861 protein-coding genes, 17 tRNA genes, 3 rRNA genes, 4 other RNA genes, 7 pseudogenes, 2 riboswitches and 3 other annotated features (2 of these 897 cut by a window edge) are annotated in these 907,727 nt (G+C 59.5%); of the genes and pseudogenes, 398 read left to right on the top strand and 494 right to left on the bottom strand.

Annotated elements, in window-relative coordinates; genetic code table 11:
* From ACP3TA_RS14285 to cspE (ACP3TA_RS14260), 6 genes are all read right to left on the bottom strand, one after another.
* Positions 1–204, bottom strand: the beginning of a protein-coding gene (locus ACP3TA_RS14285; protein WP_033642568.1) for a YcbJ family phosphotransferase. It extends 693 nt beyond the left edge of the window; the window shows 204 of its 897 coding nt (coding positions 1–204); its start codon is at positions 202–204; its stop codon lies off the left edge, out of view.
* A 152-nt stretch (positions 205–356) separates the two neighbouring features.
* Positions 357–1,106, bottom strand: a complete 750-nt coding sequence (gene kdsB, locus ACP3TA_RS14280; RefSeq protein ID WP_033642567.1) for a 3-deoxy-manno-octulosonate cytidylyltransferase — start codon at positions 1,104–1,106, stop codon at positions 357–359.
* On the bottom strand, positions 1,103–1,285 hold the full coding sequence (locus ACP3TA_RS14275) for a Trm112 family protein (RefSeq protein WP_004928237.1): 183 nt from the start codon (positions 1,283–1,285) through the stop codon (positions 1,103–1,105). The genes kdsB and ACP3TA_RS14275 overlap by 4 nt, the downstream gene beginning before the upstream one ends.
* 297 nt (positions 1,286–1,582) lie before the next feature.
* Entirely contained in the window at positions 1,583–2,809 is a 1,227-nt protein-coding gene (locus ACP3TA_RS14270) for a winged helix-turn-helix domain-containing protein (protein WP_089196850.1), read from the bottom strand.
* A 113-nt stretch (positions 2,810–2,922) separates the two neighbouring features.
* Positions 2,923–3,144: a cold-shock protein gene (locus tag ACP3TA_RS14265; protein WP_004928241.1), complete on the bottom strand. Its 222-nt coding sequence runs from the start codon at positions 3,142–3,144 to the stop codon at positions 2,923–2,925.
* A gap of 223 nt (positions 3,145–3,367) precedes the next feature.
* Complete coding sequence (gene cspE / locus ACP3TA_RS14260; protein WP_004928244.1) at positions 3,368–3,577, bottom strand: transcription antiterminator/RNA stability regulator CspE; 210 nt, start codon at positions 3,575–3,577, stop codon at positions 3,368–3,370.
* A 525-nt stretch (positions 3,578–4,102) separates the two neighbouring features.
* Between cspE (ACP3TA_RS14260) and hglS the strand changes: the two genes are divergently transcribed.
* Complete coding sequence (hglS, locus tag ACP3TA_RS14255) at positions 4,103–5,509, top strand: 2-oxoadipate dioxygenase/decarboxylase HglS (protein ID WP_206196414.1); 1,407 nt, start codon at positions 4,103–4,105, stop codon at positions 5,507–5,509.
* 2 nt (positions 5,510–5,511) lie between these two features.
* Here hglS and lpxK read toward each other — a convergent pair whose 3' ends face one another.
* The 9 genes from lpxK to ansB form a co-directional block, all read right to left on the bottom strand.
* Positions 5,512–6,492, bottom strand: coding sequence for a tetraacyldisaccharide 4'-kinase (lpxK, locus tag ACP3TA_RS14250; protein ID WP_042784110.1), 981 nt, complete (start codon positions 6,490–6,492; stop codon positions 5,512–5,514).
* A complete protein-coding gene (msbA, locus tag ACP3TA_RS14245; protein ID WP_033642563.1) occupies positions 6,492–8,240 on the bottom strand; it encodes a lipid A ABC transporter ATP-binding protein/permease MsbA in 1,749 nt (582 codons plus the stop codon). The genes lpxK and msbA overlap by 1 nt, the downstream gene beginning before the upstream one ends.
* A 35-nt stretch (positions 8,241–8,275) precedes the next feature.
* On the bottom strand, positions 8,276–10,552 hold the full coding sequence (locus ACP3TA_RS14240) for a ComEC family protein (protein ID WP_423153212.1): 2,277 nt from the start codon (positions 10,550–10,552) through the stop codon (positions 8,276–8,278).
* Between the two features lie 269 nt (positions 10,553–10,821).
* Complete coding sequence (gene ihfB / locus ACP3TA_RS14235) at positions 10,822–11,106, bottom strand: integration host factor subunit beta (protein WP_004928264.1); 285 nt, start codon at positions 11,104–11,106, stop codon at positions 10,822–10,824.
* Between the two features lie 62 nt (positions 11,107–11,168).
* On the bottom strand, positions 11,169–12,842 hold the full coding sequence (gene rpsA / locus ACP3TA_RS14230; RefSeq protein WP_004928267.1) for a 30S ribosomal protein S1: 1,674 nt from the start codon (positions 12,840–12,842) through the stop codon (positions 11,169–11,171).
* A gap of 184 nt (positions 12,843–13,026) precedes the next feature.
* Complete coding sequence (gene cmk, locus ACP3TA_RS14225; protein ID WP_004928270.1) at positions 13,027–13,716, bottom strand: (d)CMP kinase; 690 nt, start codon at positions 13,714–13,716, stop codon at positions 13,027–13,029.
* Positions 13,717–13,974: 258 nt separating this feature from the next.
* A complete protein-coding gene (gene aroA / locus ACP3TA_RS14220; RefSeq protein ID WP_033642562.1) occupies positions 13,975–15,261 on the bottom strand; it encodes a 3-phosphoshikimate 1-carboxyvinyltransferase in 1,287 nt (428 codons plus the stop codon).
* A 113-nt stretch (positions 15,262–15,374) separates the two neighbouring features.
* On the bottom strand, positions 15,375–16,460 hold the full coding sequence (gene serC, locus ACP3TA_RS14215) for a 3-phosphoserine/phosphohydroxythreonine transaminase (RefSeq protein WP_033642561.1): 1,086 nt from the start codon (positions 16,458–16,460) through the stop codon (positions 15,375–15,377).
* Between the two features lie 302 nt (positions 16,461–16,762).
* The gene (gene ansB / locus ACP3TA_RS14210) at positions 16,763–17,809 is read right to left on the bottom strand and encodes an L-asparaginase 2 (RefSeq protein ID WP_033642560.1); all 1,047 of its coding nucleotides are present in this window, start codon (positions 17,807–17,809) and stop codon (positions 16,763–16,765) included.
* A 148-nt stretch (positions 17,810–17,957) separates the two neighbouring features.
* Between ansB and ycaO the strand changes: the two genes are divergently transcribed.
* The 4 genes from ycaO (at position 17,958) to pflA (ending at position 24,400) form a co-directional block, all read left to right on the top strand.
* On the top strand, positions 17,958–19,721 hold the full coding sequence (gene ycaO / locus ACP3TA_RS14205) for a 30S ribosomal protein S12 methylthiotransferase accessory factor YcaO (protein WP_033642559.1): 1,764 nt from the start codon (positions 17,958–17,960) through the stop codon (positions 19,719–19,721).
* A gap of 460 nt (positions 19,722–20,181) precedes the next feature.
* Positions 20,182–21,042 (top strand): formate transporter FocA, encoded by an 861-nt coding sequence (focA, locus tag ACP3TA_RS14200; RefSeq protein WP_019454548.1) that lies wholly within the window; start codon positions 20,182–20,184, stop codon positions 21,040–21,042.
* Between the two features lie 54 nt (positions 21,043–21,096).
* Positions 21,097–23,379: a formate C-acetyltransferase gene (gene pflB, locus ACP3TA_RS14195; RefSeq protein WP_004928286.1), complete on the top strand. Its 2,283-nt coding sequence runs from the start codon at positions 21,097–21,099 to the stop codon at positions 23,377–23,379.
* Positions 23,380–23,659: 280 nt separating this feature from the next.
* The gene (gene pflA / locus ACP3TA_RS14190) at positions 23,660–24,400 is read left to right on the top strand and encodes a pyruvate formate lyase 1-activating protein (protein ID WP_426784330.1); all 741 of its coding nucleotides are present in this window, start codon (positions 23,660–23,662) and stop codon (positions 24,398–24,400) included.
* Positions 24,401–24,448: 48 nt separating this feature from the next.
* Here pflA and ACP3TA_RS14185 read toward each other — a convergent pair whose 3' ends face one another.
* Entirely contained in the window at positions 24,449–25,600 is a 1,152-nt protein-coding gene (locus ACP3TA_RS14185; RefSeq protein WP_033637849.1) for an MFS transporter, read from the bottom strand.
* A gap of 163 nt (positions 25,601–25,763) precedes the next feature.
* Between ACP3TA_RS14185 and ACP3TA_RS14180 the strand changes: the two genes are divergently transcribed.
* Positions 25,764–26,129: a DUF1801 domain-containing protein gene (locus ACP3TA_RS14180; protein WP_060421731.1), complete on the top strand. Its 366-nt coding sequence runs from the start codon at positions 25,764–25,766 to the stop codon at positions 26,127–26,129.
* Between the two features lie 51 nt (positions 26,130–26,180).
* Here ACP3TA_RS14180 and serS read toward each other — a convergent pair whose 3' ends face one another.
* The 5 genes from serS to lrp form a co-directional block, all read right to left on the bottom strand.
* Positions 26,181–27,473, bottom strand: coding sequence for a serine--tRNA ligase (gene serS, locus ACP3TA_RS14175; protein ID WP_123061552.1), 1,293 nt, complete (start codon positions 27,471–27,473; stop codon positions 26,181–26,183).
* 109 nt (positions 27,474–27,582) lie between these two features.
* A complete protein-coding gene (locus ACP3TA_RS14170; RefSeq protein WP_050594446.1) occupies positions 27,583–28,869 on the bottom strand; it encodes a replication-associated recombination protein A in 1,287 nt (428 codons plus the stop codon).
* Between the two features lie 67 nt (positions 28,870–28,936).
* Positions 28,937–29,548: an outer membrane lipoprotein chaperone LolA gene (lolA, locus tag ACP3TA_RS14165; RefSeq protein ID WP_033642555.1), complete on the bottom strand. Its 612-nt coding sequence runs from the start codon at positions 29,546–29,548 to the stop codon at positions 28,937–28,939.
* Positions 29,549–29,746: 198 nt separating this feature from the next.
* Positions 29,747–33,403 (bottom strand): DNA translocase FtsK 4TM domain-containing protein, encoded by a 3,657-nt coding sequence (locus ACP3TA_RS14160; RefSeq protein ID WP_206196416.1) that lies wholly within the window; start codon positions 33,401–33,403, stop codon positions 29,747–29,749.
* Between the two features lie 120 nt (positions 33,404–33,523).
* Complete coding sequence (lrp, locus tag ACP3TA_RS14155) at positions 33,524–34,018, bottom strand: leucine-responsive transcriptional regulator Lrp (RefSeq protein WP_004928318.1); 495 nt, start codon at positions 34,016–34,018, stop codon at positions 33,524–33,526.
* A 55-nt stretch (positions 34,019–34,073) separates the two neighbouring features.
* Here lrp and ACP3TA_RS14150 point away from each other — a divergent pair, with 55 nt between their 5' ends.
* From ACP3TA_RS14150 to infA, 6 genes are all read left to right on the top strand, one after another.
* Positions 34,074–34,514 (top strand): hypothetical protein, encoded by a 441-nt coding sequence (locus tag ACP3TA_RS14150; protein ID WP_129993320.1) that lies wholly within the window; start codon positions 34,074–34,076, stop codon positions 34,512–34,514.
* Positions 34,515–34,672: 158 nt separating this feature from the next.
* Complete coding sequence (gene trxB / locus ACP3TA_RS14145; RefSeq protein WP_019454557.1) at positions 34,673–35,644, top strand: thioredoxin-disulfide reductase; 972 nt, start codon at positions 34,673–34,675, stop codon at positions 35,642–35,644.
* Between the two features lie 240 nt (positions 35,645–35,884).
* Positions 35,885–37,651, top strand: coding sequence for a heme ABC transporter permease/ATP-binding protein CydD (cydD, locus tag ACP3TA_RS14140; protein WP_060659712.1), 1,767 nt, complete (start codon positions 35,885–35,887; stop codon positions 37,649–37,651).
* 2 nt (positions 37,652–37,653) lie between these two features.
* Positions 37,654–39,393 carry a heme ABC transporter ATP-binding protein/permease CydC gene (cydC, locus tag ACP3TA_RS14135; protein WP_197815431.1) on the top strand — a complete coding sequence of 580 codons (1,740 nt, stop codon included), beginning with the start codon at positions 37,654–37,656 and terminating at the stop codon, positions 39,391–39,393.
* A 29-nt stretch (positions 39,394–39,422) separates the two neighbouring features.
* Positions 39,423–40,148: a leucyl/phenylalanyl-tRNA--protein transferase gene (gene aat, locus ACP3TA_RS14130; RefSeq protein WP_033642550.1), complete on the top strand. Its 726-nt coding sequence runs from the start codon at positions 39,423–39,425 to the stop codon at positions 40,146–40,148.
* A 105-nt stretch (positions 40,149–40,253) separates the two neighbouring features.
* Entirely contained in the window at positions 40,254–40,472 is a 219-nt protein-coding gene (infA, locus tag ACP3TA_RS14125; protein ID WP_002211347.1) for a translation initiation factor IF-1, read from the top strand.
* 205 nt (positions 40,473–40,677) lie between these two features.
* Here infA and clpA read toward each other — a convergent pair whose 3' ends face one another.
* Positions 40,678–42,957 (bottom strand): ATP-dependent Clp protease ATP-binding subunit ClpA, encoded by a 2,280-nt coding sequence (gene clpA / locus ACP3TA_RS14120; protein WP_025302261.1) that lies wholly within the window; start codon positions 42,955–42,957, stop codon positions 40,678–40,680.
* A gap of 27 nt (positions 42,958–42,984) precedes the next feature.
* Positions 42,985–43,305: an ATP-dependent Clp protease adapter ClpS gene (clpS, locus tag ACP3TA_RS14115; RefSeq protein WP_004928347.1), complete on the bottom strand. Its 321-nt coding sequence runs from the start codon at positions 43,303–43,305 to the stop codon at positions 42,985–42,987.
* Positions 43,306–43,660: 355 nt separating this feature from the next.
* Here clpS and cspD point away from each other — a divergent pair, with 355 nt between their 5' ends.
* Complete coding sequence (gene cspD, locus ACP3TA_RS14110) at positions 43,661–43,882, top strand: cold shock-like protein CspD (protein ID WP_004928349.1); 222 nt, start codon at positions 43,661–43,663, stop codon at positions 43,880–43,882.
* A gap of 87 nt (positions 43,883–43,969) precedes the next feature.
* Here cspD and macB read toward each other — a convergent pair whose 3' ends face one another.
* Together macB and macA are read right to left on the bottom strand one after the other, a co-directional pair.
* Positions 43,970–45,916 carry a macrolide ABC transporter ATP-binding protein/permease MacB gene (gene macB, locus ACP3TA_RS14105; RefSeq protein WP_089194504.1) on the bottom strand — a complete coding sequence of 649 codons (1,947 nt, stop codon included), beginning with the start codon at positions 45,914–45,916 and terminating at the stop codon, positions 43,970–43,972.
* Complete coding sequence (gene macA / locus ACP3TA_RS14100; protein ID WP_033642548.1) at positions 45,916–47,031, bottom strand: macrolide transporter subunit MacA; 1,116 nt, start codon at positions 47,029–47,031, stop codon at positions 45,916–45,918. The genes macB and macA overlap by 1 nt, the downstream gene beginning before the upstream one ends.
* 194 nt (positions 47,032–47,225) lie before the next feature.
* On the opposite strand from macA, the gene ACP3TA_RS14095 reads away from it, so the two are divergent.
* Complete coding sequence (locus ACP3TA_RS14095) at positions 47,226–48,179, top strand: VirK/YbjX family protein (protein WP_033642547.1); 954 nt, start codon at positions 47,226–47,228, stop codon at positions 48,177–48,179.
* 14 nt (positions 48,180–48,193) lie between these two features.
* Here the strand turns inward: ACP3TA_RS14095 and ACP3TA_RS14090 are convergent, their stop codons facing one another.
* A complete protein-coding gene (locus ACP3TA_RS14090; protein WP_426784327.1) occupies positions 48,194–49,852 on the bottom strand; it encodes an ATP-dependent endonuclease in 1,659 nt (552 codons plus the stop codon).
* A gap of 187 nt (positions 49,853–50,039) precedes the next feature.
* On the opposite strand from ACP3TA_RS14090, the gene ACP3TA_RS14085 reads away from it, so the two are divergent.
* The 5 genes from ACP3TA_RS14085 to ltaE all read left to right on the top strand — a co-directional run bounded on the left by ACP3TA_RS14085 (position 50,040) and on the right by ltaE (position 56,838).
* Entirely contained in the window at positions 50,040–50,936 is an 897-nt protein-coding gene (locus tag ACP3TA_RS14085; protein ID WP_033642544.1) for a lysine exporter LysO family protein, read from the top strand.
* A 181-nt stretch (positions 50,937–51,117) separates the two neighbouring features.
* Positions 51,118–52,767, top strand: a complete 1,650-nt coding sequence (gene hcp, locus ACP3TA_RS14080) for a hydroxylamine reductase (protein WP_016928340.1) — start codon at positions 51,118–51,120, stop codon at positions 52,765–52,767.
* Between the two features lie 56 nt (positions 52,768–52,823).
* Positions 52,824–53,825, top strand: a complete 1,002-nt coding sequence (hcr, locus tag ACP3TA_RS14075) for an NADH oxidoreductase (RefSeq protein ID WP_142075279.1) — start codon at positions 52,824–52,826, stop codon at positions 53,823–53,825.
* 199 nt (positions 53,826–54,024) lie between these two features.
* Positions 54,025–55,746: a ubiquinone-dependent pyruvate dehydrogenase gene (gene poxB, locus ACP3TA_RS14070; protein ID WP_101453224.1), complete on the top strand. Its 1,722-nt coding sequence runs from the start codon at positions 54,025–54,027 to the stop codon at positions 55,744–55,746.
* A gap of 75 nt (positions 55,747–55,821) precedes the next feature.
* Complete coding sequence (gene ltaE, locus ACP3TA_RS14065; RefSeq protein ID WP_101453223.1) at positions 55,822–56,838, top strand: low-specificity L-threonine aldolase; 1,017 nt, start codon at positions 55,822–55,824, stop codon at positions 56,836–56,838.
* Between the two features lie 29 nt (positions 56,839–56,867).
* On the opposite strand, the gene ACP3TA_RS14060 is transcribed toward ltaE, so the two are convergent.
* Complete coding sequence (locus ACP3TA_RS14060; RefSeq protein WP_033642539.1) at positions 56,868–57,215, bottom strand: DUF1294 domain-containing protein; 348 nt, start codon at positions 57,213–57,215, stop codon at positions 56,868–56,870.
* 150 nt (positions 57,216–57,365) lie between these two features.
* Between ACP3TA_RS14060 and ACP3TA_RS14055 the strand changes: the two genes are divergently transcribed.
* Complete coding sequence (locus ACP3TA_RS14055) at positions 57,366–58,805, top strand: DUF2867 domain-containing protein (protein ID WP_046686760.1); 1,440 nt, start codon at positions 57,366–57,368, stop codon at positions 58,803–58,805.
* A gap of 158 nt (positions 58,806–58,963) precedes the next feature.
* Positions 58,964–59,974: an NAD-dependent epimerase/dehydratase family protein gene (locus ACP3TA_RS14050; protein ID WP_004928393.1), complete on the top strand. Its 1,011-nt coding sequence runs from the start codon at positions 58,964–58,966 to the stop codon at positions 59,972–59,974.
* Here ACP3TA_RS14050 and ACP3TA_RS14045 read toward each other — a convergent pair whose 3' ends face one another.
* Positions 59,975–60,811 (bottom strand): N-acetylmuramoyl-L-alanine amidase, encoded by an 837-nt coding sequence (locus ACP3TA_RS14045; RefSeq protein ID WP_101453221.1) that lies wholly within the window; start codon positions 60,809–60,811, stop codon positions 59,975–59,977.
* A gap of 187 nt (positions 60,812–60,998) precedes the next feature.
* On the opposite strand from ACP3TA_RS14045, the gene ACP3TA_RS14040 reads away from it, so the two are divergent.
* On the top strand, positions 60,999–62,564 hold the full coding sequence (locus ACP3TA_RS14040; RefSeq protein WP_197789771.1) for a DUF3300 domain-containing protein: 1,566 nt from the start codon (positions 60,999–61,001) through the stop codon (positions 62,562–62,564).
* Positions 62,565–62,617: 53 nt separating this feature from the next.
* Here the strand turns inward: ACP3TA_RS14040 and ACP3TA_RS14035 are convergent, their stop codons facing one another.
* Complete coding sequence (locus ACP3TA_RS14035) at positions 62,618–62,941, bottom strand: heavy metal-binding domain-containing protein (protein ID WP_004928400.1); 324 nt, start codon at positions 62,939–62,941, stop codon at positions 62,618–62,620.
* A gap of 159 nt (positions 62,942–63,100) precedes the next feature.
* Here ACP3TA_RS14035 and ACP3TA_RS14030 point away from each other — a divergent pair, with 159 nt between their 5' ends.
* The 8 genes from ACP3TA_RS14030 to ACP3TA_RS13995 all read left to right on the top strand — a co-directional run bounded on the left by ACP3TA_RS14030 (position 63,101) and on the right by ACP3TA_RS13995 (position 68,355).
* On the top strand, positions 63,101–63,643 hold the full coding sequence (locus ACP3TA_RS14030) for a lipoprotein (RefSeq protein WP_033642535.1): 543 nt from the start codon (positions 63,101–63,103) through the stop codon (positions 63,641–63,643).
* A gap of 264 nt (positions 63,644–63,907) precedes the next feature.
* On the top strand, positions 63,908–64,636 hold the full coding sequence (gene artP, locus ACP3TA_RS14025; protein ID WP_089195472.1) for an arginine ABC transporter ATP-binding protein ArtP: 729 nt from the start codon (positions 63,908–63,910) through the stop codon (positions 64,634–64,636).
* Positions 64,637–64,668: 32 nt separating this feature from the next.
* A complete protein-coding gene (artJ, locus tag ACP3TA_RS14020) occupies positions 64,669–65,400 on the top strand; it encodes an arginine ABC transporter substrate-binding protein (RefSeq protein WP_033642533.1) in 732 nt (243 codons plus the stop codon).
* A gap of 9 nt (positions 65,401–65,409) precedes the next feature.
* Positions 65,410–66,126 carry an arginine ABC transporter permease ArtQ gene (gene artQ, locus ACP3TA_RS14015; RefSeq protein WP_025159684.1) on the top strand — a complete coding sequence of 239 codons (717 nt, stop codon included), beginning with the start codon at positions 65,410–65,412 and terminating at the stop codon, positions 66,124–66,126.
* Positions 66,126–66,794 (top strand): arginine ABC transporter permease ArtM, encoded by a 669-nt coding sequence (gene artM, locus ACP3TA_RS14010; protein ID WP_033650651.1) that lies wholly within the window; start codon positions 66,126–66,128, stop codon positions 66,792–66,794. Before artQ ends, artM begins: the two co-directional genes overlap by 1 nt.
* A gap of 199 nt (positions 66,795–66,993) precedes the next feature.
* Positions 66,994–67,728 (top strand): arginine ABC transporter substrate-binding protein, encoded by a 735-nt coding sequence (gene artJ, locus ACP3TA_RS14005; protein ID WP_015377297.1) that lies wholly within the window; start codon positions 66,994–66,996, stop codon positions 67,726–67,728.
* 101 nt (positions 67,729–67,829) lie between these two features.
* A complete protein-coding gene (locus ACP3TA_RS14000; RefSeq protein WP_004928423.1) occupies positions 67,830–68,081 on the top strand; it encodes a type II toxin-antitoxin system Phd/YefM family antitoxin in 252 nt (83 codons plus the stop codon).
* A complete protein-coding gene (locus ACP3TA_RS13995; RefSeq protein ID WP_033633469.1) occupies positions 68,071–68,355 on the top strand; it encodes a type II toxin-antitoxin system RelE family toxin in 285 nt (94 codons plus the stop codon). Before ACP3TA_RS14000 ends, ACP3TA_RS13995 begins: the two co-directional genes overlap by 11 nt.
* Here ACP3TA_RS13995 and rlmC read toward each other — a convergent pair.
* The 9 genes from rlmC to ACP3TA_RS13950 form a co-directional block, all read right to left on the bottom strand.
* Positions 68,352–69,479, bottom strand: coding sequence for a 23S rRNA (uracil(747)-C(5))-methyltransferase RlmC (gene rlmC, locus ACP3TA_RS13990; protein WP_033650649.1), 1,128 nt, complete (start codon positions 69,477–69,479; stop codon positions 68,352–68,354). The two genes, ACP3TA_RS13995 and rlmC, sit on opposite strands and share 4 nt — an antisense overlap.
* Before the next feature lie 68 nt (positions 69,480–69,547).
* Positions 69,548–70,027, bottom strand: a complete 480-nt coding sequence (locus ACP3TA_RS13985) for a YbjO family protein (RefSeq protein WP_047024958.1) — start codon at positions 70,025–70,027, stop codon at positions 69,548–69,550.
* A 161-nt stretch (positions 70,028–70,188) separates the two neighbouring features.
* Complete coding sequence (potI, locus tag ACP3TA_RS13980; protein WP_042784088.1) at positions 70,189–71,034, bottom strand: putrescine ABC transporter permease PotI; 846 nt, start codon at positions 71,032–71,034, stop codon at positions 70,189–70,191.
* The gene (potH, locus tag ACP3TA_RS13975) at positions 71,031–71,993 is read right to left on the bottom strand and encodes a putrescine ABC transporter permease PotH (RefSeq protein ID WP_042784087.1); all 963 of its coding nucleotides are present in this window, start codon (positions 71,991–71,993) and stop codon (positions 71,031–71,033) included. Before potH ends, potI begins: the two co-directional genes overlap by 4 nt.
* A 24-nt stretch (positions 71,994–72,017) precedes the next feature.
* Positions 72,018–73,151: a putrescine ABC transporter ATP-binding subunit PotG gene (gene potG, locus ACP3TA_RS13970; RefSeq protein ID WP_069100891.1), complete on the bottom strand. Its 1,134-nt coding sequence runs from the start codon at positions 73,149–73,151 to the stop codon at positions 72,018–72,020.
* Between the two features lie 120 nt (positions 73,152–73,271).
* On the bottom strand, positions 73,272–74,381 hold the full coding sequence (potF, locus tag ACP3TA_RS13965) for a spermidine/putrescine ABC transporter substrate-binding protein PotF (RefSeq protein WP_033650647.1): 1,110 nt from the start codon (positions 74,379–74,381) through the stop codon (positions 73,272–73,274).
* A gap of 406 nt (positions 74,382–74,787) precedes the next feature.
* Positions 74,788–75,267 carry a YbjN domain-containing protein gene (locus tag ACP3TA_RS13960; protein WP_047572081.1) on the bottom strand — a complete coding sequence of 160 codons (480 nt, stop codon included), beginning with the start codon at positions 75,265–75,267 and terminating at the stop codon, positions 74,788–74,790.
* Between the two features lie 136 nt (positions 75,268–75,403).
* Positions 75,404–76,306 carry a 30S ribosomal protein S6--L-glutamate ligase gene (rimK, locus tag ACP3TA_RS13955; protein WP_426784323.1) on the bottom strand — a complete coding sequence of 301 codons (903 nt, stop codon included), beginning with the start codon at positions 76,304–76,306 and terminating at the stop codon, positions 75,404–75,406.
* Positions 76,307–76,363: 57 nt separating this feature from the next.
* Positions 76,364–76,678 (bottom strand): YbjC family protein, encoded by a 315-nt coding sequence (locus ACP3TA_RS13950; RefSeq protein ID WP_033642522.1) that lies wholly within the window; start codon positions 76,676–76,678, stop codon positions 76,364–76,366.
* A gap of 230 nt (positions 76,679–76,908) precedes the next feature.
* Here ACP3TA_RS13950 and ACP3TA_RS13945 point away from each other — a divergent pair, with 230 nt between their 5' ends.
* Entirely contained in the window at positions 76,909–77,172 is a 264-nt protein-coding gene (locus tag ACP3TA_RS13945; protein WP_004938676.1) for a GrxA family glutaredoxin, read from the top strand.
* Between the two features lie 39 nt (positions 77,173–77,211).
* Here ACP3TA_RS13945 and ACP3TA_RS13940 read toward each other — a convergent pair whose 3' ends face one another.
* The gene (locus ACP3TA_RS13940) at positions 77,212–77,601 is read right to left on the bottom strand and encodes an inner membrane protein YbjM (RefSeq protein WP_033642521.1); all 390 of its coding nucleotides are present in this window, start codon (positions 77,599–77,601) and stop codon (positions 77,212–77,214) included.
* Positions 77,602–77,895: 294 nt separating this feature from the next.
* Between ACP3TA_RS13940 and ACP3TA_RS13935 the strand changes: the two genes are divergently transcribed.
* Positions 77,896–79,584, top strand: coding sequence for an aspartate:alanine antiporter (locus ACP3TA_RS13935; protein ID WP_004938680.1), 1,689 nt, complete (start codon positions 77,896–77,898; stop codon positions 79,582–79,584).
* A gap of 759 nt (positions 79,585–80,343) precedes the next feature.
* On the top strand, positions 80,344–81,003 hold the full coding sequence (locus tag ACP3TA_RS13930; RefSeq protein ID WP_426784321.1) for a hypothetical protein: 660 nt from the start codon (positions 80,344–80,346) through the stop codon (positions 81,001–81,003).
* A gap of 713 nt (positions 81,004–81,716) precedes the next feature.
* Here ACP3TA_RS13930 and ACP3TA_RS13925 read toward each other — a convergent pair.
* The 4 genes and pseudogenes from ACP3TA_RS13925 to ACP3TA_RS13910 all read right to left on the bottom strand — a co-directional run bounded on the left by ACP3TA_RS13925 (position 81,717) and on the right by ACP3TA_RS13910 (position 83,477).
* Positions 81,717–82,532 carry a hypothetical protein gene (locus ACP3TA_RS13925; RefSeq protein ID WP_426784319.1) on the bottom strand — a complete coding sequence of 272 codons (816 nt, stop codon included), beginning with the start codon at positions 82,530–82,532 and terminating at the stop codon, positions 81,717–81,719.
* A 103-nt stretch (positions 82,533–82,635) separates the two neighbouring features.
* Positions 82,636–82,944, bottom strand: a pseudogene (locus tag ACP3TA_RS13920) (hypothetical protein); the annotation flags it as partial.
* A gap of 54 nt (positions 82,945–82,998) precedes the next feature.
* On the bottom strand, positions 82,999–83,223 hold the full coding sequence (locus ACP3TA_RS13915) for a phage regulatory CII family protein (RefSeq protein ID WP_426784317.1): 225 nt from the start codon (positions 83,221–83,223) through the stop codon (positions 82,999–83,001).
* 32 nt (positions 83,224–83,255) lie between these two features.
* On the bottom strand, positions 83,256–83,477 hold the full coding sequence (locus tag ACP3TA_RS13910; protein ID WP_100396482.1) for a regulator: 222 nt from the start codon (positions 83,475–83,477) through the stop codon (positions 83,256–83,258).
* 143 nt (positions 83,478–83,620) lie between these two features.
* On the opposite strand from ACP3TA_RS13910, the gene ACP3TA_RS13905 reads away from it, so the two are divergent.
* From ACP3TA_RS13905 to ACP3TA_RS13895, 3 genes and pseudogenes are all read left to right on the top strand, one after another.
* Positions 83,621–84,184, top strand: coding sequence for a phage repressor protein CI (locus tag ACP3TA_RS13905; protein ID WP_426784643.1), 564 nt, complete (start codon positions 83,621–83,623; stop codon positions 84,182–84,184).
* A gap of 20 nt (positions 84,185–84,204) precedes the next feature.
* Entirely contained in the window at positions 84,205–85,761 is a 1,557-nt protein-coding gene (locus ACP3TA_RS13900) for a tetratricopeptide repeat protein (RefSeq protein WP_426784315.1), read from the top strand.
* A gap of 90 nt (positions 85,762–85,851) precedes the next feature.
* Positions 85,852–86,857, top strand: a pseudogene (locus ACP3TA_RS13895) (phage integrase).
* 408 nt (positions 86,858–87,265) lie between these two features.
* On the opposite strand, the gene ACP3TA_RS13890 reads toward ACP3TA_RS13895, so the two are convergent.
* From ACP3TA_RS13890 to eco, 5 genes are all read right to left on the bottom strand, one after another.
* Positions 87,266–88,009, bottom strand: a complete 744-nt coding sequence (locus ACP3TA_RS13890; protein WP_116403732.1) for an ankyrin repeat domain-containing protein — start codon at positions 88,007–88,009, stop codon at positions 87,266–87,268.
* An 88-nt stretch (positions 88,010–88,097) separates the two neighbouring features.
* The gene (locus tag ACP3TA_RS13885) at positions 88,098–88,871 is read right to left on the bottom strand and encodes an ankyrin repeat domain-containing protein (protein ID WP_426784314.1); all 774 of its coding nucleotides are present in this window, start codon (positions 88,869–88,871) and stop codon (positions 88,098–88,100) included.
* Between the two features lie 88 nt (positions 88,872–88,959).
* Positions 88,960–89,733 (bottom strand): ankyrin repeat domain-containing protein, encoded by a 774-nt coding sequence (locus ACP3TA_RS13880; protein ID WP_046686750.1) that lies wholly within the window; start codon positions 89,731–89,733, stop codon positions 88,960–88,962.
* The gene (locus ACP3TA_RS13875; RefSeq protein ID WP_047572087.1) at positions 89,730–91,211 is read right to left on the bottom strand and encodes a phospholipase A(1); all 1,482 of its coding nucleotides are present in this window, start codon (positions 91,209–91,211) and stop codon (positions 89,730–89,732) included. The genes ACP3TA_RS13880 and ACP3TA_RS13875 overlap by 4 nt, the downstream gene beginning before the upstream one ends.
* A gap of 415 nt (positions 91,212–91,626) precedes the next feature.
* Positions 91,627–92,139, bottom strand: a complete 513-nt coding sequence (eco, locus tag ACP3TA_RS13870) for a serine protease inhibitor ecotin (RefSeq protein WP_033642514.1) — start codon at positions 92,137–92,139, stop codon at positions 91,627–91,629.
* A 291-nt stretch (positions 92,140–92,430) separates the two neighbouring features.
* On the opposite strand from eco, the gene ACP3TA_RS13865 reads away from it, so the two are divergent.
* The gene (locus tag ACP3TA_RS13865; protein ID WP_033642513.1) at positions 92,431–93,165 is read left to right on the top strand and encodes a phosphatase PAP2 family protein; all 735 of its coding nucleotides are present in this window, start codon (positions 92,431–92,433) and stop codon (positions 93,163–93,165) included.
* A gap of 5 nt (positions 93,166–93,170) precedes the next feature.
* Positions 93,171–93,776 carry an undecaprenyl-diphosphate phosphatase gene (gene ybjG / locus ACP3TA_RS13860; protein ID WP_033642512.1) on the top strand — a complete coding sequence of 202 codons (606 nt, stop codon included), beginning with the start codon at positions 93,171–93,173 and terminating at the stop codon, positions 93,774–93,776.
* A 39-nt stretch (positions 93,777–93,815) separates the two neighbouring features.
* Here ybjG and ACP3TA_RS13855 read toward each other — a convergent pair whose 3' ends face one another.
* Positions 93,816–94,649 carry a hypothetical protein gene (locus ACP3TA_RS13855; RefSeq protein WP_033642511.1) on the bottom strand — a complete coding sequence of 278 codons (834 nt, stop codon included), beginning with the start codon at positions 94,647–94,649 and terminating at the stop codon, positions 93,816–93,818.
* Between the two features lie 217 nt (positions 94,650–94,866).
* On the opposite strand from ACP3TA_RS13855, the gene deoC reads away from it, so the two are divergent.
* From deoC to ACP3TA_RS13835, 4 genes are all read left to right on the top strand, one after another.
* Entirely contained in the window at positions 94,867–95,547 is a 681-nt protein-coding gene (gene deoC, locus ACP3TA_RS13850) for a deoxyribose-phosphate aldolase (protein ID WP_033642510.1), read from the top strand.
* A 153-nt stretch (positions 95,548–95,700) separates the two neighbouring features.
* Entirely contained in the window at positions 95,701–96,465 is a 765-nt protein-coding gene (deoR, locus tag ACP3TA_RS13845) for a DNA-binding transcriptional repressor DeoR (protein ID WP_042784074.1), read from the top strand.
* A gap of 981 nt (positions 96,466–97,446) precedes the next feature.
* Positions 97,447–98,745 (top strand): HAAAP family serine/threonine permease, encoded by a 1,299-nt coding sequence (locus ACP3TA_RS13840; protein WP_033650641.1) that lies wholly within the window; start codon positions 97,447–97,449, stop codon positions 98,743–98,745.
* A gap of 93 nt (positions 98,746–98,838) precedes the next feature.
* A complete protein-coding gene (locus ACP3TA_RS13835; protein ID WP_033642507.1) occupies positions 98,839–100,206 on the top strand; it encodes an L-serine ammonia-lyase in 1,368 nt (455 codons plus the stop codon).
* A gap of 54 nt (positions 100,207–100,260) precedes the next feature.
* Here the strand turns inward: ACP3TA_RS13835 and ACP3TA_RS13830 are convergent, their stop codons facing one another.
* The 9 genes from ACP3TA_RS13830 to ACP3TA_RS13790 form a co-directional block, all read right to left on the bottom strand.
* Positions 100,261–100,926, bottom strand: coding sequence for a response regulator transcription factor (locus tag ACP3TA_RS13830; protein WP_069100894.1), 666 nt, complete (start codon positions 100,924–100,926; stop codon positions 100,261–100,263).
* Positions 100,923–102,311 (bottom strand): FKBP-type peptidyl-prolyl cis-trans isomerase N-terminal domain-containing protein, encoded by a 1,389-nt coding sequence (locus tag ACP3TA_RS13825; protein WP_047024964.1) that lies wholly within the window; start codon positions 102,309–102,311, stop codon positions 100,923–100,925. Before ACP3TA_RS13825 ends, ACP3TA_RS13830 begins: the two co-directional genes overlap by 4 nt.
* Entirely contained in the window at positions 102,308–102,730 is a 423-nt protein-coding gene (locus tag ACP3TA_RS13820) for a hypothetical protein (protein WP_046686746.1), read from the bottom strand. Before ACP3TA_RS13820 ends, ACP3TA_RS13825 begins: the two co-directional genes overlap by 4 nt.
* Before the next feature lie 24 nt (positions 102,731–102,754).
* Entirely contained in the window at positions 102,755–103,309 is a 555-nt protein-coding gene (locus tag ACP3TA_RS13815) for a fimbrial protein (RefSeq protein ID WP_069100896.1), read from the bottom strand.
* A gap of 50 nt (positions 103,310–103,359) precedes the next feature.
* Entirely contained in the window at positions 103,360–103,998 is a 639-nt protein-coding gene (locus ACP3TA_RS13810) for a fimbrial protein (protein WP_047572095.1), read from the bottom strand.
* Between the two features lie 74 nt (positions 103,999–104,072).
* Entirely contained in the window at positions 104,073–104,837 is a 765-nt protein-coding gene (locus ACP3TA_RS13805; RefSeq protein WP_089191437.1) for a fimbria/pilus periplasmic chaperone, read from the bottom strand.
* Between the two features lie 79 nt (positions 104,838–104,916).
* A complete protein-coding gene (locus ACP3TA_RS13800; protein ID WP_074446877.1) occupies positions 104,917–107,451 on the bottom strand; it encodes an outer membrane usher protein in 2,535 nt (844 codons plus the stop codon).
* Positions 107,452–107,498: 47 nt separating this feature from the next.
* Positions 107,499–108,035: a fimbrial protein gene (locus tag ACP3TA_RS13795; protein WP_033642500.1), complete on the bottom strand. Its 537-nt coding sequence runs from the start codon at positions 108,033–108,035 to the stop codon at positions 107,499–107,501.
* 78 nt (positions 108,036–108,113) lie between these two features.
* Positions 108,114–108,635 (bottom strand): fimbrial protein, encoded by a 522-nt coding sequence (locus ACP3TA_RS13790; RefSeq protein ID WP_025302212.1) that lies wholly within the window; start codon positions 108,633–108,635, stop codon positions 108,114–108,116.
* Positions 108,636–109,297: 662 nt separating this feature from the next.
* Here ACP3TA_RS13790 and ACP3TA_RS13785 point away from each other — a divergent pair.
* The 3 genes from ACP3TA_RS13785 (at position 109,298) to ACP3TA_RS13775 (ending at position 111,192) form a co-directional block, all read left to right on the top strand.
* Positions 109,298–109,630 carry a hypothetical protein gene (locus tag ACP3TA_RS13785; RefSeq protein ID WP_046686743.1) on the top strand — a complete coding sequence of 111 codons (333 nt, stop codon included), beginning with the start codon at positions 109,298–109,300 and terminating at the stop codon, positions 109,628–109,630.
* 232 nt (positions 109,631–109,862) lie between these two features.
* Positions 109,863–110,681 carry a fimbrial protein gene (locus ACP3TA_RS13780; protein ID WP_033633691.1) on the top strand — a complete coding sequence of 273 codons (819 nt, stop codon included), beginning with the start codon at positions 109,863–109,865 and terminating at the stop codon, positions 110,679–110,681.
* Positions 110,682–110,700: 19 nt separating this feature from the next.
* Positions 110,701–111,192: a fimbrial protein gene (locus ACP3TA_RS13775; protein ID WP_226772988.1), complete on the top strand. Its 492-nt coding sequence runs from the start codon at positions 110,701–110,703 to the stop codon at positions 111,190–111,192.
* A 102-nt stretch (positions 111,193–111,294) separates the two neighbouring features.
* Here the strand turns inward: ACP3TA_RS13775 and ACP3TA_RS13770 are convergent, their stop codons facing one another.
* Positions 111,295–112,500: a serine hydrolase gene (locus ACP3TA_RS13770; RefSeq protein ID WP_164120229.1), complete on the bottom strand. Its 1,206-nt coding sequence runs from the start codon at positions 112,498–112,500 to the stop codon at positions 111,295–111,297.
* Between the two features lie 467 nt (positions 112,501–112,967).
* Here ACP3TA_RS13770 and ACP3TA_RS13765 point away from each other — a divergent pair, with 467 nt between their 5' ends.
* The gene (locus ACP3TA_RS13765; protein WP_033642499.1) at positions 112,968–114,335 is read left to right on the top strand and encodes a pyridoxal-phosphate dependent enzyme; all 1,368 of its coding nucleotides are present in this window, start codon (positions 112,968–112,970) and stop codon (positions 114,333–114,335) included.
* Between the two features lie 12 nt (positions 114,336–114,347).
* Positions 114,348–115,493 carry a trans-sulfuration enzyme family protein gene (locus tag ACP3TA_RS13760; protein ID WP_033642498.1) on the top strand — a complete coding sequence of 382 codons (1,146 nt, stop codon included), beginning with the start codon at positions 114,348–114,350 and terminating at the stop codon, positions 115,491–115,493.
* Positions 115,494–115,552: 59 nt separating this feature from the next.
* On the opposite strand, the gene ACP3TA_RS13755 is transcribed toward ACP3TA_RS13760, so the two are convergent.
* A complete protein-coding gene (locus tag ACP3TA_RS13755) occupies positions 115,553–116,575 on the bottom strand; it encodes an isopenicillin N synthase family dioxygenase (protein ID WP_033644235.1) in 1,023 nt (340 codons plus the stop codon).
* Complete coding sequence (locus ACP3TA_RS13750; protein ID WP_071845076.1) at positions 116,520–116,756, bottom strand: hypothetical protein; 237 nt, start codon at positions 116,754–116,756, stop codon at positions 116,520–116,522. Before ACP3TA_RS13750 ends, ACP3TA_RS13755 begins: the two co-directional genes overlap by 56 nt.
* Before the next feature lie 107 nt (positions 116,757–116,863).
* On the opposite strand from ACP3TA_RS13750, the gene ACP3TA_RS13745 reads away from it, so the two are divergent.
* Both ACP3TA_RS13745 and ACP3TA_RS13740 read left to right on the top strand, forming a co-directional pair.
* The gene (locus ACP3TA_RS13745; protein WP_033642497.1) at positions 116,864–117,520 is read left to right on the top strand and encodes an HAD family hydrolase; all 657 of its coding nucleotides are present in this window, start codon (positions 116,864–116,866) and stop codon (positions 117,518–117,520) included.
* 91 nt (positions 117,521–117,611) lie between these two features.
* A complete protein-coding gene (locus ACP3TA_RS13740) occupies positions 117,612–118,232 on the top strand; it encodes a glutathione S-transferase family protein (RefSeq protein WP_197815446.1) in 621 nt (206 codons plus the stop codon).
* Positions 118,233–118,245: 13 nt separating this feature from the next.
* Here the strand turns inward: ACP3TA_RS13740 and ACP3TA_RS13735 are convergent, their stop codons facing one another.
* Positions 118,246–119,346 carry a PQQ-dependent sugar dehydrogenase gene (locus ACP3TA_RS13735; protein WP_206196204.1) on the bottom strand — a complete coding sequence of 367 codons (1,101 nt, stop codon included), beginning with the start codon at positions 119,344–119,346 and terminating at the stop codon, positions 118,246–118,248.
* A gap of 131 nt (positions 119,347–119,477) precedes the next feature.
* Between ACP3TA_RS13735 and ACP3TA_RS13730 the strand changes: the two genes are divergently transcribed.
* Positions 119,478–119,897: a GNAT family N-acetyltransferase gene (locus tag ACP3TA_RS13730; RefSeq protein WP_206196203.1), complete on the top strand. Its 420-nt coding sequence runs from the start codon at positions 119,478–119,480 to the stop codon at positions 119,895–119,897.
* 11 nt (positions 119,898–119,908) lie between these two features.
* The gene (locus ACP3TA_RS13725; protein ID WP_033642493.1) at positions 119,909–120,892 is read left to right on the top strand and encodes a magnesium and cobalt transport protein CorA; all 984 of its coding nucleotides are present in this window, start codon (positions 119,909–119,911) and stop codon (positions 120,890–120,892) included.
* A gap of 76 nt (positions 120,893–120,968) precedes the next feature.
* On the opposite strand, the gene ACP3TA_RS13720 is transcribed toward ACP3TA_RS13725, so the two are convergent.
* The 4 genes from ACP3TA_RS13720 to speB all read right to left on the bottom strand — a co-directional run bounded on the left by ACP3TA_RS13720 (position 120,969) and on the right by speB (position 125,617).
* Entirely contained in the window at positions 120,969–121,781 is an 813-nt protein-coding gene (locus ACP3TA_RS13720) for a nitrilase-related carbon-nitrogen hydrolase (RefSeq protein ID WP_033642492.1), read from the bottom strand.
* Positions 121,778–123,205: a purine-cytosine permease family protein gene (locus ACP3TA_RS13715; protein WP_206196201.1), complete on the bottom strand. Its 1,428-nt coding sequence runs from the start codon at positions 123,203–123,205 to the stop codon at positions 121,778–121,780. Before ACP3TA_RS13715 ends, ACP3TA_RS13720 begins: the two co-directional genes overlap by 4 nt.
* A 16-nt stretch (positions 123,206–123,221) precedes the next feature.
* Positions 123,222–124,607 (bottom strand): sodium:solute symporter, encoded by a 1,386-nt coding sequence (locus ACP3TA_RS13710; protein ID WP_033642490.1) that lies wholly within the window; start codon positions 124,605–124,607, stop codon positions 123,222–123,224.
* Between the two features lie 77 nt (positions 124,608–124,684).
* Positions 124,685–125,617, bottom strand: coding sequence for an agmatinase (gene speB / locus ACP3TA_RS13705; RefSeq protein ID WP_033642489.1), 933 nt, complete (start codon positions 125,615–125,617; stop codon positions 124,685–124,687).
* 250 nt (positions 125,618–125,867) lie between these two features.
* On the opposite strand from speB, the gene ACP3TA_RS13700 reads away from it, so the two are divergent.
* The gene (locus ACP3TA_RS13700) at positions 125,868–126,782 is read left to right on the top strand and encodes a LysR family transcriptional regulator (protein ID WP_129993302.1); all 915 of its coding nucleotides are present in this window, start codon (positions 125,868–125,870) and stop codon (positions 126,780–126,782) included.
* 6 nt (positions 126,783–126,788) lie between these two features.
* On the opposite strand, the gene ACP3TA_RS13695 is transcribed toward ACP3TA_RS13700, so the two are convergent.
* Positions 126,789–127,613: an SDR family oxidoreductase gene (locus ACP3TA_RS13695; protein WP_033642487.1), complete on the bottom strand. Its 825-nt coding sequence runs from the start codon at positions 127,611–127,613 to the stop codon at positions 126,789–126,791.
* A 229-nt stretch (positions 127,614–127,842) separates the two neighbouring features.
* Here ACP3TA_RS13695 and hisL point away from each other — a divergent pair, with 229 nt between their 5' ends.
* The 9 genes from hisL (at position 127,843) to hisIE (ending at position 135,129) form a co-directional block, all read left to right on the top strand.
* Positions 127,843–127,890 carry a his operon leader peptide gene (gene hisL, locus ACP3TA_RS13690; RefSeq protein ID WP_100396937.1) on the top strand — a complete coding sequence of 16 codons (48 nt, stop codon included), beginning with the start codon at positions 127,843–127,845 and terminating at the stop codon, positions 127,888–127,890.
* Positions 127,866–127,992, top strand: a sequence feature (His leader region). (Overlaps the previous gene by 25 nt.)
* Before the next feature lie 71 nt (positions 127,993–128,063).
* Positions 128,064–128,963 (top strand): ATP phosphoribosyltransferase, encoded by a 900-nt coding sequence (hisG, locus tag ACP3TA_RS13685; RefSeq protein ID WP_015377256.1) that lies wholly within the window; start codon positions 128,064–128,066, stop codon positions 128,961–128,963.
* A 4-nt stretch (positions 128,964–128,967) separates the two neighbouring features.
* Positions 128,968–130,275 (top strand): histidinol dehydrogenase, encoded by a 1,308-nt coding sequence (gene hisD / locus ACP3TA_RS13680; RefSeq protein ID WP_060659733.1) that lies wholly within the window; start codon positions 128,968–128,970, stop codon positions 130,273–130,275.
* Entirely contained in the window at positions 130,272–131,360 is a 1,089-nt protein-coding gene (hisC, locus tag ACP3TA_RS13675; RefSeq protein ID WP_103101105.1) for a histidinol-phosphate transaminase, read from the top strand. The genes hisD and hisC overlap by 4 nt, the downstream gene beginning before the upstream one ends.
* Positions 131,357–132,424, top strand: coding sequence for a bifunctional histidinol-phosphatase/imidazoleglycerol-phosphate dehydratase HisB (gene hisB / locus ACP3TA_RS13670; RefSeq protein WP_015377254.1), 1,068 nt, complete (start codon positions 131,357–131,359; stop codon positions 132,422–132,424). The genes hisC and hisB overlap by 4 nt, the downstream gene beginning before the upstream one ends.
* A complete protein-coding gene (gene hisH, locus ACP3TA_RS13665) occupies positions 132,424–133,014 on the top strand; it encodes an imidazole glycerol phosphate synthase subunit HisH (RefSeq protein ID WP_021504315.1) in 591 nt (196 codons plus the stop codon). Before hisB ends, hisH begins: the two co-directional genes overlap by 1 nt.
* Before the next feature lie 5 nt (positions 133,015–133,019).
* Positions 133,020–133,757 (top strand): 1-(5-phosphoribosyl)-5-[(5-phosphoribosylamino)methylideneamino]imidazole-4-carboxamide isomerase, encoded by a 738-nt coding sequence (gene hisA / locus ACP3TA_RS13660; RefSeq protein ID WP_033650627.1) that lies wholly within the window; start codon positions 133,020–133,022, stop codon positions 133,755–133,757.
* Entirely contained in the window at positions 133,739–134,515 is a 777-nt protein-coding gene (gene hisF / locus ACP3TA_RS13655) for an imidazole glycerol phosphate synthase subunit HisF (protein ID WP_033642483.1), read from the top strand. Before hisA ends, hisF begins: the two co-directional genes overlap by 19 nt.
* Positions 134,509–135,129, top strand: coding sequence for a bifunctional phosphoribosyl-AMP cyclohydrolase/phosphoribosyl-ATP diphosphatase HisIE (hisIE, locus tag ACP3TA_RS13650; protein ID WP_089194486.1), 621 nt, complete (start codon positions 134,509–134,511; stop codon positions 135,127–135,129). The genes hisF and hisIE overlap by 7 nt, the downstream gene beginning before the upstream one ends.
* A 74-nt stretch (positions 135,130–135,203) precedes the next feature.
* Here hisIE and gndA read toward each other — a convergent pair whose 3' ends face one another.
* Positions 135,204–136,610 (bottom strand): NADP-dependent phosphogluconate dehydrogenase, encoded by a 1,407-nt coding sequence (gene gndA, locus ACP3TA_RS13645; protein ID WP_004938815.1) that lies wholly within the window; start codon positions 136,608–136,610, stop codon positions 135,204–135,206.
* A gap of 1,027 nt (positions 136,611–137,637) precedes the next feature.
* On the opposite strand from gndA, the gene ACP3TA_RS13640 reads away from it, so the two are divergent.
* From ACP3TA_RS13640 to ACP3TA_RS13610, 7 genes are all read left to right on the top strand, one after another.
* Positions 137,638–138,465 (top strand): ABC transporter permease, encoded by an 828-nt coding sequence (locus tag ACP3TA_RS13640; RefSeq protein WP_033642482.1) that lies wholly within the window; start codon positions 137,638–137,640, stop codon positions 138,463–138,465.
* Positions 138,455–139,792, top strand: coding sequence for an ABC transporter ATP-binding protein (locus ACP3TA_RS13635; RefSeq protein WP_047572109.1), 1,338 nt, complete (start codon positions 138,455–138,457; stop codon positions 139,790–139,792). Before ACP3TA_RS13640 ends, ACP3TA_RS13635 begins: the two co-directional genes overlap by 11 nt.
* Positions 139,785–142,550, top strand: coding sequence for a glycosyltransferase family 4 protein (locus ACP3TA_RS13630; protein ID WP_197665208.1), 2,766 nt, complete (start codon positions 139,785–139,787; stop codon positions 142,548–142,550). Before ACP3TA_RS13635 ends, ACP3TA_RS13630 begins: the two co-directional genes overlap by 8 nt.
* A complete protein-coding gene (locus ACP3TA_RS13625) occupies positions 142,540–143,592 on the top strand; it encodes a glycosyltransferase family 4 protein (protein WP_033642480.1) in 1,053 nt (350 codons plus the stop codon). The genes ACP3TA_RS13630 and ACP3TA_RS13625 overlap by 11 nt, the downstream gene beginning before the upstream one ends.
* 69 nt (positions 143,593–143,661) lie before the next feature.
* Positions 143,662–144,774, top strand: a complete 1,113-nt coding sequence (wecB, locus tag ACP3TA_RS13620; RefSeq protein ID WP_206196200.1) for a non-hydrolyzing UDP-N-acetylglucosamine 2-epimerase — start codon at positions 143,662–143,664, stop codon at positions 144,772–144,774.
* A complete protein-coding gene (locus tag ACP3TA_RS13615) occupies positions 144,771–145,856 on the top strand; it encodes a glycosyltransferase (RefSeq protein WP_206196199.1) in 1,086 nt (361 codons plus the stop codon). The genes wecB and ACP3TA_RS13615 overlap by 4 nt, the downstream gene beginning before the upstream one ends.
* Positions 145,837–146,661: a glycosyltransferase gene (locus ACP3TA_RS13610; RefSeq protein ID WP_094143002.1), complete on the top strand. Its 825-nt coding sequence runs from the start codon at positions 145,837–145,839 to the stop codon at positions 146,659–146,661. The genes ACP3TA_RS13615 and ACP3TA_RS13610 overlap by 20 nt, the downstream gene beginning before the upstream one ends.
* Before the next feature lie 88 nt (positions 146,662–146,749).
* Here the strand turns inward: ACP3TA_RS13610 and rfbD are convergent, their stop codons facing one another.
* The 25 genes and pseudogenes from rfbD to galU all read right to left on the bottom strand — a co-directional run bounded on the left by rfbD (position 146,750) and on the right by galU (position 180,667).
* On the bottom strand, positions 146,750–147,628 hold the full coding sequence (gene rfbD / locus ACP3TA_RS13605) for a dTDP-4-dehydrorhamnose reductase (RefSeq protein WP_033642477.1): 879 nt from the start codon (positions 147,626–147,628) through the stop codon (positions 146,750–146,752).
* On the bottom strand, positions 147,628–148,161 hold the full coding sequence (gene rfbC / locus ACP3TA_RS13600) for a dTDP-4-dehydrorhamnose 3,5-epimerase (RefSeq protein ID WP_033642476.1): 534 nt from the start codon (positions 148,159–148,161) through the stop codon (positions 147,628–147,630). The genes rfbD and rfbC overlap by 1 nt, the downstream gene beginning before the upstream one ends.
* A 662-nt stretch (positions 148,162–148,823) precedes the next feature.
* Positions 148,824–149,837 (bottom strand): UDP-glucose 4-epimerase GalE, encoded by a 1,014-nt coding sequence (gene galE / locus ACP3TA_RS13595; RefSeq protein WP_033642475.1) that lies wholly within the window; start codon positions 149,835–149,837, stop codon positions 148,824–148,826.
* A gap of 190 nt (positions 149,838–150,027) precedes the next feature.
* Entirely contained in the window at positions 150,028–151,401 is a 1,374-nt protein-coding gene (gene cpsG / locus ACP3TA_RS13590; protein WP_103681966.1) for a phosphomannomutase CpsG, read from the bottom strand.
* Between the two features lies 1 nt (position 151,402).
* Complete coding sequence (locus ACP3TA_RS13585; RefSeq protein ID WP_033642473.1) at positions 151,403–152,827, bottom strand: mannose-1-phosphate guanylyltransferase/mannose-6-phosphate isomerase; 1,425 nt, start codon at positions 152,825–152,827, stop codon at positions 151,403–151,405.
* Positions 152,828–153,101: 274 nt separating this feature from the next.
* Positions 153,102–154,478, bottom strand: a complete 1,377-nt coding sequence (locus tag ACP3TA_RS13580) for a TolC family outer membrane protein (RefSeq protein ID WP_033642472.1) — start codon at positions 154,476–154,478, stop codon at positions 153,102–153,104.
* A gap of 2 nt (positions 154,479–154,480) precedes the next feature.
* Positions 154,481–155,812: an HlyD family type I secretion periplasmic adaptor subunit gene (locus ACP3TA_RS13575; protein ID WP_103681965.1), complete on the bottom strand. Its 1,332-nt coding sequence runs from the start codon at positions 155,810–155,812 to the stop codon at positions 154,481–154,483.
* Between the two features lie 54 nt (positions 155,813–155,866).
* Positions 155,867–157,633: a type I secretion system permease/ATPase gene (locus tag ACP3TA_RS13570; protein WP_033642470.1), complete on the bottom strand. Its 1,767-nt coding sequence runs from the start codon at positions 157,631–157,633 to the stop codon at positions 155,867–155,869.
* Positions 157,634–158,013: 380 nt separating this feature from the next.
* Complete coding sequence (locus tag ACP3TA_RS13565) at positions 158,014–160,629, bottom strand: beta strand repeat-containing protein (protein ID WP_206196197.1); 2,616 nt, start codon at positions 160,627–160,629, stop codon at positions 158,014–158,016.
* 308 nt (positions 160,630–160,937) lie between these two features.
* The gene (locus tag ACP3TA_RS13560) at positions 160,938–162,815 is read right to left on the bottom strand and encodes a right-handed parallel beta-helix repeat-containing protein (RefSeq protein WP_146049821.1); all 1,878 of its coding nucleotides are present in this window, start codon (positions 162,813–162,815) and stop codon (positions 160,938–160,940) included.
* A 17-nt stretch (positions 162,816–162,832) separates the two neighbouring features.
* Complete coding sequence (locus ACP3TA_RS13555; RefSeq protein WP_103681963.1) at positions 162,833–164,233, bottom strand: undecaprenyl-phosphate glucose phosphotransferase; 1,401 nt, start codon at positions 164,231–164,233, stop codon at positions 162,833–162,835.
* A 214-nt stretch (positions 164,234–164,447) separates the two neighbouring features.
* Complete coding sequence (wbaP, locus tag ACP3TA_RS13550; protein WP_033642468.1) at positions 164,448–165,881, bottom strand: undecaprenyl-phosphate galactose phosphotransferase WbaP; 1,434 nt, start codon at positions 165,879–165,881, stop codon at positions 164,448–164,450.
* Positions 165,882–165,988: 107 nt separating this feature from the next.
* Positions 165,989–167,097: pseudogene (locus tag ACP3TA_RS13545) on the bottom strand (glycosyltransferase family 4 protein).
* A gap of 11 nt (positions 167,098–167,108) precedes the next feature.
* The gene (locus ACP3TA_RS13540; protein ID WP_071991638.1) at positions 167,109–167,987 is read right to left on the bottom strand and encodes a GDP-mannose 4,6-dehydratase; all 879 of its coding nucleotides are present in this window, start codon (positions 167,985–167,987) and stop codon (positions 167,109–167,111) included.
* Positions 167,988–167,998: 11 nt separating this feature from the next.
* Positions 167,999–169,030, bottom strand: a complete 1,032-nt coding sequence (gmd, locus tag ACP3TA_RS13535; RefSeq protein ID WP_033642465.1) for a GDP-mannose 4,6-dehydratase — start codon at positions 169,028–169,030, stop codon at positions 167,999–168,001.
* 1 nt (position 169,031) lies between these two features.
* Positions 169,032–170,048, bottom strand: coding sequence for an acyltransferase family protein (locus tag ACP3TA_RS13530; protein WP_206196195.1), 1,017 nt, complete (start codon positions 170,046–170,048; stop codon positions 169,032–169,034).
* 4 nt (positions 170,049–170,052) lie between these two features.
* The gene (locus ACP3TA_RS13525; RefSeq protein WP_195880757.1) at positions 170,053–171,246 is read right to left on the bottom strand and encodes a glycosyltransferase family 4 protein; all 1,194 of its coding nucleotides are present in this window, start codon (positions 171,244–171,246) and stop codon (positions 170,053–170,055) included.
* Positions 171,236–172,405 (bottom strand): O-antigen ligase family protein, encoded by a 1,170-nt coding sequence (locus tag ACP3TA_RS13520; RefSeq protein ID WP_033642461.1) that lies wholly within the window; start codon positions 172,403–172,405, stop codon positions 171,236–171,238. The genes ACP3TA_RS13525 and ACP3TA_RS13520 overlap by 11 nt, the downstream gene beginning before the upstream one ends.
* Positions 172,392–173,606, bottom strand: coding sequence for a lipopolysaccharide biosynthesis protein (locus ACP3TA_RS13515; RefSeq protein ID WP_071991637.1), 1,215 nt, complete (start codon positions 173,604–173,606; stop codon positions 172,392–172,394). Before ACP3TA_RS13515 ends, ACP3TA_RS13520 begins: the two co-directional genes overlap by 14 nt.
* Before the next feature lie 28 nt (positions 173,607–173,634).
* On the bottom strand, positions 173,635–174,753 hold the full coding sequence (locus ACP3TA_RS13510) for a glycosyltransferase family 4 protein (protein WP_050594411.1): 1,119 nt from the start codon (positions 174,751–174,753) through the stop codon (positions 173,635–173,637).
* On the bottom strand, positions 174,753–176,945 hold the full coding sequence (gene wzc, locus ACP3TA_RS13505) for a tyrosine-protein kinase Wzc (RefSeq protein ID WP_206196192.1): 2,193 nt from the start codon (positions 176,943–176,945) through the stop codon (positions 174,753–174,755). Before wzc ends, ACP3TA_RS13510 begins: the two co-directional genes overlap by 1 nt.
* A 15-nt stretch (positions 176,946–176,960) precedes the next feature.
* Positions 176,961–177,395: a protein-tyrosine-phosphatase gene (locus ACP3TA_RS13500; RefSeq protein WP_033642459.1), complete on the bottom strand. Its 435-nt coding sequence runs from the start codon at positions 177,393–177,395 to the stop codon at positions 176,961–176,963.
* A gap of 3 nt (positions 177,396–177,398) precedes the next feature.
* Entirely contained in the window at positions 177,399–178,535 is a 1,137-nt protein-coding gene (locus ACP3TA_RS13495) for a polysaccharide export protein (RefSeq protein WP_033644231.1), read from the bottom strand.
* A 297-nt stretch (positions 178,536–178,832) separates the two neighbouring features.
* Entirely contained in the window at positions 178,833–179,726 is an 894-nt protein-coding gene (locus ACP3TA_RS13490; protein ID WP_206196190.1) for a sugar phosphate nucleotidyltransferase, read from the bottom strand.
* A 41-nt stretch (positions 179,727–179,767) separates the two neighbouring features.
* Positions 179,768–180,667: a UTP--glucose-1-phosphate uridylyltransferase GalU gene (gene galU / locus ACP3TA_RS13485; RefSeq protein ID WP_206196188.1), complete on the bottom strand. Its 900-nt coding sequence runs from the start codon at positions 180,665–180,667 to the stop codon at positions 179,768–179,770.
* 644 nt (positions 180,668–181,311) lie between these two features.
* Between galU and ACP3TA_RS13480 the strand changes: the two genes are divergently transcribed.
* The gene (locus ACP3TA_RS13480) at positions 181,312–182,895 is read left to right on the top strand and encodes a TerC family protein (protein WP_033642457.1); all 1,584 of its coding nucleotides are present in this window, start codon (positions 181,312–181,314) and stop codon (positions 182,893–182,895) included.
* A gap of 31 nt (positions 182,896–182,926) precedes the next feature.
* On the opposite strand, the gene dcuC is transcribed toward ACP3TA_RS13480, so the two are convergent.
* The 4 genes from dcuC to udk all read right to left on the bottom strand — a co-directional run bounded on the left by dcuC (position 182,927) and on the right by udk (position 187,677).
* Positions 182,927–184,279, bottom strand: coding sequence for an anaerobic C4-dicarboxylate transporter DcuC (gene dcuC, locus ACP3TA_RS13475; RefSeq protein WP_101453339.1), 1,353 nt, complete (start codon positions 184,277–184,279; stop codon positions 182,927–182,929).
* Between the two features lie 172 nt (positions 184,280–184,451).
* Positions 184,452–186,284, bottom strand: a complete 1,833-nt coding sequence (gene asmA / locus ACP3TA_RS13470; RefSeq protein WP_426784307.1) for an outer membrane assembly protein AsmA — start codon at positions 186,282–186,284, stop codon at positions 184,452–184,454.
* 44 nt (positions 186,285–186,328) lie between these two features.
* On the bottom strand, positions 186,329–186,910 hold the full coding sequence (gene dcd, locus ACP3TA_RS13465) for a dCTP deaminase (RefSeq protein WP_019454407.1): 582 nt from the start codon (positions 186,908–186,910) through the stop codon (positions 186,329–186,331).
* Between the two features lie 125 nt (positions 186,911–187,035).
* Complete coding sequence (udk, locus tag ACP3TA_RS13460; protein WP_033642454.1) at positions 187,036–187,677, bottom strand: uridine kinase; 642 nt, start codon at positions 187,675–187,677, stop codon at positions 187,036–187,038.
* Positions 187,678–187,909: 232 nt separating this feature from the next.
* Here udk and ACP3TA_RS13455 point away from each other — a divergent pair, with 232 nt between their 5' ends.
* The gene (locus ACP3TA_RS13455) at positions 187,910–188,539 is read left to right on the top strand and encodes a phosphatase PAP2 family protein (protein WP_033642453.1); all 630 of its coding nucleotides are present in this window, start codon (positions 187,910–187,912) and stop codon (positions 188,537–188,539) included.
* A 44-nt stretch (positions 188,540–188,583) separates the two neighbouring features.
* Here the strand turns inward: ACP3TA_RS13455 and apbC are convergent, their stop codons facing one another.
* Complete coding sequence (gene apbC, locus ACP3TA_RS13450; RefSeq protein ID WP_047572129.1) at positions 188,584–189,696, bottom strand: iron-sulfur cluster carrier protein ApbC; 1,113 nt, start codon at positions 189,694–189,696, stop codon at positions 188,584–188,586.
* A gap of 159 nt (positions 189,697–189,855) precedes the next feature.
* Here apbC and metG point away from each other — a divergent pair, with 159 nt between their 5' ends.
* The 8 genes from metG to sanA all read left to right on the top strand — a co-directional run bounded on the left by metG (position 189,856) and on the right by sanA (position 199,613).
* Positions 189,856–191,883, top strand: coding sequence for a methionine--tRNA ligase (gene metG, locus ACP3TA_RS13445; protein WP_046686707.1), 2,028 nt, complete (start codon positions 189,856–189,858; stop codon positions 191,881–191,883).
* A gap of 224 nt (positions 191,884–192,107) precedes the next feature.
* On the top strand, positions 192,108–193,175 hold the full coding sequence (locus tag ACP3TA_RS13440) for a sugar ABC transporter substrate-binding protein (RefSeq protein WP_047572131.1): 1,068 nt from the start codon (positions 192,108–192,110) through the stop codon (positions 193,173–193,175).
* A gap of 131 nt (positions 193,176–193,306) precedes the next feature.
* The gene (locus ACP3TA_RS13435) at positions 193,307–194,521 is read left to right on the top strand and encodes an MFS transporter (protein WP_426784306.1); all 1,215 of its coding nucleotides are present in this window, start codon (positions 193,307–193,309) and stop codon (positions 194,519–194,521) included.
* Positions 194,522–194,659: 138 nt separating this feature from the next.
* Positions 194,660–195,067: a CidA/LrgA family protein gene (locus ACP3TA_RS13430; RefSeq protein WP_033642448.1), complete on the top strand. Its 408-nt coding sequence runs from the start codon at positions 194,660–194,662 to the stop codon at positions 195,065–195,067.
* On the top strand, positions 195,064–195,759 hold the full coding sequence (locus ACP3TA_RS13425; RefSeq protein WP_142002158.1) for a CidB/LrgB family autolysis modulator: 696 nt from the start codon (positions 195,064–195,066) through the stop codon (positions 195,757–195,759). Before ACP3TA_RS13430 ends, ACP3TA_RS13425 begins: the two co-directional genes overlap by 4 nt.
* 137 nt (positions 195,760–195,896) lie before the next feature.
* Positions 195,897–196,781 carry a cytidine deaminase gene (gene cdd / locus ACP3TA_RS13420; protein ID WP_033642446.1) on the top strand — a complete coding sequence of 295 codons (885 nt, stop codon included), beginning with the start codon at positions 195,897–195,899 and terminating at the stop codon, positions 196,779–196,781.
* 221 nt (positions 196,782–197,002) lie between these two features.
* Positions 197,003–198,700, top strand: a complete 1,698-nt coding sequence (locus ACP3TA_RS13415; protein ID WP_004938945.1) for an NAD-dependent malic enzyme — start codon at positions 197,003–197,005, stop codon at positions 198,698–198,700.
* 169 nt (positions 198,701–198,869) lie between these two features.
* Positions 198,870–199,613, top strand: coding sequence for an outer membrane permeability protein SanA (sanA, locus tag ACP3TA_RS13410; RefSeq protein WP_004938948.1), 744 nt, complete (start codon positions 198,870–198,872; stop codon positions 199,611–199,613).
* A 918-nt stretch (positions 199,614–200,531) separates the two neighbouring features.
* On the opposite strand, the gene mglC is transcribed toward sanA, so the two are convergent.
* The 7 genes from mglC to ACP3TA_RS13375 all read right to left on the bottom strand — a co-directional run bounded on the left by mglC (position 200,532) and on the right by ACP3TA_RS13375 (position 208,904).
* On the bottom strand, positions 200,532–201,542 hold the full coding sequence (gene mglC, locus ACP3TA_RS13405) for a galactose/methyl galactoside ABC transporter permease MglC (RefSeq protein WP_004938953.1): 1,011 nt from the start codon (positions 201,540–201,542) through the stop codon (positions 200,532–200,534).
* A gap of 11 nt (positions 201,543–201,553) precedes the next feature.
* On the bottom strand, positions 201,554–203,062 hold the full coding sequence (mglA, locus tag ACP3TA_RS13400; protein ID WP_004938959.1) for a galactose/methyl galactoside ABC transporter ATP-binding protein MglA: 1,509 nt from the start codon (positions 203,060–203,062) through the stop codon (positions 201,554–201,556).
* A 99-nt stretch (positions 203,063–203,161) separates the two neighbouring features.
* Positions 203,162–204,154 carry a galactose/glucose ABC transporter substrate-binding protein MglB gene (gene mglB / locus ACP3TA_RS13395; protein WP_033650594.1) on the bottom strand — a complete coding sequence of 331 codons (993 nt, stop codon included), beginning with the start codon at positions 204,152–204,154 and terminating at the stop codon, positions 203,162–203,164.
* Positions 204,155–204,419: 265 nt separating this feature from the next.
* Positions 204,420–205,457 (bottom strand): HTH-type transcriptional regulator GalS, encoded by a 1,038-nt coding sequence (galS, locus tag ACP3TA_RS13390; protein ID WP_042784038.1) that lies wholly within the window; start codon positions 205,455–205,457, stop codon positions 204,420–204,422.
* Positions 205,458–205,584: 127 nt separating this feature from the next.
* Entirely contained in the window at positions 205,585–206,757 is a 1,173-nt protein-coding gene (gene yeiB / locus ACP3TA_RS13385) for a DUF418 domain-containing protein YeiB (RefSeq protein ID WP_426784305.1), read from the bottom strand.
* 79 nt (positions 206,758–206,836) lie between these two features.
* Positions 206,837–207,502: a GTP cyclohydrolase I FolE gene (gene folE, locus ACP3TA_RS13380; RefSeq protein ID WP_004938969.1), complete on the bottom strand. Its 666-nt coding sequence runs from the start codon at positions 207,500–207,502 to the stop codon at positions 206,837–206,839.
* Between the two features lie 244 nt (positions 207,503–207,746).
* The gene (locus tag ACP3TA_RS13375) at positions 207,747–208,904 is read right to left on the bottom strand and encodes a YbfB/YjiJ family MFS transporter (protein WP_033650593.1); all 1,158 of its coding nucleotides are present in this window, start codon (positions 208,902–208,904) and stop codon (positions 207,747–207,749) included.
* A gap of 105 nt (positions 208,905–209,009) precedes the next feature.
* On the opposite strand from ACP3TA_RS13375, the gene ptrR reads away from it, so the two are divergent.
* The 3 genes from ptrR to fghA are packed head-to-tail and all read left to right on the top strand — an operon-like array spanning position 209,010 to position 211,942.
* Positions 209,010–209,930 (top strand): putrescine utilization regulator PtrR, encoded by a 921-nt coding sequence (gene ptrR / locus ACP3TA_RS13370; protein ID WP_016928453.1) that lies wholly within the window; start codon positions 209,010–209,012, stop codon positions 209,928–209,930.
* 30 nt (positions 209,931–209,960) lie between these two features.
* Positions 209,961–211,085: an S-(hydroxymethyl)glutathione dehydrogenase/class III alcohol dehydrogenase gene (locus ACP3TA_RS13365; protein ID WP_160880177.1), complete on the top strand. Its 1,125-nt coding sequence runs from the start codon at positions 209,961–209,963 to the stop codon at positions 211,083–211,085.
* Positions 211,086–211,099: 14 nt separating this feature from the next.
* Positions 211,100–211,942 carry an S-formylglutathione hydrolase gene (fghA, locus tag ACP3TA_RS13360; RefSeq protein WP_015377214.1) on the top strand — a complete coding sequence of 281 codons (843 nt, stop codon included), beginning with the start codon at positions 211,100–211,102 and terminating at the stop codon, positions 211,940–211,942.
* 141 nt (positions 211,943–212,083) lie between these two features.
* Here fghA and gsiD read toward each other — a convergent pair whose 3' ends face one another.
* The 6 genes from gsiD to ACP3TA_RS13330 form a co-directional block, all read right to left on the bottom strand.
* Entirely contained in the window at positions 212,084–212,992 is a 909-nt protein-coding gene (gsiD, locus tag ACP3TA_RS13355) for a glutathione ABC transporter permease GsiD (RefSeq protein WP_171403307.1), read from the bottom strand.
* Between the two features lie 9 nt (positions 212,993–213,001).
* Positions 213,002–213,922, bottom strand: a complete 921-nt coding sequence (gene gsiC, locus ACP3TA_RS13350) for a glutathione ABC transporter permease GsiC (protein ID WP_426784304.1) — start codon at positions 213,920–213,922, stop codon at positions 213,002–213,004.
* A gap of 52 nt (positions 213,923–213,974) precedes the next feature.
* On the bottom strand, positions 213,975–215,510 hold the full coding sequence (gsiB, locus tag ACP3TA_RS13345; RefSeq protein WP_060659741.1) for a glutathione ABC transporter substrate-binding protein GsiB: 1,536 nt from the start codon (positions 215,508–215,510) through the stop codon (positions 213,975–213,977).
* A gap of 23 nt (positions 215,511–215,533) precedes the next feature.
* A complete protein-coding gene (locus ACP3TA_RS13340) occupies positions 215,534–217,408 on the bottom strand; it encodes a dipeptide ABC transporter ATP-binding protein (RefSeq protein ID WP_103101876.1) in 1,875 nt (624 codons plus the stop codon).
* A gap of 19 nt (positions 217,409–217,427) precedes the next feature.
* Positions 217,428–218,384, bottom strand: coding sequence for an isoaspartyl peptidase/L-asparaginase family protein (locus ACP3TA_RS13335; RefSeq protein ID WP_197751449.1), 957 nt, complete (start codon positions 218,382–218,384; stop codon positions 217,428–217,430).
* Between the two features lie 362 nt (positions 218,385–218,746).
* The gene (locus ACP3TA_RS13330; protein ID WP_033642433.1) at positions 218,747–219,283 is read right to left on the bottom strand and encodes a DUF924 family protein; all 537 of its coding nucleotides are present in this window, start codon (positions 219,281–219,283) and stop codon (positions 218,747–218,749) included.
* 157 nt (positions 219,284–219,440) lie between these two features.
* On the opposite strand from ACP3TA_RS13330, the gene moeA reads away from it, so the two are divergent.
* Both moeA and moeB read left to right on the top strand, forming a co-directional pair.
* A complete protein-coding gene (gene moeA / locus ACP3TA_RS13325) occupies positions 219,441–220,679 on the top strand; it encodes a molybdopterin molybdotransferase MoeA (RefSeq protein WP_122004020.1) in 1,239 nt (412 codons plus the stop codon).
* Between the two features lie 2 nt (positions 220,680–220,681).
* Positions 220,682–221,437 carry a molybdopterin-synthase adenylyltransferase MoeB gene (gene moeB / locus ACP3TA_RS13320; RefSeq protein ID WP_426784303.1) on the top strand — a complete coding sequence of 252 codons (756 nt, stop codon included), beginning with the start codon at positions 220,682–220,684 and terminating at the stop codon, positions 221,435–221,437.
* A 51-nt stretch (positions 221,438–221,488) separates the two neighbouring features.
* Here the strand turns inward: moeB and ACP3TA_RS13315 are convergent, their stop codons facing one another.
* Together ACP3TA_RS13315 and ACP3TA_RS13310 are read right to left on the bottom strand one after the other, a co-directional pair.
* Entirely contained in the window at positions 221,489–223,081 is a 1,593-nt protein-coding gene (locus tag ACP3TA_RS13315; RefSeq protein ID WP_033642430.1) for an ABC-F family ATPase, read from the bottom strand.
* A 136-nt stretch (positions 223,082–223,217) separates the two neighbouring features.
* Positions 223,218–223,445 (bottom strand): tautomerase family protein, encoded by a 228-nt coding sequence (locus ACP3TA_RS13310; RefSeq protein ID WP_033650586.1) that lies wholly within the window; start codon positions 223,443–223,445, stop codon positions 223,218–223,220.
* Between the two features lie 63 nt (positions 223,446–223,508).
* On the opposite strand from ACP3TA_RS13310, the gene ACP3TA_RS13305 reads away from it, so the two are divergent.
* Together ACP3TA_RS13305 and ACP3TA_RS13300 are read left to right on the top strand one after the other, a co-directional pair.
* Positions 223,509–223,976: a winged helix-turn-helix transcriptional regulator gene (locus ACP3TA_RS13305; protein ID WP_206196184.1), complete on the top strand. Its 468-nt coding sequence runs from the start codon at positions 223,509–223,511 to the stop codon at positions 223,974–223,976.
* Positions 223,977–224,034: 58 nt separating this feature from the next.
* A complete protein-coding gene (locus ACP3TA_RS13300; RefSeq protein WP_033637706.1) occupies positions 224,035–224,466 on the top strand; it encodes a hypothetical protein in 432 nt (143 codons plus the stop codon).
* On the opposite strand, the gene cynR is transcribed toward ACP3TA_RS13300, so the two are convergent.
* On the bottom strand, positions 224,390–225,340 hold the full coding sequence (gene cynR / locus ACP3TA_RS13295; RefSeq protein ID WP_426784302.1) for a transcriptional regulator CynR: 951 nt from the start codon (positions 225,338–225,340) through the stop codon (positions 224,390–224,392). The two genes, ACP3TA_RS13300 and cynR, sit on opposite strands and share 77 nt — an antisense overlap.
* Positions 225,341–225,451: 111 nt before the next feature.
* On the opposite strand from cynR, the gene ACP3TA_RS13290 reads away from it, so the two are divergent.
* The 4 genes from ACP3TA_RS13290 to ACP3TA_RS13275 all read left to right on the top strand — a co-directional run bounded on the left by ACP3TA_RS13290 (position 225,452) and on the right by ACP3TA_RS13275 (position 227,656).
* A complete protein-coding gene (locus ACP3TA_RS13290; RefSeq protein WP_033642426.1) occupies positions 225,452–226,105 on the top strand; it encodes a carbonic anhydrase in 654 nt (217 codons plus the stop codon).
* Positions 226,106–226,125: 20 nt separating this feature from the next.
* A complete protein-coding gene (gene cynS, locus ACP3TA_RS13285) occupies positions 226,126–226,596 on the top strand; it encodes a cyanase (RefSeq protein ID WP_042784021.1) in 471 nt (156 codons plus the stop codon).
* Between the two features lie 233 nt (positions 226,597–226,829).
* Positions 226,830–227,087, top strand: coding sequence for a YjhX family toxin (locus ACP3TA_RS13280; RefSeq protein WP_004939031.1), 258 nt, complete (start codon positions 226,830–226,832; stop codon positions 227,085–227,087).
* Between the two features lie 62 nt (positions 227,088–227,149).
* Positions 227,150–227,656 carry a GNAT family N-acetyltransferase gene (locus ACP3TA_RS13275; protein WP_426784301.1) on the top strand — a complete coding sequence of 169 codons (507 nt, stop codon included), beginning with the start codon at positions 227,150–227,152 and terminating at the stop codon, positions 227,654–227,656.
* A 32-nt stretch (positions 227,657–227,688) separates the two neighbouring features.
* Here ACP3TA_RS13275 and ACP3TA_RS13270 read toward each other — a convergent pair whose 3' ends face one another.
* Positions 227,689–228,186, bottom strand: a complete 498-nt coding sequence (locus tag ACP3TA_RS13270; RefSeq protein ID WP_426784300.1) for an AAA family ATPase — start codon at positions 228,184–228,186, stop codon at positions 227,689–227,691.
* Between the two features lie 168 nt (positions 228,187–228,354).
* The gene (locus ACP3TA_RS13265) at positions 228,355–229,251 is read right to left on the bottom strand and encodes a LysR family transcriptional regulator (protein ID WP_060659749.1); all 897 of its coding nucleotides are present in this window, start codon (positions 229,249–229,251) and stop codon (positions 228,355–228,357) included.
* A gap of 132 nt (positions 229,252–229,383) precedes the next feature.
* Between ACP3TA_RS13265 and ACP3TA_RS13260 the strand changes: the two genes are divergently transcribed.
* Positions 229,384–230,115 carry an isochorismatase family protein gene (locus ACP3TA_RS13260; RefSeq protein WP_206196179.1) on the top strand — a complete coding sequence of 244 codons (732 nt, stop codon included), beginning with the start codon at positions 229,384–229,386 and terminating at the stop codon, positions 230,113–230,115.
* Between the two features lie 35 nt (positions 230,116–230,150).
* On the opposite strand, the gene ACP3TA_RS13255 is transcribed toward ACP3TA_RS13260, so the two are convergent.
* A complete protein-coding gene (locus ACP3TA_RS13255; RefSeq protein WP_033642418.1) occupies positions 230,151–230,498 on the bottom strand; it encodes an antibiotic biosynthesis monooxygenase family protein in 348 nt (115 codons plus the stop codon).
* A gap of 175 nt (positions 230,499–230,673) precedes the next feature.
* On the opposite strand from ACP3TA_RS13255, the gene ACP3TA_RS13250 reads away from it, so the two are divergent.
* The 5 genes from ACP3TA_RS13250 to ACP3TA_RS13230 all read left to right on the top strand — a co-directional run bounded on the left by ACP3TA_RS13250 (position 230,674) and on the right by ACP3TA_RS13230 (position 236,403).
* On the top strand, positions 230,674–231,357 hold the full coding sequence (locus tag ACP3TA_RS13250; RefSeq protein WP_033642417.1) for an ArsR/SmtB family transcription factor: 684 nt from the start codon (positions 230,674–230,676) through the stop codon (positions 231,355–231,357).
* Between the two features lie 74 nt (positions 231,358–231,431).
* Entirely contained in the window at positions 231,432–232,139 is a 708-nt protein-coding gene (locus tag ACP3TA_RS13245) for a glutathione S-transferase N-terminal domain-containing protein (protein WP_033642416.1), read from the top strand.
* A 131-nt stretch (positions 232,140–232,270) separates the two neighbouring features.
* Entirely contained in the window at positions 232,271–233,698 is a 1,428-nt protein-coding gene (gene phoA / locus ACP3TA_RS13240) for an alkaline phosphatase (protein WP_197822061.1), read from the top strand.
* Between the two features lie 460 nt (positions 233,699–234,158).
* The gene (locus ACP3TA_RS13235) at positions 234,159–235,739 is read left to right on the top strand and encodes a malate:quinone oxidoreductase (protein WP_033642414.1); all 1,581 of its coding nucleotides are present in this window, start codon (positions 234,159–234,161) and stop codon (positions 235,737–235,739) included.
* A 205-nt stretch (positions 235,740–235,944) separates the two neighbouring features.
* The gene (locus ACP3TA_RS13230) at positions 235,945–236,403 is read left to right on the top strand and encodes a helix-turn-helix domain-containing protein (protein WP_033642413.1); all 459 of its coding nucleotides are present in this window, start codon (positions 235,945–235,947) and stop codon (positions 236,401–236,403) included.
* A gap of 74 nt (positions 236,404–236,477) precedes the next feature.
* On the opposite strand, the gene ACP3TA_RS13225 is transcribed toward ACP3TA_RS13230, so the two are convergent.
* From ACP3TA_RS13225 to ACP3TA_RS13210, 4 genes are all read right to left on the bottom strand, one after another.
* On the bottom strand, positions 236,478–237,518 hold the full coding sequence (locus tag ACP3TA_RS13225; protein ID WP_033642412.1) for a fimbrial protein: 1,041 nt from the start codon (positions 237,516–237,518) through the stop codon (positions 236,478–236,480).
* An 11-nt stretch (positions 237,519–237,529) separates the two neighbouring features.
* Positions 237,530–240,145 (bottom strand): fimbria/pilus outer membrane usher protein, encoded by a 2,616-nt coding sequence (locus ACP3TA_RS13220; protein ID WP_033642411.1) that lies wholly within the window; start codon positions 240,143–240,145, stop codon positions 237,530–237,532.
* Positions 240,146–240,172: 27 nt separating this feature from the next.
* Positions 240,173–240,856: a fimbrial biogenesis chaperone gene (locus ACP3TA_RS13215; RefSeq protein ID WP_033642410.1), complete on the bottom strand. Its 684-nt coding sequence runs from the start codon at positions 240,854–240,856 to the stop codon at positions 240,173–240,175.
* Positions 240,857–240,922: 66 nt separating this feature from the next.
* Entirely contained in the window at positions 240,923–241,450 is a 528-nt protein-coding gene (locus ACP3TA_RS13210) for a fimbrial protein (RefSeq protein WP_004939088.1), read from the bottom strand.
* Positions 241,451–241,964: 514 nt separating this feature from the next.
* Between ACP3TA_RS13210 and ACP3TA_RS13205 the strand changes: the two genes are divergently transcribed.
* From ACP3TA_RS13205 to ACP3TA_RS13195, 3 genes are all read left to right on the top strand, one after another.
* Entirely contained in the window at positions 241,965–242,681 is a 717-nt protein-coding gene (locus tag ACP3TA_RS13205) for an EAL domain-containing protein (protein WP_016928483.1), read from the top strand.
* Between the two features lie 21 nt (positions 242,682–242,702).
* Positions 242,703–243,293: a LuxR family transcriptional regulator gene (locus ACP3TA_RS13200; protein WP_004939094.1), complete on the top strand. Its 591-nt coding sequence runs from the start codon at positions 242,703–242,705 to the stop codon at positions 243,291–243,293.
* A 184-nt stretch (positions 243,294–243,477) separates the two neighbouring features.
* Complete coding sequence (locus tag ACP3TA_RS13195) at positions 243,478–245,103, top strand: FMN-binding glutamate synthase family protein (protein WP_046686690.1); 1,626 nt, start codon at positions 243,478–243,480, stop codon at positions 245,101–245,103.
* Between the two features lie 109 nt (positions 245,104–245,212).
* Here ACP3TA_RS13195 and betA read toward each other — a convergent pair whose 3' ends face one another.
* The 3 genes from betA to betI form a co-directional block, all read right to left on the bottom strand.
* Positions 245,213–246,880 (bottom strand): choline dehydrogenase, encoded by a 1,668-nt coding sequence (gene betA / locus ACP3TA_RS13190; RefSeq protein WP_060659754.1) that lies wholly within the window; start codon positions 246,878–246,880, stop codon positions 245,213–245,215.
* A gap of 224 nt (positions 246,881–247,104) precedes the next feature.
* Positions 247,105–248,577 carry a betaine-aldehyde dehydrogenase gene (gene betB / locus ACP3TA_RS13185; protein ID WP_047572157.1) on the bottom strand — a complete coding sequence of 491 codons (1,473 nt, stop codon included), beginning with the start codon at positions 248,575–248,577 and terminating at the stop codon, positions 247,105–247,107.
* Positions 248,578–248,591: 14 nt separating this feature from the next.
* Positions 248,592–249,194, bottom strand: a complete 603-nt coding sequence (gene betI, locus ACP3TA_RS13180; RefSeq protein WP_033642409.1) for a transcriptional regulator BetI — start codon at positions 249,192–249,194, stop codon at positions 248,592–248,594.
* 400 nt (positions 249,195–249,594) lie between these two features.
* Between betI and ACP3TA_RS13175 the strand changes: the two genes are divergently transcribed.
* On the top strand, positions 249,595–251,634 hold the full coding sequence (locus tag ACP3TA_RS13175; RefSeq protein ID WP_004939112.1) for a choline transporter: 2,040 nt from the start codon (positions 249,595–249,597) through the stop codon (positions 251,632–251,634).
* A gap of 44 nt (positions 251,635–251,678) precedes the next feature.
* On the opposite strand, the gene ACP3TA_RS13170 is transcribed toward ACP3TA_RS13175, so the two are convergent.
* The 4 genes from ACP3TA_RS13170 to ACP3TA_RS13155 all read right to left on the bottom strand — a co-directional run bounded on the left by ACP3TA_RS13170 (position 251,679) and on the right by ACP3TA_RS13155 (position 253,962).
* Positions 251,679–252,149 (bottom strand): YkgB family protein, encoded by a 471-nt coding sequence (locus tag ACP3TA_RS13170; RefSeq protein WP_426784298.1) that lies wholly within the window; start codon positions 252,147–252,149, stop codon positions 251,679–251,681.
* Between the two features lie 64 nt (positions 252,150–252,213).
* Positions 252,214–252,504, bottom strand: coding sequence for a pentapeptide MXKDX repeat protein (locus tag ACP3TA_RS13165; protein WP_170853304.1), 291 nt, complete (start codon positions 252,502–252,504; stop codon positions 252,214–252,216).
* Positions 252,505–252,563: 59 nt separating this feature from the next.
* A complete protein-coding gene (locus ACP3TA_RS13160; protein WP_046686687.1) occupies positions 252,564–253,340 on the bottom strand; it encodes a molybdopterin-dependent oxidoreductase in 777 nt (258 codons plus the stop codon).
* 10 nt (positions 253,341–253,350) lie between these two features.
* Entirely contained in the window at positions 253,351–253,962 is a 612-nt protein-coding gene (locus ACP3TA_RS13155) for a cytochrome b/b6 domain-containing protein (protein WP_033650571.1), read from the bottom strand.
* 151 nt (positions 253,963–254,113) lie between these two features.
* Here ACP3TA_RS13155 and ACP3TA_RS13150 point away from each other — a divergent pair, with 151 nt between their 5' ends.
* Positions 254,114–254,827: a response regulator transcription factor gene (locus tag ACP3TA_RS13150; protein ID WP_016928494.1), complete on the top strand. Its 714-nt coding sequence runs from the start codon at positions 254,114–254,116 to the stop codon at positions 254,825–254,827.
* 3 nt (positions 254,828–254,830) lie between these two features.
* Positions 254,831–256,297 carry a sensor histidine kinase gene (locus tag ACP3TA_RS13145; RefSeq protein ID WP_042784003.1) on the top strand — a complete coding sequence of 489 codons (1,467 nt, stop codon included), beginning with the start codon at positions 254,831–254,833 and terminating at the stop codon, positions 256,295–256,297.
* Between the two features lie 13 nt (positions 256,298–256,310).
* Here the strand turns inward: ACP3TA_RS13145 and ACP3TA_RS13140 are convergent, their stop codons facing one another.
* Both ACP3TA_RS13140 and ACP3TA_RS13135 read right to left on the bottom strand, forming a co-directional pair.
* A complete protein-coding gene (locus tag ACP3TA_RS13140; RefSeq protein WP_206196177.1) occupies positions 256,311–257,729 on the bottom strand; it encodes a heavy metal sensor histidine kinase in 1,419 nt (472 codons plus the stop codon).
* Positions 257,726–258,397, bottom strand: coding sequence for a heavy metal response regulator transcription factor (locus ACP3TA_RS13135; protein ID WP_021504273.1), 672 nt, complete (start codon positions 258,395–258,397; stop codon positions 257,726–257,728). The genes ACP3TA_RS13140 and ACP3TA_RS13135 overlap by 4 nt, the downstream gene beginning before the upstream one ends.
* Before the next feature lie 140 nt (positions 258,398–258,537).
* Here ACP3TA_RS13135 and ACP3TA_RS13130 point away from each other — a divergent pair, with 140 nt between their 5' ends.
* From ACP3TA_RS13130 to ACP3TA_RS13115, 4 genes are all read left to right on the top strand, one after another.
* Positions 258,538–259,164 carry a hypothetical protein gene (locus ACP3TA_RS13130; protein WP_033642404.1) on the top strand — a complete coding sequence of 209 codons (627 nt, stop codon included), beginning with the start codon at positions 258,538–258,540 and terminating at the stop codon, positions 259,162–259,164.
* A gap of 13 nt (positions 259,165–259,177) precedes the next feature.
* Entirely contained in the window at positions 259,178–259,783 is a 606-nt protein-coding gene (locus ACP3TA_RS13125; protein ID WP_033642403.1) for a cytochrome b/b6 domain-containing protein, read from the top strand.
* Positions 259,776–260,543, top strand: coding sequence for a molybdopterin-dependent oxidoreductase (locus tag ACP3TA_RS13120; RefSeq protein ID WP_033650565.1), 768 nt, complete (start codon positions 259,776–259,778; stop codon positions 260,541–260,543). The genes ACP3TA_RS13125 and ACP3TA_RS13120 overlap by 8 nt, the downstream gene beginning before the upstream one ends.
* A 122-nt stretch (positions 260,544–260,665) precedes the next feature.
* On the top strand, positions 260,666–261,193 hold the full coding sequence (locus tag ACP3TA_RS13115) for a hypothetical protein (RefSeq protein ID WP_101453356.1): 528 nt from the start codon (positions 260,666–260,668) through the stop codon (positions 261,191–261,193).
* Between the two features lie 149 nt (positions 261,194–261,342).
* Here ACP3TA_RS13115 and ygbI read toward each other — a convergent pair whose 3' ends face one another.
* Positions 261,343–262,113 (bottom strand): DNA-binding transcriptional repressor YgbI, encoded by a 771-nt coding sequence (gene ygbI / locus ACP3TA_RS13110; RefSeq protein ID WP_101453357.1) that lies wholly within the window; start codon positions 262,111–262,113, stop codon positions 261,343–261,345.
* Between the two features lie 283 nt (positions 262,114–262,396).
* Here ygbI and ltnD point away from each other — a divergent pair, with 283 nt between their 5' ends.
* The 6 genes from ltnD to ACP3TA_RS13080 all read left to right on the top strand — a co-directional run bounded on the left by ltnD (position 262,397) and on the right by ACP3TA_RS13080 (position 268,050).
* Positions 262,397–263,311: an L-threonate dehydrogenase gene (ltnD, locus tag ACP3TA_RS13105; RefSeq protein ID WP_033642399.1), complete on the top strand. Its 915-nt coding sequence runs from the start codon at positions 262,397–262,399 to the stop codon at positions 263,309–263,311.
* Entirely contained in the window at positions 263,311–264,570 is a 1,260-nt protein-coding gene (otnK, locus tag ACP3TA_RS13100) for a 3-oxo-tetronate kinase (RefSeq protein WP_277396877.1), read from the top strand. The genes ltnD and otnK overlap by 1 nt, the downstream gene beginning before the upstream one ends.
* The gene (locus ACP3TA_RS13095; RefSeq protein WP_089194452.1) at positions 264,567–265,199 is read left to right on the top strand and encodes an aldolase; all 633 of its coding nucleotides are present in this window, start codon (positions 264,567–264,569) and stop codon (positions 265,197–265,199) included. The genes otnK and ACP3TA_RS13095 overlap by 4 nt, the downstream gene beginning before the upstream one ends.
* Before the next feature lie 3 nt (positions 265,200–265,202).
* Positions 265,203–265,979, top strand: coding sequence for a 2-oxo-tetronate isomerase (gene otnI / locus ACP3TA_RS13090; protein ID WP_069101075.1), 777 nt, complete (start codon positions 265,203–265,205; stop codon positions 265,977–265,979).
* Positions 265,980–266,085: 106 nt separating this feature from the next.
* Complete coding sequence (locus tag ACP3TA_RS13085) at positions 266,086–267,456, top strand: GntP family transporter (protein WP_033642396.1); 1,371 nt, start codon at positions 266,086–266,088, stop codon at positions 267,454–267,456.
* 63 nt (positions 267,457–267,519) lie between these two features.
* Positions 267,520–268,050 carry a GNAT family N-acetyltransferase gene (locus ACP3TA_RS13080; protein ID WP_033650561.1) on the top strand — a complete coding sequence of 177 codons (531 nt, stop codon included), beginning with the start codon at positions 267,520–267,522 and terminating at the stop codon, positions 268,048–268,050.
* A 4-nt stretch (positions 268,051–268,054) separates the two neighbouring features.
* Here ACP3TA_RS13080 and ACP3TA_RS13075 read toward each other — a convergent pair whose 3' ends face one another.
* Positions 268,055–268,927, bottom strand: a complete 873-nt coding sequence (locus tag ACP3TA_RS13075) for a LysR family transcriptional regulator (protein WP_047025033.1) — start codon at positions 268,925–268,927, stop codon at positions 268,055–268,057.
* Positions 268,928–269,018: 91 nt separating this feature from the next.
* On the opposite strand from ACP3TA_RS13075, the gene ACP3TA_RS13070 reads away from it, so the two are divergent.
* Entirely contained in the window at positions 269,019–270,002 is a 984-nt protein-coding gene (locus ACP3TA_RS13070) for a nitrilase family protein (protein ID WP_069101077.1), read from the top strand.
* Positions 270,003–270,088: 86 nt separating this feature from the next.
* Here the strand turns inward: ACP3TA_RS13070 and ompX are convergent, their stop codons facing one another.
* Positions 270,089–270,607 (bottom strand): outer membrane protein OmpX, encoded by a 519-nt coding sequence (ompX, locus tag ACP3TA_RS13065; RefSeq protein ID WP_019454480.1) that lies wholly within the window; start codon positions 270,605–270,607, stop codon positions 270,089–270,091.
* 400 nt (positions 270,608–271,007) lie between these two features.
* Between ompX and rhtA the strand changes: the two genes are divergently transcribed.
* Positions 271,008–271,895 (top strand): threonine/homoserine exporter RhtA, encoded by an 888-nt coding sequence (rhtA, locus tag ACP3TA_RS13060; RefSeq protein WP_033650558.1) that lies wholly within the window; start codon positions 271,008–271,010, stop codon positions 271,893–271,895.
* A gap of 132 nt (positions 271,896–272,027) precedes the next feature.
* Positions 272,028–272,495 carry an N-acetylneuraminate anomerase gene (gene nanQ, locus ACP3TA_RS13055; RefSeq protein WP_033642391.1) on the top strand — a complete coding sequence of 156 codons (468 nt, stop codon included), beginning with the start codon at positions 272,028–272,030 and terminating at the stop codon, positions 272,493–272,495.
* On the opposite strand, the gene ACP3TA_RS13050 is transcribed toward nanQ, so the two are convergent.
* Positions 272,477–273,028, bottom strand: a complete 552-nt coding sequence (locus tag ACP3TA_RS13050) for a shikimate kinase (RefSeq protein ID WP_046686676.1) — start codon at positions 273,026–273,028, stop codon at positions 272,477–272,479. The genes nanQ and ACP3TA_RS13050 overlap by 19 nt on opposite strands.
* 357 nt (positions 273,029–273,385) lie before the next feature.
* On the opposite strand from ACP3TA_RS13050, the gene dps reads away from it, so the two are divergent.
* The 6 genes from dps to ybiO all read left to right on the top strand — a co-directional run bounded on the left by dps (position 273,386) and on the right by ybiO (position 279,234).
* Positions 273,386–273,889, top strand: a complete 504-nt coding sequence (dps, locus tag ACP3TA_RS13045) for a DNA starvation/stationary phase protection protein Dps (RefSeq protein ID WP_016928514.1) — start codon at positions 273,386–273,388, stop codon at positions 273,887–273,889.
* Between the two features lie 142 nt (positions 273,890–274,031).
* Entirely contained in the window at positions 274,032–274,298 is a 267-nt protein-coding gene (locus tag ACP3TA_RS13040) for a DksA/TraR family C4-type zinc finger protein (RefSeq protein WP_033642389.1), read from the top strand.
* A gap of 339 nt (positions 274,299–274,637) precedes the next feature.
* Positions 274,638–275,381: a glutamine ABC transporter substrate-binding protein GlnH gene (glnH, locus tag ACP3TA_RS13035; protein ID WP_426784296.1), complete on the top strand. Its 744-nt coding sequence runs from the start codon at positions 274,638–274,640 to the stop codon at positions 275,379–275,381.
* 103 nt (positions 275,382–275,484) lie between these two features.
* Positions 275,485–276,144, top strand: coding sequence for a glutamine ABC transporter permease GlnP (gene glnP, locus ACP3TA_RS13030; RefSeq protein ID WP_004939229.1), 660 nt, complete (start codon positions 275,485–275,487; stop codon positions 276,142–276,144).
* On the top strand, positions 276,141–276,863 hold the full coding sequence (glnQ, locus tag ACP3TA_RS13025) for a glutamine ABC transporter ATP-binding protein GlnQ (RefSeq protein WP_004939230.1): 723 nt from the start codon (positions 276,141–276,143) through the stop codon (positions 276,861–276,863). Before glnP ends, glnQ begins: the two co-directional genes overlap by 4 nt.
* Positions 276,864–277,017: 154 nt before the next feature.
* Positions 277,018–279,234, top strand: coding sequence for a mechanosensitive channel protein (gene ybiO / locus ACP3TA_RS13020; RefSeq protein WP_198774554.1), 2,217 nt, complete (start codon positions 277,018–277,020; stop codon positions 279,232–279,234).
* Between the two features lie 2 nt (positions 279,235–279,236).
* On the opposite strand, the gene ACP3TA_RS13015 is transcribed toward ybiO, so the two are convergent.
* The 5 genes from ACP3TA_RS13015 to rlmF form a co-directional block, all read right to left on the bottom strand.
* Entirely contained in the window at positions 279,237–280,247 is a 1,011-nt protein-coding gene (locus ACP3TA_RS13015; RefSeq protein ID WP_033642386.1) for an alpha/beta hydrolase family protein, read from the bottom strand.
* Positions 280,235–280,873, bottom strand: a complete 639-nt coding sequence (locus tag ACP3TA_RS13010) for a GNAT family N-acetyltransferase (protein WP_197771662.1) — start codon at positions 280,871–280,873, stop codon at positions 280,235–280,237. The genes ACP3TA_RS13015 and ACP3TA_RS13010 overlap by 13 nt, the downstream gene beginning before the upstream one ends.
* 11 nt (positions 280,874–280,884) lie before the next feature.
* A complete protein-coding gene (locus ACP3TA_RS13005) occupies positions 280,885–281,454 on the bottom strand; it encodes a TetR/AcrR family transcriptional regulator (RefSeq protein ID WP_206196175.1) in 570 nt (189 codons plus the stop codon).
* Positions 281,455–281,636: 182 nt separating this feature from the next.
* Entirely contained in the window at positions 281,637–282,941 is a 1,305-nt protein-coding gene (locus ACP3TA_RS13000; protein WP_046686672.1) for a methyl-accepting chemotaxis protein, read from the bottom strand.
* A 295-nt stretch (positions 282,942–283,236) separates the two neighbouring features.
* Positions 283,237–284,202 (bottom strand): 23S rRNA (adenine(1618)-N(6))-methyltransferase RlmF, encoded by a 966-nt coding sequence (gene rlmF / locus ACP3TA_RS12995; RefSeq protein WP_170853332.1) that lies wholly within the window; start codon positions 284,200–284,202, stop codon positions 283,237–283,239.
* A 118-nt stretch (positions 284,203–284,320) separates the two neighbouring features.
* Between rlmF and ACP3TA_RS12990 the strand changes: the two genes are divergently transcribed.
* A complete protein-coding gene (locus ACP3TA_RS12990; protein ID WP_046686671.1) occupies positions 284,321–284,950 on the top strand; it encodes a flavin reductase family protein in 630 nt (209 codons plus the stop codon).
* Between the two features lie 167 nt (positions 284,951–285,117).
* Positions 285,118–285,378 carry a multiple stress resistance protein BhsA gene (bhsA, locus tag ACP3TA_RS12985; protein ID WP_015377148.1) on the top strand — a complete coding sequence of 87 codons (261 nt, stop codon included), beginning with the start codon at positions 285,118–285,120 and terminating at the stop codon, positions 285,376–285,378.
* A 67-nt stretch (positions 285,379–285,445) separates the two neighbouring features.
* Here bhsA (ACP3TA_RS12985) and ACP3TA_RS12980 read toward each other — a convergent pair whose 3' ends face one another.
* The gene (locus tag ACP3TA_RS12980) at positions 285,446–285,862 is read right to left on the bottom strand and encodes a putative T6SS immunity periplasmic lipoprotein (protein WP_101453364.1); all 417 of its coding nucleotides are present in this window, start codon (positions 285,860–285,862) and stop codon (positions 285,446–285,448) included.
* Positions 285,863–286,137: 275 nt separating this feature from the next.
* On the opposite strand from ACP3TA_RS12980, the gene ACP3TA_RS12975 reads away from it, so the two are divergent.
* Positions 286,138–286,773, top strand: a complete 636-nt coding sequence (locus tag ACP3TA_RS12975; RefSeq protein WP_101453365.1) for a carbonic anhydrase — start codon at positions 286,138–286,140, stop codon at positions 286,771–286,773.
* Between the two features lie 62 nt (positions 286,774–286,835).
* Here the strand turns inward: ACP3TA_RS12975 and ACP3TA_RS12970 are convergent, their stop codons facing one another.
* From ACP3TA_RS12970 to ACP3TA_RS12955, 4 genes are read right to left on the bottom strand one after another with little or no spacing between them, the layout of a single operon-like run.
* A complete protein-coding gene (locus tag ACP3TA_RS12970; RefSeq protein WP_206196174.1) occupies positions 286,836–288,692 on the bottom strand; it encodes a M3 family metallopeptidase in 1,857 nt (618 codons plus the stop codon).
* 46 nt (positions 288,693–288,738) lie between these two features.
* Positions 288,739–289,698, bottom strand: a complete 960-nt coding sequence (gene ybiB, locus ACP3TA_RS12965) for a DNA-binding protein YbiB (RefSeq protein WP_047572182.1) — start codon at positions 289,696–289,698, stop codon at positions 288,739–288,741.
* Positions 289,699–289,736: 38 nt separating this feature from the next.
* Entirely contained in the window at positions 289,737–290,366 is a 630-nt protein-coding gene (locus ACP3TA_RS12960; RefSeq protein ID WP_123061490.1) for an FMN-binding negative transcriptional regulator, read from the bottom strand.
* Positions 290,367–290,423: 57 nt separating this feature from the next.
* On the bottom strand, positions 290,424–291,848 hold the full coding sequence (locus tag ACP3TA_RS12955) for an MFS transporter (RefSeq protein WP_206359434.1): 1,425 nt from the start codon (positions 291,846–291,848) through the stop codon (positions 290,424–290,426).
* A gap of 99 nt (positions 291,849–291,947) precedes the next feature.
* Here ACP3TA_RS12955 and ACP3TA_RS12950 point away from each other — a divergent pair, with 99 nt between their 5' ends.
* On the top strand, positions 291,948–292,787 hold the full coding sequence (locus tag ACP3TA_RS12950; RefSeq protein WP_033650544.1) for a helix-turn-helix transcriptional regulator: 840 nt from the start codon (positions 291,948–291,950) through the stop codon (positions 292,785–292,787).
* On the opposite strand, the gene ACP3TA_RS12945 is transcribed toward ACP3TA_RS12950, so the two are convergent.
* The 4 genes from ACP3TA_RS12945 to prpB form a co-directional block, all read right to left on the bottom strand.
* The gene (locus tag ACP3TA_RS12945) at positions 292,784–293,413 is read right to left on the bottom strand and encodes a LysE family translocator (RefSeq protein ID WP_426784295.1); all 630 of its coding nucleotides are present in this window, start codon (positions 293,411–293,413) and stop codon (positions 292,784–292,786) included. The two genes, ACP3TA_RS12950 and ACP3TA_RS12945, sit on opposite strands and share 4 nt — an antisense overlap.
* 79 nt (positions 293,414–293,492) lie before the next feature.
* Positions 293,493–294,944 (bottom strand): bifunctional 2-methylcitrate dehydratase/aconitate hydratase, encoded by a 1,452-nt coding sequence (locus ACP3TA_RS12940; RefSeq protein WP_096242821.1) that lies wholly within the window; start codon positions 294,942–294,944, stop codon positions 293,493–293,495.
* Between the two features lie 50 nt (positions 294,945–294,994).
* On the bottom strand, positions 294,995–296,158 hold the full coding sequence (gene prpC, locus ACP3TA_RS12935) for a bifunctional 2-methylcitrate synthase/citrate synthase (RefSeq protein WP_096242064.1): 1,164 nt from the start codon (positions 296,156–296,158) through the stop codon (positions 294,995–294,997).
* A 33-nt stretch (positions 296,159–296,191) separates the two neighbouring features.
* Positions 296,192–297,082: a methylisocitrate lyase gene (prpB, locus tag ACP3TA_RS12930; RefSeq protein ID WP_043137053.1), complete on the bottom strand. Its 891-nt coding sequence runs from the start codon at positions 297,080–297,082 to the stop codon at positions 296,192–296,194.
* A gap of 244 nt (positions 297,083–297,326) precedes the next feature.
* Between prpB and prpR the strand changes: the two genes are divergently transcribed.
* Positions 297,327–298,928, top strand: coding sequence for a propionate catabolism operon regulatory protein PrpR (gene prpR / locus ACP3TA_RS12925; RefSeq protein ID WP_096242063.1), 1,602 nt, complete (start codon positions 297,327–297,329; stop codon positions 298,926–298,928).
* A gap of 3 nt (positions 298,929–298,931) precedes the next feature.
* Here prpR and ACP3TA_RS12920 read toward each other — a convergent pair whose 3' ends face one another.
* Complete coding sequence (locus ACP3TA_RS12920; RefSeq protein WP_089194443.1) at positions 298,932–299,840, bottom strand: DMT family transporter; 909 nt, start codon at positions 299,838–299,840, stop codon at positions 298,932–298,934.
* Between the two features lie 136 nt (positions 299,841–299,976).
* Here ACP3TA_RS12920 and ACP3TA_RS12915 point away from each other — a divergent pair, with 136 nt between their 5' ends.
* Positions 299,977–300,411, top strand: coding sequence for an Lrp/AsnC family transcriptional regulator (locus ACP3TA_RS12915; RefSeq protein WP_042783967.1), 435 nt, complete (start codon positions 299,977–299,979; stop codon positions 300,409–300,411).
* Here the strand turns inward: ACP3TA_RS12915 and dinG are convergent, their stop codons facing one another.
* The 4 genes from dinG to ACP3TA_RS12895 form a co-directional block, all read right to left on the bottom strand.
* On the bottom strand, positions 300,412–302,610 hold the full coding sequence (dinG, locus tag ACP3TA_RS12910; protein ID WP_033642371.1) for an ATP-dependent DNA helicase DinG: 2,199 nt from the start codon (positions 302,608–302,610) through the stop codon (positions 300,412–300,414). It abuts the gene before it with no gap.
* 66 nt (positions 302,611–302,676) lie between these two features.
* Positions 302,677–303,069 carry a tautomerase family protein gene (locus tag ACP3TA_RS12905; protein WP_426784294.1) on the bottom strand — a complete coding sequence of 131 codons (393 nt, stop codon included), beginning with the start codon at positions 303,067–303,069 and terminating at the stop codon, positions 302,677–302,679.
* Positions 303,059–303,391 (bottom strand): carboxymuconolactone decarboxylase family protein, encoded by a 333-nt coding sequence (locus ACP3TA_RS12900; RefSeq protein WP_089194442.1) that lies wholly within the window; start codon positions 303,389–303,391, stop codon positions 303,059–303,061. Before ACP3TA_RS12900 ends, ACP3TA_RS12905 begins: the two co-directional genes overlap by 11 nt.
* Before the next feature lie 123 nt (positions 303,392–303,514).
* On the bottom strand, positions 303,515–304,171 hold the full coding sequence (locus ACP3TA_RS12895; protein ID WP_042783963.1) for a glutathione S-transferase family protein: 657 nt from the start codon (positions 304,169–304,171) through the stop codon (positions 303,515–303,517).
* A gap of 240 nt (positions 304,172–304,411) precedes the next feature.
* On the opposite strand from ACP3TA_RS12895, the gene ompC reads away from it, so the two are divergent.
* From ompC to ACP3TA_RS12880, 3 genes are all read left to right on the top strand, one after another.
* Entirely contained in the window at positions 304,412–305,509 is a 1,098-nt protein-coding gene (gene ompC, locus ACP3TA_RS12890) for a porin OmpC (RefSeq protein WP_033650535.1), read from the top strand.
* Positions 305,510–305,688: 179 nt separating this feature from the next.
* Positions 305,689–306,537, top strand: a complete 849-nt coding sequence (locus ACP3TA_RS12885) for a GNAT family N-acetyltransferase (protein WP_033642369.1) — start codon at positions 305,689–305,691, stop codon at positions 306,535–306,537.
* Positions 306,538–306,552: 15 nt separating this feature from the next.
* Positions 306,553–307,383, top strand: coding sequence for a 5'-nucleotidase, lipoprotein e(P4) family (locus ACP3TA_RS12880; protein ID WP_050594410.1), 831 nt, complete (start codon positions 306,553–306,555; stop codon positions 307,381–307,383).
* Positions 307,384–307,386: 3 nt separating this feature from the next.
* On the opposite strand, the gene ACP3TA_RS12875 is transcribed toward ACP3TA_RS12880, so the two are convergent.
* From ACP3TA_RS12875 to ACP3TA_RS12865, 3 genes are all read right to left on the bottom strand, one after another.
* Entirely contained in the window at positions 307,387–307,905 is a 519-nt protein-coding gene (locus ACP3TA_RS12875; protein WP_033642367.1) for a GNAT family N-acetyltransferase, read from the bottom strand.
* A gap of 2 nt (positions 307,906–307,907) precedes the next feature.
* Positions 307,908–308,477 (bottom strand): helix-turn-helix domain-containing protein, encoded by a 570-nt coding sequence (locus tag ACP3TA_RS12870; RefSeq protein WP_033642366.1) that lies wholly within the window; start codon positions 308,475–308,477, stop codon positions 307,908–307,910.
* Between the two features lie 134 nt (positions 308,478–308,611).
* The gene (locus ACP3TA_RS12865) at positions 308,612–310,066 is read right to left on the bottom strand and encodes an MFS transporter (protein WP_033650531.1); all 1,455 of its coding nucleotides are present in this window, start codon (positions 310,064–310,066) and stop codon (positions 308,612–308,614) included.
* A 103-nt stretch (positions 310,067–310,169) separates the two neighbouring features.
* On the opposite strand from ACP3TA_RS12865, the gene ACP3TA_RS12860 reads away from it, so the two are divergent.
* The 4 genes from ACP3TA_RS12860 to ACP3TA_RS12845 all read left to right on the top strand — a co-directional run bounded on the left by ACP3TA_RS12860 (position 310,170) and on the right by ACP3TA_RS12845 (position 312,807).
* Positions 310,170–310,823, top strand: coding sequence for a helix-turn-helix transcriptional regulator (locus tag ACP3TA_RS12860; protein ID WP_033642364.1), 654 nt, complete (start codon positions 310,170–310,172; stop codon positions 310,821–310,823).
* Positions 310,824–311,000: 177 nt separating this feature from the next.
* Positions 311,001–311,495: a DUF2878 domain-containing protein gene (locus tag ACP3TA_RS12855; RefSeq protein WP_033642363.1), complete on the top strand. Its 495-nt coding sequence runs from the start codon at positions 311,001–311,003 to the stop codon at positions 311,493–311,495.
* A gap of 108 nt (positions 311,496–311,603) precedes the next feature.
* A complete protein-coding gene (gene yedA / locus ACP3TA_RS12850; RefSeq protein WP_033650530.1) occupies positions 311,604–312,527 on the top strand; it encodes a drug/metabolite exporter YedA in 924 nt (307 codons plus the stop codon).
* Positions 312,528–312,630: 103 nt separating this feature from the next.
* The gene (locus ACP3TA_RS12845) at positions 312,631–312,807 is read left to right on the top strand and encodes a hypothetical protein (protein WP_162997235.1); all 177 of its coding nucleotides are present in this window, start codon (positions 312,631–312,633) and stop codon (positions 312,805–312,807) included.
* Here ACP3TA_RS12845 and ACP3TA_RS12840 read toward each other — a convergent pair.
* Positions 312,795–313,706, bottom strand: a complete 912-nt coding sequence (locus tag ACP3TA_RS12840; protein ID WP_033642361.1) for a LysR family transcriptional regulator — start codon at positions 313,704–313,706, stop codon at positions 312,795–312,797. The genes ACP3TA_RS12845 and ACP3TA_RS12840 overlap by 13 nt on opposite strands.
* Before the next feature lie 98 nt (positions 313,707–313,804).
* On the opposite strand from ACP3TA_RS12840, the gene ACP3TA_RS12835 reads away from it, so the two are divergent.
* The 3 genes from ACP3TA_RS12835 to ACP3TA_RS12825 all read left to right on the top strand — a co-directional run bounded on the left by ACP3TA_RS12835 (position 313,805) and on the right by ACP3TA_RS12825 (position 315,375).
* The gene (locus tag ACP3TA_RS12835; RefSeq protein ID WP_046686656.1) at positions 313,805–314,134 is read left to right on the top strand and encodes a DUF6516 family protein; all 330 of its coding nucleotides are present in this window, start codon (positions 313,805–313,807) and stop codon (positions 314,132–314,134) included.
* Between the two features lie 37 nt (positions 314,135–314,171).
* The gene (locus tag ACP3TA_RS12830) at positions 314,172–314,549 is read left to right on the top strand and encodes a MarR family transcriptional regulator (protein WP_033638702.1); all 378 of its coding nucleotides are present in this window, start codon (positions 314,172–314,174) and stop codon (positions 314,547–314,549) included.
* 106 nt (positions 314,550–314,655) lie between these two features.
* The gene (locus tag ACP3TA_RS12825) at positions 314,656–315,375 is read left to right on the top strand and encodes an SDR family oxidoreductase (RefSeq protein WP_197788436.1); all 720 of its coding nucleotides are present in this window, start codon (positions 314,656–314,658) and stop codon (positions 315,373–315,375) included.
* A 6-nt stretch (positions 315,376–315,381) separates the two neighbouring features.
* Here ACP3TA_RS12825 and ACP3TA_RS12820 read toward each other — a convergent pair whose 3' ends face one another.
* From ACP3TA_RS12820 to ACP3TA_RS12780, 9 genes are all read right to left on the bottom strand, one after another.
* Positions 315,382–316,143, bottom strand: coding sequence for a phosphate/phosphite/phosphonate ABC transporter substrate-binding protein (locus ACP3TA_RS12820; RefSeq protein WP_206196208.1), 762 nt, complete (start codon positions 316,141–316,143; stop codon positions 315,382–315,384).
* Between the two features lie 28 nt (positions 316,144–316,171).
* On the bottom strand, positions 316,172–316,945 hold the full coding sequence (locus tag ACP3TA_RS12815; RefSeq protein ID WP_046896907.1) for an ABC transporter permease: 774 nt from the start codon (positions 316,943–316,945) through the stop codon (positions 316,172–316,174).
* Positions 316,942–317,877 (bottom strand): ABC transporter ATP-binding protein, encoded by a 936-nt coding sequence (locus ACP3TA_RS12810; protein WP_103101899.1) that lies wholly within the window; start codon positions 317,875–317,877, stop codon positions 316,942–316,944. The genes ACP3TA_RS12815 and ACP3TA_RS12810 overlap by 4 nt, the downstream gene beginning before the upstream one ends.
* Positions 317,874–319,034, bottom strand: a complete 1,161-nt coding sequence (locus tag ACP3TA_RS12805; RefSeq protein ID WP_103101900.1) for an ABC transporter permease — start codon at positions 319,032–319,034, stop codon at positions 317,874–317,876. The genes ACP3TA_RS12810 and ACP3TA_RS12805 overlap by 4 nt, the downstream gene beginning before the upstream one ends.
* Before the next feature lie 61 nt (positions 319,035–319,095).
* Complete coding sequence (gene osmF, locus ACP3TA_RS12800; protein WP_060659776.1) at positions 319,096–320,025, bottom strand: glycine betaine ABC transporter substrate-binding protein OsmF; 930 nt, start codon at positions 320,023–320,025, stop codon at positions 319,096–319,098.
* A gap of 13 nt (positions 320,026–320,038) precedes the next feature.
* Complete coding sequence (locus ACP3TA_RS12795; protein ID WP_206196172.1) at positions 320,039–321,097, bottom strand: fatty acid desaturase; 1,059 nt, start codon at positions 321,095–321,097, stop codon at positions 320,039–320,041.
* 89 nt (positions 321,098–321,186) lie between these two features.
* On the bottom strand, positions 321,187–321,663 hold the full coding sequence (locus ACP3TA_RS12790) for an OsmC family protein (RefSeq protein ID WP_101453374.1): 477 nt from the start codon (positions 321,661–321,663) through the stop codon (positions 321,187–321,189).
* A gap of 140 nt (positions 321,664–321,803) precedes the next feature.
* Positions 321,804–322,178 carry a cell envelope integrity protein TolA gene (locus ACP3TA_RS12785; RefSeq protein ID WP_101453375.1) on the bottom strand — a complete coding sequence of 125 codons (375 nt, stop codon included), beginning with the start codon at positions 322,176–322,178 and terminating at the stop codon, positions 321,804–321,806.
* A gap of 44 nt (positions 322,179–322,222) precedes the next feature.
* The gene (locus ACP3TA_RS12780) at positions 322,223–323,134 is read right to left on the bottom strand and encodes a LysR substrate-binding domain-containing protein (protein ID WP_060659778.1); all 912 of its coding nucleotides are present in this window, start codon (positions 323,132–323,134) and stop codon (positions 322,223–322,225) included.
* A gap of 140 nt (positions 323,135–323,274) precedes the next feature.
* Between ACP3TA_RS12780 and ACP3TA_RS12775 the strand changes: the two genes are divergently transcribed.
* The 3 genes from ACP3TA_RS12775 to ACP3TA_RS12765 are packed head-to-tail and all read left to right on the top strand — an operon-like array spanning position 323,275 to position 326,406.
* Positions 323,275–323,919, top strand: a complete 645-nt coding sequence (locus ACP3TA_RS12775) for a hydrolase (RefSeq protein WP_046686653.1) — start codon at positions 323,275–323,277, stop codon at positions 323,917–323,919.
* 48 nt (positions 323,920–323,967) lie between these two features.
* Positions 323,968–324,513 carry an antibiotic biosynthesis monooxygenase gene (locus ACP3TA_RS12770; protein WP_033652685.1) on the top strand — a complete coding sequence of 182 codons (546 nt, stop codon included), beginning with the start codon at positions 323,968–323,970 and terminating at the stop codon, positions 324,511–324,513.
* Between the two features lie 21 nt (positions 324,514–324,534).
* Positions 324,535–326,406 carry an amidohydrolase gene (locus ACP3TA_RS12765; protein WP_033652684.1) on the top strand — a complete coding sequence of 624 codons (1,872 nt, stop codon included), beginning with the start codon at positions 324,535–324,537 and terminating at the stop codon, positions 326,404–326,406.
* Positions 326,407–326,507: 101 nt separating this feature from the next.
* Here ACP3TA_RS12765 and ACP3TA_RS12760 read toward each other — a convergent pair whose 3' ends face one another.
* The 3 genes from ACP3TA_RS12760 to ACP3TA_RS12750 all read right to left on the bottom strand — a co-directional run bounded on the left by ACP3TA_RS12760 (position 326,508) and on the right by ACP3TA_RS12750 (position 328,682).
* Positions 326,508–327,638, bottom strand: a complete 1,131-nt coding sequence (locus tag ACP3TA_RS12760; protein WP_206196171.1) for a Gfo/Idh/MocA family protein — start codon at positions 327,636–327,638, stop codon at positions 326,508–326,510.
* 228 nt (positions 327,639–327,866) lie between these two features.
* Complete coding sequence (locus ACP3TA_RS12755) at positions 327,867–328,490, bottom strand: glutathione S-transferase family protein (protein ID WP_046686652.1); 624 nt, start codon at positions 328,488–328,490, stop codon at positions 327,867–327,869.
* 9 nt (positions 328,491–328,499) lie between these two features.
* Complete coding sequence (locus tag ACP3TA_RS12750) at positions 328,500–328,682, bottom strand: DUF1127 domain-containing protein (protein ID WP_071845081.1); 183 nt, start codon at positions 328,680–328,682, stop codon at positions 328,500–328,502.
* Positions 328,683–328,862: 180 nt separating this feature from the next.
* Here ACP3TA_RS12750 and ACP3TA_RS12745 point away from each other — a divergent pair, with 180 nt between their 5' ends.
* The 3 genes from ACP3TA_RS12745 to ACP3TA_RS12735 all read left to right on the top strand — a co-directional run bounded on the left by ACP3TA_RS12745 (position 328,863) and on the right by ACP3TA_RS12735 (position 332,068).
* Entirely contained in the window at positions 328,863–330,299 is a 1,437-nt protein-coding gene (locus ACP3TA_RS12745) for a PLP-dependent aminotransferase family protein (protein ID WP_206196170.1), read from the top strand.
* An 81-nt stretch (positions 330,300–330,380) separates the two neighbouring features.
* The gene (locus ACP3TA_RS12740) at positions 330,381–331,406 is read left to right on the top strand and encodes an AraC family transcriptional regulator (protein WP_426784638.1); all 1,026 of its coding nucleotides are present in this window, start codon (positions 330,381–330,383) and stop codon (positions 331,404–331,406) included.
* A complete protein-coding gene (locus ACP3TA_RS12735; RefSeq protein WP_206196169.1) occupies positions 331,403–332,068 on the top strand; it encodes an epimerase in 666 nt (221 codons plus the stop codon). Before ACP3TA_RS12740 ends, ACP3TA_RS12735 begins: the two co-directional genes overlap by 4 nt.
* 10 nt (positions 332,069–332,078) lie before the next feature.
* Here ACP3TA_RS12735 and ACP3TA_RS12730 read toward each other — a convergent pair whose 3' ends face one another.
* Positions 332,079–332,501: an NUDIX hydrolase gene (locus ACP3TA_RS12730; RefSeq protein ID WP_033642342.1), complete on the bottom strand. Its 423-nt coding sequence runs from the start codon at positions 332,499–332,501 to the stop codon at positions 332,079–332,081.
* 107 nt (positions 332,502–332,608) lie between these two features.
* Between ACP3TA_RS12730 and sseA the strand changes: the two genes are divergently transcribed.
* The gene (gene sseA / locus ACP3TA_RS12725) at positions 332,609–333,454 is read left to right on the top strand and encodes a 3-mercaptopyruvate sulfurtransferase (RefSeq protein WP_033642341.1); all 846 of its coding nucleotides are present in this window, start codon (positions 332,609–332,611) and stop codon (positions 333,452–333,454) included.
* Here the strand turns inward: sseA and ACP3TA_RS12720 are convergent.
* Positions 333,451–334,320, bottom strand: a complete 870-nt coding sequence (locus ACP3TA_RS12720; protein ID WP_206196168.1) for a LysR substrate-binding domain-containing protein — start codon at positions 334,318–334,320, stop codon at positions 333,451–333,453. The genes sseA and ACP3TA_RS12720 overlap by 4 nt on opposite strands.
* Positions 334,321–334,600: 280 nt before the next feature.
* Here ACP3TA_RS12720 and ACP3TA_RS12715 point away from each other — a divergent pair, with 280 nt between their 5' ends.
* From ACP3TA_RS12715 to ACP3TA_RS12700, 4 genes are all read left to right on the top strand, one after another.
* Positions 334,601–335,836 (top strand): FAD-dependent oxidoreductase, encoded by a 1,236-nt coding sequence (locus ACP3TA_RS12715; protein ID WP_033652678.1) that lies wholly within the window; start codon positions 334,601–334,603, stop codon positions 335,834–335,836.
* 68 nt (positions 335,837–335,904) lie between these two features.
* Positions 335,905–336,165 (top strand): type II toxin-antitoxin system Phd/YefM family antitoxin, encoded by a 261-nt coding sequence (locus tag ACP3TA_RS12710; RefSeq protein WP_016928576.1) that lies wholly within the window; start codon positions 335,905–335,907, stop codon positions 336,163–336,165.
* Positions 336,125–336,472 carry a type II toxin-antitoxin system RelE/ParE family toxin gene (locus tag ACP3TA_RS12705; protein ID WP_052133736.1) on the top strand — a complete coding sequence of 116 codons (348 nt, stop codon included), beginning with the start codon at positions 336,125–336,127 and terminating at the stop codon, positions 336,470–336,472. Before ACP3TA_RS12710 ends, ACP3TA_RS12705 begins: the two co-directional genes overlap by 41 nt.
* Positions 336,473–336,496: 24 nt before the next feature.
* On the top strand, positions 336,497–337,009 hold the full coding sequence (locus tag ACP3TA_RS12700) for a GNAT family N-acetyltransferase (RefSeq protein ID WP_033642337.1): 513 nt from the start codon (positions 336,497–336,499) through the stop codon (positions 337,007–337,009).
* A 22-nt stretch (positions 337,010–337,031) separates the two neighbouring features.
* Here ACP3TA_RS12700 and ACP3TA_RS12695 read toward each other — a convergent pair whose 3' ends face one another.
* Positions 337,032–337,544, bottom strand: coding sequence for a DUF2165 family protein (locus tag ACP3TA_RS12695; protein WP_206196167.1), 513 nt, complete (start codon positions 337,542–337,544; stop codon positions 337,032–337,034).
* 134 nt (positions 337,545–337,678) lie between these two features.
* Here ACP3TA_RS12695 and ACP3TA_RS12690 point away from each other — a divergent pair, with 134 nt between their 5' ends.
* Together ACP3TA_RS12690 and ACP3TA_RS12685 are read left to right on the top strand one after the other, a co-directional pair.
* Entirely contained in the window at positions 337,679–337,942 is a 264-nt protein-coding gene (locus ACP3TA_RS12690; RefSeq protein ID WP_004939442.1) for a type II toxin-antitoxin system ParD family antitoxin, read from the top strand.
* Entirely contained in the window at positions 337,927–338,226 is a 300-nt protein-coding gene (locus ACP3TA_RS12685; protein WP_089196766.1) for a type II toxin-antitoxin system RelE/ParE family toxin, read from the top strand. Before ACP3TA_RS12690 ends, ACP3TA_RS12685 begins: the two co-directional genes overlap by 16 nt.
* Before the next feature lie 7 nt (positions 338,227–338,233).
* Here ACP3TA_RS12685 and urtE read toward each other — a convergent pair whose 3' ends face one another.
* The 15 genes from urtE to trpS all read right to left on the bottom strand — a co-directional run bounded on the left by urtE (position 338,234) and on the right by trpS (position 358,997).
* Entirely contained in the window at positions 338,234–338,932 is a 699-nt protein-coding gene (gene urtE / locus ACP3TA_RS12680) for an urea ABC transporter ATP-binding subunit UrtE (protein WP_033642334.1), read from the bottom strand.
* A gap of 12 nt (positions 338,933–338,944) precedes the next feature.
* Positions 338,945–339,751: an urea ABC transporter ATP-binding protein UrtD gene (gene urtD / locus ACP3TA_RS12675; RefSeq protein WP_015377102.1), complete on the bottom strand. Its 807-nt coding sequence runs from the start codon at positions 339,749–339,751 to the stop codon at positions 338,945–338,947.
* Entirely contained in the window at positions 339,748–340,824 is a 1,077-nt protein-coding gene (gene urtC / locus ACP3TA_RS12670) for an urea ABC transporter permease subunit UrtC (RefSeq protein WP_033642333.1), read from the bottom strand. The genes urtD and urtC overlap by 4 nt, the downstream gene beginning before the upstream one ends.
* Entirely contained in the window at positions 340,824–342,404 is a 1,581-nt protein-coding gene (gene urtB, locus ACP3TA_RS12665) for an urea ABC transporter permease subunit UrtB (protein WP_426784637.1), read from the bottom strand. The genes urtC and urtB overlap by 1 nt, the downstream gene beginning before the upstream one ends.
* A gap of 56 nt (positions 342,405–342,460) precedes the next feature.
* Positions 342,461–343,729 (bottom strand): urea ABC transporter substrate-binding protein, encoded by a 1,269-nt coding sequence (gene urtA / locus ACP3TA_RS12660; RefSeq protein ID WP_025302020.1) that lies wholly within the window; start codon positions 343,727–343,729, stop codon positions 342,461–342,463.
* Between the two features lie 35 nt (positions 343,730–343,764).
* On the bottom strand, positions 343,765–344,475 hold the full coding sequence (locus ACP3TA_RS12655; protein WP_033644224.1) for a GntR family transcriptional regulator: 711 nt from the start codon (positions 344,473–344,475) through the stop codon (positions 343,765–343,767).
* 14 nt (positions 344,476–344,489) lie between these two features.
* Positions 344,490–348,110, bottom strand: a complete 3,621-nt coding sequence (gene uca, locus ACP3TA_RS12650; RefSeq protein ID WP_426784636.1) for an urea carboxylase — start codon at positions 348,108–348,110, stop codon at positions 344,490–344,492.
* Between the two features lie 2 nt (positions 348,111–348,112).
* Positions 348,113–349,942, bottom strand: a complete 1,830-nt coding sequence (gene atzF / locus ACP3TA_RS12645; protein WP_033642329.1) for an allophanate hydrolase — start codon at positions 349,940–349,942, stop codon at positions 348,113–348,115.
* Positions 349,943–350,194: 252 nt separating this feature from the next.
* Positions 350,195–353,338 carry a right-handed parallel beta-helix repeat-containing protein gene (locus ACP3TA_RS12640; RefSeq protein WP_163964709.1) on the bottom strand — a complete coding sequence of 1,048 codons (3,144 nt, stop codon included), beginning with the start codon at positions 353,336–353,338 and terminating at the stop codon, positions 350,195–350,197.
* 192 nt (positions 353,339–353,530) lie between these two features.
* Positions 353,531–353,995, bottom strand: coding sequence for a DUF1456 family protein (locus ACP3TA_RS12635; RefSeq protein ID WP_004939471.1), 465 nt, complete (start codon positions 353,993–353,995; stop codon positions 353,531–353,533).
* 231 nt (positions 353,996–354,226) lie between these two features.
* Positions 354,227–355,126: a phosphonate ABC transporter, permease protein PhnE gene (phnE, locus tag ACP3TA_RS12630; protein ID WP_033642327.1), complete on the bottom strand. Its 900-nt coding sequence runs from the start codon at positions 355,124–355,126 to the stop codon at positions 354,227–354,229.
* Positions 355,123–355,986 (bottom strand): phosphonate ABC transporter, permease protein PhnE, encoded by an 864-nt coding sequence (gene phnE, locus ACP3TA_RS12625; RefSeq protein ID WP_016928590.1) that lies wholly within the window; start codon positions 355,984–355,986, stop codon positions 355,123–355,125. Before phnE (ACP3TA_RS12625) ends, phnE (ACP3TA_RS12630) begins: the two co-directional genes overlap by 4 nt.
* Positions 355,987–356,064: 78 nt before the next feature.
* Positions 356,065–356,997: a phosphonate ABC transporter substrate-binding protein gene (gene phnD / locus ACP3TA_RS12620; protein WP_426784635.1), complete on the bottom strand. Its 933-nt coding sequence runs from the start codon at positions 356,995–356,997 to the stop codon at positions 356,065–356,067.
* A 41-nt stretch (positions 356,998–357,038) separates the two neighbouring features.
* Entirely contained in the window at positions 357,039–357,872 is an 834-nt protein-coding gene (gene phnC, locus ACP3TA_RS12615; protein WP_019454697.1) for a phosphonate ABC transporter ATP-binding protein, read from the bottom strand.
* Positions 357,873–357,989: 117 nt separating this feature from the next.
* The gene (gene trpS / locus ACP3TA_RS12610) at positions 357,990–358,997 is read right to left on the bottom strand and encodes a tryptophan--tRNA ligase (protein WP_060659787.1); all 1,008 of its coding nucleotides are present in this window, start codon (positions 358,995–358,997) and stop codon (positions 357,990–357,992) included.
* 290 nt (positions 358,998–359,287) lie between these two features.
* Between trpS and ACP3TA_RS12605 the strand changes: the two genes are divergently transcribed.
* Positions 359,288–360,163: an NAD(P)-dependent oxidoreductase gene (locus tag ACP3TA_RS12605; protein WP_060659788.1), complete on the top strand. Its 876-nt coding sequence runs from the start codon at positions 359,288–359,290 to the stop codon at positions 360,161–360,163.
* A gap of 32 nt (positions 360,164–360,195) precedes the next feature.
* On the opposite strand, the gene ACP3TA_RS12600 is transcribed toward ACP3TA_RS12605, so the two are convergent.
* The 3 genes from ACP3TA_RS12600 to ACP3TA_RS12590 form a co-directional block, all read right to left on the bottom strand.
* Complete coding sequence (locus ACP3TA_RS12600) at positions 360,196–360,723, bottom strand: cysteine hydrolase family protein (RefSeq protein WP_033642321.1); 528 nt, start codon at positions 360,721–360,723, stop codon at positions 360,196–360,198.
* A 34-nt stretch (positions 360,724–360,757) separates the two neighbouring features.
* Positions 360,758–361,861, bottom strand: coding sequence for a suppressor of fused domain protein (locus ACP3TA_RS12595; protein WP_033652667.1), 1,104 nt, complete (start codon positions 361,859–361,861; stop codon positions 360,758–360,760).
* Positions 361,862–362,024: 163 nt separating this feature from the next.
* Complete coding sequence (locus tag ACP3TA_RS12590) at positions 362,025–362,897, bottom strand: oxygenase MpaB family protein (protein ID WP_046686638.1); 873 nt, start codon at positions 362,895–362,897, stop codon at positions 362,025–362,027.
* Positions 362,898–363,139: 242 nt separating this feature from the next.
* Between ACP3TA_RS12590 and ACP3TA_RS12585 the strand changes: the two genes are divergently transcribed.
* From ACP3TA_RS12585 to ACP3TA_RS12570, 4 genes are all read left to right on the top strand, one after another.
* Positions 363,140–363,583: an acetyltransferase gene (locus ACP3TA_RS12585; RefSeq protein ID WP_033642318.1), complete on the top strand. Its 444-nt coding sequence runs from the start codon at positions 363,140–363,142 to the stop codon at positions 363,581–363,583.
* A 266-nt stretch (positions 363,584–363,849) separates the two neighbouring features.
* Positions 363,850–364,875: a methionine ABC transporter ATP-binding protein gene (locus tag ACP3TA_RS12580; protein WP_033642317.1), complete on the top strand. Its 1,026-nt coding sequence runs from the start codon at positions 363,850–363,852 to the stop codon at positions 364,873–364,875.
* Positions 364,868–365,536: a methionine ABC transporter permease gene (locus ACP3TA_RS12575; RefSeq protein ID WP_004939505.1), complete on the top strand. Its 669-nt coding sequence runs from the start codon at positions 364,868–364,870 to the stop codon at positions 365,534–365,536. The genes ACP3TA_RS12580 and ACP3TA_RS12575 overlap by 8 nt, the downstream gene beginning before the upstream one ends.
* Before the next feature lie 19 nt (positions 365,537–365,555).
* Positions 365,556–366,374: a MetQ/NlpA family ABC transporter substrate-binding protein gene (locus tag ACP3TA_RS12570; protein WP_033652662.1), complete on the top strand. Its 819-nt coding sequence runs from the start codon at positions 365,556–365,558 to the stop codon at positions 366,372–366,374.
* Between the two features lie 738 nt (positions 366,375–367,112).
* Here the strand turns inward: ACP3TA_RS12570 and ACP3TA_RS12565 are convergent.
* Positions 367,113–367,757, bottom strand: a complete 645-nt coding sequence (locus ACP3TA_RS12565) for a TetR/AcrR family transcriptional regulator (protein WP_089196761.1) — start codon at positions 367,755–367,757, stop codon at positions 367,113–367,115.
* A gap of 176 nt (positions 367,758–367,933) precedes the next feature.
* On the opposite strand from ACP3TA_RS12565, the gene bhsA (ACP3TA_RS12560) reads away from it, so the two are divergent.
* From bhsA (ACP3TA_RS12560) to dapF, 3 genes are all read left to right on the top strand, one after another.
* Positions 367,934–368,191, top strand: coding sequence for a multiple stress resistance protein BhsA (gene bhsA / locus ACP3TA_RS12560; protein WP_089196760.1), 258 nt, complete (start codon positions 367,934–367,936; stop codon positions 368,189–368,191).
* Positions 368,192–368,383: 192 nt separating this feature from the next.
* Entirely contained in the window at positions 368,384–368,641 is a 258-nt protein-coding gene (gene bhsA, locus ACP3TA_RS12555; RefSeq protein ID WP_033642311.1) for a multiple stress resistance protein BhsA, read from the top strand.
* A gap of 113 nt (positions 368,642–368,754) precedes the next feature.
* Positions 368,755–369,630, top strand: a complete 876-nt coding sequence (gene dapF / locus ACP3TA_RS12550; protein WP_426784634.1) for a diaminopimelate epimerase — start codon at positions 368,755–368,757, stop codon at positions 369,628–369,630.
* Here dapF and ACP3TA_RS12545 read toward each other — a convergent pair.
* Both ACP3TA_RS12545 and ACP3TA_RS12540 read right to left on the bottom strand, forming a co-directional pair.
* The gene (locus ACP3TA_RS12545; RefSeq protein ID WP_046686636.1) at positions 369,605–370,903 is read right to left on the bottom strand and encodes an SLC13 family permease; all 1,299 of its coding nucleotides are present in this window, start codon (positions 370,901–370,903) and stop codon (positions 369,605–369,607) included. The two genes, dapF and ACP3TA_RS12545, sit on opposite strands and share 26 nt — an antisense overlap.
* Positions 370,904–370,988: 85 nt before the next feature.
* On the bottom strand, positions 370,989–371,894 hold the full coding sequence (locus ACP3TA_RS12540; protein WP_198772206.1) for a bifunctional helix-turn-helix transcriptional regulator/GNAT family N-acetyltransferase: 906 nt from the start codon (positions 371,892–371,894) through the stop codon (positions 370,989–370,991).
* A gap of 481 nt (positions 371,895–372,375) precedes the next feature.
* Between ACP3TA_RS12540 and ACP3TA_RS12535 the strand changes: the two genes are divergently transcribed.
* The 5 genes from ACP3TA_RS12535 to ACP3TA_RS12515 all read left to right on the top strand — a co-directional run bounded on the left by ACP3TA_RS12535 (position 372,376) and on the right by ACP3TA_RS12515 (position 376,647).
* Positions 372,376–373,047, top strand: coding sequence for a CsgG/HfaB family protein (locus ACP3TA_RS12535; RefSeq protein ID WP_033642307.1), 672 nt, complete (start codon positions 372,376–372,378; stop codon positions 373,045–373,047).
* Between the two features lie 18 nt (positions 373,048–373,065).
* Positions 373,066–373,422, top strand: coding sequence for a DUF4810 domain-containing protein (locus tag ACP3TA_RS12530; RefSeq protein WP_047572235.1), 357 nt, complete (start codon positions 373,066–373,068; stop codon positions 373,420–373,422).
* Positions 373,419–374,075 carry a DUF799 domain-containing protein gene (locus tag ACP3TA_RS12525; protein ID WP_033642306.1) on the top strand — a complete coding sequence of 219 codons (657 nt, stop codon included), beginning with the start codon at positions 373,419–373,421 and terminating at the stop codon, positions 374,073–374,075. Before ACP3TA_RS12530 ends, ACP3TA_RS12525 begins: the two co-directional genes overlap by 4 nt.
* Before the next feature lie 112 nt (positions 374,076–374,187).
* Positions 374,188–375,678: an alpha-amylase gene (amyA, locus tag ACP3TA_RS12520; protein ID WP_033642305.1), complete on the top strand. Its 1,491-nt coding sequence runs from the start codon at positions 374,188–374,190 to the stop codon at positions 375,676–375,678.
* Between the two features lie 120 nt (positions 375,679–375,798).
* Positions 375,799–376,647: a PA4780 family RIO1-like protein kinase gene (locus ACP3TA_RS12515; protein ID WP_033642304.1), complete on the top strand. Its 849-nt coding sequence runs from the start codon at positions 375,799–375,801 to the stop codon at positions 376,645–376,647.
* An 8-nt stretch (positions 376,648–376,655) separates the two neighbouring features.
* On the opposite strand, the gene ACP3TA_RS12510 is transcribed toward ACP3TA_RS12515, so the two are convergent.
* Positions 376,656–376,874 carry a DUF7661 family protein gene (locus ACP3TA_RS12510; protein ID WP_033642303.1) on the bottom strand — a complete coding sequence of 73 codons (219 nt, stop codon included), beginning with the start codon at positions 376,872–376,874 and terminating at the stop codon, positions 376,656–376,658.
* A gap of 69 nt (positions 376,875–376,943) precedes the next feature.
* Here ACP3TA_RS12510 and ACP3TA_RS12505 point away from each other — a divergent pair, with 69 nt between their 5' ends.
* Entirely contained in the window at positions 376,944–377,771 is an 828-nt protein-coding gene (locus ACP3TA_RS12505) for an AraC family transcriptional regulator (protein ID WP_033642302.1), read from the top strand.
* Here the strand turns inward: ACP3TA_RS12505 and ACP3TA_RS12500 are convergent.
* From ACP3TA_RS12500 to lsrG, 3 genes are all read right to left on the bottom strand, one after another.
* The gene (locus tag ACP3TA_RS12500) at positions 377,747–378,340 is read right to left on the bottom strand and encodes a LysE family translocator (RefSeq protein ID WP_033652405.1); all 594 of its coding nucleotides are present in this window, start codon (positions 378,338–378,340) and stop codon (positions 377,747–377,749) included. The two genes, ACP3TA_RS12505 and ACP3TA_RS12500, sit on opposite strands and share 25 nt — an antisense overlap.
* A gap of 82 nt (positions 378,341–378,422) precedes the next feature.
* Entirely contained in the window at positions 378,423–379,328 is a 906-nt protein-coding gene (locus tag ACP3TA_RS12495) for an EamA family transporter (RefSeq protein WP_108680316.1), read from the bottom strand.
* An 87-nt stretch (positions 379,329–379,415) separates the two neighbouring features.
* A complete protein-coding gene (gene lsrG, locus ACP3TA_RS12490; protein WP_033642299.1) occupies positions 379,416–379,709 on the bottom strand; it encodes a (4S)-4-hydroxy-5-phosphonooxypentane-2,3-dione isomerase in 294 nt (97 codons plus the stop codon).
* A gap of 193 nt (positions 379,710–379,902) precedes the next feature.
* On the opposite strand from lsrG, the gene lsrK reads away from it, so the two are divergent.
* The 7 genes from lsrK to ACP3TA_RS12455 all read left to right on the top strand — a co-directional run bounded on the left by lsrK (position 379,903) and on the right by ACP3TA_RS12455 (position 385,934).
* Positions 379,903–381,468 (top strand): autoinducer-2 kinase, encoded by a 1,566-nt coding sequence (lsrK, locus tag ACP3TA_RS12485; protein ID WP_033642298.1) that lies wholly within the window; start codon positions 379,903–379,905, stop codon positions 381,466–381,468.
* Positions 381,469–381,687: 219 nt separating this feature from the next.
* Positions 381,688–382,872, top strand: a complete 1,185-nt coding sequence (locus ACP3TA_RS12480; RefSeq protein WP_033652404.1) for an MFS transporter — start codon at positions 381,688–381,690, stop codon at positions 382,870–382,872.
* A gap of 59 nt (positions 382,873–382,931) precedes the next feature.
* Positions 382,932–383,825: a LysR family transcriptional regulator gene (locus ACP3TA_RS12475; RefSeq protein ID WP_033652403.1), complete on the top strand. Its 894-nt coding sequence runs from the start codon at positions 382,932–382,934 to the stop codon at positions 383,823–383,825.
* Positions 383,826–383,881: 56 nt separating this feature from the next.
* Positions 383,882–384,343, top strand: a complete 462-nt coding sequence (locus ACP3TA_RS12470) for a GNAT family N-acetyltransferase (RefSeq protein WP_033652401.1) — start codon at positions 383,882–383,884, stop codon at positions 384,341–384,343.
* A gap of 54 nt (positions 384,344–384,397) precedes the next feature.
* The gene (yajD, locus tag ACP3TA_RS12465) at positions 384,398–384,739 is read left to right on the top strand and encodes an HNH nuclease YajD (protein WP_004939576.1); all 342 of its coding nucleotides are present in this window, start codon (positions 384,398–384,400) and stop codon (positions 384,737–384,739) included.
* Positions 384,740–384,999: 260 nt separating this feature from the next.
* A complete protein-coding gene (locus ACP3TA_RS12460; RefSeq protein WP_016928620.1) occupies positions 385,000–385,635 on the top strand; it encodes an AAA family ATPase in 636 nt (211 codons plus the stop codon).
* Complete coding sequence (locus tag ACP3TA_RS12455) at positions 385,632–385,934, top strand: hypothetical protein (RefSeq protein WP_033642294.1); 303 nt, start codon at positions 385,632–385,634, stop codon at positions 385,932–385,934. Before ACP3TA_RS12460 ends, ACP3TA_RS12455 begins: the two co-directional genes overlap by 4 nt.
* A 41-nt stretch (positions 385,935–385,975) precedes the next feature.
* Here the strand turns inward: ACP3TA_RS12455 and ACP3TA_RS12450 are convergent, their stop codons facing one another.
* Entirely contained in the window at positions 385,976–386,737 is a 762-nt protein-coding gene (locus tag ACP3TA_RS12450; protein WP_033652399.1) for a CDP-diacylglycerol diphosphatase, read from the bottom strand.
* A 238-nt stretch (positions 386,738–386,975) separates the two neighbouring features.
* Here ACP3TA_RS12450 and ACP3TA_RS12445 point away from each other — a divergent pair, with 238 nt between their 5' ends.
* Entirely contained in the window at positions 386,976–387,776 is an 801-nt protein-coding gene (locus ACP3TA_RS12445) for an alpha/beta fold hydrolase (RefSeq protein ID WP_080273373.1), read from the top strand.
* Positions 387,777–387,817: 41 nt separating this feature from the next.
* Here ACP3TA_RS12445 and ACP3TA_RS12440 read toward each other — a convergent pair whose 3' ends face one another.
* From ACP3TA_RS12440 to ACP3TA_RS12430, 3 genes are read right to left on the bottom strand one after another with little or no spacing between them, the layout of a single operon-like run.
* Positions 387,818–388,420, bottom strand: coding sequence for a helix-turn-helix transcriptional regulator (locus tag ACP3TA_RS12440; RefSeq protein ID WP_049866660.1), 603 nt, complete (start codon positions 388,418–388,420; stop codon positions 387,818–387,820).
* Entirely contained in the window at positions 388,417–389,703 is a 1,287-nt protein-coding gene (locus ACP3TA_RS12435) for an O-antigen ligase family protein (RefSeq protein WP_426784633.1), read from the bottom strand. The genes ACP3TA_RS12440 and ACP3TA_RS12435 overlap by 4 nt, the downstream gene beginning before the upstream one ends.
* A gap of 36 nt (positions 389,704–389,739) precedes the next feature.
* Complete coding sequence (locus ACP3TA_RS12430) at positions 389,740–389,892, bottom strand: hypothetical protein (RefSeq protein ID WP_154219866.1); 153 nt, start codon at positions 389,890–389,892, stop codon at positions 389,740–389,742.
* Positions 389,893–390,255: 363 nt separating this feature from the next.
* Between ACP3TA_RS12430 and ACP3TA_RS12425 the strand changes: the two genes are divergently transcribed.
* Positions 390,256–391,059: a winged helix-turn-helix domain-containing protein gene (locus ACP3TA_RS12425; protein ID WP_426784632.1), complete on the top strand. Its 804-nt coding sequence runs from the start codon at positions 390,256–390,258 to the stop codon at positions 391,057–391,059.
* Positions 391,056–391,571, top strand: a complete 516-nt coding sequence (locus ACP3TA_RS12420; protein ID WP_089194415.1) for a hypothetical protein — start codon at positions 391,056–391,058, stop codon at positions 391,569–391,571. Before ACP3TA_RS12425 ends, ACP3TA_RS12420 begins: the two co-directional genes overlap by 4 nt.
* 55 nt (positions 391,572–391,626) lie before the next feature.
* Here the strand turns inward: ACP3TA_RS12420 and ACP3TA_RS12415 are convergent, their stop codons facing one another.
* From ACP3TA_RS12415 to ACP3TA_RS12405, 3 genes are all read right to left on the bottom strand, one after another.
* The gene (locus ACP3TA_RS12415) at positions 391,627–392,550 is read right to left on the bottom strand and encodes a PEP phosphonomutase (RefSeq protein WP_042783918.1); all 924 of its coding nucleotides are present in this window, start codon (positions 392,548–392,550) and stop codon (positions 391,627–391,629) included.
* A 75-nt stretch (positions 392,551–392,625) separates the two neighbouring features.
* Positions 392,626–394,923 carry a beta-glucosidase BglX gene (gene bglX / locus ACP3TA_RS12410; RefSeq protein ID WP_426784631.1) on the bottom strand — a complete coding sequence of 766 codons (2,298 nt, stop codon included), beginning with the start codon at positions 394,921–394,923 and terminating at the stop codon, positions 392,626–392,628.
* Between the two features lie 112 nt (positions 394,924–395,035).
* A complete protein-coding gene (locus ACP3TA_RS12405; protein ID WP_426784630.1) occupies positions 395,036–395,956 on the bottom strand; it encodes a LysR substrate-binding domain-containing protein in 921 nt (306 codons plus the stop codon).
* 118 nt (positions 395,957–396,074) lie between these two features.
* On the opposite strand from ACP3TA_RS12405, the gene ACP3TA_RS12400 reads away from it, so the two are divergent.
* Positions 396,075–397,229, top strand: a complete 1,155-nt coding sequence (locus ACP3TA_RS12400) for a methionine aminotransferase (RefSeq protein WP_426784629.1) — start codon at positions 396,075–396,077, stop codon at positions 397,227–397,229.
* A gap of 34 nt (positions 397,230–397,263) precedes the next feature.
* A complete protein-coding gene (locus tag ACP3TA_RS12395; RefSeq protein ID WP_426784628.1) occupies positions 397,264–398,043 on the top strand; it encodes an ABC transporter substrate-binding protein in 780 nt (259 codons plus the stop codon).
* Positions 398,044–398,077: 34 nt separating this feature from the next.
* Here the strand turns inward: ACP3TA_RS12395 and ddlA are convergent, their stop codons facing one another.
* A complete protein-coding gene (gene ddlA / locus ACP3TA_RS12390; RefSeq protein WP_426784627.1) occupies positions 398,078–399,181 on the bottom strand; it encodes a D-alanine--D-alanine ligase in 1,104 nt (367 codons plus the stop codon).
* Positions 399,182–399,349: 168 nt separating this feature from the next.
* Here ddlA and ACP3TA_RS12385 point away from each other — a divergent pair, with 168 nt between their 5' ends.
* The 5 genes from ACP3TA_RS12385 (at position 399,350) to ACP3TA_RS12365 (ending at position 404,349) form a co-directional block, all read left to right on the top strand.
* Complete coding sequence (locus ACP3TA_RS12385) at positions 399,350–399,553, top strand: ParD-like family protein (protein WP_006324220.1); 204 nt, start codon at positions 399,350–399,352, stop codon at positions 399,551–399,553.
* The gene (gene map / locus ACP3TA_RS12380) at positions 399,550–400,344 is read left to right on the top strand and encodes a type I methionyl aminopeptidase (RefSeq protein ID WP_033642282.1); all 795 of its coding nucleotides are present in this window, start codon (positions 399,550–399,552) and stop codon (positions 400,342–400,344) included. Before ACP3TA_RS12385 ends, map begins: the two co-directional genes overlap by 4 nt.
* A gap of 126 nt (positions 400,345–400,470) precedes the next feature.
* The gene (gene dld, locus ACP3TA_RS12375) at positions 400,471–402,177 is read left to right on the top strand and encodes a D-lactate dehydrogenase (protein WP_426784626.1); all 1,707 of its coding nucleotides are present in this window, start codon (positions 400,471–400,473) and stop codon (positions 402,175–402,177) included.
* Between the two features lie 217 nt (positions 402,178–402,394).
* Complete coding sequence (locus ACP3TA_RS12370; RefSeq protein ID WP_023447580.1) at positions 402,395–402,820, top strand: PAS domain-containing protein; 426 nt, start codon at positions 402,395–402,397, stop codon at positions 402,818–402,820.
* Positions 402,821–402,825: 5 nt separating this feature from the next.
* The gene (locus ACP3TA_RS12365) at positions 402,826–404,349 is read left to right on the top strand and encodes a flavodoxin domain-containing protein (protein ID WP_142075163.1); all 1,524 of its coding nucleotides are present in this window, start codon (positions 402,826–402,828) and stop codon (positions 404,347–404,349) included.
* A gap of 13 nt (positions 404,350–404,362) precedes the next feature.
* On the opposite strand, the gene ACP3TA_RS12360 is transcribed toward ACP3TA_RS12365, so the two are convergent.
* From ACP3TA_RS12360 to ACP3TA_RS12350, 3 genes are read right to left on the bottom strand one after another with little or no spacing between them, the layout of a single operon-like run.
* Positions 404,363–405,370, bottom strand: coding sequence for a FecCD family ABC transporter permease (locus ACP3TA_RS12360; protein WP_033652390.1), 1,008 nt, complete (start codon positions 405,368–405,370; stop codon positions 404,363–404,365).
* Positions 405,367–406,323, bottom strand: coding sequence for an ABC transporter substrate-binding protein (locus ACP3TA_RS12355; protein ID WP_047572261.1), 957 nt, complete (start codon positions 406,321–406,323; stop codon positions 405,367–405,369). Before ACP3TA_RS12355 ends, ACP3TA_RS12360 begins: the two co-directional genes overlap by 4 nt.
* Before the next feature lie 16 nt (positions 406,324–406,339).
* A complete protein-coding gene (locus tag ACP3TA_RS12350; RefSeq protein ID WP_228287460.1) occupies positions 406,340–407,119 on the bottom strand; it encodes an ABC transporter ATP-binding protein in 780 nt (259 codons plus the stop codon).
* A gap of 549 nt (positions 407,120–407,668) precedes the next feature.
* Here ACP3TA_RS12350 and ACP3TA_RS12345 point away from each other — a divergent pair.
* Positions 407,669–408,520 (top strand): DMT family transporter, encoded by an 852-nt coding sequence (locus ACP3TA_RS12345; protein ID WP_163964683.1) that lies wholly within the window; start codon positions 407,669–407,671, stop codon positions 408,518–408,520.
* A gap of 62 nt (positions 408,521–408,582) precedes the next feature.
* Here ACP3TA_RS12345 and ACP3TA_RS12340 read toward each other — a convergent pair whose 3' ends face one another.
* Positions 408,583–409,173, bottom strand: coding sequence for a Yip1 family protein (locus ACP3TA_RS12340; protein ID WP_019453944.1), 591 nt, complete (start codon positions 409,171–409,173; stop codon positions 408,583–408,585).
* Between the two features lie 204 nt (positions 409,174–409,377).
* On the opposite strand from ACP3TA_RS12340, the gene ACP3TA_RS12335 reads away from it, so the two are divergent.
* The 5 genes from ACP3TA_RS12335 to ACP3TA_RS12315 all read left to right on the top strand — a co-directional run bounded on the left by ACP3TA_RS12335 (position 409,378) and on the right by ACP3TA_RS12315 (position 412,983).
* Positions 409,378–409,845, top strand: a complete 468-nt coding sequence (locus ACP3TA_RS12335; RefSeq protein ID WP_033642275.1) for an acyltransferase — start codon at positions 409,378–409,380, stop codon at positions 409,843–409,845.
* Positions 409,845–410,387: a GNAT family N-acetyltransferase gene (locus tag ACP3TA_RS12330; RefSeq protein ID WP_033652386.1), complete on the top strand. Its 543-nt coding sequence runs from the start codon at positions 409,845–409,847 to the stop codon at positions 410,385–410,387. Before ACP3TA_RS12335 ends, ACP3TA_RS12330 begins: the two co-directional genes overlap by 1 nt.
* A 104-nt stretch (positions 410,388–410,491) precedes the next feature.
* Positions 410,492–411,343 (top strand): DUF1460 domain-containing protein, encoded by an 852-nt coding sequence (locus ACP3TA_RS12325; RefSeq protein WP_033642273.1) that lies wholly within the window; start codon positions 410,492–410,494, stop codon positions 411,341–411,343.
* Positions 411,344–411,473: 130 nt separating this feature from the next.
* Complete coding sequence (locus ACP3TA_RS12320) at positions 411,474–412,286, top strand: MetQ/NlpA family lipoprotein (RefSeq protein WP_426784625.1); 813 nt, start codon at positions 411,474–411,476, stop codon at positions 412,284–412,286.
* Positions 412,287–412,440: 154 nt separating this feature from the next.
* Entirely contained in the window at positions 412,441–412,983 is a 543-nt protein-coding gene (locus tag ACP3TA_RS12315) for a GNAT family N-acetyltransferase (protein ID WP_197822126.1), read from the top strand.
* Between the two features lie 229 nt (positions 412,984–413,212).
* On the opposite strand, the gene ACP3TA_RS12310 is transcribed toward ACP3TA_RS12315, so the two are convergent.
* The 3 genes from ACP3TA_RS12310 to ACP3TA_RS12300 form a co-directional block, all read right to left on the bottom strand.
* Positions 413,213–414,133: a DUF808 domain-containing protein gene (locus ACP3TA_RS12310; protein ID WP_047025655.1), complete on the bottom strand. Its 921-nt coding sequence runs from the start codon at positions 414,131–414,133 to the stop codon at positions 413,213–413,215.
* A gap of 120 nt (positions 414,134–414,253) precedes the next feature.
* A complete protein-coding gene (locus ACP3TA_RS12305) occupies positions 414,254–415,219 on the bottom strand; it encodes an alpha/beta fold hydrolase (protein WP_426784624.1) in 966 nt (321 codons plus the stop codon).
* 83 nt (positions 415,220–415,302) lie between these two features.
* On the bottom strand, positions 415,303–415,707 hold the full coding sequence (locus ACP3TA_RS12300) for a VOC family protein (RefSeq protein WP_069100123.1): 405 nt from the start codon (positions 415,705–415,707) through the stop codon (positions 415,303–415,305).
* Positions 415,708–415,783: 76 nt separating this feature from the next.
* On the opposite strand from ACP3TA_RS12300, the gene ACP3TA_RS12295 reads away from it, so the two are divergent.
* Entirely contained in the window at positions 415,784–416,239 is a 456-nt protein-coding gene (locus tag ACP3TA_RS12295) for a GNAT family N-acetyltransferase (protein ID WP_101453398.1), read from the top strand.
* 34 nt (positions 416,240–416,273) lie between these two features.
* On the opposite strand, the gene pbpG is transcribed toward ACP3TA_RS12295, so the two are convergent.
* The 3 genes from pbpG to ACP3TA_RS12280 form a co-directional block, all read right to left on the bottom strand.
* Positions 416,274–417,203: a D-alanyl-D-alanine endopeptidase gene (gene pbpG, locus ACP3TA_RS12290; RefSeq protein WP_033652380.1), complete on the bottom strand. Its 930-nt coding sequence runs from the start codon at positions 417,201–417,203 to the stop codon at positions 416,274–416,276.
* Between the two features lie 151 nt (positions 417,204–417,354).
* Positions 417,355–418,458: an adenosylhomocysteinase gene (locus tag ACP3TA_RS12285; RefSeq protein ID WP_033642267.1), complete on the bottom strand. Its 1,104-nt coding sequence runs from the start codon at positions 418,456–418,458 to the stop codon at positions 417,355–417,357.
* Between the two features lie 45 nt (positions 418,459–418,503).
* The gene (locus ACP3TA_RS12280) at positions 418,504–419,448 is read right to left on the bottom strand and encodes a GlxA family transcriptional regulator (RefSeq protein ID WP_033642266.1); all 945 of its coding nucleotides are present in this window, start codon (positions 419,446–419,448) and stop codon (positions 418,504–418,506) included.
* A gap of 91 nt (positions 419,449–419,539) precedes the next feature.
* Between ACP3TA_RS12280 and ACP3TA_RS12275 the strand changes: the two genes are divergently transcribed.
* Both ACP3TA_RS12275 and ACP3TA_RS12270 read left to right on the top strand, forming a co-directional pair.
* Positions 419,540–420,217 carry a DJ-1/PfpI family protein gene (locus tag ACP3TA_RS12275; protein WP_033642265.1) on the top strand — a complete coding sequence of 226 codons (678 nt, stop codon included), beginning with the start codon at positions 419,540–419,542 and terminating at the stop codon, positions 420,215–420,217.
* A 50-nt stretch (positions 420,218–420,267) separates the two neighbouring features.
* Positions 420,268–420,831 carry a DedA family protein gene (locus tag ACP3TA_RS12270; protein ID WP_015377041.1) on the top strand — a complete coding sequence of 188 codons (564 nt, stop codon included), beginning with the start codon at positions 420,268–420,270 and terminating at the stop codon, positions 420,829–420,831.
* Positions 420,832–420,847: 16 nt separating this feature from the next.
* Here ACP3TA_RS12270 and ACP3TA_RS12265 read toward each other — a convergent pair whose 3' ends face one another.
* The gene (locus tag ACP3TA_RS12265) at positions 420,848–421,741 is read right to left on the bottom strand and encodes a LysR family transcriptional regulator (protein ID WP_033642264.1); all 894 of its coding nucleotides are present in this window, start codon (positions 421,739–421,741) and stop codon (positions 420,848–420,850) included.
* Between the two features lie 112 nt (positions 421,742–421,853).
* On the opposite strand from ACP3TA_RS12265, the gene ACP3TA_RS12260 reads away from it, so the two are divergent.
* Together ACP3TA_RS12260 and ansP are read left to right on the top strand one after the other, a co-directional pair.
* On the top strand, positions 421,854–422,291 hold the full coding sequence (locus ACP3TA_RS12260; RefSeq protein ID WP_033642263.1) for a PACE efflux transporter: 438 nt from the start codon (positions 421,854–421,856) through the stop codon (positions 422,289–422,291).
* Positions 422,292–422,723: 432 nt separating this feature from the next.
* A complete protein-coding gene (gene ansP, locus ACP3TA_RS12255) occupies positions 422,724–424,190 on the top strand; it encodes an L-asparagine permease (protein WP_033642262.1) in 1,467 nt (488 codons plus the stop codon).
* Positions 424,191–424,227: 37 nt separating this feature from the next.
* Here ansP and ACP3TA_RS12250 read toward each other — a convergent pair whose 3' ends face one another.
* A complete protein-coding gene (locus ACP3TA_RS12250) occupies positions 424,228–425,007 on the bottom strand; it encodes a HalD/BesD family halogenase (protein WP_033642261.1) in 780 nt (259 codons plus the stop codon).
* Between the two features lie 116 nt (positions 425,008–425,123).
* Here ACP3TA_RS12250 and ACP3TA_RS12245 point away from each other — a divergent pair, with 116 nt between their 5' ends.
* Complete coding sequence (locus ACP3TA_RS12245; RefSeq protein WP_426784622.1) at positions 425,124–426,023, top strand: LysR substrate-binding domain-containing protein; 900 nt, start codon at positions 425,124–425,126, stop codon at positions 426,021–426,023.
* 200 nt (positions 426,024–426,223) lie between these two features.
* Positions 426,224–428,044, top strand: coding sequence for a hypothetical protein (locus ACP3TA_RS12240; RefSeq protein WP_047572275.1), 1,821 nt, complete (start codon positions 426,224–426,226; stop codon positions 428,042–428,044).
* Positions 428,045–428,075: 31 nt separating this feature from the next.
* On the opposite strand, the gene ACP3TA_RS12235 is transcribed toward ACP3TA_RS12240, so the two are convergent.
* A complete protein-coding gene (locus tag ACP3TA_RS12235; protein ID WP_157993241.1) occupies positions 428,076–428,219 on the bottom strand; it encodes a hypothetical protein in 144 nt (47 codons plus the stop codon).
* A 66-nt stretch (positions 428,220–428,285) separates the two neighbouring features.
* Positions 428,286–429,137 (bottom strand): ATP-grasp fold amidoligase family protein, encoded by an 852-nt coding sequence (locus tag ACP3TA_RS12230; RefSeq protein ID WP_033642258.1) that lies wholly within the window; start codon positions 429,135–429,137, stop codon positions 428,286–428,288.
* Positions 429,138–429,292: 155 nt separating this feature from the next.
* Here ACP3TA_RS12230 and ACP3TA_RS12225 point away from each other — a divergent pair, with 155 nt between their 5' ends.
* The 9 genes from ACP3TA_RS12225 (at position 429,293) to ACP3TA_RS12185 (ending at position 439,864) form a co-directional block, all read left to right on the top strand.
* On the top strand, positions 429,293–430,582 hold the full coding sequence (locus ACP3TA_RS12225) for an oligosaccharide flippase family protein (RefSeq protein ID WP_046686607.1): 1,290 nt from the start codon (positions 429,293–429,295) through the stop codon (positions 430,580–430,582).
* An 89-nt stretch (positions 430,583–430,671) separates the two neighbouring features.
* Positions 430,672–431,436 carry an arylamine N-acetyltransferase family protein gene (locus ACP3TA_RS12220; protein ID WP_426784619.1) on the top strand — a complete coding sequence of 255 codons (765 nt, stop codon included), beginning with the start codon at positions 430,672–430,674 and terminating at the stop codon, positions 431,434–431,436.
* Positions 431,437–431,559: 123 nt separating this feature from the next.
* Positions 431,560–432,189, top strand: coding sequence for a response regulator transcription factor (locus ACP3TA_RS12215; RefSeq protein ID WP_033642255.1), 630 nt, complete (start codon positions 431,560–431,562; stop codon positions 432,187–432,189).
* The gene (locus ACP3TA_RS12210; RefSeq protein ID WP_285141729.1) at positions 432,189–433,730 is read left to right on the top strand and encodes an MASE1 domain-containing sensor histidine kinase; all 1,542 of its coding nucleotides are present in this window, start codon (positions 432,189–432,191) and stop codon (positions 433,728–433,730) included. The genes ACP3TA_RS12215 and ACP3TA_RS12210 overlap by 1 nt, the downstream gene beginning before the upstream one ends.
* A gap of 60 nt (positions 433,731–433,790) precedes the next feature.
* Entirely contained in the window at positions 433,791–435,119 is a 1,329-nt protein-coding gene (uhpC, locus tag ACP3TA_RS12205) for an MFS transporter family glucose-6-phosphate receptor UhpC (RefSeq protein WP_258007692.1), read from the top strand.
* A complete protein-coding gene (locus ACP3TA_RS12200; RefSeq protein ID WP_033652370.1) occupies positions 435,116–436,147 on the top strand; it encodes an ABC transporter substrate-binding protein in 1,032 nt (343 codons plus the stop codon). The genes uhpC and ACP3TA_RS12200 overlap by 4 nt, the downstream gene beginning before the upstream one ends.
* A gap of 67 nt (positions 436,148–436,214) precedes the next feature.
* A complete protein-coding gene (locus tag ACP3TA_RS12195; RefSeq protein ID WP_089194404.1) occupies positions 436,215–438,293 on the top strand; it encodes an ABC transporter permease in 2,079 nt (692 codons plus the stop codon).
* Between the two features lie 11 nt (positions 438,294–438,304).
* Positions 438,305–439,351, top strand: coding sequence for a ferric ABC transporter ATP-binding protein (gene fbpC, locus ACP3TA_RS12190; protein ID WP_033642250.1), 1,047 nt, complete (start codon positions 438,305–438,307; stop codon positions 439,349–439,351).
* A gap of 246 nt (positions 439,352–439,597) precedes the next feature.
* Positions 439,598–439,864, top strand: a complete 267-nt coding sequence (locus ACP3TA_RS12185) for a hypothetical protein (RefSeq protein WP_033642249.1) — start codon at positions 439,598–439,600, stop codon at positions 439,862–439,864.
* A 41-nt stretch (positions 439,865–439,905) separates the two neighbouring features.
* Here ACP3TA_RS12185 and dusC read toward each other — a convergent pair whose 3' ends face one another.
* The 3 genes from dusC to rhlE form a co-directional block, all read right to left on the bottom strand.
* The gene (gene dusC, locus ACP3TA_RS12180; RefSeq protein ID WP_426784618.1) at positions 439,906–440,838 is read right to left on the bottom strand and encodes a tRNA dihydrouridine(16) synthase DusC; all 933 of its coding nucleotides are present in this window, start codon (positions 440,836–440,838) and stop codon (positions 439,906–439,908) included.
* Positions 440,839–440,922: 84 nt separating this feature from the next.
* Entirely contained in the window at positions 440,923–441,882 is a 960-nt protein-coding gene (locus ACP3TA_RS12175; protein WP_047572287.1) for a D-2-hydroxyacid dehydrogenase family protein, read from the bottom strand.
* A gap of 113 nt (positions 441,883–441,995) precedes the next feature.
* Positions 441,996–443,375, bottom strand: coding sequence for an ATP-dependent RNA helicase RhlE (gene rhlE / locus ACP3TA_RS12170; protein WP_042783890.1), 1,380 nt, complete (start codon positions 443,373–443,375; stop codon positions 441,996–441,998).
* A 297-nt stretch (positions 443,376–443,672) separates the two neighbouring features.
* Here rhlE and cecR point away from each other — a divergent pair, with 297 nt between their 5' ends.
* Genes cecR through ACP3TA_RS12145 form a run of 5 tightly spaced genes read left to right on the top strand, consistent with a single transcriptional unit; the run spans position 443,673 to position 449,391 of the window.
* Positions 443,673–444,371 (top strand): transcriptional regulator CecR, encoded by a 699-nt coding sequence (gene cecR, locus ACP3TA_RS12165; RefSeq protein WP_033642245.1) that lies wholly within the window; start codon positions 443,673–443,675, stop codon positions 444,369–444,371.
* A gap of 18 nt (positions 444,372–444,389) precedes the next feature.
* Positions 444,390–445,376 (top strand): secretion protein HlyD, encoded by a 987-nt coding sequence (hlyD, locus tag ACP3TA_RS12160; RefSeq protein ID WP_033642244.1) that lies wholly within the window; start codon positions 444,390–444,392, stop codon positions 445,374–445,376.
* An 8-nt stretch (positions 445,377–445,384) separates the two neighbouring features.
* On the top strand, positions 445,385–447,121 hold the full coding sequence (locus tag ACP3TA_RS12155; protein WP_164119973.1) for an ATP-binding cassette domain-containing protein: 1,737 nt from the start codon (positions 445,385–445,387) through the stop codon (positions 447,119–447,121).
* Positions 447,118–448,272 (top strand): ABC transporter permease, encoded by a 1,155-nt coding sequence (locus ACP3TA_RS12150; protein WP_015377020.1) that lies wholly within the window; start codon positions 447,118–447,120, stop codon positions 448,270–448,272. The genes ACP3TA_RS12155 and ACP3TA_RS12150 overlap by 4 nt, the downstream gene beginning before the upstream one ends.
* A 12-nt stretch (positions 448,273–448,284) precedes the next feature.
* Positions 448,285–449,391: an ABC transporter permease gene (locus ACP3TA_RS12145; protein WP_164119972.1), complete on the top strand. Its 1,107-nt coding sequence runs from the start codon at positions 448,285–448,287 to the stop codon at positions 449,389–449,391.
* Between the two features lie 69 nt (positions 449,392–449,460).
* Here the strand turns inward: ACP3TA_RS12145 and ACP3TA_RS12140 are convergent, their stop codons facing one another.
* The 6 genes from ACP3TA_RS12140 to moaA form a co-directional block, all read right to left on the bottom strand.
* Entirely contained in the window at positions 449,461–450,171 is a 711-nt protein-coding gene (locus tag ACP3TA_RS12140; RefSeq protein ID WP_004939761.1) for a Bax inhibitor-1/YccA family protein, read from the bottom strand.
* Positions 450,172–450,301: 130 nt separating this feature from the next.
* The gene (gene moaE, locus ACP3TA_RS12135) at positions 450,302–450,769 is read right to left on the bottom strand and encodes a molybdopterin synthase catalytic subunit MoaE (protein ID WP_033642239.1); all 468 of its coding nucleotides are present in this window, start codon (positions 450,767–450,769) and stop codon (positions 450,302–450,304) included.
* A 2-nt stretch (positions 450,770–450,771) separates the two neighbouring features.
* Positions 450,772–451,017: a molybdopterin synthase sulfur carrier subunit gene (gene moaD / locus ACP3TA_RS12130; RefSeq protein WP_004939768.1), complete on the bottom strand. Its 246-nt coding sequence runs from the start codon at positions 451,015–451,017 to the stop codon at positions 450,772–450,774.
* A complete protein-coding gene (gene moaC, locus ACP3TA_RS12125) occupies positions 451,014–451,493 on the bottom strand; it encodes a cyclic pyranopterin monophosphate synthase MoaC (protein ID WP_164107172.1) in 480 nt (159 codons plus the stop codon). Before moaC ends, moaD begins: the two co-directional genes overlap by 4 nt.
* A 3-nt stretch (positions 451,494–451,496) precedes the next feature.
* On the bottom strand, positions 451,497–452,012 hold the full coding sequence (moaB, locus tag ACP3TA_RS12120; protein ID WP_033642238.1) for a molybdenum cofactor biosynthesis protein B: 516 nt from the start codon (positions 452,010–452,012) through the stop codon (positions 451,497–451,499).
* Between the two features lie 24 nt (positions 452,013–452,036).
* Positions 452,037–453,023, bottom strand: coding sequence for a GTP 3',8-cyclase MoaA (moaA, locus tag ACP3TA_RS12115; RefSeq protein ID WP_016928681.1), 987 nt, complete (start codon positions 453,021–453,023; stop codon positions 452,037–452,039).
* Positions 453,010–453,154, bottom strand: a riboswitch (molybdenum cofactor riboswitch). It overlaps the preceding gene by 14 nt.
* Positions 453,155–453,490: 336 nt before the next feature.
* On the opposite strand from moaA, the gene yvcK reads away from it, so the two are divergent.
* Positions 453,491–454,408 (top strand): uridine diphosphate-N-acetylglucosamine-binding protein YvcK, encoded by a 918-nt coding sequence (yvcK, locus tag ACP3TA_RS12110; RefSeq protein ID WP_033642237.1) that lies wholly within the window; start codon positions 453,491–453,493, stop codon positions 454,406–454,408.
* Positions 454,409–454,414: 6 nt separating this feature from the next.
* Here the strand turns inward: yvcK and ACP3TA_RS12105 are convergent, their stop codons facing one another.
* The 3 genes from ACP3TA_RS12105 to ACP3TA_RS12095 form a co-directional block, all read right to left on the bottom strand.
* Positions 454,415–454,681, bottom strand: a complete 267-nt coding sequence (locus ACP3TA_RS12105) for a VF530 family DNA-binding protein (RefSeq protein ID WP_004939783.1) — start codon at positions 454,679–454,681, stop codon at positions 454,415–454,417.
* Positions 454,682–454,781: 100 nt separating this feature from the next.
* Positions 454,782–456,794: an excinuclease ABC subunit UvrB gene (gene uvrB, locus ACP3TA_RS12100; RefSeq protein ID WP_033642236.1), complete on the bottom strand. Its 2,013-nt coding sequence runs from the start codon at positions 456,792–456,794 to the stop codon at positions 454,782–454,784.
* 531 nt (positions 456,795–457,325) lie between these two features.
* A complete protein-coding gene (locus ACP3TA_RS12095; RefSeq protein WP_255326645.1) occupies positions 457,326–457,454 on the bottom strand; it encodes a hypothetical protein in 129 nt (42 codons plus the stop codon).
* A gap of 453 nt (positions 457,455–457,907) precedes the next feature.
* Here ACP3TA_RS12095 and ACP3TA_RS12090 point away from each other — a divergent pair, with 453 nt between their 5' ends.
* The gene (locus tag ACP3TA_RS12090) at positions 457,908–458,618 is read left to right on the top strand and encodes an ATP-binding cassette domain-containing protein (RefSeq protein ID WP_033642235.1); all 711 of its coding nucleotides are present in this window, start codon (positions 457,908–457,910) and stop codon (positions 458,616–458,618) included.
* A gap of 129 nt (positions 458,619–458,747) precedes the next feature.
* Complete coding sequence (locus tag ACP3TA_RS12085) at positions 458,748–460,382, top strand: hypothetical protein (protein WP_047025675.1); 1,635 nt, start codon at positions 458,748–458,750, stop codon at positions 460,380–460,382.
* Between the two features lie 53 nt (positions 460,383–460,435).
* Here the strand turns inward: ACP3TA_RS12085 and bioD are convergent, their stop codons facing one another.
* The 4 genes from bioD to bioB are packed head-to-tail and all read right to left on the bottom strand — an operon-like array spanning position 460,436 to position 464,048.
* Positions 460,436–461,116 (bottom strand): dethiobiotin synthase, encoded by a 681-nt coding sequence (bioD, locus tag ACP3TA_RS12080; RefSeq protein ID WP_033642233.1) that lies wholly within the window; start codon positions 461,114–461,116, stop codon positions 460,436–460,438.
* On the bottom strand, positions 461,109–461,876 hold the full coding sequence (gene bioC, locus ACP3TA_RS12075) for a malonyl-ACP O-methyltransferase BioC (protein WP_198808970.1): 768 nt from the start codon (positions 461,874–461,876) through the stop codon (positions 461,109–461,111). The genes bioD and bioC overlap by 8 nt, the downstream gene beginning before the upstream one ends.
* On the bottom strand, positions 461,860–463,011 hold the full coding sequence (bioF, locus tag ACP3TA_RS12070; protein ID WP_426784617.1) for an 8-amino-7-oxononanoate synthase: 1,152 nt from the start codon (positions 463,009–463,011) through the stop codon (positions 461,860–461,862). Before bioF ends, bioC begins: the two co-directional genes overlap by 17 nt.
* Complete coding sequence (gene bioB / locus ACP3TA_RS12065) at positions 463,011–464,048, bottom strand: biotin synthase BioB (protein WP_033652413.1); 1,038 nt, start codon at positions 464,046–464,048, stop codon at positions 463,011–463,013. The genes bioF and bioB overlap by 1 nt, the downstream gene beginning before the upstream one ends.
* Positions 464,049–464,136: 88 nt before the next feature.
* Between bioB and bioA the strand changes: the two genes are divergently transcribed.
* Positions 464,137–465,411 carry an adenosylmethionine--8-amino-7-oxononanoate transaminase gene (gene bioA, locus ACP3TA_RS12060; RefSeq protein WP_342171264.1) on the top strand — a complete coding sequence of 425 codons (1,275 nt, stop codon included), beginning with the start codon at positions 464,137–464,139 and terminating at the stop codon, positions 465,409–465,411.
* A 4-nt stretch (positions 465,412–465,415) separates the two neighbouring features.
* Here bioA and ACP3TA_RS12055 read toward each other — a convergent pair whose 3' ends face one another.
* Both ACP3TA_RS12055 and ACP3TA_RS12050 read right to left on the bottom strand, forming a co-directional pair.
* Complete coding sequence (locus tag ACP3TA_RS12055) at positions 465,416–465,817, bottom strand: YkvA family protein (protein WP_047025679.1); 402 nt, start codon at positions 465,815–465,817, stop codon at positions 465,416–465,418.
* Between the two features lie 2 nt (positions 465,818–465,819).
* Positions 465,820–466,095: a metal/formaldehyde-sensitive transcriptional repressor gene (locus ACP3TA_RS12050; protein ID WP_025301915.1), complete on the bottom strand. Its 276-nt coding sequence runs from the start codon at positions 466,093–466,095 to the stop codon at positions 465,820–465,822.
* A 78-nt stretch (positions 466,096–466,173) separates the two neighbouring features.
* Between ACP3TA_RS12050 and dmeF the strand changes: the two genes are divergently transcribed.
* Both dmeF and ACP3TA_RS12040 read left to right on the top strand, forming a co-directional pair.
* On the top strand, positions 466,174–467,142 hold the full coding sequence (gene dmeF / locus ACP3TA_RS12045; RefSeq protein WP_426784615.1) for a CDF family Co(II)/Ni(II) efflux transporter DmeF: 969 nt from the start codon (positions 466,174–466,176) through the stop codon (positions 467,140–467,142).
* Between the two features lie 32 nt (positions 467,143–467,174).
* On the top strand, positions 467,175–467,657 hold the full coding sequence (locus tag ACP3TA_RS12040) for a kinase inhibitor (RefSeq protein WP_033642228.1): 483 nt from the start codon (positions 467,175–467,177) through the stop codon (positions 467,655–467,657).
* A 64-nt stretch (positions 467,658–467,721) separates the two neighbouring features.
* On the opposite strand, the gene pgl is transcribed toward ACP3TA_RS12040, so the two are convergent.
* A complete protein-coding gene (gene pgl, locus ACP3TA_RS12035) occupies positions 467,722–468,717 on the bottom strand; it encodes a 6-phosphogluconolactonase (protein ID WP_033652352.1) in 996 nt (331 codons plus the stop codon).
* Positions 468,718–468,895: 178 nt separating this feature from the next.
* Between pgl and ACP3TA_RS12030 the strand changes: the two genes are divergently transcribed.
* On the top strand, positions 468,896–469,714 hold the full coding sequence (locus ACP3TA_RS12030) for a pyridoxal phosphatase (protein WP_033652412.1): 819 nt from the start codon (positions 468,896–468,898) through the stop codon (positions 469,712–469,714).
* A gap of 31 nt (positions 469,715–469,745) precedes the next feature.
* Here the strand turns inward: ACP3TA_RS12030 and modC are convergent, their stop codons facing one another.
* The 9 genes from modC to ACP3TA_RS11985 all read right to left on the bottom strand — a co-directional run bounded on the left by modC (position 469,746) and on the right by ACP3TA_RS11985 (position 478,456).
* On the bottom strand, positions 469,746–470,813 hold the full coding sequence (gene modC, locus ACP3TA_RS12025; protein ID WP_046686592.1) for a molybdenum ABC transporter ATP-binding protein ModC: 1,068 nt from the start codon (positions 470,811–470,813) through the stop codon (positions 469,746–469,748).
* Positions 470,814–471,503, bottom strand: coding sequence for a molybdate ABC transporter permease subunit (modB, locus tag ACP3TA_RS12020; RefSeq protein WP_426784614.1), 690 nt, complete (start codon positions 471,501–471,503; stop codon positions 470,814–470,816).
* Positions 471,500–472,273, bottom strand: coding sequence for a molybdate ABC transporter substrate-binding protein (gene modA, locus ACP3TA_RS12015; protein ID WP_206196448.1), 774 nt, complete (start codon positions 472,271–472,273; stop codon positions 471,500–471,502). Before modA ends, modB begins: the two co-directional genes overlap by 4 nt.
* A gap of 158 nt (positions 472,274–472,431) precedes the next feature.
* Positions 472,432–472,581: an AcrZ family multidrug efflux pump-associated protein gene (locus ACP3TA_RS12010; RefSeq protein ID WP_004939813.1), complete on the bottom strand. Its 150-nt coding sequence runs from the start codon at positions 472,579–472,581 to the stop codon at positions 472,432–472,434.
* A gap of 146 nt (positions 472,582–472,727) precedes the next feature.
* Positions 472,728–473,516: an ABC transporter ATP-binding protein gene (locus ACP3TA_RS12005; protein ID WP_033642222.1), complete on the bottom strand. Its 789-nt coding sequence runs from the start codon at positions 473,514–473,516 to the stop codon at positions 472,728–472,730.
* A complete protein-coding gene (locus tag ACP3TA_RS12000) occupies positions 473,513–474,538 on the bottom strand; it encodes a FecCD family ABC transporter permease (RefSeq protein WP_033642221.1) in 1,026 nt (341 codons plus the stop codon). The genes ACP3TA_RS12005 and ACP3TA_RS12000 overlap by 4 nt, the downstream gene beginning before the upstream one ends.
* A gap of 1 nt (position 474,539) precedes the next feature.
* The gene (locus ACP3TA_RS11995; protein WP_033642220.1) at positions 474,540–475,295 is read right to left on the bottom strand and encodes a class I SAM-dependent methyltransferase; all 756 of its coding nucleotides are present in this window, start codon (positions 475,293–475,295) and stop codon (positions 474,540–474,542) included.
* Between the two features lies 1 nt (position 475,296).
* A complete protein-coding gene (locus ACP3TA_RS11990; protein ID WP_206196449.1) occupies positions 475,297–476,292 on the bottom strand; it encodes an ABC transporter substrate-binding protein in 996 nt (331 codons plus the stop codon).
* A gap of 4 nt (positions 476,293–476,296) precedes the next feature.
* Positions 476,297–478,456 (bottom strand): TonB-dependent siderophore receptor, encoded by a 2,160-nt coding sequence (locus tag ACP3TA_RS11985; RefSeq protein WP_426784613.1) that lies wholly within the window; start codon positions 478,454–478,456, stop codon positions 476,297–476,299.
* A gap of 187 nt (positions 478,457–478,643) precedes the next feature.
* On the opposite strand from ACP3TA_RS11985, the gene modE reads away from it, so the two are divergent.
* From modE to gpmA, 9 genes are all read left to right on the top strand, one after another.
* Positions 478,644–479,435 carry a molybdenum-dependent transcriptional regulator gene (gene modE, locus ACP3TA_RS11980; protein WP_089196734.1) on the top strand — a complete coding sequence of 264 codons (792 nt, stop codon included), beginning with the start codon at positions 478,644–478,646 and terminating at the stop codon, positions 479,433–479,435.
* 90 nt (positions 479,436–479,525) lie between these two features.
* Positions 479,526–481,013: a molybdate ABC transporter ATP-binding protein ModF gene (gene modF, locus ACP3TA_RS11975; protein ID WP_147837713.1), complete on the top strand. Its 1,488-nt coding sequence runs from the start codon at positions 479,526–479,528 to the stop codon at positions 481,011–481,013.
* 95 nt (positions 481,014–481,108) lie between these two features.
* The gene (locus ACP3TA_RS11970; protein ID WP_197799931.1) at positions 481,109–481,681 is read left to right on the top strand and encodes a cysteine hydrolase family protein; all 573 of its coding nucleotides are present in this window, start codon (positions 481,109–481,111) and stop codon (positions 481,679–481,681) included.
* Between the two features lie 167 nt (positions 481,682–481,848).
* Positions 481,849–482,667: a CPBP family intramembrane glutamic endopeptidase gene (locus ACP3TA_RS11965; RefSeq protein ID WP_197799933.1), complete on the top strand. Its 819-nt coding sequence runs from the start codon at positions 481,849–481,851 to the stop codon at positions 482,665–482,667.
* Positions 482,668–482,951: 284 nt separating this feature from the next.
* Positions 482,952–484,004 carry a galactose-1-phosphate uridylyltransferase gene (galT, locus tag ACP3TA_RS11960; protein ID WP_426784612.1) on the top strand — a complete coding sequence of 351 codons (1,053 nt, stop codon included), beginning with the start codon at positions 482,952–482,954 and terminating at the stop codon, positions 484,002–484,004.
* Positions 484,001–485,152: a galactokinase gene (galK, locus tag ACP3TA_RS11955; RefSeq protein ID WP_147839624.1), complete on the top strand. Its 1,152-nt coding sequence runs from the start codon at positions 484,001–484,003 to the stop codon at positions 485,150–485,152. Before galT ends, galK begins: the two co-directional genes overlap by 4 nt.
* A complete protein-coding gene (gene galM / locus ACP3TA_RS11950) occupies positions 485,146–486,189 on the top strand; it encodes a galactose-1-epimerase (protein ID WP_426784611.1) in 1,044 nt (347 codons plus the stop codon). The genes galK and galM overlap by 7 nt, the downstream gene beginning before the upstream one ends.
* A gap of 197 nt (positions 486,190–486,386) precedes the next feature.
* The gene (locus ACP3TA_RS11945) at positions 486,387–486,734 is read left to right on the top strand and encodes a PsiF family protein (RefSeq protein ID WP_033642211.1); all 348 of its coding nucleotides are present in this window, start codon (positions 486,387–486,389) and stop codon (positions 486,732–486,734) included.
* A 216-nt stretch (positions 486,735–486,950) separates the two neighbouring features.
* The gene (gene gpmA / locus ACP3TA_RS11940; RefSeq protein ID WP_016928714.1) at positions 486,951–487,703 is read left to right on the top strand and encodes a 2,3-diphosphoglycerate-dependent phosphoglycerate mutase; all 753 of its coding nucleotides are present in this window, start codon (positions 486,951–486,953) and stop codon (positions 487,701–487,703) included.
* Between the two features lie 46 nt (positions 487,704–487,749).
* Here gpmA and ACP3TA_RS11935 read toward each other — a convergent pair whose 3' ends face one another.
* The 3 genes from ACP3TA_RS11935 to aroG all read right to left on the bottom strand — a co-directional run bounded on the left by ACP3TA_RS11935 (position 487,750) and on the right by aroG (position 491,304).
* Complete coding sequence (locus ACP3TA_RS11935; protein ID WP_046686585.1) at positions 487,750–488,787, bottom strand: M48 family metallopeptidase; 1,038 nt, start codon at positions 488,785–488,787, stop codon at positions 487,750–487,752.
* Between the two features lie 7 nt (positions 488,788–488,794).
* Positions 488,795–489,985, bottom strand: coding sequence for a YjgN family protein (locus tag ACP3TA_RS11930; RefSeq protein WP_426784610.1), 1,191 nt, complete (start codon positions 489,983–489,985; stop codon positions 488,795–488,797).
* Between the two features lie 266 nt (positions 489,986–490,251).
* Positions 490,252–491,304 carry a 3-deoxy-7-phosphoheptulonate synthase AroG gene (gene aroG, locus ACP3TA_RS11925; protein WP_016928717.1) on the bottom strand — a complete coding sequence of 351 codons (1,053 nt, stop codon included), beginning with the start codon at positions 491,302–491,304 and terminating at the stop codon, positions 490,252–490,254.
* A gap of 212 nt (positions 491,305–491,516) precedes the next feature.
* Here aroG and ACP3TA_RS11920 point away from each other — a divergent pair, with 212 nt between their 5' ends.
* Genes ACP3TA_RS11920 through zitB form a run of 3 tightly spaced genes read left to right on the top strand, consistent with a single transcriptional unit; the run spans position 491,517 to position 496,281 of the window.
* The gene (locus tag ACP3TA_RS11920; protein ID WP_033642206.1) at positions 491,517–492,122 is read left to right on the top strand and encodes a response regulator; all 606 of its coding nucleotides are present in this window, start codon (positions 491,517–491,519) and stop codon (positions 492,120–492,122) included.
* Positions 492,119–495,319 carry an ATP-binding protein gene (locus tag ACP3TA_RS11915; protein ID WP_197754483.1) on the top strand — a complete coding sequence of 1,067 codons (3,201 nt, stop codon included), beginning with the start codon at positions 492,119–492,121 and terminating at the stop codon, positions 495,317–495,319. Before ACP3TA_RS11920 ends, ACP3TA_RS11915 begins: the two co-directional genes overlap by 4 nt.
* The gene (gene zitB, locus ACP3TA_RS11910; protein ID WP_069100742.1) at positions 495,319–496,281 is read left to right on the top strand and encodes a CDF family zinc transporter ZitB; all 963 of its coding nucleotides are present in this window, start codon (positions 495,319–495,321) and stop codon (positions 496,279–496,281) included. The genes ACP3TA_RS11915 and zitB overlap by 1 nt, the downstream gene beginning before the upstream one ends.
* Positions 496,282–496,316: 35 nt before the next feature.
* Here zitB and pnuC read toward each other — a convergent pair whose 3' ends face one another.
* The 22 genes from pnuC to cydA all read right to left on the bottom strand — a co-directional run bounded on the left by pnuC (position 496,317) and on the right by cydA (position 508,675).
* The gene (gene pnuC, locus ACP3TA_RS11905) at positions 496,317–497,042 is read right to left on the bottom strand and encodes a nicotinamide riboside transporter PnuC (RefSeq protein WP_021504601.1); all 726 of its coding nucleotides are present in this window, start codon (positions 497,040–497,042) and stop codon (positions 496,317–496,319) included.
* Positions 497,043–497,062: 20 nt separating this feature from the next.
* Positions 497,063–498,124, bottom strand: coding sequence for a quinolinate synthase NadA (gene nadA, locus ACP3TA_RS11900; RefSeq protein WP_015376982.1), 1,062 nt, complete (start codon positions 498,122–498,124; stop codon positions 497,063–497,065).
* 313 nt (positions 498,125–498,437) lie between these two features.
* Positions 498,438–498,562: non-coding RNA, RtT sRNA (locus tag ACP3TA_RS11895), on the bottom strand.
* A 74-nt stretch (positions 498,563–498,636) separates the two neighbouring features.
* Positions 498,637–498,712, bottom strand: a tRNA-Lys gene (locus ACP3TA_RS11890).
* Between the two features lie 6 nt (positions 498,713–498,718).
* Positions 498,719–498,794, bottom strand: a tRNA-Val gene (locus ACP3TA_RS11885).
* A 45-nt stretch (positions 498,795–498,839) separates the two neighbouring features.
* Positions 498,840–498,949, bottom strand: a non-coding RNA gene (locus ACP3TA_RS11880) — RtT sRNA.
* A 13-nt stretch (positions 498,950–498,962) separates the two neighbouring features.
* Positions 498,963–499,038, bottom strand: a tRNA-Lys gene (locus tag ACP3TA_RS11875).
* 152 nt (positions 499,039–499,190) lie between these two features.
* Positions 499,191–499,315, bottom strand: a non-coding RNA gene (locus ACP3TA_RS11870) — RtT sRNA.
* A 15-nt stretch (positions 499,316–499,330) separates the two neighbouring features.
* A tRNA-Lys gene (locus tag ACP3TA_RS11865) sits at positions 499,331–499,406 on the bottom strand.
* A 7-nt stretch (positions 499,407–499,413) separates the two neighbouring features.
* Positions 499,414–499,489 (bottom strand) — tRNA-Val (locus ACP3TA_RS11860).
* Positions 499,490–499,518: 29 nt separating this feature from the next.
* Positions 499,519–499,594 (bottom strand) — tRNA-Lys (locus ACP3TA_RS11855).
* Between the two features lie 178 nt (positions 499,595–499,772).
* Positions 499,773–500,567, bottom strand: a complete 795-nt coding sequence (cpoB, locus tag ACP3TA_RS11850) for a cell division protein CpoB (RefSeq protein ID WP_004939852.1) — start codon at positions 500,565–500,567, stop codon at positions 499,773–499,775.
* Positions 500,568–500,576: 9 nt separating this feature from the next.
* On the bottom strand, positions 500,577–501,092 hold the full coding sequence (gene pal / locus ACP3TA_RS11845) for a peptidoglycan-associated lipoprotein Pal (protein ID WP_004939853.1): 516 nt from the start codon (positions 501,090–501,092) through the stop codon (positions 500,577–500,579).
* A gap of 44 nt (positions 501,093–501,136) precedes the next feature.
* Positions 501,137–502,429 carry a Tol-Pal system beta propeller repeat protein TolB gene (gene tolB / locus ACP3TA_RS11840; protein ID WP_004939856.1) on the bottom strand — a complete coding sequence of 431 codons (1,293 nt, stop codon included), beginning with the start codon at positions 502,427–502,429 and terminating at the stop codon, positions 501,137–501,139.
* A gap of 132 nt (positions 502,430–502,561) precedes the next feature.
* Positions 502,562–503,788, bottom strand: a complete 1,227-nt coding sequence (tolA, locus tag ACP3TA_RS11835) for a cell envelope integrity protein TolA (RefSeq protein WP_426784609.1) — start codon at positions 503,786–503,788, stop codon at positions 502,562–502,564.
* 81 nt (positions 503,789–503,869) lie between these two features.
* Positions 503,870–504,298: a colicin uptake protein TolR gene (gene tolR / locus ACP3TA_RS11830; RefSeq protein WP_004939859.1), complete on the bottom strand. Its 429-nt coding sequence runs from the start codon at positions 504,296–504,298 to the stop codon at positions 503,870–503,872.
* A gap of 12 nt (positions 504,299–504,310) precedes the next feature.
* A complete protein-coding gene (gene tolQ, locus ACP3TA_RS11825; RefSeq protein ID WP_004939862.1) occupies positions 504,311–504,994 on the bottom strand; it encodes a Tol-Pal system protein TolQ in 684 nt (227 codons plus the stop codon).
* Positions 504,991–505,395 carry a tol-pal system-associated acyl-CoA thioesterase gene (ybgC, locus tag ACP3TA_RS11820; protein ID WP_004939863.1) on the bottom strand — a complete coding sequence of 135 codons (405 nt, stop codon included), beginning with the start codon at positions 505,393–505,395 and terminating at the stop codon, positions 504,991–504,993. The genes tolQ and ybgC overlap by 4 nt, the downstream gene beginning before the upstream one ends.
* Positions 505,396–505,525: 130 nt before the next feature.
* On the bottom strand, positions 505,526–505,822 hold the full coding sequence (gene ybgE / locus ACP3TA_RS11815) for a cyd operon protein YbgE (RefSeq protein WP_004939866.1): 297 nt from the start codon (positions 505,820–505,822) through the stop codon (positions 505,526–505,528).
* The gene (cydX, locus tag ACP3TA_RS11810) at positions 505,822–505,935 is read right to left on the bottom strand and encodes a cytochrome bd-I oxidase subunit CydX (protein WP_004939868.1); all 114 of its coding nucleotides are present in this window, start codon (positions 505,933–505,935) and stop codon (positions 505,822–505,824) included. Before cydX ends, ybgE begins: the two co-directional genes overlap by 1 nt.
* Before the next feature lie 17 nt (positions 505,936–505,952).
* The gene (cydB, locus tag ACP3TA_RS11805) at positions 505,953–507,092 is read right to left on the bottom strand and encodes a cytochrome d ubiquinol oxidase subunit II (protein ID WP_015376980.1); all 1,140 of its coding nucleotides are present in this window, start codon (positions 507,090–507,092) and stop codon (positions 505,953–505,955) included.
* Positions 507,093–507,106: 14 nt separating this feature from the next.
* The gene (gene cydA / locus ACP3TA_RS11800) at positions 507,107–508,675 is read right to left on the bottom strand and encodes a cytochrome ubiquinol oxidase subunit I (RefSeq protein WP_004939873.1); all 1,569 of its coding nucleotides are present in this window, start codon (positions 508,673–508,675) and stop codon (positions 507,107–507,109) included.
* A 684-nt stretch (positions 508,676–509,359) separates the two neighbouring features.
* On the opposite strand from cydA, the gene ACP3TA_RS11795 reads away from it, so the two are divergent.
* Complete coding sequence (locus tag ACP3TA_RS11795) at positions 509,360–511,258, top strand: bifunctional metallophosphatase/5'-nucleotidase (protein WP_033642198.1); 1,899 nt, start codon at positions 509,360–509,362, stop codon at positions 511,256–511,258.
* Positions 511,259–511,330: 72 nt separating this feature from the next.
* On the opposite strand, the gene sucD is transcribed toward ACP3TA_RS11795, so the two are convergent.
* The 8 genes from sucD to sdhC all read right to left on the bottom strand — a co-directional run bounded on the left by sucD (position 511,331) and on the right by sdhC (position 521,084).
* The gene (gene sucD / locus ACP3TA_RS11790) at positions 511,331–512,203 is read right to left on the bottom strand and encodes a succinate--CoA ligase subunit alpha (RefSeq protein ID WP_004939878.1); all 873 of its coding nucleotides are present in this window, start codon (positions 512,201–512,203) and stop codon (positions 511,331–511,333) included.
* On the bottom strand, positions 512,203–513,369 hold the full coding sequence (gene sucC, locus ACP3TA_RS11785) for an ADP-forming succinate--CoA ligase subunit beta (protein WP_015376978.1): 1,167 nt from the start codon (positions 513,367–513,369) through the stop codon (positions 512,203–512,205). The genes sucD and sucC overlap by 1 nt, the downstream gene beginning before the upstream one ends.
* A gap of 122 nt (positions 513,370–513,491) precedes the next feature.
* Complete coding sequence (gene odhB / locus ACP3TA_RS11780; RefSeq protein WP_033642197.1) at positions 513,492–514,706, bottom strand: 2-oxoglutarate dehydrogenase complex dihydrolipoyllysine-residue succinyltransferase; 1,215 nt, start codon at positions 514,704–514,706, stop codon at positions 513,492–513,494.
* A gap of 64 nt (positions 514,707–514,770) precedes the next feature.
* On the bottom strand, positions 514,771–517,578 hold the full coding sequence (gene sucA, locus ACP3TA_RS11775) for a 2-oxoglutarate dehydrogenase E1 component (protein WP_033644215.1): 2,808 nt from the start codon (positions 517,576–517,578) through the stop codon (positions 514,771–514,773).
* Between the two features lie 275 nt (positions 517,579–517,853).
* The gene (locus tag ACP3TA_RS11770) at positions 517,854–518,570 is read right to left on the bottom strand and encodes a succinate dehydrogenase iron-sulfur subunit (RefSeq protein ID WP_015376975.1); all 717 of its coding nucleotides are present in this window, start codon (positions 518,568–518,570) and stop codon (positions 517,854–517,856) included.
* A gap of 16 nt (positions 518,571–518,586) precedes the next feature.
* Positions 518,587–520,353, bottom strand: a complete 1,767-nt coding sequence (sdhA, locus tag ACP3TA_RS11765) for a succinate dehydrogenase flavoprotein subunit (RefSeq protein ID WP_015376974.1) — start codon at positions 520,351–520,353, stop codon at positions 518,587–518,589.
* A complete protein-coding gene (sdhD, locus tag ACP3TA_RS11760; RefSeq protein WP_004939891.1) occupies positions 520,354–520,701 on the bottom strand; it encodes a succinate dehydrogenase membrane anchor subunit in 348 nt (115 codons plus the stop codon).
* Positions 520,695–521,084 (bottom strand): succinate dehydrogenase cytochrome b556 subunit, encoded by a 390-nt coding sequence (gene sdhC, locus ACP3TA_RS11755; RefSeq protein WP_004939893.1) that lies wholly within the window; start codon positions 521,082–521,084, stop codon positions 520,695–520,697. Before sdhC ends, sdhD begins: the two co-directional genes overlap by 7 nt.
* 729 nt (positions 521,085–521,813) lie before the next feature.
* On the opposite strand from sdhC, the gene ACP3TA_RS11750 reads away from it, so the two are divergent.
* The gene (locus ACP3TA_RS11750) at positions 521,814–523,106 is read left to right on the top strand and encodes a citrate synthase (protein ID WP_033642196.1); all 1,293 of its coding nucleotides are present in this window, start codon (positions 521,814–521,816) and stop codon (positions 523,104–523,106) included.
* 57 nt (positions 523,107–523,163) lie between these two features.
* Here the strand turns inward: ACP3TA_RS11750 and nei are convergent, their stop codons facing one another.
* The 12 genes from nei to ACP3TA_RS11690 form a co-directional block, all read right to left on the bottom strand.
* A complete protein-coding gene (gene nei / locus ACP3TA_RS11745) occupies positions 523,164–523,955 on the bottom strand; it encodes an endonuclease VIII (protein ID WP_046686580.1) in 792 nt (263 codons plus the stop codon).
* 54 nt (positions 523,956–524,009) lie between these two features.
* Positions 524,010–524,654: a pyroglutamyl-peptidase I gene (gene pcp, locus ACP3TA_RS11740; RefSeq protein WP_016928732.1), complete on the bottom strand. Its 645-nt coding sequence runs from the start codon at positions 524,652–524,654 to the stop codon at positions 524,010–524,012.
* An 8-nt stretch (positions 524,655–524,662) separates the two neighbouring features.
* Positions 524,663–525,682 (bottom strand): DUF979 domain-containing protein, encoded by a 1,020-nt coding sequence (locus ACP3TA_RS11735; RefSeq protein ID WP_033642193.1) that lies wholly within the window; start codon positions 525,680–525,682, stop codon positions 524,663–524,665.
* Positions 525,679–526,410 (bottom strand): DUF969 domain-containing protein, encoded by a 732-nt coding sequence (locus ACP3TA_RS11730; RefSeq protein WP_016928734.1) that lies wholly within the window; start codon positions 526,408–526,410, stop codon positions 525,679–525,681. Before ACP3TA_RS11730 ends, ACP3TA_RS11735 begins: the two co-directional genes overlap by 4 nt.
* Before the next feature lie 62 nt (positions 526,411–526,472).
* Positions 526,473–527,213, bottom strand: a complete 741-nt coding sequence (pxpA, locus tag ACP3TA_RS11725; protein WP_180548226.1) for a 5-oxoprolinase subunit PxpA — start codon at positions 527,211–527,213, stop codon at positions 526,473–526,475.
* Positions 527,203–528,135 (bottom strand): 5-oxoprolinase subunit PxpC, encoded by a 933-nt coding sequence (gene pxpC, locus ACP3TA_RS11720; RefSeq protein ID WP_426784608.1) that lies wholly within the window; start codon positions 528,133–528,135, stop codon positions 527,203–527,205. The genes pxpA and pxpC overlap by 11 nt, the downstream gene beginning before the upstream one ends.
* Positions 528,129–528,785 carry a 5-oxoprolinase subunit PxpB gene (pxpB, locus tag ACP3TA_RS11715; protein ID WP_421115688.1) on the bottom strand — a complete coding sequence of 219 codons (657 nt, stop codon included), beginning with the start codon at positions 528,783–528,785 and terminating at the stop codon, positions 528,129–528,131. The genes pxpC and pxpB overlap by 7 nt, the downstream gene beginning before the upstream one ends.
* Positions 528,786–528,944: 159 nt before the next feature.
* Entirely contained in the window at positions 528,945–529,688 is a 744-nt protein-coding gene (locus ACP3TA_RS11710) for a type 2 GTP cyclohydrolase I (RefSeq protein ID WP_016928738.1), read from the bottom strand.
* A gap of 18 nt (positions 529,689–529,706) precedes the next feature.
* Positions 529,707–530,687 carry an MBL fold metallo-hydrolase gene (locus ACP3TA_RS11705; protein ID WP_163964651.1) on the bottom strand — a complete coding sequence of 327 codons (981 nt, stop codon included), beginning with the start codon at positions 530,685–530,687 and terminating at the stop codon, positions 529,707–529,709.
* 22 nt (positions 530,688–530,709) lie between these two features.
* Positions 530,710–532,140 (bottom strand): deoxyribodipyrimidine photo-lyase, encoded by a 1,431-nt coding sequence (gene phrB / locus ACP3TA_RS11700; protein WP_096242010.1) that lies wholly within the window; start codon positions 532,138–532,140, stop codon positions 530,710–530,712.
* Between the two features lie 16 nt (positions 532,141–532,156).
* Complete coding sequence (locus ACP3TA_RS11695) at positions 532,157–533,113, bottom strand: YbgA family protein (RefSeq protein WP_033651168.1); 957 nt, start codon at positions 533,111–533,113, stop codon at positions 532,157–532,159.
* 142 nt (positions 533,114–533,255) lie between these two features.
* Entirely contained in the window at positions 533,256–533,465 is a 210-nt protein-coding gene (locus tag ACP3TA_RS11690; protein WP_004939916.1) for a YbfA family protein, read from the bottom strand.
* Between the two features lie 441 nt (positions 533,466–533,906).
* Between ACP3TA_RS11690 and ACP3TA_RS11685 the strand changes: the two genes are divergently transcribed.
* From ACP3TA_RS11685 to kdpE, 6 genes are all read left to right on the top strand, one after another.
* A complete protein-coding gene (locus ACP3TA_RS11685; protein WP_016928742.1) occupies positions 533,907–533,996 on the top strand; it encodes a K(+)-transporting ATPase subunit F in 90 nt (29 codons plus the stop codon).
* Positions 533,996–535,684, top strand: coding sequence for a potassium-transporting ATPase subunit KdpA (kdpA, locus tag ACP3TA_RS11680; protein ID WP_072628177.1), 1,689 nt, complete (start codon positions 533,996–533,998; stop codon positions 535,682–535,684). Before ACP3TA_RS11685 ends, kdpA begins: the two co-directional genes overlap by 1 nt.
* 26 nt (positions 535,685–535,710) lie before the next feature.
* Entirely contained in the window at positions 535,711–537,780 is a 2,070-nt protein-coding gene (gene kdpB / locus ACP3TA_RS11675; RefSeq protein WP_033642184.1) for a potassium-transporting ATPase subunit KdpB, read from the top strand.
* Between the two features lie 18 nt (positions 537,781–537,798).
* Positions 537,799–538,368, top strand: a complete 570-nt coding sequence (gene kdpC, locus ACP3TA_RS11670; protein WP_033642183.1) for a potassium-transporting ATPase subunit KdpC — start codon at positions 537,799–537,801, stop codon at positions 538,366–538,368.
* A 73-nt stretch (positions 538,369–538,441) separates the two neighbouring features.
* Positions 538,442–541,138 (top strand): two-component system sensor histidine kinase KdpD, encoded by a 2,697-nt coding sequence (kdpD, locus tag ACP3TA_RS11665; RefSeq protein ID WP_042783854.1) that lies wholly within the window; start codon positions 538,442–538,444, stop codon positions 541,136–541,138.
* A gap of 16 nt (positions 541,139–541,154) precedes the next feature.
* Positions 541,155–541,844: a two-component system response regulator KdpE gene (gene kdpE / locus ACP3TA_RS11660; RefSeq protein ID WP_033637458.1), complete on the top strand. Its 690-nt coding sequence runs from the start codon at positions 541,155–541,157 to the stop codon at positions 541,842–541,844.
* Positions 541,845–541,871: 27 nt separating this feature from the next.
* Here the strand turns inward: kdpE and ACP3TA_RS11655 are convergent, their stop codons facing one another.
* From ACP3TA_RS11655 to seqA, 4 genes are all read right to left on the bottom strand, one after another.
* Positions 541,872–542,171, bottom strand: coding sequence for a DUF3861 domain-containing protein (locus tag ACP3TA_RS11655; RefSeq protein WP_033642181.1), 300 nt, complete (start codon positions 542,169–542,171; stop codon positions 541,872–541,874).
* Positions 542,171–542,809 (bottom strand): PadR family transcriptional regulator, encoded by a 639-nt coding sequence (locus ACP3TA_RS11650; RefSeq protein ID WP_033642180.1) that lies wholly within the window; start codon positions 542,807–542,809, stop codon positions 542,171–542,173. The genes ACP3TA_RS11655 and ACP3TA_RS11650 overlap by 1 nt, the downstream gene beginning before the upstream one ends.
* 191 nt (positions 542,810–543,000) lie before the next feature.
* Positions 543,001–544,644, bottom strand: coding sequence for a phosphoglucomutase (alpha-D-glucose-1,6-bisphosphate-dependent) (gene pgm, locus ACP3TA_RS11645; RefSeq protein ID WP_101453521.1), 1,644 nt, complete (start codon positions 544,642–544,644; stop codon positions 543,001–543,003).
* A 77-nt stretch (positions 544,645–544,721) separates the two neighbouring features.
* Positions 544,722–545,264 (bottom strand): replication initiation negative regulator SeqA, encoded by a 543-nt coding sequence (seqA, locus tag ACP3TA_RS11640; RefSeq protein ID WP_033651164.1) that lies wholly within the window; start codon positions 545,262–545,264, stop codon positions 544,722–544,724.
* Positions 545,265–545,488: 224 nt separating this feature from the next.
* Here seqA and ybfF point away from each other — a divergent pair, with 224 nt between their 5' ends.
* From ybfF to fur, 4 genes are all read left to right on the top strand, one after another.
* The gene (gene ybfF / locus ACP3TA_RS11635) at positions 545,489–546,262 is read left to right on the top strand and encodes an esterase (RefSeq protein WP_129993242.1); all 774 of its coding nucleotides are present in this window, start codon (positions 545,489–545,491) and stop codon (positions 546,260–546,262) included.
* 256 nt (positions 546,263–546,518) lie between these two features.
* Positions 546,519–546,806: a LexA regulated protein gene (ybfE, locus tag ACP3TA_RS11630; RefSeq protein ID WP_004939936.1), complete on the top strand. Its 288-nt coding sequence runs from the start codon at positions 546,519–546,521 to the stop codon at positions 546,804–546,806.
* A 263-nt stretch (positions 546,807–547,069) separates the two neighbouring features.
* On the top strand, positions 547,070–547,609 hold the full coding sequence (fldA, locus tag ACP3TA_RS11625; protein WP_004939938.1) for a flavodoxin FldA: 540 nt from the start codon (positions 547,070–547,072) through the stop codon (positions 547,607–547,609).
* 329 nt (positions 547,610–547,938) lie between these two features.
* The gene (gene fur / locus ACP3TA_RS11620) at positions 547,939–548,385 is read left to right on the top strand and encodes a ferric iron uptake transcriptional regulator (RefSeq protein WP_019454058.1); all 447 of its coding nucleotides are present in this window, start codon (positions 547,939–547,941) and stop codon (positions 548,383–548,385) included.
* Positions 548,386–548,634: 249 nt separating this feature from the next.
* On the opposite strand, the gene ACP3TA_RS11615 is transcribed toward fur, so the two are convergent.
* The 5 genes from ACP3TA_RS11615 to nagE form a co-directional block, all read right to left on the bottom strand.
* The gene (locus tag ACP3TA_RS11615; protein ID WP_206196014.1) at positions 548,635–551,292 is read right to left on the bottom strand and encodes a beta-N-acetylhexosaminidase; all 2,658 of its coding nucleotides are present in this window, start codon (positions 551,290–551,292) and stop codon (positions 548,635–548,637) included.
* A 13-nt stretch (positions 551,293–551,305) separates the two neighbouring features.
* Positions 551,306–551,632 (bottom strand): ChiQ/YbfN family lipoprotein, encoded by a 327-nt coding sequence (gene chiQ / locus ACP3TA_RS11610; protein WP_046686572.1) that lies wholly within the window; start codon positions 551,630–551,632, stop codon positions 551,306–551,308.
* A gap of 45 nt (positions 551,633–551,677) precedes the next feature.
* Complete coding sequence (gene chiP / locus ACP3TA_RS11605) at positions 551,678–553,081, bottom strand: chitoporin ChiP (RefSeq protein WP_033642176.1); 1,404 nt, start codon at positions 553,079–553,081, stop codon at positions 551,678–551,680.
* A 576-nt stretch (positions 553,082–553,657) separates the two neighbouring features.
* Positions 553,658–555,322, bottom strand: coding sequence for a glutamine--tRNA ligase (gene glnS / locus ACP3TA_RS11600; protein ID WP_197800612.1), 1,665 nt, complete (start codon positions 555,320–555,322; stop codon positions 553,658–553,660).
* Positions 555,323–555,563: 241 nt separating this feature from the next.
* Positions 555,564–557,600 (bottom strand): N-acetylglucosamine-specific PTS transporter subunit IIBC, encoded by a 2,037-nt coding sequence (gene nagE, locus ACP3TA_RS11595; RefSeq protein WP_042783851.1) that lies wholly within the window; start codon positions 557,598–557,600, stop codon positions 555,564–555,566.
* 334 nt (positions 557,601–557,934) lie between these two features.
* On the opposite strand from nagE, the gene nagB reads away from it, so the two are divergent.
* The 12 genes from nagB (at position 557,935) to ACP3TA_RS11535 (ending at position 566,359) form a co-directional block, all read left to right on the top strand.
* The gene (gene nagB, locus ACP3TA_RS11590; protein WP_004939952.1) at positions 557,935–558,735 is read left to right on the top strand and encodes a glucosamine-6-phosphate deaminase; all 801 of its coding nucleotides are present in this window, start codon (positions 557,935–557,937) and stop codon (positions 558,733–558,735) included.
* Between the two features lie 18 nt (positions 558,736–558,753).
* Positions 558,754–559,893 (top strand): N-acetylglucosamine-6-phosphate deacetylase, encoded by a 1,140-nt coding sequence (gene nagA / locus ACP3TA_RS11585; protein ID WP_197800613.1) that lies wholly within the window; start codon positions 558,754–558,756, stop codon positions 559,891–559,893.
* A 27-nt stretch (positions 559,894–559,920) separates the two neighbouring features.
* Complete coding sequence (gene nagC / locus ACP3TA_RS11580; protein WP_019454064.1) at positions 559,921–561,141, top strand: DNA-binding transcriptional regulator NagC; 1,221 nt, start codon at positions 559,921–559,923, stop codon at positions 561,139–561,141.
* A 67-nt stretch (positions 561,142–561,208) separates the two neighbouring features.
* Positions 561,209–561,961: an HAD-IIA family hydrolase gene (locus ACP3TA_RS11575; protein ID WP_004939957.1), complete on the top strand. Its 753-nt coding sequence runs from the start codon at positions 561,209–561,211 to the stop codon at positions 561,959–561,961.
* Between the two features lie 190 nt (positions 561,962–562,151).
* Positions 562,152–563,594, top strand: coding sequence for a carbohydrate-binding protein (locus tag ACP3TA_RS11570; protein WP_206196015.1), 1,443 nt, complete (start codon positions 562,152–562,154; stop codon positions 563,592–563,594).
* 283 nt (positions 563,595–563,877) lie between these two features.
* Positions 563,878–565,542, top strand: a complete 1,665-nt coding sequence (asnB, locus tag ACP3TA_RS11565) for an asparagine synthase B (RefSeq protein ID WP_033642171.1) — start codon at positions 563,878–563,880, stop codon at positions 565,540–565,542.
* A gap of 218 nt (positions 565,543–565,760) precedes the next feature.
* Positions 565,761–565,837 (top strand) — tRNA-Met (locus ACP3TA_RS11560).
* Between the two features lie 16 nt (positions 565,838–565,853).
* Positions 565,854–565,938, top strand: a tRNA-Leu gene (locus tag ACP3TA_RS11555).
* A gap of 30 nt (positions 565,939–565,968) precedes the next feature.
* Positions 565,969–566,043: transfer RNA gene (locus ACP3TA_RS11550), tRNA-Gln, on the top strand.
* 44 nt (positions 566,044–566,087) lie between these two features.
* A tRNA-Gln gene (locus tag ACP3TA_RS11545) sits at positions 566,088–566,162 on the top strand.
* 41 nt (positions 566,163–566,203) lie between these two features.
* A tRNA-Met gene (locus ACP3TA_RS11540) sits at positions 566,204–566,280 on the top strand.
* 4 nt (positions 566,281–566,284) lie between these two features.
* Positions 566,285–566,359 (top strand) — tRNA-Gln (locus ACP3TA_RS11535).
* Positions 566,360–566,447: 88 nt separating this feature from the next.
* On the opposite strand, the gene ubiF is transcribed toward ACP3TA_RS11535, so the two are convergent.
* Complete coding sequence (ubiF, locus tag ACP3TA_RS11530; protein WP_033642170.1) at positions 566,448–567,629, bottom strand: 3-demethoxyubiquinol 3-hydroxylase; 1,182 nt, start codon at positions 567,627–567,629, stop codon at positions 566,448–566,450.
* Between the two features lie 197 nt (positions 567,630–567,826).
* Here ubiF and miaB point away from each other — a divergent pair, with 197 nt between their 5' ends.
* The 12 genes from miaB (at position 567,827) to ACP3TA_RS11470 (ending at position 579,505) form a co-directional block, all read left to right on the top strand.
* Complete coding sequence (gene miaB / locus ACP3TA_RS11525; protein WP_033642169.1) at positions 567,827–569,251, top strand: tRNA (N6-isopentenyl adenosine(37)-C2)-methylthiotransferase MiaB; 1,425 nt, start codon at positions 567,827–567,829, stop codon at positions 569,249–569,251.
* 119 nt (positions 569,252–569,370) lie between these two features.
* Positions 569,371–569,706: a zinc ribbon domain-containing protein YjdM gene (locus tag ACP3TA_RS11520; RefSeq protein ID WP_004939967.1), complete on the top strand. Its 336-nt coding sequence runs from the start codon at positions 569,371–569,373 to the stop codon at positions 569,704–569,706.
* 258 nt (positions 569,707–569,964) lie between these two features.
* Positions 569,965–570,996 (top strand): PhoH family protein, encoded by a 1,032-nt coding sequence (locus tag ACP3TA_RS11515; protein ID WP_175403938.1) that lies wholly within the window; start codon positions 569,965–569,967, stop codon positions 570,994–570,996.
* Complete coding sequence (ybeY, locus tag ACP3TA_RS11510; protein WP_004939970.1) at positions 570,993–571,466, top strand: rRNA maturation RNase YbeY; 474 nt, start codon at positions 570,993–570,995, stop codon at positions 571,464–571,466. Before ACP3TA_RS11515 ends, ybeY begins: the two co-directional genes overlap by 4 nt.
* 84 nt (positions 571,467–571,550) lie before the next feature.
* Positions 571,551–572,429, top strand: coding sequence for a CNNM family magnesium/cobalt transport protein CorC (corC, locus tag ACP3TA_RS11505; RefSeq protein WP_025301851.1), 879 nt, complete (start codon positions 571,551–571,553; stop codon positions 572,427–572,429).
* Between the two features lie 7 nt (positions 572,430–572,436).
* Complete coding sequence (lnt, locus tag ACP3TA_RS11500; protein ID WP_426784607.1) at positions 572,437–573,966, top strand: apolipoprotein N-acyltransferase; 1,530 nt, start codon at positions 572,437–572,439, stop codon at positions 573,964–573,966.
* Positions 573,967–574,358: 392 nt separating this feature from the next.
* A complete protein-coding gene (locus ACP3TA_RS11495; protein WP_253330681.1) occupies positions 574,359–575,255 on the top strand; it encodes an amino acid ABC transporter substrate-binding protein in 897 nt (298 codons plus the stop codon).
* A gap of 212 nt (positions 575,256–575,467) precedes the next feature.
* Complete coding sequence (locus ACP3TA_RS11490) at positions 575,468–576,208, top strand: amino acid ABC transporter permease (protein WP_004939979.1); 741 nt, start codon at positions 575,468–575,470, stop codon at positions 576,206–576,208.
* On the top strand, positions 576,208–576,882 hold the full coding sequence (gltK, locus tag ACP3TA_RS11485; protein WP_015376945.1) for a glutamate/aspartate ABC transporter permease GltK: 675 nt from the start codon (positions 576,208–576,210) through the stop codon (positions 576,880–576,882). The genes ACP3TA_RS11490 and gltK overlap by 1 nt, the downstream gene beginning before the upstream one ends.
* Positions 576,882–577,607 carry an amino acid ABC transporter ATP-binding protein gene (locus ACP3TA_RS11480; RefSeq protein WP_004939983.1) on the top strand — a complete coding sequence of 242 codons (726 nt, stop codon included), beginning with the start codon at positions 576,882–576,884 and terminating at the stop codon, positions 577,605–577,607. The genes gltK and ACP3TA_RS11480 overlap by 1 nt, the downstream gene beginning before the upstream one ends.
* Positions 577,608–577,720: 113 nt before the next feature.
* Complete coding sequence (gene rihA / locus ACP3TA_RS11475) at positions 577,721–578,653, top strand: pyrimidine-specific ribonucleoside hydrolase RihA (RefSeq protein ID WP_072628193.1); 933 nt, start codon at positions 577,721–577,723, stop codon at positions 578,651–578,653.
* 147 nt (positions 578,654–578,800) lie between these two features.
* Positions 578,801–579,505, top strand: a complete 705-nt coding sequence (locus ACP3TA_RS11470) for an FMN-dependent NADH-azoreductase (protein WP_426784606.1) — start codon at positions 578,801–578,803, stop codon at positions 579,503–579,505.
* Positions 579,506–579,545: 40 nt separating this feature from the next.
* Here the strand turns inward: ACP3TA_RS11470 and ACP3TA_RS11465 are convergent, their stop codons facing one another.
* Positions 579,546–580,028: a zinc ribbon-containing protein gene (locus ACP3TA_RS11465; RefSeq protein WP_025301844.1), complete on the bottom strand. Its 483-nt coding sequence runs from the start codon at positions 580,026–580,028 to the stop codon at positions 579,546–579,548.
* A gap of 285 nt (positions 580,029–580,313) precedes the next feature.
* Between ACP3TA_RS11465 and leuS the strand changes: the two genes are divergently transcribed.
* From leuS to lipA, 13 genes are all read left to right on the top strand, one after another.
* Positions 580,314–582,896, top strand: coding sequence for a leucine--tRNA ligase (leuS, locus tag ACP3TA_RS11460; RefSeq protein ID WP_033651151.1), 2,583 nt, complete (start codon positions 580,314–580,316; stop codon positions 582,894–582,896).
* Between the two features lie 14 nt (positions 582,897–582,910).
* Entirely contained in the window at positions 582,911–583,471 is a 561-nt protein-coding gene (gene lptE / locus ACP3TA_RS11455) for an LPS assembly lipoprotein LptE (protein WP_033633932.1), read from the top strand.
* Positions 583,468–584,502 carry a DNA polymerase III subunit delta gene (holA, locus tag ACP3TA_RS11450; RefSeq protein ID WP_426784605.1) on the top strand — a complete coding sequence of 345 codons (1,035 nt, stop codon included), beginning with the start codon at positions 583,468–583,470 and terminating at the stop codon, positions 584,500–584,502. The genes lptE and holA overlap by 4 nt, the downstream gene beginning before the upstream one ends.
* The gene (nadD, locus tag ACP3TA_RS11445) at positions 584,492–585,154 is read left to right on the top strand and encodes a nicotinate-nucleotide adenylyltransferase (RefSeq protein WP_015376938.1); all 663 of its coding nucleotides are present in this window, start codon (positions 584,492–584,494) and stop codon (positions 585,152–585,154) included. Before holA ends, nadD begins: the two co-directional genes overlap by 11 nt.
* A 194-nt stretch (positions 585,155–585,348) precedes the next feature.
* Entirely contained in the window at positions 585,349–585,666 is a 318-nt protein-coding gene (gene rsfS, locus ACP3TA_RS11440) for a ribosome silencing factor (protein WP_004940001.1), read from the top strand.
* A gap of 3 nt (positions 585,667–585,669) precedes the next feature.
* A complete protein-coding gene (gene rlmH, locus ACP3TA_RS11435) occupies positions 585,670–586,140 on the top strand; it encodes a 23S rRNA (pseudouridine(1915)-N(3))-methyltransferase RlmH (protein ID WP_004940002.1) in 471 nt (156 codons plus the stop codon).
* Between the two features lie 38 nt (positions 586,141–586,178).
* Positions 586,179–588,074: a peptidoglycan DD-transpeptidase MrdA gene (gene mrdA / locus ACP3TA_RS11430; RefSeq protein WP_033642160.1), complete on the top strand. Its 1,896-nt coding sequence runs from the start codon at positions 586,179–586,181 to the stop codon at positions 588,072–588,074.
* Between the two features lie 8 nt (positions 588,075–588,082).
* The gene (gene mrdB / locus ACP3TA_RS11425; protein WP_004940006.1) at positions 588,083–589,195 is read left to right on the top strand and encodes a peptidoglycan glycosyltransferase MrdB; all 1,113 of its coding nucleotides are present in this window, start codon (positions 588,083–588,085) and stop codon (positions 589,193–589,195) included.
* 10 nt (positions 589,196–589,205) lie between these two features.
* Positions 589,206–590,291 carry an endolytic peptidoglycan transglycosylase RlpA gene (gene rlpA, locus ACP3TA_RS11420; protein WP_426784604.1) on the top strand — a complete coding sequence of 362 codons (1,086 nt, stop codon included), beginning with the start codon at positions 589,206–589,208 and terminating at the stop codon, positions 590,289–590,291.
* Between the two features lie 180 nt (positions 590,292–590,471).
* Complete coding sequence (gene dacA, locus ACP3TA_RS11415) at positions 590,472–591,683, top strand: D-alanyl-D-alanine carboxypeptidase DacA (protein ID WP_004940010.1); 1,212 nt, start codon at positions 590,472–590,474, stop codon at positions 591,681–591,683.
* Between the two features lie 104 nt (positions 591,684–591,787).
* Entirely contained in the window at positions 591,788–592,054 is a 267-nt protein-coding gene (gene ybeD / locus ACP3TA_RS11410; RefSeq protein ID WP_004940012.1) for a DUF493 family protein YbeD, read from the top strand.
* A 134-nt stretch (positions 592,055–592,188) separates the two neighbouring features.
* Positions 592,189–592,857, top strand: a complete 669-nt coding sequence (gene lipB, locus ACP3TA_RS11405) for a lipoyl(octanoyl) transferase LipB (protein ID WP_015376934.1) — start codon at positions 592,189–592,191, stop codon at positions 592,855–592,857.
* Entirely contained in the window at positions 592,850–593,815 is a 966-nt protein-coding gene (gene lipA / locus ACP3TA_RS11400) for a lipoyl synthase (RefSeq protein ID WP_004940018.1), read from the top strand. The genes lipB and lipA overlap by 8 nt, the downstream gene beginning before the upstream one ends.
* 93 nt (positions 593,816–593,908) lie before the next feature.
* Here lipA and tatA read toward each other — a convergent pair whose 3' ends face one another.
* Complete coding sequence (gene tatA / locus ACP3TA_RS11395; RefSeq protein WP_004940019.1) at positions 593,909–594,124, bottom strand: Sec-independent protein translocase subunit TatA; 216 nt, start codon at positions 594,122–594,124, stop codon at positions 593,909–593,911.
* A 218-nt stretch (positions 594,125–594,342) separates the two neighbouring features.
* On the opposite strand from tatA, the gene ACP3TA_RS11390 reads away from it, so the two are divergent.
* Positions 594,343–595,410 carry a diguanylate cyclase gene (locus ACP3TA_RS11390; protein ID WP_426784603.1) on the top strand — a complete coding sequence of 356 codons (1,068 nt, stop codon included), beginning with the start codon at positions 594,343–594,345 and terminating at the stop codon, positions 595,408–595,410.
* Between the two features lies 1 nt (position 595,411).
* Here the strand turns inward: ACP3TA_RS11390 and ACP3TA_RS11385 are convergent, their stop codons facing one another.
* A complete protein-coding gene (locus ACP3TA_RS11385) occupies positions 595,412–595,840 on the bottom strand; it encodes a GNAT family N-acetyltransferase (RefSeq protein ID WP_033651145.1) in 429 nt (142 codons plus the stop codon).
* 83 nt (positions 595,841–595,923) lie between these two features.
* A riboswitch (Fluoride riboswitch) is annotated at positions 595,924–595,986 on the top strand.
* A 78-nt stretch (positions 595,987–596,064) separates the two neighbouring features.
* Here ACP3TA_RS11385 and crcB point away from each other — a divergent pair.
* From crcB to ACP3TA_RS11370, 3 genes are all read left to right on the top strand, one after another.
* Complete coding sequence (crcB, locus tag ACP3TA_RS11380) at positions 596,065–596,448, top strand: fluoride efflux transporter CrcB (protein ID WP_004940022.1); 384 nt, start codon at positions 596,065–596,067, stop codon at positions 596,446–596,448.
* A 289-nt stretch (positions 596,449–596,737) separates the two neighbouring features.
* Entirely contained in the window at positions 596,738–597,334 is a 597-nt protein-coding gene (locus tag ACP3TA_RS11375) for a TetR/AcrR family transcriptional regulator (RefSeq protein ID WP_033642155.1), read from the top strand.
* A gap of 6 nt (positions 597,335–597,340) precedes the next feature.
* Complete coding sequence (locus ACP3TA_RS11370; RefSeq protein ID WP_033642154.1) at positions 597,341–598,531, top strand: multidrug effflux MFS transporter; 1,191 nt, start codon at positions 597,341–597,343, stop codon at positions 598,529–598,531.
* 57 nt (positions 598,532–598,588) lie between these two features.
* Here ACP3TA_RS11370 and cspE (ACP3TA_RS11365) read toward each other — a convergent pair whose 3' ends face one another.
* A complete protein-coding gene (cspE, locus tag ACP3TA_RS11365; RefSeq protein ID WP_004940030.1) occupies positions 598,589–598,798 on the bottom strand; it encodes a transcription antiterminator/RNA stability regulator CspE in 210 nt (69 codons plus the stop codon).
* Between the two features lie 345 nt (positions 598,799–599,143).
* Between cspE (ACP3TA_RS11365) and ACP3TA_RS11360 the strand changes: the two genes are divergently transcribed.
* The 6 genes from ACP3TA_RS11360 (at position 599,144) to ACP3TA_RS11335 (ending at position 605,060) form a co-directional block, all read left to right on the top strand.
* Positions 599,144–600,307, top strand: a complete 1,164-nt coding sequence (locus ACP3TA_RS11360) for a M20 peptidase aminoacylase family protein (protein ID WP_033651144.1) — start codon at positions 599,144–599,146, stop codon at positions 600,305–600,307.
* 188 nt (positions 600,308–600,495) lie between these two features.
* On the top strand, positions 600,496–601,821 hold the full coding sequence (locus ACP3TA_RS11355; protein ID WP_198772112.1) for an LLM class flavin-dependent oxidoreductase: 1,326 nt from the start codon (positions 600,496–600,498) through the stop codon (positions 601,819–601,821).
* Between the two features lie 26 nt (positions 601,822–601,847).
* Complete coding sequence (locus ACP3TA_RS11350) at positions 601,848–602,768, top strand: ABC transporter substrate-binding protein (RefSeq protein WP_426784602.1); 921 nt, start codon at positions 601,848–601,850, stop codon at positions 602,766–602,768.
* A gap of 9 nt (positions 602,769–602,777) precedes the next feature.
* The gene (locus ACP3TA_RS11345; RefSeq protein WP_016928789.1) at positions 602,778–603,305 is read left to right on the top strand and encodes a GNAT family N-acetyltransferase; all 528 of its coding nucleotides are present in this window, start codon (positions 602,778–602,780) and stop codon (positions 603,303–603,305) included.
* A gap of 30 nt (positions 603,306–603,335) precedes the next feature.
* Complete coding sequence (locus tag ACP3TA_RS11340; protein WP_004940038.1) at positions 603,336–604,223, top strand: amino acid ABC transporter permease; 888 nt, start codon at positions 603,336–603,338, stop codon at positions 604,221–604,223.
* Positions 604,224–604,232: 9 nt separating this feature from the next.
* Positions 604,233–605,060, top strand: coding sequence for an amino acid ABC transporter ATP-binding protein (locus ACP3TA_RS11335; RefSeq protein WP_015376924.1), 828 nt, complete (start codon positions 604,233–604,235; stop codon positions 605,058–605,060).
* Positions 605,061–605,096: 36 nt separating this feature from the next.
* Here ACP3TA_RS11335 and ACP3TA_RS11330 read toward each other — a convergent pair whose 3' ends face one another.
* Positions 605,097–605,606: a VOC family protein gene (locus tag ACP3TA_RS11330; protein WP_015376923.1), complete on the bottom strand. Its 510-nt coding sequence runs from the start codon at positions 605,604–605,606 to the stop codon at positions 605,097–605,099.
* A 167-nt stretch (positions 605,607–605,773) separates the two neighbouring features.
* On the opposite strand from ACP3TA_RS11330, the gene ACP3TA_RS11325 reads away from it, so the two are divergent.
* Complete coding sequence (locus tag ACP3TA_RS11325) at positions 605,774–606,253, top strand: cold-shock protein (RefSeq protein ID WP_004940042.1); 480 nt, start codon at positions 605,774–605,776, stop codon at positions 606,251–606,253.
* A gap of 81 nt (positions 606,254–606,334) precedes the next feature.
* Entirely contained in the window at positions 606,335–606,496 is a 162-nt protein-coding gene (locus tag ACP3TA_RS11320; RefSeq protein ID WP_015376921.1) for a YnfU family zinc-binding protein, read from the top strand.
* A gap of 6 nt (positions 606,497–606,502) precedes the next feature.
* Here the strand turns inward: ACP3TA_RS11320 and ACP3TA_RS11315 are convergent, their stop codons facing one another.
* The 7 genes and pseudogenes from ACP3TA_RS11315 to ACP3TA_RS11285 form a co-directional block, all read right to left on the bottom strand.
* Positions 606,503–607,951 carry a GGDEF domain-containing protein gene (locus tag ACP3TA_RS11315; protein WP_033644213.1) on the bottom strand — a complete coding sequence of 483 codons (1,449 nt, stop codon included), beginning with the start codon at positions 607,949–607,951 and terminating at the stop codon, positions 606,503–606,505.
* A 603-nt stretch (positions 607,952–608,554) separates the two neighbouring features.
* On the bottom strand, positions 608,555–609,106 hold the full coding sequence (locus ACP3TA_RS11310; protein ID WP_033642149.1) for a flavodoxin family protein: 552 nt from the start codon (positions 609,104–609,106) through the stop codon (positions 608,555–608,557).
* 325 nt (positions 609,107–609,431) lie between these two features.
* Complete coding sequence (locus tag ACP3TA_RS11305; RefSeq protein ID WP_426784601.1) at positions 609,432–610,964, bottom strand: glycosyltransferase family 39 protein; 1,533 nt, start codon at positions 610,962–610,964, stop codon at positions 609,432–609,434.
* Between the two features lie 125 nt (positions 610,965–611,089).
* Positions 611,090–611,233: a hypothetical protein gene (locus ACP3TA_RS11300; protein ID WP_162837200.1), complete on the bottom strand. Its 144-nt coding sequence runs from the start codon at positions 611,231–611,233 to the stop codon at positions 611,090–611,092.
* A 192-nt stretch (positions 611,234–611,425) separates the two neighbouring features.
* Positions 611,426–612,280 (bottom strand): annotated as a pseudogene (gene puuE, locus ACP3TA_RS11295) (allantoinase PuuE); the annotation flags it as partial.
* A pseudogene (locus ACP3TA_RS11290) lies at positions 612,249–613,116 on the bottom strand (aspartate/glutamate racemase family protein); the annotation flags it as partial. The pseudogenes puuE and ACP3TA_RS11290, both read right to left, overlap by 32 nt.
* Positions 613,116–613,832 (bottom strand): GntR family transcriptional regulator, encoded by a 717-nt coding sequence (locus ACP3TA_RS11285; RefSeq protein WP_033651130.1) that lies wholly within the window; start codon positions 613,830–613,832, stop codon positions 613,116–613,118. The gene ACP3TA_RS11285 and the pseudogene ACP3TA_RS11290, both read right to left, overlap by 1 nt.
* Positions 613,833–613,965: 133 nt before the next feature.
* Here ACP3TA_RS11285 and ACP3TA_RS11280 point away from each other — a divergent pair, with 133 nt between their 5' ends.
* Positions 613,966–615,462 carry an NCS1 family nucleobase:cation symporter-1 gene (locus tag ACP3TA_RS11280; RefSeq protein WP_033642144.1) on the top strand — a complete coding sequence of 499 codons (1,497 nt, stop codon included), beginning with the start codon at positions 613,966–613,968 and terminating at the stop codon, positions 615,460–615,462.
* 177 nt (positions 615,463–615,639) lie between these two features.
* Here ACP3TA_RS11280 and ACP3TA_RS11275 read toward each other — a convergent pair whose 3' ends face one another.
* Both ACP3TA_RS11275 and rfaQ read right to left on the bottom strand, forming a co-directional pair.
* Positions 615,640–616,887: an O-antigen ligase family protein gene (locus ACP3TA_RS11275; protein WP_060659843.1), complete on the bottom strand. Its 1,248-nt coding sequence runs from the start codon at positions 616,885–616,887 to the stop codon at positions 615,640–615,642.
* Between the two features lie 51 nt (positions 616,888–616,938).
* On the bottom strand, positions 616,939–618,099 hold the full coding sequence (gene rfaQ, locus ACP3TA_RS11270) for a putative lipopolysaccharide heptosyltransferase III (RefSeq protein ID WP_206196017.1): 1,161 nt from the start codon (positions 618,097–618,099) through the stop codon (positions 616,939–616,941).
* 636 nt (positions 618,100–618,735) lie between these two features.
* Between rfaQ and ACP3TA_RS11265 the strand changes: the two are divergent.
* Positions 618,736–618,876 (top strand): annotated as a pseudogene (locus ACP3TA_RS11265) (integrase); the annotation flags it as partial.
* Between the two features lie 24 nt (positions 618,877–618,900).
* Here ACP3TA_RS11265 and ACP3TA_RS11260 read toward each other — a convergent pair.
* The 3 genes from ACP3TA_RS11260 to ACP3TA_RS11250 all read right to left on the bottom strand — a co-directional run bounded on the left by ACP3TA_RS11260 (position 618,901) and on the right by ACP3TA_RS11250 (position 619,588).
* A tRNA-Arg gene (locus ACP3TA_RS11260) sits at positions 618,901–618,977 on the bottom strand.
* 96 nt (positions 618,978–619,073) lie between these two features.
* The gene (locus ACP3TA_RS11255) at positions 619,074–619,382 is read right to left on the bottom strand and encodes a hypothetical protein (RefSeq protein WP_046688391.1); all 309 of its coding nucleotides are present in this window, start codon (positions 619,380–619,382) and stop codon (positions 619,074–619,076) included.
* Entirely contained in the window at positions 619,379–619,588 is a 210-nt protein-coding gene (locus ACP3TA_RS11250) for a hypothetical protein (RefSeq protein ID WP_042783825.1), read from the bottom strand. Before ACP3TA_RS11250 ends, ACP3TA_RS11255 begins: the two co-directional genes overlap by 4 nt.
* Positions 619,589–619,793: 205 nt before the next feature.
* Here ACP3TA_RS11250 and folD point away from each other — a divergent pair, with 205 nt between their 5' ends.
* On the top strand, positions 619,794–620,660 hold the full coding sequence (gene folD / locus ACP3TA_RS11245; RefSeq protein WP_004940177.1) for a bifunctional methylenetetrahydrofolate dehydrogenase/methenyltetrahydrofolate cyclohydrolase FolD: 867 nt from the start codon (positions 619,794–619,796) through the stop codon (positions 620,658–620,660).
* A gap of 10 nt (positions 620,661–620,670) precedes the next feature.
* Positions 620,671–620,883 (top strand): ribosome-associated protein YbcJ, encoded by a 213-nt coding sequence (ybcJ, locus tag ACP3TA_RS11240; protein WP_033642141.1) that lies wholly within the window; start codon positions 620,671–620,673, stop codon positions 620,881–620,883.
* 58 nt (positions 620,884–620,941) lie between these two features.
* Here ybcJ and cysS read toward each other — a convergent pair whose 3' ends face one another.
* Positions 620,942–622,327 (bottom strand): cysteine--tRNA ligase, encoded by a 1,386-nt coding sequence (gene cysS, locus ACP3TA_RS11235; protein WP_116286600.1) that lies wholly within the window; start codon positions 622,325–622,327, stop codon positions 620,942–620,944.
* A 309-nt stretch (positions 622,328–622,636) separates the two neighbouring features.
* Here cysS and ppiB point away from each other — a divergent pair, with 309 nt between their 5' ends.
* The 4 genes from ppiB to purK all read left to right on the top strand — a co-directional run bounded on the left by ppiB (position 622,637) and on the right by purK (position 625,602).
* The gene (gene ppiB, locus ACP3TA_RS11230) at positions 622,637–623,131 is read left to right on the top strand and encodes a peptidylprolyl isomerase B (RefSeq protein ID WP_016928800.1); all 495 of its coding nucleotides are present in this window, start codon (positions 622,637–622,639) and stop codon (positions 623,129–623,131) included.
* Between the two features lie 10 nt (positions 623,132–623,141).
* Positions 623,142–623,864 (top strand): UDP-2,3-diacylglucosamine diphosphatase, encoded by a 723-nt coding sequence (locus tag ACP3TA_RS11225; RefSeq protein WP_149543000.1) that lies wholly within the window; start codon positions 623,142–623,144, stop codon positions 623,862–623,864.
* A gap of 149 nt (positions 623,865–624,013) precedes the next feature.
* Positions 624,014–624,538, top strand: a complete 525-nt coding sequence (purE, locus tag ACP3TA_RS11220) for a 5-(carboxyamino)imidazole ribonucleotide mutase (protein ID WP_004940188.1) — start codon at positions 624,014–624,016, stop codon at positions 624,536–624,538.
* Positions 624,535–625,602: a 5-(carboxyamino)imidazole ribonucleotide synthase gene (gene purK, locus ACP3TA_RS11215; protein ID WP_069100256.1), complete on the top strand. Its 1,068-nt coding sequence runs from the start codon at positions 624,535–624,537 to the stop codon at positions 625,600–625,602. The genes purE and purK overlap by 4 nt, the downstream gene beginning before the upstream one ends.
* Before the next feature lie 64 nt (positions 625,603–625,666).
* Here purK and ACP3TA_RS11210 read toward each other — a convergent pair whose 3' ends face one another.
* The 3 genes from ACP3TA_RS11210 to ybbA form a co-directional block, all read right to left on the bottom strand.
* The gene (locus ACP3TA_RS11210) at positions 625,667–627,073 is read right to left on the bottom strand and encodes a sugar porter family MFS transporter (RefSeq protein WP_033642138.1); all 1,407 of its coding nucleotides are present in this window, start codon (positions 627,071–627,073) and stop codon (positions 625,667–625,669) included.
* A gap of 357 nt (positions 627,074–627,430) precedes the next feature.
* Positions 627,431–629,863, bottom strand: coding sequence for a putative ABC transporter permease subunit YbbP (ybbP, locus tag ACP3TA_RS11205; protein WP_033642137.1), 2,433 nt, complete (start codon positions 629,861–629,863; stop codon positions 627,431–627,433).
* Positions 629,860–630,546 carry a putative ABC transporter ATP-binding protein YbbA gene (gene ybbA / locus ACP3TA_RS11200; protein ID WP_004940192.1) on the bottom strand — a complete coding sequence of 229 codons (687 nt, stop codon included), beginning with the start codon at positions 630,544–630,546 and terminating at the stop codon, positions 629,860–629,862. Before ybbA ends, ybbP begins: the two co-directional genes overlap by 4 nt.
* Between ybbA and tesA the strand changes: the two genes are divergently transcribed.
* The 3 genes from tesA to ACP3TA_RS11185 all read left to right on the top strand — a co-directional run bounded on the left by tesA (position 630,517) and on the right by ACP3TA_RS11185 (position 632,890).
* Complete coding sequence (gene tesA, locus ACP3TA_RS11195; protein ID WP_162472522.1) at positions 630,517–631,155, top strand: multifunctional acyl-CoA thioesterase I/protease I/lysophospholipase L1; 639 nt, start codon at positions 630,517–630,519, stop codon at positions 631,153–631,155. The genes ybbA and tesA overlap by 30 nt on opposite strands.
* A 26-nt stretch (positions 631,156–631,181) precedes the next feature.
* A complete protein-coding gene (locus ACP3TA_RS11190) occupies positions 631,182–631,958 on the top strand; it encodes an SDR family oxidoreductase (RefSeq protein ID WP_016928808.1) in 777 nt (258 codons plus the stop codon).
* 77 nt (positions 631,959–632,035) lie between these two features.
* A complete protein-coding gene (locus ACP3TA_RS11185; protein ID WP_033642135.1) occupies positions 632,036–632,890 on the top strand; it encodes a co-chaperone YbbN in 855 nt (284 codons plus the stop codon).
* Between the two features lie 112 nt (positions 632,891–633,002).
* Here the strand turns inward: ACP3TA_RS11185 and cfa are convergent, their stop codons facing one another.
* Positions 633,003–634,154 (bottom strand): cyclopropane fatty acyl phospholipid synthase, encoded by a 1,152-nt coding sequence (gene cfa / locus ACP3TA_RS11180; protein WP_033642134.1) that lies wholly within the window; start codon positions 634,152–634,154, stop codon positions 633,003–633,005.
* Between the two features lie 319 nt (positions 634,155–634,473).
* Between cfa and ACP3TA_RS11175 the strand changes: the two genes are divergently transcribed.
* Complete coding sequence (locus tag ACP3TA_RS11175; protein ID WP_004940203.1) at positions 634,474–635,379, top strand: SPFH domain-containing protein; 906 nt, start codon at positions 634,474–634,476, stop codon at positions 635,377–635,379.
* A 2-nt stretch (positions 635,380–635,381) separates the two neighbouring features.
* The gene (locus ACP3TA_RS11170) at positions 635,382–635,843 is read left to right on the top strand and encodes an NfeD family protein (RefSeq protein WP_060659845.1); all 462 of its coding nucleotides are present in this window, start codon (positions 635,382–635,384) and stop codon (positions 635,841–635,843) included.
* Here ACP3TA_RS11170 and cueR read toward each other — a convergent pair.
* Positions 635,840–636,241, bottom strand: a complete 402-nt coding sequence (cueR, locus tag ACP3TA_RS11165) for a Cu(I)-responsive transcriptional regulator (RefSeq protein ID WP_025301807.1) — start codon at positions 636,239–636,241, stop codon at positions 635,840–635,842. The genes ACP3TA_RS11170 and cueR overlap by 4 nt on opposite strands.
* Positions 636,242–636,348: 107 nt before the next feature.
* On the opposite strand from cueR, the gene copA reads away from it, so the two are divergent.
* The 3 genes from copA (at position 636,349) to ybaK (ending at position 640,708) form a co-directional block, all read left to right on the top strand.
* On the top strand, positions 636,349–639,060 hold the full coding sequence (gene copA, locus ACP3TA_RS11160; protein WP_060659846.1) for a copper-exporting P-type ATPase CopA: 2,712 nt from the start codon (positions 636,349–636,351) through the stop codon (positions 639,058–639,060).
* A 133-nt stretch (positions 639,061–639,193) separates the two neighbouring features.
* Positions 639,194–640,000: a TraB/GumN family protein gene (locus ACP3TA_RS11155; protein WP_033642130.1), complete on the top strand. Its 807-nt coding sequence runs from the start codon at positions 639,194–639,196 to the stop codon at positions 639,998–640,000.
* Between the two features lie 228 nt (positions 640,001–640,228).
* A complete protein-coding gene (gene ybaK / locus ACP3TA_RS11150) occupies positions 640,229–640,708 on the top strand; it encodes a Cys-tRNA(Pro)/Cys-tRNA(Cys) deacylase YbaK (RefSeq protein WP_004940240.1) in 480 nt (159 codons plus the stop codon).
* Between the two features lie 10 nt (positions 640,709–640,718).
* Here ybaK and dacB read toward each other — a convergent pair whose 3' ends face one another.
* Positions 640,719–642,185, bottom strand: coding sequence for a D-alanyl-D-alanine carboxypeptidase/D-alanyl-D-alanine endopeptidase (dacB, locus tag ACP3TA_RS11145; protein ID WP_060659847.1), 1,467 nt, complete (start codon positions 642,183–642,185; stop codon positions 640,719–640,721).
* A gap of 354 nt (positions 642,186–642,539) precedes the next feature.
* Between dacB and ACP3TA_RS11140 the strand changes: the two genes are divergently transcribed.
* The 6 genes from ACP3TA_RS11140 (at position 642,540) to ACP3TA_RS11115 (ending at position 651,914) form a co-directional block, all read left to right on the top strand.
* Complete coding sequence (locus ACP3TA_RS11140) at positions 642,540–642,824, top strand: 2Fe-2S iron-sulfur cluster-binding protein (RefSeq protein WP_071845084.1); 285 nt, start codon at positions 642,540–642,542, stop codon at positions 642,822–642,824.
* A 13-nt stretch (positions 642,825–642,837) separates the two neighbouring features.
* Positions 642,838–643,773, top strand: coding sequence for a diiron oxygenase (locus ACP3TA_RS11135; RefSeq protein WP_033642127.1), 936 nt, complete (start codon positions 642,838–642,840; stop codon positions 643,771–643,773).
* A 68-nt stretch (positions 643,774–643,841) separates the two neighbouring features.
* The gene (locus tag ACP3TA_RS11130) at positions 643,842–649,550 is read left to right on the top strand and encodes an amino acid adenylation domain-containing protein (RefSeq protein WP_426784600.1); all 5,709 of its coding nucleotides are present in this window, start codon (positions 643,842–643,844) and stop codon (positions 649,548–649,550) included.
* On the top strand, positions 649,537–650,349 hold the full coding sequence (locus ACP3TA_RS11125; protein WP_047572412.1) for a cyclase family protein: 813 nt from the start codon (positions 649,537–649,539) through the stop codon (positions 650,347–650,349). The genes ACP3TA_RS11130 and ACP3TA_RS11125 overlap by 14 nt, the downstream gene beginning before the upstream one ends.
* Positions 650,346–651,083, top strand: a complete 738-nt coding sequence (locus tag ACP3TA_RS11120; protein ID WP_046688382.1) for a tryptophan 2,3-dioxygenase family protein — start codon at positions 650,346–650,348, stop codon at positions 651,081–651,083. Before ACP3TA_RS11125 ends, ACP3TA_RS11120 begins: the two co-directional genes overlap by 4 nt.
* A gap of 63 nt (positions 651,084–651,146) precedes the next feature.
* Positions 651,147–651,914, top strand: a complete 768-nt coding sequence (locus tag ACP3TA_RS11115; RefSeq protein ID WP_162997215.1) for a thioesterase II family protein — start codon at positions 651,147–651,149, stop codon at positions 651,912–651,914.
* Positions 651,915–651,917: 3 nt separating this feature from the next.
* On the opposite strand, the gene ACP3TA_RS11110 is transcribed toward ACP3TA_RS11115, so the two are convergent.
* The gene (locus ACP3TA_RS11110) at positions 651,918–653,081 is read right to left on the bottom strand and encodes a multidrug effflux MFS transporter (protein ID WP_197815550.1); all 1,164 of its coding nucleotides are present in this window, start codon (positions 653,079–653,081) and stop codon (positions 651,918–651,920) included.
* Between the two features lie 99 nt (positions 653,082–653,180).
* On the opposite strand from ACP3TA_RS11110, the gene ACP3TA_RS11105 reads away from it, so the two are divergent.
* Complete coding sequence (locus ACP3TA_RS11105; protein WP_047572418.1) at positions 653,181–653,948, top strand: AraC family transcriptional regulator; 768 nt, start codon at positions 653,181–653,183, stop codon at positions 653,946–653,948.
* 108 nt (positions 653,949–654,056) lie between these two features.
* On the opposite strand, the gene ushA is transcribed toward ACP3TA_RS11105, so the two are convergent.
* Positions 654,057–655,709 (bottom strand): bifunctional UDP-sugar hydrolase/5'-nucleotidase UshA, encoded by a 1,653-nt coding sequence (gene ushA, locus ACP3TA_RS11100; RefSeq protein ID WP_426784599.1) that lies wholly within the window; start codon positions 655,707–655,709, stop codon positions 654,057–654,059.
* A 178-nt stretch (positions 655,710–655,887) separates the two neighbouring features.
* Here ushA and ACP3TA_RS11095 point away from each other — a divergent pair, with 178 nt between their 5' ends.
* Both ACP3TA_RS11095 and ybaL read left to right on the top strand, forming a co-directional pair.
* Positions 655,888–657,108 (top strand): MFS transporter, encoded by a 1,221-nt coding sequence (locus ACP3TA_RS11095; protein WP_096241968.1) that lies wholly within the window; start codon positions 655,888–655,890, stop codon positions 657,106–657,108.
* 245 nt (positions 657,109–657,353) lie between these two features.
* Positions 657,354–659,045, top strand: a complete 1,692-nt coding sequence (gene ybaL / locus ACP3TA_RS11090; RefSeq protein ID WP_004940247.1) for a YbaL family putative K(+) efflux transporter — start codon at positions 657,354–657,356, stop codon at positions 659,043–659,045.
* A gap of 54 nt (positions 659,046–659,099) precedes the next feature.
* On the opposite strand, the gene ACP3TA_RS11085 is transcribed toward ybaL, so the two are convergent.
* The 12 genes from ACP3TA_RS11085 to ACP3TA_RS11030 form a co-directional block, all read right to left on the bottom strand.
* A complete protein-coding gene (locus tag ACP3TA_RS11085; RefSeq protein WP_033642118.1) occupies positions 659,100–660,404 on the bottom strand; it encodes an inosine/guanosine kinase in 1,305 nt (434 codons plus the stop codon).
* 90 nt (positions 660,405–660,494) lie between these two features.
* Positions 660,495–661,457: a ferrochelatase gene (gene hemH / locus ACP3TA_RS11080; RefSeq protein ID WP_047025744.1), complete on the bottom strand. Its 963-nt coding sequence runs from the start codon at positions 661,455–661,457 to the stop codon at positions 660,495–660,497.
* Positions 661,458–661,576: 119 nt separating this feature from the next.
* On the bottom strand, positions 661,577–662,740 hold the full coding sequence (locus tag ACP3TA_RS11075; protein ID WP_197815551.1) for a glycerate kinase: 1,164 nt from the start codon (positions 662,738–662,740) through the stop codon (positions 661,577–661,579).
* 9 nt (positions 662,741–662,749) lie between these two features.
* On the bottom strand, positions 662,750–664,015 hold the full coding sequence (locus ACP3TA_RS11070; RefSeq protein WP_042783808.1) for a GntP family permease: 1,266 nt from the start codon (positions 664,013–664,015) through the stop codon (positions 662,750–662,752).
* A 119-nt stretch (positions 664,016–664,134) separates the two neighbouring features.
* A complete protein-coding gene (locus tag ACP3TA_RS11065) occupies positions 664,135–665,268 on the bottom strand; it encodes a sugar diacid recognition domain-containing protein (RefSeq protein WP_033642115.1) in 1,134 nt (377 codons plus the stop codon).
* Between the two features lie 166 nt (positions 665,269–665,434).
* Positions 665,435–666,079, bottom strand: a complete 645-nt coding sequence (gene adk / locus ACP3TA_RS11060; RefSeq protein WP_004940261.1) for an adenylate kinase — start codon at positions 666,077–666,079, stop codon at positions 665,435–665,437.
* Between the two features lie 202 nt (positions 666,080–666,281).
* Positions 666,282–668,147, bottom strand: a complete 1,866-nt coding sequence (gene htpG / locus ACP3TA_RS11055; protein WP_033651110.1) for a molecular chaperone HtpG — start codon at positions 668,145–668,147, stop codon at positions 666,282–666,284.
* 143 nt (positions 668,148–668,290) lie between these two features.
* Complete coding sequence (gene recR / locus ACP3TA_RS11050) at positions 668,291–668,896, bottom strand: recombination mediator RecR (protein WP_004940263.1); 606 nt, start codon at positions 668,894–668,896, stop codon at positions 668,291–668,293.
* Positions 668,896–669,225: a YbaB/EbfC family nucleoid-associated protein gene (locus tag ACP3TA_RS11045; protein WP_004940264.1), complete on the bottom strand. Its 330-nt coding sequence runs from the start codon at positions 669,223–669,225 to the stop codon at positions 668,896–668,898. The genes recR and ACP3TA_RS11045 overlap by 1 nt, the downstream gene beginning before the upstream one ends.
* 41 nt (positions 669,226–669,266) lie before the next feature.
* Positions 669,267–671,225 carry a DNA polymerase III subunit gamma/tau gene (gene dnaX / locus ACP3TA_RS11040; RefSeq protein WP_042783807.1) on the bottom strand — a complete coding sequence of 653 codons (1,959 nt, stop codon included), beginning with the start codon at positions 671,223–671,225 and terminating at the stop codon, positions 669,267–669,269.
* Positions 669,870–669,934: a sequence feature (DnaX frameshifting element), on the bottom strand. Its footprint overlaps the gene before it by 65 nt.
* A gap of 92 nt (positions 671,226–671,317) precedes the next feature.
* The gene (gene apt, locus ACP3TA_RS11035; protein WP_019454166.1) at positions 671,318–671,869 is read right to left on the bottom strand and encodes an adenine phosphoribosyltransferase; all 552 of its coding nucleotides are present in this window, start codon (positions 671,867–671,869) and stop codon (positions 671,318–671,320) included.
* Positions 671,870–672,137: 268 nt separating this feature from the next.
* Positions 672,138–672,518: a DUF454 family protein gene (locus ACP3TA_RS11030; RefSeq protein ID WP_016928835.1), complete on the bottom strand. Its 381-nt coding sequence runs from the start codon at positions 672,516–672,518 to the stop codon at positions 672,138–672,140.
* A 134-nt stretch (positions 672,519–672,652) separates the two neighbouring features.
* Between ACP3TA_RS11030 and priC the strand changes: the two genes are divergently transcribed.
* Both priC and rsmS read left to right on the top strand, forming a co-directional pair.
* The gene (gene priC / locus ACP3TA_RS11025) at positions 672,653–673,189 is read left to right on the top strand and encodes a primosomal replication protein PriC (RefSeq protein ID WP_033642112.1); all 537 of its coding nucleotides are present in this window, start codon (positions 672,653–672,655) and stop codon (positions 673,187–673,189) included.
* 108 nt (positions 673,190–673,297) lie between these two features.
* Positions 673,298–673,477, top strand: coding sequence for a pleiotropic regulatory protein RsmS (gene rsmS, locus ACP3TA_RS11020; RefSeq protein WP_016928837.1), 180 nt, complete (start codon positions 673,298–673,300; stop codon positions 673,475–673,477).
* 31 nt (positions 673,478–673,508) lie between these two features.
* Here the strand turns inward: rsmS and mscK are convergent, their stop codons facing one another.
* The 3 genes from mscK to acrR all read right to left on the bottom strand — a co-directional run bounded on the left by mscK (position 673,509) and on the right by acrR (position 678,026).
* The gene (mscK, locus tag ACP3TA_RS11015) at positions 673,509–676,901 is read right to left on the bottom strand and encodes a mechanosensitive channel MscK (RefSeq protein ID WP_046688376.1); all 3,393 of its coding nucleotides are present in this window, start codon (positions 676,899–676,901) and stop codon (positions 673,509–673,511) included.
* Positions 676,902–677,001: 100 nt separating this feature from the next.
* Positions 677,002–677,355 (bottom strand): DsrE/DsrF/TusD sulfur relay family protein, encoded by a 354-nt coding sequence (locus ACP3TA_RS11010; protein WP_033642110.1) that lies wholly within the window; start codon positions 677,353–677,355, stop codon positions 677,002–677,004.
* Between the two features lie 11 nt (positions 677,356–677,366).
* The gene (acrR, locus tag ACP3TA_RS11005; RefSeq protein ID WP_033642109.1) at positions 677,367–678,026 is read right to left on the bottom strand and encodes a multidrug efflux transporter transcriptional repressor AcrR; all 660 of its coding nucleotides are present in this window, start codon (positions 678,024–678,026) and stop codon (positions 677,367–677,369) included.
* A gap of 142 nt (positions 678,027–678,168) precedes the next feature.
* Here acrR and sdeX point away from each other — a divergent pair, with 142 nt between their 5' ends.
* The 4 genes from sdeX (at position 678,169) to ykgO (ending at position 683,114) form a co-directional block, all read left to right on the top strand.
* Positions 678,169–679,356 (top strand): multidrug efflux RND transporter periplasmic adaptor subunit SdeX, encoded by a 1,188-nt coding sequence (gene sdeX, locus ACP3TA_RS11000; RefSeq protein ID WP_033642108.1) that lies wholly within the window; start codon positions 678,169–678,171, stop codon positions 679,354–679,356.
* Positions 679,357–679,373: 17 nt separating this feature from the next.
* Positions 679,374–682,520 carry a multidrug efflux RND transporter permease subunit SdeY gene (sdeY, locus tag ACP3TA_RS10995; protein ID WP_060659858.1) on the top strand — a complete coding sequence of 1,049 codons (3,147 nt, stop codon included), beginning with the start codon at positions 679,374–679,376 and terminating at the stop codon, positions 682,518–682,520.
* 186 nt (positions 682,521–682,706) lie between these two features.
* Positions 682,707–682,961 carry a type B 50S ribosomal protein L31 gene (locus ACP3TA_RS10990; RefSeq protein WP_004940303.1) on the top strand — a complete coding sequence of 85 codons (255 nt, stop codon included), beginning with the start codon at positions 682,707–682,709 and terminating at the stop codon, positions 682,959–682,961.
* A gap of 12 nt (positions 682,962–682,973) precedes the next feature.
* Positions 682,974–683,114, top strand: a complete 141-nt coding sequence (gene ykgO, locus ACP3TA_RS10985) for a type B 50S ribosomal protein L36 (RefSeq protein ID WP_004940304.1) — start codon at positions 682,974–682,976, stop codon at positions 683,112–683,114.
* 105 nt (positions 683,115–683,219) lie between these two features.
* Here ykgO and ACP3TA_RS10980 read toward each other — a convergent pair whose 3' ends face one another.
* Genes ACP3TA_RS10980 through ACP3TA_RS10970 form a run of 3 tightly spaced genes read right to left on the bottom strand, consistent with a single transcriptional unit; the run spans position 683,220 to position 685,691 of the window.
* Complete coding sequence (locus tag ACP3TA_RS10980; RefSeq protein ID WP_033642106.1) at positions 683,220–684,098, bottom strand: metal ABC transporter substrate-binding protein; 879 nt, start codon at positions 684,096–684,098, stop codon at positions 683,220–683,222.
* A 25-nt stretch (positions 684,099–684,123) separates the two neighbouring features.
* Positions 684,124–684,981, bottom strand: coding sequence for a metal ABC transporter permease (locus ACP3TA_RS10975; protein WP_047572431.1), 858 nt, complete (start codon positions 684,979–684,981; stop codon positions 684,124–684,126).
* Entirely contained in the window at positions 684,978–685,691 is a 714-nt protein-coding gene (locus ACP3TA_RS10970) for a metal ABC transporter ATP-binding protein (RefSeq protein WP_193159773.1), read from the bottom strand. The genes ACP3TA_RS10975 and ACP3TA_RS10970 overlap by 4 nt, the downstream gene beginning before the upstream one ends.
* A gap of 406 nt (positions 685,692–686,097) precedes the next feature.
* On the opposite strand from ACP3TA_RS10970, the gene ACP3TA_RS10965 reads away from it, so the two are divergent.
* From ACP3TA_RS10965 to ACP3TA_RS10955, 3 genes are all read left to right on the top strand, one after another.
* Positions 686,098–686,451 carry a hypothetical protein gene (locus ACP3TA_RS10965; protein ID WP_047025751.1) on the top strand — a complete coding sequence of 118 codons (354 nt, stop codon included), beginning with the start codon at positions 686,098–686,100 and terminating at the stop codon, positions 686,449–686,451.
* A gap of 159 nt (positions 686,452–686,610) precedes the next feature.
* Entirely contained in the window at positions 686,611–686,979 is a 369-nt protein-coding gene (gene tomB, locus ACP3TA_RS10960; RefSeq protein WP_004940312.1) for an Hha toxicity modulator TomB, read from the top strand.
* Between the two features lie 50 nt (positions 686,980–687,029).
* Positions 687,030–687,233: an HHA domain-containing protein gene (locus ACP3TA_RS10955; RefSeq protein ID WP_004940313.1), complete on the top strand. Its 204-nt coding sequence runs from the start codon at positions 687,030–687,032 to the stop codon at positions 687,231–687,233.
* Between the two features lie 281 nt (positions 687,234–687,514).
* Here ACP3TA_RS10955 and ACP3TA_RS10950 read toward each other — a convergent pair whose 3' ends face one another.
* Both ACP3TA_RS10950 and gbpA read right to left on the bottom strand, forming a co-directional pair.
* Positions 687,515–688,033, bottom strand: coding sequence for a cytochrome b (locus ACP3TA_RS10950; RefSeq protein WP_206196019.1), 519 nt, complete (start codon positions 688,031–688,033; stop codon positions 687,515–687,517).
* A gap of 52 nt (positions 688,034–688,085) precedes the next feature.
* Positions 688,086–689,513: an N-acetylglucosamine-binding protein GbpA gene (gbpA, locus tag ACP3TA_RS10945; RefSeq protein ID WP_046688371.1), complete on the bottom strand. Its 1,428-nt coding sequence runs from the start codon at positions 689,511–689,513 to the stop codon at positions 688,086–688,088.
* Positions 689,514–689,770: 257 nt separating this feature from the next.
* On the opposite strand from gbpA, the gene gspS reads away from it, so the two are divergent.
* Positions 689,771–690,133: a type II secretion system pilot lipoprotein GspS gene (gspS, locus tag ACP3TA_RS10940; protein ID WP_052752709.1), complete on the top strand. Its 363-nt coding sequence runs from the start codon at positions 689,771–689,773 to the stop codon at positions 690,131–690,133.
* On the opposite strand, the gene ACP3TA_RS10935 is transcribed toward gspS, so the two are convergent.
* The 16 genes from ACP3TA_RS10935 to ffs form a co-directional block, all read right to left on the bottom strand.
* Positions 690,130–690,945: a prepilin peptidase gene (locus ACP3TA_RS10935; RefSeq protein ID WP_206196020.1), complete on the bottom strand. Its 816-nt coding sequence runs from the start codon at positions 690,943–690,945 to the stop codon at positions 690,130–690,132. The two genes, gspS and ACP3TA_RS10935, sit on opposite strands and share 4 nt — an antisense overlap.
* Complete coding sequence (gene gspM, locus ACP3TA_RS10930; protein ID WP_046688369.1) at positions 690,930–691,424, bottom strand: type II secretion system protein GspM; 495 nt, start codon at positions 691,422–691,424, stop codon at positions 690,930–690,932. The genes ACP3TA_RS10935 and gspM overlap by 16 nt, the downstream gene beginning before the upstream one ends.
* Positions 691,421–692,554 carry a type II secretion system protein GspL gene (gene gspL, locus ACP3TA_RS10925; protein ID WP_206196021.1) on the bottom strand — a complete coding sequence of 378 codons (1,134 nt, stop codon included), beginning with the start codon at positions 692,552–692,554 and terminating at the stop codon, positions 691,421–691,423. Before gspL ends, gspM begins: the two co-directional genes overlap by 4 nt.
* 3 nt (positions 692,555–692,557) lie before the next feature.
* Positions 692,558–693,460, bottom strand: a complete 903-nt coding sequence (gspK, locus tag ACP3TA_RS10920) for a type II secretion system minor pseudopilin GspK (RefSeq protein WP_206196022.1) — start codon at positions 693,458–693,460, stop codon at positions 692,558–692,560.
* Positions 693,457–694,071 (bottom strand): type II secretion system minor pseudopilin GspJ, encoded by a 615-nt coding sequence (gspJ, locus tag ACP3TA_RS10915; RefSeq protein ID WP_042783795.1) that lies wholly within the window; start codon positions 694,069–694,071, stop codon positions 693,457–693,459. The genes gspK and gspJ overlap by 4 nt, the downstream gene beginning before the upstream one ends.
* A complete protein-coding gene (gene gspI / locus ACP3TA_RS10910) occupies positions 694,068–694,415 on the bottom strand; it encodes a type II secretion system minor pseudopilin GspI (RefSeq protein ID WP_241016110.1) in 348 nt (115 codons plus the stop codon). The genes gspJ and gspI overlap by 4 nt, the downstream gene beginning before the upstream one ends.
* A complete protein-coding gene (locus ACP3TA_RS10905; protein ID WP_197792093.1) occupies positions 694,327–694,902 on the bottom strand; it encodes a prepilin-type N-terminal cleavage/methylation domain-containing protein in 576 nt (191 codons plus the stop codon). The genes gspI and ACP3TA_RS10905 overlap by 89 nt, the downstream gene beginning before the upstream one ends.
* Positions 694,899–695,327 carry a type II secretion system major pseudopilin GspG gene (gene gspG / locus ACP3TA_RS10900; protein ID WP_033644207.1) on the bottom strand — a complete coding sequence of 143 codons (429 nt, stop codon included), beginning with the start codon at positions 695,325–695,327 and terminating at the stop codon, positions 694,899–694,901. Before gspG ends, ACP3TA_RS10905 begins: the two co-directional genes overlap by 4 nt.
* Positions 695,328–695,368: 41 nt before the next feature.
* Positions 695,369–696,580, bottom strand: coding sequence for a type II secretion system inner membrane protein GspF (gene gspF / locus ACP3TA_RS10895; protein WP_080280858.1), 1,212 nt, complete (start codon positions 696,578–696,580; stop codon positions 695,369–695,371).
* Complete coding sequence (gene gspE / locus ACP3TA_RS10890; RefSeq protein WP_046688364.1) at positions 696,570–698,066, bottom strand: type II secretion system ATPase GspE; 1,497 nt, start codon at positions 698,064–698,066, stop codon at positions 696,570–696,572. Before gspE ends, gspF begins: the two co-directional genes overlap by 11 nt.
* Positions 698,063–699,952, bottom strand: coding sequence for a type II secretion system secretin GspD (gene gspD / locus ACP3TA_RS10885; RefSeq protein WP_069100197.1), 1,890 nt, complete (start codon positions 699,950–699,952; stop codon positions 698,063–698,065). The genes gspE and gspD overlap by 4 nt, the downstream gene beginning before the upstream one ends.
* Positions 699,953–700,078: 126 nt before the next feature.
* Entirely contained in the window at positions 700,079–700,582 is a 504-nt protein-coding gene (locus ACP3TA_RS10880; RefSeq protein ID WP_047025757.1) for a type II secretion system protein N, read from the bottom strand.
* 30 nt (positions 700,583–700,612) lie between these two features.
* Complete coding sequence (locus tag ACP3TA_RS10875; protein WP_226772955.1) at positions 700,613–701,056, bottom strand: winged helix-turn-helix domain-containing protein; 444 nt, start codon at positions 701,054–701,056, stop codon at positions 700,613–700,615.
* A 434-nt stretch (positions 701,057–701,490) separates the two neighbouring features.
* Entirely contained in the window at positions 701,491–701,985 is a 495-nt protein-coding gene (locus ACP3TA_RS10870; protein WP_033642090.1) for a FidL-like protein, read from the bottom strand.
* Complete coding sequence (locus ACP3TA_RS10865) at positions 701,970–702,767, bottom strand: winged helix-turn-helix domain-containing protein (protein WP_206196024.1); 798 nt, start codon at positions 702,765–702,767, stop codon at positions 701,970–701,972. The genes ACP3TA_RS10870 and ACP3TA_RS10865 overlap by 16 nt, the downstream gene beginning before the upstream one ends.
* Positions 702,768–703,132: 365 nt before the next feature.
* Positions 703,133–703,229, bottom strand: an RNA gene (ffs, locus tag ACP3TA_RS10860) — signal recognition particle sRNA small type.
* Between the two features lie 156 nt (positions 703,230–703,385).
* Here ffs and ACP3TA_RS10855 point away from each other — a divergent pair.
* Positions 703,386–703,700 carry an MGMT family protein gene (locus tag ACP3TA_RS10855; protein ID WP_033642088.1) on the top strand — a complete coding sequence of 105 codons (315 nt, stop codon included), beginning with the start codon at positions 703,386–703,388 and terminating at the stop codon, positions 703,698–703,700.
* A 64-nt stretch (positions 703,701–703,764) separates the two neighbouring features.
* Here the strand turns inward: ACP3TA_RS10855 and ACP3TA_RS10850 are convergent, their stop codons facing one another.
* A complete protein-coding gene (locus ACP3TA_RS10850) occupies positions 703,765–704,256 on the bottom strand; it encodes a YbaY family lipoprotein (protein ID WP_033642087.1) in 492 nt (163 codons plus the stop codon).
* Positions 704,257–704,487: 231 nt separating this feature from the next.
* Between ACP3TA_RS10850 and tesB the strand changes: the two genes are divergently transcribed.
* Positions 704,488–705,351 (top strand): acyl-CoA thioesterase II, encoded by an 864-nt coding sequence (tesB, locus tag ACP3TA_RS10845; protein ID WP_033642086.1) that lies wholly within the window; start codon positions 704,488–704,490, stop codon positions 705,349–705,351.
* A gap of 89 nt (positions 705,352–705,440) precedes the next feature.
* Here the strand turns inward: tesB and amtB are convergent, their stop codons facing one another.
* From amtB to ACP3TA_RS10820, 5 genes are all read right to left on the bottom strand, one after another.
* Positions 705,441–706,727, bottom strand: a complete 1,287-nt coding sequence (gene amtB, locus ACP3TA_RS10840; RefSeq protein ID WP_033651092.1) for an ammonium transporter AmtB — start codon at positions 706,725–706,727, stop codon at positions 705,441–705,443.
* Between the two features lie 35 nt (positions 706,728–706,762).
* Positions 706,763–707,101, bottom strand: coding sequence for a P-II family nitrogen regulator (gene glnK / locus ACP3TA_RS10835; protein ID WP_004940327.1), 339 nt, complete (start codon positions 707,099–707,101; stop codon positions 706,763–706,765).
* Between the two features lie 278 nt (positions 707,102–707,379).
* Positions 707,380–709,158: a multidrug efflux ABC transporter permease/ATP-binding subunit SmdB gene (gene smdB / locus ACP3TA_RS10830; protein WP_033651091.1), complete on the bottom strand. Its 1,779-nt coding sequence runs from the start codon at positions 709,156–709,158 to the stop codon at positions 707,380–707,382.
* Positions 709,151–710,926: a multidrug efflux ABC transporter permease/ATP-binding subunit SmdA gene (smdA, locus tag ACP3TA_RS10825; RefSeq protein ID WP_046688360.1), complete on the bottom strand. Its 1,776-nt coding sequence runs from the start codon at positions 710,924–710,926 to the stop codon at positions 709,151–709,153. The genes smdB and smdA overlap by 8 nt, the downstream gene beginning before the upstream one ends.
* Positions 710,927–711,018: 92 nt before the next feature.
* Positions 711,019–711,480, bottom strand: a complete 462-nt coding sequence (locus tag ACP3TA_RS10820; RefSeq protein ID WP_004940330.1) for an Lrp/AsnC family transcriptional regulator — start codon at positions 711,478–711,480, stop codon at positions 711,019–711,021.
* Between the two features lie 122 nt (positions 711,481–711,602).
* Here ACP3TA_RS10820 and ACP3TA_RS10815 point away from each other — a divergent pair, with 122 nt between their 5' ends.
* Positions 711,603–712,643 (top strand): PLP-dependent cysteine synthase family protein, encoded by a 1,041-nt coding sequence (locus ACP3TA_RS10815; RefSeq protein ID WP_046688359.1) that lies wholly within the window; start codon positions 711,603–711,605, stop codon positions 712,641–712,643.
* A gap of 60 nt (positions 712,644–712,703) precedes the next feature.
* Here ACP3TA_RS10815 and cof read toward each other — a convergent pair whose 3' ends face one another.
* Positions 712,704–713,528: an HMP-PP phosphatase gene (gene cof, locus ACP3TA_RS10810; RefSeq protein WP_046688358.1), complete on the bottom strand. Its 825-nt coding sequence runs from the start codon at positions 713,526–713,528 to the stop codon at positions 712,704–712,706.
* 104 nt (positions 713,529–713,632) lie between these two features.
* On the opposite strand from cof, the gene ACP3TA_RS10805 reads away from it, so the two are divergent.
* Both ACP3TA_RS10805 and queC read left to right on the top strand, forming a co-directional pair.
* Positions 713,633–715,369, top strand: coding sequence for an SgrR family transcriptional regulator (locus ACP3TA_RS10805; protein ID WP_046688357.1), 1,737 nt, complete (start codon positions 713,633–713,635; stop codon positions 715,367–715,369).
* Positions 715,370–715,463: 94 nt separating this feature from the next.
* The gene (gene queC / locus ACP3TA_RS10800; protein ID WP_033644204.1) at positions 715,464–716,162 is read left to right on the top strand and encodes a 7-cyano-7-deazaguanine synthase QueC; all 699 of its coding nucleotides are present in this window, start codon (positions 715,464–715,466) and stop codon (positions 716,160–716,162) included.
* A gap of 44 nt (positions 716,163–716,206) precedes the next feature.
* Here queC and ACP3TA_RS10795 read toward each other — a convergent pair whose 3' ends face one another.
* The 9 genes from ACP3TA_RS10795 to bolA all read right to left on the bottom strand — a co-directional run bounded on the left by ACP3TA_RS10795 (position 716,207) and on the right by bolA (position 726,845).
* Positions 716,207–716,608, bottom strand: coding sequence for an acyl-CoA thioesterase (locus ACP3TA_RS10795; protein ID WP_033642075.1), 402 nt, complete (start codon positions 716,606–716,608; stop codon positions 716,207–716,209).
* Positions 716,609–716,762: 154 nt separating this feature from the next.
* Positions 716,763–717,143, bottom strand: coding sequence for a ComEA family DNA-binding protein (locus ACP3TA_RS10790; protein WP_033642074.1), 381 nt, complete (start codon positions 717,141–717,143; stop codon positions 716,763–716,765).
* A 138-nt stretch (positions 717,144–717,281) separates the two neighbouring features.
* Positions 717,282–719,165 carry a peptidylprolyl isomerase gene (gene ppiD, locus ACP3TA_RS10785; RefSeq protein ID WP_046688356.1) on the bottom strand — a complete coding sequence of 628 codons (1,884 nt, stop codon included), beginning with the start codon at positions 719,163–719,165 and terminating at the stop codon, positions 717,282–717,284.
* Positions 719,166–719,343: 178 nt separating this feature from the next.
* Positions 719,344–719,616: a nucleoid-associated protein HU-beta gene (gene hupB / locus ACP3TA_RS10780; protein ID WP_004940351.1), complete on the bottom strand. Its 273-nt coding sequence runs from the start codon at positions 719,614–719,616 to the stop codon at positions 719,344–719,346.
* Positions 719,617–719,832: 216 nt separating this feature from the next.
* Positions 719,833–722,187, bottom strand: coding sequence for an endopeptidase La (gene lon / locus ACP3TA_RS10775; protein WP_206196025.1), 2,355 nt, complete (start codon positions 722,185–722,187; stop codon positions 719,833–719,835).
* A 194-nt stretch (positions 722,188–722,381) separates the two neighbouring features.
* The gene (gene clpX, locus ACP3TA_RS10770) at positions 722,382–723,653 is read right to left on the bottom strand and encodes an ATP-dependent protease ATP-binding subunit ClpX (RefSeq protein WP_004940354.1); all 1,272 of its coding nucleotides are present in this window, start codon (positions 723,651–723,653) and stop codon (positions 722,382–722,384) included.
* 143 nt (positions 723,654–723,796) lie between these two features.
* Positions 723,797–724,420 (bottom strand): ATP-dependent Clp endopeptidase proteolytic subunit ClpP, encoded by a 624-nt coding sequence (gene clpP, locus ACP3TA_RS10765; protein WP_016928858.1) that lies wholly within the window; start codon positions 724,418–724,420, stop codon positions 723,797–723,799.
* A gap of 438 nt (positions 724,421–724,858) precedes the next feature.
* Positions 724,859–726,163, bottom strand: a complete 1,305-nt coding sequence (gene tig, locus ACP3TA_RS10760) for a trigger factor (RefSeq protein ID WP_031300019.1) — start codon at positions 726,161–726,163, stop codon at positions 724,859–724,861.
* Between the two features lie 367 nt (positions 726,164–726,530).
* The gene (gene bolA, locus ACP3TA_RS10755; protein WP_004940361.1) at positions 726,531–726,845 is read right to left on the bottom strand and encodes a transcriptional regulator BolA; all 315 of its coding nucleotides are present in this window, start codon (positions 726,843–726,845) and stop codon (positions 726,531–726,533) included.
* Positions 726,846–727,159: 314 nt separating this feature from the next.
* On the opposite strand from bolA, the gene ACP3TA_RS10750 reads away from it, so the two are divergent.
* The 8 genes from ACP3TA_RS10750 to ACP3TA_RS10715 all read left to right on the top strand — a co-directional run bounded on the left by ACP3TA_RS10750 (position 727,160) and on the right by ACP3TA_RS10715 (position 736,076).
* Positions 727,160–727,738 carry a lipoprotein gene (locus ACP3TA_RS10750; RefSeq protein ID WP_033642071.1) on the top strand — a complete coding sequence of 193 codons (579 nt, stop codon included), beginning with the start codon at positions 727,160–727,162 and terminating at the stop codon, positions 727,736–727,738.
* Positions 727,739–727,789: 51 nt separating this feature from the next.
* Positions 727,790–729,268 carry a muropeptide MFS transporter AmpG gene (gene ampG, locus ACP3TA_RS10745; protein ID WP_033642070.1) on the top strand — a complete coding sequence of 493 codons (1,479 nt, stop codon included), beginning with the start codon at positions 727,790–727,792 and terminating at the stop codon, positions 729,266–729,268.
* Positions 729,269–729,708: 440 nt separating this feature from the next.
* Complete coding sequence (gene cyoA, locus ACP3TA_RS10740; RefSeq protein WP_206196026.1) at positions 729,709–730,659, top strand: cytochrome o ubiquinol oxidase subunit II; 951 nt, start codon at positions 729,709–729,711, stop codon at positions 730,657–730,659.
* A gap of 3 nt (positions 730,660–730,662) precedes the next feature.
* A complete protein-coding gene (gene cyoB, locus ACP3TA_RS10735; RefSeq protein ID WP_060659870.1) occupies positions 730,663–732,654 on the top strand; it encodes a cytochrome o ubiquinol oxidase subunit I in 1,992 nt (663 codons plus the stop codon).
* The gene (locus ACP3TA_RS10730) at positions 732,644–733,261 is read left to right on the top strand and encodes a cytochrome o ubiquinol oxidase subunit III (RefSeq protein ID WP_060659871.1); all 618 of its coding nucleotides are present in this window, start codon (positions 732,644–732,646) and stop codon (positions 733,259–733,261) included. The genes cyoB and ACP3TA_RS10730 overlap by 11 nt, the downstream gene beginning before the upstream one ends.
* A complete protein-coding gene (locus tag ACP3TA_RS10725; RefSeq protein WP_031300021.1) occupies positions 733,258–733,605 on the top strand; it encodes a cytochrome o ubiquinol oxidase subunit IV in 348 nt (115 codons plus the stop codon). Before ACP3TA_RS10730 ends, ACP3TA_RS10725 begins: the two co-directional genes overlap by 4 nt.
* A gap of 17 nt (positions 733,606–733,622) precedes the next feature.
* Positions 733,623–734,513, top strand: coding sequence for a heme o synthase (gene cyoE / locus ACP3TA_RS10720; RefSeq protein WP_025301761.1), 891 nt, complete (start codon positions 733,623–733,625; stop codon positions 734,511–734,513).
* Positions 734,514–734,711: 198 nt separating this feature from the next.
* Entirely contained in the window at positions 734,712–736,076 is a 1,365-nt protein-coding gene (locus ACP3TA_RS10715; protein ID WP_025301760.1) for an MFS transporter, read from the top strand.
* Positions 736,077–736,110: 34 nt separating this feature from the next.
* Here the strand turns inward: ACP3TA_RS10715 and ACP3TA_RS10710 are convergent, their stop codons facing one another.
* Positions 736,111–736,602, bottom strand: coding sequence for a YajQ family cyclic di-GMP-binding protein (locus tag ACP3TA_RS10710; RefSeq protein WP_004940373.1), 492 nt, complete (start codon positions 736,600–736,602; stop codon positions 736,111–736,113).
* 182 nt (positions 736,603–736,784) lie between these two features.
* Between ACP3TA_RS10710 and panE the strand changes: the two genes are divergently transcribed.
* Both panE and yajL read left to right on the top strand, forming a co-directional pair.
* Positions 736,785–737,696 (top strand): 2-dehydropantoate 2-reductase, encoded by a 912-nt coding sequence (gene panE / locus ACP3TA_RS10705; RefSeq protein ID WP_033642065.1) that lies wholly within the window; start codon positions 736,785–736,787, stop codon positions 737,694–737,696.
* Positions 737,659–738,249, top strand: a complete 591-nt coding sequence (gene yajL, locus ACP3TA_RS10700) for a protein deglycase YajL (RefSeq protein ID WP_033642064.1) — start codon at positions 737,659–737,661, stop codon at positions 738,247–738,249. The genes panE and yajL overlap by 38 nt, the downstream gene beginning before the upstream one ends.
* Before the next feature lie 66 nt (positions 738,250–738,315).
* Here the strand turns inward: yajL and thiI are convergent, their stop codons facing one another.
* The gene (gene thiI, locus ACP3TA_RS10695; protein WP_033642063.1) at positions 738,316–739,764 is read right to left on the bottom strand and encodes a tRNA uracil 4-sulfurtransferase ThiI; all 1,449 of its coding nucleotides are present in this window, start codon (positions 739,762–739,764) and stop codon (positions 738,316–738,318) included.
* 160 nt (positions 739,765–739,924) lie between these two features.
* Between thiI and xseB the strand changes: the two genes are divergently transcribed.
* The 4 genes from xseB to ACP3TA_RS10675 all read left to right on the top strand — a co-directional run bounded on the left by xseB (position 739,925) and on the right by ACP3TA_RS10675 (position 744,097).
* Positions 739,925–740,188, top strand: coding sequence for an exodeoxyribonuclease VII small subunit (gene xseB / locus ACP3TA_RS10690; protein ID WP_033642062.1), 264 nt, complete (start codon positions 739,925–739,927; stop codon positions 740,186–740,188).
* Positions 740,189–740,193: 5 nt separating this feature from the next.
* Positions 740,194–741,114 carry a (2E,6E)-farnesyl diphosphate synthase gene (gene ispA / locus ACP3TA_RS10685; protein WP_033642061.1) on the top strand — a complete coding sequence of 307 codons (921 nt, stop codon included), beginning with the start codon at positions 740,194–740,196 and terminating at the stop codon, positions 741,112–741,114.
* A 34-nt stretch (positions 741,115–741,148) separates the two neighbouring features.
* Positions 741,149–743,014, top strand: a complete 1,866-nt coding sequence (gene dxs / locus ACP3TA_RS10680; protein ID WP_033642060.1) for a 1-deoxy-D-xylulose-5-phosphate synthase — start codon at positions 741,149–741,151, stop codon at positions 743,012–743,014.
* Positions 743,015–743,122: 108 nt separating this feature from the next.
* On the top strand, positions 743,123–744,097 hold the full coding sequence (locus ACP3TA_RS10675; RefSeq protein ID WP_426784598.1) for an aldo/keto reductase: 975 nt from the start codon (positions 743,123–743,125) through the stop codon (positions 744,095–744,097).
* A gap of 32 nt (positions 744,098–744,129) precedes the next feature.
* On the opposite strand, the gene pgpA is transcribed toward ACP3TA_RS10675, so the two are convergent.
* The 6 genes from pgpA to nrdR all read right to left on the bottom strand — a co-directional run bounded on the left by pgpA (position 744,130) and on the right by nrdR (position 748,246).
* Positions 744,130–744,624, bottom strand: a complete 495-nt coding sequence (gene pgpA / locus ACP3TA_RS10670; protein WP_033634010.1) for a phosphatidylglycerophosphatase A — start codon at positions 744,622–744,624, stop codon at positions 744,130–744,132.
* Positions 744,617–745,609 carry a thiamine-phosphate kinase gene (gene thiL / locus ACP3TA_RS10665; protein WP_033642058.1) on the bottom strand — a complete coding sequence of 331 codons (993 nt, stop codon included), beginning with the start codon at positions 745,607–745,609 and terminating at the stop codon, positions 744,617–744,619. The genes pgpA and thiL overlap by 8 nt, the downstream gene beginning before the upstream one ends.
* Positions 745,610–745,661: 52 nt before the next feature.
* Positions 745,662–746,078 (bottom strand): transcription antitermination factor NusB, encoded by a 417-nt coding sequence (nusB, locus tag ACP3TA_RS10660; protein ID WP_004940384.1) that lies wholly within the window; start codon positions 746,076–746,078, stop codon positions 745,662–745,664.
* A gap of 20 nt (positions 746,079–746,098) precedes the next feature.
* Positions 746,099–746,569, bottom strand: a complete 471-nt coding sequence (gene ribH, locus ACP3TA_RS10655; RefSeq protein ID WP_004940385.1) for a 6,7-dimethyl-8-ribityllumazine synthase — start codon at positions 746,567–746,569, stop codon at positions 746,099–746,101.
* A gap of 107 nt (positions 746,570–746,676) precedes the next feature.
* Positions 746,677–747,786, bottom strand: coding sequence for a bifunctional diaminohydroxyphosphoribosylaminopyrimidine deaminase/5-amino-6-(5-phosphoribosylamino)uracil reductase RibD (ribD, locus tag ACP3TA_RS10650; RefSeq protein ID WP_033642057.1), 1,110 nt, complete (start codon positions 747,784–747,786; stop codon positions 746,677–746,679).
* Positions 747,787–747,796: 10 nt separating this feature from the next.
* The gene (gene nrdR, locus ACP3TA_RS10645; protein ID WP_004940387.1) at positions 747,797–748,246 is read right to left on the bottom strand and encodes a transcriptional regulator NrdR; all 450 of its coding nucleotides are present in this window, start codon (positions 748,244–748,246) and stop codon (positions 747,797–747,799) included.
* A gap of 176 nt (positions 748,247–748,422) precedes the next feature.
* On the opposite strand from nrdR, the gene ACP3TA_RS10640 reads away from it, so the two are divergent.
* Positions 748,423–748,983 carry a DUF3251 domain-containing protein gene (locus ACP3TA_RS10640; protein ID WP_046688354.1) on the top strand — a complete coding sequence of 187 codons (561 nt, stop codon included), beginning with the start codon at positions 748,423–748,425 and terminating at the stop codon, positions 748,981–748,983.
* A gap of 65 nt (positions 748,984–749,048) precedes the next feature.
* On the opposite strand, the gene secF is transcribed toward ACP3TA_RS10640, so the two are convergent.
* From secF to queA, 5 genes are all read right to left on the bottom strand, one after another.
* Positions 749,049–750,017 carry a protein translocase subunit SecF gene (gene secF / locus ACP3TA_RS10635; protein ID WP_019454209.1) on the bottom strand — a complete coding sequence of 323 codons (969 nt, stop codon included), beginning with the start codon at positions 750,015–750,017 and terminating at the stop codon, positions 749,049–749,051.
* A 10-nt stretch (positions 750,018–750,027) separates the two neighbouring features.
* Positions 750,028–751,875, bottom strand: a complete 1,848-nt coding sequence (gene secD, locus ACP3TA_RS10630; protein ID WP_071845087.1) for a protein translocase subunit SecD — start codon at positions 751,873–751,875, stop codon at positions 750,028–750,030.
* Positions 751,876–751,899: 24 nt separating this feature from the next.
* Positions 751,900–752,232 carry a preprotein translocase subunit YajC gene (gene yajC / locus ACP3TA_RS10625; protein ID WP_004940391.1) on the bottom strand — a complete coding sequence of 111 codons (333 nt, stop codon included), beginning with the start codon at positions 752,230–752,232 and terminating at the stop codon, positions 751,900–751,902.
* A 33-nt stretch (positions 752,233–752,265) separates the two neighbouring features.
* On the bottom strand, positions 752,266–753,390 hold the full coding sequence (gene tgt / locus ACP3TA_RS10620; RefSeq protein ID WP_016928877.1) for a tRNA guanosine(34) transglycosylase Tgt: 1,125 nt from the start codon (positions 753,388–753,390) through the stop codon (positions 752,266–752,268).
* A 72-nt stretch (positions 753,391–753,462) separates the two neighbouring features.
* Positions 753,463–754,533 carry a tRNA preQ1(34) S-adenosylmethionine ribosyltransferase-isomerase QueA gene (gene queA / locus ACP3TA_RS10615; RefSeq protein ID WP_060659875.1) on the bottom strand — a complete coding sequence of 357 codons (1,071 nt, stop codon included), beginning with the start codon at positions 754,531–754,533 and terminating at the stop codon, positions 753,463–753,465.
* Between the two features lie 120 nt (positions 754,534–754,653).
* Here queA and ACP3TA_RS10610 point away from each other — a divergent pair, with 120 nt between their 5' ends.
* The 3 genes from ACP3TA_RS10610 (at position 754,654) to ggt (ending at position 758,065) form a co-directional block, all read left to right on the top strand.
* Positions 754,654–755,235: an ACP phosphodiesterase gene (locus tag ACP3TA_RS10610; protein WP_046688353.1), complete on the top strand. Its 582-nt coding sequence runs from the start codon at positions 754,654–754,656 to the stop codon at positions 755,233–755,235.
* Positions 755,236–755,464: 229 nt separating this feature from the next.
* A complete protein-coding gene (locus tag ACP3TA_RS10605; RefSeq protein WP_004940403.1) occupies positions 755,465–756,067 on the top strand; it encodes a peroxiredoxin C in 603 nt (200 codons plus the stop codon).
* Between the two features lie 234 nt (positions 756,068–756,301).
* Positions 756,302–758,065, top strand: a complete 1,764-nt coding sequence (gene ggt, locus ACP3TA_RS10600; RefSeq protein ID WP_033637292.1) for a gamma-glutamyltransferase — start codon at positions 756,302–756,304, stop codon at positions 758,063–758,065.
* 53 nt (positions 758,066–758,118) lie between these two features.
* Here ggt and malZ read toward each other — a convergent pair whose 3' ends face one another.
* Complete coding sequence (malZ, locus tag ACP3TA_RS10595) at positions 758,119–759,942, bottom strand: maltodextrin glucosidase (RefSeq protein ID WP_046688351.1); 1,824 nt, start codon at positions 759,940–759,942, stop codon at positions 758,119–758,121.
* Positions 759,943–760,188: 246 nt separating this feature from the next.
* Between malZ and ACP3TA_RS10590 the strand changes: the two genes are divergently transcribed.
* The 4 genes and pseudogenes from ACP3TA_RS10590 to ACP3TA_RS10575 all read left to right on the top strand — a co-directional run bounded on the left by ACP3TA_RS10590 (position 760,189) and on the right by ACP3TA_RS10575 (position 762,499).
* Positions 760,189–761,445, top strand: a complete 1,257-nt coding sequence (locus tag ACP3TA_RS10590) for a mechanosensitive ion channel family protein (protein ID WP_046688350.1) — start codon at positions 760,189–760,191, stop codon at positions 761,443–761,445.
* A gap of 132 nt (positions 761,446–761,577) precedes the next feature.
* Positions 761,578–761,847, top strand: coding sequence for a hypothetical protein (locus tag ACP3TA_RS10585; RefSeq protein ID WP_046688349.1), 270 nt, complete (start codon positions 761,578–761,580; stop codon positions 761,845–761,847).
* A gap of 85 nt (positions 761,848–761,932) precedes the next feature.
* Positions 761,933–762,212, top strand: a pseudogene (locus tag ACP3TA_RS10580) (type II toxin-antitoxin system RelE/ParE family toxin).
* Positions 762,212–762,499 carry a HigA family addiction module antitoxin gene (locus ACP3TA_RS10575; protein WP_025160069.1) on the top strand — a complete coding sequence of 96 codons (288 nt, stop codon included), beginning with the start codon at positions 762,212–762,214 and terminating at the stop codon, positions 762,497–762,499. Before ACP3TA_RS10580 ends, ACP3TA_RS10575 begins: the two are co-directional and overlap by 1 nt.
* Before the next feature lie 45 nt (positions 762,500–762,544).
* Here ACP3TA_RS10575 and proY read toward each other — a convergent pair whose 3' ends face one another.
* The 5 genes from proY to phoB all read right to left on the bottom strand — a co-directional run bounded on the left by proY (position 762,545) and on the right by phoB (position 768,834).
* Positions 762,545–763,951 carry a proline-specific permease ProY gene (gene proY / locus ACP3TA_RS10570; protein WP_033644203.1) on the bottom strand — a complete coding sequence of 469 codons (1,407 nt, stop codon included), beginning with the start codon at positions 763,949–763,951 and terminating at the stop codon, positions 762,545–762,547.
* Between the two features lie 73 nt (positions 763,952–764,024).
* Positions 764,025–765,341 carry a branched-chain amino acid transport system II carrier protein gene (brnQ, locus tag ACP3TA_RS10565; protein WP_021504688.1) on the bottom strand — a complete coding sequence of 439 codons (1,317 nt, stop codon included), beginning with the start codon at positions 765,339–765,341 and terminating at the stop codon, positions 764,025–764,027.
* 485 nt (positions 765,342–765,826) lie between these two features.
* A complete protein-coding gene (locus ACP3TA_RS10560) occupies positions 765,827–766,789 on the bottom strand; it encodes a PstS family phosphate ABC transporter substrate-binding protein (protein WP_047572464.1) in 963 nt (320 codons plus the stop codon).
* Positions 766,790–766,803: 14 nt separating this feature from the next.
* Positions 766,804–768,120 (bottom strand): phosphate regulon sensor histidine kinase PhoR, encoded by a 1,317-nt coding sequence (gene phoR, locus ACP3TA_RS10555; protein WP_004940434.1) that lies wholly within the window; start codon positions 768,118–768,120, stop codon positions 766,804–766,806.
* A 24-nt stretch (positions 768,121–768,144) separates the two neighbouring features.
* Positions 768,145–768,834: a phosphate response regulator transcription factor PhoB gene (gene phoB, locus ACP3TA_RS10550; RefSeq protein ID WP_004940438.1), complete on the bottom strand. Its 690-nt coding sequence runs from the start codon at positions 768,832–768,834 to the stop codon at positions 768,145–768,147.
* Between the two features lie 215 nt (positions 768,835–769,049).
* Between phoB and sbcD the strand changes: the two genes are divergently transcribed.
* The 3 genes from sbcD (at position 769,050) to licT (ending at position 774,610) form a co-directional block, all read left to right on the top strand.
* On the top strand, positions 769,050–770,282 hold the full coding sequence (gene sbcD, locus ACP3TA_RS10545) for an exonuclease subunit SbcD (RefSeq protein WP_033651069.1): 1,233 nt from the start codon (positions 769,050–769,052) through the stop codon (positions 770,280–770,282).
* The gene (gene sbcC / locus ACP3TA_RS10540) at positions 770,279–773,530 is read left to right on the top strand and encodes an exonuclease subunit SbcC (RefSeq protein WP_206196028.1); all 3,252 of its coding nucleotides are present in this window, start codon (positions 770,279–770,281) and stop codon (positions 773,528–773,530) included. Before sbcD ends, sbcC begins: the two co-directional genes overlap by 4 nt.
* Before the next feature lie 231 nt (positions 773,531–773,761).
* Entirely contained in the window at positions 773,762–774,610 is an 849-nt protein-coding gene (gene licT / locus ACP3TA_RS10535) for a BglG family transcription antiterminator LicT (RefSeq protein WP_033642044.1), read from the top strand.
* Here licT and ACP3TA_RS10530 read toward each other — a convergent pair.
* The 3 genes from ACP3TA_RS10530 to mak form a co-directional block, all read right to left on the bottom strand.
* On the bottom strand, positions 774,607–774,993 hold the full coding sequence (locus ACP3TA_RS10530; RefSeq protein ID WP_033651066.1) for a type II toxin-antitoxin system VapC family toxin: 387 nt from the start codon (positions 774,991–774,993) through the stop codon (positions 774,607–774,609). The two genes, licT and ACP3TA_RS10530, sit on opposite strands and share 4 nt — an antisense overlap.
* Complete coding sequence (locus ACP3TA_RS10525; protein WP_004940455.1) at positions 774,990–775,223, bottom strand: type II toxin-antitoxin system Phd/YefM family antitoxin; 234 nt, start codon at positions 775,221–775,223, stop codon at positions 774,990–774,992. The genes ACP3TA_RS10530 and ACP3TA_RS10525 overlap by 4 nt, the downstream gene beginning before the upstream one ends.
* A 102-nt stretch (positions 775,224–775,325) precedes the next feature.
* Positions 775,326–776,240, bottom strand: coding sequence for a fructokinase (gene mak / locus ACP3TA_RS10520; protein ID WP_089194345.1), 915 nt, complete (start codon positions 776,238–776,240; stop codon positions 775,326–775,328).
* 216 nt (positions 776,241–776,456) lie between these two features.
* Between mak and rdgC the strand changes: the two genes are divergently transcribed.
* Positions 776,457–777,368: a recombination-associated protein RdgC gene (gene rdgC, locus ACP3TA_RS10515; protein WP_004940461.1), complete on the top strand. Its 912-nt coding sequence runs from the start codon at positions 776,457–776,459 to the stop codon at positions 777,366–777,368.
* Positions 777,369–777,433: 65 nt separating this feature from the next.
* Here rdgC and ppnP read toward each other — a convergent pair whose 3' ends face one another.
* From ppnP to ACP3TA_RS10465, 10 genes are all read right to left on the bottom strand, one after another.
* Positions 777,434–777,724 (bottom strand): pyrimidine/purine nucleoside phosphorylase, encoded by a 291-nt coding sequence (gene ppnP / locus ACP3TA_RS10510; protein ID WP_004940463.1) that lies wholly within the window; start codon positions 777,722–777,724, stop codon positions 777,434–777,436.
* A 151-nt stretch (positions 777,725–777,875) separates the two neighbouring features.
* A complete protein-coding gene (locus tag ACP3TA_RS10505) occupies positions 777,876–778,667 on the bottom strand; it encodes an energy transducer TonB (RefSeq protein ID WP_164119893.1) in 792 nt (263 codons plus the stop codon).
* 2 nt (positions 778,668–778,669) lie between these two features.
* Complete coding sequence (locus ACP3TA_RS10500) at positions 778,670–780,001, bottom strand: HlyD family type I secretion periplasmic adaptor subunit (protein ID WP_164119892.1); 1,332 nt, start codon at positions 779,999–780,001, stop codon at positions 778,670–778,672.
* On the bottom strand, positions 779,998–781,776 hold the full coding sequence (locus tag ACP3TA_RS10495; RefSeq protein ID WP_206196029.1) for a type I secretion system permease/ATPase: 1,779 nt from the start codon (positions 781,774–781,776) through the stop codon (positions 779,998–780,000). The genes ACP3TA_RS10500 and ACP3TA_RS10495 overlap by 4 nt, the downstream gene beginning before the upstream one ends.
* 72 nt (positions 781,777–781,848) lie before the next feature.
* Positions 781,849–782,415 carry a heme acquisition protein HasA gene (locus tag ACP3TA_RS10490; RefSeq protein WP_033642038.1) on the bottom strand — a complete coding sequence of 189 codons (567 nt, stop codon included), beginning with the start codon at positions 782,413–782,415 and terminating at the stop codon, positions 781,849–781,851.
* Positions 782,416–782,493: 78 nt separating this feature from the next.
* Complete coding sequence (locus ACP3TA_RS10485; RefSeq protein ID WP_426784597.1) at positions 782,494–785,193, bottom strand: TonB-dependent hemoglobin/transferrin/lactoferrin family receptor; 2,700 nt, start codon at positions 785,191–785,193, stop codon at positions 782,494–782,496.
* Positions 785,194–785,350: 157 nt separating this feature from the next.
* On the bottom strand, positions 785,351–786,304 hold the full coding sequence (locus ACP3TA_RS10480; RefSeq protein WP_101453489.1) for a FecR family protein: 954 nt from the start codon (positions 786,302–786,304) through the stop codon (positions 785,351–785,353).
* A gap of 76 nt (positions 786,305–786,380) precedes the next feature.
* Positions 786,381–786,881: an RNA polymerase sigma factor gene (locus tag ACP3TA_RS10475; RefSeq protein WP_047572476.1), complete on the bottom strand. Its 501-nt coding sequence runs from the start codon at positions 786,879–786,881 to the stop codon at positions 786,381–786,383.
* Positions 786,882–787,024: 143 nt separating this feature from the next.
* Entirely contained in the window at positions 787,025–787,225 is a 201-nt protein-coding gene (locus ACP3TA_RS10470) for a YaiA family protein (protein WP_004940491.1), read from the bottom strand.
* A gap of 47 nt (positions 787,226–787,272) precedes the next feature.
* Positions 787,273–787,677 (bottom strand): nuclear transport factor 2 family protein, encoded by a 405-nt coding sequence (locus ACP3TA_RS10465; protein WP_197775607.1) that lies wholly within the window; start codon positions 787,675–787,677, stop codon positions 787,273–787,275.
* Positions 787,678–787,773: 96 nt separating this feature from the next.
* Here ACP3TA_RS10465 and ACP3TA_RS10460 point away from each other — a divergent pair, with 96 nt between their 5' ends.
* Entirely contained in the window at positions 787,774–788,517 is a 744-nt protein-coding gene (locus tag ACP3TA_RS10460; RefSeq protein ID WP_197775606.1) for a helix-turn-helix domain-containing protein, read from the top strand.
* Positions 788,518–788,553: 36 nt separating this feature from the next.
* Here ACP3TA_RS10460 and aroL read toward each other — a convergent pair whose 3' ends face one another.
* The 4 genes from aroL to ACP3TA_RS10440 all read right to left on the bottom strand — a co-directional run bounded on the left by aroL (position 788,554) and on the right by ACP3TA_RS10440 (position 792,991).
* Complete coding sequence (gene aroL, locus ACP3TA_RS10455) at positions 788,554–789,078, bottom strand: shikimate kinase AroL (RefSeq protein ID WP_033637260.1); 525 nt, start codon at positions 789,076–789,078, stop codon at positions 788,554–788,556.
* A 109-nt stretch (positions 789,079–789,187) separates the two neighbouring features.
* Positions 789,188–789,706, bottom strand: coding sequence for a GNAT family N-acetyltransferase (locus ACP3TA_RS10450; protein WP_206196030.1), 519 nt, complete (start codon positions 789,704–789,706; stop codon positions 789,188–789,190).
* Positions 789,707–789,759: 53 nt separating this feature from the next.
* Positions 789,760–791,883: a TonB-dependent siderophore receptor gene (locus tag ACP3TA_RS10445; protein WP_426784596.1), complete on the bottom strand. Its 2,124-nt coding sequence runs from the start codon at positions 791,881–791,883 to the stop codon at positions 789,760–789,762.
* A complete protein-coding gene (locus ACP3TA_RS10440; RefSeq protein WP_046688335.1) occupies positions 791,876–792,991 on the bottom strand; it encodes an ABC transporter substrate-binding protein in 1,116 nt (371 codons plus the stop codon). Before ACP3TA_RS10440 ends, ACP3TA_RS10445 begins: the two co-directional genes overlap by 8 nt.
* A 216-nt stretch (positions 792,992–793,207) precedes the next feature.
* Between ACP3TA_RS10440 and ACP3TA_RS10435 the strand changes: the two genes are divergently transcribed.
* A complete protein-coding gene (locus ACP3TA_RS10435) occupies positions 793,208–793,669 on the top strand; it encodes a GNAT family N-acetyltransferase (protein ID WP_033642028.1) in 462 nt (153 codons plus the stop codon).
* Here the strand turns inward: ACP3TA_RS10435 and ACP3TA_RS10430 are convergent, their stop codons facing one another.
* Positions 793,670–794,227, bottom strand: coding sequence for a class I SAM-dependent methyltransferase (locus ACP3TA_RS10430; protein ID WP_033642027.1), 558 nt, complete (start codon positions 794,225–794,227; stop codon positions 793,670–793,672).
* 240 nt (positions 794,228–794,467) lie between these two features.
* Entirely contained in the window at positions 794,468–794,752 is a 285-nt protein-coding gene (locus tag ACP3TA_RS10425) for a YdgH/BhsA/McbA-like domain containing protein (protein ID WP_033634035.1), read from the bottom strand.
* A gap of 310 nt (positions 794,753–795,062) precedes the next feature.
* On the opposite strand from ACP3TA_RS10425, the gene ACP3TA_RS10420 reads away from it, so the two are divergent.
* Complete coding sequence (locus ACP3TA_RS10420) at positions 795,063–796,238, top strand: low temperature requirement protein A (RefSeq protein WP_089196632.1); 1,176 nt, start codon at positions 795,063–795,065, stop codon at positions 796,236–796,238.
* Between the two features lie 200 nt (positions 796,239–796,438).
* Here the strand turns inward: ACP3TA_RS10420 and ACP3TA_RS10415 are convergent, their stop codons facing one another.
* A complete protein-coding gene (locus tag ACP3TA_RS10415; RefSeq protein WP_089191240.1) occupies positions 796,439–797,800 on the bottom strand; it encodes an esterase-like activity of phytase family protein in 1,362 nt (453 codons plus the stop codon).
* Positions 797,801–798,225: 425 nt separating this feature from the next.
* On the opposite strand from ACP3TA_RS10415, the gene aqpZ reads away from it, so the two are divergent.
* Positions 798,226–798,921, top strand: a complete 696-nt coding sequence (gene aqpZ / locus ACP3TA_RS10410) for an aquaporin Z (RefSeq protein WP_033642023.1) — start codon at positions 798,226–798,228, stop codon at positions 798,919–798,921.
* A gap of 57 nt (positions 798,922–798,978) precedes the next feature.
* On the opposite strand, the gene ACP3TA_RS10405 is transcribed toward aqpZ, so the two are convergent.
* Positions 798,979–799,749, bottom strand: coding sequence for a class I SAM-dependent methyltransferase (locus ACP3TA_RS10405; RefSeq protein WP_089196630.1), 771 nt, complete (start codon positions 799,747–799,749; stop codon positions 798,979–798,981).
* 117 nt (positions 799,750–799,866) lie between these two features.
* Here ACP3TA_RS10405 and ACP3TA_RS10400 point away from each other — a divergent pair, with 117 nt between their 5' ends.
* From ACP3TA_RS10400 to ACP3TA_RS10390, 3 genes are all read left to right on the top strand, one after another.
* On the top strand, positions 799,867–800,670 hold the full coding sequence (locus tag ACP3TA_RS10400; protein WP_069099943.1) for a helix-turn-helix transcriptional regulator: 804 nt from the start codon (positions 799,867–799,869) through the stop codon (positions 800,668–800,670).
* A gap of 107 nt (positions 800,671–800,777) precedes the next feature.
* On the top strand, positions 800,778–801,509 hold the full coding sequence (locus tag ACP3TA_RS10395; RefSeq protein WP_426784595.1) for a DUF2076 domain-containing protein: 732 nt from the start codon (positions 800,778–800,780) through the stop codon (positions 801,507–801,509).
* Positions 801,510–801,604: 95 nt separating this feature from the next.
* Positions 801,605–802,153 carry a GNAT family N-acetyltransferase gene (locus ACP3TA_RS10390; RefSeq protein WP_046688330.1) on the top strand — a complete coding sequence of 183 codons (549 nt, stop codon included), beginning with the start codon at positions 801,605–801,607 and terminating at the stop codon, positions 802,151–802,153.
* On the opposite strand, the gene ACP3TA_RS10385 is transcribed toward ACP3TA_RS10390, so the two are convergent.
* The 5 genes from ACP3TA_RS10385 to ACP3TA_RS10365 all read right to left on the bottom strand — a co-directional run bounded on the left by ACP3TA_RS10385 (position 802,144) and on the right by ACP3TA_RS10365 (position 805,115).
* Positions 802,144–802,395 carry a hypothetical protein gene (locus tag ACP3TA_RS10385; protein ID WP_033642017.1) on the bottom strand — a complete coding sequence of 84 codons (252 nt, stop codon included), beginning with the start codon at positions 802,393–802,395 and terminating at the stop codon, positions 802,144–802,146. The genes ACP3TA_RS10390 and ACP3TA_RS10385 overlap by 10 nt on opposite strands.
* A gap of 86 nt (positions 802,396–802,481) precedes the next feature.
* Positions 802,482–802,934 (bottom strand): thiol-disulfide oxidoreductase DCC family protein, encoded by a 453-nt coding sequence (locus ACP3TA_RS10380; protein WP_033642016.1) that lies wholly within the window; start codon positions 802,932–802,934, stop codon positions 802,482–802,484.
* Positions 802,935–803,009: 75 nt separating this feature from the next.
* A complete protein-coding gene (locus ACP3TA_RS10375) occupies positions 803,010–803,339 on the bottom strand; it encodes a hypothetical protein (protein WP_206196031.1) in 330 nt (109 codons plus the stop codon).
* A 151-nt stretch (positions 803,340–803,490) separates the two neighbouring features.
* A complete protein-coding gene (gene ycaC, locus ACP3TA_RS10370; protein ID WP_004928476.1) occupies positions 803,491–804,117 on the bottom strand; it encodes an isochorismate family cysteine hydrolase YcaC in 627 nt (208 codons plus the stop codon).
* Between the two features lie 116 nt (positions 804,118–804,233).
* The gene (locus ACP3TA_RS10365; protein WP_089194337.1) at positions 804,234–805,115 is read right to left on the bottom strand and encodes a pirin family protein; all 882 of its coding nucleotides are present in this window, start codon (positions 805,113–805,115) and stop codon (positions 804,234–804,236) included.
* A 125-nt stretch (positions 805,116–805,240) separates the two neighbouring features.
* Between ACP3TA_RS10365 and ACP3TA_RS10360 the strand changes: the two genes are divergently transcribed.
* Positions 805,241–806,149, top strand: a complete 909-nt coding sequence (locus ACP3TA_RS10360; protein ID WP_164119887.1) for a LysR family transcriptional regulator — start codon at positions 805,241–805,243, stop codon at positions 806,147–806,149.
* Here the strand turns inward: ACP3TA_RS10360 and ACP3TA_RS10355 are convergent, their stop codons facing one another.
* Positions 806,150–806,533 carry a VOC family protein gene (locus ACP3TA_RS10355; RefSeq protein ID WP_033642012.1) on the bottom strand — a complete coding sequence of 128 codons (384 nt, stop codon included), beginning with the start codon at positions 806,531–806,533 and terminating at the stop codon, positions 806,150–806,152.
* A 2-nt stretch (positions 806,534–806,535) separates the two neighbouring features.
* A complete protein-coding gene (locus tag ACP3TA_RS10350) occupies positions 806,536–807,318 on the bottom strand; it encodes a DeoR/GlpR family DNA-binding transcription regulator (protein ID WP_033642011.1) in 783 nt (260 codons plus the stop codon).
* A gap of 138 nt (positions 807,319–807,456) precedes the next feature.
* Here ACP3TA_RS10350 and ACP3TA_RS10345 point away from each other — a divergent pair, with 138 nt between their 5' ends.
* Together ACP3TA_RS10345 and ACP3TA_RS10340 are read left to right on the top strand one after the other, a co-directional pair.
* A complete protein-coding gene (locus tag ACP3TA_RS10345) occupies positions 807,457–808,146 on the top strand; it encodes a hypothetical protein (RefSeq protein ID WP_033651048.1) in 690 nt (229 codons plus the stop codon).
* 106 nt (positions 808,147–808,252) lie between these two features.
* A complete protein-coding gene (locus ACP3TA_RS10340) occupies positions 808,253–808,870 on the top strand; it encodes a hypothetical protein (RefSeq protein ID WP_033642009.1) in 618 nt (205 codons plus the stop codon).
* A 35-nt stretch (positions 808,871–808,905) separates the two neighbouring features.
* On the opposite strand, the gene ACP3TA_RS10335 is transcribed toward ACP3TA_RS10340, so the two are convergent.
* The 3 genes from ACP3TA_RS10335 to pagP all read right to left on the bottom strand — a co-directional run bounded on the left by ACP3TA_RS10335 (position 808,906) and on the right by pagP (position 810,426).
* Entirely contained in the window at positions 808,906–809,169 is a 264-nt protein-coding gene (locus ACP3TA_RS10335; protein ID WP_019454261.1) for a putative hemolysin, read from the bottom strand.
* Positions 809,170–809,220: 51 nt separating this feature from the next.
* Positions 809,221–809,709: a DUF2501 domain-containing protein gene (locus ACP3TA_RS10330; protein ID WP_033651046.1), complete on the bottom strand. Its 489-nt coding sequence runs from the start codon at positions 809,707–809,709 to the stop codon at positions 809,221–809,223.
* Positions 809,710–809,835: 126 nt separating this feature from the next.
* A complete protein-coding gene (gene pagP / locus ACP3TA_RS10325; protein WP_033642007.1) occupies positions 809,836–810,426 on the bottom strand; it encodes a lipid IV(A) palmitoyltransferase PagP in 591 nt (196 codons plus the stop codon).
* A 1,047-nt stretch (positions 810,427–811,473) separates the two neighbouring features.
* On the opposite strand from pagP, the gene ACP3TA_RS10320 reads away from it, so the two are divergent.
* Positions 811,474–813,153 (top strand): alpha-keto acid decarboxylase family protein, encoded by a 1,680-nt coding sequence (locus ACP3TA_RS10320; RefSeq protein ID WP_206196032.1) that lies wholly within the window; start codon positions 811,474–811,476, stop codon positions 813,151–813,153.
* Positions 813,154–813,205: 52 nt separating this feature from the next.
* Here the strand turns inward: ACP3TA_RS10320 and ACP3TA_RS10315 are convergent, their stop codons facing one another.
* Positions 813,206–814,309: a DUF1615 domain-containing protein gene (locus tag ACP3TA_RS10315; protein WP_046897586.1), complete on the bottom strand. Its 1,104-nt coding sequence runs from the start codon at positions 814,307–814,309 to the stop codon at positions 813,206–813,208.
* Positions 814,310–814,487: 178 nt separating this feature from the next.
* On the opposite strand from ACP3TA_RS10315, the gene tehB reads away from it, so the two are divergent.
* Positions 814,488–815,351 carry an SAM-dependent methyltransferase TehB gene (gene tehB, locus ACP3TA_RS10310; RefSeq protein WP_206196033.1) on the top strand — a complete coding sequence of 288 codons (864 nt, stop codon included), beginning with the start codon at positions 814,488–814,490 and terminating at the stop codon, positions 815,349–815,351.
* Here tehB and ACP3TA_RS10305 read toward each other — a convergent pair.
* Together ACP3TA_RS10305 and ada are read right to left on the bottom strand one after the other, a co-directional pair.
* The gene (locus ACP3TA_RS10305) at positions 815,346–816,059 is read right to left on the bottom strand and encodes a 2OG-Fe(II) oxygenase (protein ID WP_103101592.1); all 714 of its coding nucleotides are present in this window, start codon (positions 816,057–816,059) and stop codon (positions 815,346–815,348) included. The genes tehB and ACP3TA_RS10305 overlap by 6 nt on opposite strands.
* Positions 816,056–817,111: a bifunctional DNA-binding transcriptional regulator/O6-methylguanine-DNA methyltransferase Ada gene (gene ada, locus ACP3TA_RS10300; RefSeq protein ID WP_042783753.1), complete on the bottom strand. Its 1,056-nt coding sequence runs from the start codon at positions 817,109–817,111 to the stop codon at positions 816,056–816,058. Before ada ends, ACP3TA_RS10305 begins: the two co-directional genes overlap by 4 nt.
* A gap of 237 nt (positions 817,112–817,348) precedes the next feature.
* Between ada and leuE the strand changes: the two genes are divergently transcribed.
* Positions 817,349–817,987: a leucine efflux protein LeuE gene (gene leuE, locus ACP3TA_RS10295; protein WP_004940625.1), complete on the top strand. Its 639-nt coding sequence runs from the start codon at positions 817,349–817,351 to the stop codon at positions 817,985–817,987.
* Between the two features lie 159 nt (positions 817,988–818,146).
* Complete coding sequence (locus ACP3TA_RS10290) at positions 818,147–819,646, top strand: aldehyde dehydrogenase family protein (RefSeq protein WP_042783752.1); 1,500 nt, start codon at positions 818,147–818,149, stop codon at positions 819,644–819,646.
* Between the two features lie 33 nt (positions 819,647–819,679).
* On the opposite strand, the gene feaR is transcribed toward ACP3TA_RS10290, so the two are convergent.
* Positions 819,680–820,579, bottom strand: a complete 900-nt coding sequence (gene feaR / locus ACP3TA_RS10285; RefSeq protein WP_206196034.1) for a transcriptional regulator FeaR — start codon at positions 820,577–820,579, stop codon at positions 819,680–819,682.
* Between the two features lie 223 nt (positions 820,580–820,802).
* Between feaR and ACP3TA_RS10280 the strand changes: the two genes are divergently transcribed.
* On the top strand, positions 820,803–821,525 hold the full coding sequence (locus ACP3TA_RS10280) for an acid phosphatase (protein ID WP_033641998.1): 723 nt from the start codon (positions 820,803–820,805) through the stop codon (positions 821,523–821,525).
* A 35-nt stretch (positions 821,526–821,560) separates the two neighbouring features.
* Here ACP3TA_RS10280 and ACP3TA_RS10275 read toward each other — a convergent pair whose 3' ends face one another.
* Complete coding sequence (locus ACP3TA_RS10275) at positions 821,561–822,202, bottom strand: DsbA family protein (protein WP_033651040.1); 642 nt, start codon at positions 822,200–822,202, stop codon at positions 821,561–821,563.
* Between the two features lie 233 nt (positions 822,203–822,435).
* Positions 822,436–822,840, bottom strand: a complete 405-nt coding sequence (locus ACP3TA_RS10270; protein WP_206196035.1) for an Exc2 family lipoprotein — start codon at positions 822,838–822,840, stop codon at positions 822,436–822,438.
* Between the two features lie 193 nt (positions 822,841–823,033).
* Between ACP3TA_RS10270 and ACP3TA_RS10265 the strand changes: the two genes are divergently transcribed.
* Complete coding sequence (locus ACP3TA_RS10265; RefSeq protein ID WP_019454278.1) at positions 823,034–823,282, top strand: hypothetical protein; 249 nt, start codon at positions 823,034–823,036, stop codon at positions 823,280–823,282.
* On the opposite strand, the gene ACP3TA_RS10260 is transcribed toward ACP3TA_RS10265, so the two are convergent.
* Positions 823,279–824,046: an NAD(P)H-dependent oxidoreductase gene (locus ACP3TA_RS10260; protein ID WP_142001962.1), complete on the bottom strand. Its 768-nt coding sequence runs from the start codon at positions 824,044–824,046 to the stop codon at positions 823,279–823,281. The genes ACP3TA_RS10265 and ACP3TA_RS10260 overlap by 4 nt on opposite strands.
* A gap of 84 nt (positions 824,047–824,130) precedes the next feature.
* Here ACP3TA_RS10260 and ACP3TA_RS10255 point away from each other — a divergent pair, with 84 nt between their 5' ends.
* The 6 genes from ACP3TA_RS10255 (at position 824,131) to ACP3TA_RS10230 (ending at position 830,268) form a co-directional block, all read left to right on the top strand.
* Positions 824,131–824,511: a winged helix-turn-helix transcriptional regulator gene (locus ACP3TA_RS10255; protein WP_426784594.1), complete on the top strand. Its 381-nt coding sequence runs from the start codon at positions 824,131–824,133 to the stop codon at positions 824,509–824,511.
* A 128-nt stretch (positions 824,512–824,639) separates the two neighbouring features.
* Complete coding sequence (locus ACP3TA_RS10250; protein ID WP_103101596.1) at positions 824,640–826,241, top strand: ABC transporter substrate-binding protein; 1,602 nt, start codon at positions 824,640–824,642, stop codon at positions 826,239–826,241.
* Positions 826,242–826,510: 269 nt separating this feature from the next.
* Positions 826,511–827,035, top strand: a complete 525-nt coding sequence (gene cybB, locus ACP3TA_RS10245; RefSeq protein WP_206196047.1) for a cytochrome b561 — start codon at positions 826,511–826,513, stop codon at positions 827,033–827,035.
* A gap of 53 nt (positions 827,036–827,088) precedes the next feature.
* Complete coding sequence (locus ACP3TA_RS10240; RefSeq protein ID WP_206196037.1) at positions 827,089–828,375, top strand: hypothetical protein; 1,287 nt, start codon at positions 827,089–827,091, stop codon at positions 828,373–828,375.
* Positions 828,372–829,547, top strand: a complete 1,176-nt coding sequence (locus ACP3TA_RS10235) for a hypothetical protein (RefSeq protein ID WP_426784593.1) — start codon at positions 828,372–828,374, stop codon at positions 829,545–829,547. The genes ACP3TA_RS10240 and ACP3TA_RS10235 overlap by 4 nt, the downstream gene beginning before the upstream one ends.
* A 16-nt stretch (positions 829,548–829,563) precedes the next feature.
* Positions 829,564–830,268, top strand: a complete 705-nt coding sequence (locus tag ACP3TA_RS10230; RefSeq protein ID WP_122016487.1) for a hypothetical protein — start codon at positions 829,564–829,566, stop codon at positions 830,266–830,268.
* Positions 830,269–830,271: 3 nt separating this feature from the next.
* Here the strand turns inward: ACP3TA_RS10230 and ACP3TA_RS10225 are convergent, their stop codons facing one another.
* On the bottom strand, positions 830,272–831,387 hold the full coding sequence (locus ACP3TA_RS10225) for a hypothetical protein (protein ID WP_338402488.1): 1,116 nt from the start codon (positions 831,385–831,387) through the stop codon (positions 830,272–830,274).
* 485 nt (positions 831,388–831,872) lie between these two features.
* Here ACP3TA_RS10225 and ACP3TA_RS10220 point away from each other — a divergent pair, with 485 nt between their 5' ends.
* The gene (locus ACP3TA_RS10220) at positions 831,873–832,406 is read left to right on the top strand and encodes a hypothetical protein (RefSeq protein WP_033641986.1); all 534 of its coding nucleotides are present in this window, start codon (positions 831,873–831,875) and stop codon (positions 832,404–832,406) included.
* Between the two features lie 50 nt (positions 832,407–832,456).
* Here the strand turns inward: ACP3TA_RS10220 and ACP3TA_RS10215 are convergent, their stop codons facing one another.
* The 8 genes from ACP3TA_RS10215 to gpt all read right to left on the bottom strand — a co-directional run bounded on the left by ACP3TA_RS10215 (position 832,457) and on the right by gpt (position 839,205).
* Positions 832,457–832,675 carry a TM2 domain-containing protein gene (locus ACP3TA_RS10215; RefSeq protein ID WP_033641985.1) on the bottom strand — a complete coding sequence of 73 codons (219 nt, stop codon included), beginning with the start codon at positions 832,673–832,675 and terminating at the stop codon, positions 832,457–832,459.
* A 429-nt stretch (positions 832,676–833,104) separates the two neighbouring features.
* Positions 833,105–833,872, bottom strand: a complete 768-nt coding sequence (locus ACP3TA_RS10210; protein ID WP_232106002.1) for an alpha/beta hydrolase — start codon at positions 833,870–833,872, stop codon at positions 833,105–833,107.
* 273 nt (positions 833,873–834,145) lie between these two features.
* Positions 834,146–834,221: transfer RNA gene (locus ACP3TA_RS10205), tRNA-Thr, on the bottom strand.
* Between the two features lie 191 nt (positions 834,222–834,412).
* The gene (proA, locus tag ACP3TA_RS10200) at positions 834,413–835,666 is read right to left on the bottom strand and encodes a glutamate-5-semialdehyde dehydrogenase (protein ID WP_015376739.1); all 1,254 of its coding nucleotides are present in this window, start codon (positions 835,664–835,666) and stop codon (positions 834,413–834,415) included.
* 9 nt (positions 835,667–835,675) lie between these two features.
* Positions 835,676–836,779 carry a glutamate 5-kinase gene (gene proB / locus ACP3TA_RS10195; RefSeq protein WP_047572529.1) on the bottom strand — a complete coding sequence of 368 codons (1,104 nt, stop codon included), beginning with the start codon at positions 836,777–836,779 and terminating at the stop codon, positions 835,676–835,678.
* Between the two features lie 116 nt (positions 836,780–836,895).
* On the bottom strand, positions 836,896–837,297 hold the full coding sequence (gene crl, locus ACP3TA_RS10190) for a sigma factor-binding protein Crl (RefSeq protein ID WP_047572530.1): 402 nt from the start codon (positions 837,295–837,297) through the stop codon (positions 836,896–836,898).
* Between the two features lie 60 nt (positions 837,298–837,357).
* Entirely contained in the window at positions 837,358–838,605 is a 1,248-nt protein-coding gene (frsA, locus tag ACP3TA_RS10185) for an esterase FrsA (protein WP_033651026.1), read from the bottom strand.
* 141 nt (positions 838,606–838,746) lie between these two features.
* Complete coding sequence (gene gpt / locus ACP3TA_RS10180; protein WP_025301674.1) at positions 838,747–839,205, bottom strand: xanthine phosphoribosyltransferase; 459 nt, start codon at positions 839,203–839,205, stop codon at positions 838,747–838,749.
* 337 nt (positions 839,206–839,542) lie between these two features.
* Between gpt and pepD the strand changes: the two genes are divergently transcribed.
* Positions 839,543–841,003 carry a beta-Ala-His dipeptidase gene (gene pepD / locus ACP3TA_RS10175; protein WP_096241918.1) on the top strand — a complete coding sequence of 487 codons (1,461 nt, stop codon included), beginning with the start codon at positions 839,543–839,545 and terminating at the stop codon, positions 841,001–841,003.
* 42 nt (positions 841,004–841,045) lie between these two features.
* Here pepD and dinB read toward each other — a convergent pair whose 3' ends face one another.
* On the bottom strand, positions 841,046–842,107 hold the full coding sequence (dinB, locus tag ACP3TA_RS10170) for a DNA polymerase IV (RefSeq protein WP_033641978.1): 1,062 nt from the start codon (positions 842,105–842,107) through the stop codon (positions 841,046–841,048).
* Between the two features lie 183 nt (positions 842,108–842,290).
* Between dinB and ACP3TA_RS10165 the strand changes: the two genes are divergently transcribed.
* Positions 842,291–843,187, top strand: coding sequence for a glycerophosphodiester phosphodiesterase family protein (locus ACP3TA_RS10165; RefSeq protein ID WP_206196040.1), 897 nt, complete (start codon positions 842,291–842,293; stop codon positions 843,185–843,187).
* A gap of 65 nt (positions 843,188–843,252) precedes the next feature.
* Here ACP3TA_RS10165 and ACP3TA_RS10160 read toward each other — a convergent pair whose 3' ends face one another.
* Together ACP3TA_RS10160 and ACP3TA_RS10155 are read right to left on the bottom strand one after the other, a co-directional pair.
* Entirely contained in the window at positions 843,253–843,672 is a 420-nt protein-coding gene (locus tag ACP3TA_RS10160; RefSeq protein WP_206196041.1) for a putative T6SS immunity periplasmic lipoprotein, read from the bottom strand.
* A gap of 4 nt (positions 843,673–843,676) precedes the next feature.
* Positions 843,677–844,210 (bottom strand): type IV secretion protein Rhs, encoded by a 534-nt coding sequence (locus ACP3TA_RS10155; RefSeq protein ID WP_206196042.1) that lies wholly within the window; start codon positions 844,208–844,210, stop codon positions 843,677–843,679.
* A gap of 216 nt (positions 844,211–844,426) precedes the next feature.
* On the opposite strand from ACP3TA_RS10155, the gene ACP3TA_RS10150 reads away from it, so the two are divergent.
* Entirely contained in the window at positions 844,427–844,648 is a 222-nt protein-coding gene (locus tag ACP3TA_RS10150) for a hypothetical protein (RefSeq protein ID WP_206196043.1), read from the top strand.
* Positions 844,649–844,680: 32 nt separating this feature from the next.
* On the opposite strand, the gene nqrM is transcribed toward ACP3TA_RS10150, so the two are convergent.
* From nqrM to ACP3TA_RS10110, 8 genes are read right to left on the bottom strand one after another with little or no spacing between them, the layout of a single operon-like run.
* The gene (nqrM, locus tag ACP3TA_RS10145; RefSeq protein WP_016928987.1) at positions 844,681–844,908 is read right to left on the bottom strand and encodes a (Na+)-NQR maturation NqrM; all 228 of its coding nucleotides are present in this window, start codon (positions 844,906–844,908) and stop codon (positions 844,681–844,683) included.
* 7 nt (positions 844,909–844,915) lie between these two features.
* Positions 844,916–845,947 carry an FAD:protein FMN transferase gene (locus ACP3TA_RS10140; protein ID WP_122016491.1) on the bottom strand — a complete coding sequence of 344 codons (1,032 nt, stop codon included), beginning with the start codon at positions 845,945–845,947 and terminating at the stop codon, positions 844,916–844,918.
* The gene (gene nqrF, locus ACP3TA_RS10135) at positions 845,948–847,171 is read right to left on the bottom strand and encodes an NADH:ubiquinone reductase (Na(+)-transporting) subunit F (protein ID WP_033634097.1); all 1,224 of its coding nucleotides are present in this window, start codon (positions 847,169–847,171) and stop codon (positions 845,948–845,950) included.
* 15 nt (positions 847,172–847,186) lie between these two features.
* Positions 847,187–847,783: an NADH:ubiquinone reductase (Na(+)-transporting) subunit E gene (gene nqrE, locus ACP3TA_RS10130; protein WP_004930235.1), complete on the bottom strand. Its 597-nt coding sequence runs from the start codon at positions 847,781–847,783 to the stop codon at positions 847,187–847,189.
* A gap of 6 nt (positions 847,784–847,789) precedes the next feature.
* Positions 847,790–848,419, bottom strand: a complete 630-nt coding sequence (locus ACP3TA_RS10125) for an NADH:ubiquinone reductase (Na(+)-transporting) subunit D (protein ID WP_004930232.1) — start codon at positions 848,417–848,419, stop codon at positions 847,790–847,792.
* Positions 848,412–849,206, bottom strand: a complete 795-nt coding sequence (locus ACP3TA_RS10120; protein WP_033651018.1) for a Na(+)-translocating NADH-quinone reductase subunit C — start codon at positions 849,204–849,206, stop codon at positions 848,412–848,414. The genes ACP3TA_RS10125 and ACP3TA_RS10120 overlap by 8 nt, the downstream gene beginning before the upstream one ends.
* The gene (locus ACP3TA_RS10115) at positions 849,196–850,437 is read right to left on the bottom strand and encodes an NADH:ubiquinone reductase (Na(+)-transporting) subunit B (RefSeq protein ID WP_426784592.1); all 1,242 of its coding nucleotides are present in this window, start codon (positions 850,435–850,437) and stop codon (positions 849,196–849,198) included. The genes ACP3TA_RS10120 and ACP3TA_RS10115 overlap by 11 nt, the downstream gene beginning before the upstream one ends.
* Positions 850,438–850,440: 3 nt before the next feature.
* Positions 850,441–851,790 carry a Na(+)-translocating NADH-quinone reductase subunit A gene (locus tag ACP3TA_RS10110; protein ID WP_042783737.1) on the bottom strand — a complete coding sequence of 450 codons (1,350 nt, stop codon included), beginning with the start codon at positions 851,788–851,790 and terminating at the stop codon, positions 850,441–850,443.
* A 552-nt stretch (positions 851,791–852,342) separates the two neighbouring features.
* Here ACP3TA_RS10110 and dpaA point away from each other — a divergent pair.
* Positions 852,343–853,110: a peptidoglycan meso-diaminopimelic acid protein amidase gene (gene dpaA, locus ACP3TA_RS10105; RefSeq protein WP_033641973.1), complete on the top strand. Its 768-nt coding sequence runs from the start codon at positions 852,343–852,345 to the stop codon at positions 853,108–853,110.
* Here dpaA and ACP3TA_RS10100 read toward each other — a convergent pair.
* Together ACP3TA_RS10100 and lpcA are read right to left on the bottom strand one after the other, a co-directional pair.
* Positions 853,045–853,848 (bottom strand): class II glutamine amidotransferase, encoded by an 804-nt coding sequence (locus ACP3TA_RS10100; RefSeq protein WP_019454310.1) that lies wholly within the window; start codon positions 853,846–853,848, stop codon positions 853,045–853,047. The genes dpaA and ACP3TA_RS10100 overlap by 66 nt on opposite strands.
* A gap of 103 nt (positions 853,849–853,951) precedes the next feature.
* Entirely contained in the window at positions 853,952–854,533 is a 582-nt protein-coding gene (lpcA, locus tag ACP3TA_RS10095; protein WP_004930220.1) for a D-sedoheptulose 7-phosphate isomerase, read from the bottom strand.
* A gap of 246 nt (positions 854,534–854,779) precedes the next feature.
* Between lpcA and fadE the strand changes: the two genes are divergently transcribed.
* On the top strand, positions 854,780–857,236 hold the full coding sequence (fadE, locus tag ACP3TA_RS10090) for an acyl-CoA dehydrogenase FadE (protein WP_004930218.1): 2,457 nt from the start codon (positions 854,780–854,782) through the stop codon (positions 857,234–857,236).
* A 289-nt stretch (positions 857,237–857,525) separates the two neighbouring features.
* Positions 857,526–857,678 carry a Hok/Gef family protein gene (locus ACP3TA_RS10085; protein WP_004930217.1) on the top strand — a complete coding sequence of 51 codons (153 nt, stop codon included), beginning with the start codon at positions 857,526–857,528 and terminating at the stop codon, positions 857,676–857,678.
* Between the two features lie 73 nt (positions 857,679–857,751).
* Here the strand turns inward: ACP3TA_RS10085 and ACP3TA_RS10080 are convergent, their stop codons facing one another.
* From ACP3TA_RS10080 to mtnK, 10 genes are all read right to left on the bottom strand, one after another.
* Entirely contained in the window at positions 857,752–858,795 is a 1,044-nt protein-coding gene (locus tag ACP3TA_RS10080; RefSeq protein WP_046688284.1) for a HoxN/HupN/NixA family nickel/cobalt transporter, read from the bottom strand.
* 40 nt (positions 858,796–858,835) lie between these two features.
* Complete coding sequence (gene yut, locus ACP3TA_RS10075; protein ID WP_060659918.1) at positions 858,836–859,813, bottom strand: urea transporter; 978 nt, start codon at positions 859,811–859,813, stop codon at positions 858,836–858,838.
* 19 nt (positions 859,814–859,832) lie between these two features.
* On the bottom strand, positions 859,833–860,780 hold the full coding sequence (locus ACP3TA_RS10070) for an urease accessory protein UreD (protein ID WP_033651014.1): 948 nt from the start codon (positions 860,778–860,780) through the stop codon (positions 859,833–859,835).
* Complete coding sequence (gene ureG, locus ACP3TA_RS10065; protein ID WP_033641969.1) at positions 860,777–861,412, bottom strand: urease accessory protein UreG; 636 nt, start codon at positions 861,410–861,412, stop codon at positions 860,777–860,779. The genes ACP3TA_RS10070 and ureG overlap by 4 nt, the downstream gene beginning before the upstream one ends.
* A gap of 19 nt (positions 861,413–861,431) precedes the next feature.
* A complete protein-coding gene (locus ACP3TA_RS10060) occupies positions 861,432–862,118 on the bottom strand; it encodes an urease accessory protein UreF (RefSeq protein WP_042783734.1) in 687 nt (228 codons plus the stop codon).
* Entirely contained in the window at positions 862,115–862,711 is a 597-nt protein-coding gene (ureE, locus tag ACP3TA_RS10055) for an urease accessory protein UreE (RefSeq protein WP_033651011.1), read from the bottom strand. Before ureE ends, ACP3TA_RS10060 begins: the two co-directional genes overlap by 4 nt.
* Before the next feature lie 12 nt (positions 862,712–862,723).
* Positions 862,724–864,439: an urease subunit alpha gene (locus ACP3TA_RS10050; RefSeq protein WP_042783732.1), complete on the bottom strand. Its 1,716-nt coding sequence runs from the start codon at positions 864,437–864,439 to the stop codon at positions 862,724–862,726.
* A gap of 3 nt (positions 864,440–864,442) precedes the next feature.
* A complete protein-coding gene (locus ACP3TA_RS10045; protein WP_154582437.1) occupies positions 864,443–864,889 on the bottom strand; it encodes an urease subunit beta in 447 nt (148 codons plus the stop codon).
* A gap of 54 nt (positions 864,890–864,943) precedes the next feature.
* Positions 864,944–865,246: an urease subunit gamma gene (locus ACP3TA_RS10040; protein WP_025160087.1), complete on the bottom strand. Its 303-nt coding sequence runs from the start codon at positions 865,244–865,246 to the stop codon at positions 864,944–864,946.
* A 511-nt stretch (positions 865,247–865,757) separates the two neighbouring features.
* Positions 865,758–866,957, bottom strand: a complete 1,200-nt coding sequence (mtnK, locus tag ACP3TA_RS10035) for an S-methyl-5-thioribose kinase (protein WP_046897644.1) — start codon at positions 866,955–866,957, stop codon at positions 865,758–865,760.
* Positions 866,958–867,103: 146 nt separating this feature from the next.
* On the opposite strand from mtnK, the gene mtnA reads away from it, so the two are divergent.
* A complete protein-coding gene (gene mtnA, locus ACP3TA_RS10030; RefSeq protein WP_069099966.1) occupies positions 867,104–868,132 on the top strand; it encodes an S-methyl-5-thioribose-1-phosphate isomerase in 1,029 nt (342 codons plus the stop codon).
* 17 nt (positions 868,133–868,149) lie between these two features.
* On the opposite strand, the gene ACP3TA_RS10025 is transcribed toward mtnA, so the two are convergent.
* Genes ACP3TA_RS10025 through ACP3TA_RS10015 form a run of 3 tightly spaced genes read right to left on the bottom strand, consistent with a single transcriptional unit; the run spans position 868,150 to position 869,989 of the window.
* A complete protein-coding gene (locus tag ACP3TA_RS10025) occupies positions 868,150–868,692 on the bottom strand; it encodes a 1,2-dihydroxy-3-keto-5-methylthiopentene dioxygenase (RefSeq protein ID WP_033641961.1) in 543 nt (180 codons plus the stop codon).
* Positions 868,689–869,378 carry an acireductone synthase gene (gene mtnC, locus ACP3TA_RS10020; protein ID WP_046688277.1) on the bottom strand — a complete coding sequence of 230 codons (690 nt, stop codon included), beginning with the start codon at positions 869,376–869,378 and terminating at the stop codon, positions 868,689–868,691. Before mtnC ends, ACP3TA_RS10025 begins: the two co-directional genes overlap by 4 nt.
* Positions 869,375–869,989, bottom strand: coding sequence for a methylthioribulose 1-phosphate dehydratase (locus ACP3TA_RS10015; RefSeq protein ID WP_089194307.1), 615 nt, complete (start codon positions 869,987–869,989; stop codon positions 869,375–869,377). The genes mtnC and ACP3TA_RS10015 overlap by 4 nt, the downstream gene beginning before the upstream one ends.
* A 164-nt stretch (positions 869,990–870,153) precedes the next feature.
* Between ACP3TA_RS10015 and ACP3TA_RS10010 the strand changes: the two genes are divergently transcribed.
* Positions 870,154–871,314 (top strand): pyridoxal phosphate-dependent aminotransferase, encoded by a 1,161-nt coding sequence (locus ACP3TA_RS10010; RefSeq protein WP_426784591.1) that lies wholly within the window; start codon positions 870,154–870,156, stop codon positions 871,312–871,314.
* Positions 871,302–872,075 (top strand): amidohydrolase, encoded by a 774-nt coding sequence (locus ACP3TA_RS10005; protein WP_033641957.1) that lies wholly within the window; start codon positions 871,302–871,304, stop codon positions 872,073–872,075. The genes ACP3TA_RS10010 and ACP3TA_RS10005 overlap by 13 nt, the downstream gene beginning before the upstream one ends.
* Here the strand turns inward: ACP3TA_RS10005 and hpxK are convergent, their stop codons facing one another.
* The 7 genes from hpxK to ACP3TA_RS09970 all read right to left on the bottom strand — a co-directional run bounded on the left by hpxK (position 872,076) and on the right by ACP3TA_RS09970 (position 878,513).
* Positions 872,076–873,320 carry an allantoate amidohydrolase gene (gene hpxK / locus ACP3TA_RS10000; protein ID WP_426784590.1) on the bottom strand — a complete coding sequence of 415 codons (1,245 nt, stop codon included), beginning with the start codon at positions 873,318–873,320 and terminating at the stop codon, positions 872,076–872,078. It lies immediately after the preceding gene.
* A complete protein-coding gene (locus tag ACP3TA_RS09995) occupies positions 873,317–874,561 on the bottom strand; it encodes a pyridoxal-phosphate-dependent aminotransferase family protein (protein ID WP_241440377.1) in 1,245 nt (414 codons plus the stop codon). Before ACP3TA_RS09995 ends, hpxK begins: the two co-directional genes overlap by 4 nt.
* A gap of 46 nt (positions 874,562–874,607) precedes the next feature.
* Positions 874,608–875,351: an amino acid ABC transporter ATP-binding protein gene (locus ACP3TA_RS09990; protein WP_033641954.1), complete on the bottom strand. Its 744-nt coding sequence runs from the start codon at positions 875,349–875,351 to the stop codon at positions 874,608–874,610.
* The gene (locus ACP3TA_RS09985; RefSeq protein WP_060659924.1) at positions 875,332–875,988 is read right to left on the bottom strand and encodes an amino acid ABC transporter permease; all 657 of its coding nucleotides are present in this window, start codon (positions 875,986–875,988) and stop codon (positions 875,332–875,334) included. The genes ACP3TA_RS09990 and ACP3TA_RS09985 overlap by 20 nt, the downstream gene beginning before the upstream one ends.
* Entirely contained in the window at positions 875,988–876,653 is a 666-nt protein-coding gene (locus ACP3TA_RS09980) for an amino acid ABC transporter permease (protein ID WP_033634112.1), read from the bottom strand. The genes ACP3TA_RS09985 and ACP3TA_RS09980 overlap by 1 nt, the downstream gene beginning before the upstream one ends.
* Positions 876,654–876,665: 12 nt before the next feature.
* Positions 876,666–877,457, bottom strand: a complete 792-nt coding sequence (locus ACP3TA_RS09975) for a transporter substrate-binding domain-containing protein (protein ID WP_033641952.1) — start codon at positions 877,455–877,457, stop codon at positions 876,666–876,668.
* Between the two features lie 216 nt (positions 877,458–877,673).
* On the bottom strand, positions 877,674–878,513 hold the full coding sequence (locus ACP3TA_RS09970) for a MurR/RpiR family transcriptional regulator (protein ID WP_033651179.1): 840 nt from the start codon (positions 878,511–878,513) through the stop codon (positions 877,674–877,676).
* Between the two features lie 142 nt (positions 878,514–878,655).
* On the opposite strand from ACP3TA_RS09970, the gene ACP3TA_RS09965 reads away from it, so the two are divergent.
* The 4 genes from ACP3TA_RS09965 to hpxZ are packed head-to-tail and all read left to right on the top strand — an operon-like array spanning position 878,656 to position 882,242.
* Positions 878,656–880,242 (top strand): gamma-glutamyltransferase family protein, encoded by a 1,587-nt coding sequence (locus ACP3TA_RS09965; RefSeq protein ID WP_426784589.1) that lies wholly within the window; start codon positions 878,656–878,658, stop codon positions 880,240–880,242.
* Positions 880,243–880,266: 24 nt separating this feature from the next.
* On the top strand, positions 880,267–880,458 hold the full coding sequence (gene hpxX / locus ACP3TA_RS09960; RefSeq protein ID WP_033651000.1) for an oxalurate catabolism protein HpxX: 192 nt from the start codon (positions 880,267–880,269) through the stop codon (positions 880,456–880,458).
* Complete coding sequence (locus ACP3TA_RS09955; RefSeq protein ID WP_033650999.1) at positions 880,455–881,849, top strand: AtzE family amidohydrolase; 1,395 nt, start codon at positions 880,455–880,457, stop codon at positions 881,847–881,849. Before hpxX ends, ACP3TA_RS09955 begins: the two co-directional genes overlap by 4 nt.
* 3 nt (positions 881,850–881,852) lie before the next feature.
* Positions 881,853–882,242 (top strand): oxalurate catabolism protein HpxZ, encoded by a 390-nt coding sequence (gene hpxZ, locus ACP3TA_RS09950; RefSeq protein WP_033641948.1) that lies wholly within the window; start codon positions 881,853–881,855, stop codon positions 882,240–882,242.
* A 48-nt stretch (positions 882,243–882,290) separates the two neighbouring features.
* Here hpxZ and ACP3TA_RS09945 read toward each other — a convergent pair whose 3' ends face one another.
* Positions 882,291–883,169, bottom strand: coding sequence for a siderophore-interacting protein (locus ACP3TA_RS09945; protein ID WP_060659927.1), 879 nt, complete (start codon positions 883,167–883,169; stop codon positions 882,291–882,293).
* Between the two features lie 229 nt (positions 883,170–883,398).
* Here ACP3TA_RS09945 and ACP3TA_RS09940 point away from each other — a divergent pair, with 229 nt between their 5' ends.
* On the top strand, positions 883,399–885,639 hold the full coding sequence (locus tag ACP3TA_RS09940) for a TonB-dependent siderophore receptor (RefSeq protein ID WP_042785643.1): 2,241 nt from the start codon (positions 883,399–883,401) through the stop codon (positions 885,637–885,639).
* Positions 885,640–885,744: 105 nt separating this feature from the next.
* Here the strand turns inward: ACP3TA_RS09940 and ACP3TA_RS09935 are convergent.
* Positions 885,745–885,821, bottom strand: a tRNA-Asp gene (locus ACP3TA_RS09935).
* Positions 885,822–885,965: 144 nt separating this feature from the next.
* Positions 885,966–886,709, bottom strand: a complete 744-nt coding sequence (gene dnaQ / locus ACP3TA_RS09930; RefSeq protein WP_426784588.1) for a DNA polymerase III subunit epsilon — start codon at positions 886,707–886,709, stop codon at positions 885,966–885,968.
* 72 nt (positions 886,710–886,781) lie between these two features.
* Between dnaQ and rnhA the strand changes: the two genes are divergently transcribed.
* Positions 886,782–887,249, top strand: a complete 468-nt coding sequence (rnhA, locus tag ACP3TA_RS09925; protein WP_033641944.1) for a ribonuclease HI — start codon at positions 886,782–886,784, stop codon at positions 887,247–887,249.
* Here the strand turns inward: rnhA and ACP3TA_RS09920 are convergent.
* Positions 887,246–887,965 carry a class I SAM-dependent methyltransferase gene (locus tag ACP3TA_RS09920; protein ID WP_033641943.1) on the bottom strand — a complete coding sequence of 240 codons (720 nt, stop codon included), beginning with the start codon at positions 887,963–887,965 and terminating at the stop codon, positions 887,246–887,248. The genes rnhA and ACP3TA_RS09920 overlap by 4 nt on opposite strands.
* A 44-nt stretch (positions 887,966–888,009) precedes the next feature.
* Here ACP3TA_RS09920 and gloB point away from each other — a divergent pair, with 44 nt between their 5' ends.
* Together gloB and mltD are read left to right on the top strand one after the other, a co-directional pair.
* Positions 888,010–888,765, top strand: a complete 756-nt coding sequence (gloB, locus tag ACP3TA_RS09915) for a hydroxyacylglutathione hydrolase (protein ID WP_046688269.1) — start codon at positions 888,010–888,012, stop codon at positions 888,763–888,765.
* A gap of 71 nt (positions 888,766–888,836) precedes the next feature.
* A complete protein-coding gene (gene mltD / locus ACP3TA_RS09910) occupies positions 888,837–890,219 on the top strand; it encodes a murein transglycosylase D (RefSeq protein WP_033650995.1) in 1,383 nt (460 codons plus the stop codon).
* 52 nt (positions 890,220–890,271) lie between these two features.
* On the opposite strand, the gene ACP3TA_RS09905 is transcribed toward mltD, so the two are convergent.
* On the bottom strand, positions 890,272–891,066 hold the full coding sequence (locus ACP3TA_RS09905; RefSeq protein ID WP_025160092.1) for an endonuclease/exonuclease/phosphatase family protein: 795 nt from the start codon (positions 891,064–891,066) through the stop codon (positions 890,272–890,274).
* Between the two features lie 241 nt (positions 891,067–891,307).
* Complete coding sequence (locus ACP3TA_RS09900; protein ID WP_046688268.1) at positions 891,308–892,483, bottom strand: MFS transporter; 1,176 nt, start codon at positions 892,481–892,483, stop codon at positions 891,308–891,310.
* Between the two features lie 105 nt (positions 892,484–892,588).
* On the opposite strand from ACP3TA_RS09900, the gene yafC reads away from it, so the two are divergent.
* Entirely contained in the window at positions 892,589–893,476 is an 888-nt protein-coding gene (gene yafC / locus ACP3TA_RS09895) for a DNA-binding transcriptional regulator YafC (RefSeq protein WP_004930183.1), read from the top strand.
* 47 nt (positions 893,477–893,523) lie between these two features.
* Here the strand turns inward: yafC and dkgB are convergent, their stop codons facing one another.
* The 9 genes from dkgB to rluD all read right to left on the bottom strand — a co-directional run bounded on the left by dkgB (position 893,524) and on the right by rluD (position 904,779).
* Positions 893,524–894,327, bottom strand: a complete 804-nt coding sequence (gene dkgB, locus ACP3TA_RS09890) for a 2,5-didehydrogluconate reductase DkgB (protein WP_033650993.1) — start codon at positions 894,325–894,327, stop codon at positions 893,524–893,526.
* Between the two features lie 213 nt (positions 894,328–894,540).
* Positions 894,541–894,617, bottom strand: a tRNA-Asp gene (locus ACP3TA_RS09885).
* Positions 894,618–894,711: 94 nt separating this feature from the next.
* Positions 894,712–894,827, bottom strand: a 5S ribosomal RNA gene (rrf, locus tag ACP3TA_RS09880).
* Positions 894,828–895,002: 175 nt separating this feature from the next.
* Positions 895,003–897,910: ribosomal RNA gene (locus tag ACP3TA_RS09875) — 23S ribosomal RNA — on the bottom strand.
* A gap of 239 nt (positions 897,911–898,149) precedes the next feature.
* Positions 898,150–898,225, bottom strand: a tRNA-Glu gene (locus tag ACP3TA_RS09870).
* 88 nt (positions 898,226–898,313) lie between these two features.
* A 16S ribosomal RNA gene (locus tag ACP3TA_RS09865) occupies positions 898,314–899,855 on the bottom strand.
* The 16S, 23S and 5S rRNA genes sit together here with 2 tRNA genes alongside, the layout of an rRNA operon.
* Positions 899,856–900,366: 511 nt before the next feature.
* Positions 900,367–902,940, bottom strand: a complete 2,574-nt coding sequence (gene clpB / locus ACP3TA_RS09860; protein WP_025301647.1) for an ATP-dependent chaperone ClpB — start codon at positions 902,938–902,940, stop codon at positions 900,367–900,369.
* A gap of 130 nt (positions 902,941–903,070) precedes the next feature.
* On the bottom strand, positions 903,071–903,802 hold the full coding sequence (gene yfiH / locus ACP3TA_RS09855) for a purine nucleoside phosphorylase YfiH (RefSeq protein WP_197845329.1): 732 nt from the start codon (positions 903,800–903,802) through the stop codon (positions 903,071–903,073).
* Positions 903,802–904,779: a 23S rRNA pseudouridine(1911/1915/1917) synthase RluD gene (rluD, locus tag ACP3TA_RS09850; protein ID WP_004932452.1), complete on the bottom strand. Its 978-nt coding sequence runs from the start codon at positions 904,777–904,779 to the stop codon at positions 903,802–903,804. Before rluD ends, yfiH begins: the two co-directional genes overlap by 1 nt.
* 131 nt (positions 904,780–904,910) lie before the next feature.
* Between rluD and bamD the strand changes: the two genes are divergently transcribed.
* The 4 genes from bamD to pheA all read left to right on the top strand — a co-directional run.
* Complete coding sequence (gene bamD, locus ACP3TA_RS09845) at positions 904,911–905,642, top strand: outer membrane protein assembly factor BamD (protein ID WP_004932456.1); 732 nt, start codon at positions 904,911–904,913, stop codon at positions 905,640–905,642.
* 312 nt (positions 905,643–905,954) lie between these two features.
* Complete coding sequence (gene raiA, locus ACP3TA_RS09840) at positions 905,955–906,296, top strand: ribosome-associated translation inhibitor RaiA (protein WP_004932457.1); 342 nt, start codon at positions 905,955–905,957, stop codon at positions 906,294–906,296.
* Positions 906,297–906,418: 122 nt separating this feature from the next.
* Positions 906,419–906,545 (top strand) — a sequence feature (Phe leader region).
* The gene (locus tag ACP3TA_RS09835) at positions 906,420–906,467 is read left to right on the top strand and encodes a hypothetical protein (protein ID WP_101428074.1); all 48 of its coding nucleotides are present in this window, start codon (positions 906,420–906,422) and stop codon (positions 906,465–906,467) included. (Overlaps the previous feature by 48 nt.)
* Before the next feature lie 42 nt (positions 906,546–906,587).
* Positions 906,588–907,727 carry the 5' portion of a bifunctional chorismate mutase/prephenate dehydratase gene (gene pheA, locus ACP3TA_RS09830; protein WP_033641936.1) on the top strand. 18 nt of this gene lie beyond the right edge of the window, so only the first 1,140 of its 1,158 coding nucleotides appear in the window; the start codon lies at positions 906,588–906,590; the stop codon falls past the right edge of the window.

Below are 907,727 nucleotides of genomic sequence, written 5' to 3'. Positions count from 1 at the left end.
CCCGTCGCGCGCCAGCATCGACAGCTTGTACGCCTCCTGCTGGGCGATGCCCTGGCAGATAAAACTTTTCGCCATCAGCGGGATAGCGTTGCCCTGGCGATCGTACAGTGAATACATGTGCGCATAAGGCTGTTCGCTCACCCGCTCCAGCCGGCTGACGGACTCACCCAGCACGATGCTCAGTTCGGCGCGTAACTGCTCCATAAGGCATTCACCTCAGGCTAATAAGGGGGGTATGCGTAACATCATCGAACGGTGAGCGGAAAAATTCTTCAACGCAGATCAACAAAACGGGGATCAATAATGGGAGGTATTGCATCGTCGGCGCGTTGCGCGCCGCGCCGACGAAATCAGGCTCAGGGTTGAATGCTGTCGCGCACGCGCTGGAGATCTTCCGGCGTATCGACCCCCACGCTCGGGACCGCTTTCGCGACCGCCACGTGGATTTTTTCACCGTACCACAGCACGCGCAGCTGTTCCAACAGCTCGATCTGCTCCAACTGGCTCGGCGCCCAGCTGACGTAGCGGCGCACGAAACCGGCGCGGTACGCATAGATGCCGATGTGGCGCAGCAGGCTGTCGCCGATGCTCTCCTTCGACGCGGCGAAACGCTCGCGATCCCAGGGAATGGTGGCGCGCGAGAAGTAAAGCGCGTAGCCCTGCGCGTCCATCACGACCTTCACCGCATTGGGGTTGAATGCCTCTTCGGCGCTGTCGATCGGCACCGCCAACGTCGCCATGCCGGCCTGACTTCCCGCCAGGTTTTCCGCCACCTGCCGCACGATAACGGGTGGGATCAGCGGCTCATCGCCCTGCACGTTAACGATGATCTGGTCGTCGGCAAAGCCGTAGTGCGCGATCACTTCCGCCAAACGCTCGGTGCCGGAATGGTGATCCGGGCTGGTCATGCACACTTCGCCGCCGGCGGCTTCCACCGCTTTGGCGACTTCAGGGTGATCGGTCGCCACGATGACCCGGCTGGCGCCGGACTCACGGGCGCGTTCCATCACGTGCACCACCATCGGCTTGCCGTGAATATCGGCCAGCGGTTTGCCCGGCAAACGGGTTGAGGCGTAGCGGGCGGGAATAATAGCGATAAAACTCATGCGTGCTTCTCGTCCAGCGACAGCGCACGCGCTTCATTTTCCAACAGCACCGGAATGCCGTCGCGCAGCGGGTAAGCCAACCCGTCCGCTTTGCACACCAGCTCCTGGTTTTCTTTATTGAAATAGAGTTTGCCGTTGCATACCGGGCAGGCAACGATTTCGAGTAAACGGTGGTCCATGCATCCTCCGCAAGGGGATAGGTCATCTGGGAAGGCTGTGAGGATAGCATAACGCCCGGCCTCAGGTTAATCATCGGCGGCACCAAGCCGCCGATATTTCCTCATGGCGCCCGCGCAACGGCTTGAACTGCGGCGCCACACGGCGTAGAATTTTGTGATTAAAATCACAAAAAAGACCGTAATACGTGATCAAACGTCTGCATAAAATCATCGCTCTGTTCGCTAACTTCAGCCACTGAGCCCCCTTTGTAACGAGCGGCGCTTAACTTCGTTTTACCCCACCGACGGCGTCGCTCGTTATCCCACTTCCCAGCCGGCTCCCCATTCAGCGGCCAACGCCGCCGGAATGTCGCCCAGCGCAACGCGTTGCGCGCCGTGCCAATGAGCCGTGCGCGCGATGGCTTGCCGGATATCCTGCGTTCGCTGTTTGCCGAAGCGCACCTGCGGCTCCGCATGGAAACTGATGATCTCGAAGATGCCCTGGCGTCGGTGCGCCTTGGCATCAATCCGCCCCACCAGGTCGCCCCGATGCAGCACTGGCAACGTGAAGTAACCGTAGCGGCGTTTTTCTTTCGGCGTGTAACACTCCAGCCGATAGTCAAAGTTGAACAGCTCCAGCGCCCGACGACGATCCCACACCACCGGATCAAAAGGCGACAACAGGCTGGTGACCGTCGATTTGAGTTTGCCCTGCTCCGCCAGCGGCAGCAGTTCCGCCAGTGATTCATGCACATAAAACGGCCCTTCCAGCCCCTCGACCCGCACCGGCATAATCTCGCCCTGCTCCTGCAGCGCTGCCAGCAAGGCTTTTGGCGCCACGCGCTTCAGCCGATAGTAGTCCGCCAACCACTCGGCGCGGAAAATGCCCAGATAGCGGCAGGTGCGGCACAGCATCTGCCGGCGCGCCTGTTCCACGGGCAGCGCATGCCGCGCATCGTCCCAGGCCGGCAGCAGCCTTTCGGTCAGATCGTAAACCCGGTGGAAGTTGCGACGTTCGGCCACCATCAGCTTGCCGGCGGTAAACAGGATCTCCAGATGCCGTTTCTCCGGTTTCCAGTCCCACCACCCGCTGTTGCCCTTCTTCTCGGCGCTGAAATCCGCGGAGCGCACCGGCCCCTGTTGTTCGATGTGCCGCAGCAAGCTGTCCATCGCCGCCTGGTGCTGCTGCACCCAGTCGGCGGAGTATTTCCAGCCCATATCATGCGGCGCCAGCATGCGGTGGCGCAGCAGACCAAAATCTTCGATCGGCAGGAAACAGGCCTCGTGCGCCCAATACTCGAACAGCTTGCGGCCGGCGAGCGCCTGCTCAAGCCACTCCGGCTGATAGGCTCCCAAACGGCTGAACAGCACCAGATACGGGCTGCGAGCAACGACGCTAATGGTATCGATTTGTAACAGCCCCATGCGCTGGATCGCACTCACGACATCATCGGGCCGAGCCTGGCGTTTAAGCGGAGAAAGTAGCCCCTGGGCGGCAAGGTGCAGCGCGCGAGCGGCGGTAAGGGAAATGGTCGGGGTGGTCATCCTGATATCCGTGGCGAGTAGGCAATGGCCTGATAATAGTGGATATCGCGGGATTTATCTTCGCCAGTGCTTGCGGGTGGCGACACCGGCACTGGCGAGGAAGGAGGATGCGATCAGAACGCGATAACGTCTGCCGCGGACAGCCCATGCGAGCTGCGATAGATCGAGAACTCAACGTTCTGACCTTCGTTCAACGACTTATTTTTGGTGTTGGCGATAGCGTTGCGATTGACATAGATTTCGTCGCTGCCATCTACCGGTGAAATAAAACCATAGCCTTCGGCCTGATTAAACCATTTCACACGGCCCATTTTTAACACAGTATTTTTAAACATAACTTATATCCTTTTACTTGAGCATCCTTGACAACGTCATTTTTTATATTGTCTGGACGCTACCAGCCCATCCTAAAGTTTTTCGTAACAAACCTCTCGTGAGCAAAAAATTAAAAAACCCGCACTAAGGCGGGCTTGTTGAACTTAATATCTTCCGCATGACTCAGCGCTGAAGCGTCACCATGGTTGTATTAAGATCTCTTTATACGCGTTCCCTGTCTTCTTACAGAGCAACTACGTTGGCGGCAGCCGGCCCGCGCGGGCTGTCCTGGATGGTGTACTCGACGCGCTGGCCTTCAGCCAGGGTCTTGAAACCGTCGGTCATGATTGCGGAGAAGTGTACGAATACATCTTTGCCGCCATCGTGCTGCTCAATGAAACCAAAACCTTTGCTTTCGTTGAACCACTTAACTTGACCCGTCTTCTTAGACATTACTTTTACCTTTAAATATATTTACAAAATCTGCCATAAGAGGCAATTGCGGCCATTTCAGAAACATTACTTATGGGAGGTACTTAGAAGGTTCGTCTTTGAAGCGGAATCGGATGATAACGTTTTTGGAGGAACTGCTTAACTCTAAACTCGAACATAAATAGGTCTGGATTACAGGCCGACTTGCATTTACTCATAAAAATGGTGAATGCACAAGGGGTTTATTGCATTAAATTCATAAATACGCCGAATTTATTTTTATCCCTCTGAATATGCATGACTTAATTTAACGCTCGCCGCGGCCGAACCATCGCATTCCCCTCCTCACCGGGGCATCATTTGTCCGTCCGTGCGCTGCAAATGAGAGCTAACGCATAAAACTCTAATATGCTTGCCACGTCTATAACAAATCCCAAATCAGATGGCTAAACTTGAGGGGAAAACAAGGCAGACGGCTTTTTCGCCAGCACTTTTGCCGCTAAAAACACTATTTTTCAGATTATGCTGAATCAAGGAGCTATGCGCATGACCGCCCAGCAGTTCGTTTCACCTAATGAAATCCGCGCCAGATTCTCTCACGCGATGTCGGACATGTACCAAAAGGAGGTACCGCTGTACGGCGATCTGCTGGAACTGGTGGCGGAAACCAACCGACAGGTTCTGCGCGAAGATGCCGCACTGGCTCATCAACTGCAAATCACCGGCGAGATCGAACGCCTTGCGATGGAGCGCCACGGCGCGATCCGGGTCGGCACGGCGGACGAACTGGCCACCCTGCGCCGTCTGTTCTGGGTGATGGGCATGGCGCCGGTCGGTTACTATGATCTGTCGGTGGCGGGCGTTCCCGTGCACTCGACCGCCTTTCGCGCCGTACACGAAGACGCCCTGCAAATCAGTCCGTTCCGCGTGTTTACCTCCCTGCTGCGCCTGGAGCTGATAGAAGATCCCGCGCTGCGTGAGCTGGCTGAGCGCTTGCTGGCGCGCCGCCGCATCTTTACCGATCGCGCGTTGGAACTGATCGCGCTGCAGGAAGCGCAAGGCGGGCTGAATGAGGTGCAGGCGCAAGAATTTGTCGAACAAGCGCTGGAAACCTTCCGCTGGCACAACCAGGCGACGGTCAGCGCCGAAGAATACCGGCAGTTGCACGATCAGCATCGCCTGATCGCCGACGTGGTGGCGTTTAAAGGGCCGCATATCAATCATCTGACACCGCGCACGCTGGATATCGATCGCGTTCAGCAGGCGATGCCCGCCCGCGGCATTACGCCCAAGGCGGTCATCGAGGGCCCGCCGCGTCGCCGTCGCGCGATCCTGCTGCGCCAGACCAGCTTCAAGGCGTTGGAAGAACGCGTCGATTTCGTCGAGCATGACGGCCGCGTCGTCGCCGGTCATCATACCGCGCGCTTCGGCGAGATTGAACAGCGCGGTGTGGCGCTGACGACTAAAGGAAGAGAACTCTACGACCGCCTGCTGAAGGCCACCAACGATGCGCTGCAGGCGCCGCCGAGCGAGAAAAATGCCGAACGCTATTATCAGCTGCTGGAAGAAAACTTCCGGGCGTTTCCGGATGATTACGCCACGCTGCGCGAGCAACAGCTGGCCTGGTTCCGCTATTTCCCGACCGAATGCGGCCTGGCGGCCAAAGAATCACTGGATAAGCACAGCACCCTGGAGCAACTGATCGAGAAAGAACACGTTCGCTTCCAGCCACTGGTATATGAAGATTTTCTGCCGGTCAGCGCGGCGGGGATTTTCCAATCGAATCTGGGGGACAGCCGCCATACACAGTACAATGCGGCGTCAAGCCGGGCAGCGTTTGAACAAGCGTTGGGCAGTGATGTGATCGACGAGCTGGCGCTGTATCAGCAAACCCAGCAGCGCTCGCTGGAAGCCTGCGCGCAAGCCTTGGGGCTTGTCACGCTGGCATCCTGAGATTACTTGGACAGCAGGGACTCGATATCCTGCAGCAGTTGCTCAGCCTGAGCGGACGGTAGCACCGCATCAACCGGTAGATACCACCAATTGGGCTGGGCAAAGGCGCGACACTTCACCGCGTCCTTCTCCGTCATCAACAGCGTTTGATCTGCATTAACCAACGCCGCCAGCTGCGCCTGCTGATATTCCTGATGATCGGCAAACGCCACTTCCTGCACGACTTCGACGTTCAACTTTTCCAACGTCGCGAAGAAACGCGGCGGATGGCCGATACCCGCCATCGCCACCACGCGCGGCAGCTCGGCCGCCGGGCGACGTTCACCGCTCAGCAGGTTCACCGCATCACGCGCCTGCAGACGCATGGCAATTTCCCCGGCCTGCGCCACGCCGCCATTGGCGACGCGCGCATCGACGCTGCCAAGCCGCGCAGCGCGCTCGCGCATCGGCCCGGCCGGCAACCACCAGCCGTTACCGAACCGACGCACACCGTCGATGACCACCAGCTCGAAGTCACGCTGTAAAGCGTAGTGCTGCAAGCCGTCGTCGGTGATGATCACATCCAGCGGCTGTTGTTGCAGCAGAGCCTGCACCGCCTCGGCGCGCTTGGGCGCGATCGCCACGGGCGCCCCGGTACGCTGATAAATCAGCACCGGCTCATCGCCCGCCTCGCGGGTCGACGTATTCTGACCCAGCACCAGAGGATAGACCGCTGACTTGCCGCCGTAGCCGCGCGACACCACCCCAACTCGGTAGCCCCGTTGCTGCAGGTGCTCCACCAGCCAGATCACCATCGGCGTTTTGCCGTTGCCGCCGGCGGTGAGATTACCCACCACCACGACCGGCACCGGCGAACGCCAACTTTTACGCAGGCCGCAGCGGTAACTAAGGCGGATCAGCCAACTGAACAGGCCATACAGCCACGAGAGCGGCAATAGCGCCAGATAAAGCAGCGAACCGCCGGACCAGATGCGCTCAATCATTATTGACCAAACTGCATACGGTGCAGCTGCGCATAGGCGCCCTGCCGCTCAAGCAACTCGGCGTGCTCACCGCGTTCGACGATGCGGCCGTCTTCCACTACCAGGATCTCGTCCGCCTTTTCAATGGTCGACAGACGGTGCGCGATCACCAGTGAAGTTCGGTCTTTCTGCAGTTCGTCCAGCGCGGCCTGAATGGCCCGCTCGGACTCGGTATCCAGCGCAGAGGTCGCCTCATCCAGGATCAGGATCGGGCAGTCGCGCAGCAGCGCGCGCGCGATGGCGATGCGCTGGCGTTGGCCGCCGGACAGCATGACGCCGTTTTCACCGATCACCGTATCCAGGCCATTTTCCATCTTGTTGATGAAGTCCATCGCGTACGCCATTTCGGCCGCTTTTTCGATCTGCTCGCGGCTGTATTCGCTCTCACGCGCATAGGCGATATTGTTGGCGATGGTGTCGTTGAACAGGTGCACGTTTTGCGAAACCAGGGCCACCTGATTACGCAGTGAGGCCAGGGTGTATTCGCGCAGATCGTGGCCATCCATCAGAATTTCGCCTTCCTGGATATCATAGAAACGCGTCAACAGGTTGGCGATGGTCGATTTCCCCGAACCGGAACGGCCCACCAGCGCTACGGTCTTGCCTTCGGCGATGTTCAGGTTGATATCACGCAGCGCCGGCGTTTCCTTGGACGGGTAGTAGAAGGTGACATTGCGGAATTCGATATCGCCTTTCGCGCGCTTCACTTCGCGGGTGCCGGTATCTTTTTCCTGTTCCATATCCAAAATGGAGAACAGCGTCTGGCACGCCGCCATCCCGCGTTGGAACTGGGCATTGACGTTGGTCAGCGACTTCAGCGGACGCATCAGTGCAATCATCGACGAGAACACCACGGTAATGGTACCGGCGGTCAGGGTTTCCATCACGCTTGGGAAGCTGGCGGCAAACAGCACGAACGCCAGCGCCAGCGAAGCGATCAGCTGAATGATCGGATCGGAAATCGAAGACGCGGAAACCAGCTTCATGCCTTGCTGACGCATGCGGTTGCTGACCGAATTAAAGCGCTCGGTTTCCACCTGCTGGCCGCCGAAGATCAGCACTTCTTTATGGCCTTTCAGCATCTGTTCGGCGCTGGTGGTCACCTGCCCCATCGTGTTCTGCATGTTCTTGCTGATGTTGCGGAAACGCTTGGACACCAGGCGAATGGCAATGGAGACGATCGGCGCCAGCACGATCAGGATCACCGACAACTGCCAGCTGTAATAGAACATCATGATGAACAGGCCAATGATCGAAGCCCCTTCGCGCACCACGGTCACCAGCGCGCTGGAAGAGGAGGAAGCCACCTGTTCGGAATCATAGGTAATGCGCGACAACAGGGTCCCGGTGGACTGTTGATCGAAGAAGGCCACCGGCATTCTCATCATGTGGCCAAACAGGCGGCGGCGCATCTGCATCACCACCATGCCGGAAACCCAGGAAATGCAGTAGCTTGAAACAAAGCTGGTTACGCCGCGCATCAACATCAGCGCGATGACGGCCAACGGCATCCACACCAGCACGCTGCTGTCGGTTTTTCCAAACCCATCGTCCAATAGCGGTTTAAGCAGAGACAGCATCAGCGTGTCCCCCGCTGCGTTCATAATCAACGCAATGGCGGCTACAATCAGCCCGGTCTTAAAAGGAGTGATCATCGGCCAGAGTCGACGGAATGTCTGCCAGGTCGAGAGATCTTTATCATTCATCATGCAAATACCAGCATCGGAAGAAATAGCGGCCTATTTTACTCATTATCACCCTCTACGCCAAACCGCTGATGGTACCAACGGGGCATTAATTGTTCGCGAAAGCCCTTAATTTGCCAATCGTTGTCGAAAAAAAGTACCGATAACTGGCCGGAGCGCGTCGTATCGCGCCATATAATGCCATTTGCCCGGTATCTGGCGACCACTTTACGCGCCGGCAAACGCCATTTGTTGTAACGAGATGCTGACGCCAATGCCGCCTGAGGATTGATCGCGCGCAGAAACGGCGGCGTTGAAGAGGTTCGGCTGCCATGATGCCCCACCTGCAACACCGTCGCCGCCAAGCGATCGCGCCGCAATCGGAGCAGCTGCGCCTCCGCCTTTTTTTCCGCGTCGCCGGTCAGCAGCAGGCTGTGTTTCCCGTCGTCGATACGGATCACGCAAGAGTCGTCATTGCCCGGCTTTTTACGCGTTTTCGGCGGCCACAGCACTTCGAATTGCAACCCTTGCCAGCGCCAGCGCTCACCGGCGACGCAGGGCAAGTGCCCCTCCCCGCGCATCGGGCTGCGTACCGTAGCCCCTGGAAACGCCCGTCGCACCGTCGGCAGGCCACCGGTATGATCGAGATGATCATGGCTGATAATGATCTGTTCCAATTCAATCCCCCGCCAGTTCAACATTGGCAAAATATGCCGTTCGGCGGCGCTGCCGCCCGGCCAACGATCGCCGGTATCGTACAGTATTCCCTTGCCGTTTCGCTCAATGACCACCGCCAAGCCGTGCCCGACATCGAGCATATCGACTCGCCAGCGGTATCCCGGCTCTTTTTCCCGCCACAGCACACAGCATATCGCTACCGTCGCCAGCCCCGGTGCATAACGCCGCCACCAATGAAAGCGCCAACAGACGACGATGAGCCACCCCGCCGCGCTGGCCAGCAGCGAGGCAGCCCCCAGATCCACCCAACCGCGTTGCAGGTAATGCAGCGGCACAAACACCCAGTGCAGCGTGAAGTCCGCCAGCCACCATAGCCCGTAGCTTAACGAGGGAAAGAAGCCAAATATCACCGCCAGCAAAATCAGCGGCACCGTCACCAATGAGACAATAGGTACCGCCCACAGATTGGCGGGTAGCGAGGTCAACGTCAGGCCCAGAAACAGCGCGGCCTGCATCGGCACCAGCAGCAGCGTCATGCCGAGCTGAATATGCAGCCAGCGCACCGGCGCCCAATACCAGGCCGACCGGAATCGCTCACCGAGCGGCGCCCATTCAAACCAAAAAATCAGGCAACCTACCGCCAGCACCGATAGCCAGAAACTGTCTGACAATACCGCCAGCGGATCGCACAGCAAAATCAGCCCGATACACCATAGCCACACCTGCCAGGAAGAACAATGAACGCCACGCAGGCGCAGCAACATCCACAATGTCATGGCCAACACGGTACGCACCGCCGGCGGCTGGGCGCCCACCAACCAGACATAGATCAGCGTCGCCACCCAGCCCGCGACCAGGGGAAAACGATAGCCAATCAGATGGGAGAGCAGAAAAAACTGCAGCGCCCGCAGCGCAGCCCAGAACAAAATGGCGACCATCGCCACATGAAGCCCTGAAATGGCCATTAAATGCGCAATGCCGGTTTTCAGCATCAGCGTGCGTAAAGGCTGTTCCAGCGCGGTTCGCTCCCCAAATGCCAGCGCCAACAATACCGCCTTGTAACGCAGCTCACCGATGTTGGTTTCCGCATGGCTGATTATGCGCTGACGCAGGCTACAACCGCCATCCAGCAAACGGGCCTGCCTGACCAGGCCCGTCAACGGCTGGCGCTGTGCGATCGCCCAACGTTGGCTGTCGAAGCCCCCTTCATTGAGCTTGCCGTGCACCGGCCGCAAGCGCAGTTTCAATTGCCAACGCTGCCCGGCGCACAGCCGCTGCTGTTCCGGGGCCCATAGCGTGGTAAACATCAATGCAGGCGCCAGCCAATGGCCATCGATCCGCTCGATACGCATTAGCGTCTGCTTGCTGGCGGCCGGATTCAACGCGATGCTGCTTACCTGCATCACCGCCGTCACTTCCGGCCCGCGGCTCAAACGCTCCATTTGCCCGATCAGGCTTCCGGCATTGAAAACCGCCCACGCGAACCCCAACCCCAGGCAGGCCAAATAACGGCAGAATGGCCTGCGCGTGCGCAGCAGTAAACAGACAACAAGCAAAAGCGGCCACAGCAGCCATTGCTCAGGCAACTGCGGTAAAACCAACAGCGGCAGGATGCCGCAGATAACGGCGAATATCGCCAGATCCAGCGAAATTTTGATCGCTTTTCTCCCATCGGCTCCGCCATGAGCAAAGACGCGTCACGGCAAGCAAGCAGGATCATTCAGGCGACACGTCGCCGCCAGCGGGCTTTAACGAAGATGCGCTGAACATGGCAGGATAAGAGAGATCTATGCAGGAGCCACATCGTCAATGCGGCGCAGTACGCAACTCGCGAGCGTGTCGCGGAGAATTGCAGGCAAAAAAAACGGCGCCTTACAGGCACCGTTTTATATTCTTTTCAAGCAACAACGCTATGAGCAGTCAGCGACTAGCCATAGATATTGGCGCGGTCACGCAACTCTTTGCCTGGTTTGAAGTGAGGAACGTACTTGCCGTCCAGCTCAACTTTGTCACCGGTTTTCGGGTTGCGACCTACACGCGGGGCACGGTAGTGAAGAGAAAAACTGCCGAATCCGCGGATCTCAATGCGTTCGCCCTCGGCCAGCGTAGCGGCCATGTGCTCAAGCATCTCTTTCACTGCATCCTCAACGGCCTTCGCCGGAATATGAGATTGCTGGCCAGCAAGTCTTTCAATAAGTTCAGACTTGGTCATAGTACCTCCAAGCTTTGCAGCTAAACTACCGTATCGGGGCGGTCAGAGACCGCCCCCCGTCATTACTCGCCTTTAGCCGCTTTGAAAGCTTCAGCCATTGCGTTAGAGAAGTTGCCTTCTTCCTGTTTGTTGTTAACAGTTGCGATGGCGTCTTTCTCGTCAGCTTCGTCCTTAGCACGTACGGACAGGCTTACAACGCGGTTCTTACGGTCAACGCCGGTGAATTTAGCTTCAACTTCGTCACCTACGTTCAGAACCAGAGTTGCATCTTCAATGCGGTCGCGAGAGGCTTCAGATGCACGCAGGTAACCTTCTACGCCGCCTGCCAATTCAACTGTAGCACCTTTGGCGTCAACTGCAGTGACTTTACCAGTAACAATAGCACCTTTCTTGTTCATAGACAGGTAGTTATTGAACGGGTCTTCAGCCAGTTGCTTCACGCCCAGGGAGATACGCTCGCGCTCTGCGTCAACTTGCAGAACAACCGCAGCGATTTCGTCGCCTTTCTTGTATTCACGTACTGCTTCTTCGCCTGCAACGTTCCAGGAGATGTCAGACAGGTGAACCAGGCCGTCGATGCCGCCGTCCAGGCCGATGAAGATACCGAAGTCAGTGATAGACTTGATTTTACCTTCAACGCGGTCGCCCTTGTTGTGGGTCTCTGCGAACTGCTGCCATGGGTTGGATTTGCACTGCTTCAGGCCCAGGGAGATACGACGACGTTCTTCATCGATGTCCAGAACCATCACTTCCACTACGTCGCCCACGTTAACAACTTTGGACGGATGGATGTTTTTGTTGGTCCAATCCATTTCAGAAACGTGTACCAGACCTTCAACGCCTTCTTCGATTTCCACGAAGCAGCCGTAATCAGTCAGGTTGGTTACACGGCCAGTCAGCTTGGTGCCTTCTGGGTAACGTTTCGCGATAGCAACCCATGGATCTTCGCCCAGCTGTTTCAGGCCCAGGGATACACGAGTACGCTCGCGGTCGAACTTCAGCACTTTAACAGTGATTTCATCGCCAACGTTGACGATTTCGCTTGGATGCTTAACGCGTTTCCAAGCCATGTCAGTGATGTGCAGCAGGCCGTCTACGCCGCCCAGATCAACGAATGCACCGTAGTCAGTGAGGTTCTTAACGATACCTTTAACTTCCATGCCTTCCTGCAGGTTTTCCAGCAGTTGATCGCGCTCAGCGCTGTTCTCGGATTCGATAACCGCACGGCGAGAAACGACAACGTTGTTGCGCTTCTGATCCAGCTTGATGACTTTGAACTCAAGCTCTTTGCCTTCCAGGTGCAGAGTGTCACGTACCGGACGCACGTCAACCAGGGAACCTGGCAGGAACGCGCGGATGCCGTTCAGCTCGACGGTGAAGCCACCCTTCACTTTGCCGTTGATAACACCGGTTACAGTCTCAGCTTCTTCGTAGGCTTTTTCCAGCGTGATCCAAGCTTCGTGACGCTTAGCTTTCTCACGGGACAGCAGGGTTTCACCGAAGCCGTCTTCAACAGCATCCAGAGCAACGTCAACTTCGTCACCAACCTGGATTTCCAGCTCGCCCTGGGCGTTTTTGAATTGCTCAGCCGGGATGGCAGACTCAGATTTCAGACCGGCGTCAACCAGTACGATATCTTTGTCGATAGCAACAACGACGCCACGAACGATGGAACCCGGGCGGGTTTCGATTTCTTTTAAGGATTCTTCAAAGAGTTGAGCGAAAGATTCAGTCATGTTGTTAATCTTCAGGGTTCTTTAGTTTAACGTCCATTTAGCGTCCCGCCGAATGGGGTTGTTTCACATACCCCGCCATTGGCTCCATGCCGACAGGGTTTAAGGTTACAGGGGTAAAATTTTACCCGATATATTGCGATACCGCTATGACAAATATGACAAAAAGCCAATAGCGCCGCCGCGCTTATTGCTGCGGCAACGCCAACACTTTCTGTGCATACGTCAACGCCTGCCGGATCACTTCTTCAATCGACATGCTGGTAGAATCCAGCACGAGGGCGTCAGAAGCGGGCACCAGAGGCGCGATAGGCCGATTACGGTCACGGTCGTCCCGTTCCTTTATCTCGGCTAAAAGACGTTCAAAGTTAACATTAAAGCCCTTTTCCTGCAACTGCAGCATGCGGCGGTGCGCGCGCTCCTCCGAGCTGGCGTCGAGGAAAATCTTGACCGGCGCGTCCGGGAACACCACCGTGCCCATGTCGCGGCCATCGGCAATCAGGCCGGGGGCCTCGCGAAACGCGCGCTGGCGGCGCAGCAGCGCCTCGCGCACGCGCGGAAACGCCGCCGCTTGCGACGCGGTGTTGCCGACGGTTTCGGTGCGGATCTCATTGCTGACGTCCTCACCTTCCAAAATCACTTGCAGCTTGCCGTCCTGGGCAACGAAGCGAACATCGAGATGTGCGGCCAGCGGAACCAGCGCTTCCTCAGAAGTGATATCCACCTGATGATGCAACGCCGCCAGCGCCAGCACGCGATAGATCGCGCCGGAATCCAGCAAACGCCAACCAAGGGACTCGGCCAACGCTTTACACAGCGTGCCTTTGCCTGCGCCACTTGGTCCATCAACGGTTATCACCGGGGCTGTAGCCGTCATTTCTCTCTCCTTCAGGTAGAAAACCTCACAGAGACACGGCGCGCTTCGACTCGAAGCCCGGGCGCTCTGTCACCTGCCCAATCAGGGGCAAATACGGTGGCGTATTATACGCTGCCCTACGGCGATCTGTTACCCTGGAACTGTCCGGTTGTTGAAAATAAGCGCACAACCGCGAAAAAGTATAGAAGAAACGCCGGTCGCCGGGGGTTAAAAACGATAAAGGCCCGCAAAGGGGCCTTAAAAGAAATGATCTGACGGTTACGCCGGCTGGCTGATGCGAGCCAGCTGTTCGAAATAGTCCGGGAAGGTTTTCGCGGTGCACTTCGGATCGAGGATCGTGACCGGGGTATCCGACAGCGCCACCAGCGAGAAGCACATCGCCATGCGGTGATCGTTGTAGGTGCCGATCTCGGCGAACTGCAGCTTGGCCGGCGGCACGACGTGAATGTAGTCTTCGCCCTCGTCCACTTCCGCCCCCACTTTACGCAGCTCGGTGGCCATCGCCGCCAGACGGTCAGTTTCCTTTACCCGCCAGTTGTAGATATTGCGGATGGTGGTCGGCCCCTCGGCGAACAGCGCCGCGGTGGCGATGGTCATCGCCGCATCCGGAATGTGGTTCATGTCCATATCGATGCCGCGCAGTTCACCGCGGCTGCACTCGATAAAATCGTCGCCCCAGGTGATGCGCGCCCCCATCTTCTCCAGCACATCGGCAAACTTGGTGTCGCCCTGCACGCTTTTGCGGCCGATGCCGGTCACGCGCACGGTGCCACCTTTGATCGCCGCCGCCGCCAGGAAGTAGGACGCGGAAGAAGCGTCGCCTTCAACCAGATAGTCGCCCGGCGCGATATACGTCTGGCGCCCCTGAATATGGAACACCCGGTAATTGTCGTGGCTCGCCGATACGCCGAAGGTGCGCATCAGGTGCAGCGTGATGTCGATGTACGGCTTGGAAACCAGCTCGCCTTTGATGTGGATTTGCGTATCCTGCGGCGCCAGCGGCGCGGTCATCAGCAACGCGGTCAGGAACTGGCTGGAGACGCTGCCGTCAACGGTGACGTCGCCGCCCTGGAAGCCGCCACGCAGGCGAATCGGCGGGTAATCGGTCTGCTCGAGGTAATCAATCTGCGCCCCGCCCTGGCGCAACGCGTCCACCAGATGGCCGATCGGACGTTCTTTCATACGGGGTTCCCCGGTCAGCACCACATCACCTTCACCAAGGCACAGCGCCGCCGCCAGTGGTCGCATCGCGGTGCCGGCATTGCCGAGGAACAGTTCCAGCGGCTGGTCGGCCACCAGCGGCCCGGCCACGCCGGTCACTTCACACACGGTGCGGTCGGCGGAAAGCTGGTAGTTCACGCCCAACGCCTGCAGCGCATTCAGCATATGACGCACATCGTCGCTGTCCAGCAGGTTGGTCAGCCGGGTCGTTCCCTCCGCCAGCGCCGCCAGCAGCAGAGCGCGGTTAGAAACGCTCTTCGAGCCGGGTAAGTTGACGGTGCCATTGACCAGGGCGACCGGTTGTAAAGTCAGGGAATCCACCATGTGAACAAAACTCTCCAATTCTGATAAACGAAACGGCTCCGGAATAATGCCGGAGCCGCTTTAATGCAAAAGGACAACAGCTTGGTCAGCCCGCGCCCGGCGAGCTGACGGGATCAACCGTGACGACGCTCGAAATCGGTCATAAAGTCGGTCAGCGCCTGTACGCCGGCCAGCGGCATCGCATTGTAAATAGAAGCGCGCATACCGCCAACTACCCGGTGGCCTTTCAGCGCCTGCAGGCCGATGGCCTCGGCTTCGCTGAGGAACACCTTATCCAGCGCCGCATCGGCCAGCTGGAACGGCACGTTCATCCACGAGCGGTTGGCGATCGCCACCTGGCTGCGGTAGAAGTCGGATTTATCGATGGTCGCGTACAGCAGCTCGGCCTTGGCCTGATTGCGTTTTTGCATCTCCATCAGGCCGCCCTGCTCTTTCAGCCATTTGAATACCAGCCCGGACAGGTACCAGGCGAAGGTCGGCGGGGTGTTGAACATCGAATCGTTCTCGGCCAGCACAGTGTAATCGAGGATAGACGGCACTTCTTTGCGCGCCTTGCCCAGCAGATCGTCGCGCACGATCACCAGCGTCAGGCCGGCCGGGCCGATATTTTTCTGTGCGCCGGCGTAAATCACGCCGAAGCGGCTGACGTCGAGCGGGCGGGACAGGATGGTCGAGGAGTAATCGCCGATCACCACTTTGTCGCCGAAGTCCGGCGTTTCATCGATGGCTACGCCGTCGATGGTTTCATTTGGGCAATAATGCACGTAAGCCGCGTCGTTGCTCAGCTGCCACTCTTTCATCGGCTTGATGCCGCTCAGGCCGTCGATGCGGGTTTTCACGTCGATGACGTTCGGGGTGCAATACTTTTCCGCTTCCTTGATGGCGCTGTGCGCCCAATAGCCGCCGTCGATGTAGTCGGCGGTGGCCTTGTCGCCCAGCAGGTTCAGCGGCAGCGCGGCGAATTGCGCGCGGGCGCCGCCGTGGCAAAACAGCACTTTATAGTTGGAGGGGACTTTCAGCAGATCGCGCAGATCCTGTTCCGCCTGCTCGGCAACGGCGATGAATTCTTTGCTGCGGTGACTGATCTCCATCACTGACGTTCCCAGGCCGTGCCAGTTGCACAGTTCCTGTTCCGCACGACGCAACACTTCCACCGGCAGCATCGCCGGGCCAGAGCTAAAATTATAAACCTGAGTCATTTCCCCTCACCACATTCACTGTTCGCCGCAGAAAAGCGACCTGTCGAAAAGACGCCCGAAGTTAACGCTCGCGTTAACCAACCCTTCGGTTTTATCACTCACGCCCCATGGCTGCAACGCTTATTCGCCCGCCGGCGGCAAACAGGCGCACCGGGTGATGACAGGCTCTGCGGCCGGCGCGTTTTTTTGGACGATAAAACCCTGCGATATGGGGAAATTCAGCGGGTTAACGCGGTGTTTTATGCTGTATTCAGCCGAGATGGCTGCGGGAGCCCGGACGGCCCCCGCAGGAGAGAAAACGATCAGTACTGATTGAACATTTGCTGGATCTGCTTCGCGTCTTTGGTTTGCGTCAACGCCAGCTGCAGCAGAATGCGGGCCTTTTGCGGATTCAGCGTGCCGGCGGCCACGAAGCCGTACTTGGCGTCGTCCACTTCCGCATCCTCCGTGGTGGCGCCGGTCGGCACGCGCGAAGAACGCACTACCGCCACGCCGCTGTGCGCCGCCGTCGCCAGAGTGTCGAACACGGTTTTATACAGGTTGCCGTTGCCGACCCCGGCGCTGACGATGCCCTGGTACCCTTCGGCGATCAACGCCTTGACCGGCGCATCGGAGGCGTTGGCGTAGTTGTAAATGATGCCGACCTTCGGCAGTTCGTTCAGCTTGCTGACGTCGAACGGCGTCTCCCGGGTGTGCTTGCGCTGCGGCGAACGCTGATAATCGATCTTGCCGTTGTGGATGTACCCCAGCGGGCCGAAGTTCGGCGACTGGAAGGTCTGCACGGCGGTGGTGCTGGTTTTGGTGACATCTCGTGCGTCCAGCACGCTGTCGTTCATCGCCACCAGCACCCCGCGGTTGGCCGATTGCGGATCCGCCGCCGTCACCACCGCGTTATACAGATTGAACGGGCCGTCGGCGCTCATCGCCGTCGCCGGCCGCATCGCCCCGACCAGCACTACCGGCTTGTCGCACTTCACCGTCAGATCGAGGAAATAGGCCGTCTCTTCCAGAGTATCGGTGCCGTGGGTGATGACGAAGCCGTCGGTTTTGCCGCAGTCGGCGTCAATTTTCTTCGCCAACGTCAGCCAGACCTGATCGTTCATGTCCTGCGAGCCGATGTTAACCACCTGCTCCCCCTGCACGTTGGCGATGTTCTTCAGCGCCGGCACCGCATCGACCAGCGCCTCGACGCCCAGTTTGCCCGCGGTATAGTTGGATTTCGTCGCCGAATCGCCGCCGCCGGCGATGGTGCCGCCGGTCGCCAGCAGGGTGATGTTGGGCAGCGCCAGCGCCGAGGCGCTGACGCCGGTCAACAAAAGGGTTAACACGCTGAGTTTCACTGATTTCATTAGATTTCTCCGTGACAGATAACTCGCTGAATTATGGCCTTTATCCTTAAAAAAACTGTGACTTTGCCGCCGCTTTAGGAATACGTGGAGCTCCAGCGTAAAACCCCGTATCATTGCGCGTTTTTAGTACGCGCAAAAAGTGAAGACAATGACGCAAACTTTTATCCCCGGTAAAGACGCCGCCCTGGAAGATTCCATCGCCCGTTTCCAGCAGAAACTGAGCGATCTCGGTTTCAACATCGAAGAAGCCTCCTGGCTGAACCCGGTGCCGCACGTATGGTCGGTGCACATTCGCGATCGCGATTGTCCGCTGTGCTTCACCAACGGCAAAGGCGCCAGCAAAAAAGCCGCGTTGGCCTCTGCGCTGGGTGAATATTTCGAGCGCCTGTCCACCAACTACTTCTTCGCCGATTTCTATCTGGGCAAGCAGATCGCCGAAGGCGACTTCGTACACTACCCGAATGAGAAATGGTTCCCGATCCCAGCGGACGATGCGCTGCCGGCCGGCATCCTCGACGAGCGTCTGCACGCCTTCTACGATCCGCAACAAGAGCTGAGCGCCAGCGATCTTGTCGATCTGCAGTCCGGCAATGCCGATCGCGGCATCTGCGCGCTGCCGTTCACCCGTCAGTCCGATCAGCAAACGGTATACATTCCGATGAACATCATCGGCAACCTGTATGTTTCCAACGGCATGTCCGCCGGCAACACCGCCAACGAAGCGCGCGTGCAGGGCCTGTCGGAAGTGTTCGAGCGCTATGTGAAAAACCGCATTATCGCCGAATCCATCAGCCTGCCGGCGATCCCGGACGAGGTGCTGAACCGCTACCCGGGCGTGGTGGAAGCCATCGCCAAGCTGGAGGAGGAAGGTTTCCCAATCCTCTCCTACGACGCCTCGCTGGGCGGCAACTACCCGGTGATCTGCGTGGTGCTGTTCAACCCGACCAACGGCACCTGCTTCGCCTCGTTCGGCGCGCACCCGGACTTCGGCGTGGCGCTGGAGCGCACGGTGACCGAACTGCTTCAGGGCCGCAGCCTGAAAGATCTCGACGTGTTCACCGCGCCGACCTTCGATGACGAAGAAGTGGCGGAACACACCAACCTGGAAACGCACTTCATCGACTCCAGCGGCCTGATCTCCTGGGATCTGTTCAAGCAGGACGCGGACTATCCGTTCGTTGACTGGAACTTCAGCGGCAGCACGCAGGAAGAGTTCGCCACCCTGATGAGCATCTTCGACAAAGAAGACGCGGAAGTGTACATCGCCGACTACGAACACCTGGGCGTCTACGCTTGCCGCATCATCGTGCCGGGCATGTCCGATATCTACCCGGCGGAAGACCTGCTGCTGGCCAACAACAGCATGGGCGCGCACCTGCGCGATACGCTGCTGGCGTTGCCGGGCAGCGAGTGGGAGCCGGAAGAATACCTGGCGCTGATCGAGCAGTTGGACGACGAAGGGCTGGACGATTTCACCCGCGTACGCGAACTGCTGGGCATTGCCAGCGGCAAAGACAACGCCTGGTATACCCTGCGCGTGGGCGAGCTGAAGTCGATGCTGGCGCTGGCGGGCGGCGATCTGGATCAGGCGCTGATTTGGACCGAATGGACGCAGGACTTCAACGCCTCGGTGCTGAGCCCGGCGCGCAGCAACTACTACCGTTGCCTGCAAACGCTGTTGCTGCTGGCGCAGGAGCCTGAGCGCGAAGCGGCGCAATACTATACCGCGTTCGTGAAAATGTACGGCCAGGAAGCGGTGGACGCGGCCTCGGCCGCCATCAGCGGTGAAGAGCGCTTCAACGGGCTGTTCGCCGTCGATGCCGATCTGAAGGCGTTGCCGGCCCATCAGGCGCTGCTGGCGGCCTACGAGAAGCTGCAGGCGGCCAAGCGCCGTCACTGGGCCAAGGCCTAATCGCCATTGGGGGTGCCGCCACTTTTGGGGTACCCTCCCCGGTCAAACGCCGCACTCCGCTGCGGCGTTTTCATTTTGCGGTTTATTTCAACGCATTCTGTTTTATTTTCCCGCAGGAAAATAGGCGGTTAAACGAGCATAAGAATAAATAAACCGGCGATTGTTGCCGGACGGTGAAATAATAATTAACCGATAATTAAACTTTCAGCGACGAACGGCGACAAAACGCCTAAAAATTTAACTTTGACACCCTCGGCACACCGGGTGAATTCAAAAAAAATTGCAAACATTAAAAAATTGTTTTTTGTTTAAATTCAATTAATTAGACATAAAAACCACACTAAAAACATGCCATTTTGGCGCTCTACTTCCCCGCCTTATGATCCAAATCAAATTTTCCCCTATACTGCTTTGCTAGTATCTCATTGCGTTGTTTTAACCCTTAAGAGCGAGAGTTAGTTTGAAAACTGACAGCCCATTCGATCTGATTTTACCTGCGGCAACGGCGAAAATCGCTGAAGATGCCGGCGTGTATAAAGCCACCAAACATCCGCTGAAAACGTTTTATTTGGCGATCACCGCCGGTGTCTTCATTTCCATCGCCTTCGTTTTCTACATTACGGCGACCACCGGCACCGCCGGCGTGCCTTTCGGGCTGGCGAAACTGGTCGGCGGCATCTGTTTCTCTCTCGGGTTAATGCTGGTGGTGGTGTCGGGCGCCGACCTGTTCACCTCTACCGTGCTTATCGTCATCGCCAAGGCCAGCGGCCGCATCAGCTGGGGCCAACTGGGCGCCAACTGGCTGAACGTTTATCTCGGCAACCTGGTCGGCGCGCTGTTCTTCGTGGCGCTGATCTGGTTCTCCGGCGAGTATATGGTCGCCAACGGCCAGTGGGGCCTGAATGTTCTGCAAACCGCAGACCACAAGCTGCATCACACCTTTATCGAAGCCGTCTGCCTCGGCATTCTGGCTAACCTGATGGTCTGCCTGGCGGTCTGGATGAGCTACTCTGGCCGTACCCTGACCGACAAGATGCTCGCCATGGTGCTGCCGGTCGGTATGTTTGTCGCCAGCGGCTTCGAACACAGCATCGCCAACATGTTTATGATCCCTATGGGCATCGTGGTCAAACACTTCGCCACGCCGGAATTCTGGCAAGCCGTAGGGGCGGTACCTGAGCAATTCGCTCATCTGACAGTAAGCAATTTCATCATCGACAACCTGATTCCGGTCACCATTGGTAACATCATCGGCGGCGGTCTGCTGGTTGGGTTGACTTACTGGGTAATTTATCTGCGCGGGGGCCGCGAACAGCACTAAGCTGTGAGTTACCGCGCGCAGAGTTAGAAATCCACAATCAAAGGTAGGTGTACAATGACCGAACTTAACGAGAAATTAGCCAACGCTTGGGAAGGTTTCAGCAAGGGTGACTGGCAGAATGAAGTCAACGTTCGTGACTTCATCCAGAAAAACTACACGCCTTATGAAGGTGACGAATCCTTCCTGGCTGGCGCAACTCAAGCCACCACCACCTTGTGGGACAAGGTTATGGAAGGGATCAAACTGGAAAACCGCACTCATGCGCCGGTTGATTTCGACACCAACGTTGCTTCAACCATCGTTTCTCACGACGCGGGTTACATCGCCAAAGAGCTGGAAACCATCGTGGGTCTGCAGACCGACGCCCCTCTGAAACGCGCGCTGATCCCGTTCGGCGGCATCAAAATGGTCGAAGGTTCGTGCAAAGTGTACGGCCGCGAACTGGATCCGCAGCTGAAAAAAGTGTTCACCGAATACCGTAAAACCCACAACCAGGGCGTATTCGACGTTTACACCAAAGACATCCTGAACTGCCGTAAATCCGGCGTGCTGACCGGTCTGCCAGACGCTTACGGCCGTGGCCGCATCATCGGCGACTACCGCCGCGTGGCGCTGTACGGCATCGACTTCCTGATGGCCGACAAGCTGAACCAGTTCAAATCGCTGCAGGAAAAACTGGAAAACGGCGAAGACCTGGAAATGACCATCCAGCTGCGCGAAGAGATCGCTGAACAGCATCGCGCTCTGGCTCAGATCAAAGAGATGGCCGCCAAATACGGTTACGACATCTCCGGCCCGGCCACCAGCGCCCAAGAAGCGGTGCAGTGGACCTACTTCGGCTACCTGGCCGCGGTGAAATCCCAGAACGGCGCCGCCATGTCCTTCGGCCGCGTGTCCACCTTCCTCGACGTGTTCATCGAACGCGACATCAAGGCGGGCAAACTGACCGAAGAGCAAGCGCAGGAACTGATCGACCACCTGGTGATGAAACTGCGTATGGTGCGCTTCCTGCGTACCCCTGAGTACGATGAACTGTTCTCCGGCGACCCAATCTGGGCGACTGAATCCCTGGCCGGTATGGGCGTCGACGGCCGTACCCTGGTCACCAAAAACAGCTTCCGCTTCCTGAACACCCTGTACACCATGGGGCCGTCGCCGGAGCCGAACATGACCATCCTGTGGTCTGAGAAGCTGCCGCTGAACTTCAAGAAATTCGCGGCGAAAGTGTCCATCGACACCTCTTCCGTACAGTACGAAAACGACGACCTGATGCGTCCTGACTTCAACAACGATGACTACGCCATCGCCTGTTGCGTCAGCCCGATGATCGTCGGTAAGCAAATGCAGTTCTTCGGCGCCCGCGCCAACCTGGCGAAAACCATGCTTTACGCCATCAACGGCGGCGTTGACGAGAAACTGAAAATGCAGGTCGGCCCGAAAGAAGCGCCGATGATGGACGAAGTGCTGGACTATGACAAAGTCATGGCCCGCATGGACCACTTTATGGATTGGCTGGCCAAGCAGTACGTGACCGCGCTGAACATCATTCACTACATGCACGACAAGTACAGCTACGAAGCTGCGCTGATGGCGCTGCATGACCGTGACGTTTATCGCACCATGGCTTGCGGCATCGCCGGTCTGTCCGTTGCGGCCGACTCCCTGTCCGCCATCAAGTACGCGAAAGTCACCACCATTCGCGACGAAGACGGCCTGGCTATCGACTTCAAAGTGGAAGGCGAGTACCCGCAGTTCGGTAACAACGACGCCCGCGTCGATGACATCGCCTGTGACCTGGTGGAACGTTTCATGAAGAAAATTCAGAAACTGCGCACCTACCGCAACGCGGTACCGACTCAGTCCGTACTGACCATCACCTCCAACGTGGTGTACGGTAAGAAAACCGGTAACACCCCGGATGGCCGCCGCGCAGGCGCACCGTTCGGCCCAGGTGCCAACCCGATGCACGGCCGTGACCAGAAAGGTGCAGTCGCCTCCCTGACCTCGGTAGCCAAACTGCCGTTTGCCTACGCGAAAGACGGGATCTCCTACACCTTCTCCATCGTGCCTAACGCGCTGGGTAAAGACGACGACGTGCGTAAAGCCAACCTGGCAGGCCTGATGGATGGTTACTTCCACCATGAAGCCTCCATCGAGGGCGGCCAGCATCTGAACGTCAACGTAATGAACCGCGAAATGCTGCTGGACGCGATGGAAAATCCTGAAAAATACCCTCAGCTGACCATCCGCGTCTCCGGTTACGCCGTGCGCTTCAACTCGCTGACCAAAGAGCAACAGCAGGACGTCATTACTCGTACCTTCACTCAAACGATGTAATAACGCCGACCGGGCGGGAAACCGCCCGGTGCCAACGTCAGGGCCGGTTCTGCCGGCCCTTTTCTCCCACCGCTCTCCCCTGACTCTGTACGAGTCTGTTTTGCCGGATATCTATACTGAATGGATAGCCGGCAAAACAGTTATCCGGCAACTGACCGGCCGACAGGCATCATTACCCCCGGTGGCGGATCCCCCGCCGCTGCATCGCAGATACCTGGCCGGCGGCCACGCGCCTATTTTTAGACTGCGTTTGACAGTCCATATTGGAGAAAACCCCGCAATGTCAGTAACTGGTCGCATCCACTCCTTCGAATCCTGCGGCACCGTCGATGGGCCCGGGATCCGCTTTATCGTCTTCTTCCAGGGCTGCCTGATGCGCTGCCTCTATTGCCATAACCGTGACACCTGGGACACCCACGGCGGCAAAGAAGTGACCGTCGAAGAGCTGATGAAAGACGCGGTGGCCTACCGCCACTTCATGAGCGCTTCCGGCGGTGGCGTGACCGCGTCCGGCGGCGAGGCGATCCTGCAGGCTGAATTCGTGCGCGACTGGTTCCGTGCCTGCCACGCCGAAGGCATCAATACCTGCCTGGACACCAATGGCTTCGTGCGCCGCTACGATCCGGTGATCGACGAGCTGCTGGACACCACCGATCTGGTGATGCTGGACCTGAAACAGATGAATGACGAGATCCACCAGAACCTGGTCGGCGTCTCCAACCACCGCACGCTGGAATTCGCCCGCTACCTGGCGAAACGCAATCAGCGCACCTGGATCCGCTATGTGGTGGTGCCGGGTTGGTCAGACGACGATAAGTCGGCGCACCTGCTGGGCGAGTTCACCAAAGACATGACCAACATCGAGAAAATCGAGCTGCTGCCCTACCACGAGCTGGGCAAGCACAAATGGGTGGCGATGGGGGAAGAGTACAAGCTGGACGGCGTTCATCCGCCGAAGGCCGAGACCATGGATCGCGTCAAAGGCATCCTGGAAAGCTACGGCCACAAAGTCATTTACTGATTGGCGCAGCGCCAAAGAAAAACCGGCTCATGGCCGGTTTTTTTATGCTCAGGCGGCGGCGAACGGCGTGTGATGGTGATCCGGCTTCTGCTTCTTCAGCAGCATCAGCAGGTAAACCAGCGCCACGGCGGCGATCATCACGAACAGCACGCGATCGGAGTAGTTTTGCATCAGCAGCGCCGTCATCGACGGGCCCAGCAGGCTGCCGATGGTGTAGCTCATTAGCAGTGCCTGGTTCATCGCCACCAACTCGTGCGGCAGCGCCTTCTCGCAGGCCCAGGACATCGCCACCGGGTACAGGGTAAAGCCGGCGCAGCCGAGGATGAACAGCGAAGGCGCCATGGCGTAGTTGCCGAGCATCGCCACGCTGGCGAGGATCACCACGAACACCTGAATGCGCAGCACCAGCAGGCGCCCGTAACGATCGGCCAGGCGACCGACCGGCCATTGGCCGACGATGCCGGAGCTGACCAACAGTGCCATCCAGTAACCGACGTTGGCATCGCTCATGCCCTGATGAGAGAGGTACAGCGGCATCAGGCCGTACAGCGAACCGAGCACGATGCCGGAGATGATGCAGCCATTGATGCCGAGACGCGCGCTGCGGCGTCTCAGCATTGTCCACACCGCCGCCTGCTGCGGCTCGTCTTCATGGCGGTTGACCCGCGCAAACAGCATCGGCAGCATGGCGCTGATCACAATGGCGGTCACCCACGGCACCACGTGCAGCAATTCGGTCGAGGTCATGCTCAACAGCAATTGGCCGGTCACCGTACCGAGGTAATAGACAATCATATAGGCCGCCAGCAGCTGACCGCGGTTGCTCAGGTTACCGCTGCGCAACAGCGCGCTCTCCACGATCACCCAAATCCAGGCGCAGCCGACGCCGGCGAAGAAGCGCCAGCCCAGCCAGCTCCAAAAATCGATCGACAGCACCATGCCGGCGGTTGCGGCGGCGAACACCAGACAAGAAAGATGATAGCTGCGGGTAAAGCCGACGCGCTGGATCAGTTTGCCCGCCACCAGCGTGCCCAACAGGTTGCCGCTGAAATAAGAGGAGCTGACCATTCCCACCTGCCAGGTCGACAGCTGAGCATGGGTTAACCAAAGAGGCACGAGCGTATTCAAAACGGCAATGGATACCGTGAGCAGCAAGAGGCCGCAGAGCAATAAGAGCACTGGGCGAGAGTATGCGGACATAGTGAGATTGTGACCGAACGCGCAATGAGAGTGCGCGCATCATGCCACTGGCGATAAAAAAGTCAATCGCCTCTTATCATTCCACCGCACGATTTGTTTCCGGCTAACTGGCTGAAAAAGCGCTATGCTCAGCGCAGAGCGAATTTGACGACAAAGAGGCAAGATGAGTCAGGCAAATGATGCGGCGGTAGAGGCCCTGCTGGCGGACATCGGCAGTACGCAAGGTGACCTGCTGGCCATTGTGCAGCAGGTGCGGCGGATCGCTGCGGCGAGCGGCAACGGCGTCACCGAATCGGTCAAATACGGCGGCATCATGTTCTCGCATAGCCAATTTTTCTGCGGCGTTTTCGCCTATCGCCACCACGTCACGGTGGAGTTCGGCCACGGCTACCGATTGGAAGATCGTTATCTCCAGCTCGAAGGCAACGGCCAGTATCGGCGGCACATCAAGCTCCACTCGCCCGACGAGGTGAAAAGCAAGCATCTGGCGGACTACATTCAACAGGCTTATACGCTGGCGACGGGCTGAACTCTCGGCATAAAAAAAGCGCCCGCAGGCGCTTTTTTCGTGGTTTGTCGTTTAGCCGATGTATTCCAGGCCGCCCATATATGGACGCAGCACTTCAGGTACCTGAATGCGGCCGTCGGCCTGCTGGTAGTTTTCCAGCACCGCCACCAGCGTACGGCCAACCGCCAGGCCGGAGCCGTTCAGCGTGTGGACCAGACGCGGCTTCTTGTCGGCTTTGCTACGGCAGCGCGCCTGCATGCGGCGTGCCTGGAAGTCCCACATGTTGGAGCAGGACGAGATCTCGCGGTAGGTATCCTGCGCCGGCAGCCACACTTCCAGATCGTAGGTTTTGCATGCGCCGAAGCCCATGTCGCCGGTGCACAGCAGCACCTTGCGGTAAGGCAGGTTCAGCAGCTGCAGCACTTTTTCCGCGTGGCCGGTCAGCTCTTCCAGGGCATCCATCGAATCTTCCGGACGAACGATCTGCACCATTTCAACCTTGTCGAACTGGTGCATGCGGATCAAACCGCGGGTGTCACGGCCGTAAGAACCGGCTTCCGCACGGAAGCATGGCGTGTGCGCGGTCATCTTCAGCGGCAGAGTTTCCTCTTCCACGATCTCGTCGCGCACCAGGTTGGTCAGCGGCACTTCCGCCGTTGGGATCAGCGCGTAGTTGCTGCTGTCGGCTTCTTCTTCCAGCGGGCGGGTATGGAACAGGTCTTCGCCGAACTTCGGCAGTTGGCCGGTGCCGTACAGCGTGGCGTGGTTGACCAGGTAAGGCACGTAGGCCTCCAGGTAGCCGTGCTGTTCGGTGTGCAGATCCAGCATGAACTGGGACAGCGCGCGGTGCATGCGGGCGATTTGCCCTTTCATCACCACGAAGCGCGAACCGGTCAGCTTAACCGCGGCGGCAAAATCCAGCCCGCCGGCCATTTCGCCCAGATCGACATGATCGCGCACCGCGAAGTCGTATTGGCGCGGTTCACCCCAGCGGGTGACTTCCAGGTTTTCGCTGTCGTCTTTACCGTCCGGCACGGCGTCGTCCGGCAGGTTAGGCAGCGTCAGGGCATAATCGCGGATCTCGCTCTGCAGCGCATCCAGTTCCGCCTTGGCGGCATCCAGCTTGTCACCCAGCTCGTTCACTTCGCGACGCAGCGGCTCGATGTCTTCCCCACGCGCTTTGGCCGCGCCGATGGATTTCGATCGGGAGTTGCGTTCCGCTTGCAGCGTTTCAGTTTCTACCTGCAGAACTTTGCGGCGTTCTTCCTGCGAACGCAGCAGATCCAGATCGAGTTTAAAGCCTCGGCGAGCCAGTTTGACGGCGACTGCGTCTAGCTCATTACGCAGCAGATTGGGATCGAGCATGCTAATCCTGTGCTTGTTGTTATTGAAAGAAGTGTTGTTGTTCTATGCGGCTGATTTATAGCCGCATAAAAGAAGAGTGATACCCGCTAACCTTACCGCAACGGCCACGCTAGCGGTAGCGTTTTGTCGGGCTATTTTGATCCTGCTCAGCCAGCCATGCCAACTTTTCGCCGATTTTCCCTTCCAGCCCGCGCGAGGTCGGTTGGTAGTAGCGCGTGTTGGCCATTTCGGGCGGGAAGTAGTTCTCGCCGGCGGCGTAGGCGTTGGGTTCGTCGTGAGCGTAACGGTATTCCGCCCCCAGCCCCATTTCCTTCATCAGCTTGGTCGGCGCGTTGCGCAAATGCTCCGGCACGTCATAATCGGCCTGCTCTTTGGCGTCGCGCATGGCGGCCTTGAACGCGGTGTAAACCGCGTTGCTTTTCGGCGCGCAGGCCAGGTAAACAATCGCCTGCGCAATGGCGCGCTCGCCCTCCGCCGGCCCCACGCGGGTGAAACAATCCCAGGCGGCGATCGCCACCTGCATGCCGCGCGGATCGGCGTTGCCCACGTCTTCAGAGGCAATCGCCAACAGACGGCGCGCCACATAGAGCGGATCGCCGCCGGCGGTAATGATGCGCGCATACCAGTACAGCGCGGCGTCCGGCGCCGAACCACGCACCGATTTATGCAGCGCGGAAATCAGGTCGTAATAACGGTCGCCCTTGTTGTCGAAGCGCGCGCTGCGCTCGCCCGACACCTCCTTCAGCAGCTCCGGCGTCAGCACCCGTACGCCTTTGGGGTCGAGTTCCGCCATGTCCGCCATCATTTCCAGGCTGTTCAGCGCCCGGCGCGCATCGCCCCCCACCAGCTCCGACAGCAGGCGGCGCGTTTCCGCCGGCAGCTCGACGTTCTGGCCGCCAAAACCGCGCGCCTTGTCGTTCATCGCCTGATCCAGCACCTGGCCGATGTCTTCGGCGGTCAGCGCCTTCAACAAATAGACGCGGGCGCGCGACAGCAGCGCCGAGTTCAGTTCGAACGAAGGGTTTTCGGTAGTGGCGCCGATAAAGGTGATAGTGCCGTCTTCAATGTGCGGCAGGAAGGCGTCCTGCTGACTTTTGTTGAAGCGGTGCACTTCATCGACGAACAGAATAGTGCGACGGCCGGCGTCGCGGTTTTGCCGCGCCCGCTCGATCGCCTCGCGGATCTCCTTGATCCCGGAGGTCACGGCGGAGATCCGTTCGACGTCCGCCTGACCGTAACGGCCGATCAGCTCTGCCAGCGTCGTCTTCCCTGTGCCCGGCGGCCCCCATAGAATCATCGAGTGCAGTTGCCCGGCCTCGATGGCGCGCGGCAGCGGCTTGCCGGCGGCCAGCAGGTGCTGCTGGCCGATATACTGCGCCAGCGTGGTCGGCCGCATACGCGCGGCCAACGGCTGGAACTCGTTCTGGGAAAAATCGAGCGACAGATTATTACTCACTTGCACCTCACTGGCGCTGGTCGTCCAGCGTCACCCCCTTCGGCGGGGTAAATTTGAATTTGGCCGGATCGGCGGTGACGTTCTGCTGGCTTTTCAGCGTATAAGCGCTGCGCTGGCCGTCCTGCTCCACCGCGGCGAAGCTGCGGATGGTGCCGCTGTTGGTCACGCTGATGGCGAACTGCTTCAGGTTGCCGCTGGCGGATTTCGGCGTCAGCTCGAAATCATCGCCCTTTTGCTTCACGTTGTACTGCTTCCAGTCGCTGGCATTGTTGCGGGTGATCAGCATAAACGGCGTATTGCCGGTGGCGTTCTTCAGCCAGGTCGCCGTCACCTGCTCAACGAACGGGTTATAGAACCACAGGGTTTGGCCATCGGAGACCAGCACGCTCTCATCGGGTGACGTCATGTGCCAGTTGAACAGGTTCGGCCGCTTCACCCATAGCTCGCCTTCACCCTGTTGCACCGCGGCGCCGTCGGCGCTGGTCACGGTTTGCGAGAAGCTGGCGTGGAAACTGTTCACCTTCGCCAGGCGACTTTGCAGATCCTGTGCGGCGTCGGCCAGCACGGAGGTAGAAGCGAATCCCGAAAGCAGACAGCAGGCAACTAACAGTTTTTTCATTATTCCAGATACCTTATGAAATGCGTTAACCGCAAGGCGGCGCCGTGCGGGTCAAATCAACCCTTTACCCCGTTACTTTACCCGAAGCCGGTGAACGGCCGGTAGGCCAATGTTCCGAGAAGAAACGGGTTTACGCTTCTTTGCACAAGGGCCGCTTAAGCGGCCCTTTCTTATTGAGTTGCAATGGCTAAACGACCATCAATCGTGCCGCGGCGGCGCCAGCACCTCGCGGTTGCCGTTGTGCCCCTGCTCGCTGACGATGCCCTGCGCTTCCATCTGTTCGATGATGCGCGCGGCGCGGTTATAGCCGATGCGGAACTGGCGCTGTACGCCGGAGATGGAGGCGCGGCGTTTATCCACCACGAAATCCACCGCCTGATCAAACAGCGGATCCAGCTCTTCGTCACCGTCCATACCGCCGCCGGCACCGCCCTCGCCGTCTTCACCGCCGCTGAGAATGCCCTCTTTATATTGGGGCCGCTCGCGCGCTTTCCAATCCTTGACCACCGCGTGCACTTCCTGATCGCGCACGAATGCACCATGTACGCGCACCGGGATCGAGGAGTTCGGCGCCAGATAAAGCATATCACCCATGCCCAGCAAGGACTCGGCGCCCCCCTGATCGAGGATGGTGCGGGAGTCGATCTTGCTCGACACGGTAAAGGCGATACGCGTCGGGATGTTGGCCTTGATAAGACCCGTGATCACATCCACCGACGGACGCTGGGTCGCCAGCACCAGGTGGATTCCCGCCGCACGCGCTTTTTGCGCCAGACGGGCGATCAGCTCTTCGACCTTCTTGCCGACCGTCATGATCAGATCGGCGAATTCGTCGACCATCACCACGATGTACGGCTCTTTCTCCAGCACCGGCGGCGTGATGTCCATGCTGTCGGTCGGTTTCCAGAACGGATCCGGGATCGGACGCCCCATCGCTTCGGCCTGATCGACGCGTTCGTTGTAGCCGGCTAGGTTACGCACGCCCAGAGCTGACATCAGCTTATAGCGGCGTTCCATTTCGCCCACGCACCAGCGCAGCGCATTGGCGGCGTCTTTCATGTCGGTGACCACGTCGGTCAACAGGTGCGGAATGCCTTCGTAAACCGACAGTTCCAGCATTTTCGGGTCAATCATGATAAAGCGCACTTCTTTCGGCGTGGCCTTATACAGGATGCTCAGGATCATGGCGTTGACCCCGACCGATTTACCGGAGCCGGTGGTACCGGCGACCAGCAAGTGCGGCATTTTGCCCAGATCGGCCACCACCGGCTCGCCGGAGATGTCTTTACCCAATACGATGGACAGCGGCGACGGGTTGTCGCGGAAGGCCGGGCAATCCAGCACCTCGCGCAGGTATACCGTTTGCCGCTTGGCGTTCGGCAGCTCCAGACCGACATAAGGCTTACCGGGGATCACTTCCACCACGCGCACCGCCGAAGTCGACAGCGAGCGCGCCAGATCGCGCGACAGGTTGGAAATGCGCGCCGCTTTAACGCCCGGCGCCAGATCCAGCTCGAAGCGGGTGATGACCGGCCCCGGCAGGATGTCCACCACGTCGGCTTTCACGCGATAATCGGCCAGGCTGGCCTCCACCAGGCGTGCTTTCTGCTCCAGCGCGAAGGAATCGACCGGCTCCACTTCTTTCGGCGCTTCGGTCAGCAGATCCAGCGTCGGCAGAGGCGTGGTCGGTTTCTGCAGCGGCTGATCGTTGCGCATCAGGAACGGGTGAATCAAGCTGTCCATCGCCGGATGCTGCTCGGCCTGAGGTTGCTGAGGCTGCTGCACCTGCGGCTGTTGCTGCGGCTGCTGATGCTGATATTGCTGCTGCGACGGCTGCTGATACGGTTGTTGCTGCGGCTGCTGGTATTGTTGAGGCTGAGGGTGCGATTGCTGAGGTTGAGCAGCCGGCGCCGCAGGCTCAAACTGGCCGAACGGCACGTCGTCCTCTTGTTCGCTTTCCAGTTCAATGCGCTCTTCAAGCTGCGGCGACAGCGTGAACATCGGCTCGCTTGGACCATCGTCCACCAGATCCGCCATCGGCGAGAAGCTGAAAGCATTGCGGGTATCGACCGGACTGGCGGCCGGCGCCTGCGGAGCAGGCTCTTGCTGGCCATAACGCGCCTGCTGCTGCTCGGCGAATGCCTGACGCAGCGCGGCCTCTTGCCGCGCCGCTTCGTCGTCCTGCTGGTCTTCGCCGTAACGCTGGCTCTGTTGCTCGGCGAACGCTTTGCTCAGCTCAGCCTCCTGCTGAGCCTGTTCATCATCCTGCTCCGACGCGTAGCTTTCGCCGTAGCGCTGGCTTTGCTGCTCGGCGAACGCCTGGCGCAGCGCGGCTTCTTGCAGCGCCTCTTCTTCCTGCGGGTTCGCCGCCGTCAGCTGTTGAGGCTCCGCCTCTGTCTGGCGCTGTTCCTGTTCGGCCGCACGCTGCGAAGGCAGCTTGATGCCGTAGGAAGCCAGCTCACGACGGGTCGGGATGCGCACCGGGTTCGGCCGCGGCAGCTCAGGGCCGATGCCCTGCTTAACCTGCGGATTGCCGTCGCTGGTCGCCGTGAAGGCCGGCATAAAGGTCGCCGCCGCAACGCCCGCAGCAGCGGCTGCCGCCGTATCCGGCTGCGGTTTGGCGCCGGTGGCGCTGAAACCGCTCGAACTGCCGATGTCAACGCTGTCACGCTGTGCGGCGGTAAAATCAAAGGGAGAACGCGCCGGCGGCTGCGGCGCGGCCGGCTCTTGCCAGTTGCCAAGGCGCGGCTCATCGTCATCCTGATAAGGATCGACAGGACGCGTCGCCTTAGGCGCAGGCGTTTCTTCCGGGATCTCGAAGGAATACAGCGGCGGCGTAGCGTCTTGCGCCGGCGCACTTACCGGGTGCTGATTGACCGAGGCCGGCGCGGCCGGCGCCACCGTTACCGACGGCGCCTGAGCGGCGATCGGTGCAGCGACGGGCTCGTGGATCTCTGCCTTCACCGTCGGTGCAGGCGAAGCCACCGGCGCGCTGGGTGCGGCTTCTGCTTCAAACTCGTCATCGTCGGCTCTCAGGCCGCTGAGCAACGGATCGGCGGCGTCTTCCGCCGCCGCTTTGGCGCTTTCGGTAACCGAAGGCGCGGAGAACAGCACGTCGTCATCGGCGGCCGCGGCTCCGACGGCGGTCGCGGCAACCGCTGCGGCGGCACCCTTCCCTGCCTGCTCAGGCTCGTCGTCAACGTAACGCTCGTCATCTTCGAAATAGCGCTCTTCGCGACGTGAGCGATTGGTCATCACCGTCGCAACGCCCAACACCGCCCCGCCGATCTTCTCGGCGATCACCAGCCAGGACCAGCCGGTAAACAGCGTCAACCCCGCCGCCCATACGCACAGCAGCGCCAGCGTAGCGCCGATGCCGTTGAACCACGGCAACATGGCGTTGCTCAGCAGGCTGCCGATCACGCCGCCGGAGGCGAAGTAATAGAGATCGTCAACGTTCAGCGCCGCCAACCCACAGGAGGTGAGCACTAACGCCAGGGTGCCGATCAGGCGCAGGGAAAGCGCGAAATAGTCGATGTAGTCTCTGTTGCTGCGTTGGCGATAAGCCGCCCAGCACAGGACCAGCATGATCGGCGGTATCGCGTAGGCGAGCACCCCGAAGGTGAAGAACAGCGTATCGGCCAACCAGGCCCCGACACCGCCGCCCAGATTGTGAATCGGCTCATGCCACGCGGTCTGCGACCAGCTTGGGTCAGACGGGTTGAAACTGACCAGCGCAGCCATGAGGTAAACGGCAAAAATCGCTACCACGATAAGCACAGCTTCCAGCAAACGCCGGCCACTGCTGAGTCTTTTCAGGGTAACTTCTTTATCTTCTGTATATTCCTGGCTCAAGAAAGGCTCTCCAGGTTCCTGTTAGCTGACATAGCAACAGCGCCGAGAAACTGCCCCGGCGCCGAAACTGTATGAATAAACAGGAGTGTAACCAATTTAATCAGGTTTTGCACCTGCACCTTACCGTGTTTTGATAACCAGACGGTTACTCTGTTTCACTTCTTCCATCACTACGTAGGTACGGGTGTCGTTAACCCCCGGCAAACGCAGCAAGGTTTCGCCCAGCAATTTGCGGTAAGCCGACATGTCCGGTACGCGGGTTTTCAACAGGTAGTCGAAATCGCCGGAAACCAGATGACACTCCTGAATCTCTTCAAGCTTCTGCACTGCCGAGTTGAATTGCTCAAACACATCCGGCGCGCCGCGGTTCAACGTGATCTCCACGAAAACCAGCAGGGACGCATCCAGATAATGCGGGTTCAGCAATGCGGTATAGCCATGAATGAAACCCTGGCGCTCGAGACGGCGCACGCGTTCCAAACATGGTGTAGGGGATAACCCCACGCGCTTCGAAAGCTCGACGTTCGAAATACGCCCATCCTTCTGCAGCTCATTCAGGATGTTGCGGTCGATACGGTCAAGATCTTTACCCGGGCGTTTCTTGTTGTCTGCCATTATTATTGTCTCTCTTATTTTCTTCCGTGCACTTGCCACACCCTAGCCAACGTCAATGTGTAAGGGTTCGTTCCAAGCGAAGACCCGATGCCTGTCATGTGCTTCTTCACTACCATCATTCCACGCCGCGCAGCCTGTCTGTCCAACTCCGCGCAGCGCCGGCAACGATGTTTCGGTCGAGAAAAAATCAGCAAACGCTTGCGCGCCCTGCTCCGCACTCCCGCTGCGTATCGTCGCCTTGCGGCGCAAATACGTACGATTTGCTGGTGTTACGGGGATAATTTCTTCTTCCTATGATGTTTTCGCAAATGCGCAGCGGATTGTCAAAGTAAAAGAAGCAAAATCAGAACAACGTACCGTCATGAAAAGTCTGCATCCCATTTTTGATTATGAATCGCTGGCTGATAAACCCCGGTCGGGAGCGGCGGAAGCCGCAGAGTGCGCCGTTTTTGCACGGTTGGCGATTCGCTGGCCGAATGCGGCTTTGATAAGTTAAATTTCTGCGTTCGACGACCGATTTACCGACAACGGATGCATTAATAGGCGACAACTATCATACAAATCGTTAACAACGTCGCCCGGCGCTTTTTTTACTGCGCCATTTTCCCTACAATCGGCTTCATTGTCCGCCATTGTGGAATAAAGAGGTTATTCATGGGCACGGCTAAACATAGCAAATTACTGATTCTGGGTTCCGGCCCGGCCGGTTACACCGCCGCCGTCTACGCGGCGCGCGCCAACCTGAACCCGGTGCTGATCACCGGTCTGGAACAAGGCGGCCAGCTGACCACCACCACCGAAGTGGAAAACTGGCCCGGCGACGCCGAAGGCCTGACCGGCCCGGCGTTGATGGAGCGCATGCGCGAGCACGCGGAGAAGTTCCAGACTGAAATCGTCTTCGACCACATCAACAGCGTCGATCTGCAGCAGCGTCCGTTCCGCCTGTTCGGCGACAGCGGTGAATACAGCTGCGACGCGCTGATCATCGCGACCGGCGCCTCCGCCCGCTATCTTGGCCTGCCTTCCGAAGACGCGTTCAAGGGCAAAGGCGTTTCCGCCTGCGCAACCTGCGACGGTTTCTTCTACCGCAACCAGAAAGTCGCGGTGGTCGGCGGCGGCAATACCGCCGTTGAAGAAGCGCTGTACCTGTCAAACATCGCCGCCGAGGTTCACCTGATCCACCGTCGCGACAGCTTCCGTTCGGAGAAAATCCTGATCGACCGGCTGATGGAAAAAGTGAAGAGCGGCAACATCGTGCTGCACACCGACCATACGCTGGACGAAGTGCTGGGCGATGAAATGGGCGTGACCGGCGTGCGTATCCGCAGCACCAAAGCGGAGAACGAAACCCGTGAGCTGGAACTGGCCGGCGTGTTCATCGCCATCGGCCACAGCCCGAACACCGGCATCTTCGGCGGTCAGCTGGAGCTGGAAAACGGCTACATCAAGGTGCAGTCCGGCATTCACGGCAATGCGACCCAAACCACTATCCCCGGCGTCTTCGCCGCGGGCGACGTGATGGATCACATCTACCGTCAGGCGATCACCTCCGCCGGCACCGGCTGCATGGCGGCGCTGGACGCAGAGCGTTATCTGGACGGCATCGCCGGCGCAGAAGTCTGCTAAGACGTTTTCATCATCGGCAAAAAGCGGCTCTCGAGCCGCTTTTTTTGTTTCTGGGTTCAGCAATCTCTCCCTCCCATCTGTTATAGCCATATTTGCCCGCTTTATTCTTTTCAGTCTGCCGGGTCACGAGGTAACATGAGGCCTCGCTTGTTTGTCGCCGATTGCGCCAAACACTATTATTTAACAGTACGTTAACCCAGCCCGTAACAAACGGGCGCCGGCGACGCAGACGCATATCTGATGAAAAAAACCAGACAGCAACAGTTAACCCGTTGGCTTAAAACCCAGAGTTCGTTAGCGCAGCGTTGGCTGCGCCTTTCCATGCTGTTGGGGTTGTTCAGCGGCCTACTGATCGTGGCGCAGGCGTGGCTGCTGGCCAGCCTGCTGCACGCCCTGATCATCGAACACATCCCGCGTGAGCAACTGATCCCTTCGTTTATCTGGCTGGCCGTCGCGTTCGCGCTGCGGGCGCTGCTGAGCTGGCTGCGGGAACGGGTCGGTTTTCTGTGTGGGCAGGTGATCCGCCAGCGTATGCGCCGGCAGGTGCTGGATAAGCTGCAGCAACTCGGCCCCGCCTGGATCCAGGGCAAACCGGCGGGCAGCTGGGCCAGCATCATCGTCGAGCAGATCGAGGATATGCAGGACTATTACTCGCGCTATCTGCCGCAGATGTATCTGGCGGTGTTTATCCCGCTGCTGATCTTGATCGCCGTCTTCCCGATCAACTGGGCCGCCGGTTTGATTCTGTTGGCGACCGCGCCGCTGATCCCGCTGTTTATGGCGCTGGTGGGCATGGGGGCCGCCGACGCCAACCGCCGCAACTTTGTGGCGCTGGCGCGATTGAGCGGTAACTTCCTCGACCGCCTGCGCGGCCTGGACACCCTGCGGCTATTCGACCGCGCGCAGGCCGAAACCGCGCAGATCGCCAAATCCTCCGAAGACTTCCGCAGCCGCACCATGGAAGTGCTGCGCATGGCCTTCCTCTCCTCCGGTGTGCTGGAGTTCTTCGCGTCGATCTCCATCGCCGTAGTGGCGGTGTATTTCGGCTTTTCTTACCTCGGCGAACTCAACTTCGGCAGCTATGGCCTCGGCGTAACGCTGTTTTCCGGTTTTCTGGTGCTGATTCTGGCGCCGGAGTTCTTCCAACCGCTGCGCGATCTCGGCACCTTCTATCATGCCAAGGCGCAGGCGGTCGGCGCGGCGGAAGCGCTGGAAACCTTCCTCAGCGCCGAAGGCGAGCAGATGGGCAACGGCACGCGGAAGTTGCCCGCCGATCAACCGCTGACGCTACAGGCGAACGAATTGGAAATTCTGTCGCCGAACGGCGTGTTGCTGGCCGGGCCGCTGAGTTTCACCCTGCAACCGCAGCAGCGCGTGGCGCTAGTCGGGCTGAGCGGCGCCGGCAAAAGTTCGCTGCTCAATCTGCTGCTCGGCTTCCTGCCCTACCGTGGATCGTTGACCGTCAACGGCATCGAACTGCGTGACCTGTCCGCAGAGAACTGGAGGCAGCAGCTGAGCTGGGTCGGGCAAAACCCGCACCTGCCGGCGCAAACCTTGCGCGCCAATATCCTGCTGGGCTGCCCGCAGGCCGACGAAACGCAGCTGCAGCAGGCGGTGGAACACGCCTACGTCAGCGAGCTGTTGCCGTATCTGCCGCAGGGGCTCGACACCGAAGTGGGCGATAACGCCGCCCGCCTGTCGGTCGGCCAGGCGCAGCGCGTGGCGGTCGCCCGGGCGCTGATCGGCCCGCGCCGCTTGCTGCTGCTCGATGAACCGGCCGCCAGCCTCGATGCCCATAGCGAACAACGGGTGATGCAGGCGTTGAATGCCGCTTCGCATCAACAAACCACCCTGCTGGTGACGCATCAGCTGGAAGATACCGAAGACTACGATCAGATTTGGGTGATGGATAACGGGCGTATCGTGCAACAGGGCGATTACGCCACCCTCAGCGCCCAACCGGGCCTGTTCGCCACTCTGATCGCCCACCGCCGCGGGGAGCTTTAATCATGCGCGTGTTGCTGCCGTTTTTGGCGTTGTATCGCCGCCATAGCCTGCTGATTAGCCTGGGCATCATTTTGGCGATCGTCACCCTGCTGGCCAGCATCGGCCTGCTGGCGCTCTCCGGCTGGTTCCTGGCCGCCTCTTCGCTGGCCGGATTGGCGGGTCTGCTGACCTTCAACTACATGCTGCCCGCCGCCGGCGTGCGCGGCGCGGCGATCTTCCGCACCGCCGGGCGCTACGCCGAGCGTGTGGTCAGCCACGACGCCACCTTCCGCGTGCTGTCGCACCTGCGGGTGTTCACCTTCAGCAAGATCCTGCCGCTGACGCCGGGCGGCATCGCCCGTTTCCGCCAGGCCGACCTGCTCAACCGCCTGGTAGCGGACGTGGACACGCTGGATCACCTTTATCTGCGGGTGATCTCGCCGCTGATCAGCGCGGCGGTGGTGATCCTGGTCGTCACTTACGGCCTGAGCTGGCTGGATCCTGCACTCGCCCTGACGCTGGGCGGCATTCTGCTGCTGTTGCTGCTGCTGGTGCCGCCGGTGTTCTATCGCGCCGGCAAACCGATCGGCGGCCAACTCACCGCGCTGCGCGGCCAATACCGCACCGACCTGACCGCCTGGCTGCAGGGGCAGGCGGAACTGGTGGTGTTCGGCGCCGTCAACGACTTCCGCCAGACGCTGAACGCCACCGAACAGCGGTGGCAACGCCGCCAGTGGCAGCAGGCCTCGCTGAGCGGCAAGGCGCAGGCGCTGATGATCCTCGCCAGCGGGCTGACGGTGACGCTGCTGCTGTGGCTGACCGCCGCGGGCATCGGCGGCGATACCCAACCCGGCGCGTTGATCGCGCTGTTTGTCTTCGCCGCGCTGGCGTCGTTCGAAGCGCTGATGCCGGTGGCCGGCGCCTTCCAGCATCTCGGTCAGGTGATCGCCTCCGCCACGCGGGTCAAACAGATCATCGATCGCCAACCGGAAGTCACCTTCCCTGCCGCCGGCCCGGCCGCTGCCGATCGGGCGCAGCTCAGCCTGCAGCAGTTGAGTTTCACCTACCCCGATCAGCCGCAGCCGGTGCTGCGCGACGTCACGCTCGAGGTGGCGGCCGGCGAGCACATCGCCTTGCTCGGCCGCACCGGCTGCGGCAAGTCCACCCTGCTGCAGCTGCTGACCCGCGCCTGGCGCACCGACGGCGGAAAAATTCTGCTCAACGGCGAACCGCTGGAGGATTATGATGAAACCACGCTGCGCCGAATGACCACGGTCGTCAGCCAGCGAGTGCATATCTTCAGCGATACGCTGCGGGAAAACCTGCGGCTGGCCGCACCGGATGCCGACGACGCTCGCCTGAGTGACGTACTGCAGCAGGTGGGGCTCGGCAAATTGCTGGCCGGCGACGGCGGGCTGAACGCCTGGCTCGGCGAAGGCGGCCGGCAGCTGTCCGGCGGCGAACAGCGTCGGCTGGGCATCGCCCGCGCGCTGCTGCATCCGGCCCCGCTGCTGCTGCTTGACGAACCGACCGAAGGGCTGGACGCCGAAACCGAGCAGCAGATCCTGGCGCTGCTGCGCCGGCATTGTCAGGGCAAGACGCTGATCCTGGTGACGCACCGCCTGTACGGCCTGGAACATCTCGACCGCATTTGCGTGATGGACGACGGCCGGATTGTCGAACAGGGCAATCACGCGGACCTGATGCGCCAGCAGGGCCGCTATGCCCGCTTTCGCAACCGTATCAGCAACCTGGCGCCTTAATCGGCCCGTAGAGGACGCAGAGACCCTGTATGCGCATCGTTAAGCTTTCCCCCCAGTCGCTGGCGTTTCCCTCGCCTGAGGGCGCCCTGCGCGATCCCAATGGCCTGCTGGCGATCGGCGGCGATCTCACGGCGCCGCGGCTGCTGGCGGCCTATGAGCGCGGCATCTTCCCCTGGTATTCGCCGGGAGAGGCCATCCTGTGGTGGTCGCCCGACCCGCGTGCGGTGCTGTTCCCGGCCGAGTTTCATCTTAACCGCAGCCTGAAACGCTTTCTGCGCCACGATCCGTTTCGCATCACGCTCAATCACGACTTCGCCGCGGTGATCGCCGCCTGCGCCCACCGGCCGGATGAAGGCACCTGGATCGGCCCGGAGGTGCAGCGCGCCTATCAGCATCTGCATCGCCTCGGCTACGCGCACTCGGTGGAGGTCTGGCAGGATGATCAACTGGTTGGCGGCATGTACGGCGTGGCGCAGGGCGCGTTGTTCTGCGGCGAATCGATGTTCAGCCGCGTCACCAACGCCTCAAAATGCGCATTGATGGCCTTTTGCCGCCATTTTGCCGCTTATGGCGGGGAATTGATTGACTGCCAGGTGCTGAACGCTCACACTGCCCGCCTTGGCGCGCGTGAAATTCCGCGCCGTCAATTCTTGCAGCAGCTCAGCACCCTTCAACGGCGGCCTTTGGCACCGGCGTGCTGGGCGCCGCAAGTCATATCCCCACAGCCGGTTGAACCGCCCTATCCAGTAAACTAATTGATGGAAACGGTGCAATGTTCACCGACACATCTTTACATAATGGGGGTTTTTCGGCATTATCTTGCCGGTTAAAAACTAAGGTAGTTAGACCTAGAGGATTCGATGGCCAAAGAAGACAATATTGAAATGCAGGGCACCGTTCTTGATACGCTGCCCAACACCATGTTCCGCGTTGAATTGGAAAACGGGCACGTGGTAACCGCACACATCTCCGGTAAAATGCGTAAAAACTATATCCGCATCCTGACGGGCGACAAAGTCACTGTAGAGCTGACCCCGTACGACCTGAGCAAAGGCCGCATTGTCTTCCGTAGCCGTTAATCGGCTCACCGCGCGCCACACGCTGGCGGCATCGAGGATGTAATCCCTCGGGAGCCCTTTCCGTTTACCCCCGCAGCGACGTTAAACAACGGGTTGCAGGTGCGCAGGTAAACTGAGAGGGCTCACTCGTTTCTGTTGTACGGTGAATCTCACCCATAAAAAAAGCGATGCCGAAGCATCGCTTTTTCTTTGCCTGAAGGCAGCCTTAGTGCACCGCGCCTTCGTCCGCCTTGCGCTTGGCGGCGCTGAGGAAGTGGTAAGTCAGCTGTTTCTTGTCCTTGTCCAGCTCGACCTTCACGGAACCGCCGTCCACCAGCGAACCGAACAGCAATTCGTTGGCCAACGGTTTCTTCAGGTTTTCCTGCATGACGCGCGCCATCGGACGAGCGCCCATCGCACGGTCGTAGCCCTTCACCGACAGCCAGTCGCGCGCTTCGTCGCTCACTTCCAGCGAGACGCCCTTCGCATCCAGCTGCGCCTGCAGTTCGACGATAAACTTGTCGACCACCTGCTGGATCACCTCGGTAGACAGATGGTTGAACCAGATGATGTTGTCCAGACGGTTGCGGAATTCCGGCGTAAACACCTTCTTGATCTCTTCCATCGCGTCGGTGCTGTTGTCCTGCTGCACCAGGCCGATCGACTTGCGTTCGGTTTCCCGCACACCGGCGTTGGTGGTCATCACCAGGATCACATTGCGGAAGTCCGCCTTGCGGCCGTTGTTGTCGGTCAGCGTACCGTTGTCCATCACCTGCAGCAGCAGGTTGAACACGTCCGGGTGCGCCTTCTCGATCTCATCGAGCAGCACCACCGCATGCGGATGCTTGATCACCGCATCGGTCAGCAGCCCGCCCTGATCGTAACCGACGTAGCCCGGAGGCGCGCCGATCAGACGGCTGACGGTATGCCGCTCCATGTACTCGGACATGTCGAAACGCAGCAGCTCGATATCCATCGCCTTGGCCAGCTGTACGGTGACCTCGGTTTTCCCGACCCCGGTCGGCCCGGCGAACAGGAAGGAGCCGACCGGCTTGCGCTCGTGGCCCAGACCGGCGCGGCTCATCTTGATCGCTTCCGTCAACGCTTCGATCGCCTGATCCTGGCCGAATACCAGCATCTTCAAGCGATCGCCCAGGTTTCTCAGCACGTCGCGATCGCTGGCCGACACCGTTTTCTCCGGGATGCGAGCGATACGCGCCACCACGGATTCGATATCGGCCACGTTGACGGTTTTCTTGCGCTTGCTGGCCGGCATCAACCGGCTGCGGGCGCCCGCCTCGTCGATCACGTCAATCGCCTTGTCCGGCAGATGGCGATCGTTGATGTATTTCACCGACAGCTCCACCGCGGCGCGGATCGCCTTGGCGGTATAACGCACGTCGTGGTGCGCTTCATACTTGGTCTTCAGGCCGTTGATGATCTGAACGGTCTCTTCCGCCGTCGGTTCGGTGATATCGATCTTCTGGAAACGGCGCGCCAGAGCGCGATCCTTTTCGAAGATGTTGCTGAACTCCTGGTAGGTGGTCGAGCCGATCACCCGGATCTTGCCGCTCGACAGCAGCGGTTTGATCAGGTTGGCGGCATCCACTTGCCCGCCGGAAGCCGCACCGGCGCCGATGATGGTGTGAATTTCATCGATGAACAGGATGCTGTTCTGATCCTGTTCCAGCTGCTTGAGCAGCGCCTTGAAGCGTTTCTCGAAGTCGCCGCGGTATTTGGTGCCGGCCAGCAGCGAACCGATATCCAGCGAATACAGCGTGCAGTCCGCCATCACTTCCGGCACGTCGCCCTGCACGATACGCCAGGCCAGGCCTTCGGCAATGGCAGTCTTGCCCACGCCGGATTCGCCGACCAGCAGCGGGTTGTTTTTACGACGACGGCACAGTACCTGAATCGCGCGCTCCAGCTCACGATCGCGGCCGATCAGCGGATCGATGCCGCCCACACGGGCCAACTGATTGAGGTTGGTGGTGAAGTTTTCCATACGGTCTTCCCCTCCGGACTGCTCTTCGTTCACCGGGTTTTCCGCATTCGGCGCTTGGCCCGGCTCGTCTTTACGCGTGCCATGTGAAATGAAGTTCACCACGTCGAGACGGCTGACGTCGTGCTTGCGCAGCAGATAGGCCGCCTGCGATTCCTGCTCGCTGAAAATAGCCACCAACACGTTGGCGCCGGACACTTCGCTGCGGCCGGAGGATTGCACATGGAAGACCGCGCGCTGCAGCACGCGCTGGAAGCTGAGCGTCGGCTGAGTGTCGCGCTCTTCTTCGCCAGCGGGCAGCGTCGGTGTGGTTTGTTCGATGAAGGCTTCCAGCTCCTGGCGCAACGCGGCCAGATCCACCGTACATGCCTCGAGCGCTTCTCGCGCGGCAGGGTTGCTCAGCAACGCCAGCAACAGGTGCTCCACGGTCATAAACTCGTGTCTGTGCTCACGCGCCCTGGCGAAAGCCATGTTGAGACTGAGTTCCAGTTCTTGATTGAGCATAAGCACCTCCCCAATAGATTGCCTTATTCAGGCTTTTTCCAGCGTACAAAGCAACGGATGCTCGTTCTCCCTTGCGTACCGGTTCACATGGACGACTTTGGTTTCCGCCACCTCGGCGGTAAAAACACCACAGATCGCCTTGCCTTGATAGTGGACCGTGAGCATCAGTTGCGTTGCGCGTTCAATATCATAAGAAAAGAACTTTTGCAGAACGTCAATCACAAATTCCATCGGTGTGTAATCGTCGTTGTTAAGTATAACTTTATACATAGACGGCGGTTTTACCGCATCGATTTGTTTTTCTTCGGCCAAGTGTTCAAAGTTTAGCCAATCGTTGTTATTGCCCATCGCTGCTCATCTTCTCTGCTCTGCCCTCTGATATGGGGACAGGTTTCGGTTATTCAAAGTGGGGATAGTTACTATTTTATCATCTTCGGCATCGTCCCGCCGCACTGTAACGTGCGCAAAAAAACGGGCCAATTGTGACTGAATCGTGGCAATAGCGTTACCTGCTTCAAACTTTGGTGAACTGCTCCCCGCCGACAAAAGCCGATCCCTTGACGCCCCGATCATTTGCTCTAGAGTGTAAATTCGTGGCTGGTGGTCTTTTAACCACCCCTTGTCCACCCTGCTACTCGCCCACGGCGAGTGCGAAATCAGTTATTCATCTCACTTAAAATAGCGTTGCGAGGGATGTAAAAGCATGGAGACGGGTACTGTTAAATGGTTTAACAACGCCAAAGGTTTTGGCTTCATCTGCCCAGCCGGCGGCGGCGAAGATATTTTCGCGCATTATTCCACAATCAAGATGGATGGTTACAGAACGTTGAAGGCGGGCCAGCAGGTCAGCTTCGACGTGCATCAAGGGCCCAAAGGCAACCATGCCAGTCTTATTGTGCCAGTGGAAAGCGAGGCGCTGTCCTAAACGCTTCCGGCAGCGTCGCGCTGCACTGACTCTGACTGCGATAAAAATGCCAGCCGCCGTGTGACTGGCATTTTTTATGCCTGTGACTTACTCGCGCGCCAGCGCATCGATCGGATTCAGCCGCGCGGCATTGCGCGCCGGCAGATAGCCGAACACCACGCCGATGCCGGTGGAACAGAGGAACGCGCTCAGCAACGCCGCCGGCGGGAAACTGATCTGCCAACCCGGCAACACCAGCTGCACCGCCAAACCGATAGCGAACGACAACGTAATCCCCAGCGCGCCCCCCACCAGGCAGACCAAGACCGCCTCGATCAGAAACTGCTGCAACACATCGCCGGAACGCGCGCCCACCGCCATGCGGATGCCGATCTCACGCGTGCGCTCGGTCACCGACACCAGCATGATGTTCATCACGCCGATGCCACCCACCACCAGCGAAATCACCGCCACCAGCGTCAGGAACAGCTGCAGCGTGCGAGTGGTTTTCTCCGCAGTTTGCACCAGGCTGTCCATGTTATAGGTGAAGAAATCCTTCTTGCCGTGGCGCAACGTCAGCAGACGCGACAGCTGTTGTTCCGCTTCCTTGCTGTCGTAGCCGTCGCGGATGCGCACGGTGATCGAATCGAAATAGCTGTTGCCCATCAGCCGGTTGGCCATGGTGCTGTATGGCACCCACACGTTCAGCGTCTTGCTGCTGCCGAACATCGACTGCTTCTCTTTAGCCACGCCGACCACCGTCGCCGGCATGTTGCCCACCAGGATCACCTCGCCCACCACGTTTTTTTGGTGCGGGAACAGCCGCCGTTGGGTATTGGCGTCGATCACCACCGTCTGCGCCTGTGACTGCACCTGCATCGGGTCGATGCCGACGCCCTGGGTAAAGCTCATGCCGTACACGCGGAAGAACTGCTCGCTGACGCCGTTGACGTTGGCCGCCGCGTCGACGTTGCCCAGCCGCAGCCGCATGCTGCTGCTGATGCTCGGCGACAGCGCGCTGATGTACGGCTGTTCGCGCAGCGCGTCGAGATCGCCGTATTTCAACGATTGCCGGTAGGTCGGATCATCGTCGCCGAAGTCCTTGCCGGGGTAGATATCGACGGTGTTGGTGCCGATCGATTTAATATCCGCCAGCACCATCTGCTTGGCGGCGTCGCCGATCACCAGGATCGATACCACCGAGGCGATGCCGATAATGATGCCGAGCATGGTCAGCGCGGTGCGCATCTTGTTGGCCGCCATCGCGCGCCAGGCCATGACCAGCGCTTCGCGAAAGCGGCCGCCCATCTGCCGCCAGGAAGGCGCCGCGGCGGCCAGCGTCAGCGGCTTGGCCTGGGCATCCTCCGACGGCGCCGGACGGGAGTCGGCGATGATTTCGCCGTCGCGGATCTCGATGATCCGTTCAGCCTGACGCGCCACCGCCGGATCGTGAGTCACCAGGATCACCGTGTGGCCCTGGACGCACAACTGTTTGAGGATCGCCATCACCTCTTCGCCGGAATGGCTGTCGAGCGCGCCGGTCGGCTCATCCGCCAGGATCACCTGCCCGCCGTTCATCAGCGCGCGGGCGATACTGACGCGCTGCTGCTGGCCGCCGGAAAGCTGGCTCGGCCGATAGTTGACGCGCTCCCCCAGCCCCAGACGGCGTAACAGCGCCTCCGCCCGTTCGCGCCGCGCCGCTTTGCCCAGCCCGGCGTACACCGCTGGCACCTCGACGTTATGCGCCGCGCTCAGGTGAGGCAGCAGATGATAACGCTGAAAGATAAAGCCGAAATGCTCGCGCCGCAGCTGCGCCAGCGCATCGTCGCTCAGCGTCGCCACGTCCTGGCCGGCCACCCGATAGACGCCGGCGCTCGGCTTGTCCAGGCAGCCGAGAATGTTCATCAGCGTCGATTTGCCGGAGCCGGAAGCCCCCATGATCGCCACCATTTCACCGGCGTCGATGCTCAGACTGATCCCCTTCAGCACCTCCACCGTCTGCTCGCCGGAACGGTAGCTGCGGCGAATGCCGTTCAGCTGCAACAGCGCCGCCATCAGCCGGCCTCCACGCCGCCGCGGCTGACGATCACCTCATCGCCCGCCTCGAGCCCGCTGAGGATCTGCACATCGATATTGTTGCGCAGGCCGATGGCCACCTCACGCTTCTCTTCCTTGCCCTGTTTCAGCACCGAAACGTGGTAGCGATTGTCGGCGATCTGATCGCCCAGCGCCGCCAGCGGGATCACCAGCGCCTGCTGGACGCCGGCCAGTTGAATGTGCACCTGCGCCGTCATTTGCAAGCGCAGCAGCCTTTCCGGGTTGGGCACTTCGAAACGCGCGTAATAGAAGATGGCGTTGTTGACCTTTTCCGGCGTCGGCTGAATGTCTTTCAGCACGCCGTCGAAGCGCCGGGTCGGATCGCCCAGCACCGTGAACCAGGCCTTCTGACCCGGCTTGAGGTTAATGACGTCGGCCTCCGAGACCTGCGCCTTCACCAGCATGGTGCCGAGATCCGCCAGCGTCAGAATGTTCGGCGCCTGTTGCGCCGCGATCACCGTCTGGCCCTGCAGCGTGGTGATCTGCACCACGTCGCCATCCATCGGCGCTTCGATGCGGGTATAGGCCAAATTGATCTTGGCGGTATCCAGGCTGGCCTGGTTGCGGGCGATCTGCGCATTGATGGTGCCTACCTGCGCCTTCTTCACCGCCAGCTGCGTCGCCGCCTGATCCAGATCCTGACGCGATACCGCCTGCAGTTTGGCCAGCGCCTGGTTGCGCTGCAGCGTGACCGCCGCCAACTGCTGCTCGGCCTGTGCCTGCAGCAGCTGCGCATGCAGCTCGCGCAGCGTCGCCTCGCCTTCGCGAATGCTGTTTTGCGCCTGTTGCGGATCGATAACCCCCAGCAACTGGCCTTTCTTCACCTTGTCGCCGATTTCGACATACAGCTTTTCCAACTGCCCGCTGACCTGCGCGCCGACGTCAACCTTGCGCACTGCGTCCAGCTGGCCGGTCGCCAACACGTTCTGCTGCAGATCGCGCTTGGTGACCTTTACCGTTTTGAAATCGGTCGGCGCCGGATGGCGGAAGTGCCAAACGGCCGCCGCGGCAATCGCCGCAATCACCGCCAGTGCGAGTATCCAGCGGCGTTTATGTCCTTTAAACCCTGTCAAAATTGACCTGCCTGTGCTTGTGAATATCGACCGCCCATTGCGGCGGCGGAGCTAAATTAGCACGCACCGTAGGGAATAACTAAACCTTAGCTCAACACAATGTGGAGACACGCTTGGTTACAGTTCGGCATTGAACTCCCGTTTAGTGAAGCCTTGATGAAATAGCGCCATTCAACACAGCCAAGGATTTCATCATGTCACAGCTCAGCTACCCACTCGCCTCCGCCCGGCCGCTTAACGGCTGGCAACTGATGACGGCGCTGATCAATGGCGAAAAGGCACCGAGCAACGCCTGGAAAAAAACCTCGTTTCGCCTGAAGTTTCTCGGCCGTTCGCTGCTCAACTGGCGCACCACCAGCGGCCTGCTCAGCACCCTGGCCAGCAATCCGCTGCTGGAGGAGATCCTGAGCGCGCAGCCGAACCTGCCGTGCAAACTGCATCGTCCCTACCTGGCGGCCAACATGAGCAAGATCGAATGCCTGTTCGCCCTGCGCGATCATTACGATCTCATCGTACAGCGCATGCCGCTGAAGATGCGCCTCGGCCACCTCGGCCCGCACGCCTTCGTGCTGGCCAGCGCGATGGGCAAGAACGAAGCGCCGATCACGCTGGAGCTGGCGGCGATCGACAAACTGAATAAGGAAGGGGAAGCCACGCTGCTGCTGCGCAACGCCAACGGCGTGATGCTGGCGGAGATCACCTTTGCGCTGATGCATTATCAGCAGCAGCCGACGTTGTTCATCGGCGGCCTGCAGGGCGCGAACCATGACGTGCCGCACGCCGAGATCCAGCACACCACCAAAGAGTGTCACGGCCTGTTCCCTAAACGGCTGGTGCTGGAAGGCATCTGCACGCTGGCGCGGCACCTCGGCATCCGCCAGATTGTGGCGGTCGGCAACGCCACCCATATCTATCAAAACTGGCGCTACCAGAGTAAGAAGAAGGACAAGCTGCACGCCGATTACGATCAGTTCTGGCTGTCGATGGGCGCCAAACCGCTCGACAGCGGCTATTTCCTGCTGCCCGAACGCATCGCCCGCAAGCCGATCGAAGAGATCGCCAGCAAGAAGCGCGCCGAGTATCGCCGCCGCTATCAGCTGCTGGACGAGCTGGAACAGGGATTGGCGGCGCACTTCTGCGCCCGATAACACCCGGCGGGCCGTCAGTCCGCCCGGCCGCGCGCCAGCCAGATCACCCGTGAGAACATTTTCTTCAGCAGCGGCGGCACCGAGTCCGTGCCCCATTCGCCGGCCTGCATCGCGACCTCGATCGCCAGATCCGGCTTCGAAGAGTGGTGGACCGCTTTCAGGATCACCTTGCGCACCGGCATCTGCGCGTTGAGCGGCACCGACGCCATCCGGTGATAAACCGGGCCGAACCCTTCGCGGAACATGAAGTGTTCCATATCCGGCGCCGGCAGCGCGGTCAGCCGATCGCGTTCGTTGTCTTCATGATTGTCCAGCAGGCTGCGCACGGTGTTGGCGTACTTTTTGCCCGCCTCATCGCCGTCCACCAGCGCATGCCACTCGATGCCCATGCGGCGGGCGAAGCGCAGCAGCGGCTTCAGGCCGCACTGGGCGAATTCGATGACCCTTACCCCTTCCGCCTCGAAATGATAGCCGCACTGGCGCGCCAGTTCGTTCAGCAGCCACACTTCGGTCTCGCCCTCCACCAGCAGCCAGCAGCGGGCGAACAGCGACGACGGCCGGTTGAAACGGATGTGAAACGCGATGCGCCGCCCGTCTTCGGCGCTCAGCCCGCGCGGCCCGAGACGGTAGGTCGCGACGCGGCCCGACTCGCGCACCAGCCGGCAGACGTGCTCCACCGGCACCAGCGACACCAGTTCGCTGGAGTTGGTGGTGGTGATGCGCTGCAGCGGCAGCTGATTGAGCAGCCCCCAGGCCACCGAGAGCATGATCGGATGCAGGCGAGTTTCCGGGTCTTCCACCAGCAGCAGCGGCCGGGCGTGCGGATCCAGCTTGACGTCGCCCTTGGCCTGCAGCAGGGTGGAAAACATGCCCAGCAGGATCAGACGCATGCTGCGGCTGTTCGGCTCGGCGACCATGCGGTTGATGCCGTCCAGCGCGCGCCAGGCGTCCTGCTCCGGTTCACCGCCGCGGCGGCGCGGCCGCGCCACCTGCGAGCTCTGCTCGGCAAAGTAGTGCTCGAGCAACTGCTGCATCGCCGCCAGCCCCTGACGCAGCTCGCCGTTGGTCAGCTTCTGCGGATTGCGCACCAGCTCGCGCGTCAGCTGATCCAGCTGCTGCGCCAACGCCTGCGTATCGGGTTTGCGTTCATCGCCGAGGCTGCTGGGGCGCAGGCGGCGAATAAAGCGCGCGTCGCGCAGGCGCAAAACCGGGTGGATGCGGATGATGGCGTGGGCCAGTTGTTCGATATGGTGCAGTTGAAAGGCGTTGCCGTCACCGTCGAGAAAACCGCGCCAGGTGCACACCGTGCCGTCATCGGCCAGCTCGCCCTCGCAGCGGTAATGAATGCGGCTCAGGCCGTCTTCCCCCTTGACCCACAGCGGCGTCAGATGGCGGTAGCGCGGCAGGTGCGCGTGGCCGATGTCTTTCTCGCAGAAGGTGAATACCACCTGCAGGTGGCGCTCTTTGGCCGCCTCCTCACCGGGGGGAAAATGGAAGTCGTGCGCTTCAAATCGATACAGTTTCTGCTCCGGCGCCAGCAGCAGCGTCAGCGCATCCAGCAGGCTGGATTTACCCCAGGCGTTTTCGCCGAGTAACAGCGTGTTATCGTCCAGCATCAGGGACAGCCGATTAATACCGCGAAAACCTACAATTTCGATACGCTCCAAGAACATCCGCCGCCTCCCGTGCGCGCCGTCGCCTCTTCAATGAGGCGACTTTCACAGAGCATGGTCAAAAAACCCCTTGCAGGTCAAGCGGCCAGCGTCAAATCTGCCGCTTTACTCCGGCCGGGCTTTTGGTTAGCGTGTGCTCCTCGCCGCCGTTCGTCGCGCATCAAAACTCAAGGACACTCGTTGCACCATGTACTCAGGACTGTTGATTATTCTGTTACCGCTGATTGTCGGTTACCTCATTCCCTTACGCCATCGCCCGCTGCTGGTGCTGATCAACCGCCTGCTGAGCTGGATGGTGTATGTGATCCTGTTTTTCATGGGCATCAGCCTGGCGTTTATGGAGAACCTCAGCAGCAATCTGATGCTGATCTTCCAGTACAGCGCGGCGTTCTTCTTCTGCATTCTCTGCGCCAATCTGCTGTTGCTGGCGCTGCTGGAGCGGCGCATGCCGTGGCGCAGCAGCCATAAACAGGAAAAGCTGCCTTCGCGCGTGCATATGGCGCTGGAGTCGCTCAAGCTGTGCGGCGTGGTGCTCGGCGGCTTCCTGCTCGGCCTGACGCAGTGGCAATGGCTGCAGTTCGCCCATAAAGGCAGCGAATATGCGCTGATCTTCCTGCTGTTGCTGGTCGGCATTCAGCTGCGCAACAGCGGCATGACGCTGCGCCAGATCGTGCTCAACCGCCGCGGCACGCTGGTGGCGCTGGCGGTGGTCGTCGCGTCTCTGGCCGGCGGCGCGCTGGCGGCGCAGCTGCTGGGGCTGCCGGTCAAGGCCGGGCTGGCGATGGCCTCTGGCTTCGGCTGGTACTCGCTGTCCGGTATTCTGATCACCGACGCCTACGGCCCGGTGATGGGCAGCGCCGCGTTCTTCAACGATCTGGCGCGCGAGCTGGTGGCGATCATGCTGATCCCGACGCTGGTGCGCCGCAGTCGCTCCACCGCCCTCGGCCTGTGCGGCGCCACCTCGATGGACTTCACCCTGCCGGTGCTGCAGCGCAGCGGCGGACTGGACATGGTGCCGCCCGCCATCGTGCACGGCTTCCTGCTGAGCCTGCTGGCGCCGGTGCTGATCGCCCTGTTCTCCTGATCCTTTCCCCTTGGGGGCCACCCGGCCCCCAAAGCGTAATCATTCCCATCCGCACGGCAAAATTGCGCTAAATCAAACTTGCCCGCAGTAGTCGCACAAAAGCCTTTTGCAACCCCGATCGCCGATCTATGCTTTTAAACAAGCATTATAAATGCAACTTTAAAAATAAAAGGAAGCGACTATGTTCTGTGTGCAATGTGAACAAACCATTCGAACCCCGGCAGGCAACGGCTGCGCGTATGCTCAGGGCATGTGCGGCAAAACGGCGGAAACCTCCGATCTGCAGGATCTGCTGGTGGCGGCGCTGCAGGGCCTCTCCGCCTGGGCGCTGCAGGCGCGTTCGCTGGGCATCGTCGACCACGAAATCGACAGCTTCGCCCCGCGCGCCTTCTTCTCCACCCTGACCAACGTTAACTTCGACTCCCAGCGCATCATCGGTTACGCGCGGGAAACCCTGCTGCTGCGCGACTCGCTGGCCGCCCGTTGCCGGTTGCTGGATGCCGGCGTGCGCGTCGATCACCCGATGGCGGCGCTGCAGCTGGCCGGCGACGATATGCCCGCGCTGCTGCAACAGGCGGCGCAGTTTGCCCTCGACAGCGACAAGGCCGAGGTCGGCGACGACGTACACGGTTTGCGCCTGCTGTGTCTGTATGGCCTGAAAGGTGCAGCGGCCTATATGGAACACGCGCACGTGCTCGGCCAGTTCGACGAACAGCTCTATGCCGACTACCACGCTTTCATGGCCTGGCTCGGCACCCGGCCGCGCGACGTCGATACCCTGCTGAACAACGCCATGGGCATCGGCAAGATGAACTTCAACGTGATGGCGATCCTCGATCGCGGTGAGACCCAGGCCTACGGCGATCCGCAGCCCAGCGCGGTCAACGTGCGCCCGGTGGCCGGGAAAGCCATTCTGATTTCCGGCCACGATCTCAAAGATCTGCGCATGCTGCTCGAGCAAACCGAAGGGCAAAACGTCAACGTCTACACCCACGGTGAAATGCTGCCGGCGCACGGCTATCCGGAACTGAAAAAATTCAAACATCTGGTGGGCAACTACGGCAGCGGTTGGCAGAACCAGCAGACGGAATTCGCCAAATTCCCCGGCCCGATCGTGATGACCTCCAACTGCATCATCGATCCTAACGTCGGCAACTACGGCGATCGCATCTGGACCCGCAGTATCGTCGGCTGGCCGGGCGTCAACCATCTGGAAGGCGACGACTTCGGTGCCGTGATCCGCCAGGCTCAGGGCATGAACGGTTTCCCTTATACCGAGATCGAGCACCTGATCACCGTTGGCTTCGGCCGCCAGACGCTGCTGAACGCCGCCGACACGGTCATCGACCTGGTGTCGCAGAAAAAACTGCGCCACGTCTTCCTGGTGGGCGGCTGCGACGGCAGCCGTGACGAACGCAGCTATTTCACCGACTTCGCCCGCAGCGTGCCGCAAGACTGCCTGATCATGACGCTGGCCTGCGGCAAATACCGTTTCAACAAACTGGATTTCGGCACGCTGGAAGGGCTGCCGCGCCTGCTGGACGTCGGCCAGTGCAACGACGCTTACTCCGCCATCATGCTGGCGGTCAAGCTGGCCGATACGCTCGGCTGCAGCGTCAACGAGCTGCCGCTCAGCCTGGTGCTGTCGTGGTTTGAACAGAAGGCGATCGTCATTCTGCTGACGCTGCTGTCGCTGGGGGTGAAAAACATCGTCACCGGCCCGACCGCGCCGGGCTTCCTGACCGACAACCTGATGGCGATCCTCAACGAGAAATTCGGCCTGCGTCCGATCACCACCGTCGAGCAGGATATCGCCGCGCTGCTCGCCTGATGCCGTTACGTTATGGGGCCGCCTGCGCCGGCCCCTTTGCTTTTTGAGGTGCCCCGATGACTCAACCCACTCCGCTTTGCCCGAACCGCATGCAGGTGCATTCCATCCGGCGTGAAACCGCCGACGTCTGGACGCTGAACCTGATCTGCGACGTTTTCTATCCCTATCAGGCGGGCCAGTTTGCGCTGGTCAGCATCCGCAACAGCGAGGAGACGCTGCGCGCCTATACGCTCTCCTCCTCGCCTGGCCAGAGCCGCTTTCTCAGCATCAGCGTGCGCTGCCTGCCGGACGGCGCCGGATCGCGCTGGCTGACGCAAGAGGTCAAGCCCGGCAACACGCTGTGGCTGTCCGACGCACAGGGCAAGTTCAGCTGCGAGCGTCACCCGGCCGATCGTTATCTGATGCTGGCCGCCGGCTGCGGCGTGACGCCGATCGTCTCGATGTGCCGCTGGCTGACCGCCAACCGTCCAACCTGCGATATCGCCGCGATCGTTAACGTGCGCACCCCCGCCGACACGATTTTCGCCGATCAGTGGCGCGCGCTGTGCGCCGCCCATCCGCAGCTGCGCCTGACGCTGATGGCCGAGCAGGATCTGCAACCCGGCTACCTCAGCGGCCGTATCGATGAACAGACGCTGCGGCAGGCGGCGCCGGATATCGCCGAACGCACGGTGATGACCTGCGGTCCTGCGCCCTACATGGATCAGGTGGAGCAGCTTTGTCGCCGGCTCGGCGTGCCGGCCGAGCGTTTCCATAAAGAGCAGTTCCACACGCCGACGGCGCAGGCCGATGCCACCGAAGGGCTGACGCTGCGCGCCGCCCGCCCGCTGCGCGAATTCCGCGTGCCGGTCGGCAGCACGCTGCTGGCGGCGATGGAGGCCCATGCCCTGCCGGTCAACGCCGCCTGTCGCGCCGGGGTGTGCGGCTCATGCAAAACCCGCATCCTCGAGGGCGACTACACCACCACCAGCACCATGACGCTGAGCGCGGAAGAAATAGCGCAAGGCTACGTGCTGGCCTGCAGTTGCCAACTGCAGGGTGACGTCACGCTGGCGTGATCCCCTGGCCCCATCACCGCGATGGGGCATTTATCGGCAAGTTCCCCGCGCCCAGCCCGGTTACACTTTTCCCCGTTCTACGCTCTTTACCCTTCCTGACCGCATCTCGTCCACAGCCGGTAAGCTATGCTTGCAGTTGTTCTGCTGCCACTCACCGGATCGAGTACACATCGTTTTTCAAACCATGTTTGGGGGAACCATGAAGCAAACCGTAGCCACACTGATCGCCAAAACGCTGGATCAAGCCGGCGTAAAACGCATTTGGGGCGTGACCGGCGATTCGCTCAACGGCCTTAGCGACAGCCTGCACCGCATGGGCACCATCGAATGGCTGGGCACCCGCCATGAAGAGGTGGCCGCCTTCGCCGCCGGCGCCGAAGCCCAGCTTACCGGCCAGTTGGCGGTGTGCGCCGGTTCCTGCGGCCCCGGCAACCTGCATCTGATCAACGGCCTGTTCGACTGCCACCGCAACCATGTGCCAGTGCTGGCGATCGCCGCGCACATCCCTTCCAGCGAAATCGGCAGCGGCTACTTCCAGGAAACCCATCCGCAGGAGCTGTTCCGCGAATGCAGCCACTATTGCGAGCTGGTTTCCAACCCGGAACAGCTGCCGCGCGTGCTGGAGATCGCCATGCGCAAGGCGATCCTCAATCGCGGCGTGTCGGTGGTCGTCTTGCCGGGCGACGTGGCGCTGCGCATGGCGCCGGAAGACGCGGCCGTGACCTGGCATACCCCGGCGCTGCCGCTGGTGCAGCCGCCGATGAGCGAGCTGAACAAGCTGGCGGAAACGCTGAACAAGGCGAAGAACATCACCCTGATGTGCGGCAGCGGCTGCGCCGGCGCGCACGATGAAGTGGTCAAGCTGGCCGAACTGCTGCAGGCGCCGGTGGTCCACGCGCTGCGCGGTAAAGAACATATCGAATGGGACAACCCGTACAGCGTCGGCATGACCGGGCTGATCGGTTTCTCCTCCGGCTACCACGCGATGATGAACGCCGACACGCTGGTGCTGCTCGGCACCCAGTTCCCCTATCGCGCGTTCTACCCCACTAACGCCAACATCATTCAGATCGACATCAATCCCGGCAGCATCGGCGCGCACTGCCCGGTCAATATGGCGCTGGTGGGCGATATCCACACCACCCTCACCGCCCTGCTGCCGCAGCTGGAGCCGAAGCGCGATCGGGCGTTCCTCGACAAGGCGCTGGAGCATTATCGCAACGCGCGCAAGGATCTCGACGGGCTGGCGACCGCCAACGACGACCAGCCGATCCACCCGCAATATCTGGCGCAGCAGCTCAGCCACTACGCCAGCGACGACGCCATCTTCACCTGCGACGTCGGCACGCCGACGGTGTGGGCCGCCCGATACGTGAAAATGAACGGCAAGCGTCGCCTGCTCGGCTCGTTCAACCACGGTTCGATGGCCAACGCCATGCCGCAGGCGATCGGCGCTCAGGCCACCGCGCCGGAGAAACAGGTGATCGCCATGTGCGGCGACGGCGGCTTCACCATGCTGATGGGGGATTTCCTGTCGCTGGCGCAGCTCAAGCTGCCGGTGAAAATCGTGGTGTTCAACAACAGCGTGCTGGGGTTCGTGGCGATGGAGATGAAGGCCGGCGGCTATCTGACCGACGGCACCGATCTGCATAATCCGGACTTCGCGGCGATCGCCAACGCCGCCGGCATCAAGGGCATCCGCGTGGAAAAAGCGTCGGATCTGGACGGCGCGCTGCAGGAGATGTTGGCGCACCCCGGCCCGGCGCTGCTGGACGTGGTCACCGCCAAACAAGAGCTGGCGATGCCGCCGCAGATCAAGTTCGAACAGGCGAAAGGCTTCAGCCTGTACATGCTGCGCGCCATCATCAACGGCCGCGGCGACGAAGTGGTCGAGCTGGCGAAAACCAACTGGCTGCGCTAAGCAAGCTGCCCCGGTGAAATAAAGGGTATATGATGCCATGTACCCTTTTCCTCTCCCTTATATTCCAGGAACCCTATGCTTATCGATCTACGCAGCGACACCGTCACCCGCCCCAGCGCCGCCATGCGCCAGGCGATGGCTCAGGCAGAAGTCGGCGACGACGTCTACGGCGATGATCCGACGGTCAACGCGCTGGAGGCGGAGGCGGTGCGTCTGTCGGGCAAAGAAGCGGCGCTGTTTCTGCCCAGCGGCACCCAGGCCAACCTGGTGGCGCTGCTGAGCCACTGCCAGCGCGGCGATGAATATCTGGTCGGCCAGCAGGCGCACAACTACAAATACGAAGCCGGCGGCGCAGCGGTGCTGGGCAGCATCCAGCCGCAGCCGATCGAGGCCGACGCCGACGGCACGCTGCCGCTGGACAAGCTCGCCGCCGCCATCAAACCCGACGATATCCACTTCGCCCGCACCCGGCTGTTGAGCCTGGAAAACACCATCAGCGGCAGAGTCTTGCCGCAGGCCTACCTGCAGCAGGCGTGGCAGTTTACCCGCGAGCGGCAGTTGGCGCTGCATATCGACGGCGCGCGCATCTTCAACGCCGCCGTGGCGCTGAACCTGCCGCTAAAAGAGATCGTGCAGTACTGCGACACCTTCACCATTTGCCTGTCGAAAGGGTTGGGCGCGCCGGTCGGCTCGCTGCTGTGCGGCAGCGAGGCTTTCATCCAACGCGCGCTGCGCTGGCGCAAGATGACCGGCGGCGGGCTGCGCCAGGCCGGCATTTTGGCGGCGGCCGGCCTCTACGCGCTGGAGCATAACGTCGCGCGGCTGCGCGAAGACCATGACAACGCGGTCTGGCTGGAGCAACAGCTGCGGCAGATCGGCGTGGAGATCGCCGAACCCGGCGCGCAGACCAACGTGCTGTACCTGCGCCAAACGCCGGTGCTGGCGGCCAAACTCGGCCCGTGGATGCGCGAACGCGGCGTGCTGATCAGCAGCGGCCCGCTGACGCGCATTCTGACCCACCTCGACGTCAGCCGTCAGGATCTGCAGCGGGTGGTCGAACTGTGGCGGGAGTTTCTTCAGCAGCACGCCTGATCGCTCGGGGCGCAGACCGCGCCCCGCACTCAGAAGATCCAGCGGCCGTAAACCCAGTACCACAGCCCCAGCACCGCCGCCAGATTGAGCGCCACGCTGAGGATGAACCAGGTTTTAAACGGCTGCTTCTGGGTCTTGTGGCGAAACAGCTGCTGCGCCAGCAGCGCGCCCAACCAACCGCCCAGCGCACCGAACAGCAACAGCGTCGTCTCCGGCACCCGTCGCCATCCCTTGCGCGCCGCCAGCTTATCGCCGCCGTAGATCAGAAACGTCAGCAGGTTGGCCGACAGCAGCCACATCCACACCGGATGCGGCGAGAACAGGCTGGCGATCAGCGCCAGGCCCAGCAGGGCGTAACAAATCACATTGAGTTTCATGGCATTCGGTTTTTCGTGCGATAAGGGGCGCGTAGTGTGAACTCGCGCCGCGGCGGATGCAACCGGCTTATACCCATACAAAAAGTGCATTTAAACCCTGAATTTGGCATCCTGTCGTTCTGCCAATCCTCTACCGCACAAGGCGGCCCGATGACACCCCAACGCGTACTGGTTCTTGGAGCCAGCGGCTATATAGGCCAGAACCTGATCCCGCACCTGATCGAACAGGGGCACCAGATTACCGCCGCCGCGCGGCGCATCGAGTGGCTGCAGGAGCAGAACTGGCCGCAGGTCAACTGCCTGTATGTCGATCTGTACCGCCCGGAAACCCTGAGCGCGGCGCTGTGGGAGATAGATACGCTTTACTATCTGGTGCACGCGATGGGCGACGGCGACGACTTTATCGAGAAGGAACGCCAGGCGGCGGAAAATCTGCGCGATGCGCTGCGCAATGCCGGCGTCAAGCAGGTGATCTTTCTCGGCGCGCTGCAGCCGAACGACGACAGTTCGCCGCACCTGGCGGCGCGCCGCCTGACCGGCGAGATCCTGCGCCAGAGCGGCGTGCCGGTGACCGAGCTGCGCGCCGGCATCATCGTCGGCCCCGGCTCGGCGGCGTTCGAAGTGATGCGCGACATGGTCTATAACCTGCCGGTGCTGACGCCGCCGCGCTGGGTGCGCTCGAAGTCCTCGCCGGTGGCGCTGGAGAACCTGCTGGTTTACCTTGCCGATCTGCTGGCGCACCCGGCGGAGGAACACCGCATCTTCGACGTCGCCGGGCCTGAATACCTCAGCTATCAGGATATGTTCAAACGCTTTATCGCCATCAGCGGCAAGCGGCGCTGGCTGATCCCGATCCCCTTGCCGACGCGGCTGATTTCGGTGTGGTTCATCAGCCTGATCACCTCGGTGCCGACGCCGATCGCGCGCGCGCTGATCCAGGGCCTGAAGCACGATCTGCCCGCCGACGGCAAACCGTTGCAGGCCCTGATCCCGCAACGTCTGCACACCTTCGATCAGGCGGTCACCGCCACGCTGCAGCGCGAACTGGAGGTGGTCGATTCCGCCGACTGGGGCTACGATCCGGCGGCGCGGGCCCGCTGGCGCCCCGGCTACGGCTATTACCCGAAACAGGCGGGATGTTCGCTCGACACCGCCGCTTCCAGCCAGGCGCTGTGGCAAACGGTGCAGCAGTTGGGGGGCGAGGAAGGCTATTTCTACGCCAATATCCTGTGGCGGATCCGCGCCCGCATGGACGACATGATCGGCAACGGCGTGGTCTATGGCCGCCCGGCGCGCGCGTCCCTGGCGCTGGGCGACGAGATCGACGGGTGGAAAGTCATCACGCTGAAGCCGCTGCGGCAGCTGGCGCTGCTGTTCGGCATGAAGGCGCCGGGGCTGGGGCGGCTGAGCTTCACCATTACCGATCGCGGCGATCGCCGCACGCTGGACGTGCGCGCCTGGTGGCATCCGGCCGGCTTCAGCGGGCTGCTGTATTGGTTCGCCATGATGCCCGCGCACCTGTTCATTTTTCGCGGCATGGCGAAGCGCATCGCGACGCTGGCCGAGAACCTGGACCGCCAACAGCGCTGAATGCCGTTCATTTGTCGATCAACCGCACAGTTTGCCGCTGTGCTTCGGGGCTTTCCGATTGCATAGCGCACGAAATCACGGAAGAATGGCATCTTATTTGCTGGGAGCGCCGCAAGCGCCCGCCGGTATTCCGATTTTGGGTGAGAATAGAGTCCGTTATGAAGGTATTGGTCACCGGTGCAACCAGTGGGTTAGGCCGTAACGCCGTTGAATATCTGCGCCGCCAGGGCATCAAAGTGCGCGCCACCGGTCGTAACCAGGCGATGGGTGGCCTGCTGGAAAAAATGGGCGCGGAGTTCATTCACGCCGATCTCACCAACCTGATCTCTTCGCAGGCCAAAGCGATGCTGGCGGACGTCGATGTGCTGTGGCACTGCTCCAGCTTTACCTCACCCTGGGGCACCGAAGAAGCCTTCGAACTGGCCAACGTCCGCGCCACCCGCCGCCTCGGCGAATGGGCGGCGGCCTATGGCGTGGCGCAGTTCATTCACATCTCTTCCCCGGCGATCTATTTCGACTACCACCATCACCGCAACGTAACCGAAGACTTTCGCCCGCAGCGTTACGCCAACGAGTTCGCGCGCAGCAAGGCCGCCGGCGAGCAGGTGATCCAGCAATTGGCGCTGTCCAATCCGCAGACCCATTTCACCATTTTGCGCCCGCAGGGCCTGTTCGGGCCGCACGACAAGGTGATGCTGCCGCGGTTGCTGCAGATGATCAAACGCTACGGCAACCTGCTGCTGCCGCGCGGCGGCGCGGCGATGGTGGACATGACCTATCTGGAGAATGCGGTGCACGCCATGTGGCTGGCGACGCTAAAAGAAGACACGCCGTCCGGCCGCGCCTACAACATCACCAACCAGCAGCCGCGCCCACTTCGCACCGTGGTGCAGCAGCTGATCGACGATTTGGGCATGAAGTGCCGCATCCGCTCCGTCCCCTATCCGATGCTCGACATGATGGCACGCGGCATGGAGCGCCTGGGCAGCAAAAGCGAAAAGGAGCCGGTGCTGACCCATTACGGCGTCGCCAAACTCAACTTCGATCTCACGCTCGATACCACCCGCGCGCAGCAAGAGCTGGGCTATCAGCCGATCGTCTCGCTGGAAGAAGGCATCGCGCGCACCGCCCGCTGGCTGAAAGATCACGGCAAACTGCACGGCCTGTAATCAACGCCACGCGCCGTACTTCAACAGCAGCGCATCGATAATCGCCTCACTCTCTGCATCCGGCTCGCCGCGAACATCGTCGGGCCGGAAATGCATCTGAAACGCCGCCAGCACATTGCGCTGCTGCCGCGCATCCCACGACGGGTCGATCGCGTAGCCGTAACGCGCCAGCTTTTCGAGCAGCGGCGCCAGCGGCACCGGCGCCTGTCTGTCTCGCCCCGCCAGCAGCCGCTGCACGTCTGCCTCGTCCGGCCAGGCGCCGATGCCGGCCTGCGCCAGTTGCCGCCAGGGGAACAGCGGGCCGGGATCCTGTTTGCGCTGCGGCGCGATGTCGCTGTGCCCCACCACGTCCTGCGGCTGAATGCCATAGCGTTGGATAATGTCGCGGCTCAGCGGAATCAACACGGCGATCTGTTCCGCCGTGTAGGGCTGCCAGCGGGTGAACAGCATGCTGCGGGTGAAACCCTTGTTGACGATTTCAATGCCGATCGAGGTGTCGTTGAGATTGCTGCGCCCGCGCCAGCCGCTGGTGCCGGCATGCCAGGCGCGCATCGCCTCCGGCACCAACCGGTACACCGTCGGTTTGCCGTGTTCGCGCTGCGGGTGCGCCGGCAACAGGTAGTGTGCGCTGACGTGTTCATCGGTCAGCGTTTTCAGTGATGAATGAAAGTCTTCCGCCGTATAGTGCATCACCAGAAACCGAATGCGCTGATCGGCGCCCTGCGCCTGATGCAAGGTTTCGAGCTGGTAAGCGCCACGATCGACGAGCGTGTCCTGCTGCGGATTTTGGCATCCCGCCAACAGCACGGCGGCGATGATCCCTGGCCAAATTTTCACTTATCCTCCTGATTGACGTCCGTGAAAGATGTAACGCGACGCGATTGATCTGTATCCAATCATCACGCTCATCGAGAAATAATGACAGATAGCGCCGATGTGCAAGCGAGTGTTGCTCCCGGCTGGCGGCCTTTCCCGCCCATGATAGTCTCAAAGTATCATCTGCGCTGAAAGAGCGGAGTCGAACATGTTCACACCACGCTATCTGTCCTGGTTGCTCTGTGCCGCCATGCTGCCGCTCAGCGGCTGCGATCGGCAAAAAGTCGCCGATGCGATGGGCGGGAGCGCCCCGCCCTCGGCCGCGCCCGTCACGAGTGCCAGCGCGCCGGCCTATACGCCGCTGAGCGCCGATCAACTGTACCAGTTGGTCAGCCCGGTGGCGCTGTTCCCCGACAAGCTGCTGGCGCAGGTGTTGGCCGGCGCGGGCTATCCTGACCAAATCAGCGCCGCGGATGCCTGGCTGGCGCAAAACCGCGGCTTGCAACCGGCGGCGCTCAGCTCAGCGGCCGACGCTCAGCCCTGGGATCCCAGCGTGCGCGGCCTGGTGCAATTCCCCGACGTGCTCGATCAAATGGCGAAAAACATCCCCTGGACCACCGCCCTGGGCAGCGCCTACCTAAACGATCCCACCGACGTGATGAACGCCATTCAGGTGATGCGTCAACGGGCGGCCAGCCAAGGCACGCTGAAAAACACCCCGCAGCAGCGCATCGTCGTGGCGCCGACGACGCATTATGTCGAACAGCAGCCCTATCGCCAGCGCGTGGTAGCGGCGCCGGGCGAAACCATCGTCATCGAACCCAGCCAGCCGGATACGGTTTACGTCCCGCATTATGATCCCTGGGTGGCCTACGGCGCGCCGATCCCAGCCTATCCGAGCTATCGGTATCAACCTTCGGGCTACAGCGGCGGCGACATGTTGGCGGCCGGCGTGATCAGCTTCGGTGTCGGCATTGCGGTCGCCTCATTGTTCAATCAGCACAACAGCGGCTGGCACAACTGGGATATGCGCTGGGACGATCGACGCCAACCGGTGGTCTACCGCGATGCGCCCTACGTATCGCATTCCACCACCGTGGTGAATCGCGTCACCAACATCAACCAATATAACAACGTGAACACTGTGAATCGCAGCAGCACCAGCACGGTGAACAACTACAATACCGCCGCCGCGCCGGCGCCCCGCGTCACTCAACCGACGCCCATCGGCGCGCCGCAACAGCCGCACGTCGCGCCTGCGGCCCACGCGCCGATGACGTTGCCGAACTTTGCGCATACCCAGCCGGTGGCGCCTCACGTACAGCAGCCGGTAGCCATACACCAGCCGGTAGCGGCCGTCCCGCACGTGCGACAGCCGGTCATCGCGCCTCATGCACAGCAGCCGATGAGCACGCCGACGTTCACGCATGCCGTTCCGACGGCACCTCACCCGCAGCAGCCGACAGCCGTACATTCAGCGCCGCTACAGACGCATCCAATGCCGGCCGCTGCGCCGGTGCATCCAGCCGTCGCGCGCCCGCAGGTTCTGCAGGCCCCACACGTCGCTCAGCCGGTGATCCGCGAACCGGCAGCGCCGCAGCATCCGGCGGCGATAAGCCCGATGCCGGCGCCGCAACAGCGCATCATGCCGCATGCGGCCCCGGCGCCGCAGCGCCATCAGACGTCCGTTCAGCCGATGCCGCATCGCCAGGAGCCGGTGCCCACGAAGCCGCAGGAACACCGCCCAATCGTCGAGCAGCACAAGGTGGGATAAATCAAGAGGATGTCGCCCCGGCGGAATGGCCGGGGCGAAAAGAAAGCATGGCGTTAGCGGCTCACTTTCACCGCGGTGCCGCTGACGGTCACCATCAGCATGCTGCCGTCTTTACCAACGGTTTCATAATCGATATCAATGCCGACCACCGCGTTGGCGCCCAGCTCTTTCGCCTGGTCTTCCAGCTCTTCGAATGCGATCAGGCGCGCCTTGCGCAGCTCTTTCTCATAAGCGCCCGAGCGGCCGCCGACGATATCGCGCACGCCGGCGAAGAAATCACGAAAAATGTTGGCGCCGAGGATCGCTTCGCCGGTGACGACGCCGCAGTATTCGGTGATGGTAAACCCTTCCAGGGTCGGGGTAGTTGAAAGCTGCATCAGAACTCCTTGTTTGATTAATTCAACGTATCTATGACCAGAAGATTGGCATTATGTTCGCTTAATCAATGGCACGCAGTACGAATGCAAGGCCAAAAAACGCATTTATACTGTAAGCTATCGGTCTTCATGGTAGAGACTTTCACATAAGGTAATAAGATGAAAACAAAAACGATTGCGGCTGTTTTACCCTTAGCGCTGTTGCTGAGTGCCTGTACCACGGTGGAACCGGCATACAAGGATATCGGCACCCGCAGCGGCAGCTGTGTGGAAGGCGGCCCGGATACGGTCGCGCAAAAGTTCTATGACCTGCGCATCCAGCAAGGTTCCAGCCTGCCGGACAGCAACCGCCTGGCGCAGCTGCAGCCTTATCTGAGCAAAGTGCTGTATCAGGATCTGGTCAGCGCCGCTCAAAATCCGGGCAAGCATCAGATAACCGGCGATCTGTTCTCCGGCAACGCGCAAGGGCCAAGCAGCGCGTCCGTCGCCAGCGCCTCGACCATTCCCAACACCGATGCGAAGAACATCCCGCTGCGCGTTGACTTGAGCTACCAGAAAGACGCCAACAGTACCGTGAACTGGCAAGACGAAGTGCTGATGGTGCGCGAAGGCACCTGCTGGGTGGTTGATGATATTCGCTACCTGAATGTTCCAGCACACGCCACCAACGGCAGCGTGCGTCAGGTGCTGGAAAACCGATAACCCGCACTCCCCGGCCGACGCGGACCCGCCGCGTCGGTCGTTCCCGTCTCCCCTTGCGCCGCTCAGATTTCGTCCGATAGAAAAAATTTCGCTACCGATCTCACAGCCTGCGCCACAAATCCCCTCCCTCGGCCTGAGTCGCGGTATCTTGTGCTAATCTTTTACTGTCCCGCCGCACACTCATAAATTTTAACGCACAAAGATTGCATAAGTATTCTGTGGAAGTTAACATTTGCGGCATCAATGTCTATTCAATTCTGGCGCATGAGTATTCAACTTAACGGTATCAATTGCTATTACGGCGCTCACCAGGCGCTGTTTGACATCACGCTGGAATGTCCAGCCGGGGAAACCCTGGTGCTGCTTGGCCCAAGCGGCGCCGGGAAAAGTTCATTGCTGCGGGTGCTTAACCTGCTGGAAATGCCGCGTTCGGGTCAGCTAAAGATCGCCGGCAACCAATTCGATTTCAAGCAGGCGCCGGGCGAAAAAGCCATTCGCGAACTGCGGCAAAATGTCGGCATGGTCTTCCAGCAATACAACCTGTGGCCTCACCTCACCGTGGTCCAGAACCTGATAGAAGCGCCTTGCCGCGTGCTGGGTTTGACCAAGGCTCAGGCGATGGAGCGCGCCGACAAGCTGCTCAAGCGTCTGCGCCTGACCGACTTCGCCGATCGCTTTCCGCTGCACCTTTCCGGCGGCCAGCAGCAGCGCGTAGCGATCGCTCGCGCCCTGATGATGGAGCCGCAGGTGCTGCTGTTCGATGAACCGACCGCGGCGCTGGATCCGGAAATCACCGCCCAGATCGTCAGCATCATTCGCGAACTGGCCGGCACCGGCATCACTCAGGTGATCGTCACCCACGAAGTGGAAGTGGCGCGCAAGACCGCCAGCCGCGTGGTGTACATGGAAAACGGCCATGTGATGGAGCAAGGCGACAGCAGCCACTTCACGCAGCCGCGGACCACCGAGTTTGCCAACTACTTATCACACTAACAATTAACTTGCTGTAATTTGGGGAGTTTGCGATGAAAAAACTAATAATCGCCGCCGTTCTGGCCGGCATCAGCGTTTCCGCCTCCGCAGCCGAAACCATCCGTTTCGCTACCGAAGCCTCCTATCCTCCATTTGAATTTATTGACGCCGGCAACAAAATTCAGGGTTTTGATGTCGATCTGGCCAACGCGCTGTGCAAAGAGATGCAGGCCGAGTGCACCTTCACCAATCAGGCGTTCGACAGCCTGATCCCAAGCCTGAAGTTCAAGCGTTTCGATGCGGTCATGGCCGGTATGGACATTACGCCGGAGCGTGAAAAGCAGGTGTTGTTCACCAAGCCGTACTACGATAACTCGGCGCTGTTCATCGCGCAGAAAGGCAAAATCGCCGACGTGGCGGCGCTGAAAGGCAAGAAAGTCGGCGTGCAAAACGGCACCACTCACCAAAAATACCTGACCGACAAGCACCCGGAAATCACCACCGTGCCTTACGACAGCTACCAAAACGCCATTTTGGATCTGAAGAACGGCCGCGTTGATGCGGTGTTCGGCGATACTGCGGTGGTCAACGAGTGGCTGAAGCAGAATGACGCGCTGGCGACAGTGGGCGCCAAAGTAACGGATAAAGACTACTTCGGCACCGGCCTCGGCATCGCGGTACGCCAGAAAAATACCGATCTGCAGGGCAAGTTCAACGCCGCCCTGGACAAGATCAAGCAGGATGGGACCTATGAAACCATCTACAAAAAATGGTTCCAGCAGTAATACGCCCCGATGAATGAATTACAACCTTTAGCAAGCGCCGCCGGCATGACCGTCGGCCTTGCCGTTTGCGCCCTGATCCTCGGGCTGATTCTGGCGATGCTGTTCGCCGTATGGGAATCGTCCCGCTGGAAAGCCGTCAGCTGGCTCGGCACCGCCTGGGTGACCGTGCTGCGCGGCCTGCCGGAAATCCTGGTGGTGCTGTTTATCTATTTCGGCTCGTCGCAGCTGCTGCTGATGCTCTCCGACGGCTTTACCCTTAACCTCGGTCTGTTCCAGTTGCCGATTCAGCTGGCGATCGATAATTTCGAAGTCAGCCCGTTCCTGTGCGGGGTGATCGCCCTGGCCTTGCTCTATTCCGCCTACGCCTCGCAGACGCTGCGCGGCGCGCTCAAAGCGGTGCCGCAGGGGCAGTGGGAATCCGGCCAGGCGCTGGGTCTCGGCAAAGCGGCGATCTTCTTTCGCCTGATCATGCCGCAGATGTGGCGCCATGCCCTGCCCGGCCTCGGCAATCAGTGGCTGGTGCTGCTGAAAGACACCGCGCTGGTGTCGCTGATCAGCGTGAACGACCTGATGTTGCAAACCAAAAGCATCGCCACCCGCACCCAGGAACCCTTTACCTGGTACGTGATCGCGGCGGCCATCTACCTGCTGGTGACGCTGTTCAGCCAATACGTCATCAAGCGCATTGAACTGCGCGCCACGCGCTTTGAGCGGGGGCCGGTCTGATGATTGAATATTTACCGGAAATCCTCAAAGGGCTGCATACCAGCCTGACCCTGACCGTCGCCGCGCTGCTGGTCGCGCTGCTGCTGTCGCTGCTGCTGACGGTGATCCTGACGCTGAAAACGCCGGTTCTGACGCCGCTGGTCAAGGCCTATGTGACGCTGTTCACCGGCACACCGCTGCTGGTGCAGATCTTCCTGATCTACTACGGCCCCGGTCAGTTTCCGGCGATCCGCGACTACCCGTGGCTGTGGAACCTGCTGTCGCAGCCCTGGCTGTGCGCGATGATTGCGCTGGCGCTGAACAGCGCGGCCTATACCACGCAGCTGTTCTACGGCGCGGTGCGCGCCATCCCCGCCGGACAATGGCAGTCGTGCGAAGCGCTGGGCATGTCGCGCCGGCAGACGCTGCGCATTCTGCTGCCGTTCGCCTTCAAGCGCGCGCTGTCATCTTACTCCAACGAAGTGGTGCTGGTGTTCAAAAGCACGTCGCTGGCCTACACCATCACGCTGATGGAAGTGATGGGCTATAGCCAGCTGATGTACGGCCGCACCTACGACGTGATGGTGTTCGGCGCCGCAGGTCTGGTGTACCTGTGCGTCAACGGCCTGCTGACGCTGCTGATGCGGCTGGTGGAGCGCCGCGCGTTGGCGTTTGAGCGCCGCAACTGAAGCCATCCCCCTCTCCAGCCCCGCCATTGCGCGGGGCTTTTTTTATCCCCATTGCAATATTTAATCATTTATATTGCATTTTAATTCACTCAATGGCAGGGTTATCAGCAGGTGTCCTCGCAAAAACCTCTGGCGATTACCAGTAAAAACAAACGATAGCGAAATAATCACTTTCAGGATCCAGACAGGAGCTCTACGCATGAAAAAACTGCTGCTTGCCGCGACGATGTTGGCCGGAATGACCTTCAACGCCACCGCGGCCGAGACTATCCGCTTCGCCGCCTCCGCCACCTATCCGCCATTCGAATCGCTGGACGCCAACAACCAGATCGTCGGTTTCGATATCGACTTGGCCAACGCGCTGTGTAAGCAGATGCAGGCGCAGTGCACTTTCACCAACCAGGCGTTCGACAGCCTGATCGCCGCGCTGAAATTCAAAAAATACGATGCGGTGATTTCCGGTATGGACATCACGCCGGAGCGCAGCAAACAGGTCGCCTTCACCCAACCTTACTATGCCAACTCGGCGATTGTGATCGCGCAAAAAGGCAAGTTCAGCTCGCTGGCGGATCTGAAAGGCAAAAAGCTCGGCATGGAAAATGGCACCACCCACCAGAAATACATGCAGGACAAACACCCGGAGATTAACACCGTCTCTTACGACAGCTACCAGAACGCTATTCTGGAGCTGAAAAACGGCCGTATCGACGGCGTCTTCGGCGATACCGCCGTAGTGAACGAGTGGCTGAAAACCAACCCGCAGCTGGCGCCGGTCGGCGAACATATCACCGATGCGCAATACTTCGGCACCGGCCTCGGCATCGCGGTGCGTCCGGACAATCAGGCGCTACTGGCCAAGCTGAACGCCGCGCTGGACGCCATCAAGGCCGACGGCACCTACAAGGCCATCAACGACAAATGGTTCCCGCAGTAAGTCCGCATGTGGAGTCGCCATCCTTCGGCGGCTCCATCCGATTGCCACCCCATTCGGTTAGTGCTAAATTTGATACTGAATTTAGCATCAAGGATAACATTATGACGGTTCAACCCATTCTTGCCGACTCGGCTGTCAGCATCAGCGATTTTAAGAAATCGCCCAACGCCGCCCTTAAAGAGGCACAAGGGCAACCGGTCGCCGTCCTGACCAACGGTAAGATTTCGGGATATTACGTCTCTCCGGAAACCTGGGAGGCGATCGCGGAATACCTGGAAGATATCGAACTCGCTGAAATCGTTCGTTCACGGATGAACGGCAAACGCATTAAGGTCAATTTGGATGACTTATAAGCTTGAATTCGAAGAACATGCGCTGAAGGAATTTAAAAAACTGTCCCCGGTGATCCGGGAACAGTTCAAAAAAAAGCTGGCATCGGTGCTGGTTAATCCCCACGTCCCCGCCAACAAACTCGCCGGTTTGCCCGATTGCTACAAAATCAAACTCAGAGCCTCAGGCTTTCGTTTGGTATATCGCGTCATGGAAACGGAGATCGTGGTTCTGGTCCTGTCTGTGGGCAAACGCGAACGTTCAGCGGCTTACACGGCTGCCAAAAAGCGCCTTTAACGCCGCACCAACAGCGTCAACACTTCGTAGTGCGCGGTATGCGGGAACATGTCGAACAACTGCACCCGTTCGATGCGGTAGCCCGGCAACATCTCGATATCTTTCGCCATGCTCTCGGCGTTGCAGCTGGAATACAGAATGTAATCCGGCGCCATCCGGCTCAAATAATCGCACAGCGCCTGGCCGATGCCGCGGCGCGGCGGGTTGACCAACACCAGCTGCGGCACCTGCCCTTCGGCGGTGGCGAAGCGGGTGGAATCGAGCGCCTGAAAATCGACCTGCAGTAACCCCAATCGCTGCGCCGACTGACGCGCGCAGGCGATCGCTTCCGCGCTGATTTCGATGCCGGTCAGGCGAGTTTGCGGCTGCGCGCAGTGCAGACCGAAACCGCCGACGCCGCAAAACAGATCCCACATGCTGTCGATACCCAGCGCGCGCACCCAGTCGCGGGCGGTGGCATACAGATCGGCGGCCACCTGCGGGTTGGTTTGGAAGAAGCTTTGCGGGCGGATGAACAGCGGCACCTGATTGAACTGTTCCTCCAGCGCCTGCTGTTCGGTCAGCGCGATCTCGCGCTCCCCTTCCATGATCGCCATATGCACCGGCTGAATATTGGCGGAGATCACCTTGAGCTGCGGCAGCTGCTGCTGCAGCCACGGCAGCGCGGCGCGCAGCTGCGCCAGCTTGGTTTCCGAGCGCAGCACGAAGCGCAGCATCACGCCGCCGTCGAGCGTGCTTTCGGTCAGCAGCAGGTATTTCAGCTCGCCGCGTTTGCGCGCCACGTTATACGGCGTCAGGCCGGCGCGGGCGATGAAGCTTTTCAGCACAGCAAACATCGGCGCAAAGCCGGCGGGATACAGCGGGCAGTCGCTCAGATCGACCGGCGTGCCGTCGCGGTGCAGCATGCCGAGCAGCGGGCGCTCCACGCTGCCGCTGACCACCATCTTGGCTTTATTGCGAAATGCGCTCAGTTCCCCCGCCGCCGGCTGCAGCCACTGCGCGACATCGCGCCCGGCCAGCAGCGATTGCAGGTGATGCTGTTTGTCGGCCAGCTGCTGCGGATAGGGCTTTTCCAGCCACTGACAGGAACGGCAGGTGCCCGCCGTATACAAAGCGCAATGCATGAAGATACCGTGAAGTCCAGGATGACGAATTAAGGGCGCAGAGTTTACCACTCCGCGCGCCTAAAATCTCACTTGCGCGCGGTGAAGAAGCGGCGGCTGGCGGTGGGGACGAACAGCAGCGCCAGGATCACCGCGTCGGGGATCTTTTGCAGGATCAGAACGTGCAGGATTTGGCCGCTGGTTTCCCCTTCCACGGTGAATACCTCGGGGAAGACGCTGCCGATGGTGGCCAGCAGCAGGTAAAGCACCACGATGCACTGACAGGCCACGTAGCCCCAGCGCCCCCAGTTGCGGCCGCGCATCACCGCAAAACCGCAGCTGATTTGCAGGCACAGCAGCATCAGCCCGGCCAGAAAGATAAAGGTGGAATCCCACGCCTGCGCGCTGGTGCTGACAAACTCCTTCGCGCCGTCGACGCCCAGCTCGCCCAGCAGCAGCACCACGCTGATACACTTGATCGCCACCATGGCGGTGCCCGCCACCATCACCGGCACCGGCGCATCCGAAGTCGATCTTATTCCCTGCCCGCTTTTCAGCATGTCTGACATATCCGTGTTCCGCTACGACGCGCCACTGCCCCTACGCCTTTCGCATTGCCGCGTTGTTGGCGGCAGTGTGAAATTCATTGGAGCCATTCAAATGGCGCATGTAAAGTCAGGTAGTTAGTTGCAATACTTATTGATTGCAAAAATAGCAGGTTTGTTACGATTCAGCTACGGGCCGCCCGCTGCAATTCACGCGATCGTTGTTTTTCCGAGCGCGCCATAAACCACCAGGCGATCAGGCCGAGAATGCCCACCACCAGCAGGATCAGGCTGGCCAGCGCGTTAATTTCCGGATTCACCCCCATGCGCACGCTGGAGAACACCAGCATCGGCAACGTGGTGGCGCCCGGGCCGGAGACGAAACTGGCGATCACCAGATCGTCCAGCGACAGGGTAAACGCCAGCATCCAGCCGGAGATCAGCGCCGGCGCAATCATCGGCAAGGTGATGACGAAAAACACCTTCAGCGGCGGCGCCCCCAGGTCCATCGCCGCCTCTTCAATTGAGCGATCCACCTCGCGCAGGCGCGAACTGATCACCACCGCCACATAAGCGGTACAGAAGGTGACATGCGCCAGCCAAATGGTGAACATGCCGCGTTCCGACGGCCAACCGAAGGCGTGCCCCATCGCCACGAACAGCAGCAGCAACGACAGGCCGGTGATCACGTCCGGCATCACCAGCGGCGCGGTCAGCATAAACGCGAAACCGGTCGAACCGCGAAAACGGCCGAAACGCACCATCACCACCGCGGCGATGGCGCCCAGCACCACCGCGGCAGTGGCGGCGGCGGCGGCGATGGTCAGGCTGAGCCCCACCGCGCTAATCATCGCCGAATCGTGGAACAGTTCGCTATACCAGCGCGTGGACCAGCCGGCCCACACCGTCACCAGCTTGGAGCTGTTGAAGGAGTAAATCACCAGCATCAGCATCGGCGCATACAGGAAGGTAAAGCCGACAGTCAGGATGGCGATGCGCCACGGTGAACGCACTACCGGCAAGTTGTTCATGCCTGGCCTCCCATTTCCTTGTTCTGGTGCTTGTGGAACCACAATATTGGCACGATCAGCAACAGCAGCATGATGGTGGCGACCGCCGAGGCCACCGGCCAGTCGCGGTTATTGAAGAACTCCTGCCACAGCACGCGGCCGATCATGATGCTGTCCGGCCCGCCGAGCAGCTCCGGGATCACGAACTCCCCCACCGCCGGAATGAACACCAGCATCGAGCCGGCGATGATGCCGCCGCGCGTCAGCGGCACGATCACGCTGAAAAAGGTTTTCAGCGGCCGGGCGCCCAGATCCAGCGACGCCTCCACCAGCGAGTAATCCAGCCGGATCAGCGCCGTGTAGATCGGCAACACCATAAACGGCAAGTAGGAATAGACGATGCCGATATACACCGCCAGGTTGGTGTGCAGGATCACCAGCGGCTGGTCGATCACCCCTAACCACATCAGAAAGTTGTTCAGCGTGCCGTTGTTTTTCAGAATGCCCATCCAGGCATAGACGCGGATCAGGAACGAGGTCCAGGAAGGCAGGATCACCAGCAACAGCAGGATGTTGCGGGTCGACGCCTTGCTGTGGGCCACCGCCCAGGCCAGCGGATAGCCGATGATCAGGCAACACAACGTCGAAACCGCCGCCACGCGCAGCGACTGCAGATAGGCATCGATATACAGCGGATCGTCGGTGAGCTGCAGGTAGTTGGCGAAGTTGAGCGCGATGTTCAGTTTGCCGTCCACCCAGCTCATCAGCTCGGTGTAGGGCGGCACCGCCATCGCCAACTCCGCCAGGCTGATCTTGAACACGATCAGGAAAGGCAGCATAAACAGCAGCGTCAGCCATAAATACGGCAGCGCGATCACCAGCTTGCGGCCATGGGCCATCAGCAAGCGATGGAACAGCGCCCTGAGGGCGCCGGGCGCTTTGGCCGGCGGTTCCGGCGCGCGTTCAGAAAGCAGGGTCATACGGGTTACTCCTCACCGGATCCACTACACCGTCAACACGACGCAGCTGTCGGTTTCCCAACATAGACGCACTTCATCGCCCCAGGTGGGCATCCCCTTGCGGAAACGATGGCCGTTTTGCAGCTGGGCGCTGATGATCTGCCCGCTGTGCAGCTTCACGTGGTAGATAGACAGATCGCCCAGATAGGAAATGTGCGCCACTTCCCCCACCGCGAAGTTGCAGCCGTCTTCCGGCACTTGTTCGCACAGCAGGATCTTTTCCGGCCGCAGCGCGACCTGGATCGGCACGCCGTCCACCACCGAGGCGTCCGGATCCACTTTGATCGCATGACGCAGCCCCGGGCTTTGCAGGATCAGCGCATCGTCGTGACGCTCTTGCAGCACGCAGTCGAAGACGTTGACCGAACCGATAAATTCGGCGCTGAAGCGGCTGTTCGGATGCTCGTAGATCTCTTCCGGCTCGCCGATCTGCACGAACTTGCCGCGGTTCATGATGGCGATGCGCCCCGCCATGGTCATCGCTTCTTCCTGATCGTGCGTCACCATCACGCAGGTCACGCCGACGCGCTCGAGAATGTCGGTCACTTCCAGCTGCATGCGGTCGCGCAACTTCTTGTCCAGCGCGCCCATGGGCTCATCCAGCAGCAGCAGCTTCGGCCGCTTGGCCAGGCTGCGCGCCAGCGCCACCCGCTGCCGTTGGCCGCCGGAAAGCTGGTGCGGTTTGCGCCTGGCGTACTCCTGCATGTGCACCAGCGCCAGCATTTCCGCCACCCGTTCGGCGATCTCCGCCCGCGGCATTTTGTCCTGCTTAAGGCCAAACGCGATATTCTGCTCCACGGTCATGTGCGGGAACAGCGCGTACGACTGAAACATCATATTGATCGGCCGCTGGTACGGCGGCACATGCGACATATCCTGCCCGTCGAGCACGATCTGCCCTTCCGTCGGCTGTTCAAAACCGGCCAGCATGCGCAGCAAGGTGGACTTGCCGCAGCCGGACGGGCCAAGCAGCGCAAAGATCTCACCCTTATAGATGGTGAGGCTGACGTCTTCGACCGCATTCTGCCCGTCGAAGGTTTTGGTGAGGTTACGGATTTCCAGCAGAGGGGTGAAAACCTTCTGCGACTTGGCTTGAGGACGAGGGATGGCGTCGTTCAATCGGGGTGCTCTCCGGCGTAAAGCGGCACAAAACCACGGCGAGCGCCGTGGCCCAAAACGGCAATGCAGGCGGGGAACACCCGCCTGCCGGTTTACCGACGATGGGGGGCTCCCCCATCATCACTTCCCGCTTTTAACTTTAGTCCATGCGCGGGTAATGACACGGTCCAGCTTCGGCGACTGCACGTTGAGCGTGAACAGCTTGGCGCGCAAATCGGCCGGCGGATAGACGTTCGGGTTATCGCGCACTTCGGCGTTCACCAGCGGCGTGGAATCTTTCACCGCATTGGCGTAGTAAATGTGATTACTGATGTCCGCCATCACGTCCGGCTTGAGCAGGAAGTTCAGGAACTGGTAGGCGGCGTCCTTGCTTTTGGCGTCCGCCGGCATGGCGAACATGTCAAAGTAGGTCAGCGCCCCCTCTTTCGGGATCGCATAGGCCACATTCACGCCGTTCTTCGCCTCTTTGGCGCGGTTGGCCGCCTGCATCACGTCGCCGGACCAGCCGATCGCCACGCAGATGTCACCGTTCGCCAGATCGTTGATGTACTGAGAAGAGTGGAAATAGCGGATGTTCGGCCGCAGCTTCAGCAGCAGATCGTTGGCCGCGCCGGTGTAGTCCGCCGCGTTGGTGCTGTTGGGATCTTTGCCCAGATAATGCAGCACGGTGGCGTAGACCTCGCTCGGCGCATCGAGGAAGGAGACGCCGCAGCTCTTGAGCTTCTCCAGGTTTTCCGGCTTGAAGATCAGATCCCAGCTGTTGACCGGCGCGTCTTTGCCCAGTACCGCCTTCACCTTGTCGACGTTATAGCCGATGCCGGTGGTCACCATCATGTAAGGGATGCCGTATTTGTTGTCTTTGTCGTTATGCGCCACCAGCTTCAGCATCTCGGGATCGAGATTTTTGTAGTTGGGGATCTTGCTCTTGTCGAGCGGCTCGAAAATGCCGGCCTGCGACTGACGCTCGAGGAAGTTGGATGAAGGGACCACCAAATCGTAACCGGTGCTGCCCGCCATCAGTTTGCCTTCCAACACTTCGTTGGAGTCAAAGACGTCGTACACCACTTTGATACCGGTTTCTTTCTGGAATTTGGCCAGGGTATCCGGCGCGATATAGTCGGACCAGTTATACACGTGCAGCGTTTTCTCTTCGGCTGACGCCGTGACGGACGCGGCCATCAACAGACCGGCAACCACACCCGATAACCACTTTTTACGTTGGGTGACCATCCGTAACTTCCTCCAAAACAGGGTAAATCATAGAATTGAACTTGTATCTGCAGCGATACAAAACCTTTCCTGATTGAGCGCAATCGTTGCAACCGCGAAATGAATGGCTATGCATATGATTGCATGCGCCTTTTTGCACTGCCCTGCTCGCGTGGTTACAAGGGAAATCGCAAGCCCTTTGCAGAATCAGCAGCATAGCCGCTGCCATCGCAACCCGCCAGCCCCCAGGGTAAAAAACGCCATTTATCGATTTTTTATGCAATTTTTCTCTATGTGATACGGCATTAACGGCGTAAAAGCCGAGAAAGATCGGGCGGCAGAGGCCAAAGTGCAGAATATTTAATTGCGGAGGGGAGTCACGGCAGCATGCCGCCGGAGCGACGGCATGCTTAAGGTACAGCGAGGATCAGTGCAGCATCGGCTGACGCAAGGCGCCAGCGGGGATCTCTTCTTCGTCCCCCATAAACAGCAGATCGTTCGCCCGCGCCTCGAGGATGACCATCGAGACCTGCTCTTCGCCCTGCTGCATGAAGTGGGTGAACTGCTCGTAGGTGATGCCGACCGCCACGCTCAGCGACTGGCAGACGATCAGCTTCGGCAGGTTGTCGTCCTGAATGTCGACAAAGGCCTTGATGGTCAGCGAGCTGGCGTTGATCTGGCTCAGATCCGCCACCAGCGGGATCAGCGCGGTCGGCTTCACCTCGGCCAGCGCGGAGAACAGAATGACGTTGTCCACCAGATCTATCTTGGCGTCGAACACGCCGTCGAAGTTCTGCATGTGCGGCAGGTGCAGCGCCTGGCAGGAATCGCACTCAAAGAAAGAAATGCCCGACTGATCCAGCCAGCGCCGCAACAGCGCCAAATCGGGGACAATGAGTGAATCCATAATAACCAGCCTCACAATATTCAAAACGCGAAAAGGCGCATAGCTTACGGAATATTCACCCGATACGCCACGATCAATGCGGCTTAATTCACTAATTAAGATATTGCTCGGCGGGAAAAGCGCAACGCGCGTACCGTCAGCCGCCCGATTTCAGGCGGAACCCCGGCCGGCCGCGCTGCTCGATGTATTCGATCATCATGCCGGCAATGTCCAGCCCGGTAGTGGTTTCCACCCCTTCCAGCCCCGGTGAGGCGTTGACCTCCATCACCAGCGGGCCGCGCTCGGCGCGCAGGATATCCACCCCGGCGACGTCCAGCCCCAGCGTGTTCGCCGCTTTGAGCGCAATCGCCCGCTCCCTGGCGGTGATGGTCACTTTGCGGGCGCTGCCGCCACGGTGCAGATTGGAACGAAACTCGCCGGGCTTCGCCTGCCGCTCGATGGCGGCCACCACCCGGCCGCCCACCACCAGGCAGCGCACGTCGCGGCCCTGCGCTTCGCGCACGTACTCCTGCACCAGAATATGGGCGTTCAGGCCGCGAAAGGCGTCGATCACGCTTTCCGCCGCCTGGCGAGTTTCCGCCAGCACCACCCCGATGCCCTGCGTGCCTTCCACCAGCTTGACCACCAGCGGCGCGCCGCCGACCAGTTCGATCAGATCGCCGGTATCGTCCGGTGAATGGGCGAAACCGGTGATCGGCAGATCGATACCCTGCCGGGCCAGCAGTTGCAGCGAACGTAGCTTGTCGCGGGCGCGGGTAATGGCCACGGATTCGTTGAGCGGGTAGCTGCCGAGCAGCTCGAATTGGCGCAGCACCGCGGTGCCGTAAAAGGTGATGGCGGAACCGATGCGCGGGATCACCGCGTCATAACGCTCCAACTGACGGCCGCGATAGTGAATGGTCGGCGCCGCCGGGTTGATGTTCATATAACAGGAAAGCGGATCGATGATATCGATGCTGTGCCCGCGATCTTCCGCCGCTTCACGCAGCCGCTTGCACGAATAGAGCGATCCGTCGCGAGAAAGAATGGCAATTTTCACTCGTCACCCCAAAAAAGGCCAACGCCTGCCCCGCAGGCGGGTTAGCGGCCGCGGCGCTCAGGCGCGCGGATCGCTGTCCTGATGATTTTTCGATGCGTCCGCATCTTGCGGCTTACGGCGATCGTTTTCCGGCGGCAGGCCGCCGCGCATCAGCGGCCCGAACCCCTGCACCACGCGCCATACCAGAAACGCCGCCGCCGGCACCATCAGCGCCACGCCGAGGAAAATCATGCCGACCGCCGCCTGCTGCGACGCCAGCCAGCCCGGCAGCTGCAGGTGCCCGTGAATGCTGAGGTAGGCCAATACCAGCATCACGATGCCCAGCCCTTCCAACACCAGCACCGGGCGCGGTAAGTCACCGAATGAACGCATATTTTTCTTCTCCAGAAGGTCTGCCCCCAGTGTAGTGAATTCCCGTCGGCGGCGACAGCCCCGGCAGACTAATTGGTTACATGAATCAGATTAACAGGTAATTCCTGCTTTTTTTTCACCGCCTCAACGGGCATAGTAGGCGCCATCTGACGCAGGTAATGACTTTTTCGGTGACGGGATGTCGTTGCGGTAGCGAACAATTTTTTGAAAATCCAATTAAGGAGCGTTGCATGTTTGCAGTAATCTTCGGGCGTCCTGGCTGTCCTTATTGTGTCCGCGCTAAAGAACTGGCGGAAAAACTGACTGAAGAACGCGACGATTTCAACTTCCGTTACGTTGACATCCACGCGGAAGGCATCACCAAGGCCGATCTGGAAAAAACCGTCGGTAAACCGGTTGAAACCGTGCCGCAGATCTTCCTGGATGAGAAGCACATCGGCGGTTGCACCGATTTCGAAGCTTACGCTAAAGAACACCTGAACCTGTTCCAGTAAGTTTTTGAACGACAAAAAAGGCGCTTAACGCGCCTTTTTTTATTGCCGCTGCCGCCGATGCAGCTGCTGGAGCGTGTGCAACAGACCGAGGGCGAACAGCATCAGCATCGCGCCGAACACGCACCAGAACACCGCGCTGGTGGCGTAAGCCAGCTCCTGCCAGAACGAATAGGACGGCGTCAGCCAGAAGTGACGGATCAGCAGGCAGAGCGGCAAGGCATAAAGCGCCCCCAGCAGCGGACACAGCAGCCGCTTGCGGCTCGACAGATAGCTGGCGATCGCGCCGGGGATCACAAACAGCAGCAGGCCGGTTTCCCCGTGGTGCTCATGATCCGTGCTGCCGAACAGGCCGGTTTGCTGGCCGAGAAACACCAGGTTGAACAACAGAAAACAGCTGAGAATGCCCAGCCAATATCGATAACTCGTCATGCGAATTCTCCCCCGCCCAATTACCGCATCAATAGAAATCAGCCCAGCCACCCGTGAGGTGACGCTGAACCGAATTTTTTCCTTGGCCAAAAGAGAGTTAAATGCGCACGGTGGCGCAGGAAATCAGCTTTCTGTGCTGGCTGTCATCGGTCATAGCGTCTAGAATGAACGCCGCCGAACGATGGTTCGCTTCGCTTTCTGCTGGTGGTGATTTATGACGTCGTTTTAAGGCTGAATTTATCTCTTATAGTTATCTATATCAAGCACTTACTGGTAAACAATAAGTTATCCTCCGTGAACATAAACGTCGCTAGTTTGTTAAACGGTAACTACATTCTGTTACTGTTCGTGGTACTCGCGCTGGGGCTGTGCCTCGGTAAACTCCGTCTGGGCTCCGTCCAACTCGGTAATTCCATTGGCGTTTTAGTGGTTTCCCTGTTGCTCGGCCAGCAACACTTCGCCATTAACACCGAGGCGCTGAATCTCGGCTTCATGCTGTTTATTTTCTGCGTCGGGGTGGAAGCCGGGCCTAACTTTTTCTCGATTTTCTTCCGCGACGGTAAAAATTACCTGATGCTGGCGCTGGTAATGGTCGGTTCGGCGATGGTGATCGCCATCGGTCTCGGCAAGCTGTTCCACTGGGACATCGGCCTGACCGCCGGCATGCTGGCCGGCTCGATGACCTCCACGCCGGTGCTGGTGGGGGCCGGCGATACGCTGCGCAACACCATCGTCAACGGCCCGGCGCTGCTGGCGGCGCAGGATCATCTGAGCCTCGGCTATGCCCTCACCTACCTGATCGGTCTGGTCAGCCTGATTTTTGGCGCGCGCTACCTGCCGAAGCTGCAGCACCAGGATCTGTCCACCTCCGCCCAGCAAATCGCTCGTGAACGCGGCCTGGACACCGACAGCCAGCGCAAGGTCTACCTGCCGGTGATCCGCGCCTACCGCGTCGGCCCCGAGCTGGTGGCCTGGGCCGACGGCAAGAACCTGCGCGAGCTGGGCATCTACCGCCAGACCGGCTGCTACATCGAACGCATCCGCCGCAACGGCATTCTGGCCAACCCGGACGGTGACGCGGTGCTGCAGGTGGGCGATGAGATCTCGCTGGTCGGCTACCCGGACGCCCACGCGCGGCTGGATCCGAGCTTCCGCAACGGTAAGGAAGTGTTCGATCGCGATCTGCTCGACATGCGCATCGTGACCGAAGAGATCGTGGTGAAGAACAGCAACGCAGTGAACAAACGCCTGAGCCAGCTGAAGCTGACCGACCACGGCTGCTTCCTCAACCGCGTGATCCGCAGCCAGATCGAAATGCCGATCGACGACAGCATCGTGCTCAACAAAGGCGACGTGCTGCAGGTGAGCGGCGACGCGCGCCGGGTGAAGAGCGTGGCGGAGAAAATTGGCTTTATCTCGATTCACAGCCAGGTGACCGATCTGCTGGCGTTCTGCGCCTTCTTCATCATCGGCCTTTTGATCGGCCAGATCACCATACAGTTCAGCAACTTCTCGTTCGGCATCGGCAACGCCGCCGGCCTGCTGATGTCCGGCATTATGCTCGGCTTCCTGCGCGCCAACCACCCGACCTTCGGCTACATTCCGCAGGGGGCGCTGAACATGGTGAAAGAGTTCGGCCTGATGGTGTTTATGGCGGGCGTAGGCCTGAGCGCCGGCGCCGGCATCGGCCACAGCCTGGGCGCGGTCGGCGGCCAGATGCTGATCGCCGGGCTGATCGTCAGCCTGGTGCCGGTGATTATCTGCTTCCTGTTCGGTGCCTACGTGCTGCGCATGAACCGCGCCCTGCTGTTCGGCGCGATTATGGGCGCCCGCACCTGCGCACCGGCGATGGAGATCATCAGCGATACCGCGCGCAGCAACATCCCGGCGCTGGGTTACGCCGGCACCTACGCCATCGCTAACGTGCTGTTAACGCTGGCGGGTTCACTCATCGTGGTGCTATGGCCGGGCATACTCGGCTGATCGATTAGCGGGAGAGATGGATCGGCGATAAAAATATTTTGATTTTTTTGTCGCCGGCCAGAACTTTCGTTGGGGGCCGCAGTCTGAATTAGTGCCACTGCTTTTCTTTGATGTCCCCATTTTGTGGAGCCCGATAATCCCGCCTTTTAGGTTCAAGATTATCGGGTTTTTTGTTGCCTTTAAAAAATATCATTACTAAACAAGTAGCTACAAGTTGGGCTGTTATCCTATGGCGATAAAGTGGCGACACAACTTCAACAACCTGCTTTATGATCAATCTGTTGCCTCCCCCCTTACCTCTCTAGTAACATGTACTCGTCCTTAACAAAAATGCAAAAGGAGGATTTCTTGACCCAATTTTTGCACACTGCTTTAGATTTTTAGTTCGGCCTAAAATTATACGGTAGTTGGCTTTTAGCTGTAAAAAGCGGTAATGGACAGATGCATGAGTGAGGAAAATTGAACCGGGCGCTAGATCAGTGACGATACTTTAGTCCTACTGACGAATGAAGGCTGCCGACTTTGTGTTCCCGCTAACCCCAAGTAGAGAGAGTCATCTACCACTGATATTCTATGACTCGCACCGAACTTTTGCATCACCCCAAATTATTTGTATGAGACATTCCGAACTTGTAGTAATTTCGGACGGGGTTCACCCCCCCCCCCAGCTCCACCAAATAAAACAAGGGGTTACGTGAAAACGAAGCCCCTTTTTCTTATCAATGGCGGCAAAGTGGCGACGGCCAAATGCAGGTGCGCATGGACGATATTAAAACAGCCAGTACACGGTTAATCTTATCCTCTGCTGGCCTCATTCTCTTTTTAGGGGGCTGGGCATCTTTCGCGGACTCTATCCCGATTGGCAATCTGGGGCTAAAACTAACCTCACTGCATGTTGCTCCTATTATATTGATCGCTTTTTGGCTCTTTAGCTGGCAGCGTTTTTTTGTGTTATCTCGGGACTCTAACAAGCCAATAATTGACGATTTAATGTTCAAAAATGTTAATACCTCTAAGCTCGTCTATTCGATATTTCAACCCGCATTGTTTGGTTTACCTGATGCCAAAGGGATAGCAAAATGGGGGTGGGCCCATGCAGAAATCCCAAATAAAGCCCCACATGACCATATATTTTATAAGAGAACATTTTTTAAGCGTTTATTCATGTTCCAGTACTTCGGCAATGACGTAAATGACCAAGCATTATTCGTCCACTTTGGCCCAGCGGCTCCCAATGTTAATAACGGAGCTGTAACACCAATAAAACTTGGATATTGGAAATGTATACTCTTTGAAATCAAGGTATTAACTCCTAGATTTTTTGATAATCCAATTATTGGATTCCATTATTTCCCCCACATTTTCGCCTGGATCGCTTTCACCTATCTGTGCATTTGGAGCGTTGGTCTGGTGATATAAATTTCAGTTACTCCATAACTACCGCATACCCTACTAACCCTTGCCACACCTGGCCTGCCGCGTTCTGGCGGCTTTTCCGCGCGATCCACTCCAAACGATCCGTGATCCACGTAATTTATATTTATTACATATTTTTCAATGCGTTGTGATTTACACCCATAACACTGCGTGATCCGAAAACTGAAAAACACTGAAATTCTTTTCAATCTTTTCAGTTTGGGTTTGCTCGCAAAGCCCCAGGCGTGGCGCGGCCCGGCGGGATGTTTTGTAGAAAATCAGAACTGAAAAAATTTCCCGATCCAAATTGCGCAGGCGGGTGCGGTGTAGTGCCGTTTTCGTGGGCAAGATGTTTATTTCGTGGGGTTTCTGCCGCGCTGGCGGCTCGGTGCTACGGTGATCGAATTTGTTCGCGTGGGATTGTCGCTGGGGTGGCTGACGTCTTAGAAAGGCGCACAGGCGCGCCAAATGGCAGGCATGAAAAAGCCCACGCGGGCCGGGCCGGTATTCCCTGATGCTGCTATGTACTCCTGTTTACTTTCTACACTGTTGCACGCTCAATTGATAATTGGTTGTGTAGATCAATTCCCCGTTATCGATCGGTTCAAACAATTAATATTGCCTGCTAGTCAACTGTATCACGTACTGTCATAAGCCATGGAAACAGCTCAACATAACGCGACTAGAATAGTTTATATATATTCTTATCGGTTAATTCATTGTTTTGCCAACTTTCCTTTAGGGAGCAACTCAGTACGGAGAAGATTCACAAGCTGCTTAAATTCACCTGAACTACGAAAAGATCGGTACATGTAAATTAAGTTAACATCCAATTCATCTAAACAAGATGAAAGTTCTTGGTCGCCTCCTGCCCCAAAAAAAACATTGAATTTCATACCGGGTATGAAGAACGACATGTGCATATTTTTTTCAATATCACCTGTAGGAAGAGACATTATAGGCAATGGTTCAGAGTCGTTATCTACACACACTGTAATATAGATATCTTTAGGAAACACATCCCTTTTAAGCAAATAATTCTGCAAAGAATCCCTAAACTCACTCGGGAGAGAATTATTCAAATCTGCAATATCGTCAACTCCCCAATCTGTCGCAGTTACCCTCCAAACGATACTGGCTGCAAAGTACATGAATTTTTCGGAATTCAATCTATCTATATCTTTTGGGTTAAAAAAAGAAGAACCATTTACATGAATACTTGGTGTCGAGTTATCCAGCATCATCTTCAACTCGAACGTCTGTTCATTCTTCATGCATTTTCCTACCACATATTTTTCACCATATTTATTAAAGTTATCCTCACAAACCTTACAGAGTAATTTTTTTGTAACTTGCATATTTGTATAAAGCACAGACTTTTGACTTTTACTGGCCCATACTGGTGCTGTATCATGAGGGTTAAAGTTACGAGTTATAATCTTATATATACTTTTTGGCATTAGGTGACTATTCTGCAACGTGGACAACGTCCCACATAACCCACATTTTTCTTCAACCATATTTTTCTTCATTAATATTTACCCCTCATAATATTCTCCATCCGTTATAGTCAATATTTAACAAAAACTGCTATTTCTGAAAGTAGCTCGATTTAAGGTTTAGTTTAGTTCAAACCTATCCTATCACCGGAGCGTACTTGGTTTTCAACTGGCCTGATTTCGCGCCAGCTACGCTAATCGCTGCGGCGTTCTGCGGCCCACCGGTGTTGCTGTGCGTATGGGTGGCAGTCTGCTGAGCCAGCTCCTGCACCACCTCCAGCGTTTCCAGCATCAAGGCCATCACGTTGATTTGCTGGCTCCCCACCCATACCACCGGGGCGATCACTTCCTGGCGCGCTGCCGCTATGCTGCTGCGGATTTTGCCGATCTTCTCCATCAGGCTACCGGCCACCGCCGTGGTGGCATCGCCGCCCACGCTGGCCACTGGCAAGCTGTTGGGCTTTGCCTCGTTGGTTGGCACCGCCGGCAAGCAATTAAGTTACGCCAACAGGCCATCAAGGATTGCCGCGTCGTCAGTGATCGCAGTGAGCGTCACCAGTTGGGAAAGCGTCAGTTCGTGCGGCTGCTCAGGGTTCAGCTTATTGCGTAGCACCTGCGGCGAGACATTCAGCGCCGGGGCCAGCTCTGCCAAGTTGTAGGCCTGAGCGAATCGGCGGCAAGCGCTGCTTAAGTGTGAGTGTTTGGACGTTTGGTAATCAAACATAGCGGTTTCCCTCCCCCTATCGCAAAATCGAACTATGCCGTAGCAATGTCGCAATTTGAGAGAGCATCAACGGTCAACTGCGCAATGTTGATCATGACTTTTTCGCGTTTTTTATCTTTACGTAGGCGATGGCGAGGCAAACGCCCATCGGCCAACATGTCATTGATAGTATCCTCAGCCAAACCAGTAAGTTCGCTGTAGCGCTCTATAGTGACATGAGGCGTGATCAGAGTGATTGAAATGTTAGGTCGCATAGTGCAACATTCCTTTTCATTGGCTTGTGGCGAGCCGTAGTTATTAGTGATTACATGTGAAGTTTCCCAAAGCGAACTTCATGGCGAACATTAAGATCGCAACGGGAATCTTTCAATCTTTTTTGTTCGACTTGAAGAACTTTATGGATTTCAAAACCGGAGGGCGTGAGGTCATTAATCGCCTGATCGAGGCATATGGCTTCACTACGAGACAAGCACTTTGTGACCATTTGGGTGTTTCAAAAAGCACTCTTGCTACTCGTTACATGCGTGATATTTTTCCTGCGGAATGGGTGATTCAATGTGCCTTAGAGACAGGGGTATCTTTGTCTTGGTTAACGACAAAATCTGGCCCAATGTATGAACCATCAAAGATAGATGTCATTTCAGTACCTCGTCTGAAACTTATCGATGGCAAAGCGTATGAATCTGACATGTATTTTTTTGATACAGCCTTTCTCCCTAAAGAAATTAAAAAACCGGTAGCTATAATTGATGGTGAAAGTATTTACATAGCTGAAAAAAAATTCAGCGAGGTGACTGATGGCAAATGGTTAATAAATATAGAGGGAAAAGAAAGCATAAAAGACATAATAAGAATCCCTGGAGGGAAAATACGCATACATGATGGCAAATTCCATTTTGACTGCAATATTTCAGATATAACCCCAATGGCTGTAATTAAAAAATCTTATATGTCAATATAACCCTAAAAAAGGAATGATTGATGGAGTTTTTAAAATTAATACTGGACTACATGCGCTGGCCCGCAACACTAATAATAATATCCTTTATATTCAGAAAACCACTAATAAACCTAGTAAATAAACTAGAAAAACTGAAATATAACAATGGAGGCTCAACACTTGAAGCAATAATCTTCCCCACTGAGGTAAACTCGCAAACAACAGTAATAGCGCCCACAACTAACCCCACTGAAAAAAAAGCAATTGACAGTACTGATGATGACAAAGAGGAAAAAAGCCATTGGATTTTTGAAACATCCAAGGAGTTAGAAAAAGGCAATGTAGAACAAGCAAGGGAATTATTTTCAAAAGCAAGAGAAGGTATAGCATCAGAAAAAGAATTATTTTTAGATAAAGCATTCTTTCTTTATATGGCATATGACAGGACAAATAGGACTGAGATACTAGATGAGTTAGAGCGACATATTACCAATGCTAAAACTGAAGAGCAAACAACGGGAGCAACATCTTGGTATATTAGTTGCCTTGAAATCAAAAAACAATATAAACCTGCGCTAATTTTATTGTCAAAACAACTGGAAACACTAAAGGAATCAGAGCAAATAACTATTACAATAGTTAATCTTGCTGGAATACACTTATCGAATTCAGAGTATGATAAAGCAAAAGAAATAATAACAAAACGCTTGCAGGATAATTTAAACGATATTGAATATTATCGCCTGTATAATAAACTAGCCGAAGCAGAGGAAAAACTGGGCAATGAAAAGCTCTCTACCCTTTGCCAAGATAAAGCATTGGAATATAAACCAGATGATGAGGACTCTTTTCTTAACACTGCATACAAAGCCAGCAAAAATAATTTGCTAGCTATTGAACTGAGCAACTACGATACATTAACAACTATAAACCCTAAAAACAGCTTAGCTCTGAATAATATGGGGGTATCAGCTGGAACAATAAAATTAAATTCGGTTTCTGCGCGATATTTTGAAAAATCGAGCATTTTAGGCAACACTTTAGCAATGGCTAACAAGGGCAATAAACTCTATGAATCTGGCTTACTTGATGCTGCAGAGGAAATTGCCAACAAAGCGTTAGAAAAAGACAATCCTCATGAGAACATTTACAAACTACTTAAAGACATAAGAACAAAAAGAAGTAGCGAAAATGAGAAATGGCAAGAAAGCATTGATAAAGCATTTCGCATTCAAAAGAAATTAAGGTTATACACACATGCTTTCTACATTAATGACAACCAAATAAACTTGGTCGGCAGTTGGTTGTTAAATAAAACCATAGAGGTCACACTAGATAAAAAGGATGGGAAATCATTTAGCATTGAGTTTGACAATGGTTCTAAAAAGATAAACATAGTTGGTACAATAGATAATTTATCCCTCACTGGAGTTTATATTGAGAAAGACATAAGCAATGAGGTGACAACCTTATTAACAAGTAACAAAAACAAAAACTTCCTTATTTATGGGTATTATGATAAGGATGAAGAAAAGTTGCTTCTATTCCCTCAGAATTTTGATGATGAACTTGATTTTTCTTTAACAAGAAAGTCCTAAGTAACGGTATATGTGTGACTTAGATAGATAATACATTGATAACTGTTTTTATATACAGTTAAATGTAGCTCACTTTGATGGAGGGCTACAATGACAGTTCGGAAACAATCATCCGGTAAGTGGTTATGTGAGTGCTACCCTGCTGGCCGTGAAGGCCGCAGGGTACGTAAGCAGTTCGCAACCAAAGGTGAAGCCTTAGCGTTTGAACGCTTCACTATGGAGCAGGTAGACAATAAGCCGTGGTTAGGCGAAGCAATTGATCGCCGTAAACTGAGTGAAGTCGCTAAGCTATGGTACAACCTACACGGACAATCCCTTACCGCTGGTGAACGTACCTACAAAAAACTATGCCTTGTGATCGAAGCCCTACGCGATCCCCCTGCTACAACCTTCACCGCAAAAGACTTCGCGCATTATCGTGATAAGCGTCTGTCCGGTGAAATCTACTTTTCTGAGATCAATCTTGAACAAAGCTACCTAAGCGACATGTTCAGCGAGCTGGCGCGGCTAGGTGAGTGGAACCAGCCCAATCCGTTGGAGAACATGCGCAAGTTTACCGTTACAGAAAAAGGAAATGGCGTGGCTGACGCACTCACAAATCACAGAGCTGTTTGCAGCCTGCAGTAAAGGCGATTCGGATTTGCCTCTTGTGGTCGAGGTGTGTCTCAGCACCGGCGCTCGTTGGCGAGAAGCGGAAAATCTCACCCGGTCACAGATAACACCGCATAAAATCACGTTCATCCGAACCAAAGGCAAAAAGAACCGCAGCGTTCCGATCAGTAAAGCACTGTACAAGAAGTTGATAACTCGGGGTGATGATCGTCTATTCAGCGAATGCTATTTTCGCTTTATGGCCGCGCTCGAAAACACCAGCATTCAATTGCCCAAAGGCCAGCTAACCCATGTGCTACGCCATACCTTTGCGGCGCACTTTATGATGTCTGGCGGCAACATTCTGGTATTGCAACGCATCCTCGGCCATCATGATATTAAGATGACAATGCGCTATGCTCACCTTGCGCCGGAGCACCTCGAAACCGCCCTGCAATTCAATCCGCTGGCGACTATGCCAGGTGGCGACAAAGTGGCGGCATAGGTTGGCAATCCCCATATTTCCTCCCCCTTCATCGGTATAAAAACTCTTTATAAAACAAATAACCTATTGATTTTATTATTGTAGTGAGGAAATCGGTTTTTTTGTTGCCTGAAGCAGCCCGCAACACCCGCTGTCGCGGCCTCGTCGTCAGGCATAAAGCATCCTATCTCTGAGCGTCGCTTACACCAGCATCCCTATCAATGTGCAGGTTTCAACATAGAAACGCTGCTTGTGGGTTCGCCACTGTTCAAAGAGATGGCGTCACAAACGGGACTTAACAACAGCACTCTCGTCGCCGTCGGCTGGGTGCTCTTTGGTGGCTCATTCCATCATCTTCCTGTATATCATAACGTCATGTTACTGCACTGGAAGAAGACCAGCATTGTCCCCCATGATAGTCGAGACTATCTAATTCACCTGTTTTATTTTTTCTTTAATTTTAATTAGTTTCTTTATATACGCATTGCTCTTATCCCCTTTAGCTATTTCCGCAGAAATCAGCGAGAGGAAGCTGTCATTAAAATCATCTTTGGCTAATGGATTAGCTCCATGAGCCAACAGAACCTCAATGTGTTCTGGGCAACTGTTATACAGGGCATTAATTAATGGCATTCGGTTCATAGCGCCTTTGATATCAACATCAACTTGGTATGCAATTAACATCTTTAATGTTTCTGTGTTCGCCGCATCAAAACTTTCAAATATAATGGGTTGATTATGAACCTTATCTCTGGCATTTGGAGAGAGCCCGCCCTCTAACATAGCTTGTATCCATACGCCTTTATTCGCCTTCATAACAAATTCAGCTGGGCTACTCCCTCCCTCAGCTCTTGGCTGCAGTGGGTCTGCTCCCGCCTTAACCAGATCCGTAATGATCTTGAGCCGCTCTGGCGTGTTCTTGTCAAAGATAGCGTTGTTTATCGCCCAGAATAGCAACGTCATCTCCGCCTTGCCCGGACGATTTAACGTTTCTTTGCTTACCGTCGGTAACATCGCATTCAGCTTCTGTCTCTCGCCTTCGTAGATAGTTTTGGCGATGGCCAGCTGCGTCCCTTCAAAATAATCTTGTGGCTGTAGATCCCTACCTTGTTCGCATCCCTGCATCATGAGCATCGACAGCAACATGATAATGATAAGAGCCCTGTGCCTCATGCCATCTCCATTTTAAGCGTAACCACGGTTCAACTTTGCTTTTTCACCGTATCAGCATCCCTCTATGCCCTTGAATACTGAGAACGGCTTATTTACTGACAGGGAGAGGTGGCCATTTCCCACCACGCTTAATTAGCTCGTCTTTGATGCGCTCAAGAGACGCTTTCGCCTCACTACCGTCCGGGCTTCTATTAATCAGCCGTTGTAGTTGATTACCCATCGTCCAACCCGAGTTGCCTCTTATATCACTATCGGCGCCTTTTTCTAATAGAAGAATGACGTGGTCATAGGAGTGATAATCTAAAGCATCGATGAGCAGCGTATCACCCAATGAATTTCTTATATTTATATCAGCGCCATGCTCCAACATGACCTCTAATGTCTCTGTATTTTTTGCAAAGATGCTATTGAATATAATGGGTTGATTATGAACCTTATCCTTAGCATTTGGAGAGAGCCCGCCCTCTAACATAGCTTGTATCCATACGCCTTTATTCGCCTTCATAACAAATTCAGCTGGGCTACTCCCCCCCTCAGTTCTTGGCTGCAGTGGATCTGCCCCCACCTTGACCAAATCCGTAATGATCTTGAGCCGCTCTGGCGTGTTCTTGTCAAAGATAGCGTTATTTATCGCCCAGAATAACAACGTCATCTCCGCCTTGGCCGGTCGATTTAACGTTTCTTTGCTCACCGTCGATAAAACCTTATCCAGCTTTTGTCTGTCACCCTCGTAGATGATATTGGCGATGTCCAGCTGCGTCCCTTCAAAATAATCTTGTGGCTGTAGATCCCTACCTTGTTCGCATCCCTGCATCATGAGCATCGACAGCAACATGATAATGATAAGAGCGCTGTGCCTCATGCCATCTCCATTTTAAGCGTAACCACGGTTCAACTTTGCTTTTTCACCGTATCAGCATCCCTCTATGCCCTTGGATACTGAGAACGGCTTATTTACTGACAGGGAGAGGTGGCCATTTCCCACCACGCTTAATTAGCTCGTCTTTGATGCGCTCAAGAGACGCTTTCGCCTCACTACCGTCCGGGCTTCTATTAATCAGCCGTTGTAGTTGATTACCCATCGTCCAACCCGAGTTGCCTCTTATATCACTATCGGCGCCTTTTTCTAATAGAAGAATGACGTGGTCATAGGAGTGATAATCTAAAGCATCGATGAGCAGCGTATCACCCAGTGAATTTCTTATATTTATATCAGCGCCATAATCCAACATGACCTCTAATGTCTCTGTGTTCTTCGCAAGAATACTTTTAAATATAATTGGCTTATTGTTGACTTTATCTTTTGCATTAGGAGATAGCCCCCCATCTAACATGGATTTTATCCAGATTCCCTTATCTGCTTTCATAACAAATTCAGCGGGACTACTTCTCCCTTCCGGCCTTGGCTGCAGTGGGTCTGCTCCTGCCTTAACCAGATCTGTAATTATCTTAAGCCGCTCTGGCGTGTTCTTGTCAAAGATAGCGTTATTTATCGCCCAGAATAGCAACGTCATCTCCGCCTTGCCCGGTCGATTTAACGTTTCTTTGCTTACCGTCGGTAAAACCTTATCCAGCTTTTGCCTGTCACCCTCGTAGATGATGTTGGCGATGTCCAGCTGCGTCCCTTCAAAATAATCCTGCGGTTGTAAATCCATACCTTGTTTGCACCCCTGAATGATGAGCATAGACACTAGCATCGTGATAATGAGTATGATTTTTTTCATATTCGTCCCTTGATTGTGGCAATGTCATCGTCTTTCTCATTTTCAATGCATTGTATCGCCTGGTCTATACCGTGCTTATCCAGCAGTGAACCTGTTCCACCGGGAAGCGTGTGCTTTACTCCCACGGCGTCAGGCGCCAACATGGACAACCGCTCTTTCGCCATCACCGCCGGGGGATAAAATTTAAGGTCTTTGGCATCTTCCCACAAATCAACCTCCTGCAGCTTGGTCAACAGCTCCCCTTTTACGCGATACGCCTGAATATTATCGGCGCTGCCTATTATAGAGCCACCGTATTTTTCGACGGTTCCCGCATTCAGGCCTGCTGCATTAAACGTCCAAGCCGGTTTGCCGCTGGCTATGGAGGTCGCAGAGGCCATACCGCCTCCTAATGAATGACCCGCAACGTCAATATTTGATACTTTCGAAATTTTATCGCCAATTATAACGGCTTGTTTATAGTATTCAGAATTAAACCCCAACCCCTGAGCGCCGTTATTTGACCAGTCACTCAGGTTTTTAATCCCTGACAAATCGCCGTTCAATAACGCTTTCTGGGCAGCCTTGCTTATTCCCTCCGGGAACTCGGGCGCACGCGATCCGCGGAACACCACCGTCGGGTTCATCGCTTTGCCAAAGACCTTCTCATCAGGCTGATAAACCCGAGCCAGAAAGCCCGGCGTATCCTCATCGTCATAGAGCATATCTTTGCTTAAACCGAGTTGACCCAGCGCCCCATCATTGTTACTGATATCCTTCCAGCCTTCAGGGATGTCTATCGTGTCCTTGAGCGGGTTAGTGGTCTTATAGACATTCTCAGCCAACTTCGCCTTTTCGACCGCGATGTTGTTCTCCGCCAGGCGCTGTGCCGCCAGGCGCGCATCCGGGTAAATGCTGCGGTTGCCTCTCCCTATCAGGTACTGGCGTTCTTGCCAGCGTTCTGCCTTGGTCAGTGGACGGATGGCCTGCACCGTGGCGGCAACGGTTGCCACTGCGGTCGCGATGGCTTGTTGCAGAGGGGGATTCCGGGTCGTACTCTGCCTCGCCGGCAGCACCGTCGGTTTTGCCCGGTGGCCATAGCGGCTGACCATTTCTTCATAGCGGGCGATCACGCGCCCGGTAGGATAAAAGGCGGGAAGAGAGCTGCCTGGGTAGCGCTGTAATCGGCCTTCCGCGTCGACGTAAAAGGCATATTTCGTCGGCGTCCAGGTGCCGATTCCCTGATCAATCGCCAGCAAGCCGCCCCGGTTGATCTCATCGAGTACGCTGCGCTTCATAGCCACGTCCTCACGATAACCGGTGACGCCAATCCCGGATTGAGTATTGCGGGTAATAGGATACCGGCTGCTTATCGATATGCCGGCTGCGCCGCCGAACAAATAGTGCCGTTCCAGCTCATGCCGCGCTGCTGTCGGGTTAAGTATCCTGGAAAAGCTTTCCGGCGCCGTGTGTTCAGAGGAGAAATGAATCAGTTTCATACGGTGCCTGCCCACTCGCAGGGTTCCGTGGTCGGCACAGGCGCACCATCATCAAGCAACTCGCCAGGTGTGCGGCTTTTACGGGGCTCGTCGAGCGTTAGCGAACGATAACGCATTGGATATCCTTATCTTCTGTGTCATTCCATTAATAGGGAATGCGCAAAATTATCACACTTCAGTAAAGATTTCTTTGCTCTATTTCTATACGCGCGCATCCTCTCCCATCCATGCAGCTGCGTGCTTCCTGTGCCCTTGTGAAGAGGTATTGACTTGCGTATTTCGTTGCCATGTCGCGCCTAAAAGCCACGTCCGAAAGCAATCAGTCGAGTGTCAAAGATGCGGGAATGATAAGGAGACAGGAAGGAGAAAGGCTCCGCCAACCGGGAATGGCCAGCAGAGCGGCGTCAGGCGGCGGTTATTTCTGCTCAGCCTGGCTTACGGTGTCTTCGGCTTTCCAGATGCGGTATTTCACTTCCGCGTCTTTCGGCGCATACACCACGATCGGCAGGCGGCTGTTGTAGCGCTGCATCGCGGCGTCGCCCAGGTTGGCGGCGATGAATTTCTTGGTCTTGGTATTGTCCGGGCAGGCCATCATGGTCGAGGCCGGTTCAGACAGCTTCTCCAGCACCAGGTAGTCGTAACCCCAGCCGGACAGGGTTTTGGTCTCCAGCGTGCCGCCAATCATATGGCGGTTGCAGTCCACTTCCAGCGTCTTGCCGATCAGCAGTTCTACCTTGTAGTTCTCTTCGTGCTCTTGCTTCGGCAGGTAGATCACCTGGCGATTCATGCCCTTCTCGGCTTTCGGGTAAGGCGCGACTTTTTCCAGCGGCTGTTTGCTCATGTCTGCGTCATCGCCAGAGGTCGCCGCCATAGCGCCAGCGGAAACGGCCATCAGCAGGCCGGAAAATACAACGGATGCCTTGTTCATGTTTTATCCCTACACTTTGTCAAATAATCCGACTATAAACTAATACACTACCGCCAAGCCCGCCACAGGTTTAATCTTCTTTACAATAGGCAATCAATAGTGACAATCGCCTGATATAAACCGTTAAGCGGAGCAATTAGCCAGCACACCCTCGGGTTAAGACGAGAAAAACAAGCGATTACCTTCGCACAAGCGGGTGTATCAGATAGGGTTTTCTTGCCGGCGGACTAAGGTTTTCTTAAGACAGAATTATTACAGTGACGTCATTCAATCCTGTCACCGAGCCTGCGCGTGAATCCAGAATCGTCATTAAATCAATCCTCAACGACACCGCAAATTAAGACAACCGCCCTTTACTCCCTGTCGACATCCTTTTACCGTTGGCAGGTTTTTGGCCTGCTGATCAGCGGTCTGGCGTTTCTGTGGCTCTCCCGCAACGAACAGCTGGATTGGGCGATCAGCAACTATTGGTACGATGCCGCCAGCGGGCATTTCCCGTGGCAAAACAATTATTGGCTGGATCTGATCAATCACCGCCTGTTGAAACAGATAGTGATCGTAGGCGCGGTGCTGACGCTGTTTTGGGGCATCTATCGCCGCAGCGCGCGCCTGATCGTGACCATGCTGCTGATTGGCATCGGCCCGCTGGTGGTGGGCATTCTCAAAGCCACCAGCGCGCACTCCTGCCCGTGGGATCTGATTGAGTACGGCGGCAAAGCGATGTCCTTCCCGCTGTTCGGCGCGGTACCGGCGCTGCCGGGCCCCGGCCGCTGTTTCCCCGGCGGGCACGCCTCGAGCGGTTTCGCGGTGATGGCGTTGTTTTTCCTGTTTTATCCGCAGCGTCCGCGCCTCGCCTGGTGGTGTTGGTGCGGCGGCATCGCGCTTGGCATGGTGATGGGCTTTGGTCAGATCATGCGCGGCGCACATTTTCTTACCCATAACCTGTGGGCGGGTTGGTGGGTTTGGTTAAGCCAGTTGGCTATTTATTGGACGGTTAGCGGCTATTGGCGCCGCAAGACGAGGTAACGGTTATGGAACAGTTGAACCATTTTCTTTTCGCCTGGATCAATGCGACTCCGGCGTCTCCCGAATGGATGATCGATTTCGCCACCTTTTTGGCGCGCGATCTGATCATCATCGTGCCGCTGCTAATCGTCGGTCTTTGGCTGTGGGGGCCGCAAAGCCAGCTGGTTTCGCAACGCCAGGTGGTAGCAAAAACCACTATCGCGCTGCTGTTCGCCATGCTTGCCGCTTCCGCTATCGGCGCGCTGCTGCCGCATGAGCGCCCGTTCGTCGCCGGCGTTGGTTATACCTTCCTGCCACACGCGCCGGACAGCTCGTTCCCGAGCGATCACGGCACCGCCATCTTTACCTTCGCGCTGGCGTTCCTGTTCTGGCACCGCGTTTGGTCCGGCGTGCTGCTGATGATCGTCGCCGTCGGCATCGCCTGGTCACGCGTTTACCTCGGCGTGCACTGGCCGCTGGATATGGTCGGCGGTTTCCTGCTCGGCCTGGTGGGCTGCCTGTTCGCCCAACTGGTGTGGAATCTGTTCGGCGATGTCATCGCCGACAGGCTGTCGCGCCTGTATCGTTTCCTGTTCGCCTTCGCCATTCGCCGCGGTTGGGTGAAAGAGTAACCGCACAACATGACAGGGGCGTTACCGCCCCTGCTTATTTCACACCACGCCGGTGGTCACGCAGAACGCCCGCGTTTTTCCCGCTCCCAGCATCACTCCCTCACCCTCTGGCGCATTCGGGCGGCAGTTTGCCGGCTGGATAAAGGAAAGCAACTGCCGGTTGCCCTGAACGGCGATGCGCCGGAGACCATAGTTGAATTGCCCGGTGGCGAAACGCGTTACATAGCGCCGGCCTTGCGGCGCCAGCATAAAGAATTCGGCTCGGTCCACGTAGCGAGACAGATCCTCGGAACACAGCAGTTCCTGCCCGAGCGCCTCCCCCAACAGCGCCGGCGTCGGCAAGTTTTGGCGGAATACCGCGTCGGGAATGCAATCGTAGTTGAGGCGGCACACATAGCGCAGCGGCTGCGGCCGATCGGCCAGATTGGTGACTTTCATCTCAATGGCGAACTGCGCGCTCTGCGCCGCCAAACGCAGCGCCGGGCCGATGCGCCATCCCTCGCCCAACCGCTCGCCTTCGCCCTGCAACGTCAGCTCGTCGCCCGCCAGCTGCAGCCACACGCGTTGCATCTGGAGCGATGCGCCGTCGTGACTCGGCCAGGCGGGGCAGAACGCGGCGACATCATCGCGCTTTCTTCCGGCGCCCCGCCCGCTGCGGCGGCCCGATTTCAATGAGTAACCGTCAAATTCAGCATCCCAAATCGCCAGGCCCTGATACGGCAAGACCGTCAGTGCCCCGCGCCGATTCGCCAGCGTCAGCATTGGCCCGCGCTCTGCGCAGCGATGGGCGCTCACCGCGAAATCCGCATTGCGGAACAGCGCCTGCCGATGCGCCCCGAACGCGGCAGGAACCAGATCAATGTTGATTTTCATCGTTTTCCCTCGACATTTCGCCCGCGCAGGCCGCGAGCGGCCGCTGAAAATGTTATTTAAATAACAAACAAACCTCCCCTAAGTTATACATATAACAGTGAGATAACTATGATCTCGTCGACATTTTTCAAATCCCGCTAGGTTTACCCGCATTGTAATGTTATTATTTTCACATCCTCTATCAACGCTCTTTTCTCAACTTCATTAAGGAACCGCGATGACCTCCGAAAACATCGATTACGCCCGCTATGTCGACCACACCCTGCTGGCCATGGACGCCACCGAAATGCAGATCGCCAAACTGTGCGAAGAAGCCCAGCAGCACAACTTCTATGCGGTGTGCGTCAACTCCGGCTACGTGCCGTTGGCAGCCCAGCTGCTGCAGGAAAGCACCGTGAAAGTCTGCTCGGTGATCGGTTTCCCGCTGGGTGCCGGCCTGACCGTCGCCAAAGCCTTTGAAGCCAAAGCGGCGATCGCCGCCGGCGCGCAAGAGATCGATATGGTGATCAACGTCGGCTGGCTGAAAAGCGGCCTGCTGGACGAAGTGAAAGCCGACATCGCCGCCGTGCGCGAGGTTTGCGCGGCGATCCCGTTGAAGGTAATATTGGAAACCTGCTTGCTCAGCGATGCGCAGATCGTCCAGGTTTGTGAAATGTGTCGCGAACTCGATGTCGCCTTCGTTAAAACCTCCACCGGCTTCAGCACCGGCGGCGCTCGGGAAGAGCACGTCAAACTGATGCGCGAGACGGTGGGCAGCGAAATGGGCGTGAAAGCTTCCGGCGCCGTGCGCGATCGCGCCACCGCCGAGAAGATGATCAAAGCCGGCGCCACGCGTATCGGCACCAGCTCCGGCGTTGCCATCGTATCCGGCGCGCAGGCGGCGGCTGGCAGCTACTGATCGTCGGCGCGCCTTGACGGGCGCAGCCAATACACTCCGATGCGGGACAATACGGGCGGCCGATGCGGCCCGATATTGCCCCGCATCGTTGTGTTTAGCGCCGGAAACGGCGGCACGCTTTTTTACCTCTACTACCTGTGGGAAGACGGATCTATGGAAACGCGGCGCGAAGAACGTATCAACCGGTTAGTTCAGGCGTTAAAACGCGCTGACAAGATCCACCTGAAAGAAGCCGCCGCGCTGCTGGGGGTCTCGGAGATGACCATTCGCCGCGATCTGAGCGCCGAGCCGGCGGCGGTGGTGCTGCTCGGCGGCTATGTGGTGACCGATCCGCGCAGCAACGGCGTAACCAACTACTTCGTTTCCGATCAAAAAGCCAAACAGGTCACGGAGAAACGGCGCATCGGCCTGCTGGCGGCGCCGTTGATCAATGAAAACGACACGGTGTTTTTCGACTGCGGGACCACTACCCCGACGATCATCGACGCCATTGCCGACGAGCTGACCTTCACCGCCGTGTGCCATTCGCTGAACACCTTCCTGGCGCTGCAAGACAAACCGAATTGCAAGGTGATCCTGTGCGGCGGCGAGTTCAAACCGAACAACTACATCTTTTCCAGCGTCGGCGGCCGCAATGAGCTCGATCACATCTGCCCGAACATCGCCTTTATCTCCGCCGCCGGTCTCAGCCTGCGGCACGGCGCCACCTGCTTCAACTTCGACGAACTGGAGATGAAGCATCGCGCGATGGCAATGGCGCAGCAAAAGATCCTGGTGGCGGATCACAGCAAGTTCGGCAAAATCAAGCCGGCCTGTATCGGCCCGCTGACGCAGTTCGATCGGGTGATCACCGATCGCCAGCCGGACGCCGACTTCATGGCGTTCTTCAACGATAACGCCATCGCTACCCGCTATTGATCCCCCTTCAGCGCCGTCGGAAACGACGGCGCGCCGCTGAAATCTCTCTTTTCCCACAGCCCGCGATGAACAAATAATGCGCAATCGATACGCATTTTTCGCTTATCCTCACGCAACATCAGGTTAATAAAATGCAACAGGTCACCCGAGTGATTATTTTCTCTCTGGTCAAACCTGCTTTCAGCTGGATGAATTAACGACTATTTATGGCTTTTATATGATAAATCGCGCCAAAGACCGGGATGTTTAAATAAACGGCCGGTTAGGCTATTGCAGCAAATCTCGCCAATACCTGTTAGCTATCTGTTATTTATATGATGAATGGTTACGCATTTTTATCCGCTAACCACGTAATTAATTTCCCTTCGTTACTAGCGGTGATTTTCAATTAAAATCCTTTAAAAACAAATCAATACAGCTCATTTGACTTAAAAATACAATGTGATCTACGTCACTAAAACTGCTTAATCCGGGTTTTTAGCTAGATCCAAAACCACGCATAAAATATATTGCTCGGCTTGCTGCTGAGCACAGCGCTTTATCCGGCTGATTATTGTACAAGCCGCATAATCGCAGAAATTTTTATGAGAGCGTTCTCAGCACAAAATCTTACACAAATGTGCAACAAATGCGCGAAAAATCGATGAAAAAGCAGATAACTGCACACATTACGCATTTGAGAGCAGGATCACGGTTGTTTCTACTGTAAATCGTTATCTTGCCGCCAACAAAAATCGACAGGCAAAGACCTGTCGGCAGCGGTAACGACTTTTATCACCCCGTGGCGGTGAAAAGTCTTTGGTGAATTACCCGGCGCTGTGCCTGAGGTAATGAACACAATAAACAACCAGGGGGACGCCAACACATCCCCGCAAGCAACACCTGATTCTTACCGCAAGCGTTGCCTGAATAGGACGTTTGACGGTTTAACCTTAAGTTTTGCCTTTTAATTTTAAATTCGTGTTCACTTCGGAGATATTTATGGACACTACACAGACCGGCACAATTGCCTCTGCGGCTTCGGGTTCCAGCACTACCTGGCGTAAAACGGATACCATGTGGATGTTGGGCCTGTACGGCACCGCCATCGGCGCAGGCGTCCTGTTCTTGCCAATCAACGCCGGCATCGGCGGTTTGATTCCTTTGATCATCATGGCCATCATCGCTTTCCCGATGACCTTCTTTGCCCACCGCGGCCTGTGCCGTTTCGTTCTGTCCGGCAAAAATCCCGGTGAAGACATCACCGCCGTGGTAGAAGAGCACTTCGGCATCACCGCCGGTAAACTGATTACTCTGCTGTACTTCTTCGCCATCTACCCGATTCTGTTGGTTTACAGCGTGGCGATCACCAACACCGTCGACAGCTTCATTACCCACCAGTTGGGCATGACGTCGCCGCCGCGCGCCATCCTGTCGTTGATCCTGATCGTCGGCCTGATGACCATCGTGCGCTTCGGTGAGCAGGCCATCGTGAAAACCATGAGCATCCTGGTCTTCCCGTTCGTGGCGGTGCTGATGCTGCTGGCGGTATACCTGATCCCTAACTGGACCGGCGCCATCTTCGAAAACGTGTCGCTGTCCGGCAGCGGTACCGGCATGGGTCACGGCCTGATCATGACCCTGTGGCTGGCAATCCCGGTGATGGTGTTCTCCTTCAACCACTCGCCGATCATCTCCGCCTTCGCCGTCGCCAAACGCGAAGAGTACGGCGCAGACGCCGAGAAGAAATGCTCCCGCATTCTGGCTTATGCACACATCATGATGGTGCTGACCGTGATGTTCTTCGTGTTCAGCTGCGTGCTGAGCCTGACGCCGGAAAACCTGGCGGAAGCCAAGGCGCAGAACATCTCGATTCTGTCTTACCTGGCCAACCACTTTAACAACCCGATGATCGAGTACATCGCGCCGGTTATCGCCTTCGTCGCCATCACCAAATCGTTCCTGGGCCACTACCTGGGCGCCCGTGAAGGCTTCAACGGCCTGGTCGCCAAGTCGATGAAGAGCCGCGGCAAAACCGTCAGCACCGCCAAGTTGAACCGCATGACCGCTATCTTCATGCTGGTGACCACCTGGATCGTCGCCACCCTGAACCCAAGCATCCTGGGCATGATCGAAACCCTGGGTGGCCCAATCATCGCCATGCTGCTGTTCCTGATGCCGATGTACGCCATCCGTAAAGTGCCTGCCATGCGCAAGTACAGCGGCCACATCAGCAACGTGTTCGTGGTTGTGATGGGTCTGATCGCCATCTCTGCCATCGTGTTCAGCCTGCTCGGCTAATCACGCCCGGCCGGCGCCGCTTGCGCGCCGGCCCTCCCGCACTCCCCCATTTCCCGTATTCACCGCCTGAAACCTGAAGAAGGAGGCGAGACCATGGTCAGCGTTTTCGATATTTTCAAAATCGGCATCGGCCCATCCAGCTCCCACACCGTTGGCCCGATGAAGGCCGGCAAACAGTTCGTCGACGAGCTGATCGCGCACCAGCAGTTGCAGGACACCACCCGCGTGGTGGTCGACGTCTACGGTTCGCTGTCATTGACCGGTAAAGGTCACCACACCGACATCGCCATCATCATGGGCCTGGCCGGCAACCTGCCGCACGATGTGGACATCGACAGCATTCCGGGCTTTATTCGCGACGTTGAGCAACGCGGCCGCCTGCCGCTGGCCAACGGCCACCACGAGGTGGATTTCCCGCTGCACGGCGGCATGAACTTCCACAGCGACAACCTGCCGCTGCATGAAAACGGCATGCGCATCCGCGCCTTCGCCGGTGAACGCCTGCTGCACAGCAAAACCTATTACTCGATCGGCGGCGGTTTTATCGTCGACGAAGAGCACTTCGGCCAGTCCGCCGAGGGCGCCACGCCGGTGCCCTATCCATTCAAATCAGCGCACGATCTGCAGCAGCATTGCAAGGAGACCGGGCTGTCCTTGTCCGGCCTGGTGATGCAAAACGAGCTAGCGCTGCGCAGCAAGGCGGATATCGACGCGCATTTCGCCGATGTCTGGCAGGTGATGAGCGCCGGTATCGAGCGCGGCATCAACACCGAAGGGCTGCTGCCCGGCCCGATGAAAGTGCCGCGCCGCGCCGCCGCGCTGCGCCGCATTCTGGTGACCGGAGACAAGAACAATATCGATCCGATGAACGTGGTCGATTGGATCAACATGTTCGCGTTGGCGGTCAACGAAGAGAACGCGGCCGGCGGCCGCGTGGTCACCGCGCCGACCAACGGCGCGTGTGGCATCATCCCTGCGGTGCTGGCCTACTACGACAAGTTCATCCGCCCGGTGAACGCCAACTCCTACACCCGCTATTTCCTGGCGTCCGGCGTGATTGGCGCGCTGTACAAGATGAACGCCTCGATCTCCGGCGCCGAAGTCGGTTGTCAGGGGGAAGTGGGCGTGGCCTGTTCAATGGCGGCGGCCGGGTTGACCGAGCTGCTCGGCGGCAGCCCGGCGCAGGTGTGCATCGCGGCGGAGATCGCCATGGAGCACCATTTGGGGCTGACCTGCGATCCGCTCGCCGGCCAGGTTCAGGTGCCGTGCATCGAACGCAACGCCATTTCCGCCGTTAAGGCGGTCAACGCCGCACGCATGGCGATGCGCCGGACCAGCGAACCGCGGGTTTGTCTGGATAAGGTGATCGAAACCATGTACGAGACCGGCAAAGACATGAACGCCAAATACCGCGAAACCTCACAGGGCGGGCTGGCGATCAAGGTCGTGGCCTGCAACTGATCGCCACGGCGAGGCACTTAAGGCGCCGGCCGGTGTGACTTGGCCGGCGCCGTTTCAATAGCGATCCTTTCCTGCCGCAATGCCGGGCTGAATGCCCGCACGAAGCCCCACAGCCCCGGGACGAGCGCTGTGCCGCAGCCAGCCGTAAAGTTCGGCATTACGCCGGAATCCCATTTTGCGCATGACGCTCATCTTGTGATTGCTGACCGTCTTCACGCTAATATCCAGCATCCGGGCGATTTGCGTGACTCCCATCTCCCGCGTCATGCAGCGCATGATCTCTTGTTCGCGCAACGTCAAGCCCCGGTGTTGGCATGCGCAGTTCCTGCCACAGCTCAGTCTGCCCGGCCATTTGCTGCGCCGCTCCAGCTCGGCGCTCACCTGATACAGCGCCGAAACCAACGGCATATCGTGGTAGATGACGCCGGCCTCCAGCGAGCAGCGGTTACCGACGGTGCGTTTATGCCGTCCCTCCGGCGTTCGCAACGAGAAATACAGCGTTTTACGCCCCACGGGCTGCGCCTCAGAGAGGTGACAAAAACAGCTTTGCACGCCGGGAGGAAAATAGCAGAACACCAGATCGGCTTCATGAGCCTGCCGCGCATCCACTAACAGCGTGCGCTTGCCGTAAGTGCTGAAGTGCAGCGCCAGAGCCTCTTGCCAACCGGCGCTGAAGTATCGATTCTCATCAAATAACGCGATTTTTATCATCGTGTTCATCCCTGCCCTCCCGCCGTGTCGGCTTCCCGTTTAACCGCCTGGACGCCCTTTGCCGGCGCCTGGCTGTTGTCGATGCGCAATTCATAAACCATGGTGGCGTTGGGCGGCACCTTCGGCGGGTAGCCGGTTTCACCGTAGGCCAGCGCCGGCGGCACGACCATCGTCAACGAGCCGTGGTTGTGCAGATGACTTATCGCCTCCCGGAACAGCGGCGGGTATTCGGACAGCGGTTGCGACAGCACCTTGCCGCTCAGATCCATATCCTGGATCACCGTGCCGTCGGTCAGCTTCTCTTTCACCACAACATCGACCACCGCCGTTGGCGCCAGCGCCCCCTCCCCGGCATAATCCACCCGATACCAGAAGCCCATCGCCGACTGCTTTACGCCCTTTTGTTGACTGAACTGCGTCAGGTAATCGTCATCGCGCCGCCGCTGCTGGTTAACGCGTTTCTCACGCGCGGCCACGGCGGCGGCATCCGCCTGCGCCGTCAACGTATTCAGTTCCTGCGGCGACAGCTGCAAACGTCCCGACACGCTGTCGATAACGCCCGCCAACAGGCTGTCGCGATCCACCGGCACGCCCCAGCTTTGACGCTCCGTCATCAACCCCTGAATATCCCGCCCCAGCGCACTGCCCGCCGCATAGGACAAACGCTTGCGTTCATCCTTCAACTGCTCCGGCGTCATCTCCCATTGCAGCCGCTTACGCAACGCCAGCAGGTCTTCGCGCGCCTGCTGAGTCGCCTTCTGCTCACCGGCCCGCTTCTGCTCGCTTTCTTCCAACGCGGCGCGCAGAGCGTGCAACGCCTCCTGGTGCTCGCGTTGGCGTTGTGCAAGCGTTTGTGCCGATGCCTGCGCGGCAGACTCAAGTTCGGTGACGCGCCGTTCGGCCTGCGCCGCCGTCGCTCTGCTTTTGGCGGTTTCCTGCGTCGCCTGACGCAACAGCGCCTCGGCGCGCTGCGCGTCGGGCGAACCACGCCAGGCGGCGCCCAGCCCGGCGATCCACTGTTGAAGCGTTGACGAGTCCGGCAACGCCGCGACGGGTGGCGCCGCTTTCTCCGCCCGCAGCGCGGCGAGCTCCTGGCGCAGCGCCGTCAGCGCCATTCGCTGGCGCGCCAGCTGTTGATCGCGCGCCAATAATTCCTGGCTCAGCGTAAACGTTTTGGCCGGTGAGGCGGATTGGCTGTTGTCCGACAGGCGCTTCGCCGGCTCACGCTTTTTTTTCCCTGACTCACGGTCGTCCGGCGCCGTTTTTTCGGTCGCCGGACCGATATTCTGCCGTTGATACTGCTCGGCAAACTGCAGCAGCGCCGGCACGCCGTCGTCCGCTTGCGCGACGCCGGTGAACAGCAAAGCGACACAGCCCAGCAGACGCAGCCTCATTTAACCTGCTCCCCGCGATCCGCCAGCCCGGTCAACACCGCCTGATTCACCCCGGCACACAGATAGTTGACCTTGTAGCGATACAGCGCATCCACCGTCTCCTGCGTGTCACCGTTTACCCGGGCGCGCAGGTTGGCGTACTGGGAAGCGCCGCTCATCAGGCTGTCGAACGCCTGTTTGTAGCGCTGATACTGTTTCTCGTTGATCGTGCGCAACGCGCCCAGTTGCTCCTGACACTGCCGCAGTTGCTCGGCCTCACGTTGCTTGCGCAACACCTCTTCTGACGGAGGTTGCGCAGCCTGATTTTGGGTGTTCACGGCAGGCTTGCCCGGCTTTTGGCTTTGGCAAGCGGCGGCGCTCAACGCCAACAGGCACAGCATCCCCATGCGCAGGGCGTGATTGACGTGCTTTCTCATCATTGCGTTTCTTGTCCTTGTAGGCGCTTATTCGTATTCCAACGTGAAGGTGGCCACCGCGCTGAAGGTGCCGCGGCCGATGGACTTCGTCTGGATGGCTTCCGGCTCTCCCTGCACATAGGCTTGCAGCGTGAGTGTGGTGTTGCCGGCGTTCAGACGGAATTTATCGCTGGCGCGATTGAGCGGCAGCGCCTTGCCGCTGCTGTCCTCCAGCCCGATGCCGATCCCCGACGCCAGGCTGCCGACATCCAACGCCAACAGCCCGGGCAGTTTGGCGTTCTCAGTACCGGTAAACGTAATGGCCACCGTATTGCCCAGGCTGAGATCGCACTCGGTCAGGTGCAACGCGAAGGTTTGGCTGTGGGTGCGAGTATTCAGGTACAGGTATTTGTCGACGATGGTGCCGAAATCCAGTTGGATGTCCTCATCCCCCGGTTGTATGACACACGGCTCGGCCACCAGCGTACCGTGAAAGCGCATGTTTTCCGCCGCAGCCGCCGGCTGCGCCATCATGCCGGCCAGCATCACCATGCCGGCTCCCAGCAGCGCGCTTCGGCGCCGGTTCGTCTCTGTCGCGCGCATGACGCCACTCCCTTTGGTTATGCTTGCGCCTGCCAGGCGCAAGCGGCGTATTAGTCGTAATAAAGACGGAAATCGATCGCCGCGCGGTAAGCGCCGGCGCTCAGCGTCGCCGGAGTGCGCACCGGCGTCACCGTATACGTCAGGGTGTTTTGTCCCGGCGTCAGCAATACCGGTTTGTTGCGCGCGCCGAGGCGGACCGGCAGACCGCGGGCATCCGCCAACTGCAACCCCAAACCGGTGACGCCGGCGACCCTGACCAGACCCGGCGCGTCGTCATCCGTCGGCGCGGAAAACGCGACGGACACCGCAGGCTGGCTGCCGCTCCAGGCCAGAACCCCGGTCCAGGCGTCGCGGTTGCTCGCCGGCGCCCGCAGGCAGTCTTTCAGCGTCAGCTCGAAGGCGACCGGCGTGCCGCGATCGCCCGGGCGCTGGAAGTGCGCCGTTCCCGTCTCGCCCAGCCATACCTCCTGGCGGGCGGTGGTCATTTCCAGGCTGCAGGCGCTTTCCGTTAACGCGCCGTAGACGTGGAGCGTGCCGTTCGCCCCCTCAACGTCCCAGTTATCCACCGCGCGGGCCGGCGGCATCAGCATCAACATCGTGCCCGCCGTCAGCGGCACCATCAGCGCGGCCAACACCGTCAGGCCAATAGTGTGTCGCTGATGACGTTCATAGGCCTTTCCCAACAGCATGGGGTTCTTTCGTTGCATGATTCGTTCACTCCGCTGTGTTCATGACTTGGTCTTCCCTGCTTGCGCGCGGCGCGTCATTTGGCGACCGGCACGACCTGGCAGGCATTGCCGGCGCAGCGGAAGTTCAACTGCGGCCGACCACCGTAATCGTTGATGTACGCCAGCGACGGGCCGCTGCCGAGGCTCGCGGCTGAGACGTTCAGCGAGGCGCTGGCCTTCGGCGCCACCATCAACGGTTCAAAGCCGGCGGCCCCTTTCCCGCCCTTGCCGGCGCTCGCCTCAACGATCGTCACGTAATACGGGGTCGGGTTGTTCACCACGTACTTGTCGCCCTGCCGGGTCAGCGTCAGCTGCTCCTGCCACGGTGCGGCGTTCTTTTTCGGGGCGAGCGCCGCCGGGCGATAAAACATTTTGATGCGCGTCTGCAACGCTATCTGCAGCGTGTTCGGCTTATTGCTGCGCGGCGGGATCTCGCGCAGGTTGAAGTAATACAGCGTCTCCCTGTCCTGCGGCAGCTGACGCGCCGCCGGCAGCGACTGGATCTTCACCTGGCTCGGTTTGCCCGGCTCCACCCGCTGCACCGGCGGCAGCACGGTGAAAGGGCTTTGGATCTTGTTGCCGCGATCGTCTTCAATCCACCCCTGGGCCAGATAGGGCAATTGCTTATTCTGATTGCTGATGTTGAGGCTGACCGTTTTCTGGTCGCCGTCGAAAATCACGCGCGTGCGATCCAGCGCGATAGCCGCATGGGCGGGCAGGCCGATCGCGCCGATCGTCAACGCGGCGGCGAGCGAGCTCAAAAGGGAAACGGTCTTTCTGGTCATAGTCAGATTCATCATGTCTTCACGGTTCCAGTCAGCCGAAGGCGGGCGATTCCGCCCCGGCGGTTTAGCGGCGAAGCACGCTCCGCCGGGGGTATCAGTTGGCGTTCTCCGCCGGCTTGTTACCGGTGAGAGGACGGCAAGGCAGCAGCAACGTGTTCATCAGCATTTCGGCCGGCAACGGCGCCGGCAGCTGGATTTCACACTGCGCCGCGCCGTTCCAGTGCACGCTCATGCGCTCGCCGGGGTTGAGGCCGGACAGGTAAACGCTGCCGCCGTCATTGATGATGCCGGTCTCCTGTTTGCGGGCATTCAGCACCGTGGCGCCAAACGGCGGCTCACTGCCGTCCGCCAGCTTGACGATCGCCATCGCCTTCTCGCCGGCAATCACCTCGAACTTGCGGTAGCCGATGGCGCCTTCGGTCAACGTGGCCTGCACCACGGAACGCGTCGCCTCGACGTTGTCGCCCAAGCTGTTGAGATCGATGCTGGCCTTGTTGCGGTAGTAGCTGTTCACATCCGCCACCACCGCCTTGCCGTAACGGTTGGTCAGCACCGTACTGCCGTAGCCACGCACCGGCACGCCGGCGACGCCTTCGGTATCGAGCAGCAAGCGCGTGCCGCCCGGCGTATTGACGCGATGCAGCACCGCCCCTTCCGCCGCCATCGTCAGGCCGCCCTGCGCGCCAATGCCGACGGCGCTATAGCGGCCGGCCTGGTAGCTGGCGTTGGCGTTGATCTGCGCCATATCGCCCTGATGGCTGTAATACCCGCTGGCGGTCGCCCCACTGCGCGCGGCGCCCGCGCTGATCTGATAGTTGTTGTGTTCATCGACCCGGTTGTAGTAACCGACCCGATGGGCGTTCTCTTCGCGATCGAGCGTCATGTTGTAACTGAGCGTCCCGGCGCTGCCCCAGGGCAGCGACAGCGACAGGTACATCCCGTCGTCGTTGCGCTCGTTGTAACGGTTGCGATAGGCCGACAGCGATACGCTGACGTTCTTGAAATCGCCGATATCGAAGTAGCGCGATACCATCAGGTTGTAACGATCGTTCGGCGCCCGATCCCAATAGGTTTGGTGGCTGTAGTTGAGATAGGTGCTGAGCCCCAGATCGCGGAACTGTTTGTTGAAGGTAATGGTGTACATCTCCTTGCTCTTGCCGCTGCGTCCCCCTTCGTAACGCGCATCGAGGTAGTCCCCCATGCTCATGAAGTCCTCCTGGGAGAAGCGGTAACCGGCGAAGGTGACCTGGCTGTCGTATTCATCGAAGTTCTTCGAATAGCTCAACCGATACGAACCGCCGGTAAGCGTGCCCTCCTGCGGCAAACGCGCGCGCGACTGCGTGGCGTCGAACGACAGCGCCCCCAGCGCCATCAGATCGCGCCCGATCCCCAGCGACAGCGCGTTGTAATCGCCGCCGGCGATGCCACCGCCGTACAGCGACCAGCCGTTGCTGATGCCCCAGGAGAACTCGCCGGTGCCGAACATCGGCCCGCGCAGGTGATGCCCCCACTCCGACGGTTTGCCCGTCGCCAGCTTGTAACGCACCGTGCCCGGGCGCGTCAGGTAAGGAATGTTGGCGGTGTTCATCTTGAACTCCTGCACACTGCCGTCCTGCTCTTCGACGCGCACGTCCAGCTCGCCGGAAACGGCGTCGTTGATGTCCTGAATGCGGAACGGCCCCGCCGCCACTTGCGTTTCATACAGCACGCGCCCTTGCTGGCTGACCACAACCTTGGCGTTGGTTTTCGCCACGCCGGTCACTTCCGGCGCATAGCCGCGCAGGTTGGGCGGCAACATGCTGTCGTCGGATCGCAGACTGACGCCGGTAAAGCGCAGGCTGTCGAAAATGTCGGAGTTCAGGTAATCCTCCCCCATCGTCAGCCGCGAACGCAGCGCCGGGATCGCCCGATAGGCGTAATAGCGGCTCCAGTCGAACTGTTTGTCAGTCGGCTGAGAAGATCCGGTCTGGTGGTTGAGGTTGGCCTGCCAATCGGCGCGCAGGCGCCAGGCGCCCAGGTTGGCGCCGCCGGTGCCGTTGCCGCTCAGGCTGTAGCTGCTGCCGCCTTTCTGGTGCTTTTGCGTTTGGGCGTTGACGTTATAGTCAAACAGCAGCCCGGGAATACCGTCATCCCAGCGAGAAGGCGGATCCCAGTTTTCCGAGCTGTACTCCAGATAGGCCTGTGGGATGTTGAGATACAGCGCGGAACTGGCGAGATCGCCGCGCGCTTCCATCCCCGCCAGACTGGAGGCGTCAAGGCAGCGGCCGCCGTGTGTCCAGTTAAGCGTGCTTAACAGCTTTTCTTTCAGCCCCAGTTGGTTGACCAATGCCGGTGAAAGACAGGCTTCACTGCCTTTAGGATCGTTCTCAGGCGCCAAAAACGTCACCGGCTGTTCCGGCAGGTCGTTCTTATTGACGTGCACCACCATGGTATAAACGCCCGGCATGATGTAGCCGCTGCGCGTAAATTGGCTCAGATCGATATTTTTACGATCGTTGATGTCTAATACGTCAGTATTGAATTGAATAACGTCGGCGGCATAGACCAACGCGATCGGATTTCCCAGAGAAAGGGCAACACAGAGCCCCAAAGCTTGAAGACGAAATAACTTCCCTGCCGGTGAAAGCATAATAAAAGTCCTTTCAATAACGAATTAACCGTCAGTACGAGAAAAAATCAAAAATAATCCAGCTTAAAACGCACTGTGGAAAAATACGCTCCCGCCTTCAACGGCTGATGATTCGGCATCAACGTCATGGAATAATTCAGCACTCTATTTCCCGGTATTATTCCTTCCATCGGTAAGGGTTTCCCTGGAATAACCGGCGTGCCGTTGCTGTCTTTTATCTTCAATGCGACGCCGCGCGCCTCGCCCTGTACGCCAAACAGAGCGCCTTCCGCATAACCATCAAACGTGACCTGAAAGAATTTCCAATCAGGTTTGTTTTCCGGCCGTTCCAAAATGCAGTTGACCAATTCAATACTGAAAGGTTTGGTCATCCCCTGGCCGTCACGAATGATCTGCCCGAGAGGAAGAGTGTCCATATCGATCGTCTGATCGCGGCTGCCGGCGGCAATGGCGCAGGCGGTGTCGATAATGGCGCCGTGCATACTGACCTTGCCCCACCCCTGCGCGGCGGAAGTTGCATAGCCGGGCGCAAACGCCAACGACGCCAAAAGAACGGCACCCGCTCGATTCCTTGGTAAAAACATCGCGACATTCCTTTGACAGGGAGATTCACCAGGCATGCGGCGAACCCCATGCCTGGTTGATTAAGCCTTCGGACTCACTTACTGATAAGCCAGGGTGAAATCGGCTACGGCGGTGAAGTCGCCCGGAACGATGGCGGCGGAAGCGCCTTCGCCCTGCAGGTAGGCGGCGAAATGCAGGGTGTTGTTGCCGGTGTTCAGAGTCTGCGCGGTAGTCGCTTCACCCAGTTTGATCGGCTGGCCGTTGTAAGAGATGGCTACGCCGGCGCCGCTGGCGGTGCCCGCGATGCCCAGCAGATCCTTATCGGTAGACGATGCTACGCCGCTGAAGGTGGTTTTAACGGTTTTCAGGGTGGTGATGTCGCACTGCTCCAGCTTGATTTCAAACGGACGCGGGTTGGATTTGCCGCCGTTTTTCAACGCCACGTTGGACACCTGGCCCAGATCAACGGTCTGATCGATCGACTCAGGCGCAATAGAGCATGGCGCATCAATAATAGAGCCCGTGAAGGTGACCTTACCGTGTCCCTGATCGGCTGCCTGTGCAAAAGAACTTGCGCCAAATGCAATCACTGCAGCCATCATGATTTTGTTAAGTTTCATAGAACCTATATTCCTTATAAGAAAAAATGCATATTCCAATCAAGAAAAAGAGCAACAGGAAACCTGCTCGCGCTTATATGTGCGCAGCCCTGATTCTTTAGCATCTTGCTAGTTGGTTAACTGCCAAAACCCAAAGGCACCGACAATAAAAAGTCGATAACGGTAAGTCTGCAGCGGCCCACCCATTAATGAATTCGTCCTATAAAAATAAACGAAATCACAACGAGCATGGGCCAATACTTTCTAATCCGCCCTTCTTGTCCGGCGATGAATATTCTGGCAAATGCCTCTCAGCAAAAAAAGGCTTTTTTTGATCAAGGCGAACATTCGCAATTTATTTCCTAATTAAAGTTAATTTACTGTTATTTTTAGGCTCATAGATCGTAAAAAATACTTTTATAGAGCAATATCCTGTTTTTGCGAGATTCACAAGTAATCAGATCGCAAAGTGGCACTTTGTGAATATAATAAACCAAAATTTTAGGTTTCTGCGTGACGCCCCCTGCCTGAACATAGGTAAAAACGGGGCGGGCAACGCCTTTTTTTTCAATCCTGATAAATAGATAGGAATTTTCTTTGTTCGCGTTTTACCTCGTTGTTGGTAGACGGCGAATGTTTGTTTTTTCTTAGGAATACGGCAATCGGAATACAGAGGAAGTGCTATGGAAGCGTTATCTCCGAAACAAAAGGAAATACGGCAATTGCAGCACGATCTGCTGCAAACATTATTCGCGCAATCGCCCCGTCAATGTCCCGTCGCCGGGCCGCCGCCACAGCAGCAGTGGCTCTCGACACGGCAACTGGCCAATGCCGTCAACGTCGGTGTTTACCGGGCTCGACGGCTGTTATTGGATCTTGTCGCCCGACAAGAAGTGATTGTGACGGACGGCTCCATCAACAACTCGTTGAGGTGGTATCCCACCGCGTTGTTAGGCGGTGGCGATAACAACGGCATACCCAACAAAGATGCATCTCACTCTCCTTTAACGGAATAAATATGGCCAGCCGGCCTGATTGGCAATATTTCATTGCGGAGTAACGCCGCACACCATTTATATATATCGGGATATTATCGTGAGAAAAACAGCCCTGCTATTTTTACGTTGCTGCCTGGCACTCTCTTTCTTCCTGCTGTTTGGCAACGCCAACGCATTTACTTGCCGCACGTCCGATGGCGGACTTATTCCCCCGGGGGGATCGGCCACGCCGGTTGACGTCCGGGTTCGCATCGGGCCGCAGCTTTCTTATGGCAAAAACGAAATCGTCAACGTCAGCCAGGTCACCTGTAAAAACGACGTCGCGAGCTGGTACGACTATCTCAAAACCGATAGCCCGGCGCTGTCGATGAACGGCGCGATTTTTGGCTCGATCGGCAGCGGCACGACCATCAACGGCAGCGACTATAACTCCCCGGTGCCTGCCGGCATCAGCGTACTCAGCCTCACCGGCTTGCAGACCCAGTCTGTCGCCATCCGGGTCTATATCGTGTTGAACCGTTTCCCAACGCCGGACATCAAGGTGAATAAGGGTGACGTCATCGGCCAAATCAACTTTATTCAGACCAACGATCAACCGGGCTGCCCACAGTGCGGCGTTTATCGCTGGCGCCTGATCGCCGACAACGACGCCTACTTCGTCACCACCAGTTGCACCATCAACAACGGCCAGCAAATTAATGTCGATTTTGGTCAGATCCGCCAGGACTTCCTGACCCAGAGCGCCAACGACGCCCAGATCAAACAGGACAAAGCGCTCAGCTACCAGTGCGACGATCAGAGTGCGACGCAGGATATTCTGATCCGGATGGTCAGCGACGCCAGCGGCTTCTCCAGCGATTTTATCAAGACCACCAACCCCAACGTCGGCGTGGCCATGGTGCACAACGGCGCGGTGGTAAAGCCCAACAATGCCTTCAGAACGCGCATCGTCAACGGTCTGGGCAACGACACCGTCACCTTTGTGCCGGTGAAGAACAATGTCCCTTACACCAGCATCGCCACCGGTCCGCTGTCGGGCTCGGCCACGCTGATCTTCAGCGCACCTTGAGACGGGAGCCAGAATGAACATGACGATAAAAACGGGCTGCGCCCTGCTGTTGGCGCTGGAGTTGATTAGCTCGGCCGCTCAGGCCGCCGATCAGGGCACCAAAGTCAACATCACCGCCACCGTGGTGGCGCCTCCGCCTTGCGTGATCAACGACGGGCGCACCATCGATATCGACTTCGGCAAGGTCGGCATCAAACGCATCGACGGCAGCCGCTATATGCAACGCATCGATTACAGCATCAAATGCGAGTTTCTGGATAACAGCCGCCAGTTGAAAATGAAGATCATGGGCAGCGCGGCGGCCTTTGACAACAGCGTGTTGACCAGCAGCGTCACTGGATTGGGCATCAAGCTGTTGGCCAACGGTAAGGCCTTCGCCATCAATACGCCGCTGAACATCGACTACGCCAATCCGCCGACGCTTGATGCAGTGCCGGTGAAAAACAGCGCCGTCACCCTGGCGGAAGGCGACTTCTCCAGCGGCGCCACCATGCTGGTGGACTATTTTTAAAGCGCCGCTTCGGCCGGATACTGAAAATAAAAAAAGCCGCAACGTCTCCGTTGCGGCTTGGTCGAGGATGGTGCGCCCGGGGCGCTCCTTACATCAGGCTATTCAGCCGAAGATCCCGCCGAACCACTGGCTCAGCTTCATCATCACCATATCCCAGATGCGGCTGAAGAAGTTGCCCTCTTTCACCTCTTGCATCACCACCAGCGGGTGCTGTTCGATGGTTTTGCCGTCCAGCTGGAAATCGATGGTGCCGACCACCTGGTTTTTCGCCAGCGGCGCTTCCAGCGTCGGTTGGGTCAGCTTGTAGCTGGCCTTCAGGTTTTTCATCTGCCCTTTCGGAATGGTGACCGAGGCGTCTTTCGCCACGCCAAGCGGCACTTCGCTGACGTCGCCGAACCACACTTTCTGGGTGACGAACGGTTTATCGGCCTTGATCGGCGTCGCGGTTTCATAGAAGCGGAAGCCCCAGGTCAGCAGCTTTTCGCTTTCGCTAAAGCGCACGCGATCGCTCGGCGCGCCTAAAACCACCGAGATCAGACGCATCGGTCCGTCGGTAACGGACGCCACCAGGTTGTGGCCGGCGCCGCTGGTGTAACCGGTCTTGATACCGTCGACGTTCAGGTTGCTGCTCCACAGCAGACGGTTGCGGTTAATCTGGCGGATCTTGTTGAAGGTGAACTCTTTCTCTTTATGCAGCGCGTATTCGTCCGGCACGTCGCGGATCAGCGCCTGACTCAACAGCGCCATGTCACGCGCGGTGCTGTACTGCCCTTCCGCATCCAGGCCGTGCACCGTCAGGAAGTGGGTATTCTGCAGGCCCAGGGATTTGGCATAGTTGTTCATCAGGCCAACGAACGAATCCTGGCTGCCCGCCACGTAGTCTGCCAGCGCGATGCTGGCATCGTTACCCGACTGGATCACGATGCCCTTATTCAGTTCCAGCACCGGCACCTGATCGCCCGGCTTGATGAACATCAGCGAAGAGCCGCGCAGCGCCGGATTACCGGGCGCCCAGGCGTCTTTGCCGACGGTGACCATGTCTTCCGGCTTGATCTTGCCGGCCTTGATCGCCTGGCCGATCACGTAGCTGGACATGATCTTGGTCAGGCTGGCGGGATCGAGACGGGTGTCGGCATTGCCTTCGGTCAGCACCTTGCCGCTGTTGTAGTCCATCAGAATGAAGGCCTTGGCGTCTACCTGCGGCGGCGCCGGCGGCTCGGCCGCGTGTACGGCCGAGGCGGCCAGCAACAGGATGCCTACGCTGAAGGTCAGTTTTTTCAGGGAAGTGGATAAGTTTTTTTTCATCATGACGTCGCCAGAGTGTCCATTCAAAACCATTGAAATAGCGTTAACTTTCAAACATGTTCACGTTTTAAGCCAACCAGCGAGAGTGGCCCGGTGCGCGCGTGCCGGCCGCAACCCCCTGCGGCGCCCGTAGCGGGTAACACAACACACCGAAAATGCCCTTGCTGTGAGTTTATGTGATTTATCTTATTTTTGCAGGGTTTAGCGTGAATTTTCAGCATTTTTACATAACTGTACGCAGGCACGCATTTATCGTTCAAAAAAGCATCGAGACGCGCACTTTCGCCCCCATCCACGGCTAAACGGCCAAGCATCTGCACCGCTAAACATCTGCGCTTCCACACGTCTAAAAAAGATTAATATATTCCATAATGGCATATAGAACCGTTATTTGTTCTTTTTAAAGCGCTTATCCTCAGCGCTATCATCCGCACAACGACTTTTATACCGAATAATCCTGGAGATGAGTCATGGCGATCCCCCATTCCGTCATCGAGATGATTGGCAATACCCCGATGTTGGAACTGACCCAGTTTGATACCGGCCCGTGCCGGCTGTTCGTCAAGCTGGAGAACCAAAACCCCGGCGGTTCGATCAAAGACCGCGTGGCGCTGTCGATGATCGAGCAGGCCGAGCGCGACGGCAAACTGCAGCCGGGCGGTACCATCATCGAAGCCACCGCCGGCAATACCGGCCTGGGGTTGGCGCTGGTGGCGGCGCTGAAAGGCTATAAGCTGCTGCTGGTGGTGCCGGACAAGATGAGCCGCGAAAAGATCTTCCACCTGCGCGCGTTGGGGGTAGAGGTGTTGCTGACCCGTTCGGACGTCGGCAAGGGGCACCCGGCTTATTATCAGGATTACGCTAAACGCCTGGCCGGGGAGATCCCCGGCGCCTTTTATATCGATCAGTTCAATAACCCGGCCAACCCGGCGGCCCATACCACCACCACCGCGCCCGAACTGTGGCGGCAGATGGATCATGACGTGGACGCCATCGTGGTCGGCGTCGGTTCCGGCGGCACGCTGGGCGGGTTGAGCCGCTATTTCTCCGAGGTTTCGCCGCAGACGGAATTCGTGCTGGCCGACCCTGCCGGCTCTATCCTGGCGGACTATCTCGACCACGGCCAAATCGGCGAAGCGGGCAGTTGGCTGGTGGAAGGCATCGGCGAAGACTTCGTCCCGCCGCTCAGCGACTTTGACCAGGTGCGCCACGCTTACCGCATCGGCGATGAAGAAGCCTTCACCACCGCGCGCGATCTGCTGCGCAAGGAAGGCGTGCTGGCGGGCTCCTCCACCGGCACCCTGCTGGCCGCCGCTCTGCGTTACTGCCGCGCGCAAACCGAACCCAAGCGGGTCGTGACCTTCGTTTGCGACAGCGGCAACAAATACCTGTCTAAAATGTATAACGACCACTGGATGCTGGAGCAGGGCCTGCTGAGCAAACCGCAGCACGGCGATCTCCGCGATCTGATCGCTTATCGCCACGACGAAGGCGCCGCCGTTTCCGCCGCGCCGGACGACACGCTGGCGATCGTGCACGCCCGCATGCGGCTGTACGACATCTCGCAGCTACCGGTGCTGGAAGGCGATCGGGTGGTCGGATTGATCGATGAGTGGGATCTGCTGAACGCCGTCCAGGCCGACGCCGCCCACTTCAGCCTGCCGGCCGGCAGCGCGATGACCAAGCAGGTCCAGACGCTGCAAAAGGAAGCCGGCTACGAGGAATTACAGGCCACCTTCAACCATGGCCACGTCGCGGTGGTGCTCGACGGCGAGCGCTTCCTCGGCCTGATTACCCGCACAGACGTGCTTAACGCCTGGCGCCAAAAATTACGTTAATAAGGATCCATTATGGCCAAGTTTGATACGTTGACCGTTCACGCCGGTTACACCCCGGACGCGACCGGCGCAGTGATGCCGGCGATTTACGCCACCTCCACCTACGCCCAACCGGCACCGGGCGAACATACCGGCTACGAATACTCCCGCAGCGCCAACCCGACGCGCACCGCGCTGGAAAGCGCCATCGCCGAACTGGAAGGCGGCAGCCGCGGCTACGCCTTCGCCTCCGGTCTGGCGGCCTGCTCCACGGTGCTGGAGCTGCTCGATAAAGACAGCCATCTGATCGCGGTAGACGACCTGTACGGCGGCACCTATCGCCTGCTGGAAAAAGTGCGCAGCCGCACCGCCGGCCTGCGCGTGACTTACGTGTCGCCGGCGGATCTCGCCGGGCTGGAACAGGCGATCGAGCCGGATACCAAAATGATCTGGGTCGAAACGCCGACCAACCCGCTGCTCAAGCTGGCGGATCTGAGCGCCATCGCCGCGATCGCCAAAAAGCATCAGCTCATCAGCGTGGCGGACAACACCTTCGCCTCGCCGTATCTGCAACGTCCGCTGGATCTGGGCTTTGACGTGGTGGTGCACTCCGCCACCAAATACCTTAACGGCCACTCCGATGTGGTGGCGGGCGTCGCGGCGGTGGGGAATAACCCGGCGCTGGCGGAACAGCTCGGTTTCCTGCAAAACGCGGTCGGCGGCATTCTCGATCCGTTCAGCAGCTTCCTGACGCTGCGCGGCATTCGCACTCTGGCGCTGCGCATGCAGCGCCACAGCGATAGCGCGCTGCGCATCGCCCAGTGGCTGGAGAGCCAGCCGCAGGTGGAAAACGTCTATTACCCCGGCCTGCCGAGCCATCCGCAGCATGAGCTGGCGGCGCGCCAGATGACGCGCTTCGGCGGCATGATCTCGGTACGGCTGAAAGGCGACGACGCCTATGCGCGCCGGGTCATCCAGCGTTCGCGCCTGTTCACCCTGGCGGAAAGCCTGGGCGGCGTGGAAAGCCTGATCAGCCAGCCGTTCAGCATGACGCACGCCTCCATTCCGCTGGAACAGCGCCTGGAAACCGGCATCACGCCGCAGCTGGTGCGCCTGTCGGTAGGGATTGAGGATGTGGAAGATCTGATCGCCGATCTGCAGCAGGCGCTGGCGGAATAATCGCCGCATCAGCGCACCATCAGCCCGGCCGACGCGCCGGGCTTTTTTACGCCCGGCGTTCAGACGCCGATGACGTCCTGATAAAAACGGTGCGCCACATCGGGGTGAGAGCGGATGCGCCCTTTCAGGTAATTGTCGCCCACGTCGCGAAACAGCGGGTTGAGCGGATCGCTGGCCGGGCCGCGCGCCTGCGCCGCCAGCTGCGGCGGCAGTTGATACAGCGGCACCACCGCGTCCAGCCGCGCGCCGAGGAAGAAAGCGATCGACAACCTGTCGCGCCCCGCCGGCGGCGTTTCCACCCGGTGCACCGTGGCGCGCAGATAGCCGTTGGTCGCGAGTTCCAGCAGCTCGCCGATGTTCACCACGAAGGTGTCTTCACGCGGCTGCGCGTCTATCCATTGCCCTTCGCTCACCTCTACCTGCAGCCCTTTTTGCGCGTCCTGCAGCAAAAAGCTGAGAAACCCGGAGTCCTTGTGCGCGCCGACGCCCTGTGCGCTGCCGGTGGCGTCCCGCCCCGGGTAGCGGATCAGTTTGATGTGCTCGTTGGGCTTCTCGCCGTACAAACGATCGAACGCCTGCTCCGGCAGCGACAGCGCCAAAGCGAAAGCGCGCAGCAGCCGCAGCGACATGGCGGTCATGGCCTGTTGCCACTGCAGCAGCAGCGGTTTCAGCGTCGGCAGCGCCGCCGGCCACTGGTTTGGCCCCTGCAGGCGCGCCCAGCGCGGCGTGTCATCAGACAGCGTCAGCGCCGGGCGTTCGGCGCCGATATCGAACTGCTCGCGCCAGTCAGGCTGCCCGCGCGTGAGTTCCGCCGCCGCCCGGTTGTAACCGCGAAAGTGCGGCGAATGCACCATCTGCACCGCCAGCTTGTCGGCTTCCGGCAGGGCGAAGAATTGCCGCGCGGCGTGCTGCAGCCGCGCATTCAGCGCGCCGTCCACGCCGTGGCCGCGCAGATAGAAAAAACCGACGTCGCGGGCCGCCGCGCGCAGATCGTCGAGAAAGGCGCGCCGTTGGCGCGCATCACCGTCAAGCTGCGAAAGATCCAGCAGCGGCAGCGTCTTCTGCGTCGTCAGATGCGTCATCATGCGGTTCCTCTTCTTCCCCGATCACGATCGGGCTGCCATACAGGCGAATAATCAACATTGTCACTCCCCAGCGGGTAGCTGCATTTGCTTCATAGTTATCACCGCGCTCGCCGGAGCGGCCAATATTGTTGCGTTCTAAGTTATGCAAACGTTCAACAAACTGTCGCAAAACCGTCATCAATGTTTCTTATGCTCTGCGCAATTTCGCCGACGCCGCTGGCTGGCGATGTGCGCTATCCGCTATCCTGTAAACGACCTCATACCCTGCCTGCCGGAGAAATACTGATGGATTTAGCCTTATTCGACCTGGATGAAACCCTGATTGACGATGACAGTGCCAGCCTGTGGATCCGCTGGCTGGTCGGCCAGGGGTTCGCGCCGGCGGAGCTGGAACTGCAGGAGCAGCAGCTGATGCAGCTCTATTATCAGGGCAAGCTGTCGATGGAGGACTACATGCAGGCCACGCTGGCGCCGCTGGCCGGCCTGAGCGTGCAAACCGTGGCCGGCTGGGTGCAACGTTACATCCGCCGCGACATCCTGCCGCGCGTCTATCCCGCCGCCCGCGAACGCCTGCAGTGGCACCGCGAACGCGGCGACTGCATCCTGGTGATCTCCGCCACCGGCGAGCATCTGGTGGCGCCGATCGCCGAACAGCTCGGCGCCGACGATGCGCTGGCGATCGGCGTGGAAATCAGCGATGGCCGCTTCACCGGCAACACCTACGGCACCATGACCTATCAACAGGGCAAGGTGATCCGCCTGCAGCACTGGCTGGCGCAGCACCCGCACCTGAAGTTCGAGCACAGCCACGGCTACAGCGACTCTCTCAATGACAAGGCGATGCTGCAATTCGTCGACAGCGCCACGGTGATCAACCCCGACAGCGAACTGAGCGCGCTGGCGGCGGAGCGCGGCTGGGAAGTGTGCCGCTGGGAACGCTGAGCGGCAGACAAAAAGTGCCCTGCGGTGTGACAAAAAGCGCGTTGTGGCGTAGGTATAGAGGGGCCTTATTATCCGCTAACGGAGTTATCCCATGCTGACCATTTGGGGTCGTGAGAATTCGAACAACGTCAGGAAGGTGCTGTGGTGCGCCGCCGAATTGGGGCTCAACTACACCCACATCAACGCCGGCGGGGCGTTCGGCAAAGTCAACGAAGAGAGTTACCGCGCGTTGAACCCGAACGGCCTGGTGCCGCTGCTGCAGGACGATGACTTCGTGCTGTGGGAGTCCAACACCATCGTGCGCTACCTGGCGGCGAAATTCGGCGACACGACGTTCTATCCGCAAGATCTGCAGGCGCGCGCCGCCGCCGAGAAATGGATGGACTGGACCACCTCGACGATTGTCCCGGCCTTCACCATCGTCTTTTGGGGCCTGATACGCACCGCGCCGGAGCTGCGCGACATGGCGAAAATCGAAACGGCGATCGCCACGCTGGAAAAACACTTCGACGTCATCGAACAGACGCTGGCGCACCAGCCTTACCTCTCCGGCGGCGCGTTCGGTTTCGGCGATATCCCGCTCGGCAGCTTCGCCTACGCCTGGTTCGAAATGCCGATCGCCCGCCGCCCGCGGCCGAACATGGAGCGCTGGTATCAGCAACTGCGCGCACGCCCGGCCTACCAGCGCGGCGTGATGAGCGCACTCACCTGACGCGTGCGGGGCGTTACGACGCCCCGACCTTCAGCAGCTTGCCGTCCCGTTCGTCCGTCAGCAGATACAGGTAACCATCCGGCCCGCTGCGCACCTCGCGGATGCGTTCGCCGCGATCGCCCAGAAGCCGCTCTTCCGCCACCACCTTGTCCCCCTTCAGCGTCAGGCGAATCAGTGCCTTTTGCGCCAGTGCGCCGATGAACAGCGAGTGCCGCCAGGCGGGGAAGCGCTGCCCATCATAGAACGCCATGCCGCTGAGGCCGGGCGAAACCCGCCAATAGTGGAGCGGTTGTTCGGTGCCGGGCACCCGCTCCCCTTTCGCCTCGGGGATCGGCTGGCCGGAATAGTTGATGCCGTAGGTGGCCAGCGGCCAGCCGTAGTTTTTACCCGGCAGCGGGATGTTGAGCTCATCGCCGCCGCGCGGGCCGTGCTCATGCTCCCAGATTGCGCCACTCCACGGGTTCAACGCCAGCCCTTGCGGATTGCGATGGCCGTAAGACCAAACCTCCGGGCGTTTACCTGCCTGGCCGACCCAGGGGTTGTCCGGCGGCACGGCGCCCTCGGCGGTCAGCCGCACCAGTTTGCCCTGCAGTTTGTCGGTCTCTTGCGCCGTCGGCCGCTGATTGTTTTCGCCCAGCGTGATAAACAGGTAGCCTTGCCGATCAAACGCCAATTTGCCGCCGAAGTGATTGCCGACCGACAGCTTGGGCTGCTGACGGAAGATCATCTTAAAGTTTTCCAGCCGCGCGCCATCGTCGCTCAGGCGGCCATAGCCGACCGCCGTGCCGGCTTTGCCGCCCTCGCCCGGTTCGGCGAAGCTGAGATACACCCGTCGGCTGGAGGCGAAGTCGGGGGCCGGCAACACCTCCAGCAGGCCGCCCTGCCCCTCGGCGTAAACCTGCGGCACGCCGGCGATCGGCGGCGACAGGCCTTTGCCCTGCTGCCACAGCCGCAGCCGGCCGGGCCGCTCGGTGATAAGCAGGCCTTGTTCCGCCGGCAAAAAGGCCAACGACCACGGGTGTTCCAGGCCGTCTTGCAGTTGGCTGACCGTCGGCGCGGCGTGCAGTAGGCCGCTGCACAGCAGCAAACCGGCCAGCAAAGTCAATCGGGGCATGGCATCCTCCTGGAGGTGAAATGACCCGTTTAGTGTAGCCCACTCAGCGGCCGCGGTCGTTTGCATTACATTTCAACAGGTTGCCTTTTGGCCGCAGTGTGCTTAAGTTAACGCATCACCCAGGAGGAATCATGGACATTACCGTTACCGACGCGATTGACGAACACACCCTCGATGCGATCAGGCAAGGCCTGCGCGCTTACAACCTGCCGCATATCGACGCCCGTCACCGCAAGCCGCTCAGCGTCTATGCGCGCGACGAGGCCGGCACGGTGATCGGCGGACTGACCGCCGAAACCTGGGGCAACTGGCTGAGCGTCGAGTGGCTGTGGGTGGCGGACTCCCAACGCGGCAGCGGCCTCGGCGGCCGGTTGATGCGCGCCGCCGAACGCGAGGCGCAGGCGCGCGGCTGCCGCTACGCCCGCCTCGACACCTTCAGCTTTCAGGCGCGGCCGTTCTACGAAAAGCTCGGTTATCAGCTGCAAATGACGCTGAAAGAGTATCCGGTGGAACATGAGTGTTATTTACTTACCAAAACGCTGACTGATTAATGGATGGACGGATGGACAGCAAAAGCATGGTGGTGAACTGTGTAGCGTACAAAGCCGGCCAACGGCTGGGCGAAGTGACCATCGACGATATCAGTGAGGTGGTCAAACAGCCCGACACCTTCATCTGGCTGGGATTAAGGCAGCCGGAGCCGGCGTTTATGCGCAAGGTGCAGGAGGAGTTCGGGCTGCACGATTTGGCGATCGAAGACGCGCTGTGCGCGCACCAGCGGCCGAAGCTGGAGACCTACGGCGACTCGCTGTTCATCGTGGTGAAAACCGCGCAGTGGGGCGAGCACGACGAAATCGAATATGGCGAAACCCACTTCTTCGTCGGCAAAAACTTTCTGGTGACGGTGCGCCACGGCGCTTCGCCCAGTTACGCGCCGATCCGCGCCAAGGCGGAAGAGAACCACAAGCAGATGTGCCGCGGGCCGGGCTTCGCCCTCTATTCGGTGTTGGACTTCGTGGTGGATAACTACCGCAGCGTGGTGGCGCGCTTCGAGAGCACCATCGAGAACATTGAAGCCAACATGTTTCAGTCAGAGTTCGATCAGGCGGCGATCGAGAACGTCTATACCCTGCGCCGCCATCTGCTGGCGCTGCGCAACGCCGCGCTGCCGATGGATGAAATCTGCAACCAGCTGATCCGCCTGCACGAAGAGGTGATCCCGAAAGAGCTGCGCGCCTACGTGCGCGACGTGCAAGATCACGCCCATCAGGTGGTCAGCAATATCGACGACATGCGCGAAATGCTGACCAACGCCATGCACGTCAACCTGGCGCTGGTGACGGTCAAACAAAACGAAGTGGTGAAACGGCTGGCGGGTTGGGGGGCGATTTTGGCCATCCCGACGGTGGTCTTCAGCCTGTACGGGATGAACTTCGCCGACATGCCGGAACTGAAGTTCCCGTGGGCCTATCACGCCACGCTGGGAGTGACCGCCGTCGGCTGCATTTTCCTGTATCAGAAACTGAAGAAATCGGGCTGGCTGTAAGCGCCCAAACGGCGGATTTTCCCCACCGGCGAAGACGATCTGCGGAGCAGCCGGGTCCACCGACCGCCCCGCCGCTTCAATACAGCATCGGCCGCCGATCGCGATGCACGTGATTGTGGCGGCCAATGTGCTTGTCATCGGCTACGCCGATATCCATCGATGCCAGCACCATGCCTTCGCCTGTCAGGCTCTGCGTCAACGGATAGCCGTCGGCGTCGACGATCACCGAACCGCCGATCCACGCAACGCCGCGCTCCGTTTCGCAGCGATCGCACACCGCGATGAACAGCCGATTGACGGCGGCGTTGGCCTGCGCCTTCACCATCTCCGCCGGCCGTTCGCCCTGCGGGCGCGGCGCCAGCGGCCAGTTGACCGGCGCGCACAGCAGCTGAGCACCGGCCAACGCAGGCAAGCGCACCCACTCCGGAAACTCGAGGTCGTAACAGATCATCACCGCCAACCGGCCAAAACGCGTCTCGACGACCGGCGGCGGCCGATCGCCGGCGGTAAAGATCAAACTCTCTTCATGCCACAGGTGCGCTTTGCGATAAATAGCCCTCACCCCCTGCGCATCGATCAACGCCGCGCTGTTGGCCACCTCACCCTCGGGCAGGCGCTCGCAAAAACCGGCGACGATCGCCACATCCAGCTCACTCGCCAGGGCACACCACAGGCTGAGGCTAGGGCCGTCTTCGGCCTCGGCCAACGCCAGCGCCTCCGCCTTGTCGCGCAGCACGTAGCCGCTGTTCACCAACTCCGGCAACACGATGACGTTGGCGCCGCGCTGCGCTGCCCGGCGGATCGCCTGGGCGGACAGCGCCCGATTATGTTCCGCTTCCCCGACCCGCAGCGCCAACTGGCAGCATGCGACGCTGATTTTTTCCTTCACTCCCGTTCTCCTTCCAATAATCCCTCGCAGCGCAACGCCACCCGCCGTTCGGCTTCAAGATCGAGCTTTCGGCACATGACGACATAAACGCTCCCGGCCACCAGCAAGCCGATCAGAAAAGCGATATCCGCGCCGCCCAGTAAAACAGCAAAGGGGCCGGTGTAAAAGCCCAACGTCATGAACGGCACCATCGCCAGCATGCCGATCGCGTAGGCCGTCAGACCGGAGCCGCCCCAACGGCCGTAGATCCCCGCCGGGTTGAAGATTTCACCTATCGCGTAATGTCCGCTGCGCACCACGTAAAAGTCCATCAGATTCACCGCCGTCCAGGGCACCAGGAAATACAGCATCAGCAGCACGAAGGTATTGAAGCTGGCGAGATAGCTCGCCGGGATAGCCAACGCCACCGCGAACACCGTCAGAGCGACGACGCCGATGCCGGCCATGCGTAATTTCAACGTTGGCGTCACTTTACGGAACGCGTCAATCGCGCTGAGGCTGGTCAGCATTGCGCCATAACAGTTGACCGCCATGATACCGACCAGCGAAGGCACAGCGAAAAGCACAGCCAGCGTGCCGAACCCCGGATAGATGCCATTCCCCACCGCCTGTACGCTGCCGATCGCATCGGGAGCCGGTAATGCTGAGGCCAGAAACGCGCCCAGCGACATCAGCCAAAGCGCCGATCCGGCCGCCCCCAGATAAGTCCAAAAGATCACGTTGGCCGACGGCGTTTCATGCGGCAAATAGCGCGAGTAGTCGGAGACATACACCGCGTAGCTGATCTGGTAGCCGGCGGCCGCCGACAGCTGAATCAAAAAAGCCGCCCACGAAAAATGCCCGGCGCCGACGACGGCGTCCATCCGCAGCGACAGCACGGCACCGACCGTCAGCACGCCGAACACCGCCATCATCACATAGGTCAGCCAGCGCTGCACCGCATGCAGCATATCGTGGCCGACGATCGCCAACAGCACGGCCACCGCGATCAGCAACGCATACCAAGGCGGACGATGACCCGGCAATACCGTGTTGATCGCATCGGTCGCGAGAATAACGTTGAACACGTTGAAACCGATGTAAACAAACACCACGGCGGCAAAGGGAACGATGGCGCCACGCAGGCCGAATTGGGCCCGCGACTGGATCATCTGTGGCAGCCCCATGCGCGGCCCCTGATTGGCATGACACGCCATGAAGAACGTGCCGAACCCCACGCCGACGACAATGGCCAGCATTGAATAAAGCGCGCCCAACCCCAACGCCGGGCCGGTGAAACCGACCACCATCGTCGTCAAAACGAAATTACCGGTGAACCAAAACGGCGCCTGATGCCAAACCTTGCCATGCCGCTCGTGACGGGGCACATAGTCTATCGAGCGCACTTCAATTTTTGGGCGTGGCGCCACATTGCGATTGTTCATGTCCCACCTCGTCGTTTCAACGCTCGGTTTGGGTCTGCAGCTGCGGCGCCGGGCGGCTCAGCAGGCTGCCCAGCACGAAGGCGACGCCGCCGCCCACCAGACCGCCGTAGATCGGGCTGTTGGCGTCGATGCCGTGCCAGATCATCAGCCCCACCACGCACAGGCTGCCGGTCAGCATGCTGGCGATAGCGCCGGCGCTGGTGGCGCGCGGCCAGAAGATAGCCCCCACCAACGGGATCAGCATGCCGCCCACCAACAGGTTGTAAGCCAGCGTTAGCGCCGCCAGCACGTCGCGCACCACAAACGCCAGCCCCAGCATGACCGCGCCCATGAAAAGCGTGGTGAAGCGCCCGGCGGCCAGCCCGCCAGAAGGTTTGCGCCGGATGGCCGGCAACACGTCCTCCAGTGCGATGGTCGAAGAGGCCAGCAGGCAGGCGCTGGCGGTGGACATCAGCGCCGCCAGGGCCGCCGCGGCCACCAGCCCGCTGACGCCGACCGGCAACACCGCCTGCGCGATGGCGGCGAAGGCGCCGTCGGTATTACTGAGCGACGGCAGCACGATCTTGCCGGCCATGCCGATCAGCGCGCCGGTCACGCCATACAGCACGCAATAGACGCCCGCCCCCAGCCCGGCGAAGCGCGCCACATTGGCGCTACGGGCGGTGAACACCCGCTGCCAGATGTCCTGACCGATCAAAATGCCGAAGAAGTAGATCAGGAAGAACACCAGAATGGTATCCAGCCCGATCGACGACAGCTGGTAGTAACCGGCGGGCAGCAGGCTGGTGAACGCCTCCCAGCCGCCGGCCTTGACGATGCTCATCGGCATCAGCACCAGCATCATGCCGACGGTCATGATGATGAACTGAATGATGTCGGTCAGCGTCAGCGACCACATGCCCCCCAGCGTCGAATACAGCACCACCAGCCCGCCGCCGAGCAGGATAGACGCACTGAACGACAGGCCGAACATCACCTGCATCACGCTGCCAATGGCGATGATCGAGGTCACCGCCACCATCAGGTCATACGCCAGCATGATCGCGCCGCTGGTGACCCGCGCCGCCGGGTGATACCGCCGCGACAGCACCTGGCTGACGGTATACAGCTTCAGTTTGAGCAGCGGTTTGGCCAGCACCAGACTCAGCACCACAATGCCCAGCCCGAGCGCGCCGCACAGCCAGACGCCGGAGATGCCGTAGGTGTAGCCGAGCTTGACGCTGCCGATGGTCGACGCACCGCCGAGCACCACCGCCGACAGCGTGCCCAGATACAGCCCCGGCCCCAGGTTGCGCCCGGCCACCAGATACGCCTCTTTGGAGTTGGCGCGGCGAATGCCCATCCACCCCACCGCGCCTATCACCAGAAAGTAAATCACCACAACCAGCAGATCGAGATTCATGGGTACCTCCACTCCGTTGTTATTGTTATCAGGGGGCCCGACGCAACCGCTCCGCCGGCAGGGTCAGTACGACGGCCTCAGCGGGCCGGCAGCACGCACAGCATTTCAAACAGCAGATTGGCCGCCAGCAGCGCCGTATTGCCGGAACGATCGTAAGGCGGCGACACCTCCACCACGTCGCCGCCAATCAGGTTCAGCCCACGGCAGCCGCGCACGATCTCCAGCCCTTGCCAAACCGACAGTCCGCCGACCTCCGGCGTGCCGGTGCCCGGCGCGAAGGCCGGATCCAGCCCGTCGATATCGAAACTGAGATAAACCGGCGCATCGCCCATCTGCTCGCGGATCTCCGCCATCAGCGGCGTCAGCGACCGATGCCAGCAAGCTTCGGCCGGCACCACGCGAAAGCCCTGGCGCCGTGACCAATCGAAGTCATCCGCCGCATAGCCGCTGCCGCGCAGACCAATCTGCACCACTTTTTCCGGCGCCAGCAGCCCCTCCTCAAACGCGCGGCGGAAGGTGGTGCCGTGCGCCAGCTGTTCGCCAAACATCTCCTCGTTGGTGTCGGAATGCGCATCGACGTGGATCAGCCCGACCGGGCCATGTCGGCGGGCGATGGCGCGCAGCACCGGCAGCGTCAGGGTGTGGTCGCCACCAAGCGTCAACGGCGTGCAGCCGTGCGCCAGGATCTCGCGGTAAGCCGCCTCGATGCGCCGTACGCTGTCCGCCAGGCTGTAGGGGTTAATGGCGACGTCCCCCAGATCGGCCACCTGCAGCCGTTCGAATGGGGCGGAGCCGGTGCCCATGTTGTAGGGGCGGATCATCACCGACTCCTGGCGGATCTGGCGCGGGCCATAGCGGGTGCCGCTGCGATTGGAGGTGCCGATATCCAGAGGAATGCCGACAAAGGCGGCGTCCAGACCACGCGCCTGATCGGCGGCGGGCAGGCGCATCATGGTGGGGAGACCGGCAAAGCGCGGCATGTCGTTGCCGCTTTGGGGTTGGTTCAGCATGGCGTTTCCTTGTCTTGGGCTTGCGATAAATTGAAACATTTAAGCAACATTCGCAGACTACCCCGTTGACCGCACCGGCTACCATTCCCGCTTTTGCATGTAAACATCGAAAAACACGATGTAACTAACCCATTGAAGCGTTGATTTTTATTTCAATCTCATGCCATAAGAAAGGCCATATCTTCAGCGCCGCGCCTATTTCTTCGATGTTAAAAATGGGTTAAGCGGCCGACGTTCTGCGGAGGGGGCGATGCTCACTAACCTAAGCGATATCGATCTGAAGCTGTTGCGGGTGTTCGTCGCGGTGGCGGAAGCCCAGGGCGTCAGCGCCGCACAGGAAACGCTGCTGATGAACCAATCTACCATCAGCACCCATCTGGCCTCGCTGGAAACGCGACTGGGTTTTCGCCTGTGCCAGCGCGGGCGCTCCGGCTTCCGGCTGACGCCAAAAGGGGAACGCATGCTGATCGCCTGCCGCTCCTTGTTCAACGCCGCCCGCGACTTCACCCGGGTCAGCCAGTCGCTGAACGGCCTGCTGACCGGCGATCTGCAAATCGGTCTGGTGGATAACCTGGTTTCACTGCCGGGCAACCCGTTCAGTCAGGCCATCAAGCACTTTCAGCGGCGCCACCAGGACGTGCAATTGCAGTGCCGCATCTGTTCACCGAACGAGATTGAACAAGGGCTGCTGCACCGGCAGCTCGATCTGGGCATCGGCTACTTTGGCCAGCAGTTGGAGGCGTTGCGTTATCAACCGTGGCTGGAGGAGACGCAGGCGATCTATTGCAGTGAGGATCACCCGCTGTTCGCGGTGGAAGAACCCGAGCGCAAGCAGATTGAAAACGCGCGCTGGGTCAAGCGCGGCTACCTGCTGGCGCACCAGCTGTGCCCGATCGCCCCGCCGCATCTGGCCGCGGTGGCCCACCACATGGAGAGCGTCGCCCATCTGGTGCTGAGCGGCACCTGTCTCGGTTATCTGCCCACCCACTATGCGGCGCGCTGGGTGGAGCAAGGGCTGCTGCGGCAGTTGGGCGGCGCAGCGCTCTCTTACCGCGCCACGCTCAGCCTGGTCAGCCGCCCCGTCCAACCCGACGAGGCGTTGAACGCGCTGTTGGAGGATTTGGCGCGCGCCGGCGAAAAAAAGCCCCGCATGTGCGGGGCCTGACGGACGTTAACTGACCGGCATGCGCGCCGGATCGGGATACTGGTATTCAAAACCCAGCTCGTTGCAGATGCGGTTGCCGTCCACCAGCCGCTCATCCTGTTCCGCTTCGTCGGCAAACTGCGGCGGCTCCAGGTGCAACTGCTCGGCCAGGGCCGGATAGAAATCGCGCTTGGCCGGATGACGCGGCGCGCACAGGTTGTACACGTGGCCGCCCTTGGGCAGCTTGAGCAGCAGTTGGATGGCGGCGATGACGTCGTCCTGATGCACCAGATTCACCCCCTGCGAGCCCCCCTTCACATCGAGCTTTCCCGCCAGGAAGCGGCCTGGGTGGCGATCGGCGCCCACCAGCCCCGCCAGGCGCAGAATGTCCACCGAGGTATTCGGCAGCTCGTGCAGCCAGCGCTCCAGCTCGGCCAATACCCGGCCGGACGGCGAGACCGGCCGCAGCGGCGACTCTTCGCGCAGCGTGCCGGCGGTTTCGCCATACACCGAGGTGGAACTGGTGAAGATCACCCGCGGCACGCCGAAAGCCATTGCGCTGTCCACCAGCATGCGCACCGCATTGAAATAATTCTCGCTGCCTTCGACGGTGCGGCGCGCGGGCAGCGTGACCACCAGCGCATCCACGCGCAGCAACGACGCCAGATCGTCCGGATCGCAGATCAATTCCGGCGTCAGCTCCAACTGATAACATTCGATGCCGCTCATCCGCGCGGCCTCGACGCCGTCCGGCGTGGTTTTGCTGCCGACCACGTCGTACCCGCGGCCCATCAGCGACAACGCCAGCGGCATGCCCAACCAACCCAGACCAATAATGGCTACCTTTTTCATCCTCTTCCTCTCCTGAAGATCGCAGCGCCCTGCCCTTAAGGCTACGCCACTGCGCGCGGCGATACAATCTGACCGGCTTAAGGTTAGGTAAAGCCGTGTGTGGCTAATAACTCAACCTGTTTCAATAAATTAAATTTATGACGATAAAAAAGAGTTGCACGGCGGACAGCGGATAGTTTAGCTTAATTGCCATACGGTTTTTTACCGACTTTTGCTGAGAGAAAACACCATGACACGCGTTCAGTTCAACCACCATCATCACCATCACCCTGACTAGTCTTTCAGGCGATGTGTGCTGGAAGACGGTTTGTTAATCTTCCAGTGGCGCGCAGAACGCAAGAGAGAGCCCTCGGAAGATTTCTTCCGAGGGTTTTTTTTTGGCTCCGGACAGACAGAAAAGAATAGTTTTTACAATAAATTCATAAAATTACAGATTAAACAGAGGTTACCATGCTGGACAAGACACGTTTACGGATCGCAATGCAGAAGTCGGGCCGCCTGAGCGATGAATCCCAGGAATTGCTGGCGCGCTGCGGCATCAAGATTAACCTGCAGCAGCAGCGTCTGATCGCCTTCGCCGAAAACATGCCGATCGATATCCTGCGCGTGCGCGACGACGACATTCCGGGTCTGGTGATGGACGGCGTGGTCGATCTCGGCATCATCGGCGAGAACGTGCTGGAAGAAGAGCTGCTCAGCCGCCGCGCACAGGGTGAAGACCCGCGCTACTTCACCCTGCGCCGCCTCGATTTCGGCGGCTGCCGCCTGTCGCTGGCCACCCCGCTCGACGCCGAATACGCCGGCCCGCAAAGCCTGCAGGACGCCCGCATCGCCACTTCTTACCCGCACCTGCTGAAGCAATACCTCGACAAACAGGGCGTGCGCTTCAAATCTTGCCTGCTGAACGGCTCGGTGGAAGTGGCGCCGCGCGCCGGCCTGGCCGACGCCATCTGCGATCTGGTCTCTACCGGCGCCACGCTGGAGGCCAACGGCCTGCGCGAAGTGGAGGTGATCTACCGCTCCAAAGCTTGCCTGATCCAGCGCGACGGCGAAATGCCTGAAGCCAAACAGCAGCTGATTGACCGCCTGATGACCCGCATTCAGGGCGTGATCCAGGCGCGCGAATCCAAATATATCATGCTGCACGCGCCGAGCGAGAAACTGGACGAGATCGTCGCGCTGCTGCCGGGCGCCGAACGCCCGACCATTCTGCCGCTGGCCGGCGCGCAGAACCGCGTGGCGATGCACATGGTCAGCAGCGAAACCCTGTTCTGGGAAACCATGGAAAAACTGAAAGCGCTCGGCGCCAGCTCGATTCTGGTGCTGCCGATTGAAAAGATGATGGAGTAACGCCATGTCGACCTTCAACACGCCGATCGATTGGGCGACGTGCAGCGCCGAACGCCAGGCCGAGCTGCTGATGCGTCCGGCGATCGCCGCTTCTGACAGCATCACCCGCACGGTCAACGAGATCCTCGACAACGTGAAGGCCAACGGCGATCGGGCGTTGCGCGACTACAGCGCCCGTTTCGACAAGGCGGAAGTCTCGGCGCTGCGCGTCAGCGCCGAGCAGATCGCCGCCGCCGCCGCGCGGTTGGGCGACGACATCAAACAGGCGATGGCGGTGGCCGTCGCCAACGTGGAAACCTTCCACAACGCGCAGCGACTGCCGCCGGTGGACGTCGAAACGCAACCGGGCGTGCGCTGCCAGCAGGTGACCCGCCCAATCGACTCGGTGGGCCTGTATATTCCCGGCGGATCGGCGCCGCTGTTCTCCACCGTGCTGATGCTGGCGACGCCGGCGCGCATCGCCGGCTGCCGCCGGGTAGTGCTGTGCTCGCCGCCGCCGATCGCCGATGAGATCCTGTATGCGGCGCAGCTGTGCGGCGTGCAGGAAGTGTTTCAGGTCGGGGGCGCGCAGGCGATCGCCGCCCTGGCGTTCGGCACCGAAAGCGTGCCGCGCGTGGCGAAGATCTTCGGGCCGGGCAACGCCTTCGTGACCGAAGCCAAGCGGCAGGTCAGCCAGCGCCTTGACGGCGCGGCCATCGACATGCCGGCCGGTCCTTCAGAAGTGCTGGTGATCGCCGACGCCGGCGCCACCCCGGCGTTTGTCGCTTCCGATCTGCTGTCGCAGGCCGAGCACGGCCCGGATTCGCAGGTGATCCTGCTGACGCCGGACGCGGCGATGGCGCAGGCGGTGGCCGACGCGGTGGAAAGCCAGCTGGCCGAGCTGCCGCGTGCCGAGACCGCCCGCCAGGCGCTGGCGAGCAGCCGCCTGATCGTGGCGCGCGATCTGCCGGAGTGCGTGGCCATCAGCAACCGTTACGGCCCGGAGCACCTGATCATTCAGACCCGCAATGCGCGCGATCTGGTGGAAAGCATCACCAGCGCCGGTTCGGTGTTCCTCGGCGACTGGTCGCCGGAGTCCGCCGGCGATTACGCCTCCGGCACCAACCATGTGCTGCCGACCTACGGCTACACCGCCACCTGCTCAAGCCTTGGGCTGGCCGATTTCCAAAAACGCATGACGGTGCAGGAGCTGACGCCGCAGGGCTTCAGCAACCTGGCCGCCACCATCGAGACGCTGGCTGCCGCCGAGCAGCTGATCGCCCACAAGAACGCCGTGACCCTGCGCGTCGCCGCCCTGAAGGAACAAGCATGAGCATCGAAAAACTGGCGCGCGCCAACGTTCGCGAGCTGACCCCTTATCAATCAGCGCGCCGCCTCGGCGGCAAGGGCGACGTATGGCTGAACGCCAACGAATACCCGATCGCCCCGGAATTCCAGCTGACCGCGCAAACCTTCAACCGCTATCCGGAGTGCCAGCCGGCGCAGGTGATCGAACGCTACGCCGCCTATGCCGGGGTCAAGAAAGAGCAGGTGCTGGTCAGCCGCGGCGCCGATGAAGGCATTGAGCTGCTGATCCGCGCCTTCTGCGAGCCGGGCAAAGACGCCATTCTGTTCTGCCCGCCGACCTACGGCATGTACGCCGTCAGCGCCGAAACCTTTGGCGTGGAGCGCCGCACCGTAGCCGCCAAAGAGGACTGGCAGCTGGATCTGCCGGCCATCGCGGACAGCCTGGACAACGTGAAACTGATCTACGTCTGCAGCCCGAACAACCCGACCGGTAACCTGATTGACCCGGACTCTCTGCGCAGCCTGTTGGAGCTGGCCAAAGGCAAAGCGATCGTCGCGGTGGACGAAGCCTATATCGAGTTTTGCCCGCAGGCCTCGGTGGCCGGGTGGCTGAGCGACTATCCGCACCTGGCTATTCTGCGCACGCTGTCGAAGGCCTTTGCGCTGGCCGGCCTGCGCTGCGGCTTTACGCTCGCCAACGAAGATCTGATCGCCCTGCTGCTGAAGGTGATCGCGCCTTACCCGCTCTCGACGCCGGTGGCGGATATCGCCGCGCAGGCGCTGAGCGAAGAAGGCATCCGCACCATGCGTCAGCGCGTCACCGACATCGCCGCCACCCGCAGCTGGCTGCAGCAACAGCTGGAGAAATGCGCCTGCGTCGAGCAGGTTTTCGCCAGCGACAGCAATTACCTGCTGGCCCGCTTCACCGCCTCAAGTAATGTGTTTAAAAGCTTGTGGGATCAGGGCATTATCTTACGAGACCAAAACAAACAGCCCGGGTTGTCCGGCTGCCTGCGCATCACCATAGGCACCCGCGACGAATGTCAACGCGTGGTGGACGCCTTGTCCACCCTGCCCGGTGCCAACCAGACTCGCCAGGAGCCAATGTGAGCCAAAAAATCCTCTTTATCGATCGTGACGGCACGCTGATCGCCGAGCCACCGGAAGATTTCCAGGTTGACCGCCTGGACAAGCTGGCGCTCGAGCCAGACGTGATCCCTTCCTTGCTGGCGCTGCAACAGGCGGGGTATCAGCTGGTGATGATCACCAATCAGGATGGGCTCGGCACCGCCAGTTTCCCGCAGGAAACCTTCGATCCGCCGCACAACCTGATGATGCAGATCCTCAGCTCGCAGGGCATTCAGTTCGCCGATGTGTTGATCTGCCCGCACCTGCCGGCGGACAACTGCGACTGCCGCAAGCCGAAGACCGCGCTGGTGAAGGGTTACCTCGAACCCGGCGTGCTCGATACCGCCCACAGCTACGTGATCGGCGATCGGCCGACCGACGTGCAGCTGGCAGAAAACATGGGCATTCAGGGGCTGCGCTACCAGCGCGGCGTGCTGGGTTGGAAAGAGATCGTGCGCCAGCTGACCCTGCGCGACCGTCATGCGCGGGTTAACCGCGTGACCAAAGAGACGCAGATCGATGTCAACGTCTGGCTGGATCGCGAAGGCGGCAGCAAAATCAAAACCGGCGTCGGCTTCTTCGACCACATGCTGGATCAGATCGCCACCCACGGCGGCTTCCGCATGGAGATCGACGTCAAAGGCGACCTGTATATCGACGATCACCACACCGTAGAGGACACCGGCCTGGCGCTGGGCGAAGCGTTGAACAAGGCGCTGGGCGACAAGCGCGGCATTGCCCGCTTCGGCTTCGTGCTGCCGATGGACGAGTGTCTGGCGCGCTGCGCGCTGGATATCTCCGGCCGCCCGCACCTGGAGTACAAGGCCGAGTTCAACTATCAGCGCGTCGGCGATCTCAGCACCGAAATGGTCGAGCACTTCTTCCGCTCGCTCTCCTACACCATGGGTTGCACGCTGCACCTGAAGACCAAAGGCAAAAACGACCACCACCGGGTCGAAAGCCTGTTCAAAGTGTTTGGCCGCACGCTGCGCCAGGCGATCCGCGTCGAGGGCAATACCCTGCCGAGCTCGAAAGGAGTGCTGTGATGAACGTGGTGATTTTGGATACCGGCTGCGCCAACCTGGCCTCCGTCACCTATGCGGTGCGGCGCCTGGGCTATCAGCCGGAAGTGAGCCGCGATCCGGAGATCGTGCTGCGCGCCGACAAGCTGTTCCTGCCGGGCGTCGGCACCGCGCAGGCGGCGATGGATCAGCTGCGCGAACGCGATCTGATCGAACTGATCAGGGCCTGCACTCAGCCGGTGCTGGGCATCTGCCTCGGTATGCAGCTGCTGGCGGCCAGCAGCGAAGAGAACGGCGGCATAACGACGCTCGGCCTCATCGATACGCCGGTAAAGCAGATGACCGACTTCGGCCTGCCGCTGCCGCACATGGGTTGGAACCAGGTATCCGCGCAGGCGGGCCACCATCTGTTCCGCGGCATCGATGACGGCGCCTACTTCTATTTCGTTCACAGCTATGCGATGCCGATATGCCCCAGCACCATCGCTCAGGCGAACTACGGCGAGCCCTTCACCGCCGCCGTGCAAAAAGACAACTTCTTCGGCGTGCAGTTTCATCCAGAACGTTCTGGAGCGGCCGGCGCGCAACTGTTGAAAAACTTTCTGGAGATGTAGGCAGCATGATTATTCCGGCTTTGGATTTGATCGACGGCAACGTGGTGCGTTTGCATCAGGGCGATTACGGCCAACAGCGCGACTACGGCAACGATCCGCTGCTGCGCCTGCAGGACTATCAACAACAGGGCGCCCAGGTGCTGCACCTGGTCGATCTGACCGGCGCCAAAGATCCGGCCGCGCGCCAGATCCCGCTGCTGCGCAAGCTGTTGGCGGGGGTTAACGTGCCGGTGCAGGTCGGCGGCGGCATCCGCAACGAGCAAGACGTCAGCGCCCTGCTGGAGGCCGGCGCCACGCGCGTGGTGATCGGCTCCACCGCGGTGAAACAACCGCAGTTAGTGCAAAGCTGGTTCGAACGCTACGGCGCCGACGCGCTGGTGCTGGCGCTGGATGTGCGCATCGACGCGCAGGGCGTGAAGCGCGTGGCCATCAGCGGCTGGCAGGAAGATTCCGACGCCACGCTGGAACAGGTGGTAGAGCAGTTCCTGCCCTACGGGCTGAAACACGTGCTGTGCACCGACATTTCGCGCGACGGCACGCTGGCCGGTTCCAACGTGGCGCTGTATCAGGAGATCAGCCGCCGCTATCCGCAAGTGGCCTTCCAGGCCTCGGGCGGCATCGGCAATCTGGACGACATCGCCCAGTTGCGCGGCAGCGGCGTTGCCGGCGTGATCGTCGGGCGCGCCCTGCTGGAAGGTAAATTTAGCGTTGAGGAGGCGATTGCATGCTGGCAAAACGGATAATCCCGTGTCTGGATGTTAAAGACGGGCAAGTGGTGAAAGGCGTGCAGTTCCGCAACCACGAAATCATCGGCGACATCGTGCCGCTGGCGCAGCGCTATGCGCAAGAAGGCGCGGACGAGCTGGTGTTTTACGATATCACCGCCTCGAGCGACGGCCGGGTGGTGGACAAAAGCTGGGTGTCGCGCGTGGCGGAGGTGATTGATATTCCGTTCTGCGTCGCCGGCGGCATTAAAAGCGCCGAGGACGCCAGCCAGATCCTGTCTTTCGGCGCCGACAAAATCTCCATCAACTCACCGGCGCTGGCCGATCCCGACCTGATTAGCCGTCTGGCGGATCGCTTTGGCGTGCAGTGCATCGTGGTGGGCATCGATACCTGGTTCGACAGTGAAACCGGCAAATACCACGTCAATCAATATACCGGCGACGAGAGCCGCACCCGCGTCACCCAGTGGGAAACCCTCGACTGGGTGCAGGAAGTGCAGCGCCGCGGCGCCGGTGAGATCGTGCTGAACATGATGAACCAGGACGGCGTGCGCAACGGTTACGATCTGCAGCAGCTGCGTCGGGTGCGCGAGGTCTGCAAAGTGCCGCTGATCGCCTCCGGCGGCGCGGGCACGATGGAGCACTTCCTGGAAGCGTTCCGCGATGCGGACGTCGACGGCGCGCTGGCGGCATCGGTGTTCCACAAACAAATCATCAATATCGGCGAACTGAAAAGGTTCCTGGTCGAACAAGGCGTGGAGATTCGCGTGTGCTGACAGAACAACAGAGAAACCAGCTGGACTGGGAGAAAACCGACGGCCTGATGCCGGCCATCGTGCAACACGCCATTTCCGGCGAAGTGCTGATGCTGGGTTACATGACGCCGGAAGCGCTGGCGACCACCGAGCAGAGCGGCAATGTCACCTTCTTTTCGCGCACCAAGCAGCGCCTGTGGACCAAAGGCGAAAGTTCCGGCCACTTCCTCAAGGTGGTCAGCATCACGCCGGACTGCGATAACGACACGCTGCTGGTATTGGCCAACCCGATCGGCCCGACCTGCCACCTGGGCAACAGCAGCTGCTTCCATCCGGCCGCCAGCGACTGGACGTTCCTCTATCAGCTGGAACAGCTGTTGGCGGAGCGCAAGCATGCCAGCCCGGACAGCTCATACACCGCCAGCCTGTACGCCAGCGGCACCAAACGCATCGCGCAGAAGGTCGGGGAAGAAGGCGTGGAAACCGCGCTGGCCGCCACGGTCAACGATCGCGAAGAGCTGACCAACGAGGCCTCGGATCTGATCTATCACCTGCTGGTGTTGCTGCAGGACCAGGATTTGGATCTGAGCGCGGTGATCGGCCGGCTGCGCGAGCGGCATCAGAAAAAAGCGTGACATTAAATCACGCGCAATAAAAAAGCCGCCGGGCGTTAACCTCGGCGGCTTTTTTTATCGCTCAACGAGTGGGCTTATTCCATCCATTCGGTATGGAACACGCCTTCCTTGTCGATGCGTTTGTAGGTGTGCGCACCGAAATAGTCGCGCTGCGCCTGGATCAGGTTAGCCGGCAGCACCGCTGAACGGTAGCTGTCGTAGTAAGCGATCGCGGCGGAGAAGGTTGGCGTAGGGATACCGTTCTGCACGGCATAGGCCACCACGTCGCGCAGCGCCTGCTGGTACTCGTCGGCAATTTGCTTGAAGTATGGCGCCAGCAGCAGGTTGGCGATATCGGCATCCGCTGCGTAAGCGTCGGTGATCTTCTGCAGGAACTGGGCACGGATGATGCAACCGGCGCGGAAGATCTTGGCGATTTCGCCGTAGTGCAGATCCCAGTTGTTTTCTTTGGACGCGGCTTTCAGCTGAGAGAAGCCCTGCGCGTAGGATACGATCTTGCCCAAATACAGCGCGCGGCGCACTTTCTCGATGAACTCGGCTTTGTCGCCGGTGAACGGCGCCACTTTCGGCCCGGTCAGCACTTTAGACGCGGCAACGCGCTGATCTTTCAGCGAGGACAGGTAGCGTGCGAACACCGATTCGGTGATCAGCGACAGCGGTTCGCCCAGATCCAGCGAGCTCTGGCTGGTCCACTTGCCGGTGCCTTTGTTGGCGGCTTCGTCCAGGATCACATCGACCAGGTATTTACCCTCTTCGTCTTTCTTGGTGAAGATGTCTTTGGTGATGTCGATCAGGTAGCTGTTCAGCTCACCCTTGTTCCACTCGGCGAAGGTTTCGGCCAGCTGCTCGTTGCTCAGGTTCAGCGCCTGCTTCAGCAGAGAATAGGCTTCGGCAATCAGCTGCATGTCGCCGTATTCGATGCCGTTGTGCACCATCTTCACATAGTGGCCAGCACCGTCAGCGCCGATATAAGTCACGCAAGGCTCGCCTTCCGCAACCGCAGCGATTTTCTCCAGGATCGGCGCTACCAGCTCGTAAGCTTCTTTCTGGCCGCCAGGCATGATGGAAGGCCCTTTCAGCGCGCCCTCTTCACCGCCGGAAACGCCGGTGCCGATGAAATTGAAGCCCTGGTCGGACAGTTCGCGGTTACGACGGATGGTGTCCTGATAGTAGGTGTTGCCGCCATCGATCAGGATATCGCCCTTGTCCAGGTGCGGAGTCAGCGAGGCAATGGTTTTATCCGTCGCTTCGCCCGCTTTCACCATCAGCAGGATGCGGCGTGGTTTTTCCAGCGATTCAACAAACTCTTCAACGGTGTAATACGGCGCCAGGTTTTTGCCCGGGTTCTCAGCGATCACTTCGTCAGTCTTGTCGCCAGAACGGTTGAAAATGGAAACGGTGTAACCACGGCTCTCGATGTTCAGCGCGAGGTTGCGGCCCATTACCGCCATGCCGACAACGCCGATTTGTTGCTTGGACATTTAGGAACTCCTGTCTGAGATAATTACTACATTGTAATCATATAGTTATACAACATAGTAGGGATGCATTGCTTTATTGTACATGATTATTCCTAAGCATGTACCTATCGCAGCCATAACAATCTTTACAAAATCACGCACAGTTGGCAGTTCTGTATACGCCCTGAGCTCATTGCTACATTACCGGTAACATTGCAGAAAAGAAAAGGTTCGGATGTGCGGTCTGCCGCATCATGTCAACGGTTAAAAATCAACCAGAATATGTGGACCAAGATGAGGATACCGCATCGCCGAACCTGCTCCATACCCTCGGAAGAAACCATCCAATGACGCGCCACGCTTGCATTTTGGCCTGTAATCCTACAATTCCTAGCAATTGCACATATCTCATTTGAATATGTCACCACTGGTTACTAGGAACAGACTGAAACCCTGAAAATCCAGAGGCATTACAAGTGATTTGGTGGTAGGATAATAAAGGTTTTCTAGCCTATTTTTGCTGAAAATAGTTTCAGCATATAAATGAAAACTGACAACCCCACCCTCTATTGGTTCTCGCTTACCAAGGGCGGTAGCGTGCTTTTTTAGGCTGAAAACGCTTATGCAGAGCAATGTCCAGCCTAAAAATCAGGCAATCTGTATGCAGGGAATTCAGTGTTCACTTCTGTTTCATCGAGAAATGCGGTGTTTTTTTGCCGAAGTGAACGCATCGAAAAACAGAAGAAAATCTTATATATCACTAATATGTTCCCCGGCATTACAGTAAGATAGAAACACGCTGGACAATAGCCCGCGGTAATACCATGCAGGTTGCGCGGGAATGAAACAGATTCTGTTTACGATGTGAAAATCTCCGAGAGAAAATGTTGGCGTATTTTCCATGGAGTGCTTACGGAAACGTGTGTTTAGCCCTATAGCTATTTTCACACCCTCCGTCATATCAATAACGCATCCGTTCTACATGATTATATTGCGAAGAAAGTTAAACCATGACGTCAAAAAAGTTAATCAATAGCCTAGGTGTTAAATGAATATTTTCTCTATTCTTGTTAAGACTTTTTATCGGTGTCTTCATACACTTGCCACCAATAAGAATCTTGTTATTTCACTTTCTAAACGGGAAATCGGCAGTAAATACAAAGGGTCATTTATCGGGCTTCTTTGGTCGTTTATTAACCCAGTATTGATGATGGTGATTTATACCTTCGTTTTCAGCGTTGTATTCAAAATTCGCTGGAGTGCTGGAGTCGATTCCAAAGGAGAATTTGCGTTAGCATTATTCATCGGTTTGATTTTCTTCGGGCTTTTTTCTGAATGCATTAACCGCGCTCCCTATTTGATCGTCAGTAACGTCAACTACGTCAAAAAGGTTGTCTTCCCGGTTGAAACACTCCCCATTGTTTCACTCTGCACAGCTTTATTCCAAATGGTGATTAACTTCGTCGTTTGGTTGCTGTTCTATGTCGCTATCGTAGGGATCCCTACGTGGCACATTCTATGGCTACCCGTCATCATCGCACCGTTCCTTATGATGGTTCTGGGCGTATCCTGGTTCCTTTCTTCGCTTGGCGTTTACTTGAAAGATATCGCTCAGGTTATTGGCGTGCTTACCATGATTCTGATGTATCTTTCGCCGATCTTCTATCCGATCTCCATGTTGCCTGACGCATATCACATCTTCATGCAACTCAGTCCATTGACTTATGTCATTGAGCAAGCGAGGGATTGCATGATGCTGGGCAAAAATATCGCCTGGGGGAGCTGGGGCATTTACACCCTTATCTCTTTCGTCATCATGCTGTTAGGTTATGGTTGGTTTATGTTCACGCGTAAAGGGTTTGCTGATGTCATCTGAATTCGCAATTTCAGTCAAAAATATTTCGAAACGCTTTGAAATGTATGCAAATCCTAAGCATCGTTTGTACCAAATGCTTTCTTTAGGCCGCCGTACATTCTTCAAAGAGTTCTGGGCGCTAAACGGCGTTTCTTTTGACGTTAAGCGCGGTGAAACGCTTGGCATTTTGGGCCGTAATGGCGAAGGCAAAAGTACCCTGCTGCAAATTATTGCCGGCACCTTGACAGCCACCTCGGGCAGCGTTGAGGTCAATGGCAAACTGGCTGCGCTGCTGGAACTCGGCGCTGGCTTCAATCCTGAGTTTACCGGCCGTGAAAACGTTTATCTGAGCGGCATCATTCTTGGTATGACGCACAGTGAAATGGAACAGAAATTCCCTGAGATCGAAGCCTTTGCCGACATAGGCGAACATATCGATCAGCCGGTCAAAACCTACTCCAGCGGGATGTATGTGCGTTTGGCCTTCGCCGTTCAGGCTTGCATTAAGCCCGAAGTGCTCATCGTAGACGAAGCGCTGTCGGTCGGTGATGAGAAATTCCAACGCAAATGCTTCGATTATATCGAATCGCTGCGCGCGCAAGGGTGTTCAATCATCCTGGTGACGCATTCCACGTCGACCGTGGAGAAGTTTTGCCAGCGAGCCATTTTGTTGCGAAAAGGCCGGGTAGAAGCCATTGGCAGTGCCAAAGAAATCATCGACCAATACCATGCCCTGCTGTACTCAGATGAAAAAACTTACCTGCGCTATCTGAACAACATTGCTAAAAACACCAATCAGTCCATCAACGCGCCCCTGAAAGAAAGCCAGGACGGCGTCGCCGCCGCCCATGAGGCCTCCATCGCGGAACAAGCCGAGATACAAGCTGAAAGCGAACTGACCAGCGGTGCCCTTATTGAAAGTTGGATCATCAAAGATGCCCACGATCAGCCTTGCGATCTATTCCGCGTAGGTGAAAAAGCCATCATCAGCTTCGATATCAGCGTATTTGGGCCGATAGAAGAGCTGCAAGCCGGCTTGGTCATTAAGACCGTTGAAGGTATTACGGTATTTGGCACCAGCACCTTATACCATAAGAAGAATATGCATAACGCCAAAGGCGGAGATGTTCTTAGGGCAACGTTTGAACTTGACCTGGCACTGTGCGAAGGCAGCTATTTTATTTCACTCGCTATCGCCAACGCCATCAGCCACGCCGATATGTCCTATCTTGATAAGAAAACCGACGTGATCGTCCTTAAGGTTATAGAGCCTCGCACGACAATGTCAGGTATTGCCGCATTGCCTGTTTCTTTATCACTCGAAAAGTGGTCAGGAGAGCATGAATAAATCAATACTTATCATAACTCAGTATTACTCAATCGGTGGGTTGGAAACCTATATCAACACTCAGGTAAAGGATCTGGTCGCCCACGGTTACCAGGTTCATCTTATGTACGCCGTTGTCGCAGACCCGTCATTACTCCCTGACGGGTTGAGCTCGTGCCATGAAAATATTCATTTAAGCAACGGCTCTATCGAACAACTCGTTCAAGGCGTAGACCTGATACGACAGGTTATCAAAGAAAAAGGCATCGATGTCATTCATGTGCATCCTTTTGACTGCATTTTCCCTGCCGTTATCGCCGCAGACTGCGAAAAAATACCGTCGCTATTAACATTGCACGGCCCTCTGTCGCTGCAGCATTTTACTCGGAATATTTATAATCAGGCGTTGGCCATTTATTTTCTCAAAACGCTACATACCATATTTTGCGTTTCGCAGGAAACGGCGGATCAATTGGCGGAGATCATAGACCACCCCTCGGTGATGATCGTTCCTAACCTGATAGACACCGCCCAAACGCATCCCGCTATCACGGATGAGACTGTTGAGAAAAGATGGCTTATCGCCAGCAGGCTGGATGAGGATAAATCCGCAGGGATTATGAAGTTCATTGACTTCGCCAGCCGCTGCCAAATGATTCATGGTATTGATATTTACGGTACCGGTAGTGATGAAGACACTATAAAAACCTACGTTAGCGATAATAACTTCAACGAATGGGTTGGTTTCAAAGGCGTTGTCAGTGACATCCCTTCCGTCATGCCGCAATACGCGGGGTTTGCCGGCATGGGCCGCGGAGTACTGGAAGCCGGCATTAGCCAGCTTCCGGTGTGTCTGGTTGGCTACGACGGCATTAAAGGCATTCTGGACGATGAAACCTTTAAACATGCCGCTTACTGTAATTTCTCAGGCAGAAATCTGGCCAATGCCGAAGAAGATGTGCTTCAAGAGCAATTTGCCACCGCTCGTCCCCTGCCCCCAGACTTGCTTATTGAATACCAGAGCGATGGCCGTTGGAGCCAAATCCTCGAGAATATGGTTCTCCCGGACAAAGAGCGATACGACAACGGTGATTCGCTGCAACTCTACCAGCAGCTGTGTAAGGCACCATCATCACAGGAAAACGAAAGTTTTTTGATCGCGAATGCCTTTACTGTCGCTATATTTAAAACGCTAGCAAACCAACTGATCGCCAACAGTATCAAGATCAACGCTCATGATGATAGCGTGAAAGAGACCGTCAAAATGGAAGATAAAGCGAGCCAGGCTCCCCTGGACACCCCTGTTAATGCTAATGCAGCAAGTTCAGGGAATGATGTCATCGCCAAGTTAGCTGCGTTGGAAGAACAGAATCTCTCTTTGCAGAATGACGTTAAATCGTTAGTACAACTCCTGACATCGGTAGCGGCAAAACAAGAAGACTATTTCAGAACTTTGCCTCACGCGGTTGCACCGAGTGCAGGGCAAAAACTTCGATATTTGGTTCAGGTTGCCGTTCAATCACTGACCAGAGCGGACAAACGCTATGAACTGGCCAAAACTCTTTATTGGAGACTGCCTGAGTCTGTCAGGCTAAAACTACAGACCCAGCGGCACCGTTACGTTCAAAAACACTTCGAGCACGCTTGCAATAGCGCGATGACGGATACCTCTGCCCCTGAAGACATTCCAGACTGGGTCGCAGCGGTAAACCAATCAGAGAAAGTCGTCTTCATTCCATGCAGCTTCGAATTCGATGAGCTGGTGAACCAACGGCCAATCAACGCGGCAAAATATTTCTCGGAAAAAGGCTATCAGGTTATCTTTATCGCCTGGCAATGGACGCCACAGGAAACGTTGTCGAAAGGTTGTTCGCAAGTCTGGAACAATGTCTATCAGGTTCCGCTGTATGATTTTGTGAAATACACCCGTCAGTGTCATCTGCATGACAAAACCGCGTTCTTTGTCATCACGATGCCGGCGAAAGTCTTCCTCACTCCGCTCTATGAGTTTAGAGCGCAAGGCTGCAACATCATCTATGACATTATGGATGAATGGGAATGCTTCCATAAGGTCGGACAAGCTCCTTGGTACCAGAAAGAGATTGAAGAAACCCTCATTCTACAAAGCGATTACGTCTGTGGCGTTGCTCCATCACTGCGTGACAAATTTGCTTATCTTCGCAGTGATATTGAAGTAGTCGGTAATGGCTATTCCGAGAAGGTCTTGGGCGATACACGTAATATAGCGAAAGACAACGGCAACAAAGTGGGCTATTTCGGCCATCTAACGGACTCGTGGTTCGACTGGGATATCGTATTTAAATTAGCTGAACAATTCCCACAATATCACTTCGAGATCATTGGTTACGGTGAGCCTGAGTGGGTGGTCAATAAAGCGAAAAATATTGCTAACATCACACTGGTGGGCAAAGTAATGCCAAAAGACCTTCATCAATATGTCAAAGAATGGTCGATCGGCCTAATTCCATTCAAAAGTGGCGAGCTGGCTCAAGCGGTAGATCCGATCAAAATTTATGAGTACCTCTATTTTGGCTTACCAACTCTAGTGACCGGCATTGAGCATATTAAACGCTATCCGATGACCTATTTCTCTGACGGCAGCGACGTTGTCGATCTGTTTGAGAAAACAATCAATAGCGAGCGCCACTCTGACGAGTTGGAAACCTTCTTGCAAGAAACCACTTGGGCAGCCCGATTCGAAGAAATGGAGTTGAACACCCTGAAAAGAAAAGGAATTAGGGAGTTATATGCTTCGTAAAATAGCATTTATCTATCCTTGGGCGACGCATGGCGGTGTTGAGAAAGTCATGCTCACCCGTGCCCGTTTATTAAACGATATAGGCACCTATCAGATTGACCTTCTTTTTACTCATGATTCCGGTGCGGCGAAGGCGATCACCGCCGCACTCTCGGACTGTAAAAATGTCGATGTCAAAATCATCAACTTCGATTATTTATTAACGCAAAATTACAGCCTCATTTTTTGCATTGATTTCCCTGCGGCTCTGACATTTTGCCATACGCACAAATTGAAATACTTTGCGGAATGCCATACAGCCTATAAAGAAAACAGGGCTTACTTGAATAAAATTCCGGACAGTTGTTCGGCAATATTGTGCCCATCCGCGTTCTTTATGAAGCAGCTAGAGCCTGAATTGCACAAAAGTGCCTGTCCATTGTTATTGCTGCGTAATTTCGTTCCTTGGGATCATGTCTCTCAAGAACCGCATGCGATTCCCTCTCTGCCAACATGGTCGAGAAGACCTATTCTCTTCCTGGGACGGATGGACAAGCTAAAGAACCTGACTGAATTACTGGACGCATTCGTTATTTTAAAAGAACGACACGCGGAAAAATACATGCTAGTTCTGTGCGGCCCGCAGTCTTCTGAAATCAACACCAACGCCGAGCTGGAGAGCAGAAATCTAGTGGGCGACACCGTATGCTTGCCGCCAGTGCCATTCTTGAATGTGGACAAGCTGCTGTTGGCGATCTCTCAAGCCAACGGGATTTTTGTGTCGCCATCAACCGGAGAATCATTTGGCTTATCGGCTTCAGAAGCGATTTGTGCAGACGTCCCCGTTGTTTTGTCCAATATCGAAGCACATAACTATTTAGTTGCCACACGTGAAAATGAGTTTACTTACTCGTTGCATGATGCTCGCCAATTGTCAGAAAAAATAGCCTCTATATCTGACAATTATGCGCAATCTAAAGCATCACTTGCCGCTCTGAAAGAAAAATTTTCCGCCCATGCCTTTATGAACGATTGGGACGAATTGCTACGCAGAACCGAATAGCTATTCGATTACCACCTCCCCATACCGATTTTTATCGTCAGTATGGGGATATTAATTATTGAGACAACCATGTTAAAGAAAATTATGTGCGTTGTGGGTACTCGTCCGGAAGCGATAAAAATGGCGCCGGTGATCAAGGCACTTCATGCCTCCGGTGAATTCGACGTTTGCGTATTGGCGACGGCCCAACACCGAGACCTGTTGGATCAGGCTTTCCAACTTTTCGAAATTGAAGCCGATTATGATCTTAATGTCATGACACCTGGGCAAACATTGCCAGAGTTGACCGCGCGCCTGATGACCAGCATCGACCGAACTCTCGAAGAGGCAGCACCGGATTTGGTTATCGCACAAGGCGATACGACGACCGTCTTCGTGACGTCACTGGCCTGTTTCTACAAGAAAGTGCCTTTCGCTCATCTCGAGGCGGGGCTGCGTACACACGACCTCTATTCACCTTTTCCTGAAGAAGCAAACCGTATTCTTGCCGGACATTTAGCACGCTTGCATTTTGCTCCGACTGAAGTATCTAAAAGCAACCTCTTGCGCGAAGGCATTCCTGCAGAGCATATTCACGTTACGGGAAACACCGTGATTGATGCCTTGCTGACGACCGCACAAAAGACGTTTGATATCGGCGTCGATATTCCCCAAGACGCCCGGATGCTTCTTATCACTTCTCATCGCAGAGAGAACTTCGGCCAACCTATTGTCAATATCTGCAACGCAGCTCTTGAACTTATTGAAAAGTATAGTGATATCTATATTCTTTTCCCCGTTCATCCCAACCCAAACGTGCGCGAAGTCACGGATCGTCTGTTAAAAGACCACGAAAGAATTAAGCTGGTCAGCCCATTTGACTATGGCCCTTTCGTTGCCGCCATGAAGAATGCCTACCTGATTCTTTCCGACTCTGGCGGCGTGCAAGAAGAAGCTCCGGCCTTGGGCAAACCCGTTTTGGTCTTACGTCGTGATACCGAGCGCCCAGAAGCCGTCTCGGAAGGCGTGGTGAAATTAATCGGAACGGAACAAACGGACATCGTAAGAGAAGCGTCTTTGCTGCTTGATAGCCCTCAGGCCTATCAAGAAATGGCAAAAGGAAGCTCTCCTTACGGTGATGGTGAGTCCAGCCAGCGTATCGTCCGTATCGTCCGCAATTTCTTTACTGAACAATGCCAATGAAAATCGTCTATCTTTCAGCTGTTCCCTGGTTGAGCATAAGTCAGCGCCCTCATTTTTTCGCCAAATATGCGCTGACCCATGCCACCCAGGAACTTTTGTGGATTGAGCCTTATCCTAGTCGTTTTCCCACCCTCGCCGATCTGACCCCCGGCCGCCATGCCCCTGAACCTGCAGGATTGGATTTGATAGAGGGTCTGCAACTGGCTCGGTTGGGTTTTGTAGCCCCCGTGGAGCCGATACCTGCGTTGTTTAAGCTGCTCAACCAAGGGAAAATAAAGAAAATTATTGACGATATAAAGAATTTTATATCTGAAGATACCACTCTGGTTATCGGCAAACCCTGTCTGCTGGCCAACATGCTTATCAAGCAATTTAAATGGCGGCAAGTGTGGTATGACGCCATGGATGATTTCCCTTCGTTTTATTCTGGCCTATCAAAGAAAAACACGGCTAATCTTGAAAAAGAAATCGCCAGACAAGTTGACCGCATATTCTGTTCAAGTCATGCCTTAATTGAGAAATTTTCGTCTATCGCCCCCAGCAAAACTGAGTTGGTGTTGAATGCGTGTTCAGATGACATGCAGAAAATTCATATCCCGAAAGCATCGCATGAAAAAATCACATTTGGCTATATCGGCACAATCGCAAGCTGGTTTGACTGGAGGTGGGTGTTCGAGTTGGCCACTAAAAATCCGGAAGCAATCATAAACCTCGTAGGGCCAAGAAAAACCGGAATTCCGGAAAGCTTACCTCAAAATATCATCCTGGAACCCCCTATCCCACACCCCCAGGTAATGAAAAAAATATCCACATTTGATTATGTGATTATTCCATTTTTGCAGAACGACATTACTAAATATGTCGATCCTGTTAAGTTCTACGAATACAGGTTGGCAGGAAAAGCCATCCTATCGACTCCATTTGGCGAGATGCTATGGCATCACAAAGAAGAAGCCTACAATTCTGACACAACGCTAGGCATTACTATACCTGACAACACGCTAGTTTTTCCTTCACCTAAAAAACCAAACGACATCCCAAGATGGAGTGGACGATTCTCTCATGTCTTTACCGGCTATTGAAGATGAAAAATTTCTTACAATCTCATTAGTAATTTTCAAACCGAATCTTGTAGATTTAAGAAAAACCCTTGCCGCACTTGTTGAGACAAACGTTTTTAAAGCACGCGACTGTTATTTATTGGTTGTTGATAACTCGCCAACTACTGATCCTGCAGTCACTTCGCTAATTAAAGAGTTCCTTGACGTTATTCCCGGAAATTACATATCACGACCAGACAATCCTGGCTTTGGAGTGTCACATAATTTAAGCTTAGCTATTAAGTCAAAATACACCCTTATTTTAAACCCCGATTTAGAGATGGATAAAAATGCATTAGAGAATGCATTCTCCTTCATGGATGCTCACCCTGAATGTGGCTTAATTACGCCGTATGCAACCTGGGGGAGCGGGGAAACACAATATTTGTGTAAGCGATACCCTTCTGTATTTGTATATTTATTGCGTTTCTTTGCCTCGGTTAAAGGAAAGCGTTTTTTCAAAAGTTATCTTCGACGCTATGAAATGGCTGATACGCTAACGCCTCACGATGTTTATTTCGATCCGCCTATCGTGAGTGGCTGCTTTATGTTTTTCCGCTACAACGTACTGAAAGAATTATCCGGATTCAATCCTAAATTCTTTCTTTATTTCGAAGATTTCGATCTCAGCATCCGTACGGCAAAAATTACCAGAATAGCCTATGTCCCTGATGTCAAAGTCGTGCATTACGGTGGCCATGCGGCGCGAAAAGGCTGGGCGCATATTAAGCTATTTTCACGTTCAATGATTACTTTCTTTAATATTCACGGCTGGAAAATTTGGTAACTCCATAGCGAATAAGCTATGCGCCAATTACTGTCGGGTGAGCATGAAAATAACAAAATACATCATGCTCACCCACACGGTGCCGACATTACTCTTGTAAGTAACCCATTTTTCTCAATCGAGAAATCACGTATTCCAGGGCTGACTGCCAATTGGAAGCAGGAATACCTATCTCATTGATTTTATTGCAACTCAAGGTTGAATATTTAGGACGTTTAGCCAAAGTCACATATTGTTCTGATGTTATTTTACTGACCTTTGGCATGCGAGAAATCGCCCCCATCTCCGCAGCAACTTTAAATATGTGCTCCGCAAACTCACTCCAGCAGACCTCTTCATCCCCGCAGAAGTGATAAATCCCTCCCTGAACCTCACAAAGCAACATTTTTATCATCGCGTCTGCGATGTCCCCCGCATATGTCGGGCAACCGCGTTGATCGGCTACGATATCAAGAGATTCACGTTGCCGAGCAAGCCTCAGCATGGTTTTAACGAAATTTTCGCCATATTCACTGAAAACCCAAGAAGTGCGAAGAATTATCGCATCTTGCATTTCTGATACGATGGCCAATTCGCCATCACGCTTGGTTTTCCCGTAAATGCACAGTGGGCGGGTACCAGCCAACTCATTGTAGGGAAGCTTGCCCAGGCCATCAAAAACATAATCTGTAGAAATATGAAGCAGTCGGCAATCCATTGCCTTTGCAACCAAGGCCAAATTGGCTGGGCCCACAACGTTGGCTAACAACGCAGCCTCGCAATCTTGTTCCGCTTTATCAACGGCGGTATAGGCTGCAGCATTTATGATCGCCGTCGGTTTAAACTCCTGGACGACGGCCTTAACCTGCTCCAATTTGGAAATGTCCATCGTATTGCGGTCGGCCGCTAAAATAACCCAATCGGCGGGTACCCGATCGATAAAACAGCGCCCGACCTGCCCTTTAGCCCCGGTTAAAAGAACTCTCATTAAATCAGTTCTCTGAGAAATTTGCCGTTCTTGTCCTTTTCCGACAAAACAGGGTGCCGAACAGGCCAGGCCACGCCGACATCGGGATCATTCCACATCAGGCACCTTTCATGTTCTGGCGAATAGTAATCCGTGCACTTATATTCAAAATCCGCGATCTCAGAGAGCACGACAAAACCGTGGGCCAAACCTGGCGGGATCCAAAGCTGAGTTTTGTTCTCTTCCGATAGCACAATGCCTTCCCACTTGCCAAATGTGGGTGAGTCTGGGCGAATATCTACAGCAACATCATAAACTTCGCCTCGCACCACACGAACCAACTTGCCTTGCGGCTTGATATCTTGATAGTGCAGTCCGCGCAAAACCCCCCGAGAAGAGCGTGAATAATTGTCTTGGACGAAGTCCAAATCAATATCCAGCATGTCTTGAAAGCGACGCTTCTCGAACGTTTCCATAAAAAAACCGCGAGTATCACTAAATACCGTTGGTTGAATGACTTTGACTCCATCGATTTTAGTATCGATAACCTGCATTCTGCGTACCTCATAAGACGCGAGAATTTGTGCTCAAAAATTCTCGCAAAATACAGTCACTTACAACATCTTAGCTTTATTGGCGCGATGGCGAAAAACGTAAACAAAGCCTAATCCTCCTTATCGCCACCTGTTAACAACATGAGAACAGAGGCAAACAAGGGAGCCAGGAAGCATCATTTTGAGGTAAACGATTGATAAAATCCGTGACCAACCACAGCGTCTTCCTCTCAACGGCTTGATACTCACTACCATTAGCGCAAAACTTCAGTGTACCTTACTGATGCAAAGTAAGAGAAATGGTGGAGTTTATCGCTTCACAAGCCTGATAGGCTAACATACTCGCTGCTCTTGTCTCTCTCAACAGATCTTCAACAAGGCATTTCCAGGAGGGAACATCTCATATTCACACACCAGATACCGTGACCATCAATACCCTGCGGTTTTATGCCATAACGACATATCGTCCCAACAAAGTATCTTCAATGGCACCAGTATAATCTGATAGCACGGATTTTTCATAAGGAAGTACTGATTATTATCAGATAAAGCCCATAAAAACGAGGGTGATCAGCCCTCGTCGATAGGTAGTCTCACACTCTTGGCTTTCGATTGTCTTGCAGCTGGCCTAACGCCTCTCTGAGCGCCGGTAACAGATATGCTTAACGGTAGCCCTGCGGGTTTTTCTTCTGCCAATTCCAGGTGTCACGCATCATGTCATCGAGACCCCGGTTAACTTTCCACCCCAACTCTTGGTAAGCCAGATCGGCATTCGCCCAAAACGCGGGTAGATCGCCTTCGCGACGTGGCAAAATTTGATAGGGGATCGTTACGCCTGACGCTTTCTCAAACGCCTGAACCATCGCCAGTACAGAATGCCCTACGCCAGCCCCCAGGTTGTAGGCCTTAAACCCATTGATCTTCGGCAGATGATCCATCGCTTTCAGATGGCCTTCGGCCAGATCCATGACATGAATGTAGTCACGCTCACCCGTACCGTCTTTCGTCGGATAATCCCCACCGAAAATCCCCAGTTTATCTAACTTACCGATCGCTACCTGCGAGATGTAAGGCAGCAGGTTATTGGGAATACCGTTCGGATCTTCGCCGATCAAGCCCGATTCATGGGCTCCAACCGGGTTAAAGTAGCGTAAAGCAATAATCGAAAATTGCGGCTCAGCCTTAGCAAAATCCTGCAGAATCTGCTCCACCATCAGCTTAGACGTGCCATAAGGGCTGGTCGTGCCACCGATTGGCGTAGTCTCGACGTAGGGCACCGGCGAGTTGGCACCATAAACGGTGGCGGACGAACTGAAGATAAACGCATGAACGCGGGCACGGCGCATAGCGTCCAGCAACACCAGTGTTCCGGTGACGTTATTCTGGTAGTATTCCAGCGGCTTACGCGTAGATTCCCCTACCGCCTTAAGACCAGCGAAGTGAATGACGGCCGTAATCGGGTGCGCTTCAAAGATCCGATGCAGGCATTCCTCATCCTGGACATCGCCTTGATAGAACACCGCCGCTTTCCCCGTCAGCTTTTCCACACGGTGCAACGATTCCGCAGACGAGTTCGACAGATTGTCCAACACCACCACATCTTCGCCTCGTTCCAACAGAGATAAAACGGTGTGAGAACCAATGTAACCCGTGCCGCCGGTGACTAAAATTGTCATTCCAACCCCTTATACTCCGGATGTACCGAAAAATATCTCTTCGTTCTGTAAGAAAGCCTCTTACCAAGCCGCCTAAACAGGCTTGCATCGCCTCCCCTAAAGACATCATACCGCTCTCTGAATACGGCATGAAGCGAGAGCGGTAAAACCGCTCTCGTCACTGACTTATCACAACCCTTCAAAACAAACATTACGCTCCTGCGGCCAGCAGCGCCAAAATTTCGTCAGTTTTCTCTTGCATCAGCGCAACATCGGCACGCGATTCGACATTAAGACGCACCACCGGTTCCGTATTAGAAGAACGCAGATTGAAACGCCAGCCTGCGAACGCCATGCTGATGCCATCGGTGTAGTCCACCTCATCGGCATGCGGTAAATAGTGTTGTTTAACGCTTTCAATGGACACGGCAGGCTGAGCCAGCTTGATATTGATCTCACCGGAAGACGGGTAGGCGGCAATGCGATCCTGTACCAGTTGTCCCAGCGTTTGTCCCTTCACACTGACCAGCTCAGCGACCAGCAGCCATGGGATCATGCCACTGTCACAATAAGCAAAATCACGGAAATAGTGGTGAGCGCTCATCTCTCCACCATAAATGGCGTCTTCCGCACGCATGCGTTCTTTAATGAAAGCATGGCCGGTTTTCGACATCACAGGTACGCCCCCGGCATCGGTGACCACATCGACGGTGTTCCAACTCAGGCGTGGATCGTGGATGATCTTCGCGCCCGGCTGTTTCTGCAAGAAGGCCTCCGCCAGCAAGCCGACGATATAATAGCCCTCAATGAAATCGCCTTTTTCATCGAACAGGAAGCAGCGATCGAAATCGCCGTCGAACGCAATGCCCATATCAGCGCCATGCTCACGCACCGCATCGGCGGTATCCGCACGACACTCAGGCAGCAATGGGTTGGGAATACCGTTAGGGAAAGAGCCGTCCGGCTGGTGATGCACCTTGATAAACTCCAGCGGCACACCCCGCGCCTTCAATTGCGCCTCAATAGCATCGATCACATGCCCTGCCGCACCGTTGCCCGAGTTGATCACTAGCTTCAATGGCTTGAAGTTGTTCACGTCGACGTAGGACAGAATGTGCTCTACATAAGCCCCTAATACGTCCTGGCGAACATAGCTACCGCGCGTTGCAGCCGGCGCCTGAAACTGATTTTTCTCCGCCAGTTCTTGGATCGCTCGTAATCCGGTATCGCCGCTAATTGGGCGGGATCCTTCACGCACCAACTTCATGCCGTTGTAATCAATAGGGTTATGGCTGGCGGTCACTTCCACGCCACCATCCGTTTTCAAATAAGTCGTGGCAAAATAGATTTCTTCGGTGCCGGTTAAGCCGATGTCGATAACATCGGTACCCGCATCCTGCAAGCCTTTCGCCAACGCCAGCTTCAGGCTTTCACTGGTTAACCGCACATCGCTTCCCAACACGATATTTCTGGGCTTCAAAAACTCGCCGTAGGCGCGTCCAATACGATACGCGATGTCCTCATTCAGCTCTTCACCCAGTTTTCCCCGAATGTCATAAGCTTTAAAACACGTTAATTTTTCCATGTTATTTTCTTCCATAACGGTCATGCAGTCGTTCAATATCGTCATCCCCCAAATACTGACCAGACCTGACCTCAATCATCTCCAAATCAATCTTTCCAGGGTTTTCAAGCGTATGGATACAGCCAGAGGGAATGAAAGTCGATTGATTTTCAGAGAGATAGAACTCTTTATCATCCACTCTAACCTTAGCTGTTCCGCTAACAACAACCCAATACTCGGAACGATGATGATGTCTTTGCACAGACAAACCTTCGGATGGACGTACTACAATTTTTTTTACTTGGTAGTAATTACCGTTATCGATCTCGCTAATTTTTCCCCAAGGTCGGTATGACGATGAATGCTTGCGGAAATGATGGAGATTGCGCTTTTTAAGCTCATCAACGACTTTCTTAACATCCTGCACTTTGTCTTTGTGAGCGATCAGTAGAGCATCACTGGTGTTGACCACAACAAGGTTTTCCAACCCGATGGTCGCCACCAGCGCGGACTCAGAGGAAATGTAGTTATCATTAGAATCGATCGAGATAATTTCACCCACGTTGACATTACCCATATGATCTTTCTTTGATACTTCCCACAACGAGGACCAGGAGCCGACGTCGCTCCATCCCGCATCGATAGGAATCACCACCGCATCTTGCGTCTTTTCCATCACCGCATAGTCGATGGAGTCACTCGGACAATGTTTGAAGATGTCTTGCTCAACCCGAATAAAATTCATGTCGCGCTGACTGTTGATCACAGACTGCTGCGTTGTGCTGAAAATTTCAGGACTAAACTGCCGCAGTTCCTGCAGGAACTTGGCGGTCTTGAACATGAACATGCCGCTGTTCCAGCTGTAATCACCACAGGCAAGGTATTCGATCGCTTTCTCCAAACGAGGCTTTTCAACAAACGAATCAACTTTGAAACACGCATTGGAAAGGTGTTCACCACGCTTAATGTAGCCGTAGCCTGTTTCAGGGTGCTCAGGAATAATGCCAAACGTGACCAGCTGGTTATTGTCTGCAAACGAGATAGCAGTCTGGATAGCCGCGTGAAAATTATCCACTTTGGTGATCAGATGGTCTGCTGCCAACACCAGAAGCATACTGTCTTCGTCTTCCTCAGCAGCAAGATGAGCGGCTAGCGCCACTGCCGGCGCGGTATTACGCCCTACGGGCTCTAAAATAATATTGGTCGCTAATTGTCCAATTTCACGTAATTGTTCGGCAACTAAAAAACGATGTTCCTCGTTACAGATGACCAGAGGGGCGGCAACCTCAATGCCCGCCAGACCTGACAAACGCTGTAACGTCTGTTGCAGCAGGCTTATACCACTGTCATCAATAGACAAAAACTGTTTAGGAAACGATTCTCGCGACATCGGCCATAGACGACTCCCAGTACCGCCGGCCATAACCACAGGAATTAGTTTGGACATTATCTACCCTTTACTCAGTCATCATTCTTATAAGGACGACGCCACGTATCAGCAGCATCATACTAAATATCGTGCAATTACCATCCAATTGTTACACTTTGCGAAAAGCATGTATCCCTCTAACCTACCGTTCCTTAACAGAAAGTTATGTATAGAAATTAGTCAGGCAAGCATAAATATCGAAGGAACCACCAGCCGATAACATAACGTATTAACGCAAAAAAGAGCAGCATAGTGCTGCTCTTTCAGATTAATGCTCATAGTGAATATGTTGTTATCGACTGCGGGCAAAATACTGCGCCACACGCAACACATCCTTCTCGTCCAGCGTACCGGAGTCGCTCAGCAGGGTAATCCAGGACTTGATATAGGTGTATTTGGCGGAGGCCAAGTCACGCTGGGCGCTGTAGAGCTGCTGTTCGGCGTTGAGCACATCGACGTTGACGCGCTGCCCCGCCAGCACGCTTTGCCGGGTCGCCGTCACCTGGGTCGTCGCCGATTGAACCGCCAGTTCATAGGCCGCCACTTTAGCGCTGCTGCTAATACACAAATTGTACTGTTTGCGCAGATCGTTGAGCGTGGTGCCCGTTTGCGCATCCATTTCATACATCGCTTGCCCGTAACGCGCCGCTGCCTGGCGGGTCGATGCCGAAACACCGCCACCGGAATAAATAGGCATGCTGACCTGCACGCCAATGCTGTCAGTACGGTATTTCTGGTTAACCGTGTTGTCGCTGCTGGAGTCGTTTTCCGAATGCGAAGCATACAGCTGAACCTGTGGCATAAAGCCAGCCCGGTTCCTTTCGACATCATACTTAGCAGCATCCACGCCATGACGCGAGGCGGCCAATACAGGGTTGTTCTCCAACGCGATCTTTTGCCACTCTTCGAACTTGGACGGGATTAACGGCGCCACTTTGAATTTACCCGGCCGCAAGACCTGCAATTCATCCAGTTGGTTCAGCGGCATGCCGATAATTACTTCCAATTCACGCTGCGCGGCATCCAGTGCATCGCGCGCTTCTATCACCTGTGCTTCAGCCAGGCTATAGCGCGCCTGAGTTTCGGATACGTCGGTAATGGTACCTTCACCGGCGCTCATCAGGCGATCGTTCAAAGTCAGCTGTTCCTTGTAAGCCGCCTTTTGCGCTTCGGCCAACGCGATTTGATCCTTGGAATAAGCCACTTCGACATAGGCGTTAATCACCCTCACCGCCAAATCCAGCAACTTACCGCGATAGCGCTCGTCCGACATCATGGTCTGCGCCACGCCGGCTTTGTACCTGGCGTAAGCTTCATAATCGAACAGCGGCTGCGTCAGCGTGATCGAACTGGAATAGCTGCGATATTGCTGCCGCCGGGTAACCTCCGAAACATTGCCGAAAAAGTCGCTTTGCGGGTACTTCTGAGTTTGCCAGTTGCGCGGCGAATTCTGGTAGTTCAGCGATACCTTCGGCAGCAGCCCTGCCCTGCCGATATTTTCGTTTTCATCTCCCGCTTCTTTCTCTTTTATAGCCGCCCGAAAGGTCGGGTCCTTTTCTAATGCCAGCGAATATGCGTCTAAAATCCCTATCGAATAAACCGGCGCAGACATCGCAAACAAAAGGGTGCCGATAACCAGACCGGCAGCCTGTCGTTTTGAATGAATCAAAATTATTCCTCGGTTAATGAAGTATGAGCGCGATCCAAAATAGGTTTAAACAGATAGCTCAACAGCGAGCGCGACCCCGTTTTCACGAACACCTCCACCGGCATCCCCGGCTTGATGTCCTCGCCACTGAGCATTTTCATGCCCTCCGGCGAGACCGTGACCTGCATCTGGTAGTAAGGTTCGCCATTGGCTTTGTCGACCAGGCGGTCGGCGGAAACCAAGGTGACGGTTCCCGGAATTTTCGGGGTTTTGTTTTGGTTGAAGGCGGTAAACATCAGATCCACCGGCAACCCGTTGTACACCTTATCGATCAGGTCGACTTTGAGGCGAGAATCCACCACCAAAGTCGCCTGGCTGGGCACAACGTCCATCAGGTGGTCACCCGCTCCCACGACGCCCCCCTGAGTGAAGATATTCAATCCAACCACGGTGCCGTCCACCGGTGAGGTGATGGCGGTGTTGCCCAGATCGAAATCGGCCATTTGCAGCTTGTTGCGGAATTCGCTGGCGTCCATTTGAGTTTGCGCCAGCTGCGTTCTGACTTCGCGCTGGTAGTCGGCGAAACGCTGATCGATGCGTTGCTGTGATTCCAGCAACTGCTTTTGCAATTGGCCAATCCGCCCCACCGTTTCATCAATGCTGCTATTTACCTCGGCAAACTGGCGCTGCACTTCCAGGTAACGGTTACGCGGTAGGTAACCGTCCGCCGCCAACTGCTTCATGCTGTTCATCTGTTCGCGCAAACTGGAAAGCTGGATCTGTTTATTGGCACGCGAATCCTGCAGTCCTTTTAATTGGAAACGGATTCCGTCCATTGACTGCTTATAGCCGTCGATTTCACTTTGCAGCGCTTGGCGGCGGGAGGCGAACAGCTGCGTTTGCAATGCAATGATTTCTGCCACGCGAGGTTTATCTTTCACCGCGTCCAAAATGGGTGAGAAAGTCACTATGCTCAACCCATCGCGTTCTGCCAGCAAGCGCCCTTCTGTCGCCAGCGTGGTGTAGTACTGATCCCGCAGCGAATCAACCTGAGCTTGGGCCTGCACCTGGCTGAGCTGCACCAGCACCTCGCCGGCTTTCACTTTGTCGCCATCTCTGACTGCAATATTCTTAATGATGCCGCTGGCCGGGGCCTGCACCGTTTTGCGGTTGCCGGAAACGGTTACCGATCCCGGCGACGCCACCCCTTTATCCAACGGCGCAAAGGCCGCCCAGGCTAAAAACCCGAACAGACCTATCCCGACCACCAGCCACCCCATACGGGTAAACCGCCGTTCATCTTGTGGGATCTCTTCAGTATACGAGTCTTGCGGCTCGCCAATATGCGTAGACATACCAACTCCTTTGACTGTCGGCGACGCAAAAGCGCCGCCGGGCAAGTTCACGGCTTAATTAATTTGAGTTTTAGGGATTTCGCCTTCATCCGGCTCGGAGTTCACCGCACGCACCGCCTGCGGAGGCACCTGCGCTTTTTGCGCATTCGCCAACGCCTGCAGCACCTGCTGCGTTGGGCCGAATGCATTGACGTTCCCGTTAACCAACAGCAACAGCTTGCTGGTCATCGACAGCAGATTGGTGCGGTGAGTGATCAGGACCACCGTCTTATTACGCTGTTTAAGGAACATGATGGCCTGGTTCAACGCTTTCTCGCCGGCATCATCCAGGTTGGAGTTAGGCTCATCCAACACCACCAACGCGGGATCGCCATACAATGCCCGCGCCAAGCCGATACGTTGCTTCTGCCCGCCGGACAACCCTGCACCACCGTTGCCGATCACCGAATCGTAACCGTTAGGGAAACGCAGGATCAGTTCATGCACACCAGCCAGCTTGGCAGCCTCAATCACTTTCTCTGAATCGATGTCGTTAAAGCGAGCGATGTTCTCGGCGATAGTGCCGGCGAACAACTCGATGTCCTGCGGCAGATAGCCGATATAGGGCCCCAGTTCGTCTTTGTTCCACTGGTAGATGTCGGCATTATCCAACCGCACTATCCCTTCGCTCACAGGCCAAATACCGACCAGTAAGCGCGCCAATGTTGATTTGCCCGACGCACTCGGACCGATAATCCCCAGCACATCGCCGGGTTGAATGGCAAAACTTACGTTATGCAGCACCGCATCCCCTTTCGATCCCGGAGGCGTGGCGGTCACGCCTTCTACGGAGAGCACACCTTCCGGACGCGGCAGCGACATGCCGGTACCACGCTGCGGATGCGTTTCCAGCAGCTTGACCAAGCGGCCATAAGAAAGTTTGGCCGCGCTATAGCTTTTCCAAACGTTAATGACCTGCTCGATCGGCGCCAACGTTCGCCCCATCAATATAGAACCGGCGATCATCATGCCGGGCGTGATGTGCCCATCAATCGCCAACCATCCCCCCAGGCCCAACACTAAGGACTGCAGCGACATACGCACGAACTTGGTGATTGACGTGACCCGCGATGCGCGTTCGCTGGCGATGCGTTGGCTGTTCAAGAACCGCTGGTGCAGACCGAACCACCGGCGTTTCAGGTTAGGCAACATCCCCAAAGCCTCGATCACTTCGGCATTTCGCAGATTGGTGCTGGCCAAATTACCTGACATGATCGACAGCTTGCTGGCTTCTCCCAGCGGCTTTTTCGAAACCACTTCATTGATTACCGCCAATGCGATCAGCAACAGCGCACCGACCAGGGCGAAAAGGCCCAACCAAGGGTTAAAGAGGAATATCACCAACAGATAGATCGGAAACCACGGCGCATCAAAGAAGGCGAACAGCGCGCTACCGGTGAGGAATTGGCGCAGATTGGTCAAATCGCTCAGCATCTGACCGGCGTCAGACGAACCGTTTTTCAGATTCGCTTCGTAGGCCGCGGTATAGACTCGCGTGTTGAGACGCATATCCAGCTGGCTGCCGATGCGGATCACCACCATGCTACGCACGTATTCCAACAGCGACATCATGCCGAACATGCCCAGCATGATCAGCGTCAGCATTAACAGCGTGATTTCATTGCGCGAAGGCAGCACCCGGTCGTAAACCTGGAGCATATAAATGGAAGGAACCAGCATTAACAGGTTAATAAACGCAGTAAATATACCAACGGTCCAGAAGACTTTGCTGCGTGTACGTATAACATCCGCAATTTCGTTGCGCGGGATAAATTGATTCACGTTCTGCCCTTACATCATGTGCACTGTCAGTCCAATCCGCATTGACCCCCTCCCTAAAGAAATTCCTAAAAAAAGAATTATCCCGAGAAGGCTCACCTCAAAGAAATGCCCGAGACTGCAGATACTTTCGTTAACTATAGGTAGAGAAAGTGAAAACCGGCAAGGTGGGCCATAAAAAAAAAGCCGATCAACGCGCCTGACAAAAGTCAAATAAAACAATGCGATATGAGAAAATAAAAGCAAGAAGGGAAGATAACGAAATGGAATAACTTAGAGAGAATGACGCCGCTCACAAAATTAAACATGCGGGGGATTACGCCCCCGCATTATTTAACCCCAAATAGTTCCATGTGGAATTATTTGTTCTTGCAGCTTTACCCTTAGGCGTAGTGCAGAGTATCCACCAATTGCTGGTGGTTCTGGCCAGTCAGGTATACGACGGTATCGTTAAGATCCAGCGCGTGGTTATCATTGTTGTCGATAATCACATAGGAGCTGGCGGTATTGCCGCCACCGCTGAATACAACGGATGCCACACCCACTTTCGACGTCAGAGAGTTGTTGCCATCCAGACCGAGAATACCGCCCAGAAGGCCGATAACGCCATTGGTCAAACCGCCCACCAGGGTCCCCAACAGCGCATCCAGCGTATCTGCTGAGCGCGTGCCGTAGTCCGCGACCGCCGTGCCGCTGGCGTCATTGGAGATAGTCAGGCCGCCATGGTTAACATCGACAATCTTGTCTTTGAGGCTGCTAAAGTCTTTGATGGTCACACCGGCCTGCGTATTACTCGCTTTGATGTCGTAGATGTTCGCACCCGCACCGCCGGTCAGCGTGGTGTTGCCAATCACGCCCAAAGTGTCGGCAGCGCTTGAGCCTTCTACGGTCAGTTGATAACCGTTCAGACCCAACGCCGTCAGCACAGGCGCAAGCAGGTTGGTAGTGACGACGCTCAGCGGCAGAATGTTCAGCAGTTGAATGATAATGCCGTCACCGGTGCCGCCATGGCTGGAGTCGAGATTCAGACCAGCGGTGTTAGTGGATGCATTGATATCACGCACGTTGCTAAAACCGCTGCCCAGCGTCAGATCCAGCGCGTGATCACCGGTCACGTTGATGGTCTGAACCTGCGCATTGGTGCCGGCCAACGACAAGATATTGTCAAAACTACCGGTCCCGCCCGAAGCCACGTTCACCGTACTCAATGCAGTACCACCAATCAGGCTGCTGCTGCTGTTCAGGCTGATGGCGCCGGCATTCACGTTGGCAGAACTCACCGCATCAAAGTTGATGTTGAAGTGGTCGGTGGCGTTTTGGACGAAGGTAAAGTTCAGCGTACTGGCGGAGGTCGCGTCACCTTTCACTTCCAGCTGTGCGGCGTTACCGCCGGCAGCGTTGATGACGTTGACGTTAGCCAGGCCGGAGATCACGAAGCCTTGCGTCCCCAGGTTGGTCGCCGCTGCGTTCTGGGTGACTGTGCCGCCCGTAGTGCCTTCTACCGTAGACGTGCCGTTGGTCAGGCCAAAGTCGAAGGTGTTGGTTGGCGTAGTGACGCTGGTGGTGGTCGGTGAACCAATCAGCGGTGTCGTAATCAGCGTACCGACAGACTTACCGATATAGCCGGTCAGATCAATCTGCTCAAAGTTCGAGAAGTTGTTGGCGTTGCTGCTCACTGTGCTGGTGCGAACGCCCAGGGCGTTCTGGTTAGTCACTACGGTTTTGGTGATGAAGTTGGCGGAGATGGAGTCGGTACCTGCGCCGCCATCAGCCTTAACCGTGTTCGCGACAGTGTTCGCCCCACCGGAAACACCGTTGCCCGCCCAGTGCAGGCTGTCGTTACCGGCGCCGAGGTTAAACTTCGCCGTGCCGGTCGCGATGTTTGCCGTCGAAGTAACGACCACGTTGTCTGCGCCGGAGCTGGCATTCAGGATCACGTTGCCGTTGTTGACGGTGACAGCAACCCCTGGGTTGACACCGTTGTCAGACAGGTTAACCGTTGCCGCGCTGGTGCCGTTGATGGTCAGGTTGGCCAAGTGATCGGCGAACTTCAGGTTGACCAGGCTGGCGGCATTGGCGTTCAATTGGACATTCGTCAGTACAGCTGTTTCGGCGTTGCTAATTTGGTGTGAAGCCCCGGTATTTACTGTTCCCGTAGCGTTACCGCCCGCAGCCGTTGCGGTCAGCGAAGCTGCCGTTTTGTACAGCAGACTGGTACCGATATCAAATTCGAACCCATGCTGTTGAGTTACAGTTGTGGCATCAGTGGCAGTCGAGTTCCGCAGGTCGTTGATGATGGCCTGAGCAATAACAGCTTTATCAGACCCAAGTGCTGAATATACCGCTAATTGCTGTGGGGTAGCAGCAATGCCATGAACTAAAGTATAAACATGTTGAATATATGCATCACCTGAAAGCGAACCAACTTTTTGTTGGTATTCAGAAGTTAGCAACTGTTTTTTGATGACATCAACGTAGCTAGTCCCTCGCAACAAATCTGTACTCCAGTATTTCAAGCCGCTAGAGTCAACTTCTCTTCCCGGTATTCCTAGGTACAATGCTGCAATTTGTTCCTGTAGATTCAGTGGAGGTAAACTAGCTGTCGATGAATAGAGAATTGAGTTCACTTTGTTAGTAAATGCGAGCTGTGAACTCAGCAATGACGCATCATATCCCTGATAATGCAGCACTGTATCAACGATAGACGCAAGGACAACTGGCAAGCTCCCGATAGCTAACAGATCGGTAACAGTTGTTGAGTTTGGCGTAGAGCCATAGACCAATGTATAAACCTTCGTCACAATATCCGTACTGCTTTTCCCTTGATAAAGAGCAGTACCTTCAACGCTTGTCAGTAACAAATTAACAAAACTGCTAGTTGTGTACTGACCCGTTTCGAGACTCTCGCCAAAATTTTTGAACGAGTACTCGCTTGGATTGCGTCCTAAAACCGCGTAAAAAATCGCAGCAGCGGTCTGCTGATTCGCTAGAGAAGCCATAAATTACCCCTTTAGAAAACTAACCTCAAAATCATCCGAACGAGCGAATGATGAGGGAAAATGTCCGAATCATAAGGTTTGCAGAGAAAGGATTTACATCTCTACAGACTAAATAAAGGAGGTAACCAAAAGTTTGTCAAGTAACGCAGAAACATATTGTTGGGCGGAGATTTTTTATTATTTATCAATATAATACAGCAAACACAGCTAATAAAAACAGATGAGAAGACCGATTATTTATTTTTTCTCAGTGCGGATTTATGAATCCCATCATAAAATAGTAGCCTTGACAATAATCAATATAGTGACTACTTACCTCGTAAATCGGCATCTGAGTAGTTAGTTTTTAACACAGATAAACTATCAGCAACCTCAACTTGAGTAGCACTTTTGTCGACAAATAAATCATACAAATAGTTGCCAGAATCGGAAGACAAATCTATTTTCACACCGTTTCCTGAAAATACAGCAACGGCATTATATTTTCCCTTTTGATTTTTACCGCTGTTTTTTACATCTGCTTTCAGAGTAATATTTTTAAAGTCTTTCAAAAAGATACCATCAAGTAATGAGTCTCTAACTACCGCACTGATTTTAGAGCTTGTAGCATTTAGCACCTGGAGAGCAACTCCTTTCGTCATCGAAGACTTGATAGAAATTGAACTGCTGCTCAGGGTATCAATGTAGCCTCCACCACGGCCGGAATTGTTTACGGTCAAATCTGCCACAACATCATGGCTTTTCTCGATAAAAACGGCATTATTGAAACCAGAGATAGCAACATTATTTGCCAATAACTTAATTTTCCCGGAACAATCACGTAGATGAATGGCTCCCCCCTCAATCTGTGAGACAGAAAAATCACAATCAGCATCAGCGACATGGAGCAGCTCTATTGAAAAATCCCTTGCACTCGACTGGTTCTTCACAATATTATTGTTAGAAATAAAACCACGAACATATCTTGCACCAATAGCAACTTTTTTTATATTTTCAAATGTATTACCGGAAGCTGTGACATTTGATATCCAGTTATTTGAGAAAGCCAGTGAGCTTTTTACCGTGCCAATCCCAAGACCACCATAGCAGTTGAGAAAGTAGTTATCATTAAACACGCCATCACTAGACTCTTGTGCGTTATCCGCATCTTCAGCATTATTGGCAATCGCAGCCCCTTTTTTACCGAGGCCAATATTCTCAAACCTGCAACCTATAACGCTAATACCACGCCCTTTTATAACAACACCATCACCGCCAGATTGCACTTTTGCGGTATCTGAAAAAAAACATCCATCAATGAACTTGATCTCATAGCACGTTTTTCTGACCACGACACTATCTTGCCCAGAGTTGGTAAATGAACAGTTCTTAAATACTATATCATGACAGTTTTTTTGCATGGCAAGATTATCAAATTTAGCATTTTTAAAACTTACATTATCAAAAAGACAATCACTCCAATCATGTAGTGTATTCTCTGCATAGAGGAATCCAACCTTTCCAGTAGTATCGTGATAATCAGTATCGATAGTTAGATCCTTAAACACTACACCTCGTACTCCTGAGCTCGAATGCAGGGTATCGTTGGGTGTATTGTCAGCTGTCACAGGAGAAGTGATAAATGGAAACCGAGGAGCATCAGATGATGTAGAGAGGCATTTTATCGTCGCATTATTTCCGATCCATCCAGCTCCTCCGGAATGACTGACCGGATTGCCGTAGTAATAAACTTTATCTTTAACCAATTGAACGGGCTGCGTAGATAAATGTTGAGCGATCTCCATCAGCGCACTGTCGTCAGTACCGATACCTCCGCCAAGACTTTCGATGGAAAAGAAACCACTTTTGGCCATCAGAGAAAAAGCTTTTCCTTCAGAATCAAACAGTAATGCTTTCTTATTTATTATCCCTATATCAGACCACCCCTTACCTGCCATATCCTTATTATCCTCTGAAGACTCACGATTCAATCGAACGGTAGAGGAGCCGGAGTAGTCAGAGGCGGAAACTCTCGCTATCACACTCCCAAGCTTGTCAGGCATGATACTTTTTTTAATTGACTCAAGTGTTATTAGTTGCGGATTTTCAGCAGAAAGACTTTTGGCTAAGGAAAGAGAAAAACGGGCTTCAACGCTAACCCACAAAGCCAACAGGCTAACTTCCTTTAAAAAAAAACGTCTATTCATACACGTCTCCTGGTCATTCAATAAGCATTTTTATTAAGAAAGCCACGTGAAATAGTCATAATCAGTATTTTTATATCTAACATCAACGTCCAGTTATTAATGTAGAACAAATCATACTCTATCCTCTTTGTCATCTTTTCTAACGTATCTGTTTCACCGCGCCAACCACAAATCTGCGCCCATCCAGTAATTCCAGGTTTAACTTTGTGTCTCAACATGTAACCATGAATCAACTTCCGAAACTCCTCGTTATGCGCAATGGCATGGGGTCTGGGGCCAACGAGCGACATCGAGCCGTAGAAGACATTAAAAAGTTGTGGTAATTCATCAAGGGAAGTTTTACGCAAAACACGGCCAATGACGGTCACTCGCCGATCGTCAGGAGTAGCCTGTCTGAAATTTGTATCATCGGATGAGCAATACATCGTCCTAAACTTCAAAACATTAATTTCTTTACCTTCGAGGCCATAGCGTTTTTGCTTAAAGAGGATAGGCCCAGGTGAGGTCGCCATAACGGATAAAGCAATAAGCACCATTAATGGCGAAAAGAAGATTATTAGTAACATTGAAGCAAATACGTCAAAACAACGCTTAGTTAGCATATTGACACCATTAAATGATGTATCATAAACAGAAATTATTGAAACCCCCTCTATTTCAGTATTGACAGCTCTGAGAAGACCATAAGAAATCGCATTAGGTATATAGTTTACGCTACATGTTGTATTTGATAGTTTTGATAATATCCTTTTGAGCTCTTCGTCATTGTAATAGTCTGTAGCAATATATACGTGATTCACCAGACCTTTCTGAACATCAGCAAACAATTTATCTTCATTCCCTAAACGATTAATCAGATTATCACCAATGTGTTCAGTCCCTGAGTTATTGTAAAATCCATGAAGAGAGAACCCGAGCCATGGGTAGCTATTAAAGTGCTGAGACAAACGATATGCACTTTCAGACTCACCAAAAATACCGACTTTCTTTATGCGCATGCCTTTTTTTCTTAAGAACCAAAAAAGCAATCTAATGAATATAGCCGAAGTCAGAAAAAGCAATAACGAAGTAAAAAACCAAAAAAGAGAAAAAGAGACTAGCTTCGGTTTAATATCATAGAAAAAATAGAAACATGTACCACATAAGATTAGCGCCAGTGAAAAATTAACACCAACGCGATAAATGTTTACCAGCAGATGCTCTCCTCTCCATGTGGTGTATGCATTATTTACGTCAGAAATGAATTGAAATGCAATGATAACAAACAAAACAATTAACAGGCTTACATCTTCACTACCAAAAGTGGTTGCAAGCTGCCAGCCCAGAAACACAGAGAATAAATCAAGAAGCCGTTGAAAAACAGAAATAACGGATGTATTAGTCTTTGTTTTTGACTTGGAGTTTGAAAAACTGTCCATAACATACCTTCAATAAGCCACCTTTAAAAGTATAGGAATCATTTTTAGCATTGTCTAACACAAGCTTTTTTTTATGTGACTTTGTCGGTGTTATCAGACAAAAAAAACCACTCAGAGCAACATTCCAGTATAAGCACACAAATTACATGCACTGATAAAGAAATATTCTCAGAGTGGCTTTTAAAAAATAAAAAAAATAATCAATACCATCAAGCTAGTAGGCGCCATCCCTTTTAAGCACGACAGATATCGTCTTAAAAAGAATTACAATATCATTCCACAAAGCCCAATTTTTCACGTACCAAGCATCGAAGTAAACACGAGTATCATAGTCAATATCATTCCTGCCACTAACTTGCCAAAGACCAGTCATTCCTGGCTTTGCCATATAGTAATAGTCAACATCGCCAGCATAGCGTTCAAGTTCTTCTTCGACCACAGGACGGGGTCCTACCAAACTCATTTCCCCAACAAACACATTCCAAAGTTGGGGTAATTCATCCAAACTGGTCTTTCTGAGAAAATGACCTATACGTGTAATTCTTGGATCATTCTTCAGTTTGAAATCCTTTTTCCACTCCGCTTGAGCTTCGGGATCGTTAGCCAATAAATTCTCCAGTACCTCCTGTGAATTTACCACCATCGAGCGAAACTTCAAACACTTAAACTTTTCCCCATTATGACCAACCCGTTCGTGGCCATATATTGAACGCCCCCCATCCCGAGAAACTTTATATGCAATGAGCAACAGAAGAGGTGACAAAAGTAACATAATTAACAAGGAACCAATGATATCGAAGGTTCTTTTGATAATCCGAGACGTACGTTTGGCTAAATTATTATTTACTCTGAGAATCATAACCTCATGGCTAAAAATAAATGACATGTCCGTGCCATACAAAGGAACACCTCGTAAAGTAGGGATCACGGAAATTGAACGACAATTGTTTATAGCTAAGTTTTTTAACCACCAATCACGAAGGAGGTTTTGCTCAAACTCTAGGGCCACAATAAATTGAGTATTGTCAGCATCAGTAATACACCAGAGTTCCGCTTCACTCTTTATTACGGGTATGCCAAAATACTCGTTATCACAGGACTCATCCACACAGACAAAGCCGACAACATCAAAACCCAGATTGGCCTCACTCTGTAAGGCTGCATAAGCCTCGAATGCATTTTTACCCGAGCCTATAATGATTGTCTGTTTTCTCCATAAACCAATAGCATTAAGCCATTTTTTAACAACCACACGGCCAATGGGTACAAGTATCAGAATGGACACCCACGTGATGAGCCAGAGATATCGAGAAAAATTCCATTTTGAAAATGCAACGAGCGCCAAATCCAGAACCGCAAAAATGATTAGCGTTCTGAATATCTCTTTTAACTCGAACCAAAATGGTTTCCTGTAAGTATAATGCCTCAATCTTGTCCAGAACCATAATACACACAATATAGAAAAGATGAAATGAGCGAAGACCCTTATTCCCATTTCCCCTTCAGGAACGAACTCATAAAAATTCCCAAAGGTGTTTGCTATAAAATAATAGGCAATTAATATAGAAACATTGAAAAATAAAAAATCTGACAGCGCTAGTGAAATCTTAGAAATGAAAGCGGAAGCAAAACCATTAGATAATTTCATAGAAAAGCCTACACCAAGCCTGATGAATATTCATATAGACATCCCTTAAATTCATTTAAATGAATGCGCTAAAATAGCGCACTCCGCAGATTGTTTTTTTAAATTTATTAACTCCATTTTTGACTGATTTTGCACTCAACAAACTCTTTGAACTGTTTATCAAAAACTGCAGTGGAAAAACGCTCTGCGTTATCACGACACGCGCTTGGAGATATATTCATCGACTCAAATCTATTCACCGCGTCAATGATATCCTCCACGCTTTGTTTCTTAAAGAATACCCCTGTCGCATTATCACCATCAGCAATGATTGTTTCCGTTGCGCCGCCCTTTCCATATGCAATAACGGGAGTGCCGCATGCCTGAGCCTCCAATGGGGCAATACCAAAATCTTCTTCAGCAGCAAAAACAAACGCTTTTGCTCTACCCAGGTGATCCTTTAGAACCTCAAAGTTCTGATAGCCCATGATAGTGATATTTTTTCCAGCAATCGATTTGATCAATTTATGCTGTGGACCATCTCCAATCACAATAAGCTTTTTTCAGGCATCTCATTAAATGCCTTGACAATCAGATCAATTTTTTTATATGGCACCTGCCTAGAAGATGTCATATAGAAATCATCTTTGTTAAAAACTGTTGAGAAATCATCGACAAAAACAGGCGGATAAATAACATCTGAATCACGACGATAGCATTTGTTAATTCTGTGTTTTATAAAGTTTGATATCGCAATGAAATGATCTACACCATAACTGCTTCTAATGTCCCAAAGGCGGATTTTGTGCAAAAAATAACGTGCGAAAAACGATTTAACCCCAGATTCTAGATTAGACTCTTTCAAATACTGGTGCTGGAGGTCCCAAGCATATCTAATAGGGCTGTAACACATGCAGATATGTAACTGATCTGGGCCGGTTATAACCCCTTTTGCCACAGCATGCGAGCTTGAAATAATGACATCATATTTTGAAAGATCGAATTGCTCAACAGCAAAAGGCATTAACGGTAAATACCCTCTGTACTTTTTCTTCGCAAAAGGAAGTTTTTGCACAAAACTCGTAACAACTTTTTTATTTTGTATGAAGTCCCTTTTTTCTAAAAAATCCACCATAGAAAACACATCAGCATCAGGATACACTTTGAGCATTCTTTCGAGGACTCTTTCCGCACCGGCATAAGTGACTAACCAATCATGGACAATAGCAATTTTCATAGTTTTCACATTTACGAGTTAAACATTTTATCTAACGTATGATGTAATATACCTGAAGGGGCAAAATTAATCATATTTCTAAGTTTTGCATTATCCCCACGCAAAATTTTTATTTCATTGCTACGAACAAACGCAGGGTTAATTCGTACCTCCATACGGTGCCCACTGATAGACTCCATATCCTCAATTATTTTTTTCAAAGAGGTCGAATTACCAGAACATAAATTAACAACCGTAGAGGTATGCTCGCTTTCAAAAAGCTTTAAGTAACAAGTTGCAATTTCTGAAACGTCAGAAAAATCCCGTTCAACATCAATATTCCCAAGCTCAATTACATCACAATTCCGTTTGAAATGTGACACAATCTTCGGGACAAGAAAGTTTATTCCCTGACCAACCCCTGTGTAATTAAAAGGCCTGGTGACAATAACAGGGATTTGAGAATACCATCCCTTTAGCATGCTTTCCATCGCAAGTTTACTAGAGGCATAGTGGTTAACGGGAATAGGCTCAATGCTCTCATCAATAGTGGAAACGGTAGGGTTACCATAGATATTAGCTGAACTTGAAACTATCACTTTCTTTATATCTATACCAGAAAGCTTTATCGCTTCGATAAGATTGAGAGTCCCAACCGTATTATTTAAATAAAAAACGCTGGAGTCACCCTCACCTACAAATGCACTTCCAGCTAAATGAATTATTCCATCAGGTCTGTATTTTAATAAAGTTTCACACAGGCTATCTTTGTTTAGGATATTAAATAAAACTTCTTTATCTAATACAGGGGTGCTGCGCACCCCTACCAATACTTGATAACCCGCCGCTTCAAAAGCCGAGACCACATACTTTCCAGTGAATCCATTACCCCCAGTGACGAGTATTTTCATTTAGCGTACCTTTAGAAAGAATAGCCTTTAGTGTTTCTCTGCAGGTCTGCCTCTACCATCATTTTGGCGAGCTCTTCAAGTGTTGTCTTCGGCTTCCATCCTAAATCATTTTGAGCCTTAACTGGATTACCGATCAAAAGTTCAACTTCAGCAGGACGATAGAATTTAGGATTGATTGTTACTATCGTCTTATCGGTATTCTTATCTACGCCAAACTCATCTTCGCCTTGACCGAACCATTCGATATCCATACCTGCTGCTTTAGCGCACAGTGAAACAAAATCACGAACAGTTTCGGTACGATTAGTGGCAAGCACGTACGTATCAGGCTTGTCAGCCTGCAGCATGAGGTACATACCTTCGACGTAATCTTTAGCGAACCCCCAATCCCTTTTAGCGTCTAGGTTACCTAGTTCAATTTTATCCAATAGTCCCAACTTAATCTTCGCGATGCCATCTGAAATTTTTCTCGTAACAAACTCTTGGCCACGAAGTGGAGATTCATGATTGAACAAAATACCACTTGTCGCGAAGATATCGTAGGACTCTCGGTAGTTAACTGTCATCCAGTGTGCGTACAACTTAGCTACACCGTATGGGCTACGAGGGTAGAACGGTGTAGATTCAACCTGTGGAATTTCTTGCACCTTGCCAAACATTTCTGACGTAGATGCCTGGTAGAAACGAATTTTTGGGTTAACAATCCTAATGGCCTCAAGTAAGTTCAGAGGACCAATCCCTGTAATTTCAGCGGTAGTTACTGGCTGTTGGAAAGAAACACCAACAAAACTCTGGGCAGCCAGATTGTACACCTCGGTAGCGCCCGTTTCCTGTAGTAGACGAATGCTGGCACTAAGATCGGTCAAGTCATACTCAACTAAATGGAGATTCTTATTACTTTCAATGCCAAGCTCTTTTATTCTCCAGAAATTTACTGAGCTCGTTCTTCTATATGTACCGTAAACAGTATATCCCTTGCTCAGAAGTAACTCAGCCAAATATGCGCCATCTTGACCTGTAATACCTGTAACAATAGCTTTCATTTTATTTCCTTAATGATATAAAAAATTGAATTACTTCCTTTGAATTCCACCAGGAAGGATCCAATACTCTGCGTTCCAAAACCTGATATGCAACCCAACCAACAAACAAACAAAAGACGATAGAAAGCCCCACAGAGAGGTAGAAGTTAAGACCTAAAACCATCAAGACTTTAATAATAAAGGGCATAGAGATCGCATGCGATAGATAAATGGAATAAGATGATCCACCAATCTTTTCTAAAATGCTTCCTTCATTGAAGTTCACATGAAGAGATAAAAATATAATAAAAAAGCAAGGAATGCCAAAATTTACAAACCGTAAATTGGTATCGGCTACGCTCATAACACAAATCAGCAATATTAATATGATACAGAATGCATACCAAGGCATCTTAAAACTATGGTGATAACCCTTTGAATAATAAAGATAGAGTATTGCGCCTAGAAGAAACTCAAAAACCACATCATTCTTATAAAAATCATTCAACTCCATAGAGTAAGAAGATAGATATACAAACAAGATTAACACTGAAACGAAAATAAATCTTAGCTTGCTCAGTAAAACAATCGAGAAAAAGAATACAATATAAAAATACATTTCGTAGTTCAAAGTCCAACCCAATGAGACGAGAGGAGGAATATTATCTTTCATTGGAATAAAAAGGAGAGAATATACAAAATGAGTTACTTCAAATGTCGAGCGGTCAAACTTATCTGGAAATAAAATCAACAACGTAGCAAAAACAAATGTATAAAACCAATAGTTAGGAACTATCCTCAATAAACGACTTTTCATAAAAGAAATCGCGCCAGGATAGCCAACTTTGTTCTTTGCCGAGTAAAATATAATAAATCCACTAATGATAAAGAATAAATCAACACCTGACTGTCCTGCGTTGAATACCGGACCGTTCAAGTTTTTAGCGACAAAATTTTCTGTGGAGTGAAAAAAAAGAACCAGTAATACTGCTACACCACGCATAATTTGTATCGCAGTAAGTTTATTTGATTTCATCATAAATTCACTTTACAGGCGCATCCATTAAAACTGAGTAAAGCTTATTCCTCCTAACCTCCAGCTCAGTTTCCTCATAGTTTTGGCTTTTCTGCAAGTTCTGTTCTGAAAGCAGAACGCAATAATCTGGATTATCAATAAGATTTATTATTCTTTTCGCCAACTCATCAACATTATCCAACTCGAACAATTCAGAAGCATTGACAATCTCCGGTACGCCACCAATAGGTGTTGAAAGACAAGGTAGACCTCTCGCCATGGCTTCAATAACACTTCTAGGCAGCCCCTCTTGGCGAGTCGGAAGTGCAAATATATCAAAACTGTCAAGGTACTTGAACACATCAGATTTAGTAGAGACTGCGCCTGGAAACACGACACGATCGACAATGTCTAATTTCAAAGCGAGTTCTTTAAGAACTGCCAACTCCTTCCCATCTCCGACAATGGTACATTTGAGCTGAGCTCCCGCAGTCAAACACTTCCTCACCGCTCGCAAAAGGACATCTCCACCTTTATGGGGAGTATCTAGCCGTGCGATAAGACCAACGTGCCATATGTCACCACGAGGGAACACACGAATTTCTTGGTCCACAATATCGGATGACTTCAATGAAATGGAAGAGTAATTAGTGCTGAAAGCCGCATTTTTAGCTGGGTATTTATTCTGTAGATAACTCGATGTCACATATGAAATAACATAGGCATTTTTTACAAGCATTTTGAATGTGATATAAGAAAACTGCTGTAGAAAAAACCTTAACTTATGTTTGTAAGAGCCCTTAGCAAAATCATCCCAAGGATCAGAAACAACCTCAATACCATAGGCAGTATCGTTTTTCATGAACCAATCTTGGATCACAGAGGAAAGAATCGTCGGACCACGGACAATCACTTTATCAACTATATTGATCGAATTAAGTAACTCTTTTCTTAAAACACTAAAAACTTTTATCAGTTGCCCAATTCCCTCAAAACCGGTAATAGGAATGGGCTTCACATTTTCAAGTGTAATTTTCACCCAACCATCCGGCACTTTATTAACTTTAGTGACTCGGCATATAGGCCTAACTACGGAAAAAACCGCCAAGTATCGAATCCAAAAACTATCACCGTATGTTTGTTTACTTACCCAATAATCGCCATTCGCATCTGACAGCATTCTGTTATTACAAATCACGCCCAATACCTGGTTACTTTTCATCCTGTTTATACCTAGTTAAGGAAATTGCCATAAATAAAAGCAAAGTCATTGAGTATGGATCATGGAATAGATCGTCATACATCAAGATAAATGAGAATAGTAAGAAGAATGATAAGCCATATTCAGCGAGTATCTTTTTCATTCTATACAGGATAAGAAGAGTAAAGACCAAACCATTCTCTGCCAGAGAACCTAAAATAAATGAATTAGCATGTGTTTTAACTTCTTCTACACCATTGCCTGAGTCGCCCCAGATAAATACATCAGTCAGCACTGGAAACTGTTTAAATCCTTGGCCCAATATTGGAGACTGATAAAACATCTTCAAAGCACTTTCCCACAGTTCCAAGCGCAATGTGAATGATGTATTATCCGTCAGTGAATAATTTGAATCCAAACGAAGCCAGCCAGCTAAACCTGAATAGTCAATATAGCTAGATATTGCTATCACAGCTAAAACTGAAAAAGTAGCTAAAAGTGTTATCTTTATACCGCGCACATATAACATAACAAATGCAATACTTGCTATAGCAAAGTTGCCGCGACTATTCGTTAAAACTAAGGCAAGAGTTATAACTGCAGCCACTAATATTTGAATTCTAGTATTATCCCTCTTCCCATAGAAATACAAAAGCGGGAAGAAAGAAAGGAAAAATGAGTTAATATTAGGATGTAAAAACACACCTGGGGCACGAAAGCCATCACCATACTTAAAGTTAAATTCCTGCCATGACTCAAGATAGATTGTTGAACCAAAGAACTGCAACACAGAAACAAAAAGAAGGAAGAAATACAGTATTTTAACTTCGATAGGTATCTTTCCAGCATCGTAGTTATGCTGATATTTAATGAAAAAGGCTATACCCCAAATTAAATATTCAAAATACCGAACCATTCCAACTATAGTGGGAAGCTGCACACCATGTCTAATTGAAGAGTTGATCGAAATCAAACAACAAATAAGCACATAACTAATAATAAAAATGAAGGATTTGGTACGAATAGAGTGTGGGATGTTAACCACTACATAAAAGAACGTCATCGCGCTAAATAGATCTATAAAGTAAATATCACCATTGCCGATATTGATCTTTATGCAACCTAGCACAAACGCAGTAATTACATATATTCCCCACCAAGATATTTTAATGTTCAACATATTTTTTCTTTAGCTTCGACATGTAGACAGATGAGAAAAGGACAAGAAGAAGAGTTTCAGAAAATAACGTTATACCTACGGCCCCAGCCACTCCGTACATTGGTATAAAGACAAGTCCCAATACCGCATTAAGAACTGCAGTTATAATAGACATATAGGCTCTTAACTTCTGGTAACCCATTGCCGTTATCCCATCGGCGAAAACGTAGTGGATACTCATAATTATTGGGGCTGGCAATAACAAATAGACCATGTTTTTAGCATTTGCATATTCATCCCCGAAGAAAGACAGTATAATCGGCAGAAAAATAATTATCCCAATACCAATCAGCGAAGACATTGCTACACAGAGCGCGATAAGTCTTTTAATTTTTTCTCTAAGGGCGGCCTTATTTTCCAAGGAACCCAGATGATATAGCGTAGGAGCTTGAATAGATAAAACCGCAGAAACAGGTACAAACACCAAGCTGATCAACTTATATGCAATATTGTAATTCGCAACGTCTCTCAGGTTGTTAGCAGCCCCTAAAATGACCTTATCCGAGTCGGTATAAACTGTTTTAGCCGTTGTTGCCAATGAAAAGTAAACCGCTTCTCTCATCATATGTATAGCTTTCTGGAATTGAAGCTTCAAGTTTGATTTGACGCTTCTTAATTCCTCCCAGCACATCACTGGCAAAATGAAAACTAATGACGAAATAAAATTAACATAAATAAAATCATCAGAACCCCCCCACCAAAATATAACAAAGACAATTAGCAATTTAAAAACAATAAATGCGACCGGGAATAAAGAGAATGCCAGTTTATTTCCCTTCGCCAAATACATTTGTGATAGTAATTCTATTTGCCTGAATACGAACAACTCCGCGATTAGTACCAATGCAACTGTAGAATAGTTGGTTTTATACAACAAGGCAGCAACAGGAGTTAATACCAAGGTGCCAATCGCGAGTAACAAGGCACCTAAATAGTAGTAACTTCTAAACAAACTAAAGTCTTTATCTGAAGCGTGAACTTTTATTATGCAGGGGCCAATACCAAGAATAATAAGCGGACTTAAGATGTTACACAATGCGGACACAGAGGCCCACAAGCCAAACTTATCGGCACCGAGCATTTTAGCTGCAATTGTAAAATACAGAAACTGAAAACCTAATTTTACAAATTGGCATACTATATTTACTATACTTCCTTTCATCAGACTACCCGTTGCTACCCTGTTAGGATTATGCGAAAGTTTCCTGAGCGGTTTTTTCCCAGCTATAAGATGCTGCTTTCTTACCGCATGTTTTCTTCAAAGCGGCTAATTTTTCAGCATCGTAATATAGTTGACGAATCGCCATTGCGATTCCCTCGCTTGACTCCTCGACTATTACACCTAACTCCGAGGTTACTACCTCTGGTATCGCACCCACGTTAGTTGCTAAAGAAGGCACTCCACATGCCGCAGCTTCAAGAAAAACGAGACCGAAACCTTCTACCTTTCTAACATCGGTCCGCGCAGCTAAAACAAACAAGTCAGACCCACGATACTTAGACTTAACTTCATCATCATTTAAATTATCGAAAATGTTGATATGGACACGATGTTTCTCTGCCAGTTCATTAAGCTGCTTTTTGTAGCTATCGTCTCCTCTTCCGATAATGTTGTAGGTTATTTTCTCTGCCAATTCGGATTGAGAAATAGCCTTAATGATTAGGTCATGCCCTTTCCTCGAGTCCAATCTGCCGACAGTAACTAAAACAAAATCCCTCGCTGCATCAACCTCATCAATCGATGCTACATGGCCGACCTCAATTTCTTTCCGCCACGACTCATCAATACCCAGCAATACAGTTTTGCATGGTAACACTTCACTTTCAGGGAAGTTCTCAACCATGATCTTTCTTGTATATTCACTGATAGGATACAGAGCCGTGACATCTTTAAATGGCGACAGTATTTTTACAAATGGAGATATGCGGCCATTTTTAAAATTAAGGATCTCACTCCCATAAACCGTGCTCGTGAATTTTATTTTTTCTTTCCAGGGAAAAAATTTATTTCTAAAACATACCGCCAGCCAAAATGGCCAATCGGCCACATGAACTCTGTCATAGTCACTAGGCTGGATTGCTGCTACTTCTCTTATAATCTTAGGAAACTCCTTCCATGTAAATTTCCCACCAGAATATCGATTTATCGTTAGCGTTCCGAGATCTTTTGACTCTTCCTTTTGATAACTTGGCGCGATAAGCTCAACCGAAATATCTCCCGGTTTATGTTGAACAAGCATTTGAGTATAACGAGAAATCCCTCCATTGAAGGGACTGTACTCATTGGTCAAAACTAACACTTTTTTCATTAGTGCTTATCCTTACCTTTGTTGTCACTTTTATATTCATATTGGTAATAACCATAATTTGAATAGTAAGAGCCCAACTTTCTGACCATCGCGTTAAGAATGACGCCTTTGATTTCAACTCCATTTTGCTCAAAACGACGAATACTCACTTCAACTTCTTTGACGGTGTTGACATCAAAACGGGCAACCATTAATGAAGTCCCAACATGGTGCCCAATAATTGCTGCATCAGTTACAGCCAGAATAGGTGGAGTATCGACCAGAACAAAATCATAATTTTCGCTTGCCCAAGCCAATAACTTTTCGAAACGCTCGCTCATCAACAATTCAGATGGATTCGGCGGGACTTTGCCTCGAGGCAAAACATCTAAATTAGCAACAGTAGAATGAACGACAGTTTGAGCAGGGCTGACTTGTCCGGCAAGTATCGTTGAAAGACCATTGTTCGCATTAACGCCAAAGATATCGTGAATATATCCTTTACGCATATCGCTATCGATCACCAGAACTTTCTGACCCGACTGGGCAATAGTTGCAGCTAAGTTTACGCTAACGAAAGTCTTACCAATAGACGGACTCGCACCAGAAATCATTAGAATATTGTTTTTTGCATCGAGCATTGCAAAGTGCAAACTTGTTCTCAAACTCCTGATAGCTTCAACAGCCAAGTCTGCAGGATTCCCTGTCGCCAAAAGCTCATTTGAGCGCGTGTTGAGTTTTTTCCCACGCAACTTCAGCTCTTTATCCCTCGCGCTTTGCCATTCGGACAGTGGAATGCTTGCGTAAACGTTCACTCCATTGCTTTCCAGCTCTTCTGCGCTGTCAATGCCTTTATGAAGCAACATTTTGACCAACACCAACGTTATCGAAGAAACAGCTCCCAAAATGATAGCGAACAGGATAACGAAGATTTTCTTTGGTTTTACCGGTTTCAGCTGCGTATCCGCATAGTCAACAATCCTTACGTTGCCTACCGTACTCGCTTTATTGATACTTAGTTCTTGCTGTTTGTTTAACAGCTGCATGTAAACTTCTTGCCCAGCCTGGACATCGCGCGTTAGGCTCAGAATTTCCTGCTGCGTTTTTGGCATATTGCTAACGCGTTTATTCAGCCTAGCCTTTTCTTTTTCTAATGTTGCTCTCTTCTCATTCAGTGCTCTGTATGCCGGGTGTTCTTTCGTATACAACTTAGAAATTTCGGCTTCTTTAAAGGTTAATTCATTTAACTGCGACTCCACCGCCACCATCGTATCCAATACAGACTTGGCTTCTAGAGATAAATCTACAGAGTCGTTCTGCTGACGAAATTGGTTCAGTTTGTTTTCTGCTAAATCGAGGTTTTGTCGAACCTGCGGTAGCTGTGCCTTAAGAAATTCCAGGCTTTTACCCGCTTCTTCGGATTTCCTCTCGACATTCTGTTGCAGATAATTATTGATAATACTGTTTAAAATTTTTCTGATTTGAACGGAATCATCACCCGTTAGACTCAAGGCCAGTATTCCTGTATCTTTCCCTTTATCCGCAACAGTTAATCTATCCACTAAATCATTGATGGCATCCAGGCGAGGTCGTTTTTTAAGCGTGAAGCCAGTGCCATCGCTTCCTCGGAAATCGCTGACCAGTATGCTCACGCCATGCCCTGTAGCCAATTTTCCCACAACGCCTTCGAGTATCTTATCGCCCGAGAATGATAGTTCATAAGCATCGTGGCTCTTGAACGTAAGATCTAACTTCTCGTCCAGCAAATAATCTGGAACGTGTAAACTGCTTAACGCGACTTGAGGCCTTTCGGAACTACTTTTAGTTAAACGTGAAAAACCTTTCCCAAATACAGGGAAATAGTTTGGTTCAACTTCGGTATCTAAATTCATTTCATCCAGAGTTTTACCGATTACCATCCTTGACTTTATTAATTCAATTTCTGTCGCAGAGACTGGTTGGCTATCAGGAAGGACTTTGGAGATATCATTCAATATTGAGCTACCCATATTTTGCTCAACTTGAACCAGGGCATCAGCCTGATATATCGGAGTGGCGAATACAACATAGATCAACCCGACGACAGCAAATATAGTTGTTATACCTGTAATCAACCAGCGATGGTCAATTAGTGTCCCGATCAAGCGACCTAAATCTATATCTTCGTTCTTCGCTACGTTTGGGGATACCGCCCCCTTATTTTTTTCTAACATCATAGGCCTTATAAATTATTTATTCAGCGCCTGAGCCCACTTTTCAGCAGACTCATCGATAAGTTTATAAATGTGCTCAAATGCTTCTTTGCTTTGTCGATAGGGGTCGGCAATTTCTTTTTTGCCTATCCAATGGCCAAAAAGCATTGTTTTTCCGCGGACCTCGGGTTGTATATGGCTTACTGCATCAATATGTTTCTTTTCCATCACCAAAATAAGATCATATTGTCTGCATAACGTAGCAGTTAGTTGCTGAGCAACATGTCCCTCTAAGGAGAGATTATTTTCTGAAGCAACCTCGATGGCAGTATCATCTGCGGAATGCCCCTTCAGAGCACCAAGCCCTGCAGAAGCTATTTTTTTTTGTGGTAACTTTTGCTTAAGAAGCCGCTCCCCAATAGGGGAGCGGCATATGTTGCCAACACATACAACTAAAATAGAATCAAACATATATTAGTTCCATTGTTTGATAAACCGCACCGTTTCGGTCATATCGTGTACGCCAGTGATTGTCGGCACCAATTGCATTACCACACGATTCCAGCGAACGACAGGCGCCGTTGTCACATAGACAATATCGTAGGGTTGCAGCTGGAACTCTGTCCCCATAACAAGCGCAGAAGCATCAGAGGCGTTCAACTGATAAATATTGGCAATCTTCTTCCCTTCACTTCCTCGCAAAGGTCGAATTACGAATACGCCTGTTGCATCTGACATTGCCTGATCCATCCCCTCTGCATTACCCAATGCTTCAGTTAAGGTCATCCCGCTACGGTCCATGCGCAGTGTCGACTGCTTTTTCACTTCCCCCATCACAAATACTTTCAGATCGTCATTGCGCGGGATATACAAGATATCGCCCGGGTATAGTAAATGGTTCTGCGTGAGATCACCTTTCTGCATCAATGCCTGCAGGGATATACGGTGTTCTTTGCCATTGTGTGTCAATACCACATTTCGCCAGTCCGCATTAGCACTCAGCCCCCCCGCAGCATTCACTGCGTCCATAATCGTCAATGGAACGTTAGTGATAGGTTGTTGGCCTGATTTCTCCACTTCACCAGTTACATAAACTTTCTGCGAACGGAATGCGGCGATGCTGACGTCAACTTGTGGGCTCTCGATATACTGAGCGAGACGGCCAGCAATATCACTGCGCACCTGACTGACTGTTTTTCCTGCAACTTTCACTTTGCCAATGTATGGATAGAAAATTGTTCCGTCCGAGTTAACCCAGTTGCCGGTATCACTGGCACTGCGGTATTGCCCCGCAGGCGTCGTCAGCTCTGGGTGATCCCAAACGGTCACCATCAGCACATCGCCAACGCCAATGCGGTATTCGTAATTTTGCAACTCGCGTTCTAACGCGGAATTAGGCTGCGCAACCACGGGTTTCGACCGTAGCTTCTCGATAAGACCAGGGGTCATCGGGTAAATATTAACCAATTTATCAAGATCAAAATCGCTATCTTGCTGTTTTACGACGTCTTTGCCACTGGTTGAAAGATGAGAGCCCGGCACGATAGTACAGCCGCTGACCACACTGATAGATACCAGAAGCGGTATCAGTTTCCATTGTTTTTTTGCCATCGAGTTATCATCACTTTCAAAGTAAAAAATGCATGTAATGCCAAGTCCCAGGCCAACCATGGCGCCTACCGCGGCACTCAGCGAAATGAGTTATCAATGCTCCCATGAGTACATCCTAAAACGCACTTTCATTGAGCAAGTGTTGAATTCAGATTTGTTAGACTGAAAGCCTAGGAGCATTATTGCATAGTTCTTAAATAAAAAGAGCAGCATAAGCACCGTCGTTTTTGCCTAAACATAGCAGAGGCCGGTCGGATATCGCTCCAGACCAGCCATCATGAGAGTAATTGATAAACGCTACAGAGAGAGTTGTTCAGCCCACTCACGGAAGGCCTTACCCTGCGTTGGATGACGCAAGCCATATGTCACGAATGCCCGCAAGTAACCCATCTTTTCACCGCAGTTAAACGACTCGCCAACCAACTCTGTGGCTTCTACCGTCTGATGTTTCAACAATTCGGCAATCGCGTCCGTCAACTGAATGCGTCCCCAGGCACCCGGCTCGGTTTTTTCCAAAATGGGCCAGATAGTGGCTGAAAGCACGTAGCGCCCAACGGCTGAATAGTTGGACTTCAGTTGAACATCGCTGTCCGGTTTTTCGATAATCGCGGTAATGGGTGAAGATTCGCCTGGCTGCAACACATTGTTCTGGCACGCCACAACGGAGTAATTGCGCAAAACGCGCTCATCCACAGGCTGTATCAGCACCTGGCTCAATCCCGTCTCTTCAAAGCGGGAAATGAGATGCGCCAGGTTATCTTTTTTCAGATTGGCTTTAGCATCGTCAAGCAACACATCCGGCAACAGCACCACGAAAGGAGAGTCTCCGATCAATGGCTTGGCGCAAAGTACCGCATGACCCAGCCCTTTAGGTTGCCCTTGCCGAATATGCATCAACGTTACGCCTTTCGGCGTTATCGATTGGACTTCATCCAACAACTGGCGCTTAACGCGAGCCTCAAGCATCGCTTCCAATTCAAAGGACGTATCGAAATGGTTTTCTATTGCATTTTTAGATGAATGCGTAACCAGAATGATCTCTTTGATGCCTGCCGCTACGCACTCATTAACAATATATTGAATCAAAGGCTTATCGACGATCGGCAACATCTCTTTAGGAATCGCTTTGGTCGCCGGTAGCATATGCATGCCAAGGCCAGCGACAGGAATGACAGCTTTCAACTTCGTCATGCTCGTCCTCTTCAATCTTGTGAACGTACTCAGCCACAATGTTAGTTGTTATTCAAGGCCTGCTTCAACCATCGCGAGAAATCTTCACCTTCTGTGGCATGGCGCAGACCGTATTGCACAAAGGCCTTCATATAACCCAGTTTATCGCCGCAGTCGTGTGATTTACCGCTCATATGGAAGGCTTCCACTACTTGCTCATCCATCAGCATGGCGATAGCGTCGGTCAACTGGATCTCATCGCCCGCGCCTGGAGGCGTCTTCTCGAGCAGCGGCCAAATAGCAGCGGAAAGCACGTAGCGCCCCACAACCGCCAGGTTAGATGGCGCTTCCTCGCGTGCGGGTTTTTCCACCACTGCCGACATCGGCGCACTTTCGCCTGCAACCAGTGCTACTCCCGCACAATCCACTACGCCATATTTTGACACATCCTGCTCTGGTACCGGTTCAACCATGATTTGGCTGCACCCTGTAGCCTCAAAGCGTTGGATCATTTTAGCCAGGTTTTCTGTACGAAGATCCGCGGTTGCATCATCCAACAACACATCTGGCAACAAGACGACAAAAGGGGAATCCCCTACCATGGGTTTCGCGCACAATACCGCATGCCCAAGCCCTTTCGCTTGCCCCTGACGCACCTGCATCACGGTCACATCCGGCGGGCAAATATTTTGCACTTCAGCCAGCAGCTGGCGTTTTACACGCGCTTCCAGCACGGCTTCCAACTCGAAAGAAGTGTCAAAATGGTTTTCAATCGCATTTTTCGAAGAGTGGGTAACCAGCACGATATCCTTAATGCCGGCAGCGACACACTCACCGACAATATATTGGATAAGTGGCTTATCGACCACCGGCAACATTTCTTTAGGGATCGCCTTGGTTGCCGGCAACATACGAGTTCCTAAACCCGCCACTGGGATCACAGCTTTCAGTCTTTTCTGCATTTCCACTTCCACAAGCAATTAGCTGATTTATATAGTATAAATCACACATTTTAGGCAAAGCATGGCAACGCAAACTATTCGAGCAGACACGCTACCGCCCTTGGCTTATAGCTGCCAAAACGCTGTTATGAAAAATTCCTGCACGCAATCCAATGAACGCTAAGCACGCTTCTGTGCATGACAAAGAGCTCGCATCACACGTTGGTATTTCGCAGCTTGAAGAACAACGAGAATCTATGCCCTTATAACCAAAAAACGCGAGTTATCTTCGCTTATATGGCTAAGATTCTTATACTATTGACTTGCTGATACAAGCCTTAGATACCCGTGGCTAGGTGTTTTCAGAATAAGACTACTAACGCGCTGGAGCTATGCAAATAATAACATAAGAAGCCTATTTCAATACGTTGATATTATTGAATTTTAAAGCATGTGTCTTTTATGAACAACCCAGTTAGCGTTCTCATACACAGTTTCTCCGTGATGCCAAGTACACCTGAATGTGCTTTGAATTATTAGGTGTTTTTTCTACCTAAATAACCTGTTTCCAACCATCTCCCCGGATTAGAGTTGAATTTTGCCGCCTCAGCGCCCATCATTCCCGTGCGGCATAAGCCGTAGAACTTACAGGTGAAATTGGGCGTATGGAATGGATCGCTGATCCAACAATTTGGGCCGGCCTGGCCACATTGGTCGTGCTGGAAATCGTTCTGGGTATAGACAACCTTGTCTTCATCGCCATTCTGGCGGATAAACTACCAAAACAACAAAGAGATAAGGCTCGTGTCGTCGGTCTGTTGCTGGCGCTGGTGATGCGTCTGGCGTTGCTCGCCTCCATCTCGTGGCTGGCGACGCTGACCAAACCGATGTTCATCGTCGCAGAACACCCCTTCAGCGGCCGCGATCTGATCATGCTGGTCGGCGGCATATTCCTGCTGTTCAAAGCCACCATGGAGCTGAACGAGCGGCTGGAGGGCAAGGATGAAGAGCAGCATGGCACACGCAAAGGCGCGCGTTTCTGGCCGGTGGTGGCGCAGATCGTGGTGCTGGATGCCGTCTTCTCGCTCGACTCGGTGATCACCGCGGTCGGCATGGTCGACCACCTGGCGGTGATGATGATCGCGGTCTGTATCGCCATCGGCCTGATGCTACTGGCCAGCAAACCGCTGACGCGCTTCGTCAACGCTCACCCGACTATCGTCATTCTGTGCCTGAGCTTCCTGCTGATGATCGGTTTCAGCCTGGTGGCGGAGGGCTTCGGCTACCACATTCCGAAAGGCTATCTCTACGCGGCGATCGGCTTCTCGGTGATGATCGAAGCATTGAACCAACTGGCGCAGTTCAACCGCCGTCGTTTCCTGTCGAAGGTGCGGCCGCTGCGCGAGCGTACCGCCGAGGCGGTGCTGCGCATGCTGAGCGGCAAACATGAAGAAGCCGAGGTCGACAGTCATTCCGCCAATCTGCTGGCCGACAGCGACAGCGAAAACGGCGAGATCTTCAATCAGCAAGAGCGGCGCATGATCGAACGCGTGCTGGGCATGGCGCAGCGCACGGTCAGCAGCATCATGACCTCGCGTCACGACGTCGAATACCTTGAGCTGAACGATCCGCAGGAGAAGCTGACGCAATTGCTGGAGCGCAATCAACACACGCGCATCGTGGTGGTAGAAAGCAGCGCCAGCGATGAGCCGTTGGGCGTTATCCACACTATCGACGTCCTCAAACAGCAGCTGGCGCAGGCGCCGCTGGATCTGCGCGCGCTGATACGCCAACCGTTGATCTTCCCGGAGCAGCTCACACTGTTGAGCGCCCTTGAGCAATTCCGCCAGGCACAGACGCACTTTGCGTTTGTGGTCGATGAGTTCGGTTCCGTCGAAGGCATCGTCACCCTGACGGACGTGATGGAAACCATCGCCGGCAACCTGCCGGAGGCCGGCGAAGAGGTGGATGCACGCCACGACATTCAGCAAAACGAGGATGGCAGTTGGACCGCCAACGGCTATATGCCGCTGGAAGATCTGGTGTTGTACCTGCCGATGCCGCTGGAAGAAAAGCGTGAATACCACACGCTGGCGGGGCTGCTGATGGAACACAGCCAGCGCGTGCCGCAAGAAGGCGAACAAATCACGATCGGTGACTACCTGTTTGAGCCGTTGGAGGTCAACAGCCACCGTATCCTGAAAGTGAAGATCACCCCGCCTCCCCCACCGGAGGACTACGAGGTTTAACATTGAGGCCGGGCATTGCCCGGCCTTGGTTTTACTGGGGAACCAGCAACTCCGTCGCCACGATCACCACCACCAGCCCGACAATCACCGGCACCGAAGTGCGCTTCACCACGTCGAACGGTGAGATTTTCGCCATGCCGGAGACCGCCACCACCACGCCGGAGACCGGCGACAGCGTGCGGCCGAGATTAGACGCCTGCAGCATCGGGATCACCAGATAAGCCGGGTTAACGCCCATTTGAGCCGCCAGTTTCGGGATCAGTTCGACAAACGCATAGAACGGCGCATTGCCGGAGCCGGTGGTCATGGCCGCCAGCATGGTGATCACCACCAGCACCAACATCATGATCAAACCGCCGGTGCCGAACGACTGCGCCAGCCCGATCAACCCGCTGATAAAGCCGACAGTGCTCAACCCTTGCGCGAAGACCCCGGCGGCCACCAACAGCATGACCACGCTGGCGAATGCGTCCGCCATGCCGCGATAAGCCACTTCCAGGCCGCTGAATACCTGTTTCGCGCTGAAACTGCGCACGAACTCAATCAATGCCGCCAACAGTATGCACCCCACCAGCACGGTAATGATGTGCAGCTCAGGTCCCCATTTGCCGTCGAAAATCAGCACGCCGAGGATCGGTGTAAACGGCAATATCGCGTAAAATCCCGGCGCATGGGTTTTGATTTCGCTGACGTCCATGATGTGATGCTGTTCATTGTTCTTTCTGTCGAGATAACGCTGCCAGAAAAAATGCGCCACAGCCATGCAGACAATGGCGGCAATCGAGATAGGCAGCGTGGTTTTGAACGCGAAGTCCACCAGCGGCATCTCCGCCGCTTTGGCCGCCAGCACCACGTCGCCGGAGGTCGGTGCCAGAATAATCGCCGCCGGCGAAGCGCAAATGGCAGCCGCCGCGCCGCGGCTGATGCCCACGTTCACCATCAACGGGAACAGCGTCGCCATCAGCAGCACGCCGAGGCCAGTGGCGGAAGAGACCGCCAGCGACATCAGGCAAGCGACAAAATACGCCGCCACCATCAGCAGATAAGGCGAATTGATCATCTGCAACGGGCGTGAGGCCAGCTTGACCACCACGTCGTTGGCGCCGATATGCGTCATGTAGGCGGCAAAGCCGCACAGCATCATGATCATCATGCCGAGATCGCCGCCGCGGCTCATCAGCAAAATCTTGACGTATTCGATCATGTCGGTCGCGCGCCAGCCGGTTGAGGCGGCGCCTGACGGCAACAGCGTTTTCCCCATCAGGGCGCTGATGCCGAGCAGCAGCAACCCTCCCACCAACAAGACGCCGGTAGCGGAATATCCCTTGATAATGTAACGGCCCACGCCCGCCGCGACCGCGGCGCCAATAAGGAGCTCTATCATGTTTCCTCAACTCGTCATTTTTCGCGCTCAAGCGCACAGTAATAGCAAAACTGGCCCTTACTCTGCACAAACTGAGCAGAGGTCTTCATGACCTTCATCAAGGTAACGGAGAGAAATTATCGCGGGAACCTCGATATTGACGCGGGCCACACTGTGGCCCGCATCGGAGGGATTACAGCTTGTCGAGCAGCTTTTTCAGATCCTGACCTTCGCGCGAATCCTTGTTCTTTTCAGCCCATTTGTTCAGCGCATCTTTAGCCCGATCCTGCAGCGTTTTACGCAACACCTGATCGACCTGCAGTTGATAGTTGAGCTGTTGCCACGGCCCATAGACCCGCAGCGGGATCGGCGTTTTTTGCAGTTGCTCGATCAGCTCGCCGCGCCCTTGCCATCCGCCGGTGACGCGCACGTTAAGCGCCATATCGCACTGTTTGCCCGGCATATCGATGCTGCCGGCGCCGGTCAGCGCCAGCAAAGGAGAATCCGCCGTCAGACCGCTGAGCTTGATCGTGCCCTGATTCAGACTGGCCTGCGCCGAGACGTTTTTGACCTCGGTATAACGCTGATAGCTGTCTTGCCCGCGCACGCTGTTATCGTTGCGCGCCACAGCCTGCTGGATCAGCTGCTGAATGTTCAGGCCATGCAGCTGCGCATCCTGCATCGCCAGCTGCGCCGTACCGCGCCAGCGGCGCTCAAATGACTGTGAAGAGAGGCGATCGCCGGTCAAATCCCCTTTCATGCTGAATTTGCCGGTCAACATCTGCGGCATGTCGAAGGCTTTGAGCACCGTGCCCAGTTCAACCTGGTTCAGCGCCGGCTGCACGCTGATCACCGGTTTATTGCCGCGCGCGTCCAGCGAGCCCGGCAAGGAGAAATCACCGCCGGCCAATTGTCCGGCGAGTTTATGCAGCGTCAGCAGTCCGCGTTGGTTGTCCGCCACGACGGCCAACTGAGTGACGTTCATACCGCGATAGGTCAACTGCGCGGCCTGCAGATTCAACTGCGCATTGAAATCGCGCAGCGCCTCTAAATTCTGCTGCCGATCGTCAACCTGGCTGGCGATCACCGGCGCGGAAGTCACAGCGGGTTGTTCGGCGGTATTGGTGCTGGATTGCCAGCCGGAGAGCGCATCGAGATCGAGGTTAGCCGAATTGAGGTTCACCACATAGCCGGGCACCGCCCCCAGCGTGGCGCTGATATCGCCGGTCAATTGGCTGTTATTGGCACTGACGCTCAGCTGGCTGACGGCAATCTGCGCCGGCGTCTGCTGATAGACCACCTGCGCATTGCCCTCTCCCTGAATACCGCCGTTCGGAATATCCGCACCCGCCAGTTGATAATTGAACTGGGTGACTTTGGCGCCAATCTGGCGAGGGAACTGCTGCAAGTCGACATCGGCCGCCATGCTGAAAGTCAGGTCGCGCTGATCGCGATTGACCCGGCTGGAAAGTTCCAGCTGCGCCTGTCGCGTCTGCGTTTGTTGCAGGGTGAGATTGATATTCCGGACATTAATTTGCTCATTGTCGGCGCGCTGCCAAATCAGCAGACTGTCCACGACCCGCAGATTATCGATATCGAACTTCCAGGCTGCATCTGCCGCGTCTGTGCCAGTGCCGGCCGGCGCGATCGGGGCATCCATCTGCGAATGCTCTTCGCTATCGGGCGTGAGGAGAATGACGGCGTTTTTCAGCATCACCTGTTTCACAAACAGCTGATGCGACAGCAGAGGCAACAGTTTGACATCGAGGCGCATATTTTCCGCGCTCACTACCGGCGCTTTCGCGCCCGGCGCGGTCAGCGTCATGCGCCCGGCCAAAATGCTGAGCTGCGGCCAGATATGCCAGCGCAGGTCGCCTTCGAGCGTCAGCTGATAGCCGCTCTTCTGCTCGACCTTTTTGACCATGTAACCGCGAAAATCATTCGGATTGACCAGCAGTACCAGCGCGGACATCCCCGCCACCACAACCACCAGTAAAATCGCCAATGTCGTCAGTAATCTTCTCATGCCACCCTCTTGTCAGCGCCACACCGACGGTGCATCCCGCGCCGTTAGTCCTTGTCGATTCGACTGGCTACTGCGCCCTGCTGATCGCGATATTTTGCGTCCTGCCGGCTGTTGTATGGCCGGGCCGCCGGGCCGGACAACGGTTCAAAGCTCAAGGCCCCGATCAGCATGCCCGGCCGCAGCGCCAGCGGCAGCTTGCCGGAGTTGTAAAATTCCAGCACGATGCGTCCGTGCCAGCCCGGATCGATACGGTGCGCAGTGACGTGCACCATCAACCCGAGGCGCGCCAGAGAAGAACGGCCGTCGAGCCACCCCACCAGATCGTCCGGCAGCGTCACGGATTCGAACGTCACCGCCAGGGCCAGCTCGCCGGGATGAAGGAAAAACGCCTCGCCTTCCGGCAGGACAATCTCGTCGCTCATCACGCGATCCAACGCAGCGCTGACTTCGTCTTTCGGCCCGCTGAGATCGATAAAAGGCGCGGTATGGCCGCTGAATACGCGGAACTGGTTGCCCAAACGGACATCTACTGTGGCCCCGTTGATGCGTTCGAGCGGCGGACGTGGGGAAATCACCAGTTTCTCGCTATCCAGCCAGGCTTCTATATCGCGGTCGCACAGTCTCATGTCTCTCTTCTCCATCAAAACGCGTAACTAAACAAAAATTGCCACACAACGGGCGAAAGGTCTACGCCGGGGTGCAAATAGTTGGCCGCCGGCCGGAAATACACATTTCCGGCCATTAAGCGGCATTATTCAAAGAATTGGCTGATTTTGGCTTTCAGAATATCGATCGCGATGCGGTTTTTGCCGCCGCGCGGGACGATGATATCGGCGTATTGTTTGGAAGGTTCGATAAACTGCAGGAACATCGGGCGCACGGTCTTCTGGTATTGCGCCATCACCGAATCCATCGAGCGGCCGCGCTCGTTGACATCGCGCTTCATGCGGCGCATCAGGCAGATATCCAGCGGCGTGTCGACGAAGATCGAGAAATTCATCTCCTGGCGCAAGCGGATATCCGTCAGCAGCAAGATCCCTTCCAGAATAATGACTTTTTTAGGTTTCAGGTGGACGGTTTCTTTCTTGCGCGTGTGCTCGGTGTAGCTGTACAGCGGCAGTTCGATCGCTTTGCCGGCCTTCAGCATCTGCAAATGCTGGAACAGCAGGTTGTGATCCATGGCGCTCGGGTGGTCATAGTTGGTTTTGACCCGTTCTTCCATGGTCAGGTGACTCTGGTCTTTATAGTAACTGTCTTCTGGAATAACGCCGATGTGCTCATCGCCGACCTGCTCGCGGAGTTCGCGGTACAACGTGCTGGCAATAAGGCTTTTTCCGGAGGCAGATGCGCCAGCTATACCAATAATGACGCACTGATGCGGATTGTCAGTCATAAAATTAAAGACCTGATTTCGTAATGTGAAGGGAGGGAACTAAAACGCGACAATTATAGGGAGTCGTCGGGGTTTGCGCCACTGTATATTGCGCGACGGCGGGCGAATTCAGGCTATCGCGCCGTACCGGCGATATGACATTTTAAGAATCTCACGGCTAGGGCAATGCCCCGCAACAGGTTACACTCCTGCGCTGACTTAGGGACCCCGTAGTCTTTCATCGGAGAGTGATGTGCTGGATTGGTATTTTTTGACTTTTTTCGGCGACAGCATGCTGCTGCTGCCCTGCGCGCTGATTCTGTTTTTGTTGCTGATCGTGTTTCCCGCCACTCGCGCGGCAGGCTGGCAATGGGCGCTGATCTTCGGTTTCACCGGCGGGCTGGTCTGCCTGTCCAAGTTGGCCTTTATGGGCTGGGGCATTGGTAGCGCAAGTTATGACTTCACTGGATTCAGCGGCCATTCGGCCCTCGCCGCGAGCATCTGGCCGCCGCTGCTTTGGGCTTTAACCGGTCGATTTTCCCATCCAGTGCGCAGCATCGCGTTGTTGACCGGGTGGATATTGCCTTTCACCATCGGCGTGTCGCGCCTGGAAATCCGCGTGCATTCGGTATCCGAGGTCATCAGCGGACTGATTTTAGGCTACCTGGCCAGCGCACTGTTTTTATGGCTGCAACGAGGGAAAGCGCGACCACAGCTTGCCTGGTCGCATTTGGCCATTGCGCTGGCCTTGCCGTTGGCGCTGATGGGGCAGCGGCAGCCGGCCCCCACCCAGGGATTGCTGGAACATATCGCCAAAACGCTGGCGCAGATCGAACGCCCTTATATCCGTGCCGACCTGCACAAGCCTACCCGTACCCCATAAAAAAACCCGGCGTTAAGCCGGGTTCTTTCACTGCCGCAAACAGATTACAGCGCGCGGAACGCAATCTCCGTCGGGATCGCTTCACCCTGCCAATACATCTGCGCGGCCACGCGGCCGGCGAGCTGGCGATACCTCTCGGCGAATTCGCTCTCCGGGCGGCTGATCACCGTCGGCGTACCGCGATCCAGATCTTCACGCAGCGAGATATGCAGCGGCATCTGCCCCAGCAGACGGCTGTTATATTTCTGCACCAGCTTCTCGGCGCCGCCGGTACCGAAGATCGGCTCATGGTGGCCGCAGTTGCTGCAGATATGCACGCTCATGTTCTCGACAATGCCCAATACCGGCACATGCACTTTCTCGAACATTACGATGCCTTTGGCGGCATCCAGCAAGGCGATATCCTGCGGTGTGGTGACCACCAGCGCGCCGGTCACCGGAATGTTCTGCGACAGCGTCAGTTGGATGTCACCGGTGCCCGGCGGCATGTCCAGCACCAGGTAATCCAGATCCGGCCACAGCGTATCCTGCAGCAACTGCATCAGCGCCTTGCTGGCCATGGGGCCGCGCCACACCATGGCGTTGTCGTCGGTCACCAGATAACCGATGGAGTTGGTCGCCAGCCCGTGCGCCATGATCGGCGCCATGTGCTGCCCGTCCGGCGAGGTCGGCCGCTCATGTTCGGTGCCCAGCATATTGGGGATCGACGGGCCGTAAATGTCGGCGTCCAGAATGCCGACCTTGGCCCCTTCGGCGGCCAGCGCCAGCGCCAGGTTGACGGCGGTGCTGGATTTCCCCACTCCGCCTTTGCCGGAGCTGACGGCGATGATGTTGCGCACGCCTTTGATCCCGGCTTGGCCGTTGGCACGCTTCAGCGTCGTGATATCGTGTTTCAGCTTCCAATCGATGGCGCCGGCGCCGGTCACGCGCAGCAGTTCGGGGCCGACGCTCGCCTGCAGCGCTTCAAAACCGCTCTGCCAGGCAAAGGGCATCGTCAGTTCGATATGCAGTACATCGTCCAGCAACGCGCAGTGATGGATAGCCTTCAATGCGGTCAGGTTGTTTTTCAACGTCGGGTGTTCAAAGGCGGCCAGTACACCGGTCACCAGGGCGCGCAGAACTTCGGGGTTGGTCTGCTCAGGGGATTTTGCGTTCATCCCGGCTCCTTGATTTTGAATGGGTAGCTTCCGGCTAAGCATACCAGAACTGCGCGGCGGCTGGCGCGTATAACCTGTAAGAAACCGCCCTAGCAGCGAAGGGCGCGATCGGTTAACATCGAAGGCCCTTTTATTCATTACAGAAAGCAAGTTCTCACTATGGCTCAAGTCGCGAAAAAATTATTGGTGACGTGCGCGCTACCGTACGCAAATGGTTCCATCCATCTCGGCCACATGCTCGAGCACATCCAGGCGGATATCTGGGTGCGTTACCAACGAATGCGCGGCCACGAAGTGCATTTCATCTGCGCGGACGACGCGCACGGCACGCCGATCATGCTGAAAGCGCAGCAACTGGGCGTTAAACCGGAAGAAATGATCGCGGAGATGAGCCAGGAGCACCAACAGGATTTCGCCGGCTTTGGCATCAGCTATGACAACTATCATTCGACCCATAGCGATGAAAACCGTGAGCTGTCCACCCTGATTTACAGCCGCTTGAAAGAAAACGGGTTTATCAAGAACCGCACCATTTCTCAGCTGTACGATCCGGAGAAAGGCATGTTCCTGCCGGATCGTTTCGTGAAGGGCACCTGCCCGAAATGCAAATCGCCGGATCAGTACGGCGACAACTGCGAAGTGTGCGGCGCCACCTACAGCCCGACGGAACTGATCGATCCGAAGTCCGTAGTTTCCGGCGCGACGCCGGTGATGCGCGACTCCGAGCACTTCTTCTTCGACCTGCCGGCCTTCAGCGAAATGCTGCAGGCGTGGACGCGCTCCGGCGCGCTGCAGGAGCAGGTGGCTAACAAGATGCAGGAGTGGTTCGAATCCGGCCTGCAGCAGTGGGACATCTCCCGCGATGCGCCTTACTTCGGCTTCGAAATCCCGGATGCGCCTGGCAAATACTTCTACGTCTGGCTGGACGCGCCGATCGGCTACATGGGCTCCTTCAAGAACCTGTGCGACAAGCGCGGCGATCTGGACTTCGACGAGTTCTGGCGCAAAGACTCCACCACCGAGCTGTACCACTTTATCGGCAAGGACATCGTCTACTTCCACAGCCTGTTCTGGCCGGCGATGCTGGAAGGCAGCCAGTTCCGCAAACCGAGCAACCTGTTCGTGCACGGTTACGTGACGGTGAACGGCGCCAAGATGTCCAAGTCGCGCGGCACCTTCATCAAGGCCGGCACCTACCTGCAGCACCTCGACGCCGACTGCCTGCGCTATTACTACGCCGCCAAGCTCTCTTCACGCATTGACGACATCGATCTCAATCTGGAAGACTTCGTGCAGCGCGTCAACGCCGACATCGTCAACAAGGTGGTGAACCTGGCTTCGCGCAACGCCGGCTTTATCAACAAGCGCTTCGGCGGCAAGCTGGCCGACACCCTGGCCGATCCGGCGCTGTACCAGACCTTCGTCGACGCGGCACAGAGCATCGCCGAAGCCTACGCCGCCCGCGAGTTCAGCCGCGCAATCCGCGAAATCATGGCGCTGGCCGATCTGGCCAACCGCTATGTGGATGAGCAGGCGCCGTGGGTGGTGGCGAAGGAAGAAGGCCGCGACGCCGATCTGCAGGCCATCTGCTCGATGGGCATCAACCTGTTCCGCGTGCTGATGACTTACCTTAAGCCGGTGCTGCCTTCGCTGACCGAACGCGCCGAAGCGTTCCTCAACGCCGAGCTGAGCTGGGACGCGATCCCGCAGCCGCTGCTGGGCCATCAGGTGAACGCGTTCAAAGCGCTGTTCAACCGCATCGATCTGGACAAGGTCAACGAGATGGTCAGCGCCTCGAAAGAAGACATGGCCGCCGCCAAGCCGGTGACCGGCCCGCTGGCTGACGATCCGATCCAGGAAACCATCACCTTCGACGACTTCGCCAAGGTCGACATGCGTATCGCCCTGATCAAGAGCGCCGACTTTGTCGAGGGCTCCGACAAGCTGCTGAAGCTGCAGCTGGATCTGGGCGGCGAATCGCGCCAAATCTTCTCCGGCATTCGCTCCGCTTACCCGGACCCGAAAGCGCTGGAAGGCCGTCTGACCATCATGGTCGCCAACCTGGCGCCGCGTAAAATGCGCTTCGGCGTGTCAGAAGGCATGGTGATGGCGGCAGGCCCTGGCGGGAAAGAGATCTTCCTGCTGAGCCCGGACAGCGGCGCGCAGCCTGGCATGCAGGTCAAGTAATCGCACAGATGCGCGGCGTAGGGAGGGTCGAGCTTGCTCGGCCCTTTTTTATTGCCCCAACCCCCACGTTATAAGCATGAAGAAAAAGTCATAACCGCCCTGATTCCCCTGCCCGCCGCATCCGGCTATGATGCTCCGAAACCCAAAATAGACGTCCAGACAGAAAGACTGCTATAACAGACCTTCACCGGGATCGTTTCCCTGCTTTTTTGGAGCCTATAATAATGAAAAACCTCAAGACTTCGCTGCTCGCCCTCAGTCTGTTGTCCGCCCTGCCGCTGCAGGCGGCGGAAAACGCCACCGTACCCGCCGCCATCGCTCAGCATCAGGGGCCGGTGCGCATCGCGGTGATCCGCAACCTCGGATCCGACGACAACACCACGCAATTTTTGGCGGGCGCCATTCAGGAAGGGCGCAAGCTGGGCTTTAAGGTGGATACCTTCCTCAGCAATGGCGACGACGCGCGCTTCCAGGACTTCGTCAATCAGGCTATCAGCCAGAAATATGACGGCATCATTCTCTCGCAGGGGCGAGCCCCCTATTCCACCGACCTGGTCAAGCGCATCGCGGCGGCCGGCATCGCCGTCGCGGCTTTCGATACCGACGTCAGCGGCAGCGTTCCCGGCGTCACCGTCTCGCAGCAGGACGACGCTTCACTGGCCAATGCCTCCTTCGGCCAACTGGTGAAGGATTTCAACGGCCAGGCCAATATTGTCAAGCTGTGGGTGGCCGGCTTCCCGCCGATGGAGCGCCGTCAGGCCGCTTATCAGCAGTTGCTGAAACAGCATCCGGGCATTCATGAGCTGGAATCGATCGGCGCGGTCTCATCCGACGTGCAGGGCGATACCGCCAACAAGGTGGGCGCGGTGCTGGCGAAATACCCGAAAGGCAAGATCGACGCCATCTGGGGCACCTGGGACGCCTTTACCCAAGGGGCTTACAAGGCGTTGAAAGAGAACGGCCGCACCGAAATCAAGCTGTACAGCATCGATATCTCCAATCAGGATTTACAGCTGATGCGCGAGGCCGGCAGCCCGTGGCAGGTCAGCGTGGCGGTGGATCCGAAGCTGATCGGCGCGGTCAACCTGCGCCTGGTGGCCAACAAGATCGCCGGGGAAAGCACGCCGGACAACTATCAGTTCAAAGCGGCGGTCATTCCGCAGGCGCTGCTGCTGGCGCAGCCGGGGCCGGTCAACGTCGCCGGCCTGGCGAAGATCATCCCCGGCTGGGGCAGCAGCAGCGATTTCGTTCAGCCGTGGTTCGCCACGCTGCAGGCCGAACACGGTAAATAATGCTGTTTTTCACGAGGCTGCCGACGCAGCCTCTGTTTTTCAGATAAATATCGGCAGCCCCCTTCCGTCCCCGCCAAAATGCGCTATGTTATCTGCATCGCCCAATAACTGTATGCATAAACAGGTTTCAAATGAAGGGATTCCCCTCGCTGATCAACGTACTGCTGGCCAGTTCGCTGGTGTTGACCATCGGCCGCGGCGTCACGCTGCCGTTCATCACCATCTACCTCACCGAGCACTTCCAGCTGTTGCCGAAAAGCGTGGGCGTGATCCTGGGCGTCAGCCTCACCCTCGGCATCATCGCCAGCCTGTACGGCGGCTATCTGGTGGACAAATTCAGCAAAAACCGCCTGATCCTGCTGTCGATTTTATTGTTCGCGCTGAGTTTCTTCGCCATTCCCTGGATCCCGCGTCCCGGCGCCGTGATCGTGGTGCTGGCGATCCTGCATACCTGTTATTCGGTGCTGAGCATCACCATTAAGGCCTGCTTCGCCGACTGGCTGCCGGTCGAGCAGCGCATCAAGGCTTTCTCAATCAACTACACGCTGGTCAACGTCGGCTGGGCGATCGGCTCTGCGCTCGGCGTTCTGGTGGCCGGGCTGAGTCCGCTGCTGCCGTTCTACCTGTCAGGCGGCCTGGCGCTGGCGACGGTGGCGGCGCTGAGCCTGCGCTTGCGCGGTGGTGAACAGCGCCCGGCGCCAACCGCCGCCGCACCGGCCGCGCTGGCCAATTTCCGCCAAACGCTGGCCATCTTGCGCAGCGATCGGCGGCTGATCTACTTCACCCTCGGCAGCACGCTGGGCGCGGTGGTGTTCGGCCAGTTCACGGGTTATTTGTCGCAGTACCTGATCACCGTCTCCAGCGCCGAGTTCGCCTACAAAATCATCGGGTTGGTGATGATCGTCAACGCCGGTATCGTCATCGCCCTGCAATACCTGCTCAGCCGCGGCATGCGCCAGGAAAATATGCTGCGCTGGCTGGCGCTGGGCACGCTGTTTTTCATCGTCGGGCTGCTCGGTTTTATGATGGCCGGCCAGGCGGTCTGGCTATGGCTGGCGGCGATGGCGGTGTTTACCCTCGGCGAGATCATCGTCATTCCGGTGGAATACATGTTTATCGACTTTATCGCGCCGCCGCACCTGAAAGGCAGCTACTATGGCGTACAGAACCTCAGCGCGCTGGGCGGCGCGATCAACCCGATACTGAGCGGGATGTTGCTCAGCTACGCCGCGCCGCCGTTGATGTTCGTGATGCTGATCGTCGCCGCGCTGCTCAGCCTGCTGTTTTTCTGCCTCGGCCATCGTTTGGCGGAACGTTCTGCGGCAACGGCCGAAGACGCGCGCTGACCCTGCCTGCAACTCTCAAAGCAGGATGTCAACCCGCCGATCGCGCATGGCAGGCATAGCGAGAATTCATAGTGCGATCTGTGGCGTGGCTCACAGTTTAATTGTATGATGAATTCATCGGTTAAACGGGAAAAGACAATGGCCAACGTGCTCACACTGTGCTGGAAATACCTCAGGGCCCTGCTCCTCATCTACCTGTGTCTGTTCGTCGGCAACGCAGTGGCGGCGCTGCTGCCGTTCGCCATTCCCGGCAGCATCATCGGCATGCTCTTGCTGTTCGCGCTGCTCTCCACCCAGATCCTGCCGGCCAAATGGGTTAAACCCGGCTGTCATTTGCTGATCCGCTACATGGTGCTGCTGTTCGTACCGATCGGCGTCGGCGTGATGAAATATTACGACCAGATCGTCGCGCATCTGGGCCCGCTGGTCATTTCTTGCCTGATCAGCACGCTGATGGTGCTGGTGGTGGTCGGCTATACCTCACACTATTTTCACCGCGAGCGCCGCATTGCCGGCAAGCCCGACGACACGGAGGGCAACTCATGATCCACGAAATCTGGTGGTCGCTGCCGCTGACGCTGGCGGTCTATTTCGCCGCGCGCTGGCTGGCGCGCAAGTTGAACATGCCGCTGCTCAATCCGCTGCTGGTTTCCATGGCGGTGATCATCCCGCTGCTGCTGCTCAGCGGCATTTCCTATGAGCGCTACTTCCAGGGCAGCAGGATCCTCAACGATCTGCTGCAGCCGGCGGTCGTCGCGCTGGCCTTCCCGCTGTATGAGCAGTTGCACCAAATCCGCGCACGCTGGAAGTCAATTATCACGGTGTGCTTCATCGGCAGCCTGACCGCCATGATCAGCGGCGGCGCCATCGCCCTGTGGTTGGGCGCCACGCCGGAAATCGCCGCCTCTATCTTGCCGAAATCGGTCACTACGCCGATCGCGATGGCCGTCGCGGACTCGCTCGGCGGCATTCCGGCGATCAGCGCGGTTTGCGTTATTTTCGTCGGCATCCTCGGCGCCGTGTTCGGCCACACGCTGTTCAACCTGTTGAAAATCACGACCCCCTCGGCGCGTGGCCTGGCGATGGGCACGGCTTCCCACGCGCTGGGCACCGCGCGCTGCGCGGAGATAGACTATCAGGAGGGCGCCTTCGGCTCGCTGGCGCTGGTGATCTGCGGCATCATCACCTCGCTGCTGGCGCCATTTGTGTTTCCGGTGCTGTTGCATCTGTTCGGTTGATCAGGGTGAAACTTGCGATACATCTCGCATTTACGCCTTTTATTGCATCGATTTCATCATTTAAGAGATATTGATCACACTTTAATGTCTCTGGCCTGCCTAGAATGTGATCCCGTTAACCTGTAGAGAGACCTTCCATGCATCCGCGTTTTCACACCGCTTTCAGCGCACTGCCCGCGACACTGCAATCCGCCCTGCAGCCCTATCTGGACGCGTCCGACTTTCCGGCGATGTTCACGGCCGAGCAAGCGGCGGCGATCCGCTCAGGTTGCGGGTTGGACGATGACGCGCTGGCATTCGCGCTGCTGCCGCTGGCGGCGGCCTGCTCGTTAACCCCGATATCGCATTTCCACGTCGGCGCCATCGCGCGCGGGCAAAGCGGCAATCTCTATTTCGGCGCCAATATGGAATTCAGCGGCGCGCCGCTGCAGCAATCCGTACATGCGGAACAAAGCGCAGTGACTCACGCCTGGCTGCGCGGCGAAAAAGCGCTGGCCTCGATCACCGTCAACTATACGCCGTGCGGCCACTGCCGCCAGTTTATGAATGAGCTGAACAGCGGCGGCGCGCTGCAAATCCGTTTGCCTGGCCGCGCGCCGGCCACGCTGGCGGACTATCTGCCGGACGCCTTCGGCCCGAAAGATCTGGATGTCGCTTCACTGCTGATGGACGAGGTCAATCACGGGCATCAACTGCCGCTGAACGATGCGCTGACGCAAGCGGCGCTGGCGGCGGCCAACCGGAGCCACGCGCCGTACAGCAACGCCCACAGCGGCGTGGCGCTGGAAACGGCAGACGGCAATATCTACGCCGGCCGCTATGCGGAAAACGCCGCTTTTAACCCGAGCCTGCCGCCGCTGCAGGCCGCGCTGATCCTGCTGAACCTCTCCGGCGGCGACTGCCGGGCTATCCGTCGCGCCGTCCTGGCCGAACCGCAGGACGCGAGCATCAGCCAGTGGGATGCCACCCGCGTCACTCTGGCGGCGCTGGGTTGCCAAAACGTCAGCCGCGCCGCCTTCTAAGCGCACGACGGCGGAGCCATTCGGTTCCGCCGCTAACAGCACCGCCCGCCAAATACAATGCCCCGACGCCGCCAGAGACACTTTCTTTAGTTAAAAAATCATTTGATTGTCGATAATTACGCCAACCTGGTTCATCATCGGGCAACAAATGCTGTACATCTTCTCTTTATCTTTTAGGATCGTCGGCAATACAGTTATCTGATACGTGAAGAGTAAAACTGATGGAACTAGAATACGAAAGCAAACGCCCGCTCTACATCCCTTACGCCGGCCCGATTCTGCTGGAATTTCCGCTGCTGAACAAAGGCAGCGCTTTCACCGAGGAAGAACGTAGCCACTTCAACCTGCACGGCCTGCTGCCGGAAGCGGTGGAGACCATCGAAGAACAGGTGGAACGCGCCTACCGTCAGTATCAGGATTTCAAGAACGATAACGATAAGCACATCTACCTGCGCAACATCCAGGACACCAACGAAACCCTGTTCTATCGCCTGCTGGACTCGCACCTGAGCGAGATGATGCCAATCATCTACACCCCGACCGTCGGCGAGGCCTGTGAGCACTTCTCCGATATCTACCGCCGCGCGCGCGGGCTGTTCATCTCCTACCCGAACCGCGATCGCATCGATGACATGCTGCAAAACGCCACCAAGCAGAACGTCAAGGTGATCGTGGTGACCGACGGCGAACGCATTCTCGGCCTGGGCGACCAGGGCATCGGCGGCATGGGCATTCCAATCGGCAAGCTGTCGCTGTATACCGCCTGCGGCGGCATCAGTCCGGCCTATACCCTGCCGGTAGTGTTGGACGTCGGCACCAACAACCCGCAGCGCCTCAACGATCCGCTGTACATGGGCTGGCGCCATCCGCGCATCTCCGGCGAGGAATACCACGCCTTCGTCGAAGAGTTTATTCAGGCGGTCAAACGCCGCTGGCCGAACGTGCTGCTGCAGTTCGAAGACTTCGCGCAGAACAACGCCACCCCGCTGCTGAACCGCTACCGCGACGAGATCTGCTGCTTTAACGACGACATCCAGGGCACCGCCGCGGTCACCCTCGGCAGCCTGATCGCCGCCAGCCGCGCCGCCGGCAGCCAGCTGCGCGATCAGACCGTCACCTTCCTCGGCGCCGGTTCCGCCGGCTGCGGCATCGCCGAGCAGATCATCGCGCAGATGAAGTCCGAGGGGTTGAGCGAAGACGAAGCGCGCGCCCGCGTATTCATGGTTGACCGTTTCGGCCTGCTGACCGACAAACTGCCGAACCTGCTCGACTTCCAGAGCAAGCTGGTGCAGAAGAGCGACAACCTGGCCGGTTGGGAAACCGCCAGCGACGCCATCTCGCTGCTGGACGTGGTGCGCAACGCCAAGCCGACCATTCTGATCGGCGTTTCCGGCCAGCCAGGGCTGTTTACCGAAGAGCTGATCCGCGAGATGCACAAGCACTGCGAACGCCCTATCGTGATGCCGCTGTCCAACCCAACCTCGCGCGTGGAAGCCCGTCCGGAAGACATCATTAACTGGACCGACGGCGCCGCCCTGGTCGCGACCGGCAGCCCGTTCGCGCCGGTAAGCTACAAAGAGCAGCTGTACCCGATTGCTCAGTGCAACAACTCCTACATCTTCCCGGGCATCGGTTTGGGCGTGCTGGCCTCCGGCGCCACCCGCGTCACCGACGCCATGCTGATGGCCGCCAGCCGCGCGCTGGCGGATTGTTCGCCGCTGGCGACCGACGGCCACGGCGCGCTGCTGCCGAATATCGACGATATTCAGGGCGTATCCAAGTGCATCGCCATGGAAGTGGGCAAAGCGGCGCAGCTGCAGGGTGTGGCGATCGTCACCTCCGAAGACGCACTGTCGAAAGCCATCGAGCACAACTTCTGGCGGCCGCAGTACCGCAGCTATAAGCGCACCTCGTTCTGATTGACGCGCTGAAATGACCCGGCCCGGCTCCGCCGGGCTTTTTTGTGCGGCAAAACCGCCGAAAAATGCGGCGACGCGCGTGCTTCAGGCGGTTCGCGTCTTGCGTCGGTCGGTCAGGTAAAGTAGCCTTGATCCATCTTTTTCAGCCCGGCGCGCGTAAGGCAACAACATGTGGAAACGCCTGATAATCAGCCTGTTCATCATCATTGCGGTGTTGATGGGCTCGGCTATTGCGCTCGATCGCTGGATCAGCTGGAAAACCGCGCCTTACGTCTACGACGAACTGCAGGAATTGCCGCATCGCCAGGTCGGCGTAGTGCTCGGCACCGCCAAGTATTATCGCACCGGCGTGATCAACCAGTACTACCGTTACCGCATTCAGGGAGCGATCAACGCCTATAACAGCGGCAAGGTGAAATACCTGCTGCTGAGCGGCGACAATGCCCAGCAAAGCTATAACGAACCGATGACCATGCGCCGCGATCTGATCGCCGCCGGCGTGGCGCCGAGCGATATCGTGCTGGATTACGCCGGCTTCCGCACCCTAGATTCCATCGTGCGCACCCGCAAGGTGTTCGACACCAACGATTTCATCATCATCACCCAGCGCTTCCACTGCGAGCGCGCGCTGTTTATCGCCCTGCACATGGGCATTCAGGCGCAGTGTTACGCGGTGCCGTCGCCGAAGGACATGATGACGGTGCGCGCCCGCGAGATCTTCGCCCGTCTGGGCGCGCTGACCGATCTGTACATCCTCAAGCGCGAGCCGCGCTTCCTCGGCCCGCTGATCCCGATCTCCGCCATGCACACCGTGCCGGAAGACGCCCAGGGTTATCCCGCCGTCTCGCCGGAACAGTTGGTGGAACTGGAGCACAAGCTAAAAGAAGAGAAGCAGAAAGCCAAACAGCCCTGACGCAGCAAACGCCCAAAAAAGCCGGAAAAATAGGCCTAATGCCGATCACTTAAGCCTGACTGGTATTTTTTATCCAGTCTCTTTACGTGACGTGCAGGATGAATTGCCGTAAATCCCCCGAATTTCTCTGTTACTACAATGAACGGCAATTGGAGGGGCCGAAGGCGCGGCCCCTCCACCCACGCCTTCGCTTAACACCGTCTGTCCGCTGTGCGGAAATTACTCGGCCCACCCTGGGCCTCGCCCCTTCGGGGCCGCTGCAAGCAGCGTTCAAATCTGCTCCCGGCAGATTTGTCCTCGCCGCGTCTGCATTGTCGGGTGGGTCGGCTGCGACAAACGTCCCTGTTAGTCTCGCCTCAACCGGCCTTCCCTGGCCGGTTGCCCCTGACAACGCCGTCTTGCTCGGCAGCCGGTGATGCGCGCCTAAGGTCAACACCCGAGCTGGCAGCTACCGGGCAACCCGTACTTTATGAGGTTATCGCAGAGAAGAGGAATCGGAGATGAGCACGGTATTGGACGCCCTTGAAGACGCCGAACGCAGGCATAGCGCATTAGGCGAAACCGCCATGGACGGCGGTTTCAGGTGAGACAGGCAGGGACGCCTGTCGCAACCGGCCTCAATGCGCTATGGCGGAGAGAGGACAAATCTGCCTGGAGCAGATTTGAACGCTGCTTGCAGCGGCCCCGAAGGGGCGAAGCCCAGGGATGGGCTGAGTAACGTTGGCAAAGCCAACCGTCTGATAGGGCAAAGGCGCGGGTTGCCAGGGGCCGCGCCTTCGGCCCCTGGCTCGGTCGAGGTGCTGGAGCCTCATGGTGCACCTCTCATTTATCGACCGAAAACGACTCGAGTACTTCAAAAAAACGCTAACTGACCAGCATTAGGCAATAGGCCGGCCTTGTTACGTTGGGGCGATAAAACTACTTCTTCTTGGCGTATTTCAACGAATCCAACGCCACGGCGAAGATGATGATGCTGCCCTTGATGATGTACTGCCAGTACGGGTTGATGCCGATATAGGTCAGGCCGTAGTTGATGACGGTAAAGATGATCACCCCGGTCACCACGCCCCACACCGTACCCACCCCGCCGGCGAAGGAGACGCCCCCCACCACGCAGGCGGCGATGGCGTCCAGCTCATACATAAAGCCAAGGTTGTTGGTGGCGCTGCCGATGCGCCCCGCTTCCAGCAAGCCGCCGAAGGCGTAGAACACGCCGGACAGCGCATAGATCATGATCAGGTTCAACGGCACGTTGACGCCGGACACCTTGGCCGCTTCCGGGTTGCCGCCGATGGCGAAGATGTTCTTGCCGAAGCGGGTCTTGGTCCACAGGATCCAGACGAATATGATGGCGATCAGCGCATAAAAGGTAATGTACGACAGCTTAAAGTCGCCGAAGCGCAAGAAGCCCTGGGCAAAGGTGGAAAACTTCGGATCGAAGCCCGCGACCGGCGACGCGCCGACCGAATCGTAATACAGCGAGTTGATGCCGTAGACGATGATCATGGTGCCCAAGGTGGTGATGAACGGCGTTACGTTGAGATAGGCGATAATCAGGCCGTTAACCAGGCCGATCACCGCGCCGACCGCACACACCAGCAGTATGACCAGAGGAATCGACCAGGTTTCCATGTGCGGGAATACCTTGTTGACGTTATCCATCGATTGCAGCAGCGTGGCCGCCACCACCGCCGCCAGCCCCACCTGCCGCCCGGCGGACAGGTCGGTGCCCTGAGTCACGATCAGCCCCGCCACGCCCAGCGCGATGATGATGCGCACCGAAGACTGCGTCAGGATGTTGCTCAGGTTCATCAGGCTGAGGAAGGTAGGATCCTGAATGATGATGATGGCCAACAGCACCAGCAACACCACGTAAATGCCGCCTTCCTTGAAATAGGTAAATAAGGTTTTTTTATTTAGCGCGTTCATAATTCCGATCCTTAAAGGTGCAGGGAGGCGAGACGTAAGATTTCATTTTGCGAGGTCTGTTTGGTGTTAACGATGCCCGCAACCTGACCATTGCTCATCACCAAAATACGGTCGGTGATCCCCAAAAGCTCCGGCATTTCGGACGAGACGATAATGATCCCCTTGCCCTTCTTCGCCAGTTCGGTCATCAGCTGATAAATCTCGAACTTGGCGCCCACGTCGATGCCGCGCGTCGGTTCATCCAGCATCAGGATCTCCGGCTGCGTCAGCAGCCAGCGGCCGATGATCACCTTCTGCTGATTGCCGCCGGACAGCGAGCCGATATGGGTGTGATGCCCCGGTGTTTTCACCCGCATGGCGTCGATCACCCACTGGGTGTCGCTCTTCATCCGTGCGTTATCCAGCAAGCCGAGCTTGTTTTTATAATTGCGGATATTGGAGATCAGCGAGTTGAAGCCCACATCGAGGTAGGCGTAAATCCCGGTGGATCGGCGTTCTTCGGTCACCAGCGCAAAACCGTGGTTAATCGCTTCGTTGGCGCTGTGGTTATCGATCGCTTTGCCGTGCAGCTTGATGGTGCCCGCCACCTTTTCGCGAATGCCGAACAGCGTCTCGACGATATCGGTGCGTTTGGCGCCCACCAGCCCGGCGATGCCGAGGATCTCGCCTTGGTGCAGATCGAATGACACGTCGCGGATCGAGGGCTGGCGCAACGACGTCAGATTTTTCACCTCGAGGATCACCTCACCCGGCGTGTTTTGCCTGTCGGGGAAGCGCTGGCTCAGCGAGCGGCCGACCATCATGGCGATGATCTTGTCCATATCCAGCCCTTCCAGCGGCTGGGTGGCGATCCACTGGCCGTCGCGCAGCACCGTTATCTCGTCGCACAGCTGGAAGATCTCTTCCATCTTGTGCGAGATATAGACGATGCCGCAGCCGCGTTCTTTCAGCTTGCGGATAATGGTGAACAGGTGATTGACCTCTTTTTCCGTCAGCGAGGAGGTCGGTTCATCCATGATGACGATTTTGGCGTCGTAGGAGAACGCCTTGGCGATCTCGATCATCTGCATCTGCGACACCGACAGGTTGCCCACCTTTTCGCGCGGGTTGATGTCGATATCCAGCTCGTCGAAGATCGCCTGAGTGTCTTTGAACATCTTGTCCTGATCGACGAACAGGCCTTTGGTCGGGTAGCGTCCCAGCCACATGTTGTCCATCACGGTGCGCTGCAGCACCAGGTTCAGCTCCTGATGCACCATGGAAACGCCGTGCTCCAGCGCTTCCTTCGAGCTCTTGAAGTCGATTTCCCGGCCCTGAAATACAATGCTGCCGCTGTCTTTTTTGTAAATGCCGAACAGGCATTTCAACAACGTCGATTTCCCCGCGCCGTTCTCCCCCATCAGGGCGTGAATGGAGTGCGGACGGACGCGTAAATTGACATTGTCCAAGGCTTTGACGCCGGGAAATGACTTACAAATATCCGTCATTTCCAGCAAAAATTCGCGTGAGCTATCGGCCATAAATACACCTGGCTTAACGATCTTGCAGTCGTAAACATCCCCGCCGGCGGTATCCCTGGTGTTGGCGCCGCAGGCGGGGTCTTAGCGGGATCTCAATTCTTATTTAATGAACTGAGACAGGTTGTCTTTATCTACGCCGACGTAAGGGATACGCACGACTTTATTTTCGATTTTATATTGGGTGCCTTCGGTGGCCGGTTTGCCCGCCGCCAGGTTTTTCGCCAGCTCGAAGGTGGCCTTCGCCTGATTGTCAGCGTCGTTCAGCACCGTGCCCGCCATCGCACCGGATTTCACCAGCGCCAGCGCTTCAGGCAGCGCATCCACGCCGAACACCGGAATACTGGTCTTGTTGTGCGCTTTCAGCGCTTCCACCGCGCCCATCGCCATGGCGTCGTTGTTGGCGATCACCACTTCGATCTTGTTGGCGTTCGGGCCGGAGAGCCAGGCGTCCATCTTGTCTTTCGCCTGCGCGGTATCCCACATCGCGGTATCCAACTGCAGCTGTTGGGTCTTGATGCCTTTCTCGTTCAGCGTTTTCACCACGTAGGTGGTGCGCGCTTCGGCATCCGGGTGGCCCGGCTCGCCCTTCAGCAGCACGAATTGGATCTGGCCGTCTTTGTTCAGATCCCAGGCCGGATTGGCTTTCCAGTGTTTGGCGATCAGTTCGCCCTGGATCACGCCGGACTCTTTGGAATCGGTGCCGACGTAATACGCCTTGTCATAGCTGTCCAGCGCTTTGCGGGAAGGTTCTTTGTTGTAGAACACCACCGGGATATCGTTTGCGCGCGCCTTATCGATAACCACCGGCGCCGCGGCCGGGTCGACCAGGTTGATCGCCAGCGCTTTCACGCCCTTGGCCAGCAGCACGTCGATCTGATCGTTCTGTTTGGACTGATCGTTCTGCGAGTCATTCATCAACAGGGTAACGTCCGGTGAAGCCTTGGCGTCTTTCTCGATCGCTTTGCGCACCACCGACATGAAGTTGTCGTCGTATTTGTAAATCGTGACGCCAATACGGGTATCAGCATGGGCTGCGGCGCCAAACATCATGGCAGCGGCCATGGCGGCCAGGGTGAAAACCTTCTTATTCATTGTCAATCTCCGGTTCTGTGTAGGGTATTACTCGTCTTTGAGCCAATGGTCACCGGCAGTGCGCGCACCCCAGGCCAGGCGATTTCCACTCAACACCTGTCGTCCGTGGATCTTGTTATTTCCGAGAAATGCTGTGTCAGCGCGAGATAAACGGTTACAGCGGCAAGGGCCTTTGCGCCTGAAAACGCCTAGAGCATAGACGGCGTGATGTTAATATTCTGTGAATTTTCTCACAGATTGAAAACGGTTACACAAGATTAAATCGTCAGAGAGTGACCGTCGCCTCACTTTGCCAGGGGGCGACAGAATGGCGCCGCACCAGCGTCGGCATGAACAGATGGCTCGCCTGCGGCTCCGCCAGGCCTGCTGCGCCCTGTAATGCCAGCTCGGTCGCCAACGTGGCCATCGAAACGATCGGGTAACGCACCGTGGTGAGTTTGGGGCTGGTGTAGCGCGCGATGGGAATGTCGTCGAAGCCGATCAGCGAAAAATGCTGCGGCACCGTGATACCGTTTTCTTTCAGCACCGCCATGGCGCCGGCGGCCATGGCGTCGTTGTAGGCAAACACCGCGCTCAGCTGTAAGTTGCGCCCCAGCAGCTCGACCATCGCCGCCTCGCCGCCCTGCAGATCCGGCGAACCGTACGCGCGCCAGCTGTCGGGCGTCGCCAGCCCGGCGGCGGCCATCGCCTGCGCATAGCCTTGCTGACGCAGCGGCCCGTCTTCGATCGGGTGATTGGAGCCCAGATAACCGATGCGCCGATGGCCCTGCGAGAGCAGAAGACGCATCGCCATGTCAGCGCCACTGACGTTGTCCAGCCCAACGCAGCGCGGCTCATAGCCGGGGATAATCCGATTGATCAGCACCATGCCCGGCACCTGCTCCAGAAAACCGATCAGTTCGGCGTCGCTCAGGGCTTTGGCGTGAACAATCAGGGCGTTACAGCGCTGACGGATCAGCACTTCGATCGCATGGCGCTCTTTGTCCGCCTGATGATAACTGTTGCCGATCAGCAGATACTTGTGGTGTTTCTGCGCCACCGTGTCTACCGCTTTCACCAGCGCGCCGAAGAACGGATCGGACACGTCCATCACCACCACGCCCAGCGTATCGCTGCTTTGGGTCGCCAGCGCCTGTGCATTGGCGTTGGGGCGGTAGCCCAGTTCCGCCACCGCCTGCAGCACCTGTTCGCGCGTCTCTTTGCTGGTCAGCGCGCTGTGATTGAGCACACGAGACACGGTCGCCACGGAGACGCCGGCGCGTTTCGCCACGTCGCGAATAGTGATCGGATGAACTGGAGGCATGCGGGATCCTGAAATCGGGGTAGTGGCCGGTGGCGCTATCCTACCCCGATTGACCCGCAGCGCTGCGTGAATTACGTCACAGGAAAGAAAACGTTTACATACATTTTTTTAACCTGCCGATGGGCGCTCACTTCAGCGCTTTGGATTCCGTTTCACCGGCGGCCATCTGCGTCAATTTGCGCCACAGCCATTCCATCGGCCCCTGTTCGAAGTAATGCAGCCACAGCGCGGAAAAGACCAGGTTGACCAACCAGACCAGAGGCACAAACGCCAACAGCTGAAGCCGGTCGAACTGCTCATAGAGACCAAAGCGATAAAACAGCGTAGTGCAGATCAGCGTTTGCAACAGGTAGTTGCTCAGCGCCATGCGCCCCACCTGGCTCAGCCAGTGGGCGATGCGCAGGCGCGACAGCGCGGGCCAGAAACCGTAACACAGCGCCAGATAGCCCAGCGCCTGCAGCGGCGCGCCCAGCTCGCGCGGCACCTGCAGCAGGAAACCGCTCCAGCGATACTCCCAATGCACCTGCCATTGCAGCGCCACCGCCGGCAGTTGGATCAGCACGGACAGCGGCAACAGCCACGCCGCCTGCCGCAGGTAATAGCCGGAGGAATAGCTGCCGCGCAGCCAGCCGCTGCGCATTAGCCCGGCGCCGAACAGCATCAGCCCCGCCAGCTCCCAGCCATACTGCGCGCCGATGGCCAGCAGGCTGGACGAGAGCAGATCGGCGCGACTGCGCCAGGCTTCGAAACCGCCCTGCAGCTTCCAGAACTTCTCGTACTGCAATTCCGCCACGCCCGGCTGCCAGAAGCTGCCCGGTTCACCGTGCGAGACAAAACCGAGCAGCAGCAGCACCGCCACGCCGATCAGGTAGAGCACCACGCCGGTTTTCAGCAGCTGGAATGTGTCTTTGGCTTCGCGGATCATGCGCCAGCACACTAAGCCGATTAGCCCGTAAGCCAGCAGAATGTCGCCGTCCCACAGGAAGATGCCGTGCGCGAGGCCGAACAGCACCAGCCATGACAGCCGCGCGCGGATCCAGCTTTTGCCGCGCCGCAGCAGCATTTGCAGCCCGGCGCCGAACAGCAGCGCGAACATCGCCAGGAACTTGGCCTGGGCGAAAAGATCCAGCAGCGCCCAGGTCCAGGCGTCGCGCGATGACGGCATCCCCAGATAGGCCGGATTGAGGTAGGCGGCCTTCGGCAAGCCGAAGGCGCTGATGTTCAGCAATAAGATGCCGAGGATGGCGATGCCGCGCACGCAGTCCAGCGTAGCGATGCGCGGCAGAGGATGACTGTTCATTTTTTATCGCTGTCTTCCGCTCATGAAAAAGGCGCCCGCAGGCGCCTGTTGTCGTTTTGCGAGTCGCCCCGCAACGCCATCACCCCTGGTGATGGCGCACCGCGCGCAGGAACTCCTGGCGGGTATTTTGGCTGGACTTGAACAGCCCCCCCAACGAGGTGGTGGTGGTGGCGCTGGTCGCGTCGCGAATGCCGCGCGCTTTGACACAATAATGGACTGCATCGATCGATACCGCCACGTTATTGGTGCCGAGCAGGGTCTGCAGCGCAACCAGGATCTGCTGGGTCAGGCGCTCTTGCACCTGCGGACGCTGGGAGAAGAACTGCACAATGCGGTTGATCTTCGACAGACCGATCACCGAGTCTTTCGGGATATAGGCCACGGTGGCCTTGCCGTCGATGGTGACGAAGTGGTGTTCACAGGTGCTGGTCAGCGTGATATCGCGCACCGTCACCATCTCATCCACCTTCATTTTGTTCTCAATGACGGTGATTTTCGGGAAGTTGGCGTAGTCCAGACCGGAGAAGATCTCGTCGACATACATTTTGGCGATGCGATGCGGCGTTTCCGCCAGGCTGTCGTCAGACAGATCGAGATTCAGCAGCTGCATGATTTCGGTCATGTGCTCTTTGATGCGACGCTTGCGCGTTTCGCGATCCAGCACTTCCCCGCGCAGCGGTGTCTCCAGACCACGCTCTTCCAGTGCCGCATGCACCAGCGCGGCTTCTTTACTTAATGATGTCATGTATTTGTTCTCCTGCGGACGGAACCCGCCGGCGGCCTGATAGGGCGTGCGGCCGGCGAATTGCTTGCTCTCGTGACGGCAGAGTTTTCGTGGTGGATAACGTGAACCCGGTCAAGATTTTGCCCCCACTGTAGATGAGAGCGCGGCGATTATCCAGTGATAGTGCTTCATCCAGAGGTGAAATCTTCGCATTTAGCACAATCAGGCCGGCTGCGGGTCTCCACGCTTTTTGTATGGATTTTAATCACCGAGTCGCCGTTTTTTGCGCCAACCGCCGCGCCGGGGTATTCACCGCCAGCCCTCCGGCCACCAACAGCGCTATCACCGCCACATACAGCGCCGGTTCCAACCGATGGGTCAAGGCGGTCGACAGCGCCGACAGCATCGGCCCAACCAGCTGGCCGATCGCATAACCGGTGGTCAGCAATCCGGCCATGTAACGCGCATGGCGCGGCGCCAGTTCACGGCCGTGCTGAAGGGCGAGCTGCACCACACAGAGGAAACCGCCGCCGGTCAGCAACGCCCCGAGCGCCAGGCCGGCCACGCCCGGCACCACTTCGGCGCTCAGTACACCGAGCGCCTGTACCCACAGCGTGATCGCCAACCGGGTTTGGGTAGTCAGCCGATGGCGGGTCACAATGCCGATAACGATCCCCAGCACCGCCGCGCCGCCGAACACCGGCCAGACGAACTGTGCGAACAGGCTGTCGGGAAAACGCGCCGCCGCCATCTGCGACAAGAAGGTCGCCGGCAGGATATAGCCGAAGCCGGCCAGGCTGTAGCTCCACACCAGACGCTTGAGCGCCGGCGTCAGCAGCAGCGGCTCCGGGGCCACGTCCGGGCGATGCAGCTCGCCGCTGCGCGGCAGAAAGGCGCTAATCCCCCCGACCAGCACCAGCGCCAGCCCGCCATACACCAGCCAGGCCTGCGCCGCCGTCAGCCCCAGCGCGTTGATGCCCACCGCCAGCATGCCGCTGAGGAAGATGCCGGCGCCCGGCCCGGCGAACACCGCCGCGCTCAGCGCCGGCCGGCCGTAGTGCGCCAACCGCTCGTTGGTCCAGGCCGCCACCAGCACCATCGCCCAGCCGCTGGCCCAGCCGATGACGAAGCGCAGCGCGCCGTGGGTCCATTCATCCTGCGCCAACGCCGACAGCAGCGTCAGCGCCATCGCACCCCATACGCCCAGCCACAGGCGCCGCTCGACGTGGCGCGTGGCGCGCATCGCGTCGTAGGCGCCGCACAGGTATCCCAAATAGTTGATCGCCGCCACCAGCCCAGCGCCGGTCAGGCTGAACTGGTGGTCAGCGATCATCAGCGGCACCTGAGGGGTGAAAGCGAAGCGGCCAATGCCCATCGCCACGATCAGCGCGGCAAACCCGCTCAAGGCAATACGTAAAGCCATACCGGTATCCAAAAGGTTAAAAGAAAGTTGCCAGTATCATGCCGCAGTATTAAACTCACAAAAACTGAATAATAGTTATCAAGTTCATCACGAAACGAGAATATTATGGATCTGACTCAGCTTCGCATGTTCTGCTGCGTAGCGGAAACCGGCTCGGTCGCCCGCGCCGCCGAGCAGCTGCACCGCGTGCCGTCGAATCTGACCACCCGGCTGCGCCAGCTCGAGCAGGAGCTGGGCGCCGATCTGTTTATCCGCGAAAAACAGCGCCTGCGCCTGTCGCCGATGGGCCATAACTTTCTGTGCTACGCCAATCGCATCCTGGCGCTGAGCGACGAGGCGATGAGCATCACCCATGCCGGCGAACCGGCGGGCAACTTTGCTCTCGGCTCGATGGAGAGCACCGCCGCCACCCGCCTGCCCTCGCTGCTGGCAGCTTACCACCAGCGTTTCTCGCAGGTGTCTCTGTCGCTGACTACCGGCACCTCCGGCGAAATCGCCGATCGGGTGCGCGCCGGCACGCTGGCGGCAGCGCTGGTCGACGGCCCGGTGCCCTATGACGAGCTAAACGGCTGCATCGCCTATCCTGAACATATGGTGGTGATCTCCTGTCTCGATCACGCGCCGATCCACAGCGCCAAAGACGCCAACGGCGAAACGCTGTTCGCCTTTCGCGCCAGCTGTTCCTACCGCCTGCGGCTGGAGGCCTGGTTCAAGCGCGAAGGCGCGCGGCCGGGGCAGATCATGGAGATCCAGTCCTATCACGCCATGCTGGCCTGCGTCGCCAGCGGCGCCGGGCTGGCGATGATCCCGCATTCGGTGCTCAGCCTGCTGCCGGGCCATGAGCGGGTTCGGGTTCACACCCTGCCGCCGGACGTGGCCGACACCGCCACCTGGCTGCTGTGGCGCCGCGACGCGTTCGGGCCGAACGTGCGCGCGCTGAAAGAATTGATTATTGAACAGACGGAAACCGCCGCTGTTGATGAAAGCACCCCCAACGATTTATCAGACGTTGTCGATATCGCCTGATTTAAAAAGAAAACCACTGAGGAGACTATGATGGAGATGATCAAAACCCGCGCCGCCGTTGCCTGGGGCCCGAACCAGCCGCTGAAGATCGAAGAAGTCGAGCTGATGCCACCGCAAAAAGGCGAAGTGCTGGTGCGGATCGTCGCCACCGGCGTTTGTCACACCGACGCCTACACCCTGTCCGGCAAAGATCCGGAAGGCGTGTTCCCGGCGATCCTCGGCCACGAGGGCGGCGGCGTGGTGGAAGCGGTCGGTGAAGGCGTCACCAGCGTGGCGGTCGGCGATCACGTGATCCCGCTCTACACCCCGGAGTGCGGCGAGTGCAAATTCTGTAAATCCGGCAAGACCAACCTGTGCCAGGCGATCCGCTCCACTCAGGGCAAAGGCCTGATGCCGGACGGCACCACCCGCTTCTTCAAGGACGGCAAGCCGATCTTCCACTACATGGGCACCTCCACCTTCTCCGAATACACCGTGGTGCCGGAAATTTCACTGGCGAAAATCAACAAGGAAGCGCCGCTGGAGGAAGTGTGCCTGCTGGGCTGCGGCGTCACTACCGGCATGGGCGCGGTGATGAACACCGCCAAAGTGCAACCGGGCGACACCGTGGCGATCTTCGGCCTGGGCGGCATCGGCCTGTCGGCGATCATCGGCGCGCAGATGGCCGGCGCGGGCCGCATCATCGGCATCGACATCAACACCAGCAAGTTCGATCTGGCCCGCAAGCTGGGCGCCACCGATCTGATCAACCCGAAAGACTATGACAAGCCGATTCAGGAAGTGATCGTCGAGCTGACCGACGGCGGCGTCGATTTCTCCTTCGAGTGCATCGGCAACGTCAACGTGATGCGTTCCGCGCTGGAGTGCTGCCACAAGGGCTGGGGCGAATCGGTGATCATCGGCGTCGCAGGCGCCGGCGAAGAGATCTCGACCCGGCCGTTCCAGCTGGTCACCGGCCGCGTCTGGCGCGGTTCGGCATTCGGCGGCGTCAAGGGCCGTTCGCAGCTGCCGGGCATCGTCGAGCGCTATCTGGACGGCGAATTCGCGCTGAACGACTTTATCACCCACACCATGGGGCTGGAGCAGATCAACGAAGCGTTCGATTTGATGCACGAAGGCAAATCGATCCGTTCCGTCATCCACTTCGACAAATAAGCCAGGAGGCAGAGATGACGTTGTCATTGGAACTTCTCGAAGAGCACCGCATGTTCGGCGGCTGGCAACAGCGTTACCGCCACGCGGCGCAGAGCCTGAATTGCAACATGACATTCAGCATCTACCTGCCGCCGCCGCGCGATGACAACCCGCCGCCGGTGTTGTACTGGCTGTCGGGGCTGACCTGCAACGACGAGAACTTCACGTTGAAAGCCGGCGCGCAGCGCATCGCCGCCGAGCTGGGCCTGGTGCTGGTGATGCCGGACACCAGCCCGCGCGGCGACGAGGTGCCGAACGACGAAGGCTACGACCTGGGCCAGGGCGCCGGGTTCTACCTGAACGCCACCCAGGCGCCTTGGGATCGTCACTTCCGCATGTACGACTACATCAGCGCCGAACTGCCGGCGCTGATCGAACAGCACTTCAGCGTCAGCGATCGTCAGTCGATCTTCGGCCACTCGATGGGCGGCCACGGCGCGTTGATGATGGCGTTTCGCAACCCGCAGCGCTTCCGCTCGGTATCGGCCTTCGCGCCGATCGTCAACCCGTGCCAGGTGCCGTGGGGCCGCAAAGCGTTCACCGCCTATCTGGGCAGCGACGAGAGCCAGTGGCTGCAGTACGACAGCTGCCATCTGCTGGCCAGCGGCGCGGAGAAAATGCCGGTTCTTATCGACCAGGGCGACGACGACCAGTTCCTGGCCGATCAGCTGCAACCGGCGCGGCTGGCCGAACTGGCGCGCCAGCGCGACTGGCCGCTGACGCTGCGCATTCAGCCGGGGTACGATCACAGCTACTTCACCATCGCCACCTTCGTGGAAGATCACCTGCGTTTCCACGCCGAGCACCTGTTCCGCTGATAAAAAATCCGGGCGGTTAAACCGCCCGGATTTCTTCAAAAGCCATCAATCATCTTCGTGCTAACAATACAGCTTATTGAACGGATAATGGCACTGAGACGTCATTTGAGCCCGTTCAAATATGCGCCATACGTTAAAGCCTCACCCCTTCAGTTTCGGATCGAGCGCGTCGCGCAATCCGTCGCCCAACAGGTTGAACGCCAGCACGGTGATGAATATCGCCAGGCTGGGGAAGATCGCCACGTGCGGCGCGATCACCATATCGGCGCGCGCTTCGTTGAGCATCGCCCCCCACTCCGGCGTCGGCGGCTGGGCGCCCAGCCCCAAAAACGACAGGCTGGCGGCGGTGATAATTGAGGTGCCGATGCGCAGGGTGAAATAGACCACGATCGAAGACAGGGTGCCCGGCAGGATGTGCCGCAGGATGATGGTCCAGTCCGAGGCGCCGATGCTGCGCGCCGACTCGATATAGGTCAGGTGCTTCAGCACCAGCGTATTGCCGCGCACCAGGCGGGCGAAGGCCGGAATGCTGAAGATCGCCACCGCGACGATCACGTTGGCCATGCCGCTGCCCATGATCGCCACCACGCCGATCGCCAGCAAAATGCCGGGAAACGCGAACAGCACGTCGCAGACGCGCATGGTGAGGCGATCCCACCAGCCCTCATAGTAGCCGGCCAGCAGCCCCAGCAGGGTGCCGATCGCCCCACCCGCCAGCACCGAGAACACCCCGGCCGCCAGCGAAATGCGCGTGCCCATCAGGATGCGGCTAAAGATATCGCGCCCGAGGGAATCTACGCCCAGCCAGTGCACCAGCGAAGGCCCCTCATTCAGCCGGTCGTAATCGAAGTAATTTTCCGCATCGAACGGCGCCAGATAAGGCGCCAGCAGCGCCGCCGCAATCAGCAGCAGCACCAACAGGCCGGCGACCAGCGCCGCCCGCTGGCGGCGAAAACGCCGCCAAAATTCGCCCCACGGCGTGCGTACCGCGTTGGGGTCGATAAGCGGCATCGCCTTCAATGCGGCGCTGCGCCGCCAATGCTTAATCATGCCGCGTCCTCATTGGTAACGAATCGCCGGGTTGATCGCCGCGTACAGCATATCCACCAGCAGGTTGATCAGGATGAACTCCAGCGAGAACAGCAGCACCTCGGCCTGGATCACCGGGTAATCGCGCATTTCCACCGAGTCCACCAGCAACCGCCCCAGCCCCGGCCAGTTGAACACCTTCTCCACCACGATCGAACCGCCGAGCAGGAAGCCGAACTGCAGCCCCATCATGGTCACTACCGGGATCATCGCGTTGCGCAGGCCGTGTTTCATCACCACCACGCTTTCCCGTACGCCCTTGGCGCGCGCGGTGCGCATGTAGTCCTCCTGCAACACCTCGACGAACGAAGCGCGGGTGAAACGCGCCATCACCGCCGCCACCGCCGCCCCCAAGGTGATAGAAGGCAGAATGTAGTGCCGCCAGCTGTCGGCGCCCACCGTCGGCAGCCACCCCAGCTCGACCGAGAACACCTGCATCAGCAGCATGCCGAGCGCAAAGGCCGGGAACGAGATCCCCGATACCGCCAGCGTCATGCCGAGACGATCCGGCCAACGGTTACGCCACACCGCCGACACCACGCCGATCGCCAGACCGAACACCACCGCCCACAGCATGCTGGCCACGGTCAGCCAGAAGGTCGGCATAAAGCGCGAGGCGATCTCTTCGCTCACCGGGCGCTTGGACACCATCGAGATGCCGAAGTCGCCCCGCAGCGCGTTGACGAAAAAGTGCGCGAACTGCTGCGGCAGCGGCTTATCCAGCCCCAAATCCTTGCGCACCAGCTGCACCACCGCCTCGTCGGCTTCCGGCCCCGCCGCCAGCCGCGCCGGATCGCCCGGCAGCAGGTGGACGAACAGGAACACCAGCACCGCCACGATCAGCAGCGTCGGGATCAGGCCCAGCAGTCGTTTCAGAAAATAATTGAGCATCTCATTCCTTCCCCCGCCCGCCGCCGTCGGGCCGCAGGCGGGGATGGGCGCCTTATTTCAGATCGGCGTTATCAAAGTTGAACGAGGTATCCGGCATCACGTAGAAACCGCTCAGCTGTTTGCTGTTGGCCGACAACAAACGTTCGGTCGCCAGGAAGATCCAGGGCGCGTCGGCCCAGATGCGATCCTGCGCGTCCTGATACAATTTCTGCTTCTCGGCGCGATCGGTGGTCGCCAGCGCGTCGGTCAGATCCTTGTCCACCTGCGGGTTGCTGTAGAACGCGGTGTTGAACTGCTTCGGCGGCGCCGCCTGGGTGGAGAACAGCGGCGACAGCGCCCAGTCCGCTTCCCCGGTCGAGGCCGACCAGCCGGTGTAGAACAGCCGCACGCCGGTGTCTTTCACCCCGACGCTCTCCACCTGCGCCGCGCGCTGCCCGGCGTCCATCGCCGTCACCGTCACTTTCACCCCCACCTGCGCCAGCTGCTGCTGGGTGAACTGCAGCACTTTCTGCGCGGTGCTGTGGTTGTGGGACGACCACAGCGTTGTGGTGAAGCCGTTCGGGTAGCCGGCCTCTTTCAACAGCTCGCGCGCCTTGGCCGGATCATACGGCCACGGCTTGTAGCGGGCGGCGAAATCGATGGCCGGGGGCACCGGCCCTTCCGCCGGCACCGCATAACCGGCGAACGCCACCTTGATCAGCGCGTCCTTGTTAATCGCGTAGTTGAGCGCCTGGCGCACCTTCGGGTTGTCGAACGGCTTTTGAGTGACGTTCATGCTGATGTAACGCTGCAGGATCGACGGCGCAGCCACCACGTCCAGCTTGGCGTTGCCCTCCAGCACCTTGGCCTGCTCGTAAGGGATCGGGAAGGCGAAGGTCGCCTCGCCGGTCTGCAGCATCGCCGCGCGGGTGTTGTTATCCACCACCGGGCGCCAGGTGATGCTGTCGAGCTTCGGCAGCCCCGGCTGCCAGTAGCCGTCGAACTTCTTCACCTTGACGAAATCGGTCTGGTTCCAGGTCACGAACTGATATGGCCCGGTGCCGACCGGATGGAAACCGATCTCCTTGCCGTATTGCTTCAGCGCCGCCGGGGAGATGATCGCCGCCGCCGGGTGCGCCAGATTGTTGACGAACGCCGAGAACGGCGCCTTCAGCACGATCTTCACCGTATTGGCGTCCACCGCCTCGGTTTTGTCGATCATCTTGAACAGGTTATAGCGCTTGAGGTGGCTGTCCGGGTTGCTGGCGCGATCGAGGTTGATCTTCACCGCTTCGGCGTTGAACGCGGTGCCGTCGTGGAATTTGATGCCCTGGCGCAGTTTGACGGTATAGCTCAAGCCGTCTTTGCTGACCTCATAGCTGTCCGCCAGCACGTTTACCAGCTTCATGTCCTTGTCGAAGCCGAACAGCCCCTGATAGAAAGACTTGGCCACCGCCTGCGACAGCGTGTCGTTGGCGTCGTAAGGATCGAGGGTGGTGAAGTTGGAGGCCACGGCGATCACCGCGTCCTTCGCCGCCCAGACCGGGCCGGTTCCCGCCGCCAGCAGTACGGCGGCCAACAGCGCATTGCGTTTGAATGTGTGCTTCATGTCGCTTGTCTCTCCTGAGGTCTTTAAAAAGCACCGGCGATCGGGTGGCGGGCGACAAAGTGCCCGGCGCCAACCTGCACCAGCGGTGCGGTAACGGGTTCATCGCCCAGCGCGCGCACCGGGCTGGGGATCTCATCGGCCGGCAGCGGCTGCCGTTTGTGGGCGTGAGCGGGATCGGCCACCGGCACCGCCGCCATCAGCTTGCGGGTATAGGGGTGCTGCGGGTTGTCGAACACCGCCTGCCGCGGGCCGATCTCGACAATTTGCCCGAGGTACATCACCGCTACCCGGTGGCTGATGCGCTCCACCACCGCCATGTCGTGTGAAATAAACAGAAAAGCGATGCCGAACTCGCGCTGCAGATCGAGCAGCAGATTGACGATCTGCGCCTGAATCGATACGTCCAGCGCCGAGACCGCCTCGTCGGCGATCACCACTTTCGGGTTCAGCGCCAGCGCGCGCGCGATGCAGATGCGCTGGCGTTGGCCGCCGGAAAATTCGTGCGGATAGCGGCGCGCGTGTTCCGGCTGCAGACCGACGCGTTCCAGTAGCCAGGCCACCCGCCTTTCCGCCTCACGGCCGCGCATCACGTTGTGCACCAACAGCGGCTCCATGATGGAGAAACCGACCGTCAGGCGCGGATCGAGCGAGGCGTAAGGATCTTGAAAGATGAACTGAATATCGCGCCGCAGGTGCTGCAGCGCCGGCCCCTTCAACCGATCGATTCGCCGCCCGGCGAAGGTGATGGTGCCGCTCTGGCTGTCCACCAGCTTCAGCAAAGAGCGCCCGGTGGTGGACTTGCCGCAGCCGGACTCGCCCACCAGCCCCAGCGTCTCGCCGGGGTAAAGATCGAAGCTGACGTTTTCCACCGCGTGTACCCGGCGAGTGACCCGATTGAACAGCCCGCCGCGCAGATCAAAACGCGTGACCAGATGCTCTACCCGCAGGATCGGCGCAGCGTCTGGCGGCACGGTATCCTGCGGCGCGGCATCGCCCTCGCCATCCGGCAGCGGAAACTTCGCCGGCAGCGGCCGATCGGCCATCGCCCCCAGCTTCGGCACTGCCGCCAGCAGCGCCCGGGTATAGGCCTGTTGCGGCGCGGCGAACAGCTCGCGCACCCGATTTTGTTCCACCTGCTCACCGCGGCGCATCACCAACACCCGATCGGCGATCTCCGCCACCACGCCCATGTCGTGAGTGATGAAGATCACCCCCATCTGCATCTCCTGTTGCAGCACGCGGATCAGCTGCAGGATCTGCGCCTGAATGGTGACGTCGAGGGCGGTGGTGGGCTCATCGGCAATCAACAGCGCCGGCTTGCAGGAGAGCGCCATGGCGATCATCACCCGCTGGCGCATGCCGCCGGAAAGCTGATGCGGGTAGCGCCCCAACACCTCTTTAGCCTCCGGAATACGCACCAGATCGAGCATGCGCAGCGCCTCCTGGCGCGCGCTGCGGTGGTCCATGCCCTGATGCAAACGCAGCGATTCGGCGATCTGCTCGCCGACCGGAAATACCGGATTGAGCGAGGTCATCGGCTCCTGGAAGATCATCGCCATGTCGGCGCCGCGCACCGTGCGCAGCGTGTGCTGCGAGGCGCGCGCCAAATCGAGCAGCGCGCCGTCGCGCCGGCGCAGCGTCATAGCGCCGCTGACGATACGCCCGCCGCCCTGCTCCACCAGCCGCATCAGCCCCAGCGAAGTGACCGATTTGCCGGAGCCGGACTCGCCGACGATCGCCAGCGTCTCGCCGCGATCGAGATCGAACGACAGGTTGCGCACCGCGTCTACGGCGCCGTCCGCTTGAGGAAAGCTGATGCTCAGATCGCGCACCGTCAGCACCCGCTGCGGCGGCAATGACAGCCCGTCGCCGGCGGGCCGGAATGAAACGTCGGTCATACACCCTCCCGGTGAACGCTTAGCGATAAATCCCGACGGACGGCGCATCGCCGACATAGCCAAAACCGCGGTACATCCCCTCGCTGTTGAACGGCAGCGCGATATTGCCGTGGCGATCAACGGCGATCATGCCGCCGCTGCCGCCCAGCGCCGGCAGCTTCTCCATCACCACCCGATCGCTGGCCTCTTGCAGGCTGAGCCCGCCGTATTCGATCAGGGCGGAGACGTCATAGGCCGCCACGCCGCGCATGAAGATTTCGCCGGTGCCGGTGCTGGAGACCGCCACGGTGGCATTGTTGGCATAGCAACCGGCGCCGATGATCGGCGTGTCGCCCACCCGCCCGGCCTGCTTGTTGGTCATGCCGCCGGTGGAAGTGGCGGCGGCGAGGTTGCCCAGCGCATCCAGCGCCACCGCGCCGACGGTGCCGAATTTGCGATCGGGATCGAGCGGCTCGCCGGCCTGCGCCGCGCCGTCGTGATCGAGCAATACCCGCCCCTGCTCCGCCTGGGCGCGGTGCAGCTGATCAAAACGTTCCTGAGTAAAGAAGAAGTCGGGGGCGACCATTTCCAGGCCGTGGGCGGCGGCAAACTTCTCGGCGCCTTCGGCGGCAAACAGCACGTGTTCGCTGTTTTCCAGCACCGCGCGCGCCGCCAGCACCGGGTTGCGGACGCGGCTGACGCCGGCGACGGCGCCGGCATCACAGGTGCGGCCGTCCATCACGCAGGCATCCAGCTCGTGGGTGCCCTGATCGGTAAACACCGAGCCTTTACCGGCGTTGAACAGCGGGCACTCTTCGAGCAGCCGCACCGCTTCGGTCACCGCGTCCAGCGCGCTGCCGCCCTGTGCCAATATCGCCTGACCGGCGGCCACGATCTCGGACAGCGCCTGAATATACTGCCGTTCCTTTTCCGCACTCAGCGCCGCCCGGGTAATTGCGCCCGCGCCGCCATGAATGGCAATCACTGGTTTGCTCATTTGCCTGACACCCTGTGTTAATCCCGCCGTAGCACAGCGAATAAGCTGAGCGCGGTATCATTATTAATTATTCAGTCTTTTTTCGATGCTATTTAGCCCGACTGTGGAAGTACAGCATAACGTCCACGCCCCACTTTTAGCGTAGTCCGCTTAGACCGTTTCGCACCTTGAAATAGCTTATTGGAATAAAAACAGCAGGTTATAAAAAGCAGCAAACCGCTGAGAGTGCGGCTGGGATTATTGGTAATTTCGCGAGAGGAAATAGCGGCATGGGGTCATGAAATAAACGTTCACGCTGAATAATCATTATTTCGACGCCCGGCCTGCCGTTTTTTTCCCGGCCGGGCGAAGATACTCCGCGATTAAAAACCGGAACCGGGTTGCTGTAAAAAGGCCTCTTCTTCCGGCGTGCTGATGCGCCCCAATATCGCATTGCGATGCGGGTAACGGCCGAAACGATCGATGATCGCCTTATGACGCAGTTCGAATTCCAGCTGATCGCCGTTATTGAGCTCGGTATACAACACCAGCGCCTGTTGGTGAATCAGCGGCGATTCCGAATGCATGAACGGCAGATAAAGGAAGCCGCGCTGCTCGCGGCTCAGCCGTTCGCACTCGCCGCTGCGGATCGCCTCCTGCGCCATAATCAACGCCATGCCGTCGCAGGCGAACGACTGCGGCGTGCCGCGGAACAGGTTGCGGCTGAACTGATCGAGCACGATCACCTCCGCCAACCGCCCTTCGATGGTGTCGCGCCAGTGCGCCAGCTCCCCCGCCGCCGCCGCCCGCCAGATTTCGCCGAAACGGCTGTGCAGCAGACGATCGAAATCATCGTCCTTTTTGAACCACATCACCGGTTCGATCTCGTCGAACCAGAACTCGATAACCTGTTTATGCATCATGACTCTCCTCTGTTTTACGCAGTTTATACCCGATCGCCCCAGCGCCGCAGTGCGAAAGATGGCGGGCATAACCCGTTCTCCCCCCCGGCGTTCTCTGCCATAATACCCGCACTTTGTCGCTATCATTGCGCACCCTGATTACGGAGTTCCCCTTATGGATCATTGCCATACTTCCGATCTCATCTCCCTGGAGCAAGCGCTGGAAAAAATGCTCGGGCAGATCGCCCCGCTGCAACAGACCGAATCCGTCGCGCTGACCGCCGCCGCCGGCCGCATCACCGCCGCGCCGGTGGTCTCGCCCCTCGACGTGCCGCCGTTCGCCAACTCGGCGATGGATGGCTATGCGGTGCGCCTCGCCGATCTGGCGGCCAATGCGCCGCTGCCGGTCGCCGGGAAAGCCTTCGCCGGCGCGCCGTTCGACGGCCAATGGCCGGCCAACAGCTGCGTGCGCATCATGACCGGCGCGCCGATCCCGGCCGGGGCGGACGCCGTGGTCATGCAGGAACAGGCCGAAGTGAGCGACCAGGGCGTGCGTTTTACCGCCCCGGTAGAAGCCGGCCAGAATATCCGTTTGGCGGGTGAAGACATTCGCCAAGGCGCCAGCGTGTTGCCGGCCGGCGTGAAGCTGGGCGCCGCGCAGCTGCCACTGCTGGCCTCGCTCGGGGTCGCCGAAGTGCAGGTGATGCGTAAGCTGAAAGTGGCGGTGTTCTCCACCGGCGACGAACTGCAGCCGGTCGGCCAGCCGCTGCAGGCGGGCCAAATCTATGACACCAACCGCTTCGCGGTGCGCCTGATGCTGGAGCAGCTGGGCTGCGACGTGCTCGATCTCGGCATTATCCGCGACGATCGCGATGCGCTGCGCGCCGCCTTCGAACAAGCGGACAGCCAGGCCGACGTGGTGATCAGCAGCGGCGGCGTCTCGGTCGGCGAAGCCGACTACACCAAACAGATGCTCGACGAGCTGGGCCAGGTCAGCTTCTGGAAGCTGGCGATCAAACCCGGCAAACCGTTCGCCTTCGGCAAACTGGGCCACGCCTGGTTCTGCGGCCTGCCGGGCAACCCGGTTTCCGCCGCCCTGACCTTCTACCAACTGGTGCAACCGCTGCTGGCGAAGCTGGCCGGCCACAGCGACTGGCGCCTGCCGCCGCGCCTGCGCGCGCGGGCGCTGACGCCGCTGAAGAAATCGCCGGGCCGCCTCGATTTTCAGCGCGGCGTGTTCAGCAGCAACGCCACGGGCGAACTAGAGGTGAGCACCACCGGCCACCAGGGCTCGCACGTCTTCAGCTCCTACAGCCAGGGCAACTGTTTCATCGTGCTGGAGCGCGAACGCGGTTCGGTGGCGGCGGGTGAAACGGTGGAGATCGAGCCGTTCAACGCCCTGCTGAGGAGCTGAACATGTTGCCGGAATTGACCGACGCCGAAGCGCTGCGCTACAACCGCCAGATCGTGCTGCGCGGCTTTGACTTCGACGGCCAGGAGAAGCTGAAGGCCGCCCGCGTGCTGATCGCCGGGCTGGGCGGGCTGGGCTGCGCCGCCGCGCCTTATCTGGCGGCGGCCGGGGTCGGCCATCTGGTGCTGGTGGATTTCGACACCGTCTCGCTCTCCAATCTGCAGCGCCAGATCCTGCACCGCGACGATCGCATCGGCCAGAGCAAAGTCGCCTCCGCCAGGCAGGAACTGAGCGCCATCAATCCGCATATCCGCATCGACGCCATCGACGGTCGTCTGGAAGACGATGCGGTTGCGGCAGAGATCGCCGCCTGCGATCTGATGCTGGACTGCACCGATAATGTGGCGGCGCGCGACGCGCTGAACCGCCAGTGCCACGCGCAGCGCAAACCGCTGGTTTCCGGCGCGGCGATCCGCATGGAGGGCCAGCTCAGCGTGTTCACCTATCAGCCGGGCGAGCCCTGCTACCGCTGCCTGAGCCGGCTGTTCGGCGACAGCGCCCTCACCTGCGTCGAAGCGGGCGTGATGGCGCCGCTGGTCGGCACTATCGGCACCCTGCAGGCGATGGAAGCCATCAAGCTGCTGGCCGAGTATGGTCAACCGCTGCGCGGCAAGCTGTTGATGTTCGATGCGATGAGCATGCAGTTCCGCGAGATGAAACTGCCGAAGGATCCGCACTGCGAGGTGTGCGGCGGAGAATGACGGATAAAAAAAGGGCGGGGTAATTCCCGCCCTGATGCGTTGCCGCGAGGGTTACACGATGCCCTGGCTGCGCAGATAGTCTTCGTAGTTGCCGGTAAAGTCGATCACCTTGTTCGGGGTGATTTCCAGAATACGCGTCGCCAGCGAGCTGACGAACTCACGGTCGTGGGAGACGAAGATCAGCGTGCCTTCGTACATCTCCAGCGCCATGTTCAGCGATTCGATGGATTCCATATCCAGGTGGTTGGTCGGTTCGTCCATCACCAGAATATTTGGGCGCTGCATCATCAGCTTGCCGAACAGCATGCGACCCTTCTCACCACCGGACAGCACCTTCACTTTCTTCTTGATGTCGTCCTGGCTGAACAGCAGACGGCCCAGCACGCTGCGCACCGCCTGCTCGTCGTCTTTTTCCTGCTTCCACTGGCTCATCCAGTCGAACACGGTCAGGGTGTCGTCGAACTCGTATTCGTGATCCTGCGCGTAGTAACCGATACGGGCGTTTTCCGACCACTTGACGGTGCCGCTGTCCGGCTGTGCGTCGCCCACCAGCGTTTTCAGCAGGGTGGTTTTACCGATGCCGTTGGCGCCCAGCACCGCGACCTTCTCGCCCACTTCCACCATCAGGTTCAGCTTGCTGAACAACGGGCCTTCATCGAAGCCCTTGGTGAGCGCTTCCACTTCCAGCGCATTACGGAACAGCTTCTTGTCCTGCTCGAAGCGGATGAACGGGTTCTGGCGGCTGGAGGCTTTCACCTCTTCCAGCTGGATCTTGTCGATCTGGCGAGCGCGCGAGGTGGCCTGCTTGGATTTGGAGGCGTTGGCGCTGAAGCGGCTGACGAACGATTGCAGCTCATTGATCTGCGCCTTCTTCTTGGCGTTGTCCGCCAGCAGACGCTCGCGCGCCTGGGTGGCGGCGGTCATGTATTCGTCGTAGTTGCCCGGGTAAACGCGCAGTTCGCCGTAGTCCAGATCCGCCATGTGGGTACAGACCATGTTCAGGAAGTGACGGTCGTGCGAGATGATGATCATGGTGCTGTTGCGCTCGTTGAGCACGTTTTCCAGCCAGCGAATGGTGTCGATGTCCAGGTTGTTGGTCGGTTCGTCGAGCAGCAGGATTTCCGGATCGGAGAACAACGCCTGCGCCAGCAACACGCGCAGCTTCCAGCCCGGCGCGATTTCGCTCATCGGGCCATAGTGCTGCTCAACCGGAATACCCACGCCGAGCAACAGTTCGCCGGCGCGCGCTTCGGCGCTGTAGCCATCCATTTCGCCGTAGGCCACTTCCAGATCGGCCACTTTATAGCCGTCTTCTTCGCTCATCTCCGCCAATGCGTAGATGCGGTCGCGCTCTTCCTTCACCGCCCACAGTTCGGTGTGGCCCATGATCACGGTATCCAGCACGCTGTACTGCTCAAAGGCGAACTGATCCTGACGCAGTTTACCCAGGCGCTCGTTCGGATCGAGGAACACGTTGCCGCCGCTCGGTGCCAGATCGCCGCCGAGGATTTTCATAAAGGTGGACTTGCCGCAGCCGTTGGCGCCGATCAGGCCGTAACGGTTGCCGCCGCCGAATTTGACAGAGATGTTTTCAAACAACGGCTTACTGCCGAACTGCATGGTGATGTTGTTAGTGCTTAACACAGCGCTCGCTCTTTATACATAGGGAATGTGATTTGGCGCGCATTATGCCACAACGGGGTGCAGAGATCGCGGGAAGTTTCGGTGACATTTTGAGCGCCTGCGGCATCCGATCCTTTTCGCAGGCGGCATAGCTGAATTAACGCGGCGGGAACTTCGCGGCAATCATCGCCGCCGTCGGCTGTACGCCGCCCAGGCTCCATTGTTCGGGCGCATGTTCATCGATTCGGACCCAAACCGACTGCCTGAACGCCGGATCGCCTCGCCCTTCTATCTCCACCAACAGTTCGGTAATGCGGGACAGCAACTCGCTTTTTTGCCGTTCATCCAGCATGCCTTTCACCGTTTGCACATTAACAAATGGCATTATACTCTCCTTGAATATAGATAAGTCTAAAAACAAGACTTAGATTAGCGAAGGAAAATGCCCATGTCAAAATCTCCCGATCTCCCTACCGTTTCTCTTGCCCTGTGCGGGCTGGCGCAGGCCGCGGATCTGCTTGGCGATCGCTGGACGTTACTGATCCTGCGCGAGTCATTCTACGGCGTCCGCCGTTTTGAAGAGCTGCGCGAGAATATCGGTGCTTCACGCCAGGCGTTGAGCAACCGTCTGAATGCCATGGTAGAACAAGAACTGTTGGCCAAACGCGCTTACCGGGAGCCGGGCGAGCGCGAACGACATGAATATATCTTGACGGACAAGGGGCGCAGCCTGGGGCCTATCCTGGTTGCGCTGATGGCATGGGGCCACCGGCATATTCTGCATGACAGCCCCCACGTTCAACTGGTGGATAAACGCAGCGGGCTGCCGGTGCAGCTGGCATTTATCGATGCGCAGGCGCACGTAGTGCCTGAAGACGCGCTGCAAATGTCGGCCGTTGAGCTCCCCCCGGCCTGACTTACCCATTCTGGTCTACGCTTGATACCAGACTGATTTAGGACAAGGATGCTGAACCATGCCACACCTCTATAACACCGCGCTGCTGATCGGCGCCGCGCTGAGCGCCATCGCCGCGCTGCTGCATATCTGGGTGATCGCCGCCGGGCCGCGCGGCTACCGGCTATGCGGCGCCGGCGATCGCTTCATTAAGGCGGCGGAAGCGGGTAAAAAGTTCCCGGCCGTCGTCACCGCCGGTATCGCGCTGGTGCTGTTTATTTGGTCGCTGTATGCGCTTTCCGGCGCGGGCCTGATCGCGCCGCTGCCGCTGCTGCGGCCCGCGCTGTTTATCATTACCTTCATCTACCTGCTGCGCGGCGTCGCCGGCCCCTTCGCCCTGCGCGATACCGGCCGCAGCCAGCGCTTTATCGTCGTCAGCTCGCTGATTTGCCTCGGCTTCGGGCTGGTGCATCTGCTGGGGATGACGCAGCGCTGGGGGGCGTTGGCGTAACGCCCTGTTCCTGCAAGACGGCGATAAACGCCTGCGCGGCGGCGCTGCGGTAAGCGCCTTTGCGCTGCAGCCACACCGCCTGCCGCACCGGCATGGCGTTGGCCAATGCCACTTTTTTCAACTGCCAGTTCTCGCGCGCAATCGCGGCCGGCAACAGCGTAGCGAGCTGCCCGCGCCGCACGATCTCGACGATGGCGCCCAGCGCATTGGCCTCCACCGCCACCTGCGGCCGAAACCCCAACTGCGTGCAGTAGCGATCGATAAACTGCCGCGTGGCGAAGTCGCCGCTCAGCAAGGCCAGCGGCAGATGCTGCCATTCCGCCAGCGTCAGCGGCCGACGCCGCGCCGCCAGGGGATGTTCAGCGCCGACCATCAGCTCCAGCGTTTCGCTGAACAACGGCATCGCTTCCACCTCCGCCGACTGCGCCATCTCAAAGGCAATCCCCAGATCCAGCCGATCCTGCGCCAGCAGCGCCTCGATCCGCTCTTGCGCCATCTCCTCAATGCTCAGCGTAATCCCCGGGTAGCGGCGATAGAACGCATCAATCGTCGGCCCCACCAGATAGGCGGTGAACGTCGGGGTCATCGCCAGCCGCAAATGGCCGCGCGCCAGCGTCGCCACGTCATGGATCGCCCGCGCGCCGGCGTCCAGATCCTGCAGCGCCAGGCGCGCATAGCGCATCCAGGCCTCACCGGCGTCGGTGAGCTGCACCCTTCTGCCGCTGCGATCGAACAGCGGCGCTCCCAGCGCATCCTCCAACTGTTTGATCTGTTGGGAGAGCGTCGGTTGCGAGACGTGCAGCGCTTCGGCGGCGCGGGTGAAATTGCCCTGTTCGGCAACGGCCAGAAAATATCGGATATGTCGCAGCAGCATAGCGCCCCAGCTATTAGTAAAACCTATAGCCGGCATTATAAATGGGTCTTAGCCCCTATAACCAGAAGCGTTCATCATGCCGTCATCGCTTACCTCCCAGGGAGAAAAACAATGAAAGAGGTGATTGAAGGCTTCCTGAAGTTTCAGCGCGAAGCCTTTGTTGAACGCACGGCGCTGTTTCAGCGGCTGGCGACCCGCCAAAACCCGCGCACGCTGTTTATCTCATGTTCCGACAGCCGCCTGGTGCCGGAGCTGGTCACCCAGCGCGAGCCGGGCGATCTGTTCGTTATCCGCAACGCCGGTAACATCGTGCCGTCTTTCGGCCCCGAACCCGGTGGGGTGACCGCCTCGGTCGAGTACGCCGTCGCCGCGCTGGGCGTGGAAGATATCGTGATCTGCGGCCATTCCGACTGCGGCGCGATGACCGCCATCGCCACCTGCCAGTGTCTGGATCACCTGCCGACGGTCGCCGGCTGGCTGCGTTACGCCGATTCCGCCAAGGCGGTCAATCAGGCTTATCCGCACGCCTGCGACGAAGCCCGGGTCGCGTCGATGGTGCGCGAGAACGTCATCGCCCAGCTCAACAACATCAAAACGCATCCTTCCGTCGCGCTGGCGCTGGATCAGGGCCGCCTGGCGCTGCACGGCTGGGTCTATGACATCGCCAGCGGCGCTATCGAGGCGCTGGACGGCGAAACCCGCCGCTTCGTACCACTCGCCACCCATCCCGAGGTGACCGCCACCCCGGCGATCGCCCGTTTTTAAGCCGACAATAAGGAGCTAACATGACACACTCTCTGCATAACGCCGCCCCGCGCGAAGCGCTCACCGACACCATCATGGCCGCCAAAATTCGCCATAACCTGACGTTCGAAGCGCTGGCCGAGGGCACCGGTCTCAGCCTGGCGTTCGTCACCGCCGCGCTGCTCGGGCAGCATGCGCTGCCGGAACCGGCGGCGCGCACGGTAGCGACCAAGCTGGGGCTGGACGAAGAGGCGGTGCTGCTGCTGCAAACCATCCCGCTGCGCGGCAGCATTCCCGGCGGCGTGCCGACCGATCCGACCATTTATCGCTTCTATGAAATGCTGCAGGTTTACGGTTCCACGCTGAAAGCGCTGGTGCACGAGCAGTTCGGCGACGGCATCATCAGCGCCATCAACTTCAAGCTGGATATCAAAAAGGTCGCCGATCCGGAAGGCGGCGAACGCGCGGTGATCACCCTGGACGGCAAATACCTGCCGACCAAGCCTTTCTAATTGGCCTTTCGCCGGCGGCCTGCGTCGCCGGCAAATTGACAGCCAACCGGCCATTGGCTACATTATCTGCGCTGAAACGCCACCCTGGCGTTTTTCACTGCCCGAGGCCTGTATGTTGGAGATTGTAACCACCCGATAGTCGCTTCCTTGCCGTATGGCGAGGGACTCTGACGTATCCGACGCGCGTTTGCGCGGGGATGCGCGTATCTGGGGTTATTACAGGATCTCCCAACATGAACATTTCCAAAGCGGAACAACGCGTGCTGCACGTGTTGGCCAAAGGCGGCTATATCGCCTTCACCCGCAACGACGCCGGTCGCGTCACCCACGTCGAATGCTACACCCGCGAAGGGCTCGGCCTGGCCGACTGCTCGCTGGCCGTCTTCACCAAGCTCAAAACCAAACGCCTGATCCTCTCTCGCCAGGGGCGCCCTTATCGCGTCACCTTCGCCGGGCTCAAGGCCGTGCGGGCGCAGCTGGATAACCGTTAATCATCGATACCGGCCGGGCAGGCAGCCCGGTCGGCACAGCCTTATTTAATCAGGATATAACCATGAACATCACGTTACGCCACGAAACGCCGGCCGACGTCGGCGCCATCGCCACCCTGACCGCCGCCGCGTTCCTGCATGCCGAACACAGCAGCCACACCGAGCAGTTTATCGTTAATGCGCTGCGCGCGGCGGGAGCCCTCACCCTGTCGCTGCTCGCCGAGCAAAATGGCACACCGATCGGGCACGCGTCCGTCTCGCCGGTCGTACTCAGCAATGGCGCCGCCGGGTGGTACGGGCTGGCGCCGGTGTCGGTGCTGCCGGCCTGTCAGAGCCAGGGGATCGGCAGCCGGCTGATCCGCCAGTTGCTGGCCGAGCTGCAGGAACGCGGCGCCGCAGGCTGCGTGGTGCTGGGCGATCCGAACTATTACGGCCGCTTCGGCTTCCAGGCGCAGTGCGCGCTGACCCTGCCGGGCGTGCCGCAAGACTACTTCCGCGCCGTCGCCTTCCAGGGCGCGCTGCCGTGCGCGGAGGTCACCTTCCACAACGCGTTTAACGCCGAAGCCTAACCCTGTTGCCGGCGCCGTCATGGCGCCGGTTTTCAGTCCCGTTCGCCATAACGCAAGACGGTCATCCCTTCCTCTTCCGCCGGGGGAACAAAATACTGCGCCAGATGCTCAAACTCCGCCTCACTCAGTGTAAACGGGTGCTCACCGCGCGCGTTTCTCAGCGTTATCCGGCTCAGGCACTGCGCATGGCTGACGTCGAGAAAATGCAGGCAGTGCGCGACGCCGGCCTCCTCCGCCAACGCTTTGGCCCAGCGCCGCCTGTCCGGCGTATTCATCGGGAAATCGAGCGCCACGGACCAGCCGCCGCGCAGCAGCTGAACGAGGTGCCCGCCCAGCGCCCGCCGTAACCGTTCGGAACAGCGCGCGTAGTCTTGCAGGTTGGCCATCTCCTGTTCATACAGCGTCGCCAGCCACGCATCTTCACTCAGCAACAGCGTTTGCGGCTGCTGGGCCAAACGCTGCGCCAACGTCGATTTGCCTGCGCCGGCCTTGCCGCACATCAGGTGTAAAACTGCAGGGTAGGTTTTCATGACGTTCTCCGGTCGTTGCCGGAAGGGGATAAAAAAACCCGCCTACCGGCGAGTTTTTATTGGCGACACACGCGCTATCCCACCCTCTGGAGAAGGGTGATAATAATTTTCGCGAATGGGCGGTGGGATTTTTTCATAGCTAATGAATATGACAACCGTGCAGCGTTGTCAATTCGCCGTCATCAATCCCTGTTCTCGCACAAACTCGGTGAATAAACTCACTTTCTGCTGCACATGCCGGCGCGTCGGGTAAACCGCGAAGACCTGATGCACGTCGGCAATCTGTTCAGGGAACAGCCGCACCAGTCTGCCGGCAGCGATCTCGGGATCCGCCACAAACGACGGCAGCGAACCGATGCCCAGTCCCGCCACCAGCATATCCCGCAGCATCAGGCTGTTGTTGGCGATCAGCCGGGGAGTGAACGTCACTCTCAGGCTCTCCTCGCCGGCGGTGAACTGCCACTGCCCCGGTTTTTCCGCCAGGGAATAGGCCAGACAGCTGTGTCGCTGCAATTCCTTGGGCGTTTGCGGCACGCCGTGCTGCGCCAAATAGCCGGGCGCGGCGCAAATTCGCTGGTGCACGTCACCTAACGCCCGGGCGCTGAGGGAAGAATCCGGCAGTCGGCGGCGAATGCGCAAGGAAATATCGAACCCGGCCGCCACCACATCCAATACCCTGTCGTCCAGCGTCAGTTCCACCTGCAGCTGCGGGTAACGTTGCATAAACGGCGGCAGCAGCGGCGACAGCACCGTCAGACCGAACGAGAGCGGCGCATTGACCCGCAGCGTGCCGGAGACCTGCTGCGCGCTGGCGGCAACCGTCTGCTCCAGCGCGTCGAACTCGCCAAGCAACCGGCAGGCTTCCTGGTAATAGAGCTGCCCGGCTTCGGTCAGGCTCATGCTGCGGGTGGTGCGCACCAGCAACAGCGTTCCCAACCGACTTTCCAACTGCTTAATCTGCTTGCTCAACGCCGCCGGCGTGATCGCCAGATCCTCCGCCGCCTTATAGAAACTGTTGCGCTCAACCACGCGGCGAAAGGCGCGCATCGTCAGTAGCACGTCCATATTATGTCCTACAGGTTAATTATTAATTCAATAAAACACAGATTATTAACCTCAACAACCTCAGTAGACTTTATTCAACCACTTCCCTGAGTGGGAAGTGAATTTAATCTACTGATAATCATGGAGTTAATAATGAAAAAGACCCTGTTCGCCTTGATGCTCGGCCTGAGCGCCGCCACCGCCCCCGTCGCCGCGCTGGCGCAATCCCCCGCCGCCGATAGCCGCCAGACGGGTTATGTGCAACCGCTGACCGCCGAGAACAGTCTGCTGCTGCTGGTCGATCTGCAGGACATGTTCGGCATGACCATTTCCTCTATCGACCAAACCAACCTGGTGAATAACGCCACCGGTATCGCCAAGGCCGCCAAGGTGTTCAACGTGCCGACCATTCTGGCCTCGGCCAACGCCAAAAGCTTCGCCGGGCCGGTATTCCAGCAGGTGACGCAGGCACGTCCGGATCTGCAGGTGTACGATCGCACCGCCATCAACGTCTGGCAGGATCGGCGCGTAGTGGATCTGATTAAACAATCCGGCCGCAAGAAAATCATCATCGGCGGATTGTGGACCGCCAGCTGCGTGATGCTGCCGGCGCTGTCCGCCCTGGGCGAGGGATATGAGGTTTATATTCTGTCGGACGTCACCGGCGACATTACGCCAGACAGCCAAAACAACGCCATGCAGCGCCTGATACAGGCGGGCGCCACGCCCATCAACTGGGTGGCGTTGATGCTGGAATGGCAGCAGGACTGGAGCCGCAAAGCCACGGCGGGAGGCGTATTGCAGATCGCCCGCGACCACGGCGCTGCCTGGGGGATGGGCGCCAGCTACGCCGGGGCGATGAAGGTGGGCAGCGAAGCGAAATAACGGACGAAGAAAGCCCGCCGGCGGCGGGCTTTTTCTCAGGTGCGGTGATAGCCACGGCTATCCTGCGGCGCCTGATCGCGTCTCTCCAACCCGTAGTCCCGCACCACCTCCGCCACCCGCAGCCGATACTGCGCCAACACCTCGCCACGGCCGCGCGCCTGCGCCGCGCGATGCTGCTCGAGATTGCGCCACTGCTGCACCGCCGCCTCGTCACGCCAGAAAGAGAGCGACAACAAGCGCGCAGGATCGGCCAGGCTTTGAAAGCGCTCGATGGAAATGAATCCGTCGATCTGCGCCAGCAGCGGCTTCAGCGCCGCCGCCAACTCCAGGTAGGTATCGCGCTGCCCATCGGCGGCCTGCAGTTCAAAAATCACGGCGATCATTATCTTCTCCTCTCAACGGTAAAATTACGGTACGCGCGCAGGGTAAGAATGGCGCCACTGCACCGGTTTCAACGCCCGCTCATCAATATCCAGCGAATACGGCCGCACAGCACCAAAGTGCGATGACCACAGGCTAGCAATGGACGCACAGCCATACTTCGTCTAACCTCGAAGTATGTATAACATCGAGATAGAAGATCGTTTAGCGGCGCTGAGCGCCGCCATCGCCGACCGCACCCGGGCGCGCATGCTGTGCCTGTTGATGGACGGGCGCGCCTACACCGCCACCGAGCTCAGCGCGGCGGTCGAGGTCGCTCCGTCTACCGCCAGCGCACATCTGGCGAAGCTGCTGGAGCAGCAGTTGATTGCCTGTGTCAAACAGGGGCGCTACCGCTATTTTCGGCTGGCCGGGCAACCGGTAGCCGAAGCGCTGGAAGGCCTGATGGCGCTGGCGGGCGTGCCGCGCCCGTCGCTGAAAAGCCGCACGCCCACCTCGCTGCAATATGCTCGCACCTGCTACGACCATATGGCGGGCGAGGTGGCGGTGAAGCTGCACGATCGGCTGCATGCGCTGAACTGGCTGACCGGCGAGGCAGACTACCGGTTAAGCGACATCGGTCAGGCCGCGCTGGCGCGGCTGGGCGTCGATTGCTCCCCCGCGCCGACCCGCCGCCGCTTCGCCTGCGGCTGCCTGGATTGGAGCGAACGCCGATCTCACCTCGGCGGCGCGCTGGGCGCCGCGCTGTTAGCCGCCTTTATCCAACGCGGCTGGATCCTTCGCCGGCTCGACAGCCGCGAGCTGCAGCTGACCCCCGCCGGTAAAAAAGCGCTGGCCGCACATTTTGACCTCACGGTGTAACCCGGCGACAGGGTAGTTTTACTGCAATACTCTAGGGGTACGCTTAAGCGACCCCGCCAACCCGAGGAGTTTCCATGCTCGATTCCACCCAATTCCCGATCGTCAAACGCTGGCCGGCTCAGCATCCAGAACGGCTGCAGCTCTACTCTCTGCCGACGCCGAACGGCGTCAAAGTCTCCATCATGCTGGAGGAGATCGGCCTGCCTTATGAAGCGCACCTGATCGACATCGGCAACAACGAAACCTGGACGCCGGAATTCCTGGCGCTGAACCCGAACGGCAAGATCCCGGCGATCATCGATCCCGACGGCCCCGGCGGCCGGCCGCTGCCGCTGTTCGAATCCGGCGCCATTCTGCTCTACCTGGCGGAAAAGAGCGGCCGTTTCCTGCCGCAGGACCCGGCGCAGCGTTACGAAACCATTCAATGGGTGTTCTTCCAGATGGCCGCCGTCGGCCCGATGTTCGGCCAGCTCGGTTTCTTCCATAAATTCGCCGGGCGCGAATATGAAGACAAGCGGCCGCTGGAGCGCTACAAAAACGAATCGAAACGCCTGCTCGGCGTGCTGGAAACGCGACTTGAAGGCCGCGACTGGATCATGGGCGCGGAGTACACCATCGCCGATATCTCGCTGCTGGGTTGGGTGCGCAACCTGATCGGCTTCTATGAGGCGCGCGAACTGGTGGAGTTCGACAGTTTCCCTCGCGTCGCGCAGTGGCTGGAGCGCGGTCTGGCGCGCCCGGCGGTGCAGCGCGGGCTCGCTATCCCGGCGCGCGCGGCCTGATCGTCAAACGGGATGGCCGCCGGGCCGTCCCGCCTTCCGCTGTCATAAAATTGTCATCCCTCTGCTCTACTCTCCTTTCGTAACAATTTGATGTTATTTACATTGTTGTATTACGACAAGGAGCTTACCCCATGCAACCTGCTGTATCCCTGATCGCCGGCACCGTACTGTCCGCCCTGCTCTGTTCCTCCGCCATCGCGGCGGAAACCTCGGCCAATGCCGATGGCCTGACCGATCGCGCCGCGCGCGGCAACCTCGTCGAACCGGGCGGCGCCCGCCGTCTGACCGGCGATCAGACCGCCGCGCTGAAGGCATCGCTGTCGGACAAAACGGCGAAAAACGTGATCCTGCTGATCGGCGACGGCATGGGGGATTCCGAGATCACCGCCGCGCGCAACTACGCCGAAGGCGCAGGCGGTTACTTCAAGGGCATCGACGCCCTGCCGCTGACCGGACAATACACCCATTACTCGCTGGACAGGAAAACCCACAAGCCGGACTACGTGACCGACTCCGCCGCCTCCGCCACCGCCTGGGCCACCGGGGTGAAAACCTATAACGGCGCGCTCGGCGTGGACGTGAACGGCAAGGATCAACCGACGCTGCTGGAGATCGCCAAGGCGGCCGGCAAGGCCACCGGCAACGTCTCCACCGCCGAGTTGCAAGACGCCACGCCGGCGGCGCTGGTCTCGCACGTCATCTCACGCAAGTGCTATGGCCCGGAGGAAACCAGCGAGAAATGCGCCGCTAACGCGCTGGAAAATGGCGGCCGTGGCTCCATCACCGAACAACTGCTGAAAACCCGCGCCGACGTCACGCTGGGCGGCGGCGCGAAATCGTTCAACCAGCTGGCAAAAAGCGGCGAATGGCAAGGAAAATCGCTGAAGGACCAGGCGGCGGCGCAGGGTTATCAGTGGGTAAGCAACGCCGACGAACTGCAGGCCGTTACCCTCGCCAACCAGCAAAAACCGCTGCTGGGGCTGTTCGCCGACGGCAATATGCCGGTGCGTTGGCTGGGGCCGAAAGCCAGCTACCATGGCAACCTCGACAAACCGGCAGTGACCTGCGAAAACAACCCGGCGCGCACCGCCGCCACGCCAACGCTGGCGGCGATGACCGAAAAAGCGATCGCGCTGTTGAAAGACAACCCGAACGGCTTCTTCCTGCAGGTAGAGGGCGCGTCGATCGATAAACAGGATCACGCCGCCAACCCGTGCGGGCAGATTGGCGAAACCGTCGATCTGGACGAAGCGGTACAAAAAGCGCTGGCCTTCGCCCGCGCCGACGGCAACACGCTGGTGATCGTCACCGCCGACCACGCGCACGCCAGCCAGATCGTCTCCGCCGACGCCAAAGCGCCGGGCCTGACCCAAAAGCTGACCACCAAGGACGGCGCGCCGATGACCCTCAGCTACGGCAACTCTGAAGAGGAATCTCAGGGACACACCGGCACCCAGCTGCGCGTCGCGGCCTACGGCCCGCACGCCGCCAACGTAGTGGGCCTGACCGATCAGACCGATCTGTTCTTCACCATGCGCGATGCGATGGGTATCAAGTAACCGACCCCTGAACGATGGCCGCCCGCCACGGCGGCCATTTATTATTGGTTACCGCTAGGTATTTGCAATTTAACCGCAATTATTGTGTGATAACGAAATAACGTCTAATTACGCGGCAATTAACCCATGAAAATAACGCGGTTATACGGCCTTTCTTCCCTCTCTGTTTATTCCTGCGACAGCAACCGGCCGTTTTTTGCTTATATTCATTTTTTTTAGTTACAAAAGTAGTTTTTAACATTCTCGCAAACAATAATACCCCGCCAGTAACGTGAACCGATCAATTTGCATCCGGACGGCCTGCAATAGTTCACTTTTCGTTAAATACCCTATTAACAAAAAGGCATTATTGCTGCCTATCGGCTTTCGCCGGGCGGTCGGCTTCATTATTTCCAGGGTAACTCCCGCTAAATTCTTTCACCTGCAATGAGTAGAATTTACACACAAGAGATTTAATTCAATGAGAAAATTACTCGTCCTGATTTTCAGTCTCAGCCTGTTTGGCGTTACGCAACAGGCGGCGGCTGAAGAGAAGAATAAAACCGTCGACGTGGTTCTGATCGGCGGCGGCATCATGAGCGCCACCTTGGGTACCTATCTGCATGAGCTGGAGCCGACCTGGACCATCGACATGTACGAGCGCATGAACGGCGTAGCGGAAGAGAGTTCCAACGGCTGGAACAACGCCGGTACCGGGCACTCCGCCTTCAGCGAAATGAACTACACGCCGGAAAAAGCCGATGGCACCATCGACATCAGCAAGGCGGTGAAGGTCAACGAGTCTTTCGAAATCTCTCGCCAGTTCTGGTCTTATCAGGTGAAAAACAATGTCCTGAAAGATCCGAAATCTTTCATTAACAGCGTGCCGCACATGAGCTTCGTGTGGGGCGACGACAACGTCAACTTCCTGCGTAAACGCTATGCGGCGCTGCAGCACAGCACCCTGTTCCGCGGCATGGAATACTCCGAAGATCCTGCGCAGATCAAGCAGTGGGCGCCACTGGTGATGAACGGCCGCGATCCGGCGCAGAAAATCGCCGCGACCCGCATGCCGCTGGGTACCGACGTCAACTTCGGCGTGATCACCCACCAGCTGGTTGACGCGCTGAGCGCCAGCGACAAGTTCAAGCTGAACCTGAGCCACGAAGTGCGCGACATCAAGCGCAACGCCGACCAGACCTGGAGCGTGACCGTTGCCGATCTGAACCGCGACGGCAAAGAAACCACCGTTAACGCCAAGTTCGTGTTCATCGGCGCAGGCGGCGCGTCCCTGACCCTGCTGCAGAAGTCCGGCATCCCAGAAGCCGACGGCTACGGCGGCTTCCCGGTCGGCGGCCAGTTCCTGGTCACCACCAACCCGGAGATCGCCAACCAGCACCTGGCCAAAGTGTATGGCCTGGCCAGCGTAGGTTCACCGCCGATGTCCGTGCCTCACCTGGATACCCGCATGCTGGACGGCAAGCGCGTGCTGTTGTTCGGGCCGTTCGCCACCTTCTCCAGCAAGTTCCTGAAGAACGGTTCGCTGTTCGATCTGATGCACTCGCTGAGCACCTCGAACCTGATGCCGATGACCCACGTCGGTCTGGATAACTTCGATCTGGTGAAATACCTGGTCGGCCAGCTGATGATGAACGACGACGACCGCTTCGCCGCGCTGAAAGAGTACTTCCCGGACGCCAAGCAGGAAGACTGGAAGCTGTGGACCGCGGGCCAACGCGTACAGATCATCAAGAAAGATGCGGATAAAGGCGGCGTGCTGCAGTTCGGCACCGAAGTCGTCAGTTCTGAAGACGGCAGTATCGCCGCTCTGCTGGGTGCTTCGCCGGGCGCTTCTACCGCTGCGCCGATCATGCTGCATCTGATGGAAACCGTGTTCAAAGACAAAGTGGCGACGCCGGAATGGCAGAGCAAGCTGAAAGAGATCATCCCGTCTTACGGCCACAAGCTGAACGGCGATATCGAGATGACCAACAAGATCCGCGGTTACACCAGCAGCGTGCTGGGTCTGAACTACATTGAAGTGAAACCGGAAACTAACTGATTCCCCGTGGTTTCCTGCTGACAAGGCCGCTTTATGCGGCCTTTTTTCTATACCCCTGCCGCTCAAAGAGCATTTTTGGCCACCTATTTACCCCCGGTTTACCCTTGCGTAACGGCGTAGTCGCGCCTATTATCAAAGTATATTCTTGGATAATTAAGCTAAGTCACTGTGACCTGAATGTCGTTTTTGCGGGAGAACTAAAACCATGGATCGCGTCAATATCATTCACGATTTACTAGACTGGATTGAAACTCATCTGGACCAACCGCTGCTGCTGGATAACGTCGCCGCCAAGTCAGGCTACTCCAAATGGCACCTGCAGCGCATGTTCCGCAGCACCACCGGCCACGCGCTCGGCAGCTATATCCGCGAGCGGCGCCTGTCGCAGGCGGCGCAGGCGCTGCGCTCCACCCCACGCCCGATCCTGGATATCGCCCTGCAATACCACTTCGATTCTCAGCCGTCGTTCTCGCGCGCCTTCAAGAAACAGTTCGGCAAGACCCCGGCGGTCTATCGCCGCACCACCCGCTGGGACGTCGCAGAGTGGCCGGCGCAGCCGGCGCAGACGCAGACAGAGCAACACCGCGACGCTCCCGCCTTACCGCACTGGTTTGCCGGCAAACTGCCGGAAGGCGTATGCACCAGCTGGATGGGGCTGCGTTAATCCTCATGGTAAAGGCACAAAAAAGGGTTCAGTTCGCGAGAACTGAACCCTTTCTTTATTGACGAGACACCGAATTATTTGAAGGTGACGTCAATATTCGCCGATGCGCTGAACGGCCCCACTTTCGGGTTGGTGCTCAACCATTTCAGGCTGGCCATAAAGTTCTTTTCAACGATGGTGCCGTTGACCAGGCCCAGATCGACCGGACTGTTCATCATGATCGGCGTATTCGGCGTCGCCGCCTGCGAGATCAAAATCCCGAAACCGCTGTCGCTGGTCGGCAGGATCACGCTGTTATCCTGCAGTGGATAGGTGGTGCTGAAGCTGGCCTGCAGCGTCTCCCCCTGGCAGTCCTGTCCGGTCGTCGGATCGGACATATTGGCGGCCACCGAGAACGGTACCTGTTTCTCGATTTTACCCACCACCGCATTCTGACGCGGGATAGTACCGAAATTCACCGTCGAACCGTTGTTGGCCACCACAGTAATTTTTGGGTTGCAGGAAATAAACTGAATGTTGCCCAGCCCGGAAATGTAGGCGTTAAAGTTACTGTTCGGCGTGCCGTTCAAGCCGCCGACGCCATCAACCTGAAATACCGAGTACGAGTTGTTGTCGTTGATCTTGCCGCCGGCCGGCGGCGCCTTGCCGGTTGCTTTAATGTAGATGGCGTAAGACACGGTTACCGTCAGCGATCTGGCCGGAGACAAACAACGGCTGCCCGAACGGCGACATTCCGTGCCGGGACCGACGTCCTGACGTGCGCCTTTAGTCGGTTTGACATCAATCCCCTGATAAGTGACACCCACTTCGATCGAATTATGGATCTGACTCATCCGGGACTGCGGATCCCAGTACAGGTAGGCGTTCTCCCCTTTCGGGTTGTTCCAGTCATCCGTACATTGGAAGGTCGAGGTAAAGGTCTGCGAACGCCACAGCAACGCGCCCGGCGCGGTATTGGCAGTCGACACCTTGATGGCTTTATCCAGCACGATATCCTGGCGAATGCTGCCGTTCTGCTTACAAGACAGCGCATAGCTGCTCTGAGAAAACGCGCCCAGCGTGACCAGCAGCCCAGCCGCCAACCCGAGATTCTTGTGCTTTAACAAAGAAGACATATCCTTTCCTTTTACGGTTTTCCGCAGGTCAGCGAAAGTTCCTGATAACCCATCAGCTGTTCGGTCGCCGCTTTCAATTCCGGCACCACCAGTGAGCAGCTTTCGCCCGCGTCGTTGCCCCATTTCACCAGCAGGCGATCCCCTGCGGAAGCCCCTGAAATATAAATATCGCCGTTGGTACCGACAGTACCGTTGTTCTTGCCGTCCGCACTGAAGACGTTGGCGCCAATCGGCGGTACGCTGCCGTCGGCCATCTTGCTGTGCACCAACAGGCTTTGGCCCGTGTGCGTTTCAAACTTCACGCGGGTGATTGCGCCGTAAGTCGGCACCACGTCTCGCGCCGCCATCGGGATATCCAGGCCGTTGCCGATATCTTCGGTGCGCAGCGCCACGCGGTTATGACGGTATGGCGACGCCGAGGTCATTACCGCGTAACCGAAGCGGTCGATGGCGACGCCCGGTTGGTTTTCGATGCGAACGCCTTTGGCGTCTTTGGCTTCCACCAGCACAAAGGTGTTCTGCAGCGGCTGGGTCAACGTCACGCCGCCGGAGTGTGCGACGATGCCGCCCGCCACGCCCAACGAAGATTGTTGATAATCTTTGCTGTAGCTGTAACCGGCATTGATGTTCCCCATGCTGCCCTGGTAACCGACGTTGGCCGAGCTGGTTTGGCCCGAATAACGATCATGGCCGCTTTGCACCGCATAGTTCAAGCGGTTGTCATCCAGCGCGGTACCGCTCAGGCCGGCGCTGTAGGTATTGCCGCTCTGCTTGCTGTGGCCGGCGTTGAAGCTGGCGGTCATATCCGACGAATCCTTGCTGAAGAAGCTGAACGGAATCGATACGGTCAGGTTGACGCTGCGATCTTTATAGCCGTAGTTGCTGCGGCTGTCCTGATAGAAGACGCCATAGCTGATATTTTTATAGCTGCTGTTAAAACCGGTCTGAACGGTGCGGTCTTCGCCGGATCCGCCCCAGTAAGACTGGTTGCTGAGGTTGGCGTACAGCGTCGAATTACCGGCGATGCGCTGGTTGACAGACAGCTCAACGCGCTGGCGTTTGTTGTTGAACCGGCTGGTATAATAACTGCGACGGCGCGACTCCGCCCAGTCCGGCACGCCCAGGTTGCGATCGTTTTGATCGTAGTAATCGTTACGGTAATAGCCGTTCTCATAGCGTTCGCGCTCGGCAACCGCATCGGAGAAATCATAATAGCCGGAGGTCGAGTAACGGTAACCGGCAATGCGGAATTCCGTCCCCCAATCGTTGAGCGACTTGGAATACAGGAAACGGAAACTTTCCCCTTGCTTGTCATCGCCGTTCACCAGGTTGGTGTCGGAATAGGACATATCAAAGGAAACGGCCCCCCAGTTCCCCAGGTTTTTACCCAGGCCCACAACCGCTGAACGGTAGTTTTCCGCCACCAGCACGCCGCCGTAAGGCGTGATGTCATACGACATGCCGTGCGACAAGGTACCTTGTACAAACTTGGGCTGATAGCGGCTGGTGCCGTCGTGGTATTTACCGGCGGTCAGCTGATAGTTCCAAATCCCTTCGCGCAGCATGTTCGGCACCGAGGAGAATGGCACGACGAATGAGGTTCTCGAACCGTTGGCTTCGATGACCGTCACATCCAGGTTACCGCTCAAGGTGCTTGGGAAAATGTCCGTCAGCGCAAACGGCCCTGGCGGCACGTTGGTACTGTAAATGGTATAGCCGTTCTGACGCACTTCAACGCGCGCGTTGGTCGTCGCCACACCGCGCACCACCGGCGCATAGCCGCGCTGGCTTTCCGGCAGCATGTCGTCGGCGCTGGACATCTGCACACCGCGGAACTGAATGCTGTCGAAAACATTGTTATTGGTGTTGGTCTGGCCGATCACCAGACGGCTGCGCAGAGAAACGATGTCCGTTTCCGCCCAGCTGGAAATGTTCTTCCAATGCGTACCGGCGCCCGACTGTTGGTTCAACGTCGAGTTGTTGCGCAGGCGCCAATCGCCGATATTGAGGCCGTTGTTGAGACTCAAAAAGTAATAGTCTGAGGTCTTGTCGTTCTGGTTGTTGCCGTAGCGGTTATGAGTGCCGCTAAAGTTATAGTTAACAAAGCCGGCATTGATGCCACGATCGTAAACTTTCGGTGAAATGGCGCCTTGCGGACGCGGGATCAGAAACACCTGCGGCACTTCCAGATCCATACGCTGTACGGCGGCGTCATAGTTCAGCTTGGCACCGGAGATCTGCTGCGGCAATGCGTAGCATTGCTCGGCACCTGCGGTGGTCAGATCGCCAGGCAGCTTTACGCCGTAATCCTGATAGTCCGCCGCCGTCAGGCACGGGGCGACAGGAGAGTCCTTGGATTCTTTCTTGAACTCGATTTCACGGTGATCGATACGCTGCCCGTTGAGATAGATATCAAACGGATATTTACCCGGCAGAATATCATCCCCGCTGGCCAACGACGCCACCTGGGCGATATTGTCATCGCCATGGATGAAGGAAGTGTTGAACTGCTCCTCCGCCATGGCCATATGTGAGAATGAAAAAGGCACAGCAGAAAAATAAATTACACCATTAATCAGCTTCACCAAACGTTTTGGCGCGAGGGTTGTTATTCTTTTGTGTGCCATTTCTTTCATTCCTTGAAGTGCTTCAAATCAATTCAGTGCGACGTTTTTAATCTCGGTGTGACCGCCATAGTCGTTGATATAGGTAAACGACATATTGCTGGCTGATTGCGCCCCCTGAGGCAGGGAAATACGCAGACTGTCGTGTGGCTTGACCATGTCGGCGTTCACTTTCCAGCTTTTACCGCCGCTCTTGAGGTTCAATACGCCCAGCGTGACGAACAGCGGGCCATCGTTGGTCACGACCAAATTGCCGCCCTGGCGCGTCCATTTCAGCGCTTCTGCCTGCTGCTGCAGGTTGGTTTTCAACGAATCCGGGCGGTAGAACAGCTTGATACGGGTACGGATCGCCACCTGCAGCACGTTATCTTGCTTAGGCGTTGGCGGAATTTCCTGTACGTTAACCCAGAGCAGAGATTCTCTGTCCTGCGGCAAACCGCTGCCGGAATAAATAAAACGCAAAATGGCGTCTTTCTTGGCAGCCAGCTTCAAAATGGGTGGTGTCACCACGATCGGCAAATTCTTAGGCATCTGGCTTGCGTCGCCAGTATCCAGCCAGGTTTGCACCATGTAGGTATCGTCGCTGTCATTGCTGATTGAGAGCGATGCGGATTTACTTGCACTGTTATAGATGACACGCGTCGCATCAACCTGAATGCCGGCAAAGGCATTAACAGAGAATGCGAATAAAATACCAGTCAGAATTTTTTTCATCGGAATGTCTCAACTCTCAAAATTTAGCCATCCTTGGCCAATAACTCTATCTATCCTGCCAGCGAATTATTTGTATTCGATGGTGAAGGTAGCGTTAGAGTTTGCCTGACCGGCAGTTACCAGATCCTGGAAGGATTTGTAACGAGCGCGCAGGTTGAAAGTCGCAGCGCCTGGGTTATCGCCATCAGCAGCAACAGTTACGGTAGCTGGGGTAGCCACTTCCTGAGAGATTGGCAGAGTAGAACCGTTGTTATCCAGAATTTCAACGCCAACGCCAGTTGCGCCGCCAGTTACAGCCAACAGCTCTGGGTGGCCAGCTGGAGTGTTACCGTCGAAACGCAGGGTGTAGTTACCCGCTTCACATTTCTCCAGGCTAATATCGAAAGCTTTAGCACCGCTGGTAGAACCGGCAGTTGGGAAAGCGGTGGTAGGATATTTACCCAGGTAAACTTCTTTATTCTGGTCTTTATCAACAACTTTACAGGTGGACTGTACAATTTCACCGGTGAATTTAACGTTGCCGTTTGCTGCCATTGCGTTGGAAGCAGTTGCAGACAATACCAGGGCAGCCAAAGGCAATAATACTTTTTTCATTTCCAGCTCCATAGAACAATAAAATAATCGATTCAGTGGCGGGCTTATATATATATTGCCGCCACTGAGCATACACTCAGCGATAGCACTCCCTTGCTGAAAAGGAGCGTTGCCTCGATGAACTCATTGCCGGACGAAATATAGACTAAGCATATTCTTAATGTTAAATCGTTTAAAACATTCATAAGCCCCCTCTTGATAGGAATAAACTATCGGCGGATACCTATCGATCGATGTTGACGATTCATATGAATAGGAATAATCTGTGTTTGGGAAAGCTGCAGAGTTCAACATTTTGCGTTAAGGCCTGAAAATCAGAATATTATCCCGAATATTTACATTTAGTAACAGATTGCGACGTTTGGACTTTGGCACGAATTCCGCGTTAAATGGTCTGTCGACACGTTTCGGCCATCCTGACGCTTTAAATAAGAAATTTACCAAAAAATACGGAGTAACTTTCTTTTTAATCATTTAAAATCAACAAGTTAAATATCAATCCAAGGATTGGGAAATGAGCGGTTCTTTCAGAGAGAAAAATAACGGCATTAATTATGTTTTCCAGCCAATGTTCGCGAAATCGGGACAATTGCTGGCCGTTGAATGCCTGTCTCGCTTTACGTTTAATAGCGAATATGCCCATTTTTCTCCTGAACAGTTCTTTCGCCATGCCGACAGCGCTACCCGGATTGAGATTTTGATGGATCAGATAAATCTGATCGATAAATACAAACACTGGTTTCATGAAAACCAAGTGATAGCCACTTTGAATGTTGACGATTATTCCCTGCAATCGCTGGCGAATACTCACTTTGCCGAAAGAATTAATGCCCTGCGCTGTATTCATTTTGAGATCAGCGAGAATTCAACCCGGCTGGTGAAAGATCGCGTGCACGGCGATCCGTCATTGAATAGTTATTCATTTTGGCTCGATGATTTTGGTTCTGGCTATGCGGGTTTTTCCGCGTTGTACAACAGCCAGTTCCGCTTCGTTAAGCTCGATCGTTTTCTGCTTTGGGACTTTATGAAAAAGTCCGGCGGCGAGGGCTTGATGCGCGCGTTACTGCGCTTCTTTTACCTTAATCATTACAAGGTAATTATCGAAGGAGTTGAAACTCCCGAACACAAGAAATGGCTGGATGAAATGCCATATTACGCACTGCAGGGAAAGCTGTGGAAGGAATCCAGCATCAAGGATTTGAACTCGCTTCTTACAGCTGAATACTTTTAACTCGGTATTGGTGTTTGCCCTATGTCTAAAAACAACGTTCTTGTGATTAGTGAGTGTAAGTACAGCTATGTTGGCCTGTCGGTGCTGTTGAAGAAACACTACGGCGCGTACGATATCCGCCTGTTTTCCGATTTCATGCACGGCGGTGCCAAAGCGGAAAAGATCACCAAGCACGATATCGCGCTGATTTTCACCTCGCAAAACCTGGAGCAGAGCGTCAACGTGATCGAAAGCCTGGTGTCCCTGCACCAGCAGTACAACAGCAAAACGCGCCTGTTGGTGTTCTATGACGACGAGCGCGTGGTGAAACTGCTGTCGATCCTGGGGATTTCCGTCGAGTTGGTCTCCACCCGCATTCCGCTTTATTCGCTGCAGGAAAAAATCCAGCGGCTGCTGGAAAGCAAAGAGCCGGGCGGTATCCGGGTGCAGAAAACCCGCGAGCTCAGCCCGGCGGAAAGCGACGTGATCTTCAATCTGCTGCGCGGCGACAGCCTGCTGCATATCGCGGAAAAACGCGGCACGCACCCGAAAACCATCTTCTCGCAGAAATACAGCGCGATGAAAAAGCTGCGGCTGCGCAGCATGAGCACCATCTTCGTCGCCGGCAAATAACACGCCCTGGTTTGTTGCGCGGTACGCCGCGCGGCAACCCGCCCCCTCGCCGAGTTAAATTAATGTAACAACCGGCGACAAAGCAGCAACAGACACACAACATCCTCTCCTGTTGGCTACGATTTGCACACGGATTATCCGTGAGTCATGTCGTGTGGATTAAAAATAAACATCAGGAGATGTTATGAAGTCGTCCTTATTCAGCCGCTATACCTGCTTTGTGCTGAGCATCTTGCTCACCCTGGTTTTCTTGATCATGATGCACAACCATCCGTGGTTCTGGCTGCCGGCCCTGGCCTGCGGTTGCCTGATGGTGCTGGGTATCTACGATCTCACGCAGCAGCGCCACGCCATTTGCCGCAACTACCCGATCATCGGCCGCCTGCGCTTCTTCTTCGAGTTCATCCGCCCGGAACTGCGCCAGTATTTCCTCGAGCAGGATAATGAAGAAATCCCGTTCTCCCGCACCCAGCGCACGCTGGTGTATCGCCGGGCGAAAAACGAGATGGGCGACAAGCCGTTCGGCACCCTGCTGGACGTGTACCAAACCGGTTATGAATGCATCGGCCACTCGATGCGGCCGGTGGAAGCCGCCGATCCCACCAGTTTTCGCATCACCATCGGCGGCACCGACTGCCGCCAGCCCTACTCCGCGTCAATCTTCAACATTTCGGCGATGAGCTTCGGCGCGCTCTCCGCCAACGCCATTCGCGCACTCAACCTCGGCGCGGCCAAAGGCAATTTCTACCACGACACCGGTGAGGGCAGCATCAGCCGCTATCACCGCGAAAACAACGGCGATCTGGTGTGGGAGCTGGGCAGCGGCTATTTCGGCTGCCGCACCGCCGACGGCCATTTCGATCCGCGCCGCTTTGCCGAACAGGCGCAAAGCCCGCAGGTGAAAATGATTGAAATCAAGCTCAGCCAGGGCGCCAAACCGGGCCACGGCGGCATTCTGCCGGCGAAAAAAGTGGATGCGGAAATCGCCGCCACCCGCGGCGTGCCGGAAGGCGTGGATTGCATCTCGCCGGCCTCGCACAGCGCCTTTACCACCCCGCTGGAAATGATGCAGTTCATCCAGCAGCTGCGCGAGCTGTCAGGCGGCAAACCGGTCGGTTTCAAGCTGTGCATCGGCCACCCGTGGGAGTTCGTCGCCATCGTCAAGGCGATGCTGCACACCCGCATTCTGCCGGACTTCATCGTGGTGGACGGCAAGGAAGGCGGCACCGGCGCCGCCCCGCTCGAACTCTCCAACTATATGGGCATGCCGCTGCGCGAAGGGCTGCTGTTCGTGCATAACACGCTGGTGGGCTGCGGCCTGCGCGACCAAATCAAGATTGGCGCCAGCGGCAAGATCATCAGCGCCTTTGACATCGCCAGCGTGCTGGTGCTCGGCGCCGACTGGGTGAATTCGGCGCGCGGCTTTATGTTCGCCGTCGGCTGCATCCAGTCGCAAAGCTGCCACACCAACCACTGCCCGACCGGCGTCGCGACGCAAGATCCGCTGCGTCAGAAGGCGTTGGTGGTGCCGAACAAGGCGGAGCGCGTCTATCACTTCCATCAAAATACGGTGAAAGCGCTGGCGGACATGCTGGCGGCGGCCGGCGTCAGCCGCCCGGAGCAGTTGACCTCACACCATATGCTGCGCCGCATCACGCCGACCGAGATCAAGGTGTACGCCGATATCTATTACTACCTGGAGCCGGGCGCGCTGCTGCAGCCGGAGATCAAAAGCGAGTTCTACGCTCGCATGTGGCGCATGGCGACGCCCAACAGTTTCGATCAGGCAATCTCGCTGCCGGCGGCATGATGGGATAAGGAATAAAAAGAGAGTTGCCCCCTCGCCTTGGGGAAGAGCATATGGAGAGGGGTTGCTTGCTACGGCGGCCCTCCCCCTCAACGGCGAGAGGGCGTGTCGGTTACTGCTTGCGCACCGGCGCATCGCCGGCGACGTAGTAGTCGGCGGTACTGCGCGGCAACGGCGCGCGCTGGCGAATGCGGTCGGCGATCTTTTCGGCGATCATGATGGTGGTGGCGTTCAGGTTGCCGGTAATGATCAGCGGCATAATCGACGCATCCACCACCCGCAATCCTTCCATGCCGTGCACCCGGCCCTGGCCGTCGACCACCGCCATCTCGTCTTCGCCCATCTTGCACGAGCAGGACGGGTGGAAGGCGGTTTCGGCGTGCTCGCGCACGAAGGCGTCCAGCTGCTCGTCGGTCTGCACCTCCGGCCCTGGGCTGATCTCGCGGCCGCGGTATTCGTCCAGGGCAGGCTGCGCCATGATTTCGCGCGTGATGCGGATAGCATCGCGGAACTCCTGCCAATCCTGTTCGGTCGCCATGTAGTTGAACAGAATGCTCGGGTGCTGGCGCGGATCCTTCGACTTCACCTGCACCCGGCCGCGGCTCGGCGAACGCATCGAACCGACGTGGGCCTGGAAGCCATGCTCTTTCACCGCGTTGCTGCCGTTATAGTTAATCGCCACCGGCAGGAAGTGATACTGAATGTTCGGCCAGGCAAACTCTGCACGGCTGCGGATGAAACCGCCGGCCTCGAACTGGTTGCTGGCGCCGACGCCGGTGCCGTTGAACAGCCATTCCGCGCCGATTTTCGGCTGATTGAACCATTGCAACGCCGGGTACAGCGACACCGGTTTCTTACAGGCGTACTGCAGATACATCTCCAGGTGGTCCTGCAGGTTCTCTCCGACGCCCGGCAGATCGTGCACCACGTTGATGTCCAGACTTTTCAGCAGCGCCGCCGGGCCGACGCCCGAACGCTGCAGAATTTGCGGCGAGGCGATGGCGCCGGCGCACAGCAGCACTTCGCGGCGCGCTTTGGCATGGGTCAGCTGATTGCTGTCGCCCTGCAGATAGTTAACGCCCACTGCGCGCTTGCCATCGAACACGATGTGGTCGGTCAGCGCATGGGTGACGATCTTCAGGTTCGGCCGTGAACGGGCCTGATCCAGATAACCGCGGGCGGTGCTGGCGCGGCGCCCTTTCGGCGTCACGGTGCGGTCCATCGGGCCGAACCCTTCCTGCTGATAGCCGTTCAGATCGTCGGTGCGCGGATAGCCCGCCTGCACGCCGGCTTCCACCATGGCGTGGAACAGTTCGTTGTTACCGGCCTTCGGCGTGGTGACGCTCACCGGGCCATCGCCGCCGTGGTAATCGTTCGGGCCGATATCGCGCGTTTCCGCCTTGCGGAAATACGGCAGGCAGTCCAGATAGGTCCAGTCTTCCAGACCCGGCGCCTTGGCCCAGTTGTCGAAGTCCATCGCGTTGCCGCGAATGTAACACATGCCGTTGATCAGGGATGAACCGCCCAGCCCTTTGCCGCGGCCGCATTCCATTCGGCGGTTGTTCATGTGCGGCTCAGGATCGGTTTCATACGCCCAGTTATAGCGGCGGCCCTGCAGCGGAAACGCCAGCGCGGCCGGCATCTGGGTACGGAAATCCATCCGGTAATCCGGGCCGCCGGCTTCCAGCAGCAGGACGCTGACGTCGGCGTCCTCGGTCAATCGGGTGGCTAACACGTTGCCGGCTGAACCGGCACCGATAATGATGTAGTCAAATTCCATTCATTATCTCCTAAATATTCGTATGCCTGAATGATGCGAATGGCTTGAATTCCGCATGCTGAATATAACAAGGCAGTTTTGGATGCGAAAAAGATATATCCCCTATGGATTTCGAGTTACAGCTAGGCGGCAAGGGCGCAGAGCCCCAGGAGCTTACTCAAGTAAGTGACTGGGGTCTGCGCTCGCAGCCAACAACGCTGTAGCTTGAAAGACGACGGGGATAGTTAAAATACCGAGGCGTATTCGCCCAGCTCAACCTGCACCGATTTGATCTGGGTGTAGTGTTCCAGCGTCGTCAGGCCGTTCTCGCGGCCGACGCCGGACTGCTTGTAGCCGCCGACCGGCATTTCCGCCGCCGACTCGCCCCAGGTGTTGATCCAGCAAATGCCGGCTTCCAGCTGGTGGATCACGCGGTGCGCGCGGGCCAGATCGTGGGTCACCACGCCCGCGGCCAGACCGAAGGTGGTGTCGTTGGCGCGGCGCACCACTTCCTCTTCGTTCTGGTAGCTGAGGATGCTCATCACCGGCCCGAAGATCTCCTCGCGCACGATTTCCATATCGTCGCGGCAGTCGCTGAACACCGTCGGCGCCACATAAGCGCCCTTGCCGAATTCGCCGTGGGTGACGCGTTCGCCGCCGCACAGCAGGCGCGCGCCGCTGTTTTTGCCGCTCTCGATAAAGCGCAGCACCGATTCCATGTGCGCGAAGCTGACCAGCGGCCCGAAGTTGGTCTGCGGATCGGTCGGATCGCCGAGGCGAATGCGCTTCACGCGTTCGAGGATTTTCGCCTCAAACTGCGCCTGCAGCGCCGCCGGCACGAAGACGCGGGTGCCGTTGGTGCACACCTGGCCGGAACTGTAGAAGTTGGCCATCATGGCGATATCGGCGGCGCGATCCAGATCGGCGTCGTCGAAGATAATCAACGGCGATTTGCCGCCCAACTCCATGGTGACTTCCTTCAGCGTCGAACCCGACGCGTTGGCCATCACCTTCTTGCCGGTTTTCACCCCGCCGGTGAAAGAGACTTTGGCGATGCCCGGATGGTCGGTCAGGTACTGCCCCACTTCCGCCCCGCTGCCGGTCACCACGTTGAACACGCCGTCCGGCAGGCCGGCTTCGGTGTAGATTTCCGCCAGCTTCAACGCCGTCAGCGACGTGACTTCACTCGGCTTGAAGATCATCGCGTTGCCCGCCGCCAGCGCCGGCGCGGACTTCCACAGCGCGATTTGAATCGGGTAGTTCCAGGCGCCGATGCCGGCCACCACGCCCAGCGGTTCGCGGCGAGTGTAGACGAACGAGGTATCGCGCAGCGGGATCTGCTCGCCTTCAATGGCCGGGATCAGGCCGGCGTAGTACTCCAGCACGTCGGCGCCGGTGACGATGTCCACCGCGGTGGTTTCCGACATCGCTTTACCGGTATCCAGCGTTTCCAGCGCCGCCAGCTCATCGTTGCGCTCGCGCAGAATATCCACCGCGCGACGCAGGATGCGCGAACGCGCCATCGCCGTCATCGCCGCCCACACCTTCTGCCCGCTGGCCGCGCTGGCCACCGCACGATCGACGTCTTCAGCGCCGGCGGACTGGACTTCAGCCAGCACTTCGCCGTTCGCCGGGTTAATGGCGTTGAAGGTTTTTCCAGCGGTGCTGTCTACATAGGCGCCATGAATATAGAGCTTCTGCAAGCCAAAACGGGACATAGGATCTCCTTGAGTTATCCTCCGGGCGGCGTTTGCCCCCGGAGTTGGAACGTGATGTATTCGGTCGTGAGCGCCAGCGCCTGCGCCTGATTGAACGCGGAGCCGCGCAGCGCGCTGCGCAGCCACAGCCCATCGATCAGCGCCGCCAGCCCCTTGGCCGCCAACCGCGCCTGCGGCTGCGGCATAACGCGGCGAAACTCGGCGCACAGGTTGGAATAGAGCCGACGGCCGTTCACCTGTTGCAAGCGGTTGAGCTGCGGCTGGTACAGACTGCTGGCCCAAAAGGCCAGCCAGGTCTTCATCGCCGCGCTGTTAATCTGGCTGTCGTCGAAGTTGCCGGCGACGATCGCCTGCAGCCGCGCCGCCGGGCTGTTGTCGGTCAGCGCCTGCAGCCGCAGCTTCACCGCCTCGCCCAGATGGCTGATCAGATAGCGCATAGTGGCTTCCAGCAGGCCGTTCTTATCCTTGAAATAATGGCTGATGATGCCGTTGGAAACGCCGGCCCGCCGCGCGATCTGCGCGATGGTGGCGTCATGCATTCCCACTTCGTTTACCGCGGCGAGCGTGGCATCAATCAACTGCTGCCTTCTGATTGGCTGCATTCCTACCTTTGGCATATTTCGACTCTCACAAAACCGACTTCGGCCTTATCTCAGCGGGCAAATTTCACTGCCGTTTCGCCCGTGATTCAGGTCATCATGAGGACTATTAAACTTTTTTTTGATTGAACGTTCAATAAAAATTGCATATATTTTATTGCCGCCTGGTTAAAAAAATGTATTTTCTGGTTGTGGAACTGGCTGATTTTTGTGAGGTAATTAACGAATCTGACCAAAATCAGTGGCTGTAAGCGGTTCCCGCCGCGAAGCGCTCCGGTGCTTCATAAGCAGGCGAAAGCGGCATCGTTCAGGCCATTCCCGTGGGGATGGCCGCCGCCTTCATTCGCCCGTTTTCCGGATGCGCCAACGCGCCCCAGAATGCGGAGCGGCACGATTTTACTCAGTTCAGAGGATGACGATGACAACACGCGAAACCTCCTCCAAACCGCAGCAGGACCGCCTCAACCCTGTGGTTTTCTTCACCTCGGCGGGGCTGATCCTGGCCTTCTCGCTGATGACCATCTTTTTCACCGACTTCTCCGGGCAGTGGATCACCCGCACGCTGAATTGGGTGTCGACCACCTTCGGTTGGTACTACCTGCTGGCGGCGACGCTGTACATCGTGTTCGTGGTGTTTATCGCCGCCTCGCGCTTCGGTTCCATCAAGCTCGGGCCGGAACAGTCCAAACCGGAGTTCAGCCTGATGAGTTGGGCGGCGATGCTGTTCGCCGCCGGCATCGGCATCGACCTGATGTTCTTCTCGGTCGCCGAGCCGGTGACCCAGTACATGATGCCGCCGGAAGGCGACGCGCAAACGCTGGAGGCCGCGCGCCAGGCGATGGTCTGGACGCTGTTCCACTACGGCCTGACCGGCTGGTCGATGTATGCGCTGATGGGCATCGCCCTCGGCTACTTCAGCTATCGCTACAACCTGCCGCTGACCATCCGTTCGGCGCTGTACCCGATCTTCGGTAAGCGCATCAACGGCCCGATCGGCCACAGCGTGGACATCGCCGCGGTGCTCGGCACCATCTTCGGCATCGCCACCACGCTGGGCATCGGCGTGGTGCAGCTCAACTACGGCCTCAAGGTGCTGTTCGAGATCCCGGAAAACCTGACGGTGCAGGGATCGCTGATCCTGCTGTCGGTGATCATGGCCACCATCTCGGTCACCTCGGGCGTCAACAAGGGCATCCGCATCCTGTCCGAGCTGAACGTACTGCTGGCGCTGGGCCTGATCCTGTTCGTGCTGTTCTTTGGCGACACCGAGTTCCTGCTCAACGCGCTGGTGCTCAACGTCGGCGATTACGTCAACCGCTTTATGGGCATGACGCTCAACAGCTTCGCCTTCGATCGGCCGGTGGAGTGGATGAACAACTGGACGCTGTTCTTCTGGGCCTGGTGGGTGGCGTGGTCGCCGTTCGTCGGCCTGTTCCTGGCGCGCATCTCGCGCGGGCGCACCATTCGCCAGTTCGTGGTCGGCACGCTGATCATTCCGTTCGTGTTCACCCTGCTGTGGCTGTCTATCTTCGGCAACAGCGCGCTGTACCAGATCATCCACGGCAACGCCGAGTTCGCGCAGGAAGTGATGCAGTTCCCGGAGCGCGGCTTCTACAGCCTACTGGCGCAATACCCCGGCTTCACCTTCAGCGCCTCGGTGGCCACCATCACCGGCTTGTTGTTCTACGTCACCTCGGCGGACTCCGGCTCGCTGGTGCTGGGTAACTTCACCTCGCGCCTGGCCGACATCAATAATGATGCGCCGAACTGGCTACGGATTTTCTGGTCGGTGGCCATCGGCCTGCTGACCATCGGCATGCTGATGACCGACGGCGTGCCGGCGCTGCAGAAAACCACGGTGATCATGGGCCTGCCGTTCAGCTTCGTGATCTTCTTCGTGATGGCCGGGCTGTACAAATCGCTGCGGGTGGAGGACTACCGCAAGGCCAGCGCGCTCAGCACCCTGGCGCCGGTGCCGGTCTCCAGCCACGACGTGCTCAACTGGAAACAGCGTCTGTCGCGGGTGATGAACTACCCGGGCACGCAGTACACGCAGAAAATGTTGGATAAGGTTTGCCGTCCGGCGATGCAGGACGTGGCGCGCGAGCTGGAGTTGCGCGGCGCGAAAGTGGAGTTCAGCGAAGTGCCGCCGACCGAAGACGAACGCCTGAACCACCTGGAGCTGCTGGTGCACCTGGGCGAGGAACAGAACTTTATCTATCAGATCTGGCCGATGCGCTACTCGGTGCCGGGCTTCACCTACCGTGCCCGCTCCGGCAAGTCGCACTACTACCGGCTGGAAACCTTCCTGATGGAAGGCACCCAGGGCAACGACCTGATGGACTACAGCAAGGAACAGGTGATTGGCGATATTCTCGACCAGTACGAGAAGCACCTGAACTTCCTGCACATTCATCGCGAAGCGCCGGGGGGCACCCTGACCTTCCCGGATATGTGACGGCCGAGAAATATCCAGAGGGCGTAGCCAGGCTACGCCCTTTTTTATGCCTGCTCGGCCGGCAAATCGGCCTTCAGCAGCACCAGGGAGCCGGCCAGCAACACCAGATCCTTGATTAAAAAGCTGGTGGCCCCGGCCATGGCGGGAAAACCGCCGGCGGAGGGCTCCCAGGCGCCCGGCGTGGAAAAGATCAGCGTCAGCGTGGTCAGGTAGGTCACCGTCGATCCGATCGCCCCCAGCAAACCCAGACGCCGCGACCAGAATCCCGCCAGCAGCAGTAAACCGAAGCTCCATTCGGCGACGCCCAATGCATAACTGGCGCCGCGAATGCCGAACGCCTGATGCATCCAGCTCAGCAGCGGGCTGTTGCCGATCAGTGGCACCAGTCCCTGCGCTTCGTAATCAAACCACTTGGCGTAGCCGAAGGCGGCGAAGATCACCACCAGCGCCGCGCGCATAAAGATAACGTCCCAATTCGAGCGCTGAAAGCGCCGCAGCCATGTCGCCAGCATCATCCTCTCTCCTTATGTTGCCCGCGGCCACCGCGGTTTACCGCTTGCGACCGCGGGGTACGGCGGCTTACTGCCCCATCGCATCCTTTTTCATCTCGTCTTTCTTCATGCCGTCTTTGGCCATACTGTCTTTCGCCATGCCATCCTTTTTCATGGCGTCTTTGCCCATTTTGTCTTTCTTCATGCAGTCCTTGCCCATGCACTCTTTCTTCATCCCATCTTTCGCCATGCCGTCGTGCGACATCTGGCTCATGCCGTCCTTTTTCATCGCGTCTTTACTCATGCCGTCCGCGGCGTTGGCGCCGGCCACGCCCAGCATCAGCGCGCTGCACATCATCATTGCGAATAACTTTTTCATGGTATTTCCTTCCGTCATGTCAAAGGCACCGGAGTGCCGGAGAATGGCCGGCGGCCGCCTCAGCTGCCGCCAAACCAGTTGTAACCCTGGTCTTCCCAGTAACCGCCCGGGAAGCGGTTGGTGACCTCGATCACCTGAATGTGCTTCGGATTCTTGTAGCCCAGCTTGGTCGGCATGCGCAGCTTCATCGGATAGCCGTACTTGCGCGGCAAGGTCTGGCCGTCGTAGGTCAGCGCGATAATCGTCTGCGGATGCAGCGCGGTGGCCATGTCGATACTGGTGTAGTAGTCGTCGGCGCATTTGAAGCTGACGTAGCGGGCGCTCAGATCCGCGCCGATTACCTTAAGAAAGTTGGCGAACGGCACGCCGCCCCACTTGCCGATGGCGCTCCAACCCTCGACGCAAATATGACGCGTCACCTGGCTAACCTGCGCCATCCGATGCAGCTGCGGCAGGCTCCAGGCGCGCTTGTCCTGCACCAACCCCGCCACTTCCAGCCGATAGTCGTCGCCGTTGATGTCGGGCGCGTCCTCCTCGGCGTAAAAGGCGTTGAACGGGAATGGCCGGGTGATCATCGACTCCGGGTAGACCGGCGCCAGGCGATCGCCGTTGAACAGCCAGCCCTGCACCCGATCGTTGAGGCGCGAAATACGGCTCAGCGCCTGCTCGACGTTGGCGTTGCCGCTGAGATCGCAGCCGGTAAGCATAGCGATACCGCCCAGCGTCAGGCCGTTGCGCAGAAAGCGGCGGCGGGACGACGCGGTCAACAAGCGCTGCGCTTCTTTGACGATCGCCTGCCCTTCAACGATCGTCATGATCTGTTTATCCTTTTTCATCGTGAACTCCTTAACGTCCGCGCAGCATGGCCAGCAGCGTGCGGGGCACCAGCGCCACCATCACCAAATGGATCGCGACGAAGGCCACCAGCGCCGACATGGCGAAAAAGTGGATATAGCGCGCCGCCTCATAGCCGCCGAGCAGCGTGCGCAGCAGCGGAAACTGCACCGATTTCCACAGCACCAGTCCGGACAGCGCGCTCAGCACGCCGAGGAGCATCACCGACAGATAGGCCACGCGCTGCACCATGTTGTAGTGGCGCAGGTCGGCGTGCTGCAGCCTGCCGCGCAGCGCCGCGCCGACATCGGCGAGAAACTGCTTCGGGCTGAGCGGCCAATATTTGCGTTTGAAGCGCCCGCTGGCGAGGTTCAGCAGCAGGTAACACAGTCCGTTGACGCCAAACAACCACATGCCGGCGAAGTGCCACTGCAGCGCGCCGCCCAGCCAGCCGCCGAGCGTCAGCTCGTTGAAAAAGCTGAAGTTGAACAGCGGCGAAGCGTTGTAGATGCGCCAACCGCTGGTCACCATGATCAGCATCGCCAGCGCATTCAGCCAATGCGTTAACCGCAGCCACAGCGGATGTACGGTCTGTCGTTGTTCCGGGGTGAGAGTGAGGCTCATAACGATTCCTGCCAGCTAACGATGCGATGAACCGAGTATTCCCCGGATTTGTTCCCCAAGACCTCACGCAAAGTTAAATAAAATGTGATAACTCCGCCGGTGGCGGTTGTGTAGACTTCAGAGAGAATCGGGCTAATCAGCGGTAATGAGAATGGACAAGCCAAAACGAATTTTGATCGTCGAGGACGACGGCGACATCGCCGAGCTGCTGCAGCTGCATCTGCGTGACGAGGGTTACGCCATCAGCCACGCCGCCGACGGCAATCAGGGCATGGCGATGCTGGAACAGGGCGGCTGGGACGCCTTGATCCTCGATCTGATGCTGCCGGGCGTAGACGGATTGGAGATTTGCCGCCGGGCGCGCACCATGACGCGCTACACGCCGATCATCATCACCAGCGCGCGCTCCAGCGAGGTGCACCGCGTGCTGGGGCTGGAGCTGGGCGCCGACGACTATCTGGCCAAACCCTTTTCCATGCTGGAGCTGGTGGCGCGGGTCAAGGCGCTGTTTCGCCGCCAGGAAGCGATGAGCCGCAACCTGCGCATGGACGCCGGCGCGCTCAGCTTCAACGATCTGACCATCGATCCCATCGCCCGCGAAGTGCGCCTGCACCAACAGCCGATCGAGCTGACGCCGCGCGAATTCGACCTGCTGTACTTTTTCGCCCGCCACCCGGGCCAGGTGTTCTCGCGCCTCAGCCTGTTGAATCAGGTCTGGGGCTATCAGCACGAGGGGTATGAGCACACCGTCAACACCCATATCAACCGGCTGCGCATCAAGATCGAGCGCAACCCGGCAGAACCTGAGCGCATCCTCACGGTGTGGGGCATGGGCTATAAATTCGCGGCCGCGCCGCAAGAGTGAGCCATGAAAAACCTTACGTTAGCGCAACGCCTCACGATTATCTTCGCGCTGCTGATCGTCATCGGCTGCGCCTTTTCCGGCTGGATGCAGGTGCGCAGCAATACCCAGTACAGCCAGGCGGTGATCCAGCGCCTGTCCGGCAACCTGGCGCAGCATATCGCCGACAGCAATCCGCTGCTGGGGGTGAACGGGCCGGATCCACAGGCGGTGCATACCCTGTTCGATCAGCTGATGGCAGTGAACCCCAGCGTTGAGGTTTATCTGCTCGACAACCAGGGCGCAATCATTGGCAACGCCGCGCCGGCCGGGCATCTGAAGCGGCAGCGGGTCGCGCTGGCGCCGCTGCAGGCGCTGCTCGATGGCGCGCAGATGCCGGTGTATGGCGACGATCCGCGCAGCGCGGACGGACGCAAGGTGTTCAGCGTTGCGCCGCTGAAGGTCGACGGCCGGGTCGAGGGCTATCTGTATGTGGTCTTGCTCGGTGAAGAGTACACGGCGTTGGCCAGCAACGCCCAGTTCAACTCGGCGGCCAGAATGGCGCTGTGGACCTCCGGGGTGATGGTGCTGTTCAGCCTGCTGGCCGGCGGTTTCGCGTTCTACTGGGTCACTCGCCCCATCCGGCGCCTGACCCGTCAGGTCAATGCGCTGGACAGCGGCGGCATTGAGGCCGTGCAGGCCTACGCGGCGCTACCGGCGGTGCCGGCCGGGCGCGACGAGGTCAGCCAGCTGCAACAGGCCTTCCACCGCATGGCGCAGCGCCTCGCCGAACAGTGGCAAACGCTGGCGCAGCAGGATCGGCTGCGGCGCGAATTCATCGCCAACGTCTCGCACGATCTGCGCACCCCGCTCACCTCGCTGCACGGCTATCTGGAAACGCTGTCGGTCAAGGCCGCCACCCTGAGCGACGCCGATCGGCGGCGCTATCTGGAGATCGCGCTGGCGCAAAGCCGCAAGGTGGGCAAGCTGGCGCAGGAGCTGTTCGAGCTGGCTCGATTAGAGTATGGCGTGGTGAAGCCGCAGAAAGAGCCCTTCTCCCTCAGCGAGCTGTTGCAGGACGTGTTCCAGAAGTTCGAGCTGGCGGCGGAGGCGCGCAACCAGCGGCTGCACGCCGACATCGCCCCCGGCGTGCCGCCGGTGTTCGCCGATCTCAGCATGATTGAGCGGGTGCTGACCAACCTGTTGGACAACGCCATTCGCCATACGCCGCCCGGCGGCGACATCGGCGTGCGGCTGTGGCGGCAGGAAGACCAGGTGATGGTGCAGGTCAGCGACAGCGGCCCCGGCATTCCGCAGACGCTGCGCGCCGATCTGTTCGTGCGGCCGTCTGTCCTGAGCGGCGCCCGACGCCCCGCCGGCGGGCTGGGGTTAATGATCGTGCGGCGCATTCTGCAGCTGCACGACAGCGACATTCAGCTGATCGAACAACCACAAAGCGGCGCCTGCTTCCGCTTTGCCATTCCGCCGCGTTAATCCGGCATATCGGTTATTGCGCTAACGGGAACCGTAGGCTGAAAATGAGGCTGGCGACAGGCGCGCGCTCGATACATTCGGCGCGCACCTCACCGCCGTGCAGCGTCATGATGGCGCGCACGATGGACAGCCCGAGGCCGCTGGCGTGGCTGCCGGCGCTGCGCGCGGGATCGGCGCGGTAGAAACGATCGAACAGCTTTTCCAGATGCGCCGGCGCGATCGGCGGCCCTTGATTGATGACCTGCACCCACCAGGCATCGGCGCGCCGTTCAGCCCGCAACACGATCAGGCTGTTTTCATCGGCATAGCGCACCGCGTTGGCCACCAGGTTGCTCAGCGCCCGCTGGAACAACATCGCGTCCGCCTTCAGCTCTCCTTCTCCTTCGCAGCTCAGCGCGATGCCGCGTTCTTCCGCCAGCCCTTCGAAATAATCCGCCACCCGCCGCAGCTCTGCCGCCACCTCCAGACGACTGTAGTTCAGCGCGGACTGCGCCTCACCGGCGCGCGCCAGAAACAGGATGTTTTCCACCATGCGCGAAATACGCTCCAGCTCGTCCATATTGTTCGACAATAGGGTTTCGTACTCCTCCACGCTGCGGGGTTGATACAGCGCCACCTGACACTGGCCCATCAACGCGCCCACCGGCGTGCGGATCTCATGGGCCAGATCGGCGGAAAACTGCGTCAGCCGCTGATAACCTTCATTCAACCGATCGAGCATCGCATTGAACGACCGGGTCAGCTGCTGCAACTCCTTCGGCGCCCCCTGTTCGCTGAGGCGAGTGGACAATGTATTGGGCGCGATCTGCGACGCCTGCGCCGCCATGCGCCATAGCGGCTTCAATCCCCGGCGCATGACCCCATAGCCCAGCAGCGCAATCAGCAGGAAAGCCACAATGACCGCCGCGACAATGCGCCACAGGTAACGCGCCAGCATCTTCTGCTCGTTGACCATGACGTGCGCGGCGGAGATCTGCAGCAAACTGCCGTCTTCCAGACGCACCATCGCCGATGCCGCGCGCAGCGGCACCCCCTGGGCCGTTTCCCCGCCGCGCACGGCGGCCAGCGTCTGCGCCTGTTCGGGCGGCGTCGGCGCGATCGGCGGCAGGGCCACCCTGGCCGGATTCACATTGATGAGCGGTTTTTGCCCCGGAATTTGGAAAATCAACACATCCTGTTCATTGCCCAGCATATTTTCGAACAGGCCGTTATTGGCAGTCAGGCGCGCCAAAGGAAAGCGCTGCCCCAGTAAATGGCGGAAATACTCTACGCGCCCGGTCACCTGCAGATCGCTGCGGAGCGTCATTTCCTGGCGCATCGCGCCGAACAGATACCAGCCTGCCCCGCTCACCACGCAGGCGGCCACCAGCGCGAACAGCGTGGCGGTGCGCAGCGTCAGCGACACCGGCCGACGTGAAGCGCGGGCGTTCACGAGCGCGGCTCGCAAACATAGCCGATGCCGCGCACGCTGTGGATCAGCTTGACGTCGAACGGCCGGTCGATTTTGGCGCGCAGGCGTTTGATCGCCACGTCAACCACATTGGTGTCGCTGTCGAAATTCATGTCCCACACCTGAGAGGCGATCTGCGTGCGCGACAGCACTTCGCCTTCGCGCCGCACCAGTAGATGCAACAGCATGAATTCTTTATTGGTCAACGGGATCACCTGATCCTGGCGCACCGCCCGGCGGCGCAACACGTCCAACTGCAGATCGGCGATAGCGTAATGATCGGCTTCGCGCGCCGGCCCGCGGCGCAGCAAGGTGCGTAAACGCAGCACCAGCTCGGTAAAGGAAAACGGCTTGATAAGATAGTCGTCCGCGCCCAGCTCCAGGCCGTGGATGCGATCCTGCACGCCATCACGGGCGGTGAGAAACAGGATCGGCACGTCGCTTTTCTTGCGCAATACCTCGATGATCTGCCAACCGTCCAGCCCCGGCAGCATCACATCGAGCACGATCGCATCGTAGTCCTGCTCCAACGCGCGAAACAGCCCGTCGGTGCCGGTGCGCGCCAAATCGACGCCGTAGCCCGCTTCCCCCAGCCCTTTCTTCAGGTAATCCCCTGTGCCGATATCGTCTTCAACTACCAGTATTCGCATGCTCACCACCTCGTTACGTCTGCAAAAATACTAGCAGCTTCGGCGGACAAACTTGATGACATTAATGTCATCAAACGGCCATGGCGCTGACCCAGTAGGTCAACCATGCTTAACCGGCAAACTCATTTCAGGAGAACGTTATGATTACCCGTCATCGTATAGCCGGTTTACTGTTGTCCACGTTACTGCTTTCCAGCGGATTGGCCGCCGCCGCCCAACCGCCGGGCAAGGTGATTGCGCCGCTGCGCGGCACCATCACGCAGGTTGCCGACGGCAATCTGCAGTTGACCGACCGCAAGGGCGAGACACTCAGCGTCAAGCTGAACGATCAGACCAAAGTGCTCAGCGTTTCCAAAGCCACGCTGGACGACATCAAACCGGACAGCTTTATCGGCACCGCCGCCGTGCCGCAGCCGGACGGCACGCTCAAAGCGCTGGAAGTGCACGTGTTCGCCGCCAGCCTGCGCGGCACCGGCGAAGGGCATTCGGCCTGGGAATCCGCCGACGGCAAAGTGGATACCATGACTAACGGCACCGTCGGTAAACTGGTGAAATCCAACGGCCGCACCCTGACCGTCACCTACGGCAACCAGCAGAAAACCGTCGTCGTACCGGAAGACGTGCCGATCGTGACGCTGGATCCGGGCGATCTGAGCCTGCTGAAACCGGGCGTGCACATTGTGCTGTTCTCCGCCGTCAACGATAAGGGCGAACGCATCGCCACCCGCATTTCCGCCGGCAAAGACGGCACCGTGCCGCCGATGTAACCGGAGGAAAGCCATGAAAACCAACGCGTCGCGGCCGGTGCATCGCTGGCCGGTTCGAATCACTCATTGGATCAACCTGTTCGCCATGGTGTGCATGTTCATGAGCGGTTGGGAAATCTACAACGCCTCGCCGCTGTTCGATTTCCGCTTTCCGCCGCAGATGACGCTGGGCGGTTGGCTGGGCGGCGCGATTGGTTGGCATTTGGCGGTGATGTGGCTATTGGCGCTCAACGCCGTCTGCTATCTGCTGTGGAGCCTGTTCAGCGGCCATTTTCGCCGCGATCTGTTGCCGCTTCGCGCCGACGCGCTGCGGCAGGATATCTGGCTGGCGATGACGCTGCGCCTGCACCACCGGCATGGCCGCTACAACGCCATTCAGAAACTGATGTACCTCGGCGTACTGGCGCTCGGCCTATTACTGGTGCTGTCCGGCCTGGCGATTTGGAAACCGGTTCAGCTGCAGGGATTGGTCGCGCTGTTTGGCGGCTTCGACTTCGCGCGCTACGTGCATTTCTTCGCCATGGCCGGCATCGGCCTGTTTGTGGTGATCCACGTATTTATGGTGGCTGTCGTGCCTAAAACCCTGTGGGCGATGATAACGGGTGGCAAACATGAATGAGAAAAAACAGCGGGCAACCGCGCCGACGCTGGAACCGGACCAAAAAAAGCAGCTGGTCAATCTGCAACGCCGGCTGATGTTGCGCTCCGGGCTGACGCTGGGCGGCATCGCCATGCTGACCGGGTGTAATCTGCAAGACGGCGATCGGGTGGATAAGGTGCTGTGGGCCATGTCGCGCTGGAACGACCGGGTGCAGGCCTGGCTGTTCAGCGGCCAGCGGTTGGCGCAAACTTACCGGCCGGACCAGATCACTCACCCTTTCCCCTTTAACGCATTTTACCCGGAATACAACGTCCCCGAGATCGATCTCGCCGGCTACCGGCTTGAGGTCGCGGGGAAAGTGGAGAAAAAAGCGCCCTGGACGCTGGAACAGCTGCAGCGGCTGCCGCAGCAAAGTCAGATCACGCGTCTGATCTGCATTGAGGGCTGGAGCGCCATTGGTCAATGGGGCGGCGTGCCGCTGCGCACCTTTCTGCAGCACGTCGGCGCGGATCTGAATGCCGGTTACGTCGGCTTCAAATGCGCCGATCGCTACTACGCCAGCCTCGACATGGCCACCGCGCTGCACCCGCAGACCATCCTGGCGTTGGATTTCGGCGGCAAGGCGCTGCCGGCGGACTATGGCTACCCGCTGCGGCTGCGCGTGCCGACCAAGCTGGGGTTCAAAAACGCCAAACATATCGCCGCGATCTTCGTTAGCGACGTCAATCCGGGCGGCTATTGGGAGGATCAGGGCTACAACTGGTTCAGCGGCATTTAGTTTTGCGCGGCGCTGCGCACAACCTTCATCGGCGGCTGGAGGAACGTCTCCGCCGCGGTTAATAATCTGTTCGTCACAAAGGGGATAACTATAGGAAAAATAATAGTAAAAAGGATTTTATCATGGATATTGATGTGAGGGAGTCACACACTGGAATAGCAGACACATACAGATATCAGATTGCCGTCAGAAAAGGTGATGGTAAATCGGCCATCTATCATTTGGATTTCAAGAGAATTGGGCAAAACATGCACCATTGGTTTGCCCCAGTGTATGTGGACACTGCTATCCTCAATAATGCTTTCTCTCTGGAATTTTATGATGTTAAGGCGTTGAGCGACGTAAACAGGCATCGGCGCTCAGCTTTCGATACCTATACTGCAATGCATTATACCCTTCTCCAACGCGAACGCTTATTCGTTGTTGGCATCGGGGAAACTCTTCTCAAGTTTGCCTATCAGTATCATGCCAGGATCATCTTAAGTGCACCGTTAAGGCCAGCATTAGCTAAAATTTATGATTTTTTGTTGAAAAAATACGCGCACAAAGGGCATTATTTATACAAAATAGAGTTTATAAAGGACGGCCTCTATGTCATCGAAATCCCACGTAGCCCCCATAGCATCCCATACTTGCCAACAGCACGTTAAGGAACAGCGCCTGAAAGAGATGCAAGCCTTCCACGAAGAGTGGTGGGAACAAAGGCGCCGCGAATGGCGTGAATGCGGCGGCGTTGAAGCCAGTGAACCGCCCGCACATAGCATCGATACCGAACTTTCATCCTGATTCCGGTTCGTTCTTATTCTTCTTCTCCCGCCGTCAGCAATGCAATCCCCGCTTGCTCAATGGCCTCCCGCGCGGCGGCGGGCAACCCCTCATCGGTAATGATGGCGTCAAAGGCGGCGATCGGCAGCGCCAGATAGGTGGCGACTTTGCCGTATTTGGACGTATCGCTGAGCAGAATGCGGCGGCGGCTGGCCTCGACGATGGCCTTCTTCACCATCACCTTATCTTCGTTCGGCGTCGACAGGCCGCGCATGCTCCACGAAGAGGCGGAGATGAACGCCAGATCGATAAACAAACCGCGCAGCGCCTGCGCCGCCGCCTCGCCGACGCAGGAGCGGTTTTCCCGGCACACGGTGCCGCCGGTGTGGATGATTCGGCACTGGCTATGCTCTATCAGGAACCCGGCGATGACAAAGTCGTTGGTCACCACCGTCAAATCGTCACGTTCTCCGATCTGTTTCGCCAGCGCCAGCGTGGTGGTGCCGGCATCCAGATAGATACAGCTATTGGCGGGAATTTGCCGCGCCGCCAGCCGACCGATGGCGATTTTCTGCCGGCCGAACATCCCCTCTTTGGTCTGGTGAGAAGGTTCGCTCGCCACCCGTTCCGGCGCCTGCACACCGCCCGAGACCGACTGCACCGCCCCCTGCTCTTCCAGCTTTTGCACGTCACGGCGGATCGTCATATGCGACACCCCCAGCCGTTCGGTCAGCTCGGCGATACTGACGACGCCGCGTTCGGATACCAGCGCAAGAATTTGTTGATGGCGTTCTACAGGTATCACGGTTCCCTCTCGTTGCTGCGGTGATAATAATTGTGATTTTACGTCAATTTTCGTTCGCCGATAGCCCTTATTTCTCGCAGCGTGACGGCCAGCGCAGTTAGGCCAGCCAAACATAAACTTATTTAAAAACATAATAGTAATGTTGATTTAGGCCAGAAATCGCACGAAAAATCCGTTTCACGCATTGTTAATTATTGTGATAACGATCGCGGATAATCGACCGACAAGCGCTTACATTTAACACAACAAAACAAATTATCACTAAAATTAACAGGAGTGCAGTATGACACACCCAGGGAATTATGCCGTTTGCGTCATCGGGCTGGGGGCGATGGGCATGGGCGCCGCGCGTTCATGCCTCCGCGCCGGATTGACCACCTACGGCGCCGATCTCAATCCGCAGGCGCTGGCGGCGCTGCAACAGGCCGGCGCGAAACAAACGGCCCCCAGCGCGCGCGACTTCGCCGCCGAGCTGGACGCCGTGTTGCTGCTGGTGGTAAACGCCGCGCAGGTGAAGCAAATCCTGTTCGGCGAGCAAGGCCTGGCGCCGCAGCTCAAGCCGGGCACGGCGGTGATGGTGTCTTCGACCATTTCCGCCGATGACGCCAAACAGATCGAGCAACGGCTGCTGGACTACGGCCTGGCGATGCTGGACGCGCCGGTTTCCGGCGGGGCGGCCAAGGCGGAAGAAGGCCAAATGACGGTGATGGCCGCTGGCGCCGACGCCACCTTCGCGCGCCTGCAACCCGTGCTGGACGCCATCGCCGGCAAGGTTTACCGCATCGGCGAAACCATCGGCCTGGGCGCGACGGTAAAAATCATCCACCAGCTGTTGGCCGGCGTGCACATCGCCGCCGGAGCGGAAGCCATGGCGCTGGCCGCCCGCGCCAACATCCCGCTGGACGTCATGTATGACGTCGTCACCCACGCCGCCGGCAACTCCTGGATGTTCGAAAATCGCATGCGCCACGTGGTCGACGGCGACTATACGCCCAAATCGGCGGTGGATATCTTCGTCAAGGATCTGGGGCTGGTGGCGGATACCGCCAAGGCGCTGCATTTCCCGCTGCCGCTGGCCTCCACCGCCTTCACCATGTTTACCGCCGCCAGCAACGCCGGCTACGGTAAAGAAGATGACAGCGCGGTGATCAAAATCTTTGCCGGCATCGATCTGCCGCAGAAAAAGGAGACGCTCTGATGCAACTCGGCGTAATCGCGGATGATTTTACCGGCGCGACCGACATCGCCAGCTTTCTGGTGCAAAACGGCCTGCCGACGGTGCAGTTGAACGGCGTGCCGCAGGACGAAACGCCGGTCGACGCTCAGGCGGTCGTCATCAGCCTGAAATCGCGCTCCTGCCCGGCAGAGCAGGCGATCGAACAGGCATTGCAAGCGCTGGCCTGGCTGCAAAAACAGGGCTGCCGCCAGTTCTACTTCAAATACTGCTCCACCTTCGACAGCACCGCACAGGGCAATATCGGCCCGGTGACCGACGCCCTGCTCGCCGCGCTGGGGGAAAATTTCACGGTTGTTTCCCCGGCGCTGCCGGTAAACGGCCGCACGGTCTATCAGGGCTACCTGTTCGTCGGGGAACAGATGCTGTCTGAGTCCGGCATGCGTCATCACCCGGTCACGCCGATGACCGACAGCAACCTGCTTCGCCTGATGGAATCCCAGGCCGCCGGACGCTGTGGGCTGGTGACGGCGGCGGAAATGGATCGCGGCGCCGAGGCAGTCAGCGAGAAGCTGCAGCAACTGGCGCAGGAAGGCGTGCGCTACGCGGTGCTGGACACGCTCAACGAACGGCATCTGCTTACCCAGGGCGAAGCGTTGAAAACGATGAAGCTGGTGACCGGCGGTTCGGGCCTGGCGATCGGCCTGGCGCGGCAATGGGCGCAGAACGGCGAACGTTCGGCAGAGGCGGCCGGCGCGCCGCAGGGGGAAAAGGCGGCGGTGCTGTCTGGCTCCTGCTCCGTCATGACTAACCGGCAGGTGGCGCACTATCGCGAACGCGCGGCGGCGCAGGCCATCGATATCGACCGTTGCTTCGATCCCCAGACGCGCGCCGCCTACGCCGTCGAGTTGGCGCACTGGGCGCAGCGCCATGCCGGAGAAACGCTTGCCCCGCTGATCTACGCCACTGCATCGCCGGAGTCGCTGCAGCAAACGCAACAACGGCATGGCGCCGCCGCCAGCGAGGCGGTGGAAGCCTTGTTCGCCGAGCTGGTGGTGCAACTGCGCCAGTTGGGATTCAGCCGCTTTATCGTCGCCGGCGGCGAAACCTCCGGCGTGGTGACGCAGGCGCTGGGCATTCGCGGCTTCCATATCGGCCCCAGCATTTCCCCCGGCGTTCCCTGGGTGCGCGCCAGCGATCGGGCCATTTCCCTGGCGCTGAAATCGGGTAATTTTGGCGATGAAGCCTTCTTCGCGCGCGCGCAAACGGAGTTCCCGGTATGAGCATGACGATTGAACAGCAGGCGCGTGAAGAGATGGTGCGCCTGGGTGCCTCGTTTTTCCAACGCGGCTACGCCACCGGCTCCGCCGGCAACCTCTCGCTGATGCTGCCGGACGGCGCGCTGCTGGCGACGCCGACCGGCTCCTGTCTCGGCGAGTTGCAGGCCGATCGCCTGTCTAAAGTGAGCCTGAACGGCGACTGGCTCTCCGGCGACAAACCGTCGAAAGAGATCAGCTTTCATCGGGCGCTCTATCTGAACAACCCGGAATGCAAAGCGGTCGTGCACTTGCATTGCACCTACCTCACGGCGCTCTCTTGCCTGCAGGGGCTGGACGCCGACAACGCCATCAAACCGTTCACCCCCTATGTGGTGATGCGCGTCGGCAAGGTGCCGGTGGTGCCTTACTACCGGCCCGGCGACGAAAGGCTGGCGCAGGATCTGGCCCGCCTGGCGCCGACCCACCGCGCCTTTTTGCTGGCCAACCACGGGCCGGTGGTGACGGGTAAAGACCTGCGAGCGGCGGCGGACAATACCGAAGAGATGGAAGATGCGGCGCGGCTGATCTTCACCCTCGGCGATCGTCCGATCCGCTATTTGACCGCTGATGAAATTGCCGAATTACGGAGCTGAACCATGCCTAAATTTGCCGCCAATTTGTCGATGATGTTTACCGAGGTGCCGTTCCTCGATCGCTTTGCCGCCGCTGCCGCACAGGGCTTCAGCGCGGTGGAATTCCTGTTCCCTTACGAGCATCCCGCCGATCTGTTGGCCGAGAAACTGCGCGAACACGGCCTGCAACAGGTGCTGTTCAACACCGCGCCCGGCGATGCCGCCGCCGGCGAATGGGGGCTGGCGGCGCTGCCGGGCCGCGAACGGGATGCGCGCGCCGATATCGATCGCGCGCTGGCCTACGCCATCGCCCTTTCCTGCCCCTGCGTGCACCTGATGGCCGGCGTGGTGCCCGCGAGCGCGGATCGGCGGCGTTATCTCGACACCTTTATCGCCAATGCGCGCTATGCCGCAGACGCTTTTGCGCCGCACGGCGTCAAGGTGCTGATCGAGGCGCTCAGCCCGCCGGTCAAGCCCGACTACCTGTTCGCCAGTCAGCATCAGGCGGCGGAAGCGGTGGCGGCGATCGAAAGACCGAACGTGTTCATCCAGTTCGATTTTTTCCACGCGCAGTTGGTGGACGGCAATATCAGCGGGCTGCTGGAGACGCTGGCCGGGCGCTACGCGCATATCCAGATAGCCTCGGTGCCGGATCGTCATGAGCCCGACGAGGGCGAACTGAATTACCCGTGGCTGTTCGACAAACTGGATGCGCTCGGCTATCAGGGCTGGATCGGTTGCGAATACCGCCCGCGCGGCGACACCGCCGCCGGGCTCGGCTGGCTGAAGCCTTACCGCTAAAGCCGCACGCCGACACCAGGAAATCGATTTTATAACAATGAAACGCACCCGTATCGCCACGCGGCGATCGCGGTGCCCAACGCTTACCCAACGAAAGGCTTTTTTCATGTCTACCTCTCTGCTGTTGCTGATTGCCGTACTCGGCGTGGTGCTGCTGTTATTGATGGTGATTAAGGCGAAGGTGCAGCCCTTTGTCGCGCTGTTGGTGGTCAGTTTGCTGGTGGCGCTGGCCAGCGGCATTCCGACCGGCGAAGTGATGAAAGTGATGACCGCCGGAATGGGCGGCGTGCTCGGCTCGGTGACCATCATCATCGGTCTGGGGGCGATGCTCGGCCGCATGATCGAACAATCGGGCGGCGCCGAGTCGCTGGCGCAGCGTTTCAGCCAGGGTCTGGGGCCGAAACATACCGTCGCGGCGCTGACCCTCGCCGCGTTTATTCTCGGCATTCCGGTCTTCTTCGACGTCGGTTTTATCATTCTGGCGCCGATTATCTATGGCTTCGCCAAGGTCGCCAAAGTGTCGCCGCTCAAGTTCGGCCTGCCGATGGCCGGCGTGATGTTGACGGTACACGTCGCGCTGCCGCCGCACCCCGGCCCGGTCGCCGCCGCCGGCTTGCTCAACGCCGACATCGGCTGGCTAACCATTATCGGCCTCGCGATCTGTATTCCGGTCGGCGTTATCGGCTATTTCGCCGCCAACTACCTCAACCGCAAAACCTATCCGTTATCGATAGAGGTGCTGGAACAGCTGCAGCTGGCGGCGCCGGAGCCGCGTCCGGAAGATCACGCGCCGCTCAGCGATCGCATCAACCCGCCCGGCGCCGGCCTGGTGGCGGCGCTGATCGTCATCCCGATCGCCATCATCATGCTCGGCACCGTCTCCGCCACCCTGCTGCCGGCCGGCTCGGCGCTGCGCGACGCGCTGTCGCTGCTGGGCTCGCCGGCGGTGGCGCTGATGATCGCCCTGCTGTTGGCCTTCTATTTCCTGGCGCTGCGCCGCGGCTGGAGCCTGCAACACGCCGGCGACGTGATGGGGGCCGCGCTGCCGACCGCCGCGGTGGTGATCCTGGTAACCGGCGCGGGCGGCGTGTTCGGCAAGGTGCTGGTGGAGTCCGGCGTCGGCAAGGCGCTGGCGGAAGTGCTGACGGCCATCGGCCTGCCGCTGGTGCCCGCCGCGTTTATCATTTCGCTGGCGCTGCGCGCCTCGCAGGGTTCCGCCACCGTGGCGATCCTGACCACCGGCGGCCTGTTGTCGGAAGCGGTCAGCGGCTTGAATCAGCTGCAGCTGGTGCTGGTAACCCTGGCGACCTGTTTCGGCGGGCTCGGGCTTTCGCACGTCAACGACTCCGGTTTTTGGATCGTCACGCGCTATCTGGGGCTGTCGGTGGCCGATGGCCTGAAGACCTGGACGGTGTTGACCACCCTGCTCGGCCTGAGCGGCTTCCTGTTCACCTGGCTGTTGTGGCTGGCGGCGTGATTTCTCTGGCATACTGAACGCCGTTGTTTTTCATCGCCTTTCATCCTGTGCAGGAGCAGCAACATGACCGTAATCAACACCGCGCCCACGCTTATCACCGAACGCCTGCGGCTGGACGCGCACACGCTGGACGACTTCGACTCGCTGGCCGCGCTGTGGGCCGACCCGCTGGTGGTGCGCTATATCGGCGGCACCCCACGCGACCGGGAAGACTCCTGGGGGCGCCTGATGCGCTACGTTGGCCACTGGGCGCTGTTGGGATACGGGTATTGGGCGGTGCGTGACAAGCAGAGCGGCGAGTACCTCGGCAGCATCGGCTTCTCTAACTTCCTGCGCGACATCACCCCGGCGCTCGATGCGCCGGAGATGGGCTGGACGCTGGTGAGTTCGGCGCACGGCAAAGGCTATGCCACCGAGGCGCTGCGGGCGGCGCTGGCCTGGGGGAAAACGCACCTACCGGGGGAAAAAACCGTCTGCATCATCTCACCTGAAAACCAGGCTTCGCTGGCGTTGGCGAAAAAGGTCGGCTTCAGCGAAAGCCACCGCAGCGAGTACCATCAAAACCCGATCGTGGTGATGCACTGCCCGCTTTGAATGCCTAAGCGCGTTGCACCGCCAACGCCGTCTGAATGAAGTTGTCCCGCAGCGCGTCGGTGCGCTGCGGATCCCAGGCGATACCGACCTGCCACTCCGTCTCCTCGCCGCTCAGAGGTAAAATGTCGATGCCGGCCGGCGCGATATGCGTGATGCTGTGCGGCAGCAGCGCGACGCCGACGCCGGCGGCAACCAACGCCAACAGCGTCTGGATGTCGCCGGCCTGCTGCACCACGTTCGGCGTCAACCGGTGAGCGGCGATAAACCGCAGCGACTGATCGCTCAGCCCGCGCCCGCGTTTAGGGGTCAATTGCAACAGCGGCAGCTGATTGAAACGCGCCATCAGATCGTCGGCGCGCAGCGCCAGTGCGCCCGGCGCGGCCAGCACCAACCTATCGCTCAGCAATGCCACACCGCACAGCGGCGTATTGACCGGCAAGCGCACGAACCCCGCCTGCAACTCTCCCTGCAGCAACAGCTGATACTGCCGCTCCGACGGCAGATCTTCGAGGCCAATCGCCACCTCGGGAAACCGTTGGCGAAAGGCGGCCACCAGCTGCGGCGCCAGATGAAAACTGGACAGGCCAAACCCCAGCGCCAGCCGCCCCGCTTCCCCGAGCGCCACCCGCCGCGCGCGCCGCTGAAACTGCTGATACTGCTCCACCAGCGCCTGCGCCTCCGGGTAAAGCCGCCGCCCGCCGGCAGTGAGCACCGCCCCTTGTCGGCCGCGCTCGAACAGCCGAACGTCAAGCTGGGCTTCCAGCGCCTGAATTTGCTTGCTCAGCGCCGGTTGGCTGATGCACAGCAGGCTCGCCGCCTGCCGATAGTTGCCCTGCTCCGCCAGCGCCACCAGGGCGCGCAGTTGTTTTATATCCATTCCATTAGGTTATCAAATAAGGAATTTAATTGATTATACAGTAATCAATTCGCCTGCTGTAATCAATGCATACCCCAACCGGAGAGATCCCATGACCACCTCATTACGCGCCGCCACGGTGCAATTCCAGCATCGCGCCAATGACAAGAATTACAACCTGTCGACCATGGAACGCTTTATCGCGGAAGCGGCCGAACAACAGATACAGCTGTTGGCCTTCCCGGAAATGTGCGTCACCGGCTATTGGCACGTGCGCCATCTGTCCGACGCCGAAGTGCGGGCGCTGGCGGAACCGATCGTGAGCAGCCCTTCGCTGGCGCGCATTCGCCCGCTGGCTGAGCGTTACAACATGGCGATTGGCGTCGGGCTGATCGAGCTGGGCGATGACGGCCGGTGTTACAACTCCTATGCCGTTTGTCTGCCGGACGGCGAACTGCATGTGCACCGCAAACTGCACGCCTTCGAGCACCCGGCTATCGCCAGCGGCGACCGCTATACGGTGTTCGATACCCCCTGGGGCGTACGCGTGGGCGTATTGATCTGCTGGGACAATAATCTGGTGGAGAATGTGCGCGCAACGGCGCTGCTGGGCGCGGACGTGCTGATCGCCCCGCACCAGACCGGCGGCACCCATTCGCGCAGCCCGCACGGCATGAAGCCGATCCCGCAGGCGCTGTGGCAGCGGCGCGTGGAAGATCCGCAGGCGATAGAAGCCGCCTTTCGCGGCGAACACGGCCGCGGCTGGCTGATGCGCTGGCTGCCGTCGCGCGCTCACGACAACGGGCTGTTCTTGCTGTTCAGCAACGGCGTGGGCCGAGATGACGATGAAATACGCACCGGCAACGCGATGATCCTCGATCCTTACGGCCGGATCGTGGCGGAGACCTGGGCGGCGGAAGACCGGATGGTCAGCGCCGAGCTCGATCTGACGCTAATCCCGCTCAGCACCGGTCGCCGCTGGATCTACGGGCGGCGCCCCGAGCTGTACGGGTTGTTGACCGAGCCGCAAGGCTACGAGCGCGATGCCCGCAGCGCGCGCTTTTCGACGCAGCCGACGGGGCGCGGCGGTGAATGACAGATAAAAAAAATCCGCCCGGAGGCGGATTTTTTATGGGTGCGGCAAACAAGGCCGCAGGTTCATGCCCGCAGGCACGAACACACTTAGAAGCGGTAGCCTACGCCAACGTTCCAGGTGCCAACGTCAACGCTGCGAATGCGGTTCTGCTCGTAACCGACATCCAGGGCAACGTTCTCGATTGGGTTGAACTGCAGACCGGCGCCGTAGGTGAAGCCGTAGTCAGCGGTGTCGTGACGAGAAGTGCCGTTCTGAGCGTTGGTAGTGAATTTACCGTAACCCAGGCCAACCAGACCGTAGATGCTCGCCCAGTCATTGATGCGGTATGCTGGACCGGCAGAGATAGAGTTGTACTGAGCTTTGTTATAGAAACCGTCCTGAGAACCGTCCTTTTCCAGGTGGGTAAAGGAACCGATTACGCCCAGTGGGTTGTTGTCGAACTCGTAACGGTATTTCAGGTTGAAACCGTCGGCTTTGTTAGCAACGCCTTGGAAATCACCCTGCGCATAGCCAGCGGATACGGTGCTCTGACCAGCGAATGCGGTACCTGCGCTAACTGCTAATACGCAAGCTGCTACTGCGGAAAGACATGCAATTTTTTTCATAACCACCTCAAACGCGTTTTATTATTAAGTACATCCATTTGTTCATGCTTTGAAAATATAACAAAAATTAGCGTGAAACTCTGCCTTGAAATGAGTGTCTAATGCTTTATATCGTGTAACAGAAGATTTCAAGAACAGTGTATCTTCTTCTTTTCGCTCTATTTTCGGCCGTATTCTACGACTTTCTGTGACAAAAATCACCTATTTAATATCCAGATAATTCTTAAGAAAAAGCGCACTTTTTGACCAAATCCGCCACATCTCATCCGAGGATCGGCGGATTTCACCGCGATGCGCGCTTTTCTCAGACAGATTTTCGCCATTTCATTTACACTGCTCGCATCCCCGTTTCGACCGTTTTCTCAAGGCTGAGGAACGGCGCATAAAAGGCCCGTTAAGGATGTCGTTATCTACTGCCGGCAGAGCGCCCTCCGCGCTGCTGCCCATTTGTCTGTTAATCATCGCCATGGTGTCGATCCAGAGCGGCGCTTCGTTGGCCAAAAGCCTGTTCCCGATCGTGGGCGCGGAAGGCATCACGACGCTGCGTCTTTTCATCGGCACCCTGATTCTGTTCATCATCTTCCGCCCGTGGCGCATGCGCATCGCCGCCGGCAGCCGCTTGCCGCTGTTGATTTACGGCCTGTCGCTCGGCGCGATGAACTACCTGTTCTACCTGTCGTTGCGCACCGTGCCGCTCGGCATCGCCGTGGCGCTGGAGTTTACCGGCCCGCTGGCGGTGGCCATGTTCTCGTCGCGGCGGCCGATTGACTTCCTTTGGGTGGCGTTGGCGATCGCCGGGCTGTGGTTCCTGCTGCCGCTTGGTCACGGCGTAGGCGGAATCGACCCGTTCGGTGCCGCCTGCGCGCTCGGCGCCGGCGCCTGCTGGGCGGTCTATATCATCTTCGGCCAGAAGGCCGGCGGCGATCACGGCCCCGGCACGGTGGCGCTCGGCTCGCTGATCGCCGCGTTGGTGTTCTGCCCGATCGGCGCCTGGCAAACCGGCAGCGTGCTGTTCAACGTTGAGATTCTGCCGATAGCGCTGGCGGTGGCGATCCTCTCCACCGCGCTGCCTTATTCGCTGGAGATCATCGCGCTGCCCAAAATTCCGGCGCGCACCTTCGGCACCTTGATGAGCCTGGAACCGGCGATGGCGGCGTTATCCGGCATGCTGTTCCTCGGCGAACACCTGAGCGGCGTGCAATGGCTGGCGCTGGCGGCGATCATCGCCGCCTCCATGGGCTCCGCCCTCACCATTCGCCCCAAACCTCGCCTCGAAAGCCTTTCCTGATGACCCGACTCGCCTGCAGACCGCAACGTCGGAATGCAGGCGGGTTAACTGTTTTCCTCGTGACAAGTCGGCATACTTCCCCTTAGCCTGTATCGCAGGCTCTTTGGACTTTCGCTCACATGGAGAATAACAGTGATTCACAACAGCCTGTTCAACCCACGCTTCGGCCGCGGACTCGCGCCGGCGCTGGTTTCAACCCTGACCGAATTGCGCCGATGCGACCTGCCAGAACTGGCGCTGGGGCATCACCCGATCGACGGCGACAACATCTTTATGGACGTGATGACGCTGACCACCGCGCCGGCGGCGGAAAAGCGCGCCGAAATGCATCAGGAATACATTGCGCTGCATCTGCTGATCAGCGGTGAAGAGCGCATCGAATACGGTCTGGCGGGCAACGGACATCGCGAACAACCCCACGCGGAAAATAGCGATCTGCTGCTGCTGGACATCAAACGCCACCCGCAAACGCTGCACATGACGCACGGCATGTTCGCCCTCTTTTTCCAGATGGAGCCGCACAAGACCGGCTGCGTGTGGCAGCGTCCACAGCAAATCAAGAAAGCGGTGGTGAGGATCCATCACCGTCTGCTGCTGTGAACCTGCGGCAGCGCCCGTAGAAAATCGGCGGCCTGGCGGGGAGAACGCAGGCGCACGAAACGGCGTCCGGCGTCGGGACGAGCCATCTCCGCCAGGTATTTTCGCCGGTTCTTCGAGTAAGTGCGGATCGTCCAGAGCACGATCGACTCGCGGCTGAAGAAAGAACGGCGGAAGCTTTCCCGATTGCCGGTGCCCGGCCACAGCTCGCTTTTGCCGGCCGCGCGTCGGCACGCGCGGCGCACGGCCTGCCACAGCGTGCGGCCGAAACCGTAGTCCAGCCACAGAATATAATCGACCTCGCGCCACTTGCTCGGCTGCGTGCGGCTGTAATTGCCGTCCAGCACCCAGCCATCCCCCGCTTCGGCCAGCGTCTGTTCAAGCCGCGCTAGGAACGCGTCATCAGGCGTTCCCTGCCATTCGGGCCGCCAATACAGCCTGTCCATCTCGATATAGGGCACGCCAAGCCGTTCCGCCAGTTGACGCGCCAGGGTGCTTTTACCGCTGCCGCTGGTGCCGACGACGTTAATTTTCATTATTCGCCTATAAAGAGAGAGGATAATTGCCCTACTGTAGCGGCATCAATTACCGCTATCAATATGAATGGATGAGAAATTAACACCACGATAACAAAGCGGATATTTAGCCGAAGCCCGCAGGCGAAAAAATAAAATAACCAGGGTAAATTTTCACAGCCATAAACAATAAATCAGCGAATGATAAATAATTATATTTTTCATGGTGTTGCATTAATTAAAAATTCAACCAGATCCATTATTCGTAGGCTAACCCTATTTGTGCAATAGCCATTTTCGTCCGGCAAAAATAAACAGCCCTGCTATAATTGATCCCGTAACGAAATAGGACAACGACTAATCAAGAGGATATCTGATATGAGTACCGCTAAACTGGTGAAAACGAAATCTTCTGATCTGCTGTATACCCGTAACGATCTGGACGAAAAAATCAAACTGGCCGCCATCAAGGCGCTGAACCATCAGGTCGTGCAATTCATCGATCTTTCGTTGATCACCAAACAGGCGCACTGGAACATGCGTGGCGCGAACTTTATCGCGGTTCATGAAATGCTGGACGGCTTCCGCACCGCCATCATCGAGCACCAGGACACCTTCGCCGAGCGCGTGGTGCAGCTGGGCGGCGTGGCGCTGGGCACCGTACAGGTGGTGAACGATCGCACGCCGCTGAAAAGCTATCCGACCAATATCCACAGCGTGCAAGAACACCTGAAAGCGCTGGCCGATCGCTACGGCGCGGTGGCGAATGACATCCGTAAGGCCATTACCGAAGTGGAAGACGAAGACACCGCCGACATGTTCACCGCCGCCTCGCGCGATCTGGATAAGTTCCTGTGGTTCATCGAATCCAACATCGAATAACGCCGCAGCGCGTTGCAGACCGCCCGTCGTGCCGGGCAGAACAGGCTGGGCTTCGCCCGGCCTGTTTTCTTTTGCGCGGCCGTTGAATTGTGCAAAAAACGGCCCATATTAAACGGTAGGTTTCCCTTGTCAGGAGGTCATGATGGCCAGCGGCTGGGCGGCGGACGGCGCCGTACAAGATCAGATTGATTCTACCGTCGACGATGCGGTGCAGCGTGCGCGTGATGCGCTCGGGCATGGCGAGAGCGAGCGCTATTGCCAGGAATGTGGAGAACCGATCCCCGAGGCGCGCCGCAAGGCGCTGAAGGGGGTGCGTTTTTGTGTCACCTGCCAGGCCGAACAAGACAAAAAACACGCGGCCAGCAGCCTGTACAACCGGCGCGGCAGCAAAGACAGCCAGTTGCGCTAGCATTATCTGCTCCCCTTTTTCCCCCTCTCGCAGTCACGCTTGCACCGTCAATGGATCATGAAAGTTAGAGTTAGTTATCAATATTGAAGCAAAAACGTTAAAGAACGGTTGTTTCACAGCCAAAATTTGGTTAATGATAGCCCCGTGCACCAAGATAATTCTTACGCACCATTTCGGTGCCTCATTGTGGTGCATAACCATAACTATTCGCCGTCACGGCACAACATCACGCAGTAACTCTTTGTTTTTATATTAGTTGAAAACATGGCACGATTTTTTCATGGCACCAACTGCAATATAAAAAATGGGTAATCCGCAACCTGTACAGGAATTCCTCTCATGAAGTCGATTTTTAAAGTCTCCCTGGCCGCACTCTCCCTGGCCTTTGCCGTAAGTTCCCACGCAGCAGACAAACTGGTGGTCGCCACCGACACCGCTTTCGTTCCTTTTGAGTTCAAGCAAGGCGACAAATACGTCGGCTTCGACATCGACCTGTGGGCCGCCGTCGCCAAAGAGCTGAAGCTGGACTACACCCTGAAACCGATGGACTTCGGCGGCATCATTCTGGCGCTGCAGACCAAAAACGTCGATCTGGCGCTGGCCGGCATCACCATCACCGATGAGCGCAAGAAAGCCATCGACTTCTCAGACGGTTACTACAAAAGCGGCCTGCTGGTCATGGTCAATGCCGACAACAACAGCGTGAAAGGCATCGACGATCTGAACGGTAAAGTGGTGGCGGTCAAAAGCGGCACCGGCTCGGTGGATTACGCCAAGCAGCACATCAAAACCAAGGATCTGCGTCAGTTCCCGAACATTGACAACGCCTATATGGAACTGGGCACCAAGCGCGCCGACGCGGTGCTGCACGACACGCCAAACATCTTATACTTCATCAAGACGGCCGGCGCCGGCAAGTTCAAAACCGTCGGCGATTCGCTGGAAGCGCAGCAGTATGGCATCGCCTTCCCTAAAGGCAGCGACGAGCTGCGCGAGAAGGTGAACGGCGCGCTGAAAACCCTGCGCGAGAACGGCACCTATAACGAAATCTACAAGAAGTGGTTCGGCACCGAACCTAAGTAAGCGGTGAACTTGGCACGCTATTAACTTAAGCACAGGGGGTCGCTTAACCCCCTGCGCTTCGTTGTATCTGATACCCACGTTTGGGATCACCGGGAGAAATATCATGCAGTTCGACTGGAGCGCCATCTGGCCCGCCATTCCTATCTTGTTAGAGGGCGCCAAAATGACCCTGTGGATTTCGGTCCTCGGTCTGATTGGCGGCCTGATCATCGGCCTCGTCGCCGGCTTTGCCCGCACCTACGGCGGATGGATCGCCAACCACATCGCGTTGGTGTTTATCGAAGTGATCCGCGGCACGCCGATCGTGGTGCAGGTGATGTTCATCTACTTCGCCCTGCCGATGGCGTTCACCGATTTGCGCATCGATCCGTTCACCGCGGCGGTGGTGACCATCATGATCAACTCCGGCGCCTACATCGCGGAAATCACCCGCGGCGCGGTGCTGTCTATCCATAACGGTTTCCGCGAAGCCGGGCTGGCGCTCGGCCTGTCGCGCCGCGAAACCATCCGCTACGTCATTATGCCGCTGGCGCTGCGCCGCATGCTGCCGCCGCTGGGCAACCAGTGGATCATCAGCATCAAAGACACCTCGCTGTTCATCGTGATCGGCGTGGCGGAGCTGACCCGTCAGGGTCAGGAAATTATTGCCGGTAACTTCCGCGCGCTGGAAATCTGGAGCGCCGTGGCGGTTATCTACCTGATTATTACTCTGGTGCTGAGCTTCGTGCTGCGTCGTCTGGAAAGAAGGATGAAAATCCTGTGATTGAATTTAAAAACGTCTCCAAGCATTTTGGCCAAACCCAGGTGCTGCACAACATCGATTTGAAGATCGACAAAGGCGAAGTGGTGGTGATCATCGGGCCGTCCGGCTCCGGCAAATCCACCCTGCTGCGCTGCATCAACAAGCTGGAAGAGGTGACCAGCGGCGATCTGATCGTCGATGGCCTGAAAGCCAACGATCCGAAAGTAGACGATCGGTTGATCCGCCAGGAAGCCGGCATGGTATTCCAGCAGTTCTACCTGTTCCCGCACCTGACGGCGCTGGAAAACGTCGCCTTCGGCCCGATCCGCGTGCGCGGCGCGAAGAAGTCCGATGCGGAAAAGCTGGCGCGCGAGCTGCTGGCCAAGGTCGGTCTGGCGGAGCGCGCCCACCACTACCCGTCCGAACTGTCGGGCGGCCAGCAGCAGCGCGTGGCGATCGCGCGCGCGCTGGCGGTGAAGCCGAAAATGATGCTGTTCGACGAGCCGACCTCCGCGCTCGATCCGGAGCTGCGCCACGAAGTGCTTAAGGTGATGCAAGACCTGGCCGAGGAAGGCATGACGATGGTTATCGTCACCCACGAAGTCGGCTTTGCCGAAAAAGTGGCGTCGCGCCTGATCTTTATCGACAAGGGCCGGATTGCCGAAGACGGCAACCCGCACGATCTGATCAACCATCCGCCGAGCCCGCGTCTGCAGGAATTCCTGCAGCACGTTTCCTGATCCTGGCGGTTTAACGGCGGGCGCGCCACGCGCCCGCCGCTTTCATTCCGCACGCTCTCCCACGCCCCATCGCGTTTCCTTTCCTACTATATTGATTGTTTTTCATCGTATTGCTCTGACATCCGCCGATCACAGAACGCCAAAGAGAGGAACCATGCCGCCAAACGCAGACTCCCGACGAGGTTCTCATCTGCGAGAACACCTGCTTTTCCTGCTGCTGTTGACCCTGAGCGTCTTCGCACCACCGGCGCTGGCGCAAAACGCGCCGCCTGCGCCCGCCGACAAGAGCGAGCAGCAGAAAGCCGCCTACGCCGCGCTGGCCGATCTACTGCAAGACGACCAAGCGCGCGCGGAACTCATCGACCACCTGAAACAGACCGCCGGCGACGCTGCGGCCGCCGCGCCGGCAACGCCGGAGGAATCGACGCCCGTTACGCTGAGCGACAGCCTGAACTCGCTGGCGCAGGAAGGCATCGGCACCTTTAACCAGAAGCTCGGCGCGCTGCAAAAGCTGATCGATTCCGGCCCGAAGCGCGTTTTCAATCCCGCCGGCTTTTTCCGCGCGCTGGGCTACTTTCTGCTGACGGTGGCGGTCACCTTTGCGCTGTTCCACCTGATCCGCCGGCTGATCGCGCCGCTGTACAAGCGCATGGGCAGTTGGGGGCACAACGCCAGGCTGCAGCGCGGCCCGTGGTATAAGCGCCCCGCAGCCATTCTCGGCGCTTTCGCCATCGATCTGCTGGTGCTGCTGCTGGCGCTGGCGGCAGGCAACCTGTTCGCCCGCCACGTCCACGCCGACAGCGCCACCATCCTGCGGCTGCAGACCCTGTTTCTCAGCGCCTTCGCGGTCATTGAATTTTTCAAGGCGGTGCTGCGGCTGATTTTCGCCCCCAGCTTCGACTATCTGCGCCCGTTCCCCTTCAGCGATCGGAGCGCGTGCTATTGGAACACCCGCCTCGCCTGGCTCAGCGGCCTGATCGGCTATGGCCTGATGGTGGTGGTGCCGGTGGTGGCGGTGCAGATCAGCTATTCGGCCGCCGCCGCCGTCAATCTGGTGGTGATGCTGGCGCTGACGCTGTACGCCATTTGGCTGATCCTGCACAACCGCAAACCGATACAGCAACAGATCAACCTGCTGGCCGAACGGTCGATGGCATTTTTCAGCGTGATCCTGCGCGGGCTGGGGCATGTCTGGCACCTGCTGGCGATCGCCTATTTTCTGGTGCTGTTCGTGCTGTCCCAGTTCGACATCGGCAACAGCCTGCGCTTTATGATGAGCGCCACGGTAAAAAGCCTGCTGGTGGTCGGCGTCGGCGCCCTGCTGTCCGGCATGCTGACCCGCTGGATTTTCCGCCGCATTTCGCTGCCGAGCGACGTCAATTTACGCTATCCGATGCTCGAGCGGCGCATCAACTCTTACATCCCCAACGGGTTGAAGATACTGCGGGTGATGGTGGTGCTGGCAGTGACGCTGTTTCTGCTCGATGCCTGGCATCTGATCAACCTGTATCAATGGGCGGGCAGCGAAAATGGCCAGCGGACGCTCGGCGGGCTGGTGCATATTCTGCTGATCCTGCTGATCGCCGTGTTTAGCTGGACGCTGATGGCCAGCATCATCGAGCACCGCCTGGCGCTGGAGCTGAGCAACGGCGTGCGGCCGAGCGCGCGCGAACGCACGCTGCTGACGCTGTTTCGCAACGTGTTGGCTATCGTTATCAGCACCATCACCGTGATGATCGTGCTGTCGCAGGTCGGACTGAACATCGCGCCGCTGCTGGCGGGCGCCGGCGCGCTGGGGCTGGCCATCAGCTTCGGTGCCCAGACGCTGGTGAAAGACGTGATCACCGGCGTGTTCATCCAGTTCGAAAACGGCATGAACACCGGCGAATACGTCACCGTCAGCGGCATCACCGGCACCGTGGAGCGCATGACCATCCGCTCGATCGGCCTGCGCGACGACTACGGCGTCTATCACATCGTGCCGTACTCTTCGATCACCACGCTGGCCAACTATGCGCGTGAGTTCGGGGTGTATCGCGCCAATTATACCGTCAGCCGCGACGAGGACATCGATCGGGTCAATGAGGTGCTGCATCAGGCCATCGCGGCGTTGAAGCAGGATGAACAGGTGAAGCATTTCCTGATTGGCGAGCCGGTCTTCAACGGCGTGGTAGCGCTGGGCGATCGTTCGTTCACCACCCGCGTGACGGTGCGCACGCAGGCGCTGAAACAGTGGGTGGTGCAATACGCCCTCGACCGGCTGGTGAAAATCCATTTCGATCGGGCCGGCATCGGCATGCCGCAGCAGGCGATGCAGATTTCCCGCGCGCCGCAGCCGCATGACGAGCAGGCGCCGCCCGCGGCGATCTGAGGTTAGCGCCCGCGCCCGCAGGGCTGAGCGGCCAAGAAGGCCGCCACGTCCTGCCGGTAGGCGTCGTATTGCACCGAGCGCGGGGCAAACAGGCCCACCACGTTGATCAGCCACGGATGGCGCGCGAACAGCGGCTTGACCATCACATGATCGGCCTCGTCGATGCGCGTCACCGTCAGCAGCGAGGCCGGGATCGTTTGCCGATACACGCGCTCGGTTTCGTCCGCGTCCACGTTGACGTCGCGCCCGCCCAGGATCAGGTGCACCGGCGTGGCGAAATGCCGCAATCCCGCCGTCGCGTCGCTGGCCATGTTGGCGCGAATAAAGCGCCAGCGGTCGGCGCTCAATGCAGCGGCGGCGCCAGACTCACGGCGGTACTGTTCGTAGCCGTCCGGCTGTTCGAGCAGCGTTTGGATGTGGCGCCAGTGCGCCTCGCGCGCGGCGATCGACGCTTCATCGTCCCCTGCCGCCGCCATCGCCGCCCGAGTGTTGTAGCGCCCCTGCCGCAGCCAGTTGATCGCCGGCGCCACCGCCAGCGTAAACGCGATGTCGGGGCGCAAACGCGCCACCTCCGGCATTACCCACCCCGCCTGACTGGAGCCCCACAGCCCCACGCAGCGCGCATCGAAGCGCCCGTCCCGCCGGGCCCAGTCGATGATATCGACGGTTTCCCGCGCGCGATCCGCCATGGTCTGATGCAGCCAGTTGCCGCCGGAGCCGCCCACGCCCGGCTTATCGAAGGATAAAACCGCATAGCCCTGCTGCGCCATCGTCTCCCAAATGCCGTAATAGCCTTCGTCGCGGCTGGCGTTGGCCGGTCCATCGCCGTGCACGAACACCACGACGCCGGGCTTCACCGGCGCATGCTCCGGCAGCACCAGCGTGCCGGTCAGCCGATTGCCACCGGCGGTCACCACGACCGGTTCGGTGACAAAGCGAAAGTCGTTGACGTAAATCACCCAGCCGAGCACCGGCAAGAGCAGCGCCACGAGACACAGCCCTATTCTGCGCACGTCGCCTCCCCGCTGCGTTTCTCCATCAACACCCAATCGGCCTGGCCGAACAGCAAGCCCAGCGAGGCGTAATGTTCTTCGCGCCGCACCTGAAAACCGCAGCGCTGATACAGACGCTGCGCATCGACGTTGCGCCGGCTGACGTGCAGGCTCAGGCGCCGGCCTGCGCCTTGTTCGGCGGCGTAGTCGTTCATCCACTGCAGCAGTCGCCTGCCCACCCCTTTGCCGCGCTGACTCTCGGCCACCGCCAGGTAGGAAAGATACAGCTCATCGGCCGCCGGGGTGTGCTGCAACACCGCAATTTGCAGATACATACGCCAAACGTTTAGCCAGCCATAGCGGCGACACAGCCGCCAAATCGGCAAGGCGCGCGGACGTGGCCCAGCGCGGTTCTCGCCATCGATGGCATTCAGGGCAAAGGCCGCCACCACCTGTTCATCCTGTTTCACCACGAAGCTGCGCTCCCGGCTGCCGCTTTGCCGCCAACGCCACAGCCGATAGAACAGACGCCACTGAAGGCGGGCGCTCAGACGGCGCGCGCGCTGGAATTTGTCGCAGAACGCGGCGTAGATCAACGCCGCCGTTTGCAGGCGGTCAGCGTCGCGATAAGGCTCAATGTGCAACATATCAACCTCGACTAGGGTTGGCGGTAGAGCAGCTGTTCCAACAGCCGCACCGGCGTGATCGCCTCCGGCGAAGGCGACGCGAAGATCGCCTGCCGCCAAGCCTGGCTTTCGATCACGTCCAGCACCAGCTGCGCGAGCGACAAGGGCGCTATCGCCGGCGCGATCTCGCCGATTTGCTGAGCCTCGGCGATCGTCGTCGCCAGCGCCTCAATCAACTGCCGCTGGTTGGCGCTGAACGGCTCAGCCAATGCCGGGTTACGCGCCACTTCAGCCACAATCTCCGCCGACAGTTGCACATTGTCCGGTTCGGCGACAAAAGCGTGATAGGCGGTGAAAAAGGCCGACAGCGCCTGTTTCGGCCGCTTTTTCTCGGCCCGCAATGCGGCGGCGAACTCGGCGAATACGCCGTTTTCCAGCAGCGCGATCTCGCCGATCAGCACCTCCTTGCCGGAAAAATGGTTATAGAGGTTGCCCACGCTGACGCCCGCCGCCTGGGCGATATCCCGCATGCTGGTCTGGTGAAATCCCTTATGGGTAAAGCTGTGCAGCGCAGCGTCGACAATCTTTTCTCGGTTTCCCATCGGCAGCTCCCGAAACGGTGAAGGGGCGCTGGGCGCCGTAAATTGATACAAAAAAATGAACGAACGTTCGTTCACATTTAAGGATAGCATAGGCCGGTAAAATTGAACCGCGGCTCAACGGCGCAGAGATCGGTGGGAAGAGACAAACGCCGCCCCGCTTTCAGGGGCGGCGCCCGGCAAACTCAGTGCAGCGCGTCGCCCTGCTTCACCGACGTAAACGCCTGCATCAGTTTCACGACGTCATGCATGCCGATGTTGACCTGATTGATCACTTCTCCGGCGTCATGGGTCAATGCCACACCGCCGCCGGCCTGTTCCACGCAGGTCGCCATGCCGGCGATCGCCGCCGCCACGCCTTGCTGGATAGACTTGGTCATGCGTTCGATCTCGGTCGCCGCCTTGCGCGACTGTTCCGCCAGCGTGCGCACCTCGTTGGCCACCACCGCAAAACCGCGCCCGTGCTCACCGGCGTGGGCGGCTTCGATGGAGGCGTTAATCGCCAGCAGATTGGTTTGCGAGGCAATTTTACGAATGGCTTCGACGATGGTGCCGATCTGCTGAGAGCACTTGCCAAGCTCGGTGACCACGTCCGACGTTTCGCGCGCCGCCGCTTCGACCTGCTGCATGCCCTTCACCGCCTGCTGCACGATGACCGCGCCCTGCGCCGCCTGCCGGTCGGTATCGAGCGACAGATGATGCGCGTTGCGCACCATCTCTTCTTCATGCTGCTGCTGTTGCATCAGCCGGGTGATGTCCTGGGCGATCTTCACCACTTTCACCACCTGGCCGTCGTTGTCGAGGATCGGGTTATAGCTGGCCTCCAGCCAGACCCGTTCGCCGCGCCGGTTGACGCGCTCAAAACGCCCGGTGATGAACTCGCCGCGCGCCAGGCGCTGCCAATGCCGCCGATAGTCGTCGGAAGCGGCGAACGCCGGTGGGCACAGCACCGCATGCGACTGCCCGCACGCTTCTTCCAGCCGATAGCCCATCAGCGCCAGCATATTGTCGTTGGCGCTGACAATGTCGCCCTGCGGCGTGAAAGAAATCATCGCCATCGAGCGATTCAGCGCCGCCAGCAGGCTGCGGTGTTCCTGCGCCTGGGTCACTCGCTCGGTCACTTCGCTGGCGATCTTGACGATTTCCACCACCTTACCCTGTTTATTCAGCACCGGCGCATAGGTGCCCTGCAGCCACACCGCCTCGCCGTTTTTCGCGATGCGCTTTATCGTGTCCGTGATGGGTTGCCCTTTATTCAGCGTCTCCCAATGTTCGCGATATAACGGGCTGGCGACATAGTTCGGATCGCAGAAAATACGGTGATGCCGGCCTATCACATCATCGCGTTGAAATCCGAGCGTGCTGAGAAAGAGATCGTTGGCGCGCAATACCGTGCCGTCGGGCGAGAATACAATCATGGGAACGGCGTGTTCTATCGCGCTCAGTTCGGCGCCTTTGTGGGTAGTTAACTGACTGAATCGTAAAAGCATAGGGTGTAGTCCTTGTGGCAGATGATCGCGCTTTTCTTATTTTGTCTGGCCACATGCCGCGCCCACACGCAGACGTGCCATCGCGGAAGGAGCGGGCAGCGCCGATCCTTCTGGTTATTGCTCTTAACCGGATTAAATTTATTTATTCAGTAAAGTAATTATTCGAATTTAAATAAACCAACAACCTAAGATTTTTATTATGAATAACTGTATTGAGAATAACGTAAGTGATGAAAATTGAAAGGTAAAATGCGGGTTTTTGTCGGCGCCGGCAGGATAACCGGCGCCGGGAAGATTAACGCCAGCGTTCGGCTGCCCAGGCGGCCTGTTGCTCGGCGTCATGGAAGGTCCAGGCGACGAAGCGGCTGATCTTCTGCCCTTGCGCCATCTCGATGGTGCGCACCTCGGCCGCCCCCGCCACTTTCAGCGCATGGTAGATGGCCGGCAACGTGGTGTTTTTCGAGATAAGCGAGGTGAACCACAGGCAGTTATTGGCCTTGCTGACGCTCTCTTCCACCATCTTGCGCACAAAGGCTTCTTCGCCGCCTTCGCACCACAGCTCGTTGTTCTTGCCGCCGAAGTTTTGCACCGGCTTGTCGGCCACTTCCCCTTTGCCCAATTTATGCAGCTTGCGGCGGGTGCTGGCACGCGCTTCCTGCTCGGACGCGTGGAACGGCGGGTTGCACAGGGTGGCGTCGAATTTCTCGGCCGCGCCGATGATGCCGCTAAAAATCAGCTCAGGCTGTTTTTGCAACCGCAGACGCACGCTGTTGCGCAGCGTCGGGTTCATCTCGACGATCATTTTGGCGGCGTTCAGCGACACCGGATCGATTTCGGAGCCGGTGAAACGCCAGCCGTATTCGCGCAGGCCGACGATCGGGTAAATGCAATTGGCGCCGACGCCAACGTCGAGGATCGCCACGCCCTTGCCGCGCGGGACCTCGCCGCCGTTGCTGGTCGCCAGCAGATCCGCCAGGTGGTGCAGATAGTCGGCGCGGCCGGGGATCGGCGGGCACAGGTAATCAGCCGGAATATCCCAGTGTTCGATGCCGTAAAAGTGTTGCAGCAACGCACGGTTGAGCATTTTCACCGCCGCCGGATCGGCGAAGTCCACCGAGACATCGCCCCAGGCGTTCGGTTTTACGAACGGCGCCAGCGCCGGGCAGCTGGCGATCAGCGCCGGGAAGTCGTAGCGCGAACGATGACGGTTGCGCGGATGCAGGCCGCTTTTCTGCTGCGGGAAGGTTTTCTTTTTTTCCACCGTGACGGGCTCTCTTGAAGGTATTTCCGGCGCGTAAGATAACACATCCGGCCCGGAATGGCGCAGCGGCGGGAAACCCGGCACAATGAAAGCTTCATCGATTGCCACAGGGGCCCCCATGAGCCGTGAATCTCGTTATTATTATGAACCCGCCGCCGGCCACGGCCTGCCGCACGATCCGCTGAACGCCATCGTCGGCCCGCGCCCCATCGGCTGGATCTCTTCCCGCAGCGCCGCCGGCTTGCGTAATCTGGCGCCCTACAGCTTTTTCAACTGCTTCAACTATCGCCCGCCGATCATCGGTTTCGCCAGCACCGGCTGGAAAGACAGCGTGGCGAATATCGTGGAAACCGGTGAGTTCGTTTGGAACCTGGCGACGCGCCCGCTGGCGGAAGCGATGAACAACAGTTCCATCACCCTGCCGCGCGGTGAGGACGAATTCGCCTTCGCCGGCGTTACGCCGCTGCCCGGGCGCCGGGTCAAAGCCGAGCGCGTGGCCGAAAGCCCGGTGAACTTCGAATGCCGGTTGACCCAATGCATCCAACTGCAAACCGCCGCCGGGGAACAGGTGGAGACCTGGCTGGTCTTGGGCGAGGTGGTGGCGGTGCATCTCGATCCGGCGCTGCTGGATGAACACGGCGTCTACCAGACCGCCGCCGCCGAACCGATCCTGCGCGCCGGCGGCCCGACCGCCTACTACGGCATTTCCGAACAGCACCGTTTCGATCTGACGCGCCCGACACGCTGATCGTTTCCCCCGTTTAGGCAGAAGATAAACGGGGGAATTAATAATCAAAAAAATTGAATAAAACCATCAACACTCTCCGATTTCATCCCGCCTGTCACTGCGCAATAATCCTCCCATCGAAAGGCAAACCCCTTTCTCCCTAATTGACTTTGACAGGAATGACGAACATGAAAACCATCAAAACTTTTGCTGCCGCTATCGCCCTGGCTACCGTTTCTTTCACCACTTTCGCCGCTGAACACGTCAGCGCGCAGGATGCCGCCCAATTCGAAAAAGCCGGCGTGATCGTCGCCAGCGGCGCGACCGACTTGAGCAGCCTGAAATCCCAGTTGGCCGCCAAAGCCGATGCGGCGGGCGCCAAGGCTTTTACCATCACCTCCACCAGCGGCAATAACCTGATGCACGCCACCGCGGTTATCTACAAATAATCGCCGCCCAGACGTCAAAAAGCCCGCCGGCTATCCCCCCGGCGGGCTTTTTTTATGTTCAAGTGCATTAGCGCTGAATGGGTAAGACAGTGAGTTTTTTGCCGTCCGCTTTGTCAGCAACCAATGTAAATTCAGTCCAATATTTGCGCGGTGCCTCATTTGACGCATTGCCGACCGTCGCAATCTCAACCGAATAGCTATGCCCAATCTTGAACCCGTCGAAAGCCTCCGTCAGGCATTCGCCAGGCATGACCGCTATCGGCTGCTGGCCCGGCGCAACCGACGTGGACCATTCCGCCTTCCCTCCGGCCCCCGGTTGATAAATTCCGATGCCCACCAGCTCGCGTTTTCCGTCAATATCGTCCGGCACGCTAACGCATACGCGATTGTTTTTAACGCTGACGTTTGCCGGATAGAACCAGGGACGCTCCTGCACACAGCCGCTCAGTAATACCAGCGCCAATAAAAAAGTCAGTTTTTTCATTTCATTGCCTTAGGGTTACGCGGCTCTTGTAGGAACAACCGTAACACGGTTTCATCGTTAGCGCCGAACAGGCAAGACAGCGAGTTTCTTACCGTCCGCTTCGTCAGCACCCCACGCGTAAACGGACCGGACAATGCTGCCGGAAACGGGTAGAAACCGCGTATTTAATGGGGTTTGCAGGGGGATGAGCACACATTTTTTTACCGCTCCATTGCTGGACTAACGGGAGAGGATGATTATCATGTTATGCAGACTACAGATGCAGAGAGCGTTGTATGCAACATATCATTGAAGGTTTCCTCAGTTTCCAAAAAGAGATTTTCCCGCAGCGTAAGGAACTCTTTCGCAGCCTGGCCTCCAGCCAAAATCCTAAAGCGCTTTTCATCTCCTGTTCTGACAGCCGTCTGGTGCCCGAGCTGGTGACGCAGCAAGAGCCTGGGCAACTGTTCGTTATCCGTAACGCCGGTAATATCGTCCCTTCCTTTGGCCCGGAGCCGGGTGGGGTTTCTGCCACCATCGAGTACGCGGTGGTGGCGCTGGGCGTGACTGATATCGTGATTTGTGGCCACTCGAACTGTGGCGCCATGAAGGCTATCGCGTCCTGTCAGTGCCTCGACCCCATGCCTGCCGTTGCCCACTGGCTGCACTACGCGGATGCGGCCAAAGCGGTGGTCGAGAAGAAAACCTGGGATAACGAAACAGACAAAGTTAACGCTATGGTTGAAGAGAACGTCATAGCTCAGCTAAATAATATCAAAACCCACCCTTCTGTGGCGGTGGGTCTGCGCAACAGTGGGCTGCGCCTGCACGGCTGGGTGTACGACATCGAAAGCGGGGAGATTCGTACGCTGGATAGAAACACCAAGAGTTTCATTTCTCTGGCCGATAATCCCGACGTCTATTTCGAATAAAATAGCGCCGGTTTTAGCCATTAAATAAAATCCACGCCGCGGCGTGGATTTTATTGTCAGCCTTAAACCTGGCGCGCCTCTATCGCCGCGGCGAAGTCGTGGCACATCCGTTCATCACCGTCGGCGTTGTCCGCCAATACCGTCTCGCCATCCACCACCCGGATGTGCGCCTCCAAATCGAAATCTGCCGGCGGCTGCGGGCGCCTGGCCGCGGCCGCCATCGTCTGCTGCGCCTCGTGCCACGCCTGCGCCACCGTCTGGTTGCAGGCCTGCGCCAGATAGTCCGGATTAAACCCTTCGCCGGTCAGGCTGCGCAACGTGTCGTCATGGCTGACGCTGTTGCCCGGCAACCAGTAGTGTTGCGCCAGATCCGGGCCGATGGCCGGGTTGTCCGTCAGGTAGCCGTCGCGCTGCAGGAAGAAGTGACGGGTTTGCTCTACCGCCATCATCGCCAGCAGATAGCCCTGGTAGGAACAGGCTGACTCCAGCGACAGCAGGTGCGGGATCGCCAGCGTCGGGCGCGGGCTGCCGCTGATGCCAAGGATCTTTTGCTCGACCTCGCGCGCCAGCGCGGTGATGGCTTCCGGCGTTCGCTGCGCGTCATCCCACTGGTACAGCGCCCACTCGAAGTACGGCACCAGCAGGATGTGGCGTTCGTTGAACGCACGCATCGGCTGGCGCGCCGCGATGCCGGCTTCGATCAGCGCATCGGGCACCGCTTCGCCGGCGGCGTTTTTCGCATAGCGTTTCAGCCAGTCGGCGTCGTCCAGCAGGCTGTCGCAGAACATCGACTGGGTTTCGGCATAGGCCATCGAGGTCGGCGGGAACTCCTGCGAGAAGCACGGTGCATTCTGGCGGATGTTGGCGAAGTGCGCCGCGTGGCCGCCCTCGTGGAACAGGGTGTTGAGCCCATAAGCGCCGCTGCCCACCTGCCCCGGCTGCGCCAGGCTGGTGAAGTTGATGCGCGCCGGCACCCATTCCCCCTGGCGCACAAACGGCGGCACCGGGCCGTGCATGAAGCCGTTCTCAAACTTGCCTTTGCGCACCAGCAGATCGAGATTCATCTCGGCGCCGCCAAAACCGATGTGCAGACGTTTGAAGCTGTCGACCCAGCGTTCCAGCGAACGAGAAAACGGGAAGTAAGGATCCAGTTGACGGGTGACGTCGCCGGCGCTGGCGAAGCGTACGTTCCACGGCTCCAGCGCCTGGTCGCCCTTGTCGGCCGCCAGCTGTTGCAGGCTGCGCGCGTTGGCCTCGCGGGTTTCCCGCTCGAAGCGATCCAGAATGGCGAACAGCTGCTCCGGCGTCATGCGCTCGGTTTTGTTCACCTTATAGTCGAAATAGTTGCGATAGCCCATCTGGCGCGCAAAGCGGTTGCGCAGGCCAATCAGCTCCGGCAGGCCGTTATGCAGCAGCCATTGCTCCAGGTCGCGCAGCGCCTGCTGCGAGCTGCGGCGGTAGTCTTCGTTCGGGTTGGTTGCCTGGTTGGTCAACAGTTCGCCGAGCGAGGCCGCCACCCGCCGGCCCTCGGCGTTCAGGTGCGTGACCTGATAGCCCTTGCGGCGCGAGTAAAGATCGGACTCGGCGTGAATGATCTGATCCAACAGCGCCTGCGCCTGCGGATCTTCGATGGCGTTGCAGTCGAAGAAACGCAGCCAACCTTGCAGGCCGTGGATCAGCGCATCGCGCTGCGCCTCCTGCGGCAGCGCTTCCAATCCGGCCAGCAGGCTGCGGATCTCGGCCAGCCGGCGCGGTTCGGCGATAAAGCGCTTATAGGCGCTTTCCGCGGCGGAAAAGCGCGCCGACACGTCTTCACCGCCGGTGCCCATGTAGTTTTGCCAGAACAGCTCTTCTTTGGCGCGGTGAACGTCGAGGTAATCCTGGTTCAATTGATTGAAGTAATCGAGAGCCTGTTGCATAACCGTCCTTCTCAGCCGATGAGGAAATATCCCAGTATAGCCGCGCTTAGGCCTGACGCAGACGCTGCAGCCCCTGCTCCAGCGTCTCGCTCTCGCCGGCGGCCACCAGGCAACAGGCGACCTGCCGCTGGATGGCCTGCGGGATCGCCACCTCGCCCGCCAGACAGCGTTCAGTCCAGCGCGCGGTGGTTTCAGCGTCTTTCGCCGCCGGCAATGCCGGTGTTTCATCCGGCAAGGTGCGCTCCAGCAGCACCTGCTGTTCGCCGCCGACGATGTGGTGAATTTGCGGGCAGCGCAGCGGGTTGGCGTAGGCCTCGCCTTCCGTGCCGTGCATCAGCAACCCGCGGGCGCCGATCTGGCGGAAAAACGACGCCACCCGGCCAACATACTCCGGATGTGAGACGCTGGCGAGGCGCAACGCATCCTGTTCGCCAAACGGCGTCGCCAGCTTGGCCAGCGTATGGGCGCTGTTGCGCACCCCCATGCGCCAACGCAATCCGAGCTGCCGCGCCAACGGCGCCGACAGCGTGGAAACCGGCATGAATACCGCCTCGCCGTTATCGAGACGCCGCTGGGCGTGAGCGGCCTGTTCCGACCACGGCAGCCCCAGAGCGCGGAAAATCTCGGCGCTGGTCACGCGGGTGCTGTCGTCCAGGACGCCGTGCACCACCACCGGCAGGCCCACTTTCGCCAGCAGCAGCGCCAGCAGCGGCGTCAGGTTGGCCTGCTTGCGCGCGCCGTTGTAGCTCGGCAGCACTACCGGCAGCGGGCGCCCTTGCGGCGCCTGCAGCGACAATACCTGCTGCTGCATCGCCTGGTAGAACCCCAGCATCTCCTCTTCGGCTTCGCCCTTGATGCGCAGCGCGATCAGAATGCCGCCCAGCTCCAGCTCGGGGACCTCTCCAGCCAGCATCGCCTGATACAGCTCAAAGGCGGTCTGCCGATCCAGATCGCGCGCATGATTTTTGCCGCGGCCTATTTCTTTGATAATTTTGGTGTAATCCATCCGAAGGTTCCCTCAGCTCACTCTTCGGTTAGCATACCCTATCCGCGCCGCCGCTCAACCTCCTCAGCCAGCCGCCGCTGCGCGTCATCGCCCTCGCGCAGCCCGGCGATCACCCCGCCGGCATCGTCGGCGCTGCGGTTTTGGCTCATCTTCCATTTGCCTTCGCGCCGGGTGACGGCGATCTCGATACCGACGATGCCTTTAAGCTGCGCGGCGATGTAGTTGGCCGGCGCATCATCGAGCCGCCAGGGCGCCGGGCGGCGCCCTTCCTGCTGCGCGGTCAGATCGATCAGTTGGCGGCGCAGCCAGGCCGGATCGTCCATCACCGTCGGTACGCCATACAGCTGCACCATGCTGTAATTCCAGGTCGGCACCACCTTGCCGGTCTGGCGCTTGCTCGGGTACCAGCCGGGCGACACATAACCTTCCACGCCCTGAAAAATTACCAGGCATTCCGCCGCGTGCTGCAGCCGCCGCCAGTGCGCGTTGGCGCGCGACAGGTGCGCCCGCAGCCGCAGCTGCCCCTGCTCGACATCAGCCACAAACGGCAGCGGGTCGGCCGTCAATCCGTGCTCGCCGTGGCTGACCAACAGCCCCAGCGGGTGGGCGCGGATCAACGCCAGTTGGGCATCCAGATCGTCTTCGCGAAATGCGGCGGGTTGAAACATCAGTGCGGCTCCTTATCGCTCTCTCATGATGACAACAGTAAAGCACCCGCCGGCGGCCTACTTAAGATCCGCTTTCTGGCTATTTCGAGTGATCCGCTTTAACAACAGCAGGGCCACGCCCATCGCCAACAGATTAAATACCATGGCGCCGGCAAAGGCTTGGGCATAGCGCTCCGCCGCGCCGCCGCTCGCCAACAGCGGCACAAAACCGACGCCGCTGACCACGATGCCCAACGCGCCTCCCACCTGCTGCACGGTGGCGACCAGACCCGCCGCCATCCCCGCCTGCCGCTCCTGCGCCAAACCCAGCACCAGATTCAGCAGCGGCGTCATGCTCAGCGCCTGACCGAACCCCAGCACCACCAACCCCGGCAGCAACCGCAGCGGATGCGCCAGCGCCTCACCCCACAGCGCCTGCGCCATCAATAGCGCCAACCCGGCGGCGTAAATCGCCACGCCCACGCTCAGCACGCCGTTGCCCCACCGCTGCGCCAGCCGGGGCGCCAGCATCGACGCCAACATAAAGGCCGCGCTGGCCGGGGCGAACAGGCTGCCCGCCTGAAAAGGCGTCAGCCCCGCCCCCGCCTGCAGCAGCAGCGCGAAACACAAGAAAAACGAGGAAGCGGTGGCATAAATCGCCAGCACCACCGCCATACCCGGCGCGAAACCCGCCTGGCGGAACAGCGCCGGATCGAGCACCGCATCGTCACCGCGCTGCGCCAGACGCCGCTCCCAACGCAGGAAGCCCCACAGCGTCAGCATCGCCAACGCCAACATCGGCGCTATCCACCACGGCCAGCCGTGCGCCGGCCCCTCCAGCAGCGGCAGCAGCAACAGCGACAGGCCGGTCGCCGCCAGCCACAGGCCAACGCCGTCCAGCCGCTGCGCCTGCGCCACCCGCGATTCGGGGATGCGCCGCGCCGCCCACAGCGCCAGTGCGCCGATCGGCAAATTGATCAAAAAGATCATGCGCCAGCCGCTGCCGAACAGGTTGGCTTCGATGATAAATCCGCCGAGGATCTGGCCGAAGATCGCCGCCAACCCCAGCGTCATGCCCAGCCAGGCGAAAGCGCGCCGCCGCTGTTGCGGCGCGTACAGCACCCGCATCAAGGCGTAAATTTGCGGGAACAACAGCGCCGCCGTCGCCCCCTGCAGAATACGCGCGGCGATCAACAGGCTGAGCGATCCCGCCAACCCGCACAGCAGAGAACTCAGCGTGAATCCCAGCATGCCGAGGCTGAACAGACGCCGACGTCCGAATCGATCGCCCAGACGCCCACCGGCGATCAGCAGCACCCCAAACGCCAGTTCATAACCGGCGACGATCAAACCGACACCGGCGAAATCGGCGGCGAACTGCCGCTGGATCACCGGCGCCGCCACGTTGACCACGAACAGATCGAACACCGTGACGAAACCGCCCAACAGCAGCACCGGCAGGCCGAGCAGCCCTCGCCGCTCACGAGATAATGAATGTTCCATACCACCTCCAGAGATTATGATGGCCGCAGTATGGAACACGGTTTAAACTGTTACTATATAGCCATTTATACTATTACTGACAGCAACAGGACGGCCGCCATGCCCCCACGCACCCTCGAACGCACCCGCCACGAACTGGGGGATTTTCTGCGGCAAAAACGAGAACAACTGTCGCCGGAGGCGGTCGGTTTGCCGAGCGGCAGCCGCCGCCGCACGCCGGGATTGCGGCGCGAGGAGGTCGCAGCGCTGGCCGGCGTCGGCCTCACCTGGTACACCTGGCTGGAGCAAGGCAGGGAAATCAATGCGTCGGTGACGTTTTTGGAAAATCTGGCGCGGGTGCTGCAGCTCGACGCCGCCGGCCGCTACCACCTGTTCTTATTGGCGCATCAGCGCCCGCCGGTGCCGGTTGGGCATCAGTGGTGCCAGGTTTCGCCGTTGGTGCGGCGTCTGCTGGACGATTTGGCGCTGCGGCCGGCCTACGTCATGAACCTGAGTTGGGACATCATCGCCTGGAATCCGGCGGCACAGCGGCTGTTCGCCATCGGCGATCGCCCGGCGCAAGAGCGCAACATGTTGTGGATGCTGTTTGCCGATCCGCAGCTCAATGAGCGCCTGCTGGAGTGGCAGGCGCAGGCGCCGCAAATCCTGGCCAGCTTCCGCCGCGACTACGCCCGCGCGCCGGAGGATGAGGTAATGCGCCAACGGGTGCAGGCGCTGGAGCGGGTGTCGCCGCCGTTCCGCCGGCTCTGGCGGCAGCATGACATTCACGGACGCTGTCAGGGGCGGCGCAGCTTCGTCGTCCCGGAGATCGGCCCGGTCACCTTTGACCATGCCTCTTTCATCGTCGACGAAGAGAACCATCTGCGGCTGGTGATGTACAGCGCGCTGCCGGACGAACCGGCCAGCGCGGCGTTTGAAGCGCTGCTGCGCGAGGATTAACGACGGCTGTCGAAAATGAGTTTGCAGGCCAGCCCGGCGAACACGCCGCTCAGCAGGTAGTTCGGCCAGCAGGCGCTGAAGCGGCGACTGGCGAAACGGCTTTTCATGCCGCTGACCGCCAGGATCACCCCGCCGTTAATCAGCAAGCCGACCAGATTCAGCACCGTCGCCAGCGCCAGCATCTGCACCACCACCGAGCCGGCGCGCGGATCGATAAACTGCGGGAACAGCGCCAACACGAACAGCGCCATCTTCGGGTTGAGGATGTTGGTCAGCAGCCCCTGTCGGAAAATGCGCGCCGTCGGCACCGCCTGCAACCCGGCGGAAGCCTGCAGACTGCTGCCGGATCGCAGCGTTTTCCAGGCCAGATAAAGCAGATAAGCCGCGCCCAACATTCTCACCGCGTCGTAAGCCAGCGGCACCGCGACGAACAGTTGCGACAACCCCAGCGCCGCCGCCAGCGCGTGGCAGTAAGTGCCGAGTTGAATGCCCGCCAGCGAAGCGAAACCGGCCCGCCGCCCCTGGCTGACGCTGCGCGAAGCGATCAGCAGCATATCCGGGCCGGGGGTCAGCGCCAGCGCCACGCAGGCACCGGAAAACAACAACAGCGTTGCAGCATCAATCATGAATCACCTGATAAGAAGACGGACGGGGATGGAGCATCCATCATAGCGACGCCGACGTGGCTTGTCAGCGCCGCTCACATCAGATCACCCACAAATCGAGATACTCGTTGACCGGCATCTGCGCCAGCCGCTGCCGGTCCAGCGACACCTCAAGAATGCGCTGCTGCTGCAGGGCCGGGAACTGGCGCGCCAGGTTGGTTTTGAACTTCTCGATCAGCAGCGGGATGCCCTCTTCGCGCCGCCGCGCATGGCCGATGGGGTACTCCACGGCCACCTCATCCAGACGGCTGCCGTCGGCGAACTCCACCGTCAGCGCATTGGCTATCGAGCGTTTTTCCGGATCGTGATAATCGCGCGTGAAGGCGGGATCTTCATGGCAATGTATCTTGCTACGCAATGCGTCGATGCGCGGATCTTCGGCCACCCGGTCTTCGTAATCCGCCGCCGTCAGCCGGCCGAACAGCAGCGGGATCGCCACCATATACTGAATGCAGTGATCGCGATCCGCCGGATTATCCAGCGGCCCCTGCTTGTCGATAATGCGCAGGCAGGCCTCGTGGGTGCGGATGCTCACTGCGGCGATGTCGGCGGCGGTTTTGCCGGCGGCCTGCATCTGGCGGTGCAGCGTCATGGCCGCCTCCACGGCGGTCTGGGCATGGAACTCCGCCGGGAACGAAATTTTAAACAGCACGTTCTCCATCACATACGCGCCGTACGGCCGCTGGAAGCGGAAAGGTTTGCCGTTGAACGAGACGTCGTAGAATCCCCAGGTCGGCGCCGTGAGCGCCGAGGGATAGCCCATCTCACCGGTGGCGGCCATCAGCGCCAGCCGCACCGCGCGGGCGGTCGCATCCCCCGCCGCCCAGGATTTGCGGGTGCCGGCGTTCGGCGCGTGGCGGTAGGTGCGCAGCGACTGCCCGTCCACCCACGCCAGCGACACCGCGTTCAGGATCGCCTCGCGGCTCAGGCCGAGCAGCTGCGCCACCACCGCGGTGGACGCCACCTTCACCAGCAGCACGTGATCCAACCCTACCCGGTTAAAGGCGTTTTCCAGCGCCAGGCAGCCTTGGATCTCATGCGCCTTGATCATGGCGATCAGCACCTGCCGCATGGTCAGTGGCGCTTTGCCCGCCGCCACCGCCTGGCGCGAGAGCCAGTCGGCCACCGCCAGGATCCCGCCCAGGTTGTCCGACGGGTGGCCCCACTCCGCCGCCAGCCAGGTGTCGTTGAAGTCGAGCCAGCGGATCATGGCGCCGATATTGAACGCCGCCTGCACCGGATCCAGCTGGAAACGGGTGCCGGGCACCCGGCTGCCGTTCAGCACCTCGGCACCCGGCACCACCGGGCCCATCAGTTTCTTGCAGGCGGGGTAGCTCAGCGCCTCCAGCCCGCAGCCGAGGGTATCGAGCAGGCAATAATGGGCGGTGCGGTACGCCGCCGGGGTATCGACGGCCTCTTTCATTACATAATCGACGATATCGACCATTTCGCGATCGAACGGCGGACGGCCGGTGTTGGCAGACTCAAGCATCATGATTCCCAAAGGCTCCAGAGTGAAAACGACACGATAACGATCGGCGCTCAGCGCTGATCCAGCGGCACGAACGCCCGCGCTTCCGGCCCGGTATAGTTGGCGGACGGGCGAATGATTTTGTTGTCCTGCCGTTGCTCGATGATGTGCGCCGACCAGCCGCTGACGCGCGCCATGACGAACAGCGGCGTGAACATTTCGGTGGGCACCCCCAGCTGGTGGTAAGACACCGCCGAGAACCAGTCGAGGTTGGGGAACATGTTTTTGGTGTCGCGCATCACGCTTTCCAACCGGTCGGCGATGTCATACAGCTTCATCGCGCCCGCGTCCTGCGACAGGCGTAGCGCGATCTCTTTGATCACCTGATGGCGCGGATCGGAGACGGTGTACACCGGGTGCCCGAAGCCGATCACCACCTCTTTGTTATCGATGCGGCGGCGAATGTCGGCTTCCGCTTCGTCCGGCGTTTCATAGCGTTGCTGGATCTCCAGCGATACCTCGTTGGCGCCGCCGTGCTTCGGCCCGCGCAGCGCGCCAATGGCGCCGACGATCGCCGAATAGACATCGGATCCGGTGCCGGCGATCACCCGGCCGGCGAAGGTCGAGGCGTTGAACTCATGCTCGGCGTACAGGATCAATGACGCGTGCATCGCCTGCTCCCAGCTGGCGGAAGGCGCCTCGCCGTGCAGCAGGTGCAGAAAGTGGCCGCCGATGGAATCGTCGTCGGTCTCCGGCTGAATGCGCTCGCCGTTGTGGCTGTAGTGATACCAGTAGAGCAGCATCGATCCCAACGACGCCAGCAGGCGGTCGGCGATGTCGCGCGCGCCGGCCGCGCCGTGCTGCTCTTTTTCCGGCAGCGTGCAGCCGAGGGCCGAAACGCCGGTGCGCATCACGTCCATCGGGTGAGATGCCGCCGGCAGCGCCTCCAGCACCGTGCGCACGCTGGCGGGCAGGCCGCGCAGCGCCTTGAGCCGCTGCTTGTAGGCATGTAGTTCGTCGCGGTTGGGCAACTTGCCGTGGATCAGCAGATGGGCGACTTCTTCAAACTCGCAGTGGCGCGCGAGGTCGAGAATGTCGTAACCGCGGTAGTGCAGATCGTTGCCGCTGCGCCCTACGGAACACAGCGCGGTATTCCCGGCGGGCACGCCGGATAACGCCACGGATTTTTTCGGCTTAACGCCAGTCGGGCTTTGCGGGGGGATCGCTTGGCTCATACTGTCCTCATTTGGCTTCTGCGTGAATGGCGCTTATTCGTCGCGTTGGCGAGCGAACAGAGCGTCGAGTTTCTCTTCGAACAAATAGTAGTTGATGCTTTCATACAGCTCGTTGCGGGTCTGCATGGTGTCGATGACGTTTTTCTGCGTGCCCTCTTCGCGCAGGGCGCGGTACACCCGCTCCGCCGCCCGATTCATCGCCCGGAAGGCCGACAGCGGATACAGCGCCATATCCACCCGGGCGCTGCGCAGCTCCTCGGTAGTGAACAGCGGCGTCGCGCCGAATTCGGTGATGTTGGCGAGGATCGGCACCTGCGTCGCTTCGGCGAAGCGGCGGTACATGCCCAGCTCGGTGATCGCTTCCGGGAACAGCATGTCGGCCCCGGCCGCCACGTAAGCCTGAGCGCGCTCGATGGCCGCCTCCAGCCCCTCCACCGCCAGCGCATCGGTGCGCGCCATGATCACGAAGTCCGGATCGCTGCGCGCATCTACCGCCGCCTTGATGCGATCCACCATCTCTTCGGTGGAGACGATGGCCTTATTGGGCCGATGGCCGCAGCGCTTGGCGCCGACTTGATCTTCGATATGCAGCGCCGCCGCCCCGGCCTTGCTCACCGAGCGCACCGTGCGGGCGACGTTGAACGCCGATGCGCCGAAACCGCTGTCGACATCCACCAGCAGCGGCAGCGGGCAGACATCGGTGATGCGGCGAATATCGGTCAACACATCGTCCAGCGTCGAAATACCCAGGTCCGGCAGCCCCAGCGAACCGGCCGCCACGCCGCCGCCGGAAAGATAGATGGCCTGGAACCCCGCCCGCTGGGCCAGCAGGGCATGGTTGGCGTTGATCGCGCCGGCGATTTGCAGGGGTTTTTCTTTACTCAGGGCCTGACGAAAGGCGAGCCCGGGTGAGCGCAGCGTCATGACGTTCTCTCCGATTAGCTAGATGGAACAGACAGAGCAAGAGGCGGGCCAGGTTGCACTTTGGCGAGGAAAAAATTAAAAGCGATAAAAATAAGTGAGTTATAAAATTCGCATCGCCATTGGGCAGACCAAGCGATAAAAAACGTTTCAGTTAACGTTTCAATCTCGGTTTCAGTCGGCATATTTGAAACATGACTGAAACAAGGCTACACCTAATGCAGCCACTTTCATTCGGTAACCCACCATGAGCGATCACATCACGCCGCCCCGCACGCCGGACAAACCGGTGATCTGGACCGTCTCCATCACCCGCCTGTTCGATCTGTTCCGGGATATCAGCCTCGAGTTCGACCACCTGGCGACCATCACCCCGATCCGTCTCGGCTTCGAGGAGGCGGTGCAGCATATCCGCTCTCGCCTGGCTAGCGAGCCTTGCGACGCCATCATCGCCGCCGGCTCCAACGGCGCCTACCTGAAAAGCCGCCTGTCGGTGCCGGTCATTTTGGTCAAGCCTGGCGGCTTCGACCTGCTGCAGGCGCTGAGCAAGGCGCGCAGAACCGCCGATCGGATCGGTGTCATCACCTATAAAACGCCCCTGCCCGCGCTGATGGAGTTCCAGCAAACCTTCGATCTGCCGCTGGAGCAGCGCAGTTACGTCACCGAAGAGGACGCGCGCGGCCAGATCGCCGAGCTGAAAGCCGCCGGTATTCAGGCCGTGGTCGGCGCCGGCCTCATCAGCGATCTGGCGGAAGAAGCCGGGCTCACCGCCATTTTTCTCTATTCCGCCGCCACCCTGCGCGCCGCCTTCAGCGATGCGCTGGACGTGACGCGCCTGATGCTGGGCGGCGCCAAACGCGGCGGCGACTACGCCGCGCGCGATACCCTGCAGCCGCGCTATGGGCTGGGCGATTTGCAGGGCAATTCCCCGCAGATGGAACAGACCCGGCGCACCATCATGCTGTACGCCCGCTCGCCGGCGGCGGTGTTGATCGAAGGCGAAACCGGCACCGGCAAAGAGCTGGCGGCGCAGGCGATCCACCGCGAATACTTTTCCCGGCGCGGCGCGCCGTCCAGGGGCGCGACACCGCCGTTCGTCGCCATCAACTGCGGCGCCATCGCCGAATCGCTGCTGGAGGCGGAGCTGTTCGGCTATGAAGAAGGCGCCTTCACCGGTTCACGGCGCGGCGGCCGACGCGGGCTGCTGGAAACCGCCAACGGCGGCACCCTGTTTCTGGATGAGATCGGCGAAATGCCGCTGCACCTGCAAACCCGGCTGCTGCGGGCGCTGGAAGAAAAAACCATCACCCGGGTCGGTGGGCAACAGCCGGTAAAGGTCGACTTTCGCGTCATCAGCGCCACCCACACCCGCCTGGAGCAGGCGATTCAACAGGGCGATTTTCGCGCCGATCTGTTTTACCGCCTGAGCGCCCTGCGGCTGCAACTGCCGCCACTGCGGGCGCGCGGCGACGATATCGCAATGCTGGCGGAACACTTTCTGAAACAGTCGCTGGCGGCGCTCGACGTGCCGCTGACGGAGCCGCTGCGCGCCACCCTGGCCGGGTGTTACGCCGCGCTGGGTCATTACGCCTGGCCCGGCAACCTGCGCGAGCTGCGCAACATGATGGAGCGGGTGGCGCTGATGCTGAGCACCGGCGTCGCACCGAGCGGCGAGACCCTGCAGTGGCTGCTGCCGGAGCTGGCGGCGGTCTCGCCGCCCGAGACGCAGGCGGCGCCCGTCTCCGCCCGCGAAGCCCTGGCGCGGTGTGGAGGCGACCACGCCGCCGCCGCCCGGTTGCTCGGGATCAGCCGCACCACTTTATGGCGTCGGCTGAAAAAACCGAACTGAGCATCAGCCGGCGCGCCGGCCGTCCGAGGCCGGCAGCAGTCGCGCTCGCCGCTCGCCCAACAGGTTCATGCCCGCCGCCGCCAGCAGGATGATCGCCGTCCCCAGCAGTTGCCATGCCGACAGCCGGTGGCCAAACGCCAGGCGATCCACCAGCATGGCGGCGATCGGGTAGATGAACGACAGCGAGCCGATCAGGTGGGTCGGCAGCTTCTGCAACGCGCCGTACATCAGCACGTACATCAGGCCGGTATGCAACACGCCGAGCGTCGCCAGCATCCCCCACTGGCCAACGCTGGCCGACGCATGAAAATCCACCAGCGGCAGCAGCATCACCGCCCCCACCGTTACCTGGATCAGCGCAATAAGATGGGGCGGCGTGCCCTTCAGCCGCTTGGCCGCCAGCGCCATCAGGGCGTAGAAAAACGCCGCGCCGAGCGCCAGCGCGATGCCCGCCAGATAATGGCTCTGCTCCCCCGCCTGCCGCGGCTGAGCCAGCACCACCAGCATCATGCCGCCGAACGCCAGCCCCAACCACAGCAACTTGCGGGCGGTCAGCCGTTCCCCCAGAAACAGCGCCCCCAGCCCCACCAGCATAAACGGCTGGGTGTTGTACACCGCGGTGGCGATGGAGATAGAGGCATAGGAATAGGCGGCGAACAGCAGCAGCCAGTTGATCACCAGCGCGACGCCGCCGGCGATCGCCAGCAGCAGCGTGGCGCGCGTCAGCGCATCGCGGCGCAGCTGGCCCAGCGCGCCGCACACTGCCAGCAGCACCAGCGCCCCCACCGCGCAGCGCCAAAACACCACGTTGATAACCGGCTGGCCGGACATCAGCACAAACCAGCCGATGGAGCCGGAAATCAGCATCGCCGCCGCCATCTCCAGCGAGCCGCGTTTTATCTCTGCATTCATTCTGCGTTCCTCAAAGCTTGCCCAGAGACATAGCTTGCGGCTTCGCAGGGCGGCTTTCCATAGCATAAAAAAGGCAGATGTGCTTAACTGCCTTTTTCTCGCAGCTACAATCAAGGAAACACCTAACGGAGGCGTTATGGATGATATCGATCGCCAAATCCTGACCATTCTGGCGGAAGATGCGCGCGCATCGTTGAAGACGCTGAGCGCGCAGGTGGGCCTGTCGTCGCCGAGCACGTCGGAAAGATTGCGGCGGCTGGAGGAAAGCGGCGTGATCCAGGGCTATACCCTGAACGTCAATCTGCAGGCGGTGGGTTACGCCTTTCAGTCGCTGGTGCGCATCAAGCCGCTGCCGGGCATGCTGAAGAAGGTCGAACAGCTGATTCAGGCGATCCCGGAAGTGGTCGAATGCGATAAGGTGACCGGCGAAGACTGCTTTATCGTGCGGCTGGTGGCGCACTCGATGGAACAGCTCGACCACACCCTCGATCGGCTGGCCGAGCATGCGCAGAGCAACACCTCGATCGTGAAAACCACGCCGGTCAAGCGCCGCCTGCCGCCGCTGCTCTGATCAACGCCGCCGTTTGCGGGCGAACGGGTTGCCGCGCTTCTTCTCTTTTTTAGCCGCGTCGGCGGCGGATTTCAGCGCCGCCAGATGCGCCTTGTCGGCCTCCGGCACCGCGCGCTGCTCAATCGGGAACACCGGCAACGACGCCAACAGCCGCGAACCGTAATTTTTGGTCAGCAACCGGCGATCGTAGATCACGATCTCGCCGTAACATTGGTTGCTGCGGATCAGGCGGCCGACCTGCTGGATCAGGTTGAACGAGGCGCTCGGCAGGCTCTGCACTTCGAACGGATAACGCTTCAGCGATTTCAGCCACTCGCCTTCGGTGATGATCACCGGGCTGTCGATCGGCGGGAACGCGATTTTGTGAATATGCACCTGGGTCAGCAGTTCGCCTTTCAGATCCAGCCCTTCGGCGAACGATTGCAGCCCCACCAGCACGCTGGCGACGCCCTTCTCCACCCGCTTGCGGTGCTCTTCCACCAGCCGGTAGCGCGGCTGGTCGCCCTGCACCAGCAGCATCAGCCGCAGATCGGTCACGTAGCTGAGGAAAGTCTGCATCGCCCGGTGGCTGCTGAACAGGATCAGCATGCCTTTGTGCTTGCCGCTCGCCTGCTCGGCGCGGAAAAACCGCGCCATTTCCTCAAGGTGCTCCGCCTCATTGGCGAGCGCCGGTTCGTAGCGCATCTGCGGAATGACAATCTTGCCCTGTTCGACGTGATTGAACGGCGATGAGAGCGTTTCGAAGCGATCGCCGGCCTTCTCGCTCAACCCGCTCATCTCTTGCAAACGCGCGAAGCTGTTCAGTGAACGCAGCGTGGCCGAGGTGACCACCACGTGCGGCACCTTGCGCCACAGCAGCTTTTCCAGCTGATCGCTGACGCGAATGCCGACGCAGTGCAAATACAGATGGGTGACGTTATCGCGCAGTTCGCGCGTGACCCATTTGGAGATCGGCGCGTTGGACGACTTGTCGAGCGCCGCCAGCCGCCACAGCTTGCTCATCGCCTCCAGATAGCCCAGCGTGCGGCTCATCTGAATGATCGAGCGGTGCAGACGCATGATGTCGTGCTTGCCGGTCTGTTCGGTAAGATCGTTAAGCACGAACTCCGCCAGCCCGCGCAGCGCATCGGTCAGTTTGAACAGCCGCGCGCAGCTCTCCACCATCTCCGCGGGCAGCTCGCCCATTTCAAAACGGTGCTCGGCCGCCACGCTGTCGCCGGGCAGATAGGCGCTGACCTGATGCTCGAAGATCTGCACCAGCTCACGCAGCTCCTCGCAATGGTTTTTCAGCCGTTCGCTGTTGGCCAGCCCCGGCGGATTCTTCGGCCGGTACTGCGTCATGCACTGCTCGACCTGACGGACGATCATGTCCAGCTGCAGGTTGGTCGACAGCGCGGTGATTTCCCCGTCGATCTCCAGCGCATCGCGCGCCACCTCCGGCAAATGGTGGCCTTCGTCCAGCACCAGCAGCAATTCTTTCGGGTTCGGCAGCACCGATTCCGTCTCCAGCGCCGCCATCACCAGCGCGTGGTTGGCCACCACCACGTCGGCGCTCTCGATCTCTTTGCGGGCGATATAAAACGGGCATTCACGGATGTAATGGCAGTTGCGCCCCAGGCAGTTGGCCTTGTCGGTGCTCAGCTTGGCCCACAGCGGATCGTCGATGCTCTGCTGATAGTGATCGCGCAGCCCGTCCCACTCGAAACGGGCCAACGCCTTGGTCAGTTTCTGGCACAGCGCCTGCTCTTCACCGCTGGACGGCGCCAGCTCGTCGTCGAGAAACAGCGTCAGATCGCCCTGTTGGCTAACGTCGGTGCTCATCGCCGCCAGATTGCGCGGGCAGACGTAACGCCCGCGGCCAAAGGCGCCGGTAAATTTCAGATCGGGGATAATCTTCTTCAGCAGCGGCAAATCTTTGCTGTAGATCTGGTCCTGCAGCGCCACGTTGGCGGTGCTCACCACCAGCGGCTTGCTCTCCGCCCGCCCGACGGCGATGCCCGGGATCAGGTAAGACAGCGTTTTGCCGACGCCGGTCGGCGCCTCGATCGCCAGATGGCGCGGGTAGTCGCCGGCCAGCGTCTTCGCCACTTCGGCGATCATCTGGCGCTGGGGCGCGCGGGAAATAAAATCCGGTATTTGCTGCTGCAGGGCTTTGTACCACTGGCCAATCTGATCTTTAACTGCGGAGGAGAGCGCCATTCAACTCTTATCTAAACGAAATGATGGCGCTATTGTCCCACAGACCGCCGGCGACGTCAGCCCGAGTTACGCCTGCGGATCGATCATTGAGGCGCGCCCGCCGCCGAACGACCACTCGTCCAACTGGGTGGTGGCGATCACCACCATCACATCCTCGGGGTTCAGCCGCAGCTTTTCCGCCAGCAGCGCCGCCAGCCGTCGGTAGAAACGCCGCTTGGTGTCGCTGTCGCGCGGCCGCCCGGCGGTGATGTAAAACAGCACGAAATCCGCGCTGCGCGGCCCGCCGAGATAGTCGCGATCGTAGATAAGCTCGCCGGGGCGGTATTGATCGATCGCCTGAAACCTGTCCGTCGGCGGCACCTCGAAGGCCTCCACCAGCGCCTGATGCAGGCTGTCGGACAAGGTTTGCAGGTAGTCGGCGGATTTGCCCTGGTGCAGGGCGATGCGGCTAAACAGCATGGGGCGCCTCCGGTTCCAGCTCGCGCAAGCGCGCCACGGCCGACGCCGCCGCGGGCCAGCCGGCGTAAAACGCCAGGTGGGTGATGAGCTCCGCCAATTGCGGGCGATCGACGCCGTTGCGCTGCGCCAGCTGCAGATGAAACGGCAGTTGCTCCAGGCGGTTGAGCGCCACCAGCGCGGCGACGGTGATCAAGCTGCGCTCGCGCGGGCTCAGCTCTGGCCGCTGCCAGACATCGTCAAACAAGACGCTGTCGCTGAGCTGCGCCAGCTTGGGGGCGATATCGCCGAACGCCTGTTGTCCGGCCCGGGATTCTGATTGCATCATACTCTCCTGTCAGTTGCGGATAGCCTTACGCTACCCGCCAGCGAGGCGAGTGAAAATCGGGATTTTCGGCAGTCTCGGTTCAGAAAAACGGGAGGGTTCCCCGCCGACGGCGGGGAGATATTACGATTCCAGCGGCGCAACGCCGTCGAAATGGGCGCTCAGCAGCGCATTCAGCTCCGGCCGCTGCTCCACCCGTTCGGCGATGGCGTAAAGCCGCGGGCAGTGTTGCCGGAACCACGCGCGCCCCGGCCGCCAGTTGCACATCACCGCCACGTACAGATCCAGCGCGCTGAAGCTCTTGCCGAGAAACCACGGTCCGGCGGCGCCGGCGGCGGCGTTCAACTGCCGCAATAAACGCTCGCGATAGCTCATCACTGCGTTTTTCAGCTGTTCCGCCCCTTCCGTTTTCGGCTGCCAGCGCTGCGGATGATCGGCATAGGTGAAAGTGGGATAAATCTCCGCGTTGATGAACAACAGCCAGCGCAAAAAGCGCGGCAACAGCGGCGAGCCGCCGGGCGGCGCCAATTCGGCATGCGGTGCGCGATCGTGCAGCAGCAGGATAATCGCCGCGCTCTCCGTCATCACTTCGTCATCAGGCAGCACCAGAGTGGGGACCTGACCGAGCGGGTTCAACGCCAACAGGCGATCCCGCTCCGGGCCCTCCTGGGTGTAATCCACTTCCTCGTAGCCCCAGGGGAACGCGGTCAGCACCAACGCGGCGGCCACGATGGTCGAGCCACACCCCTGCGTACCGAACAATGTATAAGTATCGTGCATGATTCCTCCGGAAACCGATCAGGCTATCGGTAACTGTAGACCAGCCGCCGACCGTCGGTTGCAGAAAAAATTCACCCTTTGCGCGACTTTTTTAATCGTTCGACATGAAAATGAATTTTTTGTCATAAATAGATCACATTACTACGGTAAAAATTCTCCGCCGCCAACAACCGGACGGCACAGTAAAGCAGCAATGCAACTGATGATAGCGTCTTTTAATCGAATAAAGCAGGGTAACCCATGAAACGTAATCTTCTGGCCGTTATTATTCCGGCACTTTTACTTGCGCAAGCGGCACAGGCAGCAGAAATCTACAATAAAGACGGCAACAAACTCGATTTTTACGGTCGTGTGAAAGCCCTGCATTATTTCTCCGATGATGCCGGCAACGATGGCGATAAAACCTACGTCCGTATCGGCTTTAAAGGCGCCACCCAGATTAATGACATGCTGACCGGTTACGGCCAGTGGGAATATCAGATCGCCGCTAACCATTCTGAATCCGACGGCACCAAAGACACTAAAACGCGTCTGGGCTTCGCCGGTCTGAAATATAAAGACCTTGGTTCTTTCGACTACGGTCGCAACTACGGCATTATTTACGACGTCGGCGCCTGGACGGATATGCTGCCTGAATTCGGCGACGACGCGTACGTCAAAACCGACAACTTCATGAACGGCCGCACCAACGGCGTCGCCACCTACCGCAATAACAACTTCTTCGGTCTGGTCGACGGCCTGAAATTCGCCGTCCAGTATCAGGGCAAGAACGAAAACGACGGCCGCTCCGCCAGCAAGGCTAACGGCGACGGCTGGGGTCTTTCCTCCAGCTATGAAATCATCGACGGCCTGAGCGTGGGCGCCGCCTATGCCTCTTCCAACCGCACCGCCAGTCAGAAAGCGGGCACCTTCGGTAAAGGCGACAAGGCCGATATCTGGGCCGCCGGTCTGAAGTATGACAACAACGATGTCTACCTGGCCGCGACCTACTCGGAAAGCCGCAACATCGCGCCAATTTCCGGCACCGCCACCATCAATAACCGCTCCACTTCCGTCAGCGGCTTCGCCAATAAAGCCGAAGGCCTGGAACTGGTTGCGCAATATCAGTTCGACTTCGGTCTGCGTCCATCGCTGGGCTACGTTCAGCAGAAGGGCAAAGATATTGAAGGCATCGGCGATGCCGACCTGGTGAAATATATCGACGTCGGCGCGTACTACTATTTCAACAAGAACATGTCGACCTATGTGGATTATAAAATCAACCAGCTCGACAGCAATAATAAGCTGGGTCTGAAAGACGACAACGTGATTGCCGTCGCCCTGACCTATCAGTTCTGATGTGATGAATGAATAACCACCACTGCAAACTTTAGCGTCACTTGATACCCAGAGTTTTATTTCGCCGGGCGGCTGCGTCCGGCTTTTTTGTTTTTATTTTCCCCGCCGGCGAATGCCCCCGCTTGCCTTGCCAAACAAACGGGTCTACATGTATAGCTTTCCCCCGAGCGGAATCAGCCATGCATAACGACGGTCGGTTTAACTATCACAACGCCGTGCGCTACAGCAGCGACGAACTGGCGAACATCCTCAACCACTGTTTTGAAAACTACATCGTGCGTTTCGTCCTCGACGGGCCGACCTTCGCCGCCCGCTTCGGCGCCGAAGATCTCAGCCTGAACGACAGCCTGATCGTCACCCATCGCAATGAACCGGTGGCGGTGGCGCTGATCGCCCGCCGCGGCCGGCACAGCCGGATCGCGGCCTTTTCCGTACGCCCCGAGATGCGCGGCCAGGGGCTGGGTAAGGCGCTGATGCAGCGGGTAGTAGCGGATGCCCGTCAGCGCGGCGATCATCGGCTGTCGCTGGAAGTGATCGAAGGCAACGAAGCCGCGCTGGCGCTGTACCACCGCGCCGGGCTGCGCATCGTGCGCACCCTGACCGGCCATCAGGCGCCGGCGGCCGTGCCGCCAGGCAATGCGGTGCTGCAGGCGGTCGATCCGCTTACCGTCAGCCATCGCCTGACGGCGGAAGGCGCCACCGACCTGCCCTGGCTGATCGCCCCCGAATCGCTGTTCAAACTGCCGGGCAAACCGCGCGCTTATACCCTCGAACGCCAAGCCTACGCCGTGGTGATGCCCGGCGCCGAGCACTGCTGGCTGCGCCTGATCTACGTGCCGCCGCAGCATCGCGGCCAGGGGCATGCCCGCGCCTTGCTGGCCGCTCTGCAAGCGCAGTTCGCCCCTTTGCCGCTGACCGCCAACGTTTTTGTGCCCGAGGTGGCCGCCCCCTTCTTTACGCATCTTGGCTGGCGGCAGGATCCCCTGCGTCAGTTCGAGATGGATATGCTGCTGGACAGTCCACAATAAAAAAGAGAGATAACAATGGCAGGAAAACAGGTACGCACACTCACCCTCGGCGCGGCGATGGGCGTCGCGCTGCTGGCCTTGACCGGTTGCGCGCAGCCGCCGCACACCGACGCCCAGGCCCAGCAGCGGTTGGCGGATCAATCGGTGCTGGCGGTCAACTGGTTCCAACAGTCCGGCGAATACCAGGCGCTGGCACATCAGGCGTTCAACAGCGCGCAACGCGCCTTCGATCAGGCCAGGGCCGCGCCAGGCCGTAAAAAGGCGGTGGTGGTCGATCTGGATGAAACCATGCTGGATAACAGCGCCTACTCCGGCTGGCAGGCGCAGCAGGGCCGACCGTACGACGGCGCGACTTGGGCCAAATGGACGCAGGCCGAACAGGCCGCCGCGGTGCCGGGCGCAGTGGCGTTCGCCCGCTATGTTAACGCCCATCAGGGGACCATGTTCTACGTGTCGAACCGTAAACAGAGCGACTACGCCGCCACGGTGGCCAACATGCAGAAGCTCGGTTTCACCGGCCTGTCGGAAAAAACCGTGCTGCTCAGCACCGACACCGCCAATAAACAGGCGCGCTTCGACGCCATCAAACAAGCCGGCTATGACATCGTGGTGTACGCGGGCGACAACCTGAACGACTTCGGCGCCGCGACTTACCACCAGGACAATGCGCAGCGCCGGGCGTTCGTCAGCGAGAACCAGGCCAAGTTCGGCACCGAATTCATCGTGCTGCCCAACCCGATGTACGGCGACTGGGAAAGCGGCCTGGCTCGCGACTACAACAAGCTGACGCCGCAGCAAAAGCTGCAGGTGCGCCAGCAGGCGATCAAAGCCTGGCGCGGGCGCTAACCCTCACAGCAGTTTGTACATATAGCAGGTGGCCTCCAACGCCCCGCCGTCGCTGGCGCGGGCGTATTGCGGGATGTCGCCCGCCGCCTCGAACCCCAATTGACGGTACAGCCCCTGCGCCGCGCTGCCGCTCAGGGTATCCAGCACCAACAGGCTGCGGCGATGACGCGCCGCCAGCGCCTGCACTTCCTGCATCAACAGCCGGGCGACGCCCTGCCGCCGCGCCTGCGGGTGCACCATCAGCTTGACCACTTCCGCCCGGTGACGGCCGTTGTCCGGCATCGCCAGTAACAGCTGCACGGTGCCGACCGGCCGGCCGTTCGCGAGCGCCACCAGCATCGCACGCTCTCCCCGCGCGATGGCCGGCAGCAACCCCTGCCAAAACGCCTGCGCCTGCGTCAGCGTAAAGGGCATGACAAAACCGATGCTGGCGCCGTGCGCCACGCTGGCGTGCAGCATTTCGGCCAATTCGGCAATGGCGCTTTGCGCCGCGCCGGCGTCCCACTGTTGCAATTCAATCATGGCTATGGCCTGCAAATAACGAGGGTGTAATGGGCCGGCTCATCGCCGGGGACATGGAAACGGGAGGCGCCGAACAGGCGGTAGCGCAGGCAGTCGCCGGATGATAACCGGAAAACGCGCCCTTCCAGCGTCAACTCCAGCTGCCCGGACAGCAGCCAGAGATGGTGCTCCAGCGCCGGAATCGACGGCAGGTCGTAATCGATCTGCGCGCCGGCATCAAGCCGGGCTTCGATAAATTCAGCCTTATACAACGCAGCGGGGGGAGAAACGGAGCGACGGTGAAAACCGCTGGCGCGATCGACCCACACCGGTTGCTGCTGCGGCCGCAACAGCTCCGGCGGCTCGTCTTCGATCTCGCTCAGCAGGCGCGACATGGTCAACCCATAGGCGGCGCACAGCCGGTTCAGCAACGACGCCGTCGGGCTGGTCTCGGCGCGCTCCACCCGCGAGAGCGTCGCCCGGCTAAGGCCAGTGCGCTGCGCCAGCTCCTCCAGCGACCACGCCCGTTGCTGGCGCAAATCCGCAAGCCGCTGCGCCAACCTCAGGTCGGCATTGTCCAGACCGTTATCCATCGTTCACACTCCGTTTGAAAATCCCATATAAGAGAAATAATCTCAAATTAGAGATATAGCAAGCGAATTTTAACAATGTCGCGCAGGAATAACGCCAGGATCACCGCAAACATCGCCGAATGAGGAGAAGCGTTCTAGCACTCGCGCGAGGACGGGTTGGGTACAAAATTGCCCGTCTCGGCGGCCGGCGGCGCGATCGCGGCGCAGCGCCAGGCGCTGAATACCGCCAGCAGCGGCGCCAGCGCGAACGCCAGGAACAGCCAACGCGCCGCCGATGCCGCGCCCGCCGCGCCGCCCGGATCGTTCAGCCCCGCCAGGTTGGCGATCATCCCCGCCAGCGCCGCGCCGAATGCGGTGGCGAACAGCTGCACCGTGGTGATCGAGGCGCCGGCGATGTCTTTGTCCGCTTCAGGCGCCACCTGCAAAATGCGCGTCAGCAGATGCGGCCAGCCGAAGCCGATGCCGAATCCCACCAGCGACAACGCGATGACGATCGGGGTCAGCGCCTGCCAGTGACCGTCGGAGGGCGTCGGCATCAGGATCGCCAGCGCCAGCAGGCCCACCAGCACGAACAGCGGCCCGCTGACGATCGCCCGGCGAATGCCCGCCCCGCGCCAGCCGGAGCTGAGGATTTCGGACAACGTCCAGCCGGCGGCCATGGTCGCGGCGATATAGCCGGAGATCAGCGGCGACTGGCCGTGCAGCAACTGCAGGAAATAGGGCACGAAGATTTCGCTGGTCATGCCGATCACCAGCAACGACACCGTAATATAGAGCGCCGCCAACGATGAGCCGCGCCGCAGCGCACCGTGCGGCAACAGGCGCGCGAGCGAGCGCGCCTCGCGCTTCATCAGCCAGGCCATCAGCGCCAGCGAAAGCGCGATGCCCGCCAGGTTGATCCAGACGCTGTGCGCCAGGCTGCCGGCGGACACCACCAGCACCGCCACGGTCAGCAACAGCAGCTGCGCGGTCGGCAGCGGCGCGGCCGCCTGCTGCGCCTGGCCCTTGGGCAGGATCAGGAAGGTAAACGCGGCGTACAGCGCCATGATCGGCAGCAGAATGCCGAAGGCCCAACGCCAGGCGTGCAACTCGGCGAAAATGCCGCCTACCGCCGGGCCGACCAGCGTGGCGATGCCCCACATCGCCGAGATAAGCGCCATGGCGCGCGGCCACAATCGCTGCTCGAACACCAGATTGATCATCGCGTAGGAGAGCGCAAAGATCAGCCCGCCGCCGAATCCCTGCACCGTGCGGCCGATCAGCATCACCGGCATGCTCGGCGCCAGCGCGCACAGCCCCGCTCCGGCGATGAAAAACAGCGAAGCGACCAGATAGGCGTTGCGCGCGCCGTAGCCGCTGAGCAAGCGGGCCGACAGCGCGGAGCCGAGGATCGACGCCACCACGAACAGCGTGGTGTTCCAGGCATAGAGATCCAGACCGCCGATATCCTGCACCACCGAGGGCAGAATGGTGGTGGCGACCAGAATATTGATGGCATGCAGCGCCACGCCAAGCGAGAGCGCGATCGCACTGGCCGCATTTTTGCCGGAGAAAAGGTCGCTCCAGCGGCTATCGTCATGGGTTATCACGGTTGTTGTCCTGTTTTCAGAGGAATGGCATTGAGTTGGTCATGAGATTGCGTTAAATTTAACAAGAGTTATCTTGGAATAAGTTAGGGCGAGGCGGAGAAATATGTCAAGAATAAACTTGGAAAATGGCGGCAGCACCGCACAATCGGTCAGTGACCGTTTGCTGACGCTATTGAAGACCCGCGGCCCGCAGCAAGCCTCAGACGCAGGAAAAGTGCTCGGCACCACCGGTGAAGCGGCCCGCCAGCAGTTCGTCAAGCTGGCGAAAGAGGGGCTGGTCGAAGCGATCGCGGAAACGCGCGGCGTGGGCCGCCCGGTGCAGCTGTGGCATTTGACTGCCGCCGGTAACGCACGCTTTCCGGACACCCATGCGGATCTGACGGTGCAGCTGCTGCGCACCGTGCGTGACAAGCTGGGTGAACAGGCGATCGACCTGCTGATCGAGACCCGTGAGCAGGAAAACCGCATCAACTACAAGCAGGCGATGATCGGCGCCACCGATCTGCGCGAACGCGTGGCGCGTCTCACCGAGATCCGCTGCCGCGAAGGGTATATGGCCGAATGGCGTCAGGAGGAAGACGGCGCCTATCTGCTGGTGGAAAACCACTGCCCGATCTGCGCCGCCGCCACCGTCTGCCAAGGCTTCTGCCGCGCTGAGCTGAGCATCTTCACCGAAGTGCTGCAGGCGCAGGTTGAGCGCGCCGAACACATTCTGGCCGGCTCTCGCCGCTGCGCTTACCGGATTTCTCTCTTGTAACACCGGTTTTTGCCCGCGTTTTCAACCGGTACAGATTATTCTGCTTGTGCACCCCGCACCTTCCCTTCTAAGGTTGAATTATCGAATATTCAGGCAAACAACGGGCCCCGCGCCCGTTCTGACACCTCCGTCGGCGCGCTGCGCACGGCGGCAGAGTAACCCCACGGGAGTTGAACGATGAAGAAGCCGCATGCCGGATTCTGGCTGGCGACGCTGGGGCTGGGCGTCTGCTGGCTGCTGGCGCTGCTGACTCGCGATCGGCTCAACGGCATACTGCTGGCCGGTGCGGCGCTGGCGCTGATCTTTACCCCCGCCGCCCGCCGCAAGGGCGCCGCCCTGGCCGCCTTGGGCGGCATCGGCATGGATGGTCTGTGGAGCTACAGCGGCGTGCTGCATTACAGCGGGCAACACGGCCTGCCGCTCTGGACCATCGCGCTATGGATCGGCTTCGGCTGCTGGTGGTATTGGCTGTTGGACGTGGTCAGAGCGGCGCCCTGGCCGCTGGCGGTATTGGGCGCCGCCCTCGGCCCCTTCGCCTACGCCGTGTCCTGGAAACTGGACGCCCTGCTGCCCGGCATGCCGCCGGAGTTCATGCTGCTGCTGCTGGCCATCGGCTGGTCGATTTATCTGCCGGCCGTCAGTTGGCTGCAGTGGAAACAGCAAGGCCATTGAACGGCTTTCGGCCGCCGGAAAAATAATGCCGCAGGCCATTGCTTATCGGTTGCCCGATCGGGTTTACTGAGCGTTCTAATAATAATCATTCCCGCAAAATACAATCCTATGCTTAGCCAACAAAGCCGTAGCGTCCTGCCGTTGATCGGGGCGTTGTTCACGTTATATATCGTTTGGGGTTCCACCTATTTCGTCATTCGTCTGGGCGTCGAACAGTGGCCGCCGCTGATGATGGCCGGGATTCGCTTTCTGCTAGCCGGCATCGTACTGTTCAGTTTCCTGGCCTGGCGCGGCCACGCGCTGCCGACGCCGAAGCAATGGCTGGCCGCCGGCGCCATCGGCATTCTGCTGCTGGCGGTGGGCAACGGCCTGGTGACGGTGGCGGAACACCAACACGTGCCGTCCGGCATCGCGGCGGTGATGGTAGCGACGGTGCCGCTGTTCACCCTCTGCTTCAGCCTGCTGTGGGGCATGCGCAACACCAAGCTGGAATGGGCCGGCATCGCGCTCGGGTTGGTGGGCATCGTGCTGCTTAATACCGGCAACAACCTGGTGGGCAATCCGACCGGCGCGCTGCTGATTTTGCTGGCGTCGGCCAGCTGGGCCTTCGGATCGGTGTTGGGATCGCGCATCTCGCTGCCGGCCGGGCCGATGGCCGGCGCGGCGGAGATGCTGGTCGCCGGCGTGGTGTTATTGGCAGCCAGCCAGCTGAGCGGCGAGCGCCTCGTTCAGATGCCGAGCACCGGCGGCTTTCTGGCGCTGGGCTATCTGATCGTCTTCGGTTCGATGCTGGCGATCAGCGCCTATATGTTCTTATTGAAGAACGTGCGCCCGGCGGTCGCCACCAGCTACGCCTACGTCAACCCGGTGGTGGCGGTGCTGCTCGGCATCGGTTTTGCCGGCGAATCGCTGGCGCCGCGCGAGTGGCTGGCTCTGGTGATCATCGTGGCGGCGGTGGTGCTGGTGACGCTGGGAAAATACCTGTTCGCCCGCCCGGCCAACGTACAGGCCATCGACTGCGAACGGCGGTGATCACAAAGGGCGGTCTGCGGGCCGCCGTTAAAAACGATTCTTGTTTCACCCGGCGAAGGGGCTATAATTCCCGCTGTTCCAAGCAACCTGCGAAATTATTCCTATGCTGAAAAAAGCGTTCGTCATCGTCATCGCCCTGTGCGCCTTCGGTTCTCTGGGCGGCGTATTCCTCGCCGGGCTGAACATCTACACCCGTTCCACCACCCCGCACGAAGAAAGCGCGCCTTCCGGGGATACCGCCGCCACGCCGGCGCAAACCGAAACCCTTCAGGCCAAGTGATCGTCCATCCAACGCTGGCAGCGCTGCTGTAAAAAGCGCTGCAGCTGCCTGACGCGTTCCGACACCTGCGAACGATGCGGGCAGACCAGATTGATCGGCACCGCGTCGCTGCGCCATTCCGGCAACAGTTGCACCAGCCGCCCGGCGTGAATGTCGGCCGCCACGTCGATCGCCGACTTGCGCACCACGCCGTGCCCCGCCAGCGCCCAGCGCCGCGCCACCTCGCCGTCATCGGTAAAATAGCTGCCGTTCAGTGGCACTTCGACCCCCTCCTCACCGCGCCACAGCCGCCATTCTACCTGCCGTTTGCCGCTGGGCTGATACACCAGAATGCTGTGCCGAACCAGATCGGCCGGCGTTTGCGGCGCGCCGTGACGCCGCAGGTAATCCGGGCTGGCGCAGATCAACCGCCGATGCTGCGGCAAGATCGGCAGCGCCACCAGCGAAGAGTCGGCCAGCGGCCCGAAGCGCAATGCCACGTCCACCGGTTCGCGGAACAGGTCGGCCTGCCGATCGTTGATCAGAAGCTGCAGCTGAATATGCGGATGCTGCAGGCGGAACTCATCCAGCCAGCAGAGCAGCAAATTGCGGCCAAAATCCGACGGCGCGGAAATCTGCAGCACCCCGGACAGCCCCTGATGCTTCTCGCGGATCGCCTGCTCTCCTTCGGCTAACGCGCCCAGCGCCAGGCGCGCGCTGTCGAGATAGCGAGCCCCCTCCTCCGTTAACCTCAGGCTGCGGGTGGAGCGCACCAGCAGCCGCGCGCCCAACTGCTGCTCCAGCCTTTTCACCGCAATGCTGGCCGCCGCCGGCGTCATGTCCAGCGCGCGCGCCGCGGCGGAAAAACTGCCGCCGTCCACCGTGCGGACAAACACCTCGAGATCGACAAATGAGGTCATGTATTTCCCTTCTTAGAGAGCCGGATTCACGGCGTATCGGATTGACGATAAAACGCCCAATTGTTATGATTAGATCATAATAAATGGAGCCTTGATCAATGGATGAACACAACGGACTGGACTACATCCTTAGCCTGCATGGCACGCGGGTCAATCGTGAGGATGGCTATTGGTGGAAAATCGAGGCTTGGACGGTGACCCAAACGGCCTTTATCCCTCACGGCATCCGTTACAATTTGACCTTGCATGATAACCACAATACCCGGGTTTTTGGCATAGACAACGCGCATACCATTAAAACACCCCGCAAAGGTAAATTTTCGGGCCGCGTCGTTTACGATCACCAACATGACTCCCCGACGGACAAAGGCTCACCCTACGAGTTTCATTCCGCCTATCAGTTGGTGGAAGATTTTTTACCCGGATAGACGAAGTCATACGCAAGAGAGAAAACCGAGGTTGATGATGAAAGCACTGATTGGCGTGATGCCTGAAGAACTGATTCGCAAGCGCACACTGGCGATCGCAAAAGGGGAATATCAGCCACAGGAACGTGAGCCCAAAGTGTGGTTTACGTCAATGATTGCGCTGGCCCAGGTGCTCAGCAACGAGAATATTGCCCTGCTGCGTCTGATCGACACTGCCCGCCCCGAGACCATCAGCCAGTTGGCCGAACTGTCGGGGCGCCAGGTCAGCAATCTGTCCACCACGCTGAAAACGCTGAGCGGGCACGGCCTGGTGGCACTGGAAAAACAGGGGCGTTCAGTGAAACCCCGAGCGCTGTTTACCGATTTCGAAATCATCGTGGATCAGAAGCTAAACGCCCGCTTTAGCGCCGCATGATCTTTAAAAAATATTAATAAGAGTTTGTCAGCAAGGCCGATTGTTAGGTGATTTTCAATCAGGAAAGATAGATCCCGTTGAAACTTACCTAAAAAGAGGCCTTAACATGACGATTCCTGACTCCCCCCTGAAACGACAAAAACTGGTGATCCTGGGCGGCACCAGCGGCATTGGCGCCGCGGTGGCCTACGCGGCGGCGGCGCGCGGCGCTGAAGTGGTGCTGGCTTCGCGCCGCCTTCCTCACGCCGGGGAGAAAAACGACGCGCTGCATCTGATGCAGGCCGATCTGACCGATGAAGCGTCGCTGCATGCGCTGTTTGCCGCCGTCGGCGCTTTCGACCATCTGGTGATCACCGCCGGGCCGCTGGTGCAGGCGAAACCGCTGGCGGAGACTGCTTTTGAGCAGGCGCAGGCCGACTTCAACGTCAAATTCTGGGGCAGCTTGCGCGCGGTGCAGGCCGCGCTGCCGACGCTGGCGCCGCAGGGCTCCATCACCCTGACCTCCGGCCAGCTGTCGCGCAAATACCTCGGCGGTCAGTTGATCAAAACCGGCATCAATGCCGCGCTGGAAGCGGTCGGTAAACAGCTGGCGAAGGAACTGGCGCCGCGGCGGGTGAACGTGGTCAGCCCCGGCATCACCGCCACCGAAGCCTACGACGGCATGGGCGCCGCGCAGCGTCAGGCGCTGTTCGAGCGCGTGAGCGTCAGTCTGCCGGTCGGCCGGATCGGCCAGGCGGCCGACGTCGCAGCGGGTTACCTGCTGGCGATGGAGAACGATTTCGTCACCGGCAGCGTGATCGACATCGACGGCGGCGGCCTGCTGTAACGGCGGCTAGAGCGCCGTTACGCCCTGTGCGGCTGCCTGCTGCTCCAGCACGGTGATAATCTGGTAAGCCGAGCGCGGCACCAGGCTGAAATCGCCGATCAGCAGGCGGTCGCTGACCGCCTCATCCAGCATCGCTCGGGCGCCGGCGCGCAGGATGTCCACCTGTTCCGGCGGCGTGCCGGCTGCGGTGATCAGCGGCAAACCCGGCACCGCCGCCGTGCGGCCAATGATTTTCAGCCCCTCCAGCGCCTGCGGCTGCGCGCGGCGCAGCAGTTCCATGCTGATGGAATCGATGGCGGCGATATCCGCCTGCCCGCTGCGGATCAGTTTCAGCGACTGATAATGCGCCCCGGAGGCGATAGCCGCATCGAAGAATTTCCCGTCCTGCGCCAGCGGCGCGATTAGCGCGCGCAAGCCGTTGTAGCCGGACTGGGAATCGGTGCTGTTATACGCCACCGTCCGGCCGCGAAAATCCGCCAGCCGTTCGCCGGAGTCGCCCGCGCGCACCACCAGCCAGCTGCGGTAATTAGGCCCGTCGCACCCTTCCACCCGATAATGATAGGTTCCGATCAGCTGCACCTGCGGCAGGCTGCTGACCAACGGATAACCACAGGTTTGGCTGAGCAAGAGATCCTCGCGCCGCCAATGCTGCGCCAAATCGTCCGGCCAGCTGAGCCGTTCCGGCGCCGCCGGCAGCCCCAGCCGCAGCAGCTTGCCGCGCAAGACCTGCCAGAAAGCGTCGGCCTGCTCCCGGCCAACGCCGTACATCGGTAGAGACACCTGCATCATTTCCCCCTTACCCCGCCGGAGTGGCCGCCAGCGTCTGCTGACGCCAGGCGGTGAGATAACGCACCCAACGTTCGAACAGCATATCGGTGATAATAGCCAACAACGCCACAACCGCCGCGCCCTGGATCACATAGGCGGTGTTAAACCCGGTTAGGCCGATGATGATCGGCGAACCGAGCGTTTTGGTACCGACGGTGGAAGCGATGGCCGCCGTGCCGATGTTGATGATCACCGACGTGCGGATCCCGGCGACAATCACCGGCGCCGCCAGCGGCAGTTCAACCCGCCACAGTATTTGCCAGGCGCTCATCCCCACGCCGCGGGCGATCTCGCGCGTGGCGGGCGGCACCGATTCGATGCCCGCCAGCGTGCCCTGCAGGATCGGCAGCAAGCCGTACAGCACCAGCGCGATGATCGCCGGCTGCTCGCTGAAGCCCATCACCGGCACCGCCACCGCCAACACCGCCACCGGCGGGAAGGTCTGCCCCACCGCCACCACCGTTTCCAGCAGCGAACGAAACTCCCGGCCGCCGCGTCGGGTCACGGCGACGCCCGCCGCCACGCCGAGAGCCACCGCAATCAGGCTGGAGATCGCCACCAGCGACAGGTGCGCCCCCACCAGCGCGATAAAGCTGTCCTGCTGATAAATGGGCCGGTCCAGATCGGGGAACCAGGCGGCAAACAGACCGCGCAGATGATCCATGCCGAACACCAGCGCCAACAGCAGCGCCAGCGTCCAGGGCAGCGGATCGCGCAGCAGGCGCCAGAGACGCCCGCTCATGACAGCGCCTGCCCGGCGATCAGATCGTGGAAGTGCAGAACCCCCAACGCTTCGCCCCGTTCATCCACCACCGGCAGGCAGTCGCTGCCGCGCGCCACGAACACCGACAGCGCCTCGCGCAGGCTCATGGCAGCGGCGATCGGTTCGCCCTCGGCGGCGCCGGGCCGCACCCGCTCCGCCACCGTCCCCAGCGACAGCAGCTTGATGCCGCGATCGCTGCGCCCGAAGAAATCCCGCACGAAGTCGTTGGCCGGCGCGGTCAGCAGCGCCAGCGGCGTGCCCTGTTGCACCACCCGCCCCTGATCGAGCAGCACCAGGCGATCCGCCAGGCTCAACGCCTCGTCGATGTCGTGCGTCACCAGCACAATGGTGCGGCCCGAGATCTGATGAATGCGCGCGATCTCCGCCTGCAGCGCCGCGCGGGTGACCGGATCCAACGCGCCGAACGGTTCGTCCATCAACAACACCTCGGGATCGGCGGCGAGCGCGCGCGCCACTCCGACCCGCTGCTGCTGCCCGCCGGAAAGCTGGTGCGGGTAGCGACGGCGAAACAGATCCGGCTCCAGATGCAACAACTCCAGCAACTCGGTCACCCGATCGCGGATGCGCGCACGCGGCCATTTCAGCAGCTGCGGCACGGTGGCGATGTTCTCCTCCACCGTCCAGTGCGGGAACAGGCCGATCGACTGGATCGCATAGCCCATGCGCCGCCGCAGATCCTGCGGTTTGAACGACTGGATCTCTTCGCCGGCAAAGAGAATCTTGCCCCGATCGTGTTCGATCAGACGATTGATCATTTTTAACGTCGTGGACTTGCCGGAACCCGAGGTGCCGATCAACACGGTGAATTCGCCCTCGGCGATGTGCAGCGTGAGATCGTCGACCGCCGGCTTGCCCTGAAAAATTTTGCTGACTTGCTCAAAGTGAATCATCGGCGCGATACGTCCAGGATTGAAACCCAAAATTTAAACAGCGAATCGACGATGACCGCCATCATGACCACCGGGATCACCCCCAGCAGAACCAGATCCAGCGCGCTGCTGAGCAGCCCCTGGAACACGATGGCGCCAAAGCCGCCGGCGCCGATCAGCGCCGCCACCACCGCCATGCCGACGGTTTGCACCGCCAGGATGCGTACGCCGGTCAAGAACAGCGGCAGCGCCAACGGCAGCTGCACGCGCAGGAAGATCTGCCCGCGCGTCAGCCCCATGCCGGTGGCGGATTCGATCACCCCGGCCGGCACGCTTTGCAGCCCCGCCACCACGCTGCGCACCAGCGGCAACAGCGCGTACAGCACCAGCGCCACGATCGCCGGCGCCATGCCGATGCCGCTGACGCCGTGCTCCGCCAGCCAGGGCACCGCCGTCGCCAGCCCCGCCAGCGGCGCGATCAGCAGGCCGAACAGCGCGATGGACGGCACGGTCTGGATAATGTTCAGCACGGAGAAAATCGGCCGCTGCCAGCGTTCGGAGCGAAAACACAGCACCCCGAGCGGCACGCCGATCGCCAGCGCCGGGACCATCGTCGCCAGCAGAATGGTCAGGTGCTGCAGCAGCGCGGCGTCAAACACCTCCTGGCGATTGTGGTACTCCTTCAGCAGCGACAGTTGATCGAGCTGATGCCCGAACAGCAGCAGCGCCGGCGGCACCAGGACCAGCGCGTTGCCCAGCATGCGCCACAGGTGCGACGCGGTGAGACGCGCCATGGCGTCGGCCGCGATCAGCAGGCTCAGCGCCATCGTCAGCCAACATCCGCTGCCCCAGGAGGTGCGCGCCAGGCGCGATCCCTCCTGCGCCAGGCGCCCGGCGGCCTGCCCGCTGATCCAGAAGGCCAGCGTCAGCACCCCGCAGGCGGCCAGCGCCGCCAGCAGCGCCCGCCCCCGCGTCGGCGGCAACAGGCTGAGGATCGCCAATGCCGCCAGCGGCAACAATAGCCACAGCGCCGGGCCGTGCAGCAGGGAGAATAAGGACAGGCTTTTACCCGACAGCAGACGATTGGGGGCATAACTGAGGAACGGCAGGCCGAAGGCGGCCAGCAGCAACAGCACGAACAGCGTTAACAACACGCGATGTTTTACGGCAATAGTCAAAGAAACTCTCCGGCGCCATCGGTTTTCCCCCTCTCCCGTAGCAAGAGGGGGCACCTCGGCGTTATCCCTTAACAAATCCTTTCTCTTTCAGGTAAGCGGCCGCCACCTGTTTGGCGTCCTGGCCTTCCACTGCGATCTGCGCGTTGAGCTTTTGCAGCGTCGGCCCGTCCAGCGAGGCGAACACCGGTTTCAGCAGTTCAGGCAGATTGGCGTGCGCTTTCAGCGCCGCTTCGCGCACGATCGGCGCCGGCGCGTAGATGGGTTGTACGCCTTTCGGGTCCGCCAGCGTTTGCAACCCCAGCGCCGCCACCGGGCCATCGGTGCCGTAGGCCATCGCCGCGTTGACGCCGGAGGTCTGCTCCGCCGCCGCCTTGATGGTCACCGCCGTGTCGCCGCCGGCCAATGACAGCAGCTGATCCTGATTCAGCTTGAAACCGTAGGCGTTCTGGAACGCCGGCAGCGCATCCGGCCGCTCGATAAACTCCGCCGAGGCCGCCAGCTTGAACTTGCCCCCGCCGTTGATCCACTTGCCGAGATCCGCCAGCGTTTTGAGATGGTTGGCGTCCGCCACGTCCTGCCGAATGGCGATAGTCCAGGTATTGTTGGCTGGCGCCGCGTCCAACCAGACGATTTTGTTTTTGTCGTAGTCGAGCTGCTTCACCTTCTCGAAGCCAGCCTGGGCGTTCTTCCATGCCGGATCTTTCTCATCGGAGAAGAAAAACGCGCCGTTGCCGGTGTACTCCGGGTAAATGTCGATCTCACCGGAGGTAATGGCGCCGCGCAGTACCTTGGTAGTGCCGAGCTGCAGTTTGTTGGTGGTTTTGATGCCGTTGGCTTCCAGCACCTGCACGATGAGGTTGCCGAGCAGCGAACCTTCGGTATCGATCTTGGAGCCGACGCGTACCGAGTCGGCCGCCTGCGCCAGGCCGCCGGTGGCCAGCAGAGCCAGCGCGATGGCAAAGGAACGTCCGCGTGATAAGGTGATTGCCATACTTTTCCTCTGGTTATATGTTTTCCGGCTCATGGGCCAGTTCGGTTGGAAAATCCTGAGAAACGCGCTTCCAGCGCGCTATAAAGTTTTTCTTCGGCCGGGCACCGCGTTCCTCCCGCCGTTCGCCGGCGCTCAGCGGATGCACGCAGACGTCGATCGGCGTCAGCGCGTAATCGCGCAGCCACTCGCCGTAGCCTTGCGCGACAAATCCCTGGCTGCGGCGCTGATACGCTTCGCGTTCCGCCAGATATACTTCGCGCAAACCATACCAGGGCAGGCCGGGCAGATCGTGATGCACTAAATGGTAGTTCAGATTGAGAAACAACAGCCGCCACGGCCAGCCCGCCTCATTAATAATAGAACGTGCCTGCGGTGCGTCCACGGCGCGATGCTCAAAAAACGATCTCACCTTGGTCAGCGCCAGCGCCGGGTAGCTGATGGCCAACAGATAAAACGCCGTACCGATACCCTGCATCTGCAGCCAGTGCAGCAGCACCGCCAACAGCGACAGGTGCACCAACCACCTCGCCCAGGCGCGCCACTCCCCTCCGGCGAGCGCTTTCACCGCCCCGGCCAGGGTCGCGGCGATATCCAGCGCCGGGCCGAGGAGCACCCGGCCGATCAGCGTATTGCGCACGGCGGCCAGCAGCGGCAACAGGCGGGGATAACGCCGCCACTGCGCGGCGCTGAAGTAGTAGCTTTCGGGATCTTCGTGCGGATCGGTCAGGTGTTCATTGCGATGGTGGCGCAGATGCGAATCGCGATACAGCCCGTAGGGATACCACACCGCCAGCGGCAACAGGCCGAACAGCTGATTGACGCGCGGCCAGCGCGTCGGATGGCCGTGGATCAGCTCGTGTTGCAACGACAGGTACCAGGTGGTCAGGAGGATCAACAGCGGCGCGCCAAGCCACGGGCCCAGCGTTTGCCATCCCAGCGCCACGCCGAACCAGCCGCCGTACACCGCCACCATGATCCCCCAGGTGGGCAGCTCCAGCCGCCAGTGCCGGCGCCGATAAAGCTGCCTGATTCGTTCGCGCTGTTCGGGGTGCAAATAGTGGGCGTGGGGCATGCTGCGGCTCGCGGTTGGGGATTTTCCCCCAGTATCCGTGAGCCGCAGTGACGTTCAAAATAACGAAAATGGCAAAGCTAAGTGAAAATTCAGCGGGTTGCGTACGCGGCCTGCGGTTCGCACGCCACCGGGAAATTCACCGAATTGGCGATAAAGCACAGGTGATGCGCCTTCTCATGCAGCTGTTGCGCCAGTTGCAGATCGTCGCCGTCGCGCACCGTGACCTGCGGCCGCAGCGTCACCGAGGTGAAAAAGCCGCCGCGCGCGGCGTCTTCGCGCATCACGCCCACGGCATCGTCCTGATAGGCCAGCACCGAAATCCCCGAGGTGGCGCACAGATGCAGGTACCATAATTTGTGGCAAGCGCTGAGCGATGCTACCAGCAAATCCTCCGGATTCCAGCGCGTCGCGTCACCGCGGAAGGCCGGATCGGCTGAGCCGGCGATATCTGCCTTGCCCACGGCGCCGATCAGGTGATCGCGTCCATAAGCGCGATAATCTTCCGTGCCTGCGCCCAGATTTCCCTGCCAGGTCACCGAGACCTGATAATGACGCTCGCCTTTCATGTCTTTTGCTCCCGTTGGCCGGCCAATGAAAAATTATCTGGGTGCATGCCCGGAGAACACTATTGGCGGAAAAGCGTGAATACGCAAACGGCGAAACGAGAAAAAACGGGCCGCGCAGGCAGCCCGTCGGTCACATCCCTTCAGGGAACGAAATCGAGCACCACGGCGTTGAACAACGCGTATTCAGTGGCGCTGGCCATCGGCGGAAACTGCGCGCGCTGCACCGCCGCGTTGGCCGCCGCGCACAGCGGCGCATCGCCTCTTACGATCTTGCTGCTCGCCAGCTTGCCGTTCGGCCGCAAACGGATGCTGATGGTGCAACGTTGGCCGCGCGCGCGTTCCGGCAAACGCAGCTCGCGGCTCACCGCGTTATGCACCCGCGCCGGATAACTGAGCGGCGTCGCCGTCTGCGTCTCGGCCTGCGGCCCCGGCAACGGGGTGCCAGTCTGATGACCGGCCCCTGCGCCGCAGCCGCTCAACAACAACAGCGCCAACAGGCCTAATGTCTTTTTCATTCCCGATGTCCTTATTGGGGGGATTTATCCTTATCGCGCGGCCCTCACTGCGCCGCTGGGTAAGCCTCACCGTCATCCGCGTAACGCTGCAGCCGCTCGCGCCACCACTTGGCCGCCAGGCCGCTGGCGCTTTCCCGCCAGCCGAAGTAGGCGATGTCGTTGCAACGTTCCGATTCGACGCGTTTCGCCACCAGTTCGCCGCTGTTCAGGTAAGGTTCCGCCAAGGCGCGCGGCAGATAGCCGCAGCCCAGCCCGGCCAACTGCGCCTGCAGCTTGGCGTCGAAGCCGAAGACCGTCAGCGTGTCTTGCTCTTCCAGCAGGTTCAGGCTCTGCGGCGCGTTGACGCGCGAGGTATCGCGCACCACCACCGCCCGGTGCTGACGGATCTCATCCTTCGGCAACGGTTCCGGCAGCGCGGCCAGCGGATGCTGCGGCGCGACGGCGAACACGTAATCCAGCTGCCCCAGGCGGCTGAACGCATAGCCCACCCGCGACGGCGGCTCGCAGATGGCGCCGATGATAATGTCGGCGCAGCCGTAAACCAGCGACTCCCAGGAGCCGGCCAGCACCTCGTGGCTGAAACGCAGCCGGGTATGGTGATGCTGCCGATAGAATTCGTCGATCAGCGGCAACAGGCGGGCAAACGGGAAGGAGGCGTCGATCCCGAGCGTGATTTCGCTTTCCCAGCCGTTCTCCACGTAGCGCGCCTGCTGCTCCAGATCCTGCGCCGCCCGCAGCAGCACCCGCCCTTTTTCCAGCATCAGCTTGCCGGTATCGGTGAACTTCGCCCGATGGCCGGAGCGGTCCAGCAGGGTGATGTCGAGATCGTTCTCCAGCTTTTGCACCATATAGCTCAGTGCCGAAGGGGTTTTAAACAGTGCGGCGGCCGCGGCGGCGAAAGATCCGTGCCGGTCCAGCGCGTCCAAAATCAGCAGCGCTTCCAGGTTTAATCTCATGTTTTCTCCCGTGTATAAAAAAACTCAACAAGTCGGCAAAAATTCTGCGGTATCTTTGAAATCGCCCTCTGCCTACCATGGGTTTTATCGGCGTTACACTCATCAGATGTTCAACCGAAATATCACTGGGAAGGTAAATTATGTCCAAGTTTCAACTGCTTGATAAAGACAACTCCGCACTGATTTTTATCGATCATCAACCGCAAATGGCCTTCGGCGTGGCTAATATTGATCGTCAGCAACTGAAAAACAACGTTGTTGGTTTGGCGAAGGCAGGCAAGATTTTCAACGTTCCTACCCTTTTCACCTCGGTCGAAACCGAAAGCTTCAGCGGCTATATCTGGCCGGAGCTGCTGGCGGTACACCCTGAAATCACCCCGATTGAACGCACCTCGATGAACTCCTGGGAAGACGCGGCCTTCGTCAAAGCCGTGGAAGCCACCGGCCGCAAAAAGCTGGTGATCTCCGCGCTGTGGACCGAAGTGTGCCTGACCTTCCCGGCGCTGATGGCGCTGGAAGCCGGCTATGAAGTGTATGTGGTGACCGACACCTCCGGCGGCACCTCCGTCGATGCGCACGAGCGCTCGATCGAACGCATGGTGCAGGCCGGCGCCGTACCGGTGACCTGGCAGCAGGTGCTGCTGGAGTACCAACGCGACTGGGCGCGCAAAGACACCTACGACGCGGTGATGGCGCTGGTGCGCGAACACAGCGGCGCGTACGGCATGGGCGTCGACTACGCTTACACCATGGTGCACCACGCACCGGCCCGCACGGTGAAATAATTCCCCCTGCCCCGGCCCCGCGCCGGGGTATTTTCAGGAGTCGGTTTTATGGCCCATCCGCAGCATGTCACGCTGGTGATCACCCACCGTTTGGCGCCGGGGAACGAGCAGGCCTATGAGGCCTGGCTGAACCGCATCATGCCGGACGCCGCGGGCTTCACCGGCCATCTGGGCGTCAACGTCATCCGCCCATCCGACAGCGAACAGGCCTATACGGTGCTGGTCCGCTTCGACAATGTCGATAATCTCTACCGCTGGCTCAACTCGCCGCTGCGCAAGCAATACATCGAAGAAGTCACTCCGCTGTTGCTGGAGAATGACCATATCGAGATCCGCCCCGGCGCGGAGTTCTGGTTTACCCCGCCCAACCCCGGCGTGCGCCAACCGCCCCAGTGGAAGCAGTTCATCATCACCCTGCTGGTGATCTTCCCTTCCACCAATCTGGTGCCCTGGTTTTGGGGGCTGGCGCTGCCGCAGTTGAACGGCACGCTGCTCGGCCATTTTCTCAATGACGCCACCGTGGTCGCTCTGGTGGTGTACCTGTGGATGCCCATCGTGACTCGCGTTTTTCATCAATGGCTGATCCGCCGCTAGGCGGTTCGCCGGGAGAATGTTATGAACCACCACGCTTCATTGATCCTCACCAACGGCAAATTTCACACCGTTGACCGCCAAAACCTCACCGCGCAGGCGGTCGCTATTCGCGACGGCAAGTTTCTGGCGGTCGGCAGCGAAGCCGAAGTCATGCAACACGCCGGGCCGGAAACCCAGGTGATCGATCTGCACGGCCACACCGCCATTCCGGGCCTGAACGACTCGCACCTGCACCTGATCCGCGGCGGCCTGAACTACAACCTGGAGCTGCGCTGGGAAGGCGTGCCTTCGCTGGCCGACGCGCTGCGCATGTTGAAAGAGCAGGCGCTGCGCACGCCGAGCCCGCAATGGGTGCGGGTGGTCGGCGGCTGGACCGAGTTCCAGTTTGCCGAACGCCGCATGCCGACGCTGGACGAAATCAACCAGGCGGCGCCGGACACGCCGGTATTTATTCTGCATTTATACGATCGCGCGCTGCTCAACCGCGCGGCGCTGAAGGTAGTCGGCTACACCAAAGACACGCCGAACCCGCCGGGCGGCGAGATCCAGCGCGACGCCAACGGCAACCCGACCGGCATGCTGATCGCCAAACCCAACGCCATGATCCTGTACGCCACGCTGGCGAAAGGGCCGAAGCTGCCGCTGGAACAGCAGGTCAACTCCACCCGCCAGTTTATGCGTGAGCTGAACCGCCTCGGCCTCACCAGCGCCATCGACGCCGGCGGCGGTTTCCAGAACTACCCGGAGGATTATCAGGTGATCGCCGAGCTGCACGAGAAAAAGCAGCTGACCATCCGCATCGCCTATAACCTGTTCACCCAGCGGCCGAAGCAGGAACTGGAAGACTTCGAGCTGTGGACCGACATGCTCAAACCGGGCCAGGGCACCGACTTCTATCGCCACAACGGCGCCGGCGAGATGCTGGTGTTTTCCGCCGCCGACTTCGAAGACTTCCTGCAGCCGCGCCCGGATCTGCCGCCGGGCACCGAAGACGAGCTGGAGCGGGTGGTGCGCCATCTGGTCGAGCACCGCTGGCCGTTCCGCCTGCACGCCACCTATGACGAATCCATCAGCCGCATGCTGGACGTGTTCGAGAAGGTGAACCGCGATATTCCGTTCAACGGCCTGCACTGGCTGTTCGACCACGCCGAAACCATTACCGAACGCAATATCGAGCGCGTCAAGGCGCTGGGCGGCGGCATTGCGGTCCAGCACCGCATGGCGTTCCAGGGGGAATATTTCGCCGACCGCTACGGCATCGAAGCCACCAAACATACGCCGCCGGTAGCGAAAATGTTGGCGGCCGAGCTGCCGGTCGGGCTGGGCACCGACGCCACCCGCGTCGCCAGCTACAACCCGTGGACGGCGCTGTACTGGCTGGTCTCCGGCCGCACCGTCGGCGGCATGGCGATGTACGACGACAGCGCCCGGCTGGATCGCGAAACGGCGCTGATGCTGTGGACCCAGGGCAGCGCCTGGTTCTCCACCGAACAGGGCAAGAAAGGCCAGATCAAGGTCGGCCAACTGGCGGATTTGGCGGTGCTGTCGCAGGACTACTTCAGCGTGCCGGAAGAGCAGATCAAAGGCATCGAGTCGGTAATGACGGTGGTGGACGGCAAGGTGGTCTACGCCGCCGGCAGCTTCTCGCCGCTGGCGCCGCCGCCGCTGCCGGTGCTGCCGGAGTGGTCGCCGGTCACCCAGGTGCCGGGCCATTACCGCTCCGCGCCGCCGTCGGCGGCGGCCCGCGTCGGGGTAGTGAGCCAGGCGCACCAATGCTGCGGCCCGTGCGGCGTGCACGCGCACCAGCATGACATCGCGCGCCGCTCCAGCATCCCGGTGTCGGACGAGAATGCCTTCTGGGGCGCGTTCGGCTGTTCGTGTTTCTCGTTCTAAGTTATCAAGCCAATAACTTATTATAAAATTAATTTAATAAGCTATTAAGCTGGCAAAATGATAAATTAATGGCGCTGTCCGCGGAGAGCGCCATTTCCTTTTCAATCGCGGTTGATCTCCAGCCAGCGCCGCTGCTCGGCGGAGGCGGCTATCGCGTCCAGCACGCACGACACCTTCCAGCCCTCTTCAAAGTCCGGCCACATGCGATCGCCCGCGGCGATGCCGTTGACCAGATCGCGGATCTCTACCGTCTTCTGATCGTTAAAACCAATGCCGTGCCCGGCGCTGATGCAAAACGCCACATAGTCCGGGTGCTTCGGCCCCACCAGCAACGTCTTGAACCCCTGCCGCTCCGCCGGTTCATCGTGTCGATACAGCTTCAGTTCGGCCATCCGTTCCTGGGTATAACTCAGCGTGCCTTTGGTGCCGGTAACCACATAGGTCAGCCCCATCTTGCGCCCGCAGGCGATGCGCGACGTTTCGATAGTGCCCATCGCCCCGCCGGCGAAACGCAGCAGCGCGCCGGCCTGATCTTCGTTTTCCACCGGATGCATACGCGACGGGTCTTGCGGATCCGGCCGCTGTTTGATCACGGTCTGCATATCGCCAGAGACCGCCACGATATCGCCCACCAGGTAGTGCGCCATATTGACGATGTGCGCCGCCAGATCCCCCAACGCGCCCAGCCCGGCGCTGGCGCGGCGGCAGTGCCAGTCGATCGGCGTGCGCGGGTCGGCCAGGTAATCCTCATTGTGGGTGCCGTAAAAATGCACCACCTCGCCGATTTCGCCGTTGGCGATGATCTCGCGCGCCAGCTGGCTGGTGGGGTTTTTCATGTAGTTGAAACCGACCAGCGTTTTCACCCCCTTGGCGCGGGCGGCCTGCACCATCTCCGCCGCGTCGGCGGCATCCAGCGCCAGCGGTTTTTCCGAATACACGTGCTTGCCGTGGCGGATCGCCGCCAGCGCCATCTCTTTGTGCAAGAAGTTGGGGGCGCAGATGTCCACCACGTCGATCGCCGGATCGGCCACCAGCTGCCGCCAGTCGCCGGTCGAACGCGCAAAGCCGAACTCGGCCGCGCGCTGCGCCGCCAGCTCGGGCGTCACCTCCGCCAGCATCTCCAGAACCAGATCCCCTTTAAGGGGAAATACCGTGGGGGCCTGCGCATAAGCGATAGCGTGACAACGCCCGATATAGCCGGTGCCGATTAACCCAACGCGTACCTGTTTCATCATCCTCTCCCGTGACCGAAATCTTGCCTGAAACCCGGCGCCCTGAGTGAAACGCGCCAGCTGATAACGGTTTTATATGGAATATAAATTTCAATAACAAGCGCACGGAAAAAGAAAGTTCGGATTCGTGATGTCGTTCATGAAACGTTGACAGGATGATGCAAAAAGGAAAATCCGAACGCGGCGTTGCCGTATCCGGATAAGTTAAAATGAATCATTTATTTCATATTACGGTAAACCGTTGGCACCGTGCTGAACGTAGCCAGGGCGTTGCAGCAGGCGCTGCTGATAGGCCGCCAGCGCCGCATACTCCGGCCGCTCGAACGACGTCATCAGCCAGCGGTTGAGCGACAGCCCCAGCACTACGTCCGCCAGCGTGAAGGCAGCGCCGGCGGCGTAAGGGCCGTGCTGCGCCAAATGCGCATCCAGCAAGCCCATCAGCCGATTCCACTCGCGCTCGGCGGCGGCCAGGCTGGCGGCATCCTGGTAATCCGCATGCCCGCGTACGCGTGACATGAACACATAGCGCCAGGCGCCATTCAGATCGGTGGCCTGCCAGTCCATCCACATCTCCACCGCCGCGCGCGCGCCGGGTTCCTGCGGCAGCAGATCGCGGCGCCCTTCCCGCCCCGCCAGATAGCGGCAAATGGTGTTCGACTCCCACAGCACCCGTGCGCCGTCGATCAGCACCGGCACCAGGCCGTTGGGATTGAGCGCCAAAAACTCGGGTTCCTGCGTGGAGCGAAAGCCGCTGCCCCAGTCTTCCCGTTCCAGCGTCAGCCCCAGCTCATGGCTGGTCCACAGCACCTTGCGCACGTTGATCGATGAGGCTTTGCCCAATAATTTCAGCATCCGCTTTCCTTATTCTCTCCAGAACGGTTTATACCCTTCCCGCCAGGCATCCGCCCGCGTCAGGCCGATATCCGCCAGTTGCCTGTCGTTCAGCAGCAGTAACTCTCTGCGCGTTCTGCGACGCAACAAATACCAACGCCAGCGTGACCAGCCTCCTCGTCGCCACGTCGTCATGCCATCAAACAGAGCCATCTTATTATTCCCCCTGATGTTTTCGCCTTGTTGTGATGATGCGCGCCGGGCAAAAAACAATACAGATGCACGTTAGCGTTATTTTTTTCATACAGCTGCATACCAAAATGCGCTGAATGGTTTACTTTTGAGGCATCTGTACCGGTTTTTCGGTTACTTTTCCTGATGAGGGATATCTGTATGACACGCTACGCCACGCTGGCCGCCATTCTCAGCCAACGCATTCAGCATGGGCTGTATCCGGTCGGCCACCGCTTGCCTTCGGTGCGCGCGCTGAGCCTGGAACACGGCGTCAGCATCAGCACGGTGCAACAAGCCTACCGCCTGCTGGAAGAACGGCGCCTGGTGGAAGCGCGACCGAAATCGGGCTACTTCGTGCATGCGCAGCGCACGCAGGCCGAGCTGCCCGCCATGACGGCGCCGACGCAGCGCCCGGTGGACATTTCGCAATGGGAACAGGTGCTGGAACTGGTGCGCACCCGGCCGCGCGAGGGCCTGATCCAACTGGGGCGCGGCATGCCGGACATCGCCGAGCCGACGATGAAACCGCTGATCGTCGCCCTGCGCAACGCCGCCCGTCACGGCGACTTGCGCAGCCTGTATTACGACAGCATCCAGGGCGTGACCGCGCTGCGCGAACAGGTCGCTCGCCTGCTGCTGGATTCCGGCTGCCAAATCGGCGCCGATCAGTTGCTGATCACCACCGGCTGTCAGGAAGCGATCTCGGCCGGGCTGCGCGCCGTTTGCCAACCCGGCGACATCGTGGCGGTCGATTCCCCCTGCTTCCACGGCACCATGCAAACGCTAAAGGGATTGGGCATCAAAGCGCTGGAAATCCCCACCGATCCGCTGACCGGCGTCAGCCTGGCGGCGCTGGAGATGGCGCTGGAACAGTGGCCGGTCAAGGCCGTCCTGCTGACGCCCAACTGCAACAACCCGCTGGGCTACATCATGCCCGACGCCCATAAACAGCGGCTGCTGACGCTGGCGCAGCGCCACGACGCGGCGATCATCGAGGATGACGTTTACGGCGACATCGCCTATCACTACCCGCGGCCGCGCACCATCAAATCGTTCGACGAAGATGGCCGCGTGCTGCTGTGCAGCTCGTTTTCCAAAACGCTGGCGCCGGGGCTGCGCGTGGGCTGGATCGCGCCCGGCCGTTATCTGGAGCGGGTGCTGCACATGAAGTTCATCGGCTCCGGCGCCACCGCCACCCAGCCGCAGCTGGCGATCGCCGACTTCATCCGCGGCGGGCACTATCTGAAGCACCTGCGGCGCATGCGCGCCCGCTACCAGCAAAACCGCGACCGCATGACCGATCTGATCCTGAAATACTTCCCGGCCGGCACCCGCGTCAGCCGGCCGCGCGGCGGTTTTATGCTGTGGATCGAACTGGACGAGGCGTTCGACACCCTGCGGCTGAACCGCCATCTTGAACAGCAAGGCGTGCAAATCGCCGTCGGCAGCATTTTTTCCGCCGCCGGCAAGTACCGCAACTGTCTGCGCATCAACTATGCGCCGACGCTGACGACGGAGATCGAACAGGCGGTACAACGGGTCGGCGCCACCATCCAGGCGCTGATGCCGAGCGACAGTTTGGCGCAATCGGATTAAATCTTGACGCGATCGGATTATCGGCACACGGACAGGTTGTTTTAGAGTAATGCCTTCTCTTACCACTGGCAGGCAACAACCATGAGCAGCGATCAAATTCCGGTTTCCAACGCGTTGGCGGTGCGCCTCGCGGCGCAAGGCATCGATCTCGAACGGGTCGGTCAGTTGGCCGGCTTGCCCGCCGGGCTGCTCAGCGAGCGGCGCGTAAAAGTGCGGTTGACCACCCACCAGTTCTTCGCCGTCTGGCGCGCCCTCGCCCAACTGAGCGACGATCCCGCCTTTGGTCTGCGGCTGGGCGGCGACGTCGCGCCGGAACATTACGATATCGCGTCGGTCGCCGCACTGCACTCCGCCACGATGGGCGAGGCCCTGCGTAAAGTCGCGCGCTACAAACGGTTGGTGTGCCCGGAAGAACTGATGCTGGAGGAAGATGGCGACAGCGTTCGGCTGCATACGCGTTGGACGATGATTGAGGACCATACGCCGGAATTGCTGATAGACACCATGTTCGCCTCTATCACCACCCTGTGCCGCCGTGGCACCGGTTTACCGCTGCAGCCCAAGGCGCTTGAAGTGACCCGCCGTCGCGATCCCCACTCACCGCTGCTGCGCCACTTCGGCTGCCCGGTGCGATTCGACGCGCCGCTGGACGTGCTGGTATTTGACCGTGCGCTGATGCAGCAGCCGCTCATCACCCACGACCAGGACATGCTGGCGCTGCTGCTGCCGGAGCTGGAAGCCGAGTTGGCCGAAGCGCGCGCCGAGCAAGACTTGCCCACACAGGTGATGACGATCCTCGGCCGCAGCATGCGCGGCCAGCGCCCCAGCGTCAACAGCGTGGCCGCGGAGCTCTATCTCAGCCCACGCACGCTGCAGCGCCGTCTGCAACGGCACGGCTACAGCTACCAGCAGTTGTTGGACAAAACCCGCCACCGCACCGCCTGCCGCTTGTTGGCGGAGACCGATCTTGAGCCAGGGGAAATCGCCTTTGTGCTGGGATTCGAAGAGCTGAATTCGTTCAGCCGCGCCTTTATTCAGTGGGAAGCGCTGACGCCCAGCCGCTGGCGCATGCAGCGCACCGCCGGCCAGTGGGAGAACAGAGCATGAAAGTGATTATCTTCGGCGCCAGCGGCATGGTGGGCCAGGGCGCGTTGCGGGAATGCCTGCGCGATCCGCGCGTCAGCGAGGTGCTCAGCATCGGCCGTCGTCCGGTGGCGCAGAGCCACGCCAAGCTGCGCCAGCTCTCCCTGCCCGATCTGCGTGATCTGTCGGCGCTGGAGCCGCAGCTCGCCGGCTATGACGCCTGTTTCTTCTGCCTGGGGATTTCGTCCGCCGGCCTGAGCGAAGCCGAATATCGCGCGGTGACTTACGATCTGACGCTGGCCGCCGCCCCCCCGCTGGCGAGGCTGAATCCGACGATGGTCTTCCTCTACGTTTCCGGCGTCGGCACCGACAGCAGCGAACGCGGCCGCAGCATGTGGGCCAGGGTCAAGGGCGCCACCGAAAACGCGCTGCTGGCGCTGCCGTTCCACGCGGTGATGTTCCGCCCCGGCGCCATTGTGCCGCTGCACGGCATTCGCTCCAAAGTCCGCGCATACGATCTGATTTATCGGCTGTTCAAGCCGCTGTGGCTCGGCGCATTGCGACTGTTTCCCGCGCAGGTGAGCAGCACCGAACGAATCGGGCTGGCGATGCTGGCGGTGGCGCGCCGGGAAACGGCCTTGCGCATCCTGGAGCCGCCGCAGATCAATCAACTGGCGACGCGCTGAAATACCGTCATCAACCGCGCCGCCGCCAATACTCCGCCACCCGGCGGCGCAGATGCTCGATGCCCTGCGGATGCTCAATAAACTGCGCCACCGGCATCATCCGCCAGCGCTGGCCTTCGTCGCCGAAGCGAATGGCGGCGATCTGCGCCGGGGCGATCTCGCCGGCCATAAACCAGGTCGGCGGGGAGCCGGGCAAAATGCCGGCGTAGCGCCGCCGCCAGACAACCTGGTGTTCGGCGATCGCCACGCCGAACTCTTCCCGCGTTTCCCGCTGCACGCACTGCAGCGGCGTTTCGCCGTTTTCCCGCCCGCCGCCGGGCAGATCCCACTGACCGGGCCACGGAATGCCCGGCTTGTCGTCCCGTTGGTAAACCAGCAAGAGACCGTCGCACAGCAGCGCGATCTTGGCCCCGCCAAACGCCTCGTCCGTCATGATTTCTCCGCTCCCGGCCCCATCGCCTTTGACTGAACATCATACTTCATCCCCGCGCGGCCTGGTGTATAGTGAAAATCCGTTTTCACAACAGGCGAACAATGACGATGAACTCTCCGTTTCTGGTGACTCCCCAATGGCTTGCGCAACATATCAACGATGAAAATCTGGTGGTGATCGACGTTCGGATGTCGCCGGTCGGGCTGACGCCGAAAAAAGACATGCTTGCCGAGTTCGAACGCGGCCATATCCCCGGCGCGGTCTATTTTGATATCGACGAGGTGGCGGACAAAAACACCGCGCTGCCGCACATGTTGCCGACGGCGGCGGAATTCGCCGCGGCGGCGGGCCAATTGGGCATCAGCGAGCGCGATACCCTGGTGATTTACGACGAGGGCAACCAGTTCTCCGCACCGCGCGGCTGGTGGACTTTCCGCAATTTCGGCGCCGAGCGCGTTTATGTGCTGGATGAAGGGCTGAACGGCTGGACCGCGCTGGGGCAAGCGCTGGAAACCGGCCCGGCGCAGCCTGCCCCGCAGACGTTCAACGCCCGATTCAACGCCGACGCGGTGGTGGATATGCGGCAAGTGGAGCAAGCGTTAGGCACGCCGGTGCAAATTCTCGACGCGCGCGCCGCGCCGCGCTTTTATGCCGAAGCGCCAGAGCCGCGCCCCGGCCTGCACCGCGGCCATATTCCCGGCAGCATCAACATTCCGTACGGCGAGCTGCTGGAAAACGGCCGCTTCAAATCGTTGGAAGCGCTGCGCCAAACCTTCAGCGACAAAGGGGTGGACATCAACGGCCCAATCATCACCAGCTGCGGCTCCGGCGTGACGGCGGCGGTGCTGGCGTTTGGCCTGCTGTCGCTCGGCGCGCCGCAGGTCAAGTTGTATGACGGTGCCTGGAGCGAATGGGGCCAGCTGAGCGGCAAGCAGCCTATCGCCCAAGATTAAGTTTCGATCCGCTCGACCACGATCTGCGCCAGCCGCTGCACGGCGGCCGAAGGCTGATCCTCGGCGCGGTGCAGCACCACGCCGAGTTGGCCGAGAGCGGGCAGCAGATCGGGGGCCAGCGGTGACAGGCCGGGCGGCAAGCCCGCCGCCGTGCGCACCGTAACGCCCAACCCGGCGCTCACCGCCGCCCACACGCCGTTCAGGCTGCGGCTGCTAAAGGCGATGCGCCAGGGTATGCCGGCGCGATCCAGCACCTGCGTCGCCGCGCTGCGCATCAGACAGGGCGCATCGAACATCACCAACGGCAACGGCTCATCCCCTTCTCGCCAGGGCGCCAGCGCGAAGCCGGGCGACGCGATCCAGTGCAACTGCCGCTGCCCCAGCGCCTGATGAAACGGCGTGCTCAGACCGCCATCCCACGCCAGCGACAGATCCAGCTGGCCTTTCAGCACCCAGTCGATCAGCTCGGCATTACGCGCGATGCGTGCCTCGATCCTCACCTTTGGATTGGCGCGCGCGAAGCTGCCCAACACCTGCGGCAGAAACGTCTCGCCGAAATCCTCCTGCAGCCCCAGCCGCACCGTGCCCTGCAGATCCAGCCCGCGCACCGCGGCGGCGGCTTCGTCATTAAGCTCCAGCAGGCGGCGCGCGTAACCGAGCAGGGTCTCCCCCGTCTCGGTCATCACCATGCCGCGCCCGGCCTTGCGCAGGATCGGCGCGCCAACCTGCTGTTCCAGCTTTTTCAGGTGGGCGCTGACCGCCGACGTCGAACGCCCCAGCCGTTCAGCCGCCTTGGCGAAGCTGCCCAGCTCGACGCCGGTGACGAAGCTGCGCAAATCCTCGAGATCGAACGTTATTCGCCCCATGCTGACCATCCTGATTTTCTGAATCATCAATCAAAATAATACCGATTTTACTGATAAAGATGGCGTGTCACGCGCTCCGGGTCAATGTCTTTCCGGAGAATCCTTATACTCGCGATGCAATACCGTTTTACCCTGCCCGCCGGTTCCGCCCCTCTGTCCGCTCCCTTTGACCACACTGCGCCGCGGGTTGACAGCTCAATGTGATATTGATAATCATTATCAATATTGCATATTCATTTGCGGCTCGCGGGATGCGGGCCGCTCTCCGGGGTCAACCGCCATGTCGTCATCACCAATCACACCTTACGCCACCACCTGCTGCATCGTGGGAGGCGGCCCCGCCGGGCTGATGCTCGGCTATCTGCTGGCGCGGGCGGGGATCGACGTGACGGTGCTGGAGAAGCACGCCGATTTCCTGCGCGATTTTCGCGGTGACACCATTCACCCGTCGACGCTGGAAGTCATGCATCAACTGGGCCTGCTCGACGAGCTGCTGACGCTGCCGCATCAGCGCGCGGAATCTCTGCACGCCGAAGTCGCCGGACGCGACATCAAGCTGGCGGATTTCACCCGCCTGCCGACGCGCTGCAAATTTATCGCCTTTATGCCGCAGTGGGAGTTCCTCAACTTTTTGGCCCAGCAGGCCGCCGCCTTCCCCAACTTCAGGCTGCTGACCTCAACGCAGGTTCACCAGCTGCTGTACGACCGCGGCCAGGTGTGCGGTGTGCTGGCCGACACGCCAGAAGGCCCGATCCGCGTGCGCAGCCAGTTGGTGGTCGGTACCGACGGCCGCAACTCGGTGGTGCGCGAACAGGCGGCGCTCAGCAGCCGATCCTTCGGCGCGCCGCGCGACGTATTGTGGATGAAGCTCAGCAAGCAGCCGGGCGATCCGGCCTGGTCGATGGGCCACACCGGGCCGAAACAGAACTTCATCATGATCGATCGCGGCGACTACTGGCAGTGCGGTTACTCTATCGACAAAGGCAGCTTCGATGCGATCCGCCGCAGCGGGCTGGAGAAATTTTTGCTGCACCTCGCCGAGGTGGCGCCGTTCCAGGACGATCGCCTGCAGGAGATCGTCGAGTGGGATCAGGTCAAACTGCTGAGCATTCGCATCGATCGTCTGGATCGCTGGGCCAAACCGGGAGTGCTGTGCATCGGCGACGCCGCGCACGCCATGTCGCCGATCGGCGGCGTGGGCGTCAACCTGGCGATTCAGGACGCGGTGGCCGCCGCCAACGCCCTGATCCCGCCGCTGCGCCAGCATCGGCTGCAGCTGAAGCATCTGCTGAGCGTGCAGCGCCGGCGCGAATTCCCCACTCGCGCCATCCAGTTTTTGCAGATCAAAATGAGCCAGCGCAAGCCGGGCGAACGCCGCGCGGCGGGCGGCTCGCGCTTGATCGCCCGCGTCGGCAACAGCCGCTGGCTGCCGCGCCTGTTCGGCCGCATCATCGGCCTGGGTTTTCGCCGTGAAACACCGCGGCATCTGTCCAACGAAACCTGCCCGCCGGAATAGCATTGGTGATTTTTTCATCGCGCCGTATAATGGTTAAATCGAACGATTTAATTAACTGGAGCGATTAAATGTACGCACTCACCGCGAACGAGGCCAAAACCCAATTCGGCGATTTGCTGCTCAAGGCGCAGCGTGAACCGGTGCAAATCAATCGCAACGGCAAACCGGTCGCCGTCGTCATGTCTGTAGAAGATTACCAGGCGCTGGAAGATCTCAAATTAAGCGCACTGCAGCAAAAAATCGCGCAGGCTACCGCCGAGGAAGACGCCGGTAAGGCGGTAGACGGCGATGCCTTCTTCAACCGTCTGCTCACCGATGAAACAGACTGAGATACCCGCGTTTCGCCTCACCCCGCAGGCCCAACAAGATCTGCTGGCTATTCGTCATTTCACCATCGAGCACTGGGGCCAAGCGCAATCTCGCCGCTATCTTGAGCAGTTGAGAGAGGTCATGCATCATTTGGCAGATATGCCGGAAGCGGGTAAAGCTCACTTCCACGATCTGGGCGAAGAGATACGCCGTTTTCCTTACGCCAGCCATAGGATCTACTACCGCAACCGCCCTGCCGGCATCACCGTTCTCGCCATTCTGCATCAGGCGATGGTGCCTCACCGCCATCTGGAACAACGGCTGTAATTTTTCTTACTCAAAGGGGCACTGATGTTCACCGTTCGTCAGGCATTGCTGGAAGATTTAACGCAAGTGCGCGATATCGGCATCCGCACCTACCGCGCCCACTTCGGTGAGCTGTGGCGCTACCCGCACGAGCTGGAGGCCTTTCTGGCGGAGGATTTTTCCGTCTCCGCGCTGGAACGGACGCTGCGCGATCCCGACGTGTGCTGGCTGTTGGCCCATGAGGATGACGCCCTCGTCGGCTATGCGCGGGTGAACTTCGACAGCCTGCTGGCACCAACCGAGCACATCGGCGCAGAGCTGCAGAAAATCTATTTTCTGCCGGGCCATGCCGGCAACGGCTATGGCCAGCGCCTGTACGAACAGGTGCAGCAGCGGGCTATCGACCGTCGGCAAAAAACGCTGTGGCTGGAAGTGCTGCAACGCAACACCCGCGCCCAACGTTTTTATCAGCGTCAAGGATTGAGCATTTGTGGCGAGACCTGCTACACCAGCGCCCAGGGCTCGATAGGCATTTGGTATATGAGCAAGGCGCTGTAACCGCGCCCCACTCCGCCGTCGTTTAGCGCGGCTCCCGCTGCAGCATCAAGAACAGCAAGGCAAACGCATTGGGCGCCAGGTAGATCAGCGCCCCCAGCTGCACCGCCAGCGGATCCTTCTTGGCCTGCCAGGCCATAAACCAGTCGCCGGCGACCACCATAAAGCCGACGCCCCACACCGTTATCGCGCAAAGCGCCCCCAGCATCGCCCAGGCTTTGCCCTTGGCGAAAGCGGCGTAAGGGCCTTTCAATCGCCCGATCATCAGCGCCACGCCCGCCGTCGCGAATAGGCCGGCCAGCGTTTCCAGCGCGGTGATGACCGCCAACCCCAACATGCAGGCCCAGTCGGCGCTGATCGCGCGCCACATCAGCCCCGGCGTTTGATAAGTATCCTGCATGGCGAGCAGCGGCCCCACCGCATTGCGCGCGGTGCCGGCGAAATCCGCCGTATTGTTCAACAGGCTAAACAGCCCCCACAGGGCCGGAAACAGGGACAGGACGATGCAACCGAGGCGTGACACAGTGGTTTCGTTCATGGTTATCCTTAATGAATAAACGGGTGGCTCCCGTCCTCATGACGGGACCGCTCTTGAGAGCCTGATAGTTTGACGTGCACAATGTAAGAACTAATCTTACAATGACGCAGCATAGCCGAAAGTGAGGAGGAACAATGGGCAGAACACTAACGGTAGATCTGGGTGACGAACTGCGTAGCTTCGTCGAAGACCTGGTGGCCAGCGGCGATTACCGAACGCCCAGCGAAGTCATCCGCGAATCCGTGCGCACTTTGCGCGAACGTACCGCCGCCTCAAAACTGGAAGAGCTTAGGCGCTTGATCGCCGAAGGAGAGAACAGCGGCGAAGCCGTCGAATGGGATCGTGATGTGTTCATGGAAAGAATACGGAGCAAAGCAAAAGGATGCGCAGGAGAGTAACCGTTCGTCCAAAAGCGTTGGACGATATGGAAGAGATCTATTTTTACGGGTTGGCGCACTTTGGCTTGCAGGTGGCCGAAGATTATCTGCGCCGCCTGCATCAGGCTTTCGATAACCTTAGCCACCACCAACTCGGCAAAAACATCGATGCAATCGGCCCCGGCCTATGGGTATCGCCCGTCGCCAACCACCTAATTTATTTTCGACAGCACAGGCGGGAGGTGAATATCATCAGAGTGCTGCATCATTCCCGCGATCCGCTCAGCCAATCCTTTTTCAGCTGACCCAACGTTAAATCGCCACCAGCCCGCGTACGCCGTCCTGTTCCATAGCGCTGCCGGCGCCGCGCTGCACGATGCTGCCGCGCGACATCACCAGATAGCTGTCCGCCAGGTCGGCGGCGAAGTCATAGAACTGCTCCACCAGCAGGATCGCCATATCGCCCCGCGCCGCCAGCTGTTTGATCACCGCGCCGATCTCCTTGATCACCGAAGGTTGGATCCCTTCCGTCGGTTCGTCGAGGATCAACAGCTGCGGCCGGCAGGCCAGCGCCCGGCCGATCGCCAGCTGCTGTTGCTGCCCGCCGGAAAGATCGCCGCCGCGCCGATCCTTCATTTGCCGCAGCACCGGAAACAGTTCATAGATCGGATCCGGCACCGCGCGCGCGTCGGCGCCGGAAAAACGCGCCAGCCCCATCAGCAGATTTTCCTCCACCGTCAGGCGCGGAAAAATCTCCCGCCCCTGCGGCACATAGGCGATGCCCGCCTGCACCCGCTGATGCGGCTTTTTACCGGTGATGGTTTCGCCCCGCCAACGGACGCTGCCGCTGCGCGCCGGGATCAGCCCCATCAGGCATTTCAGCAGCGTGGTCTTGCCCACGCCATTGCGCCCCAGCAGGCAGGTCACCTCGCCGATGCGCGCCTCGAACGACAGGCCGCGCAGAATGTGGCTGCCGCCGTAATACTGATTCAATTCCTCTACCTGCAGCATGATTACGCCTCCTCAGCGCCCCAGATATACCTCAATCACCCGTTCATCGGCCTGCACCTGCGCCAGCGATCCTTCCGCCAGCACCTGTCCCTGATGCAGCACCGTCACGCGATCGGCAATGGTTTCCACAAACCCCATGTCGTGCTCCACCACCATCAGCGAATGCTTGCCCGCCAGCTCGCGGAACAGTTCGGCGGTGTAGTCGGTTTCAGCGTCGGTCATGCCGGCCGCCGGCTCGTCGAGCAACAGCAGGTGCGGTTCCTGCACCAGCAGCATGCCGATCTCGAGAAACTGTTTCTGCCCGTGGGACAGCAGCCCGGCGGGCCGGTGGCGCTCGTGCCCCAGCCGCAGGGTCTTCAGCATCTCGTCGATGCGGTCTCGCTGTTCGCTGCTTAAACGGGCGCGCAGGCAGGCCCATACCGACTTGCGGGTTTTCTGGGCGATCTCCAGATTTTCGAACACCGTCAGCGCCTCGAACACCGTCGGTTTTTGAAACTTGCGGCCGATGCCGGCATGGGCGATCTGCATCGGCGCCAGCCGGGTCAGATCGACGGTCTGGTCGTAAAACACCCTGCCGCTGTCCGGCCGGGTTTTGCCGGTGATCACATCCATCAGCGTGGTCTTGCCGGCGCCGTTGGGGCCGATCACGCAGCGCAGTTCGCCGACGCCAATGCGCAGCGACAGATCGGTCAGCGCGCGAAAACCGTCGAAGCTGACGTTGACGTTGTCGAGCTGCAACACCGGATCGGTTTGCTGCCGGTATTTGTCCGCCGGCAGCGGATGGGTAAACAGTTCGTCGGTCACTTGCATCGCCTTCATGAGGATTTCCTCCGACGCAGCAGGCCAATCACCCCTTTGGGCAGAAACAACGTGACGACGATAAACATCAGGCCGAGGAAAAACTGCCAGTATTCGGGAATGGCCATGGTGAACCAGCTCTTGGCGCCGTTGACGATGCCGGCGCCGAGCAGCGGCCCCACCAGGGTGCCTCGCCCGCCAAGGGCTACCCAAATGGCGGCCTCGATCGAGTTGGTCGGCGACATTTCGCCGGGGTTGATGATGCCGACCTGCGGCACATAGAGCGCGCCGGCCAGCCCGCACAGCACCGCCGACAGCGTCCAGACGAACAGCTTGAAGCCCTTCGGATCGTAGCCGCAGAAGGTCAGGCGGTTTTCCGCATCGCGCACCGCGGTCAGCACCCGGCCGAACTTGCTGCGCGCCAGCGCAAAGCCGATGGCCAGGCTGGCGGCCAGCAGCAGCACCGTCGCCAGGAACAGCGCCACCCGCGTGCCGGCGGCGGTGATGGGAAAGCCGAGCAGCGTGGTGAAACCGGTAAAGCCGTTATTGCCGCCGAAACCGGTCTCGTTGCGAAAGAACAGCAGCATGCCGGCATAGGTCAGCGCCTGGGTCATGATCGAGAAGTACACCCCTTTGATTTTCGAGCGAAAGGCGAAGTAGCCGAACAGGAAAGCCAACAGGCCCGGCACCAGCACGATCAGGCACAGCGCCCAGGCGAAATGCTGGGTGCCGCTCCAGAACCACGGCAGCTCGTTCCAGGAGAGGAACGCCATAAACGCCGGCAGCCCGTCTCCCGCCGCCTGCCGCATCAGGTACATGCCCATGGCGTAGCCGCCGAGCGCGAAGAACAGCCCGTGGCCGAGCGACAGCAGCCCGGCATAGCCCCACACCAGATCGAGCGCCACCGCCACCACCGCGTAGCACAGGATCTTGCCCGCCAGCGTCAGGGTATAGGTGGACACCGCCAGCGGATGACCCGCCGGCAACAACGTCATGAACGGCATGACCAGCAGCGCCAGCAACGCCAGCCCGCCGATGCTCAACGCCAGCCGGGGCGCTTTCTGCACGCCGGTTACGGTCAATGGTTGGCTCATCAGTCAATCACCCTGCCCTTAAGGGCGAATAGCCCCTGCGGACGCTTTTGAATAAACAGAACGATCAGCACCAGGATCAGGATCTTGCCCAACACGGCGCCGATCTGCGGCTCGAGGATCTTGTTGACGATGCCGAGGCCGAAGGCCGCCGCCACCGTCCCCGCCAGCTGGCCGACGCCGCCGAGCACCACCACCAGGAACGAATCGATGATGTAACCTTGCCCCAGCTCCGGCCCGACGTTGCCCAACTGCGACAGCGCCACCCCGCCAAGCCCGGCGATGCCGGATCCCAACCCGAAGGCCAGCATGTCCACCCGCCCGGTGGGCACGCCGCAGCAGGCCGCCATCGCGCGGTTTTGCGTCACCGCGCGCACGTTCATGCCGAGCCGGGTTTTGTTCAGCAGCAGCCAGGTCAACGCCAGCACCAGCAGCACGAACGCGATCACCGCGATGCGGTTCCACGGCAACACCAGGTTCGGCAACAGCTGCACGCCGCCCGACAGCCACGCCGGGTTGGCGACCTCGACGTTCTGCGCGCCGAACAGCACCCGCACCAGTTGGATCAGCACCAGGCTGATGCCCCAGGTGGCCAGCAGGGTTTCCAGCGGTCGGCCGTACAGGTGGCGGATCACCGTGCGCTCCAGCAGCATACCGATCCCGGCGGTGATGGCGAACGCCACCGGCAGCGCCGCCAGCGGGTAGAGCGCCAGCCACTGCGGCGCAAATTGCTGAAACAGCCCCTGCACCAGATAGGCGGAATAGGCGCCGAGCATCAGCATTTCGCCGTGCGCCATATTGATGACGCCGAGCAGGCCGTAGGTGATCGCCAGGCCGAGCGCCGCCAGCAGCAGGATCGAACCGAGCGACAGGCCGCTGAACGCCTGGCCGAGCAGATCGCCGATCATCAGGCGGTGCTGCACGCGCTGCAGGCTGCGCTGCGCCTCGGCGCGCACCGCGGCGTCCGGCTCATTGGCCGCATCGGTCAAGGCTTGCAGCCGCGCGCGGGTTTCCGGCTCGCCCGATTCCCCCAGCAGCCGCACCGCATTGAAGCGCACCTGCGGGCTGGCGTCGGCCAATTGCAGGTTCGCCAGCGCAATGCTCAGCGCGTCGCGTACCTGCGGGTCTTTCTCCTGCGCCAGCCGCCGGGTCAACAGCGGCAACTGCTCGCCCTGCGCCTCGCGCTGCAGCGCGGTCGCCGCCTGCAGCCGCACCGCCGCGTCCGCGCTGACCAACCGCTGCGTCGACAACGCGTTGGCGATCAGAATGCGCAGCCGGTTGTTCAGCCACACTTTCTTCGGCTCGCCAACCGGGGCCGCCTCACCTTCAAGCGGCAGATAGCGGTCGCCCTGGCGGATAAAGGCGCGTTTCGCCCCGTCGATCACCACGGTTTCCTGCTGCAGCCCCTGCAGCAACGGCAGGCGCGCGGCGTCCGGCTCGGCCGCCCACGCCTGCAGCAGTTTAGCCTGCTGCGCGCGAGTGGCCGCCGCGAACTCATCGGCCGGCCCGGCCTGCGCCAGCAGGGGCCAGGCGCACAACAGCCACAGCCCGGCGCGCAGAGAGGATAAAAACGGAGATTGCATCAGCTGCCTCTTCTGTTGGGCCGGCGCGCGTCGAGCCGCGCCGGCGCTGAGTGACGTTACTTGCCGCCTTTCACCGGGTAATCCGGTTTTTTGTCGTTGCCGGCGATATAGGGACTCCACGGCTGCGCGCGCACCGGCGCTTCGGTCTGCCACACCACGTTGAACTGGCCGTTGCCCTCGATCTCGCCGATCATCACCGGCTTGTGCAGGTGGTGATTGGTCTTGTCCATAGTCAGCGTGAAGCCCGACGGCGCGGCGAAGGTTTGCCCGGCCATCGCCGCGCGCACCTTATCGACGTCGGTGGTGCCGGCCTTTTCCACTGCCTGCGCCCACATGTGGAGGCCGACGTAGGTGGCCTCCATCGGATCGTTGGTGACCGCAGTGGCGTAATTCGGCAGATTGTGCGCCTTGGCGTAGGCTTTCCACTGGCTGACAAACTGTTTGTTGGTCGGGTTATCCAGCGATTCGAAGTAGTTCCAGGCCGCCAGGTTGCCCACCAGCGGCTTGGTGTCGATGCCGCGCAGCTCTTCCTCGCCGACCGAGAAGGCGATCACCGGCACGTCGGTGGCCTTGACGCCCTGGTTGGCGAGTTCTTTGTAGAACGGCACGTTGGAATCGCCGTTGATGGTGGAGATCACCGCGGTGTTGCCGCCGGCGGCGAACTTCTTGATGTTGGCGACGATGGTCTGGTAATCGCTGTAGCCGAACGGCGTATAGACCTCTTCGATATCCTTGTCCTGCACGCCTTTGCTGTGCAGGAAGGCGCGCAGGATCTTGTTGGTGGTGCGCGGATAGACGTAATCGGTGCCCAACAGGAAGAAGCGCTTGGCGCCGCCGCCGTCCTCGCTCAGCAGGTATTCCACCGCCGGGATCGCCTGCTGGTTCGGCGCCGCGCCGGTGTAGAACACGTTCGGCGACATCTCTTCGCCTTCGTATTGCACCGGATAGAACAGCAGGCCGTTCAGCTCCTCAAACACCGGCAGCACCGACTTGCGCGACACCGAAGTCCAGCAGCCGAACACCGCCGCCACCTTGTCCTGGCTCAGCAGCTGGCGCGCCTTTTCGGCGAACAGCGGCCAGTTGGAGGCCGGATCCACCACCACCGGCTCCAGCTTTTTGCCGAGCACCCCACCTTTGGCGTTGATCTCGTCGATGGTCATCAGCGCCACATCCTTCAGCGGCGTCTCGGAAATCGCCATGGTGCCGGAGAGCGAACTCAGAATGCCGACCTTGATGGTGTCGGCGGCCTGCGCGCTCCAGGCCAGGCCCAGGCCGACAGCGGCGGCGGACAGCGCAAAAGCTTTGATAAAACGACGACGTTGCATAGTTCAAACTCCTGATGTGTATGAAATCAAAATCGTTACGCCGAGCGCGCAGGCTGCTGAGCCCGCGCCTGGTGCAACATGTGCAGCGTTATTTTTCGCACTTCTGCCTTGCTGACGGCGATGTGCTCGCCGAGCAGCGTTTGCGCCGCCCCGCTTTGCCGCTGCAGGATCGCCTGCAAAATGGCGGCGTGCTCGCGGTAGGTGGCGTCCACCCGCGCCTGCTGGGTGAAATCCAGCCGGCGAATGATGCGGATCTTTTCGGTCAGTTCGCGGTGAATGCGCGCCATTTCGCCGTTGCCCGCCGCGGCCACCAACGCCTGATGAAACTGCTCATCGTGCTGCGACACCGCCTTGCCGTCCGCCAGGCGCGGCGCTTCGGTCCAAAAACGGCTCAGCGCCGCCAGCGCGTCCGGCGTTTCCCCGGCCGGGCGTTCGCACAGCCGTTTCACCGCCTCTTGCTCCAGCACGATGCGCAGGTCGTACAGCTCTTCGAAGTAGGCGAAGTCGAACGGCCGCACCTGCCAACCGCTGCGAAACAACACCTCGACATAGCCTTCGCGCTCCAGCCGAAACAGCGCCTGACGCACCGGCGTGCGGCTGGCCGCCATGCGCTGCGCCACGTCGCTTTCGCTGAAGCGATCGCCCGGCAGCAGGCGAAACTCGAAGATGTCGGCCTTGAGCTGCAGATAAATGCGCTCCGCCAACCCTTCCGGGCGCGCCTTGTGCTCTCCGTTGGTGATTTGCATCATCGCTCCTCCGTTCAGACCGCCTTTTCCAGCCACAGCAGGGCGTCGCCCGGCCCGACCGGCCGCCCCTGCCGGCAGCTGATGCGTTTAACGATCCCGGCGCGCGGCGCAGTGACCGCCAGCTCCATTTTCATCGCCTCGACCACGATCAGCGGCTGCCCGGCCGCCACCACCTGCCCCGGTTCCACCAGGATCTTCCACACGCTGCCGTTCAGATCGGCGCTGACCAGATCGCCGTCGATGGCGTCTTCTTCCTCCGGCGGCAACAGCTGCGCCTCGGCCTCGTCGTCATCGCTGCGCCAGCGCGCCACTTCGGCGCTGAACGCCTGCTGCTGGCGATGCTGGAAGTCGGCGATCGCCTCGGCGTTGTCGGCCAGGAAACGGGTGTAGGCGGCGAAGTCGAACTCGCTCTCTTCGATGCGCACCTGCATGCGCCCTTCACGGAACGCTTCGCGCTGCTCGTCCAGCTCTCGCTCGCTGACCGGGTAGAAGCGCACCTGATCGAAGAAGCGCAGCAGCCAGGGCTCACCGGCGGTGAACTGCGGGTTTTTGAGAAACTTGTTCCAGATCGGCAGCGTGCGCCCCACCAGCTGGTAACCGCCCGGCGAGTCCATGCCGTAGATGCACATGTACATGCCGCCGATGCCGACCGTCCCTTCGGCGGTGTGGGTGCGCGCCGGATTGTATTTGGAGCTCAGCAGGCGATGGCGCGGATCGAGCGGCACCGCGCAGGGCGCGCCGAGGTAAACGTCGCCCAGCCCGAGGATCAGGTAGCTGGCGTCGAACAGAATGTCGCGCACCTGCTCGCGTCGGCTCAGGCCATTGATGCGCTGAATGAAATCGACGTTGTTCGGCAGCCAGGGCGCCGAGGCGCGCACCGTCTGTTGATAGCGATCCACCGCCCCCAGCGTGGCCGAATCCTCAAACGCCATCGGCAGCCACACGGTGCGCGTCGGCACCTTCAGGCGGCTGACGTCCCCCAGCGCCCGTTCGCGCGCCAGCAGGCGCTGCAGCAGGTCGGCCTGGCTAATCTGCCGGCTGTCGTAGCGGATCTGCAGCGAACGCACGCCCGGCGCCAGCTCCGCCACGCCCGGTATCGCCCCCTCACGCAGCGACTGCATCAGCAGATGAATGCGCAGCCGCAGCGCCAGATCGAGCACGTTGTCGCCGTACTCCATCAGGATGTAGCCGTCCCCCGCCTGTCGATACGCCACCGCCGGGCGCCCTTCCGCCGCCGGCAGCGCCGCCAGCACCGCGGCGGAAACGGTCTCCGCCGGGGCCAGATCCGGCGGCGGCAGGGTGATGGCCTTCACCGCCGCCAGCGCTTCGATGCTGCCGAGCTGCGCCTGCTCCAGCGACTGCGCCTGCCGGAAGCCGATCGGATGGAAACGGATGCGGTCGCCCGGCTTCACCTGCCCCACTTTCCACAGTTCAGCCTTGGCGATGGTCACCGGGCAAACGAAGCCGCCGAGGCTGGGCCCGTCGCGGGTCAGGATCACCGGGAAGTCGCCGGTGAAGTTGATGGCGCCGATGGCGTACTCGCAGTCGTGCACGTTGGAAGGATGCAAACCGGCCTCGCCGCCGTCCTCCCGCGCCCACTCGGGCTTCGGCCCCGACAGGCGCACCCCGAGGCGGTTGGAGTTGTAATGCACCTGCCAGTCGGTGGCGAAAAAGGCCTCTATCGATTCAGCGGTGAAAAAGTCCGGCGCGCCGTGCGGCCCGTACAGCACGCCGATGTGCCACTGGTCGCCGTAGTGCGGGATCAGGCTGTCGTCCATCGCCTGCGGCACGGCGATCGGCGCCGGCGTGGTGCTGGCCGCCAGCGCCGGTTGGGCGATCGCCAGCATGTCCGCCACGCGCAAGGTGCGCCCGGCGTGGCCGCCGAACTGGCCCAGCGCGAAGGTGGAGCGGCTGCCGAGATACACCGGCACGTCAAAGCCGTTGCGTACCGCCAGATAGGTGCGGCAGCCGTGCGTGGCGCGCCCCAGCGTCAGCACCTGCCCGGCCCGCACCGCGATCGGCCGCCAGTAAGCGACCGCTTCGCCGTCCAAATCGGCCGGGCAGCTGGCACCCGTCAGCGCGATGGTGGCGTCGCAGTGAAAGCGCAACGTCGGCCCCTGCAGGGTAAACTCGAGCCCGGCGGCCGCCGGGTGGTTGCCGACGATGCGGTTGGCCAGCCGGAACGCGAAGTCGTCCATCGGGCCGGACGGCGGCACGCCGATGTCCCAATAGCCGAGGCGGCCGGGATAATCCTGCACGCTGCTGTAGGTGCCGGGTTGCAGCACTTCGAGGCAGTGCGGCTGGAAACGCACATCGTCCAGCAGACGCGTCCAAACGTCGCCGCGCTGAAATTGCGGCGTGGCGATCACCTGCCGCAGATAATCGAGGTTGGTGGCGATGCCGTGCAAACGGGTCGCCGCCAGCGCCACGCGCAGTTTTTCCAGCGCCTGCGCCCGATCCGCGCCGTGCACGATCAGCTTGGCGATCATCGGGTCGTAAAACGCCGAGACTTCGCTGCCGGTCGCCACCCAACCGTCGAGGCGCACGTCGGTGGGGAAATGCACCTCGGTCAGCACGCCGGGGCTGGGCTGGAAGTTTTTCAGCGGATCTTCGGCGTAGAGGCGCACTTCGATCGCCACACCCTGCGGCGTGCGTTGCAGCGCCGCCCAATCCAGCGCGTCGCCCGCCGCCACCTGCAGCATGCCTTCGATCAGATCCAGGCCGGTGACCATTTCGGTGATCGGGTGCTCGACCTGTAAGCGGGTGTTCACTTCCAGGAAGTAAAACTCGTCGCGCGCGGCGTCATAAATGAATTCTACGGTGCCGGCGCTGCGGTAATTCACCGACTCGCCCAGCGCCACCGCCGCCCGATGCAGCGCCTGGCGTGTCGCCGCCGGCAGGTGCGGCGCCGGGGTTTCCTCCACCACCTTTTGGTTGCGGCGCTGCAGCGAGCAGTCGCGTTCGCCGAGCGCCGCCACCCGCCCCTGGCCGTCGCCGAAAATCTGCACCTCGACGTGGCGCGCCCGATCGACGAAGCGTTCGATAAAGGCGCCGGCGTCGCGGAAGAACTGCTCTCCCAGCCGTTTGACGCTGTCGTACGCGTCGCGCAGCGCCGCCTCGTCGTCACAGCGCGTCAGGCCGATACCGCCACCGCCGGCGGTGCTTTTCAGCATCACCGGGTAGCCGATGCGCGCGGCGGCGGTAACCGCCTGCTCAACGCTCTCCAGCAAGCCGGTGCCCGGCGTCATCGGCACCCCGGCCAACGCCGCCAGCTCGCGCGCCCGGTGCTTGAGGCCGAACTCGCGCATCTGCGCCGCCGTCGGGCCGATAAAGGCGATGCCCGCCGCTTCGCAGGCGTCGGCAAACTCGGCGCTCTCGGACAAAAAGCCGTAGCCGGGGTAGATCGCCTGCGCGCCGGTGGCCGCTGCCGCCGCGAGGATCTTGTCGATGCGCAGGTAGCTGTCGGCGGCCTTGTCGCCGCCGAGCGCCACCGCCCTGTCGGCCTCGGCGACGTGCGGCGCATTGCGGTCGGCGTCGGAATAGACCGCCACGCTGGTTACGCCCAGGCGTTTCAGGGTGCGAATGGCGCGGCAGGCGATTTCGCCGCGGTTAGCGATCAGTACGGTAGTAAACATGTTCATGCCCCCTTAACGCTGGCGAGATAGTCGCGCCAGCCGCCAAACTCAGTGATATCCGTCGCGTCTTCCAGCGCCCAGGCTTCGCAGATAAACCCCTTCACCCGCCGGCCGTCCGCCAGCAGCAGCGTGCCGATGCCCAATGGCGCCGGGATTTCCGCCACAAACTCGCCGAAACGGGCCAGCGGAATGTCCCACAGCTCAACGCGGATCGCCGCCCCCTGCGCCGCGCGCGCCAGCCCCGGCTTCGGCGGCTCGGTATCGGCCAGCGCATACAGGCGATAGCAGGGGGCGGTAGCGGTTTGCTCCACCTGCACCGCGTCGCGCTGCGTCAGCTGGACGTTGAGCGGCATGCCACTGAGGTGAGCGCCCACTACCGCCAGACGCACGTGTCCCAAAGACGGGGCCGGCGTGGGCTGCGGCGGCAATGCCCGACCGATAGCGCCGAGCGGCAAGGCGCTTTGCCGTTGCCAGCGCACGCCAAACGCCGCCAGCGCCCGGTCATGCCAGGCGGGCGCAATCAGGGTGATGCCCGCCGGCAGACCGTCTTCGCGCAGCGGCCCCGGCAGCGCCAGCGCGCTCAGATCGGCCAGGTTGGTGAAATTGGTGTAAGTGCCGAATTGCGAATTGAACAGCACCGGCTCCTGCGCCATCTCCGCCAGGGTGCGGATAGTGGGCGCGGTCGGCACCACCAGCGCGTCGAACGGCGCCAGCCGCTGGGCGATTTGCCGCGCCAGCTCGGCGCGCAGGTATTCCGCCTTGTAGGCGTCGCAGGCGCTGTAGCCGAGGCCGTTGCCGACGATGCCGCGCACCACCGGATCGATGGCCTGCGGGCTCGCTTCCAGCACCTGCTCAATGGCCACCGTGCGCTCCGCCACCCAGGGGCCGTAATACAGCTGTTCCGCCAGAGTGCGAAACGGCGCGAAATCGAGGGGTTCCAGCGTGGCGCCGCCCGCCTGCAGCTGCGCCAGCGCTCGGTGAAACGCCCGCTCGGCCTGAACATCGCCGAAAAACTCCAGCTGGGCGGGAACGGCGAAACGCGGCGCGGCGGGGATATCCGCCGGCGCGGTATGCGGATCGGGGCGGGAATACGGGTCTGCCGCGTCAAAGCCGCTCGCCAGTTCCGCCACCAGCGCGGCATCGGCCACCGTCAGCGCGAAGACCGACACCGTATCGTTCAACCGGCAGGCCGGCACCACGCCGCGGTTGGACAACCGCCCCTTGGTCGGCTTCAGCCCGACGATGTTGTTGAACCCGGCGGGCACGCGCCCCGAACCGGCGGTGTCGGTGCCGAGCGCGAACGGCACCAGGCCGCGCGCCACCACCGAGGCGGAGCCGGAGCTGGAACCGCCGCTGACGTAGCGGCTGTCGAAGCTGTTGACCACTGCGCCATACGGTGAGCGAGTGCCTACCAACCCGGTAGCGAACTGGTCGAGGTTGGTTTTACCAAGGGCAATCGCCCCGGCGGCGCGCAGGTGGGCGACCACGGTGGCGTCCGCCGCGGCCTGATAGGTGAACGCCGGGCAGGCGGCGCTGGTCGGCCAGCCGCCAACGTCGATATTGTCTTTGATGGCGAAGGGCACGCCGAACAGCGGCAGGCGGCTGAGATCGCCGGCGACCGCCTCGAGCCTCTGTGCCAGCTGCCGGTACTGCTGCTCGCGCTGCGCCGGCGTGGCGAGATACAGCCAGGCGTTATCGTCTGGGTTCAGCCCGGCGACCAGCGTTTCGATCGTCGCACTGACGCAGGCAAGGCGTTCGCCCGCCGGGCGGGTTTGGTAATGGTGTTGCCATTCACTGAGGGTAAAACCGCACGCTACAACAGGTTCGCTCATCGACTGAATTCCATCTGGTACACAAGATGGGATTCAACAGAGCAACCGGCGTGCCAATTTTTAATCTCATGATTTCAATAAATTATAATTAAAACTTATGACAGCAGCGGCAAACGGGCTGCACCAGCGGCGCGCAGCGGGAGAACAAAAAGAGTGCAATGGCGGGATGACGCAGAGGAAAAACCGGGGCGACGCACACGCCGCCCCACAGGCCGATGGGGATAGGTCAGCCGTCAGCCGCAAGCTCAGTACCTACCATGTGGTGAGCGCTACCCTTCTCCAGGTATTGGCCGCCGTGCAAACATAAAAGAACGTGGAGTCTGCCGACCATTGGCCTATTTTACCGGGCGCAACGGCCGAAGCGGGGACAGCAACTCTGACACCTACAGGATCTCCGTTCACGTTCGCTGAATCATAAATATTCAACACTTTTATGTGGCCGGAGGAGAATTGGTTATTCGGCCCACCAATAGGATAAGCGCCGTTACCGGCCGGATAGATGCCATTATCCGCAACCGTTAACTGCTTGGTGTACAACCCGCTCCATTTAAATGAGGGTTGTCCTAAGGCGGTCGCGATATCCTTCTGCGGCGAAAAATCCGCCGGGGAGATGGATACGCCGCTGCTGGTCGTATTGTTATTAGCGCCAAGCGTAAACTTAGGTGAAAAACTAATTAAAGAAGCCCCGTCCTGAGCCAACCTGACGCCCGGTTCAAACCCCTGAAGGTTATTGCCTGGAGAAATGCCGCCAAAGTAATGGTAGCTGGTACTCCCTCCTTTGGCGGCATAGAACAGGTTATCGGAGCCGTCCTTGATACCATGGAAAATGGCCGGATAAGCGCCATGGCTGGCCCTGTCCGCCAAGGACCACGGAAGTTGCCTAGGAGCCATATCGGCGATTGCCGCGTTGGCGAATCTTGTCGTATTGCTCAGCATGTTATCAAACACAAATGCCGCCGCGATGCCGTTTACCGGTTCTGCAGCCACATTGTAAGTGGTATTACCCACGTTATAGAAACCGCCCCGACATTCAAAGGTGCTTCCATCACTCTGAAGAATAGTTTCACCTTCGCAAGTAAACTGCCCCAGGATGTTATCGGTGTTGGTTCGGGTGAGTTTGATCGCCGTAGCGCCGACGCCGCCGAACAGGTGGATATAGCAGAAACCGTTGTACCACGTTACGCTGTTGGCGTTTCCTCTCAACTCCAGCCCCACGCCGGCATCCGTATTTGTGCCACCATCGCCCGGATTGCCGGAGACCTTGATCTGACATTGAATTTCATGGAACCCCACGCCGTGGAAGGAGCTATCCCCGCCATTGCTTTCCATCAAGATGTTCGACAAGCCACGGTGGAACCGGCAAGAGTGAAAACTGACGAACTCGGTAAACGCACCGGCATAGCCGTTCAACAGATGTAAGTTCACAAAAAACTTCATAATCAGCAATCTTTCATGCCGCATGAAACAGGAACCATTGATCCGATAGCCGGTGCCCGTATATAACGCGCCCTTGGCCGGCGTAATCGTCACATCGCTGATATATCTGTTGGTATGGATCCCGGAACCGCCTTTCGACTCAAAACACGCATGATCATTAGACGTCGGCTTAAAGAAGAATTTCGTACTAATCCAATTTTCACCCTCTATCGCAATGCCTTTATCTCCGGTGTAGTTTTCTCCCCCTAAATTTAAGGTATCTGTAATGTAATAGTTGCCGGCAGGAACATAGAGCTTCTTGCAGCCTTGGCTAATCGCATAAGCGATAGCCTGTTTAAACGCCTGCGTATCATCCGTACCAACGCCAGCTGTATCATTCCAATCGCCCTTCGCGCCGAACATCTGAGGGGTAATGTGGGGCACGCCTTCATTCGGGAAGGAATACTGAATGAGTTGATTGCCCGTTACCCCTGCAAGCGTAGAGAGAATCGGTTTAAAAGCGCAATCCCAGACGTTCTTGCCAATGAGAGTCGTTTCGTCAAATGCCCCGCCTAACTCCAGCGCCCGAGCGGGAGAAGCAAGTTTAATCACATTCCCTTCAATAATGGCGTTTTTCCCATTCAAGAAACGGATATAACCAAACCCAGAGTCCGTGACCCGATTGCCGGAAAACACCGTACGGTCGCCGTACAGCTTGATCCATACCTGGCTGCTGGTCCATCCGGAGTTGGTTATCTTGTTGCCGGTCATCACGCAGCTATTGGTGAACAGGGCAACCTTGCAATTATTGATAATATTGCCTGAGAGGGTCGCCTCCGTTGCGGCAATGCCATTGAAGGCCGAGGAATTGGAGGTGCCGCAGAAATTTAAAAAATTATCTGCGATAACGGACTCAGCGACAGAAATATCGTTATTGCCGTGATAGTCGATGCCATTCTCAACGGTATCTTCAACGTGATTCCCGATAATTCGTGAATTATTCGTAGGGATTTTGGTGGGGTTATTCACTAAGGAATAGTCGATCTGAATGCCGAACCTTTCGATCGTTTTGATGTAGTTATTAGAGATATTAATGTCACTGATTCCACCCAGCGAGATGCCATAGCTGGTATTAACAATATGGTTATTGGCAACGGTCAGGTTAGTGAATGAATGAGGCGTGCCGGTCACTTCATTATTCAATGTCACCCCGCCCCCTCTTTGCGTATGCCCGGCCCCAGCGGGTTTAGCGGGTTTATGTCCATCATGAATATGATTGTTCACAATCAAGATGTCATAAGCATCTCGGTTCACGCCCGTTTTCAGCAAGATCCCGTCACCTTGGTGATTCGTCAGTTCGTTATTCTGGATTGTAATATGGCGTCCGCCACGAACGGCGATAGGTTCTTCACCCAGATCTTTAAGTAAATTGTTCTCAAGGGTAACTGACGTACAGTCAGAAAGGCCCAAAGCATCGGTATGCATGCTGATGACGCAATTTCTCACGGTGAAGTTTTCACAACGGGTGAAAGCCATGCCGGTACACGCGCGAGTGGCATACCACCAAATAGGATCTGCATCTTTCTGAGTCACCTTTCTCGTGATCCTCAGATCTTCCACGATGAAATTCGACTGTTCCACGGTATTAAAAATGTTGATTTGAGGCGTATCGTCATCCAGGTGAATTTCACCACCGCCATAAATATGGCAGTTGCTGGGGATCTGTAGAGACTGCCAAGCCGAACCCAACGTCAACCGATAGACATTCGCCATTCTGACCTGGCGTTTTTTCATCGAGTTAGCGGCGTCAATCGCCACTTTAGCGAACATGGCGCTAACAGCGTCTCGATCGTCAGCCAGGCCATCGCCTACGGCGCCGAACTGCTCAGGGGTATACTCAGCGAATTCGCCGCCGTCATTGACCTGAGCGGCGACATTTTTTGCGTTGAGCTGCGGATCTTCTTTTGACATTTGAGCCATTGAATTACTCCTCTGGATTTTACGTTTCAATCGACATTGAATTGAACGAACCCTAAAAAAGTAACCGGATGGGCGGCACGCCCTCCATCGATGGCGGGTGGCTGAGGGCCAGTACAACAAAGGTAGGAGGGAGGAGACAATAAAAAAGGCGCAACCTTGCGATTGCGCCTGATGTTCGGTGAACGCTGCGCGTTACTCGCCGCGAACGCGCTGCGCCAACCCTTTGAGGAAGTAGCGCAGCATCTGATCGCCGCACGGGCGGTAGTTCTTGGTGCCCTCTTTGCGGAACAGCGCGCTCAGCTCCGGCTTGGAGATGCGGAAGTCCACCGCGGTGAAAATCTGGTGCATGTCGGTGTCTTTCAGCTCGAACGCCACGCGCAGCTTTTTCAGCACCAGGTTATTGGTGATCGGCAGCTCAACCGCCGGCGCCGGGAACTTGTCGTCTTTGCCGCGCTTGAAGAACACCAGGCCGTTGAGGAAGTGCGCCATCACTTCGTCCGGGCACTTCTCGTAGCCCGGCTCGCCTTCTTTGATCACGTAAGCGTCCATCGCCGACACCGCCACCTCGAAATCGTCCAGTTTGATAATCTCGACCATTTTGGCGTTGTTAATGCTCAGCATATAGCGCACGCTGCGCAGCACGTCGTTGTTCATCATGGGATTGCATTGCCTTTACTTGTCTAACGGGGACGTGCGCATTGTAAAAAAATGCCCCATACCCAAAATAATTGGAGTTGCATCGCGGCGGCAAATTTGTAAGCCCCCGGAGCATAGTTAACTATGTGACCGGGGCGCGCAAATGCAGCCAACAAAGAGGCAGCTCCAAGTATGACGGGTATGGCCGCACACCTTGAATGTGCGGCAGTATAGGGATCGGCAAGGGGTTTCTCAATCGATTTGGCTTTTTTGCTGATACAGCGGGATATCTTCGCCGATGATGTACTTGTTGCGCAGCATCGACGAGACCTTGTCCATGATCATCACCACCACCACCAGGATCAGGGTGATGAACATCACTACGTCCCAGTTCCACAGCCGCATATTCTCCGCATACACCAGGCCGATGCCGCCGGCACCGACGAAGCCCAGCACCGCCGCTGAGCGGGTGTTGGACTCGATCTGGTACAGGCTGAGCGCCAGGAAGGTGGGGAACGACTGGGTGAAAATGCCGTAACGGTGCTTCTGCAACCCGTTGGCGCCCACCGCCGTCAGGCCGCGGCTGGGGGACTTGTCCACCGCCTCATGGCCTTCGGCGTACAGTTTACCCAGCAGCCCGACGTCCTGCATCACGATAGCCAACACCCCGGCGAGCGGCCCCATGCCGACGGCGCGCACGAAGATCAGCCCCCAGATCGCCATGTCGATGCCGCGCAGCACGTCCAGCAAGCGGCGCACCAGCACCGAAATTGGCCGCAGCAGCGGCGTCGACATCACGTTGCGCGCGGCGAAGAACGACAGCGGCAGCGCGATCAGCGACGCGGTGATGGTGCCGGCGAACACGATGGCGATGGTGATGCCGATCTGCTGGAAGTAGTACATGAACGGCCAGTTGGCGAAGTCATGCCAGACGAACATGCGCAGGAAATAGCGCCCCAGCTGCTGGCAGCCGTTGATAAACTGCGGCCAGCTAATGCCGAAGACCAGGAAGAAGAACACGTAGTACAGCACGATCGCCAAGGCGATCAGGCCGACGGTGCGCAGGTAGCGCCCCTGCTGCGCGAAGATCGCCGGATGCTGCTGTTTCAACTGGCGCAGCGTTTCCGCCGATGCCGGAGTGCCCGCTGTCATTTTGCCCCCTCCACCACGCGCTTGCGCAGCTCGCCCGACACGTAGTCGAGCACGGAAACCACCACGATGATCAGCAGCAGCGTCATGCTGACCTGATCGTAACGGTCGAGTTTAATGTTGGTCATCAGCTCCTGGCCGATGCCGCCCGCCCCCACCAGCCCCAAAATGGTCGACTGGCGGAAGTTGATCTCCAGCCGCATGAAGCTGTAGGAGAGAAACACCGGCTTCACCTGCGGCCACAGGCCGAAGCGCATGCGCTGCAGCGGCGTGGCGCCGCAGGCCGCCAGCCCGCGCACCGGTTTGTTGGAGGCGGTTTCGATCGATTCGTAGAACAGCTTGGTCAGGCTGCCGATGGTGTGCAGCGCCAGCGCCAGGAAGCCGGGAATGGCGCCGATGCCGAACGCCATCACGAACATCACCGCCCACGCCAGCTCCGGCATGGTGCGCAAGAACGCCACCAGCGTGCGGATCGCCAGCCGTACCGAGGCCGGCGTATAGGTATTGCCGGCCGCCAGAAACGCCAGCACGGTCGCCACCAGCACCGAGAAAATGGTCGCCGCCAGCGCCAGTTGCAGAGTCTCCCAGATCAGCGGCAGCTGGATGTTCAGGCGATAGCCCCAGTAGGCCAGCGAACCCTCGGTGCGCCCGTCGGCGAACAGCAGGTTCCAGTGCAACGTCGGGACGGTTTCAGCCAGGTAGTCGAAGAAATGCGGAATGGACACCCAGACGGTGTGCAGGTTGAACTCGGCGAGATTGCCGGCGCCCAGGTACAGCACCACCAGCCCGAGCGACCACAGCAGCGCTTCGCGCTTTTGCTTGCTGCGGATCCGTTGGTAATAGTGTGCGAAATCGGTATTCAAAAGAGGTCTTCCATCTTGATGGAACAAGGGGTTCAGCATGCTGAACCCCTTCATTCGGACAGCCGAGGCAGCCGGGAATTAACGGTCGCCTTTGGTCAGCTCGCGCTTCATATCGATGATGTTCTGATATTCCGCCAGGGTGGTGTCGCCGATGTGCTGCTTGCCGCCCATCGCTTTGATAAAGCACGAGTGATCGTCTTTATCCAGCTTCTTGATGGCGGTAACCACTTTGGCCTTGAAGTCGGCCGGCAGCGAGTTGCTTACCAGGATCGGGCCGTTCGGGATCAGCGGCGACTGCCAGATGATGCGGATCTGCTTCATCAGGTCCGGGTGATCCATGCGGATCATGCGGGTGAACGCGCCGCTGGTGTAGCCGGTGTTGTAGTCGCCGATCATCGACGCCCAGGTCACCGCGCCTTCGAATTGGCCGTTCAGCACGCCGAGGATGTCCTGCTCGTGGCCGCCGGAGAAGGTGACGCTGGAGAAGGTGTTGTTGTATTTTTTGTCGACCGTGCCGCCGAACAGCTTTTTAAACGCCTGGTTCGGGATCAGGAAGCCGGAGGTGGAATCCGGATCGGCGAAGCCGATGGCCTTGCCCTTCAGATCTTCCAGTTTCTGGTACGGGCTGCCGGCCTTCACCACCACCACCGAGTGGTAGCCGCGCGACTGGTCGACGTCGTCGACCGCGATGCCGACGATGTCCACCGCTTTCGGATCCTTGATGTAGACCGAAGCGAACGACGACGGCGACATGCTCAGCACCAGGTCAATCTTGCCGCCCAGCAGGCCCTGGATCACACCGGAATAGTCGGACGAGTTGCGCAGCTTGGTATCGACGTTCAGCTCCTTGTCCAGGAACTGCTTCACGCACTGGTTATCGCCGATCTGCTGGGTGGCGTTCTGGCCACCGAGAATGCCCAGGTTCAGCTCTTTCGGCGCATCCGCTGCGGCAGCATTAAATACCATCATCGCGCCGGCCATCAGGGTGGTCAGACTCAATACTTTTTTCATTAGGTGTGCCTTGTGTGTAAAGGGTAAAGGTCAAAAGTGCTTCAATGGATCTGATTGGCTTCTTCGCCATACAGCTGGTGCAGGATCCGTTCGTTCAGTTGCGAAGGATGCCCGTCAAACACGATCTTCCCGTGGGCGATGCCGATCACCCGCGAGCAATACTCTTTCACCAGTTCGACCGAGTGCAGGTTCACCATCACCGCGATGCCGTCTTCGCTGATTTTCTGCAGCGCGTCCATGATGCGGCGGGTGTTTTTCGGATCGAGCGACGCCACCGGCTCATCAGCCAGCAGGATTTGCGGGTTCTGCATCAGCGCGCGGCAGATGGCGACGCGCTGCATCTGGCCGCCGGAGAGGTGCTCGGCGCGCTGCAGCGCGTGCGGCAGCATGTTGAGCCACTGCAACAGCTCGATGGCGCGAGCGCGGTCGGCGTCATCGAACAGTTTGAAGAAGGATTTCAGGGTGGAGGTGTGGCTCAGGCGCCCCAGCAGCACGTTGGTCATCACGTCCAGCCGCGGCACCAGGCAGAAGTCCTGGAAGATCATGCCGCAGCGCGCGCGCCATTGGCGCATCTGGCGGCCGGCAAGCTGGGCGATATCCTGCGCCACGCCATCGTCTTCGAAGTGCAGCATCTCGCCGCAGCTGGAAGGAATGGTGCCGTTGAGGGTATGCAGCAGCGTGGACTTGCCTGCGCCGGAGCGGCCGATCACCGCCACGAATTCGCCGGCGTGCAGATCGAAATTGATGTCATCCAGCACGCGCTGCTGCGCTTTGTAGGCCTTGCCGAGCCCCTTGACCGATAACACTTTGCGGGATGCGGCGGCGTGCTGCCCTGGAAAGTCGTGCTGCGCCAATTTTAACAGTGCCTGAGCCATATGATTTCTCTGGTTTCAGTGGCTAATCATTATGGGCACCTATTAACGGATAAGTTTATGACAGTGGGATGATGGTTTTATGGCCGGGGCGTGACGCGTGCCGCCCCGGCGTGCGCATCATTCCAGGCTAAAGAAGTCCAGCCCCAGCGCCGCCTTGACCTGCTGCAGCGTCTGCTGGCTGACCTGATGCGCGCGGCGGGTGCCGTGCTGCAGGATGCGCGTCAGCTCGCCTTTATCGGCGATGAACTCGGCGCGGCGGGTGCGGATCGGCTCAAGCAGGCTCTGCAGGCAATCCTCCAGCAGCCGTTTGATTTTCACGTCCCCCAACCCGCCGCGCCGATAGTGCGCCTTCAGATCCGCCACCAGCGCGGCGTCTTCGCAGAAGGCGTCCAGGTAGGTGAACACCATGTTGCCCTCCACCCGGCCGGGATCGCTGACGTTGAGATGGCCGGGGTCGGTGAACATACTCATCACCGCCTTATGCACCTCGTCGGCGCCGGCGCCAAGCTGGATGGCGTTGCCGCGCGATTTCGACATCTTGCCCTGCCCGTCCAGCCCCGGCAGACGCCCGACGTTGCTCAACAGCGGCTGGCACTCCGTTAATATCGGTTGGCCGACGATGTGGTTGAAACGCCGCACGATCTCATTGGTTTGCTCCAGCATCGGCAGCTGATCCTCGCCGACCGGCACGTGGGTGGCGCCGAAGGCGGTGATGTCCGCCGCCTGGCTGACCGGATAGATCAAAAAACCGGCCGGCAGGCTGCGGGCGAAATCCTTCTCGGCGATTTCGCTTTTCACCGTCGGGTTGCGTTCCAGCCGCGCCACGCTGACCAGATTAAGGTAGTACATCGTCAACTCGGCCAACGCCGGCAGCGCCGACTGCAGGCAGATCGTAGTCTTGTGCGGATCGATGCCGACCGCCAGATAGTCGGCCACGACGTTGAGCACGTTGGCGCTGATTTTTTGCGGGTTGTTGCCGTTGTCGGTCAGGCCCTGCAGATCCGCCACCATCACCGTTTGGTTATGCTGGTGCTGCAGTTCGACGCGTTGGCGCAGCGAGCCGACGAAGTGACCTAAATGCAGTGGGCCGGTGGCGCGATCGCCGGTAAGAATGGTGTAGCTCATGACAGTGCTCCTGAAGGTCTGTAGACCGCCGGATCAACGCCACAAAAAATAATGCCGCCAAACCGGCGGCATTAAAAAGAGATGTGAATACTCGTGCCGCCTCAGAAGAGGCGCCACCATGACTGATTGTGGGTGGAGTGCATCGATATATTCATGCCATCAAGGTATACCCGCAGCGGCAGCGCGTCAATAGCCCGCCGCCGGCGCGTAAGACGGCGTTACACTCCGGCATTTGCGTTCCTGGCCCGGCGCGCTAGGGTAAAACCTTCAACCTGAAAAAGGAGCGCATGATGAAGATCGGATTTGCCGGACTGGGTAGGATGGGCAGCGCCATGGCGGCCAACCTGTTGCAGGCGGGCTTCACCTTAACGGTATGGAACCGCTCGCCGCAGGCGGCGCAGCCGCTGGTCAGCGCCGGCGCGCGGCAGGCCGAACGGCCGGAGCAGTTGGCCGATGCCGACGTGCTGATCACCATGCTGGCCGACGATGCCGCCACGCAACAGGTGGTGGTGGACAGCGGGTTGCTGCAGCGGATGAAACCGGGCGCGCTGCATATCAATATGGCGACTATCTCGGTCGAACTCGCCAAACGCCTGACGACGCTGCATGCGGAACACGGCATCGGTTATCTCGCCGCGCCGGTGCTGGGCCGGGTCGACGTGGCCGCCGCCGGCAAGCTGAATATTCTGGCGGCCGGCGATAGCGAGCGGCTGAAGCAAGCGCAGCCGCTGTTCGATGCCCTCGGCCAAAAAACCTGGCACTTCGGCGCCGATCCGGCGCAGGCCAACGTGGTCAAAATCGCCACCAACTTTACGCTGGCCAGCGCCATTGAAGCGATGGCGGAAGGCAGCGCGCTGGTGCGCAACTACGGCGTTTCCGGCGCCGACTACCTGCAGATGCTGAGCGGCACCGTCTTCGCCGCCCCGGCCTATCAGGGCTATGGCGCGCTGATCGCCGCCGAGAAGTATTCACCCGCCGGATTCCGGCTGGCGCTGGGGCTGAAGGACGTCGGGCTGGCGCTAGCCGCCGGCGCCGACAGCCATACGCCGATGCCGTTCGCCGGGGTGCTGAAAGACAATTTCCTCGACGCGATGGCGCAGGGGGATGCAGATCTGGACTGGGCGGCGCTGGCCAAGGTAGCGGCGCGACGAGCGGGCCTGAAATAACGAACGGGGGCGTTGGCCCCCGTTTTCCGTACTCAGAACACGATGTCCGCCGCGGGCACGGCGCGGATCGGCACGCCGAAGCTGTCGATATTCGACAACGTCTCGTTATGGTGGGTACGGATCAGCAAACCGTCGGCATAGGATTTGTCGTGGCAGGTATGCGCATCCGCCGCCAACGTCACCGGATAACCGTGCGCCGCCGCGCTGCGCACCGTGGTATCGATGCAAAACGGCGTGGAGTAGCCGCAAACCACCAACTGCGATACGCCGTTGGCGATCAGTAACGCGCCGAGCGAAGTGCGCAGGAACGAGTCCGGCGTGGTTTTATCCACCCGATGGTCGCCCGGCGCCACCTTCAGCGCCGCGAGCACTTGCCAGGCGGCGCTGCCGTGCGGCAGTTCGTCGTCCGGCGTATGGTGCTGAATCACGATCACCGGCACACCCGCCTGGCGGGCGCGCTCGCTCAGTTGGTTGATGCGCGCAACGGTGCCCGCGGCATCCGCCGGCGGCGGCGTAAACAACCCTTCCTGCACATCGATAATCAACAGCGCGCTGGTCATGGCGGCTCCCGAAGAGAAGACAAGACAAGTCGCGTCAGCACACCGGCTGGCGCGGGCGGAAAATATGGTCGACGCCCTGCTCGCGCAGCCTGTGCACCAGATCGTGCCCGCCGTTCGGCGTGGCGTGCGCCAGCTGGCGCTCGGCGGTAAACACCGGGCTGGCCCAGAACAGGTTCACCGGGTCGCCATACTGCTGAGGCAACGTCAGGTGCGCGTGATGCGGGTAGAAGGACGACGATAAAATATAGCCTTCATAGCCCAACGGCGCCACGTCGGACTCCAGCGTATGCCCTTCGCCGATCCAGGTCAGCCGCGCCCAAGGGGCGTGAGCGAAACCGGCCAGCGCGCTGGCCATCTGCACCGCGTTGTCTTCGGTCATGTATTGGCTGTCGATGGCGATCGCCATCTCCATGCGGCGATAGCGCGAAGCCTCATCGTTGAACAGGATCTCCACCCACGGCATCGGCCGAATGCTGACGCCCATGGTGAGGAAGTAATAGATGCCGTCGCGCTCGTGCTGAGTGATGGCCATCGGCGGCCACTTGCCCTGATCGATGGCATAGTATTTTACCGAAGGGCCGAAATGCTGCTCATAGCGCGCCTGAAAATCGCGCTGCATCTTCGGCCACGGATTGCCCTCTTCACGCTGCCAGCTGCGCCAAAACTGGCGGGTGCTTTCCGCCTGCGCATATTGCGTGTTGGTCGAGGCCGAACCGAGCGGATAGGCCAACGGGCTCTCCTTGATGCAGCTGGCCGAATAGCACACCGAATGGTCGATATACAGGCTCCAGCCGGGGATCACCGCCAGCAGTTGGCCGTAATACCACAGGGCCGCGCCGTCGTCGCTTTCGCTCCACACCACCATCAGCCCTTCCGGGTTCAGCGGCGCTTCCCCTTCCAGGTTGCGGCAAAATTCCGCCGCCAGCATCGGCGGTTGCCCCTGCTCCAGCGCGGCGCGATCTTCCTGCAGCGGCGCGGCGGCCAGATTGCGCAGCCAGCAGGCGCGCACCTGATAGCGATCGCTGTAGGCTTCGGCGGGATAGATGTAAAAATAGGCTGCCCTGCTCCCTTGCTGAACCACCGCGACCAGCGTCTGGTTCTCATTGCTGACTTCAGCAAGTACGTATGACTCGTTCATATCACCTCAATAGGGTCAGGGCGCGGCAGAATCGGCTGCGCGCAAAAAATGGAATGTGGCTTTGCCCTCAAGTGTAAAACGCATTACTGGCCGGATCACCCGTAAAAGTCTCAAAAACGGCCGTAAACGAAGATAAACAAAGGTTAATTATAGCGGCTGCGGCTCATGACGCCTGAGTGATGCGCCGCACCGCGCGCTGATAGGAACCGTTGCGCATCGACGCGCCCAGCACTTTGCCGAGGCCTGCAGCCCCCGTTCGCACCAGCCGCCGCCGCAACGCGCCCGGATGAAAGCCGAACTGCCGCTGCGCCCAATCAGGCAACAGATCGATGCCCGCCTGCATCACCACCCCGCCGAGCGGGCGCGCCAACGCGCTCGGCGCCGGCGCCTTCAGCAGAATGCGCGCCACCTCTTGGGTGCGTTCGTCACAGACCAGCTGCGGCCGCATCGCCTGCAGATAGTCGTCTACCTCCGCGCAGGACTGAGGGATAGCGGTCGCCCCCAGCGCGGCGGCCACGCGCGCCGCTTCGCGATAGTATTGATCCTGCAAATCGCGGGAAAGATGCGGGTTGCGGTAGCGCAGGTGGCTGGCCAGAAAACGGCTGCTCTCCGCCACGTGCACCCAGGTCAGCAGCGCCGGATCGCTGGCGGCATAGGGCGTGCCGTCGCTGCCGACGCCGGTCACCCGCAGGTGGATGGCTTTGACTTTGGCGATCAGCCGCTCCGCCTCGGCGGTCGGGCCGAAGGTGGTGACCGACACGAACTGGCTGGTGCGGCGCAGGCGGCCAATCATATCGTCGCGGAAGTTGGAGTGATCCCATACGCCGGCCAGCGCCAACGGGTGCAGCATTTGCAACAGCAAGGCGCTGACGCCGCCGCACAGCATCGGGGTGAAATCGCGGTGTACCTGCCAGATGACCGACTGCGGGCCGAACAGCCCCGGATCGCCGGGCGGATTCTCGAAATCGACGCCGCCGAGCGCCAACCCGGTCAGGCTGAGCACCTGTTTTTCTATCGCTGCGCGTACCGCTTCCATCCTGCCGCCCTCTTGCTCATTCAGCGGCCAGTGTATCACGCGGCGAGCGCCTCATTGCGCCCTGCGGCGGTTGAAAGCTTTAACTTACTGAATTACAGTTGTTATACCGCTTGCAACCAGGCGGGCCTATTCGATCCACTGCAGAGGCGCTTTGCAGGGCGTTAACCCACGTTAATTCGGCACTAACCCCACAAAACCTCTATCTAGTTTCTTTTCCTTCAACTTAGATAGCAGAGAGTTCGATGATTACCATCAGAGCACGCGCGGCGGAAGACAACGCGCAATTGGCAGATATCTGGCTGCGTTCGGTGCGCGCCACTCACCACTTTTTAACCGAAGACAACATCGCACAGCTGTTCCCGCTGGTGCTGAACGACTACCTGCCGGCGGTCAACGTTTGGGTGGCCGAAGAGCAGCCGGGGCATCCCTGCGGCTTTATCGGTCTGAACGGCAACAAGGTGGAGATGCTGTTTATCGATGCCGATCAGCGCGGCAAAGGCGTGGGCAAAGCGCTGCTCACCCACGCGGAAACGCTGCACGATGAGCTGCAGCTGGACGTGAACGAGCAAAATCCGCAGGCCAGCGGCTTCTACCGCCACTACGGTTTTGTCATCACCGGCCGCTCACCGCTCGACGGCCAGGGCAACCCGTTCCCGCTGCTGCACATGAAGCTGGAAAAACGCTAGTCCGCCCCCGCCGGCCGCCCTGCGGCCGGTTTTCTCCCCCTTCTCTCACCCGCCGCCTAATATATCAAATCAGAATAAGTAATAGATTTTACATTCTTCCTGTCACTATCAACCCTCGGTAGGATTGCCCGGTATTCACCCGCAACAGAGGTTCCGTCCGTCACTTCCCGCCGGGTTGTGCCCCGCCGAAAAGCCGAACGATCCTTGTCCGGCGCGACGCGCCCCGGACGGAATGCTGTGATGTATCAATAAGGATCCGCTTCGCTATGATCGTTCTTTCGAACGTTTGCAAAACTTTTGACAGCGCACAGGGCCGCGTCGTGGCGGTTGACGACGTCAGCCTGGCGATAGAAGCCGGGCAAATTTACGGCATCATCGGCTACAGCGGCGCCGGCAAAAGCACGCTGATCCGCCTGCTCAATGGCCTGGAAAAGCCCACCAGCGGCCGCATTGACGTGGGCGGATTCGATATCGCCCGCGCCAAAGGCAGCCACCTGCGCCAGGCGCGGCTGAAAATCAGCATGGTGTTCCAACACTTCAACCTGCTGTGGTCGCGCACCGTCAGCCAAAACATCGCTTTTTCCATGCAGATAGCCGGCGTCCCCAAGGCGCAGATTGCGCCGCGCGTGGCGGAACTGATCGCGCTGGTTGGCCTGCAGGGGCGCGAAAACGCCTACCCGTCGCAGCTCAGCGGCGGCCAGAAACAGCGCGTCGGTATCGCCCGCGCGCTGGCCAATAACCCGAGCGTGCTGCTGTGCGACGAGGCCACCTCGGCGCTCGATCCGCAAACCACCGACGCCATTCTCGACCTGCTGCTGGCCATCAATCGCCAGCTGAAATTGACCATCGTGCTGATCACCCACGAAATGCACGTGGTGCGCAAAATCTGCCACCGCGTGGCGGTAATGGAAAACGGCCGCATCGTCGAAGAGGGGCCGGTGCTCGAGGTGTTCACCCGGCCACAGCAGCCGATCACTCGGCAGTTCGTCAAACAGGTGTCGCAGTATGCGGACACGGCTGAGAGCTTCAACCCGCAGCTCACCGCCCACCTGCCGGGGGCGATCTTCAAGCTGACCTTCGTCGGCGAACAAACTCATCAGGCGGTGATCGCCGAGGTGATTCGGCGCTACCCACTCACCGTCAACATTCTGCACGGCAAGATCAGCCACACCCTCAACGGTTCGTTCGGCGAACTGTACATCCACGCCGAAGGCAACGAACAACACGTCGCCGACATGCTCAGCCTGCTGAACGAAAGAGACATCGCCGTCGAGGTTATCCAACATGATTGAATCCCTGTTCCCCCACCTGCGTCTGGACCAACTGTGGGACGCCACCTGGGAAACGCTGTACATGACCGGCATCGCCGGTTTGGCCACGCTGGTGCTGGGCATCGTGCTCGGCGTGCTGCTGTTTTTAACCTCGAAGGGCCAGCTGTTGCAGAACCGGGCGGTCTACTCGCTGATCTCTGTGCTGGTCAACGTCTTCCGCTCTATTCCGTTCATCATTCTGATCGTGCTGCTGATCCCGTTCACCAAGTCGCTGATCGGCACCATTCTCGGTGCGGACGCCGCCCTGCCGGCGCTGATCGTCGGCGCCGCGCCGTTCTACGCCCGGCTGGTGGAGATCGCGCTGCGCGAGGTCGACAAAGGGGTAATCGAAGCGGCGCGCTCGATGGGCGCCAAAAACCGCACCCTGATTTTCCGCGTCTTGCTGCCGGAGAGCTCGCCGGCGCTGGTTTCCGGCATCACCGTTACCCTGATCGCGCTGGTGAGCTACACCGCGATGGCCGGGGTGATCGGCGCCGGCGGCCTGGGCAACCTGGCCTATCTGGAAGGCTTCCAACGCAACCACAGTGACGTGACGCTGGTGGCGACGCTGACGATCCTGCTGATCGTTTTCGTCATTCAGTTCATTGGCGACACCCTGACAAGAACGCTCGATAAACGTTAATTAACCAAGGAAAACGATGATGAAAAAGCACCTACTGATGTTGGCTTTCGCCTCTGTCGCCACCCTCGCCTCTTACGGCGCCGCCGCGGCGACCAAGCTGGTGGTTGGCGCCTCCAACGTGCCGCACGCCGAGATCCTCGAACAGGCCAAACCGATACTGGCGAAGGAAGGCATCGATCTGCAGATCAAGCGCTTCCAGGACTACATCCTGCCGAACACCGCGCTGGCCAGCCACGACATCGACGCCAACTACTTCCAGCACGTGCCTTACCTGAACTCGGTGCTGAAAGACCACGCCGACGACAAGAGCTACGACTTCGTCAGCGCCGGCGCGATCCATATTGAGCCTATCGGCATCTACTCGAAGAAGTACAAGAGCCTGAAAGATCTGCCGGAAAACGGCAAAATCATCATGCGCGACGCGGTGGCGGAAGAAGGCCGCATTCTGTCAATCTTTGAACGGGAAGGCGTGATCAAGCTGAAGCCAGGGGTGAGCAAGGTGGATGCACGCATCGCCGACGTGGTGGAAAACCCGAAACACCTGAAGTTCCAGGCTAACGTTGAAGGCGCGCTGCTGCCGCAGATGTACAACAACAACGAAGGTGACGCCGTGGTGATCAACGCCAACTACGCCATCGACGCCGGGCTGAATCCGACCAAGGATCCGATCGCGGTCGAAAGCGGCGAAAACAACCCGTACGCCAACATCATCACCGTGCACAAAGCCGACGTGAACAAGCCGGAGATCGTGGCGCTGGTGAAAGTGCTGCACTCCAAGCCGATTCAAGACTTTATCCGCGAGAAATACCAGGGCGCGGTGATCCCGGTCAACCAGTGACGCTGTATACGGCCCGGTAAAAACCGTAATGCTGGTCAGTTAGCGTTTTTATGCAGGCGTTCGTGAAATTTTCGGTCGATAAAAGTGAGATGCCCCATGTGGCTCCCACACCTCGACCGAGCCAGGGGCCGAAGGCGCGGCCCCTGGCAACCCGCGCCTTTGCCCTGTCAGACGGTTGGCTTTGCCAACTCCCCTCCCTCCGCCATAGCGCATTGAGGCCGGTTGCGACAGGCGTCCCTGCCTGTCTCACCTGAAACCGCCGTCCATGGCGGTTTCGCCTAATGCGCTACGTCTGCGTTCGGCGTCTTCAAGGGCGCCCAACACCGTGCTCATCTCCAACTTCTCTACCACAACCTCATAAGCGACAGATTTCCCGGTAGCTGCCAGCTCAGGTGTTGACCTTGGGCGCGCATCACCGGCTGCCGAGCAAGACGGCGTTGTCAGGGGCAACCGGCCAGGGAAGGCCGGTTGAGGCGAGACTAACAGGGACGTTTGTCGCAGCCGACCCGCCAGACAATGCAGGCGCGGCGAGGGTATCCGCATAGCGGACAGACGGTGTTAAGCAAAGGCGCGGGTGGAGGGGCCGCGCCATCGGCCCCTCCAATTGCCGTTCATGTTGGCCATAGAGAAATGCAGGACATTTACGGCAATTCCCCTGCACAGAACGCCCAGAAGCTGGATAAAAAAATGCCACTCAGGATTAACTGATCAGCATTGCGGTAAAAACCGGGCCTGTTTCTACACCTTATTGCCAATCTGGCTGAGCCGCGGCCACACCAGCATCAGCGCCTCCAGCAACCGCAACAGATCGTCCCGGCTTGCCCCTTCTCGCGCCTGCACCGACATGCCTTCAATGGTGCAAATCACGTATTTCGCCAGCAGCGCGGTATCGGTTTTCGCCAGCAGCTCGCCCTGCTGCACCTTGCGATCGAAGCAGGCCTTCAGCGCCGCTTCCTGGGCATGATGTTTTTTGCGCAGCATCTGGGCGACGTCGTCGGAAGCGGACGACAGCGCCGCGGAGGCGCACACCATAAAACAGCCTGACGGCGTATCGGGGTCGGTGAACACTTCGACGGAAGAGCGCACGTAAGCCTCGACGATCTCGGCCACCGGCACATCCTGTTCCAACAGTTGGTTGGTACAGGTGGTGTATTTTTGCAGATAGCGTTCCACCGCCGCGCGGAACATCCCCTCTTTGTTGCCGAATTCCGCATACAGCGTCGGCGCCTTGGCGCCGGTCACTTCCACCAGATCGGCCAGCGAGGTGGCTTCATAACCGTGCCGCCAGAACAGATCGAGCGCGCTTTCCAACGCCCGGTCGCGATCAAATTGTTTCGGTCTGCCACGGCTTTTTTTGCCGCAGACCGCTTCATTGATGCTCATCGTTCCTCTCCTATCCCGCTCCACGGCAGGGTTAGCACAAATAACTTAACGATCATTATAAAAAAATATTGCGCGCTGGTCGAGAACCGATTAGCATTTAGTTATCGATCGTTAATATAAATTAGCGAAGCGGATTAAAACCCTCTATTGACCGTTATCGGAAAGGAATTAACATTATGAAAAACTTAAAATTAACCTTAGCCGCCCTCACTCTGGCCAGCGTTTCCTTCGGCAGCTTCGCCGCCGATTTGGTCACTAGCCAACCGGCCGACCAGCAAAAAGTGGGCGTCATCACCGTCAGCGGCGCGTCCGATTTGACCTCGCTGGAAAACAGCCTGGCCGCCAAAGCCGATCAGGCCGGCGCCAAATCCTTCCGCATCACCAGCGCCGGCGGCAACAACCAGCTGCATGGCACTGCAGAAATCTATCAATAACAAAGCATTAAACCTGTGGACTGCATATCCTTATTGCTCACAACGCCAGGGCGTAAAAAAATTAATTAACGAGCATTAAAAAAATACTTGCAATCCGTCAAACCGGCATCTAACATTAAATTATCGATCGTTAATTAATTTAACGACCTTACAAAACAAACATCGTAAAGAACACTGATAGGAAATAAGACCATGAAAAACCTGAAAATGACCATCGCAGCCATCGCACTGGCTTCCGCCTCCTTCGGCAGCTTCGCCGCCGAACTGGTTAACACGCAACCCGCCGACCTGCAAAAAGCCGGCGTCGTTACCGTCAGCGGCGCGTCCGACCTGAGCAGCCTGGAAAACAAACTGGCGGCCAAAGCCGACGCGGCGGGCGCCAAATCCTTCCAGATCATCGCCACTACCGGTGACAACAAACTGCACGGCACCGCGATCATCTACAATTAATGGCCGGATCGGCAATCGTGCAAAAGGGCGGCTCAGGCCGCCTTTTGTTTGCTTTAACGCCAACGTTCTGTTGTAAGCTGTAGCGACCTCTTCCCGCTGAGCCGAGCAACGCCATGACTCCCCTGCTGTTTCACAAATATCACGGTCTGGGCAACGACTACCTGGTATGCCACCGTTTGGTCGCCGATCGCCTGAGCCTGGAACAGATCCGCCTGCTGTGCCACCCGCATTACGGCATCGGTTCCGACGGCCTGCTGATCGACAGCGGCGACGCCGTCAATACCACCCTGCGCATCATCAACCCGGACGGCTCCGAAGCGGAGAAAAGCGGCAACGGCTTGCGTATCTACGCGCGGTATCTGTTCGACAGCAAGCGCGTGGCGCATCAGCCGTTTCTGGTGCACACCGCCGGCGGCGACGTGCGTTGCCAGGTGGCGGAAGACGCGCATCAGATAACCGTGGAGATGGGGCGCGCCAATTTCAGCCCGGCGGCGCTGCCGGCCTTGATCGATCTGCCGGAGGCGCTGAACTATCCGCTGCCCCTGAAGGAGGAGACGTTAAGCGTTTCGCTGGTGTCGATGGGCAACCCGCACTGCGTGGTGCCGGTGGAAAAACTGGATCTGGCGCAGGTGCATCGGCTCGGACCGCAGATTGAGCGCCATCCGCTGTTCCCGAAACGCACCAATGTACAACTGGTGGAAGTGGTCGATCGCCAGACGCTGCGCATCGGCATCTGGGAGCGCGGCGCCGGCTTTACCCTCGCCTCCGGCAGCAGCAGCTGCGCCGCCGCCAGCGTGATGCGCAAGTTGGGACGAGTCGGCGAGCGGGTTAGTGTGCGGATGCCGGGCGGCGAACTGCAGATCGCCTTCAGCGGCGATTTTCAGGTCAGCATGCGCGGACCGGTGCATAAAATCGCCACCCTGACGCTGGACGAAGACTGTTTTGCCGGCGGCGCGGGGCTGTTTACGGGATCCACCCCAGCAGCCTGAACCACAGATAGTCCAACGGCACCAGCAGTGCGAAGCTGAGCGCGGCCAACAGCAGGCACAGCTTTAGCCCTTCGCGCGCCGGCACTTTGCCCATCCCCATCGCCACCACGATCGGCGAGGCCTGATACGGCAACAGCGGCGTGGCGTAACCGATCACCTGGGTCATCAGCACCGTCAGCAGCGGCAAGCCGCTGCCTGCGGACAACGCCTGCGCCAGCGGGGTAAACAGCGCCGGCACGCCGTTGGCGGTCACCACGAAATTCAACAGCGCGGTGATCCCCACCAGCGAACCGAATGCGGCAAACGGTTTGCCGTGCAGATCCGGCATCATCGCCAGCAGCGCGCCGCCCAACCGATCGCCGAGCCCCGAGTGGCTGACCAATGCAGTCAGCCCCAGGATCCCCGCCACGTAAATACAGGTGCGCACGTTGACCCCGGCGGCGAACTGCTCGCCGTTGAGAAAACCGATGCGCGGCAACAGGCAGAAGCAGGCCGCCGCCAACCCTATCCAGGCGGGGGCGATGCCGTGCCAGCTGTCGGTCATCCACAGCAGCACCGTAATGCCCAACAGCGCGATCAGCCGCCACTCGGCGGCACTGAGCGGCGTTTGCCCCGCCTCGGTCGCCACCGGCTGCGGCCGGGCACGGAACAGGCCGCAGATGCACAGCGTCAGCAGCGCGCCTTTGGCCACCCCGAGCACCGGAGCGTGCAACAGCAGATAAGAGAGATAAGCGAAGTGGCTGCCGTAGGCGCTTTCTGCCGCGCCGCTCATCACCAGGTTAGGCACGTTGGCCGGCAGGATGCTGGCGGAAAGCTGGAAGGTGCCGAACCCCACCGCCAGCGCCAAACCGATGCGGCCGCGCGAGCCTTCAGTCAGACCGGCGCGCTCGGCCAACGCCATGACGATCGGCATCAGCAGCGTAATCCGCCCCATGTTGGAGGGCATGACAAACGCTAACGCGTAGCTTATCGCCACCACGCCGCCCACCAGGCGCGGCCAGGAACCGGCCAGATGCGGCAAGAGTCGGTTGGCCAGGCGATCCGCCAAGCCGGTGCTGCGGATGGCGGTGCCCAACACGAAACCGCTGAGCACCAGCCAGAATGCGGAAGACGCGAAACCGGAAAAGGTCACCGCGGCGGGCGCCAGCTGCAATACCATCACCGCCGCAAAGAACAGCAACGCGACCAAATACTCCGGCAAACGGGCGCTGGCCCATAGCGCGATGACCACCAGCGTGACCAGCGCAGACAGCGCCATGGGATCCCCCAACATAGTTCTTCTCCCTGATAAAACGTTGTGATTGTTATCAAACGGTTAACAGGGTGACACAAGGCGCGGGCGTTAACCTTGAAACCGCTCACATATCGTCGTTCTGCAGATTTTTCAGCATGCACACATTGCAGCCGTGGTGGCCGGTATTGCCGCGCCGTTCCGTCAGCAGCGTGAAACCCAACGCGTAATACAACCCGATCGCCTCTTTCAATTGTTCGGTGGTTTCCAGATAGCAATAGCGATACCCTGCCGCCCGGGCCGCCTTCAGCGCCTGCACCACCATATAGCGCGCCATGCCCAACCCGCGCGCGCCGGGTTTGAAGAACAGTTTCTGCAGCTCGCAATAGCCGGGCTCTTCGCCGGCCAGCGGCGCCATGCCGACGCCCCCCACCACCTGCCCGTCCCGCTCCAGCACCCAGTAGCGGCCGCCGTTGTCGCGATACAGGCCGGTCAGCCGATCGAGATCGGGATCGTGCAGGCTGACGCCTTCCATCTTGTCCATGCCGTACTCGCGAAACACCTCGCGAATGATCGCCGCCATCGCCGCATCGTCGCGCTCGGCGATCGGCCGCACCCGCAGATTGGCGTCGCGCTGTTTGCGTGCGCTCCGCAGCGCCGCGGTCATCTTTTTCATCGCCGCAGTGGTGCTCGCCAGCTCATCGTCATCCAACTGCGCCAGCGCCGCCTGCATAAAGCCGTCGGCGTCGTTCTCGATGCCGGCCAGCGCCTTGCCGCCCTGTTTACTCAGCCGATGCAGGTTGTGCCGCCTGTCATCCGGATGATCCACCGTTTCTATCACGCCGGCGGCCACCAGGCTGCGCAGCGCCCGGCTGGCGCTGGCCTTGTCGATGCACAGCCGGGCCGCCAGCTCGGTGACGCCCAGCGGCTGCTCGCTGACTTCGATCATCAGATGGATCTGCAGCGGCGAAAAGCGCGAGCCGTTGCTCTGCTTGTTCAACATGCCGAATTCTCTGACCAAATTGCGCGCCAATGCTCTGAAATCCCTGATGTTCACAATTGATATCCCCAATTAGCTACCGATAAAAAATGAGATTTAGTTGATAGTGTTACCTAATTCTCACTACCTTAACGGATCATCAAACCGCCATGAACCCCGGTATAACAGAGGAGCTGATGCAAAACGTTACATTACCCAATACAGTAAACTGATTAATTCAAAAAAATCAGAATAAAAATTCATTAATTTAATGTTGATAAAACAATAAACCAGTTAAAAAACATACAATCGTGAAAAAATCTGCGGATAAGAGAAAAAATCGATATCAACCCATTGCATTACAATAGGTTACAACAATGTTAATAGCGGCATTAATGCCGATATCTTGTTGTAATTTGTTACATATTCATGGCAGGATCGCGGCGCTTCCATAACGGCGACAACGCTCGTTATGGAAACATCGGGCGCGGGTTGCTCCCGCGCCGTTTTATGCTCATGGAGAGATCGCATGCCAATGAAAAAATCACTCGCCGTCTGTTCCGTCGCCCTTTCCGTCACTTTGCTAGCGGGCTGCGCGACCGAATCCTCCCGCTCTTTGGAAGTGCCGAAAGTGGCTTCCTACAACACCACTTATCAGGGCCCACGCAGCCCTATCGCCGTCGGTAAATTCGACAACCGCTCCAGCTACATGAATGGCATCTTCTCCGATGGCGTCGATCGGCTGGGCAATCAGTCCAAGACTATCCTGATCACGCATTTGCAGCAGACTGGCCGTTTCAACGTGCTGGATCGCGCCAACATGGAAGAGTTGAAAACTGAAGCCGGCATTAAAGGGAAAGCACAAACGCTGAAAGGCGCCAACTATGTGATTACCGGCGATGTCACTGAATTCGGCCGCAAAGAAGTCGGCGATCATCAGCTGTGGGGCATTTTGGGCCGTGGTAAATCACAGGTCGCTTACGCCAAAGTTAATCTGAACGTCGTGAACGTACAGACCTCAGAAGTCGTCTATTCCTCTCAGGGCGCCGGTGAATACGAACTGTCCAATCGCGAAATCATCGGTTTCGGGGGCACCGCCAGCTACGACTCCACCCTTAACGGCAAGGTGCTGGATCTGGCCGTGCGTGAAGCCGTCAATAACCTGGTTACCGGTCTCGAAAACGGCGCATGGCGCCCTGCTAACTAACGGACTAGAAGCAGAAAGATGATAACTAAAAAAATGGGCGGGGCGCTGTTTGCAGCGACCCTGTTGGCCGGCTGCGCCGCGCCGAAAACGCTTTACAATTGGGATGGCTACCAAACTTCTCTTTATCAATACTACCAGCAGGATGGGCAAAGCCCTGAGCAGCAGATCGCTACGCTGAAAGAGATCGTCGAGAAATCCCGCGCCAAGGATAAAGCCGTACCGCCGGGGCTGCATGCGCAACTGGGGCTGCTGTACAGCAAAACCGGCAACGACGGACAAGCCATGAGTGAATTCAACACGGAAAAAGCGCTGTTCCCGGAATCGGCACCGTTTATGAATTTCCTGATGGCCAAGGATAAGGGGAGCTTTAAATGAAGCGTGTACTCACTTTCCTCAGCGTTACCGCCATCCTGTTGCTGAGCGGCTGTGCCAAGCAAACGCCTTATGACTATGCGGCATTCCATGAGAGCAAGCCGAAGTCGATCCTGGTCTTGCCGCCGGTTAATCAGTCGCCGGATGTCAAAGCCAGCCACAGCGTGCTCGCCAGTGCAACCTTACCGCTGGCCGAGGCCGGTTACTATGTGCTGCCGGTCGCTGTAGTGGAGGAAACCTTCCTGCAAAACGGTCTAACCAACGCCAACGACATCCGCGCCGTCAGTCCGAAAAAACTGCACCAGATTTTCGGCGCCGACACCGTGCTGTACCTGGATGTCACGCAATACGGTACCAGCTACATGGTGATCAGCAGCGAAACTCGCGTTACCGTAGCCGCTCGCCTGGTTGACCTGCGCAACGGCAAACAGCTGTGGGCCGGCACCGCCACCGCATCCAGCAACGAAGGCAACAACAATTCCGGTGGCCTGCTGGGCATGGTGATCAGCGCCGCGATTTCACAAATCGCGGATACCATCAGCGACAAAGGGTTCGACATTGGTGCCATCGCCAACACTCGCCTCCTGTCGGCAACAGGTCAGAACGGCGCCATTCTTTATGGCCCGCGCTCACCTCATTACGCCAGCCAGCGTTAAGCAGTCTCTCGGGCGGCCTTCTCGGGCCGCCTATGCCAAACTTGTCCCTTTTGCCAAAAGTAGCCCATGCTTTAACTGCTCCTTTCCTTCTGGCTAACCGGGACGCTGGCTCATGACGAAAAAAACCACCCTGCTGCAATTCTTCCACTGGTACTACCCCGACGGCGGCAAACTGTGGCAGGAGGCCGCCGAACGCGCCCCGCACCTCGCCGAACTGGGCATTACCGATCTGTGGCTGCCGCCCGCCTACAAAGGCGCTTCCGGCGGTTACTCCGTCGGTTACGACACCTACGATCTGTTCGATCTGGGCGAGTTTGACCAGAAAGGCAGCGTGGCCACCAAATACGGCGACAAGGCGGCGCTCGAACACGCCGCCACTGCGCTGCGCGAACACGGCGTGGGGGTGCTCTACGACGTGGTGTTCAACCACAAGCTCGGCGCGGACGAGAAAGAACGGGTGCACGTGTTCAAGGTGGACGCCAACAACCGCAACGACATTGACGACCAGGGCTTCGACGCGCTGGCCTATACCCGCTTTACCTTCCCCGGCCGCCAGGGCGCGCATTCCGAGTTTATCTGGGATTACAAATGCTTCAGCGGCGTCGATTACGTTGAGCAGCCGGACGATAAAGGGGTGTTTAAAATCGCCAACGACTACGGCGACGACGGCTGGAACGATCAGGTCGACGACGAGAAAGGCAACTACGACTACCTGATGGGCGCCGACGTGGAGTTCCGCAATACCGCCGTGACGGAGGAGCTCAAATACTGGGCGCGCTGGCTGCTGGACACGCTGCCGTGCGACGGCTTCCGCCTCGACGCCGCCAAACACATTCCCGCCTGGTTCTTCAAAGAGTGGGCGGATCACGTGCGCGACAGCGCGCAGCGCGATCTGTTTATCGTCGCCGAATACTGGTCGCACGATCTCAGCGCGCTGCAACAATACATCGAGTTGGTGGACGGCAAAGTGATGCTGTTCGACGTGGCGCTGCACCTGAAGTTTCATCAGGCGTCAAAACAGGGCGACGGCTTCGACATGGCGCAGATCTTCACCGATACCCTGACCGCCGCCGATCCGGCCCACGCGGTGACGCTGGTCGCCAACCACGATACCCAGCCGCTGCAATCGCTGGAGGCGCCGGTGGAACCCTGGTTCAAACCGCTGGCCTACGCGCTGATCCTGCTGCGCGAACAGGGCGTGCCCTGCGTGTTTTACCCCGACCTTTATGGCGCCAGTTACCGCGATAAAGGGCGTGACGGCGGCGAGTACCAGATTGACATGCCGGCGATCCCAGAGCTGGAGAAGCTGATTGCCGCCCGCCAGCGCTTCGCCAACGGCCCGCAAACCGACTACTTCGACGACAGCCACTGCGTGGCCTTCAGCCGCGCCGGCACCGCCGACGCCCCCGGCTGCGTGGTGGTGTTGACCAACGGCGGCGAAAGCGGCAAGACGGTCGCGCTCGGCGCCGATCTGGCGCGCACCGCCTGGCGCGATTTCCTCGGTAACCGCCAGGAGGAAATCACCACCGACGACCAGGGCAGCGCCCATTTCCCGGTCAACGCCGGCAGCGTCAGCGTCTGGGTGCCGACAGGCAGCCTGTGAACGCCCGCCGCCGCGCAATGATGCCGCGGCGGCAAAACTAATGTTTGCCTTTCGGGTCTAACTTACGCTATCAACTGCGCAAGCCATTCACACCGGAGCCTAAATAGGGTACAAGGCTGCATGAAAATTCCAAAACGACTCCAGCCGCTGGTGGATGACGGATTAATCGACGAAGTCATCCGCCGTTTGAAAAGCGGCAAAGAAGCCGACGTGTTTATCGTGCGCTGCGGCGATGAGATCCGCTGCGCCAAAGTGTACAAAGAAGCCGAGAAGCGCAACTTCAAGCAGGCCGTGCACTACCAGGAAGGGCGCAAGGTGCGCAACAGCCGCGACGCGCGCGCCATGAGCAAAGGCTCCAAATTCGGCCGTCAGCAACAGGAAGAAGCCTGGCAGAACACCGAAGTGGACGCGCTGTATCTGCTGGCCAGGGCCGGGGTGCGGGTGCCGCAGCCGGACATCTGCCTGGACGGCGTGCTGCTGATGGAGCTGATCACCGACGAGGAAGGCCTGGTGGCGCCGCGTCTGAGCGATGTCATCCTGACGCCGGAACAGGCGCGCGCCGATCATGCTCTGATGATGAACTACGCGGTGCGCATGCTGTGCGCCGGCTTGGTGCACGGCGATCTGTCGGAATTCAACGTGCTGATGGATAAAGACGGGCCGGTGATCATCGATCTGCCGCAGGTGGTGGACGCCGCCGCCAACAACCACGCCAAAAGCATGTTCGAGCGCGATATCGACAATCTGGCGGAATATTACGGCCAATTTGCGCCGGAGCTGCGCGACAGCCAATATGCCAAAGAGATCTGGGCGCTGTATCAGGAAGGCACGCTGACGCCGGACAGCGTCCTCAGCGGCCGATTCAGCGAAATTCAGAAGCGCGCCGACGTCGGCTCGGTGCTGGAAGAGATCCAGGCCGCCAGCGAGGAACATCAGCGCCGCCTCATGGCGCGCAACGCGGAAGAGTAACGCCCGCGCTACTCGACGCGAAACACGTCCGGCCGCTGCGGGGTCGCGGCTTCGTGATAGATATCCCCCAGATAGCCGGCGATCTCCTCTTCGCGCAGATCCGCCGGCAACACGATATCGTAGCTGGGGGCATATTTGCGCTCCGGCAGCGTCACGCGGAACAGCCGCCATTCGTCCCCGATACGCTTCACGCCTACCAGGCGGCCGAACACGTTAAAAATCATCATCCGCCATTCCCCTTTTCGTCGCTTTCAGGCTATAACACTGTGATGCCGCCGCAGTGAAAAGGAAAGCGCATGAGTGAAAAAACGCCCCAGTTCTGGCGCGACCCGCAGTTGCCTTTTGTCGAAGCGCGCGCCATCAATGATGGCCGCAAAGTGTGCTACAGCCTGCACAGCCACGAATTCTTTTCCATCGGCGCCATCACCGGCGGCGTCAGCACCTATGTCAACGGCGAGCGGCGCATGCAGGTCGGCGCCGGCGATGTGGTGATCATCAATCCGCAGCAGGCGCATGCCTGCAACCCGATCGCCGACCGCCGTTGGTCATACATCATGTTCTATCTCGATCTCGCCTGGCTCGGCGCGCTGCAACAGGAAATGATGGGCGGCGACGGCGACCGCTTTGTCCCCTTCAGCCGGCCGCTCAGCCGCGATCCGGCGCTGTTCAACGGGCTGAACCAACTGTACGCGCTGCTGACGAACGCGCAGTGCGGCGCGCTGGAAAAACAGATCGCCCTGGTGGAGTATTTCAGCGCCCTGCAGCTCGCGCTGGGCAGCGGCCGCCAGCCGGAGACGCCGCCGCACCCCCGACTGGAAGCGGCGGCGGCGTTTATCGACGCGCACTGCACTCAGTCGCTGACGCTGGAAGACATTTGCCACGCCGCCGCGCTCTCGCCCTCCTACCTGATCCGCGCCTTCCGCCAGCGCTACGGCATGACGCCGCACGCCTATCTGGTCAATCGCCGCGTGCAGCACGGCCATCGGCTGTTGAAAAGCGGCCTGCCGATCGCCGCGGCCGCCAGCGAAAGCGGCTTTGCCGATCAGGCGCACTTCCAGCGCACCTTCAAACAGTTGCTGGCCGCGACGCCCGGCCAGTATCAAAAACCCTCCGCCAACAGATAGCAGGCGCTGGCCGCCAGCAACGCCGCCATCACGCGATTGAAACGCTGTACGTTGCGCGCCTGCCTGAGCAGGCCGCGCAACATCGCGCCAACGTAAGCCCAGCAGGCCACCGAAGCATAGCAAATCACGAAGTAGAGCCCGGCGAACTGCCACAGCAACCGGATGTCGCCGTCGCCGACAAACGCCCCGAGGCTGGCCACCGACGCCAGCCACGCCTTGGGGTTCAGCCATTGCATCAGCGCGCCGTACCAACAGGAAGGCGCCTGCGCCGCGCCGTTGCCCAGCCTGCCGTCGTCAAACGCCAGCCGGTAGGCCATAAACAGCAGGAAGGCCACGCCGGCCCACTGGATCAAGCGGGTCAACGCCGGCCACAGGATCAGCAGTTGGTGCATGCCCAAACCCAGCAGCACCAGCAACAGGGTAAACCCCAGCGTGGCGCCGAACACGTGACGCTGGGTCGCGCCAAAGCCGAACTGCGCCCCGGCGCTCAATGCGACGATGTTGACCGGGCCGGGCGTGATGGAGGCCGCCAGCGCAAATGCGGCCATGGAAAGGTAGATATTATTCATGAGGGCACCTGAGGAAAAATTCACAGGCGCCAGAATGCCGGGCCGCGCCGACAACGTATTGAACAGAATTGCCCTGTTAGGTTTAGCGCACCGCGACGGCCCGTCGGCGCGGCAACCCGAAGGTATTGACCGCCATGCCAGCCAGCACCAGCAACGCGCCGCCGAACTGTGCCGGCGACAGCGCTTCGTCCAGCAGCAGCCAGGCGGCGAACAGCCCGATCAGCGGCACCAGCAGCGTCAGCGGCGCGACGCGCCAGGTTTCGTAGCGCCCCAGCAGGCTGCCCCACACCGAATAACCGAACAGCGTGGCGGCGAACGCCAGATAGGCAACCGCCAGCCAGGTGCCGACCTGCACATGGCTCAGGCTGGCCAGCACCGCCTGCGGGCCGTCGAACAGCCAGCTGCAAATCAGGAACGGCAGTACCGGGATCGGCGCGCTCCACACCACCAGCGACAAAATGTTGCGCTGCGGGAAACCGGCCAGGATCTTCTTGTTGGTCAGGTTGCCCAGCGCCCAGGAGAACGCCGCCGCCAGGGTCAGCAACAGGCCCGCCAGGGGGACCGCGCCGCTGCCCGGTTTATGCAGGCTGGCCTGCGCCAGCGCCAGCATGCCGCCGCTGGCGATGGCGATGCCGACGAAATGATTGACGCGCAGCTTTTCGCCCATCAGCACGACACCCAACAGCAGGGTGAAGAACACCTGCGCCTGCAACACCAGCGAGGCCAGCCCCGCCGGCATGCCCACCTTGATGGCGACAAACAGAAAGGCAAACTGCGCGAAGCTCATGGTCATGCCGTAGAGCAACAGCCATTTCCACGGGATGGTCGGGCGCGGGATAAAGAAGATCGCCGGCAACGCCACCAGTAAAAAACGCATCCCGGCCAACAGGAACGGCGGCATCCCCTGCAGGCCGAACTTGATTACCACGAAATTCACGCCCCAGATCACCACCACCAACAGCGCCAACAGCCGATCGCGCAATGTCATCCTCGCCCCGCTTATCCCATTGAAAATTCGCTTTGCCTTGCAGGTTACAACCAAACCGGGCGCATGGACACCGGCAAACGCCGGCGTTTATTCCGGCATCAGGCCGATGAAGGTGGTTTTCTTGCGCGGGCCGGTCATCAGCGCTTCCAGCTTCTCCACGCACTGCAGATAGTGCGGGGTCTGCTTATGCGCCGCCACCGCCTGCTCGTCGCGATAGGCTTCGTAGATATAAAACCGCGTCGGAATATGCTCATCCTGCAACACGTCGAAACGCAGGTTGCCCGGCTCTTCGATCGCCCCCAGATGATTGGCGCGGAAAACGTCGATAAATTCGTCGATCTTATCCTGTTTAACGTTGATCTCTACCAATGTGACGTGCATGACAGCTCCTTGTTTAAACGGCGCGCCGCAGCATGGCGCTTTCCAACCATAGGTTTATTCCCGTCGATTGCCCTGCCGCAACGGCAATTTTGCCGCCTGGCTCACAAATCGCACCGGCGATGCCCACCCCGCCCCCGGCGAGGGAAGACGGCGGCATCTATAGTTACTATTCCTCCCCCTGAGAGCATAGGCTATGGATAACTACTTGATGGCGCTGGACGCAGGAACAGGCAGCATCCGCGCGGTGATCTTCGATCTGGCGGGCAATCAGATCGCGCACGGCCAGGCCGAGTGGCAACACCTCGCGGTGCCGGGCGTACCCGGCTCGATGGAATTCGATCTCAACCGCAACTGGCAGTTGGCCTGCCAGTGCATCCGCCAGGCGTTGCAGCGCGCGGGGCTGAGCGCGCAGGCGATCCGTGCGGTAGCCTGCTGCTCGATGCGTGAAGGCATCGTTCTGTACGATCGCAACGGCGTGCCGATCTGGGCCTGCGCCAATGTCGATGCGCGCGCTAGCCATGAAGTCAGCGAACTGAAAGAGTTGCACAACCACGGCTTCGAACGTGAGGTCTACCAGTACTCCGGCCAGACGCTGGCGCTGAGCGCCATGCCGCGCCTGCTGTGGCTGGCGCACCACCGGCCGGACATCTATCGCCAGGCGGCGACGCTGACCATGATCAGCGACTGGCTGGCCTACATGCTGAGCGGCGAGCTGGCGGTCGATCCTTCCAACGCCGGCACTACCGGCATGCTGGATCTGACCAGCCGCGACTGGCGGCCGGCGCTGCTCGATATGGCCGGGCTGCGCGCCGATATTCTGTCGCCGGTGAAAGAGACCGGCGTCGTGCTGGGGCGCGTCACCGAACAGGCGGCGCAGGAGAGCGGGCTGCTGCGCGGCACCCCGGTGGTGATGGGCGGCGGCGACGTGCAGCTCGGCAGCCTGGGGCTCGGCATCGTGCGCGCCGGGCAGACGGCGGTGCTCGGCGGCACCTTCTGGCAGCAAATCGTCAACCTGCCGGAACCGGCCATCGATCCGGAAATGAACATCCGCATTAACCCTCATGTCATTCCCGGCATGGCGCAGGCGGAATCCATCAGCTTCTTTACCGGCCTGACCATGCGCTGGTTCCGCGACGCTTTCTGCGCCGAAGAGAAACTGCTGGCGGAGCGACTGGGGATCGACGCTTACAGCCTGCTGGAAGAGATGGCGGCCAGGGTGCCGCCGGGCGCCTACGGCGTGATGCCGATCTTTTCCGACGCCATGCATTTCAAAACCTGGTATCACGCGGCGCCGTCATTCATCAACATGTCTATCGATCCTGAACGCTGCAACAAACAGACGTTGTTCCGCGCGCTGGAGGAGAATGCCGCCATCGTCTCAGCCTGTAATCTGGAGCAGATCGCCGCCTTCTCCGGCGTGCAGGCCCGCTCGCTGGTGTTCGCCGGCGGCGGTGCGAAGGGCAAACTGTGGAGCCAGATCCTCAGCGACGTCACCGGCCTGACGGTGCGGGTGCCGGTGGTGAAAGAAGCCACCGCGCTGGGCTGCGCGATCGCCGCCGGGGTCGGCGCCGGGCTTTACGCGTCGCTGGCCGAAACCGGCGAGCAGCTGGTGCGCTGGGAGCGCGAGCATCAGCCGGATCTCACCAACCATGCGCGGTATCAGGAACAGAAAGAAAACTGGCGGCGGATTTACGCCGATCAGCTGACGCTGGTGGATAGCGGCCTGACCACCTCATTGTGGAAAGCGCCGGGGCTCTAGCGCCGCGCGCGGCCCGGTCATAACCTTATACCGTTTTATTCCTTTCCCCTCGGCGCGGCGCAAGCCGCGTTTTAACTCGCTGCCGTCATTGTTCCCCCTCAGAAACAGTGTAACCACCGCAGATGGATTTATCTGCGCCTTCAGCCTGCCGTAGATTGTGACTTTGATCACGCCGCGCCCCGAGCGCGGCCTGCGCATTCACCTGAGAAGAGCGGCATTATGCTGAATAATAAAGATAACCCTGCATCATCCCCGTGGCCGGCGATCTTCTCGCTGACGGTCGCCTGTTTTGTCATGGTCACCACCGAGTTTTTGCCGATCGGCCTGCTGACCAACATCGCCCCTTCGCTCGGCGTCAGCACCGGCACCGCCGGGCTGATGGTGACCATGCCCGGCATCGTGGCGGCGGTGGCCGCGCCGGTATTGAGTCTGGCTTCCGGCCGGCTGGACAGACGCCTGCTGATGCTGGGGCTGTCGTTGCTGCTGATGGTGTCCAACCTGGTGGCGGCGCTGGCCGTCAACTTCCCGATGATGCTGCTGGGCCGCGTGCTGCTGGGCATCTGCGTCGGCGGCTTCTGGTCGTTCGCCGCCAACTACGGCCGCCATCTGGTGCCGGAAGCCAGCCAGGGCCGCGCCACTGCGCTGATCCTCAGCGGCATCTCGGTCGGCGCGGTATGCGGCGTGCCGGCCGGGGCGCTGATCGGCGATCTGTTCGGCTGGCGCGCCGCCTTCTTCGGCGGTGCGGCGCTGGCAGTCGGCGTACTGTTGGCGCAGCTGCGTTTGCTCACGTCGGTACCGCCTTCCCGACCGGTCACGCCGCGCGATCTGGTGCTGCCGCTGCGCCTGCCGATGGCGCGCATCGGCCTGATCGCCATCGTGCTGTTGTTCATCGGCCACTTCGCCGCCTATACCTATCTGCGGCCCCTGCTGCAGCAGGTGTTCGTGCTCAGCCCATCGGCGATCTCGCTGCAGCTGTTGGCCTATGGCGCCATCGGCCTGCTGGGCACCTTTCTCGGCGAGCGTCTGGCGGAACACAGCCTGCGCGCCACCTTCATACTGATCGCCGCCATGCTGGCGGGCATTTTGATCGTTTCGCCGCTGCTCAGCGGCCTCGCCGGCGCCACTTTGATGGTGCTGGTATGGGGGCTGGCCTTTGGCGCCGTGCCGGTCTGCGCCACCAACTGGATGTTCGCCGCCGTGCCGCAGGCGCCGGAAGCCGGTCAGGCGCTGTTGGTGTGCGTCATCCAGATCGCGCTGGCCTCCGGCGCACTGCTGGGCGGCGAGGTGGTGGACTGGCAGGGCGTCAGCAGCGCCATGCTGTTTGGCGGCGCGCTGATCCTCTCCGCCACGCTGGTATTTGGCCTCAGCTTGCGCTCCGGCGCGATTGGCGCTAAACAGTGTTAATCATTATCTATCTGCAGAAACATGCCCCGGCCACCGCCGGGGCATGGCGTTGAGAACCTATGGACCATCATTTGCTCGCTATCCGGGTCTTTAACCGCGTCGTGGAAACCGGCGGCTTTACCCGCGCCGCCGATTCGCTGGGCATGCCGAAAGCGACGGTCACCAAGCTGATCCAAAATCTGGAGGATCACCTGCAGACCAAACTGTTCCAGCGCACCACCCGCAGCGTGTCGGTCACCCGCGAAGGCGAATGCTATTACCAGAATACGGTGAAATGGCTGGCGGATTTGGAGCAGATGGAGGGCTGTCTGACCGAGTCGCAGAATTCTCCGCAGGGCGTGCTGCGCATCGATACCGGCAGCGGCACCGCCCGCCAACTGCTGTTGCCGGCGCTGCCCGGCTTTTTGGAACGCTACCCGCAAATCCAGATCGATCTCAGCATCGGCGATCGCGTTATCGATTTGATCAGCGACAGCGCTGACTGCGTGATCCGCAGCGGTCCGTTGGCCGATTCCAGCCTGATCGCCCGGCGTCTGTTCGATCTGGACTGGGTCAGCTGCGCCACCCCGGCCTATCTGGCGCGCCACGGCACCCCGCGCCATCCGTGCGATCTGGAACAGGGTTTTCCGATGGTGCACTACCGCCATCCGGTCAACGACCGCATCCATCCGCAACGCTATGTCGAGCGCGGCAAAGAGATCGCCATCCAACAGCGCTACCCGGTCAGCATCAATGAAGGCAACGCGCTGCTGGCGGCGAGCCTGGCCGGCTTGGGCATCATCCAGATCTATCGGTTTATGGCGCAGCCGCACCTCGAGCGCGGCGAACTGGTCAGCCTGCTGCACGACTGGCAGCCGCCGCCGGAGCAGATGTACGTGGTCTACCCGTCCAATCGCCACCTCAGCGGCAAGCTGCGGGCGTTCATCGACTGGGCGGTGGAGACGTTTCATTAACCGGCCGCTTAGGCAGGAGCGGCTTTTTTCCCGACTTTAAAAAAAATAGGCACATCATGCATATCGAACCGCTGCTCGCCCATCGCCGGCGCATTGAGGAACTGGCCGCGTTGCTGCACCAGGAATGGGGCGCCTTTGCGCAGTGGAGCAGCCGCGATACCATCAGCCGGCGGCTGGCTGAACGCTGCGCACCCGAGAGCCAAGGCGTCGTGTTGCTGGCGCTGTCGCCACAGCAACAGATCGTCGGCACCGCCAGTTTGACGCTATATGAATTGACAGATAAACCGGAGCGCCAATACTGGCTGAGCGAAGTCTTTACCCACCCGCAGCACCGCGGCCAAGGCATTGCCCGCAACCTGATCGCGCGCTGCATCGAGCACGGCCGAATCCAGGGCATCAGCGAACTGTATCTGTATACGCCCGACCAGCAGACGCTGTATCAGAAACTCGGCTGGCGCCCTCTGGAGCAACGCCAGGTCGCCGGTGAAACCGTCACGGTGATGAGCCGCACGTTGTAGCCGCACGCACTGTGGTATTATTGGCCGCATATTGATTTCCGACGGACGACCACCATGGCCTATATCCCCAAAAACTATGCGAAGCTGGAAACCGGCTACCGCGAAAAAGCGCTGAAACTGTTCCCCTGGGTATGCGGGCGCTGCTCGCGCGAATTCGTTTATTCCAACCTGCGCGAGCTGACGGTGCACCACATCGATCACGATCACAGCAACAACCCGGAAGACGGCAGCAACTGGGAAATGTTGTGTCTGTATTGCCACGACCACGAACACTCGAAATACACCGAGGCCGATCAATACGGTTCGACGGTGGTGGCCGGTGAAGATGCGCAAAAAGATATCGGCGTCGCCACCCACAACCCGTTCGCCAACCTGAAGGCGATGATGAAGAAGTAACGCCATCGACAGCTTAATGAGCCACTAACTTATTAAGCTGTTAAACTAACAAAAGGCGCTTCCGTTCCGCCACTTCCCAGAGAATTCCTACTTACCCATCCGGTCCATTCACCGCAAAATAAGCTGCGCAGTTAACAACATACTGGCTTGGCAAGCCGCCGCAGTTGGTGCATATTGTTCTTGTTAACCTGTTTGATTATCAACCTAATAAGCACATTAACTTAATAAGTTACCTGCTTAATAACTTGAGAGATGGCAGCATGATTGTTCTGATTGGCTCGCAAAAAGGCGGCGTCGGCAAATCGACGAAAGCAGTGAATATCGCCGGGTATCTGATTCTTAAGCAAGGCAAGACGGCGATCATCGTCGATGCCGACGACCAGAAATCGATCATGACCTGGTACAACGACCGTCAGAACGTCGAGGGGCTGCCGCACATTCCGGTGGTGGCCGCGTCGGGTAAAATCAAGGAAACGCTGCTGGAGCTCGATCGCCATTACGACTACGTGATCGTCGATACCGCCGGCCGCGACAGCGCCGAACTGCGCTCCGGCCTGCTGGCCGCCGATCTGTTCCTCTCGCCGCTGCGCCCTTCGCAGATGGATCTCGACACCATCGGCTATCTGTCGGAGATGTTCTCCACCGCGCAGGAATACAACGAGAAGGTCAAAGGCTACATCGTATTGAACATGTGCCCGACCAATATCTTCATTAATGAAGCCAACGAAGCGGCGCAGGTGCTGAGTGAATACCCGGAGTTCACCCTGGTGAGCAATCGCCTGTGCGACCGCAAGATTTACCGCGACGCCTGGGGTGAAGCCATCACCGTGCACGAAGCGAACAATGAAAAGGCGCAGACCGAAATTGAATGCCTGGTGAAAGAGGTGATCCTGTGAAGAAACGCACCCCCACCCACCGCATGTCGGAAGACGAATTCATCAACAGCGCCACCTCGCATACGTTGCCGGTTGCGGCTCCCGCGCCGGAAGCCAAGCCGGCCGGCCGCAAGCGTACTTATAAGGCGATTTCCGTCAGCCTGACGGACAACCACATTGAGGCTATCGATGAAGTGATCGTGCAGGCGGCGCGCAACGGCATCGTGCGTATCACCCGCTCCGACATCATCAAACTGGCGATCGACGGATTGGCGGAGAAAAGCGAAGCGCAACTGCTAGCGCTGCTGAAAAAGCTCTGACCGCACGGCAGCCGCCGGCTGATCGAGCCGGCGGGCCGTTATCATCTAGAGTTCCCCGCGACCTCGCACCGGTAGTCCTGAATTTCACCGGCCGACCCCAGGTTGAGATCGGTCAACTTCAAACGGTTTGCCAACAGCAGCATCTCGCCCTGCGGGCTGACCGCCAGCGCCAGGCCGTAATTGCCGATGCTGTCGCCCTGCTCGACCACGTAGTTTTGCAACAAGCGGAAAGGATCTTCCTGGGTTAAATCGGTGCCCGCCAATTTTCTGGCCAGATATTGATGGCCGACCAATTTCACCGCCAGCGGCCGCCACTGTTGATCTAATTGCTCAGCCTGTTCCCCCAGCGCGTTATAGACATCCTGGCGCAAGCAGGCAACGTGAATATGCAACTGATTTTGAGAGCGGCCATATTTCGAATTGACCGCCAGAGAAACCCATGCGTCTTTTAACGGTTTACCCAGCTCGCTGGATATATGTTCGCGGTTATTCCAGGCCTGGGCGAAATAAGGCGGCGTTCGATCCGCTTGCAATATCGGGCTCTCGATGCCGCTGACCTTTTCGGTCGGCATCACCAGATCGTGGTAAGGGCCCTTGCTGTCCTTAAACAGCACATATCCCTCGGTTAAATCCACCTTTAAGCAGGGCGCAGGATCGTGGTTCTGCTGCTGATTGGGCACGCACTGTTGGCTGACTATCTGCCACAGCGCATTCGGATTGCCGCGCCCGAAGAACCACCACAGCACCGCCGCCAGCAGCAAAATGACAAGCAAAATAATTAATAGTCTGAAAAGTCTTTTCATCGCGACTCCCTGTTTATCTATTCCATACCGAAAGGAGCGCCAGCATAAACCAAGGCTCCGGCATCGACCAGAATATTATCCTTAATGTCACCTTTTATTGACGTCTTGTTAGCAATGGATAATTAAAAATAAGCCTCCACCTGAGTAATTTAAGGTAAATTAATACCGTGGGTTGAATATGAGTGTGATATAAGCAGCCGGGACTCTTTTTATATAAGGAACCGATAAGATGCCAACGATGGGCAAATCCCTGCATTATCTCGACGTAGGTTCAGGCTTTCCATTGCTGCTGGGCCACAGCTATCTGTTCGATCTGAATATGTGGGCGCCGCAGTTCGAAGCGCTGGCTAAACGCTACCGCCTGATCGTACCGGATCTCTGGGGCCACGGCGATTCACCGGCGCTGCCACCCGGGCGAAACAGCCTGTCGGATATCGCCGCCGATCATTTGGCGCTGATGGATCATTTGGATATTGAAGAGTTCGGCATCGTCGGCCTGTCCGTCGGCGGCATGTGGGGCGCCGAACTGGCGGCGCTGGCGCCGGAGCGGGTGAAAGTGCTGGCGCTGCTGGACAGCTACCTGGGCGACGAAACTCCAGAGGCGCGGCAGCGCTATATGGGCATGCTGGCCGCCGTGGAACAGGCCGGCGCCATCACGTCGCCGCTGCTGGAATATATCGCCGCGCAGTTCTATTCCGACGAAGTGCCCGCTGCGCTGTCGCAGCCGTTGCTGGCCCATCTGCAAAGCCTGCCCGCCGAGCGCCTGCGCGAAAGCATCGTGCCGCTGGGCCGGATGATCTTCGGCCGTCCCGACAAGCTGGCGCTGCTGGAACACATCACCGCCGCCAGCATCGTCATCACCGGCGCGCAGGATAAGCCGCGCCCGCCGGCGGAAGGCCAGCGCATGGCGGATCTTCTCGGCTGCCGACATGTGCTGATCCCCAACGCCGGGCATATCAGCAACAAGGAAAATCCGGCGGCGGTCAATGAAACGCTGCTGGCGTTTCTGGCCGAAAGCACCACGCCGCTGTTTTGGTAAGTCGCTCCGGGCCGCCAGGCCCGGACCTGCCATGCCATCGCTCAGACGACGTGGCTATCGCCATTTCCCTGACCGAATCCCCCCAGACGCAACCAGCGGTAAAGCTCCGCATCGCGCTGGAAATGCATCTTTCTCATCACCGCCCGTTTATGCGTGCTCACCGTCTTGATGCTGACCCGAAGCCGACGGGCAATGGCGGTCGGCGTCATTTCCCAACTCAGGTAACGCATCACTTGTTTTTCCTGCGGCGTCAATGGCAACGGCTGGCACCAGGCGCAACAAGAAAAACCGCAGGCGCCGCCGGTTCGGCCTTTTATCACCCGCGCTACCGTGTGCAACAGCTTTGCGACGCCTTCATTGCGGTACACCCTGCCCGCTTCCCTCAGGCACCCCGAAATGGCGCGAATGCGGGCTTCTCTGAGATCGTAAACGGCGAGATAAAGGGCGTGAGGAGCATGGGGAGGATGGCAAAAACGCGCCATGTCGCCTTTGGCGATCGCCTGGAACACAAGGTCGGCATTCATCGGCTCGCTGCAGCGCGCCTCGATGCCACGTTCACTAAAATAGTCGCTCAACGCCCGATACGCCCCGGCGACAAAAAAGCGGTCGATATCCAGGAAGGCGATATTGATGACCGTGTTCACGCCGTTTCCCTCCGCGCGAAAACAAACCGGCAAAACCGGCCGGCATTGAGCCTGCTGCGCCCATCCAACGTAACGAGCAGCAGCGTCAAAACCGCCCATTGGATGAGCGACAGCCCGAACGGGTAGGAAAACTGCGCGCACAGCAGCAAGGGAATGCCGCTCGTCGCCAACGCGGCCTCTTCCCCGGCGGCCGGGCTGTGCAAGCGGGCGGCGATGCGCTCCCGTCGCCATGTTTGGTGCACCAGTGCCGCCACGCCCGCCAGCAGGCACAGCATGCCCGCCAACGCAACGACGCCGCCTTCTATCCACCACAGCAGGAGCTCATTATAGGGTTGCCGCGCTGCGCCTGCCCGCGCCACCGCGGGCAGCGCATGGGCCTGTAAATGCTCAAAGCCATGCTCGAATCGGCCATAGCCCCATCCCAACCAGGGCCGCTCTACCACCAGCGCCAGCGAGTCAAGCAGCGTATCGCAGCACGGCGCGGCATTCGACAAACGAACGCCGGCGTTCAATTCATCCGCCAATATCGCCAGGCAGAATCCCAATGCCGTCATCAGCAGCGCGAGCACGCAATGCAGCGGGTATCTGCGCACAAGCATCATGGTCAACAGCGCGGCACCCAATAGCACGCTGAGACAAACGGTCTGCGATGCCCCCCAGCCCAGCGCGGCGGATAAACCGCTCAAGAGCGGCAGCAAGAGTAAAATACGCCATCGCTCGTTATCTCGGCGCAACAGGCGGAACCGAGGCAACACCGTCAGACCCCATCCCGCCAATAATCCGCTCGCCAATAAACTGCTCGCGGCATCCGGCCAACGCCCCCCGCTGCCGGCATAGCCCGCCGCCGCCTCGGCCGGGAAGGAAAAAAGCCAAATGCCTCCCACGGCAGCGGCTAATACCAGCGTATAGATAAACGCAATACGCACGTGTTGCATGACCCGATATTGCAATAGGATAAAGTAAATAATCCAACTGCCAAACAGGCAGGCCATTCGCCCGACGGTAAGCACGCCCCACTCGGCACGAGAATAAAAAAGGGGCAGCAGCAATATCACCGCGCCCAGCGCAAAGAAAAAACACGCGGGGGTCATCCCCCACGCTTTTCGCAAAAAAAGGAGCGCGCCGCCGACGCCCAATAAAGCAAACAGCACAACCCCAATCACAAGAGAATATGGAAACGTCAGCGAGAAATAGTTCATATCATAGTGATAAATATAGCCACCCAACAAAAGCAATACGCTGACATAGACCATCACCATGAACTTTAAACATGGAATAGACATAATAATTTCATCCCAAAATATCTATCTGAAAAACCATCAGAAAAGGCTTAGCCATTTTTCAATTGCAATAAAAGAAATGCCTGTCAGCAACACCAGCCCGGTAACTATCGCCATCACAATCCCGACAGATTGAATAGCTTCAAAAAGCTTTCGCCTGTAGCGTAAAAGCGTCCAGTTTCTTTTAAACATACCTTTTCCTCTTGGCCATTCAGGCTTCAAGCAAAGAAAGCCCGCAATTTAAACGTGGATTACCGGCAAAATCCTGTCGCATTCCCCAGCGAGTTCCATAGTATCGCCGCAGCCAAAATCAAGATATATGTATTAAATTTAACCATAAAAACAGTTTTTAATTCCTATAAATAATAAAAATAAGGAATTAAAAACCAAAACAAAGAAAACCTAATATTATAAAACTGGCGACACCCGTACGTTTGAACTTTCGCCAAAAATTTCACAACATGAAAAAACCGCCATCATCTTGACGGGTGAAAAATAATAGATAACTCTGTCCTCGCTAAATTTCGCCGTCGCTATAAGGGCAAGCAGTACATTATGGAATACGTCATTAATCAGATGATTATTTTCTCACCTGCCGAACGCGCATTGTTCATCATCAATGAACGGGAATCTTTTATGCCGTTATCTAACCCTGCCACCCGCTTGTTGTTAGAGTTGGTTACCCATCATAAAGAGATGCTCACCCGCAGGCATTTGATGCAGCGGGTCTGGGAAGATAATGGCTTTGTGGGTTCAAACAATAATCTGAATGGTTGCATCAGTGAGATAAGAAAAGCGTTTGAGTCGCTGGTGCTGGATCCGCAAATCATTATTACCATCCCCAAACTGGGGTTCATTCTTGAAGCGGAAATTACCTCATGCGAAAACATGCGCTCACCGGACAACCAAAAAGCGGTTATTCCCAACCTGTTGACCCGGGCCGGCGTGCTGTTAAAACGGCGTGGGAATATCTGCCAGGCAAATAAAGCGCCCCTTGCCGCAGCATTGATGATGATTGCGTGCTTTAGCCTCGTCTGCGCTTTATTGTGGTTCAACCGGCCGGTTCACGCGTTCAAAAACGCCAGGGTCGATTTTTTTTATCGCCATGAGCAGTGCAACGTGTTTACGTTGGAAACCGCCGCGCTGAACGACCGGCGTGAAACGCAAGCGCAAATTGCCGCTGCCTTGAAAGCTGAAGCGACCGACTGCGGCACAACGCCCGCCGATCTGTTCTACACCAAAATCGCCAACCCCAACCTTCCTTTTCAGATCACCTTCATCGCCATCTGCAATCTGGCGCAACCCGGTCAATATGGCCGGTGCCGCACGATCAAAAACACCGACGGTATGACGCCATGAATAAAAAAACACGCTTTATCGTCGGCTTGTTATTGCTGATGGCGCCCCTGGCAAGCCAGGTCGTCCAGCTGTCGCACCATCCTAAAACCTTACTGCGTTGCGAAGCGGAGATCACCGCGCGCAACCGCTATGGCCCAGCCATGGAGCCCGCCGCGGTTTTAAAAGCAAAGATGTATTTTTTCCTCTACCACAACGGCACTGGCTTTATCAGGCTCAATGGCTTTATCGAGCGACAAGAAAAGACCTATGTGCTGAACCGCGAACTTCACTATGTGTATGACACCCCCGGCGATGAGGCGGCTGAAGAGGATGGCGGCGGCGATGGGTACACGCTACGATTCGCCGCCGACCGTAAACATGCCGGAGATACGGTTCCCGCCCCCCTTTGGGCGACCTTTTTGCAGTCGGAAGATCCCCGAATCTCCTACCATGTCGCCATCGAACACGTACTCGGCAACCTGTATGTGGTCAGTACGCTTCAAAGCCCGACCTTTGTCTGCCGGCGTTATTAGGCTATGCGTTGCGAGTGTTGCCTATCGGAAGAAAAGCCCGCAAGCGGCAGCCATTTCAGCGGTTAATTGAACGCGCCATGCGGCTGTAGGTGTGGCGCACGCCGCGAATCGCCACGCTGTAGGCGAAGATGTTTTCCGGCAGCGCCAGCCCCAAATAGCCGGTATCGCCGATATGGTGCAGATCCGCGCCGGCCATTTTGCTCATCAGCGCAATCTGCCGCACGGTCTGCACGTCGGCCCCCTCTTGCGAGGTGCCGATCGCTGTCATCGCCAGCGCCCCCTGCCGCTGGGCAAAGGCGATCAGCGCCGCCACTTTCTCCTGCGACATGCCGGGAATGGTGCCCGGCGCCGGCAATAGCACGATATCCGCACCGTTCTCCACGAACAGCGCGATGTCCTGCTCGCCGATCAGTTGGCTGCCGCTTTCGCGCACGATACCGGCGCCGTGCATTTTGCCGGTCACCAGCACCATCTCGTCGCCCACTTCATCGCGTATCGCTTTCAGCGCGGCGGCGATCGCCTGATTGCTGACGCCGTTGTTCGGATTGCCGGTCAGCACCAGCATGCGCGCGCCGAGCTGATACAGCTTGCGCGCATTCTCGGCGGTGGCGGCGCGGCCCGCCGTCATCTGCCAAAAGTCGTTATGTTCGCTGGCGAAAGCCGGATCGACGGCCTCCAGGTTCACCCCGATCACCCGCCCGGTCAGGCGCTGCAGCGTGCGCAGCGCCTCCTGCGGCGGCACGTCGGCGGGCAGGCCCGCGATATGCGGACGATCGACGTCGAACAGGTTCAACAGCAGCAGGTCGGCGCCCTGGCTGGCCGCCAGTTCGGCGTTGGTGACGTTATTGAGCAGCGGCTGAGTGACCGCGATGGTTTCGCTGACCAAGATGCGCCCTTCGCTGGCGCGGATGGCGTAGAGCAGATCGGCTTTGCCGATATCGGCCAGATCGCTGGCGCTGCAGTCCAGATAGCGTTTCATGAGGCAAGCTCCGGTGACGTTAGCGGAAAGGGATGGATGCCCCCTCTCCCACCGCAGTGAAAGAGGGGGAAAAGGTTACTTCAGCGTAAAGCTTTGCGTCTGCACGTTGTCGGAATCCAGGCCGACGAACACGTTAAATTTGCCCGGCTCCGCCCCCCACTTCAGGCTGGCGTTGTAGAACTTCAGATCGTCTTCGCTAATCGGCAGCTCAACCTGCTGCGACTGACCGGCCTTCAGCGTCACTTTCTTGAAGTTGCGCAGCTCTTTCACCGGGCGGCTGACCGACGCGGTGACGTCCTGCAGATACAGCTGCACCACCGTGGCGCCGTCGTACTTGCCGGTATTCTTCAGCGTGACGCTGGCGGTTAACTTGCCGTTGCGCGCCATCGTCGGGCTGGATAACTTCAGATCCGACAGGCTGAAGGTGGTGTAGCTCAAGCCGTAACCAAACGGATACAGCGGGCCGTTCGGCGAATCGAAGTAGCGCGAGGTGTACTTGCCCGGGTTCTCCTTGCCGAACGGCCGGCCAGTGTTCAGGTGGTTGTAGTACATCGGGATCTGGCCGACCGAGCGCGGGAAGGTCATCGGCAGCTTGCCCGACGGGTTGTAGTCGCCGAACAGCACGTCCGCCACCGCGTTGCCGCCCTCGGTGCCGCTGTACCAGGTTTCCAGCATCGCGTCCGCCTGCTCGCTCTCCCAGCTCAATGCCAGCGGGCGGCCGTTCATCAGCACCAGCACCAGCGGCTTGCCGGTGGCTTTCAGCGCGGCGATCAGATCGCGTTGGCTCTGCGGGATCGTGATGTCGGCGCGGCTGGAGGCCTCGTGCGCCATGCCCTGCGATTCCCCCACCACCGCCACCACCACGTCGGCCTTGTTCGCCGCCTGTACCGCTTCGTCGATCATCTGCTGCGGCGAACGGGTATCGAACGCCACCGCCGGCTCATACTCGTTAAGATAATCGATGATGCCTTTATCCTGCGTAACGTTGGCGCCCTTGGCGTACAGAATGCGCGCCTTGTCGCCCACCGCCCGCTCCAGCCCCTCGCGCAGGGTGACCGACTGCTTGACCACCCCGGCGGCTGACCAACTGCCCATCACGTCGCGCTGGCTGTCGGCCATCGGCCCGACCAGCGCGATGGTCGCCTGCTTGCTCAGCGGCAGCGTCTGCTTATCGTTCTTCAGCAGCACCATCGTCTTGCGCGCCACCACCCGCGCTTCGGCGCGGTGCAGACGGCTTTCGGCGTTGGTGTCCTGCGGATCCGAACCCGCCGGGCCCAGATGCACATACGGATCGGTGAACAACCCCATGTCGTACTTGGTGTTCAGCACGTCGCGGCAGGCGCGGTCGATATCGCTTTCAGGCACCAGCCCGTCTTTCACCAGACCCGGCAGGTATTTGTCGTAGAACTCGTCGCTCATGCTCATGTCGACGCCGGAGGTGATCGCCAGGCGCACCGCGTCGCGCGCGTCGGCGGCCACGCCGTGTTTAATCAGCTCTTTGATCGCGCCGTGGTCGCTGATGGTGATGCCTTTAAAGCCCCACTGTTCGCGCAGCAGATCTTTCAGCAGCCACGGGTTGGCGGTGGCCGGCACGCCGTTCACCGAGTTGAGCGACACCATCACTCCGCCGCTGCCGGCGTCCACCGCCGCTTTGTAAGGCGGCAGATAGTCCTGATGCATGCGCAGCGGGCTCATGTCGACGGTGTTGTAGTCGCGGCCGCCTTCGACGGCGCCGTACAATGCAAAGTGCTTAACGCTGGCCATCACCGAACCAGGTTTGGCCGGATCGCCGTTCTGGAAACCGTCGACCATCACCTTGGCGATTTTCGAGACCAGCCAGGTGTCTTCGCCGAAGCCTTCGGAGACCCGGCCCCAGCGCGGATCGCGGGTGATATCGACCATCGGCGCGAAGGTCATGTTCAGACCGTCATCGCTGGCCTCCTGCGCCGCCACGCGGGCGCTGAGCGCAATGGCCTCCAGATCGAAGCTGGCCGCCAGCCCCAGGCTGATCGGGAACACGGTGCGCTGGCCATGCACCACGTCATAGGCAAAGAACAACGGGATTTTGAGGCGGCTCAGCTGCATCGCCTGATCCTGCATCACCCGGATATCCGGCCGGGTAACGGTGTTGAAGATGGCACCGATCTGCCCTTTGCGAATCCCCTCGCGGATCGCTTCTTTCGGGTTATCCGGCCCGACGCTGATCAGCCGCAGCTGGCCAATCTTCTCTTCCAGCGTCATTTGCTTCATCAAGTTGGACACGAAGGCGTCGCGCTGCTGGGCGTGAATGCCCTGCGTTATCGGCGTTTCCTGCGCAAAAGCCGGGCTGAGGGCCAGACCGGACAACATACTCACCACACAAAGCCATTTCATCTTGTTTTATCTCAGGCGTGTTTCCGCCGCCAACGCCGCGGAGTTTAATCGGAGTGAAGAAACAGTTTGCCACACTCTGTTTCATCGCCAAGGGAATTCGCATCGGTAATGTTTACAAAGCGTTACAGGTTATCGGCAGGTAATTCTGCAGCCGGGTGCGGCTGTCGGCAGCCTCCGCCGCCAGAAAATCGACCAGCGCGGTTAACGTCGGCGGCGCTACCGTGCGTTCAGGATAGACCAAATAATAGGCCGCGCCGCTGCTGACGCAGAGCGGGAACGGCGTCACGATGCGCTGCGCCTGAATATCCTCCTCCAGCAGGCACAAATCGCCGATGGCGATGCCGAACCCCTGCAGCGCGGCGCTCATCGCCAGATCGAGGGTATCGAAATGCTGGGCCTTGCCGGACGGCAATGCATCGGCGCCCGCCGCTTTCAGCCAGCGCAGCCAGTCGCGCCGATCGCGCGTCGGGTGCAGCAGGGTTTTGTCCGTCAAATCCGCCAGCCGAGGCGTCGGCGGCAGAAACGTCGGCGTGCAGACCGGCGTGAGGATTTCATCGAACAACAAGTGCGCGGTCAGCTTTTTACCCGGCGGCCGACCGAATACCACCGCGGCGTCAAACTGCTCGGTGCTGAAATCCAGGCCGTGCGACACCGAAGCGGTCAGCTCGATATGCATATCCGGCCGTTCATTTTGCAGGCGAATGATGCGCGGCAGTACCCAGCGCATGGCGCAGGTCGGGCATTTGATGCGCAGCGCCCCCGGCGGTGCGGTGGCCCGCGTCAGGGCTTCATCCAACTGCCCCAGCGCCTGCTGCACCGGCGCCAGCAGCTGCGCGCCCTGCGGCGTCAGCGCCAAACCGCGCGCCTGACGGCTGAACAGCGGATAGCCCAGACGCTGTTCCAGCCCGAGAATTTGCCGGCTGACCGCCCCCTGCGTCAGGTGCAGCTGCCGGGCGGCATGGGTAAAGTTGAGGCGTTGCGCCACCACCACAAAGGTTTTCAACACGTCGAGCGACGGCAGGGATATCGGCATAGCGGGCCTCGATTAGGTATGATCGTAGTGCATGGCAAGTATGACAAACTTTCCCTTGTCCGCCTACGCCGACTGATGCTTAATCGCTCAACACTTCCCTGTTTGCCTGGAGCCCATCATGCAGAGCGCCTGCTCATCCCGCTCGAAGCTGCCGGACGTCGGCACCACCATTTTCACCGTTATTGGCCAACTCAGCGCCGAACACCAGGCCCTCAATCTGTCGCAGGGCGCCCCCAACTTCGCCGGTGATCCACAGCTGATCGAGGCAACGGCGCAAGCCATGCGCGCAGGTCATAACCAATACGCGCCGATGAGCGGCGTGGCGGCGTTACGTGCTGCTCTGGCAGAAAAAGCTGAACGATTGTATGGCGCGCGCTATGACGCCGACGAAGAAATCACGGTGAGCGCCAGCGCCAGCGAAGGGCTGTACTCGGCGATCAGCGCGCTGGTGCATCCCGGCGACGAGGTGATCTATTTCGAACCGGCGTTCGACAGCTATGCACCGATCGTGCGCCTGCAGGGCGCCACGCCGGTGGCGATCAAACTGTCGCTGCAGGACTTTCGCGTCGACTGGGACGAAGTGGCCGCCGCCATCAACGGCAAAACGCGCATGATCATCGTCAACACACCGCACAACCCGACCGGCGCGGTGTTCGACGCGCAGGATATCGACCGCCTGACCGCCCTGACCCGCGACACCGATATCGTGATCTTGTCCGACGAGGTCTACGAGCATGTGGTGTTCGACGGCGATATTCACCACAGCATGGCGCGCTATCCGCAGCTGGCGGAACGCAGCGTGATCGTGTCGTCGTTCGGCAAAACCTACCACGTCACCGGCTGGCGCGTTGGCTATTGCCTGGCGCCGGCGGCGTTGATGGACGAGATCCGCAAGGTGCACCAGTTCATGGTGTTCTCCGCCGATACGCCGATGCAGCACGCCTTCGCCGCCGCGCTCGCCAATCCCCAAAGCTACCTGGGGCTGGCGGCGTTTTACCAACAAAAGCGCGATCTGCTGGCCAGCGCCCTGCAGGATTCGCGCTTTGAGCTGCTGCCCAGCCGCGGCAGCTTCTTCATGCTGGCCCGTTTTAGCGGCTTCAGTCACGAAAGCGACAATGATTTTGCCGTGCGCTTGATCCGCGAAGCGAAGGTAGCGACGATCCCGCTGTCGGCGTTCTACAGCGACGGCACCGATACCGGCCTAATCCGGCTGAGTTTTTCCAAAGATAACGAGACCCTGCTGGAAGGCGCGCGCCGCCTGAGCCAGGCGTAATTTTTTGTCCGACCATGGGAAAGGGGCACTGCCTATGAAAGCTTTGAAAACGCTGTTCGCCGCCGGATGCCTGCTGGCCGCCGGCGCTTCGTCGGCGGCGGAAAACAGCCTGCGTTTCGGCCTGGAAGCACTGTATCCGCCGTTCGAATCCAAATCCGCCAGCGGCAAACTGGAAGGGTTCGACATCGAACTGGGCGACGCGGTATGCGCCGCCGCACAGTTGCAATGCAGCTGGGTGGAAACCTCGTTCGACAGCCTGATCCCGGCGCTGCAGGCGCGCAAGTTCGACGCCATCAACTCGGCGATGAACGTGACCGAACAGCGGCGCCAGGCGATCGCCTTTACCGACGCCATCTATCAGGTGCCGAACCGCCTGATCGCCAAGGCCGACAGCGGCCTGCTGCCGGACGCCAAATCGCTGGCGGGCAAACACGTGGGCGTGCTGCAAGGGTCGATTCAGGAGATTTACGCCAAAACCCATTGGGCGCCGGCGGGCGTGGACGTGGTGTCTTATCAGGATCAGAATCAGGTTTATCTCGATCTGGCTGCCGGTCGGCTCGACGCCACGCTGGTGATGGCACCGTCGGGGCAAAGCGGCTTCCTGTCGCAGCCGGACGGCAAAGGCTTCGCCTTCGTCGGCGAGGCGGTGCGCGACGACAAAATCCTCGGTGAAGGTATCGCCTTCGGCCTGCGTAAAGGGGATGAGGCGCTGAAGAAAAAACTGGATGCCGCCATCGCCAAAGTGAAACAGCAAGGCACGGTGGCGGCGCTGTCGAAGAAGTATTTCGGCGACATCGACGTGACGGTGAAATGATAGACGGGGGCGGCACCGCCGCCCCCTCCCGCGTTTAGCGATCGAACACCGAGCTGTTCAGCGCGCGATCCTGCTGGTGGCGTTCCAGCGCCAATTCGATCAGGCGCGTGATCAGCGCCTGATAGCTGACGCCGCTGGCGGCCCACAGCTTGGGATACATGCTGATGTTGGTGAAGCCCGGCAGCGTGTTGATTTCGTTGATCACCACCTGGTTGTCCGGCGTCAGGAACACATCCACCCGCGCCAGCCCGAAGCACTCCAGCGTGCGGAACGCCTTCAGCGCCACCTCGCGGATGTGGTCGCTCACTTCCGGCGCGATTGCCGCCGGCACCACCACCTGAGCGCCCTGCTCATTGATGTATTTGGTGTCGTAAGAATAGAAGGCGTCGCTCAGCACGATCTCGCCGCACACGCTGGCCTGCGGATCGTCATTGCCCAGTACCGCGCACTCGATCTCGCGGCCGACGATCGCCGACTCCACCAGCACTTTGTGATCGAAGCTGAAGGCCAGCGATACCGCCGCGTCAAACTCGGCGCGGTTTTCCACCTTGCTGACCCCGACCGAGGAGCCCTGGTTGGCCGGTTTAATGAACAACGGCAGGCCGAGGCGCTCGCTCAGTTGCTCAAACGTAAACCCGGCGCGGTTGGCGCGGGTCAGGGTGACGAACGGCGCCACCGCCAGCCCGGCGTCGCGCAGCAGGCGCTTGGTCACGTCTTTATCCATGCTGACCGCCGAACCGAGCACGCCGGCGCCGACGAACGGCATATTGGCCATGCGCAGCAGCCCCTGCAGCGAGCCGTCTTCCCCCAACGTACCGTGCACGATCGGGAAGATGACGTCGAGCTGGCCCAGCGCGCCGGCGTTGCCTGCTTCAATCAGCTGCTGTTTTTCCTGGCCCGGGATCAGCGCCACGTTCTTGTTCGAGCGGTTCAGCGCGATCAGCGCCGGGTTCTCGGCGTTGAGCAGGTAGTTGGAGGCGTCGTTGATATGCCACTGCCCCTGTTTGTCGATCCCCAGCAGCGTGACGTCAAACTTCTCTTTGTCGATTGCATCCACAATGTTTTTGGCCGACTGCAGCGACACCTCATGCTCCGCCGATTTACCGCCAAAAATCACCCCAACACGTAGTTTAGTCACGCCTTAAATCCTTCTGAAAAATCATGGCAAAAAAGTCGTTCATCACAATAAACGCATTGCCTGGCGGCGGCAATCGTTGTTACCAGAATCTTCTTACGCCACAGAATGCCACATCGCGACCATCCAAAACGTATACACTTCGTATATCGTTCATTTATGGAGACGCCGATGGGCATCGTAAAAATTTCGGACGCGCTGCATGACGATCTGCGCCTCGCCAGCCTGACCATGACGCGTTCGATCAACGCGCAGGCCGAGTACTGGATCAAGATCGGCATGCTGGCGGAGTTCCATCCGGAACTGACCTACCCGCAACTGGTAAAAAAAATGATGAAAGATAATGCGCTGACGCTGAAGGAGATTGTCGGGTGAAACAGATTGTGATTAAAACGCCGGAAGAGATTGCCAAAATGCGCCATTCCGGCGCTCTGCTGGCTAAAGTGTTTGCTATGCTCGATGAGGTCATCGTCGAAGGCATCTCCACCATGGAGATTAACGACCGCGCCGAGGCGTTTATCGTCGAAGAACTGAAGTCGCGCCCGGCCAGCAAGGGGCAGTATGATTTCCCCTATGTGCTCAACACCTCCGTAGACGACGTGGTGTGCCACGGGGTGCCGTCGGCCAGCAAAATCCTGCGTTCCGGCATGATTGTCAACGTGGACATCACGCTGGAAAACGGCGGCTACATCGCCGACTCCAGCAAGATGTACTGCATCGGCCAGGTGACGCCGCTGGCTAAACGGCTGGTGAACAACGTCTATGAATCGATGTGGCAGGGCATTCGCGCGGTGAAACCGGGCGCGACCCTGGGGGATATCGGCCACGCCATCCAGCGCCACGCCGAGCAGGCCGGCTACAGCATCGTGCGGGAGTATTGCGGCCACGGCATCGGCCGCGACATGCACGAAGAGCCGGCGGTGCTGCACTACGGCCAACCCGGCAGCGGCATGGCGCTGCAGGAAGGCATGGTGTTCACCATCGAGCCGATGATCAATCAGGGTGACCGCCGCATCAAGCAGAAGAAAGACGGCTGGACGGTGGTGACGCGCGACAAAAAACTGTCGGCGCAGTGGGAACACACCGTAGCGGTCACCGCCGACGGCGTGGAAATCCTGACGCTGCGCGACGAAGAGCGTCGGGCCGGTTACGCCGAACGCTACTAAATCCGCAAGCAATTAGCTTAATAAGCTAATTGCTTGATAAGTTATTTAATTGATAGCCTCTTAGCTAACTGCGCGGCACTCCGGCGCCGCGGTTAAAGCGACGGGGATGACAGGGAGACAGGCAGCATGCAGTCAGGCAATCAGGCGTTTCTCAACCAGCTTAAGGACATCGTCGGCGGCCCGCAGTTGTTGACCGGCGATCGCAACACCGAACGGTATCGCAAAGGGTTCCGCTCCGGCGAAGGCCAGGCGCTGGCGGTGGTGTTTCCCACTAGCCTGCTGCAGCTGTGGCGCATTCTGCAGGCCTGCGTGGCCGCCGATAAAATCGTCATCATGCAGGCCGCCAACACCGGCCTGACCGAGGGCTCAACCCCCAGCGGCAACGACTATGATCGCGACATCGTCATCGTCAGCACCCTGCGCCTCGACCATATTCAGGTGCTGGATAACGGCAAGCAGGTGGTCGGCTTCCCCGGCAGCACCCTGCACCACCTCGAGAAATTGCTCAAACCCTACGGCCGCGAACCGCATTCGGTGATCGGCTCTTCCTGCATCGGCGCCTCGGTGATCGGCGGCGTGTGCAACAACTCCGGCGGCTCGCTGGTGAAACGCGGCCCGGCCTATACCGAAATGGCGCTGTACGCCCAGCTCGGGGAAGACGGCCAGCTGCGCCTGGTCAACCATCTGGGCATCCGGCTTGGCGACACGCCGGAAGAGATCCTCACCCGGCTGGAAAAAGGCGACTATCGCCCGAGCGACGTCGAATACGGCGAGCTGCGCGCCTCGGATAACGAGTACGCCAGCCAGGTGCGCGACGTCGACGCCAACACCCCTTCCCGCTTCAACGCCGACAAACGCCGCCTGTACGAAGCCTCCGGCTGCGCCGGCAAACTGGCGGTGTTCGCGGTGCGGCTCGACACCTTCGAGAAAGAGAGCAAAGAGCAGGTGTTCTATATCGGCACCAACGACACCGCGGTGCTGACCGAACTGCGCCGCCACATGCTGAGCAAATTCGAAAACCTGCCGGTGGCCGGTGAATACATGCACCGCGATATCTTCGACATCGCCGAGGTGTACGGCAAAGACACCTTCATGATGATCGACAAGCTCGGCACCGATCAGATGCCGCGCTTCTTCACCCTGAAGGGCCGAATGGACGCCAGCCTCAACAAGCTGCCGCTGCTGCCGCACAACCTGACCGATCGGCTGATGCAGGGCCTGAGCCATCTGGCGCCGAGCCACCTGCCGAAACGCATGAAGGAATACCGCGAACGTTTCGAACACCATCTGCTGCTGAAGATGGCCGGCCCCGGCGTGGAAGAGGCCCAGCGCTACCTGACCGACTATTTCGCCCAGGCCGAAGGTGCCTTCTTCGCCTGCACGCCTGACGAGGGCAAAAAGGCTTTCCTGCACCGCTTCGCCGCCGCCGGCGCCGCCGTGCGCTACCACGCGGTGCACGCCGACAAGGTGGAGGATATTCTGGCGCTGGACATCGCCCTGCGCCGCAACGACACCGACTGGTTCGAAACGCTGCCGCCGGAAATCGACAGTCAGTTGGTGCATAAGCTGTATTACGGCCACTTTATGTGCCACGTCTTCCACCAGGACTACGTGGTGAAAAAAGGCGTGGACAGCCATGCACTGAAAGAAAAGATGCTCGAGATCCTCAACCGGCGCGGCGCCGAGTACCCGGCGGAGCATAACGTCGGCCACCTGTACCACGCCAAACCGGATCTGCAAGCGTTCTACCGCACCGCCGATCCGACCAACAGCTTCAACCCCGGCATCGGCAAAACCAGCAAACGCAAAGGCTGGGCCGAAGCCCCCCGCTAAACGCCGCACGATTGGCCCGCCGCCCACCCGGCGCGGGCCTCACCGCCCCTGCCCGCCTCGTCGAGATCTTTGCGCCCATAAAGATGCATTCTTATTGCAACTTATAAAATTCCCGATTACCATTCATCGCAAATGAGAATTAATTACAAAGCTGTCGTGACGGATACATGACATCCGCCGTGGCATTCACCGCGAACTTAATGAGAAGGAACCTACCATGAGTCAGACCCTCGATTCCGCCCAGCTGTTGGCCGCGCTCGATAAAGTGATGGTGATCTCCACCACCGATCTGCAGGGCACTATCACCTACGTCAACGACCTGTTCTGCCAACTGACCGGCTTTTCCCGGGAAGAGCTGGTGGGCCAGCCCCACAGCATCGTGCGTCACCCTTCCGTACCGAAAGCCGTTTACAAAGCAATGTGGGACACCATCAAGGCGGGCGGCATCTGGACCGGCATCATCCCGAACGTCGGCAAGGGCGGCGTCTTGTACGTGGTCGACACCACGGTGCAGCCGCTGTATGACGCCCAGGGCAATATCGAGGCCTATATCAGCATCCGCCGCGTGATCAACGATCTGATGACCGACTTCGAATCGGTGGAATTCGCCAAAGAACAGTTCGACAACCACTACGACAAATAACCGCCATGGCCGACTTTATCGAACGCATCCTGATTGGTTACGGTTCGGAGTCGGGCAACGCCCGGGCGCTGGCGATGCGCCTGGGTGAACAAAGCAGCCTGCAACCCTACCGCCCCGTCGTGAAAGAACTCAACGCCATCCAGCCCGCCGATGTGGGCGAGCGTGATGCCCTGCTGATCGTCTCGAGCTCATTTGGCGACGGCGAACCGCCCGCCAACGCCGAACGTTTCCCCGACGCGCTGGCGCAATGGCCGGATCGCCACCGGTTGCGCTACGCCATCTTCGGTCTCGGCGACACCGCTTACCCGCATTTCTGCGGGTTTACCCAGGCGCTGGATGCGCGCCTGACGCAATACGGCTCCCGTGCCATCATCAATCGCGTTGACGCCGACGTTAACGTCGAACGGTTCTTCACCACCTGGCTAACGACGCTGGATAAGGTGCTGGCCGGCGATGCCCAGGCGGGCCGCGATTTGCATCTGCGCGTGACCGCCTACGGTGAAGACCATGCGTTCAACGCCGCCCTCCTCGAACGGCGGCCGCTTAGCGCACGCACGCCGCAAGCCTGGCATCTGCGGCTGAATATCGCCGGCAGCGGCATCGTTTACCGGGCAGGGGATACCGTCTATCTGTTGCCGGAGAACGACGAAGGATTATTGATCCGGCTGGCAGAGTGGCTCGGCAGGCCGGAGGCCATCGACGCACTGCGGCGCCGGGAGCTGCGCCAGATCAGCAAAACGACGCTGCGCGAACTGGCGCAGTTGGCCGACAGCGAAGAGCTCAAAAGCCTGCTCAAGATCCGTCAGCGCAAATCCCTGGAGAGTTATCTATACGGCGCCGATCTGCTGGACGTGCTGCACGATTTTTGCCCGCCGCACGCGATCACGCTGGAGAACCTGTTGGCGCTGCTGCCCATTTGCCTGCCGCGCGCCTACTCCATCGCTTCGGCAACGCGGGAAGAGAGCCTCGATCTGTGCGTGCGCGACGTGCGTTATGAACGCGGCGGCCGCACGCGGCGCGGCACGGCGACCGGCTGGCTGCTCAAGCACCCCGGCCCTTTCCGCCTCTTCTGCCGCGCCAACCCCGGCTTTTACCTGCCGCGCGACACCGCCTTGCCGGTGCTGCTTATCGGTACCGGTACCGGCATCGCACCGTTGATTGGCTTACTGCGCGAAATGGCCGCCCAGGGCGAACGGCGTGAAACCGTCCTGATCTTCGGTGAGAAAAGGCGCGATGAAGACTTCCTGTATGGCGAGGAGTTGGTCACGCTGAACGCGACGGGCGTACTCACACGGCTCATCACGGCATTCTCGCGCGACGCCGCCGACAAGTATTACGTGCAACACGCCATCGACGATCACGCCGATGCCGTCAGCGGCCTGCTGCAACGGGGCGCGCATGTCTACCTGTGCGGCAATCGCCAGTATCTGGAACATGCCGTGGCGACGGCGCTGGAGCAAGCCTGCGGGGCGGAAAACCTGTGGCAGACGCTGATTGAGCAGCAGCGCCTGCACCTGGAACTCTATTGAGACAGGGCGGCGTTCACCGCTCCGCGCGCAACAGCAAGGAGACGATGAACGCGCCCCCCAGCCCCGCCGTAATGATGCCGATGGGCAGCTCCTGATTGGGGATCAGGCTGCGGCTGAGCATGTCGCCGCCGGTCAGCAGCATCGCCCCCAGCAGGCCGCACATCGGCACGGACAAGCGGTGGCGCACACCTACCAGGCGCCGGGCCAGATAAGGCACCATCAGCCCGACAAAACCGATCACGCCCGTCAGCGAAACGAGAAACGCCGTAGACAATGCGCAGCACAGAAAGGTCTCGGTGCGCAGGCGCGCCACGTTGACTCCCATCGAATGGGCGGTTTGCTCGCCCGCCAGCAGCGCGTCCAGCGCCCGCCAACGCAGCGCCGTAAATCCGGCCAGCAGCGCGAAACTCACCAGCGGAATGAACAGATTATCCCAACGCGCCAACCCCAAGCCGCCCAGCGACCAGAACAACACTGAACCGGCCGCCCGCTGATCGCCGGAAAAGACCAGATAGCTGGTGAGCGCGCTGAACAAAAATGAGACCGCCAGGCCGCAGACGATAAGCTGCTCGGCGCGCCTGACCCGGCTGACGCGAAACAGGATCATCACCGCCAACGCGGACAGAATGCCGCCGACGAAAGCGGACAGCGGCAACGTCAGCGCCCCCAGCGCATCGCCGAAGCGCGTGATGACCAGCACCGCGCCGGCGGCGGCGCCGGAGGAGAGCCCAAACAAAAAAGGATCGGCCAGCTCATTGCGGGTGGTGGTCTGCAGCAGCGCGCCGGTCATCGCCAGCCCGGCGCCGGTCAACGCCGCCAACAAGGCCCGAGGCACGCGCAGTTGCACGACGATAGTGTCCAGCATGCCGGAAAGCGGCGCCGAACCTATCCCTAACGCCGCCAACGCCTGCCGCCATGACAGCGCGACGCTGCCCAATTGCAGGCTCCAGACCATTAATCCGCACAACGTCAACAGCGCCAGCGGCGCGAGCACCATAAACCGCCGTGTCGGCGAGTTCATTCAGCCTCCGGCGCGTACAGCGCCCGCGCCAACTTTTCCACCGCGCCGATGTTGGCCGGCCCCGGCGTCAGCTCCGCATACTGCAGTTTCAGATAACGATGGTGCCGTACCGCAGGTGTCAACTTCATCAACGGATGAGACTCGAGGAAACGCCGCAGCGCCTCGGCGCCTGACCCGGTCTGGTAATCCAGCAGAATGATGAAGTCGGGTTCCGCCGCCGCCACCGCCTCCCAAGATGCCGTCGTCCAGCTCGCCGCCAAACCGTCCATCACGTTGCGGCCGCCCGCCGCTTCGACAATCGCCGTCGGCATGGCGTATTTACCGCTGGTAAAAGGCTTCTCTTCTCCCGAGTCATACACGAACACCTTGAGCGGCGCCTGCCCCGCCGGTCTGGCGGGCAGCGCGGCTAACCGGCGGCGCCAGCCCTCAACCAGCTCGGCGGCCTCTCGCTGCTTGCCGAAAATCTTGCCGAGCTTCAGCTCATCGTCATACAGCAGGTTCATATCGGCCTTCTGCGGCCGACCGCCGGCCTGTACGCAGCTCTCGCTCAGCACCAGCGTTTTGATGCCGAACGGCGCGAGCGTCTCCGGCGTGACGTCGCCGCCGATCTTCATGCCGTAATTCCAGCCGGCGAAGAAAAAGTCCGGCTGCGCCGCCAGCAACGTTTCCAGAGCGGGATACTTCGGCGCCAGTTCGGGAATGGCGCCCATCGCCGCCTTGAAATCAGGCGTCAATTTGTACCAGCCGGTGATGCCGGTCAGCCCGACGATCCGATCCTGCAGATGAAGCGCAAAGGCCATCTCGGCCATATTGATGTCGTTGATGACGGCGCGCTGCGGCGCCTGATTGAAGGTGATCGGCTTCCCGCAGCTTTCTACGGTGACGGGAAATTTTTCAGCCGCTGCCGCTCCGCCGGCCAACAGCAGGAGCAAGGGGAATACGCGTATGTTCATGTTTCTCTCTGGTTTATCAAGCGCAATGGGGAACTTCAAAAATACGCAGCGTTTTCCCGCTGACGGGATGCGCCACGCTGAAACTGTGCATGCCGAACACCGGCAGAATTACCGGGGTTTGCAACACCGCCGCGGGCGAGCCGCAGGCCACCTGGCGGCTTTCGTTGAGCACCAGGATCCGATCGGCGAACGCCTCCGCCACGGGCAGGTCATGCAGCACCGCAATCACGGCGATGGCTTTATGTTTTACTAACGACAGCAGCGCCGAACGCCCGGGAGGATCGAGGTGATTGGTCGGCTCATCCAACAACAACAGGTCGGGAGTCTGCGCCAACGCCCGGGCCAACGCAGCGCGCTGACGCTGGCCGCCCGAGAGCCGCCCCAACGGATGGTGCCTGAGCGGCGCCAGGCCGGTTTCCCCGATGATCTCGTCAACGATGCGTTTTCCCGCCGCGGGCCGTTCGCCATGCGGCAAACGCCCTAACGCCACATAGTCCTCCAGCGACAGCCGCAAATCCGGCAGATCGTTTTGCGCCAGAAAGGCGATGCTTCTGGCGCGTTCCGCCGCCGACAAGCCGGACAAAGCGCGCCCTCGCCAGTAAATCTCGCCGCTGTCCGGCCGCGTTTCGCCGATCAGCGTGCGCAACAGGCTGGATTTGCCGCTGCCGTTAGGGCCGATCACCGCCAGCTTCTCACCGGCGCGCAGCGTGAAATGGATGTTGTAGAGTATCGAGGCCCCGCCGTGGCCGGTCAGGCTAACCCCATCAACATGGAGGATGTCGTGAGCTGAATTCATTATGTGTTAATTGTTATATTATAACATATCAATATTTTTATCACGATTGCGCGCCCTCTGCAAAAACGAATCGTAAAGTCTCTCGCCGCACGCATGACGGGAAACGGCGGCGGGGAGCCTACCCCCTTGCGCCTCGCGCTGGCGCTAAAACTGCGTTTTTGCAGCAACATAGCACACCTTTAATTTAATGATAATGATTTTCATTATCATTTATGATTCTGTGATTTTCGGTTGCACGCCACGCTGAACTTGGCTATGTTTGAAGCGATTGGTTTCATTCACGGTTTTCTGGAACTCACATGACCTACCTGGCGCACAGCACAGATCCGACAAACGCGACCGTTCCGGCCGTCGTTTTGCTGTGTGCTTCCTCCGCTCCACCCGCCGTTTTCTCTGTCGTTTCCGCGGTTGCCGCTTACCCGCCACGCCTTGTGGTCGTGCGCTAAGCCACACCGACTTTTTACCTCCGGCTTATGTTGATTTGTTGCGTTCAGGCGTAGACCGCCGCGCGCGCCGGAGCCTGTAATTTTCACGACAGGTGAAATTGATATGCGATTACCTTCTCTCTGGGCCAATGCCGGCCTGGCTACGCTGTTCGTCCTGCTTTGGAGCAGCGGCGCGATCTTCTCCCGTTGGGGGTTGGAGCACGCCTCCGCCTTCGCTTTTCTGTTCTTCCGCTGCGCCATCGCGCTGGCGGTGCTGTTGGCCATCGGCCTGTGGCAGCGCCAGTGCCTGCCCGCCGCCGGCACCCGTCGGCGCGTCGCGTTGATCGGCGTGCTGATGATCGGCAGCTATCAGATCTGCTATCTGCTGGCCCTCGAACGGGGCATTACCCCCGGCGTGCTGGCCACGCTGCTTGGCGTACAGCCGATCCTGACCCAGTTCATTACCGAACGGCGCTGCGCCGGGCTGCGCGCGCTCGGGTTGGCGCTGGCGTTGGCGGGGCTGACGCTGGTGGTGTACCAAAGCCTGATGGTGGCCCATTTCTCGCTGAGCGGCATGATGTTCGCCTTTATCGCCTTGGGCTGCATGACCGCCGGCACCCTGCTGCAAAAGGGCATGACGCAGCCGCCGCTGGCGGTGTTGCCGCTGCAGTATGCCGTCGGGCTGTTGATGTGTGCGTTGGCGCTGCCGTTTGAGCCGCTGCGGGTCGAATGGAAGCCTGAGTTCGTGCTGCCGCTGCTGTGGATGGCGGTGGTGATCTCGGTGCTGGCGACGTTCTTGCTGTATCGGCTGATCCAGCGCGGCAACCTGGTGCAGGTGACCAGCCTGTTCTACCTGATCCCGGCGGTCACCGCTCTGCTGGATTATCTGCTGCTCGGCCACGCGCTGGCCGCGCTGAGCCTGCTGGGCATGGCGGGCATCGTGCTCGGCGTGATGCTGGTTTTCCGCCGCGCATAGCCTAAAAACAAAAGCCCCCGCGCCGTTCCACCGGCGCGGGGGCGATAACAACAACCGTTAACTCAGAACAACCAGGAACCGTACCCCCACAGCAGCACCGTCACCCCAAGCAGCAGCTCGAGCAACAGAATGCCGATGGCGAAGGTCGAGCTGGAGAAGATGAACCCTTCCTTACTGTCGATATTCAGGAAGTGCGGGATCCCCAGATTCAGCAGATAGCCCGAATAGCACAGGCCGATAATGCCGACAAACAGACACAGCCAGACGACCGGATAAAGCGCCACTACCCCGCTGAGGAACATCGGGGTCGCCACGTAGCCGGCGAACACCATGCAGCGGTGCAGGCTTGGGCGCGATTCATAACGCCGCGCCATCCAGTGAATGACTTTCCCCATGGCCGCTACGCCTGCCAGCATCAGCAGGTAGAACGCCACGGCGGTATAAAACGCGGTAAACATGTCGAGCCTGATGGCATGTCCCTCGCCGGAGAGCCAGCCCAACTGGGTGGTGCCGATAAAGGCGCAGACCACCGGGATTGCTGCCAAGAGCAACACGTGATGGGTGTATAGGTGCGAGACGCTTTCATTCTCGCTTTTGATCTGTTCGAACTCGGCGCTGGGATGCGCCAGAAGTCCCCAAACATGACTGACCATGAGACACCTCCTATCTCGCCGTAGGCCGCGATCGGCGAACGAATTTCACACCTCTGACGGACAGCTACCCGTGCGAGGATTGCGGCCACGGGGCTCTCTCCCCTGTACTAATTATAGTCTTTTGGCGAAAAAACGTGCGGAAAGCGAAAGGCGCGGCGCTTTGTCTTATACTCCCCCCATTAAACCCAGGCTGTGAGGAAGGTTATGTCATCCGCTATCATCACCCGCCAGGCGGGGATCGTCGACGTCGACGCCGGGCGCAACGTCACCGTGGTAGAACCCTGCAATCTTTACGGCTGCCGGCTCGGCGACGATGTCTTCGTCGGCCCGTTCGTCGAGATCCAGCGCCACGTCAGCATCGGCGCGCGCAGTAAAATTCAGTCGCACAGCTTTATCTGCGAATACGTTACCCTCGGCGAAGCGTGCTTTGTCGGCCACGGCGTCACCTTCGCCAACGATCTGTTCAAAGACGGTGCGCCCAACGCCGATCCGGCCAGCTGGGGGCGCACCTGCATCGGCGATCGGGTGTCCATCGGTTCCGGCGCCACGATCCTGGCGGTGACGATCTGTAGCGACGCGGTGATCGGCGCCGGGGCGGTCGTGACCCGCGACATCACCCGCAAGGGGATCTACGCCGGCAACCCGGCGCGTCTGCTGCGGGAGCTGCCGTAATGAACCCGGCCATCCGCATCGCGGCCATTGAGACGTTGCCCGACGATTATCTGGCCCGCGGCGATTTCAGCTTCACCATCGCCTGTTACGCCCTGCCGCAGTTCGACAGCCCGGTGGACAGCTGGCCAACCCGCCCGGTGGCGCCGTTTCGCAAACGCTATCCCCTGGCGCCGTTCGCCAACGAAGACAGCGTGACCTTCCTGGCTTATCGCCAGAACGACGCCGTTGGCCACATCACGCTGAGCAAAAACTGGAACGGCTACACCCTGATCGACGAGATCGCCGTCAGCGCTGACGCGCGCCGCCAAGGCATCGCCGGGGCGCTGCTGGACTGCGCCAAACAGTGGGCGCGGCAGCAGGAAACCTCAGGTATGATGCTCGAAACGCAGAACAACAACCTGGCGGCCTGCCGCTGCTACCAGCACTATGGGTTTATCCTCGGCGGCATCGATCGCTTGCTGTACCGCGCCGAACCGGAGATCGCCGATCACGAAATCGCGCTGTTCTGGTATTTGCCGTTCAATAGCGAAATCGGTTACTGATTTATCGATTGCCATTGAGGTTATGTTTACTTTTTAACCCCTACCATCGGATGAGAACTGTTATCACTTACTCTGATAAACCAGCGACACCCATGGAGGGCCGTATGAACAAGAACAAGGCTGTTTTACTGATGTTAGCTATCGCCATGAGCGGATGCGCCGATCGCCCCACCGCCGTCACCCCCGCAACGCCGCCGACCGACGCCGCCGTTTCGCCGCCGAACCTGCAACCGCAGATGGATGACAGCACCCGCAGCAAGCTGCGTGAGATCCTCGCACTGCGCGCCGGTTGGCCCGCCGCGCAGCCGCATGGCCGCACCGTCGATTTGATTTCGCGCGAATTCCTCGGCACGCCCTATCTCGCCAACCGCCTGATCGGTTCGCAGAGCACGCCCGAGCAGTTGGTGATCGACTTCCGCGGGCTGGATTGCTTCACCTACATCGATTATGTCGAAGCGCTCAGCACCGCCCGCAGCGAAGCCGAGTTCGTTCAGCGCCTGGTGGACATCCGCTATGTCGACGGCAAAATCGCCTTCCCGCAGCGCAAACACTTCTTCACCGACTGGGCGCAGCGGCCGAAAAAAGTGGCCGAAGACATCACCGCCCAGCTCAGCCCGCACGCCGTCAGCCTCGTGAAAAACCTCAATCAGAAAGCCGACGGCGGCAGCTACCTGCCCGGCTTGCCCGTCGTGCAGCGCAGCGTGACCTACATTCCCAGCGACCGCGTCGACGACAAGGTGCTGGCCCAGCTGCGCACCGGCGACTACATCGGCATTTACACCAACCTCGCCGGGCTGGACGTGACCCATACCGGCATCTTCGTCATGACCGACAACGGCCCGGTGCTGCGCAACGCCTCATCGCGCAAGGCCAACATGCAGGTCGTCGATTCACCCTTTATGGATTACGTGATGGCCACGCCGGGCATCGTGGTGCTGCGTTCGCTCAGCCGATAATCCCCCATCGCATAACGGCTATAAGCTATAGCCGTTTATGCTGAACGAGCGTTTGACTTCATCGGCGGTTCAGGCTTAGCTGTAAGAACAAAAACCAACTGATTTTATTGTTCTTTTCAGGGAGAGTTCGATGACCTTACGCTGGCGTATCACCCCTCTGGCGGCGGCCTTCGCCGCCGTCTTGGCGCTTCAGGGCTGCGATCAAAAAACCGACCAAAACCATATCAAAGTCGGCGTCATCAACGGCGCGGAACAAGACGTGGCAGAAGTCGCCAGGCAGGTGGCGAAAGAGAAATACGGGCTGGACGTCGAACTGGTCGGTTTCAGCGGCTCGCTGCTGCCGAACGACGCCACCGACAAAGGCGAACTGGACGCCAATGTGTTCCAGCACCGCCCGTTCCTCGAACAGCAAAACAAAGATCACGGCTATAAACTGGTGGCGGTCGGCAATACCTTCGTCTTCCCGATGGCCGGCTACTCCAAAAAGATAAAATCGCTGAAAGAGTTGCCGGACGGGGCGGTGATCGCCATTCCGCTCGATCCGACCAACCTGGGACGCGCCCTGCTGCTGCTGGAAAAAACCGGGCTGATTAGCCTGAAGCCTGGCAAAGGGTTGCTGCCTACCGCGCTGGACATCAGCGCCAACCCGCATCATTACCAGATCATGGAGCTGGAAGGCGCGCAGTTGCCGCATGTGCTGGACGATCCGAAGGTCACCGTCGCCGTCATCAGCACCACCTACATCAACCAAACCGGCCTGTCGCCGACCAAAGACGGCATCTTCATCGAAGATAAAGACTCGCCGTACACCAACATCATCGTCACGCGCGAAGACAACAAGGACGCGCCGAACGTGCAGAAATTCATCAAGGCCTATGAGTCGGATGACGTGGCCAAAGCCGCCGAAAAAATCTTCAACGGCGGCGCGGTGAAAGGCTGGTAATGCCAGGCAAACCGCCTCAGGGGCTCTCCCCAAAGAGCCCCTTCCCGCTCATCATCGCCTTTTCTTATCTCACCATAAGAAAACCCGATTTATCCCGGCGGCGAGCAGCGCGCATAATGGCGTTTATCCGCTGATTTTCAAGGTAAACAGACACGTGACAACGCTCTCCGCCCCCGCACTCAGCCTTCTTGACGCCACACCGGACGATATGGCCGCCGTGCTGCGTATTTACACCCAGCACGTGCTGTACGGCGCGGCCTCATTTGAAGAGCAGCCGCCGACGCTGGCGGAAATGCAGCTGCGCCTGAGCAAGGTGCGGGAGGCCGGCCTGCCCTGGCTGGTGGCGAAAAGCGCAGGCGTCATTGTGGGTTACTGTTATGCCACGCCTTATCGCCCCCGGCCAGCTTACCGCTTTACCGTGGAAGACTCGGTGTACATCGCCGAAGGGCAACAGGGTAAAGGCATCGGCAGCGCGCTTCTGAGCGCCTTGATCGTCCGCTGCGAACAAGGCCCCTGGCGCCAGATGCTGGCGATCGTCGGCGATTCCGCCGCCAACCGCGGCTCATTGGCCTTGCATCAGTCACTCGGCTTCACCAGTGCAGGGACGTTAAAAGCGGTGGGGTTCAAGCTGGGGGAATGGCGCGACACGCAGATTATGCAGCGCGCGCTGGGCGCGGGCGACAAGCGCCGCCCGTGAAGGCATGACGACGCACGATAGAGAGATAGCGTCTATAGTGAAGAATGATTTCATTAAGTTAGCGCCAATCGCGCCCCACCTTTAACCGGTAAGGAAGAAGCCAATGAAAATTATTCTGTGGATTGTCGCCATCATCTTCATCGTGGGTTTGTTGACGATTACCGGCGTTCTCAAACTGATCTTTTAATTCGTCTGATACGTCCCGCCCCTCCCGGGGCGAGAATTTTCATCAAGCCTTGAAACGCGCGCGCACGGCGCCCAGCGCCGACACCACCGCCAGCACGACACCGCCGGCCACCAGCCCGAACGCCACGTTCAACAGCGCCGGGATCACCCCCTGCAAAAGATGGCCAAACGTCGGCACCACAGTGGTGTACGAGGCCCAGTCTTCGAACAGATGATGCACCGGCGGCAAACCGTGGGTCAGAATACCGCCACCGACCATAAACATGGCGACAGTGCCGACGATCGACAGCGTTTTCATCAAATAAGGCGCGGCGCGCACGATGCCGCCGCCGAGGGAGCGCGCCACCGCGCTGCGTTTGCGGCTCAGATACAGCCCCAGATCGTCCAGGCGGACGATGCCGGCGACAATGCCGTACACACCGAGCGTCATCACGACGGCGATGCCGCACAAGACGATCACCTGCTGGCTGAAGGTGGCGCCGGCGACCGTGCCCAAGGTGATGGCGATAATCTCGGCGGACAGCACAAAATCGGTGCGTATCGCCCCCTTGACCTTGCGTTTTTCATAGGCCGCGGCGTCCTCATTGGCGCCGGGCCCGTCCGCTGTCTCCTCCTGCGCCGCCTTGCCGGGGCTCAGGCTATGGAACACCTTTTCGAACCCTTCGTAACACAGGTAGGCGCCGCCCACCATCAGCAGCGGCGTAATCGCCCAGGGCGCGAAGGCGCTGATCAGCAGCGCCAACGGCACCAGGATCGCCTTGTTGATCAGCGAGCCTTTGGCGACGCTCCACACCACCGGCAGCTCGCGGTCGGCTTTAACGCCGGTGACCTGCTGCGCGTTGAGCGCCAGATCGTCCCCCAGCACCCCGGCGGTTTTTTTCGCCGCCATCTTGCTCATTAAAGAGACATCGTCCAGCAATGAGGCGATGTCGTCGATGAGAGTGAGTAAGCTACTTCCTGCCAAAATGATTCATCCTTTTACATTCACATTTATTATTTGTTTAGCATAGCGGTTAAGCGCCATGCAGGGATATAGGATGAGAGAGGAAAACGCCAGGCCAGCAATGGCCGCCCCGCGCCGACGTTAAGCCCCCTCCCCCGCCGGCCCCTCATCGGATCCGGTAGCGGCCGCACGCGAGATATGTTGAAGGACAAGGCGATGGGCATCAAATACGCACGATAAATGCGTGCTGCCTTCAAGCAAACCAAAGGCGGTTTGGGCGTTGCCATGCTGTTCGACGAAGCGCTGCATCGCTTGCGCATTGAACAACTCATCCTGCGCTGCCGCCAGCAGCAAGGTCGGTAATCGCAGCGCCGCCAGTTGCCTGGCCGGGGCGCGAGGCGTCAACGCGTTAGCCATATTGACGCTGTATTGGCAGACAAAATCGGGGGCGGCGGCCAGCACAGCCGGGGGAAAATTCAGGCTGACCGCCCGAACGTGCCCAAACCAGCGCCCGCCGCTGAGCGCATTGGCGACAAACGGCCATTGTCGCACCTGCGCAAAACGGGCCGTCGCCGCCAGATCGCGGGCCATCCCGGAAAATGGCCCCAGCTCGGGCGCCAGCATGATCAGGCTGTCCGCCTGCTGTTCGCCAGGGTAACGGGTCAGGTAGTTGAGCAACATGCCGGCGCCGCTCGAATGGCCCAGCAGGTGCCTGCGCGCCAACGGAAACCGGCGGCGCATTTCCGCCAGGATGACATCGACATCGCGCCAAATACGCTCAGGCCGCTCAACCGTTCCCCGCTCTCCCGTGGAATCGCCATGTCCGCGGATATCCACCAGACACACCGCGAGCGTTGGCTCGGCGGCCAGCTGGCGCGCAAGAATGTCATACCCGGCGGCGCTGTTAACCCCGCCGCCGTGATAAACCACGATCGCGTCTTCACTCTCGGCTGCGTGCCGATACAGACGATAGCTCAACCCCTCGACGCAACCGGACGACATGTCCACATGCCCGCCCGGCCACTCGCCGTAAGACTTCGCTTGCTCAACATAGCGGTCAAAATCAATCAAAGCGCACCTTTCCATGATGTTGTCGGTATTGCCCACGGCAGAGAGCCCTGCCGCCATGGCGATAAGCATATGAAACAACAGTAGGCGCTACCATCCCTTTTGCACGCCGCGCGCTGAGCTCAGGGCAGATCGCCCGCCGGCACATTGAGCTGCCAGGAAAGGCCGAAACGATCGTTGAGCCAGCCGAAACGGGCGCTGAAGCCGTAGTCATCGAGCGGCATCAGCACCTTGCCGCCCTCCGCCAGCCGGTGGAACGCCCGCTCCAACGTTTCTTCGTTAGGCAGGTTGATGAACAGCGACACCGCCGGGGTAAAGCTGAAGTCATGGCTGATCGGGCTATCGGTAAACACCAGGTTCTGCCGATCAAAATCGATGGACGCATGCTTGATCAACCGCCGGCCGTCCGGCGTCGGATCGTAATGCTGCACCTGCATGAGCCGAAAACGCTCGAACACCTGGCTGTAGAGATCGATCGCCCGCTGCGCCTCTCCCTGGAACATGACAAAGGTCGAAACCTGACTCATAACATCCCCTCCGGCAAACGTTGTGGTATTAATGGAGGATAGCGGATTACCGTTGAAGCGGCGGAAAGGAGCAACCATGAGCATCATTCATCGCCTGGCGCAGCCGGACGATCTCAACGGCCTGTTAGCCTTATATCGCGAGCTGCGCCCGCAGGACGCGCCGCTGCGCGCCGACGATGCGCGCCGTACCCTGCAACGCCTGTTGGACGATCCGGCGATCCGTCTGGTGGTGGCGGCGAAAGAAGATCACCCGATCGCCACCTGCATGCTGGCGCTGATCCCGGGGCTGGCGCATCAGGCACAACCGTTCGGCGTCATCGAACACGTGGTGACGGCGGAGCCCTACCGCGGCCACGGCGTGGCGCTCGCCATGATTGAGTACGCGCTGCAGCTGGCCTGGCGCAAAGGCTGTTACAAGGTGATGCTGATGTCGGGGCAGCAACGCACCGGCGCGCACCAGCTCTACCTGAAAGCGGGCTTCGACGGCGATCGCGAGCGGGGATTTGTCATCAGACGGCCCGAGGGCCGATAGCGGCCCGCCGCAAACGGGCGGACCGCCAGGCGGGTTATTCGCTGTCGTTCTTCGCCAGACGGGCGTCTTTTTGGCGGCGATAGTCACGGGCGGCGGCCGGGATCGGCGTCACCTTGCCGGTTTCAATCCAGCTGCGCAGCCGGTTGGCGTCGGCGAAGTGGGTGTATTTGCCGAAGGCGTCCAGCACCACCAGCGACACCGAGCGGTTGCCGATCACGGTGCGCATCGCCAGGCAGTGCCCCGCCTGGTTGGTGAAGCCGGTCTTGGTCAGTTGAATGTTCCATTTCGGGTTGTACACCAGGTGGTTGGTGTTGCGGAACGGCAGCGTGTAGTTGGGATCCTTGAAGCTGGCCATGCGTTCGGTGGTGGTGCTGAGCTGGCCGATCAACGGATATTGCTTGGTGGCGATCAGCAGTTTGGTCAAATCGCGCGCCGTCGACACGTTATGAATAGAGAGCCCGGTCGGTTCCACATAATGGGTATTGGTCATGCCGAGCGCCCTGGCCTTGGCGTTCATCGCTTTGATGAAGGCGTTGTAGCCGCCCGGATAGTGGTGCGCCAGGCTGGCGGCCGCGCGGTTTTCCGACGACATCAGCGCCAGCAGCAGCATATCCTTGCGGCTGATTTCGCTGTTCAGCCGCACCCGCGAATACACCCCTTTCATCTCCGGCGTCTGGTGGATGTCCACCGACAGCATCTCGTCGAGCGGCAGGTGCGCGTCCAGCGTGACCATGGCGGTCATCAGCTTGGTGATCGAGGCGATCGGCACCACCTCATCCGGGTTGCGCGCGTACATCACCTTATGGGTTTGCATATCGACGACCATCGCGCTGCCGGAAGCCAGCTCCGGCTGGGCGGCGTGCAGGGCGGCGGCGTTATCGCTGGCCAGCGCGCGCGGCGCAAAGCCCGCGCCCGTCTGTAAAGCGAGCAGAGTCAGAACCAAAACACGTATTTTCACAGGCATTACTCTGAAATGGGGGCTTGAACTCAGCGAATTATATGTGAGGGTTCAGCGCTTGGCACTGGGATTGTATGGCGGATTTGTGACAAATTCTGTCGGCCGAAAATCGGTACAGCCCGCGGGCGCTCTGGGATGAACGCCCGCGGGGAAAAAGTTACAGTGCCGGCTGCCACGCCGACTGCGGCAACAGGTACAGCCCCGGCGTTTGCCGCGCTCCCGCGCCGACGATATGGCCGATGCCGGCCGCCATCACCGCCAGCGTGACGTCGAAGGCGTTAAGGCTGTCGCCGTAGCCGGCGGTCAGGTTGAACATCGAGCCGTTGGCCAGCAAATAGACCGTCTTTTCATTCAGTTGGTAAGCATTCACATAAGGCATCGGCTCGTGGTGCGGCAGGCTCTTGAGGAAGCCGACATCGATCTCTTCGGCCACGTGGCCGACGTTGAGGATAAATACGCCGTCCTGCGCCTGTTGCAGATGCTGCGCCGAGAGCACGTTTTTCGCGCCGGTCGCGGTGGCGATAACGTCCGCCTGCGCGACCGCGCTCGCCAGATCCACCACCTGCCAGCCGTCATAACGCGCCTGCAGCGCGCGCGCCGGATCGATTTCCGCCACCATCACCTGGCCGCCGTAGGCTCTGGCCGCGGCCGCCGTGCCCTGCCCGACCAGGCCGTAACCGATCACCAGCACGCGCTTCTCGTGCAGCGTCAAATGGGTGGTCTGGAAGAAGGTATGCCAGGCGGTCAGCCCAACCATGTGCCGGTTATGCAACCCTTCTTTCACCGGCAGATCGTCCCAATTGAAGATCGGGTAGCGCGGCGCCACGCCGTTCAACCGGCTGATGCCTGAACCGGTGGCCTCCAGCCCGGCGACGATCTGCGGGCCGTTCGGCGATTGGTGCAGACGGGTGGTCAGATCCGCTCCCATTTCGCACAGGTGAGTCGGCCGCCAGGCCAGCGCGCGATCGAAAGATTCCGACCATTCGCCGGCGTTCATATCGCGCCAGGCGTAAGCCTGCGCGCCCCGCCGTTCCAGCCAGGCCACCACGTCGTTCTGTACCGTGGTGGGATTGCAGGTGGTCAGAAAGATCGCCGCGCCCTTGTCCAGCAGGCCGGCCACCAGCGGCGCCATTTTCAGATCCAGGTGCATATTGCACGCCAACCGCACCCCGTGCAGGTCCGGCAACGCCGCCACCGCCGCCCGGGTGCGCGGCATATGACGCATCGCCCAGCTCAATTCGCTCTCAAAATCCTGATACATCCGTTGCTCCTCTGATGCGCCCCGCCGCCAGGCGTGGCAAAAAAGTTATCCCGCGCGGCCAAGCCGGCGGATCGCCTGCGGAGACAGGCCAAATACGCGGATAAACGCCCGCCTCATACGCTCCGGATCGCTGAACCCCACCGAGCGGGCGATCGCCTCCAGCGGTTCGGCGCTCTCTTCAATACGCCCTCTGGCCGCCTCTACCCGCAGCTGCTCGATCACCTTGGCCGGCGTCTGCCCGGTTTCGGCGCGGAACAGCCGGCCGAATTGCCGCTCGCTCAGGCAGGCGGCGTCGGCCAGATCCGCCACCGACAGCGGCAGATGCAAATGCTCGCGCGCGTACGACAGCGCGGTGCGCATGCGATCCGACGACGGATTCAGCGCCAGCAGCAGCGAGTACTGCGACTGCCCGCCGGGGCGGCGGTGATAGACCACCAGCTGCCGCGCCACGGCCGCCGCCAGGGTGGCGCCCAGATCGTCTTCGATCAGCGCCAACGCCAGATCGATGCCGGCGCTGATGCCGGCCGAGGTCCAGATATCCCCGTCGCGAATGAAGATGCGGTTGCTGTCGACGCGAATGCGCGGGTAGTTCTGCTGCAGCCGCGCCGCGTGATACCAGTGAGTGGTGGCGCGCTTGCCGTCCAGCAGCCCGCAGGCCGCCAGAATAAACGCGCCGGTACATACGCTGGCGATGCGCCGCGCTCGTCGGCTTTGGTTGGCCAGGAACGCCGCCAGCGCCGGTGATTGCGCCGCCATCACGTTGCCGCTGCCGCCGGCCACCACCAACGTATCGAAACGCTCGTCGCCGCACGGCTGCGTGGCGATTTCCACCCCGGCCGAGCTGGCGACCATGCCGCCCTGCGGCGAGATCGCCACACAGCGGTAGGCCGGCGGGTCGGTGAACTGGCTGACGTTATCGAACGCCGCCAGCGGCCCGGCAAAGTCCAGCAGGTTAAAACCGGGAAAAACCACAAAACCGATCGTTTTCATGATGGCGCTTTTTGAGGGTTATCTGTCATATCAGCCAAAAACAGGGCGGCTATTATGACCCAGGTCCAACGATAAAAATGAGGCGAATATCATGTCTGAATCACTCGTGATTGTATTTCCCATCTATCAAGGCGTCACCCAGCTCGACTTCACGGGCCCCTTGCAGTTCCTGCGCCGCATGCCGGGCGCGGAAATCGTCGTCGCCTCGGTAGACGGCGCGGATGTCGAGTCGGAAGGCTTGCACTTCACCCAGCTGCGCCCGCTGCCGGAGATCGCGCGCTGCGACGTGCTGTGCGTACCGGGCGGCAGCGGCTGCACCCAGGCGCTGCAAGATGAGGCCTTTATGCAGCAGATCCGTCGGCTGGGCGCCGATGCCCGCTACCTGACCTCGGTGTGCACCGGTTCGCTGATCCTGGCCGCCGCCGGTCTGCTGCAAGGCAAACGCGCCGCCTGTCACTGGTCGATGCGCGACAGCCTGAAGCTGTTCGGCGCCGTGCCGAGCTCAGCGCGCGTGGAGCGCGACGGCAATGTGATCAGCGGTGGCGGCGTCACCGCCGGCATCGATTTCGCGCTGGCGCTGATCGCCGAACTGCACGGCGAAGAGACCGCCCAAATGATCCAGCTCTATCTGGAATACGCCCCGGCGCCGCCGTTCGAGGGCGGCACGCCGGAACTGGCCCCGCCGCACATTTACGCCAGGGTACAGGCGCAGATGGCGGAGAGCCTGCAGCGGCGCAGAGCGTTGGTGGCCCAGATCGCCCAAGGTTAGCAATCGGGCGTATACTTGCCCTTATGCGTCAGCCACATAAGGAGTAAGGAATGACCGATTTAGCCCACTATATTACGGACTACGGTTACTGGGCGTTGTTTATCGGCTGCCTGGCGGAAGGGGAAACCATCACGCTGCTGGGCGGCATCGCCGCTCATGAAGGGCTGTTGCATTGGCCGTGGGTGATCGCAGTGGTGGCGCTGGGCGGCATGATGGGAGACCAGCTGCTGTACTTCGCCGGCCGCCGGTTTGAAGGCCGCGTCATCTCGCGGCTCAAGGGACAGGAAAAGCGCATCGCGCGCGCCAGAAGGCTGATCGCCCGCCACCCGATGCTGTTCGTTATCGGGGTGCGTTTCATGTACGGTTTCCGCATCATCGGCCCGGTGTTGATCGGCGCCAGCCGCCTGCCGCCGTCGCGCTTCGTGCCGTTGAACATCCTCGGCGCCATTTTATGGGCGACGATCTTCGTCATGCTCGGTTATTTTGGCGGCCAGGCGATCGAACGCTTCGTTACCGGCTTCGACAAAAAGCTCTCCAGCCTGCTGTTTGTCGCGCTGGCGATCGCCGCCATCCTGCTGGTGCGTTTCTGGTGGCGTAAACGCCACCCGGAGTAAGCAAACGCAGCGGGCGTCAGCTTTCCTGCGGCGCCTCGCGCATCAACGCGACCAGTTCGCGCGCCGCTTTGTCCAACGGGCGATTCTTAAGCCAGATCAAATGCATCGGCAAGCGCAGCTCGTTCTTGGTGTTTTTGAACTTCAGCCGCACCAACCGCCCCTGCGCCAGCAGCGGCTCGGCCAACGACAGCGGAAAATTGCCCCACCCCAGACCCGCTTCCACCATGTTCAGCGCCATCGGCAGGCTGTCGGTGCGCCAGTAAGCCTCCGCCACCTGGGGACGCAGATCGCCGATCGGCAGATCGCGGCTGGCCACCATGATCTGCCGCACGTTGACCAGATCCTCGAGAAACAGCTCGCCCGCCGCGCCGTCCAGCGCCGGGTGCTGCGGCGACAGCATCGCCACCAGCGATTCCGCGCCCACGAAGTGGAACTGTTCCGCGCTGTTGACGTTCAGCCCGCCGAACGCCAGACAAACGCCGATGCGCCCCTCGTGCAGCATGTGCAACACGTCGTCCTGCGGCGCGCTGAGCACTTCGATGTTCAGCAGCGGATAACGTTGCGACAGCGTTTTCACCGCTGCCAGCAGGCCGGCGCCGTTGATATCCGACGCCACGCCGATCGAAAGCCGGCTCTCCAGCCCCTGGGACAGTTCGATGGCATGTACCTGCAGCTGCTTGAGCTGCCCGGCGATCAGGCGGGCGTGCGGCGCCAGGGCCAACGCCAGCGCGGTCGGCGTCGGTTCACGGTGAGAACGGTCGAACAAGGCGAAACCGAGTTCCGCCTCCATGTTGGCGATGGCCATGCTGACGGCGGAGGGCACGCGCCGCAGCGCGCGGGCGGCGGCGGAAAACGAGCCGCGATCGAGCACCGCCAAAAACAGTTCGATGTTGTCGCTGGAAAAATTCATTGTTCAACCTGTCAGATTAACTGACAACTCCTGACTTTTTCTATCAATGTGATTGACGTTATCTTAGCCGCCGTCGCCACAGAGGCAACTAAAAACAGATCGGGAGAAAACGATGCAAGGCGTCAAACGCAAACTGGTGTATGTCACCGCTTATGAAATCATCGGCATGGCGATCTCGGCGTTGGGGCTGGCGCTGCTGTCGGGCCATGCGCCAAGCAGCACCGGGCCGCTGGCAGTGGTGATCACCACCATCGCGGTAAGCTGGAACTTTATTTACAACTATGTATTCGAGTGGTGGGAAAGCCGCCAGGTGTCGCGCGCCCGCACGCTCAAACGCCGCATTTTGCACGCCGTCGGCTTTCAGTTGACGCTGGTAGTGTATCTGATCCCGCTGATCGCCTGGTGGATGGGCATCACGCTGTGGCAGGCGCTGCTGCTGGATATGGCGTTGATCGTCATCATTCCCTGTTATACCTTCGTGTTCAATTGGGCATTCGACAAGCTGTTCGGCCTGCCCGCATCGGCTCTGCCGGCCAGCGAATCGGCCTAAGACTCGTTACGCGCCCACCGACCCGCTGCTGATGCCATTTTCTGCGCGGGTCGCCATTTCCTTTCCCCTTATTTCTCACCGCGAAATATAAGAACAACACCCTGTAATTTGCACGGTAATTATTATTTTGTGATTTTAATCACTTTTTATTCCTCGATATTTCCGTCTTGATAAAACATCACATCTTTTTGAATAATATATCCTTTTATATTTGGATTAAAAAATAAACACACTTGTTCACGTTTTATGCACAGTATTTTTTGCCACCATTACGGAGAAAAGGTAGCATGCTTCGCCGTTATTTTAATGATGGCTGTATACACAATAAACAGCGGAATGATGCCACGACCTCATTCTCATGACGATTGGTCATAGCAATCGTTTGCTCTCGGTAAGAGCAGGGTTAACATAGACAGGTAAACAGGACGGATAATGCACTCACAAAAACAGTCTGCGGATGAAAAACACGCCGCCAGAAGACGCTGGCTAGACTCTCATGAATCCGGTTATCACAAAAGCATGGGCAACCGGCAAATCCAAATGATCGCCATCGGCGGCTCCATCGGCACCGGCTTGTTCCTCGGTACCGGCGGCCGTCTCGAACTGGCCGGGCCGGCGCTGGCGCTGGTCTATCTGGTGTGCGGGATCTTCTCTTTCTTCATCCTGCGCGCGCTGGGCGAACTGGTGCTGCATCGCCCTTCCAGCGGCAGCTTCGTTTCTTACGCTCGCGAGTTCCTCGGTGAAAAAGCCTCTTACGTTGCCGGTTGGATGTATTTCCTCAACTGGGCGATGACCGGCATCGTCGACATCACCGCCGTGGCGCTGTACATGCACTATTGGGGCACCTTCGCCGACGTGCCGCAGTGGCTGTTCGCCCTCGGCGCGCTCGGCATCGTCGCCACCATGAACATGATCGGCGTGAAGTGGTTCGCCGAGATGGAGTTCTGGTTCGCGCTGATCAAGGTCGCCGCCATCGCGCTGTTCCTGATTGTCGGCGTCGTCTTCCTCGGTACCGGCACGCCAGTGGCCGGCCACACCACCGGCATGCACCTGATCACCGAAAACGGCGGCATGTTCCCGCACGGCCTGCTGCCTGCGCTGGTGTTGGTGCAAGGGGTGATCTTCGCCTTCGCCGGCATCGAGCTTATCGGCACCGCCGCCGGCGAGTGTAAAGATCCGGCCAAAATGATGCCCAAAGCGATCAATAGCGTGATCTGGCGTATCGGTCTGTTCTACGTCGGCTCCGTGGTGCTGCTGGTGCTGCTGCTGCCGTGGAACGCCTATCAGGCCGGCCAAAGCCCGTTCGTCACCTTCTTCAGCAAGCTGGGCGTGCCTTACATCGGCACCATCATGAACATCGTGGTGTTGACCGCCGCGCTGTCCAGCCTCAACTCCGGCCTCTACTCCACCGGCCGCATCCTGCGTTCGCTGGCGATGGGCGGCTCCGCGCCGAAGCTGATGGCCAAAATGAGCAGCCAGCAGGTGCCTTACGCCGGCATCCTGGTCACCTGCGGCATCTACGTGATCGGCGTGGTGCTCAACTACCTGGTGCCGTCGCAGGTGTTCGAGATCGTGCTGAACATCGCCTCGCTGGGCATCATCGCCTCCTGGGCGTTTATCATCGTTTGCCAGATGCGCCTGCGCAAAGCCGTGCGCGAAGGCCGAGCTCAGCCGGTGTCGTTCAGAATGCCGGGCGCGCCGTTCACTTCGTGGCTGACGCTGGCGTTCCTGCTGATCGTGGTGGTAATGATGGCCTTCGACTACCCGAACGGCACCTGGACCATCGCCACCATTCCGGTGTTGGCGGTGCTGCTGACGCTGGGCTGGTTCGGCCTGCGCAAACGCGCGCAGGAAGTGAAGCTGGAACAGCAGGCTCACGAAGAGCAAAACCCGCACTGATTCGACAAACCGCCCTCCGGGGCGGTTTTTTTATCCGCTATAATCGGCCGTAGAACGTCATTCTGGCGCTTTCCGACAGCATCACGTCCGGCTGCGCATTGTAGGCCAGCACCACCAGCATGCGCGTGATGTCGCCTTCGGTCGGCGTCACCCGGTGCATGGCGTTGCGCCCGCGAAACAGCACCAAATCCCCCTCCTCCATCGCCAGCCGTTTGGCCGCCCGCTCCCCGTCCAGCACCTGCGTGACCCCGGCATAGTTCATCTCGCCGCGATCGGCATCGCGCAGGTTCTCCACGTACTCGAAACGCCCGCCCGCCGCCGGTTTCTGGATCAGCAGCGTGATGGCGAACGACGAATTGTCGAAGTGCCAGCCCAGCTCCTGGCCGGTGTGGGCGTAATGCAGGTTGATCGACGACAGCCTATCGGCGTAGGGATACAGCTGCGCCTCATCCAGCACCGCACAGAGGAACGCGCGAAACGCCGGAGCGTCGTACAGCGCACGCAGCGGCGACTGCGGCGGAATATCTTCGTCGGTAATGCAGCCTTTGGACGACACCACCAGCCGGTTGCGCGCGTGATCGGCCGGCAGCGCGTCGTCCTGCGGCCGCAGATACACGTTGTGTTTGCTGGTGGCGTAAAACGCCGCGTGGTGCTGTTCGGCGCCTTCCAGCCGCACCGTCGCCAGCGCGGCGGCGCGCAGAAATCCCGGCAGTACTAACGCACCGCTGCGTTCCAGCGTTTGCCGACAACGGGCGCGGAACTCGGCGTCGTCGATGGGATGGGCGGGCAGATCGATAATATCGGCAAGTTGCGGCATGACATTCCCCTCGTGTGCGATAGCCGGATGCCTCTCACTGTAGCGAATGGCGCATTGCCGCCATAACAAAAATACGTTATGGATAAGCTAACCAATTCTTAGCGATAGCCCTGCCCATGCACTCACCGTCCCGCGCGCGCTTGCCCAAGCTGAGCGCCATTCTGGCGTTCGAAACCGCCGCCCGCACCGGCAGCCTGGCCCGCGCGGCGGATACGCTGGCGCTGACCGCCGCCGCCGTCAGCCAGCAGATCCGCCAGCTGGAGCAACATCTGGGGATCACGCTGTTCATCCGCGCCAAAAGCGGCGTCACGCTGACCGAACAGGGCGCGGACTACCTGGCCTACGTGCAGGAGGCGTTCGAAACGCTGCGCGTGGCGCAGCAGCACGTCGAGCGCCAGCGCGGCAAACAGGCGCTGACGGTATTCGCCCTGCCGGCGTTGGCCTCCAAGTGGCTGAACCCGGCGCTGGGCGACTGGCTGGCGCAGTGCCCCGACGGCGATCTGCGGCTGCACGCGACCCATGCGGCGGTCGATTTCGCCCATTCGGCGGCGGACTTCGCCCTGTGCTTCGGCGATCAGGACTATCCGCTGCTGGAAAAGGTGCGGCTGTTTCAGGATCGGGTGCAGCCGGTGTGCAGCCCGGCGCTGCGCGATCGCGGCGACTGGACGCAGCTACCGCTGATCCACGTCGACTGGGGCAAGGAGAGCCAGTTTCTGCCGGGCTGGCACGAGTGGTTCACCGCCGCCGATCGAATGCCGCCGGCGCGGCGCGGGCTGACCTATAACCTGACTTCGCTGGCTATCGACGCCGCCGTGCAAGGGCGCGGGGTGCTGCTCGGCCAGCGGCGGCTGATCGCCCGTGAACTGGCGGAAGGCCGGCTGGTCACCCTGGCCGAACCGGCGCTGCCGCTCAGCAAACCCTACTACGTGGTTTACCCGCCGCACACGCTGGAAAAACCCGGCGCCGCAGCGTTTTTGGGCTGGCTGCAAGCACTCGCCCTCGCCGCCAGCACCTAAAATCCGCAACGTGATGTTTGCTGGCGTCAGACACAACCCTGGACGCTTAATGCCCTCGCCTTAGCCTGTTAATTTATTCCTGCCGACCGGGATCATGAACGGGCTCCCTCTTCGGTCACAATGCCACTTACTTAAGCCTCCGCCTCTGCAACTGCCACATATTGCATCGGCCTCTTATCGTACCAAATGAGGGTTATTCCATGATTTCATTAAATGATTATGCCAATCTGCGCAACTATGCCGGCAGCGAAACCGCAGTGATGCTCGAAAACCGCTACCACCATGGCGTATTTACCCGAGACGACGCGGATTCCACCAGTCAGGATAACGGTGTTACCCTGCTCGTCGACGCGCAAAACCGCCGCTGGAAGCGCATCATCAATGACGGCGATTACAGCATCGATTGGTGGCACCTGCCGGGCGATGAGCTGGATTACTCTCTGACCATCACCCGCGCTTGCAACTTCTTGCAGGTCAAAGGCGAAGAGTGGTGGCAACTGCCGATCCCGACGACCCCTGCGGGGATTACTCTGGTCGGCCCCGGCGGCGTACGCCCTTGTAAAACCACCGCCAACCTGAAGCTATGGAAAAACGCCGTCGATTTTAAGGGCACCATTCTTGATTTCAGCAGCGCGGCCAATATCGAGTGCGTACGCGTGCAATACTCTTTGGGTGCGCCGGCGATTTACAACCTGCGCATCGTCGGAGCGCCCGGCGCGGCGGCCAATCTGCGCGGCCTGTGCGTCTACAGCGATGCCTCGAACATGCACGGCCTGCCGGCCTGCCAACTGCTGGTGCAAAACGTCTGGCTGACTAACCTGCACAAGGGCATCGTCTTCGGCAACAACGCCTATATTCAGAGCTGGCACAGCATCATGGTGCGCGGTTGTGTGTGGCCAATTTGGTCGGAAACCACCGCCAACGCCGGCGAAAAAATCGTCTTCTACAAATGCCTGTTCGGCGACAGCCGAAACTACTATCAGGGCGTGCATACTTTGGCCTTCCGAGATTGCTCTTTCGATTACAGCGGCTTTAACAATGAAACCGAACAGTTGGCCAATACCGATTACGGCTTGTTTGATCTCAAAGGCGGCACGCTTGACTTTAAAAACTGCCACTTCGAATGGGGCAACGCCAACTGCCGCAACTATCGACCGGTATTTACCAGCGACAACGGCGGCACGGTAAAAATCAAAGACAGCCAATGGCACAGCGTGATGACTAACAACACCGATACCGGCAGCAAGGTGCCTTATCAATACGTTGAATATTTCTACTTCGATAAATCCAGCGATCTGAGCGGAAAATGTTATATCGATGGGTTCGATCTGGTGAACGCCGACATTAAAAAAGGCTGGTCCAACAACCACATCGAAATGAAAAAGATCGTCGCGCCTGGCTATGTCAACATGTGGCGTCTGCTCTATCTGGGCGATGGCGTCAACCATCTGCCGGAACCCACCTGGAAAGAGAGCAGTGCGCTGGCGCTGAATAATGTCTACGCCTTCGGCGGCGCACGCGTTTCGCAAACGGAAACCGCCGATTTGGCAGTAACGCTGCAAAACGGCGTGCTCACCGCCACCACCAAAACGGCGACAACGGCCGACAAGCGCATCGAGATCTACTTCCCGATCGCGAAAAATGATCTGGTGCTGTGGCGCGCCACGTTGGCAAACCTAAAAGGCCAGAACAGCCTTGATGTCACAATCGGCACCTACCAAGGAAAGTATGTGCTGAACGGCGATGCCGGCGTCACCACCTTGCTGGAAAAAGTCTGTCAGTGGGGCCGCACCGGCACAGTCACCCCGACCACTTCAGCAACGATGACCTCGGATCGCATTACCGCGCTCGACGTTGCCGAGTATTTGCCGCTGCCTGAGGGCTACGTTAATTACGCCCGCATCGCCATCGTGCTGAAAAACTTTGTCGGCAGCGCCGCTCAGCCAACCTCGGTGGACATTACCAAACTGCTGTGTCAAAAGATCGACATCGTCTCCCGCAACCCGCATAAATCCTGGTAACTGCACAGGCCCCATCAGGGGCCTGTTTTTGTTAATGCGCGGAATAACCGCCGTCGATGCAGTAGAAGGCGCCGGTGGCTTTCCCGCTATTTCTTTCCTGTCCTGTTTTCAACGCATCCAACTTGGGATGCGCTTCATGACTGAAGATCGCCTGCGCCACGAAACGACACTGCATTCGAAGAGGAACGCCGCGGCGTTTTTGGGCTGGCTGCGGGAACTGGCTCAACGCTCGGCATAGCGTTCAGGTTTTGGCCATCAGCTCGCCCAGCAGCAGGTTGGTGGCGCGCGGTTGGTACACTTCATTGCCTGCACCGGGGGTGAGCGTCAGCTCGCCGATATAGAGCCTGTCTTGCGTCAGGTAGAAATCGACCCGGCAGTAGTCCAGATCGGCGGCAACCGCTTGGGCGACCTCAATCATCTCATCCCAAAAGTCAGGCTTCGCGTGCAACGTGTTGATCTGGGGAATATCTTTCTGGGTAAAAAAGCAGTGATGCGCATGGCGGTCCAAAAACTCCAGCGACGTCGGCTCCGGGCCGCCCCGCAGCAACTCCACGAACAGATAAGGCTGGCTGCCGTTAAAAACATGCACTTTATAGTCGATCAATTCACCGTCGCGTTCGATGTCCAACAGGTTTTCAACCACAATTTGCAGTGGGATCTTCGCATAGTGCTTCTCACGAAAGCGCTTCCAATACGTTATTTTTGACCATTTCTTGAGAGTGCTTGCAACCTCATCATAACTCACTCGCGCTTTATCTCTGACAATCTTAACTTGCTGCGAGGCATTATTTGTTTTGATAACAAAAGATTGAGGCAACGACAAATAGTCTTGCTCAGTGAAGTTCTCCGTTATCATGATGACCGGCGTTAGGTATTTTTCCGAAACGCGACTGGATATATAATCCCTCACCGCCACCTTGTCCGCCAACAGGCTGAACTCTTCGCGCGGGTAGCGCATTCTGTGGTAAATCCTTTCGGAAAAACTTTTAGGATTCAAAAAGTTGACAAAGCTTCCGTGAGCAAAATAATGCGACAGCTGATAATAAATAAAGTCAGGCGAAACCTTATAGAGGTATTTTACGAATTTTCTCATTCCGTTGATTCATCCATTAATCCAACATAACAAAAGACCCAGCTAAAGTTTAAATGCAATTGACTTCAATTGTAAAATATAAAAAAAGCCTTGGTGATTATTAAAGGATAAAAAACGGAATAATCCTATATCATAAGGTATTCAGGGAAGCGTCAGTGAAACTAAAGATCATAGACTTCAGCATAATAAGAAACGCTTCCTGGATGATAGCGGAAAAGACGGTATCAATCCTCGGCGTTATATTCATCACCGCCTACATGGCCAAATATATTGGGCCGGAAAGCTTCGGAAAGATTACCTTTGCCACGGCGATTTTCGCCATTACCCAAACGTTGGCGCTGCTGGGGTCGGACACCATCCTCTTCAAACGCATTAGCCGTAATCCGCGCTCCGGCGCAGCGCTGATGTTCTCCACCAACCGGCTGAGGCAAGCCTGTTTCCTGGCCTTTTCTGCGATCATCTTGCTTTATACCGGGCTGCGGGAAGACTTCACGACCTTTTACTTTTGCGCCGCCACATTCCTGGCCTCGTTTTTTTCACTCAAAGACGTCTTCGCCATTTACCATGACGCCCGGCTGGAATCGCGTTTCAATACCCTGGCCAACGTGGCCGGCTTAGCCAGCGCATTATTGGCTCGCTGGCTGATCGTGTTTTTTGATCTGCACCTGTACTTTCTGGCCATCCCTATCGTGATGGTGTACCTCATCCCCTATCTGATCCGTCATCACCTTTATCATCGCCGCCATCCGGGCTTTTCGGCCCCCGGCCGTATTCGGCGCAAATATGTGCGCTATCTACTCGCCAGCGGCCTGCCGTTGGCGGTATCCAATGTTTCCATCGCCATCTATACCCGGCTGGCGCAGCTGTTTTTGATGTGGTTCGTTTCCGCCGCGGTGCTGGGCATTTACTCGGTCGCCATTACCCTGGCGACCGCCTGGATGTTCGTTACCGATGCCGTCATCACCTCGTTCTTCGCGAAAATATTCGCCTATCGGCGCGAAGACGCGATGCGCGCCGCGGCCAAACTGAATGGGTTGGTGCTGGCCATCGCCTTAGCCATCGTCGCCGGGATCGTTTGGCTGGGCAAACCGGTCATCGCACTGTTGTACGGCGAGCAATACCTGGCGGCCTATGCCGCCATGGGGGTGTTGGCCGTCGCCACCCTGCTCTCCGCCCTGGGGACCGTGGCCTATAAATACATCGTGCTGTTTTCCGGTTATGGCTTCCTTTCCCGCAAAATGTTGTTGGTGTTTATCATTAACATTCCCCTGTCATACGGCCTGATTCGGCAATACGGCATGATGGGCGCCGCTTACAGCACCTTGCTGACCGAACTGCTGTCATTGACCGTCCTCAACTATCTCTTTCAACGGGGTACCGTACTGAAAATGCATCTGCGCTCACTGAACCCGGCGCTTTACCTAAGACGCCCGTCGGGAAAGTAATCCGGCTGCCGAGGCGCAGCACGTAATGCGCTCACAAACGCCGCAAAGCCCGCTATTTTAAGCCTACTTTTTCTCATGCGAGACACCCTGTGGACACCCAACGCTACCTGCAGCATATCGGCTTTACCGGCGTCGCCCGCCCCGATCTCCCCACGTTGCAACAGCTGCATCATCGCCACATGCTGAGCGTGCCGTTCGAGAACCTGAGCATTATTTATCATCAGGGTATTCAGCTGGCGCCCGAAGCGCTGTTCAGCAAAGTGGTCGAGCGTAACCGCGGCGGTTTCTGTTATGAGCTGAATACGCTGTTCGCCCTGCTGCTGCGGGAGATCGGTTTCAGGGTGAGCTTTATCTCCGGCGAGATCCGCGCGCGCGACGGCCATTTCGGCCCACCCTACGACCATCTGGCGCTGCGGGTGGATCTGGCGGGCCAGGCCTGGCTGGTGGACGTCGGTTTCGGCGATTCCTTCCTGACGCCGCTCAAAATCGTCGTTGCCGAGCCGCAACCGCAGGCCAGCGGCACCTTCCACCTGGAGCGGGAAGGCGAATATTACCTGCTGGAACGCCGCAACGGCGACCAGCGCTCGCATGCCAAAACCCTGTATCGCTTTACCGTTCAGCCGCGCGAATTGCATGAGTTCGACGAGATGTGCCACTTCCACAGCACTTCGCCGCAGTCGCATTTCACCCAACGCCTGGTGTGCTCACGGCCGACGGAACACGGCCGGGTGACCCTCAGCGACATGAAGCTGATCGTGACCGAAGATCATCAACGCCACGAAACGACGCTGCATTCGGAAGAGGAACGGCGAGCCGCGCTGTGGCGGCATTTCGCCATCGATTTGGATCGTTGACGGCGCGGGCGGCGTCCTTTTATTACGATTCTGTTACATCGATTGCATAACCGCGCTTGGCTGATTGCCAGCATCGCGGCGGCAGGCATCATAGGATCATGATTCGGCAACAGAGTGCGAAAAATGATCCGTGTGATACTGGTCGATGACCATGTGGTGGTGCGCTCCGGCTTTGCGCAATTGCTCAGCCTCGAAGCAGACATCGACGTGGCGGGGCAATACAGCAGCGCGGCGGCGGCCTGGCCGGCGCTGCTGCGCGACGACGTCAGCGTCGCGGTGATGGACATCGCTATGCCGGATGAAAACGGCCTGAGCCTGTTGAAACGCCTGCGGGCGCAGAAGCCGCAGTTTCGCGCGATCATACTCAGCATTTATGACTCCCCCACCTTCGTGCAGAGCGCGCTGGATGCCGGCGCCAGCGGTTATCTGACCAAACGCTGCGGGCCGGAAGAGCTGGTGCAGGCGGTGCGCTCCGTCGATATGGGCGGCCATTACCTGTGCGCCGACGCGCTGCGGGCGCTGCGCGGCGGCGAGCAGCCGGCCACGGCGCTGGAAGTGCTGACCCCGCGCGAGCGCGAAATCTTCGAGCTGCTGGTCAAAGGCGACAGCGTAAAGGAGATCGCTTTCAAGCTCGATCTCAGCCATAAAACGGTACACGTACATCGCGCCAACGTCCTGGGCAAGCTGCAGTGCAACAGCACCATCGAGCTGGTGCATTTCGCCCTCGATCATCAACTGCTGGCGGGGCATTGATGTCACTCCGCTCACGGCGCTGGGTTATCTCGCTGTTTATCCTGTTGGCCTGGGGCAGCGGCTGGCTGATGCTGTGGACGCTCGGTTTCTATCTGACCCACAACGGCAATCAGGCGGCGCTGTTTCTGCCCCACGGCGTCTATCTCGCGCTGCTGATCTTGCTGGGGCGGCGCTATTGGCCCGCCCTGATAGCGCCGCCGGTGCTGCTGCTGTTCTGGCTGCACGGCGAACGCCTGCTGAGCGGCTACGGCCTGCTGGCCGCCCCGTTCATCACCCTGATCCCGGCCGCGCTCGCGCAACGGGTCTGGCGCCGTTTTCCGCTCTACTGGCAACGGCTGACGCTGCTGCTGGCCGCAGTGACCGCCGCCTCGCTGCTCAATACCGCCCTGCTGTCGCCTTTCGCGCAGAGCCCGGCGATGCTGCTCGGCCTGGCGTCGTTTACCGGCGGTGTTTTGTTGACCCCGTTCGTCTACCTGATCTTTGAATTTCTGCGCCAGCAGCACCGCTACCATCTGCTGGGGCTGGACACCGCCAACCCGCCGCTGCGCGCGTCCTTAATCATCTGGTGCAGCCTGTTTTTCGTTATCGGCATCGGTACGCAGATGGTGCTGTCGCCGGAAATCGAGCGCCTGCTGCTGATCGTGGTGTTTTTGCCGAACGTGGTGATGGCGTGGAAGTTCGGTTGGCAGGGCGGCGTGCTGTCCGGCCTGCTCGGCAGCATGATGATCACCCTCGCGCGGCAGGTCGGCGTGGGGTTCGGCAATCTGGTCGAGCTGGAAATCTTTCTGGCGACCCAGGCGCTGCTCGGCATCGGTCTGGGCATCGCCATCAGCCGTCAGCAGCACCTGGCGCAAAACCTGCACCACTATCGCCGACGTCTGGAAGAAGAGTTGGCGGCGCGGCGGGCGTTGACCGAAAAACTGATCCACACCGAAGAAGACACGCGAAAGAACCTGGCGCGCGAGCTGCACGATGAAATCGGCCAGAACATCACCGCCATTCAAATTCAGTCGCAGCTGGTCAAGCGGGCGCGCGATCCGGCGCAAACCCAGGCCGCCGCGAACCAGATAGGCGATCTCGCCCGGCGCATTCATCACTCCACGCGCCAGCTACTGCGCCAACTTCGCCCGCCCGCGCTGGACGAGCTGGCGTTCAAAGACGCGCTTCACCACCTGCTGAGCGAATTCGCCTTTAGCGAGCGGGGCATCCGTTGCCGTTTCGACTACCGCCTGACCGACACGCCCGCCGGCGAGACGGTGCGCTTCACCCTCTACCGGCTGCTGCAAGAGCTGCTCAACAACGTGTGCAAACACGCCGAGGCCAGCGAAGTCGCCATCGTTTTGTATCAGCAAGGCGCCATGTTGCACCTCGAGGTACGGGACAACGGCGTCGGCATCCATGCGGGCAACGCGCCGGGCTTCGGCATTCAGGGAATGCGCGAACGGGTCAGCGCGCTCGGCGGCGAACTGACGCTGGAAACGCAGCGCGGCACCCGGGTAATTGTTAACCTGCCCACAAATTTGCAACAAACCGCCGACTAACTAGGAAAAAGTCTTAGCCACTCCGGACTTTATCTCATCCCCTTTCCTTTTCACCTTCTTATAGTCAGCACCAGGGAGGCGGCTATGCAAGCACGCTCAGCATCTGAAATCGATCATCGTTACCGCGCGCTGCGCCCGCGGCTGCTGCTGTACATGGTCATCGGGTACGCCGCCTTCTACCTGACGCGCAAAAGCGTGAATTACGTGCTGCCGGCGCTGCAAACGGATTTGGGGCTGGATAAAGGAGACATCGGCCTGCTCGGCTCGCTGTTTTATCTGAGCTACGGCCTGTCGAAATTCGTCGCCGGGTTGTGGCACGACGGCCATGGGCAGCGCGGGTTTATGGGGATCGGCCTGTTCGCCACCGGTTTGCTGAACGTGGCGTTCGCCTTCGGTGAATCGCTGACGCTGCTGCTGGCGGTCTGGGCGCTGAACGGCTTCTTTCAGGGCTGGGGCTGGCCGCCCTGCGCGCGGCTGCTGACCCACTGGTATTCGCGCAACGAGCGCGGCTTCTGGTGGGGCTGCTGGAATATGTCGATCAACCTCGGTGGCGCAATTGTGCCGCTGATCAGCGCCTTCGCCGCCCAGCGCTGGGGCTGGCAGGCGGCGATGTTGATCCCGGGTGCCGTCAGCATGGTGCTGGGCATCTGGCTCACGCGGCAGCTGACAGGCACGCCGCAGGAAGAAGGCCTGCCGTCGGTCGGCCAGTGGCGCCACGATCCGCTGGAGCTGCGCCAGGAACAGCAAAGCCCGCCGATGGGGCTGTGGCGGATGCTGCGCACCACGATGCTGAAGAACCCGATGATCTGGTTGCTCGGCGTCTCTTACGTGCTGGTCTACCTGATCCGCATTGCGTTGAACGACTGGGGCAACCTGTGGCTGACGGAAAGCCACGGCGTCAACCTGCTCAGCGCCAATGCGACGGTGATGCTGTTCGAGATAGGCGGCCTGCTCGGCGCGCTGTTTGCCGGCTGGGGCTCGGATGTGCTGTTCGGCGGGCAGCGCGCGCCGATGATTTTGCTGTTCACGCTCGGACTGATGGTTTCCGTCGCCGCGCTGTGGCTGGCGCCGGTGCACCACTACGCGCTGCTGGCGGGCTGTTTCTTTGCGGTGGGCTTTTTTGTCTTCGGCCCACAGATGCTGATTGGCCTCGCCGCCGTGGAATGCGGGCACAAAGGCGCCGCGGGCTCCATCACCGGCTTTCTCGGCCTGTTCGCCTATCTGGGGGCGGCGCTGGCGGGCTGGCCGCTGTCGCGGGTCATCGAAGGCTACGGCTGGTCAGGCATGTTCAGTTTGCTGTCGATCGCCGCTGTTCTTATGGGTTTATTGCTGATGCCGCTGCTGATGGCGAGCGTTACCACCTCTACCGAGAGAAGGATAAAACAATGAAAAAAACGTGGGTCACTACCCTGATAGCGTCCGGCATCGCGCTGGCGACCCTGAGCAGCGCCGCGCACGCCAAGGGCCGCCTGGTGGTCTACTGCAGCGCCACCAATGAAATGTGCGAAGCGGAAACCAAAGCCTTCGGCGAGAAATATGACGTGAAAACCGCGTTCATCCGCAACGGTTCCGGCAGCACGCTGGCAAAAGTGGACGCCGAGAAGAAGAACCCGCAGGCGGACGTCTGGTACGGCGGCACGCTCGATCCGCAATCCCAGGCCGGTGAAATGGGGCTGCTGCAGCCGTACAAATCGCCGAATCTCGACCAGGTCATGACGCAATTCCGCGATCCGGCCAAGCTGAAAGGCAACTACTCCTCGGCGGTCTACGTCGGCATTCTCGGCTTTGGCGTCAATACCCAGCGCCTGAAAGAGAAAAATCTGCCGGTGCCCAAGTGCTGGAAAGACCTGACCAAGCCGGAATACAAAGGCGAGATTCAAATCGCCGATCCGCAAAGCTCCGGCACCGCCTACACCGCGCTGGCGACCTTTGCCCAGCTGTGGGGAGACGATCAGGCGTTCGCTTACCTCAAACAGCTGAACGCCAACGTCTCGCAGTACACCAAATCCGGCATAGCCCCGGCGCGCAACGCCGCCCGCGGCGAAACGGCGATCGGCATCGGTTTCCTGCATGACTACTCGCTCGAAAAGGAACAGGGCGCGCCGCTTGAGCTGATCTCGCCGTGTGAAGGCACCGGCTACGAAATCGGCGGCGTCAGCATCCTCAAAGGCGCGCGCAACCTCGACAACGCCAAATTGTTCGTGGATTGGGTGTTGTCGAAAGAGGCGCAGGAGCTGGCGTGGAAGCAAGGCAAGTCCTATCAGATCCTGACCAACACCACCGCCGATACCTCGCCGAACTCGCTGAAGCTCGACGACCTGAAGCTGATCAACTACGACATGGACAAGTACGGTTCGACCGACGTCCGCAAGGCGCTGATCAATAAATGGGTCAGCGAAGTCAAGATGGGTAAATAAGCCCACATTCTGCGCCTGTTGCCGGGTAAGCCTCACGGCTTGCCCGGCCTGAACATCCGGGAAACTTATGTCACATACACATGCACTCCATCTCGTGAAAAAACGAGATGCGATATCCCTTTGGGTTTTGCTTGGCTGGCTGGCGTTCGCCCTGCTGCCGAGCTGGAGCCTGGATTACGGCCTGCTGGAGTCCACCGGCGAAGAGATCCTCGCGGCCTACGGCTGGTCACACCGCAATATCAGCTGGCTTTGGTGCCTGCTGCCAAGCCTGCTGCTGCTGCGCCCTTACGCTGCGGCGGGCCGTGAGCAGCGGCGCCGCCACGCGTTCGATGCCGGCTGGGCGCTGCTGTGCATGGCCTTTATCGTTGTCAGCGCCACGGTGGCGGGACGCGGTTTAGGCTACGCCACCCTGGTGCAGTTGACCGCGCTGGGCGCCATCATGACGCTGGCGCTGACCCGCCTCGACTGGCTGGGCGGCGACCGTTTCGTTATCGGCGCGCTGGTCACCATCGTGACGCTGATCGGCGTCTTCATCGTCTGGCCGAGCATCGCGATTTTCATTCCGATGTTCACCGACCAGACGGGCGCGTTCGCGCCGCTGGCCTTTATGAACGTGCTGTCGCAGGCGCATATCATTCAGGTGATCCTCAACTCCATCGCCCTGTCGATCGCGGTGGGCGCCGGCTGCACCTTTTTCGGCCTGGTGCTGGCGATTTACACTACCCGCATCGCCAAGCGCAGCGCCATTATCGGCCGCATCTTCTCCATCTTGCCCATCGTCACGCCGCCGTTCGTCGTCGGCCTGGGCGTCACGCTGATGATGGGGCGCTCTGGCTACGTGACCGAGTGGATGGTGGCCTGGTTCGGTTTGACCAACACCAACTGGCTGTACGGCTTTACCGGCATCTGGCTGGCGCAGGTGCTGGCGTTCACCCCGATGGCGTTTATGATCCTCGACGGCGCGATCAAGACCATTCATCCTTCGCTGGAAGAAGCCTCCTACACCCTGCGCGCCAGCCGCTGGCAAACCTTTAACGGCGTGTTCGTGCCGCTGCTGAAACCGGCGCTGGCCAACGCGTTTTTGATCGTGGTGGTGCAATCGCTGGCTGATTTCAGCAACCCGCTGGTGCTCGGCGGCAACTTCGACGTGCTGGCGACGCAAATCTATTTTTACATCACCGGTTCGCAGCTTGATTATCAGGCCGCCAGCACCCTCGGCGCCTTCCTGCTGCTGTTCTCACTGCTGGTGTTCTGCATCCAGTATATGTGGATCGGCAAACGTTCCTACGTCACCGTGTCCGGCAAATCGTATCGCGGCGACGTGCAGCCGCTGCCGGTCACGCTGGTGTGGGGCGTGATCGCGCTGCTGGCGGTGTGGGTAGCCTTTAACGCCCTGCTTTACGGCAGCATTTTCTACGGCAGCTTCACCGTCAACTGGGGAGTGGATTACACGCTGACGCTGGATAACTTCATCAAACTGTTCGGCCAGGGCATGAGCGACGGCGCGTGGCCTTCGCTGCTCGACACGCTGCTGTACGCCGGGATCGCCGCGCCGATCACCGCCGCGTTCGGCCTGCTGATCGCCTGGATCGTGGTGCGCCAGCAGTTCAAGGGCAAAAAGACCATCGAGTTCACCACCATGCTGTGCTTTGCGGTGCCGGGTACCGTGGCCGGCGTCTCTTACATTCTCGCCTTTAACGGCGCGCCGGTGTACCTCACCGGGACGGCCGCCATCGTGATTATTTCGATGGTGATGCGCAACGTGCCGGTGGGCATTCGCGCCGGGATCGCCGGGCTGGGCCAGATAGACAAATCGCTGGACGAAGCCTCGCTCAGCCTGCGCGCCGGCTCGCTGCGCACCATCACGCACATCCTGCTGCCGCTGCTGCGCCCGGCTATCCTGTCGGCGCTGATCTACAGCTTCGTGCGCGCCATCACCACCGTCAGCGCCATCGTCTTCCTGGTCACCCCCGATACCCGCGTGGCCACCGCCTACATCCTCAACCGCGTGGAAGACGGCGAATACGGCGTGGCGATCGCCTACGGTTCAATTCTGATCGTGGTGATGCTGGCGATTATTTTCCTCTTTGACTGGCTGATCGGCGAGGCACGCATCTCCCGTTCAAAAGCCAAAAACCAGGCGTAATGGAGCCCATGATGAGCCAGAAAAATTTCGTTGAACTGCGTAACGTCTCCAAACGGTTCGGCAGCAACACGGTAATCGATAACATCACGCTCACCATCCCACGGGGGCAAATGGTGACGCTGCTCGGCCCTTCCGGCTGCGGCAAGACCACCATTTTGCGCCTGGTCGCCGGGCTGGAAAAACCGAGCGACGGGCAGATATTCATTGATGGTGAAGACGTCACCCATCGTTCCATCCAGCAGCGTGACATCTGCATGGTATTCCAGTCTTATGCCCTGTTCCCGCACATGTCGCTGGGGGAGAACGTCGGCTATGGCCTGAAGATGCTCGGCATTCCGCGCGCCGAAGTGAAAGCGCGCGTGCAGGAAGCGCTGGCGATGGTGGACTTGGCGGGGTTCGACGATCGCTATGTCGATCAGATCTCCGGCGGCCAACAGCAGCGCGTGGCGCTGGCGCGCGCGCTGATCCTCAAGCCGAAAGTGCTGCTGTTCGACGAGCCGTTGAGCAACCTCGACGCCAACCTGCGCCGCAGCATGCGCGAAAAGATCCGCGAGCTGCAAAAGCAGTTTGATATCACGTCGCTGTACGTCACCCACGATCAGAGCGAGGCTTTTGCAGTCTCCGACACCGTACTGGTGATGAACAAGGGGCATATCATGCAGATGGGCTCGCCGCAGGATCTCTATCGGCAGCCCGCCTCGCGCTTTATGGCGAGCTTTATGGGGGACGCCAACCTGTTCCCGGCCAGCTTCAGCGCCGATCATGTCGATATCAGCGGCTATCGCCTGCCGCGCCCGGCGCATTTTGCCGCCCAGGGCGCCGGCACGGTGGGCGTGCGGCCGGAAGCGATCACGCTGAGCGAGCATGGCGATGAAAGCCAGCGCTGCGAGATCCAGCATGTCGCCTACATGGGGCCGCAGTATGAGGTGACGGTGGCGTGGCACGGGCAACAGATTTTGCTGCAGGTTAACGCCACCCGCCTGCAACCGAACGTCGGCGAGCAGTATTATCTGGAAATTCACCCCTACGGCATGTTTATGCTGGCGGACGCGGCATAATCGGCCTCACGCTTAAGGGGTAGAATAACGGCCATCCCGAACGGGATGGCCGAAAATAATCGCCAAAAACACCGTATTTATCTATTTTTACAATTCCACCCAAGTCCTTGTTCAGCCGAAAAATAAATATAGCCACACCCACTCAAAAATAACCACCCAGACCACTCAGGGTGATATTTTTATTTAAATAGGGTAAGCTTGATCCCGCAGTCGAAATTATTTAACGGCCAACTCAAGGAGAAATTCATGAGCAACAATGCAAATGCACAGGCGCAGCTGGATAATTTACGCAATGTCGCTTCCCAGCTGAAGGAAATGCGCCACTACGCGCAGTCGAATATCGAGACGCTCTCCGCACACTGGCTGGCCTTCGATCAGGGGGAATGCAAAAATAAGGCATTCGCCGAAGCCATTAACGACCTATTGAATAAACAGGGCGCCTGTCTGGAAGGACTGGAAAAAACCATTCAGGATATCGAGATAGAATTAAACCGTCTTGATAAAGCCGCCTGATAATGCCGATTTAAATAAACCCGCCACGCGCGGGTTTATTTTCAGCTGCGGCAGATGACGCGCGCAATATCCCCGGACGTCGTCAACGCGCGTATTTCGCTGAACAGTTCAGTTGCTTCATCATATTCTTTACGCAAATAACTCAGCCACTGTTTAATGCGCGCCACGTGATACAGGCCGGTGTCGCCCTGCTTTTCCAGATGGACGTATTTTTGCAGCAGCTCAACCACCTGCGGCCAGGGCATGCGCGGTTCGTTATATTTCACCACCCGGCTCAGGTTCGGCACGTTGAGCGCGCCGCGCCCCAGCATGATGGCGTCGCAGCCGGTCGTCTGCAGGCAATCCTGCGCGCTCTGGTAATCCCAGATCTCGCCGTTGGCGACAACCGGGATGCTCAGCCGCTGACGGATCTCGCCGATCGCCGCCCAGTTGATGCGATCCGCCTTATAGCCGTCCTCTTTGGTGCGGCCGTGCACCGTCAGTTCGCTGGCGCCCGCCTGCTGCACCGCATCGGCGATTTCAAAGCTGCGATTGGAAGAGTCCCAGCCCAGGCGCACCTTCACCGTGACCGGCAGATGGGCCGGCACCGCCGCGCGCATCGCTTTGGCGCCCTGGTAGATCAATTCCGGATCTTTGAGCAGCGTCGCCCCGCCACCGCTGCCGTTCACCAGCTTGGACGGGCAGCCGCAGTTGAGATCGACGCCGTAAGAGCCCAATTCCACCGCGCGCGCGGCGTTCTCCGCCAGCCACTGCGGGTACTGCCCCAGCAGCTGTACCCGCACCAGCGTGCCCGACGGCGTGCGGCTGGCGTGACGCAGCTCCGGGCACAGCCGATAGAACGACTTGGCCGGCAGCAGCTGATCGACCACGCGCAAAAATTCGGTGATGCACAGATCGTAGTCGTTCACTTCGGTGAGTAACTCACGCACCAAAGAGTCGAGAACGCCCTCCATCGGAGCCAATAATACGCGCATGACCAATCCCAGCTAAAAAAAGACCCGCAATAATACGGGTGAATGCCCGCGCCAGACAAGCCTCTGCGGGCATTAAAAACGCCATCAGCCCAGCCGACGGATCGGTTGACCGGCGAGAAACGCCGCAATGTCCTCGACCGCCTCGGTGAAGTAGGCGCGGTAGTTATCGTCCGCCACGTAACCCACATGCGGCGTCGCCAGCACGTTGGGCAGTTGACGAAACACATCGTCGGCCGGCAGCGGCTCCGTCTCGAACACGTCCAGCCCGGCGCCGGCAATCTTCCGCTGTTGCAGCACGTCCACCAGCGCCGCCCGATCGACGATCCCCGCGCGCGAGGTGTTGATCAGGTAAGCGGTGGGTTTCATCGCCGTCAATTCGTCCCGCCCTACCAGCCCGCGGCTGCGATCGCTCAGCACCAGGTGAATGGAGACAAAATCGCTCTGCTCGAACAGCGCCCGTTTGGACGGTGCCAGCAGGGCGCCCTCCTGCGCTGCCCGTTCCGCCGTCAGGTTCTGGCTCCAGGCCAGCACCCGCATGCCGAACGCCTGTGCCACCTTGGCCATTTGGCCGCCGATCTTGCCCAGCCCCAGCAGCCCCAGCGTCTTCCCCTGCAGCGTGACGCCCAAGCCCAGCTGCCACGGGCCGTTGTTCCGCAGCCCGGCGCTTTCCGGCACGATATGCTTGGCCAGCCCGAGCAGCAGCGCCCAGGTCAACTCCATCGGCGCCGCCGACCCGCTGCGGGTGCCGCACACCACTACGCCGCGCTCAGCGGCGGCGGCCAAATCGATAGCGGCATTGCGCATGCCGGAGGTGATCAGCAGCTTCAGCTGCGGCAGCCTCGCCAGCAGCGAGGCGGTTATCGGCGTGCGCTCGCGCATGATGACCAGAATGTCGCATTCCTGCAGATGCACCGCCAGCTCCGCCTCATCGGCAAAGTGCGCGCTGATGGCGGACACCTCCACCCGATCGGCCAGCGCTGACCAATCCGCCATGTTGAGCGCCACCTGCTGGTAATCATCAAGAATTGCGCACTTCAATTTCATCTCCGTCTCCTGGAATGTAGGGATAGCCACCGTCCAGCCTAGTACGAAAATGCCGTTCCGCCAGGCAAAAAAAAAGCCGCCCATACAGGCGGCTTGCTTTTGCGCAATCGGGCTTATTCGGCCGGTTTGCGGTTGCGCGGGCGACGCGAGGCCGGCGCGCCGGAACGGCGCTGGCCGTCACCCTGCGGGCGAGCGTTGCCGTTACCGTTGCCACGGTTTTCACGCTGGCCGCCGTTGGCGTTACCGCTGCGCTGACCGCCGCCGTTACCGGAACGCTGGCCACCGCCGTTGCCGCGCGGCGCGCCGCGTCCACCACCCTGGCGGCCGTTGATGATCGGCTCGGCCTTGATGGTCGGATCCGGCTCGTAGCCCGGCAGCGCAATGCGCGGAATTTCACGCTTCAGCAGACGCTCGATGTCGCGCAGCAGCTTGTGTTCATCCACGCACACCAGCGAGATGGCTTCGCCGGTACGCTCCGCGCGGCCGGTGCGGCCGATGCGGTGCACGTAGTCTTCCGGCACGTTAGGCAGCTCGTAGTTCACCACGTGCGGCAACTGGTCGATATCCAGACCGCGCGCCGCAATGTCGGTCGCCACCAGCACGCGGATGCGGCCGTCTTTAAAATCGGCCAGCGCACGGGTACGGGCGCCCTGGCTCTTGTTGCCGTGGATCGCCGCGGCGGTGATGCCGTCTTTGTTCAGCTGTTCCGCCAGGTGGTTGGCGCCGTGCTTGGTGCGGGTAAAGACCAGCACCTGTTTCCAGTCGCCTTCGCCGATCATCTGCGACAGCAGTTCCCGCTTACGCTTCTTGTCGACGAAGTGCACGCTCTGCTCGATCTGCTCGGACGCGGTATTGCGGCGAGCCACTTCCACCGAGGCCGGGTTATGCAGCAGTTTGTTGGCCAGCGCCTTGATGTCGTCGGAGAAGGTGGCGGAGAACAGCAGGTTCTGGCGCTTGGCCGGCAGCTTGGCCAGCACGCGGCGGATGTCGTGGATAAAGCCCATGTCCAACATGCGGTCCGCTTCGTCCAGCACCAGAATTTCGATTTTGGACAGGTCAACCGCGTTCTGATGTTCCAGATCCAGCAGACGACCCGGCGTCGCCACCAGGATATCGACGCCGCCGCGCAGCTTCATCATCTGCGGGTTGATGCTCACGCCGCCAAACACCACCAGCGAACGCAGGCGCAGGTGTTTGCTGTAGGCATCGACGTTTTCGCCGATCTGCGCCGCCAGCTCACGGGTTGGCGTCAGGATCAGCGCGCGCACCGGGCGACGGCCTTTGACCGGATGGTCATGCTTGCTCAGCAGCTGCAACAGCGGCAGGGTAAAACCGGCGGTTTTACCGGTGCCGGTCTGGGCGCTGGCCATCAGGTCACGACCTTCCAGCACGACAGGGATAGCCTGACGCTGAATTGGCGTCGGTTCGCGATAGCCCTGTTCTTCAACAGCGCGCACAATTTCAGCACTTAAGCCGAGGGTTTCAAATGACATAAAGAGAAAAACTCCAGATCCCCCCTAACCTAACAGTGTTCGGTGCAGTTTCCTGGGAGGATGATCAGACGGGGCATTAAGCATGACCACGAGGGATTGGCACAAACTGCAGTGCACCAGGCGGCGATTGTAACAGAAGTCGCGCAATAAAAAGCACTTTTACGTGCAGAGAGCACAATCTGCCGTAAATTCAGCATTATCTGAAGTCGGTCACATAACTCATTGTGGTTAGCGGTTGCGTTTTAAACAATCTGGCATAAAGTTAATCATATGATTGATTAACTTTGAGCGTGACCTATGCCAGCTTCCGTCCCTCATCAGGCTGCCGGCCGGGCGCGCGGCGAGCAAACGCGTCGGCAACTGCTCGCCGCGGCGACCGACCTGTTCGGTGAATATGGCCTGCAGGGCGCCACCACCCGCGATATCGCCCAGCGCGCCGGCCAGAATATCGCCGCCATCACCTACTACTTCAGCTCCAAAGAGGGGCTGTATCTGGCCGTGGCGCAGTCGCTCGCCGATTTCATCCAGCAGGCGTTCGCCCCGCTGGCCGAAGAGGTCGATCGCTTTGGGCAGCAGCCTGCCGCACAGCGATCGCCCGACGCGGCGCTGCGTTTGCTGCAGCGTGGCCTGCTGGCCTTCAGCGAGCTGATGACCCAGCCGCACACGTTGAATCTGAGCAAAATCATGTCGCGCGAACAGCTTGCCCCAACCGACGCCTACCCGCTGATCCACCGCCAGGTGATCGCGCCGATGCACGAACGGCTGTGCCGCCTGCTGTCGGCCGCCACCGGCATCGACGAACGCGCCGCCCGCCTCGTGTTGCATACCCATGCGCTGATCGGCGAGGTGCTGTCGTTCCGCGTAGCGCGGGAGACCATCCGCCGTCAGGCCGGCTGGCAAGAGATTGGTGAGGGCGAAGCGGCGCAAATCGCGGCGGTGCTGAGCGAGCATATCGAGATTTTAGTTATTGGGCTGCGCCAACGTCACGGCGCGTAAATTCAGGCAGGGAGTGTTATGAACAAAAAACGCAGTGCCTTGATCGTGTTGTTGATTCTGCTGATCGCGGCCGTCGCTTACGGGGTATGGCATTACCAACAGCAGCAGGAGAGGCCGCTGACGCTGTACGGCAACGTCGATATCCGCACGGTCAACCTCGGCTTTCGCGTCGACGGCCGCCTGGCGTCGCTGACGGTGGATGAAGGCGATACCGTTCAGCCGGGCCAGCTGCTCGGCAAACTGGACGATGCTCCCTACCGCAACGCGCTGCAACAGGCCGAAGCCAACGTCGGCAGCGCGCGCGCCAAACTGTCGCTGCTGCAGGCCGGCTATCGCAGCGAAGAGATAGCCCAGGTGCAGTCAGAAATGGCGCAGCGCCAGTCCGCTTTCGCCTACGCCGACAGTTTCCTGAAGCGCCAGCAAGGGCTGTGGGCGAAAAACGCCACCTCCGCCGACGCGCTGGAGGATGCGCGCACCGCCCGCAACCAGGCGCTGGCCAATCTGCAAGCGGCGAAAGACAAACTGTCGCAATACCGCAGCGGCAACCGCCCGCAAGAGATTGAACAGGCCAAGGCCGAGGTGGCGCAAAGCGAAGCGGCGTTGGCGCAGGCGCAATTGAACCTGCAAGACGCCACGCTGCTCTCCCCTTCCGCCGGCACGGTGCTGACCCGTGCGGTAGAGCCGGGCACCATGCTCGGCGCCGGCGGCACGGTGTTCACCCTGTCGTTGACCCGGCCGGTGTGGGTGCGCGCCTACGTCAACGAAACCAGCCTGAACCAGGCTGTGCCCGGCACCGAGCTGGAGATCTACACCGACGGCCGCCCCGGCAAGCCTTACCACGGCAAGATCGGTTTCGTCTCGCCGACCGCGGAATTCACGCCGAAAAGCGTTGAAACGCCGGATCTGCGCACCGATCTGGTGTACCGCCTGCGGGTGATCGTCACCGACGCCGACGATGCGCTGCGTCAGGGCATGCCGGTCACCCTGCGCTTCGCCAAACCCTGAGGCCGGCCATGGAACAGGCGCACACCATCGAGTTGGAAGGGCTGGAAAAGCGCTTCCCGTCGCTTGAGAAACCGGCGGTCGCCAGCCTGACCACCACCCTGCGCAGCGGCGCGGTCATCGGACTGGTCGGCCCGGACGGCGCCGGCAAAACCACCCTGCTGCGCATGCTGGCCGGGCTGCTGAAGCCAAGCAGCGGCAAACTGCGGGTCGCCGGGCTGGATCCGATCGGCCAGGATCGCCAACTGCATGCGATCCTCGGCTACATGCCGCAGAAGTTCGGGCTGTATGAGGATCTGACGGTGATGGAGAACCTGACGCTGTACGCCGATCTGCGCGGCGTCACCGGCGATCTTCGCCGCCAGACCTTCGAACGGCTGCTGAAATTCACCGATCTGACCCGCTTCACCGAGCGCCTGGCGGGCAAGCTGTCCGGCGGCATGAAGCAGAAACTGGGACTGGCCTGCACGCTGGTGGGCGAACCTCAGGTGCTGTTGCTGGATGAACCGGGCGTCGGCGTCGATCCGATCTCGCGCCGCGAGCTGTGGCGCATGGTGCACGAGCTGGCCAACGACGGCATGTTGATCCTGTGGAGCACCTCTTATCTCGATGAGGCCGAGCAGTGTCGCGAAGTGCTGCTGCTCAACGAGGGCGAGCTGCTGTTCAGCGGCGCGCCGCAGGATCTGACCCAGCGCATGGCCGGACGCACGGTATTGATCGCCGCGCCGCCCGGCAGCCATCGATCGTTGCTGCAGCGGGCGATCTGCCTGCCGGCGGTCACCGACGGCGTGATCCAGGGCAAGTACCTGCGCCTGATCCTGAAAGAAGGCGAAGATCATCGGCAGCTGCTGCAGACGCTGGATCTGCCGGACGCCGAACTGGACGAAGCGGATCCGCGCTTCGAGGATGCGTTTATCGATCTGCTCGGCGGCGGCCCCAACCATCGCTCGGCGCTGGCGGAGATCATGCCGACCGTTGACGGCAAAGGCGGTGAAACGGTGATCGAAGCGGTGCAGTTGACCAAGAAATTCGGCGATTTCGCCGCCACCGATCACGTCGATTTTCAGGTACGGCGCGGCGAAATCTTCGGCCTTCTCGGCCCGAACGGCGCCGGCAAGTCCACCACCTTCAAAATGATGTGCGGCCTGCTGGTGCCGTCCGGCGGCAAGGCGCTGGTGCTGGGGATGGATCTGAAGACCAGTTCCGGCAAGGCGCGCCAACGCCTCGGCTACATGGCGCAAAAATTCTCGCTGTACGGCAACCTGACGGTGGCGCAGAATCTGAAGTTCTTCTCCGGCGTCTACGGCCTGAGCGGCAAGGCGCAGCGCGACAAAATCAACGAGATGTCCCGCGCCTTCAACTTCGCGCCGATCCTCGATCAGACGCCGGATGCCCTGCCGCTCGGCTTCAAGCAACGCCTGGCGCTGGCCTGCGCGCTGATGCACGAACCGGATATTCTGTTCCTCGACGAACCGACCTCCGGTGTCGATCCGCTGACGCGGCGCGAGTTCTGGCTGCACATCAACGGCATGGTCGACAAGGGCGTCACGGTGATGGTGACCACCCACTTTATGGACGAGGCGGAATACTGCGACCGCATCGGCCTGGTGTATCGCGGCAAGATCATCGCCGCCGGCACGCCGGACGATCTCAAACAACAGGTAGCGCGCGACGACAACCCCAACCCCTCGATGGAACAGGCGTTTATCGAACTGGTGCAGGGCTACGACGAGGAGGAAACGCGGTGAGCGATAACCGACCCCCATTCGACGACGGCGGCTTCTCCTGGCGCCGGCTGCGCGCGCTGTGCCTGAAGGAGACGCGGCAGATACTGCGCGATCCCAGCAGCGGCCTGATCGCCTTCGTTATCCCGCTGATGCTGCTGTTTATCTTCGGCTACGGCATCAACCTGGACTCCAGCAAGCTGCATCTGGGCATTCTGATGGAACAACAGAGCGAAGACGCGCGCGATTTGGCCCACGCCTTCGCCGGTTCGCCCTATATCGAACCGACCATCAGCGACAACCGCCAGCAGCTGATCCAGCAGATGCAGGCCGGCACGATCCGCGGCCTGGTGGTGATCCCGGTGGATTTCGACCAGCGCATGGCGCGCCCGCACGACAGCGCCCCTATCCAGGTGATCACCGACGGCAGCGAGCCGAACACCGCCAACTTCGTGCAGGGCTATGCCCAGGGCGTATGGCAAGTATGGCAGCAGCAACGCGCCGCCGATCGGGGGAGCAGCGACCAGCCGCTGATTGACGTGCAGATGCGCTACTGGTTCAACCCGGCGGCCATCAGCCGGCACTACATCATTCCCGGCGCCATCACCATCATCATGACGGTGATCGGCGCCATTCTCACCTCGCTGGTGATCGCCCGCGAATGGGAACGCGGCACCATGGAGGCCCTGCTGTCCACCCAGGTGACGCGCAGCGAGCTGCTGCTCTCCAAGCTGATCCCATATTACTTCCTCGGCATGATCGCCATGGCGCTGTGCATGGCGGTGGCGGTGTGGGTGCTCGGCGTGCCCTATCGCGGTTCGCTGCCGATCCTGCTGCTGATCAGCAGCCTGTTCCTCGCCAGCACCCTCGGCATGGGCCTGCTGATCTCCACCCTCACCCGCAACCAGTTCAACGCGGCGATGGTGGCGCTGAACGCCGCCTTTCTGCCGTCGATCATGCTGTCCGGCTTCATTTTCCAGATCGACAGCATGCCGGCCATCGTGCGCGCGGTGACCTACATCATTCCGGCGCGTTACTTCGTCAGCACGCTGCAAACGCTGTTCCTGGCGGGCAACGTCGGCACCGTGCTGGCGATCAATCTGCTGTTCCTGATCGCTTCCGCCGTGGTGTTCATCGGCCTGACGGCCTGGAAAACCCAGCGCCGGCTGGATTAAGGAGAAAGAGCGATGTTTCACCGTCTGTTGACGCTTATCATCAAGGAAATGCAGGCGCTGCTGCGCGATCCGCAAACCCGCGCCATCCTGATCATGCCGGTGATCCTGCAGGTGCTGCTGTTCCCGTTCGCCGCGACGCTGGAAGTCACCAACGCCACCATCGCGGTCTACAGCGAGGACAGCGGCCAGGCCTCGGTGGAGCTGACCCAACGCTTCGCCAAGGCCAAAGCCTTCTCCCATGTGCTGCTGCTGCGCAATCCGCAGGAGATAAAGACCACCATCGACAACCAGCGGGCGCTGCTGCTGATCCGCTTCCCGGCGCAGTTCTCGCGCGATATCGCCGCCGGCCACACCGCGCCGCTGCAGCTGCTGCTCGACGGGCGCAACTCCAACAGCGCGCAGATCGCCGCCAACTACGTGCAGCAGATCGTGCAGGAATATCAGAACGAGCTGCTCGGCAACCGCGCGAAACCCAACAACAGCGAACTGGTGGTGCGCAACTGGTATAACCCGAATCTGGACTACAAATGGTTTGTGGTACCGTCGCTGATCGCCATGATCACCACCATCGGCGTGCTGATCGTCACCTCGCTGTCGGTGGCGCGCGAACGCGAACAGGGCACGCTGGAACAGCTGCTGGTCTCGCCGCTCACCACCTGGCAAATCTTTATCGGCAAGGCGGTGCCGGCGCTGATCGTCGCCAGCTTCCAGGCCAGCATCGTGCTGTTGATCGGCATCTTCCTGTACCAGATCCCGTTCGCCGGATCGCTGCTGCTGTTCTACGCCACCATGTTGATCTACGGGCTGTCGCTGGTCGGTTTCGGCCTGCTGATCTCGTCGCTGTGCGCCACTCAGCAGCAGGCGTTCATCGGCGTGTTCGTGTTCATGATGCCGGCGATCCTGCTCTCGGGTTACGTCTCGCCGGTGGAGAATATGCCGGTGTGGCTGCAGGATCTGACCTGGGTGAACCCGATACGCCACTTCACCGACATCACCAAGCAGATCTACCTGAAGGACGCCAGTTTCAGCATCATCTGGCACAGCCTGTGGCCGCTGCTGGTGATCACCGCCACCACCGGCAGCGCCGCCTATGCGCTGTTCCGCCGCAAAATCGCATAAAAAAAGCTCTGCATGTCACATGCAGAGCTTTTTGATCGCAGATACCCTAAGGCATGAGAGACGACGGATTTAGCGGCGGTTGCCGAAAATGCGCAGCAACATCAGGAACAGGTTGATGAAGTCGAGATACAGCGTCAGCGCGCCGACGATGGCGTACTTGCGGAAGCCGTCTTTATCATCGGCGTTCAGCTGCTCGCCCATCGCCTTGAGTTTCTGCGTGTCGTACGCGGTCAGGCCGACGAACACCACCACCCCGATGTAGGTAATCGCCCACATCAGCGCGGTGCTTTTCAGCCAGATGTTCACCAGCGAAGCCAGCACGATGCCGATCAGCGCCATGAACAACATGCTGCCGAAGCCGCTCAGATCGCGCTTGGTGGTGTAGCCGTACAGGCTCATCGCGCCGAACATGCCGGCGGTGACTACGAAAGTGCTGGCGATCGAGCTGTAGGTGTACGCGATGAAGATGCTCGACAGCGTCAGCCCGGTCAGCGCCGAGTACAGCATGAACAGCGAGGTGGCCACCGCGCCGCTCAGGCGGTTGACCATGCCGGAAATCACGAACACCAGCGCCAACTGGGCGATGATCAGACCGAAGAAGGTGATCTGACTGGAGAAGATGAAGTTGAGGATCGCGGGCGTATTGGCCGCATACCAGGAAACGAACGCCGTCAGCAGCAGACCGCAGGTCATCCAGCCGTAAACCTGCGCCATGTAGGCCTGAATGCCGCTGTTGGCACGTTCGACGATTGAACCATTAGAGCGTGGATATCGGTCCATGACGGTTACCTTTTGCGTTGTAAACAAGATTCCGAAGCCCCGTAAACGGGGCTTCGCCTGCTATAAGCGTACCACAGAATAGGCCGCGCGAAAGCGGCAAAGGTCTTGATTTGTTTCCGCTGTTGAGGCGTTATTTAGCCGCGTCGTGCCAGCGCTGCGCGGCCTGACGATCGCTGTCGCGAGCGTCCACCCAACGATCGCCCTGGCCGGTCGCTTCGCGCTTCCAGAACGGTGCGCGGGTCTTCAGGTAGTCCATGATGAACTCGCTGGCGGCGAACGCCATGCCGCGGTGCGCGCCGGTCACGCCGACGAACACGATCTCGTCGCCGGGATACAGCGCGCCGACGCGGTGGATCACCGTCACGCGCTGCAACGGCCAACGGCTGCGCGCCTCGGCCACGATCTCCGCCAGCGCCTTCTCGGTCATGCCGGGGTAGTGTTCCAGCGTCAGCGCGCTGACGTCGTCCCCGAGGTTATGGTTGCGCACCTTGCCGGTGAAGGTCACCACCGCGCCGTCGGCGTCGCACTGCGCCAGCCACTGATACTCGTCGCCGACGTTGAACGGCGCTTCGCCCACGCGAATGCGGGTGTTTTCCATGCTTACCCCCCGGTAACCGGCGGGAAGAAGGCCACTTCATCGCCGGCGCGCAGCGGGTGATCCGCCGCCACCAGCGACTGATTGACCGCCGCCAGCAGTTTGCCGGACTCCAGCGCCAGCGCCCAGCGATCGCCGCGCGCGCACAGCGCCTGACGCAGCGCCTCGACGGTCGGGTAATCCGCCGGCATCGACAGCGCGCCGGTGCCCACCAGTTCGCGCACCTGCGCGAAGAAAAGAATATCGATCATGCGTTCACCTTAAAATCACCGGATTTGCCGCCGCTTTTCGCCAGCAGGCGCACCGGGCCGATCACCATGTCTTTCTGTACCGCTTTGCACATGTCATAGATGGTCAATGCCGCCACCGAGGCGGCGGTCAGCGCTTCCATCTCGACGCCGGTTTTGCCGGTCAGCCGGCAGCAGGTTTCAATGCGCACCCGGCTGTGCTCCGTTTGCGCCTCCAGCTGCACTTCGACCTTGCTCAGCATCAGCGGGTGGCACAGCGGGATCAGCTCCCAGGTGCGTTTGGCCGCCTGAATGCCGGCGATACGCGCCGTGGCGAACACGTCGCCCTTGTGGTGGCTGCCATCGACGATCATCGCCAGCGTGGCGGGCAGCATCTCGACGAAGGCTTCGGCGCGCGCCTCGCGCGCCGTTTCGGCCTTGGCGGAAACGTCAACCATATGGGCTTCGCCGGCGGCGTTAATGTGGGTTAGCTGTGTCATGACTCAGGGCTTCTTCAAATGGGGCTGGAAGTTGCACGGGCGATGGCGCGCGTCCAACTGCTCTTCGATAATCCGCTCCCAGGCGGTGCGGCAGGCGCGGGTGGAGCCCGGCATGGCGAAAATCACCGTGCGGTTGGCCAGACCGGCCAGCGCGCGCGACTGGATCGTCGCGGTGCCGATCTCTTCGTACGACACCATGCGGAACAGTTCGCCGAACCCTTCCACCTCTCTGTCAAACAGCGGCAACAGCGCTTCCGGCGTGTTGTCGCGCGCGGTAAAACCGGTGCCGCCGGTGATCAGCACCGCCTGCACGTTGTCATCGGCGATCCACGCGGAAACCCGTGCGCGGATCTGGTAAATGTCATCTTTGACGATGGCGCGATCCACCACCTGATGGCCGGCTTCCTGCGCCGCTTCCTGCAGATATTGGCCGGAGGTGTCTTCCGCCGCGCCGCGGCTGTCGGACACGGTCAGGATGGCGATATGCGCCGGAATAAACTCGCTGCTCGCATGGCTCATGGTTCAATAAGCTCCTATTGGCTGTCAGCCGCCGATAAACGACAGGTTCTGGGTGATCCCGCTGTTGCCCTGATGCAGGAAATGGGTCTGCTTCTTGCTCAGCAGCCCGCTCTGAATGCGCGCCTTCAGCGCGTCGAGCTGGCCGTCATCCGCCAGCAGATCGCGCAGGGGCACCCCCTGCTCGCCGAACAGGCACAGATGCAGATTGCCGATGGAAGAAACGCGCAGCCGGTTGCAGCTGGCGCAGAAGTCTTTTTCATACGGCATGATAAGACCCACCTCACCCTGGTAGTCCGGGTGGCTGAACACCTGCGCCGGGCCGTCGCTGCGGCCACGCGCCTGGCGCTGCCAACCCTGCTGCTCCAGCTGCAGGCGAATCACTTCGCCGGAAACGTGGTGTTTGCGAAACAGTTCGCCCCCCTCGCCGGTTTCCATCAGTTCGATAAAGCGCAGCTGGATCGGCCGATCCTTGATCCAGGCGAGAAACGCGCCGAGTTGCTGGTGATTGACGTCGCGCATCAGCACGGCGTTGACCTTGACCTTGCTGAAACCGGCGCTGAAGGCGGCGTCTATGCCGTCCATCACCTGGCGGAACTTGTCCTGACCGGTAATGGCGTGAAACTGGCGGGGATCCAGACTGTCGATGCTGACGTTGATCGCCGTCAGACCGGCGTCACGCCAGGCGGCGACGTCGCGCGCCAGACGGTAGCCGTTGGTGGTGACCGCCAACGTGCGGATGGCCGGATTTTCCCGCACGGCGGCGATGATCTCGGTAAAGTCGCGGCGCAGCGAAGGCTCGCCGCCGGTCAGGCGCACCTTTTCGGTGCCCAGTTCGGCGAACGCGCGGCTGACGCGGCGGATTTCATCCAGCGACAGGAAGCTTTTCGGGCTGCCGCTCGGCTTGTAGCCGTCGGGCAGACAGTAGGTGCAACGAAAGTTGCACACGTCGGTGATCGACAAGCGCAGGTAATAGAACTTGCGCTCATAAGCATCAATGAGTTGCGGTACCATAACACCTTTCCAAAGTCGGGAGATGCGAGCGTTTCCCCTCTGCACCCTGGTGGCTGACTTCGCCACGGCCCAAGCGCCATATCGTTCCGGATGAACAACGTAGGCGCAGGGGCTAGGAGTTTGATTTCTCTTCCCGCTACCTTGAGTAGCCGGAATGAAACCGTGGTTTTCAGCAGAATTCTAGCGCTAATCGGCAACGATAGCCAACGCGTTAATTCGCTATATAACTGTCTATACAGCGTTTTTAGACGCCGCGTAATCGGGTAAACCATGATAAACATCGCTTACGCGGGCGAATTGACCAGAATCACGCAAATGGCACTCTTTATCCCCTAAATAATGGGCGTCGCCTCCCGACGGCAAGCCCGCTCCCCCCAGAGGCAACGTCAAGGATAACGGGTATATCGCGTTTTTACGCCGGATCCGCTACCTTATGCGGGCAGTTCAGCCCCTTTGTAAGGAAATTTATGCGTAATCGTACCCTGGCCGATCTCGACCGCGTGGTGGCGTTGGGCGGCGGACACGGCCTGGGCCGTGTGATGTCGGCCCTGTCGTCCTTAGGCTCCCGCCTGACCGGCATCGTTACCACCACCGACAACGGCGGTTCCACCGGCCGCATCCGCCGTTCGGAAGGCGGCATTGCCTGGGGCGATACCCGCAACTGTCTCAACCAGCTGATCACCGAGCCGAGCGTCGCCTCGGCGATGTTCGAATACCGCTTCAGCGGCAACGGCGAACTGGCCGGCCATAACCTCGGCAACCTGATGTTGAAAGCGCTGGATCACCTGAGCGTGCGCCCGCTGGAAGCGATCAACCTGGTGCGCAGCCTGTTGAAGGTGGACGCGGCGTTGATCCCGATGTCGGAACAGCCGGTGGATTTGATGGCGCACGATCACGAAGGCAACCATGTTTACGGTGAAGTGAATGTTGACCAACTGACTCATATGCCGCAGGAGCTGATGCTGTCTCCCCCGGTCAACGCCACGCGCGAAGCGCTGGACGCCATCGCGCAGGCCGACGTGATCCTGATTGGGCCGGGCAGTTTTCTCACCAGCCTGATGCCGCTGCTGCTGCTCGACGATCTCACCCAGGCGCTGCGCCGCAGCAGCGCCAGCATGATCTATATCGGCAACCTCGGCCGCGAGCTGAGCGTGGCCGCCGCGGCGCTGTCGTTAAAGGACAAGCTGACGCTGATGGAAGAGAAGATCGGCCGCCGGATGATCGATGCGCTGATCGTCGGCCCGGCGGTGGACGCCAGTGAAGTGCAGGATCGGGTGGTGATTCAGCAACCGCTGGAAGCGAGCGACATCCCTTATCGCCACGATCGCCAGCTGCTGCGCCAGGCGCTGGATCAAGCGCTGGTAGAGCTGGCCGACCGCCGCTAACCGAATTTAACCGTCTCGCCCGCGCAGCCAGGGATTATCGCTGGCTGGGGCGGGATGGCTGACCATATCGATATACAGATCTTCCACCTCTTTACGCGCCCAGGGCGTGCGACGCAAAAATTTCAGACTGGACTTGATGCTCGGATCGCTGCGGAAGCAGTTGATGCGAATGCGCGCGCCCAGCTCGGACCAACCGTAGTGATCCACCAGTTTATTCAGCAGTTGCTCCAGCGTCACGCCGTGCAGCGGGTCTTTAGACTGGTGTTGGCTCATGTTCGGTACTCTTCGTGGTCAAATCGGGCCGCACACCATAACAGCTTTGACGCGGCCGACAAGGAATTTTGACGCCCACAGCGCGGGCGCCGTCCAACGGTCAGGAAATCGCGATGAACTGCTCGCGCAGCTGGTGGATCTCGTCGCGCAACGCAGCCGCCTGCTCGAACTCCAGATTTTGCGCATGGGTATACATCTGCGCTTCCAGATCGCGGATTTTCTGATCCAGCGCTTTCGGCGTGAGGTTCTGCAGCTGAGCGCCGCTGTCCGCCGCCTTGCCCCTGCCTTTACCCTTGGCGCGGTTGACCGGCTGGCCAATCTGCAGAATGTCGCCGATCTTCTTGTTCAGCCCCTGCGGCACGATGCCGTTGGCTTCGTTGTAAGCCTGCTGCTTGGCGCGCCGCCGCTCGGTTTCACCGATCGCTTTGGCCATCGAATCGGTGATGCGATCGCCATACAGGATCGCCTTGCCGTTCAGGTTACGCGCCGCGCGGCCGATGGTCTGGATCAGCGAACGTTCGGAACGCAGGAAGCCTTCCTTGTCGGCGTCCAGAATCGCCACCAGCGACACCTCAGGCATGTCGAGCCCCTCACGCAGCAGGTTGATGCCCACCAGCACGTCAAACTCGCCCAGACGCAGGTCACGAATGATTTCGACGCGTTCCACGGTGTCGATATCCGAGTGCAGGTAGCGCACGCGCTCGCCATGCTCTTCCAGGTATTCGGTCAGGTCTTCCGCCATGCGTTTGGTCAGGGTGGTCACCAGCACGCGCTCGTTGATCGCCGCGCGCTTGCGGATCTCGGAGAGCAGATCGTCCACCTGAGTAGCGACTGGCCGCACTTCCACGATCGGATCCAGCAGCCCGGTCGGGCGCACCACCTGGTCGATCAGATCGCCGCCGGATTTCTCCAGCTCATATTTGCCCGGCGTGGCGGAGACATAGATGGTCTGCGGCGCCAGCGCCTCGAACTCCTCGAAGCGCAGCGGGCGGTTGTCCAGCGCCGACGGCAGGCGGAAACCGTACTCCACCAGCGTTTCCTTGCGCGCGCGGTCGCCCTTGAACATCGCGCCGATTTGCGGAATGGTGACGTGGGATTCGTCGACCACCAGCAGGCCGTCCGCCGGCAGGTAATCGAACAGCGTCGGCGGCGGCTCGCCCTCGGCGCGCCCGGAAAGGTAGCGCGAGTAGTTTTCGATGCCCGAGCAGTAACCCAGCTCGTTCATCATCTCCAGATCGAACTGGGTGCGCTGCGTCAGGCGCTGCTCTTCCAGCAGCTTGTTGTTGGCCAACAGCACCTTGCGGCGGTCCGCCAGATCGACCTTGATCTCTTCCATCGCCTGAATGATCCGCTCGCGCGGCGTCACGTAGTGCGACTTCGGGTAGATGGTAAAACGCGGCACCACCTGCTCAATCTGCCCGGTCAGCGGATCGAACAGCGACAGCCGCTCCACTTCGTCGTCGAACAGCTCAACGCGCAGCGCCAGCTCGTCCGACTCCGCCGGGAAGATGTCGATCACCTCGCCGCGCACGCGGAAGGTGGCGCGCTGGAAAGCCTGATCGTTGCGGGAATACTGCAGCTCCGCCAGCCGGCGCAAAATGGAGCGCTGATCGATGATCATGCCCTTGGTCAGATGCAGCATCATCTTCAGGTAAAGATCCGGATCGCCCAGGCCGTAGATCGCCGACACCGACGCCACCACCACCACGTCGCGCCGCTCCAGCAGCGCCTTGGTGGCGGAAAGGCGCATCTGCTCGATGTGCTCATTCACCGAAGCGTCTTTTTCAATGAAGGTGTCGGAGCTGGGCACGTAGGCTTCCGGCTGGTAGTAGTCGTAGTAGGAGACGAAGTACTCCACCGCATTCTCCGGGAAAAACTCTTTCATCTCGCCGTACAGCTGCGCCGCCAACGTCTTGTTCGGCGCCAGCACCATGGTCGGCCGATTCAGATCGGCTATCACGTTGGCGATGGTGAACGTTTTGCCCGAGCCGGTTACCCCCAGCAGCGTCTGGTGCGCCAGGCCGTCTTCCAACCCCTCTTCCAGTTTGCGGATGGCTTCCGGCTGATCGCCGGCCGGTTTGAAATCAGAATGCAGTTTGAAAAGTTTACTCATTGCTCGGCTACCCTGTGGAGATGCGCGCGCTCAGGCGGCCAGCCGGCTCTACGCCGGACGTGGCCCCTAATTATGGAAAGTGTCGGCGATTTGCGCCAGTGCCCATGATACTGGATATAAAACCAGCTTCAAGCGGATTCGTCGCTGCGCCCGGCAGCGCGGCAACGCCGTTGCACCGTGAGGTTACAGCGGGGTGACATTTTTATTGTCAATAACAGATTTATCCCCAGAACTTGCCGAAAATTAACTTATTGATAGCACCGCGGCGAAAAATCACACATAGAAACCCGATCAATGCCCTGGCGTCTTGATTTTAGTTAATTTATTGATAATTAATAGTTTTAATAAAAAGACGAGATTGCGGACAAAGCGAACAGAACCCGCGTCGGCTCTCGCTTTACAGCGTTTTTCTAAATCTAATGCACAAGGTTATCCACAGGAATAGTGGATAACTCTCACCGCCCCGCCCGTGGCGGGAGTTACAGAAAGAAAGCTTTTCGCCCTTTACACTCGCCAAAATGGCTTTTTTAGTTATTTTTTCATAAAAATATCGCTTTGTTTATGCCGATTAATACTAAAAATCCCCATTGCCAAAATCGCATTGCCCCCTTTCACGCCGATCGCGCTTGACGGCGGCGCAACGCCTTGCACCACGCCCACGCCGGAGAGCACCACAAGAGTGCAAAAAACGTCCGGGTTAACTTCCCGGCGTATTTTCAGGCCGCCGCGGCAGAGCGCGTCGAGCCTGACAGGCGGTTAACAAAGCGATAACACTCCCCCTTTTCGGCCAGTGGCAAAACTGGCCTGGGAGTTGCTTTATCTTCCCGCGTGCGAACGAGGCGCGACAGCATAATGCGCTGCCGAATGCGGCGTGCAACCGCCGCCTGGCTATGCCTCGTAAAAGCGCGAGAACGACACCAAGTCGTCATAAACGTCGTTTTTCACGACATATTGACTGTCTTTCCGTCCACCGCAGACATTGCTCAGGTGAATCGGAGGGACGGCATTTTGTTCCGGACATTGCCACACTCGGGAAATCAACCGCCAATGCGGCCTTTGCAGCACCCCACCAACGAGTGGAACGGGCGCCTATGTCTATGAGGAGAATGCCACATGCTGAGTCTGAGATCGGTCAATCAATTTTACGGGCAAAATCATACCCTGTGGGACATCAACCTGGAGCTGCCGCGCGGCCAGTGCACCGTGCTGCTCGGGCGCAACGGCGTGGGCAAGACCACGCTGGTCAACTGCATCATGGGGCATTTGCCGGTGGTGAGCGGCAGCATGACCTGGCAGCCGGCGGATCAGCCGCCGCAAAACCTGCTGCTGCAACCGATGGAGCGCCGCGCCGCACTCGGCATCAGCCACGTCCCGCAAGGGCGGCAACTCTTCTCGCAGCTGAGCGTGGAAGAGAATCTGCAAGTGGCGCAGATGGCCGTGCGCGGCGCCCCTTACCGCATTCCGCCGCTGATCTACAGCCTGTTTCCCAATTTGCGCCAGATGCGCACCCGCCGCGCCGGCGATCTGTGCGAAGGCGCTCAACGCCAGTTGGCGATTGGTCGTGCGCTGGCGCAGGAGCCGGCACTGCTGATCCTCGACGAACCGACGACGGGCGTACCGCCCTCGATCGCCGCCGACATCGGCAACGTGATCCGCAGGCTCAACTATGAGTTGGGCATGACCATTTTGCTGGTAGAGCATCAGCTGCCGTTCGTGCGCCGGGTGGCGGATCGTTTTTGTCTGCTCGATAGCGGGCGCACCGTGGCGCACGGCGCGCTGGCGCAGCTGGATGAGGCGCTGATCGGCGCCGGGCTGGCGGAGTGAGTGCTCGGGTTAGCGATTAGGTTGCTGTTGTATCAGTCACGGCCGGTCTGCGCCCAATAGGCATGGGCCGGCCATCTTTTCATACTCGATAGGGGTCACACCGACACCATAATATCGAGGGATGTAAGCATGACAGACAACAACGCGGCATTTATTCAATACGCGGATTTGCGCAACAAAAACTGGAGCCTGCAGGAACGTCTTAATATTGAAGGCATTTACGTCAGTTCGCGCGACGAACTGGTCGGCGCACAAGACTTTATCATCAAAACGTTAAAACGCCCTGCGATTGTCAGATTCGCCGCGCCTTTTGCCCTTTGGACGGCGCCTAAAACCGATATCAATGTCGGATTCGTCTATATCGACGGCAACGGCGTCAACGTCACTACCGAGATCCCCAACGGCACGGAAAGCGACCATAACTATTTCCTGCGCTGCTATACCAGCAACGGCGCGCTGGATAGCAACGTTCCTATTCGCCCGGCGCCTATCATGAAAGATTTCACCGTAAAGGGCATCGGCGCCAGGATTAACAACAGCAAAGATGAAACGACGATCGAATACACCTATATCGACGGCGTCCGTTTCGATTCGCCTGAAGGCCCGCTGGGCAACTTTTCCGTCAATAACGTCTATATTTCCGGCTTCTACTACGGCCTGTACTACGGTACCAATGCCTATATCGCCCACCACTACGCCTGTGAAGTCATTCGCTGTTTTGAGTGCCTGCATATGCCTTCAACGAACAGCGGCGCCCAAAACTTCGGTGAAGGCATCAACTTCTTCGGTGGCACCCTCGGCAATTCCCAGGGGCTGGCCGTTCGCAACGCTAACCCCAACGGCGCCTTCCGCCTGTTCGGCACTTCGATCGACTATGCCGGCTCGATTGCCGACGTTGAGGCCGGTAGCATTGAATTGCATGGCTGCCATATGGAATTCAACAACGGTAATAGTCCGCTCACGGAAATTCCCTTCCGTTGCAGCGCCAATCAAAATGCATCGCTGTTGATTCACGGCGGCGAAATCATCGTCGCCGGCGGCCGACTGGCGCAAGCGTCGCTGTTTTACGCCGAGGCCGGCAGTAGCGGGATTATCGTCGACAGCGTGAAGTTCTATGGCGTACGAACCGCCAGCGGCCGCTATTTCAGCGGTACCGGCGACTTTGTCATCGTCAATAGCCGACTGGATGGCGGTGGGGGTGGCGCCGGGATCCAGACGCTGGTCGGCGCCGTGAATAACAAGTTAAAAGACGGTGAGTTCGCCTTTTCCGCTAAGCCGTTTGGCTGGGAAGTGACAGGCGGCACGATCAGCGAGCCCTTTACCTCAGACGCAGTGACTATCAGTATCGAAGCCGGCGCGGGCGTCAACGGCAGCAATGCCCTGAAAGTGACCAAGTTGGGCAACGCCAATACCAACGCCGGAGTGAGAGTGATCGTGCCCGCCGCGCAATATGAGCAGCTGGGCGCCTGTTTTACCCTGAAAACGGTCAACGGCGGTACCGGCAATCTGTTCGCGACGCTGCAATATGCCTGTATCCAGGACCATGCGGACAACGGCGTCTCGCTCATCGCCAAAGCCGCGCCGGCAGCCTGGGACGCCGCCTTGAAAGCCGATGCTTACGCCGAGTACACCGAATATCGTTTCAACGCCAATCGACGAAAAGTCCCGGTCTGGGCGACCCATGTCATCCTGACGTTCAACCTGTTTGCCCTGGCGAAAAATGGCGTGCTTTATCTCGATAACGCCTGTATTACCGCTATGTAAAAGCCAACGCCGGGTCATAAGACCCGGCGTTGTGATTCATCAGCCAGAACCTCTCACTGCGCCAGCAAGCTGATATCCAGATACTGCCCCAGCGGCGCCCGTTCGGCCTGCGGCAGGTGCGGGATTTCGCCCAGCAGCGGCGCGGGCAGCATACGGCGCAGCGTAGCCAGGTATTCCTGATGCCGCCGCCCCGGCGGCGCCACGTCGTTGGCGATCCAACCGGCCAGCGTCAGCCCGGCCTGTTGCACCGCCTGGGCCGTCAGCACCGCGTGGTTGATGCAGCCCAGCTTGATGCCCACCACCAGGATCACCGGCAGTTGCTCTTGCCGCACCCAGTCGGCGAAGGTGTACTCCGCCGACAACGGGGTAAACCACCCGCCGGCCCCCTCGACCAGCACCCAATCGGCGCGCTGCTCCAGCCGGCGCAGGCCGTCGGACAGCCGCGCCGCGTCGATCGGCCGGCCTTCATCGGCGCTGACGATATGCGGCGAGGTCGGTTCGGCAAATACGTAAGGGTTCACTTCGTCGTAATCCAGCGCCACGCCGCTGTTGGCCTGCAGCGCCAGCGCGTCGCCGTTGCGCAGCCCCTCGGCGGTCATCTCGCTGCCGGAGGCCACCGGCTTATAGCCGGCGCTGCGGTAGCCCGCCCGGTTGGCGGCCTGCAGCAAGGCGCTGCTGGCGACGGTTTTCCCCACTTCGGTGTCGGTGCCGGTCACGAACCAACGTTTACTCACGATAAATCACTCCATAAGCCAGATGATAGCTGAGCGGGAACTGCCCCTGCCGGCACGGGTAAGCCGCCTGCAGCGCGGCGAGGCGGCCGCGCGACATCAGGCCGCCCTCGCGCCCCTGATGCAAATGCGTCGCCCCGATGCCCTTGAGCGAACGCATCAGCGTCATCACGTCCGGGTAGTTCAGGATACGCAACTCCGTCACCAGTTCGTGTCGATAGGCGGCGCAGGCGGTGCGGATCTGCGTCAACGGCAAAAAGGCGTTCACGTGACGTTCGCCGTCCACCTGTTGCCAGGCGTCCCCCAATTCCTGCAGCGAGCCCGCCGCCAGCGTGGAAAACAGGATCACGCCGCCGGGGCGGGTCACGCGATACAGCTCCGCCAGCGCGGCGGGCAGATCGCTGCACCACTGCACCACCAGGCTGCTGAAACAGATATCCATCGCCGCATCGGGCAACGGCACCTGTTCGATATCGCCCAGCAAATAATGATGCGCAGCCTGCCGTTGGCGGGCGACCTCCAGCATGCCCGGCGCCAGATCGAGCGCGGTTACCTGCATGCCGCGCTCGCGCCACAGGCTGCTGAAATAGCCGGTGCCGCAGCCGGCGTCCAGCAGCCGTTCGCCCGGATGGGGACTTCCCATCCCCAGTAAGCGCTCGCCAACGTCACGCTGCAGCGCAGCGGCGGCATCGTAGCTGCCGGCGGCACGGCTGAAGGCCGAGGCGACCGCCTGTTTGTTCACCGTGTCATTGACTGACGTCATGCAATACCTCCAGCAGACGATCGATATCCTGCGGCTGATGCGCCGCCGTCAGGGTAATGCGCAGCCGCGCGCCGCCCGGGGGCACCGTCGGCGGACGGATGGCGCTCACCCACAGGCCGCACTCGCGCAGGCGGGTCGCCAGATCGAGCGCGCGCTGATTATCCCCCACCAGCAGCGGCTGGATGGCGGTGTCGGAATCCGTCAGGGTCAGCGCCAGCGGCGCCGCGCCCTGGCGGAAACGCCGAATGTTGTCCTGCAGCCGGGCGCGCAGGTCATCGCCCTCTCGAATGCAGACCAGCGCCGCCTGCAGCGCGCAGGCCTGCGCCGGCGGCATCGCGGTGCTGTAGATCAGATGGCGGGCGAACTGCAGCAGATACTCGGCGGTCGCCTCATCGCACAGCACCGCCGCGCCGCTGATGCCGAACGCCTTGCCGAAGGTCGCCACCAGCAGTTCAGGGCGCACACCCTGCTGCCAGCAACTGCCGCGGCCTTGCTCACCGCGCACGCCGATGCCGTGGGCGTCATCCACCATCAGCCAGGCGCCCGCCGCACGGGTTAAGCGATGCAGCTCCGCCAACGGCGCGCCGTCGCCATCCATGCTGAACACCCCTTCGGTGACCGCCAGCCGCTGCCCGTCGCAGGGTTTGGCCAGCAGATCCGCCAAGGCCTGCGGTTGATTGTGCTGGAACCGGCGCAGCTCGGCCGGCGACTGCGCCGCCGCCTCCAGCAGCGAGGCATGGCTGAGACGATCGGCCAAAATGCGATCGCCCTTTTGCATCAACGCCGCCAGCACCGCCTGGTTGGCGGCGTAGCCGGAGATGAACAGCAGCGCGCGCGGATAGCCGAGCCACGCCGCCAGTTGCTCTTCCAGCACCTGATGCGCTGCGCTAAAACCGGTCACGTGGCCCGAACCGCCGCTGCCGACGCCGTAACGCTGCGCGCCCTGCTGCCAGGCGGCGATCACCCGCGCATCCTGGCTCAAGCCCAGGTAGTCGTTGCCCGAGAAGTTCAGATAGAGACGATCGCCGAGCCGGATCTGGCGGCCGTTGCCGCCCTCGGTGGTCTGTCGCCGGCGGTAGGCGGCGTTCAGGCGCCGCTCAGCCAGCGCCTGCTCGATGCGTTGCTGCCAGCTCATCACGGCGCCGCGTTGTAAAACTCGGCGGTATCGGCGTTCAGCAGTTGCTTGGCCAGCACCTGCTGTTGCTGGTTGTCGCCGTGTTCGGTTGCGGTCTGCTGCGGGTTGAGCCCCAGCTTGCGGAACAGCTGCAGGTCTTTGTCTTCTTCCGGATTCGGCGTGGTCAGCAGCTTGCAACCGTAGAAGATCGAGTTGGCGCCGGCCATGAAGCACATCGCCTGCGTCTGTTCGTTCATCTGTTCGCGGCCTGCGGAGAGACGGACATAAGAAGATGGCATCATGATGCGCGCCACCGCGATGGTGCGGATGAAATCAAACGGATCGACGTCATCGTTATCCGCCAGCGGCGTGCCTTTCACCTTCACCAACATGTTGATCGGCACGCTCTCCGGTGGTTTTGGCAGGTTGGCCAGCTGCACCAGCAGCCCGGCGCGATCGCGCACCGTTTCACCCAGCCCGACGATGCCGCCGGAGCACACTTTGATGCCGGCGTCGCGCACCTTGTCGAGCGTATCCAGGCGCTCCTGGTAGCTGCGGGTGGTGATGATGTTGCCGTAGAACTCTGGCGAGGTGTCGAGGTTATGGTTGTAGTAATCCAGCCCGGCCTCCGCCAGCCGTTCGGCCTGGGTGCCATCCAATGTGCCCAGCGTCATGCAGGTTTCCATGCCCATCGCTTTCACGCCCTGCACCATTTGCTGCAGATAAGGCATATCGCGCTCGTGCGGGTTCTTCCACGCCGCGCCCATGCAAAAACGGGTCGAACCGTTCGCCTTGGCCTTGCGTGCCGATTCCAGCACCTGCTCGACCTGCATCAGCCGCTCCGACTCCAGGCCGGTCTTGTAGCGTGAGCTCTGCGGGCAGTATTTGCAGTCTTCCGGGCAAGCGCCGGTCTTGATCGACAGCAGCGTGCTGACCTGCACCTGACGCGGGTCGAAGTGCTGGCGGTGTACGGTTTGCGCTTCGAACAGCAGTTCCAGCAGCGGTTTATCAAACAGGGCCTGGGCTTGCCCTACTGTCCAGTGAATGCGGTCGGCCATCATGGCGTCTCCAAAACGAAAAAGTGTCGCCAGTTTAAATATTGTGGATATACTGTCAACCAATCTTAATCCAATTTGGTTTACAACAATGTCTGTCACCGCTTCCGACCTGGCGTTTGACCAACGCCATATCTGGCACCCCTACACCTCCATGAGCCGCCCGTTACCCTGTTACCCGATCGAATCGGCCAGCGGCGTCGAACTGCAGCTGGCGGACGGCCGGAGTCTGGTGGACGGCATGTCCTCCTGGTGGGCGGCGATCCACGGTTACAACCATCCGCGCCTGAATCAGGCCGCCAGCCAGCAGTTGGAGAAGATGTCGCACGTGATGTTCGGCGGCATTACCCATCCGGCCGCCATCTCGTTGTGCCGTCGGCTGGTGGAAATGACGCCGGAAGCGCTGCAGTGCGTGTTCCTGGCGGACTCTGGTTCGGTGGCGGTAGAAGTGTCGCTTAAAATGGCGCTGCAGTACTGGCAGGCGCGCGGCGAGCGCCGGCAGCGCATCCTGACGCTGCGCCACGGCTATCACGGCGATACCTTCGGCGCGATGTCGGTCTGCGATCCGGACAACTCGATGCACAGCCTCTATCAGGGGTATCTGGCGCCACACCTGTTCGCCACCGCGCCGCAGTGCCGCTTCGACGAGGACTGGCGCGAAGAGGATATCGCGCCGTTCGCCGCGCTGCTGGAGCAGCACGCCGGTGAAGTGGCGGCGGTGATCCTGGAACCGGTGGTGCAAGGCGCCGGCGGCATGCGCATCTACCATCCGACCTACCTCAAGCGGGTGCGTGAGCTGTGCGATCGCCATCAGGTGCTGCTGATCGCCGACGAGATCGCCACCGGTTTCGGCCGCACCGGCAAGCTGTTCGCCTGCGAGCACGCGCAGGTGGTGCCGGACATTCTCTGTCTGGGCAAGGCGCTGACCGGTGGCTATATGACCCTTTCCGCCACCTTGACTACCCGCCATGTGGCGGAGACCATCAGCAACGGCGCGGCCGGCTGCTTTATGCACGGGCCGACCTTTATGGGCAATCCGCTGGCCTGCGCGGTGGCGGACGCCAGTCTGGCGCTGCTGGCGGAAAATCGCTGGCAGGCGCAGGTGAGCGCCATCGAAACCCAGTTGAAGCGGGAACTGTTGCCGTTGGCGGCGCTGCCGAAGGTGGCCGACGTGCGGGTGCTGGGCGCGATTGGGGTGGTGGAGATGCGCGAACCGGTGGATGTCGCCGAGCTGCAGCGCGGGTTCGTCGAGCGCGGGGTATGGATCCGGCCGTTCGGCAAGCTGATTTACCTGATGCCGCCTTACATCATCGAAGCGGACCAGCTCAGCCGCCTGACCGCCGCCGTCGCCGCCGCCGCGCGTTAATGCCTTACCAATGCTGGTCCAGATAGCGGGCCAGCAATCCCAAACACAGCAGCCACAGTACAATGATCATCGCCGCCGCCATGCGGCCGGTGGGATTATCGACGCGCTTTTGCGCCTTCTCGCGCAGCTCGGCCATCAGCGGTTTGGGGATCAGCCGCACCGCCAACATGATGCCCAACGGCACGATGATCACATCGTCCAGATAGCCCAGCACCGGAATAAAATCCGGGATCAGATCGATCGGTGAGATCGCATAGCCGGCCACCAGCAGCGCGATCAGCTTGGCGTACCACGGGGTGCGCTTATCACGGGCGGCCAGCCACAGCGCGTAGATATCGCGCTTGATGCCTTTGGCCCAACGGCGCAGCCAGCCGAACCACGGCGTGCGTTTTTTCAGTGAAATCATGATTACTTCATATAAGAACGTAAAACGGTCATCAATTGCTCGATGTCCTGCTCGCGCTGCTGCGGCGTAGCGTCCGCGGCAGCCAGATGTTCGCGCACATGCCCTTCCAGCACCTGCGCCATCAGGCCGTTGACCGCGCCGCGCACCGCCGCGATCTGCTGCAGAACAGCCGAACATTCGCCGCCGCTCTCCAGCGCGCGCTCCAGCGCTTCGGCCTGCCCTTTAATGCGGCGCACCCGCGCCAACAGCTTCTTTTGATCTCTGTGGGTATGGCTCATCATTTCCGCCTGATTGTTATTTACTATACTGGGGTATAGTATATTTCAGCGCACTATCTTTTGCTGAGGAACTTCACCATGACGTCTCACGCGCCCGTTTTGCACCGCGAGCACAGCCACGTTTTTGACGATGGTAACCCATTGGCCGAAAGAAACACCAGATGGGCGGTGATACTCACCGCCAATATGATGGCTATCGAGATCGCCGGCGGCTGGCTGTTTAACTCGATGGCATTGCTGGCCGACGGCTGGCACATGAGTTCGCACGCGCTGGCCCTGGGCCTGTCGGTGCTGGCTTACGGCGCCGCACGCCGGCTGGCCAAGGATCGCCGCTTTAGCCTCGGCACCTGGAAGATCGAAGTGCTGGCCGGTTACACCAGCGCGGTGTTGTTGGTGCTGGTGGCGGCGCTGATGCTGTTTCAGTCTGGGCAGCGGCTGCTGAATCCCAGCCCGATTCATTACAACGAAGCCATCGCCATCGACGCGATCGGGCTGGCCGTCAACCTGCTCTGCGCCTGGCTGTTGCGCGGTGGCGGCCACCATCATCATCACGGGGATGACCACGACGACACTCATCATGACCTCAACCTGCGTTCCGCCTATGTTCACGTGCTCGCCGACGCCGCCACCTCGGTGCTGGCGCTCGTCGCGCTGTTCGGCGGCAAGCTTTGGGGCGCCGCCTGGCTCGATCCGCTGATGGGCATCGTCGGCGCGGTGATGGTGGCCGCCTGGGCCTATAGCCTGATGCGCGATAGCGGAAAGATTTTGCTGGATGCCGAAATGGACGCCCCGGTGGCGCAAGAGATCCGCCAGGCCCTGGCCGCTTCCGGCCACGCGCTCACGCTGACCGATTTGCATGTAGGCCGCATCGGCAAAGGAAAATATCATTGTGTCCTCGCCCTGAGCAGCGCCGATCGCGCCCTCACCGCCGATCGGGTGCGCCAACTGTTGGCCGCGCATCCCGAACTGGTGCATGTCACCGTCGAGATCAACCGTCCGCCGCTGGCGCAAGGGGTTGTATTGTTCCACCGAAAAGATCTAGCTTAAGGGTCCGCGTTTATCGACAACTGGGAGTCATTATGACTTTTCGTTTGTACAGCAACGATCTGCAGGACGGCGGCACAATGCCGCAGACGCAGGTCTTCAACGGCATGGGCTACCGCGGCGATAACCTGTCGCCGCACCTGGCCTGGGACGGCGTGCCCGCCGGCACCAAAAGCTTCGTCGTCACCCTGTACGATCCCGATGCCCCGACCGGCTCCGGCTGGTGGCACTGGGTGGTGGCCAATATTCCGGCCGACGTGCGCGAGCTGCCGCAGGGCGCAGGCTCCGGCAAAGCGCCGTTGCCGAGCGCCGCGCTGCAAACCCGTACCGACTTCGGCTCGGCCGGTTACGGCGGCGCCGCGCCGCCGAATGGCGAACGCCACCGCTATCAGTTCACCGTGCATGCGCTGGACGTGGAAAGCATTGAGGTGGATGAAGGCTCCAGCGGCGCGTTGGTGGGCTTTAACGTGCATTTCCACAGCCTCGGCAGCGCCACGCTGACGGTGATGTTCAACTGATTGATCTCCGCCCATAAAAAAGCGCGGCTCAACCGAACCGCGCTTTTCTGCTCTGCCCGCCGAATTACTTCGCCAGCACGCTTACCCACATCGGGCCTTTGCCCACCGGATAACGCGCCAACATAGTCAGCTGACCGCTGGCCTGATCAATTTCATGCACCGCGATGTGATCGGACTTCTGGCCGGACGAAATCACGAAGCGGCCGCTGTGATCGATATTGAAACCGCGCGGTTGCGCTTCGGTCGGATAATAGCCGACCACGCTCAACGTGCCGCCGTCTTCGGAGACGCTGAAGAGGGTCAGAATGCTGGCGGTGCGATCGCTGGTGTACAGGAAGCGGCCGTTCGGCGTGATATGAATGTCCGCCGCCCAGCGGGTGCCGTCGAAATCGTCCGGCATGATATCCAGCGTTTGCGTCACGGTGTATTTGCCGCCGTTTTCCGAAATGGCCAGCACGTCCACCGTGCCGTTCAGCTCGTTGACGCAGTAAGCGAACTTGTCGTTGTGGTGGAACGCCATATGGCGCGGACCGGCGCCGGCGGCGATATCCACCGCGTCCTGCGCGTGCGGCGTCAGCTGGCCCGCCAGGCTCAGGTTGAACAGACGGATGCGGTCTTCTTTCAGACACGGCACCAGCACCAGCTGGTTGGTCGGATCGATGTTGGCGGAGTGCGGCGCGCTCAGGCCGTCGATCTGTTGGATCGGCGCCGTGACCACGCCGTCGTGGCCGATCGGGCTGATGCTGGCGCAGTTGCCGCTGTAGGAAGCGGAGAACAGGTAACGCCCCTGCAAATCGGTGGAGATATGGGTCGGGCTGCCCGGCAGCGGCGCCATGCCGGCCTGCTGCAGCGTGCCGTCCGCCTCGATGCGGTAGCTGACGATGCCGAACGCCGGACGTACGCCGACGTACAGGTGAGTCTTGTCCGGATGAAGGGTCATCGGCTGCACCTGGCCCGGCACGTCAACGGTTTGCAGCAGCGTCAGCGCGCCGGCGTCGTCCAACTGCCAGACGTGGATCTGCTGGCTCTCCGGGCTGGCGACATAAACGATTTGCTTCATGTGTTCTCCTTGCAAAGGGTAAAAGAGGAACCGGTTTCAGGCCGTTCGATTGTCCCTAGCTTACCGCACATCCACCGCATGGCAACCCTGCTTAGCACCGGAAGCTCACGCGGTTTTCTCCATTGGCTATCCGGTGTACCATCGGATTAATTTTATGGCTAACGATAACGAGAACCCTATGAGCTACCGCGTCATCGCCCTCGATCTTGACGGCACCCTGCTGGACAATCAAAAACGCATCTTACCGCAGTCGCTGGAAGCGCTGGCGCAGGCGCGCGCCGCCGGCGTCCAGGTGGTGGTGGTCACCGGCCGCCATCACGTCGCCATCCATCCGTTCTACCAGGCGCTGCAGATTGACACCCCGGCCATCTGCTGCAACGGCACTTACCTGTATGATTTTCAGCAGAAAAAGGTGCTGGCCGCCGATCCCTTGGCGAAGGAGCAGGCCAAACAGGTGCTGCAGATGCTCAAACAGACCGACATTCACGGGCTGATGTACGTTGACGACGCCATGCTGTATCAGGAACCGAGCGGCCACGTGACTCGCTCGCTGGCCTGGGCCGAAACCCTGCCTGCGGCGCAGCGCCCGACGCTGCTGCAGGTCGGCAGCCTGGCGCAGGCGGCCGACGACGCGCAGGCGATCTGGAAATTCGCCACCTCGCACGCCGATATTCCGGCGCTGCGCGAGTTTGCCGACACGGTGGAGAAAGAGCTGGGGTTGGCGTGCGAATGGTCCTGGCACGATCAGGTGGATATCGCCAAAGGCGGCAACAGCAAAGGCAAACGCCTGCGCCAATGGGTGGAGTCGCAGGGGCTGAGCATGGATCAGGTGGTGGCGTTCGGCGACAACTACAACGATATCAGCATGCTGGAAGCGGTCGGTTTGGGCGTGGCGATGGGCAACGCCGATGACGCGATCAAGGAACGCGCCGATCTGGTGATCGCCGATAACCTGCAGCCGGGCATCGCCGAGGTGATCCGCACCCGCGTGCTGTAGTCTTTTCGCCCTCCCGCCGGGAGGGCTCGCCTTAACGGCTCTCGCGGCTGATCGACACGCTTTTCACCTGCGCGTACAGCCACTGCCCGGGGCGGATCGCCAGTTCGTCTCGCGCCCAGGGCGTGATGCGCGCCCACAGCACGTGTTCCCCGACCGCCAGCTTCACCTCCACCTGCCCGTCCACGTCCAGACACTCGCTGACCTTGGCCGGCAAGACGTTGCGAATGCTGCTGTTGACCGGCGGCTGCAGCACCAGCGAGACGTCGGCGGCATTGATGCGAATGCGCAGCTGAGTGCCCAATTCGGCATCGATGCCGCTGACCCACAGCCTTTGATCGCCGAGCGCCAGCGCGGTCATGGCATAGCGTTGATGATGCTCAATCACGCTGACGCGCAGCACGCTGCTCTGATCTTCACGTTGCAGCCACGGCCGCAGCGCGCTGCTGGCCCAGACGGCTTCCAGCCCGCCGAACGCGCGCACCTCGCCGCGATCCAGCACCAACACCTGCTCGGCCAGGCGCAGGATCTCGTCCAGGCTGTGGCTGACGTAGAGGATAGGGATGTTGACGTCCTGCGCCAGCCGCTCCAGATACGGCAGCAGCTCGCGTTTGCGCGGCAGATCGAGCGAGGCCAGCGGTTCGTCCATCAGCAGCAGTTCCGGCGCGGTCAGCAGCGCGCGGCCGATCGCCACCCGCTGTTTTTCACCGCCGGAGAGCGTCAGCGGCAGCCGATTGAGCAGCGGCCCGATGCCCAACAGCTCGACGATGGTGTTGAACTGCGCGCGCATGCCGGCCGCCATGCCGTACTGCAGGTTGCCGCGCACCCGATAGTGCGGGAACAGGCGCGCATCCTGAAACACATAGCCGATACGGCGCTTTTCCGGCGGCAGGCAGAGGCCCGCGGCGGTATCCACCAGCGTGCGGCCATTGAGCGCGATGCGCCCCTGCTGCAAACGGGTCAGGCCGCCGATGGCGTTGATCAATGAAGTTTTACCCGCGCCGGACAGGCCGAAAATCGCGGTGATGCCCTGCGCCGGCAAATCGGCGCGGACGTTGAGATTGAGGTCGCCCAGCTGCTGCGAGAAATCCAGCTCCAGCATTTACACCCCCATCCGTTTGCGGCCCCAGCGGGCCAGCCATTCGGACACCATCAGCGAAGCCAGCGACAGCACGATGGCGATCACGCACAGACGCGCGGCGGCGGCCTCCACCCCCGGTGTTTCAATCAGCGTATACATCGCCAGCGGAATGGTGCGGGTTTCACCGGGAATGTTGGAGACGAAGGTGATGGTGGCGCCAAACTCCCCCAGCGAACGGGCGAAGGCCAGCACCACGCCGACAATGACGCCGGGCAGTGACAGCGGCAGCGTGATAGTGAAAAACACCCGCCACGGGTTGGCGCCCAGCGTGCGCGCCGCCTGTTCCAGCCGGGTATCCACCGCCTCCAGCGCCAGCCGGATAGCGCGCACCATCAGCGGAAACGCCACCACCGCCGACGCCAGCGCGGCGCCGCGCCAGCTAAAGCTGAAGCTGAAGCCGAACCAGTCGTACAGCCACTCGCCGATGACGCCGCGCCGCCCCATGGCGATCAGCAGCAAATAACCCACCACCACCGGCGGCAGCACCAGCGGCAGGTGAATGACGCCATCCAGCAGCGCCTTGCCGGGAAAACGGCAACGCACCAGCACCCAGGCCATCAGAATGCCGAACGGCAGGCTGCAGACTACCGCCAAACCGGAAACTTTCAGGCTCAGCTCAACCGCCTGCCACTCGTACTCGCTCAGAATCATTTACGCGGGGTGAATCCATAATGTTCGAAAATAGCGGCCGCTTCCGGGCCCTTCAGATAGGTATAGAAAGCGCTGACCGTCGGATTTTGACGATCTTTCACAATCGCCATCGGATATTCAACCGGTTTGTGGCTGTCTTCCGGGAACACGCCCACCACTTTCACCTTGTCGCTGGCGACCGCGTCGGAACCGTAAACGATGCCGAGCGGCGCTTCACCGCGCTCCACCAGCGCCATCGCGCTGCGCACGTTGTTGGCGCGCGCCAGTTTAGGCTCCAGCGCGCGCCAGGCGCCCAGATGCTCCAGCGCCTCTTTGGCGTAGATGCCGGCCGGCACGTGATCCGGATCGCCCACCGCCAGGCGGCCGCCGTTCAGCAGTTTGGCCCAATCGGTCTGCTTGTCGATGGCGATCTTGTCTTGTTTATCGTTCTTGGCGGCGATCAGCACCAGTTCGTTGCCCAGCAGCGTATAGCGGGTGTCTTTCACCATCTGCTGCTTGTCGATGGCGTAATCCATCCACTGTTGATCGGCGGAGATAAACAGATCGGCCGGGGCGCCCTGCTCAATTTGGCGCGCCAGCGTCGAGGACGACGCGAAGGAGGAAACCACCTGCACGTCCTTGCCTTTTTGATACTGGGTGGCGATGTCCTGCAGCGCGTTGGTCAGCGACGCGGCGGCGAACACGGTGATCTTTTCCGCCGCCGAGGCCTGAGCCACCAGGCCCGATGCCAACACGATCCCGCCAACCCATTTGGTCCATTGCTGTTTCATTGTTTTTCTCCGCAAGTTAACGTGCATTATCACTCTTCGTTATATAAAAAATAATATAACGTTGCGCGAAAGCTTGTCATGCGGTTTATCGGCAAAGCGTGAGATAACTTGAGGAATGCCCGCCGGGCGATGCCGACGGGTATCGGGATGGGGAACGGTCAGTGCTGGGTGCGGTTTTCTTTCGAACGGCCCACTTTGGAGAAGACGTTGAACACTTCGCCAAAACCGTAGATCAAGCCGAGAATGAGCGCCATGACCACCGGCACCATCACCACGGCGAATAACAGACTTTTCAATAATTCCAACATGATAGCCTCGCTTAACTGCCCATTGAGCGGCAAATGCCTTTCACCGCATATCGGGTTATTCTAACCCAAAAAAATCGGTAAAACCGGAGTTATTTTAGCCAGCGGGGCGAAATTGTGATCGGCTAAACGTGCCCTTTCCACCGGGCTCATGCCGGTGCGGGGTAATAGATCAGCGGCGGCGCATAGCCGGCGGGCGCCGCCAGCCGGGCCTCCACCCCGTACACCGCGCGAATGTTCTCCGGCGTCAGCGCCTGCCGCGGCGCACCTGCCGCACAGACCCTGCCCCGCTGCAGCAGCGCCACCCGATCGCAATAGCAGGCGGCCAGATTCAGATCGTGCAGCGTTACCACCACGCTGAGCTTCAGCCGCCGCAGCAAGGCCATAAACTGCTGCTGATGGGCGATATCCAGATGGTTGGCGGGCTCATCCAGCAGCAGCCACGGCGTTTGCTGCGCCAACGCGCGCGCCAGGTGCACCCGCTGCCGTTCGCCGCCGGACAGCCGCTGCCAATCGCGATCGGCCAGGTGGCTGATGCCCACTTGCTCCATCGCCTGCCCGGCGAGACGGCGATCTTCGGGGCCGAAACCGCGCCAGCGGCCGATATGGGCCAGGCGCCCCAGCAGCACCGCCTCCTTCACCGGCAGCGCGAAGGCGCCGGGGGCGGATTGCTCGAGAAAGGCGATGCGCCTGGCGCGCTCCCGCCCGGAAAACGCAGTAATTTCGCGCCCTTCCAGCCAAACGTGGCCCCCGGCGGCAGGCTGCAACCCGGCCAGCAGCTTGAGCAACGTGGATTTACCGCTGCCGTTGACGCCGAGCACGCCGGTGACCTCACCGGGCAAGGCGCAGAAATCCAGATTTTCCAGCACCGTGCGTTCGCCCGCTCGCCAGCTCACCGCTTCGGCGCGCAGGCCGGATCGCGCTTTTTCAATCGTCATGCATTGACCTTCCGATACAACAACAGCAGGAATACCGGCACCCCCAACAGCGCCGTCAGCACGCCGACCGGCAGCTCGCGCGGGGCAAACAGCGTTCTGGCCAGCGTGTCCGCCGCCACGGCGAACAGCGCGCCGCACAGCGCGCTGGCCGGCAACAGCAGCCGATGCCGCGAGCCGACCAGCCGCCGGGCGACATGCGGCACCGTCAGCCCGATAAATCCCACCGCGCCGCTGAACGCGACGATCGCCGCCGTCAGCGCGGTAGTCACCACATACAGCAGCAGCTTCAGCGGAGCCACCGCCACCCCCAACGAAGCGGCGGTCACGCCGCCGAACGCCAGCGCGTCCAGCTCACCCGCCCGCAGCCAACAAAGCAGCAGCGCCGCCGCCAGCGCCAGCCCGCACAGCCCGACCTGCGGCCAGCGCGCGTCGCTGAACGATCCCAGCAGCCAGAACATCACGCCGCGCGTGACGTTGGCGTCCGCCTGCCAGAGGGTGATCAGCGAAGTTAACGCAGAAAGCAGCTGCGTCACCGCCACCCCGGCCAGAATAAACAGCGTGGACTCCCCCTGCAGCGAACGCCCGGCCAGCAGCATCACCAACGCAAATGCTCCCAGCGCGCCGATAAACGCGCCGCCGGACACCGACAGCAGGCCGCCCCCCAGCCCCAATACCAATACCGTTACCGCCCCCACGCCGGCGCCGGAGGAGATGCCCAGCACCCAGGGATCGGCCAGCGGGTTGCGGGTCAGCGACTGCAGCACGGTGCCCGCCAACGCCAGCCCGGCGCCGGCCAGCGCCGCCAACAGCGCGCGCGGCATCCGCAGCGACCAGATGATGCGCTGATACACCTCGGCGTCGGTCGCCGCACTGCCGCTGACGCCGAACACGATGCGCCAGGCGTCGTGCCACGCGATCGGCGCAGGCCCCGACAGGGTGGCGCCCAGCAGGGCCAGCGGCAGCGCCGCCGCCAGCAACAGCAGCCAACCGGCCTTACGGCCGGGCAGTAACCCCCGGATCATGCTATTTCCAGCCTGCGATCACATAGTCGTCCAACAGCTGCCACACCGTCCCCGCCTCGCTGAAACCGGCTTGTCTAAGCGCCGCGAGCTGGAAATCCACCGGCGTCGGCGGCGGCACCGGGCGGCCGGCGAACAGCGCTTCACGCTCGGCCTGATAAGCGGCCAGCGCCGGCGATTGCAGCGCGCCCGCAAACCAGCGATCCCAATCCTCGACGCCGTTGTCCCAGGCGCGCTGTTGGGTCTGCTCGTCGTGCCGCTCCGCCAACGCTTTCAGCCGCGGCTGACGCTGGTCATAGCGCTGATGATCGGCGTTCAGGAACACGCCGCCGTCGGCCAGCAGCCCGGCAACGTTGCGGTACAGCGCCAGCTGCTGCTCGGGCATCAGCCAGTGCAGCGCCGTGCTGGACACCGCCGCCTGCGGCGCGGGGCCGGACAGCGCGGCAAAACAGGCCGGATCCGCCAGATCGGCCTGCAGAATGCGGATCCGATCGCCGTACTCCGCCAGCGCACCGCGCGCCACCGCCAGCAACAGCGGATCGAGATCGATGGCGGTCACCCTGGCCTGCGGAAAGCGCTGCAAAATGCGCAGGCTCAGCGATCCCGGGCCGCAGGCCAGATCCACCACGTGAAAATCCTGGCCGGCGGCCAGCGCCAGCACCTCCAGCTGGGCGTTAAAACGCGCTTCCCGTTCGGCGATGTAGGCCGCCTGCTGGCGATCCCAGGAGTCCAGCAGCGAAGAGAATGAAACGGCAGTCATATCAAGGTTCCTTGTTGGAAAAAGTCGGCGCCTGCGGCGGCAAGGCCGCCAGGCCCCGAATCAAACGGCCCAGCGCCGCCACGGTGCGGGCGGAAGGGTCCATGTCGTAACCGGGGAGGATCACGTAGCGCCGCTGACGCACGGCGCGCAGCGTCGCGGTCAGCGGGTGATGTTCCAGAAAGGCGATTTTGTCGGCCGCGCTGTCGCCGAGGCCGCCGCGCGGCAGATCGCCAAGCACGATCGCATCCGGATCGCGGGCGGCGATAACCTCCCAGGACACCGTCGGCCACAGCTCGGGCCGATCGCCGAACAGGTTCTCGCTACCGACGCTGCGGCTCAGCAAACCTGGCGCGCCGCAGCAGCCCGCCACGTAGGGCGTTTGCGCGCCGGCATACCACCACAGCAGACGTAAATGCGGCAGCGGCGCGCGCTGCGCCTCAAACGCCCTCAGCTGCCCGCGCAGCCGCGCGACCAGCGCTTCACCGGCGCTGCTGACGTTGAAAATGCGCGCCAGCTCCCGCAGCTCGGTGAAAATGTCTTCGAACGTCAGCGCGGCGGCGATCGCGCTTTGCTGGCCGCTGCAGGCGCCGGGAGAGAGATAAGTGCCGATGCCCCATTCTGCCAGCCGCGCCCGATCGGGCGTTTCCGGGCTGTGCAGCCAGTAATAGCTAGCCGAATAGACAAAATCCGGCCGCATCAGCAGCAACGCTTCCGCCGTGGGCGGCGCCGGGCTGGTGGGCGCCTGCAATGTCTCGGCCGACGCCGTTGGCACGGGATCGCGCGTGCGGTCATACCCGACCACGCCGATCGCGCGGCCAGCCAGCCCCAGCGCCATCAGGTTTTCCAGCGCCGGGTTGGCGTAAACCAGCACCCGCTGCGGCGGCTGCGGGTAATCGCGCGTTACCCCGCAATTTTGCAGGCTGACGGCATCGGCACGCAGCGTCGCGCTGCCGCCCAATTCCAGGGCGCACAACAGCAGGGCAAGCCAGCCTTTCACGCCGTCAGAACCTGACCGACACGAAGGTTTCATAGCTGCGCGGCAGCGCGATCAGCGCCTGGTCCGGGTAAGTACGCTGATAGGCGTACAGCTGGTTGGTGGCGTTGCGAATGCGAAAACCAACATCGACGATCGGCGTCAGCTGATAGTCTGCCGCCAGATCGAGCGTGGTGTACGCGCGCATCTTGCGCCGGTTGGCGTCGTCGTTGTAGCTGCTGCCGACGTAGCGCAGCGAAGAAGCCAGCCCCAGGCGCTCCGTCGCCTGATAATGCACGCTGAGGTTGGCGGTCCAGTCCGGGATATAGGCCGGGCGATTGCCGTTGTAGCTGCGCAGCGGGCTACCGCCGCGATAGTCGTCGTAGCGGGCATGCGTGTAAGCGGCGTTGCCGGCCAGCTCCCAGCGTTCGTCGGGACGCAGCACCACGCCAAGCTCAATGCCGCGCGACGTCTGCCTGCCTACCGCGTTCAACGCATCCGGCCGCTGCGCGTCGGGCACAAACAGGTTGTCCTTGCGCAGTTCGTACAGCGCCAGCGTCGCCTCGCCCTTGTTCCCCCAGAACTGCCCTTTGGCGCCGGCCTCCCACTGGCGCGCTCGCGTCAGCGGCAGATCGGTCTGCGTTGGGCTGAGGAAGAACAGATCGTTGCCCGGCTCCTGGCCGGTGGTGTAGTTGGCGTAGAGCGTGAGGTTGTCGGTCAATGCATAGCTGGGGCCCAGGCTCCAGGTGCTGAAAACGTAGGTGTGCGCGCGGCTCTCTTCCTGCGGCCCCTGGAAGCGCCAGTCCATGTTCATATGGTTGTAGCGCAGCTGGCCCAGCAACGCTAAACGCTCGGTCAGGCTGAAGCGATCCTCGAGAAAGGCGGCGTACTGGTTCTGGGTAACGTGGCGCACCGGCGCGCGTTGGCGGTCGGTACCCTGGGCGAACGGCTCTCTGGGCGGCGCGCCAAGCGGTACGTCTTCCGAGCCGGGGAAACCGTTGGAATAATACTGAAAATGCCGCTTGCTCAGATCGAGGCCGACCAGCAACCGGTTATCAAAACCGGCGATGGCGCGGTCGAATACCAGCGAACTGCGGTTGCCGATCAGATCGTCGTCGTGCGCCAGGGCGCCGAAGGAGTCGCGGTTGACGTCGCCGGGCCGGGCCGCCGCCGCGACGCGGAAGCGCTCGACGTTGCGCCATTCGCGAAAGCCGCTGTAGTAATAGAATTGGTTATGCCATTCCACTTCGGGCGTCATAAACCAGTCCAGGCTGGCCTGAAATGCGGTGGCGTTGCTCTGGATGCGGCTGTCGGTCAGGTTGTTGTAATTGATGTCGCGCAGCTCGCCGGCAATGCGCCCGTCCAGCAGCGGCGTGCCGTAGTAAGGGTTGTTGGTGCGGTTGAGCATGCGGTCCAGGCTAAGCGTCAACAGCGCATCGTCCGTCAGCTTAAACAGCAGCGAGCCGGAAACCCGCTTCTGCCGATCGCGTTCATACTGCACGTTGCTGCCGCTGTCGTTGCCGCTGACGTCCAACCGGTACGCCACCGCATCGTCCACCAGCGCGCCGCCGGCCCCCAGATGCAGACGCTGGCTGCGGTAGCTGCCGAAGCCATAATCGAGCTCGAGCGGCTGGCGGCTGAAGGTCGGCCGCCGCGAGATCAGGTTGACGCTGCCGCCCGCGGCGCTCAGGCCGTTCAAGGCCGATCCCGGCCCGCGCAGTACCTCGATGCTGTCGTAATGCGCCGGATCGCCCAGCTGCAGCGTGCTGCCGGGCATCTCCACGCCGTTATACAACCAGGCGATAGGCCGGAAACCGCGCGCGGAAAAGTTATTGGACAACGTTGGCGAAGCGACGCCGGACAGACCGGTGGCATGCTCGACGGCGGCGGCCAGCGAGCGGTCGCCCCGCTGTTGGATCGCTCTTGCGCTGATGATATCGACGCTGCGCGGCGTTTCCCGAGCGGTCAGCCCGAGCTGCGAAGCGCTGCGGCTCACGGCGCTCAACGCATCGTAGCGCCCGGCGGAGGCCGCCGCTTCCACGGTGAGCTGTTCTTCACATCCCGTGGCATTGCGGGCTTTATCGCAGTCGGCGGCGAAAGCCAGCGGCGCCAGTGCGCCGCCGACCCAAGCGGCGGCGAGGCATAAATATTTCCTGGGCGCGCGAAGGCGCTGGCGTGTCGTACTCATGTGGAGCATCCCTGTGGTGAAATAAAAATCGGCCGCAGCCGGAATAAAGCTTTATCGTTTTTTGTTATGTTATATTATTACAATATTGCAATGCCAGTCTTTATTGCCCCACTCTCCCACGCGCGGCGTTTGGCGCTTTGCCGCCAAATCGGCGACAATACGATTTTTGCCGCCGACAGGATGCGCTATGCAGGCCGAAATTCTTCTGACTCTCAAACTCCAGCAAAAGCTGTTCGCCGATCCGCGCCGCATCGCGCTGCTGAAACAGGTGCAGCACACCGGCTCCATCAGCCAGGGCGCCAAACTGGCGGGCATCAGCTACAAAAGCGCCTGGGACGCCATCAATGAGATGAACCAACTGGCGGAACAAACGGTGGTGGAACGCGCCACCGGCGGCAAAGGCGGCGGGGGCGCGCATTTGACGCACTACGGCCAACGGCTGATCCAGCTGTACGATCTGCTGGGCCAGGTGCAGCAAAAAGCCTTCGACGTGCTGCAGCAGGACGATCTGCCGCTCGATAGCCTGCTGGCGGCCATCTCGCGCTTCTCGCTGCAAACCAGCGCACGCAATCAGTTTTTCGGCACCGTGATCGAACGCGACCACCAGCAGGTACAGCAGCATCTGGCGATCCTGCTGAACGACGGCAGCACTCGCCTGACGGCGGCCATTACCCAGCAAAGCGCCGATCGGCTGCAGCTGACGCCCGGCAAAGAGGTGCTGGCGCTGATCAAGGCGCCCTGGGTGCGTCTGAGCGTCGATGCGGCCGATAACGCCGACGCGGATAATGCGCTGGCGGGCGTGGTGGCCGGCATTCAGCCGGGCGCCGAACACAGCGAGGTGCTGGTGACGCTGGCGGGCGGCGAAACCCTGTGCGCCACCCTGACGACGGCGGAGCTGCAGCGCCTGCAGCTGAGCGTCGGCGCCGCCGTACACGCCCTGTTCAACGCCGATCGGGTGATTGTCGCCACGTTGTGTTAAGCGCAACGTGATGTTGCGTTTTTGTTGATTGACATCACCCGGCAATGCGCCTATTTCTAAGGCAAATAATTGCAAAAAAAGGAACAGGTGATGTCGTCGTTGCACATTTCGCAAGGTTCATTCCGCTTGAGCGATACCCGCACCCTGACGCTGGAAGCGCTGGCGATCCAGGCCGGTGAAAGCTGGGCCTTCGTCGGCGCCAACGGCAGCGGCAAATCCGCCCTGGCGCGCGCGCTGGCCGACGAACTGGTTCTGCTTCGCGGCGAACGCCGCAGCGACTTTCAGCACGCGGTGCGCATCTCCTTCGAACAGTTGCAAAAGATGGTCAGCGACGAGTGGCAACGCAACAATACCGATCTGCTCAGCGCGGACGAAGACGACACCGGCCGTACCGCGGCGGAGATCATTCAGGAAGAGGTGAAAGACGCCGCGCGCTGTGAGCGACTGGCCGCGCAGTTCGGCATTACCGCCCTGCTGACGCGCCGCTTCAAATACCTGTCTACCGGCGAAACGCGCAAAACCCTGCTGTGCCGCGCGCTGATGCCGCAGCCCGACCTGCTGATCCTCGATGAACCTTTCGACGGGCTGGACGTGCACTCGCGCGCGCAGCTCGCCGCGCTGCTGAGCGAGCTTTCCGCCCAGGGGCAGACCGTGGTGCTGGTGCTCAACCGTTTCGACGAAATACCGGATTTTGTCCGGCAGGTGGGCGTGCTGGCGGACTGCACCCTGACCAACCGCGGGCCGCGCAGCCAGGTGATGGCGGACGCGCTGGTGGCGCAGCTGGCGCACAGCGAAAACCTCAGCGGGCTGGCGCTGCCGGAAACGGAGGATCCGACGCAAAAAGAGGTCCTGCCGGCGGATCGTCCGCTGATCGTCCTGCGTGACGGCGTGGTCAGCTATAACGATCGGCCGATCCTCAATCATCTCGACTGGCAGGTTAACCCTGGTGAACACTGGCAGATCGTCGGCCCAAACGGCGCCGGCAAATCCACCCTGCTCAGTTTGATCACCGGCGATCACCCGCAGGGCTACAGCAACGATCTGACGCTGTTCGGCCGCCGCCGCGGCAGCGGGGAAACCATCTGGGAAATCAAACGCCATATCGGCTACGTCAGCAGCAGCCTGCATCTGGATTATCGCGTCAACACCAGCGTGCGCAACGTGGTGCTGTCGGGGTTCTTCGATTCGATCGGCATTTATCAGGCGGTCTCGGATCGCCAGCGGCAGCTGACCGAGCAATGGCTGGCGCTGCTCGGGCTCGACGGCGCGCGCGGTGACGCCCCGTTCCACAGCCTTTCCTGGGGCCAACAGCGATTGGCGCTGATCGCCCGCGCGCTGGTGAAGCACCCGGCGCTGCTGATCCTCGACGAGCCGCTGCAAGGGTTGGATCCGCTCAATCGCCAGCTGGTGCGCCGCTTCATCGACGTGCTGATCGGCCAGGGCGCCACGCAGTTGCTGTTCGTTTCGCACCATGCCGAAGATGCGCCGCAGTGCATCACCCACCGCCTCAGCTTCGTGCCCGACGGCGAGGGCGGCTACGGCTATCAACACCAGCGGCTGGAGGCAGCCTCCGTCTGAAACGCGGCGTAAACATATCCGGCAACACTTCACCGCAGCACATCACATTTGGCCTTTTATCATAGAAAGAAAGAAGGCCATTTTCTGGAGACGCCATGTCCGCTGCGTTGATTATCATCGACCTGATCGAGGATCTTATCGGGCCCAAAGGCCGCGCCAACCACTGCCGTGAACAGGTGGCGGCGACCCACCTGCTCGCCAACGTCAATGCCGCCGCGGCCTACGCCCGGGTGCGAAAAATCCCGGTGATCTGGGTGCGGGTGGGATTCGCCGACGATTATCATGACATCCCGCCCCACTCGCCGCTGTTCAACCATTTGAAACAGATAGGCGCGCTGCGGCTAAATGGCCCGGGCTGCCGCTGGCTGCCCGAACTGCATCAGGAAGAGAGCGATCTGCTATTTGAAAAAACGGCGGTCAGCGCCTTCTCCGGTAACAATTTGTTAGCCTGGCTGCGGCAGCATCGGTGCCATCATCTACTGCTGGCGGGCGTCAGCACGCCGCTCGCCATCGAGAGCACCGCGCGTCAGGCGCACGACGCCGGCTTTCAGGTGACCGTGCTGCACGACCTGTGCGCGGCTCCCACGCAGGAAATCCACCAACAAAGCCTCGATACCTTGCAAAATCTGGCCGAAATCACCCGTTCGCAGGCCTGGATGAAAGGCTGACCCGCGTTGTCGCCGGTCGTGTGGGCCGGCATCATGCACAAATCCGTCACTGCCCCGACCTTTAGCGTCATTTGGGTGTGCTACTATCCGCTTTAGCGCTCAATTTCGCCATCATCGCACGCCGCAAAGGCGCTGAGCGCCGTGTACATATTTTAAAGGGACATATTATGTGGGGCGTACTGGCTGCTTCGTTATTTTTCTTGCCGTTTAATCGGCTGATAGCCTGGGTGATCCTGGCTGCCTCGGCAGGCATGGGGCTTTATCATGGGGTACTTACGCCGCTCAGCCTGGGTTATCTGCTGGCGATCGTAGCGTTGGCCGGGCTGCGTCACCATTTTCGCGCGCAGCGTAATCTGACGATCGTGTTCGAAGGGTTGGTGGTCGCCGGCTGCGTAGCGCTGTTCTTGCATCTGGTGCCGGGCATCCACAACCAGCTGATGATCGACGGCGAGAAAGCCGGCCCGCTCAGCGCGCCGTTCACCATGTATTACAACTTCGACAAGGCGATGGTGCCGTTCCTGCTGTTCGCCTGCTTGCCCACATTGTTTTCCGCCGAACGCGGCGGCAACGGCGGCAAGGCGGGCTGGATTGCGCTGCTGCTGGCCGTGCCGGCGCTGTTGCTGCTGGCGGTGTCGCTGGGCGGCTTAAAAATCGAGCTGCATGCGCCCGCCTGGATCCTGCCCTTCGTTATGGCGAACCTGTTCTTCGTCTGCATGGCCGAAGAAGCGCTGTTTCGCGGCTACCTGCAGCAGCGCCTCAGCCAGTGGCTGGGGGCCTGGCCGGCGCTGATCGTCGCCTCCCTGGTGTTCGGCGCCGCGCATCTGGCGGGCGGTACGCTGATGGTGATCTTCGCGACCCTCGCCGGGGTGATCTACGGCCTGGCGTGGATGTGGAGCGGCCGTCTGTGGGTGCCGATTCTGTTCCATTTCGGACTGAACCTGACCCATCTGCTGTTCTTCACCTACCCGCTGTATCAGCATCCCTAACGTCTGACGCCGGCAGAGAGCGCTTCTCTGCCGGTGGCTGGATGAAAACGCTATCACAAGCGCCTCACCGCCCCGCCATCAACCGCTTTGCATGCTGCTTTACGCCGCCTGTCCGGCGCTTTTCATCGAAGTGTAAACGATTCCATTTTTCGCGTTGGATCACCTTTTTATCGCTGTAGCCATGCTATCTTTTTGCGCATTGACCACTCCCTGTTCAGCAATGGGCGTATCAAGACGGTAATTGGAAGCGATTACACCCTCGTCGACGCCAAGAAAGGAACCGTATGACGGAATTTAACCCTATCGACCATCCGCACCGCCGCTTTAACCCGCTGAGCGGCCAGTGGGTGCTGGTCTCACCGCACCGCGCCAAGCGCCCCTGGCAGGGCCAACAGGAGAGCGTCCCCACGGCAACGCTGCCGACGCACGATCCCGACTGTTTCCTGTGCCCGGGCAATGCGCGCGTCACCGGCGATCGCAATCCGGAATATCGCGGCACCTATGTCTTTACCAACGATTTCGCCGCGCTGATGAGCGATACGCCGCCGGCGCCCGACAGCCACGATCCGCTGATGCGCAGCCAGAGCGCGCGCGGCGTCAGCCGGGTTATCTGTTTCTCTCCCGATCACAGCAAGACCCTGCCCGAACTGACGCTGCCGGCGCTGGAGCAGGTGGTCACCGCCTGGCAGGCGCAAACCGAGGAGCTGGGCAAGCACTACCCCTGGGTGCAACTGTTCGAAAACAAAGGCGCGGCGATGGGCTGCTCCAACCCGCACCCGCACGGGCAGGTCTGGGCCAACAGTTTTCTGCCGAACGAGGCCGAACGCGAAGATCGCCTGCAACACGACTATTTCCGGGAACATGCCTCCCCGCTGCTGCTGGACTATGCGCAGCGCGAGCTGGCCGCAGGCGAACGCATCGTGGTGAACACCGAACACTGGCTGGCGGTGGTGCCCTACTGGGCCGCCTGGCCGTTTGAAACGCTGCTGCTGCCGAAAACGGCGGTGCAGCGCATCACCGATCTCAGCGCGGCGCAAAGCCGCGATCTGGCGCTGGCGCTGAAGAAGCTGACCAGCCGCTACGACAACCTGTTCCAGTGCTCGTTCCCCTATTCGATGGGATGGCACGGCGCGCCGTTCAATGGCGCCGACAACCGGCACTGGCAGCTGCACGCCCATTTCTATCCGCCGCTGCTGCGTTCAGCCAGCGTGCGCAAATTTATGGTCGGTTACGAGATGCTGGCGGAAACCCAGCGCGACCTGACCGCCGAACAGGCCGCAGCGCGTCTGCGCGCCGTCAGCGATATTCATTACCGTGAAGCCGGAGCCCAAGCATGAGCCTGAAACCGCTTACCCATTCCCTGTTTACCGAACACTTCGGCTACGCGCCGGCGTTGACCATCCAGGCGCCGGGGCGGGTGAACCTGATCGGCGAGCATACCGATTACAACGACGGCTTCGTGCTGCCCTGCGCCATCGATTATCAAACCGTCATAGCCTGCGCCAAGCGCGACGACCGCCAGATCCGCGTACTCGCCGCCGATTATCAGAATCAGCAGGATCAATTCTCGCTCGACGATCCGATCGTCAGCCACCCCGATCAGCGCTGGTCCGACTATGTGCGCGGCGTGGTGAAGCACCTTCAGCGCCGCAGCGCCGACTTCGGCGGCGCGGATCTGGTGATCGCCGGGAATGTACCGCAAGGGGCGGGGCTCAGCTCCTCCGCCGCACTGGAAGTGGCGGTGGGCCAGGCGCTGCAGGCGCTCTATCAGCTGCCGCTGGACGGCGTAGCGCTGGCGCTGAACGGCCAGGAGGCGGAGAACCAATTCGTCGGCTGCAACTGCGGTATCATGGACCAGCTGATCTCCGCGCTCGGCCGGCGCGACAGCGCTCTGCTGATCGACTGCCGCTCGCTGGAAACCCGTGCGGTACCGATGCCGGACAACGTCGCGGTGGTGATCGTCAACTCCAATGTGCAACGCGGGCTGGTGGACAGCGAATACAACACCCGCCGCAAACAGTGCGAGGAAGCGGCGCGGTTCTTCGGCGTCAAGGCGCTGCGCGACGTCAGCCCCGAACAGTTTGAGGCGCGTCAACACCAGCTCGATCCGTTAGTAGCCAAACGCGCGCGCCATGTGATCAGCGAGAACGCCCGCACGCTGGCAGCGGCCGAGGCGCTGGCGGCCGGCGATCTGCAGCGCATGGGCCGGCTGATGGCGGAGTCGCACGCCTCGATGCGCGACGACTTTGAAATCACCGTGCCGCCGATCGATAAGCTGGTCGAGATCGTCAAAGCGACGATCGGCCCACGCGGCGGCGTGCGCATGACCGGCGGCGGCTTTGGCGGCTGCATCGTCGCGCTGATACCGCAAGATCTCGTGGAGACGGTGCGTGCCGCCGTGGCGCACGAGTATCCGCGGCAAACCGGCGGATTGCGGGAAACCTTCTATGTCTGCCAGGCTTCGCAAGGCGCCGGCCTATGCTGACGGCAACGGCGGCACTCGCCCCCGATGGGCAACCTTATCAGCTGACGCAGCTGCAAAACGCCGGCGGCATGACGGTCACGCTGATGGACTGGGGCGCCACCTGGCTGTCCGCCGTCTTGCCGCTCAAATCCGGTGAAAGCCGCGAGCTGCTTCTCGGCTGCCGCAGCCCGGCGGACTACCAACGTCAGGGCGCCTATCTGGGCGCCACCGTCGGCCGTTACGCCAACCGCATCGCCAACGCCAGTCTGCCCATCGACGGGAAACCCCATGCGCTGGCCGCCAATCAGGGCGCCCACCAGCTGCACGGCGGCCCCGACGGCTTCCATGCCCGCCGCTGGCGCCGGGTACAGCACGATGCGCAGCAGGTCTGCTATGCGCTGCATTCAGCGGATGGCGATCAGGGCTTCCCCGGCAATCTCAACGTGCAGGTTTGCTACCGCCTGACCCCCGATAATCGTCTGGAAATCAGCTATCTGGCGCAGGTCGATCGCCCCTGCCCGGTCAACCTGACCAACCACGCCTATTTCAATCTGGACGGCCCCGGCACCGACGCCCGCGCCCAACGGCTGCAGCTGTTCGCCGATCGCTATCTGCCCGTCGACGCCGAGGGCATTCCCTGCGCCGAGCTGACGCCGGTGGACGGCAGCGGCATGGATTTTCGTCAACCGAAAACGCTGCTGCAGGATTTCCTGCGCGATCGCGACCAACAGCGGGTCAACGGCTACGATCACGCCTTTCTGTTGCACCGCATCTGCGGCGCGCTGGAAAGCCCGGCGGCCCATTTATGGTCCGCCGACGGGCAGGTGCAAATGAGCGTGTTCACCGACGCGCCTGCGCTGCAACTCTACAGCGGCAATTTTCTGGCCGGCACGCCGGCGCGCGACGGCGGCAGCTATGCCAACCATGCCGGCGTGGCGCTGGAAAGCGAGTTTTTGCCGGACAGCCCGCACCATCCCGAGTGGCCGCAGCCGGATTGCTGGCTGCAGCCGGGGAGCCGCTACCGCAGCGCCACGCATTATCAGTTTTATCCTATCTAACCCGCCATGCCCCTCGCCGTGCGGCCGGGGGCGATTTGTTATAAATGCTTACCTTTTAGCCCTATCCCCCCGCCGGCGCCCACCTTCCCTTATTCCAAAGCGCGCACTACACTCAGGCTACCGTGATAAGCACAACGCCTTGTGCAACGTCACAATTTTCGGCCGATGGCGGCCAATCAATAGCTGAAGGAACACCTATGCGTCTGATTACTGCACTTCCATTGCTGGCGGGCTTAATGCTGAGCACCAATCTGATGGCGGCCGACGCGACGACGGCGACGAAAACGCCTTCGCCGGCGCAGGCGGCCCAACAGAAACGCATGACCGATTGCAACCAGCAGGCATCCACCAAGTCGCTGAAAGGCGCGGACCGCTCCACCTTTATGAGCACCTGTCTGAAATCCGAAGGCGCCGCTGCAACGGGCAAAACCCTGACGCCGCAGCAGCAGAAGATGAAAAGCTGCAACGCCGACGCCAAAACCAAGGATCTGAAGGGCGACGCGCGTAAAACCTTCATGAGCAACTGCCTGAAAAAATCGGCCTGATTTTCCCTCTGCCACGGCGCGTCCGAAGCGATTCCGACGCGCCGTTTCTCCCCCTTCCGCCCCAGCCTGAACGATTCAGCTTTTTCCTTTCTCCAGCCCTTACTTTGCGGCAAGAAATTGGCTATGGTTAGACACTATCGATTGCCGAGCCCCGGCCCGCGGCAATATAATGATTTTCGTTATCATTGAAATGTCAGATTATTAAGGAGTTAAGCTATGGCTGTAACTAAGCTGGTTCTGGTGCGTCACGGCGAAAGCCAGTGGAACCAAGAAAACCGCTTCACCGGTTGGTATGATGTTGATCTGTCCGACAAGGGCCGCACCGAAGCGAAAGCAGCAGGCAAGCTGTTGAAAGAAGAAGGTTTCACTTTCGACTTCGCTTACACCTCCGTACTGAAGCGCGCGATCCACACCCTGTGGAACATCCTCGACGAGCTGGATCAGGCCTGGTTGCCAACCGAAAAATCCTGGAAGCTGAACGAACGTCACTACGGCGCGCTGCAGGGTCTGAACAAAGCCGAAACCGCTGAAAAATACGGCGACGAGCAAGTGAAACAATGGCGTCGCGGCTTCGCGGTGACCCCGCCGGAGCTGACCAAAGAAGACGAACGTTACCCTGGCCACGATCCGCGCTACGCCTCGCTGAGCGAGCAAGAGCTGCCGCTGACCGAAAGCCTGGCGCTGACCATCGATCGCGTTATCCCTTACTGGGACGAAGAGATCCTGCCACGCATCAAGAGCGGCGAACGCGTGATCGTTGCGGCGCACGGCAACTCGCTGCGCGCGCTGGTGAAATACCTGGATAACCTGAGCGAAGACGAAATCCTCGAGCTGAACATCCCAACCGGCGTGCCGTTGGTGTATGAGTTCGACGAGAACTTCAAGCCAACCAAACGTTACTACCTGGGTAACGCCGATGAGATCGCTGCAAAAGCGGCGGCCGTGGCGAACCAGGGTAAAGCGAAGTAATTTCGCCGGTTCACAAAAAAGCCCCCGGTTTTCACCGGGGGCTTTTTTATTTCTGCTGCGCCATCGCCTCATTTACCGCATCCAGCCGTTCCTGCATCGCCGGATGAGTGCTGAGCCAGGCAGGCAGCGCCCAGTCATCGGTCTTTTCTCGTTCAGGCGCCTGCGCCAACGCGCGGTAGATCGCCGCCATTTCCGCCAGCGAACGCCCCTGGCGCTGCATTTCCGCTATCGCAAACGCATCCGCCTCACGCTCCATCCCGCGAGAAAACTGCATCTCATTTACGAAGGATGCGGACTGCAGCAACGTGTCGCCGATGCCGCTGACGTCACCCGTCATCCACATCAGCGTCAATGCCACCAGTGACGAGCGCACCAACATGCGCATCGGATGGCGATAAGCGTGATGCCCCATTTCGTGCAGCATCACCGCCGCCAAGCCATCGTCGTTTTTCGACAAGGTGACCAGGCTATCGCTGAGCACCAGCGTGCCGTCCGGCAACATAAAGGCGTTCGGCGCGCCGGGCGCCGCCATCAACTTCAGCGAGAGCGGCGTGCGCTCTTGGCGCATGTCGGCCGGCATCACCTGCCGGAACAGCTGCTGCAGCGCCCGTTGCCGTTCGGCCGGCAGTGCCGAGGGCGCGAAGCCACTCTGCTCCAAGAACGTCTGCGTATGTTCGCCCAGCTTCTGTTCCACCGAGGTGGGGATGCGCATGGCGATCTCGCTGCTCGCCCACGGCAGCACCACGTAAACGTAAGTCACTACCGCCAGCAGCGTCATCAGCAGCGCCAGGGCGACGCCGCGTTTATGGCGTTCCAGGCGATGCACCCAACCCGGCGAACGGCGCTGATAGAACCAGCGGCGAAAGGCCGCGTCGTCATCGGGCACAAAACGCCCGCCGCCCTTGAAGGTAAGCGTCAGCGGAATATTGCCCAGCGCGGCAGAAACGGTGATGTCCGTCAGCGGGATGTAACGCTGTTCATCCTGCCGCTGCAACGTCACGCCTTCGCCGCTTTCGTTCACCAGCAGACGAGCCGCCTCACGTGCGGCCCGCCCCGGCAACTGATAAGCGCCTTCAAGGATCATCGGCGCCTCAGAAGCTGCCGCCCAGATCCAGCGCCTGCACCGCTTCTTCGGCCACCGCGCTGTTGGCGGTTTCCTGATGCGCCGTAATGTCCAGCAGCGCCAGATCGCCTTCAACCGCCGTGCACGCCGCCAGATAACGGGCATGACGCACTTCCGCCACCGGCGCCGCCAAACCGAGCGAGAACAGGGTAATCAGGGTATTGGTGATCAACAATCCCATGTACGGCAGCGTTTTCATTGAGGAATGCAGCTTGATGTCGCCGTTCAGCCTTGCCTGGTTAAACAGGTAGTTGCGTTGGGCGACAACCTGGTAGCTGCTGGCCACCAGGGCGCCGATCAGCAGCACCACCATCATCAGCAGAAGGCTGCTGATATTGTCCAGCACCAGCACATCGATGGCTTCGTTGGTCAACATGCCCATCAACACCATCTGATAGAGGGTAAAGAAGAACGAACCGATGCACACCAGCGCGACCAACATGAACGGCAGGAATATGAGCAGGCCGATCAAGGCAAATTTGATAAAGGCCGATTTCTTCAGTCCGGCAATAAACGGCGTGTTCCCGAAAAACAGGTTATTAACGTACAAATCATGCTGCAGTGCGCTAATAATGCCGTTTACCGCCGCAAATGCCGGCACGGCCAAAATCAGCGTCAGCACCAGCATAAATGCGATGGCGTTGATGCTGCCAAGACCGCTGCCAATGCCGAGCAAGACGATCAGACCGACATACAGTCCGATAATCAGCAATAACGGGCAGAATAGCAAAGCCCAATAGGCGCGCCCGGTGCGGCAGACATAATTAAAGCGCACGCCGCGATAGCTCGACATAATCGCATTGTAGCGCCAGCTGCGGATAACGATCCACGGCAACAGGGCAAGCAATACCAGCAGCGCCAACAGCCCCAGCAATGGCGTCACCGCCAGCAGGAAATAAAATACGATGATGCCGCCGATCACCAACAGCCGTCCTTTCAGAATTTGCAGCGGCTGCGCATGATAATCGAAACGATCGCCGTCCAATTCCGTGTTGCCGTAAAAATAGCGACGACGACGCACCGTCGCCCAGGCGGAATAGATGCCCAGGGTCAGAGCGGTCAATAACGCGTTGACTAACCAAATAGCGAAGTACTCACCACCTTTCCCATGGAATTTAATCCGGTGCAGCCCCAGCGGCTGCGAGGTATTGTTTGTCATAATTCTTTCATCCTGAAAGGAATAAGGTCATACCACTCCCCACTTATTAGGCCTGCGGGGTTTATGGAATAAAAAAGCGTCTTATATAAGCACAATGCCGAGAGCGGTGACAATTATTCTTTTATTAAATAGGAATAATGCGAAGAGGGTCGCTTAAGGACTTAATTGGCCTATTAACTGTAAGCCTTAAAGTCGTGGAATATAGAGAAGTGCAATGGCAAGGATAAAACAAGGGCCCGTTATCGGGCCCTTGTCATTGTTTGCGGTTATCCGCGGCGCGCTTTCACCGCCGCCGCCAGATCGCGCAGCACGGTTTCGGTGTCCTGCCAGCCGATGCAGCCGTCGGTGACGCTCTTGCCGTAAACCAGCGGTTCGCCGCTTTCGAGGTTCTGGTTGCCTTCCACCAGGTGACTTTCGATCATCACGCCGATGATCGCTTTTTCACCGCCGCTAATCTGCCCGCACACGTCAGCGCTCACGTCCATCTGCTTTTTGAACTGTTTGCTGCTGTTGGCGTGGCTGAAGTCGATCATCACCTGCGCAGGCAGCCCGGCTTTGCTCAGGCCGGCTTTGACGTCCTTCACGTGCGCCGCGCTGTAGTTTGGCTCTTTGCCGCCGCGCAGAATAATGTGGCAGTCGCCGTTGCCGCTGGTGTTAACGATCGCCGAGTGGCCCCACTTGGTCACCGACAGGAAGCAGTGCGGCGCGCCGGCGGCGTTGATGGCGTCGATCGCCACCTTGATGGTGCCGTCGGTGCCATTCTTGAAACCGACCGGGCAAGAGAGACCAGAGGCCAGTTCACGGTGCACCTGCGATTCCGTGGTGCGCGCGCCGATGGCGCCCCAGCTCATCAGATCCGCCAGGTACTGCGGCGTGATCATGTCGAGGAATTCGCCGGCGGCCGGCAGACCGCTGTCGTTGATCTCCACCAGCAGTTTGCGCGCCAGGCGCAGGCCGTCGTTGATGTTGAAGCTGTTGTCCATTTGCGGATCGTTGATCAGGCCTTTCCAGCCCACGGTGGTGCGCGGTTTTTCGAAGTACACGCGCATCACCACTTCCAGCTCGCCGCTCAGTTCTTCACGCAGCGCCAGCAGGCGCCCCGCGTACTCTTTGGCGGCTTGGGTATCATGGATGGAGCAAGGGCCAATTACCACCAACAGGCGATCGTCGCTGCCGCGGAGGATATTGTGAATTGCGCTGCGGGCCTGGGACACCGTCTTTGCCGCGCGTTCAGTGGCCGGGAATTTCTCCAGCAAAGCCACCGGCGGCAGGAGTTCCTTAATATCATTAATGCGTAAATCGTCGTTTTGGTAATTCATAGCTTTTCCATTCGGTATCGTGGAGTATTTCGCAGTGCGTAACGGTGTAGATCCCAACAATCTAGCCTGTGAGAATGGCGCTGTAAATCACCTTTGCCCCCCGCCGCTGGAACTGCCAAATTAACAGCAGATTGTGCTGTTTCATCTGGCGAGCGCAGAGCCTCCTTTTTCGCTATGCTAGCGATCAGAATATAAAGTGACCCGAGTTGAACATGCCCTCTCTGCTATTAGTTGATGACCACCCGGTGGTTCATGTCGCACTGGAAGCGGCGCTAATGAAATCATCCCGCCCCTACCGCCTGCAGGCGGCGCAGGATGACGTACAGGCGCTGGCCCTGCTGGCCGAGGCCGCTTTCGGCCTGGTGATCCTGGATATCGGCCTGCCGCAGGTCGACGGGCTGCAGCTGTTGAAAAAAATCCGCCGCCGCTATCCGCAACAAAAGATCCTGATCTATACCGCGCAGGAAGCCGATGTCTATGCGCGCATGGCGCATGCCGCCGGCGCCGACGGTTTCGTCAATAAAGGCAGCTCGCTGGCGGAGTTGGTGCAGGCGATCGAACAGGTGCTGGACGGTGAAATCAGCTTCCCCGCCGCCGCGCTGGCCGAAGAGGCGCCGACGGCGGACGGCGGGCTGCTCACCCCTAAGGAGCTCGAGGTGCTGGGCTTGCTGAGCCAGGGGCTGTCCAACCTGCAGATCGCCGACCGGCTGCACATCAGCAACAAGACTGTCAGCACGCACAAAAAAAACATCCAGCGCAAAACCGGCGCCGGCAACCTGCTGGAACTGGTGGCGGTGTTTAAAGAGCTGGCGCCATGATGCGCCGCGCCCTGCTGCTGCTGATCCTGTGGTGCGGCCTGGCGCAGGCGGCGGAGCCGGTGCGCTATCAGCTGGTCAGCAACCTGAATACCCCCGAGAATATGCTGATCGTCGGCGAGAAAAATCCCTGGCGCGATCGCACGCTGCGCGTCGGTATCATCAGTGAGAACACCAGCCCGTACAACATCATCGTGGACGACGATCTGTATGGGCTGAACGCCGACTACCTCGGCTATATCCAGCAGGTGACCGGCATCCGCTTCGCCATTTACGGCTTCGCCGATCTGACCCAGCTGGAACAGGCGCTGCACGACGGCAAGGTCGACCTGCTGTACGGCATCCCGCAGAGCGAAGCGCTGCACGGGCTGGAGATCTCCCAGCCTTACTACATCAGCAACCTGCGCGTATTGCGCGATCGCAGCAACGATAGGCCGGTGATGCTCAATTCCGCCAACGCCCGCGTCGCGATCGGCGCGCTGACCGACATGCAGTCCGGCGGCGCCCTGCAGGCGGTGGCGTCGCAGATCCAGCGCTACGACAACAACCTGCAGGCGGTCTATTCGCTGCTCAACGGCAGCAGCGACTACTTTATCGCCGACGAGGCCAGCGCCAGCTTTATCATCGACCAGCTGCAGCTCGGCCAGCTCTATCAAATTGAAAGCAACGAGAACCTGGGCAACCTGTCCTTCGTGTTCGCCGCCGCCGATCCGCGCCTGATAGACACGCTGGACACCGCCATCGCCGACGCGCCGATGGAACTGATGAATGCCCTGCAGAGCCGCTGGAGCAAAAAGATCCCCAGCTACCTCGATACCGGCAATGCCGATCTGACGACGATGGAGAAGAATTGGGTGGCGAGCCACCGCGTGGTTTACTACGCCGCCATCGAGAACAACTTCCCGTTCGCCTACCGCGGTTCCGACGGCCAGCCGCGCGGCTACGCCATCGATATTCTCAACATCATCGCGCAAAACACCGGGCTGCGTTTCGCGCCGCTGTGGGCGCGCAACGCCGAGCAGGCCGATCAGCTGGTGCAATCCGGCCAGGCCAGCTTCCGCGCCGCCCTGCCGCTGGCGCGCGGCGTCAAGGCGCGCTATGGCGCCAGCATGCCGATCCACCGTTCGCTGTGGGGCGTTTACGTCGGCCAGTATGCCAACGGCGTCTCGACCTGGAGCGATCTGGCCGGCAAGCGCATCGGCGTGCTGCAGGGCGATTTGGCTCAGGGGCTGGTGCCGGAGCAGGAACAGACCGTCAGCTTCGCCGACAGCAAGTCGATGTACGACGCGCTGGCCAACGGCCAGTTGGATGCGCTGGTGGATAACGTCATTTCCGCCAACTTTTTGGCGCTGTCGCGCTATTCCGGCGCCATCAAACTGGCCTTCGCCGCCAACAACATCCCCTATCCGGTAGCCTTCGGCGTACGCCGCGATCAGCCGCTGCTGCTGGCGATCCTCGATAAGAACCTGATGCAGATCCCGGCGGATACCCTGCAATCGCTGCGCGACGAGTGGATCGTCGACCGCAGCAACCTTATCGACGCGGTGAACGACAACCGCATGCCGCCGCAGACCACCTGGCTGCTGGCGCTGTTGGCCGCCGCCACCGTGTTGCTGTTGGCGCTGACGCTGCGCCGTTTCATGCTGCAGCGCCGTGAAAAACGCGAACGCGAGGAGCTCGAGCAGGCGCGCCGCCGCGCCGAAGCGGAAAACCGCATGAAGAGCAAATTCCTCGCCACCGTCAGCCATGAACTGCGCACGCCGATGCACGCCATCCTTGGCCTGCTGGAACTGGAGCTCAAACGCCAACCGGCGCCGGAAGGCCTGCCGGTGATTTACAGTTCGGCCTCATCGCTGCTCAACCTACTCAACGACCTGCAGGATCACGCCCGACTGGAAACCGGGTCGTTGACGTTGGCGCCAAAACCGGTGGCGCTGCGCCCCTGGGTCGCGCGCATCGACGCCCTTTACCGGCCGCTTATCGGCGAACGGCCGTTGACGTTGAAAGTGGCGGCGGATCCGGCGCTGCCGGAGGCGGTGGTCATTGATGGTGAGCGTTTACTTCAGGTGGCTAACAACCTGATAAACAATGCGATAAAGTTCACGACGCGCGGAACCATTCAGGTCGAAGTTGGCTGGCGCGCGCAGGATGAACGACGGGGAGAGTTGCAGTTAACGGTGAACGACAGCGGCTGCGGCATCGCCGCCGATGAAGTAGGCAAGCTGTTTCAACCGTTTTACCGCGCGCGCGGCGCGCAACGCATCTCGGTGCAAGGTACCGGTTTGGGCCTCTCTATCTGCAAAGAAATCGTCGAACAGATGGGCGGCCGCATAGAGCTGCACTCGCAGCCGGGCGTCGGCACCCGCGTCGAGGTAGTGATACCGGTCGAGCTGAGCGGCGACGCGCCGACTGGCGCCCAGGAGGAGCACACCTTTGCTCTGCCGTCTTCCGCCTTGCGTACCGCGCTGATCGACGATCATCCCACCAATTTGTTGCTGCTGGAACGCCAACTGCGCCACTTCGGGCAGCAACCCGCCCGCTTCGAACAAGGCTATGCGCTGCTGAAGGCCCAGCGACGGCAGCCGTTTGACCTGCTGTTTATCGACTATAACATGCCGCGCCCGGACGGCCTGACGCTGGCCAGGCTGATCCGGCGCGACGAACAGCGGCTGCAGCGCCCGCCTTGCCGCATCGTGCTCTGTTCGGCGGACGTGCAGGAGTTTACCCGCATCCCGCCGGGGCTGGTGGCGATCGATCACTTCCTGACCAAGCCGATTTCGCTGACGGCGATCGGCCAGGTATTGGCTCAGCAACCGCAGGCTCAGGAAGAAAAGTCAGTCCTTACTGACCTACGGCAAACGCTGGCCGAAATGGCGGGCGGCGATCGCGCCATGCTGCAGCGGCTGGCGCAGACGCTCGGCGATACGCTGCGGCAAGACCGGCAGCGGCTCGCGGATGCCGTCGCCGCGAGCGACTGGCCACGCCTGGAACAGGCGGCGCACCGCATCAAGGGCAGCCTGCTGATGCTGCAGTTGCCGGAAGCCGCGCGGCTGTGCCAGCAACTGGTGGAAACCGCACGTCGGGGCGAACTTGCCGCCGCCGCTTATACTAAATTAAAGGCGTCAGTGGCGCAGATAGAACCGGAGCTGGACGCTCTGCTCGCCGCCGCCCCCACTTTCGCTATGCATAAGGATGAATAATGTCGGACACTCCACACGTACACCTGCCGAAAGACAGTAATAGTAAACGCCTACTGACCGCTTTTTTAGTCACCGCCGTCTTTATGGTGGCCGAAGTGGCCGGCGGCCTGTTGTCCGGCTCGCTGGCGCTGTTGGCCGACGCCGGGCACATGCTGACCGATGCCGCCGCGCTGTTGGTGGCGCTGATGGCGGTGCACTTTTCCCAGCGCAAGCCCAACGCGCGCCACACCTTCGGCTATCTGCGCCTGACCACCCTGGCGGCCTTCCTCAACGCCGCGGCGCTACTGGTGATCGTGGTATTCATCCTGTGGGAGGCGATACGGCGTTTCTTCGAACCACAGCCGGTGATGGGTACTCCGATGCTGATCATCGCCATAGCGGGGCTGCTGGCGAACCTGTTCGCCTTCTGGCTGCTGCATCGCGGCAGCGAAGAGAAAAATATCAACGTGAGGGCGGCCGCGCTGCATGTGCTGGGCGACCTGCTCGGCTCGGTGGGCGCCATCGTCGCCGCCATCGTCATTCTCGCCACCGGCTGGACGCCGATTGACCCGATCCTGTCGGTGCTGGTCTCCTGTCTGGTGCTGCGCAGCGCCTGGCGGCTGCTGAAGGAGAGCTTCCACGAGCTGCTGGAAGGCACGCCGCAGGAGGTCGATATCGCCAAGCTGCAAAAAGACCTGTGCCTGAACATCCCGGAAGTGCGCAATATCCACCACGTACACGTCTGGCAGATCGGCGAACAGAAGCTGATGACGCTGCATGCGCAGGTGATCCCGCCACATGACCACGATGGGCTGTTGCAACGCATCCAGGCTTATCTGTTGCAACACTACAAGATCGGCCACGTGACCATTCAGATGGAGTACCGGCACTGCGAGACGCCGGACTGCGGTATCAATCGGGCGCCGGAGCCGAGTGAACACTCACATGCCGAAGCGCATTCGCACCTGGGGCATCGCCACTAAGCCAAGAGGGCGCCATCACGGCGCCCTCTGCGTTGTTACGGAGCGGAAGATAACGGATTGGAATGGTTGCGCCCGGCGCTCTTGATCCACAGCCAGGAGCCGTTCAGCGCGATCAACGTCAGAATGACGTACTCCAGCGCCATCGCGTAAACGCCCTGGTAAGCGAAGATCGCCACGCTGATGACATCGATCACCACCCACAGCAGCCAGTTTTCCACGTACTTGCGCGTCATCAGGATCATCGCCACGATGGACAGCACCATCATCGCCGAATCCCAGAACGGGAAGGCGTCCGGCTGCAGCGTCGGCATCTGTACGTTCAGCCCCAGCCCTTGCATCACCGCCACCGCAATCTGCGTCAGCCAGGCGAACACGCGGTCGATGTTGAAGGTCATCAGGCCGATGCCGATGACGCAGACCGCCGCCCAAGCCAGCGCTTTCGGCAGCGGCAGCCAGCGGATCTGCAGTTCAGCCTGATTATCCTGGGTCTGGCGGCTCCAGGCATACCAACCGTAAATATTGGCGCCGAAGAAGAACAGCTGCAGCAGCAGGCTGGCGTACAGCTGGATCTGGAAGAAAATCACCGCGAACAGCGTGACGTTGATCAGGCCGAACAGGTAGTTGATGATTTTTTCCTTGCTGGCGTACCAGATGCACAGCAACCCGAACAGTGTGCCGATGGCTTCGATCCACGACAGATCGTAACCGCCCGCGCCAAGCGGAATATGCACCAGAATATTGCTGGTACTGAAGAAGCTCATGAGGTCATCCTTTTAAACGGTTAAGCGTTGCCTTTAACCTGCATCTTAAGCTGAGCGGCGAAATCCAGCATGCGGTTCAGCGGTACCAGCGCCTTTTCACGCAACGCAGCGTCCACGTGGATCTCATGCTGTGCGCCCCCCTGCTCCAGCCCTTCGGCAATCGCCTTCAGGCCATTCATCGCCATCCACGGGCAATGCGCGCAGCTGCGGCAGGTCGCGCCTTCTCCGGCGGTCGGCGCTTCGAACAGCTCCTTGTCCGGACAGGCCTGCTGCATCTTGTAAAAGATACCGCGATCGGTGGCAACGATCAGCTGTTGATGCGGCAATGTTTTCGCCGCCTGAATCAACTGGCTGGTAGACCCCACCGCATCCGCCAGCTCGACCACCGCCTGAGGCGATTCGGGATGCACCAGGATAGCCGCCTGCGGATAGAGCGCCTTCATGCGCCGCAGTGCCTGGGTCTTGAACTCGTCATGGACAATGCAGGCGCCTTGCCAGCACAGCACGTCGGCGCCGGTCTGCTTCTGCACGTAGCTGCCGAGATGGCGATCCGGCGCCCAGATAATTTTCTCGCCCAGGCTATCCAGATGCTCGATCAGTTCGACGGCGATGCTGGAGGTCACCACCCAGTCGGCGCGCGCTTTGACCGCCGCCGAGGTGTTCGCATAGACCACCACGGTGCGATCGGGATGGCTGTCGCAAAACGCATGGAACTCCTCTTCCGGGCAACCCAGGTCAAGCGAACATTCGGCAAACAGGGTCGGCATCAGCACCTGTTTTTCCGGGCTGAGGATCTTGGCGGTCTCCCCCATGAAGCGCACGCCGGCCACCAACAACGTGGAAGCCGGATGGGCGCTGCCGAAGCGCGCCATTTCCAGCGAATCCGCCACGCAGCCACCGGTTTCTTCCGCCAGCGCCTGGATTTCCGGATCGGTATAGTAGTGGGCGACCATCACCGCATTGCGCTGCTTGAGCAAGGTTTTGATCTTTTCGCGATAAAAGGCTTTTTCCGCTACGTCCAGCGGTACCGGTTTGGGCGGGAAAGGATACACCGCCGCGTTGACATCAAACATTTCACTCATCGCTGCAATCTCATGCTAGGCTGGGCGCCTGCCATTTGAATATCGCCTGCCGCAACGCCCTTCGTTTTATATACTAAACAAAATACCTAAAATTGCGCGAAAAGTCCGCTGATATTTTCAATTTTGCGCACCTATTGTTTAATAGATTAAAAACACAGGCATTGCCCGCGCAGTTCATAGCGGATAACCGCTTGGCGAGAACGTATAGCCGTTCAAAAAAGCGCGGGATGACGATCGGTGTGTTGTTGAAACGAGAAAGCAGCGGATTCAGATTGCGGTGATGCGGATGCGATAAAAGGCGCTTTTTCTGAATGGGTGGGTCGTGCAGGATTGATTCGGCCTGTGGCCTCACCCTGCGGGCAACGCTGCGCGTTGTCGTATCGCTGCGCGATGCTCGAACCTGAACGCAGGATCTCACCCGCACGACTCGGTGACCATGTTGGCGAGAAGATGAGGTCAGGTTTGGATGTTACAGAAACGAAAAAAGCGCCAAAAGGCGCTTTTTTCTGAATTGGTGGGTCGTGCAGGATTCGAACCTGCGACCAATTGATTAAAAGTCAACTGCTCTACCAACTGAGCTAACGACCCGCAGTGTGGTGGGTGATGACGGGCTCGAACCGCCGACCCCCTCCGTGTAAAGGAGATGCTCTACCAACTGAGCTAATCACCCACTGCTGTGGTACTGCTATTTTTCACATCTTGTCCACTCAAAGAATGGTGGGTCGTGTAGGATAACTCGCCCTTCGGGCCACCACCGGAGTGATGTTGTCTCGCTTCGCGAGACTCGAACCTTTACGGTTCTCATCCTGACGATTTAACACCTTGCTCTATTAAAGAGTGGTGGGTCGTGCAGGATTCGAACCTGCGACCAATTGATTAAAAGTCAACTGCTCTACCAACTGAGCTAACGACCCACTGATGTGGTTTACTGCTGATGGCGAATAGGTTATTGGAACCGACTCGCGGAAAACAAGGATGGGGATGTTCAGGACAACTCGACGGGTACTCGACTCGGACCTTTACTTTGCCACATCAAACCGATTCTGAAGCTGCCATTCTTAAAGAATGGTGGGTCGTGCAGGATAACTCGGCCTTTGGCCTCGCCCTTGCGGGCCATCACCGGAGTGATGTTGTCTCGCTTCGCGAGACTCGAACCTTTACGGTTCTCATCCTTTACGATTCTCTATCGCAGCCATTCTTAAAGAATGGTGGGTCGTGCAGGATTCGAACCTGCGACCAATTGATTAAAAGTCAACTGCTCTACCAACTGAGCTAACGACCCATAACAGTGGTGGGTGATGACGGGCTCGAACCGCCGACCCCCTCCGTGTAAAGGAGATGCTCTACCAACTGAGCTAATCACCCACTGTTGTGGTTACTGCTACTTCAGAAATTGGTGGGTCGTGCAGGATTCGAACCTGCGACCAATTGATTAAAAGTCAACTGCTCTACCAACTGAGCTAACGACCCAATTTCCCTGCCGCTTTAACATCTTGCAAGATGTCTTGGCAACGGCGGCATATATTACTAATTTATCTTGGCAGCGCAACCTAAATTTTTTACCGATGCGTTCAACTGCTTGTTCTTCACGCGAATGAGCCCAGAAATCGGTCAAATCGACTAACTTCTGGGCTCATTTTTCTAGCCGTTAACCGCCTACGCGACTTTTCGCCTGCTTGGCCGCCGCACTGGTTGGGTATTGTTTAATCACCTGCTGGAACACGGCCTTGGCTTTATCAGCCTGCCCTTTTTCCTGCATGATGATACCCACCTTGTACATGGCGTCCGGCGCCTTCGGTGATTTAGCGTAATTCTTCACCACCACCGCAAAATAGTAGGCCGCATCGTCTTTTTTACCCTTGTTGTAGAACAACTGGCCCAGCCAATAGTTGGCATTGGGCTGGTAAGTGGACTTCGGGTACTGTTTTACGAAGGACTGAAAGGCGGAAATCGCCTGGTCATACTGTTTTTTTTCCAGCGCCAGAGAAACAGCGGCGTTGTAGTCACTGTTCTCATCACCGCCGCTCGGCGTTGCAGAAGCGGCTGCAGGCGCGCTGCTGCCCGCATCGGAAGATGCGCCTGCGGCTGCCCCGCCGGCAGCGCCTGCTGCCGCAGAGGCGCTCTGAGCGCCGCCCTGGCTGAGGCTATCCATCTGTTGATAGATTTGCTTCTGGCGTTCAACGACCTGATTCAACTGATACTGGCTTTCCTGGATTTGTCCACGGAGAGAATCAATGTCGCGTTGATTGTCAGAGAGTTGCTGCTGGAGTTGGTTTAAAAGCTGGCCTTGAGCATTGCTGATGCGCTCAAGCGAGGTGACACGGTCTTCGACCGAGCCGGAGCCGACATTACTGATTGGCGCTTGGGCAGTAGCGGCCCAAGGGGCCGCTACGCCAACCAGTAACGACAGACTCAACAGGTGACGTCTGAAGTTACTGTTCATGCGATTCTCTTAGTAAACCAGAACGGCACGACGGTTTTTAGCATAAGCCGCTTCGTCGTGGCCCAGTACTGCTGGTTTTTCTTTACCGTAAGAAACGATAGAGATCTGGTCAGCGGAAACGCCTTTACCCTGCAGGTACATTTTAACGGCGTTAGCACGACGCTCACCCAGAGCGATGTTGTATTCCGGCGTGCCGCGTTCGTCAGCGTGGCCTTCAACGGTCACTTTGTAAGACGGGTTGTTACGCAGGAATGCAGCGTGCGCGTCCAGCATCTGAGCGAATTCGGAGCTTACGTCATACTTGTCCAGGCCGAAGTAAACGATGTTGTTCTTCTGCAGTTCTTGCATCTGCAGACGAGCTTGTTCTTCGGAAGACAGGTTGCTGCTGCCGTTTTCCATACCAGTGCCGGCGCCAGCGCCCATACCAGATTGGTCGTTGTTCGCGCTTTTGTTAGAACTACAAGCTGCTACAGCCAGAACTGGCAGTGCCAGCAGAAGCCCTTTCAGCACTTTGTTCAGTTGCATTTCTTTGATCCTTTTATAGTTTGCCATACATATTTACACATGCATCACAGATACGGCGACCAGGCAGGGAATTTGACCTGTCCATCAGTTGCCGGAAGACGCGCTTTGAAACGCCCATCAGTTGACACCAACTGCAGCACGGAGCCCATACCTTGCGTGGAGCTATAGATCACCATGGTGCCGTTTGGCGCAATACTAGGCGTTTCATCCAGGAAGGTGCCGGTCAAAACCTGAACGGCGCCCGATCCAAGATCTTGTTTGGCGATGTGTTGTGCACCACTGTTGGTGCTGACCATCACCAGGAATTTACCATCGGAGCTGACTTCAGAATCCTGGTTCTGAGAGCCTTCCCACGTCAGACGCTGTGCGGCACCGCCGCTGGCGCTGATTTTATAAATCTGCGGACGCCCGCCCTGGTCGGAGGTAAACGCCAGAGACTGGCCATCCGGGAACCAGGTCGGTTCTGTGTTGTTGTTGCGGCCATCGGTCAGCTGCGTGATCTGGCCGGAGCCGAGGTTCATCACGTACAGGTTCAGGCTGCCGCTCTTGGACAGCGCGAAGGCCAGCTTGCTGCCGTCCGGCGAGAACGCCGGCGCACCGTTGTGGCGCGGGAAGGAAGCGATCTGGCGGATGGCGCCGTTAGCCAGGGTTTGCACCACCAGCGCGGAACGGCCGCTCTCGAAGGTCACGTAAGCCAGTTTGCTGCCATCCGGCGACCAGGCCGGCGACATCAGCGGCTCAGGTGAACGGTGCACCGTGAACTGGTTGTAACCGTCGTAATCCGCTACGCGCAGCTCGTACGGGAATTTCCCGCCGTTGGTCTGCACCACGTAGGCGATACGGGTGCGGAACGCGCCCTTGATGCCGGTCAGCTTCTCGAACACTTCGTCGCTGGCGGTATGGGCAGAATAACGCAACCACTGTTTGGTCACTTTATACTGGTTCTGCGCCAATACGGTGCCCGGCGAACCCGAGGTGTCCACCAACTGGTAGGAGATCAGGTAGCTGCCGTCGGCGCCAGGTTGAACCTGACCGACCACTACGGCGTCGATGCCCAATGCAGTCCAGGCCGCCGGCGTCACTTCAGACGCGGAGGTAGGTTGCTGCGGCATGCGCGCCACGTCGATCGGGTTGAATTTGCCGCTGTTGCGCAGATCCGCGCCGACAATCTTGCCGATATCTTCCGGCGGCGTGCCTGGGCCCGCCCATTTAAACGGCACCACGCCAATCGGACGAGCGGAGTCGACCCCTTGGGTGATTTCAATGCGAACTTCCGCGTGCAACACGGACGCCCACAGAATTAAAAAACCTAGCGCTACTCGAAATGCCTGCTTCATCTCATCTCCCTTATCCAGGCGGGATGCCTGCGATAAATTAGCAGAATTTTAACAAACCAACTTACGTAAAACTACATAATCCCTGTTGGTTACCTTAGTACATCCCTGTGATAACACTCACTCAATCAACCGTTATTGCGGTTTGAATTCAAGGATAGAATTCTTAAAGTGCTGATAAACGGCATCGCTCGGCGGCTTCGGTATATGCGCCAACTTGGCGGCAGACACCGCAGCTTGACACAGAGCAGGATCGCCCCCCGCTGCTTGTACGCTTATCAGCAGGCCGTCCGGCGCCAGCTTGATACGCAGGTCGCAGGTTTTGCCGGCGAACGAACTGGCGTCATAAAACTTGCTCTGAATCGCCCCTTGAATCTGCCCCATATAACCGCTGATATCCGCCCCGCTGGCGCCAGCCGTCTTGGCATTGCCCTGCCCGGCCGGTTTACCGTCGCCCTTCGATTTGGCACCGCCGCCTTTCGGCGCGTTCTTGCCATCCGCCAGGCCGCCAAACAGATCGCTAACTTCCTCCGATTGTTTCGCAGCCTCGGCGGCGGCCTTCTTCTTGGCGTCCGCAGCGGCTTTTTTGGCGGCAGCGGCTTTCTCGGCCGCCGCTTTCTTCTCTGCCTCGGCGGCAGCCTTCTTCTCGGCTTCCGCTGCGGCTTTTTTCTCGGCTTCAGCGGCCGCTTTCTTCTCCGCGGCCTCTGCGGCTTTCTTTTCTGCCGCAGCGGCGGCGGCTTTCTTCGCCTCTTCCGCCTGTTTCTTGGCGGCGGCGGCAGCGGCCGCTTCTTTCTTGGCTTCCGCTTCGGCTTTTTTCTGGGCTTCCGCCTGCGCCTTGGCGACCTTGTCCGCTTCGGCCTTCGCCTTGGCGGCGGCGGCTTCGGCGACCTTCTGTTGCTCTTTGGCCTTGGCTGCGGCGGCTTCCGCCGCTTTTTGCTGCTCGGCGGCCTGTTTCTGCTGCTCCGCCGCCTTCTGCTGTTGCTCAGCCTGCGCCTTGGCGTTCTGCGCGGCTTTCTCCTGCGCCGCCAAACGCTCTTTCTCCAGCTCTTTCAGGCGCTGCTGTTGCTCCGCCTGCTTCTGCTGAAGCTCTTCGGCCTGTTGCTCCGCTTTTTTCTGGCGCTGCTTCTCGGCACGCTGCGCATCGTTGCTCTGCTGCTGCTGGCGGTTGTACTGCTCCACCACCGCGCCGGGATCGACCATCATCGCGCCCACCACGGTGCCATCACCGCCACCGCCGGCGCCCATGTCGACCTTTTCCTGCAGCGATCCCCAAATCAGCAGGGCAATCAATATGAAGTGCAGAACGACCGAAACAATAACGGCGCGGTTCAGCTTATCGTTTTGCTCAGTTGCCTTTACCAAAATAGATTCCCAAAAACTGGTGTTGCTTATACGGGGTTCCTGGGCCGCAGCGCAGGAACCGGGTTGCCGTTCGCCTTACGGTCAGATCGGCTGGGTCATCAGCCCCACGGAAGCCACGCCCGCCTGATGGAGAATATTCAATGCCTTGATAATCTCATCGTAAGGGACTTCCTTCGCACCGCCGATCAAAAAGACCGTTTTCGGGTTAGCCGCCAAACGCGACTTGGCTTCGGCCGCGACTTGTTCAGGCGGCAGCAGCTCCATACGGTTGTGATCCACCACCAGGGTGTATTGACCTACGCCGGAAACCTCGAGGATCACCGGCGGATTGTCATCGCTGGACACCGTTTTGGAATCGGTGGCGTCCGGCAGGTCAACCTCCACGCTCTGCGTGATGATTGGCGCGGTTGCCATAAAGATCAGCAGCAGCACCAGCAACACGTCGAGCAGCGGAACGATGTTAATTTCGGACTTCAGCTCGCGCCGACTACGTCCACGTACTCTCGCCATGCTACCTCCTACTTATTTGCTGTCGCTGGAGAAGGCCTGACGATGCAGAATAGCGGTGAACTCTTCCATAAAGTTGTCGTAATTCTGCTCAAGCTTGTTGACGCGCTGGTTGAGACGGTTATAGGCCATTACCGCCGGGATGGCGGCGAACAGACCGATCGCGGTGGCGATCAGCGCTTCGGCGATACCCGGCGCCACCATCTGCAGCGTGGCTTGCTTCACCGCGCCCAGCGCGATAAAGGCGTGCATGATCCCCCACACGGTGCCGAACAGGCCGATGTACGGACTGATCGAACCGACGGTGCCGAGGAACGGAATATGGGTTTCCAGCGTTTCCAGCTCGCGGTTCATCGAAATGCGCATCGCACGCGACGCCCCTTCGATCACCGACTCCGGCGCATGGTTGTTGGCGCGGTGCAAGCGGGCGAACTCTTTGAAGCCGGAATGGAAGATCTGCTCGGAACCGGTCAGGCTATCGCGACGCGCCTGACTTTCCTGGTACAGACGGGAAAGCTCGATACCGGACCAGAATTTGTCTTCAAAGGCTTCGGCGTCACGCGTCGCCGCATTGAGGATGCGGGTGCGCTGAATGATGATCGCCCAAGAGGCTACCGAGAAGCATATCAAAATCAACATGATAAGCTTAACCAGCAGGCTCGCCTTCAAGAATAAATCTAGGATGTTCATGTCAGTCACTGCTTAAACTCCGCGACAATAGACTTAGGAAGCGCTCTTGGCTTCATTTGGTGTGGATCAATACAGGCAATCAGGACATCTGCCTGGCTCAGTAGGGCCCCGTCAGAATTGACAATGCGTTGAGCAAACGTGAGAGAAGCCCCGCGCAGAGAGGTGATTTCACTCTGGACCTCCAGTTGCTCGTCGAGACGAGCCGGAGCCAGATAATCCACCGTCATGCGCCGGACGACAAAAGCGACTTGTTCACTGAGCAGCTGCTGTTGATGAAAGTTGTGCTGACGCAGCATCTCTGTGCGCGCTCTTTCAAAAAAGGCGACGTAGCGGGCGTGATAGACCACACCACTGGCATCGGTATCCTCGTAGTAAACGCGAACCGGCCATCGAAACAACGTATTACTCACTCTACTTCCCAGCAATGCAATTTAACGCTGCTACTATACGCAAGACAGATCGGGTTGGGAATGGGTTACAAGATGGGAATGAAAATAATTATGGGCCGTGAGGGCCCATAACGTGGGGACATCGGGGAGATTATAAAGAAACGTAAAGTAATCCTGCGCACAAGATCACAATTGCAGGAAGCGGCGCGAAAAAAGCGCGCCAGACGCTGCGCTGCGGGCGGAATCCGAAGCCGTGGATCACTCCGGCGCATACGGCCCAAATCAGCAACAGCCCTTCCCAAATCTCCAGCGAGCTGGTTTTGGCGGCGAAACGCGTCGGATCCCAGAACACGCACCCCGCCAAAATCAACGCCAGCACCAGGGAAAGGGCCCGAACCGGGCCCTTGTCGGTGACAGCGTACAGCTTGTCAATCACGGACGAGCTCATTACTTACCGTCTTGCTGAGCTTTGGTCGCTTCGCTCTGCTCAAGCGCCAGCGCCGTGATGATGCCGAAGGCGCAGGCAAGAAGCGTTCCGAGAATCCAGGCAAAATACCACATGGTTTAGCTCCTTATCCTTAGTACAGCGAATGCTTGTTGTTTTCGATGTAGTTCTTGTCGAGACGACCGAACATTTTGTAGTACGACCAGCTAGTGTACGCCAAAACGATAGGCACGAAGATCGCCGCCACGACGGTCATCACTTTCAGCGTCAACAGGCTCGACGTCGCGTCCCACATGGTCAGGCTGACGTTAGGCACGGTGCTGGACGGCATCACGAACGGGAACATGGTGACCCCGGCAGTGAGGATGACGCAGGCGATGGTCAGCGACGAGGTGACGAACGCCAGCGCGCCTTTCTCCAGACGCGAGAACAGGATGGTGAACAACGGCAGCACTACGCCCAGTGCAGGCAAGGCCCACAGCAGCGGATACTTGTTGAAGTTGATCAGCCATGCGCCGGCCTGATGCGCCACTTCTTTACGCAGCGGGTTGGATTCCGCCATGGTGTCCAGCGCCGAAGTGATCACGTAGCCGTCGATGCCTTTAACCAGCCACACACCCGCCAGCAGGAAGCATACCGCCATGATCAGCGTCGCGATCTGCGCTGCGGCGCGTGACCGCAGGTGGATCTCGCCGGTGGTGCGCATCTGCAGGTAGGTCGCGCCCTGAGTGACCAGCATGGTCAGACTGACCACGCCTGCCAACAGACCGAACGGATTCAGCAGTTGGAAGAAGTTGCCGGTGTAGAACAGACGCAGGTACTCGTCCACATGGAACGGCACGCCCTGCAGCAGGTTGCCGAACGCCACGCCGAACACCAACGCAGGCACGAAGGAACCGATGAAGATGCCCCAGTCCCACATGTTGCGCCAGCGGCTGCTCTCCAGCTTGGAACGGTAGTCAAAACCGACCGGGCGGAAGAACAACGCCGCCAGCACCAGGATCATGGCGACGTAGAAGCCCGAGAAGGCCGCTGCGTAGACCATCGGCCAGGCGGCGAACAGCGCGCCGCCGGCGGTGATCAGCCACACCTGGTTACCGTCCCAGTGAGGGGCGATGGAGTTGATCATCACCCGGCGCTCGGTATCGGTTTTACCGATGATGCGCACCAGGATGCCGACGCCCATGTCGAAACCGTCGGTGACGGCGAAGCCGATCAGCAGTACGCCAACCAGCACCCACCAGATAAATCGCAGTACTTCATAGTCAAACATACGTGGACTCCTGTTTAGCGCGCTTCCTGCACGGCGGCAGTCGGTTGTTCAAAGTGGTAGCGGCCGGTTTTCAGGCTGCTTGGACCCAGACGCGCAAACTTGAACATCAGGTACATTTCAGCCACCAGGAACAGGGTGTACAAGCCGCAAATCAGCCCCATCGAGAACAGAATGTCGCCCGCGGTCAGCGAAGAGTTGGCGACTGCGGTCGGCAGCACCTCACCAATCGCCCACGGTTGACGGCCGTATTCCGCCACGAACCAGCCGGCTTCCACCGCGATCCACGGCAGCGGCAAGCCATACAGCGCCGCACGCAACAGCCATTTTTTCTGGCCGATGCGGCCGCGCACCACGCTCAGGAATGACAGACCGATAATCAGCAGCATCAGCACGCCACAGGCCACCATGATGCGGAAGGCGAAGTACAGCGGCGCCACGCGTGGAATGGAGTCCTTGGTCGCCTGCTGGATCTGCGCTTCCGTCGCGTCGCTGACGTTCGGGGTATAACGCTTCAGCAGCATGCCGTAGCCCAGGTCTTGCTTGGTTTTGTTGAATTCCGCACGCACCGCAGGATCGGTATTGCCGCCGCGCAGCTCTTCCAGCAGCTGGTAGGCTTTCATGCCGTTGCGGATGCGCACTTCATGTTGCGCCAGCAGATCTTTCAGGCCGGTGACCTGAGTGTCGGTGGAACGCGTAGCGATCAGGCCAAGCGCATACGGGATCTGAATAGAGAAGGAGTTTTCCATCTTGTCCTGATCGGGGATGCCGAACAGGGTGAAGGACGCCGGCGCCGGCTGGGTATCCCACTCCGCTTCGATGGCGGCCAGTTTGGTTTTCTGTACGTCGCCCATTTCGTAACCGGATTCGTCACCCAGCACGATCACCGACAGCACCGCAGCCATGCCGAAGCTGGCGGCGATGGCGAAGGAGCGTTTGGCGAAAGCGATGTCGCGGCCCTTCAGCAGGTAGTAAGCGCTGATGCCCAGCACGAACATGGCGCCGGTGGTGTAGCCTGCAGCCACGGTGTGAACGAATTTCACCTGCGCAACCGGGTTAAGAACCAACTCGGAGAAGCTGACCATCTCCATGCGCATGGTTTCGAAGTTGAAATCCGACGCGATCGGGTTCTGCATCCAGCCGTTGGCGACCAGGATCCACAGCGCGGACAGGTTGGAGCCGAGGGCCACGAACCAGGTTACCGCCATGTGCTGCACCTTGCTCAGACGATCCCAGCCGAAGAAGAACAGGCCGACCAGCGTCGATTCAAGGAAGAACGCCATCAGACCTTCGATAGCCAGAGGGGCCCCGAAGATATCGCCGACGTAATGAGAGAAATATGACCAGTTAGTCCCGAACTGGAACTCCATGGTCAAACCGGTGGCCACACCCAGAGCAAAGTTAATCGCAAATAACTTTCCCCAGAATTTGGTCATGTCTTTATAGATTTGTTTGCCAGACAGGACATATACCGTTTCCATAATTGCCAGCAAGAACGCCATACCGAGCGTTAATGGGACAAATAAGAAATGGTACATCGCCGTTAAAGCAAACTGTAAGCGCGACAGTTCGACAATATCAAACATCTTGACTCCTTGCTCCTCGCAGGAAGACTCCGACACGCGGTTATCGGCACGCTTCTTTCAAAGCCGCCAGTAACGCCCCGCAGTGAATGCCCTTAAACACAACAAATTTGATCCAGCTTCTCCGCTTTCAACCGCACACTCGGCCAATAGCCCACACGGGCCGTCGACAAGCACGCCACTGAAAACCGACAACGGGTAACAAATGCAACAAGATCAACCATCCATAATCACAACATGGATGATACTCGCCCAATCCCACACAATAAATAGGTTTTTACGTGACGTGGGTTGGACTTTTGGTTACAGGTCAAATCTTAGCCGAAAGAGGTACTTCGGCCTAATTTGATCTGAGACAATTTAAGCCTATCCGCATATTATTTCCATATTCATCAGCACATTTCGCATAATTTTCTTAGGGTCATGTTGCGCAATGGTTTAATTGTTTTTTAATGATATTTTTGTGTTAAATAAATGTAATTCAAAAGAGCCGCCATTGTATTATTACGAACTTATTATGCGACATAATTAACCTTTTATTTCCAATAAGCCGTGACAGTGATAGCAGTCACAAAACAACAAATCTCTCTCCAATATTAGTCTATTTCTCGCAATGGGATCGTAAAGGTTGCGATTTTGTAGCAAAATGACCACTTATGTTAAAATTGCATTGAGTGACAATAACTTATGAAAAAAATCATCTTTGCCTCTGTCTTGGGACTCTCGGGAAACGCCATGGCCGCCGAAACGGTAAATATCACCCTGTTGGGCACCTCCGATCTGCACGGCACTTTCGTGCCCTGGGACTACGCCAGCGACACGGAAAACCTGGCGGGCAGCCTGAGCCAGATAGCCACCCAGGTCAAAAAGGTGCGCGCCGAACAGCCCAACCTGATTCTGGTGGACGCCGGCGACACCATCCAGGGCAACTTCGTCGAAACCTTCAAACAGGAGGCCGTCAGCCCGATGATGCTGGGCCTCAACGCGCTTGACTACGACGTTTGGGTGATGGGCAACCACGAATTCGACTTCGGTCTGCCGGCGCTGGCCACGCCGCTCAAACAGTTTAAAGGCGCGGCGCTGGCGGGCAACATCGTCTGGGACAGCGGCAAACCTTATCTGCCGGCCTATACCATCCTCGAACGCCAGGGCGTGAAGATCGGCATCATCGGCATGGACACGCCGATGACTGCGGAATTCGCCAAGGGCACCGATCGCATCAAAGGGCTGAACTTCACCGATCCGGTACAGGCGGTGAAACAGGTCATCAGGCAGATCGACGGCCAGGTCGACGCGATCGTGCTGGTCGCGCATATGGGCATCGACAACGAGAACCAGCGCCCCGGCACCGGCGTGGCGGACATCGCCAACGCCAACCCGGAGCTGGCGGCGATCGTCGCCGGCCACATGCATGTGAAAATCGACAAAGCGGTGGTGAACGGCGTCATCATCACGGAGCCGGATAAGTACGGTCGCGCGCTGTCACGCATTGACCTGCAATTTGAACGCCGCGATGGCAAATTCACGCTGATCGACAAAAACAGCTACACCTATTCCATCAAGGGGCTGGCGCCGGACAGCGCCATGCAGGCTCTCTACCAGCCGTATCATGACATTTTGCGCGCCAACGCCAACCGAGTCGTGGCGAAGCTGAGCGGCAGCGATCTGGTGCCTGCCGACGAGTTCCGCGGCATTCCTCAGGTACACGTTCAGGATACCGGCATCAGTGAGTTATTTCAGCAGGCCGCCCGTCACTATGCACCGCTGGCGCAGGTGATCGCCCTGCAGATCGACAACGATCGCGCCAAACTGGATGTCGGCGACATCAAGGCCAAGGATATCGCCTTTAACTACCAATACGCCGGCGGCGAGATCACCGTTTATCAGCTCAACGGCAAAGCGCTTAAACGCTACATGGAGTGGTCTGCCGATTATTTCAATCAGCTGCAGCCGGGCGACGTCACCTACAGCTTTAACCCGGCGCGGCGCTCGTCCAAATATTCCACCAACGATTTCTTCGACGGCGTCACTTACACTATCGATCTGCGTCAACCGGCCGGTTCACGCATCGTCAGTCTGCGCCTGGCAGACGGCACGCCGGTCACCGATGACATGCCGATCCGCCTGGGCATGAACAGTTACCGTATGGGCCATCTGACGCAGAAGGGCGGCGCGCTGGAGGGGCAATCCTTCCCGGTGCTGTTCGACAGCAAAGCGCAATACGGTGAAGAAGAAGGCACCATTCGCAACCTGACTCTGCGCTACCTGACGGAAGTGAAACACGGCCAGTATCAGAGCGTGCCGCCGCAGCGCTGGAAACTGGTTGGCATGGAAGGATACGAACCGCAGCGGGCGATCGTCAAACGGCTGCTCAATGAAGGCGTTATCCAGGTGCCGACCACCGACGACGGGCGCTACACCAACGTCGCCTCGATCAACGTCAAAGACGCGCTGTTCAACAATGCCGACGATTACCGCACCGCCCTCACCTCGCTGGAGCAACAGTGGCAAACCGCCGCGGATCCGGTGCGGCAGCGCCGCCTGCAGGATCGGATCGCGCTGATCAAGGCGCTCAACGATTTCTGATCTTCACCCATAAAAAAGGCCACCCAATGGGTGGCCAAACATGTCGAGATAGTGTTATTTCGTACTCAATGCTTAGCGCTTCAGCACCGCTTTTACCGCGTCGCCGATGTCCGCCAGGCTGCGAACGGTTTTCACGCCCGCCGCTTCCAGCGCAGCAAACTTCTCGTCCGCCGTGCCCTTGCCGCCTGCGATGATGGCGCCCGCGTGGCCCATACGCTTGCCTTTCGGCGCGGTTACGCCGGCGATGTAGCCGACAACCGGTTTGGTGACGTGTTCTTTGATGTAAGCTGCCGCTTCTTCTTCAGCGCTGCCGCCGATCTCACCGATCATCACGATCGCTTCGGTCTGCGGATCCTGCTGGAACATCTTCAGGATATCGATGAAGTTGGAGCCCGGGATCGGGTCGCCGCCGATGCCCACGCAGGTGGACTGGCCCAGACCGGCATCGGTGGTTTGTTTCACCGCTTCATAGGTCAGGGTACCGGAGCGTGAAACGATGCCCACTTTGCCCGGCAGGTGGATGTGGCCAGGCATGATGCCGATTTTGCACTCGCCCGGGGTGATCACGCCAGGGCAGTTCGGCCCGATCATGCGCACGCCGGCTTCGTCCAGCTTCACTTTCACGGTCAGCATGTCCAGAGTCGGGATGCCTTCGGTGATGGTGATGATCAGTTTGATGCCGGCATCGATCGCTTCCAGAATGGAGTCTTTGCAGAACGGCGCTGGAACGTAGATGACAGAGGCCGTCGCGCCGGTCGCTTCAACCGCTTCACGCACGGTGTTGAACACCGGCAGACCCAGGTGCTGAGTGCCGCCTTTGCCTGGGGTGACGCCGCCAACCATTTTGGTGCCGTAAGCGATAGCTTGTTCGGAGTGGAAAGTCCCCTGGCTACCGGTAAAGCCCTGGCAAATTACTTTGGTGTTTTTATCGATTAAGATGGACATTATTTACCCTCCACTGCTGCAACAACTTGCTGAGCCGCATCAGTCAGGCTGGTCGCAGCAATGATATTCAGACCGCTGTCCGCCAGTTTCTTGGCGCCCAGTTCGGCGTTGTTCCCTTCCAAGCGCACCACGACCGGGACGTTAACGCCCACTTCAGCCACTGCGCCGATGATGCCGTCAGCGATCAGATCGCAACGTACGATACCACCGAAGATGTTAACCAGAACCGCTTTCACCTTGTCGTCGGACAGGATGATTTTGAACGCTTCGGTCACGCGCTCTTTGGTCGCGCCGCCGCCAACGTCCAGGAAGTTGGCCGGTTCGCCGCCGTGCAGTTTAACGATGTCCATGGTGCCCATCGCCAGACCGGCGCCGTTCACCATGCAGCCGATGTTGCCGTCGAGGGCAACGTAGTTCAGCTCCCACTGAGCCGCACGGGATTCACGCTCGTCTTCCTGCGAAGGGTCACGCATTTCACGCAGTTCAGGCTGACGGAACAGGGCGTTGCCGTCGGCGCCCAGTTTGCCGTCCAGGCACACCAGATCGCCCTGCTTGGTGATCACCAGCGGGTTGATCTCAACCATCGCCAGGTCGCGCTCCAGGAACAGCGTCGCCAGACCCATGAAGATCTTGGCGAACTGGCTGACTTGCTTGCCGGTCAGGCCCAGTTTGAAGGCCAGCTCACGGCCCTGATAAGGCTGTGGACCCGCCAGCGGATCGATGGTCATTTTGTGGATCAGTTCCGGGGTTTCTTCCGCCACTTTCTCGATTTCCACGCCGCCTTCGGTAGACGCCATGAATACGATGCGACGGGTCGCGCGGTCTACAACGGCGCCCAGGTACAGCTCTTTATCGATGTCGGTCGCCGCTTCTACCAGGATCTGGTTAACCGGCTGGCCCAGCGCGTCAGTCTGGTAAGTCACCAGACGTTTGCCCAACCAGGCTTCCGCGAAGGCACGGATATCTTCTTTGCTGTTGACGACTTTAACGCCGCCCGCTTTACCGCGGCCGCCAGCATGAACCTGACATTTCACCACCCACGGGCCGGAGCCGATTTTGGATGCGGCTTCTTCTGCTTCACGCGGAGTGGTACAGGCGTAACCGGTTGGTGCCGGCATGCCATACCGAGCAAACAGCTGTTTTGCCTGATATTCGTGTAAATTCATGATGTTCTATCCATTCAGTTCTGAAGGTTTTTAGCCGGACCATTATTACGCGGTAAACCGCATGGTTTTCCGGCCACATAGCACAGAGTGCGGGCGCGGCATGCCGCGCCCGGCAAGGGTTACTAGACGTCCAGCAGCAGACGAGCTGGATCTTCCAGCATCTCTTTGACCGTCACCAGATAACCGACGGATTCTTTACCGTCGATCAGGCGGTGGTCATAAGACAGCGCCAGATACATCATCGGCTGGATCACCACCTGACCATTGACCGCCATTGGGCGATCTTTGATGGCGTGCATGCCCAGGATGGCGCTCTGCGGCGGGTTGATGATCGGGGTGGACATCAGGGAGCCGAATACGCCGCCGTTGGTAATGGTGAAGTTACCGCCGGTCAGCTCTTCCACGGTCAGTTTGCCGTCGCGGCCCTTAACGGCCAGCTCTTTGATTTTCTTCTCGATGTCAGCCATGCTCATAGCGTCCACATCGCGCAGTACCGGCGTCACCAGGCCGCGCGGAGTAGAAACCGCGATGCTGATGTCGAAGTAGTTGTGGTAAACCACGTCGGAACCGTCGATCGACGCGTTCACTTCCGGGAAACGCTTCAGCGCTTCAACCACCGCCTTGATGTAGAAGGACATGAAGCCCAGACGCACGCCGTGGCGTTTCTCGAAGGCTTCGCCGTACTGCTTGCGCAGATCCATGATCGGCTGCATGTTGATTTCGTTGAAGGTGGTCAACATCGCGGTGCTGTTTTTCGCTTCCAGCAGACGCTCGGCGACGCGTTTGCGCAGGCGGGTCATCGGCACGCGTTTTTCGCTGCGGCCGGCCAGAGCAGGCTGCGGCGCGGCTTCAGCGGCGGCTGGTTTGGCAGCGGCGCCGCCTTTAGCCAGGTGCGCTTCCACGTCTTCACGCGTAATGCGGCCACCCACGCCGGTGCCTTTGATGGCGCCGGCATCGAGATCGTGTTCAGCAATCAGGCGGCGAATCGCCGGGCTGAGCGCGTCATTGCTTTCTTCTTCCAGGCTCGCGGTCGCGCGCTGTGCAGGCGTGGCTTCTTTCTCCTGGCTCTTCTCAGCGGTCGGCTTGCCGGAGCTGTCGCCCGGACGGATGCGGCCGAGCAGCTGGCGAGACAGTACGGTCGCGCCCTCTTCTTCCACGATAGCATCGAGAATACCCGCTTCACTGGCCGGCACTTCCAACACCACTTTGTCGGTTTCGATTTCAACCAGGACTTCGTCACGCTGAACGCTGTCGCCCGGTTTCTTGTGCCAGGTGGCTACGGTCGCATCGGCAACCGATTCAGGAAGGTCAGGAACCAGAATATCTACGCTACTCATTTAGCTTTCCCTTAAGTTTTTTATCATCTGCTTGCCGGCCCCTCGGCCGGCAAGCGAGCGAACATTAGTCAATATTCAGCGCATCATTCACCAGAGCCTGCTGCTGCTTCTGGTGTACGGACATATAACCCACCGCCGGAGAGGCGGAGGCCGGACGTCCTGCGTAACGTAAAGAAGCCCCGAACGGCACCACTTCACGGAAGTTGTGTTGGCTGCAGTACCAGGCGCCCTGGTTCAGCGGCTCTTCCTGACACCAGACGAAGTCATGCACGTGCGAGTATTGCTCCAGCACGGCCTGCACGGCCTGATGCGGGAACGGATACAGCTGCTCGATGCGCACGATGGCCACGTCTTTCTGCTCGTTCTTGCGACGCTGTTCCAGCAGGTCGTAGTAAACCTTACCGGAGCACAACACGACGCGCTTGACCGCTTTCGGATCCAAATCGTCGATCTCGCCGATCGCCGGCAGGAAGGTGCCGTTGGCCAGCTCGTCCAGCGAAGAGACCGCCAGCGGATGACGCAGCAGCGACTTCGGCGACATCACCACCAGCGGACGACGCATACCGCGCAGCGCCTGACGACGCAGCATGTGGTAAACCTGCGCCGGCGTGGACGGGACGCACACCTGCATGTTCTGCTCAGCGCACAGCTGCAGATAACGTTCCAGACGCGCGGAGGAGTGCTCTGGGCCCTGGCCTTCATAGCCGTGCGGCAGCAGCATCACCAGGCCGCACATACGGCCCCATTTTTGCTCGCCGGAGCTGATGAACTGATCGATAACAACCTGCGCGCCGTTGGCGAAGTCGCCGAACTGCGCTTCCCAGATGGTCAGCGTGCGCGGTTCCGCCGTGGCGTAGCCGTATTCGAACGCCAGCACCGCCTCTTCAGACAGCACGGAGTCCCAGACCTTGAATTCGCCCTGGCCGCTGTGGATATTCGCCAGCGGAACATAGACCGAACCGTTTTTCTGGTTGTGCACCACCGCGTGACGGTGGAAGAAGGTGCCGCGGCCGGCGTCTTCGCCGGAGATGCGGATTGGAATGCCTTCATCCGCCATGGTGGCGTAGGCCAGCGTTTCGGCGGCGCCCCAGTCGAACGGCTTGTTGCCCGCCGCCATCTCGGCGCGGTCAGCGTAGATTTTCGCCACGCGCGACTGCATTTCGATCGCTTCCGGCACGGTGCTGATGCGGCGGCCCAGTTCCTGCAGACGCTTCATCTCAACCTTGCTCGGGTACTCTTCATCCCACTCGTGGTTCAGGTACGGCGACCAGGTGAAGGAGTGCAGATTCATCGGACGCCATTCTTCAACCACACAATCGCCGCGGTCGAGCGCATCACGATACAGGTTGACCATTTCCGTGGCATCTTCCAGGCTGGCCACTTTCTGTTCGGTCAGAATGTCAGCGTAGATTTTGCGCGGCGTAGGATGTTTCTTGATCTTCTGATACATCACCGGCTGGGTGGCGCTCGGCTCATCGGCCTCGTTGTGCCCATGGCGACGGTAGCAGACCAGATCGATCATCACGTCACGCTTAAAGGTGTTACGGAAATCCAACGCCAGGCGAGTGACGAAGGCCACGGCTTCCGGATCGTCCGCGTTAACGTGGAAGATCGGCGCCTGAACCATTTTGGCGATGTCGGTGCAATATTCGGTAGAGCGCGCATCCAGCGGGTTGGAGGTGGTGAAGCCAACCTGGTTGTTGATGACGATGCGCACGGTGCCGCCCACTTCGTAGCCGCGAGCCTGAGACATGTTCAGGGTTTCCTGAACCACGCCCTGGCCGGTAATGGCGGCGTCGCCGTGGATAGTGATCGGCAGCACCATGTTGCTGCGCGCTTCGTCCAGACGATCGCGACGGGCGCGAACCGACCCCATGACCACCGGGCTGACGATCTCCAGGTGCGACGGGTTGAACGCCAGCGCCAGGTGAACCATGCCGCCTTCGGTTTCCACGTCGGAGGAGAAGCCCTGGTGATATTTCACGTCACCGGTGCCGAGGTGTTCTTTATGCTTGCCGGCGAATTCGTCGAACAGGTCGGCCGGTTTTTTGCCCAGCACGTTGATCAGCACGTTCAGACGGCCGCGGTGGGCCATGCCCAACACCACTTCACGCGTGCCGTTCTTGCCGGCGTGGCGCACCATCTCTTTCAGCATCGGCACCAGCGCGTCGCCGCCTTCCAGCGAGAAGCGTTTGGCGCCCGGGAATTTGGCGCCCAGGTAGCGTTCCAGGCCTTCCGCAGCGGTCAGCTCGTTCAGGAAACGGCGTTTTTCGTCGGCGGTAAAGCTGGCGCGCCCCACCACCGACTCGATGCGCTGCTGGATCCAGCGTTTCTCTTCGGTGTTGGTGATGTGCATGTATTCAGCGCCGATCGAACCGCAGTAGGTCTGCTTCAGCGCGGCGTACAGATCGCCCAGCTTCATGGTTTCTTTGCCGATGGCGAAAGAGCCCACGTTGAAGGTTTCCTGGAAATCGGCTTCGGTCAGGTTGTGGTAAGCGGGCTCAAGGTCAGGAACTTGCTCACGCTGCCACAGGCCGAGCGGATCGAGGTTGGCATGCTGATGTCCGCGGAAGCGGAAGGCGTTGATCAGCTGCAGTACCTTGACCTGTTTGGCATCGGTTGCCGGATCGGTGATGGTGGTGTTGTAGCGCGCGGAGTCTTTCGCCAAGCGGCGGAAGTAGTCGCGCGTTTGAGAGTGGAGCTGATCGGGTTTGACACCCGCGGTTGGTAGCTGTTGAAAAATGGAACGCCAGCTATCTTCAACGGAACCCGGATCGGTTAAGAAATCTTCATAGAGCTGCTCTATGTAAGACTGGTTCGCGCCCGCCAGATAGGAGGAATCCAGCCAGGCCTTCATTGCGCCGTTCTGCATCATGATCCCTTAAGCTTTGAAGCTTTAGTTTTCGCCGTGGTTAACATAATTACCGTGATGAATACGGTTTGCCGTAAAACGGTTCACTCGACGTACTTGCGGCCATGACGGCCCGATACGTTCTGTTATGGACCTTGCGGTCCCTTACAAGGAACCTCTAAAAACCGGCGGAAGAACCAGGCTGCATAGCGCCGCAGCCGCGGGTCAGTTTTTAGAGGTTCCCTCCCCTATGGGATGTGCGCCGGAAAAGAGCCCGGCGCAGCATCTCATTCCGTTTATGCGCCGCGTTGCAGCAGCATGGACTTGATATGCCCGATCGCACGCGTCGGGTTCAAGCCTTTAGGACATACACTGACACAATTCATAATGCTATGGCAGCGGAAAACACTAAAAGCATCGTCCAGATCATCTAAACGTTCTTGCGTTTCCGTGTCACGGCTGTCGATCAGGAAGCGATACGCCGCCAACAGACCGGCAGGCCCGATGAACTTGTCCGGGTTCCACCAGAACGATGGGCAAGAAGTCGAGCAGCAGGCGCACAGGATGCACTCGTACAGACCGTCCAGCTTGGCGCGCTGTTCCGGCGACTGCAGGTGCTCACGCGCCGGCGGATTCTTGCCGTCGTTCAGCAGGTATGGCTTGATCTTTTCATACTGGGTGTAGAACTGTCCCATATCCACCACCAGATCGCGCACCACCGGCAGCCCCGGCAGCGGACGGATCACGATCTTGCCGTTGCCTTTGCGCAGCGACGAAACCGGAGTGATGCACGCCAGGCCGTTTTTACCGTTCATATTCAGGCCGTCGGAACCGCACACGCCTTCGCGGCATGAGCGACGGAACGACAGGGTCGGATCTTTTTCTTTCAGCTGGATCAACGCATCCAGCAGCATCATGTCACGGCCTTCTTCCGCTTCCAGGGTGTAGTCCTGCATGTGCGGCGCGTCGTCGACATCCGGATTGTAGCGATAAATGGAAAATTCGAGTTTCATCTGTCGATCTCCGCAATTAGTAAGAACGCACTTTCGGCGGGAATGCCGGGCGCAGCTTCGGTTGCATGTTCACTTCACGACGCGTCATGCTTTCCGATTGCGGCAGATACAGCGAATGGCACAGCCAGTTGGCGTCATCGCGTTCCGGGTAGTCGAAGCGGCTGTGTGCGCCACGGCTCTCGGTACGGAAGTTGGCCGACACGGCGGTGGAATACGCGGTCTCCATCAGGTTATCCAACTCCAGGCACTCGATGCGCTGGGTGTTGAACTCGCTGGAGGTATCGTCCAGGCGTGCGTTCTTCAGACGTTCACGGATCACTTTCAGTTCTTCCAGGCCCTTGGCCATCGCATCGCCTTCGCGGAATACCGAGAAGTTGTGCTGCATGCAAGACTGCAGCGCTTTGCGAATTTCGACCGGGTCTTCGCCGGAACGGGTATTGTTCCAACGGTTCAGACGATCAAGCGAAGCTTCCACGTCGGAGTCGCTGGCGTCACGGCTCACGCCCTGCTCTTCCAGCGATTCCTGCAGGTGCATGCCGGCGGAACGGCCGAACACCACCAGGTCCAGCAGCGAGTTGCCGCCCAAGCGGTTGGCACCGTGCACCGATACGCAGGCGATTTCGCCCACGGCGAACAGCCCCGGGATCACCACGTCTTCGCCTTTCTCGTTCACGGTCAGCGCCTGGCCGGTCACTTTGGTCGGAATGCCGCCCATCATATAGTGACAGGTTGGGATAACCGGGATCGGCTCTTTCACCGGATCGACGTGCGCGAAGGTGCGGGACAGTTCCAGGATGCCCGGCAGACGGGATTCCAGCACCTCTTTGCCCAGGTGATCCAGCTTCAGCTTGGCGTGCGGGCCCCAAGGACCGTCGCAGCCGCGGCCTTCGCGGATTTCGATCATGATCGAACGGGCAACCACGTCGCGCCCCGCCAGATCTTTGGCGTTCGGCGCATAACGCTCCATGAAGCGCTCGCCGTGTTTGTTCAACAGGTAACCGCCTTCGCCGCGGCAGCCTTCGGTCACCAGCACGCCCGCGCCGGCGATGCCGGTCGGGTGGAACTGCCACATTTCCATGTCCTGCACCGGCACGCCGGCGCGCAGCGCCATGCCGACACCGTCGCCGGTGTTGATGTGGGCGTTGGTGGTGGACTGGTAAATACGGCCTGCGCCGCCGGTCGCCAGCACGGTGGCCTTGGCTTTGAAGTAAACCACTTCACCGGTTTCGATGCAGATAGCCGTGGTGCCGACCACCGCGCCGTCCTGGTTTTTCACCAGATCGAGCGCATACCACTCAGAGAAAATGGTGGTGTGGTTTTTCAGGTTCTGTTGGTACAAGGTGTGCAGCAGCGCATGGCCGGTACGGTCGGCTGCGGCGGCGGTACGCGCCGCCTGCTCGCCGCCGAAGTTCAGCGACTGGCCGCCGAACGGGCGCTGATAGATGCGTCCGTCGTCCAGGCGAGAGAACGGCAGGCCCATGTGCTCCAGTTCCAGAATCGCTTCCGGGCCGGTTTTACACATATATTCGATGGCGTCCTGGTCACCGATATAGTCGGAACCTTTCACCGTGTCGTACATATGCCATTCCCAGTTGTCCTCGTGGCTGTTGCCGAGCGCGACGGTGATGCCGCCCTGGGCGGACACGGTATGGGAACGGGTCGGGAAAACTTTGGACAGCAGGGCACAGGTCGAGCCCGCTTGGGAAATTTGCAGCGCGGCACGCATGCCCGCACCGCCGGCGCCGATTACGACGGCATCAAACTCTCTGACTGGCAGTTTCATTTAAGCACCCCACACTACGATTGTTCCGTACAGTAAATAGACCAGCAACGCGACCACGACAGCCAGCTGCAACACCAGGCGAACCGCCAGCGGCTTGACGTAGTCCGTCAGCACCTGCCACAGCCCGATCCAGGCGTGAACCAGAATCGACAGCAAGGTCAGCAGAGTGAACACTTTCGTAATGGAAGTGGCGAAGAAACCGCGCCAGATGTCATAAGTGAGTTCCGGAGCCGTGACGAAAAAGCCCAGGATATACAGGACGTACAGGGTGATGATGATAGCGGAAGCACGCAGCAGCAGCCAATCGTGCACGCCGTTGCGCCCTAATGCAGAAACGTTGTTTACCATACGAGGACTCCAGCCAGAACTGACAGCACGACGGTCAGACCGATCGCCACCTGGGCGGAACGGGTGCCGGCGGCCAAACTCTCTTCGATGTAGCCAAAATCCATTAACAAGTGACGGATGCCACCGCAAATGTGATAGGCCAGCGCCGTGAGGATGCCCCAGAATATGAATTTGACGATGAAGCTATTCATGATGGCGGCCGCCTGCAGGAACCCCTCTTGGGAAGAGAGTGACAGGCCCAGCAGCCAGAGGAGGATACCCACGGCAACGAAGGTAATTACGCCAGAGACTCGGTGTAAGATAGACGCTATCGCAGTTACGGGGAACCGGATCGTTTGCAGATCCAAGTTGACAGGTCGTTGTTTTTTCACGTATTTGCCCACACAGCTCTTATTATTTTCCTTCCTCCGGGCCTGGGCGGGGATCAGACAGCGTTAAGAGCCTAAAACCCTTACACGTCACGCGCTCAAACATCAACATCCTCTGTGCTCAAACGGCGCGCATTTATAACGCTGGGTGCTCCTACTTCAGGGTAATCCGGAGACCTGGCGGCAGTATAGGAGGATCACATTCTGATTACAATTCTCATACAACCGCTTTGATAACATTTCCCCCGAACAGTGATTCAGATCACGGATTTCACAATTAGTGCAAAATTAATTATCTGATTTGACAAGAGATCAACATTTCCATTACATATAGGGGCACAAACGGTCCTATGATGCGCTACGGGTCAGCAGATACACTTCCCCCCGGGTTCGAGTTATGCAACAGTGTATTTGGCGAACCTATCCCAATAGCCGTTGTTTCCCGCTCGATTTTGCCGGCGTCAAAAAGCAAATAAAGCAAATAAAAACAGTTTATTGGGATAGGTTCACATCTCTTCGAACAGCTCATAGGTAAGATTAACAGACTATAACGAATTACTCTGAATCGTTAACAACTGGTCACCCGTCTCGTTCGCCTGGTCAGCACTCTGTACCCTACCCGCGCACAGTTGCGCAGTCGCTCACAGAGTTAGCGTCCGCACCATTTTTTGCGGGCAACCTGCAGAGATTTAAGGTATTTCAGTTGTTAGTGGTTTTTAAAATAAGGCGCTAAGGAGACAGTAAATGACTGATAAGAAAGCGACGCTAACCATTAACGACAGCGAAGCTCCGATCGAACTGGGCGTATTGACACCGACACTGGGCCCTGATGTCCTCGATGTCCGCGCTCTGGGTTCCAAAGGTTATTTCACATTTGATCCCGGCTTTACCTCCACCGCTTCTTGCGAATCCAAGATTACCTTCATCGACGGCGACAAAGGCGTGCTGCTGCACCGCGGCTTCCCTATCGAACAGCTGGCGAAAGAATCTTCCTACCTGGAAGTGTGCTACATCCTGCTGTACGGCGAGACCCCGACGCCGGAAGAGTTCGAGACCTTCAAAACAACCGTTACCCGCCACACCATGATCCACGACCAGATCACCCATCTGTTCCGTGGCTTCCGTCGCGACTCGCACCCGATGGCGGTGCTGTGCGGCGTGACCGGCGCGCTGGCGGCGTTCTACCACGATGCGCTGGACGTCAACAACGAGCGTCACCGTGAAATCACCGCGTTCCGTCTGCTGTCCAAAATGCCGACCGTGGCCGCGATGTGCTACAAATACTCCCTGGGCCAGCCGTTCGTTTATCCGCGCAACGATCTGTCCTATGCCGGCAACTTCCTGCACATGATGTTCGCCACCCCGTGCGAAGAGTACGTGGTGAACCCGGTATTGGAACGCGCCATGGATCGCATCCTGATCCTGCACGCCGACCATGAGCAGAACGCCTCTACCTCGACCGTGCGCACCGCCGGCTCTTCCGGTGCCAACCCGTTCGCCTGCATCGCGGCCGGCATCGCCTCCCTGTGGGGGCCGGCGCACGGCGGCGCCAACGAAGCGGCGCTGAAAATGCTGGAAGAGATCAAGACCGTCGATCACATTCCGGAATTCATCAAGCGCGCCAAGGACAAGAACGACTCCTTCCGCCTGATGGGCTTCGGCCACCGCGTGTACAAGAACTACGATCCGCGCGCCACCGTGATGCGCGAGACCTGTCACGAAGTGCTGAAAGAGCTGAACAAGAAGGACGACAACCTGCTGCAGGTGGCGATGGAGCTGGAGCACATCGCGCTGAACGACCCGTACTTCATCGAGAAGAAACTGTACCCGAACGTCGACTTCTACTCCGGCATCATCCTGAAGGCGATGGGCATTCCTTCTTCCATGTTCACCGTGATCTTCGCCATCGCGCGCACCATCGGCTGGATCGCGCACTGGAACGAAATGCACGACGAAGGCATCAAAATTGCCCGTCCGCGTCAGCTGTACACCGGCTATGCCGAGCGTGATTTCAAATCCCAGCTGAAAACCAAGTAAGCCGCTTCCCCGGCTGAAACCGCACAGCGCCGCCCCTTCGGGCGGCGTTTTTTTTGCTTATTTCTGGCAGCCCGGGCACCAATAAAACGGCCGCGACGACAGGTCGGTGCGCACAATCATCGCGCCGCAGCGCTCACAGGGCTCGCCGCTGCGATGAAACACCTTGAAGCGAAACAGCGCGCCGTGATGGCGGTTCTCATCCGCCTGCCCACGCGTCTGATAGGAAAGACGCGGCACCGCCAGCAGCGCCTCCGCCAGACGCCAAAGCGCTTCCGGCGCCAGATCCTGCGGTTTGTGCTGCGGCGCCAGTTCGGCCTGCCACAGAATTTCGGCGCGCAGATAATTGCCCAATCCGGCGAGAAACGCCTGGTCGAGCAGCATGCCGCCCAGCTGCCTGCGGCGAAAACGCGGCGTCAGCAAACGCTCCTGCACCTCATCCACCGTCAACGTCATGTCCAGCACGTCGGGGCCGATGCGTTGCAGGAACGGGTGCTGTTCTATCTCCTCGCGCGGCCCGACGGTGATGTCAGACGCGCTGTAGAGCAATATTGCGCTGCGAGCGGTTTCCAGCCGCACCCGCAGATCGCGCTTGGTCTCCGGCGTCTCTCCTGCCGCCGCCACTTTCCACACGCCATACAGCTGGTTATGGCTGTACATCGTCAGCCCATTGGAGAAATGGGTCAGCAGCGCCTTGCCGCGCGGCTCGATGGCGACGATGCGCTCGCCGATCAGACGCTGGCGATAGTGTTTCAACTGAGGAAAAGCGAAATCGACGGCGGTCAACGGCTGATCGATCACCGCCGCCGCCAGTTTGTCCGCCGCCCGGCGAATCTCCGGTCCTTCCGGCATAGACCACTCCTTGCGTAGGCCCGGCGCAGCCCGGTGCGCCGGGAGTGTTCTTGATTAATGCGTTGCGCCACCCACCACTTTCAGATCGTGTTCCACCTGCAAAGCAATGGAAACGGCCAGCTCCAGCGCAAACAGCACCGTCGAAGCCGCCATGCTCGGCGCACCGGGGTGGGCCGCCGCCTGTTCCGGCAGGTACGGAATATGGATAAAACCGCCCTTCACCTCACGCTGGCCGCTCAAACGGTGCAGCAGCCCATACATCACATGGTTGCACACGTAGGTGCCGGCAGTCTGCGAAACGGCGGCCGGAATGCCGGCCTCGCGCATCGAACTGACCATCGCTTTGATCGGCAAAGTGCTGAAATAGGCCGCCGGACCGCCGGCGACGATCGGCTCATCCACCGGCTGCTGCCCCTGATTGTCAGGAATACGCGCATCGTCGACGTTGATCGCCACCCGTTCAATCGTGATGTCGGTGCGGCCGCCGGCCTGGCCGATAGCCAGCACCATCACCGGCTGCACCTCGTCGATCGCCGCATTGAGCGCCTCCAGCGCGGCGCCGAACACGCACGGCAACTGGCGCGCCACGATACGCGTGCCCACCAGTTCCATATCGTTGAGCTGCTTCACCACTTCCCAGGAGGGATTGAGGCGCTCGCCGCCAAACGGCTCGAAGCCGGTAATCAATACTTTTTGCATCCTTACTCCTACAGGAACATCAGGAAATACAGCAGGAACACGTTAACCAACAGCAGCAGCACGCCGGTCGGCACCTGCGCCTTGATCACCGCATTCTTGTCCGGCAACTCCAGCAGCGCCGCCGGCACAATGTTGAAGTTCGCCGCCATCGGCGTCATCAGGGTGCCGCAATAGCCGGAGAACATGCCGATCGCCGCCATCACCGCCGGGTTGCCGCCGTGCTGCAACACCAGGATCGGAATGCCGATGCCGGCGGTAACGATCGGGAAAGCGGCGAAGGCGTTGCCCATCACCATGGTCAGCACCGCCATACCGATAGCGTAGACCGCCACGGCGATAAAACGGTTATCGACCGCCAGATATTCCTGGGTCAAATGCGAGATCGCGGTGCCGACGCCGGCGACGGTAAACAGCAGCCCCAGCGTGGCGAGGATCTGCGGCAGAATGAACGCCCAGCCGATCGAATCCAGCAGGCGCCGCGCTTCCTGTATCGGCTGCAGCGCCTTCTCATGGGTCATTGTCACCGCGATCGCCAACCCGATCAGGCAGCCGACGGTCATCGAGAACAGGGTAATTAGCGTCGCGTGGTTACCGCTGCCGAATACCGCGTTTTGCAACGCCGGCACGTTGTTGAACAGCAGCACGCCGACCACCGTCACCACCGGGATCGCCAGCGCGGGAATGAACAGCTTGTTGCCCAGGCGTTTGGCGCTCGCCTCGCGCTCCTGCGGCGTCCGCTGGTGATAGCTGCCGAGGCGCACACCGCCGAAGCCGGCAATCAGGGCCATCACCACCACCACCGCGCCAACGATGATATGCAGCATGCGTTTTTCGTTGCTGCCCTCGCCCAGTACATCGCCCAGCAGGCGATAAGTCCAGTCGCCGACCAGGAATACCAGGCCGTACAGCCCCCAAAACAGCCCGGTGGTGATGCGGCGCGGGTTGGCGCGATCGCGCAAGGACATCACCGCCACAATCAGCAGCACCGCGCCGGCCAGCCAGTAAAGGTATTGTTGCTGGAAGTTCATCGCGCTTCCCCCTTCGCCTGCAGCGCCGCCTGATTCAGCTGCGCCAGCTCGGCGCTCAGCTGTTTATCCATCCGATACAGCCGGAACGCGTGGATCAGGAAAGCGAAAATGGCGGTCGGAATGCCCCACAGCGCGATATGCAGCGGCTCGGTCTGAATGCCGCCGGACTCCAGCATAAAGTTATGCATGAAGATGATCGCACCGAAGGCCACGAAGATATCCTCGCCGAAGAACAGCCCGACGTTGTCGGTAGCGGCCGACATGGCGCGCAGGCGGTGGCGGGTACGCTCCGGCAGCTCGCCGTAGCGGTTTTCCGTCGCCCCTTCCGCCATCGGCGCCAGCAGCGGCCGCACCATTTGCGGATGCCCGCCCAGGCTGGTCAGCCCCATCGCTGCAGTAATCTCGCGCACGAACAGGTATACGATCAGCAAACGGCCGGCGGTGGCGCTTTTGATCTTGGCGATCCACGCCTGCGCACGCTCTTTCAGCCCGTGGCGCTCCAGCAGGCCGATCACCGCCAGCGGCAGCAGCAGGATCAGCGGCAGGTTACGGGTGTTGAGAAAGCCCTCGCCGAGCTTTTCCAGAATGACGTCCAGCGGCATCAGCGCCGCCAGACCGGTGATGATGCCGGCGGCGATCACCACCAGCACCGGGTTGAAACGCAATACAAACCCGACCACGATGGCGGCGATGCCGATCAGTGGCCAGAGATTCACGGCCTGTTCCATAGTCTTCCCTCGATATTTTCTAATAGTTTTTTGCTTGTGATGTTGTGTCTTGCTTTATTGCTTTACTGCTCCGCGCTGACGCGGATGCCCTGCTGAACAAAACTGTCCCGCAGCTTGCGCGCATACGCCAGCGCATGCTCGCCGTCCCCATGCAGGCAGACGGTTTCCGCCTGAACGGCGGTCCAGACGCCATCGACGCTGCGCACCCGGTGATGGCGCACCATCTCCAGCGTTTGCGCCAGCGCCTGTTCGTCATCGTCGATCAGCGCCCCCGGCAAACCGCGCGGCACCAGCGTGCCGTCGGCCTGATAACCGCGATCGGCGAATACCTCCTGCCGGGTGGTCAGACCGAGTTGTTCCCCGGCGCGGATCAGCTCGCTGCCGGCCAGCCCCACCAGCCGCAGCGCCGGATCGACCGCCTGCACCGCCCGGGCGATCGCTTCCGCCAGCGCCGGCTCAACCGCCGCCTGGTTGTACAGCATGCCGTGCGGCTTAACGTGCACCATCACCCCGCCCTCGGCACGGGCGATGGCCGCCAGCGCCCCGAGCTGATACACCACCTGCGCGTACACCGTTTCCGGCGACAGCTGCATGCGGGTGCGGCCGAAGTTCTCCCGATCGGGAAAACTCGGGTGAGCGCCGATCGCCACGCCGTACTGCAATGCCCAGCGCACCGACTGACGCATGGTCTGCGCATCGCCGGCGTGGAAGCCGCAGGCGATGTTGGCCGAACTCACCAATTGCAACAGCGCCTGGTCGTTGGCGCAGCCTTCGCCGAGATCGGCGTTCAAATCAACGATCATGTAACCCCCAGGCAATCTGTCGAAGGAAGAGATCCTGCTCAGCCTTGGCGCGCTGCGCCTCCGTCAGTGAGCAGAGAACGAAGTGGATCGGTTCGCCGAGACGGATCTGCGCCAAGTGGTAGAGATCGGCCTCGATCACGCAGGCGATACGCGGGTAACCGCCGGTGGTTTGCGCATCGGCCATCAGCACGATCGGCTGGCCGTTGTGCGTCACCTGCACCACGCCGGGCAGCAGGCCGTGCGACAGCATCTCGCGGTCGGTGGTGCGCTCCAGCGGCGTGCCGCCGTGCAGGCGGTAGCCCATGCGGTTGCTCTGCGGGCTGAGCTGCCAGGCGGTGCGCCAGAACGTGTCCTGCGCCTCTTCGCTGAATTCGGCGTACTCCGGCCCCGGCAGCGCGCGGATGCGGTTGGTGAACAGCAGCTGCTTCACGCCACAGCGGGTTTGCGGCAGCGCGGTGGATTTGCCCAGCGGCAACCGATCGCCGTCCTTCAGATTACGCCCCTCGCACCCGCCAAAAGCGGCTTTCATGTCGGTGCTGCGCGAGCCCAGCATTTCCGGCACGGCGATACCGCCGGCGATCGCGAGATAACTGCGCATGCCGCGCTTCGGCGTGCCCAGCACCAGACGCTGCCCCTTTTTCACCGGGTAGCGCCAGCCGGTCCACAGCGGCTTACCGTCCAGCTGCGCGTCGCAGCCGGCGCCGGTCAGGGCGATCCAGCCGGGACGGGTAAACTCGGCGCTGAACTGGCCGAGCGTGATCTCCAGCCCGGCGGCCTCCGGCGCGTTGCCCACCAGCAGGTTGGCGATCTTCAGCGCCGGTTGATCCAACGCGCCGCCGGTACTGATGCCCAGACGGCGAAATCCTTCACGGCCCAAATCCTGCACCGTGGTATAGATGCCGGCGCGCAGAATAATCAGCATACGCCCTCCTTCTGCGGCACAAAGCGTACGCTATCGCCCGGGCGCAGCAGCGTCGGCGGCATTTCATGGGGATTGAACAACGCCAGCGGCGTGCGGCCGATCAGTTGCCAGCCGCCGGGCGTCGCTAGCGGATAGATGCCGGTCTGGCCGCCGCCGATACCGACAGAGCCGGCCGCCACAGCCAGACGCGGTTCGGCGCGGCGCGGCGTCGCCAGTTTTTCCGGCATGCCGCCCAAATAGGAGAAGCCCGGCTGAAAGCCGAGAAAATAGACCACGTAAGCCGCCGCCGCGTGGCATTCCACCACCTGCCGCGGCGTCATGCCGGTATGGCGCGCCACCTCATCCAGATCGGGGCCTTGCTCCCCGCCGTAGACCACCGGAATATCCACCTGACGCGACTCCGGCGTCAGGCGCTCTTTGCTTTCCCACCCCTGCTGCAGTAACGCGAGCATCGCTTCGGCGTCGGCCTGCGGCGTATGCAACAGCAGCGTCAGGTTGTTCATTCCCGGCACCACTTCCCGCACGTCAGGATGATGATTCAGCTTTTCCGCCAGCGCCCAGATGCGCTGCTGGCTCGGCAACGTCACCGGCGGTGACAGTTCAAGCACTACCGCTCTTTCACCTAAAAGGTAATAACGCGCTTGTTGCACCCTTATTCTCCTTATTATTATCGCGCTGAAAAACACACCAGTTATGCGTGACGCAGCCCCGGCTGTCAATAGAACGCAACCATAAGGAAAATAAGGAAATAGCGCGGTAAAAGGATTCAGCCGGCGCGCAGGCCGGGCTGGATCCGACGTAGAAAAAAATCAGGCGGGATTCGGGATATCGATAAAGGTCACATCAAAACCGTGGTGCTGAGCCAGCCATTCCCCCAGCGCTTTCACGCCGCCGCGCTCGGTCGCGTGGTGGCCGGCGGCAAAGAAATGCACGCCCATTTCGCGCGCGCTGTGAATGGTCTGCTCAGACACTTCACCGCTGATGAAAGCATCGACGCCGAAGCGCGCCGCGCTGTCGATAAAGCCCTGGCCGCCGCCGGTGCACCAGGCCACTCGGCGAATATGCTCAGGCGCGTTATCGCCGCAGTGCAGCACCGCGCGCCCCAGTCGGCTTTCGATGCGCTGTTGCAGCGCTTCGCCGGTCAGCGGCTGTTCGAATTCCCCGTGCGGCACCAGCGGCTCGACGTCGCCAATCACCCGAATGCCCAGCGCCTGCGCCAGCTGCGCGTTGTTGCCCAGCACCGGATGCGCGTCCAGCGGCAAGTGGTAGCCGTACAGATTGATGTCGTGGGTCAACAGCGTTTTCAGGCGGTTGCGCTTCATGCCGCGCACCGCCGGCGCCTCGTTTTTCCAGAAATAGCCGTGGTGCACGATGATCGCGTCGGCCTGATGCGCCACCGCGGCGTCCAACAGCGCCTGACAGGCGGTGACGCCGGTCACGATGCGCTGCACGTGCGGGCGCCCTTCCACCTGCAATCCATTGGGGGCATAGTCCTGAAACGCCGCGGCGTTCAGTTCCGTGTTGATCAGTTGTTCCAGATCGAGGTTACGCATTCTCTTCTCTCTTCATAGTCAAAATGTCTGCCGGTCGCCCTGCGCCATCAGGATGAATTTCACCCCCAGATCGTTGCCCTGCGCCAGCTGCTGCGCAATGGCGGCGCGCGCGTCTTCGCCCTGCTTCAGGCTCGGTTTGATGTGGCTGATCACCACCGGCAGACCGTTCAGCGAGCCTTCGCCGCCGCTGTACTGCGTCAGGTTCTTCAGCTCCTTCAGCAGCCAGGCCGGCGTCAGATGGCCGTACAGATGTTTGTCCTCCACCCCGTTAGGGTAAGAGGTTTCGATAATCATGCCCTTGAGCTTTTTCTGCTCGACAAGCGGCCCCAGCACGCGCCACACGGTATCGAGATCGCGCGACTGCTCCACCTTGTCCGGCCCGGTATCGCCGAAGTAGGCGAAGAACTCGTTGCCGTTGGAAATCAGCAGCATTGACGACGGGTAGCGATCGTGGCTGAGCGGGTACATCACGCCGGTCAACCCGGTCAGGCCGAGGGTAAACCGCTGCTGCGGCCGCACCGTTTGCAGCCGGTAGGTGCCCAACCGCGAGCCGTTACCGGCGTCGGTAAAGTTCGGCCAGGCCTTCCAGTTGAAGTAGTGATTACGCAGGGTCAGCACGGTGTCCGCCTGGGCGTAAACGGTTTTTTTATTGTCCTCGGGCGAGCCGACGATCAGCCCCGCCACGTGATCCAGATGGCCGTGGCTGATAAAGTAACTGCCGATCAACTGCCGGAACACATAGCCCTGCGGCGTGTAAGGCGCGGCCAGCTCGGGCGTCACCTGCGGGAAGCTGCCCTTCTCCAGCCCTTTGGCGATGCCCGGCAGCAGTGAACCGGCGTCCAGCGCCACATACTGCGGCTGATTGTCGCTGCGGATCAGGTAGGAAGTCAGGTTGCCGTCGCTGACGCCGCCGTCGACGCCCAGCGCCACCACGTCAAAGCCGGCGATCGCCAGCGCGGAATAGCCGCTCAGACACAGGGCCAGCACCTTTTTCATCATTACGTCGCTCCTTGCAGTTGCCTCAAGACTCTCCCCGTTTTGCCGCCTCGAACGCCGCCAGCGTCTCTACACGCGCTTGCTTGTGATCGACGATCGGCAGCGGATAGTTCAGCGGGCATCGCTGCTTTTCCGCCCAGCGATGGGGATGATGGATGTCATTGTCGGGCACATCCGCCAGTTCCGGCAACCATTTACGGATAAAAGTGCCTTGTGGATCAAAACGTTCACCCTGGGTGGTCGGGTTGAAGATGCGGAAATACGGCGCGGCGTCGGTGCCGGTGGAGGCCGCCCACTGCCAGCCGCCGTTGTTGGCCGCCAGATCCCCGTCCAGCAATTGCGACATGAAATAGCGCTCCCCGGCGCGCCAGTCGATCAGCAGATCTTTCACCAGAAAACTGGCGCTGATCATGCGCAGCCGGTTGTGCATCCAGCCGGTGGCATTCAGTTGGCGCATGGCGGCATCAACGATCGGATAGCCGGTTTCGCCCCGCTGCCAGGCCTGCAGCTTCGCCGCGTCATCGCACCAGCTCACCTTGTCCGTCCAGGCGATAAACGGCCGATGGCGACACAGCTCGGGATAGGCCACCAGCAGATGGCGGTAGAACTCGCGCCAAATCAGCTCGTTCAGCCAGGCGAAAGCGCCGCTCTCGCGATCTTCCAGCAGCTGCGGGCATTCGGCGCGCAGGCGGTTGAAGCACTGGCGCGGCGACAGCGCACCGATCGCCAGATAGGGCGACAGGCTGCTGGTGCCGGCGAGGGCGGGCAGATCGCGCTGCCGGAGGTAATCCTGCACCTGCTCACGGCAAAAGACGCGCAGCCGCTGCAGCGCGGCCTCCTCACCGGCGGGATAATCACCCCCGATGTCCGCCGCGGGATAATCGAACGCCGCCGGCGCTTCAGGCGCAGGCAACGCGCCATCGGCACGGATCTTCGGCGCCGGCAGGCAGCTCACGTCGGACTCAGTCAGGCGCTGAATGAAGGCGTTGCGAAACGGCGTATAAACCTTGTACATCTCGCCGCCGCCGGTGAGCACGCTGCCCGGCGGCAACAGCAGACTGTCATCAAAACCGTGGCACGTTACCCGTCCATTCAACTGCTGCTCCAGCCGCGCATCGCGTCGCCGTTCATTCAGTTCGTACTGGCGGTTGTAAAATAGCGCGTCCACCTGCTCTCGCCGGCAATACTCCGCCAGCCAGTCGATCGACGCGGCAAAGTCCGTGCCGGCATGGCAATGCAGCGCAATGCCCTTTTGCGCCAGCGCCTGCTGTACCGCCCGCAGGCTGGCGTGGATCAGCGCCGCCTGCCGCGGCGCCATCTCATGTTCCCGCCACTGCTGCGGGGTGGCGATAAACACCGCCAGCACCCGGGCTTTGGGATCGCTGCAGGCAGCGTGCAGCGCTTTGTTGTCGGTGATACGCAGATCGTTACGCAACCAGACCAGATGCGTGGTCATAAAATTCCCTTGTCAATCAATGGCCGTAACGCAAACGCAGCGCCTCCGGATAAGGTTCGAAATAGCGTTGTTCCGCCAAATAACTGTCGGGGTATTCCGCCATGTAATGCTTAAGCAAGGCGATCGGCGCCAGCAGCGGCTGCATGCCCTGCCGGTAGCGGTCGATCAGGTGCGCCAGCTCCTGGCGCTGCGCCGCGCTGAGCTGGCGGCGGAAGTAACCCTGCACGTGCATCAGCACGTTGGTATGGTTGCGGCGCGTCGCCTTGTGCGCCAACAGCGCCATCAGGCGGCTGCGGTACTCCACGGCGAAGTCTTCCAGCGAGTCCCAGCGATGAATGTCGGCGACGAAACGCCCCAGTTCGCGGTACGCCGGCTGCGAATGCGCCAGCAGCGACAGCTTGTAGCGGCTGTGAAACGCGATCAGCCCGCCGCGGGTCAGCCCCTGACGCCATAGCATGTTCAACTCATACAGCGCGTACACTCGCTCGATAAAGTTTTCCCGCAGCGCCGCATCCTGCAAACGCCCATCCTCTTCCACCGGCAGCCACGGCATCTGGCGCAGCAGCTCGGCGGTAAACAGCCCGACGCCGTTTTTACGCGAGTCCTTGCCGTTCTCGCTGTAGACCCGCACCCGCTCCAGGCCGCAGCTCGGCGACTTGGCGCAGACGATGTAACCGCACAAGTGCTGCAACGCGGCCACGCGCTGCGCGGAGAAACTGCGCATCTCCTCGGTCAGATCCACGCCGGCGTCGTTGCTGTAGCGCATCGCCGGCCACGGCTGCGCCTGTTTCACCAGACGCAGCGCCGGGCGCGGCGTGGGCAGGCCGATCGCCATTTCCGGGCAAACGGGCTCAAAGCGCACATAGGGCGCCAACTGTTCCACCGCGAAGGCCAGCCGCTTGTGGCCACCGTCGAAACGCACCGCGTCGCCCAGTAAACAGGCGCTGATGCCGATAGGGATCTTGTCACTCATACCGTTCTCTCGTGGTGTTGGTCGATGAGGAAAGTGTAGAAGAATGGCTTGCCAAATACGACCTTGCGCTGGACGGCAGCGGGCTTGGGGCATAAAAAAACCCCCGCCGCAGGGCGAGGGTTGTTCGTGAGTCGGCAGTGACTCAGTAGAAGTCGCAGGACGCCAGTTCCGCCTGCTGCAGCCAGACCGGTTTATCGCTGGTTTTTGACCAGACGCGGTGCAGGTAGCTGTAAAAACGCCCGCGATCGCTGCGGAACAGCATCACCGGCAGGGCCAAAATGCCCGCGATCACTACTGCGCTGCGGCGCAGGAGAATCCGATGCAGTGAATAAGCGTGATAGGTCGTAGACATGCGAACCTCCTTAAAAACGCCTGCCGTTGATTTGTCAGGGAAAACGGCGTGGGCGTATCAAATGAACAATCGGTAATTTGGTAACTGGACAAAATTTTAGCGCACTTGATGAAAGTTTACTACTCATCCGACCACTAAATCGCACAAAAAATCGCTAATCACCGCGGCGATTCGTAATTTTGTTACAACCAAGTTAATTTTTAACTTAACATGGGTTACGTTGTGGTTATTATCCGGTTCCTGCTGCCACGCCGCTGCCCTTGCTTATTCACTCATCAGGCGCAATCTCGCCGCCAACCTGCTGGTTGAAATGCTCAATTTTTGCTGAAATTTCAGCCATTTTTATACTTTTTTTACACCCACCTGCGCGATTTTTTCATCTTCTTTCTACCCCGCTCCCTACACTGCCTCTATCAAAAACAACACCTCTGGAGGTGTCCCGTGAGTTTCAGCGTTATTGGTGGTGCGCTGTTGGTTCTGCTGCTGTTGGCCTATCTGGTCTACGCCCTGTTTAACGCGGAGGATTTCTGATGGCGGCTTCAGCCTTTTTACTGATCGCCAGTTTTCTGCTGGTGCTTCTGCTGCTGGCCCGGCCGCTGGGCGGTTTTATGGCGCGCCTGATCGAAGGTGAGCCGCTGCCTGCGCTGCGCGCAGTGGAAGCCGGCGTCTGGCGCGCCTGCGGCATCCGCCCCACCGAGATGAATTGGTGGCAGTACGCGCTGGCGATCCTGGCGTTTAACCTGCTCGGCCTGGCGCTGCTGTTCGCCCTGCTGATGGCGCAGGGCTCGCTGCCGCTCAACCCGCAAGGCTTCCCTGGCCTCTCCTGGGATCTGGCGCTCAACACCGCCGTCAGCTTCGTCACCAACACCAACTGGCAAGCCTACAGCGGTGAAAGCGCCCTCAGCTATTTCAGCCAGATGGCCGGGCTGGCGGTGCAGAACTTCGTTTCCGCCTCCACCGGCATCGCCGTGGCCTTTGCGCTGATCCGCGCCTTTACCCGCCGCGCCGGCAAGACCGTCGGCAACGCCTGGGCCGATCTGTTCCGCATCACGCTGTATGTGCTGCTGCCGATCGCGCTGCTGATCGCCCTGTTCTTCGTCAGCCAGGGCACGCTGCAAAACTTCCTGCCTTACCTGCACGTCACCACGCTCGAAGGCGCGCAGCAGACGCTGCCTATGGGGCCGGTCGCCTCGCAGGAAGCGATCAAGATGCTCGGCACCAACGGCGGGGGGTTCTTCGGCGCCAACTCGGCGCACCCGTTCGAAAACCCGACCGTGCTGACCAACTTCGTGCAGATGCTGGCCATCTTCCTGATCCCTTGCGCGCTGTGCTTCTCTTTCGGACAACTGGCCGGTGAAAACCGTCAGGGCCACGCGCTGATCTGGGCGATGGCGCTGATCTTCGTGGTGGCGGTGGTGGTGGTGATGTACGCCGAGCTGGCGGGCAACCCGCACCTGAGCGCGCTGGGCGCCGACAGCAACATCAATATGGAAGGCAAAGAGTCGCGCTTCGGCATTCTCGCCACCAGCCTGTTCTCGGTGGTGACCACCGCCGCGTCCTGCGGGGCGGTCAACGCCATGCACGACTCCTTCACCGCGCTGGGCGGCATGGTGCCGATGTGGCTGATGCAGATCGGTGAAGTGGTGTTCGGCGGCGTCGGCTCCGGCCTGTACGGCATGCTGCTGTTCGTACTGCTGACGGTGTTTATCGCCGGCTTGATGATCGGCCGCACCCCGGAATACCTGGGCAAGAAGATCGACGTTTACGACATGAAGATGACCGCGCTGGCGATCCTGGTCACGCCGGCGCTGGTGTTGCTGGGCAGCGCGCTGGCCATCGGCACCGACGCGGGCCGCGCCGGCATCCTCAATCCGGGCGCCCACGGCTTCAGCGAAGTGCTGTATGCCCTGTCCTCCGCCGCCAACAACAACGGCAGCGCCTTCGCCGGGTTGAGCGTCAATACGCCGTTCTACAACCTGCTGCTGGCCTTCGCCATGTTCGTCGGCCGCTTCGGGGTGATCCTGCCGGTGCTGGCGATCGCCGGTTCGCTGAGCGCCAAGCCACGCCAGCCGGCGGGCAACGGCACCCTGCCGACCTATGGGCCGCTGTTTATCGGCCTGCTGATCGGCACCGTGCTGCTGGTGGGCGCGCTGACCTTCGTGCCGGCGCTGGCGCTGGGCCCGGTGGCCGAGCATTTGCAGCTTTGGTTGGCAAACTAACAGACGTCACAGAGAGAGAATAAGAGATGACTCGCAAACAACGCGCGCTGTTTGAACCGGCTCTGGTGCGCACCGCGCTGATCGATGCGGTGAAAAAACTGGACCCTCGCGTTCAATGGCGCAACCCGGTGATGTTCGTGGTGTATATCGGCAGCCTGCTGACCACCGCCATCTGGCTGGCGATCCTCGCCGGCCAAACCGACGGCGCCGCCGCCTTTACCGGCAGCGTCTCCCTGTGGTTGTGGTTCACCGTGCTGTTCGCCAACTTCGCCGAGGCGCTGGCCGAAGGCCGCAGCAAGGCCCAGGCGGAAAGCCTGAAAGGCACCAAGAAAACCAGCTGGGCGAAAAAACTGGCCGGCCCGCGCCGCGACGGCGCCACGGAGAAAGTGGCCGCCGAGAGCCTGCGCAAAGGCGATATCGTGCTGGTGGAAGCCGGCGACACCATTCCGTGCGACGGCGAAGTGCTGGAGGGCGGCGCCTCGGTGGATGAAAGCGCCATCACCGGGGAATCCGCCCCGGTGATCCGCGAATCCGGCGGGGACTTCTCCTCGGTCACCGGCGGCACCCGCGTGCTGTCCGACTGGCTGGTGGTGCAGTGCAGCGTCAACCCGGGGGAAACCTTCCTCGATCGCATGATCGCCATGGTGGAAGGCGCCAAACGCCGCAAAACGCCGAACGAAATCGCGCTGACCATCCTGCTGGTGGCGCTGACCATCGTGTTCGTGTTGGCCACCGCCACCCTGTTCCCGTTCTCGCAATACAGCGTCGAGGCGGCCGGCAGCGGCAGCGTGGTCACCATCACCGTGCTGGTCGCCTTGCTGGTTTGCCTGATCCCCACCACCATCGGCGGTCTGCTGTCCGCCATCGGCGTGGCCGGGATGAGCCGCATGCTCGGCGCCAACGTGATCGCCACCAGCGGCCGCGCGGTGGAAGCCGCCGGCGACGTGGACGTGCTGCTGCTGGATAAAACCGGCACCATTACGCTGGGCAACCGTCAGGCTTCGGAGTTCCTGCCGGCGCCGGGCGTGAAAGAGCAAGAGCTGGCGGACGCCGCGCAGCTGGCTTCGCTGGCGGACGAAACGCCGGAAGGCCGCAGCATCGTGGTGCTGGCCAAACAGCGCTTTAACCTGCGCGAGCGCGATCTGCAGGCGCTGAACGCCACCTTCGTGCCCTTCTCCGCCCAGACTCGCATGAGCGGCGTCAACGTGCAGGAGCGCATGATCCGCAAAGGCGCGGTGGACGCCATTCGCCGTCACGTCGAAACCAATCAGGGGCACTTCCCGCGGGCGGTGGACGATCTGGTGGAAAGCGTGGCGCGCACCGGCGGCACGCCGCTGGTGGTGGCGGAAGGCGCCCGGGTGCTGGGCGTGGTGGCGTTGAAGGATATCGTCAAGGGCGGCATCAAAGAGCGCTTCAATGAGCTGCGCAAGATGGGCATCAAAACGGTGATGATCACCGGCGATAACCCGCTGACCGCGGCGGCGATCGCCGCCGAAGCCGGGGTGGACGACTTCCTGTCGGAAGCCACGCCGGAAGCCAAACTGGCGCTGATCCGCCAGTATCAGGCTGAAGGCCGTCTGGTGGCGATGACCGGCGACGGCACCAACGACGCCCCGGCGCTGGCGCAGGCCGATGTGGCGGTGGCGATGAACTCCGGCACCCAGGCCGCCAAAGAGGCGGGCAACATGGTCGATCTGGATTCCAACCCGACCAAGCTGATCGAAGTGGTGCATATCGGCAAACAGATGCTGATGACGCGCGGCTCGCTGACCACCTTCAGCATCGCCAACGACGTGGCCAAATACTTCGCCATCATTCCGGCGGCGTTCGCGGCCACCTATCCGCAGCTGAACGCGCTGAACGTGATGCACCTGCACTCCCCCGCCTCCGCCATCATGTCGGCGGTGATCTTCAACGCCCTGGTGATCGTGTTTCTGATCCCGCTGGCGCTGAAAGGGGTGAGCTACAAACCGATGAGCGCCGCGGCTCTGCTGCGCCGCAACCTGTGGCTGTACGGGGTCGGCGGTCTGCTGGTGCCGTTCGTCGGCATCAAACTGATCGACCTGATCCTGGTCGCGCTGCACGTCGCCGGTTAACCATTGAGGGAAAAGAACATGACATATTTACGACCTGCGCTGGTGATGTTGATCCTGCTGACGCTGCTCACCGGCATCGCCTATCCGCTGCTGACCACCGGGCTGGCGCAGCTGCTGTTTTCGGGCGCGGCCAACGGTTCGCTGCTGTACCAGGGCGACAAGGCGGTCGGCTCCGCGCTGATTGGCCAGAACTTCACGCGCGCCGACTATTTCTGGGGCCGCCCGTCGGCGACCGGCGATTCAGCCTATAATCCACAGGCCTCCGCCGGCAGCAACCTGGCGGCCACCAACCCGGCGCTGGATAAGGTTATCGCCGAACGCGCGGCGCAGCTGCGCCAGGCCAATCCGGCCATGAGCGGCCCGATCCCGGTGGATCTGCTGACCGCCTCCGGCAGCGGGCTGGATCCGCAGATCTCGACCGCTGCGGCGCGGTATCAGCTGGCGCGGGTCGCGGCGGCACGTCATCTGCCGCCGGAACAGGTCGCCAAACTGATCGAAGACAACACCGATCGGGCCACGCCCAACTTCATGGGCGAATCGGTGGTCAACGTGTTGAAGCTGAACCTGGCGCTGGATGCGTTGAAGTAACGCACCGTATTCAGCATAGTGATAGGGTTCGGCGTGCCGAACCCCTTTTTGCTTGGTAACACAAGGAATTGTCATGGTCGAAGAAGAACAGCAGCGTCCCGATCCCGATAGCCTGCTGGCGCTGGCCAATGAAAAACCGCGCGGCCGGTTGAAGGTATTCTTCGGCGCCTGCGCCGGCGTAGGCAAAACCTACGCCATGCTGCAGGAGGCCCAGCGTTTGCGCGCCCAGGGGCTGGACGTGCTGGTCGGCGTGGTGGAAACCCACGGCCGCAGCGAGACCGCCGCCCTGCTCGACGGCCTGGCGCTGTTGCCGCAAAAGCGCATCCAGCATCGCGGGCGACTGGTGCATGAATTCGACCTCGACGCCGCGTTGGCGCGCCATCCGGCGCTGATCCTGATGGACGAACTGGCGCACAGCAACGCCCACGGTTCGCGCCACCCCAAACGCTGGCAGGATGTGGAAGAGCTGCTGGACGCCGGCATCGACGTGCTGACTACCGTCAACGTACAACATTTGGAAAGTCTGAACGACGTGGTGGGCGGCGTGACCGGCGTGCGGGTGCGCGAAACGGTGCCCGACCACGTGTTTGACGAGGCCAGCGAAGTGGTGCTGGTCGATCTGCCGCCGGACGATCTGCGCCGACGGCTGCACGAAGGCAAAGTGTATATTCCCGGTCAGGCCGAGCGCGCCATCGAGCATTTTTTCCGTAAAGGCAACCTGATCGCCCTGCGCGAGTTGGCGCTGCGCCGCACCGCCGATCGGGTCGATGACCAGATGCGCGAGTTTCGCGACACCCAGGGGCGCGAGAAAGTGTGGCACACCCGCGACAGCATTCTGCTGTGCGTCGGCCACAACAGCGGCAACGAAAAGCTGGTGCGCATCGCCGCCCGGCTGGCGGCGCGGCTCGGCTGCCACTGGCATGCGGTCTACGTGGAAACCCCCAAGCTGCACCGGCTGCCGGAAAACCAGCGCCGCGCCATTCTGCGCGCGCTGCGGCTGGCGCAGGAGCTGGGCGCCGAAACCGCCACCCTGGCCGATCCGTCCGAAGAGCGCGCAGTGCTGCGCTACGCCCGCGAGCATAACCTCGGCAAAATCATCATCGGCCGCCGCAGCGAGCAGCGCTGGAAGCTGCGCGGCAGTTTCGCCGATCGCCTCGGCCGGCTGGGTCCGGATCTCGATCTGGTGATCGTCGCGCTGGACAGCGACGCCGCACAGCCGCCGCCGGGCAAGGAGCACGACGGCCGCAGCTTCAATGAGAAATGGCGCATGCAGCTGCGCGGCTGCGCGGTAGCGGTGGCGCTGTGCGCGCTGATCACCCTGCTCTCGCAGTGGCTGCTGCCGGGCTTCGATCAGGCCAACCTGGTGATGGTCTACCTGCTCGGCGTGGCGATCGTCGCGCTGTTCTTCGGCCGCTGGCCATCGGTGCTGGCGGCGGTGATCAACGTCGCCAGTTTCGATCTGTTCTTCGTTCAGCCCGAATGGTCGTTCGCCGTCAGCGATATGCAGTATCTGCTGACCTTCGGCGTGATGCTCGCCGTCGGCATCATCATCGGCAACCTGACCGCCGGGGTGCGTTATCAGGCCCGGGTGGCGCGCTATCGCGAGCAGCGGGCGCGCCATCTGTACGAAATGTCACGTGGGCTGAGCCGCGCGCTGACCGTGGCCGACATCGCCAACACCAGCCGTCATTTCCTCTCCAGCAGCTTCCAGGCGAAAACCGTGCTGCTGCTGCCGCAGGAAGACGGCCGGCTGCAGCAAATGATCGGCGAGGAAGGCGGGCTGCTGTCGGTAGACGAAGCCATCGCGCGCTGGAGTTTCGATAAAGGCTTGCCGGCCGGCGCCGGCACCGACACCCTGCCCGGCGTGCCTTACCAACTGCTGCCGCTCAATACCCCCAAACAGACCTTCGGCCTGTTGGCGATCGAACCCAACAACCTGCGCCAGCTGATGGTGCCGGAACAACAGCGGCTGCTGCAAACCTTCGCAGTGCTGATCGCCAGCGCGCTGGAACGTCTGCACCTGGCGCGCAGCGCCGAAGAAGCCAAGCTGGACGCCGAACGCGAACAGCTGCGCAACTCGCTGCTGGCGGCGCTGTCGCACGATCTTCGCACCCCGCTGACCGTGTTGTTCGGCCAGGCGGAAATTCTCACGCTGGACCTGGCGGCCGAAGGTTCCAATCACGCCACCCAGGCCAGCCAGATCCGCCAGCAGGTGCTGAGCACCACCCGGCTGGTGAACAACCTGCTGGATATGGCGCGCATCCAGTCCGGCGGTTTCAGCCTGCGTAAAGAGTGGCAGTCGCTGGAAGAGATCGTCGGCGCTTCGCTGCACATGCTGGAGCCGCTGCTCAGCCAGCATCCAATCGAGGTCGATCTGCCGCCGGAACAGATCCTGGTCAACTGCGACGGCAGCCTGCTGGAACGGGTGTTCACCAACCTGTTGGAAAACGCCAATAAATACGCCGGCGCCGAGGCCACCATCGGCATTCGCGCCCGCACGCTGCCCGAGTGGCTGGAAGTCGAGGTCTGGGATAACGGCCCCGGCATCCCCGCCGATCAGCTGCAGCTGATTTTCGACAAGTTTTCACGCGGCAATAAAGAGTCGGCGATCCCTGGCGTCGGCTTGGGGTTAGCGATTTGTCGTGCCATTATTGAAGTGCATGACGGCCGCATCTGGGCGGAAAACGGCGCCAACGGCGGCGCCAGCTTCCGCTTCGTGCTGCCGCTGGAAAAACCGCCCGAGATCGACGGCGACGCCTTCGATCTGTAATCAACGCAGGGGAAACGTGAGCATAACGCCAACCAACATTCTGATTGTTGAAGATGAAAAAGAGATCCGCCGCTTCGTGCGCACCGCGCTGGAGAGCGAAGGCCTGCGGGTGTTTGAAAGTGAAACGCTGCAGCGCGGGTTGATTGAAGCCGGCACGCGCAAACCGGATCTGATCATCCTGGATTTGGGCTTGCCGGACGGCGACGGGCTGAGCTACATCCGCGATCTGCGGCAGTGGAGCGCCATTCCGGTGATCGTGCTGTCGGCGCGCAACGCCGAAGAGGACAAGATCGCCGCGCTGGACGCCGGCGCCGACGACTATCTCAGCAAACCGTTCGGCATCGGTGAGCTGCTGGCGCGGGTGCGGGTCGCGCTGCGTCGCCACTCAGCTAGCCAACAGGAAAGCCCGCTGGTGAGCTTTTCGGCGATTACCGTCGATCTGGTGAATCGCCGGGTGCTGCGCAACGACGAAGATCTGCATCTGACGCCGATCGAGTTTCGTCTGTTGGCGGAGCTGCTGGCCAACGCCGGCAAGGTGATCACCCAACGCCAGCTGTTGAGCCACGTCTGGGGGCCGAACTACGTGGAGCACAGCCACTATCTGCGCATCTACATGGGCCATTTGCGGCAGAAGCTCGAAGCCGATCCGGCCCGGCCCAAACACCTGCTGACCGAAACCGGCGTCGGCTATCGCTTCATGCCTTAACCCCGGAGGGCGCGGTTTGCCGCGCCTTTACGCCGCCGGGCCCTTCTTCAATCCGACCATAAACTCCTTAAACGCCTCGCGCAGCGGAGCGAACACCGGGTGTTTGCGGTTTTCGATCATCACTTCGGAGAACAGCTTCAACCCCACGGCAAAAGCCGCGCTCTGCTCGGGGCCGAAGTTCAGATCGTCACGCGCCCGAATGCGCTCGACGATCTCGAGAATATCGTCGTGGTTGCTCACCTCAAAACTCAGCGGCGCTTTCTCGACGGGATTGCCCTGGCGATCGCTCAGGGCTTCAACGGTAATGTTAAAACGGTGGCCGGGCATCAGTTCTTCTCCTGTTGCGAAGGTTGAATCTGCATTTCGCTTTCGATCGCCGCCACGGCGGTCAGCAACGCGGCGTTGATGCGCTCCACCTGCTGCGGCGTAAGATCGGCGCGCATCACGTTGCCGCGCAGCAGGCTGCGCAGACGGTTCATGGCGTCGTAGATGCCTTCCGCCAGGTTGCCGTGCCGATGACGCTCGCGGCCGGCGCCCGCCAGACGCGCCAGAATGACCTCAACCACCTGTTGATGCTTTTGCAGCTCGCCCTCGCCCGCCGCGGTGATGCGGTAGCTTTTGCGGCCGTTGCCGGTGGTGAGCGGTTCGAGGAAATCCTGCTCTTCCAGCAGCGTCAGCGTGGGGTAAATCACCCCCGGGCTCGGCACGTACAGGCCGGATGACGCTTCCTCGATCGCCTTGATCAATTCGTACCCGTGGCTGGGCTTGCGCGCCACCAGCGCCAGCAGCACCAGGCGCAGATCGCCGTGTTCGAACAGACGATGACGCCCGCCCCGGCCGCCGCGCCCACCCCGGCCGTGCTCTTCGCCTTCGCCGCCGAAGTGATGGCGCCCGCCGCGATGACGACGACCCTCTTCGCATTCATGGTGATGATGATGCCGGTGTAAGCCTAATCGATGAAACATAAGGTGAGACCTCGCTTTAGTAGGGAACATCAATACGAGGTTGTTTAGATATATCTAAACAGCATCGATAGCGCTAATCTAGATCGATATATCTAAATGCGCAAGCGCGTGCCGTGAAAAAGATATATCTAAATAGCGCCCATAAAAAAAGCGCTGTAAAAACAGCGCTTTTTATCAATCAAGAAAAGTGATTACTTGGCGGAAGCCAGCACTTCGCTGACGATCTCGACCGCTTCGTGCTCAATCTTCTCGCGGTGCTCCGCCCCGAGGAAGCTCTCGCAGTAGATCTTGTAAGCCTCTTCGGTGCCGGAAGGACGAGCCGCGAACCAACCGTTGTCGGTCATCACTTTCAGGCCGCCGATCGACGCGCCGTTGCCCGGCGCTGCGGTCAGACGTGCGGTGATCGGGTCCCCGCCCAGCGTACTGGCCTTGACCATCTCCGGCGACAGCTTGGACAGCGCCGCTTTCTGCGCATGGGTTGCCGGCGCCTGGATGCGGTTGTAGCTTGGCGCACCGAAGCGTTTGGCCAGATCGTCATAGTGATGCTGCGGGTTTTCACCGGTTACCGCGGTGATTTCAGCCGCCAGCAGACACATGATGATACCGTCTTTGTCCGTCGACCACGGTTTGCCGTTGAAGCGCAGGAACGAGGCCCCGGCGCTCTCTTCGCCGCCAAAGCCCAGGCTGCCGTCGAACAGACCGTCCACGAACCACTTGAAGCCGACCGGCACTTCCACCAGCTTGCGGCCCAGATCGGCCACCACGCGATCGATCATCGCGCTGGACACCAGCGTTTTACCCACCGCAACATCGGCACCCCACTGCGGGCGATGCTGGAACAGGTAGTTGATGGCTACCGCCAGATAGTGGTTCGGGTTCATCAGACCCTTCGGCGTGACGATGCCGTGGCGGTCGTAATCCGGATCGTTGGCGAACGCCAAATCGAATTTGTCGCGCAGCGCCAGCAGGCCGGCCATCGCCGACTCCGACGAGCAGTCCATGCGGATGATGCCGTCGTGATCCAGGTGCATAAAGCGGAACGTCTGATCGATGGAATCGTTCACCAGCGTCAGATCCAGCTTGTAGTGTTCCGCCACCCGCTGCCAATAGGCGATGCCGGAACCGCCGAGCGGATCCACGCCCAGCTTCAGGCCGGCGCGTTGGATGGCCGGCATGTCGACCACCTCCACCAGCCCTTCGACGTAAGGCTGCACCAGATCTTTGGCGTGCAGGTGGCCGCTGTTCCAGGCCTTGTCCAGCGACTGACGCTGCACGCCTTTCAGCTGCTGCGCCAGCAGTTCGTTGGCGCGCTTTTCGATCACCGACGTCAGGTTGGTGTCAGCCGGGCCGCCGTTCGGCGGATTGTATTTGATGCCGCCGTCTTCCGGCGGGTTGTGGGACGGCGTAATGACGATGCCGTCGGCCTGCGCGCCGCCGCGGCGGTTGTGGCACAGAATGGCGTGCGATACCGCCGGCGTTGGCGTGAAGCCGTTGTTTTCCTGCACGATCACATCGACGCCGTTGGCGGTCAGCACTTCCAGCACGGAAATGAAGGCCGGCTCGGACAGTGCATGGGTGTCTTTGCCCACGTAGCACGGGCCGGTAGTGCCTTGCTGATGACGAACTTCGGCGATCGCCTGAGCGATGGCGAGAATGTGCGCTTCGTTGAAGCTGTGGCGCTGCGCGCTGCCGCGGTGGCCGGAGGTGCCAAACTTCACCGCATGTGCGGCATTGCCGGCTTCCGGTTGCAGCACATAGTACTGCGACGTCAGCTGGGCTACGTTGATCAGATCGCTTTGACGGGCGGGCTGCCCGGCACGTGGATTATTCGCCATCGACATATCTCCCTCATCCCTGTCGGTGACCGGGCAAATACGTCGCGCACGGCCATCATGACGGGCTGTTCGCTAAATTAGACGGTACCGCAAACTTTCTCGATCAGTTCCGCCGGGAACTGCATCGCCTGCATGATGTGTTCGATCATGCTGCGTTTGCGGCCGGTATTGGTATTGGTGATCACCCAGTAAGGGGTGCCCGGCACATGCTTCGGCTTGGTATGCGTGCCGTTGGCCAGCAGGGTCTGCTGATCGCCGGCGAAATAGGTGCGGGTACGGCCGGTCAACGCCTCGGTGGCGGCGGCAAAACCGGCGGCATCGAGGGTGTACAGCGTGGACAGCACCAGCATGAAACGGTTGACCGCTTTGTTCTGCTCGGCGTATTCATCCGACAGCAGCAGTTCACGCACGGCGCGTACGCGATCGCGCGGGCGCTGAACCGGCGCCGCTTTTTCCGCTTCGACGGACGGCGACGCACTGGCGGCAGGCAACGCGCGCACCGGCTGACCGGCGGTGAATTTCAACATGCGGCGTAAAATATCGGACGCGCTTTCACCGATGTGTTGCGTGTGGCTGGCAATATAACGGTAAAGCTCTTCGTCGACTTCAATAGTTTTCATCTTTATCCAATACTGTTTTTTCTACTTAGAACCTGAAGCCAGATCCTGCATTCAAGCCATGGGATTATAAGGTTAAAAGCGCTGGGGCGAACACAACAATGTGCCTCCGGACGGCAAATGCAGACTAATACCTATAGCCGGCACTGCCAAGCCCGCGCCGCGAAAATTCCGCATGATTCATCGTGCGATTCAATCATGATACCCTAATCTGAATCTCTCTCAGTATGAACTTCGCCATGAAATTACATTATCAACTGCTGGCCGCCGAGTCAGACGCGCTGCCGGTGCTGCTGATCCACGGGCTGTTCGGCAATTTGGACAACCTGGGCGTGCTGGCGCGCGATCTGCATCAGCGTCACAGCGTAATTAAGGTCGATCTGCGCAACCACGGCCTCTCCCCGCGCGCCGACGAGATGAACTACCCCGCGATGGCGCAGGATCTGCTGGAGCTGCTCGACGAACTGCGGCTTGAGAAAGCGATCGTCATCGGCCATTCGATGGGCGGCAAAGCGGCGATGGCGCTGACCGCCATCGCGCCCGAGCGCGTCGCCAAGCTGATCGTCATCGACGTCGCGCCGGTGAATTACCAGACCCGACGTCACGACGAGATTTTCGCCGCCCTGAAGGCCGTCAGCGCCGCCGGCATCACCCAGCGCCAGGCCGCCGCCCAGCTGATGCGTGATTACCTGCAGGAAGAAGGCGTGATCCAGTTCCTGCTGAAGTCCTTCCATAACGGCGAATGGCGCTTCAACCTGCCGGTGCTGATTGAACGCTATGATGACATCACCGGCTGGCAGGACGTGCCGGCCTGGCCGCACCCGACCCTGTTCATTCGCGGCGGCCTGTCGCCGTACGTGCAGGACAGCTATCGTGCGGACATCGCCCGCCAGTTCCCGCGGGCCCGCGCGCACGTCGTTGCCGGCACCGGCCATTGGGTGCACGCCGAAAAACCGGAGGCGGTGCTGCGCGCCATCCACCGTTTCCTCGGCGAAGCCTGAAAAATACGCTCACCTGGCGAAAAAACGCGCTAAAGATAACGGCTTAGCGCGTTTAGCCCGCAGTTAGGCATTGTCGCCGCTCCATCTGCTGGGGTAATATGGCGCGCTATAATTTTGCCGCCGCGCCAGCGCGTTCGCGAACGCCGGGTCGGGGGTGAATTTGGGTTAGGGTTTATTGGCCCGAAGTGTGTTAACCGATGCCTCCGGAAGCGTGCGAGCGCTTTTTGATGCAAACTCCCTTGCAGTACCGCTACCTATGGCAAAAGAACAAACGGATCGCACGACGCTGGATCTGTTCGCAGATGAACGCCGTCCGGGGCGCCCGAAAACCAACCCGCTTTCCCGCGATGAACAGCTTAGAATCAATAAGCGCAATCAGTTACGGCGCGATAAAGTGCGTGGATTGCGGCGCGTAGAGCTGAAAATCAACGCGGATGCGGTGGACGCCCTGAACAAACTGGCGGAACAGCGCAACATCAGCCGCAGCGAACTCATCGAGCAGATGCTGTTGGCGCAACTGGCGGAAGAACAGCCGGAACATTGATCTCTTCGGCCGCACGCGCGGCGCGGCGTTAAGGACAACGCCGGATCGACACGCTTTTCTTCATCTCCGGCATCGCATAAATGCGATAAAACCCCGGCGCCACTTTCTGGCATGATACGCATTTACCGGTAAGAGACTGCGCCTGTCGGCGCCCGCCCCCCGCGGCGAACGGCTCTTGCCATGGCATCATTTTAATCGGCGTCAGCGGCGGCAGTGCTGGCATCGAGTAATGCAATTACTTGAATTTAAAGGTTATACGCGATATGGCTACTGTAGGCATTTTCTTTGGCAGCGACACTGGCAATACCGAAAACATTGCCAAAATGATCCAGAAAATTCTCCAGAAACAGTTTGGCGACGACGTCTCTGAAGTGCATGACATCGCTAAAAGCAGCAAAGAAGACCTGGAAGGGTTCGATATCCTGCTGCTGGGTATCCCGACCTGGTACTACGGTGAAGCGCAGTGTGACTGGGACGATTTCTTCCCGACGCTGGAAGAAGTCGATTTCAACGGCAAACTGGTGGCGCTGTTCGGCTGCGGCGACCAGGAAGACTACGCGGAATATTTCTGTGACGCGATGGGCACCATCCGCGACATCATCGAACCGCGCGGCGCGGCCATCGTGGGCCACTGGCCGACCAAAGGCTACCACTTCGAAGCCTCCAAAGGCCTGGCGGACGACAACCACTTCATCGGTCTGGCGATCGACGAAGACCGTCAGCCGGAGCTGACCAACGAGCGTGTCGACGCCTGGGTCAAACAGATCGTCGAAGAGCTGAGCCTGGCCGATATCGTCGGCTAAACGCCGGGACTGGCGAAAGGTTGAACAAAGGCCCTGTAAAGTGCATAGTGTGCCGACAGGGCCGTCATCGGCAACAGGGATTGCTGCGATAGAAGCTACAGATTTGTAACTTCCCACCCCGTCACGGTAGACTGAGATATCGGTTTATCCCATCCATCAAGGCGTTGCATGCAAAACATGCAATAGTGCAATTATATCTTTGTTAACAACCGGCGGTTTCCATTTAGTACAACCGGTTCTATAATGAGACGCATTAACTCTTTGTGCCGACCGATGCCACAGGCGAGTACGCCTCAACTTGATTAGCATAGTAACAGGACTGAATTCGCATGACCGACAACAACATCGCATTGAAGAAGGCCGGCTTAAAAGTCACGCTTCCGCGACTCAAAATCCTGGAAGTACTGCAAAATCCGGAATGCCATCACGTCAGTGCGGAAGATTTGTACAAAAAACTGATTGATATGGGCGAAGAGATCGGGCTGGCGACGGTTTATCGCGTACTGAACCAGTTTGACGATGCGGGCATTGTGACACGTCACAATTTCGAAGGCGGCAAGTCCGTGTTCGAGCTGACCCAACAGCATCACCACGATCACCTGATTTGCCTGGATTGCGGCAAAGTGATCGAATTCAGCGACGAATCCATCGAAGTGCGCCAGCGTGACATCGCCAAGCAGCACGGCATCAAGCTCACCAACCACAGTCTGTACCTGTACGGCCACTGTGAAACCGGTGACTGTCGCGAAGACGAAACGCTGCACGACAAGAAATAAGCCCTGACCGGCTATGAAAAACCGCCTCACCTTGAGGCGGTTTTTTTATGCCCGCCATGCAGCAGACAAAAAAATCCCCGGACCAGCCGGGGAAAATCATGTCATGAAATACCACAATTGCAGCGGCACTGCGACTCCACGTACTACTCTCACTACAACGTCCGCCCTGCGCCGACACGCGCGGGCGAACGCATTCCCCCTTCGTTATGATGCGGCCCGCCGTCAAAACTGCGGGCCGCACCGCCCTTCTTAGACCTTTTCGGCGCGGCTGTAGCGTTTGCCGTCCGGGCTGACCGAGCGCACCTGTACTTCGCCGGAGACCGCAGGTTTAGCCTTGGCATCATAGCGCTGCCACTGCTTACCGCCGTCGGTGGAGTACTCGATGCCCAACCCCGGCAGCGCGATATTCGCCTCCAGCTTGCCGCCCGCCACGCGAGCGCCCGGCACCGGCAGACGATAAGCCACGCCGCCTTTGTCCAGCTTGGCCAGTTCACGCTGGCCCAGAATATTGGCGAAGCGCAGCCAATCTTTCTCCAGCGTCTTGGTATCGACAAAGTGGGTTTCCCCGCCTTTGTATTCGCGGCCGGCGCGATAGTCCTGCTCCCAACCGGCGCGATGCCAGGCGCGCTCCGCCACCGACAGCGCGCGTGGGAAGATCATGTATTCCATCTGCGGGTCGGTGCGCTGGGTTTCGCTCCACAGCTGAGCGGACAGCCCGTAGGCGCCCGGCCACGGCTTGTCGCTCTTGGCGTTGAAGTGGTTGCCGTCTCGGTCAACCGAGGTTTCCGCGTTCTGCGGCATGTTGTCCGGCGCGAAGCTGAACACCTTGCGCTCGTCGCTGAAGCGGGTGCCCCAGTAGTAACCGCGCTCGTCCGGGTTCACCTCGTAAGGGAAGTCCATATAGACGTAGTCCGGGTTGGAGACCACCACTTCATACCCTTTGTTGGCCCAGTCGTTGACGCTGTCGAAACCGCCCCAGTACAGGGTGTCCCAGAAGTTGACCCCCACGCGCGAGGTGGCGAACGCCTTCGAACTCTCGGCGTCCTTCAGGCCGTCTTGCCAGGCCTGCATTCTGTCGATGCCGTGCGCCTTCACCAGCTTGCTGACCTCTTGGCCGAAGTAGCTCGGCAGGTGCTCCATGTCGGCCACTTTGCCCTCTTTGATCATCACCTGGCACACCTGAGACTTGGCCCACGGCTTGTCTTCATTGCTCTGGTCAATGATGCCTTTACCCGGTTCCGGTTTCGCCTTGTCGGTGTAGCCGGCGCCCAGGCGGATGTTTTTCGCTTCGTCGCCGCCAAAGTGCCAGGTCTTAATCGGCTGGCCGGCTTCTTTATGCATCTGGGCAATCTCGCCAATCACCTTGTCGACAAAGCGCTGGGAGGAATCCAGGCACGGGTTCAGGTAACTCTGACGGTTAAAGAACTGCACGGAGGTGGTATTGGAGGTATCGGTCGGATCCACCAGGCGGAACTCGTTGGCCTCCTGCTCTTTGCCGGCGGCATGCAGTTTCTTGTAGCGCGCTTCCATCGAGACCACCGCCGCGCGGGCGTGCGCCGGCATGTCGATCTCCGGGATCACCTCAATCTGGCGCGCCTGGGCGTATTTGATGATGTCGATGTAGTCCTGACGAGTGAAGAAACCGCCGTAGACATCCGGCCCCTGGCCGTACTGCGGCAGCAGGCAGGTGGTTTCGCTCAGATCGTGGCAGCGCTGGCCGCCGACTTCCGTCAACTCAGGCAAGCCGGGAATTTCGATTCGCCAACCTTCGTCATCGCTCAGGTGGAAGTGGAATTTGTTGAGCTTGTAAGCCGCCATCTGATCCAGCAGGCGCAGCACCGCATCCTTCTTATGGAAGTTGCGCGCCACGTCGAGGAAAATGCCGCGATACTGGAAGCGCGGCGCATCGCTGGCGTCGAGCGTGGCGATCTTGCCGCTGCCGTCGGTCGGCACTAACGACAGGATAGACTGCAACCCGTAGAACACCCCGGCCTGATCGAAGCCGATCACCCGCGCCTCTTTCTTGCCGATCTTCAGCTCATAAGCGCCCGGCACCGCCATCGCGCCTTTAAACTTGCCCGGCTGGATGTCGGTCTTGATCGGGTAACCGTTGGCCTGAACCGGCACGCCCAGCAGCGCGAAGCGCTGGTTGACGACATCCGCCGCCGGCTTGACCAACGTGCTCAGATCCGGCGATACCCCTTTGCGCAGATCGGCGTCCTGCGCGTGCACTTTCACCTGCATCGGCGTCGGCACGATCTGGCCGCGCAGCGCGCCGGCGGGCAGCGTCTGCAGATCGGCGTTGCTGACAAAACGCGAAGCCGGCGTCATCAGAATATTTTTGTCGTCCTTGGTGCGCTTCCACTGATCGCCGGTAAACGGCGCCACAAACTGATCCAGATTTTCGGTGTCGGTATTCGCCAGCATTTTCGGCTTGGCGTCGCCGGACGTGGCATACCAGCGGGGCAGGAAGTCGTTTCTGAACAGCTGCCAGTATTCGGCGACCACCGGGATTTCCACCGCCTTACCGGCCGGGAAGCCGCTGAATTTGGCGGTCGGCTCCAGCTTGTACAGATCGCCGGTGAGGTGAGCAATCTTGAACTGGTCGTTGTCTACCCGCAGGGTCTGGCGCGGGCTGTGGAAATAGATGACCCAGTCTTTACCGTCGATCGCCTGGCCGTCGTTGCTGAGGGTGAACAACACCCGGTTGCATGAGGCCCAGTCGGCGCCCAGCGCCGCGCAATCCACGCCGTTTTCGCCGGCGCGGTTATCCAGCATTTTTACGTTCAGCTTCAGCTGGCTCAGCTGATCCACCAGCTGTTGATCGGCCATGGCGCTCCCCATGCCGCCCAGGAATCCCATCGTTGCCGTCAAGGCGGCCAGTGCGCTCAGTTTGAATGCGTTCATCTTCTCGTCCTTCTTAATTATTGTTATCGCGAATTTCTTGCCACAGCTTGCCGCACTTGGCGTCGTAAGCCTGACCGTTGCCGCTGTGAACCGCCATAATGCAGTTCTGATAATCCATCACCCGTACCGTTTCCTGCGCAGCGAACTGCTGGTGCTGTTTCTCTTGTTTCAGCACGTTCAGCACCGCCTTGCACGGCTGCAGACGCTCCGGCGAGCCTTCCGCGGTATTGATGCAGGCGCTGTAAGCCTGTTTCAACCTGGCGTCTTCCGGCGGCGCGGCGGGTTGCGCACAGGCGCTCAGGGCCGCAGCGGCCGCCAACATCAGCATGATTTTTTTCATCGTTGAATTCCCTTAACTGCCCCGGCGGCAAGGCCGGGGAACGCATCAGAAGATGGTGAATGGCGCGATGACCATGAACTTGACGTCTTTCTCGTCCTGGAAGATGTTGCCGTAACCGCCGCCCCAGCTCGGAATGTTGGTGTGGTTGTCATACTGGGTGTAATGCAGCTTGAGCAGCGTGCCCTTGGCGCGCCCTTCCTGGATGGTGTACATCGCGTCCAGACTCCAGGCGCTCTCTTTCAGGCGCTGGCTCTGATCGTAGATCGGGTTGGTGCTCGGCTTGGCGTCCCAGGCGTAAACGTAAGAGCCGCCGACCGCCATGCCCGGCAGGTTCCAGTTGCTGAGGTCATACATCACGCCGGCATACACCGCTTTCTCGCCGTTGGCGTTAAAGTCGGAGCGGTTATCCCACCACACGTCCAGGCGACCGTTTGACGAGGCGTAGGTCGGGGTCATACGTTGCAGGAAGAAGCCCTGATTGCCTTCCGCCTTGACCATGGTGCCTTCCAGACGCCAGTTGAACTGGCCGGTGGTGTAACCGAAGGTCAACGCCTGCAGCCAGGCCAGGCCGTCATAAATGCTGTTCGGATCGTTCTTGTTGCTGATGCGGTCTTCCGCGCCATAGAACTGGTAACTGGTGGTCAGCGGGTTGCCCAGCAGATCGAATTTGTAAGACGCCTTGGTGAAGTACTGATTCACGTACCCCTGGGCCTGGCCGTAAGCGGCTTCCAGCACCAGATCGTTTTTGAAATCGTACTTGGCGCCCAGCGAGTGCAGGTAGGAGACACGGGTTTTCTTATCGTTCTGGCGGAAGTCGTCCATCTCGATATGCCACGGCGCTTTGTATTTGTCGGCCCACATGTAGGAGAAGCTCAACGCGCCGGCATCGCCGTAGTCGAACTTGGCGCCGGCTTCAGCCCCCTGATAAGTGCCCGGCATAAAGCTCCAGTGCGGCGCCAGCAGGGTTTGGCCGCTCGGCTGAATATAGCCAGCGCGCGCCCAGACCGGGCCGTATTTGAATTTGGCGGCGGCTTTGTACAGGCTGATACCCCCTTTATCACCGGAGTAGTCTTCGTCGTAGGTACGGTTCTTCGAGGAGAACGCGATTTCGTTCGGGTGACCGCTGGCGCTGGATTCAGCCAGTTCGATGGCGGTAAAAGTGCCGACATCCAGACCGAACATGTCCCAGGCGTAGCCCGACGCGAAATCCAGGCTCAGGTTGGCGGTAGAGTGGGACAGGTTGGTGGTGTATTGATTGTAATCCTTGCTGTCCGGATTGAGATCTTTACGGTCACGCTCACGTTGCCAGTAATAAATGCCGCCGGTCAGCGTGGAATCCTCGATAAACCCTGCGGCTTTCGCCTCAGGCGCCATGGCAAACCCTGTTCCCAACAGCGCGCCCGCGACTGCGAGCGCCAGCGTTTTACGCTGAGCACCGTGCGTACCCATATTGAAATTCCTCTTTGACTTAACTTAAAAGTTGCAGCCGCCTGTGTTCACCACTGCCCTGCACGACTGCCAATAAAAAACCCGAACGGGTAAAAATATTGCCGACGAGATGTTATTCCCACAGCACTAATTGCTACAGACAGACTATTTTTCGCGACGCGAATTATCAAATGAAAAATGCGGAAGATTTGTCAAAGTATGACAAGGAGCACATATCGGTGATAATTTGTTACGCTGGCATTCATGGAAGGTGTCGAATAAAAAATTCAATTAAATCAGAATAAATACGGATACCAGGTCAACCAGAGACGATTAATGGTTTCAGCCTGACTAAATCCGTCAGTCAGGAGATAAAATTTGAGAGCGCTCTCTAAATGAAATTAATTCGCATCACGAATATATAAGTAAAGATTAAGACTACTAAGCCCAATATAAGAAAACTTATTGATTAACGCACCGCAGTTAATTAAACGCAGCCCGGAAAAACGTGGCGGGAATAGATGATTTACTCAATAGCAGGCATAAAAAAGCGCGGCCTGAGCCGCGCTGATACATTAATTTTCGAGGCGATTAAGATTAGCCTTCGATTTTCGCCCAGGTGTCACGCAGACCGACGGTGCGGTTAAACACCAGGTGCTCAGCCGAAGAGTAATGGCTGTCGGCGCAGAAGTAGCCTTCACGCTCGAACTGATAGGCTTTCTCCGGCTGTGCGGCCGCCAGACTCGGCTCAACGAAACCGTGCTTGATCACCAGCGATTCCGGGTTAATGGTGGAGAGGAAGTCCTCCGCCGCGCCCGGGTTAGGCACGCTGAACAGGCGATCGTACAGGCGAATTTCCGCCGGCAGCGCGTGCGCCGCAGACACCCAGTGGATCACGCCCTTCACCTTGCGGCCGTCGGCAGGATCTTTGCTCAGCGTTTCCGCATCGTAGCTGCAGAAGATGGTGGTGATCTCGCCGGCTTCATCTTTCTCGACGCGCTCGGCCTTGATCACGTACGCGTTGCGCAGACGCACTTCCTTACCCAACACCAGACGCTTGTACTGCTTGTTGGCTTCTTCGCGGAAGTCGGCGCGATCGATATAGATCTCACGGCTGAACGGCACATCGCGGTTGCCCATTTCCGGCTTGTTCGGGTGGTTAGGCATGCTGACCATTTCCACCGCATCGCCCATGTTCTCGATGACGATTTTCACCGGATCCAGCACCGCCATGGCGCGCGGCGCGTTCTCATTCAGATCGTCGCGGATGCAGGATTCCAGCGCCACCATTTCGACGTTGTTGTCTTGCTTGGTTACGCCGATGCGCAGGCAGAACTCGCGGATCGAGGCGGCAGTATAACCACGGCGGCGCAGACCGGAGACGGTCGGCATGCGCGGATCATCCCAACCTTCGACGATCTTCTCGGCCACCAGCTGATGCAGCTTGCGCTTCGACATGATGGCGTATTCGAGGTTGAGACGCGAAAACTCGTACTGGCGCGGGTGGCAAGGAATGGTGATGTTATCCAGCACCCAATCATACAAACGGCGGTTATCCTGGAATTCCAGGGTGCACAGCGAATGGGTGATCCCTTCCAGCGCATCGGAAATGCAGTGGGTGAAATCGTACATCGGGTAGATGCACCATTTATTGCCGGTCTGGTGGTGTTCGGCGAACTTGATGCGGTACAGCACCGGATCGCGCATCACGATAAACGGCGAAGCCATATCGATCTTGGCGCGCAGGCAGGCAGCGCCTTCGGCGAATTCGCCGTTGCGCATCTTCTCGAACAGCGCCAGGTTCTCTTCCACGCTGCGACCGCGGTACGGGCTGTCTTTGCCCGGCGCAGTCAGGGTGCCGCGATATTCACGGATCTGCTCCGGCGACAGCTCATCGACGTAGGCCAGGCCCTTGGTGATCAGCTCAACCGCATACTGGTGCAGCTGATCGAAATAGTCTGAGGAGTAACGAACGTTGCCGCTCCACTCAAAGCCCAGCCACTCAACGTCGTGCTTGATTGACTCCACGAACTCGATGTCTTCTTTCACCGGGTTGGTGTCGTCGAAACGCAGGTTGCACTGGCCCTGATAGTCCTTGGCGATGCCGAAGTTCAGGCAGATGGACTTGGCGTGGCCGATATGCAGATAGCCGTTAGGCTCCGGCGGGAAGCGGGTATGTACCGACGTGTGTTTCCCCGACGCCAGATCTTCATCGACGATCTGACGGATAAAATTGGTTGGGCGGGCTTCAGCCTCACTCATTTCACTGTTCCTCAATGCAAAGCGCTACACATAACCGCCTATGATCCAACAAGCCACGTCTGGAAACAACCGTTTGTTTCACGAAAAATGCGGCGCGTTGCACCCTCGGCGCGCAACGCACCGCCGTGGGGCGAAACGGAATAAAAAAAAACGGGAAGAGATCGCTCTCTTCCCGCCAAGTCGGGGCAAACTCCGCCATGATGCGTGTTCGGCCCCAGGCACTACTCAGGTAAAAACAGCCTTATTTCTGGATCTCATACAGCTTGGTCTGACCGGCGACTACAGAGCCGCTGGCCAGCGCCGCCAGGCCGGCGTACTCGTCAGAGTTGCTGACTACCACCGGGCTTATCATCGAACGCGCATTGGCATTCAGGTAATCCAGATCCAGTTCCAGAATCGGTTGACCGGCTTTCACTTCCGCGCCCTCTTCCACCAGGCGTTTGAAGCCCTGGCCTTCCAGCGCGACGGTGTCGATCCCCATGTGCACCACGATCTCGGCGCCCTTGTCGGTTTCCAGGCAGAATGCGTGGTTGGTATTGAAGATTTTCACCACGGTGCCGTCAGCCGGCGCCACCACGATCTTGTCGGTCGGGCGAATCGCCAGGCCGTCGCCTACCGCCTTGCTGGCGAAAGCTTCGTCCGGCACCTGTTCGAGCGCCACCACTTCGCCGGTCACCGGCGCCACCAGCGTTTCAAACGCGGCTTTCGGCGCGTTCGGCACCGCCTGCGGTTTGGCTTCCGCGGCAGGCGCCGCCGCCGGGGCCGCCGCTGCCGCTACCGGGCCGGCCGCAATCACGTTGCGCATTGCGCTGGCGATAAGTTCGGCACGGGTGCCGACGATCACTTGCACGCTCTGCTTGTTCAGGCGGATAACGCCCGACGCGCCGAGGCGTTTCGCCAATGCGTCGTTCACCAGCGCGGAGTCTTTCACATTCAAACGCAGCCGGGTGATGCAGGCGTCGATGCCGGTCAGGTTGTCGGAACCGCCGATCGCGCCGACGTAACGACGAGCCAGGGTGGTGGTTTCGTTCTCGTCTTTACCGGCGTTGCTGTCGACGTTGACGTCGTAGCCGTCGGTTTCGTCACCGGCAACCGCCAGCTCGCGGCCCGGGGTCATCAGGTTGAATTTTTTGATGGTGAAGCGGAACACCACGTAGTAGATGACGAAGAACACCAGGCCTTGCGGGATCAGCATGTACCAGTGGGTCGCCAGCGGGTTGCGAGACGACAGCACCATATCCACCAGGCCGGCGCTGAAGCCGAAACCGGCGATCCAATGCATGCTGGCGGCGATGAACACCGAGATACCGGTCAGCACGGCGTGGATCACGTACAGCACCGGCGCCACGAACATGAAGGAGAATTCCAGCGGTTCGGTAATACCGGTAAAGAAGGCGGCGAAAGCGGCCGCCAGCATGATGCCCGCCACTTTAGCTTTGTTCTCAGGACGCGCGCAGTGGTAAATGGCCAGCGCCGCCCCCGGCAGACCGAACATCATGATCGGGAAGAAGCCCGCCTGATAACGGCCGGTGATGCCGACAACCGCTTTACCGGCTTCGATCGACTGCTGGCCGCCAAGGAAGTTAGGAATATCGTTGATGCCGGCCACGTCGAACCAGAACACCGAGTTCAGCGCGTGGTGCAGGCCGACCGGGATCAGCAGGCGGTTGAAGAAGGCGTAGATGCCCGCGCCGACCGAGCCCATTTTCTGAATGTGTTCACCGAAGTTCACCAGACCGTTGAAGATCACCGGCCAAATGTACATCAGGATGAAAGCCACCAGGATCATCAGGAAGGAAATGAGGATCGGCACCAAACGGCGGCCGCTGAAGAACGACAGCGCCTTGGGCAGCTCGACGCCGCTGAAGCGGTTGTACACTTCGGCGGAGATGATGCCCACCAGAATACCGACGAACTGGTTCTGGATCTTGCCGAACGCGGCGGGCACCTGATCGAGCGGGATCTTCTGAATCATCGACACGGCGGCCGGCGAACAGAGAGTGGTCAGCACCAGGAAGCCGACGAAGCCGGTCAACGCGGCGGCGCCGTCCTTGTCTTTGGACATGCCGTAGGCCACGCCGATAGCGAACAGCACCGACATGTTGTCGATGATAGCGGAGCCGGATTTAATGAAGAAAGCGGCGAGCGCGTTGTCGCCGCCCCAACCAACAGGGTCAATCCAGTACCCGACGCCCATCAAGATGGCGGCGGCGGGCAGCGTGGCGACCGGCACCATCAGCGCCCGTCCCACCTTTTGCAAATAACTAAGAATGTTCACCTTTTCCCCCTATGTTGTCCGCGGACGGACCCTATTAGTAGTTTATTTGAAGCTCTCACTACCTTTTTAGAAACAGCGCTTGGCACGTATCACTCATGCCGAGTGTAAAAAATTTATTTTGTATCGCAAATTAAAACCTCCCTTTTTGTGATAAATATCACCAAAAAGTAGTCTTTACCTCCCAGATTGCTGGCCATCACACAAAACTTATTTTATCATTCAAAAAATCAACCGGACGGACGATTCACGCGAGAATCATAAAGCTGGGTTACGCTTACGACTCCCGCAGGCCCGTACAGTATAGCTTTAGTTTACTTATCCCAAGAGGTGTTAGATGAGACTTATCCCACTGAAAGATACCGCACAAGTCGGCAAATGGGCCGCGCGTCATATCGTTCAACGCATCAACGCATTCAAGCCAACCGCAGAGCGCCCGTTTGTTCTCGGCCTGCCCACCGGCGGCACGCCGCTGGAAGCCTACAAACATCTGATTGCGATGCACAAAGCAGGTGAAGTAAGCTTTAAGCATGTTGTGACTTTCAACATGGACGAGTACGTTGGCCTGCCGCAGGAACACCCGGAAAGCTATCACACCTTCATGTACCGCAACTTCTTTGATCACGTTGATATCCCTCGCGAAAATATCAACCTGCTGAACGGCAACGCCGCGGATGTCGACGCCGAGTGCCGCCAGTACGAAGAGAAGATCAAGTCTTACGGCAAAATTAACCTGTTCATGGGCGGCGTGGGCATCGACGGCCATATCGCGTTCAACGAGCCGGCTTCGTCCCTGGCTTCGCGCACCCGCATCAAAACGCTGACCGAAGACACCCGCATCGCCAACTCGCGCTTCTTCGGCGGTGACGTCAGCCTGGTGCCGAAATATGCGCTGACCGTCGGCGTGGGCACGCTGCTGGACGCGGAAGAAGTAATGATCCTGGTCACCGGCCACGCCAAGGCGCAGGCGCTGGAAGCCGCAGTGGAAGGCAATATCAACCACATGTGGACCATCAGCTGTCTGCAGTTGCACGCCAAAGCGGTAGTGGTGTGCGACGAACCGGCCACCATGGAGCTGAAAGTCAAAACCGTCAAATATTTCCGCGAGTTAGAAGCGGAAAGCGTGAAAAGTCTTTAATCTTTGCAGGGGGCTACGATGTTCGCTTTAACCCACGGCCGAATCTATACCGGCCACGACGTACTTGATGACCATGCAGTCATTATCGCTGATGGGCTGATCGAGAAAGTCTGCCCGGCGGCTGAATTGCCCGCCGGCATCGAAACGCGCGACCTGGGTGGCGCCATCCTGGCCCCCGGGCTTATCGACGTGCAGCTGAACGGCTGCGGCGGCGTACAGTTCAACGATTCGCTGGAAGCGATCTCGGAAGAAACGCTGGAGATCATGCAGCGCGCCAACGAGAAATCCGGCTGCACCAGCTATCTGCCGACGCTGATCACCAGCAGCGACGAATTCATGAAGCACAGCGTCGACGTGATGCGCGCTTATCTGAAAAAGCACCAAAACCAGGCGTTGGGCCTGCACCTGGAAGGGCCATACCTCAGCCCGGTGAAAAAAGGCACCCACAATCCGGCGTTCATTCGCAAGCCGACCCAGGAAATGATCGATTACCTGTGCGCCAACGCCGACGTGATCACCAAGGTGACGCTGGCGCCGGAAATGGTTGAGCCGCACTTTATCAAGCAACTGACCAAGGCCGGCATCGTGGTCTCCGCCGGCCACTCGAACGCCACCTACGATCAGGCGCGCACCGGCTTCGCCGCCGGCATCAGCTTCGCCACCCACCTGTACAACGCCATGCCTTATATCACCGGCCGCGAACCGGGGCTGATGGGGGCAATCTTCGATACGCCGGAGGTCTATACCGGCATCATCGCCGACGGCCATCACGTGGCCTGGGCGAGTATCCGTAACGCCAAACGCCTGAAAGGTGATAAATTGGTCTTGGTCACCGATGCCACCGCGCCGGCGGGTGCAGATATTGACCAATTTATTTTCGCCGGTAAAACAATATACTATCGGGATGGGCTGTGCGTGGATGAGAACGGCACCCTGAGCGGTTCCGCGCTGACCATGATCGAAGCGGTGCGAAACAGCGTCGAGCATATCGGCATCGCGCTGGACGAAGCGCTGCGCATGGCGACGCTGTATCCGGCGCGCGCCATCGGCGTCGATCACCGTCTGGGCACCCTCGAAGCCGGCAAGGTGGCTAACCTGACCGCCTTCACCCGTGATTTCAAGATCACCAAAACGCTCGTTAACGGTAACGAGGTTTAATTCAATGAACAGCGAGTAAAATTATTGATGAGCACTGGCGGACAAGCACAAATAGGGAACGTTGACTTAGTCAAACAACTTAACGGCGCGGCAGTTTACCGCCTGATCGACCAGCAGGGCCCGATCTCGCGCATTCAGATTGCCGAACTCAGCCAGCTCGCCCCCGCCAGCGTCACCAAAATTACTCGCCAGCTGCTGGAGCGCGGGCTGATCAAAGAAGTCGATCAGCAGGCCTCCACCGGCGGCCGCCGCGCGATCTCCATCGTGTCGGAAACCCGTCATTTCCATACCGTCGCGGTGCGTCTCGGCCGCCACGACGCCACCATCACCCTGTATGACATGAGCGGCAAGTCGCTCAGCGAAGAACACTATCCGCTGCCGGAACGCACTCAAGAAACGCTGGAGAATGCGCTGTTCGCCGCCATCGCCCAATTCATCGACGCTAACCAGCGCCGCCTGCGCGAGCTGATCGCCATCGCGGTGATCCTGCCCGGCCTGGTGGATCCGGCGCTGGGCGTGGTGCGCTACATGCCGCACATCAGCGTCAGCAATTGGGCGCTGGTGGACAACCTGCAGCAGCGCTTTAACGTCACCAGCTTCGTCGGCCACGACATCCGCAGCCTGGCGCTGGCGGAGCACTACTTCGGCGCCACCCGCGACTGCGAAGACTCGATTCTGGTACGCCTGCACCGCGGCACCGGCGCCGGCATCATCGTCAACGGGCAGATTTTTCTCGGCAACAACGGCAACGTCGGCGAGATCGGCCATATCCAGATCGATCCGCTGGGGGAACGCTGCCACTGCGGCAACTTCGGCTGCCTGGAAACCGTGGCCGCCAACGCCGCGATCGAACAGCGCGTGCGCCAGCTGCTGAGCCAGGGCTATCCGAGCAAACTGACGCTGGAAGACTGCGGCATCAACGCCATCTGCAAGGCCGCCAACCGCGGCGATCTGCTGGCCAGCGAAGTGATCGAACACGTAGGCCGCTATCTGGGCAAAGCGGTGGCCATCGCCATCAACCTGTTCAATCCGCAGAAGGTGGTGATCGCCGGTGAGATCACCGAAGCGGACAAGGTGCTGCTGCCGGCGATCCAGAGCTGCATCAATACCCAGGTGCTGAAGGACTTCCGCAAAAATCTGCCGGTGGTGACCTCCGAACTCAATCATCGCTCGGCGATCGGCGCTTTCGCCCTGGCCAAACGCGCGATGCTCAACGGCGTGCTCTTGCAGCGATTGCTGGAAAGCTGATCCGCCGCTTCTGGCAGGCGTGTTATCGTCACCCTTCGCCTGCCGTAATCATGAGAAACAGCGACAAATGAAAATCAAAAACGTTATATGCGATATCGACGGCGTGCTGCTGCATGACAATACGCCGGTGCCAGGCGCCGATCTGTTCCTGGCGCGCATCCAGGAACAGGGCATGCCGCTGGTGGTGCTGACTAACTACCCGTCACAGACCGCGCAGGATCTGGCGAACCGCTTCGCCGCCGCCGGGCTGGAAGTGCCGGAGAGCGCGTTCTACACCTCGGCGATGGCCACCGCCGATTTCCTGCGCCGTCAGGAAGGCAAAAAAGCCTATGTGGTCGGCGAAGGCGCCCTGATCCATGAGCTGTACAAAGCCGGTTTCACCATCACCGACATCAACCCCGACTTCGTGATCGTCGGTGAAACCCGCTCTTACAACTGGGACATGATGCATAAAGCCGCCTACTTCGTCAGTAACGGCGCGCGCTTTATCGCCACCAACCCGGATAGTCACGGCCACGGCTTCTCGCCGGCCTGCGGCGCGCTGTGCGCCCCCATCGAGAAGATCACCGGCCGCAAGCCGTTTTACGTCGGCAAGCCCAGCCCGTGGATCATTCGCGCCGCACTGAACAAAATGCAGGCGCACTCGGAAGAGACGGTGATCGTCGGCGATAACCTGCGCACCGACATTCTGGCGGGCTTCCAGGCCGGCCTGGAAACCGTGCTGGTGCTGTCCGGCGTCTCCACGCTGAGCGACATCGAAACCATGCCGTTCCGCCCGAGCTACGTCTACCCTTCCGTCGCCGATATCACCATCTTCTGATGCGGCCATGGCGGCCGCCCGGCCGCCATTATTTCCTTCTCCCTCAGCGTCGGTTTGAATTTAATTCGTTCATGGCCGTAAAAGGTTTCAGCCTGCCTGCGTTAAAAATCCTCATTATAACGTTACGCCCCGCCAATAGCTGATATTGCCGGCGAGCGAAAAACCCTTACCCCTAATTAATGAGGCTACCATGAGCACAAATAACACGATTAATGCCGTCGCCGCCGATGACGCGGCCATTATGCCGTCTATCGCCAATAAAAAGATCCTGATGGGTTTCTGGCACAACTGGGCCGCCGGCGCCAGTGACGGCTATCAGCAAGGCCAGTTCACCAATATGAACCTGACCGACATTCCCGCCGAGTACAACGTGGTGGCCGTCGCCTTTATGAAAGGCCAGGGCATCCCGACCTTCAAGCCTTACAACCTGTCCGATGCCGAGTTCCGCCGCCAGGTGGGCGTGCTGAACAGCCAGGGCCGCGCGGTGCTGATCTCCCTCGGCGGCGCAGACGCGCATATCGAGCTGAAAACCGGCGACGAAGACAAGCTGAAAGACGAGATTATTCGCCTGGTGGAAGTCTATGGCTTCGACGGCCTGGATATCGATCTGGAACAGGCGGCGATCGGCGCCGCCAATAATAAAACCGTCTTGCCTGCGGCGCTGAAAAAAGTAAAAGACCATTACGCCGCCCAGGGGAAAAACTTTATTATCAGCATGGCGCCGGAATTCCCGTATTTACGCACCAACGGCACCTACCTGGATTATATTAACGCCCTCGAAGGCTATTACGACTTTATCGCGCCGCAATATTATAACCAGGGCGGCGACGGTATTTGGGTGGATGAACTCAATGCCTGGATCACGCAGAATAACGACGCCATGAAAGAGGACTTCCTCTACTACCTGACGGAAAGCCTGGTTACCGGCACCCGCGGCTATGCGAAGATCCCGGCGGCGAAATTCGTCATCGGCCTGCCGAGCAACAACGACGCCGCCGCCACCGGCTACGTGATCGATAAACAGGCGGTGTATAACGCTTTCTCGCGTCTCGACGCCAAAAACCTGTCGATCAAGGGCCTGATGACCTGGTCAATCAACTGGGACAACGGCAAGAGCAAAGCCGGCGTCGCCTACAATTGGGAGTTCAAGACCCGCTATGCGCCGCTGATTCAGGGCGGCGTAACCCCGCCGCCGGGAAAACCTAATGCGCCGACGGCGCTGACGGTCGCCGAGCTGGGCGCCACCTCGCTGAAACTGAGCTGGACCGCCGCCACCGGTACCTCACCGATCGCCAGCTACACCGTCTACCGCAACGGCAACCCGATCGGCCAAACCGCCGGTCTGTCGCTGGCCGACAGCGGTCTGACGCCGGCAACCCAGTACAGCTACTTCGTTACCGCGACCGACACCCTGGGCAATACCTCCCTGCCGAGCAGCGCGCTGACGGTCAAAACCGCCAATGACGGTACGCCGCCCGATCCGGGCGCGCCCGAGTGGCAGAACAACCACAGCTACAAAGCCGGCGACGTCGTGAGTTATAAAGGCAAGAAATACACCTGTATTCAGGCGCACACCTCCAATGCCGGCTGGACGCCGGATGCCGCGTTCACCCTCTGGCAGCTCATCGCCTAATCTCTAATCGATTGCCGGTCAAACTGGCCGGCAATCCCGCCATCACGCTAAAAATTGCATAATCGACAATTTTTTACGCCGATAACTGAAAATCCGTTAAAAACCTCAGCCACGCAAACAACTATTTCTCAGCGCAGGGCTAAAACGCTTGCATCCTCTGCAGCTTTTGGCGCATTTTCATAACCACAGCGCAGCAAAACCGCGTTATCGCTGATAAATCGGCAATGCTGCCCATAACAGTAAAAACAACATCACAGTCATAAAAGCCCGTTAGGAGAGTTGTATGTGTTCTATTTTCGGTGTGCTCGATCTGAAGTCCGATCCCGTTGAACTGCGTAAGAAAGCGCTGGAGCTGTCACGTCTGATGCGCCACCGCGGCCCGGATTGGTCCGGCGTTTACGCCAGCGACAAAGCCATTCTGGCTCACGAACGCCTGTCGATCGTCGACGTCAACAACGGCGCTCAACCGCTGTACAACGCTGCGCACACCCACGTTCTGGCGGTCAACGGCGAAATTTACAACCACCAGGCGCTGCGCCAACAGCTGAGCGACCGCTATGCCTTCCAGACCGGCTCCGACTGTGAAGTGATCCTGGCGCTGTATCAGGAGAAAGGCCCGGAGTTCCTCGACGATCTGCAAGGCATGTTCGCCTTTGCCCTGTATGACACCGAAAAAGACGCCTACCTGATCGGCCGCGATCACCTGGGCATCATCCCGCTGTATATGGGCCATGACGAACACGGCAACCTGTACGTTGCCTCGGAAATGAAAGCGCTGGTGCCGGTGTGCCGCACCATCAAGGAATTCCCGGCCGGCAGCTACCTGTGGAGCCAGGACGGCCAGATCCGCGAATACTATCGCCGCGACTGGTTCGATTACGACAGCGTCAAGGACAACGTGACCGACGCCGCCGCCCTGCGCACCGCGCTGGAAGAGTCGGTGAAAAGCCACCTGATGTCCGACGTGCCTTACGGCGTGCTGCTCTCGGGCGGGCTGGATTCCTCGGTCATTTCGGCGATCACCAAGAAGTACGCCGCGCGCCGCGTGGAAGATCAGGAACGCAGCGAAGCCTGGTGGCCGCAGCTGCACTCCTTCGCCGTCGGGCTGGAAGGCTCGCCGGATCTGCGCGCCGCGCAGGAGGTGGCCAACCATCTGGGCACCGTGCACCATGAGATCCACTTCACCGTGCAGGAAGGGCTGGACGCCATCCGCGACGTGATTTACCACATCGAAACCTATGACGTCACCACCATCCGCGCGTCGACGCCGATGTACCTGATGTCGCGCAAAATCAAGGCGATGGGCATCAAGATGGTGCTTTCCGGCGAAGGCGCGGACGAAGTGTTCGGCGGCTACCTGTACTTCCATAAGGCGCCGGACGCCCGCGAATTCCACGAAGAGACCGTACGCAAACTGCTGGCGCTGCACATGTTCGACTGCGCGCGCGCCAACAAGGCGATGTCCGCCTGGGGCGTCGAAGCCCGCGTGCCGTTCCTGGACAAGAAATTCCTCGACGTGGCAATGCGCATCAACCCGAAAGATAAAATGTGCGGCAACGGCAAAATGGAAAAACACATCGTTCGCGAATGTTTCGAGTCCTATTTGCCCGCCAGCGTGGCCTGGCGCCAGAAAGAGCAGTTCTCCGACGGCGTCGGCTACAGCTGGATCGACACGCTAAAAGAGGTGGCTGCGCAGCAAATTAGCGATCAACAGCTCGAAACCGCGCGTTTCCGCTTCCCGTACAACACGCCGACGTCGAAAGAAGGCTACCTGTACCGCGAAATCTTCGAGGAGCTGTTCCCGCTGCCGAGCGCCGCCGAATGCGTGCCGGGCGGCCCATCCGTCGCCTGCTCGTCCGCCAAGGCCATCGAGTGGGATGAATCGTTCAAGAAGATGGACGATCCTTCCGGCCGCGCCGTCGGCGTGCACCAGGCCGCCTATAAATAATCGTGCGGCATTTTCCCCGAGGCGGGCCTTTTGGCCCGCCTTTTTGTTGCCTTTTCCGCCCGCCAACTGCCTGAATTGCCGATTTTATCGCCATAATGTTCACAACCCAGACAAACGGCGCTTCCGGGCGCTTTTTCGGGAAAAAACTTGTTGACGCAAATCGGTCATATACGCATAATGCGCCCCGCAACGCCGATGAAGGCAAAGCAAAAAAAGAGGGCTACGTAGCTCAGCTGGTTAGAGCACATCACTCATAATGATGGGGTCACAGGTTCGAATCCCGTCGTAGCCACCATCTCTTTTTTGTATTTGCGGGAGTGGCGAAATTGGTAGACGCACCAGATTTAGGTTCTGGCGCCGCAAGGTGTGCGAGTTCAAGTCTCGCCTCCCGCACCATTTCTCTTCATCGTCGGCGCAGTATGTTGATGGGGTATCGCCAAGCGGTAAGGCACCGGTTTTTGATACCGGCATTCCCTGGTTCGAATCCAGGTACCCCAGCCATATTCTTTCGGGAACGGGGTTTCAACATAAGATTTGTTTGCAGGTGGGGTATCGCCAAGCGGTAAGGCACCGGTTTTTGATACCGGCATTCCCTGGTTCGAATCCAGGTACCCCAGCCATAACAAACTGCTTGCAAATCAAAGAAGTAAAAAGTAACATCGGCTACGTAGCTCAGCTGGTTAGAGCACATCACTCATAATGATGGGGTCACAGGTTCAAATCCCGTCGTAGCCACCATAATTGGGGTGTCGCCAAGCGGTAAGGCTCTGGTTTCTGATACCAGCATACCCAGGTTCGAATCCTGGCACCCCAGCCATATTTAGAAAAGCCCGCTTCGGCGGGCTTTTTGCTGTCTGCCGTTCAGCCAACCTTAAATAGGCCCAGCCACCGCTGAGCCCTGTCGGTTACAATCCCAAAGCGTACTTCAACGCATGCTCTTTCAGCTTACCCGCCCGCTGCGCGGCCATCAGCGCCAGATTGCGCGCCACGGTCAGCGGCGCCAGGTTATTGCTGAAGGCGGTATAGAACAGATCCATGCCGCTCTGCATCAACAGATTGTCGGTACGGCGGCGGCGTTGATAGCGCAGCAGCACCGCCTCGCCGCTCCAGTCTTCTCCCTGCTCCCGCGCCTCGCTCAGCACGTTCAGCAAGGCATCCACATCGCGATACCCCAGATTGACGCCCTGCCCGGCCAGCGGGTTGATGGTATGCGCCGCATCGCCCAGCAGCGCCAGGCCCGGCAGCACGTAGCGCTGCGCATGACGGCGCGTCAACGGGAACGATCCGGCGGCATGCACCTTGACCGGGCCCAGTCGCGCCGGAAAAGCGGCGGCGATCTCGCGCTCCAGCTGCGCCGGCGGCATCGCCTGCAGTTGGCGAATGCGCTGCGGGCTGTCATACCACACCAGCGACGCCCAGCTGTCGTACAGCGGCAGGAAAGCGCGCGGCCCTGACGGGAAGAAGCGCTGCCAGGTCACATCCTGCTGCGGCGCGCCGGTATCGACGGTGATCAACATGCACGCCTGACGATACTGCCAGCCATTGGTGCCGATCGCCGCCAGCTTGCGCACCTGCGAGTTGGCGCCGTCGGCGCCGACAACCAGCCGCGCCTGCAGCGTTTCACCGCTGTCCAGCGTCAGTTGCCAGGCCTTGTCCGCCCGCTGCAGCGATTGCAGCCTGGCGGGGCACAGCAGCGTCAAATTGGCGCACTGTGCGAACTGCTGCCACAGCGCCAGCTGCAAAATGCGGTTTTCCACCATAAAGCCCAACTCCGGCAGCCCCAGCGATAGCGCATCGAACGCCACGCGCGACGACGCCCATTCCCAGGTCTCCAGCCGGCGATACGGCACCGTGCGCATCGCCGTCACGGCGGGCCAGGCGCCGAGCTGTTTCAGCAGCCCCACCGAGGTGCAGCCGATAGCGGAAATGCGCAGGTCCGGCGGGCTTTGCGCCTCGAACGCCTGCGGCGCCTGATGTTCCAGCAACGCCACCGACCAGCCCGCCTGCGCCAGGCCCAGAGCCGCCGCCGCGCCGACCATGCCGCCGCCCACCACCACCGCGTCGTACCGATTTTGAGATGTCTTCATATTGGCTATGTTTTCTATGTGAATGCTCGCCATCCCACCCGACATGGCGTTTTGCGCAGTGTACCGGATTTTCGCTTCGGCTTCAGGTTGCATGCCATTTTCCCCCGCGCTGGTCACAACAGCGGCAAATGATTACAATACGCGCCCTGCATGTCGCGTAACGCAACTTTCGCTCCGCACTGAGTAATGGCAAGTCAATGACGAAAAAACTACATATCAAAACCTGGGGCTGCCAGATGAATGAGTACGATTCATCGAAAATGGCCGACCTGTTGAACAGCACGCACGGCTTCGAGTGGACCGACAACGCCGAGGAAGCGGACGTGCTGTTGCTGAATACCTGCTCGATCCGTGAAAAAGCGCAGGAAAAAGTTTTCGCCATGCTGGGGCGCTGGCGCTTGCTGAAAGAGAAGAACCCGTCTGTCATCATCGGCGTCGGCGGTTGCGTGGCCTCGCAAGAAGGCGAACTGATCCGCAGCCGCGCGCCTTGCGTCGACGTGGTATTCGGCCCGCAGACCCTGCACCGCCTGCCGGAAATGATCAACCACGTTCAGGGCACCCGCAGCCCGGTGGTCGATATCAGTTTCCCTGAGATCGAAAAGTTCGACCGCCTGCCGGAGCCGCGCGCCGAAGGCCCGACCGCGTTCGTGTCGATCATGGAAGGCTGCAACAAATACTGCACTTTCTGCGTGGTGCCATACACCCGCGGCGAGGAAGTGAGCCGCCCGAGCGACGACGTGCTGTTCGAAATCGCCCAACTGGCGGCGCAGGGCGTGCGCGAAGTCAACCTGCTCGGCCAAAACGTCAACGCGTACCGCGGCGCCACGCATGACGGCGATATCTGCTCGTTCGCCGAACTGCTGCGCCTGGTGGCCGCCATCGACGGCATCGATCGCATTCGCTTCACCACCAGCCACCCTATCGAGTTCACCGACGACATCATCGCGGTGTACGAAGACACGCCGGAGCTGGTCAGCTTCCTGCACCTGCCGGTGCAGAGCGGTTCGGATCGCATCCTGACCATGATGAAACGCGCCCATACCGCGCTGGAGTATAAGGCGATTATCCGCAAGCTGCGCAAGGCGCGCCCGAACATCCAGCTCAGCTCCGACTTCATCGTCGGTTTCCCGGGCGAGAGCCAGGCCGACTTCGAACAGACCATGAACCTGATCGCCGACGTCAACTTCGACGTTAGCTTCAGCTTCATCTATTCGTCGCGCCCCGGTACGCCGGCGGCGGACATGGTTGACGACGTCAGCGAAGAAGAGAAAAAACAGCGGCTGTATATTCTGCAGGATCGCATCAACCAGCAGGCGCTGCAGTTCAGCCGCCGCATGCTCGGCACCGTCCAGCGCATTCTGGTGGAAGGCACCTCGCGCAGAAGCGTGATGGAGCTGGCCGGGCGCACGGAGTGCAACCGTGTGGTAAACTTCGAAGGCACGCCCGACATGATCGGCCAGTTTGTCGACGTGGAAATTACCGAGGTGCTGACCAACACCCTGCGTGGCGCAGTGGTGCGCACCGAACAGCAGATGGATCTGCGCGTACATGAATCCCCGCAGTCGGTGATCGCCCGTACCCGCAAAGAAAACGCGCTGGGCGTCGGCATTTACCAGCCCTGACGCCGCGGCGGCTCGCATTATCGCCGCCCGTTCGCGCTACTCCTTACCGTTTCTCCGCCGGGCGTCCGCGCCCGGTGATGTTCTTTTTTTATTTTTTATTGTTGAAGAGGCGACATAACATGCAACTCCCACACTGCCCGAAGTGCAACTCCGAATACACCTACCAGGACAATGCCCTGTTCATCTGCCCTGAGTGCGCCCACGAGTGGAGCGACAGCGCCCCGGCGGAAGATCAGGACGCGCTGATCGTCAAAGACGCCAACGGCAACCTGCTGGCAGACGGCGACGCGGTCACCGTGATCAAGGACCTGAAGGTTAAAGGCAGCTCCTCGATGCTGAAGATCGGCACTAAGGTGAAAAACATTCGTCTGGTGGAAGGCGACCACAACATCGACTGCAAAATCGACGGCTTCGGCCCGATGAAACTGAAATCCGAGTTCGTGAAAAAGAACTGATTCTCGGCGGCCTTGTTCTGTGATGACGCGGCGGGCTTTGCGCCCCGCCGCGTTTTTTCCTTATCTTCCCTTGAATTCCGCCGACGGCGCACAGATAGATCAGCGGTAAACTTGCGCCGTTGCGGCGCACCATGAATAATTCAAGAAAGAGAGTATTCAGGCTCGCCCTGAACGCGCGCGTCCCGGACGCGCTATGTGACATCAACCAGGCCCGATGTGACCTAGAGGAATAGTTTGAACGTCGCAACACAAGAAATTATGTTGGAGCCCGCAGACAACCAGCGTTTGCTCAGCCTGTGCGGCCCGTTTGATGACAACATCAAGCAACTCGAGCGCCGATTGGGCATCGAAATCAATCGTCGCGAAAACCGCTTCAAGCTGGTCGGCAAAAACCTGTGCGTGGTCGCCGCCGCCGATATCCTGCGCCATCTGTACGTGGATACCGCGCCGATTCGCGGCGTGATCCCGGATATCGATCCGGAGCAAATCCATCTGGCGATCAAAGAGAGCCGGGTGCTGGAACAGGTGGCGGACAGCGTGCCGGATTACGGCAAGGCGGTCACCATCAAAACCAAGCGCGGCATGGTGAAACCGCGCACGCCTAACCAGGCGCAGTACATCGCCAACATTCTCGATCACGACATCACCTTCGGCATCGGCCCGGCCGGTACCGGCAAAACTTACCTGGCGGTCGCCGCCGCGGTGGATGCGCTGGAACGCCAGGAAATTCGCCGCATTCTGCTGACCCGTCCTGCGGTCGAAGCCGGCGAAAAACTGGGCTTCCTGCCGGGCGATCTGAGCCAGAAGGTCGATCCTTATCTGCGCCCGCTGTACGACGCCCTGTTCGAAATGCTGGGCTTCGAGCGCGTGGAGAAGCTCATTGAGCGCAACGTGATCGAAGTCGCGCCGCTGGCCTATATGCGCGGCCGTACGCTGAACGATGCCTTTATCATTCTGGATGAGAGCCAGAACACCACCATCGAGCAGATGAAGATGTTCCTGACGCGCATCGGCTTCAACTCTAAGGCGGTCATCACCGGCGACGTCACCCAGATCGACCTGCCGCGCAACCAGAAATCCGGCCTGCGCCACGCGGTGGAAGTGCTGTCGGACGTGGAAGAACTGAGCTTCAACTTCTTCCACAGCGAAGACGTGGTGCGCCACCCGGTGGTGGCCCGCGTGGTCATCGCTTATGAGGCCTGGGAAGCGGCCGAACAGAAACGCAAAGACGCAATTGCCGAACAACGTAAGCGCGAGGCGCTCGCCGCCTCCGAGCAGGAGACACCATGAGTCAGGTGATTTTGGATCTGCAGATTGCCTGTGAAAGCAGCGACGGCCTGCCGGATGAAGCCACGTTCCAGCGCTGGCTGGAAGGCGTGCTGCCGCAATTTCAGGAAGAGGCCGAGGTGACCGTACGTCTGGTGGACGAAGCGGAAAGCCACGAGCTGAACCTGACCTATCGCGGCAAAGACAAGCCGACCAACGTGCTCTCTTTCCCGTTCGAGGCTCCGCCGGGCATCGAACTGCCGCTGCTCGGCGATCTGATCATCTGCCGCCAGGTGGTTGAACAGGAAGCGATTGAGCAAGGCAAGGCGCTGGAGGCCCACTGGGCGCATATGGTTGTCCACGGCAGCCTTCATCTGCTAGGGTATGACCACATCGAAGACGATGAAGCCGAAGAAATGGAGTCTTTGGAAACCGAAATCATGCACGGACTGGGCTATCCTGATCCGTACCTGGCGGAAAAAGACCCCGTCTGACGTCAGCCGTTTACCTTACAGCCCCTAACGGGGCTGTCGCTGACGCCCCTTAACTCTGACATGAGTGACAGTAACGAAAACGCCATGAGCGACGACCATTCACAAAGCAATGACAGCCCCAGTCCCAAGAAGGGGTTCTTTACTCTTATCCTTAACCAGCTGTTCCACGGCGAACCCAAAAACCGTGGCGATCTGGTCGAGCTGATCCGTGATTCCGAACAAAACGACCTGATCGATCCCGATACCCGCGACATGCTGGAAGGCGTGATGGATATCGCCGAACAGCGCGTGCGCGACATCATGATCCCTCGCTCCCAGATGGTGACGCTCAAGCGCAACCAGACGCTGGAAGAGTGCCTGGACGTGATTATCGACTCCGCCCACTCGCGCTTCCCGGTGATCAGCGAAGACAAAGATCACATCGAAGGCATCCTGATGGCCAAGGATCTGCTGCCGTTCATGCGCGCAGACTCCGAGCCGTTCAGCATCGACAAGGTGCTGCGCACCGCAGTGGTGGTGCCGGAAAGCAAGCGCGTCGACCGGATGCTGAAAGAGTTCCGCTCCCAGCGCTATCATATGGCGATTGTCATTGACGAATTCGGCGGCGTGTCCGGCCTGGTCACCATCGAAGATATCCTGGAACTGATCGTCGGCGAGATCGAAGACGAATACGACGACGAAGACGATCTGGATATCCGCCAGCTCAGCCGCCACATGTACACCGTGCGCGCGCTGGCCCCGATCGAAGACTTCAACGACGCCTTCGGCACCCATTTCAGCGACGACGAGGTCGATACCATCGGCGGTCTGGTGATGCAGGCCTTCGGCCACCTGCCGGCGCGCGGGGAAACCATTGAAATCGAAGGTTACCTATTTAAAGTTGCCATGGCCGACAGTCGACGTATTATCCAGGTTCATGTGAAAATTCCGGACGATTCTCCACCACCGAAACTGGAAGATTAAATCCAACATGGCTAAAGCCTCATTACTTGAACGCCAGCGGGTTCGCGCCCTGCTGGCGCTGTTGTCAGGTGCCGGCGGGACGCTGGCGTTCTCGCCCTACGACTTCTGGCCCGCGGCCATCGTCTCCCTGTTCGGCCTGCTGGCCGTCACCCTCAATCGCACCACCAAACAGTCCGCCCTGCTTGGCTTTGTCTGGGGCTTCGGGCTGTTCGGCAGCGGCATCAACTGGGTGTATGTCAGCATCGCTGATTTCGGCGGCATGCCCTTCGCCGTCAACGTTTTCCTGGTGGTGCTGCTCGCCGCTTACCTGTCGCTGTATACCGGGCTGTTCGCCGGGCTGCTGACGCGCCTGTGGCCGGCTACCCGCTGGTGGCGGCTGGCCATCGCCGCGCCGGCGCTGTGGCAGGTGACCGAATTCCTGCGCGGCTGGGTGCTGACCGGCTTCCCGTGGCTGCAGTTCGGCTACAGCCAGATCAACGGCCCGCTGAAAGGCATCGCGCCGCTGCTGGGCGTCGACGCCATCACCTTTGTGCTGATGGCCATCGCCGGCCTGCTGGTGTACGCCGTCAATCAGCGCCGCCTCTCGGCAGCCGTGATCGCCGCCGCGCTGCTGCTGTTGCCGTGGCCGCTGCGCCAGCTGCAGTGGTTTACTCCGCAGACGGATAAAGCGGTGAATGTCGCCATGGTGCAAGGCAACATCGCTCAATCGATGAAATGGGATCCGAAAGCGCTGGTCAGCACGCTGCAAACCTATCTGGACGAAACCCGTCCCTACATGGGTAAGGCACCGATCGTCATCTGGCCGGAATCCGCCATCCCGGATTATGAAGCCAATCAGAACGGTTTCCTGACGATGATGGACGACCTTATGCGGGCGAAGAACAGCAGCCTCATCACCGGCATCGTCGACGTGCGCGCCACGCCGCAGGGCCAGCAAATCTACAACAGCGCCATCGTGCTCGGTGAACCGACGCCGTACAGGTACCCGGCCAACGATCGCTACAACAAGCACCACCTGGTGCCGTTCGGCGAGTTCGTACCGCTGGAGACGCTGCTGCGGCCGCTGGCGCCGTTCTTCGACCTGCCGATGTCCTCCTTCAGCCGCGGCGACTACGTGCAGCCGCAGCTCAGCGTACGCGGCTACAACCTGACGGCGGCCATCTGCTACGAAATCGTGCTGGGCCAGCAGGTGCGTGATAACTTCCGCCCGGACACCAACTTCCTGCTGACCATCTCCAACGATGCCTGGTTCGGCCACTCCATCGGCCCGTGGCAGCATTTCCAGATGGCGCGCATGCGGGCGCTGGAGCTCGGCCGACCGCTGCTGCGCAGCACCAACAACGGCGTTACCGCCGCGGTGGATGCGAACGGCGAGGTGATCGCCGAGATCCCGCAGTTTACCCGTCAGGTGCTCGAAGTGAAGGTCACGCCGACCACCGGCGTCACGCCTTACGCACGCTTCGGCGCCACGCCGCTGTGGGTGATAACCCTGCTGCTGGGCGGCTGGGCGCTGATGTTGGGCCTGCGCCGCAAATAGTCCTTCTCGCCGGGGCGCGCCCGCCGCGCCCCGCGTTCTCGTCACTGTCCCCTCCTTGGTCAGAAAACGCCGTTAAATCAACGCGGCTGGCACACTCCTTGCTTTAACTATGGTGACATCGCGCGCCGATTTACTTTTGCTGACGTTTTGTCGCACCTGTGCACATTTTGGGTGCATTGAGCGCACCACGCGGGGGCGTCAGGGTTTCGTTGCATTGATTTGGTGCGCGCGGCGTCTCAAAAAATGAAACATTTTAGTTTCAAGGTATTCACAATCGGTTATTTTTTAACGGCTATCCGTTCTAAGACTATCTTTATAACTTGAGCAATAAATAGTCGATTTAACCTGACGCTCTTTAGTCAGAGCCACCACAACAGCAAAGGAGTTGGACCATGCAAATGCGTAAATTGGCGTTATCGTTACTGCTGCTCGGTATGGCAGGTAGCGTGGCGCATGCGGAAGACCTGACCGGTACGCTGAAGAAAATCAAAGACAACGGCGTGATCGTTGTCGGCCACCGCGAATCGTCAGTGCCCTTTTCCTACTACGACAACCAACAAAAAGTTGTGGGCTACTCTCAGGACTACTCCAACCAAATCGTTGAAGCCGTTAAGAAAAAACTTAATGCACCGAATCTGCAGGTGAAAATGCTGCCGATTACCTCGCAGAACCGCATCCCGCTGCTGCAAAACGGCACCTATGACTTCGAGTGCGGCTCCACCACCAATAACCTCGAGCGCCAAAAGCAGGCCGCCTTCTCCGACACCATTTTCGTGGTCGGCACCCGTCTGCTGGTGAAAAAAGGCTCCGACATCAAAGACTTTAAAGACCTGGCCGGTAAGCCGGTGGTGGTCACCTCCGGCACCACCTCCGAAGTGCTGCTGAACAAGCTGAACGACAGCGACAAAATGAACATGCGCATCATCAGCGCCAAAGACCACGGTGACTCCTTCCGCACCCTGGAAAGCGGCCGCGCGGTGGCCTTCATGATGGACGATGCCCTGCTGGCGGGCGAGCGCGCCAAGGCCAAGAAGCCGGATCAGTGGGAAATCATCGGCACGCCGCAGTCGAAAGAAGCCTACGGCTGCATGCTGCGCAAAGACGATCCTGAGTTCAAAAAGCTGGTCGATGACACCATCGCCCAGGCGCAAACCTCCGGTGAAGCGGCCAAGTGGTTTGACAAATGGTTCAAGCAGCCTATTCCACCGAAAAACCTCAACATGAACTTCGAACTCTCGGACGACATGAAGCAGCTGTTCAAAGAGCCTAACGACAAAGCGTTGAACTAAATAGAACAAGAGCCGGGGCGGCCGCAGGCCAAACCGGCCCAGTTGATGACTGGGACAGACAGGTATGAGGGGGGCCGTTCCCCTCCCTCATTTTCCCCAACGCGCATCACCGATCTCCGCACACAACAAGCCAGCCAGACTGGCCGCACGGCGATCGGCGCTCATCAAGTCATCAATCTTCGGCGCCCTGCGCCCGTTTACCGGAGTTTGTTATGTCAATAGATTGGAACTGGGGTATCTTCCTGCAGCAGGCCCCGTTTGGGAACACCACTTACCTCGGCTGGATTTGGTCCGGCTTTCAGGTCACGGTGGCCCTCTCCGTCTGTGCATGGATTATCGCTTTCTTCGTCGGTTCGCTGTTCGGTATCTTGCGTACCGTGCCCAACCGCTTTCTTTCCACTCTCGGCACCTGTTACGTCGAACTGTTCCGTAACGTGCCGCTGATCGTGCAATTCTTTACCTGGTATCTGGTGATCCCCGAGCTGCTGCCGGCCAATATCGGCACCTGGTTCAAGACCGAGCTGGATCCCAACGTGCAGTTCTTCGTCTCTTCCATGCTCTGTCTGGGGCTGTTTACCGCCGCCCGCGTTTGCGAGCAAGTGCGCGCCGCCATTCAATCCCTGCCGCGCGGCCAGAAAGCCGCCGGGTTGGCGATGGGCCTGACGCTGCCGCAAACCTACCGCTACGTGCTGTTGCCGAACGCCTACCGGGTTATCGTGCCGCCGATGACCTCGGAGATGCTCAACCTGGTCAAAAACTCCGCCATCGCCTCCACCATCGGACTGGTGGACATGGCCGCACAGGCCGGCAAGCTGTTGGATTACTCCGCACACGCCTATGAATCCTTTACCGCCATTACGCTGGCTTATATCGGCATCAACGCCGTGATCATGCTGTTTATGCGTCTGGTCGAAAAGAAAGTGCAGTTGCCTGGCAACCTGGGGAGTAAATAATGTACGAATTTGACTGGGCGTCGATCGTCCCAAGCTTCCCTTATCTGCTGCAGGGCATGGCGATCACGCTGAAGATCACCGTGACCGCCATCGTGGTCGGCATTCTGTGGGGCACCGTGCTGGCGGTGATGCGTCTGTCGCCGTTCAAGCCCATCAGCTGGTTCGCCACCCTGTATGTTAACCTGTTCCGCTCGGTGCCGCTGGTGATGGTGCTGCTGTGGTTCTATCTGGTGGTTCCAAGCTTATTACAACAGGTTCTAGGCCTGTCGCCGAAAACCGATATTCGCCTGATCTCGGCTATGGTAGCCTTTTCCCTGTTTGAAGCGGCCTATTACTCGGAAATCATCCGCGCCGGTATCATCAGCATCTCGCGCGGCCAATCCTCCGCCGCGTTGGCGCTGGGCATGACGCATTGGCAATCCATGCGGCTGGTGATCCTGCCGCAGGCGTTCCGCGCCATGGTGCCACTGCTGCTGACCCAGGGCATCGTCCTGTTCCAGGATACCTCGCTGGTTTACGTACTGAGCCTGGCCGACTTCTTCCGCACCGCATCGACCATCGGCGAACGCGACGGCACCCAGGTTGAAATGATCCTGTTCGCCGGCTTTGTCTATTTTGTTATCAGCCTCGCCGCCTCGGCGCTGGTAAGCTATTTGAAGAAAAGGACTGTTTGATGATATCCCTGAAAAATGTTTCCAAGTGGTACGGTCACTTTCAAGTGTTGACCGATTGCACCACCGAAGTGAAAAAAGGCGAAGTGGTCGTCGTCTGCGGTCCTTCAGGCTCCGGCAAGTCCACCCTGATCAAAACCGTCAACGGCCTGGAGCCGATCCAGCAGGGAAGCATCCTGGTGAACGGCACGCCCGTTAACGACAAGAAAACCAACCTGGCGCAGCTGCGCGCCAAGGTCGGCATGGTGTTCCAACACTTCGAGCTGTTCCCGCACCTGTCCATTATCGACAACCTGACGCTGGCGCAGGTAAAAGTGCTCAAGCGCGACAAGACCGCCTCACGCGAGAAGGGCCTGAAGCTGCTGGAACGCGTCGGCCTGTCCGCCCATGCCAACAAGTTCCCCGGTCAGCTCTCCGGCGGCCAGCAACAGCGCGTCGCCATCGCCCGCGCGCTGTGCATGGATCCGATCGCCATGCTGTTCGACGAACCGACCTCGGCGCTCGATCCGGAAATGATCAACGAAGTGCTGGACGTGATGGTCGAGCTGGCGAACGAAGGCATGACCATGATGGTGGTGACCCACGAAATGGGCTTCGCCCGCAAGGTGGCGAACCGCGTGATCTTTATGGACGAAGGCAAAATCGTCGAAGACCGCAACAAAGACGATTTCTTCAACAACCCCGAGTCCGATCGCGCCAAGGACTTCCTCGCCAAGATCCTGCACTAAGTTCTCGCTATGCGCCCCGCCAGGGGCGCATCTTTTCTCCCGGCACGAAAAGCGCTTGTATCTCCTCGTTTTTGATCCGATGCTCGCCGGATAACAAACAGAGGAGAAAGAACATGCCCCGCCCTATTATCATCGATTGCGATCCCGGCCTCGACGACGCCATCGCGCTGGCTATGGCGCTGCGCTCGCCGGAGCTGGACATCAAAGCCATCACCACCTCCGCCGGCAACCAGACGCCGGAAAAAACCCTGCACAACGCGCTGGGTCTGTTGACCCTGATGCAGCGCGAGGACATCCCTGTCGCCGCCGGCGCCGCTCGCCCGCTGATGCGCGAGCTGGTGATCGCCGACTATGTCCACGGCAAAACCGGCATGGGCAACACCCACCTGCCGACGCCGGCCCTCAAACCCGATCCCCGCGGCGCCGTCGAGCTGATCGCCGACCTGCTGCGCGCCAGCCCGCAGCCAATCACCCTGGTGGTGACCGGCCCGATGACCAACATCGCCCTGCTGTTGGCCCAGCACGCCGAGCTGAAAAGCCGTATCGAGCGCATCGTGTTTATGGGCGGCGGCATGAATGCCGGCAATACCACGCCGGTGGCGGAATTCAATATCTTCGTCGATCCCGAAGCCGCCGAGATGGTGTTGAAATCCGGCGTGCCGCTGACCATGGCTGGGCTGAACGTCACCCATCAGGCGCTGGTGCTGCCGCAGGATATCGAGCGCATTCGTCAGATAGCCAATCCGGTCGCGCAGGCGGTGGCGGAGATGCTCGATTTTTACCTGCCGCTGTATCTCAGCCACCCGCGCGGCCTGCCTGGCGCGGCGATGCACGATCCCTGCACCATCGCCTGGCTGCTGGCGCCGCAGCTGTTTACCGGCGTTGAACGCTGGGTCGGTGTGGAAACCAAAGGGGAGTACACCGTCGGCATGACGGTGGTGGACTATTTCCAGCAAACCGGCAACGCGGCCAACGTGGAAGTGCTGACCGGCATCGATCGCGCAGGCTTTATCGATCTGCTGGCCGAGCGCGTCGCGCGTTATTAATCCTCTCGGGGCGCGCTCGCGCCCTCATTCAATTTTTTTGATTTAACTCAGCGAATTTTTGCGCTATCACTGTTGATGGCTTGCCTCTACCATGCGTTTACACCGATTGACATCGTTACCGATTACACTTCGCCTGGAGATAAGCCAATGAGCCGCGTACTGGTCCTGAAATCAAGTATTCTGGGTGAATATTCCCAGTCTGGAAAATTAGTCGATTTTTTTGTTGAACAATGGCGTGAAGCTCACCCAGAAGACACCTTCACCGTGCGCGACTTGGCCAACCCAACGCTGCCGGAGCTGGATGGCGAAGTGATGGCTGGCTTTACCGCCGGCGACAAACCGCTGACGCCGCATCAGCAGAGCACCCTGGCGCTGTCCGATGAGCTGATTGCCGAGCTGAAGTCGCACGACACGCTGATCATCAGCGCCCCGATGTACAACTTCAACATTCCAACGCAGCTGAAAATCTACTTCGATCTGATCGCCCGCGCCGGTCAGACGTTCCGCTACACCTCCGCCGGCGCCGAAGGGCTGGTGACGGGCAAAAAAGCGATCGTCATCTCCAGCCGCGGCGGCATCCACGCCGACACGCCGACGGATCTGATCACGCCGTACGTGAAGCTGTTCCTGGGCTTTATCGGCATCACCGACGTTGAATTCGTACTGGCGGAAGGCTTCGCCTACGGCCCGGAAGCGGCAGAGAAAGCCGCTCAGGACAGCCGCATCGCGGTCGCGCAGAAAATCCCGGCCGGCGTCGCCGTACCAGCCAGCGCACCGGCGCAGGCGCAAGCCGCCCCGGCAGCCGTCAGCGGCGGTTTCCTGAGCAACTTGCTGAAGAAACTGTTCCGTTAAACGCCGGCCTTAGCGTTCTCCGCCCTGGCGGGGAACGTCATCAAGGTTCAAACGGCCGGCGCTGGAACTGGTCGTGACCGCATTTCGGGCAAAGCGGCAGCACCTCCGGCGTGTAGAACGCCAGGTGGTAATGGCACTGCTCGCACACCAGATTGCCCAGCCCCACCACTTCACCGCTGTGGTAAACGCCGTGGTGGCTGACATCCTTGAACACCTCGCGCCACTCCAGCTGGGTTTTGTCGGTGATATCCGCCAGTTCCTGCCACAGGCTCTCTTTGATCACCCGCATAAACACGCTGTCGGTAAACTCGTCCCGGCTTTCCTGATAGCTGCGGGCGAACTCTTCCAGATCGCGCCGCACCGCCTGCGTCACCTGCCGCACCTCGTCGCGGGTCAGATCTTCGGCCTCGTTCAACCGCCGCTCCGCGCTGGCCACCAGTTCGTCGATATCGCGTTCGCCGTTTTTCAGACGTTCGGTCAGCGATGCCACCAATTCGCGGTAATACTGAGCAACCTTGTTCATAGACTCTCCTCGATAAACGCTGCGCCGGACTTGGCCATGGGGATACCCTTAAGCTACTTGTTCTTACTTTAGCCGTAAATGACTGATGTCACTTGGCAAGACGCGGGATCCGCAGGTTGTGAGCCGCGTCATGGCGGCGTTTTTTTTAAATGCGCCGAGTCAGGCGCTTGGAGTTGTTGCCGGGAGGTCTTATCAGCTATGCTATGCGGATCTACGAATACTAAATGTTCATTGTGTTGCCTCTGACCGGGGCAACGGTTTACACCTACAGGACCACCGGCCGCCATGCAAGAGCAATACCGTCCAGAAGACATAGAATCGAACGTACAGCTTCACTGGCAAGAGAAGCAGACTTTCAAAGTTACCGAAGACGACAGCAAGGAAAAGTACTACTGCCTATCCATGCTGCCTTACCCGTCCGGCCGACTGCACATGGGCCACGTTCGTAACTACACTATCGGCGACGTGATCTCGCGCTATCAGCGCATGCTGGGCAAAAACGTACTGCAGCCGATCGGCTGGGATGCGTTCGGCCTGCCGGCGGAAGGCGCGGCGGTGAAAAACAACACCGCGCCGGCCCCGTGGACCTACGACAACATCGAATACATGAAGAACCAGCTGAAACTGCTGGGCTTCGGCTACGACTGGGATCGCGAAATCGCCACCTGCCAGCCGGAATACTACCGCTGGGAACAGTGGTTCTTCACCAAGCTGTATGAAAAAGGCCTGGTCTACAAGAAGACCTCGGCGGTGAACTGGTGCCCGCACGATCTGACCGTGCTGGCCAACGAACAGGTTATCGACGGCTGCTGCTGGCGCTGCGACACCAAGGTCGAGCGTAAAGAGATCCCGCAGTGGTTCATCAAAATCACCGCCTACGCCGATCAGCTGCTGAACGATCTGGACACGCTGGAAAGCTGGCCGGAGCAGGTGAAAACCATGCAGCGCAACTGGATTGGCCGCTCCGAAGGCGTGGAAATCACCTTCGACGTGGCTGGCAGCGAAGAGAAGCTGACGGTTTACACCACCCGTCCCGACACCTTCATGGGCGCCACCTACGTGGCGGTCGCCGCGGGCCACCCGCTGGCGCAACAGGGCGCGCGCAACAACCCGGCGCTGACCGACTTCATCGACGAATGCCGCAACACCAAAGTGGCCGAAGCCGAAATGGCGACGATGGAGAAGAAAGGCATGCCGACCGGCCTGTTCGTTGTCCACCCGCTGAGCGGCGAGAAGCTGCCGGTGTGGGTCGCCAACTTCGTGCTGATGGAATACGGCACCGGCGCCGTGATGGCGGTGCCGGCGCACGACCAGCGCGACTGGGAATTCGCCACCAAATATGATTTGCCGATCAAACCGGTGATCCTGAACCTCGACGGCAGCCAGCCTGACGTGAGCGCCGAAGCGATGACCGACAAAGGCGTGCTGTTCAACTCCGGCGAGTTTGACGGTCTGGACAACGAAGCGGGCTTTAACGCCATCGCCGACAAACTGGTCGCCAAAGGCGTCGGCCAGCGCAAGGTCAACTACCGTCTGCGCGACTGGGGCGTTTCCCGTCAGCGTTACTGGGGCGCGCCAATCCCGATGGTGACCCTTGAAGACGGCACCGTGATGCCGACGCCGGAAGACCAACTGCCGGTGATCCTGCCGGAAGACGTGGTCATGGACGGCATCACCAGCCCAATCAAGGCCGACCCTGAGTGGGCGAAGACCACCGTCAACGGCCAGCCGGCGCTGCGCGAAACCGACACCTTCGACACCTTTATGGAGTCTTCCTGGTACTACGCGCGCTATACCTGCCCGCAGTACGACCAGGGCATGCTGGATCCGGCCGCCGCCAACTACTGGCTGCCGGTCGATCAATATATCGGCGGTATCGAGCACGCCATCATGCACCTGATGTACTTCCGCTTCTTCCACAAGCTGATGCGCGATGCGGGCCTGGTGGATTCCGATGAGCCGGCCAAGCGCCTGCTGTGTCAGGGCATGGTGCTGGCCGACGCCTTCTACTACACCGGCAACAGCGGCGAGCGCGTCTGGGTATCCCCGGTTGACGCCACCGTCGAGCGCGATGACAAAGGCCGCATCATCAAGGCCACCGATCCGCAAGGCCGTGAACTGGTCTATGCTGGCATGAGCAAAATGTCGAAGTCGAAGAACAACGGCATCGACCCGCAGGAGATGGTGGAAAAATACGGCGCGGACACCGTGCGTCTGTTCATGATGTTCGCTTCACCGGCAGAAATGACGCTGGAGTGGCAGGAATCCGGCGTGGAAGGGGCTAACCGCTTCCTGAAGCGCGTATGGAAACTGGCCTACGATCACGTGGAAAAAGGCGCGGTGCAGCCGCTGGACGTGGCGTCGCTGAACGAAGAGCAGAAAGCGCTGCGCCGCGATCTGCACAAAACCATCGCCAAAGTGACCGACGATATCGGCCGCCGCCAGACCTTCAACACCGCGATCGCCGCCGTGATGGAGCTGATGAACAAACTGGCCCGCGCGCCGCAGGAGAGCGAGCAGGATCGCGCGCTGCTGCAGGAAGCGCTGCTGGCCGTCGTTCGCATGCTGTATCCGTTCACCCCGCACGTGTGCTTCGCCCTGTGGCAGGCGCTGGGCGGCGAAGGCGACGTGGACACCGCGCCATGGCCGGTTGCCGACGAGCAGGCGATGGTCGAGGACTCCAAGCTGGTGGTGGTGCAGGTGAACGGCAAGGTTCGCGCTAAAATCACCGTATCTGCCGATGCGACCGAAGAGCAAGTGCGTGCGCGCGCTGCCGAAGAGCATCTGGTGGCTAAATATCTGGACGGCGTCACGATTCGCAAAGTGATCTATGTTCCGGGCAAACTGCTTAACCTGGTTGTGGGTTAACACAAGGAGGAGTTGTGCGACAACGTATTCTGACGCTGTTGCTGGGGTTGGCGGTGCTGGTCACCGCCGGCTGCGGTTTTCACCTGCGTGGCACCACGCAGGTGCCTAATGAAATGAAAACGCTGATCCTGGACAGTTCGGATCCTTACGGGCCATTGACGCGCGCGGTGCGTGAGCAACTGCGTTTGAACGCCGTGACCATCGTCAGCGATCCGAAGCGTAAAGACGTGCCTTCTCTGCGCATCGTCGGCGCGACGGAAAGCCAGGATACCGCCTCGATCTTCCAGGACGGTAAAACCGCCGAGTATCAGCTGGTGCTGACCGTGCAGGCCCAGGTGCTGATCCCGGGGCACGACCTGTATCCGCTGTCGGTGAAAGTGTTCCGTTCGTTCTTCGACAACCCGCTGACCGCGCTGGCCAAAGACTCCGAGCAGGAGATCATTCGCCAGGAAATGCGTGAGCAGGCGGCGCAACAGCTGGTGCGCAAACTGCTGACCGTGCACGCGGCGGAAGAAGAAAACCGGCAGAAAGCCGCTGCCGTCGGCGAACGAGCGGCAAGCCAAACCGCACAATGATCCGCATTTATCCGGAACAACTTGCCGCGCAGCTCCGAGAGGGGCTGCGCGCTTGTTATTTATTGAGCGGCAATGAACCGCTGCTGCTGCAGGAAAGCCAGGATCTGCTCCGGCAGACCGCGCAACAGCAGCAGTTCAGCGAGCACTACAGCATTTCCCTCGACGCCCACACCGACTGGGACGCCATCTTCGGCATCTGCCAGGCGATGAGCCTGTTCGCCAGCCGCCAGACGCTGCTGCTGATTTTCCCGGAAAACGGCCCGACGGCGCCGATCGGTGAACAGCTGACCAAGCTCGCCACCCTGCTGCACGAGGATATTCTGCTGATCCTGCGCGGCCCGCGCCTCACCAAAGCGCAGGAAAACAGCGCCTGGTTCAAGGCGCTCAGCCCGCACGGCGCCCTCGTCAGTTGCCAGACGCCGGAGCAGGCACAGCTGCCGCGCTGGGTCGCCACGCGCGCCAAGGCGATGAAGCTGGAGTTGGACGACGCGGCCAATCAGCTGTTGTGCTACTGCTACGAAGGCAACCTGCTGGCGCTGTCGCAGGCGCTGGAGCGGCTGTCGCTGCTGCACCCGGACGGCAAGCTCACCCTGCCGCGCGTCGAGCAGGCGGTGAACGACGCCGCCCACTTCACGCCGTTCCACTGGCTGGACGCCTTGCTGGCCGGCAAGAGCAAGCGCGCCTGGCATATTTTACAGCAGCTGCAGCAAGAGGATGTCGAGCCGGTGATCCTGTTGCGCACCCTGCAGCGCGAACTGCTGCTGTTGCTGACGCTGCAGCGCCGCATGGCGTCCGCGCCGCTGCGCACGCTGTTCGATCAGCACAAGGTCTGGCAGAACCGCCGCCCGCTGGTCACTCAGGCGCTGCAACGCCTGTCCGGCGCCCAGCTGCAGCAAGCGATACAGCTGCTGACGCAAATCGAGCTGACCCTCAAGCAGGACTATGGCCAGTCAGTCTGGCCGGAACTGGAAACCCTGTCGATGCTGCTGTGCGGCAAACCCCTGGCCACGAGTTTTACCGATGCCCACTAATCCGGAACACCCCACCGTATTGCACGCACTGTTTGGCGGCACCTTTGATCCGATCCACTACGGCCATCTGCGGCCGGTGGAGGCGCTGGCCGCAGAAGTGGGCCTGAATCGCGTTACGCTGCTGCCTAACCACGTGCCGCCGCACCGCCCGCAGCCCGAGGCCAACGCACAGCAGCGCTTGAAGATGGTCGAGCTGGCGATCGCCGGCAATCCGCTGTTCGCGGTCGACGATCGCGAACTGCATCGCACCACCCCCTCCTACACCATCGAGACGTTGGAAACGATTCGTAAAGAGCGTGGCGCCGCCCAGCCGCTGGCGTTTATTATTGGCCAGGACTCGCTGCTGACGCTGCATAAATGGCATCGCTGGCAGGCGCTGTTGGACGTCTGCCATCTGCTGGTGTTGGCGCGCCCGGGCTATAACGATCGCATGGACACGCCGGAACTGCAGCAGTGGCTGGAACGTCATCGCACCGCCGACCCGGCGCTGCTCAGCCGCCGCCCGCACGGCCATATCTATCTGGCCGATACGCCGGAGCTGGAAATTTCCGCCACCGAGATCCGCCAGCGCCGCCATCAGGGCCTCAACTGCGACGATCTGCTGCCGCGCCCGGTGCAGCGCTATATCGAGTTGCAGGGTTTATATCGCTAGCGAAAGGTGCGTGATATACTGCGCCGCTATTTTTCAGGTATCCGCTGAAAACCCCGGAAACCTTAGCTGGCCGGGCAGTCACCAGTTAGCTGGCTTTCAGCGGCAGCCTGCCGAAACCTTTATCCGGTTACGCCGCGGCGCGCGCATTTTGCCCGCCGCAGCCGACTGAACAGAACATACCCGAGGGGGAACCTTTGCAAGGTAAAGCGCTCCAAGATTTCGTCATTGATAAAATCGATGACCTCAAAGGCCAAGACATTGTCGCTCTGGACGTACAGGGCAAATCCAGCATCACCGATTGCATGATCATCTGCACCGGTACGTCGACTCGCCACGTGATGTCGATCGCCAGCCACGTGGTGCAGGAATCCCGCGCCGCAGGCATGGAGCTGTTTGGCATGAAAGGTCAGGAAGCCTCCGACTGGATCGTGGTCGATCTGGGCGAAGTGATCGTGCACGTGATGCAGGAAGAAAGCCGTCGCCTGTACGAGCTGGAAAAACTCTGGAGCTAAGCGGTGAAACTGCAATTGGTGGCGGTCGGCACCAAAATGCCAGACTGGGTGCAAACCGGCTTTATGGATTACCTGCACCGCTTTCCCAAAGATATGCCGTTTGAGCTGACCGAGATCCCGGCCGGCAAACGCGGCAAAAACGCCGACATCAAACGCATTCTGGACAAGGAAGGCGAACAAATGCTGGCGGCGGTGGGCAAAGGCAACCGCATCGTTACGCTGGATATCCCAGGCACGCCGTGGGAAACGCCGCAGCTGGCGCAGCAGCTTGAGCGCTGGAAGCAGGATGGCCGCAACGTCAGCTTGCTGATCGGCGGCCCGGAAGGGCTGGCGCCCGCCTGCAAAGCCGCTGCCGAGCAGAGTTGGTCGCTTTCTCCGTTGACACTGCCGCATCCTTTGGTGCGCGTCCTGGTGGCCGAAAGCCTCTACCGCGCCTGGAGTATTACTACAAATCATCCTTACCACCGGGAATAGCCGGTGGTGACCGTGACAGAGTGAAATAAAGCAGCGGGATGAAAATAGAACGTAACCCTTTTCGCGACTATACGGCTGAATCCGCCCTGTTTGTACGCCGCGCCCTGGTGGCGTTCTTGGTCATCCTGGTGCTGTCCGGCATCCTGATCGCCAACCTGTATAATCTGCAAGTGGTCCGCGTCGAGGATTACCGCACCCGCTCCAACGAAAACCGCATCAAGCTGGTGCCCATCGCGCCCAGCCGCGGCATTATCTACGATCGCAACGGCACTCCGCTGGCGCTCAACCGCACCATTTATCAGCTGGAACTGATGCCGGAAAAGGTCGACGATCTCAAAGCCACGCTGCAGGCGCTGCGCCCGGTGGTCGACTTGACCGATGACGACATCACCAATTTCGAAAAAGAGCGCAAGCGCTCGCGCCGTTTCGTCTCCATTCCGGTGAAAACCGCGCTGACCGAGGTGCAAGTCGCCCGTTTTGCGGTCAATCAGTTCCGCTTCCCGGGTGTGGAAGTGAAAGGCTACCAGCGCCGCTACTACCCCTACGGCTCCGCCCTCACCCACGTCACCGGCTACGTGTCGAAGATCAACGACCGCGACGTCGAGCGGCTGGACAAAGACGGCAAACTGGCCAACTACGCCGCCACCCACGATATCGGCAAGCTGGGCATCGAACGCTATTACGAAGACACGCTGCACGGCAAAACCGGCTATGAAGAGGTCGAGGTCAACAACCGCGGCCGGGTGATCCGCCAATTGCACGAACAGCCGCCTTCCGCCGGTCAGGACGTCTACCTGACGCTCGATCTTAACCTGCAGCGCTATATCGAACAGCTGTTGGTCGGCAGCCGCGCCGCGGTGGTGGTGAGCGATCCGCGCACCGGCGCCATCCTGGCGATGGTCTCCAACCCGAGCTACGATCCGAACCTGTTCGTCGACGGCATTTCCAGCAAGGACTATCAGGGGTTGCTGAACGATCCGAATCGCCCGCTGATCAACCGCGCCACCCAGGGGGTCTACCCGCCCGCCTCGACGGTGAAGCCTTATATCGCGGTGTCGGCGCTGAGCGCCGGGGTGATCACCAAAAACACCGTGGTGTTCGATCCCGGCTGGTGGCAATTGCCCGGCTCGGAAAAACGCTTTCGCGACTGGAAGAAATGGGGCCACGGCCGCCTGAATGTCACCAAGGCGCTGGAAGAGTCCGCAGATACCTATTTCTACCAGGTCGCTTATGACATGGGGATCGATCGGCTGTCGACCTGGCTGACCAAATTCGGTTACGGCCAGTACACCGGCATCGATCTGTCCGAAGAGCGCTCCGGCCTGATGCCGACGCGCGAATGGAAGCAGAAACGCTATAAAAAACCGTGGTATCAGGGCGACACCATTCCGGTAGGCATCGGCCAGGGTTACTGGACCGCGACGCCGATCCAGATGGCCAAGGCGCTGAACACCCTGATCAACGACGGCACCGTCAAAACGCCGCACCTGCTGCAGAGCACCCGCATCAACGGCGCGCTGGTGCCGTTCAAACAGGAAGAAAACACGCAGATCGGCGATATTCACTCCGGCTTCTGGGAAATTGCCAAAGACGGCATGTACGGTGTGGCCAACCGTCCGAACGGGACGGCGCGCAAATACTTTGCGGACGCACCTTATAAAGCCGCGGCGAAATCGGGTACCGCACAGGTATTCGGCTATGAAACCTACAACGCCCACAAACTGGCGGAGCACCTGCGCGATCACAAACTGATGACCGCCTTCGCACCGTTCAACAACCCGACGGTGTCGGTCGCCATCATTCTGGAAAACGGCGGCTCCGGTCCGGCGGTGGGGACCATCACCCGCCAGATCCTCGACCACATTCTGCTGGGCGACAACAATACGCAATTGCCAAGCGAGGCCCCGCTGCCGCCTGGCGTAGAAGGTGACTAAGGTAGAACATGACTGAAAGCCAACAAAAAGGCTCGATCTGGACCAAAATCCACATCGACCCGACGTTCCTGCTGCTGATCCTGGCCCTGTTGGTCTACAGCGCCTTCGTGATGTGGAGCGCCAGCGGCCAGGACATCGGCATGATGGAGCGCAAGATCGGGCAGATCGTCATGGGGCTGATCGTGATGGCCGTCATGGCGCAGATCCCGCCGCGCGTGTACGAAAGCTGGGCGCCCTATCTGTATATTTTCTGCGTGATTTTGCTGATCCTGGTGGACGCCTTCGGCCAGATCAGTAAAGGCGCGCAGCGCTGGTTGGATCTCGGCGTAGTGCGCTTCCAGCCGTCGGAAATCGCCAAGATCGCCGTGCCGCTGATGGTGGCGCGCTTTATGAACCGCGACGTCTGCCCGCCTTCGCTGAAAAACACCGCCATCGCGCTGGTGCTGATCTTCCTGCCGACGCTGCTGGTGGCCGCGCAGCCGGATCTGGGCACCTCGATCCTGATCGCCGCTTCCGGCCTGTTCGTACTGTTCCTGTCCGGCATGAGCTGGAAGCTGATCGCCGTCGCCGCCGTCGCGCTGGCGGCCTTCATCCCGGTGCTGTGGTTCTTCCTGATGCACGGCTATCAGCGCGACCGCGTCATGATGCTGCTCGATCCGGAGAGCGACCCGCTCGGCGCCGGTTATCACATCATTCAATCCAAGATCGCCATCGGCTCCGGCGGCCTGTCCGGCAAGGGCTGGCTGCACGGCACCCAGTCACAGCTGGAGTTTCTGCCGGAGCGCCATACCGACTTTATCTTCGCCGTCCTGGCCGAAGAGCTGGGGCTGATCGGGGTGCTGGTGCTGCTGGCGCTTTACCTGCTGGTGATCATCCGCGGGCTGATGATCGCCGCCAAGGCGCAAACCACCTTTGGCCGCGTCATGGTCGGCGGCTTGATGCTGATTTTGTTCGTTTATGTCTTTGTTAACATCGGTATGGTCAGTGGCATTTTGCCGGTAGTTGGCGTACCTTTGCCTCTGGTCAGTTACGGGGGTTCGGCACTGATAGTGTTGATGGCCGGTTTCGGCATCATCATGTCGATCCACACGCATCGGAAAATGCTGTCTAAAAGTTTATAAGAGGTGAGTAATGCGTAAGGAATGGCTTTGGATCGGCGTCGCGGCGGTGTTGCTCTCCGCCTGTACCGCCCCGACCACGGAACAGCAAGCCCCTCCGCAGCCGTACAAAGGCCCGGTGGTGGAAATCGGCGGCGTCGAGCCTCAATATGAACCCTATAACCCTAATAACATGCAGGATTATAAGGTTAATGGCGATACTTACCGCATCGTAAAAGATCCGCAGAACTTCTCGCAGACCGGCCTGGCGGCCTGGTATGGCGAAGAGGCCAACGGCAACACCACGGCGCTGGGCGAGCAGTTTGACCCCAACGGCCTGACGGCGGCGCATCCGACCCTGCCAATCCCAAGCTATGTGCGCGTCACTAACCTGGCCAACGGCCGTCAGCTGGTGGTGCGCGTCAACGATCGCGGGCCATACACCAAGGGCCGCATCATCGATCTGTCGAAAGCCGCCGCCGACCGCCTCAACCTGTCCAACAACACCAAGGTCAAGGTAGATTTCATCAACGTGGCGCCGGACGGCACGCTGAGCGGCCCCGGCACCATCGGCACCATCGTGGCGAAACAGAGCTACGCCCTGCCGGCGCGCCCGGATCTCGGCTCCAGCGGCATGGGCACCCCTATTCAACAGGAGGCGCCGATCGCCAGCGGCGCGGCGGTGCGCCCGATCGATAACAGCACTCTGCGCACCGACGACAACAGCGCCCCAGCTGCCGGCGGCAATGCCGCCAACGGCCGCAGCGGTTTCCTCGGCGCGCCGAGCGCGGTGCCGGCCGGGGTGCTGGAAGGTTCCGAACCTGAAGCCGCCACGGTAGCCGCACCGGTCGCGGCCGGCGCGGCGGCTGTCGGCACGGCTGCTGCCGCTTCTTCCGGCGGCTACGTGGTGCAGGTCGGCGCGCTGAGCAGCGCCGAACGCGCCCAGAGCTGGCAACAGAGCCTGAGCCAACAGTTTGGCGTCCCGGGCAAAGTGGCGGCTAACGGCAACGTTTACCGCGTCCAGCTTGGCCCGTTCAGCAGCCGTCAACAGGCGGCCCAGCTGCAGCAACGCCTGGCGAGCGAAGCGCAACAACAGTCTTTCGTTACTGCTGCACCCTGAGCGTTAAGCCCGGCGGGCATTCACGGCCGATAAGCGGTTATTTAGCTGAAACATTTTCTTGCAGCTAAAAGGGCACTAACCGCAATTAGTCAGATGAATGGGTAATGCCTGCCGGGATCGCATCTGCTATAGTGTGGCTCGTTTTTTAACTTTACTTTCACGGATGTTGTAGTCCCGATCATGAAACAAGTAACTTCTTTTCGCTTAATCAAAAGCATCGCCCTCGGCACCGTTATCGCAATGAGCGCAGCCTCCGTTGCGCACGCCGATGACGTTAACATCAAAACCATGATCCCAGGTGTCCCGCAGATCGATGCGGAAGCGTACATCCTGATTGATTACAACTCCGGCAAGGTGCTGGCCGAGATGAACGCCGATGCGCGTCGCGATCCGGCCAGCCTGACCAAAATGATGACCAGCTACGTCATCGGCCAGGCGCTGAAAGCGGGCAAAATCGGCCAGGACGATCTGGTGACCGTCGGCCAGGACGCCTGGGCGACCGGCAACCCGGTGTTCAAAGGCTCCTCGCTGATGTTCCTGAAGCCGGGCGATCGCGTGCCGGTCTCCAAACTGACCCGCGGCATCAACCTGCAGTCCGGTAACGACGCCTGCGTGGCGATGGCCGACTACGTCGCCGGCAGCCAGGACGCGTTCGTCAACCTGATGAACACCTACGTCAGCAAGCTGGGCCTGCAGAACACCCACTTCCAGACGGTACACGGCCTGGATGCCCAGGGCCAGTACAGCTCGGCGCGCGACATGGCGCTGATCGGCCAGGCGCTGATCCGCGACGTGCCGGAAGAGTACGCGATTTACAAAGAAAAAGAGTTCACCTTCAACAACATCCGCCAGATGAACCGCAACGGTCTGCTGTGGGATAACAGCCTGAACGTCGACGGCATCAAAACCGGCCACACCGATGCGGCGGGTTACAACCTGGTGGCTTCGGCGACCGAAGGCCAGATGCGTCTGATCTCCGCCGTAATGGGCGGCCGCACCTACAAAGGCCGCGAAGCCGAGAGCAAGAAACTGCTGACCTGGGGCTTCCGCTTCTTTGAAACCGTGGCGCCGCTGAAAGTCGGTAAAGAGTTCGCCTCCGAGCCGGTCTGGTTCGGCGATGCCGACCGCGTTGAGCTGGGCGTGGACAAAGACGTCTACCTGACCATCCCGCGCGGCCGCATGAAAGATCTGAAGGCCAGCTACGTGCTGAACACCCCGGAAATTCACGCGCCGCTGGCGAAAAACCAGGTGGTGGGCAGCATCAACTTCCAGCTGGACGGCAAAACCATCGACCAGCGTCCGCTGGTGGTGATGAACGAAGTGAAAGAAGGCGGTTTCTTCAGCCGCATCGTGGACTACATCAAACTGATGTTCCACCACTGGTTCGGTTAACGGTTGAAACGGGCGAAATCGTCCCCATATAGTGAATAACACTAACTCCCGCCCCGGCGGGAGTTATACTTTATAGATTAGCTAGCACTCTGGAGCGCACGCACATGCAAAAAACTAAACTGAACGAACTGCTCGAATTCCCTTGCTCGTTTACCTACAAGGTAATGGGCCTGGCGCAGCCTGAGCTGGTTGACCAGGTGGTTGAAGTGGTGCAGCGCCATGCGCCGGGCGATTACAACCCGCAGGTCAAGCCAAGCAGCAAAGGCAACTACCACTCCGTCTCCATCACCATCAATGCCACTCACATCGAGCAGGTCGAAACCCTGTACGAAGAGTTGGGCAACATTGAAATTGTTCGCATGGTGCTGTAATTCCAGCATAAACCCCTGCTTATCAACCCGGGATGGCGCAGCGTCTTCCCGGGTTGCGCATTTTTGGTCAGCGAAAGGCTGGTCGCAGGCCGGAGCGCCCGGTATAATGGCTTTACCACTTCTGTAACCTGACGATGACTCTTTTGCAACCAGACAAGATCATTTTGCGTCAGCTGGGGTTGCAGCCCTACGCGCCTGTATCCCAAGCCATGCATAACTTCACCGACAGTCGTACCGAGACCACGCCGGACGAGCTGTGGCTGGTGCAGCATCACCCGGTGTTCACCCAGGGTCAGGCCGGCAAAGCCGAACATGTGCTGATGCCCGGCGACATCCCGGTTGTCCAGAGCGATCGCGGCGGCCAGGTGACCTACCACGGGCCGGGTCAGCAGGTGATGTACGTGATGGTCGATCTGAAACGCAACAAGGTCGGCGTACGTCAATTGGTCACGGCGATAGAAGATACGGTTATCAACACTCTCGCCCACTTCCGCCTCGCATCGCGCGCCCGTCCGGATGCGCCCGGCGTGTACGTGGGGGAGCAGAAAATCTGTTCGTTGGGTTTGCGGATCCGCAAAGGCAGCTCATTCCACGGCCTGGCCCTGAATGTGGCGATGGATCTCAGCCCCTTCCAACGCATCAACCCTTGCGGTTACGCCGGTATGCAGATGACGCAGGTCAGCGCGCTGGCGCCCGGCGTTGGCATTGAAGACATACACCCAATCCTGGTACAGGAATTTGTTCATTTACTCGGCTACCAGACGGTCGAGCTTCGTAACTGGAACCTGCACGATTATGAGTAAACCAATTCAGATGGAACGCGGCGTCAAATACCGCGATGCTGACAAAATGGCGCTGATCCCGGTCAAAACGGTGGTCACCGAACGGCAGGAGCTGTTGCGTAAACCCGAGTGGATGAAGATCAAACTGCCTGCCGACTCAACGCGCATTCAGGGCATCAAAGCCGCGATGCGCAAGAACGGCCTGCACTCCGTCTGTGAGGAAGCCTCGTGCCCTAACCTGTCCGAGTGTTTCAACCACGGTACCGCCACCTTTATGATCCTCGGCGCCATCTGCACCCGCCGCTGCCCGTTCTGCGACGTGGCCCACGGCCGCCCGATCGCGCCGGACGCCAACGAGCCGGAAAAGCTGGCGCAAACCATCGCCGACATGGCGCTGCGTTACGTGGTGATCACCTCGGTTGACCGCGACGATCTGCGCGACGGCGGCGCTCAGCACTTTGCCGACTGCATCTCCGCCATCCGCGCCAAAAGCCCGAACATCAAAATTGAAACGCTGGTGCCGGACTTCCGCGGCCGTATGGACCGCGCGCTGGAGATCCTCACCGCCACGCCGCCGGACGTATTCAACCACAACCTGGAAAACGTGCCGCGCGTCTACCGCCAGGTGCGTCCGGGCGCCAACTACGAATGGTCGCTGAAGCTGCTGGAGCGCTTTAAAGAAGCGCACCCGGATATCCCGACCAAATCCGGCCTGATGGTCGGCCTGGGCGAAACCAACGCGGAAATCATTGAAGTGATGCGCGATCTGCGTCGCCACGGCGTGACCATGCTGACGCTGGGTCAGTACCTGCAGCCGAGCCGTCACCACCTGCCGGTGCAGCGCTACGTCAGCCCTGCCGAGTTTGACGAGATGAAAGAAGAAGCGATGGCGATGGGCTTCACCCACGCCGCCTGCGGCCCGTTCGTGCGTTCGTCTTACCACGCCGATCTGCAGGCCAAAGGGATGGAAGTGAAATAACGCGTAATAGTTTGTTACGCTATAGACGGCGGAAACGCCAAAAAACGGATGTCCGCAAGGCATCCGTTTTTTATTGCGCGCAGTCAGACGGGGTTAAACGTCTTTCTTTTCGACGCTCTGCTGAGCGGACTGGCTTTCGGCGGCGTTGTTGCCGGCGGCCGGCGGCGTGCTGTCATCGCCCACGGCTTTTTTAAAGCCTTTCAGCGCCGCGCCAAGATCGGCGCCGAGCGTACGCAGTTTGCTGGTGCCGAACAGTAAAATCACCAACACCGCAATCACCAGAAGTTTGGTAATGCTGATACCTTCCATACTCACCTTCTTATCATAGAGCGCTGCGTGAACAGCGAGAAAAACTGACCTTGCCTGCGAATATTTAGCGACTTTCCTTCGGCTCGCACAACCGCAACATGTAACAGAGTGAGATCGGTCGCAGTAATGCCACAGGGCCTCTGGACGTGAATCCCAGACTATTCTTAGTTTATCACCCGCATGATACGCTGCCATGATACTCATCAGGGAGATGCCGGATGTATATTGCCCCACCCATTTTCGATGCCCGAAAATCCGGCCTCAGCTTCGCCAAACGCACCTACCTGCCCCGCGCCGTCGGTCTGGGGCTCGGCTTTATCTGCGTCTGCGCCGCGCTCTACCCCCTGGCTCCGCCCGCGGCGGTCTGGCTATTGCTGGCCTTTCACGGCTTTCTCTGGCCGCATCTCGCCTACCGCCTGGCCCGCCGCGCCAAAGATCCGTTCAAAGCCGAAATTCGCAACCTGTTGATCGACTCCGCTTTCGGCGGCTTCTGGGCGGCGATGATGGCGTTCAACGCGCTGCCCGCCATCGTCATCCTGTCGATGATGAGCATGAATAACATCGCTTCAGCCGGCAAAACGCTGTTTGTAAAAGGATTGGCCATGCAACTGGCCACGGCGGCGTTCACCGCCGCGCTGCTCGGCTTCCCGTTTCACCCGTACAGCACGCCGTTGCAGGTCTATCTGTGCCTGCCGATGATCTACCTTTACCCGACGCTGCTCGGGCTGGTGACTTACCGCACCGCCAAGCGGCTGGCGGAAAAGAAACAGGAGCTGCAGCGCATCAGCACCCGCGATGGGCTGACCGGCTTATACAACCGTCGCCACTGGGAGCATCTGCTGCATCGTCAGTTCGACAGTTGCCGTCGCTACCAGGATAAGGCCACGCTGATCCTGATGGATATCGACCGCTTCAAAACCATCAACGACATCTTCGGCCATGCTTTGGGGGATGAGGCTCTGGCGGCGCTGGCGGAAGAGCTGCTGATCGGCTTGCGTAACGTGGATATCGTCGGGCGCTACGGCGGCGACGAGTTTGGCGCGGTGCTGCCGAACACCAACGCCGAGCAGGCGGAAATCGTCCTGCGACGCATCCAGCAGCGGCTGGATGCGGTCAGCTTCAAAGAGGCGCCGCAACTGCGGCTGCAGATCAGCGCCGGCATCGCCAACTACCACCCCGCGTTGGGCGGCTATCTGGACTGGCTGAAAGCGGCCGACAGCGCGCTCTATCGGGCGAAGCAAAACGGCCGCAACCGGCTGGAAACGGCAGTGCCGCCAGGGGAGTAACTTACTGACTTAATAACTTGGCAAAATACTTCGGCGCTTCAACAAAGCCTTCGCGCAGGTAAAACGCATGGGCCCGCTCGCGGCGACTGTGGCAATGAACCTCCAACCGATCGCAGCCGCGACGGTGCGCCAACGCCTCTCCCTCCGCCAACAACCGCCGCCCCACGCCCGCGCCGCGCGCCCGATCGTCGACGCAAAAATAGCTGATGCGGCCAATGTCGCCGGCCAACGCCAGCTGCGGCAGGAAATGCAGCGACAACACGCCCAGCACTTGCGCCCCGTCCGCCGCCACCAGCAGCGCCTCGTCCGGGTGCGCCAACAGTTGCTGCATGCGCTGCGTCAGAAACGCCTCGGTGCCGGGATAGCCCAACGCCGTCATCAATTCGGCGATAGCGTGCCGGTCGCCCAGACGCGCCGCTCTGATTTCCATCGGTTTTACCTCGCAGGGGGTCGATACTACAAAATAGACGGCGTTAGGTGTAACATCCATCGGGTACGGTGAAAAAGGCCGTGCGGCACGCTGGAGATGACATTCCTCCCTAACCGCCTTCACAGGCTGATGATGTCTACGTAACCTCTCGGAGAGAGGCGCGTAGCGTTACGCCTGTCCCTTTCCGAGCCCGTGAATTTCTCTGTTTGAAAGGGAGTTGCCCCATGTTGAGTTCTTTACTGGCCGTCTTTATCGGCGGCGGCGTCGGCAGCGTTTTGCGCTGGGCGGTAAGCATGAAAATGAATCCGCTGAACGCCCACATTCCGCTAGGGACGCTGATGGTCAATCTGATCGGCGGTTTTATCATCGGTCTGGCGATGGCGATTTTCACCCGCATGACACACCTGGATCCCACCTGGAAACTGCTGATCACCACCGGCTTCTGCGGCGGCCTGACCACCTTCTCCACCTTTTCGCTGGAGGTGGTGTATCTGATGCAGGACGGCCGCTTCGGCTGGGCATTGGCCAACATGTTGCTTAATCTGGCCGGCTCGCTGGCGATGACGCTGCTGGCCTTCATGCTGGTGATGTGGGTCAACGGGCGCTAAGCCCTTAATGTTTCCTTAATCTTGCATGCGCATAATCTCATCCAGAACTCCTGACTGGATGAGAAATCGCTATGTTTAGCCTGCCGAAAACCACCGCCGAAGCGATCGCCGTTGCGCTGTGCGTGCTGATCGTCGCCGCCTTTATCAACGCCTACCTGTTCGCCTAAACACCTTTTCCCCGCAACGCGCGTTCATCTTGCGTCCTCCCCATCCGTTACACTACAATTGAGAATGAACGTTCACACCCAAAATTGTGAACCCGGCTCACGCGCAGCAAAGGATCGGGCAGATGCTCTCCCCCAACGACAGTAAACAGGCCAAAGTGCAGGCGCGCCGCGATCAGATCGTCGAAGCGGCGAAAACCAGCTTCCGCCGCCACGGCTTCCATGCCGCCAGCATGGCGGAGATTGCCCAGGGCTCGCAGCTCAGCGTCGGGCAAATCTATCGCTATTTCGCCAATAAAGACGCGATTATCGAAGAGATCGTCAATCGCATCATCACCAGCAAGATGCAGCGCCTGGAAAACCTTGGCGATCACATCAACCTGATCGCCGGCACGCTGGCGGCGCGCACGCTGTTTCAGCAACCGGGCGAGAGCGAAACCGATCACATGCTGATGCTGGAAGTGACCGCCGAGGCCACGCGCAACCCGGTGGTGGCCAAACTGCTCAGCGATGCGGAGGCGCGGCTGTTTCGCCACGTGTGCCACAACCTGCAGCGGCTGTATCCCGATTTCAGCGCGGAAGAGATCGCCGCGCGGGTGGAGTTTATCGCCGTCATGAGCGAAGGCACCGGTTACCGTATTCTTACCACGCAAAAAGCCGATGCGTCCCTGCTGCGCGATCTGTATCAGCAGGCCATTTCTCACCTGTTCAGGAAATCTTAATCTCCCATGACCAAACACTTAGCCAGACAACGTCTGGTGTACGCCGTCGTGCTTGGCCTGTTGGCCGCGCTGGGGCCGCTGTGCACCGATCTCTATCTGCCCGCCCTGCCGGAAATGGCGGGCGAGCTGAATACCTCCACCGCCGCCGCGCAGCTCAGCCTGACCGCCGGGCTGCTCGGCCTGGGCGTCGGCCAGCTGATTTTTGGCCCTTACAGCGACAAACTGGGCCGTATGCGCCCGCTGCTGCTGTCGCTGATCCTGCTGCTCGGCGCTTCGCTGTGGTGCGCGCTGGCGCCCACCATTGACCAACTGCTGATCGCCCGCCTGCTCCAGGGCATCGCCGGCGCCGGCGGGGCGGTGATTTCCCGCGCCATTGCTCGCGATCTGTACGCCGGCCACGAGCTGACCCGTTTCTTCGCCCTGCTGATGCTGGTTAACGGCCTGGCGCCGATCGTCGCGCCGGTGCTGGGCGGCGTCATGCTGCAGGTGATGAACTGGCGCGGCATCTTCGGCGTGCTGGCGGCCATCGCCGTGCTGCTGTTCAGCCTGTCGGCGCTGAAGCTGCGCGAATCCCTGCCGGTCGAGCGCCGCAGCCAGGGCGGCATTCTGGCGATGCTGATGTCGCTCGGCGGGTTGCTGACCCAGCGCTATTTCATGGGCCTGTGCCTGACGCAGGGCTTCGTAATGGCCGGCATGTTCGCCTATATCGGCGCTTCGCCTTTCGTCTTGCAGCAGATCTACGGCCTCAGCCCGCAGATGTTCAGCCTGTGCTTCGCCATTAACGGCGTCGGGCTGATCATTGCGGCGCAGCTGGCCAGCCGTCTCAGTTCACGTTGGGGGGAACGCCGGGTGTTGAGGGGCGGGTTAACGCTGGCGGCCGTCGCATCGCTGTTGCTGTTGTTGGCCGCCGCGCTGCATGCGCCGTTGGTCGTGTTGCTGGTGCCGCTGTTCTTCTCGGTGGCGGTGATCGGCATCGTCGGCCCGACCGCCTCGTCGCTGGCGATGCAAAGCCAGGGGGACAAAGCCGGCAGCGCGTCGGCCTTGATCGGCGTGTGCATGTTCGCGCTCGGCGCCTGCGCCGTGCCGCTCACCGGGCTGGGCGGCACCTCGGGCCTGTCGATGGCGCTGACCATCGTCGGCTGCTACGCCATCGCCATCCTGCTGTTCAGCCTGTTGGCCCGCCGCAGCGACGCATAACGCGCCCAATAAAAAACCCGCTCAATGAGCGGGTTTTAAGAAATTCAGCTACGCAGCTTAGATAGCAGTAACGTTAGCGGCAGATGGGCCTTTGGCACCGTTCGTGATTTCAAATTCTACACGCTGGCCTTCAGCAAGCGTTTTGAAACCGTTGCTAACGATGGCAGAGAAGTGAACGAAAACGTCCTTGCTACCATCTTCCGGAGTAATGAAACCGAAGCCCTTGGATTCATTAAACCACTTAACGCTACCTTTAATCTTAGACATCAAACTTACCTTTAACGTGAATGAAAGACACAAAACCTGTGTCGATTACAGTACAGCAAGCAGGCAGGATTTTGTCCACCACCGCGATCACAGAAATCCGATAAAGAGTGAAAAAATCCGTGTTGTCCGGTGTAAATGAATGACACCGGTTGCAGTAAGTTACCGTTCCAGGTCAATCCTCTCCCTGCGCCGGCGAACAACGCGCGAACGCCTAAACCTGCCCCTTCCCCCCATCGTTGACGCGCCGTGCAGACACAATCGCTATGAAATATAACCAGATGGTCTTTTTGCTTCGGCGGCCCCTGCACTAGGGTTAGGGTTTATTTCCCACTGTGAGCCAAGCCTATGACCAGCCAGTTGGCAGACAAGATCATCGCCTATCGGCGTGAACTGCACCAAAACCCGGAGCTTTCCAATCATGAATTCGCCACCACCGCCCGCCTGACCCGCTGGCTGCAAGAGGCGGGCATTCGCCTTCTGCCGTTGGCGCTGAAAACCGGCGTCGTGGCGGAGATCGGCAGCGGCCAGGGGCCGATCATCGCGCTGCGCGGCGACATCGACGCCCTGCCGATCGACGAAATCGCCGACGTGCCCTTCAGTTCGCAAAACAGCGGCGTGATGCACGCCTGCGGGCACGACTTTCACACCTCGGTGATGCTCGGCGCCGCACACCTGCTCAAAGCGCGTGAAGCCGAACTGGCGGGTACGGTGCGCATCTTCTTCCAGCCGGCGGAAGAGACCTTCAACGGCGCCCGACACCTGATCGACGCCGGCGCGCTGGATAACGTCGCGGCGATATTTGGCCTGCACAATGCGCCGGAGCTGCCCACCGGCACCTTCGCCACCCGCGCCGGGCCGTTCTACGCCAACGTCGATCGCTTCCAGATCCGCATTACCGGCAAAGGCGCCCACGCCGCCAAACCGGAACAGGGTGTCGATACCATCGTCACCGCCAGCCAGATCGTCGGCGCGCTGCAAACGCTGCCCAGCCGCAGCTTCAGCTCGCTGGAGTCGCTGGTGGTGAGCGTGACGCGCATCGAAGGCGGCAATACCTGGAACGTGCTGCCGCAAACCGTCGAGCTGGAAGGCACGGTGCGCACCCACAGCGATGCGGTGCGCCGCCAGGTGCCGGATAAAATTCGCCAGGTGATCGACGGCGTTGCCGCCGCGCTCGGCGCGCAGGCCGAACTCCACTGGCAGCCGGGGCCGCCGGCGGTGATCAACGACGCCCATTGGGCGGCGTTCAGCAAAACCGTCGCCGCCGAGGCCGGCTACCGGGTCGAAGAGGCGGAGCTGCAGATGGGCGGCGAGGATTTCGCGCTGTATCTGCATCACGTGCCGGGCGCGTTCGTCAGCATCGGCTCCGCCAGCGAATTCGGCCTGCACCATCCGCGTTTCAATCCCGATGAGCGCGCCCTCTTTCCTGCCGCCCACTATTTTTCGCTGCTGGCGGAGCGCACGCTGCAGCAATTAACCCCCGCAGCGAAAAAAGCCCTCAGCAACGCCTGAATAACGTGAAATAGTATTTCCCCGACGCCGCTGATGCCGCGCCGGGGATTATTATTTTCGCTCGCCGTGATATTTGCAGTTTTCAACATTTGAATATGCTGTTTTGTTGTTTTACATCCCGCCAGCGCTCATCAATAGTGGACGCATCAGACACCGCGCGCCTTTCGGCGCATGACAGGATAATCACGATGAGCGACAACGCGAATAATCAACGGCAATTACGGCTGGGCGCCATTCTGCACGGCGCATCGGGAAATATGTCCGCCTGGCGCCACCCGGACGCCACCGCCGACGCCAGCATCAACCTCGAATTTAATATCGCCTCGGCGAAAAAAGCCGAACAGGGGAAATTCGATTTCGTCTTCGTCGCCGATGGCTTATATATCAACGAAAAGTCCATTCCGCATTTTCTTAACCGTTTCGAGCCGTTGACCTTATTGGCCGCGCTGTCCGCCGCCACCGACAAAATTGGCCTGGTGGGCACGCTCTCCACATCCTACAGCGATCCGTTCACCGTCGCCCGCCAGTTCGCCAGCCTCGATCACCTGAGCAACGGCCGCGCGGGCTGGAACGTGGTGACGTCGCCGCTGGAAGGTTCGGCCAAAAACTTCTCGCGCGCCGAACACCCGGAGCACAGCCTGCGTTACCGCATCGCCGGCGAGTTTCTCGACGTCGCCAAAGGACTGTGGGACTCCTGGGAGGACGATGCCTTCGTGCGCAATAAGGCCAGCGGCGAATTTTTCCGCGCCGGGAAACTGCACACCCTCAATCATCAGGGGGAGTTCTTCTCGGTGCAGGGGCCGTTGAACATCGGCCGCACGCCGCAGGGCCGCCCGATCCTGTTCCAGGCCGGCGCCTCCGAAGACGGCAAACGGCTGGCGGCCAAGCACGCCGATGCGATCTTCACCCATCACGACACGCTGGAGCAGGCGCAGGATTTCTACCAGGACGTGAAGCGGCAGCTGGTGGAACAGGGGCGCGAACCGGACGACCTGCGCATCTTCCAGGGCGTGAGCGTGATCGTCGGCGACGACGATGCGGACGTCGAGCGCCAGTACCAGGAAACCGCCCGTCTGGTCAGCATCGAGAACGCCCTCAACTACCTGGGCCGCTACTTCGAACATTACGACTTTTCCCGCCATCCGCTGGACGCGCCCTTCCCGGACATCGGCGATCTGGGGCAAAACAGCTTCCGCAGCACCACCGACGCCATCAAGCGCAACGCCCGCGAGCGTAACCTCACGCTGCGCCAGGTGGCGCTGGAAGCCGCCTCGCCGCGCCCGGTGTTCAGCGGCACGCCGGAAGCGGTGGCGGACGGCCTGCAACGCTGGTTCGACGGCGAAGCCACCGACGGCTTCATCATCAGCGGCGGTACGCCCAACGCCTTCGGGCACTTCGTCGATCGGGTGGTGCCCGTCCTGCAACGGCGCGGCCTGTTCCGCCAGGCGTACCACGGCGATACGCTGCGCGAGCACCTGGGCCTGAAGCGTCCGTTGAACAGATTCACCCAATAATAAGATCGTTTTCAGGGATACCCGCTATGCAGAAAACCGTTACCGCCGCTCTCGTGGCGGCCTTGCTGAGCTTGACCGGCGCCGCGCAGGCGGGCACCGGCATCGATTTGCAGGCCAATGAAACCCCTATCCATGCGCCGAAAAACCCGCAGGCGATCGCCAAGCTGCCGGCCGATTTCCGCTTCGTGAAGCCGGGCCGGTTCACCGTCGCGATCGCCGCGCTCAACACGCCGCCGCTGGCGCTGTTCGCCGCCGACAACCGGCGGCTTATCGGCAGCGAAGTGGATATCGCGCAGTTGGTGGCCGACAGCCTGGGGCTGGAACTGAACGTGGTGCAAACCTCGTGGGAAGACTGGCCGCTGGGGGTGGTTTCGGGCAAGTATGACGCGGCCATCACCAACGTCACCGTCACCAAAGAGCGCAAAACCCGCTTCGACTTCGCTACCTATCGCATCGACTCGCTCGGCTTTTATGTCAAAACCGGCGGCAAGATAGCGACGATCAAACAGCCTGCCGATATCGCCGGATTAAAGATCATCGTCGGCTCCGGCACCAACCAGGAAGCCATCTTGCTGGCATGGGACAAGCAGAATCGGCAGCAGAGGCTCAAACCCTTCCAGCCGATCTACGTGACCGACGATGCGGCCGCCACGCTGGCGATCCAGTCCGGCCGGGCCGACGCCTATTTCGGGCCCAACGTGCTGGGCGCCTATAAAGCGGCGCTGAATGGCCGTACCCGGCTGGCGGGCACGGTGGAAGGCGGTTGGCCCAAGGCGGCGCACATCGCCGTCACCACCCGTAAAGGCAACGGGCTGGTGCAGGCGGTGAATGAAGCGCTGAACGGCGCGATCCGCAGCGGACAGTACGATCAGGTGCTCAACCGCTGGGGCGAGAGCGTCGAACGCCTTGCACAGTCGGAAATCAACCCGCCCGGTCTGGGCGATTAGGAGCGCGCGATGACGCAAGACACTTTCATTCAGACGCTGCCGACCGACCCGCTGATCGCCCCGGTGATCGAGGGGCTGTTCGGCGAATATCGTCAGCGCTACGGCGACTATTTTGGTGACCAGGAACCGGAACCGCTGGACCTGTACGCGCCGCCGCAGGGCGCCTTCATCGTGCTGCTGCGCGCCGGTGCGCCGATCGCCATGGGCGCCTTCAAGCGCTATGACGGGCAAACCGCCGAGCTGAAGCGTATCTGGACGCGGGGCGATCTGCGCCGCCAGGGCCTGGCGCAACGGGTGTTGCAGCAATTGGAAACGCTGGCGCTGGCGCAGGGTTATCGCCGGCTCTATCTGACCACCGGCTTTCGCCAGCCCGAAGCGGTGGGCCTGTACCTGAGCAACGGTTATCAGCCGCAGTTCGATCCCACCGTCGACAGCGAGGTTTACAGCCGCCCGCCCTACGATGGCCGCCTGCCGTTCCGCAAAAGCCTGATTGCAGAGGACGCCTGTTGTTGCGCGTCGGAAAGGAAAATCGCCTAAGGCCCCTTTATCTGTATCAGGAGACATGACATGTCCAAACAAGAAGTCTTGAAAGTGGTGCCCGCCCGCTATCCGCTGCGGCTGATCGGCGCGCTGTTTTCGCTGTTTATTCTGGCCGCCATCGTGCAATCGGTGGCGGGCAACGCGCGCTGGGAATGGGGCGTGTTCGCCGAGTGGTTCTTCGCCCCGGCGGTGCTGGCGGGGCTGGGACAGACCCTACTGCTGACGCTGCTCGGCACGCTGTTCAGCATCCTGTTCGGCACCCTGCTGGCGCTGGCGCGGCTGTCGCGCTCTTACCTGCTGGCGTCGCTGGCCTGGGGGTATATCTGGCTGTTTCGCTCGCTGCCGCTGATCCTGGTGCTGATCATCCTGTATAACTTTTCCTATCTGTACGATGCCATCTCGCTGGGCATTCCCTTTACCTCGGTGGTGTTCGCCAGCTACCCGACCATCGATATCCTCGGCCAGTTCGCCGTGGCGGTGCTGGGTCTGACGCTGGTGCAGTCCGCCTATACCGCCGAGATCATCCGCGGCGGCATCCTGGGTGTGGATTACGGCCAGCACGAAGCGGCGGCGGCGCTGGGCCTGCCGGGCTATCGCCGCACCTTCCGCATCATTCTGCCGCAGGCGCTGCGATCCATTATTCCGACCGGATTCAACGAGATCATCAGTCTGGCGAAAGGCACCTCAATCGTTTATGTGCTGGCGCTGCCGGAGCTGTTTTACACCATCCAGGTGATCTATAACCGCACCCAGCAGGTGATACCGCTGCTGATGGTGGCCACCGTCTGGTATCTGTTCATCACCACCGCCCTGTCGGTGATCCAATACTACATCGAACGCTATTTCGCCCGGGGTGCGGTGCGCGAACTGCCGCCGACGCCCTGGCAGAAACTGGCCGGCTGGCTAAAACGTTAGGAGACCCGCATGTCTGAAGCCATTGATTATTACGCCTTGCCCGAACAGCCGGCACGCAACCTCACCCCGGTGCCGGCGCGCGGCCTGATCGAAATCAGCAACGTCAGCAAATTCTTTGGCAAACACAAGGCGTTGGACGACGTCAGCCTGACGCTGCAGCCGGGCACCGTGACCGTGATCCTCGGGCCTTCCGGCTCCGGAAAATCGACGCTGCTGCGGGCGATCAACCATCTGGAGCGCGTCGACGAGGGCTTTATCCGCATTGACGGCGACTACGTCGGCTATCGCCGCAAGGGCAACCGGCTGTACGAGCTGAAGGAAAAGGCCATCCTCCGGCAGCGCATCAACGTCGGCTACGTGTTCCAAAACTTCAACCTGTTCCCGCATCTGACAGTGCTGGAAAACATCATCGAAGCGCCGGTGGTGCACAAGATCCACTCCCGCGAACGGGCGAAAGCGGTGGCCTATGAGCTGCTGGATACGGTCGGGCTGCGCCACAAGGCGGACGCCTACCCGCGCCACCTCTCCGGCGGCCAACAGCAGCGCATCGCCATCGCGCGCGCGCTGGCGCTGAACCCAAAGGTGATCCTGTTCGATGAGCCGACCTCCGCGCTCGATCCCGAGCTGGTCGGCGAAGTGCTGGACGTGATTAAAGGGTTGGCGGATCTGGGCGTCACGCTGGTAGTGGTGACGCATGAAATTGGCTTTGCGCGCGAAGCGGCGGATCGGGTGGTGTTTATGGTCGACGGGCAGATCGTCGAGCAGGGCGATGCCAGACAGGTGCTGGCTCAGCCGCAGCACCCGCGCACCGTCAACTTCCTCAACAAAGTGCTGTGAGCGTCGGGGCGCCGATGCGCCCCGCGCAGGAGCAAGTTAGAGGCCGGCGAAACGCCGCTTTTCGGCGGCGAAATCCAGCGGGCGGATCCCCTGCTGGTTTTTGTCCTCTTCGGTCAGCAACGCCGGGGGAATAAACCAGGTCACCTCAAACAGCAGCCCGTCCGGGTCGTGACCATAAATGCTTTTGTGCACGCCGTGATCCTCTTCCAACCCGAGAATGCCGCGTTCGGCCAGCTGATGGCGAATGCGCTCCAGCTCTTCCAGGCTGTCCACTTCCCAGGCCAGATGATACAGCCCGGCCGGCGGCTCATGCTCCGCCGGCGGCTCGCCGTTGGCGCGAAACACCCCGGCGCGCTGCTGGCCCAGGTTCTTGCTGAACAACGCCAAATCGTGATCGTTGTCCGAGTCGGCGGCCTGGGTAAATACCGCCCGATCGGGGCTGTCGGACGGCTTCAGCTTGAAGCCCAATACCTGATGATAAAAGTCGGCGCTCTGCCGCACGTCGCTGACGTACAGCACGGCGTGATTGAGACGTTTGATGCCCATCGCTATTCCTTTTTGCGCATTGAATAAAGTCAGCATGAACATAGCATGTCGCTGGGAAGCCGCTAAATGCCGTTATCGCATGACTAAATGCCGCCCGCGCAATCTGTCGCTGCAAGGCATTCCGCGCTATCATAAGCGCTGTATTGAACCTTTTTGTGAGAATAGCGATGAACGGCAAGATAACGACTTTTTTTGAAGACAAAGGCTTCGGCTTTATTACCGACGAGAACGGAGAAAATCGTTATTTTCACGTGATTAAAGTGCAAAACCCGGAGCTGATTAAGAAAAACGCGGCGGTGACCTTCGAACCGACCAACAACACCAAAGGCCCGTCGGCTTATGCGGTCAAAGTGTTGGCGCCCAGCAAATACATCATCATCGCCAACGAAAGAATCAAGATCACCAGCATCAAGTCTTTCAATACCTTCACCAAGGAAGTGCCGGTCAAAGCCGACGTGGATAAAGAGAACACCGTGCTGTCAGTCGGCCTGCTGATGAACCGCATTCGCCCGCAGTCCGAAGACCAGGCGCAGGCCATGCAAACGCTGCGCATGCTGACCATCACCACCTTCCAGAACACCACCCATACCTTCTCCGAGCACGAGATCGACATGGATGAGACCATCAAGGCGCTGAAAAGCCTGTAAGCCTCTGCGTACAGAAAATAACCAACGAAATGTGTCGTCGCCTGTGTTAGCGTGAGTTTTCACCTGACACAGGCTATTGATATGTCCGATTCCAGCAGCGTCAAAGGTTTTATCAACCGCTCCACCCAAATCGTCTGCCCTAAATGCGGCTATGTTACCCGGCAAAAATGCGCGGCAATGCTGCAAGACGTGATATTGATTTGCCCTAATTGCGAAACCCGCTTCGAACCCAGGCAAGGCTGAAAACGGTTAGCGGAACAGGATATGCTCGACGCTGTTGCCGTTCACCACGTTGAACGACTCCACCCGATTACGCCCCTGCGATTTGGCGCGATACAGCGCGATATCCGCCATGTTCATCAACTGCTCCAGCGATTTCACCTCGTTCATCGCCAAACTGGCGACGCCGACGCTGATGGTGATTTTCAACGTCTGCTTGCCTTCCGCCTGCAGCTCCGTCTGCTCCACCAGCCGGCGCAGATGCTCCCCCAGCGCCACGCCCTGCGCCGCCAACGCGCGCGGCAGCATGATGGCGAACTCTTCCCCGCCCAAGCGGCCGAATAGCTGATCGTGCCGCAGCTCGCGCCGCACGATGTGCGCGAACGACGCCAGCACCTGATCGCCGGCGCTGTGGCCGTGCGTATCGTTGATCTGCTTGAAATGATCGATATCGATCAGCAGTAACGACACCGCTTCTTTGGAACGGTGCTTGTGCTCCAACAGCTCGCCCGCTTTGCGCGTCATCGCGCTGCGCGCCAGCACGCCGGTCAGGAAATCGTGGTTGGCGCTGTGCTCCAGACGCCGCATAAGCTTACGGTTGGCCGCGATGGAACTGGCGAGGATCAGCGGCCCCATCACCAGCATGGCGATACCCAATCGGGCGGACATCAGCGTGTCGAGGAAGGCATTATGGTTGTTCGGCGTTTCATACAGCACCAGGTTGGCGGAGATGCTGCTGATCTCGGACATACCGGTCAACAGCGTCAGCAACGTCACCGGGAACAGCTGGTAGCGCACCGCGCACCACAGCAGCGCCGGGATCGGGAAGGCGATCGCGCCCGGCCCGCCGATATAGACGCTGAACGCCAGCGACAGCAGCAGCGCCAGCAGCGGCAGGCAGCCTTTCAAGCGCCAACGCACCTGCATGCGTAACAGCTGTTTCAACCGCGGCGCCGCCATCAGCACCGGCAACAGCAGCAGGGTCGTCGAAAACTGTTCGCTGAACCAGGCCAGCCAGGCGACCACCACCGTGTTGTTGTACAGGCTATCGTTGCGCAGCACGGACAGCGTCGACGCCACCGCCGCACCGGCCAGGCTGGCGCTGAACATATAGAGTATCGCCTGGGGTTTACCCATGCGCCGTTGAGATTGCGGCAGCATCAGCATGATGCCGTAACCGACGACGATCAGCGACATGTTGCAGGCGTTAAGCCACAGCGCCAAAGACCAGCCCTCGCCGGTGCTGAGATCGGCGGCAACCATGCCCAGGTAGGTCGTGAGCCAGCCGAGTGGCGTGGCGTAAGCGGGTTTGCGCAGCAGCAGGCCGAGCAAAATCGCATTCACCGGCCAAAATAAAGAAAGCGAGCCAATCGGCCGGCTAAGAATGCCCACCAGGGAAAGTAAAAAGGCCAGCATGAAAAGATTGATGAGCTGAACCGTAAGCGGCAGGCCATGCCTGGCATTTATTCTGGCGTTCATCGCCTCGCCCATATTTTGCTAATAACCAGAATAATAATGTGCATACTCTCTCGCCCGGCCAGTGAGGGATAATCAACCCGGATTTCAACCAAAAAAGCCAGACAAATCAATAATAAAAAACATTAACAATTAATTAACAGACTTTTCTTAACCTAATGTGGCGGCGGCGGACTCCCCCGCATACCGTCGGAAAATAATGCTCAGCTCTGCTGACAGCATAGCGCAAAGCGTAATAGGCCGCCGACCGACGTTAATTACATTAATAAGATTGTGGTTATTGCTCGTTGAATGATATTTGAATAACTACGCGATTATTTTCCTGCAACTGGGCCGCCCGTGCAATAACAACCCAAAAAAAGCCCGCCTAAAGCGGGCTTGCTTGAACAACAGCAAATCGACAGTTACGACACAGCCATTCATTGCATGCCTGTGCTGCCATGCAGTGTAGCGGCGAAAGCTTAAGCAGACCTTAGCAACAAAAAACCCGGCCTAGGAACCGGGAATATTTGTACGAAATGCAGCGTTAGCCCAAGCAGGCTAATAACATTTCGCAGCTTACACGCCAAATGTGCAGAGAAAATGAACGCTGCACGCGGCAAGACCTTACGCCAGTTTGGCGGCAAAACCCGCTACGCGCTGGCCATAGAGCTTGGCGGTCGCCAGATCGCCCGACAGCATCTCGTCCACGCCGGCATCCGACGGCGTCTGTACCAGCAGCCCCACCGAACCGCCCAGGTTATTGACATCGGTACGCTGCGCCGATTTGGTGTTGGCCGGCAGCAGCCCCAGGCTGACCCACAGGCCGCCATGTTGCGAAGCCAGCGTTTGCAGCGCAATCAGCGTGACCTGTTTGTCGCCGTTCAGGCTGGCGCTGTTGGTAAAGCCGCCGAACACTTTGTCCTGCCACTTGCGGCCGAACCAGGCTTTGGAGCTGGCGTCGGCGAATTTCTTGAACTGCCAGGACGGGCCGCCCATATAGGTCGGTGAGCCAAAGATGATGGCGTCCGCCTCATCCAGCTTCTGCCACGCTTCATCGCTGATATCGCCTTCCTGATCGATAGCGATCAGTTCGGCCCCTGCGCCTTCCGCCACCACTTTCGCCAAACGCTCGGTATGGCCGTAGCCGGAATGAAACACCACTACTGTCTTCGCCATAGAAATTCTCCACTCATTGCACAGAGGCGCCGACGACGCCCATCTCGCGTTCAATCTAATCAAGCGCGCAACGGCTGAATACTGAATAAAACTGACGGTGTTATTCAAAAAAATCGCGCTACGCGCCGCCGGGTATGTGCAGATAAAAAAATCCCGCACAAGGCGGGATAAACTTAACAGGGATGGGGTAATACACTACAGGGAATGGATAACACACAACATCATCGGGTAGAGCTACAGTACCAATCCCAATGTATAGAACTGTCATCCCCGCGTAAGTTTGCTCGGCCAGATGTAACGCCGAATGGGAAATATGACATTCCGCTCAAGGCACCACGAATAGCCTCGACTCGAAACCGCCGCTTTTGAAGGTGCCGGTATTGACCCACCCCGGCGGCGAACGGCCGAAGTCCTGATTGAAATCCCCGCCGCTGACCAGCCAGACCCGGCGATAGCCTTTCGCTAACGCACTGAGGTTATCGACGTAGGTCTGCGCCGCCCGATCGTGGAAAAAGGTGCCGAAACCATAGGCATTGGGCTTGCCCGAAATGCCGTTGGGCCTGGCGGGGGTATACAGCAAGGCGCGATAGCCCTTCTTGTTGTAATACACATAGCTCAGGTAGTTGAACATGTTGCTGACCACCACCGCATCGTTGGGCTGATAGTTACTGTTGATGTAGTGCACCATCACCTTGAATTCATCTTTCTCGACCGGATAGTCGTTGCGCACGCCGCAGCCGAACAGCAGGCTGAAGAACAGCAGCAAAGAGATCCCGCGCACCCGGCTTTTCGTACCGGCGATCAGCACGCCCAATACCAGCGGAATGCCGAGCGCGGCGGAATAAAGGTAGCGATCGACAAACAGCGGCGAACGCCAGGAAATGGCGAATACCAACGTCACCGGGATCAGCATGCCGCCGAGCAGCAGCAGCGCATATTTTCTCGGCATCTGGCGCCGCCACAGCAGCAGTGAACATAAGGCGACAAACATCGCCGGCAGCAGCCAGAGAATGATCGTGGGATAGTTGCTGCCATCATGCCCGGTGAGAAAACGCCAATACATCGCCGGCAGATCGCCCCAGGCAACCTGAGGGATCCAACCGACGTCGCCGCCGACCCGCAGTTCGGCAATATGCGCCAGCAGATTGAGCAGCACCAGCAGCCAGGGAATATAGGCCACTCCAATCGCCGCATTGGCCCCCCACCACGCCGGCAGCCTGATGTAACACTCGCCTTCGCGGCGGCACGACAGCGCCAACACCACCAGCCAGTGCGCGATCAGCGTGAAAATCGTGAAGTAGTGAGTATAAAAGCTCATCGTCATCAACAGCGCATACAGCGCCAGATAGCGGCGGTTATCCGGCGTTTTCAGCCACTTCGCCAGCGCCATGGCGGCGGCGATCGCCAGCAGCCCCATCAGCGCGTACATGCGCGCCTCCTGGCTGTAACGCACCGCCATCGGCATGATCGCCATCAGCCATCCCGCGGTCAGCGCCGCCCGCTCGTTGGCCAACCAACGGGTAAAACGCATCGCCAGCGCCACCGTCATCACGCCGAACACCAGGCTCAGCGCGCGGGCCGCCATAATGCCGTCGCCAAACAGCACCATCCAGCCATGCAGCAGCAGGTAATAAAGCGGCGGGTGAACATCGAAGGAAGCATGGTACAGCAAAGCGCCCACATCATAGCGGCTGGTCAGCACGCTGGAGGCCTCGTCGCACCAAAAATACCGATCCGTTAAGGAAATAAACCGCACGATCGCCGAAAACGCCACGATCGCCAACGCGTAATGTTTGTAACCGATGCCTTTTAAGCCGTTATTGCTCAAAGAAACATTCGATACCTGTTGCAGTGACATAACCGCATTCCGCCCAAGAGAACCACACAGTGTGGAGACGCAGCGTCATCATTGCCGACGGCGGGTAAATGGCGGGTAAATCAGTGCGAAAAAATCGGCGCAATCACCGCGGCGGCGCACGGCCCTCAGCGGATTTCAACGGTGATGTCCGGGTAGGCCTTCTCCCCGTCGCTGAGGTAATGCCCCAACGCCCGGTAAGCCATGACGTACAGCACGGCGGCGCCGCACAGGCACAGCAAGGTCACGAGAAAGAATCTGGATTTGCGCACGATAGGCTCCATGGGGAAATTTTCACCTATTGTAACGCGGCAAAATAAACGAAGGTTCAATTGGCGGCGGGTCGTTTGCCCTACGGCCGCTCTGTCGATCCATCAAAGCATTGGAGCGAGCTGAGCGGCAGCGTTATTGGCCATACGAAAACATGCTGCGCAGCGGGCCGACACAGCGCAGCCTGGCATGCGTCATGTTCCCGGGTACGGATGGGTCTCGCGCCAATGGTCCGCTATCTGCTGCCGCGTACAGACCCACACCCGTTCGTGTTGCTGGATATAATCGAGAAAACGCTGCAGCGCGCGAAAACGCCCCGGCCTGCCCAGCAGACGACAGTGCATCCCCACCGACATCATCTTCGGCGCCTCCTCGCCCTCAGCGTACAGCACGTCGAAGCTGTCTTTCAGATAGGTGTAAAATTGCTCGGCGGTATTAAACCCCTGAGCGGTGGCAAAACGCATGTCGTTGGCGTCCAGCGTGTAAGGAACGATCAGGTGCGGCCGACGGCTGCCGTCGCCGCACGCCACTTCGCTCCAGAACGGCAAATCATCGCCGTAATAATCGCTGTCATAATCAAAACTGCCCTGCTCCACGACCAGTTGCCGAGTGTTGGGGCTGTCGCGCCCGGTATACCAACCGGTAGGCGCTTTGCCGAACAGGTCGGCCAGCACTTGCACCGCTTTTTGCATATGCTCGCGCTCCTCAGCGATATCCATATGTTGATAATGGATCCAGCGCCAACCATGGCTGACCACATCGTATTTCGCCGCTTTGATCGCCGCGACAATCTCCGGCTGGCGCGCCAGCGCCATCGCCACGCCGAAGACCGTCAACGGCAGGCCACGCCGGCTGAACTCGCGGTGGATCCGCCAAAAGCCCGCCCGGCTACCGTATTCGTACAGCGAATCCATCGACATATGGCGCGCCGGATAGCTGGCGGCGCCGATAATATCGGAGAGAAACTGTTCCGATCCCGCATCGCCATGCAGCACATGATTCTCCGCGCCCTCCTCGTAATTGAGCACAAACTGCACGGCAATCCGCGCGTTGCCCGGCCAGCGCGCATGCGGCGGATCTCCGGCGTAGCCTCGCAGGTCACGGGGGTAATTCTCATCGACAATGACCATTCTTCATCCCTTTAAAATAGATTTAACGACTGAAATTGACCGCTTAACGCTTTGGTTTCGGGATAGGCCAAGTCCCCTTGTTTGCTGGTCGATAACCCCAACGCCACCAGCGACTCCACCATTTTTACCGCCGCGCTGACGCCATCAATCACCGGCGCCCGCAGCTCGCGGGTCAGTTCCTGCGCCAGCGTCGCCATTCCGCCGCAGCCGAGCACAATCGCCCCGCAGCCATCCTCTTTCAGAGCACGGATGCAGCGCTCGCGCACTTTCTCCTGCGCCAGCCCGCTGCCGTCCTCCAGCGCCAGCACCGGCAAGTCAATGGCGTGCAGCGCCGCGCAATGCTGATGAAAACCGTACTGATGCAGCAGGTGGCGGGCGATAATCAGCGTGCGCGGTAACGTGGTGACGATCGAAAAACGGGTCGCCACCATCGACGCCATATGCATCGCCGCTTCCGCAATGCCGATCACCGGCCCCTGCGCCAGCTCGCGCGCGGCCAGCAATCCCGGATCGCCGAAACAGGCGATCACATGACCGTCAACGCCCTGCCGTCGCCCCGCCCTCACCTGTTCCAGCACGCCGATCGCCGCGATGGCTTCGTCAAAGTGCCCTTCAATGGACGGCACCCCGTCGCGCGGACACACCGCCAGGATCTCGGTGCCCGGCGCGGCGGCGGTGCGCGCGGCAGCGGCGATGGTGTCGGTCATCGCCTGACTGGTGTTGGGGTTGATAACCTGTATGCAAACAGAAGACATCACGGCTCCTTGTAACCGGCGAACAGCCGGGAAAAATCGGGCAGGCTGACGCCATCGCGCTCAAAGCGCAGGCTGGCGACAATATGATCAAAATGGCGCATCAGGGCGTCGCTCAGAGGCTGCAGCGCTTTATCCCGCAACAAACCGACCAACTGCTGATGATCGTCGCAACGGCACCCCTGCCGCCACGGCGCGCCCCAGGTGGCGATGACCAGGGAAGAACGCTGGCAAAGACGCGTCACCATGTCGGTGATAACCGAATTGCCCGAGATCGCCTGCAGCTGAATATGAAAATCGGCGGAATAGCGAATCGCCGCCGGGCCGTCGTAAGCCTCATGCACCTGCTGTTCCAGCTGAATAATGCGCTCCAGTGCCGCCAGATGGGGCGCCCGACAGCGGGCGATAATATCGGGAAGGTTGGCGACCTCCAGCAGCGCGCGCGTGCGGAAGATAGCCTGCGCCTCTTCCACCGTCGGGCTGGCGACATATGCACCACGTTTGGGCTTCAGGCTAACCATTTGCACAGCGGCGAGTCGTTGCAGCACCTTACGGATGCCGGTGCGGCTCACGGCAAACACGTCGGACAACGCCTCCTCCGGCAATTTGCTGCCCGGTGGCAGCTGATGCTCGACAATCGCCGTCATCAACGCCTGATAAATGGTTTCATCTTTGTCCTGCAGCGCTGGCGCGGCCTGGAGACAATGTTCAGTATTCATTCACCCACTCCGGTTTCACCTATCGATAGCAAAATCGTATACATAACGCTCGGTTTCTGTATGCAAAATCAGCCATTGTGGCCTGGATCCTGCAATAGCCTCAGCAATCCACATAACAAGAGGAGCAGGTTTCATGCCACATTCAACACACATGCATCAGGTTTCGGCCAAAGACGCGACCGCCGGCTACAGCCCGCGACTATGTAATGAAGATCTCGCGCCGACGCGCGACCAAAACTGGAGCTGGTACAACATTTTTTCATTCTGGATGTCGGACGTGCACAGCATGGGGGGCTATGTGGTCGCGGCGAGCTTTTTCACGCTCGGGTTGGCCAGTTGGCAGGTGCTGCTCTGCCTGCTGATCGGCATTTGCATCGTACAGCTGTGCGCCAACCTGGTGGCGAAGCCAAGCCAAATGGCCGGCGTGCCCTATGCAGTCATCTGCCGCCAGGCGTTTGGCGTCTTTGGCGCCAATATCCCGGCGGTGATCCGCGGGCTTATCGCTTTCGCCTGGTATGGGATCCAGACCTACCTTGCGGCCAACGCCCTGATGCTGGTGCTGCTCAAGTTCTGGCCGTCGCTGTCCACGCTCACCGGAAGCGGCTTCCTCGGCCTGTCGCTCCTGGGCTGGCTATGCTTCGCCACCATGTGGCTGCTGCAGGCGATGGTCTTTTGGCACGGCATGAACGCCATTAAGCGCTTCATCGATATCGCCGGGCCGGCAGTCTATGTGGTGATGCTGGCGCTGGCGGGCTGGATTGTATACAAGACCGGTTTTGACGGGATTTCCTTTACCCTGGCCAGCAAATCGCTGACCGCCGGGGAGCAGACCTGGCAAATGATCACCGCCACCGCGCTGGTGGTCTCCTATTTCTCCGGGCCGCTGCTCAACTTCGGCGATTTCTCCCGCTACGGCAAAAACATGGGCGAGATCCGCCGCGGCAACCGCTGGGGCCTGCCGTTCAACTTCCTGCTGTTCTCCATCGTCACCGTAGTGATTGTTTCCGGCACACAATCGCTGTTTGGCCACATGATCACCGACCCGATTGAAACCGTCAGCCGCATTGGAAACGATCTGGCGGTCGCCATTGGCCTGCTGACGATGATCACCGCCACCATTGGCATCAATATCGTGGCCAACTTCGTCTCGCCGGCCTTTGACTTTTCGAACTGTTCGCCGCAGAAAATCAGCTTCCGCACCGGCGGGATGATTGCCGCCGTTGGGTCGATTCTGCTGACGCCGTGGAATTTGTTTAATTCGCCGGAGCTTATCCACTACACCCTCGACGTGCTGGGCGCCTTTATTGGCCCATTGTTCGGCATCCTGATCGCCGATTTTTATCTGATCAAACGCGGCCAGGTATCCGTGGACGATCTGTTTGATGACACCCCGAAAGGCAAATACTGGTACCGCAACGGTTTTAACCCGAAAGCCATTGCCGCGCTGCTGCCGTCGGTGGCCATTGGCCTGATCATCAGCTTTATTCCGGCCCTGCACCAAGTGGCCAACTTCAGCTGGTTTATCGGCGTCTTCCTCGGCGCGACCGCCTACCGCTGGCTGGCCCGCGATGAGCGCACCGCCGTGGCCGGTCCGGCGTTCCGGGCGAAGGTGATGGCGCAAAAAGAGTAATTCCGCCCACAGCAAACTGCGTCGGAAGGGAAAAAAGCCATCCGCAACCGTGCCGCCTCGGCGTTAACGCCGGGGCGGCCGTTGTGAGCGAACCAGTCGGCCGCTGGCTTTTCACCGATGCGCGGAGGAGCGCTGAGCGCCGCGTTCAAGCGCGTATTTTCGAAGCACTTCAACCCCCTATCGCATCTGGGGTTGAGGCAAGTCTGCATGAAGAGACGGCGGAGTGGTGAGGGAAAGCCCGGCCAGCAAGGCGGCGATAATGACAAACAGGTGCCCTTCGGACGAGTCCAGCAGGAATGAATTGAACAGATGGCAGGCCATGTAGCTGCTGAGCACCGCAACGAACAGATTTCGGCGCGCCGGCGGCAAGCGCCAAGCGACGCGGTAGCAACTCCACATCCAGGTGAGGAATACCATCAATCCCAGCAAACCGCTCTGCACCGTTTCCAACAGGTATTCATTGTGCGGATTATGCACGCCATAGCCGGTGGATGGATTGCCGTACCAAAAGCTGCCGGCACCGTTGCCCAGCAGCGGGGATTGCTTTATCAGTCGCAGGGCTTCGCGGGCGAAGGCGGTGCGTTGCCCCATGGAGTTGTCGCAGGCCGCATAAGCCGTTTGGGCCGGGGCGAAAACGCACCCCTGAATTTGCTGGACGCCCAGCGTCAGGCGCTCCATGGCGCGATTGGGGGTCATGACCAGCATCACGACAGCCAGTATGCCGCAGGCGAGCACGGCCACTTGCTGCTTGCGCCGGAGGGTAAGCAATAACCAGATACCCATGCCAACGGCCAATGCCACATACCCGGTACGCCCCTGCACCATCAGCAGAACATTAACCGTCGCCAACAACACCAGTCCCGCATACCCCCAGCGCCGTTTTCCGCTACAGGCAAAAGCACGCGACAACCAGACCAGCGCCGCCAGCGCCATAAACACGTTTTGGGTGATTTGCAGCTTAAACACCGTAGGGTTGTCGGGGTTCAGCCCGCCCAATGTGACATGGCCAAGCCCGCTCATGAAGCTGATGGCCAATATCGCGGCATTGGCCCACAAAAAGCCGCGGACAAATTGCGTCATCAGCCGCGAGTCGGCCAGAAAGAACAGCGCCAGCGGCAGGACATACAGCAATTTTTGGTATTTGCCGACCATTTTGGGGCCGTAGGCGTGAGCATGCGTCAGCAATGACAACGCCAGCAGCGCAAACATCAGCGCTGGCAACCAGACCAGGGGATGACAAGCCAGTGCAGCCCACTGCCGGATATCGCGCAGCCAGAGCAGACAGACGACAACCAGCCCCAGTGAGATATTCATCAGGGGATTGGAGGTCGGGAGGGAGGCTCCCAGCAAAAAGGCGGTAAACGCAAACAACCGTTGCTGAAGGGGCGTCTGTATCGACGAGGAAACTGCTGAGTTGAATAGCATCGTGGCGTACTCATTGATAAGAGAAAAAACACGGTGGAAGGCCGCGCAGGGTTAACGCTGCGCAGACCCGACGAGGGATGCCAGTTGCCTGTTAACCGCCTGTATCACATCGCCGGCCGGGATGGCCGCGAGGTAACGCTCGCGGGTATTGGTGTCAACGGCGTCCGGGGCGGGCAGCGGACGATAGTCTCCGGCCCACAGCAACGTGTGGGGCGCCTGCCACGGGGACCATCGCGCGAGGTCGCTGGGCCCGAACAGCACCACCGAGGGCGTATTCAGCGCAGCGGCCATGTGCATCGGCACCGAATCGACCCCGATAAACAGCCGCGCCCGGTCAATCAGCACCGCGAGCTCCGGCAGCTCCAGACGCCCGGCCAGATTAATCACCCGCCGCGGTAACAGGCAGCGGGCCATAATGGCGCTTATCATCGCGGATTCATCTTGCGTGCGTCCGCCGGTGAGCACCACCGTTCTGCCCTGGGCGGTCAGGTGGTTAATCACGGCGCTGAATCCGTCCACCGTCCAGGTCTTGAAAGCCCAGCGTGCGGTCGGCTGTATCAGCACAAAATCGGTCAGGTGATGGCGTCGACTGAGCCGGTCAACGTCATCCACATCAGATTGCCGCCAGGCTTGCGTCACCTGCGTGATTGTCGTGGGCAAGGCCAGTGGCGCCAGAATGCTGAGATTATTCAGCACGGTGTGCTGCGCCGGGCCGGCAACGTCGACCAGTAGCGAATGGCAGGCCCGCCAGAGTCGATTGTCGCGTTTGGGGTAGCGAAACCCCAGACTGAAGGTCGGTTTGAGAAAACGGCAGTACAACGCTGCCCGCCACTGATCGGAGAGGTTGATCACCAGATCGTAATGGCCGGTCCGCAGGCTGTTCCATAACGCATATTCGCCGCGGTATTGCGCTTTCAGCCCTTGGCGCTTGAGCTCTCGAGCCACGGTAAAGGCCAGATAAACATCCTGATTGCCGGCCAGCATCGCCTCGGTGCCGTCATAGACCAGCACATCGATCAACGCATTGGGGTAGTTGACGCGCAATGTGCTGAGCACCGGCGTCATCAGCAGGACGTCGCCAAAGTGGCGCAGCTTGATGACGAGAATGCGTTGCACGCTATCCCGGTGCAAAAGCGCATTGGGCACCCGGCGATCGGGGAGTGTGGCCAGCGGGGATGCGGGGCGTTTGCCGGTGGTGCGATGGGCATTCATGGTTCGTCGCCTCAGAAAAATACAAAAGGCCGCTGCAGGGCCGAAAGAGTCCGTGAGGATAAAAATAGCGCTGCGCCACGGTTCGAAAACCCGAGAAGGCTGCAGGGAGAAAACGCCGTTCTCTCTGCCGTGCTCCCTGAACCGTCAATCTCGTTATCGCGGGAAAGCGGGCGATTAGCAGACGTTCTCGTCATGGCTGAGTACGGGGGTTTTATCCTGATAAATTGTCGAGCGCTACGTGGTATTCACCGGATGAATAAAGAGTTACCGCCGAATAATATCCTGCCCGATCTTAACGGCGACCGTGTAGCAAAGATAATTGGTTGTGCAGATCAATAAGATCTTACCGATCGTTGAAAACGATCAATCCTTTACAAATTGCAGGGTTACCGAGAAAATTCCTAACCTATTGAGGTTATTAATGTCTTTTATTGCTGCACCGTGCGGCGCGTGCTGAACTCACTCCCCGACCGGAGAGCCCGGTGCGGGAAGTGAACCATCGTTAGCGAATAAACGTGGGAGGGAGAAATAGGAGTTTTCACCGGTGGAACAGCGGCGCCGCGACCGGATACCTAATCACTCGCCAAGCGCAGAAATTGCACGACCGTCGAAAAGCTGAGCTTTGGAGAATAGACCGGCTGGGTGAGCATCGAAATGGTACAGCGATACGCTCACCTTGCACCGAACCATCTCACTGAGCATGCGAGGCAAATTGATGCGATTTTCGGAGGTTTAGTCCCAAATCTGTCCCATGATGAAATTGGAAAGACGGGGTGAAAGGCGTAACTCATTGATACTTAATGGCACGCCCTATAGGATTCGAACCTATGACCTACGGCTTAGAAGGCCGTTGCTCTATCCAACTGAGCTAAGGGCGCATTGAGATGCGGCAACCTGTGGTTGCGGGTTGCGATTATACGGTCAGAGGTTAGCGAGTCAATGCCTTTTCATGACGTTACGGCGGCGACGGTGCTTTATGGCGTTTTTTCCGCCAGCGCCCGTGCGGCGGCCCGCGCTATGCTGCGTTGCGCCAGGCCGACAGCGGTATCGCCTGGCGTGCGTTCGGCCCCTTGCCGCCCATCGCCCCGCCGCAGGCAAAGGCGCGCGGACTGAACGACCGCCGTAATGTCGCCCCAATCGGCATGCTCAACCACCTGCATGTTGCAGGTCGCCTCCCCTCTTTTCCCCAGAGCGGAGTCAGGGCGTGCGCTGTTTAAAGAAGCCTGGCTCCACGGCGCCCAAGCCAGCAATAGCGCGCACCCTATCCATGCGCTGCCGTTCATGCGCACAGCTTCCGCCACAGGGCGCTCAGGCGCGCCCGCCACGACGGCGTCGCCTGGTGCTGACAAAGCTGATGCAGCGCGGTGAGTTGCTCACTGTCCGCCGGATGCAGCGAAGAATCGAACACCGTCTCACCAACGTGCTTAGGCTGCGCCGGTTGCTGATCAGGCTGATGATGCAACGGATAAAGCCGGGTTATCGCTCTCATGATCCTGCCCTCTTTCGCCCCGTGTATGGCCCCAGCGTATGCAAATGCCGGTAAAAATGGCGTAGAGGTTCCTGAAGCCGGCATAAAAAAAGCGTAAATCGGCCTCGCCGACGGCGGCGAGGGTGATTCTGCGCCTGACAGCGCGCTCAGCTTCTGACAGAATAGCGGCATCCCCGCTTTTCTTAATTGATGGATTTCCACACTGATGTCAGCAAAGATTATTGATGGTAAAACGATTGCGCAGCAGGTTAGAAACGAAGTGGCTGAGCAAGTGAAACAACGTCTGGCGGCCGGTAAGCGCGCGCCAGGGCTGGCGGTTGTGCTGGTCGGCGAGAATCCGGCTTCGCAAATTTACGTCGCCAGCAAGCGCCGCGCCTGCGATGAAGTCGGCTTCCTCTCCCGCTCCTACGACCTGCCCGCTGCCACCAGTGAAGCCGAGCTGCTGGCGTTGATCGACCAGCTGAACGCCGATGAGGAAATCGACGGCATTCTGGTGCAGCTGCCGTTGCCGGCCGGCATCGATAACGTCAAAGTGCTGGAACGCATCCATCCGGACAAAGACGTCGACGGCTTCCACCCGTACAACGTCGGCCGCCTGTGCCAGCGCGCGCCCAAGCTGCGCCCATGCACGCCGCGCGGCATCGTCACCCTGCTGGAGCGTTATAACATCGATACCTACGGCCTGAACGCCGTGGTGGTCGGCGCGTCCAACATCGTCGGCCGCCCGATGAGCATGGAGCTGCTGCTGGCCGGCTGCACCACCACCGTCACCCACCGCTTCACCAAGAATCTGCGTCATCACGTCGAGAACGCCGATCTGCTGGTGGTGGCGGTCGGCAAACCGGGCTTCATTCCGGGCGACTGGATCAAACCGGGCGCCATCGTAGTGGACGTCGGCATCAACCGCCTGGAAAGCGGTAAAGTGGTGGGCGACGTCGATTTCGACGCCGCCAGCGAGCGCGCCGCCTACATCACCCCGGTGCCAGGTGGCGTTGGCCCGATGACCGTGGCTACACTGATCCAAAATACCTTGCAGGCCTGCGAGGAATATCACGACGTTCAACCTAAATAAGTAAGGCAGTATGGAAATTTTCAATCTGGACAATCATCCCCATGTCGAACTGTGCGATCTGCTGAAGTTCCAGGGCTGGTGTGAAAGCGGCGGCGCCGCCAAAGAAGTCATCGCCGAAGGGCAGGTGAAAGTCGACGGTAAGGTCGAAACCCGCAAGCGCTGCAAGATCGTCGCCGATCAGGTGGTGGAGTTCGGCGGCGGCAAGGTCATGGTTAAACCCTAACCCGCAGCCATAGAAAAAGGCGCTGAATTCAGCGCCTTTTTTGTTTCCTTCTGCCGGATTACTTACGGCGCCAGGTGGTGCCCTGCGGGCCGTCTTCCAGCACGATGTTCATCTCGTTCAAGCGATCACGCGCGGCATCCGCCAGCGCCCAGTCCTTGGCGGTGCGCGCTTCGTTACGCTGTTTGATCAGCGCTTCGATCTCCGCCACTTCACCGTCGTCAACCTGTGCGCCCCCTTGCAGGAACTGCTCCGGCTCCTGCTGCAGCAGGCCAAGCACGTTCGCCAGCTTGCGCAGTTCCGCCGCCATGCCGCTGGCCGCCGCCATGTCTTCCCCCTTCAGGCGGTTAACCTCGCGCGCCAGATCGAACAGCGCCGAGTAGGCTTCCGGGGTGTTGAAGTCGTCGTCCATCGCTTCGCGGAAGCGGGCTTCGAACGCCTCGCCGCCGGCCGGCGCGGCATTGGCGTCGGTGCCGCGCAGCGCGGTATAGAGGCGCTCCAGCGCGGTGCGCGCCTGCTTGAGATTCTCTTCACTGTAGTTCAGCTGGCTGCGATAGTGGCCGGACATCAGGAAGTAACGCACCGTCTCCGCATCGTAATGGCCGAGCACGTCGCGAATGGTGAAGAAGTTATCCAGCGATTTGGACATCTTCTCTTTGTCGATCATCACCATGCCGGAGTGCATCCAATAATTGACGTACGGGCCGTCGTGGGCGCAGCTCGACTGCGCGATCTCGTTCTCGTGGTGCGGGAACATCAGATCGGAACCGCCGCCGTGGATGTCGAAGTGGGTACCCAGCTGTTTGCAGTTCATGGCGGAGCATTCGATGTGCCAGCCCGGACGGCCCGGCCCCCACGGCGACTGCCAGCTCGGCTCGCCCGGCTTGGACATTTTCCACAGCACAAAGTCCATCGGGTTGCGCTTAACGTCGTCGATCTCTACGCGCGCGCCGGCCTGCAGCTGCTCCAGATCCTGGCGCGACAGCAGCCCGTACTGCGGATCGCTGTCGATGGAGAACATCACGTCGCCGTTGCTGGCCACATAGGCGTGATCGCGATCGATCAGGCGCTGGGTGATCTCAATGATCTCGGCGATGTGTTGGGTCGCGCGCGGTTCGCTGTCCGGGCGATCGATCAGCAACGCGTCGAAGTCAGCATGCATTTCCGCCAGCATGCGTTCGGTCAACTGGTCGCAGGTCTCATGATTTTCCGCCGCGCGGCGGATGATTTTGTCGTCCACGTCGGTGACGTTGCGCACGTAGTTCAGCGAATAGCCGAGATAGCGCAGGTAACGCGCCACCACGTCGAAAGCGACAAAGGTACGACCGTGGCCGATGTGACACAGGTCATAGATGGTTACCCCGCACACGTACATGCCCACTTTCCCGGCATGAATGGGTTTGAATTCCTCTTTTTGACGACTCAGGGTATTAAAAATCTTTAGCATCGGGAGATTCCGTGGTGTGCGTGATAACAAAAAAGATAACCGGGCTTCAGGTTTAACGCCCGGTAGCGTATTGAAACCTGAAGCCTGATCTATTGCAAGGTTAAGGCCATGCTTTGCTGACTTCACGCGAAGAAAAAGCGCAAAATTCGCCGGCCGGCGCAAATGTTATAATATAACACAAATACAATTACCACAGACAGTGCGCGGTTGAGCCGCTGCTGACTCGCTGGGGCGGATATGTTATAAGGGCGGTCTGAATGTTCACTCGCTTTACGTGACGTCTCACTTCACCTTGTTAGGATTAAAACTATGGTTACTTTCCACACCAATCACGGCGATATCGTTATCAAGACCTTTGCTGACAAAGCGCCGGTTACCGTTGAAAACTTCCTGAACTACTGCCGCGCCGGTTTCTACGACAACACCATCTTCCACCGTGTGATCAACGGCTTCATGATCCAGGGCGGCGGTTTCGAGCCGGGCATGAACCAGAAAGCGACCAACGCGGCCATCAAGAACGAAGCCAACAACGGTTTGAAAAACACCATCGGCACCCTGGCAATGGCGCGCACCAACGATCCGCACTCCGCCACCGCACAGTTCTTCATCAACGTGGCTGACAACGACTTCCTGAACTTCCGCGGCGAAAACGTGCAGGGCTGGGGCTACTGCGTGTTTGCTGAAGTGGTTGAAGGCATGGACGTGGTCAACAAGATCAAAGGCGTGAAAACCGGCCGCAGCGGCATGCACCAGGACGTACCGGTAGAAGACGTGGTGATCAACAGCGTGACCGTCAGCGAGTAATCGCGGCTGCATGAGTACGCTGTTCATCGCAGATCTGCACTTGTGCGCACAGGAACCGGCAATCACTGCCGGTTTTCTGCGTTTTTTACGGCGCGAAGCGGTGCACGCCGACGCGCTGTACATCCTCGGCGACCTGTTTGAAGCCTGGATCGGCGACGACGATCCCGAGCCGCTGCACGCGGAGATCGCCGCGGCGCTGAAAGCGCTGCAACAGGCCGGCGTGCCCTGCTATTTCATCCACGGCAACCGCGATTTTCTGCTCGGCAAGCGCTTCGCCCGCGCCAGCGGCATGCAGCTGCTGCCGGAAGAAAAAGTGCTGGAGCTGTACGGCCGCAGGATCCTGATCCTGCACGGCGACACCCTGTGCACCGACGATCAAGCCTATCAGCAATTCCGCCGTAAAGTGCACAACCCGCTGACTCAAAAACTGTTCCTGGCGCTGCCGCTGCGCTGGCGACTGAAGATCGCCGCCAAGATGCGCGCCCGCAGCCAGCAATCCAACCAGTACAAGTCGGACGCCATCATGGACGTCAACCCGCAGGCGGTCGAGCAAACGATGCTGCGCCACGATGTGCACTGGATGATCCACGGCCATACCCATCGCCCGGCGGTGCATCGGCTGGCGTTGAGCAACGGCGAAGCCCATCGCGCGGTGCTGGGCGCCTGGCACGTCGAAGGATCGATGATCAAAGTCAGCGCCGACGCCGTCGAGCTGATCCAATTCCCGTTCTGAGTTCCGCACTGGCGCGCGGGTGAAAATTCGCGCTTTCGCCGGTGAAAACCGGCGACGCAACCGTTTTCCTCGCCGTGCGCTCATGGTATGCTCTACGCCCTCATTCGGCCCTCAGCCGACGCCAGACAAATCACAGGAGCCTTACACCCATGGGAGCCAACGCCGCTTCAGCCGCCAATGCCGGGGCTAAAATCGCAATTGTAATGGGATCGAAAAGTGACTGGGCCACCATGCAGTTCGCCGCCGAAGTCCTGACCCAGCTCGATGTCCCCTTCCATGTCGAAGTCGTTTCCGCTCACCGCACGCCGGACAAGCTGTTCAGCTTCGCCGAGCAGGCTGCCGCCAACGGCTTTGACGTGATCATCGCCGGCGCCGGCGGTGCCGCGCATCTGCCGGGCATGCTGGCGGCGAAAACGCTGGTGCCGGTGCTGGGTGTGCCGGTGCAAAGCGCCGCGCTGAGCGGCGTGGACAGCCTCTACTCCATCGTGCAGATGCCGCGCGGCATTCCGGTGGGGACGCTGGCGATCGGCAAAGCCGGCGCCGCCAACGCCGGGCTGCTGGCGATGCAGATCCTGGCGCTGCACGATGCCGCCCTGGCGCAGCGTTTGGCGGACTGGCGTCAGGCGCAGACTGAAGACGTTTTGAACCACCCCGATCCGCGGGAGGACGCATGAAGCCGGTTTGCGTATTGGGCAACGGTCAGCTGGGGCGCATGCTGCGCCAGGCCGGCGAACCGCTGGGCATCGCCGTCTACCCTGTCGGCATCGATGCCGAACCCGAGGCGGTGCCGTATCAGAACAGCGTCATTACCGCCGAGATTGAACGCTGGCCGGAAACCGCGCTGACGCGCGAACTGGCGACTCACAGCGCCTTCGTCAACCGTGACATCTTCCCGCGTTTGGCGGATCGCCTGACGCAAAAGCAGCTGCTCGATCAGCTCGGCCTGGCGACCGCGCCGTGGCAGCTGCTGGCGAGCGCCGCCGAATGGCCGCAGGTGTTCGCTGCGCTGGGCGAGCTGGCGATCGTCAAACGCCGGGTCGGCGGCTATGACGGCCGCGGCCAGTGGCGCTTGCGTCCGGGGCAGGAAGCCGAACTGCCGGCCGATGCCTATGGCGAGTGCATCGTCGAGCAAGGCATCAATTTCTCCGGCGAAGTGTCGCTGGTGGGCGCGCGCGGCCACGACGGCCGTTCGGTCTTCTACCCGCTGACCCACAACCTGCATGAAGACGGCATCCTGCGCGCCAGCGTGGCGCTGCCGCAGCCCAATCCGGCGCTGCAGCAACAGGCCGAGCAGATGCTGGCGGCGATCCTGAACGAGCTGAACTACGTCGGCGTGATGGCGATGGAATGCTTTATCGTCGGCGATCGACTGTTGATCAACGAACTGGCGCCGCGCGTGCACAACAGCGGCCACTGGACGCAAAACGGCGCATCCATCAGCCAGTTCGAGCTGCACCTGCGCGCCATCCTCGGCCTGCCGCTGCCGCAGCCAGTGGTGAGCACGCCGTCGGTGATGGTCAACCTGATCGGCACCGCCGTCAACGAACAGTGGCTGTCGCTGCCGCTGGTGCATCTGCACTGGTATGAGAAAGAGGTGCGCCCGGGCCGCAAGGTCGGCCACCTCAATCTGAACGACCCGAGCGCCGCCGATCTGCATCAGGCGCTGCAGGCGCTGGCGCCGCTGCTGCCGGGCGAATACCAAAGCGGGCTGGCCTGGGCACAGCAGAAGCTGGCTTAACGGTTTACACCGCCGAAAAGAAGAAGGTTCAGCCCAGGCTGAGCCTTTTTTATTGCCGCAAAGATCAACGCGAGCCGATATTACGCAACGGTTTGCCGGCCATCAGATTGCGCTCAATGTGTTCCAGTGAAATATTTTTGGTTTCCGGGATCAGCGCCAGCGTGATGAAAACAAACAGCACGTTAAGCCCCGCGTAAACCCAAAAGGTGTGAGCGCTGCCCAACGAATTCAGCATGGTCAGGAACGTCGCCCCCACGATCATATTGGCTATCCAGTTAGTGGCGGTGGAACAGGTGATGCCGAAATCGCGGCCTTTCAATGGCTGGATCTCTGAGCACAGCACCCAAATCAGCGGGCCGGCGCTCATGGCAAAGCCGACGATAAACATCAGCAGCATGACGATGGCGAAATATTGCTCCGCCGCCGAGTTCATGCCGATGTTCATCATGGTGCCCAGCGCCCCCATGCCGACGGCCATCACGATAAACCCAAGGATCAAAGTGGGCTTGCGGCCCCAGCGGTCAACCAGCCCAATAGCGATAAAGGTGGCCAGCACGTTGACCAGACCGACGATCACCGTGCCCCACATCTGCTGTTCCGTACTGGCGAAGCCCGCCAGACCGAAAATCTTCGGCGCGTAATACATGGTGACGTTCATCCCGGTAAACTGCTGCATCACCTGAAGAAGAATGCCAAGGAAAACCGCGCGGCGGAAATTTTTATTGCCTTTGAACAACGCCCAACCGCTTTGCTTCAGTTTGAGGCTTTCACGAATTTCATTCAGCTCATACTGCGCCTGGGCACTGCTGTCGCGCAGCTTCTCCAACACCTGACGCGCTTGCTCATGGCGATTACGCGAGGCCAACCACCGCGGGCTGTCAGGCAAAAAGAACACGCCGACCAACAACAGCCCGGCCGGGATGGTGATGACGCCCAACATCCAGCGCCAGGCGCCGGTATAGCTGAATGCCGTATCAGACAGGTAAGCGGCCAGAATGCCGATGGTGATCATCAATTGATACATCGAGATCATGCTGCCGCGGATTTTCTCCGGCGCGATTTCAGAAAGATAAATCGGCGCGGTATAAGAAGCGATCCCCACCGCCAATCCCAGCAGAATACGTGAAACGATCAACACCTCCACGTTGGGAGCGAACGCAGAACACAGCGATCCCGCCACGAAGAGGATTGCGCCGATCATCAAACTGTATTTGCGCCCCAGCCGGAAGTTCATCCAGCCGCTGCCGATGGCGCCGACGGCGGCGCCAAACATCATTGAGCTGACCACCCACTCCTGCTGAGAGCTGGTGATCTGAAAAGTATCGGTAATAAACGGCAGGGCGCCGGCGATCACGCCGATATCAAGACCGAACAGCAGGCCGGCCAAGGCGGCTAAAAAACAGACGAAAAAAGTCATGCCGACATGAGTCGGGCTTTTCTCCGCCGGTGTCACTTTGACGGTATCGCTCATACAGCCTCCAGGAGAAAACGGTCATCAGTGTGCGACATGATAGGAGGCAATGCGTCGGAGATAAGTGAGTGCGATCACATTAGTGAAAACGGTTACATTCCATTAAATCTTTTTAGGCCGTTTTTTATGGCGGATGAATTCACTTAATACATGCGTAACCCTCTAAATCAATGCGTAAAACAGGCGAAGTCAGCCAACTATCCGCTACACCGATGACCAATGGCAAAGGTATCGATATGACATAAATGTAATCGATTTCACAATGAATGGGCATGAAGAGGAATTGCGCCAGTGACGCGCGAAAGAAAATCGGCAGGCCCGGCCACGCTTGGCGGCAACGGGCCTGCGATCGCCAGATCAGCCATCATAACTGCGGAACAGCGCCCGGCCGCGCAGCAAGCGCACGCCCAGCCAGCCGCCGCACAGCGACAGCAGCAGCGCGCTGGCCAGCGGCAGCGCCCACCACAGCACCGGCGTCGGCGTCCACGGGAAGTCGAACACCCGGCTTTGTAGCAGCCACAGCGCCGCCTCGGCCCCCACCGCAGCCGCGATGCCCGCCACCAGCCCCAGCAGGGCAAACTCGCACCACAGCGTGCGGCGCAGCAGCCGTTTACCGGCGCCCAGCGTGCGATAGACCACCAGCTCCTGCCGCCGCTGACGCATGCCGACCTGCACCTGCGCCAGCAGCAGCAGGCCGCCGCACAGCACCACCAGCACCACCATCACCTCCAGCGCGCGGCTGACCTGTTGCAGCACGCCGCCGACCTGTTTCAGGATCGCGCCGATGTCCAGCAGGCTGAGCGTTGGGAACTGGCGGTTGAGCTGGGTCAACATCCGGCCATCGCCGTCGTAGCGGAAGCTGGTGAGCCAGGTCTGCGGCTGGCCGTCCAGCGCGCCCGGCGGGAAGATAAAGTAAAAGTTCGGCTTCAGGCTTTCCCAATCCACCTGGCGCAGGCTGGTGACTTTGGCGCTGAACGCCTGGGTATCGCCGCTGAAGGTCAGCGTGTCGCCCAGCTTGATCTTCAGCCGCCCGGCGATGCCTTCATCCATCGAGACTTCGCCGCTTTTCGGCGGCCAATTGCCCGCCACCAACGGATTGTGATCCGGCAGCTCGGCCAGCCAGGTCAGGTTCAGCTCACGGTTCACCGCCTCGCCGCCCGGATCGTCCTCATGCACCCGTTCGGTCGCCACCTGCTGGTTTATCTCGGTCAGGCGCACCCGGACGATCGGGTAATAGGTTTCCGGTTTGATCTGGTGCTGCTGCAGGAAGGTTTTCACCTGCGGCACCTGCGCCTCGGTCATGTTGAGCAGGAAATAGTTCGGGCTGTCCGGCGGCAGCTGTTGCTGCCAGCGTTCGAGCAGATCGCCGCGCAGCACCAACAGCAGCGCCAACAGCATGAACGACAGCGAGAACGCCGCCAACTGGCTGATGGTCACCCACGGCTGATGCAGCAGGCGGTTGACCGCCAGCCGCAGCGCCAGACTCTTGAGCGTGATGCGGCGCAACAGCAGCAGGCTGCCCCACCCTATACCGCCCAGCAGCAGCGCCAGCACCGCCATGCCCGCCAGGATCGCCCACAGCAACGTGCTGGCTCCCATCAGCAACACCAACAACGCGACCACGATCGCGGCCGTCACCGGCAGGAAGTAGCGCAGCGGCCAGACGTTGGCCGCCACATCGCGACGCAGCACCCGCAGCGGCTGGGTGGCCAGCAACTGGCGATACGGCCGCAACCCGACCAGCAGCGAAATCAGCACCAGCGCACCGAGCGCCCACAGCCACGGCCAGACGCCGGCGGCGGGCAACGCGGCCGGCAACACCGGCTTCAGCAGGCGAATCAACAGCGCCTCGAACGCCAGCCCGATCGCCCCGCCGCACACCGCCGCCAGCGCCATCACCGCCAGCCACTGGCCGACGATCAATTTGCGCAGCGCGCCGCGCCCGGCGCCAAGGGTTTTCAGCACCGCGATCAGATCGTAGCGGCTGCGGCAATAGTGGCTCATCGCCACCGCCACGGCGGCGATCGACAACAGCAGCGTCAGCAGGGCCGACAACAGCAGGAACTGTTGGGAGCGCTGCAGCGACTTGCCCAGCGCGCTGCCGGATTCCTGCAGCCCGAACCAGCGCTGATCCGGCGTCAACTGCGGCGTCAGCCGTTCTTCGTAACGCTGAATATCCGGCTCGGCGCCGGCGAACATGTAACGATAGGTCAGGCGGCTGCCCGGCTGCACTGCGCCGGTCTTATCGACGTCCGCCAGGTTGATCATGATGCGCGGCGCGGTCTGGAATGGATTGAAACCGGCGTCCGGCTCCTGAATGATTTCACCGGCGATGCGCAGCGTGGTGTCGCCCACCTCCAGCGAATCCCCCACTTTCACGTTCAGCAGCGCCAGCAAACGCGGCGCCACCAGCACGCTGCCCGGTTCGGGCTGGATGTTGGCCGGGCGCGTTTCCAGCTTGCCGTACAGCGGATAGGCCAAATCGGTGGCTTTCACGTCCGCCAGCTGCGGCCGATCGCCGGCATAGGTCATGGTGGTGAACGACAGCTGACGGCTCACCTTCAGCCCTTGTTGCTGCGCGTCCAGCAGCCAGCCTTCCGGCACCGGATGCGCGCTGCGCAGCACCCGATCGCCGGCGATAAAATCGCGGCTCTGCTGGCTGAGCCCTTTGTCCATGCGATCGCTGATGCTGCCCAGCGCCAGCACGCAGGCGACGGAGAGCGTCAGCGCCAGCCACACGATCAGCAGCGACGGCGAGCGCCATTCGCGCCAGAACCAGCGCCAGATCATGCTTCCTCCCACAGCTTGCCTTCGCGCAGCCGCAGCCGCCGCTGGCAGCGCGCCGCCAGGGTTTCGTCATGGGTCACCAGGATCAGGGTGGTGTCAAAATCGCGGTTGAGGGAAAACAGCAGGTCGGCGATGCGATCGCCGGTCTGACGATCGAGGTTGCCGGTCGGTTCATCGGCGAACAGCACCCGCGGTCGGCCGCTGAAGGCGCGCGCCAGCGCCACGCGCTGCTGCTCGCCGCCGGACAGCTGCGCCGGCAGGTGATCGAGCCGTTTCCCCAGCCCCAACTGCTCGAGCAGCTGCACCGCCTGCTCGCGGCTCTGTCTGTCGCTCTCGCCGCGCAACAGCGCCGGCAGTTGCACGTTCTCCAGCGCGTTCAGCGTCGGCACCAGCATGAACGACTGAAACACGAAGCCGACATTCCTGGCGCGCAGCGCGGCGCGCCCCTCTTCGTCCAGCGCGGTCAGCGACTCGCCGAGCAAGCGCACCTCGCCTTCGCTGCCGTCATCCAGCCCGGCCAAAATGCCCAGCAAGGTCGATTTCCCCGATCCGGATTCGCCGATCAGGGCGATCGTCTGCGCGGGTTTGACAAGCAGCTCGACTCCGGTAAGGATGGTGAGCTGATGCTCACCCTGACCAACGTGTTTACTAAGATGATGAACTTCAAGAACGTTTTCCGCTGGCATCTTCCCTTCCTTTTGCTGTTGGGATTATTCAGTTTACGCGCTGCCGCCGCCGATACCTTGTTGATTTTAGGCGACAGTTTAAGCGCCGGTTACCGCCTGCCGATCGAGCGGGCGTGGCCGACGCTGTTGGCCGAACAGTGGCAGAAAAAACCGGGTGCGCCGCAGCTGGTCAACGCCAGCATCAGCGGCGACACCGCCGCGCAGGGGCTGGCGCGTCTGCCCGCGCTGCTGAAACAGCATCAGCCGCGCTGGGTGCTGATCGAGCTGGGCGCCAACGACGGCCTGCGCGGCTTCCCGGCGCAGGACGTACAGCGCGATCTCGGCCAAATCATCACGTTGGTGCAGCAGGCCGGCGCGCAGCCGCTGCTGATGCAGATCCGCATCCCGCCGAACTACGGCCGCCGCTATACTGAAGCGTTCGGCGCCGTCTACCCGGCACTGGCCAAGCAGTTCAACATTCCGCTGCTGCCGTTCTATATGGAACAGGTGGTGGTGAAGCCGGAATGGATGCAGGATGACGGATTGCACCCCAATGGGGACGCCCAGCCGTTTATCGCCACCTGGATGGCGGAGCGCCTGGAGCCTCTAGTAAAGCATGAGTCTCACTAAATTAGGGTCGTACACTAGGTAAAGTTATGCAAAAAGCGGTATTGATAACCGGCTGTTCCAGCGGGATTGGCTTGATTGCGGCGCAGGATCTGCGCAACCGCGGCTACCGGGTGCTGGCCGCCTGCCGCAAGCCGCAGGACGTGGAAAACATGCGCCAGCTCGGGCTGGAAGGCATCGAGCTGGATCTGGACGACAGCGCCAGCGTCGAGCGCGCCGCCGCCGAGGTGATCGCGCTGACCGACGGCCGACTGTACGGTCTGTTCAATAACGGCGGTTTCGGCGTTTACGGCCCGCTCAGCCGCATTTCGCGCAGCCAGCTGGAACGGCAGTTTGCCACCAACCTGTTCGGCACCCACCAACTGACCCAGCTGCTGTTGCCGGCGATGTTGCCGCACGGCGAAGGGCGGATCATTCAGACCAGTTCGGTGATGGGCCTGGTCTCCAGTGCCGGACGCGGCGCCTACGCCGCCAGCAAGTTCGCGCTGGAAGCCTGGTCGGACGCGCTGCGCATGGAGCTGCACGGCAGCGGCATTCAGGTCAGCCTGATCGAACCGGGGCCGATCGCCACCCACTTTAGCCAGAACGTCAACCAGGCGCAGAGCGACAAACCGGTGCACAATCCCGGCATCGCCAAGCGCCTGACGCTGCCGCCGGAGGCCATTCTGCCCAAACTGCGCCACGCGCTGGAAAGCCCGCGCGCCAAACTGCGCTATCCGGTCACCCTGCTGGCGCACGCGATGAGCGTGCTGCGCCGCATTTTGCCGGGCCGCTGTCTGGATTGGCTGCTGCGCAGCAACGCTTAATTCGCCCGACGGGGTTGAAGAATGGCGGCGCGCCCCCATCTACACCCCATGGCTCCGCACGATCAGAGAGAAAAAAGATGCTAGCTCAAGCTGTTGTTGATATTAACGAAACTAACCTGCACCAGACGCTGGAACAATCGATGTCCACACCGGTGCTGTTCTACTTCTGGTCCGAGCGCAGCCAACACTGCCTGCAGCTCACGCCGGTGCTGGACAAGCTGGCGGCGGAATACGCCGGTCAGTTCATTCTGGCCAAGGTGGACTGCGACGCCGAACAGATGATCGCCTCGCAATTCGGGCTGCGTTCTATTCCGACGGTCTACCTGTTCAAAGACGGTCAGCCGGTCGACGGCTTCCAGGGCCCGCAGCCGGAAGAAGCGATCCGCGATTTGCTGCAGCGTTTCCTGCCGAAGGAAGAAGATCTGAAACTGGCACAGGCGCAGGAGCTGCTGGCCGCCGGCAACGCCGCCGAAGCGCTGCCGCTGCTGAAAGACGCCTGGCAGAGCAGCCAACAGCGCAGCGACATCGGCCTGACGCTGGCCGAAACTCAGATCGCGCTCAGCCGCAGCGAAGACGCTGAAGCGGTGCTGGCGACCATCCCGCTGCAGGATCGCGATACCCGCTATCAAGGTCTGGTGGCGCAGATTGAATTGTTGAAGCAGGCGGCGGACACGCCGGAAATCCAACAGCTGCAACAGCAGGTGCAGCAGCAGCCGGACAACGTCGAACTGGCGGTGCAGCTGGCGCTGCAACTGCATCAGGTCGGGCGTAACGAAGAAGCGCTGGAACTGCTGATGGGGCATCTGAAGAAAGATCTGGCCGCCGCCAACGGCAGCGCGCGCAAAACCCTGATGGACATTCTGGCCGCGCTCGGCACCGGAGACGCGCTGGCCGCTAAATATCGCCGCCAGCTGTACTCCCTGCTGTACTGATATCCGTCATACTTGAAGCTGCATCCAGGCGGCAAATGTGAGAAGCCCTGGGCGCTTAGATAACTAAGCGACCAGGGCTCGAACGTGCAGCCAGCTTGAAATATGACGGGGATTAGCGATAGACCCGCACCCCGCCCTCCACGCCCGCCGGGCTGAACAACACCTGCCACAGCTGAATGTTGCGCGAACGGAACGCGCCGGCGCAGGCGTTCAGGTAATAGGTGAACATGCGTTCGAAGCGCTCGGAATAACCGCCCATCAGATCCGGCCACGCCCGTTTGAAATTCTCCAGCCAGGCCATCAGCGTGCGATCGTAATCAGCGCCAAAGTTGTGCCAATCCTCCATCACGAAACGCCCTTCGCTGGCCTCGGCGATATGCCGCACCGAAGGCAGGCAGCCGTTGGGGAAGATGTATTTGTCTATCCAGGCGTCAACGTTGAGATCGGTCTGATTGGAACCGATGGTGTGCAGCAGGAACAGACCGTCGGGCTTCAGGTTGCGCGCCGCGACGCTAAAATAGGTCTCATAGTTTTTCGGCCCGACGTGCTCGAACATGCCGACCGACACGATGCGATCGAACTGGCGATCCAGATCGCGGTAATCCTGCAGCAAGATCTCGACGTCCAGCCCAGCGCAGCGTTCCTGCGCCAGCTTCTGCTGCTCGGCGGAAATGGTCACACCGTGCACCGAGACGCCGTAGTTTTGCGCCGCAAACTGCGCCAATCCGCCCCAGCCGCAGCCGATATCCAGCAGCGTCATGCCCGGTTTCAACTGCAGTTTTTCGCAGATCATCCTGAGCTTGGCCTGCTGCGCCTGCTCCAGCGTCTGCGCCTCTTTCCAGTAGCCGCAGGAGTATTGCATATAAGGATCGAGCATCGCCCGAAACAGGTCGTTGCCGATGTCGTAGTGCTCTTTGCCCACCTGCCAGGCGCGCTTGCGCGATTGGCGATTGAACAGCCGGGCATAGGCGATGCGCGCGATGTCGCTCAGGCTTTTCGGCAGCCGTTCATCGACGCCGGCCTGCAGAATGCGGGTGAACAGCATGTCCAGCCGTTCGCACTCCCACCAGCCGTCCATATAGCTTTCGCCGAAGCCGAGCGAGCCTTCCTGCAAAATGCGTTTGAACAGCGCCGGGTTATGCACCCGGATATCCCAGGCACGCGGGCCGTTGATGGCGACGCCGGCTTCCGCCAACATCTCCTCCACTATGCGATACCAGCGATCGTTCTTCTGGGCGAGTTCATCAACACTGAGCGAATCCATAACAATCCTTGGCCGAAATGTCATTTCAAAAAGCATAGTCGCAAATGAAAATGACAAATTTTTGACGGTAAACACGGGGGTGTTTTTACTCTAGCCAAGGCGAGCAACATCATGAAATGAATAAAAATTATTGAAATCATGCCATTTAGGCATACTTATTTTTCAGCTGTGCCACACTTGTCGTGACAACACTCTGTTCCAGACGCGGGATCCACCGCTCGCGGGTTGCGTCAGCGCCCTGGATTAAGTCGCGGTATCAGTAGGCATTTTTCCGGCGCTGTCGTAATATCTGTTTACATATGTCTGACAGGAGGTTTGCATGCTTACTTTTATTCCCATCGTGATCGTCGTCGCGCTGATTGTGGTGTTCGCCGGCGTCAAAATTGTGCCGCAGGGGTTCCAATGGACGGTAGAACGCTTCGGCCGCTATACCAAGACGCTGATGCCGGGCCTGAACCTGGTGGTGCCGTTCATGGACCGCATCGGCCGCAAAATCAACATGATGGAGCAGGTGCTGGACATCCCTTCCCAAGAGGTGATTTCCCGCGATAACGCCAACGTCGCCATCGACGCGGTGTGCTTTATCCAGGTGGTCGATCCGGCGCGCGCCGCCTACGAGGTCAGCAACCTCGAACAGGCGATCGTCAACCTGACCATGACCAACTTCCGCACCGTGCTCGGCTCGATGGAGCTGGACGAAATGCTGTCGCAGCGCGACAGCATCAACAGCCGCCTGTTGCACATCGTCGATGAAGCGACCAACCCTTGGGGGGTGAAAATCACCCGTATCGAGATCCGCGACGTGCGGCCGCCGGCGGAACTGATCGCCTCGATGAACGCCCAGATGAAGGCCGAGCGCACCAAGCGCGCCGACATCCTGGAGGCGGAGGGGGTGCGTCAGGCGGCCATTCTGCGCGCCGAAGGGGAGAAGCAATCGCAGATCCTGAAGGCCGAGGGCGAACGTCAGTCGGCGTTCCTGCAGGCGGAAGCGCGTGAGCGTGCCGCCGAGGCCGAGGCGCGCGCCACCCAGCTGGTGTCCGACGCCATCGCCAGCGGCAACATTCAGGCGGTGAACTACTTCGTGGCGCAGAAATACACCGATGCGCTGCAGAAGATCGGTTCCTCCAACAACAGCAAGGTGGTGATGATGCCGCTGGACGCCAGCAGCCTGCTCGGCTCGATCGGCGGCATTACCGAACTGCTGAAAGAAAGCAAAGGCAAATAATCATGCTCGAACTGATCGCGGCGAATCCGCTGTGGTTCTGGCTCTCTCTCGGGGGCGTGTTGCTGGCGGCGGAAATGCTCGGCGCCGGCGGCTACCTGCTGTGGAGCGGCGTGGCGGCGCTGTTGGTCGGCGCCTTGATCTGGCTGCTGCCACCGCTTTCCTGGGAATGGCAAGGCGTGATCTTCGCCATCCTGACCGTCGTCGTCGCCTATCTGTGGTGGTACTGGCTGCGTCGCCGCCCGGCGGCCGCATCCGGCGGTTCGCCGGTGCTCAACCAGCGCAACCGTCAGCTGATCGGCACCCGCGCCACGCTGACGGAGCCGATGCACAACGGCATGGGGCGCATTAATATCGGTGACAGCAGCTGGCGCGCGCAGGCGGCGGAAGATCTGCCCGCCGGCACCGAAGTGGAAGTGGTGGCGGTGGAAGGGGTCACGCTGGTGATCCGCGCCATCAGCCGTTAATTAGAACGACAACACCCCGCCAGGTTATTGATGATGGGGCACTCCGCCCCCTCGTCGCCCGGGCATTGTTCCGCCAACGTCAACAGGCGCTGGCGCATATTCCCCAGCTCGCTGATGTGCTTTTCGATCTCCGCCACCTTCTGCAGCGTGCGCGCCTTCACGTCGGCGCTGTGGCGGGCCGGATCGTTGAACAACGCTACCAGTTCGCGGCACTCGTCCAGGTTGAAGCCCACCTGCCGCGCCTGACGCAGCAGCGTCAGCTCTTCGACATGCTTGGCGGAATAGTGGCGGTAACCGTTGTCGCTGCGGATCGGGGCGGTAATCAACGCTTTCTCTTCGTAAAAACGAATCGTCTTGCTGGTTAAACCGGTTTTTTTCGCGACGTCGCTAATATTCATTTTCCCTCCTTGACCTTACCCTTGCTGGAAGGTTTAAGCTCCATTCTTAGTGAAAACAGGTCAGGCGGTCAACCTTTAAACACCGCCTCTACGCAAGGAGTTCAATCATGTCACACACCACTATGCTGGCATTGCAGGGGTTGTCCTGCATGAACTGCGCGCAGCGGGTGAAAAAAGCCCTGGAAAGCCGCAGCGATGTCGAACAGGCGGAGGTTAACGTCCATTACGCCAAAGTGACCGGCGAAGCGCCGGACAGCGCATTGATCGACAGCGTGATCGCCGCCGGCTATCAGGCCGAAGTCGCGCCGCGCGCCGACACCGAATTACAGCTGAGCGGCCTGAGCTGCATGCACTGCGTCGGCAGCACCCGCAAGGCGCTGGAAGCGGTGCCGGGGGTGTTCGCCGCCGACGTCGAGATCGACAACGCGAAAGTGTACGGCGATGCCGATCCGCAGGCGCTGATCGCCGCGGTGGAACATGCCGGTTATCACGCCAGCGTGGCGGGCGCCGTCGTCCCAAAAACTGAGCCGTTGACTGACGCAACACCTTCGTTGCCGGACGTTCAGCCAGCGGCGCAGCCTTCTCTTCCGGCAACCGACAGCGCGGACGACAGCGTACAGCTGCTGCTCAGCGGCATGACCTGCGCCAGCTGCGTCAATAAGGTGCAGCAGGCGCTGCAAAGCGTTCCCGGCGTGGAGCATGCGCGCGTCAACCTGGCGGAGCGCAGCGCGCTGGTGACCGGCGCCGCCGATGCGCAGGCGCTGGTGGCGGCGGTGGAAAAAGCCGGCTACGGCGCCGAGATGATTCAGGACGAAACCGAACGCCGCGAACGTCAGCAACAGACCGCACGCGCCAACATGAAGCGCTTTAGCTGGCAGGCGGCGCTGGGGCTGGCGTTGGGTATCCCACTGATGGCCTGGGGGCTGTTCGGCGGCAGCATGACGCTGACGCCGGAAACCCAGCGCCCCTGGCTGCTGGTCGGCGTCATTACCCTGGCGGTGATGGTGTTCGCCGGCGGGCACTTCTACCGCAACGCCTGGCGCGCATTGATGAACGGCAGCGCCACCATGGATACCCTGGTGGCGCTCGGCACCGGCGCCGCCTGGCTCTATTCGATCGCCGTCAACATTTGGCCCGATTTCTTCCCGATGGAGGCGCGTCACCTCTATTACGAGGCCAGCGCGATGATCATCGGTTTGATCAACCTCGGCCATGCGCTGGAACAGCGCGCCCGCCAGCGTTCTTCGCAGGCGCTGGAGCGGCTGCTCGATCTGACGCCGCCCACCGCGCGGCTGGTGACTGAAGACGGCGAGCGCGATATTCCGCTGGCGGAGGTGCAGCTCGGCATGACGCTGCGGCTGACCACCGGCGATCGCGTGCCGGTCGACGGTGAAATCGTGCAGGGCGAAGTCTGGCTCGATGAAGCGATGCTGACCGGCGAAGCGGTGCCGCAGCAAAAAGGCCCCGGCGACACGGTGCATGCCGGGACGGTAGTCGACGACGGCAGCGTGCTGTTCCGCGCCGCCGCCATCGGCAGCCAAACCACGCTGGCGCGCATCATCAAACTGGTGCGTCAAGCGCAGAGCAGTAAGCCGGCGATTGGCCAACTGGCCGACCGCGTCTCGGCGGTGTTCGTGCCGGCGGTGGTGGCGATCGCCCTGTTCAGCGCGGCGGTGTGGTACTTCTTTGGTCCGCAGCCGCAGCTGGTCTATACGCTGGTGATCGCCACCACGGTGCTGATCATCGCCTGCCCATGTGCGTTAGGATTGGCGACGCCGATGTCGATCATCTCCGGCGTGGGCCGCGCGGCGGAATTCGGCGTGCTGGTGCGCGACGCCGACGCCCTGCAGCAGGCCAGCCAGTTGGACACCCTGGTGTTCGATAAAACCGGCACCCTGACGGAAGGGAAACCGCAGGTGGTGGAGATCCTGACCTTCAATCAGGTCAGCGAACAGCAGGCGCTCGGCTGGGCCGCCGCGCTGGAACAAGGCTCCAACCACCCGCTGGCGCGCGCCATCATGGAACGCGCCGCCGGGCAAACGCTGCCGCAGGTGGCGCAGTTCCGCACCCTGCGCGGCGCCGGCGTCAGCGGGGAGATCGATGGCGTGCAGGTGCTGCTGGGCAACGCCGCGCTGCTGAAACAACATCAGGTCGCGGCCGACGAACTGGAGGCGCCGATGCGTGCCCAGGCCGAACGCGGCGTGACGCCGGTGCTGCTGGCCGTTGACGGTAAACCGGCTGCGCTGTTCGCCATTCGCGATCCGCTGCGCGAGGACAGCGTCGCGGCGCTGCAGCGCCTGCACCAGCAGGGATATCAGCTGGTGATGCTGACCGGCGACAACCCGGTGACCGCCAACGCCATCGCCAAAGAGGCCGGTATCGATCGGGTGATTGCCGGCGTGCTGCCGGACGGCAAAGCGGCGGCGATCAAACAGCTGCAGGCGCAGGGCCAACGCGTGGCAATGGTCGGCGACGGCATCAACGACGCCCCGGCGCTGGCGCAGGCCGACGTGGGCATCGCGATGGGCGGCGGCAGCGACATCGCCATCGAGACCGCCGCCATCACCCTGATGCGTCACAGCCTGCACGGGGTGGCGGATGCGGTGGAACTGTCGAAGGCCACGCTGCGCAACATGAAGCAGAACCTGTTCGGCGCCTTTATCTACAATACGCTGGGCATTCCGATCGCCGCCGGCGTGCTCTATCCGCTGACCGGCACGCTGCTCAGCCCGGTGGTGGCGGGCGCGGCGATGGCGCTGTCGTCCATTACCGTGGTCAGCAACGCCAACCGGCTGCTGCGTTTTAAACCCAGGAAGTAAGCTCCGGGGCGTCGTCAAGGCGCCCCGCTGTTTTCCGGGCTTCCCTGCGCGGCGGATAGCGTTTAGCATGAATGACGATTTTCCCTCGCCTTGCACGCGAAAACGCGCACCCGTTATTCAGGAGCCACGCCGTATGGGTCAACTGTTACGCCGCCTCGCCGCCTTTCTCGGCCTGATCTCGCCCAAAAGTTACGCTTATCCGGCGCTGGACATCACTCTGCCGGGCGAGCGTCGGCTCCATCTGGTGGGCAGCATCCATATGGGCACCGTCGATATGTCGCCGCTGCCGCCCCGGCTGGCCGCCCGGCTGCAACAGGCCGACGCGCTGATCGTCGAAGCCGATATCACCGATTCCGCCTCGCCTTTCGACCACGCCGAGCTGCAGCCGGCGCTGGAACAGCGCCTGTCCGCCGAAGAATATCAACAGCTGCTGGCGCTGTGCCACGAACTGGGCGCCGATCCGCACGCCTTCGCCACCCTGCCCGGCTGGCAGGTGGCGCTGATGATGCAGGCGCGGCAGGCTCAGCGTCTGGGGCTGCGCGCAGAGTACGGCGTAGATTATCAGCTGCTGCAGGCCGCCAGAGCGCAGGACAAACCGGTGATCGAACTCGAGGGGGCGCAGCAGCAGTTGGCGCTGCTGGAACAGCTGCCGGAAGGCGGCATCGCGCTGCTGCGCGATACGCTGGAGCATTGGCATACCAACGCGCGGCTGCTGCAAACCATGGTGAGCTGGTGGCTGGACGCCAAACCGCGCGGCACGCTGGACACGCTGCCGGCCACCTTCAGCGCCGGGCTTTACGACGTGCTGATGCATCAACGCAATCGCGACTGGCGGCGTCAGCTGGAGGCGCTGCCGGCCGGAGACTATGTGGTGGCGGTTGGCGCATTGCACCTGTATGGCGAGGATAACCTGCCGGCGATGCTGCAGCCGCAGGGGTAAAAAAGTGGCCAATATCGCTATTGGCCAGTCAAAGAGGAATTTCTTGTATTCTAGTTATACGCATAGCAACCGTGTTAACGGTTACAGTAAACAGGGTAGCAACCCGGTGAATATCTTGGCAACCCGCTTTATGTAACAGCCGCTCAGGTTGCCGGGCTGGTTGGATTTTTGTATTTTTAAGGCTGGTTATCACCCTTTCCCCACCGGGGACATTTTGGACAACACATCATGACGCCCGCAGTCGTTCTGCTTGAGAAACAAAAGGTCGCCTTCACCCTCCATCCTTATCACCACGACAGCGACGAAACCAACTTCGGCGATGAGGCGGTGAGAAAGCTGGGGCTGGATGCCGATCGGGTTTACAAAACCTTGCTGGTGGCGCTGAACGGCGACGCCAAACACCTGGCGGTGGCGGTCACGCCGGTCGCAACCCAGTTGGATCTGAAAAAGGTTGCCCGCGCCCTCGGCGCCAAAAAGGCCGAGATGGCCGATCCGCAGCTGGCGCAGCGCGTCACCGGGTATCTGGTGGGCGGCATCAGCCCGCTGGGGCAGAAAAAACGGCTGCCGACGGTGATCGACAGCCCGGCGCAAGCGTTCGCCACCATTTACGTTTCCGGCGGCAAACGCGGGCTGGATATTGAGCTGGCCGCCGCCGATCTGTGCCGCCTGCTGGCCGGCAGCTTCGCCGACATCGCCAAACGCGACTGACGCCGCGTACTCAGCGGCACACCACCGTGGCGTCACAGGCCGCCAGCGTTTCCACCAGGCGGTCCTCCAGCGCCTTCACCTGCGCGCCGGGCACCAGATAGTTATTGCTGATGATGGCGAACGCCAGCGGCCGCCCGGTCGCCGAATCGACATAGCCGCTGAGCGACGATACGCCGGTCATGGAACCGCTCTTGGCGTGAGCGCGCCCCGCCGCCGCGCTTTTCACCATGCGGTTACGCAGCGTGCCGCCCACCAGCAACCCCGGCTCGCCCGCAACGGGCAAGGCGCGATACCAGTCGGCGAACCACGGCTGTTTTCTGGCCGCCAGCAGCAGCGTCGTCAGCTGTTGCGGCGTGATCTGGTTCATGCGCGACAGCCCTGAACCGTCCACCTGGCGATACGCGTCGGCCGCGATGCCCTGGCTTTGCACAAATCCGTTTATCGCCTGAAGGCCGGCGGCCCAATCCCCTTTGTCCTGCGTCTTGCGGCCCATCGCCTTGGTCAATATCTCGCCGTAGCCGTTATTGGACACTTTCAGGAAGGTGACGACCAGGCGGGAGAGCGGCGGCGAGGTTTTTTGCGCCAGCAGCTGTGCGCCGGCCGGTGTCACGCCCTCTTCAGCGTTGCCGCGCAGGGTAATGCCGTGCGCGCGCAGAGCATGTTGCAATAAAGCGCCGACGACGAGGGCCGGTTGATCGACGGTAATCAATCGCGAGCTGGCCTCCGCCTGTGCGGCGATGGTGCCGCTGACCACGATCCGGTTGCTGCCCGGCCGGCGCTCGTACGTCAGCGCGGTGTCACTGCCGGTGGTGGTGCGATTGACCAGCGTCACCGCGTCATTGGCGGGATAGAAGCTCGCCCGTCCCGGCGCGCCGGCGCGAGCACCCGGCCGCACATCCACCTGCACCACGTTGATATCGCCGCCGGGGGTAAAGGCGTAGTTCAGCGCCGAGATCGGCGCAGCGAAGGCGAAGGGTTCATCGTCCCAGCTCCAGCCGGCGCCGAATGGCGTTTGATCGAAGGCGCCGGCGTCCAGCAACAACCGCCCCTGTATATGACGGATGCCGCGCTGCGCCAGCGCCGCGGCGAAGGTGTCGAGATCGTCCGGATGCAGCGTCGGATCGCCGCTGCCCTGCAGATAGAGATCTCCCCGCAACGTGTCGCCGCGCTGCTCGCCGGCGGTCAGCAGCCGGGTTTCAAACCGGTAATCCGCCCCCAGCACGCCGAACGCCGCCAAAGAAGTGAAGATCTTCATATTGGAAGCCGGCGCCAAACGCTGCTCCGCGTGCGCCTGATACAGCACCTTGCCGCTGTCGGCATCGCGCACCATCACGCCGTTCGACGCCCCGGCCAACGCCTTGTCCTGGCCGAGGGCCGCCAGCGCCTGGCTGAGGGTTTGTCCATGACGTTCGCCGGATGACGAACACCCCGCCAGCGCCACGATGGCGGGCAGCAGCCAGCCTGCGGTTTTCAACATGTCATCTTCCTGTTTGCGTTATCAAAACCAAATTGTCGCTCAGGCTATCATTGGAAGGCGGCGACGTCCTGTTTTCCATTCACTGAACAACGATTTTTGCCTATTGATATTATAAAACAAGCAATAGTAAGAATTGCTAAACAATCCAGGCAATAAAGTTTGAATATGAACTATATTATGTGAAACAACCTTTAATATAATGTTAATGTTTTTAATGTGTCGTGTTGACAATAAACAAAGCCAAAGCTATCGTTACTCCCCATTAAAACTCACAACCTATTATTAATAACAATTTACTTATATGAATTTTAAAATGTGATCTCACTCACTGACTTCCATAGGGAATAACACGCCATGTCTGCAAATACAGGGCCCGATGGCCATCAAGTTATTTTTGATGGCGCGGGCATCGGTGACTTTTGTCCTGAAACGTCGCTGCTTGAAAACTTTGAAAGATTAAATATCGACATTCCCAACCTATGCCGAAAGGGGAGGTGCGGCTGTTGCAAATTACTTCTAATCAGCGGAAATATACGCCATGAAAAACAGAGTGCCTTATGCGAAGAGGAGTTAGAAGAGAATATTATTCTGGCCTGCTGCGCCTATTCACAATCGGATATTGAAATAGAACTCTATTAATAAGGATTAACCGATGAGCCTCATTGAAACCACGTTGAAAAAATGGGATCGCGCCGCGATTGTCCGCTCCCGCCCGCGTCGCCTTCTCAACGAACAGGACAGCCAATCAACCCTTTTCTTCCCCCTCGAACGTCTGCCGCTGTGCCTCCATCCGCGCGTTGCCGCGCTCGGTGAACAAGCATTGCGCTATATTCAGGTACAAACCCTCTACCATTACCTGAATGGCATCGCCAACATCGAGTTGGATATCATCAATGATTCCAGTTACAAGCTCTACAAAAACGCAGTCGGCGTAGACTTTCCGCTTGAAATGCGCTTAGACGCGCTGACCGTGGTCGTGGATGAATCCTATCACGCCCTGGTGGCGCTGGATCTGATCAATCAGGTAGAGCAGATGACGTCCATTGCGCCGCTGCCGATGCCAAAAGATACCGAGGCCTCCTATGCCCTGGCGCAATCGTTGGCAATGGGCGACGAACGGCTGCGCGAGCTGCTGCGACTGGTTTGCGTGTCCCTGTCGGAGCAGGCGCTGACGACCGATCTGATCGATGTGATCAACAACGAAGATATCTTCCCGACTTTCTATCTGGTGATGAAAGATCACGTTGCGGATGAAGGCCGCCATGCCCGCTTCTCACAGCAGGTGCTGAGCCATATCTGGCGCCACAGCGACGCGGTCACCAAGCAAGCGTTGCAACAACCGATTTTGGCTTTCCTGGAAGGCTACGCAACCGACGCTATCGCCAAAGATTTCAGCGCCTGCATGTTGCGCCAACTCGGACTGACAGAAGCGGAAATTATCGACATCATCGCAGACACTTATCCAGCAACGCATGTTAAACCGTGGGAAACCAATAATATCGTCACGGAGCAAATGTTGGTGGCGCTGAATAAATCGGGCATTCTGGCTGATTTGCCTATCGCCGATGCGCTGCATGCAAAAATCTAATTAACCGGTATAAAAATCCAGCACCTTTGATATTCCGCAAGGGAAACCATTATTCTCAGGAAGCAAAAATGGAATTACTTCATATTGGCTATTTCGGCGACAGCGCCTGCGGTAAATTATTAACCGACGAAATCCAGGAATACGGCCATCAGGTTAGCTTTATCAGTCTCGAACACCGTCCAACCGAAAAGCTCGACCTTATTATCACCACTGAAAATAACGCTGAAACAATACGACGACTGCAACAGCAGGGAAAAAATCTGCTGACGCTCGCAACCAATAAAAAAAATATTAACGACATTGACACCCTGCAAAACCAAGAACACTTCTCTCTGTACTTTAGCTCCGCCGGCCAGGCCGCTTATCTGTGCGATGCGCTGTCGGATATGGCCGCTGACGCCCAACTTCCCCTGCTGCAGGAAAGGCTTGTCGACATTGTGGTCGAGCTGTCGCGTGGCGGTATACCGCCGGTACAAGAACTTCCCTACCGCTTGGCGCGTAAATACTATGCCGAATCACCGACGCGCATGCGCGAATTGACCGCATTGCTGATGGAACGTCTTGGCGATCAGATGCAGGGACGTTGCGGCAGCGATCTCTGCCATCTCACCTGGCAACCCGGCGCCGACTTCCATACGGTGCCGGTAGCGGACATCACGTCCCCCGCACAGCTGCAACATTTCTTCTTTAATGAAACCGGCGCGCTCAAACAGGGACGCTATGCCCAGCCACGAGTGATGGTCGACGTAGCGGCTTGCGGTGACGGCACTCAGCTTACCCTGTATGGCGACGACATGCGTTTCAACGCGTTCACCGACTATCTTGACGCGCTATTGGCAGATCCGGCCGATCCCATCGCCGCGCCCATTGTTACTCAACCTCACACGTTACATCGCCTGAGCCAATTCAACGCAACCGACGATGCCGAGCTCCTGGCGCACGACGTCATCGCTTTGTTCCGCCACGCCGCCGCCGCTCATCCGCAACAGGCCGCGCTGCATGCCGATGGCCAGACATACAGCTATGGAGAAATCGATCGCGCCTCGGATCAGTTTGCCTGTTGGCTGCTTGAACACAGCGGCGCCGCCAGTTCGGTCGTCGCCGTCTCGATGGACAAGTCAGCGACGCTGCTGATCGTGCTGTTGGGGATACTGAAAAGCAATAAAACCTATGTACTGCTCGACCCGCAGGCGCCAGCGGCGCGCAATCAAAGCATTCTTGACGACGTACAGCCCGCGCTGATTTTGGCCGACTCGCCGTTGCACTCCGGCGACGCGCCATGCATTGCGCCATCAAGCATTGATTACCGTTCGCTGAACATCCATGCGGAGCAACTCCCTCAATCGCGAGACGCTCTGGCCTACGTCTGCTATACCTCCGGGACGACAGGCAAGCCCAAAGGCGTCATGATCGGGCGTGAAGGCCTGAGCAACGTGGCGCAAAACCACCGCGATTTCATTGGACTGGCGCAAGGCAGCCGCGTGCTGGCCATCGCCTCGCTGGGTTTCGACGCCTTCGGCTGGGACGTCTATGGCGCGTTAGTCAGCGGCGCGACGCTTTATCTTGCGCCCTCGGAGCTGCATACCGATGTCGGCGCGCTGCACGACTATCTGACTCAACACGATATCGGCCATATCACTATTACGCCGGCAATTCTGGAATTGTTGCCCCGCGAAATGTGGCCGGGACTGCGGACGATGATCGTCATGGGAGATGCCCCGCCTGCGGACGTCGTTGCCTGGTGGGCCGAACGCACCCGATTGTGCAACGGTTACGGGCCGACCGAGGCTTCCATTGCCACTTCGCTGTGCGAGTATCGTCCCGGCGTTCCCTGGAACTGCATTGGCAAACCGCTGAAAAACTACCGTTGCCACATCCTTGATCCCCACCATAATCCACTGCCGGTCGGTTTTGAGGGCGAACTGTGCATCGCCGGCAGCGGCCTGGCGCACGGTTACCTGCATCAAGAGGCGCTGAGCGCAGAGAAGTTCATTACCTGTCGGCTACCGTATATGGCGGCCGAAGAGCGTCTTTATCGAACCGGCGACATCGCCAAATGGGACGAACAGGGCAACATTATTTTCGTCGGCCGCCGCGATCACCAGGTGAAGATACGCGGAGTGCGCATCGAGATGGGAGAAGTGGAAAGCGCCGTCCGCAGTCATCCACTGGTTGAAAGCGCCTGCGTGGTCGCTCGCAGCCAGCCCTCGGGCAAAATTCTCGCCGCCTTCGTGCAACCCGCTTCGCCTGAGCTGACGATCGACGCGCTGCGCCACGCGTTGGTCACACTGCTCCACCCCGCCGCGATCCCCAGCGTCTTTATTTTCTTGCCGGCGCTGCCGCTGACCATCAATGGCAAGATCGCCCGCCAACAGTTGGAAAACTGGCCACTGGATGAGCGGAATGAGCGCCTTACACCGCCGGAAACCGAAACGGAGGCCATTCTCGAGCGCATCGTGGCCAACGCGATCGGCTGTCCGCAAGCCGACGTCACCCAGGAGTTCATCAACCTGGGCGCGCACTCGCTGACCATGAGCAAAATCGTCGCGCTCGTCGCACGCGATCTTTGCTGCCACCTGAGCATCGCCGATCTGTTCCGCCACAATACGGTGCGCAAATTGGCCGAATATATCGAGAATAAGGCCGTTGCCGCGGAGCGCGCCATCGCGATCTGCGACGAACGCCGCGCGCCGCTCAGCCCGCAGCAGAACCTGCTCTGGTACCTGAGCGCATTGAATCCTGACGACTGCAGTTACAACCTGCCGCTGGCGGTAGACATCCAGGGCCCGCTTGATCTGGGGCGCTTTGAGCAGGCGATCAATTTTATTTATGAAAAACATGAAAGCCTGCGCACTCGTTTCACCGAAACCGACGGTGTCGCCTATCAGTTGGCAGAACCACATACCCCGATTCGCCTTGCCGATCACTGGGTGGAAGGCCAAACGCAGTCGGCAGAAAAGTGGGTGCGCCAACTGTGTGCTACGCCTTTCGACATCACCGCTCGGCCGCCACTGGCGCTTCGGCTGGTACAGTATCAGCAGCAGCACCATGTTTTGATTTGGGTAAAACACAACATTATTACCGACGCTTGGAGCGAACAACTGATCCTTAACGATCTGTGGCAGCGCTATAACGAGCTCGACAATCACAACGGCTTCGACGCACCGCAGCCGCAGATCCAAACCATCGATATCGTTAACAGCGGCATCGCGTCACCTGCACCGGCGGATGCCGCTTACTGGCAACAGCAGCTGCAAGGCTGCCGCGAACTGGACTTCCCGCTGGATAAGCCGCGCCCGCTAATGCCGACGCACGCCGGAGAACGCATCCATTATCAGCTGCAGCCCGACGTCGCCGATCTGCTGGCGTCACGGGGCAAAGCGCTGGGCGCCACGCCTTTCGCCTTGCTCTGCACGGCATTAAGTTTGCTGCTCAGCCGTTATACTCAGCAGCAGGATATCGTCATCGGCACCGCCATCGCAGCGCGGGACAACCTGGATCAGGCGCAAGTCAGCGGCTTCCATGTCAATACCGTTCCGCTGCGTATCCAACTGGGCGAACAGGACACCCTCGCCGGGCTGATCGGTAACATGATGGAAACCTGCATCGGCGCCTATCAGCATCAGCAGCTCTCGTTCGACCGGATCTTGCACCAGATCGAATACGAGCGGATGTCGAACAAAAATCCGTTATTCCAAATCATGGCGATCCTGCAGAACGCCGGCGACGTATGCCAACAAAACCTGCGCGATTGCACGCTGCATCGCTTGCCGCTTTCATCGGGCTTCTCGATGTTCGATATGACCTGGAACTTCAGTGTGGAACAAGGCGCCGTCGCCATCGAACTCGATTACGCCAGCGAACTGTTTTATCCCGCCAGCATGCAGATGCTGTTGGACAACTATCAGCAAACGCTGCAACAACTGCTCACCCTGCCGGCCAATACGGCGCAGCATGCCCTTAACCCGCTATGCGAACGGGAACAAGATTGGCTGCAACAGTTGGCCGTCAACGCGGACGCAGGCTCACGTGACTCGCTGCTGGTGCAAATTGGCCGGTTGGCACATACCCAGCCTGACAGCCTCGCCGTCAGCTGCGAACGGCATCAGTACAGCTACCGTCAGCTGTGGGCGCAGTCTGAACGCGTCGCGCATGCCTTGCTGCGCATCGACAGCCGGCCTTTCTCGGTCGGCGTCATGATGGAGAAAAGTTGCCACGTCGCCGTGCTCCTGCTCGGCGTGCTGAGAGCCGGCAAACACTACGTGCCGATTGACGTACACTACCCGGCCGACCGCGTGAGCTACATGATCGAGAACGCGCAAGCCCGGTTGCTGGTGACCGATGGTGAGCCAGAGCAAGGTTGGGCCAGTCCCGCCGTCGGTTTCGACTCGCTGGTTTCTCATCCTGCAGCGGCCGACGCGTTGCCGATCCCAGCCGACGATACGCTGGCCTATATCATGTACACCTCAGGCTCAACCGGTAACCCCAAAGGGGTGATGATCACGCATGGCAACCTGAACAATTTCACCAACGACTTCGTCGGGCGGCTGGCGCTGAGCGCGCGCGATAAGGTGCTCAGCCTGACCAGCATCAGTTTCGATATTTTTGGGTTGGAACTGTTCTGCTCGCTGGCCGGCGGCGCGCACGTCACACTGTGTCCACGAGAAACCGCCATGGATCCGGTCAAGCTGTATCACTTTATCGAGCAGCAACAGCCCAGCGTGATTCAAGCGACACCTACCGTCTGGAGTACCATCGTCCACCACCTGCCGGCGGCGAGCCAACGCCCCCTGACCGTGCTATGCGGTGGCGAGAAAATGCCGGCGGCCCTGTTGACGCAATTGCGACGCATCGCGACACGGGTGCTGCAGGTGTATGGCCCGACGGAAACCACCATCTGGTCGACCTGCGCCGATCTGACTCACGAAGGCGCAAGCGACTGTATCGGCACGCCGATCCAGGCGACTGAGGTTCTGGTCATGGATCAGGCCGGCAACCCGCTGCCAAGCGGCGCATTGGGTGAGCTGTGGCTGGGCGGCGCAGGGGTATCGCCGGGGTATTGGCGCAACCCGACGCTGAGCGATAAGGTCTTTCTACGGCGTCAGGCGTTCGGCGCCGAGCGCTATATGTACCGCACCGGCGACATTGTGCGTTTTAATCGACAGGGGCAGCTGGAGTATCTCGGCCGGAACGATCACCAGGTCAAAATTCGCGGTCACCGCATCGAGTTGAGCGAAATCGATCTCAGTTTATCGTCTCTCGACAATATCGAGCGATCGCTCAGTTTAATTGTCGGTGAAGACCAGCAAGCCCGCATCGTCAGCTACCTGCAGTTAACGCCGGGAGCAGAGCTGAATGAAAAAGCGGTGCGCGCGGCGCTGAAAGCCCGTTTGCCGAATATCATGATCCCGTCCGGTTTTGTGGTGCTGTCGGCCTTCCCGCTCACCAACAACAACAAAATCGACATTCGTCGGTTACCGGCACCGGAAATCCGCTATTCGGCTTCGGAAGCGGACTACACGCCTGCGGCCAACGAGGCGGAAAGCGCCATGCAGCATATCTGGCAACAAGTCTTGTCACAGACGCAGATCAGCGTCTGCGACAGCTTCTTCAGCCTGGGTGGAAATTCACTGCAGATCCCGCAGCTGCTGCACGCCATTCGTCAACAGATGGGCGTCTCGCTGACTATCCGCGAATTCATCATGCACAGTCAGATCCGCGAACTCACCGCGCTGGCCTTGAGCAAAACTGCCGAGGCCGCCGATGAAACGCATTGAGGTGTACCACCAAGGGCGTTGTCATCACCTTGACCACCGAGAGCCGCTGCGGCTCTCGGCCAGGCTGGACTTCGCCGATAACCCAACCAACCTTTATGGCGTGGCTCCCGCCGACTCGGCGCCGCTGAGTTACGGCGATACCGTCGCCAGCGTGCGTCATGGCGGGGTCTGCAACGCCGAGCGCATCAGCCTGGTGCCGCATTGCCACGGCACACACACCGAATGCATCGGCCATATTCTTCCTGAAACGCACAACGTGGCGGATTTGCCGCTTGAACCGTTCATCGCCGCCACCCTGATTCGCGTCAGGCCGCAGCGAGCGGACGCAACTGCAGAGAGCTATAACGCCAGCGCTGCCTGTGAAGATTGGCTGATTACCCGGGCGGCACTCGATGACGCGTTGGCGCCGTTGTCGGGCGACTACCTGCAGGCTTTGGTGATAGCAACCGAGGCGCCGAGCGATTTCCGCGCCGCGGCCTGCGCCCCCTACTTCAGCCATCAAGCCCTGGCGCGCATCGTCGAACTCGGTGTCCAGCATCTGTTGGTGGATATTCCATCAATCGACCGGCTATACGACGGCGGACGCATGGACAACCATCGCCGTTTTTGGGGGCTTGAGGCCCCCGACAGGCCGCAAACAGGGCGCAAATACGCCTCCGTGACCGAGCTGATTCAGGTTCCCGCGCAGGCCGCGACGGGACACTATTTTCTGACCATTCAACTGCCGGATCTGAGCGGGGATGCCCTTCCCAGCCGGCCCATCTTATTTTCGTTTTCTACAGGGAAAGTGACATCATGAATTACGCCAGCTATCTGCAGCTAAACCAGCTGCTGTCGCTGCAACAGCCAGCCTCGCCGTCTGCGGAACACCGCAATGAAAATTTGTTTATCATCACTCATCAAACCTACGAGCTCTGGTTCAAGCAGCTGATCGATGAGCTTCATCTGGCGATCGCGCAGATCGAAGAAGGAGATATACCGGCGGCGATCGAAACGATGACGCGTGTCAATGCCATTACTCAAACCGTGGTGAATCAGATCGCCGTGATTTGCACGCTGAAGTTTCACGAATTCCAGCGTTTTCGCAGCTATCTCGGCACCGCCAGCGGTTTTCAATCCTACCAGTTCGCCGGTATAGAAGCGCTACTCGGCAAGGAAAATCCGAAGAAACTACAGCAGTATCAAGGTGATGAAGAGGTACAACGCCGACTGGCGGCTATCATCCAACCGGTTTCCCTATGGCAGGCAATACGCGGCCATCTGATGCGTCTCAATGACCAGCCCAATCAGGCGGCACAAGGCTTCGACGACATCATCAGGCAATCGCTGACACGTTCGAGCTGCGAGTCGCTGCTGCTCAATCAATTGCTGGATTTGGATTCACTGCTGCAGGAGTGGCGTTACCGCCATGTGAAACTGGTGGAACGTACTATCGGGCAGCGGAAAGGTACCGGCGGTTCATCGGGTTCGGATTATCTGAAATCTACGCTGTTCACGCCGATCTTCGATGAATTGTGGAACGCCATCAACTGAATGCGTTCCTTAACGCCAAGGAGGCTCAGGCTTCCTTGGCCCCCTGAAAATACGGATTTCGCCATGCATTGCACCCACTTCCCCAACGCCCCACGCAGCTTGAAACCGCTGACGCCAGGGCGCCAGGGCAGCCTGCGGCTGATCGCTTTTCCCCACGCCGGCGCCGGCGCCACTGCCTTTCAGGGGTGGAGCCCCTCGTTGCATCAGGACATCGAACTCTATGCCGTGCAATACCCCGGTCGAGAGGAGCGGGCGAACGAAGCGCCGCTCTGCCACCCCCAATCACTCATCAATCAACTGATCCCAGCACTGCAGCCACTGCAGGATAAACCGCTGATCTTTTTCGGCCACAGTCTTGGCGGACGGGTTGCGCTGGCGTTAGCGACGGCGCTGCCTCAGCCGCCGCTGCAGTTGATCATTTCCGCCAGTTCATCGCCCTTCCTGGCGCGCCACAGTTCGTTGCTGAGAATGCCGCGTGCCGCTTTGTTGAACGCGCTATGTGCCGGTGAGGGTCTGGATGCGTCGCTCATCGGCGACAGCGCGCTGCTCGATTACTATCTGCCGCTGATCCGTGCCGATCTGATGCTGTCCAGCCAATTGCTTTTCCCTGCGCAACCGGGTTACCGCGCCCCGCTGGCGATGTTTTATGGTGAAAACGACGAGTTGATCGATCGGCAGGATTTGCTCGATTGGCGCCGGATCGCGCAAGGCGATTTTCAGCAGCGCACTTTTGCCGGCGGACATATGTATATCACCACTCAGCGCGACGCCGTGATAGCCGGCATTCACCAGTTGCTGGCAGGCCACCTGAGTGAACCGGCCAGCCGGTAGCACTTAGGCGTTTTCACTCTCAGGCAACGCCAAACGACGCTCGTTATACACCACCCGCCACGCCAACAGCAGCACGCACAGGCTGCAGAGCGACAGCACGGCGCCCAGGTGCTGCGACAGCCCCGCCAACACCAAGCCACCGCCGAGCATCAGGTAATACATCAGGCCAAGGATGGCGCCGGCGGTGCCCATGCAGTCTTTATAATGGCGCAGCGCGCGCGCCAGAATATTGGGAATGGCGATGCCGTACGCCATCACCACCAGCATCATCGGCAGAACGAACCACAAGGTCCCTTCCAGCAGCAATACCAGCAGGCCGCCGGCCAGCGACAGCGTGCAGGCCAGCATCAACAGCGCGGGGAACAGCCAGTGCTTGCCGATCAAAAACTTGTTGATCGCCGCGCCGATACCGACCCCGGCTGCCAACACCAAACCGGTATAACCGAACCACTGCGCCGGCAGTTCTAACGCCGAGAAGTGGAATGGCGCCAGTTGGTAATAGCTGAACATGCAAATATTGAACAGCGCCACCAGCAGCGCACTGAGCCAAATATCCCCGTCCTTGATCATCCGCCCCAGCGTGCCGAAAAATGAATTCTTCACCACCTGTTGCGGACGCGTCTCCGGCAGTTGCCAACCGGCATAGCCCAGCAACAGCGCCGCCAACAGCGCCAAACCGCCGAATACCCCCTGATAGCCCCAATAGTGAGTCAGCACTGCGCCACTCAACACGCCAACCGCCGGACTGATCGCCATGGCGATCCCCATCACCGAGAACACCCGCGCCAACTCATAACCGTCGAAGCGATCGCGAATCGCCGTTTGCGTCCCGACCGAACCGACCGCCGCGCCAAAGGCGGCCAGCACCCGCGCGGCCAGCAGTACGCTGAAGCTGCCGCTGAACAGCGCAACGAGAGAAGCCAGCAGATAGAGCGTCAGCCCGGCCAAAATGGTGGGACGGCGTCCGATGACGTCGCACATCCGTCCCCATACCACCACGCCCAGCGCAAAGGCGAAAAAGTAACAAGAGAGCGTTTGCGCCGCCATTTCCGCACTGACCCGGAAACCGTGCGCAATATGCGTCAATGCAGGGCTGTAGATGGTCTCCACCACCTGGGGAAACATCATCATCGACGTCGCCAACGTCAGCGTCAGTTTACGTTGCATAACAGATCCTGTAGCCAAGAATAGGCTGCACAAGGTAGCATCTGGTCCCAGCGCCGATTACAATATAAAAGACAATAAATTTACAAAATCGGACAGACTATGGCGTGGCTGCAGGCGCAGGACAGTTTTAATCCGGATACGCTCGACAACGGGGTGCTCGGGATCGCCGCCGAACTGGCGCAGCACGACTCGGGCACGCATTGGCATGACAGGGGGCAGTTGCTGTTCTGTCAGCAAGGCAGCATGCGCATCACGCTCAACCAAAGCATCTGCATGCTGCCGCCGGGCAGAGTCGCCTGGATCCCGCCGCAGGTGGCTCACCGCGTTCAGGTCAACGGCGTCGTCGGTTACCGTTCGCTTTATCTCGACGCCGATCGCTATGCCTGTCTGCCTGCGCAGCTTGCCGTACTGACAGCCTCGCCGCTGCTGCGCGAGGTGTTGGAACGCATCGCGTTCGCCGCCTTCGACACCGACTGGCAGTATGGGCCTTACGCCAATATTCTGGCGGTCTGCCTGGACGAGATCGCCGCCGCGCCGCGCGAACTGACGCTGCTGCCGCTGCCCAGCGACCGCCGCCTGCGCCATCTGGCCAATCTGGACATGCTTCCGCCGCTGCACGAGCTATCGCGCTATAGCGGCGCTTCCGAGAAAACCATCAGCCGGATTTTCCGCCGTGAAACCGGGCTCGGTTATCAACAATGGCGTCAGCAATGGCGCCTGATCAAAGCGATAGAGATGCTGGCCGCAGGGATGAGCCAATCCGACGTCGCCGGTCGGCTGGCGTTTTCCAGCGACAGCGCCTTCGCCACTTTTTTCAAGAATATGGCGGGCTGCCCGCCGAGGGCGTATATGGAGAGAAGGAAGTAAGACGCCGTTTAAAACGGCAACGCTGACAAAAGGCGTTGATGCAGAGGAGAAAAGCGAGGGGGGGAACGGCGCCCCCGCGACAAGCGAGAGCGCCGTTCCGCGGCGCCTCTAGCGATAGACGATTTCGCCCTTCGGCTCGTAGGCCGCCGCATCCAGCGGCGAGTGTTTCTCGATGTACTGCTTCAGCACTTCGGCATCGATAAAGCCGGTGTTGACGTAGCTCGGCAGCCCGTCCAGCTTCGGATAGCCGTCGCCGCCCAGCGCGTTGAAGTTCAGCGTCGCCATGCGGTAAGTTTTATCCGCCTGCAGCGGCTGGCCGTTGATCTTCACCTCGCTGACGCCCTTGCCGTCCGCCACCAGACTGACATTGGCGAACTGGGCATAGGCGCCGGAATCCGGCTTCATGTTGGCCACCACCGCCAGATACTGTTCAACCTCGCGCCCTTTCATATCGACATGCACCAGCGTGTTGCCGAACGGCTGCACCTTGAGCACGTTCTTGTAGGTGATATCGCCGCTTTCAATCGAATCGCGCACCCCGCCACCGCTCATCACGGCGAAGTCGGCGTCGGCGCGCTCCCTCTGCGCCGCCAGCATCACCCGCGCCAGGTTGGTCTGCACGAAGCGCACCTTGCTGCGATCGCCTTCAAGCTTGCCGTTGACGCTGCCGATCTTCACGCCCAGCTGCGCCTTGCCCTTATCCTGGAACGGCGTCAGCAGCTTCATCATGGTCGGATCTTCCGCAATCTGCTGGGTGTAGTACACGCGCTCGCTGGTGCCGTCGGCTTTCTCCACCTTCTTCTTCAGGTTCACCGGGATCAGCTGATAATGCACCAGCTTCAGCTCGCCGTTGCGGAATTCGAAATCGGCGCGCCCGACGTATTTGCCCCACTCGTGCGCCTGCACGATCCAGGTGCCGTTCTGACGATCCGGCGAGCATGGCGTGCCCGGTACGTAATCCGCCTGTTTGCGGTTGTCACCGGCCATGCACACCGGATCCTGCGAGTGGCCGCCGACGATCATGTCGAGATATCCCGCCGGCAGGCTGCGCGCCATCTCCACGTCGCCCGGCGCGTTAGAGCCATGCTCGCCGTTGTCGTAGTGCCCCATATGGGTGGCGGCGATGATCACGTCCGGCTTCTCGTCCTTGCGCAGTTGCTCCACCACCTGCTTCGCTTCCTGCGCCGGCACGCGGAACTCCATGTCGGTGAAGTACTCCGGATTGCCTATCTTGGCGGTGTCGTCGGTCGTCAGGCCGATCACGGCAATCTTGATACCCTGCTTGTCGAACAAGGCGTAAGGCTTGAACAGGCGCTGGCCTGTGCTTTTCTGGTAGATGTTGGCGGACAAGAACGGGAAGGTCGCCCACTTCTCCTGCTGGCGCAGCACGCTCAGTGGGTTGTCGAATTCGTGGTTGCCGATCGCCATCGCGTCGTAACCCACCAGGTTCATGCCGCGGAAGTCCGGCTCGGCGTCCTGCAGATCCGATTCCGGCACGCCGGTGTTGATATCGCCGCCGGACAGCAACAGCACACTGCCGCCCTGCGCCGCCACTTCGCGGCGAATGCCGTCCACCAGGGTTTTCTGCGCGCCCAGACCGTATTCACCGTGATCGTTCTGCCAGAAGTGACCGTGATGATCGTTGGTATGCAGAATGGTGATGGCGTAGGTCTTATCCTTTTCCCAGGCACTGGCGGCCCCCGACAGCAGCGTCAGGGATACGGCCAACGCGCATGCGGTGGTTTTCAGCGAAAAACGCATGGCGGATCTCCGTGTATTAAATGGCTTTTATGATGAGGGCGAAATTGTAGCGCGAATTAATGACAGCTGATTTCAATTTTTTGCGATGTGAGTCTGATTATTTCAGATATGGTAAAAATTGAACGCCCTGCCTAAGATGTCATCTCTGTGCTCAACAACTTATCAGGCTAATAATAATATGACCGACAGTAGCCAAAGCGCGATGCCGCCCGCCAAGGGCAGTACGGTAAAGAGGACCGCTTTCTCCATCCTTGGCGCCATCAGCGTGTCTCACCTGCTCAACGATATGATCCAGTCGCTGATCCTGGCGATTTATCCGATCCTGCAAGCCGATTTCCACCTCAGCTTCGTGCAGATCGGTATGATCACCCTGACCTATCAGCTCACGGCTTCCCTGCTGCAACCGCTGATCGGCTATTACACCGATAAACACCCGCAGCCTTACTCACTGCCTATCGGCATGGGCTTTACCCTGTCCGGCCTGCTGCTGCTGTCGGTGGCGAACACCTTCCCGCTGGTGCTGCTGGCAGCGGCGCTGGTGGGCACCGGCTCATCGGTATTCCACCCGGAATCCTCGCGCGTGGCGCGCATGGCCTCCGGCGGACGACACGGCCTGGCGCAGTCGCTGTTCCAGGTCGGCGGCAACTTCGGCAGCTCGCTCGGCCCGCTGCTGGCCGCGCTGATCATCGCGCCTTACGGCAAAGGCAACGTCGCCTGGTTCACGCTGGCGGCGCTGCTGGCGATCGTGGTATTGCTGCAGGTCAGCAAGTGGTACCAACATCAGCATCGGGCGGCGAAAGGGCAGCCGAAAAGCCCCGCAATGCTGAAACTGCTGCCAAAACGTACCGTCGCCTACTCGCTGGGCATTCTGCTGGTGCTGATTTTCTCTAAATACTTCTATCTGGCCAGCATCAGCAGCTATTACACCTTTTATCTGATACATAAGTTCGGCGTTTCGGTGCAGAATGCGCAAATTCACCTGTTCGCCTTCCTGTTCGCGGTGGCCGCTGGAACCATCATCGGCGGGCCCCTTGGCGACAAGATAGGGAGAAAATACGTTATTTGGGGCTCAATCCTTGGTGCAGCGCCATTTACGCTTATTTTACCCCATGCATCCCTGTACTGGACCGGCATTTTGACGGTGATCATCGGGGTTATTCTCGCCTCAGCGTTCTCCGCCATCCTGGTCTACGCACAGGAGCTGATCCCCGGTAAAGTCGGCATGGTTTCCGGTTTATTCTTCGGTTTTGCTTTCGGTATGGGCGGGTTAGGCGCGGCAGTTCTTGGTTATGTCGCGGATTTGACCAGTATCGAGCTGGTCTACCAAATCTGTGCTTTCCTGCCGCTGATCGGCATTATTACCGCGCTACTGCCCAATATGGAGCATAAACCGCAATAACCCCGCGAACTGCCCGGATGAAAGTATTTATTCATCCGGGTTATCCTACGGATAAATCAATGTTATTTGGTTTATCTGGCACAAAACCCCCTCATTGACGCGCCTTAAGCGAAATCCTCTGCTTTTTTACAAAAAAGACCAAATTAGCCAAGCAAGCCGCGAACAAATGCAATAAACTAAATGTATCTTTTCGTAACTTTGTTGCGTTTCTCCCGTGCCGCGATGCATAGCCAGAAGGAGTATGGATGCATAATTCAACACCGCTCATCACCACCATCGTCGGAGGGTTAGTACTCGCCTTCCTCCTCGGTATGCTGGCGAACCGCCTGCGCATCTCACCCCTGGTGGGATATCTGGCCGCAGGGGTGCTCGCCGGCCCGTTCACCCCCGGTTTCGTCGCCGATACCTCACTGGCGCCGGAACTGGCGGAAATCGGCGTTATCCTGTTGATGTTCGGTGTTGGCCTGCACTTCTCTTTGAAAGACCTCCTCGCAGTAAAATCTATCGCCATACCCGGCGCCGTGGCGCAGATAGCCGTCGCTACCCTGCTCGGCATGGGGCTGTCCAAGCTGCTCGGCTGGGATCTGATCTCCGGCCTGGTGTTCGGCCTCTGTCTCTCCACCGCAAGCACCGTGGTGCTGTTGCGCGCGCTGGAGGAGAGGCAATTGATCGACAGCCAGCGCGGGCAAATCGCCATCGGCTGGCTGATCGTCGAAGATTTGGCGATGGTGCTGACGCTGGTATTACTGCCCGCCTTCGGCAACATGCTGGGCAACGACAACGCCAGCAGCAGCCAGCTGCTGATGGAGCTGGCGCTGACCATCGGTAAGGTCATCGCCTTCATTGCGTTGATGATCGTGGTCGGCCGCCGCCTGGTGCCGTGGATCCTGTCGAAAACCGCCAGCACCGGCTCGCGCGAGCTGTTCACCCTGGCGGTATTGGCGCTGGCGCTTGGCATCGCCTACGGCGCGGTGAAGCTGTTCGACGTCTCCTTCGCGCTGGGCGCCTTCTTCGCCGGCATGGTGCTGAACGAGTCCGAGCTGAGCCACCGCGCGGCGCACGACACCCTGCCGCTGCGCGACGCGTTCGCGGTGCTGTTCTTCGTCTCGGTTGGCATGCTGTTCGATCCGATGATCGTGATTAACGAACCGCTGGCGGTGCTGGCGACGCTGGCGATCATCGTGTTCGGCAAATCCGCCGCCGCGTTCCTGCTGGTGAAAATGTTCGGCCACTCCAAGCGCACCGCGCTGACTATCTCCGCCAGCCTGGCGCAGATCGGCGAGTTCGCCTTTATTCTGGCGGGCCTCGGCATCGCGCTGGGCATGATGTCGGAACACGGGCGCAATCTGGTGCTGGCCGGCGCCATTTTGTCGATCATGCTCAACCCGCTGCTGTTCACCCTGCTGGAGCGCTATCTGGCCAAAACCGAAACCATCGAAGAGCAAATCCTCGAAGAGGCGGTGGAAGAAGAGAAGCAGATCCCGGTGGACATGTGCAACCATGCGCTGGTGGTCGGCTACGGCCGCGTCGGCAGCCTGCTGGGCGGCAAACTGGCCGAGGCGGGCATTCCGCTGGTGGTGATCGAGAACTCCCGCCCGCGGGTGGAAGCGCTGCGCGAACAGGGCATCAAGACGGTGCTGGGCAACGCCGCCAATCCGGAAGTGATGGATCTGGCGCGGCTCGACTGCGCGCGCTGGCTGCTGCTGACCATCCCCAACGGCTATGAGGCCGGCGAGATCGTCGCCTCGGCGCGCGCCAAGCGGCCGAACATCGAGATCATCGCCCGCGCCCACTACGACGACGAAGTGGCCTACATCACCGATCGCGGCGCCAATCAGGTGGTGATGGGCGAACGGGAGATCGCTAACAGCATGCTGAACATCCTGCAGTTGGATACCCTGAGCGAAGAAGAAAAAATGGGGGGCTGCCCGATCTGAGGCACCGCGCACAAAAAAAGGTCCGGCATGCCGGACCTTTTCTTTTTCAGCGGGTTAACGCTCCCAATAGGACTCTTCCAGGCTGTCTTCGCGCTCCGGCAGGCCGCGAGTGAGACGCGGCGAATGCTGGTTCAACACCTGGTAGCTGACGCGGTTGGCGTATTTGCACACCTGCGCCAACGAAGAGTATGTCAGGTAACTGCGCACGTGCTTGCTCGAGTTCGGCACGTTGTGGCGGTGATAACCGTTGGCGGCGATATCGTGCAGCAACGCCGACAGCGCGCCGTCGCCGGCGCCGTTGGTGTTCATGATCTTCTCCGGCCCGCCCATATACGGCGCGATGTGCGAGTAAACGCGCAGCGGATGCTCACAGTGTTCGCGACGCATGGCGCGGCTGAACTCGTAGCGGTTGAACTCGGCGATATGCCCCGGCAACAGCGGGTGCTGGGTCTGACGCTTGTTGGCCTCTTCGGTGTAGCCCGCCATATACAGGCCGTTCGGCCCGGCGGTGCACAGTACCAGATCCACCCACTCTAGCGCCATGTCCGAGGCGGTCAGCGGATCGCTCAGCCCGGTCAGCTCCAGCGCTTCGTCTTCGTTCATCGCCAGAATCGTCACGTTTTCCTTCAGGAAGTCGCGCCACCACTGCGGGTTGTCGGCGATCACGTACTTGGTGCCCAGGGTCAGCACCACCGGCACATCGTGCTTTTTAGCGTATTTGATCGCCTGCAAGGTCGCGTCCTTTATCGGCTCCCCTTCCTTGCAGCGCACCAGATAAGAGCTCAGCACCAGCGCCGACGCGCCGGCGATCACCTCTTCAGGGATGCTTTCCGGGCGCAGCTGGTTCATCTGGCCGGGGTTGATGGCGAAGGTGCGCTCGCCGCTTTCGCCGATCAGCGTGAAACAGCGGCCGATGGCGCCGTCAACGCCCTGCAGATAGTTAAGATCGGTGCGGCTGGAGGTATTGCACAGATAACGGTAGGCGTAGCTGCCGATTTTCACGTTGCTGCACATCACGCCGAGCAGCACCGAGCGATCGTCCGCCAGCACCGAATAGTTGTGCATGGTGTTGCCGATGGTGCCGCCGGCGAACTGATGGGTGACCAGGTTGTTTTCATTCAATTCCTGATACAGCGCCTCGGCGACGTCATCTTCGATCACCAGAGAGTGGCCCAGGCTCAGGCCGTAGCGCTGGACAAAAGCGTCGTCCACTTTCGCCTCGATATCCACCAGCGTCTGGTCGATGCCGACGATATACGAGGTGCTGATTTCACTTTCGGGCTGGGCCTGCTGCAGAAGCGGATCGCGGGCGCTCACCGGGAAATAGTGTTTGGACTTGCGTTTACCAGGAAATTTCATGTGATTGGTGGTGGTGGCGGTTTAACAAGCGGAGAATGTTAACACATCCCCGCCCGATCACGATGCATCTAATAGACAGATTATGGATGATTACAGACGCTGCGCCACCAGTTGCTGCATCATGTCAATATGCGCCGGCTCGTCGTTCAACGCTGAGATGTATTCAAACTTCTCGCCGCCGGCCTTAAGGAAGATCTCGCGGTTCTGCTCTTTAATCTCTTCCAGCGTTTCCAGGCAGTCCGCCGAGAAACCGGGGCAGATCAGCTGAATGTGCTTCACGCCCTGCGCCGGCAGCCCCTTCAGGGTTTCATCGGTGTACGGCGTCAGCCAAGGCTCGCGGCCGAAGCGCGATTGGTACGTCATCATCACCCGCTCCGGCGCCAGCGGCAGCGTGGCGCTCAGCGCTCGCAGCGTATCCTCGCAGCGCTGCGGGTAGTCGTCGCCCAGCCGCGCATAGCGCTTGGGGATGCCGTGGAACGACAGCACCAGCCGATCCGGCTGGCCGTGTTCGGCGAACGAACGCGCCACGCTTTGCTGCAGCGCGGCGATATAGGCTGGGTGTTCGGCGTAATCGCGAATGAAGGCCACCGACGGCAAGCGGCGATAGCCTTTCAGCACCCGGGCTACGCCATCCCATACCGCCGCGCTGGTGGAACAGGAATATTGCGGATAGAGCGGCAGCACCACCAGGTTGGTCACGCCCTGCGCCAGCAGCTTGTCGATGGCTTCCGCCAGGCTCGGCGAACCGTAGCTCATGCCCAACTCCACCGGCGTATTCGGCATGCGCGCCGCCAGTGCCCGCTGTTGGCGGCGGCTGTACACCAGCAGCGGCGAACCCTCTTCCATCCACACCGACTGATAGAGTTTCGCCACGCGCGGCGAGCGGATCGGCAGGATCGCGCCGTTGAGGATCGGCCACCAGATCAGCGGCGCCGTGTCGACCACGCGATCGTCACTGAGGAATTCCTTCAGATAGCGTTTGACCGCCGACGAGGTCGGCGCATCTGGCGTGCCCAGGTTCACCAGCAATACGCCGTGTTTCTCTTGCTTCATCTCAGTTCCCCTCATTTCCTTTCCGGCCGGCATTCCGTTCTGGGTCGGGATGTCAGCAGCCATTAATGCCGGCTATTGTAACGGAAAAGTCCTGCGTCGAAACCGATAACAGCAACAGGCTATGCCTGTGGGCTTCTTCCTTGCGCCAGCTGCCATACCGCCGCCACGTTGCGCGCCGTCACCTGCAGATTGCGATCGGCGTCCGCCAGCGCGTCTTCCAGCGTCACGATGCGATCGAGCACCGAAAACGCCGCATCGATGCCGTGTTGATGCACCACCGGATAATCCGGCGCCAGGCTGCCGGCAATGGCGATCACCGGCACGCCGTGACGCTTGGCCACCCGCGCCACGCCGATCGGCGTTTTGCCGTGAATCGACTGGCTGTCCAGCCGCCCTTCGCCGGTGATCACCAGATCGGCATCGCGCACCGCCTCATCCAGGCGCAGGGTTTCAGTGACAATCTCGATGCCCGGCCGCAAACGCGCGTTGAGCATGCCGAGCAGCGCCGCCCCCATGCCGCCCGCCGCGCCCGACCCTGGCTGGGCCAGCACGGCGCGGCCGGTTTCCCGTTCCAGCAGTTCGCCATAGTGGTGCAACGCCGCATCGAGCTGCGCCACCATCTCCGGCGTCGCCCCTTTCTGCGGCCCGAATACCGCCGACGCGCCCTTTGCGCCGCACAGCGGGTTATCCACGTCGCAGGCGGCGGTTACGCTCACCCGCTGCCAACGCGCGTCCAGCCCGGCGAGATCGAGGTGCGCCAGCTGCGCCAGCGCTGCGCCGCCCATTGGCAGCGGGCGACGATCCTTATCCAGCAATTTAACGCCCAGCGCCTGCATCATTCCGGCGCCGCCGTCGTTGGTGGCGCTGCCGCCGATGCCGAGAACGATCGCCTTCACGCCGCGATCCAGCGCCGCCAACATCAGTTCGCCGGTGCCGTAACTGGTGGTGATGCGCGGATCGCGCCGGTTGGGCGGCGCCAAGTGCAGCCCGGAGGCGGCGGCCATTTCAATCACCGCGGTTTCGCCATCGCCCAACAAGCCATAGAACCCCTGCACCGGCTCCCCGAGCGGGCCGGTGACCGTCACCTGAACGATTTCGCCGCCGGTGGCCGCCACCATCGACTCCACCGTGCCTTCACCGCCGTCCGCCATCGGCAGCTTCACGTAGTGCGCCTGCGGGTAAATCTGACGGAATCCCCGCTCGATGGCGTCGGCGACGCCGAGCGCGCTCAGGCTCTCTTTGAAAGAATCCGGGGCAATAACCACTTTTTTCAGCGTTTTCATCACTGTTCCTTATCCCGCCAGGTTAAATACGCCAAACATCAGCGCCGAGATTGCCGCGATGGTGAACCCCACCAGCGTTTCATACGGCAACAGTTTGAGCCGCTCGTGCACCGCCATATTGACGCTGCCGCCGGTGGCGTGGAAGAAGCTGCCGTGCGGCAGGTGATCCAGCACCGTGGCGCCCGCATGGATCATCGCCGCGCCGGCCAATCCGCTCACCCCCAGCTCAAGCAGCGTGGAGCTGAACACCCCGGAGGCGACGGCGGTGCCGGCAGTGGTCGAGGCGGTCGCCATCGACATCAGCGCGCCGGACAGCGGCGCCAGCAGCCAGGCCGGCAGCCCGGTGTGCGTCAAACCGGTAATCAAGACATCCTTCAGCGCCGAGTTGGCGATAATGCCCGCCAGCGTGCCGGTGCCGAGCAGCATGATCGCCACCGGCGCCATGCGCGACAGGCCGGAGACCATAAACTGATTGCACTGACGAATGCGCCCCATCAGCAGCGCGCCCGCCAAACCACCGGCCGGCAGTGCGATCAGCGGATCGACGGCGATACCGGCGATCGGCCGCAGCGACAGCAGCAGGATCGCCACCAGCGGCGCGCTGATCGCCGCAGCGAAGCCCGGCCGCGCCCCTTCGGCATGCTGAGTCAGCTCTTCAGCCATCACCCTGCTACCTTTATCGCTCAGGCGACGCGCCAGCAGATAGGCCACCACCAGGCCGCACAGCCCCGGCACGATGCCGGCCATCATCACCGAGGTGAGCGGCACGTGGAAGTTGTCCGCCGCCGCGATGGTGTTCGGGTTGGGCGACATCACGTTGCCGGCCTTGCCGCCGCCGATCATCGCCAGCAGGATCGCCGCACGAGAAATGCCGGCCTTTTGGGCGATCGACAGCGCGATCGGCGCGACGGTGATCACCGCCACGTCGATAAACACCCCCACCGCCGTCAGGATCAGTGTAGCCACCGCCAGCGCCAGCAGCGCGCGGGTTTCGCCCACCTTGCGTACGATAGTTTCGGCGATGGTGTGCGCCGCGCCGGATTCGATCAGCACCCCGGCCAATACCCCCGCCGCCAGAATGCGCATCACGGCGTTGGTGATGCCCTGCGCCCCGCCGATCATCAGCGTCACGGTCTGCACCAGATCGGCGCCGCCGCACAGCCCGCCCGCCAGCGCGCCGGCAATCATGCCGTAAGCCGGTGGAACCTTGCGTAGAATCAGGACGATGGCGACGGCTAACGCCACCAGCGCCCCCAGAGTGGATACGGTTGTCATTGTTGTTTTCTCCGTGGTTGATGTGCAGGCCAACATATCCCGCGCGCCCGGCGTTGGCCTGAGGGGAAACAACAAAAAATCGCCGAAGGAACGGCGCGGAATTTGTGGGTTGGCACAACTCAGTCGTGCATCAGCATGCCGATATACAACCGCAGAGAGTCAGTTAATTGATTGATTTTCATGCCGGTTATGGCTTCGATGCGCTGCAGGCGATAGCGCAGGGTATTGACGTGAATATGCAGCTGCGCGGCGGCCTGCGTCTGATCACAATTCTGCGAAAAATAGTGGCGCAGCGTGGCGCGCAGCACGCCTTTTTCATCCTGTTCGCCCAGCGTCCGCCAGGGACGCCCCAGCTCTTGCGCTCGCCAGTCCTCCCCGAGATCGCACAGCAGCGACGGCAGCGGATAGTCGTGGTAGAACAGCGTGGCGTGGCGCAATTTCAGGCGCTGCGCCATCGCCTGGGTGGCGCGCGCGGTCAGGCTGGAGCGGTAGGCGCTTTGTGGATCGTCGTAGAAACCGCCGACGATCAGCCGCACCCGAAAGCGGTGCTTTAGCTGGTTTTGCAAACGCTGCGCCTGTTGGCGCTCCAGCTTCAGGCTCCACTCGCCTTGCGCCATGCTGGCCGGGCGCAGCAGGGTCATTTCATTGAAGCCGGTAATGGCGATCAACGCATCGCGCTGGGTGGCCTCCAGCTCAGCCAGCAGTTCGCGCAGCAGGTGCGGCTGCGCCTCTTGCAGCTCGACGATCCAGACGATGCGCGCCTGGCGCAGATCCAATCCCAGATACGCCGCCATCGCTTCCAGCGACGCCGTGTTCGGCTGCGGCTGCAACAGCTGGTTCGCCAGCTCTTCCCGGTAGCGTTTTTCCCACTGGTGCTGATCCAGCAGCGCCGCCTGCTCCACCATCATCTCCGCCGCCATTTTGACCAACTCGGCGTAGGCGCGCACCTCGGCCGGCTCGCCGGAAATGCCGATCACTCCCACCCGCTGATTGCGAAAGCTAAACGGCAGGTTGATGCCGGGCCGCACGCCCTTCAGGTGCTCGGCAGTGGCGCGGTCGATTTCCACCACCCGGTTCTCGGCCAGCGCCAGCACCGCGCCTTCATGGCGCTGGAACAGGCGCTGCGGGTTGCCGGAGGCGATGATCACACCGTTGCTGTCCATCACGTTGACGGAATGGCTGATGATACCCATCGCCCGCTGGACGATCTGGCGCGCGGTGGCTTCCGCCAGAAGATTGGTTTGTCTGAGCATGCCCGGCTCCCTGCTGAGGGTGAAAACGCAGGCTTGTTATACGCCATTTGGCGCGGGCGATTAATGGGCACGGCCGCAACAAGCCGCCGCGATCACAATTTGGCGGGAAAACGGCAAAAAAAAACGCCGGGCCACAGGCCCGGCGTCATGCACAATCCGCTTGCGATCAACCGAGGATGGTCGCCAGCTCTGCGCTCACTTCGGCGACCTTGCGGGTGCCGTCGATTTTGCGGTATTGGGTGTTACCCGCTGCCGCTTCTTTGCTGTAGTAAGAGATCAGCGGCGCGGTCATCTGATGGTATTCCACCAGGCGCTTGCGCACGGTCTCTTCCTGATCGTCCTTGCGCGTGGTCAGCTCTTCGCCGGTCACGTCGTCTTTGCCTTCCACCTGCGGCGGATTGAACTTCACGTGGTATACGCGGCCGGACGGCGCGTGCACGCGGCGGCCAACGATGCGGTCAACGATCAGCTCGTCCGGCACGTCGAACTCCAGCACGAAGTCCACGTTGATGCCGGCTTCTTTCATCGCGTCAGCCTGCGGAATGGTGCGTGGGAAACCGTCCAGCAGGAAGCCCTTGCGGCAATCTTCCTGAGCGATGCGCTCTTTGACCAGCGCGATCACCAGCTCATCGGTCACCAGCTTGCCGGCGTCCATGATCTCTTTCGCCTGCTTGCCCAGTTCACTGCCGGCCTTCACGGCTGCGCGCAACATATCACCGGTGGAGATTTGCGGAATGCCGTATTTCTCCATGATGAATTGAGCCTGAGTACCTTTACCAGCGCCCGGAGCGCCCAGCAGAATGATACGCATTGCGTAAATCCCCTTGCTATGTAGTTTTTATAAAATTGCGAAAACGCTCAACGATACCATTTCAGGGGGGGCAGGCTCAAGGCGCGCGAAGGAAATCGATTGCGGAACATGCAAAAATTCAAGCGAACAAAAGAGGGGAAAATGCGGGGAAAAACCGGAAATGCGCCCCTAACGGTGCCGTTAAGGGCGCATATAATCAACTTCAGGCGGACAGCAACTTGTTCATGCGGCGGATGAACAGGTTCGGATCCTCCAGCGTGCCGCGTTCAGCCAACAGCGCCTGATCCAAAAGCAGGTCGATCCACTCGGCGAAATGTTCGTTATCGCCCACGTCGGATGCGCGTTTGACCAACGCATGCTCAGGATTAAGCTCGAAAATGTACTTCACTTCCGGCGCCTGCTGGCCCGCAGCGGCGAACAGCTTGGCCATCTGGGTGCTCATCTCGTCGGCGTCGGTCACCACGATCGCCGGCGTATCGGTCAGGCGGTGCGTCAGACGCACATCCTTCACGCGGTCGCCCAGCAGGGTTTTCACGCGTTCGATGAACGGTTCCAGCTGCTTCTCGGCCGCCTTCTGCTCTTCGGTTTCATCCGCCAGTTTATCCAGCGTTTCATCCGCCTTGCTGACCGACTGGAACGGCTTGCCGTCGAACTCGGTCAGGTAGCTCATCATCCACTCGTCAATGCGATCGGACAACAGCAGCACTTCGATGCCTTTCTTGCGGAACAGCTCCAGATGCGGGCTGCTCTTGGCGGCGGCGTAGCTGTCGGCGGTGATGTAGTAAATCTTTTCCTGCCCTTCCGCCATGCGGCCGACGTACTCTTCCAGCGACACGGTCTGCGCCGAGCTGTCGCCGTGGGTGGTCGCGAAGCGCAGCAGTTTGGCGATCGCTTCCTGGTTGCCGTTATCTTCCGCCGGGCCTTCTTTCAGCACCAGACCGAACTGCTGCCAGAATTTCTGGTAGCCTTCGGCGTCGTCTTTGGCCAGCTTATCCAGCATCTGCAGCACGCGCTTGGTCAGCGCGCCGCGCAGGTTCTGCGTCACGCGGCTGTCTTGCAGGATCTCGCGCGATACGTTCAGCGGCAGATCGTTGGAATCGATCAGGCCGCGCACGAAGCGCAGGTAGTTCGGCATGAACTGCTCGGCGTCGTCCATGATGAACACGCGCTGCACGTACAGCTTCAGGCCGTGCTTGTGATCGCGGTTCCACATGTCCCACGGCGCCTGCGCCGGGATATACAGCAGGCTGGTATATTCCTGCTTGCCTTCCACTCGATTGTGGCTCCAGCTCAGCGGATCGGTGAAATCGTGGGCGATGTGCTTGTAGAACTCTTTGTACTCTTCGTCGGTCACGTCCGCCTTGCTGCGGGTCCACAGGGCCTGCGCCTTGTTGATCTTCTCCCAGGTGACGGTGCCGTCTTCTTCGTTCTTGCTTTCGATCTCCACCGGCAAGGCGATGTGATCGGAATATTTGCCGATCACCGAGCGCAGGCGCCAGGCGTCGAGGTACTCATCTTCGCCTTCGCGCAGATGCAGGGTGATTTCGGTGCCGCGGGTCTCTTTGGTGATGTCGGCGATGGTGTAGTCGCCTTCACCGGCGGACTCCCAGAACACGCCCTCGTCATCGGCGGCGCCGGCCGCGCGGGTGCGCACGGTCACTTTGTCCGCCACGATGAACGCCGAGTAGAAACCGACGCCGAATTGGCCGATCAGTTGGCTGTCTTTCGCCTGGTCGGAACCGATGGATTCCAGGAACGCTTTGGTGCCCGATTTGGCGATGGTGCCGAGGTTTTCGATCACTTCTTCGCGGCGCATACCGATGCCGTTGTCGGCAATGGTCAGGGTGCGCTGCTCTTTATCGAAGGACAAACGCACGCGCAGCTCGCCATCGCCGGCATACAGCTCCGGCGCGGACAAAGCGCGGAAGCGCAGCTTGTCGGCGGCGTCAGAGGCGTTGGAGATCAGCTCGCGCAGAAAAATTTCTTTGTTGGAGTACAGCGAATGGATCATCAAATGAAGCAGCTGTTTTACTTCAGACTGGAACCCGCGGGTTTCTTGACCTTTCATACTCATTGATTACCTCAAAAGACAATGGCTACCAAAATCGAACAATGAGGATCAGATGAGGGTCAGGGTCTTGTTTTTCAAGCGGACGGCGGGAAATTTTTGGCAAAAAACAATGGGGCCGGGCGGCCCCATCCGGGAAAACATCAGAACTTGATGGCGTGGCGCCCCGCCAGCGAATGCGACAGCGTGGTGCCGTCGACCATCTCCAGCTCGCCGCCCACCGGCACGCCGTGGGCGATGCGGCTGGCGAGCACGCCATACTGGCCACACATCTCGGCGATGTAGTTGGCGGTCGCCTCCCCTTCCACCGTCGGGTTGGTGGCGAGGATCACTTCGGTGATGCTTTCCTTTTCCAGCCGTTGCTCCAGGCGATCCAGACCGATATCGCCCGGCCCGATGCCGTCCAGCGGCGACAGATGCCCCATCAGCACAAAGTAGCGCCCGGCGAACTGGCCGGTCTGCTCGATGGCGTGGATATCCGCCGGGCTTTCCACCACGCAAATCTGGCCGTTTTGCTGGCGGCGCGGATTGGCGCAGATGGTGCAGACGTCCTGCTCGGTGAAGGTGCGGCAATCGGCGCAGTGGCCGATCTCCGACATCGCGCGCGTCAACGCCTGCGCCAGACGCATGCCGCCGCTGCGATCGCGCTGCAGCAGCTGAAACGCCATGCGCTGCGCCGATTTCGGGCCGACGCCCGGCAGGCAGCGCAGCGCCTCCATCAGGGATTCAAGGAGCGGGCTGGTTTGCATCAGAACGGCATCTTGAAGCCAGGCGGCAACTGCATGCCGCTGGAGACGGAGGCCATTTTCTCTTTCTGGGTCTCTTCGATGCGGCGCGCGGCGTCGTTAAACGCAGCGGCGATCAGATCTTCCAGCATCTCTTTGTCGTCTTCCATCAGGCTTGGATCGATTTCCACGCGGCGGCAGTTGTGCGCGCCATTGATGGTGACTTTCACCAGGCCGGCGCCAGATTCGCCGGTCACTTCCAATTTGGCGACTTCTTCCTGCATCTGCTGCATTTTTTCTTGCATTTGCTGGGCTTGCTTCATCAGGTTGCCCAGACCGCCTTTACCAAACATAGTCGTCTCTCGTCGCTAGGGCCGCGCACATCGCGCAGCGTTTAAAGGGGGCGAATACTCTCTTCATCCAGATCCGCGTCGAAGAATCGGCGCAGCGTCTGAATGTTGGTATCCGCTTCGATGGACTGGCGCGCCTGCGCCAGCTTTTCCTCATAGATGGCTTGTCGCCATTCCAGCGGGGTGCGCTCCGCCGGATTATCGTCCTCCACCACGGTCAGCTCGATCGGGCTGCCGTACAGCTCACCGAGCGCGTCGGCCAGCGTCTTCTGCGCCGAAGGCGAATTCAGATGGCGCTGCGAAGACCGCAGATGGAGGCTAATCTTGCCCGGCTCCGGCTGCTGCTTGAAGGCGTTCAACGCCAGCTGCTGCACCAGTTTCGGGATCTTCAGCTTATCGATTTCCGCCGCCCAGGCGTCGCGCTCCAGCGACTCCACCACCAGCTTGGCGGCCAGCTCCGGCGTTTTCTCGTGCTCCAACGCCGTGCGCAGCGCTTTCGGCGTCGCCAGCGGTTCCGGCGCCGCCTCGGGCTCGGTCTGCGCGCGCCAACGATAGGCTTCCGGTTTCGCCGGTTTTTCCGGCACCTTCTTCTCCGCCAGGCGCTGCTGGCTGCGCTCGGTCACGGAAGCCAAACGCCCCAGCGCCGAGTTTGCCGGCCGCGCTATTCCTGGCGCCGCCGGCTCATTCTTTTTTGGTGTGGATGCTCCCTGCTGCCGTTGCAGCTGGGACCGCGCTTTCAACAGCTGGGCGGTGGCATCCGGTAAAGGGGTCGATGATTGTCGCTGCGGCGCGGCCGGCTGCCCTAGCGGCGGCGGCGCGTCCTGAAACTGCGGCGGCTGTGGCGATGCGGCCTGCTGCGGCTGCGCCATCGGCGCCGGCGCGGTCTGCACCAACGCCACCGGCTCCGGGATCACCGCTTTCGGGTGAAACGCCAGCGCGCGCAGCAGGGTCATCTCAACCCCCATGCGGCGATCCGGCGCATAGGCCAGCTCTTTGCGGCCCACCAACAGCGTCTGGTAATAGAGTTGCACATCGGCCGGCGGCAGGGTGCGCGCCAGCTCACGCAGCCGTTGTTCCACGGCGGCGTAGTGGTTGTCGAGCATCGAAGGCAGCAGTTGCACCATCGCAATGCGGTGCAGCAACGCCAGCGTCTCCACCAGCAGGTTTTCCCAATCCACGCCGCGCGAAGCGGCCTGCGCGACCTGCGCCATCACCTTTTCACCGTCGGCGCTGACCAGCGCTTCGAGGATCGCCAGCGGCTGCTCGTCATCGAGCGTACCGAGCATCTGGCTGACGGTGGCGGCGGTCACCTGCCCCTGCCCCATGGCGATCGCCTGATCGGTCAGGCTCAGCGCATCGCGCATGCTGCCGTCGGCGGCGCGCGCCAGCAGCTGCAGCGCGCGGGCGTCGCTGGTGATCTGCTCCGCCGTCAGCACAGTCTCCAGCTGCTGGCGGATCTGATCGACGTCCAGCGCTTTGAGGTGAAACTGCAGGCAGCGGGAAAGAATGGTCACCGGCAATTTTTGCGGATCGGTGGTGGCCAACAGGAATTTGACGTGCGGCGGCGGCTCTTCCAGCGTCTTCAGCAACGCGTTGAAGCTGTGGCGCGAGAGCATGTGCACTTCATCGATCAGGTAGACCTTGAAGCGGCCGCGCGCCGGCGCGTACTGAACGTTGTCCAGCAGATCGCGGGTATCTTCCACCTTGGTTCGGGAAGCGGCGTCGATCTCGATCAGATCGACGAAGCGCCCCTGCTCGATCTCGCGGCAGTTGTCGCATTGGCCGCACGGCGTGGCGGTGATGCCGGTTTCACAGTTCAGGCCTTTGGCCAGCAAGCGGGCGATGGTGGTTTTCCCCACGCCGCGCGTGCCCGAGAACAGATAGGCGTGATGGATCCGCCCCAGCGAGAGGCCGTTGGCCAGCGCGGTCAGGACATGTTCCTGGCCGACCACGTCTGCGAACGTTTGAGGGCGCCACTTACGGGCGAGAACCTGATAGCTCATTAATACCGGAGAAGTCGAGTAATCTGGAGGGTCATGCTAACACAGCCCCGCGGCAATCCGCGAGGCCGTTGTGCCCAAGGGGCGATGCCGCATCAATGACCGGCGAAGTCCACCAGGCAGTAGCAGTCGATGCCCAGCTTGTTCAGTCGCGCTTCTCCGCCCAGATCCGGCAGGTTGATGATGAACGCGGCGTCTTTCACTTCACCGCCCAGACGGCGGATCAGTTTGGTGGTCGCTTCAATGGTGCCGCCGGTCGCCAGCAGATCGTCCACCACCAGCACTTTGTCGCCCGCGGTGATGGCGTCGGTGTGGATCTCCAGCTTGTCGGTGCCGTACTCCAGCTCATAGCTTTCGCTGAGCGTGGCGCGCGGCAGTTTGCCCGGTTTGCGCACCGGCACGAAACCGACGCCCAACGCCAGCGCGACGGGCGCGCCGAACAGGAAACCACGCGCTTCGGTACCCACCACCTTGGTCACGCCCGCTTCGCGATAGCGCTCAACCAGCAGCTCGATGCTGGCGGCGTAGGCCAACGGGTTTTCCAGCAGGCTGGTCACGTCGCGGAACAGGATGCCCGGCTTCGGATAATCCGGGATGGTTTTGATACTGTCTTTAATAAACTGAAGCTGCTGCGCAGTAGCGGTCATAATTGTTGCCTGATAAAACTGCCTGAAAACCGGCGCGCCGCTCACCCGCCGCCCCCGGGTGAAACACACCGGAGAAAAAATGGCAGGCGATCCGCGCACGAAAACGCCCAAATCTATGCAAACTGGCGGACAAATGCAACTCTCCCCTGCATCTTTCAACCCGCAGCGTTGTTGACCGCACGCATTACTTACCTAAGTAAGCTCCCGGGGATGCCTGCGTTTGTCGCCTGGCTGCGGCTTGAAAGCTATTGAGAAGTTTAAGGTACAATCAGCGCTGTTTTTGTTGCGGCAGATCAATAACCGGCAGGCGCAGCATAAAGGTCAGCAAAATGGCCAACATCAGCAGCAACAGCCCGCGCACCCACCAGATTTTCACCAGCCACAGCGAACAGGCGAAGGTCAGCACGATCACCAGCACCGCTTTCCACTTCGCCCCCGGCGGCAGCGCGCGATGCTGCTGCCAATGGCGCAGATAAGGGCCAAACCAGGAACGGTACAGCAGCCAGTGATGAAAGCGCGGCGAAGAGCGGGCGAAGCACCAGGCGGCCAACAGCAGGAACGGCGTGGTCGGCAACAGCGGCAACACCACGCCCAACGTCGCCAGCACCACCGCCAACCAGCCCAAAATGATCAATAACCCACGCGTCATGCGGTTCTTCGCTCCTCAATCGGTTGCGGCTTACTGTAGCATCGGCGCCGCGCCGGCGGAATATGCATACGGCGCTTGTTTCACGGCGGCTTCGCGGGCAAGCTTACGCCTGTTGAAATCAAGAGGGAGCTTATGTGAGCACTCAGCGTCTATTACAGGTGTTGGCACAGCAGATTGCGGCGCTGGCGGCCGAAGTCAGCCCGCGCGGCGACGCCCCGATCCCGCAGGCGCGGTTCGACGCCGCCCTGTTCGCCAACCGCGGCACGCGGCTGCGCGACTACCTGGCCGAAGTGGAGAAAAACTTCGCCCAGCTGCAAAACGCCGCTAACGACAGCCGCGCCAGCCAGGTGGCCTTTCTGGCCGAAAAACTGGTGGCTCAGATCGCCGCCCTGCAGCGCGAGCTGGCGACCCAGGCGCTGCGGCGCAAGAATCAGCCGAAGGAAGCCCCCGAGGTCGATCTCTACCACAAGCTGGCCGAGCATCAGGATTACGAACGCCGGCTGATCGCCATGATTCAGGATCGGGAAAGCCTGCTGGGGCGCCAGACCACGCTGGCGGCCCAGCAAAAGCTGCAGCACGAGCTGGCGGCGCTGGAGGGGCGGCTGATGCGCTGTCGTCAGGCGTTGGCGCGCATCGAGCGCAATATCGAGCGCAAAGAAAACGGTTTTTGAAGATTTATCACAATATTTTAATGATTATTCCCCGGTTGCGCGCCGGGTTCACTATACTCTGCCGATACCCGAGTTATTCATCCCATTAATTAAATAAGCGCAGGTGCTATGTCTCTGGAAAACGCCTCACCCGAACTGCAGCTGGCGGTAGACTTGATTTACCTGCTGGAATGCAACGAGATCGATCCGGCCACCGCGCTGGCGGCGCTGGATATCGTCAAACGGGATTATCAGGAAAAGCTGCAGCGCGCCGGCGTCACCTCTCCCTATCTGCCTGCCGGACAGTAACCGGGGACAGCGCCGCTGTCCCTTTCGCCTCTCATTGCTTATCCGCCGCCGTCTGGCCGCCGTCGTCCGGCGACAGCGTTCTTTTCACTTCCTGCACTTCATTGCCCTGCTGGTTATGCAGATACACCTCCAGCTGGTTGAAGGCGATGTCGATGCCGTTTTCCCGGCACAAGCGGTCGATTGAGCGATTCAGTTCGTCCACCGTGTAGCTGCGATCGCGCAGTTCCCGCACATAGAGCCGCAGTTCGTGATCCAGCGTGCTGGCGCCGAAGTTGAGGAAGAACACCTGCGGTTCGGGATCGGTCATCACCCGCGGGTTGTCGTGCGCCGCCTGCAGCAGCACCTTTTTCACCTTGTCGAGATCGGAGCCGTAGGCCACGCCGACCTTGATCAGCACGCGGGTGATGGTATCGGACAGCGACCAGTTGATCAGCCGCTCGGTGACGAACGCCTTGTTCGGAATGATCACCTCTTTGCGATCGAAGTCGGTAATGGTGGTGGCGCGAATGCGGATCTTGCTGACCGAACCGGAGAAGGTGCCGATGGTGATGGTATCGCCGATGCGGATCGGGCGTTCGAACAGAATGATCAGGCCGGAGACGAAGTTGGCGAAGATCTCTTGCAGGCCGAAGCCCAGCCCGACCGTCAGACCGGCGGCCAGCCATTGCAGTTTGTCCCAGGATACGCCGAGCGATCCCAGCGCAACCACGGCGCCCACGGCGGTAATCAGGTAAGTGAGCACGGTGGTGATGGCGTAAGACGCCCCCTGCCGCAGTTGCAGCCGCGACAGCACCACCACCTCCAGCAAACCGGGCAAGTTGCGGGTGAGCACGTAGGCGACAATCACTGCGGCGATCGCCACCATCATGTTGCCCAGCGTCACCGCCTGCGACACGCTGCTGCCCGCCACGGTGCTGGTGTAATGCCACAGCGTGATGCTGTCCAGATAAGCGATGACCGTCACCAGATCCGACCAAATGGCGTAGAAGGCGCTGGCGAAAATGGCGAACAGCACCAGGGTGGTCAGGCGCAGCGACTGCTGGTTGATCTGATCGAGCGCCAGCGGCGGCTCTTCCACCACCGGTTCGCCGCCTTCGGCTCCTTCTTTCGCCACGTTTTGCCGCCGCGCCAACGCGCGTCGGTAAGCCAGACGCCGCGCCGCCACGCTCAGGCCGCGCAGCGCGGTCAGGTATACGATATTCCACAGGAAAAACAGATACAGGCTGTCTATCCAGCGGCTGGCCAGCCGCAGCGTGGTATAGAAGTAACCGGCGAACATCAGCCCCAGCAGGATCAGCGGCGTGGCGGCCAGCGCGGTGACCACCACCAGCCGCACGGCGTGCGAGCCCTTTTCACGCCAGCTGTCGCGGCACAGCGGGAACACCAGCACCGTGAGCAGCGCCAGCGTCAACATCACCACGATCTGGCCGATCACGTCTTCCACCAGACGCAGCGGCGCTTTCTCGCCCAATACCGACCAGAAGATCAACGGCTGCAGCGCCAACCCCAGCCGCAGCGTCTGACGGCGGTAATGCGCGCACAGGTTGGCGCCGAAGTTGAAATGCCGCTCGGCGATGCCGCCCGGTTTCAGCATGCGATAGCTGAAGCCGAACACCAGCCACGACAGCGCCAGCTGCTGCGACAATGCCCATATAAAGTCGCTGATGCCGAAATCCGCGCGATACATCCAGAAACCGACGCCGAGGAGTAACGCGGCGCCGGGCAACACTTTCAGCAAGGTCAGCGCGATGGCCTTCGGCGTGTGCAGTTGGCCGTCGCGCTTAAGTTGCCCCACGTCGTTGGCCAGCTTTTGCAAATGGCCGTCGATCAGCCGGTAGCGCCAGCGCAATACCCCGATCGCCAACAGCATCGGGATCAGGAACACCAGCGCATTCAGCCCGCCCTGCACCAGCTTGCCGCCGTCGAATTTGAGATCGAGACCGGCAATCTGATCGCGCACCGCCTCCGGCATCGCCTTCAGCCACGCCAGATCGACCGGCTTGTTGCTGTTAACCCAGAAAATCTGCTGGGTCAGCGTATCTTGCAGCGAACCGTAAACGCTGGTCAGCTGCTGCTGATTGATCTGCAGGTTGATCGACAGCGACAGCTGGTTGCTGAGCTGCTTGTTCAGCTGATCCAGCAGTTCGCGGCGCATATCGACGATCTCGTTTAACGCGTCGATCACCTCCGGGCCGGCCTTTTCCTTGCTTTCGGCCACCAGCTGGTTGATGTAATCCTCTCCCTTGAACAGATCGTCGCGTTGCTGATTGATATCGAACTGCTCCAGCCGCAAATCGGCGATGCGCGTGTCCATATCCGCCAACAGCGTGCCCTGCGGCAGGCTCTGCTGCTGCTGATACAGGATGCGCGACAGCACCAGGCTGCCCTTCAGCACCTGGATCTGTTCTTTCAGGTTACGCTCCGCCTGCAGCCCGCGGTCGAGCCAGTTTTTGACCCGAATGTTCTGCTGGAACAGGGTGTTGCTCTCTTCGGTGGCGGCGATCAGCCGCTGGCTCAGCTGGCGGTTGACGTCCAGTTGCTTGCTGACCAGCTGATCGTGCTGAATATCGGTGGCGTCTTCCGGGTTCTGCGCCTCTTTGGCGGTCTTTTCAGACAGCGTCAAACGTTTGCTGTTGACGATCTCCTGCAGCAACTGTACCGAGCGATCCAGCGCGTCGATATGCGCCGTGGTGTAATCACGCTGTTTTTGCAGCAGATCCTGCAGCGTGGTATTGGCTTCCAGACTTTTGCGCTGCAGCTCCAGCTGCGCGTTGAGCAACGCCTGCTCGGTGGTCAGCATCACCTGCTGGCTGTTGCGCAGCGAATCTTGCCCCGGCGTCTGGCCGCTGAGCTGGCTGCGGATCTCCTGCAGGCGCTGCGAAGCGGCGTACATGGTGCTTTGTACTCGTTCAGGCTGGGTTTGCAGCGACACCAGTTGGCTGTTGTAAGTAGAGAGGCTCTCCTGCGCGCTTTGCAGCTCGTCGAGCGTTTGATACAGCCGGCTTTCCAGCTGACGCAGCGACAGCGGCAACAGCGCGGCGCGCGCCGCCGCATTGTCTACCGGCTGCTTCAGCGCATCCAGTTCGGCGGTCACCTGATTGAGCTTCGCCGGCGCCTGCTGCACCTGCTGTTTAAGCTGCGCGGCGTCCTGCCGATTGCGCTCGATGGCGTCCAGCAGCTCCAGCGTGCGGGTTAAATCCTGTTGGGACAGCTTTTCGACCGGCGTCAGGGCTTTTTGCTTGCTCAGCGCTTCCAGCTGGCTTTGCACTTCGCTGCGCTGCGGCAAATCGCCGTTCAGCGCCGCCTGCGCCGGCGAGCTCAGCGCGCAAATCAGGAAAAGGAGTGTCGCGGCGGCGATGCGCCGCCGGCATGCGCCGACAAACGAGCGCGGCGTCAGAGAGGGCAGAGTCAACCAGCGATGCATGATTTAGCTTCGGATCGGTTAAGAAGCCTGAAGATTATCACGATCGCCGGCGGGCAACGAACAACAAAAACGTTGCCGATGATGTCCCGTTGTCGCGAAATCAGAAAGTGAGCACTTTCTCCGCCGCCAGCGTCCACTGCGCCAGTTCGACCAGCGTGCCGATCTCCACGCCGTCCGCCAGCGGCAAGCGGCTGACGCCGCGCGCGTCGGCGCAGGTCTTGCACAGCTTGACCGGCACCTGCTGCGCGGTGAGGATCTCCAGCATCTGCTGCAGATGGTATCCTTCGTGCGGCTGCTGTCCTGCCAGCCCGGCCACCACCGCGTCGGACATCAGAAACAGCCGCAGGTCGAGATTGCTTTGCTGCTCTTTCAGCGCGATGGCCAACCGCAGCGCATTGAACAAGGATTCATGGCCATAGGCGGCGCCGTTGGCGATGAGAACAACTGATGACATGAAATCTCTCCTTATAAAGGAAGGCGGTCGACGTCGGGGTTGAGGCGCAAGGTGGGGCAAAACTGCAGCATCTCCAAAAACGCATCGACCAGCGCTTCGGCTTCGGCCCGCAGATCGAAACTTTCCGGCATAAACAGCCAGTTTTCCATCAGGCCGGTGATATAACCGCGCAGGATGATCGCCGCACGGCGGGTATGCAAATCGGCGGGCAATTGCTCGTGGTGAATGCAGTTATACAGCACCGCTTCGATGCGTTCGTAGCCGGCGAGGTACAACACCTTGCGCGAATCCAGCAGCGGCATCATTTCACCGACAAACTCGCATTTGTGGAATATAATCTCCATCAACGCCCGCCTGCGGCCGTCTTCAACCGTAGACGTCAGAATGTAAATCAGAATTTCCCGGATAACCCGCAGTGGATTATCGGGAAACTTTGCCTGATACTCTGTTTCGAGCTGGTCAATTTTCGGCTCGGTAGATTCCCAAACTTCATTAAACAGGTCTACCTTATTTTTGAAGTGCCAGTAAATGGCTCCACGCGTAACCCCGGCAGCGGTGGCAATATCTGTCAGTGACGTTGCAGCAACGCCACGTTCAGAGAACTCTCTCACCGCAGCATCGAGGATTTGCTGTCGGGTTTCTTGCGCCTGCTGTTTGGTTTTTCGTGCCATGGCATTGTTATTTAGGGGGAGTGTGATTTACATACATTCGCGAATGTATGTACCATAGCACGCACATATAATTAACGCAGCAATGGGTTTTAAAGCTTGTGATCCATTGATCATTTTGAAATCGGACACTTGAGGTTTTTCTATGAACAAAAACAGAGGGTTAACGCCTCTGGCGGCCGTTCTGATGCTTTCAGGCAGCTTAGTGCTAACAGGATGTAACGATAAAGAAACCCAACAGCAAGGCGCCCAACAGCAGGCTCCTGAAGTGGGCGTAGTCACTTTGAAGGCCGAGCCTCTCAATATCACTACCGATCTTCCTGGCCGCACCGCTGCGTATCGCATCGCCGAAGTTCGCCCTCAGGTCAGCGGCATCATCCTGAAGCGTAACTTCGTTGAAGGCAGCGATATCAAGGCCGGGACGTCTCTGTACCAAATCGATCCCGCGACCTATCAGGCCAGCTACGACAGCGCGAAAGGCGATTTGGCCAAAGCGCAGGCCAGCGCTTCCATCGCACGCGTGACGGTAAACCGCTACAAGCCATTGCTGGGCACCAGCTACATCAGCAAGCAGGACTATGACAACGCCGTGTCCACGCTGCAGCAAGCGGATGCCGCCGTGGTGGCCGCCAAGGCCGCCGTGGAAACCGCGCGCATCAACCTGGCGTACACCAAGGTGACCTCTCCGATCTCCGGCCGCATCGGCAAATCCGCCGTGACCGAAGGCGCGCTGGTCAGCAACGGCCAGGCAACCGCCCTGTCCACCGTGCAGCAGTTGGATCCGATGTATGTCGACGTCACCCAGTCGAGCACCGACTTCCTGCGCCTGAAACAAGAACTGGCCAGCGGCGCGCTGAAGCAGGAAAACGGCAAGGCCAAAGTGAAATTGATGCTGGAAAACGGCACCGAATACGCGCAGGAAGGCACGCTGGAGTTCTCCGACGTCACCGTCGATGAGACCACCGGCTCCATCACCATTCGCGCCCTGTTCCCTAACCCGAACGATACGCTGTTGCCTGGCATGTTCGTGCGCGCCCGTCTGGACGAAGGCGTACGCAGCGATGCGTTGCTGGTGCCTCAACAGGGCGTCACCCGCAACCCGCGCGGCGACGCGACGGCGTTGGTGGTAGGGGCAGACAACAAAGTTGAGCTGCGCACGCTGAAGGCGGACCAGGCGATTGGCGACAAATGGCTGGTTACCGATGGCCTGAAAGCCGGCGATCGCGTCATCGTCACCGGCCTGATGAAAGTGCATCCGGGCGCGCAGGTAAAAGTGCAGGAAGTTGACACTCAGGCGCAAAAACAGCCGCAGTCTGAAGCGCAGAAGTCATAAAAAGGAGCCTGTAATACATGGCTAAGTTCTTTATAGACCGCCCAATTTTCGCCTGGGTAATCGCCATCATCGTCATGTTGGCGGGGGTGCTTGCAATAATGAAACTGCCAATCGCGCAGTATCCCACTATTGCACCGCCGGCGGTGAGTATTTCCGCCAACTACCCGGGCGCAGATGCCAAAACGGTGCAGGATACCGTCACACAGATTATCGAACAGAACATGAATGGTATCGATAACCTGATGTACATGTCCTCCACCAGTGATTCCTCTGGTAGCGTCACCATTACCCTGACGTTTGAGTCCGGCACCGATCCTGACATCGCGCAGGTTCAGGTCCAGAACAAACTGTCGTTGGCCACCCCGCTGCTGCCGCAAGAAGTTCAGCAGCAGGGCCTGAAAGTAGAAAAATCCAGCAGCAGCTTCCTGATGGTGGCCGGCTTCGTTTCCGACGATCCGAACATGACTCAGGACGATATTGCGGACTACGTGGCGTCCAACATCAAGGACCCGATCAGCCGTTCGTCCGGCGTGGGTGAAGTGCAGCTGTTCGGTGCCCAGTACGCGATGCGTATCTGGCTGGATCCGAACAAGCTGAACAACTACCAGCTGACGACCACGGATGTGACCTCCGCCATCACCGAGCAGAACAACCAGATCGCCGCAGGCCAGCTGGGCGGCCTGCCGCCGGTGCCGGGGCAGCAGTTGAACGCCTCGATCATCGCGCAGACCCGTCTGACTTCGCCGGAAGAGTTCGGCAAGATCCTGCTGAAGGTCAATACCGACGGTTCCCAGGTGCGCCTGCGCGACGTCGCTCACATCGAGCGCGGCGCGGAGAGCTATGCCGTTACCGCGCGTTATAACGGCAAGCCTGCCGCCGGCCTGGGTATCAAACTGGCGACCGGCGCCAACGCCTTGAACACCGCCAAAGGTGTGAAAGACGAGCTGGCCAAGATGGCGCCATTCTTCCCGCAAGGGATGAAAGTGGTTTATCCGTACGACACCACCCCATTCGTTAAGATCTCTATCAACGAAGTGGTGAAAACGCTGATCGAAGCCATCATCCTGGTGTTCCTGGTGATGTATCTGTTCCTGCAGAACTTCCGCGCGACGCTGATCCCAACCATCGCGGTGCCGGTGGTGTTGCTGGGGACCTTTGCGATACTCGCGGCGTTCGGCTTCTCGATAAACACCCTGACGATGTTCGGCATGGTGTTGGCGATCGGCCTGCTGGTGGATGACGCCATCGTGGTGGTGGAAAACGTCGAGCGCGTCATGTCCGAAGAGGGGCTGCCGCCGAAAGAAGCTACCCGTAAATCGATGGGCCAGATCCAGGGCGCGCTGGTGGGTATCGCCATGGTGCTGTCGGCGGTATTCGTGCCGATGGCGTTCTTCGGCGGTTCAACCGGCGCCATCTATCGTCAGTTCTCGATCACCATCGTGTCCGCGATGGCGCTGTCGGTGCTGGTGGCCTTGATCCTGACGCCGGCGCTGTGCGCCACCCTGCTCAAACCGATCCCGAAAGGCGATCACGGGGTTAAAACGGGCTTCTTCGGCTGGTTTAACCGCATGTTCGAGAAGAGCACGCATCACTATACCGACAGCGTGGGCAACATCCTGCGCAGCACCGGCCGCTACCTGATCATCTACCTGCTGATCGTGGTTGGCATGGGCCTGCTGTTCCTGCGCCTGCCCTCTTCGTTCCTGCCGGACGAAGATCAGGGCATCCTGTTGACCATGGTGCAGTTGCCTGCCGGCGCCACCGAATCCCGCACCAACAAGGTGTTGGAAGAAGTCTCCGACTACTTCCTGAACAAGGAAAAGGACAACGTGGTTTCGGTGTTTACCGTCGCGGGCTTCGGCTTCAACGGTAACGGCCAGAACAACGGCCTGGCATTCGTCAGCCTGAAAGACTGGGGTGAGCGTCCAGGGGCCGGGAACAAGGTGGAAGCGATCGCGGGTCGCGCCATGGGCGCCTTCTCGCAGATTAAAGAAGGCCTGGTGTTCCCGTTCAACCTGCCGGCGATCATCGAACTCGGTACCGCAACCGGCTTCGACTTCGAGCTGATTGACCAGGGCGGCCTGGGGCACGAAAAACTGACCGAAGCGCGTAACCAGCTGTTGGGCATGGTTGCTCAGCATCCGGACGTGCTGGTGGGCGTGCGCCCGAACGGCCTGGAAGATACGCCGCAGTTCAAACTGATCGTCGATCAGGAGAAAGCCAAGGCGCTGGGCGTGAGCATCACCACCATCAACAGCACGCTGAGCACCGCACTGGGCGGTTCGTACGTCAACGACTTCATCGACCGCGGTCGTGTGAAGAAGGTGTATGTACAGGCAGACGCGCCGTTCCGTATGCTGCCGGAAGACATCAACAAGTGGTACGTGCGCGGTACCAGCGGCCAGATGGTGCCATTCTCCGCCTTCTCTTCGGCGAAATGGGAATACGGCTCACCGCGTCTGGAACGCTATAACGGCTTGCCGTCGATGGAAATTCTGGGCCAGGCTGCACCGGGCAAGAGTACCGGTGAAGCGATGAACCTGATGGAACAGCTGGCGTCCAAACTGCCAAGCGGCATCGGTTACGACTGGACCGGCATGTCCTATCAGGAACGTCTGTCGGGCAACCAGGCGCCGGCGCTGTACGCCATCTCGATTCTGGTGGTGTTCCTGTGTCTGGCGGCGCTGTATGAAAGCTGGTCCGTACCGTTCTCGGTCATGCTGGTATTGCCGCTGGGGGTTATCGGTGCGTTGTTGGCCGCGACGATGCGCGGCATGAATAACGACGTGTACTTCCAGGTGGGGCTGTTGACCACCATCGGTCTATCGGCGAAGAACGCCATCCTGATCGTGGAATTCGCCAAGGATCTGATGGAGAAAGAAGGCAAAGGTCTGATCGAAGCGACGTTGGAAGCGGTGCGTATGCGTCTGCGTCCAATTCTGATGACGTCCCTGGCCTTCATCCTCGGGGTTCTGCCGCTGGTTATCAGCAGCGGCGCAGGCTCCGGCGCACAGAACGCGGTAGGTACCGGCGTAATGGGCGGGATGATCACCGCGACCGTATTGGCGATCTTCTTCGTACCGGTGTTCTTCGTGGTGGTTCGCCGCCGCTTCAGCAAGAAGAACGAAGACCTGGAACACAGCCACCCGGTAGAGCATCACTGATCGTTCAGTGAAGAGATTTCTACCCGATAATCGAAAAGGCCGCGCATGCGGCCTTTTTCTTTTGCTTCAGTTGCTTAATGCAAACCGTTCTCATTAATTCACTCGTGTGTGCAATTTACGCTTGATCGTGATGCCCGGTCGGCGCATAATTGTTGTTATAGTATAACATTACACGAGAGAGCCATTATGAAACCCGGCATCCATCCCGATTATCGCACCGTGGTGTTCCACGATGTCAGCGCCAACGCCTACTTCAAAGTGGGATCGACCATCAAAACCGATCGCACAATCGAGCTGGACGGCGAAAGCTGGCCGTATGTCACCCTCGACGTCTCTTCCGCTTCGCATCCGTATTACACCGGCAAGCAGAAAGACTATTCCAAAGAAGGCAGCACGGCGCGCTTCCAGCAGCGCTTTGGCCGCTTTATCGGCAATAAGTAACAAGGAACCCCCATGCAGGTATTGAGTTCATTGCGTTCGGCGAAAAATCGCCACCCGGATTGCAAAGTCGTGCGTCGTCGTGGCCGCATCTATGTGATCTGTAAAAGCAATCCGCGATTCAAAGCGGTACAGGGACGTAAGAAAAAGCGTTAACTCCAAAGTGCTATCTGTCGCAAAGCCCCGTTGCTGCTCAACGGGGCTTTTTTTATGGCGAGAAAGTGCCTGCAAGCTGCCCCCGCCGGCAAGCGGGGGCGGAGATTACTTCATGCTGCTCAGCAGCGCGTCGACATTGTGCTTGAACGCCTGCTCATAGGTGGCCGCCGGGCCGCCCACGCGCGAGAGCGCTTCAGGGTACAGCTCGCCGCCCGCCTTGGCGCCGGTGGCGGCGGCAATCTGTTTCACCAGCCGCGGATCGGTCTGGTTTTCGATAAAGTAAGCGTTAACTTTTTCCTGTTTGATTTGTTTGATCAGGCCGGCCACATCGCTGGCGCTGGCTTCGGCCTCGGTGGAAAATCCGACCGGCGCAAGGAAGGTGACGCCATACTCTTGCCCAAAGTAACCAAAGGCATCATGGCTGGTGAGCACCTTACGTTTCTGCGGCGGCACAGCGGCGAACTGGGTTTTGGCCCACAGATCCAGCTTTTGCAACTGCTGAATGTATTCGGCGCCGCGCTGGCGAAAATAGTTGGCATCCTCGGGATCGGCGGCGATCAGGGCGTTCATCACGTTGGTGGCGTACTGCACGCCGTTTTTCATGCTGTTCCAGGCGTGGGGATCGGTAATCGGTTTGCCGTCCTCCTCCATCTGGCGGGTGTTGATCCCCTGTGAAGCGGTGATCACCTGCCCTTTATAACCCGAAGCGCTGACCAGGCGATCGATCCACCCTTCCAGCCCCAGGCCGCTGACGAACACCACATCAGCCTGAGCCAGCTTCTTGCCGTCCTGCGGCGAAGGCTCGAAACTGTGCGGATCGCCATCCGGCCCCACCAGCGTGCTAACCTTGACGTGATCGCCTCCCACCTGTTTGACGATATCGCCCAGAATGGAAAAGCTGGCGACGGCGTCGACGGTCTTCGCCATCGCCAATGGGCTGGCCAGCAGAGCAGCAACCGCCAGCGATATAGGTAAACGTTTCATACTTTCTCCTTGCAAAGGGCACTTCTCAACGGCGCGCGAAGGCGCAAATGCCTCCGCGCGTTCCAAACAGGATCGAGACGAAAAAGATGACGCTGGCGCTGAGCACGATCGCCGGGCCGGCAGGCAATGACGCATAATAGGACCACACCAGCCCAATCAGGCTGGACAGCGCGCCGATGCCCATCGCCACCGCCAGCGTCTGCGGCAGATTGCGCGCCCAGAAGCGCGCGCTGGCGGCGGGCAGCATCATCAGCCCCACCGACATCAGGGTGCCGAGGATCTGGAATCCCGCCACCAGATTGACCACCACCAGCGCCAGAAACAGGCCGTGGATCAGCGCCAACCGGCGTGGCGCGTTGACGCGCAGAAAAGTCACATCGAAAGATTCGATCACTAACGCGCGGTACAGCGCCGCCAGCGCCAGCAGCGACACCGTGGCGATCGCACCGACCATCAGCATCGCCTGCGCATCCACCGCCAGAATCGAACCGAACAGCACGTGCAGCAGATCTACGCTGGAACCGCGCAGCGAGACCAGCGTGACCCCCAGCGCCAGTGAGCCCAGATAGAATCCTGCGAAGCTGGCATCTTCTTTTAACGGCGTGCGGCGGCTCACCAGGCCGGACAGCATCGCCACCGCCAACCCGGCGATAAAGCCGCCCACCCCCATCGCCACCAGCGACATGCCGGAAATCAGATAACCGATTGCCGCGCCGGGCAACACCGCGTGGGACAACGCATCCCCCACCAGGCTCATGCGGCGCAGCAACAGAAACACCCCCAGCGGGGCGGCGCTGAGCGACAGCGCCAGACACGCCATCAATGCGCGTCGCATAAAACCGAAAGAGAGAAAAGGGTCGATAAGCCCATGCAACAGCATCATGGCGCCACCACCCGCAGGCCCGGCTGCCGTTCGGCGGCGAGATACCGCGGCACCTGTTCCAGCACGCGCTCGGCCGCGCCCCAATGACACGCCTGCGGGGTCAGCAACAGCACCTGCGGAAAATGCTCGGCGACCATCGACATGTCATGCAGGACGGCGATCACCGTTCTCCCCTGCTGGTGCAGCTGCGCGATCACCTGCAGCAGGATCTGCGTAGTGGCGCTGTCGATGCCGGTGAAGGGTTCATCCAGCAGGATCAACGGCGCCTGTTGGACCAGCAGTCGCGCAAACAGCACCCGCTGCAGCTGGCCGCCGGAGAGCTCGCCCACCGGACTGTGCGCCAGCGCGCTCATGCCGACGCTCGCCAGCGCCTCATTAACCTGGCTCGCCGCACGCTGATTCATACCGCCGAACATGCCGCTTTGCGGCCAACATCCCATCGCCACCAGATCGCTCACCGCGATCGGGAATTGCCGATCCAGCTCCGCCTGCTGCGGTAAATAAGCCTTGCGCGGCGGCTTTTCACCGCTAAAGTCCAGGCGACCCGCCAAGGGCGGCAACAAACCGGCGAGCGTTTTCAGCAACGTCGATTTCCCTGCCCCGTTGACGCCCACCACCGCGGTTAACGAACCGGCGCTAAACTGCCCGCTCAGCGGCGGGAAAAGCGGCGTGGCGCCATAGCCTATCGTCAGCTGACGTAATGAAATCATGGCAGCGACACCGCCCAAAAAATGCCGAGCCACAGCAGAGTCAACAAAACGATAGCGCCCGCACAGCGCACGGCCGCGGAGGTGGTGAACAACGAATTCAGTGACGACGCGGCGTCATTTTGCGAAGTGGAAATCAAGGGAATAACCAAAGCAGCAGACTTATAGTTACAATATAACATCACAATAAATGGTATGTCTCAAGCGTTGCCGGACTCATTAATGCAACGGAACGTAACAGCTCGTCGCGCAGCAGGTCCCCCCCTCGCCCCCTTATCAAACTCAGGGATATTCCCGTTCGACGCAAATGTTGGCGGAAGGTAAAAAAACAGCGGTAAATCGAAAAATTTACCGGCGCGAGTGGAAAAGGAGTAAGATGAGCAGATAACATTGTTGTTGGCCGAGATTAATGCTTGTTACCCTTGCCTGTAACCTGGACGTCAACGCACTTTCTGTTAAAAAATTAAAGAAAGTGATTAATGACAATATTGCGGAGTTAGTGCCGTCGCTGACCAGCGGACTCAGTTTTTATTCTGAAAGCGCACGCTATGCCGAAGATTCATTAGAAATACTTGATATAGTGCAACAAGGTGACAGCGATTATTCAATGAGTTATCGCTATAAGTGGGGCATTTTTAATGCTTGCCTGGATATCAACAGCGAAGACACGATCAGCGATAGCGTCCGGTTCCGTGTGGCGCAACGGGGTTTAATCTTCGACATCATTGATAACTCACGCCCATCAACCGCGGATGAATTGTAAGTTTACGTAATAACTGCAGGCCAAACGCGAAAAAATGATTTATATTCATTTTACGGGAAGTTTATTTAACCACCGTTAAGCTGCCTCCGTTCATGATGTAAATCAGCTTACTCACATAGTGTTATCAACACCGCCATTAAGACTTACGGAGGGGATGATATGGATGAGTATTCGCCTAAGCGACACGACATTGCTCAACTCAAATTCTTGTGCGAAAATTTGTATGATGAAGGTATCGCCACCCTGGGAGACAGCCACCACGGGTGGGTCAACGATCCGACATCCTCCGTCAACCTTCAGCTTAATGAGTTGATCGAACATATCGCTTCGTTTGTGATGAGTTATAAAATTAAATACATGGACGAATCCGATTTGTCGGAGTTAGTCGAGGAATATCTCGACGATACCTATACGCTGTTCAGCAGCTACGGTATCAATGATTCCGACCTGCGCCGCTGGCAAAAAACCAAGGCGAGATTATTCAGAATGTTCTCAGGAGAGGACATCTGTACGACAATGAAAACTTAGGGGATAATTATTCCCGAGCTATTTTACGGTTATTAAACTAAAAGGCCACCATGACTAAAACCGACTATCTGATGCGTTTACGTAAATGCACCACGATTGATACTCTCGAACGTGTTATTGAAAAAAATAAGTACGAGCTTTCCGATGATGAACTGGAGCTGTTTTACTCAGCCGCCGATCATCGTTTGGCGGAGCTGACCATGAACAAGCTGTATGACAAAATCCCCACCTCCGTTTGGAAATATGTCAGATAATCAGCCCCCAACGCGTTGAGCCGATGCTTTTATCGGCTTCAATGTTCAAGTTGAATAGGTCATTTTCCTATTGACAACGAAATGTTAATTACACTCATCTTTGCCGTTAATAATAAATAGCAACAATTCTCGGTTAATGCCCGGGGTATTACGCCTTAACGCTATTCACGCGTGAAGACGCTCGCCTCACATTGCCTGTGTGGTGCACATCGCGGCGAATATCCCTGAGGCCATCGCTGCCACGCCGCCGCGCCGGGCGGCGTGATCCATCACCGCCAGGCTCAGAGCATACGGCGCAAAATCGCCCGCCGGGCGAAACAGTGATGCTTAATCACCGCCGCGATGTGCAGCACAATCATGGCCGACAGCGCGATGCATGAATAACGGTGCACGGCGAAAAAGAAACGATTAACCTCAAGATTCGCAATCGGACGGGGAAAATCGATCGCGCCGAAAACCGCAAAGCCGTGCTCCAGCATGAGAAATCCGCTCAGCAACACCACGAAAATCAGCAGGTAGAATATTTCGTGCAGCAAATGCACCAACCCCTTCTCGCGCCCTTGCAGCATATCGCCATAAGGCACTTTAGGCCGGAAAAAACGCCAGATAAAGCGCGCCGCCATCAGCGGTGTCAGCACCAAGGCCAACGACATATTGGTCACGGAGAAAAAGGCGAAGATGCGCGCATCCGCCATAAAATGCAGTGAATAACCCACGATCATGACGTAGATCATCACGGCGGCAATGCCCCAATGCAGTAACCGACTGAAAAGATCGTAACGGGCAGGTTCGTGTGACATAAAGCTCCTTTAAAAGCGGCCATCATTGGCCGCTTGACTATCCGATGCGCACTTACTTTTTCACGACCCAGGCGTCCTGCCAGTTGGATCCCACGCCCGGCTCAAACTGAGTCGCGCCGCTGTTCCACTGCATGCAGTAACCGCTGTAAGGGAAAGGTTTGCACTGATAAACCTTGCCGTCTTTCGGTTGCAGCACCGTGGTGCCGGCGGTGTATTTACTCAGCGCGTTCGGGAAGACGAAGTTGTAGTCGCCATTGCCGCCACCGCCGGTGGATTCAGCTTCCAGATTGAAGTTTTCGATATCCGGCTGAATGCTCTGCCCATTGTCGTTGCTGGCGATCACTTTCAGCATGTGATGGCCCTCGCTGACGTTGTTCAGCGCGACGGTCAGCGGCTGGCTGGCGTCTTCCAGCGTCTCTTTCACGTAGCCTTTTTCCGTCTGGCCGTGATCGTAAACGCGCGCTTCAACGGTCAATTTGCCTTTAACCTCGGCATTGAAGGTCAGCTGAGCTTTACCGTCCTTGATCTTGGTGCTGGACAGGTTGCCGATGCGGATCTCTTCGGTGATAGTCGGCGTTTCTTCCTCATAGGAGATCACCACGCTCTTCATCGTGCTGCCTTGTTTGGCAAAGACCGCATTATTGCCAAACACCGGATTGACGTTGCCTTTACCGTCTTTCACCCCGGCACGCACCGCTTTCTGTTCGGCGTTGATCTTGCTGGCCAGCGCGTGGCTCCAGCGGTTTTTGTCGGTCAGCGCCTCACTGTCAATCGCCAGCTCGGTTTTCATCGTCAGCACTTCACCGTCCGCATCAAAGAAACGGGCGATCACCTTGTCGCCAACCTGCAGGTTTTTGCCGGTGAGAGAGCCTTGCAGCTGCTTGCGCCATTCGGACACGACGCCGTCGTCCTCGAAGTTGACGTCAACCACCTGATAGAAGCTGTTCACCGTGTCATTGATTTCCCACACGCCATAAATCACCTGATAGCCGGTTCTCTCCGGCACCACGCACTGGTGCACTTCGCGATCTTTTGGCGCCTGAGCATGGCCATCGACTTCACAGAACGGCTCTTTTTCGAAAGCCTCGCGCGACAGCGGCTTATTCACGTCCCAGTCTTGTTTGGTGATGTAATAACGCCAGTTATTGGTTTTGTGCTTGGCGGTGTGGTACCAGGTGAACGTCTGCGGTCCCGGCTTCATGGTGTTCAACGCCCAGACGTTGACGCCCTGACGATCCAGCGGCTCGAACCCGCCCACCCCGCCGCTGGCCAGCTGGCCGTCGCGCGGCGTCGCGCCGCCAGGGAAGCCGGAAACCTGCTCGACGCTCTGCGGTTCCCACTGCGCTCGGCCGCAGTCGGTGTTGCTGCCCAGCTTGCACTTGTAGGCGCGGCTCTCGGGCACTTCGATATAACCGTGCGACCAGGCGGCCGAGGAGGCAGTGAGCGCTGCCATCATCAGGGCGATTTTGGATAATTTCATTACGACTCCAGTTAAATTTATTGGATTCCAACTGAGTGAGAAGAAACTCAAAGAGATGCGGCGATACCGCGAGAGGAATAATAAGTAGAAGCCCTGAACGCCCGGCACTTAGAATGCATTAAAATAATAAAACCTAATGCCGTCAGAATATTAAACCGCATGATAAAGGGTTAAAATATTCCTGACCTCGTAAAGCGCCGCCATGCGGCGCAAGAAAATACCGACACCGCGCCAATTAATTCCACAGGGAAAATAACGTGACATTGAAAAACATCGCCACGGCGTTCATGGCATGCCTGCTGTTATCCGGCTGTCAGCACGCCGCCAAATCGGCCCCTGACGCCGCCATCCAGCGCGACCAGCTGTCATCGCTGGTCGGCGCCGGCCAGTTTCTGAGAGAACGCTGCAACCGCGCCGATATCCCGACCAACGACCCACTCGCGGCGGCGGCGTTGCAGGCGGCGGAGAGAAAAGGCTGGGCGCCGGCGCTTAATCGCACCCAGTTGCTTGACGCAGGCAAAAACGTCGCCGCGCAGCTGGAGGCTGACGCCACGCCGTTGCAAGAGAAGTGCAGCGGACTCAACCGAACGCTGGCGCCGTTTTTAGCCCAGCTCCGTTAACCCGCCAGCGGTAGCGCAAGCCACTGGCAGGCTACCGCGCCGGCGCCCGCCGCCGCCAACCCCGGGCCGAAAGGCAGGGGCTGTGCCCCATCGCCGCCGCGCCACACCCGCAGCAGCAGCCACAGCAGGCTGCCGGTGGCGGCAAACAGCAGAATCGACGGCAAAACGGCATAGCCGCCCCAGGCGCCGAGCGCCGCCAGCAGTTTAAAATCGCCGTATCCCAGCCCCTCGCGGCCGGTCGCGAGACGAAATCCCCAATACAGCAGCCACAGCGTCAAATACCCCGCCAGCGCGCCGATGACCGCCGTCGGCAAAAATGCCGGGTGCGCCAGGCAATGCCACAACAGCCCGGCCCACAGCAGCGACAGCGTCAGGCAATCCGGCAACAGCTGACACTCGCTGTCGATCGCCGCCAAGGCCAGCAGCAATGCAGCAAACGCCAACATGAAAAACCAATCCACACCGATGCCAACGCGCCAGGCCAGCGTTATTCCCATTAGCATCAGCAATAGCTCCACCAGTGGATAACGGATGGAAATAGGCGTGCGACAATAACGACAGCGACCGCGCAACAGCAGCCAACTTAATAAAGGAATATTATCGAGCGCCGGTATTTTCATTGTGCAACACGGGCAGAATGAACGCGGCAAAAAGAGATTAAATCGTTCGGCCTGCGCCATTTCCATTTCGCGCTCAAGCATGACAGGCAGCCGATAAACGACCACATTGATAAAACTGCCGATGCACAGGCTCAACACGGCGCTAAATAGCAGCCAGTGTTCATCGGCCACTGCGTTTATTGCGGATAGCATGGCTCTCTGGATCCTCTATTGTCGTCGCGTGGGTGACATCCCGGTTGCGCCGTTACCCGCAGTTGGCTGATTTGCACCACGCCCGGCGCCTGCCCCGCACGTTCTGCGGCGAGTGAGAGCACGCGGATCCCGTGCTCGCGTTGCAGGGCGGCCAGCCACGGCAACAGGCGTTCAAATGGCACGGGCGGCAGCGTGACCCGCACATCCGCTTCACTTTCCGTCAGTTCGGCGATGGCGATGCGATATGCCAGCGCACTCTGTCGCAGTCGCTCCGGCAGTTGCTCGCGCGCGGCGGCGCTCTGCGGCAAACGCGCCTGCAATTGTTGGATGACGCGCGCCTGCTCCCGCAGCGCCGCCAGCCGTTGTGCGTTTTTTTGCGCCTGTGAAAATTGATACAGGCAGTAGCCGCAGGCCATCAGCATCAACAGGCTTAACAGCACTGCCCGCCGCAGCGCCTTATCGCGCCAACCGATGTTCATCGCTCACCTCTCACCGTCAGGATCGCCTGGTTAGGCGCGCTTCCCTCGCTGAACGTCATGATGACGCCACCGTCGTTGACCGGCGCCGGCAGCGGCGCGTCGTTTCTGTTTACCGTCACCACCAAACGATCGTCGGCAGCGTCGAAAGCCAGCGCCTGCAACTGCGGAGGTTCCCAGACAGCAAGCGCCTCGGCCGCGTAGGGCAACAGCCTGAACAGCTGCGGCGCATTCAGGGTGTCTTGCATACGCCGTGCCCACGTTTGCGCCGCCCGTTCGGCGAACGCCGGCGCGGTCTCGCCACTCGGCAGCAGGCGCTGAGTCAGCGCCGTTATCTGGCTTTCGCTCTGTCTGGCCTTCAATTGGTGATGCAAGCCCCCCACCAGCAGCGAACCGCTGAGCAGCAGCATCGCGCAGGCGGTCTTATCGGGCAGACGGCGCGGCCAGCGCACGCCCGGTTTGAAACGCCCCTGCAACAGCGTGGATGTGCTGTTCCAGGCCTCTTCCGCCAATCGCCACAGCGGATCCTCATCGATACGCGCCGTTTCCCAGCCCGCCGGCACCTCTCCGCCACTGTGCAGACACCAATCCGGCGTCGGCCACGGGACGCTGTCCCCCCAGGCATCGGGCAACTGCATGCCCTGCATGCCCCCCGTTCGGAGCAGCCAGTGTCCGCGCCAGCGCAGTGCGCTGCATTGGTTCGGCAACGGCAACGCCAGCACGTCGGGCAGCAGGGCATCGACGCGAATGCCGCAGGCGTTGAGGCTATCAACCCACCCTTGCATCTGCGCCAGCGCAACGCCGGCGATAGTGAAATCGCGCTGCACCTTGCCCAGCACCGCCCAATGCATCTGCTCGACATCGGTCAACAATCCGGTCTCATGGGAGTACGCCAGCGCCAGCGGCGTCGCCTGCCGGGCCTTGCCCTGGAATGTCGTTTGTCTCAGCACCACATGACGGGCAGGTACCAGCACCACAACCCGGCTGCCCTGCGCCATAGCCGCCAACTCACTACCGCCTTCGGCCAGATCGAGGCGGGCGGCAAAGCGGCAGCGCGTCTCGCCGACGCGGCCCCAGCGCACATCGGCCATCGCATCATCGTCCAGCGCGATAAGCAGGATGGTGTTCGCCATCGTTTACCCTTCCCCTCTGTCGAACCGACGTCCGCTGACCGTGACGCCTGACGGGCCCGGCTGCAACGCGCTGACCAGCCGATAGCGTCCGTCGTTCAGCCTAAGCTGCAGCTGCGCAATCCAGCGGTTATCGTCGAAAATCAGTCGCTCGCCAAGGCCATCCTCGCCCAGCGCCTGCAGCGCTTTTTCCTGCGACAAAAACGCCAGCGTCTGCCAGCCCTGCGGCGGACGGGCCGCCAGCAGCGCCCGCAGCCGCTCATCGCTCAGCGCGTTCATCAACATCGCCCGCAGCAGCGGCAGCTGAGCGTCGTTCACGGCGTCCGGATTGAGACGCAGCTCGGCATCCGGCGCCGCACAAAGCAGCGGCGCAAGACGCAGATAAAGCTCGCGGTCGATGCCGGCCAGCTCCCGCAGCTCGCTGACATCCCCCATCAGATATCCTTCGCCATAGGCTCTGGCGACGATCGCATCGGCAATCGCGCCCGCCTGGGCAGCGGCGATCCCCTGATTGTTCAATAGCAGCATGAATATTCGCCTCTCCTTATTGGGGGGGCCCCCCTCGCTATCGCCGACATCCGCCGGGCCGGCGGCGCGGATCAGGGCGTTGAGGTTGAAACAGGCGTCAACGCGGCGCAGACGTATCGCCACTTCCCCCTCTTCGGTGCGCATGCTGAAGGTCGCCCCTGATGCCCCCCACGCCTTCCGCTGCTCTCCCGCCTGCTGCAGCCGCTGCCGGGCGTAGCTCTCGCCGCCCAGCAGCAACCATTTCGCCCGTAACCGATCCTGCTGAGACTGGGTGCGCGCCAGCGAACGCTGCCAGTTATCGTTGATATTGACCGCCACGATCGCCATCAGCGACATCATCAGCAACACCATCAACAGCGCCATACCGCGTTGTTTATTCATAGTGGCCTCGCGGCGGGCAGCGTGACGATGCGCCGGACTTCCCCCAGCGCGGGGGTGTCGATGGCGATTTCCACCGCCTGCGGCAGCAGCCCGCCGGCGCGCCAGGCCGTCAACCATTCGCCCTGCCGGTAAAAACGCAATTGGAACCGCGTCACCTCAGACAGCAGCAGCACGCTGCGCGCCGCCGCCTGCGGGCTGCTCAAATTCGGGTAACTGAGGCGTTCGAGCCGCCCCTGCCGGTAGCGATACGCCACCCGCTCCTGCGTGGCGCGCGGCAATCGGGCCTGGGGGTTCGGCCAGCCGTTTCGGATCAGCAACAGCTGAAAATCGCCGCCTTCCTCTCCCGCCGTCTGCAGCACCGCAAACTCCGGCGCCGCCGGCCAGCGTTTATCGCCGGTCGGCGCGCGCGCCTGCGCCTGCGTCAAATCGCGCTCGACGATCGCCAGCGCCCGTTGCAGCTGGGTCAACTGCGTCGATTTGCGCTGGGTGATTTCGTCGTTTTTCAGCACGCCTCTGAAGACCGTCAATGCGGTGAGCGACAGCATGGCGAACAGGGCAATGGCCAACAGCATTTCCACCAGCGTAAAACCCCGTTGCAAAGCGCGCTTCACGGCAACGCCCTGTAGGCGAGCATCTCCACCAGCGCATTGCGATCCTCCGGGTCGCGCCTGACTTCAATCGCGATCGCCCGCATCCCGGCGTCGCTGGTCTCCCGCCCGCGATAGCGCCAGTGCCAGGTTTCACCGGCCATCACCGTGGAGCCCGAATGCCAGGCCAGCGTCGGTGGGCGGGGATCGAGCTGCAGCAGCGTCAGCTGGTTGTCCGCCACCCACAGCGCCACGGTCTTGGCTTCGATCACGCTCAGGCTACGCACTTGGCCGCCGGTGCTGTTGATCAGCGCCAGACAGCCGATGGCGAAGATCATCATGGCCACCATCACTTCCAGCAGCGTCATGCCCTGCTGGCGTCTCATTTTCCGCGTCATCGCAACGAATGTCCGTCGTTTCAAATACAAAGTAACCGGGCGCCTGCAATCGCCACAGACACTTGCCCTGCGATAGCTCCACGCTGAACGCCGTGGTTTCGCCCCCCGGATACAGCCACACCTGTGGCAGCGCCGCCTCTGCGGCGAGCGCGACGGTTTGCCCTTCAACGCTCAGCCGCAGCGCGACGCCGTCCGGCAGAGCGTACTGCTCCCGGCTCTCCCGCCCCGCTTCGGCGACGCTGCGCCAACCGCCGTCATCGAACGCCACGCCATACCTCACCCCTTCGCGCTCGGCCCGCTCGGCGAGGGCATTCAGCCAATGGCTCAATCGCTCTCCCTGCTGCGCCAACGGCTTCTCATCCGCCGGAAAACTCAGCATCACCAGGCCGCTGGTCACCCCCAGCAGCAGCAATACCAACATGGTCTCCAGCAGCGTAAAACCGCGTATGCGCCTCATGGCGCGTCGGCCACCCAGTTACCGATGTCATCATCGGTATCGGCGACACCGTCCGGCCCCAGCGTGAACACATCCAGCTTGCCATGGCGCCCCGGGTTGCGCAGACGATACGCTTGCCCCCAGGGGTCTTGCGGCAAGCGGCGGATATAACCGTCTTCGGGATAATTCCTTGGGATCGGTGCCAGCGTCGGCCGGGTCACCAGCGCCGCCAGCCCCTGCTCCGCGCTGGGATAACGGCCGTTATCCAGCTTGTACATATCCAGCGCGTTCTCCAGCGCGACGATATCGCTGGCGGCCTTTTGCCGATCGGCCTTCTCCTTGTTACCCATCAGGCTTGGGATGGTCAGGCTGGCCAACAGCCCCAGAATGACGATCACCACCATGATTTCCAGCAGCGTGAACCCACGCTGCCGGGACCTGCGCATATTGCTGATATGACTCACTTTACTCTCCATTAATGGCATGATTAGCCGACCATATTATTGAGCTGCAATATCGGCTGCAGGATGGCCAGAATGATAAACAGCACCGAACCGGCCATCGCGATCACCAATAAAGGCTCAAACAGCCCCAGCGCCAGCGTGATTTGCCGGCTGAAGGCCTCCTGCTGCATCGCCGCCGCCCGTTCGAGCATCATGTCCAGTTCGCCGCTGCGCTCGCCGGACATGATCATGTGTCGCATCATCGGCGAGAACAGCGCGGTGCCTTCAAGCGACGGCGACAATCCTTCCCCCTCTCGCACCCGCTCCATCGCCGCCAGCAGACGCTCACGGGCAGCCTCGTTACCCAACACGCCGGCGCTGATGCGCATCGCCTCCAGCAACGGCACGGCGCTGGCGTTCAAAATGCTCAGCGTTTTGGCGTAGCGCGCGGTATTCACCGCCAGCGACAGTTTGCCGACCACCGGCAGCCGCAGGATGAACGCATGCCAGCGTGCGCGCCGCGCCGGATCCCGCAGGCGATAACGGAAAGCGCCAAAGCCCGCCAGCGCCGCCATCAACACCGCCGCCCCCCATTGGCGCAATCCGTCGCTGGCGCCAAGCAGCATCCGGGTCGACAGCGGCAAGGTCTGCTTCATATGCACAAACTGTTCGATCACCTTCGGCACCACTGCCGTCAGCAAGATAGCCACCACGCCAATCGCCACCGCCGTCAGCACCATCGGGTACACCAACGCCTGCACGATCTTGTTCTTCATGTGCTGGCGCTGTTCGACATACTCAGCCAGCCGTTCCAGCACCGGCCCCAGATGGCCGGCGATCTCACCGGCCGCCACCATGGCGCAATAGAGACGGTCAAAAATCTGCGGATACTGCCCCAGCGCCTGCGCCAGCGGGAAACCCTCCAGAATGCGCTGCCTCACCTGAGTCAACGCCGCCTGCAGGCCTTTTTTCTCCGTTTGCCGCGCCACCGCCATCAGCGCCTCTTCCAGCGGCAGCGCGGCAGACAGCAGCGTCGCCAGTTGCCGGGTGAGCAGCGCCAGATCGCCGCTGCTCACGCCGCCCATCCAACGGCCGGCGAGCAGGCCGGCAAGAGCGGATCGCCTGCGCGCCTGCACCGCCAGCACCTGCCACCCCTTCTCACGCAACCGATCGCGGGCCTGGCGCAAAGAATCCGCCTCCAATACGCCACGCCGGGCGCGCCCCTCACGATCGCAGGCGCGATAATCAAACTTCATCGCCATCCCCTTCGCGCGTCACCCGCAACACTTCTTCCAGGCTGGTCTCTCCGGCGCACATTTTGGCGATCCCATCCTGGCGCAGCGGCTGATAGCGCTCCCCGGCCAGCCTGGCGATGTCCAGCTCACCGTCGCTACGGTGGATTGCCCTGCGCATCGGTTCATCCAGCACCAACAGTTCATGCAAACCGATTCGGCCGCGATAGCCCTGCCCGCCGCAGGCCTCACATCCTATCGGGCGCCAGCAGGTCAGCGCCCGCGTCGACGCCAGCCCCAGTTGGCGCCGCTGCGCGTCAGGCAGCGCATAAGGCTCGCGACAGTGCGGGCAAAGCCGGCGCACCAGGCGCTGCGCCAACACGCCGCTCAGCGAGCTGGAAAGCAAAAACGGTTCAACGCCCATGTCCCGCAGCCGGGTCACGGCGCCGATCGCCGTGTTGGTATGCAGGGTCGACAGCACCAGATGTCCGGTCAATGAGGCCTGCACCGCGATCTGCGCCGTTTCACCGTCGCGGATCTCGCCGATCAACACCACATCGGGATCCTGACGCAGCAGCGCGCGCAGCCCGCGCGCGAAGGTCATGTCCACCTTGGGGTTCACCTGCGTCTGCGCGATGCCGGCCAGTTCATACTCGACGGGATCTTCGATCGTCATGATGTTGCGCTGTTCGTCATTGATCTGGTTCAGCAAGGTATAAAGCGTGGTGCTCTTGCCCGAACCGGTCGGGCCGGTGACCAGAATAATGCCGTGCGGCTGGCGGATCAGGCGCAGCAACGCCTGTTGGTGCGCCGCCGCCATGCCCAGGCTGGGCAGTTCGAGCCGCACGCCCTGTTTATCCAACAGGCGCATGACCACGCGCTCGCCGTGGCTGGCCGGCATCACCGACACCCGCACGTCGATCGCCCGCCCGCCAACCTTCAGCGCCATGCGCCCATCCTGCGGCACGCGCTTCTCGGCGATATCCAGCTTCGACATGACCTTGATGCGCGACACCAGCAGCGCCGCCAGCTTGCGCTGTGGCGCCAGAATGCGGCGCAGCGCGCCGTCGATGCGAAAACGAATCACCAGCTCGCTCTCGTAGGTTTCGATGTGAATATCGGAGGCGCGCTCTTTGATCGCCTCACTCAGCAAGGCGTTAATCAGGCGGATAATCGGCGCATCGTCCTGTTCGTCCAACAGGTCTTGCTGCTGCGGCAGCTCTTCCGCCAACGCATAGAAATCCAGTTCGCCGCCCAGATCGTCGATCATTTTCTGCGCCTGGCCGCTTTCCCGCTGATAGTGCGCCACCAGCCGTTGTTCAAAGGCCTCCGTGTCCAGCCGGGCCAGCGTCGGCTCACCGGGCAGGCAGCGGTACGCCTCCATCAACGCGGCCTGGCGGGTCTCGGGGTGACAATACAGTTGGATGCCGCTCTGCCCGTCGACGGCCAGCACGCCATGCTGCCGCGCCCAGCCAAAAGGCAGCCGCGGCCCCACAGAACGGGGCTTCACGGGCGCGCTCCGCGCGAATAAAACGCCTCGATACGCGCGACGGTGGCGAGGAACGCCCGATTGTCGATCGCCTTCTTATCGCCGGCGATCTCGCTGCGCAGTGCGTTATTCAGCTCACGATCGTCCTGCTGCTCGGCGTCGAACTTGCCTAACTTGCGCTGGCTCTGCCGGGAATACCCCTCGGTGCTGCGAATGATGGTCGGGCGGATAAACAGCATCAAATTACGCTTGCTCGCTTTGGTGGCGTTCGAGCGAAACAGCGCCCCCACCAGCGGGATCTTGCCCAGGATCGGCACGCTGCTCTCCAGCTCCGAGTTGGACTTGTCCAGCAGCCCGCCCACCACCACGGTCTCACCGCTGTCCACCAGCACCGTATTGTTGACCGTGCGGATATTGAAGGTCGCCCCCAGCGAATCCGGCGTAGCGCCGGCGCTGTCGGCAACGCTGGAGACCTCCTGCTCGATCTGCATCAGCACGGACTGGCCCTGATTGATCTGCGGTTTGACCTTGAGCTTGATGCCCACCGTTTTGCGCGACACGGTATTGAAGACGTTATCGCTGTTGGTGGTTTGCGAACCGGTGAGGATCGGTACATCCTGGCCGACGCTGAACTCCGCCTCGGCGTTATCGAGCGTAACGATGCTCGGCGTAGCCAGGATATTGTTTTGGTTGTTGCTGGCGATGGCGGACAGCAATACGCCCCAGTTGCCGCTGTAGAAACCGGTCATCAGGCCGTTGGCCTTGCCGAACACATCGCTCATGCCGTTTTCGAACCCCGCCGAGATGCCGGGCGCCTGGCCGGCGAACTGCGTGCCGCCGCCGTATTTGTTGGCCCACTGCACGCCGATGTTCAGCCCCTGACCATCCTGCACTTCGACGATCACCGCTTCGACCAGCACCTGCGCGCGCCGTACATCCAGCTTGGCGACCACCGCCTCCAGATCGCGCATCACGTCCGGCGCGGCGGTGATGATCAGCGCATTGGTCTGCTCATCGGCCTTGATCACCACATTTTTCAACAGCGCCACGTTGGCGGCGGCGCTCTCTTTCTCGTTTTGCAGGCCCGCGCTCACGCCGGTCAGCACCTCGACCAGGCTCTGCGCCTTGGCGTATTTGAGCGGAATGACCTGGGTATTGCCTTGGGTGACACTCTTGTTATCCAACTGCTCAATCAGTTCTTTGGCGTGTTCGCGGGCCCGATCGTCCCCGGCGATCATCACGCTGTTGGTGCGCTCATCCGCCACCAGCCGCAGCGAGCCTGCCCCGGCCATACGCCGTTTACCCTCTTCGCGAAACAGTTCGTTCACCATCCGCGCAATCTCCGGCGCCGCCGCATGCTTCAGCGCGAAGGTCTCGACCTGATTGCCGTCGTCCTGATCCATCTCCCTGACAAGGTCGAGCAGGCCGTTGACCACCCCGGCTCGGCCGGTGATCAACAGCGCATTGCCCTGCTCGTAATGCGCCACGCTGCCCACGCCGATGCTGTCGTTAAGCTGGCGCAAGATCGGAGAAACGTCTTTGGCCGCGATATTGCGCAGCGGCACCACGCGCATCACCACTTCATCCCCTTCGGCGATCGCCTCGCTGCCGCTTTGCGACAGCGCGGCTCTTTTTCCCTCTTTGGCGGCGATCACCTTCAGGACATTGTTGGGCATGCCGATGACCGTATAGCCGTAGACGTCCAGCACATTGAGAAAGAACTGGTAATATTGCTTCTCGTTGAGCTGTTCGTAGCTGCGCACCGTAACCTTACCTTTCACCGCCGGATCGATAATGATGGTCTTGCTCAGGTTTTTACTGACCGTATTGATAAATTCCTGAATGTCCGTGCCTTTGAAATTGGCGGAGAATTGCTCCGCATGCGCCAGGCCTCCCAGGGCAATCATGACGGCCACCGCCGCTAACGCGCGCCATAAACCGGCGCTCCAGCCTGCGCGGGAACGAAAAATAAAATGCGTCATCACAGTGTTGCCTTATGCTGTAAAACACCCCACGCCGAAGCGGCGCGCCGGCTACTCTTTAAACGTCAGCGCGGCGTAATAACCGTTTTCATCGAGCAGTATTTTGTTTTTTAATATCCGCACGATAACGGCATTGCTGCCGACCAGCCGGTCGCCAACGCCATACCCGGTTTGCTTACCGCCATGTTCCACGATAACCAGGCTTTTTTCGGCGTTATCACTGAACAGCAGACCGGTTATCTTGCCGAGCGCCGCGGCCTCCGGCGCGTTAGCCAGCAGCTCGGCGCCGATCGTCCACTCGCCGACCTTATACCCGCGCGCCTTTTCGCCGCTTTTCGCCGCCTGATAGCGGCCAAACCAGTGTGCGTCGTTAATTTTCTCGATGTCATCTTCCTGGGGAAAGACGCCATGGCGCACTTGCTCACGCCCACTTTCAAGGTGCGGCTCAACGGGTTCGTTATTCACGGTTATCATTCGCCACACCTGAGAAAGCATGAACGTCAAATTAGCCAGGAAGAAAAGTAGAATAAAAAAGTCTATCAACCGCTTGCTCACTGGCCCCCCGGTTATTCAACGGCGCCAACGCTAAGCGGAAATGCCCAACACCATCGCCACGGAAAACAGCAGCGTGATGGCCAGCGCCACTTTATAATTCACGGCGTCCAGCCACGTTCGCCGCTGTTTATTAGCCGCCGGTGCCAAGCATTGCTCCCGCGTATTCGCGCGTTCGCAGGCCTGGAAACTCAGCATCACGCCAAATCGGGGAATGGTTTTGATCACCTCGCCCGGAATACCGTGGCGGGAGAGCAAAGCGCGGCATTGGAATATCATTTGATAATAGTTATTGTCGCTGATGGTCTCATGGTTGCAGAACCAGACTGCGCGTATAATGTCATTTTTCTTATAGATGCCACTCAACAGGCACAGCATGAAACGCCGCTGCAATTCGGTCATTTCGATGAGCACATTCTCTTTTTTAAATAACAGCGTCTTTTCATTGTTGTTTAAGATCACCAACTCATTTTCCAACAGAGTCTCGTTCAGGGCAATGCTATGTATGTCCATCTCTCGCCTATCAGTTTAATGAAGTCCAAAGGCTCCCTGTGCCATTACCTTTGCACGCATGCGGCAGATGCATTTTCAACGCAAATAAGTGATTCGCCGTGTTAAGAGCTGGCTCAATTAATCATGTTAAAAATATTCATGCAACTTATTTATTTAAAATAAACAATATAAAATTAATCTAACAAAACAACACAAACCTAAAGCCATTAAGTCATTTAAAAACATGGTGATAGAAGAATTTATAAAATAAGTGAACCGCCATTAAATTCGATTAGTGATGCGAAAAATAGACAATGACCGATAATAACTCATGTTATTAGTTGTGCGCTAAAAAGACGGCGGAACGCTATAAACGGCAAATAAAATACATCTTTATCGGAGGGGCAATAAAGTAAACGTCAGGATTCAATATTGCATAAGAACATCGGCGAATAGGCATTGCTAAACATCAACGTGTTTTTATCAATGCTGCGAATATGATAAAACGTCGACTCATTGCTGAAAAAGTAGGTATAAATCTCTTCCGGTAAGGTATCACGCGGCGAATAGTTGACCTCGCCGTACTGAAATCGATAAAAACTCCCCTGCGAAACATAGCTGAAGTTAACCCGCCGATTGACGAAGTATTTCTTTTCACCGTCGTTGGCTAACCCCGACAGGACCATCACGCCCTTATCGCCGGACAAAAAGATGTAGTTTATTTTCAGCGACAGCTGAATGTCGTTATGGGCCGCCTGCGCGTCCAGTGAATTGAAATAATTGAACGTGGCGTTCGCTTCACAGGAAAAATCACTGAAGTCATGATGGCTGCGTATCAGGGAATACATCACGCTGCCGGTCAACACGCACAGGCCGACCAGCGTGGCTGACAGAATATTTAACTTTTTTTCCATGCCCGAATGTACTCGCTCTCACAGTTATGCAAAACAGCCGCACTGTCCTTCGTGCATTTGGCGATAAACTGGCGTCCGCTGTCTTCATTGGCATTTTGAGAACGGTTAACCTTGGTAATGACGACCTCGCCGGATCGGCAATGTCGGCCATACAAATCTTTCCTGACCAGAAACTGCAAGTAGCCGTCCTGGTGATTCGCCAAAAAATGGCCGGCATAGTAGATCGGGCAACCGTTCACCGTGCCGACGTAGGACAATACCTGCTTCTTTTCACTGTCGCGATGGTGCTTGTAATAGATGAAGCACAGCGCCAGAAAAGATAAGGGTACGACGATCGATAAACTGCGCAGCAGAATAAAAAAATAGTGATAGGTGTTTTTTGTCGTTGCGGCAGGTGACGCCAACGTCACCGCGGCATCGGCAAGCTGAGGGGGCTCGGGTAAATCAATCCGCAGTCGGTCGACAGGTATTATTCGATTAAGTCTATACCCCTTTTTGGATAGGGTAACGATGAGACGCTCGTTGAAACCGACAGACGTCAATGCGCGTCGGGTCAGGCTGATATATTGATTTAACGTCGCGGAAGAGGCGCTCAAGCCGTGATCGGTCCAAACCTGCTGCAACAGCGTCTCGCGGCTCACCGTCTCATGGCCGTGTTCAAGCAAGCATTTGAATACTCTGGTATTGACGCTGGATAAGAAAACTTCCCGCCCCTTCTTTAAACTTTTCAATGAACCGTTTTCAGTATTAAATGTAATATCTTTATCAATGATATAAATCATGTTTAGCCTGACAGCGCACACGGGTTATTATTTAAACTTATTGAGCCAGTTCGACGACCGCCGCTAAGCGCGGATAGTTTTTTCGCACAGAGAAAAAACAATACTAACGTCATCCCAACAGGTGCGCAACTTTAAGAATTTTCCCCATCTCCCCATCCTTATTTGTCCCACAAATGGCGTTATACGCGTTATTTTTTCGCCGTCATCGGATCTGTTGGCAACAATACATTTCTATCAGGGGGATAAAGGCTAAAACGGTGCAGAGGACACGCTTCGCGATCGCGACGTGAAAGTAACGCCTGTTCAGCGTATCGACTTGATGAATAACGGGGAAGAGCGTTTTGCGGGACGCAAATGGGTGGGGACCCTGCCAGCTACATCCCGGCACACACGTCACCTGCTGCGGCTGCTTCCTTCCGGACCTGACCGAGTTCACAAGTTAGTGTTGCGGGAGAACCAACAGGGCCCCCATTGACGGCTTCTGTACTCCGAAGCGGTGGGCATTATCGGCGATGCCCCATCAAATAGCAAGCCAACCCGGGCCAACCGCTGTTTTCTTGCCCACCTGCATTGTGGCACACTCTCCGCCTGGGTTTTAACTCGCGCAGGAACTGCAACATGCAACCAGAAGACGCCTCTTTCAGCCAGCGGGTATTCCATATCGTGGCCGCTATTCCGTACGGCAAAGTCACCACCTACGGTGAAGTCGCCCGTCTGGCCGGTTCGCCGCGCGCCGCGCGTCAGGTCGGCGGTGTGCTGCGGCGTTTGCCGGAAGGCAGCACGCTGCCGTGGCACCGCGTAATCAACCGGCACGGGCAAATCTCGCAACAGGGGGAGGATTTTCAACGGCAACGGCAGGCATTGCTGGCGGAGGGGATTATTTTCGGCCCGCACAGCACGGTCGATTTCGATCGCTACGGCTGGCGCTGGTAAAACAAAACAGCCTTTGGCCGAAGCGCAAAGGCTGTTGATTGGGTCTTGCCGTACCGCAGCAGAATTACTGCATCGCGCTTGGCGCAGCCTGCATCGGCACGCCCTGCACCGGAACCAGAAGCAGATCGGCGCGGGTGCCGTTGCGGTTAACCACTTCCTGGATCGTGTCGGTAATGAACATCAGTCGCCCGTTGACCGTCACCGCCGCGCTCAGAATGATGCGCGCATTCGGTTGGATATCAGACGGGTTGTACGGCAGCGTAAAGTTGAACGGCGCTTGTTGCCCTTCGGTACGTATCGCGCGCTGTGCAATCACTTTGGACGGCGCATCCGCCAGCGAGGCATCAGAGAGGGTGACAGTCAGTACGGCGTCCGGCGGCAGCGCAATGCGCTGACGTATATTAACCGAACCTGTCACCGCCGGCCCCTGAATCTGCGTTTGCGCAGCCGCCGGGTTGCCGGCCGCCGGTGTAGGCACATCAGCACTCTTTTGCGCGCATCCTGCCAGCGTGATCGTCAGTGCTGCGGCACCGCCTACGATTTGCCAGAGTTTCATGGATCGGTCTCCTTTTTTATTATCAACACGTTGGTGGCTTTCACCACCTCACTCATTAAACTTAGCACAAAACACTGATAAATCCACTTTGCCCCGCCTATTAATCACTTAGCCAGCCCAATGCGCTCACTATTAAGAGCATTCTCATCGGCCCTTTAACGCAAGATATTGACGCCGCGCCGTGATATTCCGCACACTGCGCAAAATGATTATTAGAAAGGTAACAATTTTATGAGCCAGGCATTGCAAAACCTCCTCGATCTGTTGGATCTGGAGAAAATCGAAGAAGGGCTGTTCCGCGGCCAAAGCGAAGATCTGGGGCTGCGTCAGGTTTTCGGCGGGCAAGTGGTCGGCCAGGCGCTGTACGCCGCCAAACAGACGGTGCCGGACGAGCGCAGCGTGCACTCGTTCCACAGCTACTTCCTGCGCCCGGGCGACAGCAGCAAGCCGATCGTTTACGACGTGGAAACCCTGCGCGACGGCAACAGCTTCAGCGCCCGTCGCGTCAGCGCCATCCAGCACGGCAAACCTATCTTCTATATGACCGCCTCCTTCCAGAGCCCGGAAGAAGGTTTCGAGCACCAGAACCAGATGCCGGACGTGCCGCCGCCGGAAGGGCTGCTGTCCGAATCAGAGATTGCTCAGAAGCTGGCGCCGATGCTGCCGACCAAAGTACGCGAAAAATTTATCGGTCAGAAACCGATCGAAATGCGCCCGGTGAAATTCCACAACCCGTTGAAGGGCAGCGTGGAAGAACCGCATCGCTACGTGTGGTTCCGCGCCAACGGCAGCATGCCGGACGATGCGCGCATCCACCAATATCTGCTGGGCTACGCATCGGACTTTAACTTCCTGCCGACGGCGCTGCAGCCGCACGGCGTCGGCTTCCTCGAGCCGGGCATGCAGGTGGCCACCATTGACCATTCGATGTGGTTCCACCGCCCGTTCCGCATGGATGATTGGCTGCTGTACGCGGTGGAAAGCTCCTCCGCCTCCGGCGCACGCGGCTTTGTGCGCGGCCAGATCTACACCCGCGACGGCGTGCTGGTCGCCACCACCGTACAGGAAGGGGTAATTCGCCAACGCGATGCCTGATTCGCGGCATAAGGAAGGGGCGATGTTTCCATCGCCCCTTTTTGCTTCATCATTATTTTCGTATTTAGCGCACTGCCCTGCTTCGAGTCTTACTGGTTGTAGGCGCTCTCGCCGTGGCTGTTGACGTCCAACCCTTCGCGCTCCTGCTCTTCCGGCACTCTCAGCCCCACCATCGCGCCCGCGATCTTGAAGGCGATAAAGGCGGCGACGCTTGACCACACCAGCGTAATCACGACGCTCAGCAGTTGGATCCACACCTGATGCCCCATCGTCACCCCTTCGGCATAGCCGGTGCCGCCGAGGGAAGAAGCGGTGAACACGCCGGTCAGCAGACAGCCGACGATGCCGCACACGCCGTGCACGCCGAACACGTCGCAGGTGTCGTCCACTTTCAGCCATTTCTTCAACGTCACTACGCCCCACAGGCCGGCGACGCCCCCCACCAGGCCGATGATCAACGCGCCGCCCACGCCCACGGTGCCCGCCGCCGGCGTAACGGCAACCAGCCCGGCGATCATGCCGGAGCAGGCGCCCAGCAACGAAGGCTTGCCGCGCAGCACCCACTCGGCGAAGGTCCAGGACAGAATGGCGCCCGCAGTAGCCACCACAGTGTTCAGGAATGCCAAGGCCGCGATGCCGTTAGCCGCGCTGGCGGAACCGGCGTTAAAGCCGAACCAGCCGATATACAAGATGGACGCGCCGGTAAACACCATCGGCAGGTTATGCGGTTTGAACGCCTCTTTACCGAAGCCGGCGCGTTTGCCGAGCAGATAGGCGCCGATCAGCCCGGCGCTGGCGGCGTTGATGTGCACCACGGTGCCGCCGGCGAAGTCCAGCGCACCGTCGGTGGCCAGATAGCCACCGCCCCACACCATGTGTGCGATCGGCAGGTAAGACAGGGTGAACCACAGGATCGCGAAGATCAGCACCGCCGAGAAGCGAATGCGTTCGGCGAAGCCCCCCACCACCAGCGCCACGGTAATGCAGGCGAAGGAGGCCTGGAAAGCGACGTGGATCATCTGGCTGATGCTGCCGGTGACGCTGTCGATGCCGATGCCTTTCAGCATCGCCGTCTGGAATCCGCCGAACACCGCATTGCCTTCGCTGAACGCCAGGCTGTAGCCATACAGCACCCACAGCACGCAGACCAGCGCGAAGGTGACGGTGACCTGCGTCAGCATCGACAGCACGTTTTTGCCGCGCAGCAGGCCGCCGTAAAACAGCGCGATGCCGGGCAGCGTCATGAACAGCACCAACGCGGTGCAGATCATCATAAAGGCGTTGTCGGCCTTATCGGCGACCGCCGGGGCGGCCAGGGCCAAAGAAGGAACCAGTGTTACCGAACTCAGGCCCAACATGGATAACAGTCTTTTCATTATCAATCATCCCCATCACTTAACTGAGTTCGCGGTTACAGTGCCGATTCGTCGGTTTCGCCGGTGCGAATACGGATCACGCGTTGCAATTCGGCAACGAAAATTTTGCCGTCGCCGATTTTGCCGGTGTAGGCGGCTTTGCTAATGACATCAACCACTTCATCCAACTGATCGTCGGCGATGGCGATATCGATTTTGACCTTGGGCAGGAAGTTGACGTTATATTCGGCGCCGCGATACAGCTCGGCGTGCCCTTTCTGGCGGCCAAAGCCCTTCACTTCGGTTACGGTCAACCCCTGAATGCCCACGGAGGACAAGGCCTCGCGCACGTCCTCCAGCTTGAACGGTTTGATTACCACGGTCACCAGCTTCATATTGCCTCTCCACGAATTAAGCCCAAACTCACCCCGGTACGCCTCATATGTAGCAAGGGCTGTGCCAAATTTTATTTTGCATGGCGATTCAGCGGATTAGCGTGCACGCGGGCGCCGCCGCGGCGCGGTGCAGTACCGATACCTTGAATGGGTTAAATAATGCGCACTGATTTGGTGCGCGTCGCGTCGAAAAAGTGCAGAAAGGGGGCGTAGCCTGGCGGAGTTGCCTGCTTGTGGTGCGTTGGGAAAAATAAGGGCCGCGATCGCGGCCCGTGGGATCAGGCGGGTTGGCTCTCGTCGCGCACCGCTTCCGCCAACTGCTCGCCCGCCAGCTGCAGCTGATACATCTGGTAGTAGCGCCCCTGCTGCGCCAGCAGCTGTTGATGGTTGCCCTGCTCCACCGCCTGGCCGCGATGCAGTACCAGAATGGAATCGGCATCGACGATCGTCGAGAGGCGGTGAGCGATCACCACCAGCGTGGTGTGCTCGCGGATCACACGCAGCGCCCGCTGGATAGCCTGCTCGGTGCCCGAGTCGATGTTGGCGGTCGCCTCGTCGAGGATCAGGATCTGCGGCGCCTGCACCAATACCCGCGCCATCGCCAGCAGCTGTTTCTGCCCGACCGACAGGTTATTGCCCTGCTCCCCCAGCCGGGTATGGATACCCTGTGGGAAGCCGCGCACCAGACTCGCCAGCTGCACCGTTTCCAGCGCCCGCCAGACGGCCTCTTCATCGATGTTGCGCCCCAGCGTCACGTTGGCCAGCACCGAATCGGCGATCACCACCGGATCCTGTTGCACCATCGCCACGCCCTGGCGCAGCGTGCGGTGCGACAGGCTGGAGAGCGGACGGCCGTCGAGACGCACTTCCCCTTCACTGACCGGGTAATAGCCCATCAGCAGGTTAGCCAGCGTGCTCTTGCCGCTGCCGGTGTGGCCAACCAGCGCCACGAAGCCGCGTGAGGGCACCGCCAGCGAAATATGCTGCAGCACCTTTTTATCCGCACGGTAGGCGAAGCTCAGATCGGTGATGTCGATGCTGCCGCTGGCCAACGGACGATCGTCTGCGCCGTAGCTTTGCTGGCTGCGATCCATCAGTTCGAAAATACGTTCGCCGGCCACCACCGCCTGCTGCAGGATCGACTGTTGTGACGTCAACTCGATCAGCGGTTCGTTCAAACGCCCCAGGTAGTTGATGAAGGCATAGAGCACGCCGACGCCAATCACGCCTTCGCCGCTGAAGCCGAACAACATCAGCAAACCGCACAGCACCAGCGCCGAAAACAGACTGAGCAGCGGCCGCAGAAGAAAACCGTCGAGCCGCAGCGTCTGCATGCGCGCGAGATAGTGCGATTGGCTGGCGGCGCTCATGCGTTCGCCGAAGCGCACCTGCTGGCGGAATTGCTGGATCACGCCCATGCCGTTGATCACTTCGTTGAAACCGTCGTTGATGTCCGCCAGATAACTGCGCACCCGGCGCACAATCGGCGTGCTGTAATATTGATAGATGCCCATCACCACGAACACCGCCGGGAAGATGCAGATAGCCACTAACGCCATGCGCCAGTCGAGGCTGAACATCGCCACCAGCATGGCGCCGATCAGCGCGGCGCTTTTCAGCACCGTGGAGACCACCATCACGTACAGGTCCTTGATCACTTCGGTGTCGTTGGTGACGCGCGAGATCAATTGCCCGACCGGTTGCGTGTCGAAGGCGCTGAGCGGCTGGCGCAGCGCGGCGTCCATCACGTCGGTACGCAGCCGCTGCACCACGCCTACCGCCGCCTGGTTGAACAGCAGCGCCTGGAAGTAGTGCAGCGCCGCCGCCAGCAGCTCCAGCAGAATGTAGGCCGCCGCCAGCCCGCCGACAATCATCAGCGGCAGTTGCCCTTTGGCGACGTAATTATCGATAAAATAGCTGACCAGGATCGGCCCGGCGACTTCCGCCGCCGCCGCCACCCACAGCATCAGCACCGCCACCCCCAGCGGTTTGCGGTACGGCGAGCCGTAGGCCAGTAGCCGCTTCAGCGTCGGCCACAGCTTTTGCACTTTATTCATCGGCCAACGCCTCCTCACCGTTTTCCGGCGCTTCGTCCAGCGCCGCTTCCAGCTGCTGATAACGGTACATATCGCGATACCAGCCCGGCTGCGCCGCCAGCGCCGCCGGATCGCCGCGCTGCGCCACGCCGCCGTGCTGCATCACCAGGATTTCGCTGGCTTCGGTCAATGCCGACAGCCGGTGCGCGCTGATGATCACCGTGCGATCTTGCCCCCAGCTGCGCAGGTTGTGCAGGATCTGGTGCTCGGTACGGCCGTCCACCGCCGACAACGCATCGTCGAGGATCAGGATCTCCGCATCCAGCAGCAACGCGCGCGCGATGGAGATGCGCTGTTTCTGGCCGCCCGACAGCATCACGCCGCGTTCGCCCACTTCGGTGTCATAGCCCTGCGGCAGCCGCAGAATGTCCTCATGGACGCTGGCCAGCCGCGCCGCCTGTTCAATCTGCGCCTGCGTCGCCCCCGGCTGGCCCAGCGCGATGTTGTTCGCCACGGTATCGGAGAACAGGAACGGCGTCTGGCTCACCACCGACAGCCGCGAACGCCAGTCGTCGAGCCTGACCTGCGGAAGCGGCAGGCCGTGATAGCGGATCTGCCCTTGGTCGACGTCGAACTGACGCTGGATCAGCGACAGTAATGTCGACTTACCGGCCCCGGTCGGCCCGCACAGCCCCAGCATCTGCCCCGGCTTCAACGTCAGCGCCAGGTCATGCAGCGCCGGGTGCGGGTTTTCCGGGTAGTGGAACGCGCGGATATCCACCTCCAGCACGCCGCGCCCGGCCGGCAACGCCTGCGGGCCGTCCTGCACCGCCGGCGCCTCGTTGAGCAGGCTGCGGATACGGCTGTAGGCCGCGCTGCCGCGCTCGACGATGTTGAACATCCAGGCCAGCGCCAGCATCGGCCAGATCATCAGGCCGAGGTACATCACAAAGCTGGTCAGTTGCCCGAGCGTCAGCGAACCGTTCACCACCATCCAGCTGCCGCCGCCGATGGCCAGCAGGTTAGAGGCGCCGATGGCGATATAAATGGTCGGATCGAAGCGCGCATCCACCCGCGCCACGTGCATGTTCTTGGCGCCGGTCTGCGCCGCGACGTCGGCGAAGCGGTTGGATTGGTGATCCTCCAACCCGAAGGCCTTGATCATGCGGATGCTGGTCATGCTTTCCTGCGCCTGATCGTTGAGGCTGGAAAACGCCGCCTGCGCCGATTTAAAGCGCTGGTGCAGCTGATCGCCGTAATATTTGATGGCGATCGCCATCAGCGGCATCGGGATTAACGCCAACACCGTCAGCTGCCAGCTGATTTGGGTGCTCATCACCACCAGCACCACCAACCCCATCACCAGCGAATCCACCAGCGTCAGCACGCCTTCACCGGCGGCGAACACCACGCGATCCACGTCGTTGGTGGCGCGCGCCATCAGATCGCCGGTGCGGTGGCGCAGGTAGAACGCCGGGTTCTGCCGACTGAGCTGACGGTAAAAGTTTTCGCGCAGCTCGACCGCCAGTTGGTAGGAAGCGCCGAACAGCAGCACCCGCCACACATAGCGCAGCAGGTAAACGACGATCGCGGTGCCGATCATCAGCCCGAGCCAGGCCAACAGCACGCCGGTAGACATCTGTTTTTCGGTGACGCCGTCCACGATGATGCCGACCAGTTTAGGCGGCAGCAGTTGCAGGATGGCGATGACGATAAGCAATACCACCGCGCCCAGGTAGCGGCGCCACTCCCGGCGGAAGTACCAGCCGATTTGTGCAAATAATCTCACGCAGTTTGATTCCAGGGTTTTATGAGGTTTGTCTCTTTTTCCGCTTCAACGGAGCAGGATACCACCGTTGAGCCGCCCGTCCGGTGAACTTTTCACTCCGGCACCGGCAGCGCGGTGGTGTACTTGATTTTTTCCATGGCAAAGCTCGAGGTGACGTCGATAAGGCCCGGCACGCCGTTCACCAGGCGCTTGTAAAAACCGTCGTAGCTTTTCATGTCCGCCACTTCGACCTGCATCAGGTAGTCGTACTCTCCCGCCATACGGTAGAACGCCAGCACCTCGGGCATCTGGCTGGTCAGCTGCACAAACGCCTGATACCACTCGCTGCTGTGCTGCTGGGTCTTGATCAGCACGAACGCCGTCAGCCCCAGGCCAAGCTTTTCGTTATCCAACAAGGCCACCCGGCCGCGGATATAGCCTTCGTCTTCCAGACGCTTCAGGCGCTTCCAGCACGGCGTAGAGGTCAAATTAACCGCATCGGCCAGCGCCTGCAGCGACTGGGTGCAATCTTGCTGCAGCATGCACAGCAGCTTACGGTCTGTTTTATCTAACATAGCGGCCACCTGGAGAAAAATTTTCTCCCATTAGGCGATTAAACAGGGAAAATGGCAATCCTTTTTTCCCGCCGACAGGCTATGCTACGCCATAAATCAGCCCCCTATTCTGAGGCCAAATCATGACAAACTCTTGGGTAAAATATGCTATCGGTGAAATAGAAGCGGATTTTCAGCGCTCCGCCGATACGCACCTGATTCGCCTGAACCTGCCGGCGTTTCCCGGCATCTGCCTGTATCTGAAGGATGAGAGCACCCACCCGACCGGCAGCCTGAAACACCGTCTGGCGCGCTCGCTGTTCCTTTATGGCCTGTGCAACGGCTGGATCACCGAGAACACCACCATCATCGAGGCCTCTTCCGGCAGCACGGCGGTGTCCGAAGCCTACTTCGCTCGCCTGATCGGCCTGCCGTTCATCGCAGTGATGCCGTCCTGCACCGCGCGCCGCAAGGTGGAACAGATCGCCTTTTACGGCGGCCGCTGTCACTTCGTCGATCACGCCGCCCAGATCTACGCCGCCTCCGAACAGCTGGCGAAAGAGCTGAACGGCCACTATATGGATCAGTTCACTTACGCCGAACGCGCCACCGACTGGCGCGGCAACAACAACATCGCCGACAGCATCTTCCGCCAGATGGCGCGCGAACCCTTCCCGGTGCCGAAACACATCGTGATGAGCGCCGGCACCGGCGGCACCTCCGCCACGCTGGGGCGTTATATCCGCTATCAGGGGCACGACACCCAATTGACGGTGGTCGATCCGGAAAACTCGGTGTTCTATGACTGCTTCCACCACGGCGATCGCACCCTGATCGGCAGCTGCGGCAGCCGTATCGAAGGCATCGGCCGCCCGCGCGCCGAGCCGTCGTTCATCCCGTCGGTGGTCGACAACATGCTGCGGGTGCCGGATGCCGCCAGCATCGCCACCATTCACTGGCTGGAAGGCGTGCTCGGCCGCAAGGTCGGCGCCTCCACCGGCACCAACGTCTGGGGTGCGCTGCAGCTGGCGAAACAGATGCGGGAAAACGGCGAGCAAGGGTCGATCGTCACCCTGCTGTGCGACAGCGGCGAGCGTTACCTGGATACCTATTACAACCCGGAATGGGTCAGCAACAACATCGGCGATCTGCAGCCGTATCTGGCGCAGCTGGCAAATTTGTAACGCCAGGCTTCGGGTAAAAAAAAGCCGGGTAGTCATACCCGGCCGGCTGTAAGGAGAACCTCATTCTTCGGGGGAATAGGTGAGGCAAGGTGAACGCAGCCAATGTTGTAAATAGTGGGCCACCGCCTGTTGTTGGCAATGGCCGATAACCGGTAGCTGCGGCAGCAGGGATTTCAGCTGCGGCAGGGCGTTGCCCATCACCACGCCGTGTCCCACCGCCCCCAGCATCTCTTTGTCGTTCATCGCGTCGCCGAACGCCATGCAGTCGGCCATCGTCAATCCCAGGTGACGGCTCAGCCGCTCCAGTGCCGCGCCCTTGTTGCAACCGAGCGGCAGCACCTCCAGGCAATCGTAAGCGGAGAAACACAGATCGGCCTCGCCGCCCAGCTGCGCCCGCAGCTGCACCTGCAATTCCAGCAACTCCTCATGCGGTGCAACAAAGCACACCTTGCTGTTGCCGAACGCCGGTAAGCGGCGCACGTCAGCCAATTGGAAGCGAAAGCCGCTCAGGTGGTGCGCCTGCAGCATCTCTTCCGGCGCGGGGAACTCGGTCAGCCAACCTTCGTCGCGGAACACGTGCATGCTGGCGCGGGTGCGCCAATGATGATGCAGCACCTCTTCGGCGATCTCCGCCGGCAGATCGGTGGCGTGCAGCTGTTGGCCACGGTTGTCATACACCCGCGTGCCGTTGCCGGTGATCAGATAGCCCTGCAGCCCCAGCTGCGCCATGATCGGTTGCGCATCAAGGTAGTGCCGCCCGGTGGCGAACGTCACCACCATCTCCCGCTCCACCAGCTGGTTCAGCACCGCCAGCGTTTCCGGGCCAACCCGGTGATCCGGCATCAACAGCGTGCCGTCCATATCGAAAGCCGCCAGGCGATACATAAAGACCTCATGAATGTGAACGCGATTACAATCAGTGCAGTATGGGATGGTATTTGCGGAAGTAATAGTGAACAATTTGGGAAAACTGTTCCGGATTTCTGCTCATGCGCCTGGTTCACCGTCTCAGCCAATATCAACGCCTGTATCAACAGCTCGGCAACGCGCCGGTCGCCGTGACCATCGGCGAGCTGGCGGCAATGTTCTACTGCAGCGAACGCCATGCCCGCACGCTGGTGCAGCAGCTGCAGGATCAGGGCTGGCTGAGCTGGCATTCGCAGCCCGGCCGCGGCAAACGCGCCAGCCTGCGCTGCCTGAAAACACCGGATGAGCTGCGCGCGCAGCTGTTGCAGCAGCTGTTGCAACAGGGCAATCATCAGGGGGCGCTGGAGATGGCGCAGCTCGATCCGCAACACCTGCAGGATCTGCTCAGCCCGCACCTCGGCGGGCAATGGCAGGCCGGCAGCCCGACGCTGCGCATTCCCTATTACCGTACGCTGGAGGCGCTCGATCCGCTCACGCTGACCGGCCGCGCCGAGCAACATCTGGTGTCGACCCTGCACGCCGGGCTGACGCGCCTGATGACCGGTAACCCGGAGCCGCAGCCCGATCTGGCGCACCACTGGCAGATAAGCGATGGCGGCCTGCGCTGGCGATTCTTTTTGCGTAGCCAGCTGCGCTGGCACAACGGCGAACCGTTGACCGGCCAGCAACTGCTGCAAACGCTGGAAAAACTGCTGGGCCATCCGCGCAGCCAACCCAGCCTGAGCAGCGTCGCGAACGTCAGCCTGCCGCATCCGCTGTGCATTCAGTTCGACCTGCACCTGCCGGACTATTGGCTGGCACACCGGCTGGCGGAGCTGCCTTGTCTGATGACGCACCCCGAACTGCCGGCCATCGGCGCCGGCCCATTTAAACTGGCGTTGAATGAACCGCAGTTGGTGAGGCTGGAACAGCATGCCGGTTACCATCTGCAGCATCCGTATCTGGACACCATCGAATACTGGATCACGCCCGATCTGCCCATCACCGGCGCCGACGCCAGCTGCCGGCATCCGGTGCGCATCACCATCGGTCAGCAAGACGATTTGGCGCAGGCCCGGCCGGTGCAGCGCAGCATGAGCCTGGGCTGGTGTTATCTGGCGCTGAACCTGCGCCACGGCGTGCTGAGCGAAGCCCAGGGGCAAAAGCTGCTGATGCTGATCCAGCAGTCCGGCCTGCTCAGCCATCTGCCGATCCCCAACAGCGTGATCACCCCCAGCCATGAAATGCTGCCCGGCTGGCGCATCCCCAGCCAACGGATTGAAGAAGATGTCCCGCTGCCCGCTCGGCTAACATTGCTGTATCGGCCGCCGGTCGAGCTGCAAACGGTGACGGTCGCGCTACAGCGGCTGCTCGCGCAGCACGGCTGCGAGCTGGAAGTGCGTTACTACGCCGGCAAGCGCTGGCAAAGCGAGGCGCAAATCGCCCAGGCCGACCTGCTGCTGGCAGACAACCTGATCGGCGAGGCGCCTGAGGCGACGCTGGAGAGCTGGCTGCGGCAGGATTCGCTGTGGCGCGGTATCCTGACGGCAAGCCGCTGGCAGCAGCAGCAGGAGACGCTGCGGGAGATCCAACAGCTGCAGGCGCAGCCACTGCGCTTCGAACGGCTGCAGGCCTATTATCAACAGCTGATGGCCGCCGCCATCATCACGCCGCTGTTCCACTACCAGTATCAGATCAGCGCGCCGCCGCGTATGCATGGCGTGACGCTGACCGCCCATGGCTGGTTCGATTTTTGCCAGGCGTGGCTGCCGCCGCCGGTGGATGACGCACCGACCGGAGCCGAACCGCCCTGCGCCTGACGGCCCTTTCTGCTACTATTGTCGCCGCAACGCAATTTTTATCCTGCCGCCCGAATGTGTATCGGGAATGGCCAAAGCCCAAAAAGGTGATTTTATGAAGCGCGCGGTTGTCGTTTTCAGCGGTGGACAAGACTCCACGACCTGCTTGATCCAGGCATTGCAACAGTATGACGAAGTTCACTGCGTCACGTTCGATTACGGCCAGCGCCATCGCGCCGAAATTGAAGTGGCTCAGGAGCTGTCGGAGGCCCTCGGCGCCAAGGCGCACAAGGTGCTGGACGTGACGTTGCTCAATGAGCTGGCCATCAGCAGCCTGACTCGCGACAATATTCCGGTTCCCGCCTACGATCCCAACCAGAAAAACGCGCTGCCGAGCACCTTCGTGCCGGGCCGCAACATCCTGTTCCTGACGCTGGCGGCGATCTACGCCTACCAGGTGGAAGCGGAGGCGGTGATCACCGGCGTGTGTGAAACCGACTTCTCCGGCTACCCGGATTGCCGCGACGAGTTCGTCAAAGCGCTGAACCAGGCGGTGGTGTTGGGCATCGCCCGCGATATCCGCTTCGAAACGCCGTTGATGTGGCTGAACAAGGCCGAAACCTGGGCGCTGGCGGACTATTACCAGCAGCTGGATCGGGTGCGTCAGGATACGCTGACCTGCTACAACGGCATCAAGGGTGACGGCTGCGGCGAATGCGCCGCCTGCAACCTGCGCGCCAATGGCCTGACGCAGTATCGCGCCAACCAGGCGGAAGTGATGGCGGCGTTGAAACAGAAGGCCGGTCTGGCCTGAGGCAGCGACGGCGGCAGCCGCCGCCGGTGAGCTGACTGCGAATGTTATTTGGGCGTGAGCGCTTCCAGGTGCTCGCGCAATTCCCCTTCAATCGGCAGCGCCCGCTGCGTTTTCAGATCGACGCACACGAAAGTCAGCAGCGCGTCGGCCACCGGCGTCCCCGCCGGATCCTGCGTCACCTTCTGGCTCAGTACCCCGCTTTTGCCGTTGAGCTGCACCATCTGGCTGTCGATGCGCAGTTTATCCCCCAATACCGCCGGGCTGCGGTAATTGATATTGATGTTCACCACGATGAAAGCGATGTTGTTTTCCGTCATCCAGCGGAACCCTGCCTCGTTTTCCAGCCACTCCCAGCGCGCCTCCTCCAGAAACTCCAGATAGCGGGCATTGTTAACGTGCTGGTAGACATCAAGGTGATAACCGCGAACTTTGATAAAGGTTTGCATAGGGAACGATCGCTCCTGCCTGGTGATTACAGAAAGAGGGAGCCGCGTGGGCTCCCTCGCCCGTTTGGTCAACGCGCCAAACTGGTAAGACCTGTAAAATGTAGCAGAGTCGCCATTGCCTCAGCGGCATTTTGCCGCGCAGCCGCGACCGGGATCACATTTTCAGCCGAGTGCGGTTCTTCTCGAACAGCGCCGGTCCGATGCCCGGCACCTCCTGCAGTTGCTCAACCTGGGTGAATGGCCCGTTCTGTTCGCGATAGCGCACAATGCCTTCCGCCTTCTTCAGACCGACACCGCTCAAAGCCGCTGCGAGCTGTTCGGCGGTGGCCTGATTGATGCTGACCGCCGTCTCTTCGGCCGCCTTGGTCATCGCCTGTTGCCCGCCATTGCTCGTCGGGGTTGAGAGCATCGGCGCCGGCGCATCGGCTTTATCCGCCGCGGCGGCCGGCACCGCCAGGCATAACAACAGCGCGGCCAGCGCGGCTTTAACGTGATGACGGTAACCTGATAACGTTTTTTTCTCTGTATGTTGCATGCTGTATCCTCCTTGTGTGTGACAGCACGGCTACCTTGCCGCGGCGGCAGATATTCAGCAATCGGCGGATATCAGATGTGGAAAAGGCCGCGAAAGCGGCCTTTGTTTGTTGCACTGCGTTGCAGAAAAATGCGGCGATTACTGCGGCTGTTGCTCAGCGGCGCCCATTTTAATTTTGGCTTCTTTACGCAGGCTCGCCAGCAGCGAATCGAAGGAAACGCCGGTCGCGCCCTCTTCCATCTTGCCGACGAAGGTTTTCATTTCGTCTTCCGGCAGCGTGCCTGGCTTCACCGCATCGAGTGCGATCAGCACCACGTTGTCCTGGCGATCCTGCGACATGCCGTACACCGGTTTGCCGTCCTGCGGGTGCGGCAGCGCGAACACGCTCTCCACCAGCTGGCTGTCTTCCGGCGCGCGCGCCATCTTCTGCACGGCACCAAAGCTCAGGCCGGCGGCTTTCATCGCCTCGTCGCCCTTGCCCTGCTTCAGCTCAACCAGCAGCTTCTCACCCTGCAGTTTCGCTTCCTGCACCGCCTTGTTGCGCTTCACCAGATCCGCCACGCGGTCTTTTACCTGGTCGAACGGCTCGATGCCTTCCGGCTTGTGGCCGCTCACGCGCACCACGAAGGCGCGGTCGCCGTCTACGGTGATCACGTCGGAGTTACTGCCCGGCGCGCCGTTCTCGCCGATCAGCGAACCGTCGAAGATCGCCTGCACCACCGGCTTGAAGTTCAGCGCCGCAGGGATGTTGTCGCGGGTGAACCAGTCGGTTTGCGCCGCTTTCACGCCGGCTGCTTCTTCAGCCGAGGCCAGGGATTCGTTGTCGCTGGTTGCCGCTTCGCTCACCTTCTGCTGCAGCGCGTAATACGCATCTACCGCTTTCTCCTGCTTCACCTGCTTGGCGATAGCGTCATGCACTTCGCTCAGCGGCTTCAGTTTCTCTGGTTCGATGTCGTTCAAACGCACGATCAGGTAGCCGACGGAAGATTTCACCACGCCGGACAGCTGCCCTTTTTCAGTCAGGTTAGCCTGTTTCAGCTCGTCGGCGGTGGTTTCCGGCTCCAGCCAACCCAGTTCGCCGCCGGTACGGCGTGAAATGATGTCGGTGGATTTCTCTTTCGCCAGCGTGGCGAAATCGGCGCCCTTCTTCAGCTCATCCAGCGCCGCATTGGCTTCCGCCTCGGTTTTCAGCTGGATCACGCTGTAGTTTTTACGCTCCGGCTGGCCGTAGCTGCTCTTGTGCTGGTCGTAGTAAGCGCTGATGTCCTCTTCGCTCACTTTCACCTTGTCCTGCATGGACGCGGCGTCCAGCGGGATATAGCTCACCTTCACCTGCTCCGGGGCGATGAAGCTGTTCTTGTTCTGATCGTAATACGCCTTCAGTTCGTCGTCGCCGGCGCTCTGTTTCGCCTGCAGCGCCTTCAGATCGATAGTCGCCAGACGCACGTCGCGCTCCTGCAGCACCAACGCCGCCATGGCTAGTGATTCGGACGGCAGCACGAAGCCGGATTCGCCGAAGGCCTGGATCAGCTGCTGATTGACCAGCTGCTGACGCATCGACTGCGCGAAGTTGTCGGCGGTGTAGCCCATACGGCCGATCAGGTCGAGGTACTTGGCGTTATCGAACTGGCCGTTGGTTTGGAAATAAGGCGCCTTGCGGATGGCGTCCTTGATCTGATCGTCGCTGACCGCCAGGCCCAGCTTCTTGGCGTATTGGTCGAGCAGCATGTTGTCGATCAACTGGGACAACACCTGACGGCGCATCTGCTGCATGTAGCCTTCGTTGCCGGCCAGCGCAGAGAACTGGTCACCCAGCTGCTGCTGCATGCGGCTACGCTCGCTTTGGAAAGCCTGTTCCAGCTGAGCGCGTTCGATCGTCTGACCATTTACTTTCGCAGCATAATCGCCGGAGCCGCCGATCAGGTAGTTACCCACCCCGGTCAGGACGAATGACAGGATTATCAGGGCCAGGATGATTTTGAGCACGACGTGATTGGCAGCCGCGCGTAAATTGTCCATCATAGTGTGACAACACTCCGCTGTGATGTGGATTAACAACCCTTGTGCAGGCGCGTTCCCTGCGACAAAAATAAAAAAAGCGCATCAGTCCGATGCGCCTTGTATCTTACCTTACCAGCACCGCTGCGTCAGGTGATTGTTTATTACAAAACCCTGTTACGCTAAACGGTTAGACGCCAAATCAGTTTACAGCGTCTTTCAGCGCTTTCCCTGCACGGAAGGCCGGCACTTTGGCTGCCGCGATCTTGATTTCTTTACCGGTTTGCGGGTTACGGCCGGTACGAGCCGAACGTTCACGCACGGTGAAGGAACCGAAACCAACCAGAGCCACGTCATCCCCAGCTTTCAGAGAGTCGGTAACGGAAGCGATTACTGCGTCTAAAGCACGTCCAGCTGCCGCTTTGGAAATATCAGCACCTGCGGCAATCTTGTCGATCAGTTGTGACTTATTCACTCTATCATCCCCTCTAGAATTCTATCGTCGCACCGAAAAATCCCTACGGTTGCGACAGCGCAGCTGTTATATCAATCCCATCGAACCTTGGCAAGCCACCGACTGCGTGGCAAAACGTGGGCCGACAGAGATCTAACTTAGCGGTACAAAAAAATACTGGCAAGTCCGAAATGGCTTGCCAGTATAAGTTTTATCAATGGTTTTTGCGATTCGTCACTATTTTGCCGCTACCGGCAGTGCGCCGAAGGCCGGGTTTTGCAACGCAATGTTCAAAACTTCATCGATTCGCTGCACCGGATGAATCTCCAGATCGGCGATGACATTATCCGGGATCTCTTCCAGATCGCGCTTGTTCTCGTAAGGGATCAGCACGGTTTTGATGCCGCCGCGATGCGCCGCCAGCAGCTTCTCTTTCAGGCCGCCGATCGGCAACACCTGGCCGCGCAGCGTGATCTCGCCGGTCATCGCCACATCGGCGCGTACCGGGTTGCCGGTCAGGCAGGAGACCAGCGCGGTGCACATCGCGATACCGGCGCTCGGGCCGTCTTTCGGCGTCGCCCCTTCCGGCACGTGCACGTGGATGTCGCGTTTCTCGTAGAAATCGGCGTTGATGCCCAACTTCTCCGCGCGCGCGCGCACCACGGTCAGCGCTGCCTGAATCGATTCCTGCATCACTTCACCCAGAGAACCGGTGTAGGTCAGCTTGCCTTTGCCCGGCACGCAGGCGGTTTCGATGGTCAGCAGATCGCCGCCCACTTCCGTCCACGCCAGCCCGGTGACTTCGCCCACGCGGTTTTCGGTATCCGCACGGCCGTAATCGACGCGCTGCACGCCCAGGTAATCTTTCAGGTTGTCGCCGTTGATCTCGATATGCTTGCGCTTTTTGTCCATCAGCAGCGTTTTCACCGCTTTACGGCACAGCTTGGAGATTTCACGCTCCAGGCTGCGCACCCCGGCTTCGCGGGTGTAGAAGCGAATGATACCGATGATGGCGCTGTCGTCGACCGTCAGCTCGCCTTTTTTCAGCGCGTTGCGCTCAAGCTGCTTCGGCAGCAGGTGCTGCTTGGCGATGTTAAGCTTCTCGTCCTCGGTGTAACCCGACAGGCGGATCACTTCCATACGGTCCAGCAGCGGCGCAGGGATGTTCATCGAGTTTGAGGTGGCGACGAACATCACGTCGGACAGATCGTAATCGACTTCCAGGTAGTGGTCGTTGAACGCCACGTTCTGTTCCGGATCCAGCACCTCCAGCAGAGCGGAGGCCGGATCGCCGCGCATGTCGGACGACATCTTGTCGATCTCATCCAGCAGGAACAGCGGATTCCTCACCCCAACCTTGGCCATTTTCTGGATCAGTTTGCCCGGCATCGAACCGATATAGGTACGGCGGTGACCGCGGATTTCCGCTTCGTCACGCACGCCGCCCAACGCCATGCGCACGTACTGGCGCCCGGTCGCTTTGGCGATCGACTGCCCCAGCGAGGTTTTACCTACGCCCGGCGGCCCTACCAGACACAGGATCGGCCCTTTGATTTTGCTGACGCGGCTCTGTACCGCGAGGTACTCGAGGATGCGATCCTTGACGCGCTCCAGGCCGTAGTGATCGGTATCGAGCACTTCCTGCGCCTTGACCAGGTCTTTTTTCACCTTGCTGCGCGCGTTCCACGGCACCTGCAACATCCAGTCGATGTAGCCGCGCACCACGGTCGCTTCCGCTGACATCGGCGACATCATCTTCAGCTTCTGCAGTTCCGCTTCGGTTTTCTCGCGCGCCTCTTTCGGCATTTTCGCCGCATCGATCTTGCGCTTCAGCGCTTCGTGCTCGTCCGGCGCGTCGTCCATCTCGCCCAGTTCTTTCTGAATCGCCTTCATCTGCTCATTCAGATAGTACTCGCGCTGGCTCTTCTCCATCTGCTTCTTGACGCGGTTGCGGATGCGTTTCTCAACCTGCAGCAGGTCGATCTCCGACTCCATCATCGCCATCAGGTATTCCAGACGCTCGGTGATGTCGGACATCTCGAGCACCGACTGTTTGTCGCTGAGTTTCAGCGGCATGTGGGCGGCGATGGTGTCCGCCAGGCGCGCGGCGTCGTCGATGCTGTTCAGTGACGTCAGCACCTCCGGCGGGATTTTTTTGTTCAGTTTGATATAGCCTTCAAACTGATTGATCGCGGTGCGCACCAGCACTTCTTGCTCGCGCTCGTCGATAGCCGGCGATTCAAGGTATTCCGCCTGCGCGGCAAAATGCTCACCGCTGTCGGACAGCGTAGTGATGCGTGCGCGCTGCAGCCCCTCGACCAGCACTTTTACCGTGCCGTCCGGCAGCTTCAGCATCTGCAGGATCGACGCTACGGTGCCAACCGAGAACAAGTCGTTAATGCCAGGTTCATCCGTTGAGGCCTCTTTCTGTGCCACCAGCATGATCTTCTTATCGTGATCCATTGCGGCTTCGAGGCACCGAATCGATTTTTCCCGGCCAACAAATAACGGGATCACCATGTGCGGATAAACCACCACGTCGCGCAATGGCAAAACGGGGATTTCAATGCGTTCGGAACGCTCAGGGTTCATAGAGCTCTCTCTTAGTTTAATTTCCGCCAGGTTGAGGGGGAATCTCATGAGACGCAAGCATCTAACGTTTCATAAAATCTGGTTAATGAGTATATGGGGATGAATCTCTTACATTCAACGGCAAGAATGCAGGAAAAAGAAATGGGGGATGAAATCCCCCATTTTGCTGATAACGCGCTGGTTTAACTGGCTAATTATTCGCCAGATGCCTGGGCTTCCGGCTTGCCGTAAATCAGCAGCGGTTTGGATTGACCGGCGATCACCGACTCGTCGATCACCACTTTATCCACGCTGTCCATCGACGGCAGATCGTACATGGTATCGAGCAGCGCGCCTTCCACGATGGAACGCAGGCCGCGGGCGCCGGTTTTGCGCGCCATGGCTTTCTTGGCGATGGCGTTCAGCGCTTCGTCACGGAACTCCAGCTCCACGCCTTCCAGGTTGAACAGCGCCTGATACTGCTTGGTCAGAGCGTTCTTCGGCTCTTTCAGGATCTGAATAAGCGCGTCTTCGCTCAGCTCGCTCAGGGTCGCCACCACCGGCAGACGGCCGATGAACTCAGGGATCAGACCGAACTTGATCAGGTCTTCCGGTTCGGCCTGCAGCAACAGTTCGCCTTCAGTGGCCTTCTCGGACTCGCCCTTGACGGTCGCGCCGAAGCCGATGCCGGAGCCGGTGTTGACGCGCTGACCGATCACCTTATCCAGGCCGGCAAATGCGCCGCCGCAGATAAACAGGATCTTGGAGGTATCGACCTGCAGGAACTCCTGCTGCGGATGCTTGCGCCCACCCTGCGGCGGAACCGCGGCGATGGTGCCTTCAATCAGCTTCAGCAGCGCCTGCTGCACGCCTTCACCCGAAACGTCACGCGTGATAGACGGGTTGTCGGACTTGCGGGAAATCTTATCGATTTCATCGATATAAACGATGCCGCGCTGCGCTTTCTGCACGTCATAGTCACATTTTTGCAACAGCTTCTGGATAATATTTTCCACGTCCTCGCCCACGTAACCGGCTTCGGTCAGCGTGGTGGCGTCGGCCATGGTGAACGGCACGTCCAGGAAGCGCGCCAGCGTTTCCGCCAGCAGAGTCTTGCCGCTACCGGTTGGGCCAATCAGCAAGATGTTGCTCTTGCCCAACTCGATACCGTTGCTGGTATCGCCGTTGCGCAGGCGTTTGTAGTGGTTGTACACCGCAACCGCCAGCACTTTCTTCGCCTGCTCCTGACCGATGACATAGTCATCCAGGTGGTGGCGGATTTCGTGCGGCGTCGGCAGCGCACTGCGCTCACGATGCGGGGCAACTTCTTTAATCTCTTCGCGAATAATGTCGTTACACAGATCGACACATTCATCGCAGATATACACTGACGGCCCGGCAATCAGCTTACGCACTTCATGCTGGCTTTTGCCGCAAAAAGAGCAGTACAGCAGCTTTCCTGAACCGTCTTTGCGCTTATCTGTCATCAGTCAAACCTCTTCTTTAGTCTTGTCCCGCAGGAAAATCACGGCGGCAGTGCGCCCAAACTCATATCGGGAACGCCGGGGGGCTACAACAGAGCGAGCCCCTGCCCACTCTGATTACTATAGTCCATCGGCGCCGCGTGGTTCTAGCTGCGGTGTGTCAGAATGCCGTCAACCAGGCCGTATTCCACGGCTTCTTCCGCGGTCATAAAGCGATCGCGCTCGGTATCGCGCTCGATCTGCTCCAGCGGCTGGCCGGTATGCTCGGCCATCAGTTCATTCATGCGCGCTTTCACCTTGAGGATTTCACGCGCGTGGATTTCGATGTCCGTCGCTTGGCCCTGGTAGCCGCCCAGCGGCTGGTGAATCATCACGCGCGAGTTCGGCAGGCAGAAACGTTTGCCTTTGGCGCCCGCGGTCAGCAGGAAGGAGCCCATCGAGCACGCCTGCCCCATACAGATGGTGCTGACGTCCGGCTTGATGAACTTCATGGTGTCGTAAATCGACATGCCCGCGGTGATCACCCCGCCCGGCGAGTTGATGTAGAGGAAAATGTCTTTTTCCGGGCTTTCCGCTTCGAGGAACAGCATTTGCGCCACGATCAGGTTGGCCATGTGATCTTCCACCTGGCCGGTCAGGAAAATGATGCGCTCTTTCAGCAGGCGGGAATAGATGTCGTAAGAACGCTCCCCGCGTGAAGTCTGCTCTACCACCATCGGCACCAGCGCCATGTTCGGTGCAAATTGATCTCGTTCGCCACTGTATGACATTACCGTCTCCTAATAGAAATTGCCTTGGCGGCCAGGGTGTCACCCTAATACGCCGATTCTACTTGAGAACGGCCATGATGACTATGCTCAAGCATTCGACCCGCGCCACACGTACCCGACGGTTATTTCATCCCGCGCACTTTGGCAAACAGCCCCAGAATTATTATTTACAGATTGGGGGAGCCCGGCGCGATTTCAAGCCCAGAGGCCGATTTTCTCCGCGCGCCGGAAACGATGCCGTTATTCTGACCGTTATCATGCCAGCCAGTTCCCCAGGCAACAGGGTAAATATAGTGCATATTGCCCCGCTTAACCTGAGATTAATCAGCAACGTGGCAAAAAGAAAAGCCCGCAACCTGAGGTTGCGGGCTTTTTCATCGTGCGCCGGTTCGCCAGGCGAAACCGGGGGCGCCGTTCATCGCGCCCGGCACGCAGGCATTACGCCTGTTGAGTTTGGTTCATCAGCTCGCTGAAGGTAGTGGCTTTTTCAGTCACTTTCGCTTTTGCCAGCAGGGCTTCAACCGCTTGCTCTTCCAGAGCCACGTTGCGCATGTTGTTCATCAGCTCTTTGTTTTTGCTGTAGAACTCAATGACTTCGCTCGGATCTTCGTAGGCGGAGGCCATTTCTTCGATCAGCGTCTTCACGCGGTCTTCGTCAGCTTTCAGATCGTTGGTGCTGATCACTTCGCCCAGCAGCAGGCCAACCACTACGCGGCGTTTGGCTTGCTCTTCGAACAGCTCGCGTGGCAGTTCCAGCGCTTGCTTCTCGTTGCCGCCGAAACGCTGTGCAGCCTGACGACGCAGCACGTCGATTTCGCCGTCGATCAGCGCAGCAGGCACGTCGATTTCGTTCGCACTCACCAGGCCTTCGATCGCCTGAGACTTGATGCGGTTACGCACGGCGCCTTTCAGCTCGCGCTCCATGTTCTTGCGAACTTCGGTGCGCAGACCGGCAACGGAACCGTCCGCCACGCCGAAACGCTTGATGAACTCTTCGGTCAGTTCAGGCAGCTCGCGCTCTTCAACTTTCTTCAGCACGATAGCGAATTTGGCCGCTTTGCCCTTCAGGTTTTCCGCGTGGTAGTCTTCCGGGAAGTTCACGTCGATGGAGAACTCTTCGCCCGCTTTGTGACCGACCAGACCTTCTTCGAAGCCTGGGATCATGCGGCCCTGGCCCATTGCCAGCACGAAGTCGGACGCTTTGCCGCCTTCGAACTCTTCACCGTCGATAGAACCGGTGAAGTCAACGGTCACGCGATCTTCAGCTTCCGCCGCGCGATCGGTTTCTTTCCAGGTCGCCTGCTGCTTGCGCAGAGTGTCCAGCATCGCGTCGACGTCTTCGTCGTTCACTTCCACTACTGGTTTTTCAACTTCGATGTTTTCCAGGCCTTTCAGCTCAACTTCTGGATACACTTCGAATTCAACGGCGAAAGTGAAGTCTTCACCTTCTTTGTACTCGCCCGGCACGTAGTTTGGTGCGCCGGCCGGATTAATCTTTTCTTTGATGATCGCGTCAACGAAGCTGCGCTGCATCGCTTCGCCCAGCACGTCCTGACGAACAGAGGCGCCGTAACGCTGTTCCACGATGTTCATCGGCACTTTGCCTTTGCGGAAGCCGTCGATACGCACGCTTTTCGCTGCGTTGATCAGCTCTTTCTTCACCGCCTGCTTGATAGTATCAGCCGGTACAGTAATAGAGAGACGGCGCCCAAGGCCTTGAGTGGTTTCTACTGAAACTTGCATCTTGTTACCTCAAAAAAATCACAGTGCTCGGTCAACTCCGTTCCAAGAACCAGGACGGCTACAAATAAGAACCGAGTTCCCTGATGACAGAAGCGTCCCGAAACCATTCCGGAAAAATAAGACGCGACATTATAGCGGCGCATGCATGGCGAGTCGAGGAAAGCTAGGCGGCGCAGGCGCGCTAAAAATCACACTTTTGTCGATTCGATCGCCAAAAGGCCGCCAAAACAGACCGAACGTTGGCCATATTGCGCATCGGCCGTGTCGTCGTCAAAAACAGAAACGGCCCGCAGGCCGTTTCAAAATTCGTCAGTAGTAATACCCTAATTCGAGGGCAAAGTTCCACTGATACCTGAAAATTTCCCCCTCAGGCCAGCGTCCCGGCGCCGCGGCACGGCGGCGAGGCCGGCACGGTATCCTGCAACCCTTCCCACTCTTTGAGCGTATAGGTGTGCAGCGCCAGCGCGTGTACGCCATCGGCCAACTCTTCCGACAATACCCCGTAGATGGAGCGGTGACGCGTCAAAAACCGTTCGCCGACGAAGCGATCGCTGACCAATACCACTTTGAAATGACTTTCTGAACCCGCCGGAACGTTATGACGATAGCTTTCATCAACGACTTCCAGATACGCGGGCTCAAACGCCGCCCTTAACTTTGCTTCTATTTGCTCGCGAATCATAGGATCTCCTTACAACACCGGCAGAGGACCGTGCCCATCTAGTTCAATATTAGCCGGTTTTCCCCCGTTTAGACCATCGCCTGGACAAATTTCTCTTTTCTGCGGTCAGAGGATGAGCGTCATCCCCGCCGCTTGGGGGATTATCCGATTGAGCGGGCCAAAAAAGCGTGTTTTTATCAACGGCAGGTAAAAATTTGTCACTCAGGCGCCTTCCGCGCTTCCACCGCACGGCGGCGATGCTATGATGTCGGCAATTCGTTGTCGGCTATCCCGCTCTGATTATTGCTAAATCCATCGAGAATGAGACAGAAAACATGTTAAAGAAACTTTGTCTTCCTTTGCTGACCGCCCTGCTGCTGGCCGGCTGCGCGACCAGCAGCAACACCCTGAACGTCACGCCGAAAATCGTTCTGCCGCAGCAGGATCCGACCCTGCAGGGCATCACCATCAGCATCAACGGCGCGGATCAGCGCACCGATCAGGCGCTGGCCAAGGTGAACCGCGACGGCCAACTGGTCACGCTGACGCCGTCGCGCGATCTGCGTTTCCTGCTGCAGGAAGTGCTGGAGAAACAAATGGGCGCCCGCGGTTACATGATTGGCGCCGACGGCCCGGTCGCGCTGCAGGTGGTCGTCAATAATCTGTACGCGGACGTATCCGAAGGCAACCTGCGCTACAACATCACCACCAAAGCCGACATCTCGATCATCGCCCAGGCGAAGAACGGCAACAAGCAGGTGAAAAACTACCGCTCGACCTATAACGTGCAGGGCGCCTTCACGGCGACCAACGACAAGATCACCGACGCCGTCAACTCCGTGCTGGGCGACGTGATCGCCGACATGGCGCAGGACACCAGCGTCAACGACTTTATCAAGCAAAACGCGCGCTAATCGGCGCGCCTGGCGCCGCCCGGCGGATCGGGCGGCGCAGACAGGGAACTCATGTCGAAACACTATCTGAACATCTTCACCCAGCGTAACTCCGCCATTCTGCTGCTGCTGGGCTTCGCGTCGGGTCTGCCGCTGGCACTGACCTCCGGCACGCTGCAAGCCTGGATGACCGTCGAAAACATCGATCTGAAAACCATCGGCATCTTCTCGCTGGTGGGCCAGGCCTACGTCTTCAAATTCCTCTGGTCGCCCTTCATGGATCGCTATACCCCGCCGTTCCTCGGGCGGCGGCGCGGTTGGCTGCTGATCAGCCAGCTGCTGCTGGTGGCGGCGATCGTGGCGATGGGCTTTATGCAACCCGCGCAGCACCTGTGGTGGCTGGCGGCGTTGGCGGTGCTGGTGGCGTTCTGCTCCGCCTCGCAAGATATCGTGTTCGACGCCTATAAAACCGACCTGCTGAAAGCCGAAGAACGCGGCGCGGGCGCGGCGATATCGGTGCTGGGTTATCGGCTGGCGATGCTGGTTTCCGGCGGCCTGGCGCTGTGGCTGGCGGATCGCTATTTCGGCTGGCAAGCCACCTACTGGCTGATGGCCGGATTGATGCTGATCGGCGTGGCTGCCACGCTGATGGCGCCGGAACCGGATGAAAGCATCCCGGCGCCGCGCACCATGGAACAGGCGGTCGTCGCGCCGCTGCGCGATTTCTTCGGCCGCAACAACGCCTGGCTGATCCTGCTGCTGATCGTGATGTACAAAATGGGCGACGCCTTCGCCGGCAGCCTGAGCACCACCTTCCTGATCCGCGGCGTGGGATTCGACGCCGGCGAAGTGGGGCTGGTGAACAAAACCCTCGGGCTGTTCGCCACCATCGTCGGCGCTCTGTTCGGCGGCGTGCTGATGCAGCGTCTCACCCTGTTCCGCGCCCTGATGCTGTTCGGCGTCCTGCAGGCGGTCTCCAATCTCGGCTATTGGATTCTGGCGGTGACCGACAAGAACCTGCTCACCATGGGCAGCGCCATCTTCCTTGAAAACCTGTGCGGCGGCATGGGCACCGCGGCCTTCGTCGCGCTGCTGATGACGCTGTGCAACCGTTCGTTCTCCGCCACCCAGTTCGCGCTGCTGTCGGCGCTGTCCGCCGTGGGCCGCGTTTATGTCGGGCCGATCGCCGGCTGGTTCGTCGAAGCCCATGGTTGGCCGCTGTTCTATCTGTTTTCGATCGCCGCCGCGCTGCCGGGCTTGCTGTTGCTCGGCGTCTGCCGCCAGACGCTGGAACACACCCAGCAGCATGGCGACTTTATGCCGCGCACCGCGTTTACCCAGGCTTACCGCTGGGCGCTGCGCCTGCTGACGCTGGGCTGCTCGCTGCTGGGGCTGTGGTTGCTGCTGCTGATCGCCAATGCGCTCGACTGGACGCAGGCGCCGCTGTTGGCCGACCGGTTGCTGCAGATCGGCGCCGCATTGAGCCTGCTCGGCGTCGCGATGGGCAGCATGCTGGATTATCTGGCGCTGCGCCGCGCTCGTTTGGCGTAACCCGACCGGCCGGCGATTTTGCCGGCCGAAAAAAAAGCGATCCGGGGGTGTATTTATTTCGTTAAAAAAAGATAATCAGCGAGAAAATTATTTTTTTATCCGACTGCGGCGCTCGGAAATAAAATTAAATTCACCTTTAAGACACAATTATTTTACATTAAATAAACCTTTTCTGCGTATTTCCCCGCCGCGCATTTCTTCGCCAGATTCATCATACCTTTAGTTTTCCTTAACATACGGACTGCTCGTCACGATTCAGCGTGCCAACGCGTTGTTGTCATTGGTAAATTGTCACGCAGGGTTACATCTGTGACCCCCTTAACAGAAAGTGTCAACAAGCCGCTGACACTCCCTTAAGCATGTTTACAGTACTGCAACCTTCCCGTAAAATGCCCGCACACATGAAACGACAATTGAGCCTTTGTTATTGAGGTCGTTAGATGAGACTTAAGAAATACAATAAAAGTATTGGGATGCTGTCATTAATTGCAGGCACTGTATTGCTCAGTGGCTGCGATATGGTTTTGATGAATCCCAAAGGAGCAATTGGTGTTGAGCAACGGACACTGATTATCACTGCAATCGCGTTGATGTTGATCGTGGTGGTGCCAGTTATCTTCATGGCGTTCGCCTTTGCCTGGAAGTATCGCGCTTCCAACAAAGACGCCAAGTACAGTCCGAACTGGGCCCACTCCAACAAGATCGAAGCGGTCGTCTGGACCATTCCTATCATTATCATCGCCATCCTTGGCACCATTACCTGGAAGACTACCCACGAACTCGATCCGTTCAAGCCGATTGTCACCGACAAGAAGCCGATGACGATCGAAGTGGTGTCGCTCGACTGGAAATGGCTGTTCATCTATCCGGAACAAGGCATTGCGACCGTTAATGAGCTGGCTTTCCCGAAAGATGTTCCAGTCGAATTCAAGATCACCTCTAACTCGGTAATGAACTCGTTCTTTATCCCGCAGTTGGGTGGACAGATTTATGCGATGGCCGGCATGCAGACCAAACTGCACCTGATCGGCAACGAAGCCGGTGCCTACAAGGGCATCTCCAGCAGCTACAGCGGCGCAGGCTTCTCCGGTATGAAATTCACCGCGATCGTTACCCCGACCGAAGGCGACTTCGATCAGTGGGTGGCCAAGGTGAAGGCATCGCCTAAAAACCTGAACACCACCGACGACTTTAACAAACTGGCAGAGCCGAGTGAAAACAACCCGGTCGAGTACTTTGCCGCTGTCAAACCGAATTTGTTCAAAGAAACAATTGCCAAATTCATGGGCGACATGGATATGCACAAGGGCGCTGGCGCGCACGAAGGCATGGACATGAGCCAAGGTATGGACATGGGTGAACATACTGCTCACGCCGGAGCCGAGGAATAACTGATGTTGGGAAAATTAACACTTGATGCGGTTCCGTACCACGAACCGATCATCATGGTCACCGTAGCCGCAATTATCGTCGGGGGCCTGGCAGTGCTGGCGCTGCTGACCTATTTCGGCAAATGGAAGTGGCTGTGGAGCGAATGGCTGACTTCGGTCGACCATAAAAAAATTGGTATCATGTATATCGTCGTGGCGATGGTCATGCTGCTGCGCGGCTTCGCCGACGCCATCATGATGCGTAGCCAGCAGGCGTTGGCGTCCGCCGGCGAAGCCGGATTCCTGCCGCCGCACCACTACGACCAGATCTTCACCGCGCACGGCGTCATCATGATCTTCTTCATGGCGATGCCTTTCGTGGTCGGCCTGATGAACGTCGTGGTGCCGCTGCAAATCGGCGCGCGCGACGTCGCCTTCCCGTTCCTGAACTCCTTGAGCTTCTGGTTCTTCGTGGTGGGCGTTGTGCTGATCAACATCTCCCTGGGGGTCGGTGAATTCGCTCAGACCGGTTGGCTGGCGTATCCGCCGCTGTCGGGTAAAGAGTACAGTCCTGGCGTCGGGGTCGATTACTGGATCTGGAGTCTGCAGATTTCCGGTCTGGGTACCCTGCTGACCGGCGTGAACTTCTTCGCCACCATTCTGAAGATGCGTGCCCCTGGCATGCCTATGATGAAGATGCCGGTGTTCACCTGGGCGGCGCTGTGTACCAACGTCCTGATCATCGTTTCTTTCCCAATTCTGACCGTCACCATCGCGCTGCTGACCCTGGATCGCTATCTGGGCACCCATTTCTTCACCAATGATATGGGCGGCAACATGATGATGTACATCAACCTGATTTGGGCCTGGGGTCACCCAGAGGTGTACATTCTGGTTCTGCCGGTGTTCGGCGTGTTCTCCGAAGTCACCGCAACCTTCTCCAGAAAACGCCTGTTCGGCTATACCTCACTGGTATGGGCAACCATCGCGATCACCGTTCTGTCGTTCATCGTATGGCTGCACCACTTCTTCACCATGGGGTCCGGCGCGAACGTTAACGCCTTCTTCGGTATCGCCACCATGATCATTTCCATCCCGACCGGGGTGAAAATCTTCAACTGGCTGTTCACCATGTATCAGGGCCGCATCAAGCTCAACTCCGCAATGCTGTGGACCGTTGGCTTCATCATCACCTTCTCCGTGGGTGGTATGACCGGCGTTCTGCTGGCGGTGCCGGGCGCGAACTTCGTGCTGCACAACAGCCTGTTCCTGATCGCGCACTTCCACAACGTCATCATCGGCGGCGTGGTGTTCGGTTGCTTCGCGGGCCTGACCTACTGGTTCCCGAAATCCTTCGGCTTCACGCTGAACGAAAAATGGGGCATCCGCGCGTTCTGGTTCTGGATCATCGGCTTCTTCACCGCCTTCATGCCGCTGTACGCATTGGGCTTTATGGGCATGACCCGTCGTATCAGCCAGAACATCAACCCTGAGTTCCACCCTCTGCTGCTGGTTGCAGCCGGCGGTGCGGCGCTGATCGCCTGCGGCATCTTGTGCCAGCTGACCCAGATCTTCGTCAGTATCCGTGACCGCGAACAGAACCGCGATCTGACCGGTGACCCATGGGGCGCTCGTACTCTGGAGTGGTCAACGTCTTCTCCACCGCCGTTCTATAACTTTGCCGTAGTGCCGCAGATTCATGACCGTGATGAATTCTGGGACATGAAAGAAAAAGGCGAAGCCTATAAGAAACCGGCTAAGTACGAACCGATTCATATGCCTAAGAACACCGGCGCCGGCGTTATCATCGCCTTCTTCAGCCTGGTATTCGGTTTCGCAATGATTTGGGAAATCTGGTGGATGGCTCTGGCCGGCTTCATCGGTATGATCGTCGTCTGGATCGGCAAGAGCTTCGATAACGATGTTGACTACTATGTGCAGGTTGATGAAATCGAGCGCATTGAGAACCAACACTACGAACAAATCCGTAAAGCAGGCGTGAACCATGTCAACTGATACTCTGACCAATCATAACGCAGCCCATGCAGAGCATGGGCACCACGACGCGGGTGGGACCAAGGTCTTCGGATTCTGGATCTACCTGATGAGCGACTGTATTTTGTTTGCGAGCTTGTTCGCGACTTATGCAGTCCTGGTGAACGGGACCGCCGGCGGCCCTGCAGGCAAAAACATTTTCGAACTGGACTTCGTCCTGGTTGAAACCTTCCTGCTGCTGTTCAGCTCCATCACCTACGGCATGGCGATGATCGCCATGAACAAGGGTAAAGTTGGCGGTGTAAACACCTGGCTGTTCCTGACCTTCCTGTTCGGTCTGGGCTTTGTTGGAATGGAAGTTTTTGAATTCCACAAACTGATCACCGAAGGCTTCGGTCCGGATCGCAGCGCGTTCCTGTCCAGCTTCTTCGCGCTGGTCGGCACCCACGGTCTGCACGTAACTTCCGGCCTGGTTTGGATCATCGTGATGATGATTCAGGTGAGCAAGTTCGGCCTGACCGCGACCAACAAAACCCGCCTGATGTGCCTGAGCCTGTTCTGGCACTTCCTGGACGTGGTCTGGATCTGCGTATTTACCGTTGTCTACCTGCTGGGGGCTATGTCATGAGTCATTCATCCCATGAAACCTCTCACGGCGGCGCAAGCCACGGCAGCGTGAAGTCATACCTGATCGGCTTTATCCTGTCGATCATCCTGACGGTAATTCCATTTGCGATGGTAATGTACGGGAACGATGGCAGCATCTCCCACTCCACCATCCTGGCGGTTGTTGTCGGTATGGCGGTTATCCAGGTGATTGTTCACCTGGTTTACTTCCTGCACATGAACACCTCATCGGAAGAGCGCTGGAACCTGGTGGCATTGCTGTTCACCGCTATGATCATCGGTATCGTTGTTGTAGGTTCACTCTGGATTATGTACAACCTCAACATCAATATGATGGTCGATTAAGAGCTGAGCTGCACGTGATGATTAAGCAATACCTGCAAGTCACTAAACCAGGAATTATTTTCGGCAATTTAATTTCTGTCGTTGGGGGATTCCTGCTCGCTTCCAAAGGGAGCATCGACTATCCCCTGTTTCTCGCCACCCTGGTGGGTGTCTCGTTGGTGGTCGCGTCGGGCTGTGTGTTTAACAACTACATCGACCGCGACATCGACAAGAAGATGGAGAGAACGAAGAATCGGGTGCTGGTAAAAGGCCTGATCGCGCCGAGTGTCACCCTGGTTTATGCGACCGCGTTGGGTATTGTGGGCTTCGCGTTGCTGTATATCGCGGCCAACCCGCTGGCCATGTGGCTGGCGGTGATGGGCTTCGTGGTTTATGTCGGCGTTTACAGCCTGTACATGAAGCGCCACTCGGTCTACGGCACGCTGATCGGCAGCTTGTCGGGTGCCGCGCCGCCGGTTATCGGTTACTGCGCGGTCACCAACGAGTTCGACGCCGGCGCGTTGATCCTGCTGGCTATCTTTAGCCTGTGGCAGATGCCGCATTCTTATGCGATCGCTATCTTCCGCTTTAAAGATTACCAGGCGGCCAACATTCCGGTGCTGCCGGTGGTGAAAGGCATTTCCGTCGCCAAGAACCACATCACGGTCTACATCCTGGCGTTTATGATCGCCACGCTGATGCTGACCCTGGTGGGCTACGCCGGCTACAAATACCTGATCGTCGCTGCGGCGGTGAGCGTATGGTGGCTGGGCATGGCGCTGCGCGGTTACAAAACCGAAAACGACAGCGTCTGGGCGCGTAAACTGTTCGTGTTCTCCATCGTCGCCATCACCTCGCTGAGCGTGATGATGTCGATCGACTTCAGCGCCACGGCGGCGCCTGAAGCGCTGGTGACCTACGTTTGGTAAGCCAAATCATCTGTCAATGGGCCGCGTATGCGGCCCATTTTATTTGTCACGCCGAAAAGCGGCCAAACTGTAATATCTGTTAAACAACATTCGATTTACCCCCCCTGCCCTGCACACTAAAATGACGCAGCTTTACAGAAATCATGCCATCAGGCGCTGTCTCAACGTCTGATGGCATGGTTTTTACCGAGGTTTGACGTGAACGATAATTCAATGACCCCGCAGGAGCGCCGCGCCACCTGGGGATTGGGCACCGTGTTCTCCCTGCGCATGCTCGGCATGTTTATGGTATTGCCGGTGTTGACCACCTACGGCATGGCGCTCAACGGCGCCAGCGAAGCGCTGATCGGTATCGCCATCGGCATTTACGGCCTGGCGCAGGCGGTGTTTCAGATCCCGTTCGGCCTGGTGTCCGATCGCATCGGCCGCAAGCCGCTGATCGTCGGCGGCCTGCTGATCTTTGCCCTCGGCAGCGTGATCGCCGCCGTCACTGACTCTATCTGGGGCGTGATCCTCGGCCGCGCGTTGCAAGGCTCCGGCGCCATCGCCGCCGCGGTAATGGCGCTGCTCTCCGATCTGACCCGCGAGCAGAACCGCACCAAAGCGATGGCGTTTATCGGCGTCAGCTTCGGCATCACCTTCGCCATCGCCATGGTTCTGGGCCCTATCATCACTCACGCCTTGGGCTTGCACGCGCTGTTCTGGATGATCGCCGTGCTGGCGCTGGCCGGCATCGTCATCACCCTGGCAGTGGTGCCTTCCGCCGACACCCATCTGCTGAACCGCGAGTCCAGCATCGTGCGCGGCAGCTTCCGCAAAGTGCTGAGCAACTCGCGCCTGTTGAAACTCAACTTCGGCATCATGTGTCTGCACATTCTGCTGATGTCGAGCTTCGTGGCGCTGCCGCTGGCGATGGAAAAAGCCGGGCTGGCGGCCAGCGAACACTGGATCGTCTACTTGGTGACCATGCTGGTGTCGTTCGCCGCCGTGGTGCCGTTCATTATCTATGCCGAGAAATATCGCCGCATGAAGCAGGTGTTTATGGGCTGCGTGGCGGTACTGTTCTGCGCCGAAGTGCTGCTGTGGCTCTCCGGCGCTCATCTATGGGGCATCATCGCCGGCGTGCAGCTGTTCTTTATGGCCTTCAACGTGATGGAAGCCATCCTGCCTTCGCTGATCAGCAAAGAATCGCCGGCCGGCTACAAGGGCACCGCGATGGGGGTGTACTCCACCAGCCAGTTTATCGGCGTGGCGATCGGCGGCAGCCTCGGCGGCTGGCTGTACGGTTTGCAGGGGGCAGGCTTGGTGTTTATCGCCGGCGCGGTATTGGCCGCCGTCTGGTTCCTGGTCAGCAGCACCATGAAAGAGCCGCCGTATGTCAGCAGCCTGCGCATTACGCTGTCGGAACTGGCGGTGAAGGATTCAGCGCTGGAAAGCCGCCTGAAGGCGCAGCCCGGCGTGGCCGAGGCGATCGTCGTGCCGGAAGAGCGCAGCGCCTACGTCAAGGTGGATACCAAGCAGACCAATCGCGGTCAGTTGGAAGCGCTGGTCAATTCGCTGTAAAAAATCAGGGCCGGCAATGCCGGCCCCGTCGAGATTAATCGCGGAAGTTCTTGAACTGGAACGGCTGGCCCAGATCGCCGCCGCGCACCAGCGCCATCACGCTCTGCAAGTCGTCGCGTGACTTGCCGGTCACCCGCACTTCTTCGCCCTGGATCTGCGCCTGCACCTTCAGCTTGCTGTCTTTGATCAGCTTGACGATTTTCTTCGCCACGCTGGTTTCAATCCCCTGCTTCAGCTTGGCTTCCACGCTGTAGGTTTTACCGCTGTGGGTAAACTCTTCCGGGATCTCCAGCGCGGCGCCGTCGATGCTGCGCTTGCTCAGCTTTTCGCGCAGAATGTCGAGCAGCTGCTGCACCTGAAAATCAGACTCGGTGGCAACCTTGATGCTTTGATTCTTCTCGTTTAGCTCAAAGCTGGCCGGCACGTTGCGAAAATCCCAGCGGGTGCCGAGATCGCGGGTGGCGTTCTCAACGGCGTTACGCACTTCCTGCATATCAATTTCGGAAACGATGTCGAAAGATGGCATACTTCTTCCTCCTGAATGAGTGCCTAATAGCTTAGGCGATTTTGATGCCGAGCATGATAACCGCTTTGCCGCCTCAGACAAAATCTGCTGAACGCACGCAGGGATAGCGCTTCAGGCTGCCATAAAGCCTATAGTTAGATCACGGTAATTGAGCGGTATTCCCGTGTTTCCAAGGAGACTGAATGAAAATAACCATTCTTGGTTGCGGCGCGCTCGGACAACTGTGGCTCTCCCGGCTGTATCAGCAGGGCCACGATGTACAGGGATGGCTAAGAGTGCCGCAGCCTTTTTGCGCCGTGAACGTGATAGAGCCGGAAGGCGTCTCGTTTAATCGCAATTTGCCCACCAACGATCCGGAGCACCTCGCGCAAAGCGAGCTGCTGCTGGTGACGCTGAAAGCCTGGCAGGTATCCAGCGCGGTCAGCGCGCTGTTGCCGAAGCTGAGCCCCCGCTGCGCCATCTTGCTGCTGCACAACGGCATGGGCACTCAGGAAGAGCTGCCGCCGAACGGCCAGCCCATCTTGCAGGGCACCACCACCCACGCCGCGCGCCACGAAGGCAGCACCATTATCCACGTCGCCACCGGCATCACCCACATCGGCCCCACCTCACCGGCCGCCCAGCACCTCAGCCACCTGGCGGAAGTGCTGCATCAGGCGCTGCCCGACGTCGCCTGGCACAACAACATCGCCTCGGCCAACTGGCGCAAGCTGGCGGTCAACTGCGTGATCAACCCGCTGACGGCGCTGTACGGCTGCCGCAACGGCGATCTGCAGCGCTACCCGGAGCAGATCGAAGCGCTGTGTCGTGAAGTCGCCAGCGTGATGGCCATGGAGGGTTACCACACCTCCTGCGAAGGCCTGATGCAATACGTGATGGACGTGATCCACAGCACCGCCGACAACGTTTCGTCGATGCTGCAGGATATCCGCAGCCAGCGGCATACCGAGATCGACTACATCACCGGCTACCTGCTGCGCCGCGCGCGCAGCCACGGCCTCACGCTGCCGGAGAATGCGCGGCTGTTTGAATTGATTAAACGAAAGGAAAATGAATATGAGCGTATCGGCGCTGGTCTGCCTGGCACCTGGTAGCGAAGAAACCGAAGCCGTCACCACCATCGATCTGCTGGTCCGGGCGGGCGTTAAAGTCACTACCGCCAGCGTCGCCGGCGACGGCGAGCTGACTATCGTTTGTTCGCGCGGCGTCAAGCTGCTGGCCGACGCGCCGCTGGTGGCGATCGTCGATGAGCCTTTCGACGCCATCGTGCTGCCCGGCGGCCTGCAGGGGGCGGAATGCTTCCGCGACAGTCCGCTGCTGGTGGAAAAAGTGCGGCAGATGCATCTGCAGGGCCACATCGTCGCCGCCATCTGCGCGGCCCCGGCGCTGGTGTTGCAGCACCACGATCTGTTCCCGATCGGCAACATGACCGGTTTCCCAGGTTTGAAAGATCGGATACCGGCGGATAAATGGATGGAGCGCCGCGTGGTGTACGACGCGCGCGTCAACCTGCTCACCAGCCAGGGGCCGGGCACCGCGATGGAGTTTGCACTGAAGCTGATAGACCTGCTGCTCGGCAAGGCCAAAGCGGCGGAGATCGCCGCGCAGCTGGTGCTGATCCCTGGGATGTACGATTTCCGCGACTGAGCGGCTTGCCGATAAAAAAAGGGCTGAACACCGGTTCAGCCCCTCTCATTTACGCCGCTGCCCGCGTTACGGGCGATAAACCTTCACGTTGCTGAAGCCCTGCTCCAGCAGGTACAGCGCCTGCAGGCGGCTCATTACGCCGCGCTCGCAGTACAGCAGATAGGTTTTGCTCTGATCCAGATCGCCGAACTGGGTGCTCAGCTTATAGAACGGCAGCGCTTTCACTTCAACCTGTTCCAGCTGCAACGGCTTCTCTTCCTGCTCGTCGTTGGAACGGATATCCAGGATCACCTCGTCGGCGCCGAAGGCCGCGACGGTTTCCACTTCGGTCACCTGCTCCTGCGCCTGCTCGGCGATGGAGCGAATATCGACGTTCTTCGCCTCGCTCACCACCCGATCGAGAATGCTGAAATCGAAGTGGCTTTCTTCCTCTTCAATCTTGGCCTTGACGGCTTTTACCGTCGGGCTCTTCGAAATCACGCCGCAGTATTCCGGCATGGTTTTGGCGAAGTCTTCGGTGCCGATTTCACGCGCCAGTTTGATGATGTGCTCTTTATCGTGCGAGATCAGCGGACGCAGGATCAGCGTATCGGACGCATTGTCGATCAAGCGCAGGTTGGTCAGCGTCTGGCTGGACACCTGCCCCAGCGCTTCACCGGTTACCAGCGCCTGCACGCCGTAGCGTTCGGCCACTTGCGAAGCGGCGCGCACCATCATGCGCTTGAGCACCACGCCCATCTGGCCGTCGTCGACTTTCTCCAGGATCTCGCCCACCACCGGCTCGAAGTCGATAGCGACGAAGCGCACCTTGTGCGAGCTGGCGAAACGGTTCCACAGGTAGTGCGCCACCTGCTTCACGCCAATCTCATGCGCGGCGCCGCCCAGGTTAAAGAAGCAGAAGTGCACGCGGCAGCCGCGACGCATCAGCATATAGCTGGACACGCCCGAGTCGAAACCGCCGGAAATCAGCGACATCACGTCTTCCTGAGTGCCGACCGGGTAACCGCCGATGCCTTCGAGGCGGCGTTTAACCAGCATCAGCTTGTCGTCTTCGATCTCGAGGTTTACCGTGACCTGCGGGCGGGTCAGGTTAACGCGCGCGCTGTCGATATGCTGGTTCAGACCGCCGCCGACGTAGCGCTCCACGTCCTGCGAGTTGAACGCCTGCTTGCCGCGGCGCTTGACGCGCACGCAGAAGGTTTTGCCTTCCAGCTGGGCGCGGTAGGCTTCCAGCGTCTGCTCGAAGATGTGGTGGATATCGGTATAAGCGCGATCTTCCACTTCCAGAATATGGTGGATGCCGGGAATGCGCGTCAGCGCGTCGGCGATGACCGGCCGCTGGTTTTCATCTTTGGCGCGAACTTCGATATGATCCCAGTGACGGACGACCGCCAGCGTTTCATCATACTGCTTCAGGACGTTGCGAATATTGGTCGAGAGAATCTTGATAAAGCGCAAGCGCACAGATTGGCTCTTGATGGTGATTTCCGGGAACAATTTAATGATAAACTTCATGGCGGTCTTTGTTGTCAGATAAGAATTACGGCGCGGAGTATATCACCATATCGCCGTGCTCTGCGCACAAAACCACACATGAGCGCCATGATTTGCTAATCAAGATCCGCTAGGATAGGCTCTGGCGCCACGGTTCACATGATGACGTAAAAAGAAAATTATGCCGAAAAAACCAGCACAATCAGCCAGTACAGAGCAAACTGCCAGCTTTGAAAGCGCCCTCGGCGAGCTGGAAAGCATCGTGACGCGTCTGGAGTCGGGCGAACTGCCGCTGGAAGACGCGCTGAACGAATTCGAACGCGGCGTGCAGCTGGCGCGTCAAGGCCAGCAGAAACTGCAACAGGCGGAACAGCGTGTGCAGATCCTCCTTAACGACAGCGCCGACGACGCGGCGTTGGCGCCTTTCACACCGGATACCGAGTAACCGACATGTCTGAGATCGTCCCATCGGCCGCTTTTGCCGATCAACTGCAGATTTTCCGCCGGCGCGCCGATCGCGCGCTGCTGGATTTCATCGCCCCGCTGCCGTTCAACAACGGCAACATGGTGGCGGCGATGCGTCATGGCGCCTTACTGGGCGGCAAGCGCCTGCGCCCGTTCCTGGTGTACACCACCGGCCAGATGTTCGGCGTATCGCTGACCAACCTGGACGCGCCGGCGGCGGCGGTGGAATGCATTCACGCCTACTCGCTGATCCACGACGATCTGCCGGCGATGGACGACGACGATCTGCGCCGCGGCCAGCCGACCTGCCACATTAAATTCGGCGAAGCCAACGCGATCCTGGCCGGCGATGCGCTGCAAACGCTGGCGTTTTCGATCCTGGCCGATGCCGAAATGCCCGACGTGGCGCTGCGCGATCGGCTGGCGATGGTCTCCGAACTGGCGGCAGCCAGCGGCGTCGCCGGCATGTGCGGCGGCCAATCGCTGGATCTGGAGGCCGAAGGCAAGCGTGTCGATCTGCAGGCGCTGGAGCAGATCCACCGCCACAAAACCGGTGCGTTGATCCGTGCCGCGGTGCGTCTGGGCGCGCTGAGCGCCGGCGAAGCAGGACGAGCGGCGCTGCCGCAGTTGGATCGTTACGCCGCTGCGGTCGGCCTGGCGTTCCAGGTGCAGGATGACATTTTGGACGTTGTCGGCGAGACTGAAAAGATCGGCAAGCGCCAGGGAGCGGACCAACAACACGGAAAGAGTACCTACCCGGCGTTACTCGGGCTTGACAGCGCGAAAGCAAAAGCGTGGGATCTCTATCAGGAAGCATTAGCTGCATTAGACACTTTGGCAGCGCAATCTTATAACACAGCGCCATTGCGAGCGTTAGCCAGCTTCATTATTGAACGCGACAATTAACGTGTGACGTTAACTCCTCTGATATGAGTATCGAATGAGTCTTGATATAGCCAAATACCCAACCCTGGCGCTAGCGGAAAACCCCGAGGAACTCCGCTCACTGCCCAAAGAGAGCTTGCCGAAGCTGTGCGATGAGCTGCGGCAATATCTGCTGAACAGCGTCAGTCGCTCCAGCGGCCACTTTGCCTCCGGGCTGGGTACCGTCGAACTGACGGTGGCGTTGCATTTCGTCTACAACACGCCGTTCGATCATCTGGTGTGGGACGTCGGCCACCAGGCCTACCCGCACAAAATCCTGACCGGCCGCCGCGACCGGATCGCCACTATCCGGCAAAAGAACGGGTTGCACCCCTTCCCGTGGCGCGCCGAAAGCGAATACGACGTGCTGTCGGTCGGCCATTCGTCAACCTCGATCAGCGCCGGCCTCGGCATGGCGGTGGCGGCAGAGCGTGAAGGCAAAGGCCGCCGCACAGTGTGCGTGATCGGCGATGGCGCCATCACCGCCGGCATGGCGTTCGAAGCGATGAACCACGCCGGCGACATCAATCCGGACATGCTGGTGGTGCTGAACGACAACGAGATGTCGATCTCGGAAAACGTCGGCGCGCTGAACAACCATCTGGCACAGCTGCTGTCCGGCAAGCTTTACTCCACCCTGCGCGAAGGCGGCAAAAAAGTGCTGGCCGGCGTGCCGCCGATCAAGGAGCTGGTGAAACGCACCGAAGAGCACCTGAAAGGCATGGTAGTGCCGGGTACGCTGTTCGAAGAGCTGGGCTTCAACTACATCGGCCCGGTAGACGGGCACGACGTACAAGGCCTGGTCGCCACGTTGAAAAACATGCGCGATCTGAAAGGCCCGCAGCTGTTGCACATCATGACCAAGAAAGGCCGCGGTTACGCGCCGGCGGAGAAGGATCCGATCAGCTTCCACGCGGTGCCGAAGTTCGATCCCGCCAGCGGCACGCTGCCGAAAAGCGCCGGCGGTCTGCCGACCTATTCGAAAATCTTCGGCGACTGGCTGTGTGAAACCGCCGCCAAAGACAGCTCACTGATGGCGATCACGCCGGCGATGCGCGAAGGTTCCGGCATGGTGCAGTTCTCGCGCGACTATCCGCAGCAATATTTCGATGTGGCGATCGCCGAGCAGCACGCGGTCACCTTCGCCGCCGGGCTGGCGATCGGCGGCTACAAGCCGGTGGTGGCGATCTATTCCACCTTCCTGCAACGCGCCTACGATCAGCTGATCCATGACGTGGCGATCCAAAACCTGCCGGTGATGTTCGCCATCGATCGCGGCGGCATCGTAGGCGCCGACGGCCAGACCCACCAGGGGGCGTTCGATCTGTCGTTCATGCGCTGCATCCCGACCATGGTGATCATGACGCCGAGCGACGAAAATGAATGCCGCCAGATGCTGTATACCGGCTATCACTACAACGACGGCCCGAGCGCCGTGCGCTATCCGCGCGGCACCGGCACCGGCGCTGCGCTGGAGCCGCTCAGCCTGCTGCCGATCGGCAAAGGCGTGGTGCGCCGCCAGGGGGAAAAGATCGCCATTCTCAACTTCGGCACCCTGCTGCCGGAGGCCGCTGCGGCGGCGGAAGCGCTCAACGCCACGCTGGTCGACATGCGCTTCGTCAAACCGCTGGACGAGCAGCTGGTGCTCGAACTGGCCGCCAGCCATGAAACGCTGGTCACGCTGGAAGAGAACGCCATCATGGGCGGCGCCGGCAGCGGCGTCAACGAACTGCTGATGGCCAAACGCCGTCCGGTGCCGGTGCTGAACCTCGGCCTGCCGGACAGCTTCGTCTCACAGGGCACCCAGGAAGAACTGCGCGCCGATCTGGGGCTGGACGCCGCCGGCATTCAGCGCCAAATCGAAACCTGGCTGGCGCAGTAATTCGCCACTCGCGCCTGATAAAACGCCTCCGCCTTCGGGGGCGTTTTCATTTCCGCCCTCCGGGATCCGCGCTACAGTTACTGTCTGAGCTGTGAATGGGAGGCAAGCATGAAGTATCTCAAACTGGGCAACACCGATCTGAACGTCTCGCGCATCTGCCTGGGTTGCATGACCTACGGCGAGCCGAGCCGCGGCAATCACGCCTGGACGCTGCCGGAAGAAAGCAGCCGCCCACTGTTGAAACAGGCGCTGGAAGCCGGCATCAACTTTTTCGACACCGCCAACAGCTATTCCGACGGCAGCAGCGAGGAGATCCTCGGCCGGGCGCTGCGCGACTATGCGCGCCGCGAGGAGGTGGTGATCGCCACCAAGGTCTATTTCCCGCTGAGCAACCTGGAGCACGGTTTGTCGCGCGCCAAGATCATGCAGTCCATCGACGACAGCCTGCGGCGTCTGGGCACCGACTATGTCGATTTGCTGCAAATCCATCGCTGGGATTACGAAACGCCGCTGGAAGAGACGCTGGAAGCGCTGCACGACGTGGTGAAAGCCGGTAAGGCGCGTTACATCGGCGCCTCTTCCATGTACGCCTGGCAGTTCGCCAAGGCGCTGTATACCGCCGATCTGCACGGCTGGACGCGCTTCGTCAGCATGCAGGATCAATACAACCTGATCCAGCGCGAAGAAGAGCGTGAGATGCACCCGCTGTGCGCCGCCGAAGGCATCGCCGTACTGCCGTGGAGCCCGCTGGCGCGCGGCCGCCTGACCCGCCCCTGGGGCGAAACCACCGCCCGCCTGGTCTCGGACCAGTTCGGCAAGAGTCTGTACGATGAAACCGAAGGCATCGACGCCATTATCGCCGAGCGCGTCGCCAGCCTCGCGGAGGAACGCGGCGTGCCACGCGCGCAGATCGCGCTGGCCTGGCTGCTGAACAAGCCGGCGGTCAGCGCGCCAATCGTTGGCGCGTCACGCAGCGAGCAGTTGGACGACGCCATTGCCGCGGTCGATTTGAGTTTGTCGCCGCAAGAGGTGGCGGAGTTGGAAACGGCTTACGTGCCGCATCGGGTGACGGGGTTTGAATGAGAGAAGCGGGCGCGAAGAACCGCGCCCGGCTGTCAGAACAGCCCGATCGGCCAGTGGTGCCCAATCAGGTAGATGATGCCCGCAGACAGCACGCCGGCGATGATATCGTCGACCATGATGCCCATGCCGCCATGCACGTTGCGGTCGAACCAGCGGATCGGCCACGGCTTCCACATATCCAGAATGCGGAAGATGACGAAACCGGCGGCGACCCAGCGCCAATCGTTGACCGGCAGCGCCATCAGCGTGATCCACATGCCGACGAACTCATCCCAGACGATGCTGCCGTGATCGTGCACCTTCATGTCTTTTGCCGTGCGGTGGCAAATATAGACGCCGATGCAAATGCTGAACATCACCGTCAGCGAGTAGAGCTGCCACGGCAGTTGGATCAGCAGCAGCCAGAACGGGATCGCCGCCAGCGATCCCATGGTGCCCGGCATCACCGGTGACAAACCGCTGCCGAAACCGGTGGCCAGCAGGTGCCACGGATTGCTCATCCGCAGCCGACGCTTGGCTTCATCCATGGGTGCCCGGCTCCGCGTTGAAATGATCGAACCCGGCCCAGTCCAGCACCACCGCCTCGTCGTTGCGGTAATAGCGAATGCCTTCAGACAGCGGGCCAATCTGGCCGATACAGGTGTAATCGGCCCCGAGGTGGCTCAGCGCCACGTCCAGCGCGCCGCGGTTGATCTCCGGCACCGTGAAGCACAGCTCGTAGTCTTCGCCGCCCGCCAGCGCCCAACGCAGCGCCTGTTCGGCATCGGCATGGCTGCTCAGCGCCTGCGACATCGGCAGCTCGTCCAGCACGATGCGCGCGCCGCAGTCGCTGGCCTTCAGGATGTGCTTCAGATCGGAAATCAGGCCGTCGGAAAGATCGATTGCCGAGCTGGCCAGATCGCGCAGCGCCTGCCCCTGCAGCACCCGCGGCTGCGGACGCAGATGGCGAGCGACCAGATAATCGCGCGCCGCGCTATCCGTCACCGCCAGGCGATCCTGCAGGATCGCCAAACCGGCGGCGCTGTCGCCCAGCGTGCCGGTCACATAGATCCAGTCGCCGATGCGCGCGCCGCTGCGGCTCAACGCCCGGCCGGCCGGGATCAGCCCCTGAATGGTCAAGGTCATGCTCAGCGGGCCGCGCGTGGTATCGCCGCCGATCAGCTGCATGCCGTAATAATTGAGTTGATCGAACAGGCTGTCGCTGAACGCCTTCAGCCAGGGTTCGTTCACCTCCGGCAGCGTCAGGGCCAGCGAGAGCCACGCCGGATCGGCGCCCATCGCCGCCAGATCGCTCAGATTGACCGCCAGCGCTTTATACCCGAGATCGGCCGGATCGATGTCCGGCAGGAAGTGAATGCCCGCGACCAACGTATCGGTACTGACGGCCACCAGCTGTTTTTCCGGCACTGCCAGCAGTGCGCAGTCATCTCCAATGCCCAACTGTACATCCCGGCGCACGCGCTTAAACCGGTCAAAATAGCGGGCAATGAGGTCAAATTCGCCGCATGCCATATCGATATTCCACTAGAAGAAATTAAGGCCGGGAATGCCGGCCTTAATGTTTTTACTTTTTCTTGCGAAGGGTTGGCGCCACTTTATCCAGCACCCCGTTCACAAACTTGTGGCTGTCTTCCGCGCCGAAGGTTTTCGCCAGCTCGATCGCTTCGTTGATCGCCACCTTGTAAGGGACATCCTCGCGCATTTTCAGTTCAAACAGCGCGACGCGCAGCACCGCGCGTTCCACCTGGCCCAGCTCTTCGAGCTGACGCGACAGGTAAGGCGCCATCAGTTCGTCCAGCATACCTGCATTCACTGCCGCGCCGGACAGCAACTCGCGAAAATAGGCGACGTCAACATCTTTGACATCCTGCTCCGTCAGGAACTGGTGTTCAACATCGGCAAGGTCGTTTTTAGACAACTGCCAAGAGTAAAGCGCTTGAACAGCGCACTCACGAGCGCGGCGACGAGCAGCAGGTTTCACGGAATTCCCCTTAACTAAATTCAGGCTTTAATAGCTTTGATAACATTAATCATTTCAAGTGCGGTCAACGCGGCTTCAGCGCCCTTGTTGCCCGCTTTGGTGCCGGCGCGTTCGATCGCTTGTTCGATGCTTTCGGTAGTCAGCACGCCAAAGGCAACCGGGATTTCGGCATTCATCGCAACGTTGCCGATGCCGGAGCTGGCTTCGCCCGCCACATATTCGAAGTGCGCGGTGCCCCCACGGATAACGGTGCCCAGCGCGATAACCGCGTCGTATTTGCCGGTTTTGGCCAATACGCTCGCCGTCAGCGGCAGCTCGTAAGCGCCCGGGACCCAGACAACGGTGATGTTGTCGTCAGCAACCTGACCAATGCGTTTCAGCGCGTCGATGGCGCCTTCCAGCAGGCTGTCGTTGATGAAATTGTTAAAACGTGCAATTGCGATCGCCACACGGGCATTTGGAGTAGCAACAACACCTTCGATAACTTTCATGGGCTTTCCTTAAAAATGGGTTCAATACCCCGCAGGGGGGCGGATTCTATCATATTCTTTCATCGCCTGCGCGGCGCTTTTGTAAAACCGGCGCGCGGGCGCGAGATTCAGTGTTTCGCCCGCAGGCGCAAACGCAGATCGGGGCCAACCTGGCGCACGTCGCTAAAGACGAATTCCGGTGCGTCGGCCAGACGCTCAAGGCCCGGCAAATGACACAGGCCGCGGCCATTATCGCCCAACAGTTTTGGCGCGATGTACAAAATGAGCTCATCCACCAGGCCAGCCTGCAGCAGCGCGCCGGCCAGCGTCGCCCCCGCCTCCACCCAGATTGAATTCACCTGGCGCTTGGCCAACAGCATCATCATCACCACCAGATCGACGCCGCCGCCGTGCGCCGGGCAGATAAACTGCTCAACGTCTTGCGGCCAAGCCTGTTCATCCGCCTGCAGCCGCGCCAGCCAGGTAGCGCCCGGTTGCTGCACCACGCGATGCTGTGGGGTGATGCGATTTTGGCTGTCGAGCAGGATACGCAGCGGCTGACGCAGATTTTCGCGCGGATAGAGGCGCTGGGTCTCGGCATCCAGCTCATCCCAACGCACCGTCAGCGACGGATCGTCCGCCAGCACGGTGGCGCTGGTGCTGAGAATGGCGGCGCTCTGCGCACGCAGCCGCTGCACGTCCTGACGCGCTTCGGGTGAGGTGATCCACTGGCTTTCGCCGGAGGCCATCGCCGTGCGGCCGTCCAGCGACGCGCCCAGCTTCAGTTGCACATAGGGAAAACCGGTGCGCATGCGTTTGAGGAAGCCCAGGTTGACCGCTTCGGCCTCGGCCAACATCAGGCCATGACGTACTTCGACGCCGGCTTGCTGCAGCTTGTACAAGCCGCGCCCCGCCACCTGAGGATTGGGATCTTGCATCGCCGCGACCACCCGCGTCACGCCGGCGGCCACCAGCGCATCGGCGCAGGGAGGCGTGCGGCCGTGATGGCTGCACGGCTCGAGCGTCACATAGGCGGTGGCGCCGCGCGCCTTGTCGCCCGCCATGCGCAGCGCGTGCACTTCCGCGTGCGGCTCGCCGGCGCGCAGATGATAGCCTTCACCGACAATTTCGCCGTCGCGCACGATAACGCAGCCGACGTTCGGATTGGGCGCGGTGGTGAAACGCCCCAGCCGCGCCAGCTCGAAGGCGCGCGCCATGTAAAATTCGTCGTGATGCATGAAAGATCCTTTAGTCTTGCAGGCGGGCAATCTCTTCGCCGAACTCGCGCACGTCTTCGAAGCTGCGGTACACCGACGCGAAGCGAATGTAGGCGACCTTATCCAGCTTTTTCAGCGCGTCCATCACCAGATTGCCGACTAACTTGGTCGGCACTTCGCGTTCGCCGGTGGCGCGCAGTTGGGATTTGATATGGTTAAGGGCGTTTTCCACGTCGTCCGAGCTGACCGGGCGCTTTTCCAGCGCTTTCAGCATGCCGCGACGCAGTTTGTCTTCGTTGAACGGCTCGCGCACCTCATCGCTTTTAATCACTCGCGGCATCACCAGCTCGGCCACCTCGAAGGTGGTGAAGCGTTCATTGCATACCAGACACTGGCGACGACGGCGTACTTGCGAACCGTCCCCCACCAGGCGGGAATCAATGACTTTGGTATCAACGGCGGCGCAGAAAGGGCAATGCATAACACGTCCTGATAAACGTTTTTTATAGATAAATGCAGTTTAACCCGAAGTGAAGCCACAACAAAGGGCGTCGGCCATTTGTTGCGATAAGCGGCGGGCAGGCGGCGCCGATATGACTTTCACCGCCATGCGGGCTAAGCTTGATAGCAGGAGATTCAGCATAGGAAATCGCCGTCATGACAACCCGTTATCCCAAAACCGCCCTGCTCGCCGCCGCCGTGTTGCTCACTGGCTGCGCGCACAACGCCGCCGTGCCTCAGCTGCGCCATCAGGTCGCCGCACTTAACCAAAAAGTGAGCGTATTGACCGATCAGGCCACCGCGCTGGAGCGGCAAAACCAGCTCAATCAGCACTCCGACAACGGCGTCTACCTGCTGCCGGCGGCGCGGAGCGCCGCCCGTTTGCAAAGCGGCATCGGCGAACTGAGCGTTTCGCTGAGCCACATCAAGAGCGAAGCCAACGGTGCCCAGGCGCAGCTGCATGTGCGCATCCTCTCACAGGCCACGCTGCCGCCGTTTAAAGCGGTGGTGGAATGGGGCCAACTGGACGCGGCCACCGGCCGGCCGCTGACCGCCGAGGCGCTGTCGCAACCGATCGCCAGCGCCGACTCGCTGCTGCCGAAACCCGGGCAGGACTTCGAGCTGCGCTTCAGCGGCCTGACGCCGGAACAGCTGGGCTATATCCGTCTGCACAGCCTGGTAGCCACCGCCCAGCCGGCGGTGGTGCAGCAACACTGAAATCCGAGGCAAAAAAAAGGAGCGCCGATAGGCGCTCCTTCTCATTTCGCTGAATACTGCGGCGGTTAAGGCAGAATCGAAGGCTGATCCGCGCCCTCTTTTTCCACTTTTTGCTGCAGCATGTGTTCGCGTTTCATCCCCAGCTTCAACGCCAGCGCGGACGCGACGTAGATAGAGGAAACGGTACCGATCGACACGCCGATCAGCATCGCCAGCGAGAAGCCTTGCAGCATCGCGCCACCGAAGATGTACAGCATCAGCACCACCATCAGGGTGGTCCCGGAAGTCATCAGCGTACGGCTCAGCGTCTGGGTCAACGACACGTTCATGATCTCGTAAGGCGTGCCGCGGCGGATCTTGCGGAAGTTCTCACGAATACGGTCGGAGACCACGATGCTGTCGTTCAGCGAGTAACCGATAACCGACATCAGGGACGCGACGATGGTCAGGTCAATCTCGATGTGGAACAGCGACAGCACGCCCAGCGTGATGATCACGTCGTGCGCCAGCGCGATAACCGCCCCCAGCGCCAGGCGCCATTCGAAGCGGAAGCCGACGTAGATCAGGATACAGATCAACGCCACCAGCAGCGCCATGCCGCCGGTTTGCGCCAGCTCGCTGCCCACGCTCGGGCCGACGAACTCAATGCGCTTCACGGTGGCGTTTTTATCCACCGAGTCGTTGATCACGCCGATCACCTTATTGCCCAGTTCCTGGCCTGCGGTGCCGGTCGCCGGTGGCATGCGCACCATCACGTCGCGGCTGCTGCCGAAGTTCTGGATGATCGGATCCTGGAACCCGGCCTTCTCCAGCGTGTCGCGCATCAGGTCGAGGTTAGCCGGCTTCTCCAGGTTGATTTCAATCACCGTACCGCCGGTGAAATCCAGACCCCAGTTAAAGCCGCGCACCGACATGGTGGCGATCGACGCGACCAACAGCACCAACGAGATGCCGAAAGCCACGTAGTCCCAGCGCATAAAGTCGTAGACTTTACGGCCGTAGTTGAGTTGCTCAACAGTATAATCCTGTGCCACAACGCACTCCTCAGATAGACAGCTTGTTAATGCGTTTGCCGCCGTAAAGCAGGTTGACGATGGCACGGGTACCGACAATCGCGGTGAACATGGACGTCGCCACACCGATAGCGGTAGTGATCGCAAAGCCCTTGATCGAACCGGTGCCGACTGCGTACAGGATGACCGCGGTGATCAGGGTGGTGATGTTGGCGTCGACGATACTGGAGAACGCGCCTTTATAGCCCTCATGGATCGCCTGCTGAACGGACCTGCCGTTCTTCAGCTCTTCCTTGATACGTTCGTTAATCAGCACGTTGGCGTCGACCGCCACCGCCAGCGTCAACACGATCCCGGCAATGCCCGGCATGGTCAGCGTCGCCCCCGGCAACAGGGACATCACGCCGACGATCAACACCAGGTTAGCGACCAGCGCCGTGGTGGCGATCACGCCGAACTTACGGTACCAGACCACCATGAACACGATGGACGCCACCAGGCCCCACAGACAGGCTTCCAGACCTTGGGTGATGTTCTGCTGACCCAGGGTTGGACCGATGGTGCGCTCTTCAACGATCTGAATCGGCGCAATCAGCGCACCCGCACGCAGCAGCAGCGAAAGCTGACGCGCTTCGTTCGGGTTGCCGATGCCGGTGATGCGGAAGCTGTTGCCCAGACGCGACTGAATGTTCGCTACGTTGATCACTTCTTCCTGTTTCACCAGCACCGCACGGCCGTTGGCGTCTTTCTTGCCGCTGTCCTTGTACTCCACGAACAGGGTCGCCATCGGTTTGCCGATGTTGTCCTTGGTGAAGTTGGACATCGACGTGCCGCCGGCGCTGTCCAGCGAGATGTTAACCTGCGGCTGGTTGTATTCGTCGGTGCTCGAGGTGGAGTCGGTGATGTGGTCACCGGTCAGGATCACGCGCTTGTACAGCACGATCGGCTGGCCGTCGCGGGTGTATTTCACCTCGGAATCGCCCGGCACGCGGCCGTTGGCCGCCGCAGTGGCGTCCGCATTGGTGTTCACCAGACGGAATTCCAGCGTCGCGGTGGCGCCCAGAATTTCTTTGGCGCGTGCGGTGTCCTGAATGCCCGGCAACTCAACCACGATGCGGTCGGATCCCTGGCGCTGCACCAGCGGTTCGGCGACGCCGAGCTGGTTGACGCGGTTACGCAGGATAGTGATGTTCTGCTGTACGGCGTATTCGCGCGCTTCGCTCAGACGGGCGTCCGTCAGGCTGGCTTTCATGGTGTTGGCGCCATTGGCGGACAGCACCAGATCGCGCTGACGCGGGCCGATATAGCTGATGGCCTGGTCACGGGCCGCATCGTCGCGGAAGCGAACTTCCACGCCGTTGTTGTCCAGCTTGCGGATAGACGCGTAAGGAATGCCCTTCTCGCGCAGCTCGCTGCGCAGGGTATCCATGGTCTGTTCCTGCAGCTTGCTCAACGCGGTGTCCATGTCCACTTCCATCAGGAAGTGCACGCCGCCGCGCAGGTCCAGACCGAGTTTCATCGGCTCTGCGCCCAGCATGGCCAGCCAGGTCGGCGTAGCCGGCGCCAGGTTCAGCGCCACGACGAATTTGTCACCCAGCTCGGTCACCAGCGCTTCGCGGGCGCGCAGCTGAACGTCAGGATCTTTAAAGCGAGCCAGGATGGCGCCATTTTCCAGCGCAATCGACTTGCTCGCGATGTTGTCTTTTTCTAATACGGTACGGACCTGGTCCAGCGTAGTTTCACTGGCGGCGACGCCGCGCGCGCCAGTGATTTGTACGGCCGGATCCTCACCGTAGATGTTGGGAAGCGCATAAAGCAGACCGACGAGGATCACGACGATCAACATCAGATACTTCCACAAAGGATAACGGTTTAGCACGGCAATTCCCTTCGGGAAAAAAGATTACAGGGCCTTCATGGTACCTTTCGGCAGAACGGCCGCCACGAAGTCACGCTTGATCATCACTTCCGTGGTGTCGTTCAGCGCGATGGCGATGATGCCGGTGTCGGCCACTTTGGTCACGCGACCGATCAGGCCGCCGGTGGTCAGCACTTCGTCGCCCTTACCGATGGAGTCCATCAGCTTCTTGTGATCTTTCGCGCGCTTCTGCTGTGGGCGCAGGATCATGAAGTAGAAGATCAGGCCGAACACCACCAGCATAATGATCAGAGAGTACGGGCTTCCCTGAGCCGGAGCCCCTGCGGATGCGACGGCGTCAGAAATGAAAAAGCTCATTGAAATTCCCTCATTAAGTTATCAATTATTAGATCAAGCGTTTAAAGGCGGAATCGGCTTGCCGATCCGACCATAGAAATCCGCAACAAACTGCTCTAATTTACCCTCTTCGATAGCCTGGCGTAAACCCGCCATCAGGCGCTGGTAGTGACGCAGGTTATGAATTGTGTTCAGTCGAGCACCCAATATTTCGTTGCAACGGTCGAGATGGTGCAAGTAGGCGCGGCTGTAATGGCGACACGTGTAGCAATCACAGTCTTTATCCAGCGGAGAAGTATCATCCTTGTGCTTGGCATTACGGATTTTTACCACACCGTCAGTCACGAACAAATGGCCGTTGCGGGCGTTGCGGGTCGGCATGACGCAGTCGAACATGTCGATGCCGCGGCGCACGCCTTCCACCAAATCTTCCGGCTTGCCGACGCCCATCAAATAGCGTGGCTTATCTTCCGGAATTTGCGGGCAAACGTGTTCAAGAATGCGATGCATATCCTCTTTCGGCTCGCCTACAGCCAAGCCGCCCACAGCGTACCCATCAAAGCCGATATCCACCAGCCCTTTTACTGAAACATCACGTAAATCTTCGTAAACGCCGCCCTGAATGATGCCGAACAGCGCATTTTTATTTTCCAGCTCGTCGAAACGCTGGCGGCTGCGCTGCGCCCAACGCAGCGACATTTCCATCGAACGCTTGGCGTAGTCCCAGTCGGCCGGGTACGGCGTACATTCATCGAAGATCATCACGATGTCGGAACCCAGGTCATACTGGATTTCCATCGATTTTTCCGGGCTCAGGAACACCTTGTCGCCGTTGATCGGGTTGCGGAAGTACACGCCTTCCTCTTTGATCTTGCGCATCGCCCCCAGGCTGAACACCTGGAAACCGCCGGAGTCGGTGAGGATCGGGCCCGGCCACTGCATGAAATCGTGCAGATCGCCGTGCAGCTTCATGATCTCCTGGCCAGGGCGCAGCCACAGGTGGAAGGTGTTGCCCAGCAGGATCTGCGCGCCGGTCTCTTTCACTTCTTCCGGCGTCATGCCCTTGACCGTGCCGTAGGTACCGACCGGCATAAAGGCCGGGGTTTCCACTACGCCGCGGTCGAAAATCAGGCGGCCGCGGCGTGCGCGGCCATCGGTAGTTTGTAGTTCGTACTTCACAAAGCCTCCAGCATCAGAGAAACAGTCTGATGTCGTTGAAACGGGGCCGCGCCGTGGGCGCAGCCCGGGAAATTAACCGCCGACGGACTCGTTTTCCGCCTGCGGGTTACGGCTGATGAACATCGCATCACCGTAGCTGAAAAAGCGATACTGCTCGGCCACCGCCTGCTGATAGGCGTTCATGGTATTTTTATAACCGGCGAAGGCCGACACCAGCATGATCAGGGTCGATTCCGGCAGGTGGAAATTGGTCACCAGCGCGTCGATCACCTGATAGTGATAGCCCGGATAGATAAAAATGCTGGTATCACCGAAGAACGGCGCAATCAGCGCCTCTTTGCTGGCCGCCGCGGCGCTTTCCAGCGAGCGCACCGAGGTAGTGCCCACCGCCACGACGCGTTTGCCGCGCGCCTTGCAGGCCAGCACCGCATCGACCACGTTCTGCGGCACTTCGGCGTATTCGGCGTGCATCACGTGATCTTCGATGGTTTCCACGCGCACCGGCTGGAAGGTGCCGGCGCCGACATGCAGCGTCACGAACGCCATTTCCACGCCCTTGGCGCGCAGCGCCGCCAGCAGCGGTTCGTCGAAGTGCAGGCCGGCGGTCGGCGCGGCGACCGCGCCGGGTTTCTCGCTGTAGACCGTCTGATACAGCTCGCGGTCGGCGTCTTCATCCGGGCGGGCGATATAAGGCGGCAGCGGCATGTGGCCGGCGGCGTTGAGGATAGTGAACACGTCGCGTTCGTCGTTGAAGCGCAGCTCGAACAGCGTCTCGTGGCGCGCTACCATGGTGGCGGCGATGCTCTCGTCATCCCCCAACAGCAGCTCGGCGCCCGGCTTCGGCGCTTTCGACGCGCGCACGTGCGCCAGCACGCGATGGTCGTCCAGCACGCGCTCCACCAGCACTTCAATCTTGCCGCCGCTGACCTTGCGGCCGAACATGCGCGCCGGGATCACGCGGGTATTGTTGAACACCAGCAGGTCGCCGGCTTCCAGCTTATCCAGCAGATCGGTGAATACGCCGTGCGTCAATGCCCCGCTCGGCCCGTCCAGCTGCAGCAGGCGGCATGCGCTGCGTTCGGCCTGGGGATAGTGGGCAATCAGGGATTCGGGAAGTTCAAACGAAAAATCAGCGACGCGCATGGGTATTCACTTCTTCAATTTAGGGCTGGTTGGTAAAAAACAGGCGGCCTAGTCTAAAGCCGGGGGCGGTCAGCGGCAAGAAATAAGGAGGATTTGCCTGACTTCGGGTATAGTTGAGGGATGAATTTTCTCGCTCATCTTCACCTGGCCATGCTGGCGGACAGCTCGCTGCTGGGCAACCTGCTGGCCGATTTCGTGCGCGGCAACCCCGCCGCCGACTACCAGCCCGACGTGGTGGCCGGCATCATGATGCACCGCCGCGTCGACGTGCTGACCGACAGCCTGCCGCAGGTCAAAGCCAGCCGCGACTATTTCAGCGCCCCCTACCGCCGCGTGGCGCCGATCACCCTCGACGTGGTGTGGGACCATTTTCTGGCGCGCCACTGGCAGCAGTTGGAGCCTTCACGCGACCTGCACCAGTTTACCCAGGAAGCCCGCAGCCAGATCGAACCTTTTCTGCCGCTCACGCCGCCGCGCTTTCAGAACCTGAACGGCTACCTGTGGCCGGAACGCTGGCTGGAGCGCTACGCCGAATTGCCGTTCATCGCCCGGGTGCTGCAGGGCATGGCCAGCCGCCGCCCGCGCCTCGATGCGCTGGCCGGCTCGTTCGCCGACGTCGAGCAACATTATCATCAGCTTGAAACACAGTTCTGGCAGTTTTACCCGCAAATGATGCGACAGGCGAAGGACAAAGCGCTCTGAGGTCAAGCCCAAGTCATTGAAATTTCAACGCCTTGCAAGAATTTACGTTTTGCCGCTTGCCCTTTTGTGGGAAAAGGTTATTTTTAAAGCTCGCTAAATTATATCAACGACTTTGATAGGTGAAAGCTATCTCATCGATTGGTCTTTTACCCTTTATTCACCAAGTCGCGGCCCCTATACTGGCCCTTGTTTTTACATCCACCCTTTAACACCTATTACAGGAGTAATTATGGTCCTGGTAACTCGTCAAGCCCCTGACTTCACTGCAGCTGCCGTACTGGGTAGCGGCGAAATCGTTGAAAACTTCAACCTGAAGAAGCACCTGAACGGCAAACCGGCCGTACTGTTCTTCTGGCCAATGGACTTCACCTTCGTATGCCCTTCCGAGCTGATCGCTTTCGATCACCGCTATGAAGAGTTCCAGAAGCGTGGCGTTGAAGTGGTTGGCGTTTCCTTCGACTCAGAATTCGTTCACAACGCATGGCGTAAAACCCCTGTCGACAAAGGCGGCATCGGTGAAGTGAAATACGCAATGGTTGCTGACGTTAAGCGTGAAATCCAGAAAGCTTACGGCATCGAACACCCGGAAGCCGGCGTTGCGCTGCGCGGCTCTTTCCTGATCGACAAAGACGGCATCGTGCGTGCTCAGGTTGTTAACGACCTGCCAATCGGCCGTAACATCGACGAAATGATCCGTACCGTCGACGCGCTGCAATTCCACGAAGAGCACGGTGAAGTGTGCCCGGCTCAGTGGGAAAAAGGCAAAGCAGGTATGGGCGCTTCCCCAGACGGCGTTGCAAAATACCTGTCTGAAAACGCTGCCAAGCTGTAATTTCAGCCTGATAGTGAATCAACCGGCCCACGCGGCCGGTTTTTTTATGCCCCTTTATGGGGCAGACCGCCCACCTTCAGTGCTTTATTTCCCTGTTTCCGCTCACATTTCCTACCCTGCTCGCCGCGCGCACGCCCATCTGCGGCTACTATCAATAACGCTGGCTCGCGCTTTGCAAGTGAACAGCGGCAAGCAAACACAACACAATAAAAAACTGACAGGGTAGGAATAACTATGTTTTTACAGAAATGGAGCAAACCCCTGACCATGGCGGCGCTGCTGGTCAGCGGCAGCCTGTATGCGGCATCCAACCCGGCGGTGGAAGCCAAAAACGGCATGGTGGTCACCTCGCAACACCTGGCCTCGCAGGTCGGCGTGGATATCCTGAAGATGGGCGGCAACGCCATCGATGCCGCCGTGGCGGTGGGCTATGCGCAGGCGGTGGTTAACCCTTGCTGCGGCAACATCGGCGGCGGCGGCTTTATGACCGTCCACCTGGCGGACGGCACCGACACCTTCATCAACTTCCGTGAAACTGCGCCGGCGGCGGCCAGCGCCAACATGTATCTGGACGCCGACGGCAAGGTGAAGAAAGACGCCAGCCTGTACGGCTATCTGGCGGCCGGCGTACCGGGCACCGTGCTGGGAATGGAAACCGCGCGTGAGAAGTACGGCAAGCTGAGCCGCGAACAGGTGCTGGCGCCGGCGATCAGGCTGGCGCGCGAAGGCTTTGTGCTGACCCGCGCCGACACCGATATTCTCGACACCACCGTTGCACGCTTCAAACAGGATCCCGAGTCGGCCAAAATCTTCCTGCGCCCGGACGGCAGCCCGCTGCAGCCGGGGGACAAACTGGTGCAAACCGATCTGGCCAATACGCTGGAAGCCATCGCCAAAGGGGGGACCGACGCCTTCTACAAAGGCAAGATCCCGCAGGCGGTAGAGGCGGCGGCCAAACAGGGCGGCGGCATTTTGACGGCGGCCGACTTCGCCAACTATAAAGTCACCGAAACCCCACCGATCACCTGCAGCTATCGCGGCTACAAGTTCGTGTCGGCGCCGCCTCCCAGCTCCGGCGGCGTGACGCTGTGCGAAATCCTCAACGTGGTGGAAGGCTATGACCTGAAAAGCATGGGCTTCAACTCGGCGGCGGCCATTCACACCATGACCGAGGCGATGCGCCATGCCTACATGGACCGCAACACCTACCTCGGCGACCCGGAATTCATCAAGAACCCGATCGACCGGCTGGTGAGCAAGAGCTACGCCGAGCAGATCCGCAAGAAAATCGTCGCGGACAAGGCCACGCCGTCGGAAAACGTGCAGCCCGGTATGGAACCGCATGAGAAGCCGGAAACCACCCACTATTCGATCGTCGACCATGACGGCAACGCGGTCTCCACCACCTATACCGTCAACGGCCGCTTCGGCGCCGTGGTGATCGCACCGGGCACCGGCTTCTTCCTCAACGACGAGATGGACGATTTTACGGTCAAAGTGGGCGAGAAAAACCTGTACGGGCTGGTGCAGGGCACCGCCAACAGCATTGCCCCCGGTAAGCGCCCACTATCGTCAATGAGCCCGACGCTGGTGACCAAGGACAACAAGATCTTTATGGTGCTGGGCTCGCCTGGCGGTTCGCGCATCATCACCATCACCCTGCAGACCGCGTTGAACGTGATCGACCACGGCATGGCGCCGCAGGAAGCGGTGGACGCGCCGCGCATCCATCACCAATGGCTGCCGGATGAGGTGTACTACGAACAGCGCGGCGTTTCCGCCGATACGCTAAAACTGCTGAGCGGCATGGGCTATAAGATGGTCGAACAAACGCCGTGGGGCGCCGCCGAACTGATTCTGGTCGGTTTGCCGGGCGCGGCGGGCGTCAGCCCGGCCAACTCCGGCAACGATTCGGCGGTTTCCGGCAAAGTGCGCGAAGGTTACCTGTACGGCGCCAACGACGTGCGTCGCCCGGCAGGCTCCGCGGTCGGTTACTGATGTAAACGCCCACTCACCTTAATCGCGGGGGCCCTTCGGCCCCCGCAGTTCCCTTAGCCTTCACAGCGCCACACGGTGGCCGATTCTTCCGCCAGCTGCAGGCGCAGCCCGCCGGCCGTTTCGCTCAACTCTCCCCGCCCTTCCACACGCCGCCACGGGCCGCGGGCCAACAGCGGGTTGTGCGGCAGCTGCGCCTGGCCACTGCCGTCGCGCTGCAGCGCCACCAGCACCTGCTCCTGCTGATACAGGCGCACGAACACCAGCGTTTCTCCGCTGGCGTACAGCACCTGACAGCCGCCGCGACGCAGCGCCAGGCTCTGTTTACGCAGCGCGGCCATGCGCTGGAACAGCGCCAGCAGCGGCCGATCCCAGTCGCCGACGTCCCACGGGAACGGCTTGCGGCAGAACGGATCGTTGCCGCCGTCCAACCCAATCTCATCGCCATAATAGAGGCAAGGCACGCCGATCCAGCTCAGCAACCACACCGCCGCCATCTGCATGCGCGCCGCGTTCCCCTGCAACAGCGTGAGGAAACGCGCGGTATCGTGACTGTCCAGCTGGTTGAACTGGATCAGCTGGCGGCCGTGCGGCAACCCGGCGCGGTAGCCGTCCATCCACTGCGCGCACCCGGCGGCGTCCAGCCGCACCGGGTGATAGGCCACGTCCAGCCCCGCCAAAAACGCCCGCACCGGCAGCGCGAACCCCATGTAGTTCATCGCCGCATCCTCCACGCCGGCGTGCAGCCAGCGGCGCGCGTCGCCAAAGTGCTCGCCCACTACGTAGGCCTGAGGATTCTCCTGCTTCACCGCCTGATAGATGCCCGCCAGGTGACGCAGGTTGCCGGCAGCGCCGCCGTTCTCCCCCAGCATATGCACCACGTCCAGCCGCCAACCGTCGATGCTGTACGGCGGGCGCAGCCAGTGACGCACCACGCTGCCTTCCCCGCGATAGATCGCTTCCGCCACCTGCGGCTCGGCGAAGTTGAGCTTCGGCAGGCTGGCGTTACCCTTCCAGTCGAGCGCGCGGCCGTCCGGGTAGAAGTTGAACCAGCCGCGATACGGCGAATCGGGATGGTGGCAGGCGCCGTTTTGCCCTTGGCGATGGCGGTCGAACCACGGATGCGAGTCGCCGGTGTGGTTGAAGACCCCGTCCAACACCAGTTTCATGCCCACCTTGTGAGTGCTCACTCGCAAACGCTGCAGCGCCGCGTTGCCGCCGAAGTGCGGATCGACCTGGTAATAGTCCTCGGTATCGTACTTATGCACGCTCGGCGCGGTAAAAATCGGGTTCAGATACAGCGCCGTCACGCCCAGCTGCTGCAAATACGGCAGTTTGGCGCAGATGCCGTCCAGATCGCCGCCGTAAAAGGTCGAGGCGGCGTGGCTATCCTCCAGCGGATGCTGCCAGTCGCGCCGAATTACCTCGGCACCGGCCGCGTGATGGCGGTAACTGCCGCTTTGGATGCCGTGCTCGCCGCCGCTGCTGGCGAAGCGATCGGGGAAAATCTGGTAGAACAGCTGATCCGCCACCCATTCGGGGCCGTTGTCGGGCTCGTCGACGGCAAACTGCGCCAGCTGGCCCGGCGGCGTTGGCGACCAGCCCTGCGGGCCGAACCACTGCTGGCGATCGGCCCACAGCAGCTTGAAGCAGTAACGCCGCGTCGGCTCGCCCTCATTCAGCGTCAGGCTGGCCTGGTAGCGCCGCATCCCCTCGTGGCGCTGCGCTTTCATCACCAACAGCCACTCTTCGTTGTCCGGTTCGGCGCGCAAAAACACCCGTTCCGGCAGCTCATCCCCTTGTAACCACAGCGTGATATCCAAACGTTGCCCTTGCTTCACCACAAAAGGCGGAACCGGTTGATGCCAGGCGTTAAGCATACTGTTCTCCTGCTGTACCAAACGAAATCGACGGCATTCTTCAAGAAGCGAACAATGCCACGTTAAGTGCAACTCCCCCTCCTCTCTGACCGCAAAACCCAGGGATGAGCCGGGGGGCGGAGACCGAAAAATAACGCTAACTCGATGTAAAAAAAGGTAAACAGGCACAAATCCTGCACGTTACCCCTTAGGCTAACGCGTTTTGAGCATACAGGATATTTTTTGCGCATTTTTTAAGGAGCGGTAATGCAACAACAGATAACGCGCTGGCTGGAACAATTTGGGTTGGAATTCGGCGGAGTGATGTCGCTGTTGATGGTATTGGGGTTGATTGTTCTGATCTCGGTGGTGATCCACCTGGTGCTGCACCGGGTAGTGTTGGCTGCCCTTCAGCGCCGAGGCCAGCAATCGCAGCGCGTCTGGCAACAGGCCATCACCCAATACAAACTGTTCCAGCGCGTGGCGCTGCTGCTGCAAGGGGTGATCATCAGCATCCAGGCGACGCTGTGGCTGCAGAGCGGCAGCCACACCCAGGCGGTGATCGTTACCGCCGCGCAGGTGTGGATCCTCGCCTTCACCCTGCTGTCGCTGTTCTCGTTGCTGGATACGCTGCTGGCGCTGCTGCGCCAAAGTCCGATCTCCAATCAGCTGCCGCTGCGCGGCATTTTCCAGGGCCTGAAACTGGTGGCGGCGATCCTGATCGGCATCATGATCGTCTCGCTGCTGATGGGCAAATCGCCGCTGTTGCTGCTCAGCGGCCTGGGCGCCATGACGGCGGTCTTGATGTTGGTGTTCAAGGATCCGATCCTCGGGCTGGTGGCCGGCATTCAGCTCTCCGCCAACGACATGCTGAAGATCGGCGACTGGCTGGAAATGCCGAAATACGGCGCCGACGGCGCGGTCACTGACATCGGCCTGACCACGGTCAAAGTGCGTAACTGGGACAACACCGTCACCACCATACCGACCTACGCGCTGATCTCCGACTCGTTCAAAAACTGGCGTTCGATGTCGGAATCCGGCGGGCGTCGCATCAAACGCAGCCTGAATATCGACACCGGCAGCGTGCACTTCCTGTCGGAAGAGGAACAGCGCCGCCTGCAGCGCAACCCGCTGCTGCACAGCTACCTGAACGTCAAGACCCAGGAGCTGAGCCAGCATAACCAGGAGATCGCCGTCGATCTGGCCTCGCCGCTCAACGGCCGCCGCCTGACCAACCTCGGCACGCTGCGCGCCTATCTGGAAGCCTATCTGCGTGCTCACCCGCGCATTCACCAGAACATGACGCTGATGGTGCGCCAGCTGGCGCCGACGCCGGAAGGCCTGCCGCTGGAAATCTACGCCTTCACCAACACCACGGTCTGGGCGGAGTACGAAAGCATTCAGGCGGATATTTTCGACCATATCCTGGCGGTGATCGACGAGTTCGGCCTGCGCGTGCATCAGACGCCGACCGGCAACGACATGCGCGGCATGCTGCGACAAAGCGCGAACGCTTCCTGACGTCGGCTGACGTAACTGTGTCTGCTGGTAATTATTCGCTTTCAATTGCCAGCAGATATCTCCATCCCCTTCTTTTCCCCGGCGAAAACGGCGTTAATGCGCCCTCACCTTCACCACCGAGAGGGAAAGCCCTTGCTGAAACGGATACGTCATCGGCTGTTTACCCTGATGGCCACCCTGCTGTTTATCGGCTGCCTGCACAACGCTTTGCTGGATGAAAGCCACATGCCCCGCAATCTGCAACCTTCGCTGAGCGCCCTCAGCAGCAACCTGCAGGACATTCGCGAAGTGCTGGCGCGCTGCGCCGGCGAGGAAGAGGAGGATCGCCTGAACGACGGCGGCATACGCATCGAAGCGCGCGCCGCCGGGGATGAGGAAGCGGAAGACAAACGCCAGACATAGTGGGTTAAAAAACGCCCCAATTTGTTGCGTGATACGCAACACCCTACTATGATGCGTATAGCGCAACACTCATGGAGCCATCAGGATGATAAGAAGCTTCAAGCATAAGGGACTCAAAAAGTTTTTCGAAACCGGTTCAACAGCAGGTATCGACGCCAAACAGGCGAAAAAAAATCGCGCTGCGGCTGAGCGTGCTGGATTTAGCGAAAGTGATTGATGACGTAGATCTGCCCGGCTTCTTCTTGCATCCGCTAACGGGCGCTCGCAATGGGCAATGGTCCGTCACCGTGACCGGTAACTGGCGCATCACGTTTGAACTGGTCGAGGGTGATGTTTATATCGTGAATTATGAGGACTATCACTAATGAACCGCATGCATAATCCTCCTCATCCTGGCGAGTTGATCAAAGAAACCATGGAAACGCTGAATCTCAGCGCGCGCGCGCTGGCCAAAGCATTGGACGTCGCGCCGTCTACGGTTCAACGCCTGATCAGCGGAAAATCCGATATCTCGCCGGAAATGGCCATCCGCCTGTCCATCGTAATAGGCAGTTCCGAACAGGTCTGGATGGGAATGCAAGATGCTTACGATCTGTGGCAGGCCAGGCAGTCCATCGACGTTTCCAAACTGCGCAAGCTGGACTTCGCTTGACGCCTGCCCCTAAAAAAACACCGGCCTCAGCCGGTGTTTTTCCATTTAGTCTTGCTGCGTCGCCAGCAGCGCGCGTTTTTTCTGGCGGTTGACCTTGAACCAGTACCCCGCCAACAGCAACACCACCCAGACCAGGCCGGCGTACAGCGAGACGCGCGTGGTCGGGAAGTAGCCGATCAGGCCGATGATGAACACCAGGAACACGATCGCCAGCACCGAGGTAAACACCCCGCCGCGCAGCGGGAACGCCAGCTGCTTCACCTGCTCTTTGCTCAGGCTGCGGCGGAAGGCGATTTGCGAGAACAGGATCATGATCCACACCCACACGGTGGCGAAAGTCGCCAGGGACGCGATCACCAGGAACACGCTCTCCGGCATGATGTAGTTGAGGTATACCGCCAGCAGCAGCGCCAGCATCATCACCACCACCGTCACCCAGGGAATGCCGCGCTTCGACACCTTGCTGAACATTTTCGGCGCGTGGCCCTGCTCAGCCATGCCGTGCAGCATGCGGCCGACGCCGAACACGTCGCTGTTGATCGCCGACAGCGACGCGGTAATCACCACGAAGTTGAGAATGCCCGCCGCCACGGTGATGCCCATATGCTGGAAGGTCAGCACGAACGGGCTGCCGTTGGTGCCCACCTGATTCCACGGGTAGATAGACATGATGACGAACAGCGTGCCGACGTAGAACACCAGAATGCGCCACGGCACCGAGTTGATGGCTTTCGGAATCGATTTTTTCGGATCCTTGGCTTCGCCGGCGGTGATGCCGATGATTTCAATGCCGCCGTAAGCGAACATCACCAGCTGCAGCGACAGGATCATGCCGATAAAGCCGTTGCTGAAGAAGCCGCCGTTCGACCACAGGTTATGAATGCCGGTCGGTTGCCCGCCGTTGCCGATGCCCCAGATGATGATGCCGATGCCGGCCGCGATCATGATGATGATGGTGGCGACCTTGAAGAACGAGAACCAGAACTCCAGCTCGCCGAATACCTTGACGCTCATCAGGTTGATGGCGCCGATGATCAGCACCACGCTCAGCACCCAGATCCAATGCGGCACTTCCGGGAACCAGACCCCCATATAAATGCCGAAGGCGGTCACGTCGGCGATGGCGACGATCAGGATCTCAAAGCAGTAGGTCCAGCCGGTGATGTAACCCGCCATCGGGCCGAGGTAGTCCTGCGCGTAGCGGGAAAACGAGCTGGCCTGCGGGTTGTTGACCGACATCTCCCCCAGTGCGCGCATGATGATGAAGGCCACGATGCCGCCGATCAGGTAAGCCAGCAGCACGCTCGGGCCGGCCATTTTGATGGCGTCCGCCGAGCCGTAGAACAAGCCGGTGCCGATGGCCGACCCCAACGCCATAAAGCGGATATGACGCGTGCTGAGGCCGCGTTTCAGCTTATTGTCGGGGACAGTGGTGGGTGACTGTTGTTGCATGAAAATGACCCATAGTTTTAAACGTAAAAAAGCCACGGACATGTCCGTGGCCCTGGATTAAGCCGGGGGATTATCAGTGCGCGGTCACTTGGGAACGCGTGCACACCCGATCATAAATCGCGACCAGCGCCAGCATCAGCAGCGAAGGCGGCAACCATGCCAACCCCTGCTCCGCCAGCGGCAGGTGAGTGGTCCAGGCCGGCAGCAGCTGCTGGAAACTGGAGGCTTTCACCGCGTCAAGGATACCAAACAACAGGCTGACAAGCATCACCGGCGCGATGATGCGTGGCGCGCTGTGCCACCAACGCAGGGTGAAGCTCAGCACCACCAGCACGATGCACGGCGGATAAATCGCGGTCAGCACCGGAATGGAGATCTGAATCAGGTGGCTCAGGCCGAGGTTGGACACCACCATCGAGAACAGGCCCAGGATAAATACCAGCGTCTTGTACGAGAACGGCAGGTATTGCGCGAAGAACTCGGCGCAGGCGCAGGTCAGGCCGACCGCGGTCACCATACAGGCGATGAAGATCAGCGCCGCCAGGAAGAAGCTGCCGAGGCCGCCAAAGGTGTTCTGAACGTAAGCGTGCAGGATCACCGCGCCGTTGGTGGCGTCCGGCACCAGCGCGCCGCTGCCGGAACCCAGTTTGAACAGGCTCAGGTACACCAGCGTCAGGCCCACGCCGGCGATCAAACCGGCCAGAATGGTGTAGCGGGTCAACAAACCGGCGTCTTTCACGCCGCGCGAACGCGCCGCGTTGACGATAACGATGCCGAACACCAGCGCGCCCAGCGTATCCATGGTCAGATAGCCGTTAACGAAGCCGGAGGAGAAAGGCACGCTCTGATAAGCCGTCGTCGCCGGAATCGGCGCGCCGGCAGGCCACAGCAGCGCGGCGATGCCCAGTACGGCCAGCGCGACGATCTTCAGCGGCGCCAGCACATGGCCGACGGTATCGAGCAGGCGGCCCGGATACAGAGAGATGCCGATCACCAGCGCGAAGTACACCAGGCTATAGATGAACAGCGGCATGGCCCCGTCGCCGGTCAGCGGGGCGATGCCCACTTCGAAGGACACGGTGGCGGTACGCGGCGTCGCGAACAGCGGGCCTACGGCCAGGTAGCAGACGGTCGCCAGCAGCAAGCCGGCGCCGCGGCCGATTGGCGAACTGAGGGCGTCGATGCCGCCGCCGACGCGTGCCAGCGCGATGACGGTGATGACCGGCAGGCCCACGGCGGTGATCAGGAAGCCCAGCGCCGCAGTCCAGACGTGTTCACCGGACTGCAAACCGACCATCGGCGGGAAGATGATGTTCCCGGCCCCGACGAATAAGGCAAAGGTCATAAAGCCCAGTGCCAGGATATCTTTTGACGTTAAACGATGACTCATACGATGTCGTGTTGCCTGTTCAAATGAAAAAAAGGGTCCGATAGCGTGGTGGCGTGACGCCCCACCCGGTTGCCGGCATGCCCGATCGTCGCCGCGCCAAATAAGCACCCTAAACGCAGTCGATCCGGCGTTTATGTCCCTATTCGAAAGTGGCCGCTCATAAAGATGGGCAAAATTTTAGGAGTTATAAAAATGGAGGTTTAATCCGACAACGAAGGCTAAGGTAAACGTTTATAGCGCTTCAAGGCAAGACGCACGGCGAAAAGCAGAGCTATCGACCATATAAACTTTTGCCACCAGTCGATCATATTGGTTATCAATAAATATACACTACATGATTTGTATCATTTTTGAACAATGAATTCACAAAACGTGAAGCATATATCGCTTTACCGCTCGAAATCGCCAATGAAAAGCCGATTTTCGCGTGGTATGAGCTTCGTTTCGCCATAAAAAAAGGTGAAAATTGCGCCGTTTTTTGTCGCTTATTGCGCCATGGCCGGCGCGAGCAGTGGCAACCCCAGCGCCTGACGGGTCTTCTGCAGGGTGGCCGGCGGTAGCGGCAGATAGCCGTCGTGGTTGACCAGGCTCTGGCCTGGTGTCGACAGCACGCGATCGAGGAACGCGGCGGTCAGCGGCTCCAGCGGTTGATGGGGGGCTTTGTTGATGTAGATATACAGATAGCGCGACAGCGGGTAGCGATCGTTGCGCACGTTGGCGGCGGTAGGCGCGACATAGTCCTCTCCCGACTCCGCCAATGGCAGCAGCCGCACGCCGCTGGCGCGAAAGCCAATGCTGGCGTAGCCGATGCCGTTGAGCGAACCGGCCACCGCCTGCACCACCGAGGCCGAGCCGGGCAGCTCATTGACGCGCGGCATAAAATCGCCGCCGCACAGCGCGCGCAGTTTGAAGTAGCCATAGGTGCCGGACGCCGAGTTGCGGCCAAAGCGCTGCAGCGAACGCGACGCCCAGTCGCCGCGCAGACCCAGCTCGCCCCAGCGCGTCAGCGGCTGGCTTTCGCCGCAGCGCCGGGTGGCGGAGAAAATGCGGTCGAGCTGCTGCAGATTGAGGCCGCGCAGCGGATTATCCTGATGCACCAATACCACCAGCGCATCCACCGCTACCGGCACCGCCAGCGGCGCATAGCCGTAACGGTGTTCGAATGCCGAGATCTCGGCCGCCTTCATCGGCCGGCTCATCGGGCCGAGCTGCGCGGCGCCCGCGGCCAACGCGGTCGGCGCGGTCGAGGAGCCGGCGGCCTGGATCTGCAGGTTGACGTTGGGATAATGCTGGCTGAAATCCTGCGCCCACAGCGCCATCAGATTCGCCAGCGTGTCGGAACCGACGCTGGACAGGTTGCCCGCCAACATGCCGTCAGGCTGCGCCAGCGCGCCGCGTCCGGCCAGCAGCGCCAGGCAAAGCAACAGCCCTCGGGTTATTCGGGTCATACCGGTGTCTCGCGTTAATTTTTCACCGCATTCTCTGATAAAGCGGCGGGAACAATCAACCGATTGGGCAAGGTAAAGATAAAGCGGGTGCCGATCCCCGGTTCGCTGAGGATCTCCAGCCGCGCGTCGTGATGGCTGAGCGCGTGCTTGACGATCGCCAGCCCCAGCCCGCTGCCGCCGGTCTGGCGCGAGCGAGCCTTGTCGACGCGGTAAAAACGCTCGGTCAGGCGCGGCAGGTGTTCGGCGGCGATGCCCGGCCCGTTGTCGCTGACCTGGAACTGCGCGCCATGCGCCGTCTGTTGCCAGCTCACTTCGATATGGGTGCCCTTTGGCGTGTGGTTGACCGCGTTGTACACCAGGTTAGACACCGCGCTGCGCAACTGGTCTTCATTGCCGAACACGTTGAGCTGTTCGTTCACCCGGAAGGTGATCTCATGATTGCCGCCGCTCAGCGATTGCGCCTCGCGCTGCAACACCCGCAGCATCAGCGGGATATCCACCCGCTCGTTCATGTCGACATTGGGCGCCGCCTCGATGCGCGACAGCGTCAGCAGTTGCTTGACCAACCCGTCCATCCGGCGGGTCTGCTCTTGCATGGTGCTGAGCGCCTTGCTGCGCAGCGAACCGTCCTGCTCTTCGTCGCCCATCATCTCCAGGTAGCCCTGCAGCACGGTCAGCGGCGTGCGCAGCTCATGGCTGACGTTGGCGAAGAAGTTGCGCCGCGCGCCCTCCAGCTGGCGCATCTGGGTGACGTCGCGCGCCACCATCAGCAACTGCCCTTCGGAATACGGCATCACGCGGAATTCGACGTAGTGTTCGTTGTTCAACTGCAGCGTCAGCGGACGCGAAAACTCCTGCTGTTGCAGATAGTGGCTGAATTCCGGATAACGCAGCAGGTTAAGGATGTGCTGGCCGTTGTCTTCCGGCCAGCGGAAGCCGAGCAGATGCTGCGCCAGCCCGTTGCACCAGAAGATGTTGCCCTCGACGGTGGTCATCACCACCGCGTCAGGCAGCGATTCGGCTCCGCTGCGAAAGCGCTTGATAAGCAGCGCCAGCTCGCGCCGGCGGCGGCGGTTGCGCTGCTGCATCTGATACAGGCCATAAAACAGCGGCTCCCAGCTCCAGCGGCCGGGCGGCGGCGTCATGCTGCGGTCGATCCACAGCCAATGGGAGAGTTTGAGCTGGTTGTAGAAATTCCACACCAGCGCAGCCAGCGCGGAGGCCAGCAGGAACCAGGGCAGATAACCGAAAATCAGCCCCAGCAGTAAGGCGGGCAAACAAAAAAGAGCCAGCTCCAGAGCCAGCCTCTTCCACGACAGACGTTCTAACACGGCATATTCTCCAGCGCGGCGCGATCAGTAGCGCGTTGAGAACCGGTAGCCGGTGCCCCGAACGGTTTGAACCATTTTATCATGCCCACTGGTTTCTAACGCTTTGCGGAGCCGACGGATATGCACGTCAACGGTACGGTCTTCCACATAAACGTTAGTGCCCCAGACGTGATTAAGCAACTGCTCACGGCTATAAACCCGCTCCGGGTGGGTCATAAAGAAGTGCAGCAGCTTGAACTCGGTCGGCCCCATGTCCAGCGCCTGATCGTTCGCCATCACGCGGTGGGAGGACGGGTCCAGGCTCAGCCCTTGCATTTCAATCACCTCCTCCACCGCCATCGGTGAAATGCGTCGCATGACCGCCTTGATGCGCGCCACCAGCTCCTTGGGCGAGAACGGCTTGGTGATGTAATCATCAGCCCCCACTTCCAGGCCGCGCACCCGGTCTTCTTCTTCGCCGCGCGCGGTCAGCATCATGACCGGAATATCGCGGGTCAGCGCTTCGCGCTTCATATGTTTGATAAACTGAATGCCGGAACCGCCGGGCAACATCCAGTCAAGCAACACCAAATCAGGGAACGGCTCAGACAGACGCGTCACGGCGCTGTCATAATCCTCGGCTTCCAACGGTTGGTAACCATTTTGTTCCAACACAAAGCACACCATCTCACGGATCGGCGCTTCGTCTTCCACCACCAGTATGCGTCTTGCCATCGTCAATCCTGCCAATGTGTTAGCGACTTTTCGGGCGCCATTATGCGTCAGTTTTGTGACACTTTTATGAAAAAAACCGGCTGTTATAGGCAGTAAGCATAGCGATTATTTCCCGCAGTAAAGAAAAATCATCCGGTTGTCATCATCATTGCGCCAGGACAGCCGCCGCCGCGGCCTTTATAATCATCGCCATTATCTTTGCATCCGGGAGTGTCATGCGCCTGATCCACACCTCTGACTGGCACCTTGGCCAGTACTTTTTCACCAAAAGCCGCGCCGCCGAGCACCAGGCTTTTCTGAACTGGCTGATCGAACAGATCGAACAGCAACAGGTGGATGCGCTGATCGTCGCCGGGGATCTGTTCGATACCGGCTCACCGCCCAGCTATGCCCGCGAACTGTACAACCGCTTCGTGGTGGAACTGCAGCGCACCGGCTGCCAGTTGGTGGTGCTGGGCGGCAACCATGACTCGGTGGCGACGCTGAACGAATCGCGGGAGCTACTCTCCTGCCTGAACACCACGGTGATCGCCAGCGCGCAGGGCGCTCCGGAACAGCAAATCGTGGTGCTGAACCGGCGCGACGGCCAGCCGGGCGCGGTGCTGTGCGCCATTCCGTTCCTGCGGCCGCGCGATCTGCTCACCAGCCGCGCCGGCGAATCCGGCGCACAGAAACAGCAGGCGCTGCAGGAAGCCATCGCCGAACATTATCAGACGCTGTATCAGGCGGCCTGCGAGCGCCGCGACCAGCTGGGCTTGCCGCTGCCGATCGTCGCCACCGGCCACCTGACCACCGTCGGCGTCACCACCTCCGACTCGGTGCGCGACATCTATATCGGCACCCTCGACGCCTTCCCGGCGCAGGCTTTCCCACCCGCCGACTATATCGCGCTGGGCCACATTCACCGCGCGCAGAACGTCGCCAAATCGGAGCATATTCGCTATAGCGGCTCGCCGATCCCGCTCAGCTTCGATGAGCTGGGCAAAGCCAAAAGCGTCTTCCTGGTGGATTTCGCCGACGGCACCCTGCAGCGGGTTGACGCGTTAACGATCCCGCAGTTCCAGCCCATGCAGCTGATCAAAGGCGATCTGGCCGAGATCGAACGGCAGCTGCGGCAATTTGCCGACTATGCCGGCGAGCGGCCGGTGTGGCTGGATATCGAAGTGGCGACGCAGGACTACCTCAGCGACATCCAGCGCCGCATCCAGCTGCTGGCGGATGAGCTGCCAGTGGAAGTGGTGCTGCTACGGCGCAGCAAAGAGCAGCGCCGCCAGGCGATTGCGCAGCAGGATAAGGAAACGCTGAACGAGCTGAGCGTCAACGAAGTGTTCGAACGGCGCCTGGCGCAGGAGGCTGAGATGCCCGAAACGCGTCAACAGCGGATGCGCCAGATGTTCCGCCAGGTGGTCGAGGCGGTGCAGCATAACGCCGAGGAGACGAATTCATGAAGATCCTCAGCCTGCGGTTAAAAAACCTCAACTCGCTGCAGGGCGAATGGAAAATTGACTTCACCGCCGAGCCTTTCGCCAGCAACGGCCTGTTCGCCATTACCGGCCCGACCGGCGCGGGCAAAACCACCCTGCTGGACGCCATTTGCCTGGCGCTGTATCACCAAACGCCGCGCCTCAACGTCACGCCGAGCCAGAATGAGCTGATGACCCGCCACACCGCCGAGTCGCTGGCGGAGGTCGAATTCGAGGTCAAGGGCATCGGCTATCGCGCCTTTTGGAGCCAGCGCCGCGCCAAAAATGCGCCGGACGGCAATCTGCAGGCGCCGAAGGTCGAACTGGCGCGCCGCGAGGACGGCAAGATCCTGGCGGATAAGGTACGCGACAAGCTGGAGATCACCGCCGCCATCACCGGGCTGGACTTCGGCCGCTTCACCAAATCGATGATGCTGTCTCAAGGGCAGTTTGCCGCGTTCCTCAACGCCGACGCCAACGATCGCGCCGAGCTGCTGGAAGAGCTGACCGGCACCGAAATCTACGGGCGGTTGTCCGAACAGGTGTTCGAGTCGCACAAGCAGGCCAAAACCGACCTGGATGCGTTGCACCAGCGCGCCAGCGGCATCGAGTTGCTGAATGATGAACAGCGCCACTCCCTGACTGAACAGCTGACGGCGCTGAGCGCGCAGGAAAGTGCTCTCGGCGAGCAAACTCAGCAACAGCAACAGGCGCTGAGCTGGCTGCAGCAATGGCAACGCCTCCGGCAACAGCAAAACGAGGGTCAACGGCGGCTGGAAACCGCCCAGCGCGAGCAGGCCGAGGCCGCCCCGCAGTTGCAGCGGCTGGCGCTCAGCGAACCGGCCGAGAAATTGCGGCCGCTGCGCGGCGAACGCGATCGCTGCCGCACCGAGCTACAAACGATACAACAGCAGGCTGCCCAGCTGACGCAGCAACAGGAACAGCACTCGGCGCAGCTGGCACCGCTGCAGCAGGCGGTGGAAAAAGCCCGCCTGGCGCAGCAAACCCATGCCGAGCATATGCGGCAGCAGCAACAGCTGATCGATGAGCAAGTCGCTCCGCTTGACCACCAAATAGCCCAACTGCAGTCGACACAGGCCGAACGGCGACAGGCCGTCGATGCCGCCGCGCAGCAGTGCGCCCAGCAGCAAACGACGCTGGAGCAGCTCACCGCTCAGCGCAGCCAGCTGACAACGCAGGCCGCACAGTTTCAGCAGCAGTTGAATGCGCTGAGTGATGCGCTGGCCGCTCAACAGCAACAGCAGCAGGCACTGGAGGCGAAAACGCCGCTGGCCCCGCTGCGCCAGCGCCTGAGCGCCCTGGCAGACCTGCGCCCAACGCGCCAGCAGCTGTTTACTCTATCCTCTTTGTCGCAGCAAATCGTTAAACGGCTGGAACAGCAGCGGCAAGAGCTAAACATCGGTCAACATGAACTGACCCAGTTGGAGCCACAGCTAGAACTCATCCGTCAGCAATTTAAGCAGCAGAAAGCACACCAGGCCGATGTTGAAAAAACCTATGCGCTGGAACAACGGATCGTGGGTCTGGAGGCCGAGCGCGCCCGTTTGCAACCCGGCGCCCCCTGCCCGCTGTGCGGCTCATGCGAGCATCCGGCGGTAGAGCAATACCAAGAGGTAAAACTGTCAGAAACTGCGCAACGTCTGGAGCAAATGAAAGTCCAGACCGAAGCATTGCAAAAACAAGGCGTCGAGCTGCGAGCCCGTTACGACAACCTGCAACAGCAGTTGCAGCGCCAACAGCAAACCATCGCTCAGGATGAACAGCAGCTGGCTGCCCAACAGCAGCAGTGGCGGCAGCTCAGCGCACCGCTGGCGTTCGACTTTACGCTGGCGGATGGCGAGCAACTCAGCGCCTGGCTGAACGGCTGCGACGACGAAGAACGGCGCGGGCAACAGGCGCTGCAGCAGCATGAACAGGCGGCGCAGGCGGTACAGCAGGCGAAAGACGCGCTCATCGCTCTGCAAACGCAGCAGCAGCAGGCGCAGCAACAGCTGGCGCTGCTCGAAGAGCGCTTTACGCTGCTGCAGAAAACCCATGCCGACAGCCTGCAACAGCAGCAAGACCTGCAACAACGCTGGCAGGAAGGCGAGAAAACCCTCGCCGAGCGGCGTACGCAGCGGTTGGCGCTGTTCGGCGAACAGCGGGTCGCCGAGGTGCGGGAACAGCTGCGCGCCAAACAAACCGCCTGTGAACAGGCTTGCTTGCAGGCCGCCGAGCAGTGGCAAAAGGCGCAGGAGCTGCGCGAACGCCTGGCCGGCCAACAGGCCGGGTTACAACAACAGCACACCCAAATGCAGGAACGGCTGCAGCAGGCGCAGCAGCAATGGCAGCAGGCGCTGGCCGACAGCGAATTCGCCGATGAAACCGCCTTCGCCGCCGCGCTGCTGGACGACGCCCTGCGCCGCGAATTGCAGCAGCGCAAAGAGCAACTGCAACAGCGGCAGGTAGAGGCTGCGGCCCTGCTGACTCAGGCGACGCAAACGCTGGAGCAGCATCGGCTGAACCTCCCTGAAGGGCTGGATGAAGCCAACGCGGATCTCGACGCGCTCACCCAATCGCTGGCCGAGCTGGCACAGCAGTTGAAGGCGCTGCAGCTGAGCCAGGGCGAACTGCGCAACCAGCTGGAAAGCGACGCCGCCCGTCGTCTCAATCAACAGGCGCTGTTCGAGCAAATCGCCCGCAGCCAGCAAGACTACGACGACTGGAGCTACCTCAACCAGCTGATCGGCTCGAAAGAAGGCGACAAGTTCCGCCGTTTCGCTCAGGGGCTGACGCTCGATCATCTGGTCTATCTGGCCAACCGGCAGCTCGGCCGGCTGCACGGGCGCTACCTGCTGCAGCGCAAAACCAGCGACGCGCTGGAGCTGCAGGTGGTGGACACCTGGCAGGCCGATGCGCTGCGCGATACCCGCACCCTGTCCGGCGGCGAGAGCTTCCTGGTCAGCCTGGCGCTGGCGCTGGCGTTGTCCGATCTGGTTAGCCACAAAACCAGCATCGACTCGCTGTTCCTCGACGAAGGCTTCGGCACGCTGGACGCCGAAACCCTCGATACCGCGCTGGACGCGCTGGACAGCCTGAATGCTTCCGGTAAAACCATTGGCGTGATCAGCCACGTCGAGGCGATGAAAGAGCGTATTCCGGTGCAAATCAAAGTGAAAAAGGTCAACGGGCTTGGCGTCAGCCGGCTGGAGGCGCACTTCAGGCTGGAATGATCCCGCCGCGCGCGGCGCAGAAGTGTGACCGCGGCGGCACTCCGCGGTGAAAAGCGTTGAGCCGCGGCAGGCACGGGTTATTATGCCAGCATAACAGGATTGTTACTGTATCCCCTCCGCCGCTCAGGCCGCAGGGCAGAAAGATAAAATACAGGCAAAACCTGACGCCCGGGATCGCTTCCGGGCGTCAGGTTTTTTCGTTTTCAGGATGCTGAAACACCGGGAAAAACCATGAAAATCGCTAAAATACTCAATAATAACGTGGTGATTACGCTGGACGACCGTCAGGCAGAGACGGTGGTGATGGGAAAAGGAATCGGCTTTAAAAAGAAGCCCGGCGATACGCTGGACGAAAGCCTGATCGAAAAGGTCTTCACCCATAACGGCGGAGAAATCGCCGAGCGCTATAAAGAGCTGCTCGCCGAGATCCCATTGGCCTGCGTCACCACCGCCGACAGAATCATCACCCTCGCCCGCGAACGCCTGCCGGGCAAGCTGCATAACATCGTCTACATCACGCTGACCGATCACATCCACTTCGCCCTGCAGCGCCATGCGCAAGGGCTGGATATCAAGAATGCGCTGCTGTGGGAGATTAAAAAACTCTATCCGGCCGAATTCGCCGTCGGGCTGGAGGCGCTGGCCCTGATCGCACAGCGGCTGGATACCGTGTTGCCGGAGGACGAAGCCGGATTTATCGCCCTGCACCTGGTCAACGCTCAGCTTAACGACGAGATGCACAACACGCTGCACATTACCCGCGTGATGCAAGAGATCCTCAACCTGGTCAAGTACCATTTCCGCTTTGATTACAACGAGGAATCCCTGAGCTACCACCGGTTCGTCACCCACTTGAAATTTTTCGCCCAACGGCTGCTGGGGAAAAACTACGTCGACAGCGACGACGATTCGCTGTATCAGGTGGTGAAAGAGAAGTACCCCGAGTCATTCGCCTGCGCCGGTAAGATCAACCGCCACATCGAAAAGCACTATCAGCATCAGCTCACCACGGAAGAGATGATGTTTCTGACCATTCATATCGAACGGGTGCGCAGCGAAAGCGAGGAAAAGCCGGCTTAACGGCGGGCGTCCGCCACCCGCACGCCGTACTGCGGAAACACCGCGTCGGCGGAGATCAGCGTCAGCCCCTCGGCCTGCGCCTGTGCGATCAGCATGCGATCGAAAGGATCTTGATGATGGGGCGGCAGCTGCCCGGCCTGTTGGCAGTGAAAGGCGTCCATCGGCAAAGACAGAAAATCCTCGGCCTCGATGATCGCAAAGATGTCTTCCGGCAGCGCCAGTTTGCCCAGCGCCTGCTTGATCGAGATCTCCCAAATGCTGGCCGCGCTGACGTACACCGCATTGCCCGGATCGGCGATCTGCCTTTTGGCGTTCACGCCCAGGCAGGCGTCGTCGATCAGCCACCACAGCAACGCGTGGGTATCCAGCAACAGGCGCTTCATTCATCGCCCTCAAACAACGCCGCAATGGCCGCATCCCCGGCGTTGAAATCCGCCGGCACGGTGAACCTGCCCTTGGCGGCGCCAGGGCGGCGCGCTTCCCCCTTGATGGCGACCAGCTGTACGTACGGCTTCCCTGCTTTTGCAATAATCACGGTTTCTCCCTCCGCGGCTCTGTCCGCCAACTGGCTCAGATTGGATTTGGCTTCGTGCATATTGGCCTGAATCGGCATACGCGTCCTCCTTAGCTAAGTTAGCTAAAGCATAAAGCGCCGTCCAGTTTTTGTACAGTGAAGGGTTTAAAGCGCGAGCAGCCTCGCGCTTTGTTGCAACGCTTAGCGCTGCTGTTGCGGCCACAGCCAGGCCGCACCGCGCACGCCGCTGGAGTCGCCGTGAACGGCCTTGCGGATCGGCGTTTCACACTCGCCGCCGAACACCCAGCCTTTCACCAGTTGCGGCACCGTGCGATACAGACGATCCACGTTGCTCATACCGCCGCCGAGCACCACCACATCCGGATCCAGCATGTTGATCACGTGCGCCAGCGATTTCGCCAGCCGCATTTCGTAGCGGCCAATCGCCTGCTCCGCCAACGCATCGCCCCGCTCGCTCAGCGCCATGATCTCATGCCCTTGCAGCGCATTGCCGCTCAGGCGCGCATAGTCGGTGGCGAAACCGGTGCCGGAAACAAAGGTTTCGATGCAACCCGGCTTGCCGCAGTAACACAGCACTTCGCGGGCGTAACGCAGCTCATCGTCATCCTGCCACGGCAGCGGATTGTGCCCCCATTCACCGGCGATGCCGTTGCCGCCGGCATGCGCCTGGCCGTTCAGCGCCACGCCGGCGCCGCAGCCGGTGCCGATGATAACCGCAAACACGGTTTTCGCGCCGGCGCCGGCGCCATCGGTGGCTTCCGACACCGCCAGACAGTTGGCATCGTTGGCGATGCGCACCTCTCGCGTCAGCAGCGCAGAAAGATCCTCGTCCAGCGGTTGGCCGTTGAGCCACACCGAGTTGGCGTTTTTCACCCGCCCGGTAAACGGCGACAGCGTGCCGGGAATGCCGATCCCGACCGATCCCCGTTCGCCGGTATGATCCTCGGCCAGTTTCACCAGCCCGGCGATCGCCGCCAGAGTTTGCCGGTAGTCATGGCGCGGCGTGGCGATACGATGGCGAAACAGCTCCCGCCCGTCGTCCGCCAACGCAATCACTTCAATTTTCGTTCCACCCAAATCGATGCCAATGCGCACGTATTTTTCTCCTCGATGCCGCGCAGCGTTGCCACAGCCTAATGTAAGCGCGCGAATGAATCACCTGTTTCCCACCCTCCGTCCCGTCCTTTCTCGCTGCGTAAAGCGACGCAATTCAGAGAGAATGGGGCGATTTTTCAGCGTCAATTCGTTATCATGCCGCCCTGCTTTTGACGAATCAGCGTGCCGAACGCACGCCCAGCCTGGGATAACATTATGCTGTGGTTTAAGAATTTGATGGTTTACCGTTTGAGCCGCGAAGTGGCGCTAAACGCGGATGAAATGGAAAAACAACTCAGCGCGTTCGCCTTCACGCCGTGCGGCAGCCAGGACATGGCGAAGACCGGCTGGGTCTCCCCGATGGGTTCGCACAGCGATGCATTGACGCACGCGGTCAACGGCCAAATCGTCATCTGCGCGCGCAAGGAAGAGAAAATCCTGCCGTCGCCGGTCATCAAGCAAGAGCTGCAGGCCAAGATTGAGCGCCTGGAGGCGGAACAACACCGCAAACTGAAGAAAACCGAGAAGGACGCGCTGAAGGATGAAGTGCTGCACAGCCTGCTGCCGCGCGCATTCAGCCGCTTCAACCAGACTTTCATGTGGATCGACACCGTCAACGATCTGATCATGGTCGATGCCGCCAGCGCCAAACGCGCCGAAGATACGCTGGCGCTGCTGCGCAAAAGCCTCGGTTCGCTGCCGGTGGTGCCGCTGACGATGGAAAGCCCGATCGAACTGACGCTGACCGAATGGGTGCGTTCCGGCGAGATGCCGGCCGGCTTCGCCATTCAGGATGAAGCGGAACTGAAAGCGATTCTGGAAGAAGGCGGCGTGATCCGCTGCAAAAAACAGAATCTGATCAGCGACGAAATCGCGGTGCACATCGAAGCCGGCAAACTGGTGACCAAGCTGGCGGTGGATTGGCAGGAGCGCATTCAGCTGATGCTGTCGGACGACGGTTCATTAAAACGTCTGAAGTTTGCCGACACGCTGCGCGAGCAGAACGACGACATCGATCGCGACGACTTCGCCCAGCGCTTTGACGCCGACTTTATCCTGATGACCAGCGAGCTGGCGGCGTTGATCAAAAACACCATCGAAGCGCTCGGCGGCGAAGCCCAGCGTTAATCCCGCCTCAGAAACGACCAGGGCCCAGCGTTCGCTGAGCCCTGCATTCCCCTAACGAGCAACCTTTATTTGCTCAGGTAGCGGCACAGATAGGCGGTTGCGTCGGCCACCTGCAGGTTGAACTCGCTGTGCCCCGGCACGAAGAATTTCTCGCCCGGCGTAAACACCTGCCAGTCCGGCGCGCCCGGCAGCAGCACTTTCAGCGCCCCGGTGATCACCGTCATTTCTTCCGGCTGCGCGGTGGAGAAGGTGTATTCGCCCTCTTCCATCACGCCCACGCTGGTAAGACCGATGCTGCTACTGTCAAAACCGATAGACTTCACTTTTCCGGCAAAATACTCATTCACTTTCAGCATAGACTGGCACCCGCGTCATCATCTTGTATGGAAAATCCATATTGGGGGATTGCGGTTGATCTGTCACTGGTTTTTCGCGCGAAATGCGATCGCGGCGCAGAGGCAAAGGTTACCGTGCACAACGCCCAGGCGTCGGCATGAAACCACCGCGTCAAAAACCCGCGCCGCGCAAACTGAAATCGATCGGCAACGTCAATTCCACCGTGCCGTTGACGTAGGCATCCGCCGGCGGCGTGGGCAGCGGCGAAGCGCGTTTGACCAGCGCCTGGATTTCGCGATCCAGCGACGGCAGCCCGGCGCTGCTGACCAGCGTCACCGCCAGCACATGGCCCTGCCTGTCCAACGTGAAACGCACCTGCCCGACGCCCTGGCGCTTCAGCCGCAATGCGTCTTTGGGGTAACGTTTAAAGCGATTCAGGCGGCCGCTGATGCGGCTGCGCCAGTTGTCCTCCCCCGCCTGCGCATAGGGCGTCAGGCGAGTTTGCGGCGCGGCCGTTTTATCCGCCCGGCCCGGCGGCGGCGCACCGACGCTTTGCTCCTGAACCTTCGGCGGCGCGATCGTTCTCTCCTGCGGCGGCGTGCGGGGCGGCGGGTTTTTCTTCACCGGTTTGGGCGGTTTTTTCTGCTTCGGCGGTACGGCGATGTTCGGCCGCGCGGCTTCAGGCACTTTCAACGTCGGCAACGGCTCCGGGGGCGTCGGCGGTTCAACCTGAGGCGGAGGCGTCCTTTGCCCCGGCGGTTGTTTTACCTCAGCCGGAGCCTGCGGTGCGGCGGCCATCACTACCATGACCGCAGGCGGCGGCACCCACTGCGGCTCAGCCTTATCCCACCAGGGCCAGAACAACGCCACGCCCAGCAGATGCAGCGCCAGCACCAGCACCAGACAACGGCGCCAGGGCATGGCAGCGCCGGGTGCGGCGAAAGGCAGCGGCGAAACCGACATGCTCACTCTTCCGTCAAGGCCAGATGAAGGCGATCGGTCAGCGGTTTAAACAGGTAGTTCATCATCGAACGCTCGCCGGTGCGGATGAAGCCTTCAACCGGCATCCCCGGGCGGATTTCCAACCCGTTCAAACGTTGCAACCCTTCTTCGCTGACCTTGGCGCGCACGCTGTAATAGGGCGCGCCGCTTTTCTCGTCGGTCAGGCGATCGGCCCCGACCAGCGTCACTTCGCCCTCGACGCGCGGCGTGGTGCTTTGGTTAAACGCCGAGAACAACAGCTCGACCGGCAGCCCCACCTGCACCTTGTCGATCAACTCGACCGGGATACGCGCCTCCACCTGCAGCCCCCGATCGCTGGGCACGATCTCCATCAGCTGCTGACCGGCGCCGATCACGCCGCCTTCGGTGAACACGCTCAGCCCCACCACGGTGCCCGCCACCGGCGCTTTCACCTGCGTATGGCCCAGATCGGCCTCCGCCTTGGCCAGGCGGTTATCCAGTTCGTCCAGCTTCATCCGCACCTCGGCCAGCTGGCTGCTGACCTCTTTCTGATACTCTTCCCGCCTCTGGATCGCCCGCAGCTTCAGCTCCAGGATCTGGCGCCCCAGGCGGCCGATATTGCCGGTATCCTCGGATGCCTGGCCGTCAATCTGCGCATACTGTCCTTCCAGATCCAACAGCCGGTTGCGCGCCACATACCCCTGCGCCGCCAGCTTGCGCATGCCGCCCAGCTGCTCCTGCAACATGGCCTTTTGCCGCTGTTTGCTGGCGTAAGACTGCCGGATCCCCTCCAGCATCGCCTGCGATCCGGCGATGCTCTCCGCGATCGCCGCCAGCTCGCTCTGCAACGCCGCACGGCGGCTGGTGAACAGCTGCTGTTGCAACAGCATCAACGACATCACCTCCGGCTCCTCCCGCCGCGCTTGCAGCAATGCCGGGAAAGCGATCGCCTGCAGGCCGTCGCGCTCGGCCTGCAGCCGCGCCCGCTGCGCGGCGTTGCTCAACTGCTGGCTGCGCAGCGCATCGCGCTGGGTGCGGCTGTCGACGGTATCCATCAGCAGCAGCACCTGCCCGGCGTGAACCCGGTCGCCTTCATGCACCTGAATTTGCGACACCACGCCGCCGCTCGGGTGCTGTACCGCCTTGCGGTTACCGGCCACCACCACGCTGCCGGAGACCGGTACGCCTTTGTCCAGCGGCGCCAACAGCCCCCACAGCAGGAAACCGCCAAACCCCAACAGCACCAGCCAGCCGCCGAGCCGCAGATGGCGCCCTTCGTCGAACTGCCGGGAAAGGGCGTCGATATCGCCGGGGATCACACTCTGATTGCTCATACTTTTCGTTCACCGCTGGCCGTTTTGGCAAAGTTGGCGTAGTTGACGTTGAAGCCACCGCTGCTGCGGCCGACGTTGGCCGGTACGGCAGCGGGCGCAAAACCAGGCAACTTTTTCAGGATGGCGTCACTGGGGCCGAAGTGCTGCACCTGGCCAGCGGCCAGCACCAGCAATTTGTCGGTGGTCGCCAGGATCGCCGGTTTGTGAGTCACTAACACGATGGTGGTGCCGCGCGCCTTCAACGCTTCGATCGCCCGCTGCAGCGCCTCTTCCCCTTCACGATCGAGGTTGGCATTCGGTTCATCCAGCACTACCAACGCCGGAGAACCGTACAGCGCGCGCGCCAGCGCCACGCGCTGACGCTGGCCGCCGGACAGGCCGCTGCCGCCCTCACCCAGCTCAGTTTCATACCCTTTGGGCAAATGCAGGATCAATTGGTGCACGCCGGCCAGCGCGGCGGCGGTCACCACCTTCTCGGCGTCAACCTGGCCAAAGCGGGCGATGTTTTCCGTCAGGGTACCGGCGAACAGCTGGATATCCTGTGGCAAATAGCCGATATGCGGCCCCAGCTGCTGTTTATCCCACTGCCGGATATCCGCGCCGTCCAGCCGCACGTCGCCGCTGAGCGGCGTCAACGCGCCGACCAGTTGGCGCATCAGCAGCGTTTTGCCGGAGCCGGATGCGCCAATGACGCCCAGTACCTCACCGGCCTCCAGACGAAAACTGACGCCGTGCAATACCGGTGCGCTCCCGCCGGGCGCGCTGGCGGCCAGCTGATTCACGGTCAAGGTGCCATTGGGGGCCGGCAGCGGCAGGCTCGCCGCCTGCGGCGGGTTGGCGGCCAGCATCACCTCCAGCCGCTGCAGGGACTGGCGCGCCGACGACCACTGCTTCCAGGCGCCGATCAGCTGATCGATCGGCCCCAGCACCCTGCCGATCAGGATCGATCCGGCGATCATCATGCCCGGCGTAATGTCGCCGTTGACCGCCAGCAGCGCGCCGCAGCCCAACATCAGCGACTGCAGCGCCAGCCGCACGGTTTTCGACCAGGCGGTGACGGCGGCGATTTTCTCGCTGGCGCGGTTCTGCAACAGCAGGAACTGCTGATGCTGCCGCAGCCAACGCAGACGCAAGTCGGTCAGCATCCCCATGGCGGCAATGGCTTCGGCGTTGCGCAGGTTGCCGTTGGCCTGCTGCGTGGCGCTCAGCGCGACCCGGCCGGCCTCCGCGAGCGGCGCCTGCGACACCCGCTGGTTGAGCCAGGCCAGCAGCACCAGCACGATTACCCCGGCGCTGGCCAACGCGCCAAGCCAGGGGTGGAGCAGAAACACCACCAGCAGATAAACCGGGAACCAGGGCGCATCGAAGAACGCAAACAGCGCATTGCCGGTGGCGAACTGGCGCAGGTTGGTCAGATCGTTCAGCGCCTGTCCCGCCAGCGGGTTGCCGGTTTTCAGATTGGTTTCGAAGGCGGCGTCGTAGACCCGCTGATTCAGGCGCATATCCATCTGGGCGCTGAGGCGGATCACCACCTGACTGCGGACCCACTCCAGCAGCCCCATAAACAGGTAAAGGCCGACCACCATCAGGGTCAGCATCGCCAGCGTCATGCGGTTGCCCGACGGCAACACGCGATCGTAGACCTGCAGCATGTACAGCGCCGGGGCCAGCATCAGCAGGTTGATCACCGCGGTAAACAGCGCGATGCCCCAAAATCCGCGCCGGTATGCGGCCAGCACGCTCATCACTTCTCCGCGCCTGACGGCGTTTTTCATGGCGTTTTCCATCGGCTAAAAACGAGAAAATGCCCACCGGGGCGCGCGGCGCCGGCGGGCAAACGGCCGCGATCAGGCCGCCAGCAGTTCCGGGCTGTCGGCATGCTGCACGCCCACCGCCGTCGCCGCCGCCACCTGATCGAAGGTGGAATTGACGCTCAGGCCGTAGTCGTCGAGGATGCCGTTCAGCGCGGTTTCCAGCGCGCCGGTATCGCCGGACATCAGGCCGTACACCACCTGGTGCACCACGCCATCGTGGCCCTGCGCCTGCAGGCTGCTGAGGTTCAGGCCGCCGAAGCTGACGTCAGGCACCTGGATGTTGTACGGCGTGGAGCCGCCGCCGTTCAGGCCGTCGCCGAACGACAGCGAATCCAGCTGGCCGTACAGGGTGTGCGCCGGGGCATTGAACAAGGTGTAGGTCAGGTTGCCGCCCGCCACGAACGAGGTAACGTTGTTGGCGGTGCTGGTCACGGCGTATTGGCTGCCGGACAGGCTGCCGCCATAGAAGCCGCCGCTGTTGGAGTCGGTGACGTTACCGTTGGTGTGGTTGATATCGCCAAATGACGACGCCCACTCGTTCAGATAGTTATGGATGCTGTAGCTGCCGAAGCTGCTGTCATAGTTGACTGAAAATGCCATTTCTCTATCTCCATTGATGAATGGCGCCCCTTGCGAGGCCGCCCTTGTGCTCAAGAATGAGCAACGCCCTTTTACTGCTTAAAAACGGTATTCCACCCCGCCCTGCACGGTGCGGCCGCGCCCCAGCGTGTTGGCCAGCGTCTCGCCGTAGCTGACGACGTAGGCGCGGTTGGTCAGGTTCTCCACCGAGCCGCGCAGCGTCAGGCTGTCGGTCAGCTTGTAGCTGGCATACAGATCGAACAGGGTGTACTTCGGCCAGTCGGCCAGGTACGGGTAGTTGGACGGCACCGAACTGTCCTGATAGCCCGGCGCGAAGCGCACGGTCACCCCGGCGTCCAGCTTGCGATCGAAAGCGCGGCCGCCCAGCGTGACCGAGCCGCGATCGCCCGGCAGATAGGCGGCAGTGCCGAACTGCGAGCCCCCGTCGCACGTGACGGCATCATTGGACGCGGCATCCGGTTCAACATAGAAGTTGCCGCGGCGCGAACCGTCGCCATAGCGCAGGCGTCCTCCCAGCCAGGCTTTGTTCGAGCAGAACTCGTTTTTGCCGATCATGTGGGTGTAGGTCAGATCGGCGTAGAACACCCCGGCGTCATAGTTGAGCTGGTACTCCAGCCCGCGGAAGCGGGTTTTCGACAGGTTGTTGACGTAAGCGGCATTGCCGATGCTCGGCTGCACCAGCCCCGGTTTATTGCGGTCTATCGCCAGGTTGATGTAGTTATCCACTTTGGTGTCGAAGTAGGCCACCTTGGCCACCAGCCGATCGCCCTCAAACCACAGATCCGGCTGCTGCACGTTGAACCCGACTTCCCAGGCGCGCGAGCGCTCGGGCTGCAGAAACGGGTTGGGGTATTGCGTGGAGGAGCCGTGCGCACTGCCGTTGGTCAGCGTTTCGGTGATCGCCGGCGGCCGCCAGGATTTGCCGTAGGTGGAATACAGCTCCAGCCACTCCACGCCGGGACGCACCGCCACCGCCAGCGTCGGCGACAGCTTGCCCTGATCGCGATCCACGTCCCAATCTTCGCGGGTGGTGGTTGAACAGCCGGTCAGACGCAGCGCTTTGCAAGGATTGTCAATCGTGTAGCGTTGCCCATCCTTGCCCAAATCCGGATAGCTCAGGCCGGTCTGGCCGCGCAGGCGATAGCGGTCGTAACGCAGCCCGCCCTCCAACGTCAGCCAGCCGTCGTAGTCGTAGGTCAGGTTGGCGAACAGGCTGGCGACCGAACGGTTGCCGGCCGGCGTCACCCCTTCCATGCCCTGACGAGAAGAGTCGCTGGTCGCCTTGTCGTAATAGAACTCCAACCCGTAGTTGGCGCGGAAGTCATGCCCCGGCGCCAGGCTGAAGCGCGAGGTGTTTTGCGCCTGCGCGCCATAGGTACGCAGCCGGGTACGCGTCGCGTAGCCGTTGTCCAGCAGCGAGCTGGTGCTGTAGGTGTCGCTGTCGTCCTGAGTATCGACGTAATACAGCTTGGCCTGAAAATCGAGCCAGTCGACGCCTTCCGGCGCCAGGCTGTAATCAAACGCCGCGTTGCGCGCCATCACGTCGCTGTAACCGGTGCGCTTCCAGCCCAGTTCATAGGGTGGGCGAGTGCCCAGGTTGGTCAGCGTGCCGGCGATCGGCGACGCAGTCTGGGTCTGCAGATAGCTCAGCTGCAGGCGCTGATTGGCGGGCAGATTCCAGCCCACCTTGGCCAGCCGCGAGTGCATGCGGTAATTTGTGTCGGGGATTTTGTTGTTCTTGATGCTCTCGGCGTAGCGATCGTAATTGCCGGTGTCATTATTGATACGAATGTTACCGATATCGCCCTTGTTGCCGGGCCAATAGTCGCCGAGGTGGCGTTCGCTGGCGGCCAGCAGGATATCGCCGGTTTCGTTGCCCAATGCCAGTATGCTGCTGCCGATGAAGTGGGTGCCGTTATCGCCGGTGCTGGCGTGCAGCTTGCCGCCCAGCTCTTTGCCCGGCGCCAGGAAATCGCTCGCGCTGACGGTATTGAAGGTGGCGATGCCGCCGAGCGTGCCGGCGCTGCCCATGCCGCCGGTGGTGCCCTTGTCGATGGTCACGCCGGACAGCAGTTCGGAATCGATGTACATGGTGCCATTACGCTGGCCATGGCCGCTCTTTTGAAAATTCTGCCGCATGCCGTCGATGTTCATGTTCACCCGGCCATAGTCTTGTATGCCGCGGATGTTGACCGACAGCGCCGGATCTTGCTGGCTGACGCTGGAATAGGCCCCCGTAGTCTGCTCCAGAATATCGGCCGCGTGCCGCGCCGGGCGGTTGTCCATCTGTTCGCGGCTGATGACGCTGACCGAGCGCGGTTCGTCGTAAACCCAATCGTTGGCGTTGATGCCGCCGGCGCCCAGCACCGTCAGGCTGTCCAGCGCCAGCGCGCCACCGTCGCCGTTTGCCGCTGGCAACCGGCTCAATACGATCTGCCCCTGCGGCTGCAGGCGGAAAGCCACCGGATTGTTGCCAATCAAGCGCCGCAGGCCCTGTTCAACGCTCATGCTGCCGTTCAGCGCCGCCGCCTGCATGCCGTCGAGCTTCACCTCGTCGAAAAATACCTGCATATCGGCCTGCTCGGCGAAGCGCAACATGGCGCTCTGCAGCGGCTGCGCCGCAATGTTGAAATTCTTTTGCTGTGCGGCCTGCGCGCTGCTCGCATCAGCCTGGGCGGCGAGCGCTACCGCCGGCTGAGTCAGCATCATCGCCGCCAGCGCGGCGCGTACCGCCGTGGCCAATCGGCCGGCCGGCGTGGTTCCCTTGTGAATAAACATGCGTGTGTGTTCCACCCGAAAGAATGCCAAACTAAGTGATAATGGAAATCAATCTCGTTTAAACATAAGGACGTTCCGGGAGGCAAAAACCCGTAAAGATTTTTTACAGAAAGTGAAAATAGCGGCGAAACGGGCATCCCGGCCCGCCTTTAGCCGCTCAGTAAAGCAATGTGATGCCGGGGAGATTCAGTTGGCGGGCGGAGAGTTCCTGACGAATGGCGCCGACGCCGTCGTCGAGTTTATTGAGCGCGAACACGCCGCTCACCGTGCGCGCTCTTAGCGCGGGATTGACCGCCACGATGCGGGTTTCGCGATAGCGATTGAGCTGCGCGAGCGCCTGCGTCAGCGGTTGGCGGTCGATCACCAGCCAGCCGCGCCGCCAGGCGTCATCGCCGGCCGTTTGCCTCGTCAGCCACAGCAGGCCGCTGCGGTAATGCGCCGCCTGACGTTGCGCGACCACCAGCGAGCGCTCGCCGCGCTCGAGCGTCACCCGCACGCTGTGCTGATGCACGCTGACGTCTACGCCCTGCCCGGTGCGCGCCACGCTGAACTCGGTGCCCAGCGCCTGCGTAACGCCGTTTTCCGCCTCCACCCTGAACGGGCGACGTTCCGACCCGCCCAGCGGCGCGACGATAAAATAGGCGGTACCGCGCAGCAGCCGCACCTTGCGCTCGTCTGCAGAATACGCCAGCGCGATCGCGCTGCCGCTGTCCAGCGCCACCCGGCTGCCGTCCGGTAGCGCGACTTCGCGCACCTCGCCGCGAACGGTTTGATAATCCGCCTGCAGGCCGCTCCACAGATCCGGCCCGCGATAAACGCCGAAGGAAACGGCGATCGCCACCGCAGCCGCCACCGCCCAGCGGGGCCATCGATGGCGAGAGGGCGTTTTCAGCGCCGCCACCTGCGGCTGTAGCGCCTGCCGCTGCTCTGGCGGCAGCTGCCCCAGCGTCGCCCAAAGCAGGCGAGCCTGACGCAGCGCCGCCGGATGCTGCGGATCATCGGCCAGCCAGGCGTCCAGCGCTTGCCGCCGATCGGCTGGCAGCGTCTCTTCGGCCAGGCGCACGGCCCAGGCGGCCGCCTGCTGTCGCGCCTGTGCGGTTAGCGGTTTCATAATGGCATAGACCTCTGTTTTTTCTGGTTATAGGTTAAGACGTCTGAGGGCGGATAAACCCGTAAAAAAATTGCCATTATTGTTCTTCCATCCGCGCCATCAGTTGCTCCAGCGCGCTGGCCAGGTGTTTTTCCACCGTGCTGAGCGACACCCCCAGCTGCGCCGCCACCTGCGCCTGGGTCAGCCCGTCGAGCCGGTTAAGGCGGAAAATCTGCTGCGTGCGCGGCGGCATGCCCGCCAGCGCCTGCTGCAACAGCTGCAACAGTTGGCTATCGATCGCCAGTTGTTCAAGCGCCGGTTCACCGGAGGGATACTGTGCCAGAATGTCGTCTTCGACCGCTTCGGTCTGCCGCCGCTGCTGCTGGCGCAGATGGTCGAGCATCAGATTCTTGGCGGTTTTATACAGGTAAGCCTCGATATCGAGAATGTTACCCTGCGGATACTGCTCGGTAAGACGGGTAAAACTTTCCTGCGCCAAATCCGCGGCCAGCTGAGGGTCGCGCAGTTTGGCATTCAAATAGGCTTGCAGCGGCCGCATGTGGCGCAGAAATAGCGCCTGCAACTCGGAATTGGACATCTCTTTTCCCAGAAGTGAAACACCCAATAGGGGCGATAAAAATCACATAAATGATTATCATTATCAATATTGTTCTGGGAAATATGTGCTAAGGCGGGAATAACAGGAAACCGGCCTGACGCCGGTTTCCGCTGGGCTGCAGGTCAGAGCTCTAACGCCTCGTCCTCATAGCGGTGCTTGGCGTCGAGCGCTTCCTGCTCGGTTTCATGTTCACTGAGCAACGTATTCGGCTCAATGTCGTCGGTGCGCACCTCAAAACGGCGCAGATGCAGGTTCGGGTCGCCTCGAAACACCTCTACGACGCGGGCGCTTCGTGGATAAGCAGGTTGGTCATTTTCGCGCATGCCGTTCTCCCGTGTGTTTCACACAGTAGCAAGTATAGCAGCCGCCCTCATTCCGGCACGCGCGAGCCGAGATCGCGATCGCCGGGGGCGCCCGTCAACAGCTCGGTCAGTTCGTCGCAGGCGCAAATGCGCCCTTCACGCACGGTGAAGTGCGCCAGCACCCGCACGCGGCTGCGGGAACCGTCGCGCTTTTCCACCTCGACCAGATGGTGGGTCAGCACCGCCTCGCCCTGCTCCGCCGCCGCGATCACGCTCAGCGTCATGCGGCGGGTTTGCCGCTTCAGCAGCGCCATATGCTGCTCAAACTGCTCGAAGTTCAGCACCTTGCCATCCACCTGCTGGCGGTAGCCTGCGCTGAAACGGGCGGCGAGCTGCGTCGGCCGATGCTCCGGGCTGGCGATCACCTGCTGCAGCGTATCGAGCACCAGGTTCAGCGGGGTAAGTTGAGTCATCACGTTTCTCCGAAATGGGGGGAATGGCGATCCTATCCCGGCCAGGCGATGGCATAATAACCGCACTAAGACTTTCAATAACGTTAAACGGCCAACATGACGCAGATCCGCAGCCAACGCCTTCAGCATGAAAAAAAACACCTGACGCCCTGGCACCGACACGAAGGCGGCCAGATCTATCTCTTGACGCGCGGCATGCTGGCAATGGAACTCCCGGGCCGGCAATGGGCGATCACCGGCGGTACGCTGGGCTGGCTGCCGCCGGGATGCGCCCATCAGGCGCTGGCCTGCGGCGACGTGGCGGGCTGGAGTTTGTATCTGCCGGTGGAAAGCGTGCCGGAGATGCCGCCGCAGCCGCAGCTGTTCACGGCCTCTGCGCTGTTGCAGGCCCTGGTGGAGCGCATCGCGCAGTTCCCCGCCGGCCCGCTGAGTGCGCCGCAACGGCGGCTACTGCAGGTGCTGCTGGACGAAATGCATGCGGCAAGCCGCGCGCCGTTGCAATTGCCGCTGCCGCAGGACGCCCGGTTGCTGAACATCGCCCGGGCGCTGCTGAACGATCCCGCCAGCCTGCGCAGCCAGCGCGACTGGGCCGCCTGGGCCGGGCTCAGCCCGCGCACCCTGAGCCGCCGCTTTCAGCAGGAAACCGGCATCAGCTTTGCGCTGTGGCGCCAGCAGGCGCGGGTATTGCGTTCACTGGAGGGATTATCACGCGGCGCAGCGGTCGGCGAGGTGGCCGACGCCTGTGGCTATGACAACGTCAGCGCCTATATCGCCGCCTTTCGCCGCCGCTTCGGCATCACGCCCGGGGCGTACTTTGCGCCGGCTCGGCAAACGGAATAGGAAAACGGGCGCCCAGCGCCCGACGAGAAGAAAGGGTTACTTCACCGTCTCACGCGGCAGCACCGCGAGGATTTGTTCCACCACCCGCTGTGGATCGGCGGCGCCGTCTATCACGTAATGCGCGGCGTCCTGATACAGCGCTTCGCGCGCCGCCAGCACCTCGAGCATCTCTTCGGCGATCGGCCTGCCGGTGAGCGTCGGGCGCTGCGCATCTTCCGGGTACTCTTCCAACCGCTGCGCCAACACGCTGGCCGGCGCGCGCAGGTAGATAACGGTGCCATGCTGGCGCATAAACTGACGATTCTCTTCCGCCAGGATCGCACCGCCGCCGGTGGCAACTATAGTTGACGGCTTGGTCACGGTTTGCAACGCGATGGTCTCGCGGCGGCGGAACCCCAGCCAGCCCTCGCGCTCGACCATTTCCGCCACGCTCATCTGCGCCGCCTGCTGCATAAACAGATCGGTATCGACGAACTGATAGCCCAACGCCAGCGCCAATGCGCTGCCTACCGTCGTCTTGCCGGCTCCGCGAGCGCCTATCATGAACAGGGTTTGTGTCATTACGGGTTGTCCCTTATGCGGTGACTTGAGTGCATTGCATACCAAAATACCGAGCGGGTGCGATGGCGTGGTGGCAGCATCATACCCTGCCCGCTCTGTATTTCAATATTTACGATAGTGTAAATTCCATGGCACAGCGACTGCCAGCGGCAAAGCCGTGCGCCAGATCCTCATCCAGATGCCGCCGCAAGGCGGCCGTGAGCCGCGCGTCGTCGAGCGGCCGGAACCCCAGCCGCCGGTAATAAGGCGCATTCCACGGCACGCCAATGAAGGTGGTGAGCGTCAGGCGAGCGGCGCCCTGGCGTTTGGCTTCTTCCGCCACCGCCCCGATCAGGCGGCGGCCGACGCCCTGCCGTTGCCAGGCGCCGGCGACCGACAATTCGGCGATATGCCAGTCTTCCCCCTGAGCCTGCACGGCGATAAAACCGGCGCACTCGCCGTTGTCGCTTTCGGCCAGCCATTCACGGCGTTCGGCGATAAACGCGGCGTGCTGTTGCGGGCTCATCACCTCGCCTTCGGCGATAAAGCGCCACGCCGGCTGCTGGCGAAACAGCTGCGCCGCCGAGCGTTCAACCGCCATCAGATGCGCGATATCCCGCTGCTGCGCCAAACGAATTTGCAGGCTCATGGGTTCTCCTTAACGTTGGGGCGGTTATTTAAGCAAATTTCACCGCCCGCGGCTCAGAAATCGATACTGCCGCGCAGCACCACCTCACGCGGTTCCCCCACCGCCACGCGCAAATTGCCGCCGCTGGACGGGTAATAGGTTTTATCGAACAGGTTCTTCACGTTCAGCTGCCATTTCACCCGATAGCCGTTGATCGGCATGGTGTAAGCGGCGAACGCATCGGCAACGGTGTAATTATCCAGATTGAAGCTGTTGGCGGCATCGCCCGGGCGGCGGCCCACGTAGCGCGCACCGGCGCCGATACGCATCTCATCGCCGCTGTACAGGCCGGGGCTGCCCAGGTTCTGGGTCAGGAACAGCGAGGCGGTATGGCGCGCCACGTTGGTCATCTCTTTGCCCTTGTTGTCCGGATCGTCCACCACGCGCGCGTCGGTATACGCATAGGAACCGATCAGGCTCAGCGAGTCGGTGAGGTTACCGGCCACGTCCAGCTCCACGCCCTGCGAACGCACGCGCCCGGCGGTGCGCGTCACGGTTTCGCCCTCCACCAGCTCATTGACCATGACGTTGCGCTTGGTGATGTCGAACAGCGCCAGCGTGCCGGTGACGCCGTTCGGCAGCGCCAGCTTGCCGCCGACTTCCCACGACTTGCCCTGTTCCGGCGGCAGCGAACCAATTTGGGTGGCGATGGAGGAGTTAGGCTTGAACGACTCGGTATAGCTGCTGTACAGCGACACGTAAGGCGTCAGCTTGTACACCACCCCGGCGCGCGGCACCAGCTTGCCGTCCGAGCTGTCGGTATTGGTCTGGAACGGCCGCCCCTTGCCGGCATAGACGTCGAAAGCGTCGTAGCGCAGCCCGCCCATCACCAGCCATTTATCGGTCAGTTGGATGGAATCCTGCATAAACCAGCCGTAGCTGGTGAGATTTTCCCGCTGATCGCTGTCTTTGGCGCTGACCGCGGTCGACGGCGGCATCAGGCCGTATACCGGATGATAGATATTGAAATCGCTGTTCTTTTTGCCGCGGATCATGTCGCCGCGGTAGGTGCGGTTATCTTCAAAATCGAAGCCGAACAGCATCTGGTGGTTGATGCGCCCCCAGTCCACGTCGCCATTGAGCGTCAACTGTACCGCGTTGGCGTGGCTGACGGCATGGGCGGTCGAGTCGGCCTGGCGAGTCAACACGCCGGTCACCGGATTCAGCGCCGTGGCGCGCGCCTGGTTGTCGCTGTAGCTGTTGCGGCTGTAGGCGTAGGTCAGTGAGCTTTTCCAGCGCTCATTGAGCGTTTGATCGATCTGCAGGGTAATGCTGTCCTGATCGCCGCGGGTGGCGTTATAGGCTTCGTCGAAACGGCGATCGCGCGGCGTATTCACCGGTTTGCCGGTGCGCGAATCGATAATGGTGCCGCGATCGAACGGCACCCGATATTCCATATGTTCATAGGCCAGCCGCACGGTGGTGTTCTCGCCGTACCACATCAACGAGGGCGCGATCACCGTCTGGCGGTTGCGGCCGAAGTTGCGCCAGTAGTCAGTTTCATCGTGATCGACGATCATGCGATAGGCGAACCCCGACGTGCCGAGCGGCCCGGTGACGTCGAGCTGGCCGCCGCCGCCGTTGAAGCTGCTGCCCCAGCCTTCCACATGAGTGCGCTGCTGCAGCTGGGGTTTTTTGGTGATCATGTTGATCATGCCGCCCGGTTCCCCCATGCCGTACAGCATCGAAGCCGGCCCCTTGAGCACCTCTACCCGCTCGGTGGTCGGCGTGAAGTTGCACGCCTGCACCGAGCGCACGCCGTCGCGCAGAATGGAGCCGTCGCGGTTGTCGCCGAAACCGCGTTTCATTACCGCGTCCTGGGTGCCACCCAGCGTGTTGGCCTGGGTAATGCCGCTGACGTTGTACAGCGCTTCATCCAGGCTGCTGACCGCCTGATCGGCAATCACCTGCTGCGGCACCACGTCGATCGCCTGCGGCACGTTCAGCAGGTTGGTTTCGCTGCGGGTGCCGGTGACGCTGGTCAACGGCTGATAGCTCTGCACGCCGTCGGCGTCTTTGCGGCCGATCACCACCAGGCTTTCTTCCTGCGACGCGGTTTTTTCCGCCGCCCACGTCGGCGATGTCGCGCAGGCCGCCAACGGCAATGCGCACCACCAGCCGCGTTTGTTGTTATTCATTATCTAACTGACTCCAATAGGTCCCTGAAAAAGGTAACGGCAAAAACTGCTGATAAAGCTGTTGGAAGGTCTGCTGCGGGTTGATGTCGGCGAACAGATCCGGGTAAAACGCTTTGGCGAACACCTCGACCAGCACCACGTGGTACGGGCTGAGGTAAAAGTTGTGCCAGACGCTCCAGGCGCGGTGGTTTTTCACCGCCTGCAGGTTGGTCAGCATCGGCTGTTTGGCGATCAGCCGGCGGAAGCTGTCAGCGGCCTCTTGGCGGCTGACCTGTGGCCCGAGGCGCAGATCGGACAGCCGTTTGCCCTGCGGCCCGGCCATGCCGGTGGCGAGGTACACGTCGGGATTGGCGCTCAGAATGGTTTCCGGGTTCAGCTCGCCATACACCCCTTTGACGCTGGCGTTGGCGATGTTGTCGCCGCCGGCGAAGGTCAGCAGATCGCCGAGGTTGCCGTGCGCGGCGGTGGTGCAACAGGTGTCGCGCCGCCCCAGATGCAGGTGCAGCATCACTTTGGGCTTCGGCCCCTGATAGCCCGCCAGGCGCTGCTGAATCACAGCCATATGCTGCTGATAAAACTGGATGAACTGCTCGGCGCGCTGCCGGCGATTGAGCACGTCGCCCAGCAGCCGCACGCTCGGCACGGTGTTGTTCAGCAGATCGATGCGCAGATCGACGTAGATCACCGCCACGCCGGCCTTGTTCAACGCAGAAACCAACCGATCGTTGTCGCCGTCTTCACGCGCATAGCGCGCCAGGATCACCAGATCCGGTTTCAGCTGCAGCAGGCTTTCGACATTGACCTGGCGAAAGTTATTGCCGCTGATGACGGGGATCTGGGCTATCTGCGGAAACTGCTGCGTATAAAGCTGCCAGCTTTGCGCATCGAAACGCGCCAGATCCGCCGGCCAGCCGACGATGCGCTGCGCCGGGTTGCCCGGCTCCAGCAGCGCCAGCGTATACAACATGCGGCTCTCCCCCACCACGATGCGCTGCGGATTGTCCGGCACCACAACCTGACGGCCGGTGATATCGGTCACCGTCTTCGCCTGGGCGGAGAACACGCCGAACCACAGAGAAAGCAGCAGTAAAATGAGGAAATTGCGCATGATTGAGCCGAAAGGGGGAAATAATGTGCGCATGATAATCACTCTCATTAGCACTTGCAATCCCGCGCCGCCATTGCCAAAAGAAATCCGGGAAACGGCGCCGGGCGTGCGGCAAACACGGCGAAACCGCTAAAATAACGGCTTTAAAAAGTTAAAAAAATGGCGGGGAAATCGGTTAAATAGAACGGGGAAACAGCTAAAAACCGGGAGACCTCCATGACTCAACGCATCATTCCGCTGTCGGATTGCCCGCAGTTTGCCGATGTGTGCGCCGCCTGGGCATTCGGCCAGTGGGGTTCACAGCGCGGCGGCTCGCTGGAGCGCACCCAGCTGCGTTTCGCCCAATGCAGCCGACCGGGCGACGACCACCTGACGCTGATGATGATCGACGGCGATCGTCCGGTGGGCATGGCCAGCCTGTGGCCCAGCGACGACCATCAGCGCCAGGATCTCACCCCGTGGCTGGCCGGCGTCTTCGTGCATCCCGATCACCGCCGCAAGGGCATCGCCCGCCGTCTTGAAATGGCCATCGTCGAGGCGGCGCGGCAGCGCCATCACTCGGTTCTGCATCTCATTACCGACAAATCGGAAGCGCTGTACGCCGGCTGGGGTTGGCAACCTCTGGAGCGCCGGCGGCAGCATGACGAAGAGGTGGTGGTGATGGAGAAAAAACTGTAGCTAACGCGGCGTACAGACATACACCAGCGCCGGCGGGAAGTTGCGCACCACCCGCAGGCGCTTCCAGTGAAAATAGCGCGACAGCAATTTTTCCGACAGGTGGCTGTATTGGAACAGCACCAGCGTGCCGTTGCGCGCCAGCAACCGTTGCCGGGCCTGCTGAAGAATGCGCACGCTGATCCTGACCGGGATCGACAGCAGCGGCAGGCAGGAAAACACCACGTCGTAATCCGTGGCCATCCGGGTCGCCGAATGGCCCATCACCTGCAGCCGCCGATCGTCAATCCCGCGCAGCCGATGCACGAAATGGGGTTGGATCTCGAAGGCCTCCAGCGCCGCATCGGCGCGCATCCGCCCCAGAATGCGTTTGGTCAGCACGCCGTCCGCCGCGCCCAGTTCCGCGATCGACAGCGCCCGGGTCCATTCAACCTGATTCAGCATCGCCTGACACAGCCACGGGGAAGAAGGCGCCAGCGTACCGACGGTGCGCGGTGAAGCCATAAATTGCTGCAGGTAAGCGAAGTGATTCATCAGTTGCAGTCGGGTCGCATTTAACATTGAGGCCTCCTTGGGTTAAGCCCTCAATGTGAGCCGAATTTCTTAAGTAATCATTAACATGATTCCGAAAGCGGCGGACACAGTTGTAATAAAATGCAACCTTGTCAGCGGCGCGCAAAGAAAAACGGTCGCAATAATGATCTGAGAATAAGCGGTTTATGCGCCGACCGTTCAGATAATTATTGCGACCGTTTATTTTTTTGGCCACGTTGCCGCGGCCAGAGGGTAAAAAGCTAACGCTTAGCGATAAATTTCCGCATTGCCGCGCCAGTTGCTGGAGTCCCCGGGGGTGTCCAGACCGATAATGCGATAATGACTGGCGCCGTCCGCCGCGGCTTTTTCTTTCAGGGCGGTGATGGCGTCATGCGGTGAGCCGCTAACGCCGGAAACCGACACGACGCCGAGGCTTTGCAGATTGGCGGCCTGCTCGCTGTTGACCTGTTTTACCGACGACAGCGGCGCGGCGAAAGTGGAAAATGAAGCGGCGGCGATCAATACGGCTGCGATGCTTGGGATAAGTTTCATGATTGACTCCAGGTGTTCTTGTTTATTCGCTCGTTGTCAGTGATGTTAATTATCCGCTAGCCAATGAAAACGGACGTCATGCAACGTAAAGAACATCAATCATTGTGAGGAGAATAAGGAGGAAGTGAGAGCGGGTGTGTATTTTCAGGCGAGAATGACTTTATAGGCTTCACCTTACCCCTATTTGATGAACAATTAAAGACGGCGCGCGATAAAGAATTCGCACCGCGTCTATTTAAGATTTTTTACCCGCCGGAGCGCGCTGAGCTACGCTGAATTTTGTGGCTTACCCTTTTAAGGAAGAACGCTTATGTCGCAAAACCTGCTGCGCGTGCGTGACGGTCAGGGCGCGTCGGTCTCATTTTCCGAGCTGCTGTTCGATCTGATCTACGTTTTCGCCGTGACCCAACTTTCCCACTATCTGTTGCATCACCTGACGCTGACCGGCGCGCTGGAAACCCTGCTGCTGTGGTTCGCCGTCTGGCTGGCCTGGCAATACACCGCCTGGGTCACCAACTGGTTCAATCCGGATACCCGCCAGATCCGCCTGTTGCTGTTCGCGATCATGCTGCTGGGGCTGTTCGCCGCCGCCGCGTTGCCGCAGGCGTTTGGCGAACGCGGTCTGATCTTCGCCCTGTTCTACGTCGCCATTCAGGTCGGGCGCTCCGCCACGGTATTGCGCCTGCTGGCGCCCGATCATCCGTTAAAACATAACTTTCGCCGCATTCTCGGCTGGCTGTGCATCTCCGCCGTCTTCTGGATCGCCGGCGGGCTGGCGGAAGGCCATGCTCGCCTGGCGCTGTGGGCGATCGCCGTCTTGTGCGAATACGTCTCGCCGATGTTCGGTTTTCGCCTGCCGGTGCTGGGGCGCTCGGACAGCAGCAGCGAATGGACCATCGAAGGCCACCATCTGGCGGAGCGCTGCCAGCTGTTCGTGATCGTGGCGCTGGGGGAAACCATTCTGATCACCGGCGCCACCCTGAGCGAAATGGAAAGCTGGAGCCTGCCGGTGCTCATCGCTTCGCTGGTGGCCTTTCTCGGCAGCCTGGCGATGTGGTGGGTTTACTTCGACACCAGCAGCAAAGCCGGCAGCCACGCCATCAGCCAGGCGGAAAATCCCGGCCAGCTGGGCGCTTATTTCCATTATGTGCACGTCGCGCTGGTGGGGGCGATCATCGTCTGCGCCGTGGCCAACGAGCTGGTGATCGCCCATCCCGACGGCCGCATCCAACACGCCACGGCGGCGGTGCTGCTGCTCGGCCCGGCAATTTACCTGTTCGCCAACGCGCTGTACAAACGGCTGGTGTATCGCCGCTTCCCGCTGTCGCATCTGGTCGGGCTGCTGGCGCTGGGGGTATTGGCCCCGATCGCCTATTTAACCGACCTGCTGATGGTCAATGGCCTGACGACGCTGATCATGGTGGTGGTGGCGGCGTGGGAGAGCATCTCGCGCGGCAAAGCGCCACAGCGGCACGCGCAAGCCTGAATCAAACGGGGGCGCAATCGCCCCCGCTGTGAGATTGATGACAAACCTCATGCCATTACCGGGTTTGCAGAGAGCAGTGGATAAAAAACAAGGAAAATCAATTTATTGATTTTCGGCTGATGGCCACAAAGGAGGAAAAACCCATGTTTTTTCCTCCTTTGTCAGCGGTCTGACGGGGGCGCAATCGCCCCCGATGTCGGTCACTTCAAGGATTGCGGCAAGGTGAGCACCCAGAGCTCACTCAGCGATTCCGGCTGCTCCAGAGGGCGCAATTCGATGCGGGCGTCGGTTTTGTCACCGTCGAGGCTCAACCGCCCTCCTTTCTCCAGCTGATAGTCGCCGATTTTCTTGCTCTTTGGCGACGCCTCCACCAGCGTGGCCTGCAAGCCGAAATCGTTGTCATTGATCACCGCCAACGTGCGATCGTCGATCAGCGCCAACCCTTCCGCTTTCTCCTGGCGCCAGCCCAACTGACGCAGATCCGCCACTTCCCGTTTCTGCGCCAGCTTCACGCCGCGTTTAGCCAGATCTTTCGCATCGTCGAACTCCAGCGCTTTACCCTGGCCGTCAAACGCGCTCAGATCGCTGGCCTGCGCGAGATCCACCAGATAGATCTTGTTGATCATCGACTTATCTTTACCGGTTCCCTGTTCAATCAACAGGATGCGCTGGTTGTCCAACGCCACGACATCGCCAATTTTGGCGTCTTTGGCTTTTTTATAGCTGTCGATATCGATGGGATAGCCGTACATGGCGGTTTTGCCACTGCGCGGATCGAAGCTCACCAGCCGGGTAAACTGCGCCTTGTTTTTGCTTTTGCCATCGACATCCAGCGTGCTCTGCACCGCCGCCAGAATTCGCCCGTCCGGCATCCGGGTCAATCCTTCAAAACCGCGGTTGGGCTGACGCCATTTCAGGATGTTCGGCAAACCGCCCGCCACCGCTTGTTCGCCGGCCTGCGGCGTTGGGCCATATTTGGCGAGGATTTTACCTTTGCCGTCGATATGGATCAGAAACGGGCCGTACTCATCACACAGCCAATAGCCGCCGTTGCCGTCACCGGTCACCCCTTCGGTATCCAACCCGCGGCGATCGCCGGACAGCGGCTGCAACGCGTCGTTCAACGCCACTTCGTTTGTAGAACCAATCAGCTCGCCCGGCAACGGCAGCCCGCCGATCGGCCCTTTTTCGTCGTGCAAGGGCCGCGCATTCTCGGCTACGGCCTTGCCGCCGCCGATACGAATGTCCATCAACAGAGGCGTGAATTGCGGATTGGCGAAAATCTTGGCCTCTTGCTTGCCTACCGCCGGGGCATCGGCATTCGGGCCGCGATCGGTCAGCGTCGTCAGCACCAAATCGTCGCCCTGCTTCTTGTTGAACATCAATCCGGAGCCGATCCCTACCGGCAATCCCTGTGGGAAATGCTTGGCAAACGCCCCCTGATAGGCGACGCGTTCCCCGCCGGGGAAGCCGACCACATAACGCGCCACCTCAATGTCGGCAGCGTGAGCCAATACCGGAAACAGTGAAGCCAACAGCAGGGAGAGCGATTTTATTTTCATATTTTTACCCGAGGTCAAATGAAGCGTTGTCAGGCAGAAGACGATATTAATTTAGCATGACACTTAGATGACAATAGGCAATTCGTCAAATGCACATCAGGCAATAAGGGTGGCTGGCAAATAGAAATGAGCAATTAACCTGAGCGTATTGAATGGAGAAAGCCGCTGGAAAAAACCGCCCGGAAATAGCCCGCCGTTTTGCTTAGGGTAAATTCTTATAGCAAAGATAAAAAAATCGGCAAACGCGCGTCAACACGGCGAAAAACGGTGTTTTTCTCATAGACAAAATAAAATGTCAGGGATTTAATACCGCCGTTATTCAAGGTGCATTAAGAAAATTCTATAGAATATCTGCATGAACTTAAAAAGCTGTTCTATAGTTTTTAGTGCTAACGCCCGTTAGTCTATTCCGCAGGATGGAATCTATGTCAAAGCGACTTTTTGCTGAATTTTTTGGCACATTTTGGTTGGTGTTTGGTGGTTGTGGTAGCGCAGTATTGGCAGCGGCATTCCCACAGCTGGGTATTGGTTTCCTCGGCGTCGCGCTCGCTTTCGGTCTGACCGTAGTGACGATGGCCTATGCCGTCGGCCATATTTCCGGCGGGCATTTTAACCCGGCGGTCACCGTCGGCTTATTCGCCGGCGGCCGTTTCGCGGCGAAAGACGTGATCCCTTACGTTATCGCACAGGTGATCGGCGGTATCGCCGCAGCGTCGGTGCTGTATTTGATCGCCAGCGGCAAAGCCGGTTTCGACGCCACGGCAGGCGGTTTCGCCTCCAACGGTTACGGCGAACACTCACCGGGCGGTTACTCTCTGCAAGCCGCAATCGTGATTGAGCTGGTGCTGACCGCCTTCTTCCTGATCGTTATTCATGGCGTGACCGACAAGCGCGCGCCGGCAGGCTTTGCCCCGCTGGCTATCGGCCTGACGCTGACGCTGATCCACCTGATCAGCATCCCGGTGACCAACACCTCCGTCAACCCGGCGCGCAGCACCGGCGTAGCGATCTTCCAGGGCACCTGGGCGCTGCAGCAGCTGTGGGTGTTCTGGCTGGTGCCGCTGGTCGGCGGCATTATCGGCGGCCTGATCTACCGCTGCCTGCTGGAAGACAAAAAATAAGCGTATCGCAGTCGATCGCGTTTCACGGGGCAGCCTTCATCGGCTGCCCCGTTGCTTTCAGCCCTTCGTCACTTCAAACATCATGATATCGCTGGTGAAGGAGCCGTCCGGCTGGATGGCGAAATGCTCCACCACCTCCTGCGACACGCTTTGCTGCAGCGCGCGGATCGCGGTGACGAAATGCGCCGGCGTGCGCATACGCGCCACCCAACTGCCGAACTCCAGCGTCAATCGATCCGCCGTCACCTCGCGTACCACCAGCCCGGCCTCGGTCAGCAACGTCAGCCACTCGCCCGGCGCATAGTTGCGCACGTGCGAGGTGTCGCGCAGCACTTCGACGGTTTGCAGGTAGATATCCAGCAGCGGGTGCCCCGGCGAGACCACGTCCATAAAGATCGCGCTGCCGCCCGGTTTGAGTACCCGCCTGACCTCGCGCAGCGCCTGGCCGACATCGCGCCAGTGGTGCGCCGAATAGCGGCTGATGACCAGATCGAAACTGGCGTCCTCAAACGGCAAAGACTCCGCCACGCCCTGCTGCTGCTGAATGTTGTTCAGGCCTTTTTCCGCCGCCGCCTGCTTCACCACCGCCAACATTTGCGCCGACAGATCGTAGGCCACCACCTGCGCTACGCTGGCCGCCGCGGTGAAGCTGGCATGCCCGGCGCCACAGCCCAGATCGAGCAAGCGCGCTTCGGCGTGCGGCGCCAGTAACTGCGCCAGACGTTGCAAATCCTTGCCCTGCGCATGCACCGCGCTGGTTAAATAGGCGTTGGCCTGCTCGCCGAACTGCCGGTCTACCGCATTGTTATGGCTGTTGCTGTTGCTCATGTTTGCTCCTGTTATTATCCGGCTTGCGCCTGTGCCTGAAGGCTTTCGGCTACTATAATCAGGCTACTATACGGGTACAATATGAGCAGTTATCCTGGTATAAATAGGTACCATGCTATGTCATCAGAAGCCTTATCCGGGCCAAAAGCCCTCGGCGCGTTTCTGCGCGCGCACCGCGAACGCATCACGCCGGAAATGATCGGCCTGCCCAGCTCTTCGCGCCGCCGCACCAGCGGCCTGCGCCGCGAAGAGCTGGCGCAAATCAGCGGCATCAGCGCCACCTGGTATACCTGGATCGAACAGGGCCGCGAGGTGTCCATTTCCCCTTTCACGCTGGCGCGCATCGCCAAAGCGCTGCGGCTCGGCCCGGCCGAACGCCACTACCTGTTTACCCTGGCGCGTATCGCCGACCCCGAGCAGGAAGCGCACCGCGAAACCGCCAATGACGCGGTGCTGCAAAGCGTGCATCAGATGACGGTGCCCTGCTATCTGCTGGACGTGAGCTGGAACGTCGTCGCCTGGAACCCGCAGGCGGCGGCGCTGTTCAGCGGCTGGCTGGATGTGGCCAACAGCCCCAACCTGCTGCACTTCATGTTCTTCCACCCGTTGGCGAAAACGCTGGTCAGCGATTGGGAAGAGCGCGCGCGCCGCGTGGTGGCCGAGTTTCGCGCCGAGACCAGCCATCATCAAAATACCGAAGAGATGCGCGCCTTCGTGCGCAACATGACGCACAACAGCGCGGACTTTAATCACTGGTGGAAGCAACATGACGTCATGGCGCGCGAAGGCGGCGAAAGAGCGTTCGAGCATCCTCAGCTAGGCGCGCTGCGCTATCGCCAACTCACCTTCCATCCGGCGGAGCACGCCGGTCTGAAGCTGGTGATGCTGATCCCGCTGCCGCAATTGGTAACAAATTCATAGGCAGGTTTACCCGCCATTTATTTATTGGTTCATGTAAACGCGCTAGGGTAATTGATACCGATGATAGTGATCATCCAGCACCGTTATTTATCTCCTGAGGTACTCCTATGCAATCCGAAGAACAACGCCTTATCGATGGTCTGTTTGGCCGCCTGAAAGAAGCCGAGACCAAGACGGGCCCACGGGATCTCCAGGCAGAGCAGCAAATCAACCAGCATATTCGCGAGCAGCCTTCCGCCCCTTATTACATGGCGCAGGCGATGATTATTCAGGAAGCGGCGCTCAAGCAGATGGATCAGCGGGTCAAAGAGCTGGAGGCCCAGGTGGCGCAGCTGCAGCAAACCGCCAACGGCCAGCAGAGCAGCGGCGGCTTCCTGGCCGGCCTGTTTGGCGGCGGCAGCCGCAGTACGCCAAGCCCGCGCGAACAGTATCAGGCGCAGCAGCAAAATACGGCGGCCTGGAACAACGCGCAGCAGCCGCAGCAACCGGCCTATGCCCCACCGCAGCAGGCGGCGCCTTCACGCGCCGGCGGCTTCCTGGGAGGCGCCTTGCAAACGGCGGCGGGCGTCGCCGGCGGCGTGGTATTGGCCGACATGCTGACCGGCATGTTCCGCCATTCGCAACCACAGGAAATCGTAAATATTATCGAGGAAACCCCGGCGCCGCTGGACGACAGCGCAATGCGCAATTTCGACGCCTCCAACAACCTGGATACCTTCAACAACGGCGATGGCGGCAGCTTCCTCAACCCGGACAACGGCTTCCAGAACGCCAACTATCAGGACGACACGGACTACGCCGACGACGATTACAGCGACGACGACGACTCCTTCCTGTAATTCCCTTCGCCCCCTCTCACCCGCAGAGGGGGATTTCCCGTTTCGCCATTCTGGTCTACAGTGAACACTGTTCATTTATCCAGCGGAGAGAAACGATGACAAGCTTTAATCCTTCCACTCCTTTCTTCAGTGAACGCCTGCAGATGCGCCCACCGGTGATGGCGGATCTCGCGCGTTTCTACGCCATCTTCGGCGATCCGCAAACGCAGCGTTTCAATCCCGCCGGCCCACTCACCAGCGAAGCGCAGGCCGCATCGGCGCTGCAAGAGAGGATTTCCGGGTGGCAACAACAGGGTTACGGTTCCTGGGCGATCGCTCTGCGCGAACGGCCGGATTGGATTATCGGCTTTGGCGGATTGTCCCGGAAACCGCTCGGGGCGCAGCGCACCGTGAACCTCGGCTATCGCTTCGATACTCGCGTCTGGGGCATGGGATTGGCCACCGAGATGGCGCGGGCATCGCTGCAATACGGTTTTGCCGGATTGGCGCTGGAGGAGATTTCCGCCATTGTGCGTGCGGAGAATCAGGCGTCGTGGCGAGTGCTGGAAAAGATCGGCATGCAGCGGGTGGATACGCTGGATGACGTGCCCGGCGCGGCGCCGAGCCTGGTGTATACGCTAAAGCGCTGCGACTATCAGGGCTGATCGTCGCTGATTTTGGCCAACGCCATGCGGTAAGATTTGACCTTCTGGCGCTTTTTCAACCAGGTGGCGGTAGAGACAATGAATACCGCGCCCGACATCGCCAATACGCCGGTTGGATGGCCATAAAACACCATCAAGGCAAAGTAGACGGCGGAAACGATCGCCACCCATTTCGCCGTATTGCCCATGTCGTTTTTCTCTTGGGTCAAACGGCGGATGTGCTCTTCTTCACTGATTCCCATACGCGCTCCTTGTTGGCTGAATGCCCCATTATATGGAGCTGGAGTGCTGATATTTCAAGCGGTTGGATGGTAAAGAAGCGTAAAGCTCAGGCCGGCGGCTCCCGCCGCCGAGGCAGATAGCGCCCGGGCTGGTCGGCACCCGGCAGGCCGCTGCCGTCGTTGCGGCCAAACAGCCGGTAGCGATTGCCGGCGACCGCATCGTAGATCTTGTCCGCCAGTCGCGGCGGCAAGCAACGCGCCAGCGCCAGCGCGCGGTACGGCCATCCCACTTGGCGCAGCGCCCGAAACAACGCCGCCGAACGCAGCCAACAGCGCCCCTGTTCCACATAGACCACGGAATCGAAACGGTCGGTCGGCAATCCCAGCGCCTGCAGGATTGCCTGCCCTTCGACGGATTGCACCGTCGCCAACAGAATGCGCCGCTGCCGATCGGCGCGAACAAGGTATCTCACCAGCCCATGACACAGGTTGCATTCGCCGTCGAACAACAACGCGCGATCGCCGGGCTGCAGATAAGGCAGCTGTGATAAAGGGGTCATCCCGCCTCCCGAAAAATGCTCGCCTTAGCCTAACGCGCCTGGTGCGCCCAGGCCAGAGCGGGATGACGGGGCGTGTTAAGGCCCGGGCGGTGCGTCAGGCACCGCCACCACCGCGACGCGCACTTCGTAATGTTTGGCGCTGCCCGCCGGGATCACCGCCGTCAGTTTGTTGATGGTTTCCACCGGATTGTCGCTGGCCGAGGTGGCGCAGAACAGCTCACCGCCGCGGCAGAACCCCGGCTTGGGCGGGTGCCCGCCCGGGAAAGGCGGCATGCGCATCGGTTCATCCGCCATAGTCGGCAACGCTTTGGCCGCAGGCGCCTCGGGGGCAGACATCGCGCTCGCGCTGAACAACAGCGCCATGCCCATGCAGGGCAGCGCCAGGATCTTGATTACTTGTTTCATTGAGTTTGCCTCATTTGCCGGGTTCGGGATTACGCTACCCCGCCCCCGGCACATGAGAAAGCCGCTTTTCGCTACCTTTTCGCCCCGCTGCGCTTTGCTTACACGCGCTTAACGTGATGAGAGGCAAAAGGTTGGGTAAAGGGCCGTCGCGTTACTTGCCGTTCGTCAGCGTGTTGTAGCTGGTCATCAGATTGCGGTAGTCCGGGATATGGTTGGAGAACAGCGTGCCCAGGCCTTCGATGTCGTTGCGCCAGTCGCGGTGCAGCTCGCAGGCGACGCCGAACCAGGTCATCAGCTGCGCGCCGGCGGCCTCCATGCGGCTCCAGGCCGACTGACGCGTCAGCTCATTGAAGGTGCCGGAGGCGTCGGTCACCACAAAGACCTCGAAACCTTCATTGAGCGCCGACAGCGCCGGGAATGCCACGCACACTTCGGTCACTACGCCGGCGATGATCAGCTGCTTGCGGCCGGTGGCTTTTACCGCCTTGACGAAATCGTCGTTGTCCCAGGCGTTGATCTGGCCAGGGCGAGGAATGAAGGGAGCATCGGGGAATTGGGCTTTCAGTTCCGGCACCAGCGGGCCGTTGGGGCCGTTTTCGAAACTGGTGGTAAGAATGGTCGGCAGGTTGAAGTACTTCGCTAAATCACCCAGCGCCAGCACGTTGTTTTTAAACCGATCGGGATCGATATCACGCACCAGCGAAAGCAGCCCTGCCTGATGATCCACCAGCAATACGGCGGCCTGGTCTTTGTCGAGGCGCTTGTAATTTGCAGTCATGGTTTTACTCCTGTGGGGTTGATGTTGCGGATGAAACGCCCCGCCGCAGGGAGGGGCGTTGAGGTTTAAGTGTAGCGCCTGAGCCGGGGAACACGGTCCGCCCCAGGCGCCAAGGTTCAACCGGCGCTCGCTTCGGCGTTCATGCTGCCGAACTTGCCGCTGTTGAAATCGCGGAACGCCTGCTGGATTTCCGCGTCGCTGTTCATGACGAACGGGCCGTAGCCGACGATAGGCTCATCGATCGGTTCGCCGCTCAGCACCAACAGCGCGACGTCGTTGTTGGCTTCGATGGTGATCGCATCCCCCGCCCGGTCGAAACGCACCATTTGGGTTTCGCGCACCACGTCTTCACCGTTAACCAGGATCGCGCCGTGCAGCATCACCAGCGCCAGCGTATGGCCTTCTTTCACCGTCAGCGTGGTGGTATGGCCGGCATTCAGCTTCATGTCCCACACGTTAAGCGGGCTGAAGGTGCGCGCCGGGCCGGCGTGGCCGCCAAAGTCACCGGCGATCACCCGCACCTGCCCTGCGCCGTCCGCCAGAGGAACCACCGGAATATCGGCGTTCAGCAGCGTCTGATAGCCCGGCTCGGCCATTTTGTCCTTGGCCGGCAGGTTGACCCACAGCTGCACCATTTCCATGGTGCCGCCCTTGCGCGAGAAGTCCCGCGAATGGAACTCTTCGTGCAGAATGCCGGAGGCGGCGGTCATCCACTGGACGTCGCCGGGGCCAATCACCCCGCCGCTGCCGGTCGAGTCGCGGTGTTCCACTTCGCCCTGATAGACGATGGTCACCGTTTCAAACCCGCGATGCGGGTGCTGACCCACGCCACGGGTGCCGGAGGCGGAGCGGAATTTGGTTGGCGCTGCGTGATCCAGCAGCAGGAACGGGCTCATTTCCGCTCCCAAATCGTTATAAGAGAACAGCGAATTCACCAGGAAACCGTTACCGACCCAATGTGCTTCCGGGCTGTTGTGAATACCGAGGATTTTTTTCATCTTGAACTCCCGTTTCAGACCTCACGGCCTTAAGTTGATGTCAGAAGTTTAATCCGCCGGGGTTTGCTGCAGTAGTAGGCAAGATGTACACTCAGCGTTCTACTGGTAGAACGATAAGGGATGCGATGCTGACCGATCTGAACGACCTGTTTTTCTTCGCCAGCGTGGTCGATCACCAGGGATTCGCCCCCGCCGGCCGGGCGCTGGGCATTCCCAAATCCAAACTCAGCCGCCGCGTGGCGCTGCTGGAAGAGCGGTTGGGCGTGCGCCTGATCCAGCGCTCGACGCGGCGCTTCTCGGTGACCGAGGTCGGCCAAACCTATTACGCGCACTGCAAGGCGATGCTGGTGGAAGCGGAAGCCGCGCAGCAGGCGATCGAGCAGACGCGCGCCGAGCCCTGCGGCACGGTGCGCATGTCCTGCCCGGTGGCGATCCTGCACACTCGCGTCGGCAGCATGGTGGCGGCCTTTATGGCCGATTATCCCAAGGTGACGGTGCATCTGGAGGCCACCAACCGCCGGGTGGACGTGGTGGGGGAAGGGTTGGATCTGGCGATCCGCGTGCGGCCGCCGCCGCTGGAGGACAGCGATCTGGTGCTGAAGATCCTCGCGCAGCGCACCTGGTGCGTCGCCGCCAGCCCGGCGCTGGTGCGCACCCTCGGGCCGGCGCAAACGCCGGAAGACCTGCGTAAATACCCGACGCTCGATCTCGGCCCGGCGCGCGGCCAGCACCAATGGCGGCTGACCGGCCCGCAGGGTGAACGCGTGGAGTGGGAACACACGCCGCGACTGGTCACCGACGACATGCTGATGCTGCGCACCGCCGCCATCGCCGGCGCCGGCATCGTACAACTGCCGGCGATGATGATGCGCGACGACATGCTGCGCGGCGAGCTGGTGCAACTGTTGCCTGGCTGGCAGCCGCAGGGCGGCGTGGTGCACGCGGTCTACCCGTCGCGCCGCGGCCTGCTGCCGGCGGTGCGGCTGCTGCTCGACTATCTGGGTGAGCAGTTCGCCAGCATTGAAGAAGAGTAATCAGGCGGTGATTTCGATCGCGTTGCCGTCCGGATCGCGAATGACCGCCTCGTAGAAGCCGTCGCCGGTCCAGCGTGGCGCGGACAGCAAGATGCCCTCCTGCCGTGCGCGCTGCGCCAACCGATCGACCTGCCGCTCATCCCCCAGCGACAGCGCGATGTGCGCCCAGCCCACCCGCTCCTCCTGCGCCTGCGCCGGCAGCAACGTCGGCACGCGCATGATCTCCAGCGTTGGCCCGGCCGCCAGGCTGACGAAGCGGGAAACGAACCCCGGCCGATTGCGGCTGACGTACTCCTCCCCCGCTTCACCGTTGAAATAGCGCTGCCAGAACGCCAGCTGCGCGTCGATGTCACGGGTCCACAGGGCAACATGGGCTATTTTCATCATCATTCTCCGGTCGATAAATCGCTGTGCCAGATCTGGCCGCCGCCCTGCGCCACCTGCTGCTCAAGCTGCGGGTGCGCGCCGCGCGCCGTCACCAGATGATCCACCCGCCCGGCGGGCAGGAAGGGGTAGGGGGCGTAGGTATTGAGTTTGTCGCGGGTGCACAGCACCGCCACGCTGCCGGCGCGCGTCAGCAACCGCTTTTTGAACGTGGCGTCCTGGTAACTCAACGCGGAGAAGCCGCCGGCCGGGTCGTAGGCGCAAATGCCGGTGAACACCAGATCGAAATGAAATCCGTCGATCTCTTCCGCCGCCTTGGCGTCCACGCAGCCGCCGACCTGCGCATCCAGTTCGCCGCCGATCAGGATGGTGCGGATCCCCGGCCGTTCCAGCATTTTGCCGGCGATGCTCAACGCATTGGTTACCACCGTCAAACGCCGATCGCGCGGCAACAGATCCGCCAGATACAGGTGGGTGCTGCCGGCATCGAGGAAGATCAGCTGTTCTTCGCCGATCACCCCCAGCGCGGTCTGCGCCAGCGCCAGCTTCTCATCGCCGCTGAGGGCAATGCGCGCCGCAACGGGGCCTTCGGCCGGCGTCGGCGCCAGCGCACCGCCATAGATGCGTTTGCACAGATTCTGTGCCGCCAGCTGACGCAGGTCGCGGCGGATGGTCGCTTCGGTGGTATTCAGCCGCTGCGCCATCTCCAGAGCCAGCACTCGCCCCTGTTGGCGGAGCGTGTCGAGAATGGCCTGATGGCGCTCATTCGGTAACAGTTTGGACATCATGTCAATCCGGCGATGCTAAAGTGATCATGAATGTACACAAACGTACACAATCGAACAAACACTTTTTTGGCAACACTCAAGCGGCGGCGCTCGTCTAGACTGAAAGTGACATCACAGATAAGGGATTATGACGCGATGACTTCCGCCGTGCTTTATACGCTGTTTCCCGCCGCAGCCACCGTCGTCGGCGCAGCGGTGGCGCTCTATCGCCGCCCCGGCGACGCCGCGATGCGCGTCATCCATCACTTTACCGCCGGCATCGTGTTCGCCGCCGCCGCCACCGAAATCTTGCCCGATCTCAAACAGCAGTCGCCTTTGGCGGTGTTGCTGGGCGGCGCTGTGGGGGTGCTGTTAATGTTGCTGGTTCGGCGGCTGGGCGAAAAAGCGCAGGGGCCGGTCGGTTTTATCGCCGCGGTCGGCGTCGATATCTTTATCGATGGGCTGGTGCTGGGCATTGCCTTCGCGGCCGGCGCCAAAGCCGGCCTGCTGTTGACGCTGGCGTTAACGCTGGAAGTGCTGTTCCTGGGATTGTCGATCGTCGGCGATTTGCAAGACTTTCTCGGCAGGCGGCTGCGCGTCATGGCTGCGATAGTCGGCCTGGCGCTGCTGTTGCCCATCGGCGGCCTGCTGGGGGCGCCGGTGGCCATGCTGGGCGCATTTTGGCTGACCGCCTTTCTGGCCTTTGGCCTGATCGCCCTGCTCTACCTGGTGACCGAAGAGCTGCTGGTCGAAGCGCATGAAGGCGGAAAGGAAACCCCGTTCGCCGCCGCGATGTTCTTTGCCGGCTTCCTGCTGCTGTTGCTGTTGGAAGAAGGTTTAGGATAAAAAAACAGGAATTTCATGGCGCATGCCGCCCGGTGGCAACGCTTTGGCTATACTGAGGCAAGCGAAGTTACCGCAGACGTAACGGCTTGGGCGTAAAGGGAAAACGATGTTATTGACGATCGCAAGGTGGCTGTTTCAATTACCCGGGAAGCTGTTTGGGCTGATTTTTAAAAATCGCCTGAGGGTATTTCTGTTCTTCATGCTGGTCGCCCTCGGGGTGCTCGGCGTCAAGCGCTATCTGCTCACCCACCAGTATGACGACGAATTCAGCCTCGCCGCCCCCACCGATTACAACCGCGCCATCAAGCGCGAAATGCCGCAGCGCGAAGCGCGTGAGCAATGCGGCGGGCCGCTGCACGATAATGCCGGGCAACCCTGGCCCGCGTCAGCCGGCTATCTGCATCAGCCGACCGGCCTGCCCGCAACCGGCCTGCATCGGCTGACGCTGGACAATCAAGGCAACGATTTCGCGGTGTTGGTCAAAATGGAAACGCCCGCCGCGCCGCAGCAGCTGGCGGAAGTCTTTATTCCGGCCGCCGGCAGCTTCGAGGTTAAAATGAATGCGGATGCGGAACACGTGATGAAAATCAAGAACATCAAGACCGGCTGCATGTTCCGCTCCAGGCCGTTCAACCTGGATAAACGGAGCGATTGGCGCATACCGTTATCGCTGCAAAAGGACGGCAGCCTGCAGCTGCAGTCGATAGGCGATCGGCAATTCTGATCGGGCGCCGGGCAGAGTCGCCGGCGCCGCAGAGGTTACTTTTTCACCGGGTGATCGCGGCGGAACAGCTCCCAACTTTCAATTTCCTGCCCATTCGGCAGCGTACAGGTCGAATACTGGCCCGCCGCGTTTTCTTTGGCGTTCAGCTTGCCGCCGATTTTGGTGCAATACACGTCGGCCGGGTTCGCCATGCCGATCGGTTTCACCTGCGGCGGTGGCGGCGCATCGTTGGATTTCACGGAACACCCCTGCAACATCGTCATCCCTGCCAGCAGGGAAAGCATCAACGTTTTTTTCATTTTTCCAGCTTATGCAAAATACCCACGGCGGAACGCTCCGCCGTGGGTTGATCATGAAATAAAGGATTTGCCCTGTTTCAGCACCAGATCGCAGGCTTTTTGTTTCACCTTCTCGGTGATCTGCGAGGTGCCCAGGCTGTTGAGATCCAGGCTCTTGCCTTCACCGGTCTGCAGCAAGCCACCCAGGCCCTGCTGATAATCCTGGCTCTTGGCGTTTTCAGTGCTGGTGATGCCCAGTTTGCTGAGCAACTGATCTTTCACCCCTTCGGCGCCGTTAGCCGACAGCACGTTGTTTTTCACACAGTACTGCAGGATGCCGGCGGCGTTGGTCATGCTGCTGGAGCTTAACGCCTTGTCGCCGCCGTTCAGCAGGCCGGTCAACGAGGAGAGCGACATGCCGCCGCCGCTTTCGCCGCCAGACTTGCTCAGTTCGCCCGCCGCGCTGTTGAGAGAATCCATCAGACCGGCGGCCTGGGTGGCGCCGCTGGCCAGGGTCGCGGACAGCGCCAAAGCCAGCAGTAAACGATGTTTGGTGATCATAGTGATAAAACTCCTGTAAGAACGGCATGCAATCGGCGCAGCGCGCCGGGATACCTCTCCGACGCCGCCTGCGGCGACAAGTTCCTTTTATCTCGCCGCCGCGCCGTTTTTCGGAATTCAGGAAGTTTAGAACTGCCAGCGCAGCCAGGCGAAGAACACGTTGCCGTTGTTATAGGTGCCGGGAATGTAGGTCGCCTGGAACGTCAGCCGCTGATAGCCGATAGAAGCCAGCGGCAGCGGCGCCGGGATAGGAATATATTTCCAGTTATCGCGCGCGGTGACGCTGGCGGTGAAACCCAGCCCCAGGCGGAAATCCTTGTCATCCAACGGACGCCAGATCTTCTCGTAGGCGTAGCCGCCGATCGGCTCCCACTTGTTGAAGGAATCCTTGAACGCCATGATGTAGATGCCGTGCCAGTCACCGTCGCTGTCGTAGCGGGAGATGCCATAACCGGCGCCCCACGGGCGCTCGTTGTACTTATCGATATGTTCGTCATCGTAAGTCCAACGGTTATGCCAGGTGATGGCCGGAATATAGAGATCGTGGTTCGGCGAATTGTTCCAGGTCTCCGACACGTTATGGGTAAAGCGCTGCCATAGACCCGGTTTTTCGGCCTGCGCGGTATTGCCACTTTCTGTACTAACCTCAGCGTAAGAAGGCAGTGCAGGAAATATCAACGCCAGAGAACATGCCAACAGAGTCCGTTTGAGAAACATGGTAAAGCTCCTGTAAAAATACGGCCGAAGATTTTTACCGATAGCCCAGGCAAGATCAAGCTGTATCCAATTTATCCAACGCCCGTTTCGCTTTGGTTAAACTTAGCATCGGAAAATTCGCATTGGTTTATAACGGGTTGCACCGACATCTGCATGTTAGCGCCTTTCGGACGGCAAAACCGTGGGAAAAGTCCGCTTTGTCGTTCGCTACTCGCGGGCCAGGTGCTTGACCAACACATCGACATCGAGGCGGTTCACGAACGCCAGAGAATAAGGCCGAACAGTCGATTTTAAAACGCCGAAGGGTGACGCGCGGCAACGGCAACCCATCACGCTCGTCGTGGATCAGCACCAGCACATGTCGATAGCTTTTCATGGCTATTTCCCCCTCAGACGAGCCCCGCTGGGACGCAGGCCCTTTGGTAGGTATACGCCATCCAGGCGCACGTAGAGAAAAGTTTACGTATCGGCCCCAAGGAATGTGATGGTCGCCACGTTATATTAGCGCTCGTAACGACGCTTGTTTACGCCGGCCCGAGGCGGCGCGCATTGCAGCCCCGTAAAGTAAAACTGACAACACGACGCGAATAAAAAAGCGACATTGTTAATTTTTTGTTTTTGATTGGTTGCGCGATGGTTTCATGAAATAAGCGTGCGGCGGATCACCAAAATGCCTCTTTGCGCCGGCTTCTGCCTTTATTTACCAGCAAAGTAGCGTTACGCCACCCGATGGGATTTAACGCGGCGTCAAAAGTACCGGATGATTCGCTCTGCATCATGATAAATGCCAATACGCCGCCATTTTTCTGTCGATATACCGCCAGGGAAAAATACCGCACCGTCCTCCTGCATAATAACCACACTATTTATACATCATTCAATCGCGTAAAGCGCCGAATACAAACCGCCTATTCAACGGCTGCCACGCCTGTCTTGAACAAGACGACACTTTAAATAACTGTTAATGCTAACGACACAACATCGCCAGCAATTTATTTTTGCTGATTTTCGCCTGACAAAATAAAGATAAATAATCCGGAGCAATCAATGAAAATAACTATCGGGTCATTCATTCTGCAACAGCTTCACGCCCTGAACGTCGATCGTATTTACGGCGTGCCCGGCGACTATAATCTCAGCCTGCTGGAGCTGCTGGAAAACGACGAGCGGCTGGCGTTTGTCGGCAACTGCAATGAATTGAACGCCTCCTACGCCGCCGACGGTTACGCCCGCATGAAAGGCGCCGGCGCGCTGATCGTCACCTACGGCGTCGGCGATCTGGCCGCGCTGTCCGGCATCGCCGGGGCCTATGCCGAATCTTCGCCGGTTATCTGCATCGCCGGCACGCCGCCGCTGCATGCGATGAAAAATCACCAGCTCTTGCACCATACCCTGGGCGATGGCAATTTCGACAACGTCATGAACTGCTTTAAACAATTCACCGTTGCGCAAGCCTTGATTACGCCGGAAAATGCCGCACAAGAAATCCCACGCGTTATTTCCCGCGCCTGGATAGAGAAGAAACCGGTGTATTTACAGCTGCCGTCGGATATTTGCGATGTGGAAATTGAAATCGCCGCGGCGGCGACGGCACCGCAATTACCGGCCAGCGATAAATACAATGTGCAATTAGCGGCGATGGCGCTGTTAACCAAAATCAAACGCGCACAGCGCCCAATCATGTTGGTCGATCAAATGGTGGATCGCTACCAGTTGCAGCAGTTGGTCATCGCGGTCGCTCACCGCTTCACCATTCCGCTGACCAATATGCCCACCGCCAAATGCATTATCCCGGAAAACACCGCCGGTTGGATGGGCAGCTACAGCGGCAATCTGTCGCGCCCCGAACTGTATGAACACATGGCCCACTCGGACTGCGTGCTGAGCTTCGGCGTGCGTTTGGTGGATTCCACCACCGGCTATTTCTCCCAGCACATTCCCGCCGCCGCTCAGGTGGACATCCAACCGTTCTCAATGAAGCTGGACAACACCTCCTACCCGGCGGTGTCGACGGCGGATCTGCTGCAGGCGCTGTTGGATCTGAGCGAAGACGCGCCGGCGCAGCCCCTGGCGCCGTTGGCCAGCCCGCATGAGAAGCTGGCGACGCCGAGCGACGCGCCTATCGACCAGGCCTATCTGTGGCGGCGCATCCAACGCTTCATCCGGGCGGATGACGTGGTGGTGGTGGAAAACGGCACCTCCGGCGCGGCCATCGGCGGCATGCGCATGCCGGACGGCGTCAAGGTGGTCAACCAACCGATTTGGGGCTCAATCGGCTATACCCTGCCGGCGCTGCTCGGCACCCTGATGGCGGCCCCTGAACGCCGCCACCTGCTGTTCATCGGCGACGGCTCTTTCCAGTTGACCGCGCAGGAAGTGTCCACCCTGCTGCGCTGCGAGCAAAAGCCGATCATCTTCCTGATCAATAACGACGGCTACACCATCGAACGCTATATCCTCGGCGAAAGCTCGTCCTACAACGACATCAGCCCGTGGGACTACGCCAAACTGCCGGCGGTGCTGAATACTCGATCGCAGCCGTTCAGCGTGGCGGTGGAAACCACGCAACAGCTGGAAATGGCCCTGGAACACGCCTCGCGGCAGGATAGGCTGGCGTTTATCGAGGTGAAAGTGCCGATGATGGACACGCCGCCGGTGATGAAAGAGTTCTGCAACCGTTGCAACAGCTTTAACTTCGGCCTGACCAACCCGCGCCGCAGCGCCTGATGCGCGATCGCGCCGCCGGTGACTCAGGCCACCGGCGGCGTTTTCTTTAGGGTTAACCGCCGGCGCGCGCCATGCAGCGCTGGCGGCGTTCATCCACCCGCTTGGCGAACCAGGCGGTAGTCAACTTACGGGTGATTTTCGGGCTTTCCAGTTGGATGCCCGGCAGCATCTCGCGCGGCAGCTTGCCGCCCGCCAGCGCATAGACCTTCTTATACAGGTCGGTATCGGCAAAGTCGGCCGTGTCGCCTTTCTCCAGCGCCCGGCGAATGGCGCTGTCGCTCATGTTCAGGCGCTTGCCGAGCGTGCGCACCGCCAGCTCGGTGGAGCCGGGCTTGTCGCTGCCAAAGTCGATCAGATCGCCGTCCAGCGCCAGCGGAATGGCGCTCGCCCGGCTGACCGCGTTTTGGAACGCCGCGTTGCGGCTGGCGTACCAGCCGGCGTTGAAGTCGGCGAAGCGGTAAATTGGCCGGCTATAGTCGGCCGGGTACCCCAGCAAATGCATAATGCCGAAGTACATGCCGCCGCGTCGGCTGAAGACTTCGCGCCGAATCGAACCGTCAACCGGATAAGGATACCCTTTGGCATGCGCCTCAGCGAAGGCGACGCTCACCTGCATCGGGCCACCGGTATGAACCGGGTTCAAATGACCGAACAGCTTCTGCCCCATCGGCACGCGGTCGATCATGTCATCGAAGATATCGCTCAGATCCTTTTCGGTGCGCACCTTATCCAGGCGCTCGCTGTAGCTCTGGCCGTTCGACGACGAGATCTTCAACGCGGTATGCACCAAAAAGTTCGGGATGTGCATCTGATCGGCGCGGCGGTCGATCTCCTTCCAGGCGATCTTCGGCAGCCCCGGCACCTGCGGGTTAGCCTGGAACGTCGACTCCTGTTCGGTGACCGCCAGCACCGAGCACAGGTTCTCATCGCTCGGCTCGATGCCCTGCGCGGCGAACGCGGCGGTGATATCGGTGGCCCAACCCTGACGGTCGCCGGCATTGGCCGGGATCAGCGTCATCAGTCGCGCTTTGACGTCGGCGGGGCGCGCCGCCGGCGAGGTGGTGGTGGTTTTGCTGGTACAGCCCGCCAGCGCCAGCAGCGCGGCCAGGCTCAGCAAACGGAGGGGCTTCGGGTGGCATAAACGGCGTATCGGCATCTTTTCCCTGAACGTGATGACATGAACAGCACTGAAATTAGCCCAGCCGCCGCGCACAATCCAGTATAAAGATCTCCCCGCGCCTTTCCTTCAGGCTGCTATGTTCAAACGATCGATAAAGATGTATTTTATATACATCATATAAATCACTTTGCTTGCCCAGCCAGAGGAGCCCCCTATGGAGCAGCAGTTGCTTTGCTATAAAACCCTGCCGGAATGGAACAGCGAAACGCTGCCGGAAGCCTTTCGTCAGCGCCACAACACCCAGAGCGGCACCTGGGCGAAGCTCACCGTGCTGAGCGGCAGCCTGACGTTCGCCATGATGACCGAAGACGGCGCCACCACCGAGACCTGGCAGTTCAGTCCCGAAAGCCAGCCGCCGTTTATCGCACCGCAGCAGTGGCATCGCATCGTTTCCTTCTCGGACGACATGACCTGCCGGCTGGCGTTTTACTGCACGCCGGAAGATTACTACCACAAGAAATACGAACTGACGCGCACCCACTCTGAAGTGATCGAGGCGGCGGCGCGCATCGCGCCGGGCAAGGCGCTGGATCTGGGCTGCGGCGGCGGCCGCAATTCGCTCTATCTCAATCTGAAAGGTTTCGACGTCACCGCCTGGGACAAGCACGCGCCGTCGATAGACCGCCTCAATCAGATCGTCGACGCCGAGCAGCTGACCCGCCTGAGCGCCAGCGTGCAGGATCTCAATACCCACCGCTTCAGCGGCGAATACGACTTCATCCTGTCCACCGTGGTGATGATGTTCCTCGAACGCCAGCAAATTCCGTCTATCGTGCAAAACATGCAGGACAGCACCGTGCGCGGCGGCCATAACCTGATCGTGGCGGCGATGGATACCGAGGATTATCCCTGCCCGCTGCCGTTCCCGTTCACCTTCAGCCCGGGTGAGCTGAAGCATTATTATCGCGACTGGGAGATCCTCAAATACAACGAAGACGTCGGCCAACTGCACAAGACCGACGCCGCCGGCAACCGCATCTCGCTGCGCTTCGCCACCCTGCTGGCGCGCAAGCTATAGCGCGTCGTGAAAGATAATCCCCAGCGAGTGGCGTTGGCCGGCGCGTATTCGGCTGACGCCGTGGCGCAGATTGACCCGATAACAGCCTTTCACCCCCGCCACCGGCCGGTGATGCACGGCGAACACCACCGCGTCGCCCTGCTGCAGCGGCACCACCTCCGCCCGGCTCTGCATCCGCGGCCGCTGTTCGGTCAGCACGAACTCGCCGCCGGTGAAGTCCTGCTCGGGGGCGGAGAGCAGAAACGCCACCTGCAGCGGAAATACCCGCTCGCCGTACAGGTCCTGATGCAGACAGTTGTAATCCCCCGTTTCGTAGCGCAACAGCAGCGGCGTCGGCCGCCGCTGGCCGGCCCGGTGGCATTCCGCCAGGTAGGTTTCATGTGCGGCGGGATAACGCGTCTCCAGCCCCAACAAGGCGTTCCAACGGTTGGCCACCGGCGCCAGCCGCGCATACATCAGTCTGCGCGCTTCGGCCACTGGCGGCGGCAGCGGATAGGCGAAATAGCGGTACTCGCCGCGGCCAAAACCGTGCTTCGCCATCACGACGCGGCTGCGAAAATGCGCATCCTGCGGGTAGAGCGCCGAAAGCTCGCGGCACAGCTCTTGGCTGAGCACGCCCGGCAGACGCACGCAGCCCTGCGCATCGAGTTCACGTTCAATTGCCGCCCAGTCCAATTCGGCCAGCCGGGTCACCAGCGCGCCGCTCATCGCTGCGCCTCTTTTTCCAGCAACGCTTTCTTGCGATCGACGCCCCAGCGGTAGCCGGACAGCGTGCCGTCGTTGCGCACCACCCGGTGGCAGGGGATCGCCACCGCCAGCATGTTGGCGGCGCAGGCGCCGGCTACCGCGCGCACCGCTTTGGGCGCCCCAATGCGCCGAGCGATATCGGCATAGCTGACGGTTTCGCCGACCGGTATCGCCTGCAGCGCCCGCCAGACCCGCTGTTGAAACGCGGTGCCGCGAATATCCAGCGGCAGCGCCAACCCGTTCTCCGGCGCTTCAATCAGGCCCACCACCTGCGCCATCAGCGCTTCATACTGCGCGTCGCCGCCGATCAGCTCGGCGTTGGGGAATTTGTCCTGCAGATCCTGCACCAGCTGCTGCGCATCGTCCCCCAGCAGAATGGCGCAGATGCCCACCTCGCTCTGGGCCGCCAGGATCTCGCCCAGCGAACAGCGCCCGACGGCGAAATGGATGCGCATGCCTTTGCCGCCCGCCCGATAGGCCTTCGGCGTCATGCCCAACGCGGCGTTGGCCTGCTGGTAGAAGCGGCCGTTGGCGCCATAACCGGCGTCGAAGATCGCGTCGGTCACCGTTTCCCGCTGCGTAAGACCGGCGCGTAAGCGTTGGCTGCGCTGCGCGTCGGCGTAGCCTTTCGGCGTCAGGCCGGTGATCGCTTTGAACAGCCGGTGGAAATGGTATTGGCTCAACCCGACGTGGCGCGCCAGCGTCTGCAGCGACGGCGCTTTTTCCGCCTGCTCGATATAGCGGCAGGCCTCAGCTATCTGCCGCGCATGCTGTTCCGTCAGCGGCGTCAGCCCCTGCCGGCAGCGTTTACAGGGCCGATAGCCGGCCGCCTCCGCCTGCTCCGCGTCGTCAAACAGCTCCACGTTTTGCCGATTCGGTTGGCGTGACGGGCAGGAAGGCGAGCAATACACGCCGGTGGTTTTCACCGCGTAGATAAAGCGGCCGTCGGCGTGCTTGTCGCGGCTGACAATCGCCAGCCAGCGCGGATCGGCGCTGTCGATTACGTTTTTCATCATCCGTTCCTCACTGCGGTTTCGATGTTAACCAGCATAGTGACGGGCCGTTGGCGAAACACGCCGACTCTTGCTTTTTAATTCGGCGCCGACGTTTTCAACAATCTTTCGACAATTTTTAACCAACAACATGAAGTTTATTACGTTGCCAACCCGGTTGCACGGCGTTAGGATCGCGGCCGGCCACGGGCGTGGCCAGTGTTTCTGCCTGTTAGTTGCGCGCATGGAGAGGTTATTGTGTTAGAGAGTTTTGGCGTCCTGAATTTATGGACCTATTTGGCCGGGGTGGTCTTCATCATCATTCTGCCGGGGCCGAATACGCTGTACGTGCTGAAAACCGGCATATCGCGCGGCGTGCGCGCCGGCTATACCGCGGCGCTGGGCGTGTTTATCGGCGATGCGATCCTGATCTTTTGCGCCTATATCGGCGTGGCTTCGCTGATCCGCACCACGCCGTTCCTGTTTACCCTGGTGCGTTTTCTCGGCGCGATTTACCTGCTGTTCCTTGGCGCAAAAATCCTCTACGCCACCTTCGTGCAGAAGGCGCAGGCGCAACAGCAACAGATTGAAGGCGGCCACAGCATTCTGCGCAAATCGCTGACGCTGAGCCTGACCAACCCGAAAGCTATTCTGTTTTATGTGTCGTTCTTCGTGCAGTTCATCGATTTCAACTACGCGCACACCGGGCTGTCGTTCACCATTCTGGCGCTGATCCTCGAAGCCGTCAGCTTTATCTACATGAGCACGCTGATCTTCTCCGGCGCGATGCTGGCGCATTTCTTCAACCACAAGAAAGGCCTGGCGAAGCTCGGCAACGGCCTGATCGGCCTGCTGTTCCTCGGTTTCGCCACCCGTCTGGCGACCCTGAGTTCGTAATCCTTCCCGGCCGGCACCCGCCGGCCGCGGTTTACTGTTCCGTCACGGCAAAATGACACGCAGGACAAATCGAATGTCAGGCAGAGCAAAGCCGCCGCTTTACCGCTGATCTAGACTCTCAGGGTTAACGATAACCTGATGAGCCTGATCGGAGGATGTATGTCTGACAATACCGTAGCCGTGCTGGATAGCGTGTCGCGTTTTCTCGATCGTCAGCATGGGCTGTATATCGACGGCCAGTGGCGCGCGTCCGCTGCGGAAGGCCGCCTGGCGGTGTATAACCCCGCCAATGGGCAGCAAATCGCCACCACCGCCGACGCCAACGAACACGACGTGGCGCAGGCGGTGGAGTCCGCCCACAAAGCCTTCAGCGAAGGCGTCTGGGCGCAGCGTCTGCCGGTCGAGCGCGAACGCATCCTGCTGCGCTTCGCCGATTTGGTGGAGCAGCACGCCGAAGAGCTGGCGCAGCTCGAAACCCTGGAGCAGGGTAAATCCATCAACATCGCCCGCGCTTTCGAAGTCGGCAGTACCCTGAACTGGATGCGTTACACCGCCGGGCTGGCGACCAAAATCACCGGTCAGACGCTGGACGTCTCCATTCCGATGCCGCCGGGCGCCAAATATCAGGTTTATACCCGCAAAGAGCCGATCGGCGTCGTCGCCGGCATCGTGCCCTGGAACTTCCCGCTGATGATCGGCATGTGGAAAGTCATGCCGGCGCTGGCGGCGGGCTGCTCCATCGTCATCAAGCCGTCGGAAACCACCCCGCTCACCCTGCTGCGCATCGCCGAACTGGCGAGCGAAGCCGGCGTACCGCCGGGCGTGTTCAACGTGGTCACCGGCCGCGGCACCGTGTGCGGCAAGGCACTGACCGAACATCCGCTGATCGCCAAAGTCAGCTTTACCGGCTCCACGCCGGTGGGCAAAAGCATCGCGCGCGCGGCGGCGGATCGCCTGACCCGCGTGACGCTGGAGCTGGGCGGTAAAAACCCGGCCATCGTGCTGCAAGATGCCGATCCGCAGCAGGTGATCGAAGGCCTGATGCTCGGCAGCTTCCTCAACCAGGGGCAGGTGTGTGCCGCAAGCTCGCGAATTTATATCGAAGCGCCGATTTACGATCGGTTGGTGGCCGGATTCGAACAGGCGGTGAAATCGCTATCGGTCGGGCCGGGGATGGATACCGGGGCGCAAATCAACCCACTGGTGTCGCTCGCGCACCGCAACAAGGTGGCGGCCTACCTGGACGACGCCCGGGCGAAAAACGCCGAGCTTATCGGCGGCGCGGCCGGCCCGGACGCCAACGGCTTCTACATTCCGCCGACGCTGGTGATCAACCCGGATGACCGGCTGAACCTGACGCGCGAGGAAGTGTTCGGCCCGGTGGTCAACCTGATCCGGGTGGCGAGCGCCGAAGAGGCGCTGAGCAAAGCCAACGACACCGACTTCGGGCTGACCGCCAGCCTGTGGACCACCAGCTTGCAAAAGGCGATGGCGTTTACGCCGCGCATTCAGGCCGGCACCGTGTGGGTCAACACCCATACGTTGATCGACCCGAACATGCCGTTCGGCGGGTTCAAACAGTCGGGCAGCGGCCGTGATTTCGGCCCGGATTGGCTGGATGCCTACACCGAGTCGAAATCGGTCTGCATCCGCTATTGAGTGCAGCGGCGCGGGCCTGGCCCGCGCCCTGATTTACTGATACTGCCGACGGTACTCGCTCGGCGACATGCCGAAACGCTGCTTGAAAGCGGTCGAGAAATGGCTGTGATCGGTGAAGCCCCAGTCGAGGCCGACACCGGCCAGCTTCTCCTGCCCGGCGGCGCTGCGCAGCGCCTGCGCGCACAGATCCAGCCTGCGGTTCCTGATGTACTGCGCCACCACCAGCCCCTGACGGGCGAACACCCGATACAGGCTGCGTAATGACACCCCCAACTCGGCCGCTACCCACTCAGGACGCAGCTGCGCCGACTGAATATGCCTGTCGATCAGCGCCAGCGCCTTGTCAAAGACCGGGTGCTGCCCTTCCGGCCGCGCCTGTTCGAGCGCCAGAGCCGGGCGCAGCAGCGCCGCCAGCGCATTCAGCACCGCCTCGCTTTCCGCCGCGGCGAGCTGAGGATCCTGCATGCTGCTCAGCACCAGCTGGCGGCTGAGGCGCACCGCGCTGAGCTCCGCCCCCAGACGCTGCGCGCAGGGCGGCGGCAGCGGCAGGCAGCCGCGCGGCAACAGCAGTGAGATTTGGCGCGAATCGCGCTGGAAGGTGAAGCTGCTGGGCTGTGAGGCGTCGATCAGCGTCATGTCGCCGGGAGAGAGCATCGTTTGGCGATCGCCCTGCTCCATCAACGCGCTGCCGCGCAGCTGGAAGACGGTAAAAAAGTGCGCGCCGTCGCTGCGGGCGATTTCACGCGGCGTGCGATACAGCCGGGCCTGGGCCACGTCGACCACGCTCAGGCGCAGGGCATGGGCGCGAAACTCCTGCATCGCTCCGCTGAAGCCTGGCCCCAGCGTTTTTGCGCAGAATCGGCCGCAGGCGGTATTGATTTTCCCCAGCCACTCTTCGAAGCCGGCGTCCCGGAGCGTTGCCAATGCCGTCATGATCTCTCCCTTCAAACGCCGGCGGTGCTGCGCCGTTGAACAGAAAAACACCATAACAATCCGTTAACACACAATCAATGGCGAGCGGGGGATTTGGCGCCGCGATCACAGTTCGCCCGGCGCGTCGTCATCAATCCGTCACGAAATCGTCATCTCATCTTCACAGGCCTCGCCAAAGATACAGGCTGCTCCCCCTTCACGTTGACACCCTGGACATGACCCGATGAAATCATTGCAAAAATCTGTTTTAGCGCTGTGTTTGTTTACCACCAGCGCCCTGGCCGCGTTCCATGCGCAGGCGGCAGAGGAAGCCCAACCGTTCACCACCGCGCAGCAGGTGGATCTGACCCACATCCTGCCGCCGCCGCCGGCCAACGACTCGGCGCAGACCCAGCGCGAACTGCGGGAAGTCCTCGACATGCAGCAAAAACGCACGCCGGAAATGGCCAGCCAGGCCAAGGCGGATGCGGAAGAGAACGTCTGGGTGTACAGCAATGTGATGGGGCCGAAGTTCAACGCCAAAGCGTTGCCGGCCGTGAGCGCTTTCTTCGATCGCATCGTAGCGACCGAAGCGGCGGTGGTCGATCCGGCGAAAGATTTCTGGAAGCGCCCGCGCCCGCATATGCTGGACAGCCGCATCGAGCCGATCGTCAAGCGCTCCAGCTCCGGCTCCTGGCCTTCCGGCCACACCACGCTGGGCACGCTGATGGGCATCACCCTGGCCAACATGGTGCCGGAGAAGCGCGCCGCCATCATGACGCGCGCCTGGCAATATGGCGACAACCGGGTGGTGGCGGGGATCCACTACCCTTCCGATATCGAGATGGGCCGCATCGCCGGCAGCGTGATCAGCCAGCAGCTTTCGCAACAGCAGGATTTCCAGCAGCAGTATCGGCAAGCCCGTGATGAGCTGCGTCAGGCGCTGGATTTACCCGCGGCGAAATAGACCCGGCGGCTGACACCGGGCCCTAACGGCCCGGTTTACGGCTGTTTGTCCAACAGGTAACGCACCACCGCCGCGTACTCTTTGGCGTAGCCTTCAACACTGGTGGCGGCCATGCCGGCATTGTCTATCTTGTATTGGCCGGCCACGTAGAACGACGGGGTGCCGCGCACGTCAAACGCTTTCACCGCTTCATTCTGCTTGGCGATCAACCCTTTGACCAGCAGGCTATGGCGCGCGTTTTCATAGGTGGCGGCATCGATGCCGGCCGCCGTGAACACCCGCTGTATATCGTCGGCGCTGTTGACGGCGCGCTGTTTTTGCACCGCGTCGAACATCGCCCCTTCAATCTTGTCTTCCACGCCCAGCACCGTCGCCACCGCCCAGGCTTCGGTCAGCGCATTGCCCAGTTTGCCCATCAGGCTGACGTGATATTTGGTGACCTTCTCGCCCGCGGGCAGCGCCTGCGCCACGGTGCTGCCCACGCGGTAGGTTTCGGCGAACTGATAGCAAGGGCCGCAGTAGAAGGAGAAGAACTCCACCACCGCCGGCGCGGCGGCCACCGGCTTATCCAGCCGGGTGTATTGCTCGCCCGCGCGGTAATCCGCGGCCTGAACCGCGGGCAGCGCCAACATCAATACGACGGCGGCGGCGAACGAACGCTTAACTTTTGCCAACATAAACACTCCTGGTTTCATCTATGAACATCGTCCTTAGCGGCGGTTTTTATAATCAAATAACCGCCAGAAGACCAGTTTTTATTACCTTCTATACCCTAAATAATTGGAGTTGCATCACGGCGGCAAGAGCGGGAGTCCCCAGGAGCTTACTCAAGTAAGTGACTGGGGTGAGCGCTCGCAGTCAACACAGATGCAGCTTCAAGTATGACGGGTATATTTGTGAGGGATTATGTTCAGCGCCCTTCGTAACCGTCCCAGTACGCGCCTACCGCTTCCTGCGAGAACACCTGGCGGCGTTTAGGATTGTCGGCGCTGCTGTAAGTGCGGTTGATGAAAATGGTTTTGTGTTCCATGTTCTGCTGGAATTCCGGGCTGGCCAGATAGTCGGCCTTTTTCTGCGCCTCGCTGCGCGCCACGCCCGCCACGCGATCCTTTTTCCCCCATTGGTAGAACTGTTCGAACATCGGCACGGCGTTTTTAATGCTGCCGTTCACATCGGTGCGGAATTGCGGATCGAAGTCGTCGCGCGTTTGATAAATGTAGTGCTTGGCATGCTGCTCGGCGCTGCTGAGGTGATGGGTGCAGGCGCTGAGCGCCAGCAGCGGCAACAACAGCGCCGCGCTTTTCAGTCTTTTCATGTCGTCTGTCCCTGTCAGTGAGGAAGGTCCCTTTAGCGCCACGAGCATAACGCCGCCCCCCGGCGAACGTCAAACGACAAAACGCGCATCACCTTGTTTTATATTAATATTATATACATTGATTGGTATTCATTGCCTGAAACACTATGCTTTAACAGAACAGGGTAAACACTCACCGACTGCGAGGCGGCCAATGAAACCGATCGACAAAAACGTGGGGGAGTACGACCTCACGGCGGAAAAAAAAGCGGGCATGATCACCGGCACCATCCGCGGCGAACTGCCGGACAGCGACGCCAACCTGCCGCTGCTGCCCTTCTCCGGCACCTTCGCCGGCCCGAGCGTGGCCGAAGCCATCGCCGATATTCAGCAGCAGTTCCCCGACATCGAACCGGCGATTATCGACGACTTGCGCGAGGAACTGCTGAAGGCCGGGTTCTAAACCGGATCGCGGTGCCGCACGAACGGGCTGTAGACCGGCGCACCGGGCTTCAGCGCCAGATCGGCGTCAAAATCTTCATTGCGGTTGAACGGCACCGCCGGCCAGGCGGCAAGATCGCTTAAGCCAACCCGATACGCCTGCGTCACCTGCGCCAAAGCGGCGTTCTGCGCCTGCCGTTCCTCGCCCGCCAGCCCGCCGCGCACGCCATAGACCAGGAACGGCTCCAGCACGCTAAAGCCGATATAGTGCAGCGCATGCATGATTGGCCACAGCATCAGCCGCATATCGCCGTCGCGCCCATCCGGGGCGCAGGCCTGAGCGGAAGCGCCGGCGGTGACGGTCAGCAGCGCCCGCTTACCGCGCATCACGCCGTTCTCATGGCGGTGGCGGCTGTCGTAGAGCCCGCCGTAAACGAATACCCGATCCATCCAGCCCTTGATGATGGCCGGCGCGCCGAACCACCAGAAAGGGAACTGCAGCACCAGCGTATCCGCCCAGCGCAGCAACTCGATATGCCGCCGGATCTCCGCCGGCAGCGCCTGGATCGTCCAGTGATGGCGCTGCTCCTGCATCGCATCGAACCGGTCCGCCTGCTTTCTGCTGGGGTAATGGCCGGCGCCCTCGCGCGGATCAAACCCCTCCTGATACAGATCGACCGTCTTCACCTGATGCCCCTGCGCCAGATAAGCCTGCCGCGCCTGTTCGGCCAAATGGGCATTGAAAGAATGCGGCTCGGGGTGAGCCAGCACAATCAGCACGTTCATCCTGTGTCTCCCGTTGTAAGGTGGTGCTGTTATGCTGTGGCTTTATCGCCCCCTTGGCAATTACGCACCTGAAGGTAACCCCCAATGGCTTATCCCGGCGACGTCTATTCGAGCAAGTGTTCCGCGCGCGATGCGCTGGCGCTGATCTCCGGCAAGTGGGTGATGTTGATCCTGCCTGCGCTGGCGCAGCGCCCGATGCGCAACGGCGAACTGCTGCGCCGCATCGACGGCATTTCGCAGAAGGTGCTGACGCAAACGCTGCGCCAGTTGGAACGCAACGGGCTGCTCGAGCGGCTGGATTTAAGTGAAAAGAATCAGGCGCATGTGGAATACCGGCTCAGCGCCGTCGCCTGCTCGCTGGTCGAGACGCTGACGGCGCTGGATAAGTGGGCGGAATACCATTTCCCCGAGCTGGACGCCGCCCGCGAGCGCTATGATGCCGACCGCGGGCGCGAGAGCGAGTAAAGCGGTTTGGCAAGCAACGCGCGGCGCACAGAATGCGCAGGTGAGACGCTTGTTCCCGGTCTCGCCATCCGTTATCTATAGTTAATTCAATTCGCCGGTAACGGCCCACTCCACCTGAGGATCTTGCCTTGACGTTTTTAAAACACCCTATCGCCGGATTGGTGCTGGCCGGCTGCGGCCTGTTGTCGGCGGGCGGCGCGCTGGCCGCTTCCGATGCGCTGGTGTACTGCACCGTCGCCTCGCCGGAATCGTTCAACCCGCAGCTCTCCAGCTCCGGGCCGACCTTTATCGCCACCTCGCAGGTGCTGTACAACCGCTTGGTGACGCTGCGCGAAAGCGATAAAACGCCCGCCCCGTCGCTGGCAACCGAGTGGAGCGTCAGCCCGGACGGCAAGACCTACACCTTTACCCTGCGCCAGGGGGTAAAATTCAACAGCAACAAATACTTCACCCCAACGCGCGACTTCAACGCCGAAGACGTGGTGTTCACCGTGATGCGGCAGAAGGATCCGGCCAACCCGTATCACAAGGTCTCCGGCGGCAACTATGAATACTTCACCGACATGGGTCTGGATAAGCTGATCACCAAGGTGGAAGCGGTGGACGAACACCACGTGCGCTTCACGCTGAGCCAGCCCAACGCCGCCTTCGTCGCCGACTGGGCGATGGATTTCGCCTCAATCCTGTCCGCCGAATACGCCGACGCCATGCTGAAAAAGGGCACGCCGGAATACGTCGACAACTGGCCGATCGGCACCGGGCCGTTCGCGCTGCAGCAGTACAAGCAGGATTCGCTGATCCGCTACATCGCCAACCCGCACTACTGGCAGGGCGAAGTGGCCAGCAAGCACCTCATCTTCTCGATTACGCCGGATCCGCAAACCCGGCTGGCCAAGCTGAAGACCAACGAATGCCAGATCATCCCCGCGCCGCTGCCGGAACAGTTCGCCGCCATCAAGGCCGACGGCAACCTGCAGCTGCACGACATCACCGGGCTGAACGTCGGCTATCTGGCGTTCAACACCCAGAAAAAACCGTTCGACAACCTGCTGGTGCGCCAGGCGCTGAGCTATGCAGTGGACAAGAAAGCGATCGTCGCCGCAGTGTTCAAAGACAGCGGCACGCCGGCCAACTCGCTGCTGCCGCCGGGCATGCTGGGCTACAACGATAAACTGCCGGAATACGCCTACGATCCGCAGAAGGCGCGCGAGCTGCTGAAGCAGGCCGGGCTGGAGCAGGGCTTTGAGACCGACATCTGGTCGATGCCGGTACAGCGCCCCTACAACCCGAACTCGAAGCGCATCGCCGAGATGATCCAGAGCGACTGGGCGAAGGTAGGCGTGAAAGCCAAGATCGTCACCTGGGAGTGGGGCCAGTATCTGGCCGGGCTGCGCAAAGGCGAACAGCAGAGCGCGCTGTACGGTTGGGTGTCGGACAACGGCGATCCGGACAACTTCGCCACCCTGCTCGGCTGCGCCGGGGTGCAGAGCGGCGCCAACGTGGCGCGCTGGTGCGATAAGGATTACGACAGCCTGATCCAGCAGGCGATTCAGGAGAATCAGCCGCAGGCGCGCGCCAAGCTGTATCAACAGGCGCAGGTGATCTTCGCCAAACAGGCGCCGTGGCTGCCGCTGGCCACCGGCAAAGTGTTCTACGCCACCCGCAGCAACCTGAGCGGCTACGTGGTGGACGTGAACGGCAGCGACTTCGCCAAGGCCAAATTGAACTGATCCCAGGCGCCGCGGCGAGAGCTGCGGCGCTACCCGCCTCATCGCTTAATAAGCTGCCAGCCTCTGAAACTGTCGTTTATTAGCTTCATAACTTGCGATGCTCACCTATCGCCAGGCGCATATCCCACTAAACCAATCGCTTAATAAGTGAGTTGAGCCTGGCGTTTTGCCTAAATTGCGCGCACGCGCTTTCCTCCGATGTAACATTTCGTTACCATCGGCGCACAGACCCTTTAACATCAAAAGGTAACCCGGTGCAGAACACCTACATGCCGTGGCAAATTCGCCTGCACTGGCTGGTGGCGATCCTGCTGGTCATCACCTGCGTCACCATCGAGCTGCGGGGCTTTGCCGAACCGGGCAGCGCACCGTGGTACGCGCTGGTTATCACCCACTTCAGCAGCGGCGTGACGGTGTTTGCGCTGATGCTGGCCCGCCTGCTCCTGCGCTGGCGCCGCCCCTCGCCCGCCATCGCGCCCAAACCGCCGAAGTGGCAAACCGGCCTGGCGCACCTGACGCATACCCTGATTTATCTGCTGCTGCTGACGCTGCCAGTGCTGGGGGTGTATTCGCGCTATCTGGGCGGCAAGGAGTGGTATCTGTTCGGCCTGTCGATGCCGTTCACCGACGTGGCCGATCGGCCGCAGGCGCGGATGATTATCGGCTGGCATAAAACGCTGGCCTTATTCGGCTACTGGCTGATCGGCCTGCATGCCGCCGCCGCGCTGTTCCATCACTACATCGTCAAGGACAATGCGCTGGTGCGCATGCTGCCATTGATGAAAAAACGCTGAATACCCGGCGCCAGGGATGACTTTTCGGGCCACGCCCGCTGACAGGGAATGACATGCAAACCCAATTTTTTAATGTGACCGTCGAACAATGCGCCTGCCAGCAGACGGCGCCCGACAATCTGGTGAGGATCATCGCCTCCGGCCAGACGTTCTTTTTTTATCGCGATGACTTCAGCGACAGCGAAAATCTGCTGGCCACGCTCGCCGCCGGCGATCGGGTGAAGATCGGCGCCCACCGCCTGCGGGACGGCAGCTACTGGCTGCACTGGCTGCTGCACGGCACGAAAGGCCGCCTGGAGCCCGACAGAACGCTGAAATACAAGCTGAAATACTTCGCCCTGCTGCTGCTGGGCGTCGTGATGGCCGGCGGTTTCCCGGCGGGCTTTTTCATCATGGACCGGGAAGACTCCTGGCTGACCATCGTCCTGTTCTTTATCGCCATCATCGCCGGCCTTATCGGCATCGGCCTGGTGCTGTTCGTCGGCTCAGAGCTCCTGTTGATTGCGCACCGCGGCCGCAGGCGCCTGCTCAGGGCGCTGGATCGCGTGCTGCTGGGGCAAGACGTCACGCCGCCCGATTCGCTCAGCCTGAAAATCCCCGGCATCAGATACCGGGCCGTCCGCAAAGACGCCGTGCCGACGACCGCACCGCTGCAGACCGCACTTCCCCTTCCTGACGGCGTCGAGGCCTCCGGCATCGAGACGGTCAACGCCCTGAGCTACGAACTTCGCCACTATGAGATCCCGCGGCAGGTGCAGTATTTGGACACTTACGCGTGGCGTCAGAACGAGACGCACTTCGCGGTGACGACCCGCGCGCTCAACGTCCCCACGACCAAACTGCATCCGGTATTTCGTCGGCAGCATCCGCTTTTCATCGCTAAGGGCGATCCGCTGCAGGTGTTGTACTGCGAGAACGACACCGTCCCCGAGTTGCCTACGGTGCGCGGGATCATCAATCATCGCGACCACCAAACCTATCTCATCGGCGGCAATCGCTACTTCACCGAAGCCGGCCTTAACCTGAGCGCGCGTGTCGTTTTCATCCTGGGCGCGATCATGATGTGTTTGATGCTCGGTCTGATCGTGTGGGATAACGCCGATACCCCAGCGGGCTTTTACCTGGATGCCTGGACCCTGAAGCGCCTCGGCAGTGAGTTGCCGCCGATTCTGCTGCTGATGATGCTGATGGTCAGCGGCCTGGCGCTGTTGATCGAGGGGTTCGCCCAGATCTGCCGCCTGTACTCTTTTGACCAGCACCGCACGTTTAAAACGTTTAAATACCTGAGAAATCTGCGCCGCAGGTTATGGCGGCAGGCTCAGGTGACGGAGCTGAAATGATGACGTTAGCGCTTTATAAAAGACCCCTTATTATCCTGACGCTGTTTTTGGCCAGCGCGCTGGGCGTCTATTTGCTCGCCCCTGAGCAACGCTATGCGCAGTGGCAATGGACTCAGGGCGACCAGGCGTTGCCGACGATAGCCCGTTATGATCTCATCCACAGCTACCCGGCGCAGGACGGCGCCCTGCTGCTCACCAGCAAAAGAAGTGAAGACCGCGCGTACAATAGCTTTTACGGCTGGGCGGCCAACTACCTCAGCCAGGTGCTGTTTGCCGGCCCAAAAGGGTTACAGATGCTGGGGGAACTCGACGACTTGATCCACGATGCGGTGTGCGGCGAACAGGAGTGCGTGCTTTTTCTGTCCAAAGGGCGCCGGCTGGTCGATGTGCAACGGGGCACCCTCGGGGCGCTGATCCCCTGGCCGGAGGGCGACGACAATCTGCCTTCCTTTATCGGCGGCAAACTGGTGGCGCTGTCGGGAAAGCGCGCGCTGTATTTCATCAGCACCGAAGGCGTATTCTACAGCCCGGACTTTGGCGCCCATTGGCGGCAGACGCTGGATCTGCCGGCGCTGTTGGATGAGCGACAGCTGCTGGGCTTTGAGCGCGGCGAGGAGGAGTCACCGACGGCTTACGCCTCCGGTAAGCGCAAATCCATGCCCGAGATCTTTACCGCCGTTGATGGCGATCGCGTGCTGTTTTGGATGAACCCGGTGCTCGGTTCCGGCGCCTTGCACATTGCCGTTAACGGCAAAACCGGCGAGGTGGCCGAACTGCATTGGCTAACGGTGCGCGTCAAGGAAAGCGCGCAGGCGCCGGATGGCGGCATCTACCTGATCGCCCAAACGCTGGACAGAGGGCTGTATCAGCTTCTGCGGTATCAATCCGACGGGCAGTTGGCGGTGCTGTTGGAAAACGGCGATAAATCGCTGTATCAGCTGTGGGCGGGCAACGACAAGCTGGTCGCCCAAACGGATAACGGCGATGCGCGTCTTTCGCTGATTTTCGATCTGCGCTCATCCGACGTGCGCTACCGACAGCCGTTGGAGTACCGCTACAACGGGCGCGACGACACGCGCCAAACCGTGATCGAACCGGAAAGCCACTATGGCGATGACGGGGAGACCCCGGCGCTGCCCTACTTCGTTCGCTATCGATCCACCACGCCATGAACATGAGGAACCTGCCATGCTGTTAGGCTATGGCGCCGGCGCCGCAGGATTGCTGGCGCTGTTGTTGGCCCTGCTGCTCGCCGGCATCCTGATCGCCTGGTGGGGCCGGCGCTACATCGCCGCCCGCTGCGGCCGACCGCGACCGCCGCTCTCCTGGGGCGGCTATCTGCTGGCCTCGGCGCTGGCGGTCTACCCGGTGGCGTGCGCGCTGATGCTGATCGGCATGGCGATCCAGGACATCAAGAGCCAGCGGGCGGAAGAACACTGGAATCAACGCAGCTACCTGACGCTCGACGAGGCAAAGCCGTTCGGTGAAACGACGCTGCCGAAAGGCAGTTGGGTAAACCGCCAGGATCCACGCCTGCCCGGCACCGAAGACAGCCCTATCACGATGAACGGCGTGACCGCCGTGCGTTTTCCTCAGCCACAGAGCGTAGCCGGCGTGCCGATCATCGCCTTCGAGGTTTTACCGCCGGTGATGGAGCTGGCGAGCGCGCACACCTTTACCCGCCCGAGCGGCCAAAGGGTGCACTGCGAAGCCGGTTGGCTGGTCACCTTCTTGTTGCCGCCGGATCGGCCGGCCCCGCAGTGGGAGGAGTGGCAGGCCGGGCTGCCTGCGGCGGCGTTTCGGCCCAGCGACTGGATCTTTAGGGAGTGCTTCTCCGGCAGCCCGATCGCGGTGCTGACCTTGCACGACGGCGAAGTCAGGGTGCTGCCCTAAGCCTTACGCCGTGGCGTTGGGCAAACGCACGGTCACGCGGTTGTTGGCCGTTGGCAACTGCAGCGGCGTTTCCTGCCAACTTACCGCGATAACCAATACCGGCGGGGCCGGCACGCGCGGCTCACGCCCGCCTGGCCCCACGCTGTAGGCATCCCATTCAATCACAAACACCCCGCCGTCTTGCGGCTCGACCCGCTCGACGAAAAAGGTGGTGTCCGAACCGCGCCCGCCCGCCGGTTTATGCGCATAAGAGAGCAGGCTGAACCACTCGCCGGCGAAGTAGAGATGGTATAGGCCATCGACGATATGCTCGCCGCGGAACTGGCAGCCGCCGACGCTCAAACCGTCACCCGACGGGGATTCCGCCACGCGTTCGAGATCGCGCACGAAGCGATCGGTCGGCCTGTTATCCAACAACAGTTCATAAGGCGGCGTGTGCAACAGCGCGGCAGGATCGTCCGCCTGGCGCAGATCCGCCGGCAACATCGCGCGCGCCGCCAGCACGCGGCCGCTGGGCAACGTGATCTCCAGCCGATCCGCCGGATCCGCTACCCACTGCGGCACCCACAGACCGCGCACAAGGTGCAACGGCGTGGCTTCCACCTGCCGACACGTCGCCCGCAGCCGCACCAACGCCTCAACGGAACCGGCGGCCAAGGCTCCCAGCTCGCGATCGGTCAACGCAGGCAGCGCATACATCGCCCGGGCGGCGGGCTCGTATACCGTCAGCTCCTCTCCCTCGCGGCTGCGGGTCGGTATCAGGCGCAGCTTGCCATCGTCCACGTCCTGCGGCGCGGCACAGGCGCCATGCACAATCGCCCCGTCGCGCAGCAGCAGCGTCCAAAAGCTGGGGCCGCCCATGCCCAGTTCCCCCACGCCGCCAATCTGCCGGTCGCTGTCGCCGGCGTGCGCCATCTCAATCGGCTGCGAACGCCAGTCGGTCTTACGCCACTCTGTCGCCTCTTCGGGTTCTTGCCCGCTTTTAGCGGCGCGCTTCGCCCATTGCAGCACGGCAAACAGCGCGATGCACAGCACACCCCAAACCGGGTGATCCTGCCAAATCAACACCCAACCGACGATCAAAAGCGCCCAGGCGGCCATGACGATATCCTTTTCCACGAGAAAACCGCCTGATTCTAGCGCAGGAAACGCAAGCGGTTGAAGCCTATGCCATGAATAATTAGCCGTTAAATAGAAAGATAATAATTTCAGCGTTATTTCTGTGACTATGAAGATCACATAAATAATGCTTCACTGCGTGATTTTAACGTAGAAAAGACAACTCCCTGTTTCTCAATGCAATATTTATAACCCTGTTAAAAAAAGAAAAATGAAAGTGAAAAAAACCGCAATAATTTGTGCATATTCTAAACATTGACTATGTTTATACATACTCTTTATATGCAGGTAAACAGACTGAAAAACAAAAGATAAAGACTCTCAATATAATTAAAAAAACCTCGCGTACCGCGTGGGTGAAACGCTATTTATTATAAAAATTCCGAGGCTATTTTATCTCCACGGAACGGGTCACTTTGCTTTTTATCAGGCCAATAGGCTACACACCGCAATTAATATCATTATTAGCATTCCGGAGACCGACAATGAAAATCGTTACGGGCATTATCCTTACCTCTGTGGCCGCCTTCAGCGGCGCGGCTTACGCGGCCGATGCACAACCTACCACCGGCAACGCGGAAGTGATGCTGGAACACGTGCACGCCGTGATGGAAAACGGCAGCCCGGCGCCGCAGCACGACGCCGCCTGCCAAAAAGAACTTTCCATGCCGGAATCGAAATATATGGGCATGAAGGTCAAAACCGATTACACCATCAACAGCAGCACTATGATGATGTCGGCCAAGTCGATGTTCCCATCGCCGGATTCCATGAAACCCATGGAGCTGACGGTCGATCTCTCTGCGCTGGGCCTGGCGGATATGTATGCCTTCGGCGCCTTTAAACCGGCTGCACTACCGCAGGCCTATATTTATTTCACCATCGACAAGGATTTTAAAAATCCGGTCAGCACCTTTATGATCATTAACCAAGGCAAGCAATATAACTGCGTGATCTCCAGCTCGAATAAAATGATGAGCAAAGAGATGCGCGGCAAGATGATGATGAAGAAACAGTAACGGAATGAAAAACGGCGCTTCCCTTAGCAGGAAGCGCCGTCAGAAAAGCCTTAAATCAGACCCGGATTGTATTTCTGGTTGAATTTCTCTTCCGATTGGAACAGATAAATAATGCCTTCGATAAAGCCGACAATCGATGGGATCCCCGTCCAGCAGAACAGCAGGTAGAACAGCCCCCACCACTTCATCCCTAAGTAAAACTTGTGAATGCCCAGTCCGCCCAGGAAGATGGCCAACAGGGCCGCCGCGAGCTTGTCTTTTCTGCTCATAGTTCACTTCTCCTAACTTCTCACCGAACCACCGGCATGCCTAAAAACGGATGCCGCTCCACAGAGCGCCGCATCGCAATGCTTGAGGAGGAAAACATTCATCCATCAAGGCTCAACAGGGGTAATTATAACAGCGATTAATTAAACGGTTGTTTAACCGGCGAAAGGATAAGCAGGGGGATGCATGGAAAGTGAGGCTACAGATACTCGGTTTCGGCTCAAAAAAACACGCACGCTCGCAGGAGCTCGTCGGCATAATAGATGAGCGAAAATTATCCCGCAGCCGTCATTGTAAAAGATAAGGTTAAAACAGATTTTCATTGCCTGATATCGGCATATCGTTATAATTTTTAGTTTCCCTGGTGAATGCCTGCAGACGATTAAAAGCAGCTCACTTGCAGGTGTTCAAAAAATGACTATATCACGACGCTAAAGCCCATCACGTTGAGTATTATGCGCCGCAATCGCATTCGCCATCAGTGCATAATCCTTGATGACCCCTTGGTGACGACGCCCTGAGCAGAAAATAAAATCACAGCGTTGCTCATCTTCGATCAGTTTTTTTGCCAGATGCCTGACTCGCAATTTGGGTGTTGCATTAATTCTGGTCACCCGCCCTCTTTCAGTTTCATTACTTTGCGGATGAACCTTTTCCTCATACTCGCCAATCATCAGGGTTATTTTATTAACGCTTTCAGCGATTGTTAACTTGCCATCAGGAAGCAACGCCCCATTCCCCCACCAGATCGATGGACTGGCCGCCAGATAATTTTGAAACGCGTCAGGATGGTTCAACAGCGTATAAAGTACAAAATGCCCGCCATGTGAATGACCTGCCAGCGTTTGTTTGTCTGTATTGATTGAGTAGCGTGACTCAACCCAGGGCTTAACGCATGCGGTGATAAACTGATAAAATGCCGGCGCTCCGCCACCGTCAATAAACTCTTTATCATCAGAGGGAACCGTATAGTCGCGGGTTCTTGCTTTTAGTATATCCACCCCATCCTGATAGCCGATGCCCACATAAAGAATATTGTCGTTGTTTCTACTCTGATGGCGTTCGGTCAGCTTGGAGAATTGAGTATTGGCATCGAGAAAGTAAAGCGCTTTTAAATCGCCATGCGCTTGCTTGTCATGAGCAATAAAAACCCTATAACGTTGACCATTAAAGTTAAAGTCCTTCGTTCTTGAAATCAAACATCCACACATAACAACCTCACTTTATAAATAAGCCAGTGATTTAACATTGGCGATAATGTCTTTTCCCAGATAAAAAAAGACGGTGAGGTTCAACCGTAGCAACGTATTATTCTGCTTACGACGCTTGCTGGTTGTGTGAATGATTAAACAAACACGTTTGTATTATACCTTGCAGCGCATTGCCACGTCGCGATAAGCAGAAATATCAACCGCAAGCGTTGCAGACGCCAGTGCTGCGTATTTTTACAAGGAAGGCAGTGAAACTTGAAATGGTGCCGATAATAGGAGTCGAACCTACGACCTTCGCATTACGAATGCGCTGCTCTACCAACTGAGCTATATCGGCATCGAGCCGGGCCTGCGGGGCAAGCCGGAAGTGCGTTGAACAAGGTAGACCTGCGCGCGAAATGAGTCAATAGCCCGCCGGGGCGTTTGGTTGTTTTGCAAGCAACCAGACTGTCGTGCAGTCCCCCTTTTCCAAAAACAATCAGGGCGCAGCATGGTGCGCCCTGACCTCTTTATGACCGCAATGCGGCCTTAGCTACGCACCAGATCGTCGCCGTAGCCAATCCACTTGTAGGTGGTCAGCGCGTCCAGGCCCATCGGGCCGCGGGCGTGCAGTTTCTGGGTGCTCACCGCCACTTCCGCGCCCAAGCCGAACTGGCCGCCGTCGGTGAAGCGGGTGCTGGCGTTGACGTACACCGCCGAGGAGTCCACCGCGCGCACGAAGTGCTCGGCGCTGCTCAGCGAACGGGTGAGGATCGCGTCGGAATGGTTAGTGCCGTGGGTGCGGATGTGATCGATGGCCTGATCGATATCGTCCACCAGCAGCACGTTCAGATCCAGCGACAGCCATTCGTCGTCGTAATCCTCCGCGTTCACCGGCACCACCGTCGCCGGGCCGCCCTGCAGCAGCGGCAGCGCGTTTTCCGCCGCGTGCAGCGTCACGCCCGCCGCCGCCATTTTGGCGCTCAGCGCCGGCAGGAACTCGGCGGCGATGCTGCGGTTCACCAGCAGCGTCTCCAGCGAGTTACAGGCGCTCGGGCGCTGGATCTTGGCGTTTTCAATCACCGTCAGCGCCTTGTCGAAATCAACGTCGGCATCCACATAGGTATGGCACACGCCGATGCCGCCGGTGATCACCGGGATGGTCGATTGCTCGCGGCACAGCTTGTGTAGGCCGGCGCCGCCGCGCGGGATCAGCATGTCGACGTAGCGATCCAGGCGCAGCAGTTCGTTCACCAGCGCGCGATCCGGGCTGTCGATCGCCTGCACCGCCGCCGCCGGCAGGCCACACTGTTCCAACGCCTGCTGGATCACTTTCACCGTCGCCTGGTTGGTGTTGTGCGTCTCTTTACCGCCGCGCAGGATCACTGCGTTGCCGGTTTTCAGGCACAGGCTGGCGACGTCGATGGTGACGTTCGGCCGCGCCTCGTAAATCACGCCGATCACGCCGAGCGGCACCCGCCGGCGCTCCAGCTTCAGCCCGCTGTCCAGCAGGTTGCCGTCCAGCACGTGGCCGACCGGATCGTTCAGGCGGCACACCTGGCGCACGTCGTTGGCGATCGCCGCCAGCCGCGCCGGGGTCAGCAACAGGCGATCGAGCAGCGCTTCGCTCATGCCGGTGGCGCGCGCCTGCGCCATGTCTTGTTCATTCGCCAGCAGGATCGCTTCACTGTTGGCTTCCAGCCTGTCGGCCATCACCGACAGCACCTGATTCTTCTTCGCCGTGCTCAGCACCGCCAGCTGCCAGGAGGCCTGCTTGGCGGCCTTCCCCATCTGCTCCAGCATGCTCACTCCTTAACTGACAATCATATCGTCGCGGTGCACTGCCACCGGACCGTATTCATAACCGAGGATCTCGCTGATTTCCTGCGAGTGGTGCCCGGCGATCATGCGCATCGCGTCGCTGTTGTAGCGGCTGACGCCGTGCGCCAGATCGCGCCCCGTCAGGTTGCGGATACGGATCACTTCGCCGCGCGAGAAGTCGCCCTTCACTTCGCGGATGCCCTTTGGCAACAGCGAGCTGCCGCGCGCCATCATCGCTTCCACCGCGCCGTCGTCGACGGTGATCTCACCGGCCGGTGGCGCGCCAAAGATCCAGCGCTTGCGGTTTTCCAGCGGGGTTTCCAACGCGTGGAAACGGGTGCCCACCGGTTTGCCTTCGATCACGTCCGCCACCACGCCCGGCTTGCTGCCCGCGGCGATCACCACGTCGATGCCGGCGCGGCAGGCCACGTCGGCCGCCTGCAGCTTGGTGCCCATGCCGCCGGTGCCCAGACCGGAGACGCTGTCGCCGGCGATGGCGCGCAGCGCGTCGTCGATGCCGTGCACTTCACGGATCAGTTCGGCCTGCGGATTGTTGCGCGGATCGGCGGTGTAGAGGCCCTGCTGATCGGTCAGCAGCAGCAGTTTGTCGGCCCCGGCCAGAATGGCCGCCAGTGCCGACAGGTTATCGTTGTCGCCCACCTTGATTTCGGCGGTGGCGACGGCGTCGTTCTCATTGATTACCGGCACGATGCGGTTGTCCAGCAGCGCCGTCATGGTATCGCGCGCATTGAGGAAGCGCTCGCGGTCTTCCAGATCGGCGCGCGTCAGCAGCATCTGCCCGACGTGAATGCCGTAAATGGAGAACAGCTGTTCCCACAGCTGGATCAGCCGGCTCTGCCCTACCGCTGCCAGCAGCTGCTTGGAGGCGATGGTGGCGGGCAGCTCGGGGTAGCCCAGGTGTTCGCGCCCGGCGGCGATGGCGCCGGAGGTGACGATGACAATGCGGTGACCCGCGGCGTGTTGCTGCGCGCACTGGCGCACCAATTCGACAATGTGGGCGCGGTTCAGACGCAGCGATCCGCCGGTCAACACGCTGGTGCCCAATTTCACAACCAATGTCTGGCTGCCGTTCATAGTATTTCTGCCGTGTGTAATGATGAGAAGAAGAGTGCAAAGGTCTTTGTAACAGGAGAGACGCGTTATGCCAACAGGCACAACGCGAAATCAGCACAATACGTGGTCAAACGGGGTCAGGCGGAGAGTTTGATCAGTTTTTCTTTGAAATCGTCGGCGGGTTCCAGCCCCAGTTCCATGGTCGCCAGCAGCTCGCCCAGGCGGCGATGGAAGTCGCGCAGGGTGTCTTCCAGCTTGGCGTTCACTTCATCATCCTTAATGTTTTCCGCCGTCCAGTCGCCTTCCTTGTCGAACAGGCCGAATTGGTACGAATAGGTGAAGCGCGCCTCTTCCGCCTGCAGCTCCATCCACCAGCCCCAGAACTCACGCTTTTCCGGAGCGGGCTTTACATTGACGCAGACGGCCAAACAATCAAAGAAAAAACGGTCGTTTTCACATTGCCCTTCACGCAGGTACGGCCCCAAGCTGGCAAAACGTTTCATTAGTCGGCTTTTAGGGTGACCACTCGGTAACGTCATTCTCTAACCTCCTCAATGTAGACCACTCTTTTTAACAAATTGTTAAAATTTAGCAACTAATTAACGCATTTTATCCTTCAGCCAACCGGACATCTGCAACAACGCCCGGTGGAAGCTATCGTAAACCGGGGTGCGCGGGATGGCGATCAGCTTGCCGCTCACCGAAGAGGTGACGATCAGCTGCGACTCTTCTTTCGGGCTGAGCGTATCGCGCTCCCAGTAGCCGGAGATCATCGGCGTCGGGCAACGGCGCCCCAGCAGCCCCTGCATTTTCAGCGAGTAGCTGTTCAGTTCCACCTTCAGCACGTTGTCCGAGGCATTGGCCATGCCCATGCGGCTGGCCAGCACGTCCATATACATGTCCGGCACGTTCAGCTGGGTGCTGCTGTCGCACAGCAGGCGATGCACCACCGGCCCCAGGCAGGCTACGCCGCGCAGCCGCTGCGGCTCCAGATAGGCCAATCGCACCGCCACGTTGGCGCCGAAACGGAAGCCGAAAGCGCTCACCCGCTGATGATCCACCCACGGCACCGAGGCCAGCTGGATCAGCACCTGCTGGTGCAGGTAGCTGGAGTCCTGCGTCAGCTTCCACTTGCAGGAGGAGCCGATCGACGGCATGTCGAGCGTCAGCATGGCGATGCCGTGCGGCGCCAGGTAGTCGCGGAACAGACGGTGATAGTCGGTCTGCAGCGTGTCGAGGCTGCCGCACATCAGCACCGTCGGGAACGGCGCTTCGCCCTTCTCGGGCATGTGCAGGAAACCGGTGACGCAGCCGCCGCCTTCGATGCGAAACTCCAGCTCTTTCAGCTGATACGGCAACAGCAGCGCCGCCTCTTCGTAAGCGCGGTTGGCGAGCATCTCCGCCTGTTCAGCCAGCTCGTCGCCCTTCAGGTGCGGGTAACCGGCGATGCTGTACAGGCTCGCGGCCTTCAGCCAGTACTCGCCGCCGACCAGCGGATCCTGCTGCTCCGTCGCCCGCTGCTGCCACTGCATGCCCTGATGGATCCACTCGTAGATCCAGTTGCCATTGCGGTAGCCCACCACGGTATCCAGCCGCTGCGGATTGCTGCGCTCGGCGTCGGAGGCGGCGATGCGCGCCAGCACTTCGTGGATTTCGATCGGGCTGACGCCACGCCAGGCCCACAGCAGCGGATTCAGCATGCGGTACCAGCTGCCGGTGGTGTCGCCTTCCAATGCGGAATGCATGGCGGCGCTCACTTTGTTGCGCGCACGCAGCACCAGCGTCGAGGTTTCGGGATGTTTGAATTTGGGCTTGAAAAGAATTTCAGAAAGGTTGGCCTGTGCCATGGTAACAACAGCCTCCGTAAATCTGGCGATAGGCCGCAAAAGGCCTACTTAACTGGAGGTAGTGTACCTAACTCTGGCGGGATAAACCAAGATAACGCAAACGCCCGGCATAACCGGGCGTTGGGCTGGAACTGGCTGGACTTAGCGACCGCCGATCGGGGGAACGAAGCTGACGCCCATGTCCCACGGCTGTTCGATCCAGGTATCCTGCGGGATGTCGACTTCGTAGTCGTCCACCAGCGGACGGCCCGCCGGCTTGGCGAAGATGGTGACGAAATGCGCTTTCGGGTACATGTCGCGGATCGCTTTCGCGGTGCCGCCGGTATCCACCAGATCGTCCACCACGATGAAGCCTTCACCGTCGCCTTCGGCGCGCTTGAGCACTTTCATTTCGCGTTGGTTGTCATGGTCATAGCTGGAAATGCAGACGGTATCCACATAGCGGATGCCCAGTTCGCGCGCCAGCAGGCCCGCCGGTACCAGACCGCCGCGGCTTACGGCAATGATGCCTGTCCATTTGTCGGCAGGCAGCAGGCGGTGCGCCAGCTTGCGTGCGTGCATTTGCAGCATATCCCAGGTAACAACGTATTTTTCGCTCATAGAATCGTGTCCCAGCCGGCGGTGAAGCGGCTTATTTGTAGTTCAGGGGAAAAAAGGTTGCGCGAGATTATAGAGACTGGCCGCGTTGAATTCCAGCTGTACCGAGGAAAACCTCGCGATTTCCGCCGGGCGGCTTTTCGGTGATTGATGCTGAAAAAGCGAGCGTTCCCGCAGCGAAGCCATGTGATCAAGCGCTTAAACCGCACAATACGGGGGGCGCACCGCCGGAAATAAAGTGATATTCTCTGACGATCGTGCCACGACGCACAGATACCCGCTCACCTTAACCGCGCGGCACGCCCGTCCTGTCGGAGCCTGCCGTCACAGGAGACTTATAGTGTCTGAATTGTCTCAGCTTTCGCCACAGCCGCTGTGGGATATTTTCGCCAAGATCTGTTCTATCCCGCACCCTTCTTATCATGAAGAAGCGCTGGCGCAGCACATCCTCACCTGGGCCAAAGAAAAGAACCTGCACGCCGAGCGCGATCAGGTCGGCAATATCCTGCTGCGCAAGCCGGCCACCAAAGGCATGGAAAACCGCAAGCCGGTCGCGCTGCAGGCGCACCTGGACATGGTGCCGCAAAAGAATAACGACACCGTACACGACTTCGCCAAGGATCCGATCCAACCTTATATCGCCGGCGAGTGGGTGAAAGCGCGCGGCACCACGCTGGGCGCCGACAACGGCATCGGCATGGCCTCCGCCCTGGCGGTGCTGGCCGACGACAGCGTTGAGCACGGCCCGCTGGAAGTGCTGCTGACCATGACCGAAGAAGCGGGGATGGACGGCGCCTTCGGGCTGCAGCCGAACTGGCTGCAGGCGGACATCCTGATCAATACCGATTCCGAAGAAGAAGGCGAAATCTACATGGGTTGCGCCGGCGGTATCGACTTCATCACCACCCTGCCGCTGCAGCGCGAAGCGGTGCCGGCCGGTTACCAAACCCTGAAGCTGACCCTCAAGGGCCTGAAAGGCGGCCATTCCGGCGCCGAGATCCACGTCGGGCTGGGCAACGCCAACAAACTGCTGGCGCGCTTCCTATTCGCCCATGCGGAGGCGCTGAACCTGCGCGTGCTGGACCTGAACGGCGGCACCCTGCGCAACGCCATCCCGCGTGAAGCCTCCGCGGTGGTAGCGGTGCCGGCAGAAAAAGCCGACGCGCTGAAAGCGCTGAGCCAAGAGTTCCTGGCCGTGCTGCAGAACGAACTCTCCGCCAAAGAGAAGAACATCACCGTGCTGCTGGAGCCGACCACCAGCGCTTCGCAGGCGCTGAGCGCCGACAGCCAGCAACGCTTCCTGGCGCTACTGAACGGCACGCCGAACGGCGTGATCCGCATGAGCGACGCGGTGAAAGGCGTGGTGGAAACCTCGCTGAACGTCGGCGTAGTCACCACCAGCGAAAACGAAGCGGAAATCATCTGCCTGATCCGCTCCCTGATCGACAGCGGCAAAGATTACGTTGTCGAGATGCTGGCCGCGCTGGGCCAGCTGGCCGGCGCCAACGTGGCGCCGAAGGGGGGCTACCCGGGCTGGCAGCCGGACGCCGACTCACCGGTGATGCACCTGGTGCGCGAGCTGTATCAGGAGCTGTTCAACAAGACGCCGAACATCATGGTGATCCACGCCGGTCTGGAATGCGGTCTGTTCAAAAAGCCGTATCCAAACATGGATATGGTATCGATCGGGCCAACCATCACCGGCCCGCACTCGCCGGATGAGCAAGTGCATATCGAAAGCGTCGGTCTGTACTGGAAGCTGCTGACCTCGCTGCTGAAAGCAATCCCTGAGCGCGCGTAATCTGCACGCTTAACGCAAAAAGCCGGCGACTCGCCGGCTTTTTTATTCCCAAGGCAGCGCCAGCTGCCGCTCCAGCTGCGGATCGAGCAGCGTCACATGCAACCCCACCAGCCGCACGCCGCGCCCTTCGCGCCGCTCGCGCCACGCCTGCCGCGCCACCTCCAGCAAATCCTGCCGGTTCAACACCGGGAAGACGTGCTCCTGGGTGGTTTGCTGAAAATCCTGAAACTTCAGCTTCACGCCCTGCCGGGCGATGTGCAGATCCGGCTTTACCTTGCGCAGCCGCATCTCCAGCTCGGGATAGAGTTTGTCGATAATCAGCGTTTCGCAGTCTTCCCAGTCGTGAATGTCTTCCGCCAGCGTGCGCTCCACCCCCACCGATTTGCGCAGCCGCTCCGCCGAGATTTCGCGCCGATCGATGCCCTGACACCGTTCCCACAACACCCGGCCAAACTTGCCGAAGCGCTTGAGCAGCTGCGCCAAATCGTATTGCTGCACGTCGGCGCAGGTGATGAGCCCCACTTCCTCCAGCCGTTTGGCGGTCACCTTGCCGACGCCGGGGATCTTGCTGAGCGGCAGCTGCTGCAAAAACGCCGGCACCTGCGCCGGCGTGATCACGTATTGCCCGTTCGGCTTGTTCATCTCGGAGGCGATTTTGGCGAGAAACTTGATCGGCGCGACGCCGGCCGACGCGGTCAGGTTCAGCTCGTCGGCGATCGCCTGACGGATTTCCTGGGCGATCAGCGTCGCCGAACCGTTGCATTGCGGGCTGTCGGTCACGTCGAGATAGGCTTCATCAAGCGACAGCGGCTCGATCAACGGGGTATAGCGGGCGAAGATTTCGCGGATGTGCAGCGAAGCCTCTTTATAGGCCGCCATGCGCCCCGGCAGCAGGGTGAGATGCGGACACAGCTTGAGCGCCATCGCCGTGGACATGGCGCTGTGTACGCCATAGCGCCGCGCCGGGTAGTTGGCGGTGCTGATCACCCCGCGCCGATCGGCGCTGCCGCCAATCGCCAGCGGAATATCGCGCAGGCTGGGATCGTCGCGCATTTCCACCGCCGCGAAGAAGCAGTCCATATCGACATGAATGATTTTACGCATCGCACCCTCCAGTAACACTGTATAAGTATACAGTCAGATACCGAAAGCTCAAGGCCGCGGAGCTCGAGGAAAGCGGCGTTTCCGCCAGATATTTCCGCGTTGTTAAAAAAGCTTAATTTTTCAATAGTATGATTTCCGCCATCCCGTGCGGCTCTCCACAACGATAACGACAAGGTACCCTACATGATCAGATTTTCTCATTTGCTGCTGGCTTCCGCGCTGTCGCTGAGCGCGCTGGCGGCCAGCGCCGCCGCCGGTCATGCGCCGGCGATCGTCGCCCACCGCGGCGGCACCGCCGATGCGCCGGAAAACACCCGCATCGCTATCGAAACGGCATTGAAAAACGGCGCCGACGCCATTTGGATCACCCTGCAAGAATCCAAAGACGGCGTCATCGTGCTGTATCGCCCCTCGGATCTGAAAGCGTTGACCAACCGGCAGGGCCCGGTCTCTGCCTATACCGCCGCGCAGCTGGCCGAGACCGACGCCGGCTGGGCCTTCGCCAAGGGTGACGCCCACCCGTTCCGCGGCCGGGGCATCGGCATTCCGCGCCTCGACGACGTGCTGAAGGCGTTTCCGCACGTCACCTTTTATCTGGACATCAAATCCCCGGACGCCGATCCGGCGCAGTTTGGCCAGGCGCTGCTGGCGACGTTGCAAAGCACCGACAGCCTGAACCGCACCCGCGTCTACTCTACCGACGCCAAATATCTGCAGGCGCTGCCGCCGGCCATCCCGCGCTTTGAAAGCCGCGACGAGACCCGCACGCTGCTGGCCAACGTCACCATGGCGCACCAGTGCGACGTCAAACCGGACAACCAGCAGCCGCGCTGGTACGGGCTGGAGCTGAAGCGCGAGGTGGAGGTGGTAGAGAAATATACTCTCGGCGAAGGGCGTTCGAAGGCGTTTCTGACCTGGGATAAAGAGTCGATGGACTGTTTCCGCTCGCAGGGCCCGGCGCACATCATCCTGTTCGGGGTCAACTCGCCGCAGGAATATCAGCAGGCGCTGGCGCTGGGCGCCGACGGCGTGATGGTTAACTCCCCGGCCGAGGCGAAAAGCTTCCGCAAGGCGAAATAAATAACCGGCTACGGCATAAGGCGGTTCGACATCCCACCTTATGCCCGTATGGCTTTCAACGTCCGTTAGCGAGCAGGAACTACCTGGATGATGCCATTTTCATTGCGAACACTAAACCCAACGCCGAATAGCCGGGCGGCAGGCTCAAGGCCTTTATTTCGTTTATCCGGCGACAACAGCGTCACCGATACCCCGTAAGACTTCCCGTCTTCGAATTTATAATTATCATCGGGAATGCACGTAGCCGCGGTGACCGCAGGCATCTCGTTATCCGCGAAGTGCTTGCCGAAGATAGCATTGGCGTTGCTGATTTCTTCGATAATGACGCCAGCCAAGCGCTCGTCCCCTTCTGGTTGAACCCGCACACAAACGTGGTTATCAACGACAGTGACGTTGGCCGCGTAGTTTTTTGGCCTCGGATCGTTCATGTGCATGCAGCCGGCGAGCAACAAAGTTAGCGTTCCAGCCAAAATAATGCGGTTCATCCTGTTACCTCTGCTTAAGAAACTGAGAAAGCGCATATTCGTATTTTCTGGCGATCGTTTTATCCGTTACGCCCTGAAAATTCACGCCATTGTTAATCGCGCCCAACCAGATAGTGTAACCATACTTCTTCAGGAACCAATAATCAGCGATGATTGAAGCCTGCTGTTCCATGGAGTAGTTATGCAACAGCTGTTTACCATCGAGTCGATATTTGTATTCAGCAGCCCAACTCAATAACCCTCGGGTTCTCACCCACATGCCTTTTTGGTGCTGCCAGACATGGCTCATTTCGTGGATAAATACATGCTGGAAACCTGCAGCGGCCGTGGAAAAATCAGCCTTATATAAGGCTTGTCTAAACCAGACTTCTCCGTTGGGTGCCATCGCCGTTCTGCTGGCTTGCAGCCCAAACGGCAGATAGCTATCGCAGTGAACAAAGACTTTCTCATAGAAAACTGACCTGCCAAACACGGAACGGGCCAAATTAATTTCACCCACCGTTAACACCCGTTTTATCCCTTCTTGTTGTTGTCCCATCCTAGAACTCCCTAAATCCAAAACAAACCTAATGAGACGATATTTTAACCAATCGAGTCAACAGACTAACCTGCTGAGAAATATCAGGAAGATCCGAATGATTCTAAAATGAGAGATATATCAACCTTACGATTTAATCCTGAGCAAAATTAAAGATTACGATGGGCGTTTTAGCGATTTCTTTAAATCAAAAGAAGTCTGGTTCTGGCAGGTGATATGAAACGGATAGCAGCAATTATTGTCGGTGCGATAATAGGTATTGGCCTCATGCTCCTGGCTTTTCCCTTTCTCTCAGACTGGATTATGGGCCACGTTGAGGGCGAGGATCAGATGTCGGCTAACTTCAAGTTGCTGGCGATTGGCCTGATGTTGTGCTGTTTCATGGGCGGTTCACTCGGTAATCTGGCCTATTCAAAATCAAATAACTCCCTCAAATAAAAAACCCGGCCAAGGCCGGGTTTTCGCTACAGCTACAGAATGCGGTGCTTTTCCAACTGCTCGCGCCTCTGCGCCGCTTTGGCTTCGCGTTTTTTGCGCGCATCGCACGGCTCCGGGCAGTCGCAGACTTTCTCCATGCCCAGCGCGGTGATGCCGCCGCAGCTGCCCTGCAGGCTTTTGCGTTTGAACACATAGCCCAGCGACATGCCGCCGACGATCAGCAGAAACAACACGAAGGTAGCGGCGAATACCGTCAACATAGCAACCTCACGAACGCTTTTTCAGATAGGGCTTGAACGCGTCTGAATAACGCTCCTCAAAGCCGTCGGCGGTTTTCACGATCATGAACACCGGGATGCCGAGCAGGTTGGCCAGCGCCATGCCGCGCTCCGGCCCCATCACGTTCAGGCCGGTGGACAGGCCGTCGGCGGTCATGCAGGTCGGGCTCAGCACGGTGATCGACACCAACCGATGATGGATTGGGCGCCCGGTGATCGGATCGATGGTGTGCGAATAGCGCACCCCGTCTTGCTCGAAGTAGTTGCGATAGTCACCCGAGGTGGCGATCGACATCTCCCCGGGTTGGATCACCAGCTGCGCCTGCTGCTGCGTACCGGCGGTCGGGCGCTCGATGGCGATGCGCCACGGCTTTTGTTCGCCGTTATGCCCGCGCGTGCGCACCTCGCCGCCGATATCCACCATGTAGTTCTTCACATGCCGGGACTGCAGATATTCCGCCACCACGTCCACGCCATACCCTTTGGCGATCGACGACAGATCGACGTACAGCTCAGGGATGCTTTTCACCAGCGCGCTGCCCTGCACCGACAGTTTGTCGGCGCCGGTCCAGGCGCGGCGATGCTCCAGCTCCGCCTCGCTCGGCACTTTGTCCGGCCGCCCTTCCGGGCCGAAGCCCCACAGGTTGACCAGCGGCCCGACGGTCACGTCCAGCGCGCCATCGGTGACGCGGTTGATGCGCAGCGCTTCGCGCACCACTTCGGCGGTGGCCGGCGAAACCGGGAACGGCCGGTCAATGTCGCGGCTGGCGTTGAAGCGGCTCAGCTCGGAATCCGGCCGGTAGGTGGACATCTGATCGTTCACCTGCTCCAGCCGTTTGTCGATATCCGCCTGCATCTCGCGCGCCGACGGCGTATCTTCGCCGGTCACGTAACGGATCGAATACGAGGTGCCCATGGTTTTACCCGTCAGGTCCACCTGTTCCGGCCCGCAGCCGGTCAGCAGCAGGGTGGCGCTCAGCGCCACGCCCGTCAGCCAGTTCTTCATCGCCAATGCGCGCATTTAGCCACCAAAGTCATCCAGCATGATGTTTTCGTCTTCGACGCCCAGATCTTTGAGCATCTTGATCACCGCGGCGTTCATCATCGGCGGCCCGCACATGTAAAACTCGCAGTCCTCCGGCGCCGGGTGGTTCTTCAGGTAGTTCTCCAGCAGAACATTATGGATAAAGCCGGTGTAGCCGGTCCAGTTATCTTCCGGCTGCGGATCCGACAGCGCCACGTGCCAGGTGAAGTTTTCGTTCTCCGCCTGCAGCTGGTTGAAGTCGTCTTCATAGAACATCTCGCGCAGCGAACGCGCGCCGTACCAGAAGGTGATCTTGCGTTTCGAGTTCAAACGCTTGAGCTGATCGAAAATGTGCGAGCGCATCGGCGCCATGCCCGCGCCGCCGCCGATAAAGATCATTTCGGCGTCGGTGTCCTTGGCGAAGAACTCGCCGAACGGCCCGGAGATGGTCACCTTGTCGCCCGGCTTCAGCGACCAGATATAGGAAGACATGATGCCCGGCGGCACGTCCGGATTGTTGGGCGGCGGCGTGGCGATACGCACGTTGAGCATGATGATGCCCTTCTCTTCCGGGTAGTTGGCCATCGAGTAGGCGCGCACCGTGGTGTCGTTCACCGTCGAACGGTAGCGGAACAGGTTGAACTTGTCCCAGTCGCCGCGATACTCCTGCGGCACGTCGAAGTCGGCGTAACTGATGTCGTGCGCCGGCGCTTCGATCTGGATGAAACCGCCCGCGCGGAACGGCACGTCTTCGCCATCGGGGATCTTCAGCTTCAGCTCTTTGATAAAGGTGGCTTTGTTATCGTTGGAGATAACCTCGCACTCCCATTTCTTCACGCCGAAGATCTCTTCCGGCAGCTCGATCTTCAGGTTCTGCTTCACGTTCACCTGGCACGCCAGGCGGCACCCTTCTTTCGCTTCGCGCTTGTTGATGTGCGAGAGCTCGGTCGGCAGGATATCGCCGCCGCCCTCTTTGATCACCACCCGGCACTGGCCGCAGGAGCCGCCGCCGCCGCAGGCCGAGGAGACGAAGATCCCCTGGCTGGAGAGCACGTTGAGCAGCTTGTCGCCCGCAGGCGCATGGAAGCTTTTATCCAGATCGCCATTGATTTCCACCGCGATGTCGCCGGTGTTCACCAGCTTCGATTTGGCGAACAGGATCAGCAACACCAGCACCATCACGATGGCGGTGAACATCGCTACGCCTAAAATAATTTCCATAAATTCTTCCCGCCTTTACAACTGAACACCGGAGAAGGACATGAAGCCCAGCGCCATCAGTCCGGTGGTGATAAAGGTAATGCCCAGACCGCGCAGCCCTGCCGGCACGTTGGCATACTTGAGTTTTTCGCGGATCCCCGCCATGGCGACGATCGCCAGCATCCAGCCGGTGCCGGAACCAAAGCCGTACACCACCGATTCGGCGAAGTTGTAGTCGCGCTGCACCATGAAGGACACGCCACCGAAGATGGCGCAGTTCACGGTGATGAGCGGCAGGAAGATGCCGAGCGCGTTATACAGCGACGGGAAGAAGCGATCGAGGATCATCTCCAATATCTGCACCAGCGCTGCGATCACGCCGATGAAGGTGATGAAGTTGAGGAAGCTCAGATCGACGCCTTCCACCAGCGCGCCGTCGCGCAGGATCAGGTTGTAGACCAGGTTATTCACCGGCACCGAAATGCCGAGCACGATGGTCACCGCGATGCCCAGGCCAAAGGCGGTCGACACCTTCTTCGACACCGCCAGGAAAGTACACATCCCGAGGAAGAACGCCAGCGCCATGTTCTCGACGAACACCGCGCGCACAAACAGGCTGATATAGTGTTCCATCGGCCTTTACTCCTTTTCGATCTGCGCCGGCTTCAGGGTGCGCAGCACCCAGATCAGCAGGCCGATGATGAAGAACGCGCTCGGCGCCAGCAGGAACAGGCCGTTCGGCTGATACCAGCCGCCGTTCTGCACCGTTTCCAGCACCGGAACGCCGAACAGCTTGCCGGAGCCAATCAGCTCGCGCAGGAAACCGACCAGCACCAGGATCACCCCGTAACCCAGCCCGTTGCCGATGCCGTCCATAAAGCTCTCGATCGGCGGCGACTTCATGGCGTAGGCCTCGGCGCGCCCCATCACGATGCAGTTGGTGATGATAAGGCCGACGAACACCGACAGCTGCTTGGAGATCTCGAACGCATAGGCGCGCAACAGCTGATCGACCACGATCACCAGCGAGGCGATGATCGCCATCTGCACGATGATGCGCACGCTGTTGGGAATATGATGACGGATCAGCGAGATGAAGAAGCTGGAGAACGCGGTCACCAGCGTCACCGCAATGGTCATCACCACCGCCGTTTCCAGCTTGGTGGTCACCGCCAGCGCCGAACAGACGCCCAGCACCTGCAGGGCGATCGGGTTATTGTCGAACAGCGGCCCCAGCAGGACCCGCTTTATCTCTTTGGAATCAGCCATTTTTCAACGCTCCTTCACGAACTTTTTTCAGGAACGGGCCGAAGCCGTGCTCGCCCAACCAGAAATCAAACGTATGCTGCACGCCGTTGGAGGTCAGCGTGGCGCCGGACAGGCCATCCACCCCGTGTACGTCCCCCTGACGCGCGCCGCCTTTCACCACGCGGATCGCCGGCTGGCCGTTGTCGTCGAACAGCTGCTTGCCGACCCACTGCTGGCGCCAGGACGGGTTCTCGACCTCACCGCCCAGCCCCGGCGTTTCCCCCTGGTCGTAGTAGGTGATGCCCTTGACCGTGTTGCCGTCGTTATCCAATGCCACGAAGGCGTACATCATCGACCACAGACCGGTGCCGTATACCGGCAACACAATCTTGTTCACCTGGCCGCTTTCATCGCGCACCAGGTAGATTTCCGCCTGGTTGCTGCGGCGCTTGATGCCAGCCGGATCGTCGCCCGCGGGCAACGCCACGCTTTTGGCGTCGTCGCGCAGCGCGGTGCCCAGATCGAACGCCGCCGCCTTGCCGGCGACAAATTCGCCGCTGTTCAGATCCACCAGGCGCGGTTCGATGCGCTCGCTGTACAGGCGCTTGACCTGCTCGCTCTCCATTTTCGGCTGCAACAGGCCGGCTACGTCGAGAATATTGCGCTGCTTGTCGAGCAGCTTTTGCTCCTGCTGTTTGGACTTCAGGCCGACGGCGGAGCCCGCCACCACCACTGAACACACCAGACACAGCAGCAGCACTACCAGCAGCGTTTTACCGATGCCGTCGTTTTTCGCTTCATTCGCCACGGGCTTTTCTCCGCTTGATGTTGGCCTGCACCACCAGGTAATCGAACAGCGGCGCGAACAGGTTGGCGAACAGGATCGCCAGCATCATGCCTTCCGGATAGGCGGGGTTGACCACCCGGATCAGCACGCACATCACGCCGATCAGAATGCCGTACCACCATTTCCCCTTGTTGGTGAAGGAGGCGGAAACCGGGTCGGTCGCCATAAAGATCATGCCGAAGGCGAAGCCGCCCAGCACCAGATGCCAGTACCACGGCATGGCAAACATCGGGTTGGTGTCCGAACCGATGGCGTTGAACAACAGGGCGGAAGCCACCATGCCGAGCATCACGCCGGCGACGATGCGCCAGGAGGCCACGCGGCCGAACAGGATAATCGCCCCGCCGATCAGGATCATCAGCGTGGAGACTTCACCGATGGAGCCGGGAATGTTGCCGAGGAAGGCGTCCAGCCAACTGATGGACTGGCCGGTGGCCACGTTGCTCAGGCTGTGCGCCCCGCCTGCGCTCCACTGCGCCAGCGGCGTCGCGCCGGAGAAACCGTCCGCGGAGGTCCACACCAAGTCACCGGAGATCTGCGCCGGATAGGCGAAGAACAGGAAGGCGCGGCCGGCCAGCGCCGGGTTGAGGAAGTTGCGCCCGGTGCCGCCGAAGATCTCTTTGGCCACCACCACGCCGAAGGTGATGCCCAGCGCGGCCTGCCACAGTGGCAGGGTCGGCGGCACGATCAGTGCGAACAGGATAGAAGTGACGAAGAAGCCTTCGTTGACCTCATGCTTGCGGATAATGGCGAACAACACTTCCCAGAAGCCGCCGACGACGAACACCACGGCGTAGATCGGCAGGAAGTAACAGGCGCCCAGCACCATCTTGCTGACCCAGCCGGCGTCGGCCGCCAGCGAGGCGCCGAGCCACTGCGCCAGGCGATAATGCCAGTCGCCCGCCAGCACCTGTTGCAGCGTGTCGCCGCTGTACAGATGGTGCAGCGCCGGGATCGCCTGCTGGCCGACGTTGTACATGCCCCAGAACATCGCCGGGAACACCGCCAGCCACACCAGGATCATCATGCGTTTCAAATCGATGGCGTCGCGCACGTGCGAAGCGCCGCGCGTCACCGTGCCGGGGGTATAAAACACCGTGGTGGTCGCTTCATACAGCGGGTACCACTTTTCCAGTTTGCCGCCCGGCGTGAAGTGATGCTCTATCTTCTCAAAATAATTCTTCAGGCCCATCGGTTATCCTTCCTGCTCAATCTTGGTCAGCACCTCGCGCAGCACCGGCGCGTACTCATACTTGCCGGGGCAAACGAAGGTGCACAACGCCAGATCTTCCTCGTCCAGCTCCAGGCAGCCCAGCGCCTGCGCACTGTCGCTGTCGCCCGCCAGCAAATCGCGCAGCAGCAGCGTCGGCAAAATATCCAGCGGCATCACCCGCTCATAGTTGCCGATCGGCACCATGGCGCGTTCGCCGCCGTTAGTGGTGGTCGAGAAGGCGAACAGTTTGTTTTTCAGGAAGTGGCCCAGCGTGGTGCGGGTAATGGAGAACTTGTTCGGCGACGGCACGATCCAGCCGAACAGCTCTTTGTCGCGCCCTTCTTCCAGCACCGACACCTGCGAGTGGAAACGGCCCAGCCAGGCGTTCGGCCCGGCGGCCTGCATACCGTTCAGCACCGAACCGGAGATCACCCGGTTCTCGCCCTCTTTCAGGCGGCCGGCGGTCAGCTCATCGAGGCTGGCTCCCAGGCGGGTGCGCAGCAGCGTCGGCTGCGCCACCTGCGGCCCGGCCAGCGCCACGACCCGGCGGGTATCGAGCTTACCGGTGGTGAACAGGGTGCCGATGGCGATCGCGTCCTGGTAACCGATGTGCCAAACGGTTTTCTTCAGGCTGACCGGTTCAAGGAAGTGAATGTGGGTGCCCACCAGCCCGGCGGGATGCGGGCCGGCAAATTCGCTGTAGGCGATCTGCGGGCCGCTCTGCTGGCCAACCGAGGCGCCGGCGGCGTGGCATACGTGTACCTTACCCGCCGTCAGACGCGCCAAGACCACCAGCCCGGCGTTGAACGCCGCCTGCTGTTCGGCGATGATCACTTGCGGATCGGCGGCCAACGGTTGGGTATCCATCGCGGTGACGAAAATGGCGCGCGGTTCGCTGCCGGGGCTTGGCGTTTTGCTGAACGGGCGGGTGCGCAGCGCGGTCCACAGGCCGCTGGCGATCAGTTCGCTTTCGACCTGTTCGCGCGGCAGTTGGCTGAGTTCACCCAACGGATAATGCGCAAACTCAAGCTGATCGTCGCCGCCGTTTTCCAGCGCAATCACCACCGATTGCAAGACGCGCCGCTCGCCGCGGTTAATCGCGACGATGCGGCCGCTGGCGGGAGCCGTGAAGAAAACCCCGGGGTTTTTCTTATCTTCGAACAACGCCTGGCCTTTCTTAACGGTATCGCCTTCCTGCACCAGCATGGAGGGACGCATTCCGACATACTCTTCCCCAAGCAGGGCGACATGCTGAATGTTCGGGCCATCTTGGATCGCCTGAACCGGGGCTCCGGCTATCGGCAGATCTAACCCTTTTCTGATCTTAATCATAGGATTTATACGATGTAGTTTGGTTTACACGTCTGACCGGCCCCAGAGGCGGGTGCTGACGATGCCAGGATTGCCGGGCAGTGCGCACAACGGCACGCCCAACATGAACTTTCTCGCAGTGAAAAACTGGGGTAACGCGCATTCCCTTGAATCCCCCTTCCGTTGTTTGCGCGACAGTCGATGTGTTAACGGCATGTAGCCAAATAACCATCAAAACGGCCGGGTTATATGCAATAACTCTTGCCGCTTCAATCGCCACAGCGCGTTAAATTGAAGAGAGAATATTAACATTGTTCGCAACATTGTTCTGCGTTCCGTCGTGACTTGTGTCAAGCAAACGCAATTAAATTTCGCCTGTTTTTCACTACTTATCGTTAAAATCTGCCGGTCATTTCACTTTTATCGAGCTTTGTCGTTTTTTTATACATATCACGTATTGCTAAAAATAAACGCGCTGGTAATCTGGCGGTGTTTTGCAGCAGTAAAAACAATAATCAGTGGCACGCTGGCCAATCTCATTGCGCCGGCAGATAAATATAAGCAGGAATAATAATGAGCAAAATCGCGCTGTTGTTTGCGATGCTTGTTTCTATGCCGATGATCACGGCCTGCAGCGCCAGCGAGCAGGTACCCGAAGCGCCGGTAGTTAAACAGCAATTATTGGGGTCGCCGGTCTATATTCAGATCTTCAAAGAGGAACGCAAGCTGGAATTGTATGCCAAAATGGGCAATGAATTCCGCTTGGTCAATACGTTCCCGATCTGTAATTTCTCCGGCGGGCTGGGTCCTAAACGTCGTGAAGGCGACTTTAAAAGTCCGGAAGGCTTTTATAGCGTTGACGCGCGCCATCTGAAACCCGACAGCAAGTATTATCGGGCGATCAATATCGGTTTCCCTAATGATTACGATAAGTCGCAGGGCTATTCCGGCGCTTATCTGATGATCCACGGCGAATGTAAATCGATCGGCTGTTACGCGATGACCAACACCTATATGGATGAGATCTATCGCTACGTCGAAGCCGCCTTCGCCTATGGCCAAAGCCGCGTCGACATCAGCATCTACCCGTTCCGCATGACCGAACAGAACCTGAAGCGCCATGCGTCATCCAGCTATATCGCCTTCTGGCGCCAGCTGAAGCCGGGCTATGATTACTTCGCGAAGAACCACCAGCCGCCGATGATGACCGTGGACAACGGCCAGTATGTGCTGGGTCAACCGTTGATGAGCAGCGGCCAGATGACGCAGTACGCGTCAACCAGCCCGACGCCCAACACCAATCCCTTCGCTCAGAACAAGCCGCTCACCGAAGTGAAATAACGCGAACTCGCCTGGCTCAATCTTGTGCCAGGTTTCGTTGGCGGTCAGCGGTTGGGTGGCGATCACCGTGACCACATCGTTCGGTGTGGTCTGCTGCTGAAAATCGATCTCCACGTCCTGATCCAGTAGCGTCGCCTTGCCGAACGGCGCGCGGCGCGTGATCCAATACAGGTTGGTGGAGCAATAGGCCATCACGAAGCGCCCGTCCGACAACAGCATGTTGAACACCCCTTTCTTGCGCAGCTGGCTCGCCAACAGGCCGATATAGCGGAACACCGCCGGCCACTGGCTCGGGGTGCGCGGGTATTTCAACGCCAGCTGATGCAGCAGCCAGCAAAACGCGTATTCGCTGTCGGTCTGGCCGACCGGGCGAAACGTGCCGGTATCCAGTTGGCGATAGCCTTTCAATTGGCCGTTGTGCGCGTAAGTCCAGTTGCGGCCCCACAGTTCCCGGGTGAACGGATGGGTGTTTTCCAGCGCCACTTCGCCGCGGTTGGCCTGGCGAATATGGGACACCACCGCGCAAGACTTGATCGGATAGTCCTGCACCAGGCGGGCGATCGGCGAGTTGAAGCTCGGCTGCGGATCCTTGAATGTGCGGCAGCCGTTCCCTTCATAGAAGGTAATGCCCCAGCCATCCTTATGCGGCCCGGTGCGGCCGCCGCGCTGTACCAGGCCGGTAAAGCTGAAGCAGATATCGGTCGGTACGTTTGCGCTCATCCCGAGCAGTTCACACATCGCCAGCACTCCTTAACCACACTGACATACGCTGTGCGGGCGCGGCATGCATGCGGCGCCCGCTGTCTTATTCCTGGGGGAGCCGGAGCCCCCCCGAAGGCTATCAAGCCTTAACCATCTCTTTTTCGATCAGCTGAATCAAGATGTGAATCGCTTTGATGTGGATTTCCTGAATGCGATCGGCGTAGCCGAAGTGCGGCACACGGATTTCCACATCGGCGGAACCCGCCATTTTGCCGCCGTCCTTGCCGGTCAGGGTGATCACTTTCATCCCCTTGGCGCGCGCCGCGTCGATGGCCTTGATGATGTTGCCGGAGTTGCCGGAGGTGGAAATGCCCAGCAGCACGTCGCCTTCGCGGCCCACCGCTTCCACATAGCGGGAGAACACATACTCATAGCCGAAGTCGTTGCTGACGCAGGACAGATGGCTCACGTCCGAGATGGCAATCGCCGGGTAGCCCGGGCGGTTTTCACGGTAGCGGCCGGTCAGCTCTTCGGCGAAGTGCATCGCGTCGCAATGGGAACCGCCGTTGCCGCAGGAGATCACTTTACCGCCGGCTTTGAAGGAGTCCGCCAGCAGCACCGCCGCGCGTTGGATGGCGTCGATGTTGGCGTCGTCATTGATAAATTTCGCCAGGGTATCAGCCGCTTCGTTCAGTTCACTGCGAATAAGGTCGTGGTACATGAGGAACCTCTTGTTATCGTCAAATCTTCCGCTCCGCAGTGTACCGGATCGCGGAAACAGCGAGAAGCATTCTCAGCCAAACAGCGCGCCGGTTAAGGAAGCGGAGAGGTTTTTGATGATTGGTGCTGTCAGTTTGTGACCTGAGTTGTAATTAAACTGTAAACGCATTGATAAAAATTCTGCCTTGTACTAAAACCTATTACATACACACAACAGGTCAGACCTCTTACTACTTCGGAGCTTCTTATGATGGTTCTTAGTATTGTCGTTTTACTGGCTCTCCTCGGCGTGGTGTTCTACCACCGAGTGAACCTTACCCTCAGCAGCCTGATCCTGGTGGCGTACACCGCCGCCATGGGCGCGATCGGCCTGTGGAGCTTCTGGCTGTTGCTGCCGCTGGCGATCGTGCTGCTGCCGCTGAACCTTTCCTCTGTGCGTCGCTCTCTGCTCTCCGCGCCGGCGCTGCGCGCCTTCCGCAAGGTGATGCCGCCGATGTCCACCACCGAGAAGGAAGCGATCGACGCGGGCACCACCTGGTGGGAAGGCGATCTGTTCCGCGGCGCGCCGGACTGGAACAAGCTGCACAGCTACCCGAAACCGCGCCTGACGGAAGAAGAGCAAGCGTTTATCGACGGCCCGGTGGAAGAAGCCTGCCGCATGGCCAACGACTTCCAGATCACTCACGAACTGGCCGATCTGCCGCCTGAACTCTGGGCGTACCTGAAAGAACACCGTTTCTTCGCGATGATCATCAAGAAAGAGTACGGCGGTCTGGAATTCTCCCCTTACGCTCAGGCGATGGTGCTGCAAAAACTGGCCGGCGTTTCCGGCATCCTGGCGATCACCGTCGGCGTGCCGAACTCCCTCGGCCCAGGCGAACTGCTGCAGCATTACGGTACCGAAGAACAGAAAAACCACTATCTGCCGGGCCTGGCGCGCGGCGACGAGATCCCTTGCTTCGCGCTGACCAGCCCGGAAGCGGGCTCCGATGCCGGTGCCATTCCAGACGTCGGCACCGTGTGCATGGGTGAATGGCAAGGCAAGCAGGTGCTGGGCATGCGCCTGACCTGGAACAAGCGCTACATCACGCTGGCGCCGGTCGCCACCGTACTGGGTTTGGCATTCAAACTGCATGACCCGAACCGCCTGCTGAGCGACAACGAATCCCCGGGCATCACCTGTGCGCTGATCCCGACCAGCACGCCGGGCGTGGAAATCGGCAACCGCCACTTCCCGCTGAACGTGCCGTTCCAGAACGGCCCGACCCGCGGCACCGACGTGTTCGTGCCGATCGATTACATCATCGGCGGCCCGAAAATGGCCGGCCAGGGCTGGCGCATGCTGGTTGAATGCCTGTCGGTCGGTCGCGGCATCACCCTGCCGTCCAACTCCACCGGCAGCCTGAAATCCATCGCCCTGGCGACCGGCGCCTACGCGCACATTCGCCGTCAGTTCAAGATCTCCATCGGTAAAATGGAAGGGATCGAAGAGCCGTTGGCGCGCATCGCCGGCAACACCTATGTGATGGACGCCGCCGCTTCGCTGATCACCTACGCGCTGGTGCAGGGCGAGAAACCGGCCGTGCTGTCGGCCATCGTCAAATACCACTGTACGCACCGCGGCCAGCAGTCGATCGTTGACGCCATGGACATCGCCGGCGGTAAAGGCATTATGCTGGGCGAATCCAACTTCCTGGCTCGCGCTTATCAGGGCGCACCGATCGCCATCACGGTGGAAGGCGCGAACATCCTGACCCGCACCATGATGATCTTCGGTCAGGGCGCGATCCGCTGCCATCCTTATGTGCTGGATGAAATGGCGGCGGCGCAGAACAACGATCTGAACGCCTTCGATAAATCGCTGTTCGGCCACCTGGGCCACGTCGGCAGCAACAAGGTACGCAGCTTCTGGCTGGGCCTGACCAACGGCCGCACCAGCGCCACGCCGACCAAGGACGCGACCCGTCGTTACTATCAGCAGTTGAACCGCCTGAGCGCCAACCTGGCGTTGCTGTCGGACGTTTCCATGGGCGTGCTGGGCGGCAGCCTGAAGCGCCGCGAGCGCATCTCCGCTCGCCTGGGGGATATCCTCAGCCAGATGTACCTGGCTTCCGCCGTGCTGAAACGCTTTGACGACGAAGGCCGTCAGAAAGAAGATCTGCCGCTGGTACATTGGGGCGTGCAAGACAGCCTGCATAAAGCCGAACAGGCGCTGGATGATCTGCTGCGCAACTTCCCGAACCGCTTTATCGCCGGCGCGCTGCGCTTCGTGGTCTTCCCGTTCGGCCGCGTGCATACCGCTCCGTCCGATCGCCTGGATCATCAGCTGGCCAAGATCCTGCAGGTGCCTTCCGCCACCCGCAGCCGCCTGGGGCGCGGCCAGTACCTGACGCCGAGCGAGCATAACCCAATCGGTCTGCTGGAAGCGGCGCTGGCCGACGTGATGGCCGCCGAGCCGATTCACGAACGCCTGTGCAAGGCGGCCGGCAAAAACCTGCCGTTCACCCGTCTGGATCGTTTGGCGGAGCGCGCGCTGGAAGAAGGCAAGATCAGCGCCGACGAAGCGAAGATCCTGGTGAAAGCCGAAGAGAGCCGCCTGCGCTCCATCAACGTGGACGACTTTGCGCCGGATGCGCTGGCGGCCGCCAAGCCGGAAAAGCCGGCGGCGCAGTCTAAGCGCCAACAGCAGACCGAAGCGGCTTAACGCCAATTCCTACTCCACGCATCCAAGGGGCGATCATCATCGCCCCTTTTTCTTTTCTTGCATCACGAACTGCGCACCGCGCCGCAGGTTGGCGCAACGGCGGATTTCACGGGAAGGAAGTTCGGGTAGACTGCGCAGCGGGTGCTCTGGATCTTTCTGTCCGGAGCCTTGGCAAAGGAGAGAAAGAGAAAGGCCCCGAGTCGATATTATCAACCCGAGGCCACTCTGATGCCTAGCAACATCAGGTTAGCCTCTTACCCGCCGCAAGGCAAGGATAGGGAGGTCAAAAATGCAGCAAAAACGGGTCGTGCTTAAGCTGGTGATCGTCTGTATGACGCTGATCGCGTTCATCTGGCTAACCCGCGGTTCGCTGTGCGAACTGCGCATCAGGTTGGGAGACTCGGAGGTTGCGGCCACTTTGGCTTACGAATCCGAACGGTAAGGCAACCCAACGGCGGGGTTCGCCCCGCCCGTTGGCGGATGGTGTCAGGCAGGATCCACGAGCACCCGCCTTTTCAGCCGCTGACCGTCAGCTTGTCATAGCCGCGCAGGCGGTAATTCACCACCGACACCAGCCAGCAGAAAATGAACACGGCGATCACCCAATAACCCATCTCCCCCAGATGATCGTTGAGCCGCGCCACGGCGTCCCACAGCGGGCCGGACAGCGCCAGCTTGTCGGCGATAAGTCCGAGCGCTTCGATGCCGCCGATAAACACCGCGATGATCACCGACGCCGCCGTGATGGTCATGTTGTAGTACAGTTTGCGGATCGGTTTGGAGAACGCCCAGCCGTAAGCGCCAATCATCACGAAGTTGTCGATGGAGTCGATCAGCGCCATGCCGGCGGCGAACAGCGCCGGGAACAGCATGATGCTCCACAGGTTCATGCCGTGGCCGGCGCCGGCAGCCGAAATCCCCAACAACCCGACCTCGGTGGCGGTGTCGAAGCCCAGGCCAAACAAGAAGCCCACCAGGTACATGTGCCAGCTCTGATTCACCAGCCTGAACAGCGGGCGGAAGCAGCGCGCCAGCGCACCGCCGCCGCTCATCAACAGATCCAGCGATTGATGCGCAGGCAGCTCGCCCGCCTTCACCTGCCGGAAAGCGCGCCACACGGAGATCAGCACCAGCAGGTTGATAAAGGCCACCGTCAGCAGAAACAGCGCGGACACCAGCGTGCCGATCAAACCGCCGGTTTCGTGAAACCAGCCCATCTGTCGGCTGAACATCATCGCCGTGGCGGCAATGGCGGCCGAGGCCAGCACCACGATGGTCGAGTGGCCGAGCGAGAAGAAGGTGCCGACCGCCACCGGCGTTTTGCCCTGTTGCATCAGCTTGCGGGTCACGTTGTCGATCGCGGCGATGTGATCGGCATCCACCGCATGACGCAGACCAAAACTGTAGGCCAGCAAGGCGGTGCCCATCAGCGCCGCATTGTCTTTGAACACCGCCAGCGCCAGCAGCCAGACAACGACGTTGACCGCCACCAGCCCCAGCAGCAGGGATACCGCCCGCCGCCGGGCCGCGCCATGCAATCCTTCGGAAATTACCGCCATACCCACACTCCCGTATTCTCATTATGTTGAAATCAATGGATTAGCGCCGCGCCGCGATCACCGCCGGATTGGCGCTCAAAAACACCCAGGACGCGATCACGAACGGCATGGTCAGCGACGGCATCCCCAGCGGAGCCAGCAAAGTATTGAAAGCCCCCTGCACCAGCACCGTGAAAATCACGCCGAGCAGCGTATAGATAAGCACCCGCCGGCCGGGCGGGTTGAAGACGGAACCCAGCGCCACCGCCGTCAGCACCGCGCTGAAAGCATACAGCCCGGCGAAGACCGCCTGCGGATCGGCGCCGATCGCCAGCGCGGTGATCACCGCCAGCAAGGCGCCGAAAAAACCCAGCGCCATCGCGCGCGGCGACGAAACCGCCAGCCCGAGCAACAGCAGCACGCCGCCGCTCACGCTGCTGCACAAAAAGACCTGGGAGACGCCGTGCAACGCACCGCTCAACACCTCCGCCAGGTCGGGATGCGGGTTGAACACCGCGCCGTCGGCCGGGATGGCCGCCGGCGGCAACCGCACATGCCGCAGATGGCTGAACGGGTAGCTGGCCAGCAGCACCGTCCAGGTGGTCAGCACGAAAGGCGCGGTCAGCGCCGCGATCTTCCAGGTACGCAGCAGCCGATTGAGGCCGACGGTGACGATCACCGAGATCGCACTGCTGAAGATCACGCCGATCCACAGCCAGACTGAGGGCAGCAAAAAGGTCGGCAGCGCGGCGCCGACCAGGCAGCCGTTGTAGCCATAGAGACCTGTGCGCAACGCTGCGCGATCGTCCACCAACCACGCCGCGCTGAGCGTCGCCGCCGCCGTGCCCAGCAGGCAGCCGAAGGCCACCTGCGGCAGCCCCTCTTCCCAGGCGCCCACGAAAATGGCGATGAAAAACAATAATCCGGTCAACGGGTTATTTTGAAACATCACCTGCGAACAGCCGCGCAGCACCGCATCCGTCACCGCCGCTATTCGGCTGCGGGCGCACAACGCCGCCCAACTCCACTTTGTCGTCATGACCGCTTCCCGCTGCAGACTAGCGCCAGATAAAAGGCTCGGGCAGCGTCACGCCCAGGATTTCCTCCCGGGCGACGCGCCAGAAAGCGCGAATCGCCGCCTTCACCTGGCGCGCCTCTTTGCCCAAAGCCTTAAAGATCAGCCCGCACTCATTGGGCAACCGGCTGACGCCGCTGGCGATCCCCTCAGCCTCGTCATAGCGGGGCGCGATGCGATCGAGGATCCGCTGATGATGCTCGGGCGGCGTCAGCAGGATCACATTGCCGAACACATCGAACGGCCCCATCACGCCGACCCCGTTCAGCGGATGTTTATGCGGTTCCAGCACATAGCGCTCGACAAACAGCGTGTTGCCCTCGGGGCGACAGGCGCTGATGCGCGAAGAGTAAACGTCGAATCTGAAACCGCGATCCGCCTGATGGTGTTTGCGTCCCGACATCAGGATCTCGCCATAGAGCAGCGTCGCCGTGGGGTGCAGCGTAATGCGGGTATCGGTAATGAAGCGCGAGCCGCAGTGAGGGATCACCGGATCGGGCATCATCTCCAGATAGCTGCCCTCTTCGAGCGTCAGCGTCTGCATCTGCGCCGCGTAGTTATTTTCCATGGCGTGGATCTTGGTCGCCGATTGAGTGGTGACATGCCCGCAGGCCCGGGGGGCGACCTGCACCTCGAGCGTCAGGCGATCGCCCTGCAAGATGCAGCCCGAGGTGGAGATGACGAATACGCACGGCATCTGCGGCAGCGCCTCGTCCCAATACAGCGCCCGCTGCACCAGAAATGGCACGCGCCGCTCCATTTGCCGCAGCACGCTGCGATGCCCGTTCAGCGCGAACCCCAGCCGCAGATAGCCGGTTTTGCCCACGCCGCCGCTGGCCATCTGCGGCGGTTCGTCCTGGTAGGCGGCCAACTCCGGCGCGTCGGCGCCGAGTTGCGCCACGCGCCTCGCCGCTTCGCTGACGGCCGTCATACCGCCGCCGACGGCGCGTGGGTGAACAGGAAATCACGCATGATCATATCCACCAGTTCGTCGATGCCTTCGCCGGTTTTGCAGTTGGTGAGGATATAAGGCCGCTCGCCGCGCACCACGCGCGTATCGTGCTCCATCACCGCCAGGCTGGCGCCGACGTACGGCGCCAAATCGATTTTGTTGATCACCAGGATGTCGGCCTGCACCAGGCCCGGGCCGTTTTTGCGCGGGATCTTTTCACCTTCGGCGACGTCGATAACGTAGATGTAAAAGTCCGCCAGCGCCGGGCTGAAGGTCAACGTCAGGTTATCGCCGCCGCTCTCGATCATCACCACGTCGCTGTCCGGGAAACGGGCCTCCATCTCCTCCACCGCGGCGATATTCATGCTCGGATCCTCGCGCACCGCGGTATGCGGGCAGGCGCCGGTTTCCACGCCCAGAATTTTCTCCTCGTCGAGGATCCCCTTGAGCGTGCGCTTGACCTGTTTGGCGTCTTCGGTAGTGACGATGTCGTTGGTGATGATTAACGGGCTGATGCCCCGTTCGATCAGACGCGGCGTAATGACTTCGATAATCGCGGTCTTGCCCGAGCCTACCGGGCCGCCGATGCCAATGCGGGTAATTTTCTTCACTCTGCTCGTTCCTTTGTCATTAGTTGCTGAACAGTCGGGTAAATGCGCCGACGTGCAGCGCGGCCAGGACGTCGGTCACCGGCGCGTAAGAGGCCATTTGTTCAACGCCGCCGCGTTCGGCTTCGTCACAAAAAACGTCGATGTCCCGGTTGAGTTGAAACAGGATGCGTTGGGTGTCGATATGGGTGACGCGCATCAGGCGCATGGCGGCGCTGAGAATGGTCATCGCCACGCCGTACTGGTGCATCACCGCCACCTCGCGCGGCCCCGCGCCCAGCGCCGTCATCACTACCGCCTGCGTCACCGGATAGGTGCCGGCGGCGCGGCCGGTTTTGATCTGCTCAAGCCACCAGACCACCTGGGGCTCATCACAGATGGCCGCCGTCATTTCCGCCAGCTTCTTTCCCATCCTCACCACCATGCTGCGGCCTTCTTCATTCAGCTTGCGGTTGAACAGCGCCCAGTCGTGCCCGATAACCGCCTCGCGATCGCCCCCCTGCAGCGCCCGGCAGGCCGCCGCGACCGCCCGGCCGTCGCCGCCCGCCGCCTGTTGCAAAGCGGTGCGGGTGAACGATTTCAGCGTGTCGACATCGCGCACGATGCCGGCCTGGATCGCCGACTCGACGCCATTGGAAAAGGCAAACGCCCCCACCGGCAGCACCGAGTCGGCAAACTGCAGGATGCGAATCAGCTGAACAGCGTTCATTTCAATTTGATCACATGCTGACCGAGGAATGGGCTGTCAACATGCACATGGGTGGCGGAATCCTCCGCGCCGCCGAACAGCAGGCGCGCTTCGGGCTGGGTCAGATGCGGCAAAATGCTTTCACCCTTCACGAACGAATAAGGCAGCGCATGAAAGCCGTGGGTTTTCATCACCGAATCCATCACCTTGGTCGCCACCGTCAGCGGAATAAAGATGCGATCGCCCTTGATGACTGACTTCCAGTGCTGATTGCCCAGCGCATGCCCCAATTCGAACGCGGTCTTCAGCACCGTAGCCATATCGGTCGCCAGCAGCGACTCAAGATGGATTACCATCACATCGCGCAGGTTCATCTGCACCACCACCGCGCTGCGGTTCGCTTCGTCCCAAAGCAGCACATCGCCGTCGGCCAGCACCTGGTGACGATCGAGGGAAATGCCGAGATCCTGACCATCGCGGGTGGTTTTGCGGCAGCGGCTTTTCTGCGCCTCCCACTGCGAAAGCGCCAGCACGTCCAGCGAGGCGTGTTGCAAGCGCTCACGCCAGTCGGCATCCCGTTTGATATTGCCGAGTATCTTTTCAATCACGATCATGAGCGGCGGTTCCTAGCTGAAGAAGTAGCGTTGATTAAGCACGGCGGTGGCGATCGGTTTCACCGTGGCGTGTTCGCCGTTGACCTTGACGGCGAAGGTTTCGGGATCCACCTCGATGTGCGGCGTTTCCGCATTGCGCACCATGTCCTGCTTGGAGATCGCGCGGCAGTTATGCACTGCCATCACCTGCCGCTCCAGCCCCAGTTTCTCTTTGATGCCGTCGTGCAATGCCGCGCCGGAGACGAAGGTGACGCAGGTTTCCTGCAGCGATTTGCCCATGGCGCCGAACATCGGTCGGTAGAACGTGGGCTGCGGCGTCGGCAACGACGCGTTGGGATCGCCCATCACCGCCCAGTTAATCATCCCGCCCTTGATCACCAGCTTCGGCTTGGCACCGAAGAAGCGCGGCTCCCACAGCACCAGATCGGCCATCTTGCCGACCTCGACCGAACCCAGCACGTGGCTGATGCCCTGCGCGATCGCCGGGTTGATGGTGATCTTCGCCACGTAGCGCAGCACGCGGAAGTTATCGTGTTCCGCCGCATCTTCCGGCAGCTTGCCGCGCGCGGCTTTCATCGCGTGTGCCGTCTGCATCACCCGCAGCCAGTTTTCGCCAACCCGCCCCATCGCCTGGGAGTCGCTGGAAAACATCGACAGCACGCCCATGTCGTGCAGCACGTTTTCCGCGGCGATGGTTTCCGGCCGCACCCGGCTTTCGGAAAACGCCACGTCGGCCGGCACATTGGGGTTGAGGTTGTGGCACACCATGATCATGTCGAACAGTTCGGCCTGACTGTTGATGCCGAACGGCAGCGTGGGGTTGGTGGAGCTCGGCAAGACGTTCATCTGCGCGGCGACCTTGATGATATCCGGCGAGTGCCCGCCGCCGGCGCCTTCGGTGTGGAAGGTGTGGATAGTGCGCCCTTCGAAGGCGTCGATGGTGTCCTCGACGTAGCCGCCCTCGTTCAGGCTGTCGGTATGCACCGCCACCTGAATATCCATGTCGTCGGCCACCCTCAGCGCGTGGCGCAGCGCGGAGTTGGTGGCGCCCCAGTCCTCATGCACCTTCAGCCCGGCCACGCCGGCGGCGATCTGTTCGACCAGCGGCGCAGCGTGCGAAGCGTGCCCCTTGCCGAGCATTCCCACGTTGACCGGCATGTTCTCGAAGGCGCGTAGCATGCGGTGGATATGCCAGGGCCCGGCGGTCACCGTGGTGCCGTTGGAACCGTCGGTCGGCCCGACGCCGCCGCCGAAGAAGGTCGTCACGCCGTTGGAGAGCGCATGTGCGGCCTGCTGCGGCGAAATGAAATGAATGTGCGTATCGATGCCGGCGGCGGTCAGGATCAGGTGTTCGCCCGAGATGGCGTCGGTGCTGACGCCCACCACCATGCCGGGCGTGACGCCGTTCATCATCGCCGGGTTGCCGCTTTTGCCAATGCCGGCGATCAGGCCGTTTTTAATGCCGACGTCCGCCTTGATCACCCCTTGCCGGGCGTCCAGAATGGTCACATTGGTAATGACCAGATCCAACACATTGTCGCTGGTTAATCGGTTATCGGCGCCCATGCCGTCGCGCAGCGACTTACCGCCACCGTAGACCGATTCCTCACCGTAACCGCGCAGATCTTTTTCTATTTCAATAAACAGTTGCGTATCGCCCAAGCGAATTTTATCGCCGGTGGTCGGGCCGAACAGCCCGGCATATTCCTGCCTGGAGATCGTTGGCATGCTTTATTCCTCGTCCGTCTTGATGGGCGCCTGATCGCGGTTTTTATAACCCAGTTCAATAGCTCGCTTTACATCTATAGTTTTCTTTACTCTTTCACCGGCGGCTACCGGGCTGTCGCCCGCCCAACCGTCCACCAGATTATTAAAACCATAAACCGTTTGCTTGCCGCCGATGGCAATAAGCGCCACCTCGATTTCATCGCCGGGTTCAAAACGGATCGCCGTCGTGGCGGTGATATTTAACCGTTTGCCAAAGGCGGCGGCGCGATCGAACTGCAGCGCTTTGTTGGCTTCGAAGAAATGAAAGTGTGAGCCGACCTGAATAGGCCTGTCGCCGGTGTTACGCACCGTTAAAATAAGGCTTTCGCGATCTTCATTGAAGGTAATGGGGCTTTCGGACAGGATATAGCCGCCGGGCGGCACGTGCTTTTCTGGGTCATGTTTTTTCATCGAAATACCTGGCTGATAAGGTTTATCCGTGGCAATCAGGGACGCAAACCGCACTTACTGAATCGGATCGTGCACCGTCACCAGGCGGCTGCCGTCGCTGAATATCGCTTCGACCTGCACGTGCGGGATCAAGTCCGCCACGCCGTCCATGACGTCATCGCGGCTCAAAACCTGCCGCGTGTCGTTCATGACTTCTTCCAGCGTTTTTCCCTCGCGGGCGCCCTCCAGCGCCGCGGTGGTAATAATGGCCACCGCCTCGGGATAATTAAGCTTTATCCCTCTGGATTTTCGTTTTAATGCGACGTCAGCCAGGGTATAGACCATCAGCTTTTCGATTTCTCTTGGCGTTAATTGCATGGAGCACTCCGATCTCGATAGAAATAATCAGACAAAGTGAGGCCAAAGGTTACTTATAGTTAATAACCTTGCGTTATTTATTTACGATTGTCCGACACTCGAATAATCTAGGGGGTAATATTGAGATAATCAACCCGCTGCTTTATTCAAACCCGAGCATGAGCTATCCCATTTACTAAAAAAGTAACGGCGACGTGATAGTTTTTATCGATAAAAAGTCTTTTTTCATCTTCCCACTCCCACAATAAAACGATCAAAAAAAGAACGGATGGCGTTTTTTTATTTTAATTACCGTCATGAAAGCCAGATAAATAAGCACTGTCCTTATGGATGGCATTAATATTAAAGACATGTAACCAACGGTCAGAAAATATAATTAAATTTACAAATAAGACGCGAGTGAAAATACCTTTTTAGTTAAAAACAATTTATCTATTCTGTTACTGATGCCAATAAGTTATTAAAAAAAAACCCGGCCGCAGCCGGGTTTGCCTCATTACTGTCGGGCTCTTCAGCCTTGCTGACGAATGCGCGCCAACAGCGCGTCGATATGCTCGATTTGCGGCGCATTGACGATCAGCGTGCGCCCCAAACCCAGCGCATGACGCTGACAGTCGAGGCGCATGTCGGCGTCGGCGATGCTGTCCAGATCGGCGACGTGCGCCAGGCCGATAGTGCGCCGAATCAGCTCGGTGCCGCAGTACCCTACCGCATCAGTCCAGACCTGCTGCAGGAACTGCTCGGCGTAACCCGGCGTCGCCAGCGCCGCATCGCGGCTTTGCTGATGGCACAGCGCCAGGAAACGATCGGCAAAGATCAGCCACAGCTCGCGCACATCCTGCAGACGCTGCTCGCGCCCGGCGGCGGCGTCGCGCGGCCCGAACAGCCCAGGCTGGCCGCAATAGTTGAGCAGCAGATTGCCTAACGCAGTGCCGACATCGAAACCGATCGGGCCGTAGAAACCGAATTCAGCGTCGATCGCTTTCAATCGCCCTTCCGCCACGAAAATTGAACCGCTGTGGATATCCCCGTGCAACAACGCCTCCGCCTTGCTGAGAAAGCGGTGTTTCAGGCCGGCGACCGCCAGCTTCAACGGTGCATCCTCGCGCAACGCCTGCACCTGCGGCAACAGCGCCGCCTCGAACTGATTGCGCTCATGGTCGATATAGGGATCGGTAAAGAACAGATCTTCGGTGATCTGGCACAGCTCGGGGTTGGTGAAGCGGCTGACTTCCGCTTTTTTCTGCTGCGCCGACTGATAAAAATCGGAGGTGTGGAACAGCGTCTGCGCCAGGTATTCCGCCAGCTGACCGGCCGCCAGCGGATGATAGTTCCCCTGCACCAGTTCGCTGCGCCAGATGCGATGATCGGAGAGATCTTCTTGCACCATCACCGCCAACTCGGGATCGTGGTGCAGGACTTTTACCGTATGTCGCGGGCAGAAACCGCCGTGGATCAACAGCGTTTCCGCTTCGATGCGCGCCCGATCCAGCGTCAGCGGCCAGGATTCGCCCACGCAGCGCACGTACGGCAAGGCCTGTTTGACGATCACCCGGCTCACGCCTTCGCGATCGCGGATCTTGAACACCAGGTTCAGGTTGCCGTCGCCGATCTCGTCGGCGCTGACCAGCGCCTGCGGATCGGCCACCTGCCCGTATTGGCGGGCGTATTCAACGGCATCGGCAGCCGTAAACGTACGATAAAGCGACATTCCCCAACCCCTCTGTTCTCTCTCGCTGCCCCCAGCGATTCTGTTTATTTAGACGTAAAAGCATTTGGACGTCTATACATCTGGAAGTCATGTTGGCAGAATAGCGTTTCAGATGCAATAACCTCGCAACAAGGAATTAACCGCCGATGCAAGCGCTTAACACCACCAGTTTGACCCTGCGGGACAACCGCCTTTGGATCCTCGATCAGCAAGCCCTGCCGCAGGAAAAGCGGTGGCGCGCCTGCGACAGCGTGGAGGAGTTGGTCGGGCACATTCACAGCCTGCGGGTGCGCGGCGCGCCGCTGATCGGGCTGTCCGCCAGCCTGCTGTTGGCGCTGCTGGCGGAACGCGGTGTGCCGCGCGCCGAGCTGGAACAGGCGCTGCATACGCTGCGCGCCGCCCGCCCGACGGCGGTTAACCTGATGAACAATCTGGATCGCATGAAGCTGGCGCTGGCGGAGCCTGACTGGGCGCCGGCGATGGTGAACGAAGCGCTGCGGCTGGTGGAGGAAGATCGCCGGCTGTGCGATCGCATCGCCGATCACGGCGCTGGGCTGGTCAAGCCCGGCAGCCGCCTGCTGACCCACTGCAATACCGGCGGGTTGGCCACCGCCGGCGTCGGCACCGCCATCGGCGTGCTGCTGCGCGCCCACCAGCAGGGCAAAGTGCAACAGGTATGGGTTGATGAAACCCGGCCGTTGCTGCAGGGCGGCCGTCTGACCGCCTGGGAACTGGGCGAGCTGGGCATTCCCTATCGCCTGATCTGCGATTCGATGGCCGCCAGCCTGATGGCGCAGGGCCAGGTCGATGCGGTGTGGGTCGGCGCGGATCGCATCGCCGCCAACGGCGACGTCGCCAACAAGATTGGCACCTACAGCCTGGCGGTGCTGGCGCACTACCATGGCATTCCATTCTACGTGGCTGCCCCGCATACCACCCACGATCCGCACTGTCCGGACGGCGCCGCCATCCCGATCGAGCAACGCGCGGCGGCCGAAGTCACCGGCGTTTCAGGCAGCTTCGGCGCCTGCCAGTGGGCGCCAGCCGATGCGCCGGTCTGCAATCCGGCGTTCGACGTCACGCCGGCCAAGCTTATCAGCGGGTGGGTGTTCGACAGCGGCGTGATCACGCCGCAACAGGTTGAAGCGGGGATTTTCCAGCGGGCGCTGGGTTAACGCCCGCCGGTTGACGATCAGTCCAGGCGCGGATAGGCATCGGCGATCGTGTCGCCGGTGAAATGCGCCACCCAGCCTTCCGGGTTGTCAAATACCCGGATCGCGGTAAAGTGCGGCGCCGAGCCCATATCGAACCAGTGACGGGTGTTGGCCGGCACCGAGATCAGATCGTTCTTTTCGCACAGGATCTGGAAGATCTTGCCGTCCAGATGCAGGCAAAACAGCCCCGCCCCTTCAACGAAAAAGCGCACTTCATCCTCGCCGTGCGTGTGTTCGGACAGGAATTTTTCGCGCAGCGCCTGACGCTGCTCGTGGTCCGGCCGCATGCTGATCACGTCCCAACTCTGGTAGCCCTTTTCCGCCACCAGCCGGTCGATCTCATGCTGATAGGCGGCGATCACCGCCTCCGGCTGCGGGTTGTCGCCCAACTCGCGATCCGCCTGCCAACGCTCAAAGCGCACGCCGATCTGCGCCAGCTGGCGCTGGATTTCCTGCGCGTCGCGGCTCTGCCACAGCGGCTGCTGCGGTGCTGTATCACTGAAAATGGTCAATCCACTCATGAGACAAACTCCCCTAAATCGATGTGATCAAAACGGCTGACCTGCGGATGCCGGCTCTGTGCGTCCGCCTCATCGCGGATCAGCTGGCAGGTATGCCAGCCGGCGGCCTGCGCGGCGTCCAGCTCCTGGTGAATATCGGACAGGAACAGCAGTTCGTCGGGCGCGATGCCGATAGCCTGCGCGATGTTGCGGTACGACGCGGTTTCACGCTTGGCGCCGACGCGGGTGTCGAAATAGCCGCTGAACAGCGGCTGCAGATCGCCGGCGTCGCTGTGGCCGAACAGCAGCTTCTGCGCCTCCACCGAACCGGAGGAATAAACGTAAAGCTTCAGCCCCTGGCGCTGCCAGGCAGCCAACTGCCCGGCGACCTCCGGATAAAGATGTCCGCGGAAGTCGCCCTCGCGATAGCCGCTGCGCCAGATGATGCCCTGCAGCGCCTTGAGCGCGGTGGATTTGCGATCTTCATCCATAAAGCGATACAGCGCGGCGATCAGCGCATCGAGATCCGCCTGCGGCTGGTCAATTTCAGCGCGCAGCGCCGCCAACGGCGCGGCGACTTCGCTCTCCGTGGCGTGACGGCGTACAAAATCCGCCAGCCGCTCGCGGGCATAGGGAAACAGCACCTGATGCACGAAGCGAATATCGCTGGTGGTGCCTTCAATATCGGTCACGATAGCGCGGATCATTTCGCCTCCAGCAAGCGACGTTGCAGTTCACACTGGAACAGGAATTCCAGCCCTTCGAGATGGCGGCGGGCTTCCGCCACCTGACCTCCCCAGCAATAGAGACCATGGCCGCGCACCAGAAAACCGTACTGCAGCGGCGTGACCTCGGCATAGGCCGCGACGCGCGACGCCAGCCGGGGAATGTCCTGATCGTTATCGAAAATAGGGATCGCCACGCAGTCCAGGTGGCTGCGCTGACCGGCGAGCGACTTTTGCATTTCGTACCCCTGCAGCACCAACGCATCGCCGCGTTCCACCCGCGACAACACGGTGGCGTTGACGGAATGGGTATGCAACACCGCGCCAAGATGCGGGTACAAACGATAGAGCAGCGTATGCAGCCCGGTTTCCGCCGACGGCGTACGGCCGCTCGGCACGTGATTGTCAGCGATATCCACCCGCAGAAAATCGGCGGCGCTCAGGCTGCCTTTGTCTTTGCCGGACTCGGTGACCAGGCACTGGCGTTCGTCGAGGCGCAGCGACATGTTGCCGCCGGTCGCCGGACACCAGCCTTTGTCGCCAATCCAGTGGCAGGCCGCCAGTAATGCGTTAAGTTGCGGATTCTCCGTCATTGTTATCGTTTCCCGTTCGGTATAGCGGTCAGCAGGTGAGGCTTAGCCGGCTGCGCGACAGGCTAAGCACTTTTTCGCATTTAGCCATCTAAGCGTCTTGATTGCCAAATACTAGCATCGTGTTATATTGACGGCAATATAAGCGCCTGGAGTATTCACCTGCTATGAGCACTTCCGCATTGATTCCCGACAGTAAACTGCCTGCCCTGGGCACCACCATCTTCACCCAAATGAGCGCGCTGGCGCAGCAGCATCAGGCGATCAACCTGTCGCAGGGCTTCCCTGATTTTGACGGGCCGGACTACCTGAAAGCACGCCTGGCCTGGCACGTCGCCCAGGGCGCCAACCAATATGCGCCAATGACCGGCGTGGCGGCGCTGCGCGAAGCCATCGCCGACAAAACCGCCGAGCTGTATGGCTGGCAGCCGGATGCCGGCAGCGAAGTGACCGTCACCGCCGGCGCTACCGAAGCGCTGTTCGCCGCCATCACCGCGCTGGTGCGCTCCGGCGATGAGGTGGTCTGTTTCGATCCGAGCTACGACAGCTACGCGCCGGCGGTGACGCTGGCCGGCGGCGTACTCAAACGCCTCGCCCTGCAGCCGCCCGCATTTGCCGTGAATTGGCAACGGTTCGCCGCCGCGCTGTCGCCGCGCACCCGTCTGGTGATCGTCAATACGCCGCACAACCCGTCCGCCACCGCCTGGCAGGCGGAAGACATGCAGCAGCTGTGGCACGCCATCGCCGAACGCGAGATCTACGTGCTCAGCGACGAAGTCTACGAACACATCTGCTTCGCCAAAGGCGGGCACGCCAGCGTATTGGCCCACCCACAATTGCGCCAACGGGCGATCGCGGTGTCCTCCTTCGGTAAAACCTTCCACATGACCGGCTGGAAAGTGGGTTACTGCGTGGCGCCCGCCGCGCTGAGCGCCGAGGTGCGCAAGGTGCATCAATACCTGACCTTCTCGGTCAACACCCCGGCGCAGCTGGCGCTGGCGGATAGCCTGCGCGCCGAGCCGGAGCACTGGCGACAGTTGCCGGCATTCTACCGCGCCAAGCGCGACCGCTTCGTGCAAGCGCTGGCGAGCAGCCGACTGGAAATTTTACCCTGCGCCGGTACATACTTCTTGCTGGCGGACTACAGCGCCATCTCCGATCTGGACGATGTGGCGTTCTGCCATTGGTTAACCGAGCACGTGGGCGTGGCGGCCATTCCGCTGTCGGTCTTCTGTGCCGATCCTTTCCCCCATAAATTGATCCGGCTGTGCTTCGCTAAACAGGACGCCACGCTGGATGCAGCTGCGGAGCGGTTATGTCGACTTTAAAAATTACCCTGTTGCAGCAACCTCTGGTCTGGCGCGACGGCCTCGCTAACCTGGCCGCCTTCGACGCGTTGCTGGCGCCGATCGTCGGGCGCGATCTCATCGTCTTGCCGGAAATGTTCACCACCGGTTTTGCCATGGATGCCGGCGAGAGCGCCCTGCCCGAACAGCAGGTGATCGACTGGCTGCACGGTTGGGCGGTGAAAAGCCACGCGTTGATCGGCGGCAGCGTGGCGCTGAAAACCGCCGAAGGCGCGGTCAATCGCTTTCTGCTGGTGGAGCCGGGCGGCCAGGTGCATGCCTATGATAAACGCCATCTGTTCCGCATGGCCGGCGAACACCTGCACTATCAGGCCGGCAACCGGCGCGAAATCGTCGAGTGGCGCGGCTGGCGCATCCTGCCGCAGATCTGCTACGACCTGCGTTTCCCGGTCTGGGCGCGCTATCAGCAGGATTACGATCTGGCGCTGTACGTCGCCAACTGGCCGGCGCCGCGCAGCCGCCATTGGCAAACGCTGCTGGCGGCGCGGGCGATTGAAAATCAGGTGTATGTGGCGGGCTGCAACCGGGTGGGCGACGATCCGAACGGCCTGAACTACAGCGGAGACAGCCTGATCATCAGCCCGCAGGGCGAGATCCTGGCGGATGCCGAGCCCGGCGCAGCCGCGCGGCTGGACGCCGAGCTGTCGCTGGAAACCCTGCAGAGTTACCGCAGCGCCTTCCCGGCCTGGCGCGATGCCGACAGCTTTCTGCGTCTTGACTGATTAAACGCGATCCCAGCCGGCGATCGTCAGGCAATAGGCCTGGATCGCCAGCGCTACGTCCGCCTGCCGCACCGCTTCAGCCGGATGATGGCTGACGCCGCCGGCGCAACGCACGAACAGCATGCCGACCGGCCATTGCGCCGCCGCGGCGATGGCGTCATGACCGGCGCCGCTCGGCAGCGCCAGACTCTGCCCCTGTACCTGCTCGACGGCCGCCTGCCAGCGGCGCTGCAGATCGCCATCGCAGGCGGTGGCGTCAATGCGGTAAAACTCCTCGCTGGCGAAGCGCGCTCCGCGGCGTGCGCAGATCGTCTGCGCCTGCGCCAGCAACGTCGCCAACAGCGCCGCCAGCGGCGCATCCTGCGGGCCGCGCACGTCGAGCGTCAATCGCACTTCGCCCGGGATCACGTTGGCCGCGCCCGGCAGGCTCTCGATGCAGCCGACGGTGGCCACCAGATGCGGATCGGCGGCGAGGGTCAACGTTTCAACCGCCGTTATCCATTCCGCCGCGGCCGCCAGCGCGTCTTTGCGCTGCCCCATCGGCACCGTACCGGCATGGCCCGCCTCCCCGCTAAAGACGCAGTTAAGCCGACGCGCGCCGTTGATCGCCGTCACCACCCCCAGCGCCAGGTCGGCCGCCTCCAGACATGGGCCCTGTTCGATATGCAATTCCAGATAAGCGCGGATTTCCTGCGGCGCGCGGCGCGCCTGCGCGATCGCCGTCGGCTCCAGCCCAAAGTCGCGCATGGCCTGCGCGATGCTCACCCCGTCCGCATCAGTCTGCGCCAGCCATTCCTGCGGCCATTGGCCGGTCAAGCCGCGGCTGCCCAGCAACGTCACGCCGAAGCGAGCGCCTTCTTCGTCGGCAAAGCCGATCACCTCCAGCGCCAGCGGCAAACGGCGCCCCTGGCGGTGGTATTGCGCCACCGTTTCCAGCGCCGTGAGCACGCCGAGCATGCCGTCATAGCGCCCGGCGTTGCGCACCGTGTCCAGATGCGAACCGAGCAGCAGCGCGGGGGCGCCGGGCGTTAGCCCTTCATAACGGCCACAGATATTGCCGACGCTGTCTTGCCACACCCGCATGCCGCTCTCGCGCATCCATTCGCCCACCAGAACGTTGGCGCGCCGATGTTCCGCAGACAGATAAAGACGCGTCAGTTTACCGGGCTCCGCGCTGATCGCCGCCAGCTCGTCACAGCGCGCCATCACCCGCGCGGCGGCCTGCTGCGCCTCCTGCGGCGTCATTCTGGCCGTCCTGCATCGTACAGGTTCCAGGCCGCCTGGAGGGCCTCCCCCTGTTGCGTGGCGAAGCCCAACCGGTTCAACACCGCCTCCAGCGCCGCCAGCGTTTGCAGCACGCAATCTTTGCGCGCGTTGTAGCCCATGGTGCCGATGCGCCAGATCTTGCCCTGCAGCGGGCCGAACGAGGTGCCGATTTCGATAGCGAAATCGTTCAGCATCATCTGCCGCACCTGCTCGCCGTGCACCTGCGGCGGGATCATCACGCCGAGCACGTTATTCATGCGGTGCTCGAGATCGCCGAACACCGCCAGCCCCATGCCTTGGATGCCCGCCAGCATCGCCGCGCCGTGCAGCCGGTGGCGGGCAATGGCCTGATCCAGCCCTTCCTCGAGGATCACCCGCGCGCATTCTCGTGCCGCGAACAACATGCTGGTGGCTTCGGTATGGTGATTCAGGCGTTCCGGCCCCCAATAATCCATGATCATGCCGAGGTCGAAATAGTTGGAGTAGATCATCTCGTCGTCGCCGTCGGCATGTTCGGCGGTGCGGATCCCCTCCTCCACGCATTTGCGACGGCGCACGATCTCTTCAAACTGCGGGCTGAGGGTGACCGGCGAACTGCCGGAAGGGCCGCCCAGGCACTTCTGCAGCCCGGCGGAGACCGCATCCAGCCCCCAGGCGTCGGTCTCCAGCGGGTTGCCGCCAAAGGACGCCGTCGCATCGGTATAGAACAGCACGCCGTGGCGGCGGCAGATATCGCCCAGCTCATGCAGCGGCTGCAGCATGGTGGTGGACGTGTCGCCCTGCACCGTCAGCAGCAGGCGCGGGCGCACCCGCTTAATCGCGTCTTCGATGCGATCGGCGCTGAACACCTCGCCCCACGGCGCGTCGATCGTGTGTACCTCGGCGCGACAACGGCGGGCAATTTCGCACAGCAGATGTCCGAAGCGGCCGAATACCGGCACCAGCACCTTATCGCCCGGACGAATGGCGGAAACCAACAGCGCCTCGATGCCGGCGCGTGAGGTGCCGTCCACCAGCATCGTCCAGCGGTTTTCGGTGCGGAACAGCGCGCGATACAGCACCATGACCTGATTCATGTAACCGGTCATTGCCGGATCGTACTGGCCGATCAGTTGGCTCGACATGGCGCGCAGCACGCGCGGATCGGCGTTGATCGGCCCCGGCCCCATCAACAGGCGCGCCGGCGGGTTAATCTGTTCGAACTGCGGAGTAGTTAGCATGTTATTTCCTTACCAGCTTAATAACTTGTCATTTTATTTGCCGAAATCAGGCTTCTGACAACCCGCGCACAGAAGCGATAAACTGTTTCAATTCCTGCGTTTGCGGATTGGCGAACAGCGTGCGGCTATTTCCCTGCTCCCACACCTTGCCCTGGTGCATAAATACCACCCGGTCGCCCACCTCGCGGGCGAAGCTCATTTCATGAGTGACCAGAATCAGCGTCATGCCCTCTCGCGCCAACTGTTCCAGCACCTTCAGGACTTCACCCACCAGCTCGGGATCCAGCGCCGAGGTGATCTCATCGCACAGCAACACCTTCGGTTTCATCGCCAGCGCCCGGGCGATCGCCACCCGCTGCTGTTGCCCGCCGGAAAGGTTGGCCGGCGCGTAATGCATGCGCTCACCCAATCCCACCTTGTTCAGCATCTGTTCGGCCAACTCGCGGCACTCGGCAGCGCTTTTTTTCAGCACCCGGCGCGGCGCCAGCATCACGTTTTCCAGCGCCGTCATATGCGGGAACAGGTTGAAGTTCTGAAACACCATGCCAATCGAGCGGCTGATTTCACGCGCCTGCGAATCGCGATCGGTGATGGTCATGCCGCCCAGTTTGATGCTCCCTTCCTGATACCCTTCCAGCCCGTTGATGCAGCGCAATAGCGTGCTTTTACCAGACCCGCTGCGGCCGATGATCGACACCACCTGCCCCATGTCGATATCCAGATCCACGCCCTTCAACACATGATTCTGACCGTAATATTTTTGAACCTGATTAATGGTGATGATCGGCATGGCATTTCTTCTCCAGATAATGGCTGTAACGCGACAAGGGATAGCACATCAGGAAATAGCCCAATGCGACCAGACCAAACACCTTGAAGGGCTGATAAGTCACATTGTTCAGCATGGTGCCGGCCTTGGTCAGCTCGACGAAGCCAATGATCGACGCCAAGGCGGTGCCCTTGATCACCTGAACCGAGAAACCGACGGTCGGCGCAATGGCGATACGCACCGCCTGCGGCGTGATGGCGCGCATCAGCGTCTGCGTGAAACTCAGCCCGAGACAACGGGCTGCCTCCCACTGACCTTTCGGCAAAGCGGCGATGCTGCCGGACCAGATATCCACCAGAAAAGCGCTGGTGAATAGCGTCAGCGCCAGTGCGGCCGCGGTCCATGGGCTGACGTCGACGCCGAACAGCGCCAGACCGAAAAACGCCAAAAACAGCTGCATCAGCAGCGGCGTGCCCTGAAACAGTTCAGCGTAAACGCGGACAAAACGCATTGCCCAGCGGCGCTTGCTCAGGCGCATCAACACCAGCGGCAGCGCCACCAGCGTGCCGCCGAAGAACGCCGTCAACGACAGCAGCAGCGTCCAGCGAGCCGCCAACAGCAGATTGCGCACGATGTCCCAATCGGTAAACGTCAGCATCAGTTCCGGCTCCCTAAAAAACGCCGCCCGGCGGCCAGTAACAGTTGACGCATCAACAGCGACAACAACAGATAAAGCAGCGCCGTCACCAGATAGACTTCAAAGCTGAGGAAGGTGCGCGACTGGATCAGGTTGGCGGCGAAGGTCAGCTCTTCGAACGAGACCTGCGACACCACCGAGGATCCCAGCATCACGATGATGCACTGGCTCACCAACGCCGGATAAATACGCTGCAGCGACGGCGGCAGTACGATGCGTAAAAAGGTCTGGCTGCGGCTGAGCCCCAACACGCGTCCCGCTTCCCACTGCCCCTTCGGCGTGACCTGAATGCCGGCGCGAATAATTTCGGTGCTGTAGGCGCCAAGGTTGATCACCATCGCCAGCAGCGCCGCCTGCCCGGCCGTCAGTTTCCAGCCCAGGCTCGGCAGGCCGAACACGATGAAGAACAACTGCACGACGAACGGCGTGTTGCGCACCACTTCGACGTAAACGCCCCAGAGGCGGCTCAGCGCGCCGGCCCGGCCGCTGCGGATCGCCGCGCCGCAAATGCCCAGCGCAACCCCCATCAACGTCGCCAGCGCCGTCAGCGCCATCGTCGTCAGTAACCCCGCCAACAGCTCAGGCATGTAGGGCCAGAGCGCGGAGAAATTCAGCTGATAGGTCATCCGCCGCTCCCGTTATGCGCCAAAACCATCGGGCAGCGGCGCCTTCAACCATTTCTCCGACAGGCCATTCAGCGTCTTGTCCGCCAGCGCCTGTCCAATCAGCGCATCCACCGCCGCTTTCAAGGCCGGTTCTCCCTGGCGCAACCCCACGAAGCACGGCGAATCTTTCAACATGAACTTGGCGGCCGGCGCCTTGCCCGGATTCTGGCGCGCCAGGGCGCTCACCACCATGTTACCGGTGGCGATGTACTGCACCTGCCCGGAGAGATAGGCCGACAACGTCGTGTTGTTATCCTCATAACGCTTGATCTGCGCCCCTTTAGGCGCGCCGTCGCTCAGAACCATATCCTCCACCGCACCGCGCGTGACGCCGACGGTCTTGCCATCGAGCTGCGCCATGTCCGCCAACGCGCCGTCTTTAGGACCAAAGACCCCCAGGAAGAACGGCGCATAGGCGCGGCTGAAGGCGATGGTCTTTTCACGCTCCGGATTTTTGCCCAGGCTGGAGATCACCAGATCCACTTTATTAGTCTGCAGATAAGGCACCCGGTTGGCGCTGGTGACCGGCACCAACTGCAACTTAAGTTTCATCTTATCGGCCAGATAACGCGCCATATCGATGTCATAACCCTGGGGCTGCAGATCGGTGCCCACCGAGCCGAATGGCGGGAAATCCTGCGGCACCGCCACGCGCAGGACGCCGCGCTGCCGGATCTCTTGCAATTGATCCGCCATGGTCGGCGCGGCCTGCGCCAGCAAGGCGATCCCAGTGAAAACCGTCCACAGCGTTTTTTTGATGTTCATAGCGTATCCCCGATGGTGAAAAGATGAAACAAAAGATTCTTACACCACAAACGCTGCAACTAATGTGCCAATCGAAAATACGTCGAACCCATGCCTTAACTGGCGCTGATTAACGAGAAAAAACCTGCCGGCCTCAGCGGGCCGGCGACGGAGAAAGGGAAGGCAGGCAGGCCAGAGCTGCACCAAAAATGCGCATAAGCACCAAAAAAGCGCCGGTTAGCGCGGTTCCAGTTCGTCCAAATCCTGATACAGACCGGCAATATGATGAATACGCGATCGCCCCTGCTCTAACATCTCATGCAGCAGGGCGTTGCTGAGCAGGTTACATAAGCTCATGGCGGCTGAATAGCTGTCGAAGGCGGAGACGCTGTCCAGCGAAGCGGCCAAATGCCAGTCCGCCAGCGGGATCAGCGACTGCGCCTGCGGTTCGCAGATCAACAGCGTCGGCACCCGGCGAGTTTGCAGCTGTGTCAGTATCGCCTTGAGCTGACGCGGCCGGCGCCGAAACGCCACCACCACCGCCATATCCTGCGGCGCGAGCTCGACCAGCTCCTCCGCCAGTGTCTGGCCGGGCTGCGGCATCAGCAGCACCCGCTCCCGCACCTGCATCAGCTGCTGACGCAGATGCATGGCTATCGGATAGCTGTTGCGAAACCCCAGCAGCGCGACCCGCCGCGCCCGCGCCAGCGCGGCGATCACCGCGCCGAATTGCTCCACATCGAGATGGCTCACCCAGTGCGAGAGGTTAGCCATTTCCTGCTTGTAATGCCGCGCCAGCAGCGTATTGCCCTGCACCGCATGCCTCTCGTCGGTCACCGGCATGCCGCTCTGGCGCAGGGTGCGCAGCTCAGCGCGCATGTCCTTGTAGCTGCGATACCCCAACCGCTTGAACAGCCTGCTGACCGTGGCTTTAGAAACCCCGCTCAAGCGCGCCAACTCGGCGCTGTTGTAACTGATCAGGTCATCGAAATGATCGAGGATAAAGTCGGCGACGCGCTGTTCCTGCGGCGCCAATTGCGGATATTCGTTGCGCAGGCGTTCATCGAAGGGCTGCATCATCACTCTCGCTGTAACTTTTGTTTCACCGGAACATAGCACGCCCCGGCCCCTCTCTGACAAGCAATTAATCGTCCTGATTAAAAGTGGAACGCCTCTTGCTTCTGTTACCCGAACGCTCACCTCAGACAAGGGCAGAAACATGATTAACAGCAATACCGCGCCACAGGGCATGGCGGTCACGCCACACCATCTCGCCAGCGAAAGCGCGCTGGCGGTGCTGCGCGAAGGCGGCAACGCCATTGAGGCGATGGTGGCCGCCGCCGCGACCATCGCCGTGGTCTATCCGCACATGAACGGCATCGGCGGTGACGGTTTCTGGCTGATCGTGCCGCCGCAGGGCGAGCCGCTGACCATCGACGCCAGCGGCGCCGCCGGCTCGCTGGCGACGCCGACGCTGTACGCCGGAGAAAGCCGCATCCCGCAGCGCGGCCCAAAAGCGGCGTTGACCGTGGCCGGCACCGTCGGCGGCTGGCAGGAGGCGTTGGCCTATTCGGCCGAACTGGGCGAAACGCCGCTGCCGCTGTCGCGGTTGCTCGCCGACGCCATACGCTACGCCGCCGACGGCATTCCGGTCACCGCCTCCCAAGAGGCGGCGACGCGCAGCAAACGCCACGAGCTGGAGGAGTTCGCCCCCTTCGCCCGCATTTACCTGCCGCAGGGAAAGCTCCCGCTTGCCGGCCAACGATTCTGCCAACCGCAGCTGGCCGATACGCTGATCGCACTGAGTGAGGACGGGCTCGACAGTTTTTATCGCGGGCCGCTGGCTGAAAGCATGGCGGCGGACATGGCGATGTTGGGCATGCCGCTTACCGCTCAGGATCTGGCGAGTTATCGGCCATGCCGCCGTCCTCCGCTGCGCCTGGAACACCAAAAAGGTGAAATATTCAATCTGGCTCCCCCGACCCAAGGGCTGGTGTCGCTTGCCATCCTCGGGCTGACCGACCGTCTGCCGCTGGTCGGACAGAGCGAAGGCGCCGTGGTGCACGCCGTGGTCGAGGCCACCAAGCTGGCGTTCGATCTGCGCGACCGTTTCATCACCGATCCGCGCCACATGACGCAGGATCCGCAGGCGCTGCTGGCGGCCGACCATTTGGATAGGCTGGCCGGGCGCATCGACGGCCAAAAAGCGGCCGACTGGGGCCAGGGCAAAGGACCCGGCGATACGGTCTGGATGGGGGTGATGGACAGCAGCGGGCTGGCGGTCTCCTTCATTCAGAGCATCTACCACGAATTCGGCAGCGGCATGGTACTGCCGAACAGCGGCGTCCTGTGGCAAAACCGCGGCGCCTCTTTCAGCCTGGACGCCGATCATCTGCTGGCGCTGGCGCCGGGCAAGCAGCCGTTCCATACGCTGAACTCGGCCGCCGCCCGGCTGTATGACGGACGCACGCTGATCTACGGCTCGATGGGCGGTGACGGCCAGCCGCAGACTCAAGCGGCGTTGTTCGTGCGGCACGTGGTGCAAGGGCTGCCGCTGCAACAGGCGATCAGCGCGCCGCGCTGGCTGCTGGGGCGAACCTGGGGCGAAAGTTCGGACTCGTTGAAGCTTGAGGGGCGCTTTAACGCGGCGACCCTCGACTATCTGCGACAGCGCGGCCACGCCGTTGAACTGCTGCCGGCGTTCAGCGAAACGGTCGGCCATGCCGGCGCCGTCGTACGTCACACCAACGGCATGTTCGAAGGCGCTTTCGATCCGCGAAGCAACGGCAGCGCCGCCGGCTTCTGACTCTCTTATTTCTCGGGATCGCTTATGAACAATCAACACGCCGCCGATTGGGCGGCCTATATCCACCAGATGGAAACCGTGCTGGCCGTGGAACTGGACGATGTCCGCCGCCGGGAACTGTTGAAACAGATCGAACGCATCGCCGCGCTGGCCGAACCGCTGATGGCCTTCCCGCTGGATCCGCGCCAGGAAATCGCGGGGGTATATCGCCCATGAATCCCTTAAGCGCCCTGTCGCTCGCCGAGATCCGTACGGCCCTTGAACGCGGCGCGCTCTCGGCGCGCGAGATCGTCCGGCATACGCTCGATCACATCGACCGTCAGAATCCCGCGCTGAACGCCTTTACGCACATCACCCGGGAACGCATGCAAAAAGAAGCCGATCGCCTTGACCGTTCGCGCGCGCTTGGGCAAACGCTGCCCGCTTTGGCCGGCATTCCCTATGCGGTAAAAAATCTGTTCGACGTCGCCGGTGAAAACACGCTGGCCGGCGCCCGCCTGTTCAGCGATCGGCCACCGGCCGGCCGCGACGCCTGGGGCGTCTCCCGGCTGGCGGATCAAGGCGCGTTGCTTTGCGGCATGTTGAACATGGACGCCTACGCCTACGGTTTCACCACCGAGAACAGCCATTACGGCGCTACCCGAAACCCACATGACCTCGGGCGCATCGCCGGCGGCTCTTCGGGCGGCTCGGCCGCAGCGGTGGCGGCCGGCCTGGTGACCTTTTCGCTCGGCAGCGACACCAATGGCTCAATACGCGTGCCCGCCTCGCTGTGCGGCATTTATGGTCTGAAACCGACCTTCGGCCGTCTTTCGCGCAGCGGCAGCCAGCCGTTTGTCGACAGCCTGGATCACATTGGCCCGTTCGCCCGCCGGGTGCACGATCTCGCGACGGTGTATGACGCGATGCAGGGCATCGACGCCGAGGATCCGTTCCAGAGCGATCGGCCGATTTCCCGCACCGAAGCGTTGCTGGCACAGGGCAGCCAGAACCTGCGCTGCGCCGTGTTAGGCGGCTATTTCCTGCAATGGTGCAATGATGACGCCAAAGCCGCAGTCAACCAGGTGGCGCAAGCGCTGGCAGCCAGCGCCGAAGTCGAGCTGCCGCAGGCCGAGCTGGCCCGATCGGCGGCCTTTATCCTCAGCGCCTCAGAGGGCGGCCATCGCTATCTGCCGCAGTTGCGCAGCCAACCCGAACGCTTCGAGCCACTGTCGCGAGAACGACTGCTGGCCGGCGCCATGCTCCCCGCCACCTGGTATTTGCAGGCACAGCGCTTTCGTCACGCGTTTCGCCGGCAAGCCGCGCCGCTGTTCAAGCACTGGGACATTTTGATCGCCCCGGCGACGCCGTGCAGCGCCACGCCGATCGGCCAGGAAACGATGCGCATCAACGGCGTCGATCTGCCGATCCGCGCCAGTATGGGCATGCTGACGCAGCCGATTTCCTTCCTTGGCCTGCCGGTCGTGACGGTTCCTTTGAAAAGCGCATCCGGTCTGCCGATCGGCCTGCAACTGATCGCCCCGCCGTGGCGCGAAGATTTGGCGCTGCGCGCCGCCTATGCGCTGGAATGCGCCGGCATCGCCACTTGCGTCTGCAAACAGGAGTAATCAATGAACAGTGAACATATCGATCGGCCGGCGGTGCTGGCGGAGGTCAACGCCGCCTTTTACCGCTATGAGCAGGCGTTAATCAGCAATGACATCGATGTGCTGGACGAGTTGTTCTGGCACGACGCGCGCACGGTGCGCTATGGCGCCACCGAAAGCCTCTACGGTATCGACGAAATCCGCGATTTTCGTCAACGGCGCCCGGCCAACGGACTGGAGCGGCTGTTGGAAAACACCCAAATCACGACTTTTGGTGAAGATATGGCGGTGGCCAGCACGGAATTTCATCGGCCGGGCAGCAACCGCAGGGGGCGGCAAATGCAAACCTGGGTCAAGCTGCCCTGTGGCTGGCGCATCGTAGCGGCGCACGTCAGCCTGCTCGACGCGCCTTAGGCCTCCAGGCGGTAGAGCCCATGATGAAGGCGCACGGCGGCGGCCGACTCAGCACCAATAGGCCATGAAGTTAACGGTGGAGCGATCCAGATCGCGTTCGCCAATCAGGTAACGCCGCAGCGTTTTCACCGCGGAAGACTCGGCCGCTACCCAGACATAGAAAGCGTTGCTGCCGGCCGCCCGCTCCCACAACACCTCATCGCTCAGGCTGCTTTCCGCCAGGGACTGCGCTTGCGCACAGGCCGATGCGGGGATATCCACCCGCTGGCGCACCGCTTCCACCAGCAGCGTGCCGTGCGCCAGCTGGCGGCCGACGTCGCGCGGCAGCCAATAAACGTCGGCGAACGGGAAATGCGCCAAATCCAGGCAATCCGCCGCCACCGGCACCTCGAAAAACGCCTGCACCCGCGGCGGATTGGCCTGCTGCGCCAGCTGTTCCAGAATCGCCATCGCCGCCGGCACCGCCGTCTCATCGGCGATCAGCAACGCCTGTTGCAACTGCGCCGGCGGCGCCCATTCGTAACCGCCGCTGTCGCCGTCGAAGTCACCGTTGGGGGCGACCGTTTGAATCGTGTCTCCGGGTTCGGCATGGGTCGCCCAGGCTGAAGCCGGGCCGTTCACGCCATGCAGCACGAACTCGACGTCCATCTGATTCTGCTCGCGGCGCAGCGCACGCAGCGTATAGGTGCGCATTACCGGACGCTGTTCTTTGGGGAGCGCCATGTAATCGCCGTACCAGTCCGGGCCGTTGGCCAACGGCGTGATCTTGCCGTCCGCCGCCGGGAACAGCAGTTTGATGCGCTGGTCAGGCGCTTCCAGCTTCATGCGATGAACATCCGCACCTTCAAACACGCAGCGCAGCAGCGAGGGCGAAATCAGCGTTTTGCTTTTCAGGGTGATATCAAAAATTCTGTAGCTGGCGGACATGTTCTCGACTCTCCGGCAACGGCTGTCGCTTTTACGTATGACCGATCGGCTGCCGTGTTGGCGGCGTGGCCGCGCGATCGCGCAGCGGATAAATGTTAATAAAACTAATTAATTACGTTAATGCATAGCAAAAAATCATATCATGATTTTATTGATAACAAGAAACGTTATTGATAAAAGAAGCATTCTCAAAAAACAACGTAACGACAATATCACCTGGGAAATAACGATGAAACGCAAACCTCTTTGGGTATTAAACCCATGTCTGCTGGCGTTGCTTGCGCCGGCGGCCTGGGCAGAAGATCAGAAAAACGGCAGCGAAGAGCAGGTGGTCGTCTCCGCCAGCCGTTCGCACCGCAGCGCGGCGGAAATGGCGCAGACGACATGGGTGATCGAAAGTCAGGAGATCGAACAGCAGGTCCAGGGCGGCAAAGAGATCAAGGACATGTTGGCTCAGCTGATCCCCGGCATGGACGTCAGCGGCCAGGGCCGCACCAACTATGGCATGAATATGCGCGGCCGTTCGATGATGGTGATGATCGACGGCGTACGCCTGAACTCGTCGCGCAGCGACAGCCGCCAGTTGGATTCGATCGACCCGTTCAATATCGACCATATTGAGGTGATTTCCGGCGCGACCGCACTGTACGGCGGCGGCAGCACCGGCGGCCTGATCAATATCGTGACCAAGAAAGGACAGAAAGAGCAGCAGGTCGAATTGCAGGTCGGCGGCAAAACCGGCTTCGGCGGCCATAACGATCACGACGAGAACGTGGCGGCGGCGGTCAGCGGCGGCAACGACAACGCCTCGGGGCGGCTGTCCGTTTCTTACCAGCGTTACGGCGGCTGGTACGACGGCAAAGGCAACGAGGTGCTGATCGACAATACTCAAACCGGCCTGCAGTATTCCAATCGCCTCGATGTGATGGGCACCGGCACCCTCAACATCGACGATCATCAACAGCTGCAGCTGACCACCCAATACTACAAAAGCCAGTCCGACGGCGATCACGGCCTGTTTCTGGGGGAAAACTTCGCGGCGGTGACCGGCAACGCCAAGGCGTACAACAGCGGTAACTTAAACTCCGATCGCATCCCCGGCACCGAGCGCCACCTGATCAACCTGCAATATTCCAACACCGATTTCCTCGGCCAGGATCTGGTGGCGCAGGTCTACTACCGCGACGAAACGTTGACCTTCTACCCCTTCCCAACGCTGGCGGGCAAAGCGCCGAACTATTACGTCAGCAGCATTGGCGCTTCGCAGCAAAAAACCGATTTTTACGGCGGCAAACTGACGTTAAACAGCAAACCTGTCGACGCGCTGACGCTGACTTACGGCATCGACGCCGAGCATGAAAGCTTCAACGCCAACCAGCAGTTCTTCAACCTGGCGAAGGCCCAACAGTCCGGCGGCATGACGCTGGAGAACGCTTACGGCACCGGCCGCTACCCGAGCTATACCACCAGCAACCTGGCGTCGTTCCTGCAGGCCAGTTACGACATCAATCCCATCTTCACCCTGAGCGGCGGCGTGCGTTACCAGTACACCGAAAACAAGATCGACGACTTCGTCGGCTATAACCAGCAGCAGGCGATCGCCACCGGCGCCGCCGCCTCCGCCGACGCCATCCCGGGAGGGAAAACCGACTACAACAATGCGCTGTTCAACGCCGGTCTGTTGGCGCACTTGACCGAGCGTCAGCAAACCTGGTTCAACTTCTCTCAGGGCTTCGAGATCCCGGATCCGGGCAAATATTACGGCAACGGCACCTACGCGTTGAACGGCGGCCATTACCAGTTGCTGAAGAGCGTCAACGTCGGCGATTCCAAGCTGGAAGGCATCAAGGTCAACGCCTACGAGCTGGGCTGGCGCTATACCGGCGATAACCTGCGCACGCAAATCGCCGCCTACTACTCGTTGTCCGACAAGAGCATCGCCATCAACAAAACCGACATGACCATTAACGTCAATGCGGACAAGCGGCGCATCTATGGGCTGGAAGGTGCGGTGGACTACTTCTTCGAAGACAGCGACTGGAGCGCCGGCACCAACTTCAACTTCATCCGTTCTGAAACCAAGGTCAACGGCGAATGGAAGAAGCTGGTGGTCGATACCGCCAGCCCATCGAAAGTCACCGCTTACGTCGGCTGGGCGCCGGGCGACTGGAATCTGCGCTTGCAGTCGCAGCAAACCTTCGACGTGTCGGACGACGGCGATTATACCAAGGCCAACTCCACCCAAGGCCGCAAAATAGATGGCTACAACACCCTCGATTTCCTGGGCAGCTATGCCCTGCCGGTGGGGAAAGTCAGCTTCAGCGTGGAAAACCTGTTGGACAAGGAGTACACCACCGTTTGGGGCCAACGCGCGCCGATCCTGTACAGCCCGACCTACGGCTCGCCTGAGCTGTACAGCTATAAAGGCCGCGGACGCACCTTCGGCTTGAATTACTCGGTGTTGTTCTGAGGATAAGGGGCCGGTCTGCCGGCCCCGTTCTCTGGGCCGCAGCGTTTTGCCGAGAACGGAAACGACGAAGCCCTGAGTTATCGCTAACTCAGGGCTTCTGAATAGTGGCGGAACGGACGGGGCTCGAACCCGCGACCCCCTGCGTGACAGGCAGGTATTCTAACCAACTGAACTACCGCTCCGCGCCATTCCCTCTTGCGGGGGAACGAGGCGCATATTACGGACGCCTCTCGGTTCCGTCAACGCCTTTTTCTCCGCAAATGAACCGTTTGCACAGTTTTTCAACGAAGGGTCGCCCGGTGCGTTTTTTTCGTGCAAAAACGCCGTTATTCCGCCGGCGCCTCGCGCCACAGGCAGCTGCCGCCCTTCTTCGCCACCAGATCCAGACGCGCCTCGTGCGCCTTTATTTCTTCGTCGCTGGCGTAGACCACTTTCATCGCCGTAGCCGGGCGGACGATACGCTGTATTTCTTGCGCGGCATCGTTTTGCTGGGTGTCGCCTTCCATTTGGAACGCTATCGACGTCTGACCGCCGGTCATCGCCAGATAGACTTCCGCCAGGATCTCGGCATCGAGCAATGCGCCGTGCAGCGTACGCTTGCTGTTGTCTATCTCATAGCGGCTGCACAAGGCATCGAGGTTGTTGCGCTTGCCCGGGAACAGGCGGCGCGCCATCATCAGGCTGTCGGTGATGGTGCAGAAGGTCTCGGTCTTCGGGATCCCCTGCTGCAGCATGCGGAATTCGTGATCCATAAAGCCGATATCGAACGCCGCGTTATGGATCACCAGCTCGCCGCCGCGGATAAAGTCGAGGAATTCGTCGGCAACCTGATCGAAGGTCGGTTTGTCGGCCAGGAAGTCGTCACTGATGCCGTGTACGCCGTACGCTTCCGGATCCACCAGCCGATCCGGCTTGATGTATACGTGGAAATTGCGCCCGGTCAGGCGGCGGTTAATCACTTCCACCGCACCGATTTCGATAATGCGGTGCCCTTCGTAGTGCACCCCAAGCTTGTTCATACCGGTGGTTTCGGTATCGAGGACAATCTGTCTGGTGGTTGTAGAGATCATATTGCAGTGCTCACAGCGCTCGTTTATGTCAGACTTGGCTTTTATAAAACTGATAGGAAGAGTCTACCAGAGATGCTCAAACAGGTAGAAATTTTCACCGACGGCTCCTGCCTTGGCAACCCTGGCCCCGGTGGCTACGGCGCGATACTGCGCTATAAGCAGACGGAAAAAACCTTCAGCGAAGGATTTCGTCTGACCACCAATAACCGCATGGAAATGATGGCGGCGATCGTGGCGTTGGAAGCGCTGACGGTGCCTTGCGCCGTGACGCTCAGCACCGACAGCCAGTACGTGCGCCAGGGCATTACCAGCTGGATCCATAACTGGAAGAAACGCGGTTGGAAAACCGCCGACAAAAAACCGGTCAAGAATGTCGATCTGTGGCAGCGGCTGGATCAGGCCATTCAGCGCCACACCGTTAAATGGGAGTGGGTCAAGGGCCACGCCGGCCACCCGGAGAACGAACGCTGCGACGAGCTGGCGCGCGAGGCGGCGGGTAAACCGACGCAAGATGACGTCGGCTACCAACCGGAAGCCTAAGGCAGCTTGCGATAACTCTTGGTCGCGCCCACCGCGCGGCTGAGAGACGGCTTTCTCGCCCCCAGTTTCATCGGCGTGGGCGTCAGCGGCAAGGTGCGCTTGCGCGCCACAATCACGCTCATGCAGCCCAGCGCCGGCAAATGGGTGCATAAAAACTTGCCGCCCTTGCGGTGCCACGGCAGCACGTGAAAACGCGCCTGGTGCAACACCTCGTAATTCAGCAGGCTGAGCCAATCCAACAACCGCATCTGGGTAAACATGCGGCTGACATAGGGCTGACGATGACGCAATCCGGGCACCAGCTTGCCCAATCCCAGCAGGCTGAACGGATTGAAGCTGCTGACAACCAGCCAGCCATCGTCGATCAACACCCTATCCACCTCACGCAGCATGCGATGCGGATCGTCCGCGTAGGACAGCGTATGCGCCAACAGGCAGGCATCCACCGATTTGGCGGCGAACGGCAGTTGATAGGCGTCGGCGATCACCTGCAGCCCTTCCCCCTCCAGCCCTACGTTGACCTGGTGGGAGATTGCGCATTTATCCGTGGCCAGCTCGGCGCTGAGCATGCCCATCTTCAGCAGATGGAAACCGAACAGCTTGGGCCACCAGGGTTGCAACTGCCGCTCGAGCGCTTCACGATAGTACTCCCCCCACGGCAGCTCAGCCCAGGACTGCGGGCCGGTGAGCTTTTGTAGAGTATGGGCTGGTTTCATGATTTATTATCTTCTTTCAAGCCGTTGCCAACGAGAGGTACACCATGAATCTTATCAGCATTCCCGCCTTCCAGGACAATTACATTTGGTTATTGGATGACCGGCAGGGGCGCTGCATTATCGTCGATCCGGGTGAAGCGCGGCCGGTGCTCGAGGCGCTGCAGCGCCTGCAGCTGGCGCCGTCGGCGATCCTGCTGACCCACCACCACCACGATCACGTCGGTGGCGTGGCGCAGATTGTCTCACAATACCCGGGCCTGGCGGTCTACGGGCCGCAGGAAACCGCTGGCAAAGGCGCCAACCACGTCGTCCACGACGGCGACACCTTTGATATCGATGGCCGCCAATACAGGACTATCGCCGTTCCCGGCCATACGCTGGGCCATGTGGCATTCTATAGTGCCCCTTATCTGTTCTGCGGCGACACCATTTTCTCCGCCGGCTGCGGCAGGCTGTTTGAAGGCACCGCAAAACAAATGTACGACTCATTTCAACAACTCGCGCAACTTCCCGATAACACCTTAATTTGCTGCGCGCATGAATATACTCTTTCAAATCTTAAGTTTGCGCGGGCTATTTTGCCGGAAGATCGAGAGATTGAAACATATCAACAACATGTTGAAGCGTTAAGGGCAAAAGGCCAAGCTAGCGTGCCGACCACGTTGCAATTAGAGCGCAAAATTAACCTGTTTTTACGTTGCCATGACACTGATTTACAAAAGAAATTAGGCTTTAATTCACCACCGGAAAGCCTTCATTCAGTTTTTTCTGAATTACGCCTGCGGAAAGATAACTTCTAAGCTTTTAGTTGTGTTATTTGGCGAAGCAAAGTATTATTGCTCGTCTTTTAAGCAACTACATTGACACACACATGAAGGCTAAAGCGATATTTCTCGCCTCGGTCTTGCTAGTGGGTTGCCAGTCGTCCAGGCAGGACGCACCGGCGCCAGAACAGCATGCACAGAGTTTGTCTTCGGCTGGTCAAGATGGTGAAGCAGGAGAGTACACAGGAAATGGCCGAGCGAGCTCGGCGCGGTGGTTGGATAACAACAGTCCCGCCGCGCAACAGGACCTGTGGAACTTCATTAGCGACGAGCTGAAGATGGAGGTTCCGGAAAATTCCCGGATCCGTGATCAGAAAAGAAAGTACTTAAAAAGTAAGAGCTATCTCCACGATGTAACATTACGGGCAGAGCCGTACATGTACTGGATAGTCGGGCAGATTAAGAAACGTAATATGCCGATGGAACTGGTACTGCTACCCATAGTGGAGAGCGCTTTTGACCCACACGCCACGTCAAGTGCCAACGCCGCAGGGCTATGGCAAATCGTGCCGCAAACGGGTCGCAATTATGGTTTGAAAAACAATCAGTGGTATGACGGTCGACGCGATGTCGTCGCCTCGACAACCGCTGCGCTTAACATGATGCAGCGCTTGAACCGCATGTTTAACGGCGACTGGTTACTGACCGTAGCCGCCTATAACAGTGGTGAAGGCCGCGTGATGCAAGCGGTGAAGGCAAACAAACGCCAGGGTAAGCCAACCAATTTCTGGGCATTGTCGCTTCCGCGTGAAACGTCAATCTATGTCCCGAAAATGCTGGCGCTGAGCGACATCATCAAGAACAGCAAGAAGTACGGCGTGAAACTCCCGAAAACGGATGAAACCCGTGCGCTGGCTCGTATCGATGTCGGGCAGCAGATCCAGCTGACTCAGGCGGCTGAGATGGCTGGGCTTTCAGTCACCAAGATGAAAGCGTATAACCCAGGCTACAAAAAAGGCGTTACGGCACCCAACGGGCCCCATTACATCATGGTTCCCAAAGGGCATGCCGATCAGCTGAAAGACTCGCTGGCCGATGGCCAGATCGCCGTGACTCAGCCAACGACGCAGTTGGCGAAGAACAGCGGTTTGTCCGGTGGCAGTTCGTATAAAGTGCGCTCCGGCGACACCTTATCGGCCATAGCCAAGCGGCTGAACGTTAAGACCAGCGATTTGCAGAGTTGGAACAACTTACGCGCCAAGAGCGCCTTAAAAGTTGGGCAAACCCTGCAAGTGGCCAGCAATACTGGCAGTAACAGCAGTATCACCTACCAGGTTCGTAAAGGTGATTCGCTCGCCAGTATCGCACGTCGTCACGGCGTCGATATTAACGACGTGATGCGTTGGAATTCAACGCTAGCCAAAGGCAACCTGCAGCCAGGTCTGAAGCTGACCCTGTTTGTCGGCAACAAGATGACGCCGGATACTTAAATGTTCGGCACAAAAAAAGCACCCTTCGGGGTGCTTTTTTATTAGCTGCGATTCACCATACCGGCGAGTCTTTCTCCGGGTGAAACTCCACCAACAGCGGGTTGTGATCCGACGCGCTGGTCACCAGCACCGACGCCTCCACCACTCCCAGATTGCGGTAAAATACGAAATCCAGTGGACGACCGAAGGCCTTGCGGCGATGGTCGTCGGTGAAACTCACCTCGCGCAGCGCCATCTCTCCGGCAAAGTCATACAGTGCATTGATGCGCTTGCGGCTCCAGGCGTTGAAATCCCCCGCCATAATCACCGGCCCCCGGTGACTGGCGATCTGTTCGCCTATCGGCCCCAACTGCTTGCTGTAGACGTCGACACCCAGGCTAAAGTTCACCGCATGGATGTTCACCACCATCAACAGTTCGCCGTTGTACAGCGGATAAACGGTGATCAGGGCCGACTTGGAAAGCCGCAGCAGCGGCTCCCGCTCACGCAGCGGGCAACAGTAAACAGGATGAGCGGCAGCCAGCGTCATCACGCCGGAAGGGTGCTGCGGCAGCACAAAGGCCGGCACCTGATCGGCCGCCAGATAGTTGGCGGTAGCGTAGCTCACCAACTCTGGCGTGGTTTGCGCCTCTTGCAACAATACCAGCTGCGCGTCTTTGCCATGGTTTTTCAGCACCGAAAGCCAGTCGGCTCGCTGCTGTTTGAAAATATTCCATACCATGACGCGCAGGGCGCCGGTCGTCGGCAGCGCCGCCCCTGGCGGCAACGGCTGGTTAACGGCACCAGGAAAGATTCGCTCAACTGGCTGACCTGCAACATACCTCATTGCATAAGTTCGTTTCGGCACGCGATTCGCCTATTACCCATTAACATGAAAACTGGCGATGAACACTCGCCAACGATGAATTGATTATACGCCTACCCTGCATAGAGGGCATGGCTTTTGCGGGCATCACCTTTTCAGTTATAGGGGCCGCCTGCAGCGATTTCAATCTTCTGACGGTATAGCTGTGTAAAGGTGAGGGGTAATAGGTGAAAAATGCGAAAAGGCCCGCAAAATGCGGGCCAGGCAGCAAGAGTTTTACGTATTAAGCCGTTTGCAGCTGAGACTTTTTATCCAGGCGACCGCTGAAGCTAACCAGTAACAATGCAACCACCACGATCAACGCGCCAATCCAGGGGGTCTGCGCCAGCCCCAGTGAGGCAACGGTCTGGCCGCCAATCACCGAGCCGAGCGCAATGCCGATGTTGAACGCCGCGATGTTGAGACCGGACGCCACATCCACCGCATTTGGCGTGTATTGCGCGGCTTTCTGCACCACATACACCTGCAGCCCCGGCACGTTGCCGAAAGCGAACACGCCCATCACAATCACCGTCAGCAACGCGGCAATACTGTGGCTGGCGGTAAACTGGAACACCAGCAACAAAATGGCCAGCGCGGCAAAGATAAAGCTCAGCGCACGCACGGCCCCATGACGATCGGCCAGCTTGCCTCCCCAGATGTTACCCACCGCCACCGCGACGCCATAAGCCAATAGTATCCAGCTCACGGTCGGAGCAGAGAAGCCGGCCAGTTCCTGCATCATCGGCGCAAGGAAGGTAAAGGTCGTGAAGACCCCGCCGTATCCCAATGCGGTAATCGCGTAAATCAGCAGCAGACGAGGATGAGTCAGCACTTTCAGCTGTTCCCGCACGCCGGCGCTGCCCTGGTTCTTGATATTGCTCGGTACCAGAATAACGCTGGCCAGCGTGGCGACAGCGCCAATCAGAGAAACGGCCAGGAAGGTCTCACGCCAGCCAAACTGCTGGCCGATGAACGTCCCCAGCGGTACGCCGGTCACCAACGCCACCGTCAGGCCACCAAACATGATGGCGATGGCGGAGGCCGCCTTCTCTTTCGCCACCAGGCTAGTGGCGATAGTGGAGCCGATAGAGAAGAACACGCCGTGAGCCAGGCCGGTCAACAACCGAGCCACTACCAGCGATTCATAGCTGGGTGACTGCCAGGCCAGCAGGTTGCCGAGAGTGAACAGCACCATCAGGCCAACCAGCAGCAGTTTGCGAGGTATGCGGCTGGTCAGGGCCGTCAGCACCGGCGCGCCAATGGCCACGCCGAGGGCATAGATAGTCACCAGCAATCCAGCGGACGGTACGGTCACCCCAAGCTGCTCCGCGATAGTCGGGATCAACCCGACAATCACGAACTCGGTCGTGCCGATAGCAAAAGCGCTGATGGTTAAGGCAAGTAATGCGAGTGGCATTTTTTACTCCGAAATAGCATTCAAGTTGATGACGGCTATTATCGGCCTATGCTTAAATGATAAAAATGCTCAAAATTTCAAATTAACTTTGCTATCGGAGCAAAAATGAAAGCAAACTCTGACGAGTTGATCACCTTTGTCACCGTCGTAGAAAGCGGCAGCTTCAGCCGGGCGGCCGAACGCCTGGAACAAGCGAACTCCGTAGTCAGCCGAACGGTGAAAAAACTGGAAAGCAAACTGGGCGTAACGTTGCTCAACCGCACCACGCGCCAAATCAGCCTGACTCAGGAAGGAGAGAATTACTTTCGCCAGGTGCAGAAGGTACTGAACGACATGGCCGCGGCGGAAAATGCGCTGATGGAAAGCCGCCAGCGCCCGCAAGGCCTGCTGCGCGTCGATGCGGCAACGCCGGTGGTGCTGCATATGCTGACGCCTTTAGTGGCCGAGTTCCGCGAACGTTATCCAGAAATGTCGTTATCGCTGGTGTCTTCGGAAAACTTTATCAATCTGATCGAGCGAAAAGTGGATATCGCGATCCGCGTAGGCGAGCTGACCGATTCTACGCTGAAAGCACGCAAACTGATGACCAGCTACCGACATGTGCTCGCCTCCCCCGCTTATCTGGCTCAGCACGGCACGCCGCTAACGGTAGAAGATCTTGCACATCACTGCTGTATCGGTTTCAACGACCTGCCCAGCTTGAACCGTTGGCCACTGGCTTGTTCAGATGGCAGCCAGTTGGAAATCACCCCCGGTTTGACCACCAATAGTGGAGAAACCCAGCGCCATCTCTGTCTGCATGGCAACGGTATCGCCTGCCTGTCCGACTTTATGAGCGACGAAGATATCAAACGTGGAGATTTGGTCCCGATTCTGGTGGAAGCGACACTGCCGGTCGCCATGCCGATCAACGCGGTTTACTACAGCGACAGCGCCGTCAGCAACCGTCTGCGCAGCTTTATTGATTTTGTGAGTGAATACCTGAAACGATAAAAAAGGCGCCCCGATGGACGCCTTATGCTGACTACTGCGAGGAATGATTAATCCCAGTTTGGCGCCAGGCCTTCCGGACTAACCAGACGGCCGTTGCACTCCAGTGCGGCGATCTGCGCCATATCTTCGTCGGTCAGCGTCAGTTGCTGTGCCAATAGGTTGCTCGCCAGGTTTTCACGCTTGGTCGAGGAAGGGATCACCGCATAACCCAGCTTCAATGCCCAAGCCAGGACCACCTGTGCTGGGGTCGCATTGTGACGAGCAGCGATGCTTTTGATCGTTTCATCCTGCAGCGCTTTGCCGTAGGCCAACGTCATGTAAGAGGTGATGGCGATGCCGTGCTGCTGTGCAAATTCGACCACCTTGCGGTTCTGCAAGAACGGTGACAGCTCGATTTGGTTGGTGGCGATTTCATCGGCGCCAATCGCGTCAATCGCTTGCTGCATCAAATCGATGGTGAAGTTAGATACGCCAATTTGACGGGTCAGCCCCAGCTTTTTCGCTTCCAGCAGCTCAGCCATAAATTCGGCAACCGGCACTTCGTCGTGGGGTGACGGCCAGTGGATCAACGTCAGATCAACGTAGGACGTTTGCAGTTTTTTCAGGCTTTCTTGCAGGCTTGGGATCAGCGCGCCTTTCGCCAGGTTCGCGATCCAAATCTTGGTGGTGATGAACAGATCTTCACGTTTCACGCCGCTGGCAGCGATAGCCTGGCCAACAGCCGCTTCGTTTTCATAGATCTGTGCGGTATCGATAGTACGGTAGCCCAGCTCAAGTGCGGTGCTGACAGAATCGATAACAACCTGATCCTGAAGGCGGAAAGTACCTAAACCAAATGCAGGGATGCTCATAATGTTTTCTCTCATTAACGGGTAAATGTGGTATGAGGAAGATTATGGCAACTTTTTTATTGATCAAAAACGCCTGGTTCGGCATAAGACTTTTGATCTAAAGGCAACAATATCGGGAGATAAGGCGGTAAGGAAGGACAATTCCGGCCTGAAAAGCGCAAAATATAGATATGAAAAAGCCCTGAGTCAGAGACTCAGGGCTTATCAATTAAGTGGCGGAACGGACGGGGCTCGAACCCGCGACCCCCTGCGTGACAGGCAGGTATTCTAACCAACTGAACTACCGCTCCACCGATTCTTTTACGTTGTATCTTTCGATACCGGCAATATCGCGCTTTGCGACTTGCGCATTACCAGTCGTCACACTGATAACGTTTATTTGATGCCTGGCAGTGTCCTACTCTCGCATGGGGAGACCCCACACTACCATCGGCGCTACGGCGTTTCACTTCTGAGTTCGGCATGGGGTCAGGTGGGACCACCGCGCTATTGCCGCCAGGCAAATTCTGTTTCATTCCAACCGCTTCACTTCCATGAAGCCATCAGAACCAATCTTGGAACGTCGCTGAAAATTATTCGTATCATCCTGATACTCACCCCTTCGGGGCCAACGCTCCGCGTTGTTCAAAATCGTTCCTGACGATTTTGTCTCTCTAAAAACACCTTCGGTGTTGTAAGGTTAAGCCTCACGGATCATTAGTACTGGTTAGCTCAATGCATCGCTGCACTTACACACCCAGCCTATCAACGTCTTAGTCTTAAACGTTCCTTCAGGGACCTTAAAGGCCCAGGGAAGACTCATCTTGAGGCAAGTTTCGCGCTTAGATGCTTTCAGCGCTTATCTTTTCCGCACTTAGCTACCGGGCAATGCCATTGGCATGACAACCCGAACACCAGTGGTGCGTTCACTCCGGTCCTCTCGTACTAGGAGCAACCCCTCTCAATCTTCCAACGCCCACGGCAGATAGGGACCGAACTGTCTCACGACGTTCTAAACCCAGCTCGCGTACCACTTTAAATGGCGAACAGCCATACCCTTGGGACCTACTTCAGCCCCAGGATGTGATGAGCCGACATCGAGGTGCCAAACACCGCCGTCGATATGAACTCTTGGGCGGTATCAGCCTGTTATCCCCGGAGTACCTTTTATCCGTTGAGCGATGGCCCTTCCATTCAGAACCACCGGATCACTAAGACCTACTTTCGTACCTGCTCGAGCCGTCACTCTCGCAGTCAAGCTAGCTTATGCCTTTGCACTAACCTCACGATGTCCGACCGTGATTAGCTAACCTTCGTGCTCCTCCGTTACTCTTTGGGAGGAGACCGCCCCAGTCAAACTACCCACCAGACACTGTCCTCACCCCAGATTATGGGGCCGAGTTAGAACATCAAACATTAAAGGGTGGTATTTCAAGGATGGCTCCACGCAGACTGGCGTCCACGCTTCAAAGCCTCCCACCTATCCTACACATCAAGGCTCAATGTTCAGTGTCAAGCTATAGTAAAGGTTCACGGGGTCTTTCCGTCTTGCCGCGGGTACACTGCATCTTCACAGCGAGTTCAATTTCACTGAGTCTCGGGTGGAGACAGCCTGGCCATCATTACGCCATTCGTGCAGGTCGGAACTTACCCGACAAGGAATTTCGCTACCTTAGGACCGTTATAGTTACGGCCGCCGTTTACTGGGGCTTCGATCAAGAGCTTCGCCTTGCGGCTGACCCCATCAATTAACCTTCCAGCACCGGGCAGGCGTCACACCGTATACGTCCACTTTCGTGTTTGCACAGTGCTGTGTTTTTATTAAACAGTTGCAGCCAGCTGGTATCTTCGACTGGCTTCAGCTCCATCCGCAAGGGACTTCACCTACATGCCAGCGTGCCTTCTCCCGAAGTTACGGCACCATTTTGCCTAGTTCCTTCACCCGAGTTCTCTCAAGCGCCTTGGTATTCTCTACCTGACCACCTGTGTCGGTTTGGGGTACGATTTAATGTTACCTGGAGCTTAGAGGATTTTCCTGGAAGCAGGGCATCAACTACTTCTGCACCGTAGTGCATCGTCATCACGCCTCAGGGTTAGTATGCAACCGGATTTACCAGGTCACACCCCCTACACGCTTAAACCGGGACAACCGTCGCCCGGCTAGCCTAGCCTTCTCCGTCCCCCCTTCGCAGTAACACCAAGTACAGGAATATTAACCTGTTTCCCATCGACTACGCTTTTCAGCCTCGCCTTAGGGGTCGACTCACCCTGCCCCGATTAACGTTGGACAGGAACCCTTGGTCTTCCGGCGAGCGGGCTTTTCACCCGCTTTATCGTTACTTATGTCAGCATTCGCACTTCTGATACCTCCAGCAACCCTCACAGGCCACCTTCAACGGCTTACAGAACGCTCCCCTACCCAACAACGCCTAAGCGTCGCTGCCGCAGCTTCGGTGCATGGTTTAGCCCCGTTACATCTTCCGCGCAGGCCGACTCGACCAGTGAGCTATTACGCTTTCTTTAAATGATGGCTGCTTCTAAGCCAACATCCTGGCTGTCTATGCCTTCCCACATCGTTTCCCACTTAACCATGACTTTGGGACCTTAGCTGGCGGTCTGGGTTGTTTCCCTCTTCACGACGGACGTTAGCACCCGCCGTGTGTCTCCCGTGATAACATTCTTCGGTATTCGGAGTTTGCATCGGTTTGGTAAGCCGGGATGGCCCCCTAGCCGAAACAGTGCTCTACCCCCGAAGATGAGTTCACGAGGCGCTACCTAAATAGCTTTCGGGGAGAACCAGCTATCTCCCGGTTTGATTGGCCTTTCACCCCCAGCCACAAGTCATCCGCTAATTTTTCAACATTAGTCGGTTCGGTCCTCCAGTTAGTGTTACCCAACCTTCAACCTGCCCATGGCTAGATCACCGGGTTTCGGGTCTATACCTTGCAACTAATCGCCCAATTAAGACTCGGTTTCCCTACGGCTCCCCTATACGGTTAACCTTGCTACAAAATATAAGTCGCTGACCCATTATACAAAAGGTACGCAGTCACACCACGAAGGTGCTCCCACTGCTTGTACGTACACGGTTTCAGGTTCTATTTCACTCCCCTCGCCGGGGTTCTTTTCGCCTTTCCCTCACGGTACTGGTTCACTATCGGTCAGTCAGGAGTATTTAGCCTTGGAGGATGGTCCCCCCATATTCAGACAGGATGTCACGTGTCCCGCCCTACTCATCGAACTCACGACCTGTGCATTTTAGTGTACGGGGCTATCACCCTTTGCTGCGCGACTTTCCAGACGCTTCCACTAACACACAAGCCGATTCAGGTTCTGGGCTCCTCCCCGTTCGCTCGCCGCTACTGGGGGAATCTCGGTTGATTTCTTTTCCTCGGGGTACTTAGATGTTTCAGTTCCCCCGGTTCGCCTCATGCCACTATGTATTCATGACATGATAGTGTGTCGAAACACACTGGGTTTCCCCATTCGGGTATCGCCGGTTATAACGGTTCATATCACCTTACCGACGCTTTTCGCAGATTAGCACGCCCTTCATCGCCTCTGACTGCCTAGGCATCCACCGTGTACGCTTAGTCACTTAACCTCACAACCCGAAGATGTTTCCATCGTTCGCGCTGCAAACATTTGAGAGACTCTATGACAGGTTACTCTTCATCCCAGTACATCTACGGAGGGATAAATTTCAGCCGTCATGTTTCAATTTTCAGCTTGTTCCAGATTGTTAAAGAGCAATATCTTAAACATGACTCGGAAGTCATCTTTAAGATATGGTGTATCGTCAGATACTTGAGACCGCCGCTTTCACCGGGTGGGTCGGAAGCTTGGCGTCCCCTAGGGGATTCGAACCCCTGTTACCGCCGTGAAAGGGCGGTGTCCTAGGCCTCTAGACGAAGGGGACACGACACCGTACTTTTATGACGCTTTTGCTCGTTACTTTTTCATCAGACAATCTGTGTGAGCACGCCACTCGAAGCAATATCTTTAGGTAAGGAGGTGATCCAACCGCAGGTTCCCCTACGGTTACCTTGTTACGACTTCACCCCAGTCATGAATCACAAAGTGGTAAGCGCCCTCCCGAAGGTTAAGCTACCTACTTCTTTTGCAACCCACTCCCATGGTGTGACGGGCGGTGTGTACAAGGCCCGGGAACGTATTCACCGTAGCATTCTGATCTACGATTACTAGCGATTCCGACTTCATGGAGTCGAGTTGCAGACTCCAATCCGGACTACGACGTACTTTATGAGGTCCGCTTGCTCTCGCGAGGTCGCTTCTCTTTGTATACGCCATTGTAGCACGTGTGTAGCCCTACTCGTAAGGGCCATGATGACTTGACGTCATCCCCACCTTCCTCCAGTTTATCACTGGCAGTCTCCTTTGAGTTCCCGGCCGAACCGCTGGCAACAAAGGATAAGGGTTGCGCTCGTTGCGGGACTTAACCCAACATTTCACAACACGAGCTGACGACAGCCATGCAGCACCTGTCTCAGAGTTCCCGAAGGCACCAAAGCATCTCTGCTAAGTTCTCTGGATGTCAAGAGTAGGTAAGGTTCTTCGCGTTGCATCGAATTAAACCACATGCTCCACCGCTTGTGCGGGCCCCCGTCAATTCATTTGAGTTTTAACCTTGCGGCCGTACTCCCCAGGCGGTCGATTTAACGCGTTAGCTCCGGAAGCCACGCCTCAAGGGCACAACCTCCAAATCGACATCGTTTACAGCGTGGACTACCAGGGTATCTAATCCTGTTTGCTCCCCACGCTTTCGCACCTGAGCGTCAGTCTTCGTCCAGGGGGCCGCCTTCGCCACCGGTATTCCTCCAGATCTCTACGCATTTCACCGCTACACCTGGAATTCTACCCCCCTCTACGAGACTCTAGCTTGCCAGTTTCAAATGCAGTTCCCAGGTTGAGCCCGGGGATTTCACATCTGACTTAACAAACCGCCTGCGTGCGCTTTACGCCCAGTAATTCCGATTAACGCTTGCACCCTCCGTATTACCGCGGCTGCTGGCACGGAGTTAGCCGGTGCTTCTTCTGCGAGTAACGTCAATTGATGAGCGTATTAAGCTCACCACCTTCCTCCTCGCTGAAAGTGCTTTACAACCCGAAGGCCTTCTTCACACACGCGGCATGGCTGCATCAGGCTTGCGCCCATTGTGCAATATTCCCCACTGCTGCCTCCCGTAGGAGTCTGGACCGTGTCTCAGTTCCAGTGTGGCTGGTCATCCTCTCAGACCAGCTAGGGATCGTCGCCTAGGTGAGCCATTACCCCACCTACTAGCTAATCCCATCTGGGCACATCTGATGGCAAGAGGCCCGAAGGTCCCCCTCTTTGGTCTTGCGACGTTATGCGGTATTAGCTACCGTTTCCAGTAGTTATCCCCCTCCATCAGGCAGCTTCCCAGACATTACTCACCCGTCCGCCGCTCGTCACCCAGGGAGCAAGCTCCCCTGTGCTACCGCTCGACTTGCATGTGTTAAGCCTGCCGCCAGCGTTCAATCTGAGCCATGATCAAACTCTTCAATTAAAAGCTTGATGTGCTTCCACTCGAGAAGCGATGCTCAAAGATTTACTGCATGAATTTTACTTCAGTTAGTCACTCTTCAAGACTTGATATTTTTTTGCATCCGAAGATGCTGGATATCGTCTTGTGGAGTGCCCACACAGATTGTCTGATAAATTGTTAAAGAGCAGTGCCGAGAAACTCATCGGCGCGGGCTGCGTATATTACGCTTTTCACCCGGAGAGTCAAGCGTTTATTTCGCTTTCTTCTCGCTGACCCGGCGGCTTGTCAGTCGTTGTTTCCGGTCAGTGGAGGCGCATTATAGGGAGTTCTCGGCGGGCCGCAACCCCTAAATGCAAAAAACTTTTCAAGCGTTCAAATAATCACCAAAAACGCCTTTTTAGGATGTTTATTAGTCAGAAAATACCGGTTTTAGCACAGTAATAGCGGCAAACCCTGTAAACAGGGACAAACGAAGGTAAAGAAAAGGGAGCGGTCACCCGCTCCCTTTCATCTTTATTATCCTTAATTGCCGTTATTGTCGGGCAACGATATGGTCGTTTTCCACATCCAGCGTTACCAGCTTGCCGGGGATCAGCTTGCCGGACAGGATTTGCTGCGCCAGCGGGTTCTCGATTTCCTGCTGAATAGCGCGTTTCAACGGGCGTGCGCCATATACAGGGTCGTAGCCGGTTTTGCTTAACAGCGCCAGGGCCGGTTCGGTCATGGTCACTTCGTAACCGCGCTCTTCCAAACGCTTGTACAGACGCGACAACTGAATCTTGGCGATCGCGGCGATGTGTTTCTCGCCCAGCGGGTGGAACACCACCACTTCGTCGATACGGTTGATGAACTCTGGACGGAAGTGGTGACTCACCATCTCCATCACCGACTCTTTCATCTGCGCGTAGTTCATCTGACCGAAATGCTCCTGGATCAGATCGGAACCCAGGTTGGACGTCATGATCACCACGGTATTGCGGAAATCGACGGTGCGGCCTTGACCATCGGTCAGGCGGCCGTCATCCAACACCTGCAACAGAATATTGAACACGTCCGGGTGCGCTTTCTCGACTTCATCCAGCAGAATCACCGAATAAGGCCGGCGACGTACGGCTTCCGTCAGGTAGCCGCCCTCTTCATAACCGACATAGCCCGGAGGCGCGCCGACCAGACGCGAAACGGAGTGTTTCTCCATAAACTCGGACATATCGATACGCACCATGGCGTCGTCGCTGTCGAACAGGAACGAAGCCAGCGCCTTGCAAAGCTCGGTTTTCCCTACCCCGGTCGGACCGAGGAACAGGAACGAACCGATCGGTCGGTTAGGATCGGACAACCCCGCACGGCTGCGGCGGATCGCATTGGAGACTGCGCTGACCGCTTCGTCCTGGCCAATCACTCGCGAATGCAGTTCTTGTTCCAGGCGCAGCAGCTTGTCGCGCTCGCCTTCCAGCATTCTTGCGACCGGGATCCCGGTGGCACGCGCCAGCACTTCGGCAATCTCCGCATCGGTCACCCGGTTGCGCAGCAGCTTCATGCTCTTGCCTTCGGCCTGCGTGGCGGCGGCGAGCTGTTTTTCCAGCTCAGGGATTTTGCCGTACTGCAGTTCCGACATCCGCCCCAGATCGCCGACGCGACGCGCCTGCTCCAGGGTGATTTTGGCCTGCTCGAGTTCTGCCTTGATATTCTGGGTGCCGGAGAGCGACGCTTTTTCCGCTTTCCACTCTTCTTCCAGCTCCGAGTATTCGCGCTCTTTCTGCCCCAGCTCATCGCTCAGCATGTCCAGGCGTTTCTTGCTGGCGTCGTCAGACTCTTTATTCAGCGCCTGCTGTTCCAGTTTCAATTGGATGATGCGGCGCTCAAGCCTGTCGAGCGACTCCGGCTTGGAGTCCATCTGCATGCGAATGCTGGACGCCGCTTCGTCGATAAGGTCAATAGCCTTGTCCGGCAATTGACGATCGGCGATATAGCGGTGCGAAAGCGTTGCCGCCGCCACAATGGCCGGGTCGGTTATCTGCACGTGGTGGTGCAGTTCGTAACGCTCTTTCAGGCCGCGCAGAATAGCAATGGTGTCTTCCACGCTCGGCTCCGCCACATATACTTTCTGGAAACGACGTTCGAGCGCCGCATCCTTCTCTATATATTGACGGTATTCATCCAGCGTGGTGGCACCGACGCAGTGCAGCTCGCCGCGCGCCAGCGCCGGCTTCAGCATGTTGCCTGCGTCCATCGCACCATCCGCCTTACCGGCGCCGACCATGGTGTGCAGTTCGTCGATAAACAGGATAACGCTGCCTTCCTGCTTGGCCAGATCGTTGAGCACGCCTTTCAGACGCTCTTCAAACTCGCCGCGATATTTGGCGCCGGCGATCAAGGCGCCCATATCGAGGGACAATACGCGCTTGTGCTTCAGTCCTTCCGGCACTTCGCCGTTAATGATGCGCTGCGCCAAGCCTTCGACGATGGCGGTTTTACCTACGCCAGGCTCGCCGATCAACACCGGGTTGTTTTTGGTACGGCGTTGCAGCACCTGAATGGTGCGACGGATCTCTTCGTCACGGCCGATCACCGGGTCAAGTTTGCCCTGCTCAGCACGTTCGGTCAGATCGATAGTGTATTTCTTCAATGCCTGCCGTTGGTCTTCGGCGCCTTGGTCTTCCACGCTGTCACCGCCTCTCATTTGTTCAATGGCTTTGCTGATTTTGTCGGCCGTCGCGCCGGCCGCTTTCAACAAGTCGGTCAACGAGCCGCGGTCTTCCAGCACCGCAAGCACAAACAGCTCGGAAGAAATGAATTTGTCCGCACGCTTTTGCGCCAGCTTGTCGCACAGGTTCAGAACGCGCACCAACTCGTGGGACGGTTGAACGTCGCCACCGGTGCCTTCTACCTGCGGTAAACGGGACAGCGCCTGTTCGATCTCGGTGCGTACACGCCCGGCATCGATACCTGCGGAAGTTAATAGTGGACGAACCGTGCCCCCTTCCTGATTGAGCAGGGCGCTCATCAGATGTAGCGGTTCAATAAACTGGTTGTCGTGCCCAAGGGCTAGTGACTGGGCATCGGCGAGGGCAAGCTGGAATTTGTTGGTAAGACGATCCAGACGCATAACACCTCCAAGATGGGTCGAAATTGCTACTGGAGATTAAATGAGGTCATCCCTCAAATTTTCAAGGTTATCTCGACGCTAAATTTTCGGTACAACGCCATGCGTCGTTGGATCGTCCTAATTCAATAGGTTATATCAGCCAGATTAAACTTGCCAGACGTCCGGTTATTCCATCGCGTCGATAGGAGAAAAAATGGCTCATTTCGTTAACCGTACAGCGGTCGCCGCCATAAATGGCCTGAACGCCCGCACGCAACAAGCGTTGGCGAGCCAGCAAGTAGATATTAGCCAAAAACTTATCGCCGTGCGGGGTAAATGCCGCTGCGGCCTCAGCGTCTTCCGCCATGAAAGCGGCGCGCACCTCCGGCCCGACCTCGAACTGCTGCGGGCCGATCGCCGGCCCCAGCCAGGCGCTGATTTGGCCCGGTGCGGCGCTGAACGCCGCCACGGTTTGCTCCAGCACGCCGTGGCATAGCCCACGCCAACCGGCGTGAGCGGCTGCCACTTCGTCGCCGTGCTGCGAGCAGAACAGCACCGGCAGACAATCCGCCGTCATCACTGCGCACACCTGACCCGGCACGTTGCTGTACACCGCATCCGCCCGCAGATCGGCGGGCGCTTGTCCCGTCAACGTCACCACGCGAGTGCCGTGCACCTGCTCGAGCCATACCGGCATCTGCGGCAAGCCGGCGGCGGTAACCAACCTTTCCCGATTGCGCTTCACCGCTTGCTCCTCGTCACCGACGTGAGCGCCGAGGTTCAGCGAGTCATAAGGTGGCAGGCTGACGCCACCATCGCGCGTGGTGCTGCAAGCTTTAACGCCGGGAGGCAACGGCCAGTCGGGCAGAATGAGCGAGCGCATTACCAGTCCATCTGATCTTTGAATTCTTCGGTGTCCGCCTTCAGCGCGTTGATCAGATCGACCATGTCCTGCGGCAGCGGCGCATGCCACTCCATCTGGATGCCGCTGATCGGGTGATACAAACGCAGCATGGTAGCGTGCAGCGCCTGGCGGTCAAAGCCGCGCAGCGTGTTGATGAAGGCCTCCGAAGCGCCTTTCGGCGGACGCGGACGGCCGCCGTACAGCGGATCGCCCACCAGCGGATGGCTAATGTAAGCCATGTGCACGCGGATCTGGTGAGTACGGCCGGTTTCCAGGCGCAGGCGCAGACGAGTGTGCGCGCGGAAGTGCTCCATAATGCGATAGTGCGTCACCGCCGGCTTACCCATCGGGTGCACCGCCATGTGAGTGCGCTTGGTGGAATGGCGCGCGATGGGTTCTTCTACCGTACCGCCTGCCGTCATGGTGCCGATCGCCACCGCTTCGTATTCACGAGTGATTTCGCGCGCCTGCAGCGCCTCCACCAGCCGGGTTTGCGCCGGCACGGTTTTCGCCACCACCATCAGGCCGGTGGTGTCTTTATCCAGACGGTGCACGATGCCGGCACGCGGCACGTCGGCGATTTCCGGGTAGTGATGCAGCAGCGCATTGAGCACCGTGCCGTCCGGGTTACCGGCGCCAGGGTGCACCACCAAATCGCGCGGCTTGTTGATCACCAGGATATCGCTGTCTTCATAGACGATATCCAGCGCGATGTCCTGCGGCTCCCAACGCGCTTCTTCTTCTATCTGTGCATCGATGGCGACTGTCTCTCCGCCCAGCACCTTCTCTTTCGGTTTGTTTGACGTTTTGCCATTGACCTTCACCCGATCGCCCAGGATCCACTCTTTTATGCGAGATCGTGAATAATCAGGGAACAATTCGGCCAAAGCCTGATCTAAACGTTGTCCGAGTTGAGATTCGGCCACCGTTGCGGTGAGTTGTACTTGTTGTGCCATATGCAGCTTCTTCGTTAACGTTGGGTTTTCACGGCGATGCCGTTTAATATAATGTGCTATTGTACCTGGTCTTTGTCGGGAGCTTAACGGACAGTCTCCCGGAATAACACCCTGAGGATAATCAAAACGTCATGACGCGTATGAAATATCTGGTGGCGGCAGCCACGTTGAGCCTGGCGCTGGCAGGTTGCTCCACATCCAAGGATGCGGTTCCCGACAACCCGCCTTCGGAAATCTATGCTACCGCGCAGCAAAAACTGCAGGACGGTAACTTCAAGGGCGCGATTACGCAACTCGAAGCGTTAGATAACCGCTATCCTTTCGGGCCGTATTCCCAGCAGGTCCAGCTGGATTTGATTTACGCCTATTATAAGGCTGCCGACTTGCCAATGGCTCAGGCATCCATCGATCGCTTCATGCGCCTGAATCCGACGCACCCGAACATCGATTACGTGATGTACATGCGCGGCCTGACCGACATGGCGCTTGATGACAGCGCGCTGCAGGGCTTCTTCGGGGTTGACCGTTCGGACCGCGATCCTCAGCACGCTCGCGCTGCGTTCCGCGACTTCAGCCAGTTGATTCAGCAATACCCGAACAGCCAATACGCGACCGACGCCAACAAGCGTTTGGTGTATCTGAAAGATCGTTTGGCCAAGTATGAGCTTTCGGTGGCGGAATACTACACTAAACGCGGTGCTTACGTCGCGGTCGTTAATCGCGCCGAGCAGATGTTGCGTGAATTCCCGGATACCAAAGCGACGCATGACGTGTTGCCGCTGATGGAAAATGCCTACAAGCAGCTGCAGCTGAACGGCCAGGCTGACAAAGTGGCCAAAGTGATCGCCGCCAACCCACAATAAGCGCGCGTCGGCACCGGCAGAAAAACCAAACGGCAGCCAAGGCTGCCGTTTTCATTGGCGTCGACCGGGTTTTTACTGGAAAAATACACAAGTAAAAACACGGTGTTAGCTAGCGCTCCTCACCGGTCAACTCATCGATAATGCGCCATCCGGCGGCAACTCTCAAGCATTAGATAGCCAATTCAAATGCTGAATCACAGATTGAACTAACTTTGCAAAAAGTGACAAAAAATCGTGATTTACATCACGCATTTAAACAAAAAGCGGGGTATGCTGGATTCACCAAGACGGAAAGACAGAGAGGTAAGTTATATGACATTGAACATTACCAGCAAACAAATGGATATCACTCCCGCAATCCGCAATCACGTCGAAGACCGTCTCACCAAACTGGAAAAATGGCAGACCCAGCTGATTAACCCGCATATCGTCTTATCCAAAGAGCCGCAAGGGTTTGTCGCCGACGCTACCATTACCACGCCTAACGGCCCGCTGGTCGCCAGCGCCAAACATGATGACATGTATACCGCCGTTAACGAGCTGATCGCCAAACTGGAGCGCCAGTTGAACAAGGTGCAGCACAAAGGCGAAGCGCGCCGCTGCAATGCCAGCGTGAAAGACATCGTGCCGGAAGTCACGCAAGAGCAGGAATAACCGTCCGACAGCGATTGCCGCATCAAACGCGCCCGAGGGCGCGTTTTTTGTCGGGTATTTTTGTTGACGAGGTAAAAACCAGCGGTTACTTTAAAACCTGTTCGCATTAACCTTAGGTAGACCATGCCACGCACACCGTTTTTCTTCGCATTCTTTTTTACCTTCCCCTGACTGGGAGGCGTTTCGTCGTGTGAGAAAGAATGCGAAGACGAACAACAAGGCCTCCTGGAAACAGGGGGCTTTTTTTATGGCTGTTTTACAACGAATAAGAACTGAAGGCGGAAGCTGATTATGACTGACAACCCGTTATTGGTGCTGCGCGAGCGCATCAGCGCACTGGACTTGAAACTGTTGGCCTTGCTGGCGGAACGCCGTGAGCTGGCGATCGAAGTCGGCAAGACTAAGCTGCACTCTCACCGCCCGATCCGTGACAAAGAGCGCGAACGCGATCTGCTGGATGCGCTGATCGCCGCCGCCAAGCCTTACGACCTGGACGGTTTCTACGTCACCCGCCTGTTCCAACTGATCATTGAAGACTCCGTTCTGACCCAGCAGGCGCTGTTGCAGCACCAGCTCAACCCCGTCAGCCAGCATTCCGCCCGCATCGCTTTCCTCGGCCCGAAAGGCTCTTATTCACATCTGGCGGCACGCCAATACGCTGCCCGCCACTTCGATCGGCTGATCGAATGCGGCTGCCAGAAGTTTCAGGATATTTTCGCCCAGGTGGAAACCGGCCAGGCGGACTATGCGATTTTGCCGATCGAGAACACCAGCTCCGGTTCGATAAACGAGGTCTACGATCTGCTGCAACACACCAGCCTGTCGATCGTCGGCGAACTGACTAACCCTATCAACCACTGCGTTCTGATTGCCGGCGACAGCGATCTGAGCCAGATAGAAACCGTCTACAGCCACCCGCAGCCGTTCCAGCAGTGCAGCCAGTTCCTGAACCGCTTCCCGCACTGGAAAATCGAATACACCGAAAGCACGGCGGCCGCGATGGAGAAAGTCGCCAAGCTGAATTCACCGAAGGTGGCTGCACTGGGCAGCGAGGCCGGCGGCGCGCTGTACGGGCTGCAGGTGCTGGAACACAATCTCGCCAACCAGCAGCAAAACATCACTCGCTTCATCGTGCTGGCGCGCAAAGCGATCGATGTCTCCGAACAGGTGCCGGCAAAAACCACGCTGATCATGGCGACCGGCCAGCAATCCGGCGCGCTGGTCGAAGCGCTGCTGGTATTGCGCGATAACGGCATCATCATGACCAAGCTGGAATCACGTCCGATCAACGGCAATCCGTGGGAGGAGATGTTCTATATCGATGTGCAGGCCAACCTGCGCGCCGAGGCGATGCAAAAAGCGCTACGCGATCTGGCGCCGATCACCCGCTCGCTGAAGGTGCTGGGCTGTTACCCAAGCGACACCGTGGTG

Source organism: Serratia sp. 2C06, assembly GCF_050037615.1.
GTDB lineage: Bacteria > Pseudomonadota > Gammaproteobacteria > Enterobacterales > Enterobacteriaceae > Serratia > Serratia ureilytica.
Note: the sequence above shows the minus strand (reverse complement) of the source record. Positions and strands in the feature narration are given on the sequence as shown.

What these genes read in the sequence shown, in the direction of transcription:
- kdsB (WP_033642567.1), bottom strand. Translation starts at nt 1,106, where the DNA reads ATGAGTTTTATCGCTATTATTCCCGCCCGCTACGCCTCAACCCGTTTG.
- ACP3TA_RS14275 (WP_004928237.1), bottom strand. Translation starts at nt 1,285, where the DNA reads ATGGACCACCGTTTACTCGAAATCGTTGCCTGCCCGGTATGCAACGGC.
- ACP3TA_RS14270 (WP_089196850.1), bottom strand. Translation starts at nt 2,809, where the DNA reads ATGACCACCCCGACCATTTCCCTTACCGCCGCTCGCGCGCTGCACCTT.
- ACP3TA_RS14265 (WP_004928241.1), bottom strand. Translation starts at nt 3,144, where the DNA reads ATGTTTAAAAATACTGTGTTAAAAATGGGCCGTGTGAAATGGTTTAAT.
- cspE (WP_004928244.1), bottom strand. Translation starts at nt 3,577, where the DNA reads ATGTCTAAGAAGACGGGTCAAGTTAAGTGGTTCAACGAAAGCAAAGGT.
- hglS (WP_206196414.1), top strand. Translation starts at nt 4,103, where the DNA reads ATGACCGCCCAGCAGTTCGTTTCACCTAATGAAATCCGCGCCAGATTC.
- lpxK (WP_042784110.1), bottom strand. Translation starts at nt 6,492, where the DNA reads ATGATTGAGCGCATCTGGTCCGGCGGTTCGCTGCTTTATCTGGCGCTA.
- msbA (WP_033642563.1), bottom strand. Translation starts at nt 8,240, where the DNA reads ATGATGAATGATAAAGATCTCTCGACCTGGCAGACATTCCGTCGACTC.
- ihfB (WP_004928264.1), bottom strand. Translation starts at nt 11,106, where the DNA reads ATGACCAAGTCTGAACTTATTGAAAGACTTGCTGGCCAGCAATCTCAT.
- rpsA (WP_004928267.1), bottom strand. Translation starts at nt 12,842, where the DNA reads ATGACTGAATCTTTCGCTCAACTCTTTGAAGAATCCTTAAAAGAAATC.
- cmk (WP_004928270.1), bottom strand. Translation starts at nt 13,716, where the DNA reads ATGACGGCTACAGCCCCGGTGATAACCGTTGATGGACCAAGTGGCGCA.
- aroA (WP_033642562.1), bottom strand. Translation starts at nt 15,261, where the DNA reads ATGGTGGATTCCCTGACTTTACAACCGGTCGCCCTGGTCAATGGCACC.
- serC (WP_033642561.1), bottom strand. Translation starts at nt 16,460, where the DNA reads ATGACTCAGGTTTATAATTTTAGCTCTGGCCCGGCGATGCTGCCGGTG.
- ansB (WP_033642560.1), bottom strand. Translation starts at nt 17,809, where the DNA reads ATGAAATCAGTGAAACTCAGCGTGTTAACCCTTTTGTTGACCGGCGTC.
- ycaO (WP_033642559.1), top strand. Translation starts at nt 17,958, where the DNA reads ATGACGCAAACTTTTATCCCCGGTAAAGACGCCGCCCTGGAAGATTCC.
- pflB (WP_004928286.1), top strand. Translation starts at nt 21,097, where the DNA reads ATGACCGAACTTAACGAGAAATTAGCCAACGCTTGGGAAGGTTTCAGC.
- pflA (WP_426784330.1), top strand. Translation starts at nt 23,660, where the DNA reads ATGTCAGTAACTGGTCGCATCCACTCCTTCGAATCCTGCGGCACCGTC.
- ACP3TA_RS14185 (WP_033637849.1), bottom strand. Translation starts at nt 25,600, where the DNA reads ATGTCCGCATACTCTCGCCCAGTGCTCTTATTGCTCTGCGGCCTCTTG.
- ACP3TA_RS14180 (WP_060421731.1), top strand. Translation starts at nt 25,764, where the DNA reads ATGAGTCAGGCAAATGATGCGGCGGTAGAGGCCCTGCTGGCGGACATC.
- serS (WP_123061552.1), bottom strand. Translation starts at nt 27,473, where the DNA reads ATGCTCGATCCCAATCTGCTGCGTAATGAGCTAGACGCAGTCGCCGTC.
- ACP3TA_RS14170 (WP_050594446.1), bottom strand. Translation starts at nt 28,869, where the DNA reads ATGCGGCCGACCACGCTGGCGCAGTATATCGGCCAGCAGCACCTGCTG.
- lolA (WP_033642555.1), bottom strand. Translation starts at nt 29,548, where the DNA reads ATGAAAAAACTGTTAGTTGCCTGCTGTCTGCTTTCGGGATTCGCTTCT.
- lrp (WP_004928318.1), bottom strand. Translation starts at nt 34,018, where the DNA reads ATGGCAGACAACAAGAAACGCCCGGGTAAAGATCTTGACCGTATCGAC.
- ACP3TA_RS14150 (WP_129993320.1), top strand. Translation starts at nt 34,074, where the DNA reads ATGTGTAAGGGTTCGTTCCAAGCGAAGACCCGATGCCTGTCATGTGCT.
- trxB (WP_019454557.1), top strand. Translation starts at nt 34,673, where the DNA reads ATGGGCACGGCTAAACATAGCAAATTACTGATTCTGGGTTCCGGCCCG.
- cydD (WP_060659712.1), top strand. Translation starts at nt 35,885, where the DNA reads ATGAAAAAAACCAGACAGCAACAGTTAACCCGTTGGCTTAAAACCCAG.
- cydC (WP_197815431.1), top strand. Translation starts at nt 37,654, where the DNA reads ATGCGCGTGTTGCTGCCGTTTTTGGCGTTGTATCGCCGCCATAGCCTG.
- aat (WP_033642550.1), top strand. Translation starts at nt 39,423, where the DNA reads ATGCGCATCGTTAAGCTTTCCCCCCAGTCGCTGGCGTTTCCCTCGCCT.
- infA (WP_002211347.1), top strand. Translation starts at nt 40,254, where the DNA reads ATGGCCAAAGAAGACAATATTGAAATGCAGGGCACCGTTCTTGATACG.
- clpA (WP_025302261.1), bottom strand. Translation starts at nt 42,957, where the DNA reads ATGCTCAATCAAGAACTGGAACTCAGTCTCAACATGGCTTTCGCCAGG.
- clpS (WP_004928347.1), bottom strand. Translation starts at nt 43,305, where the DNA reads ATGGGCAATAACAACGATTGGCTAAACTTTGAACACTTGGCCGAAGAA.
- cspD (WP_004928349.1), top strand. Translation starts at nt 43,661, where the DNA reads ATGGAGACGGGTACTGTTAAATGGTTTAACAACGCCAAAGGTTTTGGC.
- macB (WP_089194504.1), bottom strand. Translation starts at nt 45,916, where the DNA reads ATGGCGGCGCTGTTGCAGCTGAACGGCATTCGCCGCAGCTACCGTTCC.
- ACP3TA_RS14095 (WP_033642547.1), top strand. Translation starts at nt 47,226, where the DNA reads ATGTCACAGCTCAGCTACCCACTCGCCTCCGCCCGGCCGCTTAACGGC.
- ACP3TA_RS14090 (WP_426784327.1), bottom strand. Translation starts at nt 49,852, where the DNA reads ATGTTCTTGGAGCGTATCGAAATTGTAGGTTTTCGCGGTATTAATCGG.
- ACP3TA_RS14085 (WP_033642544.1), top strand. Translation starts at nt 50,040, where the DNA reads ATGTACTCAGGACTGTTGATTATTCTGTTACCGCTGATTGTCGGTTAC.
- hcp (WP_016928340.1), top strand. Translation starts at nt 51,118, where the DNA reads ATGTTCTGTGTGCAATGTGAACAAACCATTCGAACCCCGGCAGGCAAC.
- hcr (WP_142075279.1), top strand. Translation starts at nt 52,824, where the DNA reads ATGACTCAACCCACTCCGCTTTGCCCGAACCGCATGCAGGTGCATTCC.
- poxB (WP_101453224.1), top strand. Translation starts at nt 54,025, where the DNA reads ATGAAGCAAACCGTAGCCACACTGATCGCCAAAACGCTGGATCAAGCC.
- ltaE (WP_101453223.1), top strand. Translation starts at nt 55,822, where the DNA reads ATGCTTATCGATCTACGCAGCGACACCGTCACCCGCCCCAGCGCCGCC.
- ACP3TA_RS14060 (WP_033642539.1), bottom strand. Translation starts at nt 57,215, where the DNA reads ATGAAACTCAATGTGATTTGTTACGCCCTGCTGGGCCTGGCGCTGATC.
- ACP3TA_RS14055 (WP_046686760.1), top strand. Translation starts at nt 57,366, where the DNA reads ATGACACCCCAACGCGTACTGGTTCTTGGAGCCAGCGGCTATATAGGC.
- ACP3TA_RS14050 (WP_004928393.1), top strand. Translation starts at nt 58,964, where the DNA reads ATGAAGGTATTGGTCACCGGTGCAACCAGTGGGTTAGGCCGTAACGCC.
- ACP3TA_RS14040 (WP_197789771.1), top strand. Translation starts at nt 60,999, where the DNA reads ATGTTCACACCACGCTATCTGTCCTGGTTGCTCTGTGCCGCCATGCTG.
- ACP3TA_RS14035 (WP_004928400.1), bottom strand. Translation starts at nt 62,941, where the DNA reads ATGCAGCTTTCAACTACCCCGACCCTGGAAGGGTTTACCATCACCGAA.
- ACP3TA_RS14030 (WP_033642535.1), top strand. Translation starts at nt 63,101, where the DNA reads ATGAAAACAAAAACGATTGCGGCTGTTTTACCCTTAGCGCTGTTGCTG.
- artP (WP_089195472.1), top strand. Translation starts at nt 63,908, where the DNA reads ATGAGTATTCAACTTAACGGTATCAATTGCTATTACGGCGCTCACCAG.
- artJ (WP_033642533.1), top strand. Translation starts at nt 64,669, where the DNA reads ATGAAAAAACTAATAATCGCCGCCGTTCTGGCCGGCATCAGCGTTTCC.
- artQ (WP_025159684.1), top strand. Translation starts at nt 65,410, where the DNA reads ATGAATGAATTACAACCTTTAGCAAGCGCCGCCGGCATGACCGTCGGC.
- artM (WP_033650651.1), top strand. Translation starts at nt 66,126, where the DNA reads ATGATTGAATATTTACCGGAAATCCTCAAAGGGCTGCATACCAGCCTG.
- artJ (WP_015377297.1), top strand. Translation starts at nt 66,994, where the DNA reads ATGAAAAAACTGCTGCTTGCCGCGACGATGTTGGCCGGAATGACCTTC.
- ACP3TA_RS14000 (WP_004928423.1), top strand. Translation starts at nt 67,830, where the DNA reads ATGACGGTTCAACCCATTCTTGCCGACTCGGCTGTCAGCATCAGCGAT.
- ACP3TA_RS13995 (WP_033633469.1), top strand. Translation starts at nt 68,071, where the DNA reads ATGACTTATAAGCTTGAATTCGAAGAACATGCGCTGAAGGAATTTAAA.
- rlmC (WP_033650649.1), bottom strand. Translation starts at nt 69,479, where the DNA reads ATGCATTGCGCTTTGTATACGGCGGGCACCTGCCGTTCCTGTCAGTGG.
- ACP3TA_RS13985 (WP_047024958.1), bottom strand. Translation starts at nt 70,027, where the DNA reads ATGTCAGACATGCTGAAAAGCGGGCAGGGAATAAGATCGACTTCGGAT.
- potI (WP_042784088.1), bottom strand. Translation starts at nt 71,034, where the DNA reads ATGAACAACTTGCCGGTAGTGCGTTCACCGTGGCGCATCGCCATCCTG.
- potH (WP_042784087.1), bottom strand. Translation starts at nt 71,993, where the DNA reads ATGACCCTGCTTTCTGAACGCGCGCCGGAACCGCCGGCCAAAGCGCCC.
- potF (WP_033650647.1), bottom strand. Translation starts at nt 74,381, where the DNA reads ATGGTCACCCAACGTAAAAAGTGGTTATCGGGTGTGGTTGCCGGTCTG.
- ACP3TA_RS13960 (WP_047572081.1), bottom strand. Translation starts at nt 75,267, where the DNA reads ATGGATTCACTCATTGTCCCCGATTTGGCGCTGTTGCGGCGCTGGCTG.
- ACP3TA_RS13950 (WP_033642522.1), bottom strand. Translation starts at nt 76,678, where the DNA reads ATGCGTTCATTCGGTGACTTACCGCGCCCGGTGCTGGTGTTGGAAGGG.
- ACP3TA_RS13945 (WP_004938676.1), top strand. Translation starts at nt 76,909, where the DNA reads ATGTTTGCAGTAATCTTCGGGCGTCCTGGCTGTCCTTATTGTGTCCGC.
- ACP3TA_RS13940 (WP_033642521.1), bottom strand. Translation starts at nt 77,601, where the DNA reads ATGACGAGTTATCGATATTGGCTGGGCATTCTCAGCTGTTTTCTGTTG.
- ACP3TA_RS13930 (WP_426784321.1), top strand. Translation starts at nt 80,344, where the DNA reads ATGGACGATATTAAAACAGCCAGTACACGGTTAATCTTATCCTCTGCT.
- ACP3TA_RS13925 (WP_426784319.1), bottom strand. Translation starts at nt 82,532, where the DNA reads ATGAAGAAAAATATGGTTGAAGAAAAATGTGGGTTATGTGGGACGTTG.
- ACP3TA_RS13915 (WP_426784317.1), bottom strand. Translation starts at nt 83,223, where the DNA reads ATGTTTGATTACCAAACGTCCAAACACTCACACTTAAGCAGCGCTTGC.
- ACP3TA_RS13910 (WP_100396482.1), bottom strand. Translation starts at nt 83,477, where the DNA reads ATGCGACCTAACATTTCAATCACTCTGATCACGCCTCATGTCACTATA.
- ACP3TA_RS13905 (WP_426784643.1), top strand. Translation starts at nt 83,621, where the DNA reads ATGGATTTCAAAACCGGAGGGCGTGAGGTCATTAATCGCCTGATCGAG.
- ACP3TA_RS13900 (WP_426784315.1), top strand. Translation starts at nt 84,205, where the DNA reads ATGGAGTTTTTAAAATTAATACTGGACTACATGCGCTGGCCCGCAACA.
- ACP3TA_RS13890 (WP_116403732.1), bottom strand. Translation starts at nt 88,009, where the DNA reads ATGAGGCACAGGGCTCTTATCATTATCATGTTGCTGTCGATGCTCATG.
- ACP3TA_RS13885 (WP_426784314.1), bottom strand. Translation starts at nt 88,871, where the DNA reads ATGAGGCACAGCGCTCTTATCATTATCATGTTGCTGTCGATGCTCATG.
- ACP3TA_RS13880 (WP_046686750.1), bottom strand. Translation starts at nt 89,733, where the DNA reads ATGAAAAAAATCATACTCATTATCACGATGCTAGTGTCTATGCTCATC.
- ACP3TA_RS13875 (WP_047572087.1), bottom strand. Translation starts at nt 91,211, where the DNA reads ATGAAACTGATTCATTTCTCCTCTGAACACACGGCGCCGGAAAGCTTT.
- eco (WP_033642514.1), bottom strand. Translation starts at nt 92,139, where the DNA reads ATGAACAAGGCATCCGTTGTATTTTCCGGCCTGCTGATGGCCGTTTCC.
- ybjG (WP_033642512.1), top strand. Translation starts at nt 93,171, where the DNA reads ATGGAACAGTTGAACCATTTTCTTTTCGCCTGGATCAATGCGACTCCG.
- ACP3TA_RS13855 (WP_033642511.1), bottom strand. Translation starts at nt 94,649, where the DNA reads ATGAAAATCAACATTGATCTGGTTCCTGCCGCGTTCGGGGCGCATCGG.
- deoC (WP_033642510.1), top strand. Translation starts at nt 94,867, where the DNA reads ATGACCTCCGAAAACATCGATTACGCCCGCTATGTCGACCACACCCTG.
- deoR (WP_042784074.1), top strand. Translation starts at nt 95,701, where the DNA reads ATGGAAACGCGGCGCGAAGAACGTATCAACCGGTTAGTTCAGGCGTTA.
- ACP3TA_RS13840 (WP_033650641.1), top strand. Translation starts at nt 97,447, where the DNA reads ATGGACACTACACAGACCGGCACAATTGCCTCTGCGGCTTCGGGTTCC.
- ACP3TA_RS13835 (WP_033642507.1), top strand. Translation starts at nt 98,839, where the DNA reads ATGGTCAGCGTTTTCGATATTTTCAAAATCGGCATCGGCCCATCCAGC.
- ACP3TA_RS13830 (WP_069100894.1), bottom strand. Translation starts at nt 100,926, where the DNA reads ATGAACACGATGATAAAAATCGCGTTATTTGATGAGAATCGATACTTC.
- ACP3TA_RS13825 (WP_047024964.1), bottom strand. Translation starts at nt 102,311, where the DNA reads ATGAGGCTGCGTCTGCTGGGCTGTGTCGCTTTGCTGTTCACCGGCGTC.
- ACP3TA_RS13820 (WP_046686746.1), bottom strand. Translation starts at nt 102,730, where the DNA reads ATGATGAGAAAGCACGTCAATCACGCCCTGCGCATGGGGATGCTGTGC.
- ACP3TA_RS13815 (WP_069100896.1), bottom strand. Translation starts at nt 103,309, where the DNA reads ATGCGCGCGACAGAGACGAACCGGCGCCGAAGCGCGCTGCTGGGAGCC.
- ACP3TA_RS13810 (WP_047572095.1), bottom strand. Translation starts at nt 103,998, where the DNA reads ATGCTGTTGGGAAAGGCCTATGAACGTCATCAGCGACACACTATTGGC.
- ACP3TA_RS13805 (WP_089191437.1), bottom strand. Translation starts at nt 104,837, where the DNA reads ATGATGAATCTGACTATGACCAGAAAGACCGTTTCCCTTTTGAGCTCG.
- ACP3TA_RS13800 (WP_074446877.1), bottom strand. Translation starts at nt 107,451, where the DNA reads ATGCTTTCACCGGCAGGGAAGTTATTTCGTCTTCAAGCTTTGGGGCTC.
- ACP3TA_RS13795 (WP_033642500.1), bottom strand. Translation starts at nt 108,035, where the DNA reads ATGTTTTTACCAAGGAATCGAGCGGGTGCCGTTCTTTTGGCGTCGTTG.
- ACP3TA_RS13790 (WP_025302212.1), bottom strand. Translation starts at nt 108,635, where the DNA reads ATGAAACTTAACAAAATCATGATGGCTGCAGTGATTGCATTTGGCGCA.
- ACP3TA_RS13785 (WP_046686743.1), top strand. Translation starts at nt 109,298, where the DNA reads ATGGAAGCGTTATCTCCGAAACAAAAGGAAATACGGCAATTGCAGCAC.
- ACP3TA_RS13775 (WP_226772988.1), top strand. Translation starts at nt 110,701, where the DNA reads ATGACGATAAAAACGGGCTGCGCCCTGCTGTTGGCGCTGGAGTTGATT.
- ACP3TA_RS13770 (WP_164120229.1), bottom strand. Translation starts at nt 112,500, where the DNA reads ATGATGAAAAAAAACTTATCCACTTCCCTGAAAAAACTGACCTTCAGC.
- ACP3TA_RS13765 (WP_033642499.1), top strand. Translation starts at nt 112,968, where the DNA reads ATGGCGATCCCCCATTCCGTCATCGAGATGATTGGCAATACCCCGATG.
- ACP3TA_RS13760 (WP_033642498.1), top strand. Translation starts at nt 114,348, where the DNA reads ATGGCCAAGTTTGATACGTTGACCGTTCACGCCGGTTACACCCCGGAC.
- ACP3TA_RS13755 (WP_033644235.1), bottom strand. Translation starts at nt 116,575, where the DNA reads ATGACGCATCTGACGACGCAGAAGACGCTGCCGCTGCTGGATCTTTCG.
- ACP3TA_RS13750 (WP_071845076.1), bottom strand. Translation starts at nt 116,756, where the DNA reads ATGACGGTTTTGCGACAGTTTGTTGAACGTTTGCATAACTTAGAACGC.
- ACP3TA_RS13745 (WP_033642497.1), top strand. Translation starts at nt 116,864, where the DNA reads ATGGATTTAGCCTTATTCGACCTGGATGAAACCCTGATTGACGATGAC.
- ACP3TA_RS13740 (WP_197815446.1), top strand. Translation starts at nt 117,612, where the DNA reads ATGCTGACCATTTGGGGTCGTGAGAATTCGAACAACGTCAGGAAGGTG.
- ACP3TA_RS13735 (WP_206196204.1), bottom strand. Translation starts at nt 119,346, where the DNA reads ATGCCCCGATTGACTTTGCTGGCCGGTTTGCTGCTGTGCAGCGGCCTA.
- ACP3TA_RS13730 (WP_206196203.1), top strand. Translation starts at nt 119,478, where the DNA reads ATGGACATTACCGTTACCGACGCGATTGACGAACACACCCTCGATGCG.
- ACP3TA_RS13725 (WP_033642493.1), top strand. Translation starts at nt 119,909, where the DNA reads ATGGACAGCAAAAGCATGGTGGTGAACTGTGTAGCGTACAAAGCCGGC.
- ACP3TA_RS13715 (WP_206196201.1), bottom strand. Translation starts at nt 123,205, where the DNA reads ATGAACAATCGCAATGTGGCGCCACGCCCAAAAATTGAAGTGCGCTCG.
- ACP3TA_RS13710 (WP_033642490.1), bottom strand. Translation starts at nt 124,607, where the DNA reads ATGAATCTCGATCTGCTGGTTGTGGTGATTTACTTTCTGGTGATAGGC.
- speB (WP_033642489.1), bottom strand. Translation starts at nt 125,617, where the DNA reads ATGCTGAACCAACCCCAAAGCGGCAACGACATGCCGCGCTTTGCCGGT.
- ACP3TA_RS13700 (WP_129993302.1), top strand. Translation starts at nt 125,868, where the DNA reads ATGCTCACTAACCTAAGCGATATCGATCTGAAGCTGTTGCGGGTGTTC.
- ACP3TA_RS13695 (WP_033642487.1), bottom strand. Translation starts at nt 127,613, where the DNA reads ATGAAAAAGGTAGCCATTATTGGTCTGGGTTGGTTGGGCATGCCGCTG.
- hisG (WP_015377256.1), top strand. Translation starts at nt 128,064, where the DNA reads ATGCTGGACAAGACACGTTTACGGATCGCAATGCAGAAGTCGGGCCGC.
- hisD (WP_060659733.1), top strand. Translation starts at nt 128,968, where the DNA reads ATGTCGACCTTCAACACGCCGATCGATTGGGCGACGTGCAGCGCCGAA.
- hisC (WP_103101105.1), top strand. Translation starts at nt 130,272, where the DNA reads ATGAGCATCGAAAAACTGGCGCGCGCCAACGTTCGCGAGCTGACCCCT.
- hisH (WP_021504315.1), top strand. Translation starts at nt 132,424, where the DNA reads ATGAACGTGGTGATTTTGGATACCGGCTGCGCCAACCTGGCCTCCGTC.
- hisA (WP_033650627.1), top strand. Translation starts at nt 133,020, where the DNA reads ATGATTATTCCGGCTTTGGATTTGATCGACGGCAACGTGGTGCGTTTG.
- hisF (WP_033642483.1), top strand. Translation starts at nt 133,739, where the DNA reads ATGCTGGCAAAACGGATAATCCCGTGTCTGGATGTTAAAGACGGGCAA.
- gndA (WP_004938815.1), bottom strand. Translation starts at nt 136,610, where the DNA reads ATGTCCAAGCAACAAATCGGCGTTGTCGGCATGGCGGTAATGGGCCGC.
- ACP3TA_RS13640 (WP_033642482.1), top strand. Translation starts at nt 137,638, where the DNA reads ATGAATATTTTCTCTATTCTTGTTAAGACTTTTTATCGGTGTCTTCAT.
- ACP3TA_RS13635 (WP_047572109.1), top strand. Translation starts at nt 138,455, where the DNA reads ATGTCATCTGAATTCGCAATTTCAGTCAAAAATATTTCGAAACGCTTT.
- ACP3TA_RS13630 (WP_197665208.1), top strand. Translation starts at nt 139,785, where the DNA reads ATGAATAAATCAATACTTATCATAACTCAGTATTACTCAATCGGTGGG.
- ACP3TA_RS13625 (WP_033642480.1), top strand. Translation starts at nt 142,540, where the DNA reads ATGCTTCGTAAAATAGCATTTATCTATCCTTGGGCGACGCATGGCGGT.
- wecB (WP_206196200.1), top strand. Translation starts at nt 143,662, where the DNA reads ATGTTAAAGAAAATTATGTGCGTTGTGGGTACTCGTCCGGAAGCGATA.
- ACP3TA_RS13615 (WP_206196199.1), top strand. Translation starts at nt 144,771, where the DNA reads ATGAAAATCGTCTATCTTTCAGCTGTTCCCTGGTTGAGCATAAGTCAG.
- ACP3TA_RS13610 (WP_094143002.1), top strand. Translation starts at nt 145,837, where the DNA reads ATGTCTTTACCGGCTATTGAAGATGAAAAATTTCTTACAATCTCATTA.
- rfbD (WP_033642477.1), bottom strand. Translation starts at nt 147,628, where the DNA reads ATGAGAGTTCTTTTAACCGGGGCTAAAGGGCAGGTCGGGCGCTGTTTT.
- rfbC (WP_033642476.1), bottom strand. Translation starts at nt 148,161, where the DNA reads ATGCAGGTTATCGATACTAAAATCGATGGAGTCAAAGTCATTCAACCA.
- galE (WP_033642475.1), bottom strand. Translation starts at nt 149,837, where the DNA reads ATGACAATTTTAGTCACCGGCGGCACGGGTTACATTGGTTCTCACACC.
- cpsG (WP_103681966.1), bottom strand. Translation starts at nt 151,401, where the DNA reads ATGGAAAAATTAACGTGTTTTAAAGCTTATGACATTCGGGGAAAACTG.
- ACP3TA_RS13585 (WP_033642473.1), bottom strand. Translation starts at nt 152,827, where the DNA reads ATGTCCAAACTAATTCCTGTGGTTATGGCCGGCGGTACTGGGAGTCGT.
- ACP3TA_RS13575 (WP_103681965.1), bottom strand. Translation starts at nt 155,812, where the DNA reads ATGTCTACGCATATTGGCGAGCCGCAAGACTCGTATACTGAAGAGATC.
- ACP3TA_RS13565 (WP_206196197.1), bottom strand. Translation starts at nt 160,629, where the DNA reads ATGGCTTCTCTAGCGAATCAGCAGACCGCTGCTGCGATTTTTTACGCG.
- ACP3TA_RS13560 (WP_146049821.1), bottom strand. Translation starts at nt 162,815, where the DNA reads ATGAATAGACGTTTTTTTTTAAAGGAAGTTAGCCTGTTGGCTTTGTGG.
- ACP3TA_RS13555 (WP_103681963.1), bottom strand. Translation starts at nt 164,233, where the DNA reads ATGGACAGTTTTTCAAACTCCAAGTCAAAAACAAAGACTAATACATCC.
- wbaP (WP_033642468.1), bottom strand. Translation starts at nt 165,881, where the DNA reads ATGAAATTATCTAATGGTTTTGCTTCCGCTTTCATTTCTAAGATTTCA.
- ACP3TA_RS13540 (WP_071991638.1), bottom strand. Translation starts at nt 167,987, where the DNA reads ATGAAAATACTCGTCACTGGGGGTAATGGATTCACTGGAAAGTATGTG.
- gmd (WP_033642465.1), bottom strand. Translation starts at nt 169,030, where the DNA reads ATGAAAGCTATTGTTACAGGTATTACAGGTCAAGATGGCGCATATTTG.
- ACP3TA_RS13530 (WP_206196195.1), bottom strand. Translation starts at nt 170,048, where the DNA reads ATGATGAAATCAAATAAACTTACTGCGATACAAATTATGCGTGGTGTA.
- ACP3TA_RS13525 (WP_195880757.1), bottom strand. Translation starts at nt 171,246, where the DNA reads ATGAAAAGTAACCAGGTATTGGGCGTGATTTGTAATAACAGAATGCTG.
- ACP3TA_RS13520 (WP_033642461.1), bottom strand. Translation starts at nt 172,405, where the DNA reads ATGTTGAACATTAAAATATCTTGGTGGGGAATATATGTAATTACTGCG.
- ACP3TA_RS13515 (WP_071991637.1), bottom strand. Translation starts at nt 173,606, where the DNA reads ATGAAAGGAAGTATAGTAAATATAGTATGCCAATTTGTAAAATTAGGT.
- ACP3TA_RS13510 (WP_050594411.1), bottom strand. Translation starts at nt 174,753, where the DNA reads ATGAAAAAAGTGTTAGTTTTGACCAATGAGTACAGTCCCTTCAATGGA.
- wzc (WP_206196192.1), bottom strand. Translation starts at nt 176,945, where the DNA reads ATGTTAGAAAAAAATAAGGGGGCGGTATCCCCAAACGTAGCGAAGAAC.
- ACP3TA_RS13500 (WP_033642459.1), bottom strand. Translation starts at nt 177,395, where the DNA reads ATGTTTGATTCTATTTTAGTTGTATGTGTTGGCAACATATGCCGCTCC.
- ACP3TA_RS13495 (WP_033644231.1), bottom strand. Translation starts at nt 178,535, where the DNA reads ATGGCAAAAAAACAATGGAAACTGATACCGCTTCTGGTATCTATCAGT.
- ACP3TA_RS13490 (WP_206196190.1), bottom strand. Translation starts at nt 179,726, where the DNA reads ATGACGAAGTTGAAAGCTGTCATTCCTGTCGCTGGCCTTGGCATGCAT.
- galU (WP_206196188.1), bottom strand. Translation starts at nt 180,667, where the DNA reads ATGCAGAAAAGACTGAAAGCTGTGATCCCAGTGGCGGGTTTAGGAACT.
- ACP3TA_RS13480 (WP_033642457.1), top strand. Translation starts at nt 181,312, where the DNA reads ATGGAATGGATCGCTGATCCAACAATTTGGGCCGGCCTGGCCACATTG.
- dcuC (WP_101453339.1), bottom strand. Translation starts at nt 184,279, where the DNA reads ATGATAGAGCTCCTTATTGGCGCCGCGGTCGCGGCGGGCGTGGGCCGT.
- asmA (WP_426784307.1), bottom strand. Translation starts at nt 186,284, where the DNA reads ATGAGAAGATTACTGACGACATTGGCGATTTTACTGGTGGTTGTGGTG.
- dcd (WP_019454407.1), bottom strand. Translation starts at nt 186,910, where the DNA reads ATGAGACTGTGCGACCGCGATATAGAAGCCTGGCTGGATAGCGAGAAA.
- udk (WP_033642454.1), bottom strand. Translation starts at nt 187,677, where the DNA reads ATGACTGACAATCCGCATCAGTGCGTCATTATTGGTATAGCTGGCGCA.
- apbC (WP_047572129.1), bottom strand. Translation starts at nt 189,696, where the DNA reads ATGAACGCAAAATCCCCTGAGCAGACCAACCCCGAAGTTCTGCGCGCC.
- metG (WP_046686707.1), top strand. Translation starts at nt 189,856, where the DNA reads ATGGCTCAAGTCGCGAAAAAATTATTGGTGACGTGCGCGCTACCGTAC.
- ACP3TA_RS13440 (WP_047572131.1), top strand. Translation starts at nt 192,108, where the DNA reads ATGAAAAACCTCAAGACTTCGCTGCTCGCCCTCAGTCTGTTGTCCGCC.
- ACP3TA_RS13435 (WP_426784306.1), top strand. Translation starts at nt 193,307, where the DNA reads ATGAAGGGATTCCCCTCGCTGATCAACGTACTGCTGGCCAGTTCGCTG.
- ACP3TA_RS13430 (WP_033642448.1), top strand. Translation starts at nt 194,660, where the DNA reads ATGGCCAACGTGCTCACACTGTGCTGGAAATACCTCAGGGCCCTGCTC.
- ACP3TA_RS13425 (WP_142002158.1), top strand. Translation starts at nt 195,064, where the DNA reads ATGATCCACGAAATCTGGTGGTCGCTGCCGCTGACGCTGGCGGTCTAT.
- cdd (WP_033642446.1), top strand. Translation starts at nt 195,897, where the DNA reads ATGCATCCGCGTTTTCACACCGCTTTCAGCGCACTGCCCGCGACACTG.
- ACP3TA_RS13415 (WP_004938945.1), top strand. Translation starts at nt 197,003, where the DNA reads ATGGAACTAGAATACGAAAGCAAACGCCCGCTCTACATCCCTTACGCC.
- sanA (WP_004938948.1), top strand. Translation starts at nt 198,870, where the DNA reads ATGTGGAAACGCCTGATAATCAGCCTGTTCATCATCATTGCGGTGTTG.
- mglC (WP_004938953.1), bottom strand. Translation starts at nt 201,542, where the DNA reads ATGAACGCGCTAAATAAAAAAACCTTATTTACCTATTTCAAGGAAGGC.
- mglA (WP_004938959.1), bottom strand. Translation starts at nt 203,062, where the DNA reads ATGGCCGATAGCTCACGCGAATTTTTGCTGGAAATGACGGATATTTGT.
- mglB (WP_033650594.1), bottom strand. Translation starts at nt 204,154, where the DNA reads ATGAATAAGAAGGTTTTCACCCTGGCCGCCATGGCCGCTGCCATGATG.
- galS (WP_042784038.1), bottom strand. Translation starts at nt 205,457, where the DNA reads ATGCCTCCAGTTCATCCGATCACTATTCGCGACGTGGCGAAACGCGCC.
- yeiB (WP_426784305.1), bottom strand. Translation starts at nt 206,757, where the DNA reads ATGAACAGTCATCCTCTGCCGCGCATCGCTACGCTGGACTGCGTGCGC.
- folE (WP_004938969.1), bottom strand. Translation starts at nt 207,502, where the DNA reads ATGACATCATTAAGTAAAGAAGCCGCGCTGGTGCATGCGGCACTGGAA.
- ACP3TA_RS13375 (WP_033650593.1), bottom strand. Translation starts at nt 208,904, where the DNA reads ATGGCTTTACGTATTGCCTTGAGCGGGTTTGCCGCGCTGATCGTGGCG.
- ptrR (WP_016928453.1), top strand. Translation starts at nt 209,010, where the DNA reads ATGGATCTGACTCAGCTTCGCATGTTCTGCTGCGTAGCGGAAACCGGC.
- ACP3TA_RS13365 (WP_160880177.1), top strand. Translation starts at nt 209,961, where the DNA reads ATGGAGATGATCAAAACCCGCGCCGCCGTTGCCTGGGGCCCGAACCAG.
- fghA (WP_015377214.1), top strand. Translation starts at nt 211,100, where the DNA reads ATGACGTTGTCATTGGAACTTCTCGAAGAGCACCGCATGTTCGGCGGC.
- gsiD (WP_171403307.1), bottom strand. Translation starts at nt 212,992, where the DNA reads ATGATTAAGCATTGGCGGCGCAGCGCCGCATTGAAGGCGATGCCGCTT.
- gsiC (WP_426784304.1), bottom strand. Translation starts at nt 213,922, where the DNA reads ATGCTCAATTATTTTCTGAAACGACTGCTGGGCCTGATCCCGACGCTG.
- gsiB (WP_060659741.1), bottom strand. Translation starts at nt 215,510, where the DNA reads ATGAAGCACACATTCAAACGCAATGCGCTGTTGGCCGCCGTACTGCTG.
- ACP3TA_RS13340 (WP_103101876.1), bottom strand. Translation starts at nt 217,408, where the DNA reads ATGACCGACGTTTCATTCCGGCCCGCCGGCGACGGGCTGTCATTGCCG.
- ACP3TA_RS13335 (WP_197751449.1), bottom strand. Translation starts at nt 218,384, where the DNA reads ATGAGCAAACCAGTGATTGCCATTCATGGCGGCGCGGGCGCAATTACC.
- ACP3TA_RS13330 (WP_033642433.1), bottom strand. Translation starts at nt 219,283, where the DNA reads ATGCATAAACAGGTTATCGAGTTCTGGTTCGACGAGATCGAACCGGTG.
- moeA (WP_122004020.1), top strand. Translation starts at nt 219,441, where the DNA reads ATGGATCATTGCCATACTTCCGATCTCATCTCCCTGGAGCAAGCGCTG.
- moeB (WP_426784303.1), top strand. Translation starts at nt 220,682, where the DNA reads ATGTTGCCGGAATTGACCGACGCCGAAGCGCTGCGCTACAACCGCCAG.
- ACP3TA_RS13310 (WP_033650586.1), bottom strand. Translation starts at nt 223,445, where the DNA reads ATGCCATTTGTTAATGTGCAAACGGTGAAAGGCATGCTGGATGAACGG.
- ACP3TA_RS13305 (WP_206196184.1), top strand. Translation starts at nt 223,509, where the DNA reads ATGTCAAAATCTCCCGATCTCCCTACCGTTTCTCTTGCCCTGTGCGGG.
- ACP3TA_RS13300 (WP_033637706.1), top strand. Translation starts at nt 224,035, where the DNA reads ATGCCACACCTCTATAACACCGCGCTGCTGATCGGCGCCGCGCTGAGC.
- cynR (WP_426784302.1), bottom strand. Translation starts at nt 225,340, where the DNA reads ATGCTGCTGCGACATATCCGATATTTTCTGGCCGTTGCCGAACAGGGC.
- ACP3TA_RS13290 (WP_033642426.1), top strand. Translation starts at nt 225,452, where the DNA reads ATGAAAGAGGTGATTGAAGGCTTCCTGAAGTTTCAGCGCGAAGCCTTT.
- cynS (WP_042784021.1), top strand. Translation starts at nt 226,126, where the DNA reads ATGACACACTCTCTGCATAACGCCGCCCCGCGCGAAGCGCTCACCGAC.
- ACP3TA_RS13280 (WP_004939031.1), top strand. Translation starts at nt 226,830, where the DNA reads ATGAACATTTCCAAAGCGGAACAACGCGTGCTGCACGTGTTGGCCAAA.
- ACP3TA_RS13275 (WP_426784301.1), top strand. Translation starts at nt 227,150, where the DNA reads ATGAACATCACGTTACGCCACGAAACGCCGGCCGACGTCGGCGCCATC.
- ACP3TA_RS13270 (WP_426784300.1), bottom strand. Translation starts at nt 228,186, where the DNA reads ATGAAAACCTACCCTGCAGTTTTACACCTGATGTGCGGCAAGGCCGGC.
- ACP3TA_RS13265 (WP_060659749.1), bottom strand. Translation starts at nt 229,251, where the DNA reads ATGGACGTGCTACTGACGATGCGCGCCTTTCGCCGCGTGGTTGAGCGC.
- ACP3TA_RS13260 (WP_206196179.1), top strand. Translation starts at nt 229,384, where the DNA reads ATGAAAAAGACCCTGTTCGCCTTGATGCTCGGCCTGAGCGCCGCCACC.
- ACP3TA_RS13255 (WP_033642418.1), bottom strand. Translation starts at nt 230,498, where the DNA reads ATGATCGCCGTGATTTTTGAACTGCAGGCCGCCGATGGGCAGCGCGAT.
- ACP3TA_RS13250 (WP_033642417.1), top strand. Translation starts at nt 230,674, where the DNA reads ATGTATAACATCGAGATAGAAGATCGTTTAGCGGCGCTGAGCGCCGCC.
- ACP3TA_RS13245 (WP_033642416.1), top strand. Translation starts at nt 231,432, where the DNA reads ATGCTCGATTCCACCCAATTCCCGATCGTCAAACGCTGGCCGGCTCAG.
- phoA (WP_197822061.1), top strand. Translation starts at nt 232,271, where the DNA reads ATGCAACCTGCTGTATCCCTGATCGCCGGCACCGTACTGTCCGCCCTG.
- ACP3TA_RS13235 (WP_033642414.1), top strand. Translation starts at nt 234,159, where the DNA reads ATGAGAAAATTACTCGTCCTGATTTTCAGTCTCAGCCTGTTTGGCGTT.
- ACP3TA_RS13230 (WP_033642413.1), top strand. Translation starts at nt 235,945, where the DNA reads ATGGATCGCGTCAATATCATTCACGATTTACTAGACTGGATTGAAACT.
- ACP3TA_RS13225 (WP_033642412.1), bottom strand. Translation starts at nt 237,518, where the DNA reads ATGTCTTCTTTGTTAAAGCACAAGAATCTCGGGTTGGCGGCTGGGCTG.
- ACP3TA_RS13220 (WP_033642411.1), bottom strand. Translation starts at nt 240,145, where the DNA reads ATGGCACACAAAAGAATAACAACCCTCGCGCCAAAACGTTTGGTGAAG.
- ACP3TA_RS13215 (WP_033642410.1), bottom strand. Translation starts at nt 240,856, where the DNA reads ATGAAAAAAATTCTGACTGGTATTTTATTCGCATTCTCTGTTAATGCC.
- ACP3TA_RS13210 (WP_004939088.1), bottom strand. Translation starts at nt 241,450, where the DNA reads ATGAAAAAAGTATTATTGCCTTTGGCTGCCCTGGTATTGTCTGCAACT.
- ACP3TA_RS13205 (WP_016928483.1), top strand. Translation starts at nt 241,965, where the DNA reads ATGAGCGGTTCTTTCAGAGAGAAAAATAACGGCATTAATTATGTTTTC.
- ACP3TA_RS13200 (WP_004939094.1), top strand. Translation starts at nt 242,703, where the DNA reads ATGTCTAAAAACAACGTTCTTGTGATTAGTGAGTGTAAGTACAGCTAT.
- ACP3TA_RS13195 (WP_046686690.1), top strand. Translation starts at nt 243,478, where the DNA reads ATGAAGTCGTCCTTATTCAGCCGCTATACCTGCTTTGTGCTGAGCATC.
- betA (WP_060659754.1), bottom strand. Translation starts at nt 246,880, where the DNA reads ATGGAATTTGACTACATCATTATCGGTGCCGGTTCAGCCGGCAACGTG.
- betB (WP_047572157.1), bottom strand. Translation starts at nt 248,577, where the DNA reads ATGTCCCGTTTTGGCTTGCAGAAGCTCTATATTCATGGCGCCTATGTA.
- betI (WP_033642409.1), bottom strand. Translation starts at nt 249,194, where the DNA reads ATGCCAAAGGTAGGAATGCAGCCAATCAGAAGGCAGCAGTTGATTGAT.
- ACP3TA_RS13175 (WP_004939112.1), top strand. Translation starts at nt 249,595, where the DNA reads ATGACAACACGCGAAACCTCCTCCAAACCGCAGCAGGACCGCCTCAAC.
- ACP3TA_RS13170 (WP_426784298.1), bottom strand. Translation starts at nt 252,149, where the DNA reads ATGATGCTGGCGACATGGCTGCGGCGCTTTCAGCGCTCGAATTGGGAC.
- ACP3TA_RS13165 (WP_170853304.1), bottom strand. Translation starts at nt 252,504, where the DNA reads ATGAAAAAGTTATTCGCAATGATGATGTGCAGCGCGCTGATGCTGGGC.
- ACP3TA_RS13160 (WP_046686687.1), bottom strand. Translation starts at nt 253,340, where the DNA reads ATGAAAAAGGATAAACAGATCATGACGATCGTTGAAGGGCAGGCGATC.
- ACP3TA_RS13155 (WP_033650571.1), bottom strand. Translation starts at nt 253,962, where the DNA reads ATGAGCCTCACTCTCACCCCGGAACAACGACAGACCGTACATCCGCTG.
- ACP3TA_RS13150 (WP_016928494.1), top strand. Translation starts at nt 254,114, where the DNA reads ATGGACAAGCCAAAACGAATTTTGATCGTCGAGGACGACGGCGACATC.
- ACP3TA_RS13145 (WP_042784003.1), top strand. Translation starts at nt 254,831, where the DNA reads ATGAAAAACCTTACGTTAGCGCAACGCCTCACGATTATCTTCGCGCTG.
- ACP3TA_RS13135 (WP_021504273.1), bottom strand. Translation starts at nt 258,397, where the DNA reads ATGCGAATACTGGTAGTTGAAGACGATATCGGCACAGGGGATTACCTG.
- ACP3TA_RS13130 (WP_033642404.1), top strand. Translation starts at nt 258,538, where the DNA reads ATGATTACCCGTCATCGTATAGCCGGTTTACTGTTGTCCACGTTACTG.
- ACP3TA_RS13125 (WP_033642403.1), top strand. Translation starts at nt 259,178, where the DNA reads ATGAAAACCAACGCGTCGCGGCCGGTGCATCGCTGGCCGGTTCGAATC.
- ACP3TA_RS13120 (WP_033650565.1), top strand. Translation starts at nt 259,776, where the DNA reads ATGAATGAGAAAAAACAGCGGGCAACCGCGCCGACGCTGGAACCGGAC.
- ACP3TA_RS13115 (WP_101453356.1), top strand. Translation starts at nt 260,666, where the DNA reads ATGGATATTGATGTGAGGGAGTCACACACTGGAATAGCAGACACATAC.
- ltnD (WP_033642399.1), top strand. Translation starts at nt 262,397, where the DNA reads ATGACACACCCAGGGAATTATGCCGTTTGCGTCATCGGGCTGGGGGCG.
- otnK (WP_277396877.1), top strand. Translation starts at nt 263,311, where the DNA reads ATGCAACTCGGCGTAATCGCGGATGATTTTACCGGCGCGACCGACATC.
- ACP3TA_RS13095 (WP_089194452.1), top strand. Translation starts at nt 264,567, where the DNA reads ATGAGCATGACGATTGAACAGCAGGCGCGTGAAGAGATGGTGCGCCTG.
- otnI (WP_069101075.1), top strand. Translation starts at nt 265,203, where the DNA reads ATGCCTAAATTTGCCGCCAATTTGTCGATGATGTTTACCGAGGTGCCG.
- ACP3TA_RS13085 (WP_033642396.1), top strand. Translation starts at nt 266,086, where the DNA reads ATGTCTACCTCTCTGCTGTTGCTGATTGCCGTACTCGGCGTGGTGCTG.
- ACP3TA_RS13080 (WP_033650561.1), top strand. Translation starts at nt 267,520, where the DNA reads ATGACCGTAATCAACACCGCGCCCACGCTTATCACCGAACGCCTGCGG.
- ACP3TA_RS13075 (WP_047025033.1), bottom strand. Translation starts at nt 268,927, where the DNA reads ATGGATATAAAACAACTGCGCGCCCTGGTGGCGCTGGCGGAGCAGGGC.
- ACP3TA_RS13070 (WP_069101077.1), top strand. Translation starts at nt 269,019, where the DNA reads ATGACCACCTCATTACGCGCCGCCACGGTGCAATTCCAGCATCGCGCC.
- ompX (WP_019454480.1), bottom strand. Translation starts at nt 270,607, where the DNA reads ATGAAAAAAATTGCATGTCTTTCCGCAGTAGCAGCTTGCGTATTAGCA.
- rhtA (WP_033650558.1), top strand. Translation starts at nt 271,008, where the DNA reads ATGTCGTTATCTACTGCCGGCAGAGCGCCCTCCGCGCTGCTGCCCATT.
- ACP3TA_RS13050 (WP_046686676.1), bottom strand. Translation starts at nt 273,028, where the DNA reads ATGAAAATTAACGTCGTCGGCACCAGCGGCAGCGGTAAAAGCACCCTG.
- dps (WP_016928514.1), top strand. Translation starts at nt 273,386, where the DNA reads ATGAGTACCGCTAAACTGGTGAAAACGAAATCTTCTGATCTGCTGTAT.
- ACP3TA_RS13040 (WP_033642389.1), top strand. Translation starts at nt 274,032, where the DNA reads ATGGCCAGCGGCTGGGCGGCGGACGGCGCCGTACAAGATCAGATTGAT.
- glnH (WP_426784296.1), top strand. Translation starts at nt 274,638, where the DNA reads ATGAAGTCGATTTTTAAAGTCTCCCTGGCCGCACTCTCCCTGGCCTTT.
- glnP (WP_004939229.1), top strand. Translation starts at nt 275,485, where the DNA reads ATGCAGTTCGACTGGAGCGCCATCTGGCCCGCCATTCCTATCTTGTTA.
- ybiO (WP_198774554.1), top strand. Translation starts at nt 277,018, where the DNA reads ATGCCGCCAAACGCAGACTCCCGACGAGGTTCTCATCTGCGAGAACAC.
- ACP3TA_RS13010 (WP_197771662.1), bottom strand. Translation starts at nt 280,873, where the DNA reads ATGTTGCACATTGAGCCTTATCGCGACGCTGACCGCCTGCAAACGGCG.
- ACP3TA_RS13005 (WP_206196175.1), bottom strand. Translation starts at nt 281,454, where the DNA reads ATGGGAAACCGAGAAAAGATTGTCGACGCTGCGCTGCACAGCTTTACC.
- ACP3TA_RS13000 (WP_046686672.1), bottom strand. Translation starts at nt 282,941, where the DNA reads ATGCTTTTACGATTCAGTCAGTTAACTACCCACAAAGGCGCCGAACTG.
- ACP3TA_RS12990 (WP_046686671.1), top strand. Translation starts at nt 284,321, where the DNA reads ATGAGCCGTGAATCTCGTTATTATTATGAACCCGCCGCCGGCCACGGC.
- bhsA (WP_015377148.1), top strand. Translation starts at nt 285,118, where the DNA reads ATGAAAACCATCAAAACTTTTGCTGCCGCTATCGCCCTGGCTACCGTT.
- ACP3TA_RS12980 (WP_101453364.1), bottom strand. Translation starts at nt 285,862, where the DNA reads ATGAAAAAACTGACTTTTTTATTGGCGCTGGTATTACTGAGCGGCTGT.
- ACP3TA_RS12975 (WP_101453365.1), top strand. Translation starts at nt 286,138, where the DNA reads ATGCAACATATCATTGAAGGTTTCCTCAGTTTCCAAAAAGAGATTTTC.
- ACP3TA_RS12970 (WP_206196174.1), bottom strand. Translation starts at nt 288,692, where the DNA reads ATGCAACAGGCTCTCGATTACTTCAATCAATTGAACCAGGATTACCTC.
- ybiB (WP_047572182.1), bottom strand. Translation starts at nt 289,698, where the DNA reads ATGGATTACACCAAAATTATCAAAGAAATAGGCCGCGGCAAAAATCAT.
- ACP3TA_RS12960 (WP_123061490.1), bottom strand. Translation starts at nt 290,366, where the DNA reads ATGTTTCAACCCGCCGCATTTCGCGAAGACGATCTGGATGCCCAACTG.
- ACP3TA_RS12955 (WP_206359434.1), bottom strand. Translation starts at nt 291,848, where the DNA reads ATGGAACATTCATTATCTCGTGAGCGGCGAGGGCTGCTCGGCCTGCCG.
- ACP3TA_RS12950 (WP_033650544.1), top strand. Translation starts at nt 291,948, where the DNA reads ATGCCCCCACGCACCCTCGAACGCACCCGCCACGAACTGGGGGATTTT.
- ACP3TA_RS12945 (WP_426784295.1), bottom strand. Translation starts at nt 293,413, where the DNA reads ATGATTGATGCTGCAACGCTGTTGTTGTTTTCCGGTGCCTGCGTGGCG.
- ACP3TA_RS12940 (WP_096242821.1), bottom strand. Translation starts at nt 294,944, where the DNA reads ATGCTTGAGTCTGCCAACACCGGCCGTCCGCCGTTCGATCGCGAAATG.
- prpC (WP_096242064.1), bottom strand. Translation starts at nt 296,158, where the DNA reads ATGAGCCAAGCGATCCCCCCGCAAAGCCCGACTGGCGTTAAGCCGAAA.
- prpB (WP_043137053.1), bottom strand. Translation starts at nt 297,082, where the DNA reads ATGACGCTGCGCTCACCCGGGCTCGCCTTTCGTCAGGCCCTGAGTAAA.
- prpR (WP_096242063.1), top strand. Translation starts at nt 297,327, where the DNA reads ATGAGCGATCACATCACGCCGCCCCGCACGCCGGACAAACCGGTGATC.
- ACP3TA_RS12920 (WP_089194443.1), bottom strand. Translation starts at nt 299,840, where the DNA reads ATGAATGCAGAGATAAAACGCGGCTCGCTGGAGATGGCGGCGGCGATG.
- ACP3TA_RS12915 (WP_042783967.1), top strand. Translation starts at nt 299,977, where the DNA reads ATGGATGATATCGATCGCCAAATCCTGACCATTCTGGCGGAAGATGCG.
- dinG (WP_033642371.1), bottom strand. Translation starts at nt 302,610, where the DNA reads ATGGCGCTCTCCTCCGCAGTTAAAGATCAGATTGGCCAGTGGTACAAA.
- ACP3TA_RS12905 (WP_426784294.1), bottom strand. Translation starts at nt 303,069, where the DNA reads ATGCTGTTTAGCCGCATCGCCCTGCACCAGGGCAAATCCGCCGACTAC.
- ACP3TA_RS12900 (WP_089194442.1), bottom strand. Translation starts at nt 303,391, where the DNA reads ATGCAATCAGAATCCCGGGCCGGACAACAGGCGTTCGGCGATATCGCC.
- ACP3TA_RS12895 (WP_042783963.1), bottom strand. Translation starts at nt 304,171, where the DNA reads ATGCACGATACTTATACATTGTTCGGTACGCAGGGGTGTGGCTCGACC.
- ompC (WP_033650535.1), top strand. Translation starts at nt 304,412, where the DNA reads ATGAAACGTAATCTTCTGGCCGTTATTATTCCGGCACTTTTACTTGCG.
- ACP3TA_RS12885 (WP_033642369.1), top strand. Translation starts at nt 305,689, where the DNA reads ATGCATAACGACGGTCGGTTTAACTATCACAACGCCGTGCGCTACAGC.
- ACP3TA_RS12880 (WP_050594410.1), top strand. Translation starts at nt 306,553, where the DNA reads ATGGCAGGAAAACAGGTACGCACACTCACCCTCGGCGCGGCGATGGGC.
- ACP3TA_RS12875 (WP_033642367.1), bottom strand. Translation starts at nt 307,905, where the DNA reads ATGATTGAATTGCAACAGTGGGACGCCGGCGCGGCGCAAAGCGCCATT.
- ACP3TA_RS12870 (WP_033642366.1), bottom strand. Translation starts at nt 308,477, where the DNA reads ATGGATAACGGTCTGGACAATGCCGACCTGAGGTTGGCGCAGCGGCTT.
- ACP3TA_RS12860 (WP_033642364.1), top strand. Translation starts at nt 310,170, where the DNA reads ATGTCAAGAATAAACTTGGAAAATGGCGGCAGCACCGCACAATCGGTC.
- ACP3TA_RS12855 (WP_033642363.1), top strand. Translation starts at nt 311,001, where the DNA reads ATGAAGAAGCCGCATGCCGGATTCTGGCTGGCGACGCTGGGGCTGGGC.
- yedA (WP_033650530.1), top strand. Translation starts at nt 311,604, where the DNA reads ATGCTTAGCCAACAAAGCCGTAGCGTCCTGCCGTTGATCGGGGCGTTG.
- ACP3TA_RS12845 (WP_162997235.1), top strand. Translation starts at nt 312,631, where the DNA reads ATGCTGAAAAAAGCGTTCGTCATCGTCATCGCCCTGTGCGCCTTCGGT.
- ACP3TA_RS12840 (WP_033642361.1), bottom strand. Translation starts at nt 313,706, where the DNA reads ATGACCTCATTTGTCGATCTCGAGGTGTTTGTCCGCACGGTGGACGGC.
- ACP3TA_RS12835 (WP_046686656.1), top strand. Translation starts at nt 313,805, where the DNA reads ATGGATGAACACAACGGACTGGACTACATCCTTAGCCTGCATGGCACG.
- ACP3TA_RS12830 (WP_033638702.1), top strand. Translation starts at nt 314,172, where the DNA reads ATGAAAGCACTGATTGGCGTGATGCCTGAAGAACTGATTCGCAAGCGC.
- ACP3TA_RS12825 (WP_197788436.1), top strand. Translation starts at nt 314,656, where the DNA reads ATGACGATTCCTGACTCCCCCCTGAAACGACAAAAACTGGTGATCCTG.
- ACP3TA_RS12820 (WP_206196208.1), bottom strand. Translation starts at nt 316,143, where the DNA reads ATGTACGGCGTTGGCCGGGAGCAGGCCGACGCTTTCTGGCAGGTCTTG.
- ACP3TA_RS12815 (WP_046896907.1), bottom strand. Translation starts at nt 316,945, where the DNA reads ATGAGCGGGCGTCTCTGGCGCCTGCTGCGCGATCCGCTGCCCTGGACG.
- ACP3TA_RS12810 (WP_103101899.1), bottom strand. Translation starts at nt 317,877, where the DNA reads ATGATTCACTTTGAGCAAGTCAGCAAAATTTTTCAGGGCAAGCCGGCG.
- osmF (WP_060659776.1), bottom strand. Translation starts at nt 320,025, where the DNA reads ATGGCAATCACCTTATCACGCGGACGTTCCTTTGCCATCGCGCTGGCT.
- ACP3TA_RS12795 (WP_206196172.1), bottom strand. Translation starts at nt 321,097, where the DNA reads ATGCCCCACGCCCACTATTTGCACCCCGAACAGCGCGAACGAATCAGG.
- ACP3TA_RS12790 (WP_101453374.1), bottom strand. Translation starts at nt 321,663, where the DNA reads ATGAAAGGCGAGCGTCATTATCAGGTCTCGGTGACCTGGCAGGGAAAT.
- ACP3TA_RS12785 (WP_101453375.1), bottom strand. Translation starts at nt 322,178, where the DNA reads ATGAAAAAGACATTAGGCCTGTTGGCGCTGTTGTTGTTGAGCGGCTGC.
- ACP3TA_RS12780 (WP_060659778.1), bottom strand. Translation starts at nt 323,134, where the DNA reads ATGAGATTAAACCTGGAAGCGCTGCTGATTTTGGACGCGCTGGACCGG.
- ACP3TA_RS12775 (WP_046686653.1), top strand. Translation starts at nt 323,275, where the DNA reads ATGTCCAAGTTTCAACTGCTTGATAAAGACAACTCCGCACTGATTTTT.
- ACP3TA_RS12770 (WP_033652685.1), top strand. Translation starts at nt 323,968, where the DNA reads ATGGCCCATCCGCAGCATGTCACGCTGGTGATCACCCACCGTTTGGCG.
- ACP3TA_RS12765 (WP_033652684.1), top strand. Translation starts at nt 324,535, where the DNA reads ATGAACCACCACGCTTCATTGATCCTCACCAACGGCAAATTTCACACC.
- ACP3TA_RS12760 (WP_206196171.1), bottom strand. Translation starts at nt 327,638, where the DNA reads ATGAAACAGGTACGCGTTGGGTTAATCGGCACCGGCTATATCGGGCGT.
- ACP3TA_RS12755 (WP_046686652.1), bottom strand. Translation starts at nt 328,490, where the DNA reads ATGCTGAAATTATTGGGCAAAGCCTCATCGATCAACGTGCGCAAGGTG.
- ACP3TA_RS12750 (WP_071845081.1), bottom strand. Translation starts at nt 328,682, where the DNA reads ATGGCTCTGTTTGATGGCATGACGACGTGGCGACGAGGAGGCTGGTCA.
- ACP3TA_RS12745 (WP_206196170.1), top strand. Translation starts at nt 328,863, where the DNA reads ATGACACGCTACGCCACGCTGGCCGCCATTCTCAGCCAACGCATTCAG.
- ACP3TA_RS12740 (WP_426784638.1), top strand. Translation starts at nt 330,381, where the DNA reads ATGAGCAGCGATCAAATTCCGGTTTCCAACGCGTTGGCGGTGCGCCTC.
- ACP3TA_RS12735 (WP_206196169.1), top strand. Translation starts at nt 331,403, where the DNA reads ATGAAAGTGATTATCTTCGGCGCCAGCGGCATGGTGGGCCAGGGCGCG.
- ACP3TA_RS12730 (WP_033642342.1), bottom strand. Translation starts at nt 332,501, where the DNA reads ATGACGGACGAGGCGTTTGGCGGGGCCAAGATCGCGCTGCTGTGCGAC.
- sseA (WP_033642341.1), top strand. Translation starts at nt 332,609, where the DNA reads ATGAACTCTCCGTTTCTGGTGACTCCCCAATGGCTTGCGCAACATATC.
- ACP3TA_RS12720 (WP_206196168.1), bottom strand. Translation starts at nt 334,320, where the DNA reads ATGGGGCGAATAACGTTCGATCTCGAGGATTTGCGCAGCTTCGTCACC.
- ACP3TA_RS12715 (WP_033652678.1), top strand. Translation starts at nt 334,601, where the DNA reads ATGTCGTCATCACCAATCACACCTTACGCCACCACCTGCTGCATCGTG.
- ACP3TA_RS12710 (WP_016928576.1), top strand. Translation starts at nt 335,905, where the DNA reads ATGTACGCACTCACCGCGAACGAGGCCAAAACCCAATTCGGCGATTTG.
- ACP3TA_RS12705 (WP_052133736.1), top strand. Translation starts at nt 336,125, where the DNA reads ATGCCTTCTTCAACCGTCTGCTCACCGATGAAACAGACTGAGATACCC.
- ACP3TA_RS12700 (WP_033642337.1), top strand. Translation starts at nt 336,497, where the DNA reads ATGTTCACCGTTCGTCAGGCATTGCTGGAAGATTTAACGCAAGTGCGC.
- ACP3TA_RS12695 (WP_206196167.1), bottom strand. Translation starts at nt 337,544, where the DNA reads ATGAACGAAACCACTGTGTCACGCCTCGGTTGCATCGTCCTGTCCCTG.
- ACP3TA_RS12690 (WP_004939442.1), top strand. Translation starts at nt 337,679, where the DNA reads ATGGGCAGAACACTAACGGTAGATCTGGGTGACGAACTGCGTAGCTTC.
- ACP3TA_RS12685 (WP_089196766.1), top strand. Translation starts at nt 337,927, where the DNA reads ATGCGCAGGAGAGTAACCGTTCGTCCAAAAGCGTTGGACGATATGGAA.
- urtE (WP_033642334.1), bottom strand. Translation starts at nt 338,932, where the DNA reads ATGCTGCAGGTAGAGGAATTGAATCAGTATTACGGCGGCAGCCACATT.
- urtD (WP_015377102.1), bottom strand. Translation starts at nt 339,751, where the DNA reads ATGAAGGCGATGCAAGTGACCGACGAACTGTTTACCCATCCGCTGCCG.
- urtC (WP_033642333.1), bottom strand. Translation starts at nt 340,824, where the DNA reads ATGAGCCAACCATTGACCGTAACCGGCGTGCAGAAAGCGCCCCGGCTG.
- urtB (WP_426784637.1), bottom strand. Translation starts at nt 342,404, where the DNA reads ATGCAATCTCCGTTTTTATCCTCTCTGCGCGCCGGGCTGTGGCTGTTG.
- urtA (WP_025302020.1), bottom strand. Translation starts at nt 343,729, where the DNA reads ATGCAACGTCGTCGTTTTATCAAAGCTTTTGCGCTGTCCGCCGCCGCT.
- ACP3TA_RS12655 (WP_033644224.1), bottom strand. Translation starts at nt 344,475, where the DNA reads ATGCAAATCACCAACGGAGAGCACAAGGCGCGCCCGGAAGGGTTGGCG.
- uca (WP_426784636.1), bottom strand. Translation starts at nt 348,110, where the DNA reads ATGTTTACTACCGTACTGATCGCTAACCGCGGCGAAATCGCCTGCCGC.
- atzF (WP_033642329.1), bottom strand. Translation starts at nt 349,942, where the DNA reads ATGAGCGAACCTGTTGTAGCGTGCGGTTTTACCCTCAGTGAATGGCAA.
- ACP3TA_RS12640 (WP_163964709.1), bottom strand. Translation starts at nt 353,338, where the DNA reads ATGGCTCAAATGTCAAAAGAAGATCCGCAGCTCAACGCAAAAAATGTC.
- ACP3TA_RS12635 (WP_004939471.1), bottom strand. Translation starts at nt 353,995, where the DNA reads ATGATGAACAACGACGTGCTGCGCAGCGTGCGCTATATGCTGAGCATT.
- phnE (WP_033642327.1), bottom strand. Translation starts at nt 355,126, where the DNA reads ATGACAGCGGGCACTCCGGCATCGGCGGAAACGCTGCGCCAGTTGAAA.
- phnD (WP_426784635.1), bottom strand. Translation starts at nt 356,997, where the DNA reads ATGAAAAAAGTATTGAGTCTGACCACCCTGATGGCCGGCGCGATGATG.
- phnC (WP_019454697.1), bottom strand. Translation starts at nt 357,872, where the DNA reads ATGGCTCAGGCACTGTTAAAATTGGCGCAGCACGACTTTCCAGGGCAG.
- trpS (WP_060659787.1), bottom strand. Translation starts at nt 358,997, where the DNA reads ATGAGCTACACCATTCTTACCGGCGATCGCGCCACCGGCCCACTGCAT.
- ACP3TA_RS12605 (WP_060659788.1), top strand. Translation starts at nt 359,288, where the DNA reads ATGAAGATCGGATTTGCCGGACTGGGTAGGATGGGCAGCGCCATGGCG.
- ACP3TA_RS12600 (WP_033642321.1), bottom strand. Translation starts at nt 360,723, where the DNA reads ATGACCAGCGCGCTGTTGATTATCGATGTGCAGGAAGGGTTGTTTACG.
- ACP3TA_RS12595 (WP_033652667.1), bottom strand. Translation starts at nt 361,861, where the DNA reads ATGAACGAGTCATACGTACTTGCTGAAGTCAGCAATGAGAACCAGACG.
- ACP3TA_RS12590 (WP_046686638.1), bottom strand. Translation starts at nt 362,897, where the DNA reads ATGGAAGCGGTACGCGCAGCGATAGAAAAACAGGTGCTCAGCCTGACC.
- ACP3TA_RS12585 (WP_033642318.1), top strand. Translation starts at nt 363,140, where the DNA reads ATGATTACCATCAGAGCACGCGCGGCGGAAGACAACGCGCAATTGGCA.
- ACP3TA_RS12580 (WP_033642317.1), top strand. Translation starts at nt 363,850, where the DNA reads ATGATCGTTCTTTCGAACGTTTGCAAAACTTTTGACAGCGCACAGGGC.
- ACP3TA_RS12575 (WP_004939505.1), top strand. Translation starts at nt 364,868, where the DNA reads ATGATTGAATCCCTGTTCCCCCACCTGCGTCTGGACCAACTGTGGGAC.
- ACP3TA_RS12570 (WP_033652662.1), top strand. Translation starts at nt 365,556, where the DNA reads ATGAAAAAGCACCTACTGATGTTGGCTTTCGCCTCTGTCGCCACCCTC.
- ACP3TA_RS12565 (WP_089196761.1), bottom strand. Translation starts at nt 367,757, where the DNA reads ATGAGCATCAATGAAGCGGTCTGCGGCAAAAAAAGCCGTGGCAGACCG.
- bhsA (WP_089196760.1), top strand. Translation starts at nt 367,934, where the DNA reads ATGAAAAACTTAAAATTAACCTTAGCCGCCCTCACTCTGGCCAGCGTT.
- bhsA (WP_033642311.1), top strand. Translation starts at nt 368,384, where the DNA reads ATGAAAAACCTGAAAATGACCATCGCAGCCATCGCACTGGCTTCCGCC.
- dapF (WP_426784634.1), top strand. Translation starts at nt 368,755, where the DNA reads ATGACTCCCCTGCTGTTTCACAAATATCACGGTCTGGGCAACGACTAC.
- ACP3TA_RS12545 (WP_046686636.1), bottom strand. Translation starts at nt 370,903, where the DNA reads ATGTTGGGGGATCCCATGGCGCTGTCTGCGCTGGTCACGCTGGTGGTC.
- ACP3TA_RS12535 (WP_033642307.1), top strand. Translation starts at nt 372,376, where the DNA reads ATGAAAAAATCACTCGCCGTCTGTTCCGTCGCCCTTTCCGTCACTTTG.
- ACP3TA_RS12530 (WP_047572235.1), top strand. Translation starts at nt 373,066, where the DNA reads ATGATAACTAAAAAAATGGGCGGGGCGCTGTTTGCAGCGACCCTGTTG.
- ACP3TA_RS12525 (WP_033642306.1), top strand. Translation starts at nt 373,419, where the DNA reads ATGAAGCGTGTACTCACTTTCCTCAGCGTTACCGCCATCCTGTTGCTG.
- amyA (WP_033642305.1), top strand. Translation starts at nt 374,188, where the DNA reads ATGACGAAAAAAACCACCCTGCTGCAATTCTTCCACTGGTACTACCCC.
- ACP3TA_RS12515 (WP_033642304.1), top strand. Translation starts at nt 375,799, where the DNA reads ATGAAAATTCCAAAACGACTCCAGCCGCTGGTGGATGACGGATTAATC.
- ACP3TA_RS12510 (WP_033642303.1), bottom strand. Translation starts at nt 376,874, where the DNA reads ATGATGATTTTTAACGTGTTCGGCCGCCTGGTAGGCGTGAAGCGTATC.
- ACP3TA_RS12505 (WP_033642302.1), top strand. Translation starts at nt 376,944, where the DNA reads ATGAGTGAAAAAACGCCCCAGTTCTGGCGCGACCCGCAGTTGCCTTTT.
- ACP3TA_RS12500 (WP_033652405.1), bottom strand. Translation starts at nt 378,340, where the DNA reads ATGAATAATATCTACCTTTCCATGGCCGCATTTGCGCTGGCGGCCTCC.
- ACP3TA_RS12495 (WP_108680316.1), bottom strand. Translation starts at nt 379,328, where the DNA reads ATGACATTGCGCGATCGGCTGTTGGCGCTGTTGGTGGTGGTGATCTGG.
- lsrG (WP_033642299.1), bottom strand. Translation starts at nt 379,709, where the DNA reads ATGCACGTCACATTGGTAGAGATCAACGTTAAACAGGATAAGATCGAC.
- lsrK (WP_033642298.1), top strand. Translation starts at nt 379,903, where the DNA reads ATGGATAACTACTTGATGGCGCTGGACGCAGGAACAGGCAGCATCCGC.
- ACP3TA_RS12480 (WP_033652404.1), top strand. Translation starts at nt 381,688, where the DNA reads ATGCTGAATAATAAAGATAACCCTGCATCATCCCCGTGGCCGGCGATC.
- ACP3TA_RS12475 (WP_033652403.1), top strand. Translation starts at nt 382,932, where the DNA reads ATGGACCATCATTTGCTCGCTATCCGGGTCTTTAACCGCGTCGTGGAA.
- ACP3TA_RS12470 (WP_033652401.1), top strand. Translation starts at nt 383,882, where the DNA reads ATGCATATCGAACCGCTGCTCGCCCATCGCCGGCGCATTGAGGAACTG.
- yajD (WP_004939576.1), top strand. Translation starts at nt 384,398, where the DNA reads ATGGCCTATATCCCCAAAAACTATGCGAAGCTGGAAACCGGCTACCGC.
- ACP3TA_RS12460 (WP_016928620.1), top strand. Translation starts at nt 385,000, where the DNA reads ATGATTGTTCTGATTGGCTCGCAAAAAGGCGGCGTCGGCAAATCGACG.
- ACP3TA_RS12450 (WP_033652399.1), bottom strand. Translation starts at nt 386,737, where the DNA reads ATGAAAAGACTTTTCAGACTATTAATTATTTTGCTTGTCATTTTGCTG.
- ACP3TA_RS12445 (WP_080273373.1), top strand. Translation starts at nt 386,976, where the DNA reads ATGGGCAAATCCCTGCATTATCTCGACGTAGGTTCAGGCTTTCCATTG.
- ACP3TA_RS12435 (WP_426784633.1), bottom strand. Translation starts at nt 389,703, where the DNA reads ATGTCTATTCCATGTTTAAAGTTCATGGTGATGGTCTATGTCAGCGTA.
- ACP3TA_RS12430 (WP_154219866.1), bottom strand. Translation starts at nt 389,892, where the DNA reads ATGTTTAAAAGAAACTGGACGCTTTTACGCTACAGGCGAAAGCTTTTT.
- ACP3TA_RS12425 (WP_426784632.1), top strand. Translation starts at nt 390,256, where the DNA reads ATGGAATACGTCATTAATCAGATGATTATTTTCTCACCTGCCGAACGC.
- ACP3TA_RS12420 (WP_089194415.1), top strand. Translation starts at nt 391,056, where the DNA reads ATGAATAAAAAAACACGCTTTATCGTCGGCTTGTTATTGCTGATGGCG.
- ACP3TA_RS12415 (WP_042783918.1), bottom strand. Translation starts at nt 392,550, where the DNA reads ATGAAACGCTATCTGGACTGCAGCGCCAGCGATCTGGCCGATATCGGC.
- bglX (WP_426784631.1), bottom strand. Translation starts at nt 394,923, where the DNA reads ATGAAATGGCTTTGTGTGGTGAGTATGTTGTCCGGTCTGGCCCTCAGC.
- ACP3TA_RS12405 (WP_426784630.1), bottom strand. Translation starts at nt 395,956, where the DNA reads ATGCCGATATCCCTGCCGTCGCTCGACGTGTTGAAAACCTTTGTGGTG.
- ACP3TA_RS12400 (WP_426784629.1), top strand. Translation starts at nt 396,075, where the DNA reads ATGCAGAGCGCCTGCTCATCCCGCTCGAAGCTGCCGGACGTCGGCACC.
- ACP3TA_RS12395 (WP_426784628.1), top strand. Translation starts at nt 397,264, where the DNA reads ATGAAAGCTTTGAAAACGCTGTTCGCCGCCGGATGCCTGCTGGCCGCC.
- ACP3TA_RS12385 (WP_006324220.1), top strand. Translation starts at nt 399,350, where the DNA reads ATGGGCATCGTAAAAATTTCGGACGCGCTGCATGACGATCTGCGCCTC.
- dld (WP_426784626.1), top strand. Translation starts at nt 400,471, where the DNA reads ATGCAGTCAGGCAATCAGGCGTTTCTCAACCAGCTTAAGGACATCGTC.
- ACP3TA_RS12370 (WP_023447580.1), top strand. Translation starts at nt 402,395, where the DNA reads ATGAGTCAGACCCTCGATTCCGCCCAGCTGTTGGCCGCGCTCGATAAA.
- ACP3TA_RS12365 (WP_142075163.1), top strand. Translation starts at nt 402,826, where the DNA reads ATGGCCGACTTTATCGAACGCATCCTGATTGGTTACGGTTCGGAGTCG.
- ACP3TA_RS12360 (WP_033652390.1), bottom strand. Translation starts at nt 405,370, where the DNA reads ATGAACTCGCCGACACGGCGGTTTATGGTGCTCGCGCCGCTGGCGCTG.
- ACP3TA_RS12355 (WP_047572261.1), bottom strand. Translation starts at nt 406,323, where the DNA reads ATGAACATACGCGTATTCCCCTTGCTCCTGCTGTTGGCCGGCGGAGCG.
- ACP3TA_RS12350 (WP_228287460.1), bottom strand. Translation starts at nt 407,119, where the DNA reads ATGAATTCAGCTCACGACATCCTCCATGTTGATGGGGTTAGCCTGACC.
- ACP3TA_RS12345 (WP_163964683.1), top strand. Translation starts at nt 407,669, where the DNA reads ATGCGATTACCTTCTCTCTGGGCCAATGCCGGCCTGGCTACGCTGTTC.
- ACP3TA_RS12340 (WP_019453944.1), bottom strand. Translation starts at nt 409,173, where the DNA reads ATGGTCAGTCATGTTTGGGGACTTCTGGCGCATCCCAGCGCCGAGTTC.
- ACP3TA_RS12335 (WP_033642275.1), top strand. Translation starts at nt 409,378, where the DNA reads ATGTCATCCGCTATCATCACCCGCCAGGCGGGGATCGTCGACGTCGAC.
- ACP3TA_RS12330 (WP_033652386.1), top strand. Translation starts at nt 409,845, where the DNA reads ATGAACCCGGCCATCCGCATCGCGGCCATTGAGACGTTGCCCGACGAT.
- ACP3TA_RS12325 (WP_033642273.1), top strand. Translation starts at nt 410,492, where the DNA reads ATGAACAAGAACAAGGCTGTTTTACTGATGTTAGCTATCGCCATGAGC.
- ACP3TA_RS12320 (WP_426784625.1), top strand. Translation starts at nt 411,474, where the DNA reads ATGACCTTACGCTGGCGTATCACCCCTCTGGCGGCGGCCTTCGCCGCC.
- ACP3TA_RS12300 (WP_069100123.1), bottom strand. Translation starts at nt 415,707, where the DNA reads ATGAGTCAGGTTTCGACCTTTGTCATGTTCCAGGGAGAGGCGCAGCGG.
- ACP3TA_RS12295 (WP_101453398.1), top strand. Translation starts at nt 415,784, where the DNA reads ATGAGCATCATTCATCGCCTGGCGCAGCCGGACGATCTCAACGGCCTG.
- pbpG (WP_033652380.1), bottom strand. Translation starts at nt 417,203, where the DNA reads ATGCCTGTGAAAATACGTGTTTTGGTTCTGACTCTGCTCGCTTTACAG.
- ACP3TA_RS12285 (WP_033642267.1), bottom strand. Translation starts at nt 418,458, where the DNA reads ATGTATCAGGATTTTGAGAGCGAATTGAGCTGGGCGATGCGTCATATG.
- ACP3TA_RS12280 (WP_033642266.1), bottom strand. Translation starts at nt 419,448, where the DNA reads ATGAAAACGATCGGTTTTGTGGTTTTTCCCGGTTTTAACCTGCTGGAC.
- ACP3TA_RS12275 (WP_033642265.1), top strand. Translation starts at nt 419,540, where the DNA reads ATGTCTGAATCACTCGTGATTGTATTTCCCATCTATCAAGGCGTCACC.
- ACP3TA_RS12270 (WP_015377041.1), top strand. Translation starts at nt 420,268, where the DNA reads ATGACCGATTTAGCCCACTATATTACGGACTACGGTTACTGGGCGTTG.
- ACP3TA_RS12265 (WP_033642264.1), bottom strand. Translation starts at nt 421,741, where the DNA reads ATGAATTTTTCCAGCGACAACATCGAACTGTTTTTGGCGGTGCTCGAT.
- ACP3TA_RS12260 (WP_033642263.1), top strand. Translation starts at nt 421,854, where the DNA reads ATGCAAGGCGTCAAACGCAAACTGGTGTATGTCACCGCTTATGAAATC.
- ansP (WP_033642262.1), top strand. Translation starts at nt 422,724, where the DNA reads ATGCACTCACAAAAACAGTCTGCGGATGAAAAACACGCCGCCAGAAGA.
- ACP3TA_RS12250 (WP_033642261.1), bottom strand. Translation starts at nt 425,007, where the DNA reads ATGCCGCAACTTGCCGATATTATCGATCTGCCCGCCCATCCCATCGAC.
- ACP3TA_RS12245 (WP_426784622.1), top strand. Translation starts at nt 425,124, where the DNA reads ATGCACTCACCGTCCCGCGCGCGCTTGCCCAAGCTGAGCGCCATTCTG.
- ACP3TA_RS12240 (WP_047572275.1), top strand. Translation starts at nt 426,224, where the DNA reads ATGATTTCATTAAATGATTATGCCAATCTGCGCAACTATGCCGGCAGC.
- ACP3TA_RS12235 (WP_157993241.1), bottom strand. Translation starts at nt 428,219, where the DNA reads ATGCAGTGTCGTTTCGTGGCGCAGGCGATCTTCAGTCATGAAGCGCAT.
- ACP3TA_RS12230 (WP_033642258.1), bottom strand. Translation starts at nt 429,137, where the DNA reads ATGAGAAAATTCGTAAAATACCTCTATAAGGTTTCGCCTGACTTTATT.
- ACP3TA_RS12215 (WP_033642255.1), top strand. Translation starts at nt 431,560, where the DNA reads ATGATCCGTGTGATACTGGTCGATGACCATGTGGTGGTGCGCTCCGGC.
- ACP3TA_RS12210 (WP_285141729.1), top strand. Translation starts at nt 432,189, where the DNA reads ATGTCACTCCGCTCACGGCGCTGGGTTATCTCGCTGTTTATCCTGTTG.
- ACP3TA_RS12200 (WP_033652370.1), top strand. Translation starts at nt 435,116, where the DNA reads ATGAAAAAAACGTGGGTCACTACCCTGATAGCGTCCGGCATCGCGCTG.
- ACP3TA_RS12195 (WP_089194404.1), top strand. Translation starts at nt 436,215, where the DNA reads ATGTCACATACACATGCACTCCATCTCGTGAAAAAACGAGATGCGATA.
- fbpC (WP_033642250.1), top strand. Translation starts at nt 438,305, where the DNA reads ATGAGCCAGAAAAATTTCGTTGAACTGCGTAACGTCTCCAAACGGTTC.
- ACP3TA_RS12185 (WP_033642249.1), top strand. Translation starts at nt 439,598, where the DNA reads ATGAGCAACAATGCAAATGCACAGGCGCAGCTGGATAATTTACGCAAT.
- dusC (WP_426784618.1), bottom strand. Translation starts at nt 440,838, where the DNA reads ATGCGCGTATTATTGGCTCCGATGGAGGGCGTTCTCGACTCTTTGGTG.
- ACP3TA_RS12175 (WP_047572287.1), bottom strand. Translation starts at nt 441,882, where the DNA reads ATGAAATTGAAGTGCGCAATTCTTGATGATTACCAGCAGGTGGCGCTC.
- rhlE (WP_042783890.1), bottom strand. Translation starts at nt 443,375, where the DNA reads ATGTCATTTGAAACCCTCGGCTTAAGTGCTGAAATTGTGCGCGCTGTT.
- cecR (WP_033642245.1), top strand. Translation starts at nt 443,673, where the DNA reads ATGCCAGCTTCCGTCCCTCATCAGGCTGCCGGCCGGGCGCGCGGCGAG.
- hlyD (WP_033642244.1), top strand. Translation starts at nt 444,390, where the DNA reads ATGAACAAAAAACGCAGTGCCTTGATCGTGTTGTTGATTCTGCTGATC.
- ACP3TA_RS12155 (WP_164119973.1), top strand. Translation starts at nt 445,385, where the DNA reads ATGGAACAGGCGCACACCATCGAGTTGGAAGGGCTGGAAAAGCGCTTC.
- ACP3TA_RS12145 (WP_164119972.1), top strand. Translation starts at nt 448,285, where the DNA reads ATGTTTCACCGTCTGTTGACGCTTATCATCAAGGAAATGCAGGCGCTG.
- ACP3TA_RS12140 (WP_004939761.1), bottom strand. Translation starts at nt 450,171, where the DNA reads ATGGACCGATATCCACGCTCTAATGGTTCAATCGTCGAACGTGCCAAC.
- moaE (WP_033642239.1), bottom strand. Translation starts at nt 450,769, where the DNA reads ATGGAAAACACCCGCATTCGCGTGGGCGAAGCGCCGTTCAACGTCGGC.
- moaD (WP_004939768.1), bottom strand. Translation starts at nt 451,017, where the DNA reads ATGATCGATATTCTTTTCTTCGCGCAGGTGCGCGAACTGGTGGGCACC.
- moaC (WP_164107172.1), bottom strand. Translation starts at nt 451,493, where the DNA reads ATGACACAGCTAACCCACATTAACGCCGCCGGCGAAGCCCATATGGTT.
- moaB (WP_033642238.1), bottom strand. Translation starts at nt 452,012, where the DNA reads ATGAGCCATGCGAGCAGCGAGTTTATTCCGGCGCATATCGCCATCCTG.
- moaA (WP_016928681.1), bottom strand. Translation starts at nt 453,023, where the DNA reads ATGGTACCGCAACTCATTGATGCTTATGAGCGCAAGTTCTATTACCTG.
- yvcK (WP_033642237.1), top strand. Translation starts at nt 453,491, where the DNA reads ATGCGTAATCGTACCCTGGCCGATCTCGACCGCGTGGTGGCGTTGGGC.
- ACP3TA_RS12105 (WP_004939783.1), bottom strand. Translation starts at nt 454,681, where the DNA reads ATGAGCCAACACCAGTCTAAAGACCCGCTGCACGGCGTGACGCTGGAG.
- uvrB (WP_033642236.1), bottom strand. Translation starts at nt 456,794, where the DNA reads ATGAGTAAACTTTTCAAACTGCATTCTGATTTCAAACCGGCCGGCGAT.
- ACP3TA_RS12090 (WP_033642235.1), top strand. Translation starts at nt 457,908, where the DNA reads ATGCTGAGTCTGAGATCGGTCAATCAATTTTACGGGCAAAATCATACC.
- ACP3TA_RS12085 (WP_047025675.1), top strand. Translation starts at nt 458,748, where the DNA reads ATGACAGACAACAACGCGGCATTTATTCAATACGCGGATTTGCGCAAC.
- bioC (WP_198808970.1), bottom strand. Translation starts at nt 461,876, where the DNA reads ATGACGTCAGTCAATGACACGGTGAACAAACAGGCGGTCGCCTCGGCC.
- bioF (WP_426784617.1), bottom strand. Translation starts at nt 463,011, where the DNA reads ATGAGCTGGCAGCAACGCATCGAGCAGGCGCTGGCTGAGCGGCGCCTG.
- bioB (WP_033652413.1), bottom strand. Translation starts at nt 464,048, where the DNA reads ATGGCCGACCGCATTCACTGGACAGTAGGGCAAGCCCAGGCCCTGTTT.
- bioA (WP_342171264.1), top strand. Translation starts at nt 464,137, where the DNA reads ATGTCTGTCACCGCTTCCGACCTGGCGTTTGACCAACGCCATATCTGG.
- ACP3TA_RS12055 (WP_047025679.1), bottom strand. Translation starts at nt 465,817, where the DNA reads ATGATTTCACTGAAAAAACGCACGCCGTGGTTCGGCTGGCTGCGCCGT.
- ACP3TA_RS12050 (WP_025301915.1), bottom strand. Translation starts at nt 466,095, where the DNA reads ATGAGCCATACCCACAGAGATCAAAAGAAGCTGTTGGCGCGGGTGCGC.
- dmeF (WP_426784615.1), top strand. Translation starts at nt 466,174, where the DNA reads ATGACGTCTCACGCGCCCGTTTTGCACCGCGAGCACAGCCACGTTTTT.
- ACP3TA_RS12040 (WP_033642228.1), top strand. Translation starts at nt 467,175, where the DNA reads ATGACTTTTCGTTTGTACAGCAACGATCTGCAGGACGGCGGCACAATG.
- pgl (WP_033652352.1), bottom strand. Translation starts at nt 468,717, where the DNA reads ATGAAGCAAATCGTTTATGTCGCCAGCCCGGAGAGCCAGCAGATCCAC.
- ACP3TA_RS12030 (WP_033652412.1), top strand. Translation starts at nt 468,896, where the DNA reads ATGAGCTACCGCGTCATCGCCCTCGATCTTGACGGCACCCTGCTGGAC.
- modC (WP_046686592.1), bottom strand. Translation starts at nt 470,813, where the DNA reads ATGCTGGAGCTGGATTTCTCGCAGCAGCTGGGCGACCTCAATCTCAAC.
- modB (WP_426784614.1), bottom strand. Translation starts at nt 471,503, where the DNA reads ATGATTCTGAGCGAGTACGAGTGGCAGGCGGTTGAGCTGAGCCTGAAA.
- modA (WP_206196448.1), bottom strand. Translation starts at nt 472,273, where the DNA reads ATGAAACAGCAATGGACCAAATGGGTTGGCGGGATCGTGTTGGCATCG.
- ACP3TA_RS12010 (WP_004939813.1), bottom strand. Translation starts at nt 472,581, where the DNA reads ATGTTGGAATTATTGAAAAGTCTGTTATTCGCCGTGGTGATGGTGCCG.
- ACP3TA_RS12005 (WP_033642222.1), bottom strand. Translation starts at nt 473,516, where the DNA reads ATGACGATTGAAAAAGCGCGATCCGGCCTGCGCGCCGAAGCGGTGAGC.
- ACP3TA_RS12000 (WP_033642221.1), bottom strand. Translation starts at nt 474,538, where the DNA reads ATGATCCGGGGGTTACTGCCCGGCCGTAAGGCCGGTTGGCTGCTGTTG.
- ACP3TA_RS11995 (WP_033642220.1), bottom strand. Translation starts at nt 475,295, where the DNA reads ATGACTGCCGTTTCATTCTCTTCGCTGCTGGACTCCTGGGATCGCCAG.
- ACP3TA_RS11985 (WP_426784613.1), bottom strand. Translation starts at nt 478,456, where the DNA reads ATGAGTACGACACGCCAGCGCCTTCGCGCGCCCAGGAAATATTTATGC.
- modE (WP_089196734.1), top strand. Translation starts at nt 478,644, where the DNA reads ATGCAGGCCGAAATTCTTCTGACTCTCAAACTCCAGCAAAAGCTGTTC.
- modF (WP_147837713.1), top strand. Translation starts at nt 479,526, where the DNA reads ATGTCGTCGTTGCACATTTCGCAAGGTTCATTCCGCTTGAGCGATACC.
- ACP3TA_RS11970 (WP_197799931.1), top strand. Translation starts at nt 481,109, where the DNA reads ATGTCCGCTGCGTTGATTATCATCGACCTGATCGAGGATCTTATCGGG.
- ACP3TA_RS11965 (WP_197799933.1), top strand. Translation starts at nt 481,849, where the DNA reads ATGTGGGGCGTACTGGCTGCTTCGTTATTTTTCTTGCCGTTTAATCGG.
- galT (WP_426784612.1), top strand. Translation starts at nt 482,952, where the DNA reads ATGACGGAATTTAACCCTATCGACCATCCGCACCGCCGCTTTAACCCG.
- galK (WP_147839624.1), top strand. Translation starts at nt 484,001, where the DNA reads ATGAGCCTGAAACCGCTTACCCATTCCCTGTTTACCGAACACTTCGGC.
- galM (WP_426784611.1), top strand. Translation starts at nt 485,146, where the DNA reads ATGCTGACGGCAACGGCGGCACTCGCCCCCGATGGGCAACCTTATCAG.
- ACP3TA_RS11945 (WP_033642211.1), top strand. Translation starts at nt 486,387, where the DNA reads ATGCGTCTGATTACTGCACTTCCATTGCTGGCGGGCTTAATGCTGAGC.
- gpmA (WP_016928714.1), top strand. Translation starts at nt 486,951, where the DNA reads ATGGCTGTAACTAAGCTGGTTCTGGTGCGTCACGGCGAAAGCCAGTGG.
- ACP3TA_RS11935 (WP_046686585.1), bottom strand. Translation starts at nt 488,787, where the DNA reads ATGATCCTTGAAGGCGCTTATCAGTTGCCGGGGCGGGCCGCACGTGAG.
- ACP3TA_RS11930 (WP_426784610.1), bottom strand. Translation starts at nt 489,985, where the DNA reads ATGACAAACAATACCTCGCAGCCGCTGGGGCTGCACCGGATTAAATTC.
- aroG (WP_016928717.1), bottom strand. Translation starts at nt 491,304, where the DNA reads ATGAATTACCAAAACGACGATTTACGCATTAATGATATTAAGGAACTC.
- ACP3TA_RS11920 (WP_033642206.1), top strand. Translation starts at nt 491,517, where the DNA reads ATGCCCTCTCTGCTATTAGTTGATGACCACCCGGTGGTTCATGTCGCA.
- ACP3TA_RS11915 (WP_197754483.1), top strand. Translation starts at nt 492,119, where the DNA reads ATGATGCGCCGCGCCCTGCTGCTGCTGATCCTGTGGTGCGGCCTGGCG.
- zitB (WP_069100742.1), top strand. Translation starts at nt 495,319, where the DNA reads ATGTCGGACACTCCACACGTACACCTGCCGAAAGACAGTAATAGTAAA.
- pnuC (WP_021504601.1), bottom strand. Translation starts at nt 497,042, where the DNA reads ATGAGCTTCTTCAGTACCAGCAATATTCTGGTGCATATTCCGCTTGGC.
- nadA (WP_015376982.1), bottom strand. Translation starts at nt 498,124, where the DNA reads ATGAGTGAAATGTTTGATGTCAACGCGGCGGTGTATCCTTTCCCGCCC.
- cpoB (WP_004939852.1), bottom strand. Translation starts at nt 500,567, where the DNA reads ATGAACAGTAACTTCAGACGTCACCTGTTGAGTCTGTCGTTACTGGTT.
- pal (WP_004939853.1), bottom strand. Translation starts at nt 501,092, where the DNA reads ATGCAACTGAACAAAGTGCTGAAAGGGCTTCTGCTGGCACTGCCAGTT.
- tolB (WP_004939856.1), bottom strand. Translation starts at nt 502,429, where the DNA reads ATGAAGCAGGCATTTCGAGTAGCGCTAGGTTTTTTAATTCTGTGGGCG.
- tolR (WP_004939859.1), bottom strand. Translation starts at nt 504,298, where the DNA reads ATGGCGAGAGTACGTGGACGTAGTCGGCGCGAGCTGAAGTCCGAAATT.
- ybgE (WP_004939866.1), bottom strand. Translation starts at nt 505,822, where the DNA reads ATGAGCTCGTCCGTGATTGACAAGCTGTACGCTGTCACCGACAAGGGC.
- cydX (WP_004939868.1), bottom strand. Translation starts at nt 505,935, where the DNA reads ATGTGGTATTTTGCCTGGATTCTCGGAACGCTTCTTGCCTGCGCCTTC.
- cydB (WP_015376980.1), bottom strand. Translation starts at nt 507,092, where the DNA reads ATGTTTGACTATGAAGTACTGCGATTTATCTGGTGGGTGCTGGTTGGC.
- cydA (WP_004939873.1), bottom strand. Translation starts at nt 508,675, where the DNA reads ATGTTTGATATTGTCGAACTGTCGCGCTTACAGTTTGCTTTAACGGCG.
- ACP3TA_RS11795 (WP_033642198.1), top strand. Translation starts at nt 509,360, where the DNA reads ATGAAAAAAATCATCTTTGCCTCTGTCTTGGGACTCTCGGGAAACGCC.
- sucD (WP_004939878.1), bottom strand. Translation starts at nt 512,203, where the DNA reads ATGTCCATCTTAATCGATAAAAACACCAAAGTAATTTGCCAGGGCTTT.
- sucC (WP_015376978.1), bottom strand. Translation starts at nt 513,369, where the DNA reads ATGAATTTACACGAATATCAGGCAAAACAGCTGTTTGCTCGGTATGGC.
- odhB (WP_033642197.1), bottom strand. Translation starts at nt 514,706, where the DNA reads ATGAGTAGCGTAGATATTCTGGTTCCTGACCTTCCTGAATCGGTTGCC.
- sucA (WP_033644215.1), bottom strand. Translation starts at nt 517,578, where the DNA reads ATGCAGAACGGCGCAATGAAGGCCTGGCTGGATTCCTCCTATCTGGCG.
- ACP3TA_RS11770 (WP_015376975.1), bottom strand. Translation starts at nt 518,570, where the DNA reads ATGAAACTCGAATTTTCCATTTATCGCTACAATCCGGATGTCGACGAC.
- sdhA (WP_015376974.1), bottom strand. Translation starts at nt 520,353, where the DNA reads ATGAAACTGCCAGTCAGAGAGTTTGATGCCGTCGTAATCGGCGCCGGC.
- sdhD (WP_004939891.1), bottom strand. Translation starts at nt 520,701, where the DNA reads ATGGTAAACAACGTTTCTGCATTAGGGCGCAACGGCGTGCACGATTGG.
- ACP3TA_RS11750 (WP_033642196.1), top strand. Translation starts at nt 521,814, where the DNA reads ATGACTGATAAGAAAGCGACGCTAACCATTAACGACAGCGAAGCTCCG.
- nei (WP_046686580.1), bottom strand. Translation starts at nt 523,955, where the DNA reads ATGCCGGAAGGACCGGAGATTCGCCGGGCGGCGGACAAACTGGCGGCG.
- pcp (WP_016928732.1), bottom strand. Translation starts at nt 524,654, where the DNA reads ATGCAAAAAGTATTGATTACCGGCTTCGAGCCGTTTGGCGGCGAGCGC.
- ACP3TA_RS11735 (WP_033642193.1), bottom strand. Translation starts at nt 525,682, where the DNA reads ATGAACTTCCAGCAACAATACCTTTACTGGCTGGCCGGCGCGGTGCTG.
- ACP3TA_RS11730 (WP_016928734.1), bottom strand. Translation starts at nt 526,410, where the DNA reads ATGGAACAGGCCGTGAATCTCTGGCCACTGATCGGCATCGCCGCCATC.
- pxpA (WP_180548226.1), bottom strand. Translation starts at nt 527,213, where the DNA reads ATGATCGTTGATTTGAACGCCGATCTCGGCGAAGGCTGCGCCAACGAC.
- pxpC (WP_426784608.1), bottom strand. Translation starts at nt 528,135, where the DNA reads ATGCTGATTATTCTGCGCGCCGGCATCTATACCACGGTGCAGGATTTG.
- ACP3TA_RS11710 (WP_016928738.1), bottom strand. Translation starts at nt 529,688, where the DNA reads ATGCGTAACCTCGATCTGGAACAACTGATCAACACGGAACTGAACGCC.
- ACP3TA_RS11705 (WP_163964651.1), bottom strand. Translation starts at nt 530,687, where the DNA reads ATGATGAAAAAGGTGCTGGCCCTGTGTCTGAGCGGCTATTCCGCGCTG.
- phrB (WP_096242010.1), bottom strand. Translation starts at nt 532,140, where the DNA reads ATGACCACGCATCTGGTCTGGTTGCGTAACGATCTGCGTATCACCGAC.
- ACP3TA_RS11695 (WP_033651168.1), bottom strand. Translation starts at nt 533,113, where the DNA reads ATGAGTGACAAGATCCCTATCGGCATCAGCGCCTGTTTACTGGGCGAC.
- ACP3TA_RS11690 (WP_004939916.1), bottom strand. Translation starts at nt 533,465, where the DNA reads ATGTCTACGACCTATCACGCTTATTCACTGCATCGGATTCTCCTGCGC.
- kdpA (WP_072628177.1), top strand. Translation starts at nt 533,996, where the DNA reads ATGGCGGCTTCAGCCTTTTTACTGATCGCCAGTTTTCTGCTGGTGCTT.
- kdpB (WP_033642184.1), top strand. Translation starts at nt 535,711, where the DNA reads ATGACTCGCAAACAACGCGCGCTGTTTGAACCGGCTCTGGTGCGCACC.
- kdpC (WP_033642183.1), top strand. Translation starts at nt 537,799, where the DNA reads ATGACATATTTACGACCTGCGCTGGTGATGTTGATCCTGCTGACGCTG.
- kdpD (WP_042783854.1), top strand. Translation starts at nt 538,442, where the DNA reads ATGGTCGAAGAAGAACAGCAGCGTCCCGATCCCGATAGCCTGCTGGCG.
- ACP3TA_RS11655 (WP_033642181.1), bottom strand. Translation starts at nt 542,171, where the DNA reads ATGCCCGGCCACCGTTTTAACATTACCGTTGAAGCCCTGAGCGATCGC.
- ACP3TA_RS11650 (WP_033642180.1), bottom strand. Translation starts at nt 542,809, where the DNA reads ATGTTTCATCGATTAGGCTTACACCGGCATCATCATCACCATGAATGC.
- pgm (WP_101453521.1), bottom strand. Translation starts at nt 544,644, where the DNA reads ATGGCGAATAATCCACGTGCCGGGCAGCCCGCCCGTCAAAGCGATCTG.
- seqA (WP_033651164.1), bottom strand. Translation starts at nt 545,264, where the DNA reads ATGAAAACTATTGAAGTCGACGAAGAGCTTTACCGTTATATTGCCAGC.
- ybfF (WP_129993242.1), top strand. Translation starts at nt 545,489, where the DNA reads ATGAACTTCGCCATGAAATTACATTATCAACTGCTGGCCGCCGAGTCA.
- ybfE (WP_004939936.1), top strand. Translation starts at nt 546,519, where the DNA reads ATGGCAAAAGAACAAACGGATCGCACGACGCTGGATCTGTTCGCAGAT.
- fldA (WP_004939938.1), top strand. Translation starts at nt 547,070, where the DNA reads ATGGCTACTGTAGGCATTTTCTTTGGCAGCGACACTGGCAATACCGAA.
- fur (WP_019454058.1), top strand. Translation starts at nt 547,939, where the DNA reads ATGACCGACAACAACATCGCATTGAAGAAGGCCGGCTTAAAAGTCACG.
- ACP3TA_RS11615 (WP_206196014.1), bottom strand. Translation starts at nt 551,292, where the DNA reads ATGAACGCATTCAAACTGAGCGCACTGGCCGCCTTGACGGCAACGATG.
- chiQ (WP_046686572.1), bottom strand. Translation starts at nt 551,632, where the DNA reads ATGAAAAAAATCATGCTGATGTTGGCGGCCGCTGCGGCCCTGAGCGCC.
- chiP (WP_033642176.1), bottom strand. Translation starts at nt 553,081, where the DNA reads ATGGGTACGCACGGTGCTCAGCGTAAAACGCTGGCGCTCGCAGTCGCG.
- glnS (WP_197800612.1), bottom strand. Translation starts at nt 555,322, where the DNA reads ATGAGTGAGGCTGAAGCCCGCCCAACCAATTTTATCCGTCAGATCGTC.
- nagB (WP_004939952.1), top strand. Translation starts at nt 557,935, where the DNA reads ATGAGACTTATCCCACTGAAAGATACCGCACAAGTCGGCAAATGGGCC.
- nagA (WP_197800613.1), top strand. Translation starts at nt 558,754, where the DNA reads ATGTTCGCTTTAACCCACGGCCGAATCTATACCGGCCACGACGTACTT.
- nagC (WP_019454064.1), top strand. Translation starts at nt 559,921, where the DNA reads ATGAGCACTGGCGGACAAGCACAAATAGGGAACGTTGACTTAGTCAAA.
- ACP3TA_RS11575 (WP_004939957.1), top strand. Translation starts at nt 561,209, where the DNA reads ATGAAAATCAAAAACGTTATATGCGATATCGACGGCGTGCTGCTGCAT.
- ACP3TA_RS11570 (WP_206196015.1), top strand. Translation starts at nt 562,152, where the DNA reads ATGAGCACAAATAACACGATTAATGCCGTCGCCGCCGATGACGCGGCC.
- asnB (WP_033642171.1), top strand. Translation starts at nt 563,878, where the DNA reads ATGTGTTCTATTTTCGGTGTGCTCGATCTGAAGTCCGATCCCGTTGAA.
- ubiF (WP_033642170.1), bottom strand. Translation starts at nt 567,629, where the DNA reads ATGAAGACATCTCAAAATCGGTACGACGCGGTGGTGGTGGGCGGCGGC.
- miaB (WP_033642169.1), top strand. Translation starts at nt 567,827, where the DNA reads ATGACGAAAAAACTACATATCAAAACCTGGGGCTGCCAGATGAATGAG.
- ACP3TA_RS11520 (WP_004939967.1), top strand. Translation starts at nt 569,371, where the DNA reads ATGCAACTCCCACACTGCCCGAAGTGCAACTCCGAATACACCTACCAG.
- ACP3TA_RS11515 (WP_175403938.1), top strand. Translation starts at nt 569,965, where the DNA reads ATGTTGGAGCCCGCAGACAACCAGCGTTTGCTCAGCCTGTGCGGCCCG.
- ybeY (WP_004939970.1), top strand. Translation starts at nt 570,993, where the DNA reads ATGAGTCAGGTGATTTTGGATCTGCAGATTGCCTGTGAAAGCAGCGAC.
- corC (WP_025301851.1), top strand. Translation starts at nt 571,551, where the DNA reads ATGAGCGACGACCATTCACAAAGCAATGACAGCCCCAGTCCCAAGAAG.
- lnt (WP_426784607.1), top strand. Translation starts at nt 572,437, where the DNA reads ATGGCTAAAGCCTCATTACTTGAACGCCAGCGGGTTCGCGCCCTGCTG.
- ACP3TA_RS11495 (WP_253330681.1), top strand. Translation starts at nt 574,359, where the DNA reads ATGCAAATGCGTAAATTGGCGTTATCGTTACTGCTGCTCGGTATGGCA.
- ACP3TA_RS11490 (WP_004939979.1), top strand. Translation starts at nt 575,468, where the DNA reads ATGTCAATAGATTGGAACTGGGGTATCTTCCTGCAGCAGGCCCCGTTT.
- gltK (WP_015376945.1), top strand. Translation starts at nt 576,208, where the DNA reads ATGTACGAATTTGACTGGGCGTCGATCGTCCCAAGCTTCCCTTATCTG.
- ACP3TA_RS11480 (WP_004939983.1), top strand. Translation starts at nt 576,882, where the DNA reads ATGATATCCCTGAAAAATGTTTCCAAGTGGTACGGTCACTTTCAAGTG.
- rihA (WP_072628193.1), top strand. Translation starts at nt 577,721, where the DNA reads ATGCCCCGCCCTATTATCATCGATTGCGATCCCGGCCTCGACGACGCC.
- ACP3TA_RS11470 (WP_426784606.1), top strand. Translation starts at nt 578,801, where the DNA reads ATGAGCCGCGTACTGGTCCTGAAATCAAGTATTCTGGGTGAATATTCC.
- ACP3TA_RS11465 (WP_025301844.1), bottom strand. Translation starts at nt 580,028, where the DNA reads ATGAACAAGGTTGCTCAGTATTACCGCGAATTGGTGGCATCGCTGACC.
- leuS (WP_033651151.1), top strand. Translation starts at nt 580,314, where the DNA reads ATGCAAGAGCAATACCGTCCAGAAGACATAGAATCGAACGTACAGCTT.
- holA (WP_426784605.1), top strand. Translation starts at nt 583,468, where the DNA reads ATGATCCGCATTTATCCGGAACAACTTGCCGCGCAGCTCCGAGAGGGG.
- nadD (WP_015376938.1), top strand. Translation starts at nt 584,492, where the DNA reads ATGCCCACTAATCCGGAACACCCCACCGTATTGCACGCACTGTTTGGC.
- mrdA (WP_033642160.1), top strand. Translation starts at nt 586,179, where the DNA reads ATGAAAATAGAACGTAACCCTTTTCGCGACTATACGGCTGAATCCGCC.
- mrdB (WP_004940006.1), top strand. Translation starts at nt 588,083, where the DNA reads ATGACTGAAAGCCAACAAAAAGGCTCGATCTGGACCAAAATCCACATC.
- rlpA (WP_426784604.1), top strand. Translation starts at nt 589,206, where the DNA reads ATGCGTAAGGAATGGCTTTGGATCGGCGTCGCGGCGGTGTTGCTCTCC.
- dacA (WP_004940010.1), top strand. Translation starts at nt 590,472, where the DNA reads ATGAAACAAGTAACTTCTTTTCGCTTAATCAAAAGCATCGCCCTCGGC.
- ybeD (WP_004940012.1), top strand. Translation starts at nt 591,788, where the DNA reads ATGCAAAAAACTAAACTGAACGAACTGCTCGAATTCCCTTGCTCGTTT.
- lipB (WP_015376934.1), top strand. Translation starts at nt 592,189, where the DNA reads ATGACTCTTTTGCAACCAGACAAGATCATTTTGCGTCAGCTGGGGTTG.
- lipA (WP_004940018.1), top strand. Translation starts at nt 592,850, where the DNA reads ATGAGTAAACCAATTCAGATGGAACGCGGCGTCAAATACCGCGATGCT.
- tatA (WP_004940019.1), bottom strand. Translation starts at nt 594,124, where the DNA reads ATGGAAGGTATCAGCATTACCAAACTTCTGGTGATTGCGGTGTTGGTG.
- ACP3TA_RS11390 (WP_426784603.1), top strand. Translation starts at nt 594,343, where the DNA reads ATGTATATTGCCCCACCCATTTTCGATGCCCGAAAATCCGGCCTCAGC.
- ACP3TA_RS11385 (WP_033651145.1), bottom strand. Translation starts at nt 595,840, where the DNA reads ATGGAAATCAGAGCGGCGCGTCTGGGCGACCGGCACGCTATCGCCGAA.
- crcB (WP_004940022.1), top strand. Translation starts at nt 596,065, where the DNA reads ATGTTGAGTTCTTTACTGGCCGTCTTTATCGGCGGCGGCGTCGGCAGC.
- ACP3TA_RS11375 (WP_033642155.1), top strand. Translation starts at nt 596,738, where the DNA reads ATGCTCTCCCCCAACGACAGTAAACAGGCCAAAGTGCAGGCGCGCCGC.
- ACP3TA_RS11370 (WP_033642154.1), top strand. Translation starts at nt 597,341, where the DNA reads ATGACCAAACACTTAGCCAGACAACGTCTGGTGTACGCCGTCGTGCTT.
- cspE (WP_004940030.1), bottom strand. Translation starts at nt 598,798, where the DNA reads ATGTCTAAGATTAAAGGTAGCGTTAAGTGGTTTAATGAATCCAAGGGC.
- ACP3TA_RS11360 (WP_033651144.1), top strand. Translation starts at nt 599,144, where the DNA reads ATGACCAGCCAGTTGGCAGACAAGATCATCGCCTATCGGCGTGAACTG.
- ACP3TA_RS11355 (WP_198772112.1), top strand. Translation starts at nt 600,496, where the DNA reads ATGAGCGACAACGCGAATAATCAACGGCAATTACGGCTGGGCGCCATT.
- ACP3TA_RS11350 (WP_426784602.1), top strand. Translation starts at nt 601,848, where the DNA reads ATGCAGAAAACCGTTACCGCCGCTCTCGTGGCGGCCTTGCTGAGCTTG.
- ACP3TA_RS11345 (WP_016928789.1), top strand. Translation starts at nt 602,778, where the DNA reads ATGACGCAAGACACTTTCATTCAGACGCTGCCGACCGACCCGCTGATC.
- ACP3TA_RS11340 (WP_004940038.1), top strand. Translation starts at nt 603,336, where the DNA reads ATGTCCAAACAAGAAGTCTTGAAAGTGGTGCCCGCCCGCTATCCGCTG.
- ACP3TA_RS11335 (WP_015376924.1), top strand. Translation starts at nt 604,233, where the DNA reads ATGTCTGAAGCCATTGATTATTACGCCTTGCCCGAACAGCCGGCACGC.
- ACP3TA_RS11330 (WP_015376923.1), bottom strand. Translation starts at nt 605,606, where the DNA reads ATGGGCATCAAACGTCTCAATCACGCCGTGCTGTACGTCAGCGACGTG.
- ACP3TA_RS11325 (WP_004940042.1), top strand. Translation starts at nt 605,774, where the DNA reads ATGAACGGCAAGATAACGACTTTTTTTGAAGACAAAGGCTTCGGCTTT.
- ACP3TA_RS11320 (WP_015376921.1), top strand. Translation starts at nt 606,335, where the DNA reads ATGTCCGATTCCAGCAGCGTCAAAGGTTTTATCAACCGCTCCACCCAA.
- ACP3TA_RS11315 (WP_033644213.1), bottom strand. Translation starts at nt 607,951, where the DNA reads ATGAACGCCAGAATAAATGCCAGGCATGGCCTGCCGCTTACGGTTCAG.
- ACP3TA_RS11310 (WP_033642149.1), bottom strand. Translation starts at nt 609,106, where the DNA reads ATGGCGAAGACAGTAGTGGTGTTTCATTCCGGCTACGGCCATACCGAG.
- ACP3TA_RS11305 (WP_426784601.1), bottom strand. Translation starts at nt 610,964, where the DNA reads ATGTCACTGCAACAGGTATCGAATGTTTCTTTGAGCAATAACGGCTTA.
- ACP3TA_RS11285 (WP_033651130.1), bottom strand. Translation starts at nt 613,832, where the DNA reads ATGAATACTGAACATTGTCTCCAGGCCGCGCCAGCGCTGCAGGACAAA.
- ACP3TA_RS11280 (WP_033642144.1), top strand. Translation starts at nt 613,966, where the DNA reads ATGCCACATTCAACACACATGCATCAGGTTTCGGCCAAAGACGCGACC.
- ACP3TA_RS11275 (WP_060659843.1), bottom strand. Translation starts at nt 616,887, where the DNA reads ATGCTATTCAACTCAGCAGTTTCCTCGTCGATACAGACGCCCCTTCAG.
- rfaQ (WP_206196017.1), bottom strand. Translation starts at nt 618,099, where the DNA reads ATGAATGCCCATCGCACCACCGGCAAACGCCCCGCATCCCCGCTGGCC.
- ACP3TA_RS11255 (WP_046688391.1), bottom strand. Translation starts at nt 619,382, where the DNA reads ATGAACGGCAGCGCATGGATAGGGTGCGCGCTATTGCTGGCTTGGGCG.
- ACP3TA_RS11250 (WP_042783825.1), bottom strand. Translation starts at nt 619,588, where the DNA reads ATGAGAGCGATAACCCGGCTTTATCCGTTGCATCATCAGCCTGATCAG.
- folD (WP_004940177.1), top strand. Translation starts at nt 619,794, where the DNA reads ATGTCAGCAAAGATTATTGATGGTAAAACGATTGCGCAGCAGGTTAGA.
- ybcJ (WP_033642141.1), top strand. Translation starts at nt 620,671, where the DNA reads ATGGAAATTTTCAATCTGGACAATCATCCCCATGTCGAACTGTGCGAT.
- cysS (WP_116286600.1), bottom strand. Translation starts at nt 622,327, where the DNA reads ATGCTAAAGATTTTTAATACCCTGAGTCGTCAAAAAGAGGAATTCAAA.
- ppiB (WP_016928800.1), top strand. Translation starts at nt 622,637, where the DNA reads ATGGTTACTTTCCACACCAATCACGGCGATATCGTTATCAAGACCTTT.
- ACP3TA_RS11225 (WP_149543000.1), top strand. Translation starts at nt 623,142, where the DNA reads ATGAGTACGCTGTTCATCGCAGATCTGCACTTGTGCGCACAGGAACCG.
- purE (WP_004940188.1), top strand. Translation starts at nt 624,014, where the DNA reads ATGGGAGCCAACGCCGCTTCAGCCGCCAATGCCGGGGCTAAAATCGCA.
- purK (WP_069100256.1), top strand. Translation starts at nt 624,535, where the DNA reads ATGAAGCCGGTTTGCGTATTGGGCAACGGTCAGCTGGGGCGCATGCTG.
- ACP3TA_RS11210 (WP_033642138.1), bottom strand. Translation starts at nt 627,073, where the DNA reads ATGAGCGATACCGTCAAAGTGACACCGGCGGAGAAAAGCCCGACTCAT.
- ybbP (WP_033642137.1), bottom strand. Translation starts at nt 629,863, where the DNA reads ATGATCTGGCGCTGGTTCTGGCGCGAATGGCGCTCGCCGTCGCTGCTG.
- tesA (WP_162472522.1), top strand. Translation starts at nt 630,517, where the DNA reads ATGAACTTCAAGAACGTTTTCCGCTGGCATCTTCCCTTCCTTTTGCTG.
- ybbA (WP_004940192.1), bottom strand. Translation starts at nt 630,546, where the DNA reads ATGCCAGCGGAAAACGTTCTTGAAGTTCATCATCTTAGTAAACACGTT.
- ACP3TA_RS11190 (WP_016928808.1), top strand. Translation starts at nt 631,182, where the DNA reads ATGCAAAAAGCGGTATTGATAACCGGCTGTTCCAGCGGGATTGGCTTG.
- ACP3TA_RS11185 (WP_033642135.1), top strand. Translation starts at nt 632,036, where the DNA reads ATGCTAGCTCAAGCTGTTGTTGATATTAACGAAACTAACCTGCACCAG.
- cfa (WP_033642134.1), bottom strand. Translation starts at nt 634,154, where the DNA reads ATGGATTCGCTCAGTGTTGATGAACTCGCCCAGAAGAACGATCGCTGG.
- ACP3TA_RS11175 (WP_004940203.1), top strand. Translation starts at nt 634,474, where the DNA reads ATGCTTACTTTTATTCCCATCGTGATCGTCGTCGCGCTGATTGTGGTG.
- ACP3TA_RS11170 (WP_060659845.1), top strand. Translation starts at nt 635,382, where the DNA reads ATGCTCGAACTGATCGCGGCGAATCCGCTGTGGTTCTGGCTCTCTCTC.
- cueR (WP_025301807.1), bottom strand. Translation starts at nt 636,241, where the DNA reads ATGAATATTAGCGACGTCGCGAAAAAAACCGGTTTAACCAGCAAGACG.
- copA (WP_060659846.1), top strand. Translation starts at nt 636,349, where the DNA reads ATGTCACACACCACTATGCTGGCATTGCAGGGGTTGTCCTGCATGAAC.
- ACP3TA_RS11155 (WP_033642130.1), top strand. Translation starts at nt 639,194, where the DNA reads ATGGGTCAACTGTTACGCCGCCTCGCCGCCTTTCTCGGCCTGATCTCG.
- ybaK (WP_004940240.1), top strand. Translation starts at nt 640,229, where the DNA reads ATGACGCCCGCAGTCGTTCTGCTTGAGAAACAAAAGGTCGCCTTCACC.
- dacB (WP_060659847.1), bottom strand. Translation starts at nt 642,185, where the DNA reads ATGTTGAAAACCGCAGGCTGGCTGCTGCCCGCCATCGTGGCGCTGGCG.
- ACP3TA_RS11140 (WP_071845084.1), top strand. Translation starts at nt 642,540, where the DNA reads ATGTCTGCAAATACAGGGCCCGATGGCCATCAAGTTATTTTTGATGGC.
- ACP3TA_RS11135 (WP_033642127.1), top strand. Translation starts at nt 642,838, where the DNA reads ATGAGCCTCATTGAAACCACGTTGAAAAAATGGGATCGCGCCGCGATT.
- ACP3TA_RS11130 (WP_426784600.1), top strand. Translation starts at nt 643,842, where the DNA reads ATGGAATTACTTCATATTGGCTATTTCGGCGACAGCGCCTGCGGTAAA.
- ACP3TA_RS11125 (WP_047572412.1), top strand. Translation starts at nt 649,537, where the DNA reads ATGAAACGCATTGAGGTGTACCACCAAGGGCGTTGTCATCACCTTGAC.
- ACP3TA_RS11120 (WP_046688382.1), top strand. Translation starts at nt 650,346, where the DNA reads ATGAATTACGCCAGCTATCTGCAGCTAAACCAGCTGCTGTCGCTGCAA.
- ACP3TA_RS11115 (WP_162997215.1), top strand. Translation starts at nt 651,147, where the DNA reads ATGCATTGCACCCACTTCCCCAACGCCCCACGCAGCTTGAAACCGCTG.
- ACP3TA_RS11110 (WP_197815550.1), bottom strand. Translation starts at nt 653,081, where the DNA reads ATGCAACGTAAACTGACGCTGACGTTGGCGACGTCGATGATGATGTTT.
- ACP3TA_RS11105 (WP_047572418.1), top strand. Translation starts at nt 653,181, where the DNA reads ATGGCGTGGCTGCAGGCGCAGGACAGTTTTAATCCGGATACGCTCGAC.
- ushA (WP_426784599.1), bottom strand. Translation starts at nt 655,709, where the DNA reads ATGCGTTTTTCGCTGAAAACCACCGCATGCGCGTTGGCCGTATCCCTG.
- ACP3TA_RS11095 (WP_096241968.1), top strand. Translation starts at nt 655,888, where the DNA reads ATGACCGACAGTAGCCAAAGCGCGATGCCGCCCGCCAAGGGCAGTACG.
- ybaL (WP_004940247.1), top strand. Translation starts at nt 657,354, where the DNA reads ATGCATAATTCAACACCGCTCATCACCACCATCGTCGGAGGGTTAGTA.
- ACP3TA_RS11085 (WP_033642118.1), bottom strand. Translation starts at nt 660,404, where the DNA reads ATGAAATTTCCTGGTAAACGCAAGTCCAAACACTATTTCCCGGTGAGC.
- hemH (WP_047025744.1), bottom strand. Translation starts at nt 661,457, where the DNA reads ATGAAGCAAGAGAAACACGGCGTATTGCTGGTGAACCTGGGCACGCCA.
- ACP3TA_RS11075 (WP_197815551.1), bottom strand. Translation starts at nt 662,740, where the DNA reads ATGAAAACGCTGAAAAAAGTGGTTATTGCCCCGGATTCTTTCAAAGAG.
- ACP3TA_RS11070 (WP_042783808.1), bottom strand. Translation starts at nt 664,015, where the DNA reads ATGACAACCGTATCCACTCTGGGGGCGCTGGTGGCGTTAGCCGTCGCC.
- ACP3TA_RS11065 (WP_033642115.1), bottom strand. Translation starts at nt 665,268, where the DNA reads ATGCTCAGACAAACCAATCTTCTGGCGGAAGCCACCGCGCGCCAGATC.
- adk (WP_004940261.1), bottom strand. Translation starts at nt 666,079, where the DNA reads ATGCGTATCATTCTGCTGGGCGCTCCGGGCGCTGGTAAAGGTACTCAG.
- htpG (WP_033651110.1), bottom strand. Translation starts at nt 668,147, where the DNA reads ATGAAAGGTCAAGAAACCCGCGGGTTCCAGTCTGAAGTAAAACAGCTG.
- recR (WP_004940263.1), bottom strand. Translation starts at nt 668,896, where the DNA reads ATGCAAACCAGCCCGCTCCTTGAATCCCTGATGGAGGCGCTGCGCTGC.
- ACP3TA_RS11045 (WP_004940264.1), bottom strand. Translation starts at nt 669,225, where the DNA reads ATGTTTGGTAAAGGCGGTCTGGGCAACCTGATGAAGCAAGCCCAGCAA.
- dnaX (WP_042783807.1), bottom strand. Translation starts at nt 671,225, where the DNA reads ATGAGCTATCAGGTTCTCGCCCGTAAGTGGCGCCCTCAAACGTTCGCA.
- apt (WP_019454166.1), bottom strand. Translation starts at nt 671,869, where the DNA reads ATGACCGCTACTGCGCAGCAGCTTCAGTTTATTAAAGACAGTATCAAA.
- ACP3TA_RS11030 (WP_016928835.1), bottom strand. Translation starts at nt 672,518, where the DNA reads ATGACGCGTGGGTTATTGATCATTTTGGGCTGGTTGGCGGTGGTGCTG.
- rsmS (WP_016928837.1), top strand. Translation starts at nt 673,298, where the DNA reads ATGTCTCTGGAAAACGCCTCACCCGAACTGCAGCTGGCGGTAGACTTG.
- mscK (WP_046688376.1), bottom strand. Translation starts at nt 676,901, where the DNA reads ATGCATCGCTGGTTGACTCTGCCCTCTCTGACGCCGCGCTCGTTTGTC.
- ACP3TA_RS11010 (WP_033642110.1), bottom strand. Translation starts at nt 677,355, where the DNA reads ATGTCATCAGTTGTTCTCATCGCCAACGGCGCCGCCTATGGCCATGAA.
- acrR (WP_033642109.1), bottom strand. Translation starts at nt 678,026, where the DNA reads ATGGCACGAAAAACCAAACAGCAGGCGCAAGAAACCCGACAGCAAATC.
- sdeX (WP_033642108.1), top strand. Translation starts at nt 678,169, where the DNA reads ATGAACAAAAACAGAGGGTTAACGCCTCTGGCGGCCGTTCTGATGCTT.
- sdeY (WP_060659858.1), top strand. Translation starts at nt 679,374, where the DNA reads ATGGCTAAGTTCTTTATAGACCGCCCAATTTTCGCCTGGGTAATCGCC.
- ACP3TA_RS10990 (WP_004940303.1), top strand. Translation starts at nt 682,707, where the DNA reads ATGAAACCCGGCATCCATCCCGATTATCGCACCGTGGTGTTCCACGAT.
- ykgO (WP_004940304.1), top strand. Translation starts at nt 682,974, where the DNA reads ATGCAGGTATTGAGTTCATTGCGTTCGGCGAAAAATCGCCACCCGGAT.
- ACP3TA_RS10980 (WP_033642106.1), bottom strand. Translation starts at nt 684,098, where the DNA reads ATGAAACGTTTACCTATATCGCTGGCGGTTGCTGCTCTGCTGGCCAGC.
- ACP3TA_RS10975 (WP_047572431.1), bottom strand. Translation starts at nt 684,981, where the DNA reads ATGATGCTGTTGCATGGGCTTATCGACCCTTTTCTCTCTTTCGGTTTT.
- ACP3TA_RS10970 (WP_193159773.1), bottom strand. Translation starts at nt 685,691, where the DNA reads ATGATTTCATTACGTCAGCTGACGATAGGCTATGGCGCCACGCCGCTT.
- ACP3TA_RS10965 (WP_047025751.1), top strand. Translation starts at nt 686,098, where the DNA reads ATGCTTGTTACCCTTGCCTGTAACCTGGACGTCAACGCACTTTCTGTT.
- tomB (WP_004940312.1), top strand. Translation starts at nt 686,611, where the DNA reads ATGGATGAGTATTCGCCTAAGCGACACGACATTGCTCAACTCAAATTC.
- ACP3TA_RS10955 (WP_004940313.1), top strand. Translation starts at nt 687,030, where the DNA reads ATGACTAAAACCGACTATCTGATGCGTTTACGTAAATGCACCACGATT.
- ACP3TA_RS10950 (WP_206196019.1), bottom strand. Translation starts at nt 688,033, where the DNA reads ATGTCACACGAACCTGCCCGTTACGATCTTTTCAGTCGGTTACTGCAT.
- gbpA (WP_046688371.1), bottom strand. Translation starts at nt 689,513, where the DNA reads ATGAAATTATCCAAAATCGCCCTGATGATGGCAGCGCTCACTGCCTCC.
- ACP3TA_RS10935 (WP_206196020.1), bottom strand. Translation starts at nt 690,945, where the DNA reads ATGCTATCCGCAATAAACGCAGTGGCCGATGAACACTGGCTGCTATTT.
- gspM (WP_046688369.1), bottom strand. Translation starts at nt 691,424, where the DNA reads ATGAACATCGGTTGGCGCGATAAGGCGCTGCGGCGGGCAGTGCTGTTA.
- gspL (WP_206196021.1), bottom strand. Translation starts at nt 692,554, where the DNA reads ATGGCGAACACCATCCTGCTTATCGCGCTGGACGATGATGCGATGGCC.
- gspK (WP_206196022.1), bottom strand. Translation starts at nt 693,460, where the DNA reads ATGAATAAACAACGCGGTATGGCGCTGTTGATGGTGTTGCTGATGATG.
- gspI (WP_241016110.1), bottom strand. Translation starts at nt 694,415, where the DNA reads ATGACGCTGCTGGAAGTGATGGTGGCCATGATGATCTTCGCCATCGGC.
- ACP3TA_RS10905 (WP_197792093.1), bottom strand. Translation starts at nt 694,902, where the DNA reads ATGAGGCGCATACGCGGTTTTACGCTGCTGGAGACCATGTTGGTATTG.
- gspG (WP_033644207.1), bottom strand. Translation starts at nt 695,327, where the DNA reads ATGCGCAGGTCCCGGCAGCGTGGGTTCACGCTGCTGGAAATCATGGTG.
- gspF (WP_080280858.1), bottom strand. Translation starts at nt 696,580, where the DNA reads ATGAAGTTTGATTATCGCGCCTGCGATCGTGAGGGGCGCGCCCGGCGT.
- gspD (WP_069100197.1), bottom strand. Translation starts at nt 699,952, where the DNA reads ATGATTGCCCTGGGAGGCCTGGCGCATGCGGAGCAATTCTCCGCCAAT.
- ACP3TA_RS10870 (WP_033642090.1), bottom strand. Translation starts at nt 701,985, where the DNA reads ATGGAAAAAAAGTTAAATATTCTGTCAGCCACGCTGGTCGGCCTGTGC.
- ACP3TA_RS10865 (WP_206196024.1), bottom strand. Translation starts at nt 702,767, where the DNA reads ATGATTTATATCATTGATAAAGATATTACATTTAATACTGAAAACGGT.
- ACP3TA_RS10855 (WP_033642088.1), top strand. Translation starts at nt 703,386, where the DNA reads ATGCAACCAGAAGACGCCTCTTTCAGCCAGCGGGTATTCCATATCGTG.
- ACP3TA_RS10850 (WP_033642087.1), bottom strand. Translation starts at nt 704,256, where the DNA reads ATGAAACTCTGGCAAATCGTAGGCGGTGCCGCAGCACTGACGATCACG.
- tesB (WP_033642086.1), top strand. Translation starts at nt 704,488, where the DNA reads ATGAGCCAGGCATTGCAAAACCTCCTCGATCTGTTGGATCTGGAGAAA.
- amtB (WP_033651092.1), bottom strand. Translation starts at nt 706,727, where the DNA reads ATGAAAAGACTGTTATCCATGTTGGGCCTGAGTTCGGTAACACTGGTT.
- glnK (WP_004940327.1), bottom strand. Translation starts at nt 707,101, where the DNA reads ATGAAGCTGGTGACCGTGGTAATCAAACCGTTCAAGCTGGAGGACGTG.
- smdB (WP_033651091.1), bottom strand. Translation starts at nt 709,158, where the DNA reads ATGAATAAAGTGCAAAAGCTGTGGCCGACGCTGAAGCGGCTACTGGCC.
- ACP3TA_RS10820 (WP_004940330.1), bottom strand. Translation starts at nt 711,480, where the DNA reads ATGTTAGATAAAACAGACCGTAAGCTGCTGTGCATGCTGCAGCAAGAT.
- ACP3TA_RS10815 (WP_046688359.1), top strand. Translation starts at nt 711,603, where the DNA reads ATGACAAACTCTTGGGTAAAATATGCTATCGGTGAAATAGAAGCGGAT.
- cof (WP_046688358.1), bottom strand. Translation starts at nt 713,528, where the DNA reads ATGTATCGCCTGGCGGCTTTCGATATGGACGGCACGCTGTTGATGCCG.
- ACP3TA_RS10805 (WP_046688357.1), top strand. Translation starts at nt 713,633, where the DNA reads ATGCGCCTGGTTCACCGTCTCAGCCAATATCAACGCCTGTATCAACAG.
- queC (WP_033644204.1), top strand. Translation starts at nt 715,464, where the DNA reads ATGAAGCGCGCGGTTGTCGTTTTCAGCGGTGGACAAGACTCCACGACC.
- ACP3TA_RS10795 (WP_033642075.1), bottom strand. Translation starts at nt 716,608, where the DNA reads ATGCAAACCTTTATCAAAGTTCGCGGTTATCACCTTGATGTCTACCAG.
- ACP3TA_RS10790 (WP_033642074.1), bottom strand. Translation starts at nt 717,143, where the DNA reads ATGCAACATACAGAGAAAAAAACGTTATCAGGTTACCGTCATCACGTT.
- ppiD (WP_046688356.1), bottom strand. Translation starts at nt 719,165, where the DNA reads ATGATGGACAATTTACGCGCGGCTGCCAATCACGTCGTGCTCAAAATC.
- lon (WP_206196025.1), bottom strand. Translation starts at nt 722,187, where the DNA reads ATGAACCCTGAGCGTTCCGAACGCATTGAAATCCCCGTTTTGCCATTG.
- clpX (WP_004940354.1), bottom strand. Translation starts at nt 723,653, where the DNA reads ATGACAGATAAGCGCAAAGACGGTTCAGGAAAGCTGCTGTACTGCTCT.
- clpP (WP_016928858.1), bottom strand. Translation starts at nt 724,420, where the DNA reads ATGTCATACAGTGGCGAACGAGATCAATTTGCACCGAACATGGCGCTG.
- tig (WP_031300019.1), bottom strand. Translation starts at nt 726,163, where the DNA reads ATGCAAGTTTCAGTAGAAACCACTCAAGGCCTTGGGCGCCGTCTCTCT.
- bolA (WP_004940361.1), bottom strand. Translation starts at nt 726,845, where the DNA reads ATGATTCGCGAGCAAATAGAAGCAAAGTTAAGGGCGGCGTTTGAGCCC.
- ACP3TA_RS10750 (WP_033642071.1), top strand. Translation starts at nt 727,160, where the DNA reads ATGTTAAAGAAACTTTGTCTTCCTTTGCTGACCGCCCTGCTGCTGGCC.
- ampG (WP_033642070.1), top strand. Translation starts at nt 727,790, where the DNA reads ATGTCGAAACACTATCTGAACATCTTCACCCAGCGTAACTCCGCCATT.
- cyoA (WP_206196026.1), top strand. Translation starts at nt 729,709, where the DNA reads ATGAGACTTAAGAAATACAATAAAAGTATTGGGATGCTGTCATTAATT.
- cyoB (WP_060659870.1), top strand. Translation starts at nt 730,663, where the DNA reads ATGTTGGGAAAATTAACACTTGATGCGGTTCCGTACCACGAACCGATC.
- ACP3TA_RS10730 (WP_060659871.1), top strand. Translation starts at nt 732,644, where the DNA reads ATGTCAACTGATACTCTGACCAATCATAACGCAGCCCATGCAGAGCAT.
- ACP3TA_RS10725 (WP_031300021.1), top strand. Translation starts at nt 733,258, where the DNA reads ATGAGTCATTCATCCCATGAAACCTCTCACGGCGGCGCAAGCCACGGC.
- cyoE (WP_025301761.1), top strand. Translation starts at nt 733,623, where the DNA reads ATGATTAAGCAATACCTGCAAGTCACTAAACCAGGAATTATTTTCGGC.
- ACP3TA_RS10710 (WP_004940373.1), bottom strand. Translation starts at nt 736,602, where the DNA reads ATGCCATCTTTCGACATCGTTTCCGAAATTGATATGCAGGAAGTGCGT.
- panE (WP_033642065.1), top strand. Translation starts at nt 736,785, where the DNA reads ATGAAAATAACCATTCTTGGTTGCGGCGCGCTCGGACAACTGTGGCTC.
- yajL (WP_033642064.1), top strand. Translation starts at nt 737,659, where the DNA reads ATGAGCGTATCGGCGCTGGTCTGCCTGGCACCTGGTAGCGAAGAAACC.
- thiI (WP_033642063.1), bottom strand. Translation starts at nt 739,764, where the DNA reads ATGAAGTTTATCATTAAATTGTTCCCGGAAATCACCATCAAGAGCCAA.
- xseB (WP_033642062.1), top strand. Translation starts at nt 739,925, where the DNA reads ATGCCGAAAAAACCAGCACAATCAGCCAGTACAGAGCAAACTGCCAGC.
- ispA (WP_033642061.1), top strand. Translation starts at nt 740,194, where the DNA reads ATGTCTGAGATCGTCCCATCGGCCGCTTTTGCCGATCAACTGCAGATT.
- dxs (WP_033642060.1), top strand. Translation starts at nt 741,149, where the DNA reads ATGAGTCTTGATATAGCCAAATACCCAACCCTGGCGCTAGCGGAAAAC.
- ACP3TA_RS10675 (WP_426784598.1), top strand. Translation starts at nt 743,123, where the DNA reads ATGAAGTATCTCAAACTGGGCAACACCGATCTGAACGTCTCGCGCATC.
- pgpA (WP_033634010.1), bottom strand. Translation starts at nt 744,624, where the DNA reads ATGGATGAAGCCAAGCGTCGGCTGCGGATGAGCAATCCGTGGCACCTG.
- thiL (WP_033642058.1), bottom strand. Translation starts at nt 745,609, where the DNA reads ATGGCATGCGGCGAATTTGACCTCATTGCCCGCTATTTTGACCGGTTT.
- ribH (WP_004940385.1), bottom strand. Translation starts at nt 746,569, where the DNA reads ATGAAAGTTATCGAAGGTGTTGTTGCTACTCCAAATGCCCGTGTGGCG.
- ribD (WP_033642057.1), bottom strand. Translation starts at nt 747,786, where the DNA reads ATGCATCACGACGAATTTTACATGGCGCGCGCCTTCGAGCTGGCGCGG.
- nrdR (WP_004940387.1), bottom strand. Translation starts at nt 748,246, where the DNA reads ATGCATTGCCCTTTCTGCGCCGCCGTTGATACCAAAGTCATTGATTCC.
- ACP3TA_RS10640 (WP_046688354.1), top strand. Translation starts at nt 748,423, where the DNA reads ATGACAACCCGTTATCCCAAAACCGCCCTGCTCGCCGCCGCCGTGTTG.
- yajC (WP_004940391.1), bottom strand. Translation starts at nt 752,232, where the DNA reads ATGAGCTTTTTCATTTCTGACGCCGTCGCATCCGCAGGGGCTCCGGCT.
- queA (WP_060659875.1), bottom strand. Translation starts at nt 754,533, where the DNA reads ATGCGCGTCGCTGATTTTTCGTTTGAACTTCCCGAATCCCTGATTGCC.
- ACP3TA_RS10610 (WP_046688353.1), top strand. Translation starts at nt 754,654, where the DNA reads ATGAATTTTCTCGCTCATCTTCACCTGGCCATGCTGGCGGACAGCTCG.
- ACP3TA_RS10605 (WP_004940403.1), top strand. Translation starts at nt 755,465, where the DNA reads ATGGTCCTGGTAACTCGTCAAGCCCCTGACTTCACTGCAGCTGCCGTA.
- ggt (WP_033637292.1), top strand. Translation starts at nt 756,302, where the DNA reads ATGTTTTTACAGAAATGGAGCAAACCCCTGACCATGGCGGCGCTGCTG.
- malZ (WP_046688351.1), bottom strand. Translation starts at nt 759,942, where the DNA reads ATGCTTAACGCCTGGCATCAACCGGTTCCGCCTTTTGTGGTGAAGCAA.
- ACP3TA_RS10590 (WP_046688350.1), top strand. Translation starts at nt 760,189, where the DNA reads ATGCAACAACAGATAACGCGCTGGCTGGAACAATTTGGGTTGGAATTC.
- ACP3TA_RS10575 (WP_025160069.1), top strand. Translation starts at nt 762,212, where the DNA reads ATGAACCGCATGCATAATCCTCCTCATCCTGGCGAGTTGATCAAAGAA.
- proY (WP_033644203.1), bottom strand. Translation starts at nt 763,951, where the DNA reads ATGCAACAACAGTCACCCACCACTGTCCCCGACAATAAGCTGAAACGC.
- brnQ (WP_021504688.1), bottom strand. Translation starts at nt 765,341, where the DNA reads ATGAGTCATCGTTTAACGTCAAAAGATATCCTGGCACTGGGCTTTATG.
- ACP3TA_RS10560 (WP_047572464.1), bottom strand. Translation starts at nt 766,789, where the DNA reads ATGACCCGAATAACCCGAGGGCTGTTGCTTTGCCTGGCGCTGCTGGCC.
- phoB (WP_004940438.1), bottom strand. Translation starts at nt 768,834, where the DNA reads ATGGCAAGACGCATACTGGTGGTGGAAGACGAAGCGCCGATCCGTGAG.
- sbcD (WP_033651069.1), top strand. Translation starts at nt 769,050, where the DNA reads ATGCGCCTGATCCACACCTCTGACTGGCACCTTGGCCAGTACTTTTTC.
- sbcC (WP_206196028.1), top strand. Translation starts at nt 770,279, where the DNA reads ATGAAGATCCTCAGCCTGCGGTTAAAAAACCTCAACTCGCTGCAGGGC.
- licT (WP_033642044.1), top strand. Translation starts at nt 773,762, where the DNA reads ATGAAAATCGCTAAAATACTCAATAATAACGTGGTGATTACGCTGGAC.
- ACP3TA_RS10530 (WP_033651066.1), bottom strand. Translation starts at nt 774,993, where the DNA reads ATGAAGCGCCTGTTGCTGGATACCCACGCGTTGCTGTGGTGGCTGATC.
- ACP3TA_RS10525 (WP_004940455.1), bottom strand. Translation starts at nt 775,223, where the DNA reads ATGCCGATTCAGGCCAATATGCACGAAGCCAAATCCAATCTGAGCCAG.
- rdgC (WP_004940461.1), top strand. Translation starts at nt 776,457, where the DNA reads ATGCTGTGGTTTAAGAATTTGATGGTTTACCGTTTGAGCCGCGAAGTG.
- ppnP (WP_004940463.1), bottom strand. Translation starts at nt 777,724, where the DNA reads ATGCTGAAAGTGAATGAGTATTTTGCCGGAAAAGTGAAGTCTATCGGT.
- ACP3TA_RS10505 (WP_164119893.1), bottom strand. Translation starts at nt 778,667, where the DNA reads ATGTCGGTTTCGCCGCTGCCTTTCGCCGCACCCGGCGCTGCCATGCCC.
- ACP3TA_RS10500 (WP_164119892.1), bottom strand. Translation starts at nt 780,001, where the DNA reads ATGAGCAATCAGAGTGTGATCCCCGGCGATATCGACGCCCTTTCCCGG.
- ACP3TA_RS10495 (WP_206196029.1), bottom strand. Translation starts at nt 781,776, where the DNA reads ATGAAAAACGCCGTCAGGCGCGGAGAAGTGATGAGCGTGCTGGCCGCA.
- ACP3TA_RS10490 (WP_033642038.1), bottom strand. Translation starts at nt 782,415, where the DNA reads ATGGCATTTTCAGTCAACTATGACAGCAGCTTCGGCAGCTACAGCATC.
- ACP3TA_RS10485 (WP_426784597.1), bottom strand. Translation starts at nt 785,193, where the DNA reads ATGTTTATTCACAAGGGAACCACGCCGGCCGGCCGATTGGCCACGGCG.
- ACP3TA_RS10480 (WP_101453489.1), bottom strand. Translation starts at nt 786,304, where the DNA reads ATGAAACCGCTAACCGCACAGGCGCGACAGCAGGCGGCCGCCTGGGCC.
- ACP3TA_RS10475 (WP_047572476.1), bottom strand. Translation starts at nt 786,881, where the DNA reads ATGTCCAATTCCGAGTTGCAGGCGCTATTTCTGCGCCACATGCGGCCG.
- ACP3TA_RS10470 (WP_004940491.1), bottom strand. Translation starts at nt 787,225, where the DNA reads ATGCGCGAAAATGACCAACCTGCTTATCCACGAAGCGCCCGCGTCGTA.
- ACP3TA_RS10465 (WP_197775607.1), bottom strand. Translation starts at nt 787,677, where the DNA reads ATGACTCAACTTACCCCGCTGAACCTGGTGCTCGATACGCTGCAGCAG.
- ACP3TA_RS10460 (WP_197775606.1), top strand. Translation starts at nt 787,774, where the DNA reads ATGACGCAGATCCGCAGCCAACGCCTTCAGCATGAAAAAAAACACCTG.
- aroL (WP_033637260.1), bottom strand. Translation starts at nt 789,078, where the DNA reads ATGACACAAACCCTGTTCATGATAGGCGCTCGCGGAGCCGGCAAGACG.
- ACP3TA_RS10450 (WP_206196030.1), bottom strand. Translation starts at nt 789,706, where the DNA reads ATGAGCCTGCAAATTCGTTTGGCGCAGCAGCGGGATATCGCGCATCTG.
- ACP3TA_RS10445 (WP_426784596.1), bottom strand. Translation starts at nt 791,883, where the DNA reads ATGAATAACAACAAACGCGGCTGGTGGTGCGCATTGCCGTTGGCGGCC.
- ACP3TA_RS10440 (WP_046688335.1), bottom strand. Translation starts at nt 792,991, where the DNA reads ATGCGCAATTTCCTCATTTTACTGCTGCTTTCTCTGTGGTTCGGCGTG.
- ACP3TA_RS10435 (WP_033642028.1), top strand. Translation starts at nt 793,208, where the DNA reads ATGACTCAACGCATCATTCCGCTGTCGGATTGCCCGCAGTTTGCCGAT.
- ACP3TA_RS10430 (WP_033642027.1), bottom strand. Translation starts at nt 794,227, where the DNA reads ATGTTAAATGCGACCCGACTGCAACTGATGAATCACTTCGCTTACCTG.
- ACP3TA_RS10425 (WP_033634035.1), bottom strand. Translation starts at nt 794,752, where the DNA reads ATGAAACTTATCCCAAGCATCGCAGCCGTATTGATCGCCGCCGCTTCA.
- ACP3TA_RS10420 (WP_089196632.1), top strand. Translation starts at nt 795,063, where the DNA reads ATGTCGCAAAACCTGCTGCGCGTGCGTGACGGTCAGGGCGCGTCGGTC.
- ACP3TA_RS10415 (WP_089191240.1), bottom strand. Translation starts at nt 797,800, where the DNA reads ATGAAAATAAAATCGCTCTCCCTGCTGTTGGCTTCACTGTTTCCGGTA.
- aqpZ (WP_033642023.1), top strand. Translation starts at nt 798,226, where the DNA reads ATGTCAAAGCGACTTTTTGCTGAATTTTTTGGCACATTTTGGTTGGTG.
- ACP3TA_RS10405 (WP_089196630.1), bottom strand. Translation starts at nt 799,749, where the DNA reads ATGAGCAACAGCAACAGCCATAACAATGCGGTAGACCGGCAGTTCGGC.
- ACP3TA_RS10400 (WP_069099943.1), top strand. Translation starts at nt 799,867, where the DNA reads ATGTCATCAGAAGCCTTATCCGGGCCAAAAGCCCTCGGCGCGTTTCTG.
- ACP3TA_RS10395 (WP_426784595.1), top strand. Translation starts at nt 800,778, where the DNA reads ATGCAATCCGAAGAACAACGCCTTATCGATGGTCTGTTTGGCCGCCTG.
- ACP3TA_RS10390 (WP_046688330.1), top strand. Translation starts at nt 801,605, where the DNA reads ATGACAAGCTTTAATCCTTCCACTCCTTTCTTCAGTGAACGCCTGCAG.
- ACP3TA_RS10385 (WP_033642017.1), bottom strand. Translation starts at nt 802,395, where the DNA reads ATGGGAATCAGTGAAGAAGAGCACATCCGCCGTTTGACCCAAGAGAAA.
- ACP3TA_RS10380 (WP_033642016.1), bottom strand. Translation starts at nt 802,934, where the DNA reads ATGACCCCTTTATCACAGCTGCCTTATCTGCAGCCCGGCGATCGCGCG.
- ACP3TA_RS10375 (WP_206196031.1), bottom strand. Translation starts at nt 803,339, where the DNA reads ATGAAACAAGTAATCAAGATCCTGGCGCTGCCCTGCATGGGCATGGCG.
- ycaC (WP_004928476.1), bottom strand. Translation starts at nt 804,117, where the DNA reads ATGACTGCAAATTACAAGCGCCTCGACAAAGACCAGGCCGCCGTATTG.
- ACP3TA_RS10365 (WP_089194337.1), bottom strand. Translation starts at nt 805,115, where the DNA reads ATGAAAAAAATCCTCGGTATTCACAACAGCCCGGAAGCACATTGGGTC.
- ACP3TA_RS10360 (WP_164119887.1), top strand. Translation starts at nt 805,241, where the DNA reads ATGCTGACCGATCTGAACGACCTGTTTTTCTTCGCCAGCGTGGTCGAT.
- ACP3TA_RS10355 (WP_033642012.1), bottom strand. Translation starts at nt 806,533, where the DNA reads ATGAAAATAGCCCATGTTGCCCTGTGGACCCGTGACATCGACGCGCAG.
- ACP3TA_RS10350 (WP_033642011.1), bottom strand. Translation starts at nt 807,318, where the DNA reads ATGTCCAAACTGTTACCGAATGAGCGCCATCAGGCCATTCTCGACACG.
- ACP3TA_RS10345 (WP_033651048.1), top strand. Translation starts at nt 807,457, where the DNA reads ATGACTTCCGCCGTGCTTTATACGCTGTTTCCCGCCGCAGCCACCGTC.
- ACP3TA_RS10340 (WP_033642009.1), top strand. Translation starts at nt 808,253, where the DNA reads ATGTTATTGACGATCGCAAGGTGGCTGTTTCAATTACCCGGGAAGCTG.
- ACP3TA_RS10335 (WP_019454261.1), bottom strand. Translation starts at nt 809,169, where the DNA reads ATGAAAAAAACGTTGATGCTTTCCCTGCTGGCAGGGATGACGATGTTG.
- ACP3TA_RS10330 (WP_033651046.1), bottom strand. Translation starts at nt 809,709, where the DNA reads ATGATCACCAAACATCGTTTACTGCTGGCTTTGGCGCTGTCCGCGACC.
- pagP (WP_033642007.1), bottom strand. Translation starts at nt 810,426, where the DNA reads ATGTTTCTCAAACGGACTCTGTTGGCATGTTCTCTGGCGTTGATATTT.
- ACP3TA_RS10320 (WP_206196032.1), top strand. Translation starts at nt 811,474, where the DNA reads ATGAAAATAACTATCGGGTCATTCATTCTGCAACAGCTTCACGCCCTG.
- ACP3TA_RS10315 (WP_046897586.1), bottom strand. Translation starts at nt 814,309, where the DNA reads ATGCCGATACGCCGTTTATGCCACCCGAAGCCCCTCCGTTTGCTGAGC.
- tehB (WP_206196033.1), top strand. Translation starts at nt 814,488, where the DNA reads ATGGAGCAGCAGTTGCTTTGCTATAAAACCCTGCCGGAATGGAACAGC.
- ACP3TA_RS10305 (WP_103101592.1), bottom strand. Translation starts at nt 816,059, where the DNA reads ATGAGCGGCGCGCTGGTGACCCGGCTGGCCGAATTGGACTGGGCGGCA.
- ada (WP_042783753.1), bottom strand. Translation starts at nt 817,111, where the DNA reads ATGAAAAACGTAATCGACAGCGCCGATCCGCGCTGGCTGGCGATTGTC.
- ACP3TA_RS10290 (WP_042783752.1), top strand. Translation starts at nt 818,147, where the DNA reads ATGTCTGACAATACCGTAGCCGTGCTGGATAGCGTGTCGCGTTTTCTC.
- feaR (WP_206196034.1), bottom strand. Translation starts at nt 820,579, where the DNA reads ATGACGGCATTGGCAACGCTCCGGGACGCCGGCTTCGAAGAGTGGCTG.
- ACP3TA_RS10280 (WP_033641998.1), top strand. Translation starts at nt 820,803, where the DNA reads ATGAAATCATTGCAAAAATCTGTTTTAGCGCTGTGTTTGTTTACCACC.
- ACP3TA_RS10275 (WP_033651040.1), bottom strand. Translation starts at nt 822,202, where the DNA reads ATGTTGGCAAAAGTTAAGCGTTCGTTCGCCGCCGCCGTCGTATTGATG.
- ACP3TA_RS10270 (WP_206196035.1), bottom strand. Translation starts at nt 822,840, where the DNA reads ATGAAAAGACTGAAAAGCGCGGCGCTGTTGTTGCCGCTGCTGGCGCTC.
- ACP3TA_RS10265 (WP_019454278.1), top strand. Translation starts at nt 823,034, where the DNA reads ATGAAACCGATCGACAAAAACGTGGGGGAGTACGACCTCACGGCGGAA.
- ACP3TA_RS10260 (WP_142001962.1), bottom strand. Translation starts at nt 824,046, where the DNA reads ATGAACGTGCTGATTGTGCTGGCTCACCCCGAGCCGCATTCTTTCAAT.
- ACP3TA_RS10255 (WP_426784594.1), top strand. Translation starts at nt 824,131, where the DNA reads ATGGCTTATCCCGGCGACGTCTATTCGAGCAAGTGTTCCGCGCGCGAT.
- cybB (WP_206196047.1), top strand. Translation starts at nt 826,511, where the DNA reads ATGCCGTGGCAAATTCGCCTGCACTGGCTGGTGGCGATCCTGCTGGTC.
- ACP3TA_RS10240 (WP_206196037.1), top strand. Translation starts at nt 827,089, where the DNA reads ATGCAAACCCAATTTTTTAATGTGACCGTCGAACAATGCGCCTGCCAG.
- ACP3TA_RS10235 (WP_426784593.1), top strand. Translation starts at nt 828,372, where the DNA reads ATGATGACGTTAGCGCTTTATAAAAGACCCCTTATTATCCTGACGCTG.
- ACP3TA_RS10230 (WP_122016487.1), top strand. Translation starts at nt 829,564, where the DNA reads ATGCTGTTAGGCTATGGCGCCGGCGCCGCAGGATTGCTGGCGCTGTTG.
- ACP3TA_RS10220 (WP_033641986.1), top strand. Translation starts at nt 831,873, where the DNA reads ATGAAAATCGTTACGGGCATTATCCTTACCTCTGTGGCCGCCTTCAGC.
- ACP3TA_RS10215 (WP_033641985.1), bottom strand. Translation starts at nt 832,675, where the DNA reads ATGAGCAGAAAAGACAAGCTCGCGGCGGCCCTGTTGGCCATCTTCCTG.
- proA (WP_015376739.1), bottom strand. Translation starts at nt 835,666, where the DNA reads ATGCTGGAGCAGATGGGGAAGGCCGCCAAGCAGGCCTCCTGGCAGCTG.
- proB (WP_047572529.1), bottom strand. Translation starts at nt 836,779, where the DNA reads ATGAACGGCAGCCAGACATTGGTTGTGAAATTGGGCACCAGCGTGTTG.
- crl (WP_047572530.1), bottom strand. Translation starts at nt 837,297, where the DNA reads ATGACGTTACCGAGTGGTCACCCTAAAAGCCGACTAATGAAACGTTTT.
- frsA (WP_033651026.1), bottom strand. Translation starts at nt 838,605, where the DNA reads ATGGCACAGGCCAACCTTTCTGAAATTCTTTTCAAGCCCAAATTCAAA.
- gpt (WP_025301674.1), bottom strand. Translation starts at nt 839,205, where the DNA reads ATGAGCGAAAAATACGTTGTTACCTGGGATATGCTGCAAATGCACGCA.
- dinB (WP_033641978.1), bottom strand. Translation starts at nt 842,107, where the DNA reads ATGCGTAAAATCATTCATGTCGATATGGACTGCTTCTTCGCGGCGGTG.
- ACP3TA_RS10165 (WP_206196040.1), top strand. Translation starts at nt 842,291, where the DNA reads ATGATCAGATTTTCTCATTTGCTGCTGGCTTCCGCGCTGTCGCTGAGC.
- ACP3TA_RS10160 (WP_206196041.1), bottom strand. Translation starts at nt 843,672, where the DNA reads ATGAACCGCATTATTTTGGCTGGAACGCTAACTTTGTTGCTCGCCGGC.
- ACP3TA_RS10155 (WP_206196042.1), bottom strand. Translation starts at nt 844,210, where the DNA reads ATGGGACAACAACAAGAAGGGATAAAACGGGTGTTAACGGTGGGTGAA.
- ACP3TA_RS10150 (WP_206196043.1), top strand. Translation starts at nt 844,427, where the DNA reads ATGAAACGGATAGCAGCAATTATTGTCGGTGCGATAATAGGTATTGGC.
- nqrM (WP_016928987.1), bottom strand. Translation starts at nt 844,908, where the DNA reads ATGTTGACGGTATTCGCCGCTACCTTCGTGTTGTTTCTGCTGATCGTC.
- ACP3TA_RS10140 (WP_122016491.1), bottom strand. Translation starts at nt 845,947, where the DNA reads ATGCGCGCATTGGCGATGAAGAACTGGCTGACGGGCGTGGCGCTGAGC.
- nqrF (WP_033634097.1), bottom strand. Translation starts at nt 847,171, where the DNA reads ATGGAAATTATTTTAGGCGTAGCGATGTTCACCGCCATCGTGATGGTG.
- nqrE (WP_004930235.1), bottom strand. Translation starts at nt 847,783, where the DNA reads ATGGAACACTATATCAGCCTGTTTGTGCGCGCGGTGTTCGTCGAGAAC.
- ACP3TA_RS10125 (WP_004930232.1), bottom strand. Translation starts at nt 848,419, where the DNA reads ATGGCTGATTCCAAAGAGATAAAGCGGGTCCTGCTGGGGCCGCTGTTC.
- ACP3TA_RS10115 (WP_426784592.1), bottom strand. Translation starts at nt 850,437, where the DNA reads ATGGGCCTGAAGAATTATTTTGAGAAGATAGAGCATCACTTCACGCCG.
- ACP3TA_RS10110 (WP_042783737.1), bottom strand. Translation starts at nt 851,790, where the DNA reads ATGATTAAGATCAGAAAAGGGTTAGATCTGCCGATAGCCGGAGCCCCG.
- dpaA (WP_033641973.1), top strand. Translation starts at nt 852,343, where the DNA reads ATGAGCAAAATCGCGCTGTTGTTTGCGATGCTTGTTTCTATGCCGATG.
- ACP3TA_RS10100 (WP_019454310.1), bottom strand. Translation starts at nt 853,848, where the DNA reads ATGTGTGAACTGCTCGGGATGAGCGCAAACGTACCGACCGATATCTGC.
- lpcA (WP_004930220.1), bottom strand. Translation starts at nt 854,533, where the DNA reads ATGTACCACGACCTTATTCGCAGTGAACTGAACGAAGCGGCTGATACC.
- fadE (WP_004930218.1), top strand. Translation starts at nt 854,780, where the DNA reads ATGATGGTTCTTAGTATTGTCGTTTTACTGGCTCTCCTCGGCGTGGTG.
- ACP3TA_RS10085 (WP_004930217.1), top strand. Translation starts at nt 857,526, where the DNA reads ATGCAGCAAAAACGGGTCGTGCTTAAGCTGGTGATCGTCTGTATGACG.
- ACP3TA_RS10080 (WP_046688284.1), bottom strand. Translation starts at nt 858,795, where the DNA reads ATGGCGGTAATTTCCGAAGGATTGCATGGCGCGGCCCGGCGGCGGGCG.
- yut (WP_060659918.1), bottom strand. Translation starts at nt 859,813, where the DNA reads ATGACGACAAAGTGGAGTTGGGCGGCGTTGTGCGCCCGCAGCCGAATA.
- ACP3TA_RS10070 (WP_033651014.1), bottom strand. Translation starts at nt 860,780, where the DNA reads ATGACGGCCGTCAGCGAAGCGGCGAGGCGCGTGGCGCAACTCGGCGCC.
- ACP3TA_RS10060 (WP_042783734.1), bottom strand. Translation starts at nt 862,118, where the DNA reads ATGAACGCTGTTCAGCTGATTCGCATCCTGCAGTTTGCCGACTCGGTG.
- ureE (WP_033651011.1), bottom strand. Translation starts at nt 862,711, where the DNA reads ATGATCGTGATTGAAAAGATACTCGGCAATATCAAACGGGATGCCGAC.
- ACP3TA_RS10050 (WP_042783732.1), bottom strand. Translation starts at nt 864,439, where the DNA reads ATGCCAACGATCTCCAGGCAGGAATATGCCGGGCTGTTCGGCCCGACC.
- ACP3TA_RS10045 (WP_154582437.1), bottom strand. Translation starts at nt 864,889, where the DNA reads ATGAAAAAACATGACCCAGAAAAGCACGTGCCGCCCGGCGGCTATATC.
- ACP3TA_RS10040 (WP_025160087.1), bottom strand. Translation starts at nt 865,246, where the DNA reads ATGCAATTAACGCCAAGAGAAATCGAAAAGCTGATGGTCTATACCCTG.
- mtnK (WP_046897644.1), bottom strand. Translation starts at nt 866,957, where the DNA reads ATGTCGCTTTATCGTACGTTTACGGCTGCCGATGCCGTTGAATACGCC.
- mtnA (WP_069099966.1), top strand. Translation starts at nt 867,104, where the DNA reads ATGCAAGCGCTTAACACCACCAGTTTGACCCTGCGGGACAACCGCCTT.
- ACP3TA_RS10025 (WP_033641961.1), bottom strand. Translation starts at nt 868,692, where the DNA reads ATGAGTGGATTGACCATTTTCAGTGATACAGCACCGCAGCAGCCGCTG.
- mtnC (WP_046688277.1), bottom strand. Translation starts at nt 869,378, where the DNA reads ATGATCCGCGCTATCGTGACCGATATTGAAGGCACCACCAGCGATATT.
- ACP3TA_RS10015 (WP_089194307.1), bottom strand. Translation starts at nt 869,989, where the DNA reads ATGACGGAGAATCCGCAACTTAACGCATTACTGGCGGCCTGCCACTGG.
- ACP3TA_RS10010 (WP_426784591.1), top strand. Translation starts at nt 870,154, where the DNA reads ATGAGCACTTCCGCATTGATTCCCGACAGTAAACTGCCTGCCCTGGGC.
- ACP3TA_RS10005 (WP_033641957.1), top strand. Translation starts at nt 871,302, where the DNA reads ATGTCGACTTTAAAAATTACCCTGTTGCAGCAACCTCTGGTCTGGCGC.
- hpxK (WP_426784590.1), bottom strand. Translation starts at nt 873,320, where the DNA reads ATGACGCCGCAGGAGGCGCAGCAGGCCGCCGCGCGGGTGATGGCGCGC.
- ACP3TA_RS09995 (WP_241440377.1), bottom strand. Translation starts at nt 874,561, where the DNA reads ATGCTAACTACTCCGCAGTTCGAACAGATTAACCCGCCGGCGCGCCTG.
- ACP3TA_RS09990 (WP_033641954.1), bottom strand. Translation starts at nt 875,351, where the DNA reads ATGCCGATCATCACCATTAATCAGGTTCAAAAATATTACGGTCAGAAT.
- ACP3TA_RS09985 (WP_060659924.1), bottom strand. Translation starts at nt 875,988, where the DNA reads ATGCTGACGTTTACCGATTGGGACATCGTGCGCAATCTGCTGTTGGCG.
- ACP3TA_RS09980 (WP_033634112.1), bottom strand. Translation starts at nt 876,653, where the DNA reads ATGACCTATCAGCTGAATTTCTCCGCGCTCTGGCCCTACATGCCTGAG.
- ACP3TA_RS09975 (WP_033641952.1), bottom strand. Translation starts at nt 877,457, where the DNA reads ATGAACATCAAAAAAACGCTGTGGACGGTTTTCACTGGGATCGCCTTG.
- ACP3TA_RS09970 (WP_033651179.1), bottom strand. Translation starts at nt 878,513, where the DNA reads ATGCAGCCCTTCGATGAACGCCTGCGCAACGAATATCCGCAATTGGCG.
- ACP3TA_RS09965 (WP_426784589.1), top strand. Translation starts at nt 878,656, where the DNA reads ATGATTAACAGCAATACCGCGCCACAGGGCATGGCGGTCACGCCACAC.
- hpxX (WP_033651000.1), top strand. Translation starts at nt 880,267, where the DNA reads ATGAACAATCAACACGCCGCCGATTGGGCGGCCTATATCCACCAGATG.
- ACP3TA_RS09955 (WP_033650999.1), top strand. Translation starts at nt 880,455, where the DNA reads ATGAATCCCTTAAGCGCCCTGTCGCTCGCCGAGATCCGTACGGCCCTT.
- hpxZ (WP_033641948.1), top strand. Translation starts at nt 881,853, where the DNA reads ATGAACAGTGAACATATCGATCGGCCGGCGGTGCTGGCGGAGGTCAAC.
- ACP3TA_RS09945 (WP_060659927.1), bottom strand. Translation starts at nt 883,169, where the DNA reads ATGTCCGCCAGCTACAGAATTTTTGATATCACCCTGAAAAGCAAAACG.
- ACP3TA_RS09940 (WP_042785643.1), top strand. Translation starts at nt 883,399, where the DNA reads ATGAAACGCAAACCTCTTTGGGTATTAAACCCATGTCTGCTGGCGTTG.
- dnaQ (WP_426784588.1), bottom strand. Translation starts at nt 886,709, where the DNA reads ATGATCTCTACAACCACCAGACAGATTGTCCTCGATACCGAAACCACC.
- rnhA (WP_033641944.1), top strand. Translation starts at nt 886,782, where the DNA reads ATGCTCAAACAGGTAGAAATTTTCACCGACGGCTCCTGCCTTGGCAAC.
- ACP3TA_RS09920 (WP_033641943.1), bottom strand. Translation starts at nt 887,965, where the DNA reads ATGAAACCAGCCCATACTCTACAAAAGCTCACCGGCCCGCAGTCCTGG.
- gloB (WP_046688269.1), top strand. Translation starts at nt 888,010, where the DNA reads ATGAATCTTATCAGCATTCCCGCCTTCCAGGACAATTACATTTGGTTA.
- mltD (WP_033650995.1), top strand. Translation starts at nt 888,837, where the DNA reads ATGAAGGCTAAAGCGATATTTCTCGCCTCGGTCTTGCTAGTGGGTTGC.
- ACP3TA_RS09900 (WP_046688268.1), bottom strand. Translation starts at nt 892,483, where the DNA reads ATGCCACTCGCATTACTTGCCTTAACCATCAGCGCTTTTGCTATCGGC.
- yafC (WP_004930183.1), top strand. Translation starts at nt 892,589, where the DNA reads ATGAAAGCAAACTCTGACGAGTTGATCACCTTTGTCACCGTCGTAGAA.
- dkgB (WP_033650993.1), bottom strand. Translation starts at nt 894,327, where the DNA reads ATGAGCATCCCTGCATTTGGTTTAGGTACTTTCCGCCTTCAGGATCAG.
- clpB (WP_025301647.1), bottom strand. Translation starts at nt 902,940, where the DNA reads ATGCGTCTGGATCGTCTTACCAACAAATTCCAGCTTGCCCTCGCCGAT.
- yfiH (WP_197845329.1), bottom strand. Translation starts at nt 903,802, where the DNA reads ATGCGCTCGCTCATTCTGCCCGACTGGCCGTTGCCTCCCGGCGTTAAA.
- rluD (WP_004932452.1), bottom strand. Translation starts at nt 904,779, where the DNA reads ATGGCACAACAAGTACAACTCACCGCAACGGTGGCCGAATCTCAACTC.
- bamD (WP_004932456.1), top strand. Translation starts at nt 904,911, where the DNA reads ATGACGCGTATGAAATATCTGGTGGCGGCAGCCACGTTGAGCCTGGCG.
- raiA (WP_004932457.1), top strand. Translation starts at nt 905,955, where the DNA reads ATGACATTGAACATTACCAGCAAACAAATGGATATCACTCCCGCAATC.